This is a genomic window from Vibrio nitrifigilis (assembly GCF_015686695.1).
Taxonomy (GTDB): domain Bacteria; phylum Pseudomonadota; class Gammaproteobacteria; order Enterobacterales; family Vibrionaceae; genus Vibrio; species Vibrio nitrifigilis.
This window is the reverse complement of sequence record NZ_JADPMR010000004.1, coordinates 346,027-1,268,772: the sequence shown is the minus strand read 5'-3', so window position 1 is coordinate 1,268,772 and position 922,746 is coordinate 346,027. Positions and strand designations below refer to the sequence as shown.

General features: G+C 42.2%; 849 protein-coding genes, 5 tRNA genes, 7 pseudogenes and 2 riboswitches (2 of these 863 cut by a window edge). Of the genes and pseudogenes, 460 read left to right on the top strand and 401 right to left on the bottom strand.

Annotated elements, in window-relative coordinates:
- Positions 1–357, bottom strand: the start of a protein-coding gene (locus tag I1A42_RS22075) for a homocysteine S-methyltransferase family protein (RefSeq protein ID WP_196125054.1). It extends 558 nt beyond the left edge of the window; 357 of the gene's 915 nt are visible here — the first part of the coding sequence; the start codon lies at positions 355–357; the stop codon falls past the left edge of the window.
- Between the two features lie 700 nt (positions 358–1,057).
- On the opposite strand from I1A42_RS22075, the gene I1A42_RS22070 reads away from it, so the two are divergent.
- On the top strand, positions 1,058–2,797 hold the full coding sequence (locus I1A42_RS22070) for a methyl-accepting chemotaxis protein (protein ID WP_196125052.1): 1,740 nt from the start codon (positions 1,058–1,060) through the stop codon (positions 2,795–2,797).
- Positions 2,798–2,870: 73 nt separating this feature from the next.
- Here I1A42_RS22070 and I1A42_RS22065 read toward each other — a convergent pair whose 3' ends face one another.
- The 5 genes from I1A42_RS22065 to I1A42_RS22045 all read right to left on the bottom strand — a co-directional run bounded on the left by I1A42_RS22065 (position 2,871) and on the right by I1A42_RS22045 (position 10,182).
- A complete protein-coding gene (locus tag I1A42_RS22065; RefSeq protein WP_196125051.1) occupies positions 2,871–3,017 on the bottom strand; it encodes a hypothetical protein in 147 nt (48 codons plus the stop codon).
- A gap of 115 nt (positions 3,018–3,132) precedes the next feature.
- Entirely contained in the window at positions 3,133–4,581 is a 1,449-nt protein-coding gene (gene gnd, locus I1A42_RS22060; RefSeq protein WP_161153204.1) for a decarboxylating NADP(+)-dependent phosphogluconate dehydrogenase, read from the bottom strand.
- A 12-nt stretch (positions 4,582–4,593) separates the two neighbouring features.
- Positions 4,594–5,310: a 6-phosphogluconolactonase gene (pgl, locus tag I1A42_RS22055; protein ID WP_196125049.1), complete on the bottom strand. Its 717-nt coding sequence runs from the start codon at positions 5,308–5,310 to the stop codon at positions 4,594–4,596.
- On the bottom strand, positions 5,307–6,809 hold the full coding sequence (zwf, locus tag I1A42_RS22050; protein WP_196125716.1) for a glucose-6-phosphate dehydrogenase: 1,503 nt from the start codon (positions 6,807–6,809) through the stop codon (positions 5,307–5,309). Before zwf ends, pgl begins: the two co-directional genes overlap by 4 nt.
- Positions 6,810–7,305: 496 nt before the next feature.
- On the bottom strand, positions 7,306–10,182 hold the full coding sequence (locus I1A42_RS22045) for an HD domain-containing phosphohydrolase (protein ID WP_196125047.1): 2,877 nt from the start codon (positions 10,180–10,182) through the stop codon (positions 7,306–7,308).
- 318 nt (positions 10,183–10,500) lie between these two features.
- Between I1A42_RS22045 and I1A42_RS22040 the strand changes: the two genes are divergently transcribed.
- Both I1A42_RS22040 and I1A42_RS22035 read left to right on the top strand, forming a co-directional pair.
- On the top strand, positions 10,501–11,256 hold the full coding sequence (locus tag I1A42_RS22040; protein ID WP_196125045.1) for a phosphatase: 756 nt from the start codon (positions 10,501–10,503) through the stop codon (positions 11,254–11,256).
- A gap of 188 nt (positions 11,257–11,444) precedes the next feature.
- Complete coding sequence (locus I1A42_RS22035; protein ID WP_161153200.1) at positions 11,445–11,804, top strand: cytochrome b562; 360 nt, start codon at positions 11,445–11,447, stop codon at positions 11,802–11,804.
- 178 nt (positions 11,805–11,982) lie between these two features.
- Here I1A42_RS22035 and gloA2 read toward each other — a convergent pair whose 3' ends face one another.
- The 3 genes from gloA2 to I1A42_RS22020 all read right to left on the bottom strand — a co-directional run bounded on the left by gloA2 (position 11,983) and on the right by I1A42_RS22020 (position 15,206).
- Positions 11,983–12,366, bottom strand: coding sequence for an SMU1112c/YaeR family gloxylase I-like metalloprotein (gloA2, locus tag I1A42_RS22030; protein ID WP_161153199.1), 384 nt, complete (start codon positions 12,364–12,366; stop codon positions 11,983–11,985).
- The gene (locus I1A42_RS22025; protein WP_161153198.1) at positions 12,359–13,300 is read right to left on the bottom strand and encodes a LysR family transcriptional regulator; all 942 of its coding nucleotides are present in this window, start codon (positions 13,298–13,300) and stop codon (positions 12,359–12,361) included. Before I1A42_RS22025 ends, gloA2 begins: the two co-directional genes overlap by 8 nt.
- A 106-nt stretch (positions 13,301–13,406) precedes the next feature.
- Positions 13,407–15,206: a sigma-54-dependent Fis family transcriptional regulator gene (locus I1A42_RS22020; protein WP_196125043.1), complete on the bottom strand. Its 1,800-nt coding sequence runs from the start codon at positions 15,204–15,206 to the stop codon at positions 13,407–13,409.
- Positions 15,207–15,451: 245 nt separating this feature from the next.
- Between I1A42_RS22020 and exaC the strand changes: the two genes are divergently transcribed.
- Positions 15,452–16,972, top strand: coding sequence for an acetaldehyde dehydrogenase ExaC (gene exaC, locus I1A42_RS22015; RefSeq protein ID WP_161153196.1), 1,521 nt, complete (start codon positions 15,452–15,454; stop codon positions 16,970–16,972).
- Positions 16,973–17,032: 60 nt separating this feature from the next.
- Here the strand turns inward: exaC and I1A42_RS22010 are convergent, their stop codons facing one another.
- The gene (locus I1A42_RS22010) at positions 17,033–17,917 is read right to left on the bottom strand and encodes a LysR family transcriptional regulator (RefSeq protein ID WP_196125041.1); all 885 of its coding nucleotides are present in this window, start codon (positions 17,915–17,917) and stop codon (positions 17,033–17,035) included.
- Positions 17,918–18,043: 126 nt separating this feature from the next.
- Here I1A42_RS22010 and I1A42_RS22005 point away from each other — a divergent pair, with 126 nt between their 5' ends.
- The 3 genes from I1A42_RS22005 (at position 18,044) to tdh (ending at position 22,168) form a co-directional block, all read left to right on the top strand.
- Complete coding sequence (locus I1A42_RS22005; protein WP_196125039.1) at positions 18,044–19,678, top strand: tannase/feruloyl esterase family alpha/beta hydrolase; 1,635 nt, start codon at positions 18,044–18,046, stop codon at positions 19,676–19,678.
- Positions 19,679–19,931: 253 nt separating this feature from the next.
- Complete coding sequence (locus tag I1A42_RS22000) at positions 19,932–21,131, top strand: glycine C-acetyltransferase (RefSeq protein ID WP_161153193.1); 1,200 nt, start codon at positions 19,932–19,934, stop codon at positions 21,129–21,131.
- A 5-nt stretch (positions 21,132–21,136) separates the two neighbouring features.
- Positions 21,137–22,168: an L-threonine 3-dehydrogenase gene (gene tdh / locus I1A42_RS21995; RefSeq protein WP_161153192.1), complete on the top strand. Its 1,032-nt coding sequence runs from the start codon at positions 21,137–21,139 to the stop codon at positions 22,166–22,168.
- Positions 22,169–22,446: 278 nt separating this feature from the next.
- Here tdh and I1A42_RS21990 read toward each other — a convergent pair whose 3' ends face one another.
- Positions 22,447–23,121, bottom strand: coding sequence for an expansin EXLX1 family cellulose-binding protein (locus I1A42_RS21990; protein WP_161153191.1), 675 nt, complete (start codon positions 23,119–23,121; stop codon positions 22,447–22,449).
- Between the two features lie 502 nt (positions 23,122–23,623).
- On the opposite strand from I1A42_RS21990, the gene I1A42_RS21985 reads away from it, so the two are divergent.
- From I1A42_RS21985 to tnpA, 3 genes are all read left to right on the top strand, one after another.
- Positions 23,624–24,220: a glutathione S-transferase family protein gene (locus I1A42_RS21985; RefSeq protein WP_161153190.1), complete on the top strand. Its 597-nt coding sequence runs from the start codon at positions 23,624–23,626 to the stop codon at positions 24,218–24,220.
- A 503-nt stretch (positions 24,221–24,723) separates the two neighbouring features.
- Positions 24,724–25,200: a hypothetical protein gene (locus I1A42_RS21980; RefSeq protein WP_196125037.1), complete on the top strand. Its 477-nt coding sequence runs from the start codon at positions 24,724–24,726 to the stop codon at positions 25,198–25,200.
- Positions 25,201–25,395: 195 nt separating this feature from the next.
- Entirely contained in the window at positions 25,396–25,857 is a 462-nt protein-coding gene (gene tnpA, locus I1A42_RS21975) for an IS200/IS605 family transposase (protein WP_161153188.1), read from the top strand.
- A 57-nt stretch (positions 25,858–25,914) separates the two neighbouring features.
- Here tnpA and I1A42_RS21970 read toward each other — a convergent pair whose 3' ends face one another.
- Positions 25,915–26,490, bottom strand: a complete 576-nt coding sequence (locus I1A42_RS21970) for a hypothetical protein (RefSeq protein ID WP_196125035.1) — start codon at positions 26,488–26,490, stop codon at positions 25,915–25,917.
- Between the two features lie 362 nt (positions 26,491–26,852).
- The gene (locus tag I1A42_RS21965) at positions 26,853–27,275 is read right to left on the bottom strand and encodes an Hsp20/alpha crystallin family protein (protein ID WP_161153186.1); all 423 of its coding nucleotides are present in this window, start codon (positions 27,273–27,275) and stop codon (positions 26,853–26,855) included.
- A gap of 446 nt (positions 27,276–27,721) precedes the next feature.
- On the opposite strand from I1A42_RS21965, the gene ompW reads away from it, so the two are divergent.
- Both ompW and I1A42_RS21955 read left to right on the top strand, forming a co-directional pair.
- Positions 27,722–28,366 carry an outer membrane protein OmpW gene (ompW, locus tag I1A42_RS21960; protein ID WP_161153185.1) on the top strand — a complete coding sequence of 215 codons (645 nt, stop codon included), beginning with the start codon at positions 27,722–27,724 and terminating at the stop codon, positions 28,364–28,366.
- 180 nt (positions 28,367–28,546) lie between these two features.
- The gene (locus I1A42_RS21955) at positions 28,547–30,916 is read left to right on the top strand and encodes a molybdopterin-dependent oxidoreductase (protein WP_161153184.1); all 2,370 of its coding nucleotides are present in this window, start codon (positions 28,547–28,549) and stop codon (positions 30,914–30,916) included.
- Between the two features lie 122 nt (positions 30,917–31,038).
- On the opposite strand, the gene I1A42_RS21950 is transcribed toward I1A42_RS21955, so the two are convergent.
- Positions 31,039–32,913 carry a methyl-accepting chemotaxis protein gene (locus tag I1A42_RS21950; RefSeq protein ID WP_161153183.1) on the bottom strand — a complete coding sequence of 625 codons (1,875 nt, stop codon included), beginning with the start codon at positions 32,911–32,913 and terminating at the stop codon, positions 31,039–31,041.
- A gap of 404 nt (positions 32,914–33,317) precedes the next feature.
- Between I1A42_RS21950 and I1A42_RS21945 the strand changes: the two genes are divergently transcribed.
- Entirely contained in the window at positions 33,318–34,238 is a 921-nt protein-coding gene (locus I1A42_RS21945) for an aldo/keto reductase (RefSeq protein WP_408063545.1), read from the top strand.
- Positions 34,239–34,329: 91 nt separating this feature from the next.
- Here the strand turns inward: I1A42_RS21945 and I1A42_RS21940 are convergent, their stop codons facing one another.
- Together I1A42_RS21940 and nadE are read right to left on the bottom strand one after the other, a co-directional pair.
- On the bottom strand, positions 34,330–35,658 hold the full coding sequence (locus I1A42_RS21940) for an anaerobic C4-dicarboxylate transporter (RefSeq protein WP_196125714.1): 1,329 nt from the start codon (positions 35,656–35,658) through the stop codon (positions 34,330–34,332).
- Positions 35,659–35,917: 259 nt separating this feature from the next.
- Positions 35,918–36,748 (bottom strand): ammonia-dependent NAD(+) synthetase, encoded by an 831-nt coding sequence (nadE, locus tag I1A42_RS21935; protein WP_161153181.1) that lies wholly within the window; start codon positions 36,746–36,748, stop codon positions 35,918–35,920.
- Positions 36,749–37,012: 264 nt separating this feature from the next.
- Between nadE and I1A42_RS21930 the strand changes: the two genes are divergently transcribed.
- Positions 37,013–37,537, top strand: a complete 525-nt coding sequence (locus tag I1A42_RS21930; protein WP_196125033.1) for a nicotinate-nicotinamide nucleotide adenylyltransferase — start codon at positions 37,013–37,015, stop codon at positions 37,535–37,537.
- Between the two features lie 68 nt (positions 37,538–37,605).
- Here I1A42_RS21930 and I1A42_RS21925 read toward each other — a convergent pair whose 3' ends face one another.
- The 3 genes from I1A42_RS21925 to I1A42_RS21915 all read right to left on the bottom strand — a co-directional run bounded on the left by I1A42_RS21925 (position 37,606) and on the right by I1A42_RS21915 (position 40,113).
- The gene (locus I1A42_RS21925; protein WP_161153179.1) at positions 37,606–38,238 is read right to left on the bottom strand and encodes a response regulator; all 633 of its coding nucleotides are present in this window, start codon (positions 38,236–38,238) and stop codon (positions 37,606–37,608) included.
- On the bottom strand, positions 38,235–39,491 hold the full coding sequence (locus I1A42_RS21920; RefSeq protein ID WP_230389697.1) for a sensor histidine kinase: 1,257 nt from the start codon (positions 39,489–39,491) through the stop codon (positions 38,235–38,237). Before I1A42_RS21920 ends, I1A42_RS21925 begins: the two co-directional genes overlap by 4 nt.
- 256 nt (positions 39,492–39,747) lie before the next feature.
- Positions 39,748–40,113, bottom strand: coding sequence for a hypothetical protein (locus tag I1A42_RS21915; RefSeq protein WP_161153177.1), 366 nt, complete (start codon positions 40,111–40,113; stop codon positions 39,748–39,750).
- A 550-nt stretch (positions 40,114–40,663) separates the two neighbouring features.
- On the opposite strand from I1A42_RS21915, the gene I1A42_RS21910 reads away from it, so the two are divergent.
- A complete protein-coding gene (locus tag I1A42_RS21910) occupies positions 40,664–42,283 on the top strand; it encodes a methyl-accepting chemotaxis protein (protein ID WP_196125031.1) in 1,620 nt (539 codons plus the stop codon).
- Between the two features lie 63 nt (positions 42,284–42,346).
- On the opposite strand, the gene I1A42_RS21905 is transcribed toward I1A42_RS21910, so the two are convergent.
- From I1A42_RS21905 to I1A42_RS21885, 5 genes are read right to left on the bottom strand one after another with little or no spacing between them, the layout of a single operon-like run.
- Positions 42,347–43,111, bottom strand: a complete 765-nt coding sequence (locus I1A42_RS21905) for an amino acid ABC transporter ATP-binding protein (RefSeq protein ID WP_230389696.1) — start codon at positions 43,109–43,111, stop codon at positions 42,347–42,349.
- Positions 43,104–44,075, bottom strand: a complete 972-nt coding sequence (locus I1A42_RS21900) for an amino acid ABC transporter permease (protein WP_196125029.1) — start codon at positions 44,073–44,075, stop codon at positions 43,104–43,106. Before I1A42_RS21900 ends, I1A42_RS21905 begins: the two co-directional genes overlap by 8 nt.
- Before the next feature lie 11 nt (positions 44,076–44,086).
- Positions 44,087–44,971: an ABC transporter substrate-binding protein gene (locus tag I1A42_RS21895; RefSeq protein ID WP_196125027.1), complete on the bottom strand. Its 885-nt coding sequence runs from the start codon at positions 44,969–44,971 to the stop codon at positions 44,087–44,089.
- Positions 44,972–44,994: 23 nt separating this feature from the next.
- Complete coding sequence (locus I1A42_RS21890; protein WP_196125024.1) at positions 44,995–45,801, bottom strand: deaminated glutathione amidase; 807 nt, start codon at positions 45,799–45,801, stop codon at positions 44,995–44,997.
- A 9-nt stretch (positions 45,802–45,810) separates the two neighbouring features.
- Positions 45,811–46,767 (bottom strand): ABC transporter substrate-binding protein, encoded by a 957-nt coding sequence (locus I1A42_RS21885; RefSeq protein WP_196125022.1) that lies wholly within the window; start codon positions 46,765–46,767, stop codon positions 45,811–45,813.
- A gap of 109 nt (positions 46,768–46,876) precedes the next feature.
- On the opposite strand from I1A42_RS21885, the gene I1A42_RS21880 reads away from it, so the two are divergent.
- Together I1A42_RS21880 and I1A42_RS21875 are read left to right on the top strand one after the other, a co-directional pair.
- Positions 46,877–48,211 (top strand): aminotransferase class I/II-fold pyridoxal phosphate-dependent enzyme, encoded by a 1,335-nt coding sequence (locus I1A42_RS21880; protein ID WP_196125020.1) that lies wholly within the window; start codon positions 46,877–46,879, stop codon positions 48,209–48,211.
- 271 nt (positions 48,212–48,482) lie between these two features.
- Positions 48,483–49,307: a transporter substrate-binding domain-containing protein gene (locus tag I1A42_RS21875; RefSeq protein WP_196125018.1), complete on the top strand. Its 825-nt coding sequence runs from the start codon at positions 48,483–48,485 to the stop codon at positions 49,305–49,307.
- Between the two features lie 80 nt (positions 49,308–49,387).
- On the opposite strand, the gene fabF is transcribed toward I1A42_RS21875, so the two are convergent.
- Entirely contained in the window at positions 49,388–50,656 is a 1,269-nt protein-coding gene (gene fabF, locus I1A42_RS21870; protein WP_196125016.1) for a beta-ketoacyl-ACP synthase II, read from the bottom strand.
- Positions 50,657–50,755: 99 nt separating this feature from the next.
- Between fabF and I1A42_RS21865 the strand changes: the two genes are divergently transcribed.
- Entirely contained in the window at positions 50,756–51,349 is a 594-nt protein-coding gene (locus I1A42_RS21865; RefSeq protein ID WP_196125014.1) for a TetR/AcrR family transcriptional regulator, read from the top strand.
- Between the two features lie 68 nt (positions 51,350–51,417).
- Here the strand turns inward: I1A42_RS21865 and I1A42_RS21860 are convergent, their stop codons facing one another.
- The 3 genes from I1A42_RS21860 to I1A42_RS21850 form a co-directional block, all read right to left on the bottom strand.
- A complete protein-coding gene (locus tag I1A42_RS21860; RefSeq protein WP_196125011.1) occupies positions 51,418–52,329 on the bottom strand; it encodes an EamA family transporter in 912 nt (303 codons plus the stop codon).
- A 183-nt stretch (positions 52,330–52,512) separates the two neighbouring features.
- On the bottom strand, positions 52,513–53,250 hold the full coding sequence (locus I1A42_RS21855) for a helix-turn-helix domain-containing protein (protein WP_161153167.1): 738 nt from the start codon (positions 53,248–53,250) through the stop codon (positions 52,513–52,515).
- Between the two features lie 143 nt (positions 53,251–53,393).
- A complete protein-coding gene (locus tag I1A42_RS21850; protein WP_161153166.1) occupies positions 53,394–54,584 on the bottom strand; it encodes an MFS transporter in 1,191 nt (396 codons plus the stop codon).
- 315 nt (positions 54,585–54,899) lie between these two features.
- Here I1A42_RS21850 and I1A42_RS21845 point away from each other — a divergent pair, with 315 nt between their 5' ends.
- From I1A42_RS21845 to I1A42_RS21835, 3 genes are all read left to right on the top strand, one after another.
- Positions 54,900–55,748 (top strand): class I SAM-dependent methyltransferase, encoded by an 849-nt coding sequence (locus I1A42_RS21845; RefSeq protein ID WP_161153165.1) that lies wholly within the window; start codon positions 54,900–54,902, stop codon positions 55,746–55,748.
- A gap of 50 nt (positions 55,749–55,798) precedes the next feature.
- A complete protein-coding gene (locus I1A42_RS21840; RefSeq protein ID WP_196125009.1) occupies positions 55,799–56,350 on the top strand; it encodes a DUF2301 domain-containing membrane protein in 552 nt (183 codons plus the stop codon).
- A gap of 252 nt (positions 56,351–56,602) precedes the next feature.
- A complete protein-coding gene (locus I1A42_RS21835) occupies positions 56,603–57,028 on the top strand; it encodes a VOC family protein (protein WP_161153163.1) in 426 nt (141 codons plus the stop codon).
- Positions 57,029–57,092: 64 nt separating this feature from the next.
- Here the strand turns inward: I1A42_RS21835 and I1A42_RS21830 are convergent, their stop codons facing one another.
- Positions 57,093–58,280, bottom strand: coding sequence for a type III PLP-dependent enzyme (locus I1A42_RS21830; protein ID WP_196125007.1), 1,188 nt, complete (start codon positions 58,278–58,280; stop codon positions 57,093–57,095).
- A gap of 704 nt (positions 58,281–58,984) precedes the next feature.
- On the opposite strand from I1A42_RS21830, the gene I1A42_RS21825 reads away from it, so the two are divergent.
- Complete coding sequence (locus I1A42_RS21825; RefSeq protein ID WP_196125004.1) at positions 58,985–59,692, top strand: pentapeptide repeat-containing protein; 708 nt, start codon at positions 58,985–58,987, stop codon at positions 59,690–59,692.
- A gap of 59 nt (positions 59,693–59,751) precedes the next feature.
- Here I1A42_RS21825 and I1A42_RS21820 read toward each other — a convergent pair whose 3' ends face one another.
- Positions 59,752–61,320: a methyl-accepting chemotaxis protein gene (locus tag I1A42_RS21820; RefSeq protein ID WP_161153160.1), complete on the bottom strand. Its 1,569-nt coding sequence runs from the start codon at positions 61,318–61,320 to the stop codon at positions 59,752–59,754.
- Positions 61,321–61,322: 2 nt separating this feature from the next.
- Positions 61,323–61,850, bottom strand: coding sequence for an SCO family protein (locus tag I1A42_RS21815; RefSeq protein ID WP_161153159.1), 528 nt, complete (start codon positions 61,848–61,850; stop codon positions 61,323–61,325).
- A gap of 255 nt (positions 61,851–62,105) precedes the next feature.
- Between I1A42_RS21815 and I1A42_RS21810 the strand changes: the two genes are divergently transcribed.
- Both I1A42_RS21810 and map (I1A42_RS21805) read left to right on the top strand, forming a co-directional pair.
- Positions 62,106–62,312 (top strand): ParD-like family protein, encoded by a 207-nt coding sequence (locus tag I1A42_RS21810; RefSeq protein WP_161153158.1) that lies wholly within the window; start codon positions 62,106–62,108, stop codon positions 62,310–62,312.
- Positions 62,313–62,316: 4 nt separating this feature from the next.
- Positions 62,317–63,105 (top strand): type I methionyl aminopeptidase, encoded by a 789-nt coding sequence (gene map, locus I1A42_RS21805; RefSeq protein WP_161153157.1) that lies wholly within the window; start codon positions 62,317–62,319, stop codon positions 63,103–63,105.
- A 93-nt stretch (positions 63,106–63,198) separates the two neighbouring features.
- On the opposite strand, the gene I1A42_RS21800 is transcribed toward map (I1A42_RS21805), so the two are convergent.
- On the bottom strand, positions 63,199–64,083 hold the full coding sequence (locus I1A42_RS21800) for a LysR family transcriptional regulator (protein WP_196125002.1): 885 nt from the start codon (positions 64,081–64,083) through the stop codon (positions 63,199–63,201).
- Between the two features lie 95 nt (positions 64,084–64,178).
- Here I1A42_RS21800 and I1A42_RS21795 point away from each other — a divergent pair, with 95 nt between their 5' ends.
- Positions 64,179–64,496: a DMT family transporter gene (locus I1A42_RS21795; protein ID WP_161153155.1), complete on the top strand. Its 318-nt coding sequence runs from the start codon at positions 64,179–64,181 to the stop codon at positions 64,494–64,496.
- 111 nt (positions 64,497–64,607) lie between these two features.
- Here I1A42_RS21795 and I1A42_RS21790 read toward each other — a convergent pair whose 3' ends face one another.
- From I1A42_RS21790 to zigA, 4 genes are all read right to left on the bottom strand, one after another.
- Complete coding sequence (locus I1A42_RS21790; RefSeq protein WP_161153154.1) at positions 64,608–65,168, bottom strand: DapH/DapD/GlmU-related protein; 561 nt, start codon at positions 65,166–65,168, stop codon at positions 64,608–64,610.
- Positions 65,169–65,181: 13 nt separating this feature from the next.
- Complete coding sequence (gene folE2, locus I1A42_RS21785) at positions 65,182–66,096, bottom strand: GTP cyclohydrolase FolE2 (protein WP_196125000.1); 915 nt, start codon at positions 66,094–66,096, stop codon at positions 65,182–65,184.
- Positions 66,097–66,202: 106 nt separating this feature from the next.
- The gene (locus I1A42_RS21780; protein ID WP_196124998.1) at positions 66,203–66,703 is read right to left on the bottom strand and encodes a Fur family transcriptional regulator; all 501 of its coding nucleotides are present in this window, start codon (positions 66,701–66,703) and stop codon (positions 66,203–66,205) included.
- A gap of 113 nt (positions 66,704–66,816) precedes the next feature.
- Positions 66,817–68,019 carry a zinc metallochaperone GTPase ZigA gene (gene zigA / locus I1A42_RS21775; protein WP_196124996.1) on the bottom strand — a complete coding sequence of 401 codons (1,203 nt, stop codon included), beginning with the start codon at positions 68,017–68,019 and terminating at the stop codon, positions 66,817–66,819.
- 208 nt (positions 68,020–68,227) lie between these two features.
- Here zigA and I1A42_RS21770 point away from each other — a divergent pair, with 208 nt between their 5' ends.
- Positions 68,228–68,572 carry a carboxymuconolactone decarboxylase family protein gene (locus I1A42_RS21770; RefSeq protein WP_161157611.1) on the top strand — a complete coding sequence of 115 codons (345 nt, stop codon included), beginning with the start codon at positions 68,228–68,230 and terminating at the stop codon, positions 68,570–68,572.
- A 33-nt stretch (positions 68,573–68,605) separates the two neighbouring features.
- On the opposite strand, the gene I1A42_RS21765 is transcribed toward I1A42_RS21770, so the two are convergent.
- Positions 68,606–69,955: an MFS transporter gene (locus I1A42_RS21765; RefSeq protein ID WP_196124994.1), complete on the bottom strand. Its 1,350-nt coding sequence runs from the start codon at positions 69,953–69,955 to the stop codon at positions 68,606–68,608.
- Positions 69,956–70,198: 243 nt separating this feature from the next.
- Between I1A42_RS21765 and I1A42_RS21760 the strand changes: the two genes are divergently transcribed.
- The 3 genes from I1A42_RS21760 (at position 70,199) to I1A42_RS21750 (ending at position 72,647) form a co-directional block, all read left to right on the top strand.
- Positions 70,199–71,140 (top strand): ketopantoate reductase family protein, encoded by a 942-nt coding sequence (locus I1A42_RS21760; RefSeq protein ID WP_196124992.1) that lies wholly within the window; start codon positions 70,199–70,201, stop codon positions 71,138–71,140.
- Positions 71,141–71,297: 157 nt separating this feature from the next.
- Positions 71,298–72,128 carry a ModD protein gene (modD, locus tag I1A42_RS21755; protein WP_196124990.1) on the top strand — a complete coding sequence of 277 codons (831 nt, stop codon included), beginning with the start codon at positions 71,298–71,300 and terminating at the stop codon, positions 72,126–72,128.
- Between the two features lie 33 nt (positions 72,129–72,161).
- Positions 72,162–72,647: a mismatch-specific DNA-glycosylase gene (locus I1A42_RS21750; protein ID WP_196124988.1), complete on the top strand. Its 486-nt coding sequence runs from the start codon at positions 72,162–72,164 to the stop codon at positions 72,645–72,647.
- A gap of 100 nt (positions 72,648–72,747) precedes the next feature.
- Here I1A42_RS21750 and I1A42_RS21745 read toward each other — a convergent pair whose 3' ends face one another.
- Both I1A42_RS21745 and I1A42_RS21740 read right to left on the bottom strand, forming a co-directional pair.
- Positions 72,748–73,272 (bottom strand): PEP-CTERM sorting domain-containing protein, encoded by a 525-nt coding sequence (locus I1A42_RS21745; RefSeq protein ID WP_196124986.1) that lies wholly within the window; start codon positions 73,270–73,272, stop codon positions 72,748–72,750.
- Between the two features lie 477 nt (positions 73,273–73,749).
- The gene (locus I1A42_RS21740) at positions 73,750–74,001 is read right to left on the bottom strand and encodes a DUF2999 family protein (protein ID WP_161157617.1); all 252 of its coding nucleotides are present in this window, start codon (positions 73,999–74,001) and stop codon (positions 73,750–73,752) included.
- Positions 74,002–74,267: 266 nt separating this feature from the next.
- On the opposite strand from I1A42_RS21740, the gene I1A42_RS21735 reads away from it, so the two are divergent.
- The 6 genes from I1A42_RS21735 (at position 74,268) to I1A42_RS21710 (ending at position 80,019) form a co-directional block, all read left to right on the top strand.
- Positions 74,268–75,686 carry a GGDEF domain-containing protein gene (locus I1A42_RS21735; protein WP_196124984.1) on the top strand — a complete coding sequence of 473 codons (1,419 nt, stop codon included), beginning with the start codon at positions 74,268–74,270 and terminating at the stop codon, positions 75,684–75,686.
- 117 nt (positions 75,687–75,803) lie between these two features.
- A complete protein-coding gene (locus I1A42_RS21730; protein WP_196124982.1) occupies positions 75,804–76,271 on the top strand; it encodes a hypothetical protein in 468 nt (155 codons plus the stop codon).
- A gap of 115 nt (positions 76,272–76,386) precedes the next feature.
- Positions 76,387–78,219 carry a protein translocase subunit SecD gene (gene secD / locus I1A42_RS21725; RefSeq protein WP_196124980.1) on the top strand — a complete coding sequence of 611 codons (1,833 nt, stop codon included), beginning with the start codon at positions 76,387–76,389 and terminating at the stop codon, positions 78,217–78,219.
- Between the two features lies 1 nt (position 78,220).
- A complete protein-coding gene (secF, locus tag I1A42_RS21720; protein ID WP_196124978.1) occupies positions 78,221–79,114 on the top strand; it encodes a protein translocase subunit SecF in 894 nt (297 codons plus the stop codon).
- A 221-nt stretch (positions 79,115–79,335) separates the two neighbouring features.
- Complete coding sequence (locus tag I1A42_RS21715; protein WP_161157622.1) at positions 79,336–79,626, top strand: hypothetical protein; 291 nt, start codon at positions 79,336–79,338, stop codon at positions 79,624–79,626.
- A 126-nt stretch (positions 79,627–79,752) separates the two neighbouring features.
- Positions 79,753–80,019: a DUF5062 family protein gene (locus I1A42_RS21710; protein ID WP_196124976.1), complete on the top strand. Its 267-nt coding sequence runs from the start codon at positions 79,753–79,755 to the stop codon at positions 80,017–80,019.
- A gap of 76 nt (positions 80,020–80,095) precedes the next feature.
- Here I1A42_RS21710 and ppnP read toward each other — a convergent pair whose 3' ends face one another.
- From ppnP to I1A42_RS21685, 5 genes are all read right to left on the bottom strand, one after another.
- Positions 80,096–80,377, bottom strand: a complete 282-nt coding sequence (gene ppnP, locus I1A42_RS21705; RefSeq protein ID WP_196124974.1) for a pyrimidine/purine nucleoside phosphorylase — start codon at positions 80,375–80,377, stop codon at positions 80,096–80,098.
- Positions 80,378–80,482: 105 nt separating this feature from the next.
- A complete protein-coding gene (locus I1A42_RS21700; RefSeq protein ID WP_196124972.1) occupies positions 80,483–81,802 on the bottom strand; it encodes a TRAP transporter large permease in 1,320 nt (439 codons plus the stop codon).
- A gap of 6 nt (positions 81,803–81,808) precedes the next feature.
- A complete protein-coding gene (locus I1A42_RS21695; RefSeq protein WP_196124970.1) occupies positions 81,809–82,324 on the bottom strand; it encodes a TRAP transporter small permease subunit in 516 nt (171 codons plus the stop codon).
- The gene (gene dctP, locus I1A42_RS21690) at positions 82,321–83,397 is read right to left on the bottom strand and encodes a TRAP transporter substrate-binding protein DctP (RefSeq protein ID WP_196124968.1); all 1,077 of its coding nucleotides are present in this window, start codon (positions 83,395–83,397) and stop codon (positions 82,321–82,323) included. Before dctP ends, I1A42_RS21695 begins: the two co-directional genes overlap by 4 nt.
- Before the next feature lie 112 nt (positions 83,398–83,509).
- Complete coding sequence (locus tag I1A42_RS21685) at positions 83,510–84,439, bottom strand: LysR family transcriptional regulator (protein ID WP_161157628.1); 930 nt, start codon at positions 84,437–84,439, stop codon at positions 83,510–83,512.
- A 408-nt stretch (positions 84,440–84,847) separates the two neighbouring features.
- On the opposite strand from I1A42_RS21685, the gene I1A42_RS21680 reads away from it, so the two are divergent.
- Entirely contained in the window at positions 84,848–85,147 is a 300-nt protein-coding gene (locus I1A42_RS21680; RefSeq protein WP_196124966.1) for a hypothetical protein, read from the top strand.
- A 26-nt stretch (positions 85,148–85,173) separates the two neighbouring features.
- A complete protein-coding gene (locus I1A42_RS21675; protein ID WP_196124964.1) occupies positions 85,174–85,527 on the top strand; it encodes a hypothetical protein in 354 nt (117 codons plus the stop codon).
- 127 nt (positions 85,528–85,654) lie between these two features.
- Here I1A42_RS21675 and gcvP read toward each other — a convergent pair whose 3' ends face one another.
- Positions 85,655–88,519, bottom strand: a complete 2,865-nt coding sequence (gene gcvP, locus I1A42_RS21670; RefSeq protein ID WP_196124962.1) for an aminomethyl-transferring glycine dehydrogenase — start codon at positions 88,517–88,519, stop codon at positions 85,655–85,657.
- Between the two features lie 151 nt (positions 88,520–88,670).
- Entirely contained in the window at positions 88,671–89,060 is a 390-nt protein-coding gene (gcvH, locus tag I1A42_RS21665; RefSeq protein ID WP_196124960.1) for a glycine cleavage system protein GcvH, read from the bottom strand.
- Between the two features lie 933 nt (positions 89,061–89,993).
- Here gcvH and I1A42_RS21660 point away from each other — a divergent pair.
- The 3 genes from I1A42_RS21660 (at position 89,994) to I1A42_RS21650 (ending at position 93,312) form a co-directional block, all read left to right on the top strand.
- Entirely contained in the window at positions 89,994–90,626 is a 633-nt protein-coding gene (locus I1A42_RS21660) for a helix-turn-helix domain-containing protein (protein ID WP_161157632.1), read from the top strand.
- A gap of 287 nt (positions 90,627–90,913) precedes the next feature.
- Complete coding sequence (gene gcvT / locus I1A42_RS21655) at positions 90,914–92,050, top strand: glycine cleavage system aminomethyltransferase GcvT (RefSeq protein ID WP_196124958.1); 1,137 nt, start codon at positions 90,914–90,916, stop codon at positions 92,048–92,050.
- Positions 92,051–92,250: 200 nt separating this feature from the next.
- Positions 92,251–93,312, top strand: coding sequence for a S1 family peptidase (locus I1A42_RS21650; protein ID WP_196124956.1), 1,062 nt, complete (start codon positions 92,251–92,253; stop codon positions 93,310–93,312).
- Between the two features lie 138 nt (positions 93,313–93,450).
- Here the strand turns inward: I1A42_RS21650 and I1A42_RS21645 are convergent, their stop codons facing one another.
- The 3 genes from I1A42_RS21645 to I1A42_RS21635 form a co-directional block, all read right to left on the bottom strand.
- Positions 93,451–95,202: a sensor domain-containing protein gene (locus I1A42_RS21645; RefSeq protein WP_196124954.1), complete on the bottom strand. Its 1,752-nt coding sequence runs from the start codon at positions 95,200–95,202 to the stop codon at positions 93,451–93,453.
- 567 nt (positions 95,203–95,769) lie between these two features.
- Positions 95,770–97,074 carry an inosine/guanosine kinase gene (locus I1A42_RS21640; RefSeq protein ID WP_161157636.1) on the bottom strand — a complete coding sequence of 435 codons (1,305 nt, stop codon included), beginning with the start codon at positions 97,072–97,074 and terminating at the stop codon, positions 95,770–95,772.
- 125 nt (positions 97,075–97,199) lie between these two features.
- A complete protein-coding gene (locus I1A42_RS21635; protein ID WP_161157637.1) occupies positions 97,200–97,673 on the bottom strand; it encodes a CreA family protein in 474 nt (157 codons plus the stop codon).
- 418 nt (positions 97,674–98,091) lie between these two features.
- Between I1A42_RS21635 and I1A42_RS21630 the strand changes: the two genes are divergently transcribed.
- The 3 genes from I1A42_RS21630 (at position 98,092) to cutA (ending at position 99,994) form a co-directional block, all read left to right on the top strand.
- Positions 98,092–98,634: a hypothetical protein gene (locus I1A42_RS21630; protein WP_196124952.1), complete on the top strand. Its 543-nt coding sequence runs from the start codon at positions 98,092–98,094 to the stop codon at positions 98,632–98,634.
- Positions 98,635–98,821: 187 nt separating this feature from the next.
- A complete protein-coding gene (locus tag I1A42_RS21625) occupies positions 98,822–99,577 on the top strand; it encodes an HAD-IA family hydrolase (RefSeq protein WP_161157639.1) in 756 nt (251 codons plus the stop codon).
- A 90-nt stretch (positions 99,578–99,667) separates the two neighbouring features.
- Complete coding sequence (gene cutA / locus I1A42_RS21620) at positions 99,668–99,994, top strand: divalent-cation tolerance protein CutA (protein ID WP_161157640.1); 327 nt, start codon at positions 99,668–99,670, stop codon at positions 99,992–99,994.
- 2 nt (positions 99,995–99,996) lie between these two features.
- Here the strand turns inward: cutA and I1A42_RS21615 are convergent, their stop codons facing one another.
- Positions 99,997–100,599 (bottom strand): DUF2238 domain-containing protein, encoded by a 603-nt coding sequence (locus tag I1A42_RS21615; protein WP_196124950.1) that lies wholly within the window; start codon positions 100,597–100,599, stop codon positions 99,997–99,999.
- A gap of 215 nt (positions 100,600–100,814) precedes the next feature.
- Here I1A42_RS21615 and I1A42_RS25090 point away from each other — a divergent pair, with 215 nt between their 5' ends.
- Entirely contained in the window at positions 100,815–100,943 is a 129-nt protein-coding gene (locus tag I1A42_RS25090) for a hypothetical protein (protein WP_268982069.1), read from the top strand.
- On the top strand, positions 100,937–101,566 hold the full coding sequence (locus I1A42_RS21610; protein WP_161157642.1) for a DNA-J related domain-containing protein: 630 nt from the start codon (positions 100,937–100,939) through the stop codon (positions 101,564–101,566). Before I1A42_RS25090 ends, I1A42_RS21610 begins: the two co-directional genes overlap by 7 nt.
- 63 nt (positions 101,567–101,629) lie before the next feature.
- On the opposite strand, the gene I1A42_RS21605 is transcribed toward I1A42_RS21610, so the two are convergent.
- The 3 genes from I1A42_RS21605 to I1A42_RS21595 form a co-directional block, all read right to left on the bottom strand.
- Entirely contained in the window at positions 101,630–103,279 is a 1,650-nt protein-coding gene (locus I1A42_RS21605) for an ABC-ATPase domain-containing protein (protein WP_196124948.1), read from the bottom strand.
- A 308-nt stretch (positions 103,280–103,587) separates the two neighbouring features.
- Positions 103,588–104,790: an enoyl-ACP reductase FabV gene (gene fabV, locus I1A42_RS21600; RefSeq protein WP_196124946.1), complete on the bottom strand. Its 1,203-nt coding sequence runs from the start codon at positions 104,788–104,790 to the stop codon at positions 103,588–103,590.
- A gap of 223 nt (positions 104,791–105,013) precedes the next feature.
- Positions 105,014–105,613 (bottom strand): arylesterase, encoded by a 600-nt coding sequence (locus I1A42_RS21595; protein ID WP_196124944.1) that lies wholly within the window; start codon positions 105,611–105,613, stop codon positions 105,014–105,016.
- Between I1A42_RS21595 and I1A42_RS21590 the strand changes: the two genes are divergently transcribed.
- The 4 genes from I1A42_RS21590 to galE all read left to right on the top strand — a co-directional run bounded on the left by I1A42_RS21590 (position 105,612) and on the right by galE (position 112,106).
- Positions 105,612–106,289 carry an ABC transporter ATP-binding protein gene (locus tag I1A42_RS21590; RefSeq protein WP_196124942.1) on the top strand — a complete coding sequence of 226 codons (678 nt, stop codon included), beginning with the start codon at positions 105,612–105,614 and terminating at the stop codon, positions 106,287–106,289. The genes I1A42_RS21595 and I1A42_RS21590 overlap by 2 nt on opposite strands.
- Positions 106,286–108,733 (top strand): ABC transporter permease, encoded by a 2,448-nt coding sequence (locus I1A42_RS21585; protein WP_196124940.1) that lies wholly within the window; start codon positions 106,286–106,288, stop codon positions 108,731–108,733. Before I1A42_RS21590 ends, I1A42_RS21585 begins: the two co-directional genes overlap by 4 nt.
- Before the next feature lie 381 nt (positions 108,734–109,114).
- Positions 109,115–110,557: an FAD-dependent oxidoreductase gene (locus I1A42_RS21580; RefSeq protein WP_196124938.1), complete on the top strand. Its 1,443-nt coding sequence runs from the start codon at positions 109,115–109,117 to the stop codon at positions 110,555–110,557.
- A 532-nt stretch (positions 110,558–111,089) separates the two neighbouring features.
- Positions 111,090–112,106 (top strand): UDP-glucose 4-epimerase GalE, encoded by a 1,017-nt coding sequence (galE, locus tag I1A42_RS21575; RefSeq protein WP_161157649.1) that lies wholly within the window; start codon positions 111,090–111,092, stop codon positions 112,104–112,106.
- Between the two features lie 61 nt (positions 112,107–112,167).
- Here galE and I1A42_RS21570 read toward each other — a convergent pair whose 3' ends face one another.
- Complete coding sequence (locus I1A42_RS21570) at positions 112,168–112,803, bottom strand: hypothetical protein (RefSeq protein WP_196124936.1); 636 nt, start codon at positions 112,801–112,803, stop codon at positions 112,168–112,170.
- 293 nt (positions 112,804–113,096) lie between these two features.
- Between I1A42_RS21570 and I1A42_RS21565 the strand changes: the two genes are divergently transcribed.
- Entirely contained in the window at positions 113,097–114,176 is a 1,080-nt protein-coding gene (locus I1A42_RS21565) for a glycerophosphodiester phosphodiesterase (protein WP_230389691.1), read from the top strand.
- 85 nt (positions 114,177–114,261) lie between these two features.
- On the opposite strand, the gene I1A42_RS21560 is transcribed toward I1A42_RS21565, so the two are convergent.
- Complete coding sequence (locus tag I1A42_RS21560) at positions 114,262–116,448, bottom strand: TonB-dependent siderophore receptor (protein ID WP_196124933.1); 2,187 nt, start codon at positions 116,446–116,448, stop codon at positions 114,262–114,264.
- Positions 116,449–116,816: 368 nt separating this feature from the next.
- On the opposite strand from I1A42_RS21560, the gene I1A42_RS21555 reads away from it, so the two are divergent.
- Positions 116,817–117,707: a ShlB/FhaC/HecB family hemolysin secretion/activation protein gene (locus I1A42_RS21555; RefSeq protein WP_196124931.1), complete on the top strand. Its 891-nt coding sequence runs from the start codon at positions 116,817–116,819 to the stop codon at positions 117,705–117,707.
- Between the two features lie 394 nt (positions 117,708–118,101).
- On the opposite strand, the gene I1A42_RS21550 is transcribed toward I1A42_RS21555, so the two are convergent.
- Positions 118,102–119,091 carry a glycosyl transferase family 90 gene (locus I1A42_RS21550; RefSeq protein ID WP_161157888.1) on the bottom strand — a complete coding sequence of 330 codons (990 nt, stop codon included), beginning with the start codon at positions 119,089–119,091 and terminating at the stop codon, positions 118,102–118,104.
- Between the two features lie 411 nt (positions 119,092–119,502).
- On the bottom strand, positions 119,503–120,708 hold the full coding sequence (locus tag I1A42_RS21545) for an aromatic amino acid transport family protein (protein WP_161157887.1): 1,206 nt from the start codon (positions 120,706–120,708) through the stop codon (positions 119,503–119,505).
- 601 nt (positions 120,709–121,309) lie between these two features.
- On the opposite strand from I1A42_RS21545, the gene I1A42_RS21540 reads away from it, so the two are divergent.
- Both I1A42_RS21540 and I1A42_RS21535 read left to right on the top strand, forming a co-directional pair.
- Complete coding sequence (locus I1A42_RS21540; RefSeq protein WP_161157886.1) at positions 121,310–121,894, top strand: acyl carrier protein phosphodiesterase; 585 nt, start codon at positions 121,310–121,312, stop codon at positions 121,892–121,894.
- Positions 121,895–121,949: 55 nt separating this feature from the next.
- Positions 121,950–123,245, top strand: coding sequence for a DEAD/DEAH box helicase (locus I1A42_RS21535; RefSeq protein ID WP_196124929.1), 1,296 nt, complete (start codon positions 121,950–121,952; stop codon positions 123,243–123,245).
- Positions 123,246–123,379: 134 nt separating this feature from the next.
- Here I1A42_RS21535 and I1A42_RS21530 read toward each other — a convergent pair whose 3' ends face one another.
- Positions 123,380–124,096 (bottom strand): TetR/AcrR family transcriptional regulator, encoded by a 717-nt coding sequence (locus I1A42_RS21530; protein WP_196124927.1) that lies wholly within the window; start codon positions 124,094–124,096, stop codon positions 123,380–123,382.
- A gap of 303 nt (positions 124,097–124,399) precedes the next feature.
- Positions 124,400–124,918 (bottom strand): NUDIX hydrolase, encoded by a 519-nt coding sequence (locus I1A42_RS21525; RefSeq protein WP_196124926.1) that lies wholly within the window; start codon positions 124,916–124,918, stop codon positions 124,400–124,402.
- Between the two features lie 250 nt (positions 124,919–125,168).
- On the opposite strand from I1A42_RS21525, the gene I1A42_RS21520 reads away from it, so the two are divergent.
- On the top strand, positions 125,169–126,812 hold the full coding sequence (locus tag I1A42_RS21520) for an ATPase RavA domain-containing protein (protein WP_196124924.1): 1,644 nt from the start codon (positions 125,169–125,171) through the stop codon (positions 126,810–126,812).
- Positions 126,813–126,827: 15 nt separating this feature from the next.
- Positions 126,828–128,273 (top strand): ATPase RavA stimulator ViaA, encoded by a 1,446-nt coding sequence (gene viaA, locus I1A42_RS21515; protein ID WP_161157881.1) that lies wholly within the window; start codon positions 126,828–126,830, stop codon positions 128,271–128,273.
- Positions 128,274–128,290: 17 nt separating this feature from the next.
- Here viaA and I1A42_RS21510 read toward each other — a convergent pair whose 3' ends face one another.
- The gene (locus I1A42_RS21510) at positions 128,291–129,205 is read right to left on the bottom strand and encodes a LysR substrate-binding domain-containing protein (protein ID WP_161157880.1); all 915 of its coding nucleotides are present in this window, start codon (positions 129,203–129,205) and stop codon (positions 128,291–128,293) included.
- Positions 129,206–129,314: 109 nt separating this feature from the next.
- Between I1A42_RS21510 and I1A42_RS21505 the strand changes: the two genes are divergently transcribed.
- Positions 129,315–131,309: a CocE/NonD family hydrolase gene (locus I1A42_RS21505; RefSeq protein WP_196124922.1), complete on the top strand. Its 1,995-nt coding sequence runs from the start codon at positions 129,315–129,317 to the stop codon at positions 131,307–131,309.
- 23 nt (positions 131,310–131,332) lie between these two features.
- Entirely contained in the window at positions 131,333–132,874 is a 1,542-nt protein-coding gene (locus I1A42_RS21500) for a BCCT family transporter (protein ID WP_161157878.1), read from the top strand.
- A 42-nt stretch (positions 132,875–132,916) separates the two neighbouring features.
- Here the strand turns inward: I1A42_RS21500 and I1A42_RS21495 are convergent, their stop codons facing one another.
- Together I1A42_RS21495 and I1A42_RS21490 are read right to left on the bottom strand one after the other, a co-directional pair.
- A complete protein-coding gene (locus I1A42_RS21495) occupies positions 132,917–133,405 on the bottom strand; it encodes a GNAT family N-acetyltransferase (RefSeq protein ID WP_161157877.1) in 489 nt (162 codons plus the stop codon).
- A gap of 21 nt (positions 133,406–133,426) precedes the next feature.
- Complete coding sequence (locus I1A42_RS21490; protein ID WP_196124920.1) at positions 133,427–134,143, bottom strand: DUF554 domain-containing protein; 717 nt, start codon at positions 134,141–134,143, stop codon at positions 133,427–133,429.
- Between the two features lie 394 nt (positions 134,144–134,537).
- On the opposite strand from I1A42_RS21490, the gene dalD reads away from it, so the two are divergent.
- Positions 134,538–135,911: a D-arabinitol 4-dehydrogenase gene (dalD, locus tag I1A42_RS21485; RefSeq protein ID WP_161157875.1), complete on the top strand. Its 1,374-nt coding sequence runs from the start codon at positions 134,538–134,540 to the stop codon at positions 135,909–135,911.
- Between the two features lie 251 nt (positions 135,912–136,162).
- Here the strand turns inward: dalD and I1A42_RS21480 are convergent, their stop codons facing one another.
- The 3 genes from I1A42_RS21480 to I1A42_RS21470 all read right to left on the bottom strand — a co-directional run bounded on the left by I1A42_RS21480 (position 136,163) and on the right by I1A42_RS21470 (position 139,862).
- Complete coding sequence (locus tag I1A42_RS21480) at positions 136,163–136,693, bottom strand: MltR family transcriptional regulator (protein WP_161157874.1); 531 nt, start codon at positions 136,691–136,693, stop codon at positions 136,163–136,165.
- 60 nt (positions 136,694–136,753) lie between these two features.
- Positions 136,754–137,899: a mannitol-1-phosphate 5-dehydrogenase gene (locus I1A42_RS21475; protein WP_196124918.1), complete on the bottom strand. Its 1,146-nt coding sequence runs from the start codon at positions 137,897–137,899 to the stop codon at positions 136,754–136,756.
- Positions 137,900–137,999: 100 nt separating this feature from the next.
- Positions 138,000–139,862: a PTS mannitol transporter subunit IICBA gene (locus tag I1A42_RS21470; protein ID WP_408063544.1), complete on the bottom strand. Its 1,863-nt coding sequence runs from the start codon at positions 139,860–139,862 to the stop codon at positions 138,000–138,002.
- Positions 139,863–140,596: 734 nt separating this feature from the next.
- Here I1A42_RS21470 and hxpB point away from each other — a divergent pair.
- Positions 140,597–141,262, top strand: coding sequence for a hexitol phosphatase HxpB (gene hxpB / locus I1A42_RS21465; RefSeq protein ID WP_161157871.1), 666 nt, complete (start codon positions 140,597–140,599; stop codon positions 141,260–141,262).
- A gap of 47 nt (positions 141,263–141,309) precedes the next feature.
- On the opposite strand, the gene I1A42_RS21460 is transcribed toward hxpB, so the two are convergent.
- The 3 genes from I1A42_RS21460 to I1A42_RS21450 form a co-directional block, all read right to left on the bottom strand.
- Positions 141,310–142,299, bottom strand: coding sequence for an LLM class flavin-dependent oxidoreductase (locus tag I1A42_RS21460; protein WP_196124916.1), 990 nt, complete (start codon positions 142,297–142,299; stop codon positions 141,310–141,312).
- A gap of 329 nt (positions 142,300–142,628) precedes the next feature.
- Positions 142,629–143,306, bottom strand: a complete 678-nt coding sequence (locus I1A42_RS21455) for a type 1 glutamine amidotransferase domain-containing protein (RefSeq protein WP_196124914.1) — start codon at positions 143,304–143,306, stop codon at positions 142,629–142,631.
- Positions 143,307–143,380: 74 nt separating this feature from the next.
- A complete protein-coding gene (locus I1A42_RS21450; protein ID WP_161157868.1) occupies positions 143,381–144,799 on the bottom strand; it encodes a coniferyl aldehyde dehydrogenase in 1,419 nt (472 codons plus the stop codon).
- Between the two features lie 185 nt (positions 144,800–144,984).
- Here I1A42_RS21450 and I1A42_RS21445 point away from each other — a divergent pair, with 185 nt between their 5' ends.
- Positions 144,985–145,902, top strand: a complete 918-nt coding sequence (locus I1A42_RS21445; protein WP_196124912.1) for a LysR family transcriptional regulator — start codon at positions 144,985–144,987, stop codon at positions 145,900–145,902.
- A gap of 64 nt (positions 145,903–145,966) precedes the next feature.
- Positions 145,967–146,752, top strand: coding sequence for a transporter substrate-binding domain-containing protein (locus I1A42_RS21440; protein ID WP_196124910.1), 786 nt, complete (start codon positions 145,967–145,969; stop codon positions 146,750–146,752).
- A 335-nt stretch (positions 146,753–147,087) separates the two neighbouring features.
- Here the strand turns inward: I1A42_RS21440 and I1A42_RS21435 are convergent, their stop codons facing one another.
- Together I1A42_RS21435 and I1A42_RS21430 are read right to left on the bottom strand one after the other, a co-directional pair.
- Positions 147,088–148,401, bottom strand: a complete 1,314-nt coding sequence (locus tag I1A42_RS21435) for a right-handed parallel beta-helix repeat-containing protein (protein WP_161157865.1) — start codon at positions 148,399–148,401, stop codon at positions 147,088–147,090.
- 473 nt (positions 148,402–148,874) lie between these two features.
- On the bottom strand, positions 148,875–149,291 hold the full coding sequence (locus tag I1A42_RS21430; protein WP_161158590.1) for a winged helix-turn-helix transcriptional regulator: 417 nt from the start codon (positions 149,289–149,291) through the stop codon (positions 148,875–148,877).
- A gap of 507 nt (positions 149,292–149,798) precedes the next feature.
- Here I1A42_RS21430 and I1A42_RS21425 point away from each other — a divergent pair.
- A complete protein-coding gene (locus tag I1A42_RS21425; protein WP_329604859.1) occupies positions 149,799–150,356 on the top strand; it encodes a DJ-1/PfpI family protein in 558 nt (185 codons plus the stop codon).
- 75 nt (positions 150,357–150,431) lie between these two features.
- On the opposite strand, the gene I1A42_RS21420 is transcribed toward I1A42_RS21425, so the two are convergent.
- Entirely contained in the window at positions 150,432–152,231 is a 1,800-nt protein-coding gene (locus I1A42_RS21420) for a choline/carnitine O-acyltransferase (RefSeq protein ID WP_196124908.1), read from the bottom strand.
- Positions 152,232–152,484: 253 nt separating this feature from the next.
- Between I1A42_RS21420 and I1A42_RS21415 the strand changes: the two genes are divergently transcribed.
- Positions 152,485–153,243 (top strand): amidohydrolase family protein, encoded by a 759-nt coding sequence (locus tag I1A42_RS21415; protein WP_196124906.1) that lies wholly within the window; start codon positions 152,485–152,487, stop codon positions 153,241–153,243.
- A gap of 122 nt (positions 153,244–153,365) precedes the next feature.
- On the opposite strand, the gene I1A42_RS21410 is transcribed toward I1A42_RS21415, so the two are convergent.
- Together I1A42_RS21410 and I1A42_RS25245 are read right to left on the bottom strand one after the other, a co-directional pair.
- Complete coding sequence (locus I1A42_RS21410) at positions 153,366–154,976, bottom strand: rhamnogalacturonan lyase B N-terminal domain-containing protein (protein ID WP_196124904.1); 1,611 nt, start codon at positions 154,974–154,976, stop codon at positions 153,366–153,368.
- A 559-nt stretch (positions 154,977–155,535) separates the two neighbouring features.
- Complete coding sequence (locus I1A42_RS25245) at positions 155,536–157,233, bottom strand: sensor histidine kinase (protein ID WP_161157003.1); 1,698 nt, start codon at positions 157,231–157,233, stop codon at positions 155,536–155,538.
- 68 nt (positions 157,234–157,301) lie between these two features.
- Here I1A42_RS25245 and I1A42_RS21400 point away from each other — a divergent pair, with 68 nt between their 5' ends.
- Positions 157,302–157,718, top strand: coding sequence for a BLUF domain-containing protein (locus I1A42_RS21400; RefSeq protein ID WP_161157004.1), 417 nt, complete (start codon positions 157,302–157,304; stop codon positions 157,716–157,718).
- A gap of 213 nt (positions 157,719–157,931) precedes the next feature.
- A complete protein-coding gene (locus I1A42_RS21395) occupies positions 157,932–159,026 on the top strand; it encodes an extracellular catalytic domain type 2 short-chain-length polyhydroxyalkanoate depolymerase (RefSeq protein ID WP_196124902.1) in 1,095 nt (364 codons plus the stop codon).
- On the opposite strand, the gene I1A42_RS21390 is transcribed toward I1A42_RS21395, so the two are convergent.
- Both I1A42_RS21390 and I1A42_RS21385 read right to left on the bottom strand, forming a co-directional pair.
- Complete coding sequence (locus tag I1A42_RS21390; protein WP_196124900.1) at positions 159,023–159,700, bottom strand: response regulator; 678 nt, start codon at positions 159,698–159,700, stop codon at positions 159,023–159,025. The two genes, I1A42_RS21395 and I1A42_RS21390, sit on opposite strands and share 4 nt — an antisense overlap.
- Positions 159,693–161,297, bottom strand: coding sequence for an ATP-binding protein (locus I1A42_RS21385; protein ID WP_196124898.1), 1,605 nt, complete (start codon positions 161,295–161,297; stop codon positions 159,693–159,695). Before I1A42_RS21385 ends, I1A42_RS21390 begins: the two co-directional genes overlap by 8 nt.
- Before the next feature lie 248 nt (positions 161,298–161,545).
- Between I1A42_RS21385 and I1A42_RS21380 the strand changes: the two genes are divergently transcribed.
- Together I1A42_RS21380 and maeA are read left to right on the top strand one after the other, a co-directional pair.
- Positions 161,546–162,832, top strand: a complete 1,287-nt coding sequence (locus I1A42_RS21380; protein WP_161157007.1) for a 2-hydroxycarboxylate transporter family protein — start codon at positions 161,546–161,548, stop codon at positions 162,830–162,832.
- 12 nt (positions 162,833–162,844) lie between these two features.
- Positions 162,845–164,434, top strand: a complete 1,590-nt coding sequence (gene maeA, locus I1A42_RS21375; RefSeq protein WP_161157008.1) for an oxaloacetate-decarboxylating malate dehydrogenase — start codon at positions 162,845–162,847, stop codon at positions 164,432–164,434.
- Between the two features lie 66 nt (positions 164,435–164,500).
- Here the strand turns inward: maeA and I1A42_RS21370 are convergent, their stop codons facing one another.
- Positions 164,501–165,061, bottom strand: coding sequence for a porin family protein (locus I1A42_RS21370; RefSeq protein ID WP_161157009.1), 561 nt, complete (start codon positions 165,059–165,061; stop codon positions 164,501–164,503).
- Positions 165,062–165,409: 348 nt separating this feature from the next.
- Between I1A42_RS21370 and I1A42_RS21365 the strand changes: the two genes are divergently transcribed.
- Positions 165,410–165,826: an MAPEG family protein gene (locus I1A42_RS21365; RefSeq protein ID WP_196124896.1), complete on the top strand. Its 417-nt coding sequence runs from the start codon at positions 165,410–165,412 to the stop codon at positions 165,824–165,826.
- A 160-nt stretch (positions 165,827–165,986) separates the two neighbouring features.
- Here I1A42_RS21365 and I1A42_RS21360 read toward each other — a convergent pair.
- Both I1A42_RS21360 and I1A42_RS21355 read right to left on the bottom strand, forming a co-directional pair.
- Positions 165,987–166,061, bottom strand: a tRNA-Gly gene (locus I1A42_RS21360).
- 179 nt (positions 166,062–166,240) lie between these two features.
- Positions 166,241–167,350 (bottom strand): S1 family peptidase, encoded by a 1,110-nt coding sequence (locus I1A42_RS21355; RefSeq protein WP_196124894.1) that lies wholly within the window; start codon positions 167,348–167,350, stop codon positions 166,241–166,243.
- A 678-nt stretch (positions 167,351–168,028) separates the two neighbouring features.
- Here I1A42_RS21355 and I1A42_RS21350 point away from each other — a divergent pair.
- Positions 168,029–168,712, top strand: coding sequence for a hypothetical protein (locus I1A42_RS21350; protein WP_161157011.1), 684 nt, complete (start codon positions 168,029–168,031; stop codon positions 168,710–168,712).
- A 66-nt stretch (positions 168,713–168,778) separates the two neighbouring features.
- Here the strand turns inward: I1A42_RS21350 and I1A42_RS21345 are convergent, their stop codons facing one another.
- Entirely contained in the window at positions 168,779–169,651 is an 873-nt protein-coding gene (locus I1A42_RS21345) for an oxidoreductase (RefSeq protein WP_196124892.1), read from the bottom strand.
- Between the two features lie 382 nt (positions 169,652–170,033).
- Between I1A42_RS21345 and I1A42_RS21340 the strand changes: the two genes are divergently transcribed.
- The 3 genes from I1A42_RS21340 to I1A42_RS21330 all read left to right on the top strand — a co-directional run bounded on the left by I1A42_RS21340 (position 170,034) and on the right by I1A42_RS21330 (position 170,356).
- A tRNA-Gly gene (locus I1A42_RS21340) sits at positions 170,034–170,109 on the top strand.
- A 71-nt stretch (positions 170,110–170,180) separates the two neighbouring features.
- Positions 170,181–170,267, top strand: a tRNA-Leu gene (locus tag I1A42_RS21335).
- Between the two features lie 15 nt (positions 170,268–170,282).
- Positions 170,283–170,356: transfer RNA gene (locus I1A42_RS21330), tRNA-Cys, on the top strand.
- Positions 170,357–170,360: 4 nt separating this feature from the next.
- On the opposite strand, the gene I1A42_RS25240 is transcribed toward I1A42_RS21330, so the two are convergent.
- Together I1A42_RS25240 and ercA are read right to left on the bottom strand one after the other, a co-directional pair.
- A complete protein-coding gene (locus I1A42_RS25240) occupies positions 170,361–172,553 on the bottom strand; it encodes a sensor domain-containing protein (protein WP_196124890.1) in 2,193 nt (730 codons plus the stop codon).
- Positions 172,540–173,697: an alcohol dehydrogenase-like regulatory protein ErcA gene (gene ercA / locus I1A42_RS21320; RefSeq protein ID WP_161157014.1), complete on the bottom strand. Its 1,158-nt coding sequence runs from the start codon at positions 173,695–173,697 to the stop codon at positions 172,540–172,542. Before ercA ends, I1A42_RS25240 begins: the two co-directional genes overlap by 14 nt.
- 379 nt (positions 173,698–174,076) lie before the next feature.
- Between ercA and acuR the strand changes: the two genes are divergently transcribed.
- On the top strand, positions 174,077–174,721 hold the full coding sequence (gene acuR, locus I1A42_RS25075; RefSeq protein WP_161157015.1) for an acrylate utilization transcriptional regulator AcuR: 645 nt from the start codon (positions 174,077–174,079) through the stop codon (positions 174,719–174,721).
- Positions 174,722–174,866: 145 nt separating this feature from the next.
- Here the strand turns inward: acuR and acuI are convergent, their stop codons facing one another.
- A complete protein-coding gene (gene acuI, locus I1A42_RS21310; RefSeq protein WP_161157016.1) occupies positions 174,867–175,850 on the bottom strand; it encodes an acrylyl-CoA reductase (NADPH) in 984 nt (327 codons plus the stop codon).
- A 309-nt stretch (positions 175,851–176,159) separates the two neighbouring features.
- Here acuI and katG point away from each other — a divergent pair, with 309 nt between their 5' ends.
- Positions 176,160–178,388 (top strand): catalase/peroxidase HPI, encoded by a 2,229-nt coding sequence (gene katG / locus I1A42_RS21305; protein ID WP_408063541.1) that lies wholly within the window; start codon positions 176,160–176,162, stop codon positions 178,386–178,388.
- 135 nt (positions 178,389–178,523) lie between these two features.
- Positions 178,524–178,940, top strand: a complete 417-nt coding sequence (locus I1A42_RS21300; RefSeq protein WP_161157018.1) for a GNAT family N-acetyltransferase — start codon at positions 178,524–178,526, stop codon at positions 178,938–178,940.
- A 104-nt stretch (positions 178,941–179,044) separates the two neighbouring features.
- On the opposite strand, the gene I1A42_RS21295 is transcribed toward I1A42_RS21300, so the two are convergent.
- The 4 genes from I1A42_RS21295 to trxC form a co-directional block, all read right to left on the bottom strand.
- Positions 179,045–180,655, bottom strand: a complete 1,611-nt coding sequence (locus I1A42_RS21295; RefSeq protein WP_161157019.1) for a BCCT family transporter — start codon at positions 180,653–180,655, stop codon at positions 179,045–179,047.
- A gap of 241 nt (positions 180,656–180,896) precedes the next feature.
- Positions 180,897–182,492, bottom strand: coding sequence for a BCCT family transporter (locus I1A42_RS21290; RefSeq protein WP_161157020.1), 1,596 nt, complete (start codon positions 182,490–182,492; stop codon positions 180,897–180,899).
- 521 nt (positions 182,493–183,013) lie between these two features.
- Positions 183,014–184,174, bottom strand: coding sequence for an MFS transporter (locus tag I1A42_RS21285; protein WP_196124886.1), 1,161 nt, complete (start codon positions 184,172–184,174; stop codon positions 183,014–183,016).
- 240 nt (positions 184,175–184,414) lie between these two features.
- Positions 184,415–184,849: a thioredoxin TrxC gene (trxC, locus tag I1A42_RS21280; protein ID WP_161157022.1), complete on the bottom strand. Its 435-nt coding sequence runs from the start codon at positions 184,847–184,849 to the stop codon at positions 184,415–184,417.
- A 404-nt stretch (positions 184,850–185,253) separates the two neighbouring features.
- Here trxC and I1A42_RS21275 point away from each other — a divergent pair, with 404 nt between their 5' ends.
- Positions 185,254–186,342, top strand: a complete 1,089-nt coding sequence (locus I1A42_RS21275; RefSeq protein WP_161157023.1) for a ketoacyl-ACP synthase III — start codon at positions 185,254–185,256, stop codon at positions 186,340–186,342.
- A gap of 100 nt (positions 186,343–186,442) precedes the next feature.
- Positions 186,443–187,987, top strand: a complete 1,545-nt coding sequence (gene glpK, locus I1A42_RS21270; protein WP_161157024.1) for a glycerol kinase GlpK — start codon at positions 186,443–186,445, stop codon at positions 187,985–187,987.
- 77 nt (positions 187,988–188,064) lie between these two features.
- Here the strand turns inward: glpK and I1A42_RS21265 are convergent, their stop codons facing one another.
- Both I1A42_RS21265 and I1A42_RS21260 read right to left on the bottom strand, forming a co-directional pair.
- Positions 188,065–188,313, bottom strand: a complete 249-nt coding sequence (locus I1A42_RS21265) for a YgjV family protein (protein ID WP_161157025.1) — start codon at positions 188,311–188,313, stop codon at positions 188,065–188,067.
- Between the two features lie 399 nt (positions 188,314–188,712).
- Positions 188,713–189,030 carry a DUF496 family protein gene (locus tag I1A42_RS21260; protein WP_161157026.1) on the bottom strand — a complete coding sequence of 106 codons (318 nt, stop codon included), beginning with the start codon at positions 189,028–189,030 and terminating at the stop codon, positions 188,713–188,715.
- A gap of 189 nt (positions 189,031–189,219) precedes the next feature.
- On the opposite strand from I1A42_RS21260, the gene I1A42_RS21255 reads away from it, so the two are divergent.
- From I1A42_RS21255 to luxQ, 6 genes are all read left to right on the top strand, one after another.
- Positions 189,220–189,426 carry a hypothetical protein gene (locus I1A42_RS21255; protein ID WP_161157027.1) on the top strand — a complete coding sequence of 69 codons (207 nt, stop codon included), beginning with the start codon at positions 189,220–189,222 and terminating at the stop codon, positions 189,424–189,426.
- Between the two features lie 69 nt (positions 189,427–189,495).
- Complete coding sequence (locus I1A42_RS21250) at positions 189,496–190,158, top strand: YceH family protein (RefSeq protein WP_161157043.1); 663 nt, start codon at positions 189,496–189,498, stop codon at positions 190,156–190,158.
- A gap of 49 nt (positions 190,159–190,207) precedes the next feature.
- A complete protein-coding gene (locus I1A42_RS21245; RefSeq protein WP_196124884.1) occupies positions 190,208–190,516 on the top strand; it encodes a GIY-YIG nuclease family protein in 309 nt (102 codons plus the stop codon).
- 85 nt (positions 190,517–190,601) lie between these two features.
- Complete coding sequence (locus tag I1A42_RS21240) at positions 190,602–191,750, top strand: conjugal transfer protein TraF (protein WP_196124882.1); 1,149 nt, start codon at positions 190,602–190,604, stop codon at positions 191,748–191,750.
- 216 nt (positions 191,751–191,966) lie between these two features.
- The gene (locus I1A42_RS21235; RefSeq protein WP_196124880.1) at positions 191,967–193,070 is read left to right on the top strand and encodes a substrate-binding domain-containing protein; all 1,104 of its coding nucleotides are present in this window, start codon (positions 191,967–191,969) and stop codon (positions 193,068–193,070) included.
- A 15-nt stretch (positions 193,071–193,085) separates the two neighbouring features.
- Positions 193,086–195,650: a quorum-sensing autoinducer 2 sensor kinase/phosphatase LuxQ gene (gene luxQ / locus I1A42_RS21230; RefSeq protein WP_196124878.1), complete on the top strand. Its 2,565-nt coding sequence runs from the start codon at positions 193,086–193,088 to the stop codon at positions 195,648–195,650.
- A gap of 132 nt (positions 195,651–195,782) precedes the next feature.
- On the opposite strand, the gene I1A42_RS21225 is transcribed toward luxQ, so the two are convergent.
- Positions 195,783–196,307, bottom strand: coding sequence for a hypothetical protein (locus tag I1A42_RS21225; protein WP_161157044.1), 525 nt, complete (start codon positions 196,305–196,307; stop codon positions 195,783–195,785).
- 749 nt (positions 196,308–197,056) lie between these two features.
- On the opposite strand from I1A42_RS21225, the gene I1A42_RS25370 reads away from it, so the two are divergent.
- From I1A42_RS25370 to modC, 4 genes are read left to right on the top strand one after another with little or no spacing between them, the layout of a single operon-like run.
- Positions 197,057–197,350: a hypothetical protein gene (locus I1A42_RS25370; protein WP_161157045.1), complete on the top strand. Its 294-nt coding sequence runs from the start codon at positions 197,057–197,059 to the stop codon at positions 197,348–197,350.
- 20 nt (positions 197,351–197,370) lie between these two features.
- Entirely contained in the window at positions 197,371–198,150 is a 780-nt protein-coding gene (gene modA, locus I1A42_RS21215) for a molybdate ABC transporter substrate-binding protein (RefSeq protein ID WP_161157032.1), read from the top strand.
- A gap of 25 nt (positions 198,151–198,175) precedes the next feature.
- Positions 198,176–198,850: a molybdate ABC transporter permease subunit gene (modB, locus tag I1A42_RS21210; RefSeq protein ID WP_230389850.1), complete on the top strand. Its 675-nt coding sequence runs from the start codon at positions 198,176–198,178 to the stop codon at positions 198,848–198,850.
- Complete coding sequence (modC, locus tag I1A42_RS21205; RefSeq protein ID WP_196124876.1) at positions 198,847–199,953, top strand: molybdenum ABC transporter ATP-binding protein ModC; 1,107 nt, start codon at positions 198,847–198,849, stop codon at positions 199,951–199,953. Before modB ends, modC begins: the two co-directional genes overlap by 4 nt.
- Before the next feature lie 68 nt (positions 199,954–200,021).
- Here the strand turns inward: modC and I1A42_RS21200 are convergent, their stop codons facing one another.
- From I1A42_RS21200 to yccS, 4 genes are all read right to left on the bottom strand, one after another.
- The gene (locus I1A42_RS21200) at positions 200,022–201,284 is read right to left on the bottom strand and encodes a hydroxymethylglutaryl-CoA reductase (RefSeq protein WP_161157035.1); all 1,263 of its coding nucleotides are present in this window, start codon (positions 201,282–201,284) and stop codon (positions 200,022–200,024) included.
- A 196-nt stretch (positions 201,285–201,480) separates the two neighbouring features.
- Entirely contained in the window at positions 201,481–201,795 is a 315-nt protein-coding gene (locus tag I1A42_RS21195; RefSeq protein WP_161157036.1) for a hypothetical protein, read from the bottom strand.
- A 79-nt stretch (positions 201,796–201,874) separates the two neighbouring features.
- Entirely contained in the window at positions 201,875–202,132 is a 258-nt protein-coding gene (locus tag I1A42_RS21190) for a hypothetical protein (protein ID WP_230389909.1), read from the bottom strand.
- Between the two features lie 427 nt (positions 202,133–202,559).
- Positions 202,560–204,710 carry a YccS family putative transporter gene (gene yccS, locus I1A42_RS21185; protein WP_161157037.1) on the bottom strand — a complete coding sequence of 717 codons (2,151 nt, stop codon included), beginning with the start codon at positions 204,708–204,710 and terminating at the stop codon, positions 202,560–202,562.
- Positions 204,711–204,888: 178 nt separating this feature from the next.
- On the opposite strand from yccS, the gene helD reads away from it, so the two are divergent.
- The 6 genes from helD to I1A42_RS21155 all read left to right on the top strand — a co-directional run bounded on the left by helD (position 204,889) and on the right by I1A42_RS21155 (position 212,873).
- Positions 204,889–206,952, top strand: coding sequence for a DNA helicase IV (gene helD, locus I1A42_RS21180; protein WP_196125706.1), 2,064 nt, complete (start codon positions 204,889–204,891; stop codon positions 206,950–206,952).
- Positions 206,953–207,183: 231 nt separating this feature from the next.
- Positions 207,184–208,530, top strand: coding sequence for a GGDEF domain-containing protein (locus tag I1A42_RS21175; protein WP_161157038.1), 1,347 nt, complete (start codon positions 207,184–207,186; stop codon positions 208,528–208,530).
- A 35-nt stretch (positions 208,531–208,565) separates the two neighbouring features.
- A complete protein-coding gene (gene pncA, locus I1A42_RS21170; protein WP_161157039.1) occupies positions 208,566–209,183 on the top strand; it encodes a bifunctional nicotinamidase/pyrazinamidase in 618 nt (205 codons plus the stop codon).
- A 598-nt stretch (positions 209,184–209,781) separates the two neighbouring features.
- Positions 209,782–211,368, top strand: a complete 1,587-nt coding sequence (locus tag I1A42_RS21165; protein WP_161157040.1) for an RICIN domain-containing protein — start codon at positions 209,782–209,784, stop codon at positions 211,366–211,368.
- Positions 211,369–211,532: 164 nt separating this feature from the next.
- Positions 211,533–212,069: a YbhB/YbcL family Raf kinase inhibitor-like protein gene (locus I1A42_RS21160; protein ID WP_161158330.1), complete on the top strand. Its 537-nt coding sequence runs from the start codon at positions 211,533–211,535 to the stop codon at positions 212,067–212,069.
- A gap of 81 nt (positions 212,070–212,150) precedes the next feature.
- Positions 212,151–212,873 (top strand): AraC family transcriptional regulator, encoded by a 723-nt coding sequence (locus I1A42_RS21155; RefSeq protein WP_329604858.1) that lies wholly within the window; start codon positions 212,151–212,153, stop codon positions 212,871–212,873.
- A 58-nt stretch (positions 212,874–212,931) separates the two neighbouring features.
- On the opposite strand, the gene I1A42_RS21150 is transcribed toward I1A42_RS21155, so the two are convergent.
- From I1A42_RS21150 to nifB, 3 genes are read right to left on the bottom strand one after another with little or no spacing between them, the layout of a single operon-like run.
- Positions 212,932–213,459 carry a nitrogen fixation protein NifQ gene (locus I1A42_RS21150; RefSeq protein ID WP_196124874.1) on the bottom strand — a complete coding sequence of 176 codons (528 nt, stop codon included), beginning with the start codon at positions 213,457–213,459 and terminating at the stop codon, positions 212,932–212,934.
- A complete protein-coding gene (locus I1A42_RS21145) occupies positions 213,456–213,716 on the bottom strand; it encodes a 4Fe-4S dicluster domain-containing protein (RefSeq protein WP_161158327.1) in 261 nt (86 codons plus the stop codon). The genes I1A42_RS21150 and I1A42_RS21145 overlap by 4 nt, the downstream gene beginning before the upstream one ends.
- Positions 213,713–215,098, bottom strand: coding sequence for a nitrogenase cofactor biosynthesis protein NifB (gene nifB, locus I1A42_RS21140; RefSeq protein ID WP_196124872.1), 1,386 nt, complete (start codon positions 215,096–215,098; stop codon positions 213,713–213,715). The genes I1A42_RS21145 and nifB overlap by 4 nt, the downstream gene beginning before the upstream one ends.
- A 327-nt stretch (positions 215,099–215,425) precedes the next feature.
- Between nifB and I1A42_RS21135 the strand changes: the two genes are divergently transcribed.
- The gene (locus I1A42_RS21135) at positions 215,426–216,754 is read left to right on the top strand and encodes a leucine-rich repeat-containing protein kinase family protein (RefSeq protein ID WP_196124869.1); all 1,329 of its coding nucleotides are present in this window, start codon (positions 215,426–215,428) and stop codon (positions 216,752–216,754) included.
- Between the two features lie 145 nt (positions 216,755–216,899).
- Here I1A42_RS21135 and nifA read toward each other — a convergent pair whose 3' ends face one another.
- Together nifA and nifL are read right to left on the bottom strand one after the other, a co-directional pair.
- Entirely contained in the window at positions 216,900–218,498 is a 1,599-nt protein-coding gene (gene nifA, locus I1A42_RS21130) for a nif-specific transcriptional activator NifA (RefSeq protein ID WP_161158324.1), read from the bottom strand.
- Between the two features lie 6 nt (positions 218,499–218,504).
- Positions 218,505–220,034: a nitrogen fixation negative regulator NifL gene (gene nifL / locus I1A42_RS21125; protein WP_196124867.1), complete on the bottom strand. Its 1,530-nt coding sequence runs from the start codon at positions 220,032–220,034 to the stop codon at positions 218,505–218,507.
- Between the two features lie 308 nt (positions 220,035–220,342).
- On the opposite strand from nifL, the gene rsxA reads away from it, so the two are divergent.
- The 8 genes from rsxA (at position 220,343) to I1A42_RS21085 (ending at position 226,919) form a co-directional block, all read left to right on the top strand.
- On the top strand, positions 220,343–220,918 hold the full coding sequence (gene rsxA, locus I1A42_RS21120; RefSeq protein WP_161158322.1) for an electron transport complex subunit RsxA: 576 nt from the start codon (positions 220,343–220,345) through the stop codon (positions 220,916–220,918).
- Positions 220,919–220,936: 18 nt separating this feature from the next.
- Positions 220,937–221,473, top strand: coding sequence for an RnfABCDGE type electron transport complex subunit B (locus tag I1A42_RS21115; protein WP_230389689.1), 537 nt, complete (start codon positions 220,937–220,939; stop codon positions 221,471–221,473).
- Positions 221,474–221,482: 9 nt separating this feature from the next.
- Complete coding sequence (gene rsxC / locus I1A42_RS21110) at positions 221,483–223,399, top strand: electron transport complex subunit RsxC (RefSeq protein ID WP_196124865.1); 1,917 nt, start codon at positions 221,483–221,485, stop codon at positions 223,397–223,399.
- Positions 223,396–224,397, top strand: coding sequence for an RnfABCDGE type electron transport complex subunit D (locus tag I1A42_RS21105; protein ID WP_196124863.1), 1,002 nt, complete (start codon positions 223,396–223,398; stop codon positions 224,395–224,397). Before rsxC ends, I1A42_RS21105 begins: the two co-directional genes overlap by 4 nt.
- Positions 224,394–225,002: an RnfABCDGE type electron transport complex subunit G gene (locus I1A42_RS21100; RefSeq protein WP_161158319.1), complete on the top strand. Its 609-nt coding sequence runs from the start codon at positions 224,394–224,396 to the stop codon at positions 225,000–225,002. The genes I1A42_RS21105 and I1A42_RS21100 overlap by 4 nt, the downstream gene beginning before the upstream one ends.
- Positions 224,995–225,678, top strand: coding sequence for an electron transport complex subunit E (locus tag I1A42_RS21095; RefSeq protein ID WP_196124861.1), 684 nt, complete (start codon positions 224,995–224,997; stop codon positions 225,676–225,678). Before I1A42_RS21100 ends, I1A42_RS21095 begins: the two co-directional genes overlap by 8 nt.
- A gap of 16 nt (positions 225,679–225,694) precedes the next feature.
- On the top strand, positions 225,695–225,958 hold the full coding sequence (locus I1A42_RS21090; RefSeq protein WP_161158317.1) for an RnfH family protein: 264 nt from the start codon (positions 225,695–225,697) through the stop codon (positions 225,956–225,958).
- Positions 225,959–226,379: 421 nt separating this feature from the next.
- Entirely contained in the window at positions 226,380–226,919 is a 540-nt protein-coding gene (locus I1A42_RS21085; RefSeq protein WP_408063540.1) for a flavodoxin, read from the top strand.
- A 131-nt stretch (positions 226,920–227,050) separates the two neighbouring features.
- Here the strand turns inward: I1A42_RS21085 and I1A42_RS21080 are convergent, their stop codons facing one another.
- Positions 227,051–227,701 carry a glutathione S-transferase family protein gene (locus I1A42_RS21080; protein ID WP_161158316.1) on the bottom strand — a complete coding sequence of 217 codons (651 nt, stop codon included), beginning with the start codon at positions 227,699–227,701 and terminating at the stop codon, positions 227,051–227,053.
- 416 nt (positions 227,702–228,117) lie between these two features.
- Between I1A42_RS21080 and I1A42_RS21075 the strand changes: the two genes are divergently transcribed.
- Both I1A42_RS21075 and I1A42_RS21070 read left to right on the top strand, forming a co-directional pair.
- Complete coding sequence (locus I1A42_RS21075) at positions 228,118–228,786, top strand: HAD-IA family hydrolase (protein WP_161158315.1); 669 nt, start codon at positions 228,118–228,120, stop codon at positions 228,784–228,786.
- 69 nt (positions 228,787–228,855) lie between these two features.
- Positions 228,856–229,470, top strand: a complete 615-nt coding sequence (locus I1A42_RS21070) for a LysE family translocator (RefSeq protein ID WP_161158314.1) — start codon at positions 228,856–228,858, stop codon at positions 229,468–229,470.
- 38 nt (positions 229,471–229,508) lie between these two features.
- Here I1A42_RS21070 and I1A42_RS21065 read toward each other — a convergent pair whose 3' ends face one another.
- Complete coding sequence (locus I1A42_RS21065) at positions 229,509–229,733, bottom strand: hypothetical protein (RefSeq protein ID WP_196124859.1); 225 nt, start codon at positions 229,731–229,733, stop codon at positions 229,509–229,511.
- A 675-nt stretch (positions 229,734–230,408) separates the two neighbouring features.
- Here I1A42_RS21065 and I1A42_RS21060 point away from each other — a divergent pair.
- The 3 genes from I1A42_RS21060 (at position 230,409) to I1A42_RS21050 (ending at position 234,433) form a co-directional block, all read left to right on the top strand.
- Positions 230,409–231,644, top strand: coding sequence for a GGDEF domain-containing protein (locus tag I1A42_RS21060; protein WP_196124857.1), 1,236 nt, complete (start codon positions 230,409–230,411; stop codon positions 231,642–231,644).
- 1,163 nt (positions 231,645–232,807) lie between these two features.
- Entirely contained in the window at positions 232,808–233,425 is a 618-nt protein-coding gene (locus I1A42_RS21055; protein ID WP_161158610.1) for a YagU family protein, read from the top strand.
- Between the two features lie 132 nt (positions 233,426–233,557).
- Positions 233,558–234,433 carry a LysR family transcriptional regulator gene (locus tag I1A42_RS21050; protein WP_196124855.1) on the top strand — a complete coding sequence of 292 codons (876 nt, stop codon included), beginning with the start codon at positions 233,558–233,560 and terminating at the stop codon, positions 234,431–234,433.
- A gap of 10 nt (positions 234,434–234,443) precedes the next feature.
- Here the strand turns inward: I1A42_RS21050 and I1A42_RS21045 are convergent, their stop codons facing one another.
- The gene (locus tag I1A42_RS21045) at positions 234,444–234,740 is read right to left on the bottom strand and encodes a YciI family protein (RefSeq protein ID WP_161158608.1); all 297 of its coding nucleotides are present in this window, start codon (positions 234,738–234,740) and stop codon (positions 234,444–234,446) included.
- 214 nt (positions 234,741–234,954) lie between these two features.
- Between I1A42_RS21045 and hemB the strand changes: the two genes are divergently transcribed.
- The gene (gene hemB / locus I1A42_RS21040) at positions 234,955–235,941 is read left to right on the top strand and encodes a porphobilinogen synthase (protein ID WP_196124853.1); all 987 of its coding nucleotides are present in this window, start codon (positions 234,955–234,957) and stop codon (positions 235,939–235,941) included.
- A gap of 202 nt (positions 235,942–236,143) precedes the next feature.
- Here hemB and I1A42_RS21035 read toward each other — a convergent pair whose 3' ends face one another.
- Positions 236,144–237,112 (bottom strand): integron integrase, encoded by a 969-nt coding sequence (locus I1A42_RS21035; protein ID WP_196124851.1) that lies wholly within the window; start codon positions 237,110–237,112, stop codon positions 236,144–236,146.
- A gap of 224 nt (positions 237,113–237,336) precedes the next feature.
- Between I1A42_RS21035 and I1A42_RS21030 the strand changes: the two genes are divergently transcribed.
- The 8 genes and pseudogenes from I1A42_RS21030 (at position 237,337) to I1A42_RS21000 (ending at position 241,333) form a co-directional block, all read left to right on the top strand.
- Positions 237,337–237,894, top strand: a complete 558-nt coding sequence (locus I1A42_RS21030) for a nucleotidyltransferase domain-containing protein (RefSeq protein WP_031382137.1) — start codon at positions 237,337–237,339, stop codon at positions 237,892–237,894.
- Between the two features lie 117 nt (positions 237,895–238,011).
- The gene (locus tag I1A42_RS21025; RefSeq protein ID WP_196124849.1) at positions 238,012–238,527 is read left to right on the top strand and encodes a hypothetical protein; all 516 of its coding nucleotides are present in this window, start codon (positions 238,012–238,014) and stop codon (positions 238,525–238,527) included.
- A 149-nt stretch (positions 238,528–238,676) separates the two neighbouring features.
- Positions 238,677–238,928, top strand: coding sequence for a hypothetical protein (locus I1A42_RS24880; RefSeq protein WP_230389687.1), 252 nt, complete (start codon positions 238,677–238,679; stop codon positions 238,926–238,928).
- A gap of 41 nt (positions 238,929–238,969) precedes the next feature.
- Complete coding sequence (locus I1A42_RS24875) at positions 238,970–239,215, top strand: hypothetical protein (protein ID WP_230389685.1); 246 nt, start codon at positions 238,970–238,972, stop codon at positions 239,213–239,215.
- A 135-nt stretch (positions 239,216–239,350) separates the two neighbouring features.
- Positions 239,351–239,797 (top strand): NUDIX hydrolase, encoded by a 447-nt coding sequence (locus tag I1A42_RS21015; protein ID WP_196124847.1) that lies wholly within the window; start codon positions 239,351–239,353, stop codon positions 239,795–239,797.
- Positions 239,798–239,915: 118 nt separating this feature from the next.
- Positions 239,916–240,199: pseudogene (locus I1A42_RS21010) on the top strand (MazG nucleotide pyrophosphohydrolase domain-containing protein).
- Between the two features lie 125 nt (positions 240,200–240,324).
- Positions 240,325–240,792, top strand: a complete 468-nt coding sequence (locus I1A42_RS21005; RefSeq protein WP_196124845.1) for a GNAT family N-acetyltransferase — start codon at positions 240,325–240,327, stop codon at positions 240,790–240,792.
- Between the two features lie 46 nt (positions 240,793–240,838).
- Positions 240,839–241,333 (top strand): GNAT family N-acetyltransferase, encoded by a 495-nt coding sequence (locus tag I1A42_RS21000; protein ID WP_196124843.1) that lies wholly within the window; start codon positions 240,839–240,841, stop codon positions 241,331–241,333.
- 65 nt (positions 241,334–241,398) lie between these two features.
- Here the strand turns inward: I1A42_RS21000 and I1A42_RS20995 are convergent, their stop codons facing one another.
- Both I1A42_RS20995 and I1A42_RS20990 read right to left on the bottom strand, forming a co-directional pair.
- Positions 241,399–241,704 carry a type II toxin-antitoxin system RelE/ParE family toxin gene (locus I1A42_RS20995; protein WP_196124841.1) on the bottom strand — a complete coding sequence of 102 codons (306 nt, stop codon included), beginning with the start codon at positions 241,702–241,704 and terminating at the stop codon, positions 241,399–241,401.
- A complete protein-coding gene (locus tag I1A42_RS20990) occupies positions 241,701–241,943 on the bottom strand; it encodes a type II toxin-antitoxin system ParD family antitoxin (RefSeq protein WP_196124839.1) in 243 nt (80 codons plus the stop codon). The genes I1A42_RS20995 and I1A42_RS20990 overlap by 4 nt, the downstream gene beginning before the upstream one ends.
- A 149-nt stretch (positions 241,944–242,092) precedes the next feature.
- On the opposite strand from I1A42_RS20990, the gene I1A42_RS20985 reads away from it, so the two are divergent.
- The 24 genes from I1A42_RS20985 to I1A42_RS20870 all read left to right on the top strand — a co-directional run bounded on the left by I1A42_RS20985 (position 242,093) and on the right by I1A42_RS20870 (position 255,707).
- Positions 242,093–242,806, top strand: coding sequence for an alpha/beta fold hydrolase (locus I1A42_RS20985; RefSeq protein WP_196124837.1), 714 nt, complete (start codon positions 242,093–242,095; stop codon positions 242,804–242,806).
- Between the two features lie 301 nt (positions 242,807–243,107).
- Entirely contained in the window at positions 243,108–243,323 is a 216-nt protein-coding gene (locus I1A42_RS20980; RefSeq protein ID WP_196124835.1) for a hypothetical protein, read from the top strand.
- A gap of 178 nt (positions 243,324–243,501) precedes the next feature.
- A complete protein-coding gene (locus tag I1A42_RS20975) occupies positions 243,502–244,137 on the top strand; it encodes a LysE family translocator (protein WP_196124833.1) in 636 nt (211 codons plus the stop codon).
- 120 nt (positions 244,138–244,257) lie between these two features.
- Positions 244,258–244,794, top strand: a complete 537-nt coding sequence (locus tag I1A42_RS20970; protein WP_196124831.1) for an MOSC domain-containing protein — start codon at positions 244,258–244,260, stop codon at positions 244,792–244,794.
- A gap of 44 nt (positions 244,795–244,838) precedes the next feature.
- Positions 244,839–245,282, top strand: a complete 444-nt coding sequence (locus I1A42_RS20965) for a GFA family protein (RefSeq protein WP_329604857.1) — start codon at positions 244,839–244,841, stop codon at positions 245,280–245,282.
- Positions 245,266–245,484 (top strand): DUF6500 family protein, encoded by a 219-nt coding sequence (locus I1A42_RS20960; protein ID WP_196124829.1) that lies wholly within the window; start codon positions 245,266–245,268, stop codon positions 245,482–245,484. The genes I1A42_RS20965 and I1A42_RS20960 overlap by 17 nt, the downstream gene beginning before the upstream one ends.
- Before the next feature lie 54 nt (positions 245,485–245,538).
- A complete protein-coding gene (locus tag I1A42_RS20955) occupies positions 245,539–246,018 on the top strand; it encodes a GNAT family N-acetyltransferase (RefSeq protein WP_196124826.1) in 480 nt (159 codons plus the stop codon).
- Positions 246,019–246,054: 36 nt separating this feature from the next.
- Positions 246,055–246,519: a GNAT family N-acetyltransferase gene (locus tag I1A42_RS20950; RefSeq protein WP_196124824.1), complete on the top strand. Its 465-nt coding sequence runs from the start codon at positions 246,055–246,057 to the stop codon at positions 246,517–246,519.
- Positions 246,520–246,582: 63 nt separating this feature from the next.
- Positions 246,583–246,801, top strand: a complete 219-nt coding sequence (locus tag I1A42_RS20945; protein ID WP_161158255.1) for a DUF6434 domain-containing protein — start codon at positions 246,583–246,585, stop codon at positions 246,799–246,801.
- A gap of 163 nt (positions 246,802–246,964) precedes the next feature.
- On the top strand, positions 246,965–247,315 hold the full coding sequence (locus I1A42_RS20940) for a DUF3147 family protein (protein ID WP_196124822.1): 351 nt from the start codon (positions 246,965–246,967) through the stop codon (positions 247,313–247,315).
- A gap of 57 nt (positions 247,316–247,372) precedes the next feature.
- On the top strand, positions 247,373–247,795 hold the full coding sequence (locus I1A42_RS20935) for a VOC family protein (RefSeq protein WP_196124820.1): 423 nt from the start codon (positions 247,373–247,375) through the stop codon (positions 247,793–247,795).
- A 16-nt stretch (positions 247,796–247,811) separates the two neighbouring features.
- Positions 247,812–248,252: an NUDIX domain-containing protein gene (locus tag I1A42_RS20930; protein ID WP_196124818.1), complete on the top strand. Its 441-nt coding sequence runs from the start codon at positions 247,812–247,814 to the stop codon at positions 248,250–248,252.
- 153 nt (positions 248,253–248,405) lie between these two features.
- Positions 248,406–248,840 (top strand): HAD-IA family hydrolase, encoded by a 435-nt coding sequence (locus I1A42_RS20925; protein WP_196124816.1) that lies wholly within the window; start codon positions 248,406–248,408, stop codon positions 248,838–248,840.
- 172 nt (positions 248,841–249,012) lie between these two features.
- The gene (locus I1A42_RS20920) at positions 249,013–249,261 is read left to right on the top strand and encodes a DUF3297 family protein (protein ID WP_161158260.1); all 249 of its coding nucleotides are present in this window, start codon (positions 249,013–249,015) and stop codon (positions 249,259–249,261) included.
- Between the two features lie 244 nt (positions 249,262–249,505).
- Positions 249,506–249,958 carry a protein tyrosine phosphatase family protein gene (locus tag I1A42_RS20915; protein WP_196124814.1) on the top strand — a complete coding sequence of 151 codons (453 nt, stop codon included), beginning with the start codon at positions 249,506–249,508 and terminating at the stop codon, positions 249,956–249,958.
- Between the two features lie 150 nt (positions 249,959–250,108).
- The gene (locus I1A42_RS20910) at positions 250,109–250,747 is read left to right on the top strand and encodes an HAD family hydrolase (protein ID WP_196124812.1); all 639 of its coding nucleotides are present in this window, start codon (positions 250,109–250,111) and stop codon (positions 250,745–250,747) included.
- A 68-nt stretch (positions 250,748–250,815) separates the two neighbouring features.
- A complete protein-coding gene (locus I1A42_RS20905; protein WP_161158263.1) occupies positions 250,816–251,550 on the top strand; it encodes an NUDIX domain-containing protein in 735 nt (244 codons plus the stop codon).
- 60 nt (positions 251,551–251,610) lie between these two features.
- Complete coding sequence (locus I1A42_RS20900; RefSeq protein ID WP_196124810.1) at positions 251,611–252,210, top strand: pentapeptide repeat-containing protein; 600 nt, start codon at positions 251,611–251,613, stop codon at positions 252,208–252,210.
- A 77-nt stretch (positions 252,211–252,287) separates the two neighbouring features.
- A complete protein-coding gene (locus I1A42_RS20895; RefSeq protein ID WP_196124808.1) occupies positions 252,288–252,728 on the top strand; it encodes a GNAT family N-acetyltransferase in 441 nt (146 codons plus the stop codon).
- Between the two features lie 123 nt (positions 252,729–252,851).
- Positions 252,852–253,658, top strand: coding sequence for an ornithine carbamoyltransferase (locus I1A42_RS20890; RefSeq protein ID WP_196124806.1), 807 nt, complete (start codon positions 252,852–252,854; stop codon positions 253,656–253,658).
- A gap of 44 nt (positions 253,659–253,702) precedes the next feature.
- Positions 253,703–254,365, top strand: a complete 663-nt coding sequence (locus I1A42_RS20885; RefSeq protein WP_161158267.1) for an HAD family hydrolase — start codon at positions 253,703–253,705, stop codon at positions 254,363–254,365.
- 122 nt (positions 254,366–254,487) lie between these two features.
- Positions 254,488–254,709 carry a VF530 family protein gene (locus I1A42_RS20880; protein ID WP_161158268.1) on the top strand — a complete coding sequence of 74 codons (222 nt, stop codon included), beginning with the start codon at positions 254,488–254,490 and terminating at the stop codon, positions 254,707–254,709.
- Positions 254,710–254,839: 130 nt separating this feature from the next.
- Entirely contained in the window at positions 254,840–255,163 is a 324-nt protein-coding gene (locus I1A42_RS20875; RefSeq protein ID WP_161158269.1) for a hypothetical protein, read from the top strand.
- A 235-nt stretch (positions 255,164–255,398) separates the two neighbouring features.
- Entirely contained in the window at positions 255,399–255,707 is a 309-nt protein-coding gene (locus I1A42_RS20870) for a hypothetical protein (RefSeq protein WP_161158270.1), read from the top strand.
- 80 nt (positions 255,708–255,787) lie between these two features.
- Here I1A42_RS20870 and I1A42_RS20865 read toward each other — a convergent pair whose 3' ends face one another.
- Together I1A42_RS20865 and I1A42_RS20860 are read right to left on the bottom strand one after the other, a co-directional pair.
- A complete protein-coding gene (locus tag I1A42_RS20865; protein WP_196124805.1) occupies positions 255,788–256,903 on the bottom strand; it encodes an iron-containing alcohol dehydrogenase family protein in 1,116 nt (371 codons plus the stop codon).
- 197 nt (positions 256,904–257,100) lie between these two features.
- Positions 257,101–258,303, bottom strand: a complete 1,203-nt coding sequence (locus tag I1A42_RS20860; RefSeq protein WP_196124803.1) for an MFS transporter — start codon at positions 258,301–258,303, stop codon at positions 257,101–257,103.
- An 841-nt stretch (positions 258,304–259,144) separates the two neighbouring features.
- Between I1A42_RS20860 and I1A42_RS20855 the strand changes: the two genes are divergently transcribed.
- On the top strand, positions 259,145–260,740 hold the full coding sequence (locus I1A42_RS20855; RefSeq protein ID WP_161158273.1) for an APC family permease: 1,596 nt from the start codon (positions 259,145–259,147) through the stop codon (positions 260,738–260,740).
- 192 nt (positions 260,741–260,932) lie between these two features.
- On the opposite strand, the gene I1A42_RS20850 is transcribed toward I1A42_RS20855, so the two are convergent.
- Positions 260,933–261,283, bottom strand: coding sequence for a MarR family winged helix-turn-helix transcriptional regulator (locus I1A42_RS20850; protein ID WP_161158274.1), 351 nt, complete (start codon positions 261,281–261,283; stop codon positions 260,933–260,935).
- Positions 261,284–261,786: 503 nt separating this feature from the next.
- Here I1A42_RS20850 and I1A42_RS20845 point away from each other — a divergent pair.
- Positions 261,787–264,969: an HD domain-containing phosphohydrolase gene (locus tag I1A42_RS20845; protein WP_196124801.1), complete on the top strand. Its 3,183-nt coding sequence runs from the start codon at positions 261,787–261,789 to the stop codon at positions 264,967–264,969.
- A gap of 6 nt (positions 264,970–264,975) precedes the next feature.
- Here I1A42_RS20845 and I1A42_RS20840 read toward each other — a convergent pair whose 3' ends face one another.
- Positions 264,976–265,485, bottom strand: a complete 510-nt coding sequence (locus tag I1A42_RS20840; RefSeq protein WP_161158276.1) for a hypothetical protein — start codon at positions 265,483–265,485, stop codon at positions 264,976–264,978.
- A 752-nt stretch (positions 265,486–266,237) separates the two neighbouring features.
- Between I1A42_RS20840 and I1A42_RS20835 the strand changes: the two genes are divergently transcribed.
- Positions 266,238–267,680, top strand: a complete 1,443-nt coding sequence (locus I1A42_RS20835; protein ID WP_161157743.1) for a carbohydrate porin — start codon at positions 266,238–266,240, stop codon at positions 267,678–267,680.
- Between the two features lie 100 nt (positions 267,681–267,780).
- Here the strand turns inward: I1A42_RS20835 and oxlT are convergent, their stop codons facing one another.
- The gene (gene oxlT / locus I1A42_RS20830; protein WP_196124799.1) at positions 267,781–269,043 is read right to left on the bottom strand and encodes an oxalate/formate MFS antiporter; all 1,263 of its coding nucleotides are present in this window, start codon (positions 269,041–269,043) and stop codon (positions 267,781–267,783) included.
- A gap of 325 nt (positions 269,044–269,368) precedes the next feature.
- Between oxlT and I1A42_RS20825 the strand changes: the two genes are divergently transcribed.
- Entirely contained in the window at positions 269,369–270,172 is an 804-nt protein-coding gene (locus I1A42_RS20825; protein ID WP_196124797.1) for a DODA-type extradiol aromatic ring-opening family dioxygenase, read from the top strand.
- 51 nt (positions 270,173–270,223) lie between these two features.
- Here I1A42_RS20825 and I1A42_RS20820 read toward each other — a convergent pair whose 3' ends face one another.
- Positions 270,224–270,919, bottom strand: coding sequence for a tRNA (adenine(22)-N(1))-methyltransferase (locus I1A42_RS20820; RefSeq protein ID WP_230389684.1), 696 nt, complete (start codon positions 270,917–270,919; stop codon positions 270,224–270,226).
- Positions 270,920–271,080: 161 nt separating this feature from the next.
- Positions 271,081–271,806 carry a helix-turn-helix domain-containing protein gene (locus tag I1A42_RS20815; RefSeq protein WP_161157740.1) on the bottom strand — a complete coding sequence of 242 codons (726 nt, stop codon included), beginning with the start codon at positions 271,804–271,806 and terminating at the stop codon, positions 271,081–271,083.
- A gap of 325 nt (positions 271,807–272,131) precedes the next feature.
- Here I1A42_RS20815 and I1A42_RS20810 point away from each other — a divergent pair, with 325 nt between their 5' ends.
- Positions 272,132–273,058 carry a ketopantoate reductase family protein gene (locus tag I1A42_RS20810; protein WP_161157739.1) on the top strand — a complete coding sequence of 309 codons (927 nt, stop codon included), beginning with the start codon at positions 272,132–272,134 and terminating at the stop codon, positions 273,056–273,058.
- 69 nt (positions 273,059–273,127) lie between these two features.
- On the opposite strand, the gene tkt is transcribed toward I1A42_RS20810, so the two are convergent.
- Together tkt and tal are read right to left on the bottom strand one after the other, a co-directional pair.
- Positions 273,128–275,122 carry a transketolase gene (gene tkt / locus I1A42_RS20805; protein ID WP_161157738.1) on the bottom strand — a complete coding sequence of 665 codons (1,995 nt, stop codon included), beginning with the start codon at positions 275,120–275,122 and terminating at the stop codon, positions 273,128–273,130.
- 163 nt (positions 275,123–275,285) lie between these two features.
- Positions 275,286–276,236, bottom strand: coding sequence for a transaldolase (gene tal, locus I1A42_RS20800; protein ID WP_161157737.1), 951 nt, complete (start codon positions 276,234–276,236; stop codon positions 275,286–275,288).
- A gap of 475 nt (positions 276,237–276,711) precedes the next feature.
- Between tal and I1A42_RS20795 the strand changes: the two genes are divergently transcribed.
- The gene (locus tag I1A42_RS20795; protein ID WP_161157736.1) at positions 276,712–277,710 is read left to right on the top strand and encodes a sugar-binding transcriptional regulator; all 999 of its coding nucleotides are present in this window, start codon (positions 276,712–276,714) and stop codon (positions 277,708–277,710) included.
- Between the two features lie 93 nt (positions 277,711–277,803).
- On the opposite strand, the gene I1A42_RS20790 is transcribed toward I1A42_RS20795, so the two are convergent.
- The 3 genes from I1A42_RS20790 to moeA all read right to left on the bottom strand — a co-directional run bounded on the left by I1A42_RS20790 (position 277,804) and on the right by moeA (position 280,715).
- Positions 277,804–278,640, bottom strand: a complete 837-nt coding sequence (locus I1A42_RS20790) for a sulfurtransferase (protein WP_196124795.1) — start codon at positions 278,638–278,640, stop codon at positions 277,804–277,806.
- Between the two features lie 77 nt (positions 278,641–278,717).
- Positions 278,718–279,470 (bottom strand): molybdopterin-synthase adenylyltransferase MoeB, encoded by a 753-nt coding sequence (gene moeB, locus I1A42_RS20785; protein WP_196124793.1) that lies wholly within the window; start codon positions 279,468–279,470, stop codon positions 278,718–278,720.
- A gap of 9 nt (positions 279,471–279,479) precedes the next feature.
- Positions 279,480–280,715, bottom strand: a complete 1,236-nt coding sequence (gene moeA / locus I1A42_RS20780) for a molybdopterin molybdotransferase MoeA (protein ID WP_196124791.1) — start codon at positions 280,713–280,715, stop codon at positions 279,480–279,482.
- 167 nt (positions 280,716–280,882) lie between these two features.
- Here moeA and folE point away from each other — a divergent pair, with 167 nt between their 5' ends.
- A complete protein-coding gene (gene folE / locus I1A42_RS20775) occupies positions 280,883–281,536 on the top strand; it encodes a GTP cyclohydrolase I FolE (RefSeq protein ID WP_161157732.1) in 654 nt (217 codons plus the stop codon).
- A 101-nt stretch (positions 281,537–281,637) separates the two neighbouring features.
- On the opposite strand, the gene eutC is transcribed toward folE, so the two are convergent.
- The 5 genes from eutC to elbB all read right to left on the bottom strand — a co-directional run bounded on the left by eutC (position 281,638) and on the right by elbB (position 288,413).
- Positions 281,638–282,486 (bottom strand): ethanolamine ammonia-lyase subunit EutC, encoded by an 849-nt coding sequence (eutC, locus tag I1A42_RS20770; protein WP_196124790.1) that lies wholly within the window; start codon positions 282,484–282,486, stop codon positions 281,638–281,640.
- The gene (locus tag I1A42_RS20765) at positions 282,486–283,889 is read right to left on the bottom strand and encodes an ethanolamine ammonia-lyase subunit EutB (protein ID WP_196124788.1); all 1,404 of its coding nucleotides are present in this window, start codon (positions 283,887–283,889) and stop codon (positions 282,486–282,488) included. Before I1A42_RS20765 ends, eutC begins: the two co-directional genes overlap by 1 nt.
- Positions 283,890–284,319: 430 nt before the next feature.
- Complete coding sequence (locus I1A42_RS20760; protein WP_196124785.1) at positions 284,320–286,068, bottom strand: formate--tetrahydrofolate ligase; 1,749 nt, start codon at positions 286,066–286,068, stop codon at positions 284,320–284,322.
- A 199-nt stretch (positions 286,069–286,267) separates the two neighbouring features.
- A complete protein-coding gene (yiaY, locus tag I1A42_RS20755; RefSeq protein WP_161157728.1) occupies positions 286,268–287,416 on the bottom strand; it encodes an L-threonine dehydrogenase in 1,149 nt (382 codons plus the stop codon).
- Between the two features lie 346 nt (positions 287,417–287,762).
- Positions 287,763–288,413, bottom strand: a complete 651-nt coding sequence (elbB, locus tag I1A42_RS20750; protein WP_161157727.1) for an isoprenoid biosynthesis glyoxalase ElbB — start codon at positions 288,411–288,413, stop codon at positions 287,763–287,765.
- A gap of 415 nt (positions 288,414–288,828) precedes the next feature.
- Between elbB and I1A42_RS20745 the strand changes: the two genes are divergently transcribed.
- Positions 288,829–289,788: a transposase gene (locus tag I1A42_RS20745; protein WP_161157726.1), complete on the top strand. Its 960-nt coding sequence runs from the start codon at positions 288,829–288,831 to the stop codon at positions 289,786–289,788.
- Here the strand turns inward: I1A42_RS20745 and I1A42_RS20740 are convergent.
- On the bottom strand, positions 289,785–290,702 hold the full coding sequence (locus I1A42_RS20740; RefSeq protein WP_196124783.1) for a LysR family transcriptional regulator: 918 nt from the start codon (positions 290,700–290,702) through the stop codon (positions 289,785–289,787). The two genes, I1A42_RS20745 and I1A42_RS20740, sit on opposite strands and share 4 nt — an antisense overlap.
- 212 nt (positions 290,703–290,914) lie before the next feature.
- Between I1A42_RS20740 and yjjG the strand changes: the two genes are divergently transcribed.
- Complete coding sequence (yjjG, locus tag I1A42_RS20735; RefSeq protein WP_196124782.1) at positions 290,915–291,589, top strand: pyrimidine 5'-nucleotidase; 675 nt, start codon at positions 290,915–290,917, stop codon at positions 291,587–291,589.
- A 42-nt stretch (positions 291,590–291,631) separates the two neighbouring features.
- Positions 291,632–292,333: a UTRA domain-containing protein gene (locus tag I1A42_RS20730; RefSeq protein ID WP_161157723.1), complete on the top strand. Its 702-nt coding sequence runs from the start codon at positions 291,632–291,634 to the stop codon at positions 292,331–292,333.
- 53 nt (positions 292,334–292,386) lie between these two features.
- On the opposite strand, the gene I1A42_RS20725 is transcribed toward I1A42_RS20730, so the two are convergent.
- Complete coding sequence (locus I1A42_RS20725) at positions 292,387–293,175, bottom strand: siderophore-interacting protein (RefSeq protein WP_196124780.1); 789 nt, start codon at positions 293,173–293,175, stop codon at positions 292,387–292,389.
- Positions 293,176–293,501: 326 nt separating this feature from the next.
- Between I1A42_RS20725 and I1A42_RS20720 the strand changes: the two genes are divergently transcribed.
- From I1A42_RS20720 to I1A42_RS20705, 4 genes are read left to right on the top strand one after another with little or no spacing between them, the layout of a single operon-like run.
- Positions 293,502–295,319: an extracellular solute-binding protein gene (locus tag I1A42_RS20720; RefSeq protein WP_196124778.1), complete on the top strand. Its 1,818-nt coding sequence runs from the start codon at positions 293,502–293,504 to the stop codon at positions 295,317–295,319.
- 8 nt (positions 295,320–295,327) lie between these two features.
- On the top strand, positions 295,328–296,410 hold the full coding sequence (locus tag I1A42_RS20715) for a microcin C ABC transporter permease YejB (protein WP_161157720.1): 1,083 nt from the start codon (positions 295,328–295,330) through the stop codon (positions 296,408–296,410).
- The gene (locus I1A42_RS20710) at positions 296,410–297,450 is read left to right on the top strand and encodes an ABC transporter permease (RefSeq protein ID WP_161157719.1); all 1,041 of its coding nucleotides are present in this window, start codon (positions 296,410–296,412) and stop codon (positions 297,448–297,450) included. Before I1A42_RS20715 ends, I1A42_RS20710 begins: the two co-directional genes overlap by 1 nt.
- A gap of 5 nt (positions 297,451–297,455) precedes the next feature.
- Positions 297,456–299,048, top strand: coding sequence for an ABC transporter ATP-binding protein (locus I1A42_RS20705; protein ID WP_196124776.1), 1,593 nt, complete (start codon positions 297,456–297,458; stop codon positions 299,046–299,048).
- 44 nt (positions 299,049–299,092) lie between these two features.
- On the opposite strand, the gene I1A42_RS20700 is transcribed toward I1A42_RS20705, so the two are convergent.
- Positions 299,093–300,331, bottom strand: coding sequence for an MFS transporter (locus I1A42_RS20700; RefSeq protein WP_196124775.1), 1,239 nt, complete (start codon positions 300,329–300,331; stop codon positions 299,093–299,095).
- Between the two features lie 397 nt (positions 300,332–300,728).
- On the opposite strand from I1A42_RS20700, the gene thrS reads away from it, so the two are divergent.
- The 6 genes from thrS (at position 300,729) to I1A42_RS20670 (ending at position 308,603) form a co-directional block, all read left to right on the top strand.
- Positions 300,729–302,657 (top strand): threonine--tRNA ligase, encoded by a 1,929-nt coding sequence (thrS, locus tag I1A42_RS20695; protein ID WP_196124773.1) that lies wholly within the window; start codon positions 300,729–300,731, stop codon positions 302,655–302,657.
- Between the two features lie 27 nt (positions 302,658–302,684).
- Positions 302,685–303,212: a translation initiation factor IF-3 gene (gene infC / locus I1A42_RS20690; RefSeq protein WP_202436523.1), complete on the top strand. Its 528-nt coding sequence runs from the start codon at positions 302,685–302,687 to the stop codon at positions 303,210–303,212.
- A 105-nt stretch (positions 303,213–303,317) separates the two neighbouring features.
- Positions 303,318–303,512, top strand: a complete 195-nt coding sequence (gene rpmI, locus I1A42_RS20685) for a 50S ribosomal protein L35 (RefSeq protein WP_161157715.1) — start codon at positions 303,318–303,320, stop codon at positions 303,510–303,512.
- Positions 303,513–303,553: 41 nt separating this feature from the next.
- On the top strand, positions 303,554–303,907 hold the full coding sequence (gene rplT / locus I1A42_RS20680; protein ID WP_073605034.1) for a 50S ribosomal protein L20: 354 nt from the start codon (positions 303,554–303,556) through the stop codon (positions 303,905–303,907).
- A 601-nt stretch (positions 303,908–304,508) separates the two neighbouring features.
- The gene (locus tag I1A42_RS20675; RefSeq protein WP_196124770.1) at positions 304,509–306,716 is read left to right on the top strand and encodes a family 43 glycosylhydrolase; all 2,208 of its coding nucleotides are present in this window, start codon (positions 304,509–304,511) and stop codon (positions 306,714–306,716) included.
- 426 nt (positions 306,717–307,142) lie between these two features.
- Positions 307,143–308,603, top strand: coding sequence for a UbiD family decarboxylase (locus tag I1A42_RS20670; protein ID WP_196124768.1), 1,461 nt, complete (start codon positions 307,143–307,145; stop codon positions 308,601–308,603).
- Between the two features lie 83 nt (positions 308,604–308,686).
- Here I1A42_RS20670 and I1A42_RS20665 read toward each other — a convergent pair whose 3' ends face one another.
- Complete coding sequence (locus I1A42_RS20665; protein ID WP_196124766.1) at positions 308,687–309,274, bottom strand: protein kinase family protein; 588 nt, start codon at positions 309,272–309,274, stop codon at positions 308,687–308,689.
- A 516-nt stretch (positions 309,275–309,790) separates the two neighbouring features.
- Positions 309,791–310,828, bottom strand: a complete 1,038-nt coding sequence (locus tag I1A42_RS20660; RefSeq protein ID WP_196124764.1) for an outer membrane beta-barrel protein — start codon at positions 310,826–310,828, stop codon at positions 309,791–309,793.
- Positions 310,829–311,412: 584 nt separating this feature from the next.
- Between I1A42_RS20660 and I1A42_RS20655 the strand changes: the two genes are divergently transcribed.
- A complete protein-coding gene (locus I1A42_RS20655; protein WP_196124762.1) occupies positions 311,413–313,287 on the top strand; it encodes a hypothetical protein in 1,875 nt (624 codons plus the stop codon).
- A gap of 149 nt (positions 313,288–313,436) precedes the next feature.
- Positions 313,437–315,002: a methyl-accepting chemotaxis protein gene (locus I1A42_RS20650; protein ID WP_161154169.1), complete on the top strand. Its 1,566-nt coding sequence runs from the start codon at positions 313,437–313,439 to the stop codon at positions 315,000–315,002.
- 82 nt (positions 315,003–315,084) lie between these two features.
- On the opposite strand, the gene I1A42_RS20645 is transcribed toward I1A42_RS20650, so the two are convergent.
- On the bottom strand, positions 315,085–316,503 hold the full coding sequence (locus I1A42_RS20645) for an alanine/glycine:cation symporter family protein (protein ID WP_161154170.1): 1,419 nt from the start codon (positions 316,501–316,503) through the stop codon (positions 315,085–315,087).
- A 539-nt stretch (positions 316,504–317,042) separates the two neighbouring features.
- Between I1A42_RS20645 and hutX the strand changes: the two genes are divergently transcribed.
- The 8 genes from hutX (at position 317,043) to I1A42_RS20605 (ending at position 331,307) form a co-directional block, all read left to right on the top strand.
- Complete coding sequence (hutX, locus tag I1A42_RS20640; protein WP_161154171.1) at positions 317,043–317,546, top strand: heme utilization cystosolic carrier protein HutX; 504 nt, start codon at positions 317,043–317,045, stop codon at positions 317,544–317,546.
- A 16-nt stretch (positions 317,547–317,562) separates the two neighbouring features.
- Positions 317,563–318,120 (top strand): heme utilization protein HutZ, encoded by a 558-nt coding sequence (gene hutZ, locus I1A42_RS20635; protein WP_196124760.1) that lies wholly within the window; start codon positions 317,563–317,565, stop codon positions 318,118–318,120.
- A gap of 217 nt (positions 318,121–318,337) precedes the next feature.
- Complete coding sequence (locus I1A42_RS20630; RefSeq protein ID WP_230389682.1) at positions 318,338–319,924, top strand: hypothetical protein; 1,587 nt, start codon at positions 318,338–318,340, stop codon at positions 319,922–319,924.
- A gap of 18 nt (positions 319,925–319,942) precedes the next feature.
- Positions 319,943–325,270 carry a beta strand repeat-containing protein gene (locus I1A42_RS20625; RefSeq protein ID WP_196124759.1) on the top strand — a complete coding sequence of 1,776 codons (5,328 nt, stop codon included), beginning with the start codon at positions 319,943–319,945 and terminating at the stop codon, positions 325,268–325,270.
- 101 nt (positions 325,271–325,371) lie between these two features.
- Positions 325,372–327,078, top strand: a complete 1,707-nt coding sequence (locus I1A42_RS20620) for a TolC family protein (protein ID WP_329604856.1) — start codon at positions 325,372–325,374, stop codon at positions 327,076–327,078.
- Complete coding sequence (locus I1A42_RS20615; protein ID WP_196124756.1) at positions 327,078–327,854, top strand: efflux RND transporter periplasmic adaptor subunit; 777 nt, start codon at positions 327,078–327,080, stop codon at positions 327,852–327,854. The genes I1A42_RS20620 and I1A42_RS20615 overlap by 1 nt, the downstream gene beginning before the upstream one ends.
- Positions 327,844–329,196, top strand: a complete 1,353-nt coding sequence (locus I1A42_RS20610; protein WP_196124754.1) for an efflux RND transporter periplasmic adaptor subunit — start codon at positions 327,844–327,846, stop codon at positions 329,194–329,196. The genes I1A42_RS20615 and I1A42_RS20610 overlap by 11 nt, the downstream gene beginning before the upstream one ends.
- Positions 329,193–331,307, top strand: a complete 2,115-nt coding sequence (locus I1A42_RS20605) for an HlyD family efflux transporter periplasmic adaptor subunit (RefSeq protein ID WP_196124752.1) — start codon at positions 329,193–329,195, stop codon at positions 331,305–331,307. Before I1A42_RS20610 ends, I1A42_RS20605 begins: the two co-directional genes overlap by 4 nt.
- Positions 331,308–331,388: 81 nt before the next feature.
- Here I1A42_RS20605 and I1A42_RS20600 read toward each other — a convergent pair whose 3' ends face one another.
- Positions 331,389–332,765, bottom strand: coding sequence for a HAMP domain-containing sensor histidine kinase (locus I1A42_RS20600; protein ID WP_196124750.1), 1,377 nt, complete (start codon positions 332,763–332,765; stop codon positions 331,389–331,391).
- Positions 332,766–332,768: 3 nt separating this feature from the next.
- Positions 332,769–333,437: a response regulator transcription factor gene (locus I1A42_RS20595; protein WP_196124747.1), complete on the bottom strand. Its 669-nt coding sequence runs from the start codon at positions 333,435–333,437 to the stop codon at positions 332,769–332,771.
- 325 nt (positions 333,438–333,762) lie between these two features.
- Between I1A42_RS20595 and I1A42_RS20590 the strand changes: the two genes are divergently transcribed.
- The 14 genes from I1A42_RS20590 (at position 333,763) to I1A42_RS20525 (ending at position 345,257) form a co-directional block, all read left to right on the top strand.
- Entirely contained in the window at positions 333,763–333,960 is a 198-nt protein-coding gene (locus I1A42_RS20590) for a Flp family type IVb pilin (RefSeq protein WP_161154179.1), read from the top strand.
- Between the two features lie 19 nt (positions 333,961–333,979).
- Positions 333,980–334,543, top strand: coding sequence for an A24 family peptidase (locus tag I1A42_RS20585; protein ID WP_161154180.1), 564 nt, complete (start codon positions 333,980–333,982; stop codon positions 334,541–334,543).
- A gap of 14 nt (positions 334,544–334,557) precedes the next feature.
- Complete coding sequence (gene cpaB, locus I1A42_RS20580; RefSeq protein ID WP_196124745.1) at positions 334,558–335,469, top strand: Flp pilus assembly protein CpaB; 912 nt, start codon at positions 334,558–334,560, stop codon at positions 335,467–335,469.
- A 55-nt stretch (positions 335,470–335,524) separates the two neighbouring features.
- Positions 335,525–336,958 (top strand): type II and III secretion system protein family protein, encoded by a 1,434-nt coding sequence (locus I1A42_RS20575; RefSeq protein WP_196124743.1) that lies wholly within the window; start codon positions 335,525–335,527, stop codon positions 336,956–336,958.
- An 18-nt stretch (positions 336,959–336,976) separates the two neighbouring features.
- A complete protein-coding gene (locus I1A42_RS20570; protein WP_196124741.1) occupies positions 336,977–337,618 on the top strand; it encodes a CpaD family pilus assembly lipoprotein in 642 nt (213 codons plus the stop codon).
- Positions 337,619–337,629: 11 nt separating this feature from the next.
- Positions 337,630–338,841: a histidine kinase gene (locus tag I1A42_RS20565; protein WP_196124739.1), complete on the top strand. Its 1,212-nt coding sequence runs from the start codon at positions 337,630–337,632 to the stop codon at positions 338,839–338,841.
- Positions 338,838–340,202: a CpaF family protein gene (locus tag I1A42_RS20560; RefSeq protein WP_196124737.1), complete on the top strand. Its 1,365-nt coding sequence runs from the start codon at positions 338,838–338,840 to the stop codon at positions 340,200–340,202. Before I1A42_RS20565 ends, I1A42_RS20560 begins: the two co-directional genes overlap by 4 nt.
- Positions 340,202–341,182, top strand: a complete 981-nt coding sequence (locus I1A42_RS20555) for a type II secretion system F family protein (protein WP_161154186.1) — start codon at positions 340,202–340,204, stop codon at positions 341,180–341,182. Before I1A42_RS20560 ends, I1A42_RS20555 begins: the two co-directional genes overlap by 1 nt.
- Positions 341,179–342,123: a type II secretion system F family protein gene (locus tag I1A42_RS20550; protein WP_161154187.1), complete on the top strand. Its 945-nt coding sequence runs from the start codon at positions 341,179–341,181 to the stop codon at positions 342,121–342,123. The genes I1A42_RS20555 and I1A42_RS20550 overlap by 4 nt, the downstream gene beginning before the upstream one ends.
- Before the next feature lie 12 nt (positions 342,124–342,135).
- On the top strand, positions 342,136–342,978 hold the full coding sequence (locus tag I1A42_RS20545; protein ID WP_161154188.1) for a tetratricopeptide repeat protein: 843 nt from the start codon (positions 342,136–342,138) through the stop codon (positions 342,976–342,978).
- Entirely contained in the window at positions 342,979–343,518 is a 540-nt protein-coding gene (locus I1A42_RS20540; RefSeq protein WP_196124735.1) for a TadE/TadG family type IV pilus assembly protein, read from the top strand. It abuts the gene before it with no gap.
- Positions 343,515–344,084 carry a pilus assembly protein gene (locus I1A42_RS20535; protein WP_196124733.1) on the top strand — a complete coding sequence of 190 codons (570 nt, stop codon included), beginning with the start codon at positions 343,515–343,517 and terminating at the stop codon, positions 344,082–344,084. Before I1A42_RS20540 ends, I1A42_RS20535 begins: the two co-directional genes overlap by 4 nt.
- Positions 344,077–344,490 (top strand): YbaN family protein, encoded by a 414-nt coding sequence (locus I1A42_RS20530; protein ID WP_196124731.1) that lies wholly within the window; start codon positions 344,077–344,079, stop codon positions 344,488–344,490. Before I1A42_RS20535 ends, I1A42_RS20530 begins: the two co-directional genes overlap by 8 nt.
- A gap of 74 nt (positions 344,491–344,564) precedes the next feature.
- Positions 344,565–345,257 (top strand): HAD family hydrolase, encoded by a 693-nt coding sequence (locus I1A42_RS20525; RefSeq protein ID WP_196124729.1) that lies wholly within the window; start codon positions 344,565–344,567, stop codon positions 345,255–345,257.
- Between the two features lie 52 nt (positions 345,258–345,309).
- Here the strand turns inward: I1A42_RS20525 and I1A42_RS20520 are convergent, their stop codons facing one another.
- From I1A42_RS20520 to I1A42_RS20510, 3 genes are all read right to left on the bottom strand, one after another.
- The gene (locus I1A42_RS20520; protein ID WP_196124726.1) at positions 345,310–346,725 is read right to left on the bottom strand and encodes a Na+/H+ antiporter NhaC family protein; all 1,416 of its coding nucleotides are present in this window, start codon (positions 346,723–346,725) and stop codon (positions 345,310–345,312) included.
- Positions 346,703–347,902 carry a pyridoxal phosphate-dependent aminotransferase gene (locus tag I1A42_RS20515; protein ID WP_196124724.1) on the bottom strand — a complete coding sequence of 400 codons (1,200 nt, stop codon included), beginning with the start codon at positions 347,900–347,902 and terminating at the stop codon, positions 346,703–346,705. Before I1A42_RS20515 ends, I1A42_RS20520 begins: the two co-directional genes overlap by 23 nt.
- A gap of 95 nt (positions 347,903–347,997) precedes the next feature.
- Positions 347,998–348,627, bottom strand: coding sequence for a helix-turn-helix transcriptional regulator (locus I1A42_RS20510; protein ID WP_161154195.1), 630 nt, complete (start codon positions 348,625–348,627; stop codon positions 347,998–348,000).
- A 294-nt stretch (positions 348,628–348,921) separates the two neighbouring features.
- Between I1A42_RS20510 and I1A42_RS20505 the strand changes: the two genes are divergently transcribed.
- From I1A42_RS20505 to I1A42_RS20485, 5 genes are all read left to right on the top strand, one after another.
- Positions 348,922–349,299: a DUF1294 domain-containing protein gene (locus I1A42_RS20505; RefSeq protein ID WP_196124722.1), complete on the top strand. Its 378-nt coding sequence runs from the start codon at positions 348,922–348,924 to the stop codon at positions 349,297–349,299.
- Between the two features lie 450 nt (positions 349,300–349,749).
- Positions 349,750–350,250 carry a MarR family winged helix-turn-helix transcriptional regulator gene (locus I1A42_RS20500; RefSeq protein ID WP_161154197.1) on the top strand — a complete coding sequence of 167 codons (501 nt, stop codon included), beginning with the start codon at positions 349,750–349,752 and terminating at the stop codon, positions 350,248–350,250.
- A complete protein-coding gene (locus I1A42_RS20495; RefSeq protein WP_161154198.1) occupies positions 350,247–351,695 on the top strand; it encodes an efflux transporter outer membrane subunit in 1,449 nt (482 codons plus the stop codon). Before I1A42_RS20500 ends, I1A42_RS20495 begins: the two co-directional genes overlap by 4 nt.
- A gap of 21 nt (positions 351,696–351,716) precedes the next feature.
- Positions 351,717–352,907 (top strand): HlyD family secretion protein, encoded by a 1,191-nt coding sequence (locus I1A42_RS20490; protein WP_196124720.1) that lies wholly within the window; start codon positions 351,717–351,719, stop codon positions 352,905–352,907.
- Positions 352,908–352,919: 12 nt separating this feature from the next.
- The gene (locus tag I1A42_RS20485) at positions 352,920–354,416 is read left to right on the top strand and encodes a DHA2 family efflux MFS transporter permease subunit (protein WP_161154200.1); all 1,497 of its coding nucleotides are present in this window, start codon (positions 352,920–352,922) and stop codon (positions 354,414–354,416) included.
- A gap of 128 nt (positions 354,417–354,544) precedes the next feature.
- Here I1A42_RS20485 and I1A42_RS20480 read toward each other — a convergent pair whose 3' ends face one another.
- A complete protein-coding gene (locus I1A42_RS20480; protein WP_196124718.1) occupies positions 354,545–355,378 on the bottom strand; it encodes a helix-turn-helix domain-containing protein in 834 nt (277 codons plus the stop codon).
- A 263-nt stretch (positions 355,379–355,641) separates the two neighbouring features.
- On the opposite strand from I1A42_RS20480, the gene I1A42_RS20475 reads away from it, so the two are divergent.
- Positions 355,642–356,781 carry a tyramine oxidase subunit B gene (locus tag I1A42_RS20475; RefSeq protein ID WP_196124716.1) on the top strand — a complete coding sequence of 380 codons (1,140 nt, stop codon included), beginning with the start codon at positions 355,642–355,644 and terminating at the stop codon, positions 356,779–356,781.
- Positions 356,782–357,011: 230 nt separating this feature from the next.
- Positions 357,012–358,409: an APC family permease gene (locus tag I1A42_RS20470; protein WP_196124715.1), complete on the top strand. Its 1,398-nt coding sequence runs from the start codon at positions 357,012–357,014 to the stop codon at positions 358,407–358,409.
- Here the strand turns inward: I1A42_RS20470 and I1A42_RS20465 are convergent.
- A complete protein-coding gene (locus I1A42_RS20465) occupies positions 358,390–358,659 on the bottom strand; it encodes a contractile injection system tape measure protein (protein WP_196124713.1) in 270 nt (89 codons plus the stop codon). The genes I1A42_RS20470 and I1A42_RS20465 overlap by 20 nt on opposite strands.
- Before the next feature lie 343 nt (positions 358,660–359,002).
- On the opposite strand from I1A42_RS20465, the gene I1A42_RS20460 reads away from it, so the two are divergent.
- The 3 genes from I1A42_RS20460 (at position 359,003) to I1A42_RS20450 (ending at position 361,067) form a co-directional block, all read left to right on the top strand.
- A complete protein-coding gene (locus I1A42_RS20460) occupies positions 359,003–359,797 on the top strand; it encodes a hypothetical protein (protein ID WP_196124712.1) in 795 nt (264 codons plus the stop codon).
- 291 nt (positions 359,798–360,088) lie between these two features.
- Positions 360,089–360,409 (top strand): hypothetical protein, encoded by a 321-nt coding sequence (locus I1A42_RS20455; RefSeq protein ID WP_161154225.1) that lies wholly within the window; start codon positions 360,089–360,091, stop codon positions 360,407–360,409.
- A 52-nt stretch (positions 360,410–360,461) separates the two neighbouring features.
- Entirely contained in the window at positions 360,462–361,067 is a 606-nt protein-coding gene (locus I1A42_RS20450) for a histidine phosphatase family protein (RefSeq protein WP_196124710.1), read from the top strand.
- 65 nt (positions 361,068–361,132) lie between these two features.
- On the opposite strand, the gene I1A42_RS20445 is transcribed toward I1A42_RS20450, so the two are convergent.
- The gene (locus I1A42_RS20445) at positions 361,133–361,654 is read right to left on the bottom strand and encodes a DUF2058 domain-containing protein (RefSeq protein ID WP_196124708.1); all 522 of its coding nucleotides are present in this window, start codon (positions 361,652–361,654) and stop codon (positions 361,133–361,135) included.
- Positions 361,655–361,961: 307 nt separating this feature from the next.
- Between I1A42_RS20445 and I1A42_RS20440 the strand changes: the two genes are divergently transcribed.
- The 3 genes from I1A42_RS20440 to I1A42_RS20430 all read left to right on the top strand — a co-directional run bounded on the left by I1A42_RS20440 (position 361,962) and on the right by I1A42_RS20430 (position 365,737).
- A complete protein-coding gene (locus tag I1A42_RS20440; protein WP_161154266.1) occupies positions 361,962–363,602 on the top strand; it encodes a LytS/YhcK type 5TM receptor domain-containing protein in 1,641 nt (546 codons plus the stop codon).
- A gap of 3 nt (positions 363,603–363,605) precedes the next feature.
- Positions 363,606–364,334, top strand: coding sequence for a LytR/AlgR family response regulator transcription factor (locus tag I1A42_RS20435; protein ID WP_196124706.1), 729 nt, complete (start codon positions 363,606–363,608; stop codon positions 364,332–364,334).
- Positions 364,335–364,486: 152 nt separating this feature from the next.
- Positions 364,487–365,737, top strand: a complete 1,251-nt coding sequence (locus I1A42_RS20430) for an L-lactate MFS transporter (RefSeq protein ID WP_196124705.1) — start codon at positions 364,487–364,489, stop codon at positions 365,735–365,737.
- A 71-nt stretch (positions 365,738–365,808) separates the two neighbouring features.
- Here the strand turns inward: I1A42_RS20430 and I1A42_RS20425 are convergent, their stop codons facing one another.
- Entirely contained in the window at positions 365,809–366,516 is a 708-nt protein-coding gene (locus I1A42_RS20425) for a GNAT family N-acetyltransferase (RefSeq protein ID WP_196124703.1), read from the bottom strand.
- A gap of 576 nt (positions 366,517–367,092) precedes the next feature.
- Between I1A42_RS20425 and I1A42_RS20420 the strand changes: the two genes are divergently transcribed.
- Complete coding sequence (locus I1A42_RS20420) at positions 367,093–368,874, top strand: HD domain-containing phosphohydrolase (protein WP_196124701.1); 1,782 nt, start codon at positions 367,093–367,095, stop codon at positions 368,872–368,874.
- Between the two features lie 90 nt (positions 368,875–368,964).
- Here I1A42_RS20420 and I1A42_RS20415 read toward each other — a convergent pair whose 3' ends face one another.
- Positions 368,965–370,515 (bottom strand): EAL domain-containing protein, encoded by a 1,551-nt coding sequence (locus I1A42_RS20415; protein ID WP_161154232.1) that lies wholly within the window; start codon positions 370,513–370,515, stop codon positions 368,965–368,967.
- Between the two features lie 669 nt (positions 370,516–371,184).
- Here I1A42_RS20415 and I1A42_RS20410 point away from each other — a divergent pair.
- Positions 371,185–373,896, top strand: coding sequence for a hybrid sensor histidine kinase/response regulator (locus tag I1A42_RS20410; protein WP_161154233.1), 2,712 nt, complete (start codon positions 371,185–371,187; stop codon positions 373,894–373,896).
- Positions 373,897–373,926: 30 nt separating this feature from the next.
- On the opposite strand, the gene I1A42_RS20405 is transcribed toward I1A42_RS20410, so the two are convergent.
- Together I1A42_RS20405 and I1A42_RS20400 are read right to left on the bottom strand one after the other, a co-directional pair.
- The gene (locus I1A42_RS20405) at positions 373,927–375,756 is read right to left on the bottom strand and encodes a putative bifunctional diguanylate cyclase/phosphodiesterase (protein WP_230389680.1); all 1,830 of its coding nucleotides are present in this window, start codon (positions 375,754–375,756) and stop codon (positions 373,927–373,929) included.
- A gap of 170 nt (positions 375,757–375,926) precedes the next feature.
- Positions 375,927–376,400, bottom strand: a complete 474-nt coding sequence (locus tag I1A42_RS20400; protein ID WP_161154234.1) for a dCMP deaminase family protein — start codon at positions 376,398–376,400, stop codon at positions 375,927–375,929.
- Positions 376,401–377,348: 948 nt separating this feature from the next.
- On the opposite strand from I1A42_RS20400, the gene I1A42_RS20395 reads away from it, so the two are divergent.
- The 4 genes from I1A42_RS20395 (at position 377,349) to yddG (ending at position 380,178) form a co-directional block, all read left to right on the top strand.
- The gene (locus I1A42_RS20395; protein WP_329604855.1) at positions 377,349–377,927 is read left to right on the top strand and encodes an exopolysaccharide biosynthesis protein; all 579 of its coding nucleotides are present in this window, start codon (positions 377,349–377,351) and stop codon (positions 377,925–377,927) included.
- Between the two features lie 35 nt (positions 377,928–377,962).
- Entirely contained in the window at positions 377,963–378,367 is a 405-nt protein-coding gene (locus tag I1A42_RS20390; protein ID WP_161154235.1) for an OsmC family protein, read from the top strand.
- 237 nt (positions 378,368–378,604) lie between these two features.
- Complete coding sequence (locus I1A42_RS20385; protein ID WP_161154236.1) at positions 378,605–379,174, top strand: sugar O-acetyltransferase; 570 nt, start codon at positions 378,605–378,607, stop codon at positions 379,172–379,174.
- An 83-nt stretch (positions 379,175–379,257) separates the two neighbouring features.
- Positions 379,258–380,178 (top strand): aromatic amino acid DMT transporter YddG, encoded by a 921-nt coding sequence (yddG, locus tag I1A42_RS20380; RefSeq protein WP_161154237.1) that lies wholly within the window; start codon positions 379,258–379,260, stop codon positions 380,176–380,178.
- 33 nt (positions 380,179–380,211) lie between these two features.
- On the opposite strand, the gene I1A42_RS20375 is transcribed toward yddG, so the two are convergent.
- Together I1A42_RS20375 and I1A42_RS20370 are read right to left on the bottom strand one after the other, a co-directional pair.
- Positions 380,212–381,105: a cation diffusion facilitator family transporter gene (locus tag I1A42_RS20375; protein ID WP_161154238.1), complete on the bottom strand. Its 894-nt coding sequence runs from the start codon at positions 381,103–381,105 to the stop codon at positions 380,212–380,214.
- A gap of 185 nt (positions 381,106–381,290) precedes the next feature.
- Positions 381,291–382,169, bottom strand: a complete 879-nt coding sequence (locus I1A42_RS20370; RefSeq protein ID WP_161154239.1) for a LysR family transcriptional regulator — start codon at positions 382,167–382,169, stop codon at positions 381,291–381,293.
- 196 nt (positions 382,170–382,365) lie between these two features.
- On the opposite strand from I1A42_RS20370, the gene I1A42_RS20365 reads away from it, so the two are divergent.
- The 8 genes and pseudogenes from I1A42_RS20365 (at position 382,366) to I1A42_RS20330 (ending at position 389,481) form a co-directional block, all read left to right on the top strand.
- Positions 382,366–382,947, top strand: a complete 582-nt coding sequence (locus tag I1A42_RS20365; protein ID WP_161154240.1) for a class I SAM-dependent DNA methyltransferase — start codon at positions 382,366–382,368, stop codon at positions 382,945–382,947.
- Positions 382,948–383,158: 211 nt separating this feature from the next.
- On the top strand, positions 383,159–383,776 hold the full coding sequence (locus I1A42_RS20360) for a thermostable hemolysin (RefSeq protein WP_161154241.1): 618 nt from the start codon (positions 383,159–383,161) through the stop codon (positions 383,774–383,776).
- On the top strand, positions 383,773–385,233 hold the full coding sequence (locus tag I1A42_RS20355) for an AMP-binding protein (protein ID WP_196124699.1): 1,461 nt from the start codon (positions 383,773–383,775) through the stop codon (positions 385,231–385,233). The genes I1A42_RS20360 and I1A42_RS20355 overlap by 4 nt, the downstream gene beginning before the upstream one ends.
- 29 nt (positions 385,234–385,262) lie before the next feature.
- Positions 385,263–385,946, top strand: a pseudogene (locus I1A42_RS20350) (TenA family transcriptional regulator).
- An 11-nt stretch (positions 385,947–385,957) separates the two neighbouring features.
- Positions 385,958–386,767, top strand: a complete 810-nt coding sequence (locus tag I1A42_RS20345) for an SDR family oxidoreductase (RefSeq protein WP_161154244.1) — start codon at positions 385,958–385,960, stop codon at positions 386,765–386,767.
- A gap of 11 nt (positions 386,768–386,778) precedes the next feature.
- Positions 386,779–387,417, top strand: a complete 639-nt coding sequence (locus I1A42_RS20340; RefSeq protein WP_196124697.1) for a tetratricopeptide repeat protein — start codon at positions 386,779–386,781, stop codon at positions 387,415–387,417.
- Positions 387,417–388,073: a response regulator gene (locus I1A42_RS20335; protein ID WP_161154246.1), complete on the top strand. Its 657-nt coding sequence runs from the start codon at positions 387,417–387,419 to the stop codon at positions 388,071–388,073. The genes I1A42_RS20340 and I1A42_RS20335 overlap by 1 nt, the downstream gene beginning before the upstream one ends.
- A 19-nt stretch (positions 388,074–388,092) precedes the next feature.
- A complete protein-coding gene (locus tag I1A42_RS20330) occupies positions 388,093–389,481 on the top strand; it encodes an ATP-binding protein (RefSeq protein ID WP_230389678.1) in 1,389 nt (462 codons plus the stop codon).
- Positions 389,482–389,728: 247 nt separating this feature from the next.
- Here the strand turns inward: I1A42_RS20330 and I1A42_RS20325 are convergent, their stop codons facing one another.
- Positions 389,729–391,714, bottom strand: coding sequence for an acetoacetate--CoA ligase (locus tag I1A42_RS20325; RefSeq protein ID WP_196124695.1), 1,986 nt, complete (start codon positions 391,712–391,714; stop codon positions 389,729–389,731).
- Positions 391,715–391,905: 191 nt separating this feature from the next.
- On the opposite strand from I1A42_RS20325, the gene phhA reads away from it, so the two are divergent.
- The 8 genes from phhA to I1A42_RS25235 all read left to right on the top strand — a co-directional run bounded on the left by phhA (position 391,906) and on the right by I1A42_RS25235 (position 398,448).
- The gene (gene phhA / locus I1A42_RS20320; RefSeq protein WP_196125690.1) at positions 391,906–392,688 is read left to right on the top strand and encodes a phenylalanine 4-monooxygenase; all 783 of its coding nucleotides are present in this window, start codon (positions 391,906–391,908) and stop codon (positions 392,686–392,688) included.
- Between the two features lie 16 nt (positions 392,689–392,704).
- The gene (locus tag I1A42_RS20315; RefSeq protein WP_161154249.1) at positions 392,705–393,046 is read left to right on the top strand and encodes a 4a-hydroxytetrahydrobiopterin dehydratase; all 342 of its coding nucleotides are present in this window, start codon (positions 392,705–392,707) and stop codon (positions 393,044–393,046) included.
- A 532-nt stretch (positions 393,047–393,578) separates the two neighbouring features.
- Complete coding sequence (ectA, locus tag I1A42_RS20310; protein WP_161154250.1) at positions 393,579–394,127, top strand: diaminobutyrate acetyltransferase; 549 nt, start codon at positions 393,579–393,581, stop codon at positions 394,125–394,127.
- A gap of 16 nt (positions 394,128–394,143) precedes the next feature.
- Entirely contained in the window at positions 394,144–395,409 is a 1,266-nt protein-coding gene (gene ectB / locus I1A42_RS20305) for a diaminobutyrate--2-oxoglutarate transaminase (protein WP_161154251.1), read from the top strand.
- 58 nt (positions 395,410–395,467) lie between these two features.
- A complete protein-coding gene (locus I1A42_RS20300) occupies positions 395,468–395,854 on the top strand; it encodes an ectoine synthase (RefSeq protein ID WP_161154252.1) in 387 nt (128 codons plus the stop codon).
- Positions 395,855–395,935: 81 nt separating this feature from the next.
- Positions 395,936–397,363: an aspartate kinase gene (locus I1A42_RS20295; protein WP_161154253.1), complete on the top strand. Its 1,428-nt coding sequence runs from the start codon at positions 395,936–395,938 to the stop codon at positions 397,361–397,363.
- Between the two features lie 200 nt (positions 397,364–397,563).
- A complete protein-coding gene (locus tag I1A42_RS20290) occupies positions 397,564–397,803 on the top strand; it encodes a hypothetical protein (protein ID WP_161154254.1) in 240 nt (79 codons plus the stop codon).
- A 192-nt stretch (positions 397,804–397,995) separates the two neighbouring features.
- A complete protein-coding gene (locus tag I1A42_RS25235; protein ID WP_161154255.1) occupies positions 397,996–398,448 on the top strand; it encodes an SH3 domain-containing protein in 453 nt (150 codons plus the stop codon).
- Between the two features lie 147 nt (positions 398,449–398,595).
- Here the strand turns inward: I1A42_RS25235 and I1A42_RS20280 are convergent, their stop codons facing one another.
- Positions 398,596–399,510, bottom strand: coding sequence for a LysR family transcriptional regulator (locus I1A42_RS20280; protein ID WP_161154256.1), 915 nt, complete (start codon positions 399,508–399,510; stop codon positions 398,596–398,598).
- 99 nt (positions 399,511–399,609) lie between these two features.
- Between I1A42_RS20280 and I1A42_RS20275 the strand changes: the two genes are divergently transcribed.
- From I1A42_RS20275 to I1A42_RS25230, 6 genes are all read left to right on the top strand, one after another.
- Positions 399,610–400,551 (top strand): DUF1177 domain-containing protein, encoded by a 942-nt coding sequence (locus tag I1A42_RS20275; RefSeq protein ID WP_196124693.1) that lies wholly within the window; start codon positions 399,610–399,612, stop codon positions 400,549–400,551.
- A complete protein-coding gene (locus tag I1A42_RS20270) occupies positions 400,551–401,234 on the top strand; it encodes an AroM family protein (RefSeq protein ID WP_161154258.1) in 684 nt (227 codons plus the stop codon). The genes I1A42_RS20275 and I1A42_RS20270 overlap by 1 nt, the downstream gene beginning before the upstream one ends.
- Before the next feature lie 39 nt (positions 401,235–401,273).
- Positions 401,274–402,917 (top strand): OPT/YSL family transporter, encoded by a 1,644-nt coding sequence (locus I1A42_RS20265; RefSeq protein ID WP_230389676.1) that lies wholly within the window; start codon positions 401,274–401,276, stop codon positions 402,915–402,917.
- Between the two features lie 331 nt (positions 402,918–403,248).
- Complete coding sequence (gene pepE / locus I1A42_RS20260; RefSeq protein ID WP_196124691.1) at positions 403,249–403,962, top strand: dipeptidase PepE; 714 nt, start codon at positions 403,249–403,251, stop codon at positions 403,960–403,962.
- A gap of 2 nt (positions 403,963–403,964) precedes the next feature.
- A complete protein-coding gene (locus I1A42_RS20255; protein WP_161154260.1) occupies positions 403,965–404,600 on the top strand; it encodes an aspartate/glutamate racemase family protein in 636 nt (211 codons plus the stop codon).
- Positions 404,601–405,004: 404 nt separating this feature from the next.
- Positions 405,005–406,189, top strand: coding sequence for a GGDEF domain-containing protein (locus tag I1A42_RS25230; protein WP_196124689.1), 1,185 nt, complete (start codon positions 405,005–405,007; stop codon positions 406,187–406,189).
- 54 nt (positions 406,190–406,243) lie between these two features.
- On the opposite strand, the gene I1A42_RS20245 is transcribed toward I1A42_RS25230, so the two are convergent.
- Entirely contained in the window at positions 406,244–411,127 is a 4,884-nt protein-coding gene (locus I1A42_RS20245; protein ID WP_196124687.1) for a PAS domain S-box protein, read from the bottom strand.
- Between the two features lie 247 nt (positions 411,128–411,374).
- Here I1A42_RS20245 and I1A42_RS20240 point away from each other — a divergent pair, with 247 nt between their 5' ends.
- The gene (locus I1A42_RS20240; RefSeq protein WP_196124685.1) at positions 411,375–412,916 is read left to right on the top strand and encodes a response regulator; all 1,542 of its coding nucleotides are present in this window, start codon (positions 411,375–411,377) and stop codon (positions 412,914–412,916) included.
- Between the two features lie 164 nt (positions 412,917–413,080).
- On the opposite strand, the gene I1A42_RS20235 is transcribed toward I1A42_RS20240, so the two are convergent.
- From I1A42_RS20235 to proX (I1A42_RS20205), 7 genes are all read right to left on the bottom strand, one after another.
- Positions 413,081–413,296, bottom strand: a complete 216-nt coding sequence (locus tag I1A42_RS20235; RefSeq protein ID WP_161158344.1) for a hypothetical protein — start codon at positions 413,294–413,296, stop codon at positions 413,081–413,083.
- 436 nt (positions 413,297–413,732) lie between these two features.
- Complete coding sequence (locus I1A42_RS20230) at positions 413,733–415,079, bottom strand: magnesium transporter (protein ID WP_196124683.1); 1,347 nt, start codon at positions 415,077–415,079, stop codon at positions 413,733–413,735.
- Positions 415,080–415,368: 289 nt separating this feature from the next.
- On the bottom strand, positions 415,369–415,854 hold the full coding sequence (locus I1A42_RS20225; protein WP_161158342.1) for a MarR family winged helix-turn-helix transcriptional regulator: 486 nt from the start codon (positions 415,852–415,854) through the stop codon (positions 415,369–415,371).
- 55 nt (positions 415,855–415,909) lie between these two features.
- Positions 415,910–416,914: a glycine betaine/L-proline ABC transporter substrate-binding protein ProX gene (proX, locus tag I1A42_RS20220; RefSeq protein ID WP_161158341.1), complete on the bottom strand. Its 1,005-nt coding sequence runs from the start codon at positions 416,912–416,914 to the stop codon at positions 415,910–415,912.
- Positions 416,915–416,982: 68 nt separating this feature from the next.
- On the bottom strand, positions 416,983–418,059 hold the full coding sequence (proW, locus tag I1A42_RS20215; RefSeq protein WP_161158340.1) for a glycine betaine/L-proline ABC transporter permease ProW: 1,077 nt from the start codon (positions 418,057–418,059) through the stop codon (positions 416,983–416,985).
- Positions 418,060–418,061: 2 nt separating this feature from the next.
- Positions 418,062–419,249, bottom strand: coding sequence for a glycine betaine/L-proline ABC transporter ATP-binding protein ProV (proV, locus tag I1A42_RS20210; RefSeq protein WP_196124681.1), 1,188 nt, complete (start codon positions 419,247–419,249; stop codon positions 418,062–418,064).
- 484 nt (positions 419,250–419,733) lie between these two features.
- On the bottom strand, positions 419,734–420,741 hold the full coding sequence (proX, locus tag I1A42_RS20205; RefSeq protein WP_196124680.1) for a glycine betaine/L-proline ABC transporter substrate-binding protein ProX: 1,008 nt from the start codon (positions 420,739–420,741) through the stop codon (positions 419,734–419,736).
- A 432-nt stretch (positions 420,742–421,173) separates the two neighbouring features.
- On the opposite strand from proX (I1A42_RS20205), the gene I1A42_RS20200 reads away from it, so the two are divergent.
- The 7 genes from I1A42_RS20200 (at position 421,174) to I1A42_RS20170 (ending at position 429,197) form a co-directional block, all read left to right on the top strand.
- Positions 421,174–422,082 (top strand): tetratricopeptide repeat protein, encoded by a 909-nt coding sequence (locus tag I1A42_RS20200; protein WP_196124679.1) that lies wholly within the window; start codon positions 421,174–421,176, stop codon positions 422,080–422,082.
- A 212-nt stretch (positions 422,083–422,294) separates the two neighbouring features.
- A complete protein-coding gene (gene speA, locus I1A42_RS20195; RefSeq protein ID WP_196124678.1) occupies positions 422,295–424,205 on the top strand; it encodes a biosynthetic arginine decarboxylase in 1,911 nt (636 codons plus the stop codon).
- The gene (gene speB / locus I1A42_RS20190; protein ID WP_196124677.1) at positions 424,206–425,171 is read left to right on the top strand and encodes an agmatinase; all 966 of its coding nucleotides are present in this window, start codon (positions 424,206–424,208) and stop codon (positions 425,169–425,171) included.
- A gap of 677 nt (positions 425,172–425,848) precedes the next feature.
- Entirely contained in the window at positions 425,849–426,658 is an 810-nt protein-coding gene (locus tag I1A42_RS20185) for a transporter substrate-binding domain-containing protein (protein WP_161158335.1), read from the top strand.
- A gap of 74 nt (positions 426,659–426,732) precedes the next feature.
- Positions 426,733–427,677, top strand: a complete 945-nt coding sequence (locus tag I1A42_RS20180; RefSeq protein WP_196125685.1) for an amino acid ABC transporter permease — start codon at positions 426,733–426,735, stop codon at positions 427,675–427,677.
- Positions 427,670–428,422 carry an amino acid ABC transporter ATP-binding protein gene (locus I1A42_RS20175; protein ID WP_329604854.1) on the top strand — a complete coding sequence of 251 codons (753 nt, stop codon included), beginning with the start codon at positions 427,670–427,672 and terminating at the stop codon, positions 428,420–428,422. Before I1A42_RS20180 ends, I1A42_RS20175 begins: the two co-directional genes overlap by 8 nt.
- 430 nt (positions 428,423–428,852) lie before the next feature.
- Positions 428,853–429,197, top strand: coding sequence for a helix-turn-helix domain-containing protein (locus I1A42_RS20170; protein ID WP_161158334.1), 345 nt, complete (start codon positions 428,853–428,855; stop codon positions 429,195–429,197).
- Between the two features lie 453 nt (positions 429,198–429,650).
- Here the strand turns inward: I1A42_RS20170 and I1A42_RS20165 are convergent, their stop codons facing one another.
- Positions 429,651–430,100, bottom strand: a complete 450-nt coding sequence (locus I1A42_RS20165) for an exoribonuclease R (protein WP_196125683.1) — start codon at positions 430,098–430,100, stop codon at positions 429,651–429,653.
- A gap of 334 nt (positions 430,101–430,434) precedes the next feature.
- Between I1A42_RS20165 and I1A42_RS20160 the strand changes: the two genes are divergently transcribed.
- The 10 genes from I1A42_RS20160 (at position 430,435) to I1A42_RS20115 (ending at position 438,534) form a co-directional block, all read left to right on the top strand.
- Positions 430,435–431,154 carry a carbonic anhydrase gene (locus tag I1A42_RS20160; RefSeq protein WP_196124676.1) on the top strand — a complete coding sequence of 240 codons (720 nt, stop codon included), beginning with the start codon at positions 430,435–430,437 and terminating at the stop codon, positions 431,152–431,154.
- A gap of 544 nt (positions 431,155–431,698) precedes the next feature.
- Positions 431,699–432,097 carry an ATP synthase subunit I gene (locus I1A42_RS20155; protein ID WP_196124675.1) on the top strand — a complete coding sequence of 133 codons (399 nt, stop codon included), beginning with the start codon at positions 431,699–431,701 and terminating at the stop codon, positions 432,095–432,097.
- Positions 432,098–432,868 (top strand): F0F1 ATP synthase subunit A, encoded by a 771-nt coding sequence (gene atpB / locus I1A42_RS20150; RefSeq protein ID WP_161155455.1) that lies wholly within the window; start codon positions 432,098–432,100, stop codon positions 432,866–432,868.
- A gap of 52 nt (positions 432,869–432,920) precedes the next feature.
- Entirely contained in the window at positions 432,921–433,157 is a 237-nt protein-coding gene (gene atpE / locus I1A42_RS20145) for a F0F1 ATP synthase subunit C (RefSeq protein ID WP_004730405.1), read from the top strand.
- Positions 433,158–433,201: 44 nt separating this feature from the next.
- Positions 433,202–433,672 carry a F0F1 ATP synthase subunit B gene (locus I1A42_RS20140; protein ID WP_196124674.1) on the top strand — a complete coding sequence of 157 codons (471 nt, stop codon included), beginning with the start codon at positions 433,202–433,204 and terminating at the stop codon, positions 433,670–433,672.
- 9 nt (positions 433,673–433,681) lie between these two features.
- Positions 433,682–434,224, top strand: a complete 543-nt coding sequence (locus tag I1A42_RS20135) for a F0F1 ATP synthase subunit delta (protein WP_196124672.1) — start codon at positions 433,682–433,684, stop codon at positions 434,222–434,224.
- A 12-nt stretch (positions 434,225–434,236) separates the two neighbouring features.
- Complete coding sequence (atpA, locus tag I1A42_RS20130; RefSeq protein ID WP_196124671.1) at positions 434,237–435,772, top strand: F0F1 ATP synthase subunit alpha; 1,536 nt, start codon at positions 434,237–434,239, stop codon at positions 435,770–435,772.
- 30 nt (positions 435,773–435,802) lie between these two features.
- Positions 435,803–436,663, top strand: coding sequence for a F0F1 ATP synthase subunit gamma (atpG, locus tag I1A42_RS20125; RefSeq protein ID WP_161155463.1), 861 nt, complete (start codon positions 435,803–435,805; stop codon positions 436,661–436,663).
- 24 nt (positions 436,664–436,687) lie between these two features.
- Positions 436,688–438,073 carry a F0F1 ATP synthase subunit beta gene (gene atpD, locus I1A42_RS20120; protein WP_196124670.1) on the top strand — a complete coding sequence of 462 codons (1,386 nt, stop codon included), beginning with the start codon at positions 436,688–436,690 and terminating at the stop codon, positions 438,071–438,073.
- A gap of 14 nt (positions 438,074–438,087) precedes the next feature.
- Entirely contained in the window at positions 438,088–438,534 is a 447-nt protein-coding gene (locus I1A42_RS20115) for a F0F1 ATP synthase subunit epsilon (RefSeq protein ID WP_161155467.1), read from the top strand.
- 79 nt (positions 438,535–438,613) lie between these two features.
- On the opposite strand, the gene I1A42_RS20110 is transcribed toward I1A42_RS20115, so the two are convergent.
- Positions 438,614–440,608 (bottom strand): methyl-accepting chemotaxis protein, encoded by a 1,995-nt coding sequence (locus I1A42_RS20110; protein WP_196124669.1) that lies wholly within the window; start codon positions 440,606–440,608, stop codon positions 438,614–438,616.
- A 374-nt stretch (positions 440,609–440,982) separates the two neighbouring features.
- On the opposite strand from I1A42_RS20110, the gene I1A42_RS20105 reads away from it, so the two are divergent.
- Positions 440,983–441,330 (top strand): HopJ type III effector protein, encoded by a 348-nt coding sequence (locus I1A42_RS20105; RefSeq protein ID WP_196124668.1) that lies wholly within the window; start codon positions 440,983–440,985, stop codon positions 441,328–441,330.
- A gap of 321 nt (positions 441,331–441,651) precedes the next feature.
- Here the strand turns inward: I1A42_RS20105 and I1A42_RS20100 are convergent, their stop codons facing one another.
- Entirely contained in the window at positions 441,652–441,972 is a 321-nt protein-coding gene (locus I1A42_RS20100) for a cysteine-rich CWC family protein (protein ID WP_230389673.1), read from the bottom strand.
- Positions 441,973–442,143: 171 nt separating this feature from the next.
- Here I1A42_RS20100 and I1A42_RS20095 point away from each other — a divergent pair, with 171 nt between their 5' ends.
- The 8 genes from I1A42_RS20095 to I1A42_RS20060 all read left to right on the top strand — a co-directional run bounded on the left by I1A42_RS20095 (position 442,144) and on the right by I1A42_RS20060 (position 450,712).
- On the top strand, positions 442,144–442,410 hold the full coding sequence (locus I1A42_RS20095) for a hypothetical protein (protein WP_161155473.1): 267 nt from the start codon (positions 442,144–442,146) through the stop codon (positions 442,408–442,410).
- A gap of 221 nt (positions 442,411–442,631) precedes the next feature.
- A complete protein-coding gene (locus I1A42_RS20090) occupies positions 442,632–444,278 on the top strand; it encodes a methyl-accepting chemotaxis protein (RefSeq protein ID WP_196124667.1) in 1,647 nt (548 codons plus the stop codon).
- A gap of 271 nt (positions 444,279–444,549) precedes the next feature.
- Positions 444,550–445,332 carry a class II glutamine amidotransferase gene (locus I1A42_RS20085; RefSeq protein WP_196124666.1) on the top strand — a complete coding sequence of 261 codons (783 nt, stop codon included), beginning with the start codon at positions 444,550–444,552 and terminating at the stop codon, positions 445,330–445,332.
- Between the two features lie 296 nt (positions 445,333–445,628).
- The gene (locus I1A42_RS20080; RefSeq protein ID WP_196124665.1) at positions 445,629–446,540 is read left to right on the top strand and encodes a siderophore ABC transporter substrate-binding protein; all 912 of its coding nucleotides are present in this window, start codon (positions 445,629–445,631) and stop codon (positions 446,538–446,540) included.
- Between the two features lie 63 nt (positions 446,541–446,603).
- Complete coding sequence (vctD, locus tag I1A42_RS20075) at positions 446,604–447,542, top strand: iron chelate uptake ABC transporter permease subunit VctD (RefSeq protein ID WP_161155481.1); 939 nt, start codon at positions 446,604–446,606, stop codon at positions 447,540–447,542.
- Positions 447,532–448,482 carry an iron chelate uptake ABC transporter permease subunit VctG gene (vctG, locus tag I1A42_RS20070; protein ID WP_161155483.1) on the top strand — a complete coding sequence of 317 codons (951 nt, stop codon included), beginning with the start codon at positions 447,532–447,534 and terminating at the stop codon, positions 448,480–448,482. The genes vctD and vctG overlap by 11 nt, the downstream gene beginning before the upstream one ends.
- 2 nt (positions 448,483–448,484) lie before the next feature.
- Positions 448,485–449,243 carry an iron chelate ABC transporter ATP-binding protein VctC gene (gene vctC, locus I1A42_RS20065; RefSeq protein ID WP_161155485.1) on the top strand — a complete coding sequence of 253 codons (759 nt, stop codon included), beginning with the start codon at positions 448,485–448,487 and terminating at the stop codon, positions 449,241–449,243.
- 275 nt (positions 449,244–449,518) lie between these two features.
- On the top strand, positions 449,519–450,712 hold the full coding sequence (locus I1A42_RS20060) for an acetate/propionate family kinase (RefSeq protein ID WP_161155487.1): 1,194 nt from the start codon (positions 449,519–449,521) through the stop codon (positions 450,710–450,712).
- Between the two features lie 144 nt (positions 450,713–450,856).
- Here the strand turns inward: I1A42_RS20060 and I1A42_RS20055 are convergent, their stop codons facing one another.
- Entirely contained in the window at positions 450,857–451,543 is a 687-nt protein-coding gene (locus tag I1A42_RS20055) for a DNA-3-methyladenine glycosylase I (protein WP_196124664.1), read from the bottom strand.
- A 340-nt stretch (positions 451,544–451,883) separates the two neighbouring features.
- Here I1A42_RS20055 and I1A42_RS20050 point away from each other — a divergent pair, with 340 nt between their 5' ends.
- Positions 451,884–453,590 carry a methyl-accepting chemotaxis protein gene (locus tag I1A42_RS20050; RefSeq protein WP_196124663.1) on the top strand — a complete coding sequence of 569 codons (1,707 nt, stop codon included), beginning with the start codon at positions 451,884–451,886 and terminating at the stop codon, positions 453,588–453,590.
- Positions 453,591–453,667: 77 nt separating this feature from the next.
- Here I1A42_RS20050 and I1A42_RS20045 read toward each other — a convergent pair whose 3' ends face one another.
- The 3 genes from I1A42_RS20045 to I1A42_RS20035 all read right to left on the bottom strand — a co-directional run bounded on the left by I1A42_RS20045 (position 453,668) and on the right by I1A42_RS20035 (position 457,230).
- On the bottom strand, positions 453,668–454,423 hold the full coding sequence (locus tag I1A42_RS20045) for an MBL fold metallo-hydrolase (protein ID WP_196124662.1): 756 nt from the start codon (positions 454,421–454,423) through the stop codon (positions 453,668–453,670).
- A gap of 200 nt (positions 454,424–454,623) precedes the next feature.
- Positions 454,624–455,589: a transposase gene (locus I1A42_RS20040; protein ID WP_196124661.1), complete on the bottom strand. Its 966-nt coding sequence runs from the start codon at positions 455,587–455,589 to the stop codon at positions 454,624–454,626.
- A gap of 186 nt (positions 455,590–455,775) precedes the next feature.
- The gene (locus I1A42_RS20035; RefSeq protein ID WP_196124660.1) at positions 455,776–457,230 is read right to left on the bottom strand and encodes an MFS transporter; all 1,455 of its coding nucleotides are present in this window, start codon (positions 457,228–457,230) and stop codon (positions 455,776–455,778) included.
- Positions 457,231–457,330: 100 nt separating this feature from the next.
- Here I1A42_RS20035 and I1A42_RS20030 point away from each other — a divergent pair, with 100 nt between their 5' ends.
- Positions 457,331–458,158 (top strand): helix-turn-helix transcriptional regulator, encoded by an 828-nt coding sequence (locus tag I1A42_RS20030; protein ID WP_196124659.1) that lies wholly within the window; start codon positions 457,331–457,333, stop codon positions 458,156–458,158.
- A 271-nt stretch (positions 458,159–458,429) separates the two neighbouring features.
- Positions 458,430–460,595, top strand: a complete 2,166-nt coding sequence (locus tag I1A42_RS20025) for a methyl-accepting chemotaxis protein (RefSeq protein ID WP_196124658.1) — start codon at positions 458,430–458,432, stop codon at positions 460,593–460,595.
- Between the two features lie 70 nt (positions 460,596–460,665).
- Here the strand turns inward: I1A42_RS20025 and I1A42_RS20020 are convergent, their stop codons facing one another.
- The 5 genes from I1A42_RS20020 to I1A42_RS20000 are packed head-to-tail and all read right to left on the bottom strand — an operon-like array spanning position 460,666 to position 465,652.
- Positions 460,666–461,349, bottom strand: a complete 684-nt coding sequence (locus I1A42_RS20020) for an ABC transporter ATP-binding protein (RefSeq protein WP_202436430.1) — start codon at positions 461,347–461,349, stop codon at positions 460,666–460,668.
- The gene (locus I1A42_RS20015; RefSeq protein WP_196124657.1) at positions 461,336–462,181 is read right to left on the bottom strand and encodes an ABC transporter ATP-binding protein; all 846 of its coding nucleotides are present in this window, start codon (positions 462,179–462,181) and stop codon (positions 461,336–461,338) included. The genes I1A42_RS20020 and I1A42_RS20015 overlap by 14 nt, the downstream gene beginning before the upstream one ends.
- On the bottom strand, positions 462,171–463,013 hold the full coding sequence (locus tag I1A42_RS20010; protein WP_196124656.1) for an ABC transporter permease: 843 nt from the start codon (positions 463,011–463,013) through the stop codon (positions 462,171–462,173). Before I1A42_RS20010 ends, I1A42_RS20015 begins: the two co-directional genes overlap by 11 nt.
- Complete coding sequence (locus I1A42_RS20005; RefSeq protein ID WP_196124655.1) at positions 463,013–464,068, bottom strand: ABC transporter permease; 1,056 nt, start codon at positions 464,066–464,068, stop codon at positions 463,013–463,015. Before I1A42_RS20005 ends, I1A42_RS20010 begins: the two co-directional genes overlap by 1 nt.
- Positions 464,069–464,074: 6 nt before the next feature.
- Entirely contained in the window at positions 464,075–465,652 is a 1,578-nt protein-coding gene (locus I1A42_RS20000; protein WP_196124654.1) for an ABC transporter substrate-binding protein, read from the bottom strand.
- A 407-nt stretch (positions 465,653–466,059) separates the two neighbouring features.
- Here I1A42_RS20000 and I1A42_RS19995 point away from each other — a divergent pair, with 407 nt between their 5' ends.
- From I1A42_RS19995 to I1A42_RS19970, 6 genes are all read left to right on the top strand, one after another.
- Entirely contained in the window at positions 466,060–467,094 is a 1,035-nt protein-coding gene (locus I1A42_RS19995; RefSeq protein WP_196124653.1) for an asparaginase, read from the top strand.
- A 244-nt stretch (positions 467,095–467,338) separates the two neighbouring features.
- Positions 467,339–467,995 (top strand): HAD family hydrolase, encoded by a 657-nt coding sequence (locus I1A42_RS19990; RefSeq protein WP_161155511.1) that lies wholly within the window; start codon positions 467,339–467,341, stop codon positions 467,993–467,995.
- Positions 467,996–468,011: 16 nt separating this feature from the next.
- The gene (locus I1A42_RS19985) at positions 468,012–468,437 is read left to right on the top strand and encodes a bifunctional diaminohydroxyphosphoribosylaminopyrimidine deaminase/5-amino-6-(5-phosphoribosylamino)uracil reductase RibD (protein ID WP_196124652.1); all 426 of its coding nucleotides are present in this window, start codon (positions 468,012–468,014) and stop codon (positions 468,435–468,437) included.
- A 16-nt stretch (positions 468,438–468,453) separates the two neighbouring features.
- Positions 468,454–469,143: a 2'-5' RNA ligase family protein gene (locus I1A42_RS19980; RefSeq protein ID WP_196124651.1), complete on the top strand. Its 690-nt coding sequence runs from the start codon at positions 468,454–468,456 to the stop codon at positions 469,141–469,143.
- 5 nt (positions 469,144–469,148) lie between these two features.
- Entirely contained in the window at positions 469,149–469,616 is a 468-nt protein-coding gene (locus tag I1A42_RS19975; RefSeq protein WP_161155515.1) for an ASCH domain-containing protein, read from the top strand.
- A 53-nt stretch (positions 469,617–469,669) separates the two neighbouring features.
- On the top strand, positions 469,670–470,131 hold the full coding sequence (locus I1A42_RS19970; RefSeq protein ID WP_161155517.1) for a DUF523 domain-containing protein: 462 nt from the start codon (positions 469,670–469,672) through the stop codon (positions 470,129–470,131).
- A gap of 18 nt (positions 470,132–470,149) precedes the next feature.
- Here I1A42_RS19970 and I1A42_RS19965 read toward each other — a convergent pair whose 3' ends face one another.
- Positions 470,150–470,497: a hypothetical protein gene (locus I1A42_RS19965; RefSeq protein WP_161155519.1), complete on the bottom strand. Its 348-nt coding sequence runs from the start codon at positions 470,495–470,497 to the stop codon at positions 470,150–470,152.
- Between the two features lie 351 nt (positions 470,498–470,848).
- Here I1A42_RS19965 and I1A42_RS19960 point away from each other — a divergent pair, with 351 nt between their 5' ends.
- Entirely contained in the window at positions 470,849–471,598 is a 750-nt protein-coding gene (locus I1A42_RS19960; protein WP_161155521.1) for a S1 family peptidase, read from the top strand.
- A 33-nt stretch (positions 471,599–471,631) separates the two neighbouring features.
- On the opposite strand, the gene I1A42_RS19955 is transcribed toward I1A42_RS19960, so the two are convergent.
- Entirely contained in the window at positions 471,632–471,781 is a 150-nt protein-coding gene (locus tag I1A42_RS19955; RefSeq protein ID WP_196124650.1) for a ribosome modulation factor, read from the bottom strand.
- 558 nt (positions 471,782–472,339) lie between these two features.
- Between I1A42_RS19955 and I1A42_RS19950 the strand changes: the two genes are divergently transcribed.
- Positions 472,340–473,107 carry a S1 family peptidase gene (locus I1A42_RS19950; RefSeq protein WP_196124649.1) on the top strand — a complete coding sequence of 256 codons (768 nt, stop codon included), beginning with the start codon at positions 472,340–472,342 and terminating at the stop codon, positions 473,105–473,107.
- Between the two features lie 48 nt (positions 473,108–473,155).
- On the opposite strand, the gene I1A42_RS19945 is transcribed toward I1A42_RS19950, so the two are convergent.
- The gene (locus I1A42_RS19945; RefSeq protein ID WP_196124648.1) at positions 473,156–474,088 is read right to left on the bottom strand and encodes a LysR substrate-binding domain-containing protein; all 933 of its coding nucleotides are present in this window, start codon (positions 474,086–474,088) and stop codon (positions 473,156–473,158) included.
- A 196-nt stretch (positions 474,089–474,284) separates the two neighbouring features.
- On the opposite strand from I1A42_RS19945, the gene I1A42_RS19940 reads away from it, so the two are divergent.
- From I1A42_RS19940 to I1A42_RS19905, 8 genes are all read left to right on the top strand, one after another.
- Positions 474,285–475,814: an AbgT family transporter gene (locus I1A42_RS19940; protein WP_230389672.1), complete on the top strand. Its 1,530-nt coding sequence runs from the start codon at positions 474,285–474,287 to the stop codon at positions 475,812–475,814.
- Positions 475,815–476,074: 260 nt separating this feature from the next.
- Positions 476,075–477,394 carry a M20 family metallo-hydrolase gene (locus I1A42_RS19935; RefSeq protein ID WP_196124647.1) on the top strand — a complete coding sequence of 440 codons (1,320 nt, stop codon included), beginning with the start codon at positions 476,075–476,077 and terminating at the stop codon, positions 477,392–477,394.
- A gap of 251 nt (positions 477,395–477,645) precedes the next feature.
- Entirely contained in the window at positions 477,646–478,776 is a 1,131-nt protein-coding gene (locus I1A42_RS19930; protein ID WP_161155531.1) for an HDOD domain-containing protein, read from the top strand.
- A gap of 40 nt (positions 478,777–478,816) precedes the next feature.
- On the top strand, positions 478,817–479,182 hold the full coding sequence (locus I1A42_RS19925) for a response regulator (protein WP_161155533.1): 366 nt from the start codon (positions 478,817–478,819) through the stop codon (positions 479,180–479,182).
- Entirely contained in the window at positions 479,179–479,760 is a 582-nt protein-coding gene (locus tag I1A42_RS19920) for a chemotaxis protein CheX (RefSeq protein ID WP_161155534.1), read from the top strand. Before I1A42_RS19925 ends, I1A42_RS19920 begins: the two co-directional genes overlap by 4 nt.
- 14 nt (positions 479,761–479,774) lie before the next feature.
- Positions 479,775–481,070, top strand: a complete 1,296-nt coding sequence (locus I1A42_RS19915; RefSeq protein WP_230389671.1) for a sensor histidine kinase — start codon at positions 479,775–479,777, stop codon at positions 481,068–481,070.
- Between the two features lie 5 nt (positions 481,071–481,075).
- A complete protein-coding gene (locus I1A42_RS19910) occupies positions 481,076–482,743 on the top strand; it encodes an EAL domain-containing response regulator (RefSeq protein ID WP_161155536.1) in 1,668 nt (555 codons plus the stop codon).
- Positions 482,736–484,052: an HD domain-containing phosphohydrolase gene (locus tag I1A42_RS19905; RefSeq protein WP_196124646.1), complete on the top strand. Its 1,317-nt coding sequence runs from the start codon at positions 482,736–482,738 to the stop codon at positions 484,050–484,052. Before I1A42_RS19910 ends, I1A42_RS19905 begins: the two co-directional genes overlap by 8 nt.
- Before the next feature lie 59 nt (positions 484,053–484,111).
- Here I1A42_RS19905 and I1A42_RS19900 read toward each other — a convergent pair whose 3' ends face one another.
- Complete coding sequence (locus tag I1A42_RS19900; RefSeq protein WP_196124645.1) at positions 484,112–485,155, bottom strand: nickel/cobalt transporter; 1,044 nt, start codon at positions 485,153–485,155, stop codon at positions 484,112–484,114.
- 18 nt (positions 485,156–485,173) lie between these two features.
- Positions 485,174–485,839: a DUF1007 family protein gene (locus tag I1A42_RS19895; protein ID WP_329604853.1), complete on the bottom strand. Its 666-nt coding sequence runs from the start codon at positions 485,837–485,839 to the stop codon at positions 485,174–485,176.
- Positions 485,840–486,081: 242 nt separating this feature from the next.
- Between I1A42_RS19895 and I1A42_RS19890 the strand changes: the two genes are divergently transcribed.
- Both I1A42_RS19890 and I1A42_RS19885 read left to right on the top strand, forming a co-directional pair.
- Entirely contained in the window at positions 486,082–486,480 is a 399-nt protein-coding gene (locus I1A42_RS19890) for a GNAT family N-acetyltransferase (protein ID WP_329604852.1), read from the top strand.
- A gap of 61 nt (positions 486,481–486,541) precedes the next feature.
- Positions 486,542–486,961: a GNAT family N-acetyltransferase gene (locus I1A42_RS19885; protein WP_196124644.1), complete on the top strand. Its 420-nt coding sequence runs from the start codon at positions 486,542–486,544 to the stop codon at positions 486,959–486,961.
- A gap of 107 nt (positions 486,962–487,068) precedes the next feature.
- Here the strand turns inward: I1A42_RS19885 and I1A42_RS19880 are convergent, their stop codons facing one another.
- Positions 487,069–487,308: an RNA recognition motif domain-containing protein gene (locus tag I1A42_RS19880; RefSeq protein ID WP_161155546.1), complete on the bottom strand. Its 240-nt coding sequence runs from the start codon at positions 487,306–487,308 to the stop codon at positions 487,069–487,071.
- Between the two features lie 100 nt (positions 487,309–487,408).
- Here I1A42_RS19880 and I1A42_RS19875 point away from each other — a divergent pair, with 100 nt between their 5' ends.
- On the top strand, positions 487,409–487,957 hold the full coding sequence (locus I1A42_RS19875; RefSeq protein ID WP_329604851.1) for a nucleotidyltransferase family protein: 549 nt from the start codon (positions 487,409–487,411) through the stop codon (positions 487,955–487,957).
- Between the two features lie 71 nt (positions 487,958–488,028).
- Here the strand turns inward: I1A42_RS19875 and I1A42_RS19870 are convergent, their stop codons facing one another.
- Both I1A42_RS19870 and I1A42_RS19865 read right to left on the bottom strand, forming a co-directional pair.
- Positions 488,029–489,360, bottom strand: coding sequence for an enolase C-terminal domain-like protein (locus tag I1A42_RS19870; protein WP_196124643.1), 1,332 nt, complete (start codon positions 489,358–489,360; stop codon positions 488,029–488,031).
- Between the two features lie 16 nt (positions 489,361–489,376).
- Positions 489,377–490,750 carry an MFS transporter gene (locus I1A42_RS19865; protein WP_196124642.1) on the bottom strand — a complete coding sequence of 458 codons (1,374 nt, stop codon included), beginning with the start codon at positions 490,748–490,750 and terminating at the stop codon, positions 489,377–489,379.
- Between the two features lie 533 nt (positions 490,751–491,283).
- On the opposite strand from I1A42_RS19865, the gene I1A42_RS19860 reads away from it, so the two are divergent.
- From I1A42_RS19860 to I1A42_RS19825, 8 genes are all read left to right on the top strand, one after another.
- Positions 491,284–491,814 carry a DinB family protein gene (locus I1A42_RS19860; protein ID WP_196124641.1) on the top strand — a complete coding sequence of 177 codons (531 nt, stop codon included), beginning with the start codon at positions 491,284–491,286 and terminating at the stop codon, positions 491,812–491,814.
- Positions 491,815–491,876: 62 nt separating this feature from the next.
- Entirely contained in the window at positions 491,877–492,365 is a 489-nt protein-coding gene (locus tag I1A42_RS19855; RefSeq protein ID WP_161155556.1) for a GNAT family N-acetyltransferase, read from the top strand.
- A gap of 100 nt (positions 492,366–492,465) precedes the next feature.
- Positions 492,466–492,936 carry a GNAT family N-acetyltransferase gene (locus I1A42_RS19850; RefSeq protein WP_196124640.1) on the top strand — a complete coding sequence of 157 codons (471 nt, stop codon included), beginning with the start codon at positions 492,466–492,468 and terminating at the stop codon, positions 492,934–492,936.
- Between the two features lie 50 nt (positions 492,937–492,986).
- On the top strand, positions 492,987–493,511 hold the full coding sequence (def, locus tag I1A42_RS19845) for a peptide deformylase (RefSeq protein ID WP_196124639.1): 525 nt from the start codon (positions 492,987–492,989) through the stop codon (positions 493,509–493,511).
- 28 nt (positions 493,512–493,539) lie between these two features.
- Entirely contained in the window at positions 493,540–493,785 is a 246-nt protein-coding gene (locus I1A42_RS19840) for a hypothetical protein (protein WP_161155561.1), read from the top strand.
- Between the two features lie 231 nt (positions 493,786–494,016).
- Positions 494,017–494,337 (top strand): ArsR/SmtB family transcription factor, encoded by a 321-nt coding sequence (locus I1A42_RS19835; protein WP_196124637.1) that lies wholly within the window; start codon positions 494,017–494,019, stop codon positions 494,335–494,337.
- An 18-nt stretch (positions 494,338–494,355) separates the two neighbouring features.
- Positions 494,356–494,778, top strand: coding sequence for a YeeE/YedE family protein (locus I1A42_RS19830; protein WP_196124634.1), 423 nt, complete (start codon positions 494,356–494,358; stop codon positions 494,776–494,778).
- A gap of 1 nt (position 494,779) precedes the next feature.
- Positions 494,780–495,220 carry a YeeE/YedE family protein gene (locus I1A42_RS19825; protein ID WP_196124632.1) on the top strand — a complete coding sequence of 147 codons (441 nt, stop codon included), beginning with the start codon at positions 494,780–494,782 and terminating at the stop codon, positions 495,218–495,220.
- 6 nt (positions 495,221–495,226) lie between these two features.
- On the opposite strand, the gene I1A42_RS19820 is transcribed toward I1A42_RS19825, so the two are convergent.
- A complete protein-coding gene (locus I1A42_RS19820) occupies positions 495,227–496,135 on the bottom strand; it encodes an endonuclease/exonuclease/phosphatase family protein (RefSeq protein ID WP_196124630.1) in 909 nt (302 codons plus the stop codon).
- Between the two features lie 303 nt (positions 496,136–496,438).
- On the opposite strand from I1A42_RS19820, the gene nrdD reads away from it, so the two are divergent.
- The 8 genes from nrdD (at position 496,439) to I1A42_RS19780 (ending at position 505,160) form a co-directional block, all read left to right on the top strand.
- A complete protein-coding gene (gene nrdD / locus I1A42_RS19815) occupies positions 496,439–498,559 on the top strand; it encodes an anaerobic ribonucleoside-triphosphate reductase (protein ID WP_196124628.1) in 2,121 nt (706 codons plus the stop codon).
- A 3-nt stretch (positions 498,560–498,562) separates the two neighbouring features.
- Positions 498,563–499,030 (top strand): anaerobic ribonucleoside-triphosphate reductase-activating protein, encoded by a 468-nt coding sequence (nrdG, locus tag I1A42_RS19810; protein WP_161155574.1) that lies wholly within the window; start codon positions 498,563–498,565, stop codon positions 499,028–499,030.
- Positions 499,031–499,107: 77 nt separating this feature from the next.
- A complete protein-coding gene (locus I1A42_RS19805) occupies positions 499,108–500,289 on the top strand; it encodes an amino acid aminotransferase (protein ID WP_161155576.1) in 1,182 nt (393 codons plus the stop codon).
- 28 nt (positions 500,290–500,317) lie between these two features.
- Positions 500,318–500,965 carry an ATP-dependent zinc protease family protein gene (locus I1A42_RS19800; RefSeq protein WP_196124626.1) on the top strand — a complete coding sequence of 216 codons (648 nt, stop codon included), beginning with the start codon at positions 500,318–500,320 and terminating at the stop codon, positions 500,963–500,965.
- 938 nt (positions 500,966–501,903) lie between these two features.
- The gene (locus I1A42_RS19795) at positions 501,904–502,869 is read left to right on the top strand and encodes a hypothetical protein (RefSeq protein ID WP_196124624.1); all 966 of its coding nucleotides are present in this window, start codon (positions 501,904–501,906) and stop codon (positions 502,867–502,869) included.
- 139 nt (positions 502,870–503,008) lie between these two features.
- Positions 503,009–503,638, top strand: coding sequence for a hypothetical protein (locus I1A42_RS19790; protein WP_196124622.1), 630 nt, complete (start codon positions 503,009–503,011; stop codon positions 503,636–503,638).
- A gap of 148 nt (positions 503,639–503,786) precedes the next feature.
- Positions 503,787–504,245: a hypothetical protein gene (locus I1A42_RS19785; RefSeq protein ID WP_196124620.1), complete on the top strand. Its 459-nt coding sequence runs from the start codon at positions 503,787–503,789 to the stop codon at positions 504,243–504,245.
- Positions 504,246–504,800: 555 nt separating this feature from the next.
- The gene (locus I1A42_RS19780) at positions 504,801–505,160 is read left to right on the top strand and encodes a DUF6980 family protein (protein WP_230389670.1); all 360 of its coding nucleotides are present in this window, start codon (positions 504,801–504,803) and stop codon (positions 505,158–505,160) included.
- Positions 505,161–505,182: 22 nt separating this feature from the next.
- Here I1A42_RS19780 and I1A42_RS19775 read toward each other — a convergent pair.
- Positions 505,183–505,296: pseudogene (locus I1A42_RS19775) on the bottom strand (IS110 family transposase); the annotation flags it as partial.
- 175 nt (positions 505,297–505,471) lie between these two features.
- Between I1A42_RS19775 and I1A42_RS19770 the strand changes: the two are divergent.
- On the top strand, positions 505,472–506,599 hold the full coding sequence (locus tag I1A42_RS19770; RefSeq protein ID WP_196124618.1) for an ISAs1 family transposase: 1,128 nt from the start codon (positions 505,472–505,474) through the stop codon (positions 506,597–506,599).
- Positions 506,600–506,616: 17 nt separating this feature from the next.
- Here I1A42_RS19770 and I1A42_RS19765 read toward each other — a convergent pair.
- Positions 506,617–507,477 (bottom strand): annotated as a pseudogene (locus I1A42_RS19765) (IS110 family RNA-guided transposase); the annotation flags it as partial.
- Between the two features lie 350 nt (positions 507,478–507,827).
- On the opposite strand from I1A42_RS19765, the gene I1A42_RS19760 reads away from it, so the two are divergent.
- From I1A42_RS19760 to I1A42_RS19710, 10 genes are all read left to right on the top strand, one after another.
- Entirely contained in the window at positions 507,828–508,295 is a 468-nt protein-coding gene (locus I1A42_RS19760) for a hypothetical protein (RefSeq protein ID WP_196124614.1), read from the top strand.
- Between the two features lie 107 nt (positions 508,296–508,402).
- Entirely contained in the window at positions 508,403–508,810 is a 408-nt protein-coding gene (locus tag I1A42_RS19755) for a hypothetical protein (protein WP_196124612.1), read from the top strand.
- Positions 508,811–508,967: 157 nt separating this feature from the next.
- On the top strand, positions 508,968–509,651 hold the full coding sequence (locus I1A42_RS19750) for a hypothetical protein (protein WP_196124610.1): 684 nt from the start codon (positions 508,968–508,970) through the stop codon (positions 509,649–509,651).
- Between the two features lie 147 nt (positions 509,652–509,798).
- Positions 509,799–510,164, top strand: a complete 366-nt coding sequence (locus I1A42_RS19745; protein WP_196124608.1) for a cell wall assembly protein — start codon at positions 509,799–509,801, stop codon at positions 510,162–510,164.
- Between the two features lie 435 nt (positions 510,165–510,599).
- Positions 510,600–510,977 carry a hypothetical protein gene (locus I1A42_RS19735; protein WP_196124604.1) on the top strand — a complete coding sequence of 126 codons (378 nt, stop codon included), beginning with the start codon at positions 510,600–510,602 and terminating at the stop codon, positions 510,975–510,977.
- Between the two features lie 102 nt (positions 510,978–511,079).
- Positions 511,080–511,574: a hypothetical protein gene (locus I1A42_RS19730; RefSeq protein ID WP_196124602.1), complete on the top strand. Its 495-nt coding sequence runs from the start codon at positions 511,080–511,082 to the stop codon at positions 511,572–511,574.
- A gap of 118 nt (positions 511,575–511,692) precedes the next feature.
- Positions 511,693–512,385 carry a M24 family metallopeptidase gene (locus I1A42_RS19725; RefSeq protein ID WP_230389669.1) on the top strand — a complete coding sequence of 231 codons (693 nt, stop codon included), beginning with the start codon at positions 511,693–511,695 and terminating at the stop codon, positions 512,383–512,385.
- A 138-nt stretch (positions 512,386–512,523) separates the two neighbouring features.
- On the top strand, positions 512,524–512,868 hold the full coding sequence (locus tag I1A42_RS19720; RefSeq protein WP_196124600.1) for a hypothetical protein: 345 nt from the start codon (positions 512,524–512,526) through the stop codon (positions 512,866–512,868).
- Between the two features lie 114 nt (positions 512,869–512,982).
- Positions 512,983–513,354, top strand: a complete 372-nt coding sequence (locus I1A42_RS19715; RefSeq protein WP_196124598.1) for a hypothetical protein — start codon at positions 512,983–512,985, stop codon at positions 513,352–513,354.
- A 123-nt stretch (positions 513,355–513,477) separates the two neighbouring features.
- Positions 513,478–513,984: a P-loop NTPase family protein gene (locus tag I1A42_RS19710; protein ID WP_196124597.1), complete on the top strand. Its 507-nt coding sequence runs from the start codon at positions 513,478–513,480 to the stop codon at positions 513,982–513,984.
- A gap of 46 nt (positions 513,985–514,030) precedes the next feature.
- Here the strand turns inward: I1A42_RS19710 and I1A42_RS19705 are convergent, their stop codons facing one another.
- Both I1A42_RS19705 and I1A42_RS19700 read right to left on the bottom strand, forming a co-directional pair.
- Positions 514,031–514,306 carry a type II toxin-antitoxin system RelE family toxin gene (locus I1A42_RS19705; RefSeq protein ID WP_196124595.1) on the bottom strand — a complete coding sequence of 92 codons (276 nt, stop codon included), beginning with the start codon at positions 514,304–514,306 and terminating at the stop codon, positions 514,031–514,033.
- Positions 514,296–514,544 carry a type II toxin-antitoxin system Phd/YefM family antitoxin gene (locus tag I1A42_RS19700; RefSeq protein WP_068717367.1) on the bottom strand — a complete coding sequence of 83 codons (249 nt, stop codon included), beginning with the start codon at positions 514,542–514,544 and terminating at the stop codon, positions 514,296–514,298. The genes I1A42_RS19705 and I1A42_RS19700 overlap by 11 nt, the downstream gene beginning before the upstream one ends.
- 155 nt (positions 514,545–514,699) lie before the next feature.
- On the opposite strand from I1A42_RS19700, the gene I1A42_RS19695 reads away from it, so the two are divergent.
- From I1A42_RS19695 to I1A42_RS19660, 8 genes are all read left to right on the top strand, one after another.
- The gene (locus I1A42_RS19695) at positions 514,700–515,080 is read left to right on the top strand and encodes a nuclear transport factor 2 family protein (RefSeq protein ID WP_196124593.1); all 381 of its coding nucleotides are present in this window, start codon (positions 514,700–514,702) and stop codon (positions 515,078–515,080) included.
- The gene (locus tag I1A42_RS19690) at positions 515,064–515,228 is read left to right on the top strand and encodes a hypothetical protein (RefSeq protein WP_161158630.1); all 165 of its coding nucleotides are present in this window, start codon (positions 515,064–515,066) and stop codon (positions 515,226–515,228) included. The genes I1A42_RS19695 and I1A42_RS19690 overlap by 17 nt, the downstream gene beginning before the upstream one ends.
- Positions 515,218–515,703, top strand: a complete 486-nt coding sequence (locus I1A42_RS19685) for a GNAT family N-acetyltransferase (RefSeq protein ID WP_196124591.1) — start codon at positions 515,218–515,220, stop codon at positions 515,701–515,703. The genes I1A42_RS19690 and I1A42_RS19685 overlap by 11 nt, the downstream gene beginning before the upstream one ends.
- Positions 515,704–515,792: 89 nt before the next feature.
- Positions 515,793–516,368 carry a histidine phosphatase family protein gene (locus tag I1A42_RS19680; protein ID WP_196124589.1) on the top strand — a complete coding sequence of 192 codons (576 nt, stop codon included), beginning with the start codon at positions 515,793–515,795 and terminating at the stop codon, positions 516,366–516,368.
- 91 nt (positions 516,369–516,459) lie between these two features.
- Positions 516,460–517,038: an O-methyltransferase gene (locus tag I1A42_RS19675; RefSeq protein ID WP_196124587.1), complete on the top strand. Its 579-nt coding sequence runs from the start codon at positions 516,460–516,462 to the stop codon at positions 517,036–517,038.
- Between the two features lie 123 nt (positions 517,039–517,161).
- A complete protein-coding gene (gene pip / locus I1A42_RS19670) occupies positions 517,162–518,160 on the top strand; it encodes a prolyl aminopeptidase (RefSeq protein ID WP_196124585.1) in 999 nt (332 codons plus the stop codon).
- A gap of 57 nt (positions 518,161–518,217) precedes the next feature.
- Positions 518,218–518,637, top strand: coding sequence for an NUDIX domain-containing protein (locus tag I1A42_RS19665; RefSeq protein ID WP_196124583.1), 420 nt, complete (start codon positions 518,218–518,220; stop codon positions 518,635–518,637).
- A gap of 131 nt (positions 518,638–518,768) precedes the next feature.
- On the top strand, positions 518,769–519,074 hold the full coding sequence (locus I1A42_RS19660; RefSeq protein WP_196124581.1) for a hypothetical protein: 306 nt from the start codon (positions 518,769–518,771) through the stop codon (positions 519,072–519,074).
- Positions 519,075–519,220: 146 nt separating this feature from the next.
- On the opposite strand, the gene I1A42_RS19655 is transcribed toward I1A42_RS19660, so the two are convergent.
- The 5 genes from I1A42_RS19655 to I1A42_RS19635 form a co-directional block, all read right to left on the bottom strand.
- Positions 519,221–519,523: a DsrE family protein gene (locus I1A42_RS19655; protein ID WP_196124579.1), complete on the bottom strand. Its 303-nt coding sequence runs from the start codon at positions 519,521–519,523 to the stop codon at positions 519,221–519,223.
- 28 nt (positions 519,524–519,551) lie between these two features.
- Positions 519,552–520,283, bottom strand: a complete 732-nt coding sequence (locus tag I1A42_RS19650; RefSeq protein ID WP_196124577.1) for an ABC transporter ATP-binding protein — start codon at positions 520,281–520,283, stop codon at positions 519,552–519,554.
- Complete coding sequence (locus I1A42_RS19645) at positions 520,268–521,041, bottom strand: ABC transporter permease (protein WP_196124575.1); 774 nt, start codon at positions 521,039–521,041, stop codon at positions 520,268–520,270. The genes I1A42_RS19650 and I1A42_RS19645 overlap by 16 nt, the downstream gene beginning before the upstream one ends.
- 9 nt (positions 521,042–521,050) lie before the next feature.
- Positions 521,051–522,070, bottom strand: coding sequence for an ABC transporter substrate-binding protein (locus I1A42_RS19640; RefSeq protein ID WP_161155907.1), 1,020 nt, complete (start codon positions 522,068–522,070; stop codon positions 521,051–521,053).
- A 399-nt stretch (positions 522,071–522,469) separates the two neighbouring features.
- Positions 522,470–524,677 (bottom strand): multicopper oxidase family protein, encoded by a 2,208-nt coding sequence (locus tag I1A42_RS19635; RefSeq protein ID WP_329604850.1) that lies wholly within the window; start codon positions 524,675–524,677, stop codon positions 522,470–522,472.
- 326 nt (positions 524,678–525,003) lie between these two features.
- Between I1A42_RS19635 and I1A42_RS19630 the strand changes: the two genes are divergently transcribed.
- The 5 genes from I1A42_RS19630 (at position 525,004) to I1A42_RS19610 (ending at position 527,656) form a co-directional block, all read left to right on the top strand.
- Positions 525,004–525,354 (top strand): DHCW motif cupin fold protein, encoded by a 351-nt coding sequence (locus tag I1A42_RS19630; protein WP_196124574.1) that lies wholly within the window; start codon positions 525,004–525,006, stop codon positions 525,352–525,354.
- Positions 525,355–525,532: 178 nt separating this feature from the next.
- Positions 525,533–525,724: a DUF1289 domain-containing protein gene (locus I1A42_RS19625; protein ID WP_329604849.1), complete on the top strand. Its 192-nt coding sequence runs from the start codon at positions 525,533–525,535 to the stop codon at positions 525,722–525,724.
- A 329-nt stretch (positions 525,725–526,053) separates the two neighbouring features.
- Entirely contained in the window at positions 526,054–526,512 is a 459-nt protein-coding gene (locus I1A42_RS19620; RefSeq protein ID WP_196124573.1) for a hypothetical protein, read from the top strand.
- Between the two features lie 114 nt (positions 526,513–526,626).
- Positions 526,627–526,944, top strand: coding sequence for a MazG nucleotide pyrophosphohydrolase domain-containing protein (locus I1A42_RS19615; protein WP_196124572.1), 318 nt, complete (start codon positions 526,627–526,629; stop codon positions 526,942–526,944).
- Between the two features lie 298 nt (positions 526,945–527,242).
- Complete coding sequence (locus tag I1A42_RS19610) at positions 527,243–527,656, top strand: GNAT family N-acetyltransferase (protein WP_230389668.1); 414 nt, start codon at positions 527,243–527,245, stop codon at positions 527,654–527,656.
- A 420-nt stretch (positions 527,657–528,076) separates the two neighbouring features.
- On the opposite strand, the gene fruA is transcribed toward I1A42_RS19610, so the two are convergent.
- Genes fruA through fruB form a run of 3 tightly spaced genes read right to left on the bottom strand, consistent with a single transcriptional unit; the run spans position 528,077 to position 531,936 of the window.
- On the bottom strand, positions 528,077–529,807 hold the full coding sequence (fruA, locus tag I1A42_RS19605) for a PTS fructose transporter subunit IIBC (protein ID WP_196124570.1): 1,731 nt from the start codon (positions 529,805–529,807) through the stop codon (positions 528,077–528,079).
- An 18-nt stretch (positions 529,808–529,825) separates the two neighbouring features.
- Positions 529,826–530,779, bottom strand: coding sequence for a 1-phosphofructokinase (gene pfkB / locus I1A42_RS19600; RefSeq protein ID WP_196124569.1), 954 nt, complete (start codon positions 530,777–530,779; stop codon positions 529,826–529,828).
- Positions 530,780–530,790: 11 nt separating this feature from the next.
- Positions 530,791–531,936: a fused PTS fructose transporter subunit IIA/HPr protein gene (fruB, locus tag I1A42_RS19595; protein ID WP_196124568.1), complete on the bottom strand. Its 1,146-nt coding sequence runs from the start codon at positions 531,934–531,936 to the stop codon at positions 530,791–530,793.
- Positions 531,937–532,259: 323 nt separating this feature from the next.
- Here fruB and cra point away from each other — a divergent pair, with 323 nt between their 5' ends.
- The 4 genes from cra (at position 532,260) to I1A42_RS19575 (ending at position 539,945) form a co-directional block, all read left to right on the top strand.
- A complete protein-coding gene (cra, locus tag I1A42_RS19590; RefSeq protein WP_230389667.1) occupies positions 532,260–533,246 on the top strand; it encodes a catabolite repressor/activator in 987 nt (328 codons plus the stop codon).
- Between the two features lie 299 nt (positions 533,247–533,545).
- Positions 533,546–534,685, top strand: coding sequence for an exonuclease SbcCD subunit D (locus I1A42_RS19585; protein ID WP_196124566.1), 1,140 nt, complete (start codon positions 533,546–533,548; stop codon positions 534,683–534,685).
- Between the two features lie 4 nt (positions 534,686–534,689).
- A complete protein-coding gene (locus I1A42_RS19580; protein ID WP_196124564.1) occupies positions 534,690–537,725 on the top strand; it encodes an AAA family ATPase in 3,036 nt (1,011 codons plus the stop codon).
- 129 nt (positions 537,726–537,854) lie between these two features.
- Positions 537,855–539,945 (top strand): ATP-binding response regulator, encoded by a 2,091-nt coding sequence (locus I1A42_RS19575; RefSeq protein WP_161155887.1) that lies wholly within the window; start codon positions 537,855–537,857, stop codon positions 539,943–539,945.
- A gap of 279 nt (positions 539,946–540,224) precedes the next feature.
- On the opposite strand, the gene clcA is transcribed toward I1A42_RS19575, so the two are convergent.
- Entirely contained in the window at positions 540,225–541,667 is a 1,443-nt protein-coding gene (clcA, locus tag I1A42_RS19570; RefSeq protein ID WP_196124561.1) for a H(+)/Cl(-) exchange transporter ClcA, read from the bottom strand.
- Between the two features lie 578 nt (positions 541,668–542,245).
- Here clcA and I1A42_RS19565 point away from each other — a divergent pair.
- Complete coding sequence (locus I1A42_RS19565; RefSeq protein ID WP_196124559.1) at positions 542,246–543,265, top strand: CobW family GTP-binding protein; 1,020 nt, start codon at positions 542,246–542,248, stop codon at positions 543,263–543,265.
- 55 nt (positions 543,266–543,320) lie between these two features.
- On the opposite strand, the gene ylqF is transcribed toward I1A42_RS19565, so the two are convergent.
- Positions 543,321–544,265: a ribosome biogenesis GTPase YlqF gene (gene ylqF, locus I1A42_RS19560; protein ID WP_161155881.1), complete on the bottom strand. Its 945-nt coding sequence runs from the start codon at positions 544,263–544,265 to the stop codon at positions 543,321–543,323.
- A gap of 312 nt (positions 544,266–544,577) precedes the next feature.
- Here ylqF and I1A42_RS19555 point away from each other — a divergent pair, with 312 nt between their 5' ends.
- From I1A42_RS19555 to I1A42_RS19545, 3 genes are all read left to right on the top strand, one after another.
- A complete protein-coding gene (locus I1A42_RS19555) occupies positions 544,578–545,816 on the top strand; it encodes an MFS transporter (RefSeq protein ID WP_196124558.1) in 1,239 nt (412 codons plus the stop codon).
- A gap of 579 nt (positions 545,817–546,395) precedes the next feature.
- Positions 546,396–546,896, top strand: coding sequence for a hypothetical protein (locus I1A42_RS19550; protein WP_196124557.1), 501 nt, complete (start codon positions 546,396–546,398; stop codon positions 546,894–546,896).
- 846 nt (positions 546,897–547,742) lie between these two features.
- Positions 547,743–550,052: an FdhF/YdeP family oxidoreductase gene (locus tag I1A42_RS19545; protein WP_196124556.1), complete on the top strand. Its 2,310-nt coding sequence runs from the start codon at positions 547,743–547,745 to the stop codon at positions 550,050–550,052.
- A gap of 54 nt (positions 550,053–550,106) precedes the next feature.
- Here the strand turns inward: I1A42_RS19545 and I1A42_RS19540 are convergent, their stop codons facing one another.
- Together I1A42_RS19540 and I1A42_RS19535 are read right to left on the bottom strand one after the other, a co-directional pair.
- Positions 550,107–550,967 (bottom strand): EAL domain-containing protein, encoded by an 861-nt coding sequence (locus I1A42_RS19540; RefSeq protein WP_196124555.1) that lies wholly within the window; start codon positions 550,965–550,967, stop codon positions 550,107–550,109.
- A gap of 304 nt (positions 550,968–551,271) precedes the next feature.
- A complete protein-coding gene (locus I1A42_RS19535) occupies positions 551,272–551,907 on the bottom strand; it encodes a hypothetical protein (RefSeq protein WP_161155871.1) in 636 nt (211 codons plus the stop codon).
- A gap of 358 nt (positions 551,908–552,265) precedes the next feature.
- Here I1A42_RS19535 and I1A42_RS19530 point away from each other — a divergent pair, with 358 nt between their 5' ends.
- Complete coding sequence (locus I1A42_RS19530; protein WP_196124554.1) at positions 552,266–552,820, top strand: cytochrome b; 555 nt, start codon at positions 552,266–552,268, stop codon at positions 552,818–552,820.
- A gap of 41 nt (positions 552,821–552,861) precedes the next feature.
- Here I1A42_RS19530 and I1A42_RS19525 read toward each other — a convergent pair whose 3' ends face one another.
- On the bottom strand, positions 552,862–554,505 hold the full coding sequence (locus I1A42_RS19525; protein WP_161155867.1) for a DUF2813 domain-containing protein: 1,644 nt from the start codon (positions 554,503–554,505) through the stop codon (positions 552,862–552,864).
- A gap of 281 nt (positions 554,506–554,786) precedes the next feature.
- Between I1A42_RS19525 and I1A42_RS19520 the strand changes: the two genes are divergently transcribed.
- Entirely contained in the window at positions 554,787–556,514 is a 1,728-nt protein-coding gene (locus I1A42_RS19520) for a bifunctional metallophosphatase/5'-nucleotidase (RefSeq protein WP_196124553.1), read from the top strand.
- A 392-nt stretch (positions 556,515–556,906) separates the two neighbouring features.
- The gene (locus tag I1A42_RS19515; protein WP_161155863.1) at positions 556,907–557,116 is read left to right on the top strand and encodes a hypothetical protein; all 210 of its coding nucleotides are present in this window, start codon (positions 556,907–556,909) and stop codon (positions 557,114–557,116) included.
- A 125-nt stretch (positions 557,117–557,241) separates the two neighbouring features.
- Here I1A42_RS19515 and I1A42_RS19510 read toward each other — a convergent pair whose 3' ends face one another.
- The 3 genes from I1A42_RS19510 to I1A42_RS19500 all read right to left on the bottom strand — a co-directional run bounded on the left by I1A42_RS19510 (position 557,242) and on the right by I1A42_RS19500 (position 562,929).
- Positions 557,242–559,227, bottom strand: coding sequence for a M6 family metalloprotease domain-containing protein (locus I1A42_RS19510; protein ID WP_230389666.1), 1,986 nt, complete (start codon positions 559,225–559,227; stop codon positions 557,242–557,244).
- A gap of 828 nt (positions 559,228–560,055) precedes the next feature.
- A complete protein-coding gene (locus I1A42_RS19505; protein ID WP_161155862.1) occupies positions 560,056–561,960 on the bottom strand; it encodes a methyl-accepting chemotaxis protein in 1,905 nt (634 codons plus the stop codon).
- Positions 561,961–562,362: 402 nt separating this feature from the next.
- Positions 562,363–562,929: a PhnA domain-containing protein gene (locus I1A42_RS19500; RefSeq protein ID WP_196124552.1), complete on the bottom strand. Its 567-nt coding sequence runs from the start codon at positions 562,927–562,929 to the stop codon at positions 562,363–562,365.
- Between the two features lie 252 nt (positions 562,930–563,181).
- Between I1A42_RS19500 and I1A42_RS19495 the strand changes: the two genes are divergently transcribed.
- The 3 genes from I1A42_RS19495 to I1A42_RS19485 all read left to right on the top strand — a co-directional run bounded on the left by I1A42_RS19495 (position 563,182) and on the right by I1A42_RS19485 (position 565,674).
- On the top strand, positions 563,182–563,613 hold the full coding sequence (locus tag I1A42_RS19495) for a hotdog fold thioesterase (protein ID WP_161155858.1): 432 nt from the start codon (positions 563,182–563,184) through the stop codon (positions 563,611–563,613).
- A gap of 2 nt (positions 563,614–563,615) precedes the next feature.
- Positions 563,616–563,846 carry a DUF3389 family protein gene (locus I1A42_RS19490; RefSeq protein WP_196124551.1) on the top strand — a complete coding sequence of 77 codons (231 nt, stop codon included), beginning with the start codon at positions 563,616–563,618 and terminating at the stop codon, positions 563,844–563,846.
- A 115-nt stretch (positions 563,847–563,961) separates the two neighbouring features.
- Complete coding sequence (locus I1A42_RS19485; RefSeq protein ID WP_196124550.1) at positions 563,962–565,674, top strand: SgrR family transcriptional regulator; 1,713 nt, start codon at positions 563,962–563,964, stop codon at positions 565,672–565,674.
- A 282-nt stretch (positions 565,675–565,956) separates the two neighbouring features.
- Here I1A42_RS19485 and I1A42_RS19480 read toward each other — a convergent pair whose 3' ends face one another.
- The gene (locus I1A42_RS19480) at positions 565,957–568,053 is read right to left on the bottom strand and encodes a TonB-dependent hemoglobin/transferrin/lactoferrin family receptor (RefSeq protein ID WP_196124548.1); all 2,097 of its coding nucleotides are present in this window, start codon (positions 568,051–568,053) and stop codon (positions 565,957–565,959) included.
- Between the two features lie 280 nt (positions 568,054–568,333).
- On the opposite strand from I1A42_RS19480, the gene I1A42_RS19475 reads away from it, so the two are divergent.
- A complete protein-coding gene (locus I1A42_RS19475; RefSeq protein ID WP_161155850.1) occupies positions 568,334–569,221 on the top strand; it encodes a LysR family transcriptional regulator in 888 nt (295 codons plus the stop codon).
- A gap of 58 nt (positions 569,222–569,279) precedes the next feature.
- Here I1A42_RS19475 and I1A42_RS19470 read toward each other — a convergent pair whose 3' ends face one another.
- Positions 569,280–571,970, bottom strand: coding sequence for a bifunctional acetate--CoA ligase family protein/GNAT family N-acetyltransferase (locus I1A42_RS19470; RefSeq protein WP_196124546.1), 2,691 nt, complete (start codon positions 571,968–571,970; stop codon positions 569,280–569,282).
- A gap of 317 nt (positions 571,971–572,287) precedes the next feature.
- Between I1A42_RS19470 and I1A42_RS19465 the strand changes: the two genes are divergently transcribed.
- Positions 572,288–572,851: an SPOR domain-containing protein gene (locus tag I1A42_RS19465; RefSeq protein ID WP_196124544.1), complete on the top strand. Its 564-nt coding sequence runs from the start codon at positions 572,288–572,290 to the stop codon at positions 572,849–572,851.
- Positions 572,852–573,070: 219 nt separating this feature from the next.
- A complete protein-coding gene (locus tag I1A42_RS19460; RefSeq protein ID WP_161155845.1) occupies positions 573,071–574,075 on the top strand; it encodes a D-alanine--D-alanine ligase in 1,005 nt (334 codons plus the stop codon).
- Here I1A42_RS19460 and I1A42_RS19455 read toward each other — a convergent pair.
- Positions 574,059–575,018 carry a tyrosine-type recombinase/integrase gene (locus I1A42_RS19455; protein WP_161155843.1) on the bottom strand — a complete coding sequence of 320 codons (960 nt, stop codon included), beginning with the start codon at positions 575,016–575,018 and terminating at the stop codon, positions 574,059–574,061. The two genes, I1A42_RS19460 and I1A42_RS19455, sit on opposite strands and share 17 nt — an antisense overlap.
- A 104-nt stretch (positions 575,019–575,122) precedes the next feature.
- Here I1A42_RS19455 and I1A42_RS19450 point away from each other — a divergent pair, with 104 nt between their 5' ends.
- The 5 genes from I1A42_RS19450 (at position 575,123) to I1A42_RS19430 (ending at position 577,196) form a co-directional block, all read left to right on the top strand.
- A complete protein-coding gene (locus I1A42_RS19450; protein ID WP_161155841.1) occupies positions 575,123–575,509 on the top strand; it encodes a DUF3319 domain-containing protein in 387 nt (128 codons plus the stop codon).
- Positions 575,510–575,516: 7 nt separating this feature from the next.
- Positions 575,517–575,828, top strand: a complete 312-nt coding sequence (gene yciH / locus I1A42_RS19445; protein WP_161155839.1) for a stress response translation initiation inhibitor YciH — start codon at positions 575,517–575,519, stop codon at positions 575,826–575,828.
- Between the two features lie 77 nt (positions 575,829–575,905).
- Positions 575,906–576,175 (top strand): DUF134 domain-containing protein, encoded by a 270-nt coding sequence (locus tag I1A42_RS19440; protein WP_161155837.1) that lies wholly within the window; start codon positions 575,906–575,908, stop codon positions 576,173–576,175.
- Positions 576,176–576,316: 141 nt separating this feature from the next.
- Complete coding sequence (locus I1A42_RS19435; RefSeq protein ID WP_161155835.1) at positions 576,317–576,802, top strand: NifB/NifX family molybdenum-iron cluster-binding protein; 486 nt, start codon at positions 576,317–576,319, stop codon at positions 576,800–576,802.
- Positions 576,786–577,196 carry a PaaI family thioesterase gene (locus I1A42_RS19430; protein ID WP_161155833.1) on the top strand — a complete coding sequence of 137 codons (411 nt, stop codon included), beginning with the start codon at positions 576,786–576,788 and terminating at the stop codon, positions 577,194–577,196. Before I1A42_RS19435 ends, I1A42_RS19430 begins: the two co-directional genes overlap by 17 nt.
- 76 nt (positions 577,197–577,272) lie before the next feature.
- Here I1A42_RS19430 and I1A42_RS19425 read toward each other — a convergent pair whose 3' ends face one another.
- Both I1A42_RS19425 and I1A42_RS19420 read right to left on the bottom strand, forming a co-directional pair.
- A complete protein-coding gene (locus I1A42_RS19425) occupies positions 577,273–577,701 on the bottom strand; it encodes a hypothetical protein (RefSeq protein ID WP_161155831.1) in 429 nt (142 codons plus the stop codon).
- 137 nt (positions 577,702–577,838) lie between these two features.
- A complete protein-coding gene (locus I1A42_RS19420; RefSeq protein ID WP_196124542.1) occupies positions 577,839–578,207 on the bottom strand; it encodes a DUF3693 domain-containing protein in 369 nt (122 codons plus the stop codon).
- Positions 578,208–578,374: 167 nt separating this feature from the next.
- Here I1A42_RS19420 and I1A42_RS19415 point away from each other — a divergent pair, with 167 nt between their 5' ends.
- The 8 genes from I1A42_RS19415 to I1A42_RS19385 all read left to right on the top strand — a co-directional run bounded on the left by I1A42_RS19415 (position 578,375) and on the right by I1A42_RS19385 (position 583,540).
- Complete coding sequence (locus tag I1A42_RS19415; protein ID WP_196123148.1) at positions 578,375–578,584, top strand: hypothetical protein; 210 nt, start codon at positions 578,375–578,377, stop codon at positions 578,582–578,584.
- On the top strand, positions 578,581–579,834 hold the full coding sequence (locus I1A42_RS19410; RefSeq protein ID WP_196123147.1) for a replication initiation factor domain-containing protein: 1,254 nt from the start codon (positions 578,581–578,583) through the stop codon (positions 579,832–579,834). The genes I1A42_RS19415 and I1A42_RS19410 overlap by 4 nt, the downstream gene beginning before the upstream one ends.
- Entirely contained in the window at positions 579,827–580,147 is a 321-nt protein-coding gene (locus tag I1A42_RS19405; RefSeq protein ID WP_196123146.1) for a hypothetical protein, read from the top strand. The genes I1A42_RS19410 and I1A42_RS19405 overlap by 8 nt, the downstream gene beginning before the upstream one ends.
- A gap of 9 nt (positions 580,148–580,156) precedes the next feature.
- The gene (locus I1A42_RS19400; protein ID WP_196123145.1) at positions 580,157–580,408 is read left to right on the top strand and encodes a single-stranded DNA-binding protein; all 252 of its coding nucleotides are present in this window, start codon (positions 580,157–580,159) and stop codon (positions 580,406–580,408) included.
- A 10-nt stretch (positions 580,409–580,418) separates the two neighbouring features.
- Entirely contained in the window at positions 580,419–580,553 is a 135-nt protein-coding gene (locus I1A42_RS25070; RefSeq protein WP_268982045.1) for a hypothetical protein, read from the top strand.
- A 137-nt stretch (positions 580,554–580,690) separates the two neighbouring features.
- Complete coding sequence (locus I1A42_RS19395; protein WP_196123144.1) at positions 580,691–582,088, top strand: hypothetical protein; 1,398 nt, start codon at positions 580,691–580,693, stop codon at positions 582,086–582,088.
- Between the two features lies 1 nt (position 582,089).
- On the top strand, positions 582,090–582,407 hold the full coding sequence (locus tag I1A42_RS19390) for a VSK receptor (protein WP_196123143.1): 318 nt from the start codon (positions 582,090–582,092) through the stop codon (positions 582,405–582,407).
- Positions 582,407–583,540, top strand: coding sequence for a zonular occludens toxin domain-containing protein (locus I1A42_RS19385; RefSeq protein WP_196123142.1), 1,134 nt, complete (start codon positions 582,407–582,409; stop codon positions 583,538–583,540). Before I1A42_RS19390 ends, I1A42_RS19385 begins: the two co-directional genes overlap by 1 nt.
- 463 nt (positions 583,541–584,003) lie before the next feature.
- On the opposite strand, the gene I1A42_RS19380 is transcribed toward I1A42_RS19385, so the two are convergent.
- Positions 584,004–584,378, bottom strand: a complete 375-nt coding sequence (locus I1A42_RS19380; protein WP_196123141.1) for a phage protein — start codon at positions 584,376–584,378, stop codon at positions 584,004–584,006.
- Positions 584,379–584,572: 194 nt separating this feature from the next.
- On the opposite strand from I1A42_RS19380, the pseudogene I1A42_RS19375 reads away from it, so the two are divergent.
- Positions 584,573–584,948, top strand: a pseudogene (locus I1A42_RS19375) (ISNCY family transposase); the annotation flags it as partial.
- Between the two features lie 583 nt (positions 584,949–585,531).
- Positions 585,532–586,278 (top strand): aminoacyl-tRNA hydrolase, encoded by a 747-nt coding sequence (locus I1A42_RS19370; RefSeq protein WP_196124539.1) that lies wholly within the window; start codon positions 585,532–585,534, stop codon positions 586,276–586,278.
- Between the two features lie 14 nt (positions 586,279–586,292).
- Here I1A42_RS19370 and I1A42_RS19365 read toward each other — a convergent pair whose 3' ends face one another.
- The 3 genes from I1A42_RS19365 to I1A42_RS19355 form a co-directional block, all read right to left on the bottom strand.
- Entirely contained in the window at positions 586,293–587,528 is a 1,236-nt protein-coding gene (locus I1A42_RS19365; RefSeq protein ID WP_161155827.1) for a type II toxin-antitoxin system HipA family toxin, read from the bottom strand.
- Between the two features lie 3 nt (positions 587,529–587,531).
- The gene (locus I1A42_RS19360) at positions 587,532–587,786 is read right to left on the bottom strand and encodes a helix-turn-helix domain-containing protein (RefSeq protein WP_196124537.1); all 255 of its coding nucleotides are present in this window, start codon (positions 587,784–587,786) and stop codon (positions 587,532–587,534) included.
- A gap of 289 nt (positions 587,787–588,075) precedes the next feature.
- Positions 588,076–589,755, bottom strand: a complete 1,680-nt coding sequence (locus I1A42_RS19355; RefSeq protein WP_161155823.1) for a hypothetical protein — start codon at positions 589,753–589,755, stop codon at positions 588,076–588,078.
- A gap of 835 nt (positions 589,756–590,590) precedes the next feature.
- Here I1A42_RS19355 and I1A42_RS19350 point away from each other — a divergent pair.
- On the top strand, positions 590,591–590,998 hold the full coding sequence (locus tag I1A42_RS19350; protein WP_161154758.1) for a cell envelope integrity protein TolA: 408 nt from the start codon (positions 590,591–590,593) through the stop codon (positions 590,996–590,998).
- A gap of 1,316 nt (positions 590,999–592,314) precedes the next feature.
- Here I1A42_RS19350 and I1A42_RS19345 read toward each other — a convergent pair.
- The 9 genes from I1A42_RS19345 to I1A42_RS19305 all read right to left on the bottom strand — a co-directional run bounded on the left by I1A42_RS19345 (position 592,315) and on the right by I1A42_RS19305 (position 600,799).
- The gene (locus I1A42_RS19345; RefSeq protein WP_161154756.1) at positions 592,315–592,470 is read right to left on the bottom strand and encodes a YoaH family protein; all 156 of its coding nucleotides are present in this window, start codon (positions 592,468–592,470) and stop codon (positions 592,315–592,317) included.
- Positions 592,471–592,512: 42 nt separating this feature from the next.
- Positions 592,513–593,688, bottom strand: coding sequence for a conjugal transfer protein TraF (locus I1A42_RS19340; RefSeq protein ID WP_196124535.1), 1,176 nt, complete (start codon positions 593,686–593,688; stop codon positions 592,513–592,515).
- A gap of 81 nt (positions 593,689–593,769) precedes the next feature.
- The gene (locus I1A42_RS19335) at positions 593,770–594,648 is read right to left on the bottom strand and encodes a DUF2861 family protein (protein ID WP_161154752.1); all 879 of its coding nucleotides are present in this window, start codon (positions 594,646–594,648) and stop codon (positions 593,770–593,772) included.
- 3 nt (positions 594,649–594,651) lie between these two features.
- A complete protein-coding gene (gene vxrB, locus I1A42_RS19330) occupies positions 594,652–595,311 on the bottom strand; it encodes a response regulator transcription factor VxrB (protein ID WP_196124533.1) in 660 nt (219 codons plus the stop codon).
- Positions 595,286–596,761 carry a sensor histidine kinase VxrA gene (gene vxrA / locus I1A42_RS19325; RefSeq protein WP_196124531.1) on the bottom strand — a complete coding sequence of 492 codons (1,476 nt, stop codon included), beginning with the start codon at positions 596,759–596,761 and terminating at the stop codon, positions 595,286–595,288. Before vxrA ends, vxrB begins: the two co-directional genes overlap by 26 nt.
- Positions 596,762–596,898: 137 nt before the next feature.
- The gene (gene pntB, locus I1A42_RS19320; RefSeq protein ID WP_161154774.1) at positions 596,899–598,275 is read right to left on the bottom strand and encodes a Re/Si-specific NAD(P)(+) transhydrogenase subunit beta; all 1,377 of its coding nucleotides are present in this window, start codon (positions 598,273–598,275) and stop codon (positions 596,899–596,901) included.
- 11 nt (positions 598,276–598,286) lie between these two features.
- On the bottom strand, positions 598,287–599,840 hold the full coding sequence (locus tag I1A42_RS19315) for a Re/Si-specific NAD(P)(+) transhydrogenase subunit alpha (RefSeq protein ID WP_196124528.1): 1,554 nt from the start codon (positions 599,838–599,840) through the stop codon (positions 598,287–598,289).
- A 302-nt stretch (positions 599,841–600,142) separates the two neighbouring features.
- The gene (locus tag I1A42_RS19310) at positions 600,143–600,421 is read right to left on the bottom strand and encodes an HlyU family transcriptional regulator (RefSeq protein WP_161154744.1); all 279 of its coding nucleotides are present in this window, start codon (positions 600,419–600,421) and stop codon (positions 600,143–600,145) included.
- A gap of 9 nt (positions 600,422–600,430) precedes the next feature.
- Positions 600,431–600,799, bottom strand: a complete 369-nt coding sequence (locus I1A42_RS19305; protein ID WP_161154742.1) for a late competence development ComFB family protein — start codon at positions 600,797–600,799, stop codon at positions 600,431–600,433.
- Between the two features lie 218 nt (positions 600,800–601,017).
- Here I1A42_RS19305 and I1A42_RS19300 point away from each other — a divergent pair, with 218 nt between their 5' ends.
- On the top strand, positions 601,018–602,262 hold the full coding sequence (locus I1A42_RS19300; protein ID WP_196124526.1) for a GGDEF domain-containing protein: 1,245 nt from the start codon (positions 601,018–601,020) through the stop codon (positions 602,260–602,262).
- Here the strand turns inward: I1A42_RS19300 and I1A42_RS19295 are convergent.
- On the bottom strand, positions 602,252–602,878 hold the full coding sequence (locus I1A42_RS19295; protein WP_161154739.1) for a TetR/AcrR family transcriptional regulator: 627 nt from the start codon (positions 602,876–602,878) through the stop codon (positions 602,252–602,254). The genes I1A42_RS19300 and I1A42_RS19295 overlap by 11 nt on opposite strands.
- 500 nt (positions 602,879–603,378) lie before the next feature.
- Here I1A42_RS19295 and xdhA point away from each other — a divergent pair, with 500 nt between their 5' ends.
- From xdhA to I1A42_RS25060, 7 genes are all read left to right on the top strand, one after another.
- On the top strand, positions 603,379–604,791 hold the full coding sequence (xdhA, locus tag I1A42_RS19290) for a xanthine dehydrogenase small subunit (protein ID WP_196124523.1): 1,413 nt from the start codon (positions 603,379–603,381) through the stop codon (positions 604,789–604,791).
- A complete protein-coding gene (gene xdhB / locus I1A42_RS19285; RefSeq protein WP_196124521.1) occupies positions 604,784–607,183 on the top strand; it encodes a xanthine dehydrogenase molybdopterin binding subunit in 2,400 nt (799 codons plus the stop codon). Before xdhA ends, xdhB begins: the two co-directional genes overlap by 8 nt.
- Entirely contained in the window at positions 607,173–608,057 is an 885-nt protein-coding gene (xdhC, locus tag I1A42_RS19280; RefSeq protein WP_196124519.1) for a xanthine dehydrogenase accessory protein XdhC, read from the top strand. The genes xdhB and xdhC overlap by 11 nt, the downstream gene beginning before the upstream one ends.
- Positions 608,047–608,535, top strand: coding sequence for a 2-oxo-4-hydroxy-4-carboxy-5-ureidoimidazoline decarboxylase (locus I1A42_RS19275; protein ID WP_196124517.1), 489 nt, complete (start codon positions 608,047–608,049; stop codon positions 608,533–608,535). Before xdhC ends, I1A42_RS19275 begins: the two co-directional genes overlap by 11 nt.
- On the top strand, positions 608,532–608,855 hold the full coding sequence (gene uraH, locus I1A42_RS19270; protein WP_196124514.1) for a hydroxyisourate hydrolase: 324 nt from the start codon (positions 608,532–608,534) through the stop codon (positions 608,853–608,855). The genes I1A42_RS19275 and uraH overlap by 4 nt, the downstream gene beginning before the upstream one ends.
- Complete coding sequence (gene guaD, locus I1A42_RS19265) at positions 608,855–610,165, top strand: guanine deaminase (protein ID WP_196124512.1); 1,311 nt, start codon at positions 608,855–608,857, stop codon at positions 610,163–610,165. Before uraH ends, guaD begins: the two co-directional genes overlap by 1 nt.
- 197 nt (positions 610,166–610,362) lie before the next feature.
- Positions 610,363–610,710: an EF-hand domain-containing protein gene (locus tag I1A42_RS25060; RefSeq protein WP_161154725.1), complete on the top strand. Its 348-nt coding sequence runs from the start codon at positions 610,363–610,365 to the stop codon at positions 610,708–610,710.
- A gap of 69 nt (positions 610,711–610,779) precedes the next feature.
- On the opposite strand, the gene I1A42_RS19255 is transcribed toward I1A42_RS25060, so the two are convergent.
- The 11 genes from I1A42_RS19255 to I1A42_RS19205 all read right to left on the bottom strand — a co-directional run bounded on the left by I1A42_RS19255 (position 610,780) and on the right by I1A42_RS19205 (position 622,588).
- Positions 610,780–612,006, bottom strand: a complete 1,227-nt coding sequence (locus I1A42_RS19255) for an allantoate amidohydrolase (protein WP_196124511.1) — start codon at positions 612,004–612,006, stop codon at positions 610,780–610,782.
- A 39-nt stretch (positions 612,007–612,045) separates the two neighbouring features.
- Positions 612,046–613,278 carry a pyridoxal-phosphate-dependent aminotransferase family protein gene (locus I1A42_RS19250; protein WP_196124510.1) on the bottom strand — a complete coding sequence of 411 codons (1,233 nt, stop codon included), beginning with the start codon at positions 613,276–613,278 and terminating at the stop codon, positions 612,046–612,048.
- A gap of 2 nt (positions 613,279–613,280) precedes the next feature.
- A complete protein-coding gene (locus tag I1A42_RS19245; protein ID WP_196124509.1) occupies positions 613,281–614,849 on the bottom strand; it encodes a gamma-glutamyltransferase family protein in 1,569 nt (522 codons plus the stop codon).
- Entirely contained in the window at positions 614,839–616,032 is a 1,194-nt protein-coding gene (locus I1A42_RS19240) for an amidase (RefSeq protein ID WP_230389664.1), read from the bottom strand. Before I1A42_RS19240 ends, I1A42_RS19245 begins: the two co-directional genes overlap by 11 nt.
- 67 nt (positions 616,033–616,099) lie before the next feature.
- A complete protein-coding gene (locus I1A42_RS19235; RefSeq protein ID WP_161154717.1) occupies positions 616,100–617,107 on the bottom strand; it encodes a bile acid:sodium symporter family protein in 1,008 nt (335 codons plus the stop codon).
- A 48-nt stretch (positions 617,108–617,155) separates the two neighbouring features.
- Complete coding sequence (locus tag I1A42_RS19230; RefSeq protein ID WP_196124508.1) at positions 617,156–617,977, bottom strand: MurR/RpiR family transcriptional regulator; 822 nt, start codon at positions 617,975–617,977, stop codon at positions 617,156–617,158.
- Positions 617,978–618,023: 46 nt separating this feature from the next.
- On the bottom strand, positions 618,024–618,752 hold the full coding sequence (locus I1A42_RS19225) for an amino acid ABC transporter ATP-binding protein (RefSeq protein ID WP_161154713.1): 729 nt from the start codon (positions 618,750–618,752) through the stop codon (positions 618,024–618,026).
- Positions 618,739–619,389, bottom strand: a complete 651-nt coding sequence (locus I1A42_RS19220; protein ID WP_196124507.1) for an amino acid ABC transporter permease — start codon at positions 619,387–619,389, stop codon at positions 618,739–618,741. The genes I1A42_RS19225 and I1A42_RS19220 overlap by 14 nt, the downstream gene beginning before the upstream one ends.
- Before the next feature lie 12 nt (positions 619,390–619,401).
- On the bottom strand, positions 619,402–620,070 hold the full coding sequence (locus I1A42_RS19215) for an amino acid ABC transporter permease (protein WP_196124506.1): 669 nt from the start codon (positions 620,068–620,070) through the stop codon (positions 619,402–619,404).
- 17 nt (positions 620,071–620,087) lie between these two features.
- Positions 620,088–620,879, bottom strand: coding sequence for a transporter substrate-binding domain-containing protein (locus I1A42_RS19210; protein WP_196124505.1), 792 nt, complete (start codon positions 620,877–620,879; stop codon positions 620,088–620,090).
- A 254-nt stretch (positions 620,880–621,133) separates the two neighbouring features.
- A complete protein-coding gene (locus tag I1A42_RS19205) occupies positions 621,134–622,588 on the bottom strand; it encodes an NCS1 family nucleobase:cation symporter-1 (RefSeq protein WP_196124504.1) in 1,455 nt (484 codons plus the stop codon).
- A gap of 298 nt (positions 622,589–622,886) precedes the next feature.
- Between I1A42_RS19205 and I1A42_RS19200 the strand changes: the two genes are divergently transcribed.
- The 4 genes from I1A42_RS19200 (at position 622,887) to I1A42_RS19185 (ending at position 627,088) form a co-directional block, all read left to right on the top strand.
- The gene (locus I1A42_RS19200; protein WP_161154703.1) at positions 622,887–623,567 is read left to right on the top strand and encodes a GntR family transcriptional regulator; all 681 of its coding nucleotides are present in this window, start codon (positions 622,887–622,889) and stop codon (positions 623,565–623,567) included.
- Positions 623,568–623,587: 20 nt separating this feature from the next.
- Complete coding sequence (locus tag I1A42_RS19195) at positions 623,588–624,322, top strand: aspartate/glutamate racemase family protein (RefSeq protein ID WP_196124502.1); 735 nt, start codon at positions 623,588–623,590, stop codon at positions 624,320–624,322.
- A 94-nt stretch (positions 624,323–624,416) separates the two neighbouring features.
- Positions 624,417–625,358: an allantoinase PuuE gene (puuE, locus tag I1A42_RS19190; RefSeq protein ID WP_196124500.1), complete on the top strand. Its 942-nt coding sequence runs from the start codon at positions 624,417–624,419 to the stop codon at positions 625,356–625,358.
- 299 nt (positions 625,359–625,657) lie between these two features.
- Positions 625,658–627,088 (top strand): nucleobase:cation symporter-2 family protein, encoded by a 1,431-nt coding sequence (locus I1A42_RS19185; protein ID WP_196124498.1) that lies wholly within the window; start codon positions 625,658–625,660, stop codon positions 627,086–627,088.
- A gap of 85 nt (positions 627,089–627,173) precedes the next feature.
- On the opposite strand, the gene cobT is transcribed toward I1A42_RS19185, so the two are convergent.
- Genes cobT through I1A42_RS19110 form a run of 15 tightly spaced genes read right to left on the bottom strand, consistent with a single transcriptional unit; the run spans position 627,174 to position 640,977 of the window.
- On the bottom strand, positions 627,174–628,232 hold the full coding sequence (gene cobT / locus I1A42_RS19180; protein ID WP_196124495.1) for a nicotinate-nucleotide--dimethylbenzimidazole phosphoribosyltransferase: 1,059 nt from the start codon (positions 628,230–628,232) through the stop codon (positions 627,174–627,176).
- 42 nt (positions 628,233–628,274) lie between these two features.
- A complete protein-coding gene (gene cobS, locus I1A42_RS19175; protein WP_161154693.1) occupies positions 628,275–629,036 on the bottom strand; it encodes an adenosylcobinamide-GDP ribazoletransferase in 762 nt (253 codons plus the stop codon).
- Entirely contained in the window at positions 629,033–630,592 is a 1,560-nt protein-coding gene (locus I1A42_RS19170; RefSeq protein WP_196124494.1) for a cobyric acid synthase, read from the bottom strand. The genes cobS and I1A42_RS19170 overlap by 4 nt, the downstream gene beginning before the upstream one ends.
- Before the next feature lie 43 nt (positions 630,593–630,635).
- Positions 630,636–631,364, bottom strand: a complete 729-nt coding sequence (locus I1A42_RS19165; RefSeq protein WP_196124491.1) for a cobalt-factor II C(20)-methyltransferase — start codon at positions 631,362–631,364, stop codon at positions 630,636–630,638.
- Positions 631,364–632,158 (bottom strand): sirohydrochlorin cobaltochelatase, encoded by a 795-nt coding sequence (gene cbiK / locus I1A42_RS19160; protein WP_329604847.1) that lies wholly within the window; start codon positions 632,156–632,158, stop codon positions 631,364–631,366. Before cbiK ends, I1A42_RS19165 begins: the two co-directional genes overlap by 1 nt.
- A 7-nt stretch (positions 632,159–632,165) precedes the next feature.
- Positions 632,166–633,044 (bottom strand): precorrin-6A reductase, encoded by an 879-nt coding sequence (cobK, locus tag I1A42_RS19155; protein ID WP_196124489.1) that lies wholly within the window; start codon positions 633,042–633,044, stop codon positions 632,166–632,168.
- Positions 633,041–633,766: a precorrin-3B C(17)-methyltransferase gene (locus I1A42_RS19150; protein ID WP_196124487.1), complete on the bottom strand. Its 726-nt coding sequence runs from the start codon at positions 633,764–633,766 to the stop codon at positions 633,041–633,043. Before I1A42_RS19150 ends, cobK begins: the two co-directional genes overlap by 4 nt.
- The gene (locus tag I1A42_RS19145) at positions 633,751–634,836 is read right to left on the bottom strand and encodes a cobalt-precorrin 5A hydrolase (RefSeq protein WP_196124485.1); all 1,086 of its coding nucleotides are present in this window, start codon (positions 634,834–634,836) and stop codon (positions 633,751–633,753) included. Before I1A42_RS19145 ends, I1A42_RS19150 begins: the two co-directional genes overlap by 16 nt.
- Positions 634,823–635,581, bottom strand: a complete 759-nt coding sequence (locus I1A42_RS19140) for a cobalt-precorrin-4 methyltransferase (RefSeq protein ID WP_161154683.1) — start codon at positions 635,579–635,581, stop codon at positions 634,823–634,825. The genes I1A42_RS19145 and I1A42_RS19140 overlap by 14 nt, the downstream gene beginning before the upstream one ends.
- A gap of 2 nt (positions 635,582–635,583) precedes the next feature.
- Positions 635,584–636,150 (bottom strand): decarboxylating cobalt-precorrin-6B (C(15))-methyltransferase, encoded by a 567-nt coding sequence (locus I1A42_RS19135; protein ID WP_161154680.1) that lies wholly within the window; start codon positions 636,148–636,150, stop codon positions 635,584–635,586.
- Complete coding sequence (locus tag I1A42_RS19130; RefSeq protein ID WP_196124483.1) at positions 636,137–636,760, bottom strand: cobalt-precorrin-7 (C(5))-methyltransferase; 624 nt, start codon at positions 636,758–636,760, stop codon at positions 636,137–636,139. Before I1A42_RS19130 ends, I1A42_RS19135 begins: the two co-directional genes overlap by 14 nt.
- Positions 636,757–637,968: a cobalt-precorrin-5B (C(1))-methyltransferase CbiD gene (gene cbiD, locus I1A42_RS19125; RefSeq protein ID WP_230389663.1), complete on the bottom strand. Its 1,212-nt coding sequence runs from the start codon at positions 637,966–637,968 to the stop codon at positions 636,757–636,759. Before cbiD ends, I1A42_RS19130 begins: the two co-directional genes overlap by 4 nt.
- Before the next feature lie 26 nt (positions 637,969–637,994).
- A complete protein-coding gene (locus I1A42_RS19120) occupies positions 637,995–638,648 on the bottom strand; it encodes a cobalt-precorrin-8 methylmutase (protein WP_161154676.1) in 654 nt (217 codons plus the stop codon).
- Positions 638,649–638,656: 8 nt separating this feature from the next.
- Positions 638,657–639,607 carry an adenosylcobinamide-phosphate synthase CbiB gene (cbiB, locus tag I1A42_RS19115; RefSeq protein WP_196124482.1) on the bottom strand — a complete coding sequence of 317 codons (951 nt, stop codon included), beginning with the start codon at positions 639,605–639,607 and terminating at the stop codon, positions 638,657–638,659.
- Entirely contained in the window at positions 639,604–640,977 is a 1,374-nt protein-coding gene (locus tag I1A42_RS19110) for a cobyrinate a,c-diamide synthase (protein WP_196124481.1), read from the bottom strand. Before I1A42_RS19110 ends, cbiB begins: the two co-directional genes overlap by 4 nt.
- A 135-nt stretch (positions 640,978–641,112) precedes the next feature.
- Positions 641,113–641,299: riboswitch (cobalamin riboswitch) on the bottom strand.
- A gap of 438 nt (positions 641,300–641,737) precedes the next feature.
- On the opposite strand from I1A42_RS19110, the gene cobA reads away from it, so the two are divergent.
- From cobA to I1A42_RS19095, 3 genes are all read left to right on the top strand, one after another.
- A complete protein-coding gene (gene cobA, locus I1A42_RS19105) occupies positions 641,738–642,538 on the top strand; it encodes a uroporphyrinogen-III C-methyltransferase (protein ID WP_196124480.1) in 801 nt (266 codons plus the stop codon).
- A 96-nt stretch (positions 642,539–642,634) separates the two neighbouring features.
- The gene (gene cobD / locus I1A42_RS19100) at positions 642,635–643,714 is read left to right on the top strand and encodes a threonine-phosphate decarboxylase CobD (RefSeq protein ID WP_196124479.1); all 1,080 of its coding nucleotides are present in this window, start codon (positions 642,635–642,637) and stop codon (positions 643,712–643,714) included.
- Entirely contained in the window at positions 643,707–644,570 is an 864-nt protein-coding gene (locus tag I1A42_RS19095) for a GHMP family kinase ATP-binding protein (protein WP_161154666.1), read from the top strand. The genes cobD and I1A42_RS19095 overlap by 8 nt, the downstream gene beginning before the upstream one ends.
- A 74-nt stretch (positions 644,571–644,644) precedes the next feature.
- Here I1A42_RS19095 and I1A42_RS19090 read toward each other — a convergent pair whose 3' ends face one another.
- Together I1A42_RS19090 and cobU are read right to left on the bottom strand one after the other, a co-directional pair.
- A complete protein-coding gene (locus I1A42_RS19090) occupies positions 644,645–645,265 on the bottom strand; it encodes a histidine phosphatase family protein (protein ID WP_161154664.1) in 621 nt (206 codons plus the stop codon).
- 10 nt (positions 645,266–645,275) lie between these two features.
- The gene (gene cobU, locus I1A42_RS19085) at positions 645,276–645,818 is read right to left on the bottom strand and encodes a bifunctional adenosylcobinamide kinase/adenosylcobinamide-phosphate guanylyltransferase (RefSeq protein ID WP_161154662.1); all 543 of its coding nucleotides are present in this window, start codon (positions 645,816–645,818) and stop codon (positions 645,276–645,278) included.
- Positions 645,819–646,116: 298 nt separating this feature from the next.
- Between cobU and I1A42_RS19080 the strand changes: the two genes are divergently transcribed.
- From I1A42_RS19080 to I1A42_RS19040, 9 genes are all read left to right on the top strand, one after another.
- Entirely contained in the window at positions 646,117–647,076 is a 960-nt protein-coding gene (locus I1A42_RS19080) for a transposase (RefSeq protein WP_196124478.1), read from the top strand.
- A 359-nt stretch (positions 647,077–647,435) separates the two neighbouring features.
- Positions 647,436–647,906 (top strand): DUF3237 family protein, encoded by a 471-nt coding sequence (locus I1A42_RS19075; RefSeq protein ID WP_161154658.1) that lies wholly within the window; start codon positions 647,436–647,438, stop codon positions 647,904–647,906.
- 389 nt (positions 647,907–648,295) lie between these two features.
- Positions 648,296–649,264 carry a glutathione S-transferase family protein gene (locus I1A42_RS19070; protein WP_161154656.1) on the top strand — a complete coding sequence of 323 codons (969 nt, stop codon included), beginning with the start codon at positions 648,296–648,298 and terminating at the stop codon, positions 649,262–649,264.
- 15 nt (positions 649,265–649,279) lie between these two features.
- Complete coding sequence (locus tag I1A42_RS19065; RefSeq protein WP_329604865.1) at positions 649,280–649,882, top strand: alpha/beta hydrolase; 603 nt, start codon at positions 649,280–649,282, stop codon at positions 649,880–649,882.
- Between the two features lie 371 nt (positions 649,883–650,253).
- Positions 650,254–652,008: an ABC transporter substrate-binding protein gene (locus tag I1A42_RS19060; RefSeq protein WP_196124475.1), complete on the top strand. Its 1,755-nt coding sequence runs from the start codon at positions 650,254–650,256 to the stop codon at positions 652,006–652,008.
- 12 nt (positions 652,009–652,020) lie between these two features.
- Positions 652,021–652,974 (top strand): ABC transporter permease, encoded by a 954-nt coding sequence (locus I1A42_RS19055; protein WP_161154650.1) that lies wholly within the window; start codon positions 652,021–652,023, stop codon positions 652,972–652,974.
- Positions 652,975–653,038: 64 nt separating this feature from the next.
- The gene (locus I1A42_RS19050; RefSeq protein WP_161154648.1) at positions 653,039–653,929 is read left to right on the top strand and encodes an ABC transporter permease; all 891 of its coding nucleotides are present in this window, start codon (positions 653,039–653,041) and stop codon (positions 653,927–653,929) included.
- Positions 653,929–654,954 (top strand): ABC transporter ATP-binding protein, encoded by a 1,026-nt coding sequence (locus I1A42_RS19045; protein WP_196124473.1) that lies wholly within the window; start codon positions 653,929–653,931, stop codon positions 654,952–654,954. The genes I1A42_RS19050 and I1A42_RS19045 overlap by 1 nt, the downstream gene beginning before the upstream one ends.
- Entirely contained in the window at positions 654,951–655,976 is a 1,026-nt protein-coding gene (locus I1A42_RS19040; RefSeq protein ID WP_196124471.1) for an ABC transporter ATP-binding protein, read from the top strand. The genes I1A42_RS19045 and I1A42_RS19040 overlap by 4 nt, the downstream gene beginning before the upstream one ends.
- Positions 655,977–655,988: 12 nt before the next feature.
- Here the strand turns inward: I1A42_RS19040 and I1A42_RS19035 are convergent, their stop codons facing one another.
- Both I1A42_RS19035 and I1A42_RS19030 read right to left on the bottom strand, forming a co-directional pair.
- Complete coding sequence (locus I1A42_RS19035) at positions 655,989–656,846, bottom strand: alpha/beta hydrolase (RefSeq protein WP_161154642.1); 858 nt, start codon at positions 656,844–656,846, stop codon at positions 655,989–655,991.
- Positions 656,847–657,233: 387 nt separating this feature from the next.
- Positions 657,234–658,610 (bottom strand): aminotransferase family protein, encoded by a 1,377-nt coding sequence (locus I1A42_RS19030; RefSeq protein ID WP_196124469.1) that lies wholly within the window; start codon positions 658,608–658,610, stop codon positions 657,234–657,236.
- A 206-nt stretch (positions 658,611–658,816) separates the two neighbouring features.
- Between I1A42_RS19030 and pdxR the strand changes: the two genes are divergently transcribed.
- Together pdxR and I1A42_RS19020 are read left to right on the top strand one after the other, a co-directional pair.
- The gene (pdxR, locus tag I1A42_RS19025) at positions 658,817–660,322 is read left to right on the top strand and encodes a MocR-like pyridoxine biosynthesis transcription factor PdxR (RefSeq protein WP_230389662.1); all 1,506 of its coding nucleotides are present in this window, start codon (positions 658,817–658,819) and stop codon (positions 660,320–660,322) included.
- Between the two features lie 111 nt (positions 660,323–660,433).
- Positions 660,434–661,195, top strand: coding sequence for an SDR family NAD(P)-dependent oxidoreductase (locus I1A42_RS19020; protein ID WP_196124465.1), 762 nt, complete (start codon positions 660,434–660,436; stop codon positions 661,193–661,195).
- Between the two features lie 60 nt (positions 661,196–661,255).
- On the opposite strand, the gene I1A42_RS19015 is transcribed toward I1A42_RS19020, so the two are convergent.
- The 8 genes from I1A42_RS19015 to I1A42_RS18980 form a co-directional block, all read right to left on the bottom strand.
- Positions 661,256–662,017 (bottom strand): amino acid ABC transporter ATP-binding protein, encoded by a 762-nt coding sequence (locus I1A42_RS19015; protein ID WP_161154623.1) that lies wholly within the window; start codon positions 662,015–662,017, stop codon positions 661,256–661,258.
- Positions 662,010–662,675 carry an amino acid ABC transporter permease gene (locus I1A42_RS19010; protein WP_196124462.1) on the bottom strand — a complete coding sequence of 222 codons (666 nt, stop codon included), beginning with the start codon at positions 662,673–662,675 and terminating at the stop codon, positions 662,010–662,012. The genes I1A42_RS19015 and I1A42_RS19010 overlap by 8 nt, the downstream gene beginning before the upstream one ends.
- 10 nt (positions 662,676–662,685) lie before the next feature.
- Positions 662,686–663,327 (bottom strand): amino acid ABC transporter permease, encoded by a 642-nt coding sequence (locus I1A42_RS19005; RefSeq protein WP_161154621.1) that lies wholly within the window; start codon positions 663,325–663,327, stop codon positions 662,686–662,688.
- 87 nt (positions 663,328–663,414) lie between these two features.
- Positions 663,415–664,290, bottom strand: a complete 876-nt coding sequence (locus tag I1A42_RS19000) for a transporter substrate-binding domain-containing protein (protein WP_161154620.1) — start codon at positions 664,288–664,290, stop codon at positions 663,415–663,417.
- A 621-nt stretch (positions 664,291–664,911) separates the two neighbouring features.
- Positions 664,912–665,319, bottom strand: a complete 408-nt coding sequence (locus I1A42_RS18995; RefSeq protein ID WP_161154619.1) for an OsmC family protein — start codon at positions 665,317–665,319, stop codon at positions 664,912–664,914.
- Between the two features lie 435 nt (positions 665,320–665,754).
- Positions 665,755–666,291 (bottom strand): GNAT family N-acetyltransferase, encoded by a 537-nt coding sequence (locus I1A42_RS18990; protein WP_196124460.1) that lies wholly within the window; start codon positions 666,289–666,291, stop codon positions 665,755–665,757.
- Positions 666,292–666,360: 69 nt separating this feature from the next.
- Positions 666,361–667,380, bottom strand: a complete 1,020-nt coding sequence (locus I1A42_RS18985; protein WP_196124458.1) for a lipoate--protein ligase — start codon at positions 667,378–667,380, stop codon at positions 666,361–666,363.
- Between the two features lie 401 nt (positions 667,381–667,781).
- A complete protein-coding gene (locus tag I1A42_RS18980) occupies positions 667,782–668,141 on the bottom strand; it encodes a DUF3024 domain-containing protein (protein ID WP_196124456.1) in 360 nt (119 codons plus the stop codon).
- Between the two features lie 226 nt (positions 668,142–668,367).
- Between I1A42_RS18980 and I1A42_RS18975 the strand changes: the two genes are divergently transcribed.
- Positions 668,368–669,192, top strand: a complete 825-nt coding sequence (locus I1A42_RS18975) for a phosphate ABC transporter substrate-binding protein (protein ID WP_196124454.1) — start codon at positions 668,368–668,370, stop codon at positions 669,190–669,192.
- 84 nt (positions 669,193–669,276) lie between these two features.
- Here I1A42_RS18975 and I1A42_RS18970 read toward each other — a convergent pair whose 3' ends face one another.
- The 6 genes from I1A42_RS18970 to I1A42_RS18945 form a co-directional block, all read right to left on the bottom strand.
- Entirely contained in the window at positions 669,277–669,948 is a 672-nt protein-coding gene (locus tag I1A42_RS18970) for a MaoC family dehydratase (protein ID WP_161154614.1), read from the bottom strand.
- A gap of 345 nt (positions 669,949–670,293) precedes the next feature.
- Entirely contained in the window at positions 670,294–671,247 is a 954-nt protein-coding gene (locus I1A42_RS18965) for an acyltransferase (RefSeq protein ID WP_196124452.1), read from the bottom strand.
- A 341-nt stretch (positions 671,248–671,588) separates the two neighbouring features.
- Complete coding sequence (trpS, locus tag I1A42_RS18960; RefSeq protein WP_230389800.1) at positions 671,589–672,635, bottom strand: tryptophan--tRNA ligase; 1,047 nt, start codon at positions 672,633–672,635, stop codon at positions 671,589–671,591.
- 321 nt (positions 672,636–672,956) lie between these two features.
- The gene (locus tag I1A42_RS18955) at positions 672,957–673,148 is read right to left on the bottom strand and encodes a DUF1289 domain-containing protein (protein WP_196124450.1); all 192 of its coding nucleotides are present in this window, start codon (positions 673,146–673,148) and stop codon (positions 672,957–672,959) included.
- Between the two features lie 37 nt (positions 673,149–673,185).
- A complete protein-coding gene (locus tag I1A42_RS18950) occupies positions 673,186–673,926 on the bottom strand; it encodes an SDR family NAD(P)-dependent oxidoreductase (RefSeq protein ID WP_196124448.1) in 741 nt (246 codons plus the stop codon).
- Between the two features lie 183 nt (positions 673,927–674,109).
- Positions 674,110–674,862 carry a ribonuclease T2 family protein gene (locus I1A42_RS18945; RefSeq protein WP_196124446.1) on the bottom strand — a complete coding sequence of 251 codons (753 nt, stop codon included), beginning with the start codon at positions 674,860–674,862 and terminating at the stop codon, positions 674,110–674,112.
- A gap of 278 nt (positions 674,863–675,140) precedes the next feature.
- Here I1A42_RS18945 and map (I1A42_RS18940) point away from each other — a divergent pair, with 278 nt between their 5' ends.
- The gene (gene map, locus I1A42_RS18940) at positions 675,141–675,938 is read left to right on the top strand and encodes a type I methionyl aminopeptidase (protein ID WP_196124444.1); all 798 of its coding nucleotides are present in this window, start codon (positions 675,141–675,143) and stop codon (positions 675,936–675,938) included.
- 330 nt (positions 675,939–676,268) lie between these two features.
- A complete protein-coding gene (locus tag I1A42_RS18935) occupies positions 676,269–676,709 on the top strand; it encodes a hypothetical protein (RefSeq protein ID WP_196124441.1) in 441 nt (146 codons plus the stop codon).
- Between the two features lie 199 nt (positions 676,710–676,908).
- Here the strand turns inward: I1A42_RS18935 and qhpR are convergent, their stop codons facing one another.
- Both qhpR and I1A42_RS18925 read right to left on the bottom strand, forming a co-directional pair.
- The gene (qhpR, locus tag I1A42_RS18930) at positions 676,909–677,967 is read right to left on the bottom strand and encodes an AraC-like transcriptional regulator QhpR (RefSeq protein WP_196124439.1); all 1,059 of its coding nucleotides are present in this window, start codon (positions 677,965–677,967) and stop codon (positions 676,909–676,911) included.
- A gap of 199 nt (positions 677,968–678,166) precedes the next feature.
- Complete coding sequence (locus I1A42_RS18925; protein WP_196124437.1) at positions 678,167–679,219, bottom strand: phosphotransferase enzyme family protein; 1,053 nt, start codon at positions 679,217–679,219, stop codon at positions 678,167–678,169.
- 268 nt (positions 679,220–679,487) lie between these two features.
- Between I1A42_RS18925 and eat (I1A42_RS18920) the strand changes: the two genes are divergently transcribed.
- Both eat (I1A42_RS18920) and I1A42_RS18915 read left to right on the top strand, forming a co-directional pair.
- Complete coding sequence (eat, locus tag I1A42_RS18920) at positions 679,488–680,855, top strand: ethanolamine permease (protein WP_161154606.1); 1,368 nt, start codon at positions 679,488–679,490, stop codon at positions 680,853–680,855.
- A gap of 120 nt (positions 680,856–680,975) precedes the next feature.
- Positions 680,976–682,316 (top strand): aspartate aminotransferase family protein, encoded by a 1,341-nt coding sequence (locus I1A42_RS18915; protein WP_196124435.1) that lies wholly within the window; start codon positions 680,976–680,978, stop codon positions 682,314–682,316.
- A 108-nt stretch (positions 682,317–682,424) separates the two neighbouring features.
- Here the strand turns inward: I1A42_RS18915 and I1A42_RS18910 are convergent, their stop codons facing one another.
- From I1A42_RS18910 to I1A42_RS18900, 3 genes are all read right to left on the bottom strand, one after another.
- The gene (locus I1A42_RS18910; RefSeq protein WP_161154604.1) at positions 682,425–682,913 is read right to left on the bottom strand and encodes an outer membrane beta-barrel protein; all 489 of its coding nucleotides are present in this window, start codon (positions 682,911–682,913) and stop codon (positions 682,425–682,427) included.
- 91 nt (positions 682,914–683,004) lie between these two features.
- Positions 683,005–683,502, bottom strand: coding sequence for a phosphatase PAP2 family protein (locus I1A42_RS18905; RefSeq protein ID WP_230389661.1), 498 nt, complete (start codon positions 683,500–683,502; stop codon positions 683,005–683,007).
- Positions 683,503–684,201: 699 nt separating this feature from the next.
- Positions 684,202–685,020, bottom strand: coding sequence for a Cof-type HAD-IIB family hydrolase (locus I1A42_RS18900; protein WP_196124433.1), 819 nt, complete (start codon positions 685,018–685,020; stop codon positions 684,202–684,204).
- 755 nt (positions 685,021–685,775) lie between these two features.
- Between I1A42_RS18900 and I1A42_RS18895 the strand changes: the two genes are divergently transcribed.
- From I1A42_RS18895 to I1A42_RS18880, 4 genes are all read left to right on the top strand, one after another.
- Positions 685,776–687,164, top strand: a complete 1,389-nt coding sequence (locus tag I1A42_RS18895) for an ammonium transporter (protein WP_161154602.1) — start codon at positions 685,776–685,778, stop codon at positions 687,162–687,164.
- Between the two features lie 358 nt (positions 687,165–687,522).
- Positions 687,523–688,044 (top strand): hypothetical protein, encoded by a 522-nt coding sequence (locus I1A42_RS18890; protein ID WP_196124430.1) that lies wholly within the window; start codon positions 687,523–687,525, stop codon positions 688,042–688,044.
- 165 nt (positions 688,045–688,209) lie between these two features.
- A complete protein-coding gene (locus I1A42_RS18885; RefSeq protein ID WP_196124428.1) occupies positions 688,210–689,016 on the top strand; it encodes a phosphate/phosphite/phosphonate ABC transporter substrate-binding protein in 807 nt (268 codons plus the stop codon).
- A gap of 25 nt (positions 689,017–689,041) precedes the next feature.
- Positions 689,042–690,655, top strand: a complete 1,614-nt coding sequence (locus I1A42_RS18880) for a HAMP domain-containing sensor histidine kinase (RefSeq protein ID WP_196124426.1) — start codon at positions 689,042–689,044, stop codon at positions 690,653–690,655.
- Positions 690,656–690,745: 90 nt separating this feature from the next.
- On the opposite strand, the gene I1A42_RS18875 is transcribed toward I1A42_RS18880, so the two are convergent.
- From I1A42_RS18875 to I1A42_RS18855, 5 genes are all read right to left on the bottom strand, one after another.
- The gene (locus I1A42_RS18875) at positions 690,746–691,909 is read right to left on the bottom strand and encodes a pectate lyase family protein (RefSeq protein ID WP_196124424.1); all 1,164 of its coding nucleotides are present in this window, start codon (positions 691,907–691,909) and stop codon (positions 690,746–690,748) included.
- A gap of 343 nt (positions 691,910–692,252) precedes the next feature.
- A complete protein-coding gene (locus I1A42_RS18870) occupies positions 692,253–694,103 on the bottom strand; it encodes a sensor domain-containing diguanylate cyclase (RefSeq protein WP_196124422.1) in 1,851 nt (616 codons plus the stop codon).
- A gap of 168 nt (positions 694,104–694,271) precedes the next feature.
- On the bottom strand, positions 694,272–694,820 hold the full coding sequence (locus tag I1A42_RS18865; RefSeq protein ID WP_196124421.1) for a GNAT family N-acetyltransferase: 549 nt from the start codon (positions 694,818–694,820) through the stop codon (positions 694,272–694,274).
- Positions 694,821–694,987: 167 nt separating this feature from the next.
- Complete coding sequence (locus I1A42_RS18860) at positions 694,988–695,389, bottom strand: phosphate-starvation-inducible protein PsiE (protein ID WP_161158622.1); 402 nt, start codon at positions 695,387–695,389, stop codon at positions 694,988–694,990.
- Positions 695,390–695,413: 24 nt separating this feature from the next.
- Positions 695,414–695,824 (bottom strand): NUDIX hydrolase, encoded by a 411-nt coding sequence (locus I1A42_RS18855; protein WP_196124420.1) that lies wholly within the window; start codon positions 695,822–695,824, stop codon positions 695,414–695,416.
- Between the two features lie 504 nt (positions 695,825–696,328).
- Here I1A42_RS18855 and I1A42_RS18850 point away from each other — a divergent pair.
- Positions 696,329–696,511: a hypothetical protein gene (locus I1A42_RS18850; protein WP_161158620.1), complete on the top strand. Its 183-nt coding sequence runs from the start codon at positions 696,329–696,331 to the stop codon at positions 696,509–696,511.
- Between the two features lie 182 nt (positions 696,512–696,693).
- Here the strand turns inward: I1A42_RS18850 and I1A42_RS18845 are convergent, their stop codons facing one another.
- Positions 696,694–697,212 (bottom strand): GNAT family N-acetyltransferase, encoded by a 519-nt coding sequence (locus tag I1A42_RS18845; protein WP_196124419.1) that lies wholly within the window; start codon positions 697,210–697,212, stop codon positions 696,694–696,696.
- 266 nt (positions 697,213–697,478) lie between these two features.
- Between I1A42_RS18845 and I1A42_RS18840 the strand changes: the two genes are divergently transcribed.
- The 3 genes from I1A42_RS18840 to glpD all read left to right on the top strand — a co-directional run bounded on the left by I1A42_RS18840 (position 697,479) and on the right by glpD (position 701,860).
- A complete protein-coding gene (locus I1A42_RS18840; RefSeq protein WP_196124418.1) occupies positions 697,479–699,443 on the top strand; it encodes a methyl-accepting chemotaxis protein in 1,965 nt (654 codons plus the stop codon).
- A gap of 183 nt (positions 699,444–699,626) precedes the next feature.
- On the top strand, positions 699,627–700,061 hold the full coding sequence (locus tag I1A42_RS18835) for a DUF3069 domain-containing protein (RefSeq protein ID WP_161157803.1): 435 nt from the start codon (positions 699,627–699,629) through the stop codon (positions 700,059–700,061).
- 188 nt (positions 700,062–700,249) lie between these two features.
- Entirely contained in the window at positions 700,250–701,860 is a 1,611-nt protein-coding gene (glpD, locus tag I1A42_RS18830) for a glycerol-3-phosphate dehydrogenase (RefSeq protein WP_196124417.1), read from the top strand.
- Here the strand turns inward: glpD and I1A42_RS18825 are convergent.
- The 12 genes from I1A42_RS18825 to I1A42_RS18770 form a co-directional block, all read right to left on the bottom strand.
- Positions 701,837–702,445, bottom strand: a complete 609-nt coding sequence (locus I1A42_RS18825; protein ID WP_196124416.1) for a DJ-1/PfpI family protein — start codon at positions 702,443–702,445, stop codon at positions 701,837–701,839. The genes glpD and I1A42_RS18825 overlap by 24 nt on opposite strands.
- 9 nt (positions 702,446–702,454) lie before the next feature.
- Positions 702,455–702,862, bottom strand: coding sequence for a MazG nucleotide pyrophosphohydrolase domain-containing protein (locus I1A42_RS18820; RefSeq protein WP_196124415.1), 408 nt, complete (start codon positions 702,860–702,862; stop codon positions 702,455–702,457).
- Between the two features lie 113 nt (positions 702,863–702,975).
- On the bottom strand, positions 702,976–703,608 hold the full coding sequence (locus I1A42_RS18815) for an HAD family hydrolase (RefSeq protein ID WP_196124414.1): 633 nt from the start codon (positions 703,606–703,608) through the stop codon (positions 702,976–702,978).
- 478 nt (positions 703,609–704,086) lie between these two features.
- Positions 704,087–704,533 (bottom strand): GNAT family N-acetyltransferase, encoded by a 447-nt coding sequence (locus tag I1A42_RS18810; RefSeq protein ID WP_196124413.1) that lies wholly within the window; start codon positions 704,531–704,533, stop codon positions 704,087–704,089.
- 117 nt (positions 704,534–704,650) lie between these two features.
- Positions 704,651–705,055, bottom strand: coding sequence for a hypothetical protein (locus I1A42_RS18805; RefSeq protein ID WP_196124412.1), 405 nt, complete (start codon positions 705,053–705,055; stop codon positions 704,651–704,653).
- On the bottom strand, positions 705,056–705,277 hold the full coding sequence (gene yidD / locus I1A42_RS18800; RefSeq protein WP_268982066.1) for a membrane protein insertion efficiency factor YidD: 222 nt from the start codon (positions 705,275–705,277) through the stop codon (positions 705,056–705,058).
- Position 705,278: 1 nt separating this feature from the next.
- A complete protein-coding gene (locus tag I1A42_RS18795) occupies positions 705,279–705,494 on the bottom strand; it encodes a DUF4177 domain-containing protein (protein WP_161157811.1) in 216 nt (71 codons plus the stop codon).
- Between the two features lie 264 nt (positions 705,495–705,758).
- Positions 705,759–706,193 (bottom strand): GNAT family N-acetyltransferase, encoded by a 435-nt coding sequence (locus I1A42_RS18790; protein WP_196124410.1) that lies wholly within the window; start codon positions 706,191–706,193, stop codon positions 705,759–705,761.
- A gap of 21 nt (positions 706,194–706,214) precedes the next feature.
- Complete coding sequence (locus I1A42_RS18785; protein WP_196124408.1) at positions 706,215–706,970, bottom strand: class I SAM-dependent methyltransferase; 756 nt, start codon at positions 706,968–706,970, stop codon at positions 706,215–706,217.
- Between the two features lie 100 nt (positions 706,971–707,070).
- Positions 707,071–707,580 (bottom strand): O-acetyl-ADP-ribose deacetylase, encoded by a 510-nt coding sequence (locus I1A42_RS18780; protein ID WP_161157814.1) that lies wholly within the window; start codon positions 707,578–707,580, stop codon positions 707,071–707,073.
- Positions 707,577–708,095, bottom strand: a complete 519-nt coding sequence (locus tag I1A42_RS18775; protein ID WP_161157815.1) for a GNAT family N-acetyltransferase — start codon at positions 708,093–708,095, stop codon at positions 707,577–707,579. The genes I1A42_RS18780 and I1A42_RS18775 overlap by 4 nt, the downstream gene beginning before the upstream one ends.
- Before the next feature lie 301 nt (positions 708,096–708,396).
- Positions 708,397–708,963, bottom strand: a complete 567-nt coding sequence (locus I1A42_RS18770) for a cysteine hydrolase family protein (protein WP_161157816.1) — start codon at positions 708,961–708,963, stop codon at positions 708,397–708,399.
- A gap of 126 nt (positions 708,964–709,089) precedes the next feature.
- Between I1A42_RS18770 and I1A42_RS18765 the strand changes: the two genes are divergently transcribed.
- Positions 709,090–709,407 (top strand): hypothetical protein, encoded by a 318-nt coding sequence (locus tag I1A42_RS18765; protein WP_196124406.1) that lies wholly within the window; start codon positions 709,090–709,092, stop codon positions 709,405–709,407.
- Positions 709,408–709,551: 144 nt separating this feature from the next.
- Here I1A42_RS18765 and I1A42_RS18760 read toward each other — a convergent pair whose 3' ends face one another.
- From I1A42_RS18760 to I1A42_RS18740, 5 genes are all read right to left on the bottom strand, one after another.
- Positions 709,552–710,169, bottom strand: a complete 618-nt coding sequence (locus I1A42_RS18760; RefSeq protein WP_161157818.1) for an NUDIX hydrolase — start codon at positions 710,167–710,169, stop codon at positions 709,552–709,554.
- Positions 710,170–710,341: 172 nt separating this feature from the next.
- Positions 710,342–710,959 carry a GNAT family N-acetyltransferase gene (locus I1A42_RS18755; protein WP_196124404.1) on the bottom strand — a complete coding sequence of 206 codons (618 nt, stop codon included), beginning with the start codon at positions 710,957–710,959 and terminating at the stop codon, positions 710,342–710,344.
- Positions 710,960–711,206: 247 nt separating this feature from the next.
- Positions 711,207–714,533 (bottom strand): bifunctional diguanylate cyclase/phosphodiesterase, encoded by a 3,327-nt coding sequence (locus I1A42_RS18750; RefSeq protein ID WP_196124402.1) that lies wholly within the window; start codon positions 714,531–714,533, stop codon positions 711,207–711,209.
- A 223-nt stretch (positions 714,534–714,756) separates the two neighbouring features.
- The gene (locus tag I1A42_RS18745) at positions 714,757–715,425 is read right to left on the bottom strand and encodes an AEC family transporter (RefSeq protein WP_196124400.1); all 669 of its coding nucleotides are present in this window, start codon (positions 715,423–715,425) and stop codon (positions 714,757–714,759) included.
- Between the two features lie 35 nt (positions 715,426–715,460).
- Positions 715,461–715,676 carry a hypothetical protein gene (locus I1A42_RS18740; RefSeq protein WP_196124398.1) on the bottom strand — a complete coding sequence of 72 codons (216 nt, stop codon included), beginning with the start codon at positions 715,674–715,676 and terminating at the stop codon, positions 715,461–715,463.
- A 608-nt stretch (positions 715,677–716,284) separates the two neighbouring features.
- Here I1A42_RS18740 and msrP point away from each other — a divergent pair.
- Both msrP and I1A42_RS18730 read left to right on the top strand, forming a co-directional pair.
- Positions 716,285–717,295, top strand: a complete 1,011-nt coding sequence (msrP, locus tag I1A42_RS18735) for a protein-methionine-sulfoxide reductase catalytic subunit MsrP (protein ID WP_196124396.1) — start codon at positions 716,285–716,287, stop codon at positions 717,293–717,295.
- Positions 717,296–717,922: a protein-methionine-sulfoxide reductase heme-binding subunit MsrQ gene (locus I1A42_RS18730; protein WP_196124394.1), complete on the top strand. Its 627-nt coding sequence runs from the start codon at positions 717,296–717,298 to the stop codon at positions 717,920–717,922.
- Positions 717,923–717,987: 65 nt separating this feature from the next.
- Here I1A42_RS18730 and I1A42_RS18725 read toward each other — a convergent pair whose 3' ends face one another.
- From I1A42_RS18725 to I1A42_RS18700, 6 genes are all read right to left on the bottom strand, one after another.
- Entirely contained in the window at positions 717,988–719,883 is a 1,896-nt protein-coding gene (locus I1A42_RS18725) for an Lnb N-terminal periplasmic domain-containing protein (RefSeq protein ID WP_196124392.1), read from the bottom strand.
- An 89-nt stretch (positions 719,884–719,972) separates the two neighbouring features.
- The gene (locus tag I1A42_RS18720) at positions 719,973–720,458 is read right to left on the bottom strand and encodes a DUF3015 family protein (RefSeq protein WP_161157825.1); all 486 of its coding nucleotides are present in this window, start codon (positions 720,456–720,458) and stop codon (positions 719,973–719,975) included.
- Between the two features lie 202 nt (positions 720,459–720,660).
- Positions 720,661–721,698 (bottom strand): DUF2235 domain-containing protein, encoded by a 1,038-nt coding sequence (locus I1A42_RS18715; RefSeq protein ID WP_196124390.1) that lies wholly within the window; start codon positions 721,696–721,698, stop codon positions 720,661–720,663.
- 171 nt (positions 721,699–721,869) lie between these two features.
- Positions 721,870–722,343, bottom strand: a complete 474-nt coding sequence (locus I1A42_RS18710; protein ID WP_196124388.1) for a hypothetical protein — start codon at positions 722,341–722,343, stop codon at positions 721,870–721,872.
- Positions 722,343–723,176 carry a DUF3100 domain-containing protein gene (locus tag I1A42_RS18705; RefSeq protein WP_196124386.1) on the bottom strand — a complete coding sequence of 278 codons (834 nt, stop codon included), beginning with the start codon at positions 723,174–723,176 and terminating at the stop codon, positions 722,343–722,345. The genes I1A42_RS18710 and I1A42_RS18705 overlap by 1 nt, the downstream gene beginning before the upstream one ends.
- A gap of 63 nt (positions 723,177–723,239) precedes the next feature.
- On the bottom strand, positions 723,240–724,556 hold the full coding sequence (locus tag I1A42_RS18700) for an amidohydrolase (protein WP_196124385.1): 1,317 nt from the start codon (positions 724,554–724,556) through the stop codon (positions 723,240–723,242).
- A gap of 254 nt (positions 724,557–724,810) precedes the next feature.
- Positions 724,811–724,916, top strand: a riboswitch (Fluoride riboswitch).
- Positions 724,917–725,304: 388 nt separating this feature from the next.
- Between I1A42_RS18700 and eno the strand changes: the two genes are divergently transcribed.
- On the top strand, positions 725,305–726,591 hold the full coding sequence (gene eno / locus I1A42_RS18695; RefSeq protein ID WP_196124382.1) for a phosphopyruvate hydratase: 1,287 nt from the start codon (positions 725,305–725,307) through the stop codon (positions 726,589–726,591).
- Positions 726,592–726,671: 80 nt separating this feature from the next.
- On the opposite strand, the gene I1A42_RS18690 is transcribed toward eno, so the two are convergent.
- Genes I1A42_RS18690 through I1A42_RS18680 form a run of 3 tightly spaced genes read right to left on the bottom strand, consistent with a single transcriptional unit; the run spans position 726,672 to position 729,656 of the window.
- Positions 726,672–727,781 carry an ABC transporter permease gene (locus I1A42_RS18690; protein ID WP_161157829.1) on the bottom strand — a complete coding sequence of 370 codons (1,110 nt, stop codon included), beginning with the start codon at positions 727,779–727,781 and terminating at the stop codon, positions 726,672–726,674.
- The gene (locus tag I1A42_RS18685; protein WP_196124380.1) at positions 727,778–728,707 is read right to left on the bottom strand and encodes an ABC transporter ATP-binding protein; all 930 of its coding nucleotides are present in this window, start codon (positions 728,705–728,707) and stop codon (positions 727,778–727,780) included. Before I1A42_RS18685 ends, I1A42_RS18690 begins: the two co-directional genes overlap by 4 nt.
- Entirely contained in the window at positions 728,700–729,656 is a 957-nt protein-coding gene (locus tag I1A42_RS18680; RefSeq protein ID WP_196124378.1) for an HlyD family secretion protein, read from the bottom strand. Before I1A42_RS18680 ends, I1A42_RS18685 begins: the two co-directional genes overlap by 8 nt.
- A gap of 141 nt (positions 729,657–729,797) precedes the next feature.
- On the opposite strand from I1A42_RS18680, the gene I1A42_RS25055 reads away from it, so the two are divergent.
- From I1A42_RS25055 to I1A42_RS18660, 4 genes are all read left to right on the top strand, one after another.
- Positions 729,798–730,454: a TetR/AcrR family transcriptional regulator gene (locus I1A42_RS25055; RefSeq protein WP_196124376.1), complete on the top strand. Its 657-nt coding sequence runs from the start codon at positions 729,798–729,800 to the stop codon at positions 730,452–730,454.
- A 311-nt stretch (positions 730,455–730,765) separates the two neighbouring features.
- On the top strand, positions 730,766–732,730 hold the full coding sequence (locus I1A42_RS18670; protein ID WP_196124374.1) for a methyl-accepting chemotaxis protein: 1,965 nt from the start codon (positions 730,766–730,768) through the stop codon (positions 732,728–732,730).
- A gap of 237 nt (positions 732,731–732,967) precedes the next feature.
- Positions 732,968–733,315, top strand: coding sequence for a DOPA 4,5-dioxygenase family protein (locus tag I1A42_RS18665; RefSeq protein WP_196124372.1), 348 nt, complete (start codon positions 732,968–732,970; stop codon positions 733,313–733,315).
- A 224-nt stretch (positions 733,316–733,539) separates the two neighbouring features.
- Positions 733,540–733,929, top strand: coding sequence for a type 1 glutamine amidotransferase family protein (locus tag I1A42_RS18660; RefSeq protein WP_196124370.1), 390 nt, complete (start codon positions 733,540–733,542; stop codon positions 733,927–733,929).
- 80 nt (positions 733,930–734,009) lie between these two features.
- On the opposite strand, the gene I1A42_RS18655 is transcribed toward I1A42_RS18660, so the two are convergent.
- Positions 734,010–736,124, bottom strand: a complete 2,115-nt coding sequence (locus I1A42_RS18655; RefSeq protein WP_196124368.1) for a TonB-dependent siderophore receptor — start codon at positions 736,122–736,124, stop codon at positions 734,010–734,012.
- Positions 736,125–736,622: 498 nt separating this feature from the next.
- On the opposite strand from I1A42_RS18655, the gene I1A42_RS24840 reads away from it, so the two are divergent.
- Positions 736,623–737,177 carry a helix-turn-helix transcriptional regulator gene (locus tag I1A42_RS24840; RefSeq protein ID WP_329604842.1) on the top strand — a complete coding sequence of 185 codons (555 nt, stop codon included), beginning with the start codon at positions 736,623–736,625 and terminating at the stop codon, positions 737,175–737,177.
- A gap of 60 nt (positions 737,178–737,237) precedes the next feature.
- Here I1A42_RS24840 and I1A42_RS18645 read toward each other — a convergent pair whose 3' ends face one another.
- Positions 737,238–738,122, bottom strand: coding sequence for an MBL fold metallo-hydrolase (locus I1A42_RS18645; protein WP_202436464.1), 885 nt, complete (start codon positions 738,120–738,122; stop codon positions 737,238–737,240).
- Between the two features lie 181 nt (positions 738,123–738,303).
- Here I1A42_RS18645 and I1A42_RS18640 point away from each other — a divergent pair, with 181 nt between their 5' ends.
- The 4 genes from I1A42_RS18640 to I1A42_RS18625 all read left to right on the top strand — a co-directional run bounded on the left by I1A42_RS18640 (position 738,304) and on the right by I1A42_RS18625 (position 741,183).
- Positions 738,304–738,684, top strand: coding sequence for a LysR substrate-binding domain-containing protein (locus I1A42_RS18640; protein ID WP_196124366.1), 381 nt, complete (start codon positions 738,304–738,306; stop codon positions 738,682–738,684).
- Positions 738,685–738,876: 192 nt separating this feature from the next.
- Positions 738,877–739,638, top strand: coding sequence for a basic amino acid ABC transporter substrate-binding protein (locus I1A42_RS18635; protein WP_196124364.1), 762 nt, complete (start codon positions 738,877–738,879; stop codon positions 739,636–739,638).
- A gap of 71 nt (positions 739,639–739,709) precedes the next feature.
- Positions 739,710–740,474, top strand: a complete 765-nt coding sequence (locus I1A42_RS18630) for an amino acid ABC transporter permease (RefSeq protein ID WP_196124362.1) — start codon at positions 739,710–739,712, stop codon at positions 740,472–740,474.
- Positions 740,461–741,183 (top strand): amino acid ABC transporter ATP-binding protein, encoded by a 723-nt coding sequence (locus I1A42_RS18625; RefSeq protein WP_196124360.1) that lies wholly within the window; start codon positions 740,461–740,463, stop codon positions 741,181–741,183. The genes I1A42_RS18630 and I1A42_RS18625 overlap by 14 nt, the downstream gene beginning before the upstream one ends.
- Before the next feature lie 175 nt (positions 741,184–741,358).
- Here I1A42_RS18625 and I1A42_RS18620 read toward each other — a convergent pair whose 3' ends face one another.
- The 7 genes from I1A42_RS18620 to I1A42_RS18590 all read right to left on the bottom strand — a co-directional run bounded on the left by I1A42_RS18620 (position 741,359) and on the right by I1A42_RS18590 (position 747,396).
- A complete protein-coding gene (locus tag I1A42_RS18620) occupies positions 741,359–741,775 on the bottom strand; it encodes a GNAT family N-acetyltransferase (RefSeq protein WP_196124359.1) in 417 nt (138 codons plus the stop codon).
- Between the two features lie 662 nt (positions 741,776–742,437).
- A complete protein-coding gene (locus tag I1A42_RS18615) occupies positions 742,438–742,614 on the bottom strand; it encodes a hypothetical protein (RefSeq protein ID WP_196124358.1) in 177 nt (58 codons plus the stop codon).
- Between the two features lie 85 nt (positions 742,615–742,699).
- The gene (locus I1A42_RS18610) at positions 742,700–743,380 is read right to left on the bottom strand and encodes a nuclease-related domain-containing protein (protein ID WP_196124357.1); all 681 of its coding nucleotides are present in this window, start codon (positions 743,378–743,380) and stop codon (positions 742,700–742,702) included.
- A gap of 286 nt (positions 743,381–743,666) precedes the next feature.
- On the bottom strand, positions 743,667–745,202 hold the full coding sequence (locus I1A42_RS18605) for an HD domain-containing protein (protein WP_196124356.1): 1,536 nt from the start codon (positions 745,200–745,202) through the stop codon (positions 743,667–743,669).
- Between the two features lie 25 nt (positions 745,203–745,227).
- Positions 745,228–745,770, bottom strand: a complete 543-nt coding sequence (locus I1A42_RS18600) for a hypothetical protein (RefSeq protein ID WP_196124355.1) — start codon at positions 745,768–745,770, stop codon at positions 745,228–745,230.
- 4 nt (positions 745,771–745,774) lie between these two features.
- Positions 745,775–746,224, bottom strand: a complete 450-nt coding sequence (locus tag I1A42_RS18595) for a hypothetical protein (protein ID WP_196124354.1) — start codon at positions 746,222–746,224, stop codon at positions 745,775–745,777.
- 98 nt (positions 746,225–746,322) lie between these two features.
- Complete coding sequence (locus I1A42_RS18590) at positions 746,323–747,396, bottom strand: hypothetical protein (protein ID WP_196124353.1); 1,074 nt, start codon at positions 747,394–747,396, stop codon at positions 746,323–746,325.
- A 755-nt stretch (positions 747,397–748,151) separates the two neighbouring features.
- Between I1A42_RS18590 and I1A42_RS18585 the strand changes: the two genes are divergently transcribed.
- Positions 748,152–749,000 carry an MIP/aquaporin family protein gene (locus tag I1A42_RS18585; RefSeq protein ID WP_196124352.1) on the top strand — a complete coding sequence of 283 codons (849 nt, stop codon included), beginning with the start codon at positions 748,152–748,154 and terminating at the stop codon, positions 748,998–749,000.
- 220 nt (positions 749,001–749,220) lie between these two features.
- Here I1A42_RS18585 and I1A42_RS18580 read toward each other — a convergent pair whose 3' ends face one another.
- Positions 749,221–749,931 (bottom strand): outer membrane protein, encoded by a 711-nt coding sequence (locus tag I1A42_RS18580; RefSeq protein WP_196124351.1) that lies wholly within the window; start codon positions 749,929–749,931, stop codon positions 749,221–749,223.
- Between the two features lie 691 nt (positions 749,932–750,622).
- Between I1A42_RS18580 and I1A42_RS24835 the strand changes: the two are divergent.
- A pseudogene (locus tag I1A42_RS24835) lies at positions 750,623–750,742 on the top strand (aquaporin); the annotation flags it as partial.
- Between the two features lie 12 nt (positions 750,743–750,754).
- Here the strand turns inward: I1A42_RS24835 and I1A42_RS24830 are convergent.
- Positions 750,755–754,771: a hypothetical protein gene (locus I1A42_RS24830; RefSeq protein WP_230389660.1), complete on the bottom strand. Its 4,017-nt coding sequence runs from the start codon at positions 754,769–754,771 to the stop codon at positions 750,755–750,757.
- 666 nt (positions 754,772–755,437) lie between these two features.
- Between I1A42_RS24830 and I1A42_RS18570 the strand changes: the two genes are divergently transcribed.
- A complete protein-coding gene (locus tag I1A42_RS18570; protein WP_196124349.1) occupies positions 755,438–756,760 on the top strand; it encodes a DUF6765 family protein in 1,323 nt (440 codons plus the stop codon).
- Positions 756,761–756,978: 218 nt separating this feature from the next.
- Here I1A42_RS18570 and I1A42_RS18565 read toward each other — a convergent pair.
- Positions 756,979–757,053, bottom strand: a tRNA-Gly gene (locus tag I1A42_RS18565).
- A gap of 247 nt (positions 757,054–757,300) precedes the next feature.
- On the opposite strand from I1A42_RS18565, the gene I1A42_RS18560 reads away from it, so the two are divergent.
- The 4 genes from I1A42_RS18560 (at position 757,301) to I1A42_RS18545 (ending at position 762,300) form a co-directional block, all read left to right on the top strand.
- Positions 757,301–758,941: a VRR-NUC domain-containing protein gene (locus I1A42_RS18560; protein ID WP_196124348.1), complete on the top strand. Its 1,641-nt coding sequence runs from the start codon at positions 757,301–757,303 to the stop codon at positions 758,939–758,941.
- Positions 758,942–759,436: 495 nt separating this feature from the next.
- Positions 759,437–760,807 carry an ethanolamine permease gene (gene eat, locus I1A42_RS18555; protein WP_196124347.1) on the top strand — a complete coding sequence of 457 codons (1,371 nt, stop codon included), beginning with the start codon at positions 759,437–759,439 and terminating at the stop codon, positions 760,805–760,807.
- Positions 760,808–761,377: 570 nt separating this feature from the next.
- The gene (locus I1A42_RS18550; protein WP_196124346.1) at positions 761,378–761,740 is read left to right on the top strand and encodes a hypothetical protein; all 363 of its coding nucleotides are present in this window, start codon (positions 761,378–761,380) and stop codon (positions 761,738–761,740) included.
- 374 nt (positions 761,741–762,114) lie between these two features.
- Positions 762,115–762,300, top strand: coding sequence for a hypothetical protein (locus I1A42_RS18545; protein WP_161157841.1), 186 nt, complete (start codon positions 762,115–762,117; stop codon positions 762,298–762,300).
- 92 nt (positions 762,301–762,392) lie between these two features.
- Here the strand turns inward: I1A42_RS18545 and I1A42_RS18540 are convergent, their stop codons facing one another.
- The 9 genes from I1A42_RS18540 to I1A42_RS18500 form a co-directional block, all read right to left on the bottom strand.
- Positions 762,393–764,210 carry a methyl-accepting chemotaxis protein gene (locus I1A42_RS18540; RefSeq protein ID WP_196124345.1) on the bottom strand — a complete coding sequence of 606 codons (1,818 nt, stop codon included), beginning with the start codon at positions 764,208–764,210 and terminating at the stop codon, positions 762,393–762,395.
- A gap of 260 nt (positions 764,211–764,470) precedes the next feature.
- Positions 764,471–764,938 (bottom strand): RNA-binding S4 domain-containing protein, encoded by a 468-nt coding sequence (locus tag I1A42_RS18535; RefSeq protein ID WP_196125654.1) that lies wholly within the window; start codon positions 764,936–764,938, stop codon positions 764,471–764,473.
- A gap of 144 nt (positions 764,939–765,082) precedes the next feature.
- On the bottom strand, positions 765,083–766,342 hold the full coding sequence (gene entS, locus I1A42_RS18530; RefSeq protein ID WP_161157843.1) for an enterobactin transporter EntS: 1,260 nt from the start codon (positions 766,340–766,342) through the stop codon (positions 765,083–765,085).
- Positions 766,343–766,405: 63 nt separating this feature from the next.
- The gene (locus tag I1A42_RS18525) at positions 766,406–770,659 is read right to left on the bottom strand and encodes a non-ribosomal peptide synthetase (protein WP_196124344.1); all 4,254 of its coding nucleotides are present in this window, start codon (positions 770,657–770,659) and stop codon (positions 766,406–766,408) included.
- A 32-nt stretch (positions 770,660–770,691) separates the two neighbouring features.
- Positions 770,692–770,886, bottom strand: coding sequence for an MbtH family protein (locus I1A42_RS18520; protein ID WP_161157845.1), 195 nt, complete (start codon positions 770,884–770,886; stop codon positions 770,692–770,694).
- Between the two features lie 105 nt (positions 770,887–770,991).
- Positions 770,992–771,687, bottom strand: a complete 696-nt coding sequence (locus tag I1A42_RS18515) for a 4'-phosphopantetheinyl transferase family protein (RefSeq protein WP_161157846.1) — start codon at positions 771,685–771,687, stop codon at positions 770,992–770,994.
- A gap of 90 nt (positions 771,688–771,777) precedes the next feature.
- Positions 771,778–772,662: an isochorismatase family protein gene (locus I1A42_RS18510; RefSeq protein WP_161157847.1), complete on the bottom strand. Its 885-nt coding sequence runs from the start codon at positions 772,660–772,662 to the stop codon at positions 771,778–771,780.
- Between the two features lie 11 nt (positions 772,663–772,673).
- A complete protein-coding gene (locus tag I1A42_RS18505; RefSeq protein ID WP_196124343.1) occupies positions 772,674–774,323 on the bottom strand; it encodes a (2,3-dihydroxybenzoyl)adenylate synthase in 1,650 nt (549 codons plus the stop codon).
- A 15-nt stretch (positions 774,324–774,338) separates the two neighbouring features.
- Positions 774,339–775,520 (bottom strand): isochorismate synthase, encoded by a 1,182-nt coding sequence (locus I1A42_RS18500; RefSeq protein WP_196124342.1) that lies wholly within the window; start codon positions 775,518–775,520, stop codon positions 774,339–774,341.
- A gap of 175 nt (positions 775,521–775,695) precedes the next feature.
- On the opposite strand from I1A42_RS18500, the gene I1A42_RS18495 reads away from it, so the two are divergent.
- From I1A42_RS18495 to I1A42_RS18480, 4 genes are all read left to right on the top strand, one after another.
- A complete protein-coding gene (locus I1A42_RS18495) occupies positions 775,696–776,481 on the top strand; it encodes a 2,3-dihydro-2,3-dihydroxybenzoate dehydrogenase (RefSeq protein WP_196124341.1) in 786 nt (261 codons plus the stop codon).
- A 165-nt stretch (positions 776,482–776,646) separates the two neighbouring features.
- Positions 776,647–777,369, top strand: a complete 723-nt coding sequence (gene pnuC, locus I1A42_RS18490; protein ID WP_161157851.1) for a nicotinamide riboside transporter PnuC — start codon at positions 776,647–776,649, stop codon at positions 777,367–777,369.
- 68 nt (positions 777,370–777,437) lie between these two features.
- Positions 777,438–778,166, top strand: a complete 729-nt coding sequence (locus I1A42_RS18485; RefSeq protein WP_161157852.1) for a nucleoside phosphorylase — start codon at positions 777,438–777,440, stop codon at positions 778,164–778,166.
- Between the two features lie 58 nt (positions 778,167–778,224).
- Positions 778,225–778,623, top strand: a complete 399-nt coding sequence (locus I1A42_RS18480) for a DnaJ family domain-containing protein (RefSeq protein ID WP_196124340.1) — start codon at positions 778,225–778,227, stop codon at positions 778,621–778,623.
- Between the two features lie 77 nt (positions 778,624–778,700).
- Here the strand turns inward: I1A42_RS18480 and I1A42_RS18475 are convergent, their stop codons facing one another.
- The 3 genes from I1A42_RS18475 to I1A42_RS18465 form a co-directional block, all read right to left on the bottom strand.
- Positions 778,701–779,675, bottom strand: coding sequence for a LysR substrate-binding domain-containing protein (locus tag I1A42_RS18475; RefSeq protein WP_161157854.1), 975 nt, complete (start codon positions 779,673–779,675; stop codon positions 778,701–778,703).
- Positions 779,676–780,072: 397 nt separating this feature from the next.
- Positions 780,073–781,929, bottom strand: a complete 1,857-nt coding sequence (locus I1A42_RS18470; protein ID WP_196124339.1) for a DEAD/DEAH box helicase — start codon at positions 781,927–781,929, stop codon at positions 780,073–780,075.
- Between the two features lie 883 nt (positions 781,930–782,812).
- Positions 782,813–783,367 (bottom strand): phosphatase PAP2 family protein, encoded by a 555-nt coding sequence (locus I1A42_RS18465; RefSeq protein ID WP_161157856.1) that lies wholly within the window; start codon positions 783,365–783,367, stop codon positions 782,813–782,815.
- A 529-nt stretch (positions 783,368–783,896) separates the two neighbouring features.
- Here I1A42_RS18465 and rnb point away from each other — a divergent pair.
- Complete coding sequence (rnb, locus tag I1A42_RS18460; protein ID WP_161157857.1) at positions 783,897–785,906, top strand: exoribonuclease II; 2,010 nt, start codon at positions 783,897–783,899, stop codon at positions 785,904–785,906.
- Positions 785,907–785,984: 78 nt separating this feature from the next.
- Here the strand turns inward: rnb and I1A42_RS18455 are convergent, their stop codons facing one another.
- From I1A42_RS18455 to I1A42_RS18425, 7 genes are all read right to left on the bottom strand, one after another.
- Positions 785,985–787,043 carry an FAD:protein FMN transferase gene (locus I1A42_RS18455; protein WP_161157858.1) on the bottom strand — a complete coding sequence of 353 codons (1,059 nt, stop codon included), beginning with the start codon at positions 787,041–787,043 and terminating at the stop codon, positions 785,985–785,987.
- A 261-nt stretch (positions 787,044–787,304) separates the two neighbouring features.
- Positions 787,305–787,616, bottom strand: a complete 312-nt coding sequence (locus I1A42_RS18450; protein ID WP_196124338.1) for a DUF4144 family protein — start codon at positions 787,614–787,616, stop codon at positions 787,305–787,307.
- A 24-nt stretch (positions 787,617–787,640) separates the two neighbouring features.
- Entirely contained in the window at positions 787,641–788,339 is a 699-nt protein-coding gene (locus tag I1A42_RS18445; RefSeq protein ID WP_196124337.1) for an SDR family NAD(P)-dependent oxidoreductase, read from the bottom strand.
- 37 nt (positions 788,340–788,376) lie between these two features.
- Positions 788,377–788,874: an HD domain-containing protein gene (locus I1A42_RS18440; RefSeq protein ID WP_202436527.1), complete on the bottom strand. Its 498-nt coding sequence runs from the start codon at positions 788,872–788,874 to the stop codon at positions 788,377–788,379.
- A gap of 223 nt (positions 788,875–789,097) precedes the next feature.
- Positions 789,098–789,982 (bottom strand): AEC family transporter, encoded by an 885-nt coding sequence (locus tag I1A42_RS18435; protein ID WP_161157861.1) that lies wholly within the window; start codon positions 789,980–789,982, stop codon positions 789,098–789,100.
- Between the two features lie 151 nt (positions 789,983–790,133).
- On the bottom strand, positions 790,134–790,631 hold the full coding sequence (locus tag I1A42_RS18430; RefSeq protein WP_161157862.1) for a GNAT family N-acetyltransferase: 498 nt from the start codon (positions 790,629–790,631) through the stop codon (positions 790,134–790,136).
- A 175-nt stretch (positions 790,632–790,806) separates the two neighbouring features.
- A complete protein-coding gene (locus I1A42_RS18425) occupies positions 790,807–791,715 on the bottom strand; it encodes a choline sulfate utilization transcriptional regulator (protein ID WP_196124336.1) in 909 nt (302 codons plus the stop codon).
- A gap of 151 nt (positions 791,716–791,866) precedes the next feature.
- Here I1A42_RS18425 and betC point away from each other — a divergent pair, with 151 nt between their 5' ends.
- Positions 791,867–793,390, top strand: coding sequence for a choline-sulfatase (gene betC / locus I1A42_RS18420; RefSeq protein ID WP_196124335.1), 1,524 nt, complete (start codon positions 791,867–791,869; stop codon positions 793,388–793,390).
- Positions 793,391–793,435: 45 nt separating this feature from the next.
- Here the strand turns inward: betC and I1A42_RS18415 are convergent, their stop codons facing one another.
- Together I1A42_RS18415 and I1A42_RS18410 are read right to left on the bottom strand one after the other, a co-directional pair.
- On the bottom strand, positions 793,436–794,191 hold the full coding sequence (locus tag I1A42_RS18415) for a DUF3944 domain-containing protein (protein WP_196124334.1): 756 nt from the start codon (positions 794,189–794,191) through the stop codon (positions 793,436–793,438).
- 330 nt (positions 794,192–794,521) lie between these two features.
- Positions 794,522–795,148, bottom strand: coding sequence for an OmpA family protein (locus I1A42_RS18410; protein ID WP_161154274.1), 627 nt, complete (start codon positions 795,146–795,148; stop codon positions 794,522–794,524).
- A gap of 337 nt (positions 795,149–795,485) precedes the next feature.
- On the opposite strand from I1A42_RS18410, the gene I1A42_RS18405 reads away from it, so the two are divergent.
- Complete coding sequence (locus tag I1A42_RS18405; protein ID WP_196124333.1) at positions 795,486–795,962, top strand: FKBP-type peptidyl-prolyl cis-trans isomerase; 477 nt, start codon at positions 795,486–795,488, stop codon at positions 795,960–795,962.
- A gap of 79 nt (positions 795,963–796,041) precedes the next feature.
- Here the strand turns inward: I1A42_RS18405 and I1A42_RS18400 are convergent, their stop codons facing one another.
- The 5 genes from I1A42_RS18400 to I1A42_RS18380 all read right to left on the bottom strand — a co-directional run bounded on the left by I1A42_RS18400 (position 796,042) and on the right by I1A42_RS18380 (position 800,867).
- Positions 796,042–796,671: a beta-phosphoglucomutase family hydrolase gene (locus tag I1A42_RS18400; protein WP_230389659.1), complete on the bottom strand. Its 630-nt coding sequence runs from the start codon at positions 796,669–796,671 to the stop codon at positions 796,042–796,044.
- 77 nt (positions 796,672–796,748) lie between these two features.
- Positions 796,749–797,279 carry a GNAT family N-acetyltransferase gene (locus tag I1A42_RS18395; RefSeq protein WP_161154276.1) on the bottom strand — a complete coding sequence of 177 codons (531 nt, stop codon included), beginning with the start codon at positions 797,277–797,279 and terminating at the stop codon, positions 796,749–796,751.
- Positions 797,280–797,602: 323 nt separating this feature from the next.
- Complete coding sequence (locus I1A42_RS18390) at positions 797,603–798,235, bottom strand: response regulator (protein ID WP_196124332.1); 633 nt, start codon at positions 798,233–798,235, stop codon at positions 797,603–797,605.
- On the bottom strand, positions 798,222–799,946 hold the full coding sequence (gene narQ / locus I1A42_RS18385; RefSeq protein ID WP_161154278.1) for a nitrate/nitrite two-component system sensor histidine kinase NarQ: 1,725 nt from the start codon (positions 799,944–799,946) through the stop codon (positions 798,222–798,224). Before narQ ends, I1A42_RS18390 begins: the two co-directional genes overlap by 14 nt.
- A 231-nt stretch (positions 799,947–800,177) precedes the next feature.
- On the bottom strand, positions 800,178–800,867 hold the full coding sequence (locus I1A42_RS18380; protein ID WP_161154279.1) for an SH3 domain-containing protein: 690 nt from the start codon (positions 800,865–800,867) through the stop codon (positions 800,178–800,180).
- Positions 800,868–801,239: 372 nt separating this feature from the next.
- Between I1A42_RS18380 and I1A42_RS18375 the strand changes: the two genes are divergently transcribed.
- Positions 801,240–803,135 (top strand): sensor domain-containing diguanylate cyclase, encoded by a 1,896-nt coding sequence (locus I1A42_RS18375; RefSeq protein WP_196124331.1) that lies wholly within the window; start codon positions 801,240–801,242, stop codon positions 803,133–803,135.
- A gap of 62 nt (positions 803,136–803,197) precedes the next feature.
- Here I1A42_RS18375 and I1A42_RS18370 read toward each other — a convergent pair whose 3' ends face one another.
- The 4 genes from I1A42_RS18370 to I1A42_RS18355 form a co-directional block, all read right to left on the bottom strand.
- On the bottom strand, positions 803,198–804,181 hold the full coding sequence (locus tag I1A42_RS18370) for a 2-hydroxyacid dehydrogenase (RefSeq protein WP_196124330.1): 984 nt from the start codon (positions 804,179–804,181) through the stop codon (positions 803,198–803,200).
- A 162-nt stretch (positions 804,182–804,343) separates the two neighbouring features.
- On the bottom strand, positions 804,344–805,345 hold the full coding sequence (locus tag I1A42_RS18365) for a LacI family DNA-binding transcriptional regulator (RefSeq protein WP_196124329.1): 1,002 nt from the start codon (positions 805,343–805,345) through the stop codon (positions 804,344–804,346).
- Between the two features lie 196 nt (positions 805,346–805,541).
- A complete protein-coding gene (locus I1A42_RS18360; protein WP_196124328.1) occupies positions 805,542–806,981 on the bottom strand; it encodes a 6-phospho-beta-glucosidase in 1,440 nt (479 codons plus the stop codon).
- A gap of 8 nt (positions 806,982–806,989) precedes the next feature.
- Positions 806,990–808,885, bottom strand: a complete 1,896-nt coding sequence (locus tag I1A42_RS18355; protein ID WP_161154284.1) for a glucose PTS transporter subunit IIA — start codon at positions 808,883–808,885, stop codon at positions 806,990–806,992.
- Positions 808,886–809,407: 522 nt separating this feature from the next.
- On the opposite strand from I1A42_RS18355, the gene glgC reads away from it, so the two are divergent.
- Positions 809,408–810,622, top strand: coding sequence for a glucose-1-phosphate adenylyltransferase (glgC, locus tag I1A42_RS18350; RefSeq protein ID WP_196124327.1), 1,215 nt, complete (start codon positions 809,408–809,410; stop codon positions 810,620–810,622).
- A 189-nt stretch (positions 810,623–810,811) separates the two neighbouring features.
- Here glgC and I1A42_RS18345 read toward each other — a convergent pair whose 3' ends face one another.
- A complete protein-coding gene (locus tag I1A42_RS18345; protein ID WP_196124326.1) occupies positions 810,812–811,717 on the bottom strand; it encodes an AraC family transcriptional regulator in 906 nt (301 codons plus the stop codon).
- Between the two features lie 235 nt (positions 811,718–811,952).
- Between I1A42_RS18345 and I1A42_RS18340 the strand changes: the two genes are divergently transcribed.
- The 3 genes from I1A42_RS18340 to I1A42_RS18330 all read left to right on the top strand — a co-directional run bounded on the left by I1A42_RS18340 (position 811,953) and on the right by I1A42_RS18330 (position 815,396).
- Positions 811,953–813,101: an iron-containing alcohol dehydrogenase gene (locus tag I1A42_RS18340; protein WP_161154287.1), complete on the top strand. Its 1,149-nt coding sequence runs from the start codon at positions 811,953–811,955 to the stop codon at positions 813,099–813,101.
- A gap of 269 nt (positions 813,102–813,370) precedes the next feature.
- Positions 813,371–813,826, top strand: coding sequence for a methylglyoxal synthase (locus I1A42_RS18335; RefSeq protein WP_161154288.1), 456 nt, complete (start codon positions 813,371–813,373; stop codon positions 813,824–813,826).
- Positions 813,827–814,247: 421 nt separating this feature from the next.
- The gene (locus I1A42_RS18330) at positions 814,248–815,396 is read left to right on the top strand and encodes a GGDEF domain-containing protein (RefSeq protein ID WP_196124325.1); all 1,149 of its coding nucleotides are present in this window, start codon (positions 814,248–814,250) and stop codon (positions 815,394–815,396) included.
- A gap of 291 nt (positions 815,397–815,687) precedes the next feature.
- Here the strand turns inward: I1A42_RS18330 and I1A42_RS18325 are convergent, their stop codons facing one another.
- The 5 genes from I1A42_RS18325 to I1A42_RS18305 form a co-directional block, all read right to left on the bottom strand.
- Positions 815,688–815,978, bottom strand: a complete 291-nt coding sequence (locus I1A42_RS18325) for a YkgJ family cysteine cluster protein (RefSeq protein ID WP_161154290.1) — start codon at positions 815,976–815,978, stop codon at positions 815,688–815,690.
- A gap of 102 nt (positions 815,979–816,080) precedes the next feature.
- The gene (locus tag I1A42_RS18320; RefSeq protein ID WP_161154291.1) at positions 816,081–816,389 is read right to left on the bottom strand and encodes an NIPSNAP family protein; all 309 of its coding nucleotides are present in this window, start codon (positions 816,387–816,389) and stop codon (positions 816,081–816,083) included.
- Between the two features lie 231 nt (positions 816,390–816,620).
- Complete coding sequence (locus tag I1A42_RS18315) at positions 816,621–817,256, bottom strand: LysE family translocator (protein WP_196124324.1); 636 nt, start codon at positions 817,254–817,256, stop codon at positions 816,621–816,623.
- 202 nt (positions 817,257–817,458) lie between these two features.
- Complete coding sequence (locus I1A42_RS18310) at positions 817,459–817,809, bottom strand: gamma-glutamylcyclotransferase family protein (RefSeq protein WP_196124323.1); 351 nt, start codon at positions 817,807–817,809, stop codon at positions 817,459–817,461.
- Between the two features lie 218 nt (positions 817,810–818,027).
- Positions 818,028–818,786: an isocitrate lyase/PEP mutase family protein gene (locus I1A42_RS18305; RefSeq protein WP_196124322.1), complete on the bottom strand. Its 759-nt coding sequence runs from the start codon at positions 818,784–818,786 to the stop codon at positions 818,028–818,030.
- 449 nt (positions 818,787–819,235) lie between these two features.
- On the opposite strand from I1A42_RS18305, the gene I1A42_RS18300 reads away from it, so the two are divergent.
- From I1A42_RS18300 to I1A42_RS18290, 3 genes are read left to right on the top strand one after another with little or no spacing between them, the layout of a single operon-like run.
- Positions 819,236–819,538 (top strand): antibiotic biosynthesis monooxygenase family protein, encoded by a 303-nt coding sequence (locus tag I1A42_RS18300; protein ID WP_088733540.1) that lies wholly within the window; start codon positions 819,236–819,238, stop codon positions 819,536–819,538.
- Between the two features lie 15 nt (positions 819,539–819,553).
- Positions 819,554–819,937: an amino acid-binding protein gene (locus tag I1A42_RS18295; protein WP_196124321.1), complete on the top strand. Its 384-nt coding sequence runs from the start codon at positions 819,554–819,556 to the stop codon at positions 819,935–819,937.
- A 2-nt stretch (positions 819,938–819,939) separates the two neighbouring features.
- A complete protein-coding gene (locus I1A42_RS18290) occupies positions 819,940–820,650 on the top strand; it encodes a winged helix-turn-helix domain-containing protein (protein WP_230389658.1) in 711 nt (236 codons plus the stop codon).
- 161 nt (positions 820,651–820,811) lie between these two features.
- On the opposite strand, the gene I1A42_RS24820 is transcribed toward I1A42_RS18290, so the two are convergent.
- Together I1A42_RS24820 and I1A42_RS18280 are read right to left on the bottom strand one after the other, a co-directional pair.
- Positions 820,812–821,165, bottom strand: a complete 354-nt coding sequence (locus tag I1A42_RS24820; protein ID WP_329604864.1) for a LysE family translocator — start codon at positions 821,163–821,165, stop codon at positions 820,812–820,814.
- A gap of 357 nt (positions 821,166–821,522) precedes the next feature.
- Positions 821,523–822,233, bottom strand: a complete 711-nt coding sequence (locus tag I1A42_RS18280; RefSeq protein WP_196124320.1) for a type 1 glutamine amidotransferase — start codon at positions 822,231–822,233, stop codon at positions 821,523–821,525.
- A gap of 111 nt (positions 822,234–822,344) precedes the next feature.
- Here I1A42_RS18280 and I1A42_RS18275 point away from each other — a divergent pair, with 111 nt between their 5' ends.
- On the top strand, positions 822,345–823,115 hold the full coding sequence (locus I1A42_RS18275) for a helix-turn-helix transcriptional regulator (RefSeq protein ID WP_196124319.1): 771 nt from the start codon (positions 822,345–822,347) through the stop codon (positions 823,113–823,115).
- Between the two features lie 235 nt (positions 823,116–823,350).
- Here the strand turns inward: I1A42_RS18275 and I1A42_RS18270 are convergent, their stop codons facing one another.
- Positions 823,351–823,770, bottom strand: coding sequence for a GNAT family N-acetyltransferase (locus tag I1A42_RS18270; RefSeq protein ID WP_161154295.1), 420 nt, complete (start codon positions 823,768–823,770; stop codon positions 823,351–823,353).
- Positions 823,771–824,139: 369 nt separating this feature from the next.
- Positions 824,140–825,063, bottom strand: a complete 924-nt coding sequence (locus I1A42_RS18265; protein WP_161154296.1) for a LysR family transcriptional regulator — start codon at positions 825,061–825,063, stop codon at positions 824,140–824,142.
- A 120-nt stretch (positions 825,064–825,183) separates the two neighbouring features.
- Between I1A42_RS18265 and I1A42_RS18260 the strand changes: the two genes are divergently transcribed.
- The 4 genes from I1A42_RS18260 (at position 825,184) to I1A42_RS18245 (ending at position 828,101) form a co-directional block, all read left to right on the top strand.
- The gene (locus I1A42_RS18260) at positions 825,184–825,636 is read left to right on the top strand and encodes a nuclear transport factor 2 family protein (protein ID WP_196124318.1); all 453 of its coding nucleotides are present in this window, start codon (positions 825,184–825,186) and stop codon (positions 825,634–825,636) included.
- 445 nt (positions 825,637–826,081) lie between these two features.
- Entirely contained in the window at positions 826,082–826,918 is an 837-nt protein-coding gene (locus tag I1A42_RS18255; RefSeq protein ID WP_196124317.1) for an AraC family transcriptional regulator, read from the top strand.
- 143 nt (positions 826,919–827,061) lie between these two features.
- On the top strand, positions 827,062–827,784 hold the full coding sequence (locus I1A42_RS18250) for an AzlC family ABC transporter permease (RefSeq protein WP_196124316.1): 723 nt from the start codon (positions 827,062–827,064) through the stop codon (positions 827,782–827,784).
- Complete coding sequence (locus tag I1A42_RS18245; RefSeq protein ID WP_161154300.1) at positions 827,781–828,101, top strand: AzlD domain-containing protein; 321 nt, start codon at positions 827,781–827,783, stop codon at positions 828,099–828,101. Before I1A42_RS18250 ends, I1A42_RS18245 begins: the two co-directional genes overlap by 4 nt.
- A 450-nt stretch (positions 828,102–828,551) precedes the next feature.
- On the opposite strand, the gene I1A42_RS18240 is transcribed toward I1A42_RS18245, so the two are convergent.
- From I1A42_RS18240 to cspE, 8 genes are all read right to left on the bottom strand, one after another.
- Positions 828,552–828,884: a hypothetical protein gene (locus I1A42_RS18240; protein ID WP_196124315.1), complete on the bottom strand. Its 333-nt coding sequence runs from the start codon at positions 828,882–828,884 to the stop codon at positions 828,552–828,554.
- A 123-nt stretch (positions 828,885–829,007) separates the two neighbouring features.
- The gene (gene kduI, locus I1A42_RS18235; RefSeq protein ID WP_196124314.1) at positions 829,008–829,847 is read right to left on the bottom strand and encodes a 5-dehydro-4-deoxy-D-glucuronate isomerase; all 840 of its coding nucleotides are present in this window, start codon (positions 829,845–829,847) and stop codon (positions 829,008–829,010) included.
- Between the two features lie 149 nt (positions 829,848–829,996).
- Positions 829,997–830,527 carry a cyclophilin-like fold protein gene (locus I1A42_RS18230; RefSeq protein WP_230389657.1) on the bottom strand — a complete coding sequence of 177 codons (531 nt, stop codon included), beginning with the start codon at positions 830,525–830,527 and terminating at the stop codon, positions 829,997–829,999.
- A gap of 29 nt (positions 830,528–830,556) precedes the next feature.
- Positions 830,557–831,723, bottom strand: coding sequence for a MalY/PatB family protein (locus I1A42_RS18225; RefSeq protein ID WP_196124313.1), 1,167 nt, complete (start codon positions 831,721–831,723; stop codon positions 830,557–830,559).
- 15 nt (positions 831,724–831,738) lie between these two features.
- Complete coding sequence (locus tag I1A42_RS18220) at positions 831,739–832,605, bottom strand: DUF3737 family protein (protein ID WP_196124312.1); 867 nt, start codon at positions 832,603–832,605, stop codon at positions 831,739–831,741.
- A 175-nt stretch (positions 832,606–832,780) separates the two neighbouring features.
- On the bottom strand, positions 832,781–833,422 hold the full coding sequence (locus I1A42_RS18215; RefSeq protein ID WP_230389655.1) for a carboxymuconolactone decarboxylase family protein: 642 nt from the start codon (positions 833,420–833,422) through the stop codon (positions 832,781–832,783).
- A gap of 501 nt (positions 833,423–833,923) precedes the next feature.
- Positions 833,924–834,124, bottom strand: a complete 201-nt coding sequence (locus I1A42_RS18210; RefSeq protein WP_161154306.1) for a hypothetical protein — start codon at positions 834,122–834,124, stop codon at positions 833,924–833,926.
- A gap of 376 nt (positions 834,125–834,500) precedes the next feature.
- Positions 834,501–834,716 carry a transcription antiterminator/RNA stability regulator CspE gene (gene cspE, locus I1A42_RS18205; protein ID WP_161154307.1) on the bottom strand — a complete coding sequence of 72 codons (216 nt, stop codon included), beginning with the start codon at positions 834,714–834,716 and terminating at the stop codon, positions 834,501–834,503.
- Positions 834,717–835,195: 479 nt separating this feature from the next.
- Here cspE and I1A42_RS18200 point away from each other — a divergent pair, with 479 nt between their 5' ends.
- The 3 genes from I1A42_RS18200 (at position 835,196) to I1A42_RS18190 (ending at position 838,943) form a co-directional block, all read left to right on the top strand.
- On the top strand, positions 835,196–836,209 hold the full coding sequence (locus I1A42_RS18200; RefSeq protein WP_161154308.1) for a Fe(3+) ABC transporter substrate-binding protein: 1,014 nt from the start codon (positions 835,196–835,198) through the stop codon (positions 836,207–836,209).
- A 74-nt stretch (positions 836,210–836,283) separates the two neighbouring features.
- Positions 836,284–837,909, top strand: coding sequence for an ABC transporter permease (locus I1A42_RS18195; RefSeq protein ID WP_161154309.1), 1,626 nt, complete (start codon positions 836,284–836,286; stop codon positions 837,907–837,909).
- A complete protein-coding gene (locus I1A42_RS18190; RefSeq protein ID WP_161154310.1) occupies positions 837,909–838,943 on the top strand; it encodes an ABC transporter ATP-binding protein in 1,035 nt (344 codons plus the stop codon). The genes I1A42_RS18195 and I1A42_RS18190 overlap by 1 nt, the downstream gene beginning before the upstream one ends.
- Before the next feature lie 125 nt (positions 838,944–839,068).
- Here I1A42_RS18190 and I1A42_RS18185 read toward each other — a convergent pair whose 3' ends face one another.
- The 16 genes from I1A42_RS18185 to nifH all read right to left on the bottom strand — a co-directional run bounded on the left by I1A42_RS18185 (position 839,069) and on the right by nifH (position 853,926).
- A complete protein-coding gene (locus I1A42_RS18185; protein ID WP_161154313.1) occupies positions 839,069–839,917 on the bottom strand; it encodes a peptidylprolyl isomerase in 849 nt (282 codons plus the stop codon).
- A 33-nt stretch (positions 839,918–839,950) separates the two neighbouring features.
- Complete coding sequence (locus I1A42_RS18180; protein ID WP_196124310.1) at positions 839,951–840,427, bottom strand: nitrogen fixation protein NifZ; 477 nt, start codon at positions 840,425–840,427, stop codon at positions 839,951–839,953.
- On the bottom strand, positions 840,424–840,744 hold the full coding sequence (locus I1A42_RS18175) for a nitrogenase-stabilizing/protective protein NifW (protein ID WP_161154315.1): 321 nt from the start codon (positions 840,742–840,744) through the stop codon (positions 840,424–840,426). Before I1A42_RS18175 ends, I1A42_RS18180 begins: the two co-directional genes overlap by 4 nt.
- A 12-nt stretch (positions 840,745–840,756) precedes the next feature.
- Positions 840,757–841,902, bottom strand: a complete 1,146-nt coding sequence (gene nifV, locus I1A42_RS18170; RefSeq protein WP_230389652.1) for a homocitrate synthase — start codon at positions 841,900–841,902, stop codon at positions 840,757–840,759.
- Between the two features lie 10 nt (positions 841,903–841,912).
- Entirely contained in the window at positions 841,913–843,142 is a 1,230-nt protein-coding gene (gene nifS / locus I1A42_RS18165; protein WP_196124309.1) for a cysteine desulfurase NifS, read from the bottom strand.
- Complete coding sequence (nifU, locus tag I1A42_RS18160) at positions 843,132–844,061, bottom strand: Fe-S cluster assembly protein NifU (RefSeq protein ID WP_161154317.1); 930 nt, start codon at positions 844,059–844,061, stop codon at positions 843,132–843,134. Before nifU ends, nifS begins: the two co-directional genes overlap by 11 nt.
- 430 nt (positions 844,062–844,491) lie before the next feature.
- Complete coding sequence (gene fdxB / locus I1A42_RS25045; protein WP_161154318.1) at positions 844,492–844,788, bottom strand: ferredoxin III, nif-specific; 297 nt, start codon at positions 844,786–844,788, stop codon at positions 844,492–844,494.
- A 56-nt stretch (positions 844,789–844,844) separates the two neighbouring features.
- Entirely contained in the window at positions 844,845–845,336 is a 492-nt protein-coding gene (locus I1A42_RS18150; RefSeq protein WP_161154319.1) for a NifB/NifX family molybdenum-iron cluster-binding protein, read from the bottom strand.
- On the bottom strand, positions 845,333–846,703 hold the full coding sequence (nifN, locus tag I1A42_RS18145; protein ID WP_196124308.1) for a nitrogenase iron-molybdenum cofactor biosynthesis protein NifN: 1,371 nt from the start codon (positions 846,701–846,703) through the stop codon (positions 845,333–845,335). The genes I1A42_RS18150 and nifN overlap by 4 nt, the downstream gene beginning before the upstream one ends.
- An 11-nt stretch (positions 846,704–846,714) precedes the next feature.
- Positions 846,715–848,160, bottom strand: a complete 1,446-nt coding sequence (gene nifE / locus I1A42_RS18140) for a nitrogenase iron-molybdenum cofactor biosynthesis protein NifE (RefSeq protein WP_196124307.1) — start codon at positions 848,158–848,160, stop codon at positions 846,715–846,717.
- A gap of 297 nt (positions 848,161–848,457) precedes the next feature.
- Positions 848,458–848,754, bottom strand: a complete 297-nt coding sequence (locus I1A42_RS18135) for a DUF6129 family protein (protein ID WP_161154322.1) — start codon at positions 848,752–848,754, stop codon at positions 848,458–848,460.
- Positions 848,755–848,794: 40 nt separating this feature from the next.
- Entirely contained in the window at positions 848,795–849,481 is a 687-nt protein-coding gene (locus I1A42_RS18130; RefSeq protein WP_196124306.1) for a NifB/NifX family molybdenum-iron cluster-binding protein, read from the bottom strand.
- 13 nt (positions 849,482–849,494) lie between these two features.
- The gene (gene nifT / locus I1A42_RS18125; RefSeq protein WP_196124305.1) at positions 849,495–849,713 is read right to left on the bottom strand and encodes a putative nitrogen fixation protein NifT; all 219 of its coding nucleotides are present in this window, start codon (positions 849,711–849,713) and stop codon (positions 849,495–849,497) included.
- 166 nt (positions 849,714–849,879) lie between these two features.
- Positions 849,880–851,451: a nitrogenase molybdenum-iron protein subunit beta gene (gene nifK, locus I1A42_RS18120; RefSeq protein WP_161154325.1), complete on the bottom strand. Its 1,572-nt coding sequence runs from the start codon at positions 851,449–851,451 to the stop codon at positions 849,880–849,882.
- Between the two features lie 73 nt (positions 851,452–851,524).
- Positions 851,525–853,003, bottom strand: coding sequence for a nitrogenase molybdenum-iron protein alpha chain (gene nifD, locus I1A42_RS18115; RefSeq protein ID WP_161154326.1), 1,479 nt, complete (start codon positions 853,001–853,003; stop codon positions 851,525–851,527).
- 44 nt (positions 853,004–853,047) lie between these two features.
- The gene (nifH, locus tag I1A42_RS18110) at positions 853,048–853,926 is read right to left on the bottom strand and encodes a nitrogenase iron protein (RefSeq protein WP_161154327.1); all 879 of its coding nucleotides are present in this window, start codon (positions 853,924–853,926) and stop codon (positions 853,048–853,050) included.
- A 314-nt stretch (positions 853,927–854,240) separates the two neighbouring features.
- Between nifH and I1A42_RS18105 the strand changes: the two genes are divergently transcribed.
- The 6 genes from I1A42_RS18105 (at position 854,241) to I1A42_RS18080 (ending at position 861,043) form a co-directional block, all read left to right on the top strand.
- A complete protein-coding gene (locus tag I1A42_RS18105) occupies positions 854,241–855,185 on the top strand; it encodes an AEC family transporter (protein WP_196124304.1) in 945 nt (314 codons plus the stop codon).
- Positions 855,186–855,650: 465 nt separating this feature from the next.
- Entirely contained in the window at positions 855,651–856,487 is an 837-nt protein-coding gene (locus I1A42_RS18100; protein ID WP_161154328.1) for a hypothetical protein, read from the top strand.
- 12 nt (positions 856,488–856,499) lie between these two features.
- Entirely contained in the window at positions 856,500–857,249 is a 750-nt protein-coding gene (locus I1A42_RS18095) for an oligogalacturonate-specific porin KdgM family protein (RefSeq protein WP_196124303.1), read from the top strand.
- Positions 857,250–857,358: 109 nt separating this feature from the next.
- A complete protein-coding gene (locus I1A42_RS18090; protein ID WP_196124302.1) occupies positions 857,359–858,447 on the top strand; it encodes a pectinesterase family protein in 1,089 nt (362 codons plus the stop codon).
- An 11-nt stretch (positions 858,448–858,458) separates the two neighbouring features.
- Positions 858,459–859,634: a pectate lyase family protein gene (locus I1A42_RS18085; RefSeq protein ID WP_196124301.1), complete on the top strand. Its 1,176-nt coding sequence runs from the start codon at positions 858,459–858,461 to the stop codon at positions 859,632–859,634.
- Between the two features lie 239 nt (positions 859,635–859,873).
- A complete protein-coding gene (locus I1A42_RS18080) occupies positions 859,874–861,043 on the top strand; it encodes an ROK family protein (RefSeq protein ID WP_196124300.1) in 1,170 nt (389 codons plus the stop codon).
- A gap of 87 nt (positions 861,044–861,130) precedes the next feature.
- On the opposite strand, the gene I1A42_RS18075 is transcribed toward I1A42_RS18080, so the two are convergent.
- A complete protein-coding gene (locus I1A42_RS18075; RefSeq protein ID WP_230389651.1) occupies positions 861,131–862,684 on the bottom strand; it encodes a DUF1593 domain-containing protein in 1,554 nt (517 codons plus the stop codon).
- A gap of 730 nt (positions 862,685–863,414) precedes the next feature.
- Here I1A42_RS18075 and I1A42_RS18070 point away from each other — a divergent pair.
- Positions 863,415–864,923, top strand: coding sequence for a CoA-acylating methylmalonate-semialdehyde dehydrogenase (locus tag I1A42_RS18070; RefSeq protein ID WP_196124299.1), 1,509 nt, complete (start codon positions 863,415–863,417; stop codon positions 864,921–864,923).
- 89 nt (positions 864,924–865,012) lie between these two features.
- A complete protein-coding gene (gene iolB, locus I1A42_RS18065; protein ID WP_196124298.1) occupies positions 865,013–865,831 on the top strand; it encodes a 5-deoxy-glucuronate isomerase in 819 nt (272 codons plus the stop codon).
- Positions 865,832–865,930: 99 nt separating this feature from the next.
- Here iolB and I1A42_RS24805 read toward each other — a convergent pair whose 3' ends face one another.
- From I1A42_RS24805 to I1A42_RS18045, 4 genes are all read right to left on the bottom strand, one after another.
- Positions 865,931–866,308, bottom strand: a complete 378-nt coding sequence (locus I1A42_RS24805; RefSeq protein WP_161154335.1) for a DUF4430 domain-containing protein — start codon at positions 866,306–866,308, stop codon at positions 865,931–865,933.
- Between the two features lie 230 nt (positions 866,309–866,538).
- On the bottom strand, positions 866,539–867,588 hold the full coding sequence (locus I1A42_RS18055; RefSeq protein ID WP_196124297.1) for an NAD(P)-dependent alcohol dehydrogenase: 1,050 nt from the start codon (positions 867,586–867,588) through the stop codon (positions 866,539–866,541).
- A 268-nt stretch (positions 867,589–867,856) separates the two neighbouring features.
- Positions 867,857–868,687 (bottom strand): MurR/RpiR family transcriptional regulator, encoded by an 831-nt coding sequence (locus tag I1A42_RS18050; protein WP_161154339.1) that lies wholly within the window; start codon positions 868,685–868,687, stop codon positions 867,857–867,859.
- A gap of 193 nt (positions 868,688–868,880) precedes the next feature.
- A complete protein-coding gene (locus I1A42_RS18045) occupies positions 868,881–870,803 on the bottom strand; it encodes a bifunctional 5-dehydro-2-deoxygluconokinase/5-dehydro-2-deoxyphosphogluconate aldolase (protein WP_161154340.1) in 1,923 nt (640 codons plus the stop codon).
- A gap of 336 nt (positions 870,804–871,139) precedes the next feature.
- On the opposite strand from I1A42_RS18045, the gene iolD reads away from it, so the two are divergent.
- From iolD to I1A42_RS18025, 4 genes are all read left to right on the top strand, one after another.
- Positions 871,140–873,080, top strand: coding sequence for a 3D-(3,5/4)-trihydroxycyclohexane-1,2-dione acylhydrolase (decyclizing) (gene iolD / locus I1A42_RS18040; RefSeq protein ID WP_196124296.1), 1,941 nt, complete (start codon positions 871,140–871,142; stop codon positions 873,078–873,080).
- A 97-nt stretch (positions 873,081–873,177) separates the two neighbouring features.
- Complete coding sequence (locus tag I1A42_RS18035; RefSeq protein ID WP_196124295.1) at positions 873,178–874,059, top strand: sugar phosphate isomerase/epimerase family protein; 882 nt, start codon at positions 873,178–873,180, stop codon at positions 874,057–874,059.
- A gap of 170 nt (positions 874,060–874,229) precedes the next feature.
- Entirely contained in the window at positions 874,230–875,117 is an 888-nt protein-coding gene (locus I1A42_RS18030) for a DMT family transporter (RefSeq protein ID WP_196124294.1), read from the top strand.
- A 365-nt stretch (positions 875,118–875,482) separates the two neighbouring features.
- Positions 875,483–876,670 carry an arabinose transporter gene (locus I1A42_RS18025; RefSeq protein ID WP_230389649.1) on the top strand — a complete coding sequence of 396 codons (1,188 nt, stop codon included), beginning with the start codon at positions 875,483–875,485 and terminating at the stop codon, positions 876,668–876,670.
- Between the two features lie 77 nt (positions 876,671–876,747).
- Here the strand turns inward: I1A42_RS18025 and I1A42_RS18020 are convergent, their stop codons facing one another.
- From I1A42_RS18020 to I1A42_RS18005, 4 genes are all read right to left on the bottom strand, one after another.
- Entirely contained in the window at positions 876,748–876,999 is a 252-nt protein-coding gene (locus I1A42_RS18020; protein WP_161154345.1) for a hypothetical protein, read from the bottom strand.
- A 333-nt stretch (positions 877,000–877,332) separates the two neighbouring features.
- Positions 877,333–879,150 (bottom strand): ABC transporter ATP-binding protein, encoded by a 1,818-nt coding sequence (locus tag I1A42_RS18015; protein WP_196124292.1) that lies wholly within the window; start codon positions 879,148–879,150, stop codon positions 877,333–877,335.
- A 73-nt stretch (positions 879,151–879,223) separates the two neighbouring features.
- Positions 879,224–880,660 carry a M81 family metallopeptidase gene (locus tag I1A42_RS18010; RefSeq protein ID WP_196124291.1) on the bottom strand — a complete coding sequence of 479 codons (1,437 nt, stop codon included), beginning with the start codon at positions 880,658–880,660 and terminating at the stop codon, positions 879,224–879,226.
- Between the two features lie 52 nt (positions 880,661–880,712).
- Positions 880,713–881,855 carry an ROK family protein gene (locus I1A42_RS18005; RefSeq protein WP_196124290.1) on the bottom strand — a complete coding sequence of 381 codons (1,143 nt, stop codon included), beginning with the start codon at positions 881,853–881,855 and terminating at the stop codon, positions 880,713–880,715.
- A 308-nt stretch (positions 881,856–882,163) separates the two neighbouring features.
- On the opposite strand from I1A42_RS18005, the gene I1A42_RS18000 reads away from it, so the two are divergent.
- Genes I1A42_RS18000 through I1A42_RS17990 form a run of 3 tightly spaced genes read left to right on the top strand, consistent with a single transcriptional unit; the run spans position 882,164 to position 885,507 of the window.
- The gene (locus tag I1A42_RS18000; protein ID WP_196124289.1) at positions 882,164–883,711 is read left to right on the top strand and encodes an ABC transporter substrate-binding protein; all 1,548 of its coding nucleotides are present in this window, start codon (positions 882,164–882,166) and stop codon (positions 883,709–883,711) included.
- Between the two features lie 15 nt (positions 883,712–883,726).
- Positions 883,727–884,647 (top strand): ABC transporter permease, encoded by a 921-nt coding sequence (locus I1A42_RS17995; RefSeq protein ID WP_161154350.1) that lies wholly within the window; start codon positions 883,727–883,729, stop codon positions 884,645–884,647.
- Positions 884,647–885,507, top strand: coding sequence for an ABC transporter permease (locus I1A42_RS17990; protein ID WP_196124288.1), 861 nt, complete (start codon positions 884,647–884,649; stop codon positions 885,505–885,507). Before I1A42_RS17995 ends, I1A42_RS17990 begins: the two co-directional genes overlap by 1 nt.
- Positions 885,508–885,584: 77 nt before the next feature.
- Here I1A42_RS17990 and I1A42_RS17985 read toward each other — a convergent pair whose 3' ends face one another.
- Both I1A42_RS17985 and I1A42_RS17980 read right to left on the bottom strand, forming a co-directional pair.
- Complete coding sequence (locus tag I1A42_RS17985) at positions 885,585–885,974, bottom strand: ribosome recycling factor family protein (protein WP_196124287.1); 390 nt, start codon at positions 885,972–885,974, stop codon at positions 885,585–885,587.
- 118 nt (positions 885,975–886,092) lie between these two features.
- Positions 886,093–887,118, bottom strand: coding sequence for a DMT family transporter (locus I1A42_RS17980; protein WP_161154353.1), 1,026 nt, complete (start codon positions 887,116–887,118; stop codon positions 886,093–886,095).
- Between the two features lie 466 nt (positions 887,119–887,584).
- Between I1A42_RS17980 and I1A42_RS17975 the strand changes: the two genes are divergently transcribed.
- Positions 887,585–887,875: a co-chaperone GroES gene (locus I1A42_RS17975; RefSeq protein ID WP_161154354.1), complete on the top strand. Its 291-nt coding sequence runs from the start codon at positions 887,585–887,587 to the stop codon at positions 887,873–887,875.
- A 37-nt stretch (positions 887,876–887,912) separates the two neighbouring features.
- Complete coding sequence (gene groL / locus I1A42_RS17970; protein WP_196124286.1) at positions 887,913–889,511, top strand: chaperonin GroEL; 1,599 nt, start codon at positions 887,913–887,915, stop codon at positions 889,509–889,511.
- 66 nt (positions 889,512–889,577) lie between these two features.
- Here groL and I1A42_RS17965 read toward each other — a convergent pair whose 3' ends face one another.
- The gene (locus I1A42_RS17965; RefSeq protein ID WP_196124285.1) at positions 889,578–890,462 is read right to left on the bottom strand and encodes a LysR family transcriptional regulator; all 885 of its coding nucleotides are present in this window, start codon (positions 890,460–890,462) and stop codon (positions 889,578–889,580) included.
- A gap of 130 nt (positions 890,463–890,592) precedes the next feature.
- Here I1A42_RS17965 and I1A42_RS17960 point away from each other — a divergent pair, with 130 nt between their 5' ends.
- Complete coding sequence (locus I1A42_RS17960; RefSeq protein ID WP_196124284.1) at positions 890,593–891,753, top strand: MFS transporter; 1,161 nt, start codon at positions 890,593–890,595, stop codon at positions 891,751–891,753.
- A 4-nt stretch (positions 891,754–891,757) separates the two neighbouring features.
- On the opposite strand, the gene I1A42_RS17955 is transcribed toward I1A42_RS17960, so the two are convergent.
- The 7 genes and pseudogenes from I1A42_RS17955 to I1A42_RS17930 all read right to left on the bottom strand — a co-directional run bounded on the left by I1A42_RS17955 (position 891,758) and on the right by I1A42_RS17930 (position 896,439).
- The gene (locus tag I1A42_RS17955) at positions 891,758–892,339 is read right to left on the bottom strand and encodes a GrpB family protein (protein ID WP_230389647.1); all 582 of its coding nucleotides are present in this window, start codon (positions 892,337–892,339) and stop codon (positions 891,758–891,760) included.
- A gap of 194 nt (positions 892,340–892,533) precedes the next feature.
- A complete protein-coding gene (locus I1A42_RS17950; RefSeq protein ID WP_196124282.1) occupies positions 892,534–893,316 on the bottom strand; it encodes a sulfite exporter TauE/SafE family protein in 783 nt (260 codons plus the stop codon).
- 20 nt (positions 893,317–893,336) lie between these two features.
- A pseudogene (locus I1A42_RS24800) lies at positions 893,337–893,444 on the bottom strand (NAD(P)-dependent oxidoreductase); the annotation flags it as partial.
- 195 nt (positions 893,445–893,639) lie between these two features.
- Positions 893,640–894,065 carry a hypothetical protein gene (locus tag I1A42_RS17945; RefSeq protein ID WP_196124281.1) on the bottom strand — a complete coding sequence of 142 codons (426 nt, stop codon included), beginning with the start codon at positions 894,063–894,065 and terminating at the stop codon, positions 893,640–893,642.
- A gap of 451 nt (positions 894,066–894,516) precedes the next feature.
- Complete coding sequence (locus I1A42_RS17940) at positions 894,517–894,921, bottom strand: GFA family protein (RefSeq protein WP_196124280.1); 405 nt, start codon at positions 894,919–894,921, stop codon at positions 894,517–894,519.
- A gap of 138 nt (positions 894,922–895,059) precedes the next feature.
- Positions 895,060–895,521: a GNAT family N-acetyltransferase gene (locus I1A42_RS17935; protein ID WP_161154362.1), complete on the bottom strand. Its 462-nt coding sequence runs from the start codon at positions 895,519–895,521 to the stop codon at positions 895,060–895,062.
- A gap of 498 nt (positions 895,522–896,019) precedes the next feature.
- The gene (locus I1A42_RS17930) at positions 896,020–896,439 is read right to left on the bottom strand and encodes an Lrp/AsnC family transcriptional regulator (RefSeq protein WP_196124279.1); all 420 of its coding nucleotides are present in this window, start codon (positions 896,437–896,439) and stop codon (positions 896,020–896,022) included.
- Between the two features lie 194 nt (positions 896,440–896,633).
- Here I1A42_RS17930 and I1A42_RS17925 point away from each other — a divergent pair, with 194 nt between their 5' ends.
- From I1A42_RS17925 to I1A42_RS17915, 3 genes are all read left to right on the top strand, one after another.
- Positions 896,634–897,452 carry a carbon-nitrogen hydrolase family protein gene (locus tag I1A42_RS17925; protein WP_196124278.1) on the top strand — a complete coding sequence of 273 codons (819 nt, stop codon included), beginning with the start codon at positions 896,634–896,636 and terminating at the stop codon, positions 897,450–897,452.
- Positions 897,453–897,528: 76 nt separating this feature from the next.
- Positions 897,529–898,101 carry a helix-turn-helix domain-containing protein gene (locus tag I1A42_RS17920; protein ID WP_196124277.1) on the top strand — a complete coding sequence of 191 codons (573 nt, stop codon included), beginning with the start codon at positions 897,529–897,531 and terminating at the stop codon, positions 898,099–898,101.
- A 69-nt stretch (positions 898,102–898,170) separates the two neighbouring features.
- On the top strand, positions 898,171–898,806 hold the full coding sequence (locus tag I1A42_RS17915) for an alanyl-tRNA editing protein (RefSeq protein ID WP_196124276.1): 636 nt from the start codon (positions 898,171–898,173) through the stop codon (positions 898,804–898,806).
- 192 nt (positions 898,807–898,998) lie between these two features.
- Here the strand turns inward: I1A42_RS17915 and I1A42_RS17910 are convergent, their stop codons facing one another.
- A complete protein-coding gene (locus I1A42_RS17910; RefSeq protein WP_196124275.1) occupies positions 898,999–899,877 on the bottom strand; it encodes a LysR family transcriptional regulator in 879 nt (292 codons plus the stop codon).
- 97 nt (positions 899,878–899,974) lie between these two features.
- Here I1A42_RS17910 and I1A42_RS17905 point away from each other — a divergent pair, with 97 nt between their 5' ends.
- Positions 899,975–900,940, top strand: a complete 966-nt coding sequence (locus tag I1A42_RS17905) for a nitrilase family protein (RefSeq protein ID WP_196124274.1) — start codon at positions 899,975–899,977, stop codon at positions 900,938–900,940.
- Positions 900,941–901,143: 203 nt separating this feature from the next.
- Here I1A42_RS17905 and I1A42_RS17900 read toward each other — a convergent pair whose 3' ends face one another.
- The gene (locus I1A42_RS17900; RefSeq protein WP_196124273.1) at positions 901,144–902,154 is read right to left on the bottom strand and encodes a S66 family peptidase; all 1,011 of its coding nucleotides are present in this window, start codon (positions 902,152–902,154) and stop codon (positions 901,144–901,146) included.
- Positions 902,155–902,328: 174 nt separating this feature from the next.
- Between I1A42_RS17900 and I1A42_RS17895 the strand changes: the two genes are divergently transcribed.
- The 3 genes from I1A42_RS17895 to I1A42_RS17885 all read left to right on the top strand — a co-directional run bounded on the left by I1A42_RS17895 (position 902,329) and on the right by I1A42_RS17885 (position 904,454).
- On the top strand, positions 902,329–903,153 hold the full coding sequence (locus I1A42_RS17895) for a sugar phosphate isomerase/epimerase family protein (RefSeq protein WP_196124272.1): 825 nt from the start codon (positions 902,329–902,331) through the stop codon (positions 903,151–903,153).
- Positions 903,154–903,239: 86 nt separating this feature from the next.
- Positions 903,240–903,809 carry a helix-turn-helix domain-containing protein gene (locus I1A42_RS17890; RefSeq protein WP_230389645.1) on the top strand — a complete coding sequence of 190 codons (570 nt, stop codon included), beginning with the start codon at positions 903,240–903,242 and terminating at the stop codon, positions 903,807–903,809.
- Positions 903,810–903,935: 126 nt separating this feature from the next.
- Positions 903,936–904,454, top strand: a complete 519-nt coding sequence (locus tag I1A42_RS17885) for a cytochrome b/b6 domain-containing protein (RefSeq protein ID WP_196124271.1) — start codon at positions 903,936–903,938, stop codon at positions 904,452–904,454.
- 115 nt (positions 904,455–904,569) lie between these two features.
- On the opposite strand, the gene I1A42_RS17880 is transcribed toward I1A42_RS17885, so the two are convergent.
- From I1A42_RS17880 to pdxA, 6 genes are all read right to left on the bottom strand, one after another.
- Positions 904,570–905,787, bottom strand: a complete 1,218-nt coding sequence (locus I1A42_RS17880) for a 6-phosphofructokinase (RefSeq protein WP_196124270.1) — start codon at positions 905,785–905,787, stop codon at positions 904,570–904,572.
- Between the two features lie 21 nt (positions 905,788–905,808).
- Positions 905,809–906,792, bottom strand: a complete 984-nt coding sequence (locus tag I1A42_RS17875) for a 2-keto-3-deoxygluconate permease (protein WP_329604838.1) — start codon at positions 906,790–906,792, stop codon at positions 905,809–905,811.
- Between the two features lie 147 nt (positions 906,793–906,939).
- The gene (gene rpiB, locus I1A42_RS17870) at positions 906,940–907,395 is read right to left on the bottom strand and encodes a ribose 5-phosphate isomerase B (RefSeq protein ID WP_196124269.1); all 456 of its coding nucleotides are present in this window, start codon (positions 907,393–907,395) and stop codon (positions 906,940–906,942) included.
- Positions 907,396–907,413: 18 nt separating this feature from the next.
- The gene (locus tag I1A42_RS17865) at positions 907,414–908,181 is read right to left on the bottom strand and encodes a triose-phosphate isomerase family protein (protein ID WP_196124268.1); all 768 of its coding nucleotides are present in this window, start codon (positions 908,179–908,181) and stop codon (positions 907,414–907,416) included.
- Positions 908,138–909,541: a four-carbon acid sugar kinase family protein gene (locus I1A42_RS17860; protein ID WP_196124267.1), complete on the bottom strand. Its 1,404-nt coding sequence runs from the start codon at positions 909,539–909,541 to the stop codon at positions 908,138–908,140. Before I1A42_RS17860 ends, I1A42_RS17865 begins: the two co-directional genes overlap by 44 nt.
- Before the next feature lie 10 nt (positions 909,542–909,551).
- Complete coding sequence (gene pdxA, locus I1A42_RS17855) at positions 909,552–910,571, bottom strand: 4-hydroxythreonine-4-phosphate dehydrogenase PdxA (RefSeq protein ID WP_230389643.1); 1,020 nt, start codon at positions 910,569–910,571, stop codon at positions 909,552–909,554.
- A 255-nt stretch (positions 910,572–910,826) separates the two neighbouring features.
- Between pdxA and I1A42_RS17850 the strand changes: the two genes are divergently transcribed.
- Positions 910,827–911,594, top strand: a complete 768-nt coding sequence (locus I1A42_RS17850; protein ID WP_196124265.1) for a DeoR/GlpR family DNA-binding transcription regulator — start codon at positions 910,827–910,829, stop codon at positions 911,592–911,594.
- Between the two features lie 74 nt (positions 911,595–911,668).
- On the opposite strand, the gene argE is transcribed toward I1A42_RS17850, so the two are convergent.
- The 5 genes from argE to I1A42_RS17825 form a co-directional block, all read right to left on the bottom strand.
- Positions 911,669–912,835: an acetylornithine deacetylase gene (argE, locus tag I1A42_RS17845; RefSeq protein ID WP_196124264.1), complete on the bottom strand. Its 1,167-nt coding sequence runs from the start codon at positions 912,833–912,835 to the stop codon at positions 911,669–911,671.
- Positions 912,828–913,502: a DUF1028 domain-containing protein gene (locus I1A42_RS17840; RefSeq protein ID WP_196124263.1), complete on the bottom strand. Its 675-nt coding sequence runs from the start codon at positions 913,500–913,502 to the stop codon at positions 912,828–912,830. Before I1A42_RS17840 ends, argE begins: the two co-directional genes overlap by 8 nt.
- Before the next feature lie 12 nt (positions 913,503–913,514).
- Positions 913,515–913,931: a RidA family protein gene (locus tag I1A42_RS17835; protein ID WP_230389642.1), complete on the bottom strand. Its 417-nt coding sequence runs from the start codon at positions 913,929–913,931 to the stop codon at positions 913,515–913,517.
- A gap of 12 nt (positions 913,932–913,943) precedes the next feature.
- Complete coding sequence (locus I1A42_RS17830) at positions 913,944–915,203, bottom strand: flavin-containing monooxygenase (RefSeq protein ID WP_196124262.1); 1,260 nt, start codon at positions 915,201–915,203, stop codon at positions 913,944–913,946.
- A 149-nt stretch (positions 915,204–915,352) separates the two neighbouring features.
- A complete protein-coding gene (locus tag I1A42_RS17825; RefSeq protein ID WP_196124261.1) occupies positions 915,353–916,282 on the bottom strand; it encodes a LysR family transcriptional regulator in 930 nt (309 codons plus the stop codon).
- Between the two features lie 401 nt (positions 916,283–916,683).
- Here I1A42_RS17825 and I1A42_RS25225 point away from each other — a divergent pair, with 401 nt between their 5' ends.
- The 5 genes from I1A42_RS25225 (at position 916,684) to I1A42_RS17800 (ending at position 921,665) form a co-directional block, all read left to right on the top strand.
- Complete coding sequence (locus I1A42_RS25225) at positions 916,684–918,204, top strand: amino acid ABC transporter permease/ATP-binding protein (RefSeq protein WP_161158076.1); 1,521 nt, start codon at positions 916,684–916,686, stop codon at positions 918,202–918,204.
- Between the two features lie 20 nt (positions 918,205–918,224).
- The gene (locus I1A42_RS17815) at positions 918,225–919,097 is read left to right on the top strand and encodes a phytanoyl-CoA dioxygenase family protein (protein WP_196124260.1); all 873 of its coding nucleotides are present in this window, start codon (positions 918,225–918,227) and stop codon (positions 919,095–919,097) included.
- 21 nt (positions 919,098–919,118) lie between these two features.
- Positions 919,119–919,964, top strand: coding sequence for a transporter substrate-binding domain-containing protein (locus I1A42_RS17810; protein WP_230389640.1), 846 nt, complete (start codon positions 919,119–919,121; stop codon positions 919,962–919,964).
- A gap of 59 nt (positions 919,965–920,023) precedes the next feature.
- Positions 920,024–920,755, top strand: a complete 732-nt coding sequence (locus I1A42_RS17805) for a class II aldolase and adducin N-terminal domain-containing protein (RefSeq protein WP_196124259.1) — start codon at positions 920,024–920,026, stop codon at positions 920,753–920,755.
- Between the two features lie 67 nt (positions 920,756–920,822).
- Positions 920,823–921,665, top strand: a complete 843-nt coding sequence (locus I1A42_RS17800; protein WP_196124258.1) for an ABC transporter substrate-binding protein — start codon at positions 920,823–920,825, stop codon at positions 921,663–921,665.
- 53 nt (positions 921,666–921,718) lie between these two features.
- On the opposite strand, the gene I1A42_RS17795 is transcribed toward I1A42_RS17800, so the two are convergent.
- Positions 921,719–922,746, bottom strand: the 3' portion of a protein-coding gene (locus I1A42_RS17795; RefSeq protein ID WP_196124257.1) for a sensor domain-containing diguanylate cyclase. The gene runs 832 nt beyond the window's last position; the window shows 1,028 of its 1,860 coding nt (coding positions 833–1,860); its start codon lies off the right edge, out of view; the stop codon is at positions 921,719–921,721.

Genomic DNA, 922,746 nt, shown 5'->3' with positions numbered 1-922,746 from the left:
TGCATCAAATAGGTCGGCACGGTATGAACCAAATAGAGGAGGCAAAGAACCAGCAACTTGCGCTTGATTACCAGTAAGTTGTACTGCTTGGCGAGCCATGTCACCAGCACGGTAAGCGAGCAATTGCCCTTCTTGATGAAAGCGCTCTTCCCCAATATGAAAGGGAACCAGTGCGTAACTGTTTGTTGTCACAATCTGAGCTCCACTCGTAATAAAGGCTTGGTGAACATCGCGGACAATTTCTGGGGTTTCGATTAGCGCTAGCGCTGACCATTCCGGTTGACGGAAAGGCGCTCCGCGCTTTTCGATTTCACGACTCATCCCACCGTCGAGAATGTTCACAGCTTGATTTAACATAGTAGACCTCTTCAAATTAATCTATGCATAAACGTAAAGACGTTCAGACGGCTATAACCTAAAGTGAATTTTATAAGGTTGCAATAGCCAATGGCAACCTTGCCACAAATTTAGGTTTGTTCGACCACTTAATATGCAAACTTGTCTAGCAAATAACAATAAAAATTACATCGTGGTTTGGACTCTATAAAAGTAATGTCGCTAAATCAAAACAAATATTAGTGTGAGTTGTCAGTACGGCAACGACTCGATTGCAAACATTTTGCATCTTGAGGTCATTTTGAGGTCATTTGGGTATACGAAGAAGTCTATGCGTTTTTGTTCTATTTAAATCGATTACTTAATAGCAACACGATGCATATTTTATTGTCGTTTTAAGCATTAGTTAGCGTAGTTACGCGGCGATTTTCTCTATTTTGTCGGATAAATAGGCCAAAATAGGTAGAATAATACTCTTTTAGGATTGCAACAGAGTGCAAGCTCGAATAGCATGTATTTTATAAATAAAAATAATATGCCAATCGTTAGTCATTAGAAGCACTGCATGAATGCCCATAATTTGTAAATAGCTTGGCGGTAGGTCAGTTTTTGCACATATTTCATTGTCGTTATGGATGTGTGTAGTGTACCTATTGTCGGTAGATTTTATGGTTCTGGTAGTGAATAAAACAGTCAATCACTTTGAAGGATATAAGGTGTTATGCGAAGTTTTTCGTTTAAGAACAAGATAATTCTTGTCATTGTCGCCATTATTACTGTAACGATCTTCGTTTCGTATTTAAGTGTTAATTATTTCATTAGCAATTATATAAAACAGACCGATACACAAAATATTAAACACAACATTGAATTAGTTAACCAAAAACTAGAGAGTGAACTGAAGACGAAAGTCAATCTCGCTAAAAGTTTGAACTTTAGTATGATGGACATCGCTGATACAAAAAAAACCACCGGTTTCTTTCGTATTGTCAAAGTCGTGAATGGTTACGCGTTTGATTCAACCGGTAATATGGATGACGATAAGGCTCAGCCTTATGTGACGGCTGCCGACAAGCAAACGAATAAAGCTAAAGTAAGCCAAGTGATGATGGAAGGTGAACATCCAACCATCACAATCTCTCAACGCCGCCCTGATGATTCTGTTGATTTCTTTGTTATTGATTTAAGTGCCCTTCAAAATGTGCTGAAACAGTACGCGTTAGATGGCAGTTATTTAGAGCTTATTTCCAAGAATGGCACCACTATCTTTAGTAATAAGCAAGGCGATAACCTAACTAAGATTAGTCAAACGATCAATGTTGCTAATAATGAGTGGGAATTGAATGGCTACATCGATAACGCCCGTATCCAACAAAATACCTCCTCTTTAAACTGGAAAATCACGTTAGCGCTTTTGATTTGCGCGGCTGTGGTGATTTCATTAAGTATCGCATTACTTCATTTAGCATTTAAGCCTCTGATGCGCTTAAAAGCACTAGTGGCTGGTTTATCTCAAGGTAATGGCGATTTAACCCAACGGTTGGATGTCGCATCTAACGATGAAATAGGCCAAATTAGCCAATCAATTAACCGTTTTATCGAGCAACTACAAGGCATGTTTATTCAAGTGTCTGATTCGGCATCGCATATTGATGGTGCGGTAGTAAAATTGAGCAATCAATCTAAATCGAACGTGCAAGTATTAAGTGCGCATACAGTTGAAACAGAACAGGTTATTACTGCCATTGAAGAGATGAATGCGACGGCAGGTTCGATTGCACAGAGTGCCTCTGATGCCGCTAAAATGACGGAAACGACCAGTAGTTATGCTGGCGAATCCAAAGTTGTTATCAATGAAGCGGTAGGCAGTGTCCATAATTTGGAAACGGACGTGACAGATATGGCTTCTACCATTTCGGCCATGAGCGACGATACCAAACGCATCGAAGGCGTACTGCAAGTGATAGGTGAAATTGCTGAGCAAACCAATTTGCTTGCGTTGAATGCAGCCATTGAAGCAGCACGTGCCGGAGAGCAAGGGCGTGGTTTTGCGGTGGTAGCTGATGAAGTGCGCGCGCTAGCAAGCCGTACTCAGCAAAGCACTGGTACAATTAACGAAATGTTAAGTAAGTTGCGTCAAACAACAGATAGTGTTGTCACTAAAATGGAATCAACTCGTCGCAGTTGTGAAGCCACCGCGGATAATACGAATAAGGTCATGGAGTCACTTAACACGATGACAGCATCTGTCATTGAGATTAATGACCTTAACACGCTAATGGCAACCTCAGCAGAGGAACAAAGCCATGTAACGTCAGAAATCAGCCGTAATATGGCTGAAATTCAGCAGTTAATTAGCCAATTGAATCAGAATGCGGATGATACTGACCGTATTAGTCAGAACCTTGGAGAAACCTCAAACGGTCTATCCAATGTAGTCGGGCAATTCAAAGTTCAGTAGTTATCCATGATGATCCGCATGAATTAAAAAAAGAGCACGCAAGTGCTCTTTTTTGATCAGTATAAAAGGTGGATTATAACCCACCTTCTTCCTGTGCCTGTTTCACCCATTGTTGGCGAAGAGTTTCCGTCTCGTGTGGCGTTTGTTCTTGTTGCTCATACGTTGGCAATTCCGTTGCAAGTACTTCAGGAGCTAAAGAATAGAAATGATTAAACGTCATGGACATCTCCTCTATGCGATACCGTATAGAAAATAGAGGATGCCAACAAAGTTGACATCCTCCTTTCGATGTATTTTTAAGGCGTAGTGCTAAGGTGGAAACCTTTACACTTTAATTATACGTCGTAAGTAGTAGACGCTGTATCGCCGCCTGTACCAGTCCAGTTAGTGTGGAAGAACTCACCACGTGGACGATCTAGACGTTCATAAGTGTGTGCGCCGAAGTAATCACGTTGAGCTTGAAGCAAGTTTGCTGGAAGACGAGCGGTTGTGTAACCGTCTAGGAAGCTCAATGCAGAAGTAGTACAAGGCATTGGAATGCCTACTTCTAGTGATTTCGCTGCTACTTTACGCCATGCTGCTTGACAGTTGTCTAGGATACCTTTGAAGTATTCATCAGAACCTAGGAATGCAAGATCTGGGTTGTTCGCAAATGCATCACGAATGTTGCCTAGGAATGCGCTGCGGATGATACAGCCACCACGCCACATTAGGGCTACGTTACCGTAGTTTAGGTCCCAGTTGTTTTCGTTTGATGCTTCACGCATTAGCATAAAGCCTTGCGCGTAAGAGATGATTTTTGATGCAAGTAGTGCTTGACGAAGTGCATCAACCCACTCTTGTTTGTCGCCTGATACTTTAGTGTCTTTAGTGCCAAATAGTTTTTCAGCTTCAACACGTTGGTCTTTCAGAGCAGATAGACAACGAGAGAATACAGACTCAGAGATCAACGTTAGTGGGATACCCATGTCTAGTGCGTTGATGCCTGTCCATTTACCGGTACCTTTTTGACCAGCAGTATCTAGGATGCTGTCTACAAGAGGTTGGCCTGCTTCATCTTTGTAACCAAGAATGTCTGCAGTGATTTCAACTAGGTAGCTGTCTAGTTCAGTTTTGTTCCAGTCAGCAAAAACAGCTTGCATCTCATCTGCGCTTAGGCCGAGACCATCTTTCATGAATTGGTACGCTTCAGTGATTAGCTGCATGTCACCGTATTCGATGCCATTGTGTACCATTTTAACGAAGTGACCAGCACCGTCGTTACCAACCCAATCACAACAAGGTTCGCCAGCATCAGTTTTTGCTGAGATGCCTTGGAAGATAGGTTTTACTGCTTCCCAAGCTTCAGGTGCGCCGCCAGGCATAATTGAAGGTCCGAAACGAGCACCTTCTTCACCACCTGAAACGCCAGTACCGATGAAGTGGATGCCTTTCTCGCGAAGAGCTGCCACACGACGGTTAGTGTCTGGGTAGTTAGTGTTACCACCATCAATGATGATGTCACCTTTATCTAGTAGGGGTACTAATTTTTCGATGAAAGTATCAACAACTGCGCCAGCGCGAACCATAAGCATCACTTTACGTGGTGTTTCTAGTTTCTCTACGAGTTCTTCTAACGTGTGTGCACCAATAACGTTAGTGCCTTTTGCTGCACCTTCTAAGAATTCATCAACTTTCGCAGCCGTACGGTTATGCGCTACCACTTTAAAACCGTGGTCGTTCATGTTTAGGATAAGGTTTTGACCCATTACTGCTAGGCCAATTACACCGATATCGCCTTTCATTTTATAATCTCCTCACGCAATTTTTGCTGCTGCATCAATATCTAAAAACCACTCCGTATCACCCGATTTCGATTGAATTTTCGCTGCCGGGTAAGGTAACTCTTCTGCTGGAGTAGTATGAATTTCGTAAACAATCTCTTGCTTGCCTGCACCTAGTACAAGGTAGCTAATACGTTTTGCCGCTTCCAATACTTTTGCTGTTTTTGACACGCGCAACTGACCAGACTCTGGGTGAGATGCCACCACAGAAAGGTTCTCATCAGCAAAGTCAGTTTTATTTGGGAACAGAGAGGCGGTGTGTCCATCAGGACCAACGCCTAATAAGATCCAATCAAAAACAGGGGTACCGTTTTCGCAAGGAATGACCTCGGCCATCTCTTGTGCAAAACGTTCTGCTTCTTGTTGTGGATTTTCTTCACCACGGATGCGGTGGATATTTTCTGCTGGGATGTCGATTTGGCTAAACAGCAAAGTGTTCGCTTCTCCGAAGTTACTTTCCGCATCATCTGGAGCCACACAACGCTCATCACCCCACCAAAAATGAAGATTATTCCATTGAATGGATTTTGCGTAAGTGTCAGTTGCTAAGAGTTTAAATAACATCTTTGGTGTGCTACCACCAGACAAAGAAATATGTACTGGGCGACCTTGTTCACTATACGCTTTAAGCGTGTCAGCTAAGTTTTCAACAACTTTATCAGCCGATTGAAAAATTTTTGGTTTTATCATAATTCGCAATAATCCGTATTTGTTAGGTTTTTACATGGGAAGCGCCAATCACGACCATCACGTTTAAGTAGATCATCGGATTCTTTAGGGCCCCATGTGCCGCAAGCATATCCATATAACGCTTGAGGATCTTGTTTGAAGTCTAAGATCGGTTGCACGAATTTCCAACATGCCTCTACAGCATCAGTACGCGCAAATAGCGTCGGATCACCATTTAAAGAATCGAGCAGTAAGCGTTCGTATGCGGTGAGCATCTGCGTTTCTTTGAGCGAGTCGTAGTGGAAGTCCATGGACACTTCTTTCGCATTAAAACCAGCACCAGGTTCTTTTAAGCCAAAGCTCATTAAGATACCTTCGTCAGGTTGGATACGTATCACCAATTTGTTCTCTGGAGCGTTTTTGCCAAAGACAGGGTGAGGAGTGCGTTTGAAGTGAATAACCGCTTCAGTCACACGAGTTGGTAATCGTTTGCCTGAACGTACGTAAAAAGGAACACCATTCCAACGCCAGTTGTTAATGAACATTTTCAGCGCCATGTAGGTCTCAGTACGAGAGTCATCAGCAACACCATGTTCATCTCGGTAGCTTTTTAGCGCCTGACCACGTACTTCTGATTCAGTGTACTGACCTAGTACTAAGTTATTGCGCAGGTCATCGTCTGAAAGTGGCTGTAAGCTTTGCAGCACTTTATTCACTTCATTACGAATTGAATTCGAATTGATGGCAGCTGGCGGTTCCATGGTCATCATGGCAAGCACTTGTAGCAAGTGGTTTTGGAACATATCGCGCACTGCACCTGATCCATCGTAATAACCACCACGTTCTTCTACGCCTAGGAACTCAGCCCCAGTGATTTCTACGTAGTCGATAAAGTTACGGTTCCAAAGTGGCTCGAACATGCCGTTAGCAAAACGGAATACTAGTAAGTTTTGTACGGTTTCTTTACCAAGGTAATGGTCGATACGATAAATTTGATGTTCTTCGAAGTGACGATGAATTTCGATATCGAGATCTTGCGCTGATTTTAAATCGTAACCGAATGGTTTTTCGATGATGATGCGTTTCCAACCATTGGATTCATCATTAAGGTTATGAGCAGCAAGACATCCAGGAATAACTCCATAAAGGCTAGGAGGAGTAGCAAGATAGAATAGGGTGTTGCGTTGCACAAAACCATATTGATCAGCAAGCTCTTCTAAGCGACCTGCGAGATGACTGTATTCATCGACATCTGAAGTGTTCAATGGCTGATAATGAAGATGTTCACAAAAAGCGTCTAACGTTTCTGGTTCGGTTTTCTCCAGCTCTTGCATAGAGCGTTTTAGCTTTTCACGATAGGTTTCGTCACTATACTCAGTGCGACTCACGCCGAGAATAGCAAAGGACTTTGGCAGTTGATTGCTGGCATACAAATGATACAAAGCCGGTATCAACTTACGGTATGTCAAGTCTCCCGAAGCACCGAAAATAACGATGCTGCTGTTTTCAGGTATTACCATCATCTTTCCCTTAAAAACGAGGTAGTTAGCATGCGCCCTAACCTAGCAGCGCAATACACAAATAGAAAGTAGGTATTCTCTATTAGTACTATAGAAAAAACCGATATACCCATCGATTAGGCATTGGCTGAATCAGATTCTGACCAAAAGAACTCCCAAACAAATCCCTTGTTTTGCATGGTCATATTGACAACAAAGACAAGCGTTATTCAAAACCGAGGGTATTTTAGCTCCTGAACGTAGAGCTAAACCAATCATACTCACTAACTGTTCGTATATGAACAAGTCATTTTACGCTGAGTATTAAGTCCAACTATTTTTTGTTACCAAAAATAAAATTAGACTTATCTCCGTATTGTCTACGACTATTTGATATACATCAACTCTTGATGATCACTTATGGTGCTTTTAGAGCAAATTTCTCGCGAATTGATCAAATTTTGGGAAAAATTATGGAGATTAAATGCCCCAAAATGGGGCGTTTCGTTTTGGGGTACTAATATTGAGCTTTAAGAAAATCTTTGACTTCTTTTATATGTGTCTGTTTGTTTATGTGATCACATTGTTCTTCATCGAGAAAGCTTGATGCATACTCGAGATAAATTTCATGCTCTAAGAACAGAAGATAAAGTTTGGGATCTAAATGGCCGGACATGGCCATTGTGGTCATGATGTTAAGTGATTCACTCAGGGTTTTGGCTTTTTTATAAGGTCTATCTGAAGAAGTGAGCGCTTCAAATACATCAGCGATAGCCATAATACGGGCTTCAACGGAGAGATGATCTTCATCTAAGCCTCGCGGATAACCCTTACCATCAACTCGTTCATGGTGATTACCTGCGATATCAGGAACACTTTTTAAATGAGGAGGATAGGGCAGTTTTTCCAACATAGTGATAGTTTGGACAATATGGTCATTGATGATAAACCGTTCCTCATCGGTTAAGGTTCCTGAGCGGACCGACAAATTATGCAATTCACCACGGTTATAACGAACATTTCCAGGCTTGAGTATAAAGTCATGTTGCCAAACATCTTGCGGACGATTGCCGTTTACCCAAGGAATCAAATGTACCGCTTTATCGCACAATAAAGGCTCCATTACTGGGGTCTGCTGTGCTTGTCCTGCCCTTGCTGCTTCTATCCAAGAAACACCTAATGTGTCATCCAGTGTACGCTGCCACTCTCTTTGCGCAATTTTGTTGAGGCGTTTCACATCGTCTTGAGACATGTTTTCACTGCCTAAATTGCATTTAGCGACAAAAGCGAACTCCTCATCTAACGTGTGCTGTGTCTGCTGCATTACCACACGTAATTGGGATTCTTCTCCACCTTGGGCTAATCCTTGCCAATAGTCGCATTCAGCCTGTTTTTTTAGTAATTCAAAGCGCATGCGAACCTCATGAATTCGATCATAAATAGTTTCCAATTTAGTCGCTTTATCAATGACGTATTCAGGCGTGGTTACTTTGCCGCAATCATGAAGCCATGCTGCAAGGTGAAGAGATTCCCATTGTGCTTTACTCATGGTGAAGTGAGGGAAATATTGTTTATCCTCTTCGATAGCATGAGCCATCATATTGGCAAGTTCGGGCACGCGTTGGCAATGTCCCCCTGTATAGGGGGATTTGGTATCAATAGAAGAGGCGATAAGCTCGACAAAAGCATTCAACATGTCTTTTTGTTGTTGAATTCTATCAATATTATCTTTTGCTATTTCTGCAAAACTGAGTAGTTCACGCAAAAAGGCGTGTTTGTCTTTTTGATCGTCACTGATGGCTCGTTCGTAACCAAGGTTGAGCACGCCGACTAATTGTCCTTCTCGATTCAGCAAAGGGAAAAGATAAATATCCGAGTTGTACATCTGATCGCGATATTTACGCAGCATATTGTCGTCGCGATTCACATGAACGGTGTTACCTTGTCGTAATTCCGCAAGTAACCACGGGGTATCTGCCAATAAGCGATTGAGATCGATCTTAAATGGAATAATTGCGTGATTTGTTACAACTGAGAATTCATTCTGACTATAGTCATAAACATACAAAATGATCGTTTCTGCTTTGGTGATCATGTAGCTTTTTTGTGCGATGGTTTTGGCCAATACGTCAAATTCATGATTCGAGGCCGTGTCACGTAATAAACGCAGCAAATCATAGAGAGTATGTTCCATTAACTGGATAGATTGGGTGAGGTTGCCCAACTCTTTAATCATGGTTTTTGGATAACGCGTCTTTTTGAAATCGAACCGAGCGATATTATCCGTAAGTTCTACAAGGTGTTTAAGTGGTCGGGCGATTCGTTGTGAAATGAACCAAACAAACCCAAAACAAACTAAGAGCAATATGATGGCGATAGTAATCTGTTTATCGCGCATTGAAATGAGATCTTTGAGTAAGTCTTTATGACGATCGGCTTCGGCAAGCCTTAATTGGACATGTTGACTGAGAAAAACCGGCGTTAACGTGACCGACCACTCTTCCGCTTCGAACTGCACATTTTCATAGATAGTATTGTTACTAATACGGTTGACCACTGAAGCGAAAACGCTGTTCGCTAAGTGTTTTTCTAACTGGGTATTATGTTCTTTAATATTGAGTGCTGTGTTGTGTTGCCCAAGTAAACTAAATTGATTATCAAAAAGTACCAGTTTGGAATGCTCAGTACCTTTCATCTTGTTTAAGCTGCTAGAAAGCGATTCTAGTGTAAAATCAGCACCAACCACATGACTGCCACTCATGGATGTTCTTGAGAGTGTGACGCCAAAGGTTTGCAGAAAATAGAAAAAATAGGGCTCTGTTAAACGAATTTCTCCATCCATTTGGGCACTGGTGTACCAAGGACGTTTGCGCGGATCAAATTGGTTATCCAAGGATTTTCTAAACCCCACTTCTTGCTGCTGAGAATTGAAAAAATACACATCATTGGTGCCATCAACTTTTGTGCGATTAACAAATAACGAAGCGGTGTCGGGGGCGTTAAATCGTTTCCGTTCCTGTTCAGTGAAAAGGGGACGAAGCATCGTAAAATCACCATTGTTCGCACCAAAATAGAGAGCGACGAGGTGAGGGTTGCGCTTAAACGTGGTTTCAATGGCTGAAAGCCAAAATGGTTTATCATAGATAGGTGATTCAGTTTCAACAAAGCGACTGTGAGCCATAAAATCCAGCGCCGAAAAAATCGGTGCTGTGGTCTTTTGAAACGCAGACTGTAATTTCTGACTGTTTTCTTCACTCACTGCCTTAGCGCTTCCCATCAGTAAATGCTGTGAATGTTGGTAACTAATAGTGATAAGCACAATGCCTATCAGGCTAGTAAGTACCAAAAATAAGCTACTAATGTGAATACTGAGTGAATAGCGATGTTTCTTCATAAAACAGTCCTAATGCGGCTAACGGCTTAAGTATTGTTCACGTGTGAAAGGTTGCAAAATGAATCACTGAAAAGGTGAAGAACACCGCTCTATGAGTGCAAGTTACAAGAAGTTACATCATTAACGCGTAGGTTTGACGAAAATTAAATTCAACAAGATGAATAAAGGCTCGCTGCAGTTTAAAGGTGAAAAAAGTGATGAAGCACCGAATTTTTGTACTATAAGTTAATGATATTTTTATGAATTATAATTGCTTTGATTGGTAACCGATGGCGACACTGATACACTTTATGTAATGCACTAGGAAGGATTCTAATAATGAAAATACTTGTCGATACACATACTCATACTTATGCGAGCGGACACGCTTACAGCACCTTAATTGAAAATGCTCGTAGTGCTAAAGAGAGTGGTTTAGCCATGTTTTGTACCACTGATCATGCTCATTCTATGCCTGGAGCACCGCATTTTTGGTTTTTTGTGAATCAAAAAATCTTGCCAAGATTTATTAAAGGGGTGGCTGTTATTCGTGGGGTTGAAGCCAATATTATGAACGAGGATGGCGATGTTGATATCCCCGAACAGGTCGACTCTCGTTTGGACTGGATGATAGGGAGTTTACATGAGCCCGTTGTGCATCCATCAACATTAGAACAACATACAACAATGTTAGTTAATGCCATCAAACAGGGGCGCATTGATGCGTTGGGGCATTTAGGAAATCCTCGTTTTGATTTCGATTTTGAGGCGGTGATTTCTTGTGCAGCAGAGCACAATGTGGCGATTGAAATTAATAACAGTAGTTTAGACGGGCATAGCCGTGTAGGTAGCAAAGAGCGCTGCTATCAAATTGCTGAGATTGCTAAAGCGAAAGGCGCGTACATTACTACAGGTAGCGACGCTCACTTTTGTCAGTACATTGGGGGGCTAGATACAGCAATTGAACTGATTGATACTGTTGGAATAAGTACTGATAAAGTAATAACTCATAATCCGCAACAATTTCTTAACTTTTTACGTCTACGCGGTCACGAAATTATCCCAGAATTTGACCTACACTTTATAGACAAATAATTTCATTGAAGTCTTATGTGTATGTAACTGTGACTTGCTGTTGTGAGATTTTACTCTTTTGAAAATCTCATATTGTGATCTTATTTGGGGATAATCACTCATGCGCATTGAGTATGCAGTGGTGCCAAAATAAAAACCTAAAAGCAATAAAGATGCAAAAGTCGAAAAATATTTGAAGGGGAAATGTGATGATAAAGTCGTTAGTTACCTTATCAATTGGTATTTTACTCAGCACTAGTGTGTTTGCTCATGGAGAGCTTGGGCGCACAATGAAGCAGATGAAATCAGCATTACAGCAAGCGTATCAAGCACAAACTGTTGATGATATGAAAGTGGCAATGGGTGATATGTCGAGTTTAGTGAAAGAAGCTAAACGGGATGAATACGAAGGCAAAAACCCGGCGCAGTTTTACCAAGGCTTACAAGATTTGACGACAGCAATTGATGGAATAAAAGTCAGCTTGAACAAAGGCGATTTAAATGATGCCAAATTGAAGCTTAATAAGATTGATGCACTGCGCAAAGAGTACCATAAAAAAACCAGATAGCTATATGCGCTTAATGACGAGCTATCGTTCTAAATAAAAAGAGTCTTGCGTAAGACTCTTTTTATCCCTCTGTATACTCAAGTCACCTCAAGATGCTGTTTCAGCGAGAATCTTTTCTCTCCTAGTCATACTCTGATTTGCAAATCGAATCATTCAATGTTGAAAATTGGCCACGATATTATTCTTCATACAACTCTAATGGCAATCCGTCGGGATCTTGGAAAAAAGTAAACGCTTTCCCTGTATAAGGGTCAATCCGAATGGGTTCTACGTCCACATTGAGAGATTCAAGGTGTAATTTTGCTGCCGCTACATCTTCTACCACGAAAGCGAGATGACGTAATCCACACGCTTCTGGGTGGCTAGGTCTGTCTGGTGGCGTGGGAAAAGAAAACAGTTCGATTTGGCCGCCATCAGGTAACGCCAGATCGAGCTTATACGAATCTCGCGGTTCGCGATAATTTTCGGAAATTACCTTGAGTCCAAGGATTTGCGTGTAGAAATTCTTTGAACGGGCGTAATCTTTACAGATAATGGCAGTGTGATGAATTCGTTTAAGCATGAATACTGTCCTTAGCTTGTAACTTCGGTTGTACGTGTTCAATGACAAAATCAATAAATACGCGCAAACGCGCTGGCATGTACTTTGTCTGAGGATATTGCATGGCGACAGCACCGTGATAGTTACTTTTTATCGTCCAATCCGGTAATACTTGTACCACGTCTCCACATGCTAAGAGATCTTGTACCACGAAATCGTGAAAAATACCGATACCCAACCCATGTTTTACCCCATTGAGGCGCATTTGTGACTGGTTAACAGCGTAACGGCCAGAGATCGCAACGGTATGAAATTCATCATCTTTTAAGAAGTCCCAAATATGATCTTTGGCATTTTCTGCTAAATAAAGGCAATCGTGCTCTCTGAGAGCGGTCGGATGCTGAGGGGTTCCTCGTTGAGCGAGGTATTCGGGGGCGGCGCACAGGACTAAATTTGTTTTACATAACTCTTTTAGCACTAAGTTTTCATCGGGTTTATCGGTGAGTTTGAAAGCGACATCTATACTGTGGCGGAACAGTTCAATATTGCCATCAGCAGCGCGCAGTTTCAGGTCAATGTGCGGATATTGCTGCAAAAACGGCACCACAAAGGGCTGCAATACCGAATTAAGAAACGCTTCCGGAGCCGCAACAGTGAGTGAACCTGTAGGTTCTCGATGATCACGACGTGACAATTCAACCGCTTGCTCTGCAGCATTAATCATCACTAAGCATTGATCATAAATCTGTTGACCCGCTTGTGTGATATGCAAAGTACGAGTAGAGCGTTCAAACAACTTTACGGAGAGTGCTTTCTCCAATCGAGTAATGAGTTTGCTCAGTGCTGAAGGGGTCACTCCTAGTTGTTTCGCCGCAGCAGTAAAGCTGCCTTCGTTAACAACAAGAATGAAACTGGCCAAATCTGGCAGGAGTGCAATGAGCTTTGTTTGTAACATGGCTTTGAACGTTGTTATCGACGCGGATAGAGCGTATTTAAAGGGGTCGAAACTTTCGCAGATAATGTACGCTAATACAATTGTCTCTATGTTAAGACGTGAGCTATTACTCTAAAATTCCAATCGCTCGTAACTTTCGATACAGCGTATTGCGGCTTATTCCCAAAGTTCTGGCAGTTTGGCTGATATTACCACTATGACTTTCAAAGGCGCTTAGTAAAGTGTCGTCTATATGATCTTTTAAGGTATGCTCTTGCTCTACATTGTCTTCGGGTTGAGGGGAGTGCTGGTGGGCGCTATTGGGATCATATTGTTTGTTGAGCTGTAAGCGTTGCTGTAAATCATCGGGGAGATACTGGCGTTTTAGTTGTGAGTGCTCACTCGCTAGTAGGCAAGCAACTTTCATCGTATTGTCCAATTCTCTAAGATTACCTGGCCATAGATATTGACTAAACAAAACGTGTAGGGCTGGACAAATGGTTTGGTGTTTTGGCGCGTATTTATGGTGAATGGCCCGAATGAGGGCAGATTTATCCTGACGATCTCTTAAAGGGGGTAAACGTAGAGTTAAACCATTTAAGCGATAATACAGATCTTGGCGGAATTTCCCCTGCTCGACCGCATGCTCTAATGGGCGGTGCGTTGCGGCAATAATCTGTATATCGACGGCATGTTCTTGAACGCATCCAACAGGTACAACGACCTTGTCTTGTAACACTTGCAGTAAACGAGTTTGTACTTCTAACGGCATATCGCCAATTTCATCGAGAAACAAAGTGCCTTGGTGAGCCGCGCGAATTTTTCCTGAATATCCTTTGTTGCTCGCACCAGTAAATGCGCCTGGCGCGTAACCAAATAATTCCGATTCGACCAGTTCTTTAGCAAGTGCGGAGCAGTTGACAGTAATTAACGGTTTATTGCGTCGTAAACTCGCTTGGTGGAGTGCTTTTATAAACTCTCCTTTGCCTGATCCGGTTTCACCTAGGAGTAAAATTGGGATATCGTGATCGATTAACTGGGTTGCCTGCTGCCAAGCTTTCTGGAGTGTTTCGTCTCCATAATGAAGCTTGGGTTCACAAGAAATATCCGGAACGATTTTTACTTGTTTTGGTGCTGGATGATTAATCGGTTTCGTTTCGTAAATAATGCGTTTGGGAATATGATCTAAAAGGTCTTGTAGATGTAACCCCGCCTCAAGAGGTTTGTCGATCAAGTGGGTCGCGATTTCGTTGTGTGCCATTATTTTCCCTTGGCTATCGGCAATAACAATACCTTGCCAGCCGCTATCAAGCATAGACTTGTCCATGGCTAAATCGATACGCGTGGATCCATCTGGTAGATGAGTGATCAGGTGGTTTTCGATAAGTTGAACCATGTTGTGGACGAGCACTTGAGTAGAAACATCGTGCTGCTGTTGTTCACTGGTGATATCAAGTACACCAAGCAGATTGCCTTGGTAGTCAAAAATAGGGCTGGCGGAGCAGCTAATAAACTGGTGTTGACGAATAAAATGTTGTTCGCCAATCACTGAGATAGGTTTGGTTTCGATTAACGCAGTACCAATCGCATTGGTACCTTTTACTTTTTCTTGCCAACATGAACCTGGTTCTAACGCTATTTGCAGTAATCGTTCACGAAACTTAGGTTGTCCCCAAGTCGCTAAAATGATGCCTTCCTGATCGGTTAAAATGAGTCGACTATCGCTATGTGCGTACATTTGTTCAAATAGTGGTAATACCCGCTGATTGATCGCATCGATCATGGCTGTTGCCCGCCATTTACGTTCTTTTAACTCGTAATTTGGCAAACGAATATGTTCAGGTAAACGACGCTGCTTTAATCCCGCTTGCTCGCTTCTTCCCCAAGAGGTTATTAACCAATCTTTGTTAACCGGTTGAATTTGCATAATTGTTCCATCACTTCACACCCACACTGTTCCATTTTGTTACAGCTGAACAGTCGTTGGCAGATTCTGTTCGCTTATCAGAGCATTGTGTTGGTTATTTTAATTATTTGTTAATCATAGTTTTACATTTCATTAACAACAAGGGGCGGGTTTATGGCGTGTGATTTGCGTAGTTAATTTTGAAACTGCTGCAAAAAAGCACAGGTTAGTCCAAAAAATAAATGAGAAAGTAGAAGGGAATAATTATGATTTATGCTCAACCTGGATCTGCCAAAGCCATATTTAATTTCGAATCTCATTACGATAACTTTATCGGAGGTCAGTGGGTAAAACCTGTTTCTGGAGAATATTTTGATGATATTTCACCTGTTAACGGTAAAGCCTTTTGCAAAGTAGCGCGTTCCGGTGCTGCTGATATTGAGCTGGCATTAGACGCGGCCCATGAAGCGCGCACTACATGGGCAAAGACGAGTGTGGCTGAACGCTCGAATCTGCTATTGAAAATTGCTGACCGATTGGAACAAAACCTTGAAACATTAGCCTATGTAGAAACATGGGAAAATGGTAAACCAATTCGGGAAACTCTAGCGGCCGACCTACCGTTAGTCGTGGATCATTTCCGTTATTTCGCGGGATGTATTCGTGCACAAGAGGGCAGTATCGGGGAAATTGACGAGAAAACCACAGCCTATCATTTCCACGAGCCAATTGGGGTTGTTGGACAAATCATTCCTTGGAATTTTCCGATGTTAATGGCGGCTTGGAAATTGGCCCCCGCTTTAGCTGCTGGATGCTGCGTTGTTATGAAGCCTGCCGAGCAAACCCCTGTTTCTATTTTGGTGCTAATGGACACCATTAGCGATTTATTGCCAGCGGGAGTGATTAATATTGTCAATGGCTTCGGGAGTGAAGCGGGGCAAGCATTAGCGACAAGCCATCGTATCAACAAATTGGCGTTCACAGGATCCACTTCTGTGGGGAATCACATTTTAAAATGTGCCGCCGATAGTTTAATTCCGTCCACGGTGGAGTTAGGTGGTAAATCACCGAATATCTATTTTGCTGATGTATTCGAACATGAAGATGCGTATTTAGAAAAATGTATTGAAGGCACATTATTAGGCTTCTTTAATCAAGGAGAAGTGTGTACTTGTCCATCACGAGTGTTAGTTCAAGAATCTATTTACGATAAATTTGTAACCAAACTCACTGAGCGTGCCAAATTAATCAAACAAGGTAACCCCCTTGATAGCGATATCCAAGTAGGGGCACAAGCATCACAAGAGCAATACGAAAAAATTCTCAGCTATTTAGAAATAGGGCGCAATGAAGGAGCGAAAGTGCTGTTTGGAGGTGATTTATCTAAACAGTCTGGCGATATCAGTGATGGTTATTATGTGCAGCCAACCATGTTAGCAGGACACAATAAAATGCGCGTGTTCCAAGAAGAAATCTTTGGGCCAGTGATTGCGATTACTACCTTCAAAGATGAAGCTGAAGCACTAGCGATTGCTAACGATACAGAATATGGTTTAGGTGCTGGTGTCTGGACACGAGATGCCAACTTAGCGTACCGCATGGGGCGTGGTATTGAAGCTGGTCGGGTATGGATCAACTGCTATCACATGTATCCAGCTCATGCCGCATTTGGTGGTTATAAGAAATCGGGTATTGGCCGTGAAACGCACAAAATGATGCTAAGTCACTATCAAAACACCAAAAATTTACTGATCAGTTATGATGTTAACCCGCTTGGTTTCTTCTAGGTATTATCCTTGATACCACTGGTGAAACGATGAAAAATGGTGACCTTATAGGTCACCATTTTATTCGTTAATAAGTGATTCTCTATTTTGGCATACCTGAAAAATGACCTGTTTAAGGAATGCCGAGGCTGGGCCGCAAATTCCATTATCACCCGCGATTAAATAGAGCGGTATAATGCTTTTAAACCTATCTTCTAGTTGTAACAATGCCATCGTTTTTTGCTCAAGATCTTGTCGGATGACTTCCATAGGTAACCACCCATAGGCCAAGCGATTTCTCACTGCTGAAGCGGCCGCTTCTAACGTATTAACCAACCAGTATTCTCCTTTTCTCATCGGTTCATTCCCTTGTATTTGATGAGAATTTTGAAAGCGAACGCTGACGTGATGAGATAATTCCTGGCGATGAATCGGTTGGTGATTAAATATCGGATGATTAGGGTGAGCGACAGGATAAAGCTCGATATCGATGATTTTATCTCCCGACACTAAGCCATTAGTCGAGGTGCAAATCGCCATATCGAATTGCACATGTTCTGAGGGACTTAAGCGAATCATGTCATACAGTTCGACTCGCGTATTGGGATACTGTTGATTAAATAAATGAATCGCTTTAAACAGTAATTGACGGGGAAAAATGGAATCAACTAACAAACAGATCCGTGACTCGACACCGGAAGCTAACATGTTGGCGACCGATTCAATACGGCCGAATTCCTTCAATACTGGTGCTATTTCTTCTCTTAGCCTTTCCCCTTCAGCCGTTAGCCTCATCTTTCTACCATTTTGAATAAATAGCTTAAGCCCTAATTGTTCTTGTAGCTTACTAATCGAGTAACTAATTGAAGATTGGCTGCGATGTAGTTTTTCCGCTGCAGCATTAAATCCCCCAGTTTCAATAATGGTGGTAAACACTAACCATTGATCAATTGACGTCTTATACACGAGTAACCTATCGAATTTTTAGATAAGAAGAGGGTAAATTATGCGGTTTTTAATTTCATAATCAAATGGTAAATTCTTTCACTCTCATAGATTTGCTTTCTTCCTGTTGTTCAATGGATAACTATAATGAATAAATCGATTAAGATACTTGTCGGCCTAGGTTCCTTGGCTGCCGTTCCGAGTTGCGCTTTTGCCGTTACGGCTGAGCAAGCTTGTACAGCCATGTCACAGATGTCATTAACTCATGTTCATATACAAAAAACAGAGTGGGTAAAAGCCGGACACGCGGCAAAAGATAAAATGTCGGCGCTAACGGGAGCAAGTGCGGCGGGGAATGCACTACCCGCGCATTGTCGGATCAATGGTGCGATTAATGAACGTATTGGTGCTGATGGTAAAAAGTACGCTATTCAGTTTGAATTAAGAATGCCAACGAATTGGCACGGGGAATTCTTATTTCAAGGTGGCGGTGGCTTAGATGGCTTTGTTGCAAACGCGGTGGGGAGTATTCCTGTTCATGGGGCAACTGCCGCTCCGGCATTACAACGAGGCTTTGCTGTGGTCTCGATGGATGGAGGACATGAAGGCCGTAATGCTGAGTTCGCTCATGATCAACAAGCGCGTTTAGATTATGCCTATCAAGCAGTTGGTAAGGTGACTTCAACAGCGAAGCAATTGATTCGTCATTATTACAACGAAAAAATCACCCACTCTTATTTTATGGGATGCTCAAATGGTGGTCGTGAGGCCATGATTGCAGCAGAACGATACCCGACTGAATTTAACGGTATTATCGCCGGCGATCCTGGTTTTCGTTTAAGCCATGCTGCGATTGGTGAAGTATGGGATACCCAGATCCTTTCTTCAATCGCGCCAAAAGATAAACAGGGTAAACCGATTCTATCGCAAGCGTTTTCTCAAGCTGAATTAAACATGGTAAGTAAAGCGATTGTGCAGGAGTGTGACGGTAAAGATGGCTTAAAAGACGGGATTATTAATAACTATCCTGCTTGTCATTTCAATCCAGTAGAGTTGCAATGTAAAAACGGTGAGGTAGAACACTGCTTGTCGAAAAACAAAGTTGATGCTCTTAATAAAGTATTTGCTGGGGCAAAAAATAGCCAAGGCAATACGCTGTATTCAAGTTGGCCATTTGATACCGGAATCGCTTCAAAAGGTTGGCGTTTATGGAAGTTGGGGAACTCCAACGACGCTAACAAACCCAATGCGCTGAACATTGTGCTTGGTCGCGATTCTTTGGTTAATTACTACATGACGCCACCTAATCCAAACTTTGACCTCATGAAGTTTGATTTTGATAAAGATCCCGCTCGTATCGCCGAAACTTCAGCGATTAACGACGCGAACGCTACTTACCTCAATACATTCAAGAGTAATGGTGGTAAGATATTGATTTACCAAGGTATATCCGATCCAGTCTTCTCTGCCGATGACATCAAGGATTGGTACAATCAAGTGGAACAACATACATCGAACGGTAATAAAACTGAGCAACGTCAGTGGGCGAGATTGTTTATGGTTCCTGGCATGACACACTGTGGTGACGGTCCTGGGTTGGATAACTTTGACCCATTGACGGTGATGCAACATTGGGTTGAAAACGGCCAAGCTCCTGAGCGTATTATTGCTCAAGGCAAAGCTTTTCCAGGTAAAAAACAACCATTATGTGTTTATCCGAAAATCGCGTTTTACAAAGGGCAAGGTGATGTAAATAACGCTGATTCATTCGAATGCCATTAATAAATTAAAATTTTATCAGCCAAGATCCGCTGCCTGCTGATATCTATACCGCTAACTATTTGGTTAGCGGTTTTTTTTTGATTCAAGTTTATTTGTGCCTCATATTCATAAATATTTTTCCAAGCGAGCGGATAATCCGATTATCAAGCTTGGATTAAACTTAGCAGATAAGGATGTCAGACGGTTGAAATATCGGCTTCTAGTTTAGGTTGATGACTCTGACACTCAATTGAATTAAGAGAAGGAAAACGCAATGTCGTCTGCTTTTTATCAGCAAATACGTAATCAGATCGAGGAAGTAAAAGCCGAAGGTCTTTATAAATCAGAACGTATTATTACATCTCAACAACAAGCGGCCGTTAAAATTTCGTCTGGTGAAGAAGTATTAAACTTTTGTGCCAATAACTATCTTGGTCTAGCAAACCATCCAGCCCTTATTGAAGCTGCTAAAGGTGGTATGGATGAGCACGGTTTTGGTATGGCTTCTGTACGCTTTATCTGTGGTACACAAGATGCTCATAAACAACTGGAACAAAAACTTTCTCAATTTTTGGGTAAAGAAGATACGATTCTTTACTCCTCATGTTTCGATGCCAATACCGGTTTGTTTGAAACTATTTTAGATGACCAAGATGCCATTATTTCCGATGCACTAAACCACGCCTCCATCATTGATGGTGTCCGACTATGTAAGGCGAAGCGTTTTCGTTATGCCAACAATAATATGGTTGAGTTAGAGCAGCAGTTGATCGCTGCTGATCAAGCGGGTGTCCGTAATAAATTAATCGTCACTGATGGTGTTTTTTCAATGGATGGCGTGGTCGCCAATCTTCCTGCTATTTGCGATCTTGCTGACAAATACAATGCACTCGTCATGGTTGATGATTCCCATGCGGTAGGGTTTATGGGAGCAAACGGCCGAGGTACACATGAATATCATGATGTTATTGATCGTATCGACATCATCACTGGCACCTTAGGCAAAGCGATGGGCGGGGCATCTGGTGGCTACACTGCTGGTAAAAAAGAGGTCATTGACTGGCTACGTCAACGCTCTCGACCATACCTATTCTCGAACTCTGTTGCTCCTGCCATTATTTCTGCATCACTACGTGTTTTAGACCTTCTGCAAGAAAGCGGCGATCTGCGCGCTCAATTGTGGGATAACGCAGCGCATTTCCGTGCACGCATGACAGAGGCTGGGTTTACTCTGGCGGGCGCTGATCACGCTATTATTCCAATTATGCTTGGCGATGCAAAGATAGCGGCTGAATTTGCAGAACGCGCGCTTGCCAAAGGCATTTATGTGATTGGTTTCTCTTTCCCAGTAGTGCCAAAAGGTCAAGCACGTATTCGTACACAAATGTCTGCGGCGCATAGCCGTGAACAGTTAGATCAAGCCATCGATGCGTTCATCGAAGTGGGTAAAGATATGGGTATCATTAAAGGTTAATGGCCATGAAAATTAAAGCGTTATCAAAACTTAAGCGTGAACAGGGCATCTGGATGACTGAGGTCGAAAAGCCAGAACCTGGCCATAATGACTTACTGATTAAAATTCGTAAAACGGCCATATGTGGTACGGATGTCCATATTTACAACTGGGATGAATGGTCACAAAACACCATCCCAGTGCCTATGGTGGTTGGACATGAATACGTAGGTGAAGTTGTCGGTATAGGCTCTGATGTCCGTGGTTTTGCGTTAGGAGATCGCGTTTCAGGGGAAGGTCATATCACCTGTGGCCACTGTCGTAATTGTCGCGGTGGTCGCACGCATTTATGCCGTAATACCATCGGTGTTGGTGTCAACCGTACTGGGGCATTTGCTGAGTACTTGGTGATTCCAGCCTTTAACGCGTTTAAAATTCCAGAAGGAATCTCCGATGATTTAGCGTCAATTTTTGACCCGTTTGGTAACGCAGTTCATACCGCTTTATCTTTTGATTTAGTGGGGGAAGATGTCTTAATTACTGGTGCCGGCCCTATTGGTATTATGGCTGCTGCGGTCGCAAAACACGTGGGTGCCCGCCATGTTGTTATTACTGATGTGAATGAGTATCGCCTTGATCTTGCGCGTAAAATGGGCGTTACTCGCGCAGTTAATGTTGCAACCGAAAAACTGTCTGATGTGATGAAAGAGCTGAAGATGACCGAAGGTTTTGACGTTGGTTTGGAAATGTCAGGTGTGCCAAGTGCATTCAGCTCTATGCTAGATAGCATGAATCACGGTGGTCGTATTGCATTACTCGGCATTCCTCCGTCAGATATGGCTATCGATTGGAATAAGGTGATTTTCAAGGGCTTGATCATTAAAGGTATCTATGGCCGTGAAATGTTCGAAACTTGGTACAAGATGGCAAGCCTAATCCAATCTGGCTTAGATTTAACACCAATTATCACTCACCACTTCAAGATCGATGACTTCCAACAAGGCTTTGATACCATGCGTAGCGGGGCTTCTGGTAAAGTTATCCTTGATTGGCAATAGCGATATCATGGTTTAAGGCGTCTTTATTGGCGTCTTTTTCTTTTTTAATGGATGAAAAACCAACGTACGGAAAATGTCCGGTTTTTATTCCATATCTGAATGAGATTTATACGGCTTAGAACCTTTCGTGAGTTTATTGTAAGTTGTTGTAAATATAGATAAATTGTATACAAGCACACCTATAAAATAGTATTATCACGCTCGAGGACATAGCAATGAACCTCGTGTGTATTTTATATGTGTTTTGGGCTCGTTTATAACGAGCCCGTTTTTTTTGATTAATCAGCGTCAGGGAATTGTGCCGCTGTATCTATCTCTGAATTCAAAATCAAACTAATCGATTTCACCGTTAGAGTTTGCCCTTTTGAGTCGGTAATCTGAAAATCGTATGGACCGACGCCAAAACCATCATTTTTTACAAAATAATTGTAAGATTGTCGTTCGACGGTCGTGAAATCATTACCTGAACCGCTTATGCGATATTTGAGTGTTTTTATCGGGTATTTATGATCTCGGACTTGTATACCGGTCCACCATTGGCTTGAGCCTTCTTTAAAATAGAGCTTTATGTTTTCATCAATCGGATCGGCAACGTAATGCCATGAAATTGGGATAATTCCCGTTTCTATTGCGGCAATTTTGGCAAAAGCGGTTTTATCGAGATCGACATCCCCTTGAGAACATTCAGGACATTGATCATCAATTCTGACGGTAATTGACTGGTTGGTATCAGTATTTGTTACCTTAATATAGGCTCCACAGGCTGACGAGTTATCATAATCACTGGCATTCATCGCAGCGGTATAAATCGTATCGTCTGGAGTAGGAAAGCTACAGTTGCCGCCTCCTCCGTAACTATAAAATGTCCCTTTACCGCTATGAGTACTCTCGGTTGCTAAACAATAAGGACTGATGCTGAGTCCCGTCATGATGATAAATAATAATATTTTCATAAGTTCCTCTTTAATCTAAAGGCCAAAGGTCCACTTATTGATTATTCATTCAGTGTTTATTGGCTTTTTAACAAGATGTATTTCAATATGATTTCGAAATCAAATTCAGATATCGAATAAAAAATAATATCGAGCTAAATATTGAAAATTAAGTCAAATAAACGTACTGGTTTTGTAAGGACATTAAATTTATAGAGGAGGAGTCAATAATTAATATGTAAATAACAATCTGAAATGGGATATATATTAAACATTTACGTGATACTTTGTTGCGTTAAATATGCCAGAAATAAACCTTGGTGATTAGTAAATAAAATTGGTTTATTAGAAATTGATTTATGAGACGAGCGGCTTTAATCATGGATAATCGTTATTATGGCTTATTATTGTTTTCATCGTCAGTTGCGCAAAACGAGCGCTTCATCGCAGTTAATGCAGCATGATATACGTATTATCTCTAGATAATATTCATAAAATTAATAGAATCTGGTTGGGTAATGTCATGAAAATTATATTATATAGTGCGGATGGCTCTAACTGTTCTCAGCGAGTAGAGTGGGCATTAAACTACAAAAAAACACCTTATCAACGTATCGAAGTGACGCAAGATATGATGCATGGCTCGTATCTTGAACTTAGTGCTTTTGGTTATGTCCCCGCAATCTCGATAGATGGTTATATTATTTGTGAATCAGTCGCTATCATTGAATGCTTGGAAGAGTTAATGCCTAATCCACCTTTGCTTGGACGTTCTCTGTTTGAGAGAGCTTCTATTCGCGAAGTATGTGAATTTGTTAACGGCACTATTCATACCCCGCAAAATCGGTCTGTGTTACAAGTGATTCGACCAGATATTAATGAACAAGAAAAGCGCCAGCTAAGAGCAGATTGGATCAGCAGTTGTTTAAACAAACTGGAAGATCGATTATGTTTAAAATCAGCGTATGCTGTCGGTGGCAGTTTTTCAGCAGCGGATATTTTTGTCGCTTCTATTTATAAGAAAGCGCGCTATCAAAATAAAATTTATTTACCTTTCTATGAACGCCACCTTGATCATCTTCGTATTCATGAAGCGATAGAGTCTTCTGAACCGATGTAAATACAACTTTATTTTGGGGGATGTCATCGCCCCCAGAATATCGGTATTGCATTTTATGTTCTTCACGTATTGCCATTTAATTATAAAATATTAACTGTCAATTCTTCGAGGCATATCCTATTTTTTAGTAGATGTATACCCAAGTAACCTCAAGATGCTGTTTCAGCGAGAATGTATTCGCTCTTAGGCAAGGCACTGATTTGAAGACATAGTCATTCTACGTAGAAAATAAGTAACACAGCCTAGGAGCGAATAAAACTCGCCCTTTGGGAGCTCATCAACAAACCTATTTCTGCGCTCAATCACGTTAAAAGGGAATGACCATTCCTGCCGTGATTGAGCTTGACCTAGGCTCGTTGATGAAGCTCTGAATCCTGCATCTTGAGGTCATTTGGGTATATATTCGCTAATTGTTTTCGGTCAGAAACCTGACTTATTGTTCACAAAGTCTTCCGATTGGCGTGTTTTACTGTTTACCAGCGAAAACGAATTGGAGATATTCTGTGAAACCGATATTGACCCTTGCCCTATGTTCTGCCGCTGTTTTATCTGGTTGTGCAAGTCATTCTGCTTCCTCGAAAGATGAAAAATCAGCTCAGCCGCAAAGCAGTGTCGAAGCGCTAAAAACATGGGACGATGCTTACGGTAATTGTATTCAGCAAGCCAAAACCAGCCAATACGCTTTCCCAAAAGATAATCAATGGTTTAATTCTCTTGATCAAACTAAAAAGAAAAATGTAGTTGTCTATTTGTACCAAGAAAAAATGTACGGGTGTTCAGCCGATGAAACAACGGCATTAAAACAAGCATTAACAAATGATGGTAATGACACGTTATTGAAATTTTTTACCAGCGTAAATGTGTTTGAGAAGCCTAATACCAAGTTAATTGAAGGGGTAGACCAACAGCAAATCTCGGCTTTTGCCAAGCAAGTTCCTGTCTTTAATCTTGCTTATGCCGCTAAACAACTTAATTTCTAATTTCCTTTGTGTGTAATCCACTGCTTGCGAGGCCATGAGCCTCGCTTTTTTTGTGCAAAGAAAACCCCCAGCTAGGCTGGGGGTTCCGTCGAGCTTATAGATATAAGTCAGTTATAAAACCCCTTTCAATTTGTTAGAAATATCTTGTGGTCTGGCAACTACAAGAGTTAAACAAAAATTGAAAGGGGTCCCAATATGGGGGACGAGAAGAGCTTAGCTCACACAAGATGGAACTGTAAATATCATATAGTATTCGCACCCAAATATAGGAGACAGGTGTTCTACGGGGAAAAACGTCGAGCAGTTGGAGAGATATTGCGAAAGTTATGTGAATGGAAAAATGTGAATATACTCGAGGCGGAATGCTGTAAAGATCATGTACATATGCTTTTAGAAATTCCCCCGAAGATGAGTGTTTCGGGTTTTATGGGATATTTAAAAGGTAAAAGTAGTTTGATGCTTTACGAGCGATTTGGTGATTTGAAATTCAAATACCGAAATCGAGAATTTTGGTGCCGGGGCTATTACGTTGACACAGTAGGTAAGAATACAGGCAAAATCCAAAATTATATCAAGCACCAATTGGAGCAAGATAAAATGGGAGAACAACTGTCGATCCCATATGCAGGAAACCCGTTTACGGGTCGCAAGAAATAGTTGTATGCAAATGCCAGATCACTATGCGCCTGCTAGGGCGCTGCTGGTAGGAGAGCCTTATAGGCGCATATGAAAACCTCCGGCTTTGCCGGAGGATTCTTTTTCAGGCCATTGGGAAAATTTTCCCGCCGCTGCGCTATCAATGTCATCATGCAGTGAATAGTGATAGGCATTGCGTGGATCGGTACTGATAGTGACGGGAATGCCTAAAGTTGTGTGTTCAGCGAATTGTTGTAGCTTATTGTTCTGCTGGGCAAAGCGAGCGGGATTATCGCCATCTAGTCGCGTTATCATGGCATTAACGTGATCGTTTTGAATCATGGTCTTAAGCTGGTCAAGATCATAGGTTGGTCCACGTCCCATGACATTATGTGGTGCTGGCGCAGAGGCGTGCATCATGGCTCCCGCTTTTTCGGCGAGTGTCATGCGTGCAACGAGGTCTTTGGCGCGAATGCTATTTGATAATCGCCAATCCTCGTACGGGTTGAGAATACCATCACGATTCAGGTCTTTGAATTGAAGGTGATTAATGGTGAGTATCTTAGCGTCCTGATATGTGAGTTGAGGCTGACTAGTGGCTGCAAGCACGCACACGGGAAGTAGTGCAAGACCAAATGGGAGAATTTTTAACATTATTGGGTCCATTCCATTATTTAATTATTTTTCAACCAACCTATCGCCTGTCAGTGATGGGATATAACTGGCTGTCCACAGCCTAAAAACAAAAAAACCTGAGTACTACAATGTAGTGCTCAGGTTTTGCCTGCCGGTCAGTCTGTTCTATCACATAGAGGAAACTGACCATACAGTAACAATCCAAGTTGATATTAAACCTTTTGCATTTAATGGTGTGTTTAATGGATCACAACTTATCGGTTTAAAGAGAGCTTATTCATGCTCGCAGAAACAGCATCTTGAGGTTTAAATATGAAGGGATATTAAAAAGGCGCAGTATAAGCTGCGCCAATATAGATAATTAATATATATTATGAAGATTAATTAATGGTTATTTTGCGTGCTTCATCAGGTTGAGATTCCAGCTTCGGAATATTGACATGCAATTCACCATCATTAAATTCAGCTACGATATCTTGATCGGCAATATTATCACCGAGGGTGAAACTTCTTACCATTTTACCTTGATAACGTTCGCGATGAATAACTTGATCGCCGTCTTTTTTATCAAGTTCTTTTTTAGTTTGTGCTTCAATGGTTAAAGTCCCATTGTGGCAAGTCACAGTAACGTCTTCTTTCGCTACTCCGGGTAAGTCGGCGATGATTTCGAATGCATTATTTTTTTCAACCACGTCTACACGTGGAGAGAAAAATTCAGATTCGAAACGAGGTCGAATAGACGGAAAAGCATTGTCAAACAAACGACTGAAATCAGACCAAGAATCACGTGGAATCAAGCTCATAATAATCCTCCTGTTTGTGAGTGTTGCTTCTATATCTTTTCGTCGGTTAGATACCTTTCATATCCAACCTGATCAGTAAGTTGGGGAGGCATTATTCATATTCAAGGGGTGAAAATGAAAAAAAATGAACCTATTGCTGCAAACAAGTAATTTAAATTGGAGAAATGCAGAATAAGGTAATCATTTTTCGATATTTTTAATTTTTTCTAAATAGGTTGTTACAAATTGATTTCAGTCAATATCGCGGGTTTTCTGTGTGCTAGTCTGCGCACAGAAAATAATTCTGCCCAAATAACTCTAAGATTTGGTGATAGATCAATTCGATGGATGGTATTTTCCTGTTAGTTTTTGTCCTAGCGGCGGAAAGTATTTCCACGCAGTTTGATATTAGGAACTAATCTTGACGTTGTTTTGCGGTATGAGCCCAAAATAAAGGAAAATAACAAATGAAAAAAACATTATGTGGATTAGCAGTCCTATCTGCCCTTGTATCAACAAACGTTCTTGCTCACCAACAAGGTGATATCTTTGTTCGTGCTGGTATCGCATCAGTTATTCCTCTAGATAGTAGTGACCGTATTTTAGGTTCAACTGATAAGTTAGCCGTCAATACCAATACGCAACTTGGCTTAACTTTCGATTACATGGTAACGGACCATATTGGCCTAGAACTATTGGCAGCCACTCCTTTTGAACACGATATTTCTACTGGTTACGGTAGCCTTGGCGACGTTGCAACGACTAAACAACTGCCACCAACATTGATGGTTGAATACTACTTCAATGAGCCTGCTGCAAAATGGCAACCATACGCAGGTCTTGGTATTAACTACACTAACTTCTACGATTCTAAATTCAACTCAACTGGTCATGATGCTGGTTTAAGCGATCTTAACCTAGATAACTCTTGGGGTTATGCTGCGAATATTGGTGTGGATTACCAAGTAAATGATAACTGGTTAGTGAACGCATCACTTTGGTATGCAGACATCGATACTACTGCTCACTACTCAGTTGGTGATACTCGTTACAGCACAGACGTAGATATCAACCCAATCGTATTTATGGCGTCTGTAGGTTACACATTCTAATTCAACATGAAACTGTGTTGAGCAATGTCTAAGCGTGCTTTCGAGCGCGCTTTTTTTTAATCAGTAGAAGTGACGCTGTCACTAAGTGTGATGTAAAACAAATACGTATCATCGAGACCAATATCTGTCTATGTTAGACTGAATTCCAAAGACGATAACGCTTCGGGATAAAGGCGATAGATGAAAGAACATAAGCAATCAATATTGGGTGGAAATACCGTTTCTTATACAGCTTCACACTGGGGGCTGTATCAGGTGGAATCCCCTATGTCGCCCAATATGACGCTATCCCATTATCCAGACGATCATGATCCTTCTCCGATTGGCTTGTATCTCAATCATCCACAAGTCGAAAAATTGAGGGTAACGAAACCTGCGATTCGCCGTGGCTGGTATGAGCAATACTATGGTGGAAAGGGATCGCCACGCGGTGGCGATGATTATATTGAAGTGGAGTGGGAGGAAGCGCTTAACATTGTTGCAGCAGAATTAACGAGAGTAAAAACCACCTATGGGAATCAAGCAATTTATGGCGGTTCTTATGGTTGGTCAAGCTCTGGGCGCTTTCATCACGCACAAAGTCAGATACACCGATTCCTTAATAGCTTTGGTGGTTATGTTCGGCACAAAGATTCATACAGCCTAGGCGCCGCAGGGCCATTGATGCACTGGTTGGTGATGCCTATGGGCGAGCTGATGACTTCTCATACTGATTGGGCAACACTCGCAAAACATACCGAAATCTTTTTAAGCTTTGGTGGTGCACCGCGCAAAAATGCACAAGTTTCTTATGGTGGTACGGTTGACCATCGGTTACACGATAGCCTTTGTACGATGAATAAGGCGGGCGTACGCTTTATTAATATTAGCCCGGTTCAGGACGATATTGATACTGAAGGTTCAGTCACTTGGTTACCCATTAAGCCTAACACTGATACTGCATTAATATTAGGTTTAGCTTACACATTATGGCAAAACAAACTTCATGATATGCAATTCATTCAACGCTACTGTGTTGGGTTTGATGTGTTTGAAAAATATTTGACTGGTCAGAGTGACGGTATACCCAAAACAGCGCAATGGGCGGCAGATATTACTGGGATTAATGTCTGCGATATTGAGAGTCTTGCCTTTGATATTGCCAATCATCGCACCATGGTCAATATGGCGTGGGCGCTTCAACGCGCTCACCACGGTGAGCAACCATGTTTTGCTTTAGTTACGCTCGCTGCAATGTTAGGACAGATCGGCTTGCCAGGCGGTGGTTTTGGATTTTGCTATGGTGCAGAAAACTTGGTCGGGAGTCCTAACCCGTTGTTTTTTGGACCGACCTTGGAACAAGGTCAGCCTCCGATTGATCATTTTATTCCGGTAGCTCGAGTCGTTGATATGCTACTAAATCCAGGGGAAACCTTCACTTATCAGGGTGAGACTCACACATATCAAGATATCCGAATGGTTTATTGGGCGGGCGGTAATCCATTTCATCATCACCAAAACCTGAGTCAACTTGCACAGGCTTGGCAACGCCCCGAAACCATTATTACACATGAGCAGTATTGGACGCCTTCCGCAAAAATGGCAGATATTGTATTACCCGTAACGACAACACTGGAACGGAATGACATTTTTTATGCTAACCGTGAAACCGTGATGGCTGCAATGAAACAAGCGAAATCACCTACCGGAGAAGCAAAAGACGATTACAGTATTTTTTCTGAATTAGCCAAGCGGTTAAACATTGCTGAACAGTTTACGAGAGGGTTAGACGCTCAGGGATGGCTAGCGTATTTATATACCAACTGGCAGGAGCAAATGGAGCGGGAATATCGACTCGATTTGCCAGATTTTAACGCATTTTGGGAAAATGACTTACTTGAGCTGCCTAAAGGTGATAAGCCATTAGTATTACTTGAAAACTTCCGCAAAGATCCCGGCAAATACCCATTAAAAACGCCAAGCGGCAAAATCGAAATTTTTTCACAATCTATCGCTGATTTTAATTTGCCAGATTGTCCTGGGTTTGCCTGTTGGCTCCCTCCGCATGAGTGGTTGGGTAGTAAAAAAGCGGTACAGTTTCCACTGCATATGATCTCAGATCAACCTAAAAATAAACTGCATAGTCAGTTGGATCACAGTCCGCACAGCCAAAAGGATAAAATAAATCAACGAGAGCCGATTTACATCAATGCAGAAGATGCAGCAATGCGCGGCTTACAATTTGGTGATTTAGTTCGAGTATTTAATCAACGCGGCAGTTGTTTAGCGTCTGCAGTGCCATCGGATAACATTCGCCAAGGGGTTGTGCGCCTTTCTACTGGGGCTTGGTTTGATCCATTAACACCTCGTTTTCAAGACGGGCAATTTTTGCTCGAAAAACATGGCAACCCTAATGCATTAACCGCAGATATTCCCGCTTCGAGTTTTTCTCAAGGATGCAGTGCGCAAACTTGTTTGGTTGAAGTGCAACGTTGGCAAGGTGAGTCTTATGCTGTCACTGCTTACGAGCAGCCCAACATTGTCGCTAAGTCATCTGAAGATGATGGTTAACTGTGACACTAAATGATTGGTTCAAGCCTTTTTGTTTTAAAATAAAAACGCCGTTAAAGTAAAGAAATTATATTTATCATTCTTTACCGGTCGTGTAACGGCGTAGTATCAATCGATTTTTATTACCAGCGGAAAATTTGAATCGATTTATTCATGCTTCCAGCTATTTCAGTCAGTTCACGTGACCTTGCATGGTTCTTATCTGATATAGCCACGGTTGAACGCGCTAATTCATTGATTTCTTCAACATTTGCGCCAATCTCTGCGGCAACGTGACTTTGCTCCTCAACCGCTGCTGCGATTTGCGTGTTCATATCGAGAATATGAGATACCGCAGTTTGGATTTGTTGCAGTGCTTGGCTCGCCACTTCCGATTTTTCTGAGGTGACTTGTGCATTGTTCATGTTTTCACGCATCAGTTCGACAGAATGGCTTGCTTCATTTTGCAGATGCTGAATGGTGTCAGTAATCGCTGTCGTGCTTTCTTTCGTTTTATTCGCCAAATTGCGAACTTCGTCTGCAACCACAGCAAAACCACGTCCGTGCTCTCCTGCTCGTGCAGCTTCAATCGCCGCATTCAGAGCGAGTAAGTTGGTTTGCTCAGACAAGCCATCAATGACTTCGAGAACTTGACCGATACTTTGGGTTTCTTTCTCTAAGCGGATATTGGCTTCGACCACTTCTTCGATACTGCGAACCAGAGAAACCACGCTTTGGTTCATATCATTAACCACAACGAGACCCTGATCTGAATAGGTGTTCGCTTCTTTCGCTGAATCTGATGCTTTTAGGGCGTTACGTGCAACTTCATCGATCGAGACTGACATTTCATTCATCGCGGTAGCGGCTTGTTCAAGTTGAGCCATTTGCGATTCAGAACTCGTTTTCACTTGTGAAGACGTATCCGACATTTGCGTTGATGCGGTTTCAAGTGTTTCAGCGGATTGATGGATATTTTTGATCGTATCTTTTAGGTTAGCGATCATGATTAGCATCGCACCTAAGATCCCGATTTCACCGCCTTTTGCTACTGGGCTTAAATCACCTTTAGCGGTGTTTTTAACCATATTTTCGATGACGGTTGGTTCGCCACCAATAGGGCGGTACATCAAGCGCATCACAACCCAATACGTCACACCAAGCGAAATTAGCAGAGCAATAATCGCTAAGATAATGCTTGATTTGAGGTTGTCGCTAGAGGCGGCCATGATGTTATCTTGTTTTTCCCAACTCCAGACGGTCCAGCCTAATTCTTGCGAAATCGCGTTGACCACAAAGTAGGTGTCTCCATCTGCTTGGTAAGTGTGACTTGAGCCACTCTGGTTTTTGTATTTTGCGTAAGATGGTCTTAATTGATATAAGCTTTTACCAATCAATTCGGGTTTATGCGCTGAAATAATGTAACCATCTTTGCGGTTCACGTATAAATGGTTATTACCCGATAGCTCTTTGATATAAGTGGTTAATTCATCTAAGCCAACGTTTACCCCTATAATACCGACAATACGGCCCTGACGTTTTACCGGTTCGACCAGTGACATAATCAGTTTGCCAGATGTGGCTTTGTACGGGGTTGTCATTACCGAACTTTCGCCCGCCATGATGCGGGTATACCATTCACGACCAGCTGATTTCGCATTAAAATTAGCGATCAGGCCGCCTGTACGGTAGGTATCCCCATTTGCTGCGCCATAAAAGGCACTGACAACGCCATAGTTGCCTTCCATAAACTTAAGTGTATTAACCAGTTGATCAACATTAAGCTCCCCTTGACCGTCTACATCAATGGCGTTAGCTGCCATTTTTAGAACATCAAAGTTACGTAGCATTTTTTGTTCAACACCGGATGCGATTAAGGAAGCTTCTTGCTTCAACTTATCGGTGTAGTTCGATTCTGAGGAGCTACTAAAAGAGAGGTAACCGGATCCAACGATAAACAATATGACAAGCGTAAATAGTCCGCCAATTGTTAATAGAATTTTATTTTTTGCGCTCATGAGATTCCTTTCAGAATAGACAGAGGTATTTCACTTCTGGGAGATAATCGAAGTAATTTACTAGAGCCTAAAATGTAAAGTGACAATAGGTTGGCTTAGAAATGACTAATGTATTCAACATTGATTAAACAATCAAGATAATAACGTAATTTATCAACGAATATTTTACCCAAATAAATTTAATTAGAATATCGCACTTTAAAATAAAATTTATAATAGGTGATTAAATAATTCTCTCACTAAGGATATTGTGGCGAATTAACTTGCAAAAATAGATGATAAAACGTTCTGCTTATTGACTCAAATTTTACAACTAGTCCTCGCGGGCTACGAATAAAACACGTAAGGTGCGAGAATAGAATTGTCGAAGATAAGGTAGAAAAACACCCGTGGTTAAGGAACAAATAATGGATAAAGTCACGTTTACAGGGCAAGGGCCAGAGTGTTCTCAATTGGTGCAAGGCTATTGGCGTTTAGCTGAGTGGGGAATGTCTGCCCAGGAGAGGCTAACCTTCATTCAACAACATGTCGAGTTGGGAGTATCAACGGTTGACCATGCTGATATTTATGGAATGCATCAGTGTGAGCGTTTGTTCGGCGAAGCTCTGGCGCTAAAACCTGAATTAAAGCAGAAAATTCAGATTGTTACTAAATGTGATATTAACCTGACTGGATCGATTTTCCCACAACGTAAAGTAAAACATTATGATACGAGTGCTGAGCATATTATTCATTCTGTCGAAAACTCGTTACAAGCTTTAGGTGTCGATAAACTAGACGTGTTGCTGATACATCGCCCTGATGCTTTGCTTGATGCCGATGAAGTCGCATTGTGTTTTGAGCGATTACAGCAACAAGGCAAAGTAGTGCACTTTGGAGTATCCAACTTTACTCCAAGTCAGTTCTCATTATTGCAGTCGCGCTTAGATCAACCATTGGTAACCAATCAGGTGGAAATTAATCCATTAAATTTCGATGTGGTACATGATGGAACATTAGATCAACTGCAACAATTACGTGTGCGACCGATGGCTTGGTCTTGTTTGGCTGGTGGTGAATTATCTCGCTCTAGTAATAATCATTTAACAGAACGTTCTAAACGTGTTGTTGATGAATTATACGCGGTTGCTCAAGAGTTAGGAGCAAAGAATATTGAGCAAGTTATTTATGCATGGATACGTCGTTTACCTTCTAACCCCATTCCTATTTTAGGATCAGGTAAAATTGCACGTGTAAATAACGCAGTTGATGCTCTTAAATATGAATTATCACGTGAGCAGTGGTATCGGATTTGGACGGCATCAATGGGACAGGAAGTTCCATAAATATTATCTATACATTGAATTTATATATTTATATTATGAATAAGGCGAGTCTATTACTCGCCTTATTATGTGTAAAAATAAGCTAAGTATATTAACCGATGACGATTTGACCTAATACGTAACCCATACAGCAACCACCAATAACAGCAATTAAACCAATGCTCATAAATGAATGGTTAAAATACCACTTACCAATTTTGGTTGTTCCGGTGATATCAAAGTTAACGGTCGCAATGTCGGATGGGTAGTTAGGAATAAAGAAGTAACCGTAAAGCGCAGGCATCAGTCCGATGACAAGCTCTGGAGGTAACCCCAACCCAAGACCAACTGGTAGCATCATACGAGCCACGGCAGCTTGAGAGTTGACCACAACCGAGACAATGAACAAGGCAAGCGCGAAAGTCCAAGGATAATCGGTCACCATTTCTATGATACCAGCGCGAAATTGCGGCATGGCGTATTGGAAATAGGTATCGGACATCCAAGCAATACCATAAATAGCAATGGCCGCGACCATACCGGATTTGAACACTACGCCGTTGGGGACTTTTTTCGGATCGGTTTTGGTAATCAAAAGTATCAAACCACCGAAACAAAGCATCATCATCTGGATGATGACTGTCATTTTGACGGGTTTCGCTCCATCCACTATGGTACGAACATCAGGAACCATCGCAACAAAAACGATAGCAAGCAAGGATAAAATAAACAGTATTACTGCGTTGCGTGATGAGTTAGGTAATTTTTCATTCAGCGTTGTAGCAGTTGTACTATCGATACGTTCTTTGAACGTTGGATCTTTTAGTTTTTCTTGATATTCAGGGTCTGCATCTAATTCTTTACCACGGCGTAAGCTATATAAAGCCATTAATAATACGCCAAATAACGTAGATGGGATGGTGACCATAAGAATGGAAAGTAAAGTGATGTGATGGTCAATTTCCGACAGTTGAGCTAAGTAGTATACAACGGCTGCTGAAATGGGTGAGGCGGTGATACCGACTTGCGATGCAACAGAAGCGGCGGCCATAGGACGTTCTGGGCGGATATTATTTTTCAGTGCCACATCACCGATGATTGGCATTATGGAGTATACGGCATGGCCTGTTCCAAGCATAAAAGTCATGGTGTAAGTGACAAACGGTGCGATCAGAGTGACCCGTTTAGGGTTTTTTCTCAGCAGCTTTTCCGCGATTTGTAACATATATTTTAGGCCACCCGCGGCTTCCAAAATAGAAGCACAAGTGACTACCGCCAAAATGATTAACATTACTGTAATAGGCGGTGAGGTAGGTGGCATGTGAAAAATAAAGACTTCAATAACTAAGCCTATACCCGACACGACCCCTAAACCAATACCACCATACCGCGAACCAATGTACAGCATCAGTAGTAGGAACAAAAATTCCAAATACAACATAAGCATTGCTCTCTATTAAAAGTTGAATCAAAACTGGGTTTATTTTGCGATGTTCGTTGCAAAAAGAATGGTGTGTTCTTCACATTCAGCTATGTACAAAAAAGAGAGTGTGGAGAGTATGAATAGGCTCACGTTATTTAATAACTACGTAAAAAATATAAATATTTATTGTTAATTAAATGTTTCATGGGGCAAAAAATAGCCAGCGTTTGAGCTGGCTATTGAGGAGCGTTATATCGAAATGATTGGATCGAATGCTTTAGTCGTAGATCGTTGGGATCGGTTGACGTTTATGCTGGGTGGCTTGGTATATAGCAACAATACGTTGTGTTACTTCTGGAGCCACATCTTTGCCTTCTAAGAAATCATCGATTTGATCATAGGTGAGGTTTAGCGCATCTTCATCCGCTTTTTGTGGTGTTAATTCTTCCAGATCGGCTGTCGGTACCTTATGCACTAGTACTTCTGGCGCGCCCAGTTTGGCAGAAACTTGACGAACTTGGCGTTTGCTCAAACCAAATAGTGGGGCTAAATCACAAGCGCCATCACCGTATTTGGTATAGAAGCCAGTGATGTTTTCCGCTGAGTGGTCGGTACCCAGGACAAGGCCACCCACATAACCAGCGATTTCATACTGAGCAACCATACGTGCGCGAGCTTTAACGTTACCTTTTACGAAATCTTGTTTAGATTCACATTCTGGAAGTAGGCCTGTGCCTTCTAGCGCAGCATGTGTTGAAGCATGAATGCCATCTACGCCTGGTTTTACATTAACAGCAACCGAGTGAGTCGGTTTGATGAAAGATAAGGCAATTTGTGCCTCGTCTTCATCTTTTTGTTCCCCGTAAGGTAAACGAACCGCAATAAATTGATAATCAGAGCTATTCGTTTCTTGATTTAGAGATTCAACGGCAAGTTGAGCTAAGCGGCCACAAGTGGTCGAATCGACACCACCACTGATACCTAGAACAAGGGATTTGCAGCCAGATTCTTTTAACTTGCTTTTAATGAAGCCTACGCGGCGTTCAATTTCAAATTCAGGGTCGATGCTCGCGAGTACATGCATCTCTTCGCGTATAATTTGTTCCATTACGGTTCCTTTTCCTGCAAGCAATATCAAACTATCGTAATATCATACCTTATACCCAACTAAGCTCAAGGTACATGACAGGTCGCGCTGATTTTACATTTGCTGATAAAAAAGACAGCGATGAGACGCTGTATAAATTGACGTCTAAATTGGCGGTATTTGTGTAGTGAACGCTTACTTTTTCGGCAGGTAATTTGTTATAAGTTAGGTATAATCTGGCGACAAAAAATGAGAACTGATGTTTCTCAATTGGTAGAGGAAGTTATGCAGAAAATTGCAGTTTTTGGTAGTGCATTTAATCCACCATCACTGGGTCATAAGAGTGTGATTGATTCATTAAATCATTTTGACCGTGTGCTGTTAGTCCCTAGCATTTCACATGCATGGGGAAAAATCATGCTTGATTACCAAATACGTTGTCAATTACTGCAGGCGTTTATCAAGGATCTAGGGGAATCAAAAGCGGAACTGTCGACGGTAGAACAGTCGCTGGTAAAACCCAATACGAGTGTAACGACATATGAGGTATTAGACGCGCTACAAGACGAATACCCAGAGGCGGAGCTCACTTTTGTGATAGGGCCAGATAACTTATTCAAATTTGCTAAGTTTTATCGAAGTGACGATATTCTAAAGCGTTGGTCGGTTATGGCTTGTCCTCAGCGATTGCCAATTAGAAGTACCGATATTAGAGATAGGCTATCTCAGCAGCAGAATATTAACGATTTAACAACAGATGGTGTGGCAAAGCTTCTTAAGCAGCAGAATTTATATCAGCCATCTTCCTAAAATGAAGTAAAGAGAGCTATGCTCGCTCTCTTTTGTGCCAGTGACGGAGGAAGAACCATATTCTCCGTTTATTGTAATAAGCTGGAATAGATTTGCTGGCCTTGGTTCGTTAATGAATAGACGCGGCCTTCTTCTTTTACGACAAGGCCACTATTTACTAATTGGCGTAAATGAAAATTAAATTTGGTGTGATCTTCGATACCCACGACACGGCACAAATCCATAAACTTAAGTTTGCGATGGATCTTAAGTTGTTTCACGACTGAGCGGCGAATAGGATTCGACAGTGCACTGAAGATCAAATCGTGATCACTTTCATCAATGGCAGCTTTGGGTGCATGCTCGGCGTGGACGCGTTTTAACGTAACGGAGAGTGCGGCAAGATTAAACGGCTTGGTTAAAAACTCATCCGCCCCTTTTTTCATCGCATCGACAGCAATATCGACCGTTGCAAATGCAGTAGTAATAATAATGCCGATATTGGGTTGTAACCGCCTTAGGGACGTTAGGGCATCGATGCCAGTCATTCCTCCCATCACGACATCAAATAGCGCTAAATCAAAGTGTTGCACTGCTGCTTTATCTAATGCATCTTCTGCATTATCACACGCTGTAACCTCAAAAGATTCGATGGTCAGGGCTTCAACCAGCACTTCGCGAAGTTGAGGGTCATCTTCGGCAAGGAGAAGTTGTAACGTCATTGAGTATTCCTTGGTAGCCTCACTTCGACTGTTAACCCTTTTCCTTGGTTATACAAGCGAAGATCGCCGTTGTGTTGCAAAATGATCTGTTTACAAAGAGCCAATCCCATGCCTGTCCCTTCTCCTTTCGCTTTTGTTGTAAAGAAAGGCTGTGTTGCTTTTTGCAGCACAGAGTCTGGCATACCACCACCATGGTCGGAAAAGGTGACAATCGCAAACAGTTTATCTTGAAAACCTTTGATAGTTAGAGACCTATCTTCACTACTTGCGTCGACAGCATTACTAATAATATTACTAAAGACTTCTTCAAGTAATCCTGGATCACCTGAAATCTGTAATCGATGATCAATCGACACGTCTAACTGAAAGGTTTCTAGGCGAAACTGATTCAATGACAACGCGGATTTTATAATATTATGCAGGTGTAGTGGTTCTCGGTTTATCTGCTTATTGTGGGCATAGTTTAAAACTTCTTGGCTAATTTCGGAAGCTCGGGTCAAACCATATCGTATACGATCTATTTGACGTTTATGTTTTTCGTCATCACCAAGCTGCATTTCTAGTAGATCGCAACTCATCATTGCGCTGCTTATTGGCGTTTTAATTTCATGAGCCACCGCGGAGGTCAGTTCGCCTAACTCGATCAATTTGGCTTCTTGTTGGGTTAATTGCACGTAAGATTGCAATTGATTATCCCGTTCTTCATCAAACACACGTAACGCGTACCACAATGCTAGTAACATCCCATAAGCGCAGAGGAGTCTTAAGCATTGAAACCAGAGGCTCATTCCATCATCAATAAAGCCAACACTGAGGCCATAACAAATGAGTGAAATCCCTAACCATTGAAAAGGAGGAGCGCTACCAAAACCTTCCCCTTCAATCCTTTTAGCGTAAGTATATACCGTGGCCCCAGCGAGAACGCTCGATCCCATACCAAAGATCCAGCGAATTTGATGCAACGTTTCACTGATGAATTGATCGTAATCGAGCTGCGTGTAACGATAGAACAAACCTAGAACAAAGGTTGCAAGCACAACCAGCATACTAATACGAATGAACATCACCCGTTGCCAACTGGTATGATCCATCATGCGCCAAGCGAACGTGCCAAGAGTGAGGAATGATCCCCACATTTTCAGCGCGCGAAAAGTATCGACGCCTTTGGAGCTGACAAACTCATGCTCGTACAGTAATAAGTAGAAATCAGACCATACGTGAAAACCCTGTAATAACCCAAAAATCGCGAACATTGGCAGGTATCTCGCAATGGTAATATGGCTGTTTTTTAGATTGCGAAAGAAAATAGCGAAGAAGACCGCGAAAAACGCGAGTCCGAAGATGAGGTAAAACTTAAAAAGTATCAGCATGTCCATGGTGAGAGTTTAATGGAGCGCCTGATTTCAATCAATCAATGTTGTGTATTTAATACAATACGATAAAAGTTGAGTCATATTCTGTAGGAATATGACTGAGTTATTTCAAAATACTGAGTCTAAAGTCTGAGTACTAAAAAACAACCAGTTGCTCTATTTCTGCTAATTTTCCCATGATGCCATCAATAAAAAAGCACAGATTCTCACTACTGCATTCGTAGAGATCGCCCCCAATAGATTTAACCGGCAGGCGTTGGAATAGTGAGTTTTCATGCCCGAAATAGATTTCTGGCTGTTTGCTACCATTGTTAACAGCTGTCACGTTGATGTATAAGGAAAAACCATTACTGAGCACAATTTCTAGGCTTGAATGTTCGGTTTTTTCTTCCGCTGGAATAACTCGGTAGGTGGCGTGCTCAAAAAAACGACATGAGTCTTTACCAATTCTCTGTAAAAGAGAGTGAATCGTCCCGATTGAAAACTTGTTATGAATGTTCATTGATTTCTCCCTAGAAGACTTCCTTCTTGTGGGTTATACAATGTCCTTGAATAAACAACCAAGAGAAACGAGAGCTAACTAACCAAGCGTTTTTTAACTGTTGGCGTTTAGTTCTATACCTAAGCAACCTCAATATGGCTCAACAATCCGTTTGTTGCGTGAAAAACGTTGGCAGTAGCCATTCCTTCCGATACTGGGCTTGATCATAAATTTTTGACAATGTTCAAAATTATTCATTTTGAGGTCAATGGGTATATGTGTTTCTCTCATCAATAGACTCTAATAATACTTGCACATAAAACGTACAAAAGAAATCTACTCAGATATAAACTTCAATAATTCTTTTCACTTTCTTAAAACTTTTACGCGTTGATCATTTGAATATTCACTGCAATAAATATTAATTATGAGACATATTGATCTAACTAGATGATTTTTGTGAAGTTGTTATGTTCTAAGAAAAAGTAAATATTTGGCTAACTTGAAATTTATCAACTACGATTTTCAGTAGTTAAAGGTTAGTGACATTAGTTAACGTTGAGACATAACAATGAATAACATCAAGATAGCGCGATTATTGATCATTGGATTTTTGGTTCCACTTACTGCTTTATTATTGGTATTGATTATTTCTGTTTCTCAGATGAATACTATCAATCAGCAGTCGACTGAAATTTCAACTAACTGGTTGCCATCTGTGCAACTTATAGAACGCTTAAATACTGAAACCGCAGAATTACGAAACACTGAATCTGTACACATTATTTCGACTGATGCGCATGAAATTGCCTCGGCGAATGAAGCGATTAATAAAATTAAAGCGAAAGTTGCGAAGACGTTAGCTCAGTACACTAAGTTAATTTCTAGTGCTCAAGAGCAAGCGTTGGTGGATAAATTTAACCAGCTTTATAGCCAGTATTCTACCACCCAAACTTCGCTACTGGCGCTCTCCGAGAAGAACCAGAATGAAGCTGCGAAAAAGCTTTTCCTTGGGCAATCACAAAGCCAATATCAAGAATATTCCGATGTTCTCAATCAGCTCTCTGAGTTAAATCGAGTATCGGCACAAGCCGCGAGCAAGCGTGGCGATACGATATATGGGGAAGCGCAAACTATTTTGGTGAGTACGGTTGTGGTTGCATTCGTAGTGGTTGCTGCGATTGCATTGTTAATTTCGCGTTATTTATCCACTTCGATTACTGAGGTTCAACAAGCAATTACTAAAATGGCAGAAGGCGATTTAACCGTTCGTCTCGATCAAAAAGGGGGGAATGAGCTAGGCCAGCTCGCGGATAGCTTTAATAAATCTGCGATCAACTTTAATCAAATGACGAACAAACTCATTTCTGTCGCTGATCAATTGAACCGTTACTCTAATTCATTAGAAACCGTCATGTCCCAATCTGAAAGTAACTCACAGCAAATGCTTAGCCAGGTAGAGATGGTGGCAACAGCCATCACTGAAATGGCGTCAGCTGCGCAAGAAATTAGTCAGAATGCTACATCAGCAAAAAATTCAGCTAATGCTGCATTGGACAACGTCAAAGTCGGTCATCAATCGTTAAACAACTCGAATAATTTAGCCAATAAAATGGGTGAATCGATGAGTGAGGCGGCTTCAATAGTGAATACGTTGAAAGAATATTCCAACGACATTGAAGTGGTGATTCAAGCGATCAATGACATTTCAGAGCAAACCAACTTGCTGGCTTTGAATGCTGCAATTGAAGCTGCACGTGCCGGAGAGCAGGGACGTGGCTTCGCTGTAGTGGCTGATGAGGTGCGTAAACTTGCCACGAAAACTCAAGAGTCAACAATAAGCATTCGTGACATTATCAGTAAATTGCAGGTACAAGCGGAAAAAGCAGATGAATTTATGCAGTCGAACCTCGAATTAGTCTCTGAATCCAAACAGATGGCAGAAAATATGTTTAAGGCGTTCACGGATATTTCTCAGGCAGTGAATACCATCTCGGATATGAATAACTTAGTGGCTACTGCTTCTAATGAACAAACAACGGTAACGGATGATATTTCGATGAATATCTCTATGACAGTGGATATGGTGCACGAAAACGTCAATGGCGTGAAAAGCGCTACTGGCACGAGTAAATCATTGTCGAACAGTGCCGATGAACAAAAATCGTTGTTGGCGTTTTTTAGAATTTAACGTGAGGTGATTGGGGTAAATAAAACAGGGAGCAGTGTAAATGCTCCCTGTCTTTCATATTAACTAAATAAAGCGGCTCAAAAACGCCTGAGTCCGGTGATGTTGTGGATTGGAAATGACTTGCTCTGGTGGTCCTTGCTCAACCACAACTCCGCCATCCATAAAGACCACTTTATCGGCTGCTTCCTTAGCGAATCCAATTTCATGAGTGACGACAATCATGGTGAGGCCTTGATTCGCTAAATCACGCATGGTTTCTAATACTTCACCAACGAGTTCGGGATCTAATGCGGATGTTGGCTCATCAAACAAAATGACTTCCGGTTTGATTGCTAAAGCGCGAGCGATAGAAACACGCTGCTGCTGCCCACCTGATAACTGACTTGGATAAGCATCGGCTTTGTCTTTTAAGCCTACTTTTTCTAGTAAGTGTAAGGCGTATTGAATCGCTTCTTGCTTAGGATGCTTGTGCACACCAATTGGCGCTTCAATCAAATTTTCCAATACCGTCATGTGAGGGTAAAGGTTAAATTGTTGAAATACCATGGCAATTTTTTCTCTTTGCTTGGCGATTTGGCGTGTTGAAGCATAGCGAAGTTGACCATTTTCAAATACATAACCAATCTGTTGGTCGGCAACAGTGATATACCCGTTGTCCATTTCTTCCAATTGGTTAATACAACGTAAGAAGGTCGACTTCCCTGAGCCAGAAGGACCGAGAATGACTACTACTTCACCACTTTGTACTTCCATATTGATGCCTTTAAGCACTTCAATATTATCAAAGCTTTTATGCACATTACTGGCTTGAATAATCGCATCACTCATGAACCACCCCTTGGTCAGTCGTGTTAGGTTTTGATGGAGATGAAGTAGCCCCTAAACCTATGGTTGATAATAGGCGACTCAACCAACCTGGTTGCGAGCTGTAACGCTCTGAACGGTTGTAATAGTTTTCAATACTGTTTTGAACTACGCTCAAAATAGACGTAATAAATAAGTACCAAAGAACCGCAACCATCAGTAATGGAATAACTTTAAAGTTTGAATTGTAGATATTTTGCACTTCATACAATAAGTCACCCATCGCGATCATGCTCACCATTGATGTCGCCTTAACCATGTTGATTAGCTGGTTACTTGTTGGTGGAACAATCGATTTCATTGCTTGAGGAATGATGATTCGGCGATACACACGAGCTTTAGACATTCCGAACGAGTGAGCTGTCTCGAATTGTTTATCGTCGACAGAGATTAAACCACCACGAATAATTTCCGCCATGTAAGCAGCTTCGTTAAGTGCAAGGCCAGCTAACGCAGCTGTTAATGGTGTAATGACATCATTGGTGTTCCAGCTAAACAGAGTTGGACCCAATGGAATCGCTAACGATAGATTTGGAAATAAACTCGATAAGTTGTACCAAAACAACAACTGCACCAATAGCGGCGTGCCACGAAACAACCAAATGTAAATGGAGGAAACATAGCGAAGTACAGGGTTTTGCGATACTTTCGCTATCGCCAAAAATAGGCCTATAACAATGCCGATTACCATAGCGATACAACTTAAGACTAAGGTCATCTGCAAACCACCCATAACCGCATCGTTGAATAGATACTCAAATACGGTATGCCATTCAAAGTTTGGATTGGTTGCGACAAGGTAGAGTAGTTTCAGACCGATCAGAATGACCACTGCTGCGCTAATGAGAGTGCCTACAGGCACTCTTCGTTTTACATTAGACACATCTCTTGGATCGATATTATGACTGTGTAATCCCTTATTCATCATCGATACCTCAATTAATCACTGGCTTTTGCAGTGGCTAAGTTGATGCCTGGTGCTGCCAGTTTATTACCTTCTAGATTCCATTTTTTCATGATCGCATCATAAGTCCCGTTTTTATGCAGTTCATCGTAGCTTGCTTTGAGTACTTGAACTAATGGGGAACCTTTAGGAACCACGGCACCTTGATAAAGCGTGTCGAAGCCGTTTGATTTGCCCTCACCAGCCAGCTCTAGCTCACCATTAGACATCTTGACGAAGTAACTTAGTGGTGCCTGTGAAGAGAAAAAAGCATCAGCACGATTTGATTTTACCGCGAGGATAGACGTCGGTTGATCTGTGTATGACAGTACTTTTATCGCAGATTTGCCGTCTTTTACACACTGTTTAGATTGGTTGCGCACGACTCGTTCTGCTGAACCGCCGGCCATTACAGAAATACGTTTGCCACAGGTGCTAGCAATGCCATCAATATGCTGTGGATTACCCTTTTTCACAGCAAATACGACGAATTCTTGAACGTAATCAACAAAATCAACACTTTCTTCACGGTTTGCAAAATCACCAACTGGGCCTGAGTCATAGGTATAACGACCGGATTTGATTCCCATCAGAATCGATGATAATCCGCTAACGTTTTTATGCTCGATTTTAATGCCTAGCAGTTGGCTTAATGCTTTATCTATATCAACCGCTGCTCCATCAAATTGGTTACCACCTTTTACAATCGTATATGGAGGGAATGAACCGTTAACACTTGAGATCATTTTGCCTGACTGTTTGATGTCGTCAGGCAGCATGTCATGTAACTTTTGGTTGAACGTCTGTAGTGGAATATTTGCGTAAGCTGAACTGCTCGCCATGCCAATTAAAAGGGTGGTGATTAATGTACTTAATTTCATGATTAACTTCCTTGTTATCTCATTTATTCACTCATAAGAGTGGGGGTAGAAAAACGGCGGTTCTCTAACGCGGGTAATACACGACGAGCGTGAGCGATTCGCTCTTTATTGATAGTGGTAACTGCGAGTTCATCTTGTTCGCTGGCGCTACATGTCACGACACCGAGTGGATCAATCACTTTACTTAAACCGATATTACGTTCTCCAGATTCTCCAACCGCGATCATGTAGCAAGTGTTTTCTAAAGCACGGGCGGTTGCGAGCACGTCCCAGTGGTGTTCTTTTAACGGGCCTTTTACCCATGCAGCTGGCAGAACTAAGGCATCAGCGCCATCGAGTACTAAGCGACGTGATAGCTCAGGGAAGCGCAGGTCGTAACAGGTCATCATGCCAATGTTGAAACCATTTACTTCAACTAACTCTGGAACGTCATCACCTGGAATCACGTTAGTCGATTCTTTCATTGAGAAGGCATCGTACAAGTGAAGTTTTTTGTATTCACTGATGATTTCTCCCTGACGTATCGCAACTTGAACGTTCCAAACTTTGCCATCTTCAGCTTCACTTGGAACATGTACCGTCATTAATACGGTCATTGTCATTGATTGTGAGAATGCTAACAATTCGGTCATGAAAGGGCCGTTTAAAGGCTGAGCCGCGCGACGGACTAAATCAGGATCTGCGATATCTCTAGCCAGAATGCCTTCAGGGAACACGAGTAAATCGACGTCTTGTTCATTTGCTTGTGACATATAGTCTTGGCAAATCTGCAAATTTTCTTGCCATTCCTTAGCAACAGAAAACTGTCCAAGTCCTACTTTTAGTTTCATTGTGTATCCTTACCATTGTTCTTTAGAGAAAAGAGAATCTATATTGAGAGGTTTGTTAATAATATTTTGTTCTTGCAGTTCGCGGCACCAGTCTTCCAACATCGCTTTATTGGTGGCAATCCCATTACTGTTCCAATCTGGCTTTAGCGCTTGGCTGGTTCGAGCGATATCATCGATAATCCATGGTGTGGTATCGGCATATTTCGCCCGTTTATCCAACCAAATTTGGTAAGACTGCTCAAATACCTTGCTGATTTTCTGAGCAATATCTGGGTGTGCTTGCTGAAATTCAGGTTTTAGAACCAGAATGTGTATGCCGGGTACATAACCACATTCCTGATAGTATTGAATTTCGGAACTGACAAAGTCTGGTAACAATTGGCGGTATTCAGAATCAGCCGAGAAAAAGCCTGCGGGCATAAATGGTGTACAGACTGCGTCTAAAGAGCCTTCATGTAACATGTCCATCATTGGCTGTTCATTCGGGCAGGCTTCGATTTGGCCTTCAATACCAAATCCATTCAAACGATCAACAATGGGATGCTGTTCTGTGAGACGTCCGACAAACCAACGAATATCGCTTTGGTTGATATTGTGGTGACGGAAAATGGCTCGCGTCCATGTATTACCTGAATCTTGCCAACCCGTTAGACCAACTCGTTTACCTGATAAATCTTCGATCGTGTTAAGTGGGCTGTCTTTACGAACGATAATACAGCGCTGGCGAAAGCCCCGCATGAGGAAGTGTGGAGCGCCGATAACATCTTGTTCGCCTCGAACGATCATTTGACTGTAGCGACTTAGCGACATTTCACCGCCGTCAAATTCAGGGTGTTGGGACCAATCGTTAACTAGGGTGTTTACGCGTGTTAGCGTGACTTTTACCTCATCGCTTATGACTTCGTTAAGTAACATGGGAGTGAGGTAATCCCAATCTCTCACTGCCAATCTCACTTCTGTGACCATTGTTTTACTCCTTAAAACAGTTCGGTAATCACTCAGCTAAAAATTATCCTAATTGTGATTTTATTGGTGTACAATAAGTTTTTTGTTACTGAACAAAGATATTTAATTTATGGATAAAGATATATCGGTAAAAGAAATCGCTAACGAACTGAAAGGACTCAGTATTCAAGAGATGGTTATAGAGATGACCGCTTTGATCCGCTCGGGTGCCTTAGAGATTGGTTCGAAACTGCCATCCGTACGTGCCTTAGCTGAAGAGTTAGGGATGAGCCCCGCATCGGTATCATCGGTGTGGAGCACGCTGAAAAAAAACAATTTGATTTCTGGCAGTGGCAGAAATGGCGTATGGATTAGTGGTAATAATCCAGCACCAAGACCTTTGCGGTTTGAAAATGTTGGGAATTTCGGCAAGAAAACGAAGGTGGATTTAACCTACGCATCCCCGGACCCTGATTTATTGCCTAATTTGGACAATGCGCTGTTATCTGCAACGAAAAGTCATGATCTTAATAGTTATAGACGTGAACTGATTACACCAGAACTTAAACACATAGTGGCACAACGCTGGCCCTATGATGCCGAAGCGTATATTGCGACTAACGGTGGGTTTGATGCATTACAAGCAACGATCTCTTCTTTAATTCAGCCGGGCACTTGGGTGGCCGTTGAAGATCCTACCTCAGCGCGTATTTTAGATTTGGTCGAGAATATTGGTGCGCGAGTTATTTCTATCGAGTGCGATGAACAAGGGCCAACGCCTTACGCCTTAACTCAAGCGTTAGAGCACAAAGTCAGTGCATTTATTTATCAACCTAGAGTAAATTCAGTTACAGGCGTCAACGTTACGAAAGAGCGTTTAAAAGTACTGGAACCCCTAGTCGCAGATATTCCATTAGTGATTGAAGATGATGGTATCGGTGATATATCGGCTACGCCTACTTGTACATTTGCTCATGTCTATCCTGATAAAGTGGTCCATATACGCACGTATTCAAAATCATTGGGGCCTGATTTAAGACTAGCTGTACTGTCTGCTCCTAAATCAATCGCTAAGTCTATTCAAGCATACCGAAACTTTGGTGCGAGTTGGACCAGCCGATTACTGCAAAATGCGGCGGCGTATTTACTGAATGATCCGCAAGTTATTGAACGGTTATCTTTGATGCGAGAGTGCTATCGTCAGCGGCGTGATTGGCTGACGCAGGCATTAGAAAAGCGCAATATTGCTTATGAAGGTGAAAATGGCTTTAGTGTGTGGATTCCTGTTCCTTCTGAACAATTTGCTTTGGTCACACTAGCGGTACATGGCTATGCCGTTTTTGCCGGAAGTCGATTTATGACTATTCCTAAACAGCCGCATATACGAGTCACCACAAGTTTGTTAAAAGAAGAAATGGTCGACGCACTCGCGGACGTGATTCAAATGTGCTTTGACGTGGAATGATAGCTATTGGGCAGGAAAAAGAAGTTTTAAATCCATTTTATGCTGATGTGGCTGAAAATGAGGTCATTCATACTATTTGGTTTCATCTTATGCCAAATAAAAGCCAATGATTGGTGGTTTTAACGTCAATACTGACTTTCATTTAAAATATAATTTGTTAATCTTATGCGCTAATTAATATCCCTGAGTTATTTCAATCGGCCGTTGCTCTTGAACAAGCCAAATGAGGTTGGGGGGTACATATAAAAAACGAGAATGGAATTATCAGCACATGACATTACATAACATTAAGCAGCAACTACGTAAATGGGTTGTGGCAGCAACGATTGCCAGTAGCGCTTTTGCCTGCCTACCAGCGGCCGCTGCATCAAATAACACCCTAGAAGAAATCTTAAAGTCGGGTGAACTTAAACTCTGTTTTGAAGCGGGTTATTTACCGTTTGAGATGACAGCAAAAAATGGTCATTTTATCGGTTTCGATATTGATGTAGCTAAACATTTAGCTCGCTCGCTAGGGGTTAAATTTGTTCCTGTTAATACGGCTTGGGATGGGATTGTTCCTGCGCTAAAAACTGGAAAATGTGATTTTATTGCTGGTATGACCGTCACGCCAAAACGTAATCTCAGTGTGCTTTTTGCCGATGATTACCTAAAAATGGGGCAAACCATCCTAATTTCACCAAAATTAAAAGACAAAATTCATTCTTATCGCGACCTTAATAATAAGAAATATACCATTGCGACCCAAATGGGCACCAGTAGTGCAATTGGCGTGAAGAAATATCTGTATAACGCGAAAACTGAATTATACGACACATCTGCAGATGCCGTACTGCAAGTGATGAATGGTAAAGCAGATGCGTTTGTTTATGATCTACCTTATAACGCGATGTATGAAGCTCAGCATAAGGGACAAGTGATTCACTTGGATAAACCGTTTACCTTTGAACCATTGGCATGGGCAATTCGTAAGGGCGATACTGATTTTCTGAACTTGCTTAATAACTACATGAAGCAAATTCGTGGCGATGGTACTTACGAGCGTATCTACAAAAAATGGTTTAAATCTGATCGTTGGGTAAGCCAAGTTCAGTAACGATCATTATCGTAATATCGAGAACACATCGTAAGGCCAGATAGAAATATCTGGCCTTATTTTTATCTGTGTGTACCGTTTTAAGGTAAATACTTGCTGATAATAATGGCTGCGTTGACGCCTCCAAATCCGAACCCATTACAAAGTGCATGATCGATGTTGTGTGATACCGCTTTATTTGGAACTAAGTTTAAATCTTGCATGCTGTCGTCTATCTGATCGAGATTAAGCGTTGGTGGCGTGACATTATTGATAACCGACAGTGCAGTGAAGATACTTTCTACTCCACCTGCTGCACCAAGAAGATGCCCTGTCGCTGATTTTGTTGCTGAAATAGGAATATTAGGCAGTAAATTACCAAATACATTACGTAAGCTGGCTATTTCTGCTTTGTCTCCAACAGGGGTGGATGTGGCATGAGCATTAACATATTGAATATTGTCTAGACTCAGATGTGAAGCCTTCAAAGCGCGACGGATGGCAAGTGCAGCTCCCGACCCGTCTTCTGGCCCAGCTGTAATATGATGTGCATCGCTACTGGTTCCATAACCGCTAATGACAGCCAACGGTGTCGCGCCACGTTTTATCGCATGTTCTAGAGTTTCTATGACTAAAATTCCCGCGCCTTCTCCCATAACAAACCCATTACGCTGTTGATCAAATGGGCGTGAAGCACTACGTGGGTCTTGTGTTGTCGATAGCGCTTTAAGTGCACTGAAACTCGCTAAAGAAAGTGGATCGATACACGCTTCAGCACCACCGACTATAGCAACATTGGCTTCCTGATTACGTATCATGCGAATACCATCACCAATCGCTTGTATTCCAGCGGCGCATGCCGTAACTGGACAGCCAATAGGACCTTTAAATCCATATTTTATGGAAACATTCCCTGCGGCTAAATTGGCTAAAAATGCCGGTACGGTAAATGGAGACAGACGTTTATAACCGCGATGTTCCAAGGTTTTTTGTGCTTGCGTAATCGTAGTGAAGCCACCAATCCCTGTACCAATAACTGTTGCTGTATTTTCTTGATCATCGATAGATTGAGGGAACCAATTTGCCTGATTCAATGCTTGGTTAGCTGCAGCTAGAGCAAAGCATGTGAAACGGTCGAGCTTTTTTTGTTCCTTTTTCTCAATATAGCTATCGACATTAAAGCCCCCATGCGAATCTTTTTCTATCGTTGGAACTTGTCCGGCGACAGTGACAGGTAAGTCGTCTGAAGCAAAGTGGTTAATCTTGGTAATGCCTGATTGACTTGATATCAATCGTGCCCACGCAGTTTCTGTATTGCATCCGAGGGGACTGATGATACCCATTCCGGTAATAACGATTGGTGAGTTCATTATGCTCTCAATTGTGTGCTAAAGTGATGAGCAGAAAGTATCATTCAGTAATATATGATCAAGATAATATAACTTAGGTATAAAGTTGAGGTTAGGAACATGCCTTACGATAAAAAACATAAAGCGAAATCTCGTCATAAGATCATTGAATCAGCCACTCATTTATTTAGCCGTTATGGATTTGAAAAGATCTCTATTGGTCAGGTAATGAAGCAGGCAAGTCTAACGCATGGAGCGTTTTATGCCCATTTTGAATCCAAAGAAGCGTTATATGCCGAATGTTTTTCTGAATTACTCGATGATTCTCGCTGTGCACGTTTGGTAAAAAGACCGTTAAGTGTCAATAAATTGAAAGAGTTAGTATCTAACTACTGGGGATTACATCAATCAACAAGTTTCCGAACTGGTCCTGAAACGGTACTGTTTAATGAAATGGGTACCGATAACGAAAGGATTAAGCTGTTATTTCAACGTTCTTATGAGAATGTACGAATGATGCTGGAAAAAAGAATCATTGCATTAAGTCGTATTCGTAAACTAGGGCTTTCTCAGGAGAAAGTGAGTGATAAAGCACGCGCAATCATGGCTTCACTCGTGGGAGCTGTTACGATAGCAAAGATGATAAATGATGAAGAAGAACAAAAAAAATTACTGAAGACTGCACAATCACAGATATTATCAATGTTGAACTAATTGACTTCATTGAATTGTTCTTCAGGAAACTGAGCTGATTCAATTTAATTAGTTCAACATTGGGTATGTTAGCTATTTACTTCAGAGATAAGTCTTTTATTTTTCAGCCAACGGCCACCAAAAATATTAAAGACCAACCCTATGGCAATTATGATCACGCCAATGATCTGATGCGTATTTAAAGTTTCACCAAGCAGTAGCCACGCGCTGAGTAACCCAAATACAGGGACTAAAAGTGAGAGTGGTGCAACTAAGCTAGTTTCATATCGACTCAGAAGGTAACTCCAACCGCCGTAACCGACAATCGTCGCAATAAAAGATAAGTAAAATAAAGCCCAAATATTGTGCCATTCGATATGTACTATCGCTTCAAAAATAACAGGCGTACCTTCGAAAAGTAAGGATGAGATGGCAAAGGCAAAGGTCGGCACTATGGCGCTCCAAACTACCAGTGACATCGTGGGAACTTGGTGCTTACTCATGATGATTTTATTCGTTAAGTTTCCAAGTGCCCATGATGTGGCAGCGCCTAAAATAAGTACTAACGTAAACCAAGTGATGCTACCTGTACTTTGGCTTTGACTGGAGGCGAGTAAGTAAATACCCATAGCTGCAACCATAATAGCGACGATATTATGTAACCTGATTCGTTCTTTTAATAGCAAAGCTCCGAGTACGACGGTAATAAAAGCTTGAGCTTGCAGAATCAATGAAGCGAGGCCGACAGATAAACCAATTTTTATCGCCCAAAATAATAAGGCAAATTGACCAAAATTAATGGTCAATCCATAAATGACTAACCATTTTAATGGTAGGTGAGGGCGCTTAACGAAAAAGATTGCAGGGAAGACAACGAATGCAAAACGTAATCCGGCCAGTAATAGCGGTGGCATGCCTTGCAAGCCAACCTTAATGACAACAAAATTCATACCCCACGCGATAACAATCGCCAGAGCGAGTAGTTTATCTCGCAGCGACATTTATTTCCCTTAACAACATAATCTGTCCATAGAATTAGAGACTGACTATACCATCTTTATCGGGGGCTATAACAGGCTAAGTGTAAGTCGTATCTAAAAAAGTGCGAACAAGCTGCAGAATACACGATAAAGTAGGCTCTACAGCTTGCAGTCCAAGGTGTAACACTTAGAAAAAATAGTTAGTTAGATGTTATAACCTTCTGGATAGTATTTACCAGGGTTAGCCATTATCCCGATAGTATAGCTAGAGCGTGGGTCATCAATTTTTTTATATTGATCTCTCACTAGACGCAATAAATAGTTTCTTATGTCTTCGCGAAACGTCATATATTCTTCTTCGGTTAACTCCACACTGACAAATTTTAAAGTTGTTGTATCTGCAGTGATTTCCTGACAGCACGATTCTAATAATGCGCTCATAGTTGCGTTTTTAATTTTTTTTGCATAACGAGAATTAGGTCTAAATGCTATGTATTTGGGGACGCACAATCTACAAGTGTTGTTAGTTCCAATAGTGATAAGGTCTAACTTTTCCAAATCCCTAAGAGCAAGGTACATCTCAGCTATAGATTTACCTCGCTCTTGCGCTAAAACCTCGATGTTCTGCTCTGAAAAAACACCATGTAATAGTTTATAAATTTCTGGATTCTCAGACATCGCAAGATCTTGTTTATCATTAAAATAATGAATTTTTGACATGTTTTTTTCTGCAAGATTCAATAGATCTGAAAGTTGCATATTTAACAGGGCGCAAATAGACGAGAGTCTTTCTAAACTAAGCTCTTGGTGACCGTTTAGGGATCGAGTGATGGTTTTTTCTGAAACACTTAAATAATCGCCTAGGTGCTTATAACTAATGGATTTTGTTTTCAGTAGTCGTTTGATCTCATCCGCAACAAATGGATATATATTATGTTTCATATCAATACTCATACAGTACGCTGTCATTTACTTTCACCATCTAGTTAAATCGCTATTTGGTGTGCTGGTTCCTATTTGAAATTAGACTAAATATTTATCAAAAAGAGGACGTTGCACCATTCTATATCTAATTGATTAATAAATCATTCTCGCAGGGCCTTTATATTGAATGAATGTCTAATGTAAGCAACAACTACACTTAAGATCATGAAGCCAATACCATAAATTAGAGTGATATCTGGAACAGAAAAATTCAGGTTAATGAGTAGACTGATAAGACCGAACGAAAGTGGCAGACATACTTGACTTGAAAAGACAATCAAAGCGATTGTTTTTCCCACTAGCTCTTTAGGTGATCGTTGCTGTGCGGTTGTTATAACTGATACATTGACCCAAGAAATAATGAATCCACAGATGAAATAAATTATTGACGAAAGTATATATGTCGTTGTTTGTGATAACATAATTATCAGTATTGACAACATCATGGTTGCAGTAAGAAGACTGACTCTTAGGGATGATTTGGAAAATTGAGCAAAAAGAGAAAATGCGATTATTCCAACACCATAGATAGCGTTAAGAGAGCCAATATATTTAGCATTGCTACCGAAGTTGATGGCAGCTAAAGATGGTGTTAGAACAGTTAATACACCGATAAAAAAGAAGCTAGTGATAGTCAAAAATCCGAGGTCTTGCGCCATATTGATTTTTTTGATCACTTCATATCCTGATAGAATACTTTTCACTGGCCCCTCAACTAAACCGTTTTGTGAGACAGGTTCAGTCAATACCTGTAAAGTCGCTAAGCTACAAATAATTAAAATGATAACAGTAGAAATCAGGGCGTCAGTTAAGGAAAAATCATCAATCAATATAGAAATAACTAACGGACCAATAATCACCCCTAACTGGTAGCAAGCAGAAAAAATAGAGTTAGCTTTATGTAACTTTTTATTAGATACAATATAAGGTAAACATGAGTTTGCAGTTGGTATAAATATAGCGTCTAGGATACCAAAAACAAAAGATATGACATAAAGCTGTTCCATCGCTAAACTGCCAGCATAGGAGAAATAAGCTGCCCATAAGAGCAGTATAATTCTTAAAAACGTAGTATTAAATAGCAATGCTCGCTTACTATATCTGTCTGCAATATAACCACCAATAGGAATAAAAACGACTTTAGGTAAAAAGTTAACGGCAAGAAGTATGCCCACTAACTCGGGAGATGATAGAACGTTAGTGGTGATGTATTGCTGGATTAATAAGAAACTTGATAAGGCTGTAGAGGATAATAAATGTGCAGCAGAAAGCCAGTAGAACTTACTATTCATTAAATGATATCATTAGTCTATATATATAATCGTGTCATGATAATACAAAATAGCGTGAAAATTATATGTATATGGCAATGGGCTTTTTGTGTCCTGGGCTGGGACATGGTTCGACCCTTTATGATAACATTATTGACCGTGTTGGTATTAATGAGTAAGCTTTTTCGGGCTGACAAAAGTTAGTTAAATCAATGAAATTAAAGGGATAAAATTATGAACAACGCATTTAACGCATTTAACGCATTTAACGCATTTTAATTAATCTATAGTATAAAGAATCTTCTATAATATAGATGTTAGGAGTGGGGGTGGCAAATGCCACCTCATTTTGTTATGAAAAATATAATTAATAAATTCTTTAGTGAAAAGGCTGATGACTCGTTATTGTTACCATGGGGTAATGAAGAGTTTAGTAAGTTAATGCTGGTTGAACACCTAAATCAAAATAGTTTAAGTGGTTCTCGGGCAAAGTCATTTATACAAAAAGAAGTTCGTTTCTTAGATGGACTGTTTAAGCAGTTGAGTATCGGAAGAAAATTGCTTGATATAGGTTGTGGACCGGGCTTATATTGTGAGCAATTTAATTATTTCGGCTACTCTTGTGATGGTGTTGACATATCACCTGCGGCAATCGAGTATGCTAAAGAACACGTTCGTGATAGCCAGTTTTTTTGCTGTAATATCCAAGATATGGAATGTGAAAAACAATACGACGCAGGTTTAGTGCTCTTTGGTTTATTAAACGAAATAAAAGATTCTAGCTCTCTTATTAGTTCTGCAGCTCAGCATATTAGGGAGGATGGTTACATTATTCTAGAAGTATTTCATCCTGATTTTTTTGCTTCTTTATTGTCTGAATCGACATTGGTTTCTGGAAGTGAAGATGCTACTTACTTCTCTGCTTTACCACATGTGAGAATAACAAAACGCTTTTTTGTGGAAGAGAGTGATTGCTTGGTCAATCGTAATTTAGTTGTTGATGACAGTGGTGCCACAAAACTGTATGAGTCACACTTCACTTGTTATGATTTAGAGAAAACCACCCGTCTGTTAGAAAGTAATGGTTTTACGGATGTGCAGTGTATTCAAAGTCCTCAAACAGGGGAATTCTCTTACGAAAGTTATTATCACTACATCATCGCAAAAAAACAGTCTCTAGATTGAATACTTCAGCGTGGGTTATACTAACTCCTTCTTTATGTTAGGTAACTCCCATGGCTAACCCAGAATACCAAGATACGCTCGACGTCCTTGATAAGTTGAGCGTTTGTTTTTACCGTTTAGGTATCTCCTTATTTGCTTTCTCTCTGTTCCTGCTTGGTCTTAATTTTCTGCATCGCATGCCACAGAACGGCGTCAGTCTTCATAGTTCGATCGTTATTGCCTTCATATCCGCCGTCATTTGTGCCGCTAATATTCATGTGTATAGCAAAGTGATCCGATTCGTTATTCAATGGTCGACATGGGTATCTGCCATACTTATCGTCGCTGATTACCATTGGCAGTTTTGGTGGTTAACTCTTGGTTTTATCTTTGTTACTTTTAGTGGGATTGCGCTAAAAGAATCATTTTGCTTTCGCGTAATTGGTCTAAAAACAATACCACTATTTTTGGCACCCTCTGTATTACTTATTTTCTTTCAATGGTTTGAAATAGCGGGAATTTTACTTCTGTTAAGTGGGGTTATTTTTACTTTTCTCTCATTAGCAAAATGGCGTATGCCGCTCCATTTCGATATTGGTATTAAAAATAATTACGAAATATGAGGCGGTTAGATTGAACCGAAGCCAGCATCACAATGCCACAGAGGGGAAATAGGCCAAATAGAGCAATTTGGACTAAAGTAGCGTAAGCGTGATGTCTACCGTTGGGCATAAGTAAATTTTATCTAATCACATAAAAATTTACTGCTTCTCATCTGAGCTTGCTTAGTTATTATGAAGTACGTTGTCGCAAGGCGATAACAAATGGTCATCTAATATTGGATACACATGGAAGTAGTAATACATTGAGGGAATATGAAAGTTAATCCATTTCATCTAGCAATACCAGTTTATGATTTACCTGCGGCACGCCATTTTTATGGTCAAGTTTTTGGTCTCGAAGAAGGGCGTTCGAGCACTCAGTGGGTTGATTTCAACTTTTTTGGGCATCAGCTGGTTATTCACGAGCATCCTAAAACACCGTCTCAACAGTCTGCTCATACCAATCCAGTTGATGGTCATGATGTGCCAGTACCACACTTTGGTGTTGTGCTTGATTGGGATGATTGGCATGCTCTAGCTGAACGCCTAAAAGAGCATAACACAGAGTTTGTTATTGAACCTTACATTCGTTTTAAAGGCGAAGTGGGTGAGCAGGCTACAATGTTTTTCCTCGATCCATGTGGAAATGCGCTTGAATTTAAGGCGTTTCAAGATATGGGACAGTTATTTGCTAAATAACGAAAGAGAGAATAAAAATGGCGCTTTAAGAGCGCCATTTTTTGTGCAAGTCATAACTGGATGGTTAGCCAATCATACGATTTTCAAGTGCAATGTCGTTTAACACAACAGTTTGTGCACGTTTGAAGAAGTTAAAGTCTGTCGCTGTTGCACTGCTGTACGCGCCCATCATGCGGGTGATAATCAAATCACCATTATTGAGTTTTGGTAGCAAAATATGTTCTGCAACCACGTCAATACTGTCACAAGTTGGCCCAGCTAAAACGCTTGGGAAACGTTCACCTTCTTGATTTAGAGAGATAATAGGGTAATCGCCATGGTCAAAAATCAAACCGCTGAACGAACCATACACACCGTCGTCTAAGTAGTACCAAGTTTCACCTTCACGATCGGCTTGTCCCATCACTGAAGCGACGTTCGTCATTGCTGGAGCAACGATAAAGCGCCCTGGTTCTGCGAGAACCTGAACGGTATCTGGCAAACAGGCCAGTGCCTCGTTAATCGGTTGGCAGAATTGGTCGATAGGCATCACTTCATCATTATATGCCACTGGGAATCCACCACCGATATCAAGTGTACTGATCGCAGGAAGGCCAAGCTCCGCAATACGTACCATTACCTCATGGCACGCGTGAATCGCGTCTACATATTTGGTTGGGTCGATGGTTTGTGAACCGACATGGAACGACAAGCCTTTGATACGAATCCCCAATTCTTGTGCACGAGTCGCAATTTCAATTGCTCCATCTGCCGAACAACAGAATTTCTTCGATAAATCAGCAAACGCTTCAGCGTTACGGAAACTTAAACGGATTAATACGTCTGTTTGGTCACGATAAGGAATGAATTTTTCTAACTCATTCATGTTATCAACAACAAATACGTCGCAGCCATACGCCAATGCATCGCGAATATCAGCATCACGTTTTATTGGGTGAGTATGAATGGTACGTTCTGCTGGAACACCTTCTCGTGAGACCAGATCAACTTCACCGGATGTCGCTAAGTCAAAGCTCGCACCTTCAGCTAGCAGGGTTTGCACTACAGCGGGGAGCGGTAGTGGTTTCAATGCAAAGTGCAAAGTCACGCCTGGAAGTGCTGCTTTTAACGCACGGTATTGCTGACGAATGCTATCGCAGTCAAGCAGCATAAGTGGTGCGCCGTATTGAGCAACTAATGATTCAATAAGATGAGTTTCTTCTGAAGATACAGAGTGAGAAAATGCGGAAAAATCCAATACTGAGCGAGCCATAATAGCCCTCCTATACAGTAACAAGCTTTCCTCACATATGTGGTTAAAGAGCAAGAAAAGCGGAGCGAAAATAAAAGCGTGTAAACGCCGTCAAAGTCACTCTTGGATAGTTGCTCTATCGCCTTGCCACAATGAGTTTGTGATGTACTAGGATTGGCTATCATCAAGAAGCAGTTGAATATTAGATTCAGAATTTTTTCTGCGCAATAAAAAATTTTCGCAAATCTACAAATAAGTTATTTCGATCACGGTTTTTGCATTTTAAATTATCTTTATCAATATAACTATTTGTTAAATAAGGATGATTTTGAATTATGCAAATATTAAAATTAAAGTGATTTTAGGGATTTTCTAGATAAAACCGAGCGGTTCCTATTAATGTTTGGTGTGCACTTCACTGCTATTGCTAACAAGTGTTGGTGATGCTGATGGTTACAACCGAGGTGCTAGGGCAATCCCACACTTTGTCATAATGCGAAGGATTTTTGATTAGCGCTTTAAATTTTAAACATTTTCTCGGATTAGGGAGAGGCATTCGAGTATGATCGGGTTGCTAAGTTCTGCAGCAACCGGAAAGAAATAGAACAAACGGAGTGCAAAACATGATAAACATGCACGAATTATTGATCTGTGAATCCTCGCACATACAGAGACTTAGGTATAATCGCCATCATTAATCATCCGTAATTTAGAGAGCATCACTGATGACTCAATATCAGCATCATTATCAAACAAACGATATAACGAATATCCAAGTGTTAATCGCTCAACACGGAGGTACTATTTCGTCATGTTCTTTTCATCACGTATCATTTGAAAACGCTACATTGGAAAACGTGGTATTTACTGACTGTCAGTTTATCGGTTGTGATTTTTCCAACGCTCAATGTAATCATTCGTCATTTCATCGTTGTGATTTTTTTGTCGATGACCAAGTGTGCCAATTCACAAAAACATCCTTGATAGGCACTAAATTTGAACATTGTAATCTGTCGGGGTGTCTGATCCGTTCAACGATAGCCTATCGTTTATCATTAAGCCATTGCACATTAACTGGCTCTGTGTGGAAAGATATTGCGTTTAATGAGCCTGAATCCACTCAAAGTCAAAGCCGTTGGGAATGTTGTACAGGGCAATCAATCGAGTTCAGTGATTTTTCTATTGAAGCTGCGACCTTTGTTGAGTGTGATTTGGCTTCTTGTGATAGCCAAAATGTTCGATTCAACCATTGTCGTTTTGTGGGTGGCAACCTCAATATTACGAGCAGTGCACCAATATCCTTCTTGGGCAGTGACCTACGTGAAACTAACTTGATTGGCACAAAGTCTGAGTATGTGGATTTTACCGGTGCATTTTTGAACGCTTTTCAAGCTCAACGATTGGGTGTCACTGAACAGGTTAAGGTGTGTTAGTTTGACTTAAGTTCAGCTTGATATTAACAGGGCTATCTAGCCCTGTTAAATCCGCTCGATTAACTCAGCTTAAAATGCTGAAGTATGGTGTTGAGTTCTTCGTTAAGTTGACGTAACTCTTGCGCATGTTGGTCGATGCCTTTTGATTCATCGGTAAAAGTTTGTGCAGAAGTAGAAACTTGGGTGACGTTATTACTGATTTCTGTATTCGTCATCGATTGTTGTTCTGCCGCTGTCGCAATTTGAGCGACGCGATTATTTATCGAATCAATAGTGGTAGAAATGGTGTCAAAGTGTTCTTGCACACCATGAGATTCTTCAACGGATGATGCTGCCAGTTCTTGGCAAGATTGCATTGAGGTGCTGGCGTTCGACGTGATCTCTTGAAAAGATTGGATCATAGCAGTGATCTCTTCTGTCGATGTATGTGTGCGCTGAGAAAGAACCCGTACTTCATCAGCTACTACGGCAAAGCCTCTGCCTTGTTCACCTGCACGGGCAGCTTCAATCGCAGCATTCAGTGCTAATAAGTTAGTTTGCTCCGCGATACCACGAATGGCTGATACTATGCTGTTGATTTGTTGACCACGGTTTTCTATTTCATCCATAATTGAACCCGCAGCGCCGACTTCTTTCGCTAATGAGGCAATTGATTGACTAAAACGGTTCGCCGCATTTGCTCCTTCTGTTGATGCTGTAACACATTGCTGGGAACCATGTGACGTCTCTTCGGCATTTTCTGCAATAGCGCGAGTTGCTTCGACCATTTCTTCCACTGAGTGAGTAATGCCACGTATTTCAGAACTTTGGGAAGAGGCACTGCTCGCTAAAGTTTGAGAAGACGTTGATAATTCGTAAGTATGTTGAGTCAGAGAGTGCGTGACTGAGACGAATTTTGTTAATGTCTCTCTAATCGACATAAAAAACTGATTGGTTTGTTTTGTAAGTTCAGTGTCGACCAATTCAGTGTTGAGGTGCGATGTCATGTCACCTCGATAGCCTCGTTTAACCGCGTTTTTAATCATGTGGGATTCGGTAAAGTTGCGGTTACCTTCTAATACGTAATAGCTTCCTACGACGAATGCGATGATTGCAATGACCAAATGATAGGTCAACGGCGCAAGCAGTCCCCAGCTCGTTTCATCTCCCCAAGAAAATATCAGCAGATTGATACCGCCTAAAGAGACACCCGCAAATTGGCAATAGGTGATAGCAAAATGGTAAATACCTGCAACAAGGAATCCGGTTAGAAGTGGAGTCCAATCACGGTAGCGGGTGAGCATCGCTAAGTTAACGAAAAAGACAAAATGTCCTTCTCCCAACCCATTGGATTGTTGTGTCGTAATAATAAAAAACAACATAAGCGCGGTGGCAATGATCACGCGGCACATAACTGTCCCTGCCATCGTAAAATAGGCAATCAACGGTATGATCGCTGCTATGCCTCCACCGATTAGACCGAGTTTATAGTAGCCATATTGTTGCGATGTGGCACCAGCGACAAGCAAAAAGTAAACGACACATACGGCAATAAGAATCTTATCTGTATTTTTAAAGTCGTCAGTAAACGCCTGTTTTAGCTCTGGTGTCAGTGCGGCGTTGTACGGCATAAATAGATATTTAAACATGTCTATATTCCGTCGGTTGAGAGGGCGTTGGATAGTTGTGCGTATTCCAATCGCTCTGGGTTAAATACTTGTTTTAGCCGCCACTGACTACCTTGCTTCTCGATATAATAAGTTCTTGCTTTATGCGATATGTCATCTTGGATTTTTTTGATGTTGAGGCCAAAGTCAGCTGTAAATTGTTTTAATTGTTTATATGTGGGCTGGTAGCCATAAAAAGAGGAATGAAAGCTCTGCGCGTACTCTTGTGTTGCATGTTCATTACTGTCTAAGTCAATGTTAATAAATATGATATCGGGAGAATCAGTGCCATCGTTTGGCCATGTTTGAATCATGTCGGTAAGGTAGGCCATGGTGACAGGACAACTTCCTGAACATGTTGGAAAACCGAAAAAGACTAATGCACTATTTTTTTGTGGTTCAATGTTGTGTAAAGACACAACGCGATCGGTTTGGATAGGAAGCAAAACACTACCAATGATAGTTAACACTAATAGAGACCACAGAATACAACCCAATACGATTTTCTTCATTCGCTGATCTTTAATGGTGAAAAGGTATGTTTAAGTATATAAATAAAAGCGTATAAATCTAATATTCTTATTTGCTTTTTTTGTTTTAATTTTTATTTTAAATCAATAGGTTATTATTTGGATTTTTAAAATAGCCACAAAGAATTATGCAAGGTAATTCTTTGTTAGTAGTGTATTAACCTTGATTTTTACATGGTTGAATGTTCAATAAATAAGCCTATCATGCGTATATGTTTTATATATGAAACGTATATTATGGGTATTGTAAAAATCTCAGATAATTTGCATGCGGAAGTACGCAAAGCGAGTGCAGTTATGCTGCGTTCGATAAACTCACAAGCGGAATTTTGGATGAAAATTGGAATGTTGGCTGAAAAAAATCCTGGCTTGTCCTTTAACGACATCATTGCTCAGCTGATGAAAGATGTTGAAATACCAGAAGACGTATGTGCAGAGGAGTGAATGAATGACTGAAACTGTCATTATTAAAAATCAACAAGAACAAGAGTTAATGCGCCAATCTGGCAAGCTTTTAGCCAAGGTATTTGCGATGCTTGATGGTTTTGTCGTGCCAGGTGTTACGACAATGGAAATCAACGACAAAGTAGAAGATTTTATTGTTAATGAACTGCAGTCTCGCCCTGCGAGTAAAGGTCAGTATGATTACCAATATGTTCTCAATACCTCTATTAATGAGGTGGTTTGCCACGGTGTTCCTAAAGAAGGACAAGCTCTGAAAGCCAAAGATATTATTAACTGTGATATTACACTAGAGAAAAATGGTTATATCGCTGATTCTAGTAAAATGTATGTGATGCCAGAGGCATCGCCGTTGGCGAAAAAACTGGTTAACACCACCTATGAAGCTATGTGGGAAGGGATCAAACAAGTTAAGCCTGGCGCAACCTTGGGTGATATCGGTTATGCGATTCAAAAATACGCTGAAACAAATGGTTATAGTGTAGTGCGCGAGTATTGTGGTCACGGTATTGGCCAAGAAATGCATGAAGCGCCACATGTTCTTCATTATGGCCGTCGAGGCACTGGGCTCAAATTAAAAGAAGGGATGATTTTTACTATTGAGCCAATGATTAACCAAGGTACGGCAAAAATTAAAAATAAACGTGATGGTTGGACCGTCATTACGCGCGATAAAAAATTGTCGGCACAATCAGAACATACGGTACTCGTGACCGCCAATGGTTATGAAGTACTTACGTATCGGGATGAAGAGACACAACCTAGAATCGGTTGATCTCAGCAAAATCAGTATACAGTATCGAACCACGGCGTCTAACGTCGTGGTTTTTTTATAGCTGTGCCTTGCGCCATGCATATCACAGTTGATTTACTGTTTTGCGTACATGGCTTTTATTTCATCAAATAACCATTGATAGGCTGGTCCATGAGGTCCCCCTTTTTTGAACACTAAATCGATAGGAACCGACCACGGCTTATAATCAAAGGCGACTTGCAGATGATGCAGTTCACCCGATGCAATAAGAGTCTCAACCAAAAACTCAGGTAAATATGCCCAACCGACTTTTTGTTGTACTAACTGCAGTGCACTGTGATGGCTTGAGCACCACCATACTTTCGGTGACATGCTGATGAGAGATTGTGACTCTTGTTTCAGCCTTCCTCGAATCGCAACTTGGCGGTAGGGAACTAAATCTGATGCTGAAATAACCGGATGTGAGGCTAAAGCAAAATCCGGATGACACACTGCTATGTAGTCAACACTGCCAACGTAGCAAAAATCGACTTGCTTCAACTCTTCAATTTCGGAAAACATAATGCCCAAATCGACGTCACCATTGGCAACCTCATGGCTAATATCTGTCGATGCTAAGGTGAGCAAGTCTAACTGAAGAAAAGGGAATTTATTGGCCAATTGCGGCAAAAGGTTACTCATCTCTGGAATAAATAATCCATCATCTATCGCAATAGTGAGTACCCCTTCTTCTTTACGTTGAATAGCATCTGCGATGCGTTCCAGCTCATCTGATTGTGATAATAGAGTCTTTGCGCTGCGTAGTAAGCGCTCACCTGCAGCAGTCAGCTTTGGGCTTCTGGAAGAGCGATCAAAAAGCTCGACACCTAAATCGATCTCTAAACTACTAATACCATGGCTGACTGCGGATTGTACTTTTCCCATCCGTCGCGCACAGGCTGAAAATGATCCGAGCTCTGCGGAAAGCACGAGCATCTTAACTTGTTCCAAACTCAACATATGAAAAAATTCGATAGTAATTAACTTTTAACTATCATAATAGTTGATACTATGTCGCGCAAATCACCTGTTCTAACTAAGAGGAGTAACGTGTTATGAGCTGGTTCTACTTGGTGTTAGCAGGATTAACTGAGATTGGATGGCCAATCGGATTGAAATTAGCTCAATCTGGTACATGTAAATGGCTTGGTATAGGGATGGCAATCGCGTTTATGGTAATCAGCGGTACTCTGTTATTTCTTGCTCAAAAATCAATTCCGATGGGAACTGCTTATGCAGTTTGGACTGGGATTGGTGCAGCAGGCACCTTTTTAGTTGGCATTTTATTCTACAACGATCCTACATCGATGGTGCGTTATATGGGAGTGATGTTGATTATGTCTGGTGTGGTGCTGCTGAAATTTGCCCATTAATTTAAGAAAGCGAGCCATGCGTATAACGTGTTGGCTCGCCCAATAGATAAAATGTCGAAAAGATGAGACTACCTTCTCAGCATGAATGTTTACCTCATCAATTCGACAAAACTAAAATTCGTTAGAAATCTTTTTATAACCTTCCACTAAGGCGTTATTAGCGCTCACGACAGATTCAGAAAATTCTGAATATTGAGGCGGTACTTTTTCAATACTATTAAGATCAAAATGGGGGCCAATGTTGGTCATCGGCGGTATATGGAATTGTTCTGGTAAATCCATACCATCGACAACGCTGTTATGGCGAATAACGCAACCATTCCCAATGTGAGTATTAAAAATCACCGTGTTGAAACCGATAAATACATCATCGCCAACCGTACATGGACCGTGCACAATAGAGCGGTGAGCGATAGAGCTTCGAGCCCCAACCGTTACGGCAGCGCCGTCTTTTGAATGAATCACTACCCCATCTTGTAGGTTTGAATCTTGTTTAATGATGATAGGTTCCATCGTACCTTCGGCATTCACTTCGTCAGCACGAATGACCACATAGGGTCCGACAAATACATTGTCTTCAATAATGACGTGACCACAAATAATGGCGGTTGGGTCAATAAAAGCCTTAGGCGAAATATGTGGCAATTGACCTGATGGGTTTTTTCTAATCATGAGCTCACAGTTCCTATTTATTCGGATATTTCTGGTCAATGGCAACGGCGTTATGCGCATGTAAGCTTTCTTGATGATCCACTTTGAACCAATAGTCACTTACCTGTTCCATTGCTTCGAGAGCATTTTTAAGACGACGAGCTGCATCTTCACAGAACATCAAGTTTTGGGCATTTAGCCCGGCAAATGCTTGTTCATCTTGGCGCTTAACCGCTGTTTGTACAGGTGTCCCAATCACTTGTTCGAAATGTTGGATCAGTGTTGGTAAATCAGGGCAGTGATAATCTTCAAAGGTCAAATGGATATGAGCAAAAGAGCGTTGGCTATGCGGTGTTGCAACAGTGCCTTGTTCAGATTTAATCCATTGCAGTAATTGCTCTTTATCAATGTTACCTGTAGAGAATTGTTGTTCAATTTCTTGTGCTAGCAATTGGCGTGATAGTGAGGCTGAACAAGGGCAAGTACTCGAATATGGAATGGCGAGTTCAACACGGGTTTGTGCTACATTTTGACGCTTTTCAACATGTAAACGCACGGTGTACGTTTGGTAGCCTGCTTTATCACTCAAGAGCGCTTTTTTGTTCAGTGGTAGATCGAATTCAACATTGAAGCATGCGTTTTGGCTGATTCCTGCTTGAGATTCCACCATAGAGAAAAGGAATAATTCCAAAGCAGATTGAGTCAGCTCTTGTTGTGCTAATAGGTCATTCAAGTTTGCGTATAAACGCGACATATGAATGCCTTTTGCCTCCGCTTTATCCAAGCTAACAAAGAGTTCGGCTTTGCCAGATACGGGGATTGAGGAACCTGAAGAATTTGGAATATAAAGCGGAACAGCTACCCCAGACATGCCTACCCATTGTAGGGTTGCTGGCTGAATTGCTTGATCAGCAGAAGTAATATCGGGGAGCGGGTGTAGATTATTCATAGTGTATCCAATCTTAAATTAACGGTTAGTTCGCCCATATGGGGAGTGAAGCCGATAGCAATGAATTTTTCGTTAACGACGTAAGTCTGTTTGATTCCTTATGCTTTCATCGTTTGTCCTGATTCATCTTTTGGCTAGAGCGGGTCTGTGTGTCTTTCTCGGCGCATTCATCACATTCACATTCCAACTCAAGCTGCGGTGTAACCACGTGAAATTCGCTGTCATTGATACTGTTTTTTAAATTTCTCAACATAGACTCATCCACATGAACTTCTTTAACCTTGTTGCACTTAGTACAGATTAAGAACAGAGAACATTCGTTATCATCGTCATCTAAGATATGTGAACATGAGACATATTTATTGACGATATGAAGTCTGTGCACCAAATGAAGCTGTTGGAAAAACTCCAAAATTCGGTACACCGACATCACAGGGATAACTTCGCTATAGTTTTCTTTGCAGTAGTCCACTAACTCATAGGCGGATAGTGCTTTGCCTGATTCAATCAGCCCCATCAAAATGACTTTTCTTTTTGGGGTAAGGTGTGAACCATGAGTTAAACATGAGTCTTTAGCGTAGTTGAGAATGTGTTCAATCTTAGTCATAGCGGTCGTTCAGGTTGATAAATGTGGGTCAGCGTTTGCGGTTCTTGTCCGATCGAAGCGGTGCAGTTAAGGCCCTTTAGTGCCTGAGCGGTTTCGTTTACTAAGCTCATGAATTAATTGCCCCAAGCTGGATATGGATCAGGTAAGGCTTCCCAATCAGCGTTATACATCTCTGTTTCGGTGAGCAAACAGTGGTTGAGCTGTTCGGTGAGCATGGCTTGATCAAGATTTTGACCGATAAAAACGAGCTCTTGACGCATATCGCCGAATGGTTCTACCCAAATATCGTTGATTGATTTGAGGCTATCAGCATCTGTTGGCCAATATTGTTTCGGTACGGCTTTCCAAAATAATCCGACAAAACCATGGCGAGATACACCACCAGCTTGACTCCATTGCCCGACATAACCTGTGCGGCTTGCGAGCCAGAAATACCCTTTAGAACGGATTAATTGGCGATTGGTCTGCAAGCTATTGAGAAAATCATAAAAACGCTGCGGATGAAATGGCTTACGTGCGGTGTAAGGGAAACTGCTGATGCCGTACTCTTCTGTTTCTGGTACGTGTTCGCCACGCATCTCTTTCAACCAACCTGGAGATTGAGCGGCTTTTTCGAAATCGAATAGGCCAGTCCCCAACACTTTATTGACGTCAATATAGCCCTGACTGATCGGAACAATCTCCGCGTCTGTATTCAGAGTGCGGATAATCGCCGTGAGTTTTTTAACTTGTTCGGTCGACACCAAATCGGTTTTGCTAAGCAAAATAATGTTGGCAAATTCAATTTGATCAATGAGGAGATCGGTAACACGGCGCTCATCGTCTTCGCCAAGTGATTCACCGGTTGCCTGTAGTGATTTGGCTTCTTCATAATCATTGAAGAAATTTACCGCATCAACAACCGTGACCATAGTGTCGAGCTGTGCAACATTTGACAGCGAATCACCATTATCATCTTCAAATGTAAACGTTTCTGCTACCGGGAGGGGTTCGGAAATGCCCGTTGATTCAATAACAAGATAGTCAAATTTCCCTTCATGAGCCAGTTTACTTACCTCTTGTAGTAAGTCTTCTCTTAACGTGCAGCAGATACAACCGTTACTCATTGAAACCAATTTTTCTTCACTTCGATTCAGTGAAACTTCGTGTTCGACAATTGATCTGTCGATATTGATTTCACTCATATCGTTAACGATTACTGCGACTTTGCGGCTTTGTCGATTATTGAGAATATGACTTAATACCGTTGTTTTACCAGCGCCAAGAAAACCAGATAGAACAGTAACGGGTAACTTGTGGGAATGTTCTAATTGCATATTATGTCCCCCTCAAGACTTAATATTAAGGAAATGTTATAACATAACAAAATAAGGGTTAAAAGTAGTAAAAGCAAAGTAATCATTGGGCTGGTGGTTTTATGAACGCTTTCGGCAGGGGTGTAACGCCATTTGTTAGGTATCGACTAGATTTGTGTGAGTAATTATTTTAATGTTTTCACTAAATCAACTATCTAGGTAGAAGACAATGGAACAATCTTATACAGAATTTAATCGTCATAAGAAGAAACTGACAGCAGCGTACGGTAAGGCGAGTCCGGATGTCATGGCGGGATTTCGTCATTTACAGCAAGAAGCGCTCAAAGAAGGGGCGTTAAGTACGAAACAAAAGGAACTGATCGCGCTTGGTATTGCTATTGCAGTTCGATGTGATGGGTGTATCGGAGCTCATGTTGCGGGTGCAATACATCAAGGCGCGACCAAGCAAGAGTTAGTTGAAACCATCGATGTGGCATTATTAATGGGTGGCGGCCCTTCCATTGTTTATGGGTCTGAAGCCTATGCAGCGGTTGAAGAATTGCTAGGTGAATAAGTTCACCCAGCATCTTCTTGTTTTGTTAGTGGTCTAGGCTTTATAGCGCAGGCCACTGATAATGGCAGCAATGACCGCTAATATCCCCCCAGTGACAAGGCAGATATGGGTTCCGTTGGTGGTGAATAAGTTAAACATCAACGCTACTAAAGCGGTACCAGATGTTTGCCCGACTAATCTTGCAGTACCTAACATACCACTTGCTCCCCCACTTCGGTTACGCGGAGCAGAACTCACGATCGTGTGATTATTGGGCGATTGAAATAGGCCGAATCCTGCCCCGCAAATGGCCATTCGAATTGCCACCTCAAAGTAACTTGGTGCGGTGGGTAGCAATGCGAGCGAGAACAGCCCAATAGAAAACACCGCTAAGCCGATAGCGCCTAATATCCCCGCATGAACTTTTTCGATTAATCGCCCAGCAATGGGGGCGGTGATCATGGTGGCTAATGGCCAGGGAGTTAAGAGAAATCCTGTTTCTGTTTCACTCAGCCCAAGCGTACGCTGGAAATAAAACGGTATGGAGACCATGGTCAGCATTTGCGCGCAGAAGGAACAGATTGACGTGCAAATAGAGAGAGAGAAAATAGGGATTCGAAGTAGATCGATGGGCAGTAAAGGAAAAGGGTTACTCAGTTGGCGGCGAACAAAAACGGTGCCAATGATCAATGTTGCAATACATTCTATAGCGACGAAGGTTAAATTCTCACCTTGGGCGAAGCTGGTCAGGGCAATAAAAAACAATCCGAACGTTAACGCATTTAATACACCGCTGACACCATCAAATCTGCGATTGCCTTTCGTGTCATTTGCAGGCAGGTATTTGACTGCTAACGTAAAAGCAACGATCCCTAGCGGTACATTAATCGCGAATAACCATGGCCATGATGCCAACGATAAAATTAGAGCCGCTACCGTTGGACCTGCTGCTGCCGATATCGCGACGACTAGGGCATTAATGCCCATTCCTCGTCCTAACTTAGATTTCGGATAAATAAGCCTCAATAATGCTGTATTGACGCTCATTAAAGCCGCCGCCCCAAAGCCTTGTAGAATACGAGCAACGGTTAAGGTAAGCAGTGAATCTGATAAGGCACAGCCGAGCGACATTCCTGAAAACAGGATTAACCCTACTTTATATACACGGCGATAACCGATAATTTCTCCTAATGAAGAGAGAGAAAGTAAGGTCATGGTAATCACTAATTGGTAGCCGTTGACGATCCAAATAGAGGCGCCGGCACTAGTGTTTAAGTCTGTAGCAATACTAGGTAGAGCCACATTAGCGATGGTTCCATCGAGTACCGCCATAGTGATACCTAAAGCAATAGTGATGATAGCCCCAATGCGTTGTGGCATAGGTAAGCCATCAGTAGGGTTCATTAGATGTCCTGTATAACATGGTTGAAATGTGCGATTCGAGTTCTGACTCGGTACTGGCTGGCGCAAGGAGAGTTATTCGTTCTAGATACGTGAGCCGTTAGATTTGGATATATTACCGAAATTATACTGAAGCACAAATGCAATACCCTATAAATTAGGTTATTGAGATGCACTCGGTTGTGTACAGAAACGAATCCAGTTAGTTTGAACGCATACGAACCATAACGTCAAAGGAAAGGAATCATGAAATTTGCAATGCTTGGTGCCGGTGGTATTGGTTGTTATTACGCAGCGAGGCTGATTGAAGCGGGGCATGAATGTATTTTAGTGGCTCGAGGCAATCATTTAACTGCATTACAACAGGATGGGTTACATATCGATCACGCTGATTTTCATTTTGATCAGCCTGTAACAGCGACCGATGTGGCAGGCTTATGTCGAGATCACGATAGTCAGAGTTTTCATTTATTAATTCTCGGGGCAAAAGGCGGCGCAACTCAAGCTATGTTGGCTGAAATGGACGATTGGTTGGGCACAAGTTCAGTGCCAATTTTATCCATTCAAAATGGTGTGACCAACGAGGGATTGATTGAAGCGTGTGTTGGGCGAGAAAGAACGATTGGCGGATTGGGTATTTATATCAGTGGCCATATTGTTGCTCCGGGGAAAATCAAAGCTCAAGGTGCTGGGCAAATTGATTTTGGCGCTTGGCCAACAACGGCTTTAAACCCGGAAATGGCTCAATTATGTCAACAGCTTTCGGAGGTATTTACTCAGGCACAGATTCCTAATCGACTCTATGATGATGTGCGTTACGCGTTGTGGCGAAAGTTAGTCATTAATAATGGCGTGAACCCTATTACTGCGTTAACCGATCTTAAAACGGGTGCGGTGACTCAAGATCCGGTGTTACGTAAAACGGTTTATACCATGATGGAAGAGACGGCTAGAGCAGCCAATGCGGCAGGCGTGCCTTTGAAGAAAGCAGATGTGGACGAAATGTTTGATCTTATTTGTCACTTTGGTGATATCAAAACATCGATGCAGGTAGATATGGAGCAAGGGCGCCATTTAGAAGTCCATGAAATTTGTGACCCTGTGATTGAATATTGTCGCCAGACGGATGAACCCGCAGTCACAACGGAGTTAATTGCGAGATTACTAGTGAATGCGGCAACTGCTTAATATGGCGTTATTTCAATTGTTCGCGCTAGGCGGCAAGATCATTGAATATAGACAAAGAAAAGCACATGATAGCTGATACCTAAATGACCTCAAGATACCGTGTTCAGAGCGTCATCAAGGTTACTTGGGTATAACGGATTGATTATAAGGAATAACCATGGAAAGGGTACTTACTGATCAACAACTTGAATCATTATTGGCAGATGATGCGCCGTTTGGCGACCTCACCACATCCCTGCTTCTTGCGCCTAAACATAGTATTCATATCGAGTTGACGGCTCGCTATGATATGACAGTTAGCGGTGTGGAAGAGGCGGCTAGAATGTTCGAGCTGAAAGGGGCGACTGCAACTGTATTGGTCTCATCGGGTGATCATTGCCGAGCGGGAGATCATATTCTAAATGCCTCTGGGAATGCTCATGCGCTCTTTTTGGTGTGGAAATCAGCTCAAGTATTGATTGAATGGATGAGTGGAGTTGCCAGCTGTACGGCGAGCATGGTGCAAAATGCCAAAGGGATGCCGATTGCTTGCACACGTAAGCAAGTGCCTAATACGAAGGCTCTTTCCGTTAAAGCGATTCGATCTGGTGGTGGAATAATGCATCGATTAGGCTCATCAGAGAGTATTTTGGTATTCGCAGAGCATCGGCAATTTAGCTCTTTAACGCCCCGCGCAATGTTACATCAATTTGATAAAAAATCACCAGAGCACAAACCTGTAGTTGAAGTTCACTCTGTTGAAGATGCGATGTCATGGTTGGATGCAGGAGTTCCGGTGCTCCAGCTGGATAAGTTCACTCCAGAACAAATCACGGTATGTCGGCAGTTTATTCAAGAGCATCAACTGAACACTAAATTAGGTATAGCGGGTGGTGTTAACCCCAATAATGTCGTAGAGTTTGTGGCTGCAGGTGCTGATTTTATTGTCACCTCTTTTCCTTACTACGCGAAACCTAAAGATGTCCAAGTACGCTTCTTTGAGGCTTAATTGTGCTTGAATTTGTAGAACGAAGTGGCTCCCATGCTAGATGATATACTCGATCACCACTTAAACATCGTGTTCTGCGGCACTGCTGCTGGCGCAGTATCGGCTAAACGGAACCAATATTATGCGGGCCCAGGAAATAAATTCTGGCCAACGCTTTATAAAATAGGTTTAACCCCTCGTCTTTTGTCACCCAGTGAATATCGTTCGGTTGGGCAATATGGCATTGGCCTCACTGACGTTGTCAAAGGGCAATCTGGCAGTGATGCTGATATCGATTTTAAACGTTCAAACCCTCAAGTGCTTCGTGAGAAAATGTTGCATTATCAACCGAAAATATTGGCATTTAATGGTAAGAAATCGGCACAGGTATTTTTAGGTAAAACTCGAATAGCGCTGGGTTTACAAACAGACATGATCGGAAAGACGCAGCTAGTCGTACTGCCATCTACCAGTGGTGCAGCCAACGGGTTTTGGCAGGAAGCTACTTGGTTTGAATTAGCCGGTCTGCTTGATATTTAAAGTGGTTTACAACAATCGATAATCAATCAAGGTTTGCTCGTTATGAGTGCCGATAAATGGTGAGAATCATTTGTCGGCACTAACCCCAATAGAATGGGGATTACATTGAGGCGAGAGAGAGTGATGGATTATTGCCACGATGTTTTCGTTGGCGAACAATAAAACCACACAAGACCAATCCTAATAGCATTGTGCCTAACGTACCGGGTTCTGGGGTTTCTACGGTTTGTGTGTCCGGATCTGAAACGGGTGTGACATGGGGGTGAGGGCGATGCATCGGCGGAAAATCTCGATGAGGAATGCTAGGAAATGAGAGCGTGCTGGTACTGACGGTTCGAGGTTGATCATGTCCACATGCCCAAGCGTTATCTGTCGGGATAACACGTTCTCCTTGGTCAATCGCATTAAATGCTTGTTCTCTATCAGATTGAGACCAAAATTGGCGATGATTAGATGGCATGTTGTTGTCAGAGTTTGTGATGGATACAGATGTTGTAGTTACACTACTTTCTGTCTGATGGGGTTGATAATATTGGTCGAATAATGGAGAGCGACTATCGCATGACGTAGCATTTGCCATTCCTGCAATGGATAAACAAGCTGCAATAGTTAACGTTTTAAACATAATTAATAATCCACAATGAAGATGAGTCGTATCGCACAGTAGTTATATTTATGAGAATGTGCGGTATACCCAAGTAACCTTAAGGTTCTGTTGCAGCGCATACAACTCGCCTTTTGGCGCTCATCAATAAGCTCATATCTGCGCCCAGTAACGTTGAACAGGAATGACCATTCTCTCTGCGATTGAATTTGGTCTGTGTTCGTTGATGACGATCTGAATACTGTCTCTTGTGGTTATTTGGGTATGTCAGTTTACATTGGGATATTATTTCCAAAACTGATTGAAAAGAATGCAAAAAACGCTCAATAGTTGTTCAGTTTCATTATTGAGATTTTTCTTGCAAATTTGCGGTAAATTAATCTAAAAATGATATTTTAATCAGTAGGTTAAAGTTAGAAAGGGCAGTTAATAATAAAAATAAGCCATAACAACCAAATTATGACTTATTGAATAGGTTTGCTGTGCCAGATGAATGGCTTATTTGTTCAAACGAGCTTTGGCTTCTTCAACTTTTGAAAAGTCTAAACCAAGCTCATTGACTGCATCTTTAATTAATGCAGGATTTTGCATTACTTGTCCCATCAAAGCTTGAAGCTGTTCTTGAGGTAAACCCAATTGGCCGATAGTCGCCATTGCAGCAAGAGGGTTCTGCGTTAATGCTTCGAAAAGCTCTTTAATTTGCTGATCGCTAATATTGTTTTCTTTTAGCATTGCGATAATTGGGTTCATCTCTTTACCTTTGTACATCATTAACAATGAGAAGCGTTAGTTTACATTGACTCTCTAGGAATTGCACTTCTCATGATTATCAGTCTTTTTCATCGCTTCATAGCGCAGCAATATTTAAGAGTATTTATTCTAACTAACTGTTAGTTAACATTTTAAGTGATATTGATCATCCTATGAGTCTCAATAATGAAATTGCCCATGTTTTTATAGTGGTTAATATAATGGAGTGCTATTCTACAACTATCTAAAATGATTGAGATAGACCGATGAGCCAAGCCCGAGAGCAATGCGGGATAAAGCATCATGACGTGGAATATCGAACGCTGGTCAGCGAGTGTGCTTGTGTATTGTTATTTTTGATAACGGCAGGCTCAGTTAGTGGTTATTTATTTTCGGTGCCAGCATTGTATTGGATATTTCCGGATGGACCTGCAACGAATTTGCTGACAGCCTTGACTGTAGGGTGTTGTGCTGTTTCTATTCTCTGTTTTTTGCACGATAAGCGCCGTCTGATGGCGTATTTTTTAATGCTAAGTAGCTTAGTTCTCATCTTTAAACTCCTCTCTTATTACACGCATTTAACCGTGGTCTTAGATTTAGATAGAGAAATTACCTTATTTCATCAACGATATGGCGACCACAAAACGAATCAGATGGGTATCAACACCGTGTGGATGATGGTGTTATTGACCTCCTCATTGTGGTTTTCTTTCTATCGGCGGCATCTCTTTGCTCAAGCACTGGCCATGTTATCTTTCATTATCCCATCAATATCTATTGTGGGGTATGTGTTTAATCTCAACAGTTTCTATGGGCAAATGTCGCTAAACACCATCATTTGCGGTGTATTTTTGATATTCGTCACCTTAAGTATCAATGCCAAATATGGGCTAATACACGCACTACTAGCCACTACGGTTAGTGGCCGTTTAGCTCGCGTTCAATGTTTCTCTGGCATCGTGTTTGCGCTTGGCTTAAGCATTATGGTGGTGAGATGGCGCAATGACATTGATATCAACGTCCTGTTGCCTGTTATTATTATCTCGCTATTTTGGTTTTTATTATTGCAAGCATTTAGCAGCGCAATGGTCTTTTCGAAAATCGAAGCTAAGCGGCAGACGATGGAAAAGAAATTGATCCATGCAGCACAATATGATCCGTTAACGGGGTTATATAATCGCATGGCATTTTCGGATGAATCGCACAAAGCCATTCAGCGCCAATCTCGCGATGGCGGAAATATTTGTGTGCTATTGATAGATATCGACTTTTTTAAAAATATCAATGATACCTATGGGCATGATGTCGGCGATAAAGTCTTACGCTGCGTGGCAAGCACCATTAATCGTACCGTGAGAAATACAGATATTGTCGGCCGATTTGGCGGGGAAGAGTTTTCATTGTTACTCCCCAATACTACTTGGGAAGAAGGATTGCATGTCGCTGAAAAAATTCGCATTCGGGTTGCTCAACTCGGTTTGAGTTCTGTTGTCGGGAAAAAAGAAAAAGTATCGGTATCTATCGGTTGCTCTACTATTGATATTAATCACCCTAGCTTGGATGAATCTTTAAAATGGGCCGATTTGGCGTTGTATGATTCGAAAAATTCAGGACGTAATCAGGTTCAAGGCGAAATGGGACTCACGACACTACGTAGCCGCGCAAAACGTTATTCTAATTGTTAGAATAAGAGATACAGTTCAACTCGCAAACGTCAAAAAGCAACGGCCGATCAAACAGAAACAAAATAGTTGTGTAGGAGCTGTTTACCGCGATGGTAAACAGCTCTTATAATGCCGACTATGGAATCAAACCTGTTACTGTCTTTGCGAAAGCTAACAACCTTGTTAGTGCTCGCGTTAGTTGTCTCTGTCTATTCTGGTATTAGTTCAAATACCTGGAAGGATTTGAGTACCACTAAATTCAGCACTCAGCAGGTTTCTCACCATGTGACTCATGATGTTCATACCGTAAGTTTAACTCAGAAACAGATCCCAACGCTGCATAACACAGACAATCATGACGGGCTTTGGTATGCACCTGCAACCAATCAACGCTGTTTAAGTATGGCTGAAATCGGCTCTGACGTTGATCCACCTGCGTATGCTTTGGTTGCTGAGCTTCCTCATCCAATACACCCGTTGTTTAGTCACGATTTTGCTAGCGCACTGCCTCGTGATAATTGGGCCTTACTGCCACAAACTCGCAGTTTAAGATTGAACGGTTGGAAACAGTCCAACTTACAATATCGTTTTATCCAACAAGCCTAAATTTTCTATCTCGTCATTTTATTTCGTCATGCACCTTTGTTCCAAGCAATGGAATCAGAGTCGGTGCGTGGTATTTGCGGTTTCTACCGCGGCTCGAAAGAGATAGAAAGCAATTATGCAAAATTTAAATTATTCAACGTCGTCTAAACGACGCCGTCATGCTGTGCTTAACCACAATGCAATATGGAAATACGCAGTATTGATCATTGCCATCGTTATTATGGCTCTGAGTGCTTTACCCACTTGGTATGGTGAGAATGCTGCCATACAAATATCCCCCAAAGCTGGGTTGAATCTGACGCCGCCGGCGGTGGTGAATACCTTGGCAAAACATCAGATTGCGGTACGCCGTTTAGACAGTAATAAGCAAGGTATGCTGGTTGTTTTAACTAACAATCAACAGCAAACGCAAGCAAAAGAGCTCTTGGCGTCTTTCGCTAAAAATCCGGAGCAATTGACGTTAGCAATGACGCCATCAGCCCCTAAATGGTTATTGAATTTAGGGTTCGAACCGATAAAGCTTGGCCTTGATTTACGTGGCGGGGTGCAGTTTTTATTGGATGTTGATGTCGCGCCAGTCTATCACCAACAAAGTGAAGGAGTGAGTGATGCTGTGCGTCAATTTGCTCGGGACAATCAGCTTTATGGTGTGCGTATTCATCTACATCAAAATAACGAGTTGCAAATCAATACGTCCGATCTAACTCAAGCCAAAATAGAGTCGTTCTTACGGCGTCAATATCCCACATGGAATGTCTCGCCTACCAAGCATGGCTTGACGCTCTCACTGAATACACAAGAGAAAGTCACGCTACGCAATATGACGGTAGAGCAAAATTTACAAATCATGCGTAGCCGAATTGAGGAGTTAGGGATCACTGAAGCATCTGTGCAGCGGCAAGGTGAAAGCCATATCTTGATTGAGCTTCCAGGTGTTCAAGACCCTGCCGCGGCTAAGGATGTCATTGGCGCGACCGCGACATTAAAATTCTATGCAGTCATGCCAGAGGGAAGTCGTAGCAGCCAATTGATAAAAGATACTCAGGGTAAGCCAATTTCTGTCGCCAAACAGCCAGTACTGACCGGAGAGCATATCTTAGATGCTCGGGCTGGGAATGGTGAGATGGGGCAAGCGGAGGTCAATATCACCTTGGATTCCGTGGGCGGCGATAAGATGACGTCTTTCTCCAAAACTCATATTGGGAAACCGATGGCAACCGCATACAGCGAGTATAGCCGGGATCCTAAGGGGCAATTACACCAAACCAATCAGATCATTAGTGTTGCAACCATACAAAACGTCTTACCGGCAAAGTTTCGTATTACTGGAATAGGCAGTTATGAGCACGCTCAGCAACTCGCACTGTTGCTGCGTGCTGGATCAATGACTGCGCCAGTGACGATTGTTGAAGAGCGAACGATTGGCCCTAGTTTAGGAGCGGAGAATATTCATAACGGTTTTGCTGCGTTGGCATTGGGAATGGCCGTGACGTTGGTATTTATGGCGCTTTGGTATCGCCGATTAGGCTGGGTGGCAAATCTTGCATTGATTGCCAATATGGTGCTGCTTTTCGGTTTAATTGCGCTGATTCCCGGTGCGGTATTGACTCTTCCTGGTATTGCTGGACTGGTACTAACTGTGGGGATGGCCGTCGATACTAATGTGCTTATCTTTGAGCGAATTCGAGACAAGCTCAAAGAAGGGCGCAGTTTTGCGCTCGCGATTGATAGAGGTTTTGATAGTGCGTTTGCAACCATATTCGATGCCAACTTTACTACCATGATCACCGCTGTTGTTCTGTATGCCATCGGTAATGGTCCTATCAAAGGGTTCGCTTTGACATTAGGTTTGGGGCTATTAACCAGCATGTTTACTGGTATTTTTGCTTCTCGAGCCATTATCAATTTGGCCTATGGCCGTAATCAATCGCGTGACGTGAGGGTATAAAATGAATATTACGATGAAAAGTCGCTGGCGTTACGGTTGCAGCATGGTGTCACTCTGCTTAATGGTGATGTCTGTGGTGATCATTAGTGTAAAAGGGCTCAATTTTGGTCTTGATTTTACCGGTGGGGTCGTTAATGAAATTCGTATGGATAAGCACATCGAAGCGAGTGAGATCCGTAGCCATTTACAGCAATCTTATGGTCAAGATGTCGCACTGGTTTCAGCTGGTGAACCTGGACGTTGGGTGATTCGTTATCAGGCATCGAAAGCAGGGGAGGTGCAACCTGACATTAAGCATGTATTAATGCCCCTTACTCATTCGCTAGAAGTTTTAAATACCAGTATTGTGGGGCCTCAAGTGGGCTCAGAACTTGCACAGCAAGGCGCACTTGCTCTACTTGTTACTGTCATTTGTATTATGGGGTACCTGTCGTTTCGATTTGAATGGCGCTTGGCATGTGGTGCTCTATTTGCTTTGGTTCATGATGTTGTGTTTGTTATCGCGTTCTTTTCTTTAACGCAAATGGAGTTCAACTTAACTGTACTTGCTGCGGTACTGGCAATTTTAGGTTATTCACTGAATGATTCGATCATCATTGCTGATCGAATCAGAGAGCTATTGATGGCCAAACCGAAAGAGCCTCTGGCGCAAATCAATAATGTGGCGATCACTGCGACCTTCTCCCGCACTATGGTGACCTCAGGAACGACGTTACTTACTGTGGCAGCACTATGGTTTATGGGGGGAGAGCCTTTGGCTGGGTTTTCTATTGCCATGTTTATCGGCATTTTAACTGGGACGTTTTCTTCAGTTTCAGTGGGGGCGACATTACCTGAGTTTTTGGGATTGTCGAGTCGACACTATTTGCCTAAACCCATCTCTGAAGATTTTTAGCTAGATTCATCACTTAAATGGAGCCGACATCAATTTTGTGTCGGCTTTTTATTATCTTCAATGTTTCTAATTAACTGTTTTTTATAAGTAAATAGAAAAAGGCCAAATGTTTCAGTGATAATAATGAGTAAGTTAACCATAAAGGAGAGTTCTTTATGATGAATTCTGTCGGTAAAGTACTTCTTTTTTAAATAAAAGCCGAGAGTTCGGAGATATTCTCTATGACTGAAATTCTGCACGAACGCATTGAGCAGTGTGTTTCGGAATTAAAAAGTGATATCCATGTATTGTCGAAATACATTCACACGGAGAACAACTTAGGGTTCTTTTTTTCTGCAGATTGCACAGGATTAACCAAAGCCGATTGTGCTCATCAGTTTATCATCGATTCGCTGATGAAAAAGGGACTGTCAGAAGAGGCGTTGGCCAAAATACCGCAAGAGATTGATGAATTGACCAAATTATTTTTGTGGGAAATCGCACTAGATACTCTTGACCCTCGGTGTTATTGATCGAGCACTAATTCATCAGTTCCACTCAATCTTTTTGATGCTTACCTGTAAAGTTTTACCGCATCGGCAATTTCATCACCCAAATTATGTTCTAATGCGTTAACAGAGAGAGCATATGGTGGAAAGATGGCAAAGACGAACAAGATTCAAAATGAAGATAAGTTATTTAAACGAGCTTTGCAGATTGGCAGTAAGATGGCAGAAATGCAGGGATATAAATTAACAGAAGAGAGCGCTTCATTGTCGGTAAAAACCAAAGCGTTATATCTATTTTTAGTACAGGTTCGTCAGATAGCGCCATTACCTGAAGATAAGCAAGATGGGCAAAGTCTGAAAAAGCGGATTGCGTTGTGGATGTATAATGCTTTGCCCGAGGGCGATCCACTTAAATAGTGCGCAGTCAGTAAACAAGGTCGCAGCATAAAAAAACACCGCATAAAGATACGGTGTTTTTTCTTACTCATATCAACTATTGGTATTCACACAAGTAAGCTGTTGATTGTTTAACTTGAAGATCAAACGATGAATCGCCGTCTACATTAAAGCTTTCGCCATCTTTAAAAGAGAGCCAATTTTGTTCACCTTGGCGTTTAATTGTAAGCTCGCCTTTAATTACGGTCATTTTTTCAGGTGCTGCAGTGCCGAATGTATATTCACCCGGAGCCATGACACCAACGCTACTTTTTTCACCTTGTTGTTCGAAGGCCAGTGATTGTACGTTCCCTTCAAAATAGCTGTTAGCCTTAATCATTGTATTTCCTTATTTCTTTGTCTCGTTATCAACTTGTTAGCGTTCTATATTTAACCCATTACACTACGTAACACAAGTAAGACTCTTTAGGGGCTAAACAAAGAATTAGCCAAACATCGTATTCGGCAACCAAGTAGAGATAATGGGAAAAGACAATAGAATAGCTAATACGACCAAATCACAAGCAACAAAAGGCCACACACCCACAAAGACTTCGTTAACTTTAACATCTTTTCCCGCTGCGCTATTTAATGCAAAGGCATTGAGCCCTACAGGAGGAGTCACGCCAGCAATTTCACACATTTTCATCGCAATAATGCAAAACCAAATGGGGTCATAGCCCAATTGGGTAATGATGGGGAAAATAATCGGTAATGTCAGGGCAAAAGCTGCTGCTGGTACAATGATCATGCCCATTAGAAACCAGATGACAAGCACCATAGCCATGATACTCCAACCGGGTAACCCTGATGAAACTAGGTAGTGGGATATATAAAATGGAATTCGTGTGAGCCCCAAAAAGCGACTGAAAAACAAAGCACCAATGATGATAAAAAATAGAGTTGTGGTGATTCCAGCGGATTCTCGTAGTGATGAACGCATGGTTTTAAGTGAGCGAAGAGGGCCTTTTATTAGTCCCATTAACAGCGCGCCTAATGCGCCGATAGCTCCGGCCTCTGTTGCGGTAAAAAGCCCCGAGTACATTCCACCAAGAACTGCGCCGCCTAGTAATATAAGCTGCCATAAATCCAATAATCCAGTCATGCGATCGCGACGCTTCATGTGTTTCTCTTTATCGGGAATGGGGGCGATCTCAGGGTGGCGTTTGGCTTTCCAATAAATGACAACCACATAGGCCAGCGCTGTTAATAAACCGGGTAGTACACCTGCCATAAAGAGTTTGCCTACCGGCACGTCCGTAAATAATGAGAACAGAATAAACATCCCACTTGGCGGAATCATGGCTGCTAGTGAGCCTGAGCAGGCGATACTGCCTAATGAGAATTTTTTTTCGTAGCCGTAGCGAATCATTTCAGGGTAAGCGATACGGCCAAATACACTGGCTGTTGCTAAGGAGGAACCACATACAGTGGAAAAAGCAGCGCTACCAAATGCCGTCGCAACCGCTAATGAACCCGGTAATGAGCCTGTGAGTTTTGATATTCCTTTATAAGCCTGCTCCGCGAACCCAGCCGTTGCCGCAAAAGCGCCCATTAACACAAATAGAGGCAGGACGGTGAAGGTGGGCGAGGCAATAGCACTATAGGCCGTTTCACCAAGTAATGACATTGCACCGTGCACATTGAGTAGCACTAGAATGCCGATAAAGCTGGTTACAACGAAACTCAGAGCCAGTGGTAGGCCGATAAATAGGAAAAAGAGTAACCCTAAGATGGCGATGGTGCCAATAATAGTAAAATCCATAGGTAGTTAAACTCCCTGTGAATTACGTTGATGGTGAAAATTGAGTAGGTGAGAATAGCCATTGATTGCCGCCTGCACAAAATATAAGGCTAAGGCAAATGTCATGATAAATTTCACAGGGTAGAGCAAAATCGGCTGAGGCCCAGCAATTGCTTGCTTACTTTCAAAAGCAGCTAAGGCATTGTTCCACAGTGCCCATGTAATAAACCCAATGGTAACAACCGAAATTGACGAGATAAATATATTGAGTAAGCACTGCCAGTAGGTGGGGAGTTTCTCAAGTAAAAAATCGACATTGATATGTGAGTGAGTTTCTTCACTGTGAGATAAACCAAGATAGGTAATCGAGATCATAGTAAACATTGCTAACTCTGATACACCGTATAGGGGCTTGGATAAGCCCCGAGTAATTAAATCAATACACATGAACAGCATCATAAATATGAGTAACCATCCACACAGTTCCGAAAGTGCTTGATTGACCTTTGTCAGCCAAAGCGGTTGATGAGAATAAGGGCTCATGATTGCTTATCCTGTGCTAATGCGTTATCGATAACTTCTTCCATCTTATCTAACATGGCTGCTGGCGCTTTAGCGTGTTTCTGTTGGGCTTGCTCTAACCAAAGTTGTTTATTTTCTTTAATGGCGGGTAATTCAACAAACTGTTGAATTTCTTCGGCAGTGGCTGCTTTTACGTGATAGCCCGCTTTCTTTTCTAGTTTGACAATGTTGTTGAATAGATTTTCATAGTAATGCCCAAAGTCGATAGAGGCCTGCTGCTGTGCTTGATTAAAGTAGCCTTGCATCTCTGGCGAGAGGCTATTCCACTTATCCAAATTCATGGTGAGTAACACAGGAACAGCAGCCCATAACTTCTGAGTGGTGAGTATGTTCGGTGCGATTTGATCCATACCAATCCGGTGCATGCTATCGTAGTTTGTCACGACACCATCAATGGTACCGCTATCAAGGGCTTGGTAAGTATCACTCCAAGGGATAGAGACAGGAGTTGCTTGCATATCTTTGATAATGTTCAATAACCATCGGCTCGAAGCGCGAATTCGTTTGTCTTTTAAATCGTCTGTGGAGTTGAGCGTATCTCTGGAGATAAAGGCATAAGGAAGGTATGCATAGGTGTAGATGATTTTTTGTCCTTGAGCAGCAAATTCTTGATTTAATTGCGGTATCTTTTGATAAATTTCTTTGTAAAGCTGCATTTTCCCATCAAAGCTCACCGGACCTTCTGGAAATAACTGAAATGCACTATTCAACAGTAGACGGGTAGGGTAGTAATTAATGTTGATAAAGCCTATGTCTGCAATACCATTTTTTACACCATCGAGTACTTCGTTACCTTTAAGTAGCGAACCTCCCCAATAAGGTACAATTTTAATATTGCCATTAGAGACTTTCTCTAAGCGATCAATAAACCCTTTTTCCGCTTCTCCACGTAAGCCACTGACTGCAGTATTCGTGGCAAAACTGAATGTTTCAGCTGCATTTGCTTGATAAGCAACGCTTAAGCTCAGTGTAGAAAAGAGCAAAGCTGACAAGACCTGGTGTTTACCTTTAGTAAAACATCGACTTAATTTCATAACACACTCCATTGTGATTTTTGAATGTTAAACCAGATTTTTTCCGTCCGTAAAAAGTCCTTTGATTAATTCTTATAAAAAATAGGGTTTTTGTCCTATACCAATTTATTCGTTATTCATAACAAGATGTTAAGGATTGCTCTTCCCGTAAATGTTGCTGAAAAATATCGATAAATATCTGGGCTGTTTGTGAAATAGGTGAGTGACGTAGATGCAATAAATTGGCATGCAATTGATAAGGAGTGACTAAAGGAAGTATTTGGATTTTGTCGTCGCGGTGTGCTTCATAAGAAAAGGCATCAACCAGAGCGATACCTAGACCTGACTTAACCATTGAGCACGCATATTGGGGAGAGCTGACTTCGATAGAGGGAGAATAGTGGACGGAGCGTTCGGCAAATACGGATTGGGTTAATTCACAGAAAGGTGTTTCAGGTGTGTAGCCTACAAACACTTCGTTTTCTAAGTCGGAAAAATGAACAGCATCAGCTTGGGTTAATGGATGCTCACTAGAGCAGACAAACAGTAATTTGGCTGGAAACTGTTTGGATATGAGAAGGTTTGGATGATCAAAAGGAAATAGCGAAATGGCCAGATCGACATAACCATCGATCACTTGATTTTGCAGAAGAATATGCCTCATGCACTCAAAGCTGACCCGTACATCAGGACAGCGTTGATGAAAGGTGTGAATAACCTCTGGCAGTAATTGATGACCTAAACTTGGGCTACTGGCTAAGCGTAAAATACCTTGTTGTTGTTGGCGTAAATCTTTCACTGTGGAATTGATTCGCTGCACATCACGATACACATGTTCGACATCTTGAAATAAACGCCGGGCTTCAGGCGTCGGGCATAAACGCCCCCGTACTCTTTCAAATAGAGTTAACCCTGTGCGTTGTTCTGTATAGGAGAGCATTCGGCTGATTGCTGGTTGAGAGACCATGAGTAGCCGCGATGCTCCGCTGATTGTTCCTGTAACCATGATTGCGCGAAAGACTTCTATCTGACGAAGGTTCATATTGGTGGAAGATGGGGACATAGTATTAGCTCTTATGTAATTAAATGGATGATTGGGTAATTCATGACGAAAAAATCTGTTTATCATGTTATCCAACCTTAAATAATGCCATTAAATTAATAAGTTATATTTATTTAGTTACCGGTTAAGAAGGACTGTGTTAGATTTTGTATTCAAGCGTTGCTTGTTATCGCTGTTTTCATATTGATGTATTGCAGTATGTCGTGTTGCGCCAAATACTTAACCAATAATGATTTAAAGCGATTTTAAAAGCTGCTATACCCAAATGACCTAAAGATGCAGGATTCAGAGCTTCATCAACGAGCTTAGGTCAAGTTCAATCACCGCAGGAATGGTCATTCCCTTTAACGTGATTGAGGTATATAACCGATTGAAGTAATTATGATTTTATAGTGAGCATAGTTAGTAATGAAATTATATGAACGGTACGACAATATTTATCGATCGAATATTGAATTGATTAGAGACAATCAAATCAAAGTCGATCCTTTACCTATCGAAGGAGAAGATCGGTGGGGTGTAAGCGCTGTCTTTCGCCCTACATTACCGTTAGAAGTATGGCGCGATCTCGAACAACTAAAAACGGTACTTGGTCAGCAGCATGCCTACTATCATGAGAACAATGTTCATATCACCTTTCGCTCTTTAGAAGCATATAGAGATAATATTGGTTCTTCTGATGAGTTGATAAAACTGCCCATGAGTTAGAGAACGTATTACGTGATGCTGAATCAATGACAGTCTCGTTATCAGGTATTATTGGTGTAGCAAGTGGTTTGATTCTTGGTGGTATACCTAATTTTGATATTGAAAAGTTAAGATTAGAATTTTTCACCCGATTACGTGAAAATGGGCTAGTTACCTCTGGGCCTGAAACATCGGTAAGTCAGTTGAGAAATACCTGTCATGCTAGTCTTGCTGTCTTTGCCTCTAAATTACACCTCGCCGATGAAAGTCATGATGCTTTATCTAAGTTGCACCAAAAATCGTACGGTGACATTCAACTTCATGACATAGAAATTGTTGCTTATAAAAGAACACTAAGCGCTATTGACGTTAAATCATTGGCAAAGATAACCCTATCGTAATGTTGTTACCTATCATGAGTTAGCTAAACATCAATCTTACAAATTATGGCATGCTCTTCACTACATTTAGCTTATATAGATAAATAAAAAGCGAACCAAACGGTTCGCTTTTGCTTAGATTATCGTATTAATCTTGGTAAGTATCAATACTTGGGCAAGAGCAGATGAGATTGCGGTCACCGTATACGTTGTCAACACGATTCACTGTTGGCCAGAACTTCATCTCTTGGGTTTGTTTAGAAGGGTAGCAAGCCACCTGTTTTGAATATGGGTGTGTCCATTCTTCAGCCACAAGATCCACTTGAGTGTGTGGAGCATTGACGAGTGGGTTATCTTCTAATGTCCAATTACCTAATTCTACCTGTTTGATCTCTTCACGAATGGCGATCATCGCATCACAGAAGCGATCCAACTCAGCTAAATCCTCAGATTCGGTCGGCTCTATCATCAGTGTGCCAGCAACTGGGAATGACATCGTTGGGGCATGGAAGCCATAATCCATCAAGCGCTTAGCGATGTCTTCTTCGCTAATTCCTGACGCGTCTTTAATTGGGCGAATATCGATAATACACTCGTGTGCTACGCGACCATTTTTGCCTCGGTAAAGAACGGAGTAATGCGGACGCAAGCGTTCCATCACATAGTTAGCGTTTAGAATCGCAACTTCTGTCGCTTCAGTCAGTCCTTCGCCCCCCATCATCGCAATATAAGCCCACGAGATAGGTAAAATAGAGGCGCTCCCCATATCTGCAGCAGACACTGCGTATTCTTTCCCTTTCACACCATTTTCAATATGACCTGGCAAGAAATCAGCTAAGTGCGCTTTCACACCGATAGGCCCCATACCAGGACCGCCGCCGCCGTGAGGAATACAGAAGGTTTTGTGCAAGTTTAGATGTGATACATCTGAACCAATAAAGCCTGGTGATGTTAAGCCAACTTGAGCGTTCATGTTGGCACCATCCAGATAAACTTGCCCACCTGCTGCGTGAACCATATCGCACACTTCACGCACTTGTTCCTCATACACACCGTGCGTTGATGGATAAGTAATCATAATGCATGACAGATTATCATGATGTTTCTCGATTTTTTGCGCGAGATCGTCGAGGTCGATATTGCCATTGTGGTCGCATTTAACGACCACGACTTTCATCGAAAGCATGGAAGCCGATGCGGGGTTAGTCCCGTGAGCGGAGCTAGGGATAAGACAGACATTGCGATTCTTGTCACCGCGACTCTCGTGATAACGTTGAATTGCTATGAGTCCAGCATATTCACCAGAGGCTCCAGAGTTCGGTTGCAATGAGAATGCATCATAGCCTGTAATTGCACAGAGTTTGGCGACTAAATCGTCAGCTAATGCGTGGTAACCTGCTGTCTGTTCACTGGGCGCAAATGGGTGTAGAGAGCCAAATTCAGGCCAAGAGACGGGAATCATCTCAGCAGCTGCATTGAGTTTCATGGTGCAGCTTCCTAGCGGGATCATGCCATGCGTTAGAGAAAAGTCTTTATTCTCTAATTTTTTCAAATAGCGCATCATCTGTGTTTCACTGTGATAAGTGTTAAACACGGTATGAGTCAGGTATTGAGTGGTACGGCGGCATGCCTCTGGAATTGATGCATATTCATCCCCCGAAATCTCTGCTGACAGATCGTAGGCCGATTCGGTCACACCGAATGCAGTCAGTAGGGTATGAACATCTTCAAGCGTTGTGGTTTCATCAAAACTGATACCGAGGCGATCGTTGAATTTACGTAAGTTGATATCTAATGATTGAGCCACCGCATACAAACCCGCGGTATTATTCTTTGTTACTACTGTGATGGTATCAAAGAACGTTTCATGGGCTAGTTTGAAGCCCGCTTTTTTTAGTCCAGCGGCTAATATCGCAGTCAGGTGATGAGTTCGACGAGCAATGGTTTCCAGCCCTTTAGGGCCGTGATAAATCGCGTAGAATGCAGCCATGTTGGCAAGTAGTGCTTGCGCCGTACAAATATTCGATGTGGCTTTTTCACGGCGAATATGCTGTTCGCGAGTTTGCATCGCCATTCGCAGTGCTTGGTTACCCTTGGCATCGATAGAGACACCAATCACACGACCTGGCATCGTACGTTTGTGTTTATCCTTGGTTGCCATAAATGCAGCATGTGGTCCACCAAAACCCATCGGTACACCAAAGCGCTGCGCTGATCCGATAACCACATCAGCACCCATTTCACCTGCTGGTTTTAGCAAGGTAGAAGCAAGTAAGTCAGTTGCAACTGTGGCTAAGGCTTTTTGATCGTGAATTGCTGTGATCACATCGGTAAGATCAATAATGTTACCCGTTGTAGTTGGGTATTGAAGTAGCGCACCAAAAAATTCGTGGGTCTTTATTTGATCGAGTGATGCAACAATAACGTCGAATCCGAGGAATTCAGCGCGGGTTTTGACGACTTCAATGGTTTGCGGGTGAACATTGTCCGCAACAAAGAACTGATTACTTTTGCTCTTGCCTGCGCGTTTACACAATGCCATCGCTTCTGCAGCGGCAGTCGCTTCATCAAGTAATGATGCGTTCGCAATTTCCATACCGGTTAGGTCAATGATCATTTGCTGAAAATTAAGCAAAGATTCTAGGCGACCTTGAGAAATTTCTGGTTGGTATGGCGTGTAAGCGGTGTACCAGCCCGGATTTTCAAATATATTACGCAAAATGACATTTGGCGTGTGGGTGTTGTAATAACCTTGGCCGATGAATGAGCGTTTCAGTGCATTTTGCTGAGCAAATTCTTTTAGACTGTTCATCATTGCGTATTCACTTTGCGCGGTAGGTAAAGCGAGCGCAGAAGGAAGACGAATGGATGCCGGTACTGTCTCATCAATGAGTGCAGTTAATGATTCAGCGTTAATAGTATTGAGCATAGAGCGATGATCATCGCGACGTGGGCCATTATGGCGAGTCACAAAATCATTCGCAGGGTTTAGGCTTTGAAGTAAATCAGTCATGTTTCCTTTACCTTCTCAACCTCCCACTGTTAGGAGCATTGAAAATAGTGACTTAATAAAGCATGCAACGAAGATACTTTATGTCCAATAGGTGGTTCGTTTAAACTGTGCGTGCGGAAGTTTTCTATTGGCACGCACAGCAAATGAGGAATTAGTCCTCGTCATCTTCTTCTAAAGATGTTTCATATTCATCTGCGCTTTGTAACTGTTCAAGTTCACTCGCATCAGACATTTTGATTGTTGCAATCCAACCACCATCGTAAGGTTCTGAGTTAACCAATTCCGGGCTATCTTCTAGATCCTGGTTTACTTCAACAATAGTGCCAGAAACAGGCGCATAGATATCGGACGCTGCTTTCACAGATTCGACCAAAGAGAATGCATCGCCTGCATCAATGTCGCTATCTACTTCAGGTAGTTCAACAAAGACCACATCACCAAGCATTTCTTGGGCATGCTCAGAGATACCGATGGTGGCAGTACCGTCACCGTTATCGCGAACCCATTCATGGCTGTCTGTGAACTTCAGTGTTTTGTCCATTGCTAAATCTCCAAAATAACGTATCGATAAATAGGGTTAAGTAAAGTGAGCCGCTAGGCCAAAGCGCCCAAATGACCATGTTGTGATGTTCTGTTGTTGCACTTTGCTCGACCACTTACCGGTTGAAAACTATTGTTTTACTGTTTGCTTAATGGGCATGAACAGCATTATTGACTGTTAAGATCTACGCTAAGCATAGGTGCTTTTTTATCGAAAAATAGTTCAGGGTTACGTCCTGTGATCTTCGTAAAATTTCCTAGTTAAAACCGATGGCAGCGTAAAATCGGTTGATTGAATAAAATCAGTTTGCAACAGATATGCCATCATGTTTGTGCCTTTGATCACCGATTTATGCCATGCCAGTTAGGCACAATAATTAAGTAATCGTTTGCGTAGCCTTTGGCTTTTAACCTCATTATGGCAATGATAGAAGCAGAGAATAAGAACGAGGCAAGCGTGTGGACATCTCGATATTGAAGATGAATAACGCTATGTATCAGATTTGAATATTTGAACAGTCGTGGTGCACCCATCGTTAAGATTTAGTGCATACTCTGAAATCAAATGTGAGAGGTGTTATATCACTTTTCAGAGCCGGATTATCCATAATCTTTTTTAGCTTCCTTCGCTCTATTTATCCACTTTACATCACTGATAAATAGTTTATCGCCGAAGTTTTCACCGATAATCGGGGGGCTTCGGCGTTTGGTAACTGCATCACGATAAGTTATTCGAACTTACCTTTGTGCATTATTCACCAATAAGTTGATAACATACTCGGTGTGGTAACAATGATCAATAGAAAAGTTTCTTATAGGAAACTTATGTTCATAAGGTGAAGCATGCGCTAGGATTAAGGCATACTATGAGCATCAATAATGAAAGTGTATTACTGCTTCGTAAATATACGCCTAACAATAAGTTGAAGAAATCATGTCCGATAATATTTTTGATGAATACCCCTCAATGACACTAGCCAGAGAAGCAAGTGAAGCACCAAATATTGAGCCATTACGTTTAGGGGAGCGGATCAAAACCATTCGTGGAGAACTGGGCTTAACCTTAGAAGAGGCTAGTCAACGAACTGGACTCGCTCGTTCTACACTAAGTAAAATTGAAAATGAACAGATTTCTCCAACTTTCCAAGCGATGCAAAAATTAGCGTTTGGGTTACAGATAGATATGCCTCAACTATTTGAACCACCACAAAAAATTATTGCAACAGGCCGTAGAGATATTACGCGTAAAGGCTCAGGAAAGCCGCATCCTACTCAAACGTATGAACATGAGTTACTCGCCACACAGTTGTCGAATAAAAAGATGATGCCATTTAAAAGTCGTGTGCGCGCTAGGGCATTTGACGAATATCGTGACTGGATTCGTCATGATGGTGAAGAGTTTCTTTTGATCTTGGAAGGTTCTGTGATGTTCTATTCTGAATTTTATGAGCCAGTAGAATTAATGACAGGGGACAGCGTTTATTACGATGCTACGATGGGGCATATGCTCGTTTCGACAAGTGAAGAAGACGCTTTAATCCTGTGGGTTACGGCGAACACTCGATAAATATTCTCCCTATTCTTATATCAATGCATAAAAACGCGCCATTATTGGCGCTTTTTTTATGCTACTAAGGTTTCCTATAATGAATGCAAACGTTTGCCTTTGATTGTTTATCCATTGGTTTTTACGTTAAATGACCGCTTGTGACGACTGTAATCGCGAATTTGGCTCTTTTTACTTGTCTATTGAGAGAAAATTTCGCATTCTGTTTATTATTGGAAACATAATGGTATTTAGGAATAACACGTTAACGCTCATTTACTGTGCGAAAACGATCAAGGGAGAAAGTTATGAGCCAAAACTTAGATGCTGGCCAACCGTTGTTAACCACACCTCTTCACGCACTTCATCTTGAAGTGGGCGCTAAAATGGTCCCATTCGCTGGCTATGATATGCCAGTACAATACCCTCTGGGTGTAAAAAAGGAACATTTGCACACTCGTGAGTTTGCTGGATTGTTTGATGTGTCGCACATGGGGCAGTTACGTTTAACGGGCCCAGACGCCGCCGCTGCATTAGAAGCCATAGTCCCAGTTGATATTATCGATTTGCCTCAAGGTAAACAGCGCTATGCGTTTTTCACCAACGAGCAAGGCGGAATTTTAGATGATTTAATGGTGGCTAATCTCGGTGATCATCTGTTCGTGGTGGTGAATGCGGCATGCAAAGCACAAGATATCGCTCATATTCAATCTCATCTTCCTGATAACGTTAGATTAGAAGTGATCGAAGATCGCGCTCTGCTTGCTTTACAAGGGCCACAAGCCGCGAAGGTACTTTCTCAACTACAACCTGCTGTTGCATCCATGTGTTTTATGGATATCCAAACTATCGATATCGCTGGTATCGACTGCATTGTTAGCCGCAGCGGATACACGGGGGAAGATGGCTACGAAATTTCAGTCCCTGCAGATAAAGCACAAGAGCTAGCTTGTAAATTAACGGAATTTTCTGAAGTCGAGTGGATTGGTTTAGGAGCTCGCGATTCTTTACGTTTGGAATGCGGCTTGTGTCTCTACGGTCACGATCTTGATACCACGACAACTCCCGTTGAAGCGAGTTTATTATGGGCAATCAGTAAATCTCGTCGTGCAGACGGAGAAAGAGCAGGGGGATTCCCTGGTGACTCAATCATCTTAGACCAAATTGCGACTAAGAATGTCGTGCGTAAAAGGGTTGGACTTGTGGGGCAAACCAAAGCACCTGTGCGCGAGGGGACAGAACTTTATGATGCAAACGACAATAAGATAGGTATTGTCACCAGTGGTACCGCTGGACCAACAGCTGGAAAACCGGTCTCAATGGCTTATGTAAGCACTGAATTTTCTGCCATCGATACTGAAGTTTGGGCGTTAGTTCGTGGTAAAAAATTACCGATGACAGTAAGTAAAATGCCTTTTGTTCCTCAGCATTATTATCGCGGTTGATAGCACCTGATAATTTGTAACGACAAAAACAGCACTATGGTAGTGCTGTTTTTATTTTTATCGAGGTTGATTTGGGCTCTTATAATGCATCTTGGTTAATATTGTGATCCTGAGCCAAATATGTAAATCAATGAAAAACAGGTTAGATAATTTGGTGCGATTGTATAAGCTTAATGTTGCTTATCCACTAGATTGTCCCTATGAAAAATATCACGTTATTACTTACCTTTTTGCTCACTAGTTTGACTGCTTCTGCGGCTGACGTTTCTACTTATATCGTTAATGGTACGAAAGCATCCGCCAGCGCCTATCCAGCCTATGTCACCCTATTTTATTATCGTGAATATTCGGGGGGCTACACCTATGGTATGTATTGTGGGGGAACCATGATTGACAGTACCCATGTACTCACTGCAGCCCACTGTATTACCGATGAAGATAGTGAACCGAATGAGTCATACCTTCTCTATACTGTCGTTGCTCAAGTTGATGAACTATCAGATTTCCCTGGAAATGCGACCTACGTGCAGGCCAAATCATTTTATTATCCCGATGATTATGAATACTCTTCCACTGAGTTATGGCCAAATGATATTGCGGTGATCACATTGGAATCCAGTCTGAATGTTAGTGGGGTCGTTAGCTTACCAAGCCAAGATTACAATAGCTATCGAGAGAATAGTGATGATACCTTTATCACAATTGGTCATGGGAAAACGTCATCAAGTAGTAGCACAAGTAACATACTGCTCCAAACTGAAATGGACTACGTGGATAACGCGACATGTGAGACAGACCTTGCCAATATTAATGATTCCCAACTTTGTTTTGCCGGTACGAGTAGTGGAGATAGCACCACTAGTTTAAGTAGTGGCGTTTGTTCAGGGGACTCTGGTGGCCCCATGTATGACACCACGGATTCTAGTGCAACCGGTAGTGGTTACCTACAAATTGGCGTGACCAGTTTTGGCCCCTCGACTTGTGGACAAGCTTTAGGTTCGAGCGGTGTAACAGGGGTATTTACTGAAGTCTCTAATTACGTGGATTGGATTAACGAAGTTGTTGCAGGTTCGGTGACAGCAAAATACACAGCCACAGATGCAAAAAGGGCGAGTTACAGTGGAAGTCTCGATTCCAGTTCATCTTCTGATGATGATAGCAGTGTATCAACGACATCAAGTGGCGGTGGTGGTAGTGCTGGTGTCATAGGATTAATGATGTTAGCTCTTATTGGGCTAATGAGAGTGAATCGACGTAGCTAAATCAACGAAAAAGTGTGAATTGAAGGGGCAGGGGGGCTGTCCCTATCTGTGCTGCTGGTTAGGCGGATTATTTATTCATATACGCGGGGCTCGCTAAACTAACACATTGTTATTATTTGTTTGATAGCGATAAAGGTGTTATTGCACTAGTGTTAGCGGCGTTTCTTGGTTCGCAGCGCTTAAGTTATTGCTAGATAATGTATAGTAACTGGCACTGGCTAACGATAGTGGTTTAGAGAACCAATAGCCTTGTAGATATGAGGCGCCTAATTCACTAAATTTTTGATACATGACACTGTTTTCAATCCCCTCAATCACAATATCAATTCCTTTTTGCACACAAAGATGAATGATAAATTCAAGATATTCATTGAGGGCGAAGTTCTGCATGGTTTTGCATGCCATGGTGCGATCGATTTTTATTTGATTGAGTGGTAAATCAAAGAAACTATTGATTGAGCTAAAGCCGGTACCAAAATCATCTAATGATAATCTAAAGCCTAATTCACTGAGTTTCTGTAGCTGGATCAGCGCGTTTTTATTTCCATCTAAAATAACGGTTTCAGTTAATTCTAAAACAATCGATTTTGTCTCTATCCCATACTCTGTTGCGATACGCATGATATGTTCGGGGAAAGAACGATCTAAAAGTTGCAGTACTGAAACGTTAACGTTGACTCGCACCGTTACATGATTTTTATGGTTGTAATGAGTGATAAATTGGCAGGCTTTAGTAAATACTTGATAACCCAATTCATTAATTAAGCCTTTTTTTTCTGCGACGGGAATAAATTCATCTGGATAAATCTCGCCGAACTCTTTTGATTTCCAACGCACTAAAGCTTCAAAACTTGCTACTTTACCTGTTACAGCATCAACAATTGGTTGAAATTTGACGCTTAACGAATGTGAATGTAAGGCTTCTTTTAGACCTCGTTCGACAAAAAAGAAACGATCGACTTTTGATTGGGTTTTCCCTTGATAAATCGCTATCCAAGATTCTTCTTGCTCTGAGGCAAACTGACAAGTACGTGAGGCGATATTAATGATGTCTTCTGGACTGACGTTAAGCTCGAAATTAGGATACACGCCAATACTGATGTTTTCACCGTATAGATGACCATGTCCTTGAATGGCACTTGTGTAATCTGTGTAGATAGAACGGCAAAGAGTGTACAGCTCTTCCTTGCTGTGTTCTCCTTTCACGATAATTGCGAAATCATCAGACCGAGCTCGATAACATTCAACTAAGTCATTTGAATCGACTTGGACCGCCGCGATAACATGGCTAATAAGATGTTCGACGACTTCATTGCCATATTGATTTACGTATGTGCGAATATCATCTATCTGCATATAAATAAGACTGTGTTTTTCAGCTGTATTTTGTGCCAGCTCGATATCGGCTAATAATTTTGCTCGATTGAACATACCGGATGCACTATCGAAATAAGCGGCTTGCTGGAGATAGGATTCAAAAAGCTTTTGTTCTGATACATCGCAATGACGGCCAACAATGAAGAATTCATCACCATCAAATTTCAAAACGGAATGTGTTTCTATCCAAATGTATTGGCGGCTTGTTGTTCTTAAACGGAATTGGATATTACGGATTTTGTTGGGTTCTGGACTGTAGACTTGTCGCTCTATCGCTGCGCTTACACTTTGACGGTCAAGAGGGTGAACGTACTCTAACCACTCATCGACACTAATCGTTTTAGATTTAATGCCAAATTTTTGATAAAACTCGGGATTATAAAACGTTACTTGTAATGCGCTATCCACATGAAATAAACCTTCGGAAAAAATATCTAGCACATGTGGCAGACGTTTTTCGAAAAGCGGATGAAAGTCATTTATGTCTAATATTAATTCTTCGCTTAAAGTCATGGTTACACTACTACAGTCGTATATGTCAGTGGAAGATGGTCACCGTACGTAATTTATTCTGCATTTTTATATAAAACGCTACATCATAATCAAGAGATGTATTTTATGTATATATCAACATTTGCTTATAATAATCAACTTGTTGAGTCAGTTATCCTATCACAATTATCAATATCAAGTGACATATTATTATACCCAAATGACCTCAAGATGCAGGATTCAGAGCTTCATCAACGAGCCTAGGTCAAGCTCAATCACGGCAGGAATGGTCATTCCCTTTTAACGTGATTGGGCGCAGAAATAGGTTTGTTGATGAGCTCCCGAAGGGCGAGTTTTATTCGCTCTTAGGCTGTGTTACTGATTTTCAACGTAGAATGACTATGTCTTCAAATCAGTGCCTTGCCTAAGAGCGAAACCATTCTCGCTGAAACAGCATCTTGAGGTTACTTGGGTATACTTATCCGACGTTTTTTAAAATTATAATTTTTATTATTCAAAATCAGCTGGTTAAAGTTAACCGGTAACAAAAGAGCAGCCTTAAGCTGCTCTTTTGTTTGATGTGTTTGCTTAACGCTCCCAATATGCCTCTTCAAGGCTATCTTCACGCTCTGGCAGAGCTTTAGACAGTCGTGGTGAGTGTTGGGTTAACACTTCATAACTTACGCGGTTTGCGTAACGACATACCTGAGACAAAGATGAATAGGTCAAAAATGGGTGTTGATGCTTGGCTGAGTTAGGAACATTTTTCGCATGATAGCTGTTGGCTGCCATATCGTGTAGCAAAGCAGCGAGTGCACCATCGCCCGCACCATTAGTATTTTTTATTTTAGCCGGGCCACCTAAGTACGGACCGATGTGAGAGTATATCTTCACAGGGGTATCACATACCGATTTTTGCATCGCACGACTAAATTCATATTTGTTAAATTCAGGAATGTTGCCAGGCAATAACGAAGATTCCGTTTCGCGTTTCGCAGCGTCATCGACATAGCCAGCCATATATAAACCGATTGGGCCAGCTGTGCATAAGACTAAATCAACCCACTCAAGCGCCTGATTGGATGCCATAAGTGGATCGTCGTGTCCGGTTAAGGCTAATCCTTCTTCTTCGTTCATAGCCAAAACGGAAACGTTTTCCTTAATGTAGTTTTGCCACCATTCGACATTATTTTCAATAACATATTTCGTTCCAAGGGTTAAAACCACAGGAACATTGTTCTTTTTGGCTAATTTTACAGCACGTTGAACAGCTTGAGGCATAGGATCGCCAGGGTTTCCACGCATCAAATAAGAAGAGAGCAGTAGGGCTGAGGCTTTCTCAAAAATGTGATCTGGGATACTTTCTGGGCGCAATTGATTCATTTGCCCTTGGTTGATGGCAAATGTGCGCTCACCATCCTCAGAAATCAGTGTATAACAGCGTCCTATCGGTCCATCTACGGTTTGAAAGTGGTTCATATTAACGCGTGAAGAAGTGCGGCACAGGTAGCGGTAGGCATAATCACCTACTTCAATGTTTTTGGACATCACGCCGAGTAAGACAGATTTACTGTCAGCAAGTACAGAATAGTTGTGTAATGTATTACCAATTGTGCCACCAGGGTGTTGGTGGGTTATTAATTCCCTGTCGACCAGCTCTTGGTAGAGAGCATCGGCTGTCTGTTCCTCGACAACAAGTGAGTGTCCTTTACTCAATCCGTATTTATTTAGAAATTCGGTGTCGACCTTCGCTTCAATATCAACAAGGGTTTGCCCTATCCCAATAATGGTTGGGTTATACAGTACAGGGGCTTGCTGCATTTGTTTCACGAGAGGGTCGCGTTTTTCTGTTGGGAAATAGTGTTTAGATTTACGTTGTCCAGGAAATTTCATGAGGATTCAGCTACAAAAAAATTTCGCGGATAATAGCATAAAATAGGTGAGGTATTGGATTTTTTGATCTATCAATAACGGATTGACACTCTCTGAAATTACATCAGAGAGTGTACGTGTCGACTTTATTTGTTATCAGCTGGGAAAGCATTAAATGCCTTAGTTCCCCATAATGGAACTGTCGATAAACTGTGTTTAAAACTGCCAGAAGTTTCTTTTGTTGAATAAGAAACATACATGAGTGTTTGGTTTTTAGCATCAAATATGCGGCGTATTTTCATTGACTTAAAGAAAATGCTTTTTGATTTTTTGAACACAATTTCACCTGAGTTCGATTTATCAATATCAGCGATCATTTCTGGTGTGATTTCGCCGGTTTGGCGACACGCAATGGATGAATCGGATGGGTCTGATAGGCTAAGGTTTGCTTCAATACTTGCGATATGGCAAGTGACACCTGTCACGATGGGGTCATTTAATGTGTCGATTTTGATATCTTTGGTGGTGAAAAGCCCAAGGCTGACATCACCCACCTCTGAGTTATCACAGCCGTTCAATACTAAAGCGATGATGGCCACACCAAGTATTCTTTTTAACATATTCTTTGATCCATTATTCGTCTGAGCTGTGCCTGACATGAGCGACATTGTACAACAGCTACTAAGTTATCCTATGCTATCAAATCAGTGCACTCGCTAGAAGGTAAACTCTATTTATGCCCTAGAATATGGACGTGATTTAGATTCAAATATCGCTTTTTTGCCTTGTTAATTTTATACCAAACTTACCTTAAGATGCTTTTTCAGTGCGAATGTATTGGCTTTTAGGCACAGCACTGATTTGAAAATTTGGTCATTTGGGTATAAATCAGTACAAATACCTTGTTGCTAGCCGCAATGCTCAGTATGCTCCAGACTCAGATTCTTGTTATTCCACTTAAGTTACAGTTATTTTACCATCTGTTTCATGCTGATGTTAAAGCTTTCTCAGACTGTTCAGGATAGATGAACCAATATTATGACGACGATGCCTTCTCAACTACTAAACGTGAAAAATCGCTGGTTATGGCAGCAAGTAGAGGTCGATTACCCAACACCTGAAAGTATCAGAGGACGTCAGGTCTATGAATCACTCAGCCAGAAAGCATCAGCTATTCCATTCACTGATTCACCATCGCACCAGCAGAGCCTTCATCCCAACGTGCTTGCCGCTGACTTTCACCGCATGACGATCATGTTTTCTTTGCTGCAAGCGAATCGGGTAACTGCACCGGAAGAAAAAGAAGCACTAGTCGAATTTTTCACGCAAATTATCTATTCAGAACCTTGCACTCTTTATCTCGGATTTTCTCAAGGAGAAGCCGTTGCGGCAGCCCTCTTGACCATCGATGATAATCAGTGGTTAATTTCTGATGTAGTCATGTGTGACAACCAAGAATTCAGTCACAGTCACGTATTTATCAACCAGGTCATTGCCAATCATTCCGCCCAATGTTCGGTTTGTCCCGAACGAGTATGGCTAGAATCTTTTGGTGAAAACGCTTACCCAGAATTAATGTAATCGGTGCATGGCTTAAGTCACTCTATTTTGTTGTTGATTTAGCTGATTAAGCACCGTTTAGTGACTTGGTTTGAATATATTTACATTGCCCAATAGGCAAGAGATTATTCTGTTAACTCTGTCCTTACTTGATAATCATCTGCGCATACACTGCATTAACCGAAATTTATGATGGTGAAGCCACCGTATGCACAATAATAACAAGCAATGTGTGATTTTTGATTGTGAAGGCACATTAGTAGACAGTGAACGGCTATGTTGTCAGGTGCTTCTTGGCTTGTTCCAAGAATTGGGCGCGGTGCTCACACTTGATGATGTGGTAGAGAGTTTTGATGGTGGTTTGGTTGCTGAACTGCTCAATAGGCTCGTTGAAAAAACCGGTGTTAATGCTGATATCGATTCACTAGAAATAGAATATCGGCATCGAACGCATGAGTTATTTGACCATCAGTTGCGCCCAATGTCTGGTGCTGTCTCCCTACTCGAGCAATTACGTCGTCATCATATTGATGTTTGTGTGGCATCTAACTCACCCAAAGATAAAATTGAATCGCTATTAGAACTGTGTGGTTTGCGTAGCTATTTCGATGATCAAATCTATTCTGCATTTGATGCAAATAGTTGGAAACCTGAACCGGATTTAATTCATTATTGTGCGATGAATATGGGCTATAGTCTCGATCAATGTGTCTATATTGATGATACTTATCAAGGTATTGAAGCTGGGATTAGTGCGGGAGTAGACACGATTCATTTTAAGCCCGCTATTAAACAAGTATCACCGATAGAACATTTATCGTTGGTGAAACAACCCGCTCAGTTCAGTGATGTTGAAAGTGATAAAGTTGCAGCAGAGCGTATTGAAGCTCATGATTTTCTGGATAGTAAAGTTGTGGCAGTCATGCATAAATTAAGTGAAGTTGAACAATATTTAAGTATTTAAATTTGGTTTGATTGTCATTTGGGTATTAAACATTTATCACGTTAAGGAAGTCAGCTAAAATTATGTGATGATTTCCTTTGGAGGTAGGTAATGAACCCCCAAGATTTTTGCATCGTACTAACAACGACGCAGCGTGCGGAAAACGCACAAGAATTGATTCAAAGTTTGCTGGATAAAAAGTTGGCCGCATGCATTCAAACCATGCCTATTGAGAGCCATTATGTGTGGCAGGGTGAAATCTGCCACGACAATGAAATATTAATGGTGATCAAAACTCAGCGCGAATGTTACGTGGATGTAGAGCAAGCTATTACGGCACAACATGATTACGATGTGCCGCAAATTATTCAAGTTCCTTTTACTGAAGGCTTCCACCCTTATTTAGCGTGGATTAAACAAAACACCCAAGCTCATTAGCCCTATTTAAAACGTGCTGAGTTGGCACCACATTGCCAACTCAGCAGAATGAGTGCAGCGATAGCGCCGAGGGTATCGCATAACATGTCTTTTTGAGCATCCCAAATATCACCTTGCGAACCTAAAAATGCCGCACCATCTTCCCCGCCAGCAAGCGAAGCGTACCACCATTCGATGATTTCATAGCTTGCAGCAAGGCTCATAATTGCGAACAGAGCAAACACTCTTGCTAACCATGTGTGGGCGAGTTTACGACGAATCACAAACTCAGCAATAGGATAGGCGTAAAGGCCGATAGCAAAGTGCGCCACACGATCAAAATCATTCCGTGATGAACCAATCATGTGATTAAACCAATCGAAAGGAACATTGGCGAAGGTATATCGTGCCCCTATTGTATGCAGGGCTATCCAAATAAACATTAATATATAAGCTGTTTTGCTGAAGGGCATATAGAGTGACACACACCAGATCATGGCGAGAATAAGCACGACAGGAATAATTTCAGCAATCCAAACGGAACGAGAGGTAGGGGCAACAGCCGAAAAGACAAAAAGCAAGGCGTAAATTAATGTTAACCACGTTAGATGACGAGGAACGGTCATGAGTATGTATCCTTATACTTTGAGGTTACCGAGGGAAAAACGTTAACTCTCTAAAAATATTAGTCATTTTTTACGTACAATTATCTACCTTGTTCTATTCTTATTGCTAGAGCCGTGTCATACCTCAGTTAACAGTTTGATGCCGCGTTGTTTATCGCTTAGATGTATCGATAAATAGGCTTGGGACTGCTTCGTGCTTTTGAGGGGAAATATTGATGCTACTCGACATCAGTAAATGGACTCTAGGTCAAAATCCTGTTATTTCTCCATCTACGTCTATCGACAAAGAGCAGGGAATGGATTTGAATGGTACGACGAAACTTGCAGTGGATGCGCTATGTTAGAAACTCAACACCTCACAAAAACGTTCCAAACAGAAATGGAAAATCCGCTTGTTTGGCCTATTTTTGAAGTATTGAAGCACCAATCATCCGGATGGAAAGTGCACACGTTAGCTTCCCATCTTGGCGAATTAGGATTTATGCCGAACTTGGATGATGCACCTGAGAAGGATTTGTTCAAACGTAACTTCCTCATGATGAATGCGCTGTATCAGCTCCAAGATACTTTGTACCCAGAAAAGTGGTTACAAGTAGAAGCAATGAACATTGTGCTTAGTCCAATGTTTCGTAGTGACATGCACTATATTGATACTGATGATCCACTCCGAGATTATTATATGGAATGGTCAAATTATGAGGCGAGCGAAGGTGAAGTTAGACGCCTACTGAATGAATTTTGGACTCGCTATCGTAAGTTTGTCGGTGGAGATGAAACCGAGCACAAGAATTTAAATCGACTACAAGCGTTGCGTTTGTTTGAATTGGATGAGTCAGCAACATGGAGTGATATTCGTAAAACATGGCGCAAGCTTGCTTTACGTTGGCATCCAGACAGAGAAAATGGCAACTCAGATAAATTTAGAATCTTGTGTGAGGCGTGGCACGTGCTGCGTTGTGACCATTAAATGCGAGATATTTCGCGCTAGTTTAAGGAAAAGGAGAGCAATGTTATTGCTCTCCTTTTTTAATTAAGCTTTAAACTGCGATTGGCGCATGCGATTGAGTGTCGCTAAAATATCCAAACGGCGTGGACGAGCTAAATCGCCATGCTTAGGCAGGTGTTCATGCCAATGACTATTGAGTAAGTGGTCAAACTCCTGAATGATATTTGATGACCAACTCGGTTGTTGTGCAAACAGAAACCATAACCAACCAATCGCGTGTACTTCGCTAGCCGATTCTAATTGTTCTAAAGCGCTAATATCGATAGTTTCTTTACCAAAGCGTAATGCTTCTTTCCCCTTTGGCGTGACGCGAAATTTGCCGTCGGCCAGAATTTTTTGTAAAGAGCCCCGGTTAAATTGGCGTGGTTTGAAATTTGCGAGTGGTGTTTCACACTCATTAGTGCGTTCACTCGGATATTGTTGCATTATTGCTTGTGCTTTTTCTGTCACATCAACGGCTTGGTAGTCGTGCATTTGAATGACTGTATCCGCAACATCAAGATAATCGCCAGATCCGCCCATGACGATTAATGTTGAGATATTTAATTGATCGCGCAACTGACCAATTCGGTCAACGAGCGGAGTGATGGGCTCGTCATTTTTTGCGACTAAAGCCTGCATTCGTTCATCACGGATCATGAAGTTAGTCGCTGATGTATCTTCATCGATCAGCAACGTTGAAGCGCCACCTTCGATCGATTCTTGTAACCAAGCAGCTTGGGAAGTGGAGCCCGAAGCATCCTGAGTACTAAAGTCATCAGTTGCTTTTCCCATTGGTAAGTGGTTGATGTAATTTGACAAGTTTAGGTTATGTACACAACGACCATCTTCTGCTCGGATCTTCATCGCGTTTTGGTCAGTTACGATGTATTCACGCCCATCGCCGGAAATATGATCGTAAATGGATCGTTCAACTGCGGTTAAAAGCGTTGATTTACCATGAAAGCCACCACCAACAATGAGGGTAATCCCTTTCTTTATACCTAAGCCGCGAACATTGCCCTTATTTGGTGCTGTTAACGTCACCGCCAATGATTCAGGAGCACTAAAAGCGATAGCATCTTGCATGGGTAAGTCACTATTACCAGCAAGACGAGGCAGAATGCTTCCGTCTGCAACAAAAGCCACTAAGCCCTGCTCAGATAACTGAGATCGTAAGCTCTGTTGGTCTTCAATGACTTCACAATGATGTTTGAGCGCGTCAATATCAAGTTCTCGAGCGATGGTCGCACGACGAATGAATTTCGGTAGATGAAACGTTAATAGATTCAGGGCCTTTTTAGCTAAAATATTGCGGCCTTCAGCAGGAAGGTCAACTCGAAAACGTAGTTCAATGCCTTCTTCGGTAAATAGTACGGAAGTTGAGTCGAGAACGGTTTGCCCCGTCAGTGCGATAGATACCGCTGTCTCATGACGAGCAAACTCAGCAAAACTACGAGCGATGAAATCTCGGGCTGCAATCTGATACGCAGGTGAGGAATCGAGTAACCACTGGAGCCCAGTTAAAGACCACGCGCGAAATGCTCGTAGTCGCGATGCCGGAGCATGTGAGTCGGCCTGTGTATGATCGATATACAGAGTGAAGTCTCCAAAATCATATTGGCCTTTAATCTGTTGGTAAGCGCGATAATTCTGCTTTTCGAGTTTCTTCAGGCGCGATGTTAATTGTTCCATCGTATTGCTGCTCGTCTTTGAATGTCTATAAAGGGGGTGGATTATAAAAACCGACTTAGTGAGAGTAAAGGTATATTGAACGTGAAGAAGAAAGTTACCTTGTATTCAAGGTTAACTATAGAACATGATACAGTGGCCTCAAGATGTCAGTTGTAAAGACAACTACAGGTTAAGCTCAATAACCACAGCAATGGCCAATTCCTTAAATCTCGTTGGATGTTTTATTCACTCGATGAAGAAAGCCTGAGTAAACTCAGGCTTTTAACACAGTTGCTCATTGCTTTTTGGGGTGTAATTTACAGTGTAATTTATGCCCATTCGTTATCTTTTTTGTAGATGCTCAGATCGACATCTTGTGCATAGTCAACGTTATCGAAGCCAAACCCGTTGAGGTGCATAAACTCTTGTTTGAAACCTGCATAGTCACCGATTTGAGCAAAATTCGCTTCATTCATTTGTGCTAGTAGGGTATTGACCGCTGTTTGAGTTTGCTCACTTAATTCATGATCATCCATACGAATCAACCGTTCACCATCGACAGGTACTGTGTCTAAGAACAGTTTTTCACTGAATAAACGTTGCATCTGTTGGATACCTGTTTCGTGCGTGCCTTCAGCTTTCATGACTTTATATAAGGCAGTCATGTATGGGCTCAAACCAGGAATAACCATACTTGCTTTGGTGACGATAGCTTTACACACAGTGGCAAAGGCCCCACCGTCGTAATTTGCTAGTTTCAAATTAAGTGAATGACTGGTTTGGTGTAGGTCAATTTTCGCTTGGCCTAATGTTCCATCAAGATAGATTGGGTGCGTAATTTCTGGGCCCATGTATGAAAAAGCAATGGTTTTACAGCCTTGGGCAATAGAATCGACATTAATAAGCGCATCAATCCAGTTCTCCCAATCTTCACCACCCATGACTTTGATGGTGCTACTTAGCTCTTCATTTGTGGCTGGCTCGAGTTGCAAATTGCTCCAAGCGTCATTCTCGAGAACGACGGTTGATCCCGCGACAGCATCGCCAATTGGTTTGATGTATGAACGCCAAAACTTCTCATTATCTGGTTGGCGGCGTTTACTGCTCGCAATACTATAGATAATAAGGTCTACTTCTCCTTCGAAGTAGGTTTCAATGGCTTCAATAACTTGATCTTTCATGTCTTGAGAAAAAACATCACCTTGCAAATTAACCGCAATACGTCCAGCTTTTTCTGCTTGTTGCTTAAAGTAAAAATTATTGTAAAAACCAGCACTTCCGCTTTGGGATTCCGTTGGAGTTCTTTCTAATGAAACGCCAATTGTATCTGCTTCGGCGCCACCGAAGGTTAGCGCAATTCGAGCCGCAAGCCCGTAACCAGAAGATGCACCCAAGATCAGAACTCGTTTCGGTCCTTTAGTGATCGGTTTTGCCGTTTTCACGTATTCAATTTGTTGTAAGACTGCTTGCTCACAACCTAATGGGTGTGCGGTTTTTGCCACAACACCCTTAATAACGGGTTCTATGTGCATTATTGTCACCATCGTGTTGAGAAGAATAGACAAGAATACATGAGCAATAGCGGGGATTTATTGAGCTAGACCATTAAAAGTGTCGATTATTGACAAATTATTGCGGCGGTTAGTATGGGTAAGCGAGTGTGTATAAAACGTTAAATTTAATCGGTATTTATATACCCAAATGAGTTCAAACCCACAGAATTGAGCAGCTTGAGTTCATTTAGGTATATGCTTGTTAGAGATAGGGCAATAATGATTGTGCCATAAAGTTAGCGATCCACGGCTGAGCTTTTGGTCTTGGGTGTAATCCATCTTCAAATATCCAATCTTGGCGAGTAATGATACTCGCCAAGAAAAAGGGGATGACGGGCGTGTTTGTTGCGTTAGCGACATCGGAAAACACATTGGCGAAAGCTTGGGTATAGCGTTTGCCATAATTGGGTGGCATACGGATTTGCATTAGAATAGCTTTGCTATTGGATTGTTTTATCTGAGTGATAATTTGGTTGAGATTGGATTCCAAGACTTGTGTCGGAAAACCTCGCAAACCGTCGTTCGCACCGAGTTCTATTAATACGATATTAGGATGATGTTGTTGGAGTAGACCTGGTAAACGCGCCAGTCCGTTACCTGATGTATCGCCAGAGATCGCTGCGTTAACAATGGTAACATTTTTACCTTTTTCTTTAAGTTTGCTACTGAGTAAACTGGGCCAAGCTTGTTCAATTGGCATTCGGTAACCCGCGCTGAGACTATCACCAAGAATCATTAAAGTCTGGCTCATGGCGCTGGTGGAACACATCAAAAGAAACAGCAAGGAAAGAAGTTTAATCATGCAATCATCCATTATTTCTGCAAATTCTGTATCTAAAACAGTCTCCACCAAACAAGAACATTTAACAATCCTCAAAGATGTAAATATTTCTATAGAATCTGGACAAAGTGTTGCTATCGTTGGTACCTCGGGGGCTGGCAAGTCAACGTTGATGACATTACTCGCTGGCTTGGATACTCCCAGCTCAGGCGATATTGCGATTCTTGGCCAATCGCTTTCTACCATGAGTGATGAACAACGTGCAGCGATTCGGGCCGATTCGGTTGGCTTTGTATTCCAGAGTTTCCTGTTAATTCCTAGTTTGACCGCGATAGAAAATGTAACTTTACCTTGTTTGCTCAAAGGTGAAAGAGAAAATGTCACTCGGGCAAAAGCGTTATTGGAATCCGTTGGACTTGGTCATCGGATCGATCACACACCCGAGCAACTGTCTGGTGGCGAGCAACAGCGCGTTGCTTTAGCCCGGGCATTTATGATTCAACCCAAAATTTTGTTTGCTGATGAACCCACGGGGAACCTCGACCAAGAAACCGCAAAAACGATTGTTGATCTTTTGTTTGATTTGAACCAACAACACGGCACCACGTTAGTACTTGTCACTCATGATCCTGCATTAGCCGAGCGATGCCAACGGCGCTTTTACATGCATAGCGGAGAGTTGGAGGAACAGTCATGAGCCGTCATTTAACCGGTTTGCAGATGAATGGACGTCTATTCCATTGGAGCGTCATGGAAATTCGTCAAGGAAAGCTTTGGCCTGTGGTTTTGGCGTTAACACTCATTATTGCTTGTGTTTTTGCGTTGACGGCTTTGGCTGCAAGAATGGAACAGGTGATTGTAAAACAGGGAAAAGATGCGCTAACAGCGGATACGGTTTTTGTCTCTGCGAATCCGATTCCCCCACAGGTGTTGAAACAAAGTAATGCAGAGCAGTTGGTCACCGCGCAGATGATTCGCTTTGGCACGATGGCATTTAGTGATGATAACAAAATGCAGTTAATTTCGGTCAAAGCGGTGGATGAACGTTATCCATTGCGCGGAGAATTGCGCCTAAAAACGGATAGTTTAGTGCAGCGCCACGTGCGTCCAGGAGAGCTTTGGCTTGATGAGAGAATTTTAGCTCAGCTTAATGTCAAAGTAGGGGACCACTTAGCCATTGGCGATGCTGATTTCACGATTAACGGGGTAATAGAGCAAGAGCCGGGTCTGAGTTTTAATCCGTTTCAGCAAATGCCTAGTGCGTTTATTAGCCGTGAAGATGTCGCTAAAACAGGTGCAGTGCAGACAGGAAGTCGGGTGCAATATCAGTTGTTTATCAATGGTAATGAACAATCGATTGAAAAACTTAAAAAGAGTGTTGTGCTAAGCCCTAGTGATAAATGGCGTGACAAAAACAGCGCGAGTCGTACATCGGATGTGTTTGACCGCACCGAACAATATCTTTCTTTAACCGTTGCTATTGTCATTATGATGGCCGCGACTACGTTAGTGTTGACCTGCCAGCATTATGTTTCGAGCCGCAGACAAACGATAGCAATGCTTAAAAGCTTGGGAGCGAGAAAAACGTGGATTATTCGTTGGTTGGCAATCCAATTGATGATCTTATTTATCTCTGCATCAGCGTTAGGCTTATTAGTAGGCGTTGGTCTGGAATATCTGTTGCGCTTGCCTTTAAAAGATATGTTGCCGACCCCATTGCCTGGTTACGGCTGGACACCCTGTTATACCGCATTAGTTACTTGTTTCTTGATTGCTGTTCCAGCATTAGGGATTCCATTTCATCAACTACTGAATATTAGCGCTTCCAGTGTTATGGGGCAGGGCTCTCTAGAAGTCAAACAACGCAAAATCTGGCTGTTACTACTGGTGCCGATAATACCGTTGCTAACGGTCTATTTTGATAATGTGTTGGTATGGATGATTTTCGTTGGTATTTGCGTTCTGTTTGTTGTTTTGGGCGGTGTGAGCTTATTGATAACACATCTTTTGAGCAAAGTTGCCATTCATCCAACATTAACATTGGCCTTGAGTCGAATTAACCGTTCTGGAAAGGCATCAAGCCTTCAATTTGGTGCGCTGGCCTTATCTTTAATGTTACTGGCTGTCATGTGGTTGGTTCGCACTGATTTACTGAGCGATTGGAGTAAAACAATACCGCCGGATGCGCCGAACGCATTTGCTTTGAATATCGCACCGTATGAAAAACAATCTTATCTGGATGCGCTGGATAAAGCGGGTGTAGAGCGGTCCCCCGCCTATCCAATCACTCGGGGACGACTCACTGAAATTAATGGTATCGATGCTAAATCGCGAGCGGAAGGTCGTGAGGGGCATGATGCGCTGCGGCGTGAGATTAATTTTACATGGAGTTCAGTATTACCTGATTACAACGACGTTATTGCAGGTAAGTGGACCCCCCATGCTGGCGTTTCGGTTGAGCAAGACTTAGCGGAGGATTTAGGTATACAAATTGGTGACACGTTAACGTTTGTTATTAATAGCCAGACGTTATCCGCTCAAGTTAATACCATTCGTCACGTAGAGTGGCGACAGATGAAGCCTAACTTTTATTTTATTTTCAGTCCGGATGTCATGGCGAATATGCCTGCTACTTGGTTAGTCAGTTTTCGATTAACTCAACATCATGAGTCGTTATTGGTTCAGTTATCTCGAGCGCACCCGACTGTGAGTGTCCTTGATATCAGGACGATGGGGGCCAAGATTGAGTCTCTGTTACGCCAGATTGTCTGGTCTATTACTGTGCTTGCTGCTTTGGGCGTGGTCGCTGGATTATTGCTTATCTTTACGTTGTTGCGGTTAAGTTTAAGTCAGCGTCAAAACGAGATTCGTTTATATAGGACATTGGGAGCAAGTCGTCGAAGAGTTGCCAATACCATTTGGTTGGAATATGGCATCATGGCTCTTGTCGGTGGTCTTGTTGCAAGTGCGGGCGCTGAGCTAGTGGTGGGCCTGATGATGAAGTATGGATTTAACCTCACTCCAACGTTTCACGTCATGCTGTGGATAGCTCTTCCTGTGGTGACTTTTGCCATATTAGCTGTGGTGATCAGCAGTTTAATTCGTCGTTTGTTGGTTCCAATAAATAAAGCGTTTAGCTAAGGTCGCAGGGGAAAACTTGCTTAGTTATCCACAAAATCAGTGGATAAAGTTTTGGATAACTTTAGCTGTTGATAACTCATGATCTGCCGCTAGCCATTGTACCACCTCAGGAGGGCGTGAATTCGTTATGCACAAAAGGCGAAATCGAACGATCTGGAAGATCTCAGTCAAGCTTTTTTTTTGCAAATTTTGCCTTGAAAATTTAGTATTCGTGTATATGCCTATGCATAAATTTCGTGCTGAAACTTGTTGCTTGAATTTGCTCACGCTTTCAGTAACAGTAAGCACTACGGAGTGTGAATAAAACCGCGTAAAAGTTGTGATTTTTTTCACTGTGAGCAAGGATTACAATAGCGGGAGATAATGATGAGTAGAGAGATAATGTCTAAAAAAAACCCGCAAGCCGTCAAACCTCTTATCGCTGTGATCGGTGGTGGAGTCGCTGGTGCTACCGCAGCAGTACACCTCGGAGAGCTTGGACAACAGGTATTACTGGTTGAAAAAGGACCAGGCTTAGTGAATGGCCCACCTATTTGTCATTTGCATGCTGGTGGCAACCTGTACCGGGAAATTTCTGAGCAGCAGTGTATTGAATTATTGAGTCAGTCTTTAGAAACCATTCGTCTGTATCCTCATACGCTAAACAAACGTCCTACTGTTATTGCTGTCCCGCATTCTGATCCTGGACAACCACAAGATATTGTTCCTCGCTTAGAGGTGATTCGTAGCGCTTATCAGCAACTGGTGGATGAGGATGCTCGGAATAAGTTGTTAGGGGAACCAGACCAGTATTTTTGTACCTATCAACGTGAAGAATTAGAAGCGATTGCAAATAAGATTCAGCCGATTAATCCACAGACACTGGAAGATTGGCTAATTCCTGTTGTGCAAAATGTGGATCTGGATGCAATAAAATACCCTCTAATCGCAGTGCAAGAGTATGGTTGGAGCGTTTTTCGTTTAGGTGCCAGTGCTGAATTAGCCCTAGACAGAATGCCAAATTGCGATGTTCGGTTGAGTACAACAGTCATTGATATGCAATATGTCGACGGTAAATGGTTGATCACCTTATTGAATCACAGTGGTGAAACTGTGGTGATCAGCGCTGACTATGTCATTAATGCGTGTGGTTACCAAACGGGGTCGATTGATGACATGGCCAAACATTATCGCCATCGTCTGGTGGAGTTTAAAGCCGCCTATGTGACTCATTGGCAAGATTGTTGCCAATCATGGCCTGAAGTGATTTTCCATGGTCCTCGAGGCACTCCTCAAGGCATGGCACAGTTAACACCGTATGCAGATGGTGTATTTCAGCTGCATGGCATGACGGAAGGTATCACGTTATTTAAAGATGGTTTGGTGTCCTCTGATTTACGCTCAGCTCAGCCTAAGCTACCAAGTTATCTAGCCGCTAAATTGAATCAGGGGTGGTCGTTAGATGCGCAAATAGAACGGACAGGCAGAGCCATAGATCATATGAGTCAGTTTGTGCCGTCATTTGTCACTGCCGATATTGCAGGTAAGCCATTATTTGGTGCTCAGCAAATACCCGGTGAAGATGCAACATTGCGAGCGGCGGATGTGAGTTTTGAAGATGATCACTATGCCCGGATCGAGATCGTAAAAGGTTCATCCGCATTAGAAGCAATACAAAAGATAGTCGCCACTTGGCAATTGGCTGATGTTGATCAGCATTCGATTGAACTTAATCATCCGATTAGTTTGTCACTGACCGCGCAGCAGGTGGAGGAAAAAGCACTGCAAATGGCGGATGACCGTGGTTATCCACAGGCATTGGCTAAAGTGCTGGGGATGCCTTGATACCCCAACAAAATGATATATACCCAAATGACCTCAAGATGCAGGATTCAGAGCTTCATAAACGAGCCTAGGTCAAGCTCAATCACGGCAAGAATGGTCATTCCCTTTTAACGTGATTGAGCGCAGAAATAGGTTTGTTGATGAGCTCCCAAAGGGCGAGTTGTATTCGCTCCTAGGCGGTGTTACTGATTTTCAACGTAGAATGACTATGTCTTCAAATCAGTGCCTTGCCTAAGAGCGAATACATTCTCGCTGAAACAGCATCTTGAGGTTACTTGGGTATAGCTGTGAGTATGAGTTAAGTTTGAAAAGCGCCATGAAATAGTGGCGCTTTTTGTTGCTACTAACCTGAATCTTGTTCCCATAATTGTGTTAGACCTATGTGAAGCTGTGACCTTCTGCTCAAGGAGAAAGTAATGGAATAGTGAATCAAGGTCAGTATCCTGTAAAAGTAACGGTAGGCATGACGTTAACCGCGTGATTTTCAAGATTTTAGTCGCTACAATCGACCTAACGTCAAAGGAGGCTAGGAATGAAGGTATTAGTAACCGGCGGTATGGGCTATATTGGCAGCCATACTTGTATTCAAATGATCTCAGCAGGTATGACGCCTGTGATCATCGATAACCTATATAACAGCAAACCGACGGTGTTAGATCGTATCGAAGCTGTTTCGGGGCAGCGCCCAGTCTTCGTTAATGGTGATGTTCGTGATAAAGCATTACTCGTTGATGTGATGACGTCTCATAAGGTCGATGCGGTGATTCACTTCGCTGGGTTAAAAGCGGTCGGTGAATCGGTGCAAAAGCCGCTGGAGTATTATGACAATAACGTGAATGGCACATTGGTTTTGGTTGATGCGATGCGCGAAGCGGGCGTTAAATCTATTGTATTTAGCTCTTCAGCAACCGTATATGGTGATCCCGCAAGTGTGCCAATTCGCGAAGATTTTCCAACGAGTGCAACCAACCCTTATGGTCGAAGCAAGTTGATGGTTGAAGAATGTCTGACTGATTTTCAAAAAGCGAATCCAGACTGGAGCATTACGTTACTGCGCTATTTCAATCCTGTTGGCTCACATCCGTCAGGCCAATTAGGCGAAGATCCGCAAGGGATTCCAAATAACTTGATGCCTTTTGTATCTCAAGTTGCCGTAGGTCGTCGCGAATTCTTATCCGTGTTCGGCTCTGATTATCCGACTAAAGATGGTACGGGTGTCCGTGATTATATCCATGTTATGGATTTAGCTGATGGTCATATTGCAGCACTAAAAAATGTTGGTACCAAAGACGGACTGCATATTTATAACCTAGGTACTGGTATTGGATATAGCGTGTTGGATATGGTGAAAGCATTTGAAAAAGCATGTGGTACAACCATTCCTTATAAATTAGTTGACCGTCGCCCTGGTGATATTGCTGAATGCTGGGCAGATCCTGCGAAGGCCAAACAAGACCTTGGGTGGACTGCAACGCGCTCTCTCGATGAAATGACTCAAGATACATGGCGTTGGCAATCGGAAAATCCACAAGGTTATCCTGAGGTATAAATAGTTAAAAAGAGCCGCATTTTACATGCGGCTCTTTTATAAATAAAAATGATAATATATTTTAATTTTCAATAGATTGAAATGAACTATTATAAGGTTCATTTATCTCATTTTTTACGAGCTCTTTATATAAATATATTGTGCTATAAACTATTAATGAATAACATAATAATTCAATGCTTTCTTCAGATATATTTTTTATTACACGAGCATAGCTTTCACTAGTTAGGCTAGACCACAACTCTTTCATACCATATAACCGTGAGAAAACGAGTAACATTAATGTTGATGTAATCACACCATTCATATGTTTAGTTTTAAGTATTGTAGCCATTTGTTCGATTGTATTCTTGCCACCTTTATAAGCCAATCTTATACCTATGGCAGTAACTAAAAGAGCGGGTACTTCCCAAGCACCATGGTAGATATAGTCAAGTGCTCCATCGTTTTCTCGGATGAAAAGCACAGTATAGAAAGCAGCAATAAGAAAAGCGGCGTGGCGCAGTTCTGGTTTTACTTTTCCTATTTTAATAAAACTATAGATGGTAATTCCTAGCATAATAAGCTGCATTGTTTCGGTGACAGATTCTTCACCCATGTTATTGTGAAAATATAAAATATCTAGTTGGATACATCCGATGACTAGCAAAAACATCCCAATTGTACATAGTGCATTGATTAAAGCTTTATTTATCATAAGTATACTGTTAATAAAATGAGTAAGTTATATATTTTTAATAGAAGTGTTATATTAATTTAAAGGCGTATTTATAGTAACGCAGTGATGAGTGTATTCTTTCGTATTTATATATAAGTGTCAAACTTTAAAAAACATTGTTCATTATAATTTTATAATTTTATGCTTTTTTATATTTTTATCTTTATCGAATATTAAACTTCTTGCATCAAATTTTTGATTATGTTTTTTTGATTTTATTTGATAGTGATGATTTGTTACAGTAATAATTCACATAAAACAAGGAGATAGTTTTGCTAATAAATGATAAAAAACCTCAATATTTATGGAAATTTCTTGCTCTAACTATTCTAACTATTGTACCACTTTCGACTGTTTGGGCTTTCGATATTCCTGAACATGCGATCATTGCTCACCGAGGAGACTCATATGACGCTCCTGAATCAACGTTACCCGCTTATAAACTCGCTTGTGAAATTGGGGCTGATTATTTAGAGCTCGATTTGCAACGCACGAAAGATGGTAAACTAATCGCTCTGCATGATAACAATCTCAAACGTACCACCAACATTGAGAAGGTGTTCCCTAAACGAGCAAACGAGCCTGTCAGCCACTTTACTTGGCAAGAGTTACAGCGACTCGATGCGGGTAGTTGGTTCAATCACCGTTATCCGACAAGAGCACGATCCAGCTTTAAAGGTTTATCTATCGTAACTCTGAAGCAAGTGAGCGATATTGCTCATGCATGCTCTCATCCTGTAGGCCTCTATATAGAAACGAAAGTACCTAAACTTTTTCCGGGTATAGAAAAAGATTTAGCTAATTTTCTTAAGCGTGAGCACTGGCTGGATAAGAAGCATGACGGAAAAATCATTTTGCAAACATTTGAGAAACCCAGTTTAGTTGCCTTGCAAAAGGTGATGCCGGATGTGCCTAAAATTTTATTATTATGGACAGGAGATGGGTATATTGATGCTGCTCCCGGGCAAAAGAAAGCGGCGGATGAGTCCTATGCTGACTATTACGCGCATGTAAAAGTTGCATCTAAACAAGCATTCGAAAAATGGTTAGATTTTGCCAAAGAACATGGGGCGATTGGTGTTGGGCCATCAACCGTTCAAACTCATCACCAAGGACGTTTTTCTAGTCAATTTAGTTACATGGATTTGGCTGAACCGTGGATGGTAAAAATGAGTCACGCTAAAGGCTTGTTGGTACATGCTTATACTGTTGATCAGAAAGTAGACTTCGAACGCTATGTTAAGTCTGGTGTCGATGGATTCTTTACCAACCGGACGGAGCTCGCCGCTCAAGTTCTACGAAATAAACCAGCGGTAGATATTGATGCTGAACTGACGTCTTTGGGCTATTAGAGTTATAAGTGAAAGTCACCATTAGATGATAGTAATAAGAAAGGCCAGCTCTGTGAGCTGGCCTTTCTGTATCGTTAAAGTTCGGTTACATTGCGCCGAATGCCATACTAACATTTAATGTCGCATTAAATGGTTGGCCCACCGCAACGGAATACGCTGAATTACCAATCGATGACGTGTAATAGGTTTTGTCGAAGATGTTATTCAAATTCAACTGCACCTTAATTGGGTTACTGGTTTCAAATGTATACGCGGCAAATAGATCGGCAATCGCATACTCAGGCAAGTAGAATGAGTTATCGTTATCGCCAGCGCGTTTACTAGCGCCGTGTACACCGCCACCGTAACGTAGGTTGTCGTTATCTTGGAACAAGTTGCCCTGATCGTAAGATAAGAAGATAGAAGCGGTATGCTTCGCTACGTTAGGTAATGCTTTACCTTCATAACTCGGATCTTCAAGCACTTTTGTGTCCGTGAACGCATAGCTACCAATGGCTTGTAGGCGGTCAGTAACCTGCGCTGTCATATCGAATTCGATACCTTGTGCTCTAACTAGGCCAGCCGTTTTGTAAACTTTTTCGCCATCAACTGTCTCTGAATAGGCCACGTTTTTCTTACGCGCGTAATAAGCAGCCAATGTGGCATTAAAGCGTTCATTGACATCAAACTTGCTGCCTAACTCATAAGAAATGCCTTGTTCTGGATCTAAGTTACCATAAGCGCTGGTCATGGAACTGTTTGGTCGGAAAGTCTTACCAACGTTAGTATAGAAAGAGATCATCGGGCTTACTTTCCATACTAAACCAGCGTTTGGTAGTAGCGCGTCTCCATCGGTTTTGGTGTTTTCTGTGTCACCTCGGCCTGCTTTAATATCAAAGTATTGATAACGTAGACCACCAACAACAATCCATTCATCATTGAGATGTAATTGGTCTTGCGCATAAATTGATGCGGTATTTATAGTCTCATATTCCTCTTTGTTTTTAGAGGAATCGTAATCCACTTGGTCGATATTGCCGTATTCAATATCATCAATTGTCATGCTGGTATTTTTACTGCCTTTTTGCAATTTAGCGCGACGAGTTTTTTCATTATCGTATGACAATCCAAATAAGACATCACTGCGTTTAGAGAAAGTATCTACGGTACCAGTCACATCTGTGCGTACAGCATGAATCTTACGCTTGTAATAACCACGGGTGTCTGCTCGGCGAGTAATAACCCCAGTTTCGGAGTTATAACCTAAGGTTCGAACTTGGTCAGCTTTAAAATCATCTTGTGAATAGGCATAGCGTGCATCAAGATTCCAACCATTGATTAATTCTTGGTTTAAAGAAATTTTGGCCATGTCTGAGTCACCTTCAATTTTAGAGAAGGGTTCGTCAAGGCGGGTGCGGCGGCTCACATCAACAAACTTATTATTATCGGTATCGTAGATGGTGCCACGATCATAGGGAATCAAATAATGTTGATGTAGGTAAGACAGTACTAATTCTGTTGATTCATCGCTCCACATCAGTGATGGTGCGACTGTCCAGTTACGATTGGTGCCAAAGTTACGCCAATAGTCGCTATCTTCATATTCACCGATGAAACGATAAGATAGGTTGGTATCCTTAATCCCGTCGGTAATATCCATACCATAAGTTTGTCCGTAACGACCAGCTCCCATTGCCGACAATTTAGACCAAACTTTAGCGCCAAATTCAGTTTGAGGTTTCTTTGTCACCACATTGACCATACCACTAGGGTCAAGCACGCCATACAAAGTACTGGATGGACCTTTCAACACTTCGATCTTATCTGTGGTCACGTTAAAAGAGTGCGGTAGAGCCGTTTTTAGCCCATCAGTAAGTAAAGAACCATCACGTGTTGAACCAAAGCCACGGCGAATAATGGCATCCTCTTTACCACCAATATTATTGGCTTGGGTGACACCACTCACATTGGTTAAGGCGTGAATGAGTGAATCACTGCCTTGGTCTTGTAGAACTTGAGAGCTGACTGTCGTAACCGCTTTGGGAACATCCATAACAGAGACATTATTACGTGTCGCGACTGAACTTGTGGGCACTGTATAGTGACCTTTAGTTTGCTTCCCTTGAACAACAACAGTATCAATCGATTTCTCAGAACGATTGTTCTGTGATGTCTCTGTGTTTGCTGCAAATGCAGAGGAGGCGAATAGTGCCAAATAAAGAGGGGATAGCCCAAAAGATCGTGAAATGATTCGTCTGCTATCAAATGGTAATTTAAGATCGTAGTTATTCATTATTATGCAAATTGATGTTTATTTATGGGGTTTGTGTGAAATATGTCAGAAATATGCAAATCAGGTTTTCTCATATATTAAATATAAATACAAATGATTTTCATTAATAAGGTGGGATTTATCGTTTTATGGACAAATTATCGGCAAAGATAACCGAGTAACGCTAAGTGATGACAGTTAATACTAATTAGGTGTTTTGTGTGATTTACATCACGTTGGATTTGAAGCTAAAAGTAATCAGTCTAAAAAATGATCAATAATCAGCCATTGCTAATTTACGGAGTGATAAGACGGTGTTGGTGGGCTCATTTTTATGTAGAACAAAAACAGTATTCTTGTTGGGAACCTTATTTCTAACACGTGCTGCTATGGCGGATCCAGCCAACCTACAATGCCCAACATTTTGGAATGTGTCTTTGCTCTCTTCTCAAACGTTACAATCAGTTGAAAATCCGCATTCTTTGGTTTCTCAGCAGTGCGTTGACTTAGTCTTTGGAGCTGAACTACAGCTTTTAGAACATGACGTCGTCTCAAATCGCATTCAAATTGGCCCGACATTACCTGTTATGCAGCGTTTTCCTGCGCTTGGAGATGTCAGTTTATATGTTGGTCAAACGGTAACGACACAAAAATGGGGTGAAAATCGCACCAAAACCATCACTAAAACATCTGCCGATTTGAGTGTCTCGGTTGAGTATAGTGCTAAAGTATTTGATTCTTACTTAACGGTTACACCGAAGGTGAGCCGTGGGGCGCAATGGTTTGATGATCCCGTGATTAGTGATCGCACTGCCCTTTATTCAACGCCAATAGATAAAGAAGAAGTCACGCTCAATTACGATTATCCACTGTCGACAGACATCAATTATTCGACCCATGTTTATGCGATTTGGAGCTCTGATGAGATCAATCCAGTGAAAGGCGTGAGTGTTAATAACAGTTATACGGTTAGTGGGTTTGAGTTTGTTCATGCATCCAGTAATGAAGGGTACTTCTGGCGGAACAATTTGGCGTTCGATGTCGGTAAATTGGCCAGAAGTAATATTGTTCGCGCTGCATTATCACTTGATATGGGCCAGGTGGGTGAAAATAAAATATACTCTTTAGCCAATGAAACCGTAGTCGGTGCGGCAGTTCGCTTAGGGTTGTACGACAAAGATTACTTTACTGTTTTATCGGTAGGTGTTCCTGTTGATCATCCACAACATTATTATTCTGATAATTACACACTCATGTATTGGTTGAGCTTTAGCTTGTAGTTCACTTTTCGATAACTTGTTCTGGTGAAAGGAGGGAATAAGACTGTCGTTGAGAGAGGAGTTGCCTAAACTTATTAATAATATACCCAAGTAACCTCAAGATGCTGTTTCAGCGAGAATGTATTCGCTCTTAGGCAAGGCACTGATTTGAGGACATAGTCATTCTACGTTGAAAATTAGTAACACAGCCTAGGAGCGAATACAACTCGCCCTTTGGGAGCTCATCAACAAACCTATTTCTGCGCTCAATCACCTTGAAAGGGAATGGCCATTCCTGCCGTGATTGAGCTTGACCTAGGCTCGTTGATGAAGCTCTGAATCCTGCATCTCGAGGTCATTTGGGTATAAGGCCTCATAGGATGTGTGAGGCCTTGTTGATTTGCGGCGGGACTTTTTATGCTCGTCGGGAAATAGGGGATAACCCTAGTAATGCAGAAAGTTTCGTCTCTTCTTTAGATGGTCGTTCCTGCGATTGATTGAAGTATTGATCTGCGACTAGGTAGCTAATTAATCGTTCGCGTCGCTGATCTTTAAATTGTTCTACCCACTGATTCGCGTTAGCGATAATGGCTTCGGCTTGTTCTGGGTGAGCAGTGTAGTAGTCCATTTTTTCTATCAAATCTGAAAAATCATCATTAATTTCAACGTAATGAACTCCGGGAATGAGTTTTCCTTCCATAAACCATGTTTCATAACGTAATTTAGGCGTGAATACCAAAGAGTTCGAAGACATGATCCACTTTAGATTCGTTGCGACATCTTTGCCTTCTAAGCTCAATATAAACTTATATTTTAGCTGTTCTTCAATACTCATTTTAGGCAGCACATACTGAAGTTGGTCTGCATCTTCACGATCAGTTCGGCCAAAATTACAGCGGGGGTGGGAGAAATAACGTTTTAATAGATTACGGCGGTTAGCTCTAAAACCGCTGCCACGCCACACGGCCATATCACTCTTTTCCCTGTATGACAGGGTGTCATTGACGAAACGATAGTGTCTAATTTCATTTAGTTTGAGTAGCACCGAGTTATCATTATCACCGGCGATAGGGCGACTTTTAACGAAAGTGGGCTCTTTAGGCACATCGACGACATCACCATGAATAAAATTAAATTTCAGCTCTGGCTCAAATCCCTTAATGACTTTAAGCATATCGAAGTAGTAAGTACTTCCGCAGTGTTTACGAAACGATTGTATCTGGTGATTTTGCTGATTAAGTGTATATGGCTTACTTATTTTATTGTAATAAGAGACGCGGTCTTGCAAAGCACTGAGTTCTTCTTTGGCTGTTGTTGCAAGACGAAAAGAGACGATTTGACGAACGAGACTACTTGGTAGTTGGCTAAACAGCGCACTGCTGAGGTAATAGTTAAATTTTCGCATAGCTAACACCTTTAGCTGAAAAATTTTTGAATAGATAACCCAACATTGTTGTTGATATGAATGCGAACTAGAAACTGGCAACGTTGATTTTTTATTGTGGTTGTCTCGTCATTCATCACTGATAGTAAACCGTAAGAAGATGACAAATTGATTGCGGTGCCAATGATGTTTCTATATTTGTTAGCGGCGTTAAGAGTAAGAAATTGAGTGGTTAGTTCTATTTTTATGTCTGATAGGTGATATGGATATCAAAATTGAAAACTAACAGGAGGATATTTGTAACAGTTAGTAAAATTTGTCGTGTTAAATTTACAAAACTAGGCTTTATTCCTTGATATATAAGGAATTATTGATGTAATAAAAAAGGCGAGCTTGATAGCTCGCCTGACGGATTTTACTAAGAAATAGAATCTATCCTAATGCTGGAAGTAAACCTAATGAAATGAGAATCTGGATTGAAATGATTGCAATCCCAACCACTCCCGTAATGATCAATGCAGGAGTACCACCTTTCACTTGATAACGTGTACCAGAGTTTGCCTGCTGTCTCACTTTTACGACCATGAATATCGGGAGGAATATAGCCAATACAGCCAATGCAATGGCAGCATATCCCAGTGCCATGATAAACCCTTGCGGATAGAAAAGCGCAAACACTAGCGGTGGTAAAAATGTGATGACTGATGCAATAGGGCGGTTTATTGTGCCTGTTGATTTACGTAGAGTGTCCCCCAAAAATTCAAATAAGCCTAAACTCACACCTAAAAAGGACGTTAAAAGGGCAAGATCAGCAAATATTCCAATGATTTTACTTAAATTGGAGTGATGGACTTTTACTGCTAAATGACCGATTAAAGCGGTTAAACCTGAATTTTGAACTAACTCCGTTTGACTGATGACGCCAAGTGTTACTAACTGCCAGAATACGTAGATGATCAGTGGAATCGCTGAGCCAATAATGATCGCTTTACGCAGTGCCTTTGTATCACCATCAAGGTAATTAACGATTGCTGGAATACTGCCGTGGAAACCGAAAGAAGTAAAAATCACAGGAATAGCCGCAATAATTAATCCTTGCTTTAGTGGCATACTGAGTAGGTATGACTCAGTAACGTTAGGTGCTAGAAAAAATAGCACTAAAAGCATGGCGATAATCTTACCCGTAAATAAAATCCGGTTAACCCTGTCGACACTACTCGTGCCGATAGTCACAACGGCTGCAACAAGGACGGTAAATAAAATCGTTCCCATCGATGTTGGCAAAGAAATGTCGGTAAAATCTTTAATACGATGCGTGAATTGAGAGCCCCCTCCAGCGATATAAGCAGAGCAGAGTGAGTAGAATAAGAATAGCATCGCAAATGCGGCTACCCATTTACCTTTGTCACCTAAAATGTGTTTAGCCAGAGTATGTAATGTCGCTTTGCTATCTGCGTATTGGTGTACTTCGACCATGAGTAACGCAGTAAAAGACATTAATAGCCAAAGAGCGACCATAATAAGTAATGAAGTTGAAAAACCGATTCCTGCAGAGGCAAGAGGTAGAGCTAACATTCCTGCACCAATTGTGGTGCCTGCAATGATCAAAGTACTACCTAAAAGCTTTGATTTAATCATATTGTAAACTTTTTTTTACGAATTGTTCTGTTTGCTTGAGTGTTTTGTTCGATATTGAGGCGTTTGTATAATAAATATCGCCTGAACATTGCCATTTTCTAAGAGAAAATGACTATAGTCAACTCATTTGTACGTTATTGATGTTGTTTGTGTATATTTTAATGTACACGTGGCGTGTTTATTAACGTTAAGTGACAATGCAGTATTAAATGTGCTAAACCATAACTCTCAGTTTTGTTATAAATAGATACTTCCATGTCGTGATAATGTGGATGCTGACTGCGTTGGCTGTCACAGTACTGACACAAAACTGCGATAAAAAGGACACAACGACGTTACAATCGTTGCACTATCAGCAAGCTCTTGATTTTTTCCCTATTGGAACCATATACAGAGCAGCTAGGTAATTATGATAAAAAGGAGGTCGACAATGAGTGACCAAGTAATCAAAGCACAAGAAGACAGTTTAGAGCTACTTGATGCAATGGAAATCGGATTTGAACTTACCGAATACCAAGAGGCTGAAGATAAAGAAGCGACAGTTTAAGCTGTCATAACAGAGAAGCCAGCGCGGGTCGCTGGCTTTAGTATTTTATTTAGTATGAATTATCTTGCTCACCTCCATATCGCTGAACATTGTCAAAGCAACTTATTAGGAAATTTGCTTGGGGATTTTGTTAAAGGTAATGTTCAGCATCAGTATTCTGAATCCATCGTCTTAGGGATACAGCTACACCGTAGGGTTGACGCCTACACCGACTCACATCATTTGTGCCGACACGCAAAGCAACTCTTTCCCGCGCATTTACGGCGTTTTGCTCCTATTGCTCTTGATATGTTTTGGGATCACTGTTTAGCAAGTGGATGGGAGCACTATCACGCATTATCGTTACATTCATTTATTAATCATGCTGAACAAATGATCAAAAATGAATATCCAGATAATTTGCCAACGTCCTTTATTCATGTGACTCATAAAATGTGGTCTGGAGGCTGGTTAAGTTCTTATCAAGAATTAGATAATGTGCAGTTTGCTTTGCAACGTATTGCTCAGCGGAGAGAACGGATCAAGCCATTAGCGCATTGCAACGAGACGCTAGAAAACCATTATGACGAACTTCATGCCATCTTTCGGCAATTTTATCCTGAACTTTTGAATGCAGCAGCGAAGTCGGCCAAGGTCTGATATAATCCGGCTCCTTTTTGCTTACGATTAAATTTTAAGGTGATAGGTCGTCGTTATGTCTAATCAATCTTCGTCTGATAATACGCCCACTGCAAATGTTTCATTTACTGATCTGGCTATCGATTCAACTTTGGCTCGTCGATTAGAAACGCTAGGGATTGTTAATCCGACACCTATCCAACAACAAGCAATACCGCATGTTCTCGCTGGTAAAGATGTGTTGGCTGGTGCTCAAACGGGCACAGGGAAAACGGCTGCTTATGGTGTGCCGCTTATTCAGCATTTGTTACAAAACCCAATCGATGCTCAACAAAAGCAGGGAACAATCCGCAGCCTTATACTCGTGCCGACTCGCGAATTAGCCCAGCAAGTATTAGAAAGTTTACAGTTATACGCTGCTGAGACAGATCTGACGATAGTCGCCGTTTATGGTGGAACGAGTATGAAAGTGCAAGTTAACAAGTTGGCGGACGGGGCGGATATCTTGATTGCGACGCCTGGTCGATTGCTCGATCACGCACATGTGAAAACATTTACACTCGCTAAAGTGCAAACTCTCGTATTAGATGAAGCCGACCGTATGCTGGATATGGGATTTATGCCTGATATCCAAAGAGTACTTAAACGCGTTCCTAAGCAGCGTCAAACACTGTTCTTTTCTGCAACATTCACGGCAAAAATAAAATCAACGGCCTATCGTTTACTGAATGACCCTGAAGAAGTGCAGGTCACCCCACGTAATTCAACGGCTGATACTGTGCAACAAATGGTTTATCCAGTTGATAAAAAGCGTAAACGTGAATTACTTGCGTATTTGATTGGTTCTCGTAACTGGCAGCAAGTACTGGTGTTTGTTCGAACCAAGCAGGGTAGCGATGCTTTGGTAAAAGAGTTAAAGCTCGATGGTATCAAAGCGGTATCTATCAATGGTGATAAAAGCCAAGGGGCGCGTCAAAAAGCGCTCAATGACTTTAAAGAGGGTAAAGTTAGAGCATTGATTGCAACGGATGTTGCTGCCCGAGGATTGGATATTGAACAGTTAGCTCAAGTCATCAACTATGATATGCCATTTAAAGCGGAAGACTACGTGCACCGAATTGGTCGCACAGGTCGTGCAGGTCAGCAAGGCCTAGCGGTATCGCTATTGAGCCGTGATGAAGAACCAATATTACAAGCGATTGAGCGGTTGCTGGATCAACGTTTACCACAAGAGTGGTTAGCGGGTTTTGAACCTTCGCTGGCAGCAGATATAGATTCAGAGGGGAACTCACGGCGTAAAAGTCGTTCGTCTGAGAAGAGAAAGCTCAAAGCCCAACTAAAAATTCATTCAGGACGCGGTAAGCGTCGTTAACTACCGATAGCCAAATGAGCCAAGATGTAGGATTGCAAGCTGTATCAATCAGTTTGTGACGATCCTAAAGCAATGGCTATGTCCTTTAAACGTTATATCTCAAGGGAGCAGATGAGGCTCCCTTACTGTATTTGTTAACAGAAACCTTTCCAATCGTTATGAGATTCGTATACAAGGTCGGCTACTGACGTCGGCTTTAATATGTACTGCGGTTCAACGTGGTACTTTTCTATCAATGATTGATTAAACATGTTCAAGTGTTTTAGTAAGATTTCATCAAGATTTTTAGCGTCTGGCCATGTGCCACATAAAAATGGAGTGAGACTTGCGGCGCTATGGGCATACATCATCAATTCCCATTTCACTTCCCATATATTAAGGCGCTTAGAAGGAAACTGTTTATGATAGTCATCAGCGAGCGTTTCCATCAAAGTTTCAATTTCGCCAGTGCGTCCTATGTAATAGTCAAATAGCGAATTGTCTTGGCGAACAGAATCAGCAATCAATTGGATAGGTTGACGATTCATTAAGCTGTGTGCAAGTAAGCGAAGCGTGAACTCATAAATGATGATATTCGCAGGTGCGGAATCTGAAATCTGCTCAATGACGTGTTTCATATATTCACTCATATAAGCATTTAATCCATCACTTATTGCGTGCCATATTTTTTCTTTGCTGCCGAAATGATGGCGTAATAAGCTGTGGGAAACTCCAGCTTGATCGCTGATTTGCCGTAGTGATACGCGGGCATAGCCCATTTCACAAAATAGGTCTGCTGCCACTGAAAGGATATGAAAACGTGTTTTTGCGGCGTCTTCTGCGCTGCGGCGGCCTTGGCGTTTTTCTGTCATGGTCGGACTAAACTATTACTCATTAATGATAAGAAAACATAGTGAATGATCTTTGCGTCAAACGTGTTTAATTCTTGGAAGCAAACGATTACCTATGTACGTAAATGGCATTAGGGCAGTTTACCAACGCCCTAATATCGCAAAATTGGGAAAACATGTCTTATCAGATGGGATACAGCGGCTACACCACGGTATCCTTGGGTTTTGTTCGAATTTGTCGCCGATAGCATAGAATGATACCGACAGGTGTAATGAAATCATATGTGTATTTGAAGTGTGATTTACTTTACGAATCTTTACGCTTTACAGATACCCAGCGAGTTTGGCTTTGTATAAACAAGCGACAGTCTTTGAGTCGCTGATTTCGCCGTTCGCGATCATGGTTTCAAGCTCTTGCAAAGAGTAGGTTTGTACCTCAATGATTTCATCGTCATCGCATTCTAAGCGTTGAGTGAGGTGAAGCCCCGTCGCTATATAAAGGTGTTGTTTTTCGTTACACATACCTGCCATTGGGATCAGTTGCCCTAAAGATTGGAAAGTGTCAGCACTGTAGCCGGTTTCTTCTTCCAATTCTCGCTGTGTGCACGTTAGCGGATCTTCACCAAGCTCCATCGTTCCCGCTGGTACTTCAATCGTCCATGCTTTTACTGAAGGGCGATATTGATTGACCATGATGACACGCTTCTCTTGAGTAATGGGAATGATCACTGCAGCGCCAGGGTGTTCAATCGTCGTATGAATGATGGTCTTACCGTTGGGTAATGTTATATCTTGTTCAGTAAGAGCGATGGTTTTTTTCCATTGATGAATGAGTCTGTTCATAGTGATGTGCTTAATATTTTCGCTAAATTTTATCTACCATAGCGCAAATTGTATGCTCAACCCAGATAGATTTGGCGTTTTGGTTAATCTAAGGTTGCTATTATTGTGATATTTGCGAACAATATTAATAACAAATAATTTATGAAAATGGTCATTTGGTGACGAATTAACCCTAAAGTGGGTAAAAAATGTATAAATCCTCGCAACCAATGACTAAGAGAAAGTAATTTCGCTAGCTAAGGAGCTCAAAATGAACTCATCTATGCAGGCTTCACATGCCAGTAAAGCCTTGTTGTCTGAACGAATTAATAAGCTAGCTAAAGCTTTGTGTGAAGGTGTCTACGAGCGTGAAAGTACAATCAAGCTATGTTTACTGGCAGCATTAAGTGGCGAGAGTGTGTTTTTGCTAGGTCCTCCCGGAATAGCGAAAAGCTTGATCGCGAAAAGACTGATCCAGGCCTTTTCAAACAGCAGTTATTTTGAGTACTTAATGACGCGTTTTTCTACGCCAGAAGAAGTTTTTGGTCCACTCAGTATTCAAGAGCTGAAAGATAATGGCCGCTATGTGCGTTTAACGGATGGCTATTTACCGAGTGCTCAGGTGGTATTTCTTGATGAGATTTGGAAAGCGGGTCCAGCCATCTTGAATACATTACTGACTGTGGTGAATGAGAAAACGTTTAAAAATGGCAGTGATGTTGAAAAAGTGCCGATGCGCCTTCTTATCTCAGCATCCAATGAACTACCGGAAGAAGATAGCGGGTTAGATGCTCTCTATGATCGTATGCTCGTTCGGGTGTTTGTTAATCGAATTCAGGACAAGCAAAACTTCAAATCGATGCTCACAGTCGGTACGACTCAAGAAGCACAAGTTCCAGCAGAACTTGCAATATCGGATGACGAATATTTCACTTGGCAACAAGAATTACAGAACCTTGCCATTAGCGATGATGTGTTCGATAAACTCTATCGTTTGAAGACGGCATTAGAAACACAAGAAGAGCGTTTACCTGAGTTGTATGTGTCGGACCGTCGCTGGAAAAAAGCCGTTAAATTGCTAAAAGCCAGTGCGTATTTTAATGGTCGAGATGAAATTAATCCGCTCGATCTTTTACTGTTAGAACATTGTTTGTGGAGTTCTCCAGACTCTCGAGAAATTGTGCAAAATACGTTGCAGAAATTTGCAACGGAAGAGGCATTTGATCAACAGCGTGTTGCCCAAAGTTTTGCATCGGTAACCCAAACATTAGAATCAGTACAACAGGAGTTGGAAGATAATCTTGCGATAGTTTTGTCTTTGGAAACCGCATCGGGAATCCGTAAAAAGCAGGTTTATCACTATGATTTCAGTCGTGCGAAACATTATCAAGTTGGCAGTTCACAACCATTAATTAAATTGGTGATGCTGCAGAGTAATTTGTCGGTTTCGGAATCTGAAAAAGGCGATAGTCGCTGGGTTTATGTTGTACAATCCGATTTGGAAAAACTGTTCCGAGAAGGGCATGGCGATGTGTACGGTTATGTGAATCAAAATCCCAAGTTATGTCGGTTACATTTTGAATTGGATACGGATGAGCGCTTAATCATAAAAGACATTGCGAATCGTTCCGTCCTGACGGCGTTGGCAACAGATGACGCGTTAGACGTCACTACCTACCATGTTTGGCTTGATAAAGTGGCTCAGGCGGAAGTGTTACTTAACAGCACTGAGCAAGATCTACGACGAATTCGTAGCCAGTTTCATGCTGCGTTGCCGCATAATTTTGTGGATCCTTCCATCCCAACGTCGATAGAAGCTAATATTCAGCAACTGGTTGAGTCTCTAGAAACTCTTCAAGAGCGTTACGATAAATATCAATTGCGCCTTAACCAACTTGAACAGGTTTTTAGTTAAGTGGATGTGAGATAGATGCTTGGTGCCGACGGATTAAACTTAGCCATGATGATTGCTGATTCTGGCATTATCGATGCCGCAGTGAATGATCTCATGGGACGTTCGCAGGTGATGATGATGGCGGAACATCGGGGCGTGGGAACCTCGATGAAAAAGCATCTTCTAAAATGGCGTAGTAACGCGCGTGAACGACTCACTCGAGTCTGTGAAACAGAACGTTTTCAACAGGAAATTGCGCTTTACCAAGAAGTGATTCATTGGGATGAAAGTCAGTTTTTTGTGCAACTGCCTGAGCTGATGCGTCAGTTAGAAAGGGATTCGGTGTATTACCGAAAAGCAAAAAAACTGGTAGAGCGTAACCATGGGGAAAATAATCCAGTATTTGCCCATTTTTTCTGTGACCAATGGTATCAATCGCTATCCGATTCCATTCGTCAAGCACAAGTTCTTGAGCTGGAAGAAAACAAAGAAAAATTGCTCGCTGATCTGTATCAGCGTATGGAAACCCTACGTGATATGAACAATGTCACCGAGCAAGGTGATGTTAAGGGACTGGGGCGGTTATGGGATATGGCTGGTGCTAAGCTCAGCCGCAGTGATGTTTCAGCGATGAAGTCACAAGCGCAATTTTTGCGCAAAAATCCCAAGCTGTTGGATATGGCTGAAAAGCTTGGCCGAATGGCGAGTGACGTCGATGATCCTAGTTTAAATAAAGCGCCCGCAGAAGAACCTGAAATGGTCGAAGAAAAGTCGGATATGGCCGTTGACGATATTGTTGGCGTTCATGAAGATGATGACCTCAATAAGTTACTACCTAACGAAACATTATTTCTTGCTTATCCTGAACTTGAAGTTGTGTTCTATAAACGTTTTGCTGATAAGCGGTTAATGAATTACCGCACCAGTGGTAAAACGCGCACGTTACGTAAAGTAAAAACGCACCGACCCGAGCACCGCCAAGCCGATATTGAGAAAGGGCCCTTTATTATTTGTGTCGATGCCTCTGGCTCCATGAGTGGTTTTCCCGAACAATGTGCCAAGGCAATGGCTTATGCGTTAATGCAAATAGCGCTTGAAGAGGATCGAGACTGTTATGTGATGTTATTTTCAACTGAGCATATTATGTATGAGCTGACACACAAGCAGGGGTTAAGAGAAGCAAGCGATTTTCTCAGTTATACCTTCCATGGTGGCACCGATTTCGAACCTGTTATTTTTAAAGCGATAGAGCTAATGCAAGGTAAGCGTTATCGTAATGCTGATCTATTGATCGTTTCTGACTTTATTGCTCCGAAGCAGAGTGAAGAACTTGCCCATCAGGTCACCGAACTTAAAAAGAAACATAACCGCCTTCATGCCATTTGTTTATCCAAATATGGCAACCCAGAATTAGTTGGGATGTTTGATCACTGCTGGCACTACCACCCGAACTTAATGGGACGACTATTTAAGCGTCGCTAAGGGAGCAGTATCGTGAATTATCCCGATACTTTTAACTGTTCCATTACCCAGCGAATAAATCGCTGAGCACTTTTCCTGTTTGCATTATCTGAACAAGATAGAAAGAAGGCATTGTTGTAACACTCAAGTGGTGGCGTTAAGGCGATCAGCTGCTCGCTTTCCAATAGTTGTTCAATATGCCAATCCCAAGCAAGCGCAATACCCGCGTCGTTAAGCGCTGCTTGGATAACGGCAATTTGATCTTCCATTACCATCATATTGGTCGGCGTGCGGTAGGTTTTACCACTGCGCTGCGCCCACGATTGCCAATTCTCCCAAAATTCGGGTGCATCTCTTAGGCCTAATAGAGGCTGATCCCAAAGTGTCGTTAAATCGCGACAATCTGGGCGCTTTTCCAAGAAACCTGGGCTACACACGAGCAACATTCGTTCGTCAAAAAGTAAATAATTTTCTTTTTGAACTGAATCGATAGGGGCGTAATAAAAGGCTACGTCGTAGGGAGCAATCGCATTTTCTGCAATATTTCGCTCATTATTGATCGAAATATTCAGGGTGACTTCTGGGTAGCGGGAACGAAAATCATCTAAACGAGGAATAAGCCAGAAATGGGAAAAACAGGTCCCAATTTCTAGGTTTAATGGGATTGGTTGACCTTGTTTTTGTAACGATGTACTCGCTTCTGCCAGAGTATTTAACGCTTGTGAAACATGAACTAAATATTCATTTCCCTCGGTTGTCAGTTCTAAACCGGTTTTCTTTCGGTAAAACAGCTGAGTGTCTAAAAAAGCTTCTAATTGTTTGATCTGTTTTGCCACAGCCGTTGGTGTGACGCATAACTCATTGGCTGCATTTGTAAATGTGCCTAGACGAGCCGATGCTTCAAAAAGGATAAGGCCACTAAGGGATGGAATGGTCTTGTTATTAATCGGCATAGGTTGTCCTGAACTTTTAGTTCAGACTACCTTAACAAAATGGCGTTTTACATACAAATTCACCCCTCTAATATAAAAACTACATTCTCAAAAGATTGGACGGTTAACTATGCATAAAATTCAAGAAATCCACCACGCGATGCTTCCACTTCCTGATGGAACACGGCTCGCATACCGTGCATGGATGCCTGAAAATGCGAATACTCAACCGGTTCCAGCTATTCTAGAGTTTCTTCCTTATCGCAAAAACGATGGTACTGTCGTTCGTGATGAGATCACCATGCCGCAAACGGCCGCTCACGGCTATGCATGTATTCGCGTCGATTTACGTGGGTGTGGTGAATCTGAAGGTCATCTAGTCGATGAATATAGCGCACAGGAACTGCAAGATGGCACTGATGTTATCGCTTGGATTGCGAATCAACCATGGTGTGACGGTAATGTCGGTATGGTGGGCATCTCTTGGGGGGGCTTCAACTCACTGCAAATTGCTGCTTTAAACCCACCACAATTAAAAGCCATTATCACTCAATGTTCGACGGATGACCGTTATCGCGATGATATTCATTTCATGGGTGGGTGTTTGCTTAATGACAATTTAGATTGGGCATCATTCTTCTGGGCCTATGCGCAAGGTCGTGCACCCGATAAAGCTCTCGTTGGTGAGCAGTGGAAAGAGCAGTGGTTAGATCGATTAAACACGATGCCGTTTCTTGCTAAACCTTGGTTAACAGAGCAGTTACGTCAAGACTACTGGAAACATGCATCTATCTGTGAAGATTACTCAGATATTAAAATACCTGTGTATGCCATGAGTGGTTGGGCCGATAATTACCGTAATACGGTATTTAGCTTATTACGTCACTTAGATGTACCGCGCAAAGGACTTGTCGGCCCATGGGCACATAAGTATCCCAATATTGCATATCCAAATCCGAAAATGGATTATGTCAAAGAATCAGTACGTTGGTGGGATCGTTGGCTAAAAGGCATCGAAAATGGCATTGATGATGAGCCACAGTTGACCTACTACCTGCAAGACAGTGTACGTCCACAGACTGACTACGATGTTCGCCCAGGTCAATGGATCAGTGAACCGTGCTGGCCATCACCGCAAACAGTGACAAAATCCTTCTTCCTTGATGATGGTCGCTTGGTGGCTGAATTAAATCCTCACGCACCGCAACAGTCAATTTGCTCTCCTCATTCTACAGGGCTCAATGGCGGACGTTTGTGTGTCGGCATTCGTCAAGATATGGAGCAACCTGCTGACCAACGTGCTGATGACGCAGGCTCCGTCACTTTTGATACGGCGCCTTTGCAAGAGGACCTAGCATTAGCGGGTCAGGTACTGGCCAATCTTACCATTCAAAGTGACAAGCCAACGGCGCAATTGGCGGTTCGAGTGTGTGATGTTCATCCTGATGGTGCATCCACTCGTATCAGTGTTGGTACCTGGAACCTAAACCATCGCGACAATCATTCTCGATTTGAGCGACTTGAAGCCGGTAAATCGTATCAGGTGACGGTGCCGATAAATCACGTCGCCTATAAAATTCCAGCAGGTCACCTATTACGCATTTCTATTTCGACAGCCTATTGGCCACTTGTTTGGCCATCGCAAGATCATCCAACAGTAACGATTGATCCCGCAACCAGTGTCATTGAAGTTCCAACTCGTGACTCTTGGACAACAGAAGTAGAACCCCCTGCTTATGATAAATCTGTTAGTTATGACGGTGAAAGTTTGCGAGACTATGACAGTCAGCGCATCGTTCATCACGATTACAAGACAGGAAAAATTTGTTTAGAAACGATTGATGATTTCGGTCGTCAACATTTCAATTCTTGTAATACCGATATTGATCTGCGCATGAAGCAGTATCAAACCATCCATCCTGAGGATCCATTAACCGCTGAATCGGAGCTCTTTTATGAGCTAGATATGGGGCGTGACGGCTGGTGGACTGGTTTGAAGGCGCATTATCACATGACATGTGATTACGACTTTTTCTATATCACAGCGAAATGGCAAGCCTTGGAAGGCGAGACAGTGATTTTTGAAAAAGAGTTTGAAGAAAAAATCGAACGAACGGGCGTGTGATTCAATTTATTAAGGGACTAATTATGTTTAAAAATATTCGACCATTAGTATTTTTCCCAACTTTTATTATTTTGGTTGGGGCTTTGGTCTTTAGTTTGGTCAATCTTGATCAATTCTTACATTACACAGGTGTTGCCAATAGCTTTGTGTTAAATCACTTCTCTTGGCTATTTAGTTTGGGCAGTTTTTACCTACTCGTGTTAGTTGGGGTAACTTACTGCTCAAAATTAGGTAATATCCGCATTGGTGGTGAAGATGCTAAACCACACGTGAGCAAGCTCCGTTGGTTTATGATCGTGTTATGTACCACGCTTGCGGTCGGTGTGTTGTTTTGGACAACGGCTGAACCTTTATATCATTTACATACGCCGCCAAAGAGTTTGCATATTAAGCCGGATAGCCCTGATGCCATTTTGTTTGCTTTCTCGGCCATGTTCCTTCACTGGGGGCCCACACCTTACGCGATTTATGCGATTCCAGCGCTTATCTTTGGTTTAGCGTTTTATAACTTAAAAATGCCGTATTCGATCAGTAGCTCTTTGAAACCGGTATTAGGAAAATGGGTATCGGGTAAAAAAGGCGATGTTATTGACGCATTAGCGCTGTACTCTCTGGTCGTGGGAATGGCTTCTTCGTTAGGGACAGGTGCGTTAACTCTCGTCGGTGGGGTTAGCCAATTTATTCCTATTGAACGAAATGCTCTCACCTTAGGGATTACCATTGCTGCGATCGTTGCTGTATTTGTTTTCTCAGCCGCGCGCGGTTTGATCAAAGGCATTGCCCGTCTTTCAATGGTCAACTTCTGGTTATTGATTGCTCTCTTTGTCTTTGTTCTTGTGCTGGGACCGACTCAATATATTTTGAATATTGGTGTTGAAGGGGTAGGGGCTTATCTAGAAAACTTCTTCCGCCTCAGTCTATTTACTGGTCAAGCTGCTCATGATAACTGGCCACATTCGTGGAGCGTGTTCTATTGGGCTGTCTGGTTTGCATGGGCACCGATTACCGCAATGTTCCTCGGTAAAATTGCGCGAGGTTATACCGTGCGCGAATTTATTATGGTGAACGTGATATTCCCAAGCCTATTTGTACTGCTCTGGATTGCAGTCTTCTCTGGTACTGCGATCTTTATGGACCAAAGTTCTGGGGGAGAATTGTACTCAATCTTGAATAATGGTGGTATTGAGCAGTTGCTTTACCATATCTTTGGTGAACTCCCTCTTGGCTTATTGACTACCTTTATTCTGGTATTTGTGGCGTTTGTTTCTTATGTAACTGCGGCAGATTCTAGTACGGATGCGATTGGTGACTTGTGTATGAAAGATTTTAATGCTGATTCTAATGACACCCGTGGTATTGGCGTCAAAGTATTATGGGGCATTATTATCGGATTAGTGGCTTGGATTATGGTGAGCACGGTTGGCGTGAAGGGAATTAAATCGTTATCCAACCTCGGTGGGTTACCCGCCACTCTCATTATTCTTGGATGTAGTGCGACATTAATTAAGTGGATTAAAAAACCTGAATTATTAGATCGTCCCGAAATGAAAGCGGATAAAAAATAATTATTAAATAGGCAGAGGTTAATCACTCTGCCTATTTTTTTATCAAAAATTCAGTAACATATCATTCCACACAGCACCACCGTGCGTTGAGTCCGAGACTCCCTGACATACAAAGCCATGCTGTTCATAAAAGCCAACCAATTTATCTTTACAAGTGAGTACGAGGCCTTTTACGCCACGTTCCTTACTAACCGTAATAAAGTGTTCAAGTAATTGATGTGCTAGACCTTGATGTTGAAAATCCGGTGCGATCACTAAGCCAAATACGGTTTGATAAGCCCCCTCTTTTAAGTGCTGGTGCTCATCTTCATATAAGATGTCAGGCAGCTCTGGCGCGCTATAGCGGCAGCCATTAATTTGGCCTACGATCTGATTATTTTTCTCGAGAACAAAAAAACATTCCGGAAACGCGTTAAAGCGGCGTTGAAAAATTGGCAGTGTCGCGGCTTCTTCTACTGGGAATCCTTGTGATTCAATTTCAGCAATACGTTCGATATCGAGTGAGGTTGCAAGACGGATAGTGGTCGGCATAAACGTTCCTTGTAGAAATAGTTAAGCTGCAAATTCTAACCATGTGGCAGAAATTGGCATAGCGATAATGAGCGAGGGTAACAGGTTCGCGAGGGGAAAGTTGATACTGCCACAAATGCGAAATCCGGTAGCAAAAACTAATAACCCACCAACAGCAGAAAAATCAGCAATCATTGTTGGCGTAGTTAACGGCATGATGGCATTCGCGGAAAAATACAAGATCACTTGTACGAGTGTTTGCGGAATGGCTAATGTCGCGACCGGTAAACCTAAAGTGATGGCAAATATGGCCGCGGTAAAGAAATCGAGAAACGATTTAACAATTAATAGGGAAGGATCGCCTGTCATCCCTTCATTCATTGACCCAAAAATACCCGTACCGCTAACGCAAAAGAGAATCAAAATGGAGATAAAGCGGTCCATATAGGCGTTCTGTTCCATCGAACTATTCGGGGGAGAAACAAAACGTGTGATTAGCGATTTCAGTATGTTGGCGACACGTTTTATGTTTTCTTCTAAATGAATGAGTTCGCCAATAATGGCACCAAGAATAAGTGATAAAACCACCGCGGGCAGCAGTTTTACTTTGATCGCCATAGATAGCCCAATCCCCATTGATGCTAAACCGAATACCATTGGCATTCTTTCCTTCATCGAGTTAGATATTTTGTTACCAAATAGCGTACCCAATAAACTGCCACAAATGATGGCGGATGCATTGACCAATGGTCCTATCATTATGATTATTTCCTTGAATTTTAAGATGTTGAGATGATGCCTAGGCAAGTTGTCCGGTAAAGTCAGATAAAACTGGGAGATATCGACCGATATATTGTGAACTAAATCTCATATTTTGGCAATATTAGGAAGTTACGCATATAAAATTATCTTATTGATAATCCTATTGATTTTTGAATGTGGTGCTGGCTTAAAACGATGTTGTCAAATGTCAAACAAATGAGCGATAGCTTGATTTAAACGAGATGAAATGGGTCAGTAATCACAAATGGGGGCATTTATTTTCTAGTTAATTAATTGTTTTTATTAGTGTGAGTACAAACCCATTTTACGAATAGGGCATTTTGTAGCATCAGGATGTGAATCAGAGTGAATAACAAGAAGGATAACAACAATGAGTACTCCCTACACCTGGCTTCATATTGGCCTTGGATCGTTTCATCGCGCTCACCAAGCGTGGTACTTTAATCAACTTATGCGTAATGGTGACCATAGCTGGCAGATAGCGGCAGGTAATATTCGTAATGACAGTGAAGCAACAATCGAAACATTGCAACGGCAACACGGTGAATATGTACTTGAAACCGTGACGCCACGCGGCCATCGGCATCACGAGTTGATCAAATCGATAAAAAAATTGATTCCATGGCAAGCCGATTTGGCTCCACTGATTTCATGTGGTGCAGAACCTAATACAAAAGTTATCGCGTTTACAGTCACAGAATCTGGGTACTATTTAGACACCGAGTTTAATCTGCAAATAAACAACCCAGACATCAAGCAAGATCTGCAAGGTGGTAACCAAACGATTTATGGGACCATTAGTAAAATATTAGAGCAGCGTATCGAACAGCAAGCAGGGCCTGTAACTCTGCTAAGTTGTGATAATGTGCGCCATAATGGACAACGTTTTCGTGATGGACTGATAGAATTTCTGAACCTTACACACAATGCAAAAGTGTTGGGCTGGCTTGCTGATAACGTCAGTTTTCCTAATAGTATGGTCGATCGTATTACACCAAAACCTGAGCCTAATTTAACCGACCGAGTGTTGGACAAAACGGGCGTTCACGATGGTGCTCCTGTGATGGGAGAATCGTTTATTCAATGGGTATTGGAAGATAACTTTATTGCTGGCAGGCCAAAATTGGAAGAAGTGGGGGTTGAATTGGTGGCGTCAGTTGATCCTTATGAAGAAGCGAAAATTCGGATCCTGAATGTTTCTCATGCAGGAATTGCTTGGACTGGTGCGCTGATTGGTCAAAAATACATTCACGAAAGTACCCAAACCGGATTCATTCGTGAAATTGTGTATAAATACATTACCCGCGATGTTATTCCTTGTCTTTCTCAACATCAAAACGATATCGATTTTTATCAATATCGAGATGTGGTTCTCGATCGTTTTACCAATGAACATATTAAAGACACGATTCAACGCGTCTCTGGCGATGGTTTCTCTAAAATTCCCGCTATGATTACGCCAACTCTAGTGGAATCGTATGCACAAGGTAGGGTGCCAAAAGCGACTGCATCGCTACCCGCCATTTTCTATGTGTTTATGCAAGAGTGGCACATAGGCCGGTTAGCCTTCGATTATTATGATGGGATTTTAGATAGTGCATCGGTTCATCAAATGTACGAAGCGGATGACCCTATTCACCTCTATGCATCTAATCAATCTTTGTTTGGGGAGTTGGCGCAGAAACCAGAATTTGAAGCGCTGTTGCGTAATCGTATTGAAGCGGTATACGCATTATTAAGTTAGTAAAGAAACAGGGAGCCTTTGCTCCCTGTTACTCGTTACACGCATATAGTTAGAGTTAAACCCCGATAAAAGCTCAGCTTTAGTTACGGTGTCACTATAATCTTCATGCCCCAAGCCGGTAAAGAGACCTGAGAGTTTTGTGCGATGGATTGTTGAGTAAAGTTTGAGTAACTCCATCCAATCACATGCTTACGTAACCAATTTTTAAGCATGTGATGTTTATTCATAAGATGACTTGAACAATAGGGAAATTAGAAAGGGCTTTCAATGTTGAGGTTATTACAGATCTCAATCACAACAAGAGCGAGACTAGAGCGAATCATTTGTTGTCTGCGTTGAACTTGCAGTTGATAAAATTCTAAGTCGATTTCTCCTTCAACGTCTTGTAATTCGAATGGAGGAAGAGGTAACTGTTTAATGGCGTTTATTGTTGTGATTGCATTGGTGACTTTAGTGTCAGTAAATTCATGTTCTAAGCCATCGGCATTTAACTGATTTTTAAGTTTAATAATCGTTTCGATATCGTGAAATACGCTATCGCTTACCACACCAAGACCGTAGAGCAACTTTAACCTAACTTGAACATCACCTAGTGGACCTGAGTCATGCAATAAAGGTCCTACAACAGATTGAACAGCGAAGTTATCCTTGAGGAAAATACGTTGCATTAGGGATTCAACGGCTTCTGCGATGATTTCGCTGGCCGCGATAAAAAAGCCTCTTACTGACGGTGTAAGATTCAGTCTTTCAATTATTTCTGATTCGTTAATTTGTTTTACCATTTACGGATCTAGTTATCTTAACAGCGAGAGGGCACATTGTGCCCTCTAAAAAATGAATGACTAAAGCTGATTGTAGTTGGCTTCAACTTTCGCCACTTCTGTACTTTGAACATCCAGACCAGTGTACTTAGACAGCGTTTCTTTAACACCTACAGCTTGAATGGATTCTTGCAGTTCTACTGCTTGAGGGTCATCTGCGTTTGTATATTTTAAAGCTGCAGCGACACCGGACAATAGGGCATCATTTTCAGTGCCATACTCAATGGTACCCAGTAACGGCTTAATTAAACGGTCGTTAGCGCCCAATTTTCTTAGTGGTTGTCTGCCAACACGATCAACTTCATCAACTAAATATGGATTCGCAAAGCGGCCGAGAATTTTATCAATATACGCAGCATGTGCATTCCGATCAAAACCATAACGGCGAATTAATACTTCACCACTTTCTTGCATTGTTCGTTTCACTTGTGCGCAAATTATATCATTTTCAATCGCTTCTCGGATAGTTTTAAATCCATTTAGACAACCCAAATAAGCAGTGACACAGTGACCTGTATTCAAAGTGAATAATTTACGTTCGACAAAAGCCATTAAATTATCAGTCTTTTCCATTCCCGGTATATTAGGAATCTCACCCTTAAACTGGGTTTCATCAACGATCCATTCACTAAAACTTTCCACAGTGACGTCGAGAATATTGTCAGAAGCTTCGGCTGGCGGGACGATTCTGTCGACAGCTGAGTCAACAAACCCAATATATTTATTAGCTTTTTCTACTATTTCAGGTTTTAGATATTTAAATACTTCCTCTTTGAGGTGAGATGTACCTCTGACCATGTTTTCACACGCAATAATATTTAAAAATTTGGTATTGTTGTTTTCAAGACGTGTTTCAATACCATTAGCAATTGTTTTCGCAATAATATCAAGTACGTTAGGACCTACCGCTGTAGTAATAATATCCGTGGTAGTAATCTCTTTAATAATATCTTCACCAATAGAGCTAATTGCAGTGACATTAGTGACATCATGTAATTCACAATTTTCACCAACAACTTTAACTTGATATTGATTGTCTGCTTTTAACTTATTTACAACATCATTATTAACATCCGCAAATGTAACATGTATGCCTGCATCTGCTAATAATTTACCAATAAAGCCACGACCAATATTCCCTGCACCAAAATGAATTGCATTACTCATAATAATTTACCTAACTAAAATTTTAAATAAAGCGGGTGCTAAGGTCAGACTGGGGGAGACTGACCTTATTTAATAACGACTCAGGAGCTAATGAGAAAAGTTATGCTGCTTGATTACCCGCAAGAATTTCTAGCACATCACTGACACTTGTAGTGGATGTCAGCTTTTGTATGGCTTCATCATCATCAAGTGCATTGGTAATCATGGTAATTACCTGAATGTGTTCGTCATTTTTTGCCGCGATACCGATGACTAGTTTGGCAATGCCATCATCTTCATCGTTAAAACGGACGCCGTCAGGATATTGGCATATTACGATACCAGTCGTGATAACACTTTCTTTCGCTTCAATTGTGCCGTGAGGCACAGCAATGGATTCTCCAAGGTAAGTAGATACCATTTTTTCACGTTCAAACATGGCATCAACATAGGAAGGTTGTACATAACCAAGTTCAACCAGTTTATTCCCAGCAAAACGGATGGCTTCTTCTTTATCACTTGCTGAAAGACCAAGGCAGACGTTTTTTGCTTCAATTTTGAATACTGATGGTTGTTCAGTAGGTTGCGCTGCAGATTGTTCTACTGTGTTGGTAGAGTCTGATTCTTTACTTTGTAGTTGGTTCACTAGGTTGTCATATAACGATGCGTCGAGGAAGTTCGTTAATGATATATGCAGTGCATTTGGCACTTGGTGTCGAGCTCTATCTGTGAGGTCTTTGTGAGTGATAACAATATCGACATCATCAGGTAAGTTATTAATAGCAAGGTTTGTTACGCTAATGTCCATGCCTGCAGATTGCACTTTCTTACGCAGCATGCTTGCGCCCATCGCACTAGAGCCCATACCTGCATCACAGGCAACAATGATTTTTGCTACGCTTGCCAGGTCAGCAACGTTTACCGCGCCAGTTTGTGTTGATTGGCCTTTCGCTGTTGCTTTCATTCCTTTCATTTGCGCGTTTGCTTTTTCTAAGCTGTCTTCACCATCGTCTTCTTCTGTTTGTTTTTGTAATTTCATTAGAATCGAAGCCACAACAAACGATACAACGGTTGCGCCAGCAACAGCACATAGTACACCCACAACTGAATCTTTCGGTGTCATTAGTAATACGGCAAAGATAGAACCTGGTGAAGCTGGAGATACGAGACCAGCGTGGAACATCGTTAATGTAAATACACCGGTAATACCGCCGGCCATTGCCGCGAGTATGAGACGTGGGTTCATCAGGATGTAAGGGAAATAGATTTCGTGAATACCGCCAAAGAAGTGGATAATCGATGCCCCACCTGCTGTTTGACGTGCTGTGCCTTTACCAAAGACCATGTACGCTAACAAAATACCAAGACCAGGACCTGGGTTTGCTTCAATTAAGAAGAAAATGGATTCACCAACTTCTTTTGATTGCTGAATTCCGAGTGGTGTAAAGATACCGTGGTTAATGGCGTTATTTAAGAACAATACTTTAGCGGGTTCTACGAAGATCGACGTTAAAGGAAGTAGGTTAGCACTCACTAAAAAGTCAACGCCAGATGCTAGTGCGGTAGAAAGGGTTTTTACAAATGGACCAATCAGCATATAGGCGATTAGAGCACAGATCATGCCGATAATACCTGCTGAGAAGTTGTTGACTAGCATTTCAAAACCGCTTTTGACTTTTCCGTCTACGCGTTTATCAAATGCTTTAATAGCCCAACCACCGAAAGGACCGACAATCATCGCCCCTAAAAACATCGGAATATCTGAACCGACAATAACACCCATTGTTGTGATAGCACCAACCACGGCACCACGTTCGCCACCGACTAGTTTACCACCGGTATAACCAATAAGAAGTGGCAGTAAGTAAGTGATCATTGGTCCAACCAAACTTGCTAAATTGGCGTTTGGTATCCACCCTGTTGGTATGAAAAGAGCTGTGATAATACCCCACGCGATAAATGCGCCTATATTTGGCATTACCATATTTGACAAGAAGCGGCCAAAATTCTGTACCTTGACCTTAGCATCTGGTGATATCATAAGAGTCCCCGTTCGATATTCCGATGATTAATTGTTGTAGTAACGGTCCTGAGAAAACCGTCGATTGCTTAGTACCCAATCAATTTACCACACAATTTACATGTTGAATCTCGTTCGGGGTTTTTATGATCTAAGTCACTAATAATTTCATGAAAAGCTTTTTATTAGTGATGGTTATCATAATTTATACATGTAATATTCTTTCATTTTAGTTATTAATTTTTATTCAACCATTTTGTTATGTTTTAGATCACAAAATAGATACCTATAAATAGAAATTAATAGTGATAATGATCACATCTAAGATTCCCTCAAATTAATGAAATATTACATAAGTGATCTTAATCACTATGAGTTATTTATTTTACGTTACGAAATAAAATGCTGATTTTGTGCTAGTTAGATTTGTAATTTTAAAACGTTAAATTCAATGAAATATTTCATATCAATCAAATTTCCTAATAAAGCCCGTCATTGGGGCATATTTACGCCTAGCTTGTGCTAGGTTAACGTTATTCTATGAATTAGCATGGTAATTTAAGCTCATATCCAAACACCGAGTTTAAGTAGGTCCTTCGGTGATTGAGTTTGACTTAGGCTCGTTAATGAAGCTCTGAATCCTGCACTTTGAGGTCATTTGGATATAAATATTCAGTGATAACAAACAAGTAGATATTATGAAAAAACAAGCAGTGATATTTGATATGGATGGCGTCATTATTGACTCAGAACCACTATGGCAACAAGCGCAGGATGCTGCGTTGTCACAATATGGTGTTAGCGTTACCCCTAAGCAGTGTGAAGATACCACCATGGGAATGCGTGTTGATGCTATTGCACAAACTTGGTGTGATTTGTTTAAACTCACTGTTGATCCAAAACAGTTGGAAGGGGAAATCATCGAACGTCTGGAAATGTTGATTGCAGAACAGGGACAACCGATGCAAGGCGTATATCAATTGCTTGATTACCTAACGTCCTTAAAGATGAAAATTGGCCTAGCGACGTCTTCGAATCAGAGTGTTATTGAAGCTGTGTTTAATAAGTTGGAATTGTGGGACTACTTTGATATTACGTGTAGTGCTGAACATGAAAAACATGGTAAACCAGCGCCTGACGTTTATTTAACCGCAGCGCAAAAGCTGGGGATCCCCGTTGATGAGTGTATTGTAATTGAAGATAGTTACAACGGTATGCTCGCAGCCAAAAATGCTCATATGACGACATTTGTTGTGTGTGAACAATGCCAAGCGGACAAGTTTATTGCCGGTGATGCGCATTTTTATCATCTTGATGAAGTCGTAAGTTATTGCCAAGAGCGTGAAGACAATCTGTTTTTGTAATTCATGGTTATTATGCCCTCACGTTAGAGGGCATATTTGAATGTTGACTATCCCGCTAACGAAGCCAGCAATTCATAAGAATACAATTTACTTGGTTGATCATAAATCATTGAGTTGACCATGATTTCATCTGCTTGAGTCCGTTCAATCAAGTGTGATAAACGAGCTTGGGCGGTTTCTGGTGAACCAACAATAGACTCGCGAAGTTGATTTTCTAAGTGATGCTTTTCATGAGGAAGCCACAAAGGCTCCATACTTTTGACCGGAGGCTTCTGTTTGGTTCGCTTGCCACGAATCATCCCTAAAAATTTCTGTTTTTCTGTTGTAGCGAGATATTGGGCCTCATCATCGGTATCGGCTAGGGTGATGTTGACACAGACCATAGCATAAGGTTTATCTAACACCTCTGACGGTGTGAACATTTTCCGATAAATTTCAAATGCTTTAAACATAGCATCGGGAGCAAAATGCGCAGCAAAAGCGAATGGCAGACCTTTAATTGCCGCTAATCTGGCACTGTAAGTACTAGAACCTAACAGCCAGAGTGGTACGTGTGAATTAGCACCAGGATAAGCACTCACCGGTTGATTATCCGACACTGGACCCATAAAAAATTCTAATTCTTCTAATAGCTCGTCAAAATCGGGATCCATGCGTTCGGGGTCGCGGCGAAGCGCATGCATTGTTGGGTAATCCGTACCCGGCGCTCGACCTAAACCAAGATCTATCCGGTTAGGATAAAGTGCTTCTAGCGTACCGAATTGTTCAGCGATAACTAATGGAGCATGGTTGGGTAGCATAATACCGCCTGATCCGACACGAATGGTTTTTGTCTGAGAGGCAATATGACCAATGAGTACACTGGTTGCGGCGCTTGCGATGTCTGGCATGTTGTGATGTTCTGCTAACCAAAAACGCTGGTAGCCTAATTTTTCGGTATGTTGAGCAAGTTCTACTGAGCGCTGATAGGTTGCTCTGTGATCGGCTCCCTCGATAATAGGGGCGAGATCGAGCACTGAAAGTGGAGGTAAATTCATACGTCTACTTCTCCTTATTTTTATCCAACCAAATATTTTCAAAGTATTTGGTTATAAATGTAAATTTTTGATGGCACCAGTATGCCACTCTCTTTCCTTATGTAGAAAGTGAACGAATCAAAAATGACTATTGCAAATATCGAGATAATCTAAATATCTAAGCTGAGCACAAACAAAAAACCACCAGAACACACGCGGTGATTGGTGGTAAGACATCAGGTCTTCAAGCTGATATTGAACCAGCAGTGGATTATTCCCTAACTGACAGAGAGTCTAGTCAAGGAAATAAAGGTTAAACCCAATCGGTGAGGATTGGGTTTGAAGACACATTATTTCAGCTGTGCAAGCAGGGCTTTAGCCACACCTTCTGAACTTGCTGGATTTTGGCCGGTAATCAACTTTCCATCTTCAACGATGAACGGTGCCCAATCAGGACCTTTTTGGTAATCAGCACCTAATGCGATGAATTCATCTTCAATTAGGAAAGGTACGACGTCAGTCAATTGAACACCGGCTTCTTCACCATTGGTAAATCCAGTAACTTTACGGCCTTTAATCAGAGCCTCACCACTAGCGGCTTTCACGTTACGTAATACGGCTGGCGCGTGACAAACGAAGCTGATAGGTTTTCCGGCACGTTCAAAGCTCTCGATTAAGTTAATCGATGTATCAAGATTAGTTAGATCCCAAAGGGGGCCATGGCCACCTGGATAGAAAACAGCATCGAAATCGACTTGATTCACACTGTCGAGTTTTACTGTATTCGCCAATGTTGCTTGCGCATCGGCATCATCTTTAAAGCGGTAAGTCAGCTCAGTTTGGAAATCAGGTAAATCACTTTTTGGATCAAGAGGAGGTTGCCCGCCTTTTGGTGAGGCTAAAACAAGTTCAGCTCCGGCATCTTTGAATGTGTAGTAAGGAGCGGCGAATTCTTCAAGCCAGAAGCCTGTTTTTTCGCCAGTGTTACCAAGTTCGTCGTGTGAAGTTAGGACCATTAAAATTTTCATAGTTGCCTCTTTTATCATCGTTGTTGAGCAATTGGGTTATCAAGGCGATAGTTTGATCGCCTAGTTGTCATTTGTTATGCGCTTAAAAATGCTTCTAATGCCGCTAGATTATCAGCATAGGGTGCACGTAAGCGTAGGTTAGATGCTCCGTCTTCGCTCTGCACAACCACTGGTTTTGCGTGAGTAAACTGACGGAAACCGTGAACGCCATGGTAGGCACCAATACCAGAGGCTCCTACGCCACCAAATGGCAGTTCGTCAATGGATGCATGAGTCATTACATCATTAATGACTAGGGCACCAGATGTTGTAAATTGGGCGAAACGATCTTGATTAACCGTATTGTTACTGAAGAAGTATGCAGCGAGAGGTCGATCGTGGTTATTGATATATTCTATCGCTTGGTCCAGTGCTTGATACGTTTTAACTGGCAGTAAAGGACCAAAAATTTCTTCTTGCATAATCGCCATATCATCGCTGGCATTCAGCACCAAATGAGGGGCTATTTTGCGAGTTTTGGCATCGTATGCTGGCTCATTTTCTGGGCCAAGGTTAATGATAGTCGCGCCTTTTTCTTGAGCATCGTCTAGCAAACCCACTAAACGTTGGAAGTGACGGTCACTGATTATCGCTGTGTAGTCTTCGTTAGTTTGAATACTAGCAAAGCTCTTTGCGACAAATGCTTGTGCCGCTTGAGCAAAAGCACTTTCATTTCCTTCAGGAATTAACATGTAATCTGGCGATAAACAAATTTGTCCTGAATTAAAGGTTTTAATTGTTAACGTGCGTTGTACGGCGGTTGCGAGGTCAAAATCTTGATCGACAACCACTGGGGATTTGCCACCAAGTTCGAGGGTAACCGGAACTAGGTTTTCAGCTGCAGCTCGCATCACATGTTTTCCAACCACAGTACTACCAGTAAAGACCAAATGATCAAAAGGTAGTGCGCTGAACTCGCGACCAACGTCGGCATCACCTAGCACGACTTCAAGTTCCATTGGGTCGAAATAACGACCAATCAAGTCCGCAAGTAATTCTGAGGTTTGTGGCGTTAGTTCTGATGGTTTTAACATTGCAGTGTTACCCGCCGCGAAAATGCTTGCCAAAGGACCAAAAGACAAGTTAATCGGAAAGTTCCAAGGACTAATGACCCCAATAACACCTAGTGGCTGTTGCTGAATCCATGCTTGGATACCACCTTCTAAGTCTTCGACATGCTCAGGTTTCATCCACTCACCGACATTGTCATGGGCATTTTGGAGCATTTTAATGGTGGTAACCATATCGGCAACCATCGATTGATATTGACTACGATGACCGAAGTCGGCGCTCATTGCAGCACAGATGTCAGTATAGTTTTCTTTAATCAAACGAATTGAACGTGCAAGACGGTCTTGTCGTGTTGCAAGATCGGCTGGGCCAGATTTGATATGAGCACGTTGCATTGATTTGAGAATAGAATGCAAATCTTGATTTGATTGTGATGTTGACATGTGATTCCTCCAATTAAAGGCTGACTGTCTTAATTCTAGAAATGAGCAAATCAGTGCTCATTATGCAGCGGTTATTTATGAGTAAGTCTGTTGCCGCTGTCGATGGGGTGTAGATTAAAGGAGCTGGCATAATTTGGCTAACAACGCTATTTTAGAAGGGGTATAAATTTATTTATGGGTTATCTATGTCTCTGATTAGGTTAAGAACATTTGTTGAAGTGTATCGGAAAAAGTCAATTAGCGCTGCCGCGAGAAACTTAAATCTCACTCAGCCAGCGGTCTCTCAGCATATTGCTGGACTCGAAGTGGCCGTTGGTCGGCGACTATTTACCCGAGAAACGGGCGGGGTGACCCCGACGACAGTTGCTGACGAATTAGCCAATGATATTGGTGACAAATTAGATGCTGTTGAAAGGGCGCTATCACAAGCTAGGGCACGATCGATGAATATGGATGGTGCATTGCAAGTTATTGGCCATACGGATTTTCTGGCGGAAGTAGTGTCACCCAATTTGTTGACTCTCCTTGAATCGGGTATCAAAGTGCGTATGCACGCTGGAGATGGGGATTTGATCCACAATATGCTGGTGGAAGGCCACTGTGATTTAGGCTTTACTGCTCACCCGATAACGGATAAGCGTTTGCGCAGTGAGACCATGATGACCGTTCCTGTTTATGCGGTGGCGTCGCCTAAAGTGGCACAGCGTATTAATCAGGCAAGTGAATTTACGACGGCTCTTATGAATGAACCAATGCTTACCTACAACTTAGAGATGTCTGTCATGGATACTTGGCTTATCAAGAATAAAGTGAGCCCTGAGCAAGCGGCACCTTCTGTGGTCAGTCAAGATTTACGAGCATTACGGCAATTACTATTGCAAGGGTTTGGCTGGACAGTACTACCGGATTTTCTTTGTTGTGAATTGCTGCATAGTGGTGAATTAGAGAGAATTGAAGCGCCAATTGGTAATACACAGCTCACCTATTATATGGCATGGGCACCAAGTGCATTACGTCAGCCTCGCATTGCTCACGCAAGGCAAACTTTGCTATGGAGTTTGAAACCTATAATCGAATCAGACAAGGCTAATACAGTGAAATAATAGTATTACTTAGTAATTTGATATGGTAATTATTGGTTTAATCAATAATTAAAAGGAACACACCATGGGATGGTTAACAAAAATCGCTAAATTAGGGGTAATGATACTCGCAGTGACATTGTCGGTGTTTGCACATGCTGATCGTTTGGATGATATCCAGCAGCGTGGTTATTTGCTAGTGGGTACAACTGGCGACTATAAGCCATTTTCTTACTACGATGGTAAGAATTACTCAGGCTATGATATCGATGTCGCAAAATATATGGCTAAGCAGCTGAATGTGGATATTCGTTTTGTAAAAACCACATGGAAGGGATTGATCCCCGATTTGCAGCAGGGCAAGTTTGATATCGCGATGGGAGGCATTACGCGCCGTATTGATCGTCAACTCGCAGCAGAACAAACTCAAGGTTACATGACCTTTGGTAAATTGTTTTTGGTTCAACGGGGCCAAGCGCACTTATATAACACGTTAGCTAAAGTGAATAATCCAAAAGTTCGAGTCGGCGTTAATATTGGTGGTACTAACGAAAAATTTGCTGACCAGTATCTAAATAAAGCCACGTTAGTTAAGTTTGAAGATAATCTTGCTGTGCCTAAAGCCGTATTGGCTGGGAAAGTGGATTTGATGGTTACTGAAACGCCTGAAGCTCTCTATTATCAAACAACCAATCCGAAATTTGGTGTGGTTAGGAAAAACAATCCGTTTACCAAAAGCCAATTTACGTATTTGATTGGTAAAGGTGAACAGAGATTACTGAACACGGTTAACTTTTTGATGGATGACATGCGTTTACAAGGTATTGATCAGCAAATGATGCAGAATAATCATCTTGCTATACCCAAATAACCTCGAGATGCAGGATTCAGAGCTTCATCAACGAGCCTAGGTCAAGCTCAATCACGGCAGGAATGGTCATTCCCTTTCAACGTGATTGGGCGAAGAAATTGGCTTGTTGATGAGCTCCCGAAGGGCGAGTTGTATTCGCTCCTAGGCTGCGTTACTGATTTTCGACGTAGAATCACTATGTATTCAAATCAGTGCCTTGCCAAAGAGCGAATACATTCTCGCTGAAACAACATCTTGAGGATACTTGGGTATAAATAGCCTTTCCAAAAACGAAAATGCAGGAGAGGGCGCCTGCATTTTTGTCTTACTATGAACACATAGCGTGTCTAAAAGATTTAATAATCGGTTTCAAATGCACCTAAATCAGGGGCCGCGCCGTTGTAGTCATAACCAACGTAGACTCCTGCATCAATTAGGTCACTGCCTTCTTTCAATCGAGCTGTTTTGATCACGGGGAGAGAACCATCAGATTGGCGGTCATACATGAGCTCTGATTCCTTCAAACGGACGAAATCCTTCGAAGTCACGGTGACATCAAGATCAAAGTAGTTATAAGCCAGATCGTTTTCTGTCTCATCACCAAGGTTGATCACTTCATTGTAGCCACCATAACCTAAGTTGTTACGCATATAGTGCCCGTAACCATCGACATCAGTATCATTGTCGTCTTCAGTGGAAAGCATATTGTAGTTGGCACTTTGATTATAAATAGCGGTGTTGTTGATCCAATTTTGCCCGCCGATATGATGGTTAGCATAAAAACCTGCAGAACGATTATGTACCGCCAGGTTATTCAATATGGTGTGTCGAGGAATCACACTGGGTGGTGTGCTCCCATCACTACCATAGCCTCCTGCTTTAAACCCGTTACCATCGCCAAGAGCATTCATATCCTCGTCATAGCCGTTATAAAATGCCCAGCTATTTTTAATAGTTACAGCTGCGTATGCATTGATTAAGTCAAAACCGTCATCACTATTAAACCATGCTCGGCAGCTATCAATTACATTACCTGTGCCAGAAGACGAACGGGGATGGACACCGAAACCATCGATATTGCCGTAAGAATAACTATTCAATCCGATATTATTGTAAGCATCGACGTTATACACATAGTTGTCACTGCCGGCGACTAAATACCAGCCGATAGCCATGCCATCATGAATGGCTAAGTTTTCAAAGCGGTTGCTGTTACCGTGATTAACCATGAATGCTTCTGATTGAGTATGTTCATCATCTATGGTTATTTGCACACCGACGACATCGAAACCTTTAAATACACAGTTATCTGCTCTTACCATAAAAGCTGTATTTCTATATCCATCAGGTGTGACATTAGAAAAGTCAAAAATAGGATGTTCGTCGCCATAATTAATATAGGTAATATTATCTTTAGTTATATTGTTTACAATCGCGCGTACGCTTTGATATTGGGTGATGTTTGAGTCATCCAAATAATAGGTACCTCCTCGAATATAAACCGTATCTCCTGAAGAAGCGGCATCTTGAGCTGCCATAATCGTTTTCAACGGGGAAGATAACGTGCCAGAGTTACTGTCTGAACCCGATGGAGAAATATAAAAGTCTTGGGCATAAACAGCGGATGAACATGCTAATAGACATAAAAGTGAAATAACTTTTATTTTCATGGGTTTGTTCCAATATTTAAATTGTGAATATTCCAATTATCTAATGAAATAGATGATTTGGCCGTGAGTTTGGATTGATTAATTCCAATAATAACATGTACTATTTTTATACTATTTACTATGGTGCAATATGAAATATTTTTTATTATGGATCTTTATCACGTAATATTGATAGACAAACAAATTTTATATGGAATGGTGTTTTATTTATTAAGGTTTATGATTTAATTAGTGGAATATATAAAAGATAATGGTTTTTTAGTATTTGATAACTATGAAATGGAAAACAGAATTATTCGATCTTTTATATTTTAAAACGAATGACATGTTTTAATGTGAATACAATATATCCCCAAATGAACTTAATGTGTCGATTCAACAGTTCTCAACGACTTGCTCGGTGGAATAACGGAGGGAATACTCATTCCTTTTCAACATACACCCAATAATTATAATGATTGGGTGTCATGGTTCTATTTTGCGATATTTTGTGAGTATTCTGCACGATGCAACATTATGGTGGATAGGTTGTCTTCAATCCAACCTGTTAAATCCCGAATTCGTGAAGAAACCTCTTCGCCCATTGGCGTCAAAGAATATTCAACATGAGGAGGTACAACGGGATAGGCAATACGATTAACGAATCCATCGGCTTCAAGTGATTGCAATGTTTGTGATAGCATTTTTTCGCTGATACCACTGATTTTGCGTCGTAATTCACTAAAGCGCAGTGTTTCTTCGGTTAAAGCGAGTATTGCCAGCACACCCCATCGATTAGTGACATCACGCAATACTTCTCGTGATGGGCATGCTTTCTCTAATACATTACCTTTTTTTACCTGCTCGTATAACGAACGAGGTCGCTGGTTCGAGGCTATTTTGGGAGACATGACAATTCATCCTAAATCCATCTTCACAGAGGGAAGCATTATATACTGAAAGATCCTCAATAGGCAGTACTGATACGTTATACGGTTAACACAACTGAAGATTGACGAGCTGTGAGCTTATTGTGCTTAAGTTCAACGTTAGACATGACCCATCTGAACACAAGCGATATGTTATAAAATTGAATTCATATGTTGCGCTTTGTTTCATCGAGATTCCTGAGAATGTGATCTTGTGTCAATTGCTAATCGATACTGACATTATTATTGGCTAACGCCTTGACGCCTTTTTGTTGCTTATGTTCCTATCTATACAATAGTTTGCCTATCAATAACTTAAGTGATCTCTGTTCCAAATATATGATTGCTCGGATAAGAGGCCTGTAGCTTCTTTACCTGAATTATGGTGGTCAACTAAGAAAGCAGAGGCATACTCTGCGATGGCTAATATCAAGATATCAATCCGCTACCTAGTGTAGTAAGAAGTGAATTGTAGAAAGGAGAAACTCAGTGGCTAAAGTATTAATGATCACAGGTGATTTTGTCGAAGATTACGAAAACATGGTTCCATTCCAAGCACTTATTGCGATGGGGCATCAGGTAGATGCAGTTTGCCCAAATAAAAAAGCTGGTGACACTATCCCAACATCGATTCATGACTTTGAAGGTGACCAAACTTACTCTGAAAAACGCGGACACAATTTCGCGCTAAATGCGACTTTTGATAACGTAAATTTGCAAGATTACGATGCGTTGTATCTACCAGGTGGACGTGCGCCTGAATATCTTCGTCTTGATGCTCGCGTACTAGACTACGTAAAACACTTCTTCACCACTAATAAACCTGTTGCGGCTATCTGTCATGGCGCACAGATTTTGACTGCTGCTGGTGTTATTGAAGGCAAAAACGTTTCTGCATACCCTGCATGTAAGCCTGAAGTTGAGCTTGCTGGTGCAACTTATGCTGATATTGCTGTCGATTCAGCAGTGACTGATGGTCAATTAGTCACTGCGCCTGCATGGCCTGCTCACTCAGAAATGCTAAAACAGTTTGTTGCTCTGTTTTAAAAATTGAGTTTCAGCAAAGATGAGAACGAGGCCTTTAGCCTCGTTCTTCGTTTTTAAGGGAGTGAAATCCCCCTCTTAGGCAACTCCTTTTTGGTAGAACGTTTCCAGCATTTCAAGCATATCATTTAGAGTTTTCTCTAGATGGTTCAGATAGCGGCGCATTTGATTAGCTGTTTTATAATGACAGGTTGAAATAAACACCAATTGATCTGCGTGTTTGAAATAACGTAATCCGTATCCGTCTTCAACGACAGGCCCGTAACCCGCAAGTTCAACACCATAATCACTGGTTGTACTGGTACAAATTACCGTGTGCATAAGTGTTTTATAGGCAGGAGTTGAAAACAAAGCTGGGTGTTGGTTGATAGCATGACGTGATTGCAGCTGTTCGCTCGCGTATTTTAGAGCCATTAAATGGGTATAAATGCCGTGACCTCGTTGACATTCCTTCGCTCGACTAATGTGTTTTTTAGCGGCTAGATATAACGCATCCACACAGGCTTTACTACGTGTTTTATGCATGAACAGTTGAATAAACTGCTGTGTTTCCGGAGTGACGGTATATAACACATCAATGCGTCCTTGAGAGAACCGGCGAGTCATGATCGCTTCATAAGCACTGTATTGAGTGTGTGTTGTCTTATATTCCGCTACCTGCAGGGCGATTTGGAGAAAGGCATCTGGGCTAATGTTCAGCGATTTTATTTTCTCTTTACCAAAGTAATTAAAGCGCATTACTTGTGTGGTATAGGTTGAATGATGTAATGCAAATGCTTGATAGGCTTTGTTGATATCAACGCGTAATGCTGGACTTAACGACCATTTTAAGGGCGTTATCTGTGAGTTAGAATTAGATTTAGCTGTAGATAAACTCGATGCCATTGTTAAACCCAAAGCTGAACCGTCATACAAGTGACGGATAAAGCGCAACATGATTGAGCCATCAATGTGGGTATGTTCATAATTGATGCCACTACTGCCATTGGCAAATACAATCAATTGTACAACTTTGTCGAAATGTCGATTATGACCGCCGCCATGTAGCAGCGCTTCTGCTTTTTCCCTATCGGTTTGCGGGGCGAGTGAATCAAAACATAATGCAAATGCCGCACTCTCAATGTTGTGAAAGTTAGTGGCATTTTCGGCATGGAATGTGAGTAGTTCTTCTCGAGTTCTGGCCCACAAATCACGCTGACCACTGGTTAATATACCAATATTTTCACCATCTTCCGTGTATGAATAAATGGACGCTAAGTCGTGATATAACTCAAAATAGGATCGCACATCGCCATCAGGATTAAACAGGTTCACGATGAAGTAATGGTCGTGATGCAACACGACCATATGATTTGAGTCGACGGTGATGGATATTTTATCGCAGTGATATTGTGGTATTCGAGTTGCACCGAAAAGATATTGGTATTGCTCCATGCAAAGGGGATTTTTTCCTTGGTATTCTTGGGGTAACTCGCTGCGCCGAATCGATAGCATGAATTTAGCTGTATTAAACGCAATTTGCGTCGCCGTATGCAATGGCGTTAATTGGTCCGAAGATGTTTTGGATTTAAGGGCATAAAACACATTACTGTTAATGACTAATGAGTCGCGGTGTCGTAGATAATGGTCTTTCCATGCTTGTTTACTCCAGTTTGAGTAACCCAAAGCTCGGCTTTGTTCGATTAATGCCTGCTGTAGTTTGACGCCGTCACCATTAGGGGCGGCAAAATCGCAAGCAGTTTTCATTGAGACTTGGCATTCTTCAGCGGTAAGTAAGGGAGTGGCCCACTCTATGAGTTTATGGCAGGTACTCTGCAGGTCGGGTAAGGGCTGTTCGGGAAAGATAGGATCATTAACACGTTCGTGACTGCTGTTCAAATTAAACCTCCTTAGGAATAACACGCCCAATCATAGCTATGTAATGAAGCCAGTTTTATGTCGTTATTTTTGATGTTTATAGAGGCAACGTTTACGTATGTATGATCTGGGTATAGTAAACGGATTATTATCTCTTTTAGTTATAAGAGTTTTGATGAGTATCAATGGGTAAGTGGTTAACCATTTTATCAACAACATTAAAAGCGTTACGAGGCTAAACAAAGATGGTATGTTTTGAAGAAAAGGAGTGTGAATGAGAGCTTTTGATTCTTTATTTGACAGCCACTTACATATCATAGAGCCGGGTTTCCCTTTGGTTGAAAACCAAGGATATTTGCCTCCCACGTTTTCTGTGAATGAGTATTTGAATGCGATGAAGCCTTATCCTTTGAGCGGTGGGGCAGTGGTGTCAGGATCGTTCCAAGGTTTTGATCAAACCTATTTGATTCATGTGCTGAAGGCACTTGGTCCTAACTATGTTGGTGTCGCACAAATACCGTTAGACACTTCTGATCGGGAAATCCTTGAGTTGCATGATCATGGGGTGAGGGCGGTAAGGTTTAATTTGAAACGAGGTAGCAAAGAGCAATTAAAGCATCTTTCCTCCGTCGCTGCGCGAGTGTTTGAAATTGCAGGTTGGCATGTGGAACTGTATATCGATTCTGCTGACTTAGCTGCGCTGCAAAAGACATTGCGTCATTTGCCTAAAGTGAGTATCGATCACTTGGGTTTAAATCACGAGGGGCTTGCCGACTTAGTTAAGCTTGCCGAATGTGGGGTGAAAGTAAAAGCCACCGGTTTTTCCCGTTTAAATTTTCCAGCCCAAGAGGCAATTACTGCCATTTACCAAGCTAATCCACAAGCGCTCATGTTTGGATCGGATTTACCTTCAACGCGAGCCCCGCAGCCATTTTCTGAGCGAGATATCGATTTGCTTTGCCAGTGCATAGAACCGAGTGGTTTGAACAACGTGTTGTCAGCTAATGCTTGTTCATTCTATTTAGGTAGGTAATGATACCCAAGTAATCCGAAGACATGTTTTCTGCCGTTTTCGTTAAATAGATAGGCCACTTTATGGTGACCTATCTAAATAGACCGTTTACTCAATTTATTTGAGCGTTAGTCGTTAACACATTAGTACAATTCAATCGCATCGTAACTAACACCTGGAGATAACCAATCGTCACCAGATTGCCCACTGACCAGATCAAGTTCAATGGTGTTGTCGCCCACTTGTTGAGCACTTTCTGGAATGGTGTATACAAACTGTTTATTGTTACCACGCCAAGTACCGATAGTCATGATTCGACCTGTAGGTTGTGTCGTTGCTGTCGGATAGCTTGATGTCCAGTCATCATTGACCACTAATTGTTGGCGAGCACCATGGTACGATGCGGTAATACCGATACGTAAGTGACGTGTTTTTAGGTGACCGGATTCAATGGTGTAATGAATGATGATGCCATTGTTTACACCGCGCCATTGGTACGCTGGAAAATCGCTATCAGCGCTGTCACCAGCAACGAAGTTAGTCTGCTCCCAGTCATCCATACGGGTATCAGATGGATGCATATCAGTTAAGTTATCGTAGTTACGAAAACCTTTAGGTGTACCATCAAATTCACCAATGCGAAAAACAACACTGTCATTATCTGTAAACGTATCATCTACCTCCACATCAGACGTTGTATCACCTGCGGTTACAGTGACTTCAGTAGTGCCGACGGCTAATTCGCCACGGTATAGAGTTTCTGTGTAAGTACCTGGTTTCATTGCTGGGCTAGTATATTCACCTGAATCTGAATCAGCAGTTGTCCAATATTGCGCGGTATCATTAGACCAACCAACAACAACAGGGAAATCGGTACTAAAGTCTGCTGCAGTACCAGAAACGTACCCTCGGTCTTCGTTGGCTACATAACCTTTTAGATCCAAATCCGCGATAAAGCTGGTGTCTGGTGCGTCAGGGGTTTCTGAACCATCATTAAACATTAGAGCATACGGGCCATATAGTACGTTAACACGACGGTCTTCGGTTTGAGCGTGACCTGAATTCATGTAGTTATAGACTTCTGCACTTTGGAATTGAATATCACGATAGAATGGGCCACCAGATGAACTTTCTCGATTACCGTAATACATAAACACACCGATATCGCTGCCTGTTTCACCTTTTACGCTTAAATCCATAGCACGATCATTGCCATAGTATTTAGAAGAGGTGGTGCCATCAGAATGACCAAATACATCAGAAGATTCAACAGTGCTAGTTGTGTCTGCGTTATTAGATGGTGACTGCAACGAGTCAAAACTTGATTCTTGTAAACGAGTTATCCAACGTAGCTCACCAACACTCGGCTCTTCAGTGATGTAAGTGGCCATGTAGATGTTGTCTTCACCATCTTTTGATATAAGGTAGTGAGTTAATCCATCCATCTCACAAGTGATTTTGCTGACAGTATTGGTATCGTTAATTTCACCTGTAACTGTAACATCCCAAAGGCCAGAGTTAATTTGTGAACGACGTGAGCCACTACTTTTTTGACGTTCGGTACTGTCATATTTAAGCGATGTAATATCACAGTCATCGGTGGATACGTAATACACCAATTTGTTGCCAGTATCGACTTTGTAATAATCATCACCTTCGGTCAGCGTTAAAGCATGAGCTGTGAATGCAGAGCTACTTAACGCAATGGCCATTATCGTAGTAAGTCGAGTGTGTTTTAATTTCGTTTGTATCATTAAAATTATATCCTGATGTGATTAAAATTTCGCAATGTTATAACGTAACAATATAAATTTTAGGTATAAAAATATGACGCCCTAACAGGACGGAGCTCGTAAAGTTATTGCGAATAAACGATGTAAAACTGCGTTTAGAACGATGACTTATGGCAGTTTTAAGATCAAGTGAGTACGTTTTGTTATTCGCCGAAAGAGATGAATGGTGAGGATAAGTTCAATGTCATGATAGGGGAACACTATTAAACAACGAACTTTGTGGGGGAGGCACTGCACTCACCATCCATTTCTTATTCGGTGAAGAAATATTTTCTGGAAACGTTTTCTCACTTGCCACTATCTTACCGTTAAGACTTAAAGTGAATAGCCTATAACATAATATTTATGATCTTGATTCATAAAATTGTCAGGAAAATAAATCTTTCTCATTATTAAGATAACACTAATTTATATATTAGATATCAATAGCTTATAATTTGGTTCTTTATCAAAAATAATCTATATATGTATTTGGTTGCCTATTGTAATTTGTTGAATATGTTCAATAATTAGTCGGTATTTACATTGAATTAACATTGAAAGTAATGACTACATTCGTACCTTCATTCGGTTGACTTACTACTTTAATGTCTGCTTTAAGCTGAGTGAGTAAATGGTAGGTAATTGACAGTCCCATTCCCCGGCCTTCTGTTAGGCTTTTGGTTGAATAGAATGGGTCAAATATATGACTAACAACCTCCTCTGACATACCGATACCGTTATCACTGATGGTTAGAACTATCTTTTCGCGGTCAGAGTTTGCAGAGAGCTTGATACTAGGGTTCTCTGTTTTCTCCAAAGCTTCAATGGCATTTTCAAGCACATGATTAATGGCCTGTAAAAGTTGGTTACGATTGGTCGATATTTGTAACTCATTGGGAATATGGTTGTGAAACGAAATCTGTTTATGATCTGAATAGGAGTGGAGTTTTAGAACATCTTGGCAAGCATTAAACAGCGAGAATTGCTCAATTTCAGTAGGATTCTGGTTGGTAAAAGACCTTAGGTCAGCAACAATGTTGCGAACTCGTACCAAACTTTCCTTGGAATCTTCGATCACCGCTGACAAATCATCGCGAATAAAGTCAAAATTTGTATCTGTTTTATATTTTGAAAGTTGTTCTGAAGCTGACTGATTATCTTGTAGATGTATATTTTCTATTAGTTCATCGTGCATGTTGATAAGGGTCATCATCGAATCAACATAGTGATTAAGAGGTGTAAAGTTACCTAAAGCTATACTTAATGGGTTATTGATTTCATGAGCAATACCTGCTGCTAGTCTTCCTACCGTTGCCATTTTTTCAGAATGGACTAAATGTGACTTGGTTTGGTGTAATTCAGTCAACGTTTTTTTGAGACGTGAATAGTGAAACTTCATCCGTCTTTGGGCTTCGAGACTTTCTAAGCTTATGCGTAATTGAACGGCGGCCTCTTCGATGATTTTTACTTTAGAAACTGAGAGGTGATCAGCTTTGTCGCTTTCAACACAACAGAGCACGGTACAAAAACGTTCACCGAAGATCATGATAGGGAAGACTAAGGTTGTCTGAGTTCGAGTTTGTTCAGGAAACAGGATATTGGGTAAATCATTATGGGCAATTTTGTCCATCAGCGAAGTCAGATTTTTGGGAATCGTAGGTAAAGATATGAGTTTCCGACTCGCGTCTAGTTGAAAAAGTTTGGGTGTTAACTGACTCTTGGATGGTTTGACAATGATAGTTTGTGTGGATTGGCAAAATACATCTAGTGCCGATACAAACTCAGTTAATGAGGCCTGCACCACTAAATCACGCCGGTTGAATTGGTTAACTTTGGATATTAATTCAACATTGAGCTGCTGCTCTTGTAACATCTGCTGGCTGGCAAATTGTTTGTTTAATTCATTGGTGATTGCCGCTAATAAAGCCGGATGTTCGAGTTCGCTGACACGTACAATACGGTCTGGCCAAAGTAAGTCATCGTCGACATGATAGTTATCACATTCATCACAGATCAACCATAAACTGAGACGAGGATTTCTCAGTGTCATCCGAGTATAACGAATCAAATCAGATGCTAAGGTAAAGCCACAAGTGGCAAAATCGATCATGATGAGGCCATGAGCATTATCACGAATCCATTTCTTAATTTTTTGTGTTCTAACTTCCACTGTGGGAGAGAATTTGTTTAAAGCGCTAAGATCGTTTTGATTACTAATTAGTAGAAAGTTAATCACCGGCTTTACCCTTTTTAGCTTCCTCGACTATTTTTAAAAATAGTGCAAACAGGTCAAAAGGTGGAGTAATGAAATTGATTCGTCTGCTTTATTTTAGTGAAGCAACTAGAGATATGTCGTTAGCGGACATGAAAGCGATTTTAGAGAAGGCCCGCACCAATAATCATGATCTGGATATCTGTGGCATGCTCTGTTACGACAACAATTACTTTTTGCAAATATTGGAAGGAGAGGCGGCCGAAGTGACCGAACTTTTTCTAACCATTTCCAACGATGAGCGTCACCACTCAGTGGTTATTGTTGGAGTTCAAGAAATTGAAAATCGTGTGTTTCCACAATGGGATATGGGGTATGCAGGTAGTAGTGATACCTTATTAAAACTCATGCAAGAAGTTGGGTGTGACCAATTTCAGCCACAGGCGCTAAGCTTTAAGCAAGCAGCAACCTTGCTTTATGAGCTGTCTAAATCGCAAACGCAGGTTTAGACAGTAACCTTATACTTGGGCATGTGATGGTTTGTATTAATTATTGATTTTATTGATGAAAGGCAGCTAAATACAGAGCTTTGTCACGAAAGAGATTAAGAATACAAACCTTGGTTTATGGGGCATTTAAAGCGTAAGAACCATCACTTTTTTTCTCCTATTGGTATGTCTCAATGAGTTGAGTATAAATGTTTACCAATGTGGAGAAGAATTATGAATCGTTGGGTTATTTCGGCGTTTGTCGGTGGGGCGAGTTTAGTGTGCTCGCTGGCAAATGCACTGCCGACGCTGACGGAAACGCATGCTTTGCCCGCTTACCATGCGTTATCAGGAGAGAGTTCTGTTTCAGGTTTATCTTCCGGCGGATTTATGGCGGCGCAATTTCATGTGGCCTATTCGCACAGTTTGATAGGGGCTGGCATTGTTGCTGGTGGTCCTTGGGGTTGTGCAGGTGCAAATTCACTTGCTGCTCCGGCATTTAATGCAATTAGCCAATGCATGAATCCGGATTATTATCAAACGCGGTTACCTAATATTGAACATTTAGCTGCTCTGGCACAACAAGCTGCTCAGAGAGGTGATATCGATTCTTTAGCTGATTTACGTTCTGATCATGTCTATCTATTTAGTGGTTCGAAAGATAACATAGTCGTCCCTGCCGTTGTTCACGCAACAGAACAATTTTATGAAGCCGTTGGCATACCCGCACAATCCATCATTTTTAATTACACTATTGCGGCAGGCCATGGTTTTATTACGGATAAAAAAACAGACAATCAATGTGGCAAGACGGCGGCGCCTTACATCAATAATTGCCATCTCGATCTAGCACAGCAGATTTTGGAAACCATTTATGGCCCATTGAATCCTCCAGCAAACTCGATAAGTGGACATTTAGTGATGTTTGATCAACAGCCTTTTGTACCGGGAGTCTCAGACAAACAGCGGCAGCAAAGTTATTTAGCTGATAAAGGATATGTTTATATACCAACCAGTTGTGATACCGATGATTGTCGAGTTCATATTGCATTCCATGGTTGTGAACAAAATGCGGGAACAGTCGGTACTTACTATATTTCCGAAACGGGATACATGGAAATGGCTGAAACAAATGATTTAATTGTGCTGTTTCCCCAAGTGAAGAAAGGTGTGATGAATCCACATGGGTGTTGGGATTTTTGGGGATATACCTCAAACAATATGCCGCCCTATCAATATTACACAAAACGTGCTCCACATATGGCCGCCATTAAAGCCATGTTAGATAGACTGACCTCGGCTGAGGTGACTGCGCGTATTGTACGTTAGGAGACCCGGCGGTAAAGGCGCCGAGGACGGCCACCGGTGTTGTAATTCAAAACGAGATTCACGACGCCTTCGGACTCGAGAAATTCAAGATAGCGGCGAGCAGTGATACGACTAACATTCATTCGCTCGCCAATGTCTTCTGCTGAAAATTCTTGAAGGTCTTCATCTGATAGTAACTGCTTAAGATTAGATAGTGTCGTTGCATCAATCCCTTTCGGAGTGCGACGCACCTCTTTGGGTGGTGTTTTACGCAGTAAAGTGTCTATCTTTATTTGATCTAACGTGTCGTTAGAGAGCTGCTTGCGATAAATTTTATAATCACTCAATGATTGATGGATGCGTGAGATACGAATAGGTTTGACCAAATAATCACTGACGCCAAGCTGGACTGCTCGAGCAATAGTGGTGGTTTCTCGCTCTGCGGTTGTGACGATGAAATCGCACTTCGCCCCTTGCTTACGCATACGGTGAATAAAATCAATACCGTGACCATCGGGTAGTGTGATGTCTACGAAAATAAGCATGGGTTGGTAAATAGAATATTGATGTAAAGCATCAGCAACACTTTCACTGACGGCGACCACTGAAAAATCACCATCTTGTTGGATGGTGGACTCTAGCATGTAGCTGGCTCGTACGTCGTCTTCGAGGATCATTACGCTAATGTTAGTCATACTGCTCTAAATTATTTTTATTTAAATAAACACTGAATAACGTGGTGTGTTGTTCAGTTCGCTCCCAATCGATAGTGCCTTCCAATGACTCAATAAGTTGCCCGACTAAGTAAAGTCCCACACCATGCTGTTCATCACCTTGTTTTGAGCTGACTCCAAATTCGAGAATGCGATCGGCAATCGCTTCATTAATACCGATACCGGAGTCTTGAACTTCGATGATGACGTGTTGATTACGGTCACTGAGATAAATTTGAATTTCAGCTGGACGTTGAGAACGGTTTTCCCATGCGGCCAGCAGGGCATTATCTACTAAATTGCCAATAATGGTAACCAATTTATCAGAAACTGTTTTTGCGTAATTGCAAAGAAATGTGTCTTGATCGATAGAAAATTTTATGCCCATGTCCGTTGCTTTATTGAATTTCGCCAACAGTAAGCCAGCAACAAAACTGTTATGAACTGAGCGCACGATGGTTTGTATGACGGCCTGATAATGATCGCTTTCTCGTTGGATAAAACGAATGGCGTCGGTATTTTTCCCGAGTTGCAGCATACCCGACAGGGTATTCAATTTGTTCGCGTGCTCGTGGGTTTTACTCCTGAGCAGCTCTGAATAGTTTTTTAAATACACTAATTCGCGTTCGAGTTCTGACTGATTAAGGTTGGCAAAAAAGACCACAACATGGCCGAGTGCCCCTTTGGCATTTTGTAACGGATAAATATTCGCGCGATAGGTCAATTTACCAATGGTAAAATCACCTTGATAAAAGCGCTGCTTGGCTTCAAGTACTAAATGACTGAGAGTAGGGGAAAAGCGTGCGAGTGTTTGAGACAAGAATTCTTGACGACTCGTGTTGTCTAGTGAGAGTTGCTGAATAGCTGAATCATTGATGGTGCTGATCCGCTGTTCATTATCTACGGCGATGATTGCATCCCGAATACTATTTAAAATAAGTTCATTCTCACTAAACTTATGGACGATAAGTTCTGGTTCGTAATTGAGAAAGGTTCGTTTCATCTTAAACACAAGCAACGTCATCATGGCGATGGCTATGATATAAACAATCGCTATCATAAGGCCTATGTGACCGTATTGCTCAAGCAATATCGCGAAGGCTTTTTCTGATAAATAGCCAATACAAATAGCGCCAATCACTTCGCCGTTGTTTTTTAGTGGAACAAAGTTTCGAATGGCATTGCCAAGCGACCCTCGAGCAACGGTACTGTAGTATTCACCAGTGTTCAACGCGCGGTAAATATCATCGCCAATAAAGGTTTTTCCTAATCGTTCATGATTTGGATGAGATAAGCGAATCGCGTGTTTATTGACAACCACTATATAAGATGCAGCCGTTTTGGCTCTTAAATGTTCAATATACTGCTCAAGATCTGGTGTGATGTTGCGGTTACTTTGTTCAACCGCATTAATAATTTCATGATCCTGAGAAAGAACTCGGCCAAGTTCGATTCCTCGTTCCTCTAAGCCTTTTTGATAAATATTCTGCAACAAAAAGAAAATGACAGTAGTGACGACAATAACGATCGCGGAAGAGGTAGCCACTGTCGATAACGCGAGATGACTTTTAAGTTTCATATATCAGTATTTCCGAAGTATTTGTTCGTATAAAACGATGTTATTGCCCTTTAAAAAGGATTTTGTTCAGCATTTTCGTGTGTGATTAAGAAAAAGGTGCCCATTATGAATAAAAAAGCAGCGAAAATCCATGAACAAAAGTTACAAAAGGATCCGTTAGTTACATTAGTGCTTTGCTCAGTATCCACATCCCTCGAAGTTGTTAAACTCCGCCCAAAATTTAAAACAACCCTACAAGAGAGCAAAAAATGTTTAACAATTCTGTCCTCTCTGCCAAAGACAAACGTTCGGTTAATATCGTGTTTGCTTTGTCAGCTATTATCATTTTGTTTGCAACAATCGCGAATAAACTTCCTAGTGGCATGATTGGTGCCGTTGGTGTGATGGCCGTAGTGGGTTATATCCTTAACCTAGTCGGTAATAAAACTCCAATTGTTAACCAGTATTTTGGTGGCGGTGCTATCGTCGTTATCTTCGGTTCTTCTTACCTTTTCCATAGTGGCCTTGTTCCTCAGGATACAGTGGCTAACGTAACAACTTTTATGAAGAGCGGTGGTTTCCTATCATTTTTCATTGCTAGCTTAGTAACGGGTTCTGTTCTAGGTATGGACAGTAATGTTTTGAAAAAAGCAGCACTTAAATACATTCCTGTTATTCTTGGCGGTGTTGCCTGTGCGTTCTTGTTTGCAGGTATCGTTGGTGCGATGCTTGGCCGTGGTTTCTTTGACTCAGTGATGCTGATTGCACTACCTATCATGGGCGGCGGCATGGGGGCTGGTGCAGTACCTCTTGTTGAAATTATGTCTGGCCGTACTAGCATGTCTTCAGATGAATTAATGTCAATCATGGTGCCAGCGTTAGCAATTGGTAATGCTATTGCGATTGTCACTGCAGGTTTGCTTAATAAACTTGGCAATGCGTACCCAAGCCTAACAGGTAATGGTCAATTGATTCGCGGTGAAGAGAACAAAGAAGAAGAAGATCTAGAAGAAGAAATGCCACTAACCGTAAACACACTTGGTGTTGGTGCTCTTCTTGCTATCGTTATGTTCTTAATCGGTACACTACTTCATATGTTTATCGATATGCACCCATACGCGCTAATGATCATCTCTGTTGCAGTGATCAAAGTGACGGGTTTTGTTCCTCGCCAACTAGAACGTGCTGCGCACGTTTGGTCTAAGTTTGTTCTCGACAACTTAACTCCAGCCCTTCTTGTTGGTATCGGTGTGGTTTACACCAATCTCGATCAAATCGTTGCGGCACTAACTGTTTCAAACATCCTAATGGTGTTCTCTACTGTTCTGGGTGCAGTTTTTGGTAGTGCAGTGATTGGTCGTCTAATGGGCTTCTACCCAATTGAAGCAGCTATCACTGGTGGTCTATGTATGGCCAACATGGGTGGTACTGGTGACGTTGCGGTTCTAGCATCATGTAAGCGTATGGATCTTATGCCATTTGCACAGATTTCATCTCGCTTAGGCGGTGCGCTAATGCTTATTCTAGCTACTTTCATCTTACAACTATTTCTTTAATTAGGTCCTTTCATGTCACAGACAGCTGAAATTGCGACCACAACAGAAGCGGGCATTAGCCCGCTTTCTAAAGTGGAACAGTCACTTAACAGTATTAAACACCAAACAACACAGGTTCGTTTTTCGCTAAATTTAGCCCAAAGCAATTTGTCTAAATACCTGACATTACGTCATGTACAAGACCAAAACGAAGGCCTATTTTTCCACTACATTCGTGATAATATTCGCGATAGCCTGCCTTACATCTACACACCATCCGTTGGTGATGCATGTCAGCAGTACAGCTATCTCAACTTTGCACCTCGTGGTTTGTACCTTTCAGCTCATAATTCACAATCTGTGAAAGAGCAAATTGAAAGTATTAATCAGGACGTGGATATCATCGTTATCACAGATGGCTCTCGCGTACTTGGTTTAGGCGACCTTGGTATTGGTGGCATGGGTATCTCTATCGGTAAACTTTCTCTTTACACTGCAGTGGGCGGTATCGCTCCTGAGCGTACACTTCCTGTTTGTATCGATGTAGGCACTAATAACGCTGAACTTAAAGCCGATCCTCAATATCTAGGTAATAAAGAAGATCGCGTTGATGACGAAACTTTCTACTCTTATCTAGAAGAGGTGATGACTGCGTTGGAAGCTCGTTGGCCGAAAGCGATCATCCAATTTGAAGATTTTAGTAACAATCACGCTTATCCGTTGTTGAAAAAATATCGCCATACACACCGTTGCTTTAACGATGATATTCAAGGTACTGCAACTGTAGCAGTCGCGACTATCAAACGCGCATTGAAAAAAGCGAACAAGCAAGCAAGTCAATCCAATGTGTTTATTGTTGGCGGTGGTTCAGCAGGGTGTGGTATCGCTGATCTGATTCGTCGTACATTTGGCTTTGAAGGTGAAAATGGCGTTTATGTGCTAGACCGTGATGGTGTGGTGTATAACGACTTTGCCAACCTTAACGAAATGCAAGCAGAGCTCGCACGTCCAAGCGAGGAACGCCCTGCAGGCAAAGATAAGCTAGAGCTATTAGACGCGATTAATTACTACAAACCAGACGTAATTGTTGGTGTAACGGGCGTAACCGGTCTGTTCAGTGAACAAGTCATCAATGCTTTGGTCGAACATGCAGATATGCCAGTGATTATGCCATTGTCTAATCCTGTTAGTTCTTGTGAAGTAACACCGAGTCAAATCTTTGATTGGGTAGGGGACAAAGCGATTGTGGCGACGGGTAGCCCATTTGCGCCGATTGATTTTAACGGCAAGTCTCACGTTATTTCTCAATGTAATAACGTGTATGTATTCCCTGGTATTGGCTTGGGCGCACAAGTTGTTAGTGCAACAACCATTTCTGAAGGTATGCTAACTGCAGCGGTTAATGCTCTAGGTAACTATGAATGTAACCTTGCTTCTCATTACGAAGTGTTACCAGCGATTGAGTCTACTTTAGAAGTATCAAAAGAAATTGCAGTTGCGGTTGCATTACAAGCTATTAGTGAAGGCGTGGCTGAAGTGGGTGCTGATTTATCGCGAGATGAATTGATTGCTAAAATTAATGCCGCATTCTGGAACCCAGAACTAGGTACGGCAAACCATTAATATCTACGATTAAATCGTTTTAATAAAAAGGATGAGCACCTGTGCTCATCCTTTTTATTTGAATTGCTAAAATCGATATTCAACACCAGCAGTGACTTGGTTGAAATCAGTATTGGTTTCTTCTCCATCTCGAACATCGCTCGCGTCTAAATCGACGTCATACCAAGTATATTCTGCGTTTAGCACTAAGTTATCAGTCACTTTAAATCCTACGCCTGCACCTGCGAATACGGCTTTGTCGCTATCGGTACCGTTGTATCCAGCAATGCTGTAATCGGTGTCGTACCAAAGTTGACCACCTTTCGCATATACATCGACTCGGTCACCAATTGGAGCAATCAGTTTTAGTGCACCAGTATAACCATCCGTTTTCGCATTAGCTAAGTGGTTACCGTATTTACCAAAGTCAATATAACCACCTTCAACCGCAATATAGGGGTTAATTCGATAACCAAGTAGTCCTTGGTAGACTTGGTTATCGTCATCAAAATCATCTTCCCCATCAATTTTGACATAACCAAAGTTGCCACCGACATAAAGGCCACTCTCATTCCCTGCGGCAAAACTGCTGACCGAAAAAGAGGCTAAAAATAGTGCGCCAGTAACAAGTGGTACGATCGTTTTCATTTTGGAACTCCTCGATGAATCATTAGGTTACGTACTATGTTTCACTGTACATCTTTTGCTATGTGTTCTGGATCTTGCTAAGCGGGGTAGGGCTGGAAAGCATCCTGTTTCACCCGAGAGCACTATGGTCATACTAGATTGATGAGTTGGATGAATATTCATTAGCAGGTTATTTTAGTGTTATTGATATGTTAGTAATCTATGGGAGGGTGTTAATATCAATACATTCTCATTGAAACAGCATCTTGAGAGCACTTGGGTATAAGATATTGTTCAATAAGATCTTAATTGTATATTTCATGTTATGCTAAATGAATCTAGGGTAAATGAAATGTTTGGGAGAGGCATATGACGAATCCGGAATTTATTGACGCATACTGGGGAATGATAGCGTTAATAGGTGTGTATTTTGTGCAATGGGCAATTGCCACTATGGTAAAGTCCAGTCAACCTAATGCGATTCCAGGCAAGATATCTGAAACCTTAGGGCATGATTCTTTTGTGTTTCGTTCCCATCGAACTTTTATGAACTCCCAAGAAAACGCCGTCATTTTTTTACCTACCGCCGTGCTCGCTTTTTTTGTACAAGCTAATCCTACTTGGGTGGCAATTTGGCTTTGGACCTACGTTGTTGCTCGAATTCTTCATATGGTTCTCTACTATGTGATATCAACCGATAAAAATCCTAGCCCGAGAAGCTACTTTTTCCTTATAGGTGTTATTGCTAATGTTGGCTTGTTCATCACTACCGTTATGGCAATATAAATTGAGAGATTAGCGTAAGCTAGAGATCTAAATCATGGTAAGGGTAGAAGAGGAGAAACAACTCGAGGTCTTAGAGCTGCTGAGCTTATCCAAGGGTATTATTTTTCTAAACATAAACGGTTAGAAGAGCTATTAGGCCCATTTATCGCATGGCCTAGATTGGAGCGTACAGCGGGAATCGAACCCGCATTTTTAGCTTGGGAAGCTAAAGTAATAACCATTATACGATGTACGCGTTGATGGTTAATATACTCTTAATATCCTGAATTAAAAGGCTTATTAGAAAAATATTATGCATTTGTTTAGATATTAACCTTGCTGATTTTTTTATCGATAAGTTTTGATTATCTTACATAAACTAAAAAGCCCACCGAATCTGAATCGGTGGGCTTAAAAACGGACGTTACAGCGTCGTTAGATGCGACGGCGCCTTAGCAATGCAAGCGGCAGCAATATCAGTAACCAAGAACCCATCGAACCGCCACCACTGTTACTATCATCCTCGTCATCACTATCGTATTTGTTCGCTGAGAGCATAGGATCGCTATCGAACGAGTAGGTGAGAGAAAGTGAACTAAAATCGTAACTGCTATCACCTTTTAAATCACCAATATCGCTGTTGATATCATCTTTAAAGAAGTTGATATTGGTAAAACCTGCGTGATCATCGTCATCGGTAAAATTACAATTGTCGCCAGTATCAGTTGAAACATACGAAGAGATCCCAACTAAACGAACACCATAGTCTGCATCAGAACTGTGATCTGGGTCTTTCCATATGAGAGGACCACCACTGTCACCACTACATGTGCCGTAATTTATGGATTCATCGGTTGTTGTTGCACAGATATAGTCATTGGAGCTTGGGTAACTGCCACTATAAATAGACCCACTGACTTTGATACCCAAACAGGTAGATGCGGGTATACCTGCCATCAACACACGATTAAGTTCGTCATCCGAGTTACCCTCTTCGTCTTCGCCATATCCACTTGCCTGAACATTTCCTTCGTTATCTTGGTTTGCTACGTAACTATTAGAAAATTGATTGTACATCGCGGTCATTTCGGCGGTAGACGCGATTTTTATTTTTTTAGAATTAGCAAATGTACCTGAAGAATATATTGCAGCGTAGTCATTAGAGTTGGTTAGAGAGCCTGTCCAACTACTACTGCTTTTGATATAGGTAGGGGTGACAAGGACTGATTTTTGAACAGAATTGGTGTAATCCAAGTAAACGACCTTAACGCCTTGGAAATCATAACTGTCACTTGATTTATCAACGCAATGAGCTGCAGTAAGTACTGTATCATCATCAATAATTGTTCCGCCACACAAATAGGTGTATGTGTAGTCACCTTTATTGAAATAGGTATAAATTTTAACTTGAAACGGCAATTTTTCTAATGACGTTTCTGTACCATTTAATATCGTCGGTGAAAAGGTAAGGGCGACTGACGTTTGTATGATCAATAAGTTTATACAAAGTGCAGCAAGTACCCTAATGACCCAACTATTTAACATGGTTTACTCCCAAAGAAGAGAAGTTAGACGACAAAATGTTGAAGCTGAGTTCACTTAAAAAGTTATTAACTCACCTTGTGTAAATTTTTTACGTATTAATTAATGGCTTACTGACTAATTCTGTCATTTTCAAATACTATAAAAGTATTTGCATAAATACCGCTATGTGCCGATAGGAATCCATATTGTTTAACGGTTTTAAATACGGCTAATGATCAGATCTAAATAGTTTTAAGGTTCGAATTAATATGTGTCGCGCTATTATCAATATTATTCGTGCAAGATCAATGGTGAAAGATGAAAAATAGTCCCAAATAGGTAGTAAAAATATCCAATAGGGTGAATATAAAATGTTATTTTTATAAATTTGTCTTATTGTTGAAACACATTTTGTGAGTTTGTGCAGGAATGAGTGAATCAGTGCAAGATATATGCATTTATATGTTTAGGTGTGTCGTTTTCTATTGGTATTCTATTGCATGTTGTTAGTTGAGTTCCACTCTAGGACATTTTAAGTTCCAATATGGGACGTAATGTGACTTATGAATGAATGGTAATGGATTTGCTTGAACAATAATTTGAATTAGATTTAGATAGATTTAAACAGTGAGTTATTGGTGTGGTTTGAATTCAATAAATATTTAAATTCCACTAAAATATTTTAATTGGTACTGATATATGGAAATAAAATATTTAAATGATAAAACAGATTCGTTAAATAATTTACTAAATATCACAACTAATAAGGTTTTGATAATAGCTATTAATAGAGCAGTAGAGCTAAGCAATGAGATTCCTAGTAGTGTTTTCATGTACAATCATGCGTTACAGAAACTCCCTAGTATCATTGAAAATACAGAAGCTTATCTTGATAAATTAACTTCAGAAACTGCCGAGAGTACTGTGCGTCACACGGTTAAAAAACAAGTGAATCAATCAGTAATTAGTTCTGATATTGAAGAGGTTGTTTATGAGAAACAGTGTAATTTACTCTTGGTGCGTAAAATGATTCACCAACGTAATCTTGATAATATTCAATTCGCTAAAAAATTATTACCAAAAATATTAAATAATGATATTTTAAAACCTGACTTAGACGCGTTAAATCTAGATGCTATTAATGATGCACTAAGTGTTTTAGTTGATTTATCATCAATCGCTAAAAATAGTGATACGCAAAAGAAATATTTGGCGGAACTGCATAGCGCACACAATGATGGTTATCATATTAAAAATAAACTGAATAGTGATGATCAATCAATTTTGAGACAAATTAACGATTATATTTATGCGTTGAATTTATGGAATAACGCTGTTAAAAATACCATTCAAACTATTTACCAATTACCCAATGAGTTCTAAAAATTGACAGAGATTCCTTAACCGTACAACAGTGCAGTTAAGGAATGGTCGGTTACCTGCTAAGTGTTAATTGGTGGCTAAAGCATTTAATTGTTCAATATTTTCTGCGCTAAGTTTTACTTTCATTGCATCTAAGTTGTCTTGTAAATGAAGCAGTGATGATGTCCCTGGTATTAATAAAATGTTGGGTGAGCGTTGGTGTAACCAAGCTAACGCGACTTGCATAGGTGACGCATGTAATTCCTGAGCTAAAGTGTTAAGAATATTATTTTGGATTGGGGTAAAGCCACCAAGAGGAAAGAACGGTACGTAAGCAATATCCTGTTTTGCTAACCAATCGATTAAGTCATCGTCTTGTTTTGCAACGATGTTATAGTGATTTTGTACACAGACAATTGGTGCAATATTTTGGGCTTCTTCTACTTGTGTTTTAGTCACATTACTTAGGCCTAAATGACGAATTAGCCCTTGTTGTTGGCATTCTGCTAATACAGATAAAGGTTCGGCGATTGAGCCTTCAGCCGATCCATGAGCTGAAAACATGGCTCTTAGATTGACCACATCCAGTTGTTCTAAGCCTAAATTCTTTAAATTACTGTGTACCGCATCAATTAGTTCTTGGCGAGAAAATGCAGGTATCCAAGCGCCTTCTTGATCGCGTCGAGCCCCAATTTTTGTCACTATCGTCAAGTCTTCAGTATATGGTGCAAGGGCTTCATGGATTAATTGGTTTGTAATATAAGGCCCATAGAAATCGGAAGTATCAATATGATTGACGCCTGATTGAATTGCTTGCTGCAAAATGGCTATCGCTTGTGGGCGATCTTTCGGATTTCCCATAATTCCTGGTCCGGATAATTGCATTGCGCCAAAGCCCATACGATTAACGACTTTGTCGCCCAGCAAATATTGACCTCCGAGTATTGCACTGTTTGTCATCGATTATCACTCCGTTAAAAATCTCTTGAACCTATAAAAGGTATCCTATACCTATTTTGACTTACACCCAAATGACCTTGAAACGTAAGAGTCAGAACTTCGTTTACGAGTGTAGGTCGAACCGAGCAAAGAATAGCAGGGTATGCTTTAGCATGCTGAGTGGGAGTAGAAATCGACTCGTTGCTCAACTAATAAAGGAGTTGAAGTGAGTGATATTTGTACTTATTGCATATAACTTATGCGGATTAGATCGCTTTTTAATCACTCAAATCAAAAAGATATAAATTTTTGTTGACGGAATTTTTCAGTCGAGTAAAGTACATCTCGTTCTCAAGGGCAAGCCTTTGAAACCTATGTCTTTTGAAATCTTTTAGAAGACACTGCGACACTAGCTCAGTTGGTAGAGCGCAACCTTGCCAAGGTTGAGGTCACGAGTTCGAACCTCGTGTGTCGCTCCAAATTTCATTATTTATGAAATTCTGTGCTAATAAGTACAATAGATGGTGTCTCCATCGCACTGTTTTAGTGTGCCCTGGTGGTGGAATTGGTAGACACAAGGGATTTAAAATCCCTCGGCGTTCGCGCTGTGCCGGTTCAAGTCCGGCCCGGGGCACCATCATAATTCAGAAACGGCGCGTTGGCAGAGTGGCTATGCAGCGGATTGCAAATCCGTGGACCTCGGTTCGACTCCGGGACGCGCCTCCATATCTTATTTTCTTTCAGATAAAATCCCCGCAGAAATCATTTTTTCCTTGTTGTTCAGCATAAATTCGATGAACTCATGTTCAGGCATTGGTCTGCCTGTGTAGTATCCCTGTGAACGATCACAGCCCAAATGACGTAAGAATTCCAGAGTCTCTGCATCTTCAATACCTTCAGCAACGGTTGTCATTCCAAAGCTTTGCGCCATTTGAATAATGGTTTTAACGATGATTTCATCATCACTATTAGAGGCAACATCTTTAATAAACTCCCGATCGATCTTGAGAATATCAATAGGGAATCTTTTTAAGTAGGCCAGGCTAGAATATCCCGTTCCAAAATCGTCGATCGAGAATCGACACCCAAAGTCTTTCAGTGTTTGTACAACTTCTAACACTCGACTAGGGTCGCGAATCATGATGGACTCAGTCAGTTCTAGCTCTAACATGCCTGGTTCAATATTCGCGTGCTTAATGGCTTGATACACACTTTCTTGAACGTTGCCTCGAGCAAATTGTAGCGCTGATAGATTCACTGCGACTAATGGTTGGGGCATGCCCATTTCTCGCCAGCGAGCGACCGCTTCACAGGCATTTTTTAGAACCCAATCACTAATGGGGATGATAAGCCCGGTCGTTTCCGCTATCGGGATAAATTTACCTGGAGAAATCATGCCTTTTTCTGGATGTATCCAGCGGATAAGGGCTTCAGCTCCCATAAGCATCCCGGAAGCGATTTCGATTTTGGGTTGATAGTAGAGTTGTAATTGATTTTCTTCTATGGCTCGACGTAACCCAAATGCAACGGTGAGTTCATCTTCCACTGAGCGATTCATATGTTTGCGATAAAAACGATAGGTATTGCGTCCATCTTCTTTGGCCTGGTACATCGCTGAATCTGCTTTCGATAACAGCATTTCGAAGTCAGTACCATCATCGGGATAGAATGAAACCCCGACGGAATGGGTTAAGACAATTTCTTGGTCATGTATGTATAACGGGGCTTCGATTGCGCTGAAAAGTGCACTGATACGAGATAGGCTATTGTCAGTATTGGGTAGATTAGGAATCATGATAATAAATTCATCACCGCCTTGGCGACTGACAGTCCCTAGCTCTTCAAAGCAGTCATTTAATCGTTGTGATATTTGTACCAATACATCATTAGCACCGCTGTATCCTACTAAGTCATTAATTGTTTTAAAATTATCGATATCAATACTCATCACTGCGATGTGGTAGTGATAGCGATCAGCGCGTACTTTAGCTTGGTCAAACCGGTCCGATAGGAGGTGATGATTTGGCAGCCCGGTTAGATTATCGTGTTGTGACATAAACACGGCTTTTTCTTCTGAAAGCTTCAAGTGATTAATATCATTAAAAATCCAAACGCTTCCTTTGTGGGGATGCTGTTTATCAATCGCGTTGCCTGTGAGCTCACACCAAACCGTATTTCCGTCAGCTCGTTTGAGTTGGATGGAGCCAGTGTAAGTATCCTCAGTAGTCATGACTCGGTAAGCTTCTGAGCCAAACATTCGATATGTTTCTGCTGAGTCATAAAGGATTTCTGTTGAAGCGCCAATAATCGCTCCGGGTTCATAACCCAACATATCTTCGAAACGTTGATTACAAGAGATGATATGCCGATCCTCAACCCAAGCCATACCAACTAACGTATTGTCAAGTAGGGCATTCTTTTCTATAAGCAGTGAGTTGAGCTTTTCATTTTGTTGAACAAGTTCAGTGACGTCACGGCCAATAACAACACAAAAATCGGCTTGGTCAAGCTTAGCCAATTGGTAACCGAGTTCAAGATAGATCTGAGCGCCGTCATTCTTCATATAATCAATGACAACAGATCCTGAGTTTTTATTATCAGGGCTCTTACTCACACTTAATAACGTGTTAATTAGCCCACTGTTGTCCCCCCAGGGAAGGTCTTGTATTGGGTGCTCGACGAGTGCGTCGGTAGATTTACCAAAAAGCTGACACACCGCTTGGTTGACGTCAGAAATCTTACCATCAGGCAGACTGATCAACATGACCATATCTGGCGTGTAATCAAGCAGTGCTTTAAAGCGCTCTAATCTATCTGTATTACGTTTAAGTTGGGGATAGTAGTTTTTTCTAAATGACCGATCTCCTAACCCAATAATATTTTCTCTGCGTTTTTCTAAATTTTTTTTATCACATTGCTTCACTATAAATGGCCTTGATATCGCCTAAAGATGCTATTCGAGGATTAGTTACAATACAGGCATCATTAACGGCGTGACTTGCTAGTTCAGGGATGTCTGATGAGTGAACACCAATTTTAGATAATCGCTCACTGATTCCTAACTGTGTTCTGAGTTGGGTAAATTCTTCGGTGATACGCTTACAAAGAATCTTTTCTCTGATGCCTCGTGTATCAATGCCCATGAGTTGCGCGATTTTTTGGTAGCGGTCACCACTTTTCGGCATATTAAAACGCACAACATGATCGAGTAGTAAGGCGTTACACTCACCATGAGGTACGTCTAAGTAGCCACCAAGTGAGTGTGCCATGGCATGTACTGCTCCCAAACTGGCATTAGAGAAGGCTAATCCCGCTTGGAGTGAGCCCAGCAGCATGTTTTCACGAGCGGGGACATAACTGGGATCTTTTACCGCACGATCAATGTTTTGCCATAGCAATTCAATGGCACTTATAGCATGCACATCGACGATTGGAGAGCTTGCTGTTGAAACATAAGCTTCTATCGCGTGAGTAATCGCATCTACTCCGGTGCAAGCAGTTAAATAGGTGTCTAAGGTGGTGGTGGTCTCAGGATCAATCAGAGCAATATCGGGCACGACTGTTTTGCTGATGATGGCCATTTTATAGCGCAGTTCGGAATTAGTAATAATACAAAACTGAGAAATGTCAGCAGACGTCCCTGCAGTAGTAGGGATACAGATCAATGGAGGTCCAGGAATATCTACTTGGTCGATACCCTCAAAATCCGTCACATCACGCCCGTTAGTAATGACAATACCAATGGCTTTCGCACAATCAATTACGCTGCCACCACCAATCGCAACAATCACATCGCAATGCTGTTCTGCGTAAAATTGTGCACCAGCCATCACTTCATAATCTTTAGGATTGGGAGTAATTCCGTCAAAAACAACTGATTCAATGCCGACTTCATTAAGATCATTGATAGCTTGCTGAACCCAACCTGCTTGAATTACTCCGGGATCAGACACAATCAAAACTCGTCGAGCCTCCATGTTTCTTGCATAAAGAGATACTTTATGTCGAGAACCAACACCAAAAATAAACTCTGGAGCAACAAATTTGCGCATTTCGTAAAGGGCCATCACTCTACCTCTCAAATTCAGGGGGAGTTCAAGTCATCTAGTAAATGTGACTTTAACTTGCTCTAAGTGTAGTTCAGTGTTGTTGGAAGTGAATATTTTATTGGCCAAAAGTAGTAATCCTATCGATAGCAGAGGAGTGGGATTAATTTTCGATAACTATCTGATAAATATTATTTAAAATCAAAAAACGATGGTTTTGCCTCAAAGGGCGTGAGGTTTGTCGATAAACCTACCGATTTTGTTAGGTATTTCCTCCAACTGCTAGTGGTTTGACACGCGCAAAATGGTTAAAATCTGCGAATAAAATGATATTTGGCCATTAAGTCTCAAGTGCCAAGTGATATTTTTATATATAAAGTCAGTAATATAAGGCGACAATGTGACAGAAGAACAACCAATAAAGCGACGTCGAGGTCGGCCACCAAAAGTTGAGCGAAAATACAGTGATACAAAGCAGGAGTTGATTCGCAGTGGTTTAGCGATGATCACAGAATTTGGTTTTACTGCTTCTGGTGTGGATGCTGTCGTGAAGCAGGTTCAAGTGCCAAAAGGTTCGTTTTATCATTACTTTAAAAGTAAGGAAGCCTTTGGTTTAGACGTGTTACAAGCGTATGGTCAGTATTTTGCCAAAAAACTGGATAAGCATCTTAATAATGAGACACTAGAACCGCTTGATCGCATCGAAGCCTTTATTGACGATGCTAAACACGGAATGGTTCGTTTCGATTTTCGCCGTGGTTGTTTGGTTGGCAATATGATGCAGGAAGTCCCTCAGCTTTCAGAGGCTTTATCTCAAGAACTTCAACGTATTTTACTAGATTGGCAACATCGAGTAAGCCATTGCATCTTACTGGCTAAGCAAAATGGCACGGTATCTCATCAATTCGATGAACAAGTGTTGGCTGAACAATTTTGGTCTGGTTGGGAGGGGGCGGTTATGCGGGCGAAACTGTTTCGTTCCACTCAGCCATTAGATGATTATTGGCGTTATTTTCAGATAATATTTTCTGATATACCCAAGTAACCTCAAAGTGTTGTTTCAGTGAGAATGGTTTCGCTCTTAGGCAAGGTGCTGATTTCAAGAAATAGTGATTCTTGAAAATCAGCCCCACAGCCTAGGAGCGAATAAAGCTCGCCCTTAGGGAACTCATTAACAATGGGTTTGAAGGTTAGCCTTTAATATCGACTACAACGCGGCCTTTAACTTTGCCATCGAGTAATTGATGCGCAATATCAATGACTTGCTCAAAGCCAATCACCGTGCTGGCAGTGTCTAGCATCTCTTTATCGACGAGCTTAGCAATTTGTTCCCACGCTTTAACGCGCTTATCATTGGGGCACATTACACTATCAACGCCTGCTAACGTGACACCGCGTAGGATAAATGGAGCCACAGTTGCGGGGAAATCCATACCTTGCGCTAAACCACATGCCGCAACAACCCCACCATATTGGGTTGAAGCACATACGTTTGCTAAAGTGTGACTACCTACTGAATCAATAGCCGCAGCCCAAAGTTCTTTTCCTAGTGGGCGTCCAGGCTCAGATAATGTATTACGATCAATGATCTCTGAAGCACCAAGTGCTTGTAGGCGTTCTGCCTCTTCAGGACGACCAGTCGACGCGATCACTGTGTATCCTAACTTGGCTAAATATGCGATAGCAAAGCTTCCCACACCGCCGTTTGCTCCTGTGACAAGGATTTTACCTGATTGTGGTGTAATACCATTTTTTTCTAGTGCCTGAACACACAACATGGCAGTGTATCCTGCGGTACCCACCGCCATAACATCATAGGTGCTAAGTGAATCAGGAACGGGGAGGAGCCAATCACCATTGACTTTTGCCTTTTGTGTTAAGCCGCCCCAATGTTTTTCACCTAACCCCCAGCCATTAACAAACACGCGTTGCCCAACCTGAATATTGGGATTGTCACTATGTTCAACGATACCCGAGAAATCAATACCAGGAACCATTGGGAAGCGTCTAACAACAGGCGATTTACCACTGATAGCTAATCCGTCTTTGTAGTTCAATGTTGAGTATTCCACATTAACGATAACGTCACCTTCAGGAAATGCAGCATCATCTAATTGCTTTACAGAGCATTGGTATTGGTCTTCTACCTTGTCGATGTAGAGGGCTTTAAACATAGTTATCACCTAAGTATTTTGTTCACAATTACGCCAGTATAAGGCAGTGTAAAATAATTTAGACCGCTCGTCTAAAAATAATTACGCTCAGACTAAAAGTCTTATAAAACGAATGCAAGAGAATTGTGTGTCCATGAGAAGTTATGGTTGATTTAGGTCAATTTAGTGGCGTAAGAGTAAATAATCGCAAGGTTGGATAAGCACTGTAGGGGAAAGTAACGCGCATAATAAGTTAAGAAACCGTGAAATCTAACTCTTTAGGAGGAATTTATCCTCATTATGGACGATGCTTGGTAAATGTAACTGTCAATGTTAATGATTAATTCCCGTGGCGAGAGATTCAATGGAGGTGATATGAGTCAACACAAGTCAGCAGGTAAATGCCCGGTTATGCATGGCGCGAATACGTCCTTAGGTCAAGATAATCAGAAATGGTGGCCCAAATCACTTAATCTAGACATTCTTGCCCAGCACGACCAAAAAACCGATCCGATGGATCCAAACTTTAATTATGCCGAGGCGTTTCAATCCTTAAATTTCGAAGCGGTTAAAGCGGACTTAAAAGCATTAATGACAGACAGCCAGTCATGGTGGCCCGCAGATTGGGGGCATTATGGCGGTTTAATGATTCGTATGGCGTGGCATTCTGCTGGCTCATATCGTGTGGCTGATGGTCGTGGCGGCGGTGGTACGGGTAATCAACGTTTCGCCCCTCTGAATAGTTGGCCTGATAACGGGAATTTAGACAAAGCTCGGCGTTTATTATGGCCAATTAAGAAAAAATACGGCAACAGCCTCTCTTGGGCCGACCTCATCATACTTGCCGGTAATATGGCCTATGAGTCTATGGGGCTAAAGACGTTCGGTTTTGCTGGGGGGCGTGAAGATATATGGCATCCAGAAAAGGATACCTATTGGGGAGCAGAAGAAGAGTGGCTAGCGACCAGTGATAAGCCACACAGCCGCTATTCGGGCCAGCGAGAGTTGGAAAATCCACTGGCGTCGGTAATGATGGGGCTTATTTATGTCAACCCTGAAGGCGTCGATGGTCATCCCGATCCATTAGCGACAGCCAAAGATATGCGTGAAACCTTCGCCCGTATGGCAATGAACGATGAAGAGACGGTTGCTTTGACGGCTGGCGGGCATACTGTAGGTAAATGCCATGGTAATGGTCGAGCTGAAAACTTAGGGTCAGAGCCGGAAGCGGCTGCTTTAGAGGAGCAGGGATTAGGCTGGATTAATCATAAAACCCGTGGCATTGGACGTGATGCTGTCACTAGTGGTATTGAAGGTGCGTGGACCACACATCCCACTCAATGGGACAATGGCTATTTTTCATTGTTGTTTAAATATGAGTGGGCATCAACGAAAAGCCCTGCAGGTGCTTGGCAGTGGGAGCCAGTCAATATAGCAGAAGAAGATAAACCTGTTGATGTCGAAGATCCTTCTATTCGCCATAATCCTATAATGACAGACGCAGATATGGCGTTAAAAGTCGACCCTCAATACCGTAAGATTGCTGAGCGCTATTATAACGATCCTGACTACTTTGCTGAGATGTTTGCCCGTGCTTGGTTTAAATTAACTCATAGAGATCTTGGCCCCAAAGCTCGATATCTCGGACCAGATGTACCCAAAGAAGACCTTATTTGGCAAGATCCTATTCCAAGTGTCGATTATTGTTTAACAGATAAAGAAATCGATGAACTTAAGCAGCAAATACTGGCAACTTCAGTAGAAATTGGTGATTGGGTCTCATTGGCTTGGGATAGTGCGCGAACTTTTCGTGGTTCAGATTATCGTGGTGGGGCAAATGGTGCACGTATTCGCCTTGCACCTCAGAAGGATTGGATTGGCAATGAGCCGGAGCGCTTAGTTCAGCAGTTAACCGTTTTAGAAAAAATTCAGTCTCATTGTAATAAATCCGTCAGTATGGCTGATTTAATCGTGTTGGCAGGTTGTGCGGCGGTTGAAAAAGCAGCTCAGGATGCAGGCGCGACAATCCAAGTGCCGTTCAACCCGGGGCGCGGAGATGCGGAACAAGCGATGACCGATATAGACTCATTTGCAGTGTTGGAGCCGCTTTATGATGGCTATCGTAATTGGCTAAAAGAGGATTATAAAGTCAGCGCCGAAGAATTATTGTTAGAACGTACTCAACTGATGGGGCTGACCGCGCCAGAAATGACGGTCCTTATAGGAGGAATGCGTGTTCTTGGGACCAATTATGGACACAGTTTAGATGGTGTCTTTACCGATCGAATTGGCGTTTTAACCAATGATTTTTTCATTAACTTAACTGATATGAATTATCGTTGGGTACCGATGAATAATGACCATTATGAAATTCGGGAAAGAGCATCGGATACTGTGAAATGGACGGCAACGCGAGTCGATTTAGTCTTTGGGTCAAACTCGATTTTGCGCTCGTATGCGGAGTTCTATGCGCAAGATGATAATCATGAAAAGTTTGTTCGAGATTTTGTTAAAGCTTGGGTTAAGGTCATGAATGCGGATCGTTATGATCTGAGTTGATTGCATAAACATGGATTCATAAAGTGAGCGATGTCGTCATTAATCCATTTTCGCTGAAACAGCATCTTGAGGTGACTTGGGTTGATATTGAGGTATTATTACTCATCATTCAATAAGATAGCATAAGGCCTAGCTATGACCTACACCCTCAATATGGATCCGACTGACGAAGATATTGCTTCTATCCGTAATGAACTGCGCAAGTACAATACGCCATTTTTACAAGCAGTACGCGATCAGGAATTAACCGTGAGCTTTTGTGATGAACAACAGCATCAGAAAGGGGGTATTGTTGGGAGAGTTTGGGGTAATTGGTTATTAATTAACTTTCTTTGGGTTGATGATATGTATCGTGGTCAGGGAGTCGGTAGTCAGTTACTAAAGGAAATTGAGCAGCAGGCTGTAAAAATGGGCTGTCATTCGGTAATGATTGATACTTTAAGTTTTCAAGCTAGGCCATTTTACGAACGTCACGGCTATCAATGTCAAATGTCTTTGGATAATTACCCAGTCGATGGGCAACTCCATTTTCTTACTAAGTCTTTACTGTAGTTTATTACTACACAACCGGCAGCGATGCCGGTTGTGTATACCCTAGTAACGTAAAGATGCTGTTTCAGCGAAAATGTATTCGCTCATAGGCCTGCATCTTGAGGTCATTTGGGTATGATACTAATGACATTAGATTTTTTGTATGCAGAATATTCTGAGCGTAGCCCCATAATCAGACTCAAGCACATAAGCAGTAACACAACAGTAAAGGGCAGTGCCGTGGTGACAACTCCAGATTGCAAAGCCTGCAAAGCATCTTTGCCACCAATCCAGAGCATAGCTGCCGCTATCGCGCCCTCAATACTCGCCCAAAAGATTCGTTGTGGTACAGGAGCATCGACTTTACCACCTGCTGTGATGCTATCAATCACTAAAGACCCCGAGTCCGATGAAGTGATAAAGAATATTAGAATCAATGCGATGGAAATGATAGAGATGAGATTACCCATCGGCATTTGATCATACATATAAAACAGAGTAAGAGAGATATCTGTAATACCATGCGCACCTAGTTCGCCTACTTTATTTGCTACTTGATCAATGGCGATACCGCCAAAGATACCCATCCAAATCAGCGTAATAATGGTTGGTACGAAAATCACCGCACACATAAATTGACCAACAGTACGGCCACGCGAAACGCGAGCAATAAACATTCCCACGAATGGTGACCACGATATCCACCAAGCCCAGTAGAAAACAGTCCAAGCGTGCATCCATGATTCATCGTCACGCCCGTGAGGGTTACTCAGTGGAATGATGTTTTCGATATAGCCGATCATAGTGGCACTCAGTTCACTCCAAATGGAGCTAAAGTTCACGGCAATCACAAAGATTAGTAGGCCAAATGCGAATAGCATATTGAAGTTGCTAAGCTTTTTAACGCCACCATCAATACCTTTTATCACGGATCCTACCGAAATAAGGGTAACAACAACGATGACAAAGAGCTGTTGTGCTAATCCACCATGCAAACCGAAAACGTAGTTAATCCCACTAGATGCCTGTTGAGCACCAAGACCGAGTGATGTTGCTAGGCCAAAAAGTGTCGCTAAGACCGCCACGATGTCGACAATGTGACCCAGCCATCCCCAAGCACGGTCACCAAAAATAGGGTAAAAAACAGAACGCATTGATAGAGGAAGGCGTTTGTTATAGTGGAAAAAGGCTAAAGAGAGCGCCACGATACCGAACATGGCCCAGCCGTGAATACCCCAATGGTAAATTGTTGCCCCTAAAGCCAGCGTTTTTGCTTCTGGCGTGAGTGGTTCAACATTTAACGGAGTGCCATACCAGTTGGTGAAATAGGCGGTTGGTTCTGCTACCCCCCAGAATAATAGGGCGGTTCCCATTCCCGCGGAAAAAAGCATCGCGAGCCATGACATAGTCGAATGATCGGGAGTGGCATCAATACCGCCAATGCGGATTTTACCCCAAGGAGATACCATTAAAATTAATGAAAAGATTAAGATCGCATTCATTGACCACATAAAAAAGCCATCAAATTGACTGATGATACTGTTTTTAACTGTGGTTAGTGCGTCTTTTGCGGTGGCTGGATCGGCTGCTATTACGGCAACCAAAAAGAAGATGATGAGTCCGGCACTAATGCCAAAAACGGCGTTATGAACGTCGAATCCCCACTTTTGTACGTTATCTTGACCGACTTGGTAATCGGTAGTTTCTATGCTGTATTTCTTGAATGCATCTTGCATTATTATCACTTTGGTTCTGATTTAAACGGGCTTTTAGTAACGCTGTCACAGTTAGATACTCCTAATACAAAAAAGTAACTTCGATTTCAAAGCATATCGGGGCACGAATGGTATCACTTGAATATAGTGAACGATAGGTGCGGGCTTATCGTGTTTAAGGGATTAACTAAAATTTAACTCTTTAGGATTATCCAAATAAAAAGCCGACTTCGCGTCGGCTTTGTGTTGATTATATCATTTATTAATTGGTTACTGGCGTTCGATATACTGCGTATTCTGATCTTAGCCCCATGATTAAGCTAATACACATTAAAATCAGTACGAATACAAACGGTAGTGCCGTTGCAACCACTCCTGATTGCAGTGCTTGTAAGGCATCTTGACCACCAATCCACAACATAGCTGCAGCAATGGCACCTTCAATACTCGCCCAAAAGATACGTTGTGGGATCGGCGCATCGACTTTACCGCCGGCGGTAATACTATCGATAACCAATGAGCCTGAGTCTGATGACGTAATAAAGAATACTAAAATCAGAGCGATAGAAATCACTGAAATAATATTACCCATAGGTAATTGATCATAGACGTAGAACAGCGTGAGTGAAATGTCAGTTAGGCCTTTCGTGCCGAGTTCGCCCACTTTATTTGCCACTTGATCCAGTGCTAAACCACCAAATATACCCATCCAAATCATAGTGATTAAGGTTGGAATGAACACTACAGCTACCATAAATTCACGTACAGTGCGACCACGAGAGACACGCGCTATAAACATACCAACAAATGGTGACCATGAAATCCACCATGCCCAATAGAACACTGTCCACGCGTGCATCCAGGTTTCATCTTCACGACCGTGTGGGTTACTAAGCGGAATGATCGCTTTCGCATAACCGACAAAGGTGTTCACTAACGAATCCCAAGCAGTGTTATAGGTGACGCCAACAATAAAGATAAATAGGGCAGCCGCAAACATCATGTTGATGTTACTTAATACTTTAACACCACCATCGATACCACGTACGACAGAGCCAATTGCAATTAAGGTAACAAATACAATCACGATAAGCTGCATGCCAATACCACCATCAGTACCGAACACGTAGTTAATACCACTGGTTGCTTGCTGAGCACCTAAACCGAGCGAGGTTGCCAAACCAAATAGAGTTGAAAGTACCGCAATGATATCAATCACATGGCCCAACCAACCCCAAGCGCGGTCACCGAACACAGGATAGAATACTGAGCGCATCGATAAAGGTAAGCCTTTGTTGAAGGTAAAGAAGGCTAAAGCCAGTGCGACTACTGCAAAAATTGCCCAGCCGTGAATTCCCCAGTGGAAAATAGTTGCGCCCATCGCCAAGGATTTTGCTTCTGGTGTGTACGGTTTTACGTTGAGAGGTGTACCGTACCAATCAGTAAAGTAAGCGGTTGGTTCTGCCACTCCCCAAAATAACAAGCCAATCCCCATGCCTGCGGCAAACAGCATCGCTAGCCAAGATGTTGTTGAGTGATCGGGCTGGGCATCACTGCCTCCTAGTCTAATTCGACCAAAAGGAGAGACCATGAGAAAAATTGAGAAGATAAGGAAAAAATTGGTTGCCCACATAAATAGCCCATCAAAGTCATCGATGATGGTGTTTTTCATGTTGTTGAGCGCATCTTTGGCGGTTAAGGGGTCGACGACTAACACAGCCGCAAGAAACAGAATGATTAAACCTGCACTTATCCCAAATACAGGGTTATGAACATCAAACCCCCACTTTTGAATGTTGTCTTGACCGACTTGATAGTCTGTCGTTTCTATACTGTATTTTTTAGATACATTTTCCATATTAGTCACTTGAAATGTTTAGTCATCAATGCATTCGGCCTACTAGTGTTGCGTTAAATGTCCGTATAAAAAACAACAAAACTTAGACCCCGAAGCTTTTTGTGACGTAAATGTTATCAGTAAAAAGGGTTTTAGTGCAAGTTTTAATTGTTGGGTGCCCTATTGGCAAGGTTTGTTAGGGCTTGAAAAGTTATTTAAACATTATGTGTACGAAACATTTTAGTTCTATTTAATGTGGGGCGAGTGAACGTATTGGTTAATAAAAGAGAGAAATTAAAGGATAGTTTAAATTTTATGGGTGAATGTTTTTTTAGTGCTACTCATCGTGTCATCACATGATTGCGCTGACCTGTATTCGTTGATGAGGTTCTTAATTCTACATCTTGAGGCTATTTAGCGTGTTGGTGTTAACCTGCAAGAGTGATAAGAGAATTTATAAAATGGGAATGTTTGGCGTGCACGAGTAATAAAAAAGCCGCATAACTGAATCATGCGGCTTAGTAAAATATGGCGTTGAGCGGTTACTTTCCTGCAACCAACTGATGTTTGGTTTTCACGCTAGCCACCAGCATGTACAAGCAAGTGGCAAGTAAAGTGATAAACAGATATCTCATCACACCTTGATGACCTTGCATAAACCAATCTGCTGCTAAAGGCCCGATAATTGAACCGATGCTATAACAAAATAGCATTGCTTGGGTCGCAGAAACGATGTAGTTAGCATTTAAGTTCAAACATGCTTGGTTGATAGCAATAGGGTACAAAGCAAACGATGCAGCACCGATCAAAAATAAACAGATAGCGAGCGTGACGACGCCATCGTCCAGCATCGCGATTACTGCTGCAGCCGCACCGATGAAACAGAGTAGCGCCATTAGTAGGCTGCGGCCCAAATATTGAGTGAGTTTGGGAATCAATACTTGCACAACCATTGCGCCCACAATCACAACGGCCATTAAGCTTCCAGCTTCTTGGTGGTTAAGACCGCGTTTCATTAATTCTAAAGGCATTAAGCCGTAGATCGCAGCGGTGGTTAATCCAGACACGACTCCGCCGATCAAAGCGGCATGACTCAAACGTGAAATCTGCTTAAATGACATAGTAACGCTTTCGCTAACGTCTGGTTGTACACCTTTCGCTTTTACCAGTGTCATTGCTGCCATGGAAAGCACTATGGCGATGAATACAAAAGGAGCATATCCTTTGATCCCTATTGTAGAGATGCCTAATTGGCCGACGGTTGTCCCCATATAAAGTGCAACCATGTAGATACCAAGACGTTTAGCACGACCGGATTCATTGCCGTGCAATAGCCACGATTCCACCACGACAAAAATGCCAGCGACTGCAATACCGCCAACAAAACGCAGTACCATCCAAGCCCATTCATGAGTAAAGAAAGGCAAAGCTAGCGTGGCGACCATTAATGTCATGAGGCACGCGATAAACGCATTGCGATGACCATAAAGTCTTACGCTCTTTTGCGTGTAGAACGTTCCAAAAAAATTACCGATAAAGAAGGCACTGGCTAACCAGTTTGCGATTTGTTCATTCAAACCATAAATTGGCAGAATAAGTGGAATTAGGCTCATTAAATAGCCTGATGCAACTGCAAATAAAGTTAGTGCGGTCACTGGGATAGCGATCCGAGGTGATGCGGTAATGACATCGGAATTGTTCAACGACTTAGCCTCAAAATAACGTCAAACGACCCCTAGAGTTAAGCTTGTTTGCTTATCTCTGAACTCGTTTTGGAACAGGGAAATGGTTATGATCGGGGCGAATATCGATCTTTTTTTTCCTCGCGTACAACGAAAAATTGTGACCTTGACGATTAAAGATTTTTATTGAAGTGAAAAGTATAGAAATCAGCAAAAAAGTCGGCAAATAGTTAGCATATTATGCCGACTAAACTTGGGAAATTATTTAGACAATGCTTCATCTAACCATTGATCAAAATGGCTTTTTGGTAGCGCACCGTTAATCATGTCTACTCTTTGACCGTTTTTAAATACCATGATGGTTGGAATGCTACGAATTTGGTATTGAGCGGCTAATGCTTGTTGCGCTTCCGTATCAATTTTCACAAAACGCACGGTTCCAGCTCTTTCTTCTGCAACATCACTAAAAACAGGTGCAAATCCAACGCAGGGGTTGCACCAGGTTGCCCAAAAATCGACCACCACCGGCTGGGGGCTGTTTAATAACTCAGTAAAGTTATTGGTTGTGCCTTCAATCGGTGCGCCATCTAATAATGGTGCTTGGCATTTACCACAATTAGGGGAATCACTAATGCGTTCACTGGGAACGCGGTTCATGCCATGGCAAGCAGGGCAGCGGGTGTTAAATGTCGACATACATTTCCTCATTAAGTCATCACAAAGGTATACCCAAGTAACCTCAAGATGCTGTTTCAGCGAGAATGTATTCACTCTTAGGCAAGGCACTGATTTGAAGACATAGTCATTCTACGTTGAAAATCAGTAACACCGCCTAGGAGCGAATAAAACTCGCCCTTCGGGATCTCATCAACAAACCTATTTCTGCGCCCAATCACGTTAAAAGGGAATGACCATTCCTGCCGTGATTGAGCTTGACCTAGGCTCGTTGATGAAGCTCTGAATCCTGCATCTTGAGGTCATTTGGGTATATAAGTTTGGGGTTTATCTCATCTATCTCAAGTACCAAAGTGTCACATGCTCATATTGCATTCAATCAACTACACTCAACATAATTTATAGAATAGTCAAAAGGAGTGAACATGGCTTTGTTTGCAGAAATCAGTGGGTGGGGAAAATGTTTACCTCCTGCGGTATTAACCAATCAGCAAATCAGCGACTTTCTTGATACCAGTGATGATTGGATAGTCTCTCGCACAGGCATTAGAGAAAGAAGAATTAGCCATGTCGATACGTCTGATTTGGCAACAGTTGCTGTACAACGCGCCATTAGTTGTGCTGGGTTAGATGTGCAGCAGATTGATGTGGTAATTGTCGCGACGTGTAGTCCAGACACCGTTATCCCAAATGTCGCATCAAAGGTTGCACAAAACTTGGGTGTTGAATCGTGTGTCGCATTTGATCTCAATGCCGCTTGCACTGGCTTCGTCTATGGCCTTGAAACAGCAACGAGGCTAATGCAATCGGGACAATACCAACATGCCGTCGTTGTTGGTGCTGAACATTTGAGTTTTTTTATCGATTGGACCAAGCGAGATACCGCAGTATTGTTTGGCGATGGTGCGGGCGCAGTAGTGCTGAGTGCGAGCGACAAAGAAGTGGGGCTGCTACAAAGTTGCATTGGGTGTGATGCAGCAGGCCGAGATATTTTATCCATTCCCAAATTTGGCACCGCGATGCCACGTTTTGATGAGGACAATGGTTATTGGGATTTTAACTTTATTGGCAAAGAAATATTTAAGCGTGCGGTTAAAGGTATGGGAGCAGCGGTTACACAGGTAATAAAGCAGACGCGATGGGAAATACAAGACATTGATCTAGTGATTCCCCATCAGGCTAATTTACGTATTATTCAGACGTTATGCGACCTTTCTGGTATTGCACAAGAGAAAGCCTTTTTAAATATTGAGCATTACGGTAATACTTCCGCAGCAACAGTGCCTATTGCTTTATGTGAGGCGGTGGAGCAAGGCAGAATACAGCCAGGGAATGCGATTTTGCTTGCGGCTTTTGGGGCAGGCTTAACCTGGGGGGCCAGTACTATTCGTTGGGGACAGCGAGTGACACCGTTAGCAAATAGCAATGCTGCGTTAACTCCGTACCACGGCAGTGCGCGTGAACTGTTAGAACAAGCCATCGATGCCTGCCGTGCTTTCCATCAACGGCCATAATTAGAAAGTTTGTGACAGATGGTGGCGTTAGCGCACAGATTTCTAACTAAGTGATTGTTATTTTTGCGCACTTGCGAAAATGTAACTATGGGAAATGTGGATGAGTAACACTGAACAGCCGATTGAACCGAAATATATTGTGGCCCTTGATCAAGGGACCACAAGTTCACGCGCTGTCGTGTTTGATCACGATGGTAATGTTGTGAGTATCTCACAGCGTGAGTTTTCACAATTATATCCTCAATCTGGCTGGGTGGAGCATGATCCACTAGAAATTTATGCAACGCAAAGCTCTACGATGGTCGAAGCATTAGGTAAAGCTGGGATTCGTAGTGATGAAGTTGCCGCGATTGGTGTCACCAATCAGCGTGAAACAACCGTAGTATGGAATAAAGAAACCGGAAAACCGGTTTATAACGCGATTGTATGGCAGTGTCGTCGTACTGCCCACATATGTGAAGCGTTGAGGAGCCAAGGGTTAGCTGATTACGTAGCGCAAACCACAGGTTTGTTGATTGATCCTTACTTTTCAGCGACCAAAATCAAATGGATTTTGGATAATGTTGCCGGGGCTAGAGAGCAAGCGGAACAAGGTAAACTTCTGTTTGGTACGATAGATACCTGGTTGTTGTGGAATATGACACAAGGGCGTGTTCATGTAACCGACTATACCAACGCATCTCGTACAATGCTTTTCAATATCAATACCCTAGAGTGGGATGATACGCTGCTTAACGCATTAAATATTCCCAAGTCAATGATGCCAGACGTCCGTCGCTCTTCCGAGGTATATGGCAAAACCAATATTGGCGGCAAAGGGGGAACACGAATTCCAATCGCTGGTATTGCAGGTGACCAACAAGCGGCACTATTTGGTCAAATGTGTGTTGAACCTGGCCAAGCTAAAAACACGTATGGTACCGGGTGTTTCCTGTTAATGAATACAGGAAATAGCAGAGTTGCATCAAGTCACGGTTTGGTTACTACGTTAGCTTGCGGCTCAAAAGGTGAACCTGTTTATGCGCTAGAAGGTTCCGTGTTTATGGGTGGAGCGTCCATCCAATGGTTACGTGATGAAATGAGGATGCTAACCGACGCTAAAGATTCAGAATATCTAGCGACTAAAGTTGATTCATCCAATGGCGTATACGTTGTCCCAGCCTTTACTGGTCTGGGAGCACCTTATTGGGATGCCTACGCGCGCGGTACTATTGTCGGAATGACACGCGGGACCAATCAAAATCACATTATTCGTGCGACATTAGAAAGTATTGCGTATCAAACGCGAGATGTGATTGATGCGATGCAAGCGGATTCAGGCATACAACTACAAGCGTTACGAGTGGATGGTGGTGCGGTTGCCAACAACTTTTTAATGCAATTTCAAGCGGATGTACTCGATACAGAAGTACATCGTCCGAAACTCACTGAGGTAACGGCAATCGGGGCCGCTTATTTAGCTGGATTAGCAGTTGGATTTTGGAAAGATCTGTCTGAATTGACGGGTAAAGCTGAGATCGAGCGTTCCTTTGTTCCGCATGATGATGAGCAGAAACGGCAAAAGCGTTATCGTGGCTGGAAGCGTGCGGTTAAATGTGCTCAGGCGTGGGCAAGTTTGGCCGATGAAGAGAACGATGAAGTTTAAGGTCATGGTGTTAAATGAAACAACACCCGGATGACCGGGTGTGTTTCGTGTGCAGAACTTTGTAGGGTAGAACGGTACTATGCAGTTTGTTCTATGTCTGCTTTTGCTTGTTGTTTCATTTTTGCTAGGTAGTAGATGTTAACAACGGCGATGAATGCGTTCGTTGCGACTACTGGCCAAGCGCCAATCACGCTGCCATAAATACAGAAAAGTACACAACCGATAAAGTTGAAAACGCGCAGCTTGGCAATGTCTTTCATCGTTAATGAGATAGCGACCATAATTGATGCCGCATAACCCATCACTTCAATAATGTTCATGTCCATGTGAGACCCTTTAAATTGTCCGAATAAGTACTACGATCGGACCAATCCTCTCTTCATGAGAATTCTAAGGTGGATACCACAAGGTATCTGTTCCCTGCCTCGAATGGTCTGTCTGGCTATGGCACTGATCATCGACAGTTGCTTTAAGCAATCAATGCATCAATGGCCTTAATGAGTGCGGACTATACCAACATAAAAAGTGTGATTAAAGCCACAATTTCCCTGTTCGAGATAGGGATCGATTGCGCAAACGTTTATTTGATTTTCTTGGATGAGAATTCAGCGCTATGGGAGGTCATTTGGGTATAGCAGATATATAAATGAAAAAAACCCGCACGAAGCGGGTTTGTTTTAGAGCTAGTTATTTAAAGTTAAACAACTGATTAGCAAAGCCAAGAATTATTTTTTACCTAGGTTTGCTTGTTTGTCTTGTTCTGTTAGCTCGCGAATGCGGCGGCTAAGTTCACGACGTTCTTTAGAAATCTCTGCGCTCTTAATGATGTGGTCATCAACACGATCTTCGTAGTCTGATTTCATGTTTTTAATGATGGCGAACAGCTCTTCTTGAGTCATGTCCGGTTTGATGTAATCAATCAGGTTTTCTAGAAGATCGACACGTTTACGGTTGTCACGAACTTTTTTCTCGTTGTCGTAAAGTTCACGTTTTAGTTTATTTTTACGGCGAGCCAGGCTTACGATTTCAAATACGCTATTCATAGGTCCTTCTTCCTATAATGTCTTTTACTGTCAATGATTAAATCACATAGTGTTCTATCAGAACAGCTTTTAGATCAAACCTAACAAGGACTTGACCAATAATTAAACAGCCGAATGTGATGTAGGTTGTACTTCGTTAATAATGCGCTATATCATGGAGCCAATTTATGACGAAGCTATGATTTCATTATGCACCATTCCGACATAGTTGTTTCAAGACACAATAATCAAGAACAGACACAACAGCAACCACAAACCAAGACAAAATTAAGTTCTGCTTATAAAGCCGAACGAGAAAGTTTAGAAACGATCGAAATTGAATTGAATCGCTCTAAAATTGTCATGGTCGATGAAACTGGGAAAATCATTAAGTTTCCTCTGTCGCAGGAGCATTAGGCGCTTAACACTTTTATTAGGGCTAGCGCATCGCTGCTAAGCCATTCGACAATATCAGAAGGGATAATGATGAATATCGAGTTAACACCACTTCAAGCAAGAGTGATTGGTTGTCTCATCGAAAAAGAAGTAACCACTCCCGATTATTACCCATTGAGCCTCAATAGCTTAACGACAGCATGTAATCAGAAAAGTAATCGAGATCCTGTGATCTCCGCTTCAGAAGCTGAGATTCAGGATACAGTAGAAAGCTTAATTGCTTTGCGTTTAGTCAGTGATGAAAGCCAATTTTCAAGCCGTACACGCAAATATCAGCACCGTTTTTGTAATACTGAGTTTGGTAACCTACAACTCACTGAGCAAGAGAGAGGGATTGTGTGTTGTTTGCTGCTGCGTGGACCACAAACGCCGGGCGAATTACGCACACGGACCAACCGCTTGTGTCAATTTAGTGATGTTAAACAAGTGGAAGCTGTGCTAGAGCATATGGCCAATGGTCATAAAAGTGGTCAGTTAGTTGTAAAACTAGCTAAAGAGCCCGGTAAACGAGAAGCGCGGTACCAACACCTATTCAGTGGTGAGGTCAGCGAAGAGCTGCTGTCCGTTGCAAGTGAGTCAAGTCCAGCAATCAGTAGTGATGAACTTAGTCTTGTGCAACAAGAGGTTGCGGAGCTAAAAGAACAAGTTGCGCAACTTCAAGCGCAAGTACAACAGTTGCTGGCTGAACAGTAACAATGAGTGTGACAGAGGTTGTCGCCTCTGTCAGCACTTGAGGCGTCTCATGGAAAAAACGCAAAGCCGATGGTGGGTTTATCTCATTCGCAATCGTAATAATGCCCTCTATTGTGGTATCACTACAGATGTTCAGCGCCGTTTTCAGCAACATGTCCGTGGCATAGGGGCAAAAGCCCTCAAAGGTAAAGGCCCTTTGAGTTTGGAATGGCACGCCTATGTGGGCGAAAGTCGCAGTGACGCTTTAAAGGTAGAGTGGAAAATTAAACAGCTGACGAAAGCCAAAAAGGAGCAATTAATAAAAAACGAAGCGTTGCTCTCGATCTTAGAAACTAAAACGAGATCAAATTCACAGTAAAACGTCTTGTCACGGAACTTTTGTCACCAATAGACGGAAGCCTATTAATCTTATATCGAGCCAATGACAATAAGGTTAATAGGATATGAAAACCTCACTTAAACTTGCTGTAATAACAGCCACAACACTGGCATCGGTGCCGACTGTCTATTCTGCAACTTGGGTTGCTGACGCCCGTGGCAATGCGATGGGGAATACTGGTGTTACAACTGCTGATTATCTTCTCGCTCCATTCTACAATCCTGCGCTAACTGCCGTTTATAAAGATGTCGACGATGTCGGAATTTTGTTACCTGGTATTAGCGTTGCTGCTCGTGATACCGATGAAAGCTTGAGCACTATCGATGATATTCAAGATGCCATTGATGACTTTGATGAAAGTGCCACACAAAGCAATATCAATGACCTGAATGGTTATCTTGATGATTTAGATGGGAATTCGCCTTTGACTGTTGATGCTAATCTTGGTGCCGCTATTGCTCTACCCATGGAGTCACTTTCATTAAACCTGTTTGCTCGCGGCTATGCTGAAATTATTGCCACTCCAGACGTGGCAGCGAAAACGGGCACCGATGCAGCCTCAACTCGAACTCGTTATGAAAATTCTGAAGTTAATTTAATCGCATTTGGATATACGGAAGTCGGGATTGCACTGGCAAAAAAATTGGCAATTGCGGGTCAGACGGTCGCTGTGGGGATCTCTCCTAAAATACAACAGATACGCACGTATAAAGAGACAGTGACTGTCGAAGACTTTGATCTCAGTGACTATGATGAAAGTGAAAAAAAGAAATCGACACTTAACTTAGACCTTGGGGCGGTGTGGTTAATAGAAAATTATCGTGCGGGAATTGCGGTAAAAGACCTTTTTGCTCAGAAAATTAAGACGTTCGATGGTGAAAATACTTATCACCTCAATACCCAAGTCACGGTTTCTGGTGCTTATGTTACGCCGTTCTTTACCGCAGCGGTTGATATGGATCTAACCAAGCAAAAACGTTATGAAAGCAGTGGTGATGATACGCAGTTTCTTCGTCTCGGGATTGAAGGCGATGCTTGGGGCTGGGCCCAACTGCGTGCCGGATATGAGATTGATATGAAAAATAATATCGATGATTCATTTACTGCCGGTATCGGAATAAGCCCTGGAGATGTGGTGAGTATCGATGTGGCAGGCACTTACGCTGGAGAAAATCAGATGGGGGTTTCGGCCAATCTCGCGTTCACTTTCTGAGAACGTGCAAACGTTCCCGAATGTTAATAGAGAAAGTGCTAGCGTAGTCATAGCGGAGGACAAAGTTTTTTGTGCTCCGCACTATCATTTAGTAGTGATATGTTTCATAATTCCAACTTAACCGAATCCCTTGTACATCAATGGGTAAGTCGCTTGTTAATCAGCGTCGATCATATTGGCAATACTGCTCAAAGATATCACTATAACGAGAGCTGAATGAAAAAAAGCGTATTGATTTCTTTTTTGCTAGGTACTTTAGTAGCAATTTCATCTCAAGCCGTAGCATCTCAAGTACTGAAAGGGTACTGGCACTATCGAGAATTCCTCAGTGCCCATTCCACTCAAGAAATGTTAACCAAAAAGTTATCGGAAACGGTGCGTGAAACGCCGGTCGCTCTCAGTATCCCCCAAAAGAAAGTACTCACTATCTCGGTTGTTTTTCCTGGGCAACAGGTTTCCGATTATTGGGTGCGCAATATTAAGGCGTTTGAAATGCGCCTTAACGAATTGGGTATTCGTTATAAACTGAATCAGGTGTTTACCCGTCCAGATGAAAATGCACGGCAGCAAAGTTTATCCTTAATGGAAGCTCTGAAGAATAATTCCGATTATTTGATTTTTACGCTTAACAGTGCGCGTCACCGTAAGTTTGTTGAGCACGTATTACAGGCCTCAACAACCAAATTAATTTTGCAAAACATTACGACGCCGATTAAAGCATGGGATGAACGACAACCATTCATGTATGTCGGCTTCGATCATGAACTAGGGACTGAGCGGCTAGTCGATTATTACCGCCATAAGGAGCCTGCAGGGAGCCGTTATTCTGTGCTGTATTTTACAGAAGGTTATGTGAGTGCTGCCCGTGGTGATACCTTTATCGAAGAGATGCAGTCGCAAGGCCGTTATCAATTAGCGTCTTCTTATTACACCAAAGGAACGGAAGAAAGTGGTTATAAAGCGACATTGAATATGGTGAAAAAGGCACCGGATATCAAGTTTATTTATGCCTGCTCAACGGATGTGGCGTTAGGAGCGGTGAAAGCGCTTAAAGAGTTGCATCGTCAAGATATTCTACTTAACGGGTGGGGCGGTGTTTCAGCAGAACTTGATGCCTTAAGTAAAGGCGATTTAGACGTGACAGTCATGCGTATGAATGATGATACCGGGGTTGCCATGGCTGAAGCTATCAAATGGGATTTAGAAGGCAAAGTCGTTCCAACAGTTTATTCCGGTGATTTTGATGTCGTGACAAAAGATGACAGCCAAGACCGCATTCAACGTCTTGAAAAGCGGGCATTCCGCTATTCAGATCAATAATATAAGGTCGTTTTAGTGAGTATAAGAACGGGCATGGTAAGACCAAAAAAGCGCATTGCTAACTTTATTAGTTACGCAATCGTTGTGGTATTGGGAGCACTTACCTTAAGCGTCTTATTCCAGAGTTATCAAATTAGTAGTCGTTTGATGTCACAAGAGGTCAAACGGACATCTGGACAAACGGCCAACTTGATTCAGAGTTTATTTAATTTTCGCCTAGCGAGTGTACAAATTCATCAGGATAGTAGTGCACAGAGTCAAAGTTTGATTGAGGCGTTGGAGTCAAAAAATCCAGTTAACATAGACCAATATTTCGTGAGTGTGGATCAGTTAGAGTTGTCTAACACACCAGATATACGCTTTATTACCACGATGCAAGGGCTCGCTTGGGACGATGGTAATGCTCAATTCTATGGTATGGAGAAAAAGCAGTTAGACAATATCATTCGCAAAGTAGCGTTTAATAGTAACTGGCATCTACTCTCTTCGCCATCACAGTTAGATAAAACCTATCTCTTAGTACGACGCTCACCTCTAATTAATCAAAAAACCGGTGAAGTTGCTGGCTTTCTGTATGTAGGTATTGTGTTAAACAACAACTATGCGTTAGTTGAGACGATGCGTGATGGCAGTAATTCCCAAAACTTGGTGCTGACGGTTGGTAAAAAGGTCATTACTTCGACTTTAAATGGTAATGAACCCTATCGTGAAGCCGATGTCATTAAATCGGGCTTAAGCGATACACTTTATAACCGAAATATGGTGACTCGTGCGCCTTTAGAAGTGGAAGGTGTCCCGACGTATTTGACCGTTTATTCTGTACAAAATAACCAGAATGCGCTGAGATTACGTGATAACTACTATTTCTGGATGATTTTCGCGCTCGTCGCGATGGTGATTGTTGCAGGTATTACTCGCTGGTGGTTGCAACGGCGCATTGAGTCTGAAATTGATGGCTTAATGACCTATACCCATCAAGTCGCTGATAAAGGGAGTAAAAATCCTTTTCCTGGCTCCACTATTTACGAATTCGACCATTTTGGGCGCACTCTCGAACACACCTTTATGCGCTTGGCAGAGCAAGAGAAACAGTTTGAAGACCTGTTTAACTTCACGGCTTCACCTACCATACTTTGGTGGCCTGATGGGCAGTTGATTAAAATGAATCCATCGGCGCGTAAGCAGTTTATTCGCCAGTATGATGATGAAACGTTGCTGTTTTCACAATTGGAACAACAGTTATTGCCGAACATTTTTGAGGCTGCGAAAGGTTTTGTCATCAAATCCGTTAATACGGAACTGGGAGGAAAGATGTTCCGTTGGAACCTTTCACCTATCGAAGTCGATGATAAGATCGAATCGATCATAGCCCAAGGTCATGATGTTACCAGTATTACTGAGGCTGAAAAACAGAGCCGAATTGCTCGTAAAGAAGCAGAAGAGTCGGCTCGTTTGAGGGCCGATTTTCTCGCAAAAATGAGCCATGAGTTACGCACTCCCCTTAACGGTATATTGGGGGTATCACAGCTCTTAAAGAGAACTGTGACCGATCAGGAGCAAATCGAGCAAGTTAATGTACTTTGTACCAGTGGCGAACATTTACTGGCTGTACTTAACGATATTCTTGATTTCTCACGCTTGGAGCAGGGGAAATTCAGAATTCAAAAAAATGAATTCCGTTTATCTGAAATGACAGGGGCATTAACACGTATTTACCAGCCACTGTGTAATGAGAAGGGGTTAAATCTTAACGTTCAATCAAACTTTAATGAATCGGTTATGGTGTATGGCGATCAAGTCAGGATCAATCAGATTCTATTTAACTTATTGAATAACGCAATTAAATTTACCCACCATGGTGAAATAGGCGTTGAATTAGAGTTGGTTAAAAATTCTTCGACTTCACGGATCAAAGTGGTGGTAACCGATACGGGGATCGGCATTCGTGAGGCAGACTTACGTATTATCTTCGACCCCTTTATGCAGGCAGAATCGACCACAACACGAGAATATGGCGGTAGTGGATTAGGTCTGGCGATTGTAAAAAGCTTGGTTGATATGCTGGGGGGAACAATCGATGTCCATTCCCAGCCCGGGCAGGGGACTCAATTTACCTTTGAAATACCACTTGAGGTATTAGCTAATCAAGCGAGTGTGTCACCCAATATTAGTGCTGATGTGCAATATAGCCTTTTTGATGAAACGTTAACGGTGTTGTTGGTGGAAGATAACCATACCAATGCGTTTATAGCGCGCGCTTTTTGTAAGAAATATGGCTTGAATGTTGATTGGGTAACCGATGGATTACAGGCGATAGAAAAAGTACAAACCAATCACTACGATTTAATTTTAATGGATAACCAATTGCCATATTTAGGTGGTATTGATGCGACGATTAAGATTAAGCAGGAATTGAAATTAGATGTCCCGGTTTACGCTTGTACTGCGGATGGGATGGAAAGCACTCGAGATGCATTTATGAATGCCGGTGCTTCTTATGTTTTAGTTAAGCCAATTAAAGAAGCAAGCTTACATAAAGCACTTACGCACTTTAAACAGCAACATAATATGGCCAAATAACCTCATGATCCTGTTTTAGAGCGAATGTATGTGTTTTCAGACAAGGCACTTCGTTGAAGATAGACTGATGTATTCATGAGATAAAAATGCCTCAGATTTGAACTGAGGCATTTTTGTTAGCAATAAGATTGTTTAAAAGCCGAAACGAACACTAATTGCTATTTGTGGCCCCCAAATCCCAGCATTACGGCTTTCTAAAGCAACGGAGAGTTGATCTGTTGAGTGGAAACGTAAACCAGTAATAAATACGGTACTTGTTCCCAGTCGGCCCAGTCTTACACTACCTTCAAACTGGTCTGAAATCCAAATCCGGGTTCCAACGCTGATTTCCACTTCTGTCGTATCATCACCGCCATCTTCATCATCTTCGCGTATCTGGTGAAGCATCGCTTCACCAAAGATATCCGCGAAATTACCAAATGGGCCGTTAAAACCCATCCCCGCGGCTAGATCCCAGTCCTTACTAAATTTGGAATCACCACGTACTATAAAATGCGAATTATCAGTGTAGTAAGTACTAAATTCCACTCCAGAAGATTGAGGTCCGACGGTCGTGCGAACTTCCAAAAAGTTATAATCAAAATTGTTGGCCGACGCGACGGTCGGAAGTGCACAGGCAATACCGAATAGACTAACTAGCTTTAATTTTTTAAACATAATGGGCATTCGTCCTGATTGCATAATTCCCCTCATCCACAAAACCATTAACAATAAGAGTCACTATCAAGTGTGTTCTCCATTTTATTATGCAGAAGTCAGGCCAATCTTATTCTCAATAATAAAAATGCGATAATGTTGCTGCTTACGTGTTAATTAAGTAGATACAAAATACAAAGACTTGCGTTTTGCATAGCCTCTATCAAATCTAGTTCATTTTCCTGTGGTTTATAGGACAAAATCAATGATGGATGCCAAATAACTCAATAAAAAATAAGATTATTGAGAATATTTTTGTCAATAACTGTAGTAATAACCCTCCGGATTGTTTTAATGCATAGAAATGAAATGTGCGTCTCTCAAATAAAAAACGAAATAGTGCAGGGTAGAAAATCTGATATTGGCAAAAGTGTTTTAGTGGCAGCAGCTTGTCGAGTTTTAGTGAACGGCTCTCTCATGCGGATGTGAGCGATTTTATAGCTTCATAAACCTATATGAGATGAGCCGTCTTATTTGCCCGAGCGAAGATGGGATAAAGAGATTGAAATACATCTCATATTTGGCGAAGAAGTAGCCTAAATTTGTGAGGGGGAGCAAGTTTTTGGATATTAAATTTTTGATCCACGAGGGAGTAAAACGAAAAAGAGAGTCGTCAATAGCTAGGACTATTACCTATAGAAATCGCATTAACCACATAAAAAGTACTGAAATATTCGCTAGGTATAATGAATTTAGCTGGAAAATAAGCCATAGTTCAGGGCTATGAAATTCATGTTAGGAATACTAAAACGGCGAAAGGTTCGAATTTGCAATCATTAATTACGCTTGAAAAGTCACAAAAAGATGGTGTAATAGACGAATGTAATCAAGTACTTGGTACTTACTTACACGGTATCTTCGACTCCATAGTATCTACCCAACTGATTTCTTTGTGGGTAGGAGCCTGTTCGATCCGACGGCATGATCATCTCGCAGCGCGAAAGTATGCGATTGATCGGATTACAGATTGTGTAAAAACACATCTGAGTCTTGACTTCATTTAGCCAAATTTAACGGATATCTCATGAAAAAACTCGTATTTTTAATCAGTGCTGCACTGGTAGCTGCGCCCACTTTTGCTAAAGATCAACTTCATGTTTACGCGGCTTCTTCAATGACTAATGCGGTAAATGACCTTGCGGCAGATTATGAAAAAACGCACCCTAACGTCGATGTTGTACCTGTATTTGCCAGTTCTTCTTCATTAGCTCGCCAAATTGAACACGGTGCGCCTGCTGATATTTACTTATCAGCAAATGAAAAATGGGTTCGTTACCTCATTAAAAAAGACATTGTCAAACTAGACCATGTGAACTTGGTAGCGGGTAACCAACTGGTATTGATTGAACCAGTTAAAGAACATATCAAAGCCTTTGATGTTAAAAATAAAGGTGAGTGGAAACACCTATTATCAGAAACGCGTATGGCAGTAGGTAATACCGGTTCTGTACCTGTAGGCATGTACTCTAAAGAAGCGCTAGAGCATCTTGGTGTATGGAAAACCGTTGAACCTAAACTGGCTCAGGCTAACAACGTTCGCCTTGCTCTTGCATTAGTTGAACGTGGAGAAGCTGATTTAGGGATGGTGTATAAAACGGATGCTGTCCTTACCAAAAAAGTGAAAATCATCAGTACGTTTGATCCTAAATTGCATACAGCAATCCATTACCCTTTAGTTCAAATCAGTGACAGTGCAGACGCGGCTGATTTTGCTAAATTTGTACAATCCGATGCGGGTAAAAAAGTGTTAGATCAATACGGTTTTAATACTCACTTAGGAAATGCGAAATTTGCTGCTAAATAACCTAGGTTTTCTCAGCGACTACGAGATGACTGCGTTACTGTTAAGCCTGCGTGTGGCAGGCTTTACCGTATTGTGGTTACTTCCTTGTGGTTTAATTCTAGGATGGTTATTGGCTCGCAAAGAGTTTTTTGGCAAAGGTTTACTCGATAGTATCATTCACCTGCCGATGGTTTTGCCACCGGTAGTCGTCGGTTACTTGTTACTGATCAGTATGGGTAAGCAGGGTTTTATTGGTCATTGGTTTGAATCTTGGTTCGGCGTTACGTTTAGTTTCAGTTGGCGTGGCGCTGTATTAGCGTGTTCAGTGATTGCGCTGCCGCTCATGGTGCGTTCAATTCGTTTGAGTATTGAAAACGTGGATACCAAGTTAGAACAAGCAGCAAGAACGCTTGGTGCATCGCCATTAAAAGTCTTTTTTACTATTACGTTACCATTAACTATTCCCGGTATTATTACAGGCGTCATGCTCTCTTTTGCGCGTAGTTTAGGTGAGTTTGGTGCGACAATTAGCTTCGTTTCGAATATTCCCGGTGAAACCCAAACGATTCCACTCGCGATGTATAACTTTTTGGAAACACCTGGTGCTGAAATGGATGCTGCGCGCTTATGTGTGGTATCAATAGTGATCGCTCTGGTCTCTTTGTTTATCTCTGAATGGGTAAGTCGCCGTATGAAAAAACGGTTGGGGGTAAACCGATGAGTGAACTCAATATCCAATTTCATAAGCAGTTAGGTGATACGGTTTTTGACATCGATATTCAATTACCGAATAGAGGCATTAGCGCTATTTTTGGTCGCTCTGGTGCAGGGAAAACATCACTGATTAATGTCATCAGTGGATTAGTCGGTCCAGACAGTGGAGAGATTCAAGTCAAAGACCGCTGGTTATTTAGTACCAGCCGTCGAGTGAACTTGCCAATTGAACAGCGCAGAGTCGGATATGTGTTTCAGGAATCACGCTTGTTTCCGCATTACACCGTAAAAAGCAATCTCAATTATGGGGTGAAACATCAAGATCCTAAGTATTTTGAATCTATTGTTGAACTATTGGCGATTAAACCATTACTTGACCGTTACCCTAATTCGTTATCTGGCGGAGAAAAACAGCGTGTTGCGATTGGCCGAGCACTGCTATCTCAACCCGATATACTGCTGATGGATGAACCGTTGGCTTCGTTAGATTTACCACGTAAACGTGAAGTCATGCCATTTTTAGAACAGCTGGCTGATACGGTAAATATTCCGATTTTATATGTAACGCATAGTCTCGATGAAATTTTGCGTTTAGCGGATTATCTAGTGCTGATAGAGAATGGGAAGGTCGTCAATGCAGGGAACGTGGAAGCAGTTTGGAGTTCTGAAACGATGCGCCCTTGGCACGATATGAGTGAGCACAGCACTTTATTTGCCGGAGAGATTCATCGTCAACATGAGAATTATACGCTCACTGAGCTGCGTTTGGCTCCAAATGTTCCATTATGGGTACAACAAGTTCAAGGTGAGTCAGGAACCGCGATACGGTTGCAGATCCGCGCCAATGATGTCTCGATTGTAACGGAAAAACCAGAGCAAACGTCGATTCGTAATATTTTGCCCGCGACGATTCAACAAATTGAACATCGGATGCAACCTGAAGGGACGCGCCATGTAGACATCAAATTAGAGTTAGCTCCTGACTGCTTTTTATGGGCAACCATCACGGAATGGGCGTTAGATGATTTGCAGTTAAGTGTCGGTCAGGCTGTTTACGCTCAAATTAAAGGGGTGAGTATCACTCAGCAAGATGTCGCTGTAACCCGTTGAAAGATATTCAATAAACTATCAGCTAATAAAAAACCGCATATAATGCGGTTTTGTTGTTTTTGGTTGGTCTATTTTCCACGAGCAAGTTTTTTATGCGCTCTGGCAAAATGGCCAGCGCAAAAGGCACCGGCAATCGAAAGTTCTCCTGCTAGGCAAACACTCGCCACGACTTCTGCCAAAGCTCTTGCATGGCCAGTTCCATTTAACCCCAATATATCTAAGCAGGCTTTTTGGGTGGGCAATTGAGTACCACCGCCAACCGTACCTACCATGATATTGGGCAAGGTGACACTGGCACAAAGGTCGCCATTATCTGCTTGTTCAAAACGAGTCATACCAACTGCAGATTCAGCAACACAAGCCGGATCTTGACCGCAAGCGATATAAAGCGCAGCTAACGCGTTAGCGTAATGGGCATTAATACCAATAGATCCGCTAAGTAAGCCACCAGTGGTCGTCATCTGGCCAAACTGAATCATCTTTTCAACGTCGGTATGAAGGTATTTCTTAACTAAACGGGGTGATATATGGACTTCGGCACTGACTTTTTTACCGCGCACGCTTCGTAAAGTATGAGCATTGGGTTTTTTATCACCTGATAGATTGGCATCAAGAAAGGCGTGTCGTGGTTCGATAGGCGAATGCTCCAAAATGAACTGCATAATGGCATTGGTGGCAATGGTCACCATATTCTGTCCGCTAGCGTCACCGGTAACGTAATCAAATACTAAGTAAACGTGATTACCTTCGATTTGTACGTTGATGTCGTGTAATTGTCCAAAACGAGTGGTACTTTGGGCGATGGATTTGCACCGATCATATTGGGTTGTAATCCAAGCGACGAATTGTCCTGCTTCACTCAAGGAGTGAAATGCAAATCCGGGTGTACGACTCACACCTTCGCTCACTAGCATTGCTGTGGCACCGCCAGCAGAGGTAATCAACTGGCTACCACGGTGATAAGACGCGACTAAAGCGGCTTCTGTCGTTGCGAGGGGAATACGAAAATCGCCGTTTGCGTGCAATCCGTGAATGCTTAACGGGCCTGCAATACCAACAGGCAATTTAACCGTACCGACAAAATGTTCAATATTCTGTGCGTACTCAAACATTGACGTTTTTGTCCAATCATCATAGAGCGCTTGGCGAGAGTCCTCCAGTCTGAGCGTATCCCAACGTTTTTCAACCAATGATTCTGTTAGCTTGCCACTCGCAACGTTACCATTGAATTGTGGTGGGTAAGAAAGCGTGGGTTGAGAGGGGACAGGAGTTTGCTCTGATGAAATTTGCTCATCGCTTGAGCCAGATTTCAAGATAGAAAATTGAGTCATTGATTCGTCGTCGTTATGGTTTGCACGCATTGTACTGATAAAGGAAAGAATAACAACTGAATAGGATCTGTCGACGTTTGGTGGGTGTATTTTATCCGAGATAAGAGCATTTTACTCAGCGTGGTGAAAACCTAGACATTAGTGTAAAAAAATAAAGCCCAGCAGAGTGAGCTGAGCTTTATCCGAACTTGTCTTGCTAGACTCTCAAGTCAAGCATGCTTCCGAGCATATCGCGTTCACGCTGAATAACGGAAACGCCTGCGCGGTTATATTGTTGTGCTTGATTCAGTTTAGTCAAGGAATCAACAGTATCGGGATGGTGTCTCTCACGAGAACGCTCTTGTGCATCTGCTTCTTTGCGAGCTTCACTCGCTTTATTAAACTTCAAAGCATCTTGTTGCTCTAATGCTTGAGCTTGTTGCAGATCTTTGGCAGCAGAGTCTGCCATCTCTCTCGATTTTTGTAGGATGGCATAACCATTGTTACCTGTACTAACGGATGAAACTGTCATACACATCACCTCTATTTGTTCTAAGCTTAATTCTTGTACGTTTTTTAATCAAGTTAGACGACTATTTATCTCACAAAAATTAGGAGAATAAACTCGATAACATATTACGTTCTTCATCACTGAGAATATCTTTCGCAGTTGTTTCAAGAGATTGGTTAATCTCTCCTTGTAGTGAACGTAATTGTTGAGGAGTCAGCATTTTTAACTGCTCTTTCATCGTTTCAAATTGTGCGCTCGACATTCGCTTGCCTCCAAACAACACCATTGGGCTCTGTAATGTGGGCGAGTATTCTGAACTGGCCATTTTTCGCAACTTTTCTGTGTTTAGCTTTGTCATGGACTACACTTACATTGAATAAGCTAACAGGTTAATACTTTCTCACCATTCCCTGTAGAATGTGGGAGCCACTAAAATTATGACTCTGATGTTTGAGTAGTGAAGCCAAGGATTTAGTTAATTAGTTAATATAATCAATATATTATATTTGAATGTATCCGTGTCTAACTCTTCAAACCAAAGTCTATGTTCTAACTATTTAGAGTTATCATACTATAAAAAGTTGCTTAAAAAATGTCCGTACAATGTAAGAAAAGCGCTAATTGATGGTAAGTATCGATAAATCTTAAAAGTGAAACACTCTGAAATTTTCAAGATTATGTCTCTATATGATTGAGTTTATTATCAAAAAGAGCTTCGGGTTGGTATGTTATGCTGGAAAGGAGTTGGCGCCTACTTGCGATGAATTAGACGCCTTTCAAAGTGCTTAACCGACTCGTACGGCAAATTTGTCAGCCAAAGAGTGTAATTCTGGTAGCATTCGATAGATCAAATGTAATTGCTGCAGCACTAAGTGAGCATTGCCTTCACTGTCTTCATGCCATTCTGCTAATTTCTGTTCAATTCCTGCGTCTTCGATATTGGACGTATCGCATTGTTCACAATGAGTAAATAACTGTTGATATAGTACATCCAAGTGCTGATGAATCACTCGGTGTGAATCGAGTACCAATTTGTGTACGTTGGAATCAATACGAGTACGATGCGCTCCAAGCGCTGAAGTATAGCTTAGCATTGCGTGATTGAGCGTGACAAAGCGAAAGCTCTCATCGGTGGCAGAGCGATATTTGCCAGGTTCGGCCAACATATTATTGACTGCAGCAGCTAATGCCGCATCTTGATTATGTGCATTACGTCTTGCGATACGGTAACTGAGGCTGTCTTTTTTCCCAATACGGTATTGAGCAATGATCTGGTCTAAATATTCCTTATTGGCGACGATCGCATCTGCCATGACTTTATGTAACCGTTTGGCATGCCAATCCGGGAGAATGTAAGCCACAGCACCAACAGCCAGAGCACAGCCGATCAATGTATCGGCTAATCTTGGTAGTACAACGGCGAAGCCTTGGCCTAACTGATTAAAGCAGAACAGAACCAACACGGTAATAAAGCCAGTAGCAAAACCATAGTTATTGAGCCTAAAGGCAAAGAACATCACCCCTGAAATGACAATAAAGGCTAACTGACTTTCTTGTGAAGGGAAAAGCGTGAGTAGCATTACGCCAATCAATAAACCAGCGAGGGTTCCAATAATGCGCGAGGTGATTTTTTGTCGTGTCGCTGCGTAGTTTGGCTGGCAGACAAAAAGTGTCGTCAGCAAAATCCAATAGCCACGTTCTAACCCCAGGATTTGTAAAATAATATAACCAAGCGTTAGCGCTATCGACATGCGTAATGCATGGCGAAACAATAGTGAATCACGATTTAAATTTGATTTTACACGGTTCCACATGGTTTTAATCGTGTGGGGTTCGGTGTCCTCTAAAACTTCCTCTTCGAGTTTATCTATGTTGGGGGTCGCAATATTGGTCAGTTGCTTCTCGACGGTCATTAAGTTAGTAAATAGATAACCAAGTTGTGCAAGTAGCGAACGCCATTCGGGACGCTGTTGCTGCTTAAGATAATCAAGAGACTGTTGCAGCTCATCTAAAGCTAAGGCTGAATCGCCTTGGTGTTCGTAGTCTTGGCCTAAACGAATACACTGGGCCACTTCACGGCAGGCATCGGCCTGAGCTTGCAATAAAGATTTAAAGCGAAATAGGATATCAGAGCGACCAAAGTGCTGAGCTAACTCTTGGTAACGATAGTGTGTCGAACTTGCTCTTTCGTGGATATCTTGTGCTAGAAAATAAATGCTTAGATAGTGATCACTGGCACTGTCGACATGTCCGCGTTTTGCTCGAGTTAAAAAGATGGCTTTGCATTGGTTCAAAGCAGAGACGGTTGCGCTGTTTAGTTGTGCTTCACTGATGCGATGAGGCTGTGGAGTAAATTGTGATGTGGGATGGAACATCAATGCCTTAGCATCGAGATAATGACCTAGTTGTAAAAATACGTTAGCTAAGTTTTGCTGCACAGGCTGCATTGGCCAAAAGCTATACCAAAGCATTGATATAAAGAAATACCAAGCAGTACCAATGAGCAGTAATACTGGCTGAAACCAAATATTGGTACTTTGGTCTGCACCGAGCATGGTGTAAACCGCAAGCAGTAGAGATGCGAAGGCTATCGATGCGTAGCGCGAGCCGATAGCACCAAGCATAATAAAGCCAAATGTTGAAACAAATAATCCGATCGAGAATAAGATGGGGTGATCAAATAAAATCTCTATCGAAAATGAAGCGATCGCAAAGCAGATAAACGTCATGGTGATGGCTTTTAGGCGGCCAGAGAAATTATCGTCCCGTTCCGATAAAGCCGCAGCGATCACGCCTAAGATCAACGGTGTGACCCAAGTGTTGAGACTGTACATCCAGCAAGGGATGACCACCCCGAGAAGTGTCACAAGAATCAGGGCGCTATAGTTGAAAGTTTTATTGGCCCAGTAGAGCCTAAGTCGATTTGATATCTGCACGTTGTTCAATGGTCGTAATTGCAAAGTTGAAAGTGTACCAGATGCGGTAACTAACAACCTGATCAAGATGAATAAAAGTGAGAAATTTCTTTGATTTTAAAGTATTGACATTAACTTTTCATTCTCCGATATGATTAAGGTATGATGAGCCGCGAATACAATGAGAGAGTTTATTTCAATGCAGCTGAGTGCGAATAAGACTGCACAGTTTTTTATTTCTGACGAATATCATCAAGTGTCACTTGAGAAAGAGCTTATTGTGCTCTCATCTCATCAAACTGAAGAGCGTATTCCTTATCATATTTGGAATGGATGCGTACGCGTTAATCATGGTCTCATTTGGGGCTCGATGCAATTCTATGCCCATGAAGAAGAGGGCGTGCAGCGTTCATGGTTAGTTCAAGGACTTCCTTGGCCACAATGCCGCGATTTTGCTGAGTATTTAGTGACCGATTATCAGCGCTGGCATGATCTCCAATGTGAGAAGCTCAGCGAATATCTACCACGTTGGCGAGAAGAACTCTTAAGTATCGGTAACTTGCCTTCATTCCTTCCCCATTCATTAACAGAAAGTTGGGTAACCCGGGTGCTTAGCGATCTGGATAGCATTGGGGCCACTATCGAAGAAACACACCAACGTTTACCAGAGGCTATGGAACCACTGTTGCCTTGGCTGTTAAATACGTCTGAAACCTTATATGAGCGCAACCAAGCTTGGCTTGGTGATGAGCAAGAACGATGGCAACCACTCTTTGCAAATATTGAGTCTTCACCAATGAATAATACGCAGCAGCAGGCGGTATTACTCAATGATGATCATAATTTAGTGTTAGCAGGCGCGGGCTCAGGTAAAACCAGTGTATTGACTGCACGCGTTGCGTACTTACTGCAAAGTGGGTTGGCTCATCCAGAAGATATTTTGCTGGTGGCGTTTGGCAAAGATGCCGCACAGGAAATGGAACAGCGGATCCAAGAAAAAGTGGGGGAGAGAACGCAAGGTGTGAGAGTAAATACCTTCCATCAATTGGGGCTCAATATCATTAATCGAGTTGAAGGGGGCAGTGTTGCTTTGTCACCTTTGGCACTTGATGATAACCAGCGTACAGCGTGGTGTATTGATTGGCTTAAGCGTCACTGGATGACTGATACCAACTTTAAGCGTTGGCAGCAACATCTATCAAAATGGCCTATTGCCTATATTACCGGTGATGATGAGCTAGGTAGTCATGTTGAAAACCCCAAATTAATTGCTTGGTTGGTTAAGCAAATTGATCAGCTTTCAATGCTCAATATTAAGAAAAAAGAACTTCAGGAGCGTATCGTTGATCATGAAGAATATGCCCGTTTGAACAGCGAGTTGAATTTATGTTGGCCGTGCTTTCGTGACTGGCAAAAAATGCTGAAAGATGAAGATCAAATCGACTTTAACATCATGATTAGCCGCGCTGCTCAATACGTACAGAAGGGGAAATTCCCATCGCCATGGAAATTTATTATGGTCGATGAATATCAAGATATTTCGCCGCAACGTTTAGAACTGATCCAGTCGCTATGTGAGCAAAAAACCGGTTCGTGTAACTTGTTTGCTGTGGGGGATGATTGGCAGGCCATTTACCAGTTTGCTGGTTCTGATGTCAATTTGACTACAGGGTTTGCTGCTCGTTTCCCTCAGTCAACCATACATCATCTCGATACGACATACCGTTTCAATGAGCAGATTGCCAATGTGGCCAATCAGTTTATTCAGCAAAACCCGAATCAGTTGCCCAAAACGCTCAATAGCTATAAGTCGCAGAAACAGAAAGCGGTTTACGTTGCACCTAGCCACAATGTAGAGAAGATTATTGATCAGCTTAATCGCAAAGCGGATGGCCTAAAAACTTTACTACTGCTTGGCCGTAATCACTACCATAAGCCAGAATTGCTAAAGGATTGGCAAAACCGTTATTTATCGTTGCGAATTGATTTTATGACGTGTCATGCCAGTAAAGGTAAAGAAGCGAATTATGTCATTATTCTTAACGTGGACGAAGGGCAGTTTCCAGCGAAAGTCAAAGCCGTGCATCTTGATGGTGTATTGTCACACAATAATGATGACTATCCTTATGCAGAAGAACGTCGCTTGTTTTACGTCGCGATGACTCGCGCCAAGGAAAAAGTGTGGATTACCCACAGTGGTCAGGGATCCGCCTTTGTCCAAGAACTGGTCAATGGCGATTATCCAATAGTGAAGCAAAAATAATCATTGTGCTTATCACCTGTCACTTTAAAAGAGAGCTGTCGGCTCTCTTTTTAGTTTTGTATCTATTGGAGTGATGAACCGTATAAAAAATGATACCGCGATAGAAAATGCGTTATGGTCGGTATTAGGTCGTTGAAAAAATTGAGATCACTTGTACATATATTAGTGTTCTTGAATGTGAGACAATAAGCGCCGTGATAATCGTGTGTTTTGAAAAGAAAAAGTGATTGTATGAGTATCGTGGATTGGTATAAATCATCTCTAAGCCATCGTATTGGTTCCCTATTTATGTTGCTGCTTGCGACACTTTTATGCGTTATCTCGTTTTCAATATATAAGCTAAAAGTCATTGATAGTGAGATGAAAGAAGTGGCTTACATTGACGTTCCTTTAAACCAAATTATGGGGCGTATCGAGATGCTGCAGCTAGAGCAGCACATTTTATTTGAACAATTTAAGCTTAAGCAAAATCATGGCAAACTGACACCTGATCAAGAGTATGCCTATCAAAAACAGCAGCTTAAACAGCTTCTCGATCAAGCTGTCTCACTTATTATGGATAACCTAGAGAAGAACCACATTCGATTTGCTAAAGGCCAACATCGACAGCTACTTAAACAAATTGAACAATTTCAAGAAAAAAGTGAGCAATTTGAAGTTAAATTGGGCAACGTGTTGCGCCATCACCAGAGCACCATTCAGGAGAAAAAGCAGTTAGAACAGCTTGCGCTGTCTCTAGAACATTCGGTCAAAGATATTTCAGATGAATTGCAAAAATTAACCGCTCACACCAGTCAATATACCGAAAAACATGAAAGGGAATTTTTCTGGATTAATATCGCACTGGGTGTGTGCGCAACGGTTCTGGGACTATTGCTCACTTATTACATCGTTCGTTTTTTCCAGCGTCGAATTCGCCGCATGCAAGGCTCACTAAAACAGCTTGAACATTCTTTAACAATCGAGACCCAATTACCCAAGCCTGAAATGCAACCTGCAATGGATGAACTGAGTGAATTAGAACTTGATTTAAAACAGATGATGCTGCGTTTAGCAGATGAAATAGAAAACCGTGAACAGGTAGAAAAACAACTATTAAAGCTCGCTACGCGCGATAAGTTAACCGGTGCATACAATCGGCATAAATGGGATGAACAGTTAGCGATGCACGTAGAGCTGGGTCGCCGTGGTGCTCCTTTCAGTATTCTTATTATGGATATTGATTTTTTTAAGAAAATAAACGATACCTTCGGACATTTGGCTGGGGATAAAGTGTTGCAACATCTGCCTACCGTAATCAGTGAATCATTGCGTTCAACTGACCAACTATTTCGTATAGGAGGGGAAGAGTTCGCCGTTATTTTACCCATGCAAAATGGTCAAGCAGGTTGTCAGGTTGCGGAGCGAATCCGAAAGAGTATAGAAGCGAGCGAAAAAGATGATTTGCCGCATTACACCGTGAGTGTTGGCGTCAGTGAATTCGAATTAAGTGATGATCGTAAGAGCTTGTTTACTCGAGCCGATAAAGCGCTTTATGCGGCGAAACGACGCGGTCGTAATCAAGTCGTGTTACAGTAACGTATCAAATATACCGAAGAAAAGGGATAGTCTCGATGAGTAAGGCTTTAATTTTAGTTGATGTCCAAAATGATTTTGCCCCTGGCGGAGCGTTAGCGGTTCCTGAAGGGGATCGTATTGTGCCTGTAATCAATTCACTACTGCCACTTTTTGATCATGTGATTGCAACGAAAGACTGGCACCCTAAAGGTCATGCTAGTTTTGCATCAGCAAACAATCAACCTATAGGTAGCATGATAACGTTAAATGGGTTTGAACAGGTAATGTGGCCAGATCATTGTATTCAAGAAAGTCATGGAGCTGATTTTATTCCCGGTTTGAATTCAGAGTTTATTGCACAGACTATTTATAAAGGTACAAATCCGAATATAGATAGTTACAGTGGTTTTTTTGATAATCAACGCTTACAACAAACAGGATTAGAAGATTATTTACGTAGTTGTGATATCGATACCATTTATATTGTCGGATTAGCCACGGACTATTGCGTTAAATTTACGGCATTAGATGCTATTTCATTAAATTTTAATACCTACCTAATTAAAGATGCATGTCGAGGAGTCAACATGCAGCCTGGTGATGACGAACAGGCAATCGCAGAAATGCACGCTGCAGGTGTAAAAATAATTCACTCTAATGAGGTTAATCTTTAGATACTATACATAAAATGACATTATACCCAAGTAACCTCAATATGCTGTTTCAGCGAGAATGTATTCGCTCTTAGGCAAGGCTCTGATTTGAAGACATAGTCATTCTACGTTAAAAATCAGTAACACAGCCTAGGAGCGAATAAAACTCGCCCTTTGGGAGCTCATCAACAAACCTATTTCTACGCCCAATCACGTTAAAAGGGAATGACCATTCCTGCCGTGATTGAGCTTGACCTAGGCTCGTTGATGAAGCTCTGAATCCTGCATCTTGAGGTCATTTGGGTATAGATATTTTCAATGTATTAATCTTTCTCTGCCCTGCTTATATCAGATCGATAAATGAGATGGTCATTATATGACCATCTTTGTCCTTTATATTGTCCCTTAACGAAATTTGACATTTTTATTGGGAGCAATTCTACTATTTAAGTTGTCCGTCCTAGTTTTATATCAAACTTATTTTCTATTATGGCTGCTGAAATATCGAACTAAAACGATATTTCATATTTTAAAAGTGATTTTGAATAGGATATTTCGGCAATATTCTCATTCGAAAAATATTTCTTTTTATCTATATAGGGATTTTAGGAGTTATAAAATGAAATTTTTACACGGTAAATCATGGTGGAAGCAAAGCTTAGTCGTTGCTTTTACCCTGATGAGTGCATCTGCTTTTGCAGAAAACTGTTCAACAACTCCAACGTCGGGTGACACCTACTACATCATTAATAAAGGGTCTGGTCAGGCTCTAGATGTGAACACGAATGACACCAGCAGTGTGCCGAATGTGATCACTTATGAGGCATGGGAGCCAAGTAACCAAAAGTTTGTGCTGACTAAGCAAAGTGACAATTATTGGGAAATTAAGTCTGTGTATAACAGCATGTTAGTTGAAGTATTGGACTCTTCTACCTCTAATGGAGCGAATGTTGATACCTACACTGATTGGGATGGAGACAACCAACGTTGGGAGTTAAAAGTTCAATCTGATGGTGGGTTTAAAATCGTCAACAAGAACTCTTCACTCTCCCTTACTGTTGCCGGTTCAACTAACGGTTCAAATGTTTACCAAAATGAAGATGAATCTGAAAGTTCTCAACGTTGGTATATCAACCCAGTTTCAGGTACTTGTGGTGACTCATCTAGCGACGAAGATCTTGTTGGTTTTGCATCACAATCTGGTGATGATGGATTATCTACTACCACAGGTGGTGCAGCGGGTAGTACTGTCACAGTATCAAGTTGTAGTGCACTCACTTCAGCACTTGAATCCAGTGATGCTGAAGTGATTCAAGTTGCTGATACCTCGATTGATTGTCGTACATCAGATCGTACTGTACAAGCCTGTGCGCTCGATTGTTCTTATTGGAATGATGATGGAAAAACGTGGTATCGAGTACCGACCAGTGCGCAAACTTGTAGCGATTTTGCCGCGAGTACCTCAGACGACACGGTGTCTGTTACGCGTAATGACACCACCATTTATGTTCAGTCAAATAAAACGTTAGTCGGTTTGGGAAGCTCTTCTAAGATCATCGGAGCGAACTTATACTTGAGTGGCGTTGAAAACGTGATTATTCAAAACCTTACTATCTCAAACATCAACCCATCGTTAGTAGAAGCAGGGGATGGTATTACGGTTGATGATAGTAGCCACGTTTGGGTTGACCACGTCGCCTTCAGCAAAATCAGTGATGGTTATTTAGATATTGATAATAGCCAAAACGTAACGGCAAGTTGGAACCGTTTCTACGGTTACAACGCAGAAGTTTGTGCTGATCAACACTGGTACACTAACTTAGTCCAAGATTCACAAGTGACTTTCCACCATAATTTCTGGGACACGGCAGCTGGACGTAACCCTAAAATTGAAGGGGAAGATGCACGAGTTCACTTATTCAATAACTATTGGAAAGATATCACTTACTTCTCTATTGGTGGTGATGACAGTGCGCAAATCCTAGTAGAAAATAACTACTTCGAAAACAGTGCGCGTCCACAATGGAATATTGGTGATGCTTACTTCAGTGCATCTGGTAACACTTACACAGGTGTTTCTGCTACATCACAATATATTGATGATGGCGCAACAGTCTTCTCTGATATTGATATGTATGATTACACCTTAGATGACGCTGACGACCTTGGCGATGAAGTTGACGGTGGTACCGGACCTCAAGACTAATTTTGTTCTTTTGCTATCGTAAAGCCCTTCATTGAAGGGCTTTTGTATTTTATGTAAGCTAAAAGTATTACATATGTATAAAAATTAGATACATTTAATACTTTTAGTAAGAATTTAGCATCGGTGTACTAGTAAATTATTCTCTAATCTTAGAGGAGAGTTTTATGTTCACCAAAAAAATAACCTTACTGTGCTTTTCTATCTTTTTTAGTCTTTCTAGTCACGCATTTTCAATATCAAGTGCAGATATTGAAGAGGGGAAACCATTAGCGAATATTTTTGTTAATTCTGGTTTGGGGTGTCATGGAGATAATTTGTCCCCAGAGTTAAGGATTCATGACGTGCCATTGGGTACAAAAAGCTTTGCTATTACTCTTTATGACCCTGATGCCCCAACTGGCAGTGGGTTTTGGCATTGGGTAGTCATTAACTTATCAAAAGATGCAAAGGTGATCCCGAGGGGGGTAGATGTCAGTAAATGGGGAGGTATCGCTATTCGTAATGATTTTGGCTTACGTAATTATGGAGGAGCATGCCCACCAAAAGGTAATGGTATGCATCGATATACATTTACGGTGTGGGCCTTACCTACGCAAAAATTAGATGTTGGAGACGGAGTTACACCAGCTTTGATTGGGTTTATGTTGAATAAGTTAGCCATTAGTAAAGCTGTTATAACAACCACTTATACCAAAAATTGAATTAAATTATTATGAAGGTGTTTTGTGAATCAATTCGAGATCTCTACATTCAACGCTCATAGACTACAAAAAGTAAGGAATGTGGCGATTCATTCTCCAAGTATTGTCCAAGTTTTATCGGGTAAAAAGCGACTGTTTTGGAGAGATAGTTACATTGATATCGGTGCTTCATCTCTGTTACTTGTTGATAACAGTTTAACGGTGAGTTTTGAGAATATGCCAAGTGAAAATTATTTTTCTTCGAGATTTTTTAGTTTCAATTATCAACCACCAGATTCAATAGTGGAATTAGGAATAAAGAAACAACAAAAAACTGAAAATCCGGTTATCAGAATGACACCTAGTTTAAACTCTATTCTAAATGCATTATTTCATTTAGATACCAAAGCAATTGATAAGCAAAGCCAGCGATATTTTCTATTAGGATTGTACCAACAATTAGCCGAATACGGCGTTCTACCTTTGTTGTTTAAAGGAGAAGACTTCAAATTTAATCATAGAGTTAAACGTTATTTGTCAACCTCTCCTGGTATCAATCACACAATAGAGTCTGTTTCTGAGAGATTTTTTATCAGTCGAGCAACATTAATTAGGCGTTTGAAAATTGAGGGATATCAGTTTAAAGAAATTTTGCGAGAAGTTCGCCTTAATCATGCACTCCATTTAATGCAAAATGGCCTTAATGATATTTTGATACTGTCCGAAAAGTGTGGATATTTATCTGATGTGAGATTTTCGCAGCGTTTCCAGCAAAGGTTTGGCTTAACCCCAAAAGATTATTTATCGACTCTTGGGAAAAAGTAAATGTTGTCGATTTTCTTGTCTGAACGACAAGGCAAGAAGATCGACAATTATATTTTTATTACACTTCATCACCGAAACATTCATTGTAACTGGTGCAGGTTTCGCAGCTAGGCGAGCGACAGACGTAGTCTCCACCGCGTTCACACATTTGGCGATAAAGAAATCGCTTCCAGCGCATGTTGCGGTTATTTAAGGCGTGCAGTTGCGGAAAATAATCGTGAAACAGTTGACTGAGGCGAGGGCGCTCAGGCATGCCTAAATCTTTCCACAGGTGTTGGCTTCCCATGCTGGCAACCGCTATCACCTTCGCCATTTGCTCAGCGTAAGGCTGATTAGTATTCATAAAATCAGTGAGTAGATCGGTTAAGTCGTTTAATTCGTCCTCACGCATGCTCAGAAGTTCGTCGCGTAAAGTAATGGCAGAATATTGCGGTAAGTCTTGAGTGTCTATGGGCGGTAACGCCACGGTATCGGCTAACGCGGTGTATTCTGCGGTGCTCAAGCCTATATGAGGTGTCAGTGCGGTTTCACCATGATGGAAACTGTTAATAATTGGGTACCAATATTGTTCATACACATTGATCATGAATCCCTCCCAATTTGTTCTGGTTGCAAACTTCCCACCGGATTTAAAGGATGCTTAAACCCATCAACAATGGCTTCTTCAACGGGACAAATACTCGCACATTGTGATTCTTCATAGTGGCCTTCGCATTGATCACAGCGTTTGGGATGAATACGAAATTGTCGGGATACCTCGGGGTCTTGGTAAACAGCATGATTCGGGCAAACAAGAAAGCAGGCGTGGCATCCCACGCACTTATCGGTAATGGCAAAACTCATAGCAGTTCTCTCCGTTCAGTTGATTGTGGCTTGATAGAAGGTTCTGCGTTGAATTCTTTAGCAAGGTAAAGAAGAGCATCGACAATTGGTTTAAAGGCAAAATCGATATTTGGTGTCACCCCGCGTTTTTCCAGTTCTCGCCATGGTGTTATGCCAATTCTTGAACAAAGTAATACTTGGCAATCAGCGACCGTTTCAATAACAGCGTTCTTTTCTTCCTCATCTGGGCAGTCGGACTTACCTTTACAATAAAGACCCACATCGCGTTTTTCACGCAGTAAGAATTGCTGCTGCTCACTGCTATATTGATAAATTTCAAATTGAACCGCGTGGCCAAAGTGAGTCGTAATGTGCTCGCTACCATCACTGGCTACTGCGACCAAATAAGGTTTTTCTTGAGTGGGTTGTTCTGAGGCATTATGGGGTTTGTCTACAGTCGTCGCGGCCTCATCATCGTGATGTGAAGAGCAGCCTTGTGTACCATGATTATCCGCTAGCATTCCGACTGCGTCGGCACGGCATTGTTGGCAATGCGTCATCTGTGGCATGAAACTGCCTGAGTTTTGTCGAGCTTGTTGCAGCTCATCATCGGTTGGGCCACGTTGGCCGCTCAGTCCAAAATAAGTACCGTGGCTCGGGTCCGATATGAGCGGCATAATGTTATGTAACAATGCACCATTGGCTTTGACGGCTTCGGCTACTTCTTGGATATGTTCATCGTTTACACCAGGAATTAATACGGTATTCACTTTCACTAAAAGCCCCGCGGCTGCGGCTTTACGTAAACCTGCAAATTGATGTTTGATTAACACTTCGGCCGCTTCTCGCCCTTTAATACGACGATGATCATGAAAAATCCAAGGATAGATTTTTGCCCCGACATCAGGATCAGTGCAGTTAATGGTGATAGTAAGATGGTGCACACCGAGTTCGACGAGCGAATCGACATGTTCTTCCAATGCTAACCCGTTGGTTGAAATGCATAATTGAGCTTTAGGATCGGTATTTTTGATCTGCGCTAATGTCGCAAATGTCATTTTGGGATTAGCCAGAGCATCACCAGGCCCAGCGATACCGACCACGGTTAAGTTTGGTGCACGACGTTTTATCGCTTTGAATTGGCGTAATGCGTAGGCAGTATCCATAACTTGTGAAACCACACCTGGGCGAGATTCGTTGCTGCAGTCGTATTTGCGATTGCAATAATTGCATTGGATATTACAGGCAGGGGCGACAGGTAAATGCATCCGCGCGTACTGATGGGCTTGCTTTGAATAACATGGATGCTGTGCAATTTGATTTTGGACATCTTTGCTAAAAAAGTGGTGAATATTGTCGTTATTAGAATGCTCTGAACAGCTTGTATGAGAAGGACTTTCCATGTCGACCTCTTTTCCGGTGTAAGTAATAGGGATCAGAGTGCAAACATTGTACCTAAGTTAACCTATTGAAATTTATTGTTTTAAAAGCTGGTGTAACATTGTGACACGAACAATTGTCGTAAAAATAACAAACAAATTTTGCTCAGGTTTGTTCGTTTTAAGTCGTGAGCCCGACAATTGAGGGTTAACGTATACGGTAACGGTGTTCTAAAGAAAAAGATTCGTTTTAGCCAATCGAATGACTCAACACGGCTTGTTACGTTACAATTCAGTCGTTTTGTTTCTAGGCGCTTGTTTTTCGCGTCGTTCTTTTTGATTAGGTTGATAATGCACACACTTGAACAATTACGCTCTGGATCGTTAAAAGGTCTGCGTCGCTTGAAGCTCGCTTGTGGTTTAACGGATTTTCCTCGAGAAATTTTTTCGCTATCTGACACGCTAGAAATTTTAGATTTGACTGGCAATCAACTTTCATCATTACCCGATGATCTTGACCAATTAACGAATTTAAAAGTCATTTTTTGTTCGCAAAATCAATTTACACAGTTGCCTAAGGTGTTAGGAAAATGCTGCTCGCTCAGCATGATAGGATTCAAATCTAATCAAATCGATGACGTTCCCCCAGAATCATTACCTCCTCAATTACGCTGGCTTATTTTGACAGATAACTGTATTCGTGTCTTACCTGAACGTATTGGGCAGTGCGATAAATTGCAAAAATTGATGTTAGCGGGTAATAAGCTGTCTCGCTTGCCTGAGTCATTAGCACAATGTGAGCGTTTGGAGTTAATGCGGGTGTCGGCGAATCGACTCAACGCTTTTCCTGAATGGGTATTTTCTTTACCGAAATTAACGTGGTTTGCATACGCTGGTAACCCCTTTGTCGAATTGTTGGAACAGCAAGCGTTAACCGCAGAGATGACGCCGATCGATTGGCATAATGTCACAACTAACGTTTTACTCGGTGAAGGGGCGTCGGGATTGATTTATCAAGCGGATTTGATGCTTAAAAACGACGTTCATCGTGTTGCGGTCAAACTATTTAAAGGCGCAATGACAAGCGATGGTTTGCCTTTATGTGAGATGGCAGCAACGATAAAAGCGGGTCAACATCGGGCGTTAACTCAAACGATTGGGCGGATTGACAATCATCCTGAAGATACGGATGGCATCATAATGAACCTTATACCCAGAGAGTTCGTTAACTTGGCAGGTCCGCCTAGTCTAGATTCATGTACGAGGGATGTGTATCCGGCAGATAAGCAATTTACCACAGTAGAACTGTTTCGCATCATAGGAGCCATTGCACAGGCCGTTTGTCATCTCCATCAACAGGGAATTATGCACGGTGATTTGTACGCGCATAATATATTAACGACCCCAACCGGGGAGGCATTGTTAAGTGATTATGGTGCTGCTTCTTTTATTGATTTGTCTGATCCCGAGCAATCTGCGAGTTTGCAACGACTAGAGGTGCGGGCATTTGGTTGTTTACTTGAAGAGTTAATCGCTCGGTGTGATGACATTGACACGACCATGCGGGCTCAATTAAATAAGTTAGTGTCTGATTGCCAACATATTGAGCTTTCCAAGCGGCCTACATTTACAGAAATAGTGGATCATTTACATCAGGTTCAATCGATGGCTGTAGCCTGATTCGGGAGCTCATCAACCAGCCTATCTCTGCGCCCAATCATGTTGCAAGGAAACGACCATGTAACATGATTGGGTTTGGCTCGTGTCGATTGATGACGCCCTGACTCAGTAACTAACAGTCAGTTGGGTATCACAGTCATTGCCATTAGATCTGCTTCATTTCAATATTCATGATTTGAATCCGATAGGCGATTTGGCGTGGCGTCATATTGAGTAATCGAGCGGCTTTCGCTTTTACCCAGCCTGTACGCTCTAATGCATCAATGACCATTTCGCGCTCATCATGAAATTTTTGCTCCTTGGACACACTAGGTAATTCAGTAGCCGGTTTAGGCGTACTTTGAGCAGGCATCGCCTGATATGAGCTGCTAGGAGTGTGCATCGCTGGCGTGGATTCCATGTGAGAGAAGGTAATTAACTCAGGCTCAATGACGCCCGCTTCACTTAAGACCGAAGCACGTTCAAGGGTGTTTTCCATTTCTCGTACGTTACCTGGCCAATGGTATCCCATCATGACTCGTACAGCAGGATCGGTAAGCGAGATTTTGCGCTGTTGGGCTTTGCTAAGTTTTTTAATCATGTGATCAGCCAGTTCAGGAATGTCTTGAACACGTTCACGCAGTGGTGGTAAATACATGGGCATGACGTTTAAGCGATAGTACAGATCTTCACGAAAATCGCCTTTAGCCACTTCTTCTTCCAAATTACGGTTAGTTGCCGCAACAATACGTACGTTAACGGATATAGTGCTGGTGCCGCCCACTCGTTCAAATTCCTTCTCTTGCAATACGCGCAGTAATTTAGTCTGAAACGCTGGGCTGGTTTCACCGATCTCATCTAAGAAAATCGTGCCGTTGTCGGCGAGCTCAAATCGTCCTTTGCGTTGCTTAACCGCACCTGTAAACGCGCCTTTTTCATGACCAAACAGTTCTGATTCCAATAAATTATCGGGAAGGGCTGCGCAGTTGAGTTTCACAAACGGGTTATTCGCTCGTGGCGAGTTGTAGTGAATAGCGTTAGCGACGAGCTCTTTCCCTGTCCCTGATTCACCGCGAATCAGCACGGTAGAATCCCAACGAGAGACTAAACGAATTTGCTCAAAGACTTGCCGCATGACCTTAGTATGGCCGACTAAATTGCGGAAACTGTAGTTATTACGAACTTGGCGGCGCAAGCCATCGCGTTCATCAACCAATTGTTTTTGGGTATTTTCGACTTTAAATGCCAGTTGCACATTCTGCGCGACTAAGTTTGCCACCATCTCCATAAACTTGGTGAGTAGTGTCAGGTATTGATCATCTAAAATCGGAGGCTGTGCAGCGAGTGCGCCAATAGGGTGAGTACGACTATCTTTAAGAGGCACGCAGATAAATGGTTTTTCGTAATCGTACAAGGCTAATTTATCAGCAAAGCGCATATCACTACCGAGGTTACGTACCACCATGGTACTGCCTTGACGTAATACTTCGCCAATAATGCCTTCGCCAACTTTATAGTGAGCTCGCTTTTGTTCAACCGCCATATTGGGCGTTGGTGTGTGCACTGCTTTAATGATCAAGGTTTGTTGATCTTGATCGAGGATAGTCAGTAGGCCACATTGCAGCCGGCAATCGTCGTGCAATATTTGCAGAACTTTATCAGCTGAGTCTTGGTATTCGAGACTGCTATTTAAGACACTAGCAATGCGATACATTGCAGCTAACAACTGACGTTCTAAATCTAAGAGAGATAAATCTTCAGTCATAAGGCATTACCATTCAGAGCTAGGGAAGGTGAGACAAATATACGCACCCTTCAAGTGATCACTTTCAGAGATCGTAATGGTCGCTGAATGCTCATTCAGCACTTGCTGCACAATCGATAAACCGATACCACGGCATCCGGTTTGATGCTTGGGTTTGGTACTGAAAAAGGGTTGAAATACTTTCAAACGTAAATCATCGGCAATGCCGCCGCCACTGTCTTCCACAATGATTTTGGTCTCTTCATTAGCCGCGTACGAGGTAATCAAAATAGAGCGTTCGTTACACTTGGCCGCTTGAATGGAATCGACCGCATTATCGATTAACTGTTTTAATGTCAAAATAAGCCGGTGCGGCATACCATTGATGGAATTGAGTTTAGGTGACAGAATCAAGTCTAATTTAGTCGATGACATCAACAGCTCATCGGTACAAATCGCCGTTGCATCGCGGATCACTTGATTGATATTAACGGGTTGGAACGCTTCACTGTTGCGTTCAGGAATGGCTTGTTTGATATCGTGCATCGCGCGAAAAGCAGTTTCCATCGCTTCATCCATCGCGATGAGCCCAGGACATGATGGACTGGTGCGCTTTAGAATGTTCATGGCGGAATCGATCATATTGAAGGGCCCTTGCAATTGATGCAATGTCGCCATCAGCGCTTCTTGCATCGCATGAACATATTTATTATCGCGGGTCATCAATTTGACCGAGTTGATACGGCGCTCTTCAACCAGCAGTTTTTCTCGCGTGCGTTCTGTGATGGTAATGACGGTGTAAAACGCATCTTGAGGTTTGAAATACGTATCGGCAGTTGTGTCAGATACAGGGATTTTTACTAACGAATAATCAAACCAACGCTCACGTACTCCTCCTTTATTTTCGATATGAACGCCTTTATAGCGGTGTTCTTTATTTTTCATAAATTCGTTAATCGACGTGATACCGTAATCGGTATTCAAACTATCCAGCAGTTCCTTAACGGGGGAGCCGTTGATACTTTGTCCAATTTTGTCGAATTTAGCATTACTAAATAAGGTGTTGTGATCTTGATCGATCATCGTGATGGCAATTGGTGTGGCATTCAGTACAGCCTCAAACATGACCGATTGATTTTTTAAGTTAGTGACGGTTTGGTGCGCTTCGGTAATGTCTTTGTGGATGGCGTAGTAACACACATCACCTTTCATGGCGACAAACCGTGAAATAGAGATTTCAGCGATATAGGGCTGCCCGTTTTTTTTGCGATTCACCAGCTGTCCTTGCCAATGATGCCCTGTACTGATTGCATTCCATAAATTTTCGTAGACACTTTTCGGTGTTGCCTTATAGGAAAGCAGTGAAGAATTCCGCCCGACCAGTTCACTTGCTGTGTAGCCGGTGATTTCTGAAAACATCTGATTAACGAATAAAATAGTGCCGTTAGGGTCGGTAATACTGATCGCAACCGGAGCGTTTGAGACGATCTGAGAAAAGGTTTGGTCACTGAACATTGGCGGTATTGCATCTTGTAACACCGTATCGACTTGTCCCATAAGAGCCTTCCTTAGCGTAATTATATAGGAAACAAGTGTCATGCATTTCTTATTCCACAAACAAAGTGTTGTTTTATATGGCTTTGAACCATAAGCCTTTACTTCAGTCTTGTTTGATATAAGACAAATTTTAATCTCTCCCATGAAATTGTCAGCTTTAGTACAAGGCTGACAAATGTCCTTATGGGCGTTACTACCCCGGTAAATTCACCGTCTGATAAGGGATTGAAGGTTCAAAATGGTGCAGTTCGATTGCGATGGCATAGGCTATGCACCAATGCTGGGAAACGGATCTCAAGGAAAGAGTTATGTCAGACGGATTCATAATTTTACTTAGTGCCGCCTTCGTCAATAACGTCGTGTTGGCAAAATTTCTCGGATTGTGTCCCTTTATGGGGGTCTCAAGTAAGATCAGCAGTGCGGTTGGGATGGGGGTTGCAACAACCTTCGTATTAACCCTCGCAACACTAGTGACATGGATGATTGAATTCGCCATCTTGCGTCCACTCGGGCTCGAATTTATGCGCATTATTGCGTTCATTTTAGTGATTGCGGGTGTGGTTCAATTTACCGAGTTGTATGTAAAGAAAGCGTTTCCCACCTTATACCAAGCTCTCGGGGTCTATTTACCACTGATTACGACTAACTGTGCGGTATTCGGTGTGGCTTTACTTGCTGTTCAAGACGACCTCAATTTTATTCAAACCTTAATGTTCAGCGTCGGTTCTGCCACGGGTTTTCTTATTGTGATTACGCTATTTGCGGGGTTGCGCAGTCAGTTATCAATTAGTGAAGTGCCTGCCGCTTTCAAAGGGACGCCAATTGCATTTATTACGGCAGGATTTCTGTCGATGGCATTCATGGGCTTCTCGGGAATGGCGTAGAAAAGGGGGGAATCTCAAATGGCTATGGTTATTTCAGCATTAGTGTTTTTTGTTTTGCTTGGGGCGATCTTAGGAGCACTACTTGGCGTGGCTGCGAAGTATTTTCACGTTGATAGCAACCCGCTGGTAGACCAAGTAGAAGGGTTATTACCTGGTGGTCAATGTGGCCAGTGCGGTGAGGCTGGGTGCCGTCAAGCCGCTGAAAAAATGGTCAGTGGCGAATTGGGACCTGATTGTTGTCCTCCTGGTGGCGCAAGTTTAGCGGTGACCGTCGCCGATCTGCTTGGTGTCTCTGTTGAGGTTAGCGACGAAGATAAAGAATATGTTGCGGTGATTGAAGAAGCGCAATGTTCTGGGTGTCACCGCTGCGTGAAAGCCTGCCCGTTTGATGCCATTGTTGGTGCTCCTAAGCAGTTGCATACCGTTTTAAAAGACGTGTGTACGGGGTGTGAACTGTGTGCCAAGAGTTGCCCGCAAAATTGTCTTGATATGGCAGAAGTAGAACCCGATGCCAAGCATTGGTACTGGCCTAAACCCACCTCAGATGCAGCTTAGGAGTAGAAGATGTTACGCTTATTTTCACACGGATTCTCTGGTGGTGTGCACCCTAAAACGTTTAAACACTTAACCAGTGACAAGCCCATCGATGAAAATTTTTGGCCTCGTTATGTTTACTTGCCACTACAGCAACGCGATGGTGCCGTCGTTAAGCCTTTGGTTAACGTGGGTGATATGGTATTTCGTGGTCAATTAATCGCCCAGTCGCTCAGCGAGCGTGTCGCGCCTATTCATTCTCCGGTTAACGGGATTGTCACCAAGATTGCGCCTTATATCACACCGCACCCGGCAAAAATTTATGCAGATACCATAGAGATTCGTGCCAATGAAGACCGTCACTGGGGCACGCCAGCAGAGCTAGGCGCTTTTCATCAACTTGATCCAGATACCATTTTAGAGCGCATACAAAAAGCAGGTATTGTTGGACTAGGCGGCGCCGGATTCCCTACTGCAATGAAATTGAGTTCTGCACGTAAAGCGGGGGTAGAAACCTTAATTATTAATGGGGGTGAGTGCGAGCCTTATCTCACCAGTGATGATGTCACAATGCAGACTTACGCAGCGGAAGTGATATCTGGCATAAAGTTGATGCAAATCGCCAGTGGTGCAAAACGCGTTATCGTGGGGATTGAAGACAACAAACAAACCGCTATTTATGAAATGACCGATGCCGCGAGTGAAGAACCCAATATCGAAATTCGCAGTGTCCCTAGCATTTATCCCATGGGGTCAGCGAAGCAGCTTATTAAGACGTTAGTGGGTAAGGAAGTGCCTCAAGGCGGTCGTTCATCGCACATTGGTGTCGTGGTTAACAATATTGCCACAGCACGTTCCGTGTATCACGCAGTGCGTTTTCGTCGTCCTTTAGTCAATCGCATTGTGACTATTTCTGGGCAAGGCGTGAGTGAGCCTCGTAATGTAGAGGCACCAATTGGTACTCGAGTACAAGATTTGATCAATTACTGTGGTGGAACCAGTGAAAGTACCGAGCGTTTGGTTCTCGGGGGACCCATGATGGGGCAGATCATTACTTCGCTGAATGTGCCAATTGATAAAATGGTAGGAGGAATATTAGCCCTTACCAGTGACGAAATCATGAGCAAATACAAGCATCAACAATGTATTCGCTGTGGTCAATGTGTGAGAGCTTGCCCTATGAGCCTTATGCCGTTTCAAATGGCTGCTTATACCAAAGTGTCTGATTTTAAAAAAGCAGAGGAGCTTGGAGTGCGCAGCTGTTTATCATGCGGTGCGTGTTCCTATGTGTGTCCTTCTTCTATTCCGTTAGTCCAATATTTTATGCATGCCAAAGGTGTTATTAACTCAAATTGGCAAAAAGAGCGTAAATCGCAACAAGCTAAGCAGCTTACTGAAGCGAAACGTCACCGTATGGAAGAAGAAGCTAAAGCTAAATTGGCAGCGAAACAAGCGAAGCAACGGCCTGTTCGTGGCGCCCGAGTGGCTGAATCTGGTGCGAATGAAGCGCCGGCTCGCCCTACCAGACCTGGACGTCCCGGTCGCCCAGCAAGGCCAACCACGCAAGTCGTGAGTGAGGAGAGTTCATTAACAGGCAACACTCAGCAGGACGTGGCCAATCTGAGTGAACGACCTGCTAGACCCGCAAGGCCAGCGCGTAAAGCTCGTAGTAACAGTGCAGTGACTGAAACTAAAGATAACGTAGTACAGATGGAATCTCACGAGAACTCAGCACAAGTATCATCAAGACCAGCACGTCCTACTCGTCCTGCACGTCCGCCAAGGAGACCAACAGCGCAACTCAATCCAGATGTTCAATCACAGCTAGTCGCTGAGCCTACCGAATCTCAACCTGATATTACGGTGAAAGCCGAGAGGCCGGCTCGACCACCACGTCCAGCGCGAGTCGCTCGCAAAACGACTGTCACTGAGGAGGATCAACAATGATTAAATATGATGTCGCCATGGGGCCCTTTGCCCATAACGCGAATTCCAGTGTCAGAATTATGTATACCGTGTTACTGACGTTGTTACCGGCTGCGTTGTTTGGCGTGTACCAATTCGGTTTGAGTAGTTTTGTGGTTTTGTTGGTCAGTTGTTTAGCGGCGGTCTTGTCAGAAATAGCTTGCCTTATTCTGATGAAAAAATCATGGAAAGCCTGTTTAGATGGTTCAGCATTACTCACAGGGATGTTACTGGCAATGAGCCTGCCTTCGACTTTTCCTATTACCTTAACCATCATCGGTTCAGTATTTGCTGTGGTCATGGGCAAACAGATCTACGGTGGGCTTGGACAGAACTTATTTAATCCAGCGATGCTCGCGAGGGTCATGCTCTTAATTTGTTTCCCAGTTGAGATGACTCAGTGGGCAACACCTACGCCACTTGATTTTAGTCACTCGTTATTAACCGTGCCGGAAGGGTGGTTACATTTTGATGGTATGACGGCTGCAACCGCGTTAAGTACCGAACGTAAATTGCCGGTTGAATTATTTAATATTTTCTTTGGTCAACAAGCAGGTAGTTTAGGGGAGACCAGTGCGATCTTCATTTTGCTTGGAGGTATTTATTTACTCTATCGCCGCATTATTCACTGGGCAATCCCCACCTCTTTCTTTTTGGGTTTAGGTATTCCCGCGCTTATCGCGCACTTAATTAATGGTCAACAATATCTGCCTTTTTGGAATGAATGGTTTAGTGGCGGTGCGATGTTAGGCGCATTTTATATTGCCACCGATTTAGTGACGTCTCCCACTAGCGTGCGTGGCCAGCTTCTTTATGGGGCAGGATGTGGCTTATTAGTTTGGTTAATTCGTACTTTTGGCAGTTATCCCGAAGGGGTGGCGTTTGCTGTGCTCATTATGAATGCCGCCAGTCCCTTGATTGATCACTACATGCGCCCTGCGGTGTACGGTAGTCGCAGCTTGAAGGAACAAAAGTCATGATGTTGTCGTTAGATTTATGGAAAGAAAAAGTGGGCTATCAAAGTGGCCTCCTAGCGGTAACGTGTGCGATCGCCGCTATTCTATTGGTGTTTACCGAAGTACTGACGAAACCCGTTATCGCTCAAAGGATTAGTGAAGACCAAAACGCTCTCCTCAAACAAGTGTTGGGCGACATCACATTCTCAAACGATGTCTTTGCAGAAGGGCATAGTGTCCATTATGCCAAAGAAACGTTCGACATGTTCCCGGTGAAAAATGCCCAAGGAAAGGTCACCGCATGGGTTGTGCGCGGCGCGGAAGATGGTTACAGCGGCCCCATTACTTATCTGATGGGAGTCAACATGCACCAAGAGATCATTGGGGTTCGAGTGGTGAGTCATACTGAAACGCCAGGGCTGGGGGACAATATCGAATTGGCGAAAAGCCCGTGGATTCTCAGTTTTAATCATCACTCATTAAAAAATACACCAGTGTGGGGCGTAAAAAAAGATGGTGGGACGTTCGACCAATTTAGCGGCGCAACCATTACTCCACGGGCTGTGGTCAAAGGTATTCACTTAGCATTGGAAGCACTAAAACAGGATAGGGAGTCAGCTCATGAGTGAGGGATATTCCAACATTATTAAAAATGGGCTTTGGGACAATAATATAGTCCTTAAACAGTCGTTAGCCTTGTGCCCATTATTGGCCGTCACCAGTAGTGCAACGAACGGCCTTGGTTTAGGACTTGCAACTTTGGTGGTGATGGTTGCCTCAAACCTTATCAACTCAATGGCAAAAGGTGTCATCAGTAAAACCGTACGTATTCCCGTGAACGTCATAATCATTGCGACACTAGTGACTTTAACGGATGCGTTGCTCAACGCCTATTTACACCAATTACATAAAGTACTGGGGCTTTTTATTCCTTTGATTGTAACTAACTGCGCGATCTTAGGGCGAGTTGAATCGTTCGCGAGTCGTTCAAAGGTCGTTCCATCTCTGGTCGATGGGGTGTTTATGGGCATTGGCTTTACTTGGGTATTAACGGTGCTTGGCGCTATTCGTGAAATCATTGGTAGTGGAACTTTATTTACCAATGCAAGCCTATTGCTCGGTCCACACTTTGCCTTTTTAGAAACCACCATTATCCCCGATTACCGCGGGTTATTATTAATTATTTTACCGCCAGGTGGCTTCATTATGTTGGGGCTTGGCTTGGCACTAAAACAAAAATTAGAAGCCGTGTGGCAAGAAAACAAACAACGGCAGAGTGGCATGGTGCCGGAAGGTGATATGTAAGTGAAGGAGCGACGAAATGAAAGTCTCAGTAGTTTATGCCTTGCCCAGTGAACAAGTATGGTTACCGATCAATGTGCCTGACGATGCGACGGTATTAACTGCGATTCACCAATCGAAGATATTGGAAGTGTTTCCCGATATCGATCTGCAGGCACAAAAAGTGGGCGTGTTTGGCAAGGTTAGTCCTCTTACTCATGAGCTCAAAAATGGCGATCGGGTAGAAATTTATCGGCCACTCATTTGGCAGCCAGATGACGATGATGACGACGACGACGATTAATGTCGGCTTTATGACAATTTGTCACGACTGACAGTCATTTAAATAAAAGGCTTTATGTAACTAATTGATTATATGTAACTAACTAACTGGTATGCGCTTTGCTCTAATAACAATGATATACCCAAATGACCTCAAGATGCAGGATTCAGAGCTTCATCAACGAGCCTAGGTCAAGCTCAATCACGGCAGGAATGGTCATTCCCTTTCAACGTGATTGAGCGCAGAAATAGGTTTGTTGATGAGCTCCCAAAGGGCGAGTTTTATTCGCTCCCAGGCTGTGTTACTGATTTTTAACGTAGAATGACTATGTCTTCAAATCAGTGCCTTGCCTAAGAGCGAATACATTCTCGCTGAAACAGCATCTTGAGGTTACTTGGGTATAGAGAGTAACAAAGCATGAATTGACGTTTCAAAGGAGTGAATGATGGCTAAAGTGGGTATTTTCTTCGGTACAGATACAGGTAGTACACGTAAGATTGCAAAACAGATTCAAAAACTACTCGGCCCCGACATTGCCGATAAACCTAAGAATATCAACCGCACAACAGTAGAGGATTTAAATGCATATGATTGCCTAATCCTAGGTACGCCAACTCTTGGTGAAGGTAAATTACCGGGCTTATCTTGTGATTGTCAGGAAGAAAGCTGGGAAGAGTTTATGCCCAATTTTGAAGGATTAGATCTGAGTGGTAAAACCGTTGCTCTTTACGGTTTAGGAGACCAAGTCGGTTATGCTGATGAGTTTGTCGATGCGCTGGGTGAATTGTATGACTACGTTGCTAATACTGGTGCAACAATGGTCGGTTTTTGGCCACTAGATGGTTATGAATTTAATTCATCGAATGCTGTCGATGGGGATGAATTTGTCGGCCTAGTTATTGATAAAGACAATCAATCTAGCTTAACCGATCAACGAGTTGCTGGTTGGGTCGAACAGATTTCAGCGGAAATGGGATTATAAATTCACAATAGCCCGCATTCAGGGGAGCAATGTGACTGATTAGCGGTATACAAGTCAATTTCCAAAAATATTGTCACCTTTTCTTTCAGAGACTTGCTGAAGTTAAGGTGACTTTTTTATCGGTTTAGTCGCTAACTGACGTAACTGAGAATTTCAATCAGATTTAACTGTTCAATTTCATTAACGGCTAACACGCTTTCGTTCGTCGCCATTCTCTGCATAAAACCACGTAAATACGGGTAATCCATCGGGGTTTTTTCTAATGCAAAACACCAACTGCACAACATAAAGAGAAAAAAATCACAGGCATATATTTCATCATCGATTAAATAGGTGTGATGACTTAGCTGATCATTAATGAGGGTAAGGCTCTCATCAATACGGGCTGCTTGGGTACGTTTTACACTATCATGCTCTGTGTTATGCACTCCGTGCCTCGCAGGATAAAAATAGATCATTAAATCGTTTTGCAAGGTGTTCGAAAGGTACAGCATCCATTGATAAAAACGTGGCTTTTGTGCTGAATGGGTTGGAGGCATCATGTGCTCGTCGGGATGTTTTTCGCACAGAGTCATCATGATGGCCGCTGTTTCTGCTATGGGTTGACCATCTATAACGAGTGTTGGGATTTTTCCTACAGGATTCAGTTTTCTATAAGCATCGGATTTTTGCTCATCTTTTTTCTTATTAACATAATGCAAACGATAGGGAACATTGAGGTGATGAAGCAACCAGTGAACGGCCATGCTGGCAGAGCGAGGGGAATAATATAAATGATACATATTAGTATTTTCCTCGACAGTGGACAGCGGAAGGGGAGAAAAATCGCATTTTTTTGATCAAGGGAATAGGTGAAATAAGGCTCATAAATTCATCTTTACTCGTTGATTGGCTATGTATATGTTTGAGTTGGTTATAAATTAATTCAATTTCAGCTTCAAGCAACCGGATTTATCTCATATTGTGGTACCGGTTGCATCAACTTTATGAATTTGTTTATAACCACTCAATTTGTGGGTTTATTATTGTCTGTCTTGTTATTTCTATGTGAGGCGGTAGGTTTTTATACAAAATCAGTGTGGCATAGTAAGGAAAAAGCCGTTTACATGGTGCGTGGGTGGCACGTGTTTTTGTTGTGGATGCGGCTTGAATATTCATTGTTCAGGCGTAAGATAGTAAGAAAAATCAGGGATCTAGTATGGCGAAAACCATAGAATTTAAAGCGGCATTATTTGATTTAGATGGTACGCTTATCGACTCATTAGGCGCGGTTAAACGTTCTTGGACGCTACTGGCGCAACGCAATAATCTCGATCCAGATCGGGTCATGTCTGTCATTCATGGCCGCCCTGCAAGAGAATCGTTGGCACTATTGTTGGCTGATAAAGACGATTCGTTCATTGATAATGAAATGGATTGGTTAGAAACTCGAGAATCACAAGATACTGAAGGTACAATCGCTTTGAATGGGTCGCTTGAGTTCATTCAATCACTTGAAGCGCTTGGTGTGCCTTGGGCCATTGTGACCTCAGGAACGTTACCCGTCGCCTCTGCAAGAATAAAAGCATCGGGTATTCCCATGCCCAAAATACTGATAACAGCAGAAGCGATTAGTAAGGGCAAACCCGACCCTGAGCCCTATTTACTTGGCGCAAGTAAACTCGGCGTTGATATTCACGACTGTATTGTATTTGAAGATGCTCCGGCAGGAATCGAATCAGGCAAGGCGGCGCATAGCCAGGTGGTAGCGATATTAAGCCACTATACCCAACAGCAATTAGGGGTTGAACATGCCATTTCGGCATTGGACAAAGCAAGTGTTAAAGTGGCGCGCGGTTCTTCAAATACATTCGAATTTTCCTACTGATAATATGAGTGACTCATTTATCCGGAAAAAATAACAAAAAAGGTAAGCCTAGTCGGGCGAAGCGATTTTATGACATTAACAACGTGGTTTTCATTATTTGCCATTGCTCTACTTGGTGCGATGTCACCAGGTCCCAGTTTAGCGATGGTGGTTAAACATAGCTTAGCGGGTGGGCGCTCAAATGGCATTTGTACCGCTTGGGCGCATGCTTGTGGCATTGGGGTCTACGCCTTTATTACTATGATTGGGTTGGCGGTTGTTTTACAACACTCTCCTTTGGTGTTTGACACGATTACTTATCTAGGCGCTGCCTATTTAGCGTATTTGGGGGTTAATGCACTGCGCTCTAAAGGTGGTGTCGCAGCTCGTTTAGAAAGTGGTGAACGTGTTAGTAATTGGCAGTCGGCGAAAGAAGGCGCACTTATCTCTATGCTGAACCCCAAAATCGCGCTGTTTTTTATCGCTCTGTTTAGTCAGTATGTTGATGCGGGACATAGTTTGTCTGATAAAGTCACCATTGTTGCGACCCCTTTTGTTGTGGATGGATCGTGGTATACCTTAATCACGTTATTGTTATCTAACGCAGCCGTACTCGATAAGTTACGTCATAAAGCTGCGTTGATCGATCGATTATCGGGATGCGTGTTACTTGCACTCGCGATCCGAGTCGTGGTAAGTATTTAACGGTGTTAAGGCTTCGTGTGCTTTAACAACCATGATGTTTAATTGTGGGAGGCCTTTTCATGAATCACTTCTTCGTATTCTCCTTCAATCACATCATGACTGGCATGTTGGCGATGATTGAATGAGTTACGCTTCAGTTGATCATTAAATCTTTTACCCTGAATTAACGCAATACAAGCGAGAGGAATCGCGATCACTAGGCTAAACATCAGAGCAAATATGCCTGTAATAACAGCTAATGCAGTGACAATCAATCGGCTCATAGTGAGTACCTCTAGTTATTAAGTTAGTGCCACCATACCAGAGCGAAGATGAATTCCACATGAATACGAAGTTCATTCACCCTCTTATTCACTGATACGGGCTAGTTTCTTTTACTAAGAGTGTCGTGATATTTTGCTCGTTTACCTCAAATCACGGCACCTGAAAGGTTAGAACTTTTTCTGTGATCTTAGTTCCCTAATAAATCGAGTATCCAAGCATTAGCAATCAATCATGTAAGAATCTCTTCCTAGTAAAAAAGGAAATTCGATCTTCTGTGACAATACTTATTAATTGCGCTAATAACATGCCTAGCTAATGATCCCTAGACATTGTTTAAATAAAGACTTTTATCATTAAATAAAACCATTTTATTTATATGTCATTTTTAATGAAGTTCTATAAGTTGCGTTGTTCTAACTGGTATCTCACTTATATATAATGCCAAATCAAACGCATCAAAAATGTAACATAGGTTATTGTTATATATAGATCTTTGATTTTTAAAATCAATTGGGTCAATATGGCGGTTTGTTACAAGCTAGCCAGTTAGCAGAGTAGGGATAAATTTACATAAGGAATGCCTTTACTATTTTTATACAAGATTAGAGCCCGAATAATGAAGCGTTTTTACGGTATATTTAAGCTGATCTCTATAAAATAGTATTTAGTCATTAATGAATATGGATAGTTGTTTACTTTATATATCCAGTGATTTACTGGTCTCTCACGCAATGGGAGAATATGCTGAAATCTTTGATTCACAAAATGTTGTTGGTCGAGATATTAATGATCTTCTCTCCCTTAACGAACGTTTAACGGCAGATGAATTAAAGCAATGGTCGATGTCGCGCAAAATGCACCATCTGACTATTCATGGACAAACCAAAGCAATACAAATTAACTGGTACTGCCATTCAAACTTTGTTGCGGGAGTGCATTACGTATTATGCCTCACTGATGTATCGCCACTAGAACATTTACAGCATTCACTGCACAAAGCCGATGTATTACTAGAAACGATGAACGATCAACCCTCTTTAATTTTGGTTTATAACCTTGATTATCAAATTGAATATGTCAATCGGCGAGTATCAGAAGCGCTTAGCAAGCCCATTGATGAGATCGTCGGCAAAAATGTGTTAGAGGTTATTGAACCTGAGAACGTTGGAAGAGCAAAACGGCAACTTGCTCGTTTAACAACCGATTCTCCTTTAGCTGTTCACGAGCACCGACAAGACAGGTTAGATGAGCACGGCAACCGAGTTTTTCGTTGGTTACAGTGGACAGACCGCCTAATTATGTCCAAATCGGGTAAACCACTTGGGTATCAGTGCATTGGTTACGATATTACAGAGCGTAAACTCGCTGAGATTCAGATGGAAGACATGCTACATAAAGATCCTCTTACAGCGGTATTGAATCGTCGCCGTTTTTTTGAATTGGCTAAAATGGAATTGGCGAAGGCGGAGCAGTATAAAGTACCTTCTTCATTAATCCTGATTGACGCCGATTTTTTTAAAGCGATAAATGATACCTATGGGCACAACATGGGTGACAAGGTACTCAAAACGTTAGCTGATACTTTGAATCTCTCGGTTCGAGAGCATGATCTGGTATGTCGCTATGGGGGTGAGGAGTTTTTGATTCTATTACCAAGCACGGAAAAAGAAGAAGCGCATGCCATTGCTGAAGATCTGAGAACTTCCGTCGAATTATTAAAGCTTAATGTCCAAGGAATCGAGATCCAGTTCACTATTAGTTTGGGTGTTAGTTGTTATCTGGGCAAAGCTGAATTTGATACCTTAGAACACTGGATTGTTGATGCTGATAATGCGCTTTACAAAGCGAAAAAGCGCGGCAGAAACTGCGTTGTAACCTCTCGATTGGTCGAGAAACCAATCAAAATTTGAGTTGTTGCTCTTAGCACGTGCTCGTTTTGAGTACGTGCCAATATTCCCAATTTATTTCTATTCCTAAGTCATCTCAAAGTTCTCATTCTGAGCGAATGTATTCGCTCCTGGGTAAGGCTCTGATTTGACGACAAAGTCATTCTACATTGATCAGTAGATATCATTTATTTTAATTCTCTTTCTTACCTGTAAGCTCCTCTCATGTCGTTGAGCGCATGATGCGTTGTCGTCAATCATTAGACGTGGAACGTGAGAACCACGCTCCAGCTGATTGAGTGCGATTTGCGTTAGTTAGGGCCGTCTGATATTTGTGTTTACCTTGTTGAAGAGCGATATGGTTACGGCGGGAAGCTTCGGCATTGTATTTTTTATGTGATTCTGAAATTTAATGTTAATTAAATGTATCAAATGTTATTACTGTATAAATAAGAGAAAGTAGGGGGGTTATGGCTTTAAGAGTTATGGAGACTTGTGCTGTAAAATAATAGTTATCATCAATATTCATTTCTCAATAAAATACTAAATTAGCAGGTGTTAATTATACATGGTAGTTAAATTTTTCGTGTGCCAATTTTAATCAATCAAGATAGGACTAAATGTAAATTTAACGAAAAATAAACCATAATAAAATAGTGGAAATTAAAATTAAGTATATTCAATAAAAAGGATAAAAATATTTATCATAAATCTATTCGCAAACGTTTACGTGCTTTTTCTCTTAAATTTGTTTTCATTTTATAGAGCCAAGGTTAATGATCTTTACTTTAAATTCCTTTAAAAACAGTAAGTTATTGTTGTATTGTTTGTTTTTGACAAAAACTTACGTTTGTTTCTAATCTGTTATTTTCAATAAGTGATGAAACTGAAATGATTTTAAGATTATTATTTTGTCATTAGTGATTGTATGGTTATTTTTAATGAGATGGTTATTCACCATGTAAAGCACAAAAATTAACAAATTCTAATTTTATTTTTGTTTTAAATAAAACGATTGTGAGATGTAAATATTTTCAAAATTTTATTTAAAATAGTTTGTTTGGTGTTTTTTTGTACTAATTTTATGAATATATACTGTCTTTTTTTGATCTACATTCGTATTTTGTGGGCTACAGGGTGATAATATCTTTATCAATCTTTTTAACTCACATTTTTATGGTAATAACATGAATCTATTTGAGCAAACCAATCCATCACGTAGACGTTATGGTTTAGCTGCGTTTATCGGCCTAATCGCTGGTATCGTTTCTGCATTCGTAAAATGGGGCGGTGAAGTTCCACTTCCTCCACGTAGCCCTTCTGATATTTTTACAGCAGCATGTGCTCCTGAACACCTAATCCGTGCAGCAGCGAACGTTGACTGTTCTCGTAATTTCCTTAACCCTCCATACTTGTTCCTACGCGATTACTTACATGTGACAGATCCAAACTCACCTGTATACACTTTCGCAGGTCACGTGTTCAACTGGGTTGGTGTAACACACATCACGTTCTCTATCGTGTTTGCTGTTGGTTACTGTATCGTTGCTGAAGTTTTCCCTAAAATTAAATTGTGGCAAGGTCTTCTAGCTGGTTTCCTAGCAACAGTGGCAGTTCACTGGATCTCATTTACTACAATGGGTCTGACTCCTCCACTATGGGACCTACCTTGGTACGAAAACGTATCAGAAATCTTTGGTCACCTAGTATGGTTCTGGTCAATTGAAATTATCCGCCGTGACTTGCGTAACCGCATCACCAAAGAACCCGATCCAGAAGTGGCTCTAGACGCAAAAGCACGTTAATCATCATTGATAGATAACGTCTCAGTCTAACATTCTGAATAAGTAAAGGTCGCCTCGAGCGGCCTTTATTTTTGTAGTATTTGATTTTTATTGTATCTTTATCAAAAAGTTACATACGCAAGTAGCAAGATTATGATTGAGTCTATGAAAGTGTTTTGTCGGGTTGTGGAATACAATGGGTTTCGTGCCGCAGCGAATGAGCTAGATATATCGCCAGCAATGGTAAGTCGACATATATCAAAACTAGAACATACTTTAAAAAGCCCATTGCTCAAACGTAATACTCGATCTATTGCGTTAACGGATTCAGGGAATGCTTTTTACCAGCGTTGCAAGCAAGTGATCAACATGTATGAACAGTGCTTACATCAAGCAAGTAATGATAACCAAGCACTCAATGGCCATCTTAAAATTGGAATACCTCACTCGATCAATCAGCGCTATGTGATTCCATCATTGAAGCAATTTTATGAACACTATCCAGATATCAGCCTAGATATTGTAGTGGGTAACCATTCACTCGAACTTTTCAGCCATGGATATGATTTGGCGCTGCACTGTGGTGCGTTGCCTGACAGTGAGCTTTATTATTCGTTGGTAGGATATTGGAAGAAACGTACGGTTGCATCTCCTGAATACCTTGAAACACACGGGATTCCTCAACAACCGGAAGATCTTGAACACCATAGCTGCTTATTGCACTTTGATAACCGCCAAAGAACTTGGATCTATCAAGAGCATAATAAACCGTTCGCGATACCTGTGTATGGCGAGACACGAGTAAACAATAGCTTGGATCTTACCGAACTCGCTATCGCAGGGCATGGCCTTGCTTACTTGCCTGATTTTACAGTAAAAAATGCTTTGGAATCTGGGCGATTAATATCGGTGTTAGATCAATATATGCCTGCCCCTTTACCCATGTATATTGTGCATGTTAATGCACAACCTTCAAAACGTGAGCAGGCATTTATCGATTTTATTAAAGCGCTTTCAATTACAGAATAGTGGCCGAACGTTAATTTGTTATAGCCTTAGCTGCGGGGAATCCCTCAATGGTTTTCGATGGGATGAATTCAATGACATCGTATTTTGCAATATTGTGCTGATAAAAAGGGTCCTGTTTTATGACCTTTTGTAGCTCGGATTTTGATATCCCTTGAGCGAGTATAATACCTCCTGTTCGTGGTTCTTTTCTTCCCGCTGCTATAAACACTCCCTCAGAGAAATAGGGTACCATAAATTGCCGATGTATGCCCACATATTTCTCTACCGTTTCGATATCACAGAGATAATTTAAAGACACAATAAACATGATTTTTCCTCGGTTTTTAAGTGTCTAGTTATCTTACGAGTTTTATAGAACAGTCCTAGGCGTAAGAGTGCAACGCACTGTTTAATGTCATGCAACAATCACTTATGCTCTCTAGAGTCGATGGTTTAAACGCCAGTCTAAGCTGTGCCTGTGGCAATTTATATCAATGAGAGCATAATATTACCCATTCTTAAAATAATGGAAGTAAAGTCGAATGAATCAAATTACCCCTTTAAAACGTCTACGCCGATTACGTAGAACACCGGCGATGCGCGACATGCTGCAAGAGCATGACTTCAAACTGACAGATTTAATTCATCCACTTTTTATTGAAGAGGGGATTATTGAACCTCAACCAATTTCAACGCTACCTGGAATTGTGCGTTTGCCAGAAAGCCATATTGCGGATGAAGTGAAAGAGCTTTATGCGCTGGGAATTCGCGCAGTTATGCCTTTTGGTATTTCTCATCATAAAGATGCGTGTGGCAGTGATACTTATAATCCTGATGGACTGCTGGCACGGATGATTCGAAGCATCAAAGAGGCATGTCCAGATATGTTGGTGGTCCCTGATATTTGTTTTTGTGAATACACGACTCATGGCCACTGCGGTGTATTTGATGGAGAACATGTTAATAACGATGCAACCTTAGAATTATTGGTAAAACAAAGTGTTGTGGCTGCTCAAGCGGGTGCTGATATGCTAGCGCCTTCATCTATGATGGATGGGCAGGTACGAGCTATTCGAGATGGCTTAGACGCCGCAGGTTATGAGCATGTTGCTATTTTGGCTCACGCAGTCAAATTTTCATCTTCATTTTATGGCCCATTTCGTGTTGCCGTTGATAGCGAATTACAAGGTGATAGAAAGGCATATCAAATGGATTTTGCGAATGGCCATCAAGCAATGCAAGAAGCATTACTAGATGAATCTGAAGGGGCTGATATTTTGATGGTTAAGCCGGGAACGCCTTATCTTGATGTCGTTGCCAATCTGCGTCGAGAAACTCATTTACCTTTGGCTGTTTATCAAGTGGGAGGTGAATATGCGGCAATCAAATTTGCAGCAATGGCCGGTGCACTTGATGAGAAAAGCACTGTGTTCGAAACGTTAATCGGTTTTAAAAGAGCGGGAGCACAGGTCATCGTTAGTTACCATACTAAACAGATCGCTCAATGGTTAGCAGAAGATACCGAGTGATTTTTTAACCAATTGATTATATTAATAAATCTTAATATAAAAATCTGACAGATAGGCCGCCTTTTGAGCGGTCTTTTTTGTCACAGGCCCCATATTTACAATAGGAATTACGGTAGTGATTTGTTATAAATATATGCAATCGGTTTATATGTGGTGGTTGTGATATTTCGTGCTCGGAAGGGCGGTAGCGTGGAATATTATTTCATAGCATAAGATGAGAAAGTGGACTTTTTACCCCACTAGCGCCACGGTCAATCACATGAGTATATATTTGTGTCGTCTTTACGTCAGAATGTCCAAGCTGCTCTTGTACCGTACGTATGTCGGAACCAGATTCAAGTAGGTGAGTAGCGAAAGAATGACGCAGAGTATGGCAAGATAGAGGCTTACCGATGGCTGTTTTACTGGCAGCCTTTCGGACCATCTTTTGCAACGATGTTTCGTGAACGTGGTGACGATACCAACCTTGCATAAAACCGTACTGGCTCAAACGTTGTGCGGGGAATAAAAATTGCCATTCGAAACTTTTTGGTGCGTCGGGATATTTAAGTGCTAATTGATTGGGTAATGATACTCCCGAATAGAACTGAGTATTGAGATCTTGCTGGTGAATAATTCGAACTAACGATATTTGCTGTTGAAGAGCTGGATAAAGTTCTTTTGCAAGTGTTACTACCCTATTTTTGCCACCTTTACTTTGCCAAATTCGGAGAGCTCCGTAGTCAAAATCGATATCCTTTATTCTTAAGCGGACAGTCTCCATTAGTCTTAGCCCAGAGCCGTACATAAGTTGATAGGGCAGTAACGTATGGGGTGGAATAGCGGAAAAAAGAGAGACAACCTCCGGTGGTGTTAGCACAACAGGAAGTTTACGGCTTTTGGTTGAACGACGAAATCTTAAGTCAATATCCAATGGTTGTTCGAGAAAATCACGATAGAGGAACACCAATGCGTTCAGCGCCAAAGATTGTGTAGCAGAAGCGCATTTAAGATTAACGACCAAGTGGGTTAAAAAATCTTCAACATGGGTGCTGGTTAGCTTTTGGGGATGCTGATTATTATGATAATGGATAAATTGAACTGTCCAATAGAGGTACACTTTAATCGTTTTACGCGCATAATGTCGAGCTTGCATAAACTCTTTTAAGCTGATTAAAAAAGGTGATTTCATACATAATCTCACTACTGTTTTTATATACAGTTACTATGAAAACATAGTGTGGACAAATTAGATAGAACAAGTCGGTACTTTGTGATGAGTAACGAATAAGATCATACTTTTTTACTACTTATGTTAGATAGTTAGATGAATTCTTTAACAAACGAAAGTTATTATACAGAAGTGTTCTCATAGAATGGTTCTGTATAATAACTGTTATACAAACGGAGACAACTGTGAGTTTAGAAGAACTTAATCTCGAAAATCTTCCCCTTCAACATGAGCTGGTTAAATCTGTTTATACTGCGTTTATTTCCGAAGACAACGTGGTCGCCGCAGTGTTAGTAGGCTCATTGGCTGCAGGTAAGGGAGACCGAGTATCTGACGCTGATATTTTGATTCTTACTCAAAATGAATTCCATAAATCCACACAAGAGTGCTTCTCGGCTTTTGAGCGTGGTAAAGAAATTTTCTATCGCAATCAAGGCTTCCATAACGAGAATGCTTACTTTACAAAATACATTTTCACAGACTTAACCAGCACAGAGATTCATTGCTTAGATCTAAGCGAACCTTTTGATATCTCCAAACCTTTTAAAGTGCTATTTGATAAAACGGGTGCAGTTGAGTCACGATTAACCGATGCTCCTGCACCAAAGCACGAAGATTTTCCTGCATATACAAATGGTGACCAAGGTTTAATCTGGGAACTTTTAGAGTGTATAAAGTGGTTAAGCCGAGGCAAAAATGAATTAGCCAAATCTTACCTTAAGAAATTGGCGGATAAGCTGTAACAGTTTGTATAACAAAGCATTTAAGAGTGATTCGCAACGCTTGGCAGTTTCGCTTCGCTCAAGTATAGCCAAGCGTCACTCACACCTTAATGCGGCGTTATGTATTTCGAGGTGAAAATGAAAATTGATCAAGAGTATTTAGATCTATTGCTGAAGCCTTTGGCTGATAACGCAGTTCCGAATTTAAAAGAATACCTTGAAGAATTAATGTCGCTAGGTGTTCATATCGAAGATGGTACTGGTCGCATTGACAGAAAATTTGAAACCCATCTTAGATATATGAGTACTAAGAGACTTATCTCGAATATGGATGGCAAAAGTGACCTCAAAGCTATCGGTATCACTATTGGTGCAGGTGGTCATATATTGATTATCGGCGACAAATTGATCATGAAAACAGAAATTCAGGAGCCAGCAATGCCACAAATTAATATTGGTTCGATCAACAGTAAGCAAGTTCAAGTTGGTAATCACAATAGTCAAGTAACCAATATCAATGTACAGGAGTTGGTAGAAAAAGTAGCTCAATCTAACGATGTCGAAGCAAAAAGTATTCTAAAGTCCTTGCTGGAAAATAGTACTGTTGCAAGTGTTGTGGGTGCAGGTATTTCTGGTCTTATCGGGTTACTTTAAAACATACATAACAATGCGCTAAAGACGGACTAACAAACGCTTGGCATTTTTAATTTGGTTAAGTTAAGTGCTTATGGTGTTCAATTTAGGTTTTTGCCAAGTTTGTTAGCCACTTAGCTTAGCGTTATCCGCCATCATGGGATTTAGCAATGAAGATTGAAGACGATATACCTCTATTGGAAGAAATCATTTCTGATTGGAAGAGTGTGATAGGCGCAGAGTACCAAGGCTATAGAAACCATGTCTATCGAATGATCCACTTTTGCTTTGCTCTGAGGGATTGTAGTGATGAAGAGAGGGAAAAAATCATAATAGCGGGTGTATTTCACGATATCGGAATTTGGGCAGAGGAAACGATGGACTACATTTCCCCTCTTTGCCACTTGCGACGGCGTATTTAGAAAGCAGAGGTCTTGAATCGTGGTCAGAAGAGATTAAGCTGATGATTACAGAGCATCATAAGATTCGTGAATGCGATTATGATCTTTACCCATTAGTCGAAGTATTTCGAAAGGGGGATCTTGTGGACTTCTCGCTTGGTTTATTTAAGTTTGGCGTTCCCAAAACTTATGTCCAAGAAGTTAAGGACAACTTTCCAAATGCCAGCTTTCATAAAAATATAGCTAAAAGAGTCGGTAAGTGGTTTCTAAAACATCCACTAAACCCGGCACCGATGATGAAGTGGTAACGCATTACAATCAATTTAAACGGACTGCCAACCAGTCGCACTTTTGGTTCGGTCGGCAATGGTGTTTACGGTAGTCTGGTTTAGTTTTGGTGCGTTGTCAGCCGCTTAATTGGGCGTTAAGAGCAGGAGTTAATAATGAGACAGCCTTTTTCTATAAATACCTTTCTTTACCGTGTAGAGGAAGGGAGTATTCGATTCCTTTTGCTGAAACGTGTTCAGCGTTCAGAGCTTAGTTTGCCTGCTTTCTGGCAAGGTGTTACTGGCGGCATGGAAGAAGGCGAAACGCTTGAAGAAACAGCTGCTAGAGAAATATTTGAAGAAACTGGTTATAAGCCAAATTTGATTGAGGCTGCAGGTTACGAGTACTCATTTCCTATTAAGGATGAATGGCGTGTTTCTTACGGTTCAGGGCCGACCGAAATAATAGAAAAAGTATACTGTGCCAAAGTAGAAGGTGAACCACAGTTATCAGATGAACACAGCGAGTATAAATGGGTTTCAGAATCTGAAGCTAAAGAGTTGATGCACTTCGATACCAATAAACTGGCACTTGAAGCAGCAAATAAGTGGCTTAGTTCTTAACAATCCAAGGTCGGTCATGCCCGCCAAAACCGCTCCGCGGCGGGCATCGGACTCACTATCGTTCGCAGCAACTTAGGAGCGTTATACGCTTAATGAAAAATGATACAAAAAGGACGTTATGACGTTATCTGAATTACAAAGTCATATAAAAGAGTTCGATTATTCGCCAGAGCAATCTGAACACTATTTTTTAAAACTAATCGAAGAAGTTGGCGAATTATCGGAATCTATTCGCAAAGGTAAAGTGGGCAACCAACGCTAGATGAACTCAAAGGTTCAATCGCAGAAGAGTTATATGACGTGTTGTACTATGTTTGTGCTTTAGCCAATATTCATGATGTAAACCTTGAGAAAACGCATGAGCTAAAAGAAGTTTTGAATAAGGTTAAGTACAACAGATAGGACGCGTATAACAAATTTTTTAAGAGTGATTCGCAACGCTTGGCGTTTTCGCTTCGCTCAAGTATAGCCCAGACTTTGCGCACGTTAGCTTTGCATTATGTGGCAATTCAAATAAGGATGTTAAATTGAAAATTGTATATCTAGCTGATCATAAAGAATATCTCCAAGAACTAGCAGAGTGGTACTACAGTGAGTGGGGGCGTTTACTTAAACACCCTGAAAATAATGAATATGTTAATCGACTTGAAGGTTGTCTAAACAAAACCAGTTTTCCATTAGTCATATTAGCTATTAATGACGGTGAATTAATTGGAGCTGCACAGATAAAATTGCACCAAATGCCAATGTATCCCGAAAAAGAGCATTGGTTAGCGGGCGTGTATGTTAAACCAGAATACAGAGGTCAAAACATTTCAAATACTCTACTAACTGAACTTGATAATATTGCAATAAATCTAGGGGTTAAAATACTTCATTTACAAACAGAGCATTTAGATGGTGGCTTGTACTCTAAGTGTGGTTGGCAAGCGGAGGAAATCGTCAATCACAGAAATATTGATGTTATGGTAATGTCGAAAGTATTGATCGCGTAATCACATAAGAGACTATGGCGTCATACGAGTAAGGAAAATTCGGAATATGGACATAAAAATAGACGACTTGTCAGGTGTTGAAGTGATCAAATTACTCCATGAACATTTATCGGATATGCACGCAACGTCGCCTCCTGAAAGTGCTCACGCTTTGGATGTTGATGCGCTTAAATCCCCAGATATCACATTTTTTAGTGCTTGGATTGGCGGTGATCTGCAAGGTTGCCTAGCTATCAAACAGTTAACTCCTCAGCATGTCGAACTTAAGTCAATGAGAACTTCCAACTCATCACGCAAATCAGGTGTAGCGACTAAACTGCTTACTCATGCTATTAACTTTGCAAGTGACAAAGGCTATCAAAAAGTTAGTTTAGAAACGGGGACTCACGAGTTCTTCCTACCAGCAAGAAATCTTTACGAAAAATTTGGGTTTACTTATTGTGAGCCCTTTTCTGACTACAAAACTGATCCACATAGTCATTTTATGACGCTGGATTTGGTAGAAAAATCGTATAACAAGAGCAAGCATCAGACAAATTAATCGATTAGGCACTTGTGGTTTAAAGCTAACTGTTTGCTGAGACAGTAAACAAAATACTGCTGTGTTTAGCGTTGTGCACCAAGGATCGGATGAACGTCCATGCTTTTGTGCAATATCCTGATAATTAGAATATTCTGGCTGCCAATTTGTTGATAAAAAATAACGTGACTTCCTTGGGGAAATTTCCGATATCCTTCTCTGATATCGTCACATGTTTTGCCAATATCAGGATTTTCTGCAAGTAGCCAAAAAGATTCGTCAAATTGTTTAAGATAAACGTTACGCTGCTCTTTGCCCCAACGTCGGGAAGTAAAGAGGGCGATGTCTTTTAAATCTGACTTCGCCTTGTTGGTGAGTTGGAGTGGTTTCATTTTCTTTCTTCGTTATCAAGTTCATTGATAAACGAATCAAGGTCATAGTCAGCCATGCCGCTTTCTTCGCCTTCAACCAGAAGTTGGCGTAGTGTATTCATTTTGGTTTCTTGGGTTTCAAGCAAGCGTAAAGCAGAGCGAATTACTTCACTTGCAGAACCGTAGCGTCCACTTTTGATTTGGCTCGTAATGAAACTATCGAAGTGTTCGCCTAAAGTAATACTCGTATTTTTAGCCATTACAGCCTCCTTGGTACCAAATAATACCTAATTATGGTATTGAAAGAACTTTGGTGCAAGTGGAGGCGCATAAGAATCGCAGTAATTGACAAAAATACGTGTCATGGTTTTTACAACAGTGTTTAGCGTCATAAGCTTTGAGGAAAATGATGAAAATTAGAAAGAATAAAAAGACAATTATTTTTCTACATGGTGGGCCTGGTTTTGATGATTATCTAGAATCATATTTTTCAAATTTAAATGATACATTTAATTGTGTCTTTTATAGTCAAAAAAAAGGCCCTAATATAGTTATAGATGAATTAGTAGAAGAAATAGACGTATTGGTAAATAAATGCGAGCATAAACCTATAATATTAGGGCACTCATGGGGTGGAGTTCTTGCATTAAAATATAACTCTTTATTTAAAAATAAAATTTGTGGCTTAATCCTAATGAACACAGGGTTGAATACTGAACAATGGCTACAATATAGAGAAACGCTAAAATCATTAAAGCTTGAAGACGCTGAACCTGAAGATATTTTTATGACAGAAAAAGAAAAATTAATAGGATTAACTTTTTTTGAAAATGTGTCTAGAACATTATCCGTGGATACCTTTAGTTCGATATTTGAACGGTTTTTGTCAAACTTTGATCTAATTAATGAATTGTCAGCAATTTCTTTTCCAATTTTGAATATTTTTGGAGGAAAGGATTATCGTTTTCCAGTAGAGATTGCGAGATCTTTTAAAAAATTTAATCCAAATATCATTGAGTTGGAGTTGAGGGATTCTGGTCATTTCCCTTTTATATTAGAAGATAAATTGGATAGGATTTGTTTGACAATAAATAATATATTTAACAAAAATGATTTAATTTAGAGCGTTAATAATTTTAAATAATCAAGTTGTATAACAAATATTTGAACCAGTCGTATTTTGTCATGAGCTTTGTGACTAACTGGGTAGGTTAAATGGACGTTATAAAGCTCGAAGAAAAGGCCATTTTATCAGCTCAGTGTGGTTAGAAAAGGCGTTTAACGTAGAGTCCGATTTATAACAAACAATGTTAAGAGTGATTTGGCACGTGTGGCACTTTTGCTATGCGGTGGTTTTTGTGGCTACGGTGGTCAGGATTGATATGGCAAGTATATGAAATACATTCTCTTATTGTTTATAAAAAGTGAGCGTAAATCTAGCCAATCATCCTCATAAAAACAGTCTGTTTGAAAAAAGACAACTCAATAAAGATAACCATAAAGTTAATTATTTCATCGATAGCAAGGGCTTCTTTGAGTTTTTAAATAAACAAGAAAAAATAGGTATGGAGAAATTGGCAGCATTGCAAAAAAATGCCAGTAAATTTATACAGCCGACGGCGAAAGCATCGGCCGATTGAAGTGTTATATTTTTATTTGAACCAGGGGCTCCGCATGAAGCGATCTAAATCACATTATCTTCTATCATTAGCTCTCAAATTCCGGTTTATCTGGTTACATGATGAGCGTTTTGGGCTCAAAAGTGTGATCTAGATTCTTTCGTGCGGTTGCCGTGTTATTTGAACAAAGGAGCGTTCAATGAGTTTTGAAATATGGATTATGTTTGCAACCGCATATCTCTTGGTTACATTGTCACCGGGGCCAAATGTCATACTGGTACTTAAGAATAGTATTCAGAATGGATGGAAATCAGCATTAATTACCATTTTGGGTAATTTGTCCTGTCAGTTAATCATCGTGTGTTTAGTTGGAATTGGCGTTGGCGGTATATTAGCTCAATTACCAGCATGGTTTTTTGTGATGAAATGTGTTGGTGGACTTTATTTGATTTATCTTGGAATAAAGAGCTTGCGGTCAATACATTCATCAAAGATAGAATTGCCAGAAGCGAATCAAAAATGTGTTCGTCACTCTTTGCCACAATTGTTCATTCAAGCATTTTTGGTGTCAGCAAGTAATCCTAAGACATTGATTTTTCTTTCAGCATTTTTACCCCAGTTTTTGGATATTAGCCATCCTCATATTGAGCAATTTTCAGTTATGTACCTGACAATATGCGTCATAGTCACTTCAGTGCATCTTAGTTATGCACTAATAATTAGTCGCGTAGGTCATCGATTACAAACAAAAGGTTTTGACCGTAAATTATCCAAAATTACAGGTGGGCTTTTTATTACAATGGGAAGTGGTGTTCTTTTAAGTTCAAGGACATAAGTATAGCCATCTACGGCAATTGATGCAGTCAAGCGCAGCAGTGGTGGTTTAAAGTGATTTACTCGCTTCACTGCTTGCGTAGTGCGTAATTGACTGGAGCGTTAGCACCAAGGAGGAAGTATGAAGGTAGTGTCATTAAGTAAGGATTCTGAACATAGGTTTTCTAAAGAAACATGTGATTCGCTAACTTTCTTAAAGGGACTTGGGATAGAGGGAGACGCACATTGTGGTGATACGGTGAAACATCGTTCCCGTGTTAAAGCAGATCCTTCACAACCTAATTTACGACAAGTGCATTTGGTTCATTCAGAGTTAATATCGGAACTTCAAGAGTCTGGTTTCACGGTAGAGGCCGGGACTATTGGCGAAAATGTGCTGACCGAAGGTGTCGAATTGCTTTCGCTACCTAGGAATACATTGATTATGATTGGCGCAAAAGTTGTACTGAGAGTGACTGGTTTAAGGAATCCGTGTGCTCAACTAGACAACTATCAGCGTGGTTTGACTAAAGCTGTTTTAGCTCGAGATGAAGCCGGTAACTTGGTACGTAAAGCTGGAATTATGGCTGTCGTCGAAGAAGGCGGGATCGTAAACGTGGGAGATAGCATTTCAGTACAAATGCCACCGAAACCATACAAGGCACTTGAGCGGGTGTAGCCAAGCGTTAATCACACAAAGTATGTAACTAAGGAATCATTCAAGTGAAAGGAAGCTGTTTATGCGGAGAGGTATCGTTTGAATTATTAGGCGAATTACCTCCGATCTATCAATGTCATTGTTCGTTGTGTCGCAAAGTCTCTGGTTCTTCATCAAACTCGGCTTTGATAGTTAAGTCATCCAATTTTAAATGGTGCACTGGCGAACATCAGATTCGATCATTTTCAACTAGCTCGGGCTTTAAATCTGAGTTTTGTTGTCAATGTGGTAGTCCTGTCCCCAATATCAGCTCAAATGGAGATTCATATTGGGTGCCTGCTGGTTTGTTATCCGAGCCTGTTAATACAAAAGTTGCTGCTCATGTTTACGTCGGTTCTCATGCAAGCTGGGACGTAGGGGTCATAAACGATGGGATTCCGAAATTTGAAACGATGCCAAATGAAAAAGATTGGTTAGAGTTAGGTGGTTTCGATGAGAGCGTCTCTTAGAGAAAAAATTGTACAAGTTTGTAATTCAAAGATCGCATTAAAAGGCGACAACGTCGGGCTTTCTTTCTATGCCTTCTTTTCGAATAAAAATGAGAATCCGGAACTGCTCATGGAAGCGGCCACTTGGTGGATACAAACGCACCAACTCGATCATTTTGTCAAAGCTCGTATTATTAAAGCAATGGTAGAAAGTGGTCAGTAGCATTTATGTTCAAGTGAAAATGCTGGTTTTGATGTATTAAATTATGAGTGACTAATGATAACAATTGAAAAGTATAATTTAGAACGAAAGTCTGAAGTGGATTTGCTTTGTGTTAAACCTGAGCAACAGGCGTTTACTGTCGGTGATATTGGTGATTTTATTTCATCATTAAAATCACATGAGCATCCCTATTTAATTATTAGTGATGGTAACGTTGTTGGTTTTTTTGTTCTGGATTTTTTATATACAGAAACCTATGGTTTTGGTGATGCGAAAGCTTTAGGTATAAGGGCTTTGTTTGTCGACCATCATTTTCAAGGAAAGGGTATCGCAACCAAAGCCCTTAACTTGTTACCGTCTTATGTTGTTACCCATTACCCTGATTTTGAAGTACTTCAATTAACGGTTAATTGCCGTAATACGTTCGCATATAGTTGTTATTGCAAATGTGGTTTTGAAGATACTGGGAATTTGTATCTTGGAGGTCCATCTGGTCCTCAACATATCATGCAACGGAATATTAGATTCGATTGAATCAACGGGTAATATGAGCATTAGAGACACTATCATATGATTAAAGTTAGCAGATATAGCGAATCTGATATTCCTGCTTTGTGGGAGATTTTTTATCACACGATTAGAAATATTAACATCCGAGATTACTCTCGAGCCCAAGTAGAAGCTTGGGCTCCCGACAATTTCGATCAGGCCATATGGCAGCGAAAAATGCATTCGATTGCACCTTATGTTGCGGTATTAGACGGGGAAATAGTGGGATATACCGATCTTCAAGACGATGGGTTAATAGATCATTTCTTTTGTCACCATCAATACCAAGGCAGAGGTATTGGCAAAATCATGATGGAACATGTGTTTGAGCAAGGTAAATTGCGAGGAATTAGCAAGTTTCATTCTGAAGTGAGCATTACGGCGAGACCATTTTACGAAAAACAGGGTTTCTGTATCGTAGAAGAACAAGTCGTGAATGTTCGTGGGCAAAAATTACGTAATTTTTTGATGGAAAGTCACCAATAAGTATCCACGTAAGGACCGCCAAAGCCTGCCATGCTAACTCCAAGTGTTTAGGAAATAATGAATATGAATAAAGTAGATTGGCATAAAAATCAGATCGATGATGCAACAATAATTACGGATAGTTACAAGACGACGCAGAATGTTCGTCGTTATTTTAAGGCGAAATTCGGTGAAGATTTTTCGTTTAATCGTGATTTTATGCAATGGATGCATAGTGCAGTTGGGTTAACCATGAGTGATGCCTGTGATGAGTGGATTCAACGTCAACAAAGAAAAAACTAGAGCGTTTTAAAAGGAAAACTTTATGATTAGACACGCAATTAAAAAAGCTTAATAAGCCGGCTTTCGATATTGATGCCACCTGACATTTCTAGATAGGAGACATCGTCGCGATACGGACTATGCTATTCCCAGTGGATCTCTAACGATAACTGAGGCGAGCATTGTGTATTGGATCATAACAAAATATTTAATCACAGCAGGGATCGTTGTGTTTATCTCTGAGGTAGCGAAAAGAAGTGACCGATTGGGAGCGTTTATTGGCGCTCTCCCCACGGTGACTATTTTGGCATTGATTTGGATGTATATCGAAAAGCAGCCTGCTGAGAAGTTAACTCATCACGCGTTTTACACGTTTTGGTATGTGCTCCCATCATTACCCATGCTTCTTATTTTTCCATATCTGTATGGACGATTCTCATTTTTAATCTCGTTAGTGAGTTGTTTAGCCATAACAATTTTGTGCTTTTTATTGGTGATATGGATTGCTAATCTGTTTGGCGTTCAATTAGTGTAAGACTGAACATATTGGTTGTTTATCAGTATGTTGAACTGGTAATTTAAGGATAAAGTAGTGCAACAAAACATTGTTCATATTGCATTAGTCGTAAAAGATTACGATGAAGCTATCGATTTTTATGTTAACAAACTTCAGTTTGAGCTTATTGAAGATACCTATCAACCAGAGCAGGACAAACGTTGGGTGGTCGTTGCGCCACCCAATTCTCGTGGCGTGACATTATTGTTAGCCAGAGCATCAAAACCCGAACAAGTGGATTTTATTGGTAATCAAGCTGGTGGGCGGGTATTCCTATTTTTAAATACCGACGATTTTTGGCGTGACTATGAAAGAATGAAGTCCATTGGTATCGAGTTTGTTCGTGACCCTAAAGAGCAAGATTACGGAACCGTTGCCGTATTTAAGGAGCTTTATGGCAATCTTTGGGATTTATTGCAGTTAAATCCCAACCATCCAATAGCAAAAAGACAACAATAACTCTTAGGGGAACACAATGGATAATTTTCATTACCTTGCTAGAGGCGTGATCGTCAGTGAAGGTAAGATTTTAGTTGTAAAGGCGGATGGCGTTGATAATGCCTTTTTGCCGGGTGGGCATATTGAAATAGGTGAGAGTGCTGAAGTCGCTCTGGTACGTGAAATAAAAGAAGAATTGGGGTTTGATTCCACCATTAAAGAATTTTTGGGCGCGGTTGAACATCACTGGGGTGACAACCAGTTTGAGATAAACCTTATTTTTCGTTTAGACGTGCCAGAGATTTCATCTACCTTGGCGGTGGCCTCTCAAGAAGAGCATCTCAAATTTATGTGGTTGGAGCCGCAGGAATTAATCTTCCATAAAATGCAGCCTTCTCCAGTAATAGAGTTAATATTAAATCTGGATGCTGAGAGTCGTGCATTTTGGGGATCTACCATAAAAGGTGAAGTACAATAGCGCGCTGAATCCTTCTATCCATTTATGTAAAAAGTGCCTAACAAATGATGCTAGGCAAGACTTCTTGCTTCTATTTGTGATATTCATAGCGCCAAGAAAATGAATGTTGCTAGCAACATATGGCATTGTATGCAGTATAGAAAGGAGGATTCGTTGAAAGATACGATTCTTATCGACTTTGATGGTGTGATTAGGCACTGGAGAAGTGAGGTAATTGAACAAGTCGAAGCGGTTGAAGCGGCGATCGACTACGATTTTATTAAATGTATTCGTTCTATGGCGCCTGAAGCGCGCTTGGTTCTTGTGACGAATGCGACCAGCAAACTAACAAACGACCTGGCGCAATACGATTTAATTGGAAAGTTTGATTTTGTCATTAACTCTGCCGATATTGGTGTTGCTAAACCCGAGCCTGAATTTTTTGCAAAGTCTGTGCGTTTAGTGAATCGTAATGCAGCAGATTGCGTATTCATCGATGATTCCGTTGAAAATGTTCAATCGGCGCAAGAGGTTGGAATACAGAGTTTACATTTTAAATCTGTCATTAAAACCCTCCAGTTCATAAAACAGCACTGCATTATTCAATAACATCACTGACCGTCAGTGCATTTCTTGTGCGCTGATGGGGATGTTTAGTCGGTGCAGTGCACTGGAAATTTCCACAATCAGCAGAGTTGCTAGCTGAAACACACAATCGTAGTTGTGGTAAAGGGTGGACTTAACTAGAATAGCGCCTCAAATTAACCATTAGGTCTACATCATGAGCGAAAACATTTCAAAACCTGATCTACCCGATCACCTAGCCGGTAATCCACGCAGCCCACATTACATTGCCGCTTGTTTTGAACATCCAATTGGTATTCGTTTAAACGGCAAAGAACGTAATGACGTTGAAGAGTACTGCATTAGCGAAGGTTGGGTGAAAATCGCTTCACCAACCGCGAAAGACCGTTGGGGCCATCCAATGCTTATCAAGCTTAAAGGTGAAGTTGAAGCTTACTATAAGTAACCTCAAACTTATCTTTAATAACAAAAGCATAGAGACTGTTTCTCTATGCTTTTCTTTTTTCTGCTCTTGTCTCAACGTTCCCTTTATCCTATCGTTTTCTCTTTTCTTTATTTTTTAATGTGTTACAAATAAGTAACTATCTCGAAATGCTCACATATTCATATGTTGATTCGCTTTAGGATGGAAGCTATCAATGCAAACCATGAATGAGCGGTCATTCTTGGTTGAAATAACAAGGAAGAGAATGGAATCCATTAAGAATTTTGTGCAGTTAACCAGTACGGTTGCAACGGGAGGACAGCCCAAACGCCACGAATTTGGGCAAATTGCCGCAGCCGGATATCGATATGTGATTAACTTAGGCATGCCGGATCATCCTCAAGCTATTGCCGAAGAAGATAAGGTATTGGCATCGCTCGATATTACTTACATACATATACCGGTAAGGTTTGATGAGCCGACTAAAGAGCAAGTGCGATTGTTTTGTAATGTGATGGCAGCACTTAAAGACCAAAAGGTCTTTGTTCATTGCATAAGGAATTATCGAGTTGCGGCATTCATGTATCACTATTTGTCCAAAGTAGAGAAACAAGATGATGAACAGGCCAAATCATCCATGTTTAAATCGTGGAATTTAGATGCGGTATGGCAAGATGTCATGACTTGGACTGCTTCAGATATTGGGTTGAGGCAGTAGGGGGCGGGAAGCCCATTCACCATAACATCCGAGCAATAAAAGGAAGTGTTGATGTCACAAGATGTTGTGCAAGTAATCTTTATTTCTGAATCAAAGTTGTTATTAGGTTTTCGTCAAAATGCTGCTTAAACGCTATTTAAAAGGTCTGGAATGAAATTAGTCATCTTTGATTGTGATGGGACGTTAGTCGATAGTGAATTACTGTGCAATTTAGGCTTAGAACATCAACTTGCCGAGCTAGGGATTCAATGTAAGGCAGAAGACCTAGTGCAACGATTCAGAGGTGGTAAATTGGCCAATATTTTAGCTAATTTAGAGCAAGAGTTTTCAACGTCTTTTCCCGCATCATTTGAACAGCAATATCGCGCTAAAGTGGACAAACTGTTCGATCAACATTTAATACCATGTGACGGTGTCGTTGATTTGTTGGAATCGCTGACAGTGCCATTTTGTATTGCTTCATCAGCTCCGCGGACAAAAATAGAGAGAGCACTACAAGTGACGGGACTATCACACTATTTCACAGAGTGTATTTTCAGTTCCTATGAAGTTGGCTCATGGAAACCAGAGCCGGATTTGTTTCTACACGCGGCAAAATCCATGCAAGTGAAGCCTCAAGATTGTTGTGTGTTAGAAGATAGTTACTTAGGAATAGAAGCCGCCAATCGAGCGAATATGGTGAGTGTTTATTATGCGCCGAATATGGGTGAAAAATATCCCAAAGCGTCAGTCCAAATCGCTCATATGTCGGAATTTAACCATAAGATGGCGCAACACGAATCTCCTTAGATTGTTCTTTCTGATACTACTAAGCATCAGGTAGGAACGTGCGGATTAATTAGAACGAAGGGAACACATTGAAGTTTGTATTAGATAAATTTAACGGCGTTATTATCAGCCACGATGAACTGCCTGAAGATGTTGCTACATTTCGATTAGAGTTACACGATGTCATCGCATTTGCCCAGCAGGAACAAAAAAATATTGTGTGGCTGACTCTTACCATCGAGTGTGCTCAATTTGTCCCGATTGCGACTGAGTTAGGTTTTGTCTTTCACAATTGTTTGGAAGACCAGATCACATTAATTTTAAAAGCGCCAACTACAGAGTTTGTGCCTTTTATCCCGACTCATACCCTTGGCGCGGGGGCGATTGTCAAAAATGAACAGGGTCAGCTATTGGTTGTGAAAGAACAGGGTATGACAGGTTATAAATTGCCCGGTGGTCATATTGAACTGGGTGAAAAAATAGAAACTGCCATCATTCGTGAAGTGCTGGAAGAAACCGGAGTTGAAGCCTCATTTCAATCGATTGTCGGCTTTACGACCCGCCACCCATTTCAGTTTGGAAAAACGAATATGTATCTGGTTTGTCGACTTATCGCGGGTACGGAAACTATTGCTATTCAGGATACGGATGAAATAGCAGACGCTAAATGGGTTGATGTCGCTGATTACTTGTATGATGAAGGCAATGCAGACTTTAACCGTCAGATGATCGGCGCTCTGCATGATGTTGATGGCCTATTTACATTTGAACCTGACAATAATACTGGGCGATTTAAGAAACACGAAACCTTCTTTGCACAATAGACGGTATACTCCATCTTCAATAAATAGCAAAAGAGTTGCTGAGTAAGACCGGAGATAGTGATGCAAGAGATTAATAGCGGTGAATCATATCTTGATGTTTCTTTTGAAAAACTAGAGCAATTGGAATCGGACTATCAAGATATCGAGTTTGAAGATTGTCGTTTTCTCGATAGTGATTTTTCAGGCTCGCAGTTTAAAAACTGCAAATTTATTAATTGCGAATTCAGTCGCTGTAATTTGAGTTTGGTGAAGCTCTTACACTCGCGCTTATTTGGTGTTCATTTTATTGATAGTAAGCTGGTGGGAATTGATTGGACTCGGGCGAGCTGGCCTGTTTATCACGCTGATTTTGAACTCAAATTTGAACGCTGCATCATGAATGATGCTTCATTCTTTGGTTTAACATTGAATGAGCTGCAATTCGATGAATGTAAGTTGCATGATGTTGATTTTCGGGAAGGAAATTTTCAGAATTCAACCATGATTTATTGCGATTTTACTCATAGCTTGTTTACGCGAACTAACTTACGTTCTGTGGATTTTAGTGATTCAAGTCATTACGCCATCAATGTGTTAGAAAATGATGTTCAAGGCGCGAAGTTTTCACGCTATGAAGCGTTGAGTTTATTAGAGTGCTTAGGGGTTGAGTTAGTGGATTAACAGTATGAGCATTTGGATGCTTGCCATTACTAAATCAGCATATGAGGTTACTTGGGTATAGTGAGTAAGGGAAGAATATGGAAGTGAAATCTCTTGAAAGGAATGCAGAATACTTGAGTGTATTAGAGGTGTTGTTACAGCTCAGGTCTCAGTATGATGTTGACTCATTATCTGCACAGATAGAAAAACAAAAATTAGGCGGCTATCAGATAGTCTATGTTAAAGATGAGCACCAAGTGCTGGCTGTTGCGGGATACTCTTTGGGAGAAAAGCTTGCTTGGGGAAAGTATATCTACATTGAAGATCTAGTGACTAATGATCGATGTCGTTCCGATGGCGTTGGTAAATTTTTAATGGAATGGTTTAAAGCATATGCATCAAAGATTGGATGTCAGCAGATCCACTTGGATTCTGCTGTGCACCGATTCCCAGCCCATAAATTTTATTTACGTGAAGGTTTCAATATCGCAAGTCATCATTTCTCAATTGTTGGGTGTGAGAGTTTTGAATTAAGTTAAATAAAAAGGCCAAGTGGCGTGTCGGCAATGCGACAATGTCTATGCGGTTTAATTAACTACATCTGAATTAATACATATGTTATCTTAATGTTTTCATTGGATATTATTTTCAATAGGGACGTTATGAAGTTACTTGATGTTAATAGCCTGACCAAAGCAGATATTTTGCAAATATGGAAAAACGTATCTGAAGAGATGACTGAGCAACTACAAGGCAACGTTGCTTGGTCGTTTGAGGGGAATGGCATTCGAACTCGAACTACCTTTATTCAGGCATTTCAAACGCTCGGGTTGAATTATGTTGAGTTACCTAATTTCTTGAAAACGGGTGAAGCGGTCGATGATTTGGCTGGGTATTTGGACCCGTTCTATTCTCTGTATGTCATTAGAGACAGTAATCACCAAAGGATGACGGAGTTTGCCAATGCTACTCGTAAACCAGTGATTAATGCCATGTCGAGTGACGCGCACCCCTGTGAAGTGCTAACCGATGCGTATTATCTCAATGCGAAATACGGCGATATTGAAAACCTACGTATTTTATTATGGGGCCCGAGCACTAATGTATTTAAATCCTGGCACGCCTTAGCTCAAGTGTTAGATCTTAATTTGACGCACTTTTGTCCAGCAAATCAGCACGATGATGAATCCAACGTGCGCTATATTGATCAACTTACGGGTGAGTTTGATGTGGTCATTACTGACGCATGGCCAAAAGGATTTGCTGACAGTACCTATTCATTATCTATACCTCTTTTAGAGACATTGGGGCATCCAGAATTTTTGCCCGTTCCTCCCGTAACCGTAGGGAAAGAGATGATATTCGAGCCTAATACCTATTCTCGTTTTTCTGGTTATGATCAAAAGCGTTGGCTATTACCCGTTCAAGCCGCGGTTATCCATTATTTAATGATGCACTCAGAAGGGTAATCAACACTATTGTCATGCAATAAAACGATAAATATGGGGGAAGAATGTTCGATACCGTTATTTTTGATTATGGGAATACACTGTGTGAAATGGGGGATCTCGCTGAATCCTTAGAGAACATTAGTGGGTCAGAGTACGCCAAAGAGATAGGCGCGCTTATTGAGCTCTCGATACAAGATCTCTATATTCCAGAACAAGTCGAACAACCCAATTGGATTGAGGTATGGCAGAACGCCTTTACTCACTACGCAGTTGATTTTGATGTATCTATTGGCTGTCAACATTTACGCCAATTTGTTCAAAGTGGTCAGTTATATCACTATTCCATTCCGTTACTTGAACAGTTACATAATCAGGGAACTGAGCTGATCTTGCTGTCGAATGTGACAGGTGATACAGATATTTTCCAAAATGACCTAAGAAATAGAGGGCTAGATAAATATTTCCATCAGGTAATTTGGTCTTCAGACATTGGCTATCGTAAACCGAGCAAAAAGGCATTTGAAATTGCTGTTGATCTTGCTAAGAATTCTCCGTCCAAGATAATCATGGTAGGAGACAGTGAAGTTGCGGATATTCAGGGTGCTAAGCAAGTTGGTTTGCGTTCCATGAGAGTCTCCGACTACTCTGGTGTTGAAAGTTCTGCTGATTATGTTGTTACCCGAGACTCGATTATGACTCAGCTTATTCACCTGACAAGCCGTTAAAGATTACCCTGAACTTCTCAACGTGGTTTAGCAAGGGAGCGTTTCTCAATGCAGTACTAGACGTAACTAAGGTTAGATTCTGTTACACTGCGCCTTTGAATTAACACTATAAGAGATTTCCTATGAGCCAAGAACAACCCAATAATCCTTTACACGGATTAACGCTCGAGAAAATTTTGGTTCGTTTGCAAGAGCATTATGGCTGGGAGGGGTTGGATGCAAAAATTCAGCTCAACTGCTTTTACAATAATCCTTCTATAAAATCGTCTTTAAAATTCCTGCGTCGAACACAATGGGCACGCGATAAAGTTGAAGCACTGTATATTGAAACATTTTGCCAGTAAATTTAATTTCTTTGGCAATAAATGACTTCTCGAACGCTACGTTGGTTAATTGTCTAAATATAGTATCGCCATCGATGGTATGGGAAGTTATAGTTAGATATTTCAATAAGTTAATATAGTTGGCGTGGACATGTACAAGTTAGACATTTGCTGTAAACCAGAGCAAAAAGAATTGGTATTATCGACCCTGCATGAATCAGGCGTGGATAAAATAGGTCATTATGATCACTGTTGGGCCATCGCTTCTATCGAAGGTTCGCATCGAGCGTTAGAAGGGGCCCAACCTGTGTTTGGTGGGGTAGGAAGTATAGAAAACTACCCGTTATTAAAAATAGAAATTAACGTTACTAGAGAGCAAGTGTCGCCCGTTATAAAACAGCTCAAAGCTTGTTTAGGCTGGGAAGAGCCATTAGTTAATATCTTTAAGTTGTATAACAATGAGTTCGATTATTAGTTATTAAGAATAACGAAACGAGTGATTGCTTTCTCCTCAACACTAACCGTGTTTTCTTTAACATTTATCAAAACGTCTCAGCGCAAACAGGATCAAAATGACGCCAAGATTAAAAAACATTTAAATTTTGGTAATTAACCTTGATGGGAATCGAATTTGTGCAATTAATTGGGTACTATTACTGAGTTGATTGGGTATCGAGCACCACTGAGGGAGGGCGAAGAGCACAGCGCATATGGAACAAACGATTATATTGAATTTACCTTATGATCTTTCCGAACAAGATAATGAAAAGGTGACCGCCGTCTATTCTGAAATGGATGGTTGGCAAGCTAAGACTGATTTCCCATGTTGGTTTGGTACACCCAACGATGCACAATATATTACCGTTTCTTCAAAGCCAAGCGGGCTTGTTGTGATAGGAAAGGTCAATGGTCTTATCTGGATGGGGTGGATTACAAAATTGTGCGCTAAGCTATCCATCGCTCTAAATCGAGAAATCTACGATGCAGAAAGCGAGAAAGCGAAACCGCGTCGTCGATAGCTCTGAGACTCTGAAGAATGAAAAAAACGGTGGTCAATATCATTGACCACCGTTTTTATATCTGCCTGATGGCATAAACATTATGCGGCTTGACGACCAATCGCATCAGCGGCCAATATCGCGGCAATGAATTTTTCTTGCGTTGGTGTGCCAGGTGCGACTTCCCACTCAATGACTGAGGCCGCTTTCTCTGCCACAATAGGTAAATCTGCTTCAGTAAGGCCAATCTCGGCTATCGTGACTGGCAAGCCCAAGCTTTTATTAAATTCCAAAATGCGATTGAATTCTTGTTCGTTATTGTCGTATTTCAATAAGCAAAGCACGCCAAATGCAACAATTTCACCATGTAAGTGCTGTGATTCACTGGCTGGGATCAACGAACTACCATAGTAGACACAGTGAGCGAGTGAACTGTTGTAGTAGTATTGATCTTCAGGAGCGATTTGATCGCTGATATGCACTGCACAGTTGGAAACAATCCCGGTTAACATCACAATAGCGAGCACGACTTCTTCTAGTTCAGCAGAAACCTGATTATTACGACAATCTTCAAGTGCCTTTTTACCATTGTCGAGTAATGGAGCGGTACAGGTTTTGGCAATGCCTAATCCTAGCTGTGGTAAATGGGTGAGTTTTTTATCGCGGCAGCAATATTCAACCTCATACTCTTTACTTAACGCATCACCAATGCCAGCCCAAAACATTTCTGCCGGAGATTCTGCGATAATTTGCGTATTGATAAAGGTGTGCAGTGGTGGGTGACTTTGGTAGAAGTATTCAGCGAAAGAGCCATCGTTGTGATACATCACACTCAGAGACGTGCACGCTGCACAGTTAGAAGCAAGAGTCGGGAAGGTGAAGACAGGCTTACCTGTAATGGCGCCAAGTACCTTCACTGTATCGCAAGCACGTCCGCCGCCAACACCAAATAGCATATCAGCGTCTTTGACATGTGGATGCCCGGCCAGTTGATGGACATTATCCATTGTTGCAGCACCGCCGTACCACAGAAAGTCTAATAATACGGTGTGGCTACCTTCGATGCCGTTAAGCAGTGCTGGTTTAGCTTTTTCTATTGCAGTTTCACCACCAATAACCACCGCTTTATTTCCATATGGAGCAGTGATGTAGCCAATTTTACTATAGGCATCTTGGCCAACAGTGTAATTAGGCAGATAGATGGTTTCGTTCGACATAGTATGATCCTTCTTACTTTTAGTTCTAACATTCAATCACATAGGTGTTTTCAGCACGAATTTGGTCACAACTGTTTCGCTGGGTAGGACATTGAGCACAGAGCGTGGCAGCGCAATTTGTCTCTTCCATGACAAGCGAGTGTACGCGTTCATTTCGCCTGATGATCACTTCATTTTTATGGTTTGGTATGCTGCGGTTAGGATTTGATATCACGACTCAAGTGAGTATCAACCTGTGGGTTAGAATCATACTGACGTATAAAATAATACGAGAGTATGGCACCAATAATCCCCACTAAACCACCGACGAGAAACACATACGGCAGGCCCATCCAATCAACAAATAATCCTAAGATGATGGGGCCAGACATTTGCCCTAATGCTTGCGCGCTGGCAAAGCTTCCTGTCACGGTTCCCATTCCAAGGGTGCGTCCTCGCTCAGTTCTAACGACAATAATGGCCGCACGCGACAAGGCACTGAAAACACCCATTCCAATAGCAAACAGGTAAAGAACAGCCACATTTTGATGAAACCAGAACAGTGCTGTCATGCAGACTGCACTAAGCAAGCTTCCCCATAATATAAAAGGGGCTTTCCAGTTTGAAAACCGGTCGCAAAGCAAACCCATTGGGTACTGTAGCACTGAACCAAATACCATATAAAGAGACAATAACACACCAATATTGGATTTACTCATATAACTGACGGTTAAAAGCGGAATAAATGTATTGAAGCCAAAACGGTAAAACGCTCGAAATAGTATATAGGCTAAGACCCCACGCATGGGCCTATCTTTAAGTACGTTCAGTAATTGATGGCGTTTGTGGGGTTTACGTGTAGGTTTACTTTGTTGTTGATGAGGGATAAAAAACCAGACTAGCGCGAATGCAAATAGTGACACTGAGGTTAAGGCGTAAAACGGCATATGTAGGCCAAAATGATCAGCCAGTGTACCACCCACAATAGGGCCTAAAGCGCTGCCACTGAACATCGACATGCTAAACAGGTTCATGTATTTGCCTTCTTTGCCCTTGGGAACAATATCTCCTACGTATGCTTGAGCAATAGGTGTCACCATCGCTGAGGCGATACCATCGAAAAACCGGAGGGCAAACAAGTAGGTAGCGTTAGTCACAAATGGATAGAGAAAGGCGAAAAACGCGTACAGAGCTAAGCCCCACAGCAATAATCGACGTTTACCTAATCGGTCTGATAATGCCCCCAGATAAGGAGCGAAGAACATACGGGAAAGTGCAAAGGCTGAAAATAGTAAACCGATAGAAAGCGCACTTGCGTGTAAGCTTTTTGCATAGAGTGGCAATATAGGCAGAATAATGCCAATGCCCAACATAGCGGCGCATGTTGCAATAAATAAACTGACAAAGGTGGATTTAGACACTACTTCTCTCTTCTATATGGTGGTGGGATAGAAGACCGAAAGTGTAGGTTGCTAGGAAACGGAGAGATCTTCCACACTGAAAATAAGACATACGGAACTTTACTAAAAAATAGTCAATATTTCATTTTCTTTACAGTGTAAGAGATAAGGTGACACAGTAGTATTTACCGGCTATGAAGATGATGGTGAAATAATCAGCTAATCAGCTAATCAGCTAATCAGCTAATCAGCTAATCAGCTAATTAGATAATTAGATAATTAGATAATAAGTAGAATATTATTCATATTTTAAATGTCAAATAGAATGAAATATAAATAATCATATGCATGATAGTTATGTGATTAATTATGCATGGGTTAAATAAATGAAAAACCCCTTATTAATTAAATGGAATTGCACGAATGTTGTGCGATAAGACAATTATGCACTAATAAAAAGCAATGCTGAATCATTTTAAATTGGTCTTGTAAATGATTGCGTTTATTCTTATTTGTATATTGATAAAATTATTTATCAGATGGTTTTTTATTTCTTAATAATAATTATCCGATTTTATTGGATGTATTATTGTGATGAATTTTTATATCAAAAAACATTCAATATCTGGTTTTTTTACCTTGCTGAGAAAATAATGGAATATTTCCTGCAATGTGTATGGTTCATATCTAAATAACGTAGAGCCCTAAATCATAAACGACTCTAGGTTACTTAGTTAACAACAAAAAGATAACACCTAAGCCGATATGCTCTATCTGCATTGAGTACTTTTAGATTGGGTGAGGTTCATGTTTAGCCCTCATAAGCTTAGGTAATAACAGGAAATTCAATAAGGGAGAGACTATGTCCGGTGGCGTATTGAAACAGAAGTTGGGGCTTCTAGACCTCACTTTGTTGGGCATTGGGTCCATGATTGGTTCGGGCTGGCTTTATGCCGCGTTAAATAGTGCTGGCTATGCAGGATCATTAAGTGGGTATGCGTGGGCGCTAGGGGCGGTCATTGTATTAATGATTGGCCTTGTATTTGCTGAGCTTTCCGCCAGTATTCCACGTGCTGGTGGTTTTGTTCGTTATCCGAATTTTACCCATGGCAATGTGGTTGGTTTTGTTATTGGTATTAGTGCACTGTTAGCTTATACCAGTACAGCTGGCGTCGAAGTCGAAGCTGTACGTCAATATGCAATGTATTGGTGGCCATCATTAGGCCACAAAGATGGCAGCCCTAACGAATTGGGCTTTACCATGCAGATTGTTTTGTTGGTATTGTTCTTCTTATTAAATTATTGGAGTGTGAACTTCTTCGGTCGCATTAATACGGTCATCACTACTATCAAGTTCATTGTTCCAGTCGTCGCTATCATCACTTTCTTCTTGTATTACAATAGCGATAATTTAACCGTTCCTTCAACGCATCCTGGCGGCGTCCATGGAGTGTTCTCCTCATTGACTGGTGCTGGTATCGTTTTCGCCTATTTAGGTTTCCGCCAAGCGGTCGATTTTGCCAGTGAAGCAAAGAACCCACAGCGCAACGTACCTTTAGCTATCATTCTAGCGATGGTGGCCAGTTTCGTTATTTACATGTTGCTGCAGTTTGCTTTCATGGGGGCAGTGCCTGCCGATATTTTAAGTGCTCATGGTTGGCACGGCCTGGTCGATGTTTTCCAATCGCCATATGCAGATCTTGCGCGATCATTAGGTTTAACTTGGCTTATTAATCTGATTTTGATCGATGCGGTCATATCTCCAGCCGGGACAGGAAATATTTATCTAGCGGGGGCTAGTCGAGTATTGTTTGCTTGGGCGAAAAACGGCCATCTATTTAAAATATTTGGACAAGTAGACGAGAAGTCTGGCGTACCTCGTGGCGCGTTATGGTTATCTCTTATTTTGGCGATTGCATGGACGTTACCGTCTCAATTTCAAGTTTGGGGTGGATTAATTGCAGCCGTAACATCGGCTACTGTATTTACTTATATGCCAGGCCCCGTTAGTGCCGCGGTATTTCGTGCTCGTCGTCCCGATTTGAAACGACCATTTAAACTACCGGCGTTTGCCATATTAAGCCCATTAGCTTTTATCGCCAGTACGCTGTTAGTGTATTGGAGTGGTTGGGCTGTTAATGAATTACTTTTACCGATTTTAATTGTTGCTTGGCTTGCTTATGCGTTGTTCGGTAACAAAGAGCAAGGGGCGAGTAAAGAAATTAAAAATGGCTTGTGGTTATTGGTGTATTACATTGGTATCTATATTATTTCAGCATTAGGAACTTATGGCGGCAATGGCGCTTTAGGTGGCACATTGGCCATGGTATTAATTGTGGTTTTGGCCATCGCTGTCTATTTCTGGGGCGTGGCATCTGCCGTTGAATACCCTGAGATTCCCGATGAAGTAGATGAATTCAGTATTGAAGTGGATGCTGAGCTGGCAACAGTAAAATAACCCCAAATATACCCAAATAAGCTTTGGGTATATTCCCAATGATTTGGTTGGGAATATAAATGGGTAATAAAACACTTACATAAAAGAAAAGCAGTGGAACCCAAGCCTCTCTATTTAGAGAGGCTTTTTTAGTGCGGGTAGAGAAACATTCTCAGGTTTAAATCGTTAGAAGTTATTTGGGTATAGAATGGGTTAGGGGTTAATGCTCGGAATCTTAGAAGATATTTTTTGGAGAAGTGAGAGTAATTCTTGGTTTTCAGTACTGGTCAAATACCTTGTTAAATCTTGATTGACTTTATCGGCGGCGAGTCGGGCCATGGCTAACATTCGTAGTCCATCGTCGGTAATTTCGACTTGTTTTTGCCGCGCATCATGAAGGCTAGGGGAGCGCTGTATTAATCCTTTACGTTCCATTCTTGCCAGCATATCGGTTAGTGTTCCGCGCTTAATAGCGCTCGCTTCGCCTAAAGAAACCTGATCGAGAGGGCCATTTGCGTCCAAACTTTCTAATACCGCGTATTGGGGTTTGGTCAGTGTGGGCATGACATTACTCCACTGCGCAGTATGCTCTTGATATATCACTCTAATTACATGAAATAATGTATTGCTAAGCATCGTTACTACCTATTCTACCGATGTGTTATAAGGTTTCGCTTATATTAACAAAACCATTCGTGTGCGGATGATGTCTTAGCTCACGTTCCATGAGATTGATGCCCAATAAAGCCCATCGAAGTCACATAAACAAGTAATATCTTAATAAATTCAACCCATTCAATGTGTTTTTTCTTTAACAATATCAATCATATCAATGACTTTGTCTCAATTAAAAAACGAGGGTGTTAAATATCGATCGCGGTGACATTCTTTTTCTATTTGTTGCTATTAAATAGAGTGAATAATTGATTGAGTAAGCTAGTCTTTAAGGTAACACAGTCATTCTCGGATTAGCTGGTGTGATTTATATATTCCAGCCTCTTCGCGAGTAGTGAGTAACCATATGACTTTATTAATAATATTCAGCTAGCTGCAGGGATGGGGTGATTATGCTGCACAAGTTACGCCAAGCGAAGTTTGGGATCAGACTTACCGTATTATCTCTGTTTATTATGCTCACCACGTTAGTGGTAGCAGTCGCGCTTTGTCTACAGTTTTACTTTTCTCAATCGCTAGCAAAAGATGCAGCTCGTGGACTATTCAATCACACGGCGCAGAATGTCAGTGAGAAAATTGCCAATATCGATAGTGAAAGCAGCGCGATCGCTTTATTGCTTTCAGAGTTTCCAGATGTCGATTCACGAGAAGAAGACCATAATATTCGCCCCATTATTTCAGTTATGGCACAAGCTATGCGTCAACGAAGTTATCTTCATGGTATTTATATTGGGTACAAAAATGGTGATTTTTACGAACTGATCAATTTAAATACTGTTCGTCAGTTAAGTTCTAATTTAGACGCTGATGTGAATGACCGCTGGACGATCGTTAAGATCCAAAATACAGATAAAGGACGCATTCAATATCAATATTATTATGATGATCAATTTAACTTAACGCATCAATCCCAATTACCTAGCCAATATTTCGCTAATGTGCGGCCGTGGTATAAAGATGCCATGAATAGTCCAAATGAGACAATTAAAACCGCGCCTTATTTCTTTCATTCTATTCGTTCTTCCGGCATCACTTATGCTAAGCAAATCGATCATACTGGCAATGTTGTCGCAGTGGATATCTCACTCGCTGATATGTCAGCGTATTTGCAACAAAACTTGCCTTTTGCGCAAAGTAGCACCTTTATATTTAATCAGGCTGGTAAGATTTCAGCGCAGTCAATGCCAACCAATTCGACGTCATCTGTTACTCCCACTAAACCTATTCCGCTAACGGAGGAACAAAAGCAATATATTGCTAACCTAGGCGTATTAACGGTGTCTAACGAACTGGATTGGGCGCCATTTGATTTTGCTTATAGCGGGATGCCAAAAGGCTATTCTATTGATGTAATGAATTTAATTGCGGAAAAAACCGGATTAAAGTTTGAATATGTCAACGGGTATAGTTGGAATCAATTATTAGGGCTATTTCAATCTAATAAGCTTGATATTGTGCAGTCTATTTTTGAAACTCCAGCACGGCAACTTCTCGGTGACTTTACCATTCCTTATCGCAATCTCTCGACGGTTTTAATTACTAGAAAGGGTCATGACGTGGGAGCAACATTAGGTGGAATGGGTGGGGAAGTGATCGCGATTCCAACCGGCTGGGCGTTAACTGAAAAAGTACAGCAACAATTTCCAGATATTGATGTACTAAAAGTGAAATCTCCCATTGATGGATTACAAGCCGTCGTTGATGGAAAAGCGGATGCTGCACTAGAAACACAAGAAGTCGCAGAGTATTTTATTCGGCTTAATAACATGCAAGGGCTTGAGGTTCATACGGGCAATAATGGATTGCGCAATCAAGGCGCCCAACAACTGAGTATTTTGATCACGAAGCGATACCCTAAATTGCGCGACATTTTTAATCAAGCTATCCAATCTATTACGGCCCAAGAGAGCGCTGCGCTGGAGCAAAAATGGCTAAGCGATAACATGATGTCTTCTATGCAGCGATTGATGATTGCTGGCATGGTGCCAGCAGCGATGTTACAGCAAATAGAAGAAAACACATCGAGTAAAAACGGTGAACAATCGCTAGTGCGAACCCAGTTAGATGGAAAAGACTACATTCTTTATGTTGAGCAGTTACCTAGTAACGCGCAAGAGGCCCAGTATTTGGGAATTATTGTTCCAACCGCTGTTATTCAAAGTCCAAATATGGATCGGGTATACATCTCTATTTTGATCACCTTTGGCTTTTTGATTTTGTTGTCACCGCTTATCTATCATTTTGCTAATACGATTGTTGACCCGATCAAATCACTCTCACTCGAAAATGACAAGATTCGTCATCGTCAATTTTCAGCAGTGAATTTGGTGCCAAGTCGAATTCAAGAACTTGATCAGCTATCTAAGTCGATTCATTCCATGGCGGGCGATCTTAAAGAGCATCAATATCGGCAACAACAGCTCATGGATTCGTTTATTCAGCTCATTGCTCAAGCAATCGACCAGAAATCGCCTTATACCGGAGGACACTGTGCTCGAGTGCCAGTGATTGCCAATATGTTAGCGGAATCTGCGCATCTTAGTCACGCGGCCGAATTCAAAGATTTTCACTTCGTTGATGAAGAGCAACGTAGAGAGTTTCAAGTGGCTTCATGGCTGCATGATTGTGGCAAAGTCACAACCCCTGAACATATCATTGATAAAGGCAGTAAGTTAGAAACGATCTATAACCGAATTCATGAGATTCGCATGCGGTTTGAAGTACTGCGTCGCGATGCGGAGATTAATAGTTTAAAAGAGCGGCTTGCTGGTGGTGATGAGAGGGAGTTAAATCGTGAGTTACTCAGTCGATACCAACAGTTAGATGAGCAATTTGCCTTTATTGCCCAGTGTAACGTTGGTAGTGAATTTATGGATGACGAAAAGATTGCTCGTATACACCAGATAGGTAAGCAAACTTGGGTTAGACATTTCAGCGATCGAGATGGTTTATCACCGGAAGAAAACAAACGTTTAGCCCAAATACCCGAACAGGAACTGCCCGTGACCGAGCCATTGCTCGCTGATAAAGCCGAACATATACAACCTTGGATAACAGACCCACATAACTTGCTGAGTGCTGATATGAAAATGACAGTACCTGAAGTACAGGCCAACTTGGGAGAATTACACAATCTCTCTATTCAACGTGGGACTTTAACGGCTTCCGATCGTTACCGAATTAATGAACATATTATTGCAACAATTCATATGCTTGAATCTCTGCCTTTACCTCCCGAATTAAAACGTGTTCCTGAAATTGCTGGCGGGCATCATGAAACACTCATCGGTACTGGGTATCCTAAAAAGCTGAGTGGAAATGAACTCTCAATTGAGGCGAGAATCTTGGCTATTGCTGATGTCTTTGAAGCACTCACTGCTGCAGACAGACCATATAAAAAAGCCAAAACACTGAGCCAATCTATTGCGATTTTGGCAAAAATGGCGGAGGACCAGCATTTAGATAAGGAGCTCTTTAAATTGCTGTTGACTTCGGGGATCTACCGAGACTATGCGGAACTTTACCTAGAGCCTAACCAGATTGATGAGGTTGATATTGAGCCTTATTTGACGTAGAGGACGTTAAGGTTGATTCAAATTTGTTGATTGAGGATCGTTGTAGGCATATTGCTGGTCGACGGCAAGATAAAAAACATGTTTAGGAATGCCATTTAATCTAAGCCACTGGTTATCGATAAGGGCTGTATTTAAAGAGGTTTGTCCGGATACAGGGAGCCCTGTTTTAGGGTCGATAATCGAAAGGTGTTGCTGTTTAGCGGTGAAATAAAAACGATCTGTTAAGTCTTTTACGGTGGCATCTGGTTTTAAATGACTCATTAATGTTGTCACATTGATCAACCATGGTGCGGTTGGATGAGTATTAAATTGTGCCATTTCTTTCCATACTAAATAAGGTTGATTAAGTAGATTGTCTTGATTCAAATGATGATGCTGACTGGATTCTTTTGCTTGGATTTCGTCCGCGTTAATGATAAATGAAATAAATAATAGTAAGCCAGTGATTAGAGCGACCACTTTTTTAATAATACCCAATGTAAATGTTCTGATATTAGTATGAATTGGTTTTTTCATTATTAAGCCATTTCCGCGATGTTGTATGCAATCTAATTAACTTTTTGTTGTTATATGGCTCATTTTATCTCAAATCGGCTTGTATTAGGTCATATTTTTTTGCCGAGACTAATGAGTCTATTAAGGTTGTAAGCATAAAACTTTCACTTCAAAAGCGGGAACAAACGGAAACTATTTTGCGATTTGGATCCAAGATATTTCTCTTTGAATGTATCAGGTTAGAGAAAATAGGCTGAAATTTTGGCTGAGCCGTGTTCGTTGATGCCGTTCTGAATCCTTTATTCTAAGGCCACTTGGGATATTAGTTTGTTATGTTCTTTGTTCAAATATTTTGATGTTTCTATATGTTTAGTATTGATGAGTTACTTTATTAGTGTTTATTTATTTTGATATTCGAAAATAATAAAAATTAGTATTCATGCTTAATTCATTCCATTAAGCCTATGAAAAGTTAAGTAATATGAAATTTGAGTTTTGTGTTGTATTTTTAAAATGGATAACGCTTTTTAACGTGATCAAACCCATGTTCCAATTTATTTGTGGTGATTGTTTAATTATATAAAGATACCATAGGAATATAATAAAGCAAAAATAGAATCCTAAGTTTTGAACTTATTCTATCCAATAGCAGTGACGTTGTTGAATTCAGTTCGGCCAATTTTTCCCTACGTTTAGTTCTGTCTGATGTTGACTGCTGGTAATGAATAGTGCGCAAAACCGTGGGTTTTCATTGATACCTCTGGAGAATCACGATGAAAAGAAACAACGCCTTATTGGCGCTATCAATAGCCTGTGCGTTATCCCCTCTACAAAGTGCCATTGCTGCCCCAACTCAAACACTTGAACAACGTGTTAGCGAATTAGAAGCGCAACTGAAAGCGACCCAGCAGAAAGTTGAACAAACTGAGCAGACAGCTCAAGATGCAAAAGATGAGGCATCGAGCTTTGAGTTTCATGGATATGCGCGTGCAGGCTTAAACATTAACCAAAATTTCCAAGGTGCTCACGGAGGAAGAAGTAATACGATTGGCCCACAAATGTCGATAGCATCTGGTCTTGGCGCTTATTTTGGCCGACTAGGTTTAGAAGATGATAATTATGTCGATTCTCGCTTAACGCATAATCAGCAAGCGGAAGATGGCACAAAATCTATGTATCAAGTGATGTTATCTGCTGGTGATGAAACAGAAACTGACTGGGTGAGCGCTGATACAAGTAGTTTGAACGTGCGCCAGCTCTATTTGGAAATGTCAGATATTGCAGCGTTTAAGGGCAATGATACGTTCTCAGGCTCAACTTTGTGGGCGGGTAAACGTTACGACAGAGAAAACTTTGATATCGACTTTATTGATACTCACGTTATTTTCCTAACCGGTACCGGTGCTGGGATTTACGATGTCAAAATGGGTGACAACTGGACGTCCAACTTCTCGGTTATCGGTAACCAGTTTGATGCAGATAGTGGTACGAGCTACGACTTAGAAGGGTATACATTTACTTGGAATAACTTGATTGATAATCACTGGGAAGTGATGTTTAACGCTATTGCAGCGAATAAAAACGACCAGCGTGCGTCACTTGATAGTGCTGTTGACCGAGGTGATGTTGCTCAATATGGTGTACACACCATGATTGGTTATAAAGCCGATACCTTTTATGGTGTTAAAGATGGTTGGTCGCGAACAGGGATGATGTATGGTCATGCGATGGGGGCCGAAACCAAAAACATTGGCCAAGATAATCATTTGTTAAAAGATGCGAACTCTGTGCGTTTTTATACTGTGGGCGCAACACAAATGACCGATAACTGGCGTATTGCTCCATCGCTATTAACGGAATGGACCAAAGATCGTTATTTAAAAGGCGATGAGTATAAATGGGCGGTATTTAACGTTCGTTTAGCACAGGAATTTAATCCCAACTTTGAAATTGCCTATGAAGGTACTTACCAATATTTAGATTTGGATAATACATCCAAACATATGACTGGTAATGTTTATAAAGCGACAATTGCACCAACATTTAAAATCTCTAATATCGCTGGTTTCTTTGACCGCCCACAAATTCGTTTTGCGGTGAGTTATATTAACTGGAGCGATAAATTTGAAGATTCATATTCCATCAATGGTGTGGATTGTGCAATGGGTGAAAATAATGAGACAGTGTTTGCCGTACAAATGGAAACTTGGTTCTAATAACCATATGGTCGCATGAAGTAAAGGTGCCTGAGGGCACCTTTGTACCCAAGTAACCTCAAGATACTATTTCAGAGCGTCTTGAGGTCATTGGGGTAGATCAACGGCGAGCCGTTAGGAATTTCGCTCGCCAGGGTTTTAATATCGCGAGCGCTAAAAACGCAACTAAAAAATCGGCACCGATTGCCATGGAAAAGACAATGGTCCATCCGCCAGTCTGTTGATAGACCCACGCAGCCAGTGGTCCGCCGAGAAATGAGCCAACGCCCTGCGCTGTGTATAACCATCCGTAGTTTGCTGTGGCGTAACGCGTGCCGAACGTATCTGTTAGGGTTGATGGAAAAAGAGAGAATATTTCACCCCAGCCAAAGAAAACAACGCCAGACAGAAGTACAAACAGTAGTGCATTATCTCGGCTCAATAACCAGAGCGTCATCGCACAGCCCTCTAAAGCAAACGCAATAAACATGGTGTTTTCTCGGCCAATGCGATCGGATATATAACCAAAAAGTGGCCTTGTTAAACCGTTAGTAAAACGGTCAATCGTCATTGCGAGTGGTAAAGCCGCCATTCCTAACACCGTAATGCCTGTTATACCAAAATCACTGGCAAAGCTCGCCATTTGTGATACTACCATTAGGCCTGAAGTCGACATAATGGCCATCATACAAAACATTAACCAGAACAGAGGTTGACGAAGCATTTCGCGCGGTAGGTATTGATGTCCTTCTTGATAAGGTAAGGATGTTTTCTCATTTAAATATTGGTCACTTCGTTTGGGGACTCTTAATCCTTGGCTGGCAATAAAACCAATAAGAGCAAAGATTCCACCAAACATCCACAAGGTCGTGTTGAGCCCTTGCTCTTCGAGGCTAATCGATATTGGAAAAGTCGTAACAATTGCCCCCATTCCGTACCCTGCTGCAACCATGCCGGTGGCGAATCCCCGTTGAGATGGAAACCAGCGAACCATCAAACCGACAACGCCAATATAAACGATACCTGTTCCTAATCCCCCGACGCAGCCATAAATGAGATAGAGCATCGATAAACTGTGTACATGGGAGGTTAAAATCCAACTGAAACCGGAAAGAACCGTTCCTATAGATATTAATACCCGCGGGCCAAATTTATCGATTAAGCGGCCTTGGAATGGAGAAAAAAAGGTTTGGAGTATGATCAGTATGGAAAAAGTCACTTGCAGCTCTGGTAAATCCACGCCAAGTTTTGCCGCTAGAGGCTTGGTTAGTAATGTCCAAACATATTGTGGACTTGAAATTGACGCCATACATATAAGTCCAAGGATGAGTTGAGTCCATTTCGTTCTCACTGAGTAGGTGAGAGGCAGTTCCATTGTCGCCATAAGTCACTCCTGTTGATGATACCAATAGACTGAAACAGAATGCGTGCCAATATGTGTGGCTATGCATTCTCCCTTTATTACAAAGGGTTGAAGATAAGGATTTGCTTTATAACGGTTTAGAATGTCACTATTTAGTGCAATGAAGGGCGTTATTAGTGCGTATTGTTTTCTGCTGTTTTGACGGTAAAAACTGAGTAAAGTCTTGTTTTTAGAACAATAACGTCTAATATTTTGAGCGTTATAGCAGTTGTTTCTCTCCATACTCTAGGGGTAGCATAAGCAATAGAAAGGAACAGTGGTTCCTTATTGAATATGGAAACTTGTTATGTCTAAATCACGCCAAATACTTTACCTCTCTCATGGTGGTGGCCCGATACCTCTGCTTGGTGATGAAGGCCACCAAGAGATGGTGGATCATCTTACTGCTATCGCTAAAAGTATTCCTAAGCCAGATGCGATTATAGTGGTTAGTGCACACTGGGAAGAAAGTGTCCCAACGATTACCGCTGCGCCTAATCCTGGTATGATTTACGATTATTACGGATTCCCGGAACAAACTTACCACATCACTTACCCTGCACCGGGTGAACCTCAATTAGCTGAAAAAGTCTATAATCACCTGCAGCTGTCGGGTATCAATGCCAAATTGGATGTAAATCGTGGCTACGATCATGGGCTATTTGTACCCTTAATGTTGATGTATCCCGATGCTGATATCCCTTGTATTCAGCTTTCGCTAGCGAATAACTTAGATCCTGTGCATCACCTAGATATCGGCGCAGCGTTGAGTGAATTGGATTACGACAATCTGTTAGTGATTGGGTCTGGTTTCTCATTTCATAATATGCGCGCCTTTTTTGCACCACAAAGTGATGAAATTCGCGCTCTAAATGAAGGTTTTGAAGCCTGGCTGGTGGAAACGTGTTCAGATACATCCTTGAGCGAAGCAGAGCGTACTGAGCGATTTGCGCAATGGACGAAAGCGCCAGGAGCTCGTTTCTGTCAACCTCGTGAGGAGCATTTATTGCCGTTGCACGTGTGTTACGGCGTGGCGCAACGTGCATGCGATAAGTACTATCAACTCAATATATTAGGCAAACGAGCCAGTATGTATTACTGGAAGGATTAACCAGTCAGTTACGAATGAAAAAAAGCGCTATATTGCGCTTTTTTTATCGATTTAAAATGGTTTAACGCTCAGATAGGCTTCGAGAATGGGGCCTGCTTTTTCAGGTGATCCTTGCGCAATGCGTTGATAATGGCGCATCGTTTTATGCCAATAGCGCTCAATCACTTGTGAATGAACTGGGCATGTCGATTGCCACAGCTTTGCGCCTGCTGGGGTTACTTGGTCAAATGTTGTTTTATCACTACTGACTAATAACAATTCATAAAAACGGCGGTTATCTTCGACTAATACTTCATCGATACAGTGCATATTTTGCTTAATTAGTGCTTGGCGTAGTGTGAAGTGATGGTGAACCGGACAAAGTAAAAAATCGACAGCTAAGTGAGCAAACTTGGCTTGCAACGTCTGGATAAACTCGGCGGTCAGTTCACCGCCAACCCCGGCAATAATAACCAAATGCTTGCCCGAATGTTGGTCTAAAGGCAACCTCGATACGTCTAGGCAATGTGTATTCCAACGCTGTGGCATGTGGAGGGAGGTTGATAAACGCTGCTCCAGTTGCTCGATGAGCTCTGGCACGATATCGACAAAATGTATGGTGCTGTGTGCTTGGTATTCTAGTAAGGCTTCGCCCAAAAAACCATGATCACAACAGCAATCCCAAATATGATCGTAATGGTGTTCAACCATATCAATTAATTGCGTTAAACGCGGGCTCAGTTTCATCACATTATGGCACTCTGTCATTTTCAAACCGCGCGGATTGTACCTGAGACAATACCAAATTCCCAACTTTCTAAGCGGGACACACACGCTAAGGTAAAGCGGTTAAACAGAGCTGTTAAAGAGGACACACACCATACCTTTATGGTGTGTGTCCAAGTTATATAGGGTTATTTTAGACGAAGTTACAGTAGGTTATCGACAACCAGCATATTGAGCTTGCTGGATTCTTTGAGCTCTTGCTTGGTAAGAAGTAGTTGAGATTTGAGATCGTCCGAATAGGTTTGTGGAGTTAATGTAACCAGTGATTTGATGGCGCAAGGTCGCATGTCAGCGGAGGAAATCCCGCACAGTAAACCATAGGTACTATCGCGTAATTCCAGTGGCGTGAATATATAGAGGAGCGATTCTTCAAGCCGGTTATATTGGTTGATGAAAGAAAAGCGGATTAGTCGATCACTATAAATAACGGTGCCGACATAATATATTTCGCTGTTGCGACCGTTTGGGGTAACCACACTTATGGTGAGTGTGGCTTTTTGTTGGTTGCCTTCCTTATGCGGAGAAATTTCAATCACACCATCTTTGAGGCGTTTATACCTGCCATCATAGAAGTAGAAATAGAGCTTACGTGCGTTATGAAAGGTGAGCATATCGCTTGATGTGGCAGTGGTTACTTGCGTGTCTTCTGGGTGGTAATCGATCAATTGGTTCGGGGCGATTTGCAGTGCGGTCGCGACCTTAAACAGTGTGACCATATCGAGTGAAATCTCGCCGGTTTCGTATTTCGAGACAGTCGCACGGCTTTTATGAATATGGTCGGCTAATTGTTGAATGGTCAGATTACGCATTTTTCGGTGGGCGCGTATTCTTTGTCCCACATGTTGATTAATGTTAAATGGTTCGTCCATTTTGATGAAGCTTCCTTTTTGGGCTCACAAACTTAGGGGATCAATTCCTTTCTCGTGACTTTTGCTACATAACTGCAATATTAGGTTCGTACTACGGTACATATTAATGAATTTTTGTTCTCCCTAATCAATGGACAGAGAAATGTAGCAAAATAGCCGGTATATATCTATTCAAACTAGAATATATCTGAAAATTGTTTCGTTAAACGAAACTTTTCAAGTTTGTTCGTTTACAGTTACAGTTTGTATACTCATGGCATATTAGTCGTATTGTCTGGTACTCCAACACAGAGTGGAACAAGGACGTGTTCATGAGGATAAAAGTATGAAAGTGGCTGTAATTGGTGCGGGTGCAATGGGATGTTTATACGGTGCTTATATTAGCCGTCAACATGATGTCATTATGATTGATGCTTATGCGCCGCAGGTTAATGCGATCAATGAGCAAGGCATTCGTTTAGAAGAGAGTTCTGGACAAGTCGACACATTTTCGAATGTACGCGCCTATGTATCTGGCGAATGCAAGGAACAAGTGGATTTGGTCATCGTTTTTGTTAAATCAACGTATACCGAAATGGCATTAGAGCAAAACCGAGATCTATTTACGCCCAATACTGTTGTCATGACTCTACAGAATGGTGCAGGGAATGATCGAAAAATTGCTCAATATGTGAATAAAGAAAATGTGATCATTGGTACGAGTAAACACAATGCGGTTAACTTAGGTGAAGGGTTGGTTAAACATCCTGCGAGTGGTGTGACGAATATTGGCAGTAACCATGAAGCTGATGCTGTGCTAGAGATGGCAAGTCAATTACTCAGTGAGACAGGCTTTGAAGTGGATGTGGCTGATGATATTCAGCGTATTATCTGGAGCAAACTGTTGGTTAATTTGTCGGTAAATGCATTTACTGCCATCACCGAAACACCTATCGGCTACATGATAAAAAACGACTATGCGTGGGATTTTGCGAAACGGTTAGTATACGAAGCCATTGAAGTGGCTGAAGCTGATGGTACCTATTTTGACCGCCGTGAAGCGCTAGAAATGGTGAAATCTGTATGTGTTACTGCGGGAGATGGTTATTCTTCGATGTATCAAGATCGCAAAAAGCGCGTAAAAATGGAAATTGACGCAATCAATGGGGCGATCGTTGAGCAAGCGAAACAATATGGTGTGCCAACCCCTTACAATACGTTAATCGTTGGTCTAATTCACGCCATCGAAGGCGCGTATGAATTTTACGATTAATTCTTTGAATTCAATAAAAAGCCAATCTTTCGATTGGCTTTTTGCGTTTAATACCAAGGAAGAAGAAGATTAAAGAATTTCTTTTGCTTTTGCGACAACGTTTTCAACAGTGAAGCCGAATTGTTCAAACAATTGTTCTGCTGGCGCAGATTCACCAAATGTTGTCATACCCACGATACGACCATTCAGACCTACGTATTTGTACCAGTAGTCAGCGATGCCTGCTTCTACAGCAACACGAGCTGTGACTGCTGCAGGAAGAACAGCTTCGCGGTACGCTGCATCTTGTTTGTCGAAAGTATCTGTTGACGGCATAGATACGACGCGCGCTGCTTTGCCTTCTTTCTCAAGTTCTGCTGCTGCATTTACAGCAAGCTCGACTTCAGAACCTGTTGCAATGAAGATGACATCTGGTTGACCAGCACAATCTTTAAGAATGTAACCACCTTTAGCAATGTCAGCAACTTGCTCTGCACTACGTTCTTGTTGTGCAAGACCTTGACGAGAGAAGATCAGCGAAGTAGGTGCATCTTTACGTTCAATTGCTAGTTTCCAAGCAACCGCAGACTCGACTTGGTCACATGGGCGCCATGTGCTCATGTTCGGTACAAGACGCAGTGTAGCAACTTGCTCTACTGGTTGGTGAGTTGGACCATCTTCGCCCAAACCGATAGAGTCGTGAGTGTACACTTGGATGTTTTGAATTTTCATCAATGCAGCCATGCGCATTGCGTTACGAGCGTATTCCATGAACATGAGGAAGGTTGCACCGTAAGGAACAAAACCACCGTGAAGGGCGATACCGTTGATGATCGCTGTCATACCAAATTCACGCACACCGTAGTGAATGTAGTTACCTGATGCATCTTCTGGAGTCAGTGACTTAGAGCCAGACCACATGGTTAAGTTAGATGGCGCCAAGTCAGCAGAGCCGCCCATAAACTCAGGCAGTAATTTGCCGAAAGCTTCCAAAGCATTTTGTGATGCTTTGCGTGAAGCGATTTTAGAGGGATTCGCTTGCAGATTAGCGATAACCTCATTGGCTGTTTCTTCCCAGTTTGCTGGAAGTTCGCCAGCGACGCGGCGTTTGAATTCTGCGGCTAGTTCTGGATAAGCTTCTGCGTATGCTGCAAATTTTTCATCCCATGCAGATTCTTTGGCTTTACCCGCTTCTTTCGCATCCCATTCTGCGTAAATTTCAGTAGGGATTTCAAAAGGACCGTATTCCCAACCCAGGAATTCGCGTGTTGCTTTGATTTCGTCCGCGCCTAGTGGTGCGCCGTGGCAATCGTGAGAACCTGATTTGTTTGGAGAACCAAAACCGATGATGGTTTTGCAACAAATGAGAGTAGGGCGAGTAGTGTCGGCTTTTGCTTCTTCAATTGCTTTATTAATTGCTGCAGCATCATGACCGTCGACTGCTGGAATGACTTGCCAGCCGTATGCTTCAAAACGTTTTGGAGTGTCATCAGCGAACCAGCCTTCCACATCACCATCGATAGAAATGCCGTTGTCATCCCAGAAAGCGATCAGTTTGCCTAGGCCAAGAGTACCGGCTAGAGAACAAGCTTCGTGAGAGATACCTTCCATCATACAACCGTCACCCATGAATGCGTAGGTGTGGTGATCAACGATGTCGTGACCTTCTTGGTTGAATTGTGCTGCTAGGGCTTTTTCAGCAATCGCCATACCCACAGCATTGGTGATACCTTGGCCTAGAGGGCCTGTTGTCGTTTCAATACCTGGTGCATAGCCATATTCTGGGTGGCCAGGTGTTTTTGAATGCAGTTGACGAAAGTTTTTCAGGTCGTCAATAGAGAGTTCGTAACCAGTAAGGTGCAGCAAAGAATAAATCAGCATTGAACCATGGCCGTTTGACAGTACAAAGCGGTCGCGGTCTGCCCAATGTGGGTTTTGTGGGTTGTGATTTAAGTGATCACGCCAAAGAACTTCAGCGATGTCAGCCATACCCATAGGAGCACCCGGGTGGCCAGAATTTGCTTTTTGTACACCGTCCATGCTTAGGGCACGTATAGCATTTGCAAGTTGTTTACGATTCATCATTTATGTCTCGATTTAAGTTGTAGGTCAGAGCAGACAATGATGGCTTGCCGCTCGTCAGAAATTGGATGGTTGACTTGTTTTGTCATCGCTATGCACTGTCACGGCAAGTTCCTAGTGCACATAAAAACAAAGCGAGGCGCTCACCTCGCTTTGCACTGTATAATTACAGTTTTGCTTCGATCATCGCTTCCAATTTACCTTGGTCGATAGCGAAGTTGCGAATACCTTCAGCCAGTTTTTCAACTGCCATTGGATCTTGGTTGTGATCCCATAGGAATTCTGAGTGAGTCATTGCTGCTGGGCGTGCTGCAGAGCCTTTAGAGTCAACCAATTTAGCTTCAATTGCGCCTTCTGCTTCTTCTAGTTCTTGAAGAAGTTGAGGGCTAATAGTTAGACGGTCACAACCAGCAAGTTCTAGAATTTCGCCAGTGTTACGGAAGCTTGCGCCCATTACTACCGTATTGTAGCCATGCTCTTTGTAGTAGTTGTAGATCTTAGTCACAGACAGTACACCTGGGTCTTCTGCAGGTTCAAAAGAACGACCTTCTTTTGCTTTGTACCAGTCCATGATACGGCCAACGAATGGTGAAATTAGGAATACGCCAGCTTCAGCACAAGCACGAGCTTGAGCGAATGAGAATAGAAGCGTTAGGTTACAGTTGATGCCTTCTTTTTCTAGAATTTCAGCTGCGCGGATGCCTTCCCAAGTTGACGCTAGTTTGATTAGGATGCGGTCATTAGTGATGCCAGCATCATTGTATAGCTTAATCAGTTTACGTGCTTTTTCTACGCTTGCTTCAGTGTTGTAAGACAAACGTGCATCAACTTCAGTAGAAATACGGCCAGGAATCGTTTTAAGGATTTCTTTACCAATGTTAACTGCTAGGTTATCGCAAGTATCTTCAAGCTGTTGAGCTTTGTTATCACTCAGTTTTTTTGCTTCTTCGATCGAACGTTCGATCAGAGGTGCGTATTCAGCGATTTGAGCGGCTTTAAGAATCAAAGATGGGTTAGTTGTTGCGTCTTCTGGTTTGTATTTTTTGATCGCATCTAATTCACCAGTATCAGCGACAACAGTAGTCAATTTACGAAGTTGCTCTAATTTGTTGCTCATTTCTTTCGTCCTTTGTCGTTGGGCTAGGCAGTCACAGTTGTTAAAACTGGGCATTTGCAAGCATGTTCGTTATTCGTTACGCGTCAATGACATTGTAGTACGTCACTGGCTGCACTCTTGTATCACCCGATAACAGATGTTCATGAACATATGATCGCGTGCTGAGTAAATGATGCCTCCATAATTAACTTATCGATACTGAAAGTCAATCAGCTTTTATTCAATATGAAGACATCCGTCACCTAATTTATATTTCTCTGACGCTATGCTAATCAACTGCTAGAGAATATTTCGTTTTGTTAACAAATTCACGAAATTTACTAAGAATTTATGGTCTGAGAAAATGTATTGCTTAAGAGCAAATGTTCAGACACAATAATCCGGTAACATTTGTCGCTTAAAGAGACATTTGTTCAGGCATTTAGCGATGATTTTGTCGTCGATGCTGTGATTGTCACCGAAATGAGAGAGAGCCATGAATACGTCGAAACCTGAAATTTCTGTTGATGAGAGTGATTTGCTCACTGAAATTTCTGTTGCCTATTATCAAGATGGGGCAACGCAAGAAGAAATTTCCAAGAAGTTTTCGATTTCACGTGCCAAAGTCGGGCGCTTGTTAAAACAGGCTCGTGATGAAGGGATCGTTGAGATCACTGTGAAATATCACCCAGTATTTAGCGCTAAAATCGAGCAGCGCCTGATAGAAAGATTTGGCGTTAAACGAGCGTTAATTGCTCTTGACCAACCCACTGAAGAATTGCAGCGTCAGCAAGTTGCTGGGCTTGTCTCGAATCATCTCGCGCAAACCCTCAAAAATGGCATGGTGGTGACAGTCGGACAAGGGCGCAATGTCTCAGCTGTTGCGCATCATGTTGGGGTGATTTCTCCGCGCGATTGTACTTTTGTTTGCGGTATCGGTGGGATTCACCCGAGAGGGAGTACTTATAATGCCGATCATATTTGTCGTCAGTTAGCCAAAAAATACGGTGGCACATCAGAAACGCTCTATGCGCCCGCTTATGCAGAAAATTTAGAGCAGAAAATGGTGTTCATGCAAAATGAAACGGTCAAACAAACGTTAGATCTTGCACGTAAAGCGGATATGGCTCTGGTAGGAATTGGGGATATGAGCGAGAACAGTTACATGGTGGACTTAGGATGGTTTACTCCACATGAAGTGGTTCAGTCGCGTTTGCGTCAGGGCGTCGTCGGTGATTTTGCAGGGCATGATTTTTTTGATGTTCAGGGACATATTGCTAAAACAGTGATGAGCGATCGCGTGATTGGTATGAGTATTCAAGAATTTCGTCCCATTTCGGAAGTGATTGCTATTGCTGCGGAGAACAGTAAACCACTGGCTTTGTTAGGGGCGTTACGCACTGGTGCGATTGATGTGGTTGCGACGAGTGTGAGTAATGCTCTAACGGTGCTTAACTTAGCTGAACAGATGGATAGTGTGCATTTAGTCGAATGAAAGAAGAGCTGTATACGAAAGTGATACCAACCAACTGAATAACAAAAAGCACCTCGCGGTGCTTTTGTGTTTTATAGCGATACGGATTGCGCTTTACGACTTTTCTAATGGTAGATCTGCGCGTTGACCCCATTCGGTCCAAGAACCATCGTAAACCGCTAGATTGGTGTAGCCACAAACGGTCGCCGCAAGAAGAACGATACACGCTGTCACACCAGAACCACAACTAAAGATATATTCACCTTTGCCTTTGGGAATGATGGCTTCCACGATAGGTTTTAGTTCTTCGGCGGGTTTGAGGCGATGCTCATTCATTAATGTTGTGAACGGTAAGTTCACGGCCTTTGGAATATGGCCGCTTCTTAATCCAGCACGAGGCTCGTCGACTGCGCCGCAAAAACGATTAGACCCACGGGCATCAACGGTTTGGCTATTGTTATCGTCAATTTGCTTTAACACATATTCAGCAATTACGAAGTAGTTCGGTTGAAGGCGGCCACGGAAGTTACCTTGTGTTGAAACGGGTTCATACTGCTGGGTGACTTCACCGCCTTGGTTTTTCCATTCGGTAAGGCCACCATCTAAAACAAACACGTTTTCATGCCCCATTGCTCGGAACATCCACCATGCGCGTGGGGAAGCAAAATTACCGCTGTTGTCGTAAACCACAATCGTTGAAGTTTGATGAATACCAAGATCTTGAGCAAGGATATTAAACCGTTGCTCTGATGGCATCATGTGGGGCAGGGATGAGTTTTTGTCGCAAAAATCATTGTCATAGTCGAAACGACGTGCACCCGCAATCACGTTGAGTGTATCTTTTGCGACTTCACCGGGAATTTGAAATTCGATGCTGGCATCTAATACGACGACATTGGCATCAAAAAGGTGCTCTTTCAGCCAAGCAACTGAAATAAGTGGAGACTTCATTACACGATCCTTTGCTTATGTTTCTGAAATTGGGCAGGTGGCAGTCACGCCACCTTAGGAGTATAGCTTAGAGGAAATTACGGCTGGCACACGGGGCAATTCGGTAATTTCATCAGTTTCATTTCACGCCAAGACATCGACATCGCATCCAACATCAATATCTTGCCTGTTAGTGGCTTGCCAACATTAGCAATGACTTTAATGGCTTCCATGGCTTGTACTGCGCCAATTATTCCGGCTACGGGCGCCATAATGCCGGCCTCAACACAAGTCAACGCGTTCTCACCGAATAAACCACTTAGGCATTGGTAACAAGGCTCGTCCTCATCCTGATAAGTAAAGACACTCACTTGACCTTCCATACGAATAGCGGCACCGGAAATGAGAGGTATTTTACTTGCATAGCACAGACGATTGAGTTGATTACGGGTGCTGACATTATCACTGCCATCAAGAACCACTGAGTGTTGATGGATGAGGCTGGCTAGTTCATTGTCTTCAAGCTGTCTTGGAATGGCCTGAATCTCGATGTGTGGATTGATTTCTTGCAGTGCCGCTGCTGCTGATTCAACTTTAAATCGGCCAATATCGCAGTCATGGTGAAGTACTTGACGTTGTAAGTTGGAATGTTCCACCGTATCAAAGTCGACCAGAGTGATTTTATGTACACCTGCCGCAGCTAAGTATTGGCTGCTTGCACAACCAAGACCACCTGCACCAATAATGAGTACAGAGCCCTGCTTAAGTGCCTCTTGTCCCTCGAAATCGAATTGTTTGAGGATGATTTGTCGATTGTAGCGGAGCATCTCCTCATCACTGAGAATGTCCATGATGATTCCTTAATACATACTTGAATTAAAAAGTTGAATTTGAACCGTTTCTCCGGCTTCAACTCGACCACGTTCTCGTTCTAACACGACAAAACAGTTTGCTAAACTCATCGAGCGAAATGCCCCAGAACTTTGGTTGCCAGTACTCTCAACTACAAATTGACCATTTTCGATGCGATAAATACCGCGTTGGAAATCGGTGCGGCCAGGTGCTTTTTTAAAAGGCGATTGGGTTACGGCGGGGATTGATGGCTCTGGTTGCCACTGTGTGTGTCCAGCTAATTTGGCGAGCAGAGGTTGCACGAGAGCGTAGCATGTAATGAAGGCTGATACTGGGTTGCCGGGCAATCCACAGAACCAAGCATTTGGAAGACGACCGAACGCAAAAGGCTTACCTGGTTTAATGGCTAATTTCCAAAAACCAATTTCGCCCATCTCTTCTAGAATATCTTTGGTGTAGTCGGCCTCACCAACACTCACGCCGCCAGATGTAATCACGACATCCGCCAGAGATTGTGCTTCTTCGAAAGTGGCTTTGAGTTTGTCTGGGCTATCAGGAATGATGCCTAAATCGATCGCTTCACAACCAAATTTTTCGATCAGGGCTTTAACACCGTAGCGGTTGCTATCGTATATTTGGCCATCTTCCAACACTTCGCCTAAGGGTTTTAGCTCATCGCCTGTTGAGAAAAATGCCACTTTAGGTTTGCGTAAAACGGTCACTTGGCCAATACCAAGGGTTGCAATCATAGGAATATCACGAGCGCTAAGACGAGTACCTTTAGCGAGAGCAATATCTCCCTGGCAGATATCATCGCCAGTTGGACGTATATTTTGGTTCTCTTTGACGTTCTTTACGGTGAATAGTACACCTTGTTCTGTCACTTGAGCTTGTTCTTGCATAATGATCGCATCACAACCGAGCGGCACTTCTGCGCCCGTCATAATACGTATACAACTCATCGCTTCCCAATCTCCTTTAAAAGGGTGACCGGCAAATGATTTACCACACACGGGTAATGGTTGCCCGAGGTTAAGTTCAGCAAGTCGAACGGCGTAGCCATCCATTGCTGAGTTAGCAAACGGCGGCACATTGATCGGGGAACGAATATCATCAGCAAGTACGAAGCCGAGAGCTTCTGGCAGGGGTAATTCAAGCGTTGTTTGAACAGGCGAGACGCGAGATAACATTGTCTCAAGCGCTGTTTCGATAGGCATTAGGCCCGGAGCGTCACAACATCCCATGATAAAATCCTATGGTGTTATTCTTGTGCTGTGCACTTTACCATAGAAAAAAGCGGATCAATAAGAGTGAATATGAAAGACCTGTTATAAAATATGGGTGTAATTATAAAAAAATCCGAGTATCCTTGTCAGCCATCCCAAGGGGTAACGTGTTAAGAGGTAATGTAATGTCTGGTCTGAGCGATTCAGCAAAGTTAGTAAAAGAAGCGCTTGCAAGTCGTGGTCTTGAAACTCCGATGACGCCGAATGAATTTGGTCGTGATGAGAAAAAAGAAAAAATTGAGTATCACATGCGTGAAATTCTCAATGTCCTCGGACTCGATTTGACTGATGATAGCCTTGAAGAAACCCCGCATCGCATTGCTAAAATGTATGTCGATGAAATCTTTTCTGGGCTGGATTACCACAGTTTTCCTAAAATTACTGTCATCGAAAACAAGATGAATGTCAGTGAGATGGTACGCGTTAAAGACATTACGGTAACCAGTACTTGTGAACACCATCTCGTCACTATCGATGGGAAAGCGGCAGTGGCGTATATTCCACGTGGAAAAATTATTGGCCTATCTAAGATTAACCGTATTGTGCGTTTCTTTGCTCAGCGTCCGCAAGTACAAGAGCGTATGACGCAGCAGATCTTAGTCGCTCTGCAAACATTACTTGAATCAGAAGACGTGGCAGTTACTATCGATGCGACTCACTATTGTGTGAAATCACGTGGTGTGATGGATGCAACCAGCGAAACGACTACAACAGCATTGGGTGGTATTTTCAAATCGAACCCAGCAACTCGCTCGGAGTTTTTGAGCGGGTTACGTTAAGTCTCTCGCTCAAGGAAAAGCGAGCGAATAAGGCTTAGCATTAAATAGTAGACAAGAAAAAAGCGCCAACCGCAAGGAAGGCGCTTTTTGTTTCTGTCGTTTCAATTTTTGGACGGAGAAACGAGAGAAAACTGTTGTCCAGAATGATGCTCTAATGTGTTGTCATCGGAACGGTCTTTCAACGTAATTCCTGTCACATGTCGACGGCGAGATTCTGACAATAGGTAGCAGCATTTATGTGCTGCGGCTTCATAGCATAGCCCCTCTGGGCGTACATTCGAAATACAGTTACGCAGTGATTCTTCAATGCCTCGGTGTGCATTCCACGTCAAATACAGGCCCAAACTGTCTGGAGAACTGAGTCCTGGGCGTTCTCCAACTAAAATAAGCACTTCATTGGCATTAATGGCTTCACACACATCATCACCTAAGGCAACACGGCCTTGCTGAGCGATAACCAGTGGGGCAATATTCCATGGTTGCTCGGAACTTGTTTGTAATTGCTCAATCAGTGCAGATAAAAATGGCGCCGCATGGTTTGCAATCGCATAAGAGGAGAGTCCATCTGCAATGACGATAGCTAAATCATACGGACTTGGGTGATGGTCACTATGTGTTTTCAGCAACGCGATACCATCGGCATTCAATTTACGTCCGAGATCTGGACGTTGCAGATAGGTTACCCTGTCACTTGCTTCACTGTGTACATGAAATGCCGGTAAATAAGCGCGTAAGTTTTCTTTCTCTGCCAAACTTTCGACTAACTGCTCCTCATCAAGAGGAACATGCACAGCATCAATGGCTTGAGCATGGGAGAGTTGGAAACGCAATAATTCATCGGTTGGAATACTTGTACCAACTCGGCCAATTCCAATGCGAGCCTGAGTAAACTGACGCAATTTATCCCATGGGTCTTGATGAACCAATTCTAATTCAGCGGGCTTGTTCATTAGATTGCCTCCTGAATCAAACGCAATGGCTGTTTAAAGGCATCGGGTAAACGATCACTTAATTGCGTTAAGCCATCTTGGCTAAAGATGCCCATTTGTCGTAACCAAGCCTCAAATTCTGGGGCAGGTTTGAGTCCCAGTACTTGTCTGGCATATAAAGCATCGTGGAACGAGGTTGTTTGGTAGTTCAGCATAATGTCGTCTGAACCAGGGATGCCCATAATAAAGTTACATTCAGCAACGCCTAGCAGAGTAAGCAGATTATCCATATCATTTTGGTCGGCATAAGCATGATTGGTGTAACAAATATCACAGCCCATAGGCAGACCAAGTAACTTACCACAGAAGTGATCTTCAAGACCGGCACGAATGATCTGTTTGCCATCAAACAAGTATTCTGGACCAATAAATCCTACGACAGTATTTACCAATAGAGGATTGAATTTGCGAGCCAATGCATAGGCACGAGCTTCACAGGTCTGTTGATCAACATCGAGGTTGGCATTGGAAGAAAGAGCACTGCCTTGGCCAGTTTCAAAATACATGAAATTGTTACCGACGGTTCCGCGTTGCAAACTATTTGCGGCATCGTAGGCTTGCTGCAGTACATCGATGTTCACGCCAAACCCTTGGTTTGTCCCTTCGGTGCCTCCGATGGATTGGAACACCAAATCAACGGGAGCCCCTTTCTCAATGCATTCAATCGTGTTGGTGACGTGAGTTAACACACAAGACTGGGTTGGAATAGAGTAGTGTTGAATCACTTCATCCATTAAATGCATCAATTTGATAGCTTGGCTGACACTATCGGTCGCGGGATTAATACCAATGACGGCATCGCCATTACCGTACATTAACCCATCGAAGATAGATGCCGCGATTCCGCTCATATCATCAGTAGGGTGATTCGGTTGTAGACGAGTGGACATATGGCCCGGTAAACCAATGGTGTTACGAAATGCACTGGTGACTTGGCATTTTTTAGCGACTAAGATCAGATCTTGGTTGCGCATAATTTTACTGACAGCCGCCGCCATTTCTGGGGTAATCCCTGGACACACGCGTTTTAGCTCGACGTGAGTAGTGGATTCTTGCAGTAACCAGTTGCGAAAATCCCCCACGGTAAGATGTGCTATTTCAGCAAAAGCCGTGCTGTCGTGCTCATCAATAATAAGCCGTGTGATTTCGTCTTTTTCATAGGGAATAACAACATCATTAAGAAATGTTTTTAGCGGTAAATCGGCTAATACCATTTGTGCCACTACTCGCTCTTCTGCAGATGTCGCGCACACTCCTGCCAACTGGTCACCTGAACGTAATGGTGACGCTTTGGCCATTACTTCTTTCAAAGAAGCAAAGTGGAACGTTTTACTGCCTAATTGGTAGCGGTAATCCGAACTCATAAATCCCTCTCAAATTCGGTGTTGTTATCATTGAATTGCGTGAACATGTTCGATTAGAATGATCACCAAACATTGCTCACTGCTGAAGCTTAAGAAATACACCTTTACTTTCTGCGCTTCTATTAACCTAGACTATCGTTGTTAGTAACGTGTTCTGATGTAATAAACATGCAAAAATCATCCCCACAATGAGACATGAGAAATATTAAATTTAGTCATTACAAATCATAAGGTTAAATAGATTGGCTTGTTACTATCGAAATGTTGATTCACTCTGTAGAGCGGACTGCGTCAAATTAGGGAGTGCAGTGCACAATCGTGGGGCGCTAAAGGATGGTGGTAGGGAGGAATGTAGCACAAATTTTTGGTGAGATTTGCGCTACATTATTTACGTTCAGTAATAGTAATAGTAACAGAAGTATTGGATTGATTAACTTAATCCAATGATATGTCCATCGCTGTCGATATCGATGTTCATAAATGCGGGTTTGTCAGGTAACCCCGGCATGGTCATCACGTTGCCGCACAGTGCGTAAACAAATCCTGCGCCTGCACACAGTTTTAGTTCACGGATTGGTACGTCAAAGTTGGCTGGTGCGCCTTTTTTGGTTGAATCTGTCGATATTGAAAGCGGCGTTTTCGCTAAACAGACCGAAAGTTTGTCAAAGCCCAATTGGTTTAACTGCGTGAGCTGCTGTTGAGCTTTGTCGCTTAAGCTTACTGATTTTGCGCCGTACCCTTTTATTGCGACAGCATGAAGTTTGTCTTCCAGTGAATCTTGAGTTTGATATAACGGAGTGAACGTGCTGTTTTTCTGGCACTGTTTGATGACCGCACGTGCGAGTTGAAGCGCGCCTTCACCGCCTTTCGCAAATGCTTCGCTGATGGCAACTTCGACATCTTGTGGTAGATTTTCTATCATCAATTTTAGTTGCTGGAGCTCTTCATCGCTGTCTTGCGGAAAACGGTTGATAGCTACAACCACTGGAACGCCATACTGACTCACGTTATTAATATGCCACTGTAAGTTGGCAAATCCAGCAGACAGTCCTGCTTGATTCGGCTCAAATAATTCCGCAGGCATAGCTTGGCCTGGACGGAGGTCGTACAAGCCCGAGTTGGCTTTTAGACCGCGCAATGTTGCTACGATGACGGCGCAATCCGGAGAATTATTAGCTGCTTTGGCTTTGATGTTACAGGCCTTTTCAAATCCCATATCTGAACCAAAACCACCTTCCGTAATTGTGAAATCAGCTAAGTGAGTTGCAATCTCATCAGCAATAATTGATGAATTTCCATGGGCAATATTGGCAAAGGGGCCCGCATGTACCAACGTCGGAACACCCTCTAATGTTTGCATTAAGGTCGGTTCAATGGCTTCTTTCATGCTGACGGTCATGGCACCTGCCACTTGTAAATCTTCGGTAGTGATCGGTAGTCCATCCACATTATAAGCCACAACAATCTGGCCGATACGTTGACGTAGGTCTTGCAAATCGTTAGCTAGAGCGAGAATGGCCATGAGCTCTGAAGCCGCTGAAATGTCGAATCCGTCTTCACGTTCGTAGCCATTAATGGTTTTGCCTTCTTCATTACGACCAATGGTGACCATGCGCAGTGCTCGATCGTTATGGTCAATCACACGTTTCCAGGTGATTTGCTTAGGATCGATACGTAGGGCGGTTAAACCTGTACGAGTTTCAAAATCCTCATAGCCAAGGCGTTGCTCGTGATAAATACGAGCATCAATGGCAGCTGCCGCTAAGTTGTGCGCAGCGGTAACAGCATGAATATCGCCAGTTAAATGGAGGTTAAGTTCTTCCATTGGCGCAACTTGAGAATAACCGCCGCCTGCAGCACCGCCTTTCACACCAAAAATAGGTCCCATAGAAGGTTGGCGAATACAGGCAAATACCGACTGGTTCAACTTAGCAATACCTTGAGCAAGCCCAATAGTGGTTACCGTTTTGCCTTCACCAAGTGGGGTCGGTGTCATAGCTGTAACCAACACAAATTTACCTTTGCGGTGTGCTTTGATTCGATTTAAGCAAGAGAGTGACACTTTGGCTTTATAACGGCCTTGGCTCTGAAATTCGTTGCTTTCTAAACCAGCAGAGTGTGCTATTTCATCAATAGGAGATAATGGTGTTGTGCGGCAAATGTCGATATCTGACAGCATAAAACCTCTTGGAAAGAGAAAAGGAAAACGTTTGCGTCGGATGATAACCGTTATTTTTCAGTTGTAAAGTAAATCCCTAAAAATCAAATGGACTTATTTTTAATTGACATAATAACGTCGTAATGACTGTTCTGGAACTATTAAAAAAGGTGCTCATAGAGCACCTTTTTAACGATAAAATCTTAACTTTTAGCAGTGTTTAGAATGCTGATTTAAAGATTTCACATACTTCTTCGTGAGTACCTTGACGTGGGTTAGTCACAGCACAAGCGTCTTTAAGCGCGTTAGTTGCTAGAGTAGGTACGTCTTCTTCTTTAGCACCTAGCTCAGTTAGACCTGCTGGGATGCCGATTTCTTTAGACAATTCAACAATAGCGTTGATCGCTGCATCTGCACCTTGTTCTGCGCTCAAACCTTCAACGTCAACACCCATTGCTTTAGCAACGTCACGTAGACGGTCTGCAGAAACACTTGCGTTGTAACGTTGTACGTGTGGAAGTAGAACTGCGTTACATACACCGTGAGGAAGGTTGTAGAAACCACCTAGTTGGTGAGCCATTGCGTGTACATAGCCTAGAGAAGCGTTGTTGAATGCCATACCCGCCATAAACTGTGCGTATGCCATTGCTTCACGTGCTTCTAGGTTTTGACCGTGTGCTACTGCTTCACGTAGGTTTGCTTGAATCATTTCGATTGCTTTGATAGCAACAGCATCAGTGATAGGTGTTGCCGCAGTTGAAACGTAAGCTTCGATTGCGTGAGTCAATGCGTCCATACCAGTTGCTGCAGTTAGAGACGCAGGTTTAGCAAGCATTAGTTTAGGGTCGTTAACAGAAATCAGTGGAGTTGTATGTTTGTCCACGATTGCCATTTTAATGTGACGAACTTCATCAGTGATGATGCAGAAACGAGTCATTTCAGACGCAGTACCTGCAGTAGTGTTGATAGAAATCAGAGGAAGCATTTCTTTTGGAGAACGGTCAACACCTTCGTAATCTGCGATTTCGCCGCCGTTAGAGGCTAAAAGAGCGATACCTTTAGCACAGTCGTGTGGAGAACCACCGCCTAGAGAGATAACGAAATCACATTGGTTTTCTTTAAGAATTGCAAGACCTTCGTTTACGTTAGTCACTGTTGGGTTTGGATGAGTACCATCGTAAACAACAGTTTGAACGTCACGTTCAGTTAGAAGATCAGACACTTCTTTTACAACGCCGATTTTGTTAAGAATCGCGTCACTTACGATTAACCCTTTTTTGAAACCTTTAGATTTAATTGCATCAGCAGCGTCTACAAGACAGCCTGCGCCCATTAAGTTTACAGTAGGAATAAAAAATGCACTCGCCATGAGTCAACTCCAATAAATAATCATGTTCAAAATATCTGGCTATAGATTTGCACAGAATGTTGTTGAGGGTGTTTGATCTAGAGCAAGAATGCTTGAAGCACGTTAAAATTGCTTCTTGTTCATGATGCGGATCACACAATAACCCCTATGATATGTATTGTTTTATGAATTCTACTGGTTAAATAACGGACAATTATTGTTTTTTGATTAAATTGTTAAGAAATAAAGTGCTAATGTTGTAATGTTAAATTTCACAATTGTTGCAAGTTAGACACAAAATTTAACAGTAAACCCCGTGTTTACGGGGTTTAGAAGAGAATTATTCTTATTTCCAATCGCTAAAATATTAAGCTAATGAGATCAATTTGTTGATCAATTTGTCGATGCCGGACGCTGCTTGGGATACATTTTCGGCCAACATATAAGCGGGTGTAGATAGAACATGGTGTTCTTGATCGTAGACAAAATCATCAACAGGGCAGTTTACGTGTTGACCGCCTAGTTGATTAAATGCTGCAGCAGTATCTGCATCGTTACCAATTGTGCCTTCAACGCCATTTTCGTAAATCATGGGAATAATGTGTGGGGCAATACACAGGTAACCAGCGGGTTTGCCTGCTTTTGCAAAGGCACGGCACGCGCCAGCAACATGAGTGTTGATGCTACACTCGGCACCTTTAACTGCAAAATCGGTAACATTCTTTGCCACGCCAAAACCACCTGGAATGACGAGCGCATCATAATCAGCTGCTTTCAATGTCGCCACGTCTTTGATGTTGCCACGGCAGATTCGCGCTGACTCGACCAACACATTACGCTTTTCTGGCATTTCTTCGCCTGTCGCGTGGTTTATCACATGCATTTGCTCTACATCTGGGGCGAAACATTGCCAAGTCGCATTATTACGCTCTATCGCAAGAAGGGTTAGTACTGATTCTTGGATCTCTGCGCCATCGAATACACCGCAACCACTGAGAATTACTGCGACTTTTTTCATGGGTTCACTCCTTTTTGTTTGTTAGTAAGCACTCAACGTTATAAGAACGCTGAGTCTGTTGGTAAACGTTATACGGCAACGCTTTAAAAAATCAGGCATTTTATACAGTCAGACTAGGTAGGAAAAGGGGTAGAGGTTGAATCTTTTCCATAGTCAGTTAATACATACATCTACCTAACAACATAGCACCGCACCAAAAATTAGAAAATCCTCAAATGGGACACACACCATTTCTAAATTGGACACACATTAATCTCGTGTGCTTTTAAAGGCATTTTGTTATCGGACACACACGTTTTAAAAGTGCTAAAAAAGTTGGGTTAGCTGTGAAATTACTCGTAAGTTTTGTCGTATAAGTTTGGACTATAACCCCATTGTCATCATGATTTAATTATTGAAAAGATGAGGAATTGGAATGGCAACGGCGCGTTCAAAGTTACTCTGCCCAGAGGTGACACCTTACTACCATTGTGTATCTCGATGTGTCAGGCGCTCTTACCTTTGTGGGTATGATCAATTGTCAGGAAAATCTTATGAACATCGTAGAGCATGGGTGGAACAGAAAATGTTGTCGCTGGCTGCAGTATATTGCATTGATATTTGCTCCTATTCGGTTATGAGTAATCACTACCATCTTGTGGTTCATGTAAACAAAGAGTCTGCCGCTAAACTAAGTGATCGTGAGGTGATTGATAGATGGTGTTCTTTACATAAAATGCCATTACAAATTTATCGATTTATAGAAGATAACAATACGAATCAATCTGAACGAAAACAGTGCCTCAAAATCATTAAGACGTGGCGTGAGCGCCTATATTCACTAAGTTGGTTTATGAAAGAGCTCAATCATCATATTGCTGTGCAGGCAAATAAGGAAGACGACTGTACGGGGCGCTTTTGGGAAGGACGTTTCAAGTCTCAAGCTCTACTCGATGAAAAAGCGCTCATTAGCGCAATGGCATATGTTGACCTTAACCCCATTCGCGCCAATATTGCCACTAAACCTGAAAACTCACGTTATACCTCTGTTTATATGAGATTAAAACAATTAGCAAAAAATAATAAGACGCCACCTAACTTAGCTGCTTTTATCGGGAATAAACCCAAATCGGTAGGAGGAATTCCATTTCTATTAAGGGATTACCTTGAGCTGGTGGATTGGGTTGGTAAGCAGTTAAAAGTGAGTGGAAAAGGGTTTATCGATAATGCAGAGCCACCCATTTTGCAACGACTGGCTCTGGAGCCGAGCGAATGCTTGTCTCTCGCAACTCAGTTAGAAGATAAAGTAAGAAATTGGATCGGAACTAAAGCACGAATAAATGACGCCAAATTGCAATTAAATAGAAAGCGTTTAGCTGCGTTCGAGATTAGCTAAAATACACCATTATCCCAATATGGAGAGGGAGTACCGTATTGTTTAGCAATAAAATCAACAAATAATCTGACTTTTTGTGGTAAGTGCTTACGCTGCGGATAAACGGCATAAACCGCGTGTTTAGGTAGATCGTAGTGGTTCATGATCGATACCAGTTTCTCCGCTTGAATATCTTTGCCAACGATAAAAGTGGGAAGTTGGCCAATACCGAGGCCGGATAGCAGTGTACGCCGGATCGCTTCACTATTATTGACCGTCATATTCCCTTTCGGTAATACTTTAAACTCTTGTTGCTCACGCAGAAAAGTCCAGTCGTTACCACCTCTAAAATACGTGTATTTTATGCAGTTGTGTGCCATTAAATCAGAAGGTTGTTCTGGAACTTTATGATTTTTCAGATATTCGGGTGATGCGCACAGTACGCTGTGGCAATCTGTTAATCTTTTAGCAATCAAATTTGAATCGGCTAAATGACCGATCCGGATAGCTAAATCGTATCCTTCAGCAACCATGTCTACCATGCGATCTTCTAGTTGCAGATCCAATTCAATATGCGGATATTGTGCTAAAAACTCGGTGATGAATGGCGCTACGTGACGTACACCAAACGACATCGGGGCTGTAATCCTCAGTTTACCTTTGGGCTCTCCCTGTAGTTCAGCGACGGCATCAACGCCTTGCTGAGCAAAGTTAAGCGCTTTTGAAACATGTTCATAATATCGTTCGCCAGCTTCTGTCAAACTAATATGGCGGGTCGTTCTTTGAATTAACCTTATGCCTAACTCATCTTCTAAGTGATTGATACGTTTACTTACTGCGGATTTGGTTAGATTTAGTTTTTCGGCCGCACGCGAGAAACTTCCACATTCAACAACGGCGACAAATATGGGGATAGATGGAAAGTTGTTGAACATGAATACCTCTATATGGATGTGAAATTTATCTAACTTTAACCGTGTGTGTCCCGCATACTGGTATGTGTGTCCAGTTAGTTAGGAAAGATAAAGTCTTGCTGTGTGTCCCAGTAAAATTGTTGATGTTTTGGAAACAAAAAGTTTCTTAACCAATGGGTTAAGTGTTTGTGGGAAACAGTATAAACTAGCAGGGAAACATTGAGGAGAGAAACATGCAGTACGATTGGATACTTTTTGACGCAGACGAGACACTCTTTCATTTTGATGGTCGTCGTGGATTAACATTGATGCTTGAACGGAAAGGGATGGACTTAACGGACGAGGCTTATCAAGCTTATCAAAAAGTGAATCAACCGCTTTGGGTATCGTACCAAAATGGCGATATTACCGCGGCGCAATTAAAGCGTACGCGTTTTGTTGAATGGGCAACACAGCTTGATACGACACCTGAGGAGCTAAACTGCTCTTATATGACGGCGATGGCCGATATTTGCAGTTTATTGCCTGGTGCGCAAAGCTTACTTGACGCGCTGCATGGTAAAGTGAAGTTAGGCATTATCACCAACGGTTTCTCTGATTTACAATCGATTCGTTTAGAACGAACTGGCCTCATTCCTCATTTTGAACATGTGATTATTTCTGAAGAGGTGGGTGTAGCAAAGCCTGATGCTCGTATTTTTGCTCATGCGTTAGATAAAATGGGTAATCCTGAAAAGCAGCGAGTGCTGATGGTAGGGGATAACCCTCATTCAGATATTTTAGGTGGATTAAACATTGGCGTTGAAACCTGTTGGCTCAATGTGAATGGTGAGCCTGCCCCTGAAGGCATCAATGCTCATTTTGAAGTACGTTCTCTTGATGAGTTACAAGCAATGTTGCTTGCATAGCATCGTATAGGCTTACATGATTTTCTTAACGAGAGGCGCAAGGTGCAGTACGTAAAAATCAAACAAGCGATTTTGGATCAGATTGAAGCGGGCACCTTATCGCCTCAGCAAAAATTGCCGTCGGAACGTAAATTAGCGGAGTCGTTTAATACAACCCGCGTTACCCTGCGTGAGGCCCTTTCTTTGCTGGAGTCTGAAGGTGCGATCTATCGCGAAGATCGTCGTGGGTGGTTTATTGCTGCTCCACCATTATCGTACGATCCTAATCAACTCGTATCGTTTCGAGAGCTTACCGCTCAACAAAATCGTGTTGGCTATACCATGGTGATATCCAATCAAAGTCAGATGGCGAATAAAGCGGCTAATCGCTTGTTAGGGTTGGCTCCATTCAGTGATATGCAGCGAATAGAACGAGTCCGACATCTAGATAAACGACCTGTTGCCTACGTGACTTCTTATTTGATTGCTGATGTGTCAACTCATCTGGAGAACATCGACGTTCAGCATTCTCTCACTGATGTCTTGCATCAAGAATTCGGCGTTGATTGGCAGAAAATTGAATACCGGATTTTGGTGGGCTCTTTGCAAGGAGATATTGCGGTGGCACTCTATGCAACCGAAGGTACACCCGCATTAGTGATAGAAAAAGTTTTGTACGATACTCACGGGAGCAAAGTAAGAGCGGATGTTGAGTATTGGCGTCATGATGTTGTTGTTTTACAAGGTCAATCTACATTCTCTTAATCGTTTAAAGACAAGAAAAATGTTGAGAATGACACTTTTCTTGTCTATCAATCTTAATGTTGAGCGTTAAGATCGTCTCTTTTGATCACTTTGTGGCCATCTTCTGTTACACCATCTTTCCAATAGCTACTGATATAGATATAGTCTCGCTCAATCTCGTGTTCATTGCGAAAGTACTGGCGCAATGAACGCATCGAATCAAATTCACATGCACACCATACGGCACATTGCCCGTCGAGCCATGGCTGAGATTTCACCACATCAACTAATGTGTGCTCAGGATGTTGAATGTTCCAAATCACATTCATCCCTTCTGGGGTGGTAAGATCTTGCTTATCTGTACTATCGATGATGTCGATGACAGCATAACCTTTAGCGTCTTCAGGTAAGCTATTTAGTGTATTGGCTAACGCGGGTAGGGCTGTCATATCAGCCGCAAGAAAATACCAATCGGCCTCTAAGTTTATACCCTGTTTTTTACCCGGGCCCATAATATACATAGTGTCACCCACTTTACATTCTGTTGCCCAACGAGCAGCAAAACCGCAACTGAGATCGGAGGTGGTATGACGAACTAAATCAACATCAATACTGTTCGTTTCTGTATCAAAGTGACGAATAGTGTAAGTGCGTATAACAGGTTTCGCATCTTCGGCTAACGTATCAACATCCGTTTTCCCCTCGAGAGTAAACAGTAACTTAATATAATCACCAGCACTTTCCGCACCAAAATGAGCGATGCTGTCACCTTGCAAGGTGACGCGTTGGTAGTTGTTTGAAAGGCTTTCAGTGGCAGTAACAGTTAAGCGGTACTTGGGGCGTTTATTAGGTTTTGCTTGCATAATCACCTGACTTTATGTGTATTTTTATTGTGTGTCCGACTAAATAATGGATAACAGTACCCCACCAATCGTGTGAGTACAACGCCATTACTAGCGTGGGTATTTGGGTTGGCTGAATCTATACAGTAACGTTTCATTACAACTATAACAACGCGAATTGTTGTTATTTGCGTTTGTTTACCCAACAATGGTAGTACGTCGAAATTATTGATTAATTTACGAAATCTTCCTCCATATATGTAAATAGTTACCTATGATAAAGTAGCAGGACACGTATTATAAAAGCTTAAGGCTTAAGCGAATTTATCGATGTTAAGGATAGCCCAATGCGCACAATAAGGTCGTTATTACTTGGCCTATTCATGATGGTATTCAGTGGGGTTTCACTTGCGAAAGTCATTGAAACAACCCATCTAGTTGGGTTTGGTGAAGCAAAATATGCAGCAAATTTTAGTCATTTTGATTATGTGAATCCCAAAGCGCCCAAATACGGGAAGGTTACTTTTGGTGAACTTGGCAGTTTCGATAATTTTAATGCGTTTGCTTCACGGGGTGTCGCCGCAGCGGATAGCAGTGAACTCTATGACCCGCTGCTGAAAAAAGCAGACGATGAAATCGACTCCTATTACCCTTTGATTGCGCAGAAGCTACGCTATTCCGATGATTACCTCTGGATGGAGGTAGAGATTAACCCCCATGCGCGTTTTCAAGATGGTACGCCCATTACGGCGCAAGATGTTGCATTTACATTTGATAAGTTAATGAAGCAGGGAGTGCCGCAGTTTCGGGTTTACTATAAGGATATTAAATCAGTAAGGGCAATCGCCAAGTTAACAGTGCGTATTGAGATGGATAAACCTGAACGGGATAAATTGTTCTCTTTAGTGGAATCATTACAAGTTTTGCCAGAGCACTATTGGCGAGATAAAGATTTAAGTCAGCCTTTGTTAACCCCTCCGGTTGGGAGCGGTGCCTATCGTGTGTCCAGCTATAAAATGGGGCAACGTGTCACTTATAGCCTTAACGATAATTACTGGGCGAAAGATTTGCCCGTTAACGTTGGCAGGAATAATTTTAAACAGATTCAGTATGATTATTATCGCGATGATACCGTGATGCTTGAAGCCTTTAAAACCGGAGACTTTGATTTTCGCCAAGAAAGTCAGGCTCGTGTTTGGGCGAATTCCTACACGGGGATTAATTTCGATAAGGGCTACATTGTCAAAGAACAAATCCCTCATACCTCACCGGCGCCCACTCAAGGCTTTGTATTCAATACTCAGCGAACGATTTTTCATGATAGGCGAGTGCGTGAAGCGCTCAATTACGCGATGGACTTTCAATGGATGAATCATCGCCTGTTTTACGATCAATACACTCGAACACGCAGTTATTTTCAAAGCACCGATTATGAGGCAAAAGGTTTACCATCTCAGGCTGAATTAGCCATTTTAAAGCCTTTTAAACACCAAGTGCCCAAACGGGTATTTACAGAAGAATATCAACCTCCTGTAACCGATGGTTCTGGATACATTCGGCCGCAAATGCGCAAAGCGTTTGCCTTACTAAAGCAGGCGGGTTGGATTGTTAAACGGGGTTGGTTGGTGAATGCACAAACAGGGCAGCCATTTGAATTTTCTCTCATGTTATCGAGCCCTAGTTTGGAAAAGGTAGCCATTCAACTACAGCGTAACCTGAAAAAGTTAGGGATTAAGATTCATATTCGTATGGTCGATAGTACGCAATATATGAAGCGTTTGCGTGATCGTGATTTTGATATGGTGGTCTCGAGTTACGCACCGAATCCTTATCCAAGCGCCGATTTGTTATTTGTTTGGAATTCTCACTACATCGATTCAACATACAATACCGCAGGTGTTAGTGACCCAGTGGTGGATAATCTGACGGAACAAATTGCGCGTAACCAAGCTCACCCACAAAAATTATTGGCATTGGGGCGGGCACTCGATCGCGTTCTGCAATGGAATTTTTACATTATTCCACACTGGTATTTAGCTCAATACCGAGTAGCAATGTGGGATAAGTTTGAACGTCCCGCTATTACGCCTAAATATTCGCTTGCTTTAGATACTTGGTGGGTGAGTAAGCAAAAAGCGCAGCGTTTGCCGGCGAAAAGGCGTTAAGGAAAACTATGGCAGCATATTTACTTCGGCGACTATTACTGGTGATTCCAACGTTATGGGCGATTATCACCCTTAATTTTTTTATTATTCAGGTCGCGCCAGGTGGGCCAGTAGAACAAGCCATCGCGCAACTTGAAGGGCAAAAATCCGGTTTAATGGACCGTTTTACGGGGAGTGGTCAGGATATCGCTCCGAGTAAAGATAGTCATCATGCTGGTTACAAAGGGTCGCGCGGGCTAGATCCTGAAGTGGTGGAGCAAATTAAGCAACAATTTGGTTTTGATAAGCCGCTTTGGCAGCGCTATACCGAGATGCTTAAAAACTACGTCACATTCCATTTTGGTGACAGTTTATTTCGAGGCGGTAATGTCATCGATTTAATTAAAGAGCGATTACCTGTATCGATTTCTCTTGGCCTATGGAGCACACTTATTATCTATTTGGTATCAATACCACTAGGTATCACTAAAGCGATACGGCACGGCTCTCGCTTTGATGTGTGGTCCAGTGCTTTAGTCATTGTTGGTTACGCAATTCCCGGCTTCTTGTTTGCAATTATTCTGATCATTTTATTTGCGAGCGGTAACTACTTTAACTGGTTTCCGCTGCGTGGTTTGGTCTCCGATAACTTTGCACAATTAACTTGGTATCAGCAAATTGGTGATTATTTTTGGCATATGACACTGCCTATTCTGGCGATGGTTGTGGGTGGCTTTGCGACTCTAAGTATGCTGACAAAAAACTCGTTTCTTGATGAAATTAATAAGCAGTATGTCGTCACCGCTCGAGCGAAAGGCCTCGATGAAGGGGCGATTCTTTACAAACACGTTTTTCGTAATGCAATGTTGATCATTATTGCCGGGTTTCCTTCAGCGTTTATCAGCATTTTTTTTACCGGTTCGATGTTAATTGAAGTGATGTTTTCGCTTGATGGGATCGGTTTATTAGGTTTCGAAGCCACCATTCAGCGTGACTATCCGGTCGTGTTTAGTTCTTTGTATATCATGACGTTACTTGGGCTTATTTTAAGTATTATTTCGGATCTTACCTATATGTGGGTTGATCCGCGCATTGATTTTGAGGCTCGCTAATGACCTTATTCAAACGAACTCGACCTAACCCACTGAATGTCGCTCGCTGGCAACGTTTTAGAGCAAATCGGCGCGGATATTGGTCGCTATGGATATTTATGGTTCTGTTTGGAATCAGTTTATTGGCTGATGTGATTGCCAATGACAAGCCTCTGTTGGTGTCTTATGAACACCATTGGTATTTTCCCATTGTTAAAATGTATCCAGAAACGACGTTTGGTGGGGAATTTTTGACAGAAACAGATTACACCGATCCCTACATGAAAAAGCGGATAAACGAGCAAGGTTTTATGCTTTGGCCTCCCATCCATTTTAGTTACGACACAATCAATTATGATTTGGTAAGCAACGTACCATCAGCACCAGATGAAACGAATTGGCTTGGAACCGATGATAAAGGAAGAGACGTTTTGGCGCGTATCATTTATGGATTTCGTATTTCGGTGTTGTTTGGTTTTGTGTTGACCATCGTCTCCTCATTCATTGGTGTTTTTGTGGGGGCGACTCAGGGCTATTACGGAGGCTGGGTGGATTTGCTTGGCCAACGGTTTATTGAAGTGTGGTCTGGGATGCCAACGCTATTTTTATTAATTATTTTATCCAGTTTTGTCGAACCCAATTTCTGGTGGTTACTGGGTATTATGGTTCTGTTTAGTTGGATGAGTTTAGTGGGGGTGGTTCGAGCTGAATTTTTACGTGGTCGTAATTTTGATTACGTAAAGGCGGCGCAAGCGATGGGCGTAAGTGATACGCGTATCATGTTACGTCATATGTTACCCAATGCGATGGTTGCATCTTTGACGATGATGCCATTCATTCTATCTGGCTCAGTGACGACATTAACCTCGTTGGACTTTTTAGGCTTCGGTTTACCGGTTGGCTCCCCATCGCTTGGTGAATTATTGGCGCAAGGTAAAGCGAACTTACAGGCACCTTGGCTCGGCATTTCTGCATTCGTCGTTTTATCTTTGATGCTCACGTTGTTGGTGTTTGTCGGCGAAGCAGTAAGAGATGCGTTTGACCCACACATGCAAAGGTGATAGATATGAGCGATACATTGTTAACTATCGATAAACTTTCGGTTGGGTTTAAACGCTCTAAAAGCATAGAAACGGTCACCTATAACGTTTCGTTAGAGATAAAGCGCGGTGAGACTCTTGCTTTAGTCGGAGAGAGTGGATCGGGCAAATCCGTTACAGCGAATGCCATCTTAAAATTACTGCCGAAAGGCGCTGCATATTATCAAACTGGGGCAATCCATTTTGATGGTTTAAACACGTTGACCTGTTCTGAGCGTCAGTTAAGAGGGATTCGCGGCGGCCGAATAGGCATGATTTTTCAAGAGCCGATGGTTTCGCTTAACCCACTACATAAAATTGGTAAGCAGCTGGTGGAGACCGTCGCGGTGCATCGCGGTATACGCCAAACTAAAGCCGAATCGTTAGCGATAGAGTGGCTCACTAAAGTTGGCATTCATCAGCCCGAACAAAAGATAAACGCTTATCCTCATGAACTATCCGGTGGTGAACGCCAGCGAGTAATGATTGCTATGGCTTTGATTAATGAGCCAGAACTGCTCATAGCCGATGAACCAACAACGGCTTTAGACGTGTCGGTTCAAGCGCAAATCTTAGATTTGCTGAAGTCTCTTCAACGTGAACTGGGCATGGCGATGCTATTTATTACCCATGATTTAAGCATTGTGCGGCGTATTGCCGACCGTGTTGCTGTAATGCAGCATGGGCATTTAATCGAGGTGAATGACTGTCGGACTATCTTTGCCCAGCCGAGCCACGCTTATACACAAATGTTGATTAATTCTGATCCCAGTGGATTCCCCGTTGCAGTGAATGCGCAAACTCCGGTGCTGGTTAAAACCGACAAACTGCGGGTTTGGTTTCCGATTAAAGGTGGTTTGTTTAAAAGAACAGTTGACCATGTTAAGGCGGTGACTGATATGGCTTTTTCATTGCAGCAAGGACACACCATAGGTCTTGTTGGAGAAAGCGGTTCAGGTAAATCTACAACGGGTATGGCGGTGCTGCAATTGGTGCACTCTCAAGGCTCAATTCAATATCAAGCCAATGAATTACAGGGATTAAATCGCAAGCAAATGTTGCCCTATCGCAGTAAAATGCAAGTGGTGTTCCAAGACCCGTTTTCAGCGCTAAATCCAAGGATGTCGGTTGCACAAGTGATTGGCGAAGGATTAACGGTTCACACAAATTTTGATTCTACTGAGATTGAACACGCGGTGTGTGAAGTGATGCGGGAAGTGGGGTTAGATCCTAGCTCTCGTCACCGTTATCCGAATGAGTTTTCTGGTGGTCAGCGACAAAGAATTGCGATTGCTCGCGCGTTGGTACTCAAACCTGAATTTATCTTACTCGATGAACCGACATCATCCTTGGATCGAACGGTTCAATCCCAAGTATTAGAGTTACTCAAATCATTACAGAGTAAATATGGCTTAACTTACTTGTTTATTAGCCATGATTTAAGTGTTGTGCGCTCGCTCTGTCATTATACGCTGGTCATGCGTCATGGTAGGGTGATTGAGGAAGGGGAAACGCAGCAGTTGTTCACTTATCCTGTGCAAGAATATACCCAGGAGTTGGTCTCTCTTTCTGCGTTGTGACTTAGAAAGGGAGACCAGGCTACGCTGTGACTGCCGCAGGTCAGTTAAGAATCTGAATTAACGAGTTTCTCTCGTTTACGCAGTGTGGGGAACCACATCATCCACAACCCAACAACAACTAATGTGCCAATCCCACCGATTAATGCCGCATTCACTGCACCAAATGCGGCCGCTACGATGCCAGATTCGAATTCTCCGAGCTGATTCGATGTATTGATAAAAATCGAATTGACAGCACCGACGCGACCTCTCATTTCGTCAGGGGTTTCTAACTGAACGAGGGTACTGCGAATCACCATGCTGATCATGTCTAAAGCTCCTAGCGCGAATAACGCGCCAAGTGATAGCCATAGGTTGCTGGAAAGTGCAAAAATAATCGTTGCGACGCCAAACCCAGCAACAGAGCCAAACATCACTAAGCCGACTTTGCGTTGCATGGTGTATTTAGCGAGGAAAAATGACATGAGCAGCGCCCCGACAGCAGGTGCCGCTCGTAATAAACCTAACCCCCATGCGCCTGTATGAAGAATGTCTTTGGCAAAGATAGGAAGAAGTGCGGTTGCACCTCCCAGTAATACGGCAAACAAATCTAGAGACAATACGCCAAGTAAGGTTTTCTGTTGGCGAATAAAAACCACACCTGAAAATAGTCGCTTTAGGTCCATTGGAACGCGCTTAGGTGGCTGATATTGATAGTGTAACCTCGCCATCAAAATGACCGAAGTGAGTGTCATTAACGCCACAATTGCGTATACATAACTTGGACCTAATATGTACAAAAAACCGCCTAAAGCAGGGCCAATAATACTCGCTGCTTGGCCTCCTGAGCCATTGATAGCCAGTGCGCGCGGTAAAATTCGTTCAGGGACCAGTGCTGGTACGATGGCTCGTGCCGATGGGTTTTCAAACGTCCGAAATACGCTGATGATGCCGATAAAGCATAAAATAGCGGCTTCATTCAGCAGGTGAGCAAATCCCATGACGGCGAGCCCGACAAGGGCTAACCATTCAAAAATTTGGCAGACAACCACTACCTTACGACGGTGAAATTGATCAGCAATATGCCCAGCAGGTAATGCCAGCAATACCGCTGGAATAAATTGGATTAAGCCGATTAACCCCAAATTGAGCGCAGAGTCTGTTAAGTCGTAAATTTGCCAGCCCACCGCGACAGAGACCATTTGAAAAGCAAAACCACTGGCTAATCGGGCAAACCAAAAATGGAAAAAAGCCGGGTAGTGACGCAGTAAATCGCCAGTTTGTGGCGAAGGTGATGATGTCATTAGTAAACTCTCGTGAAACGGCTAGTCAGCGCGTTATTGATATGAAACCTTTAGGGGCATATAAGGTTGTATTAAATCATGGCAATAATGATGAAAGGATCGTAACCAGATTTACGTGCCTAAACAAGCCTATTTGTCATGGCTATCACCCGCATAAATAGGTTGAAAAATATAATAAATTGCCTGCAATCGATGTCATTTGAGATAGATGGAATAAAAGCGGTTGTCATTTCCAACTATTCATTTAGAATGCGATGACATGCTCAGGCAGGTGCATCCGTATTTGTGCCTAAACGAGTATACAAATCAATGTTACGCGTGCTTTACCATTTATTCTAAAGCACTACATTCACTGACAAGTGTTGCTTGGTGTGCAACACCACTGTAAGGATTAAACATGCCTATTATTACACTTCCTGACGGCAGTCAGCGTCAATTTGACAACCCAGTATCTACTCTTGAAGTCGCACAATCTATCGGTCCTGGTCTTGCAAAAGCAACCATCGCTGGTCGTGTAGATGGTAAACGTGTTGATGCTTGTGATCTTATCGAAAACGATGCAAGTCTAGAAATTATCACCACGAAAGACGACGTAGACGGTCTTGAAATCGTTCGCCACTCTTGTGCTCACCTGCTAGGTCATGCATTAAAGCAGCTTTACCCTGAAGCGAAAATGGCGATCGGTCCAACGATTGACAATGGTTTTTACTACGATATCGATTTAGAGCATTCTCTATCTCAAGATGATCTCGATAAAATCGAAGCTCGCATGAAAGAGCTAGCAAAGACCAAATACGAAGTTGTTAAGAAAACCGTAAGCTGGCAGGAAGCTCGTGATACATTTGAATCTCGTGGTGAACCATACAAAATGGAAATCCTTGATGAAAATGTAGCTCGCGATGATCACCCTGGTCTTTACCATCATTTAGAATACGTTGACATGTGTCGTGGTCCACACGTACCGCACATGGGCTTTTGTCAGAACTTTAAACTGTTGAACATTGCTGGTGCATACTGGCGCGGTAACAGTGACAATAAAATGCTACAACGTATCTACGGGACAGCGTTTCACGATAAGAAAGCGCTTAAAGCGCACCTTACTCGCTTGGAAGAAGCAGCGAAACGTGACCATCGTAAGATCGGTAAACAATTAGATTTGTTCCACATGCAGCAAGAAGCCCCTGGCATGGTGTTCTGGCACCACAATGGTTGGTCAATCTTCCGCAATCTAGAGCAATTTGTTCGTACTAAATTAACAGAGTACAACTATGAAGAAGTAAAAGGTCCAATGATGATGGACCGTGTACTTTGGGAACGCTCTGGTCACTGGGACAAATATGCAGATGCGATGTTTACAACATCCTCTGAAAACCGCGAATACGCAATCAAACCAATGAACTGTCCGGGTCACGTGCAGATTTTTAACCAAGGTTTAAAATCTTACCGTGATTTACCATTACGCATGGCGGAGTTCGGCTCATGTCACCGTAATGAACCATCAGGTTCTTTGCATGGTATTATGCGTGTACGTGGCTTTACACAAGATGACGCACACGTCTTCTGTACTGAAGATCAAATTCAAGAAGAAGTGTCATCTTGTATCAAAATGGTATACGATACATATCAAACATTTGGATTTAACAACATCGCGGTTAAATTATCGACTCGTCCTGAAAAACGTGTTGGTAGCGATGAGATTTGGGACAAATCAGAAGCGGACCTTAAAGTCGCTCTTGAATCGATGGATATTCCATACGAGATTCAAGAGGGTGAAGGTGCATTCTATGGCCCTAAAATTGAATTCACACTGTACGACTGTTTAGACCGTGCATGGCAATGTGGTACTGTTCAATTAGATTTCAACCTTCCAGGTCGTCTTGGTGCGACTTACGTTGGTGAAAACAATGAACGCTTAGTACCTGTTATGATTCACCGTGCTGTTCTGGGTTCTATTGAACGCTTTATTGGTATTCTTATTGAAGAATACGCAGGCTTCTTCCCAACTTGGTTGGCGCCAGAACAAGCTGTTGTAGTGAATATCACGGACAAACAAGCTGATTATGCTCATGAAGTAGCGAAAAAACTGCAAAAATGTGGAATTCGTGCAAAAGCAGACTTGAGAAATGAGAAAATAGGCTTTAAAATTCGCGAACACACTTTGATGCGTGTTCCGTACATGCTTGTATGCGGTGACCAAGAGATGGAAGCCGGTGAAGTAGCAGTGCGTACTCGTAAAGGTAAAGATCTCGGTAAATTTAAGTTGGATGATTTCATTGACCATATCCAAGCTGAGATTGATAGCCGTAAGCTTAATCTGGAGGAATAAACTATTAAAGGCGGAAGACGTGGCCAAATGCCGGCCAAACAAAACCAGCATCGTTTAAACGGTGAAATTCGTGGCGTTCGTGAAGTTCGTTTAACTGGCGTTGACGGCGAATCTGTAGGTGTAGTATCGATTCAAGAAGCAATAGCTACAGCTGAGGAAGCTGGTTTGGATCTCGTAGAGATCAGCCCTAACGCCGAGCCACCAGTCTGTCGTGTAATGGACTATGGCAAGTTCCTCTTTGAGAAGAGCAAGGCTACAAAAGAGCAGAAGAAAAAGCAAAAACAGATCCAGATTAAGGAAGTTAAATTCCGTCCTGGGACTGATATCGGAGACTATCAGGTAAAACTACGCAACCTGACGCGTTTCCTTGAAGACGGCAACAAAGTGAAAGTAACCATTCGCTTCCGTGGCCGTGAAATGGCTCACCAAAACATCGGTGTTGACGTTTTGAATCGTTTGAAAGAAGACACTGCAGAACTTGCTGTAGTTGAATCCTTCCCATCTCGAATCGAAGGTCGCCAGATGATCATGGTGTTGGCCCCTAAGAAGAAGTAATTAACGGCTTTTGCAAGTAATTGAAATCGACCGTTTTATGGCGGTCGATTTTTAATTCGCCCTGATTACATGTTATTAACTGCAACAATGCGGAGTTTATTCATCATGCCTAAGATGAAAAGCAACAAAGGCGCTGCTAAGCGTTTCAAAAAAACTGCTGGCGGTATTAAATACAAGCACGCGACAAGAAGCCACATCTTGACTAAGCGTACTACTAAGAACAAGCGTCAACTACGTCCAAACTCACTTCTTCCTAAATGTGAAGTAGCGGGTGTGATTCGTTGTCTACCATACGCTTAATCTTTTTAGTTTTTAAATTCGTTTAGTTTAGGAGAAGCATAATGCCTCGCGTAAAACGTGGTGTACAAGCTCGTGCACGTCATAAGAAAGTTCTGAAACAAGCTAAAGGTTACTACGGTGCACGTTCACGTGTATATCGTGTAGCTTTCCAAGCTGTTACTAAAGCTGGTCAATACGCTTACCGTGACCGTCGCAACAAGAAACGTCAATTCCGTCAACTTTGGATTGCACGTATCAACGCGGCATCTCGTCAGAACGGTCTTTCTTACAGCCGTTTCATCAACGGTCTGAAAAAAGCATCTATCGAAATCGATCGTAAGATTCTTGCAGACATCGCTGTATTCGACAAAGCTGCATTTACAGTTTTAGTTGAAAAAGCAAAAGCTGCTCTTTAATTAGTAGCTCTAGCAAAAGTTTAAAGTAAAGGAGAGCCTAGGCTCTCCTTTTTTCGTTTTAATGATTTATACCCAAATGACCTCAATCAAGATGCAGGATTCAGAGCTTCATCAACGAGCCTAGGTCAAGCTCAATCACGGCAGGAATGGTCATTCCCTTTCAACGTGATTGAGCGCAGAAATAGGCTTGTTGATGAGCTCCCGAAGGGCGAGTTTTATTCGCTCCTAGGCGGTGTTACTGATTTTCAACGTAGAATGACTATGTCCTCAAATCAGTGCCTTGCCTAAGAGCGAATATATTCTCGCTGAAACAGCATCTTGAGGTTACTTGGGTATAAACCTTCCATCATTCTCTTCCTATAACACTACTCGCTTAATTCCTTTGTTTTCTGTCGATAAAAGTTGATTTACTGCTCAAATAAATAAATGAAATCACGTTTTATTTTTAAATTGAGTGGAGATCACAATGGCCTGTTAGGCGTTTTAAATGTGACTAATTTATAGTCTAAATATAAACAACAAAATGCATATATTTGTTGATATAAATGGCTCAATTAGTGCCATTAAACATTTAATACATAACGTGTAACGGAGAGTACCAATGAAAAAACAGAAACGGTTATGCCAAAGTTGGTGGAGCCGATGGTTAGCAATGATAGCTTTCTATATGTTGGCTATGGGGAGTGGTTTTGCTAGTTCAACTTTTACGAATCCCATCTATGAAAATGGCGCAGATCCATGGCTGATGTATTATCACGGTAACTACTATTCGGCTACGACAACGTGGAGTTCTCAGTTAGAAATGAGAAAATCACCGACATTGGCGGGATTAGATGATGCAACGCCTGTGAATGTCTGGTCGGAAACCGATTCTTCACGCTGTTGCAATTTTTGGGCATTTGAATTCCACCGCCTCAATGGTCCAGACGGATGGCGCTGGTATATGCTTTATACTTCTGGCGAGAGTGGAACTTATGATTATCAGCATATTTCTGTACTGGAAAGTCAGGGGGATGATCCAATGGGGCCTTATGAATACAAAGGTTCACCTTTGGAAGACAGCTACAACATCGATGGTAGTTATATTACGATTAAAGGCCAGCTCTATTTGATGTATTCACAGTGGAGTGGTGCCTATCAGCAACTTTATATCGTAAAAATGTCTGACCCATGGACGACATCCGGCGATCCTAGTCTGTTAAGCACTCCTTCATTAGATTGGGAACAGGTGGGCATGAACGTTAACGAAGGCCCTGAGCCTTTAATACATGATGGTCATGTCTACGTTGTCTATTCTGCTAGTTACTGTGACACTTCAAGTTATAAACTGGGACTATTGGAACTCACCGGAGACGATCCGCTAACCACGGATGACTGGACGAAATCTGATGATCCCGTATTTGAATCGGCCAACGGTGTCTATGCGCCTGGACATAACGGCTTTTTCACATCACCGGATGGCACTGAAGATTGGATTGTTTATCACGCAAATGCGAGTTCAAGTTATGGCTGTGGTACCACTCGCTCACTAAGAGCTCAGTCTTATACTTGGAACTCAGATGGCACTCCTAATTTTGGTGAACCCGTTGCTACAGGAGAATCTATTGCTGTTCCTTCAGGTGAAGATGGCCCGATCCAAGTGAAACCTGAAGCTCCAATGTTAACCTTGAGCCACTATACAGTGAGTGATGACGGTGATTATACGTTGGACAGTTCTACTGAAGTGATTGTCGACCAGATTGCGGACGGGGTTGTTCGCTTAGCTGATGATGATGGCAACTTCCTTACGGGCTACCAGTGTAGTAGTACTCAGGAATTTTCTGCATGGGAAAATGAAGACTGTCAGAAATGGACATTCGATGTAGGTTCTGATGGGTTACTCACCTTAGCGAACTCAACAAGCAACGAATCTTATGATGTTTGTACCGATGATGATTGTAGTGATGAGTGGACATTATCGGCATCCGGTAGTGTAGCAATTGTCAGTGCTCAGAGTGGTCGAGTTTTAACATCGACAGGTTCATCTGCAGAGCAAGACGAATGGAGCGATGATGACACTCAAATTTGGCAAATCACAGCTCAATCGAATGGTACTGTGACATTAATGCCTGAGAGTGACACATCCACTTGTTTAAGTGTAAGTGGCAGCAGCACAAGCTTCGCAAGTTGTTCAAGTACCAAAGCTCAATGGTATTTACAGCCAAGAGATGAAGGTGGCTATCGATTTGTTTCAGCGTATAACAGTAAATTGCTCGATCTCACTGATTGTGGGTTAGGTGATGGTACTGCAATTGGCGTGTATTCCGATCTAGATAATATCTGTCAGCGTTTTTACTTACGAGACGTTGAAACATCCACTGTCACAAATACGACAGTCAGTGGCACTTATCGCATTACGCCTGTTGTATCAAGCAAAGCTATCGATATTACAAATTGTGCGACGAGTGACGGTACCAATGTCGAGCAGTGGAGCTGGTTAGATAATGATTGCCAAAAATTTGCTATCTCTAGTGTCGATGAAATTTGGCATCGTATTTCCCCATTAAATGCACCGACCAAAGCGCTGACAGTGCAAAATGGCTATCGAACAAGTAATACAACCATAGAGTTAGATACTTATGATGAAGGTTGGGATCAACAGTTTCGGATTCAATCTGCTGGATCAGGTAAATGGCGTCTCATCAATCGCAATAGCGAGCTATGCCTAAATGTTGTTGATTCTTCTACTGACGATGGCGCAGATATTGTCCAGTATAAATGTACAGCTGGTTCAACTAACCAAATGTTTAATTTAGTTAGTCAAAACTAAAGAGTCATATAAAATGAATGGACACTGACAACGGTGTCCATTTTTTTTATCTTTAAATACTTTTAATTATTTGATGTTTTAGTTCTAGTTATATAAACAATTATAGTTATACGAGATTATTTTTATTATTAATGTTTATGATTTAAATTTGATTAAAGGTGAAATGTTATATTTTTCGAGATAAAAATTTGTTATTTTATCGAGGTAATGTAATAGATATTTATAATTAATATTCTAAATTATTCACATCTATAATTTACGTGGTGTTTTTCTCTAATTGCTGGATATATCTAACTTTTTTATGATATCTTTAGTGCCGATATGATAAGTAATTAAACTAAATATATGTAATAGAGCACCGGCAAGATAACATATTACCGATGCCCATACTTTAAAGTAATAAACGATGTAAGTATAAGGGGTATTATGAAAAGAATTAAAAACCTGCGCGATTATATTTCCCAATTAAATGAACTTGGCGATATTGTCGAAATTTCGCGGGAAGTAGATGCGTATCTGGAAATGGCGGCTATTACACGTCGTAGTTATGATCTTTGTTCGCCAGCCCCAATTTTCAATAATATTAAGGGGAAGTTGCCTGGCTTAAGAGCTATGGGGGCTCCTGCATCACTGAGTTCTTTACCAGAGTATCCTGCCGCTCGTGTTGCTCTGTCTGTTGGTCTAGATCACACCGCGAGTTGGAGTGACATCGTTAAGAGTCTTGCCCAGTCTAAACATAATGAACCAGTGAAACCGATAATTTTAGATACAGCACCATGTAAAGAAAATATTCTCCATGGGGATGATGCCAATTTGGATAAATTCCCAATTCCATTTCTACATCAAGAAGATGGTGGCGAATATTCTAATACTTGGGGCACAATTGTTGCGCGTACCCCAGATGGTAAATGGACCAACTGGTCGATTGCTCGTATCCAAAAATTGGACGGCAAACACATGACCGGACTGATTCTGATGCCACAGCATATTGCGATGGTGTGGAACGAATGGCGCAAAATTGGTAAGCCAATGCCTTACGCTTTGGTTCAAGGGTGTGAGCCTGCTTTACCAATTGTCTCTTCTATGCCACTTGGTGATTGGGTTGATGAATCCGATTACCTTGGCGGCCACTTTGGTGAAGCCATTGAAACGGTTCGTTGTGAAACCATTGATCTAGAAGTGCCAGCCAGCTCTGAGTTGGTGATTGAAGGCCACATTTCTATTGAAGAGAGAGCCGAAGAGGGGCCATTTGGTGAATATGCTGGCTATGCAGTTAAAGGCACCAGCATGCAACCTATTTACACGGTAGAGTGTATTACTTACCGCGATGATGCCATTTGGCCATTCATTCCAGAAGGCCGTCCAGTAGACGAGTTTCATACTGCGGTAGGTGTGGCTATGAGCGCTGAAATCCTAGATAGCTTAAATCAATCAGGTTTACCTGTCACAATGGCATGGTCTCCATTAGAAACTGCTGTGCACTGGTTATTGGTAACGGTTGATGAAGATTGGCGCGAAAAACTGCCAGATGTTAGCAGTGAAGAATTGACCAAACGCATTGGTGAAAAAATTTGGGATACTAAATACGGTCCAAACTGTCCAATGATCTACGTTCTAGATAACGATATTGACCCAACAGATTACAAAGATGTGTTGTGGGCATTAGCCACTCGTGTTCACCCAACGCGTCATCGTGTGGAAAGTTTTGGTGAAATTCTACCATTACTGAACTGTTACGATCCTGAAGAGTGTCATGACCACAACGCAACTCGCGTTGCTCATGACTGTCTACAACCGGCTGCTGGCGAAGGCCGTTTAAATCACAGTTCGTTCGCTGGCGCATACCCAGAAGAGCTGCAACAAAAAGTGATCGATAACTGGGAGTAAGCGTTTTAATCATCACTAATATTATGAGAATAAAAAAGCGGCGTTACCGCCGCTTTTGATTAGTTTACATTCGAGCTACCCTGTTAAAGGGAGTGTATAAAACGGACTAGGGAGCGTGAATGTGCCCCGAATCTCACCAGTTTTTCCTGTTTACGCGTTAACATCTGCGGTTGATATTCTGCAATCAATCGCGCTAAATGGTAATAAGAAACCCAGCAAGCTACGATCCAATCTGGACGCCAAGACCACTTTCTTAAAGTGACGCGTTCAAAATCGACCAAGCCCAGTTGTCCCTCTTTATCAACCACAATATCGCGTATTGGCATTGAATGGCGAGCGACGCCGGCGGCTAAAGTATCTTTTACAATTTTTGCCAACGCTTGAATGTTTGCAGGGGTTAATGTTTCTGCAGACACTCCAGGTAAACGTGACATTTTTAGGGTGAACTGAGCGTCATCAGCGCCATACAACTCTGGTGTGCCATTGACACCCTTAAGTCGTGTTAGCGACTCTTTTTCCAGTTTGTAACGACGAGCTGAGCTCGATTTATGGGGCTTAAAAAGCTTTGTTACTGTTGTTTTACCGACGTTTAAAAGCATTTTGTTAGTTTCATATACCCCATCAATCACCCTTTTATTGATAGGGGAGCGTTTTATATTTTTTATAGTCATGATTGACCCTTTCACAAAACTCCTAAAAGCCTAGGAGAATGAACCAGTGATAAATACCAATTGAATCAATTGATAAAAGGGCTGATGTCATTATGACATTTTGGGAGCGTTAGAAGTGGACACCAGCAGAATAGACAACATTACACAGCTAAGTGACGAATTGATTGAGCGATAATTGGGAGGCTCAAGCAATCTTTTATTATGTGCTCTCACAAAATGTAACGATATGTTACAACTTTTTTTACTAAAAATACAATTAAGGTCTAGGAGTTTTTAATTTGGCGTACAAAAGTAGCTATATTGCTCCCAAAGAGACGATAAGTTGCCAATTTAATTGTCAGTAAATGTCAATGTGAAAGGTGTGGTTTTGTGATTTATTGGTGTGGTGCTTGGATCTGGCAGGATAAAAAGTCGGTTGCGTTTTATATAACCTAGAGAAAAGTACACCGCTCTAGTAATAATAAAAAGCCCCAATCAAGGGGCCTTAGTTTCACAATATCACACAACAGTAGTCGATTATGATTGTGTTGCTGGTGTCTGTTTCACTTTGTAATCGAATGAAGGAATATCAACTTCCACACGACGGTTTTGTTTACGGCCAGCTAAGGTAGCGTTGGATGCAATTGGATTACTTTCGCCTTTACCTTTGACTGTCAATTTATCTGCCTGAACGCCTCCTTCAATTAAGAAGTTAGCAACTGCTTGAGCGCGTTTTTCAGACAATTGCTGGTTGTATTTTTCTGAACCCGTTGAATCGGTATAACCCGTTATGGTTGCTTCTGCATTTGGATATTGACGTAACGTCTCTAACAGTGGTGTGAATGCTTCTTTGCCTTTTTCTGTCAGTTCAGCACTTTCAAGAGCGAATAGGCTTTGGTCGCTTTCGGTGCCATGTTGTTTGATTACCCAGCGCGGTTTTGGCGCAGGCTGAGGTGCTGGCTCAGCTTTAGCAATCGGCTCAGGTTTAGGTTGTGGAGCTGGTTGCGGAGCGGGTGCTGGTTCTGATTGACCAAATTTATAGCTGAGGCCTACGCTGACTAAGTTCGTGTCCATATCGTGAAATACGTCGTCAGACATGTCCTGGTAGCGTTGGTAAGAAACACGCGCATCCCATTGCTTAGTCAGATGATATTCAGCACCTACCGCCGCTGTTGGTACGGTGTCATTATCATCTCCAAATTGCATGTATGCCGCACCTACTTTGGCAAAAACATCCACTTTAGGATTAATGTTATAGGTAAATTTAGGCGCTAAAGAGATAGCAGATAAATTGTGATTGCTACGGCTTAATGATCCATTATCCATGTAATTGACGTCATGGTTGCCGAGCCAATCAGCGCCAAGTTCTACCCCGAACCAATCGTTGGCTTGATAGCCTAAAAATAGGCCAGCTGCACCATCATCATCGTCACAGCCACTAGGTTGATAGCAAGCATCATCAAGGAATGAATATCCCGCACGGCCACCGACGTACACATCTGCAAATGCGCTTTGAGTCATCAGTGCACTGCCCACTAGACCAGCGATAAGCGTAAGGGTGATATTTTTTTTCATCTGAATACCTTTCTCTTGTTAATAAGCACATGTTGAGTGATTTGTGCTGTGTCCATTACTCACCGAATACACGGTATTTAGAACGGTGTTTTTTATGTTTCGTATTTAGTATTGGTTGAAGTTCATGAAGAAATGTCATTTCTATGCAATGATTTGCTGAGGATTCTAAGAGTTCTGTTAGAGATTTTTAGGGGGTAATTTAACCAATAGTGACTTAATAGTGGCACTGCATTTTATGATGAGTATTGATGTAATAAGGGCTCTTACCATACGCTAACCGAAATAATTACCGTATGCGCTAAGTTATTGAGTGAACGCTAAGTTATGGCCGCGTGATGATAACGTCGACGAGATGAGAGAGGAAATAGTGAATAACCTGACGCTGATTGGTGTAAATACATTTTCATTCTTATGGTCAGAGAAACGTTGGTAACCTCATTTTTGGGCTCAACGTCTCACCATTGATGGTGTTCAACTCTATCAATCTGTTGTGTTCCAGCCCAAAATTCACAGGTAACAAATTCAACAGTCAGATTGATACGTTGTCTGCGATAGGCAACGCGTTAGGTGTATAAGGGTTAATAATGGCATTTGATTATGGATCGATAGATCTTGGAATAAAAAATCCTTTTAAAACAGAAGGTCTCATCAATACAATCGGTGGTGCAGTCGGGGCTTGCGTGGGCATCTATATGCTGATTGATGCCGCATCCTCAGTTAAAACAGAAGTCTTCGCAGGCTGGATATTAGCATTGTTCGGTTTAGGCGTTCTGACCAGTGGTATTATCACTTTAGCGAAAGGCATTATCGCCATGTTACGCTACTTTGTTGGACGTAATCACCCAACATCGTTGGCTCGGAACTTAAGTGATTCACAGTCGCAAACAGCGCAACAAGAATCAGCGTATGTTGCGTATAGCAATGCAGAATTACCCGAGATGCTGATGGGGCGGAAAAACATTACGTTCACCGAGCCTCAAGGCATTGTCGCCCGACTGTTACATAGCTTTTTTCCCCGTTTAACTTATATGCCGTATATGGTGCGGAATCTTGCCCAATACCTTTTTGCCGCTTGGGTAAAAACCGCGCTTATTTTTATTGTGTATGCGTTGGTCGCTTTTGTGACATTGGCTGGGTTTGCTGGTGAAGTCGGTGCTTATATTTTCCCTGTTTATTCAATAGTGGTGGTGGTTCACTTATTGGTAACTTGGTATCAAGCTAGTCGCTACATTGGAGTGCAGCGCAATGTGGAAAAAACCGCAGAGACATTAGCGGTCAAAGATATCGCTAAAACAATTGCTGGGGCAATTTTAATTCCAACCGTGATTGGCTTTGGTCTGCAAATGACATTTGACATGCTGGATATATCACTTCATCAAGTGCAGCAATTTATCAGTGAGTGGCCCAGTATTCACCCTTATTGGTTTATGATCAGCATCGTAATTGCTGGGGCAATAGTAAGTGGGGTAGGTGCGGTATTGTTGAAAGCTCGGTTAAGCTATGGCGAGCCCGTTGTTGAAGTGTCAGAGTTACGAGAAAACTGGCAGGAATCGGTACATCCCAACGAAGTATTTATCAACCTTGATAATTTGGTCATGGCCAATCGCCGTTATAAAGAAGTGCCTAACCGTGTATATCAAATGTTGGAACCTAATTTAAATGAGCAAGTTGATGGCAAAGGATCATTTCGTGGCGAGATGACACAAGAGGTTCAACCTCAGATTAAAGAAATGGATCTTGGACACGGGTTTAATTTAATGCGATTAAACGCAGTCATTGTTGGGCGTGTACTGTTTGTTATCGGTGCTCTACTTAGCTTATGGTTAGCCAATAGTGTGGTGAATGCCTACTTAGATGCGAAATCTCTGGGGAGTGGACATTCATTAATGCAAACCTTCACCTTACTAGGTCAACATCATGCTGCAATTATTATTGACGTATTATTGGCAGCGCTATTGGTGAGAACTTTTGGGTTGATACTATCAAAAACAGGGCATCTGTTTTACGCAGAAATGTTGTTTGAAAGTAACCTCATTTATATCAAAGTAGAGGGGACGTTCACCGAGTCTAAAATTTCGACAGGGGCTGGAATCAATGATTCAACCCGCTCTGAAAATGTATTAGTTCGTTCTAGCATTACTCCATGGGTGATTGTTTCAAAGGTTATTTCGAGTACTTTTGCCTCAACTGGAATGAAAAATCTGGAATATCCGCGCTATATTCTTGAGATGCATAAAAATGAGCCAGAGCTAAACGGTATCAAGCAAGATATGGTGAGTTTTTTGAAAGATCGCGAATCTATCGCTTCAATAACCAGTGAACGTGATTTACGTAATGCGTCACAAATTCATGATATCAACCAGCAATCTCGATCGACTCATGATGGAGCTCAACAAAGTTTAGATAATGCTGCAGGGTACATTAGACAGCAAGATAATCCTGACCAAGAAAACTTATAAACGCCCACATTAACGCAATCCGCCTTCGGGCGGATTGTTGGTTTGAGTTAGCAATTTCTTGAACCAACTCGCGGTGTGCTAAATCGCGGTCATGATTATGAACTATGCTTTAGTTACTATGATGTTTGGGTTATGGGTTAGCTAGGCATATGTCACGCAGAAATCAGACTTATACCAATGAAGAAGTACCAATAGAAGATCACGAACAACTGGTATCTACTACCGATTTACGAGGTGTCATTACCTATTGTAATGATACCTTTTGCCGTGTAGCTGGTTACACAAGAGAAGAGTTGCTTAATCATAACCATAATATTGTTCGTCATAAAGATATGCCTAAAGCAGCGTTTGCGGATATGTGGGCGCATCTAAAAAAAGGGCATCCGTGGCGAGGAATTGTAAAAAATCGCACCAAAAATGGTGGTTTTTACTGGGTTGATGCCTATGTCACACCGATTTATGAGCATAGTGAAATCTGTGGTTATCAATCGGTGCGAGTGAAAGCACAGCGTAGTTGGGTAAATAAGGCAACGAAAGCGTATCGAGATTTATGTGCTATCGAAGAAGGGAAGTACCATTTCTCAATGCGTTTGAATGCGGCAGTTCGGTATGCGCTGTTACTCACTGCGCTCATTGTTCCACTCGTCGCTAATTTAATATTAGGCACTGACACGATTCACTGGATTTTGAGTTTACTTCCTATTGCATCCATTGCGCTGTTTTTTCGCCATGAGTTGGTGGATACGCCAAAGCAGCTACTACGTTTACGTGGTCAATACGATAGTATCAGCCGCTTAATTTATTCTGGCGATGATCCTTTTTCTTACGCGGATTACCATTTAAAAATGGCGTCTGCAAAAATTCGCACTGTGCTTGGGCGTTTTGTGGATTCAGCCAAGCCACTCTATTCGTTATCAGAAGATTTAAATAATACCGCGAAGGAAGTGAATGCAGCCTTAAAACAGCAGACCAATGATATTCAGAGAGTCACAGCTGCAATTAGCGATGTTGAAGCGGCCGCGGATACGGTTTCTCACTCTACGGATGATGCTTACACCCTGATTGAAGAGGTTAATCGGGAGTGCCAACATACGCAAACGAGTATCGAGAAAACGCATCACAATCTCGAAAGTCTTGCTGCCCAAGCGGGTAAAGCGACACAAACAACAGAAAAGCTCAATGGGCAAGCTCACGAGGTAAGCACGTTAATGAGTGAAATTGGTGGTATTGCCGAGCAGACCAATTTACTCGCGTTAAATGCCGCCATTGAAGCCGCAAGGGCAGGTGAGCAAGGACGAGGTTTCGCTGTCGTTGCCGATGAAGTGCGAGCCTTATCAAGTCGCACTCAAAAGGCAACTCAACAAATTGAGCACAGTATTACCGTTATGCTGAAAACGATTGATGATTGGCGCGAAGATATTGTTGCCAGCCGGGATCAAACGGAAGCTTGCAGTGCTGATGCATTAGAAAGTGAGCAGCGCCTTAAACAAGTGTCAAAGCTCCTCGTTAATTTGCATGACAAGATTGAAAGCATGGCGAATTCTGCTCAATCCCAACATACGTTGACCAGTGAACTTAAACAGCATATCCATTCTATCGCTGCGACGGCAGAGCAAAATCTGGTGGCAACGTCGTCGGTGCATGAATCCAGTCAGGTGATGCGGGGTAAGGTTGATGAGTTTCGTAAACTTGCCGAGCGGTTTGAAGAGAAGTAATGCATGAATGGGTATATATAAAAAGCCAGTCTTCACAGACTGGCTTTACTTGTTCTTGCTAGGTTAAAAGGGGCGCAGAATATTACTGCTTAACCCAAGCTTCTCGGTCAATATCAAGATCTTTAAAGTCGTCTGGGTTAAAGACAGGCTCTTCAATTCCTTGTTTTAACTGTTTACGATAATCTTGTAGCAGACGCATTGCTGTTGGGAACAACATGATCAGTGCAAGCAAGTTAATGATCGCCAATACACCCATCAATGGATCTGAGAAGAAGAATACATCGGTCGCTGAAGGTGCAACTGCGCCAATAAACACGAGTGCAACCACTGCCCAACGAAGCACGTGAACAGGCAATTTCTTCTGAGTCATTGATGTTAATGCGTTTTCACCTAAGTAATAGTTGTAAACTACTGAGCTGAAAGAAAACAGCAAGATAGCAAACGTCAGGTAATACTGTGTCCAACCACCTAAGTGCGACACGAGTGATTGCTGAGTTAATACAACGCCGTCAATCCCTTGTGCACCCGGTACATATACATCACCAAGTAAGATGATGAATGCGGTACACGAACATACCACCATAGTATCAATGAATACAGAAAGTGATTGTGCAATACCTTGGCTCACTGGGTGAGGTACATCGGCTGTTGCTGCAACGTTAGGTGCTGAGCCAAGACCTGCCTCATTTGAGAACAGACCACGACGTAGACCTTGTGCAATCGCTGCACCCATACCACCACTTACTGCTGTTTTAATGCCAAATGCATTTTCAAAAATTTCAGTAAGAACATGTGGAATATGCGTAATATTCATAAGAATAGTGATAATAGCGATAGCAACATACGCGACAGCCATGATCGGTACGATCACATCAGCCGTTTTGGCGATACGCTTGATGCCACCATAAATGATAAAGGCGACAACGATGGCTAGGAAAATACCAGTATAGATGCGATCAATGCCTAAACTGTCTTGAGCGGCACCAGCAACGGTATTACCTTGGAACGCGTTAAAGCCAAGAGCAAAAGATGCGATAAGACATACAGAGTATGCGGTTGCTAACCAACGGTAGTTTTTACCTAAACCGTGAACAATGGCACGCGATGCGCCACCACGGAACTCGTTACCGTCTTTGCGTTTATATAATTGCGCTAGGGTACATTCAACCAAACTGGTTGCCATACCGACCAAAGCAATCGCCCACATCCAGAATACGGCACCAGGGCCACCTAGAGTGATTGCGACTGCAACACCAGCGATGTTACCACCACCAACACGACCGCCAATTGAAAGCAACAGTGCTTCACGGCCAGAAATGGTGTCTTTATTGCCTGTCTGAGCGGGTTTTTTCAAAACGCTGAACATGCGTTTAAAAAAGCGGAATTGGACAAAGTCCGTCACGATAGTGAAGAACACGCCAAAAATTACTAGGAACGGGATCAGTGACGTGCCCCAGGTAAGGTCACCAATTAACCCAAAAAAGGATTGTAAAAATTCCATCTGCTCTCCTTGAAGTCGTTTTACATCCTGTTTGCGAGAAGAGACGTTAATAGTATTTTTAATGGTAATTAGCGGATAAAGAATTACCTGTCATCTTCTGATTTTATCTCCATCATTAGAGATAAACTGCAATCCTGCGCAAACAGGCAGCGAATCATACTTAACTATCGTGTAATTTTAAACGTTTATTTTTAATCAATTTTGAATATAAATGATTAAATAGTTGGAATTTATTCAATGAATTGAATAATTGATGAATAACTAATGAGAACAACTTATTGTTATTGTGGTTTAAATAGTAAGCAAAGTGGTTAGGTGAATTGAGGGGCGATAAAGTCAATTTTATATAAATAACAGTGAGTTGAAATACTAGAGTATTAAGGAATATTAATAAATATCCACCGGTATTTTGTTGAGAATGGTTATCATATTCAATATGCTATGTTTAGATTAAGTGGTGAGAGTGCCACCAATAGCAGAGTTGATAATTCGTCTGTGCAGTCCTCTATCGGCACAAAATAAAGACAAAAGGAACACCAATGAGTATTGAGTCAAAGGTTGCGGAAGCTCTAGAGGAGAATCCTCGAGCGTTACCCTCTGATATCGCAAAACAGCTGCAGGTGAGCGAAAAAGAAGTGGTCGCCGCTTTTCCTGCCGAGATGGCAAGGTTGATAGACGGTTGCCATGCTGAGCAAATATTGACGACGATTGCTGATTGGCAAACCAGTGTCACGGTCATTGTTCATTCTGGTGGTTCAATATTTGAAATAAAAGCGCCTTTACCCAAAGGCAGTTTTGCTCGGGGTTACTTTAATTTAATGGGCGAAGCGGGACAGCTACATGGTCATCTATTATTAGATAACGTGGCCCATATCGCGTTGGTGAGTAAAGCATTCATGGGCAAAGAGAGCCATTATTTTGGTTTTTTTGATCCGCAAGGTGACAGTATTTTTAAAATTTACTTAGGGCGTGATGAGAATAGACAACTTATTCCTGCACAAGTAGAAGCTTTTCAAAAACTTAAAAATAATACTAATTTCTAATTCGGAGAGTCTAGATATGGACCAAAGTGTTAAGCAGCAGCGTTTACAAAATCGCTTAGAGCCAGAAATTGCCGAGTTTCGCCAAACTCGCCGAACACTACAATTAGCCACGGTTGATGAATCGGGCAAGCCTACCGTCAGTTATGCTCCGTTTGTGCATAATGAACTGGGTTATTTCGTGTTTATCTCAGAAATTGCGCAGCATGCTCGCAATGTGAAGAGTAATCCTGCAGTTTCGATGATGATGATTGAAGACGAAAGTGAATCAAAAGAACTGTATGCCAGAAAACGGTTGAGCTTTGACGCCCAAGCTTCTTTTGTTGAACGCGATAGTGAACTGTGGACTCGAGTACTCAGTCAACTTGCAGAACGTTTCGGTGACATCGTTAGCACATTAAGCAAAATGAGCGATTTCAAACTTTATCAACTGACACCGGAGCAAGGTCTCTACGTTAAAGGGTTTGGTAAAGCTTACCAAGTCTCTAACGAAGACTTAGTGGATTTTGTGCATTTAGATGAAGGGCACCAAGCGATGTCGCCAATTCCGGAATTAGACGCACTGCAAAACGCGTAAGGGCGATCAGTTTGATCTTGTAACATCTATTCATTGAAAGGAGCGCATGCTCCTTTTGATTTTTCTTTCCCGCTTCATTCTGCTTCTGCATTGATACTCATTAAATATTAACGAATATTAATGATTCGCCACTACGTTTTTTGTTGAGAATGCTTATCATCTTCATCATTGAATTTTCATTATTGAATGGCGTGTGTATTAGCGAATGATTCCTTTCATGGCTTTTTGGCAACGATTAGTAATCCACAAATTGGTAGCGCGTTCTTTAGAACGAATTAAGCGCTTTATGTCTTCTCAGTATGGTTCAGTGATGCCTTTCCCGGTTTTGGTCTTTGCTGGTGCCATTGCTGTGATGGCGTACAGTTTTGATACGACTCGCACCGTGGATAGCATTTCTCAAGTGAAGCGCGCGACTGACGCTGCGGCCATGGCGATCGGTTACAAAGAATTGGCCAACAGTAACAATGATAGTAAGGCAGATCTTCTTATCATAGCGCGCGACTACATTAGCAATAACTTGGGCATGGATAGTTTGCTCCAAGAACAAGTGGATTTGTCTACCGTGCAAATTCAGACGGGGACCACCAGCGATGGTGCCATCACTTATAAAGTGAGTGTCGATGTCAAAGTTGAGGCGGTGCAGCTTGGTGAAGAGTTAGACGATAAAACGATTTCATCGACTGTCGAAGTGATGGCAAGACCCACTGAAATCTCGATGATGTTGCCAAATACCAATTCTGAAAGTGATGCTGATATCGCAGCATTGAAACGATTAGGAAAATCCTTTGCTGATGATTTTATTCAAACTTCTAGCAGTGGCAATTCTTCTGATCAAAAAAGGTGGTTGTCACTCGTTCCTTTCAGCCAGTCTGTCAATGTTTATGACGACAGTGATACTGATCGTATTACTCGTTGGGCAGCGTCAGGCGCATTGAATCCGAGTGAATTACGAAGTTTGTTTCGTACCGGAAAGGTTAATAGTTTAGCCGACGAACGCTTTCCAGATCGCGTAGCGCACTTATTGTGCATGTTTCGCGGCTTGGGGGCCGGGGAGAACTTCTATTGGGATCAATCACCGGTCGGTCAGTTTGGTATCTATTATCGCCATGATTTGCCAGAGAATGGTAGCCCGGGAGCCGATCCTATCTCTTGGGTAGGGACTAACCCTGACGATCCTGGTTCAACCGCAGTAGATACTCGCTGGATCGTTGCTGATAAAGGGTGTCCTAATGCGCCGTTACTTCCTTTAACTAATGATATTGACAAAATCGATGAGCGTTTAGATGAAATGACGTCTCGGTTTAACGTTAACTATGCGATTGCGCTTGGTTGGGCTGCTGCCAGTCTTTCACCCCAGATGCGTGGTAGTAATGGTTGGGGAGATTCTCAATTACCCCTCGATTTTGGCGAAGAGAGCCAACGTTACAAAGCCATTATTATGTTGGCCAATACTACAGGGGATTGGTTTGATACAGACAGCTACAACTTTTCTGTCGACGATCAAGTGAACGATGACGTGACTGGGTTTGCTCGCCAACGTTTTATTGATTTATGTCGCAGCATTCGACAGAACAACATTCATGTTTATTTCATCGGTGTGCGTCCGGGGGACCCTACTGAATTTGGTCGCGTTCTTTTCGATAAAGTGGCTGGCCCGGGAATGCTCACATGTACGGAAGGTACAGACAATATGTATTTTGCTGACGCGAGCAGTTTTGCTGGTGGTGAGTCTCAAATTGAAAGTGCTTTAGAAGATATCGCTCAAGATATACGTCGTAACTACTACGTGCACCTTATTAACTAATATTGACTAGGGAATAATATGAAAGGGTTTTTGACTGACACATCTCTTCACGCATTTGCGTTAGAGCCTAGGATTGTATTTGACGCCGATGTCGCTGTGACAAGTTCTGAAGTGGCATCGGCTTCAGATGAATCGGCCACCACTGCCGATACAGAAACTACCGCAACGACTGATGAGGCAACGTCTTCCAGTACGTCAGACGTTGACAACAATGCACCAGAAGTCACCACTGACCAAGATACGATTACTGCTCAATCAACTTCCTCACAAAGCATCTACGATTACAATATTTACGATCATGTGACCTCCAGCATTGATGATCTTATTGTATCGTCTGATGGTAATTATGCTTATGCCGTGTCCTACAGTCATTCAATTGTATCGGTATTTGCTATTGCCGATGACGGGTCACTGTCACTTGTGCAAAACCTTCATAATAGCGATCTGTCAGACGTCTTAACGGATGGTATCAGTGGTGTCAGCTTAGTTGAATTCTCCAGCGATCAATCTCAAGTCACTATTTATAGCGAAACTAATCAAACATTACTGACTTTTAGTCGAGACTCAGAGACCGGAGAGTTGACCTACACTAGCTCGACAGATCTTTCCGATATTATTGGTACTGCCGCGCTGTCTGATATTCAAGACAATAATGGGTATCTTTATGCGACGGCTGGAGACAGTGTTTATGTCTTAGCAAGCAGTGAAGATAGTTCATCACTCAGCTTGATGGATACGGAAACGGCAGGAGAAAACGACGTTGAAGGTATCAGCGGGAACAACACGCTAACGTTCTCTGGAGATGGCAGTACCTTATTTGTTAGCAGTAGCACGGGCGATAACCAAGTTGTTAGCATTTTTGCTGTTAACCAAGATGGTTCATTAACGTATTCAGGAGCTGTGACCGGTAGTGAAAAGTATTATGTGAATGCCTTGGTCGCAAGCGACGATGGCAGTGTAGTGTATGCACTGCAAGTGGGTAGCGATGCGACTGAAGTTATTACCCTGTCTCTTAACCAAGAAACGGGTGATTACGAAGTGGTCGATACCGAAACAGTCGCTGATGATACTTCCCAGCTAATTTTAAGTTCGGATGAGTCAACACTGTTTACTTTTGGTACTTCGGTTGTCAGTTATGCAGTAGAAAGCGATGGCTCGCTAGGGACTAGCACCACAATGGATTCGTCGGCAGCCAAAATTAGCAGTGGGGTAACAACGGTTGCTTACGCCGCGGATAGTGATGAAATCATTACCGTTACCGCCGATGCAGTTAGTGTGTATTCCTACAGCACGGCGAGTGTTGATTACACAGAAGGTAATGAGGCAGTAGCCATTGTCCCTTCGGGCGTCATAAGTGATTCAGAATTAGATGCTCTGGACGATTATAACGGCGCGACTATTACCATAAACCGAGATGATACGTCTGATACCAGCGGTGATAGTTATACTTTCTTGGAAGACAATGGTCTTACTCTGGATAATGGACAAATTTATCTCGATGGGAATGCGGTTGCGACATGGACTGCCAGTGAATCAGGCGTTTCTATTACATTTACTGCGGCGGTTTCTCAGGCAACAGCTCAGTCAGTATTACGCCAGATTGGGTATCAAAATACCAGTGATGACCCAGATGCCGCAGGTTCATCAGTCACATTAGATGTCACGCTTGATGATGGTGATGGTGCCACATCAACGCTTAATGTGACGTTAAACCTTACCGATATCAACGATGCTCCCGTGCTTAATGGATCAGGAAAAACGATCGATATGGTTTCTGGGGATGATTATGTGACACTATTTTCTGATGCGAGCATCGATACCGTTGAAGCGGGACAGCCGATATGGAAACTAAGTATCACGGTTGAGGGTGCTGATTCAACCGATACTCTAAATGTAGATGGAAACATCATTACTTTGAACACAACTAGCGGTGCACCTCAAACTGTGAATGGCTTGTATTACCAAGTCATGGAAACGGATGGTGTCTATACCGTGGTTATTTTTGTTTCTGCAGATGCAAGTTCGACGGAATCGCTGATCAACAATATCCAGTATCGCACGACTACGGAAGATCGCGTCGGTAATGTATCATTTAGTTTATCTGTCGTTGAAGGTGATGGGACTACTAGCTCAAGCAGTATCGATAGTTCGGTGTCTCTTTCTGCTAGCACAAACGCCAATGAGACAACCGATATCACGGTGAATAATAACAACGTGACTTACACCGAAAATAGTGGCGAGACTACGATTTTATCGGGTACCACGCTCTCTGATACTGAGATGGATGCGCGTAATGGGGGAGAAGGTAACTACTCGGGAGCCATTATTACGGTCACGACAGATAATTCAAGTACTGATGGTCACTTGACGATCGATAGTGACACGACTTACACCTATCAAGAACAACAGATTCTTAAAGATGGTGTGGTTATCGCGACGGTTGAATCGACGGACGATGGGTTAACCATTACTTTTACAGAAGAGTACCAAACCGTTCCAACCACAGATGATGTCAATAATATCCTGAGCTTGATCACCTACACTAACGATTCTGATGCGTTGCCGGACAGTTCTACCGTAACGCTGACAGTCACAGACAGCTTTGGTCATCAGTCGGAGACACATAGCGTTACGATCAATTTTACCAATGAAAATGATGTCCCAGAAGCATCGCTCGGTGAACTGTATGCGACAGGCGTTCTGAGTGCTATTACCTCTTCATCGGATTTAGATCAATTGACTGACCTTACGGATTCAGTCATTAGTGAAGATGGCAAACGATTATATATTGCAGACAGTTCAGGCAATGTAGCGATTTATTCCGTTGATATTGAAACGGGTGCCTTAACTTATCTTTCCTATACCGCGACTAGCACCGACACCGCAGTGGATTCAGTACTTACTAATGATGATGGCAGTGATATTTATGTCATCAAATCAGAAGCAGATAGTGATGGTTTTACCTACAGTGAAATCACTGTATACAGCGTCAGTGAAGATGGGACATTTACCGAGGTACAAGTCGTTTCATTAACACAAAGTACGTATGCTGTTTACCAAGCGATGGCTAACTTTACCTTGTCCGATGATGGTAGCTATCTTTTCTTTACATCAAGTTACAGTTTATATGCGTACCAAATTGACAGTGCGAGTGGCGAACTGACGAGCGTTAGCAATTACAGTAGTGCTTGGAGTGAACCTTATATTTATGGTCCAACCGCAATCACAACATCGGGTGATTATCTGTTTGTGACGACGAATTACTATTCCTCCTCGACCTTAATCGCTTATAAGATCACAACAGATGGCCTAGAGTGGGTGAGTTACATCCGTGATGGAAACACAGACAGTAATGGTAATTCGATCTCAATTAACAGTAGTATCATCGATTTAGAATCTTCTGCAGACGGCTCCACTATTTATGCATCCACCAGTTCGGGGATTACGATTTACTCCTTTGATACAGAGAGTGAGAGTTTTTCAGCGAGTTCCAGTCTAGAGTTAAGTGATATTGTTGATACGGCTCTTTCTGCTGATGGCAAGATTTTGTATGTCTCAACCAGTGATAGCCAACTCATTCGTTTTAGTATCGATGGTGATGGTTCGCTGACGGTCATCGACAGCACCGCGATCAACGCTAATGATGCAACGTTAAAGGTCACTGACAATGGTGATTTGCTCGTTGGTGATGCAGAGTTTACCTATTATCAAGTAGCGGATTACACCTTAGATGTTGAAGTCGGCGGTAGTACAACCTTAATGCCAATCATCTCTGTATCAGATGCAGATGAAGCATTAACGGATTCTTACCAAAACTTTGTCTTTAGTGTAACAGCATCAAATACGATCTTATCGAGTGGCAATATCAGCTTCAATAGTGATTCTGGTTACACGGCTAATGATGGCACAATCAGCTATCAGGGTGAGGAGGTCGCAACCTATGAATACTCTTCTGAAGGCGGTTTTGTATTAACCATCACCGCGGCATTGAGCGAATCTGACGTTAATACGTTACTGCAAAGTGTGCAATATACCGCTGCCGATAACGCAGCGATCGGCGACAGTATTGCGTTTACCATCACCATGAATGATTCATCAGGTGGTGAGACAAGCAATACTTGGACAGTGGATGTGGTTGCTAAAGTAGAAGCTCCAGAGGTTGAGCTGGGCGATTACACGTTAAGTGCAGGACAAACGCACGAAAGTTACAGAGCCACATTACCTGATGATATTGTTACCGACCCCGCGCAATTGGAGTTCACTTGGTCTGTAGATGGCCTGCCAGATGGTTTGTCCTTTGATGCAGATACGCAAACGATAACGGGCAGCCCAACGCTTGTTGGTGATTATATCTTGACCTTTACGGTGACAAACAGTAGCGGTAAATCGACCAGTTTTGAATTGACTTTAGCTGTTGCACTATCAGAGGCGGATGCCACTCCAGAAGTTCAGATTGACGACCCAAGCGTGACGACTCAACCAAGCGAGTCATTCTCCTATCAGTTTTCTGCTAATGCGGTGACTGATCCACAAAATCTGGATTTAACTTGGAGTGCTAGTGGCTTACCTGATGGGGTTACCTTCGATGCGAACACCTTAACCTTATCTGGCGAAACAACGGAAAGTGGGCACTATGATGTGACGATCAATGTTGTAAACAGTGCCGGGTTGCGTACCTCATTTACGTTTACTTTAACGGTGGCGACAGAAACGAGTCAACACTCTAGTTCAGACGCAGACCTTGTCGTTTGGCAGCAGCGTGAAGAGCTCAATGACGCTCATAGTGCTGAGCAAAACCGCCCCGGTATCAATGAACATTCTCAGCAACTCACTTCGATGGTTTCCAACAATAGTGAGGTATTAGCAAGTATCGCCAATCAAGTGTCAGATGCCATTGTTTCAGTTGGGCAAACAACCCAATGGTTGCAGGATTTGTACAATGTGACCCAAGATGATTCTTCGTTTATCACCGCAGAAGCTGAGTCTGACCGGATTGAAGATGCAAATAACATCGAGGTCGATCTCTTCTCTCAGCTAGAGGGGCGTTCTGTCATTGCTGTTACTCAAGATAATGGCGCACCACTGCCGGCTGGTGTGTGGATTGATCCTCAAACAGGCGTTATCACCGTGACGCCACAAGCGTTACAACAGCTTGATGGTCATGCAATTACTGTCACTGTTCAAGATGCTCAAGGTCATCGTCATCAGGTCAAAGTCGACATATCCGATGTAAAACATGCTCAAACGGGTATGGGAGCGTCATTAGAACAGCAGGCACAACAGACCAGCCAGCAATCAATACAGCACAACAATCAACTCTGGTTAGCGGAGCTAACTCACGTATAACACTATTTTCTATCAACAAGGTGCATGGCGAACCATGCGCCTCAATAACTTGTTTGTTGCCGTCTTTTAGACGTCAGCCTTAATCGTAGTGGTAACCCTTAGTGAAAAATACAACTCTTAATTTAAAAAAATCCGCATTAAGTCTTACTGTTGCCGCCTTGGTGGGTATCGGTTTATCGGGTTGTTCCTTAACCCCTGAAAGTATTACTGATCAGCAGAAACTCGATCTATTGCAACAAGATCAATTAGCCATGTTTGCTCATCAAGAGCCCATTTCTCATGCAATTACCCTTGAAGAGGCGATGGCTAGAGCAGTGAAATATAATCTGCAACAACGATTAGCTCTGATGAAACATGCGTATGAAAATCAACTGCTTGATACTAAACGTTATGATTTGTTGCCCTCTATCGCAGCGAATGCCGGTTGGAAAACTCGTGATAATAAAGCGGCGTCATCAAGTGAATCGGTATCAACCGGCACGGAGTCATTGGAGGCATCAACCAGCCAAGAAAAGCAGCTAGCAAATGCTGATTTATCAATGAGCTGGAATGTGCTTGATTTCGGAATTGGATATTTTGCCGCTAAAGCGCAAGGTAACAACGTGTTAGCCGCAGAAGAGCAACGACGCGCGGTTGTGTCGGATATTATCCAAAAAGTGCGCAAAGCGTATTGGGCAGCGGCGACCGCACAGCAATTGGAACCCAGCGTGACACAGGCATTAAAACAAGCCCAATTGGCGTTAGCCAAAGCGAAATTGATGGAGAAAGAACGTCTTGTCGCCCCAGTTGATGCGTTAAAATATCAAAAAAGTTTACTGCAAATGATCAGCCAATTGCAGAATCTATCCAGTGAGTTGGTCATGGCAAAAGCGCAGTTAGCTGCGTTGATGAATTTAGCGCCAGGAACAAAGTACCAACTTGCCCCTATTAAACCAGAAACGACTCAGCTACCGAGCGTCGGTTACAGTTTGGATAATCTTGAAAGTTTAGCCATGGTTAACCGTCCGGAAATCAACGAGGAAATTTATAAAGCGCGTAATGCCGTGTTAGAAACCCGTTCGCAATTAACTCACTTGCTACCGGGCGCGTCACTGTTTGTTGGAGGCCATTACGACAGTAATAGCTTTTTGGTTAATCAGCACTGGGCTGATGCCGGGGTGCGGGTTAGCTGGAACTTGATGAATGTGTTCTCATATTCATCGATCAAAGACGCAGGTAAGGCGAAGCAAAGCGTAGCGACTTTACGCCGTCAAGCATTGCGTATGGCGGTGTTGACTCAAGTCAACGTGGCATGGCAACAATATCGCCAATCACAACTGCAATATGCACAAGCGAGCGAATTGCTGCGGTTACAAACTAGTATTGCTAAACAGACGCAAAGTGCTTTCCAAAGCGATATGAAATCTCGTTTAGAACAGATACAAATGCTCACTGAAACGGCGTTAATTACTCGTCATCGTGATCAGCAACTGGCGCAAGCGTACACGGCATATGGGGCGATTTATCAAGCAGCAGGTCTGGATCCATTACCGGCAAAAATTCACGATCGTTCTGTTGATACCTTATCAAAAGCGATTGCGCAGCAGCGCCAAGGATTCATTAAAGGGAAATTAACGGAGCAGCAACAGCAGTGGCTAGCTGAGTTGAATCCATCTGAGGCTGATTCGAAAGTCATCGCTGAAGAGCACGTCGCTGCGAAGCCGACGTTGCCTGAATCTGAATACGGTTCTGCTTTTGAAGCTCTAGGATCTTTAAAAACCGCGATCATTAAAGATTACACGAGCCAACCAACGCAGGAAGCGAAGTAATGGTAGCCCGTCGCCTTTCTTTGGCAGTCGTCATGGCTGCCTCATTATGCAGCTCTTTTATCGTTCAGGCGCAGCCTGAGGTAAGTAGCGAAGGTATTCGCGTTCAGTTAAAACCAGAAGCTCAAATGGTGGTCTCGAGCGAAATTTCAGGGCGCTTAAGTGATTTGCCCTTTAAAGAAGGGGACCGATTTAATAAGGGACAAGAAATCGTCGGTGTGGCATGTGCCATCTATCAGGCGAAATATCGTCATACTGTGGCGGATACCACATTAGAGCAGCAGAAATACCACATTGCGAAACGATTAAATAAATTAGAATCGAATAGCGTATTAGAAGTTGGGCAAGCTCAGGCCGATTTAGATAAAGCACAGGCAGAGCAAGACATTGCTAAAGTGATGGTCGACCGTTGTCATATTAAAGCTCCATTTTCAGGAAGAGTGTCCGAGCGAATGGTCGAACCCGGTGAATTTGTTAGTGAAGGAACAAAATTACTTAACATCTACAGCACCCAAGCCTACGAAGTAGAGATGATTGTGCCATCGCGTTGGGTGAGGCAATTAAACGTTGGCCAAACGTTTCATATTCATTTAGACGAAACCGGCAAAACCTATCCCGCGACCATTACTCGATTAGGCGGCGTGATTGATGCGTTAAGTCAGTCATTTAAAGTCTTTGGTGAAATCAAAAACCGAGATGGGCTATTGCTCATGCCAGGTATGAGTGGTAATGCACAATTGAGCATAGTAGAAACAAAGGCTGTGCGCGATGAGTCCTAATGTTGAGTCAATTAGCAGTGGCGTTGAAAGTGCGCTGCTCACGGTATTACAGTTGCAGCAAAAAGCTCGCGCCGCAAGTTCAATCAAGGAACTGCAATTTATTATTCTTAATCAAACCCACGAGCTCGTGACCTATGATCAGGCTATGTTGTGGGATGGGGTAAAGCGAGAAATAGTCGGTGCTTCAGCGGTGATGAGAGTGGATAAACAGGCGCCGTTTGCCCAGTTTATGGCGCGGCAAAGTCAGCAGATTGTGCAAGGTGAGCTGGTTACGACAATACATTGCGTAGATCAAACAAAATGGAGTCAAGATGAACATCGAGAAGCGCGCGACTATTTTTCTGCTCAGTTAATTTGGGTGCCATTACTCGACTCTAATCAAGAGTTGATGGCTGGTTTATGGCTATCTCGCCCACATGGACTATCGATTCGTGAAAAACGCCTACTCAGTTTTGTCGCGGATAGTTACGGTTATGTGTGGCAAAGTATGAATCGTAATCATGTAAAGCGACTGCCTGCACTAGTTAAAAACCGCCGTGTCGCAGCCGTATTTGCCGTAGTGTTGCTTGGTGTGATGGTACTTCCCGTAAGGCAAACCGTATTGGCACCCGCTGAGGTAGTCTCGTCACATACGCTGACTGTGCGAATGCCAATCGATGGATTAATCGATCAGATATTGGTCAAACCTAACAGTGTCGTTAAATCAGGGCAGCCCTTATTTGATCTTGATTCACAACAGCTTAATGACCAGTTAGCGCAAGCTCAGCAACAACTGTCAATTGCCAGTGCCGAATTACGTTTGGCGCGTCAACAATCCTTTTATGATGCCAGCCGTAAAGCGAGCATATCCGTATTAGAAGGAAAGCGGAATTTGGCGCGTTCTCAAGTGGTGTATCTACAAAAGAAAGTCGCGCAAACCACGGTTCTGGCTAAGCAAGGGGGAATTGCTCTGTTTGCCGATCAAGGTGATTGGGTAGGGCGAGCACTGCGTTTAGGTGAACCTGTTATGGATATTGCGGACCCGCAGCAAACCGAAATCGAAGTTCAATTAGCGGTGGAAGATCGTATGGATCTTGCCGTCGGTGATGAAGTCCGCTTGTTCCTTAATAGTCGGCCAACCGATCCCATTCATGCAAAACTGAGAACCGTTGCGTACCGCTCAACATTGCAAAACGATGGTCACTACGCATTTATATTGAAAGCCAGCCTAGTCACACCGGAGCACTCTCCTACGATGGGACTTAAGGGCATTGCAAAAGTATATGGCGAGAAAACATCGGTGTTTTACTATCTATTTCGCCGCCCGCTGGCACATCTTCGCTTGTGGTGGAGTGGGTTATGATGCCACAACCTTCTCTGCAAACTTTGCCGGTGCTGCGCCAAGAATTACGCTTGCACCCTGCGCCTGCTGCTAGCAATGGTGCACCACAGTGGACGTTAGAAGATCCGATCCGTAATCAGTTTTTCCAACTGGGTTGGTTAGAAGCTGAAATGATTGCGCATTGGGTCGAATCTCCCACTGCATTACTAGATAAGATTCGCGCAGGGACAACCTTGAAGCCAAACACTGAGCAGCTCACTCAGTTCGTGCGCTTTTTACAGATGAACCAGTTGGTGCAAGCACCCGCAGAACAGATTCACAAGCAATATCAACAGAGTAAACAGGCTGTGACTTGGTATCGTTGGTTGTTTCAACGCCATTTATCCTTTCGTATCCCATTGTGCCGTCCGGATCGTTGGTTAACATCAAGCTTAGCCTTTGTTTTGCCCTTAATGACGCGCACGTTTATGGCGATTAGCTGTTTGGCTGGTGGTTTAGGATTGTGGTTAGCCTCCCATCAGTGGCAGCAATTCACCAACGGATTTTCTTATCTATTTTCAACATCGGGCATCGTGATTTCAGTCATGACTGTGGTCTGCGTTAAAGTGCTCCACGAATTAGGGCACGCCTTTTGTTGTAAGAAATATGGTGGTCGGGTTGCGACCATGGGCATTAATTTTATTGTCTGCTGGCCTGTGTTATATACCGATGTGACAACAGCTTGGCGCATACCACACAAAAAGCAGCGCATTCTCATCAGTTCAGCCGGACTGCTAACTGAAGCTATGATTGCCGCTTGGGCATTACTGCTATGGAATTTTTGTTCACCGGGATTAGCACAAAGTGTGTTGCTTACATTAGCGACAACGTCTTTTTTGCTTTCATTGTCTGTCAATTTGAGTCCGTTAATGCGATTTGATGGCTATTTCATCTTTTCCGATTGGTTAGACATGCCCAATTTGCAGCAACGTGCTAATAAAATAGCCCAGTGGAAGATTCGTCAATGGTTATGGGGCTGGCAAGATAATCCTCCAGAACCGTTGTCGGCTAAGCGGCAAAAAATCGTGTTGTGCTACGCATTTGCTATGTGGATTTATCGCATCACAATGTATTTTGGCATTGCCTTAGCCGTTTATCATTTAGCGTTTAAAGCGCTAGGTATCTTATTGTGTATCATTGATATTGCACTCTTTTTATTAATGCCTTGTTATCGTGAAATTCAAATCTGGGTAAAAAATAAATCAAAGATGAAGTTAAACATACAAACCAAACTGACGCTGTGCTTTACTGGGCTGCTCTTGGCGATGTTATTGATTCCTTGGCAGCAAACGGTCAAGGCGCCAGCGGTATGGCTCGCTAAGCAGCAAACACTGTTTGTCGCACGTAATGCACAATTATTAAATCAACGCGTTCAGGAAGGCCAAAGGGTGAACAAAGGGGAGATACTGTTTGAATTGTCTTCCCCTGAATTAGATCAAACCATTGAACAACTGACTTATCGTAAACAATCTTTAATCAAACAGATTCGGTCGTACCCATTTGATACCAAAGCATCGTCTGAATTGGGAATCGTGAGAGATGAGTTACATGCGGTAAGCCAGCGATTAGAACAGCAGATGTTATTAAAACAGCAATTGACTGTTCGAGCCCCATTTTCTGGAAAGCTTGTCGATATTACCCCGCACTTAGCTAATAACGATTGGTTAATGACAGGGCAACCATTAGCGACGCTCATCAGCACCGGACACAGTCGCGTTGAAGCGTATATTGATGAGCAACAGTTAGCGAGAGTTAAGGTTGGAGCTAAGGGAAAGTTCATTGCGGAAAACTTGAATCAAGCGCCACTGAGCGTGGAATTGAACACATTAGCTCAAGGGAGAATTGCGGATTTGCAGGCTCATCCAGAGCTCAGCTCGCCCTATCAAGGGAGTATCGCCGCCACCATCAATCGGCAAACACAGGTACCAGAACCCAAACAAGCACTTTATCTTGCAACGTTAGAGAGCGCTCAACAACAAGCGCCTCAATTTCAAATGAGAGGTCAAGTGATCATCGATGGTGAAGGTGAAAGTGTGATTGCAAGAGTATGGCAAGCGTTAGTCAAAGTCGTCATTAGAGAATCGGTGATGTAGCGCCTAGCGCCAGAGAGCCATCCATAAAAACGTCCCCTAACACCGAGTGACTAGGGGAGTTTATGGTTAAAAGATGGGTTATTACCCTGAAACCAAATCACGGCAACTGATGGTGGCGACCAGTCCTTTTTGACCATTTATCAAGGAGAGGTGACCCTGATGACGTTCAGCAACAGCTTGTACAAAAGGCAAGCCTAAACCAAAACCTTCGATGCTTTTTTCTTTGTGTAAACGTTGAAAGCGTTTTAATACATTTGGCATCTTTTCAGTTGGAATACCAGGACCTTGATCGATGACTTTAATTAAAGTGACATCCAGTTGTTTATCTATTTTCAATTTAATGACGCTACTGTTCGGCGCATATTTAATCGCGTTATCTAATAAATTTGCGACTGCCTGAAAAATAAGTGCAAAATCAGCATGAAAAATATGTTTCTTTTCTGCTTTGATTTTTAATTCAATGCCTTTTTGCTCTAGTAATGGCTCATAATACTCATAGACTTCGGATAAAAGGTGGTATGCATCAATCGGTTTACGTTGCAGAGATAACTGGCCATTTTCAATTTCTGTTAGCTGCATGATCGCGCGAAAAAGATACAAAATTCGGTCAATTTCCATTCCAGCAGCATCAAGCTCATCTAACGCTTTTCCTTCAACCATTTCTGAAGTATTAATTAAACGATTTTTCAGACGTGTTAAGGGTGTTTTTAGCTCATGGGCAATATGGCTGTTGGCGGTGCGAACCTGCTCCATTAACAGTTGCGTTCGGCTTAACAGTAAATTGGTTTCACTACTGAGTCGGCCAAATTCATCGTTATAGCCTTGATCATGAATTCTCACATCATGACGGCCCTGGGAATAATCACCCATAACACTCAATATACGGTTCACCCGTAATAGATTACGAATACTAAAGGGTAAACTGATTAGCAAAATAGAAAGTAGGACGGTAAACAACACCGCTCCTGTCATTAACGGTATGATGCGCGTGCTATTAAGCATGGGAGACATGTTGTAAGACGCGTAATAATATCCGCCGTCCGCAATAGGCATAACCATACCAAACAGCTCTTTTTTGGGCTTGTGAAAAGTCAGCATAGCGATGTGTTTATGTTGATATGTGGCGATCGAACTGAGCTCTTCAGCGGATAATATTTGTGAGTCACTGTAAATTACCGTGCCGTATTCGTTAAGAATATAGGTAATTAACTCATCATATTGGTTGCTGACTTCACGTTGGCTCAGATATTGGCTTAATTCACGACTTTTATTAAACAGATTCATCGTCTGCTTACTTTTTATATCGTCGAGAATAATGCCTTCAACGTGTTCATGCATGACGTTTTTTAATAATTTGTCACTTAATAAAATAGATGCGGATGAAATAATGAGACAAAAGAACGCCACATAAGCAGCTTGGCGAAAGCTGCTACTATGTATAATTAATTTTACCGGCATGTTTTATCCTAATGAATAACCCACTGAGCGAATGGTTTTTATGATGGGTTGTTCATCATGACTACTATTTAATTTATTACGTAGTTTTGATAAGTGAACATCCAAGATGTTTGTTTGTGGATCAAAATGATATCCCCATACACGTTCTAACAACATATTTCTGGTAACAGCTTTACCTTTATGTTCAGCCAGTACTTGCAATAATTTAAATTCTTTACTGGTGAGTAATATCTTTTTTCCATCACGGGTGACTTCTTGCTCTTCAAGATCAATGGATACACTGCCGATTTTTAACGCTGAGCTTGTGCTGTTCTTGTGGGTACGTGCGTACAAACGTTCTAGGCGTAATAAAAGTTCAGTAAAATCGAAAGGTTTACCTAGATAATCATCTGCTCCTGCTTTCAACCCATTGATTCTATAAGATATTTGGTCATTAGCTGACAGAATCAAAATAGGGGGATGAGAGCCATCAGATAACTGTTGTAGCACTTCAATACCCGTCATTTCAGGCAACATATTATCCAGAACCACGGCATCAAATACTTCGTTTTGAATTAAGTCTAGAGCTTGCTTTCCGTTAGCCGAAAGTTTGCAGTTGTGGCCATGTGAATGCAATTTGCTGCTTATCCAGTGACTCACCGGTATTTCATCTTCAACGACGAGGACGCGCATGAACTTTTCCCTTACTTTACAAAACTGACAAAACGTTACAAACGAGCCAATAGTAATGATAATGGTTATCAATAGCAACTGATATACCATAACAAATTCATAATTTGTGATAATAAGTTTAGAGTCGTTTTCCCTAATAAAGGAATTCGATTATGCCTAATAACTTACGGAAAAACAGTCAATTAGAAAACCCTAATTCCTACATCATTAAGCATTCTTAATATTTCTTCTATTGAAATGCAAATGAGAATGAATCTTAATAACGACATCAAAAGGCAAGAGAATTTGTAAATTGCCTCAGTGTTTATTAATGGAAGGGAACAAAATGAAAGCTCAACTTAAAAAATTTATCTCTGACGAAAGTGGTGTCACCGCAATTGAATACGGCATTCTTGCTGCCGCGATGGCTGCTGCAATCGGTGTGATTTTTGGTTCAGATGGTGTGTTTGTGACGGCCTTGAAAGAGCGATTTGCTTCAATCGCTGACCAAATTACTGATACAGCAACAACTGATTCCAAATAATTGTTGGTTAAGTGTGGTTATGGATAATCAATTTATACTCAATAGCTTAATTGTACCTCTTAGTATTGTCGTTTTTAGTGATTTGTTTTATCGCAAGATTCATAACCACTTAATTCTCTTGTTATTGCTGATCGTAATCGGTAATGGCGCGTTATTTTTTATGGGGTCGGGGAGTTACGCCCAATTGAACTGGCAGCAGGCTTCATCGCAGTTTGGCTGGTCGCTAATCGGAGCGTTATCTGTGTTAGTGATTGGTTTTGCGCTGTTTTCTATTGGTCAAATGGGTGCTGGCGATGTGAAATTAATGGCGGTGTTATGTTTGTTGGTTGGTGGCGAGAACCAAGTGACATTTTTGCTAATCACAGCGTTAGCGGGCGGTTTTTTAGCGTTTATGATGCCTTTCGTACGTGTTATTGAGGTGCTTGGTGCTAAACGTATTTTACAAATTTCGGCACTCGTACCTTGGTTAAGAATCCCCATTCCTGAATCAGCCTATAGTAAACCGACCACGGCGGGCTTGCCTTACGGGTTAGCCATTAGTGCTGGTGCAGTATTGTCCCTTACGACTCCACTTACTCATTAGAGATTGTATTTTCAATGAAAATTTCATCAGTGTTATTTGTCTCTGGTGCACTTGTTATCGCACTTGGCGGTGCTTTTGTTGCGCGAGGTATGATGACCAAGCCGCGCCCAGAGGTTACGCATCCTGTCGTTAAGCAGCAGCCGGCTCCAGTGTATACGCCCGTGTTAATGGCGACTCGTGATATCGAACCAGGCGATTTTATCGATGGTAGTGAAATTCGTTGGCATCAAGTTGACGAAAAATACCCAACAGAACTTTACATCATGAAGGACTCGGTAGATTTGGCGAGTAATTATGGTGCGACCGTTCGCCGCAGCGTCAAGAAAGGGCAATTGATGACTTATGCCATGGTCGTCAAGCCAGGCCAACCTGGTTTTATTGCTTCAGTGCTGACGAAAGGGAAACGCGCGGTGGCTATTCCTACTAATGCTGTTGCCAGTAGTTCTGGCCTTGTACAAGCGGGTGATCATGTGGATGTGATTCTGGGCATTACGCCCCCTAAGGATGCATCGTCTTCAGCAAGCTCTCGTATTAGTGCTCCGCAAATTGCGTCGCAGACTTTAGTGACCAATGTGCGAGTGTTAGCGCTTAATAATAGGGAACGCAGTGAAGTTGAAGTACGCGACGGCCAATCGAAGAAAAAAGAGAAGCAGCTCTACCCTGAAACGGTAACGCTAGAAGTTAGCCCTAAACAGGCAGAAATCTTAGCAGTGGCGAAAGAAGTCGGTACATTACAACTCGCTTTAAGGGCTGTGAACGATTTTGATAGTCACTCCTCTCAAACATCGTTAGTGAATGTAAGTGACGCTGTCACTACCATGTCGGACGCTACCAGTATCTACACTACGTTGCGTACCGAGGGAACTGAGCCGCAAGTCATCCAATATATGGGCGATAAAACATCCCAAGTAACGGTTACCCGTTAATTAATTCTAATGCCTTCATTTATCACAGTATTGTGACTATTAGGAATTTGTATCAATGAAGACTTTTTCGCACAAAAGAAAGTTTTTTGCCTCTATCGCGTTAGCTAATTTAATGTTTAGCGCGGTGTGGGCTCAGCCAGCAATGGCGATGAACCAAAATAATGATGTTAAAGCGCTTACCGCTCAACGGTTTAGTCAGGTTGAAGTGAAAGGGACTGTTCAACTTATGGTGAACAAAGGTCAACTGCTGACGTTGCCCCAAAGTGCCACTAAGGTATTGATCGCTAACCCATCAGTTGCCAGCTTCCAAATGCCTTCTTCGACGAGTTTGTTTGTGTTTGCAAAAAAAGCAGGGACAACGACACTTTACGCGTTGAATGACCAAGATCAGGTGATTTTGGCCACACAGATTAAAGCGGGCTTTAACCTCCCACAATTGACTAAGCAAATTAATACCGAGATCGAAGGTGCAAGAGTCAAACTTTTTAGCTCGACAGAGAATGGCATCATTGTTCGTGGTTTCGTAAAAACCCCGCAACAGGCGAAACGAGTGGTGGATGCTATCGCAGCGTTTACTGGGGGGAGCACTGATGCTAAATCCAGTAAAGGTGGTCAGGGATCCCAAGGCGCGCAAGGGGGCGGTGGTCAAAGCGTTCGTATTGTGAATCAATTAAAAGTGGAGTTATCTGCTCAGATCAACATTCGTGTGAGAATCGTAGAAGTCGCGCGCAGTTTAAGTAATGAGCTTGGGTTTAGTTGGGAAGCGTTGTTAGACAATGGGAACACATTCTTGCGCAATACCAGCACATCACTGTTTGATGCTTCGACTGGCGCTTTCGCGGGAAGTGATGTGTCAAATGCACTGCTTGGCGGAGTGTCACACGGCGGCAATTTTGCTGGCGTATTATCTGCGCTCTCTTCCGATGGATTAGCCAGTATTTTGGCTGAGCCAAACTTAACCGCGATGTCCGGTGAAACCGCTGGATTTGCTGCCGGTGGTGAAGTGCCAATCATCATCACTACCAACAACAACATTACTATTGATTACAAACAATACGGGGTAATCATGCGCATGACCCCAACATTGTTGTCGCCAAACCGTATTAGCCTACATATCGCTCCAGAAGTCAGCGACTTGTCTGATGAAGGAGCGGTTGAACTTGATGGTAACACCATTCCTGCGTTTAAAGTGCGCCGTGCAGATACCACCGTTGAGCTAGCAAGTGGACAAAGTTTTGCTCTCGCAGGGATGTTACGTTCGAATGTGAATGAAACCATTAATGGTGTTCCCGGATTACGTGAAATTCCGTTACTTGGTCACCTGTTTGAATCCTCTTCCCATGACAAAGATGAAACTGAATTGGTCATTATTGCCACCGCTTATGTGGTTAGCCCAACTCAAGCTGGTGAATTACAGACCCCGGGGAAAGGCATCAAGCCTCTCGATAATATTACCCCTAAGCAAGCGACTGCGGGCTATCTGTTCTAAGTATTTGGAGACTTATTTATGCGTTCAACATTTCTTTTAGCACTGGCTTGCGTTTTATTGTCTGGGTGTGAGCATACGATTAATCATTGGCGAGAGGGTAATGAGACGACTGCAACGGGTGAGCATTACCCAATAAAGGTGACTCCAAGTCTGTCTGCTGTGTCTTTAACGGTATCACCCAATCAAGGCTTAAGTGCGACTTCGCTGCACGATCTCAATACGTTATTGGGTAATCAAGGCCGTATTGAAAGGCAGACCATTACTGTTCAACCATACACAACACAGGGACAGCAGTTCGCTGACAAGTTAAAAGTGGTTTTACAAAATATTGGGGCGAAACAGGTTCGCGTATTGCCAAAAGTTTATCAGGCAGAAAAGCATCATTGGGATTTGCGTGTTCAATCTCAGGCGTTAGTTGTCAGTGTGCCCGATTGTAAGATTCACAACCCAGATACATGGACAACTAAACCTTATGAATCTGTTGGGCCTTTAGGCTGCGCAACCAGAGCTAATTTAGCCAAAATGGTGTCAGATCCTGCCGACCTTATCCGAGCAAAATCGCTTGATCAGGCTGATGGCGAGGCGGCGTTGCAAGCGGTGAAACGTTATCAAGAAGATGATCTTAAAGAGCTCATCGATATCGACTTTAACGAAGACTAGAGAGTAGCGTTATGAGTGAAGACAATTACCAATATAATTCAGAAGAGCTTGCATCCGTTACGCTGTTTACCACAACGAAAGATGAAGCGGCACTGTATGCCGATCACATCGGGCGCCTTGGCTATGATAGTGAGCAAGTATTTATCGGCAATTTAGATAAAGCGACTGAGTGGGTTAAGGCAAACGTGATTCCCGCAGCGATGTTTGTCGATATTGATCAAGAGCAGTACCCCTTGGAGAGTTTGGCTCGTTTAGGAGCGGTGTGTGGCCCAACTTGTAAAATTGTGGCGCTCGGCTCAGCGGTCAATCTGGATTTGTACCGCAATATGTTGGCACAAGGCATTTTTGATTATTTGTTAAAGCCAGTGACCTTAGATCGCTTATCCAATACCCTTAACAGTATGAAAAAAGGCCAGATTGAAGAGCAGTTAATCGGTCGCACTATTGCTGTTACAGGAGTTAAAGGTGGCGTAGGCGCGTCCACCGTTGCCTATGGTATTGCACAACTGTTAGCGAATCAGCAGCGCGTGACAACCGGTATGGTTGATTTTGACCGTACCAATGGCTGTCTTGGCTTGTTAGCCGGTTTAAAAGAACAAAGTGGTTTGGATGGAGTACTTAAATCCGAGAGTATTGATGTACGATTTTTAAATCGCTCTATGACTAGCCTTTCTGACAAGCTGTCTCTACTGAGCCATACGCCCGATTATCAAGCAGCGATGCAATTACTGAGTGAAGAGCAGGTTCTGAGTCTTGGAGGTACGCTGTGTCAGATGTTCAATCAAGTAGTATGGGATATCCCAGCGGGCCAACCTCAAGGTGGCATTGATGTATTAGCTTGTGCACACACTAGAGTTTTAGTGGCTGATTACACCATAGCGGCCGCGCGCAATAACCTGCGCTTGATTCAAGAAATTGGTGATGAAAGTGAAGGGCAACGCATTGTGATTGTTGCGAATGCTCGTCATGAAAGTAGCCAAGTTATCGCGCGCAATGAATTCGAAAAATTTATTGGACGCTCGGTCGATATTGAATTGCCATCGGCGGGAAAAACCATTGAACAAATGCTGCTTAAAGGTCCGTTAAATATTGAAAATACAGGGCTGTTTGGTGATACGTTGGCTGATTTAGTTGATATTATTTGTGGTCGCCCAACGACCAAGAAGGGCAAGCGTGCGTTGCTCTCTAAGTTGACCTCTGCGTTTGAGAGGAAAGCATCATGATGATGAAAGCGACACGTAAAAAATTTCGTGAGCCGAATCGGGATCCGCAGATAAAAGAGGTTCCGACAGAGGAAGTCGCAACGAAAGTGGATCGTGCACAGGCCGCGCAAAGCAGTGATACTCAAGCAACGAACAGCAATTTACGCTTAGTTCGTGATTATCTGTACGAACAAATTGATCCGATGAAGGTGGCTTCTATGCCACCTGAAAAGCTCAAGCAGCAAATTAACGAGATTATCTCATCTATTTGTGATGAGCATCGTCTGCAGTTTTCAGCGGAAGAAGAGCGCCATATCGGTGCGACCATGTTCAACGAAATGATCGGCATCGGTCCCATTCAGCCACTGTTGGCAGATGAAAGCGTCAACGATATTTTGGTCAATGGGGCGGGACAAGTCTTTGTTGAACGCTTCGGCAAGTTGGAGCTAACCCCCATTCATTTTATTGATGAAGAGCACGTGTTTAACATTGCTCAGCGGATTGCAGCACGAGTCGGGCGGCGTATTGATGAAACACACCCTATGGTGGATGCTCGTCTTGAAGATGGTAGCCGGGTCAACATCATTACCCATCCACTAGCATTGGATGGCACCACCATCTCTATTCGTAAATTCATGCGCCGTAACATGTCGTTAGAGATTCTAGCGGATAAAGGTGCAATGAACGACGAGATGATCACAGTCCTCAAACGGGCCATGAACGCGCGTTTGAATGTGATTATTTCAGGTGGTACGGGGGCAGGTAAAACTACGTTGCTCAATGCATTATCACAAAACATCAGTAACGACGATCGCATTATCACCATCGAGGATGCGGCGGAATTGCAGCTGCAACAAATTCATGTGGTGCGCTTGGAAACCCGCCCAGTGAGCGCCGAAGGTTCAGGTAAAGTGGATCAGCGTGACTTGGTACGAAATGCCCTACGTATGCGTCCCGATCGCATCATCTTGGGTGAGGTTCGTGGCGGGGAAAGTTTCGATATGCTGCAAGCGATGAATACTGGCCACGATGGCTCGCTCTGTACGGTGCACGCCAATACTCCTCGTGATGCCATTATGCGTCTGGAAAACATGGTGATGATGGCTAATATGCAGTTGCCACTCGAAGCCATTCGCCGTCAAATCGCCAGTGCCGTTGACCTTATTGTTCAAGTGGAGCGGATGAGTGATGGTGGCCGCCGCGTCGTATCGATTACTGAAGTCTGTGGTATGGAAGATGACGTGATTCAAACTCAAGAATTGTACGCGTTTGCCACCAAAGAAATTGATGGTCATGGCAAGGTTCATGGTGATTACGTATCAACGGGACAGCGTCCAAATTTCTATAGCACACACGCTCATTATTTTAGGGAGAATAACTAATGTGGGATGGTATTACTCTTGCCATCTTTGCGCTGTTATTTACCACGATCCTCGCTGGTCGCCACGCTTATGTGACTGGCAAGGAGCGTAAAGCGCGAGATCAATACTTTGCTGATCTTAAGCAAATTGTCATCGGTGATGAAGTTAACGCTGATATCGACAGTAATGATGAAATTCGCCGCCTGATAGAAGATGATCGTTTCAGTCACCTTCCCTTAATCGGTACATTTGCGCAACGGTTTTGGACGGATTTGTCGTTATTGGGATGGCAAGACACTTGGAAAAAACGTGCGACGGTGATTCTGATTCCATCACTGTTGGTCGCCTTAAGTGTCGCTAAATCGTCAACCTCACCTTTGTTATTAGCATTTTGTTTAACCATCACGGTATTTGTCGCGATCGTGGGTATCGCTTATTTCCATGCGATGCGCCGTCATTTAACCGAGTTTAAGCAAAATTTACCTCAGGCGATTGATTCTATTATACGGGCTGCGCGAGCCGGCGTTCCCGTGACGAATACTTTTGCAATGGTTGCTGATAACTTGCCAGGCCCATTGGCCGCCGAATTTTTGTTAATTGATAATTGGCTAAAAGTGGGGATTCCCCTGCGTGAAGCCATGCGAGATTCCGCCGCGCGAGTGCCATTAAATGAATACCGCTTCTTTGTCGTGATTTTGATTATCAACCAAGAAACCGGTGGTAAATTGAGTGAAACCTTAGAACGTCTTAGTGAGACGTTACGTGCTCGTCAAGAGTTGGCGCTCAAGATTAAAGCAAAAACCTCTGAAGTTCGTGCTTCGGCAACAATCGTGGCATTACTCGCACCGCTTTCGTTGGCTTATATGTCTTTTAATTCACCGAAAGACTTCGAATTTTTAATTAACGATCCAACAGGCAACAGCGTATTAATTTATGCCGGATGCAGCGTTTCGCTTGGATTAGCGATCACTCACTTCATGATTAAGCGAGTTATACGATGAACGAACAAGCTTTTATGTTAATTGGCGTTGGATTGATCTGTTTAGCCATCGGAATTTTACTGTTAGGACTGCATTGGCGTACTCGCCAAATCAGTTTGGCTGAGCGCCTTAATGTGATACACCATGAAACAAGTGCTTTAGATGACGCCATTGCACGTAATCAAGGGGAATCATGGTTTGAACGCTATCCGCTATTAGTGCAGTTTTCCAGTATGGGTAACCACTTATCAGGTACTCAAACCGATAGAATGAAAACCCACCGTTTACTGGCAATGGCGGGGTTTCATGACCGACGCTATATCGGTTTATTCACGTTCGGCAAATATGCGTTGGGTGTGCTCAGTGTTGCGCTATTTCTTACCTTTGGATTAGACAGCGGTCACCGCCTGAGCATGTCCGGACTGGCGGGTAGCTTGATGCTGATGTTTTTAAGCGGATTTGTCATTGAAATGTGGTTAAAAATTCGCGCTTCACATCGCGGCCAGCGCTTGTCAGATAACTTACCAGATGCCCTTGATCTCATGGTGATTTGTGCCGAGGCTGGCTTGCCTTTGGCTCGTATTCTCCAAGTTGTGTCCAAAGAATTGGCTTTTTCTGCACCTGAAGTCGCGCAGGAGCTGGGATACACCCAAATGGAAATGCAGATCCTCAGTGATCGACGCCGAGCATTGCTCAATCTTGCTGAGCGCTGTGGGGTCGATAATATCTCTGCGATGGTGGCAACCTTAGTGCAAGCAGAGCGTTACGGCACACCTCTTTCTCAAGCGTTAAAAACCATTTCTGAAGAGAGCCGCAAAGCGTTAGTCCTTGAGCTAGAGGAAAAAACGGGTAAATTACCTGCGCAGCTTAGTGTGCCATTAATGACGTTAATTCTTCCCCCAGTCATTGCCATGATGGGCGCTCCAGCGATGGTGCGTATTGTCCGTATTCTGGCGAATTAAAGAGATATTGAAATGAATAAATTACTGACAAGTGCTTGCCTCATGTTGCTGATGCTTTCGGGGTGTGCGAGTCACTCTGGTCTGAATAAGGATGCAACCGTATCAAGCCCAGAAAACGCCCAAGAGGCGTTGAAATTGGCGCATATTTTACGTGATAACGCCAAATACAAAGCGGCTTATGAAGTTTATGAAAATATGGATAAGAAGCATCAACTTAAAGATGCTTATGTCTTGGAATTCGCGACGGTTGCAGCATTAGTTGTGTCTCCGAGTCAGGCCGTGATGTTATTTGAACGTGCGGCCGATACCCTAAAAGGGCACATCGAACCTGAACAGCAAGAAGCGATTGATCTCGGTCTAGGACGAGCTTATTTGCAGTTGGCGCAGCGAGAAGAAGCAAGTCAATATTTGCATCATGCACTAACGATTAACCCTAACAATGTCACAGCGCTCAATGGATTAAGTGTTATTGCTAACCTCAATGGTCATACCAAGCAAGCACGGGCGTTGTTACAAAAGGCCATTAAAATCGAACCCAATAATGACATGGTCTTAAATAATTTAGCCATGACCTATTTGGTGACTGGTGAGACTGATAGAACAATCGAATTATTACATGCGCGCCGGGCAGGGTTATCTTTGTCAGGTAAGTTGAATCTAGCATTGGCTTACATACTAAACGAACGGAGTGATCAGGCCCGTAAATTATTGAATCTTGAACTCCCTGCCGATAAGACTGAACGGGTTATCGCTCAATTTGAACAGTTGCGTCATCGTGTTCAACAGGGGCGCCCATTAGCAACAGAAATTGCCTCGTTATCACAAGTGCCTATTCAACTTGAGGAGGAGAACTAAATGCGAACGGCCATTCGTTGTTTAAGGCGCAAGCAGCAAGGCATTGTATCGTTAGAGGCCGCACTGATATTTCCAGTATTGCTGTTTATTTTGGTGATGTTTTTCGAGTTAGCAAGAATTGCGTTGGTGATTACTGTTGTGAATACCTCACTCGAGAGAGCCGTACAAAACCTGCGTAGTGAAGACGATTTTTATTCATTAGGTGAGGCTCAATTGAACTCGCTTATTGTTGAGCGGGTGGCGAGTTATTCTTATGATTTAGTGGATAAAACGAATTTAGAATTAGAGCTCAATACATTTGCCACCTTAGGCGATTTTTCTGGTACTACAGACAGTAGTGGGAGTCGTGATGCAAATGATGATGACGATACGCCAACGTATGCCAATGCGCCGATACTGAATATTACATTAACGCTTAATCAGGATTTTATAACCCCTCTTCCGCAGCTATTTGATCTAGGGAGTTCTTATCAACATGAATTCCAGCAGATATTGGGTGATTTAGTGATCGATGGTGACGATGATGAGGGAAGCTCATGAACCGCCGATTGAAGCGCGTAGCAGGGCTAGCGATGGTCGAATTTACTCTTACGCTCGCAATGCTGGTGGGCACCATGTCTGTCGCGGCTGATCTGTATATGATTAACCGTACCCGAGGAGAGTATGACAGAATTTCACACACTTTAGCTTCTGTATTATCGGTACAAAGCTATCTGAGCGCTGAAGATATTAACCAGTTATTGGCAGCAGCAGTCCCAGCTTCGGCAATAGGGGACTATGAACTTAACATTTATAAAGTAAATTTAGACAGAACCATGGATTGGAAACCCTTGCACCGGGGGAATGTAAGTGGAATCTGTTCCACATTAAGTTCGGGCACAATCTTTAGTGGTGCGTTACCGGAAGAAGACAGTGACAATAGCGATGACGCCATTATGGTGGTTCAATTGTGTGGTGAGTCTGGCGGGCTAACGCCATTTGCTTCGTTGATCGACAATAAAGTCATGGCTGTCACCGCGTATAACCGAACGCAATACAATGATATCGACGTGGATAAAACATTAGCGACTGAGTTAGGTGTTGATGAAGAGGATGACGATGAATAATAAGGATAATTCACCATCAGCGCTTAAGCGTTGGATCTACAAAATTATTGCTGTTTTGAGTTTGGGTATGGCGGTGTTAGGGATTCTATTACCTGGCCTGCCTGCCACGGAGTTTATTATGTTGGCTGCATGGGCAGCAGCAAAAGGGTCACCGACTATCCATCATTGGATTATGTCGGTCCCTTATTTTAAAAATATGATCGACAATTGGCGTAATGGTGGGGTAATTTCTCGCGCTAACAAAATCCAATCCGCGATTTCAATGCTGTGCTGTTTGGGAGTGCTTATCATCATGCATGTACCGGTCAAATTGATACTGCTTGCCGCCGTTGGTATGAGTATTGGCGCTTTTTTCATTTGGCGTCGCCCTGAACATGCCTCTTTGGTCTCTGATAAAGTTTTGTAGTATAACTCATTGTTTAATAGTTATTCTTATACCGGAAGATACACATGCAATGGGATTGTAATCAGCGACAGGTAATGTCTCATATCAAAGCTATCTATTTCGATTTAGATAATACCTTAGTGCACAGAAATGCCAGCATTGATCGCTTTTCTGAGGGCTTTGTGCAGCGCTATGTGAGTTTACTGAGCCATGTGTCTTGCGAGCAAGTGGCAAACTTAATTAAGACGATAGATAACGGCGGTTATCTTGGTGATAAACGCCGTTATCGAAAAATATCCCAAGCGATCGGGGCTGAGCTCTCTACGAAACTTTGTTGGCAACAGCCCATAGCTGCTGATCAGTTAGAGCGCGACTGGAAAACTCATTTCCCTCAATCCACTGTTGAGATGCCCAGTGCTACAAAAGTGCTAAATGAGTTAGCAAAGAAAGGCTACTATCTTGCGATTATTTCCAATGGTGGTCAGCAAAGCCGAATCAATACGCTGGCAGCCACGTCATTCTCTCCACTGATACACCATCTTGTGAGTTCCGAGCAATTCGGTGCGAAGAAACCTGATCCCGCTATTTTCCTTGAGACGATAAGCCAAGCCGGATTTCGGCCAAATGAGTGCGTGTATGTTGGCCATCATCCGGTAAATGATATGCAAGGCGCTTACAATGCTGGCATGCACGCCGTGTGGTTAGCTGGTTTTCACGAACGAGCAGGGCTACCAACACCAGCTTATGTCATACAATCCTTACCTGAGCTGTTGGGTTTAGTTATTTGATTTGGCCAATAAAAACACCTGCATTATGCAGGTATTTTTGCATTAGCAATGATTAAAATTCTGGTTTGCGGCCAAACCCAGTTAGCACCGAAAGCAGCAATACGACAAACAGCACTATTGGGTAGATAAATGCGCCAGCTACGGCATTGGGAGAGACGCTACTCAGCGCCGATGAAATAAAAACAAACACACTGAAAAATGGAATGACAACTCCCAAGGTGTTAGCAAAACCATCGAGCATATTTGCACGCCGATAGGGATGGATATTAAGCCGTTGTCCCGCTTCGTTAATGATTGGCCCAACGGTAAGAATCGTCGCACTAGTAACGCCACCGAATAGGATGGTAACGATATTCACTACCACAGCACATACAATTTCAAATCCACGCTGTGTTTGGCAAAAGGCTGAACGCATTAAGCGATCAGTTAATGACTCTACGACTTTTGCAGAGCGTATAATGCCCATGATTCCAAAAATGGAGACGACCAATACAGCGGTTCCCATCATGCTTTGAATACCATCGGCAAGAAAACCTGTAGCGTGATTACCTAAAGTACCATCGGAGTGAAATACTTGATTGATATCGAATATTCCACTTATCAAACCCAATACAATACCAAATGCTAACGCCAAGCTGGTTGCGATAAAAATGTTATTGGTAAGTTTAGAAATGACCAATAAGACCAGCACTGGAAGTAGCATTAATAGATTAAATGCAGATGCGTGTTCAATTGCCTTGGAATAATCCAATTCATGATGCGCAGCTATTAATAGATAAAAACCTACTGTGATAACAGCGGCGATTATTGAATATTTGAAACGGGAACGAACTACTCCGCCGATATCTGATGATTTACCAGATCGTTGCATCACCTGTGTTGAGGCGGATGCAATGGTAGTATCGGAAATAGGTGCAAGGTTATCGCCAAAAATACACCCAGATACAATTGCCCCAGCTAACATGGCACCATCAACTCCTATGGCACTGCCCGTGTGGAAGAACACAGGAAAAGCAGCAAACATTGTACCGATAGAGGAGCCAGTTGAAGTAGCAACAATACATACTGCCACAAAGGTAAAGGCAATAAACCCAGCTGCGGAAAAATGAAAAGATTGAGCGAACCAAATCAAACCATTTGATAAACCACTGACTTTGATCATTTGTGAAAACATACCAATCAGTAGCAATAACAAAAAGATGGTGACGCTTTCTTTGCTGGCAATTCCTTTTAATACAGCCTCCCAATATTTCTCTTTATTGGTTGCTAAAAGACCAGTAATCATTAAACCAAGGAAAGCGGATCCAGCCAATACATGCATATCGTAGGTCATGTAATGGGTAAATAGCACCATGCAGGAAAGAAAAAATAATGCGAGTGGTAGCAGTGCAATTAGCTGGTTTTTAAAAATAGGAAGATCGTTATCTTCAACGATCTCATTGGTTTTATTTAAAGTTAATGAGACCATCTTTTACCCTCTCGCAAGCGTTGAACAATTGAACATCATCACGGAAACATCCATAAATAAGGCGAAGATAACCCTCGAAGCCTTTCCCGTACTGACCTCCTGGATTAACTAAAACGTTTTGATCTTGCAAAATAAACTGAGTGATATCAGCACCATTACCAATGTTCTCGACATTAATCCACTGTAGGATGCCGCTTTCTGGTGCTTGGCAGCTCACACCTTGAATACTGTTAAAAATCTCGCAAACAGTCGCGCGACGATTGGCTAGTCGTACCTGACGTTCATTAATGATGGTGTCATCGTGCAGGGCAGCTATCGCGCCAGCACATGAAAGATGTGAAGGAGCACCAAGAATGTTCACTGCAGCCCCATAGTATTTATCAATCAGGGTATCGCTGGTATAAATGTAACCTATGCGCAAACCGCTAAGTCCATAACCTTTAGACATAGAACATACCGTAACTGTGCGTTCTAGCATTTGTGGCAGAGAGGCAGGTGCGACGAATTCAATCCCATCAAAAATAATATCTTCAAACGCTTGGTCACAAATGAGGATAAGGTCATTCTCGATAACAAATTCAGCAATATCAGCTATTACTTCTTTACGATAAACTACGGATGTTGGGTTATTCGGGTGACAAATCACCAGTATCTTAGTGTTTGGTGTCAAGTGTTTTTCAAGTTGAGATTTTTCAATTTGGTAGTTGTTCTCTGCCTGAGTGGGAACCTCAATAGCTTTCGCTCCCATCAACGAGATATTGACCATATTATTTGGGTAAGTTGGCGTAGGCACGAGAACTTCATCGCCGCTTTCAAGAAACGGGTACATGGCATAAAACAAGCCAGAATCAGACCCCGGAGTGACAATGATGTTGCGGCTAGGGTCGAGATCTAAGCCCGTTTGACGCTGAATTTTATCTGCGATAGCTACTCTAAGTTCTCGAGGACCAATTGGCATGACATAGTGTGATGAGACCCCATGGTTGACACTGTCTATCAGGGCTTGTTGTACACTCGCCGGCATTGCTGGGTCAGGGAAATCAGGGTCTGCCCAAGCAAGGATAGTTCCGCCACTTTCAATGATTTTACCTGCACCTTCACCAACATCTGCCTTGATGACGGAATCGAATAAACCGCCAGTCACGTTATGAAAAGGGGCTTTAATGTGTTGTTGCATGAATTCCTCCGTGAACTAAATACGTGTGCTACACGTCATGCGTAATAAAAGTTTTCTCAAGTTGATAAAAAATTATCATTTAGGTGCGAAAAAAATTATTTAATCGCTTGTAAGTATCGGTACATGGTTGCCTCTGACACCTTCAGTGTTTTGGCGACTTGGTTGATTGAGCCTTTAATCAAAAATACGCCTTTTTTATCGAGTTCTTTTACCACGTCAATTCGCTCTTCTTTGGTCAAGTGATTGATATTATGAATTCGTTTTTGAATAAGCTCATCAATCACATTGACTGGTAAGCTATCAATCGTTGGCACCAAGCGCTCAGAGACAACATGCGCTTCTTGCTGCTGTGTTTTTCCTAATATGCTTGATACCGCATCAAAGACATTCTGGAAATGGGTTAAATCCTCATTAATACAAAGTAAGCCAACTAGGTGATCTTGCTCTTTAATAAAAAATGTCGACGAATGAAATCGAGTATTGTTCTCTGCCGCGCTGTTATAGATTTGGGTATAATCACGGGTTAAATGATCCTTGTTACGCAAAACCTTTAACACCAAGTCGGTTGCAGAATCGCCGATCTCTCGGCCACTTATATGACCATTACCGATATAAGTAATTGAATGTTCTAAATTACTCAGGTCATGAACCACAAATTCACAGTTTTGCATCTGTTGTGCCAAAAAGGCTGCTATACGTTTAAATAGTTCTAACTGATTGTTCATAATGGTTTTATTTCCAACAAGTTCCTCTCAACTGTCAGTGACTTAGCGGCTTGTCTTGCACCTTTTTATGTTCGTATGCACACAAAAAGAGCAGATAACTTGCCTTAATGATTAAAAGCGCTTTGATTTGTCACTTAATTCATGAGTTATCAATATTTGTGCCGTAATGGAGTATTCACCTTTTGCTGAGTTCTGCTATAAATAACCTCCTTTCAACGCAGTGATGACACAGGCGCGAGTCTATGCCGTCATCCTGTGAGCGTATTTGTGGCTGATTTGGAGTAACTCATCACTATGCCCGTATTATTAAGTAGCGTTTTTCTTGGCGGCTTAGTGGAGCTGTATTGGTTTTATGCCTGGCCGATGATCATTCCGCTTTATTTTGGCTTGATGAGTCTGATTACCTTAATCATGTATGGCGTAGATAAACGTGCGTCGATCAAAGGCTGCTGGCGAACGCCAGAGAAAACATTGCATGGTTGGACATTACTGGGCGGTTGGCCCGGGGCATTGATAGGGCAGACGCTTTTTCGCCATAAAACACAAAAACAACCATTTAAAACCTGGTTATGGCTTTGCACCTTACTCAATATCATCGCTGTGGTCGTGTTATATGTTTACCACCAGTCGCTGCTGCAGGCTGTACACAGCTGGATTCGTTTTGATAGCTAAAAACTGGCAAATTATGACACCGTGCTCATAACTGTTGTGCCGACTTTACCCTTACTGAGTGAATCGTTATAAAGCGCGCTGAATTTACGTGATGGCGATACGATGGATAATCGTATCCTGCTTTTTATGTCGATCAGTCAGCGCGTTGCCTAAGAGTGAAACTATTTTCTCTGAAATAGCATCTTGAAGTGATTGGGTAGAGATGGTTTTTTTAATGATAAAACGTCATTGGGTTAGCATTACCATGCCTTTTGTTAAATAGCTATTTTAATTGATAAAAGGCTCGATAATTGGTCTTGACCAGACATTAACTTTCTCTTGGCTCGCGTCTTGTTTCATATCACAAAATTCAATGTTAACTTTTGCTGATTAGCGTTGACTTATACAATATTGATCACTATATTTAGTTGCTAATGCAACTATTGCACTGACAACTAAAGGTGACTCTTCATGACAGACGACGAAAAAGACGAGTTTTTTCCCTACATTTTGGACAACATTGGTTTCCTATTAGGTAAAACTGATCAGTTAAAAGATCGTTTGCTCGATCAGTATCTCGCTTCGCCTGAAATGATTGAAGAACTCACGGCAACGCAAGCTAAAGTATTGTTTCAAATTAAAAAATTTGAGAATTATCGTCCTTCCGATATCGGGAAAATGCTCAATGTCGATAAAAGTAGCATCACTCGTATGATCGACCGTCTGGAAAAGAAAGGGCTGATTAAACGCTTGCCTGACCCGGATGACCGTCGTTCGTTTCTCTTGGATTTGACTGAAAAGGGCCGCTTAACCGTGGAGCATGGGATGCCATTAGCTATGAACGCATTAGATGAATTAGAACAGGCGTTAACGGTGGAAGAAAAACAACAACTTCGTCACTGCCTTAGAAAAATAGTGATGTCGTCCATCGATGACGTCTGTTTGCAGCAATTAAAACGGGGAACAAAATGATTAAATTGACGCCTTTGGCCGCCATTCTCTCTGTCACATTTTTATATGGCTGTGCTGCGCCAAGTAATATCAAACCCACTAACCATATGAACCAAAAATCGATTTTGGAACATAGCCAGAGTTTGGCGCACGCGCATCTTTCTGATGCTGCTTGGCCAAAACAGGATTGGTGGACGGTATTAAATGACCCACAGCTTAATCAACTGATTGCGCGTGCTCTTAAAAATAGCCCTTCAATTCAATTGGCTAACGCGAATCTAAAGAAAGCATCAGCGTCTGTCATGGCGGCGGATGCGCAATTCGATCCTACCCTAGACGCGCAAGCAGGGTTGGCTCGAACTCGACTCTCTCGTTCAGAAGATTACAGCTATCAGGGTAATCAGTATGGTACGGTTTATAACTTAGGTTTAAACGGTAATTACTCATTCGATTTATGGGGTGGGGAACGTGATGCTTGGGAAGCCAGTGTTAACCAACAACACGCAGCCGCGATTGATCACCAAGCGGCAAAAATCACGTTATCTAGTGCAATTACGACGAACTATATTCAACTGGCGAGTGCGTATCGCCTAAAAGATTTAGCACATAAAGATCTGCAACGCACGCAAGGTATTGTCACGATTACAAAGCGCTTACTCGATAACGGTTTGACCTCGAAAGACAAACTGTATACGGCGCAAAGTAACGCGGCATCTGCGCGACAAACATTGAAAAAACGCACATTGGCAATCAAACAGCTTAAGAATGCGTTAGCAACGTTAGTCGGGGCTGGTCCAGATATCGCAAAAACTATTCAACGCCCAAGTTCTGAAATGAGTACCGATCTGACATTACCGGCAAATTTGCCGGCGAATCTTATTGCTCATCGCCCAGATATTGTTGCAGCGAAATGGCGTGTTGAAGCCGCAGTTAAAAATATTGATGCGGCAAAAACAAAGTTTTATCCCAATCTGAATTTAAGCGCGACAGCGGGTTTTAAAGCCATAATGGGCGATGCCATGTTTGAGGATGTCAGTCGTTCATGGCGTGTAACCCCTGCGATTTCATTACCCATATTTACTCAGCACTTAAAAGCAGATTTGATTTCCGATACAGCCGATTACGACAGCGCGGTCGCGCAATACAATCGCACATTGGTTAACGCGCTTGGTGATGTTGCCGACACGATTTTAGCGCTGAAATCGTCAGCCAATCAGTTAAATGATGCGCAAAACAGCGTGCGTTTGGCTGAGAAGAGTTACCACATTACAGAAAAGCGCTATCAATCTGGAATGGGCAGTCAACTCGAAGTGCTAATGGCGGAACAGCGTTTACTTCAAGCTGAATCGGCTTTAACCGAACTACAAAACCAACAACAAGAAAAGCAAGTAGCCCTAGTAAAAGTACTCGGTGGCGGCTTTCATGACACTCAACCCGCAGATGATTCATCCACTGCAGCACATTGATGATTTTTAAGGTTTTATATTATGCAAGATAACAACAGCGAACCCGCGGTGACGAATAACCAACAGAAACGCAAAAAGAGCCTGACCATTTTTGCGCTTGTGTTATTGATTGCTGCTATCTCAAGTAGTTTTTACTACTTCAACTTTGTCGTTGGCGAAGAAGAAACAGAAGATGCTTATGTGAACGGCAACTTAGTGCAAATTACGCCAGAGTTGACGGGCACCGTTACACGCATCAATGTTGATGATGGTGATTATGTGAAACAAGGTCAGCCATTGGTTTACCTTGATGATGCTGATGCCAACATCGCTTTTGAAAATGCGGAAGCAAACTTAGGCCAAACGGTGCGCCAAGTGCGCGCGCTCTTCAACGATCTTGAGCAAGCAAAAGCAGTAGTCAAGACCAAAACGATTGCTTTAGAGCAAGCGCAAAGTGACTACAATCGTCGTAAAAACATGGTAAAAGCGGGCGGCTTATCGCGCGAAGAACTCAGCCATGCGCGTGATGTAATGAACTCTGCAAGCCAAGATTTAGCGGCCGCTAAACAGCAATTGCAAGCGCGTAAAGCTGCGGTACAAAATACCACAGTAGAAACGCATCCATTGGTAAAAGCGGCGATTGCTAACGTGAAGAAAACCTATTTGGACAAACGCCGCACCGTGTTAGTCGCTCCTGTTTCTGGTTACGTTGCCCAACGTAACGTACAGGTCGGTCAACGTATTTCACAAAGCTCGACACTGATGTCGGTTGTGCCACTGAATCAAGTGTGGGTTGATGCCAACTTTAAAGAGACTCAGTTAACAGATATGCGCCTTGGTCAAAAAGTGAATCTGATTTCTGACCTCTACGGTGATGATGTGGTGTTCCACGGTACGGTTGAAAGCCTAGGTATCGGTACTGGCAGCGCGTTCTCTGTGTTACCTGCGCAAAATGCAACGGGTAACTGGATCAAAGTAGTGCAACGTTTACCTGTGCGTATCAAACTCGATGATAAAGAGCTGACTGCGCATCCGCTCCGTATCGGTTTATCCATGACCGCAGAAGTGGATACCTCAAATAAAGAGGGTGCATTACTGTCGCGTACTAGTTCTGATAAAGCGCTGTTTAAAACGGATGTTTACAGCCAGTCACTAGCCGGTGTTGAATCGCTGGTGGATCGCATCATTGATGAAAACGATTCAGCCACGCAAAAATTCTTGGCAAAAGAGTAATAAGGGTCTGCTATGAGTGAGCAGCAACAATTTCGACCCGCGAACATGGCGTTGTGTGTCTTCGCCATTTCGTTAGGCGTATTTATGCAGGTTCTCGACTCGACCATTGCCAACGTGTCACTGCCAACCATCGCAGGTAACATGGGCGTCAGTCTTAACCAAGGTACGTGGGTGATTACCTCATTTACCGTCAGTAACGCGATTGGTTTGCCCATCACGGCTTGGCTAAGTCGTCGGGTAGGGGAAGTGCGTTTGTATGTCGGCGCTCTTATCTTGTTTAGCCTGATGTCGTTGATGTGTGGCGTCTCGCAAACCATGAGCCAGTTAGTGGTGTTCCGTACCTTGCAAGGTTTGGCAGCAGCGCCGTTATTTCCGGTCAGTCAGGTTCTTTTAATGTCGATCTTTCCTAAAGACAAACGGCATATGGCGCTGGCTTTAATCGGTATGGTGGCGGTGGTTGGGCCGATACTCGGGCCAATCTTAGGCGGTTGGCTAACCTATGATTACAGTTGGCCGTGGATCTTCTTTATTAATATCCCGATCGGTATTTTTACCGTGCTGGTGGTATTACAACAGATGAAAGGGCGTCCACACACACCTCAAATCGTGAAACTCGACGTGATTGGTTTAGCCACCATGGCGTTAGGTGTCGGTGTTCTGCAAGTCGTACTCGATAAAGGCAATGATCTGGATTGGTTCTCTAACCCTTGGATTATTGGTGGCTCTATCTTTGCGGTTATTATGTTGGTGTTTATGGTGATTTGGGAGCTGACGGATGATAATCCGATCATCAACCTCAAACTGTTTCGTAATCGCAATTTCTGCATTGGTACGATCATCTTAACCTGTGGTTATGCTGGCTTTTTCAGCATCAACTTGATTTTGCCGCAATGGCTACAAAGTAATATGGGGTACACCGCATTATGGGCCGGGCTAGCTTGTGCACCAATGGGGGTATTACCACTGTTTTTAACGCCAATATTGGGCAAGTTTGGTCATAAGATGGACATGCGCGTTTTAGCGGCGGGTTCCTTTGTTGTGATTGCCATGACCTGTTATGCGCGGGCACGCTTTAATACTGATGTGGATTTTGCTACGGTCGCTTGGATTCAGCTCTTTATGGGAATTGGTATTGCTTTGTTCTTTATGCCAATGACGACCATTTTGCTGTCGGATCTGCATGGGTCTGATGTGGCGGATGCTGCATCGTTATCGACCTTTATTCGTACCATCGGCGCCAGTTTTGCTTCGTCTTTAACCAGTTGGTTTTGGGCGCATAATGCCGCGTTACATCACTCCGTGATGTCAGAGCATATTTCGAGTTATAACCCACTGGTCGCGCAAGATGTTCAGCACGGTGGTTTGTCATATCTCGAAAACATCAATGGCACTATCACCAATCAATCGTACATGATGTCAACGATTGATCTGTTTACGTTCTTGATGGTCATGTTACTGATATTGGTGCCGTTTATCTTCTTTACGAAGAAAGCCAGTGCCGCTCATTAGCGAGAGTAAGTCAGCTATCATGTAAGAAAGCGTATTTTCTTTCGATGTGATGGGTTCTAGCGCAAACCATACAAAGCCTCGTCTCTACGAGGCTTTTTTGTTTTATTTTGGTGCATTTGCACCAATATTTACCACGTGGTGAGGTGGTCGAGATATTGGTTTTGCTGCACTTTATGTTGGTATTGCATCGGAGTGGCGTGCACCAGCTTTTTAAACTCACGTAGAAAGTGGGCTTGGTCGCTAAAGCCTAGGCCAGATGCAAGGTCAGTGAAGGTCACGTTATCGAGATGATTAATGCTGTATACCGCAGATTGGCAGCGAATCGCCCGAATAAAAGTCTTCGGTGTAAGGCCAATATCTTGCTGAAATTGTCGTTGTAAGGTGCGGGTGGTATAGCCAGAATAACGTTCTAAATCTTGTACTTGGATATTGCCTTTCTCCGCGCAAATCTTTGCAACTAATTGCGACGTTAAACGTGAAGGGATACGAGCCTGTTTCTGTTCTAAAAAAGAGTTAATCAAATTGACACGAGCCATAAACGAATCGGCTTTCACCACCTGTTCACAAATGTAGTTGCTATCACAGACAACATCAGTAAGGCTGGACTGTTGCTCGATTAATTCAGCCGCAATCACATTGAGAAAATCGGGCACAATACCAGGAATAAAACGCACGCCAAAGTAGGAGTGGTGAGGGTTAAAGCGCACTTCACGCGCTTGTAATGTGGTTCCACATACCAAACTTGCAGGGTTTTCATTATCACAATCAAACAGTAAATCAACACAGCCATCAGGGATAGCGATGGTTTCTCCCGCTTCACAGTCCATCGTAAAACTATAAAAATGGGAAATATAAGGATGTTTGGGCGTTTGATGGGTATAAAACTGCGATGCACTGAGCACAAACCAAGGCTGTTTTGAATGAATGCCCGCAACATGTTGCCTTGCGATAATGTCAGTCATAATTCACTCCTTGTGGGCCCGTTTGTGTGCCATTGTCGGTATGGTTATTTTTCTCTTACTGTAAATTAAGCAAATTTCACGCCATTTAGCAGCCAGTTCTCTGAACTTCACTTCACCCTGCCAATGTCGCAAAAATTCAATACAGCACTAAATCACCTTGTCAAACTCAATAACGGCTCATGTCTTTGGCGATAGTTATAGCCCTATCACCAAATTTAGGAACGGCATGTCAGTGATGGATAACAAGTGCAATAGGTGGACGTATGTCAGCAAATACCAAGATAGATTTTCTTTACCTCTCAGAACCCGACATGATCAAAGCGGGGGTTACCGACATGCCCCAATGTGTTGATGCAATGGAAGAGATGTTCGAATTACTCTACAAAGGTGATTACCGCATGGCGGGCGCGAATAATGATTCGCACGGAGCCATGATTACCTTTCCGGAAGAATCTCCTTTTCCGATGATGCCTAAACCAACGGCCGATCGCCGTTTAATGGCTATGCCTGCTTATCTTGGTGGGGATTTTCAAACCTGTGGTGTGAAATGGTACGGCTCTAATATCGCTAACCGCGAAAAAGGCCTACCACGTTCTATTTTGATGTTTATTCTCAATGATGTTGAAACCGGAGCGCCTCTCGCTTATATGTCGGCGAATTTACTATCGGCTTATCGCACTGGTGCGGTACCGGGCGTTGGCGCACGTCATTTAGCACGCAAAGATTCCAAAGTGATCGGTTTACTTGGTCCGGGTGTCATGGGCAAAACAGCGGTCGCCGCCTTTATTTCTGAATGCCCAGAGATTGATACCATCAAAGTTAAAGGCCGCGGACAAAAAAGTCTCGACAGCTTTATGACTTGGGTCGCCGCCACTTACCCACAAATCAAAACCGTTCAAGTGGTGGATACCATTGAAGAGATTGTGCGCGATTCCGATATCGTCACTTACTGTAACTCAGGTGAAACTGGCGACCCAAGCACCTATCCAGAAGTCAAACGTGAATGGGTAAAACCGGGTGCTTTTCTTGCTATGCCAGCATACTGCCGTTTAGATGAGGCAATGGAACAAAACGATGTACGTAAAGTGCTGGATAACACAGGCCTTTACCAAGCATGGTTTGAAGAAGCGCCAAAACCGGCCCACCACCATATTCCAATTATTGGTGTGCGCTTTATGGATATGATCGAAGAAGGGCTGATTACCTTAGATAACTTAGAAGACATCGGTAAGATTGTCGCAGGGGATGCGCCAGGGCGTAAAAATGATGAGGAAATCATCATCATGTCTGTTGGCGGAATGCCTGTTGAAGATGTGGCTTGGGGCACCAAACTGTATCGCAACGCACTGGAACAAGGCATTGGTGTCTCCCTTAATCTTTGGGAAACCCCAGCACTGAACTGATCCCTTTTCTATTTGTTATTAATTAACCAGCGTTGGTAGCGTGCCATTTCGCTATCAACGCTCCTCCCTTACTGAACATGACCGCATAATACGCGGGTAGCTCAGTAACATTCGCCTGCACAAGTTCATGCTGGCCGTGGTTTGTACTGTGTGATCTATAGGAAGTGGTCAGCAGCACAAAAGCCAAAATGCGTTGGATTTGAGTCGGTTGTTACAAAAGGATGAGTAACATGAGTAAAGCAATCTCGTCAGCAAAGCTGGCAATGTTTGAAAAAGCACCAGATAAAGCATCGGGTAAAATGGGTTTGCCAACCATGATGGGCATTTGTATTGGCCTCGTGATTGTGCAGGGTGCCATGATTTCGGCCATTCAGGGCATTGGCATAGGCGGCATGGGATTTATCGCTGCGATGATATGTGCATTTGTTTTGGCGCAGTTTAATGCCATGAGTTTTGCCGAATTATCATTAATGTTTCCTGGTGAAGGCACGCTCGCCACCTACACCAAACGAGCGATCGGTCAATTCCCTGCGATTGTCTCTGTGTTTGCCGGTTATGTTGTGGTGGCGGTGTTAGCGCTACCAGTCGAGATGATTTTGGTCGACGCCATGCTAGATAAACTGTTACCGGGCGTTTTTCCTGCGAAGGTGGTTCCCCTGACCATTTTGGCTGTGCTCTGTATCACTAACCTAATTGGTACGGATGTGTTTGCGAAAATACAAAACTCGTTAGCATTTATCTTGGTCGCGGCCTTAATTCTAGTCGGTGTTTGCGCGGTGACAGGCGTTGGTGAACCGCATCCACAGCTAAGCGGCGCGTCTGTTGATTGGAGCTTTACTGGGGTATGGAATGGCAGCTTTATCGGTTTGATCGCATTAGCCATGTGGTTAATGGTTGGAGTGGAATTTATTTGCCCAATGATCAACGAAGTCAAAGCGCCACTGAAAAATATTCCTCGTGCTATGCACTGGTCACTGCTCCTAATCTTTCTTATCTTCCTCGCTTTTTCTTACGGTGCCAGCGAATATCTAAATGTGGACCAGCTTGTTAATGGATCTATCCCATACCTAGATTATGTTCATGCAGTATTTGGTCGTGCTGGGTTAGCCATTGCAACATTAATGGGGCTCGCTGCCACATGCAGCACCGTGAATACCTTATTAGCGTCGATTCCAAAAATGATGCACGGCATGGCAGAAGAGAAACAAGCATTTCCTATCTTTAAAGCCGTGAACCGTTTTAACGCCCCTTGGGTAGGTATCGTGACCATCGCGGTATGTACCGCAATCCCATTTTTGCTTGTGGATATGGATTCATTAATTGTATTAGTGATTGCTGCCACCACTAGTTGGTTACTGGCGTATATTGTGGCCCACATTGATGTCATGGTATTGCGCCGCCGCTTACCGGATTATGAGCGTCCTTATCGCACGCCGTTTTATCCGATTCCACAAATCGTCGGCATTATCGCCATGGCGTATGTTGCGTTAAACAATGCACCATCAGCAGAAATGACTCACACGGTGTTTGCCATTACCGGCGGTATGCTTGCCATAATTAGTCTAATCACGGTCTTTTGGGTCAAGTTCTATATGAAACGCGGGCTATTTACTCCAGACATGGATTAACGTTCATACTCACCGCTTTAAAACCACAAAACCCGCTGCGTGCGGGTTTTTGCTTGTTGATAAATTGCTGCCCTTTGGTGAGTGTCAGCCTCTCAAAGAGCATAGGGATATAGTGGGAGATAATGACTAAGCCTGAGTTACTAATAGTGATTGGGTCGTCATTTGAGGTTTCTTCCGCCTGCGGATCTTGCCAAGGTATTCCGTTGTCAGATGAACCACCATTATTATTGGGTATGTCGATATATTTCATATAAGGATATTCTATATATTTAATCTTGTGAGTAGATATTTACTTATAAAGAGCAATTTAAAAATAATTTTTTATGTATTGGTTTTTAATATCATTTTAAATGAATTACAGCCTACATTATCGAGGTTGATTGATACCAAATTGATACGATTGAACTGTCTACAATCATGTATGTTACTGGAGATAAGTTCATGATGGATGGTGATAATCAAACAGAAAGAAATCTATAAGGCCAAGTTAGACAATTGCTTACGATCTTTAGTTAGTGTTTGTTCTTTCAACAATATGGACAAGCAGGCAGAATTCACCTTACTCATACTAATGTAAAAAAAGAGATGTTTAGATGGTAAATTATCAACCTTTCATGTCTATTTATGTAGAACATGAGTATTACAATACATCGCCAAATCACCTTGCTCCTATCACGCTCATTCCAAGCAGAGAAACCTTAATCATGCTTACGCAGATGGGAATATTATTAAAATCGGGTGGTGGAGTGTTGCATCTGATTGCCGATACTGCGCGGTTTAACGAAGTGGTGGCCGAATTCAAAAACTTGCCGATGCAGCTTTTCTTATTGAGCCATCATCCTGGGCTAAGAAGTGTGACTAAAATGCCTAATGAGTTTGATGTGTCTTTAGTTGAGACGACCATTAAAGACCAAACTGAGCTCGTTGTTCCTGTCGAAACATGGCTCGATAAAAACGAATACATTAAATACATTAGTCATAATAGTGTTGAAACTTTTGATGCGAATTTAATTGGTATCGTTAATGCGACCTTGCACAAAGAAGCGCTTACGCTGAAAAATAAATCGTTAACAATTAAATATGAAACGATGTCTTCTATCTGGAAATATTATTTTCTTAAGTTGGACACCAGTAAAACGTATCAGATTACCGATAGTTCAAACTTCACTACCTTTACCCCAAGTATCGAACAGTTAAACAGAAAAGACATCGTTACTTTTACCTCTGATCGGGCTATTGCTTTACACCAAACCTACACAGCAACCTACGCTTTGAATAATGAAAGAAAAGTGATTGTTAAAAGCTTACCTGTCGCTGAAACTGAGCAGTTATCAGCGATTGTCACCGATAATGGTCGCACCTATTTATCTCATATTTATATTAACTAGATTTAATTGTGCTCTACCCAAGTGACCTCAAGATGCTGTTTCAGCGAGAATGTATTCGCTCTGAATCCTGTATCTTGAGGTTATCTGGGTAGATTAATAATGGCCGTGATTAACGTGCATTATTGCAGTGTATAGGAATATATGAGTGCTATTTTGTGGGACCCGATCAAACATCAAGTCATTATTTGATGCATTATGAGCTACTTAGCGTATTACTGTGGTGTTAATTTGCAATGCGACAGTGATGTCGGTGTTACTCGCTTCAAGGACAGAAGAGTAGGGCTATAGTCTATGAATTTGCTCGTTTTTACCTTTCTGGTATGTCTCTATTTTCATCTTAATAACAGTGATACACCGCCAAAAGAAGCATATAGCGCAATGATATTTATGGGATTTTATCTTGTGGTGTTTACATTTATTCCGCCTTTCCCTGATATAAGATCAACCTATATGAGCGCTTTGTACCAAGGCGTTCCAATGCTTTCCTTCGGCGCGGTGTTATTTCCCCACCTCAATCGCACATCTCCAGAAGTGGTAACTCGTGTATTGGGTTGGTCGGGTATGGTGTTGGTATTTGTTATTCTTGTCATTTTTAAGCTGGTGGTATGGTAGAGGCAATAATTCGCGTAAATAGGTTTGAATCAGTTCGTTAAGGAAAGAAAAAGTGAGTAGAAGAATTTTTATTTTAAGACATGGCGAAACACTGTTTAACTCTCAAAGAAAGTTACAAGGTCACTGTGATTCTCCTTTAACTGAATTAGGTGTTTCACAAGCGCGGTCGGTCGGGGCAACCCTTAAATCATTTTTGACACCAGGGAAGTTTGATATTTATGTCAGCCCACTTGGGCGTGCAATTCAGACTGCGCAGCTTATATGTGATGAGATTAATGTTTCTTATGATGCGTTAATCTCCGAGCCTCGAATAAAAGAGTACTCGTTAGGAGATTGGGAAGAGCACCACATTACCGATCTGATAGAGCAAACCCCTGAGCTATTTGAACAACGTGATTGGTTTATTCATGCGCCTAATGGTGAATCTTATAATGATGTGACTCAAAGGTTAACTGATTGGTTGGACGATTTATCCAACGATGAGCGTGATGTAGTCGTGATCAGTCACGGTTTAACAGGGCTAACCTTACGTGGCATGTTAACCGCGCAAGCTTATGACGACATTTGGCAGCAAACCATTCCGCAAGATGCATTCTTTATAGCGCAAGATGGTCAACTGGAAAGGGTCAATTGCGTTTTGGATGAAGTAGAGAGCTAATTGCTCACTTAGGTTGTATGGACCGGAGCAAGCCGTTGTGAGGGCTTGCTCAGTTACTTTCTGAATTACCACATGAGATCGTCAGGAACGACGAAATCAGCATATGGATCGTCTTCATTAATTGTTTCTGGTTCTTTGGTGTTTTGCGCAATGACAATAGTTTCGTCGCGCTGGGCGATTTTATCAGCCACACTACTTGGTATCACAACGTAACTTTCACCTTGTTTGGCGATAGCCAAAATACCTTTCACGAGCTGTTTACGCACCAATTCAGTGACATAAATAGACTTAATGATCGTGCCTTCAGTGAAGTTATATTTTTCTTCACCGTTGTTTAAATCGAGTTTATTCATCTCAATAAGTTGCGCAATTTGACTCTGGACTTCTTTGTTAAGGCGTTGCTGATTTTGCTCGGCATTTAACGCTTTATCACGTTCGAGCTGTTGACGTTTTTGTTCTTCAACGGCTGCTTTTACTTCACGAGCTTGTACCCGAGACTTCTTGGCCCCTTTCTTTACTTTTTTTAGTTTCTTTTCGTTAACAAGGCCTGCTTTTAGCATTTGCTCTTGTAGGGTTAGTTTTGCCATGGGGAACTCATCTTCATTTAATCAATAGCGCATTTTAACCTGTGGAATAGGGTAAATAAAGCAAGTAGGGAAACTATTATTAAAGGGGCAAAGAGGTGGTTACCAGAGCAATCTGGGGCATAATTTGGCTTCATTATTACCGGTTTGATTTATACCTTTAAAAAATAGTCCCTAAGCCAAATCGTGATTCTATTCATAATTTTACACAATTCTTGATACACCTCATGAAGTGGATCACAGTTTTCCTTTAGCATGGCACACTAACAAATAAAAATGGGCTGGGGTTACGGTGTATATAGAACAATTTATGATGTTGCTGGCAGTATTTGAGCGTGCGGCATTAATGCTGATGACGCTTTTTTTGTTAACACGTACCCACCTGTTTCAAGCCATTGTGATTAAACGGCACCGTCGGCCATTTGAAACGTCAATCATCTCATTATTATTTATCTTTTTTGCGGTTGGCAGCACTTACACTGGTCTTAAAGTGTCGGGGTCTTTAGTTAATGTGCGTATTATCGCGATTCTCTCAGGGGGAATTTTATTTGGTCCATGGGTCGGAATTCCTGCTGGCTTGGTGTCAGGAATTCACCGCTACTTGATTGATATTCATGGCCCAACCTCAGTCGCCTGTTTGATTACCAGTATATTAGCAGGTGTGCTGGCCACGTGGATTCATATTCGTTGTCCGAAAAAGCAATACGCCAATTGGGGAATTGCCGCAGGGATGTTTTGTGAAGTGATTACCATGACACTGATATTGCTGCTCAATGATGACGTCGCACTGGCGAAATCGATTGTACAAGAAATCGGTTTACCGATGATCTTTGGCGCGGTCTGTATTGGGTTAATTATTATCTTGGTGCAAGACCTTGATGAAGAGAAAGACAAGGTTGCCGCTATTCAGGCTAAATTGGCACTCAATATTGCCAACAAAACCTTGCCCCATTTTCGTAAGTCAGACCGTGATTCATTAACGAAAGTCTGTGCGATTATCCGTCAAGAAACCGAAGCTGATGCGGTGGCGATTACCGATACTCAAGATGTAAAAGCCTACGTTGGGATCGGGCAAGAAAACTTTCTCGATGCGCATCATAAAATCAGTTATATGACTCAGCAAGCGGTGAATTTAGGTAAGCAGATTATCAGTAATGATTTGAATGTGCATGAGTTTCACTCATTACTGATTATTCCTCTATGGGAAAATGGTCAGGTGACTGGGACATTGAAAATCTTTTATTGTCAGCCGCACCGCATCCGCCAAGCATTACGCGAAATGGCAATAGGTCTGTCTCAATTGATCTCGACGCAAATAGAAGTGTCGAAAATTGACCAACTTAAAACTATGGCCAGTAAAGCGGAGTTCTCTGCGTTGCAGAATAAAATTAATCCTCATTTTCTGTTTAATGCGCTCAATGCTATTTCAACATTAGTACGAATTAAGCCAGATAAAGCCCGTCAGTTGATCGCGAATTTAGCGGACTTTCTACGCTTCAATTTGGAGAAAGGCGATGATCTCATTGATATTCAAGAAGAGCTACAACAAGTGCGCGACTATGTCGCCATTGAACAAGCCCGTTTTGGTAATAAGCTTGAAGTAATTTTCGATATCGATGCAGTGAACTTTTCTATTCCACCGCTGTTAATTCAACCGCTGGTGGAAAATGCTATTCAGCATGGAGTAGTGCCGTTAGGCGCACCAGCGCAGGTTATTATCTCGGTGAAAAAGCAAGAGGATGGCCAGAGTGCGAAAGTGATGATCAAAGATACTGGCGTTGGTGTGCGCCAAGAGATCATTAACAAGGTCTATCAAGGCACAATGGATAGCCATCGTATTGGGTTAGTCAATGTACATCAGCGAGTGGCTCTATTATATGGTGAAGGGTTGACGATCCAACGTTTGCACCCTGGCACTGAAATTTCTTTTTACGTCAATAATATTGGTTAATCTATGTTAAAAGCTCTGATTGTCGAAGATGAATACTTAGCTCGTGAAGAACTGGAGTACCTAGTCAAAACATATAGCGATATCAATGTGGTGGCCTCTTTTGAAGATGGGTTAGAAGCGTTTAAATACCTGCAACGACACAAAGTTGATGTGGTATTTCTTGATATTAACATTCCATCCATCGATGGAATGTTGTTAGCGCGAAATATTCATCAATTCTCAGAAAAACCGCACATTGTTTTCACGACGGCGTATAAAGAATTTGCTGTTGATGCGTTTGAACTTGAGGCTTTTGATTATCTGTTAAAGCCATTGAATGAAGAACGTGTGCAACGATTGCTTAGTAAACTAGAAGCCAGTGCCGTGACACCGGAATCGGTGGCACCAGCAGAAACTAAAGCTTCGGGTTCAATCAATTTAATGCATGATGGCCGTATTCGCATAACGCCAGTTGACGAAGTGTGTTACGCCGAAGCGAGTGAAAAAATCACCGAAGTCTATACACAAGACGGAGAATATTCGGTGCCATACACCATTAGTGAGTTGATGGATAAGTTACCTGAAGAGCAGTTCTTTCGTTGCCATCGTTCATACTGTGTGAACTTAAAATGCATTGAAGAAATTATCCCTTGGATGAACAGCACCTATATGCTTAAGCTTGTCGGGTTGAGTGAGAAAGTGCCAGTGAGCCGCAGTAACATAAAAGCATTTCGTGAAAAGATGAAACTGTAATTCATGCCGATATAATGCAATTCATGCCCGTGAATTGCATTTCATTTTATAGTTCTCTCAACCTATTGTATCCCTCGTTTCGAATCGTATTCTGTAAGCAAATAAGGTGGTTTATGCCACTGAACATCTTCTCTTGTCACGGAGTTTTTGCTATGAATACACAGCTTTCTAATAGTAAAAAAATGCTTACTTTAGCGGGTACAGTTCTTACCCAATTTGCACTTGGTTCTGTTTATACTTGGAGCCTATTTAACTCACCTCTCGCCGACAAGTTGGGCGACCCAATCAGCCAAGTCGCATTTTCATTTGGTATTTTAAGTTTGGCTTTGGCGGTTGCCTCTTCTTTATCGGGTAAGTTACAAGAGCGTTTTGGTGTACGCAATGTGACGATTGGTGCAGGTTTACTATTAGGGGTTAGCTTGGTTTTAACGTCACATGCCAGCAGCTTGTGGATGCTATACCTATTCGCTGGTTTGTTAGTGGGGTATGCTGATGGTACGGGGTACCTAATGACGCTAACCAACTGTGTGAAGTTGTTCCCTAAAAATAAAGGCCTTGCTTCAGCATGTGCTATTGGAGCCTATGGCCTTGGTAGTTTGGGTTTTAAATTTATTAACGTTTACCTATTGAGTCACTTTGGGTTGTCGCAAACATTCAACCTTTGGGGCGGTATTGCGATGGTGATGGTGATTGTCGGTGGTTTAATGATGACCGATGCACCAAAACAAGAAGCAACCAGTGCAGATAACCAACAAGCGACAACGGATAATAAGGTATTTGACTATACACTGCCACAAGCCATCAAAACGTCACAATTTTGGATGCTAGCTGTAATGTTCCTAACAGTTTGTATGTCTGGTCTGTATGTTATCGGTGTAGCGAAAGATGTGGGTCAAAACTACGTTCATCTTAGTGCTGAAACGGCAGCCTCTGCTGTGGCTATTATCGCCGTAGCGAACCTACTAGGTCGCTTGGTGTTAGGTATTATGTCTGACCGTATTGCGCGCACTCGCGTGATTGCTTTGGCGCTAGTGGTCTGTTTCGTTGGTGTTGCTTCGTTAGTGTTCTTACACTTAAACAGCCTAAGTTTCTATTTTGCTGTGGCGTGTATCGCGTTTAGCTTCGGTGGCACTATCACGGTTTATCCATCTTTGGTGAGCGACTTCTTTGGCCTTAACAATGTCACTAAAAACTACGGTGTGATTTACCTCGGTTTCGGTGTGGGTAGCTTCGCCGGTTCTATTGTGGCTTCGCTATTCGGTGGGTTTGTGGCAACGTTCTACCTGATGCTTGCTTTGATTGTTGTTTCGATTGTGATGGCGGTGACCATTAAACTGCCGGGTGCACCAAAAGATTCAACCAGTCATGCGCGCCAATCTAATGTGGCAGTTCAACAAAACTGATTGGTTGCTCATCCAGTCTTAAGATAACAAGAGGTCAGCATTGCTGGCCTCTTTTCGTATACTCTTGGTGATTATTGTGATTTGCGAATCTCTTCGAGTGGCTTGATTTGATGACCTTGAGCATCAAAGTTATGCGGTGATAACCAAGAGTTAAAGGCGGTTTTCATCGCCGACCATTCCTTATCAATAACAGAAAACCAAGCGGTATCGCGTGTTCGCCCTTTGTAGACGATGGCTTGGCGAAATATGCCTTCAAAGGTAAATCCTAATCGTAATGCCGCGCGTCTTGACGGAGCGTTAAGGCTGTCGCATTTCCATTCGTAGCGGCGGTAATGCAATTGTTCAAAGACATATTGCATCAATAAAAAATGGGCTTCTGTTGCCATAGTGGTTTGTTTAAGACGCGGTGAGAATGCGACGTTACCAACTTCAATAACACCGTGGTTCACGTCAATCCGCATTAAAGAAAAAGTACCAAGTGCTTGTTCACTGGAAAGGTCAACAATCGCATAATGTTTTGGATCTAAACTCGCCTCAGCAGAAGTAAGATAATCAGCAAATGTTTCTTTGTTGGTAAATGGACCGGCGAACATATAGGTCCAGTCGCGGCCATCTGGTGCCTGAGAGTAGGCCTCGTAGAGATCATTGAGGTGTTTTGTTACGTTTAATGGCTCAATACGGCACGTTCGTCCCTGCAATACCATATTCTGTGGTGGCTGGCGTGGCTGCCAATTAAGTAAGTTGTTACCAACCGGTTGGCCAAATTGATTATCCGGCATGACGATTCTTCCTTATCTATCATTAACAGTATACCCAAATGACCTCAAGATACAGGATTCAGAGCTTCATCAACGAGCCTAGGTCAAGCTTAATCACGGCAGGAATGGTCATTCCCTTTTAACGTGATTGGGCGTAGAAATAGGTTTGTTGATGAGCTCCCAAAGGGCGAGTTGTATTCGCTCCTAGGCGGTGTTACTGATTTTCAACGTAGAATGACTATGTCTTCAAATCAGTGCCTTGCCTAAGAGCGAATACATTCTCGCTGAAACAGCATCTTGAGGTTACTTGGGTAAATTAAAAATGGCAAAGTATCTGGGTGAAATATAAAGAGGAAGGGCGGTGACGTTGAGATCCACTTTTAACAAAAATTAAGATCCACTTCTTAGTTTTTGACATGCAATAAAAGACAGTTTTGATATAACGCATTATTGAGTAATAAATTAATGAGATAAAAAGACTTTTTCTCATTGATATATTTTACTTTATTATGTTGTGCTGTTTAATTAAATTTCTTATGAAATATTAGGCATTTAAGTTACACTGTGATTAAGTTTTGTTGAGTGGTGTTGGATAACATGGATCATCTATCCTTTCGGTTAAAACTATTTATTTGCATTTCTGTTATTTTTAACAGTGTGACTTTCTCTGTGTTTGCAGCAGGTTCGACACCATCACGTATTCTCGTTTTACACTCCTATTCTCCCAGCTATGCTTGGACACGAGAATTACAAAAAGGCATTGAAGATGTCAGCCATGGAACCAATGTAAAACTGTCTATCGAATATCTGGATACCAAGCGAATTTTCAATGCCGATTATCTTGCAAGTGTCCGTCATTATTTTGAGAAGAAATATCGAGGGTATCCATTTAACGGTATTATTATCTCTGATGATAATGCGTTGAAGTTTTTCAATAGCCTAGATATGGATAACTTGAAGAATTTGCCCACAGCCGCTGTCGGGATCAACAATTTTCAAGCTGAATTAAGTTCGAAAACTCAACTCGGCACTATTATTTATGAAAAGGACCGCATTGCCGAGACAATTCAGTTAATAGCGAAGCTGCGACCAAAACTAAAAAACTTATATTATCTTGCTGACCACAGTCCCACTTCCAATCTTATTGAACTTGAAACCAAACGTATTCTGCAACATTACCCAAACATTCATCTTATTGAAGTACGAGACCTCCCTCTTAGAGACGCCGCTACCTTATTAGAAAAAGCTTCACCTAATGATGCGGTATTACTTACGCACTATAATACTGAGATTGAGAATAATGTTTATCACGACTATAACCAAGTTGCAGAACAAATCGGTAATTCAAGCCGAGCTCCTGTATTTGTTTTTTGGAAATTCTATATTCATGATGGTGTTTTAGGGGGAAGTGTCACCGATTCCTACCAACTTGGCAGCTTAGCGGCAAACTTGGTCATTCATCAATTAAATGGAATGCCCATCGATAACGCACAAATGGCTTCACAAGGATACAGAAACGTATTCGATTTTAATGCTTTGTTAAAGCATGCTATTGATAAGTCTTTATTACCTTCAAATCGAGTCTTAATTGGCGAACCTCAATCGTTTGTAAGAGAACACTTACGTTTGGTACTTATTGTTAGCAGTATTTTTGCTGTTCTGGTCATCATTATTTTTGTTTTGATTCTTTCTTTAAGAAGAAAAAAAATTATTAGTCAGCAAAACCAAAAAATACTTCAACTCCAAAAGAAAACGGTAGGTGTCCAAAAAGAACTCATTCATTTGTTGGGCGATGCGATTGAAACACGTTCGGGTGAAACAGGGAATCATGTCAAGCGGGTTGCTAAAATGTCGGCCTTACTTGCCAGCATAACAGGTTTGTCACCCAATGAATGTGAGGTGATTGAAGTCGTTAGTCCAATGCATGATATTGGCAAAATAGGGATTCCAGAATCGATTTTGGAAAAACCCGGTAAGTTAGATCCTGATGAGTGGGAAATCATGAAAGGGCATGTTGATATCGGGTATAAGATTTTGAGCGCCAGTGAAGGCGAATTCCTAGATTATGCGGCAATTATTGCTCTAGAGCATCATGAGCGATGGGATGGGGCAGGATACCCATTAGGTAAATCCGGTGAAAATATTCACTTGTATGCGCGAATTACCACTATTGTTGATGTATTTGATGCGCTATTAAGTGTTCGTTGCTATAAGCCAGCATGGCCGATTGAGCGGGTGATTGATTTGTTAATTGTAGAAAAAGGAAAACAGTTTGATCCTCAACTGACTCAACTTGTACTCGATAATATTGATGATTTCGTGGCTATTAGACAGCAGTATCCTGATGTTGCGACATTTCATATGCCCAATAACGTTTAAAACAAATGGTCATTTCTGTTTTTATCTCTCTTTGCCTGAGCTTGTTGACTAATCTCTGAGTCCGTTGGGGTTTAAAAAATTGCTATCTTGCTATTGTCGCTGGATATACTCAATTAGGTCGGTCTCAGGCAGCGGCTTAGAAAAATAAAACCCTTGAATATAAGAGACGCCCATCTGTTTTAATATCGTAAGCTGCTCTAGGGTTTCAACGCCTTCTATAATCGATTTCATATTCAGTGAATCAGAGATCGTTAGCATAGATTCTAGCAACATCGTGAGATAGGGTTCATGACCAAGATTTTTAATAAACACCTTATCGATTTTCATAGTATGAAATTGAAATTGGCGCACAAAATTCAAGCCAGAGTATCCAGTGCCAAAGTCATCGACAAATAAACGAATGCCCAGTTTGTGGAATGTGTCGACATTGCGTTCGACCACCACCAATTCGTCATCAGTAAAATCGCCATTTTCCGTAATTTCGAAAGCGAATGCGCGATGAAAGCATGGGTACTCCTTGCAAAGTGTTGCCACATCTTCAGTAAAATCGGGCGTGAGCAGTAATTCTCGATCAATGTTAATGCTAATGTATCTGCCGAGCATGATACTCTGGTTTCGTTGGTACATGTCCATGCAGGTTTCTAGTACAAAGTCGGTCAGCTCGCGAATGTGCCCCATACGCTGAGCTAATGGGATAAAAATGCTTGGTGGTATATTTCCCTGGGTTGGATGGTTCCAGCGAATCAGCGCTTCACAGCCTGAAACCTTTTCCGTTTTAGCGTCGATAATGGGTTGAAAATGCACATACAATTCTCGTTTCTTAATGGCACCCACTACGGAATGCTCTAGGCTACTTTCTTCTATTTGCTTCTTCTTACTTTGTAAGTGGTTGAGCAATACCATCAAATAAAGGACGACAAAAATCCAACTGTATTTAAACAGATAATTGAGGTAAGTATAAAAGGTAAGTGCGAAGTGAATTTCCAGTGGGTGTTGCTTAGAATGAAACGCCATGTGACGCAGGGGCATCGCTTCACTTTTTATCGGTTTTATTGTCCTACCATTAACTAAAACTTGAAAGTAGATATCGGTATCGTGTAAACGATTGCTTAAATCGCGGGTAAAATAACGGGGTGGAATGCTTATGCTCAGACCATACTTTGTGCTGTTTCTGAAGATAAAGAAAATCGAATATTGGCGTGTTAGTGCCGCCTGTGTATACGATAGTGTTTCGTTTTTAGGTGATTGATCTAAACGAGTCAGTATATCTTGATACAAATGGAATTTATCATCAGATGCTGCATTGGTACAAAAAATTTGGCCTTTAGGATTAAAGAGTGCAATGTCTTTTGCGTAATCGGAATGGAACGTTGCTACTCGTAACGTTTCTCGAGTGGTTGAGCACGGGAGTTTAGGATATTGGTCAAGAATGTACGATGTTTGTTTGCGCGTGTTTTCTAGGATTTGGTCTACGTATTGGATGGCATGTTCACCGATTTGATTAAAATACGTATTACTAAATGCAATTCCCATGTAGAGATAGACCGCGAACGAAGTGAAAAACAGAATGAGGTGTGTATTCAACGTCGCTAGGTTTAATAAAGACCTTGTGCGGCGTAACGAAAAACTCTCAGTAGTCATTAAGCGGTGATCCATTAGTTCGAATTGAATGCATTGTCATGGAAAAATTGAGGGTTTTTGTAGCACGTAGGATACGACAACGTCATATTCAATCCTTTGAAAATGTTATATTTAATATTCATACTCATACAATGTAAAAGCGATGTCAATTCTATAAATGTGAGAAAAAGTGCTCAAAAATGAGAATTACATATCACTTAGCAATTATCTGTGTAATTGCATAAAAATACGAGTGACTACGATGCCTCTTATTTTTATTTTCCATAAGCACACCATCCACTTGCCAACGATTAGTAACGCGACATTCCATTCACTTTAGCGACGTGACTGAATGTTCGTTTAATCAACAGCCATGAGATAAAAACTATGACTTATGTCTTGGGTCAATGATTGAGTCCAACATCACTAAACAGTAGCAAAGTTAAATAAGTAAACGATTACATTAGAGTTTGTATGAAAAAAAAGAGTATTTCAAATACATTTTGATTCTCACCAATGACATTTCTATGCATATGTAAATCATTATGGTTGATTGAGTTGTCGAAAGATCAATTTCGTTAATTAATTGGCCTAATTCTCTACAATTTAAGAGCTTTACTACTATCCTTTATTACAAACATTCAAGCTATCGGCCGACCTAAACTGGATGAATTCGAAGGTAGGCACGGTTTGCCTATCTCATTGTTCGGTGGTTACGAAAAGGACGGAATCTATCCAATGCTTAAAGCGTCACGTCTTTCTGTTAAGGTCAAAATGTTTCTGCTTTGTGTTGTTCCTGCGAGTCTGATTTTGGGCGGTGCAGCTTATATTTATAATCAACAGCGTAATCAACAGCAGGCGTATCATTGGGTAGCGGAACGAACCAAAGCCTTATCCCTAACTTTGCAATCTTCCAGTGACTTGTTTCAGTTGCTGAATGCGATGACAAAAGCGAACCGTCACGAGAATGCTTTTATGACGTTAGGGCAGGATTTCTTCAAACTGGAAAAACAAGTCACAATATTGGAAGAGATCAGACCTAAGTGGCAACAAGAAGTCGCGATTCACAACCAGATTTCCCAATTGCGCCAACTCACCCAAGAAGCGGTATTCTCACCTCGTAACGCTCTAAATGCAGACGCCACCCAAGGGTTCATGGTGTTGCAAGAGCTGATTGACCAGTTTACGGTGAAGGATGTGGTTTTATCAGACATATCTGACATTAAACTGTTACTTTGGCATGAAGCCTTTAGCCAATTTCTTTATTGGCGCATGAAGCAGGCTTGGCTATTAGGTAATGTACCTGAACCCAAGTCCGAACAATATATCAAATGGATACAAAACTATACCTTAGCGACGAATCAAAGGCAGATCTTGTTAGAAAGCTTGGTCAGTGAAGGATATAACCAGGCTCTCATTAATAAAACAGTACAACAGCTACAGCAGTTGATGACGGATGGTTCATTTGGTCGAGAACAGATTCGTTCACTGCGCTTTTCGTCCGCGATTAATCCGCAGGAGCTAACCAGCTATTTCGAGCAATGGCATAAGAACTTTCCTCAGTTAAAGTCTTTATATACAGAATCCAGCGTAAAAATATATGATCGCTTCATTCATCGTATTGATGAAATACAACAGCAGATCATGGCTTTAGGTATTTTAATTATGTTGGTCTTAATCGGTACGGTTGTGATCGCATTTAGCACCTTCACTCGAATTTCGATGAAATTAAACTCGATTATCGAAGCGATGATGCGTTTGGGAAAAGACAAGTATAAACCCGAACCGATTCCATTAGAGGGAAATGACGAGTTAGCCGATTTTATTAAAGATCTCAATCAGTTTATGTCGGACCAACATGCTTATAAGACCGAACTGTTGGTTGCGAAAGAAGCGGCAATATCTGCCAATCGAGCGAAAAGCGCGTTTCTCGCTAATATGTCGCATGAGATCCGAACGCCGCTTAACGGCATTATTGGAATGGCGGAAATTTTGGGTTCGACGTCATTAAACACTAATCAGCGGGAAGTGTTACTCGATATAGAAAGTTCATCACACTCATTACTCGTGTTAATTAACGACATTCTTGATTTGTCTAAAATTGAAGCTGGGAATTTAGCGCTGAGTACCCACCAATTTAATATGGCTGAGTTAGTGTTTGATACGGTAAATATGGTTAACTCCAAAGCCGTTGCCCAGCACATTGAATTAACTATCGATATTGATCCAACGTTACCCAAATATGTCATCGCCGATGAGTTTAGGATTAAACAGATATTGATGAATTTATTGTCTAATGCGGTCAAGTTTACCAATGATGGCTATGTACGAACTCAATTGACTTATATGGGAGGAAGTACTCCCAAAATACATTGTCGCGTCAGTGATACAGGGAAAGGCATTGATAACGATAAGCTCGATAGTATCTTTGAGCCCTTTATTCAAGAAGATGGCAGTATTACTCGCCGTTATGGTGGGACCGGCCTTGGACTAGCAATATGTAAACAGTTACTTGATCTAATGGGTGGGGAGATTTTAGTATCATCGATTGTCGATAAAGGCAGTGTATTTGAATTTATCGTTCCAGTTGATATGGTTGAACATCCGGTCAGTAGTACGACGTTAAGTAAGAGGGCTCTGCTGGTTCATAATGGCTCCAAGTATCGCCGGTTAGTGAATCAAGAGTGTCAACGATTAGGCTTAATTGTTCAAGAAGTTGCCGCTATTGATGAGCTGAAACCAGATAACCCGGCCCCAGAGGTTGTACTGTATTGTCAAAATCTCACTCGCAGTGCACGATCAGATGCTGTCAATATCTTACGTCTCTTCCCCAATACGCACCAAGTTTTATTGCAGCATCATCTATTCACTAACAAAGAACTGGTTTCGCAGTTTGATGCAATCGTGACTTTGCCATTTTTGGGTAATCGTTTGGAAAGGGCGATTGTAATGAGTAGCCATACCGAGGTTCAGGCTGCGGATATTGATGTGAATTCTCTCGACAATATTGCGGCAATTAATCGCATTTTGATTGTGGAAGATAATTTGATGAATCAGAAGATTGCGAGCTTTTTCCTCGATCGAGCTGGTTTAGACTATGTGATCGTTAGTAATGGACAAGAAGCGGTCGATATTGTCACACAAGGCGGGGTGTTCTGTGCGGTATTAATGGATTGTATGATGCCCGTCATGGATGGCCTAACCGCAACTAGGAAAATACGTGAGTGGGAAAAACTCAACGAATCGAAACGTCTTCCTATCATTGCGTTAACCGCAAGTGTGCTTGATGAAGACATCAGTAATTGTTTTGATGCGGGAATGGATGCTTATCTACCTAAACCCTATAAATCTCAGCAACTGTTTGATGTTTTAAACGAGTTACAAGTGTTCGAGAAAGGATAAACTCACCAGTAGTTCGTTGACAACTGAACATTACGATACGTGCATTTCTGAGTGATTATTGGTTGCGACTAAGTGGATAAACTCATCCGCGGGCAAAGGTTTGGCACATAAATAGCCTTGATACAAATCGCATTGTTCGCTGCGTAATATCGCTAATTGTTCCTCATTATTAATGCCTTCAGCGATAACCACTTTACCCAGATTATGACCCAGTTGGATAATCGTGCGCACAATCATTTGGCTCTCTTCATTATGCAAACTTTCATCAATAAAAGACTTATCAATTTTGATTGAATCGACAGGTAATTCGCGTAAGTAATTGAGTGAGGAATAGACGGTTCCAAAATCATCAATCGCGATTTTAATACCAAGTTTACGTAGTCGGTGACAAGTATGAGTAATACTTTGCAGTTCGGTCATCAACGTTGTCTCGGTGATTTCTAACTGTAACAACTCGGCTGGCAATTGATATTTGCTCAACAACTCTGTCACGATACGGTAGATATCGTCATAAACGAATTGAATAGTCGATACATTAACTGCAACGCAGATAGGTTGATTATGATCGTGCCAATATTTAGCTTGCTGGCAGGCTTGTTCAATGACCCAACGACCAATCGGAATGATTTGTTGGCTTTTCTCGGCAACACTAACAAACTCGTCAGGTGCTATCGTTCCTAGTTCTGGATGTAGCCAGCGAATTAGCGCTTCAGCATGATGAATCTGGTTGGTTTCAACACTCACTTTAGGTTGATAATAAAGTGAAAGTTCGTTCTTTTCTAAAGCGAAAGACAGTTCGCGTTCAATTTTATAATGGCGTTTCATTTCATTATTTAAATCGTCGTCATACCATTGAATACGATTTTTACCGTTCAGTTTTGCTCGATACATTGCAATGTTGGCATTACGGTGCCAAAAACTGACGCTGTGTTCCGCATCGCGTATCAGCGCAATACCTATGCTCATGGTCGTAAAGTAACAGTTATGTTCCAACGTACACTCTGCGGTGCAACTTGAAACAATTAACTGCGCTAAGTGTTCACTGGCTACCTGAATATCATTATCTTGAATGATCACTGCGTATTGATCGCCACTTAGACGAAATACAGATGAGTACTGTAAATGTTGCTGGCACACGTGATCAATTCTTAAGGAAATCTCCTTTAATAATTGATCACCCACTTGGTGACCTAAGGTATCGTTAATGCGTTTGAAATTATCTAAGTCAATAATAAGTAGCGAAAAATAGTGATGCTTATTGAGAGGCTGAGTTCGTATCTCTTGTAATGTTTCGTTAAACGCTTTGCGATTGCCTATACCGGTAAGAAAGTCAGTTAAACTTTCTATACGAAACCGTTCCATTTGAGTTTTCAAACGCAACCGATAGTACAAACTGACCGTAGCAAAAATACTGATCGTCATTAACTCAAACGTATTGCCAATAAAATCACCCTGTATGTGCAGGGGATCGGTCGGTATAAAAAATAACACAAGCAGTCCAGCAACGGCCATAGGCCAGAGCGAGCCAGGATAGAGCACTAAATAACAGAGAGGGGCAAGTAATATAACATCGGAAGGTATGACGTTGTGCTGTCTATCATCGAGACAGCCTAAAATTAACAAACATAGCGATGCCGCGACACATAAGTGTTTAATCTTACCGTTGGTACTAGAAAAGATTCCCAACATAAACAGGGGATAGAGAATAAAAATATGCGATAAAAGAAAGTGATTAGACAACTGCATATGACTAATCAATGTATGGGTTGTTAAGGACAGTGCGATTAGGAAAAAAACAGTAAACGCATAATTTAACGATACATTTTGTTTGGGCTGTGTCGGTTTAAATGGCATCGGCATTGCGTTTCCTGTTAGCAAGAGCAGGCAGAGTGATTTCTGCCTGAGCACTGTAACAAGTCTAGTGGCAGTTGTTGAGCTTACACCAGCACAACTGACGAAACCTTATGCATATTCTGACAATTTTTATCAGTGCGTCTCAGTGATAAGACACTCAATGTTTAATACTGATATTACTCAGTCATAGGTTCGATAGTAGTGATCGATTCTAACTCGTCGCGAGGTAACCAGTTTACTTTAACTCCGGCTTGTAAAAACATCTCCTGGCTTACTTTAATTTTTTCTCCCCAACGAGATAAATACTCTTCGGTTTGTTCCGGGCAATGCACTGCAGACATGCCAGTTTGAATGATCTTTGCCGCACAGTTAGGACAAGGGAAGTGGGTGACGTACATTTCACAGCCGTCAAGGTCTCGCTTGGCAAACAGAATCGCATTTTCTTCCGCATGTAACGTTTTTAAATACTTCATATCACGTTCATCCGTCGCCGCACTGTCGGAGATGCCATGGGGGTAGCCGTTGAACCCAACCGATACAATGCGGTTTTGTTTAGTGATGACGGCACCAACTTGCGTTGATGGATCTTTGCTCCATGACGCTACCAGTTCCGCCATTTGGGAGAATCGCTTAGCCCATTTTGAAATCATTATCAGGTTCCTTACGTAAATCGGATAATCGAGAAGGTGGTTACTCTATATCTTATCACTGTTGTCAATAGAGACGTGAACTCTCACCTAACGTATTGCAGGGTAAGTAGCCACTATGGGTTGTATACCTGTATATATGGATAAAAACTAGAAATTTTCAAGGTTTTGCCCGATATTTTCGCACATTGTTGATCCATTCTTGCACTGCAATAGGGAATAATGGTCAAACGGCCATTACAGTTGTAAGAGATCTCTCACAAGGTTCGTGGGATATCTAACTATTTATGGCTAGTCGATTTGCGCTATCTTCCTTAACTTGATGTTTATAATACGAATTTGAGAGAAAACTATTTTGGTGCAATAAAAAAATAAAATATCGACGTTGCCGAAAATCTGCAAAAGAGTAAATTTAACTCATCGGCAGGACGCTGATAAGGAACAGGAAAGACCCAAGGATTGGTCATCTTCAGGACGAAGATACGGCGTTTCAGGATGAAAAGTCGGCATGGATAGCAAATTACAACATGAGCTCAGCTAGGATGGTTGAAATCAATTAACGTTGTAAAACTTTTATGGAAGAAAGTGCGTCTGTCAGGAAGACAGAGACATGGACACCGCTAGGATGGCGATGAAATGGATTGCGCTGAAGGATACAGCAAACTATCAGGGATTAGATGCAGGGAGCACCTATCGTAGCTGGATTGCTGCAAGTAAGAACTGACCCCACTAGGCATGAGCCTAGTGGGGTTTTCTTATATGAGCGCGTGTTGTCTTATCAATGATTGTAGTTTGAATGATAGGTTCTGTCGATTTATCAAATTCTGATGCAGAGTATGTTCGCTAATTCTTTACGTTATCCAGTATTGCCAAAGGGTAATAACTCTTGCTAATGTGCGTGCATTCATCTTTCGTCTGACGAGAGATCTTTTTATTCTTACCGGTGGTAGTGTGGAAAAAACATCCGTCTTTTTGTTACGTATTCTTAAAGAACATCCCGAACCGCAAATTTCGATTGGAGCTTTACTTGAACTGCTAAAACGCCGTTCTTACGGCGCACTGTTGATTATGCTTAGTTTAGTTGGGTTGATTCCAGGTATTTCATTTTTGGCTGGCTTTGCGGTTTTTCTTTTGGGCGTGCAAATGGCGATCGGTTTTCACGCTCCACGTCTGCCAGCATTTGCACGTAAGCGAAATCTTGACTGTGGTAAGTTGTTACATTTCATCCAAGAGTTGCAACCGTGGCTGCAAAAATTGGAGTATTACGTCAAACCTCGCTGGGACATTTTATCGACTTTGATGGTGCGTCGAGTGATTGGCATCATGATCTGTGTACTCGCCTTTGTCTCCTTATTACCGTTGCCCTTTGTCAACTTTGCACCTAACTTTGCCATCATCTGTTTATCGCTGGGTATTATTGAACGTGATGGTATTTGTATTTTAGTTGGGGGCTTTCTTGGTTTAGTTGCCGTATGGATTGGTTATCTCCTAGTGCGTGTAGCCTTTGCCTCAGTGTTGCTGGTAATATAGCGACGTAGTTTTTCATAAGATAAAAGAGTGGGATCATGGAAGCTCAAGTTAAATGGGTTGAGGGTTTTAAATTTCTCGGCCAATCAAATTCTGGTCATTCTGTTGTGATGGATGGCAGTGGTGGTGCAACAGCACCAAGCCCAATGGAAATGGTAATGATGGCCGCTGGTGGCTGCAGCTCTGTCGATGTAGTGGACGGATTAAAAAGCGCCAATCAGAAAGTGACATCGTGTAATGCACGTGTGAGTGCAGAGCGTCGTGATACTGCTCCTAAGTTGTTTACTAAAATGAATATTCATTTCGAAGTTGCTGGCGTTGACCTTGATACTGATATTGTTGCCAAAGTAACGGCAGATTCTTTAGACAAATATTGTTCAGTGTGTTTAATGCTAGGTAAAGGTGTGGAAATGACTCACAGCTACGAAATTATCGCTGACTAATCATTGCTGTTTAGCGGTTCGTATTGATGAAGCGCTTAGCAAGAGTGATAGCTTCAAGCCAGATGCCCAACAGTATCTGGCTTTTTATTTAGTCGAACAAGTGATACCAGCAAACTGTCTGGATTATGTGATTTATCACTATGTAAATTAACAGTTTGTTGTTTAAGCTGTTCTCATATACCCAAATACCTTTAGGTCAGTTGAGTATCAATATGGTTATAAAATAAGGAACAAAGAATGAGCGACCTCGATAATATGCTGTTAGGACAAGAAGTCGATGGCACATCAAACGAATTAGAACAGCTACGTATTGCTACGGCCTCATTAAAATTGCAGATCAATCAATGTGTCGATACTAAAAAACGCTTTTTCCTCCAACAACAGATGTTTGGCGCCCTAGGTGAGGGGAGTATGGTTCAACTGCCATTTCACTGTGAATTTGGTAAAACGATATTTATCGGTGACCACACATTTTTGAATATGAACGTCACTATGCTTGATGGGGCGAAAGTCACTATTGGAAATAACGTTTTAGTCGGGCCTAACACGCAATTTTATACCCCTAGTCATTCCTTAGATTACCGCCAACGTCGTCACTGGGAAGTGGTCTGTTCGCCGATTACGATTGAAGATGATGTTTGGATCGGGGGGAACGTTGTGATCACGCAAGGGGTAACGATTGGCGCACGTTCTGTGATTGCTGCTAATTCCGTGGTGACTGATGATGTACCTGCCGACAGTTTATATGGTGGAACGCCCGCTAAATTAATTAAGTCATTAAAAGAAACGAATGGAATCACAATGTAATTTATCTCTTGGGGTCATCTATCGATAGCACAGAATGAATCTTGCTACAGTGTCACTTTATTTAAAATCTAGACGAACATTTTATGTGGAATCACCATAAGTACACCTTGTTTGGTGTTGCTGCCATTTTACTGTGGGCGAGCTCAATTGGCTTAATGCGCACGGTGACGGAATTACTTTCTCCGCTGGGTGGCGCTGCTATGATTTATACCGTCTCAACGCTATGTTTGCTCTTTGTTGTTGGACTGCCTAAATTCACGGTTGCTTCTTGTCGTTACTTATTTTTGGCCGGTGTTGCATTTGCTGCTTACGAAGTCTGCTTATCAATGGCGATTGGTATGGCGAATGATCGTTATCAGGTTATGGATATGACGGTCATTAACTATTTATGGCCAGCATTAACTGTACTTCTTACCGTGGTCACGTCTCACAAACCAGTGAAGTTCTGGTTACTCCCCGGGGTACTGGTTGCCTTTACGGGTGTCGTTTGGTGTATTACCAATGGTCAATCCCTTTCTTATGCGTTAATTCGCCACCATGTCGCCACCAATCCATTCACTTATTGTTTAGCGTTTTCAGGTGCGATCATCTGGGCGGTGTACTGCACAGTGACACAAAAGATTTCTGATGGTGAAAATGGAATTACCTTGTTTTGTGCTCTAACGGCAGCTGTGTTGTGGATACAGTACGGATTGAGTGACGAAGCGTCATTACACTTATCCGTTAATGCTTTGATCTATTTAATGATCACCGGTGCGGTAATGGGGGGAGGGTATGGTCTATGGAACCTTGCTATTTTGCGAGGAAACATGATGTTGTTAGCCACACTCTCTTATTTTACCCCGGTATTTGCGGCGCTGTTTTCATCCATCATCTTAGGTATTGTATTGGGCCTAGCGTTTTGGCAAGGGGTTATGATGGTCAGTATTGGGTCATTAGTCTGTTGGTGGGCAACACGTGAACCGGTAGAAAGTCGTAGCAGATTGGAATTGATTGAAAAATAAAAAGCGAGGTCTTCGCCTCGCTCTTCGATCTTGTTATGCAACATTGAGTGTTAACTGCAACTCGAATGGTAATTTAGACAGTCGCTGCTCAAGTGTTTGACGTGTTGCTTCGATGTCTTGCATGTCTATCTGGTCGTTTTTATCGGCGATAATATCGATATCAACCCACAACTCGCGACCAATTTTAGTCACCGCAGCTAATTCAAGTTCTTGAGTCGACATTTCGTTAGCCGCTAAGATACCTTGATCAACACGCTGACAAATCTCTTTATCTGGCGCCATCAACAGCATTTCACGGGTAGCCGATTTGATCATCATCACGGGCACTTTTATAAAATAGAACGACATCAGTAACATCAACATTGGGTCAACATACACCGCGTAAGGTGCAAGTGGTGTTAATGTCATGACCCAAGCAATGATGAATGCGACAGTAATAACCACACTGAGCAAGGTATCCATTTGCCACTGTTTGATTTCCGCACCGATCAACCCTGAAGGGTATTTGCGGTTCATTCGAGCAATGGTATACCAAGTAATGCCACAACCAACCACGTTAATCAGGCCAAACAGGGTCGCAATTGAGGTGTCAATGGCATGACCGCCAGCCAGTAAATCGATAACCGCTGAATACAGTGAATAAGCGACCACCATTAATATCACTAACCCTTTAAAAGTAATTACCAGCGGCTCAAACAGAGCACGGCCAAAAGGGAATCGAGTATCTTGCGGCTTTTCTAAATATTTGGCGACTGCTAACGAGAGCAGTGTTAACAACATACTGACCGATGAATAGACGCCGTCGAATGCAATAACCAGCGACCCGACCAGTAACCCAATCACTAGCCCACCACCTGCAAATACAGATGATACTAAGGCAGAGAGCGTTAAAACGCGTTTTTCATTGAGAGTGGTTTGAGTACACATGATAAAGACCTATTAGAAACTTGACGCTAATTCTGGCCTTTTGCGGAAAATATACAATCCAAATTTAACCGAATTCCAATGAGTTAAATTCACTAAACTAAGATATCGTTGTTAAATCATTCACTTAAGTGAAGATTTAAGCGTCAAAATAGTTGACGCTCAGCGAACCTGGCCAAAAGAGGTAGTTAGAAGTCGAACAGAAAGTCATTGAGCTTGTCAGAGAGCCATGACATGGCCGCAGACTCGGTGCTGCCTGCTGGGCTAAACATACAATAGTCCTCTTGAGTAAGCCCATACGTGTGTTTTATCACTGTCAAATTTTGTTCACGTAGGTGCTTACGAATCAGAGGTTCTGGTAATACGCCCCATGCATTGTCAGTCAAGATGGTATTCAGAATATACTCGAAACTGGAGAACCCGATATAACGACGTGAAAAGGGTTCAAGACTTGGGTTGTCTTTTTCAGTGAGGTACACCATGACGGCTTGTTTGGCATTACGTAATTCTTCTTCTGTTACTCGTTTTGATTTCGCCAGAGGGTGCGATGAACGACATACCGACATCATGCGAATTTTCCCAAGTGGTTGATATATCATGCGAGGGTCGTCAAGACGCTCGTAGTCAACACCAAACGCAAAATCGACTTGTTGGGTCGCAACGAGGTTGGCGAGATCACCGCTCGAAGCTAACACCAAATTAAAGGAAGTATTAGGAAATAAGTTATTCAACTGATGGGCTAATTCTTGCCAAAGTGTATCGGGCAGAGAATCGTCGCGGGCAATCCACATTTCTGCCGCAAATTCACCGGAGACTTCACTGCAGGTGTATTTAATTCTTCTCGCCGTCAGCATGATGTTTTCACAATCTTTATAAATTGCTTTGCCAGCTTCTGATAAAGAAAGTTGATTGCCGGTACGATTAAATAAAGCAACCCCCAGCTCTTTTTCGAGCGCTTTAAGTGCCATACTAATTTTAGTCCGGTTGCACTCAAGTTGAGATGCGGCAGTAGTGACTGAGCCAACGTCTGCTACAGTGCAGAACGCTTCAATTTGCGATAAATTCATGGATTAACCATTTAATGGAACACCTTCAAATCATAAACAATTTTCGTAAAGAAGACTATTTGATGTATTTATCGTCAATTAAACTGAAATTATCCTCCTGAGTTCAAGAATCCGTGCTAACTCGGTGAACTTTCTTCAATTTTGGTTTACTCTTGGCAGTATTGTCTGAATAAGATTAAGTAAGACGGAGGCCACGATGGCGCAGAACTGGGATGAATACGCGGCAGATTGGGAAAAAGACGACTCGACCACTGCTTTTGCGCATGAGGTTTTTGCAGAATTACAGAAATTAACGCCACTTGAAGGTAAGCATGTGCTTGACTTCGGGTGTGGAACCGGTCTTTTGACCCAATTAATTGCAATTGATGCTAGGGATGTTGTGGCGTTAGATAGCTCTGAGGCCATGATAGAAGAGTTGGATAAAAAAGAGTTATTTAACGTTGAACCCGTTGTTGATGCTTTAACGCGTGGTCTTGTCGCTCAACATCCAGCGTTTCGTAAGCAATTTGATGTTGTGGTTGCTTCTAATGTATGTGGTTTCCTAGCTGATTATGAGCAGGCCGTCGATATTATCTATAGCTTATTGGATGAAGGTGGCCTGTTTGTGCATTGGGATTGGCAGGTAGATGATCATGATCCTGAGTTTGGATTAAGCGAAAAAGACGTGGCTTCTGCCTTGAATCGTGTTGGATTCAGTGACGTGGTGACTAAAACAGTCTTTAAAATACAGACACCGCAAGGTTTAGCGCCTGTTATTATGGGTGTCGGTAAAAAATAGCAGGCCTCTCGGCCGTTAAATCATCAAGCATATTCAGATCCTACCCAGTTTAAAATGCAGCACTCAGTGCTGCATTTTTCTTATCTATCTGATGATAAGAAATCCTAACTTCACTTCTTTTTAACCTCTTAATAGGGTTAATTAATAATCCTTAAGGTGTTCTTAAGTTAGCCTTTCTATTCTCATTGCATCACTCCGAGGGAGACATGCAATGAGCTTTTCTCACGATAATTTATCGATTGATTTATTGGCTGTCGGTCAGCATCACCCAATGCGTTCACAGGTTGAAATGTATGTGAAGCAACGTTACCAACTCGCATTCGACGCTCGTCTCGAACAATTTATGCCTGTGTTCTTAGTTTTGATGAGAGGAACAACGATTTTATCCGTATGCGGGTATCGTAGCGCTGAACAAGAACCCCTGTTTTTGGAACAGTATTTAGATCACTGCGCTGAAGAAATGGCAAAGCAATATCTCGGTTGCAGCGTATGTCGCTCTGAACTTATTGAGTTTGGACAATTAGCGGCGTTTTCAAAAGGCATGTCACCTTATCATTTTCTCGTGATGACCCGGTACCTGGTCGAACAAGGTTATCGATGGTGTATTTTTACCGCCACGGATCCTCTATTTGCCATGATGCGCCGTTTAGGCTTAGCGCCTGTTGTTATAGTTGAGGCCGATGCCGACCGCATTGCTAATGCGACGCAAATCTGGGGGTCATACTATCAAAATCAACCAAGAATTATGGCGGGTGATTTGGTTGCATCCTTAGCTCATTTAGAAAATGTACTCGATTCTGGGGGGCATAAAGTGGGGTTGGCGTTATGAATCGAATTTTGCAGTGTTTGGCAACGCGTGCTGCGATGCAGCCAGACGATATTGCTTTTGCAGGAAGCGAAACGCTAACGTACCAACAATGTTGGCAGCAGGTACAGTCAGTGGCGCAGCAACTTAGCGCTCTTTCCCCTCGCTGTATCGCACTGCGCGCTGAAAATAGCGTTCAGTGGGCGGTACTGGATTTGGCAGCTATGTTGGCGCAGATTCCATTCGTCCCTGTTGCGCCATTTTTTACTGATCAGCAAGTTGAGCACACGTTGCAAAGTTGTGGGGCAGATCTGCTACTTGGAGAGTGGGCTGCAGAGATAGCCACGGTGACTAATGAGACCATCGCCGGTTTTAACGTTTGCCGAGCATTGGGTGACTATCAACCCGCTGAATTATTGCCTGGCACCATCAAAGTCACGTTTACATCTGGTTCGACGGGTCACCCGAAAGGTGTGTGTTTAAGTGAGCAAAACCTTGAGAGCGTCAGTGATTCATTAGCGGTACAGGTTAAAACGGCTTTGCAAGGAGATAGCTCGCATCTTTCTTTAATTCCTTTGGCAGCTTTGCTTGAAAATGTCACAGCAGTTTATGTGCCTATTTTGTTGGGTAAACGTTCCATTGTGTTATCTGGCGAATCGATTGGACTAAGCGGCTCAAGCCAGTTTGATCCTCAGCAATTCATTCATGCGCTTATTCGTTATCAACCCGCTAGTTTAGTGACGACTCCAGCGTTATTGATGGCGTTAATTCAATTGGTCGATTCTGTACCAGCTATCGCACTATCGCTGCGTTTTGTTGCGGTAGGTGGGGCGAGAGTTTCTGCCGAGTTGATACAACGGGCTCACCAAAAGTCACTGCCTGTTTTTGAAGGGTATGGACTATCTGAATGTGCATCTGTCGTCAGTTTAAATACTCCGCTCGCTCACCAGCCCGGTTCGGCAGGCAAAGTGTTACCACACCTAACGATTAAGCTGACCGATGACAGCGACATTTTAGTCAAAGGAAATGTTGCACTTGGCTATATCGGGGAACCTTTTACTGATGAATGGCTTGCAACCGGTGATATTGGCACTGTCGATCAACAAGGTTTTCTAACCGTCACTGGGCGCAGAAAACATCAGCTTATCACTGCTTTTGGGCGCAACGTGTCACCGGAATGGATTGAAGTTGAAGCGCAAATATACCCTGAGCTGCACCGTATGATCGTGATTGGCGATGGTGAATTGCAGTTAAGTGCGGTGGTGATTAGCCAACAGCCCGAACCGGCTATGTTAGCTGCGCAACAATTAAACAGCGTATTACCCGATTATGCGCGCTTAGACAAAATCTATTTGGTTGAAACTGATAGTGAGATGCTACAAACGTGTTTTACCCCCAATGGTAAACCATTACGTCACCAAATTAGTCAATGGATAAACACCAACGAGCACACTGGTATGGCTCGTTCTTATCCATTATGAGTTGGCTTTTGCCGATTGAGGAGATAACCATGACTGAGTTTTTTAAACGTTTACAACAAGAGACTAAAACCGCACAGCAAGTGATGTTGCAAGCTCCGATATTTACGCAGTGTGCTCAAGGACAAGTCAGCCATGAGCAGTATGTCGCTTTTCTCACCCAAGCCTATCATCACGTAAAACATACTGTTCCGCTATTAATGGCGTGTGGTGGGCGTCTAACGGCGGATTATGAATGGTTAAGGAGCGCAATTGGCGAATACATCGAAGAAGAAATGGGGCATCAATAGTGGATCTTAAATGATATTACCGCTTGTGGTGCTGATGCTGATCTAGTGCGCAAGAGTATGGGTGAAGGGAAGGCGAGCCAAGCCATAGAATTGATGGTTGCTTACCTCTATCACCAGATAGACCGGGCTAATCCACTGGCATTATTTGGTATGGTTTGGGTGTTAGAAGGAACCAGTGTGAGTGTTGGCGGTGATATGGCAGCACTTATCAAGCACACACTGGCGCTACCCGATAAAGCAATGAGCTATTTAAATTCCCATAGTGTACTTGATCAAGACCATATTCAATTTTTTGAAAAACTGATGAATAAGATCGAATCACCTGATGACCAGCAAGCTATTATTGATAGTGCCAACATGATATTTGCTTTATATGGTCAGATGTTACGTGGTTTAACTGAACGTTCTTTGTTGAAAGTGGCTTAGGAGTACCGGTCATGGACTTACAAAACAAAACGGTCGTTCTTACAGGAGCAACTGGAGGAATTGGCCAGGCAGTGGCCCAATTATTAGAGCAACGAGGCGCAAACTTGGTGTTAGTGGCTCGTCATCAACAAGCGTTAGAAACGTTGCGAGAGTCACTTAAACGTCCTGAAAGTCATGCAGTATGTGCTGCTGATGTCACCGACGGTGAACAGCGGGAAAATTTACTGCATTTTCTGCGCTATGGTCTTGATGATCATGGTATCGATGTCGTGATTAATAACGCAGGAACAAACCAGTTCTCGCTGCTATCGCAACGCAGTCCTAGTTCGGTTGAACATGAGATAGCGCTTAATCTTAATGCCCCCATATTGTTAACTCAGGGAATGTTAAGTTGGATTAATCGACCGGGTATTATTTTAAATATCGGTTCAACGCTCGGAGCCATTGGCTATCCTGGCTACAGCACGTATTGCGCGGCGAAATCCGGTGTGCAACGGTTTAGTGAAGCGCTTGACCGTGAACTCGATGGCTCTGGAATACGAGTGTTGTTCCTCGCGCCAAGAACCACAGATACTCGTTTAAATAATGATGCGGTGCAGGAGATGAACCGCGCCTTGGGTAATCATAGTGATAGCGTTGATGTCGTGGCTAAACACGTGGTTAAAGTGATAGAAGACGAAATTGCATCACTTTGGATAGGGTGGCCAGAAAAGCTCTTCGTCCGTATCAATCAACTTGTACCTAATGTGGTGTCGAAATCGATCCGTAAACAGCAAGCCACTATTCATCAATTCATTTCAAATCGAAAAAAACACGTGTAATTGGGGGCAGCATGAGCAAATATCGTTATTGGCCACTGGCCGTATTAGGGGGCGTTTTATCTGCCGGTGTATGGGCAAATGGCGCCGACCCATTAGACACCATTCAACATAAATGGGCGAAATGCCAGTATCAAGTTGAAGATAAAGATAATCAAATTTATTGTTTTGAGAATTTAATCGCTCGTAATCAAAAAGCGTTGGATGCTGATCCTAAACGGCACGAATTGAAAGTATGGTTGGCGATCAGTGAATCCTCTTTAGCGGGGGCAAAAGGTGGTCTAGGCGCACTTTCTTTGGTGAAAAAGGCCAAAGTGTTACTTGAAGAAGTAATTAAAGAGGCGCCAAATACGTTAGACGGATCGGCGTATACCAGCTTAGGTTCACTATATTATAAAGTACCGGGATGGCCTGTTGGATTTGGTGATGACGACATGGCTGAAACTATGTTATTAAAAGCATTAGAAATCAATCCTAATGGTATTGATCCTAATTACTTTTATGGCGACTTTTTGGCAGAGGAAGGCCGCGACAAGGAAGCGATACAGTATCTGAAAAAAGCGCAAAAAGCGGCGCCACGACCTAATCGTCCTGTCGCTGATGCTGGACGAAGAGTTGAAATCGCCGCCAAATTGGGAGAACTGAAGTCGTAATGCGATTACTATTGGTCGAAGATGATGTGTTATTAGGGGAATCCATGGCGGAAACATTGCGCCGTCATGGCTACACTGTTGATTGGCTTGAACGCGGAAGTGGCGTTGACGTTGCACTCAAAACGGAACAATTTGCCATCATCGTACTGGATCTTACTTTGCCCGATATCGATGGGCTTGAAGTGCTACGTCGCGTTAGACAGGCAGGTTTTACCGTTCCTGTATTGATCCTGACGGCGCGTGACGATATTCAAGACCGAGTGAAAGGGCTTGATGGCGGTGCAGATGATTACCTTGTTAAGCCTTTTATCTTAGATGAATTATTAGCACGTTTGCGTGTATTGATCAGGCGGCAAAATGGCTATTGTGAAGAGGTGTTGTCTATCGGCGAATTTTCCCTGTCGTTAGCGACGCAGTCGGCGATATTTCAAGGCGAAAAGCTCAAACTGACCAACAAAGAATTTAAGTTGCTCGCGACACTCATGACTTCTGCAGGTAGAGTGCTAAGTAAAGATCAATTACAACAAGCCTTACATGGCTGGGATGATGGTGGCAGTGATAATGCCATCGAAGTTCATATTCATAATCTGCGCAAGAAAATGCCGCTAGATATCATCAAAAATATTCGTGGAGTAGGGTATATCATTGAAAAATAACGCGCATAAAGTCTTTTCAATGAAAAAACGCCTGACTTGGTCAGTCGTGCTTTTATCTACGTGCTTAATTTTAATTTCGCTTATCTTCAGTTACTTCGAATCAAGACATGAAATTCGTGAAGTCTATGATGCTCGTCTCGGGCAATCGGCGAAAATGGCTTTGTTAAGCGTACCTAGCGTGATCAACAATTTGGATGACAAAGTGGCTAAAAAACAGTTATCAAACTGGATGGCTCAACTTAGCCAACAAGCCGATTCACAAGGCGGTGAAGGTCCTACCGATTATGGTCATCCTTATGAACGAAATATTCTCATTCAATATTACCGTGACGGTAAGATGCTCTGGAGTTCAATACCATCGATGACGGCGATTAACCATAATCCAGATTATTATGGCTATGGTTATGTTTCACATATCGGTAAAACTTGGCGATTTTTTCAGCTGCGTATGCCGGACTCTGATGACTATGTAGTGACCGCCGAAAAACTCTCTATTCGCCACGAAATGATCAATGAATTGGCCTTATCGACGGCCTTGCCACAGTTAATATTGATTCCCTGCTTGGGGATAGTGATGGCTCTATTGATTGAGCGTAATTTTAAACCGATTACCGAACTGCGCAGTGCAATAAGCCAGCGTAATATTAATAAGTTGGACAAGATTTATGTCCAGCACCCGACGACGGAATTAACCCCGCTGGTGGCTGCATTGAATACATTGCTGGGAGAACTAGACGAAGCTTGGCAACGTGAAAAGCGGTTTACCAGAATGGCTGCGCATGAACTTAAAACGCCATTAACTATTTTACGACTGAATGCAGAAAATGCGTTTGACGCGCCAACGAAAGAGCAGTTGACCACTTCTCTCAATCACATACTTGCTGGCATTGATCGTACAGACCGTTTGATTCAGCAATTATTGATGTTAGCTCGGGTTGAAAGTGTCAAATCACTACAGTTTGTGAAAATTGAGTTAGCGGAGTTTCTGCAATCTGTTTTAGCAGAAATCGCCCCTATGGCACTAAAGCAAGATCAAGAACTTTCTTTGGACGCAAACCCTGCCGTTATTATGGGGGATCCGGCTTTGTTACGAGTACTGTTTTTAAATTTACTGGATAACGCGATTCGTTACTCTGGAAAACGTACCGCTATTAGTGTGGTATTAACTGAATCGGATGATCATTTCATTGTGAACGTGAGTGATTCAGGCAAACCTATTGAGCAAGAGGTTAGGGATAAGTTATTTGATAATTTTTACCGAGCAAATTCTGAACGTGGCGACGGAGCAGGATTGGGGATGTCAATCACTCGAGATATCGCAAAATTACACCATGGCAATGTTGCTCTTTTAGATCATGATTTGAAAGGGAATACTTTTCAAATCACACTTAAGAAACACAATTTATAACTTGATTTCCAAATCGTAAATTGAGTATTTAATTAATTTAATTGCGTAATTATTGAAGGTTATTTATAATCTGGCCTTAACAAAGTCGATGGAACCATTGTTGTGGTTTATCTAATTTGTCACTAACAACCAGGCTAGGTCGTTATAGCAGTCCGATTATGCGCTATTAGTCGAATTGACATTAGAAATAAAATTAAATAACACAAAATCAAAAAGAGACCGATATTTGTCGGTCTCTTTTTATTTTCTAATTCGCTTGATACGCTTTCATTAGTTCGGTTAACGCCTCTGGGTTAGCGATGGCACTGAGATTGTCGATATCGGTACCCGCGATAGCTTGTTTGACTGCCTTTTCTACCAATTTTCCTGAGTGTGTTTTGGGGATTGCTGGTACGGCAATGATGTGTTGTGGTACATGGTAAGGGGAGCGGTTTGTCTTTAGTTGCTCGCAAATTCTCGTTTTGAGTTGATTAGTTAACGTAAATTGTGGATCTAACTGCACAAACAGTAGGATAACTTCATCCTGCTGCTCTTTTTTCCCTACGGCGATAGCATCAACAAGCTCTTCAAATTGTCTTAATTCACAATAAATCTCTGCGGTTCCCACTCGAACTCCACGAGGATTGATCATAGTGTCACTGCGGCCATGGAAAATCACCCCATTTTGTGAGGTTAACTCGATTTCATCACCATGGTGCCAAACCCCAGGAAATCGCTGCCAATAAGCGTTATAATAGGCTTCGCCTTTATCTTGCCAAAAGCCAATGGGTTGGTTGGGAAAACTATTTCGGCACACTAATTCGCCATGCTCTTGAATCACGGGAGTACCATTATTATCGAAGGCGGTGACATCCAAACCGAGCCCGATACACTGACATTCTCCGCGGTAAACGGGCGCTATAGGATTACCCATGACAAAGCAACCACAGATATCGGTTCCGCCAGACATTGAAGACAGCAACAAATCGCCTTTTATGTGTTCATAGACAAAATCAAATTGCTCATCATAGAGTGGAGAACCAGTTGAACAAAGGGTTTTTAGCGCGTTGAGCGAGTAGTAATCGGCAGGATAAAACTGCTTTCTTTGTAGTTCGGAGAGGTATCGTGCCGACGTTCCGAATAGTGACACGCCGACTTCTTCTGCAATCTGCCATAAGGCTTGAGGTTGAGGATAGAAAGGGCTACCGTCAAAAATAACCAGAGTGGCTCCACTGGCTAGCGCTGATACATGCCAATTCCACATCATCCAGCCACAACTGGTGTAATAGAATATTTTGTCTTCCGGATGAATATCACAATGTAACTGATGTTCTTTGAGATGGTTTAACAGTGTGCCGCCAATCGAATGGACGATACACTTAGGTTTTCCGGTCGTCCCGGATGAATAAAGAATAAATAATGGGTCATTAAAATTACCACGATTATATTCTAATCCTTTGCCGTTATATCGATTTAAGATGGCATGCCAATCAGAAAAACTGTCGTTAAATTCGTCGGTCTTTGCATTTCGTTGTTGTAAGTATTCAATCTGACATACATTTTGAATACTTGGAATCGCCGCAACAATGTCTGCATTGTGTTTTTCTAGATGATGTACGGTTCCGTTAAATGTGTAGCCATTGCAGCAAAATAGTATCTTGGGGTTAACTTGACCAAATCGGGCGGTGACAGCCTCAACGCCAAGATCGGGAGACACTGAGGTCCAAATCGCGCCTAAGCTCGCTGTTGCAAGCATAGCGATAACGGATTGAGGTATATAAGGTAAATAGCCCGCGACTACATCGCCTGCATTAACACCATTTTGGAGCAACCATTGTTGAATCTTTGAAATCTGATCTTCGAGGTTTTGCCATGTGTAGGTCTGAGTTTGGCCCCCTTCATTACGAAACCATATCGCCGTTCCTTCGGGCGATCTAAAAGCATAAGAGAGGCAGTTTTCCGCGTAATTGAGCCTTGCTTGAGGAAACCAAGTTGTGTCGAGTGCGGGAAAAAAATCTCGCTCAGAAACAATATTATCTCCGGTTATACATTCACCCTGATTCCCGATAATGTCGCAATATTCCCACAGTGAGAGCCAAAACTTTTTGCTCTCTGTTATTGACCACTGATACAGCTCATCATAAGAGGAGAAGGAGCGGTTCTCGCGTTGACTTACCATCTGCATAAAATCGTATAGGAGTGACTGTTCGACCCTGTCCTGACTCGGTGTCCAAATCGGTGAAGCCTTTGACATATTGGTTATTTTCCTACTCGACTGAATGTATGGATAAAGTGTTGATGGTGATTGGGTTAAAGTCAAACAGCCATATTGCGCAATGTCACTATTTGTTTACATCCAAGCAGTAAATAATTTATTGACTAATTTATCACTATTGTTGTAGCCGGATTATGCTTTATACAGCATTAAAAAATAGGAGAGGGATGATGACGACGTACCATTCCAAACCCATAGACAGCGATGGCAAGATGACTTGGACCCATGAAGAAGTGTCAGTCTGGCGTTATTTAATTGAACGACAGAGTAAGCTCTTGCCCGAGCGCGCATGTACCGCCTATCTTGATGGGTTGGATTTATTGCAATTATCCAGTGCAATGCCGCCCCAACTTGCAGATATCAATCGAGTGTTAAAGTCAGCCACTGGATGGAGCGTCACACCGGTTCCAGCGCTAATCGACTTTAAACGATTTTTCAGTTTATTGGCGCATCAGCAATTCCCTATTGCTACCTTTATGCGCCGCAGAGATGAAATCGACTATTTACAAGAGCCGGACTTCTTTCATGAAGTATTTGGTCATTGCGCAATGTTGACTAACCCAGATTTTGCCCATTTTACTCATTGGTGTGGTCAATCCGGGATAAAGCTGAACGATAAACAGCGGGTATTTTTAGCCCGACTTTACTGGTTTACCGTTGAATTTGGCTTGATTAAAGAGGCTGGTGAGCTTCGTATCTATGGCGGTGGGATCCTTTCATCCCCGAAGGAGACCTTATACAGCTTGGAGTCATCAGAGGCGGTGCGTCGATCATTTAACTTATTAGATATTTTGCGCACCCCGTATCGTATCGATATTGTTCAACCTGTCTATTATTACCTAGATTCTATCGCACAACTTTATCAACTCAGTGACATTGATTTAGTCACTGCGATTAATCAAGCAGAGGCGCTTGGTCTGTTTAAGCCTCTGTTTACCAAAAAGGTTTGCTAAAAGGAGCGCTGTGAAAATGCTAAGTGAACTAAAATGTGTCCCTTGCTATGGCAAAGGAGAAACCGCTTTATCGGTACAAGAGCAGCAAGAGTATCTGAGCCAACTTAATGGTTGGCAAATCACATACACCGACGAGCAGCCGTGCTTGGAAAAAATATTTACCTTTAATGGCTACAAGCAAGCATGGCGATTTTGCGATCAAGTTGCCGGTTTGGCGGATCAACAAAATCATCATCCAGCGATTTTACTTGAATGGGGTAAAGTGGTTGTGACTTGGTGGACTCATTCGGTACACGGGCTTCATACCAATGATTTTATCTGTGCGGCGAAGACAGATGCTCTAAGAGATAAGCTCTAATCGAGTGTGGTTCGATGATGTTTTATTCCACAATACATAAAAAAAGAGCCAACCGTAAATCAAGATTGGCTTATATACTTGTGAACAAATTTTATTCACTAACAACGTCAGTTGGCTAGGTGACCCTCGGCTTAATAAGGGTCGCTAATATTAATGCAGATACCGTGCCAACTTTTTTAAAGGCGATTTTCGTTCTATTTTAGCTATTTTTTACCAAAAAATGACGCTTAAGCGTTACCCTTCTTACTTTTGTTTGCAAATTGCGAATGCAAATTGCGAATTTATCTAAAATGCTAGTGACGGTTAACATATCTATTACGTTTCGTATTTCTTTTTTAGAATGGTATTTTGTTTATATGTCAAAACATTTAACAAAAGGTTCTTATTTTATTTTAATAATTTTAAGTGTATTAAAATCAAAGTGTTACACGTTTATGTTGAATTTTTGTGATCAGTCCGGGGTTGAAAATCGATTTATGTTTGTTAGTGTAATAAACACATTGTTTAGAGTTCAAAACAAAAGTGGTTAATAATGATTACAACATCACCATGGGTTGCATATCCAAAAACAATGCACAATGTTCAACAGTCTTGGACATTTCGAACTCCCGAGCGTAGTGACGGGCACGCCATCCACACGTTGATTGCGCAGTGTTCACCGCTCGATGAAAATTCTGCTTACTGTAATTTTCTTCAGTCGACGCACTTTCGCAAAACATGCGTTATGGCGGAATACCGAGGACAAGTTGCTGGTTTTATTTCTGCCTATCGCAAGCCAGATCAACCTGATGAATTGTTTATATGGCAAGTCGCGGTTCACCCCAAAGCCCGCGGCAAAGGTTTGGCTTTCGATATGTTGAATGAACTTTTAAATAGGGAAACGTTACACGATATTACGGCCATTGAAACAACGATTACTCGCGATAATCAAGGGTCTTGGAGCTTGTTCAAAAAGCTAGAACGTGCTCATGGCCAACAGGGTGAAGTCACTACATTCCTTGACCAAACTCGCCATTTTTGTGGCGAACACGACACCGAATATCTGTTTCGAATTCCTCTTAATTCACGTAAACAACAATAAGGGTAACACCATTACTATGGATATATTTACTCAGAAAGAATCGAATGTTCAGTCTTACGCTAACAACTTTCCAGTTGTGTTTTCTACTGCCAAGGGAAGCCACCTCTATACCAAAGAAGGTGATGCTTACCTCGATTTTCTTGCTGGCGCTGGCTCCCTCAATTACGGGCATAACAATGACATATTGAAGCAAGCGTTATTGGAATATATAGAACAAGATGGCCTGACCCACGGTCTGGATATGCATTCAGATGCCAAAGCTCAATTTCTGCTGGCGATGCAGCGATATATTTTTGCGCCACGTCGGCTGGATTATAAAGTGCAGTTTACTGGGCCAACAGGAACGAATGCTGTTGAGGCCGCTATTAAACTTGCACGTAAAGTTACCGGGAGAACCAACATTGTTTCATTCACGAATGGTTTCCATGGTTGTTCTCTGGGGGCATTAGCCGTAACGGGAAATCAGCACCATCGTGGCGGTGCTGGCATGTCTTTAAACGGAGTCACTCGTATCCCTTATGAAGGCTACGCAGATACTGATGGCTTATCACTATTCTCGGCAATGCTCGATGACAATTCATCAGGTTTAGATAAACCAGCCGGAGTGATTGTCGAGGTGGTTCAAGGAGAAGGTGGGTTAAATGCAGCTTCACCGCAGTGGTTACGCCGTCTAAGTGACATTTGTAAACAACACGATATTTTATTGATTGTTGATGATATTCAAGCGGGCTGTGGCCGCACGGGCACGTTCTTTAGTTTTGAACCAGCAGAAATTAAACCGGATATCGTTACGCTTTCCAAATCAATTGGTGGTTATGGTCTGCCTCTAGCGGTTGTGCTTTATAAACCACAATATGATGTATGGAAACCCGGTGAACATAACGGCACATTTCGCGGCAATAACCATGCGTTTGTGACGGCGGCCAAAGCATTAGAGACGTATTGGGCGGATGACAAATTTGCTCAACATATTGATCAACGAGCATCTCAAGTAACGCAATGCATTGAAAAAGTCTCTCAGCAATATTCATCACTGTTTAACGGTGTGAAAGGACGTGGGTTAATGCAAGGCATTGAATGTCTTGATGGTGATGTCGCGCATCAGATTACCCAAGAATGTTTTCATCAGGGAATGGTGATCGAAACTGCCGGACCGGATGATGAAGTCATTAAGTTCTTTTGTCCATTAACGATCACCGCAAGCGAACTCGATAAAGGGTTGGCGATCTTTAAATCAGCTGTGGACAAAGTGGCTCCCCGTCTGATCAAGCAGGCATCTTAGCCGATTGCAGCATCATTTATATCTCTCATTTAATGAAAACAAATAACAGGAAAAGTTAATGATTGTACGAACTTTACAAGAATGCGAACAGAGTGAACGTCGAGTAGTGGCTGAAACGTGGGAAAGCACCCGTATGATACTCAAAGAAGATCAAATGGGCTTTTCATTCCATATCACAACGATTTACAAAGGAACGGATACCCATATTCATTACAAAAATCACTTGGAATCCGTTTATTGCATGTCGGGAGAAGGTGAAATTGAAGTTGTCGGCGGAAAACGTTATCCGATTAAACCTGGCACATTGTATGTGTTAGATAAGCATGATGAGCACTATTTACGTGCTCATAAAAAAGGCGATATGGTGATGGCTTGTGTGTTCAACCCACCACTGACTGGTGCTGAAACTCATGATAAAGATGGTGTGTATCCATTAGTTGACTAGTAGAGATATACGTGGGGCCGTGACTATTCACGGCCCGATTGTTTCGCTCTTTACAAACTGTCAATCATTAAAGGAGACTCCATGTCTTTCACCGTAGAAAAAATCGGTGGTACGTCGATGTCGGCATTTGATGCCGTTCTCGATAATATATTTTTAAAGCCGAGTAACCCTTATCATCGTGTGTTCGTTGTGTCTGCCTACTCTGGGATGACCAACGCGCTATTAGAATGCAAAAAAACCGGCAAACCAGGTATCTACCAGATGGTTGCCAATGGTGATGAGAATTGGCAAGACGCAATGTATCAATTAGAGCAGCGCATGCTGCTAATTAATGAAAACCTATTTGCAGATCCAATGGTGCGCATTCAAGCTGATAAATTTTTGCGTGCACGCGTCGCTGATGCAATTGAATGTATACATAGTTTATTGCAAACCTGTGAATTCGGTCAGTTCAGTCTACGCCAATATCTCCCTCAGATCCGTGAATTTCTCTCTTCGCTGGGAGAGGCTCACAGCGCTTATAACACGGTGCAAAAACTGCAAAGCTTAAATATAAACGCTCGTTTTATTGACCTGTCTGGTTGGAACCAAGGGCAGAGTGAATCGTTGGATAAGGTGATTTTAAAGGCGTTCGCCAATATTGATTTAAGCAACGAGTTACCCATTGTTACTGGTTACGCTCATTGCCAAGAAGGCTTGATGCAGACCTATGATCGTGGCTACAGTGAAATGACGTTCAGTCGTATCGCCGCTTTAATGGGAGCAAGCGAGGCGATCATTCACAAAGAGTATCATTTGAGCAGCGCAGACCCATGTATTGTTGGTCCTGAACATGTTCGTCCAATGGGGCAAACTAACTATGATGTGGCAGATCAACTTGCTAACTTAGGCATGGAAGCGATTCATCCTAACGCCGCCGCAGGGTTACGTCAGAAAGGTATTGATTTGAGGATAAAAAATACGTTCGAACCGGATCATCCGGGTACCTTGATAGCCGATCGGTTCCGTACTGATGACGAGCAGGTAGAAATCATCGCCGGACGTGACAAAGTGTTTGCATTGCATCTGTTCGATCAAAGTATGGTCGGTAAAACAGATAGCGTGAGCTACGATGTTATGGAAATTATTTCTGATGAAAAAGTCCGCTTGATGGGGAATGAGATGAATGCCAATTCGATGACCTATTTTTTAAGTGGAAGTACTCCGGCATTAAACCGTGTGTTAGCCCGTACTAAGCAGTACTGTCCGAATGCAAAAACCAGCGGAAGGATGGTTGCCTTAATATCAGCCATTGGAGCTTATATGAATACTAACGCTACATTAAGCTGTGGTATGCAAGCATTGATGGAAGTCGGTATTGACCCTATGGCGGCGTATTCTTCAATGCGCAATGTCAATGTTCAGTACGTCGTTGAGGATAACGATTATCATAGTGCTATCTGTGCGTTACACAAACGATTGATTGGCTCTGGTACAAAGAAAAAATCTCCGACGGTGCAAGCAGCTTAATAATGCATTACGATTATATGCAGCCAATCGGCTGCATTTTTTATTGTGCGCGATGCGATAGAAAAGATGGCGATTCTGTTGTGGAACCAATTCAGAAACAGCGTTATCCTTTATAACCAAGTTTGGCGATATTAAACAGTATGTTAACGTGAGTTACATTGGTTAGTTTGGGCCAAGGTATGGTTGTTCAGGAGGAACACATGGAGCAAGTTCAACTCAAATTCAATTCTTCTATTTTTAAGCAAATCCTGATTAAAGATATGCTCGCACGAGGGATTCCGATTGCATTGTTATTTCAAGTACTGTCCCATTTTATGTATCACCGTGGTTTGCTCGATGGCATTGGAATATCACTGATAGTGTTTATGTTGGCTTCAGGACTTTCTGGTTTTTTTAAATGGAAGATGAAGGTCAACAAAGTAAAGGCTCAGAGAAAATAAGGCGTCTTTTTTAAATCTCTAACCCTGTAATTACACCAATTTGACGTAAACGGCTACAGATGCAGCGTATCAGTCAACTCATTGTTAATAATACTTTTGGTGCTAGCATTCCAATCTATCAATGTTAATGTATTGCCTATCGTATAAAGAACAAATCGTGAAACTGGCAAAGTTTCAATGTAGGAGAATAGAGTGCGTAAACAATTACTTTTGATCGCTGTACTTAGCGCAATAGGAACCACTGCTGCAACTGCCGCTCCATGCCAGCAAGGTCAGCCATGTCAGACTCAACCTGCTCAGCAGCAAAAAGCGCAGCCAAATCACAGTCAACCAGGCAATGGTCATGCGAACAAAGCAACACCAAAGAGCAATGCGGGACATAAAGTAACACATCAGCCAAAAGCTAAGCATCATGCTGCTAAGAAGGTGGCGCATGCTAAACCTAAAGGCCCTCATCATCCATACCAAGTTCGTGCTAACGCATTGAATGTACGTGCGAATCCTCGTCCTGGTGCACCAATTATCGGCCATCTAAAACGTGGAGAACATGTCCAGGTGTTAAAAGTGGCAAACGGTTGGGCAGAAATCTACTTCGATGGTCATTATCAATGGGTGAGCGCTAACTTTATTGTTAAGCTGCCTTAGATTCTTCGTGCAAACAAACCGTAATACTGGCAGAACGTAAGGTTCTGTCTTTTTTATACTCAAGTAACCTTATAATGCTGTTTCAGCGCCAACGTATTTGCTCTGAATCTTGTATCTTGAGAACATTTGGGGGACATGCGCTGAATATTAATCAGGGCGCGGTAGTAAATTACGGTTTTGCCCAACGACATCATAGATCACATCGACCAGTGTTTGAGCTGCTTTTGAGAGCGGACGACTTTTGGAGACCATCAAACCAATATCGCGAAAGAGTCTTTCTTTTATTGGGATTAGGCACACATCATTGCGTTCGAACATTAATTTTAGTGAAGAGGGTAAAACACTGACCCCCAAATCACACGCTACCATGCCAAGTATTGTTGATTGATACACAGCGGTTTGGACCGGCTCCATCATGACATCCGTCATTGCGAACCCTCTTTCCATTAACATACGCATACTGGTTCCTCCTTGCATGGCAATAAAAGGGGATTGAACGATTTGTTGCCAGCTCACTTCCTTGCTCTCTGCTAGTGGATGGCGGGGTGAGCAGACAAAATAGAGGTAATCTTTATAAATGGGCGTAAAATTGATGTCTTCGATTGGTCTCGGCAGAGCGCTTATACCAAAGTCAATATCACCATTTGCCACTTGCTTATAAATCGGCTCGTCGCTTTCTTCAATGTATTCGAGAGTGATCAACGGGAATTTTTGTTGAAATTCGGCCATCGCCGCTGGAATTAAGCTGGCGCCAACGGTTAATAATGCCGCAAAACTGACGCGTCCAGTTTGTCCGTCAGCAAGATTGTGCATATCTCTTAACGCACTATTTAGGCGATTTATGGTGCGCTCTGCAGCAGGAAGAAATGTCGCTCCAGCTTCAGTTAACACCACTTTACGCGTTGTACGCGCAAATAACTTTATTCTAAGCGTATGTTCTAATTGCCTAATTTGGCTGCTAAGTGAAGGTTGGGTGAGGTGAAGCTTCTCCGCTGCTTCAGTAAAACTTTCTAATTCAGCGACTTTTAAAAACGCTTCTAACTGCCGAGATGAAATATTCATAAAGTTTTTCTATTAATCCATAGTGTATTCAAATTTATCCTATCAATAAAACTGTTTATTATCGAACGACATTTTTGAAAAACTGCACGGAAGAAAAATATGCTCAAGCAAGTTATGGAATTACATGAACTACTGGATATGCCATCAGCAAGTGGTGCCGTGGTTAAAGATTATCTTTGCGAGCAAGGTGCCAGTGAAGATCAGATCACCATCAATTGCCTGACTTCAGATAAAGGTGCCAGTGATTTTATCAAGATTCTGATTCCTGGTTCTAACGGTAAATCGAAAGGTGGCAATGCACCGACATTAGGCATTATTGGCCGTTTGGGTGGAATTGGCGCTCGTCCTGACATTACCGGTTTTGTTTCAGATGGCGATGGTGCGCTGTCTGCTATGGCGGCTGCGGCTAAGTTAGTTCGTATGGCGTCATATGGCGATACTCTGCCGGGGGATGTGATTGTAACAACCCATATCTGTCCAGATGCCCCAACGCGAGAGCACTACCCAGTACCATTTATGGACTCTCCGATTACCATGGAAGATACATGGGAACACGAAGTGGATGCTGATATGGATGCTATTTTGTCCATTGATACCACTAAAGGCAATCGCATCATGAACTACCGTGGTATTGCAATTTCTCCGACGGTTTGCCAAGGCTATATTCTTAAAGTGAGTGAAAGTGTGGTCAATGTGGTTGAGCGAGTCACAGGTCAAATGGCCAATGTATTTGCACTAAGCCAGCAAGACATCACTCCATATGGTAATACGCTTTACCATCTTAACAGCATTCTGCAACCATCGGTTGCGACTGATAAACCAGTTATTGGTGTCGCACTGTCTACTGCTGTTGCTATTGCCGGATGTGCGACAGGCGCTAGTCATGAAGTCGATATTGAGCAAGCTGCTCGCCTTGCGGTCGAAGTTGCAAAAGATTTGGGTCAGGGAATTTGCCAATTTGTTGATCAAGCAGAGTTTGACGCCATTCAATCTCGTTATGGTTCTAACGTTCATTTCCAAACTCCGGGTAAGGAAGCGTGATGAGTAAGCAATCCACGTTAGCGATTGTTACGATTGGTCAAGCACCTAGACTTGATTTGCATGCAGACCTTGCAGTTTTACTCGGGAGTAACGTGAAAGTACTCGAATTTGGTGCTTTAGATGGCTTCACTCTAGAACAAATTAATACTCAATACCCTACAGCAACAAAGCGCGATATCTTGGTATCGCGCATGCAAGATGGTCGCCAAGTTCAGATCAGTGAACAGGATTTGGAACCGTTACTAGAACAAGCCGTGCACAAGGCAGAAGCCGCAAAACCTGATGCGATTCTGGTTTTATGCACTGGGGATTTACCTGAGTTTAATGATGTTCAAGTTCCAGTATTGTCGCCGAAAAAGATCGTGGAACACTTCTTCGCTGGTATTAGCAATGCAGTGACACTGATCGTGATGTCTCCTGATGCCGCGCAGATGGAAAATACACATCAACGTTGGTTAGGTAATGGTTTTGATGTTCAATGTTTAAGTGGCTCTCCGTATCTTAATGATGGTGGACGAGAACACGCTGCGCAACAAGCAAAAGAGTTACAAGGTAACTTGATTTATCTCGATTGTATGGGTTATCAGCTAGCACAACGAGATGACATTGCTCATATAGCGGGTAAATCCGTAATTACCCCAAGAGAAATTATTTTTAATACCGTTCGATTGTTACTTAAGTAGAAGCAGTCGAACCCAAGGAATCTACAAATAAGGATTGTTATGAACCATCAAGTCAGCCCTGATAAACAGGGAGGGCCACCTGCGGCTCATCCAAAATTTTTTATGCCATCACAACTGATTTTTAATGTTGTGATTGCCGTTCTTGGTGCGATTATCGGCATGGAGCTGATAACTCGTGTGGGGATTACCCCGAATACCTCGATTATCGGTGCATTGATAGCGATTTTGCTATCTTATCTACCATTAAAAGCGTTTCGTCGTTTAAAATCGTTAGAAAGTCAGACATTAGTACAAACCTCTATTTCTGGTGCGACCTTTTCTGCAGCGAATGGTTTGTTACTGCCACTCGCGATCCCTTATCTAATGGGTGAAAATGGCATGTTAACGCCGATGTTAATTGGCGCAGCATTGGCTGTGATCACTGATGCTTCGATTCTGTACTTCTCGTTTGATAGTAAATTGTTTAGTGCTCGCGGTGCTTGGCCTCCAGGATTTGCTACCGCAGAAGCTTTAAAAGCAGCCGCGACCAAAGGTAAAAATACCGTTTTATTAATTGTCGGTATGGTAGGTGGTGCCGTTGGTAAAAGCTTTGGTATCCCAATGGATATGTTGGGTATCACTTGGATTTCTAATGCATTTGCTCTTGGTGCGTTAGGTGTGGGTCTATTACTACGCGGGTATTCAACTCAACTATTTGGTTTTGACATTAGCACCCAATATATCCCTCATGGAATCATGATTGGTGCGGGTTTAGTTGCATTGATTCAAATCATCATGCTGATTCGTCGTGACGAACATGCTCAAGACAGTGCCGATCACTCTCAAGCAAAAGAAGAATCAGTAAAACAGCAACGTCCAACTCGCTCTGCTTTGCAAATGAAAGTCGCGATGGTGAGTGGCTTTACGATGTATCTAATTATTACCTTAATTCTTGCATTATCGACCGGTGTTTATGCTGACATGGGCATTGGTATGCTAATCGGCTGGTTAGTTTTTGCCGCCGTTGCAGCCATGGCTTCAGAGTTAATTGTTGGTATTGCCGCTATGCATTCAGGTTGGTTCCCATCATTTGCTACGGGTCTTATTTTCCTCGTTGTCGGTATGTTGTTAGGTTTTCCTAAAGAGGCATTGGGTGTGTTGGTTGCCTTTACCGTCGCGACTGGCCCTGCGTTTGCTGATATGGCGTATGACCTAAAAACAGGTTGGATTATCCGTGGTGAGAGTAAAGATGTTGCATACGAAATTGAAGGTCGCCGCCAACAATACTTTGCGGAAATGTTCAGTTTCGGCATCGCTATTCTAGTGGTAGGATTTGCTTATCAACACTACTTTAATCAAGACCTTGTCCCACCTGTGGCTCGTGTTTATGTCGCGACAATCAATGCGGGGGCGGATCACCATGTTGCAATGCTACTTGCTATATGGGCAGTGGTTGGCGCGTTGGTTCAATTGGTGGGTGGTATTTCTAAACAAATAGGTGTACTGCTTGCTACCGGGCTATTGATCGTATCTCCGCTTGCAGGTGTGATGATCTTTGTTGGTCTGCTGATTCGTTTCTTTGTGATTAAACGTTATGGCGATGAAGGAATGAAACAGCTGTATATTCTGGGCGCTGGTGCGATTTCTGGTTCTGCGATTTACAGCTTCTTCTCATCGACATTGAAGCTAGGATCAAAGCACTAACTTATACCCAAATGACCTCAAGATGCAGGATTCAGAGCTTCATCAACGAGCCTAGGTCAAGCTCAATCACGGCAGGAATGGTAATTCCCTTTCAACGTGATTGAGCGCAGAAATAGGTTTGTTGATGAGCTCCCAAAGGGCGAGTTTTATTCGCTCCCAGGCTGTGTTACTGATTTTTAACGTAGAATGACTATGTCTTCAAATCAGTGCCTTGCCTAAGAGCGAATACATTCTCGCTGAAACAGCATCTTGAGGTTACTTGGGTATATTAATCAGATAGCCATTGCCAATGGCTATCTGTTGTTTGCGTTTTTAATTTGAAGGTAATCATATGAATTTACTGTTGTGTAGTAGTTCTGGGTTTAAAAACAGTGACTATTTGTCACATACCAAACCGATGATGGAACAATTTTTTGCCGGTTTTAATGCTCCAGTAACTGAAGCGATATTTGTTCCTTATGCTGGAGTCACTCGCAGTTACGATGAATATCTAGCGCGTGTTGCTCCGCACTTTTCTGCGTTAGGTATTAAATTAGTTGGTTTGCATCAAACCACGGACCCCAAGAAAGCGCTGGATAATGCTCAGATGATCATTGTTGGGGGAGGCAATACCTTTGCTTTACTCAGTCGTCTTCAGCAGCAAGGTTTAGTGTCGGTGATTCAAAATAAAGTTCGCCAGGGCACGCCATATATTGGCTGGAGTGCGGGCTCTAACCTATCAGGAATGAGCATTTCAACAACCAATGATATGCCGATTGTTCAGCCAGAAACCTTTAGTGCACTTTGTTTGGTGCCATTTTTAATCAACCCGCACTTTATTAGTGGTCAAATTCCCGGTCATAATGGCGAAAGTCGTGAGCAGCGCCTAGCTGAATTTATGGTCATGAATCCGAAAGATAAAGTTGTCGCATTGGTTGAAGGTAGCGCGTTGTTAGTTAAAGGTGACTGCATGACTCTAATTGGAGCAGGTGCAGGTCATGTCTTCCTTGGTGGGGAGCAAACCGATCTTCCTCTGGGTGAATGTAGCGAATTGCTTAAGGGCTAAATATGATTAAGCGCATTGGTGTGATTCGAGTCTTGTCAGGAAAAGACCAAGCATTTCTCGATATGCACCAAAATATCATGGACGGTATTGCGATTAACAAACAGTGGCAAACCCGTTCAATATGGGATCAACCGGAAGGTATTCATGATCCCGAAACGTTCCAACTTGCATTGCCGAAGATTGTACAGTTGGGCCAAGAGTGGCAACACGAGTTAGATCTGCTGGTGGTAAGTTGTGCGGCTGATCCCGGTGTCACAGAACTCAAAGCGACATTATCAATTCCTGTTTACGGAGCAGGGGAGTCTTGTTGTTGGGCCGCACGTGAAGTGGGTGATTGTATCGGCATCTTAGGTATCGAACCTGAAGAGCCTGATGTGTTTAAGCGTGAGCTCGCAGACTGCACGACCATATATAGGCGCCCACATAACGTGCACTGTACTCACGACATTATGACGGCAGATGGTCAGCAAGCCATTATTGACGCAGCACTAGAATGCCAAGCGCTCGGTGCTAAAGTTATCGCCTTAGCATGTACTGGAATGGCTACGGTTGATATTGCTTCTGTACTCGCCCCTCATTTAGCACTGCCTGTCATCAATCCTGTCATTGCACTCGCTGAGCGCATTGCTCGTGTCTAAATTAGCGATTTAATTACACCCAAGTAACCTCAAGATGTTGTTTTAACGAAAATGTATTCGCTCTGAATCTTGCATCTTGAGGTCATTTGCGTATCCGACGCTTTGTCTTATTTATTTGTCTCAAAATTACAACCGGAATTGAAAATTGTTCTATTTTTGATGAAGCGACTGGGTAATTCTTGTTTTTGAGACGTTTTTGCAGCGAAATTTCGTGTAATGTTCCTCCCCTCAAATCATTTCAAGGTATTGATATATCAGATATTGATACCATTCGGATTAGGATTGCTTAATCAATGGTTAGTCAACCTAACGTTTGATCGAATTATCTGGCGCATCATTGATGTGTTAACAAGGGCTCAGACTGTGATGGTATCGTTACGTCTAGAGCGCAGGAAGCTATTTTTGTGAATATCTTTTACATTTCTAATATAGCAAACATTATCAATGTGATTGGTAGCAGTGTGATTGCTTGTTTCTTTTTATCCCAAGTGAGCCACAATTTATCGGGTATTCACAAACAAGCAGCCAATCGGTTTGTCGCCGCATTTCTTTTGTTGGGGTTGGCGTATTTTTCTTACAGTTTGCGTCAATGGGGATTCATCAGTCTTTCGGTTTTTTTCAACAATGCGTTCTACATGTTGGCGGCTTATCTCTTCTTAATCGGTATTGCTATTTGGTATCAGTATTCTGTTCGTATCTGTCACTATCTTTTGATATTTAGCCATGCACTCGTATTTGCGACACTGCAACTTTGGCTCGTTAACCATGAGCCTAGCAGCACGCTATTACGCATTCATTTTTGTTCTGGTTCGTTAGCATTGATTTTCTTTAGTGCGTTTTTCTTGGGGTTAAAAAAGCGCAAGATTAACCGTAGCGGAGAGCTTTTGCTTTGTATTTCCATGTTGATTTGTGGTTGGGCAGTTCTTGGGCCGACACTTATCTTAGTGTTTTCGCATAACTTGCAAATCTATATGTTATCCGTGGTTGGGCTGCAAATTTTAGCGAGTGATTTTTTGCTCGGTGCATTAATGTCGCTATTTTTATTTGATCAGATTAACTGGCATTACAAACGTTCCATGCATGATGAATTGACGGGTTTGTACAACCGCCGCTATTTTCGTGAAAAATTGCCTAGCTATATAGATGAAACAGGGCTCGATGGGGTGATTGCCATGTTTGATATTGACCACTTTAAACATGTCAATGATAGCTATGGTCATGATATGGGCGATCAGGTCATGAAGAAGGTGGCGGATGTGTTGTGCCAATATGTGCCACTTAATGGCATGATTGCGCGTTATGGTGGTGAAGAATTTATCTGGTATGCACCATGGCCAACATTAACTATCGCTTATGACCAGCTTGACGTGTTACGTGAGGCAATTTCACATTTGGAGTTTCAGTCAGGAACAGAAACATTCAAGATTTCTGTCTCGGTTGGTTGTGCGCGTTTACTGGCTCAATCCGACCCCTTAGAAGCCATAAAATGCGCCGATAACGCGCTTTATAAAGCAAAAATTTCGGGTCGTAACCAAGTGATTACGACTAAAAGTATCAGTGCCCAAGGCCTGCAACACCGACCTGCTTAACTGCGAAAGAATAAAAAAGAGTGACGGTAATTCAAATTCATCACTCTTCAAAGTTTAGCTCGCCGCGGTCAATTGCTCTTCAATCTTTTCATAATGCTCTAGAGCCAAATCAAAGTCATAGTTATCAACCGCTTTGACTAAAGGCTGAATAAGATATTCGTAATCAGACCCACGTAACTTGGTATTGAGCGTTTCTAACGCATCTGTTGCGTCGGTATCAAACTCTTCAAGCAATGTTTTGACTTGGGCAAATTCTTCACGTAGCTGTTGCGTATCGAGTTGCGCTGCGGATTCTGGTGATGGCTTATCTTCGTTTTCTGGTACATCGTCAAGCACTGCGAGGTGGTCGATCAAATCTTGTACCTGATGCTGAACGGTATTGATCTGGACATCAAGATCGAGATTTTTGTTGGTACCTGAGCACTTAAATTCCAGTTCACGGGCCACTTTCTCTATTGATTTAGCACCGATCGTGCCACATACCCCTTTAAGAGTGTGGGCCCAACGAACGGATGATTCATCACTTGGGTCTAGGCGAATCATCGCTAAAGCATCATCTAATTCCGTTGCATAAGTCTCTCTAAAGCGACGCAAAATTTTTAGATAAAGTTTTTCATTATGTTGTACATTGGTCAGGCCAATTTGAGTATCAATCCCCGGAATAGTTGGGATGTTGATTGCATCCGCAGTTGAGCGATAGCTATCTTCAACAACGCGGCTGTGATCTTGGCCTTGATGGAGTAACCATTTGGTTAGCGTCATAAATAACGTTGTAATATCGATCGGTTTGGCAATATGGTCGTTCATTCCAGCTTCGATGACTTTTTCTCTATCGCCTGCCATTGCATTGGCTGTCATTGCAATGATAGGGAGGTCGGCCCACTGGGCTTCTTGGCGAATAGCCCGCGTAGCGGAGTAACCATCCATCACAGGCATCTGACAATCCATTAATACCCCATCGAATTCGTTAATACGTAGACTTTCGATCGCTTCCTGACCATTGTTAGCCACATCCACATCAAGGCCATTGGATGAGAGAATATCGAGCGCTAATTCTTGGTTAATCAGATTATCTTCGACTAATAGCACACGCATACCGCGCAGGGCACTGATATAAGAGGTCAATTTCCCATCGACTAAATCACTACGTCTTTGGGTGACTACTTCGTATCCCATGGATGTCATGATAGTGTCGAGCATGGCCGATGGCATGACTGGCTTAACTAAAAAGGAGGAAATGTCCGTCCCTTCAGCAGCTTTTTTCGCTTCTTCTCGCCCATAAGCAGTAATCATTATGACGGTTGGGGCATTAGGTATATCGTGCATACGCTGAATGGCCCGCGCGGTCTCGATACCATCTAACCCAGGCATTTTCCAGTCCAGTATCACGAGATCATAAGGCTGTAATTGCGCTGCCAATTCAAGTAATAAAATGGCTTCTTCACCATCTGCCGCAACATGGGGCGAAATGCCAAAACTCACGAGCTGGTGGGCCAAAATTTCGCGAGATGTGTCATTATCATCAACGATTAATACGTTGAGATGGCTGAGCGGCGTATCGAGTTCGCTAGAATGTTTGGCGGCATTTGGCTGTTTGGCTAGTGTCAGTGAAAAATGGAAGGTACTGCCGGAGCCGTACTCACTTTCAACCCAGATATGTCCACCCATACGCTTAATTAAGTTGCGGGAGATAACGAGACCAAGCCCAGTGCCACCGAAACGACGAGTGGTGGAGTTATCCGCTTGGGTAAATGATTGGAACAGTCTCGACTGTTGCTCTTCTGTTAGGCCAATCCCGGTATCCTTAACGCTAAAATGTAATTCAGCGTCTTGGTCGGTTTCATTTAGTACTTCCAAGCCGACAATCACATCACCACCAGGGTCAGTAAACTTAATGGCATTGGTGGTAAAGTTGGTTAGTACTTGCGACAGACGTAATTGGTCACCAATCAATTCCTTTGGATACAAGCGAGGGAAGTCAAACATGAACTCCAACGCTTTCTCATCCGCTTTTAAGCCAACCAAGTTGGTGATGTGGTCAATCACATCATCAAGATTGAACGGAGCATTTTCGATTTCCAGTTTACCAGCTTCGATTTTCGAAAAGTCCAGAATATCGTTAATGATCCCCAACAACGACTCAGCGGAATGGTGCACTTTTTCCACGTAATTACGCTGTTTGTGATTAAGTTCAGTTTGAAGTGCCAAGTGTGACATCCCGATGATCGCATTCATTGGTGTACGAATTTCGTGCGACATATTGGCTAAAAAGTCAGATTTTGCCTTAGTGGCTTGTTCAGCGGTTTCTTTCGCTTCCAAAAGCTCTTGCTGCATTTCACGCCGTTCCGTGACATCAGAGATGCTGCCGACCAATCTGAGTGGGTCGCCATTGTCGTCACGTTTGACAATGTTGCCGCGGTCTTCCACCCAAAAAATCTGTCGATCTGGACGAACCATGCGATAGACGCAGTGATAGGGGATATCAAAATCAAGCGTTTCTTGAACGCGTTTCAATACGTAATCGCGATCCTCTGGATGAATGAAATCAATAAAGACCTCTAAGTTGTGCTGCATGTAAGAATTATCACGACCAAGCAAATGACAGAATCGTTGGTTGTGAGTCACTGAATCGTTTGTTATATCCCAGTCCCAGATACCTTCTCCGGTGGCTTCTAGGGCATAGGTCAAACGCTCTTCGTTGTACTTGAGCTGACTTTCCATTACCTTACGTTGCGTAATGTCGGTAGCGATCACCGCCAACGCATAAACGTCACCTTCTTCGTCGAGCAGTGGCACTTTCGTCGTATAGTAACTGTGCAGTGTTCCATCATGGTGAGTTAAGGCTTCTTCATAAGAGATTAACTGTTTGGTGCTAATAGCTTGATCATCATGCAATTGAACGTAGTCGATCAATTCTGGTGGAAGAAAATCGGATTCAGCGGTACCAAGGATCTCGCTGGACGATTTACCCGACAGTAATTCAAATGCACGGTTAACAACCAAATATTGACCATGAATGTCTTTAAGTAACACAATGCTTTGGGTGTTATCAATAATGGCACGCAGTTGATTTTGTTGGCGAATAATATCGGCTTGCTGTGCTTTGCGCTCGCTGACATCATCTAATGAAGCGATCACATAATCGGGTTCCCCGCGCTCAGTAGTGACTAATGCGACGGTTACATTTGCCCAAATGATATGGCCCAGTTTGTGATAAAAGCGTTTTTCCATGGTATAGAATGGAATGTCACCTTTGAGTAATTGGTCAAATAACTGCAACTCAATCACAAGGTCGTCAGGGTGCGTCATATCGTGAAACGTCATCTGACACAACGCTTGTTCGCTATACCCCATTATCTGTTCTAAGCGTTGGTTAACACGGGTAAGTTGTCCGTCAATTGTGACATGGGTTAACCCAATAGCGGCGCTATCAAAGGTATTATTTAATACAAATTGGCTCTGTTTTAATTCCTGTTCAGTGTGAACACGCTTAGTGATGTCATGCAGTGATGCCAGTAAAATTTGACGACCATTAATATCGAGTGGTCGTAGGCTAATTTCTACGTAACAGGTTTTGCCACTGACCAGAGCAAAATCCCACTCAAATCGAATCGCTTCACCATTTGGGTTCCGTGAGGGGTTATGACACACCAGAGATAAAAAGTTATCAAGACGCTCAAGCCGAACTGGATGATCAGGCGAGTCGAGTAATTCCTGTTTTGAATTAAGTTCGAATAGACGTAAGCTCGCTTGGTTACCATCAATGATTTTGTTGTTTTCCAGTAGAATATAAGGGACAGCAGAAAATTCAAAAAGTGACTGAAAACGTTGCGCGCTTTGCACCATCTGCTGCTCAGCCGCCAGTTTTTCTTGGTTTAGAATGTGCTGCTTAGTGATATCGTTGGATGACACCGTAAAGTGGGTGACATGGCCTTGTTCGTTTGTGATTGGACTGACAATGACTGATTCCCAAGTTTGACTATTATCGGTTGAGGTGTGTTCAAATTCACCTTCCCAGACCAAGCCTTGATGAATGGTTGCCCAAAGGTTATGGAAGCGTTCTGGACGCATATGGTTGGGAGATAAAATCGGTGCAGTACTACCGATAGCTTCTGCTTGAGTTAAGTTATGTTGGTCAAGAAACGTGGGGTTGGCATATTCAATCAGACCTGAACGATCGGTAATCACCGTAGAAGTGGGGCTTTGCTCTAACACTTTGGACAATTTAGCCAGCTCTTGTTCACGTTGTTTTAGCTTACGCGTGAATTGGTAAAATTGTTCGAGTAGTGGCCCAACCATGCTGGTATTGAGTAACACACCGACAATGACAACGATCAGACCTACCAGCAAAGACAATAAACCCGCTTTTACAAAAGGTTTGCGAATATCACTAAGATCGACTTTAGCGACAATACCCACGTTCAACTCTGGTACATAACCGTATGCGGCTAACGTACTGTGCCCATTGTAATCTTGCGTGGTCATTACACCGGATTGACCGGAAAGTGCGAGGCTCATAGGGTTATTTAAAAAGGATTGTTCGCCTGCATCCGGATATGGTTGAAACTCTGCGGTTTGATTATTATTAGAGGATAAGAATACCACTGAATGATTGCGTTTTTCCCCCAGTAATAACTCACCTGAACCGCTTAGACTACTATAGTCACTAAAACTTTCTTTTATTTGTTGTAAAGCATGACTACGTGTTAACTGATATTTTTCTTGTGTTTGATTTTTATTATTAGTATCAGAGTTTACAAACGACCTAATTAATCTAACTTGTGACGAAACGATGTCTGATAATTCACTTTTTTTTGAGTCAATATTAATTCTATACAATAAATAGAAACCAGAAATAATAACCGTCACAATACATAATGAGAGGATTAAAATAGATCTTATCTGGATTTGTTGTTTGCGACGGATTAGCTCTTCCATTTACACATTTCTTCTTTAAAGTCAACTTAAAATGCAATATTTTTTGTATCATCTATGAGATTGATTCAAACTTTATGTTTTACACTGGTTAGTTTTTGTGATCAATAGCCAAAACTAAAAAGACTCAAAACCATGATGATTTTGAGTCTTTTCTCCTCGTATCTATTGTTTTAGACATTATCTCATGCGACTATTGGCACAAATATTGAAATAATGGCATTTACGTCTTTTATATTAGGAGTCGATAATGGAAGCAGCCAAGTCAACCTCTTTTCTCATTGTTGATGATTTTGAATTAATGAGAAAAACCCTCAGGAATAATTTAATTTCCTTAGGTTTTGACAATATTATGATGGCTGGTGACGGCGAAGAAGCGATAAAGATTTTAAAAAATCATTCTGTTGATTGTATTATTTCAGATTGGAATATGCCGAGAATGACAGGGCTCCAATTATTACAATATATTCGCTGTGACGTGCAATACCAAAATATGCACTTTATGATGGTGACGGCTGAAGGTGAACGGAATATGGTCAATCGTGCAATTGATGCCGGCGTTGATCAATTTTTGGTGAAACCTTTTACACAAATCACGTTGCGCGATAAAGTCTCGACCATGTTAAAACATGGCCCTCGAGTGCTGTCTAAATCGGCTGTTGCTACAAATCAAAGTGCCAATAGAGAACGCCAAGCAAAAGAAGCGGCGTCTAAAAACAGTAAGCCTTTGATTCTTGCTGTCGATGATGTCGCAACCAATATTGCGATTATCGCTGATACCTTGAAAGACAATTATAAAATCAAAGCCGCAAACAGTGGGGTCGCTGCACTTAAAATATGCAGTAATGCTCGCCAGCCTGACTTGATCTTGCTTGATATTATGATGCCTGAGATGGATGGCTATCAAATTTGCGAAACGCTGAAGAACAATCCTAAAACCGCTCACATACCGGTCATTTTCCTAACGGCTAAGTCTGAAACAATCGACATGAAGAAGGGCTTTGAACTGGGAGCCGTGGATTATATCACTAAGCCTTGTAACCCCGACATTCTTAAAGCACGAGTCGCTACCCATACCAAACTTAAACTTTCTAAAGATGCTTTAGAAGAAAGGGTAGATACCTTAGTTGAAAATGCGCGTTTACGTGAAGATGTTGAACGTATTACACGTCATGATTTAAAAAATCCTTTATCTGCCATTATTGGTAGCTGTGAGGCTATTTTGAATGACAAGTGGGTGCCTAACTGTATGAGTTCGGTTGAAAACATACGAGAAGCTTCCATGTCGATGTTAGGCATGATCAACCGTACGCTCGATATATATAAAATTGAGGCGGGTATCTATCGCCCGAAACTAGAACGTGTCAACTTAGCGGAACTGATGCATCGCATGGTTAACAGTTTTCGTATGCAGGCGCAAAACCGCACAATCAATATTGTGTATCAAGCACCAAGTGATTGTATTGCGTTGGCAGAAGAGATGTTGTGTATCTCTATGTTTGGTAACTTGCTGAATAATGCTGTTGAGGCATCGCCAGACGGTGAAAATATTTATGTGACCACCAATCAGGTCGGTGATGTGTGTGAAGTATCGATCAACAACGTTGGTGAAATTCCTCAAGAGATTCAAACAACGTTGTTTGATAAGTATGTGACGGCAGGTAAGCAAGGCGGTACAGGGCTGGGTACCTATTCAGCTAAACTGATGGCCGAGACGCAAAAAGGGCGCATTCGCTTTGATACTAGTCCTTATGAAGGGACGACCTTTTACGTTCAACTGCCCATCGCCTAAGACACTATTTGAGCGGTAGGCTTGCCTACCGCCTCATGCTCTGTTCACTGTTGCGGCGCCTATTGTTTACTTATCGATAATTTATGTATCGATATTAATGACATAACATAGGCTCTGCCTTGTAGAAAGACACCACAAACGCCGCAAAAACTCTTAAATAGACGCTAATGAATAGTCGGATTGAGTAAATCCGCTAATTGCTTTAGGTCCATTTTGACCAACCATAAATAACGTGGTTGTTTGAGTTCCTTAGGCACTGGGACTTTAAAAATGGTATCGGTATGTGCAACCGGAAACTGAATGCTCGCAGGCCAGTGATTCTCTTTATGCGTGAGTTGCGCTGATTCGGCAATTTCTAAATGCAGTTGTGGGTATGTCATGGTTCCCTCTCTTAATTACTAACGAACATGCGTCATGGACATGGTGAGTCAGATGGTGATTCATCAAGAGATGCACGCGAAACGAATGAGTCGTTTGAGTGACGCTATCGGTAAAATTGCTTTAAATTGTTTCTCCCTCTATTCATCATAGTCTCAGTTCTCTATGTAAAAATGTTATCTATTCTTCAATTAACAATTTCTGTATACCCAAGTAACCTCAATATGCTGTTTCAGCGGGAGTGGTTTCGCTCTTAGGTAACTCACTGATTTGAAGACATAGTCATTTCAGTAAGGTCTTAAAAGATATATAGGGACGTTGCGAGTAGGTTCAAGTGGCAGGAGATAAAAAATCAGGCTTTGACCTCAAGATGAAACACTGAGTTCTGCATCTTGAGGTCACTTGGGGGATAACTGTGATACCAGCGTGATATCAGGATTAAAGCATCACTAAGCTGGCGGTGCCGAGAAAGGCAAAAAAGCCAATTACGTCAGTCATAGTGGTAAGGATAACCGAGCCTGCGAGTGCTGGGTCGAGTTTAAATTTGTCTAATAAAATCGGAATGATCACACCAAAGAATGCAGCCGTGGCCATATTAATAACAATCGCTAATGCGATGGTTGAGCCCAGAACTGCAGATTGAAACCACAATCCAGCGATTCCACCAATAATGACCGCCCATATCACACCGTTAATTGATCCAATACTCAGTTCATTTTTAAGTAGCGCAAATCGGTTGCCCTGTGTCACCTGATTGAGTGCCATGCCACGGACCATTAAGGTTAAGGTCTGGCTACCAGCGATTCCTCCCATCGATGCCACGATCGGCATTAATACAGCCAGAGCGACAACTTTCGAGATCACATCTTCAAACATTCCGATGGTCATCGAAGCCAGAATCGCGGTGAGAAGGTTAATACCTAGCCATAAGCCGCGTTTTTTTGTCCCTTTAATGACCGGTGTGAATAGGTCATCACCTTCGTCCATACCGGTACCAGCCATTAAGCGGGCTTCGTAAATTTCACGTTGAGTATTGAGCGCAAATTGCCAATCAACATGCCCAACTAGTGATTCGTTTTCGTCGACGACAGGCACCACAGGGACATCAGAATGCTCGATGGCATCAATCGCATCAGTAATCGATTGGTGGGCATTCAGTGTCACTAATTCTGTTTGGGCTAGTGTTTTTAATTGACTGATTTCAGGGGCAGTCACGATATCGCTATAGAGCACCATGCCACGGAATTTTTTCGCGCGGTTGGTCAAGTAAACGTATTTAGGCGTTTCAAACTGGTATTTATCGAGTAATACCTTAGCGCGCTTTACGCTAATACCAATCGGTAGAGTAAATACTTTTTGCTCAGCCCAACGACCAATTTCTTCATCGCTATATTCTTTGGCGCGGTCATAAAGTTCTAATTCATCGCGACTGATTAAACGCATCGCATCCGCGATGATCTCTTCTGGTAACGAATCTGCCCACTCAATCAAGGAGAGGTTATCGAGTTTAGCCAGTGTCAGTTTTAATTCTGCTTCAGAGAGCGCATTGATGACCGAAAAACGCACTTCCGAACGCATTTCTGTCAGTACTGGGATATGTAACTCTAGGGGAAGGTTGCGCCACATTCTGACACGTTGCTCAACAGGAAACGCTTCTAATAGATTCGCTAACGAGCCTTCATCTAGGCCACTATCGACCATCTCATTAAGTTGAACTATTTGCTGTTGTTCATCAGCTTGCGCCAAGCGCGCTATCAATAACGACACATCTTGATATTCGTTCAACGTAAGACTCCCATATATTTCTAAGTATCACTGTAGGCGTTTATTTAGCGTTGGCTAACATGCTATAAGTTTATGAGAAACACAATAAAAATTTATGAGTCTCATTATAAATACTGTCGGTTGAAGGGTAGTGTATTCGTTGTCTATCACGCCTGATCAGTATCACAAATGATAAAAAGCCTCGGTAAGAGTGACCAAATAAAGGTTTTCGTTCTTAAAAATTCGAATGAGGTTCATTACCGAGGCATCAGTTGTTGGTCGTTAAATACCGTGTGTATGCGTGTATAAACTAGTGGGGATCGTCTAGGTGGTCTGGTGGGAGGGTTAAAATAAGGTTTTCATGGCTAACTTCTGGGGCATTCATCATGCTAGATAAACGTTGTAATGAAGACAGTAACAAGGTTTGCTCCCATTTAGGAAGTGACTGAAATTTATTAATAAAATCATCGTGGAGTAATTGTGGTGCTTTATTAAGAATGGTTTCTCCAGGTTCCGTGATTACTGCGTGTACTTTTCGTTTATCAACGGTGTCACGTTGGCGCGTAATAAACCCACGTTTTTCTAGGCGATCGAGAATGCTTGTTGCTGTCGCCTGACTCATGTTCGTCTCTTTAGATAATTGACGAATGGTTAATTTCGGCGATTGTTTAATCGCACGCATTAACAATAACTGTGGGCTCGTTAAGCCAAAGTCTTTGTTAAGCTTTTTTGAGCGTAAATCAATTGCTCGTATGATTTGTCGAATAGAGACAAGTACTTCTTCGTGAATATCCAACGTAATCTCCCATCACTATGGGGCTAACGTATTAGCCCCATTTTCTCATCACGGATTATTTTGCGGCTTGTTTTGCAGCTGCAATCCAAGAATTAAACAGTTTTTGGTGAGCTTTGATCCAACCATTTGCGTGCGCTTCGATATCACGCTCAGAATTATGTCCTTGAGACATCATCATATTTTCTGCGTTAACATCGTTGATGCTCAGCTTCATCACTTCAAAAAGTTTTGCAGCAGCAGGGTTCGCTTCAGCAAATTTCTTATTCGCCACGATGTGTTCTACGTTCATTGGGAAACCGTAGTTTTTACCATTAGGAAGAGCGGTATCCGCATTCGGTTTTCCTGCAACTGAAGAGAATGGAACTTGTAACCAAACCACGTCTTTCCCTGGAACTAAAACGCCACTTACCCAATAAGGGGTCCATGTGTAATAAAAGATCGGTTGACCTTTTTTATAACGAGCAATGGTATCGGCCATGATGGTTGAGTATTGGCCTTGGTTATGCTCAACCGTTTTGCGCAGTTTGTAAGCATCAAGCTGATGTTCAATCGCCGTTTCACAGCCCCAGCCTGGGTTACAACCGGATAAATCCGCTTTGCCATCGCCATCGGCATCAAACAGTTTTGCGATCTTAGGATCTTGGAATTGTTTGATATTGGTAATGTGGTACTTATCCGCGGTTTTTTTATCGATTAAATAACCTTGCGCCGCACCCGTGATGTAAGTCCCTTTGCGGTAAAAGGCCTTATCACCGCCTGCTTTCTGGTATTTGCCATCATGCAGAGGTTCCCAGTTAACCGTTAGGTACGTGGCGTCACCTTCAGCAACCGAGGTGTAAGCCACGTTGTAATCCACTTCTTTGGTTGGTTTTACATCATAACCGAGTGCTTCCATCGCTTTATTGACGATAAGAGTCTGAAAAGTTTCTTCAGCGATGGTGGATTGAACAGGTTGAACGGTAACACCTTCTCCGGGCAACTTCGCAGCCCAAGCCGATGCAGACAAGGTAGCACTGACAGCGATGCTCGATACGAGTAGCGTCTTCCATGCATTCTTCATTGTTATTCTCCTAACATTGTGTGCAGTCGGGCCGCAGAAACGGAATAGACCTGCAGCCCTTGAATAAATTATTTTTTTGAACGGAAAAAGATTGAAATAGGGCCACTGTGGTACCAACGAGATTTTTGGTCACGGTTGTTTTCCCCTACTTTCTGCGTAATACGGTCGAGTAGAATCGCCAGAATAACGATACCTAAACCACCAACAGCAGCCAGACCCATATCAAGACGGCCAATGCCGCGTAACACCATCTGACCCAAACCACCTACTGCGATCATAGAAGCGATGACGACCATGGAAAGCGACAGCATAAGAGTCTGGTTTACGCCTGCCATGATCGTTGGCATTGCGAGCGGTAATTGGATGCGATAGAGCATCTGTTTTGGGCTTGCGCCGAAGGAATGGCCTGCTTCGATTAATTCTTCTGGCACTTGCTGAATCCCCAAAATAGTTAAACGCACAATCGGTGGCAGCGCGAAAATAATCGTCACGACGACGCCAGGTACGTTACCGATACCAAATAGCATCACGATTGGCACCAAATAAACGAATGCTGGGGTTGTTTGCATTGCATCAAGTAGCGGGCGTATCACTTTGGCTGCCCGTTCGCTTCTCGCCAGCCATATTCCCATGGGTAAGCCGATTAACAAGCAGAAAAAGACCGAGGTCATCACCAGAGCGAGCGTCACCATCGCTTGATCCCAAGCGCCGATGAGGCCGATCACAATCAGTGATATAAAAGAAGCTACCCCCATTTTTCGACCAGCAAACTGCCAAGCTAACAAGGCCAAAATGACTAGCATAATAGGCGCTGGTGTTGAAACTAATGCAGTTTGAAACGAACTTAGAATGAGATCGATCGGTACACGAATCGCTTGGAAAACCGGACGTCCATGGCTAACGAGCCAATTAAGCGCTGTTTCTACCCAATGATCGAAAGGAATGATGGCATCGCGAAATGGGTGCCAAAAGCTAAATGGTTCTGGAGCCGCATTGTTTAGCCAATCAGCCGCAGGTTGCGCAGACGATGCCGCTGCGGTAGTGGAACCCCATGGATCTGATGAAGCTGCAGATGAAGCGGCTTGTGTTGCTGCACCCCATGGATCAGAGGCTTGTGCTGCATTGGTTGCATTTTCAACAGTCATGATTACTCCCTATCTAATGTCTGTAACAATCGCGATTTTGTAATAACGCCGTAATAATTTCCCTCTTCGTCCACAACCGGTACCGGATAGGGTACGTCAGCCACATGACCAATTAAGTCACTGACTGATACGGTTGGATCGATAGTTTTTATTTCAGGAAGTAGGGCGCTGGTCAGCGAGCGTTGTTCTTTATTTGCGATATTTAAAGATTCGAGAGAAACAATGCCGGAGAATTTATTGGTTTTATCAACCACGATACCGTAATCACGATCGTTATCGCCAAGGATCTGCATGGCGGCGGCTGGGCCGTCGTTATCATGTTTTCTAAATACCGCGTTAGGGCGTTTACGAGCGATATCTTTGGCTGTAAACACACTCGCAACGTTAACACCGCGGAAAAAGGATTCAACGTAATCGTTGGCCGGGTTGTGGAGAATTTCATCCGGTGTCCCTACCTGAACAACGACGCCATCTTGCATAATTGCAATTCGATCGCCGATACGCATCGCTTCGTCTAAATCGTGGGAAATAAATACAATGGTACGTTGGTCATCGTTTTGTAGACGCAGTAATTCATCTTGCATCTCAGTGCGAATTAATGGGTCAAGTGCCGAGAATGCCTCGTCCATTAATAATATATCTGGGTCGTTAGTGAGCGCTCGGGCAAGACCAACACGTTGTTTCATACCGCCAGAGAGTTCGTCTGGATAAGAATCACCATTAGCGCCTAAACCAACGCGTTCTAATGCAGCGTTGGCTGCAGCGTGGCGCTGTTGTTCTGCCACTCCGGCCAGTTCAAGACCAAACGATGCATTTTCTAATACCGTCATATGGGGCATAAGCGCAAAGTTTTGGAATACCATTGCAATGTTTTGCCGGCGAACCTGTCGCAATTCCTCGGCCGAAATTTTTGAGATATCACGACCGCGTAATAACACATCTCCACGGGTCGGTTCTATTAAACGATTGAGTAAACGAACTAGGGTCGATTTGCCGGAGCCGGACAGCCCCATAATAACGAAAATTTCACCTTCATTGATGGTCAGAGATACATCTTTAACCCCGACGGTAAGGCCAGTTTGTTCGAAGATTTGGTCTTTATCTAATCCTTTCTCCAAAAGAGGAAATGCCTCGTCAGGTGTTTCTCCGAACACTTTGTAGAGGTTCTTCACTTCTAACATGGTCGACATGGTTAATATCCTTTGTTGTCTTTATTGTGCACTGCCTCATGCAACAAATATGCATAGTACACTAAACATTATTTTTTCCTATTTCAAGTCCCAAGTGTTTGAAGTTAAGCATGTTATGGTGATAAGTATTTGATATTAAATGATAATAAATTTATGTTAAACACTAAAATTTATTTGAGGTGGAATGTTTTGAGGCGAATGTAGTTTATTGGCTAAAGCTAAAAATGCGCTTGATATTTAACCAATTTTACCCTGTTTTTAATGAGGGGGAAGGGGGGATTGTGGCGCTAAGCGTTGTGGAAAATGGCTCTTAATTTAGATAACACTAAAAACGTGCTAGATTGTTATGTGTACGATAGATCTAACCCAATAGCACATCCTTAGAATGAGAACTTCATTAGCGGTATAGTCCTATATTGATAGGTGAAAAAGCCCCAGTGGATGGGGCTCGTTTTCTTTAATGAAGTGGTGCGATCCTGTGGGATTATTTCGCTGCTGCTTTGGCTTGTTTTATCCAAGAATCAAACAGTTTTTGGTGCGCTTTAATCCAACCGTTTGCATGTGATTCCATGTCACGTTGAGAGTTATGGCCTTGTGCCATCATCATATTTTCAGCACTAATATCATTGATGTTGATCTTCATGATGGCAAACAGTTTTGCAGCGGTCGGATTATCAGCGGCAAATTGCTTATTGGCAGCAATTTTCATTGAATTCATTTGGAATCCATAATTTTTACCATTAGGCAATTTGGTATCGACATCACTGCGATCACCTGGAAGCGCAGAAAATGGTACTTCAAGCCAAACCACATCTTTTCCCGGAACCAAGACGCCACTTACCCAATATGGAGTCCAAGTGTAATAAAAAATGGGCTTCCCTTTTTTATATCGAGTAATGGTGTTGGCGATAATCGCGGAGTATTGACCTTGATCATGTTCAACGGTTTTGCGTAGCCCATAGGCATCGAGCTGATGTTCAATCACGCCTTCACAACCCCAACCGGGATTACAACCAGAGAGGTTCGCTTTGCCGTCACCATCGGAATCAAATAGTTTGGCCAGTTTTGGGTCTTTGAGCTGAGCGATATTGGTAATGTGATACTTTTCAGCGGTTTTTTTATCGATCAAGTAGCCCTGTGCCGCACCGGAAACAAGATCGCCTTTACGATAGAACTTTTTATCGCCCCCGGCTTTGGCGTATTTACCGTCGTGCAGAGGTGTCCAGTTAACCGCCATGTAGGTCGCATCTCCCGCAGCGATGGAAGTATAGGCCACGTTATAATCCACTTCCTTGGTCGGTTTTACCGTATAACCAAGTGCTTGCATCGCTTTGTTGACGATTAAGGTTTGGAATGTTTCTTCTGGTGTAGTTGATTGTACAGGTTGGACAGTAATGCCTTTACCTGGTAAATCAGCGGCTAAAGCCACCGATGAAGACACAGCGCATATTGCCATTGAAGTAGCAAATAGCGTTTTCCATGTGTGAGTCATGTGATTCTCCTAAGAGTGATAAACATTAGTACATGAAAGGTAACGTACTAGAGTGAGATAAATGTTAATAGGTCTAAATAATTTAATGTTAACGAGAAAATGATTTTTTGACTTTATTTAACCAATAAAGTGTTTTGCAATCATAATTTCATCTCAATATTAGAAAATTAAGCATTTTTATCATGTTGTTATTTATTAGAACCCTAAACATTTAAGGAGAGGTTTTCAAGTCATAAACAGATCTAAATAAGGAAAATATGATGTAAATCGATTGTTTGACTTGTAAACAAAAAGGATAAAAACGTAGAATTTCACAGTTAGTGCACTGGAAAGCATAAGCAGAGATGTTATGGTTATGGAAAGTGATTCATTGATAACACCGGATTTTATAAAGACAGCTTTTAAACCGGCCAACCCGTTGAGGAATAATACGTGATAAGACGTTTATTAGTAATTTTAGGTAGTGTGGTACTGACAACGTCTGTTGCGTTTGCAGCGAATAGTGATAGTCAACATAATGCAGCACAAACTCAGCCTAAATCCAGCCAGAAATCATCGTCATACCAACAATCTCCTTTATTAGATCGACCATTAGTCGAAAGTTATATTTTAAATGAGCTGAAATCATTACGGACCGATCAGCAAGATCTAGAGCGCCGTCTTACTGTGCAAATCACAGATCGGGAACTTTCTGTTGCCGATAAATCAATGAATTATGCCAATGTCACGGTGACGTATTTCTTCTATATCATTGCGGGTGTTGCTTCCTTGATTGCTTTGATCGGTTGGCGTTCGTTACGTGAAGTAAAAATCAACACACGTGAGATGGCAGATAAGCGCTTAAATAAAATTGCCCAAGAATACGAGAAGAAATTCTTAGCATTAGAGCGCGATTTGAAACGTAAAACTCGTATCATCACTGAAAACAACCGCGAAATTGAAATCATTAATGAGATCCACAACTTATGGTTGCGTGCTCAGAGCATGCAGACGCCTGATCAAAAAATCGAAGTTTATGATGAGATCCTCAAAATTCGTCCGGGTGATTTAGAAGCGTTAACGTATAAAGCCGACGCCGCAATGGAAATCAAAGAATATCACTGGGCAATGAGTCTTTGTAATCGTGTACTAGAATTAGATGAAAACAATGGTCCAGCGTTGTATCAACGCGCTTGTGCCTATGCGCGTTTAGGTGCTGAAGAGCAAGCATTAGAGGATTTGCAGCGAGCATTCGAGATCAGTTCGTCGTTAAAAGAAGCGGCAGCCGATGAAGATGACTTAGAATCTTTATATGGCAATAAGAAATTTGAAGCGTGGCTTCATGGTGAAGATGATGAATGATTAGATCATTAATATGACTCTTCATGCATTATTGAATCGCGTTGTCGTTACGATTCATTTTTATTGTTAGACACACTAATGTTTTTTCTCCATAAAGCACCTGACATTGTCAGGTGCTTTTTGTTTTTCAGGCACAGGAATCAAACTTGCTGTGGAATCATTCCACACAGCAAGATGACAATGACTGATAACGAATTAGATGAGAGATAAACGTGGAAAATCAATCCCAACTAGACCAAGTTCGTGCTGACTACAATGTGAATTACTGGAGTCAGGGTTTTTTTGCTATTAATGATCAAGGTGAAGTGGTCGTTAACGCGAGGCAAGATCAGCCTCACGGTATCGCTTTAACTAAGATCGCTGACGCGTTGCAAGCACAAGGTATTAATACACCGGTACTGGTGCGTTTCCCCCAAATTCTGCACCAACGTGTTCATGGTATTTGCCAAGCGTTTAACCAAGCGATAAGCGAGTATGAATATCAAAACAACTATTTTCTGGTCTATCCAATCAAAGTGAACCAACAAAAAGAAGTGGTTGATGAGATACTCGCTAGCCAAGTGGGTCAAACGAACAAGCAGTTGGGACTAGAGGCGGGCAGTAAACCCGAATTACTCGCGGTACTCGCGATGGCTCAGCAAGCAAGTTCGGTGATCATTTGTAACGGCTACAAAGACCGCGAATATATTCGCCTAGCATTGATTGGTGAGAAGCTGGGTCATCGTGTGTTCATTGTGCTCGAAAAAATGTCTGAACTGGATACCGTGTTAACCGAAGCGAAAGCGTTAGGTGTTAAACCTCGTTTGGGACTCCGTATTCGTTTAGCGTCTCAAGGGGCGGGTAAATGGCAATCCAGTGGCGGTGAAAAATCTAAATTTGGTCTGTCTGCTGCCCAAGTGCTGGCGGTGATTAGTCGCTTGAAAAAAGAAAACCAATTGTGTGCGTTACAATTAGTCCATTTCCATCTTGGATCGCAGATGGCCAATATTAGAGACGTACGTAATGGTGTTAATGAAGCTGCACGTTTCTATTGTGAATTGCGTGGTCGCGATGTACCAGTTGAGTACTTTGATATTGGTGGTGGTTTGGCGATTGACTACGATGGTACCCGCAGTCAGTCGTCTAACTCTATGAACTACGGTTTGATTGAATATGCACGTAATGTAGTGAGTTCTGTCGGCGATATTTGTAAATTGTACAATGAACCGATGCCAAATATTATTTCGGAATCAGGTCGTTCTATCACCGCTCATCATGCGGTTTTGATCACAAACGTGATTGGCGCAGAAGCGTATTCTCCGGAAACGGTTTCAGAGCCAGAAGATAGCGAATCACTATTATTGAACAATATGTGGCGCAGTTGGGAAAGCTTACAGCAAGGCTCAGACGACCGTGCGTTAATCGAAATCTATAACGACACACAAAACGATTTATCGGAAGTGCATAGTCAATTTGCCACTGGGGTATTATCGCTTGACCAGCGTGCTTGGGCGGAACAGTTAACATTACGTATTTTCCACGAATTAAGTGGAAAAATGAGTACAAAAAACCGTTTCCATCGACCAATAATCGATGAATTGCAAGAGCGCCTTGCGGATAAGTTTTTCGTTAATTTCTCTCTGTTTCAGTCGCTACCTGATGCGTGGGGTATCGATCAAGTATTCCCAGTATTGCCACTTTCTGGGTTGCAAAATACGGAGCAAAGTCGTGCGGTGATGTTAGACATTACCTGTGACTCTGACGGTGCTGTAGAACATTACGTAGAAGGACAGGGGATTGAAAGTACACTGGCCGTGCCTAAATGGAGTAAAGATACGCCTTATTTAATGGGCTTTTTCTTGGTGGGTGCGTATCAAGAGATATTAGGTGATATGCATAACCTATTTGGCGATACACACAGTGCAGTCGTTAATATCACGCCAGAATGTGAGCCTGATATTACGTTTATCAACGAAGGAGATACCGTTGAGGATATGATGCGCTATGTGCATATCGATGTTGATAAAATTCGCGCAAATTACGTAGAACTGCTTGAAATGCGAGTGGCAGAGAGTGAGCGTGAAGCGATCCTGAACGAGCTTGAACAAGGTTTAGGTGGTTACACTTATTTAGAGGATTTTTAAATGAATGATTTGTTTAGTAAAACTGATTATTCTCTGTATTCAAATGCGATGACGTTTGTTCGCCAGCCTTACGTGAAAGATCCCATTGATGTTGATGCTGATGTGGTGGTTTTAGGTGTGCCGTTAGATATGGCAACATCGGGTCGACCTGGTGCACGTATGGGGCCGGATGCGATTCGTCGTGCCTCAGTGAACCTTGCTTGGGAAGCAAAAAAATTCCCTTGGGATTTCAAACTATTTGAGCGTATAAAAGTGGTGGATAGTGGCGATTTAGTCTTTGATTGTGGTGACGCCGAAGATTTTACCTATCGTCTTGAAGCGGCGACAGGAGAAATCCTTAAAAGCGGTAAAATGATGCTCGCACTCGGCGGTGACCACTTTATTACGTTGCCTATTCTCCGTGCTTATGCGAAACATTTCGGTGAAATGGCGCTGATCCATTTTGACGCTCACACCGATACATATCCTAATGGCAGTGCTTATGATCATGGCACTATGTTTTATCATGCGCCAAAAGAAGGATTAATTAACGATCGTCATTCCATTCAGATCGGCATCCGTACTGAATATAAAGTGGAAACACACGCTTATAACGTGATTAACGCGATGGAGGCGAATGACTTAACGCCAGAGGAAATCGTTGCGCAAATTAAAGCGGTGGTCGGTGAACGTCCGGCATACTTTACCTTTGATATTGATTGTTTAGATCCGGCGTTTGCACCGGGGACAGGCACACCAGTGATTGGTGGAATGACAACCGATAAAGTATTGAAAATTATTCGCGGTCTACACGACATCAACTTGGTAGGCATGGATGTTGTCGAAGTCTCGCCACCGTATGATAACAGTGATGTCACAGCGCTTGCTGGTGCAACCGTTGCGCTAGAATTGCTGTACGCATGGGCATCGATGCGTCCGGAACCAAAACAAGCCGAGAGTGTTACTGGTGAGCCAAACGGCCGCTAATACACTGATTATTAAAATCTAAGTAAGCATCCCAGCCAGCGCTGGGATTTTTTGTGCGTACTATAATATTTCTGCTCATTTATGGTGCAAAAAGTGAACTATTACAGTGCATGGGTTTTGGGGGATTGTACTGAAGTGAAAAGAACTCGTTCATCGTTTAGGTGTGATATTGATTCAAAATGAGATCACGAAGCGGTTTTGAGTATCCATTGGTGGAAAAATAGCCAAACACGCTAATTTTTCGGATTTTGGCGACATAATTGCATTGTAATAGTACCTAATAGGTAAACTGTCGAATTTTCGCCAGTAAGCCGATTAAGAATTGTGGTCAATTGAAACAGGGAATTGACCATTTGCCGCACTTATTATGATTTGTGTGAAGATTTCTTCGTTGTTGTGCTAGTGAGCCCGTGATGGCCTAGCTAGGTAACATACGTTAAGTGGCGAATAATCAACCTAACGTGACAACAATGTCGACTTTTATAAGTGTCTTTTTTCATATATTTTGCTGTTAAGCTATGTCTTATGAAAATAAAGTGTTGAAAAATGATGACATTATCGCGCATTATCTGTGGGTTGCGTGCAACATCATTGTTTCACAATGATGAATAACATCGCATTTCGTGATCGGAAAACGATAAACAAAAAATGAATAACAAAACTAAAAAAGGGACATTATGAATAAGTTTGTTAAATCGACCGTAGCTAGCATCGTTTTAGCTTGTTCTGCGTTAAGTGCTTCAAATGCAATGGCGGCAGATTCAACATTAGAAAGTGTGTTGAACGCCGGTGAATTGAAAGTGTGTTTTGAAGCGGGATACATGCCATTTGAAATGAAGGCGAAAAACGGTCAATTCATTGGTTTTGATATTGATGTAGCGAAACATATGGCGCGCTCGATTGGTGTTAAATACGTACCGGTAAATACCGCTTGGGATGGCATCATTCCAGCACTGCAAACCAACAAATGTGACATTATCATGGCGGGTATGACTATCACGCCAGAGCGTAACTTGAAAGTGAACTTTGCTCAGCCATATATTGTTATTGGCCAATCCATCATTTTATCTTCAAAACTTGAAGGCAAAATTCACAGCTACAAAGATCTGAATAATCCAAAATATACTATCGCAACTAAGCTAGGTACTACTGGTGCTGAAGCGGCGAAAAAATATTTGCCAAAAGCGAAACTTGATCTGTATGACACTGAAGTGGACTCAGTGCTGCAAGTTACGAATGGCAAGGCTGATGCCTTTGTTTACGATTTCCCATACAACGCGATTTATGCTGCGCAACACAAAGATGGTATCGTACACCTAAGTAAGCCGTTTACTTACGAGCCACTAGGTTGGGCGATTCGTCAAAACGATCCTAACTTCCTTAACTTCTTGAATAACTATTTACGTCAAATCAAGGGTGATGGAACTTACGAACGTATCTACGACAAATGGTTCAAATCAGACAGCTGGTTGAAAAACGTCCAATAAACTTTTTTAATCACTATCTACAGGGCAAGCTTAGGCTTGCCCTGATTTAACCCAAATAAAAAGAGAATAGAGTGATGCAGTTAAAATCCTCACGTTGGGTGGGGCATATTATTTATGCTCTTATTATGATTTTGATGATTGGCGCAATTTATGGCGCCGGCAAAAGCATCAATTACAACTGGCACTGGGATCGATTGTGGCCATACGTCATTAACACGGATATGCAGGATATTCGTGCGCAAGGTGATGGCACAGTTGAGTTAAAAGGTAAACAGTTGGTTATTGAGTTAGATAATTCTGACTCCCCACAGATCATTAAAAAATACAATCAATTATTGGTGTCTGATGGTGACTTGGTTTTCCAAGGTGATACTGTCGCACAACTGAGTCAATGGCGTTTTGGTCCAATTGCAACAGGCTTATGGGTCACGATTAAAATTTCGTTTATCTCATTGATCTTTGCCGTCGCGCTCGGATTAGTCTTTGGTTTAATGAGGGTGGCGAAAAATACCACTTGTCGTGATCTCTCATTAACTTATGTCGAATTGATTCGCGGCACGCCATTGTTGGTCCAAATCTTTATCGTCTATTTCTTTATTGGTACAGTCCTTGATTTCGATCGCTTTACCGCTGGTGTCGTCGCGCTCTCTGTCTTTACTGGTGCTTACGTCGCAGAAATTGTTCGTGCGGGTATACAAGCGATCCCTAATGGGCAGATGGAAGCCGCTCGCTCCCTAGGCATGAATTACGGGCAAGCGATGCTCTACATTATTTTGCCGCAAGCAATGAAGAAAACCCTACCGCCTTTAGCGGGACAGTTCATTAACTTGATTAAAGACTCGTCATTGGTATCGGTTATCTCAATTACCGATTTAACCAAAGCAGGGCGAGAAGTTGTAAGTGGTAGTTTTGCACCATTTGAAGTTTGGTTCACCGTTGCTGCTCTCTATTTAGTAGTGACAGGGTCACTATCTTGGGGTATACAACGTTTAGAGAAGAGGTTATCAGCAAGTGACTAATCAATATCAAGGTAATGACATCGTAATTACAAAAGATGTCGACAAATATTACTCCAACGGTTGTCACGCGCTGAAGTCGGTTTCAACCACGATTAAGCGCGGTGAAGTGGTTGCGATCATTGGTCCTTCTGGTTCGGGAAAATCAACGTTTCTACGCACATTGAACCAGCTAGAAGAGATTTCTGCAGGGTCGATTGAAATCGATGGCGTGGATATGTACGCCAGCACGACCGACATTAACCGGTTACGACAAAATGTCGGTATGGTGTTTCAAAGCTTCAATTTATTTCCCCATAAAACCGCATTAGAAAACGTGATGCTTGCACCTCGCATCGTCGCGAAGCGTTCGCAAAAAGATGCTGAGACGCATGCGAGAGAGCTTATTGAACGAGTTGGCCTCGGTGATCGCATGAACAACTACCCGTCACACTTATCAGGTGGTCAACAGCAACGTGTTGCCATAGCGCGCGCCTTAGCGATGAAGCCTGATCTTATGTTGTTTGATGAACCCACTTCAGCGCTCGATCCTGAGATGGTGGGTGAAGTGCTCGACGTAATTAAAGGTTTGGCTCAAGAAGGCATGACCATGGTTATCGTTACCCATGAAATGGGCTTTGCTCGTGAAGTGGCTGACCGGGTGCTATTTATGGAAGAGGGGGCTTTGCTGGTGGATGACAGTCCTCAAGCTGTATTTGGTGGCGATGGCCACCCCCGTTTAAAACAGTTCTTAGCGAAAGTGCTGTAAATACCTCAAGCTCATTAGCAAAAGACCTCCATGTGAGGTCTTTTTTTATGCCATTTTGATAAGAAAACTTCACAACTAATGTGCGGAATTCTATCGATAGTGCGGTTATATTTGGCGAAATACCGCCAGTGAGAGTCTGAAATTGAGAGGTAGTGAGTGCTATAAATCTATCAATAGACCTAAAAAGGGCCGATTAGAGTGAATTGTGAGACTTCAAAAATGTGCCACATCACACAAATTAGCAAATTAAAAAATTAGGTTTAAGAAATGAAATAGCACAAATGTGCGTAAAAAAACAACAGTTGGTGAATTTGTGGTCATCAGATTAGGCCATTGTAATAAAGTTAGACAGAATCTCACCGTCGATTGACATTCAATTTATCGACATTTGTCATTTTGTTGGGCATCAAGAACCGTTAGGAGACGAGTCATGGAGCTCAATCAAGAAGATCGCACTGCGTTATATAACGTTTGGATGTCACAAAAAGCAAAAATGCAGATAACCCAAATGGAAATGAGTAAGCGACTTGGGCTGAGTCAGATGGAGTTCTCACGAATTTTACGTGGTAATGCACCGCTTACAATGGGTTTTGTTACCAAATTCTGCCAGCAATTACATGTTGAACCTTATAACGTTTTACCGACATTAAAGGCAAATTACACGGGGGCAGAGGTTGTTGTGCACCTGCAAAACCGAATTAGCGTTGATGGAGAAATTCAAAACGTATATATAGAGGGAAACCAAGTCATCATCGATTATACGCATCAGGCGTAGTCCATATGTTTTAAGAGATTGATTCCCGTAACACCGCGCTTAGAGTTGCTATAGTGACGTCTAGTTAGTGCGTGCAAGGCTTAGGCTGCACAAATACAATTTAAGGCAAGGCGAGTGTGCCTTGCTTTTACTTTTTCTACAGTATGCCTTTGATAGAACACGGGATAGAAGGAAAACAGGTAAGGGGAACTGCTAGGTAAGATTAATGGTGTATATCCAAGTAACCTCAAGATGCTGTTTCAGCGAGAATGTATTCGCTCTTAGGCAAGGCACTGATTTGAAGACATAGTCATTCTACGTAGAAAATATATACAACGTTAGATAAGAGTACTAGCCTGGATTAGATATGATAAATATGAAGGGTGGTTTGCTGCCAATAACCGCTTTATGTGATTCATACCCAAGCAGATAGAGGCTGATTGGGTATGATCATAATACTATCGATTGAGTTACTTATTGCTGCTGATGCAGCTCTGAATAACGATATAACAGCTCTGTTAACAGAGTGGACCACGCTAACGCTTCGTTAGGTGTCGACTTGGCCAGACGTGTTTCTACTTCCTCACAATGGGCTTTTAAGCTCACCGCTTTATCCAATTGAAAACCAATGGCGTAAAAGTGCCACAACACCAATCGAGTCATACGTTCGATATTCTGCTCAGCATTTTGTGACTCTTTGAAAATTGTAGGAATTTCCCCTAAAGCCACCGCATGTAACCGTAACGTAGCGTCAAAATAGGCCTCTTGTTGACGCTCTGTACTCGCCTTTTCCTCTGGTTCAAAGTGGTAGATTTCCCGTACGACAGGCTCTGGAACCAAACGGTGCATTATCCGCATCGCAAGCTCAGTCAGCTCCTCTTTGCTGGTCTGGTTTAAACAATCGTAACGGTAATCTTGTTGCATAAGGTATTGATCTCTCGGTATCTCTTTCATAAATTTTACGTTTTTAATTTTGCTAAGTCACCCGTTTTGGGACGTTAGTCACGCAGAGTCTGTGATAGATCAAAAGAAATGTAAATAATTATGCTTCTAAAGTAGAGGGTGCATTAAGTAATAAATGCATCTTAATCAGTTAGTTAAGATGTTTTTATTGATATAAACCATTATTTGCAACGTAACATTTCATAATATTTGCTATTCAGATGGAAAGTAAAAGCCTTTGTATGATGTAAATGATGATTGTTTTTCATCATAAGTTACTAATTTAATTATTGTTTATGTTATTTGAGGTTGCGTAATGAATAAATGGGTTATGCCGATAATAGTGTCGAGTTTGTGGTGTGGAGCCGCGGTGGCGAGTGAGTGGGGTTACAGTGATACCAATGGCCCTGAGCATTGGGGGAAGGTGTTTAAAACATGTGTCGAAGGGCAATCGCAAAGTCCGATCAACATTCAGGGAAACCCGCGCGCCATGCAAAAATCCTTGTCCGTCGAATACTTAGGAAGTGTAAAATCTTTGGTGAATAACGGCCACACCCTTCAAGCAAATGTTACAGGAAATAACCGAGTATTACTCGATGGCAAGGCGTATTCCTTAAAGCAGTTTCATTTTCATACCCCTGCAGAAAATTTAATTCGCAGTCGTCGATATCCGTTAGAAGCACATTTTGTTAACCAAGATGAGCGTGGAAATCTGTTGGTTGTCGCTGTTATGTTTAAGAGTGGGAACAATAACCTAGCGCTACAACACCTCACGAATACATTGCCAATTAAGGGAGGCCAAACTCCGATAACAGCAGGATTGAAAGTTGCAGAGTTAATCCCAGACACATCAAAATACTTTCAATTTAACGGTTCGTTAACCACGCCACCGTGCAGTGAAGGTGTCAAGTGGGTAATTCTAAAACAATCTAAATCGCTATCAGAAGAACAAAATATGAGATTAAAAAAGGTCATGGGAAATAATAACCGACCAATACAGTCAATTAATAAAAGAGTAGTGTTTGAAATGAATTAAATTTTGTATTTTAATACCTTCAGTTAACTAATTTTTAACTATCCCTACAATGTATTTACTGTGGGGATTTTTATTTAATGTATAAATTTCTGATAAAAAAAACACTCTAAGCAAAACGCTTAGAGTGAATATTCTGGTAATAAATATAATTTGCTTTTATTGGTTACGCTATTGCTGAGTAGCGTACAACTCTTGCCAATATGAGATAGCCATATTACTGAGTCTGGTCTGCAATGCTGTTACAAACTTGCTTTTTACGATATTCCTAAAATTTGAAAAAAACAATTGGATTTTCCTTTCAAAAATGAAATGATAATTTTCAGGTTTTTGGACTTTAGTTCTAAGAAATTATCGGTGTATATTTTTTTCGTCAGGAGAATTATGGATGATTCTCTTAAGATTATTTATTCTGTGAATTTTATTTATCAGATTTTTATTATTTTGGTTTGTTTAATTTATCAGGGTGAAATGTAATTAAGTAATTTGATGAGTTTTGTGAATTTTACTTATCAAAACGTGTCAAGTTGTTCTTAATGGGTGATTTATGGTTGCTAATAGTACCAGCAAAGCCATCATGTTAGCTGGACGAAGAATACTCTGTGCGCAGTTAACTTTGGGAATATTATTCATCATTGGTGTGTTTTTCTCTCAAGGTAAATTGAGTGCTGAGTCTGCGTGTATTGGAGTTATTATCGCAATTCTCCCTTCCTATTTAGGGATGGGGTTAGCGTCTATTAAATCGAGGTCTCAACCTACGAAGAGCCTTCGAGACTTAATGAAATTAAGTCGTCGGACAAAGTTGATATATACAGTTTTATTGTTTGTCTTAACTTTTAAGTTGTTGTCTCTTCACAATGTAGTCGTTTTGATCGCATTCAGTGTCGCGATGCTTGGGCATTTCGTTACACCACTGATGGCTGGTCAAGATGAAGGGAAGGCATAGATGGCAAAAATTGAAACCGCTCATGAGTATATTGAGCACCACTTAACTTTCCTGACTCAAGGGGAAGGTTTTTGGGGTATCAATATCGACTCCATGTTTATGGTTTGGTTGCTCGGTCTCATTTTTATACTCTCGTTCCGCTATGCGATTAGCAAAAGTACGAAAGGAGTGCCAAGCCGTTTTCAGTGTCTTATTGAGTTAATATTTGAGTTTGTAGAAAACCTATGTAGCGAAATATTTCAGTCAAAAGATCGTTTAATTGGTCCTTTGTCATTAACTATTTTCGTGTGGGTATTATTGATGAATGCTATCGATTTATTACCAGTCGATTTAATTCCTCAATTTACTCAAGCCATAGGTATAGGGCATTTCCGTGCACTACCATCCGCGGATGTAAATATTACGATGTCGATGGCGTTATGTGTATTTGTATTAGTTATTGGTTACACACTTAAAAGTAAAGGGATTACAGGCTTTATCAAAGAGTTAACAACTCAGCCTTTTACTTCACCGTTCTTGTATCCTGTTAACTTTGTTTTGGAAATGGTAACTCTAATCTCCAAACCTATATCTCTAGGATTACGGTTATTCGGTAATATGTATGCTGGTGAAATGATCTTCATTCTAATTGCATTATTACCTTGGTGGATTCAATGGGCATTAAGTGTTCCATGGGCTTTATTCCACGTATTAATAGTAATTCTACAGGCATTTATTTTCATGGTATTGACCATCGTATATTTGGCGATGGCAGTGGAAGAAAACCATTAATTTTTAGTTCAATTTAACTTATTAAATCTTTGATTCAATTCTAGGAGTTGTTATGGATATCGTTAGCGCAGTTCTATATGTAGCCGGTGCACTACTGATTGGTCTAGGTGCAGCAGGGGCTGCATCTGGTATCGGTAACCTAGCGGGTAAATATCTTGAGGGTGTCGCGCGTCAACCTGATTTGACCCCAATGCTTCGTACCCAATTCTTTATCATGATGGGTCTTGTGGACGCGGTTCCTATGATCGGTGTTGGTATCGGTTTGTACATCATCTTCGCTGTAGCGTAATTCAAACTAACCGAAACTAATAACGTTATAGATGTGAGGGTGCTATGAACATTAATGCAACAATGCTTGGCCAAGTGATTTCCTTTGTGATTTTCGCATGGCTCTGCATGAAATACGTATGGCCACCACTCGTCAAACTGTTGGATGAACGCCGCGCAGAAATCGCTAAAGGTCTGGAACATGCAGACGATGCAGCGAAAGAGCTGGAGCTGGCAAAAGCTAACGGCGCTACTTTGGTTGCTGAAGCTCGTGATAAAGCTAAAACTCTCGTTGATCAAGGCAAACAACGCCAAGAGAAAATGATTGAAGAAGCAGTCGAGCTGGCCAATAAAGAAAAAGCCCGCATTATTGCAGAAGGGCAGGCGGAAATTGAAACAGAACGTAATCGCCTACGCCAAGAACTGCAAGCGGAAATGGCTGACATGGTAATCGAAAGTGCGAGTAAATTAATTAGCCGTAATCTCGATAGCGAAGCGAATCGTGACCTTGTTAATCGCTTCATCAAAGAGCTGTAGGGGGGGAGCATGTCTGAAGTGACAGAAATTGCTCAACCATATGCAAAAGCTGCCTTTGACTACGCAAAAGACAATGATGCGTTAGCTGATTGGCAGCAGATGCTTGAGGTCGTTGGGATGGTATTAGAACAACCTACCGTTGCCCAATTGATCGCCGAGTTGGATGGAGAAGGTTCAGAAGATCAAGTACTTCAACTGCTGTTACACGCAGGGGGAGAATGGTTTAACGAATACTTCCAAAACTTTCTCAAAATCATGGCTGAGAACAGACGTTTATCCGCGTTGACCGAAGTGATTGACCAATTCCGTGCATTACAAGCGGAGTTTGAGAAAACAATGAATGTCACAGTATGCGTGTCTGAGTTACTTGGTGAAGATCAATTGGCGCAGATTACCGAAGCATTAAGCAATAAATTCGGAAAAACCGTCGTGCTGGAACAACAAATTGATCCATCCCTAGTAGGTGGTGTGGTGATTAAAGCCGATCAAATGGTCTTTGATGGCAGCGTCATCTCTAACATCGGCCGCCTCTCGACCAACCTACATGCGTAATGGGGTAAAGAAATGCAATTAAATTCAAATGAAATTAGTGAATTAATCAGAGAGCGTATCGTTAACTTCGATCTTGCTACTGAAGCAAAAAACGAAGGTACAATCGTTTCTGTAAGTGACGGTATCATCACTATTCACGGTCTATCAGACGTGATGCAAGGTGAAATGATCGAACTCCCTGACAACCGCTTTGCACTGGCGCTAAACTTAGAACGCCACTCTGTTGGTGCCGTTGTTATGGGCCCTTATGCTGACCTTTGCGAAGGGGTGAAAGTGAAGGGTACTGGTCGTATCTTAGAAGTACCAGTGGGTAATGAATTGCTTGGCCGTGTGGTCAACACATTAGGTCAACCAATCGATGGTAAAGGTCCCATTAAAGCAAAACTGCACAAACCTGTTGAAGTGATTGCGCCTGGGGTTATCGACCGTCAATCGGTAGACCAACCAATTCAAACGGGTTATAAAGCCGTTGACGCGATGATTCCTATCGGTCGTGGGCAACGTGAATTGATTATCGGTGACCGTCAAACTGGTAAAACAGCCATGGCGATCGATGCGATCATTAACCAAAAATCATTGGGTGTTAAAAGTATCTATGTGGCGATTGGTCAAAAAGCATCAACCATCGCTAACGTGGTACGTAAACTGGAAGAGCATGGCGCGCTAGACAACACTATCGTTGTGGTTGCCTCTGCGTCTGAAGCAGCTGCGCTGCAATACCTAGCGCCATATTCTGGTTGTACCATGGGTGAATACTTCCGTGACCGTGGTGAAGACGCGTTAATCGTATACGATGACTTGTCAAAACAAGCCGTGGCTTATCGTCAAATTTCCTTGCTACTAAAACGCCCACCAGGTCGTGAAGCATTCCCTGGTGACGTATTCTACCTCCACTCTCGTTTACTAGAACGTGCTGCGCGAGTGAATGAAGGATACGTAGAACGCGTAACTAACGGTGAAGTGAAAGGCAAAACGGGTTCATTAACGGCGTTGCCAATCATCGAAACTCAAGCGGGTGACGTATCAGCGTTCGTACCAACTAACGTAATTTCGATTACTGATGGTCAGATCTTCCTACAAACTGAGTTGTTCAACTCTGGTCTACGTCCAGCGGTTGACCCAGGTATCTCAGTGTCTCGTGTAGGTGGTGCAGCACAAACCAAGATCATGAAAAAATTGTCAGGTGGTATCCGTACTGCATTGGCGCAATATCGTGAATTGGCAGCGTTCGCACAGTTCTCATCTGATTTGGACGAAGCGACTCGTCGTCAGCTAGACCATGGTGAAAAAGTGACTGAACTGATGAAACAGAAACAGTACTCACCAATGACTGTGGCTGATCAAGCAGTGGTTATCTTCTCAGCGGAAAAAGGTTTCTTAGACAGTATTGAGCTAGGCAATCTTGGTCAATTTGAAGAAGAGTTACTTTCTTACGCTCATCAAAATCAAGCGGAATTAATGGCTCATTTAAATGAGACTGGCGCTTATGGCGATGAAGAAGAAAAACAACTGTTTAGCTTATTGGAATCGTTCACTGCACTGCAATAACGGTAAAGCGTAATTAACTAGGAGGCCTTTATGGCAAATTCTAAAGAGATTCGCACCAAGATTGCTAGTGTTCAGAGTACCCAAAAAATCACCAGTGCGATGCAAATGGTTGCTGCCAGTAAAATGCGTAAAGTGCAGGAAAACATGGAAGCATCGCGCCCTTACGCGAAAAATATGCGTAAGGTAATCAACCACGTATCAAGCGGGACCTTGGAATATACTCATCCATTCCTGCAAGAGAGAGAAGTTAAGCGTGTTGCTTACGTAATTATCTCTTCTGATCGTGGTTTATGTGGTGGTCTTAACGCCAACCTCTTTAAGAGTGTGCTCACTGATATGAAACAGTGGCAGGAAAAAGGCGTTGAGGTGGATACCACGTTGATCGGTTCAAAAGCCATTAGCTTTTTCCGTTCAATAGGGAATGTGATTGCACAGACATCCGGTCTTGGTGATAAGCCAAAACTCGAAGATTTGCTCGGTACGGTCAACGCCATGCTTGAGCATTATTCCGAAGGTAAGATTGATCGTCTGTACTTAGTGTTCAACCAATTTGTCAATACCATGGTGCAAAAACCACGCGTACTGCAAATGTTGCCTTTCCCTAAAGAAGACACTGAACGCAATAAAGAAACTCGTTGGGACTACATCTACGAACAGTCTCCTCAAGACATACTCAACCATCTGATTCACCGTTACGTCGAATCACTGGTTTATCAGGGTGTGGTTGAGAGTATCGCTTGTGAACAAGCCGCGCGGATGATGGCAATGCAATCAGCGACTGACAACGCAAGTCAGTTGATTGATGACCTTGAACTGGCATTTAACAAAGCCCGTCAGGCAGCGATCACCAATGAGTTGACGGAAATTATTTCCGGTGCAGCAGCGGTTTAGAGAGAGAAATTTGAGGTTTTAATTATGAGTATTGGCAAAATCGTCAAAGTCATTGGCGCGGTTGTCGACGTTGAGTTCGAACAGAACCAAGGTCCGCGTGTTTATGATGCGCTGAAAGTGCTCGGTGGTGCTGACGCGTCATTGATGCTTGAAGTACAGCAACAGTTAGGCGGCGGTGTGGTACGTTGTATCGCAATGGGTACGTCTGATGGTCTAAAACGTGGCATTCAGTGCGAAACCACTGGTGGCCCAATTGAAGTACCTGTTGGTGAAGAAACCCTAGGTCGTATCATGAACGTATTGGGTAACCCAATCGATGAATGTGGTCCTATTGGTGAAAAACTGAAATACGGGATTCACCGTGAAGCACCTAGTTACGAAGAGCAATCTAACTCGACTGAGCTTTTAGAAACCGGTATCAAAGTTATCGATTTGATTTGTCCATTCGCTAAGGGTGGTAAAATCGGTCTGTTCGGTGGTGCGGGTGTTGGTAAAACCGTTAACATGATGGAACTTATCAACAACATCGCTAAAGCCCACTCTGGTTTGTCCGTGTTTACTGGTGTAGGGGAACGTACCCGTGAAGGTAACGACTTCTACTACGAAATGAAAGACGCTGGCGTACTGGACAAGGTTGCGATGGTTTACGGTCAGATGAACGAGCCACCGGGCAACCGTCTTCGTGTTGCGTTGACTGGTTTGACTATCGCTGAACGTTTCCGTGATGAAGGCCGTGATGTACTGCTGTTTGTCGATAACATCTATCGTTACACCTTGGCAGGGACAGAAGTATCTGCACTGCTAGGTCGTATGCCATCTGCGGTAGGTTACCAACCTACATTGGCAGAAGAAATGGGTGTGCTTCAAGAACGTATTACGTCAACTAAATCTGGTTCTATCACGTCTATTCAAGCGGTGTATGTTCCCGCCGATGACTTGACTGACCCATCACCAGCGACCACGTTTGCTCACTTGGATGCAACCATTGTATTGTCTCGTAACATTGCAGCACTTGGTTTGTACCCAGCGGTAGACCCATTGGATTCGACTTCTCGTCAATTGGACCCATTGGTTGTTGGTCAAGAACATTACGATGTTGCTCAACGTGTACAGATGACTCTGCAACGATACAAAGAGCTAAAAGACATCATCGCTATCTTGGGTATGGATGAACTTTCTGAAGAAGATAAACGTTTGGTGTCTCGTGCACGTAAAGTTGAGCGTTTTCTGACTCAGCCATACCACGTAGCAGAAGTGTTTACAGGTCAGCCTGGTGTATTCGTGTCATTGAAAGACACCATCTCAAGCTTCAAAGGTTTGTTAGATGGTCAATACGATGACATTCCAGAACAAGCGTTCTTGTACTGCGGTACGATTGACGAAGTGTTGGAAAAAGCGAAAACACTGTAATTATCGGAGGCATTATGGCTATAGGTGTAACGCAAAATACGTTTCAATTGAGCGTGGTTAGCGCGGAACGCACTTTGTATACCGGTCCGGCGCATGCGTTAGCTATTGCTGGTGCTGATGGTGAGTTAGGGATTCGTCCTGGACACTCACCACTGATCAGTAAAATTAAGCCTGGCGTGGCGCGTATTGCTGGTAAGTTGGATCAACCAGAAGAGATTTTGTACATCTCAGGTGGTTTGGTCGAAGTTCAGCCAGACAGCGTCACTGTGCTTGCAGATACCGCGCTTCACGGTACTGAAATTGATAAAGCACGTGCTGAAGCTGCCCGTAAGACTGCGGAAGAGAATATTCGTCAGTCTGGTGGTGACATGAGCTTCTCTCAAGCGCAAGTTGAACTGACCAAAGCATTAGCACAGCTACGCGCTGTAGAATTGGCGAGTCGGACACGCAAGAAACGTTAAGATCGTTAGTTTTACTTTTGCATGTAAAATCAAGGCACGCCATGGCGTGCCTTGTTGTTTTAAACCTTATGTCAGGCCATTACACATCAAACTGATTCAGCTGTTCTTTCACTTGTTTTACTTCCGAAGAGTAGTTGGTCACGATGTTATTCATATCTTGCGCAAGATTTCCGGTGTGCTCGGCGATACCAGATAGAGTATCAATGTCGCGGTTAACTTCTTCACTTGCTTTCGATTGCTCTATGGTGGCGTTAGCGATGCTGTTGATATGTGAATTCACAGAATCAATCACCGATTCGAGTTCATCAATACTGCCTTTTACAGTGTTGACTGAGTTGAACGTATCGTCGGTGGCAGCTCGACTTTTGGCCATATTTTCAACGGCCATTTCCGTGTTGTTGGTCATATTGCCCAGCAATTCACTAATGTGTTCGGTCGCTTCTTTACTGCGTTGAGCCAGATCACGAACCTCGGTAGAAACGACGGCAAATCCACGGCCATGTTCACCCGCTCGGGCGGCTTCGATAGCGGCATTCAGCGCCAGCAAATTGGTTTGTTCTGAAATACCATTGATGGTTTCGACAATTTTACCTACGCTATCTGCATCTTTTTCGAGCTCTTGCATACAGGCCTGAGTCTGTTCTATTTGCTCGACTAACGCTTCAACAGCTTTAAATGAGGAGACACTTTGAGTCTGGCAGGCACTGATTTTATCGTTCATTTCTTGAGTTTCTTCTAATGCGCGTTCAGAAGAGTGAGCGATTTCAGTACTGGATTGAGATAATTCGGTCATTGCAGCAGCGATATTGGTACATTTGGCGGTTGTATTAACACTACTATTACCGAGATCTTTGGCGCTTTGAACGATCTGTTTCAATCGATCGCTACTGTGGTTATTAGTACTTATGACGTTTTTCAACAGATCGCGGACGCTCAAAATCAGGGTGTTGATACTATTAGAAACCTGCGCTGTTTCATCTTTGCCATCACTTTGAAAGCTATGAGTGAGATTGCGATGTTGTGCCATATTGGCCAGTTCACTATTGAGTAACCCAATCCGCTGTTTTAAATCGCTAATAACAATGAACAATACAATTATTAATACCAGCCCACCAAGGATACTTGCCACAATTAGAAGCATCTCATAATGCGTTGCGGTATTGATTTTATCTTGCGTTAAAGATTGCATATCTTTTTGCAGGGTATTACGCACTTGGTTTATTTGTTTAATACGTTCCGTCGCTAAAGCAAACCATTCCGTTGCGGCAGGGCCTTGTAATGCATCGAGTGTATTTTTTTGGGTAAGATATTGATTTTGGATGTCGGAAACTTGCTTCCACGTGTTGCTTTGAATGACTTGCTCGAATTGAGCCAAGGCCGATGGGGGCATAGTTAACATCGCCTGCCGAGTTGCGTAATCAGCCGATTTGATGTAATCCATGACGGCAACATATTGCTCTATATTCGAAGATTTGCGGGCAAATGCGCCATTTAGAGCCCCACGCACTTGTCCTGCCCGCTCTTTAATTTCCATGATGGATAATAAAGACTTACCTAAGGTCGCGACGTCGACACTTTCAATTTTGCTGAGCAAAATACTCGCATTATTAATCGCAAGGCGGTTCAAATTAGAGTAATAGGCAAAAGGCGAGATCGTTGGCGACAGTGAATTGACTTGATTACGTACCTCGACCAATTTACCGAGCTCAGCCGACACGTCTTGTTGCAAGTTGTGGGCGAACTTGGGGGAAATGAAGGCCACATTAAATTGATTAAGAGTTTGAACTGCTTGATCGACTTTTTTTCGTTGATCTGCCAGTGCATCGACTTGTTCCTGCTTACCTTTGGAACCTAACATACCTGCGGTAAGGCCACGCTCGACCGCAAGGTTGTGTGCTAAGTTATCGTACACAATCATTAGGTTAACTGCTTCGTTGTCGTACTTTGTATGCTCAGCTGTTCGGTCAAACTGACGTATCTCAGAGACAGAAAGTGCGATACTAATCAAAATAGGTAAGCCTGCTAAGATAGTGACCAGTTGGTAAAGGGGAAATTGCCTAAAGAATTTTTTCATCCTGATACCTGACATTTATCGCAGAGGCTGTAAGTTCAGCAAAGAGAACGCGGCCCTGCGTTATCGTTTTAGTCCTTAATGTTTGCATTACGCTAACACTGTCTAAGCTTAATTGTAGACAAGGTTAAAAAAGAACCAAGTTGCACAAGGAAATAATCTTAAGTAATCAATTATGGGTGGACTTTTTTCGGTTAACTGTTTCAGTTATGGGATTTTTTAGGCAAGATAGGCGCTCTAAGCCATTTATACCCAAATGACCTCAAGATGCAGAGCTTCATCAACGAGCTTAGGTTAAGCTCAATCACGGCAGGAATAATGATCCCCTTGCCATGTTATTTGGGTCAATACAGAAGAGTTAACTCAATAAGGAATTTATGGATATCAAAACATTGCTCGAGCAAATCACCACTTCAGCGGATAAGATTCAATTTAAAGAGGTCATCGCTTCTATCGAATCTGCTTATGAGTTTACTCCAGTCGCTTTTACGAATGGCAATGTTGAAAATGCCGAGGGACAAAACCAAGGGTCGTGCAAAATTTTTGCCTTTGCCAAATTGCATGGATTAACTCCAGAACAGACGATTGCTTGCTTTGGTGAAATTTATCGTGATGAGGTGCTTGCGCAACCGACCGCCGATAACCATCAAAATATTCGTCAGTTTATTGCCAACGGTTGGGAAGGTGTGACGTTTGCAGGTGAAGCGTTAAGTCCAAAAAAATAACGGATTCGATATATACCCAAATGACCTCAAGATGCAGGATTCAGAGCTTCATCAACGAGCCTAGGTCAAGCTCAATCACGGCAGGAATGGTCATTCCCTTTTAACGTGATTGGGCGCAGAAATAGGTTTGTTGATGAGCTCCCGAAGGGCGAGTTTTATTCGCTCCTAGGCTGTGTTACTGATTTTCTACGTAGAATGACTATGTCTTCAAATCAGTGCCTTGCCTAAGAGCGAATACATTCTCGCTGAAACAGCATCTTGAGGTTACTTGGGTATAACACTTATGAAAGCCGCGAAGTTAACACTTTGCGGCTTTTTGCTTCAGGCGATTGGCTGTTTAGTCAGACAATCACGACATAAGCAGGATTCTGTTTCTAAGCCGAGCATAGGCTCACGTTCTTCTACTGAAAAACACCAGCAGGTGGACTTGCCTGCTGCGATATCACATTGCGCTGGTTTTCCACAAGAAGGGCAGGTGTGAGTAGAGATTTCCCCCGCCAATTCACTCATCAACTTAGCTCTTTCTCTCTCATCTAACTCTTTCCAGCTTACAATTTCCTCGATAGTGCGTTTGCATCCAGAGCATATACCACCAGTATTTTTACAAGCAGCAATGCAAGGGGTGGTGATGGGGTTCGTCATAATCGTCTCTTATTCTAATTTGTGGCTCTATGTGGCCGATTGTCTCAGTAACGTTAGCGCAGAGTATAACCAGCGTATTGGACTATGCGAAATTTTCTTTTTACCCTTGCTTCATTACGGGATTAACACTATTATTAATGCAAATGAGAATTAGTATCATGTAGGTGTTTTATGTTAGTGACAGCCATCGCCATCATATTTGTCATCAGTTTAGGGATTAAGCTGACTTTAAAAACAGAATGGATCGCGCTTTCAGCTCTATGTTTATTAGCGATATTTGCGTTAGAACCAGAGCAAGTACTCCCTGTCTTTGCCAGTATTTTTCTCTTGGCACCTTTTTTCGTGCATTTTAGACGATCTGATACAACGAAAGGTGTTTTCATGGGATTTATGGTGTGTATAAGTGTCATGACTTCGGTAGTGACTTATATGGTTTAAAGAGAATTGTTATAAATTTAATGAATTTAAATCAGTCACTTATTGGGTTGTTGTTCGATAAAAACCTTGAATTTTGTGATGTTAATTCAAGTTTGTAAGTTAGGAGAGGTGAAACGTTTTCTTTCGTTGTTGATATGTCTGTAGATGCTTATAATTGTCGCCCAATAAAATAATAATTTTATAAACGTAAGTTATCGTTTTCTAGGGCAAAAGGACTCTATATGCGTATCAATCGATTAACCCTACAGTCGCGGCTGATCATCGCGGTGGCTATTCCCTGCATTGCAGCGTTGTGTGTTGCAATAACCAGTCTTTACTCTATGTCTTTAATGCAACATCGCGCATCCGAATTGTATTTAAATACCGCCAACCCTATGCGCGCTGTCGCGGAAGCTGCATCTAGAATTCCGCGCATGAGGGTGGGAATCGATATGATGTTACTACAAGAAACGTCCTTAAAAGATGCCAAAGGTATATTAACTAGGGTGCAAGAGACGCGTAACGAAGATATACCGCAAATGAGCGATGCGATGAATAGAGTTGTTGAAGCGCAGGTCGATCCTTTATTGAAAAAGAAAGCTGAAAAAATTCGCCAACAATTTAATACAATGGTCAGTGATGATTTAACACCGCTGTTAGCTGCTTTCGAGCGGGGTGACATTGACCATGCCAAAGCCATCTATCGTGATCAATATGCCAAGCATTATAGCGCAATACGTCACGCTTCCGACATCTTGCTCAATGACTTATTAAAGCAGGCAGAACACCAAAATCGTTTAAGTTATGAAGAATATCAAAGCGGTAAAGTGATTGAGATAGCGCTTATTATCATCGGGTTAGTCATTTCTATCGTCACCGCGTGGGTTATTATCACTCACCTGCGACAACGGGTTGATATTATTAAATCCACCCTTATTGATGCCGCGCAAAACTTAGCGCTTAATCACCGAATCGATCTCGATGGACGTGATGAGTTGGCCGATATAGCACGCAGTTTTAATCAATTCATCGAAAAATTACACAGTACTATTGATCAAGTCGCGGCGCAGTCAAGAGAGCTGGGTGTGATGGCAAAAGATGTCGCAAAACGCTCTCATCAAACGCAAAGTAACTGCACTTCACAACGCGATCGTACCCTGCAGGTGGCAACCGCTATTAATGAGTTAGGTGCAACGGTCAGTGAAATTGCCAATAATGCTGCTCAAGCCGCAGATGTGGCAAAAGAAGCAACGGAACGTTCCGGTGAAGGGCAAAACGTGGTTGGCCAAGCGCGTGAACAAATTGGGTATTTATCGCATGAACTGACCGAAGCAAATAGTGTGGTGGATTCATTAGCGAAACAAGTCGCCGTGATTAGTACGACTCTCGAGACCATTCGTAGTATCTCTGAGCAAACCAACTTACTGGCGCTTAACGCTGCCATTGAAGCAGCACGAGCCGGTGAGCAGGGACGTGGTTTTGCTGTGGTTGCCGATGAAGTCCGCACCTTAGCAAGCCGTTCGGCTCAATCCACATCCGAAATTCAGCTAGTGATTGATTCGTTACAAAATGAATCTAAATTGGCGGTCAATGCGATGGATAATGGACAGCAGCAAAGTCAGAAAGTCGTAGATTTTGCGAATAGTGCCACAGAGGCGTTAGCCACAATCAATACCCATATTCATGACATTAGCGATCAAAATATCCAAGTTGCAACCGCAACAGAAGAACAGTCTACGGTGGTTGAAGATATTAATCGTAATGTCGAGGATATTAATCAACTGACTAACCAAACCGCAGAGTTTGCTTCACAACTCAATCAAGCGAGTGGAAATTTAGATCTGGTGTCTGGTGAGCTGGATCGGTTAGTTGCACAATTTAAGCTATAGAACAGAAACTTATATAAGTGATTTATATTGTTTGTGTAAGGACAATAAACTTTTGGTGATAATAGCCAAAATATCAAGCTTATTAGATGCTTACTGCTGATTAAAATGACAAAAACAGCATAGATAACTAACCATATCGAGTTCAGGGATGAACACTACTTAATGCCATATAACTAATAGTAATAATATATTAATAAATTTTATGTGAGATGTTGATACTCTGCGTTAAACGTGGTTTATTGATGCCAGTTGTAGTTGTTAGGAAGTAATTATGTGCCGTTGGCTTGCCTATCAAGGCGTCCCCATTTATCTCGATGAATTAGTTTACGAACCAGAGCATTCACTGGTTCACCAAAGTCTAGAAGCACGTAAAGCCGTGACACGCGTGAATGCTGATGGGGTTGGTTTGGGTTGGTATACGGATGGAAGAGAAACTCCGGGACAATTTCATGAAGTGTTACCCGCATGGAGTGATGATAACCTGAGATCGTTGACTCACCATATAAAGTCGCATCGGTTTATGGCCCATGTGCGTTCCTCTACTGGAACTCAAGTATCTCGTTCAAACTGCCATCCGTTCATTGATGATCAGTGGATGTTTCTGCACAATGGTCAAATTGGTCAATTTGAAAAAGTGAAGTGGGAGCTGGAAAAGCATTTACCAGAAGAGCTCTATATAAAGCGCAATGGCACAACAGATAGTGAATTGATCTTTTTATTGATGATCAAAAATGGTTTACGTGATGATCCTATTGCCGCAATCAATATAACCATCAGTGAAATTGAAGATGTTATTGCTGATAAAGGCGTGACTGAACCATTTCGCGCTTCAATGTGCATCTCTGATGGACAGAGTTTTTGGGTTGTGCGCTACAGCAGTGATGGCCATCCACCGACTGTATTCACTAAATGCTGTGAGAGAGGTATGGTGTTGGCGTCTGAGCCGCTTGAGAGCGGTCGTGCTTGGCATATCATGCAAGAACAAACCATTATCCATGTACAAGCGTGTGAATTAACCACTTACCCCATCACTTTGCTTAAATCCTGTGCTTAGCGCCTTACTCATGGGTTAACACTGCTTTTTTCTCGACATGATGCACTGCCCAAAAGCAGTGCATCTCTTTTTGTGTCCCAATTTGATGTTAAATTCAGGTTGAGTTTTGGCTAAATTAACGCCAGTTTGTTGTAAAAAACTGCAACTTTTCTGCCGAAAGACTTCTATCTAACCAATTGACTTAGCTAAGGCTTTGAATCCTATTGCGATGGGGGATTGGCAACGGTATAGTACCAGTCATAAATGAGAATAAGTATCAAAATCTATAGCATTTGAACAATGTAAGGAACCTTTTTATGAAAGCGTCGACGAGTGTTGCCATTTTAGGGCTTTTGGCTGCCTTTTCTTCCCAAGCAAGTACCGTTACCATTCAACACGAACTAGGGAAAACGACTCTAGAACAACAACCGAAACGAGTTGTGGTGATCGGAATAGGGGCGTTAGACGCCATCGATGCTTTCGGTATTAAACCTGTTGCCGTATCAAAAGTGGGTTTTATGCCCGACTTTTTAAAGAAATATCAAGGTGAGCAATATGGTTCGGCTGGATCACTGTTCGATCCAGATTTTGAAAAAATCTATTCTGAAAAACCCGATTTGATCATTATTGGTCCGCGAGCGGCCAAAGCGTACAAAGAATTATCAGACATCGCGCCTACTATCGTATTCGGTAACGTTGATACCACCGATTACTGGAAAAATACTCAACAACAATGGCGTAACTTAGGTAAAATTTTTGCTATTGAGCCTAAGGTCGATGCAAAAATTGCTCAATTAGATAAAGAATTCAAACAGATCAAAGCGTATAACCAAGCACACCATGAAGATGCCATGACGGTCTTGTCGACTGGCGGTAATGTGAGTACTTTTGGTGAAAAGTCACGGTTCTCTTCTGTCTATGAAGACTTTGGTTTTACGCCTACGGTGAAAGTGAAGCAGAGTAATCGTCACGGTGATTTGATCTCTTACGAATATATTCGTGAACACAACCCACAAACCCTATTTATTATTGACCGCGACAAACTGGTCAATAAAGGTAAAAGTCATACGCATGAATACTTTGAAAATGCACTCGTTAAAGAGACGGACGCATACAAACATCATCGTGTCACCTACTTAAATCTCAATGCTTGGTATTTGGGGGTTGCTGGTGTGCATGCGACTGAGCAGATGATTGCTGATATGCAGCAAGTGGTAAGTGTTAAATAACGATTTGTCATAGGCCCACTTCAATCGGTGGGCCTTGTTGTAATAGCTCGATAGAGGTTTTGTGTGAAAAAGCTATTATCCGCATTAATCTTGCTTAGTATCGCGTCTCTCTTCGTCGGCGTTGGTGACGTTTCCTTTTCTGCGCTCATGGCTGGTGATTCATTAGCATGGCAGCTTTTTGTGACGAGCCGTGTTCCGCGCTTAATCGCGATTTTGCTTTCTGGTGCAGGTTTAAGCATTGCAGGACTTATTATGCAGCAGGTCAGTCAAAACCGTTTTGCTGCGCCATCCACATCCGGCACGATTGAGTGTGCCATGCTGGGCTATGTGCTGAGTTTGGTGATATTTGGTGATGGTAACAACATCTGGCTGATCTTTTTGGTTTCAATGGCTGGCACGTTGGTCTTTGTTCAGTTTATCAATCGTATTCAATTTAAAAACGCCATTTTCGTACCATTAGTGGGTATCATTTTTGGTAATGTGGTCTCTTCAGCCGCAACATTCATTGCTTATAAATACGATGCGGTACAAAACCTGATGGGCTGGGGGGTAGCGAACTTTGCTAATTTGCTGCAGGGAGATTATGAGCTGCTCTATATCGCCATACCCATTGCGATTTTTAGCTATTTGTACGCCGCTCGAATCTCTGCTGTTGGTATGGGCAAAGATTTTGCGGTCAATTTGGGTTTGAATTATCAGCAAGTGTTGGTGATTGGCGTCTGTTTGGTGTCCATGATGTCGGCAACCGTGGTCATGATTGTGGGTCAATTGCCATTTTTGGGCTTGATCGTCCCTAACTTAGTGAGCAGTTTTTGTGGAGACAACTTGCGGCGTAATATTCCCATCAGCGCAGCCTGCGGTGCGTTACTAGTGCTAGCGTGTGATTTAGTGGGTCGAGTGATTATTTTCCCGTATGAAGTACCTATTTCAATGATTATTAGCATTCTAGGCGGTATTGCCTTTATTACCTTAATCCTGCGAGGTCAAAAGCATGCAGGATAGAACCAAGCTGGTTATATTAGTTGTTGTCTCGTTAGTATTTGCGGCACTGTTTATCTGTATCGGTCTAAATGCAGACAACTACCATTACTTTTTGTCACGTAGAGCGCCTAAGGTCATCGCCATGACTTTAGCCGGCATTGCGATTGCTCAGTCTTCGTTAACGTTCCAAACCATTACCAATAACCGGATTTTAACGCCGAGCATTATGGGGTTTGACTCCTTGTATATGCTGACCCAAGTATTGGTGGTAGTGCTATTTGGTGGAATGAGTTTTTACTCCGTCAACGCTTATGCGAATTTTACGATTGCCATGGTCGTTATGCTCGGCTTTTCATTTTTGTTGTTTGCTTTTTATTTTCGTGGTCAGCAGCGAAATTTGATGGTGTTATTATTGCTTGGTGTGATTCTCGGGGCTTTATTTGGCAATGTGGCTTCATTCTTGACAATGTTAATGGACCCTAACGATTTTGCTACCTTGCAGTCAAATATGTTTGCAAGTTTCAACAATATTAATGTCGACCTAGTGTATTTAACTGCACCATTATTAATTGTTGTCGCCTTTTTATTATTTCGAATGCATAGAACGCTCGATGTGTTTTGGCTTGATCAGGATAATGCTATTGGGCTAGGAGTCGATGTACGAAAAACAACCAGAAATGTATTGTTATTGAGTGCCATTTTAATTTCGATATCGACAGCGCTGGTTGGGCCAATTATGTTTTTCGGTTTATTGGTTACCAATTTAACGCGTGAATGGTTTAATACTTTCCGCCACCGTACGTTATTATTCGCCTGTTCAGCCATGTCGGTATGTGCGTTATTGTCCGGTCAATGGGTGGTAGAAAAAGTATTTAATTTTGGCACAACAATCAGTGTTGTCATTAATTTCATTGGTGGCGTCTACTTTTTAACGCTACTGATTCGTAACAAAGTGGTTTAAGCATGATTCAATTACAGAAACTCACAAAATTATTTGGCCAACATACTGTTGTTGATAAGGCGAGTGCTGAGTTTGAAAAGGGCAAAGTGACGTCGATTATTGGCCCCAATGGGGCTGGTAAAAGTACATTGTTATCCATGGCGAGTCGCTTAATTGCTCGCGATGAAGGTGATGTATGGATTGATAGTAAGCCATTAGTTGATTGGGATACGAAAGAACTCGCTAAGCGTCTCTCTGTTTTGCGTCAGGCAAACACGATTACCATGCGTTTTACTATCCGCGAATTAGTCTCTTTTGGCCGTTTCCCTCATTCACAAGGTAAACTGACGGCAGAAGATGAAAAAGTCATCGACCAGTCTATCGAATATTTAGGCATCAAAGATATTGAACATAAATACTTAGATGAATTGAGCGGTGGTCAACGACAAATGGCTTTTATTGCGATGGTAATGGCCCAAGATACCGATTATATTTTTTTAGATGAGCCACTTAATAACTTAGATATTAAACACTCTTTGAAGATCATGGCGACAATTCGAAAACTTGCACATGAGTGGAATAAATCTGTGGTTATTGTTATTCACGATATTAATTTTGCTTCTTGTTATTCCGATTCGATTATCGCATTAAAGCGCGGAAAAGTGGTGGCAAATGGTGCGGTCAATGAGGTGATTCAAGAATCGGTGTTAAGCGATATTTATGAAACGCCATTTAAAGTCATTGAGCAGGATGGTAAAAGGATGTGTTTATATTACACATGATGAATGAATCCCATTCAATTTAATTATTTACTCACACAATAATTCACCACGATTTAACCATCGTGGTGAATTTTTTATGTGTGTGGTTGATTAATGAATGTTTAAATTTGGGCCGAGAAAAAATTCATTTCTTGTCAGAGATCAAGAAAAAAACAAATGAATTGCAGAAAAAATTAAAACAAAGTTGAAAGATTCAAAAATTATTGAATAATGGGGACTACAAAACGGAGAAGCGCTTAGCTTCAAAACCATACTCAGATACAGGATATAGCACCATGTCGAATTCTTACGTGTTGGTCATCAACTCTGGTAGCTCTTCGCTAAAATTTGCTGTCATTGATCCAGAAAGCGGTGATGCAGTCGTTAGTGGCCTCGGTGAATGCTTCGGTTTGCCAGAAGCAAACATTAGCTGGAAATACCAAGGCGAGAAAACAAAAGAAGAGATCCCAGCTGGTGGCGATCATCATCAGTATGCGTTTGAACGTATTGTTAAATTGCTAGATTCTATTGGTTTGAGTGAACAGTTCGTTGCTGTTGGTCACCGTGTTGTTGCTGGTGGCGAAGCGTTTAAAGGCACTGTTCGTGTTGATGAAGAAGTGGTAGCAGAAATTGAGCGTCTTGCTGAGCTTGCTCCTCTTCATAACAAAGCCAATGCAGCGGGTATTCGCGCAGCAATGGAAGTGTTCCCATCACTCCCTCAGTTCGCTATTTTCGATACAGCTTTCCACCAAACAATGCCTGCGAAAGCATACATGTATGCAGTTCCTCACGAAGTGTATGACGAATACAAAGTTCGTCGTTACGGCGCACATGGTACTAGCCACTATTTTGTAAGTCGTGAAGCGGCAAAAGTGTTAGATAAACCAGCGACAGAGTGCAATATCATTACTGTTCACTTAGGTAATGGTGCATCCATCACTGCGGTTAAAAACGGTGAAAGTGTTGATACCAGCATGGGCTTAACTCCGCTTGCTGGCCTTGCTATGGGTACTCGCTGTGGTGATTTAGATCCAAGTGTTATTGAATTCTTAATGCGTAAAGGTTGGGATCAAGAAAAAGTCTTTACCACGTTAAATAAAAAATCTGGCTTGTTAGGTATTTCTGGTACAACAAGCGACATGCGCGGCATTTTAGAAGCGTGTGAAGCAGGCGACGAAGCAGCGCAACTTGCTTTTGACGTATTTACATACCGTGTAGCGAAATACATTGGTTCTTACCTAGTTTCAATTGGTGATTTAGACGCGATTGTCTTCACTGGTGGTATCGGTGAAAACTCATTACCTGTACGTCACGCTGTTCTTGAATACTTAAAAGTATTTGGCTTTGTTGAAGATCAAAAAGGTAATGAAGATGCTCGCTTTGGTGCTTCAGGTCAAATTGCTGCGTCTGAAATGCTTGGTGCGATTGCATTAGTGATTCCAACTAATGAAGAGTTAGTCATTGCTCAAGATTGTGTAAATTTACTGTAATTGCTCCACAACGGCAGTAAAACTTAATCCCTTCCTCTACCCCGATTGAGAAAGGGATTTTCCTCTCAGCCCAAATCCTCAGTGATTTGGGCTTTTTTCGTCGTTCATTTGATGGCAACATCAAACAGTGCATGTTCGATGAGCTTAAACACGGTTATCACCGGTTGAATAAGCAATGATTTGGCTGATTTCGGTAAAGCTACGGCCAGATTCTTCATGCCATTGGTTAAAGGCATCGTTAGTGGCGTACAGAGTGCGTTTGGTGTCTTTACCACCATCAATGACCTTTGTGGCTCTCAGATAGGCTTCTATATCGTGGGTCAGTAGAAATGTGTCTACTCCTAATTGCCGTAATGCATACGGCCCAGTATTACCACCGAGGCGCTTACCGTGTTTTTTCAGATGCAACCAAAGGTCGACAATGCGCTCTTGTGGAAACTGGGCAACCCATTTCCCAAATGATCCGTGATCCAAACGAATGTCAAAAATCATCTGAGCATTCGCTGGGATGGTCATGACTTTAGGCAAGTAGCGAATAATACCTGGATTTTGTGCTTTTTCTTCCCAAGCTTCATCGGGTTGCATTAGCAGAGGCTCTAAACGGAACTGGAAAAACAGTTGTTCAAAATTAGGCCACTTATCGGCAACAACTTTCCATTGGATACCACTTTGAAATACTTTCATAGTAAAAGCGGCTAACCAGCGGTTATCAGGAATTTGAGCAATTTGTTCTTTAGTCAGTGGGTGACGTAATAAGGATTCTAATGCGCTTTGGCTACCTTTACGTTCGCAGGCACGTTGATAGATAGAATCAAATTTTTCAATGGTCATAGAATAACGTCTTAATGCGATGGACAGGTCGTTATCTTATCAAATTTGACGCTCTAACGTTGCCGCTATCTATTCGTCTTCAATCACTTACCGTCAGGAATGACGCATGCCTTAAGCGGCAAATCTCGCGATTGAAGAAAATTTTCTTTTATCACTGAAAAAAGAGATGTGCGTCGAATAATGTTTTTATGCAATTCACTATTGCTGATGGCAAAGAAATGTTACTCAGAGTAGATAAATGAATGAACGAACGGCAGATATATCCATTAGAGGTAGGGGATTTATATGCAATTTGCCTATGATTAGCTCAGAAATTAACGGCTATTCTAAGGATTGATACATGCAGTGGTATAGAAATTTGTCTATCACCAAGAAGCTTCTTGGGTTAGTGATAATATTGTTGGCCTTGGTCGCTGCTACATCTGCTTATGCCATTTATAAAATGAGCCGTGTCGCCACAGAAATTGATGCCATAGCGAAAGAAAATATCCCTTTAGTGAAGTTGGCTAGTGATATCACGGTCAAACAGCTTCAGGGAGCTATTATGCTCGAGAAGATCCTTAGAATCAGTGATATTAAATCACAAGACACCACGTCTCAGATGAAGAAATATAGCCAACAAATAAAACAAAATGCGCTCTATTTCGATGAAAAAGTGATGGTTGCCAAACAGCTGTTGGAGCAGTCCATCTCCCATGCTTTCACACAAAATATTCGCGATAGGCTAATTCAGTTAGACAAAGAACTCGATGTGATCATCAAACATCATAAAGAGTATGAGATTTCGATGTTTTCCATGCTTGATATCTTGAGTGACGGTGAAAAACATGGCGAGTTAGCTGATAGCGCTGCAAATTTAGAAACCAAACAAGACCAGCTCGATCATGAATTGGAACAGTTTTTACTGCGTTTAGAAAGGGCGACAGAAGCCGCTGTGATCGTGACTGAAAATGAAGAGCATGAAGCGTTAACCAATATGGTTATCATTTCTAGTTGCTCAGCCATTTTTGGGTTATTGGTAGGGATTATCGTTAGCCGTGCGATTGTGAAAGGTGTTACAAGCGCAAAAGAAGTCGCTGAAGAGATGGCAAAAGGCAATTTTGACCAGCATATAACGGTTGATAGCAAGGATGAAGTGGGGCAATTGCTTACTAGTATGAATCACGTATGTCATGCCTTAAGCCGTATAGTGAGTGAAGTCGTCAGTCGTGCTGATAATATCGCAGCAACGGTGGTGGAGTTGGCCGAAGTAGCAGAAATAAATCGTCAGGCAATGAGTCAGCAACAGCAAAATACTGAGATGGTAGCTGCTGCGATGACACAAATGTCGACGACCATCACCGAAGTTGCGAGCAATGCAGAGGGGGCAGCTGCATCGACGGATAGAGTCAACAGCAGTGCTCAACATGGCTGTGAAACCGCAGAAACGACGCAGGCACTCTCTAACAAATTGATTGAACAAGGCCGGTTGTGCCAAGACATTATTGGCGTCTTGCAAGGTAGTACCGAAAAAATTCAGAATTTTATTCAGGAAGTCGATGGAATCTCTGAGCAAACCAATTTATTGGCATTAAACGCGTCAATCGAAGCCGCTCGCGCGGGAGAACAAGGCCGTGGTTTTGCTGTGGTGGCTGATGAAGTACGCAACTTAGCATCCAGAAGCCAAAAAGCGACACAAGAAATTTCAGATCTGGTCAATAAATTGGTTGGAAATACCCAAAATGCGGCAGCGATTATTGCTGGTAGCGATGATGTGATAATGCAAACGTCGACGAAGATTGAAGAGACGAAAGCCGAATTTATTGTGATTGCCTCTGCGATTGCAGAGTTGTCTGAGGCGAATTTACAAGTAGCCGCTGCCAGTGAAGAGCAATCGGTTACGTCTAACGAAATCAGTATGAATTTAGAAGGTATTCGTGAATCGGGCGGTAATGTGTTGCTGAGTACACAAGAAACCGCTCAAGCCAGTGAAGATTTATCGGTTCAAGCCAATTCATTGAAAGAATTAGTGGCCAAATTTAAAGTAAAAAAAGAATTGGTTTATTAATTAAAACAAAAAGTTAAGTATTTAAAATTAATTTCACGAAGGATCGTTTTACATTGTAAATCGATCCTTATTTGATCTCACAGTTGCGGCAATAATGGCTGTGACAAATTGATCGTCCAACCGTCTCTACTCACTGCTAAATGGCGATGTTGAGAAACTTCGCGACGAATCGCATCCAAATGTTCATCCCAACAGTGGTAAACAACGAGGACAGGCACCGTTAATTGTTCACATAAACGAACACATTGTGGAAGATCACCATGAGAATCGCCTTCTGGCAGCGCATCAAAACAAGCGCATTCTTGGAATGCAATATCTACATTTTTCATCAGTAACTGACTTTCTTTCGTTGGACGACCATCACCACTATAAAAGAGGGAATTAGTCCCGTTATCAATCCTTAATGCTCGATTCGAGACTTCATGTTGAGTGAAGGCTGTTTTTATATTCCACTCGTCCCATATAAATTGGTCTTCTATTGACTGCCAGTGCAGAGTAAATGGTAGGTTGCTGCCGGGCCAACTTGCTAGTTTTACCAAGGATTCAAGTGCTTGCTGCTGTTTGGATTGACAAAATATCGTGAGCGGCTTAGTGCGTTTAAATGCTTTCCAGTTGCCTAGCAAAGCTGGCAACCCAGCACAATGATCGGGATGGATATGGGTAAAATAAATAACATCGATGTCATTGATATTCATATCTCGTTGCCAGATTGCACAAGGAATGGTTGGGCCACAATCAATAAGCCAAGTCGTATTAAGGTCTTGCACTAAAATTGCCGAGGTATTCGATTCTTTAGCAAATGCACTTCCGCATCCCAACACATCAATAATCATTCAACTCTCCTTTACAGGGACAGGCACTTTAAAACCCAATCATAACGGGGACAGACATGGTTATTCCACCTAAATTTACCATCTCTATGCATAAGGCAGGCGACACAACGTTTGCTGTAGTGGCTTGAGTAACTAATTATTCAATTCAGATAACTAATATTGATATTTAAGAAAACGACTTGGTTGATAAATGGGGGTAATTAAAAATTAACGGTTTGTAATCGCTGCCGGGGTATAAGGTGCTTGGTCTTTTCTATCGTTTGTCTGGAACCTACCCATAATCGGCCGCGCTGTTCGAGGTTGGCGCATGTCGTGATAAAGTCAGGCATAGCAATCGACAATCGAGCCAAAATAGGTGGTTGTTTGACGTCAATTTCACCGCGAGCGGTTAAATGATGGTTGTGCCTTCCATACCAGTCTATCCATTCAAGATAATCAATGAAGTTAAAAGGTAGATAATAACCACGCTGTGATGAATTGGCATTACGACGAAATGGGGCAAGACCAGTAGGTGTTTTGGCATTCAATCTTAAGGAATTAATACGCTTTTTAATCGATGTATGATTGGAGGTTTCTGGAGTGTGTGCGATGTTAGCGCGAATGGGGTTCAGATCTACGTAGGTCATTGCAGCAAGCAGTGCCTGCTCATCCAACAAAGCTTGAGATTTATAGCGACCTTCCCAAAAATGTCCAGTGCATTGATCTTCTTTGTTCGCTTGAAGTGCGATAGCCATATTGAGCTCTCGCATCATCCAGCTTAAAGAATATAGCCTTTCGCGCCAGACATGAATTTGCTTTTGACACCTTTCTTTGATTTGTGGATCTTCAATGTTTTGGTCTCTATAACGTATCATGATTTCATCGAGTGAATGCTGGATTGACCAGCGCTGAATGACCTCTTCCTCACTTAAATTCAATGCCTTATCGCGATTAATGTGCACAACTAAATGGTAGTGATTACTCATCACGGCATAGGCGCAAATATCAATACAATAGATTTGAGCCAGTTTCAAAATACGAGATTCTAACCATTGGCGTCGATGCTCGTAAGAACGACCCGAAACCGCATCAATGCCACAGAGAAAAGAGCGTCTAACACAGCGAGATACACAGTGATAATAAGGTGTTATTGATAAATCCACTTGCTGTCGTCTGGCGATAGTCATAGTGCGCTCTCAGGAGAGGGAAGTGCCATCATGTTAAAGGGATTTGTGGAAAATAACGAGTAATTGGATGCATTGCTGCGATTCAATTCAAAATTAACGGTGCCTGTCCCTGTAATTGAAATGCCCTGGACGGAGAGTGGAACACCCAGTATTGAGACAATGGGTCCGAATACTGGGTGAAGCGTTCTAGTGTGTAGTGGATTGCGTTGTTTTAGGTTGTTGAAAAATTTTGCATGCTCTAATTGCATGAATGATGAAGAGTACTGAGATAAAACACGCGATAGTCCATAACCCAGCTTTTAATCCACCTAAATGCAGTACATCGGCTTGACTCAGATTTTGAATATAGAATGCTGCACAAATTGCGGTGCCTAAAGCAATAGCAGTTTGTTGTAAGGTGGTCATAAACGCACTTCCGACACCGGCAAATTGCGCAGGAATATCGGATAAACCGATGCGCAGTGAGCTGTTAACGGCAAACGCATTACCAACCCCAATAATTAGCATGGGAGGAAGTAACGTCCAGGGGGTTAAGTTATTGCTATGAGCTGAAATAATCTCATACAACCACCAATATCCAACTAGGTTAATCGCTGAACCGATTAAGATCACACCGGTAAAGTTAAATCGGGTAAAGAATTTGGCCAATTTGCCAGCGTAAAGAGAGCCTATAAAGTAAGAGATCCCCAAGCCGATAAACGCATTTCCCGAATTAAATGAAGACATGTGAAAGCCAGATTGAAGTGTCAACGCTACCACAAACATATAACCGCCATAAGACGCGACTTGGAGCACCAAGCTAGTACAGCCAAGTATCACTAGAGGCCGTTTTAGTAATGATGGTGGCATTAATGGTGTACGTCCTTGTTGCTCTTTAAGGTCTTCCACTTTCCATAACCAACACATCAAGGGTAGCGTAATCAGTAGCATGGCCCAGATTAAAACATTCCATCCCATATCAGGCCCAGCAGAGATAGATGTTAAGATCAGCGTGACGATAACAGCTAACAAAGTTGTCCCAAACCAGTCGAGGGATAGGCTGGATTGCTCTTTTGTTTCTGGGATCCATTTATTTCCAAAATACAAAATGACAGCGCATATAGGTAGGTTAATGTAGAAAACGCTGCGCCAACCCAGACCAAATAGATCAGCAGACACCAGCCAGCCACCTAAAATTTGACCAATAATAAACGAAAGTCCGCCAACAGAACCGTAAATACCGATGGCTTTAGAGTGACGCTCACCATGTAAAGTAACATGAATGGTGGCCAAAATTTGTGGCATTAGCATTGCTGCTGCGATGCCTTGCAAAATCCTTGCGGCTATCAGTAAATAAATTGAAGGCGCTAAGCCACAGATAAACGAAGCAATCGCGAAACTGGCGATGCCATACATAAACAATTTTTTACGTCCATATCGATCGCCCAAGCGGCCACTCATAGCAAGGCTGATAGCGAAAGCGAGTCCATAAAGAGAAACGATCAGCCCTAGCTGAGTTTTATTTGCGTGAAGCGATACGCTAATTGCATCTAAGGCAACGTTGACGATTGAGAAATCCATTTGTGGCATCAATTGTCCTGCCACTAAAAGAATCAGCCCAGCGGCTGAAAGATCTTTTGCATTTGATGAAGTTGTTTTCATTTAAAACACCGGAATTAATCTGAAGATGCTATTATCGGTTTTATATTAAAGGTGTACTAGAAACTGTTTAGACTCGTACTAGGAGTATCAGGATAACGTTATGACGACCCAACTTTTGACCCGCAAAGAACGTCTCGGAGAGTTCCTACGCTTAAAACGTAACAGCATTGCTCCTGAAACGCTAGGCTTAGTTAAGCCCTCTCGCTCAAGGACTCCTGGGTTAAGACGTGAAGATGTGGCGGAACTGGCCGATATTAGCACTGTTTGGTATTCAAAGCTTGAACGAGGCAAGGCAGAGAGAGTGTCTCGTCAAGTCATATTAAATATAGCGAAGTCATTGCTGTGCGATGATAGTGAAACCCGGTATTTGTTGCAACTGTCGGGCCACACAGAGGTGCCATCGTATACCACGGAAAGAAAAGGGTTGTCTGATGAGGTGAAGGAGATGATCAATGCACTTTCGCCTCTACCCGCCATGATGACGAATGACTTCCGCGATATCCTTTGGGTTAATCGAGCGTTTGAACAAATGGTTGGAATCACGTTCGACGCAATTCCTCAATCAGAGCGAAACACGGTAAGGCTAATGTCTCACAATCCGATTTGGCAGAGTTGGCTAAAAGCCGATTGTGCCGATTCTTTGCAAGATTGTATGCAAAATTCAGCGGCGCGGATTCGTGCTGCGATGGTGAACCGAATCTGTGACCAAGAATGGCAGCAACGTTTAGATTCTTTAATGGCAGATTGTCCAAAATTTCAGGAAATATGGTCAAACCACAAGATCAAGGCAAAAGATATGTTAGAGAAGGAGTACCATCACAAGTTACTCGGCGACATGGTATTTCGTAAACAGTACTGGTCCCATTGCTCTGAAGATATCGTTGGGCAATTGGTCGTGTTTACTCCGGTAAACGACAGCGATAGATAAGCAGCGTCTATCTTTATAATGATTGCATTAAAATAGTGCAATAGTTGCACCAACAAGAATATTTGGTGCCATAATAGTGAAAATTGTTAATAAATATTTCAAGGCATTAGCGATAAAGTGCGCTTTTAGTGCAGTTTTGGCGCTGTTTTAGTGCAATTTGTGGCTTAAATATCGTTCGATCACGTACTATATTAAACAAGTTGAAATGTGTCCCATTTATGGAATACGAATTGCATTTCTCTGGTTATAACAATAAGCAGGGAAGAAAATCATGCAATTATCTAAACAGGAACAACACTGGCTACCTTGGTGGGGCGCAACAGGGAAATTCGCTATGTACAAAGCGTGCTTGTTTAACCACCATCGGATCCCCGTTATCGAAAAAACGTTTGAAAGTATTGCCGAAACTCGCGTAAGACTACTCACTGACTGGTCACAGAATTTGTGGTCATTTTTGGAGGATGCGTCTCTTTATCTTGACTCAAAACATGAGTCAGAATTCCATCAAGCATTAAGCCAACTGCTTGCCCGATCACCAGACCTTTCAGAGCTGATGATTGTTGATAAATCGGGATTGGTGCTAAGTTCAACTCACACGCAACATCAGGGTTTACACCTTAAAGAAAAAACGGCGTTACAGCGTGGGCTAACCAACCCCTTTTTGCATGGTCCTTACTGTGATCCCTGGACGTTAGATGCGGGGCCATCGAGCTCAACGTTTCACGACGAAGTCACCTTAATGTTCTACCAACCTTTATCCATGACGAATGGGGACAGACACTCTTCTAACGAGGACAGGCACTCTAATTCCGGTGCTTGCTACTGCCTTTGTGCACGTGTACCTAATGATGTTTTAGGCGATCTTATTCAACGCGAAGCGGGGCATATTTACAGTGAATCGGGCGATAACTATCTGTTTATGGTCGACTCTGTATTTAATCCCCAAATAAAGCCAGGTGTTGCATTGTCACGTTCTCGTTTTGAAGACAATCGCTTTTCCCATGGTGAAAATCTCAAAGAGGGCGTTCATACTCAATGGGGGACAGTGAAAGTCGCGCAGCATACTGAGTTTGAAATAGTGTTTAATGACCCTGCTACCGGCCAGCTTCACCCTGGTGTGCGAGAAACCATCAAAAATGGCAGTAATTTGTATGTCGAATATCCGGGCTACTCTGACTACCGACATATTCCCGTCATAGGGAAAGGTGTCACGTTTACCATGCCTGGATCGCTTGATCGTTGGGGCATGATGTGTGAGTCAGATTTAGAAGAAGTGTATCGACACCGCTCTTTGGGGCAGACGTTAACTCAGAAATTTTTGTTGTCGATTGTCTTTGCCATGTTTTTCCCCAATCTCATTAATCATATTTGGCCAATGGCTGAATGGCAGCTGATTGCACTTGATGTGGTTGTCGCTCTGCCTACGATTATTTGGTTTTATCTTTCTACCGCGGGGGTGATGGCAAACCAGTTACAAAATATGTCCGGTGTGATGCAAATGCTGGCAGAAGGTGATGGCAATCTTAAACAGCGCTTAGACGTTAAACATATTCGTGAAGATGAAACGGGTGATTTGGCTCGTTGGACCAACAGTTTCATTGATAGTTTGGAAAATGTAATTAGTGACCTTGTCACTTCTAGTAAGGAGGTCAACAAGGTTTCCCAATCAATGTTTCGTCGTAGTCAGCAACTATTAGAGAGCAGTGATGTTACCGCCACTTCAATTACTGACATGCTTAAGTTAGTTGGTCAGCAGAGTGAAGAAATCGTGCATGCGAATGATACTGCGACTGAAATGAATGAGTTAATGCGTGCGACGGTTGAATCGGCTGAACAAGATTTCAAACAAGCGAGTGAAAGTGCACAGGCCATTAAAGATATCGTACAAATTTCGGCACAAAAAGTGGAAGAAGTAAACAGCGAAATGGAGAAAATTGGCGGTATTGTTGATCTAATCAGTGAAATCACTGCACAAACCAATTTGCTAGCGCTTAACGCGGCGATTGAGGCTGCTCGGGCCGGGGAACATGGTCGAGGTTTTGCTGTTGTGGCCGATGAAGTGCGCAATTTAGCCAGTAAAACCAATGATGCTGCAACCAATATCGGTAATTTAATGGAAGTTCTTAGTGAACAATCTGCGCAAGCAGTAGAAGCGATGCATCAGGGGATTACGAACGTTGAAACCAATACAACAGTGATAGATGAAAATAAACAAGGCGATGCGTTACAACAATCAGTGAGTGGGCTATTTGGACTCATTCAAGAGATTGCTCGTAATACGGAAGAGCACCGTCAAACCGCTGATGAGGCACAGCACACGGTATTGCAACTGCAAGAAGCATCACTGCAGTTATCTCGCCGAACCACATTAATGCATAACGCGTTAGCACGATTAGATCAGCTCACGGGAAGGTTTGATATTTCAAAAGCGAGTTGATCTCATTGTGAGAAAGAAAAAAGCAGCGCCAATTTGGCGCTGCTTTCGTTTTATAAAAAACCATAATCGCTTAATAGCGACGATGTTGATCAATTCGACCCGCTTTCATCATCACCGCAGAATCACACATGTAATCGATGGTGTTGGGATCGTGGCTCACTAACACCATGGTTAGCTGGTGTTGGTCTTTGAGGTCGTTCAACAAGTTTAAGATTTCTGCCTGCACTGACATATCCAATGCAGATGTCGGTTCATCCAACAGCAATAATTTAGGTTCAAGTAGCAAGGCACGAACAATGGCAACACGTTGGCGCTGACCACCAGAAAGCTGGTGGGGGTAGCGGTCAATCATGTCGCTGGTTAGGCCAACTTGCTTGAATCCTTGCTCGATACGATCATCAATATCTTGAACTTTCAATTTCTTAAGGGGCTCAGATAAGGTGCGACGCAGACGATGCTTAGGGTGCAGTGATGCATAAGGATCCTGAAACACCATCTGTACTTCGCGGCGCAGATCGCCTTTGAACAGTTGTCCGGGCTTTAGGTCTCTATCCAGCATGTTAATACTGCCTTCCCAATGTGGGTTTAGGCCAGCTAATACCCACAATAATGAGGATTTACCACAGCCCGAAGGGCCGACTAACCCGAAGCATTCGCCTTGCTGTACGGATAAGTCCACACCGTGTACGACAGTATTACGGTTGTGACCTTGAACGTGAGTAACGCTGACGTTATTTAACTCAAGAATTGCCATAACGTTCCTCCAAAGCTTGACGATCTAATACTGGCAATGGGGCGCCACGTTTATCAATATGCGGTTGGCACGACCAGAGTGTTTTTGTGTATGGATGAGTTGCGTTAGCGAGCTCATTGGCGGGTAACTGATCCAACAGCTGACCTTGATACATGACTAAGACTCGTTCGCTGTATTGGGCAACTTGCTGTAAATCATGGCTGATCAGCAATAATCCCATGTCGCGTTCTTCGACCAATGAATAAATTAGCTCTAACACTTGATCACGCATGGCATGGTCGAGTGCTGACGTCGGTTCATCGGCGATAAGCAATTTGGGGTTATTGATTAGCGCAATTGCGAGCATGACGCGTTGCCCCATACCGCCTGACAGTTGATGAGGATACCAGCGCCTTAATGTACTAGGGTTAGGTAGCCCTACCGCATTAAGCATGTATTCGACTTTTTCGATTCGCTCTTTACGACCCATTTTGCTATGCAGTCTCAATGGCTCTTTTACTTGCATACCAATGGTGCGTGCTGGATTCAACGCGTATTTAGGATCTTGCAGTACCATCGCAACATCTTGGCCACGCAGTTGGCACCATTGCTTTTGTGAAAGAGATAAAATCGGTTGCCCGAGCAGCTCAAGTTTATTGGCACTTGGAATACAAGCACTTGGCAATAGCCCCATTAACGTTCGGGCAGTCAGAGATTTGCCTGAGCCTGATTCGCCAACCAGCGCGACACGCTCTTTGCCCATCGAAAAGCTCAAGCCTTTGACTAATGGATGGCCGTTATCAAGGCAAATATTAAGGTTATCGATATCAATCAGTGTCTGATTATTTTGCATGACGTGGGTCCATTTTATCTCGTAAGCCATCACCAAGTAGGTTAAATGCAAAGCTTGCAAACAAAATAGCAACGCCTGGCACTGCAGCTACCCACCATTGGTCAAATATAACGCGACTGCCGCTAGCGACCATTGAGCCCCATTCTGCCGCTGGGGGCTGAATGCCCATCCCGAGGAAACCTAAACCCGCGGCGGATAAAATAATGCCACCTAAGTTAAGTGCGGCGCGAACAATCGCACTTGGCAAACACAGTGGGAGAATATGACCAACGATCAAAGCCCAACCACCAATACCTTGCATTTTCGCTGCGGCTAAATAGTCGCTACGGCGCAAGGCTAGAGTTTCTGTTCTGGCTTGACGCGCAAATGAGGGCCAACTGGTAAATGCCAGCGCTAAAGCACCGTTCATCAGGCCAGGGCCTAAGATAGAAACTAATGCAAGTGCAATGACCAAGCTTGGTAGTGACATTACAATGTCGGTTAAACGCATTAGAACACGTTCAGTCCAACCGCCAAAATATCCCGCACAAATACCAATTAATAGTCCAATTGGCACCGTGATGATGATGACCAGTGAAACTAATATCAAGGTTGGGCGTGAGCCATATAACACGCGAGCAAAGAGATCACGGCCAAAGCGGTCAGTACCAAATAGATGCTCGGCACTGGGGGCTTGTAAACGCTGGGCAATGTTTTGAATATTGGGGTCATAATGAGTGAGCAGCGGTGCACATAGAGCAATCAGCACTAATACCGCGACCAAAAACAGCCCAACATTGAAGGTATTTAGCCATTTCGGCCACCAAGAAGTTTTCATCGTCGTTGCTGTCATTAGCGTGTCCTCGGATCAACCCAGCGGGTCAGTGCATCGGCAAGAGCATTGAGTGTGACAAAACACGTACCAATCAGCAGTGTTGAGCCTAATACTGCGGCAGTATCAGAAGCAAATAGGGCGCTGGTTAAGTAGCGTCCTAACCCTGGCCATGCGAACACCGTTTCAGTCAATACTGCCCCTTCGAGCAAACTGGTGTACGACAGGGCTAGAATGGTGATCATAGTGCCGAGTACATTGGGAAAAATATGGGAGAACAAAATACGCGCACGTGTCGCACCTTTCGCCAGCGCTAAAGTCACATATTCTTTGTTGCTCTCTTCTAACATAACAGCACGCAGCAAGCGGGTAATGGAGGCCATGGACAGCAGCGCTAATACCGCAACAGGCAGCCATAAGTGACCAATTGCGTTGAGCATGATTTCTGGATCACCGGTACGAAAGGCATCAAAGAGTACAAAGCCACTGTTGTATTCCATGGTATAGGTGTAAATATCATCTAATCGACCAGGGCCTGCTGACCAATGCAACGTGGCGTAGAATAATAACAAGCCTAAAAGGCCAAGCCAAAACACCGGCACAGAATAGCCCAGTAATGAGATCAAACGAGCAGCATGATCAAGAATACTACCGGGTTTATAGACGGCGAGTGACGCGAGCAAAATACCAAATAGTGCGCCAAAAAACATTGCAACGGTTGCCAATTCAATCGTAGCAGGGAAGGCCTGTTTGAGATCGTTAACGACCGGTTGTTGTGTGATTTGTGATACACCCAAGTCACCGTGTGCCATCTTTTCAACATAGGTAAGAAACTGCATTGGCAGTGGCTTATCTAAACCGAGTTGATGGCGAGCTTGTTGGTATGTCGCTTCACTGGCGTGATCACCGACTAATTGCAACGCTGGATCAATTGGGGCTGCGCGCGACAATATAAAGGTGAAAATTAATAGTCCGCACAGGGTAAGTAAAAAGGACAAAAAGCCGCTCAACCAAGGTTGAAGGCGGCTTGTCCAAAACCGGCGCAATGCGCCGGATGATGGGTTAGATTGTGTCATACAAAATTATTTCGAAACGTTTTTGTAGAAGACCATTTCTGGAGTAATACCTTGCACGTAACCTTCAATGTCATCACGCAGTGCAACCAATTTTTTGTTCTGTAAACCCACAACATATGGTGATGATTCACGAACGCGGCGCTGTAGATCTTCATAGATCTTAGTACGTTTTTGACTATCAGTTTCTGCACGAGCAGCAAGCGTTAGCTTGTTCAACTCAGGGATGTGCCAGTTAGCACGCCATGCCAGTGTTTTACTGCCATTTTCTGGGTTGTAAGCAAACGCAGAAGCGTTAGTGTGAGGATCGAAGTAATCAGGGCCCCAAGATGTTAGGGTCGCTTGATAATCGTGTGATTTCACATTCGTTGCGATTTGGCTACTGACGCCAGGAATCAGCTCCACGTCAATCCCAGCTTTGGCAAAGCTTGCTTGCAGCGCTTGAGCGATATCGAGATATGGTGGTTGGTTAGAAACCGCAAGTTTAAAGTGCGGGTTTTTAATGCCTGCATCTTTAAGAATCTGCGCGGCTTTCTTCGGATCATATTTAAATGGCTGATCGGTAAGTGCACCATTAAAGCCAACTGGCAGGAAGTTTTGTTGCACAGCAAACTGACCGTGCATTAAATCGTCTGCAATACCTTTGTAATCAAAAGCGTAACGTGCCGCTTTCCAAAATGCTTGTTTACCGATGTCAGGGTTGGCTTTGTTGTCAGCATTAAACATCAAGTAGTATAGAGACGCGTAAGGCAGGTTGAGGGTTTTAACGCCTTTTTTACCTTGTAGCGAGAAGTATTGATCCGTACCTAGGTTACGAACCAAATCCGCATCGCCTTGCTCAAGAAGCAATTGACGTGTTGCCGCATCAGGTACGTTTTTCAATAGTACGTACTTAAGCTTAGGCGCGCCCGCAGGAGACGATGTATTTGCTTCCATCATCAAGATTTGATGCGGAACGTATTTACGAATTTTGAATGGGCCGCTACCTGCAGAGTGAGCATTGAGCCAAGCGTGGCCTAAGTCACCCTCTTTAGCGTTGGCTGCAACGGTTTTTTCGTCAACGATGGATGCAGCAGGAGCAGAAAGTAGGCTCAGTACAAATGAAGGACCCACATTCACATCCCAAGAAACTTTGACTTGGTTATCAGACACTTTTGTTAGGTGAGTGTCGACGTTTTTCTCATCCCAACCCAATTGAGTCAGGATAAATGAAGGTGCAAGGTTGAGTTTAACCACACGGCCTAAACTGAAGATGACATCTTCTGGGCGCACTGGGTTACCGCTAGCGAAAGTCGCACCATCTTTAAGAGTGAAGATCAGACTGTGCTGGTCGGCTTTCCATGAAGCGGCCAACGTTGGTTTTAGCTGCGTAGGATCATTAGGATCGGATTGCACTAAACGTTGGTAAAGGTTGTTAAAGCTCTGAACGGATGAAAGCTCGAAACCTTGTGCAGGGTCTAGGCTTGTTACGTCATCAAGAGATTGCGCAACAACCAGCGTGTTATCAGGTGTTTTGGCGTATGACGGTGCAGTCATACCAAGGCCAAGCATTAGGCTAGTGACTAAAAGGGAAGTTCTGGTTTTCATAGTATTCCATTATTTATTTTTTGATTTATGTCCATGGGCGTACTTATTCCATAGAGTTATAAGCGTACGGTAACTGATACACTCTGTGATAACAAGCACACTATTGTGTAACTCATATTACATTTACATCTGACTTGTAGCAGAAAGTAATAAGCCTGGTCAATATTAAAACGTATCGAGCAATCAGTGTTCGATCTGTATTGTGATCGCGCTTATAAAGCGTGATTTCACTGCCAGTTGTTAATATCGCAGTGTTCATCTCCGCACAATCACAGTGCACTATTTAAAGTTAATGCACAAGTTTGATTATGCACAAAATAGTTTATGGGGCAAAGTCACGTTTTTACTGTGTAAAATCTCGGTATATATATTGCAATCAAAGGGTTATTAATAAAAGGGAGTTGATAATGAAAATAAAAACCGTCGTTTTGGCCATCGCGTGCTTGATGGGAAGTTCGTGGGTGCAGGCAGCAGAACAGCCACATGTCACCATTTATGCCACGGGAGGCACTATCGCTGGGGCATCTAAATCGAATATAGACAGTACCGATTACAAAGCGGGCAGCTTAGGGGTGGATAAGTTGATTCAAGCCGTGCCTGAAATTAAGCAGTTTGCGGATGTGAGTGGTGTGCAAATCTCTAACGTTGGTTCACCCGATGTGAATCAGAAAACATTGCTCAGTATGACTAAAGCGATCAATAAAGATCTCGCGAAACCCTCGACTCACGGTGTGGTCGTTACCCACGGAACCGACACCCTAGAAGAAACCGCTTTTTTTCTTGATATGACGGTAAATTCTGACAAACCTGTGGTCATTGTTGGCGCGATGCGTCCCGCAACTGCGATCAGCGCAGACGGTGCAATGAACTTATATGATGCAGTTAAGTTAGCCAGTGTGGATGCTGCGAAAGGGCGTGGAGCCATGGTGGCGATGAATGACCGCATTAGCCCTGCGTATTACGTAACAAAAACCAATACCCATGCAGTAGAAACATTTGCTGCGCCTGAACAGGGATATATTGGCGGCTTTATCAGTGGTCAACCGTATTTTTATTATGCAGATACCAAACCGATCAATAAGCCTAATTTCGATATTACTACTGTGACAACTTTGCCGAAGGTCGTGATTCTATACAGTTATCAAGACCAAAGTGGTGAACTACTAAAAGATGCAATTAAAGATGGAGCAAAAGGCATTGTGATCGCAGGGACGGGCGATGGCTCTACACCAAGTTGGATTCAAGATACGATTAAACAGGCCATGAAAGATGGTATTCCTGTGGTGGTCGCAAGTCGCGTTCCGACAGGGTATGTTTCAACTCATGAAAACGCGATTGGATCTGGGTTCTATAATCCGCAGAAATCTAAAATCATTCTGGAGTTAGCATTAGCGAAAGGGGAGAAAATTCCGCAAATTCGACACTATTTCGCACAGCTATAACTTAACGAGCCACACACTCTAGATTTGTTCAGGGGCCAAGATAGAATATTCTTGGCCCTCTGTTTATTAAGTAATTGATATTTTGGGCGGAATTTGAGATTAGATATGAATGTTATTCAATATCTGTTATAAATAAGGCCCTAACGGGGACAGGCACTCTTGTGGTGATAGATTCAAGGTGTGTGTTGTTCTTGATACGACAAAGAGAAGGTATTCAAGACCCAGACGTTAGGAAGGAATAAATATGTTCAATACCGTGTTATTTGATTTGGATGGAACCTTAACGGATCCCAAAGTTGGAATTACTAAATCGGTGCAGTATGCTTTGAAGCGGTTTGATATTGAGGTTAACGATCTTGATGAACTTATCCCGTTTATTGGTCCACCATTGAAAGAGTCTTTTATGGCGTTTTATGGTCTCTCTGAAGAACAAGCACTGCAAGCCATTACCTATTATCGCGAATACTTTTCGCAAACCGGTATCTTAGAAAATGAACTCTATGCTGGTATCCCCGAGCTTCTAGCCGCGCTTAAACAACATAAACTTACCCTCGCTATCGCTACCTCTAAACCTACGCCGTTCGCTGAGAAAATCGCTGACCATTTCGATTTTGCTAAATACTTCGATGTCATCGTTGGCAGCAATTTGGATAATACGCGTACCAGCAAGCACGAAGTTATTGAGTACACCCTGAAAATACTTAATAAAACGGCCGGAGAAGCGATCATGATTGGCGATCGGAAACATGATCTTATCGGTGCGTCATTAAGCGATATGCCAGCGATTGGTGTTCTTTATGGATACGGTAGCCAAGAAGAGTTAAGTAAAGAAAATCCTTACCAAATTGTTGAAGATGTGGCGGGTTTGCAAGAAACGTTATGTCTTTTAATCCGTCAGTAGCGTTAAGGGCACCACTATGCATAAAAAATGGATGAAACAAGCCTTAACCCTATCACAGCAAGCTCTCCCTCATTGTCGACCCAATCCACCGGTTGGATGTGTGTTAGTCAAAGATGACCAGTTAGTATCGCAAGGACATACGCAAAGCGTGGGCGGAAATCATGCAGAAATTGAAGCCTTGAATGGCTATCGAGGGGATTTGGCAAACGTTACTGCTTATGTGACTTTAGAGCCTTGTTCTTTTGTTGGCAGGACGCCGTCATGTGCAAACACCCTAGTTGAACGGGGCATTCGGCATGTGGTTGTCGCAATGATTGACCCTGATGAGCGTAATAATGGTAAAGGGATTGAAATACTTAAACAAGCGGGTGTAAAGGTTGAATTAGGCGTATGCCATGATGAAGTGGCAGAGTTTCTTACTCCGTATTTAGGGCAGTCATAATAGCAAAGGAGTAGAGATGATCGAGTCGATTTATCAATCCATGTGGGACAATTTTACTCAAGCTATTCATCATAATCGAATAGAGCTTGATCCGTATTTGTGCGATTTGGATAAAGACGATCGACGTGGAATTACAGCGCTGGCGTATATTCATCAAGGCTGTTCAGATGTGGCACAGAAAATTGCTCAGTTCCAAGCGCGAGTGAGAGAGATTGAACCTCGTCAATATTACCATCCGATCAATGAATTACATGCGACAATTCTGTCTATCATCTCTTGTTATTCCGGCTTTCAGCTCATCGATATTAATCAACAAGAATATTGTGAGATATTTCGTACCGTTCTTAAGGACATTGAGCCTATCACGATTCACTATCGTGGCGTGACCGCGTCACCAAATTGCATTGTGATACAAGGTCTTCCGCAAGGAGACGGGTTGAATCAATTACGTGATAGGCTCCGAGATGCCTTTAATCAATCTGGTTTACAGTGCAGTTTAGATGCGCGTTATAAATTAGTCACCGCTCATAGCTCTGCCGTTCGTTTTTATCAGCCATTGCAAGAGCAACAAAAACTGTTAGAGCTTTGCCACGACTATCGAAACTATGATTTTGGCTACGTGGAATTACGCCATTTTGATTTGGTATTTAATGATTGGTATCAGCGCTTAGCTGTTACCCAATGTTTAGAAAAAGTAACAAGATAAATAATATGGATTCAAGAAGCAAAACGATGCTCGAGCAATACTTGGCATCAATCCCTAAAGAAAAATCGCAACAGTATACTCAATTTACCGCGGATTATTTCTGTGCTAATGAGGAGAGTGCCAACGTCTGCGCTGAACTTATTGTAAAAGGTGAAAAACGTGCGACTTGCAGCATGGACTACTGGTATAGCGTAGTGGGTGAACCACGTCCGCAAGTTGGGGCATTATTAGTGGTGACTCGTTGGGATGGTGAACCTGTCTGTGTCGTAGAAACAACATCAGTGGCTACTTGTCGCTATTGTGACGTGACCGAGGAGTTTGCTGCCGCCGAAGGGGAAGGGGACAAATCGCTACGTTGGTGGAAAGAGGCACATTGGGATTTTTTTAGTGCGGAATGTAAAGATCAAGGTATGGAACCGAGCGAAGAGATGTTACTCGTATTGGAACACTTTGATGTTGTCTATCGGCCATAGTAGTTGTAGACGGCTTATTAATACGTTAAGTGTATACCTAGTGAGTGAAGAGTATGGAAAAAGTATTAGTTAGTGCCTGTTTGATGGGACAAAAAGTCCGTTATGACGGCAGTGATGTAAAAGAAGAGTCTGATGCATTTCAACAGCTTGTATCGATGTATGACGTTGTCGCATTTTGTCCCGAAGTCGCAGGTGGCTTGCCCATACCTAGAGTGCCTGCTGAAATTGTGGGTGGAACGAGTAGTGATGTTTTAGCTGGTAAAGCTAAAGTACTGAGTAAAGACGGCGTAGACGTTACGGATGCTTTTGTTAAAGGAGCTCAAAAGACCTTGCAGCTTTGTCTAGAACAAGGAATCACTCAAGCTTTTTTGACTGAAAAAAGCCCTTCTTGTGGCAGTTCACAAGTGTATAACGGAGCATTTTCCGGGACAAAAATCATCGGCCAAGGGATAACAACCGCTTTGCTGCGGCAAAATGGCATCACCGTACACAATCAGCATCAAGTGAATCTCTGAAACCTTTTCACCAGTGGTTTACGCGAATTTTTTGTTCGTTCCAATACTGGGATTGATATGTATGGATCTTATCGTCGCTAATCGAGTGACGGTGGGGTTTATCAATAGTGGCGAAACATGTAACGATAACTGAATGTGATGGGGAAGTTGCGCCGATGGAGATATAATACGAGACCAATGATTCGTTTGACGCTGAATAGGACCGATATAATATTCCTTGCCGATAAGACACATTCCTTGAATCATGCTGTCTGAATAGGTATTAAGCAAGTCATTGGCGTCACTAGCACTATACAAACCTTTCTTCACATCATTGTAACGCGCTTGAGCATATTGATTTAAAGAATGAATGAACTGATTAATCATGTCATATCCTCATTTCATCATAATAAATAACAATGTTATTGCCGTTATTTCTTTAAGCAATAGATATGCCAAACACTAATTAACCATAGTTGATTGATTTATTTGTCTATTTTTTAGTATTGTTTCGTTATTTACACCGTATCTATTCATGTGGCAGGAAATTGCCATATCAAATTTAAAATTCGCGCTAGTGTGAAAATAACCAATCGACAAAGAGAATATTTCTTAAATATAAGAATGGTGATTTTTTATTATATTATTATTGGCCGAGTGTGATCGATATATTAAAAGTGGCAATCAGTATCCTCTATTCCTTAATAATACCGGTGAATATTATTAGGGCTATTAACCATGGTTTCGGTTAAATTAACTCTCAATGTTTTAATTAGTTACAGAAAAATTAGGGTAATACTTACGTGTATACTGGCTAACGTTTTAGGCGGTTGTGTCCTGAGTAATGGTCCTACATCTATTGCTAAATTAGACCAAGCACCAACGATTCACTATGAATTTATGGGGGTGCCTTTGCTACTGCAAGGGTTTGGTTCAAGTGTACCGATAACCGATGAATTAAGTTTGACGGCAGCGCATGTCGCTAGAGGCAATTGGGCAACGGTTGTGGCGTATCACCCACAATGTGATATTGCGCTCATTAAATCAGATAACCATTTACAGCATCCAGTTAAATTCGGACTTATTTACGTTAATGAACCAGTAAAAACCTATGGTTCCGACGTACTGGGAAGAACGATTACGGGTAAAGGCTTTTATCGTATCGATCTTACGTTTACTGGTAGCCGTTATTTTAGTCATTGCAATGCAAGTGTTATGGATGCACCAATCCGTAAAGGTATGAGTGGAGGCGGCGCATTTAATGATAAAGGTGAGCTTGTCGGAATTATAGCGGCCATGGCTGATCCACGTGACACTCATTTAGTTAGCGGCGATGCACTGCCTTATAAACGACTCAGTATCTTTTTATCGCTTAATTTTGTAAGAAATTGGCTCGATAGTGAAGTATCTCACTTCTATAAGCAAGAGAATAAACATGTGCCAAAACTTTGGGCCATGTCTGCTCCTACAAAACACGTTGGTAGGTGAGACATGGTCATCACGGTAATAAGAGAGTGAGATTTAAGCACAGAAATCGTGTTGAGCTTGAAACCATCCTTGTCGCCAGCAGTCACCGTATTCAGTGGTTTTATATGGATTAGCGGTATCAGTATGCCCAGCGCCAAAGGCTAGGTAACCGTCATTAAAAGCAGATTCTTGTTGTTTGTTCATGAGAAATAGTCAGTGAATAAATAAGAACGGCTATTCTAGCCGTGCATTTTATTACTTAAACTGATCTTGATTAAGTGATGAACAGATATACCCAAATGACCTCAAAATGCAGGGTTCAGAGCTTCATCAACGATCCTAGGTTAATTTCAATCACGATAGGAATGGTCATTCCCTTTCAACGTGAGTGGTATAGTTAAGGGGGCACAGAAATTAATTGGTCTAGTTGTGAAAGATATCACTAATGATTATGGAGTATATTTTAGAGGGTGTTAATGTAATACGTTGCATTAATAAACAAAGAGCTGAGAGATATTTTAAATAATAGTTATTACTATTAATGAGTTAAGATTGAAATGCTCGATGATTCTATGTCTCATATTTAAAACACGCTGTGGAGCACAAGTATGTATCGTCCTTAAATTGCCTTTTCATTTCCTAGTAATTGATTGCATAAGACCTACACTGCATTTATTCAAATTGACTGAGCGCTATTTAACAACACGGCGAGACGTGTTTGCTTTTTAAATTCGCTATTTGGCTGAATGATAGAGGTTATTTATGGTTTCCAATGTTATTTGCGTCTTTAAATTTTATCGATTGGTGATGATGGCGTTTATTGCTGTTCTTGTTTCTGGCTGTGCAAATGGCCCATTGAGTTCAGTGCCACATAATCAAGCGCCAGCAATTGACTATGAGATGGTTGGTATTCCTTTGTTATATCAAGGCTTCGGTTCCAGTGTTCCGATTACAAAAGACCTGAGTTTAACCGCTGCACATGTCGCCAAGTTAAACTGGGCAAGTGTCGTGGCCTATCATCCCAATTGCGATATCGCGATTATTAAATCGGATAATAGCGCTAAAACATTGCCCGATTTAGGCTTGGTATATACTAACGAGCCAGTGACGACTTATGGCATGGATGGTTTTGGTAAGCTGCTCAAAGGGGAAGGGTTTTATCGGCGTGATTTACTATTTTCAGGTAACACCTATTTTGATAAGTGCAATGCTAGTGTCTCAGATGCCCCGATTCGTCCTGGTATGAGCGGAGGCGGCTTCTTTAACCAACGAGGGGAGCTGGTTGGCATTATATCAGCCATAGCCAGTTCCAATACCCGCTTGGCCGATGGAGAGAAGCTCCCCTATGATCGTTTGAGTCTGTTTGTATCATTGAATTTTGTCAAAGATTGGTTGAACCGAACCGTTGACCAGTATTATGAGAGTGACCAACCGGTGTTAACGTGGAATCCAACCGTTGAAACGCCAGTGGGCGCGACATTAGCAAATAATAGAACCGAAGTATTGAGCTCAAATATTGAGCTCAAGTAAAGAGCGCGTGTTATAAACGTCGCAGGGCGATGGCATAGATCGCTAGCATTAACTGTCTGACGTGGCTTCTGGTTGAACTCGAGCAAACAGTGGGCGCGATTGGTAGAGAAATAGTTCTGCAAGCTGATTAGCGATTGGAGTCAACGGGCTTGATTTTCGGCACAGCAAATAATAGGTCGCCCAAGGCAGTGGTGTGTCGAGTCGTATTTCTTCTAGTTGCTGGGCGTATGTGTAATGTTCCACCGCGGTGGAAGAGACTAGCCCAATGCAGTCGGTATGGCTGATAATCGCTAATGTAGAAAGATAGGATTCACACGTAATGGCGTGTTTTAATTGAGCGCCATTCTGACTCAAAATATCATACACAGTATTTAGATAGCTGCTGCGCGTAGTCGGCATTACCCAGTCGCAATCTTGCAGCTCTTCTAATGTCTTAGCCTTTAGTTTTGGATGATCTTTACGGGCAATAAGCTTAAAAGGTAACTCCATCACTTTTTGTTTCGTGAATTCATATTCCTCTAAATCTGATTGGAGAGTGTTTATCACAAAGTCCATTTTCCCCTGACGTAATTGATCAATATGAGCTTCTAATTGGCCCTCTTGAATTTTTACTTGGACATTTGGGTAGAGTTGACGAAATTTACTAATAACTTCAGGCATTAACTCACAGGCAATACTCGCACCGACACCGACATTAACAGTGCCATACTCGTTTCCTAACCCCTGTTTTACCGATTCCTCAGCTAATGACAGTTCTCGTAAAATAAGGGTGGTATGCGAAAGCAACTGTTCGCCTGCCGCAGTAAGGGTTATCCCTTGGTTGCCGCGAATGACCACTTGAGTGCCAAGTGATTCTTCGAGATCACGCAAAGATTTTGTGACGGCAGGTTGAGAAATACCAAGTGAACGACTTGCTGCGCGAATACTTCCCCATTCGGCCACCTCAGAAAATGCACGTAATTGATTGAGTTTTAAAGACATAATTAGAATCTGTTACTTCCATGATAACTTTTACTTATCACCATAAAACATTTGTTATCTTGTGTGATAAGCCTTGGTTCAATAGATTACGGAAATTAAAGGATTACTTCATCCCTTTTTAGCAAAAGGATGAAGTAATGAAGAATGAGATCAATGGAATGGTTGATCTTAGTACATATTGAAAAGGATTTTTATTATGTCGCAATCTCAAGCTGTCATGTCTGGCAGGCCGACGGTGTCGGCGCGATTTTTTAGTAAAATTGAATCAATTGGGAATAAATTACCGGAACCGATAGTTCTGTTTTTTATCTTAGCCATCGTGGTGATTGTTGCTTCTGTTATTGCTGCAGGCCAAGGATTAACGGTGATTCACCCTGCGACGGGTAAAGAGTTGCCCATACGCAGTTTGATGTCGAGTGAAGGCATCGTATTCATTTTTACGCATATGCTGAGCAATTTCACAGGCTTTGCACCTCTGGGCCTAGTGCTTTCTATGCTTATTGGCGTTGGTCTTGCTGAACGGGTTGGTTTGTTAGAAAGTGTCGTAAAACGCACCATTTTAAATGCCCCTAAACCTCTTATTACCACCGCTGTTGTATTTGCCGGTATTATGATGAATATTGCATCAGATGCATCGATGGTGGTGTTGCCACCGTTAGCGGCACTGGTCTTTATGTCGGTGGGTCGTAACCCAATTGCGGGCCTAATGGCTGGCTTTGCTAGTGCTGGTGCTGGTTTTACAGCGAATTTAGTCATCGCAGGGACCGATGCTTTGTTGTCGGGAATTTCAACTGAAGCGGCCAAAGCTGTCTCCACTAATATGCAAGTCACACCGGTAGATAACTGGTATTTCAATATTGTATCGGTGTTTGTTCTGACCATTGTAGGTGTGCTGATTACAGAGAAAGTCGTCGAACCTCGTCTAGGTAAATATGAAGGTAAGACGAAAACCATGACCCACCGTGAACCTGTGCTAGAAACACGCGCTTTACGTAATGCAGGGATTACAGCGTTAGTTTACCTTGTGGCAATCGTCACTATTGTCGTGTGGCCAGACTCTCCACTACGTAATGCGGAGGGTGGCATTATACCATCACCGTTTTTGAAGGGGATTATTCCAATTATCCTATTCTTCTTCGTTGCTGTTGGAATGGCGTATGGTATTACTTTAGGTCTTATCAAAAACAGTAAGGATTTAACGAAATACATGTCGGAAGCCATTTCAGACATGTCTGGATACATCGTACTGATCTTTTTCTGCTCGCAGTTTATTGCTTATTTTAACTGGAGCCACCTTGGTACATGGATAGCGGTAAATGGTGCCGATTTTCTTAAAGATATTCATTTCGATGGATTAGCGGTGATTCTTGGGTATTGTGTTTTTACTGCGTTGCTGAACTTTTTGATTCCAAGCGGCTCGGCTAAATGGGCGTTAGAGGCGCCAGTGTTTGTACCTATGTTTATGCAGCTTGGTTATCACCCCGCCTTTATTCAATTAGCTTATCGTGTCGCGGATTCATCCACTAACATCGTCACTCCACTAAGTCCATATTTTGTCGTGATTCTATCGATGATGAAAGAGTACGACCAAAAAGCAGGGATGGGGACAATGATCGCCTTGCTATTGCCATACACTTTAGCGTTTTTGGGCTCTTGGTTAATCTTACTGTTTATCTTCTTTACGCTTGGATTGCCTATTGGTCCTGGTATTTACCCGCTGATGTAACGGTACCTTAATGACCTCAGATACTGAATTTAACGAACAGTAACGACCCTATAAGCAAAAAGTGCCTGTCCCTGTAAGCATAACCATCAGCAATGAGGACAGGCACTATAAAGACGGCATGTATTAGCAGGACAGGCAAGTCAAACCGAACGCGAATTTGCTGTCAGTATTCATTTTTTATCTGTTCGGGTTCTCAAGATTTCACGGATAACGTCTTATAACGATCGAACTCGAATAGTGCTCAACAGAGGAAATACACCATGTCACACGTTTTAAATGAGAACCAAATTAACCACATTACCCAGCAGATGATCGAATGGCGCCGCGATCTCCACCAACATGCTGAATCCGGTTGGGTAGAGTTTCGCACTTCAACCATCGTCGCTGATTTGCTCGATAAACTGGGCTACGAACTGGCATTAGGCCGTGATGTCATTAAAGACGAATCACGGATGGGATTGCCAAGCCCTGAATTTTTAGCTCAGCAAGAGCAACGTGCATTAGAGCAGGGGGCGATAGAAAAGTGGCTGGGTTATTTCTCTGGTGGCTTCACAGGTATCGTCGCGACGTTAGATACAGGTAAGCCTGGTCCAACAGTCGGCGTGCGAGTTGATATGGATGCCTTGGATCTACAAGAGTCATCAGATTGCGGCCATATTCCGTCACAACATGGGTTTGGCTCAATCAACCATAATATGATGCATGCTTGTGGGCATGATGGACATACATCCATCGGTTTAGGTGTTGCTCACTATTTAATGGCAAACAAGTCTGCGTTAACGGGTAAAGTTAAGTTGTTATTCCAACCTGCGGAAGAAGGGACCCGTGGTGCAAAATCTATGGCCGATGCTGGCGTTGTAGATGATGTCGATTATTTTGTTGCGATTCACTTAGGGACTGGCGTGCCTGATGGTGAAATGGTTTGCGGTAACGATAACTTTCTTGCCACTACCAAATTTAACGTTGAATTTCATGGCAGACCTGCTCATGCGGGCGGTAACCCTGAAGAGGGGAAAAGTGCGATTCTCGCCGCGGCTCAAGCGACATTGGGCTTACATGGAATTAACCGCCACAGTGGTGGCGCATCAAGAATTAATGTTGGCGTCATTGATGCGGGAACGGGACGTAATGTTATTGCGCAACATGCCCATCTTGAGGTGGAATGCCGCGGGGAGAATAATCAAATTAATGAGTATATGTTTGCACGTAGTCAAGACGTCATTAAAGGTGCCGCGTTAATGTACGATATTGATTATCACCTTGATGTCGTTGGTGCAGCGCAGCGCAGTGTTCCTTCGCCAGAATGGGTGTCATTTATCGAAAACAAAGCGCAGCAATTAGGCTGTTTTAAGCAAGTTCATAATGGTTTTGGTGGGGCCGCGGGGTCTGAAGATGCGACTTACCTTATGGAACGGGTAAAAGAGCATGGTGGCCAAGCCACTTACATGATCTTTGGTACCGAGTTAGCCGCTTGCCATCATAATGATAAATTCGATTTCAATGAAACTGTTCTGGAAAATGCGCTACGTATGTTGACCACAATCGTATTATCTGCACCTGAATTTGCTGATTCGCACTAATCTCACGCTACGTTAAAAATTAGAATGGGGCTACTTTATCAAAGTAGCCCCATTTTTAATTACCTCTGATTGGCTACTTCTTAAGTAGAAGATATATAAATTTGACGAGATCTGAGTCAATTAAACGTTATCTATCCCATTGAACTGACAAAAAACGTCTATCCTTAAAAAGGTAGCGGACAGACCATAAAACCATTGAAATGACTGATGAGCCGGTCTTCCGTAATTTCAATACTATTGGGAGCGCGAGCATGACAAAATTACACGTCATATACGTCGATGATGATCAGCTCATGCTTAAAGCAACAGCTAGGATGTTTCGCCGTTTAAGACCAGAGTGGACGATCACACTGGTTAGTGACCCGTTAAAGTGGGAAGAAAACATTACGGCAGAACCTTCATTAATCATCTCCGATCTCCTCATGCCTAAGCTAAACGGCGATAAATTATTAGCAGAAGTGAGACACCGTTACCCTTACGCGATTCGGTGTTTGATTACCGGCAATACCAATCAAGATGTCCCCGATGCCATTAGTAATTATGCGCATTTTATTTTGCCCAAGCCATTTACAGAAAACGATATTTTAGCGATTTTGGATAGTGCAGAACAACTTCACAATCCACCATTTAATGCCGACTGCTTAGCAAAAATCAGTAATACTTGTGAGCACATCCCAGTACTGCCGAAAGCGGTAAAAGATATTCAAGCCATCGCTCGTAATAAAAATGCAGATCTCAAAGAGTTGGCGGATGCGGTGCGACAGGAGCCAGCTGTAGCGGCACGGGTTATTCAATTAGCCAACTCTTCATATCTCGGATTTCAGTCCTCAACGGTGTTTTTAGAAGTGGCCATCAGCCGTTTAGGCGCCGTAATCGTCGAAGCAGTTGCTGTGTGTATGTTAGGCCATAAAAGCTTTATTGCCTTGACGGAAAAAGAACACGATCACGTGGTCGAACGCTTTACGACGATAGCCGCGAGTGCAAAATCATTGGCCAAGAGTGCTCACTTATCATTAGAAGAACAAGAATCCGCATTTATCATGTCGTTACTCATTTCTATTGGCATGTTAACACTTGAAGAATCGGGGATTGATGACGCGCTTTGTTTCGATCGCTACACCTTTAGCTCTGATTATGATGATGTCATTTTAATTACTGTATATGTTCTAACCCTTTGGGGATATTCGCGAAAAATAACAGCAAGCATGTTAAACATTCGATTTTCATTGACTACGCTTAATCAAGATGAAGTGACAAATTGTGTCTCATTAGCCTTGGCAATGCACATTGCTAAGCAAGGAGGAGACGACGAGGTCATCAACTTATTGCAAGCGATACCCGAAAAATATAACCAATCAGTTAGACAAGTTTTAAAAGTGTAGTTTGTTTCATTTTGTATTTGACGAGGACAAGGAGAATGGAATGGCAATTACGGTTACGGTATGTGATGACTCGAAACTCTCAAGAAAAGCGGTCATGCGGGCGCTCCCAGAAGACTGGGATATTGAGTTGTTTGAAGCCACCAATGGTGCAGAAGCAGTAGAACGTTATCATGCGGGACAAGCGGATGTGATGTTCTTAGATCTCACCATGCCTGTAATGGATGGTTTTGAAGTCTTGTCAGTCCTTAAAGAAGAAAATGCACGTAATTTTGTGTTTGTGATTAGTGCCGATATACAGCCTGAATCGCAACGAATGGTCAATGAATTAGGTGCAGTAAAGTTTCTCAAAAAACCTCTAGATACCAATTTATTAAAAACAGTGCTTCATGAGGTGGGATTATTATGATGCTTGAATTGAATGCGGACTATCAGGATACATTGAAGGAACTGTTGAATATTTCAATGGGGCAAGCGGCAGACAAGCTGGCGCGCCTACTTGATTTGCATGTCACTTTAACTGTGCCTGATATCAAAATAGCCTCTAAAGAAGAGCTCGATAAACTACAACAGTGTGAATCTGAGTATCATTTCACACGCCAATCGTTCTACGGTGGCATGTCTGGAGAGTTGGTTACTCTGTTGTCAAAAAATGGCTGTAAGCAAATAGCAGCCGATATGACTCATGATGAGTCTGAAGCTGAAGATAATGTATTTGTCGATGATTGCTTACTTGATATCTCAAATATTCTAAGTGGGGCAAGTTTAAAAGGTTTGTGTCAGCAGATCGAACTCAATATTAAAATTCAGCCTCCTTCACTATTTAAACCTTCGGTTCAGACCCACCGTTTTACAGACTGGAACACATCGATACTGATGGAAGTCTCTTTCATTGTTGAAGCGGCGCAATTTGAAACGAAAACCATCATTTTCTTCGCTAATAACGGGCTCGATCAAGTGCTAGTACAACTTGATGATTTGCTCTAGGGAAAGGGAGTCATATGAAAGCGAAACTGATGTTGTCCGATTTATTAAATCAACTTTCTTTTGCGCTATGTATTGTGCGACGTGATTATAAGATCATGACGGCCAATGAATATTTTCAGACTCGAGCGAAAGTTGATTGTGATAGCTTTGTGGGGAAAAGTATCCTAGATCTTTTTCCTGACTCAGCGCGTTTTTTGAAACGTAAAATTGACACAGCATTTGTTATCGAATCTTCCAGCTTTTCATCTTGGGAGCAGCAACCACACTTTTTACCTTTTAAAAGTTCTCGCCCGGTATCTGGCCAGGAAGAGGACATGTATCAAGATGTGGAAGTGATTCCTATCCACAGTGATGATGGTTCTCTCGAACATGTGTGTGTTTGCGTCTATGATGTGACCGCGCAGGCTTCGCAGCAGAAAGAACTCAAAGCGATGTCGAGTCTTTTGGAAGATAATAACCAAAATCTTAATGAAGCGTTAAAGCAATTAAAAGACACACAAGTTCAACTGCTGCAATCAGAGAAATTGGCTTCGATTGGCCAACTGTCTGCAGGCATTGCCCATGAGATCAATAACCCAATCGGTTTTATCACCTCTAATGTTCAAACGCTCAAAGATTACTTTGAGAAAATCACGGACTATTTCAACGTTACGCAAGAGATGTTAACGAAATGCAATGACGAGAATTTGTTAAAGCAGATGAAACAAGCGAAATCGAAGTACCAACTCGATTTTATTATTGAAGACGTTGATGACTTAATCAAAGAATCGTTAGAAGGCGCTTCACGTGTAGTTGCTATTGTGAAGAATCTAAAGGAATTTTCTCACGTTGATAATTCTGAATGGAGTGATGCGAATATCATTAGTGGTATGGAATCCACATTGAAAATTATCAATAACGAAATCAAATACAGCATCGAAGTTGTTAGGGATTATGCCGATGATCTTCCAGATATATTTTGCCAGCCGATGCAGCTTAATCAGGTGTTTTTAAATATTTTAGTCAATGCTAGTCAAGCGATTGAGGGCGAAGGCAAGATTTATATCACCGTGAAGAAAGAAGGCAACGACAATATTGTGGTTATCATCCGTGATACGGGATGTGGCATAGAACAAGATAAAATAAACCGCATTTTTGAACCTTTCTTTACCACCAAACCTGTGGGGTCTGGGACCGGATTAGGATTGTCCGTTTCTTACGGCATTATTAATGCGCACAATGGCACTATTGAAGTGACTAGTGAGATTGGGGTGGGGACCTCTTTTACCATCCGCTTACCAATTAGAGGACCCAATGCCGGTAAGAAATAAATTACATGGCAGTAATAGATGAAGGTAAAACAACCATGCTCTATGACAAAATTTTGCTCGTTGATGATGAGTTACCGATATTAAAATCATTGATTCGTACTCTGCGGATGGAATTCCCTGAGCTCTACAGCACAACCAATGTTGACGAAGCGATCGAGATAGTAAAAAAAGAACGCATTAGTGTTGTCATTTCAGATTTTCGCATGCCGAAAATGAATGGCGTTGATCTGCTGATTAAAATTAAAACCATTACCCCAAATATCTCAACGATTATGCTGTCTGGGCAAGCTGAGCTGAGCGATGTGACGCGAGCTTTAAATGTCGGTGCACTGCATAAGTTCATCAGTAAACCTTGGGATTCAGTGGAGTTAATTGAAGAAATTCGTAACGCGATCAGTAAGCAAGCAATGTTTTCTCATTCAGATATTCTTACTCGTTGTAAAACACGTCATCGTTTAGAAGAGATCGTTACTGAAGTGAATAACAACAATAACGACATATCAAAATTGGTATTGGTCGCCGATCTAAAAGGCACCGCTTCGCTTAACACCAACTGTGGTGTTCCCAAAGTGAACGCTATTATCGAATCGTTAGGTGAACAGTTAAAACAACGCATTAATCTTGATATTTATCGCGACGAAGATAAGTTTTTTATCATCCTTGATTGTGCCGCAGACAGTACATCGCTACTGACTGAAACGGTTGAGACGATATTGTCTATCGATTTGAGTGATTCAGAGGCGACAGATGTTGGACTGCGGCTTTATGTTAGTGAAATCGAATCGTGGGAAGATACGATATCGGCGCAAGAAGTAAACGAGCGCAAATCCTATTTGGAAAAACTGGGACACGAGCATCTGTATTGGCTCAGTGATGAAGGTGAACAAGAAAGTGAACTCAAATCATTAGTCCGTTTTTTGTTGGACCACGGTGCCGATAATTTTATTGCGTTTTTCCAGCCACAAATCAACATTGAAACCAACCAAATCGATGGTTGTGAAGCGTTAGTGAGACGCAAAAAAGAGGACGGAACTTACGAATTGCCGACTAAATTCGTACCAATGTTGACTAAATATAATTTTATTGATGACTTAACAAAGGCAGTGATTCAGCAGTCGCTTTCGCTGGTGGAAGTGCTTAAATCTTCCCAGCCCAATATGCGTGTTGCAATCAATGTTAATGCTTCTCAAATGGAGAAGGGAATTCTCGAACATTTCTTGGTCGTAGATGGTAAGGCTTTACCCGGGGTGGAGTTTCTTGATATTGAAGTGACGGAAACGCAGCACATCAACGATTATAACGCCGTGCGTGAAGAGATGATGATGCTGAAATCTTATGGGATAAAATTGGCCATTGATGATTTCGGCACGGGGTATTCTGGCTTTGAAACCATCTGTGAATTACCGTTTGATATCTTAAAAATTGACGGGCGGTTTATCAAAGCACTGGGTAAATCACATGCTGACGATGCGATTTTGAATTCTATAACAGACAGTGCTAAATCATTACATATGGAGATCGTTGCTGAATGGGTAGAGGATGCCAGCCAACTCGATTTCTTAAGAAAGCAAGGCTGCAAGTACGTGCAGGGTTATCTGTTTAGCCCTCCTTTAGAACGGGATGAATTCATCGATTACGTATTTGAGGAAAGTGGAGTAAGCGATAATGACTGATGACATTGAAACCAGTGGTGAGGTGATGTCGGAGGAAGAGAGCAAGCTGACCCTACTATTATTAGATGACGAAGCCGATATTCTCAAAACTCTGACTCGTGTTCTACGTCTAGACTATAACGTCGTATCCTTCAATGAAGGAGAAGACGCGCTGGCCTATTTAAAAGATAATGAAGCGGCAATTATTATCTCTGATATGCGTATGCCTCAGATGGATGGCGCGAAGTTTTTGTCGATTGCCAAAGAATTGCGTCCTGGCTCTGTTCGTATATTGCTCACGGGTTATAGCGATATGGAATCTACCGTCCGGGCGGTGAATGAAGGGGGGATTCATACCTATTTAGCGAAGCCTTGGGATAATGAAGGCTTAAAGTTGACGGTTGCCAAAGCCGCTGAATTTTATCGTCTTACTCAAGAACGCGATCAGTTAACCAACAAGCTCGAACAAAAAAATATTGAACTGGCCAGTTTTAACCAGCAGCTTGAAACCAAAGTGTTGCAACGTACTAAAGCGTTGCGCGAAGCCAACCAATCTCTAGAAAAACTCTTAAAAGCTCGTAACCAAACATTTAACGATATTTTGTCGACATTGAAGGCCATTATTCAATACAGCACAGGGGTTCCGGCGGATCATTATGATCGTGTCGCTGAACAATCCAAGGCTGTGGCTGCGGCCTTAAAACTGAGCGATCAAGAAGTGAACCAAGTTTACTTGTGTGGACTACTGCATGAGATTGGTTTGTCTGCTCGCAAAGATGCTAAACCGGCCTTAATGAAAAAAAATCCGGGTGGTATCCCAACGACGCCAGATGCCAACTCAGAATTGGGGGCGGAAATCATTGGTCAGATTAAGCGTTTTGCACCATTAGTTAATATTATTCGTCATCAGGACGAAAATTATAATGGTACGGGTAGTCCATCGCATTTACATGAAGATGAAATTCCTATCGGCGCTCGTATTATTCGTGTGGTGAAAAATTACGATTATTTTGTGGCTTCTGAAAACAATCGTAACCGTATGACGGCTCAGAGCGCGCAGCGCTTTCTCAAGGAATATAGCGAAGTGCTTTACGATCCTGAAGTGGTTACAGCGTTTATGAAAGTCATCGGTAATGTTGAGCAAAAAGATGGCATTGAACGCTGTGTTGGGATCAGTGATATCAAAGTTGGCACTGTTGTTAAACGGGATGTCTTTTTACCCAATGGCAGCTTAATGTTAACTGCAGGGCAGGAGATCAACAGCAACTTATTAGAAAAACTGAAAAAGTTAGAAAAAGACAATCAATATCCGATCGCTGTGTTTATCTAAGCACGGAGTTCAGGTCATTAAGGGAAGCGTATTGCTTCCCTTAATTGTAGGTGGAAGGCTTAAAAGGGGCCTTTTGTGTGGACATTAAAGACTGGTGAAATGCCAAAACCGCTTTGATGAAACATCACGTACGCAACAAAGACTAATGCCGCTCCTGAAATGAGCCTAACCGTAGGCGCTATCCACGGGTGACTTTGATGTTCATCACGCATATATCGTTGCACGACTTTACGCCCTGATACCGTTAATAACGCAATCGTTGATGTGGTGCAGGCTGTTCCTACCGCCATGAGTAAGGCGCTTAATATTCCAATCCAGTACTGATGGGCAAGTTCTGCAAAAAACAGCACGAGAATTGCTCCTGTGCACGGGCGCACACCAATGCTCATGATAATCGCGATATATTCTTTCATCGTGGTTGCATGGTTTAGCTCTGTTGGCGTCGCTGTATGTTTATGACCACAGCTACACACTCCCTCTTCATTCATGTGATGGTGCTCATGTTCATCATGATGGTGATGCGTGTGGTGACTCTGCGTTTTGCCGCGATGCTGCCAAAAGTATTTTGCACCTTGGAAAAAAATCACGACGCCAATAAGCAATACCCCTAGGTAACTGACATTAAATATCTGGCCAACGAAGTGATTGACATGACGTATCGTTAAATGCATTACAAACAAAAACGAAGAGACGATGGCAATGGCGACGATTGCTTGCACAAATGCCGAAATGACAGTGATCGCTAAACTCGCGTTAATTTTGGTGGGGTTAGTCGATAGATACGAGCTCACAATTAACTTGCCATGCCCGGGGCCAATTGAATGGAAAATACCATATAAAAAGCTTATCTCGATAAGAGAAAACATCGCTTTTTGATTCATTACCGAGGAATAAATCAGTTGGCTCAATTCATCTACGGTACTGCGTTGCCATTGAATACTAAACATTAATATCTGTGGCCAAAGCTGATAAAGAAGATGTAACAACACCCCTAATGTCGCGAACACAACCGCAAGAGTCACCAGACGTGCTGGTGTTAAATAGCGCTGGGTGGTTTGAGCATCCACAGGATTAGAATGATGGTGATGATGCGAATGTGACACTGAGCCGCTCCTTGATACTTAGTGAGATGGGTGACATGTGAGCGTTAAGCTCTGGGTGAAAAGTTGTCCTAAGGTATCATCAGGGTCGGCATCAATAGGAATTGCGGCGGCGCGAGCAACCTGTTTTGGCGTCGGGTGAGGTTCGATTATCTTAAAATCACAGTATTTTTTTAGCTCAGGTGATAACACAATGTTATCGCGCCCTTTCCAAGACATATCAACGTAATAGGTCGGATCAAAAATTAGAAATTTTAGTGGATCGGTGGTTAAAGGGTAGGGTTTAGTGAGCGGTAGTGTAAAACGGTAGGTCGCTTTACCTTTCGCCGTGGTCAAGATTGGGTCTTTCCCGGTTAAATAGCGAATTGGTGTTTTATTGTGATAGAAATAGGTGAAATAGTGCGTTGAGAGCATATTGTGCAGAATCGAATTCGCTAGTTTATCTAGGGTTGTTTGGCGGTGCTTTGGCGACATGTCTTCACCATCAAATAGATAAGCGGTTGTCATTGCATCAAAGGTCCAGATATTTTTGAAACCAGTAATGCCATTTTTATCTCCTTCGATGATCGTCGTCATATCTACCCAGGAATGAGGATGGGCATGGACTTGAAATGAAAGACAAGCTGAGGTGAACAAAGCAAAACATAACGCGCTTATGCGACGAACTGAAGGTCGATGGGTTTGCACAATAAATCTATCATTAGTGGCTAGTGCGTAATGTTATAACATATTTTTATCGTATAAAAAGTCAGAGAATCGTGATAATTGGTTATTTATCCATCGGTTGTGATATGGTGAAACCTTTGTTGTGCAAGATGAAAGCAATGGTTTTGTATGGAGTAGTGTGTATCAATGGAACTGGTCCCTTTTATTGCTCAAGATTTTAAGGTGTTAATCAAATGGATTGATAGTGCAGAGCTAAACCGCCTTTGGGGTGGCCGTGCTATCAATTTCCGTTAACGCATGAACAAATTGAGCAACATTGTGCGCAACAACAAGTGTTTCCATATTTGTTTATGCATCAGGGTGCTAAACTAGGCTTTGTCGAATTGTATTATTTAGAGCAAGGCTGCTATCGAATCTGCCGAGTGTTTATCGCACCGCATGCACGTGGTAATGGATTGGCCAAACAGATGTTGCAATCATTGATGACACTTGCTAAACAAGAACATCAATGTCGGCATTTGAGCTTGGGTGTGTTCAGTCATAATACGACGGCATTACAGTGTTATCAGAGTTTAGGGTTTGAAACGGTATCATCGTCGATCTCAAAAGATCACAATAGCGGTGAACAGTGGTTGTTATATCGAATGGAAAAGTGGCTGTAGTTGGTTGGCAATACGACTTGCTCAGTACAAGATAAATCGCACAGGAGGAAAGCGAGTGGGAATGGAATGTTTGTTGGCGAAAGATAAGCAGTATGCCAAGCTGATCACTCACACGAACATGAGCCAATATTATCGTCAGTATGGGATTAACTGGGACGATGAGATGTTCGACAATACGTGGGAACATTTCGATAACTACGAAATTTTTGATCATCAGCAACGCGTCGGTGTGGTACGTTTTTCTCGCACTGGTGATGTGATTTATTTACGTGATTTGCAAATCGAAGCCTTATATCAAAATAAAGGGCTGGGGCAGCAAGTGATTCGTTGGGCTAAGAGTTACGCTGTCACACATGGGGCGACGTCACTTAACTTGCGCGTTTTTCCGAGTAATCCAGCCATCGCACTGTACAAAAGAGAAGGATTCACTCAAGTAGGTCAAGTCAATAAGGTCATGGAAATGACATACCCAATTGCTTAATCACTTCAAAATCACCCTAATCGCGTATATCCAAATGATGGGTATTACCTTCCACTAGATACTGAAAAGCCAGCATAACGCTGGCTTTCACTGAACACTTAACGCAATTATTGCTGAGCGTGTTTTACGCGAATTTTGCTTTTATCAACACGAGCAAGGTTTAACGCTTTAACGGCGTTCTCTGCTTCATCTTCGTTTGGCATTTCAACAAAACCAAAGCCTTTTGATTCACCTGTTTCTTGGTCTAATACCAAGTTACAATGAGTCACTTTGCCATGTTCAGTGAAAAGGACACGAATATCGTGTTCGGTTGTAGTGCGCGCTAGATTGCGAACGAGAAGTTTCATAACTAACCCTATGGGTTGAAAAATTGCGGCGGCATTATCGCACCACCACATAGTAAAACCAAGTGCTGAATGCATTAACTTAAAGAAGAGAAAGGACACTGTGTATATTGAACAACAACTTGACGCTTGGATGCGAGACGATCTAGAGAGAATGAAAGCATTGCAAGCGCATCGTGAGCTTCATTTACCCGACAGTTGGTTAGCCGCTGGATTTGTACGAAATCTGGCTTGGGATCGTCTGCATGGATTCCATCAAGCCACGCCATTAAACGATGTGGATGTCATTTATTATCAGTCTCACGATTTACGTGAAGAAGCCGACCTGACCATTCAAAACGCTTTGGTACAAAGATGTCCTGATATCTCTTGGGAAGTCAAAAATCAAGCACGTATGCATCTTCGTAATCATGATAGGCCCTATGACAATGCGTTAGATGCGATGCATTACTGGCCCGAAAAAGAAACCGCATGCGCAGTTCGGTTAGCTGATGATGGCACGTTGGAATGGAGTAGTGCGTTTGGTTTACAGCATCTATTTGACTTGACGATTAGCCACAACCCTAATCGGCAACAAGAGGTGTTTCTTAGTCGAATTGCAAAAAAACAGTGGTTGAAGGTTTGGCCTAAATTGAGCGTGGTGACGGGTTAATACTAAAAACATCACCTTCAATGTCATGGATACGTGGATTGAAGGTGATGGATATTGATATCAAAGTGTGATTATTGGCGAACTAATGCCGGTCGTTTCCGATCAAATTCCCAGCCGGGGATTAAATACTGCATGGCTTTCGCATCATCACGTTTGCCTCCTGGCAACTGTTTGTATAGTTGATGGGCTTTTTGCAGTGCATCTCGGTCTAGTTCAATTCCCAGACCCGGTTTATCTGGCACTTCAATTTTCCCTTGTACAATTTGCAGAGGATCTTTTGTTAGATGCTGACCTTCTTGCCAAATCCAGTGAGTATCGATTGCGGTTGGATTGCCCGGTACTGCTGCGCCAACTTGGGTAAACATAGCCAGTGAAATATCAAAGTGATTGTTAGAGTGACAGCCCCAAGTTAACCCCCAATCATTGCACAATGATGCGACCCGCACGGCACCAGAGAGGGTCCAGAAGTGTGGGTCGGCCAGTGGTATATCAATAGAATCTAGAATGAGTGCGCTTTGCAGTTCACGCCAGTTTGTGGCAATCATATTGGTTGCTACCGGTAGGCCGGTTGCGCGGCGAAACGCAGCCAATATCTCACGGCCACTAAACCCTTGCTCTGCGCCGCAGGGATCTTCTGCATAAGCCAGAACATTGCGTAACGGTTTACACAGTTTAATCGCTTCATCGAGCGACCACGCTCCATTAGGGTCAATGGTAATTCGTGCATCAGGGAAAGCACTGGCCAGTGATTCAACCGATTGCACTTCTTCTTCACCAGGCAAAACTCCGCCTTTTAGTTTGAAATCCTTAAATCCATAACGATCTTTCGCTGCGGCAGCTTGTTCAACAATGGCAGTCGGTGTCATCGCTTCGCGGCGTCTAATTTGATACCACGGATGTCCCGGCTTTTCTTCGGGATAAGGCATCTCCGTTTTATGACTGTCCCCGATAAAGAATAAGTAGCCGAGCACAGTGACAGCGTCACGCTGTTTTCCTGGGCCAAGCAATTCTGCAACAGGAACTTGCAGCAACTGTCCCATTAAATCAAGGAGAGCAGCCTCCATCGCTGCGACGGCATTCACTCGTAACTCAAATGTCCATGCGCCTTTACCGAAGGTTTCATAATCGTCACCTTGCTGGGCAAAATGAGTGCGGTGAATGAGTTTATTGAGATAGACAATCGGTTCACCAACCAAAGTTTGGCCGATTTCCTTGAGTGTATTTTCAATCACTTCACCGCCAGGGGCTTCTCCCAAGCCAGTGTGACCTGCACTATCATGAACAATCACAATATTGCGGGTAAACATAGCGCCATGGGCACCGCCAATGTTGAGTAGCATACTATCGAATCCGGCGACGGGGACGACTTCGATACGGGTAATGGTTGGATATTCGTAACTCATAAGAATTCACTGCCCCCTATGCTTTAATCAAGCTAGATAAGTTAAGACGTTCGATTTTGCCAACGATGACCAAGTAACTGAAAATGGCGACTAAAGCATGTATTCCGACATAGATAAGCGCACCATTAAATGATCCTGTTGCGGCAATGATATAGCCGATCGCGATAGGCGTGACGATACCGGACAGGTTACCGACTGTGTTAAAGATACCGCCACTTAAACCTGCCACTTCTTTTGGGGCGGTATCTGACATGACAGCCCAACCCAATGCACCAACACCTTTGCCAAAGAACGCAAGTGCCATAAAGCCAACCACCATCCAACCTGTATCGATGTAATTACATGCCACCATGGATGTGGATAGCAACATGCCACCAATAATGGGGATTTTACGTGCCCATGTAAGAGATACGCCACGGGATAGTAAAAAGTCCGACATAATCCCGCCAGAAATTCCTCCAAGGAAACCACAGATGGCAGGAATAGCGGCAATAAAGCCGGCTTCTAGGATTGACATATGGCGAGCCTGAACCAAATAGACAGGGAACCAAGTGATAAAGAAGTAGGTTAAGGCATTAATGCAGTATTGACCTAAATAAATACCCAGCATCATGCGAGATGACATGAGATCTTTAATCGCTTCTTTTTTTGAGACAACCACTTCAGGTTGAACGTTTGCGGGTTTATTTTTTTGTTCAGGCGCATCTAAGTTAGTTAATGCACCGCCAGCTTCGATGTATTTGAGTTCTGCATCGTTAATACTAGGGTGTTGTTTAGGGGCATAAATCACTTTTTGCCAGATAACTGCGCAGACTAACCCGACACCGCCCATAAAGAAGAACACATGGTTCCAACCCACCGCATGAGTTAGCCACCCCATGATAGGGGCGAAAATAACAGTGGCGAAGTACTGTGCTGCGTTAAAAATTGCTGAAGCTGTCCCACGTTCTTGGGCTGGGAACCAAGCGGCGACAATGCGGCTATTACCTGGAAAAGCAGGAGATTCACAAATACCGACCATAAAGCGTAATAAGAACAAAACGCTAATGACGGAAGAGCCGGGGAATAAGTCGATAAAACCTTGGACAAAAGTGAAAATAGACCAAGTAATAATAGAGAAAAGGTAGACGCGTTTGGAGCCAAATTTGTCTAGCAGCAATCCTCCAGGAATTTGTCCGATAACATAAGCCCAAGAAAATCCGGAGAAAATATAGCCCATTGCTATCGTATCCAGTCCTAAGGCATGTGACATCGGATCTCCGACGATAGATAGGGTGGCTCTATCGCCGTAGTTAACCGATGTAATTAAAAATAGCATCGCTACAATCCAGTAACGAGCATGGGTCGGTTGGGCAGTTGTTGCCACCGCACGATCTTTTACTTGTTCCATAGGGTAATGCCTCATCTTATTGAAATATGAGAGTTTTTTAGTTATTAGGTACAGTAAATATTGTGCGGTAGCGAGGGCGGGATTGCATTGGTGAAACATCCAAAGATATTCACCATTACAGGATTATTTCTGTGTCATCTGGACAAATGGCTATCCTGAAATCACAAAATCACCCTGATAGTAGAGATAAGTCACAATCCATATTTTGTGATGCGCTGCGTATGGGGACGAAGGCGTCTGGGGGGACAGGCGGGCGCGAAAGATGCCGAGTCGATAAGGGGGATGTCGTATAACTGGGATGAATACACATTTAATAAACTAACTGGTTGATTATAAGTAGAAATTATGAGTAATATTTCATTAAGCACGTGTTCTAACTCCGCTCACTCGGTTTAGTGCACTGGCCACATAGATTGTCGCAGCTAGGAAGGTGGCGACGTTTGCATTTGTTTGACATTGATTTTTAAAGCGTCACAAAACCTTGATTGTTCAGGAGTATAGTGACACTCATTCACTGCTATCTAGGAGCAGATATGGACGTTGCTTCGAATTTTAAGATTATTGCTCGCTATAATCAGCGTATGAATTTACAGCTGCTGTCGACCTGCCGCTCGTTATCACAAGCCCAACTCAATCGCGATACACGTTCTTATTTCTCGTCTATTTTTGACATGTGGAATCATATGATTGTTACGGATCGTTTGATGCTGCAGCGACTTGCCGATAACCACATCATCATTACTGAAAAATCACTACAGAGTTTAGAACTTGACGAAGTCAATTGGCCTGAAACGGATTTAGATAATTTGGTAGGGATTCGCGAGAGTATTGATCACTTGATTGTTGATTTTAGCCACTGTTTGACACCGGAGGATTGTCAAAAAAGTCTCACTTATGTTACTGAAAATGCGGTCACAGTAACTTTAACTGTGAACGAATTTTTATTACATTGGGGAAATCATCAAACGCACCATCGAGGGCAATTGACTTGTGTGTTAAGTCAGTTTGGCCTTGATTATGGTGTGACAGATTTGCCTTTGATTGTACCTGAAGCGCAAGGTTAACGCGGTGGTGCAATAGGTAGCGGTGATTCAAGCGATGGAAAGCGGTTGTAGGAGTGTTAGGTATGTATATGGTTGAAGCCAGTGCAGACTGGTTACTTGAGTTGGATGAATATATGCAAGAATGTGCGGCTAATGGATTAGTGCGCTACACAGACAAAGATCGCTCTCCGGGGGAGTTCTTAGAGGATGTGTTGATTGAAAGTAATCAGGATTGCATTCCTCAACATCGAGTACCGTGTAAAACCTATTTTTGTATTGATTCTGGCAACATTGTTGGCACGATACGTGAGCGTATTGGTGAAAACGAGACCATAGTACACTCCATTGGTCACGTTGGTTATGAAACTCGTCCAAGTGCTCGTAATCGTGGGGTTGCCCAATTTATGCTCGCGTGGCTAAAAGGCCATGGAAACCTCTCTTCCTATATCGTGACTTGCTGTGCGGATAACCATCCATCGATTCACGTCATCGAACATTGTGGTGGCCGATGGATAAACGATGTTGAACACCCAGACGTGGGGACTATTCGTCGCTATATTCTCCATGCCTAGCAAATCAATAATAATTGCTTGAAGTGCAAAAGCTATTTCGTTGACAATATCACGCAGCTAGATGAGCTGCGTTTTTAATATTGATGGCAATGAGGATGGAATGCGATTAGTTAAAGTCACGAGTGATAATATCCATGTATATACCAACCTAGCACAAGCGTATGAAGCTGAGTTTTCGTTAATTATGGGCAAAAAACCTGATAAAAATGGGCTTTTTCCTTTAGACACTCAGCTGGGTGGGGATGTCATGGGCTATCTTTGTTATATCGATGACTTACCTGCAGGCCACGCGGCTATTGAGCATATTGCTCGCGATCACTTTGATATTTGTGATTTTTATGTGGCTCCTGTTTTTCGTCAGCAACAAACAGGGCGGCAGTTTGCGTCATTATTGTTTGAAATGCTGCGTGGAAAGTGGGAAATAAAGCAGGTAGAAGGCGCTGAACATGCAACGAAATTTTGGCGTCGCGTCGTAAACGAGTATACTGCTGGCCATTACAGCGAAGACCAGTATCAATGCCCTCGTTGGGGGTTAGTGACTAGGCAATGTTTTGATCATAAGTTGCCGTGATAATGACACTGGTCAGAACAATAATAATTGAGTGAGATTTAGGAGTTTCAATGGCGGTTCGAGAAATAATTACGATTCCAGACCCAAGACTAAAAAAAGTATCAAAACCCGTTAAAGACTTTGATGCAGTGCAAGGCGTGATTAACGATTTGTTAGATACACTGTATTCAACCAGTAATGGCATCGGCCTTGCGGCACCACAAATCGGTGCAGAAGAAGCCGTTGTTGTCATTGATTTGTCTAAGGAACGTAATGATCCGCTAATCCTTGTTAACCCTGTGGTTGAAAGTGGTGAAGATAAGGTAATGGGTGAAGAAGGCTGTTTATCTGTGCCTGATTACTATGAGAAAGTGGAACGTTTTGGCAAAGTGGTTGTTAAAGCACAAAACCGTAATGGTGAGGCCATTACGGTGGAAAGCGATGAATTTTTGGCCATTGCGATGCAACATGAGATTGATCATCTTAAAGGTAATCTGTTTATTGATTATCTTTCTCCATTGAAGCGCAAAATGGCACTGAAGAAAGTTAAAAAATATGAGCGAGAAATGAAAAAACAGCACGCGAGCGCTGAGTAATTTCTCGATCACTTGAGGAAAACTGTGCATGAAAAATTCAATGATTACCTTACTTAAAATGAGTGAAGTTCTGTATCCACAATATCACCAAGCTTGGATTGAATTGCAGGAAGAATGCGAACATTATGCTCATCAAATTAAAGGGGTAACATTGAATGAAGCGGTGATGATCATGAGTGAATCACCAGTGATGCTAGAAAGGCATTCTGAAATAGAACGTGATTTCATTGAAGATATTTTAATGGAGCAGCTCAGTTCACAAACGGTGCATTGATTCCTATAGTTGCTACAAGATAGGGGAGCCATAATCGGCTCCCCTTTTTATTTATCTTGATAATGTGGGTTACTTGACGTTTTTTGGGAATAACCGCACAGGTTGGCTGAGTAAAGCTAATATTATTAGTAATAGCTAATGTTATCTGGTCTATATTTATCTCAGCTAAATAAGTTTTGACTAATATCATAACGAGAGTATGCTTTCTCTATGTATTAATAGGAGATTGAAATGGATTCATTAGCAGTAGATGTGGCTACGATGCGCGATAGCGCAGAAGAGGTTGCCGAGTTATTGAGAATAATGGCTCATCCTGAACGCTTAATGGTATTGTGCCAATTAACTCAAGGTGAAGTCGGGGTTGGTCAATTACAACAACACTCGGCGTTAAGCCAATCGGCTTTTTCTCAACATTTAACCGTGTTGCGTAAACAGAGATTTATCAAAGCACGTAAAGAATCTCAATTGGTTTTTTATTCTTTAGCTGATCCTCGCATTGCCACTTTGATAATGAACCTACAAGATTTGTTTTGTCCGACTGATGATCGATAGAGTTTTAAGGATACTAATATGACAACAATGTATTGGTGGTCATTTGCTGGTGGCGTTTTGCTCGGCATATCAGCACTTCTATTGCTTTTGATGGATGGCAAGATTGCGGGGATCAGTGGAATAGTCACCCGAGCGATTAAGCCACAAAAAAATGATGCGCTATGGCGTTATCTTTTCCTATTTGGCTTAATTGTTGGCGGTTGGCTTGGCCTGCATTCGTCGGTAGGACGAATTCCAAGCGTATTCGGGGGTAGTACCATACTCTATATTACTGCCGGCGTATTAGTTGGTGTTGGGACGCGACTAGGCAATGGTTGCACGAGTGGCCATGGTATTTGTGGTATGGGACGTTTATCCGTTCGTTCTATTGCTGCGACCTGCACATTTATGCTGGTTGGTGCTGTGGTGGTATTTATTTGGCAACACCTGATAGGAGCCTAATATGCGTCCGATACTGTTTGGTTTATCAGCCTTATTTTCTGGCTTACTGTTTGGTTTAGGTATGGCCGTTTCAGGTATGGCTGATCCTAAAAAAGTGATCGCTTTTCTTGATGTGTTTGGCACTTGGGATCCAAGCTTAATCTTTGTGATGGGTGGCGCTCTGTTGGTCTTTATGCCCGGCTATTTTTTTATTGTTAAAAAGCGCCAGCAACCCGTGTGCGCCGCTAAATTTAACGTGCCGACAAGTACCCTCATTGATGGTCGTCTACTCGGTGGTGCGGCTATCTTTGGCGCTGGATGGGGATTAGCTGGTATATGTCCAGGTCCTGCCATCGCGAGTATTACGGCAGGTAACCCAGATATCTTCTATTTTATTATTGCCATGGTCATTGCTCTTGGGGTGACCCATTCGATTGTTGAGCGCATTGACAGCCGAAAATAATGTCTGTCACTGTTTACGCTGAAACGTGACTTGAATTGGGCAGTGGTCACTTAATTGATAACGCTGAACATCTTTTTTGGTATAGCGCTTTTGTTCAATATGGAGCGCTTTCAAAGTTGGGCTTGCCACGACATGATCGATCAGAGTTCGATATTGAATGAGTTTGGTTGAGCGGGCACTTTTGCGCGCATAGCAACGGCTTGTCACTTTCTGTGTGAGCAGTCGGCTTTTGGTTCCTTGTTTTATCTCCTCCCATATCGCATCACGCTTTAAGGCTAAGGCGTGATTGAAATCTCCCATCACAATATATGCCTGATGATTTCTTTCCTTTTCTGTAATCCACAGATTAATGCTATCAGCTTGCTGTATCAAACGTTTACAGCTTGTTTTATAAGCGTGGATGCGATAAGAACATCCCGCCTTAAGATGGACAGAAAGAAGGTGAATCGGCTGTTTAGAGTTTGGATAAAGTACGATATAGGTAGCAAACCTCAGTTTTGAGTAGTGGTTACTGTTTGAGTTCACGTCGCGTAATTCAATATCTTGTGGATCTGAAAACGGAATACCACGGCGAACGGCAAATCCAGTGTATTGATTAATGTCGGAGTAGTGTTGTGAGGCAAACCGGCTCTGTGCACGATCAGAAAATATCACTTGATAATGATTGGAGATGACTTTTCTTAAGGCGTTTATGTTATCGACTTCTTGAAATGCCAGGACATCAGGCGTGTGTTGCGTGAAAAAGGAACGCATTGCCGCATAATCTAAGTCATTGCGTTTGGGGCCGGGGGTATCTTGCTTTGTGGTTAACCACTGCATATTCCAAGTTTGCAATGCGAGCGTTGAACCACAATAAGCTACAGAACTCAAGCCAAAATACAGTAAGCAGGCGGTTAAAATTGTACGCTTTTCCATCAAGTTATTCCGTTCGTAAAATTCACTCACGTCGTAGACTTGACCCTATCAGGGATTGCTAAAAATCAATAGCTGTAGCGTACTTTTTTGGGAGTTACACAGTTATTTTTCTTTTTGAGATCTCGTCAAAATTTATCGCCGTATCCTTGTTCAGCATGGCGGGTTATTTGATCTAAATCAAAACGGAAAGGCGGGGTTGAGCGTTAAATACAGCCACAAGATGTAGTATGTAAAATAAATACAAAGGCCCATATCGTGTATTTGTGGATAACTCTGTGAGTATGCTGGGTAAGGAGATTAAAGGTGAAACCTATCGTAATCAAACGTGATGGATCAGAGGCCCCATTTGACCGGGATCGTATTCAAGCAGCCGTAGAAAGTGCTGCGGATCATATCACGAACGATGTCGCTATATACGCGTTAAATGTAGCGTTAGCAGTAGAAGAAAAATGCAAAGGTTACGATCAGGTCGCTATCGCCGAGATCCAAACAATGGTTGAAAATGAGCTAATGCAAGGCCCATTTAAAACTTTGGCTCGTTCTTATATTGAATACCGCCACGATCGCGATATCGCGCGTGAAAAACAGAGCTCTTTAACGAAAGAGATAGAAGGCTTAATACAAGAAAGCAACGCCGATTTATTGAATGAAAATGCCAATAAAGATGGAAAAGTGATCCCGACCCAACGTGACCTGTTAGCAGGAATTGTGGCAAAACATTATGCCAAAACGCATATCTTGCCACGTGACGTTGTAAACGCACATGAAGCAGGTGATATTCACTATCACGATTTAGATTATGCGCCATTCTTCCCGATGTTTAACTGTATGTTGATTGATCTAAAGGGAATGTTGACTGGCGGATTTAAAATGGGTAACGCCGAAATCGAAACGCCAAAATCGATTTCAACAGCAACAGCGGTGACAGCTCAAATCATTGCTCAGGTGGCAAGCCATATCTACGGTGGCACAACCATCAACCGCATTGATGAAATCTTAGCGCCTTATGTTAAATCAAGTTATGACAAGCATCTTAAAGTGGCTCTTGAGTGGGATATCCACGATCCGAATGCTTTTGCTGAAGCGCGCACTGAAAAAGAGTGTTTTGATGCGTTCCAATCTCTCGAATATGAAGTCAACACATTACATACTGCCAATGGTCAAACTCCATTTGTGACATTAGGCTTTGGGTTAGGCACATCTTGGGAATCTCGTTTAATTCAAGAATCTATCTTGAAAAACCGTATTGCTGGTTTGGGTAAAAACCATAAAACAGCTGTATTCCCTAAACTGGTGTTCGCGATTAAAGCTGGCTTAAACCAAAAACCGGGTGAGCCAAACTATGATATCAAACAGTTAGCCCTTGATTGTGCAAGCAAACGTATGTACCCAGATATTCTTAGCTACGATCGTGTCGTTGACGTAACGGGATCGTTCAAAACACCAATGGGCTGCCGCAGCTTCTTAAATACCTACGAAGAAAATGGTGAGTTGATCCATGATGGTCGTAATAATTTAGGGGTTGTCAGTGTCAATTTACCTCGTGTTGCTCTTAAAGCAAAAGGGGACATTAAGCGTTTCTACTCTATTTTAGACGACACACTAAAAGTGGCACGCCGAGCGCTGGATACTCGTATTGCTCGTTTAGAAAATGTAAAAGCTCGTGTTGCTCCGATCCTTTATATGGAAGGGGCATGTGGTGTCCGTTTAAAAGCAGAAGACTCGGTGGCTGAAATCTTCAAAAATGGCCGTGCTTCTATCTCATTAGGTTACATTGGGATTCACGAAACTATTAATGCGCTGTTTGGCCAAAAACACCATATTTACGATGATGCAGAGCTGCGCCAAGTGGGTGTTGATATTGTTCAGCGTTTACGTGATGCCGTCGATATGTGGAAAGAAGAAACCGGATATGGCTTTAGTTTGTACGCGACGCCAAGTGAAAACTTATGTAATCGTTTCTGTCGTATTGATGCAAAAGAATTTGGTGTGGTAGAAGGCGTGACTGACAAAGGTTATTACACAAATAGCTTCCACTTAGACGTAGAAAAAGAAGTTAACCCATACGATAAAATCGATTTTGAAATGCCGTATCCAACCATGTCGAACGGCGGGTTCATTTGCTATGGCGAATTTCCGAACATGCAGCGTAACATCGAAGCGTTAGAAAACGTTTGGGATTACGCTTATGATCGCGTGCCATATTACGGCACCAATACTCCTATCGATGAATGTTATGAATGTGGTTATACCGGAGAATTTGACTGCACCAGTAAGGGGTTTGTTTGCCCTAAATGTGGCAACCATGATCCTGAGAAAGTCTCCGTTATCCGCCGCGTATGTGGGTATTTAGGTAGCCCAGATGCACGACCATTTAACTTGGGTAAGCAAGAAGAAGTCAAACGTCGGGTAAAACACTTATAAGTTATGAATTACCACAAATATTATCCGATTGATGTGGTGAACGGTCCGGGAACACGCTGTACTCTGTTTGTTTCCGGCTGTGAACATCAGTGCAAAGGATGTTACAACAAAAGCACGTGGCGACTCGATTCTGGTTTTCCATTCACTCAAGAATTGGAAGACCATATCATTGAAAATCTCAATGATACGCGAATTAAACGCCGTGGCTTATCGCTTTCGGGCGGCGATCCATTGCATCCACAAAACCTTGATGGAATCTTGCATCTCGTACAGCGCGTACGCCATGAATGTGAGGGTAAGGATATCTGGATCTGGACAGGGTATGAGCTCGCCACACTCACTCCCGCTCAACGTCAAGTTGTCGATTTAATCGACGTGTTAGTTGATGGTAAATATGAAGAATCGCTGCGTGATCCTGCTTTGTTGTGGCGTGGTAGCAGCAACCAGATTATTCATGAGTTAAAATCCTAAATAACGGTTTGGTTTTCACTGTTGCAGTGGTAAGTTGTGGGTCATAATTTGTTTTTATCACAAGGTCGTGACCCACAATGTTTTCTCATCTTCCTACTCCCACGCTAGACACCATCATTTCGCTTTCTGCGGCTTACAAAAAAGATACTCGAGCAAATAAAGTTGATCTCGGGATCGGTGTTTATAAAAATAGTGACGGTGTCACTCCAATTATGCGAGCGGTACAGCAGGCGCAAGATATTGTGGTTGCCTCGCAAACGACTAAAGCTTACGTCGGTATTGCAGGTTGTGAAGAGTTCAACCAAAGCATGGTTGATTTGGTGCTAAAAGGTACCTCTGCATACGAACGTGTTGCCACTATTCAAACCCCTGGTGCCAGCGGTGGTTTGCGTATGTTTGCCGATTTAATTCACTTTGCTCAGCCAGATACTACGGTGTGGCTCACAAATCCAAGCTATGTAAATCATGCACCTATCATGGAAGCAGCAGGTTTACGTGTTAAGTACTACGCTTATTTTAATCCGGTAACGAAAACAGTCGACACTGAGGCGATGTTGCGAGATTTGGCGCAAGCGGGGCCGAACGACGTTGTGCTATTACACGGTTGTTGTCATAACCCAACGGGTGCCGACATGAGTTTGGATGCTTGGCAATCGGTAACAGAGCTTGCACAAGCGAATGGATTTATGCCATTTGTTGATGCTGCTTATCTTGGTTTTGGTGATAGTTATGAGCAAGACGCCGCAGGGTTGCGTTTTATGGCCGATAACGTAGATGAGATGATGTTGACCGTATCTTGTTCTAAAAACTTTGGTTTGTATCGCGAGCGTACGGGGGCAGCAATGGTGATTGGTAAAAATGTCACTGAAGCTGGTAATGCAAAAGGGAAACTGCAAAATTTAGCTCGAGCTTCTTATACCATGCCACCCGATCATGGTGCGGCGCTTGTCAAAACTGTGTTACAAGATGACAAACTAACGGCAATTTGGCAGCAAGAGTTGGTTGAAATGCAGCAACGTTTGTTAAGCCTTCGTCAAACATTATGTCGGGAGTTGAGAAATACGTACAATACGGCACAATTTGATTTTATTGAGCAACATAAAGGTATGTTCACCGTGTTAGGTTTGTCACCACAACAAATGACTCGTTTACGTGAAGAGTTCGCGATTTATGGGGTGACCGATGGGCGAATTAATGTCGCTGGTCTGACTGAAAGTGATATACCTTATGTTGCAGAGTCAATCATGAAAGTGTGTTAAGTTTTTAGCAGTTTTATTAGGTGAATGAATGAAACAACAATTGAAGTTCCTGGTTCCGTTATTACTCAGTGGTGGTTTGATGGCTTGTGCAACGCCTCACCAGGATAAGGTGCCTGATAATCAAACAACATCAAAGCCTGCTGATACTGCTGCAAAGACGACAGAAGCGGTTAATGCGCCAAAAGCAGAAACACCGAGTAAAAAGCCCACAGTAGTGACACCAAAAGTGGAAGGTAAAAAGCTGAGTGATGGCAAGTTAATCTTAGGTTCTAAAGAGTGGGTACATATTCCTAGCTTAAAAGATAACTTTGATTCTCGTATCGATACCGGCGCAACCACCTCTTCTATCAGTGCTGTGGACATTGTGCCATTTGAACGTGATGGAAAAGATTGGGTTAAATTTAAGATTGAACACGAAGGTGTGAAGAGTGAAGAGGTCAGCTTACCGGTTGATCGCTGGGTTCGAATTCGTCAATCTACGAATGAGAAAGGTGTGCGTCGCCCAGTGGTAAAAATGTGGGTAGAAATTGGTGACTTGAAAGAACAAACCGAATTCACGCTAGCGGATCGTACACATCTAACGTTCCCATTACTCCTTGGCCGCAGCTTTTTTAAAGATGTCGCCGTCGTTGATGTGAGCCGTAAATACATTCAAGGTAAAAACATCAAGAAGTAATACGTAGCTCATTGAATTAAACAGTAGCAAATAGAAGTAGCCTCAATAGTCGAACACCGATTATTGAGGTTTTTTGTGCCTATCGCAAATTATCCGTTTTAAACTGGTTGTAAACCCACCGAATGTTTCCTTTTGTGTAGGAATGACGCGAGAGTTTTGCTATAAATATATGCAAATTGTTGATATTCCTCTCTATGTGTTTTTATTAATAATGGCGGTAGCGTGATCATAATAAAAATACTGTTTATTTATCCAGTGTTTGATTGTTGTCGTGTGGATGACTTATACCGAACAAATCCGTATATCTTCTTCCTGTGGATAAAATCAAATGCTAAGGTGTTGTTTTAACGGTGTTTGAGATGGCGTTAAGGGGGAGGGGAAAAGATATTATACAGACCCTTTCCCATAGAATGGTTCTGTATAATAACTGTTAAAAAGCTGCAATGAAACAAAGCAAATTTAATAGGTTTGGTTCTGCAGTCGCTGCAATATTCGAGTCAGCTTTTACTGCCGTTCAGTTATTTGTTTCCGCTTTCTTTGGTGTAAGCCGTTTATGAAATGGTGTTCGGCTAATATAGCCACTAACCAGTATCGCTAATTTGGCATCCTCAAGTGGCAATTAGCTGTTCGTGACTTCTGTGGGCGGCTGGTTCATCAAACTCTCAACGGTTTGGTAGTGCTGCAAGTGTGTCGTTGGAAACATCTAGGGTTGCAGCGCTCGTTGGAGTTGCGGAGGATGTCGAAGCTTTTGTGGCTGCTTCCTAGGTAAGTAGTTACAAAAAATATCTTTTTTTAACAAGACGCAGCAGCAGACACATTTTACTCGGCGCTTGCGGTTTGAAGTAATTAGTTTGTTGGTACAACAGCGCGTGTGCTGCTGTGCTAAGCGTTATGTCACTCATTTAACTTTGATCTCACTTTTTAGGAATTTAAAATAGATGAAAACTTTTGATATAGAACCTGAATTGAAACCTGACATGTCTAATTATTTAATTCATATGACAGGTAAATCTTCAATACAGAGCATATTAAAAGATGGAAGAAATAGCAAAGAAGGCTTAATAAAAGCACAGATACCTAAAGGTTCAAAAGGTGATAATTTTAAATATAAGATTGCATGTTTCACAGAAACGCCAATATTTGCTTTAGGTGCGTTTATCGCTATTTCTAAACGCAGAAGCACGGAAAAAATGCAGTATGGTATTGGGTTTAAAAAATCCTACATGGTACAAAAAAAAGTAAGACCAACCATATATTTGGACAATAAATTATTGTCAGAAATTTTATCTATTGCTAATGGTTCTAATTCAGGAAAGGTTAATCAATGCATTGATGAAATACGAGCTCTGGCCCACCCTCTAGGTGAAACTATGGAGAAACAAGGTTTTACTTGGGAACGAGAGTGGAGGTTTGTTGATAATGTTGGCTTTTATTTTGATTTCGACGCTATTGAAGTAATTTGTTGTCCAAATGATGAAAAGTTAGCAATTATGAGTATATTAGGTGGATATTGTGACAAAATTCGTTTTATTGATTCATGGCAACAATATACAGAATATACACAATATATTAAGAATACAGAGTCGAAAGGAAAAATTAGTGAGATATTAGATAGTTATGATGATGATAAAATTAATAATTTTCTAGTTAACTGTGAGGAACATATAAAGACTTTAACACAATATAAGGATTATTTATTATCATTAAAAGAAAGTGCAGAGCAAGTCGAAAAAGAGATATCAGAGCTTGTTGAATGGAAAGAGTATATTGATAGCCATACGGCATCTTATTGTGGACATTTTTCTGAAGAGCTTATTTATCGCTCGGATTTTGGCGAGACTTTTTGTCCACAATGCAGCAGTGATTTCAATGAAGGTCTAGCTAAATATATGAGTGAAGATTAATATATGCTGCATTAGATTGACATAACAAGTCGAAGCAATTGACAAAATAATTGTCACGCATTTTGCGGAGCAAAATGACGCGCCAAATATTTTGCAACTGTTCTCAGCGTTATATTTTTAATTTATTTACGGAGTTTTAATGGACGATAAAGAACAACACCTAAGAGAAATGAATATAGGTTCTCATATAGCATGGGGGGCTGCGATGTGGGGCTCAGCTGAAGCGGCAAAAGAAAGTAATAATTATATGAATGCTGTTATCGGATATTACTATGCTGTATTTCATGTGGGATTTGCTCTCATTAATACTGATCATACTTTCCATCTGGAAAATATGAAAAGTATGAAACATAACAAAATTGAAAAGTGGCTTGAGGATCAACTTCATTGGAAAGATGATATGGATTACAAAACACTTCGAAGAGTAAGAGAAAATGTTAATTACTTGGGGATGGGAGAGACAAGTACAAAATTAATGGTTGTCCGTGGGCATCAATTTGGTTATGACCTAGGTCATGAGAAAGTTGATTTCTTTGATATGGTTGAAAAAGCTAGTGAGTCTTCTAGAAGAATATTTGAGAATATATTTCAGCAAATTGAAGATTTTTGTGTAACAAATAAGTGGCAACCACTTCAGCATGGTCGAGATTATTATTTGGATGAATACCTTGATGAAGATGTTTTACTAAATGTTTTACCAAGAGATAAGGATGGGCTAGTTGCGCTAAAGAAAGCAATGAATCTAATCTTAGGTAACAAAAAAATATAACAAGCTGTTGAAGAAGGATTCACAACGCATGGCATTTTTACTATGCGTTGGTTTAAGTGATTAGGTGGTATGCAGCGGCTTAGTTATTCGTTGCTCACCCCTTAACAGGGCGTTATATTTCAAATCAGAACCGTAGGTAGCAATAGTGGTGGAATGTGAAATTAATTGGGATGCAGTTTCGGCCTTAGCAACTGCTTTTGCTGCACTGGTAGCTCTCAGTTTGGGTGTTTTACCTCCAATTTTTAGGTGTTTGTCTGAGCGAAAATTAGCTAGAAAACGCACCCTTAATCGCATGAAAACAGTACAGTTAGTTGTGAAAAACTATCGTCTATATAATCCTCAAAGCGTGGTACAAAAAGAAGTAACTCAATATCAATATGACACCAGTAATGTAAAGTCTATGTCGATAAATATTGATTTGTACCAGGAAGCAAATCTTATCAACGAACTATCAGATAATTTGAGTGGCAAGGTGAAATCAAAGGTAAGCGAAACCTTAGATCTATTGGTTAAAGTATCTTCCGGTTTTCCTGTCGACGCTGAAGATTGGGACCGGTTAGAAACATTGATCGGACAATCCATACAACGATTAGAAAGTAAATTTTAGTTCCTACAAAAATTGAATATAACAATAAATTTAAGAGTGATTCACAACGCTTGGCGCTTTCACTTCAAGCCAGTTTAGTGTTTATGGCACAATGATTTAGCTAAGGTGTCAGCGTTGTTCACACCTTAATTTGGCGTTAAAAAGCTGCAAAAGGGCAAAGCTAATTTAATAGGTTGGGTTCTGTAATCGCTGCAATATTCGAGTCAGCTTTTACAGCCGTTCTGTTGTTGGTTTCTACTTTCTTTGGTGTAAGCCGTTTGAATTTATCGCAGGGCTAATATCGCCGTTCAACATAAGCGCCAACTTAGCAACATCAAGTGGCAATTAGCTGTTCGTGACTTTCGTGGGCGGCAGAGATCATCAACCACAAACAAGTCTGATGATGTTGATGGTTTTGTTGTGGTTACACCGTGGAGTGCAGCACTTGCTGGTAGCTCATGACTGTCTTAAACGCAACGGTTGCTGTAATGTAAGTGGTTACAGTAAAAGCTTTTTTTAACAAGGCGCAGCAGCAGACACTATTAAGTTGGGCGGGCGCTGTTTAGAGTCAAATATTTGCTGGCACAATGGCTAGGTGCTGCTGTGCTAGGCGTTATGTTTTTGGAGGAAATCATGAATCACTGTTGTGATCAAATGAAGTATGCATCGACTTTAGACTGCGACCAACATCAAGATGAGTTTTCATGTCCCGACGTTCTAATACTATATTTAGAAAAATTTGATGAGTACGGAATTATAATCCGGGATGGTGGTTGTAGCTTTTCAATGATTAATTACTGTCCTTGGTGTGGGGTTAATTTGCCTGAGTCTAAGCGTGATTTGTGGTTTGATACATTAGAAAAACTAGGGTTTGATGATCCTACTGAACAGGATATTCCTGAAGAGTTCAATACAGGTAAATGGTACCAAACATAACAAGAGACTATGGCGTCAAGCGTTAAATTTTTGATGTGTTTTCATCCCACATGGTTCCATCTCTCAGCATAGAATTTAGTATGACAACCATCTTTCTAACACAGGCGATAATGGCCACTTTTTTAGGCTTTCCAGCCAGGGAAACCGCATGAACATCCTTGATTTTAAAGGGATGAACTAAGGACAGAATTCTTAATCTCGCCACGATTTTTATTGACCTTTCTCGCATGTTTTTAGATTAACAAAGGATCGATTTGTAGATCATTTTCATTGTTTTCTAATGGATTCGTATTAAAAAACGGAGCCTTTTCATGACCAATTTAGCGAACCCATTTATGCATTTTTCAGCCTTAACCGATTACCGACAAACAGGCAAAGTTACGCACAAATTATCAGACATTATTTTGCTGACGGTTTGTGGTGTTTTATCGGGACAAGATACATGGGAAGGCATTGTTGATTTTGGTGAAATGAGACGAGATTTTCTCAATCATTATGGCGATTTTTCAGCGGGTATTCCGTCTGCCGATACCGTGGCAAGAGTGGTGGGTTTACTCAATCCGAAAGAGTTCCAATCGGCCTTTATTGATTGGATGAAAGACTGTCATGATCTCACGAAAGGCGAAGTTGTCGCGGTGGATGGAAAGACGGCGAGAGGGTCTTACAATAAAGCCAAAGGTAATCAAGCGATCCATATGGTTAACGTGTTTGCGACAGCGAATGGTGTTTGCTTGGCGCAATCCAAAGTGAACGAGAAAACCAACGAGATCACAGAGATACCTAAGCTACTGGAAATGTTAGATATTGCTGGTTGTTTAATCACGATCGATGCGATGGGTTGCCAACGAAAAATAGCCCAGAAAATCGTGGATAAAAGTGCAGATTACTTGCTGGCAGTGAAGGGAAATCAAGGCAGTTTAGAGCAGGCATTTAACGACTACTACAAGCCTTCGATGTTGATGAAGTTTGATGGCGATAGCTACTCAAGTCAGGACAAAAGTCATGGTCGATCAGAGACTCGATGTGCACTGGTGAATGAAGACTTGAGTGTGTTAGGTGACCTTGAGTACGAATGGCCGGAATTGAAAAGCATGGGCATCATGGTGAATGTGAGACAAGAAAGCGAGCACGCTTCAGAGAAAGAGGTGTCAGTTCGCTACTACATCAGCTCAAAAAAATTGAGTGCAGAAGAACTGCATAATGCGAGCAAAAGTCATTGGTTAGTGGAGTCAATGCACTGGCAATTAGACGTGGGTTTTAGAGAAGATAAATGCCGCATCAGAGTAGATGATCGAGCCGAGGAATTATCGAGGATCCGTCAAGCTTGTTTTAACTTATTGAAGCAAGAAACGAGTGCGAAAGGTGGTATCCAGCGTAAGAGAATGCGTTGCGCGATGGATGAAAACTATCTAAGTAAGGTTCTCGGAAGCCTTGAATGACGGGAATGTTCATGCGGTTTCCGTGGCTTTCCAGCATCAAGTAGCCGCTGATATGTGGCCTTAAAAACGGGGTTACACTGCATGGCTGACATCATTGCCATGAAGAGAACGGTGCGAACTTGATGGCGACCACCTTGGATAATGCGTTTGCCTTTGTACTTGCCGCTTTCTTTAGTTATTGGGGCAACGCCAATCAGTGAGGCCGCCTGTTTATTAGTGATGTATCCAAGCTCAGGGACGTTACTGATGATAGAGGCAGCGGCGATTTTTCCAATGCCGGGCATGCTCTGAAGTATGGCATTTTTCGCTGTATATTCAGGGCATTGTTCAATAAGTTTAATGATTTTTTCTTCTATCTTTTGAACTTGTTTTTTGAAAGCAGTCAGTACAGGGGTAATCGATGAAGCTAATGCTTTAGGCATGATTTGAAGTCGGTTTTTCTCCATGGTTTGCATCGCTAATAGCTGATTACGTCTAGCGACTAAGTCACTCATTAATCGTATTTTTTCTGGTTTTAATTGCGTGAGTTTAGGTTTGATGGCTTCAGCAAAGTGGGCAATGAGCGCCGCATCAAGTCGGTCGTTTTTTGCTTTTCTGCCAATAGCGCCAGCGAACTTTTTTATGTGTAATGGATTGGCGATGACATAGGGAAGTTTTGCATCGGCACAGGCCATAATAAACGGCATTTCTAGACGACCAGTTGCTTCGATAACGACGCGTTGAGGAGAGTACTTTTTGATATTTTTAATGGCCTTATCGATACCAGCTTTGTCATTGGAAACAGAAAAATAGATATCGAGAGGACGAATGTAGATATCAAGTTGTGATTTACCGGTATCAACACCGACATTAATGTTTTGAAGTGTGTTTATATTCATAATAAGCTAACTCTTGCTTGCATAATGCGGGTTCGAGACCCAGAAGACTATTCGAGTGTGGTGCTTGGAGTCCTATGTCGTGTTCCATCTTGTTATCGGTCTCTCAATAGAGGAGCCTACGTTCAATCGAACTACGACATAGAAAGCTTTAGTTGCAGCTAAAGCCTGGGTCTCACATTACCCTAAATCGGTAATTATTATCCATACAAACGCTTTAAGACGGATTCGCAACGCTTGGCGGTTTTGGTTTGCAGTGAGTTTTGTGTTTAAGGCGTAATAATTGAGTGTAGTGGTAGCGTTGCTCACCACTTAAGCGGGCGTTATGCTGCCACACAATCAGGTGATCACAATTGATTCTAGAAGTACACAATACGATAAAGATTGATAACGATAAATTTCCAACAATAGAGGAGTATTATGGCTTTTCTGTTGATGAATCGATTAAATCAATTATTCGTAATTTTAATGGTCGAGTTGTAAATCAAAACGGAAAATCTCCGTTGTTGTCATATAAACTTGATGATGGTAGTGAGATAAATGATGTTATTGAAGCCGTTTTTGATGAAAATGAAATAATTGAGCAACTTGAATACATAAGTTATTTGGAACAGTTTAAAGAACATTTTGAACTCGATGATTCTTACGTTGAATGCAATACATTATTGCCACTAATGGAATTAGGTAGTGGGGCTTTATATATATCGATAAGTGGTGACAATAAGGGAGTTTTATATGCTGTTGATAATGGTGATTTTGGTATAACTAAGTTGCCAATTTTACTTAATCATATCAGCTTTCGAGTTGTCAAAACAGCATAACAAAGCAAATCAATGGACGCTTAACGCTTCGGCGTTTGTTGTTTTAGGTTTTAAATGTGCTGCAGCATTTGTGAAAGCGCCACTGTTTGCGGCGTTAGGCATATTAAATGAAACTTCCGAGTAAATTAGAATTAATTAAAGCCATTTTGAAAATGAGAATAGCCTATTTGCTATCAGATTTCTTTGGAGCAGATTGGTATAGAAAAGGCGATCCTAAGTCTATTTTAGAGTTGACTTATCAAGAGCTGTGGGAATATGTAAAGGAATTTGGTATTCCTCAAAGCATCTTAGAGGAAGGTGTCAGTGGCGGTAACGATAAATTTTATATCGTCGAAGAAAATGGAAAATGGCTATTTGGTTATGGAGAACGCGGTCATTTTAACGCATTTAGTCAACATGAATCATTGGACAAAGCTAGGGAAGTATTTGTGAAAGAATGTTGGGATTTGTATCTAATGGAAACAGATCCGAGTGAAAAAATTGATGGTGTAGCAGCTGGTACACCATATGCCTAACAAGTCGCATCAATTGACAAAAATACATGTCACGAATTTTGGTACCCAAAATGTAGCGCCATGCATTTTTGCAACTGTGCTCAGCGTTAAAAAGCTGTCAGATTCGTTGATAACTGATAGCATATGAACCACAAGAAAAATCAAATTGAGAGATTGAATGGAATCACAGTTAGTGGTGCAGTCAATGCACTGGGCAGACCTTTGCTGGGAGTTGAGTAATAAGTCAATTATCGAATTGAATGAAATCCTACCTAAAATTGGTCAAAGTTATAAGATTCAATTATCTCAAGAAGAAGATTATGTTGGGTTTGGCTCAGTTTTAATCTTGTGGAAACCTCCACATTCAGAGCAAAATATGTGGGATGATTTAAGACCATCAGAAATATTACGTTCTTATGTATTGAAAGGTGATATATGTAATGTAAGTACTGATAAAATGACTTTTGATTTCCACTTGAATGAGAAAATTCGTTTAGTTGACTTTTTTAGTAGACAAGTAAAAGTACTTTCTTCGCCTTTGCCGTATATGGGACCAATCCATAGATTGAAATGGGAAGATGCTCATGATTTTTGCCATTATCATTTTGACAATTACTATTATATTAGCGGCGTTGAATGTGAAAGTTTTCTAGAAGTCATTTTGTCAGTTGAAAATGATAAATGGTGTTTACATTACTCCGCTGATTTACCTAATTGCTCATTTTATAGAACATTTATTACTCGTTATTACTTAGATGAGCATGAACAAAAAATATTTGAAGAATTGCTTTCAAAGTCAACAGCCATTGAAGATTCTTCATTGAATGAATTGGTAAAAACGCAAGTGCATGGTTTGTTGTGAAAGTGCTCAGTTTTTCCATGTCTTAGGGGGATGAGTAAAGCTTTTTAACAAGTTGCTTCAATTGACAAAAATACCTGTCACGAATTTTGGTACCCAAAATGTAGCGCCAGATATTTTTGCAACTGAGCTCAGCGTTAGGCGGAAGGTATGAGCATCGAGAAATATAAAGATTTCTTGCAATCTATTGAAAGGTTAGCTTCAGATTACCCATCTATATATGAAGGAGATAATTTGATTTCATTATCTCTTTATTTTTGGAGCTGGGATGAAATTGTAGATGGAATAGGGAAAAGAGAAGAATGGGATATATCAGATAATCTCATCCCATTTTATGGTGATTGGCATGATTTATTCTGCATAAAAATTGATGATGGTAGCATTATTTCTATAAATGATGCTCGAGGGATTAATTTTCAATGGGATGATACCGCTAGTTTCAAATCTAGCTTTTCATCAAAAGAAATTGAGACACCGGAGAGTACAGGTATAGTAAGTGGCCAACTGGATTTCTAGTCAGCGCCTAACAAGTCGCTGAATCAGATGCATTTTTACTTCGCGCACTTTGTTTTAAGCTTGTGTTTTTATTATAAGTGAAGTGGGTGCACTGCTTAGCTCAGCGTTAGGCGTCTTTTTAGTTAGGTGATTCCGTGAGAGATCCAAAAAGGATAGAAGAATTATTAACACTTTTAAATCAGATTTGGATGAGGAACCCTGATTTGAGATTTAACCAATTAATATATGACTTACAGAGTGGATTTTCCCAAAAAAAATCGAAATATCGGCAAAATCATTGAAACTGATAGTGATGGTTTACAAAAAGTTGGTTATGACTTCTTCAATATAGAAGATGGAAAATTTATCGACTATTTAAAACAAGTATTAGTTTGTGATGATTTTTACTAATAGTAGGATATGTGAATCGAGTCCTTTTTTATTAAGGTTAGCTGTGTGAATTTTAAAGCGTTAGAAGACTTACTTATCCAAGATAAAGCGGAGCGAGAAACTTGCTTAGCGTCATTGGGAGCTTGGTCTGATTCGATTTGTATTGCCAATACGGAAGAAGATCTCTCAGAAATTTTTAATCATACGAGTCAGGTATTGATTAAAGAATTAGGTGAACCAATATATCAAGGCGATGGTTCTATCACCTCTTCTGATGCTCCGGAGCCTAATAATTATTTCGATGCAACAGAATCATCAGTAAGAATTGCATGGTGGAATGGGTTTGGTGGAGAGGTCGCATTATTTCACACAAGTCATGATGCAGATACCCTTCAATTTATTATATTGGCAATATCTTCAAGTTGTGTGCAATCAAACGCCTAACAAGACGAAGCAATTGAAAAAATAATTGTCACGCATTTTGCAGAGCAAAATGACGCGCCAAATATTTTGCAACTGTTCTCAGCGTTAAATTCTAGAGGAATAATGAGAGCTTTTCGAAGTGTATCAAAAGAGTTGCATAATAGCTTAAAGTTAGTCTATGCAGAGCTAGAGAATAAAACGAAAGAGAACATTGAAGGCTGGCAATGTATTGCGATTACAGTATTTGATCATTGGTTAACACGTGAAGAATTTGAGCAATATTTTACTAATCGCTCGTTAGACCAACAAATTGATATTGACCTACGTTGGAAGTCGTTTTATAGCTTTCTCGCGAAGGACGTTACGTGCTACCAGTACAAATACAGATCTGTTAGTCGGTTAATATTTAAGGAACCAAGAAACAGTTCTTTGTTTGTCCGTCGGCTATCTAGGTCTTCGGTTGCTGGTAATTTAAAGCTCGTAATTCCAGAATATAATGCAGTTATCATGCAAGACTATGACGATACATGTTGGTTGTATTTTAAGTGTCGACAGCCTATCGAGCCTCTACTCAATGATATTAGAAAATTGGGCATGTATACGTTAGAACGAATTTAACAAAAAATTGCAATGGATGCATATAACGTCTGGCATTCTTGGTTTGAAGTTACTTGTTTGTTGTAATAGTGGTGTACATGCACCATTGAATTAGACGTTAGAGCGGTATGGAGTGATAATGAATATTGAGCAGTATAGAAGGGTTCAAGCAATTGCGAAGGAGGTTCATAATGAGCTTAGAGATTTTATAAGCCCTTATTCGACGGAATCTTCAATATCAAAGTCGGCCATGGATCTTCTTAAAGAAAAGGGGGTTACCGATACTTGGTATCATAACGTGCCTGCTTTTGTGATCCTTGGTTCGAGAAGCTGTCTTTCTATATCAGGAAGAGATTATCTCCCATCTAGAGAGTTCGTAGGGGAGTACAATTTGATCACCGTTGATTTAAGCCCGATGATAGGTGATGTCTGGGGTGATTGCGCTCGTTCGTATTATGTCGAGGACGGTGTTTGCTCACTAAATCCAATCTCAAAAGAGTTTAGCGATGGTCATGACGTCCAGCGGTTCTTGCATAAAAAAATGAAAGAATTTTTAACACCTGACACAAAATTTTCAGAGTTATATGAATTTGGGAACAATCTAATTCAAGAGAGCGGCTTCAAGAATTTGGACTTTTTAGGTAATTTAGGTCATAGCATTGAAGTCGAACCGTCAAAAAGGCGTTTTATCGATAAAGACTGTTCCCAGGAAATTGGGTGTGTAAAGTTCTTTACATTTGAGCCGCATATTAAGCTGATCGGCGGCAAGTGGGGCTTTAAACACGAAAATATCTATTATTTTGACGAAAATGGGGCGCCATGCGAGCTCTAACAAAAGCTCAACATGAAGCCCAACCTCCGCTCCTCTTCGTGGCTGGCCTGCGGCCATTTTAGCCACTACGTTCCGCTCCCGGTTGGGCTCGTGTTAGCTCAGCGTTATGTACAAGTTCAATGATAAGAGGTCGCGCACTTGAATTATGAATTTCCAGATGAATTGGATTTTTTTGAAAGAGGCTTCGGTTGGCCTGAAGAGTACAGTCATGATGATGGACAATTCTCATTTATAATCCAGTACGATAATGGAGATAGCTTAACCTTTACTCATTCACCATTTTGTAACTGTTCAGTGAACGTGAAACTGGTTCAAGATGAAGTGGTCGTTTTTGAGGTATTTAAAGAAAATGTTTCTTCGATTACTTTCCAAGCATGGGGAGCAGAACAGGTTATAAGAGTTTATTTCTCCAAAGAAACTGAAAATAATGACTTTCTTGTGTATTTTAACCCTAAACCAAGGCTACGTTACTCCGAGTTTTGAGTTTGCACATACAATTTAAGAGTGATTCACAACGCCTGGCGCTTTAACTTCAAGCAAGTTTATTGTTTATGACACAATAATTTGGCGTCATGTGTTTTTGTAATATGGTGGTTTATGAATCTAAACGACAGAGTTGATATCGTTATTTTCTCATCTCGGTCATTTGTTGAATTGAGAGTTGGCGACGACATTTATGAGTTACATGAGATCTCTATTCACGAATGTTTGAATATGCCAGGTATCGCTTCTACGGGCACGGTTGGTTTTTCACGAATTGCAAAAAGTAAAGAATACGAGATTGCCTATCAACCCATAGAACCAAACAAAAAGTACGTTGCATCGGTGAAAACAGATCCAAGAGGCCTGCTTTATTCACCTTTCGACGATAGTTCTCCAATAATGGAAGCTACACCAGAAAATGTAGGAAAGTTCACGCAGTACGTTTCGCTATATGACTCACTAAGTTTGGGTATAACAAACACATAATAAGCGCTTGCAGGCTGATAACAAATCTTCCGTGTTTTTTGTGTAACTCACTACGTCCAAACACCACCACAAGTTCACTCTTTTTTGGCGCAGCTGAAGTGGGCGTTATATTTTTGAGGAAGCATGAAGCTACATATCACAGGGAATGCAGGTTCAGGAAAAACGACATTGGCAAAGAAATTAGGCCATACTCTCGGAATACCTGTCGATAGTTTGGATAGTGTGGTTTGGAAAGAGGGGTGGGTTGCCACTTCAAAAGAGGAGCGGGCTATAGGCGAGCAGCAGCTAATTAATCAAAACCAGTGGATAATTGAAGGTGTGTCGAAAACGGTTAGAGAAAGCGCAGACTATGTAATATTTCTCGATGTACCGAGGCATATCTGTATATTTCGCTGTTTTAAGCGCAATGTTTCCTATATGTTTAAATCTCGTCCGGAGCTTCCATCTAACTGTCCTGAAATCCGAATGATTCCAAGGTTGCTAAAGTTAATTTGGATGTTTCCATACTTAGCAAAACCAATCATTTTAAAATCTTTGGAGCATAAAAAAGGTATTGTGCTTAATAAGGTAACGGATCTAGAAAGCCTTATTGCTAGTATCAAAGCTTCAGTGGGTAAGAGCGGTGGGTAAATATAACAAGGCCAATCAGCATCGCTCACTTTGTGGGCTGGACAGCTTACACTCCGCATCGTTTGTGTTCGCTTCGCTCACGTTTTCCAACAGCTAAAACGGTGACTACGATGACGTCATCTTCGACTTTGTAAACTAAACGATAACCTGATTGGCGGAGTTTAATTTTATACATGTTATCAGCTCCAGATAATTTTGAAGCTGGTACATGAGGGGTAGTTAACCTTTCGGCTAATTTTTTCTTAAATTGCTCCTGCAAGGTAGAACCGAGTTTCTTCCATTCCTTAAGGGCAGATTTTTTAAAATTTAACTTATAAATCATCAAGGTTTACCGAGATGCTTTCTTCAGACTCGCGTTCTTTTGCAATGGATAGTAATTCTAGATCTTCGAGTTTATCCATCATCATTTCGTAAGCTTCAGCAGGAACGCAATAGAAAGCAGGTTCATTTCGGTTAAGAACAGCGACAGGTTGACCATAAGCACTGGTAGCAACTTTCATTGGATTAGCTTTTAATTCAGTAATGCTTGCAGCAACATCAGCTAAGATTCTGGTGGTCATTTCAAAGGCCCTTTAAATGGTCTTTTATGTGGTCATTTTAGCTTAGGTGAAACGGTATAACAAGGCGCATCAGTTGTGGTTTTAAGTCATTTGTTTACTTCACTTCTTGCGTAGCGCGTAATCGAGTGAGTCGTTAAACAGTAAAAGGAGCAGCGGTGGAAAACATCAGGGAAATCCAAATTCGAAATTCGGAAGAATTATTGTGTAAAGCAATGCTGGAATCTGACACAGTTGCTTTGGACAAGTTGTTGTCATCTCATTTGATTTTTATAAATCATTTAGGTCAGGTTCTCGGCAAAAAAGACGATTTAGATGCGCATAAATCAGGTGTACTGCATATATCTAATATTTCGGTCGATGAGCAGCAGATCAAATTACAAGTGGATACGGCTGTTGTGATTGCTAAGGTAACAATCTGTGGCAATTATGATGGTCATCCTGCAAACGGGACATTTCGCTTCACTCGAGTTTGGCAAAATATTAAAGATAATCACTGGGAAGTAATAGCTGCCCATTCGAGTGTCATTACTGCTTAATAAGGCGCAGCAGATACGTTTAATTAAGCGAGTGCTGTTTAACGTCAAATACTCACAGGTGAAATGGTTAGGTGCTGCTGTGCAAGTAGAGTCAGCGACACTGTTTGCTGTGTTACCGACAAGCAGTAATTTTAGTTATGGAGAATAAAGTGAATGTAAGGAAAGCGCTCAAGCAAGATGCCAGTAAGTTACTAGAGCTTATTGAACACAAAGCAGAGTTTGACCGTAGTATGAAAGGGTTCGACGGCAAAATATCCACGACTAAAGAGAAGATAGAGCGAACCTTATTTGGGGAATATCCGTTTGCTCACGCGTTGTTATTGGAAGTCGATGGCAATGTTGAGGGTTTTGCCTTATTTCATTATCGCTATTCTTCGTTCCGGGGTGAGCCGTCAATTTGGCTTGATGACTTGCTAATCATGGGTGAACATCGATCAAAGGGATATGGCGCTAAACTTATGTATGCTTTGAAAACAGAAGCAGAAAAATCGCTAATTTCTCATATTTCATGGACAGCGAGTCCATACAACACCAAAGCACATGAATTCTACAAGAAGTTAGGCGCAGAAGTTGAGCGAATGGATGCTCAACGCCCATATTTTCGTTGGGCAATGTGCGATTAACAAGACGTGGCAATTGCCCTTGTTCTGTCACGAATTTGGGGCCCCAAATCTTATGCGGCGTAATGTTTACATGACACTCTGGAGTCTTTTTGAAAATTACATTAGTACGGCATGGAAAACCAAAGGCAAGTGCGAATCCAAAGGTGAGTGCAGTAGGTTTTGCTAATTGGGTTAGAGCCTATAATCGTTCATTGGTTCTTTCGAGTAGTAGACCTTCAGAAGAATTGTATAAAAGAATTAATGGTAGTTATACGGTTTCTAGTGACTTAAATCGCGCTCAACATTCTGCTGAATTATGTGCAGGTAGGTCGCCAGATTTGGTGCTGAGAGAGCTGAGGGAAATGGATATTCCAAGATTAAAATTACCTTTTTTCATATCCGTTGATCATTGGCTTATTCTATCTAGAATTTGTTGGTTTTTGGGAATATCAGGTAAGAGCGAATCATTTAAAGTTGGTCGACGGAGAATATTATCTGCAGTTGATCTTCTTGTAGAACAAACGTATAAAAATAGCCATATAACCGTATTTGGTCATGGACTCACAAATCGTTTTGTTGCCAAAGAATTGAAGCGTAGGGGCTGGCACATTCAGCAAAAGAGTAAAGGTTTTTGGGGCACGATAGAACTAGTAAATATAACAATACGAACCAACAAACACGAATAAGTTGGGTGTATGTGGTTTAACGTAATCGGTTTGTTCAGGCAGCAAGAAAAGTGCTGCTTGCTTAGCGTCATTAGGTTACAAGGAGGTTTGTATGAATGAAACAGTAGAAGTTTACCCAAAACAATATGAAAAGATATTGAAAGCAACACAGGACATTGGTTTTCCTCAGTTATCAGAGTTACCCATCGGTTCGTTTCTATCGGCTTTAGCCGCCAGTAAGCAATCGGGGAGTTTGTTAGAGTTGGGAACTGGTACGGGGTTATGTACTTCATGGCTTTTACATGGAATGTCGGCAGATTCAACGTTAATTACGGTGGATAACTCGGCCGAAAATATCGAAATTGCTTGTCACTATCTTAACTCCGATCCACGAGTTGATATTGTTCTATCTGATGGAGAGGACGTTATTGATCGCATTCCGCCATTATCGGTCGATCTAATATTCGCTGATACTTGGCCAGGTAAGTACTATTACCTAAACGAAGCTCTAGCTTGTCTTAAAATTGGCGGCTTCTACATTATTGATGATATGAAAATTCGCGCGGATTGGTCAGAAGAACACAATAGTAAAATTCAACGTTTAATCGATCACTTATCACAGCGTGACGATCTCGCTATTGCGAAGCTATGTTGGTCCACAGGTATAGTCATGTGCGTGAAAGTCGCGTAACAAGGCACTGCATCAGATGCGTTTTATCTTGTCCCATTTTTACTAGGTTTGGTTTTTATTGTTGATTAAGTGCAATACAGCTTATCTTGGCGTTATAGTGTATATACATATGGTACAAGTGGTATGGAAGATATTGAAAAAGAACGCTTTGAAGCATCTGAATTAATCAAAAAACGTTATCCCCCCATAGAACCGTTTAATTCGGGGATGCTAGATGTCGGTGATGGTCACTGCATCTATTGGGAAGAGGTTGGTAACCCAGAAGGGGGGCCGGTAATATACCTTCACGGTGGACCGGGTAGTGGTTGTGGGCCTGGTTCTCGGCGTTATTTCGACCCTAAAGCATATCGCGCGGTACTGTTCGATCAGCGAGGTTGTGGGCGTAGTGTTCCACTTGTTTCTGAGCCTAACGCGGATCTGAGAGTGAATACGACCGATCACCTCGTGGCTGATATTGAAGCACTGCGCGAGTATCTCAAGATTGATAAATGGGTTGTCGTTGGTGGTTCCTGGGGAGTGACGCTTGGCCTTGTCTATGCACAACGTTATCCTAATCGAGTCATCGCGATGGTCTTAGGGTCGGTAACAATGGGGACGCGTCGTGAAATAGATTGGATCACAAAGGATATGGGACGAATCTTTCCACGTGAGTGGGAGCGTTTTTGTTCGTTCTTACCTGAGGCGGAAAGAGAAGGTGATTTATGTGCTGCATACGCAAGACTCTTAGCCGATTCAAACCCTGTTATCTATCAACAGGCTGCTCTTGAGTGGTGCCGATGGGAGGATACGCATGTTTCACTCATGCCTGGCTGGGAACCCTCATTACGCTATTGTGATCCCCAATTTAGTCTTATTTTTTCTCGGCTAGTTACGCACTACTGGAGCCGAGGTTGCTTTTTGGCCGATGGTGAATTGATGGCTGGAATGTCCCGATTAGCGGACATACCTGCGGTTTTAATCCATGGTCGGTGGGATATATCTGGACCGATGGATGTTGCCTTGAATTTACATCGCGCTTGGCCGAAAAGTGACTTATGGATACTGGAAGGGGCTGGCCACGGTGGCATGGGATTTTCTGAAGCGATGACGGCTGCTCTAGATAGGTTTCGAACCCTCTTTTAGTCTAAATGTCACGCTAACTATCAGTTAGTTATGTAGCGCTATTCCGTAGGAGATAAAATGCAAAAACCGAGAGTTAGCGCATTATTGGTAAATCAAAAACATTCTGAAATTCTGCTCATAAAACGTATTAAAGATGGTCGAATTTATTGGGTTTTTCCCGGAGGTGGAGTCGAGTCAAATGAGTCACTTACGCAAGCTATAGTTCGCGAAGTTTTCGAAGAAACCTCTTTGGAAATAAGTAATCAAGAAGCCATTTTTTCAGTCGTAAATCGTGGGCGAAAGGAGCATTTCTTTCTTGTTAATGTGCCTTTTTTTACACCTAAATTATCACGGCAAAGCCCAGAATTTGAGGCTCAAAATTGCTCTAATCGATATGAACTAACTTGGGTAAAACTGAATGACTTAAGCCAGCTAGATCTCGTTCCTGTTGAGGCTCAAATTATAGTAATTTCTTTGGTAACTGAAGCCCGAATCTAACAAACAAGGAAAAGTTTACACTGAAGAAACAGTTGAGAGCTTAAAAGTTGTTTAAATAGAGATAACTAAATGCTGCATTGGCTTAGCGCATTGCTGAACTAACTGGATAGAAAGGAAAGCACTCAACAATAATGAAAATATTTTCAATATCGACATTGGTAATTCAATTTATTTTAATCTGCTGGTCTAAATACTATGGATTTTTAGCCGATGATAAAATACATAATTTGAAGATAATAAACGACAATGATGTAGTAGAAGTGGCAGAACTTTTTCAGCACTATAATCATTTGGAAAATAATATGGCCTATGCTGCAGGTGCTGTTTGGTTAATGGTTATTATCGTCATTAATGTTAAAAAAGTTGCTAATACTCGATATTCTCAATTAACTATTTATTCACCCATTGTGTTGAGTTTGATATTGGAATTTTTTTAATTATGCAATTTGCTGTGTCGTTCATGCCAAATAGGCATTATCAGAGATTTGGTAAAGTCGAATAGCAGAACTCTATTCTATAATAAAGAAAGCCCTTAGGTGCTAGCGCGCATCTAAGGGCTTTTTTGATGCCAATATGTTTATACTCAAGCGCGGATATAGGCCCATCCTTGAGATTGTTTATGGGCGAGGTATTGCACTGCGGCATCAACAACTTTGGCTTCTGCTTGAGCAGCGAGTTCTTGCGCTTTTAAGCTGTTACCACACAACACTAAACGGGAGACAATGTCAGAGTCGGTAATTGTTACTGCAGTTTTAGCCGCAGGGCCATTAACGATGATCTCGACTTGGGCATCGTTTTCGAGCTTAAGCAAATTACGAGCATTATTTTGTGCACGTTTGAGAGCGTCTTCAGTGGGCGCGTGAATCAGCAATTGAGTTGCTGCCATAATATTTTTCCTTCTATATATCTGAGTACTAGAGAGCCTGCGCAATCTGGTGTGCTAGTTGCTGTAGTTCGTCGGAGCCTCGACGACGAGGGCGTGGTAAATCAATGTGTTGATCAAGTGCTATTGTCGCAGGCGAGCCAGCAAGCACGATCACGCGATCGGCGAGGTAAATGGCTTCTTCAATATCGTGAGTAATAAACATAACCGTTTCATGCATTTGCTCGCAAATGCTGAGTAACTGATCTTGTAAATGGTGACGCGTAATGGCATCAACAGCGCTAAAGGGTTCATCCATTAATAATAAATGTGGATGAACAGCAAGTGCACGAGCTATACCGCCGCGTTGAACTTGGCCGCCCGAAAGTTGATGTGGCCAGCGATCTGCGAGATCGTCTAAGCGTGCCAGTTTTATTACCTCATCAACGCGTTGCTGTTTTTGTTCTTTGGTGAGTTTTAAGCCTTGTAAACCATAGGCGATGTTGCTGCGTAATGTGCGCCAAGGCATTAAACGACCATCTTGAAATACGAGCCCACGAGAGCGTCTTGTTTCGTTTTCTTCAACATTTAAAGCAATATTACCACCGCTCGATTCCGTTAACCCAGCAACACAGCGTAGCAATGTGGATTTGCCAACACCGGATCCACCAACAACGGCAACGAACTCACCCTCTTCGATCTTTAAATCTAAATTGGCAAAGACAGGCTTAGGATTGTCGCCATAGTGATAGCTAAGACCTTCGATATTTAGAATTGACGCCATTTAAGAACTCGCTTTTCAATTAGACCAAATAGTGTATCGCTCAGTGTGTAAACTAGAGAAATGATCAACATATAAACCACAACGACTTCGTATGCGCCGACACCTGCAGCGGAATTCATTTCCTGTCCCATTCCGGGTACACCCAGAAGTTCGGCAGCAATGAGTGTCATCCAAGCTTGGCCAATGCCTGTGCGAATACCAGAAAAAATGCCGACAGCCGCTCCCGGTAACGTGACTTGTAATGCTTGACGCAAATATCCGTTTTGACCAAATGAACGAGCAAGCTCGTAAAAACGAGAGTCTACGTTACTCACGGCAGAGTAGGTGGCAAAATAATTGACCCAAAACACGCCAATCGCAATAACAAACGCGGCACCTGCATGGCTAACTTGAAACCACGCTATGGCAAATACCACCCAAGCTAACGGTGGAATAGGGCGAAGTATACGCGCTAACCAAGCGTGCAAGGCATCAATCAGTGCTGAAGATGCTGCGAGAGCGCCAATTAAGAAGCCAAGAAATGTACCAATCGCTAGGCCCCAACCGTAATGGATAAGACTTGAGGTAATCGCTGGCAGTAACCGCCCGGATGTCCATTCATCAGCAAGTGCTTGAGGAAGAGTAAAAGGATCTGGAATGGTACCGCTCGGTGCCCAGTTTGAAGCTTGGGCATATTTCCACACTAATACGAAGCCGATGACGCCCAACAGCCCTAAAAAAGCACGCCCCCAGCGGGAGCGAGTCAATAGTTGCAACATTACGAGGTGTTACTCCTGGTTTAATTCGTTATAGAAGTGATTATCGAATAGGGAATTTAGGTCTACATTTACTTTTAAAGTGCCTTGTTTCGCCTGAAAGTCACGCATCGTATGAGTTCCCTCTATGATCGCATTAGGATCGGCTTGAAATTCATCATGAGAATTTTTGATTGCGTTTAACACGATACGAGAAGGCAGGCGACCACCACCCACATATTTTCCAACCGCTTTAGCCGCAGTTTCTGGATCGTTGCGTAGTTCGTTAGTGGCAGCAATATGAGCTTTAACCAACGTCTTAACTAACTCGGGATCGGATTGAATCAGTTTTTCACGTACGACCAACACAGCCCCTGGTTGGTTAGGGAACATTTGAGACCCTGATGCCACGACTTTAGCGTCAGACTTTCTGTCTTTCACAATGCTAACCACAGGTTCCAAAATGGCGGCACCGTCAACGGCACCAGTCATTAGGGATTGTTGAACCTGAGCTGTGCCTTGATAAATGATGCGAATATTGTCTGCAATCTGTTGGTCTGTCATACCCAATTGATGATGTAGCCAATATTGTAATACTGTCTCTGGAACAGACCCAACTGGAAAGGTTGAGATTACGGCTTTGTGTCCATTATCTGCTTTAAAACGCGCAAATGCCGTTTTCGTATCACCGTTATCAAAGTAAGGCGCGAGCTTACCCAGTGCAACCATGCTAACTTGCTCAACAATATTCGAGGCGACAACCTTTATATCGGCACCTTTAGCACGAGCAACCATCGCTGGACCGATGCCCAAATACGCAACATCCAATTGACCGGATAGCAGCGCTTGTACGATAGCAGGGCCGTTTTGAAATTTGAATAACTGAGGATCTTTAATCCCTGCTTTTTCTAAAGTGCCATTTTGTAATACAACAAAGGCTTGAGACACTGGAATAATCGGCATGTAACCAATTTCGATTGATTTATCTGCTGCAGTTGCTAGGTGACTCCAACCCAACACCAAAGTCACTAAAAGAGCTGACCAACGACGCATGATAGCAATTCCTACTAAGTTAATTGTGCGAACTAAATGCTATATAAGAAAACACAAATTAAAACGAATTGCTTAGATCGTTTAGTACTATGCTAGATCGGCCATAAAGAGACGAAAAGAGATTATTCAAAAGCTCTCGTAACAAGCATGAACGTATGTTTCTGAGTTATCAAATAATTGTATAACGTTAGAGATAGAATTGTTTAATTAATTTAGATAGTTATGTATTAGCGAGTGAGGTTGTAAACCCATGTCATAACAAAGCCCGCACGACAAAGATTAAGTCATAATATGTAATGAGATGAGTAAGCGCGATGTTGGTTAATATGGGGAAATTTATGGCGATAAAAAAGGTAGATACATAAATATCTACCTTGGTTCGTTACGTGTGATTACGCGTTAGTGATGAGCATCCGTCACGATTTGACCTTTACCATTGGTAAGGTAAATGCCGACATTTTCCATCATCCCTTGATCTTCATGGTCGAGAATATGGCAATGCAGGACAAATTCACCAATATAGCGTTCATAACGCGTTCTCATGGTAATAAGGTAGCCTTGACGAACAAAGATGGTGTCGCGCCATACTCCTTTATACCCATAGTATTGGCTTTTTGGATCGCCGGTCACTTCTTTACCATGCTCATCTTGAATTGATACGATCTGGAACGGATTGACGTGAATATGGAAAGGGTGGCCTTCATACACAGAACCTAATTTCCATTCTTGAGCTTTACCTAACGGTAGTTTGCGATCGACCACATCGGCAGCATAGGCTTTCCCGTTGACAATACCATAAGGTGCAATCACGGTATTGCCATCCTTATCTGGTGTAATTTCACCAGTGTCTAAATCTCTATGGTATGTCGTTGTATTAAGATCTAAGTTACCAATATGAAAAGCATTTCCTCCACTTGAACGAAGGATATTGAACCCTAATGTTTGTTCTTGTTGCCCTCTGACTTCAGAATCTGAAACGTCTTTGTGTGGCACAAATGCAGTCAACATTAAGCCATTTTTAATATCGTCAACAACGTGGGTACGTACCTTTTCTTGGGAGTATTTTTGAGCACCAGTCAGAAGCGTTGAACATATCGTTTCATTTTGCTTCGCCAATACTTTTTTATCTGACTTACTTAATTTAGTGTTAGAAACTTGAATGGCATTTGGAGCCATTTGACACTTATCATTGGTTGGTAGTGGTTGGGTTTGTTGAATAGCCTTATTTACATCAATTAATGCCAAAATTTGGTCGCTTGATTTTTCTTTGTTGATTGTGTCAAGGCCATTGGTGTGAGTATCGACCATGCAGTAGAGGCCTTTTTCTGGGAAGGTCATTAACACATCTTCACGGTAGCCGGGCTGAAATACCGTTTTATATTGCGTTGATACTTGTTTTCTAGTTAAGCCATCGCTAGCAATAATATATTGGTTTAGTGGGGCGCCTGAACAATATTTCTCAACGATTTCGTTTTTCTCGTCAGCATTTTTTGCCTTGTTGAACTCTTTATAAACCTTACTTAAATTCAGATTATTCAGTTTGGCTTTTTTGAACTGTAAACCGATGGTATCGCGCACCCCTGCGTGAATAAAACGCCATCTTTCCACATCGCCGACAGCAATGTCTTTAATGGTGGGTAGCACGGTACCATTGATTGACGTGTAGCGTTTGGAGTTTTGCCAAGTTCCTGGGCCAAATTGGTCATATTTCTCTATTTGACCAACTTGTCCTGGCTTGCATTTCCATTGGCCATTGGCGTCTGTTTCGATATTTCCTTCTTGATTACGACAGGCATAAGCGATTTGCTCAAACATCAATACACGTTCTTTAAGTGGCGTTTCATTACTATCCGTCAGTAACGTATCGATATCCCCAGCTTTTAACGTATTGTTTTCGAACCTTGGTACACGATCACCGTGAATGATGAGTGGGCCGCTCATCCCACTAGAGACTTGAAGTGCCGTAGAGCCATGCAAATGTGGGTGGTACCAAAACGTCCCCGCAGGGTGATCAAACGGAATATTATATTCGTATTCAAAGCTTGCTCCGGGATCAATTTTTAGCAGCACGTTGTCACTATTTCCTGTAGGACTTATCCAAAGTCCATGTGTGTGCATATTGGTGCCATTAAAGCAGTGCGGATCGTCAACTCCACCTGTGTGAGAATAGCAGCTTTCATCATCTGGGAGATTATTGTCGAGGGTTAAACGGAAGGTTTCACCGGGCCAAAGATCCACTTTAGGTCCAACGAATGGGGTTTTTTCGTTCGATTTACTGCCAACAAGAGAACGTAGTTTAACGGTGTCAGGGAGATTTGTTAGCGGGTTATATAATTGGGATTCATTGTATTGCACACTTAAATTGTAATAGATTTGATGACCTGGCCCTCTGTTTTCTGGATGTTTGTATGTTTTGCTTTGAAACGCACCAGTTGAAGCTGAGGACAAGGGTTCACCACTTGGATCGGTCATAATCGCTTGAACGGGGCTTTTTATAGTGCGTGTTGTATCTTGAGTATTTTGAGAAAAGGCGCAACTTGATAGAAGGGGAAGGCCAATCAGCATGATCGCTTGAGAGGGGCGCCATAGTTTTTTTTTATCAGTCACTTTGCATGATTCCTTTTATAGCAAAGATAAAGAAAGTGACACATCGGTTCGTTGTGATGGTCACTGTACCTGCGGAACAATCACTGGAAGTGATTGTATTGCCATACTGTTGCTTTAATTTGTGAAAAGAGTGCACCTCCGTTTTTATGGGCTATATTGCATAAAGTGTAGGTGGGTGCTTGGTAATCATTACAAATAATATGGGTATTTTTACAAAGGGACACTTTATGTACCCATGGCGCTATGCATCCAGTTATTTAGTTGATAATATCTTACTGATTTATAGCGTATTATTTATCATTTATTCATATAGCTTGGGAATAATCATGGATGACAAAAATATCCCGTTTCAGACCATAGATTGGTCGCAAATTCCATGTACAGAGCATGCGGGGGAAAGTGGTATTGCTTACTGGCAAACGATGCAATTTGATGGTTTACGTGTGCGTATTGTGGAATACAGTGCCGGTTATGTTGCCGATCATTGGTGTCAAAAAGGGCATATTGTTTATTGTCTAGAAGGGGAAGTGACCAATGAGCAAGAAAATGGCGATTCTTCGGTATTAATACCAGGGATGTCTTATATTGTTTCTGATGAGTTGAGCTCTCACCGTTCTGTGACGCAAACAGGCGTTAAGCTACTGATTATTGATGGTGATTTTTTACAGTTGAAATAGATACTTTTGGCTATTCACTCGAAAACTGGCAAAGGAATTCCCAAAGATAACAGCGTTGATGGTTGTGTCTGGGATGCCGCAGAAAATTTCGGGTCGTTTTGATTACGCAGAAATTTGAAACACCCGTCGTAGCAAACCATACTTCAATAATAAAATATTTGAAATATGGTGTGGTATTGTGTTTAAAAAATCAAAGGCGGCAGAACCTCTCCCTAATCCTTGCGTAAAAAATTGCGCTATGGATGGTTCTAAAATCTGTGTTGGATGCCATCGTACCATTGATGAAATATTGCAATGGCATGATTCTAGCCCTGCTGAGCAGCAAGAGATATTGCTTCGGGCACAAGCTCGGAAAAAACAGCCATCTTAATGAACGTTCCTTAATGAACGAGCGAATCGCTTTTATTCGGTCTCTTACCCTTTATACCTAAATAGCCTCAGAATATGGGATTGAGCTCTTAATCCAAGAATTCTATTTAAGCCTAATCATCGAATAAGTCATTATTTTCTTTCCACGTGATTGGATACGTTTTTGTCGCATCCATAGTACTTTATTCGCTAACACCACTATTAATTGGGTGGGTTATTGCGTTTCATGATGAAAAATTGACGTAATTCTTTCCATGTGATGGCGTGTAAACAACCATAATTGTGACAATTTTATGAAGTAAATAAGAAAGGTTACATTAGAGGTCCAACATGAAAAAAGAAATGACATCACTCAAGCTATTAAGCATTGTCGTGTTAGGAACTATCATGCTGCCTACCGCTAGCTTGGCAGCGGTGTATAACGACTCTGATGAATCTGTGTATGTGAAACCCGAGCACAGTAACGATCCCGTTGAAGTAAAAAAAGGTCATGAATACAAAGGCCCTCAAGATGGTGTCGCTTCCAAAGGTAAGGTCTACAAAAATATTGATGGTAGCGATGTAAAAGTGGATAAAAAAGGCGATGTGAAAGTTATTCAAAAAAATCCCGTACGTTTGCTTGCTGAGGAAGTTCGTGGTGGCAATTTAGACAAAAGCCCTGATCCGACTTGGGATCCCGTATTTAACAAAGCGAAACAGCAAAAGGAAGATGAACAAGCAAAGGCGAAAGCAACGATAGATGAAGAGAAAATTGAAGGCCAATCACTGACGAAAGCCGATATTAAGTGACTGAAAGTAAAGATTATGGTGCCATTCTTGTGAGCTAAAAATACGGTTGCACTGCTTCTTAGTGATATACTGCATTGAATTTGCAGTGATATTGAAACTTGCTTTGGAGTCGCTATGCCTGACCTTAAACCAAACGCCACTTTACACGATTTCCAGCAGTACGTTGCTGAGTTAGAAGTTGAACGTGGATTTTCTGATCAAAATGCACAAAACAAATGCTTATTGATGGGAGAAGAGGTCGGTGAACTGTTTAAAGCGGTTCGGAGAGCGGAAGGGATTGCCGTTGACCCTCAGTCAAAAATTGCAGATATTGGCGATGAACTGGCGGATATTTTCATCTACCTTTGTGCGATAGCTAACCGATATGATATTGATTTAGCGGAGGCTTTTGACGCTAAAGAAAAGATCAATAAAACACGGACGTGGCGATGAATAATCCTTGGTTAGAGATACCTGCTGTTGACTACGAAGGTCATATGCAGATTACTTGAATGTGAGTGGTTGCGCTGCGATTGCCATGGAGCGCGACTAAGACTGAGAACGTTTTACGAAACATTTGGTTTCAAGCTGGTGGATCGACAAACATTATTAGGATTTGATGTTGCTCGATACCAACTAAGCCTATAACAATCCCCCTTACAAATTACTTATTATGTGCATTACATTACACCCAATACCTGCTAACCAGCGGGTTATTTTAGAGAATCTTTTTACTTATTATGTGTACGATATGTCGGAGTTCATGGGATGGGATCCTAGTGAACTAGGCTGTTACACGTTTAATGCGCTGACCCTCGATCCTTATTGGCAAGATGCTGATTATTTTCCTTATTTTATTTATGTGGATGAAAAAATCGCAGGGTTTGCGTTGATTCGATATTACCCTATCGACCGATCTAAACTCGATGTTGAACAGTTTTTTGTACTGAGAAAATATAAAAGGCTAGGGATTGGTATGAAAGCGTTAGCACAGGTTTTGAAATTGCATCCGGGCGAATGGCAAATTCGAGTGTTGAAAGAGAATACGTTAGCGCTAAGGTTTTGGATGGCCGCAGTACATGCAGTAGTGGGAGATGAATTCGCTTTAACCAGTGAGATAGATATTGATTTAGAGATGGATTTTATACGTTTTAGCTATGAATAGGATAACAAAGGGATGAGTTAACCCAAATGTTATACCCAAGTAACCTCAAGATGCTGTTTCAGCGAGAATGTATTCGCTCTTAGGCAAGGCACTGATTTGAAGACATAGTCATTCTACGTAGAAAATCAGTAACACAGCCTAGGAGCGAATAAAACTCGCCCTTTGGGAGCTCATCAACAAACCTATTTCTACGCCCAATCACGTTAAAAGGGAATGACCATTCCTGCCGTGATTGAGCTTGACCTAGGCTCGTTGATGAAGCTCTGAATCCTGCATTTTGAGGTCATTTGGGTATATGTTGATTATGGCGTATATCGTTGTAAGACAAACGGCACTGATTCAATAAAAAAAGCCAGCATTCATTGAATGCTGGCTTTTAAGATACAGTGGCCACTTTATTTCGCGTGGCTCACGAGTAAATTATGCTTTCACTACTGGAGTCGGTTTTAGCACTGAATAAATAACGGCAGTGACAACCGTACCCACTACGATAGACAGTAGGTATAAACCAGCTTGAGAGATTGCACCTGGAATCGCGAGTACAAATAAACCACCGTGAGGTGCCATCAATTTGATACCAAACAACATTGATAGGGCACCTGTGATTGCACCACCAATCATACATGATGGGATTACGCGGATAGGATCTTTCGCTGCGAATGGGATTGCACCTTCTGAGATGAAGCACAAGCCAAGTACAAATGCAGCTTTACCACCTTCACGTTCACTTGCTTCGAATTTCTTACGAGCAATAAAGGTTGCAAGGCCCATTGCTAGCGGTGGAACCATACCTGCAGCCATGATAGCCGCCATTGGTAAATATTGGCTAGACGCTAATAGACCCACACCGAACGTGTAAGCGGCTTTGTTGATAGGGCCACCCAAGTCGAAACACATCATTGCACCAAGGATAATACCAAGCAATACAGCGTTCGCATCACCCATCGTATTGAGGAAGTTAGTCATGGCGGTCATGATTTCGGCTACCGGAGTACCGATAACATAAATCATGATGAGGCCAGTGATTAAACTCGCAACAAATGGAATGATAAGGATAGGTTTTAGCGCTTCCATCGATTGAGGAAGTTTGACGTAATCAGCCAACGCTTTCGCTGCATAACCAGCAATGAAACCGGCAATGATACCACCAAGGAAGCCGGAACCTAATGAGCTTGCTAACATACCACCAATCAGGCCAGGAGCAAGTCCGGGACGGTCCGCGATAGAAAATGCAATGTAACCAGCAAGAACTGGAATCATCAATGCGAAAGCTGAACCGCCACCGATTTTCATCAATGCAGCAGGTAGAGTGCCTTCTTGTTCAAACGCTTTAATACCAAATACGAAAGAAAGCGCGATGATCAAACCACCGGCGACCACAACAGGAAGCATGTGTGATACGCCAGTCATTAGGTGTTTATAAACGCCTTTTTTCTCTTCTTTCGCTGGCTCTGAACTATCGCCGCCAGCTTGTGAGTAGACTAAGGTACTCGCGAGTGCGTTATTGATTTCTTGCTCTGTTTTCTTCAGTGCAGCACCAGTGCTGGTTTTGTAAAGTTTTTTCCCAACAAAACGATCCAGTGGTACGTCGATGTCACAAGCGATAATAACAACGTCTGCCGCTTTGATTTCTTCGGCAGTTAATTGGTTTTTCGCACCAACAGAACCACGAGTTTCAACTTTGATTTCGTGACCAAGACGTTTTGCTTCATCTTCAAGTGCTTCTGCAGCCATGAATGTGTGAGCAACACCCGTTGGACAGGCAGTAATCGCAACGATTTTCTTCGTTTCAGACGTTGTTGCAGCTTCAGCAACCGAGGAAGAAGCCCCTTGGTCTGCAGTTAACTCCGTTGCTTGTTCTGCTGCTTGTTTCAGATAAGCTGAGGCATCAGTAGTGCATGCTGAGATATCACTCTGATACACCTTTTTACCAACAAAACGTGATGTATCAACGGGAGCGTTAGCTGCAATAACGATGAGATCCGCTGCGGCGATATCCTCTGCAGTCAGTGTGTTTTGTGTCAGTACGGTTGAATGACACTCTACTTTAGCGGTCCAGTTTAGCGACTTGGCTGCTTGCTCAAGCAAACCGGCCGCTATGATGCTATTTGCAACGCCGCTTGGGCATGCGGTGATAATGGCAATATTCATAGTTAAGACCTTTTGTCCTTAATTATCAGTAGTTTCACTTACTGGTTGTAATTGGATTTCTTTTTGTAGGGAAGCGAGTTCACTCGCATTAGTCACACCCACACCGACTTGCGTCACTGCTAACGCAGACAATGCAGTAGCAAAGGTGATTAATTCTTCCTTTTGCATCTTTTGCATATGGCCCCAGCACATACCAGCCACTAAAGTGTCTCCGGCACCCACTGTGCTAACCACATTCATACGTGGAGGTTGAGCATGTAGCCACTGGCCTTGGTTTAGCCACATTGTGCCGTTAGCTCCCATAGAAACAACGACGTTATCAATGCCTTTGTTCGCCAATTCTGCAGCTGCCGAACGGCATTGTGCAGCGGTTACTAATTCTCGGCCAACAAATTGAGATAGCTCTTCATCATTGGGTTTTATTAACCAAGGATTAGCGTCTAACCCAGCAGCGAGTGCTGCACGGCTGCTATCAAATAACACTTTTTTACCAAGTGAGTGCAGTTTTTCAATCCAAGATGCACAAAGTTCAGGAGTTACACCACCTGGTAGGCTCCCTGCAAGTACGAAGAAATCGTGGTCTTGTGCAAGGCGAAGTAGGGTGCGCTCAAATACTTCAACATCGTCAGGTGAGACTTGAATACCAGGGAAATTGATATCGCTAACTTCACCTGATTCTTCGACCAATTTCACGTTTATGCGAGTTGAACCATGAATGCGGATGAATTCATCTTTAGCACCCATTTCTTCAAATAATTGACAAAACATTTCTTGGTTGTCTGCACCTAGAAAGCCAGTAACAGTCACTTCTGCGCCAAGGTCACTGAGTACTTTAGCCACGTTAACGCCTTTACCAGCCGCGTGCAGATTGGCACTTTTCACTAGGCTCACTGAGCCCACGTTCAATGTGTCTAGGCTACCCGTTAAATCGAGTGCAGGGTTTAATGTAATAGTGACGACTTTTTTCGTCATGAGAGCACTCCTTAGTTTTCGCCTAGACCAGCGGCAATCGCTGCACCGATAGCATCTAATGCTTGAGATGCATCTGCGCCATCAGCGGTGAATTGCAGTTTATGGCCTTGTTTAACACCCAGAGCGATAACTTTCATTAAACTCTTAGCATTAACTTGTTTACCATCACCATCAAGGTTAATGACTTTAATACTAGCTTCGAATTTCTTCGCTTCAGCAACAAGACAAGCACCAGGGCGAGCATGTAAACCATGTGGGTTTTTAATGGTAAATACGCGAGTATTGTCATCAGCAGCTTCGTCGCCAGCTGCTGCTGGAGCAGCTTCGCCATTCAGTAATGCAATGACTGTCTGAGCTGAATCAGCACTGGTGAGTGAGTCTTGCTCTTGTTTGAACACGATGTTGGACAGGTTAGTAAGCAGGGGTTGGTGCGCTGCGTTACATGCAGCAATCGCCACTACCGCGTTCACTTCTTGACCATTGTGCTGGCATGCTTGTGAGGTAGAAACAAAAGAAAGACCAGTACGAGAAACAGATTTATTACTGCTTACCAGCCATAGACCTTTACCAAGATGAGTGGGTTCTTTTGTTACTAGGTCGGCAACAAAATCCGCTGCCGCAGCGCCTTTGTTTTTCAGTAGGCCGCCCGCCACCGCGCTAAGTTGGACAAAATCTGTTGCAGGAAATTTGATTTGAACTAATGATGGATCAAAGTCAGCCTCAAATTGCACTTCGCCATTCAAGATGGCAATAATTTGCTGTGCGTCTTTCGCATCTTTTAAACTTTCTTCTACACCGTCAGCGGATAAGACTTTGGTCAATTGCTTCAAAATGCCTAAGTGCTCATCTGATTTTGCTGCAATACCAATTGCAACATAAACGGTATTACCATCACCCCAATCAACACCTTGAGGGAAGTGGTGTACAGCGACACCAGTTTGTTGTACTAAATCACGAGTGTCTGTTGTGCCGTGTGGAATCGCAATACCGTTACCCAAGAAAGTCGAATTTTGACCTTCACGGTTTAGCATTCCTTCTACGTAGCCTTCTTGTACTAGGCCTTTTGTGGTGAGATCGGCAGCGATCGCTCGGATTGCATCTAGCTTGTTAGACTGAGCCTGACCAAGTTTGATGTCTTGAGTAGATAGTTGCAGCATGTTTGCCCCTTTGTTTGGCTTTAATAGCCAATTGTTGTAACCACATTTCTTCGTTGTGGTCTGTAGGTTTACGCTATATTAATTAAGGTTGCTGAATCGTTTCAGCTGGTGCCTAAAAAAATTCAGCAAAACCCACTGTTAACATCAGTAATTGATATTTTGCATATTAAGATTTAGTCGAAAAATCTCAATAATGCGAGTTGTTGGTGACTTTGCTGAATAATTTCAGCTGTCATACTGAATCGATTCAGCATATAATTCAACATCAACAAGGATCGAGTGGTTATTTCTATGATCAGCCGCACATAATAAGAGAACACGACATGACGTTAGAAGAAATCGCCAAATTAGCCGGAGTATCCAAAACAACTGCCAGTTATGTCATCAACGGCAAAGCCCACAAGTATCGCATCAGTGACAAAACCCAAAAGAAAGTGATGGAAGTGGTGGATGCGCATAACTATCGTCCTGATCATGCCGCGTCTGCATTACGGGCAGGGAATAGCCGTTCGTTTGGTTTAATCATTCCAGATCTAGAAAACATCAGTTACGCACGTTTAGCCAAATTGTTGGAACAAAATTCTCGCCAAGCTGGGTATCAAATTTTGATTGCTTGTTCTGACGATAGCGTCGAGACAGAAAAAACAGTGGCGAATACGTTGGTCGGACGCAGAATTGATGCGCTATTTGTCGCGAGTACGATTCCTAATGCGAGCGAGTTCTATCTAAAACTTCAAACGTCAGGTACGCCGGTTATTGCAATTGACCGTCCGTTAGATGATGAATTCTTTGCCTGTGTCATTAGTGAGGATTTTAACGCTGCTCATGAACTGACTGAATCGGTATTATTTGATGAAGTTAAAAGTGTGGGGCTAGTGGGGGCATTACCGAAGCTGAGCGTCTCGCAAGAAAGGCAGATGGGATTTGAATCAGCAGTTAAAGAAAGAGGGCTAACACCACTACTCGGCTACGGAGAACACTTTAACCGTGCTGATGGCCGTCGTGTATTTCAAACATGGGTCGATAAGGGATGTGTTCCTGATGCGGTTGTGGCGACATCCTACACTTTGGTTGAAGGCATCTTAGATGTGTTAATCGAAAATCCGGATATCATGCAACGTATTCGTTTAGCGACCTTTGGTGATAACCGCTTGCTCAATTTCCTACCGATTAAGATTAACTCACTGCCTCAACAGTTCGAGTTGATTGCCGATAGTGCCCTTGAATTAGCGCTAAACGCGTCGGCAAAACGTTACCAAAGTGGCATTGAACTTATTCCGCGTAAGTTAAAAGTGCGTATTGATAGGTGATTTTCTACATAGAATGACCCTACCTTCAAACCTGTGATTTGCCTAGACGCACGTGCATGCTTATTAAGGGCGCCTCTTAAAGTCGTTAGGGTATATAAATGTCCATTTACTGGACATTTTTTGTCTTATTGACCGCTTTTGCTATTGCTTCATTAGAGAAATGATTCACAATAAGCACATTAGATCTAAATAGTTTTAAAATATGTGTTTACTGAGCCAATTATCTGTTTAGTAACATAGTTTTGCCACAGTTTAGAATGATATGTTTGGCTAGCGATTTAAATAACAATAGGAACGTAATGAAGTTTCTCCATACCTCAGATTGGCATTTAGGCCGTCAGTTTCACAATGTATCTCTACTTGATGATCAAGCTTTAATATTACAACAACTTGTTGATTACGTCCGACACCATCCTGTCGATGCCGTTATTGTCGCTGGCGATATTTATGATCGCTCGGTTCCTCCTACTCAAGCTATTCAATTACTTAATCAGGTTGTTTCTGATTTATGTCAGTCGCTTAATACGCCCGTTATCATGATTCCCGGTAATCACGATGGAGCGGCACGTCTTGGTTTCGCAGCTGAACAGATGAGAGCGTCTGGACTTTATATTATTTCCGATTTTTCCCAAATGCTTGAACCGGTTGTGTTGAGTAGTGAGCAGGCGGGAGAGGTAGCATTCTATGGGATGCCATATAACGATCCTGAGTTGGTACGGCATCACTTTAATGTCACGGTTTCAACACATGATGAAGCTCACCAAGTATTATGCGAAAAAATCGTTGAGCAGTTTGATAAGTCACAGTGTCACGTATTGATAAGCCACTGCTTTGTGGATGGGGCTATCGAATCAGAATCGGAACGTCCACTTTCTATTGGTGGCTCAGATAGAGTGAGTCATGAGCATTTCCTACCGTTCGATTACGTTGCTTTGGGGCATTTACATAAGCCTCAATATAAAGGGGAAGCTTTCATTCGCTACTCAGGCTCATTGATGAAATACAGTTTTTCTGAGCAACATCAGAAGAAAAGTATGACATTAGTGGAATTAGACAAAACAGGCTTTGTTTGTACAACACAGATAGAATTACATGCTGCCCACGAAATGCGGATTATTGAAGGAAATCTGGCGGATATTCTCGACCAAGCTGCAGACGACCCTCGCCCAGAAGATTATTTACTTATTCGCTTAACCGATAAGCACGCCATTTTAGATCCAATGGAAAAATTGCGTCAGGTCTATCCAAATGTTTTACACATTGAAAAACCAGGCATGTTGATTGGCATTGACCAAGAGATGAGCACCCAACGTTTAAAGCGAAATGAAATAGATATGTTTAAAGACTTTTTTCAAGAGGCCAAGCAAGAACCATTAACCCGCGAACAAGAACAAGCTATAGCGACGGTCATTGCAGATCTGAAAAAAGGGGAAGAGTAATCCTATGCGTCCAATAAAACTATCATTACAAGCTTTTGGCCCATTTGCAGGTGTTGAACAAGTAGAATTTGATAAATTTGGCGCTGCGCCGCTTTTTCTGATTAATGGCCCTACTGGTGCAGGTAAAAGCTCCGTATTAGATGCCATCTGTTATGCCTTATACGGAGAAACAACGGGCAGTGAGCGGACTGGGGATCAAATGCGATGTGATTATGCCGATCCTCATTTGACCACTGAAGTGCGCTTTGAGTTTTCTCTTGCTGATAAACAGTACGCTGTAGTTCGCAGTCCTGATCAAGAAGTGCCGAAAAAACGCGGTGAAGGCTTTACTCGTAAAACTCATGCCGCGACGTTAACCCAAATCGCGCAAGGCGACGAAACCTTGTTGGCCAATAAACCAACTCCGGTACGTAAGGCCATCGAGGAATTGATTGGTTTAGAGGTGAATCAGTTTCGTCAAGTTATGGTGTTACCTCAAGGTAAATTTCGCGACTTACTCATTGCCAATTCAAAAGATCGTGAAGTTATTTTTGGTCAGCTGTTTCAAACGCAAATTTATACACAAATCGAACGGGCACTGTTTGATAAAGCGGCTGGGATTCGAAAAGAAAAAGACCAATTTGATAACCAAATAAAAGGAGCACTTGATGTCGCTTCTTTAGCCAGTGAAGCTGAGTTACAACAAGAACTTAGCGTGACAAAACCACTTGTGGAACAGAGTGAACGTGAATACCAAGCTCAGCAAAACAAGCGTGATGAGATTAAACAGCAACTCTCTCAAGCTGAGTTATTAGTAGGGAAATACAACCAGCGCGAATCATTAAATAAAGATCTGCAGGTTCTCAATCAATCCACGTCACAGATAGAATCAGACAAAATTCGACTTGTTAAAGCGCGGCAAGCATCTCAATTAACGACGATTTATCAGCCTTTTCACTCCGCGCAACAACAGCTAGACGTTGTGATGCTTAAGCAAAAACAGGCACAAGTCGAATTCGAATTATGCGAAAAGCAGCTAAAAGAAGCTGAGTTGGCGGCTAAGCAAGCAACTCAGAACGCATCGGTCATTCCTGATAAAAATAAAACCTTGTACGAACTGCAAAGTATCGAAAAGAACATACGTTTGATTGGCGAACATGAGCAGCAACGAGTAACCGCTGACCAAACTGTGAAGGCAGCTCAAGAATTTCGAACCGTGCTAGAAGGGCGTATTGCCAAAGGTGAAGTTCACGTAAAAGAAAAGCGCGCAGAGTTAGAAGCGTTGAAAGAGAAGGTTGCACAAATCGATGTGAAACAGTGGCAACTTAAGACTCTCGGTCAGAACATCGAATTACGACACAAAGAACAAGCATTACAGACTAAATTACAGGCTTTACTATCTAAAAAAAGTGAGGCAGAAACCCAACTTGTGCAGTCAAAAGCAATCTCAGAAGCGAGTCGCGTAGCGGCAAATAAACTTGAGTTACAATGGCATCGTAATCAAGCGGCGCTTCTGGCAGCAACGTTGGAAGATGATCAACCCTGTCCAGTGTGCGGTAGTCATACACACCCGGCTCCTGCTATGGCTGATGGTGACGTTGTCACTAAAGAGCAAGTGGATAATGCCAGAACTATCCAGCAAAGGGATTATGACCATGAAGTTATGCTGGCTAACTCAGTAGAAAAAATAGTGGTTGAGATAGAGCATTTGCAAAGTGAAATACAGCAGTTGCTCGTGCAGCTAGCTGAAGTGCCACAATTAGCCGAACTCAATCAGAATAAAAAAGCATTGCAACAGGAGCTTGAGCAGTTATCTGCGCTCGACGTTCAACAGCACAGTCTCATGCTTGATAAAGCAGAGAAAAAATTGGTTGCATTACGTGAAGAGTACCAGCGTCAGCTTAGTGTGATCGAAGAGGCTCAGAAAAATCAAACGCGGTTGCAAACAGAGCTAGATTCTCTAAATCAATCATTGACTCCAGAATTAGACACGTTAGAAAAAGTGCTTTGTCATAAACAGGCATTGGAACAAGAGATTGCTCAGTTAACCACGCAAGAACAGCAGACACAGCAACATTTTGTCACAGTACAGAACCAATTATCGGCTCTTCGCTCTACGGTAGAGTCCTTAAATCAGCAAATAAATCAGTGGCAGTTAGACGTTGATGTCAATGAGAAAAAGTGGCAGTCTGCATTAGAACAAAGTGGTTTTAATAATCTGGATGAATATAAGTTATCCATAATAGACAAAGAGACGCAAGACCAGATTCAAGCGAGAGTTTCTGAGCATGACAGTCAATTATCAAAACTGTCTGGACAAGTTGAAGCGCTCGATAAAGAGCTAGAAAATCAACCTAAACCTGAGATTGAACCGATTAAAGATAAACTCAATGAATGTCAAACTGGGGTCAATCGCACATTTCAAGTGTTTACACAATATAAGTCTAAGTTAGATAATCTCACTCAAGTCGCACAAAAGTTAAAATTGCTTTACCAACACAATGAAACACTCGAAAAAGAATATCAGGTGTTTGGTACATTAAGCGATATTGCTAACGGGAGAACTGGAGCAAAAGTCAGTTTACATCGTTTCGTTTTAGGTGTGCTACTCGATGATGTTCTCATACAAGCATCACAAAGATTGCAAATCATGAGTAAAGGCCGCTATTTGCTTAAACGTAAGCAAGAACGAGCTAAAGGTAACGCAGGTTCGGGGCTCGATTTAATGGTCGAAGATGGTTATACCGGAAAATGGCGTGATGTCGCGACATTATCGGGCGGTGAATCATTTATGGCTGCTCTGTCGTTAGCGCTCGGTGTCTCGGATGTGGTTCAATCCTATAGTGGCGGTGTGCGTTTAGATACGTTATTTATTGATGAAGGGTTTGGTAGCCTTGATCCAGAGTCTTTAGATTTAGCAGTTCAGACTCTGGTAGACCTGCAGCAAGGTGGACGCACCATTGGCATTATTTCACATGTAAGTGAACTTAAAGAACAACTGGCATTAAGGTTAGATATACAAACTTCCCGCAGTGGAAGTGTTATAAAACTTATTGCTTAGCGATGAAAATCGCATACAAAATTAAAATAACAAGGCCTATGTGCCACATAAATAAGATAACAACGTCGTAGTGACAGATAACATAAGTAGAAACGGTATAATGATATCTAAGTCTAGTTGGTTGATTACATGGATGTAATCAAAAGAGTTTATCAATACGCGGAGCCAAATCTAACGATCATTGGTTGGCTGGGGGCCATCGGTTACCCGCTGTACTATGTATTGTGGCAATATCTATTTCCGCAACCCTATGAATCCTTGCTGCTCCGAGCAGTGGGGAGTGCTTTGTTTCTTATTTTAGCACTGCGTGATCGTCTTCCTAAGCAATGGCAACCTAAGCTACCTTATTTCTACTTCATTGCTGTTTTATATGGGCTTCCTTTCTTTTTCGGCTTCATGCTGTTTATGAACCAGTGGTCAACAGTGTGGGCGATGTCGTTTATGGCATCACTTTTCCTACATATATTATTAGTTCATGAACCCAGAGTCATGATGGCGCAATCACTGTCGGGCGTTATAGGCGCTTATTTGGTGGTGTCAGTCTTTGATAGTGATCAAACGCATTTGCTAATCGAATGGGCTTATATTCCTATATTTGTGTTTACCTATGTTTTTGGCAATCTGTTTAATTTCCGTAATCGTGTGACACACGACACCAAAGTGTCTATCGCTCGCTCGTTTGGAGCGGGTATTGCTCATGAAATGCGTAATCCATTTAGTGCGCTAAAATCTTCGATCGATGTGTTGAAAACGATGGTTCCTGAAGAGTCAACGGGCAGCCACGGAACAAAATCTTATCAGATGCAATCGAGTGATGTTTCATTAGTGAATGAAATTTTGCGCAATGCCAGTGAAGTCATTCGCTCAGGGAATGAAACGATTGATTTATTGCTCACCTCGATAGATCAAAATCGAATTTCGGCCAAATCGTTTAAAAAATACGATGCAACAACGGTTGTACAACGCAGCCTCGATTCTTTTGCTTATAAACGTCCGCAAGATCGCCATGCAGTGCGTTGCCACGCTGGACATGATTTTGAATTCTTTGGTAGCGACACCTTATTAAAATTCACACTCTATAATTTATTGAAGAACGCGTTCTACTACCAAAATAATGAACATTTTCATATTGATATTGAACTGAAAGAACAGGATGATATGAATGTGATTACTGTGAGAGACAATGGTATCGGTATCGAATCCCATTTATTGGAAGAAGTGTTTAAAGACTTTTATACCTTCGGTAAACCTCACGGATATGGTTTAGGATTGCCATTTTGCCGTAAGGTCATGCGCTCTATTGGTGGTGATATATATTGTACCTCTGTCTTTGGTGAGTGGACTCAGTTTACGTTAACTTTCCCTAAATACAGTTCACCGATTACCAATCAGATGAAAACGGAGTTACTGGCTAGTAAGTCAATTCTCTATATCGGAAAGCCAGGGTTAGCAACACGAGTATTGGATCAACAGGCGTTTTACTTGCAGTATCATTTTGAAGTAGTGACGTTACAAGCCTTCCTCGATAACCGTAAGACTGACTCAGAACACGATTTAATTCTGGTTGATTTAGAAAATGTGGGTGTAGATTGGCAACCTCTAGAATTATTGCGCTCTCGGCTTAATTTCTCACAATCAAAAGTCGCTTACCTTTATGATAGCAATCACTATTACCCGATTGATATCCAAGCCGAAAAAGACATCTACCCATTAGAATTTCGCGTATTACAGCTCGACACTGAGCAAATTCTTGATTCTTTACTGTTTGATTCTCAAGATATTATAGAAGCGCAAACGATGACGATTCTAAATGAGATCAGTGAAGAAGCCATTGCGGAAGTCAGTGGAGAATCTTCGAACAAAAGGGTGCTGATTGTTGATGATAATCACTCTTTACGTGCAGTGACGGTCTTGTTACTTCGTAAGCTGGGTTTCGATGTCATAGAAGCAGACGATGGGCAGCATGCCATTGAGATGCTAGACGGCAATGATGTGGACTTGGTATTGATGGACATTGAAATGCCTATTATGGATGGTCTAGAAGCGACAAAAGCCATTCGGTTATCAAACAAGCGTTACAGTAAAATTCCTATCGTTGGCTACACCGGAGACAATAGCCCACAAGCGATTCGTAATGTTCATGCAGCTGGGATGGACGATCACATCTTTAAACCAGCTGAGAAGCAGACATTACTACATACGATTGAAAAATGGGCGTAAGCTACGCTGAGCCGAGAGATGCGGCTGCTCATACTGAAATAGCGCGCGAGGCTTTAGCTCAGTTATCCTTAAGACTCAGTTATCTTTAAAACAAGGCTATAAAAAGATTGAATGCTTATTTTATCCAGCTTTTAGAGTGGTTTTATCTTTAAGTCTGTGTCTTTATCAAGAGCTCAGATATCTCTGATGCTTAACGTTACTTAGGTAATAACATGGTACTCACATACAACAATGCCGCGTAATAACGCGGCATTGTTGTATGTGTCATGCGAGAAACGATTACATAGGCTGGTTGCTGGTTTGTTGAACCTGCTGCAGTGCTTGTGTATCTTGCTGAGGTAAATCGTCTTGTTGGAGTTTCGCTTTTTTCAGTGTACGGTGTAGTAATTGACTGTAGATCGGTTGCCCACCCAATAATTGAGCAAAAATCACTGCACCTAAGCAAGTAATGATTAAAGGCAAAATTAAGTAATAGTTATTGGTCATTTCAATCACCAATAAAATGCCTGTTACCGGGGCACGCACTGTTGCAGCGAATAGGGCACCCATACCAGCAATGGCGAACATTCCTGGAGTGATATCTAATCCTGGGAATAAGCTTTGTGCAATCAAGCCAAATGCATAGCCGAAAAGCGTACCTAAAGCGAGCATTGGTGCAAAAATACCACCAGGAGCACCAGAACCAAAACAGCATAATGTAGTGAATATACGCCCAATAAATAACAAAATTAGAATTCCAGCAGCGTATCCACCCTCAGTAATAGTAGGAATAAGTGAAATGCCACCTCCGGTTAATTCTGGAACATAAAGCAGAGTTAAACCAAAAATGCCACCAATGATACCGCCTATAATTAAATAACGTTTACGATCGTTACGATGTAATTTTGCGAAAAAGTCCTGAGCTTTGGTAATTAATGTATTAAAGATAACGCCAAAAATACCAAAAAGAATACCAAGTAAAAGAAATAGTCCTAATGAGACTAATTCAGGTGCGTGATATTGTGGCATCTTAATAACGGCTTCTTGGCCATTAATAATGCGAAAGACAATATCAGACATGACCGATGAAATAATCACAGCTTTAATCGAGATTAAGCTATAGCGGAATTGAGGACGCATTTCCTCAACCACAAACATGATTCCAGCTAACGGTGCGTTAAACGCAGCGGAAAGACCGCCGGCAGCACCTGCGGCTAAAAGTGAATGGCGGGTATCTGTATTTTTCACACGGAAAATATCAGAAATCATGCGACCAATGGCACCGCCCATTTGTACGGTAGGGCCTTCACGGCCAAGGACCATGCCTGAGCCTAGCGCACCCATACCGCCGAAAAATTTAACCGGTAGCACGCGCCACCAGCGTACGGGACGCATTCCATCCATCGCACCTTCTATTTCAGGGATGCCAGAGCCTGCAGCTTCAGGACAAAAGCGGTGTGTTAAGTAATAACCCAATATCGCTAAAATGGCACTAATCAAGAATGCAGCTACGCCAAGAGGTAACATACTTGCGATTTGAGTAGACAACCAGTTTGTGCGGCTTTCTGACACCAAACGAACAGCATGTTCAAAATAAGTACCGACAAAGCCAGATAATATGCCAACCAAAACAGACAAAAGTAAAACAGAAGCAGGGGCTTTATCGATCGAGAGAAATTGGTTAATGGTATCTTTTGGAACTTTGGCTAATAAACTATGGGTTAATCTCTCTCTGGCGGTCATTTGAATTGGGCCCTCTTGGCTTGAAGACTAAGGAAAACAGCTTTTCAGCTGGGATTATACGCTCGAAATAAATGAACCATATATCTATAAATGGAATGTTGTATTCCAGATATGGAGTGACGTGCTTCAACTATTTTTAAAATAGAACGATCTAGCTAACATTTTAATGTCTATTATCTAATTTATTGCTCAATATTCTTTGCTTTTGATCAAAAGTATTTCAAGGTTTCATCAATTCCTCGTCGTGATATTTCAAGCGAATCGAATTGAAGTAATAAGTCATCTTTCGTTTATTACTTAATGTCATTTTAAGCGCTCGCTATCATAACAGAGTTGGGGCTTTAACCAATAAATCTAATGTGACTATTTACCGCTGAATGGGAAAATAAGTGTGTTTTTAAGCCATAAATTCAATTTTTAGCATTAAGTGCTAATTAAACATGGTTTATACCCAAGTAACCTCAAGATGCTGCTTGAGCGACGATGAATGTCATTGACTATATCGGGTAGTAATATGATATTGATGCCGCTAGATTCTCCAATAGATTTGGGTATACTTCCTGCAAAAGGAGTACCTAATGTCTTATAAAGTTCCTACCAATATCATCACGGGTTTTCTTGGCGTCGGTAAAACGACGACCATTCTAAATCTCTTAAAAAATAAGCCTGATAATGAAAAATGGGCCGTGTTAGTCAACGAATTTGGCGAAATTGGTATCGATGGTGCAATGATGTCTGAACAAGGGGCATTAATTAAAGAAGTACCAGGTGGATGCATGTGTTGTTCTGCCGGTGTGCCGATGTCTGTCAGTATTACGGCTTTATTGCGTCAACAACCAGATCGCTTGCTCATTGAACCAACAGGGCTTGGCCATCCGAAAGAAGTGGTAGCGATTTTAACGTCGGATCAATATAAGGATTATGTCGATCTTAAATCGACCATCACATTGGTTGATCCGCGCAATTTTAAAGATGACCGTTACACTTCAAATCAAAATTTTAACGACCAACTCGATTGCGGCGATATTATTCTTGCCAGTAAATCTGACCTTGCTCAACCTGAAGACTTAGCCAATTTTGAGCAATGGTTAAGTCAGCAACAGCCAAGTAAGCTTTATAGTGCGCTTATCGTTGCAGGGGAAATCGATCCGCAACTTCTTTCTCTTGACCGAACTAGCTCAAGTGCTTCGAATTATATTGAGCCTCATCATCATGAGCATGCCGATCAAGAACCACAATTTGCACTGGCACCGGGTCAGGCCTATGTTCGCCGCGAAAATCGTGGGCAAGGGTATTACAGCTGTGGGTGGCTATTTGGTGCTGAATATCATTTTAATTTTGATGATATCTTTTCGCTATTGAGTGACTTACAAGCTGAACGCATAAAAGCGGTAGTTAATACCGATAAAGGGTGTTATGCGTTTAACGTTTCTAATGGTGTTGTGTCTGTGACAGAGATGACGTTAGAAGGGTTTGAGTCACGCATTGAAGTCATCGATACTCAGCTTATGGCTTGGGATGAGTTAGAAAAAATCCTACTTAAACTTGCTGGGATTTTAGTGCCGTTCGAATGGACATTACAAAAGCCAACACGCTAACCTATAAAAATTAACCCCCTCATCTGAGGGGGTTAATTCGTTATTTGACTTTAGATTAACGCTTATTACGTAAATAACGTTTGCGGCGTTCTTCTTTTCGTTTCGCTTTATCTTCTGCCTTTTGCGCTTCATCAATTTCAACTTGAATGAGCTCTTCAGTGATCATCTCCGGTCGCTCTAATGTAATTTGACCTAGGGTGCCTTGGCGTAGTTCGTGAAGTAAGATTTCAGACGCTTTATGTAAGTCAACACGGCCTCCAGCACGCAATGCGCCACGTTTACGGCCTATTTCTTCCATCCATTCTAAATCCGACTCAGGCGCTTCGTCGATTTGATAACGTGCTTTAAGTTTATCTTGGTAGTGTTCAGCAAGATATTCAACGGTATAAAAGGCCACTTCATCGTATTCCATCGCCGTATCTTTAATCGCACCTGTGGCGGCTAAACGAAACCCACTGTGCGGGTTTTCCACTTTCGGCCATAAAATTCCCGGAGTGTCTGACAGTACAACACCATTTTGCAGGTTAATGCGTTGCTGACGTCGGGTAACGGCTGGTTGGTTACCTGTTTGCGCAATTGTACGACCCGCAAGAGAGTTGATGATCGTTGATTTACCCACGTTGGGAATACCCATGATCATGGTGCGAATGTTTTTGCCAATTTCTTCGCGATGCGGCGCCAGTTTGCGGCAAAGTTCTAGTATTTTTTGTACTTCTTGAGGTTGCGATGTGGTAATGGCCATCGCTTTTACCCCTTGTTCTTTTTCAAGATGTTCAATCCATAGCTCAGTGGTTTCTGGATCGGCAAGATCGCGTTTGTTCAGTACCTTAACGACCGGTTTATCGCCGCGGATCTGAGAAATTAATGGATTTTCACTACTAAACGGGATTCGGGCATCTAAAACTTCAATGATGACATCAATTTGTGGAATGACTTCTTCGATCTCTTTACGGGCTTTATGCATGTGACCCGGAAACCATTGGATTTTATTGCTAATCATTGAAATTGAAACCTTTACTTCAAATTAATAGGGTGACTGCAGGTAATCTCTAAGCGCGGTGCAAAGGTTGAGCATAGTTCAACCGATATGTTTTGTAACTTTATATTTTCGCCAAAGATAAACGATGACGTTTTCCTATCACTTAGGATAAGAACGCGCTGCAGTAAACTGGGCGCGAATTCTATCATTGAACCGTAAGTAACAGCAAAAATAACTGTTTAGCTCAATCCTAACTAGTAATGTAATCGTTTGCGCTGTATGATTCGCCGGCTTTATTCGTATACGTATTATCGGTCGCAAAGGAGGCGATAGATGACATTAGCAACAGCTAACGCAAGGCGTTCACCGTCACCAAAGCAAGCATTAATTGCTAGTGCCAGTGGCTACGCGATGGATGGATTTGACCTGCTCATTCTTGGTTTTATGTTACCTATGATCAGTCAAGGTTTGGGCCTGACTTCATCGCAAGCTGGTTCATTAGTGACATGGACATTATTTGGTGCGGTGATGGGCGGAATTATATTTGGCCAACTCAGTGATAAATATGGCCGAATAAAAATGCTAAGTGTCAGTATATTAATGTTTTCTCTTTTCACTGGTTTATGCGCTATCGCACAAGGTTACTGGGATTTATTAACATACAGAACGCTTGCGGGAGTGGGACTCGGGGGAGAATTTGGCATTGGCATGAGTTTAGTCGCTGAAGTTTGGCCTAAAAGTCAGCGTAACCGAGCCTCGTCCTATGTTGGTGTTGGCTGGCAAGCGGGCGTATTGGCTGCTGCTATTCTCACTCCACTGTTATTACCCTTCATCGGTTGGCGCGGCATGTTTGTTGTTGGGCTAATACCAGCACTTACGGCGTTTTTTATTCGTCAGCGTATTGGTGAACCCGTCGTGTTTAAGCAATCCCAACACGACACGATGAGTTACAAAGATCGGTTTAACCAGTTGTTTAAAGACAGCAAAACAGCGCGTTCGAGCATAGGTGTTGTGATACTAACCTCTGTGCAGAACTTTGGTTACTATGGCATTATGATTTGGATGCCGAGCTATTTAAGTAAACAGCATGGGCTATCGCTTAATGCATCGGGTGCTTGGACGGCATTTACTGTGGTGGGGATGACTCTGGGTATCTGGCTGTTTGGTTGGTTCGCGGATAAATTTGGTCGATGGAAAGTATTTCTATGTTACCAATTAGGGGCGGCTGTAATGGTATTACTCTATTCCCAGCTTAATGTTGCGAGTGAAATGCTTATTGCAGGGGCTGTCATGGGGATGTTTGTCAATGGCATGATGGGAGGGTATGGCGCTCTAATTTCAGATCTGTACCCAGTTGAGGCCCGTGCGACTGCGCAAAATGTGCTATTCAATATAGGACGTGGCGTCGGAGGGTTTGGGCCGTTTATCGTTGGTGCCGTAGCTGGCGAAAGCTCGTTTTCAACAGCGATAGCCTTACTTGCCTCCATCTATATTGTTGCAATGTGCGCGACCTTATTTCTGTTACCCAAACATTCTGCCATCGATCTAGAACAAGCTAATGTATTGCAATAACGGGGTTGTCTTTCCGACATAAATGTTTCACTACAAACCATCTAACAAGTTGAAGTAAAGCTAGATGATGCTATTTAACCGCAGCGAGGAACTTTGTTTCTCGCTGCTTTTTTATCCTTTGTGAAAGCTCTATCTCTACCGCGTGCTTAATCACACCAACTATTGCTAGAGTATTCGTGAGCTCAATTATTCTCATGTAACATTCGTCATTTAATATGAAAGTAGGTGATCTAAATCACATACAGTATGCTTTTTGATTCTTTTGTGTCCAAAATATGATACAAATCTCACACTCACATGACACGTGTTCCAAAATTTAGATAACTTACTGAGTGATAAATTATATATTTTTGTAAACATGTATTGTCACAAAGGAAGATGTCTTAAATTTCAATGGTATGTTGTTGTGACATTGTCACAAGTGTCGCAGCTTATAAGAATAGTCATCATCGTCATGTGGTGATAATAACAATATCCCTCTTGATGGGAGCGTAATGACGGTGTCATTGGCATTGAAGTAGAGATAACCATAACTGGTTAAAATTATTCAGTATATTGACTGCAGAGGATACGTTAAGTATGACTTCTAATGAATTTTTCGATAGTAACGAGCCAATGTCTATTCCTTCAAGTTTACTATCAACTGCAGATGGATCTGCCTTTTCTATCGCTTATGGCGCGAATGATACGTTGTGGGTTGTTGACCCCCAAGCTGATTTTGCCAATTCAAACGTGGTAAATCACCTATTAAGTCAGTATCAAAAAGGGCATAAAATTGGGCAGATTAATGTTGTGACAGGGCAGTCTTGTGCCGATCCGCAGTTACGACTTGAACAATCTCTAGCGGTGGTGTTCGACGAGTTGCCGTTAATTGAAGTAACGCAATTACCATTAAATTTGTTTGATAATTATGAGCTTAATAATTTGGTCATTACTGCCGATACGGTATACCGAATCGTCGGCGATACGATCACCAACAGTGAGCTGGGTAGAAAAGCACAACAATTGCACACATTATTGTCTACGTTAGCAACAGAACATGCTGTTGAACGATTCATCTTTGACGTTGAGTATCTATAGTCAATCCAGACGTTATAAAGACGGTGCCCCAGAAAGTGAGAAAGTGGGCACCGATCCATCCCCTAGCTACCACCAAACAACGATAGAAGTTATGAAGAAAGCATCTATTGTTTTCAATCTATAGTTATCTTAATTTCGTATGTCCCTCAAATTAACATTCTGAAAAACAATCATTTACATAGTATAAATGAAAAATAAGATTGAAATTTTGTTCCTATGAGAACATATTTTAGCTAATTTTAAAATAACACTATGTTTATAATGGATATTTTTTTGAATCAACGATAGTTCTTTGTGATAGGTCGTATTCTCATTTCTTGACGCAGCTCAAACTGAGGAGTAGTTTTCACTGCAAGAGTCAATTTAACCAATAAGTAATAATTGATTGTTATGACGAGTGTTGATCTTTCCTCTGACACGTCTGTGTTACAAAACCTCAACATTAACTCGTCGATATAATTGCCAATTTAAATGGTATTAAGATAAACGCGTCGAATGACGAATATTGACATCATGCAGGTAAACACAATGTGTGACTGCAGAGAGTTTTGCCGAGTTGCTATTTAACACATTTACGTGAATTGAATACTTTTCGACAGAACATCTCCTTGGTCCAATATCATGACTGACTAGAAGGCGAGACCTACGGCTCAACATAGGTAAAATCGCTCAGTGATGGTCGCGTTCGACTCAACTGTCCAATAACTTATTTACATTTTTAGACGTAACTAATGGTTCACGTCCAATTGTCGTACCTTTTAAATAGTTTCACTATGCTTAAGGGAAAACCATACAGATGTATTTTTAGTGTTATATGTGACAGTGTGACTTTAGTGAGAAAGTAATATGAGTATAAAAGAATACAACGGTTCCGCCGGTGGTTGGGGCGCACTAAAAAGTACCACGCGCCATTTATTTAAGAGCGAAAACGTTGCAAAGAACATCTCGAACTTATTACGTACTAACCAAGACCATGGGTTTGACTGCCCAGGGTGCGCTTGGGGTGAAAAAGGTGTTCCTGGACGGTTTCGTTTCTGTGAAAACGGAGCTAAAGCGGTAAACTGGGAAGCAACAACCCGTCGCGTTGATCGTGATTTCTTTGCGCAATATTCAGTTGAATGGTTAAACAAACAAACCGATTACTTTCTCGAATATCAGGGACGTCTCGCTGAACCTATGCGTTATAACGCGCAAACCGATCATTATGAACCAATCAGTTGGGAAGACGCTTATTCATTAGTGGGTCAACATCTCAATGCCTTAGAGATGCCAAATCAAGCTGAGTTTTATACGTCTGGTCGTGCAAGTAACGAAGCGGCGTATGTGTATCAATTATTTGCTCGTCGTTTTGGTACCAACAATTTCCCAGACTGTTCGAATATGTGTCACGAAGCGACGAGTGTCGCATTAGCACAAACGATTGGTATCGGGAAAGGCACGGTTACGATAGAAGATTTTGAAGTGGCTGATGCGATTTTCCTGTTTGGTCAGAACCCCGGTACCAACCATCCACGCATGCTAGAAACTCTATCGAGTGCCTATCGTCGTGGCGCAAAAGTCGTGGCGTTTAACAACCTTAAAGAACGTGGCTTAGAGCGATTTGCCAACCCGCAAAACCCAATTGAAATGATAAGTAACGGCTCTACGCCAACGACCAGCCACTATTTTATGCCTAAATTGGGCGGAGATATGGCAGCCATTCGCGGTATGGTCAAAGTGCTGTTAGCGCGTCATGATGAGGCGATGCAAAAGGGTGATTCCTTGTTTGATCTTGAATTTATTGAGGCACATACCCAAGGGATGGAGCGTTATCTTGAGCAAGTGCGTCAAACATCATGGGAACAGATCGCTGAACAATCAGGGCTCACACAAAACGAGATAACTCAAGCGGCTGATATTTATCAACACGCCAAAACACGTATTGTGACTTGGGCAATGGGCGTTACCCAGCACAAGCACTCTGTACCGACGATTCAGGAATTAGTGAATCTTCAGCTTCTATTTGGGCAAGTAGGTAAAGAAGGGGCTGGTCTTTGTCCTGTCCGTGGTCACTCTAATGTGCAAGGTGATCGCACGGTTGGGATTAACGAAAAACCAAGTGATGCATTTTTAGACTCATTGGAAGCGGTATTTGGTTTTAAACCACCACGTGAACATGGTCATAATGTTGTGAATGCGATTGAAGCTATGCTCGCAGGTAAAAGTAAGGTATTCATTGGTCTTGGCGGTAATCTAGTCGCTGCTGCACCTGATACCGATCGCGTGGCGAGTGCAATGCGTCAGTGCAACTTAACCGTCAATATCGCTACCAAACTTAACCGTAGCCACGTAAATCCTGGTCAAGATTCATTAATCTTACCGTGTTTGGGACGTACCGATATCGATTTGCAACACACAGGGCCGCAAAAAATTACCGTTGAAGATTCGTTCTCTATGGTTCATGCGTCATCAGGTCGAGTGGATGTTCGCGGTGAAGAGATGCGTTCTGAAGTGGCGATTCTATGCGGAATGGCCAAAGCAACATTAGGTAACGATCCGGTTGATTGGCAGTCATTAATCGATAACTACGATCATATTCGTGATTTAATTGAAAAAACAATTCCCGGCTTTAAAGACTTTAACCAACGTCTTGATGCACCGGGTGGCTTTTATCTAGGTAATTCAGCGCGTGATTTGCAATGGAATACCAAGCAGGGTAAAGCGCAAATCTCGGCGACCCAGCTTCCAGAGCAAGTGGTGCCGATAGATTCAGCTAATATGACGAAGAAACAGGTGTTTGTCTTACAAACGATGCGTTCACACGATCAATACAACACAACCATTTATGGCTATGATGATCGCTACCGCGGCGTATTTGGCGAACGTAATGTGGTATTTTTGAATGCCGAAGATATGGCTGTTCAGAATCTACAAGCCGGGGATCTCATTGATATTGAAACGCTATGGCATGATGGGATTAAACGCAAGATCGAAGGCTTTAAAGTCGTGCCATTCCAAATTGCGAAAGGGAACCTGGCCGCGTATTTTCCAGAAGCTAACGCGCTTATTCCTCTCAGCAGTAAAGGGGATTTAAGTGACACTCCGACATCAAAATCAATTGCAGTTATCATTTCACCCTCAACAGTGAGTCAAGATATCAACACGGTCGCAATCTAAATTTACCGATAATGTCCATTCAAAGCTCGCCATGTCGGCGAGCTTTTTTTGATCTTAGTGATGATTAATTAAAGACAGATCAACTAAGGTATTTTGTGTATCTAAGACATTAGCAATTGGGCGCGGCTTATTACCGGCCACCCCCATCAAACAGGGTTGTGGCATGGCTAAATAGAATCCCTGATAGAAGTCGATAGGTAATTGAGTCATTTCATCCCATTGGATACGTGTTTCTATTCCTTCTATGACGGTTAAAGCGTGACACTGTTGAGCGATAGTGACCGCGTTGAGTAAAGGGGCACGATTACCAGACATGTACTGCAGGAGCAAACTTCGATCTATTTTGATAATTTGAGGTTTAATCATATCAACCCGTTCTTTATTCGAAGCTTCTGTACCAAAATCGTCAATCGCCACATGAAAGCCATTGTTTTTGTAGTGATTGGTTATTTGTAATAGTTGCAGCTTGTCATCGAAAGGGAACTCTAATAACTCCATCACGATCTGCTGATTATCCAAATGTAATTTACCCAAGGTGGAAAAGAATTGCGCATAAAGCCGATCACTGTCGATACATTGTTCACCCACGGCCGGCAACATATTAAGGAACAGATTTAACTGGCAAAAGGGAGAGTGAGCAAAATTACGAATATGAATAGCACGACAGAGTCGCTCGACTTGAATTTTTTCTTCGTCACTGAAACAGTTGGAACTGAAGAAAAGATCCGGACGAATATGGGTGTTTTGCTCTGTCGTGATTCTCACAAGCGCCTCAACAGCCACAATATTGTATTGGCGGTTGAAGATAGGCTGATAGACACTTTGTAAAACTAACCCGTGATAGGAGGCGGTGTATTGACCGTAAGAATCGACATGGATGTATTGATGAAATGGTTGGTGCTTTGCTAATTCCATGCGAGTTTCCTTGCCTTGGTTAACGTGTGAACTGACGTTCGCGACAACGTATTAAAAAAAGTATAGGACACAATTTGGGCATTTACTCTAGTTACGTTGTCTTTACGAAACCTTACAGAAATTGTGTTTTAATTGCGGGAATTCGCGACATTTTGTTACTTAATTAGTCGTTTTAGGTCAAAAAAATTAAGGGATAAGTAGTGATTTACTGTCGGGGTAATAAATTGCGATAGAGAATGTGGAAGCACCTTGCTTGAACTTATTAAACTACCAATAGTCATAGAACAAGATATTGAGTTGGCCGTTACCCCCACTGCAAGACCGCATAGAGTTGGATATATTTACGGACTAATTGCTGGTTTTTAGAGCGTTTAAGTGGATGACCATATTTAAGATAGCAAGGGCTGATATTGAACAATTGCTCAAGTGTCTTCGTCATTTGAGATTCGCTTTCATAAAGATTGATCCCTTGAGTTTTATATTCTTCAATTTCATCAGGTAATTGCCCGGTCCACCAATGCAATAGCTCGCGGCTTTTCTGGCTACGACTGATCCAGTGATCGGTGAGAATCAGTAATAAATCACTGGGTTGAATCGCGTAGGAATATTCTTCTTTCCACTCATAAATCTCTCGCATTAATTTTTCGCGACATGTTTTACCTGCGCTCACCATATGGTGGGTAATAACCCACACTGACCCAGCATCACAGCTGATTCGATAATGGTGTGGCGCTTCTTTGTTGGCCATTGACTCTATAGGAGCATAATCACAAGGGTGACCAAACTCGGTCAGTGTCCGGGCTAAACGACGGGAAAATGCGAGGCCAAGGTGATGTTCACTCATTCCTTGATTATGAATAGTGGGATAGTGCTTCTCACACAATTTAAGGCAGTCAGCTTGGAACTCATTCACACTCTGAGTAAGAATATCCAATAACAATCGTGGTTCTCCTATCTGAGCGTAGGCAAGCGTTCAGATTTCATTAATATTAATCGTTGTCATTCAGGGCAGAACTGACCAAAAATAGGTTGTTGATTGGCGGTTAACAGGGCGACTGTATGCTCACTAACAACTAGGCTATTCGTAAATAACTTCAATGCGTTATTACTCTCTAACTATAATCGTGCAACGTGAATAGCGCAATTGTCTTCCAGTGATTAAGCGTGGCGTATCACGTAACATCCTGCAACGTTAATTTTGTTGAGAAACAAACCGGTTGTTCTTAATACTGCTATGTTGAGATTAGACTTACAAAATTACGTGCTTAATAAGATGCGCTGGGTAAGAAGGGGAAGCTATGCATACAGAATCAAAAGAAAATAGCCAGGTGAGCCATTATGGACGTGTTGCACGTTGGTTTCATTGGGCGTCTGCTGTCATTATTATTGCGATGTTTGCTCTAGGATTATGGATGATGCAATTGTCATTTTCGAGCCCATGGGCAGTGTCAGCCCCTAATTGGCATAAGAGCGTGGGCATTTTATTAGCTATTGTGACCGTTGCTCGTGTGTTTTGGAAACTCACTACCAAATCGCCAAGCATTGAAGGAAAACGCTGGGAACGCAATACAGCTCATATTGTGCACTGGTTAATGTATGTTGATTTATTTGTGTTGTTTATTAGCGGTTATGTTGTCGCGACCGAGTATGGAGATGATATCCGTTTGTTCGATTGGATAACGTTACCCGGTGTCACAAGTTGGTGGGCGGAGCCGCCGTATTTTATCGGCGAAATGCATCTGTACGCAGCTTGGGCGATGATAACAATGACGGTGGTGCATGTATTAGCTGCGTTAAAGCATCACCTAATCGACCGCGACAATACTCTGATTAAAATGCGCGGTGTTAAATAGCGATGCTCTTTACTCATCTTACTCTTAGCGAAAGTCCATCATTACATGTAATTATTAGCATTAGCCATGTGTAATATTCGTGACAGCGTCACCTTTATCAGACGCGGAATCTGCTGTTCGCCTTGCTGCTCTGCATAATTGACTATCTTTAGTGCCAAATCTGGTTTAGCATGTTTTTTCAATACCTTAGTTACTACCTTCTTGGCGGGTATTGGATGATCTAAGGGTAATCTTACTAAGGAGCGAAAGAAGGGTTCAAATCCATTGGCATAAAGAAAATGCTCGATATCTTTGTCAGGTAATTCGGTTAAACGGTGCGATACTTTATCGTGATGTAGCATTCCTTTTACAGTAGCGGAGTATTTTTTGCCTGCTTGATCGCCATCTGTGATGACATGCCAATCAATACCAAATGCTTGCGCAACTTTAATCATTGCTCGTAAACCTGATTGAGCAAACTCAATGATAGTAATCCCCTCGGCTGCTAGGTTGTAACCACACTGCCTTGCTAACTCGCTAAATAGCCACACTTCAGTTTCGCCTTCAACGAGAAGCCAACAACGCGCAAACAACACTCCAGAGCGATGAAACCGCAGGTGAAAGCCGATGCGTCTTAACTCATCGGAAGAGAGCTTTTGAGTTGGCATACTTAAAGAGAGGGTTTTATCTTGTTGTCGTACCAATCGGCGAATGGATGATAGTGGTACAGAAGAAACTAAGTCCGAGCTGTTCGTGGTGAGAATCTTCTGCATTGGCAACATCGCCAGTAAGCTCCATGCCCGAGCTAAATGGGTGGGATGCAAACGTCCTTCGGGATCTTCAATAATTAAAATAGGGCGGGCGCAGCGGCGTAAATCATTCGGGCCTTTAGCTTGCAAGTAGGTATTCAGTAAACGCAAAAACAGTAAATGCGTTTGGCGATTTTTGACGCCAATGACCATTTGATGAAGTGTTTGACCACTGTTTGACGGCGTATATAGTAAGCCATTATGTTCGGGCGAACGATAATGACGTGATTGATTCTTAAAAGAAAAATAATGCTCAATTAATATGTTCATCGCAGCAAGACTTGAGCGCATTTCACCTTTATTGACATGCCCAGGTATTGCCATTAAACGCCGGCAGGTATTATCAATCCGTTTTTCCATTCGTGCATTTTTATGGTCGCTATGACCGTTTTCACCATCTCTTGCAAAACGGCGCGAGTCTTTAAGGCGGATCACTGGGTGCAAACTCATGAGCTCTTGGGCGAGTTTCTCTTTGTGGTGGACACTAATAATTCGCCCAGAAAGATCTAAAAAATCGTATTGTGTTGTGACGATGTTGTTGATTAAGGACGCTGATAAACGATAAATAATGCGGGGTTCACCTTGTGATGTTTCACGCCAAATCGGTTTTAAACGACGATTTCGCCCTGAGAGGGGCTCTTTTTTATTGGTTGCTATAAAGCACAATATGATTTGTAAGTCTTGGCTTCTAGGTTGAGATAGTGAGTAATCGAGGTGAAAGTCTTTCTTTTGACATTGATAGAGCGAGCCGTCAGGAGGCAGCATGACCGATAGCGCATCAAGTAATGAAGATTTGCCCCAAGTATTTTCACCGATTAAGGTGGTTAATTCATCAAAACTTAACGATAAACGCCGAATTCCCCGAAATCCTGAGATCTCAATTCTATCTAAATGCATAGGCGCTCTCCACTTAGTTCATCTGTGGTCCGGACTTGATTTAAGTTTAGAAGAAAAAATGAATAAAAGCAGTCTCTTATAACGCAAATAATGAGATTTAATCGTTGAGCGAAAGATAAAGAAGAAAGGTAAGGTGAATATGAAGAATATTTTCCTATCGTTAACGGCAAGACCAATGAGATGTGGTAGAGTGGAAAGCTTAGATTAGCACCTTATTGTTTAGTTACTATCCCAATAAACTCAAGTGTTGCATGTGATTTCAGGGATAGAGAAGAGGGGATATGAACGAATCAAAGCATAAGACGACTGTCACTCTGGCACATATTAATGATACTCACTCTTACTTTGAGCCTACTTCTCTGCAATTGCAGTTAGACATTGACGGGGAGCGCCTTACTCCGTTTGTGAGTGCGGGGGGATTTGCCCGTATTGCCACTCGTGTCGCGCAGTTGCGCAGTGATTCTGAACGGCAAAAACGCCAGTTTTTATTTCTGCATGCGGGGGATTGCTTTCAAGGTACCCTCTATTTCTCCTTATTTAAGGGGAAAGTGAACATTGATATGCTTAATGCTCTAAACATCGATGCAATGACGTTGGGAAATCATGAATTAGATATGGGAAATGAACCCGTAGGCCGTTTTGTCCGCAATATTCAGTTTCCATTGCTTGCGGGAAATTGGGATCTTTCATCAGAGCAAAAAAAGCGTTATCCATTGGCGAATCAGCCGAATATTAAAGCGTATGATAATGCGCATTCTTGTGCGCGCTGGATTGTAAAAGGTGAAGCGCAGCATCGTGTTGCTATTTTTGGTTTATCGCTCGATAAAATGGCGGAAATAGCGAACCCTGACAATGATACTCCCTTTGTTGATGCGGTCGAGGTTGCACGCAACACGGTCGAGGCCATTCATCGTGAAGGGATTCGTAATATCATATTACTGAGTCATCTGGGCTATGAGAACGATATTGAGCTGGCTGAGCAGGTAACAGGCATAGGTTTGATTGTTGGCGGGCATAGTCATGTTTTACAAGGTGACTTTCGCTCAGTTGGCTTATCTCAACACGATGATTACGGCCTACGTATAAATGATACGTATATCGTACAAGCAGGTTATTACGCTTTAGCGTTAGGCCATTGTGAGATCGATTTTGATCAAACCGGTAAAGTGGTGCGATTTTGTGGGCAGAATGAATTGTTACTAGGAAGACGATTATTCTTAGATGCGACTATGAATCAAGAGGGCATGGATCACCTGCATAAAGAAGCATGTGTGTATCTGGAAAAACATCCTCAAGTGGTTGTCTGTAAGAAAGATCCTGATGTTCAAGGGATTCTGCAAAGAAAATATATGCCTCAAGTTCGTGAGTTACAGCAACAGGTTGTTGCCCACGTTCCGGCACCAATTCGCCATGTTCGTATTCCCGATGAAAAAGGCGCCAGCCAACTCGCTCCATTGGTCGCTCGTGGTTTTTATGAAGCGATGCAAGCTGAAGGTCATACTGTCAATTTCGCCATGCATAATGCTGGTGGCATTCGAGCGTCTATCCAATCAGGTCCACTCACAAAAGCCGATATTATTGGTAAATTATTACCATTTGCTATTCCCATTGGTGTCTATCGTGTTAAAGGCAGCACAATAGCAAAACTGTTGGAAGGTGCGATAAATAATGCGACGAATAACGGCGTTGAAGGAACGGGCTCTGGTAGCTATCCGTATACTTATGGGCTTAAATTTCAGTACGTTGCAAATAAACCGAAGGGACAAAGGATAGAGCAGCTACGAGTACTAGAAAATGGCTTTTGGCGACCCGTCGATGCGAATCGGCGCTATACCGGGGTGTCTTCCGCTTATACGATCAAAGGTAAAGAAGGTTATGATGCCTTTGACGAAATATTGGATACACCGGTGATGAGCCAACATTCAATGGCAGATACCTTTGTTAAACTGGTTACTGAGCGTCCAGAATTACTTATAGAAAACGCCAATTATGAATACATTAATCAATAGTGGCTTAATAATTGCTTTATAACTTGATATTGGATTAGGCGGCAAGCGTATGCCATCTCTCAATAGGCAAGCTAGAAGAGTAATTAACCAAAGAGGACACTATTGTGTGGAGCAAAGACTGGTTAGATACATTAATGGTTATTGTTTGGATCAGTGTGTGGGTTGCGATTGCTTACGTAGTACCGTTTACCAGTAGTTAAACGAGTGTACACCATACTTTATGAATGAGTATGTCGATGAAACGGCGTACTAATTGAATAGTTATTCATGTTAAGTTCTCACTTCATTCGCATTACTTAAAGTAATGCGAATTTACAAAATATGTCATTTCTCTGTTGCTAGATAAGTGCTTAAAGTATGCACAAATCTTGAGTGACCGATGGGAGGTGCTTATGTCTCAAGCGATGAATATCGGAACTTATCTAATTGAAAATTCCGTGTCCTCACAAACTAAAATTGATAAGAAAAACTATTCGGTTAATTTCAAAGGATTGATGTCACACTTAGCTGACGTATTATTCGTTAGCCAAGGCCATAAGGAACAGTTTTATACAGGTGAATTGTCTGCTCATCTTCAACGTGATATTGGTATCTATCGTTAGTAAAAATTGAGTAATTATAAGAAAGCCGGCAAATTGCCGGCTTTGTTGTCTCTATACCTAAGTCACGTCAGGTGCTGTTTCAGCGAGACTGAATACTGCATCTTGAGGTCATTTACATATAATAATTACTGTTCAATCGTTAACTTGTATTGACCAGAACCAGAATAGGCCAAAATCAACACGTAATAGTATCCAGATTGCGCATCATAACTAATGGCTTCATCGGATGAACCTTCCGTTTGCGATACAGCAACAGCTTGCCATTCATTATTTTGGTATTTATACAGTGCCATACCAAAATCGGTATTGGCTGCTCCAGAAAGTGAAATGTTCAATACTTGCTCTTGGTTAAGCTGAAAGTAGCTGCCATTAGGTTCGACAACCGATGAATACTGATCGATATTACCCGCATAAACAAGATCATTTGTATCGGTATTTGTCTCATCGTTCGTCGAGCTACCATCTGTTTCTTGGTTGTTGCCTTGCTCTGATGAACTAGAACCTGTATCTGATGATGCCGTGGATAGGAAAGAGATCGTTTGCCCAGGTTGTGATACATCTGTGATAGTTAAGCCAGATTCGCTGCCATCCCACCATAGAGAGTTGGTTCCCTTGGTCGTTAAAGCGTTAGGTAATGTGGCGGTAAATTCACCGTATTCTGTATAGACATCAGTGGCATCACCTTGGTTAACGTAATTTTCAGGATCACGATTGCCATCAGCATGTTCCATTTGGATGTAGGGATGCCACTCGTTATCACGGTCACCATTACTGTCTACGTGGTAAATAGCGAGGCCAGACCCCGGTTGTTCGCTGTTTTGACCTTGTTGGTTAATCGCTTCAATATAAAAGGCTTCACCGGAATTGTTTGGGTTAGTCCACTTATATTCATGATTACTCATGTTTGTTAGTGAAAGGCGACCGCTCGGCGCATTGCTATCTACTGCTGGGTTCAGTTCAGTGATTGTTTCCCAACCGACTAAATCACGCAGTGGTGACACAGGCGCTGTTGGGTTATACATAGATTTATAGCCTACAGCGCCATATCCCATGATTCCGTAGCTAGCAACAGAGCCGTAAGAACTACCGTCATAATCGTAAAGATCTGGCCAATCGAAGAGTAGGTGTCCTGATTCATGAGCAAATGTACCTATCGACAGGCTACTGCCCATGTCTGAAATCTGATATTTGCTAGTACACACACCATCGGCACAAAATTGTGGCGACAACCAGCCCATATGTGGCCACAGTCCTTTTGACCAAGAACCGCCTGATGTGCCAGCATACAAGAAGTTAAGTCCGCGGATCTGCTTGTTGCTATCGGTTGATAGTGTGGAGAAATCAAAACCTTGTTCATTCTCCAACCAATTTAGTGCTTCAGTGATCAGTTCGCGAGCGCGTAAAGAAAATTCTAAGCTTTCATCGGTATAGTATGCCTTATTGTGCTTGGCTGTGTAGTACCCCACAACGGTGTTTGTGTAGTCCACTTTGCCTGCAGACACCGATTGGTAGTAGCCGCGGATGGATTCTTTGTTATTAAACTCTGAATAATTTTCTGCGTTTAAAAAGTTATTGATTTGGGTTTTCGTCATTGTTCCCGCTTCATCAGGGAACTGAATCATGATGGTTAAACCTTGGATTTTACCAATAACGTGTTTATCGCTGACTGCAGTTTTCGATGACATGAGCCATGAATATTGAGACGTTTCTGGTTGCAAAAGTTTATCGCGCGCTTGTTCTGCTAACTTTAAGCGAGCTGCACGGGATAATCCTTGTTGCGCTTGATAATGTTTAACGAATTTAGAAGCCGAAAGGGCATTGGTACTGATCGTCGTCTTCTCTGTTGCGAGTTCACCAGTAGAGATAAGTTGACTGCCATCTTGTGATACTTTCGCATATGCCATACCTTTTAGGTCAGCATCATAAATAACGAGCTTTCCGGTCGTGGTGCGTTGTTCAGCATAGTAGTCGTTACCGTCTAAACTAAGGGTGAGTTTTTCGCCATTAGGTTGAGTATATTGGTAAGTTTGACCTTTATATGGAATCGCCGCATGGCTCATCGCAGAGATTAAAGATAAACATAAAATACCACTGCTTAATTTAATTTTCATTAATAAGTATCCTGCTATAAACAGTTGTTAACTAGTTTTATTAGTTATTTTTATTTGCCGGATAATGTATGAATATGATTCAAATCATACACTATGTTATGAAGTTGATTTAATAGATATCATCTTCGCTAATTAGTGTATTTAAATTTACATAACGGTCTATTGATTAGTTTATAAAATAAGCGATAATAGATATCGCTCCCAATATCATCTAGTTATATACAGAATACTGTTATTAAATTGGCTAATTGAACGCCGTTTTGTAAATATATGTAAATTACAGTAAGTTAAATTAGGTGTTTATATAATGAAGAAATGTCTAATACGCCATCGTGAATATTATGTATACCCAAGTAACCTCAAGATGCTGTTTCAGCGAGAATATATTCGCTCTTAGGCAAGGCACTGATTTGAAGACATAGTCATTCTACGTTAAAAATCAGTAACACAGCCTAGGAGCGAATACAACTCGCCCTTTGGGAGCTCATCAACAAACCTATTTCTGCGCTCAATCACGTTAAAAGGGAATGACCATTCCTGCCGTGATTAAGCTTGACCTAGGCTCGTTGATGAAGCTCTGAATCCTGCATCTTGAGGTCATTTGGGTATAATTAGCCGGTAATTTATTTAGGTAACTTGCTGGGTAATATGTGTCTACAATTAATCTAGCGGAAATTAAGAAATCTGAGTAGATAGCGATGAATTATGGATATTCATCTGCAGAATTTAAGCTTCTTCAATAAAAAAGACCTAGCGAGGGGCTAGGTCTTAATAATCTAAAATAAGATGTAACCAAGCCCCAATGATGGTGGGGTGGTTATCCTTAACTTAACGCAATTTAAATTTATTAACGATCGAAGACAAGCTGTCATTGATGTTAGAGATACTATTCAGTTGAGAAACTGTAGTGGTATCGTTATCGTTAAGCTGTTTAACTATTTCCGTCAACTGATTCATGTTTTTGCTGATTTCATCCGTAACACTGCTTTGCTCTTCTGCAGATGTCGCGATACGGATAATCAAATCGTTAATACTGTTAACTTGTCCCGTTAAACTATTCAAAGACGTTTCTACTTCACTTGTTCCATCAAAGGTTTCCTGACAAGTATCCTTGGTCCCCTCCATTAAGGATAGGACTTCTTCACTACCTTGTAATAACTTGGTCAGAGCCTTTTCTATCTCTTCGGTACTGTCTTGAGTGCGGCTAGCTAAAGCACGAACTTCATCTGCAACCACAGCAAAACCGCGACCTTGTTCACCAGCACGCGCTGCTTCAATCGCCGCATTGAGTGCTAAAAGATTTGTTTGTGATGCAATATCACCGATCACGGCCAATATTTGATTGATCCCTTTGGTTTCCTCACTCATGTTTTCCATGCTTTCTGCTGTATTATCAACGTTTGAGACTAAACGATTCACATGAGTTTTTGCACGGCTCAGTATCACTAGAGAAGATTGCCCCATATCAGCCACTTCTTGCGTGTAACCGACGGACTCCTGTGCGTTTTGTGCCACTGTATTGGCTGTTGCGCTCATCTCTTCAATCGCTGTTGATATCTGCTCTGTTTCTTGGACATGTTGCCCGAGGATTTTTGAATTTTGTTTTGATGTCGATTCCATTGAAGAAATATTGGAAACGAGCTGACCTGAAAAATCTTCAATTTGTAGCATCAGCTTTTGTAAGTGCGCAATAAAGGTATTCACATCTTGGCCAATTTGCCCAAGGTCATCGTTAGATTTCACGTCTAAACGACGAGTCAAATCACCTTCGCCACTTGCTAATGTTCTGATGGTGGCTTTGAGTTCTAAGATAGGGCGATAGATAATATGTAAAATTAACGTTATTAATGCGATGGCCACAAGAACATAAATAATCGTTAAAATAATGGTCTGTTTCGCTAGCTCATTAAGATCTGCGAATACAACACTTTTATCTAAACCGACCAACAGATACCAACTGGTGTCTCCGTAGGGTATTCGCTCTGCAAACATGACTTTATCGACGCCATTAAGGTCATAATCGGTGTATTTTTTATTTTGTTTGATTGATGGAACAAGATGAGCGAGTGAGTCGTAGTCATTGAGCTTATCACCCACTTTTACAACGGCTGATGTACTGGCTAATATCGAAGAATTATCTTGCATAATCATGGCAATAGAGCCTTTGATTTGCACTGATTCTACGATTTCTTTTAGTAAGGTTAGTGGAATATCAGCGAGAATAACCGAGTCTTTGCCTGATTTTTTACCGATGCTAACCATCATTTGCTTCGTCGTCGCGTCAGCATAGGGAGCGGTATAGATAAGCCCAGGGCTTTGCATCGCCTTGCTAAACCAAGGCCGCTGAGCAGCATTATAAGAGTCTGGATTTTTGTTGTTCGTCCAACCTGGAAGATTATATGAACAATAAGCATCCCCATTACTAAATCCAACCGTAAGGTTGAAAATATCTCCAGTCACCGCAGCCACACGCATACGCTCTGCATGGCCGTCTTGATATTGGTATTGCTTATAATCATCAGCGATATTCGATACCGCATCGGATTTTTGCTTAATGAAGTTATCTAATCGGCTAGAAAGCTGATGCACATAATTCTGCGTACTACGATAAATTGTCGTCTTTAATACTTTACTTTCACTACGATAGTTGAAGTAGTTTGACGTACCAACTGCGATGCCCATTATAAGAGCAGAAGATAGAATAAGTGTTTTTTTGAATCCAATCTTACTCATGTTGTCCTCAAATTATAGTTATAACCTTATATGGCGATCTGGTAATGCCAAAGAGGGAGTGTGCCCACTTGACACCAACTGTTCATTTCTTATTTGCGTTGTTTATGGTTCAGCCCTGTGTTTGAAAGACAAAATAGTAGAATTAATTTGTTTCAATCCTACGCACAGCAACCCATTGAATGAGTGTAGAACAAGATTCAGAGATTATGATGATAAAATTATTATCAACAAGATAATAAATACCTCATTATACAGATATTTATGGAATTTAATGGATAATTAAGACGTTCAGTGAGGGAGAGAGCTTGATATCGCTACTCTTTGAAAGTAAAAAGAAAAAGGTACCCCTTAAGGGTACCTTTGAAATTAATGTGATATTGATTCTAAAAATAGAAAGGCAAATTATTTTTTACGACAATATTCAGCGATTAAGTACATTGATTGACCGTTCGCTTTGCCAGAAATCAGTTTAGGATCATCTGCTAAGCTGATACCACGAACAACAGTACCTTGTTTGATGACGAGAGATGAGCCTTTGACTGGCAAATCTTTGATGACTGTTACGTCATCACCTTTTTTAAGTTCAACACCATTTACATCAAGTGTCTTTTCGGCATCATCATCCATACCGATTTCAGCCCATTTTTGGGTCTCTTCTTCCATGTACATCATGTCAACAAGATCTTGCGCCCAGCCGTTTTCACTCGCTAGTTGCTTAAGTTGACGCCATGCTAATACTTGAACAGGAGGCTCTTGGCTCCACATGCTATCGTTTAGACAACGCCAGTGGTTGACATCTACTGTCTCAGCGTCTTCGATTTGACCTTTACAGGTGTCACATAGCATTACAGCGTGATCGACTGTAACTTGAGTGTGTGGTGCAACAACAAAAGGAGTTAAAGGACTCTCACTAGAACATAGTTCACATTTTGAGCTGCAGCGTGCAAGTAAAGTTGCTTCAGTAGACATTGTACCCACCATAGTAAATTTTTATGAGCGGCGTATTATCCATTTTATACACAAGAAGGAAAGGGTTATTACAATAAAAAAGCAAAAATAGCGGTCTTGTGTGATGAAAATCATCAATAAATTGATATTTTGTGTCTTAACATAGCGGTAAATGCGACAAAATAGCAGTAATTAAATTAAAAAGGATGGCTTTTTTTCCAATAATAACCTCGCTAGAATGGTATAAAACTACAATTAATTAGGAGCTTAACCATGAAAATTTGGAAAAAGCCTATAAGTCTCGATATTCTTAATCAAACCTCACAAAATACGCTCATCGATCATTTAGGGATAGTGTATACCGAAATTACCGACGAGACCCTATCAGCAACCATGCCTGTGTGTTCCTTTACTCATCAGCCACTGGGAATGTTGCATGGTGGGGCGTCTGTTGTATTAGCTGAAACGCTCGGTTCTGTGGCCGCTAACTTTGCGGTCAGCGAGCAGGAGTTCTGCGTGGGTTTAGATATTAATGCAAACCATGTTCGTTCTGCACGAGAAGGCACTGTGACCGGAACGGCTGTTTCATTGCATCGCGGCGTTTCTACCCAAGTATGGCAAATCAACATTACCGATGAGCGGGGACGTTTGATTTGTACTAGCCGTCTGACCATCGCCGTAAGAAAAGTACGCCAGCAGGGTTAACAATGTTAGTTGAATTTAGTCAGGGTAAAATTATAGTGACGACTCATGAAGTTGTCGTCAAACTTGCTGCTCCGAGTCAGTGTACGCTTCATGCACAAAGCGAGGCGATTTCCTTATTCTCTGGGGCAAACGTTATGGTGGCCAATACTGGTGCAGTAAAATGGACCATCACTTTGGATAATCCGCAACAACTGAATATTCTATCTGAACAATTAGGCTGCGATATTCAATAAGTTACGTTTATCGCACTACGCATTTTCTCTATTTTCTGTTTGATGAGCACTTGCACATCGATTCGAAAATAGGGAAACTAACTCATGCTGAGAACCACTTAGAGATTTCCTCAATATGAGTAGCCCACGTTTAAGAGCACAATTTGAAACGTTATTTGAACACTTCGCTGGGAGAGATTCGCATACTCAGCTAGAAGATGTGACCGACATACTGTGCTGTACTCGCCGTAATGCTCGTATTGTTCTCAATAAAATGGAAGAGGAAGGATGGATTGAATGGCATCCTTCGGCTGGGCGTGGAAAACTCTCTGAACTGTTGTTCAAACGTTCTCGTTCTGATGTGAGTGAAAATGTTGCTAGACGTTATCTCGATGAAGGTAAAATAGAGCAAGCGCTCGGTGTACTCGATCACGATGCGACGAAATTAACTCAGGTCATTCAAAGTTATTTGGGTGTTCAACACAGTGAAGGAATGCCGGTTGTTCGTCTTCCATATTACCGTCCTCTTTCTATGCTTAATCCACTTAAGCCCATGCGTCGTTCCGAGCAACACATTGTTCGACAAGTGTTCAGTGGTTTAACCCGATTAGATGAGCATGAACAAATTCAACCCGATTTGGCTCATAGTTGGGAAGCTTTGAGCGATACCCATTGGCGTTTCTATTTAAGACCAGGGGTGCGTTTTCATAATGGTGAATTGCTTACCACCAATATTGCGATTGAAAGCTTGTGGCAGTTGCGTTTTTTTAATCTATTTGCTCATCTAGATTCTATTTCATCTCCTTACGATTGGGTTATTGATATTAAGTTACAAAAGCCCGATTACCATTTACCTCTGTGGTTAGCAGAATCGTGCGCCAAAATTTTATTGCCGGAATCCAAACGAGAAGAAGGCTTTGACCTTACTCCGATCGGTACTGGCCCATATAAGGTTGTGGTCAACGACAGTAAAAGGTTGGTATTACAAGCTTATGACGGGTATTTTGGTTTTAGACCATTGCTTGATCGGGTCGAGGTGTGGGTAATTGATGAGGTTCATTCTTCATTAGTCTTCCCATCTTTAAATAACCCGATAAAATCCGGGCGAAGAACCTCTTTTAGTGAAGATGTTGAACTTGATCCCGGGTGTACCTATCTATTGCTTAATCGTAAGTATGGTATCGCGAATGATGAACTCTGGGCTCACTATTTATGCCATAAATTAAGTTCGCTCAATATCATGCGGCATATCCCTGAAGAAGCCATTGTCGAAATGGGCTTACTCCCAGCCTATGGATTAAAGCCCGGTTGGTATCATAACTCGTTATCTGATATCTCAGTTCCGACGCCGCCCTCATTTCATGTATCAGGTCACCGCAAATTAGTTGTTGCATATCATGCGAAGCATCCGATGTTTCCTACTATCGCAAAAGTAATTGAACAGCTACTTTTGCAAGATAATATCCGCGTTGAATTTATCAAGTATGAGCTAACCCTTGACGAACCGGAGAATGTGGATATCTGGATCAAAGCAATGGGGATTGCTAATCATCGTGATGACGCGTTAGCCGGGTGGGTATTAAATGATTCTGATATTGAACATATGAGTTTAAGTGATGATTTTGCTAAGTGGAGTTTGATGATTGACATGTGGCGTGCTCAAGACGAGTCTCATTTCCCGGGTAGGGAATTAGCCAAGGCGTTGGTTGTGGAACATCAATTAGTGCCGATGTTCCATTGCTGGTTGGGGGTATCTAAAGATCAATGTGGCGCACTTCAAAATGCAAAATGTAACGCACTTGGTTGGTTCGATTTTAGTCAGGTATGGATCAAACCAGACCATATTTAAGTGTGACAAGGTTGACAAATAAGTCAATTACACCAGAAACGATACAGATTTATACCCGCTATTTTGCTACTATCCTCGGCAATTTTATTGGTACATTCATTGAGCGAGGCAACATGGCATTAGGGTTAATCTTTTTTTACATTGCAACTTGCACTGTTATGATTGCAAGAGAAATTAAGCAAAACCGTTAAACATTTTCTGTATCCTTTTCTACGGTAATTGAAGTAAAGCCAGCACGATGAATGCTGGCTTTCTTGTTTATGGCGGGGATCACTTGATGATTTAAAAGCTGTATTTTGCTGTTACAGCAAAATTACGTTTCGCTTCGGTATAAGAAGAGGAAAGAGAGCTCTTATCACGTAGGCTATTCCAGTTGTAGTACTCTTTGTTAGTCAAATTAAATACGCCAGCAGTGAGGGTTAATTGTTTCATTGGCTTATAGTATGCCGTCAAATCAAACACAGTCGCGCTAGGCATTTGTGTTTGACCATCACTCACATCACTACCATCTTTTTTCGCTGTGAAGTGAGTTTTAAAGCTGCTACCCCAAACGCTGTTTGGCGCATCATAGGCTAGGGTGAAGATCGCACTCCAAGGGTTAATGCTATCCAATGCTGCTCCATCACCATCTTCACCTTCTGTGTAAGCAGCCACAAATTTAGAACTGGTACCGTTAGGTGCTCCTAACAGTTCATCCAATTGAGTTTGGTTAGACAGTTCAATTCCCTTGATTTTTGCTTTACTTAAGTTGGTATAGTAGTACTGAGTCAGGCCATCACTGCCTTCACGGCTAGTTCGATCAATAAAGTCATCATAATCACTATAGAACGCTGAAATTTCAGCCGACGTATACGCATTATTAAAACGGTAACCTAGCTCATATGAAATACTTTTTTCTGCTTTTAAATCCGTGTTCGGTATGCTCTCATAGCCGTAAGCGGGGTGACCGTAGATGTAATATAACTCATCGAAAGAGGGCGCTCTAAATCCTTGGCTGATTTGCGCAAATACGGAGTGTTGCTTTGTTAAATGGTAAACTGAACCCAGTCGAGCAGTGAATGCTGAGTCACTATAACTATCATAACTTTCCCCATCTACATCACTTGGTTCCGTACTAAACCAATCATAGCGAACCCCTGGAGTAATTAACCAATCTCCATGATTAAGAACAATTTGGTCTTGCAGATAAACTCCCGCTTTTTGCTCTTTTACATTAGGGGTATAAACAACTGAGCTACTGCTTGTTGTACCACTTGACGTGCTATCCGAATTAAAATCATTACGTATATCACTATACACATAATCAGCGCCATAGGTTAAACGGTGTTCTGTTTCACCAATAATAATACGTTTATTCAACTGAGTTAGACCTTGCCACTGTTTTGACTCATACACATAGTTTTTGTGCTCTTGAGCAGAAGTATAGTTTGATATACGGTTGGTGATATTAGTCTCTTTTTTATCTTGCCAATTAACTTGTGAGGTAATGATGTCTGCCAGTGAGCTATCAAGTTCCCAAATATGTTTGATGCCAAAGCGAAGCTTATCAGACGTATCATCACCTGTATAATCAGTATAGTTAGAGTTGTAGATATCAGAATCCGTTTGGTTATGAATATCTTCACCAATGAACTCAACACGGTGCTGATCGTTGATTTGGTATTGAAGTTTCAGTAATACATCGTTTTTCTCTGTATCTTGTCCTGTTGTTGAGTAGTTTGCTAAGTCACTATCATGACGAAAGTTTTGAACTTCTTTCCCATCACGACGTGTTACAGAGATCAATGCGTCTAGATCACCAGAACGATGAGCCACAATCATGTTTTCCGCAAAGGATTTATCTTTAGAAGAATAGGCCAGTTTAATTTGGCCCCCGGTATTGCTACCATCTTTGATAAAATCGATAGGGTCTTTGGTTTCAATGGCGACAACGCCACCAACCGCATCGCTTCCATAAAGACTCGATGCAGCGCCTTTGACGATTTGAATATCTTTCACCATATCAGGGTCGATATACACTCCGGCTGAATTGATAAAACCTGTATTGCCACCACTATAACTTTGGCTTTGGGTCATTCCGTCTACAACAATTTTTACACGGCTTCCTTCAATACCACGAATATTGATATTCTGAATACCTTGACGATCCGCGCTATTAACGCTTACACCGGGAACATCATCAAAGATATCTTTTAAAGTGGTATCTATATTGCGTTCAATATCTTTAGAGTTAATCACAGTAACTGAGGCCGCTGTGTTGCCTAATGTTTGATGGTTTCGTGTTGCGGTGACAACAATGTTTTCCTGTTCGCTGGCAGCATAAACGGTAGGAGTTAGTGCTAGTAATATTGCGGCAGAGACAGCCGTTTGTTTGAGCATCGACGTTACCTTTATCTTATCTATTATATTTTCAGAGAGTTAGGTTGTGTCACGCATACTATTTAATGCAAATGATAATTACTAGCATTTAAACATTAACAAAAATTAATAAATAATTATCTTTACAGATTATTTTTTGCCTAAAGATATAAATATTCTATATTTTTCATTATCTTATTGTTTGAAAACATTTGGGGTAACAGATACACTGTAAAGGTTTGTAAAGCCTTAATTGTGTAAAGGTCATGATTTATGGCGGAAATGTGAGGAAAAACGTAGAGTGCAAAGTCCAATAACCTTAGAAGCATTACATATTCTCGATGCTATTGATCGTCGAGGTAGCTTTGCTGCTGCCGCTAATGAACTGAATCGTGCGCCAAGCTCATTGAGTTATCAAATACAAAAACTCGAACAAGATCTAGACATTATGATCTTTGACCGCTCAGGTCATAAAGCCAATTTTACTGAGGCAGGCAAGCTAATTTTGGAACGGGGCAGAACCATCCTATCTGCAACTGAAAAGTTAGTCCATGACGCAACAGTATTAGCCAACGGTTGGGAGCTAGATATCACCCTTGCTTTTGATGGCCTTATTCCCATCAACAATTTTTTCCCGTTGGTTGATGCATTGGGCAATGTCAGTAAAACCCGTATTCGTTTGCAGGAAGAAATTTTAGCCGGTTGCTGGGAATCATTGGCAAGTGATCGTGCCGATTTGTTAGTTTGCCCACGCATTGACACATTACCTCAAGATGTTAAGGCTGAAACGCTAGGTAAAATCTCGACAGTGTGGGTTGCCGCGACTAGCCATTATATTCATAAACGTAGTGGCGAATTTGACGAAGAAGCAAGACAAAAATATCGCGTGATTGCCATCGCTGATACAGCTCGAGACCAACCTGCCATGAGCGTGAATATTTTACAAAAACAACCTCGTTTGACTGTAACGAACTTAAACGCAAAATGCCAAGCGCTAGTTGATGGTCTCGGTATTGGTACTTTGCCAGAATGCGTTGCTCAACCCTATATTGAAGCGGGATCCCTGCAGGTTATTGAGGGCGCACAAAGAACAGAGCTTGATATCATCATGGCTTGGCGACGCAACAAAATCGGTGAAGCCAAATCATGGTGTATCCAATATTTGAAAAAACACTGGAAAATGAAGTAGTGTACAAGCGATAACTCGAATTCATCAATGGTATGGCAGATACATAGTCATACCATTGTTACTTTTGTTCGGGTATCCGTTTATCTAAGGCAAGTGTCATCTCTGCTATACCATCCTCAAAGAACACTTCAATATTAAACCCGTAGTTTCGGGCCAAAGTCAGCATGCCCTGGTTATTAGGCATAGTAATCGCAGAAACCCTCAGGACCTGTTTATTTATACAGTATTTTATAATCTTGTCCATCAGCTTCTTGCCAAGGCCACGTCCTTTTAGATCGGAGCGAACCAAGATAGCAAATTCCGCATCACTATTCTCAGGCGTGATCAACGCTCTGGATACCCCGATAATATCAGAACCATTTACTGCAACAAAAGCCATTTCACGGTCATAATCTATCTGGGTCATATTGGCTAAATCTTCATGGTTAAATTCGCCAACTTCGGTAAAAAAGCGTCTATATAAGTCCTCTTTGGTGACTAAATTAATAAACTTTGCGTGTTGAGGTTCATCCTCTGGCAGTATAGGTCTTATAGTGACGGTGTCACCTTTCTTGTCACTCCAGGTTTCGATTAACTCCGTTGGATAAGGGCGTATTGCAAGCCGATTTTGTGCATCACCAGTAAAACGGGTGAGTGTTAAGTCCATATCAATGAGCGTTAAATTCGTTCCATTAATAAATACTGGATGCATATCCAGTATTTTTATTTCCGGGCATTCAATCACCAGTTGTGACAATCGAACCAAAAACTCCGATAGGGCATTTACATTAATACTAGATACTGATTTCTGCTGACGTATCTTTCTTTCTTGCAATGCGCGAACAACCATATAGCGAGCTAACGTCATATTAAGCGGTGGTAAACCTGCAACAGCATCGCTTTGCTCATCCCATTCAGAACCGCCTTGACCGATTAAAATGACAGGGCCAAATGTGGTATCTGGCTTAATCACAATTCGTAGCTCTTCAGAGTCCGCTATTTTTGCCATCGCCTGAATTTGCAAACCTTGAATTCGTGCAGCGGGATAATGTAATTCAGTTCTATCCAAGATCGATTGCGCGGCACTGGCTACTTCATTGTGGTGACGTAAATTAAGCATCACTCCCGATACATTTGATTTGTGTAAAATATCAGGCGAATAAAGTTTGACCGCGACAGGGTAACCTATCTGGTCCGCAATATGGGCCGCTTCAATAGCATCAGAAGCGATGCCACTGGGTAAGGTATTAAAACCAAAAGCTTCCAAAAGTGGCCGAGCTTGGTGAGTGTCTAGCTCCACACAATCTCGCTCCCGTAATTGTCGATCAACCCATTGCTTTGCTTGGACTAATTGTGATGAGAGTATCGACTCTGTCGAAGTTGGTGTTTCCATTAATTGCTTTTGGTTTCTCCGATACTCGACCAAATGCATGAAAGCACCTACCGCACTTTCCGGAGTACGATAAGTGGGGATCCCCGCATCGCTAAAGCATAAGCGCGCATCTCGCACAGACAGCTCGCCCGACCAATTGGTCAAAATATTGAACCGCTTAGCTCTAGCGTCTGTGGCTATCAATTGTACGATCTTTTGCGCGGTTTCTTTGGCATCTGCAACAGCAGAAGGGCTCAACATAAGCAGAAACGCATCTATTTGCTGGCTATCAAACAGGACTTTTAATGATTCGACATAACGTTCACTGCCCGCATCACCTACGATATCGATGGGGTTGTCGTATGACCAACTCGTTGGAAGAAAGGAGTCTAGCTTTACCAATAATTCTGGTTCTATCTCAGCTAATTTGCCTCCTCGTTCTAGTAGGGTATCAACCGCCATAATTCCAGGACCGCCGCCATTAGTGACGATGGCTAAACGTTCGCCACGCAGGGGAATGGTGTGAGTTAACGTTTCGACAGCAGCAAACAACTCATGCATGTTATTAACACGCAGCATACCGCTACGCCTTATCGCAGAATCATAAATGATATCCAATGTATCATCACTGCCGTTATGGCGATGGGCAGCCATCTGCCCCCGTTTAGTTCTACCGCTTTTCACCACCAAAATACGCCGATTGCGCGAAGCGGCTCTCGCGGCGGACATAAAGCGGCGCGCATCATTAATGGTGTCAACATACAACAATATCGCTTCGGTGTGAGTTTCTGTACTTAGGCAATCAAGTAGCTCCGAAAAATCAATATCACACGCATTTCCTAAGGAGATAAACGCTGAAAACCCGATGCGCTTTTCATTTGCCCAATCAAGTACAGTGGTACACACCGCAGCAGACTGAGAAATGAAGGCAACATTGCCTGGTAAAGCGGTAATAGGAGAGAATGCACCACTAAAATTCGCCCATGGCAGAAGTAATCCGAGACTATTCGGACCTAAAATCCGCATTCCCGACTGTCTTGCAATCGATAAACACAGATCTTGAATGGTATGAACTGAATCTGCCTTATCATGCATGTCTGCCGCAACAATGACAGCATATTGAACGCCTTTATCCGCTAACTGTCGGATAATATCCACATTGCGCGTAGCGTGAGTACAGACAATCGCAATGGTAGGAATAATCGGTAACGAATCTATGCTCGGATAAGCTAAAACGCCACAGACTGAAGGGTACTTAGGCGTTACTGGCATAATGGCGCCAGTAAAGCCGTTTTGCAGCAAGTTTTTCATCACTACATTACCCGCACGGTACGCTGTAGGGGTGGCACCAATCACCGCGACAGATTGTGGCGAAAGTAGTGATGTTAATGCGTTCATACCTTGATTCCTATTTGTGTTTTCAAACACTTCTATGGTCTGAGTATATACACGAACATGATCAAATCGTCCGAATCCTCTTCGTTTTTTGAAGGTGGTAACATCAAGTATCTCGAATGAAAACTACAAGGCGAACTACATAAGTAACGATGTATAGAGGTAAAGATAAATGTCAGCAAGATCACATCTGTTACGTCTAAGGTGTAGTTTGTGTCATAAATCACAGGATATCGACATATATTAGGTACAGAAACTTGATTATCTGCGCCGCTATCGGCATGATTTACTTACTATCTACAAAGAGCGTTAAAGATTCCATGAAAAAGATTGCAATAGTTGGTTTATCAGCCTTACTCGCTGCTTGTGCTTCAGAAAATTACTCAACTGATGTGACGACTGAGAGTCATCGTGAAGAGTTTAAGGTTTCGCCAGTTTCACAACCCATCGTCTCACAAAATGGGAATGTTCAAGGTATTTCAGAACAAAATGCAGCGCCTCGTGTTATTCACGCTGAAGTGCGTCAGCAACCAGCCGCTCAAAAAGCAACTAACACTGTGAAAATCACGCCACCGACCGCTAAGCAGCAGGCGTCTCACATGCGCTTTGGTTACACCATTCAAGTTGTCGCTGTCGGTAATCAAAACAAAGTAGACCGCTTTGCAAATATTTTGCCTAAACAAGGCCAGCCGGTATGGGAAAACTACAAGGTGGTAAATGGCACCAAGTGGTACACCGTTCTTTATGGTGATTTCGCCACACGCACCGAAGCAGCAAAAGCAATTCAATCACTACCTGCTGAGTTAAAACGGTTGAAACCATTTGTTAAGAGTATTGATTCAATCAAAAACTCAGATTTTCCAACAATGAATAAACTAAACTAGATCACTGAATAGAGTTGCCCCATGAGTTGTTAAATAACTCATATTTTCAATAAGTGAATTTAGTACACATAACAAAAAGGGGCTTTGCCCCTTTTTCCGTCTGTTATGTGAGCACTTAAGCCATAATTTGGTAAGAAAGGACGTCTAACACTGTAAGTTATCAGTGAATTGACTATCATAGTCACAAACCTGATTAAGGTCAGTCACGGAACATATTTAATGGCAAAAACAACAATTCTACTTTTGTGTGGCGGATGTTCATCTGAGCATGAAGTTTCGCTCATATCGGCAAATTTTATTGAACAGCAATTATCTCAAACTGCTGAGTTTGATGTTGTTCGAGTTGAAATGAAAAAAGACGGTTGGTTCTTAAATTCAACGACTTTGGTATCACTAGATACCAATACTGCTATTCTTAATGGCAGTGAACAATCTTACAAAATCGATTTTGTTGTTCCCTGTATACATGGTTATCCAGGTGAAACAGGCGATATCCAATCGATGTTAGAACTCACTGGAATCCCTTATTTAGGTTGCGGACCTGAAGCTAGCACCAATAGCTTCAACAAAATTACCTCAAAACTCTGGTATGACGCACTCGGAATACCTAACACCCCATACGTGTTCTTAACAGACCAGAGTTCAGAATCATTAACCAAGGCTCAACAAGCATTCGCTCAATGGGGAGCTGTGTTTGTTAAAGCAGCTTGTCAGGGATCGTCAGTAGGGTGCTATAAAGTCACTGAATCTGAGAATCTTGCATCAAGTATTCGTGAAGCATTTAAGTTTTCTTCACAAGTTTTAGTCGAAAAAGCCATTAAGCCTCGTGAGCTAGAAGTAGCCGCTTATGAAATGGATGGAAGCGTATTCATCACTTCTCCCGGAGAGGTGATTGCGCCACAAGACGGCTTCTACACGTATGAAGAAAAATACAGTGATCATAGCCATTCTCATACAGTGGTCGAAGCTGAAGGGTTAACCCAATCGCAACTTGATGCTATTCATGATGCTGCGACTAAAGCATACCAACATATGCAGCTTCGTCACTTATCACGCATAGATTTCTTTTTAACGGAAAACGGTGAAGTTTATCTCAATGAGATTAATACCTTTCCAGGTATGACGCCGATTTCCATGTTCCCGAAAATGTTAGAACATAATGGCCACAAGTTTGCTGAGTTCTTAGCTTATTGTGTAAAAAGTTCACTCACTCCCAAGGCTTAATTTTTAGGAACTTGATTTTCTCTTGCTCTGCTGTGTTTTTGTCACCTAAGTATTGATAAGGCATAGCAGGGCTCAACCAACGCCCAAACTTCTGAATCTCCTTGGCTTTATATCCCTGTTTAGCTAACTCTTTTACCGCACCAATGCGCGTCGATTGTCCTGAGAATTTTAGCTGCGGTTCCCCTAATCGTTCACCAGCATTACGAAAAATCCGATAGATGGAAGAGTCATCGAGAGCTTTATCAGAAATTGTTCCGTGGCGATTAATCGCGCGAAAAATGAATCCGGAATCATCATCCAACACAGATAACCAATTTCGCAATGCATTTGAGCCATTTGTCGATAGTTGGTATTGAGCGTCGCCAAGCAACACAGATAGATGAGTATCGTGGTCGGTGATAAGATCCGCAGTCATCCGTTTTAACTCACCTCGTTTTAATGCACATTCAAACATTACGTAATAAATAGCTAAATCACGAATATCTTTGATGACATCAGAATGAGCCATTTGCTTTGTTAATTCGTTCAAATGTACAACAGTGAAGGTTGTGGCCTGTTTTTCATCACCATGTTTATCTAAACGTAGTTGCATCAATACCTTACGCACTTGATTATGGTTTGTAGGATCATTTTGACCACACAATTGATGCATGACGCTAATGGTAATAGAATAGCGGCGAACAGTTGCATATTTACGTTGACGAGCGACATGTTCTAGAAATAAACGCACAACCGTCGTAGAAGCGGGCATTACCGCAACATGTTTTAATTGGCAAAATTCAATGAATAGATTCCAGTCTTTTGTCATTGCCAAACACGTACTGTGAGCATAGTGGTTATTGGTGATGAATTTAAAATCATCCACGGTGATCGGATGCTTAAGTTTTAGACAGTTACGTTTCAAAATTTCTGAATCTGTGACCGATAATGAAAATTTTTTCATTTTAGAGCACTATAACCATGAGAATTTAGACATTAATATACTTGCTAAGATAAGATATACAATTATTATTTAAGGTAATCAATCTAAAAGAGCGTAGATCGCCTATGGCTGTGTCAAGTTACCGAGGCTTTCATCTTCAGTCGGCCCCGAACTCGACTGATATTTGGCAAGCTAAAATAAAGCAACACGTGTTAACTGGCAGTCTTGCTGCCGTGAAGAAAAGTATCGACTGGTGGTGTGACACTGCCAAACTTATCGATCCGAAAGAATTTGAATCTCTATCGCATAAACGGGAAGATGCTTCTAGTGGTGCTCAAGAGATTTTTAACGGCTACACTTTAAAAAACGATACTGGTCAGCCCAATGAATGGTATTGTTTTTTTAATGGTCGCCTTATTAAAGGATCAAAGTTAGCGATTCAAAAACACATTGAAGCTTATCTCGTTGCCAAACAAAAAGCGGAAGCGAGACAGAATCAAATGAAGAAGTAGTATAGTTATGAGTTTAGTTTATTCAACTGAAGTTGGTCGCATTCAACCTGAACCTGAAAAAAAATCTCGACCTAAAGGTGATGGTATTGTTCGCATTCATAAAGAGACCAAAGGTCGTAAAGGAAAAGGGGTCTCTATCATCAAAGGTCTCGATCTTGATGATGCGCCTCTAAAACTTCTCGCTGCGGAGTTAAAGAAAGTTTGTGGTTGTGGTGGCTCCGTAAAAGAAGGGAACATTGAAATTCAAGGTGATATGCGTGATAAAATTAAAGCTCATCTTGAAAAGAAGGGACATACAGTAAAATTAGCCGGCGGTTAATTTATATTTGATATGTTCCAATTTGAAAGGAAGCCGTCAATGCTTCCTTTTTTACTCTACAAACACGGCAAATAAGCATGGCACGACCAAAGCTTCCTCGTAACATATGTGGTAGACCCACAAACTCTTGTTTTAAACCTAATGGCATTCCTGTATCTGAACTTGAAGAAATACAACTCGAACTAGACGAGTTCGAAGCATTACGGTTAGTCGATTTAGAAGGTATGCAGCAACAAGTAGCCGCTATTGAAATGGGTGTTTCAAGGCAAACATTAGCTAATCTTGTTAAGTCTGCACGAAAGAAAGTGATAGATTGTATTGTAAATAGTAAAGCTCTAAAAATGTGACGATGTCACTTTTCTTTAACATCGAATACAGATAAAGAACGGTAGGGTAACTTACCGTTTTTTTTATAAGCTGATTGTTTGCATATGCTATAAATAAGGCGTATAAGTAGCATATGCAAATAATAGTGTGTGAGGTAAGATATGAATATTGTCATTCCACAAACAAATAACGATTGTGTTTCTAATCACTTCTCAAAAGCACATAGCTATGTGTTATTAACTGAGTCGGGACAATTCATTTCACAATATGAAAATATTGATCAGAAATGCGGTCAAAAACGAGCATTTGTCCAGTGGCTTATTTCTCACGAGGTAAAGTGTGTTTACATAAAAGGTATAGGTCAACATTCATTAAAAAGGTTATTCAATCATGGAATTAAAGTATTTTCTCTTCCTAGACATTGCCGTGATTTTTCGAATATTGGGCCAGATGTAGCTGCCAGTACTGAACTTACTAACGTTTCGCAAGGAAAAGTAGGTAGACCTAAAAAAGAAATGAACGCGAGAACTCGTGGTTGTAAAACAATGAGTGCCACAAAAGAGCAACAAACAACTCGTAACATGATGGGAATCATTAAGGGATTACGTCGTAAAAATAGAGAGTGTTGCCATGGCTGCGGTCGTTAATATTAATACTGCGATAAATTCAATTGAGAAACCTAACGAATGTAGAGACGTATTAGAGTTAAACTTGCCGTTTACTCAAACAGCACCATTAGCCGTTAAGTCTCAATATATTATCGAGGAACAATTTCAAGGCTATAAAGGGATCTTACATGGTGGAATCGCTGCAACATTACTCGATACCGCTATGGTCAGTTGCTTGAATCAAGCGGGCATTATGGCCATGACTGTTGAGTTGACCATGCGATATCACAGTACAATACACATTTCCGATCTCGTTATTATAGAAGCGAGCGTTGAAAAAGAACGCCATCGGATACTGCATATGACGGCTTCTTTACTGGTGAATGACCAATGCTGTGTATCTGCCAAAGCAAAATTTATGCGCACAGGGTAATCATTTCACACGACAATTGTCGTTTAGGCATAAGCTAGCTCTAGCTGGGGAGGCATTACGCTTATGCCGCTTTTTATTAATTCATTGATTCCACGTGAGTAAAGTAATAGCGAATACGCTCACGATAATGAATAGAGCCAAATTTCATGTTGTGCCACATTCGAATAATCTTAACCGCAACCAAGTAATTGACAGAGTTGACCCGAGCATTAAAGCGTTTAGTTTGTTCTGGTTGCTTTTTACTAAGCGGTAATGTATTCGGTAATTGATTAAGTTGAATCATACCCAAAAACATCATTTCCAAATCATGTTCGTCCAATCGACCGACTCGAAATTGTTCAAACCAACGATGATCTCTGTTGTGAGTAATAGCTTCGATCATGAGTGATGTTGCCATTAAACAACGGATTTTATCTAATTCCACCAAATCATTAAGGCCTGCAGTAGTAAGATGCTCGAGATATTGAATGGCCAAGTTTAACACAGACACAAAACGCAATGGCATTACATAGCCAGCAATAATATTCCTATTTTTAATCGAAGATGACAAATAGGAATATTATATACTTTATGGTAAATGACTTATGTTGAATAAAATAATGAAAGGAAGAGTTGGTGTACTAACTTACACTGAGGGTGAATTTAACATAACACATATAATGCGTACTGTAAGTGCTCGATTAAAGGCATGCTGGCGAGCGTTCCTAAACTGACGTATGCCATTGAATTTAAATGTAATCCATGCCCGTTAAATTTTTTTGCGATGGTTTCCCATAGCTGCTTGATGTGCGGATTTTCATTGCGGTCAGCGTGACAACCTAACAATGCTATCTCAGGGTCAATTCCTGAGTTTTCAGCTAGAAAAACTGCTTCTGAATCAGATATATAACGTTTCCCTTTGCGCATTTCGCAGATTCTTGACGGGTTCACGTTTAAGTCATGTGCTATTTGCTTGTCTTGTACGTAGTTTTGAGCCTGTTTATAGGCATCTAACAGTTTACTTTGGTACATGGCAATTCCTCCGTTTTCCCGATAATAGCTCATTGGTTGCGTTTTTTCGCATCTAGTAATTGCGAAAATCTGCAACTATGATTGCGTTAATTCGCAATTTTGACCGCTGGTTTCGGCCTTAACCCGATTCTGGCGGTCTCCCTAAGCTGGTTAAGGTGGTTTCTTTTATGTGCGGTACTAACTCTCCTGTGTATTACTGGGCTGATGATGACGGTTATTACGTCTCAATCGATGGTTATCCAGATTACTTCCGCACTCGCATGGAAATGTATTCATACGCATGTGATTCAGGACGCGACCTTATCGAAGTTACGCCAGAAAATGAACCGGATTTGCGCGCCTCTGGTGCGTTTGACAACCAAGGGGAATGGTTATGAGCCGCACTATCATCGACTATGTATCATTCTCTGGCACGCCTCTGATTCTTGAGCGTTGTAAAGAAATGGCCAAACAACGTTATGCCTTTGCTGATGGTTCCGCTAAGTCGGCTCACCCAATGGCTACTATGCGTGAAGAAAACAAGAAAATCGCCTATTTCGGTGAAAACTTGGCTCAAGTTCTCGGATGCGTAGATGAAAACGACTACGCCAATAAAGACCTGTACTTTTCGGCTCTTAATAACGCGTTATGTGATGCTGATTTGTATATCGAATCGGACACATCTTTCCATGACTCTTACCAACAGCTCATTTCAAACATTGGCATCGATATGTTGGACGTCCTTTGTCATGGTGAACTCGAATCATTTTTAGAGTTGTTACAGGAAGAAATTTCCTATGACGGCAACGTTTGGACGGTAGAACGTCGCGGTGGTTATTCCGGTTATCGCTACAGTGCAAAACTTCTTTGTAACGGTATCCAAGCTGGGATTGTTGCTTGGGGTGCGGCTAACTTTGGTTTCTATGTGTCGTTCTCTGGTAAAGGCTGCACCGCTATCAGCATGGAACGTTTACACAAGGCACTGTCTCAAATGGCTGGCACTAAGTTAACCCGTGTTGACTTGGCCCTAGATGACCTAGAAGGAAACATAACCATCGATGAAATCAAAGAACGTTATCAAGATGGCATGTTCATCACTCAAGGTAAACCGCCTTGTTGGGGTGAGTTCCTTGGCGGTACTGGCGCTAGTGCTACCGATAAGCGCAAATGTGGCTTTGTTCCTGATAAGGGCCATACATTTTATGTTGGCGACCGTAATAACGGAAAGTTGTTCCGTGGCTACCATAAAGGCGCTCAACTTAACTCTACGGAATACCCAAATTGGAATCGTTTCGAGGTTCAAATAGGCAACCGTTATCGCGTGATTCCTTTGGATATTATCGTCAATCCTGACCCTTATTTTGCAGGTGCTTATCCTGCCCTAGCCTCACTCATTTCTGAGGTGCAACCAGTTCGTATTTCTACGGTTAAGCTGACGTTTAAAACCAACCTAGAAAATGCAATCAAACATGCTCGCGTTCAATATGGCAAGCTCGTTAACGCTATGCGCTTGCTCTATGAAGATGACTCTCACGTGATGGAAGTTCTGACACGTGGGTTTGAATTAAACGACATTCCCGACCGAATAAACTTTCCAGTCGGCTGGGAATACCACCATCAAAAAACTGGAGAACTAGCTCATGGCTAACACTATTCGTGCTCATATTCTTGGCTGCGAACACAGTCAAGGTACATCAAAAGGCTCTAACAGACCTTACAACTTCGCTGTCGTTAACATTCTCGGTGCTAATGACGGTTGGACAGAATCACAATCAGGTCGCTGTACTCGCGTTGGCCTGATGCAAAAAACCGTTCCAATGAGTACGGACAATCTGAGCTTGCTGCATAAGCTCCAAACGTTTGAAAACCAGTTCCCTTTGGAATGCGATTTAGTTTTGGATGTTGACCCTAATAACATTCAGAAAAACTGGGTTGTCGATATTAAACCAATCCAGAAATAAGGAATCGGTATGTCTGTTTGTTTGATACCTAATAGTGATGGATTTCTCGCAGTAACTGACACCTCCCTTGAGGACTGCGGTGATTCATCGGGTTATATCGGTATAACAGTCGATGAGTACAATACATTGTCGTCATACACACAGATTACCGCCGCCGATGCTGGCTCTGCGTTTAGCTTCGGTTTCTTCGCTGTCTTTGCAGTTGGCTACTTATCTACCTATGCAATCAAGATAGCTATTCGATTAATACGTACAATTTGAGGTAACGACTATGGATGACATTTTTGGCGCAATCGACCTTTCTACAGTAGCTGGTTACATTGGTACTGCGGGCGTGGCTATCGTTGGTATCGCTTTGGCAATGAAAGCAATTACGCTTGCTAAGCGCGCTATCAACAAAGCGTAAGGTCTGAATATGCTCATTGCCCTGCACGATATTCAGTTAATTGTTTTTGCGCTACTGGGTGGACTCGCTGGCTTTGTAGCGTCTCAGAACTTCGACTAATCAAGGGGGCTTCGGCTCCCTTTTGTTTAGGTGACAGTATGAAACGACTTCTTTTACTATTCCTTTTTCTCGGCTCACCCTTTTATTCATATTCGACAACTTACTACCAAGTCGAACAAGTTAGTTTGCAGGGCTTAACTTGCCTAAATACTGTTGGGGAAGTTTTCACTTCATATAATTGTTTCGTAGGAATGGAGTTTACTCGTGGTGTTTTCACGTACACGATAGAAACGGTTTATGATAGTGGGAATCGTGTTTATGGTAGTGGTTCGTATACAAGTCCAGAAAATGGTAGTGGTTCTTTCTCTTCTTACGCACTTATCGCGTTTGGTACATATACCACAGAATCATGTCCTGACGGTGAGTCTTTGAATGATGATGGTGTTTGTGAAGAGTCAACCGATGATGGCGGGGACGATGACACGGAATCCTGTGAGGCGGGATTAGAAACAAGCTCCTATAGTTGGGATTACAGTACTTACGGCACTCATGTGTATGTTTGTGCGTCCAGTTGTACCTATAAAGATAACTCCTCTGTTTGCTCCGATACTCTTGGAACCTGTTCATCTTCGCTTATCTCTACTGGCGAATCATGCGATGAGGACGGTATTAGTTCACGTTCTACTAGTGGCGATGATTCAGATTCAGGTGATTCAGGTTCTGACGATGGTTCAGATTCTGGCGATTCCGGCTCTGATGATGGTTCTGATTCATCGGACGATTCTGGCTCGTCTGATGGTTCCGACTCTTCCGATGATTCAACCAGTGATGCCGATTTAGATGCAGTCGTGTCTGCTGTTGATACCATGAATTCTAGTGTGACATCGGCCCTTAATTCTATTGATTCGGCTGTCGTCTCAGAAGGTAATCAAACTCAAGCGGCTATTGAGGCGCTCAATAGTGATTTTAACGAGAAGATGCAAGCCAATACTGATGCAGTGACTAACGTCAAAGACTCCGTTGATTTGGTGAATGATTCAGTGTCTGACGTTAAAGACTCTGTTGATGCTGTTGGTGAATCGGTTGATGGTATCGCTTCGGCTGTTGATGGAATTGGTGATGATGTTGGAACAATTGCTGATGCGGTCACGGGCCTTGGGAATTTGGACACGTCTGGCGCTGGCCTGAGTGATGGTTGCTTAGATGGGGAAACTTGTGAATCGTTCTATACGCCTAGTTATCCTGACGGAATTGTCGGGGTCTTTAATGACCGATTTGATTCCATCGCTGAGACGGTCACTAGTGGCATTAGTGACATATTCGGTTCAATCGACTTGTCTAATGCGTCTAGACCGAGTCTAACAATGGAATTCTGGCTACTGGGTACGTTTGATTTTAATGATTATATTGATTGGGACACGATATTCTATTTAGTCCGAATCATCATGTACATTTCAACTCTATTTGCTTGCCGCAAAATAATATTCGGGGGTTAATATGTGGGATTGGATAGTAGAATTATTTAATGACTTATTAGAGTTCTTCTATAAGTTATTTCTAAGTCTGGTAGATGCGCTTAAGGATTTATTTGCATGGGTATTCGACCAAATATTTGATTTAATCGAGGTCGTCATTAGTTATATTATGACGTTATTTGCTCCCTTTGATTTGTCTGAATTAACTGATTCTATACCTTCAACCGCTGCTTGGGTTCTGTCCAATATTGGACTGCCTAATTGCTTGGTATTGATAGCGACTGCCATTGGTATTCGTCTCGTTCTACAGTTGATTCCGTTCACAAGGTTGGGCTCATAATGATATATGGTATTGTTGGCCGTCCTCGTAGCGGTAAATCATACGAGTCTGTTGTCTATCATATAATTCCTGCCATTCAAGATGGTCGCAAGGTCGTGACTAATGTGTCACTTAACGTTGACCAGTTCGTTAAGGTATTCGGCCCTCATGTTAGAGACCTTATCAAGGTGGTAGACGGCAAGTTATCAGAATACGGCAGTATGCAGCGCCCTTTTTCGCGCTTTGAAGATTACCAAGATGATTGGCGTGATGAGCAAAACCGTGGGCCTCTTTTCGTTGTGGATGAGGCTCATATGGTTCTACCAAACAGACAGCTAGACTCAAAGATATTAGAGTTTTACTCGCTTCATGGTCACTACGGGATAGATATTGTTCTCTTAACGCAGAATCTACGCAAGATTCATAAGGACGTTAAGGCAATGATTGAAATGACGTATTACTGCGCTAAAAATACCGCTTTTGGTAGCGATAAGACCTACACCAAGAAAGTGCGCCTTGGTGATACGTCCGAGGACTTAAACGTCGAGCAGCGTAGATATAAGAAAGAGTATTTTCCCTTCTATCAGAGTCACACTCAAAGTTCCGGTGCTGTTGTCGAGGCTGCTGCGGCTGATGTTAAGCCACTCTGGAAAACATGGCCTTTCATTGGTGCTGGTTTCATGTTCTGCTTGACCATTGTTTTGTTGGTCTATCAGCTTGTAATAAGGGAAGATAAAACAGTCAAACATGCCCATGTAAATAAAGTTCAGTCAACTGTTACTGTAAATACAAAGGCTCAGGTTCCTAGCGGTTCGCCCAAACCAAGGCGTAAGAATTTTGGCCCATTAGCTGATTATGATTTATTTGTGGCTGGATATTCTAAACAAGTTTCCTATATATCCAGAAAAAGAAACGATACGGTTGTCGATGCCGATAATACATTTAATCGTGTTTATCTTGATGTATATTCTGGCGCTCAGAAAATGTTTACGCTTAATAACTATGATTTAAAGAAGATGGGTTATGAATTTAAAGAATTGGCCTCATGTGTTTATGAGGCGTATTTTCACGATTCATCAAGAATAGTAGTTTGTAGAGAGGCTGTAATGACTCAGCCGGATTTAATTGCAGAAGCATCCCCAATAAAATTCTAGTCTATGTCCTTTCCTCGGAGGGGCCCCGTTTCGCCGGGGAGGAACCGAGGAAAGGAATAACCCCCCCTGTTTGTTTGTATGTCAATTCTGTATGTCAAAAATGACATACAACTCCTCCCGACTATCTCGCGCTTGCGCGACACGGAGCGGAGCGACTCACCGCTTTAGCGGTACAAGCACGCCCCCAGGACTAAATTGATTGCCAGGATAAAACGTGCGAAAACCTGCGTCCTTGCCTTTGTTGAAAAAACTTCCCTTCCTCCTGCTAGACCATTGAGGTAGTTCAGCGTTTAAATTCGTACCGGTTCTTGCTCCGGTCGGTCGGTTTTTGGAGATGCAGGGTTTTGAATTTAGCGCGCCCCGTATAGTAATACGGGGTGAAAGTCTTAAGGATAAATACAGGGCGAACCGCTTACCCTGTCTTTTTATACATGTGTACCCTTGTCTCAAAATGAGACATGATTTATCGGTTTGGCATTAACTTGGCAAGTGCTCTGGCGTACTTTAACAGTTTTGTGTTAACGCCAATTTCGTTTATTGATTGGATTTCCAATAGTGCAATTCCTGTTAAAATTTGTTGCGGTGTAACGTATTGCCCTGTTGGTAACTTTAGTCTCCCGTTCCTTACTTCGAATTGTTCCCACTGCTCACTGTGGTGTAGTTCTCTATTCGATATAACTCTCATCAATCGCCTACACTCTTTTGGTATTGGTTTTCCTGCGTCCCATTCTTTGACGGTTCTCACAGTTTTAAAACATATTTCGGCTGTTTCTTCGATGGTTAAACCACATTTTAATTCACGAAAAACATAGTTTTTGGTCATCTCGTTGTACTTCACTAACTTCTACCCTCAAAGGGGTAGAGTTTATTTCACTGCAACTTGACGCACTATTTACCTTAAGTTTACATAATACGCACTAAGGTAGTAAGAGCAAAGTTGTAATGTCACTTTTTAGCAAAGTTAAAATGTCTCTTTTTTTAGGTTCTACAGCTAGCCTCATTCTTATGTGAACTGATTTAAGGGACATAACTATGAGTGACAAAGACCTTTCACGTTACAAAGTGATCAATGATGTGTGTGAACATCGTTTACGCCGTGCGGATGCGGCAGATATCCTCAACTTGAGTGAGCGCCAAGTACAGCGTCTATCGACAGACTATCTTAGCGATTGTTCGAAAGCACTATGCGGATTTTGTTCCAACATTAGCACAAGAAAAATTGTTAGAGATCAATAATTTACCGGTTTCCAATGAGACCTCACGCCAGTGGATGATCGCCGATGGCCTTTGGGTACCACATTCGCAACGTCAGCCACGTGTTTATCAGCCTCGTTACCGCCGAGATTGCCTGGGTGAACTGATCCAAATTGATGGTTCTCATCATGACTGGTTTGAAGGACGCAGCCCTAATAAGCGTTTCCCTTTGCGCATTTCATAGATTCTGGACGCTGGTAGATTCAAATCATGGGAGTTTGTTTGTCTTTGTTTCCTAACGACCACTTTGCAGTGTGAATGAATTATTGAACGGTCCTTTGTTTAAGACCCAACATGCTGAGATTCTAATTACACTGTCACTTATTATAACTTACCTATTTTAGATCATTTTGATTAAGCCGCAGAGTTTACACAAGAAAACATTAACCGCACTGGTTTTCTTATTAATCAACGCTATAACCACAATTTCCTCACTTTGGATAGACACCAAAAAAAGCCCGCAGGGTGCGGGCGAATGGAAGTTATATTCATGCAAGTTTTTATGAAAGGCAATTTCATCACTATTTAGTCTAGTACCTACTCAGTAAGAATTACAACAAATTGCCTATACCAAGTTTTTTATATGTTATCCCTACTCTATCATGGCCGCTTGATATATATATCGTATCGTTATGGCTAACGTTGTGTTTGACTGAGAACAGTTGTAAAAGAAAGATCTTTCTATTGAGTGAATATGAGATAATTTCTTTATCTATCTGAAAAAGAAAAGGATAACCATGAAAAATCAGGACATCACTGTCTATTTAGCAGATGATATTGATATGAATCTAGGAAAAGCCATCGCCCAGGTTGCGCACGCGACTGGAGCGGCTTGGTTGGCTAGGATGAAACCCTCACAACAAGAAAGTAATCATATAACATTGACGCTGACACCTTCAGCTCGAGCAGCATTGGAACAAAATTTGGCACTAGCGCCAAAGATCGTCCCCGTTTCTCAGCAAGAATTGCCCACAGAAGAAGAACAACATATTGAAATTATAGATGCAGGTAAAACAATCTTTGAGCGCCCGACGAAAACATGTGTCGCAGTCTCGACTGTTCTCGGTGATGCGCTCCCCGATTCCCAACGTCTTCTTTTTAACGACGACGTCATTAATTACAAACAAGCGTTTTTCATCAACCGAAAACTGATAACGACTCTGGCATTAAGCGATCAGCAAATCATGTCTCTGTTTGCTAAGGCAAGCCTGGCCATCATTTTAGAGCCTGTTACCGATGGCCGGCTCAACTTGAATATCAGTGAGCCACTTTATCAATGGATTACATCTGCGTTTGGTAAAACGGTAGTGGGCACCAAGAAAGTGAGCAAATTATTAGAAGTGAGTGCACTACTTAATGAAGACCACATTCACTATCGCCGTGTTTATTTTAATGACTACTGCCTTGGCTATTGCACACAACCGATCGACGCAAAGGTCATTCATAAATACACTAAGTACAAAACATTCAACTTACTTAGCTAAAGTTCATGCGTTGTCTAGCGCGGATACTTTCTTTTTGGTGCATGACGGTATCCTTTGTTGTTGTACGCCAAAGAAGCACCAATATCGACCGACTTAATGATGGACTCCCTTAAACCTGGAATCAAACTGACTTCGCTACTACCTTCAATCGATTGCAAAATCCCTTCTGCCGTTGATTCAATGATTTCTTTCGCGTCTCTTAATTTAAACTCTTTCGATTCTGCCAGGTTGAGTAAGGTCTTCCGGTCTGGGAATTCTTTACTCTTAGCCATCTTCAATGCCATCTGAACACCAGTAATATTGAGCGTTGGATAAACTGGCGTATGGGTGATATCAAAAGGAGGTGACACAAAAATATTCTGCATATCCGGTGTATATTGCAAAGCGAAGTTTTTTAGATGAGCATCACCATTACCAATTAGGCAATTGAAGACAACGTAGCGATACATCTTTTCAATTTCCGTGTAATTAGTGCCCGTATAAATGGCCGTCGCTTTGAGTAACGTTTCATAACTACCCGTGTATTTCGCATCAGGAGAGTTACTTTTGCCCAAAAGCACCGTGAAATCTTCATACCCTAATTGGCATCCAGAAAACACATTAGGATCAGGGGTATCAAATCTCTCAATGACGAAGGTTTCCAAATTTTCGGATAGATAGGTTTTTGGTGGGTTTAGACCACAAAAGCGCGCCGCTTCCATACAGACAAATTCATTGACAGTAAGCAAAGGAAATTCTTCATCGCATGCCTTAACAATGAGATCAGCCTGCTGTACCGTTCTCCCCGTACTGATACTCACCTTCGGTTGCATACCTGATAATGTATTTCTCAGGTAATACCGCTCGATCAACTGTGGAAACAGTGGCGTTGAACCGTCATAATTAATGATATCGGCTAATTCCATCGGTTCCACACTGGGCAATTGATATCCACCATCGAAACAGAGTTGACCAATGCCACTATCACCTTGTAATGATAATAAATACATATCATCAACTTTTGCGTACCTTGCTAGTTTTTGTGCTATGTAGCGTCGGTTAACACCTTCAGGTAAGTTTTGAGAAAAAATAGGATGTAAAGCACCATTGCTATAACCGTCATACCCTTTGCCAGTCATCGTTAAAGAGACATGCAATGTATCTTGGGTTGGTTGATAAAAATGGTTTGATTCATGAGTTAAGATACCAAGTTGTTGTCCTTGAGCAGAGACCTTTAACTTCTTTATCTGTTTCGGGAAATCTTCGTACATCAATCAGTCCTCATCAGAAAATAACGTGCTAAGGTCATCGAAATCTGGGAGTGTTCTTTTCATTGGAGTGATATTAAGTTCAAAACCAAGGTAACAAACATAACGTTCTAAGATATCAAGTGAACCAGTAAAACGACCAGACTCGATTTGAGAAATTGTGGTGTTATGTATACCGGTCTCTATTGCAACCTGCTTCTGGGTCATAGCTTTAGACTTACGTTCTTCTTTAAGCGTTTCACCTATGGATAAACGGCTCATACTTGCCTCCATTATTTTACTAAATAGCAAAAATTAAATAATTAATGCCAAAGTTTACTATATAGTAAACTTTTTGGCGAGCCGTTAAACAATCGAAGTATTGTGAATAATCACATAAAAGAAACCCGCAATAAATGCGGGTAAAGGAGTTTATCCGAATGGGATATTAAGTATGCAGATAATTAACTAACCGTTTAATCGTAGTTCTTCCATAGGTTAAGCGCCAGTAGATGTATATAAATTAATTTGCATACAGGCTGATTTGTGACACCGTGACATTGTAAATGATTCAAGCGCTTGCTTTAACACGATCGCTCTTGTAACTTTTTACTATCATGTCTAATTGGTGTAAATCACGTTCATGTCTTAAATTATTCCGAGCAAAATTAAGTGCATCGTTATAAGCCGCAACTGAGCGGCGGTTAAAACTTTTGTGAATACAGCCAACTACACGTAACTTTAAATAGAATAAAATTAAACTTGGAACGTACTTACCATAATCTAATAACTCTTTAAGCTTAACAGCAGCCATATCATAATCGTTTTGATGAAGAAAGTTATTAATTTCCTCTTTTAGTGCCGCGTAATCCTTACCGCTAAGACCGGTTCCTTTCCGCCTTGAAGCGTAACGTTGTAACGTTAATTGTTTGATTCTCGTAGCATTACTTACTCCGTTAAAGAGTTGCAATTCAGATAACTCTAATTCAGTCAGAAACTTATCTAATCTATCCTTCTCACACAGCACATCATACATAAATGCGACGTTCGCCGTTGTGCTCACTGAAGAAATAATGTCTTCTTGATGACTATCAACAATGTCATTGAGCATATTTAACGCGTTGTTAGTTCTACATTCAATGATGTCACGTGCGACCTCTTGTAACTTAATATTGATATCAACAATTGATTCGTTAGGAAAATTGGCTTTGCCTTTTTTTAAAATTTCGTCTGCAAGCATCAGATGAGTCATCTGTTCACCAATAACACTAACATCAGATAACTCTTTTAAAGCATTCGCATAATCAATATAGTAATCCACGTTATCGTAGATAGTCCCTTCCACTTGATTGAACAGCTTTTCATAACGTTTAACTAACTTGTCAACGTTATCGTGTTGCCCGATACTTTCAACTAAACCTAAAGAAGCATCAATACAGTCTGGATTAATCGCGGCTGCTTTACGAAATTGAATCTCAGCCTGTTTAATATCCCCTTTCATTAGGAATGCCTGTCCCATCACGACACAAAAATTGGTCGACATCGGGTATTTACGTCGACCAATTTTCGCTTCTTGAATGGCTTTATCATAAAAGGATTCTTTCACCAATGAACGGCACAGATAATTACGGGCCCATTCAGCTTCGCTGTAACTAAGGAAGTGTTCCGCTGCCGTAATTGTCTTTTCATAGAGCTGATCATCATAAGTGGCTTTAATTTTTAACTTATTCAACCAAGTCGATGAGATACCGTACTCGTTGTGTCGCTCTATCTCATGAATCGCTTCAAGAATTTCTTTACTATTGCGCTGCTCTAGAGCTTTACGCAAGTCCCCGGTAACGATAACGTTGCGGGCATTATTGCGTAAACGATTCTTCAAGATATCTATACGATAGGGTTTCAAAAGAATATCATCTGGCTCATTTTCAAGCATACGGATGATGTTTTCTTTACTGTGATCGGCACTGGTTAGAACCAAGCAACTGCGGGGACTTATGATTTGTAGAAACTTTTCAACTTTCTTAGGCGTGAGAAATTTAGAGATATCGTAGTCTACAATTATTAAATCGTAGAGATAATGATCTTCAATGCTTTTCTTTATTAGAGTTTCTGCTGCGTCAATTTTTTTTTCTATTTTTACATCAGTAATACTTATTTTATGTAGAATACTGCGTATATTAGTTAAGGAAAAGTCAGAGCGATCGACAATTAACGTTTTTAAATGACTAATCTTTAACTCTTTATATGCCATAAACTAAAATCTTAAAAAATTAGGTTTTTACTAATATAAGTTTGAATGGATACTATATTAATGGCACGTTTTGTCAATCATTTATCAAATTTAAGACTATATTACACTAATTGCATTAAATAAAAGAAGGAAATTAACTCATACGTACATATGTAAAACAATAAAGGCTCAAACTAACAACATTATATTAACAATTGAGTTTTTTACTGGGATCTGCTTTCAATTAAAATGAATACAAAATTATTATAATCAAACAATTTTAAATACGTGTTATGAATGCTTTTGTGGGTGATAAAAGTGTAATGAAGGGATTTTTATATAAGTAAAGAAGCAACCACACAACTCATAAATGCGATACAAAATGAAATCATGGCTTTATTGAAATAAAACATTATAAATATCCGAGAATAAAATAGTGGCATTACAGCCACTATTTTATATTAATTATCTGTGTACTATTTAATTAACCGTGGCTCACTGCGAGATATAATACTGTGAAAGGTAAAATTAAACCTAGGAAACCCGCAAAAGATAAATAGTATCTGTATGCTGCTTTATCAGACATGACTAACTCCAGTTATTTTTATGTTCGTGTACGTACAATGGTAGTACTTTTTGTGTGGAATGTACAGTGATCCAATTAGTTTTTTAATTGATACATGCTATCTTGCTGAAGTTTGAGCTAACCTACGTATTCAAATACGCCCATTCCAAATATAATGTAGCTATTCACCGCTGTGATAAACATTATAGAAGAAAGACTTTGGTTTAATCACATGGTTTGTAAAATAGTAACAGCTAATAACGATATAAAGAAATTCGAACACAAAATATTATGAAAAAAGAAATATTGACCTTATTGATAATTCTGACCTGCTTCATCAATGAGAACGCTTTAAGCGCAAATACAGATAGCGCCCACGAACAACAAAAAGCTTTAAAAGATATATTTGGTTTTCAAGATAGTTTTGATCGTAGCCCTGAGCAACAATGGGCAAAAGATGTTATCGAAGACATCAAAACAGAAATGGGGGATGTCTCTGTCTATCGTGGCCAAGAATGCCGGGTAAAAATCCATTTCACCGAGCGTGCGGCATTAAAGAAAATTGAAATTAGTAACCACCAGGGTCTATGTGATCGTGCATATATCGCTATCAGGCATATTTATCAATTTCCTCTTCCCGAAAAAAGTAAATTACTACATCCGCTCTATCAAACCTTAACTCTTACATTTATCCCATAATAGTACCGCAACGGTTAATCTATATAACTATATGATATTATTTAACTTTTTATTATCAATAAAACAGAGATAATCTAGTTATTGCACTGTTTCCATTTAGGAAACTATGATTGTGGCGAATTGATCATGGCGCAGCAGTCTGTCGCCTTTTATTCTCATTTATTAGACACAAATTTTTAAAATAGACACTTATAATTGGTGGATTGTGGATAAGTAAGACGAGTGTCACTTATGTCTTGCTAAAGCGTATGCGTAACCGTTAACCGTGCTTTTCTATGTGATCCTGTGCGTAGAAATACAGTTACAAACGCCAGTTTTAGTGACTAAATATTAAGCGGTAGTAACATGGAACTGGTCAGTTAAACGCTAAATAAATAACCTTGTTATGTTGGATTAACGCTAAGGTGACGGTGTCACGAGAGTGTTGTTTCTGACAATGAACAAGAGACAAAGCCTCGTAGGAGACGAAATATGATGAAATGGATTAAGCACAACCGATATCGATTGTTTTCCACATGCACACTTGCCATATGTGCGTTCTGCTACTTTTACCTACTCCAGGACTGGGCTCTAAATTTACTGGTTCTAGCCGGGTCTGCTGTGATTATTCATCGATTTTGTAATACTCACCTTCATAAAATCGTTTGATACTTATTACCCTATTTACCTACATTATTATCTGATCAAATGATGAAATAGCGCCCTGATGTAAAGGGCGCTTTAATGTTGGCAGTTGCTCTTATATCAAGCTCAAAAACTAGGCTTCCACGGTATCAAAATTTAAATACCTAACCTTCCCTGTTTTCTTCGACAGTTCCAATACTGGTGCATAGCTAGTAAAAGGTCTTGTCGTTAACTCTCTTATTTTCAATTTATCTACCGTTTATTTTACTTAAGTTCGCTTTAGTTATAGTGCCTTAGGTACTATCATCTAGACCAGAAGTGAGGCTGTTTGTGAAAGTTATCCACACAACGATCATTTTATGCGATATTAAGATCCTAAAAAGATCTAAAGGCTATAGTTTATTTGCTTTGTAAAGGAAGTGAGTGTTTACACCGTTGTTTCAGTTAAACCTGTAATTTAATTACATAAATAAAATCTATCATGAATGGTATAGTGAATTATTCTTTTATAAGGTAATGATAAATATAGTTTTTATTAAAGATTGTACAATATGGGAGGTTTTATCAGGTTATTTAGGGTGCACAGATGCAAGTATTAGAAGTTAGTGGGTCACCAGTAACGGTGCTACCCTATTGATAGCTGACATAAAAAAAGCACCTGACGGTGCTTTAATATATAGAATGGGTTATTACTATTTCTGAGAATGCTCTTTTAGTGCTTGGCGAATTTCTTCTGCGACTAATTTTATCGCTTGGGCTGTACTCATCCCCTCTGCCATTAACGCTTGAATTTTTTCAACAGCAGCTTGTTGTTGCGCGTGAGTTAACGTAGGTAAATCATCAAACATAAAAAGGCTCCTTATTCTGGAGCCCAGACTATAATCGTAAATTTAATAGGTAGCAAGAAAGTTTACGTAACCACCCATTGAATCTTCATTGGTGTAACTTGCAGCAAGATCTAATTCAAACAAACCCAGTGGAGATAAGCCGATACCCGCAGTATAAGTTGGATCACTGCCACTGTAAGATAGGTTTTTCTTAATCCCGGCTCTAAGTTTAAGCTGACGTAACAAATCTATTTCTGCCCCTGCCCTAATCATTTGAACATTATCATCAAATTCTTTATAACGTTTCTGCTCATTAAGATCGTAGTCAACACTAAAGGTAAAATAGTCTGCCACAATTCCAGCGCCAACTGTATACAGTGGCCTCATCTGATATTCATATTTGATTGATTGATTATTACTACCAGTGATTGTTTTAGTTTCAATATCATGACTGATCAAGTTCATGCCAGTTATGCCGACACGAAATGGTCCATAGAACCATAATGCGCCAGCATCAACGTTAAGCATATTTTCCGCTTGGGTGTTTTTATCTATGTCCGTCAGGTCAAAATTTTCAACATCCGTCTGATAAACAAACGTATATACCCGTTGCAGTTTAGGAGATAACCCAAACGACATATGTTGGCCGAAAACGGTACTGTAACGGGCCATGGCTAAACCGACCTCTGCGACACCGACAGAAACAGCATTAATTGTCGTATTTTGTGCCTTTTCAATAGTACATTGATTGGCATCACTCGGATCACTACAAGAACCAACATCGGATGTCACATAGGTTTCGGTGTAGGCTTTACCAAATAGATTCATTGATAAATAAGAATTTGGGATCCCAATGGCAGCACCAGCCCCCAGTTCTGCATTCAACTGAGAACCATTAAGTTTATCAAGTTCTGAGTCGATATCATCAACCGTTTGTTGAGTCACACTACCATCAACATCTCCGAGTAAATCAGCGAGATTATCAATAGTATCGATCATTTGGTTTTGATCGTCATAAGTCACTCCAACGCTCGGTAAGATCATACCAGCATCATCATTACGACGATAAATAGCAGTTAACGCAGGATTATAAAAAGGGGCAGTCAAATAGTTGGCTGATACCACACCAACACCGCCCATGGCATCACCACGAGCCTCAATAGAATAAGGAGCTGCCATTGCACTGGTGGCTGCGAGGGAAATAGACAACGCAAGAAAAGAATACTTATTTTTATTCATAATAATCGGCCATGGGTATATTTAGAGTAATTAGCAACGAATACACTAAACCACTATCGGCCGATTATAATATATCTTTAGCTATTGTTTAGCTGCAACATCATAGGTTTTGCTGATAACTTGAGACTGCTCAATGATGATAGGACCTTGCCAACGCTGTTGTGTCATTGAAATCGCGAGCACGTAACGATCTGGCGGTAGGCTATCCGCTGGTAATGATGATGGATAATCAGAATCATAACTGTGATTCCAGATCTCTTGATATTTGCCTTTCACATAGTCATACACGGAAACACCAAGCTTTGGAAGTGGACAGAATTTATTAAGTAATGCGTTCTTCTCTACTTGCCAATGATCTTTTGAGGCCCAACGTACCGTACGATAGGGTTTTTGATCACCAAAAATGACCCATGCGCTCCAAGAACTCTGATCATCAGCTGTCACATCAATACGATATAACCCTTTACTGATTTCATTATTCAAGTTGTAACGTTTGACATAATTATGTTCTGCATCTGTTACGGGGTCACTATCTGACTCAGTAAAAGAGTTGTCTGAAGATAAGGGTTTATCAACCCATTTCGTCAAACGAATGTCCGAAATATCTTTCTTCGCTGATGCATTAATTAATACTTGATACGCATCACGCCCTGGACTTTGAATAGTTAAACGACGAATCGTAATCGCATTAATCCAGTCAGGAAATTCTTTATTATCTAGCCCTTTACCACAATCCACTGTTAACGCTTGCATAAGTAAGTCGTTTAGGTGGGTTTTGATATTAGTATTCTCATCTAACTGCCAAACTTCAACTAGTGAGGAAAACGTACCGGGCAAATCCCCCTCCAACAAATGTTGGTGAGTTTGCGTTAATGGCGTGTTTTGCTCAAACCAGTCAGCGGCTTGAACAGTTATAGGCACGCATAAGCACGTGCCTAATAACAAGAGTAATTTGTTCATGAATTACGCTTTCATTTTGTAACCGACACCACGTAAGGTTTCGATTTCAAGTCCTGGAAGTTTTTGACGCAGCTGTAGAACGTGAGTATCAACAGTACGTGTCGTTGGGAAATGGTTATAGCCCCATACATGATCCAGCAATTCATCACGAGTAAACACACGTCCTAGATTACTTGCCAAGAACAGCAGCAGATCGAATTCAGTACGAGTTAATGTAACCAATTCATCATGGTAAACCACTTCGCGAGTTGCTTTATCAATGATCAAATCGTTAGTAATAACCTTGTTATCATCTTCACCTTCGCCTTCTGGAGCACGCATTTGTGCACGGATTCGAGCGAATAATTCTGATTCAGCAAATGGCTTAGTAAGATAATCCGTCGCACCTGCGTCAAGACCAGTCACTTTATCTTTTACCGTCACTAGTGCTGTTAGTAGAATCACTGGTACTTCTTTAATTTTTTTCCATTCAACCAAGTGTTCTACCGAATCACCATCAGGAAGTTGACGGTCAAGAATAACAAGATCCGCTTTTTCCCAGTGTTGTTTTACATCAGCGATTAATTCAGCATGTAAACAATCATATCCTGCTTGTTCCAAACTAACTAATAGGCCATCCGCTAGGTTTTTATCATCTTCAACGAGAAGCAATGTCTGTTTCACAGGGTATCTCCAATATAAATGTTGTCGGTGGTCCAACTAGGCTCATTGTTCCGCCCATACGTCCAACCATCGATTCTACAATAGTTAATCCAAGTCCCAAGCCACTCTTACTGACAAATGGCTTGCGCAAGTGACGCCAATCTTTTTCTGTTAATGTTCCTTGATCGGTCACTTTGATGGTGACTGAATCCTCAGTCGTAATTACATTGAGTGAAACTGGTGCTACACCGTATTTCACTGCATTTCGAATCAAGTTATCAACACAGGTACCTAGCCAGTAGACATTTAATTTTGCAGCGATATCCTGATTGATATTAAGTTCTATAGGATCTGAAAACTCCTCTTCAACTTTGTACTCCAACCACTCTTTAACAGAAGGAACCCAATCGGTAGATAGTGGTTTGTTGTCCGATTGTAAGTAATCTTTACTCGCTTCTACTAATTGTCTCAAACGTCTTGAGTCCTCGCACAAGCGGCGAAATTCATCATAAACAGTCTCTGGTAGGTGTTCGAACTCTCGTCGGAAACCTTCCACAGTTAAAGATAAGCTGGCAATAGGTGTACGCAATTCATGCGTTAAAATTTGGAGGACCAACATTCGACTCTTCATTTCTTGTCGTTTGCTATTCCAGCGGTAAACCGCCCAACCTAATACCAAGAGAATGTTGGCAATAACCAACACTACCATGCTTATTCTTAGTAAGTTGGAATGATCTTCAATATCCCAACAAATATTGCCACGTTGTACAAAACAAGCACTATCAGAGCCTACTACTTTGTAAGAAAGGCCTGCTTTACTCGCATTATGGTTCCACGTAGCTTCATTAAATACATAGTATTGGTCGTTTTTACGCAACCATAATTCATTCTGTTCACTGAACATTAATGAACCAGAGTTCAATGCCTTAAGTGACTCACCATTCATGGCCTGTAAACGTCCAAGTAACGTTCCTTTCGGTGCAGGTGGACGTTCATCGATATGCATATACTGTTTCACTTCTTCATACATATCAGGATGGTCTTTAACATAGCGAGCTGCGTAAGTACCACCGCCTGGATGAATCAAACCACTGCGGGCAAACCAACTTGGACGCAGTTTAGTTCCGTTACATACGGCACGTACAAACGAAAGAGGTTCCGTAACCAGTGGATTATAAGGAAGTTTGCCAGAACAACCTTTGGACAACTTATAAAGACGTTGGATGGCAGTGAGAGGATATTTAGTCGTCTGCGGTAGCATACTCTCCGGAGAGATTAAGCTCTCTGGATAGTTAGCTTGCAATTTATCGATATTATAAGTGACTACCGCTGAATCGTAATCAAAAAGCGATACGAATAAATCGATACGCTCAGGGAGAGAGTCCGCATGAGTATACGCAGAAAATAATGTCCCGACGGTTGCTATTGTTATGGTTATCGCTTTTCTCAATTGATTTCTTTTATTATTCATCAAGGCAAAACACTATAGCGTATTATTCTAAAAATTTATACTTGGCATGTTAAGACGCTGTCAATAATCGTTAACATATCACCAACTCACTACAAAAGAAGCCAGCAATGCTGGCTTCTTGGACAATAAATGCACGATTAAAGTGCTTTAGATATCGCGTCAACACTCGCCTTAGCATCACCAAACAGCATCAATGTGTTGTCTTTAAAAAATAATGGATTTTGTACACCAGCGTATCCAGTATTCATTGATCGCTTGAATACTACGACATTTTTGGCATTCCAAACCTCTAAAACAGGCATCCCTGCAATTGGACTGGTCGGGTCTTCTTGCGCCGCTGGGTTCACCGTATCATTGGCTCCAATCACTAAGACAGTATCCGTATCAGAAAAGTCCTCATTAATTTCATCCATTTCCAATACGATATCGTATGGAACCTTCGCCTCAGCCAATAAAACATTCATGTGACCAGGCAAACGTCCAGCAACAGGGTGAATACCAAATCGAATCTCGATGCCCTTTGCTCGCAGCTTTTCAGTGATTTCAGAAACAGGATACTGAGCTTGAGCGACTGCCATACCATATCCAGGAGTTATGATGACTGACTTAGAGTTTTTCAAGAGCTCAACCACCTCTTCTACCGTCGTTTCGTGATATTCACCCAATTCTTGATCTTTTGCTACTGCAACTTCTTGGCCAAATCCGCCGGCAATAACACTAATAAAGGAACGATTCATCGCTTTACACATGATGTATGAGAGAATCGCCCCGGACGAACCAACGAGCGCGCCTGTAACAATCAATAAGTCATTGGCTAACATAAAACCAGCAGCGGCAGCAGCCCACCCTGAGTATGAGTTCAACATCGAAACGACCACCGGCATATCAGCACCACCGATAGATGCTACAAGGTGGTAGCCAAAACCAAATGCGATGAGTGTCATCAATACCAATGCCCAAACACTTCCGTCGGCTTGAATAAATTCACTCAATAACCAGATGCTGACTAATACAGCTAGCAAGTTGATCTTATGTTTATGAGGCAAGTTAAGTGGTGTGGACGCTATATGACCACTCAGTTTGCCATACGCAACAACCGATCCAGTAAAAGTAACAGCACCGATAAAGACACCGACAAATACTTCGACTAAATGAATCACATATTCAGAATGATTCGCCACTAATGGGGCGTGAATAAAACTATTGTAACCAACCAGAACCGCCGCTAAGCCGACAAAGCTATGTAAAATAGCCACCAGCTCAGGCATTTGGGTCATTTCCACTTTTTTAGCGAAACGAATGCCAATTGCAGCACCGATCACCATGGCGATAATGATCCAAGTAACACTGGTGCTATGGGGGCCTAAAATCGTGGCTATCAAAGCAATTGTCATCCCAGCAATACCATAATAATTGCCTGATTTAGCAGAGGTTTGCTTAGATAAGCCCGCTAGACTCATAATAAAAAACAAGGCCGCAACGATGTACGCTGCTTGAACCAATTGTGCAGACATCATTCCCTTCCTTAGTCTTTACGAAACATTTGCAACATGCGTTTGGTGACGGTAAATCCACCAAAAATATTGATACTCGCTATCAAAATGGCAAAAAAGGCCAAAAATGAAACCAGTCCATGTCCATGCCCTATTTGCAAAATAGCACCAACAATAATAATCCCAGAAATCGCGTTAGTGACTGACATTAATGGGGTATGTAAAGAATGGGACACATTCCAAACCACGTAGTAGCCAACAACACAAGAGAGAGCAAACACAGTAAAATGGCCAAGGAATTCACTGGGTGCAACAGAGGCAAGCCAAGCAAACAGAGCCACAGCGATGACTAACATCGAGACTTTTTTCCAAACCGCCATTGGTGGCTTTGGTGTTTTTTCAGCGGGGGCAGCCACCTTAGGTGCCACACTAGGTTGCGCCGATACTTGGATTGGTGGTGCTGGCCAAGTGACTTCCCCCTCTTTAATCACGGTGACGCCACGCACGACGACATCGTCGAAATCGATCGTAAGTGTGCCGTCTTTTTCCTTACACAATAGCTTAAGCAAGTTAACGATATTGGTGGCATAAAGCTGAGAAGATTGAGTCGGTAATCGGCTTACCATATCCGTATAACCGATGATTTTCACACCATTTTCGGTTGTAAATACCCTATCCTTTTGCGTGTATTCACAATTGCCACCGTTTGCAGCCGCCAAATCGACAATAACACTACCGGCCTTCATGCTATCGACCATCTCTTTGGTAATCAGAGTAGGAGCGGGTTTGCCCGGAATGAGTGCAGTGGTCACAATAATATCCACATCTTTCGCTTGCTGAGCGTATAGTTCTGCCGCTTTTAGATTGAAATCATCGCTCATTTCTTTCGCGTAACCATCACTACTTTGCTGCTGTTCAACATTAGCCAGCGTTAAGAACTCAGCTCCCATTGATTCGACTTGTTCTTTGACTTCAGGGCGAACATCAAATGCTCTGACTACTGCCCCTAAACTGCCAGCCGCACCAATCGCTGCTAGCCCCGCGACCCCTGCACCAGCAATAAATACTTTGGCAGGTGGAATTTTTCCTGCCGCGGTAATTTGGCCAGTAAAAAAACATCCAAACTCGTGAGCAGCTTCCACAACAGCACGATATCCAGCAATATTGGCCATTGAAGATAATGCGTCCAACGATTGAGCCCGTGAGATCCTTGGCACCGCATCCATTGCCATCACATTAATCTCTTTTTCTGATAACTTTTCCATTAATTCAGGATGCTGAGCTGGGTAAATAAAGCAGATTAATGTTGATTTAAGCGGTAACAATGACACTTCATCTAACTCGGAATCGTCACCATATAAAGGCGCGTTTACTTTGATAATAATGTCGGATTGCCAAACATTCGTTTGGTCGACAATGGTCGCACCTGCTTCTTTATATGCTGAATCATCAAAACTGGCGTCGTCTCCAGCTCGTGATTCAACAACAACGTCATATCCCAGTTTAATTAACTGTTTAATAGAAGAGGGGGAAGCCGCAACTCGGCGTTCACCTGCAACTCTCTCTTTTGGCACACCTATTTGCATATCTTATCCTTGAAATACTGACTTGATGTTTAACCGTACTGACTTATCTTCTGCATCTAATACAGAAAAATTGTGTTATTCTATCAATAACACATTCGTTTACTCAGTAAAGTGAACTAGTAGACGGAGATGATTGAATATACATTGAAATTTTTCGTTATTTGATCGCAGTTCAACGAAAGAGAGAGCAGTAAGAGAGATAGAATCGAAAGATCATTAGCGAGAAAAAAGCGCCAGAAAGTAATTTAGTGGCGCAGAATATGTTAGTTTTGGTGCTGGATGAATTGAGAGCAAAGCCTGACCTAGGAAAAAATGTTATCTCCCATCTGGTCAATGAACATTTGCGCCTTACGTAGCATCAGATCGTCGGCATCAGCTTGGCTTGGGACAACATCAGAACGAATAAAACGGTGTGTTTTTACTTCATTATCAATCGTTTTTGTAATACGTCCCGCAATACGGAATTGGCCACCTTCGGCCATCGCCTCTTGATATATCAAATACCCTTTGTACTCCACAGGTGTAACTTCTTTTGGTTCTGGTGCACTTTTGGCACCGAATAAACGAGAAAACAGGCCCACATAGACTCCTTACGAGTGGTCTTTACTTTTTAGTAATGGCGTTTCATACCATTCCAGTTCCCGATCTTCATCAAATCGACCTAATCGAATGACACTCGGTACGTCCGAATGGCGGTTCTTACGTCGATCTTCAAGGATCATCGACTCTGCAGTTGAAATAGCCACATCAGCATTACGTTTTAACATGACTAGACGATCTTCCGGTAAAGAAGACAAAAAATCAATATCATAGCGAATATAAACGGGTCGCAATTGGTTTAAAGCCAAACACGCTAGGTCAGCGAGTTGCTCTTCATCGTAGTGTTCAAACTCTTCTTGGTGTAGCGCCTGCCCCACCAGCGTTTCCATATAGTTATGAACATCGTTACTGATCTGCATTGTTAATCTCCCTAAACTTCACAGCTCTTGTCATTAAAATTAATGAACACTGAGGAATTAGGCAAAAAAATAAGTCGTCAATTGTCGATTTCTTAACTGTATAAGCCTTTTTCTCGATTTTGAAACGCAAAAACACGACTATACTTGTAAATAGCAGTATTCAACGCTAGCGACTCTAGCTAAACTATCGGCCTTCAAAGACGGTTTTATCAATAAGAATGTATTCAGCTTTCATTACGTCCCACTGGTTTAGACTTGGCTTCCCCCTATTCTTACTCTCCTTAATTTGGCTTAGTATGAATAGCGTCGTAGCAGCGACACAAGCTAATCTCAGTTTCGCAATGAATATGCCTTACATTCTGCTGGCGGTCGCGTTTATGATTGCCCACACCTTTAAACAAAGTCGTATAGTGATGCTGAGTACTGCGATGATGATTGGCTACTGGGTTATTCAAGAACGCCTGCAATCTCCTTTACAGACAGGCACGACATTTATCGAACTATGCCTACTCGCATTCTTACTCCCCGTTTCCTGCTGGCTCACCCAACTGTTTCATAACGGTACAACGTTTAATCGCCAGTTTGTTATATTTTTACTGCTTATTGGCGCTCTAGTGGGTTGGAGTTGTTTAGTCGTGACAGAAGATATTCATATGGGAATGATTCACAGTGTGAAGGAGGTATTATTTGTCTACCCTAACCTATCAAAATTACCGTTCATTCTTATTCTTTATATCAGCGCCTTAATCGGCATTAGCGCGCTGTTTGTTTTAACACGCAATCACCTTAATGACGTGGTCATTTATGCCACAATGTTAGTTATCGCCAACACCTTTTATGTCTTTGATACGCCGTTCGTATCGAGCACAATGTTCTCGTTACTGGGTGTGCTGTTCATCATCTATCTGCTTTCTAATACTTATCAAATGGCATTTACTGATCCCTTAACACAAATCCCGGGACGTCAGGCATTGGAAATCGATTTACGCCATCTTAGTCGACGATATACTTTAGCCATGATTGATGTTGACCATTTTAAAAAATTCAATGATACCTACGGACATAGTTCAGGGGATGACGTTCTCAAATTAGTCGCAACAAGGCTGTGTCTCATTCGCGGTAATGCGCATGTCTATCGTTATGGTGGTGAGGAGTTTGTGGTTCTGTTTCGTGGCAAGCATATGACACAAACATTAGAGTATTTGGAAGAAATTCGTTTAGATATTGCCGATTACCCATTGGTTATCAGAGACACGCTGACAAGGCCAACACGTCACCAAGACGGAGAAACCAAACGAAGTGATAAAGCCCATCAACATGTTAATATCACTGTTAGTATTGGTGTTTGTGACAACCAATGGGGAGACACGGTTCAAGACGTGCAAAAACTCGCGGATGAAGCCCTTTACCGTGCTAAAGATAAAGGACGCAATCAAATATTCCCCTATCAGACTAGTCGATAAGTCCCAACCCTCTTAATACCATCGAGACAACAAACTCCTGAGCTTCATCAAACTGTTCGTCAGTTAACGGATCACCGTTAATCAACAGCACTTCCATATCAAAATCCGCGTAAAACTGTGTTGCTCCCCAAATTAAAAACAGCAGATAAAACGGCTTGACGGGTTTAATCAGCCCTTCGTCTACCCAGTGCTGAATAAGACTGGCTTTTGTCGTGGTCCATTCGATGACTGGCTGTTCAATCACATCATGAATAATCGGGGCACCTTGAATAATTTCCTGGGCAAAGATTTTTGATTCTTGCGGGTGAGTGCGGCTGTAGCGCATTTTAGCCTCAATGTAGCGGCGCAATACCTGCGCAGGAGGTTCGCCGATGGCAGCATCGTCAAAACCTTCATTCCATAAATTAAGAATGTCTTTGAGCAATGCTTTATACAGGCCAGTTTTAGATTTGAAGTAATAAAGAATATTGGCTTTCGGTAGATTGACACGATCCGCGATAGATTGTAATGACGTACCTTTGTAACCATGTTTAACAAACTCATCAGCGGCAGCCGCTAAAATAATTTGCTCATTTCTACGACGTATATCTCCTGGGCTTTTTTTAAGGTGTCCCACCTATTCTTCCTCATTATCTTTTCGGTTAATCGATTACATCAGCGCCGTATTTTATCTGCTACTTCTACATAATACGATCATGAGAATTGAGATCTTAAAGTGACGTTGGGGCTACAGTGAGCCTCAAATGATGGGGGTCTGTCAAGTTATGCAACTGCACCAAAATTAAACATGTGCACTACAACTGTACAACTTTGCTGTGCCACAGCGTCAACAAACGCACGATTTCATTTTTATGTGCAAGTTCTTATCAAATTTGTCTTCCGTATTTAAATCCATTAAAACAGCAATATCTATCTGATTAATAAATATTTAATTAGCTCATCATCACTATATCTAACCGCGTGTGTCCCGTTTAAAATCATTTTTCTGAACAACTGGTCAGGTTTTTGCATCTTCGTAACAAATAGTTTTAACAAAATAGATAATTAACTCGCTTAGCGAGATCCCGTCAGCCTCAAAAGGAACAAGAGGCCAAGGAAATAACGAACGGAGAACGTATGTTAGAGATAATGATCAATCATGAGGTCGTTGCAGTACCGTCAACCAGTGCCGACACCATGCTCTTGCCCTATTTACGGGAACAACGTCATTTAACCGGATCAAAAGAAGGATGTGCCAGCGGTGACTGTGGCGCATGTACCGTGGTTATCGAGGCTTTAGATACAGATAATCATCTGACGTATCAACAGATCAATTCATGCATTACCCCACTTAACGCTTTACATGGTAAGCACATCATTACCATCGAATATTTAAGCCATTTAGGTGCGCTTCACCCTATTCAGCAACGCGTCGTCGATAAACATGGCAGTCAATGCGGATTTTGTACACCTGGGTTTGTTATGTCTCTGTATGCGCTATCCAAACAAGAGCACATGCCAAACGATCCTACCGAATATTTGGCGGGTAATTTATGTCGCTGTACCGGCTATGGCCCCTTAATAGACGTCGCTCAATCATTAAAAGATGATCCCGTGACCGACCCACTTGCTCAATACGAAGAATCGGTGATGCATTGGCTACAACATGTGAAAGAATCTGAGACGCCAGATTACTACCGACCTAAAACCCGAGAACAGCTACGAACCATCAAACGTCAGCACCCAACTGCAAAACTGATTGCCGGCGGTACGGATCTCGCATTAGAAGTAACCCAGATGTGGCAAACCTTGCCAGAACTCATTGACCTTTCCGGTGTTGATGATTTAAGTCGCATCACACAAACCGCTGCGGGCTGGCGTATTGGTGCGAGTGTGCCACTCAGTAACGTCCATCAATGGATTAAGCGTTATGTACCAAATGCAGATGAATTGTTTAGTCGCATAGGCAGCTTAAGTATTCGTCACCGTGCAACCTTGGGTGGCAGTTTAGGCCATGCCTCTCCGATTGGAGATATTGCCCCTTTGATTATGAGCCTCAACGGCATGATTGAAATCGATGATGGAGAACAACGCCGTTTAATCGCTCCAGAGGATTTTATTACTGGTTATCGCACAACAGTGCTGACGGCTAAACAATGGATCAGTGCCATTCATCTCACACCGCCGCAAGAGAATGAAAAACACGCCATTTATAAAATCAGTAAACGCTATGAAGATGACATTTCTACCGTGTTACTCGCACTAAAAGTGCGCTTTAATGCGCAAGGAATCATCGCAGAATGTTATATCGCCGCTGGTGGTATTGCTGCAACGTCTGTTCGTCTTACCGATCTCGAAACATTCTGGATTGGCAAACCTTTATCCGCAGAATTAATTAAGCAAACACAACATCACGTTAGCCACATCATTCAACCTCTGTCTGACGTTCGCGCTAGCGCTGATTACCGAATGACACTGGTAAAAAACCTACTACAACGTTTTTATCTAGAGTCACAACACATCCCAACTAGGCTGGTGCATCATGCGTAAACTTACCTCTCTCCAACAAACTGAGCCTACTCATCAGCATTCATCTGTGATTGGTCAAGCCATCAAGCATGAAAGTGCGCACAAGCAAGTTGCTGGAACCGCCCCTTTCGTTGATGATATTCCAACGCCTCGAGGTTGTTTACATGCAGCAGTGATAACCAGCACCATTGCCAAAGGCCATATCCTTACTTGCAACCTTGAGCGAGTGAAACGAGCGCCTGGCGTGGTCAGTGTGTTAACCAGTGATGATATTCCAGGCGAAAAAGACATCGGCACCGTGTTTAAAGGCGACCCTTTGTTAACGATTGACAATGAAATTCGGTTTTACGGTCAGCCGATAGCGTTAGTGCTCGCAACGTCTTATCAAGTGGCGGTCATGGCCACGCAATTGGCCGATATTGAGTATGAGAAAAGTGACACTGTCGCGTTAACCTTAGCGCAAACAAAGACTGAACCGCCATTATTACCGGTTCACCAAATGGGTGTCCCGATAAATGCTGATGTTAACTCAGCTCCCATTCACCTTGATGGGGAGATGTTGGTTGGAGGCCAAGAGCACTTTTATTTGGAAGGACAATGCTGTTTAGCACAAACAACAGAAGACAACGGCATGTTGGTTTTTAGTTCGACCCAAAACCCCTCAGAAGTACAAAAACTGGTGGCAGAAGTCCTTGCGACAGATTTTAACCGTGTGACTGTTGATATGCGGCGTATGGGCGGTGGCTTTGGTGGTAAAGAGAGTCAGGCGGCACCTTGGGCATGTTTAGCGGCATTAGGTGCTTATCATACCCAGCGTCCGGTGAAATTTCGCCTACCTCGACGCATTGATATGACAGCAACGGGTAAACGCCATCCCTTTCATAACCTATATACACTCAGCGCGAATTCCCAAGGTGTGATTAAAAATGCACAAATGGAGATAAATGGACTTTGTGGTCATTCCGCGGATTTATCCGATGCAATTGTTGATCGCGCCATGTTCCATGCCGACAACGCCTATTCATTAGGTGATGCGTGCATAATAGGTCATCGGCTTAAAACAGATACGTGTTCTCACACGGCATTTCGCGGTTTTGGCGGGCCACAAGGAATGATTATCATCGAGAAAGTCATGCAGCAACTCGCCTTAAAAACCGGTCGAGATGCATTCGATGTACGCTTGGATAATCTCTACCGTAAAGGACGCAACACCACCGCTTATGGGATGGAAGTAGAAGAGCTCGATACACTCCCAACAATGATGAAACGGTTAGCGCAAAGTTGTCACTATCGAGCAAGACGCAAAGCGATAAATGAGTGGAACCAAACCAGCCCGATTTTGAAAAAAGGTTTGGCACTGACCCCAGTAAAATTTGGCATTTCATTTACAGCTCAACATCTCAATCAAGCTGGCGCACTCATCGTGATCTATACGGATGGTTCAGTACAAGTCTCCCATGGCGGGACTGAAATGGGCCAAGGACTGCATACCAAAGTACAACAAATTGTTGCCCAAGCATTCGGCATTGGGATTAACAAAGTGCTGGTTACCTCGACACGTACCGACAAAGTTCCCAATACCTCACCCACAGCTGCATCATCTGGTGCTGATCTTAATGGTATGGCTGCTTACAACGCTGCCATGACAATTAAAGAACGGCTTCTTTCCGTTGCACAAGCGCACTTTGCCACTAGCGAACCGCTATCGATTGAAGATGAAGAAGTGGTGTATGGTGACAAAGCGTTATCTTGGGGCGAACTTATCCAAATGGCCTACTTTCAACGCGTATCACTCTCTTCGACCGGCTACTATCAGACCCCGAAAATCGGTTACGACCGAGAGACGGCATCAGGACGCCCGTTCTACTATTTCTCTCATGGGGTCTCCTGCTCAGAAGTCACGATTGATACCCTAACAGGAGAACATACTGTAGACCGAGTCGACATTCTGCACGATGTTGGCCAAAGCCTTAACCCAGCCATTGATACCGGGCAAATTGAAGGCGGTTTTATCCAAGGTATGGGCTGGCTAACCAGTGAAGAATTAGTTTGGGGTAAAGAGGGGCAATTACTTAGCAACAGTCCAATGAACTACAAAATCCCAACGATTGGTGATTATCCCAAAGTGATGAATATCGGTTTGTATGAAAACCCAAATCCAGAGCACACCATTTACCGCTCCAAGGCCGTGGGTGAACCGCCATTTATGCATGGCATCAGTGTCTGGTGCGCGATTTATGATGCCGTGGCAGCACTGGGAAACCATCAATACGATCCTGATCTGCACGCACCAGCAACCGGGGAGCAAATCCTGACATGTTGTGACCGCGTCACTGAACTGAACGCGCAGACGAACAGTCAAATGGAACCCGCACCTAATTGCGCTGCAGAGGAGATGCACGATGCACACTGAATCCTTACTTAATCAAGCAAATTTAAGTTGGCTCAAAGCGTGTCAAGAACTCGAACAGTTAGGTCAGCCTTATTGTTTGGCCACTGTTTTGGCCCATTCAGGCTCAGTACCACGATCCAGTGGGGCCAAAATGGTGATTACGACTAATGCACAATATGACACTTTAGGTGGCGGACATTTAGAATATCAAGTCATCGCTCTCGCTCGTGATAAATTAACCGCACAGCAGTCAGATATGCAGATTGAGCGCTTTGCACTTGCAGCCGATCTTGGTCAATGTTGTGGCGGAGCTGTTCAAGTTTTATTTGAGTTCTTTCAAATGGATACACCTAGCGTTATTATCTATGGAGCAGGTCATGTGGGGCAGTCTCTTGCCACCATACTGTCTAAGTTACCTTGTCACACAACCGTGATTGATAATCGCCAAACTTGGCTCGAACAATTACCGTTAGGTGTTCAAGGCACATTGGCAGCCAATCCAGAACAAACCGTACGCTCTCTACCAGATAACAGTTATTTGGTTGTTATGACGCAAGATCATCAACTGGACTACGATATTGTTGCCAATGCATTGAATGAACAACGTTTTATGTTTGTAGGATTGATTGGCTCACAAGGGAAAAAACAACGTTTTGAATATCGCTTGAAAGAGCAATTATCAAATCCAGAATTGATTGAAGCACTTACCTGCCCGATTGGTTTAGCCGACATAACCGGTAAACTACCAATGCAAGTCGCTGTATCGGTTGCTGGCCAATTAATCGCGCTAATGAACAAACAGCAAACTCAACAAAATAAACAAGAGAATGTTGTACTGTGGCAACAAGCAAACTCCGCACGTAAAGCATTTTCGGAGATCATGGATGAAGGCTAATCAACCAATTACATTAAGCTCACAAGAATTAAGCATGATTTGTAGCAGCCGTCGTTGGCAACAAACTATGTCTCAATACCAGCCATTTCAAGACCGCAATCAATTTTTTCACTATGCGGACATTGCATTTGATGAGTTAGAAGAAGAGGATTGGCTAGAAGCATTTGCTGGCCACCCTATGATCGGAGATATTGATAGTCTCTCGAAAAAGTATGCGCACAGTCAGTCGCTCAGTGAGAATGAGCAAAAACGAGTACAACACGCCTCTTCTGATACATTAGAAAAATTGTTACAACTCAACCTCGATTACAAAGACACATTTGGTTTTATCTTTATTGTCTGCGCGACCAATCAAAGCGCGCAATCTATGTTAGCCAAATTAGAAGAACGCCTGCCCAACTCTAGGGAACAAGAGTTAGTTAATGCAGCAACAGAACAACGAAAAATCAGTAAAATTAGAATGGAATCTTACGTATGACCCAGCTTAGTTGCCATATCCTTGACAACGCCAGTGGTTCACCTGCAACTGGCGTAGAGGTCCACCTCTTTAAATTGGGATCGAGTAAATCACTCGCTCAGCAAACCACCAATGACGATGGACGCTGTGAGTTTGCCAACGTCGATCTCATTCCCGGACAATATACATTACGCTTTTTAGTCGGGCCCTATTGTGAAGCGACTTTTGGTGAAGCTTTCTTCCCAATGATTGATGTGCATATCACCACAGATTCACGACCGCATTACCATATCCCATTGCTGCTTTCTCCTTTCGCTTATAGCAGTTACCGAGGTAGTTAATGATAACATTTAGTATTCATCGTGGCCGTATACTGCACTTTCCACGCCCAACATCGGCTCCCGAGCGTAACTACCAGTATTTCTCTGACGGCATTTTAGTAGTGAGAGATGGTCTCATTGAATATCTCGGTGAGGCCTGTGACTTCTTAGCTGAACACCGGCTAAATTCAGACGATATTATCCACCATGAAGGCTTAATCTTACCTGGATTTATTGATGCTCACGTCCATTATGCCCAAGTCGAAATGATCGCCAGTTATGGAGAACAACTATTTGATTGGCTGAATAATTACACATTTCCAACAGAAAAAAAGTTCATTGACCGATATTACGCTAAACAGCAAGCTGAATTCTTTATTGCGCAATTATTTGCTCATGGCACCACCACCGCAGCTGTCTTTGCGACCGTTCATGAGCACTCTGTAGACATGTTCTTCGAAGCAGCAGAACAGTATCAAGCACGCATGATTTGTGGCAAGGTTCTGATGGATAGGTTCTGTCCTGACACGCTGCGCGATAATCCCAAGTTAGGGTACTGGCAAAGTAAGGAGCTTATCGAACATTGGCATCATAACGGACGAAATTTATATGCAGTGACGCCACGTTTTGCGCCAACCAGTACGCCGCAACAACTGCAGCAAGCCGCCAGTTTATTACGCGAATATCCTGACGTTTATATGCAAACGCACCTCAGTGAAAACCTCAATGAAATTAAATGGGTAAAAGATCTGTTCCCAACATCACGTGATTATCTCGATGTGTATGAATCGGCAGGATTATTAACGGAGCGTAGCATCTTTGGGCATGGGGTTCATTTATGCGATTCAGAGTTAAAACGCTTGGCGGCGAACAACGCAACCGTGGCTTGCTGCCCATCTTCTAACTTGTTTTTAGGCAGCGGTTTATTTCCTTTTCATCATATTAAAGATGTTGGAGTCAATATCGCATTTGCCAGTGATATCGGGGCTGGCACTGACTTATCATTGCTTGCTAACTTGGCCGATGCCTACAAAATATGTCAGTTACAAGGCAAAAGTTTAAATGTCTTCCATTCCCTCTACCACAGTACACAGGGCGCAGCTGTTGGACTTAAACTTACCGACAAAATCGGCAATTTAAATCCAGGTACTGAAGCTGACTTTATTGAAGTGAATCCCACTGCGTTTCCCATGCTGCAACAGCGTGTGGAACGAGCCACTTCACTGGAATCAGAGCTCTTTGCTGTAACAACGTTAGGTGATGAGCGGGTGATCAACCGCACTTACGTGATGGGCAAATGTGTATTTGAGCGTACAACTAAAACCGAATAGCCAAATAACCAATCAGCGGCTCATCAACAAGTACATCTGGCCAGTTGTCTCGTTGTAAAGCTATGTAAACCATAAAACTAATTGTTTTCAGTGTGTCTTACACTATACCCAAGTAACTGCAAGATGCTGTTTTCTGCATCTTGTGGTCATTTGGGTATATAGCCAACGAATCTCAATATGTAGGTAAGGATATAAAGGTGAGAAAACAACTACTGATATGGGCAAGCGCCGCTCTTTTGTGTTCACCATTTGCGCTCGCTGATAATCAACCGCCAGCAAAGCCGGGTAATGGCGGACAGCCGCCTCAATTTAGTGACTTTGATACCAATGGTGATGGCGTTCTAACGAGCGATGAAGTCCGCGGACCGATGAAGCGCGACTTTGATCAAATGGATAGTAACGGTGATGGGCAAGTCACTGAGAGTGAACTCGATACGTTTATGCGTTCTCATAAACCACCTCAAGGTGCACCGGGCAGCCATAATAATAACAGTCAGTCATCAGATAATGATGACGATGAACACTCAGATTTCTTTGATAACTAAATCCGATAAGCGCCACATTTGCATGTGGCGCTTACGTTTAAGCATTTTATCCTAAAACAAAATGTCCCCTTAAGGATGAAACGTTTTGATCATATTGATCAAACAGGACAACGCCACATCGACATCTTCAACCAGCACATTCTCGGCAGGGTTATGGCTGATCCCCTTGTCACAACGGACAAATAACATTCCGATCGGAGTGATCGCTGCCATCGCCATCGCGTCATGTCCCGCCCCGCTCGGCAAATAACATGGCTCTTGCTGTGTCACTTGTTCAACCACATTTCCCCAGCGTTGCTGCAAATCACTATCACATTCAACCGCTTGAGCTTGATATACTTTCTGTGAATTGACGGATAATTCGCGGCTTTTGGCAATTTTATTAATGCCTAGAAGAATTTCGTTCACTGAACGTTCCAGCGTTTCTTGATTTGAGCTGCGAACATCTAACGTAAAATGCGTTTCACCTGGAATCACATTAATTGCCCCTTTTACCGTTTCGCAAATGCCAACCGTCGCCACTATTTCTGCTTGTCTTGCGTATCGCTCAACGAAGTTGATCATTTCTGCGGCGCCACACAAAGCATCTTGGCGTAAGTCAACCGGTACTGTACCAGCATGGCCAGCAACGCCTGTCACTTGGAACTGAAAACGCTTCGCGCCAGCAATACCGGTTACGATACCCACTGGCAGGTTCTTAGTTTCCAGCACAGGCCCCTGCTCAATGTGAACTTCCAGATAGCCCAAAAGCTCATCGGTCGTTCTCGCATCCTTACCCGCTTGGTTAGGGTCTAGACCAAATTCCATCATCGCTTGCGCAATGGACACTCCAGAAGCATCTTTAATCACCAACCAGTCTGGATTGAATTCCCCCGCGACAGCGGAAGAACCAATCAAAGTGGTATTAAAGCGCGTCCCTTCCTCATCAGCAAATGCCACCACGTCAATATGAAAAGGAAACTCGATATCTTTAAGTGAACTCAAAGCATCAATTGCCAGTAATACGCCCAAATTGCCATCATACTTTCCCGCATTAGTGACAGTGTCACTATGAGAGCCAATCACTAAGGTCGGTTGCGTTGGATTACGCGAGACTTTACGTCCCCACTGATTTCCGACGCTATCTTGCCAAGTGTCGAGTCCCGCCTCTTGCATCCACTGAGCGAGCTGAGCATGTGCCTGACGATGTTCAGGGGTTAAATAGGCTCGCGTTAATCGGCCAGCGTCTTCACTAAAACCGGCCATAATGTCTGCACGCTGCATAATGGATTGTGCCGATGTTGCTGTGCTGATCATACGCACTCCTTTGCTTTCAATTAAAACTGACTATTCGAATTAACGATAAAATTCCATCGCTGCAGCGACAGCCTGACCCGGTGCAATCTTGGCGCGATATTTCAACAAAATCGATTCCAGCGCCGCTAAAGTGGTTAAAACACACTCTTGGCGTGCGTTATAACCCATCGTGCCGATACGCCAAATTTTGCCATGTAGCGGACCAAACGAGGTACCGATCTCAATACCAAAACGGTTGAGCAGTTCACCACGAATCGTATCGCCATCAACTTCATCAGGAATATAAACCCCTAATACGTTGTTCATCTTCGTACTTTGATCGCCAAACAGTCGCAATCCCATAGCCGCTAGGCCAGCAGCAAGGGCGTCACCCGCTTGTTTATGGCGAGCAATGACGGTATTGCTACCTTCTTCCAAGAATAAACGCGCACATTCACGGGCGGCATAAAGCATGGATGTTGCTTCAGTATGGTGGTTTAAGCGCTCAGGACCCCAGTAATCCATGATCATCGCTAAATCGAAGTAGTTCGACTGAATAGGACAATCAACCCCCTCTTGGTGGTGCGCCGCTTTGATCCCCGCTTCTACGTGTTTACGACGATTAATCACTTCAGCGCAGCGGTCGCTTAATGTCACAGGGGATGAACCAGAAGGGCCTCCTAAACATTTTTGTAAACCCGCTGAAACCGCATCTAAATGCCATTCATCGACCTTTAATTCATTACCGGCAATGGAAGCCGTCGCATCACAATAAAACAATACCCCATGGCGATGACACACTTCACCAATATCAGCAAGAGGTTGATTCATGGTCGTAGAGGTATCACCTTGAACCGTCGCCAATAATTTAGGTTGAAACTGTTTGATCGCAGTTTCGACTTGTTCAGCGGTGCACACTTGTCCCCATTCGACATCGATCGTTTTGATCTCAGCGCCGACGCGTTGGGCAATTTCACACAGTAAGTGACCAAAGCGACCGATGACAGGAATCAGCACTTTATCGCCCGGCTGAAGGATTGAGACTAACACCGCTTCAATCCCCGAACGTGCCGTGCCATCAACTAAAAATGTTTGCTGGTTATTGGTTTCAAAAACACCGCGATATAAGCTCTGAACTTGATTCATGTAGCCTGTCATTACAGGATCATATTGACCAATCAAAGATTGAGAAAGTGCTTGATGCACACGTGGGTATGCGTTGATTGGTCCTGGTCCCATCAGTAGACGTTGTGGTGGGTTGAGCGTTTCAAAAAGTGTTTGTGTTGTATCCATTCTTATTCTCCAAGAGTGTAAGTTCCATCACTGCGAGGGTCGCTCGTTGCGCTGATCTTGCCTTGCGTATCAAGAACAATAGCGCCAGCATGGCCCATCAATTCATTGTTATCAGGGACAGATGTGATTTCATGTCCTAGCTTTATTAATGGCTCACCATACTGTTGATAGAGAGTCTGTTCGAGGCGCAGACTGAACGTACTGTCGCCCCATGTCCGACCCAGTAACCAGCGCGGTGCTGCTACTGAATCTTGTAATGAGTAATCCTGATAGAGGTAACGGCTAAATAAACAAGCTTGTGTTTGAGGTTGCCCTTCTCCGCCCATCGTGCCATAGACCATTCGCCGACCATCACTCAGCTCTGCATAAGCAGGATTGAGGGTATGAAATGGCTTTTTCCCCGGCGCTAAACAGTTATGATGCCCCTCATCGAGTGAGAAGCTCTTGCCACGACAATTCCACACGATACCGCTGCTGGGTAACACTAATCCGCTACCAAATTCCCAGTACACGCTTTGAATAAAACTCACCATCGTGCCGTACTGATCGCAAGCTCCCATCCAAACGGTATCACCGGGCTTAGCGACATGAGGCCAAGGCAGAGCGTGATCGCGTTTAATATGACTGACTGCTTGTTGAATGACATCTGGATCAAGCCAAGTCTGCAACGGCTGAGTAAGATCATTCGGATCACAAATCACCTGATCACGAATAATGAATGCTTGTTTGGTCGCTTCAACTAACAAATGCATGTGATCCAACTCGAGCAAATTATCTCTGATCAATTGATCATAAATAGCTAAGATTAAAAGCGATGCTAAGCCCTGCGTTGGCGCCCCAAGGTTATACAGTTGACCTTTTGATATGTGAGTGGTGAGCGGTTCACCTACCACAGCGCGATACTCATTAAAGTCGTCTAGACGCAGTGGACTTCCTGCCGCTTCGAGCTCTTGCGCGAGTTGCTCGGCCAGTGAGCCACGATAGAAATCCTCTAATCCAACTTTCGCTAAGTGTTCGAGCGTTTGTGCCAACGCGGGATTCACCACTGTTTCTCCCGCGGATAAGGGCATGCCGTTTTTTAGATATAAATCGCCAAATTCGGGAAAAAACTGCAGGCGCGCAAAGGTTTTATGACTGGCAAAAGCCAAGCTATCGGTAACCGTGATGCCTTCACGAGCTGCATTAATGGCGGGCTGTAAAAGATGGCTTAGCTCTTGGTTAGAGTGGTCATATTCTAAGGCCTTTTGCCAACCAGCGACTGCTCCTGCCATTGTGATTGCAGCATTACCGCCAGAATCAGCCAGCTCAGTCCCTACAGCACGATACGCTTGGATATCGATCTGATGGGCAGCGTGGCCACATGCATCGATGGTAATCGGTGTTTCACCCGGTTTCGCTATAATCCAGAAACCATCGCCACCAAGGCCATTCATATGCGGGTATTGCACAGAAATCATGGCAGCCGCAGCCACCATCGCTTCGCTAGCGGTGCCACCAGCATCTAATATTTGTTGGCCGACTTGCGCGGCCTTTGCGTGAGGTGCCGTAAATGAGGTTTGATTAGTTGGCATCGTCTACCTCACCAATCAAACGCATTGCGGTTGCCAGCACATCCATATCACCATGTTTATATCCAAGTAACGACACCCCGCATGGCCCTTCGTCAAGTTCAGCCATGGGTAAATGCAATTGTGGCAAGCCAGCTAAACCAGCCAATGCGGTCATTCCCATCAGTTCAGAACGATATTTAGCGAGTGCTGAACTTTCCATTGGTAATTGTGGTGGGCGTCCTGGCGTCGTCGGTAATACCCAAAGAGCTTTCTTACTTGGGCCATATTCTGCGATCCACTTGGTAAATAACGATTGATCATAACAAGCGTGATCATACATGGTTTTTGTAATCGTGCGTGACCATTCAACTCGAGCAAGAATCGCTGGATCAATTTGATCACCATACTGACTCAACCAATCGCCATGTTTTTGAATGATTTCATACCCTTGTACAGTTCGAAATATTAAGCTCAGCTGTGCAAAATCATAGTCACTGTCTTGCAATAAATGACCACGCTCTAAAGTGATGTCATGCTCTGAACACCATGTCGTTAACTGAGCTAAACGCTCAGGAGAGAGAAACGGCACAAAAGCATCATCAAGATACACATGCTGAATCGTTTTACCCTCAGTCGGCTTATCACAAAGCACTTTAAACACTTGTCTTAAAAGGGGTAAGTTAATGGCCAAAATGCCCGCTGTATCAAAACTTTTCGCTAATTCGAATGCACAACTTAAATCCAATTTACCCAGTGTAGGTCTAAAACCATAGATATTGTTATAGCTAGCAGGAACGCGCACAGAACCGCCAGTATCGGTACCAATCGCAAAATCAGAAACACCACCAGAGACAGAAACAGCACTGCCGCTAGACGAGCCCCCAGGAATGCAATCAGGCGCGGCAGGATTAATGGGGGTGCCGTAATGAATATTTTGTCCATTTAAACTGTAGGCTAGCTCATCGGTTTGCACTCGCCCAACACACTCAGCGCCTTGAGCAAGTAAACGATCAATCAATGGCGAGGTGTGAGTAGCCGGTTCATGAGTCTGTAACCAAGTAGGATTACCAGCGCCCGTGGTATAACCCGCTACATCAAATAGATCTTTAAAGACAAAGGCGTAGCCAGATAATGCGCCTTCTTGGGTAGGAGCAAGGCCATCAGGACCTTGCTGGCAGAAAATTCGAGTATCCTTACTCATCATTACATCCTTATTATTTTTAGATTGGGTCCCTTTCCTTCATCAGAGAGGATGAGAGGTAACCGCTCTATTATGATTGTGTGACCACGTCACCTTTATTCTGCTCTGCTTTCGCCGCATAGCGATTTGCTAACATCGCACAGTAGAAAATTTGCATTGGGTGATAAAGCATAATTGGCAGCAATAACATCCCTAAACGTGGGTCGGCACCAAAAATAACCTTGGCCATTGGAATACCGGCAGCCAATGTTTTCTTCGTACCACAGAACACAGCAGCAACTTCATCTGGTAACGCAAAATGACAACGACGTGCGCCCCACTGGATCAAGTGCACCATGACCATTAAAACAACGAAACACGCAATAATCGATGTGGCCAATAATCCAATGGAAAATTGCGACCAAATGCCATTATTGACCGAATCACAAAACGCGTTATACACAATCAAAATGATCACGTATTTATCCACTTTACCAACGATTTTCTTATTTCGTGTTGCCCAATCAACCAAGTAAGGACGTAGCAACTGACCAAGAATCATTGGAACCAGTAACAATTTAGCAATGGAGATAACTGACGCCATTAAATCAATGTGCGCGCCGTGAAGCCCCATGAAAAGTTGAATCAGAGCGGGAGTGATAAATACGCCTAAGATAGAGGAAAGTGACGCATTAAATATTGCACCAGGTACATTACCTTTGCCCACACTGGTCATGGTCACTGAAGATGAGATAGTACTCGGTAGTACAAAAAGGTAACAGAAACCAAATGCTAATGCTGAAGGCATATAAGTAAGCATAGTATTGCCAAATAGTACCCACAAGAGTGGATAGACGGCAAAAGTCGCTAATTGGATATAGATGTGCATTTTCCAATTGGCGACCCCTTCTTTGATCGCTTTAGGGGATAAGCCCAAACCGTGGAGAAAGAAGACAATGGCAATACCCAGTTCGGTCACATAGTTAAGCTCTAAAACACCGCCAGTTTTGCCAATATTAGGGGTCAAAATGGCTAAACCAATGGCGATAACCATGCCAACGAGAAACCACTCTTTCTTAATTTTTGCTATTACATTCATACCAAAGATTTTTATCCATATTACAACGTGATGTGACACGTCTGTTGATTATTCCACTTCATTTAGTGCAGCGTAGTTATGGCTAATGTTACGACTTTGTTTCACCGCTTCGCTACCTAGTTGACGATACACTTTATTGACTAAATAAGATATCAAACTCATAGGAACGGCATAACTATCTAGCGGCGCTTGATTATTCATTTGGCACATCAAAAAGTGTTGGCATTTATTGGCATACTGTTGGCCTGATTGATCGGTGATTAATAAACCCGGTTTGTCTGCCAAAAATTCCACTAAACGAGAAAAATGCTCAACTCGGCGACGAATACCAAACAACACAACAAAATCGTCACATCCAATGGTACTGATGTCCTCACCCAATGTCTGCCCTGGTAAGGGTAATAATGATACGTTTGCTCGACATTGCATCAGTTGTTGACGAAAATGCATGGCTAATGGATAACTATTTCGATACCCAATCACCACCACACGTTTCGCTTGAATTAGCTGCTCAACGACGGCAGAGACGTCCATTGTCGATAACTGTGACCATAAATTTTCTAACGCGGCCATCTCTTGGCGAATGGCGGCATCTTCCACCGTCGATGAAGTAATCACCGGCACGCCTTTTTCACGTTCGTCAATCAACTCTCTACGCAGTGCCATATGATCATCGTAGCCAAGTTGACGAATAAATCGACTGACACTGGTTTTAGACACTTCACACGCATCGGCTATTTCCGCCGTCGATAGCATTAAGATCTTTTCCGGATTACCTTGTAAATAATCAGCAACCCGACGACTGCTCTGGGTTAAGCGTACGTAATGCTGCGTGATACGCTCACTGAGTGAATGTTGATTGGATGTCATTCCTCTACCTATTCCCTTGATATTGTTCTTAATCCAGCGATGATTCTTAACGCACTGCCGCTAGGAAACTTTGTAATTCTGGTGTCTGTGGGTTAGCAAATACCGTTTCACTATGGCCTTGTTCCCAAACTTTGCCTTGGTTCATAAACACCACACGGTCGCCGACATCACGAGCAAAGTTCATTTCATGGGTGACCAAGATAAGTGTCATCCCTTCTTGCTTTAACTGTTCTAACACTTTGAGGACTTCACCGACTAATTCAGGATCAAGTGCTGAGGTGATCTCATCACATAACAACACTTTTGGTGACATAGCGAGCGATCGCGCGATCGCCACACGCTGCTGCTGACCGCCGGATAAATTGGTTGGGTAAGCATCAAACTTATCCCCTAGCCCAACTTTTTCTAATAACGCTTTGGCTTGTTTTTCACATTCACTTGGGCTTTTTCTTAGCACCAATTTAGGTGCCAGCATAACATTTTCACCTACAGTCATATGCGGGAAGAGATTAAAACTTTGAAATACCATTCCCACACTACGGCTGAGTAAACGCAATTTGTAATCGTCGTTTTCAACCGCTTGGCTATCTACCACAATCGCGCCTTGTTGGTAATCTTCTAAGCCATTCATACAACGTAATAAGGTACTTTTACCCGATCCACTGCGACCGATAATAGATACGACTTCCCCTTGCCCAATCTTAAGATCGACACCTTTAAGGACGTGGTTTTCACCGTAGTATTTATGGACTTGTTCAACACTAACGACTGACATTTTGACGTTTCTCCAGATGACGAGCTAACGCAGAAAGCGGAAAGCAAATAATGAAATAGATGATAGCGACGAAGGCAAAGACCTTAAATGGTTGAAATGTCGCATTATTTAGCATGGTACCGGCCTTAGTCAGTTCAACGAAGCCGATGATAGAAGCGAGTGCGGTTCCTTTCACAATCTGTACCGAAAAACCAACGGTAGGCGCTATCGATAGCTGAGCCGCTTGCGGTGCGATCACGTAACGCATGGTATCTAAATAGGTTAAACCTAGCGTGCGGCACGCCTCCCACTGCCCTTTGGGCAACGCCTCGATACAGCCACGCCAAATGTCGTGAAAGTATGCACTGCTATATAAAGTTAAAGCGATGATGGCCGCAGTCCAAGCACTGACTTCAATGCCAAACAGGGACAAACCAAAGAAACACAAAAACAGCTGCATCAACAGTGGTGTGCCTTGAAACAGCTCTACATACAATTGAATAACTCTGCCAAACGCAACATGTTTAGAGCTGCGCAAAACAGTCAGCAGTAATCCGATAACACCACCACCAATAAAGGCGACCAAGGATAAGGCAATGGTCCAGCGTGCTGCCATCAATAAACTTCTCAAAATATCCCAATCAGTAAATTGCATCATAATTAGCGGCCTCTATAACGATGGGTTCTTAAATAGCACGCGTTTAATGACAGCAAATAGCTGACGCATGATGACGGCAAGGACGAGATAAATCAGAGCAGTAACAATATAAGATTCAAAACTTAGGAAACTGCGCGACTGAACAAAGTTAGCGGCAAAAGTCAGATCTTCCACCGAAATCTGCGATACCACCGCAGAGCCTAACATCACGATGATGCATTGACTGACCAACGAAGGATACACACGCTGATACGCTGGAGGTAACACGATACGGGTAAATACCTGCATCCGAGTTAAGCCCAACGTTTGCCCCGCTTCCCATTGACCTTTCGGTGTCGCATCGATGCCTGAGCGTAAAATCTCAGCACTATAAGCGCCTAAGTTAATGATCATGGCAATTAAGCCTGCTTCCCACGCGCTTAATTTCAACCCTAATGCGGGTAGACCGAAAAAGATAAAAAACAGCTGCACAATAAATGGCGTATTACGAATAATCTCAATATAGGTCGCGCAAACCCCTTTTAAGAAGTTATTGCGACTGGTTTTGATCGCCGCACACGCAGTACCTAGTGCTAGGCCACCAACGGTCGAGATCAAAGTGAGCTCTACCGTGGTGCCAAGCCCTGCCACGAACTGTGGCAGGTAGGGAGTTAATCCGGAAAAATTTAACTGGTAACTCATGACAATCGCCTAATCTCTTATGCGCCTAAGTTTTTTGGAAATGGCGCTTTTAGCCATTTTTCAGAAAAGCCTTCTAACACACCTTGCTGTTTCGCTTGTTTAATCAGGCTATTCACTTTGTTAAGCAGTTCTGGTTCGCCTTTCATTACCCCAACGAAACATGGTGAGTTCTTCAACATAAATTTCGCTTTAGGCGCTTTGTCAGGATAACGATTAGCAATTTCTGTCACCACGAGGTTACCCGTTGCGATAAGGCTAACTTGACCAGATAGGTAAGACGCCAACGTTGAGTTGTTATCTTCAAAACGTTTGATGGTAGTGGTTTGAGGAACTAATTTGCTCAACACCAAATCTTCAACAGAACCTCGAGTCACCGCAATAGTTTTACCCGCTAGATCCGATGCCTGAGTGACTTTTTTACCCTCTTGACCAAATACACCCAAGTAAAATGGCGCATACGCATCGCTAAAGTCGATCACTTTCGCACGCTCTTTGTTTTTTCCCATGCTGGAGATAACCAAATCCACTTTACCTGTTTGCAGATAAGGAATACGGTTAGCGCTAGTCACTGGTACCAGTTTCACTTTGACATTAAGTTGTTTCGCCAAATAATTCGCCATATCAATATCATAACCATGTGGCTGCATATCGGTACCAATAGAACCGAATGGCGGAAAATCTTGTGGTACGGCTACTTTTAGCACGCCACTTTTTTCGACTTTATCCAGTTGGTTTGCTTGGGCACTCGAGACACCAAGTAATAACCCGAGGGCCATGGCTGCTGTCGCAACACGTTTCATTAGTTTCATCCGTTGACTCCTTCCGTATTGTTTTGAAACGATTGAACCAATTACTTTATTTAAAGCAACGAGTGTGCCAGAACAATTAAAAACATAGCTTATTGCTATATTTCAATAAGTTAAGGGATAAACCTAAATATTAGGTCGACTAGCCATCGCATTCACTGGAAACTATTGGTGCAATATTTAATTTTTATGGTGCAATCGTTTCATCTCCGCACCAAAAAAGAGCTCACATCAGGTGAGCTCAGAAAATTCATTCCTTATTGTTGTGCTTTGGCCATATTGGTTGTTCCATTTGTTTCAGTTTCGCTATGACTTTCTACTTCCATCAAATAACGATAAAAGACCGCAGCACAGCCTCCCCCGATAAATAGCGCATAATTAGCCAAATCATGGACAAAAAATGTGGCCACAATTGCAATCACGCCCGCGGCTACCAAGGCATACACGCTCTTCATATTAATGCCATTTTGGTACCAATAAAGACCTTGAGGCGATTCTGTATATAACGATGCCACATCAATTTTGCCGCGTTTAATTAAGTAATAATCAACGATAATGATGCCATACAAAGGACCAATAAATGCACCAAGGATATCCACGGTGTAGTGAATAACCTCCGGATTATTAAACAAGTTCCAAGGCGTTAATAACACCGACCCAACCGCAGCAATTAATCCCCCCGTACGGAAGCTGATCTTTTGTGGTGAGACATGAGAGAAGTCAAATGCTGGCGCAACAAAATTTGCGACGATGTTGATGCCAACCGTTGCAAAAATAAATGTCAGCGCCCCAAGCACAGTGATCATGCCACTATCCAAACGTTTTACGGTTTCGACTGGATCCGTCACCATTGAACCAAATACAGGAATAGAGGCCGATACAATAATGACACTGAAAGCAGAGAACAGGACAAAATTGAGCGGTAACCCCAACCAGTTACCTAACTTCAATTTGTTATAACTTTGGCAATAACGCGAGAAATCACTGAAATTCAAGGTTGGACCGGCAAAATATCCAGCCACCAACGCAGCTGCAACGATCATTTGTCCGATAGACTGCCAACCAGTCAGTTCTTTGCTCCCCAAATTGAATGAAATTGCATCCCAGCCCGCTTTGTCGATCATATAGATGCACAATGCGAACATGGCGATATAGATCGCTGGCCCAGACCAATCGATCACTCTACGAATCATGTCGATACCGAACATAAAGACAATGGCTTGCAGGACCCACATAGCGAGAAATCCGGTCCAACCAAGATAGGAAAGCCCTAAAAAGCTTGAATCCGCCAAACTCGCCATCGAAGGGAAAAAGTAGAGCAATAAAATGATAAAAGAGCTGGAGGCCAAAAAGGTTTGAATACCATACCAAACCACGGCAATTAACCCGCGAATCACTGCTGGTATGTTCGCACCAAACACCCCAAATGACATACGAGCAATCACTGGGAATGGGGCTCCCGCTTGCTGGCCCGGTTTCCCCATTAAATTGGCAAACACCATTACAACCATGATCCCTACCAACAAACTGATAAATACTTGAATGCCGTTCAGACCTAACGCGAACAAACTGGCAGCAAAAACATAGCCGCCAACACTGTGAATATCCGACATCCAAAATGCAAAAATACTATACCACCCCCATTTTTGTTCTTTATCAGGGAGTAAATCATCATTACTCAGGCGAGCACTGACTGGGCGTTCCTTGTCCATTTCATTCTTCCTTTCTAAATTGTATACAATATCCGATACAAATTTATTCAAGGAATATGCCAATGAGTGCAAAGTTAGACATGCCAAGGGTGTAAGGCTGTCACCAACGTTTATATAGTGATGTTCTGCACCAAAACACACCACTTACGCCCAACAAAGGCGCATAATAATGCGGCTTACTGAGCAAGCAATAGCGCAATTTAGGCCGCACCGTCCTACTTGCCGACAAGTAAAATGGTATACATCTTGCTTTATTTTAATGAGAAATATTGTATACAAAATAACAATGAGACTAGTCATGTCAAACGACGATAAGATTTACCAGAAGATATTAACTGCCATTGTCGAGCACCAATTACCCCCAGGTGAGCGTCTTCCTGAAGATAAATTGTCTGAAGCATTCGGCGTTAGCCGTACGGGGATTCGCAAAGTGTTGCAACGTTTAGCCTTAGAACGGTTTGTTGTGATTCAACCGAACAAAGGGGCGCATGTAAATCGCCCTACTCGTCAAGAATCGGAAGAAGTGCTTGATAGTCGCATCATGCTTGAATCACTTCTGATTCCATCTATTGCACAACAGTGGACTAAGAAACAATCGCGCCTATTTCGCACCATGGTCGAACAAGAAAAGCAGGCAGACCTCGATAAGGACATGGCGAAATCCATTCGTTTGACGGCCCAATTCCACTATGAACTTGCCTACCTTGGTCATAACCAAATTATTGCTGAGTTTATCGAACAGCTCTGTTATCGCTCGTCTTTGGTCATCGCGGCTTACGGCAGTCGTGATAGCGTCTGCTGTGATAGCAGTGATCATGTCGAATTGCTGGATTTGTTTGACCAAGGAAACGTCGAACAAGCGCAAGCATGGATGACAAGGCACCTGACTCACGTAAAAGAATCAATAAACCTTGAAGGCAGCAATGATGGACAAGTCGATTTCCATCAACTGTTTTCTGATACTCAAAAACAACAATAACTGATATCCAAGGAGTGGTTATGCGGATTCAGGTGATAAATCCCAACACGTCTCAGGGCATGACAGACAAAATTGCGACGGCAGCAAAAGCCGTCGCATTATCAAACACCACCATTATTGCAACTCAACCACAACACGGACCCAGTACCGTTGAATCTGCATTTGATGAGATCATTGCTAGTGCAGCGTTAATGGACGAAATTCAGACTGGAATTGAACATGACGTTGATGCCCATATCATTGCATGCTTTGGCGATCCAGGCCTAGATGCAGCGAGAGAACTCAGCTCTGTTCCCGTTATTGGCATCGCTGAAGCTGCATTTCATATGGCGAGCTTAATCACACGCCGTTTCAGTGTCGTCACAACCATGAGCAGTACTTTACCTACAGCCCATCACCTACTTGATCGTTACGGCTTTAGCCAAATGTGTGCGAGTGTTCGCGCCACCGATATTCCGGTAAAAGAATTAGAATCAATGACTTCAACGCTTTATTCGGCGTTATATCATGAATGTTTATTAGCGATTAATGATGATGGCGCTGAAGCCATCGTACTCGGATGCGCGGGCATGGCAGATCTGGTGGCTCGCTTAAGTAGTGCGTTGAACGTCCCTGTAATTGATGGTGTAGCAGCAGCCGTTAAGTTAGCAGAATCGCTCGATCAACTTGGGCTGCGCACAGCAAAAACCGGTTTTTACGCCGCCCCAAAACCTAAAGCGTTTGTCGGTCGCTATCAACATTGGACCAAAGAATAATGTCTACCCTCAACATCTAACGAGGACAGACACCAATAACAACACGACGCCCGACCTTTACGTGAATGGTCGAGTAAAAGAATAAGGAAATTCTATGCAAAACAAGAACTCCGTCAGTAACCCTCGTGACTACGTTGGCTATGGCCGCGATAATGTTCCCGATGCCAACTGGCCTAACCAAGCTAAAATCGCCATTCAGTTTGTATTGAATTATGAAGAAGGTGGCGAAAATTGTGTATTGCATGGTGACGAGCACGCCGAAACGTTTCTGTCAGAAATGTACGGAGCAGAAGCGTATAAAGATCGCCATATGAGTATGGAATCGCTCTATGAATACGGTTCACGAGCTGGCGTATGGCGCATTTTAAATGAGTTCAAAAAGCGTGATTTACCACTGACTATTTTCGGCATTGCGACTGCGCTAGAACGCAATCCAGAGGTCGTAAAGGCAATAAAAGAGCAAGACTATGACGTTGTTTGTCACGGTTTAAAATGGATTCACTATCAAGATATGCCACTCGAACAAGAGCGTGCTCATATGCAGCAAGCCATTGAACTGCACGAACACTTATTAGGTAAAAAGCCGATGGGCTGGTATACCGGACGCGATTCCCCTCGCACACGTCAATTGGTCGCAGAGCAAGATTGCCTACTTTATGATTCAGATTACTATGGTGATGACCTGCCTTTTTGGATGCCAGTTACGACATCACCCGATAGCACTGCCTGCAAACCACATTTGATCATTCCTTATACCTTAGACACCAATGATATGCGTTTTGCCTCACCCTATGGTTTTAGTCATGGCGAAGAGTTCTTCCAGTACCTCAAGGCCAATTTTGATTGCCTATATGAGGAAGGAGAAACGAAACCTAAAATGATGTCGATTGGCATGCATTGCCGTATGTTGGGTAAACCAAGTCGCTTTATGGCGTTGAAGAAGTTTCTTGATTACGTGCAATCCCACGATAAAGTTTGGATCGCATCACGTCGGGAGATTGCCGAGCACTGGATAGAGTATCATCCCGCTGATTAAAACAACTGAATACAACACACTTGCTCTTATTCCCAGCAGAGCAAGTGTTTATACCCAGTAACATCTATCAAATCTTAGTTAATCATAAACTAGATGATAATCATCGATTTATTAACCTGCCTCGTTGCCCATAAATGCACACAGTTGCACCATAACGGTGGAAAATAACTCGCGTCAGTTTTATCACTGTCCTTAAGCCCCTGATTTAACTTGACCATATGGTTAAAAATTTATGGCACATCGTTTGCTACAGTTCTTCCTGAAAGAATGTCAACAATATTGTATACAAGGAAGTATTTATGTCAGCAAATAACAAGGTAGATAATGCCGACGATCATGATTTGATCTACGCCTTAGATGATAAACCCGCTATCGGCCCTGCCATTTATGCAGGGCTACAACATGTTCTTGCCAGCTTTGTGGGAATTATTACCCCAACGCTCATTATCGGTGGCGTATTAGGACTGGGTAGTCATGTCCCTTATTTAATCAGTATGTCGCTGGTTGTCTCGGGGGTTGGTACCTTTATTCAAGCACGCCGAATTGGACCAATTGGCTCTGGGATGATTTGTGTACAAGGTACAAGCTTTGCGTTTCTCAGTTCTGTGCTTGCCGCTGGGTTTCTTGCTAAATCTCAGGGCGCTGGGCCAGAAGGTATCCTCGCCATGATCTTTGGTGTTTGTTTTGTGGGAGCTTTTATTGAGATTATTTTGTCTCAATTTATCGGTAAGCTACATCGTATCGTGACGCCGGTGGTCACGGGCATTGTCGTGACGACCATCGGTATTTCCCTGATCAAAGTGGGCATGACCGATCTCGCCGGTGGTGTTGGCGCTGCTGATTTTGGCCAATGGCATAATCTAATTTTAGGTGGCGTTGTTTTGGCCGTGATCGTTGTTTTGTATCGTTCTAATCACCTTATGGTGCGCCTGTCTGCTATTTTAGTTGGGATGTTAGTAGGCTATATCACAGCGGCTATCATGGGGATGGTCGATTTTACAAACGCTTTTAATCAACCTTTATTGAGTATTCCCGTACCGTTTAAATATGGTTTTGATTTTGATTGGTACGCCTTTATTCCGATTGCTGTGATTTATACCATTACTGCCATTGAATCGACTGGAGATTTAACCGCCAACTGCCTTATCACAAAGTTGCCTGTTACTGGTCCAGCCTACTTTAAACGCATCCAAGCCGGTATTTTAGGCGATGGATTTAATTCACTATTGGCATCGGTATTTAATACATTTCCAAATACAACCTTTAGCCAAAATAACAGTGTTATCCATTTAACAGGCATTGCCAGTCGCTATGTGGGCTACTTTGTCGGCATCATTTTATTCATGTTGGGCCTATTTCCTATCATTGGGGGCATCTTAACGACCATTCCCAAACCCGTGATAGGCGGTGCGACATTGGTCATGTTCGGCACTGTCGCCGCCGCTGGGGTTAAAATTATTGCTCAAGAGCAGCTAGATCGTCGTAACCTCATGATTCTTGCCGTTTCATTTGGTTTAGGCTTGGGCGTTATGCTTGTGCCTGAAGTGATGAAAGAGATGCCAAAAGTCATTCAAAGTGTATTCGGCTCAGCGGTCACCACCAGCGGTATTGCCGCTATCGTGATGAGTATCATTCTGCCAAATCCAAAAGCAAAAACAGAATCTAATTTAGAACGCCAAGCCGCGAAAGAAGACAGCTTACCTGCTGCAGCCATGCAAAAAATTAGCTAAAGCACAGTGTTAAGTTTCTTTACTCAACAACTAACAAGGCCGAATCTAATGATTCGGCCTTGCATATGAAACATACAAAAAAAGTTTATAACGGTTTAGGTAACTCTAGCCCGTTATCTTCCATTTTTGCCATTCGGTTATACATGGCATGCGCAGCATCAATAAAAGGCATGGCAAGCACTGCGCCAGAACCTTCACCCAAACGCATTTCCATATCGATAAAAGGTTTTAGTTGCAGTTCTTCAAGCGCTAATGAGGCCCCTTTCTCAGCAGATCGATGCGACGGAATCAGATAATCCCACACATTTGGTGCAATTTTACACGCCAACAATGCCGCGGCATAAGAAAGAAAACCATCTAATACAACCGGCACCTGCTTACTTGCGCCACCTAAAATCACCCCGGTCATACCGGCTAAATCGAACCCACCGACTTTGGCGACAATATCGATAGGATCGGTTGGATTAGGACAATTGATGTCGAGCGCCTGACGCACAACCTCAATTTTGTGCTCAATACGATCACTTGGGAAATTAGCACCAAGACCAACCACTTCGGTCGGTTCTTGATTGGTAATCGCGCACACCATGGCAGCAGCGGCGGTTGTATTGCCAACACCTAATTCACCGATACCAATGGCTTTTAACCCCTCAGAATCAATGCATTGGCTCACATAGTCAGCACAATCGACGATTAATTTTTCAGCCACTTCAGCACTCATCGCAGCCCCTTTAGCAATATTGCCCGAGCCGCGTGCCACTTTAAAATTCGTCACGCCGGGTAACACATCGCTATCAATGCCCACATCCACCATTTCGACTTTGACTCGATTGGCAAATGCGAGCGCAGCCACACCAGTCACACCTTTAACCGTGTTAATAGCTTGAATTGCGGTGACTTCACGCGGGGAAACGGCGATATCTTCTTCATAAACGCCATGATCGGCCCCCATGACAAAGATTTTTTTGGGTCCGATGTCCCAGTGCGTGGTGCGATAAATTGCCGATAACTGGCAAGCCAGTTGTTCTAATTGACCTAAACTGCCTACAGGTTTGAACAGTCTTGATACATGATGTTCTGCTAGTGTGCGAACTTCATCATCAACCGGGATAATACTTTGCGCTAACGTGGTTAGTGACGTCATTAGCGATTCTCCTAAGAACTACGTCGTGTTACGACTAAGACGTTATACGCCAATCATACTCGCAACAATCAGTAAAACTATGACTTCAAACAATTCATTACCCGCTCCAAGTGTGTCACCAGTCTGTCCACCTAAGTAGTGATGAACATATTGGCGATAGCCCAAACTGAACAAGTAAGCCACGATAAATACTGCAATACCTATGCCGCCCACAGCCCAACACACTAAAATTAATCCTACGACGAGCGTAATCCAGAAATGTTGACGAGTAATTTTACCAATAAATACATTACCTAAGCCATTTTCACGCGCATAAGGCTGGTTATACATAAGAACGGTCATCAAAGCACGACTAAGAGCTGGTGCGGCAATCAACACACTAAACGCCATTTGCGGCGCTTGGGTTAACAACTGCGCAACCACAACCACTTTCAACACCAGAACAAAAATCAACGCCAATGCACCATGAGTCCCGATGCGGCTATCTTTCATGATCTCTAACATCCGCTCGCGCACCCGAGCAGAAAAAATACCGTCGCAGGTATCGGCGAGACCATCAAGATGTAATCCCCCTGTTGCGATCGCAAGAGTTAGCACATAAATCACTGCGGCGATAAATGGACCCAGATGTAACCAAGTGAGTGCAACATGGGTGAAAAAGGCACCAAGTGCACCAAGGATCACACCAATCCACGGGAAAAAAACAATGCCTTTGTATGATTCTTTAAACTCGAAGCCTTCAGTCCAATGTTGCGGAACAGGCAAGCGACTCATAAATTGCAAGGTCGCGAAAAACAGTTTCATGCTTCAATATCCTTTGCCAGTGTCAATGTGAAATCATCCATGATGCGGTAAATGGCTTCCATATCAAGAACTTTTTCTAATTCGACAGCCAGAAGGTCAAATTGTTCGCGTTTGTATTGGGAATAGTCAAATACATCATCAGCAAGCGGCTCTAACCCTTTGTTAACCCGTAAATGATTCAGTAAATAACGCGTGTAAGCACCATCATCAAACAGACCATGAATATAGGTGCCAGCAACATGACCACTTAGGTTAATCGCCCCATCATTTAGCGTGACATTGTCACTATTACGTTGCTCTATTTGAATAAATGGACGGGCATCAGGGCCAAGTTCGGTTTCTCCCATATGGATTTCGTAGCCTGAAATAGAGTGGGAAATACCATTAAATAAACCGTGACCTTTTAACGTCTGTGCCACGACCTGAGTCGTGTGTTTGTCTTGCTTAAACTGCGTGACACAATCTAATAAACCAAGACCAGGCATGGAATCGATGCCGGATTCAACCCCATCAATAATGGTATGCCCGAGCATTTGGTAACCACCACAAACGCCCAAAACAGGTGTGTGATGATTAGCAAGTGCGACAATCGCATCACTCATACCAATTTGATTAAGATGCGCCAAATCAGCGAGCGTGTTTTTACTGCCTGGCAAAATCACTAAATCGGGTTGACCCAGTTGACCTGGGTGCTGCACATAACGTAACTGCACATCTGGCTGCGCAGCCAACGCATTGAAATCGGTAAAATTAGAGATCCGCGGCAAGCTTACTACGGCAATATCAAGTTTATCTTGAGCGTGATGAATACCTAATTGGTGGCGCAATTTCTCTGGCTGCAGCGCAACACCATCTTCTTCTTCTAAATCCACATCAAGGTACGGTACAACCCCAATGACAGGAACCCCAGTGAGTTCTTCAATCTGTTTCAGACCCGATTCTAATAACGCGACATCACCACGGAATTTATTGATGATGACCCCTTTCACGCGACGCTTTTCTTCTGGTCTAAGCAATTCGATCGTCCCGTAAATAGAAGCGAAAACACCACCGCGATCAATATCGGCGACCAAAATAACTGGCGCATTCACAAGTTCTGCCATGCCCATATTCACGATATCGCGATCGCGCAGATTAATTTCTGCTGGGCTACCTGCCCCTTCAAGCACAATGGTATCGAAGTCGCGCGCTAACGAACTGAAGGCTTGAAAGACTTGTTGCTGCAACTTGGGTTTGTATTCATGGTAAGTTACCGCTTCCATGTTATCGAATACTTTGCCCATGATGATAACCTGAGAACGTCGCTCTCCTGTCGGTTTAAGCAATACTGGATTCATGCGCACATCAGGCTCAATCCCCGCCGCTTCGGCCTGAAAAATTTGCGCACGTCCCATTTCATCACCGGAGCGAGTGATACCGGAATTTAACGCCATATTCTGAGCTTTAAACGGGGTGACCCTGTCACCTTTTCGCTGCAATATCCGACATAGTCCAGCCACTAATATGCTTTTACCCACATCCGATGCTGTCCCCTGAATCATGATTGCTCGGCTCATTCTTTACCTTCCATTATTAGCTCAGTATTGGCGTTAATTGCGATTACGCATTCCACGCTCGGTTAACGACGATAGTCGAAAAGTACGGTAACTTAGCCTGCTCATCAACACTTGCCAAGTCTCGATAGGTGATTTCTGTTGCCATTGATGCATTTGCCATCAATACCGCGTGCTTTAGTAACCCAAGCTCAGCTAATAAAGACCGAATTTGATTGAATCGACCATACACTTTCATTAACACCACGCATTCGTGATTTTGCAAAGCGGCACTTAACACATCAGGTTCAGCCGTGCACGACATCACCGCCATTGATTGTTGTTCCATTGCCAGAGGGAATTGGGCTGCAGATGCAATGCATGAATAAGAAGAAATGCCCGGAATCATTTCCATATCCAACGGTGATCCATCCGCCAACACTTTGCCTTGCAAACGTTCAAGCAAAAATACCCAAGTACTGAACAGCATACTGTCGCCAAGCGTAACAAACCCGACTTGTTTCCCCGCTTGCACATCTTGTTCAATATCGGCAGCCACTTGATCCCATACCGCCTGCTTTTCACCCGCATCCGCCGTCATAGGGAAATGACGTTCTTCAATCACCACTTGTTCACCCAAGTATTCGCGTACAATCGATAGCGCCAAGCTGTCGCCACCTTTTTTCCCGGCGGGTGCGTAGAGTACGTCTAACGTTTCTAGCAAACGCGCCGCACGAACCGTGATTAAATCGCTTGCACCAGGGCCCGTACCAATTGCATATAACTTACCTGCCATTACGCCGCCTCCTGCGCATCAGTGATAGCATCGGCGAGATGCTGGACAAACATGTCACGAATGAGAGGGTTTTCACCCAAGCCTTGGACAATCGGCATCGCCTCAATCCCCGCTTCAATAAGCTGAGTTTTCCACGAATCCTCTTCGTCTGACGCCATATCATTAATGGCATGATCGCCCGCGACTAACATCAGTGGCATCAGGTATGCCTTCTTCACATTTTGTGCTTTTAAGCGATCGATCAATGTATCGATTTCAGGATAACTTTCTACCGCGCCGACCATCATCGGTGATCCTTTTGCCGTCAGCATATGGTCTAAGCAAGCATAAGTAGAAAATGTATAGTGGGTCGTGCCATGACCCATAAGTACCAAGCGCTCATCACTTTGCAGCGTTGGACATTGATGCTCCAATGCGGTGATCAGCTGTTCGTAATCTGCATGGGAAGTTAATAATGGCTGACCAAAATCCAGACGGGTGAATTTGTCTTGATACGCATTGACTTGTGTCGCGACTTTTTCGTATTCGTCACCATTAATGATATGCAGCGATTGAACTAATACATCGTCGTAACCTTGCTCATAAAGCGCTTGCAACGCTTGTTGCGGGTTATTGATGTGCAGATTGTCACGGCGAGCGAGTTTTTTAATGATCATGTAGGACGTAAACGCGCGGAAACAATCACGATCAGGGTGCGCAGCTGCTAAGGTTTGTTCACAGGCAACAATGTTTTTTTCTAACGCTTCGGGGTAACTGGTGCCAAAACTGATCACTAATAGGGCTTTTTTCATCATATCGGTCCTAATTGTCGATGCCACGCTGTAGCCATTCGCTACACGCGGTAATGTCTTGAATAATTTTACAATACTCGCCCACCAACACGGGTTTAGGGCGAGAAATAACAATACATGGAATGCCTTGCTCCACGCAGGGCTGGACTTTATCGAGAAATCCTCCGGCATGGCCGGACTCTTTAGTCACCATTACATCAGGCAACAATGACGCATATAACGCCTGATTAAGCGCTCGACTAAACGGGCCTTTCATCGCCACAATATGATCAATGCCCAACCCCAACGCTTCACACTGAGCCAACACGTCTGCCGTTGGCAGGACACGCGCGATAAGATGTTGCTCGGGTAACTGCTCACAAAACGTGGCTAAGTCTTTACTACCAGTGGTTAGCATCACTTTGTGCCATCCGTTTTGCTTGATTTTCTTGCAAGCATCATCCACCGAGGTCGCATCGATTAATAACGGATGAGTAAACGACTCACTTTTACGTTCAAAACGCACTAATGGAAGATTGATAGCATGACACGCAGTCATCACATTTTGCCGCAGTTCTTGCGCATAAGGATGGGCAGCATCTATCACCAATGAAATACGATTATCCTGCATCCAGTGACGCATTTGCTCGACATCCATACGCCCGACCAGTAGTTCACCTTTAATGCCCTGCGCCATCTGCCGCCCAGCCTCTGTAGCAACTGAAAAGCTGTAATTCACCTCAGCCTTTTCCAACTCACCACACAGCGCCATGGAATCCGACGTTCCGCCAAACACCAACACACGACCATTTTTTACGGGGACACACACGTTTAAATCAGCCTCCGTGGTAGAAGCGCTTAGCGGGACAGTCGCGCTAACCATCGCTTGGCAAGGCCCGTCATTACTCACAATTGGTATCCTCGTGGCGTCACCATTAATCCATTTTCTATGTAGGTTGAGCGATTACCGACGATCACTAAAGTGCGCATATCGACTAGTTCAAAATCCATTTCTGCAAACGTAGTAATCCATTTTTCTTGTTTACGACGCCCTGCTTCTTTAACGATCCCTACCGGTGTTTTTGGATCCGTAAAGGGCGCCATTAATTCAAATGCACGTTTTAAATGACCTTCACGACCACGGCTACGTGGGTTGTAAAAACAGACGACAAAATCTGCTTCTGCTGCCGCTTTGATTCGTTTTTCTATCACTTCCCATGGCGTCAGCAAGTCACTCAAACTGATATGACAAAAATCGTGCATCAGCGGTGCACCCAAGACGGAGCCTGCTGCGATACTAGCGGTCATACCAGGAATCACCTTAACTTCCACATCCCATTTTTGCTGAGTAACCATCTCTAAAATCAGCCCCGCCATGCCGTAAATACCGGCATCACCGCTGCTGATTATCGCAACATTTTTACCTTCCTGAGCCAATTCCAGTGCCGTTGTGCAACGCTCAATCTCTTTACACATTCCTGTTTTGATCACGGTTTTATCGCCGATGATCGCTTTCATCAAATGGGTGTAAGTTTTGTAGCCGACAATCACATCAGACTCTTCAATGGCGCGACGCGCTTCAAAAGTCATCATGTCCAAGCCACCAGGGCCTATGCCTACGACGTATAACATATTTTTTGTACTCCAAAGGTAAAGGTCATGCCTTGCTGTTTCACCGTTTCTCCAATTAAATTCCCTTGGCTAAGCAGCCATGCAGCAGGTTGAGAAACGGCGCCAACCCCCACGGTTTTTCTAACGAATTCGGATTCGGGCCCACGCCAGCCAGATGCAGAAAGCTCATTCGCGCTGAAAAATTCAATTGGCGCTTGGTATTGCTCGGCTAAATTAAGCATGGCGGTTTCATTGCGCTTAACGTCAATACTGGCAAATTGTGTCACGGCCAATGGGTGCCAATGATGCGCATCCAATAGCGCTGAAAATGTTTGCGTCATCAGGTGCGGTTGAAGATCTTTACGGCATCCCATGCCGACAACAATACAGCGTGGCACCAAATGAAACGTTTCCGCATGCCAATTATGAACATCTGGTTTCATCGATAATTCAATCACATACTGACAATCATGCCGCTCAAGTTGCTCCAGCGATAGCAGCTCGATACCGCGTGTGTCCTCGTTAGCGAGGTCGATTCCAGTTAACTCCAATGTATCGGGATCGCAGTACAAGCCGACGCTTTCACCACTCACTAACGCCTGATTCAGCGTTTTAATTGCGTCTCGGAAATGCTCTATCGTCCCGTTGACTCGCTTGGCTAACACATCAATCGCGCACACCTGATTGACATCAGTCGCCGTGGTAATGACCGGAGTGGCTCCAACACGAGCAGCTAATTGACAAGCCAGTTGATTTGCCCCGCCAATATGCCCAGAAAGTAAGCTGATTACGTGCTGCGCTTTTTCATCCATCACCAATACCGCAGGGTCATGGAGTTTGTCTTGTACTAAAGGCGCAATAGTGCGCACGACAATGCCACAAGCACCGATGACAATAATCGCTTCATCACGAGAAAAAGCTTGGCGTAACGAGTTCGCAAACGAGCCTTCAAAGGCCCTAAAATGATCTTTTTGATATTTTTCCGCGCAGTAGCAAGTGACCGGCCACAATGCATGGATCTTGTTGGCCAACACCTGCCCACCAGGAGTGATTGAAAATAGAGACACTCGCGCGGGATCAACGATACTCATGACTGAATTCCGCGTCATACAGTTTTGAGTAGTGATACTCTTCCCCGAGGAATTTCCCGACAAGGATCAGCGCTGTTTTACGAATGCCCGCCTTAGTGACTTTGTCGGCAATCGTTGTTAAATCACCGCGAATAATCTGGCAATCTTCCCACGTGGCTTTGTAGACGACCGCGACGGGGGTATCGTCGGGATACCCGCCTTTGCTAAGCTGCGCGATGACCTGATTGATGCCTTGGACAGACAAAAAGATCGCCATCGAGGTTTGGTGCGCGGCAAAACGTTCAATCGATTCTAGTTCTGGTGTTGGCGTGCGACCCGCCATACGCGTGATCACCAAGCTTTGCGAAACTTCAGGTACTGTGTATTCAATACCCAATTCGGAAGCGGCGCCAAGGAACGAGGACACACCCGCTACTGAGCGAAATCCGATGTTGTGTTTTGCTAGCTCTTCACCTTGTTCACGAATGGAGCCATACAGGGACAAATCGCCGGTTTGCAATCGCACCACCAGCTTGCCATTTTTGACACCGTTTACCATTAACTCCGTGATTTGATCTAAGTGCAGGTAAGCACTGTCATGACACTCTGCCCCGTCTTTACAATATTCTAGGAGCTCTTTATTGATGAGAGAACCTGCGTAAATCACCACATCGGCTTGGCTAAGAATTTTGTAGCCTTTTAGAGTAATTAACTCTGGATCACCAGGCCCCGCGCCAACAAAATAGACTAGAGATGCATCGAACATGGTTATTCTCCCTTGCCTTTTTGACATGACAGAACAAAGGTCGGGTTATTCGGTTTGAAGTAATACCCCTTACCTAATTTTGCTTTGTTCGATACCAATAGCTGCACACATTCCACATCGTGCACCTCGCATTGCTCAATATGTTGCAAAGCCTCGCTAAGGTTATCTTGTAGAATGAAGCTCAACACCAAACGTCCATTCGCCACCAAGTGTTCAAGTGCCCAATCGATAATGTCGGTTAAATTACCGCCACTGCCACCGATAAAAATCGCGTCCACATGCCCGGTGATTTCACACGGTGCAGTTTCATTTACGATGCGAATTTGTTCACAGCCAAATTTACGGCAGTTATCGTTAATTAAATCTAATGCCTGAGGTTTTTTCTCAATGGCTAAGATATTGAGATTGGGATGGCGAATAGCCGCTTCAATAGCAACACTCCCAGTACCCGCCCCCACATCAACAAAGCGACTGGCGCGATGCAACTCAAGGCGTTCTAACACCACAGACCTCACTTCACGTTTAGTCATAGGAACACTTTCGCCTCGTAAAAATTCACTGTCTTTCATTGAGTATTACCACCACATTCATTTCATATTCGGCTTGTACTTGCTCTGGAGCCAGTACAGAAATCTGTTGCTGCGGATAACCTAAATTTTCCCCGATAATCAGGGTGCGATGTAATCCGCGCTGGATAAGTTGTTGAGCGATTTGGTAAGGACCTATCTTTTTGTCTGTCACCAAGGCCACTTTGTCGTGCAGGAAGATAAAATCAAAATTGGGCTGTTTGCCGTGGCTGCTGGTGATATACACATCATTCATATCAATCCCCACAGCACTAAATAAGGTTTGTACCGAACTGATCCCCGGTACTATCTGGCGTTCTTCTGGCGCAAAGGCCTCTGCAATACGCTTACCGATACCAAATAGCATCGGATCGCCCGACGCCAATACCACAATGTTAGGCGTATGTTTATCATGAGATTGATTCTGCTCTCTCAGCCACTGCAATGTGGCGTCAATATCCACGCCCATTTGGTATTTTTGCGCAGGATGATGTTCAAACTGACTCAGTAGACGGCGCCAACCGACTAAAATATCGGCACTTTCGATGAGTTGCTGTGCTGCAACACTGATTAAACGCTCATCACCCGGCCCCATACCAATCACACTGATCATTGGTCTACCTCAGCTATCTTTTGTGGCGGACGATTACTGCCTAGCACCACATTATCGTAAGAAAACAGTACGACATCGCATTGGGGGGCTTGATTGGCATAACGCAGCATGTAACGCACTTTTTCAACAATCGCTTGCGCAATATGATCGTAGACATAATCGAAATGTTGCTCCGAGATGAGCTCCATTGCCGCTTCTGTTGTCGGACAGCGAAATACGGCTTGCAGCAGCGTGTTATCTGCTCCCAGCAATGCCAGGTGAGTTACTAACGTTTCCATACGGGCATCCGCGACATGGGAATGGGTATGAAATACGCCAGCAGCCACTTTGATCAACTTACCTAAATGCCCCACCATCACAACTCGTTTAAATTGCAATCGGGTCGCCTCTTGCAGCATATAGCCAACAAAGTTACTCATGTTAACCACCCAATCAGCGTTCATATGGAGCTGTTCGGTCACAAAACGCTCACCATGATTACCCGGTACAAAAATCACAGTCTCTAAACCCTGCACTCGTTTTTGTTCAAGCTCGATAGCCAGTGATCGTTTCCAGCTCTCTTCCGACATTGGCGTGACAATACCGGTAGTACCAATAATGGAAATACCACCCTGAATGCCAAGTTTGCCGTTATACGTTTTAAGGGCGCGTTCTTCCCCTTCTGGGGCAAAAATTTCGATCACAGCGCCCTGATTCGGCCCAATCACATCACGGACTTCTTGCTCTATGGTATGGCGGGGCGTTTTATTGATCGCCGCTTCGCCAATGGGTAAACCAACGCCTTTTTGAGTTACGACACCAACGCCTTGGCCACCCGTTATTACGATATCGTTATGCTCATCTTGCAAGGACACACGCGCATAAATCAGCATGTCGTGTGTGGCATCCACATCATCGCCACCATCTTTGCGGATAGCCGCGACCGCCTCCTGACCTTCAATTGACGGGTCTTCCACGTTCAAATTCAACGTTACGCCGGAAGGAGTAACAATGGAGACTTGATAAATCAGTTGTTGCCGACGCACCATCAAAGCCGCCACCTTTGCTGCTGCCGTGGCGCAAGATCCGGTAGTGTATCCCTTACGGTATGATTTTCCGCGATGCCACACCACGTTCTCACTGGGCGATACTTGCCCAGCGATGGACGTTCTCTCAGTTTGGCCATCTTGGATTGCTTGGGAATTTGTCGTTTGCTCACTATCCATCATTAAGTGCTCTTAAAATCTGGTAATGACTATGCATCTTGCTGGTCACGCAAGTGATACAACACTGCATTAATGATCGCAGCCGCGACATTACTGCCACCTTTACGGCCCAATGCAGCAATGTGTGGGAAGGCACTTTCGTGTAACGCTTGTTTTGATTCCGCCGCGCCAACAAAACCCACTGGCACACCAATCGCTACAGGTAATTCCCCCTCGGCAAAACGGCCTTGATGTTTAAGCAATTGGAACAGCGCTGTTGGAGCATTGCCAAACACAAATACTTTTTCACCATCGAGTTCTACCGCCTTATCAACGGCAACCATAGAGCGAGTCATGCCTTGTGCTTTGGCACGCTCCGCCACTTCAGGATCAGCGATATAGCACTCAATTTCACAACCAAACTGCTTCAAAAGTCGTTTATTAATGCCCGACATTGCCATCGTGGTATCGGTAATCAGAGTACATCCCGATAGAATGGCGTGTTGCAACTTTGCTAATACATCCGAAGAAAACGCTAATATCTCTAACCAATCAAAATCCGCCGTTGTGTGAATAGCACGAGTAATGATCTTTTTCTGTAATTCACTCTCATAGGTAAAATTCGGAAAATCGTCTGCGATAATGCCATCAATGATCTCAAAGCTCGTACTTTCAATCAGTTGCGGTTGTTGGATAAAGGTCATAGTAATTCCTAATGAATCATCAAATAAATAACAGTAAACAGGACTAAAGCAGCGCTTGAAGCAATGAACATCATACGATTGGTGAGAACGATGTCGTTTGGGGTAATCTCACGCTTTTTATCTCCCAGCCAAGGTTTCTCGACCCATTGGCCAAAATAACGGTTAGGGCCACCTAGCTGAATGCCTAGTGCACCCGCGACGGTCGCTTCAGACCAAGCTGCATTGGGGCTTTTATGCTGGCGGCGGTCACGCCAACCAATGTGCAGAGCACTTTGCCAATCAAGACGTAAACACCACGCGGCAAAAGTAAATAACAACCACCCTAACCGGGCTGGAATCCAGTTAAACAGATCATCCGCTTTCGCTGAAAACCATCCTAAATCTTGATAGCGCTCGTTTTTGTATCCCACCATGGAATCGAGGGTATTGACTGCTTTGTAAGCCATAGCCAATGGCACACCGCCAATAAAAAGATAAAACAGTGGCGCAATGACGCCATCAATGGTGTTTTCAGCAACGGTTTCAACCGTCGCTCGGGTAATTTGTGGCGCCTCAAGTTGACTGGTATCACGCCCAACAATGTATGAGAGTTGAATGCGGCTCTCACCAATATCTTGCTGTTTAAGCGGCTTCATCACCGCTAACGCGCAATCTTTTAGGCATTTTCCGGCTAAAACGGTGACGGTCAGCCATAATTCAATCACACGACCAATGGTCCAGTGCCAGTGGTAACTTGCTACCAAAATGCTTTCGACCACGACATAACTGCCGCCGACAATTACGACCCACAGTAAAACTCCCGCTATTTTCAGCCATTGTGGTTTTTCACCTAGACGACGTAACCCTTTTTCCATACGGCTGATCGATGAACCGATCCAACGAATCGGATGAGGCCAGTTGGGTGGATCACCCACCAGCCAATCGACAACAAATGCCAGCCAAATAAGAAATAGGCTCATTGTGCTTGCCTCGCTATGGCTAACCAATGACGTAGAATGTCTGGATTCTGCGCAAAATGAAGATGTAAATAAGTCGCGAACGTATTGTCCACTTGATAGCCACCACCCCACTGAGCGATGATGTCGCCATCGCGCTCTTTGGTCATATCGAAGACTGGATCTAATTCAGTAGTAAATTCTGAGTAATGAAATTCGTGACCACGTAACACCTGATTTTCAGAGACTAACAAGGTGTCTTGGGTTGCCCGCGCAAAACAATAACCAAAGCGCTTGAGCGATTTGGTCATCTGACTCTCGCCCGACAAAATGCCCACCATTTCATGGCGTTCGCCGTCAGTGTCTGTTAGTGCATCGCCCAAATACATCAAACCGCCACACTCGGCATAAATTGGTGTGCCCGCTCGATGAAGTGCTTGCAGTGATTTGCGCATGGTTTGATTAGCAGCCAGCTCTTTACCGTAAGATTCTGGGTACCCGCCGCCGATATACACACAATCACAATCAGGGACACACGCGTCAGTCAACGGGCTAAAAGGAACGATGTCCAAACCACTGGCTTTCAGTAAATCTAAATTATCTTGGTAATAGAAGTTAAACGCGTTGTCGAGAGCAACGGCGACACGCAGCCCTGCTCCCCATGATGTCTCTACTGGAGATGGAATCGCCTGCGGCGTATACGACGTCGCATCAAGTTCGCTCATCTGAAGCAATGCATCAATATCGATATGCTCTTCAATCGCCTCACCTAACGTTTGCCAATGAGGATCGAATTTGGCTGACTCCTGAGCGGTTAATAAACCTAAATGCCGAGAAGGCAACTCTATTTGTGGCAACTTGGGTAAGCGACCGAGAACTGGAATGTCACAATATTTTTCAACCGCTTGGCGAATGAGGTCAAGATGACTCTCAGAATTGACGTTATTGAAAATGACGCCTGCGATATTTAAATCAGGGTCAAAATGTTGAAATCCCATCACGGTCGCTGCCGCTGAGGTAGATACTGCGCGGCCATCAACAACTAAAATAACAGGTAACTGCAGATCTCGCGCCAGTCCCGCCGTACTGCAATAGTGTGGATCGGTACCATAGCCGTCGTATAACCCCATCACGCCTTCAATTACAGCGATATCTGCTTTCTGAGTGTGGCTGGTAAATACATGGTGTAAAGTGTTGCTGGATAACATAAAGGCATCAAGATTGCGCGATGCTACACCAGACACCTTAGTGTGCCATGCAGTATCGATATAATCTGGGCCGACTTTATATGGCTGCACCGCAAGCTTACGCTGCGTAAGTGCCTTAAGAAGTCCTAATGTGATAGTGGTCTTCCCACATCCACTGTTTGTGCCGGCTACGACAAATGCTTTCATTTCTTCACCACTAGATATCAATTTTGGGTGAAGCACTGAGTGAGTATCCCTTGAAAAGAGAACGGGTGTGCAAACGGCCACGGATATATTCCGTGTTCATTTCCAACCACTTCCCACCGAAGTGCCTCTGTATGAGTCTTGGAACAGGCAGTAATTCGTCTTCTGGCTTAGCGTCATTCTCATTGGTCCTTCCCATTAAGTTTGGATGACTTAACAGTGGTTTTACCAAATTGTCAGCATTACAGCAGCGGGGGCTGCGGAGGATTTTCACCTCACTTCCGGTGCATGAATTATCATGCGCATTACTGTCTTACTTTTATTGTCAAATTACTGTGACAACTGATTATTTAATCGGTTATTACAGGCCTCCATCATAACCTATGCTCATACGTTTTACCTTGCTTAGGCGGCACTTGTAGCACGTATATTTACAATTTTCTTAATACGTGTGTCCTCGTTATCTATACCGCGTGTGTCCTGCTAGGCACATCGATAATATCTACCTGCAACGCATTGGATATCATTGTTTACCATCAATAATGTCAATCTCGATTCACTGTTACACAAGATTGAAGTGCCACCATATTAATAAAGATGGATATCAACCATGATATAGATCAAAAACTTAGGTGTTACTCCGTATTATAAAAGTGGTCCTAACTTAACTGACACATTATTGTCGTGGCTCAAAAAAAGCCCTATTTGACAATGTTAGTGTGAAGATAAATTTCAATAACACTGGATAAGAGACTCAACACCTATGAAAGGAAAAGTATGGCTAGTTGGCGCAGGCCCTGGCGACCCTTCGCTAATCACAGTAAAAGGCCTTAACTGCATACGTAATGCCGATGTACTCATCTACGACCGCCTCGTTTGTCCAGAGCTGATTGAAGAAGCAAGCCCTGCTTGCTGTAAAATTAATGTGGGTAAACAGCCGAACTATCACCCCATTCCCCAAGATGAGATTAATCAGCTGCTCATTGACCACGCCAAATTGGGTAAAAAAGTCGTTCGCTTAAAAGGTGGTGATCCTTACGTATTTGGTCGTGGTGGCGAAGAAGCTGAAGCGTTGTATGAACATTCCATTGCATTCGAGGTGGTTCCAGGAATTACTTCTGCTATTGGTGGCCTTGCATACGCTGGTATTCCTGTTACCCATCGAGACTGCGCCGCTTCCTTTCATGTCGTAACGGGACATTTACGCGCCGGCAAAGATCCTGTTGATTGGTCGCAATACGCCCGACTTGACGGTACCTTGGTGATTTTAATGGGAATGAGCCAAATCGAAGCCATATGTGCTGCGCTTATCGAACATGGAAAATCAGCAGACACACCTGCAGCCGTCGTACGATATGCGGCCTGTGCGAACCAAGAAGTGATCGTTAGTGATATTGCGAATCTTGCGCAGGAGGTCAAACAAAAAAATTTACGCTCTCCTGCATTAATTGTGATTGGACAAGTAGCTGCTAAACACAGTATTTTAGAATTTACAGCGACGAATCAAGTAATTATTGAACAACAGCTAACTCATAATAACCCAGCCGTCGAATATTCACTGTAAGACGGTTACATTAATACGACACTAAATGATACTTAGCTCAATGTCATGCTTAAGTATCATTGATATAACAACACAACATTATTCTGGGAATTAATCATGGCCAAAAGCGGGCAACATGGTGGTAACGTGCTTCAAATGGCAGAGCAGTATGGTCTTGCTCCTGCTGATATTACCGATTTCAGTGCAAATATAAATCCACTCGGAATGCCACCATTTTTGCGCGATATATTAACGGTCCATTTAGATCGCTTAGAGGTCTATCCCGATATTGATTATCAAGATCTTCATCAAGCATTAGCACAACATCATCAACTCACCCCACATAATGTCGTTGCAGGTAATGGTGCAACCGAACTTATTTTTCTATGGGTACAGCAGCAGCAACCACAACATGCACTGGTAGTTGAACCTACTTTTGGTGAATATCGCCGAGCATTAACGCTCTATGGATGTGAAATCACCCAATACTCTTTAGATGAAAAAACCGGCTTTGCTCTTACAGCGCAATTTCTTGACGCCTTGTCCCCAGAATACGATTGCTTATTTTTGTGTACGCCAAATAATCCAACCGGATTGATTCCAGAATTTGAATTGCTAATTCAGATAGTCGAGCGCTGTGAAGAGTATGATATCGCCTTCTTCATCGACGAATCCTTCATTGATTTTATGCCTGAGCGTCAAAGTCTTATCGAATGTTTAAACGATTACCCGCACCTGTATATATTACGTTCATTGACTAAGTTTTATGCGCTGCCAGGATTACGTTTAGGATACATGGTGTCAGCAAATGAAGCTGTTCTTGATGGAATGCGCGATCTGCGCGAACCTTGGACAATTAATGCGTTGGCTGCAACCGCTGGTGAATACCTTTTCCGCGATCAAAAATACGTTGAACACACCCACCTATGGTTAACTCAGCAGCAAGAATTCATATGGCAAGAGCTCAATCAATTCTCTGCATTGGAGTGTTACCCTCCTAGCGCTAACTATTTATTCTTTAAACATAAAGTGCCTGATAGTAAGCTACAAGAAGAGCTGATGCAGTATGGGATATTAATTCGTAGTTGTGCGAATTATCCTGCGCTTAATCATCAATACTATCGTGTGGCGATTAAATCTCATTCAGATAACTTGAAATTGATCGCCGCACTAAAAGAGGTACTTAATCATGACTAAAGCGACCTGCCCTGCGTCTTGTGGCGAATTAATCCAAGGTTGGATTGAAGGGGGTGAAAAGCTCGTTTCCTGTCCGATCGACTGGTTTTCAACTGCTGAAGTCACTGATGATAACTCTCAGACCAATAACGCTCATCATATGGCGCAAAAGGCCTTTACAATCACATTAGACTTTTTGCAGCAACCCACTGATGCAGCAGATAACCTGACACTTCATATCAGCTCAAACATACCTAAAGCCAAGGGCATGGCTAGCAGCACAGCGGACGTTGCCGCCACTATCATGGCCACCGCTCGATATTTTGGGCAGGAGCTAAATCAAACGGATTTAGCTCATTTGTGTACCCGTTTAGAACCAACCGATGGCACCATATTCGATACTCTGACACTGTTTGATCACAACAATGGTGAGATTATTGAGTCGCTAGGAACCATTGATTCGATGAATGTATTAGTGCTCGAAAGCTCAATCAATCTAGAAACAGCGGACTATCACCGCATGAAGCGTTTTGAAAAATTACAATCTTCCGCCAACCAACTCGATAAAGCCCACCGCCTGCTCAAAAATGCGATTGATGAACAAGACAAAGCACTGCTGGGTGAAGCAGCAACATTGAGTGCGATTGAAAGTCAGAAAATACTGCCTAAACCCTTATTCTATTCACTGCTCGACATTGTTGAGCGCCAAGGATTATACGGTGTGAACCTTGCTCATAGCGGCAGTGTGATTGGTTTATTGTACGACGAGCATCGTCACGATATTGAAAAAGTGGTCGCGCAAATTAAAAACCTCGATATTCTCGGCTTCTACCACAGCATGCATTACCAACATCTGATTACAGGCGGTGTCCGTTAATGAAGACACACACCTTAAGTTATTAATGAGGACACACACCTCAAGTTAAGCGCCAACTTAAAAGGACAGTCGCGTTAAGCACCAAGTTCAGGCAGAGCTAAGCCAATGGATTTAACAGTAAAATAGTTCTGCTCATCATAACGCAGCAGCTGTACATGCGTGACACTTTGGTTAGCTATCTGTAACACGCTATACCATTTTGAATCGGTATAATCTGCGCCAAGCAAATAAGCCAAAATAAAACGTATCGTCCCTCCATGAGTAATGATCATCGTATCTTGCGTCGCTGCGGCTACGCATCGCTGCCACTCTTGAATCACTCTATGGTATCCAGTAGAAATGGGCTCAGAGTCGGGTAAAGGATGATTGGCAGGGTCTTGCCAAAAACGTTCTAAAATCGACCAGTCATCTCCTAGACGATCATAATCAACACCGTCAAACGTCCCGAAATCAAGTTCTTGAAATTCCGGAGCAATAACTAAAGGTTTCATTGATAGCTGTTGTAGCCTTTTTGCTACGTCGCAACAGCGCCTTAGTGGGGAAGAAATAATATTTTCAAATGAGTATTTATTCAAACAAGTAGCGATATGTTCTTGAATATTTGGGGCAACTTCCACATCAGTACGACCATTCAGTGCTGATGGATTAAGAGTTTTACCATGTCGAATCAGATAAAAGTTGATCGTTTGGGCCATAACTATTCACCTATTGCTTGTTTTTTAAAACCATAGGTAAGCCTGCAGCCATAAAAGTAACCTCTTGGGCAACTTTCGCGACAGCTTGATTCATCCAACCAGCATGGTCTACATACAATCGAGTCACCTCACCAAGGGGAATAATCCCCAAGCCAACTTCATTTGATACACAATACACTTTTGCAGGACACACACTTAAAGCTGACGCTAATGTTTTAACTTCTTGCTCTATCATTTCTGGCGTTGCTGTGTCGCCATCATTATAAATAACGTTATTGAGCCATAAGGTTAAACAGTCAATTAACACTATATCCTGACTCGAAAATTCCGTGAGCTTATCGGATAATTTACGAGGACACTCGTGATTAGACCATTCACAGCCACGACGCTCTTGATGCATTTCAATTCGATGCCGCATTTCATCATCAAAAGGTGTTGCAGTCGCAATATAATGTAATGTCCCGCCCTGCTTTTGCCATTGCGCAAAAGCTAACGCCTCGGCATAACTTGATTTACCGCTACGTGCACCACCCAATAAAAAATGAATACTCAATACCGTCTCCGCAATACTACTTTTAGTGTTTAAGTACTTGATTATCGCCATAATCACTGTAAATAGCCAGTTTTCAGTTATTGCGGTTATGTTTTAAAACACTCTTTTTTTTAAAAGATGTTTTTTAAAGGACACGCACAATAACAGTTAATCAGACACACCAGATCACACTTTAAATGTAATCAACATAAACCAAAGATGTAAACAAACTGATATCACTCGAAATTTGACGTCCAACGGTTCGTCTGAGCCCTGTTTGTTAGGCAGCATGAGATTTATTTATATCAACTGAATAGCCATGACGACAGCGCGTTCCCAACTCATTTGCCCAGAGATTACTCCCTATTATCACTGCGTTTCTCGCTGTGTTCGACGCTCCTTTTTATGCGGTAAAGATGAGCTAACAGGTAGGAATTACGAACATCGCCGCGCTTGGGTCGAAAATAGAATACTCACGTTGGCCTCAATCTATTGTATTCAAATCTGTGCTTATGCTGTCATGAGTAATCATTACCACCTTGTTGCCTATATTGATAATAAATCAGCACAAACCCTGAGCGATCATCAAGTCATTGAACGTTGGTGCACTGAGCATAAAATGCACCCACTAATTCAACGCTTTATATCTGGAGAACACATTTCAAAATCTGAACTCAAAGCATGTAAGAAACTTATTCAAATATGGCGTGAACGTTTGTCGTCATTGAGTTGGTTTATGAAAGAACTCAATTATGCAATTGCGGTGCAAGCAAACCAAGAAGATGAATGCACCGGTCGATTTTGGGAAGGCCGTTTTAAGTCACAAGCGTTACTCGATGAAAAAGCATTAATGGCAGCAATGACTTACGTCGATCTCAACCCTGTCAGAGCAAAATTGGCGGCCACACCTGAGCAATCGGACTTTACCTCTATAAAACTCAGACTAAACCATTTAAAGCAGGGGAAGATGTCTACTCCACCTTTAGCAGATTTTGTTGGAGAGGAGCTTCATAACCAGTATGCCATCCCCTTTCATCTCATGAATTACCTCGAATTGTTAGATTGGGTTGGCCGACAAGTCAGAAATAATAAGCCTGGATATATAAACGACAATTACCCAGAAATCTTCGATCGATTAAAACTATCACATCAAGAATACTTCTCTTTGTGTACCAATTTGGAAAAGAAATCTTACCTTTGGGTTGGAAGCTCTTATCAGCTTAACAAAGCAAAAGCCAAGCTAAAAAGAAAACGCATGATTGGTATACACATTTCTTAGCGCTCTAACACAACTAGTAAGCCATCTATATCAGCTAAAACCGTTCCAAATTCGCTTGATTAATATTTGATGATGAAATCTTGCCGATTTTTCTCTCCTTACCATCAGAGAAAACCGAATCGTTAGCGCTTTTGCGAATTTATATCCCTTGAAACAACGACGTTAATGCGACTGTCCTTAATTAAATGTGCCTGTCCCCGATATAATTGATTAAGGTGAGTGTCCTCGATAAAGGAAGTTTGCACTAATTTAGCAAACTAGATTACAATCACTTTTAACAGCATAACCAACTGAATTGAAACAATATTATAGTTGAATATGTAGACTTATCATTTAATAGATTGTAATAGAGAGGTATTATGACACCAGAGTTAGAGTTTTCTTTTCGTATCGAAATTCAAGTTGATAAACCACACGTTGTGAGTTGCGATAAGGTCTATGGCAAACGTCAATTGATTCCAATCGCATCAGGTGTCGTTTCTGGAGAAATTACTGGTGAAGTCTTACCCGGTGGTATTGATAGCCAAGTGATCGACAGTGATGGGTTGTGTCATTTATCTGCACGTTACGCAATTAAAACCCATAACGGTGCAAGCTTTTATATAGAAAACAATGGAATACGCCGAATTCCTGAACAGTGGCGTGATCAACTATTTGCAGAAGATATGCGTTTTTTCAATGAGATTCCAGCCCAAGATATCTATTTCAAAACGGTGCCAACCTTTGAAGTATATGATGACTCCTTAAAATGGTTAACCGAAAGCGTGTTTATCTGTACCGCCCAGCGTACTGCAAGCGGCGTGTTCTTGGATATGTATCGGGTTAAATAATATCCGCTTATATACCCAAGTAACCTCAAGATGCTGTTTCAGCGAGAATGTATTCGCTCTTAGGCAAGGCACTGATTTGAAGACATAGTCATTCTACGTTAAAAATCAGTAACACCGCCTAGGAGCGAATACAACTCGCCCTTTGGGAGCTCATCAACAAACCTATTTCTGCGCTCAATCACGTTAAAAGGGAATGACCATTCCTGCCGTGATTGAGCTTGACCTAGGCTCCTTGATGAAGCTCTGAATCCTGCATCTTGAGGTCATTTGGGTATAACCACTCATAATTATCAACGTTTTGGGGATGATAACTCAACATCATCACCATTTTATAGTCAATATAGCCGTGATACCGTACTTGCATAGGTAGCGAGAAGTAAGGTAACGCAATGTTAGTAAATGGCAAATGGTCTGAAAATTGGCAACCGGTACAAAATAAAGATGATAAAGGACGCTTCGTACGCCAAGTGTCCTCGTTTCGTAATTGGATCACACCAGATGGGAGTGCGGGTCCAACAGGTGAAGCGGGATTTAAGGCAGAATCTGGTCGTTATCGCCTTTATGTCGCCTATATTTGTCCGTGGGCCTCGCGTACTTTAATGGCAAGAACGCTAAAAGGGTTGGAGCAACATATTCCTATTACCATAGTTAATCCGACACTGACCGACCAAGGGTGGCAATTCGGCGGCTATGATCAAGCGGATGAAGACCCATTATTTGGTGCCCAATACATTCATGAATTATACACCCGTGCTGATCCAACGTTTACCGGTCGCGCGACAGTCCCCGCACTGTGGGACATGAAGAATAATGTCATGGTGAATAACGAGAGTGCCGATATTTTACGTATGTTTAATACCGCCTTTGGTGATTTGGCCAATAATGATTACGATCTTTATCCAGCAGAGCTTGCTGGTCAAATCGACGAGCTGAATCCTCGCTTGTATAATCTGTTAAATAATGGGGTGTACAAATCAGGTTTTGCCTCATCACAAGAAGCTTACGATGAAGCAGTCAACGGCGTGTTTACCATGCTTAATGAGCTAGAAGAACGTCTTCAAGGACAACATTATCTCTTTGGTAACCAATTAACAGAAACAGATATTAGAGCCTTTGTTACCTTGATTCGTTTTGATGCAGCCTACCACGGGATATTCAAAACGAATCTGAAGCAGATTGCCGATTACCCAAATTTAAGTGCCTTCTTAGCGCGTATTTACCAATTACCAGGCATCGCGAAAACGGTTAATATGGATCACATTACACGTGGATACTATTCAATTAAAACATTGAACCCTACGGGCATTCGTCCAATAGGACCTAAACACGTAAACGCGTTGTTAAATTCAGTAAAATAGCGACGATTTGTCGCGATAATAGCTTATAGAATTAAAAAGGAAGTCCACATGGCAAGGGTTATATTTTTACACGGAGTGGGAGCAAATGGTGAAACGTTCTCCCCTCTAATCAACATGCTTCATCTTGACGAGTTGGGCTTAGATGCCTTCAACCCCGACGGGCCCTATCCTTTTGATGGCTCAGCATACGGCCGCCAATGGTTCTCAATTAGTGGGGTTACCGAGGAGAATCGTTTACAGCGTGTAGAGATGGCACTACCAAAACTCAAAGAAGTATTAGAAAGTTATGGGCCATTGGAAGACACCATTCTGGTCGGATTTTCTCAAGGATCGATTATGTCTTTGCATGCCGCTGCTGCCGGATTTCCAGTGAAAGGGGTCATTTCTATCGCGGGGCGTCTTTCCGGCCCGGTAGACAAACGAGATAACTGGCCACCAATTACTTTTATCCATGATAATGATGATCCTGTTATTGACATCAGTAAGGCTCAGGAAAGTTATCAGTGGCTCCAAGCCGCAGGTGCCACTCCTGAAGCGTTCACATCGAATGAAGTCGGTCACTCCATCGGTAGTCAAATGATCCCAGTCATTCGCCAGCAAATTGAAAAAATGCTTTAGCATTTTCCAAAGTGGTTCCCTAATTTAAGGGAACCACTTTGAATAATTATTCACAGCGCCGCACAAAAATAATCATTTCTTTTTTCAAATAACCTTGAATATTCGTCCATTATTAAATGCATCTTTATCTAAATTAGCCAGCTAATTAATCTATAAATACTAAATAGCTTACTTTCCACCTGGATAGCATACTATTTAACCAACTAAATGGACCATTTATAAAATGTGATTCAGCGCTCTTTTTTGTGTACGTATTATGCATACTATTTTTTTAGTCATTAATAAATCCGATTTTAATATCAATAAATGGAATTTAATCAGACAATTAATGAACGCTAATACAATTTGCATTAAATACAAAAGGAGTTTGTATGAAAGCACTCAAGCTACTGCCTTTGGCAGCGCTTATTGCCGCCACCTGCGCACACGCCAGTGACGAAAAAGTGTTTCGTTTTTCAGACAGTGGTACCCCCAGCAACTTCGATCCTGTTCAATCTGGCACCGTTTACAGCAATGAAATTGTTACTGCAGTCTACGATACCCTATATGAATACAAGTATCTCGCCCGCCCATTTCAAGTTGAACCAAACTTGGCTGACGGTATGCCCCAAGTCTCCAAAGATGGCCTAACCTACACCATAAAAATCAAGCAAGGCGTCCATTTTAGCGATGATCCTGCATTCAAAAACGGCAAAGGTCGTGAAGTCACCGCTCAAGATTTTATTTATTCCATGAAGCGCAATTACGACCCCAAAAATCGCGCTCAGGGCGCTTGGGTCTGGGAAGGGAAAATTGCAGGGCTAGATGAATGGAAAAAAGCCGGCGCGGATTACAGTAAACCGATTTCCGGTTTGAAAGCACTTGACGACCACACCATTCAGATACATCTCACCCAACCCTTCCCACAGCTTACTTATACGTTAACCATGGGATATGCCGCGTTCGTACCGCATGAAGCCGTCGAAAAATATGGGCGTGAATTTGGTTTACACCCTGTCGGCAGTGGGCCATTTAAGATGCAATCGACCAACAGCACCAAAACTGTGCTGCTACGTAACCCCACTTATCGCAAAGACATCTTCCACGCAAAAGCAGAAGGTTACGACCCGAAAGTGCACGGTTTTACTGGCATTGATCAATTAGATGGCAAAGCGATGCCCTTTGTCGATAAAGTCGAGGTCAGTTGGATAAAACAAGGGTCTGCACGTTGGAACTCATTCACGAAATCCGATGAAATCCAAAATACATCATTACGCAATGAGCAGATGGATCTCGTACTTGCCTCTCGCGATCCCGTCAAATTAAAACCTGAGTTTGCTAAAAAATACAATTACCGCGTCGCGACAGAAACCGGCATGGTATTTAATATGTTTAACTTTGATGATGACTATTTCGGCCATAGCAACAATCCGAAAACCAATAAAGAAAATAAAGCCCTGCGCTGCGCCATTGTTCATTCATTTAGCTGGCCACAACGTATTCAACGCTTCTATTTAGGTTTAGGACACGCTTATGCTGGATTTATTGTTCCGGGAACCGATGGTTTTGATCCGAATATGGGTCAAGACGCGATTAAGCAAAATATCGCGCTTGCGAAGAAGTTATTAAAAGACAACGGTTGGAATAAACATAACCTGCCTGTGATTCATTACCCAGCCGTCTCCAGCGTCATTGACAAACAAATGTATGAGCAGTTTCGCGGTAATTTAATTAAAATTGGCTATCCCAAAGAGAAAATTAAGTTTAAAGCCTACGCTACATTTGGTGACTTTAATAAGGACCTTAAAAATAGCAAAACCCAATTAGTCCCTATGGGTTGGAGCCTAGACTACCCAGATGCAGAAAACACTCTGCAACTCTTCTATGGGCCAAACCGTTCACCCGGCGCAAACAGTGCCAACTACAGCAACCCGGAGTACGACAAACTCTTCAAACAATCCTCAGTTATGCAGCCAAGCCCTGAGCGCACAGCCATATACAAACAAATGAACAAAATGTTGGTTGATGATTGTGTCGGTATTGGTAGCTTCTCTCGCACAGGCGTTGCACTATGGCATAAAGACGCCGTCATGTGGCCAGAATCTAGCATTCTAGGTAACTACTTTAAATACGTAGCAGTGAAGTAGTAAGAGAGTGTGATGGAAACAATCAAATATTGTCTGCGGAAGCTGGTTTACAGCCTTCCGCTGCTTTTCGGCGTCACACTCATTAGTTTTGTGCTTATGGTCTACTTCGGCCCAGACAAAACCTATGATTTATTAGGACGCAACCCGACGGTCGCTCAGATTGCGGAAGTTCGTCATCAACTCGGTTATGACTTACCTTTTTGGACGCGCTACTTAACTTATCTCAAACAGATCGTGACGTTTAACTTTGGATACTCCGATTCCAGTGGTGAACTGGTCACGACTATTCTGGAACGCACCATTCCTATTTCGTTGATGTTGGGCCTACCTGGTTTTATTCTCGGCCATGTTATCAGTATCATTTTGGGTCTGATCGCCGCTCATAATCGCGGAAACTGGTTGGATAAACTGGTGATGTCTTCGTCAGTGGTTGGTATGAGTATCTCTTATATCATCGCGATTATCGGGATTCAGTTGCTCTTCTGTTCGAGCTATGGGCTCAATTGGTTTCCGGTGTATGGTTGGTCAACTCAGACCTTTGGTGACTACCTCTATTATGTCACCGTACCGACACTGTGTACTATCTTTGTATCAGTTGGATATACCACACGTTTTTATCGCGCGATTCTGGTGGAAGAGATGACTCGTGATCATATTCGCACGGCGCGAGCGTTCGGTCATTCCACATTACAAATATTGATCAAACACGTATTAAAAAATGCGCTGATCCCAATTATTACCCGCGTTATTTTTTCCATTCCTTTTGTTCTGGTTGGCGGCTCGCTGCTGCTAGAAAGTTATTTTGGCATTCCTGGCGTTGGTCTGATTACCTATAACGCCATTACCACAGGCGATCTGCCGATTTTAAAAGCCGTGATAGTGTTAGTCACACTGCTTTACATCGTGGTCGTGAGCGTGGTGGATGTCATTTATAAATTGGTCGACCCAAGGATAGACCTCAATTAAATAAACAATAATAACCGCATTACCCATTACGTTTCAGCTTGTTATGAAACGGCGGAGAATCAATATGACAGATGTAATGACACACAGGGGCATCAACGTCGCCCCCAAAAGAGAGTCGCTTTGGAGCAAAGCGTTTCAGAAATTTCGCCACGATAAAATCGGCATGCTCAGTTTGACGGTGGTACTGATATTTTTTGTCATCGCTTTACTGGTATGGTGCGGCCTGATTGGTCAGCACTGGGATGAATTACTGGCCAACGGTCGCTTAGGGCCGAGTATGCAATACTGGTTTGGCACAACCATCAATGGCCAAGATATTTTACAACGCAGTTTATACAGCACCAAAACCGCCTTTCAAGTTGGTTTGAGTGTCGCCTTTTTCTCCATTATTTTAGGTGGTGGATTTGGTGCTCTGATGGGGTACTACTCCAACACTTGGTTAGATGAGTTTGTGCTGTGGTTGATGAACAGTATCGACTGTATTCCCTACTTCCTGTTAGTGGCCGCGATTGCGGTGGCTCTACAAGATAATCCTTACGCCATGCACATCGCGATGATCGTCGCTTTTTGGACCAGCACCGCTCGCGTCATTCGCGCTGAAGTGATCAAGCTAAAAAACATGGAATTTACCGAAGCTGCCCACTCACTGGGGGTGCCTACCTTGCGTATTATCTTCCGTCACCTGCTACCAAACACCTTGCACTTACTACTCGTTGATATGACTTTACTGTTTATTACCGCGATTAAAAGCGAAGTGATTCTGAGCTTTTTAGGCCTAGGGGTAAAAGACAGCATCAGTTGGGGTGTGATGATTGCCGAAGCGAGTACAGAGGTAACATCCGGTCACTTTTGTAACTTTTTTGCCGCCTCTATCCCGCTATTTATCTTGGTATTGGCATTCAATATGTTCTCAGACTCGCTCCAAGATGCCCTTGACCCACGGAAGGTAGCCTAATGAATCAAACGACTTTAACGCCGTTACTGGATGTAAAGAATCTGTGCGTAGAATTTAAAACGGACAAAGGTATCGCAAGAGCCATCAATGAAGTGAGCTTTAGCGTTTATCCCGGTGAAACGCTCGCGATAGTGGGCGAGTCAGGTTGTGGTAAGTCCGTCACATCACTGGCAGTGATGGGGCTCATACCTTCTCCGCCCGGAACGATTGCTGGTGGAAGCATTCAATTTCAGGGGCAAGAGCTTGTTGGCTTAACAGAAAAACAGTACCGTAACATTCGTGGCAATGACATATCCATGATTTTCCAAGAACCGATGACGGCGCTGAACCCAGTGCTGAAAATCAGTACGCAAATGATCGATGTGCTGCGCAATCATAATGATATTTCTCGCAAAGAAGCAAAACAGCGTGCCATCGAAATGCTACGTACGGTCGGCATTCCCGCGCCAGAAAAACGCATCAACGACTATCCTCACCATCTCTCTGGAGGCATGCGTCAACGTGTGATGATTGCGATGGCCCTCTCCTGTCATCCGGCATTACTGCTCGCCGATGAACCAACGACAGCCCTTGATGTCACTATCCAGGCTCAAGTCATGCAAGAGATTGTGCGGCTTAAAGACGAAATGAATATGTCGGTGGTGCTAGTGACTCACGATCTTGGCGTTGTCGCAGAATCCTGTGATCGTGTGGTTGTGATGTATTGCGGCGAAGTGGTTGAACAAGGCTCTGTCGAAGCCATATTTGCCGCGCCACAACACCCTTATACGCGAGGATTACTGGCCTCCATTCCGGTCGTACGAGAAGAAAAAATTGCCCAATTACCCACTATCGAAGGCATGGTTCCCGATCTGTTTCATCTTCCGCGTGGCTGCCGTTTTGCTGACCGCTGTCCTAAGGCAAGCGATCAGTGTCAGGAACAATCGCCAACTCTGGAACACGTGGCATCGAGGCAGCCGTTAAACGATACGACGTTCTCACATCATCAAGTGGCGTGTTTTCATTTAGAGGAGAGCGTAGCATGAATACCGATACTGTTTTAGTTGACGTTAAACAACTCACAAAAACCTTTAACGTATGCAAAAAATCTCTGTTCAATCGCCAAGAATTATTACTCAAGGCTGTGGATAACGTAAGCTTTCAAATTAAACAGGGTCAAACATTGGGGCTTGTCGGTGAATCAGGTTGCGGCAAATCAACCCTAGGCCGCTGTCTTTTACGGCTGTTAGAGCCCTCAGGCGGTGAAGTGAATATCAACGGTCAAGATGTCGTACATCTCGGTGCAGATGAACTCAAACATATACGGAAAGAGATGCAAATGATCTTCCAAGACCCGTTTGCCTCATTAAGTCCGCGAATGACCATCCATGATATTTTGCGCGAACCATTGGATATACACCGTATAGGTACTGAAGCGCAGCGTGAAGCCAAAATAGCAGAAGTGATGGAAATTGTCGGTTTACGCCCCGAGGCGCTGAACCGTTATCCTCACGAATTTTCCGGTGGCCAACGTCAACGGGTTGGAATCGCTCGGGCACTGATTCTTGAACCTAAATTTATCGTCGCTGATGAACCCGTTTCCGCGCTGGATGTGTCCGTTCAGGCACAGGTGCTCAATCTGATTGCAGATCTGCAACGCACTAAAGGTATTTCATTTCTGTTTATTGCTCATGATCTTGCGGTGGTGCAACATATTTGTGATGAAGTTGGAGTGATGTACTTAGGGCGTATGGTAGAGAAAGCGCCTGCCAATGAACTCTACAGCAACCCCAAACATCCCTATACGCAGGCGTTACTCGCATCAATCCCAATCCCAGATCCGACCAAGCGCAAACAGAAAACCTTACTACAAGGTGACGTCCCTTCCCCATTGGCTCCACCAAGCGGATGTACGTTTCGTACTCGTTGCCCTAAAGCCACCGAGCAATGCGCTAAGCATACGCCGCAATTAGCGACAAACGACGATAACCGTAACCATTGGGTTGCGTGTCACCTATACCAAAGTGACCTCAAGATGCAGGATTTAGAGCTCAATCAACCAGCCTAGCTCAATCATCAATTAGCTGCGGTCCAACTTCTTTGGACCGCTGGCTCTCAATGACACATCGTGTGAGCTTGATAAAAACCGCCGAATCACGCGAAGAAAGCCACTCGATAAGGGTAAATAGGGATTATGATAGGAAGCCGCATTTGAATCATAATCTTCTCCGACTGTTTTTAGCACATGATTCATTCCAGTAATACAATGATAAACGGCATTAGGCTGGGCTTCTTCTAACGCTAACCCATTTAACTCTCCGACTTCAATATCATGACTGCCATAAACAAGTAATAGAGGGACATTTAACCCTGCGACCATTTGCGAAGGCTCATGATGCATAATAGAAATAAGATACGGTTGCTGATTAACGCTAAATAAAGCTTCAAGCGCTTCAGGGACATTTGTCACCAATCTTCCTTGAGAGAGATGGTTCAACATCGTCTCAGCTTGGGTACGAAACGGGCGTGGAAACATAGAAACTTGTAGAGAAAGCAATTGATAGGTGTTAAGAGACGGAGCGGAAATAGCAATCACCTTTTTAACCATGGGCAACTGAGCGACCAATGTGGCGATCAGAGCCCCTTCCCCCTGACCCACTAATATGACATTACGTAGCTCAGAATAACGAGAAGCAATAAATTCCACCCATGATTTTGCATCTTGAAGTAAATCATCAAAACTCATCTGTTGATAATCCAGCTCATGAAAGCTACTTGCTCCTACACCGCGTTTATCATAACGCAGCGAAGCATACCCCATCGTTGCAAGTGCTTCAGCCAACCACTGCAAGCAATTGTGCTTATTATTTGGTTTATTACCATTACGATCGATATTGCCTGAATCAGGAAGGATTAAAGCAATTGAATCTGCATTCACTGGTACTATAAGTTCCCCATACAAATCACACGCTTGGTTCCTTATAGATACCTGATTCACAAACATAATAGGCGTCCACAGCAGTTAAATTGATATTAATACTGTAGCATAATAAATCCAAAGTTAGATAAATTACTCTAATTCAGTGAATCTACTCAATTTATTAATGTATTTCGATGTTAAGACGCGAGCTAGTCTAAGTTTGTTGTTCATGTTCCCGCGTAACCGACGCCTTGAGAACTTCTCACCCCCTTGTACCTTTATCGGCACAACTAAACACGTGTGTCCTTATAAAAATGGCTATTTTATTGTCGGTAACCAATGACTTGTAAAGAAAAACCGAATGGATGAGACACCCATTCGGTTAGATAAAGCCGTTAAACACGATTAAGCAAGATTGGCAAATGCGTAATCAATAGCGGTCACAATCTCATCCGCTTGTTCTATGGACAAGGTTAACATTGGGCTCAGACATAACGTGTTGTTGTATTTGATAAACGAACGGTTCGTTCGGCCAATCATCACACCTTTTTGACTACAGAGTGCAACCAACTTCATGCACACACTCTCATCAACGGGCGTTTTTGTTACACGGTCTGTGACTAATTCCAAACCAATGAATAACCCTTCACCGCGAACATCGCCTATCAATGGGTATTTATCTTTAAGGGAGGTGAGTTGCGCTTTTAAGTAGCGCCCGACTGTGACACAGTTTTCCAGCAGTTGCTCTTCTTCAATGATCTTAAGATTTTCTAATGCAGCGGCTGGCCCTGCAGTACAACCACCAAAGGTACTGATGTCACGGAAATAGCTTTCACGCTCTTGAGGTTGATCGTTCAGTAACTGAAAGATTTCTTCTGTCACCACTGTGCAAGAGATCGGCGCATAAGCTGAGGCTAATCCTTTGGCAGTGGTCACAATATCAGGTTGAATATCAAAATGTTGATAACCAAACCATTTGCCTGTGCGCCCGATACCACATACCACCTCATCGATATGCAGCAAAATATCGTATTTGCGGCACAGCGCTTCAATGCCTTTCATGTAACCTTGAGGAGGAACAATCACACCACCGCCCGCAGTAATAGGCTCAAGTACAATTGCACCAATGGTTTCCGGGCCTTCAGCCAATATTACTTGCTCGACAGCGGCGACAGAAAGCTCAGCATAATTGTCAACATCACCATATTGTGAGCGATATTCACAACAGTGTGGAATTTCGACAAAACCGGGAGTGAATGGTCCGTATTGGTTACGGCGTTCCTCTTGGCCTGAAGAGCTTAAACAAGTAATCGTGGTTCCGTGGTAATCGCGATCGCGATATAAAATTTTATGTTTTTTACCGCTGTATTTCTTCTCAGCGATTTGCCGCACCATTTTGTATGCTTTTTCATTGGCTTCAGAACCAGAGTTAGAGTAATACACTCGGCTCATTCCAGGAAGAAAACTCAACAATTTATCTGCAAATTCTGCCGCAATAGGTGTGGCACCAGAACCGGCGTAGTAGTTGAGAGTGACCAACTGATCTCTTACTGCATCAGCAATTCGCGTTCGACCATAACCGACATTAACACACCATACACCACCAGCAACCGCATCGAGATAACGTTCGCCTTTATCGTTCCATAAATAGCTACCTTCACCTTTTACAAACATAGGTGCAGTATGATTCGCATGCTGCATCATGTGGTGCCACACACATTGTTGGTCCTTTTCTACCGATTGGTCTATTGCTGCAATCGGTGCTACTGACGATAATTCCATTTCGTCATACTCCTCATTGATATCGAACGCGAAAATTTCACGTTAGAGCAATTTATTCCGACCGATTAGGTCCAGTTTCCAATATTTTTAGCACCACTTTTATACGTTACTTATTGCTTATATCAGCATAAGCAATGAGTAAATATGCGCATTTGGCACATATTGTGCTTTTACGTATAAAAACAATAAGAATCGAGGGATTGATTTTGAAGAATGACCACCTAATTCACATTCAATTTTCTCCTGATAGAAGCCTCCAAGAACAGATCAGAGAACATCTACTGGAAAAAATTCATCAAGGGATCTTTGCGGATAAAGCGCTACCATCGTGTCGAAAGCTCGCGCAAATGCTGAATGTATCACGCAATACTATCGTTTTAGTGTATGAACGATTAGTCGATGAAGGCTTTCTCGTTTCCCATCAACGTAGTGGCTTTTTTGCTAATCCAGAGATCGACGCATTACAAGTGCCGCTTGTAAAACTAGCAGCCACAGTGCACCAAAATGCACACAACGCACCAGATTGGGGCAATAAGTTTAAATGTGACTTCAAAGGGCAGCGTAGTCGAATTAAGTTAGAGAACTGGCAAGACTTCCCCTATCCATTTATTTATGGTCAACCGGATGAAAGCCTTTTCCCTGCTAGTCATTGGCGTGAATGTGGCCGCTTAGCTCAACGCACCAATGTCATAAAAGATTGGTTAGCGGATCACGTTGATGACGATGATCCAATGTTAATAAAGCAGTTACAAACAAATGTGTTGAGTAAACGCGGCATCATTGCAGAAAGCGACGAGATTTTATTAACGATAGGTACGCAAAACTCGTTGTTTATTTTGGCGCAATTGCTTACTGATGCACAATCTACCGTGGGGATTGAAGACCCTGGTTATCCTGATGCCCGACATATTTTCTCAACCTTCCATGCAAAAGTTCAAGGGTTACGCATCGACCATGAAGGTATTGCTTTAACGCCAGAGTTAGCAGGGTGCGACTATGTCTATGCGACACCAAGTCATCAAGTTCCGACCAATGTGACAATGTCACTAAAACGTCGAGAAGAGCTGCTTGCTTATGCCGACAAACATGATTTTGTTGTCATCGAGGACGATTACGACAGCGAGATAAACATCAATCAAAAACCGCATCCTTCCCTAAAAAGTTTGGATAAAAATGGCCGTGTGATCTACGTGGGGAGTTTATCAAAATCGTTATCGCCAGGTTTACGTATCGGGTTTATGGTCGCCGACCGACAATTAATTAAACAAGCGCGCCAATTGCGCCGTTTAATGTTTCGTCATCCACCGTCCAATAACCAGCGCACCTGCGCTCTATTTATTTCCTTGGGTTACTTTGATACGTATCTGGGCAAAATTAAACGTGCTTATTGTGAGAAGTGGCAATGTTTACGCCAAGCACTTGAAACCCACCTTCCTGAGTGCATTAGTTCAGATACGCTGGGCGGAAGTGCCTTTTGGCTCCGCCTACCGGAAGGTGTATCAAGTAAACAAGTGGCAAAATTGGCCCGAGAGCAAGGCGTGATAGCAGAAGATGGAGACGTTCTTTTTATGAACCCAGAAAAGCTCACCCATCACTATATGCGCTTAGGATTTGGATCGATCAAAGCCGAAAATATTGACGCAGGCATTCAAATATTGAGTCAAATTATTCGCCAACAAGCCAAAGACAATGAGACGTTTTGGCTTTCATAGCAACACGTTTTTAATCATACATCACGGGATGTTGCCTTGCGCACATCCCGTATTTTTATCCTAATAACACCAATTCACCATCAACTAAACTGCTCAACTAAAGGACCCAGTATGACTTCGACAGTATTTATCACCGGCGCAACCTCTGGATTTGGTCGCGCTGCTGCTCATCGTTTTGCTAAAGCGGGGTGGAAACTGATTTTATGTGGACGCCGACAAGAGCGTTTAGATACGCTGCAGCAAGAGCTCAGCTCCCTAACAGACGTTTATACACATGTTCTCGATGTTCGCGACTCAACGGCTGTAAACACTGTGGTTGAATCACTTCCAAAGGATTTTTTACCCATTACTTCCCTGTTAAACAATGCAGGGTTAGCATTAGCGCCACAAGCCGCACAAAACGTTGATCTTGCTGATTGGCATACCATGATAGATACCAACATCACCGGTTTAGTCAATGTGACTCATGCATTGCTACCAAGCTTGATCGAAACAGGTGCAGGGGCGTCTATTATTAATGTTGGCTCCATCGCGGGGCAATGGCCCTATCCGGGGAGTCATGTTTACGGTGCATCGAAAGCATTCGTTCAACAATTTAGCTACAACTTACGCTGTGATTTGCTTGGCACCGGTGTACGAGTAACGGATTTGGCACCTGGATTGGCTGAAACAGAATTTACCTTGGTACGTACAAAAGGTGATCAAGCCGCCTCTGATGCACTTTATGAAGGAGCAAACGCCTTATCTGCTGACGATATAGCAGAGCAGATGTTCTATCTCGCAACGTTGCCACCGCATGTCTGTATCAACCGTTTAGAGATCATGCCAACCACGCAAGCTTGGTCGCCATTTACGGTAAAACGTCAGTCATAATGACTTGAAACAAAAAACCGCCAAGTGAATTAACACTTGGCGGTTTTTACTCAATCAAATTTATGCGAAAGACGTTAAGAACTGTCTGACACGATCCGATTTTGGATTGTTAAAGAATTCCTCTGGTGGCGCTTTCTCAATCAATTTGCCTTTTTCCAGGAACACAACTTGATCGGAGACAGCACGAGCAAAATCCATTTCATGCGTCACCACCACCATAGTATACCCTTCCTGAGACAACTGTTTCATAACACCGAGAACTTCACCCACCCTTTCCGGGTCGAGCGCAGACGTCGGTTCATCGAATAGTAGGACATCAGGGCTCAGTGCCAAAGAACGCGCAATAGCCACACGTTGTTTTTGACCACCAGACAGCGTAATGGGATAGACGTCTTTCTTATCTAACATCCCTACTTTTTCCAGTTGAGTCAAAGCGACTTTTTCTGCTTCTGGCTTTTTCATATGTTTCACTTTCAACAGCGGCAGCATCACATTGTGTAAAATGTCTAAATGTGGCCACAAATTGAAATTCTGGAATACCATGCCTACTCGTTCACGTATTTTGGCTAGTTGTTTATTAGACATCGGCAAGTTATCTTCATCGCGAACACCAATGCGCTCGTCACCCACATAAATTTTGCCTTTGTCTGGTGTCTCAAGCCAGTTCATACACCGTAATAACGTTGATTTACCTGAACCTGAAGAGCCGAGGATACTCACTACATCACCGCGATTAACGGTTAGGTTGATATCTCGCAATACTTCAATACCATCAAATTGTTTTGAAAGTTTTTGTACTTCAATTGCAGAGTCGTTATGCATGATAAAATCCTTTTTTCTTACCAATCAGTCCAAGTAATTTAATGCCGTTTTCTATCGCTAGGCCAACAATCCAGTAAAGCAGAATAGCAACGAGGAATGCTTTGAACGGTATAAAGTAAGTTGACTGAACACTATTCGCCGATGCGGTAATTTCCTGTACCGTAATAATACAGAGGAATGCTGTATCTTTGAGCGTAATAATCAACTGGTTGCCCAGTAGAGGTAATGCGTTAAGCACTACATTGGGTAAAACAATGTAGAAAAAGGTTTGGTGATGACGAAATCCGTGTGCATGTGCAGCTTCAATCAAACCTTTAGACATCACCAAACGTTGGCCTCGGAGAATCTCACAAAAGTAGGCTCCATGGTAAACAATCAGTGACACCAAACCTGCGGTTTCCGCTTCCATACGAAAACCAAATTGACCTAATCCGTAATACAATAAGTACGCAAGGATTAGAAATGGCAATGTACGCATAAATGTCATGAAAAAACGTACACCGCGACTTAAATATGGAATTTCAGCATCTAAAATATAAAGCAATAATATGCCGAAGAAAAAGCCAATGACGGCCGCAATACCAAATAGATACAGAGTCTCTTCAAACCCTTGTAGGAAAAGATCCCTAGCACTCCATATTTCTGCCCATTCATTCATTTGACTCTCCTTACATCGCTAAACGGCGAGCTTTAATTTCGGCAACTGATTGTGCTTTTACTAGCAGGCCAACGATGATCATATAAATCAAGCCAGCCCCTAAGATTGGATACAGTGGTTCATAGGTCACTGAAGAAATCCGGTTGGTTACACGAGTTAGATCGACTAAGCCGATAATAGCGACGGCTGGGCTACCTTTAATCAGGAAAGACATTTCATTCACTAAAGGAGGCAAACTTACCGAGATAATTTGAGGTAACATGACATGGCGGAAAAAAGTCCATTCCGTCATACCACAGGCAAACGCTGCTTCTTTTTGATCTTTTGAGAAGTTACGAATTGCAGAGCGCCAGATTTCGGCATTGAATGCTGCCGTGTTTAATGCCAAAGACATAATGGCGGCAACGGTAACATTAAGTTGTAATCCTAACGCCGGCATGGCAAGAAAAATAAACAAAACTAATGTTACTAATGGGGTGGAACGAGCAATACTGATATATAGAGCCAGTAATTGGTCGATAATAGGAATTTTCTTCTGACGAACAATGGCAATCAACAACCCTAGTGATACTCCGATAATAATCGCGACACCGGAAATCCAAACTGTTGTCACAGCACCTTTCAATAATAGAATCCAAGCACTCAAATCCATCTAGTCGTGCTCCTTATTTTTGTTCTGATATTCCGGCCCAAGGGCTGAGCCGGATGGTTTTCTTGATATGATTGACGTGATCGAGACTTACTTAAGGCCGGCTAACTTGTGGTATTCAGCCACGTTAGTAATCGGTTGAGCTGGAACGTCGTGGAACTCTTGTCCAAACCATTTTTTCTGTAGTGTGTACAGTTTGCCAGTTTGTTTAAGATGCTCGACGAATCCATCTAGGAATTTCAAAAGTTCTGGGCTGTTTTTAGGAACAGGCCAGGAGACAAAACCTTTTCCGGAAACCGGTAGACCTTTTTCAAACACGTCCGGACGTTTGTTCACTAAGTCATTGATAGAAATCAATGCGTTGATAACATAGTCTAAACGGCCATTAGCTAAATCGGCATAAGCTTCTGGGTAAGATTGGTATTGCACCACTTTACCCAATTTAAGGCCTTTTTCTTTTAACATATCTTCAAGTTCAGGAAGACGAGCTAACAGTGCGCTACCCGCTTGAATACCTAGAGTTTTACCTGCTAAATCTTCAATTTTATCGAGGCTGTCATCACCTTTACGTTTGACAAAGTAGTTTTGCGCAGTCGCAAGAGGGTTTACAAAGTTAAATACGTTCAAACGTTGATCGGTGACATTCGCGCCAGTAATCGCAGCGTCATATTGACCTGATGAAACGGCAGCAAGCAGACCTGTCCATGGCATAATGCTTTGTTGTACTTTAAAGCCTTTGTCCTTGGCATACACTTTTAACTCATCAAGCATGTCTTTGTTAAAACCGTCAGGTTTACCGTCATTCATGAAGTTAAATGGTGCGTAGTTATCTTCAGTTGCGACTTTTAATACGCCACTTTCCTTGATCTGGGGAAGATCATTGGCGTGTGCAGCGAAGCTACCTAATGCAAGAGAGAGAAGAGTTAATTGGCCTATACGTTTAAGCTGTTGATTTACTAATTTCATAACCACCTCCTGTGGACCTTATCCTTATGTCATGAATGCTCATAACAATTAGTATTACTAAACAACATGCTTTCACTATTACTGACAGGAGAAGATTGGCATAGAGCCAAAAAAAAATGAAATTAAGGCCAATCATCACTTCTATGGGGCCAGTGTTAAAAAATAGGGCCAGAAGGATATTAATCATACAAGACAATAAGTTAGTTAATGTGTCTCAAAAGATTGATTCGATGTGAAGTGTAACTCAACCCCGTATAAGGGCTAAACGCGGCTATGCTATACAGGCTGCTATTAAATGCCAACTGTTGTATACCAGTAATGATCTAACCTCCCATTATTAGGGGAGTCGATAATGCTCTGGACGCTGTATCTTGGTCTCATTTGCGTAGACAGGAATTAACGCATCATTAAGGTGTGGTAATAACACATGACATTAATCATCTCAATTGCACATGCCAAACCCAGTAATAGGCCAAACAGTTTTCTGCAGTTCGGCCAGAAAACCGTACTGCTCGACTCCAATTTGTAAAAATACCCGCACATTGCTGACTTCAATGTGAGGGTATTTGATAGATTACGGAGGATTTATGTTGACGTTATTGCGCTAGATTACCGAATAAATTAGGCCGCTAATTTCACATAATGATAGGTATAGGTAATACTCATAGAAGATTTCAACATACGACACACATGACATTGATGTTCGATCGAGTTTTCTATTACCTCTGTCACCATCGTTTCATTGACTCCAGTACCTTTAATGACAAAGTGTAAATTCACACTATCGTATACACGTGGCTCTGTGTCCGTCAGCTTGTAAGACATTGTGGTCTTCAAACCAAACAGTTCTGCGCCTCTAGCACGCAACTCTGCCACTACATCACTAGCGCAACAACTACCCAATGAAGAAAGTAGTACATCCGTTGGACTCGGTGCCTTTTCGCTATTGGCATCAATCGTAAAAGTAAAATTTTGATCAGTCACGACATCAAATTGGTAGTCTTTTTGCCACTCGACGCTAACGCTCATATTAGCCATCTCCTAGGGTTATTTACACTGCTAAATGCTGCAACTAATGAATACACCTGACGACAGGTTCAACATACAACATTATCCCCTCTTAAGAGGGAGATTATAAAAATTCAGCACACCACATCTAACCATTAACTGCTTAGCAGATAAAAAGTCCCTATTTAAAATTTGAACTTTTTGTCTGATATGGAGCGGCGTGCGCATAAAGCCGCGAATAATAACAGACCATGAACGCGGTTTCATTATTTATTGGTACATTAAAATAAGAATTTTTTGTGAACGTTGAAGTCAAAAACAAATATCAACTGAACAAGTAAGCAATCAGTTAACAGAGGCAATTTAATGAGCATATCCCTCAAATGGTCGTGAAATACAGAATGCAGAGCTTCACCAGCGAACACAAGCAAAGCTCAATGATACGAGGTGGGGTCATTACTCTGCGGGTTGTTCTGTTGCTAACAATGACATCATGACTTTATCGTGAAATGTTCCGTTTCGAAAACCAGACTGACGTAAAACCCCCTCGTGTTGAAAACCGGCGTTTTCATAGGCCTTAATCGCTGCAGGGTTTGTAGCGAATGCAGTTAAACTTAACCGATGTAACCCAATATCTTTAAAAGCATAACGTGCCACCAGTTTTGTCACTTCAGTGCCTAATCCTTGCCCCCAATATTCTTTATTACCTATTAAGATAAAATACTCGCCACTGCGATTAAGGGTACTCATCGAAGCGATCCCAGCGAACCCAATTAAGGTTTGGTTGTGCGGTTCAACTATTCCAAAAGAAATCGTACGTTTATCTTGGTTTATTGATGTAAGCCACTGCTCTACATCCCTTTTCGATTGAGGATAACGGTATGCTGATAAGCTAAATTGCGTAACATCAGACCGGCATCCCCATGCATAAAATTCATCCGTATCATCAACGCTAATAGGGCGCAAGATAAGCCGCGGTGAATGTATTATCATTTTTCTTTCCTGTTAAAAAAACGCCCCAAGCTCAACGATAAAACTTGGGGAAATAAGGTCGCGACAATGTTAACTAATTTGGGTAATCAACCAGGCGCAAAGTTCGTCCAATATTTCTTGTTCAGCAGGGTATTGTGCAATGACGTGTTGTTTCACTTGCAGAATACCCACTTCACTGTACTGAGCGCCTTGCATCTGCGCGGCGAAATGTTCAATGGGTAAAGGGTCTAACATATCCGTGTACAACTGCGCTTTTTCAATCACACCATGGACCACATCAAGATAAACATCTACCCCGCCAAATCCAAATCGTTCATTGAGCTGGTGATTAAATTGTGGAGTGCTGCCGAAATTCCACTCCCAACTACTCTGTTTGGCAAACTTTGTCTCAAACTCCGGTAAGGTCGATGAGGCTTCAGGAGAAATATATTCCACGTCAACATCAGCGCTGTTGTAATATTCTTTATAGGCCTGCATCATCACATCACAGATCATCGAGTGATCAATCTCTGGAACGATACTATTCAAGTTAATCACCCGAGATTTCACCGAAGTAATTCCTTTGGCTTGCAGTTTTTTCGGGTCTGGGTTGAGATAATTAGCCAACCGCGTCATATCCGCACTCATTAAAATGGTGCCATGGTGGAAGCCACGGTCAATAGTTTCACGGTAAGCAGAACCAGAAAACTTGCGAATCCCGTTCTCATCTTTAACGACTAAATCATTGCGGCCGTTTGCTTCACCATCAATCCCCAGCTTTGCGAGCGCGTTGAGTACAATTTGGGTCGACACCGCTTTATCGTATTCAGGTTTTCCCGCCATAAAAGTAAAACAGGTATTACCTAAGTCATGAAACACCGCCCCACCGCCAGTTTGTCGGCGAGCTAATTTCACCCCATCTTGTTCCATTTTATCCGTCTTACACTCTTTCCACGGGTTTTGAGCACGACCAATGACAACGGTATCAGCATTTTGCCATAGGAAGAGTACCCGCTGATCAGCAGACATCGAGCGAAAAATAATATCTTCTACGGCAAGGTTGAACCAGGGATTGGTCGATTGAGAGATTAGAATGCGGGTTTTGGTCATATTCGTTGCCTAAAATAGGGTTACATTGGCTGTCATCACAACACCAGTTGATATTGCTTTACTAGAAACCATAGAGGTTCAGAGATACCAATGATGAAAATTCTGTACGCGGGTATACTACCGATTTTTCATAGTGATACCAATCCTGATAACCACTTTATCGATTGTCTACGAAGAATGACAACTACAGCTCTGTGAGTCAGCTAAGAGCGTTGACTTATAGAATGGGTAACGATATCGAAAGGAAAATAACAAGCCAATGCGCATTAACGTATGTGTGTCATTGGCTGTTGAGCGACGATATAATTTTCAACGTAGAATGACTATGTCTTCAAATCAGCGTCTTGCCTAAGAACGAAACCACTCTCGCTGAAACAGCATCTTGAGGTTACTTGGTTATACTAACTCCAGAAAATGGATTTGGGGTCTTTCTCCACTTCGCGAATCAGCGCCGTTAAATCACCGCTTTTGGATAAATAGGGGTATGGGCGCCACTGTACACTGCCCGCATCATCGTCGTTATCGGCAACATACAAGGCCCACTGATTATCTGTTTGTTGCCAAACCAATTTAGCAACAAGAGAACTGTAATCACAACGAGTCGAATCCAGCTTGTAGTGATGTTGAACAAAGTGAACCCCCTGCTCTATCGACTCAAAACCCGACTTACCCATTTCAATAGGCAAGCTCTGATTTCGGTTCTGACACACCAATTCAGCTCGCCGTTCAATCTGACGTTGTATTAGGTCCACGACCGCCATGATTCAACCTCTTTCGTTATGCACTAAATAAGCAGTATCGTCATATAGCACATTTTAATCAACGACATCTGTTACAAATTGTTAGATTGATATTGCGTCTTCGACTTATACCCGCCTGTTATGAGGATTTCATTTCAGTTAGCAGCTATGATTAATCGAAACATACTCATCGTTATCTCAGATGCTACCGATAGCGAAGCGTCTATTACTGTGTTGGAGTTCATTTATGTTGAAGTTCATTATCGCCTGCTGTTTGGTGCTCGTTAGCATCCCCTCTATTGCAACTGCGAACGAAATTAACGTGTCTGGATCAACGTCTGTAGCCAGGTTGATGGATGTGCTCGCGGAACATTTCAATAAACAGCACCCCAACACGTTTATTGCCGTGCATGGTGTGGATTCCACTGCCGGGATACAGCTACTCAAAACTGGGGTTGCACACCTTGCGATGAGCTCTCGCTACTTGACTGAAAGCGAACAAGATGCAGGGTTGGCAGTGTATACTCTCGCGTTAGATGGGATTGCGGTGGTAGTAAATATAGAAAACCCCATTAAAGACATTAAGAAAGAAGACCTCTATCGTATTTATCAAGGCGAAATCACCAACTGGAAAGAACTTGGCGGACAAGATAAAGACATCGCACTGGTCACTCGAGAAGTATCGTCTGGAACACGTTACAGTTTTGAAACACTACTGGGGCTGACAAAAATCGTTCATGACCATATGGTCTCCTCTATCGTCAACCGTGCTCTGGTGGTAAACAGTAATGGTATGGTAAAAACGTTAGTTTCCCACAATCCGCAAGCAATCGGGTTTATTTCAACGGGTTCGATTGATGACTCCATTCACTCTATCAGTATCAATGGTGTGCAGCCAACACCCGCGGCCATTGCCAATCATCAATATCCGTTATCTCGCCCGTTTCTTATCCTGCATTACCCAAATAAAGATACGGTGGCCACTAATGAATTTCTGCGGTATCTATCCTCTAGTGACGCGCAAAAAACCATCGCGCAATATGGTTATATCCCCGCGCCGAAACAAGAGTAATCCGTGCCATACAGACAAAAAAAGAGCGCCCACGGTGTGGAAGCGCTCTTTTTATGTGTTGGGCTTGAAGTAGATAGAGAGTGATTAAAAGTGCAGCTGGATCACAGACATGACTACGCAGCCAGGGCGACGAATGCCGTCAATCTCGACTTTAATTTCTCTTTCTATTTCCAATCCTTTTCGAACAGGTGTGACTTTAGATAAAGTGCTCACTGCTCGGATGCGACTGCCCGATTTAATCGGGTATGGAAATCTCACCGAATTCAATCCGATGTTCACAACCATCTTGGCCGTAGGAAACAAAGGATTCTCAGGGTCGACACTGTCCGTAAGCTTAGGCAACATTGCTAATGTTAAAAACCCATGAGCAATAGTGGTCTTAAAAGGAGACTGCTCTGCTGCTTTTTCCGGATCAGTGTGTATCCACTGCAGGTCTTCCGTAACTTGTGCAAATTGATTGATTCTTTCCTGATCAATCGTCATCCATTCACCGGTATGGATGACTTCCCCAATTTGAGCCGATAGCTCATCATAGAGCTCTTGAGCTTCAGGTTTGAGTACGATTGGGTCTGGCGCAACAACATCTTCGTTGGCAGATTGTTTAAAATCACGCACCCAAGAAAACAGTTGACGATTATTCGCCTTATTTAAAAACTCACCCCAGTACTCACGAACTGTTGGGGACATCCATTGCTTGAATTCAGTGTGCTTCACTAGATTTTCAGCACGATGCTTCAAAAGATCCGCGACTTTCATCAAAACCTCATTCTCAACTAGGAAGAAATGCTAACGTCCTAATTTTGAAGTAGTTCACGCTATAGCGCAAATACTTTCGGGCGTACAAGCGTATTCTGAACACTGTTTTATACTTAATAATCAATATATTATAAATAAAACATTATTTTATTAGGCTTTGAAGAATTAGAGCCAATACACACTTTATTTCTTAATAAATTAGCAAAAGGCGAAGTTAAAGTAAGAATTGTGTCAAATATTACCAATACCCACAGTTCATTAGTGGTTTTATTCTAAAATCAAACTCTCTCACGGTGAATAAACCCGACGCATTCTATACGTTTGTTCAGTATCATTGGGCCCATGTTATTGGCCATTTAGTAATCGATAAGCAGGTAAACATACTTTTTTTAACGCGATCGCAAAGCTAACAGCTAAAACAAAAGTTAAAATGGCGATTAACCAATCAGGTTGCCAATCAGAAGGTAACAGTTGATGCTTCAAAAGTGCCATAAATAAAGGGTGACATGTATAAATCACTAAAGAGTAATCTTTACCAATATGCGCTAACGCGTTGTTATTCACATTAAGTCGTACTGCAATGAGCAACAAGGCCAAACAGAAGGGAATAACAAACAGTGGAAACTGGCGCTGAATGACAGACCGAGTCCCCTCCCCATCCAGTGCATAAGGCAACAGATATATACCCACAACACTCACTAATAGCACGATGCCACAAAGGCGCAGGTTGATTCTTTCCTGATCAATTTTGCTGACGAGATAGCCAAATACAATACATGGGACCGATATAAAGTGACGCACCCAATTGTCGTTATCCGTCAGATCTGGCAGCAGATCCACGGTAAAGTAGCACAGAACAATCGCAATACTGATCATCAACAAGCCACGTTGGGATAACTTTTGATGCAATAATTTAAACGTCAGTAAGCCAAAGATGAGCGATGATAAATACCAAAGATGAAAGGACATTCCGGAAATAATTATGGTATCAGACAGTACCCTTTCACCCACTTGTTTCACACTATAATCATGGTGAATAAAATAATAAGGAAGATAGAGTAACGAGGAGACAACAAATACTTTGGCTATTTTCAGCACCGAATGAGACAACTGACTTTCGGCGTTTTTAATGCCAATAAAATAGCCAGTCACCATAAAGAAGAATGGCACCGCCCAACGTCCTGACAAGCGGATAATTTCCGCATAAAACTGACTGAATTCATCAAACAGCCCCACATGTAAAGTGACGACGGAAAATGCCGCCACTGCTTTTAAACTATCGAGTGTATAGAGTCTCATACGCCTCCAGACCATAGAAACATCATGGTGAAATGAGTGATGAGAGTCTAAACAATCGACTTATTGAGCGCCATTACCGCACAGTTTAACAACTCACGCAGCGATAGATACAAATAAAATATTTAACAACATCCAAACATTACTGATTTTAATATTATTTTAGCCGCACTTTGCTCGGACACAATCTACGCAATCATGCTCAATGCCCCTCACTAGCCTGACATAATGGTTGATTGTAAAAATTGTCCTAAATATCACTAAATGATCTCCAAATGGCAGATTTAAAGCTTTATCAACGAACAAAAGCAAGTTTCACTTCTTACTTAGGGTATGTGGCTTTATCAAAATAAATTCAAACCAAACACATCACGCACATCAAATAGGACTTTTTGGGTTCGTTCGCGTGCTTTTTCACTGCCGCGGCGCAATACAGCAATGAGTTCACCTTTATCCGCTAAATAACGTTCACGACGCTGGCGAATTGGCGACAACATATCAAGCAAACACGCTTCAAGCACTTTTTTGGTTTGCCCATCACCCAATCCTCCCGCTTGATAATGCTCTTTAAGGCTTGCCACTAAAGCTTGGTCAGGATGAAAAGCATCAAGATAGGTAAACACGATATTCCCTTCAATTTGACCGGGATCTTCAATTCGTAAGTGATTAGGATCGGTATACATCGATTTGACAGCTTTACGTATCTCTTTTTCACTCGCGCCAAGGTTAATCGCGTTCCCCATCGATTTAGACATTTTATTTTTGCCATCAGTACTGGGTAGACGTGACGCATTACTTAACATCGCCTCGCACTCAACCAAAATCTCTTTACCCGCCAGGTTGTTGATCTTACGTACGATTTCATTAGTTTGTTCCAACATGGGCAGTTGATCATCTCCCACCGGAACACAGGTGGCTCTAAACGCGGTAATATCCGCAGCTTGAGAAATGGGGTAGGTTAAAAATCCGGTTGGGATAGATCGACCAAACCCTTTGCTTTGAATTTCCGTTTTGACCGTAGGATTGCGCTCCAGTCTCGCAACACTGACCACATTACTGTAATACATGGTCAACTCCGCTAATGCGGGTAACTGTGATTGTAAACAGATGGTGGTCAACTCAGGATCAATACCCACAGCCAAATAATCCGCGACCACATTTAAAATATTCGCTGAGACCTTTTTAGGATCGTTAGCATTATCCGTCAAGCCCTGCATATCAGCCACTAACACGGTTTGATCATGGGTATATTGAAGCTCGACTCGCTGTTTCAAGGAACCGACATAGTGGCCTAAATGCAAAGGCCCTGTCGCTCTATCGCCGGTTAAAATTCTGGTTTTCACTGCGGTGTGACTCATCGGTTGAGTCGAAGTTTTATGTGCGGTTGTCATTTCCATCATTCATCTCCAAATTGGGATCGCCGGAGATATCGTAGAGAAATGTTAGTTTATACGTTACCTTCCGGCGACGTATAAACACAGGCGTTTAGCGTCGCTCTATTTAAGAGCGCCACCAAGAAAGATTGGTTAATAGTGAGGATATAATATTCGTATTCATGCTTATCAAAGTATCAGATAGTTTTTTATCTCACAACGAAAAATCATCGAATTAGTTATGATAGTTAATTATGAAAAACCACCAGCTAATAATCTTAAGCTATACACAAATGACCGAACTGATATATATCTATGAAATTAGAAAAATGGGGCAAACTAGGAAAATTGGGGCCTATTTTTCGCCCGCTGCGCGCAACGTTGCAAAATATCTTGGCGCTCTTGAGCGTTCGCTTCATTCCAGGCCAATATTTCATTCAATGTACGAAAACAACCAACACAGACATCATGCTCATCAAGACAACAGCGTCTAATACAAGGTGACTTCACGTTAGATTGAGAGTCTTTCATACAAATTCACTTCCTTACGACAGCAAGATTAAAGAGACTACCCTGCTAATGATAAGCCACCATCAACCACCAAGGTGTGACCAACGATATAACTCGCTTGCGGAGAAAGTAAAAACTCTATCGCATCCACGACTTCTTTAGGTTGAGCAAACCTCTTAAGTGGCACTTCTTTTTCTACATCTTGACGAATGTTAGGATTCACGCCCTTTTTCAGTTCCCAGCGAGATGTCCATGTTACTCCAGGAGCGACAGCGTTAATCCGTACGCCCCTACTGATGTTTTCGAGCGCTAAAGATCGGGTTAATCCTTCAATTGCATGCTTCGTCGCACTGTACATTGATGCATTGGGTGTCGGTCTCAATCCATTAACGGAACTCATATTGACTAAGCTGGCTCCCGCTGACATCAAGTTCAATTCGTATTTCAAACACATCGCTTGTGCCCAAAAATCCAAATCCAATGTCTCTTTTAATGCCCTTAATTCCACATGCCGGTAATCGCCATTGGACGACAAGATGGGTGATGCATTATTCACCGCCACATCTAACGCGCCATAGCGTTCCTCAATGGTTTTAAACCATGCGATAAGCTGCGTGTCATCACTAATATCCAGTTCAGTATAATCGACTCGACTTAAATCTGAATTGGCGCGTACTTCTTTCTGCCATGTGCGGCTATCTTGGGAACAAGTAATAACTTGATAGCCTTTTTCGAGCCAACGCAGTACAAGCTGCAACCCGATCCCTTTCGATCCCCCTGTCACTAACGCTGTTTTCATTCAACTCTCTCTGTATTAGATAATTCATACTCCTATGATCTCAAAATACAGGATTCAGAGTTTTCTCAACCAGTGCAGGTCAAGCATTTTGGGATCGCTGAGGTATGGTTACAAATTGTTAAAAAGTCACCATATCAGAGAATTAGCATCGATACATTTGAATATAACTTTGCAATTTTAATGTTATTCACGCCCTGAATCTTCTATATAAAAACGATTGCCGCAATTTCCAGCAAAGCGAGTGGCTTGAGTGGCGCCTTGCACTAAGTCATCAAGCGAACCGCGAGTATTCAGTACCTTGGGTAACTGAACCCGTATTTCGGTTAAATAGCGTTGCGCACCTTGTTTACTGCACGATAAACGCATACGACTCACCACACGGCGACCCAGTGTTGCATCTAATTCTGTACGCATTTGTTTTGTTTGGACATTCTGCCCAAGATGCGTACGCAAATAGTCCCCTAAATGACTAGCATCGAATTTTTCTACCAGCTGTTTTGCTAACAGGAAGTAATCATCATCATCCAAGCTCTGACAAGAGCCATGTTTATTCCATTCATGGGTACCAAACGACGTTGAATAGTAAAAATTCGGCATCCAAGGGGCGATCGCTTTGACCGTGTCAGTTTTCAAATTTAAAGGTGAATCAGAGCAGTTGCCATAATGAATGCCGCATGCTTGTTTGTTTGGCCATAGCCCGTGAATCGTGAGGTGATTAATGGTAATATCACCTTGATTAAGATGGTCACACTCCTGCTTTACCCCTTGGTAAGAGACATGTTCACAAAAGCCAGGCTGCCAACTCATGGCGAGTACGTAAGAATCATAATTATTTGCCAACTGGCAACTGTCTTGCGCCCAAACATTTAAACTGGTCAATACACCACTGATTAAGACCAAAGTGCCTTTACTAAAAATATTAATTAATCGCATCATTTGATACCTACCATAAACACAATACCATCATGAGTTGCAGCCGCGTTCATTGCGTTTATTAGAATTTCCTACACAAATTACTAACTTAGACCTAAACTTTTCTTAAGCCAAACAATTTTGTAGTACAAGTTAACGTTCTCATTATGAGTCTGATAGCCAGTCATAATATGGAAGAATAATAATTGTTTTGTTGTTAAGTCCCACTTTATACTCACAAACTGTAGTAACAAAACATTATCATACATACGTATAGCAATACGATTTATAAGGACAATCCTGTGAGGCCAGAAGTCTCTATCAAAACCGGTTACGAGATTCAACATATGCGTGAATCAGGCCGGTTATTGGCTGATGTTTTTGCCCAACTCGATCAATGGATGGTCATTGGCGCCAACACTTTAGAGATTAATCAACAAGTCGAACAGTATATTTGTCATGAGTTGAGCGCTCGCCCTGCCAGTCTTGGAGCTTATGGTTATCCGTTTGCTATCAATGTATCGCCCAATAATGTGGCTTGTCACGGCATGCCAGACGAAGAGCGCAATATCCTTAGTAGCGACATTGTTAATATCGATATTACTTTAGAGAAAAACGGCTTTATCGTTGATTCCAATAAAACCTACGTTTTCCCTGATGCTAAAGAGGATGCTCGCCGCCTGACTGATATTGCCTATCAGGCAATGTGGGAAGGGATTAAGCAAGTACGCCCTGGTAATCAGTTAGGGAATATTGGCCATGCCATCCAAACCTTTGTCGAAGCAAACAATTGCAGTGTGGTGCGTGAATTTTGTGGCCACGGTATTGGACGAGTTCTGCACGAAGCACCGCAAATATTGCATTACGGGTTACCTCATACCGGGTTGGTTCTCCAAGAAGGGATGACATTTACCATTGAACCCGTGGTTAATTTGGGAACAAACCGTGTCGTCACCCTAAAAGATGGTTGGACGGTGGTCACTTGTGATGACTCATTATCCGCTCAATTTGAACATACCATTTTAGTCACTGCGAGCGGGGCTGAAGTATTAACACTCCGTAAAGAAGAGCCGCAAGATTGGCGCACTTTCACTTACTGATATCTAAAATCTCAAATAGCACATCGTTCTCACTCAGAGATACAGGTTTATACGTTAACAATCGCCTCATAACCCGAATAAGGGTAGGCCCCGTTAAAATAGTGACAATGTCACAAAGAACCTAATTTGACCATCGTTCTATCCTCTGAACGCTCAAACCACGTTTATAATACGCAGTATCATTAATTTGATACCAAGATGATACTGAACAATTTTTCAGGGCCGCTATGATGACAGTCAGATATTAAGCAGTTATGAAATGTGTCAATGATGCGAAGACATCTACGCACAGCTCTGTTTAACATTGGTGGGTAATTAAGGCTTAGATTCATGAATGTAAACATTCCAGATAATATAAACTTCGAGCGCTATTGCATCGCTCCTTTAGATGTAGCGATTGACGATCCGATTTGCTACTTATTTTTGATTGCCGATGAATTCGTTGTACATGGCACCGCCATTGTCACGACAAAAGGAGCAAACGAATGTTTGTGTAAAGCCTATTTCAAAGGCAATCAGTGTGAAGAGTCATTCGAGAATACGCAAACGCTGCGTATGGCTGGTAATGGCTATTTTTACGATAACAGCCATAGAAAGTTACAAGATGGTATCGGCCCTGCAGACCCGTGCATCTTTAAGCTAATCAGCTTGACGCTCAATGAAAAAGAAGGGAAAGGTGTCGCCACTTACCAATTTTTTGATTTCGTAACGAGTAAATGGATCACCCGCAAAAATCAACCTGCGGCTCAAATCCAAGTAACCGAAAAATAGCAGATTTTCTCTTAAATAGTTTGATATGGCTGTTTACATCTCCGTTAAAGAAAAATAGAAAGAGGTGACTTGCTCACCTCTTTTACCCCCACGTCCACTCCCCCCACTCATAACATCGATAAAGCTATCCCGTTCAAAATATACGGATGTCAAAAATGAGAGTTGAACGATAATCGACGTCATTTAGGTATAACGTAACTCAATCACCTTTGCGGTATTGGCTTGGACTCACACCAAACCAGCGGCGGAAAGCTCGCGAGAACGCACTCGTTTCCGAATAACCAAGCAACAGCCCCATTTCAGTGATCGGCAATTTTGGTTGTTGCAAATAACTGGTTGCCATTTCACAGCGCACCGATTCTAACAACTGACGAAAGGTCACCCCCTCTTGTTTTAGACGGCGTTGCAGCGTCAAACGTGAATAGCCCATTTGGTCCGCGACTTGCTCCATTTCAGGCTCACCGCTAGGTAGGCTCAGTTGAATGGTTGATTTCACTTGCTCCACCACACTCTGCTGTGGCTCACTAACGTTTAATTTTTTAAGTGCTTCAAGCATTAATTGCAACAACAAAGGGTCATGATTGGGCATCGGTCGCTGTAACACAGACTTGGGAATGATTATTGAATTAAACGGTTGATTAAAATAAACAGGTGCATCAAATACTTTACAGTGCTCGTGCCAATTACCGGGTGATGGGTGTTCAAAATGTACTTCTCTTGGCGCCCAGATAGCACCCGCGCCCTGACGTACCAAATTCAATACCATACCCATGGTTAGTTCCGCATCTTGACGTCGCGTTAATATCGCGCCATGACGAATTTGATAATCAAAACGCCACGCATCTTTTAAATCTACCAGTTGAGTAAATGTGTCGTGTTGATGCCAATGAAACGCCCGAGTAAGGTTTTTCAGCGCTTCTTCAACGGTTGCAGAACATAAGCCAATATAACCGATTAATCCGAGCTGTTGTGGCATAAACTGCTTGCCGTAATATAAACCAAAGTGTTCAAAACCTGTTTGTTGAGCCGCTTGCTCCAACACTTGGCAATAATTGGCGAGCCTTAAACTGGATGTGGGTTGCTGCAGAATTTCTGGATTAACCCCACTACGTCCCAATATCGTATCGATATCTCCCCCATTTTGTAAAATGAAGGATTCAAGACCCGTTGCTGCGGCAGCCAAAACACCTTGGTTTGCTTTGGCTCCCAGATGCATCGCATCAACAACGTGATTAGACGTAATGCTTAATGGTTCCATGACGCTTTCTCAGCTCTTTGTGGCACATTATTGGTGCATTGCAAGAAACACGCCACCATAAAATTTTCATATATTCAAAGAGTTAGAAAAATACGTCTGCGCCATTATTTACCGACTTCCCTATAAATGGGAATAACATGCACACCCATTGTGCATGTTATACCTCTTTCAGCCCCATTGGCTCAGTCGATTCGATAGCTTACCCAGCTTTACGCAGTAACTGTGTTTGGTCAGCCAAATATTCCTCACACAAACGCATGGTTTCACGCACCCAGTGACTTCCTAAACTCTGAGCCATGTCTGTTTGTTGATGCGAACCTACCCAAGCCATTAATTGAATACGGCGCTGAATAATCATGACCGGCAAAATATTGATATCATGGGTGGTTAACGGACGTATCGATTGATAACCCGTTAACCAAGCATCCATCCATTGAGCCATATTTGGGTGATGCTCAAAAAAGCTGACAGTCGCTGCCGCATCATGCATAAACCAACCAAGGCCACAATCGTCAAAATCGATCACACGCGTGCCGTCTGGGTGAAGTAAAAGATTGGTTAAACGTAAATCAGCGTGAATTAAACCGTAACGATCAGGTGCCTTACCGTAAAATTTCAGTTTTTGCGCCACATCCTCCAAAACTCGATTAACGATCGGAATGTCCTGAGCCGTTAAACCTTCAACGGCATACCATCGCCCCCAGTGGCCTCTGTTCCCCACCATCGATTCATGATCCCAAACAATACGCTTAAACTCAGTGGGTCGCTGCCAATGAATGGCCTGACGATGCAAGCGGGCCATGATTCGTCCTAATTCCTCGAACGCTTTGGGATCAACATCGGTGGTCGGCTCTTCGCCAGCAATCCACTCAAATAACACCGCATAACGGGTTTCATTGGTATCAACTTGTACTTCTTGCACCAAAATACCGTTGGCATCTGCGACCGCATTAGGCACCACCATACCGCACTCTTGTAGCGCATTAAGCCAATGAAGTTCACTTTGGATATCTTGTTTATCGTGATAATTGGGGCGGTGAATACGCAGTGCGTATTGGGTTGTATCCGTTTGTACTTTTAACGTCGCATTTTCAGATCGACACAACAAAGAAATCTCTCCCTGCTGGTCTGGTCCATAGCGATTGATAACAATCTGTGCCAAAGCAATCACTTGCTCATCAGTCAAGGTATCGTATTGCTCAGCTTCATTTATTTCGTGTGGTTTTAGCGGTGATTTTTGTTCCGTCAACATGGCTAATCATCCCTCATTTATTGATTCATCATTAGCATGAAGCGAACCACCTTCACTTGGCTTGACTTGAAATAACCAATAAATCTGATTCGTGAACACTTCAAGTCAACTGAGTAACAAAGTTGACCTGAAATGAACGAATGGTTCTTTTCAGGTCAAGTTTTTTTCTGTCTGGCTAAGCAAGATGAAAAGGTCATTACGCTGACGTAGGTAACCGATGGAGAGGTTATCACCATACGCAGCACTCAACACGAAATGGAGACTCGCAATGACAGAAAAACTCAAACCCACATTAGGGACAATTCATCTCTGGGCCATTGCCGTTGGCTTAGTGATTTCCGGTGAATACTTTGGCTGGAGTTATGGCTGGGGTGTCGCAGGCACACTTGGCTTTTTAATTACGACCGCTATCGTTGCTACAATGTACACCTGCTTTATCTTCAGTTTTACCGAATTAACAGCAGCGATACCTCAAGCGGGTGGGCCTTTTGCCTATAGTCGCCGCGCCTTTGGCGACACCGGTGGATTGATTGCAGGACTTGCTACTCTAATCGAATTCGTGTTTGCACCGCCTGCGATTGCGATGGCAATTGGTGCTTACCTCAACGTTCAATATCCTAACTTAGATCCAAAACTTGCCGCTGTCGGAGCCTACGTTGTATTTATGGCGCTCAATTGTTTGGGCGTTAAACTGGCTGCCACATTTGAGCTATGTGTGACAGTGCTCGCCGTCATAGAGCTGCTAATTTTTATGGGTGTCGTGGCTCCAGATTTCAGTATGGCAAACTTCACAGCAAAAGGCTGGGCTGGATTTGATCACTTTGGTGGTGCCGCGATCACTGGCATTTTCGCTGCGATTCCATTTGCTATTTGGTTTTTCCTTGCCATTGAAGGGGCTGCTATGGCCGCTGAAGAAGCTAAAAATCCGAAACGCACCATCCCAGTTGCCTATATCACTGGTATCTTAACGCTTGTCGTTCTCGCCATTGGCGTGATGATCTTTGCAGGTGGTGCGGGTGATTGGCAAGCTTTATCTGGCATTAACGATCCTCTACCTCAAGCGATGAAGATGGTCGTGGGTGATAACTCACGTTGGCTACATATGCTGGTTTGGATTGGCTTATTTGGTTTAATCGCAAGTTTTCATGGCATCATCTTGGGCTATTCACGTCAATTCTTCGCTTTGTCGCGTGCCGGTTACCTCCCTGCAGGTCTAAGCAAACTGTCGGCATTTAAAACACCGCACCGCGCAATTTTCACCGGTGGTGTTATCGGCATTATCGCCATCTTTAGTGATGGTGTGATTAACCTACAAGGTATGAGTTTAACCGCAGCGATGATCACCATGGCCGTATTTGGCGCCATCGTCATGTACATCATGAGTATGTTAAGCCTGTTCAAACTTCGCCGCTCAGAACCGAACATGAAACGCAGCTACCTAGCGCCAGGATACCCTGTTGTACCGGCTATTGCGCTAGCACTGTCAGTCGTTTGTCTGATTGCAATGGTATGGTTTAACCCTATTATCGCCATCATTTTTGCCGCCATGATGGCCGTTGGCTACGGCTATTTCCTAACTACTCATGCGCAGCGCAAAGATGCGGCAGATGCCGAACTGGCAGCAGCGAATCAATAACGATGAACACTCTGATTCAATAATTTATTAACTAGCGTAACCCGTGACAAGGTCACGAGTTACGCACCACTTCTCACGACGCCCAATGCGCCAGTGACTGATTTAAAGACCGGAGGACTTATGGTCGTACGTTCAACTATCATGGATACCAACAGTTTTCGCGCCGAAGACGCGGACTCACTTGATAACGAAACACGCGCTTTAACGGATAAACGCGAGCGTTTATTGGGCGAATCGTACCGCTTATTCTATCGTCGCCCAGTTCATCTCGTAAAAGGTGAAGGCCAATACCTTTGGGATGCCAGCGGTAAAAAATACCTTGACGTGTACAACAACGTTGCCAGCATTGGTCATTGTCACCCAGCAGTGATTGAAGCGGTTAATCAACAAATGCGTAGTCTAAATACCCATACCCGCTACCTGCATGAACGCATCTTAAATTACAGCGAAGACATTTTGGGAACAATGCCACAAGCAGTAAACAAAGCCATGTACATGTGTACTGGTTCCGAAGCGAATGACTTGGCTATCCGTGTGGCTCAATCCTATTCCGGTGGTACCGGGATCATTGTGTCTCAAGAAGCCTATCACGGAACAAGTCAACTGACTTCTGGTTGCTCACCAGCATTAGGTTCTGGTCAACCGCTGGCTGCGACAACACGTTTAATCGCCACACCCGATCATTACCGATTAGCAGGCAAAGATGTGGGTGCTTGGTTTGCACAGCAAATGCAAATGCAGATCGATGATATGAAAGCCAACGGAATTAAATTTGCTGGCTTCCTAGCTGATTCTATCTTCTCATCTGACGGCGTGTTACCTGGAGAGCCAGGCTTCCTCAAACCTGCGATTGATGTCGTTCACCAAAATGGTGGCATTTTTATTGCTGATGAAGTTCAGCCAGGGTTTGCTCGTACCGGTGAAGCCTTTTGGGGCTTTGCCCGCCATGATATCGTGCCGGATGTTGTGACCACAGGTAAACCTATGGGCAACGGTATTCCTGTTTCAGGACTATTTGCTAAAGCCGATGTGTTAGCCGCCTTTAGCGATCAAATCCCGTACTTTAATACCTTTGGTGGTAACCCGGTTGCCATGGCGGCAGCTGAAGCCGTGTTAGACGTGATTCGCACTGAAGAACTGCAACAACATAGTTTAACGGTAGGCAATCAGCTAAAAGGTGAATTAAGTAAACTCACTGATCGTTATGAATGCGTTGGCGATGTACGTGGTGCGGGGTTATTTATTGGTTTTGAACTCGTCACCGATAAAGAGAGCAAAGCACCCAATAAAGCGTTGGCACTCGATCTCATTGAACGACTACGTGATAAAGGTGTATTAACCTCAGTCGCAGGTCCTCATGGAAACGTCTTAAAATTGCGTCCACCTCTTGCATTCCAAACACAAGATATTGACTGGCTAGTGGGCGCCTTGGATGAATCATTACAAGAAGCACATAGCTAAGTCGTCAATTCATGATTGTCTATGTCATGTAAAACCCAATAAGGCGAATCGAAAGATTCGCCTTATTCATATTGATCAGATGACCACGCGTAGCAACATAGAAAGGTTTTAGAACATATAGATAGTCGCTGTGACATTAATCGTGTTCAAATCGTGATCTCCAATAGTGTAGTTACTGTATTCCAACCCTAAAGCTACCGGGCCCATAAACGTGTAATCAACACCGACGGACCACATCGCATCTAAACCATCATCATCGTCGTAGCTGGTATCATCATCCCCTTCAGTCACCCAAGAGTTCAAGCCAACTTTCGCATAAAGCTGTAATGGTCCGAAATTTAAGTTAGGTTTAATCGCTCCATAGACAGATTCAGTCCAGACTTTTCCTCCACCTAAATCAAACTTACCAAAATCAGCGTATCCCCCTTCAAGACCAACCCAAGGCATGATCCCTGTTCCTACAAAAAATGAGTGGGCAATGGAATTATCATCTCTAAATTCAGAGCTACCAGCAGAAACACCACCGTAAATCCATGAATCTGCCATTACTGGAGCAGACACAACCACCATTAATGTCGTTAACAAAAGTTTTTTCATACTGTCCCTTTCACACCTAAGCGATGCCTTTGTTTTTCCATTTGCACGAAAACGTTATACCACTATATGCTTATTATCACTGAGATTGACATCAGAAATTCATCGATGCAAAAACGCCGACACTATCGCCATCAAACGTGGGAGCGACAGCAAGATTAGCAATACTTGCGCCGCGAACCGTTATTGCATACTGGATTGCGGTAGCCAGAGCAGCGCCAGCTGCTACATCACGCCAATAGTGATATTTGTTGTCAACACGAGAGTAGCCCACTACCCCTGCTAAAGCATAAGCGGGCACGCCATATTCCCAACCATAGCGAAATTGTAAATAGGCTGCCCCTTGCACTGCTGCTGATGTATGCCCTGAAGGCATACTATAATCACGACCATTCGGTCGTTCAGCATTAATGGCTACTTTGAGTACGTGGGTTGAAAGCGATGTCCACAGTGCCCCTTCCAATAATTGCCCCAACCCTTCACCGTCCCACTTAGCTGCGGAGATAAATCCAGCACCAGCCGGAATAGCCCACTGCAAAATATCACCCGTTTGTTCCAATGTTTCACTTTTCGCCTGTGTAAGTGGACTCAATAGACAACCACTCATCATTAATAGCGTAGACCTAACATTCACACGAATTACCATACAGTTCATAACTCCGATGCCATCGTATTACCGAGCTGCAGCATTATTTCAATCAATAAGCAAACAGAAGAATTCATATAAAAGTGCTTTTTTGTATTAAGTTAAACTCATTGTAAAAACATGACTCACACCATTTAATTACCCAACTGGATAATTAAATGGCTATTTTCATCCTTTGGAACAAAATTCCCGATAAAGCCGCTATTTCTGGTGCACACTTGATACAACAATTCCTGGCCTCTGTAATCGATAGAGTGACGTATTGATTAATGGGAACACCTAGAATACCCTGCGTATCCGCCTAAACTAACTACCGATAATATTTAGGCAACCCTCTGAATTACGGCATTTATTCGAAGAGAATAGTTGAGAAGATCAGTTCTGCATAAAAAATAGAGGTAAGATTCTAAAAAGAGCTCATAAACTTGATGCACATAACAGTTTCGAGCAACAACCAATAGAAACACGCTATTAGAAATATCAATGATGGTGGGTTTAATATTTATTGCGGAGGGATAATACCCAAATGACCTCAAGATGCAGGAGTTAGAGCGAACACATTCTCGCTAAACCGACATCTTAAGGTCACTTGGGGCGCAGACAGGTCTGCGTATTTAAATTCTAAAGAGCAGAGCAGATAACACTTTATTGACGATTAAACGGCGCATCACCATGTACAATTTTTTCGATCACATTAAGCGCGCCATCTTCACTATTTGATTCAGTCTGGTATTTGGCAACGGCTTTGACTTTTTCCGCCGCATTTCCCATTGCAAATGAATACCCCACCAGTTCAAGCATTTCTTTATCGTTAAGGCTATCCCCTATCGCGACGCATTCTTCAGGAGAGATGTTCATTTTATTCAGCACTTTAGTTAGGCCATTTGCTTTATGTAGTCCCGGTATAATTAAATCAATAAAGCCAAACCCACTAGAGACTGTATGTACAACGTCCCCTAACTTTCCGTTCAGTTCACCAATCAGTTCATCAGCATGTTCAACGGTTGTCTTAATCGAAAACTTAAACATCACGTCTTGTATAGCACGGATATCTGTTACGGTATTGAGGCGAGCGTAATGGTGAGTAGCAATGTCAGCAAACTCTTTACTGACTCGTGGCAGCATATAGGCACCATTGAGTCCACAAGCAACATAGTCTATGGTCGGATCGGCATCTAAAATGTCATAAACCTTGGTCAACACGTCTTGGCTCATCTCACCATGGAACAATTCTTGACCATGTAAATACAGTAACGCCCCGTTTTCTGCTACGTAGGAAATGTCGTCAACGATGTCTGGGAAATGTGAAGCCAACTGGTAATATTGATTACCACTGGCCACGATAAATTCGATGTTTTGCAATTTAAGTTGCTGATATAAATCATTAAACCTAGCTTTATCGTAACTCTGATTTGGGTTGAGAAACGTGCCGTCCATATCAACAGCGACTGCTTTAACCGTCATGTATTCACTCCTACCTTTAGGATGGGTATTAAATTATCTATGTCCGTGGCTTTTAACGTAACCGGTTACAAAACCAAATTACACCATGCCAATGATGACTATCAAATTGTCACATGTAGAATTAAAGGAGCTGCCCGGAACAGGGAAGTTTCATGCAAAATTCTGTGCGTAACGTAAGCCGATAACGAATGTATTCGCCCAAGGCTCAATTGATAAAGGCAATGGCATCAACCATCTATTCGTGAGGAGAGCATATCATGATCCGCAATGCTAAACCGCACCTTCTGTAATTCCTATGATCTAGCTCTTAATCAGGCGTTTGCCTATCTCACCTGCACCTTGTGCTATATATCTCTCTAATTCGACTCTTTTTTGTTCAAACGGCACAATCTACTGCGCCAAGATAAAGCACCCTCTAGGTCTATCCCACAGTAAAATCACACTATTTTAGTGTCTCCCCAATTTCGTCCATAACTGAACAAAAATGCACCCACTTTGTGCATTAGCATTCATAAGACCCCAAAAAATAGTGAGATTGGTCCAATAAAAAGGTGTATTGCACCAAAAAATATATTCCTAGGTGAATTTTTATTCTTTTATTTTTCATTAAGTTAAAAAATGTAAATTATTTTTAAAATATTTATTTTGTTTTTTATTTTCTATTTGACACAAGTTGGGAATCAACTATGCATGCGTGCTAATTACCTATCATTTGAACGAACACTTTTTATATATCAGTAGAGAGGCTATAAAATATGAAAATCGTTTTTAACAGGATGTTAGTCGGCTGCCTGCTCTGTCTGCCAGTCGCTGCGATGGCCGCAGACGATCCAATTACCGCAGATGCAGTGCAGAACAACCTGAACTTTGTATGGACACTGATAGCTGGATTTCTAGTGTTCCTAATGCAAGCCGGATTTGCCATGGTGGAAACTGGGCTTACTCGTGCCAAAAATGCAGCGAACATTATGATGAAAAACATGATGGACTTTTGTATCGGTTCATTAGCGTTTTGGGCGATTGGTTTCGGCTTAATGTTCGGCACCACTAACGGATACTTCGGTACGTCTGATTTTTTCTTCAGCGGTGCAACCGGTGATGACGCACCATGGAATTTCGCATTTTGGATGTTCCAAGTTGTATTCTGTGCAACAGCAGCCACTATTATTTCAGGTGCTGTAGCAGAACGTACTAAATTTAGCGCTTACCTTATTTATTCCGTTTTTGTCTCTGCGCTGATTTATCCTATCTTTGGTAGCTGGGCTTGGGGTAGCTTATACCACGGTAGCGGTTGGTTAGAAGGCCTAGGCTTCATCGATTTCGCCGGCTCTACAGTCGTTCACTCCGTTGGCGGTTGGTTAGCACTGGCTGGCGCGATTGTGGTTGGCCCACGTCTTGGTAAATACACCAAAGATGGTAAACCTCGCCCAATTCCTGGTCATAACATCCCATTAGCTGCACTTGGCGTTTTCTTACTGTGGTTCGGTTGGTACGGATTTAACCCTGGCTCAACCACAACTGGGGACACATCTATCGCCGCTATCGCTGTCACTACAACCCTTGCAGCAGCTGCTGGTTCCGTTTCAGCCATGCTATTTACTTGGATGAAATTTGGTAAAAGTGATGTGGGTATGACTCTCAATGGGGCACTTGCCGGCTTAGTAGGTATTACTGCAGGTTGTGCAAACGTATCACCACTGTCAGCTGTTATTATCGGTATTGTCGCTGGTGTATTGGTTGTCCTTTCTGTTCAGTTCTTTGATCGTATTAAAGTTGACGATCCAGTCGGTGCGGTTTCGGCGCACGGTGTGTGTGGTGCTTGGGGTACATTAGCTGCTGGTATCTTCGATATGGGTGGTTTCTCTTGGTCAGTCGTTGGCGTGCAATTAATAGGTATTATCGCTTGCTTTATTTGGGCATTTGGTACCGGTTTGATTCTATTCAAATGTATCGACCTCACCATCGGAATGCGTGTTACTAAAGAAGAAGAAATGAACGGTCTAGATTTTGCGGAACATGGTGCAAACTCTTACCCAGATTTCAACATCGTCAGTGTTGCTTCAACTGATTACCCTGGCTCTACTGGCGGCCAAAAAGCAGCAAGTGGTGCAGTTAATCCTAAAGACAGTACCATTCACGTATAAGTGTTCCAAACCATTCACTGACAACGTTCAGTAACAAAACAATAAAAATAGATGCATTACCACTCGAACATCGGCGCTAAGCGCCGATGTTTTTATATATCGACTCACCACGATATGGAGCTTGCATTCAAATCAAAGGGCTTTGTTCCCTTAATCTTTGCCAGTTTTGCTATCACTCATCATTCCAAGTTCTATTTCATATCACGTTTCATACGTTTTTTTACCTTGATAATAGAATGATAGATTTTAAGCGTTGTATGACTCTATCTTCAAATCAGTGCCTTTCGTAAGCGCGTATACATTCCGCTAAAACAGTATCTTAAGGTGACTTGGGTATATAAAACCAAAGGATTAACTTATGTGTGATATCGATAATTCGATGATCAAAGCGCTTTACTCCCCTATTGCGTCCCAACCCCATCTTGCAGCAAAGCACCTTTACGGGCGGTTTATCGGCTCATGGCAAGGGAACATACGTTCAGAGACAGACGGTTCATCGAGTTTGAATATAACGATAGATATTGCTTGGGTATTAGAAGGGCAAGCCATTCAAGATGTATGGCTAATAACGCCGACTATCAATGAATGCTCCTCAACAAACAGTCACTCATATAAAGCAACAACGCTACGTAGCTACAATCCTGAAACCGAGCAGTGGCATGTGCAGTGGTGCGATCCACTTAACAACGACACTCATACCCGCATCGGTTACGCAGCAAACAATGAGGTTATTGAAGACTTCTATGATAAAGAGCACCTTGCCAATCAAATCTGCCTATCAGAAATTACACCGCGAACTTTTCATTGGCGGCATCAACAACTGATACACCAACAGTGGCAGACAATTGCTTATGGTATTTTCCAACGCACCGACGAGTAGTACTAACAGCGCAAAAAGTAGCACAGTCCTTTCGCTTTGAGTGAATTTTGACAATAAACGTTAGCACAGCCACATTACTTGGCTTTATCTTATTGGCAAACCAAGAAAAACACTGACACATGCACTAATCTATATAAGTAGCGAACATAATATCGAGGATGAAACATGAAAGTATTGTGGTGGTTAGTGTGTTGTTTAATCGTGACTCCCGTCTCTGCTCAGCACATTTCATTTGCGATCGTGCCACAACAATCCGCTATTGAACTGGTAAAAAGTTGGGGACCACTGCTTAAATATCTTTCTGAAAAAACCGGGTATAACGTGCAATTTCGTACTGCCAAAGACATCCCTGAGTTTGAGCAAAGGTTGGCCAATGGTGAGTATGATTTTGCTTATATGAACCCTTACCACTATGTTGTATTCCATGATCGAGCTAATTATCAAGCCATGCTGCGTCAAGGTAATAAACAGCTAAAAGGTATTTTGGTGGTAAGAAAAGATACGCCAATCAAATCAATTCAAGAATTAGATGGAAAAACGATTGCCTTCCCATCCCCCGCTGCGTTCGCTGCTACACTAGTGACTAGTGCAGAGTTGTCCAGTGAAAACATTCATTTTGATACACAGTTTGTTTCCTCGCACGATTCTGTATATCTTAATGTTGCAAAAGGATTTTTTATTGCAGGAGGCGGCGTGATTCGAACCTTCAATAATACGCCGGAAGCGGTACGTAATCAGTTAAAAGTATTATGGACAAGTAAAGGTTACACACCCCATGCATTCGCTTATCGAGGTGATATTGATCCTAAAATTGTCAATGATATTAAGATGGCACTACTTGATTTAAATACTACCGAAAAAGGACGTGCTCTACTTCGTAATTTAGGTTTCCCTAACTTAGTCAACGCAAAAGACAGTGACTGGGATTCTATCAGAGCACTTAATATCAATGCACTAGCAACTTATCAGTAAATAGCCATATAAGGTATATGTTGGGATGTCTCTACGCTTTAAAACCATCATAGGGATTGCACTTATTGAGCTGATTTCATTAACAGTCTTATTGACGTTAACATTCAAATATCTTACGTCTACAAACTACGATGGATTAGAACAACGAGTCGCTTCTACCTTAAGTTTGTACAGTAGTGCAATCGAAAACCCAGTATTAAGCTACGATTTAGCGACACTCAACGATTTCACCGAAACCTTAATGCAAAATGAAGGCATTGACTACGTTGCCGTGCTCAATGAAAATGGCTTAGTCCTATCTACCGCGGGGGATTTCCCTGCCACATTCAGTCAATCGATGCTAGAAAAAAGTGTGACTGATGTGAAAGATGGAGTGTATGACGTTTCTATCCCTTTAAGCTCTTCCGGCGTCCATTTTGGTACTATCTGGATAGGTTTTAGCATGAAAGCGCTCAACCATACTATAGATGACGCTAAACACTGGAGTTTAATCATTATCACCTCAGAGATCATTCTGGTGGCCATCTTCTCTTATTTTCTCGGTTATATTTTGACGCAACGGCTTAATCAGTTAAATGTTGCCGCTAAACAAGTCACCGCTGGCGATCTCGATATCAATTTAGATACCAGAGGAAAAGATGAAGTATCGAGCTTATCGCAAGCGTTTAACGATATGATTGCAGAACTCAAAGCAACCAAAGAGAAAAATCAGACCTACCAAAGGCAACTTGAAAGCATCAACGACAGCCTAGAAGATAAGGTTGCCAAGCGTACCTCTGAATTAGTCCTAGTGAACTCACGATTAACCGATACCAATAAAGCGTTAAAAGAAACCCAAACTAAATTAGTAGAAACGGAAAAAATTGCGTCACTGGGTATCATGGCCTCAGGTTTTGCTCATGAAATTAACAATCCAGCAGGCGTGATCAGTGGTAACCTCAATGTTTGTTTAAGCTACATAGAGCTATATCAAGAACTGATAAAAAGACAAGATGAATTAATTAACGAACATCTGGATAAATCCGACTCACAAGCGCTCGATCAGTGGCGAAAAATGAACGATTTTGATTTTGTCGATTCAGACATACATGACAGTATCCATGATGCAGTACACTGTGTGGATAGAATTCACGATATTGTTCAAGCGCTACAGCACTATTCAACTGATCGTAATGAAAAACGAGAAAGTTTAGTTCCGGTGGAACTCTTTCCTTCCATCGACCGCGCCATCAACCAAGTGTATCAAGATAATTCAGTTAAAATATCCCTCTCACCTGGCCTGCAAAACCTGCCTCGCTTTTTAGGTATTCCGCGCGAAATCGACCGTCTATGTAAAGAAGTGATTAAAAACGCCGTGCAATCTTGTTTACAAAGTGAAAAGGAAGACAAGCGCGTTGAGATTCTTGGTGACTATGACGCTCACAAAATAACCCTGACAATCAAAGACAACGGCTTAGGTATTCGCGAGCAAGACTTAAAGCATATTTTCGACCCATTTTATACCACTCTTCCGGTGGGCAAAGGGATGGGGCTTGGTCTGACTTACGCTTACGATATCGTGCGCCATCTTGGTGGGGAAATCACCATGAATAATAGTAGTAACGGCGTTGAAGTCATTATATATATTCCACTGCGTTAATATACCTCTGACCCATTTCAGTATCTATTATTAAAAAGAGGGCTTTAAAGCCCTCTCAAATAAAGATATATCAACACACATTAATGGTCATTAAAGCGACAAATTACCTGCGCCAGCTGCTGCTTTTAGATAAGTTGACAATCCAGTTGTTGAATACAGTGTATAACTGTATGGAACACTCCAAGACGCTTCTGCTGGAATATCAGCATCAGAAAGATCCAAAGATTCATCATTAAATAAAGAACCTGTTTCACTTAACTCTGAGTTTGTTTTGTACACTTTAACCACTTTGTACTGTTTGCTTGATTTTAGGTTATCGATATCAAAGATATTGTATTGAGAAATAATAGAACCATCGTAACCTAGACCAAAAGAATACATATATGGGTAAGTATCATCTTTATAATCACCTTCAAATAGGTTATTAAACACATGAACTTTACCATAACGAACACGCGGAGTACGCTGTGTTATTTTGCTAAAAATGTTATCAGCTAGAGTCACTCGAAGGTGGCCGCTATCTTCAGATTTATTACTTTTGCTATGCCCAATTAGCATGGTTTTATTATGGTTTTGGAACACAGAAAATGACACAGTCACATAATCACTACCGTGTTTAATGTCTAACATGCCATCATGACGAACATATTCATAGCCATCAACTTCTGTATAATCAGCATCAGTATATGAACCATCATCAAATGAGACGTGGTCGACCCAAACATTTTTTGAATAGGTAATGGTCATGCTATCCCATTCAGCGTTCCAACCGTCCCCTTCTTCAAAGTGAGGCTCGACATCAACCGGTGTTTCGATACTAATATTACGAATAATGACATTGTTTACATGTGACATCACCAATGAACCATTGGTAAATCCGGCATCGCTTGTAACACCAATAATAGTGGTATCTGATGGAATTTTAATTTGTGACCGTTTCTTTTGGTCGCTTTCACTGGTGTATTCTTCGCCACCACTTATATCAATAGTGCCACTGATTTGAATAATTCGCGCTTCGCCGTCATCTTCTTCAAGTGCATTATTAAAATCGTCGATATTGCTAACAAGATAAATATGAGAACTTGTTGCTTCAGCACCACCTGTGGTGCCGCCATTTTGTGTAGCATAACCAATATTTGCTTCTGTTAACGCTTCATTGGTATATAAAGATGCTGCATGTACAGGAGCAATAGCGAATACAGAGCTGATTGCCAAACCAACCGCTCTTTTGGTGAATAAAGAAGGTAACATCATTGTTATTTCCTATGTGATAAAACGCATGAGATACTATAAATACGAACAGATGAGTAATTTGAACCTATCTATAACAGCCAAAGCCAACTATTGTAATATTTTGTAATTTTTATTGACTCTTTTTATCACTACAAATTAATAAATGGTATGGATATACTATTAAAAATATTATTATTTAGATCTATGCCACATTAATTAATATGAATAACAATTAAATATACGCCGTACTGTAATAAACAGCAGATAAATAGATTATTATTTAAACAAATAATACAAGTTACTAAATAAGGAATTTATTATTTACTGGCATTAAAAATTATATAAATTGATAAAAATTGAACAATTATATTGTCTGCTCTTCGCTATAAATTAAATAGTCATTTTTCCCGTTGCGCTTCACGTTATACAGAGCCGTATCAGAGCGATGGATAACATCACTTAACGTTGAATCTTGATGGCGAACCATAGAGATACCAATACTAATCCCTATCTCAATACGTAAGTCATCAATCCTATAGGGTTGTTGAATCGAAATTAATATATCTTGAGCAACACGCTCAGCACAGCCTAGCATATCTGTAGAGCCGGATAATAAAATAGCAAACTCATCACCACCGAACCGTGCAACTAAATCTTGCTCACGAACGGAATTAAGTAAACGTGAAGACGCATGCTTTAATATTTCATCACCAATAATATGCCCATAGGTATCATTGACCGATTTAAAACCATCAAGATCAAGTAACATCAACACATACTGAGTTCTGCTCGCTTCGAATTTTACTTCGTGGAGAGCTTCATTTAACGTTGTGTTAAAAAGCGTCCGATTCGCTAATTCTGTTAACGTATCGTGATGAGCGGCGTAAGTGATTTTTTTGGCCGCTTCTTCTCGTTCTGTCACATCTTCAACAGTCGTTACCCACCCCCCCTCAGGTAACGGGCTATATAACGATGAGACAATACGACGGTTTGCTAGTGTATAAGTGATTTGCATCGTTTCGTTATGGCAAAAATATTTTTTCATTTGCAGGAATATATCATCCGCTGCATGATCAGAGTAATCTTGGGCCAGAACATCGTCTAAGATCTCGCGAAATGAGGTTCCTAATTGCATTCGTACAGGATCTCTAGGCAAAATATCAACATATTGCTGATTCCAATATTTCAGTCTGAAATCAGGACCAAACACGGCAACGCCTTGAGTCATATTGGTGATAATCGTTGATAGTTCGTTACTTTTTTCACTTTGCAATCGCTCGCTTTCACGCAATCGACTATCTTTCTTCCGACGGTCACTGATATTCTCAAAGCCGCCTATTAATCGATACAAGCTGCCATTTTTATAGATAGTCCGACCAGATATATTTACCCAAAGTTCCTTTCCATCAGAACGAGTAAAAGGTAATTCGTAATTCCAATTTGAATGGGTTTTGATCGCATGTTGTATTTTCTCATCGATCACATGACGATATTCAACTGGGTAGAACGTATTAGCCGATTCTAAGTCAGGTACGTAACTTGAATCCACACCATGAATTTCACGAGTCTTTTTGGTCCAAAAGAGTTGTTGCTCGTTTACATCATATTCCCATGCGCCAACACCAGAAATATCTTCAACTTCATGCAATAGACGAGCTTCACGATCGCATATCTTTTGTTGCTGCTCTAATTCAAGTTTAGTTTGTTCAGTTTGGTAGGAATGTACGTTAGCTAATAACATCCCCTCAATAGACAAGGCAAATAATCTAAGACGACTGAATTCATTTTTAGTCACCGTACTATCGGGATTAAAAATACCGAGCACGCCAACAGGAACGTCGCTTAAAGTAATAGGAATACCAACATAGCGAGTTAACGGAATATGACCGATTATATTCGCAGTGTGAGACCATTGAGTATCGCTTGCAATATCGCGGATGAAAAGTAAGTCATGTTTCTCGAATACACAGCTATTAAGCACATGAAGATCGGGAAGCGAGATTTTTTTGGTTGGATAACAGGATACAAGTCTGTCGGCCTGATTTAAGCAAATAGATACAGAAACACAATCAGCGGCAAACACATCCGCAATGATTTCCAAGAGAGCATTGAGTTCCGAGACATCTCTAACTTCATTCTTAACCAGTTGCGCTAACGCGGTTAAGTATTCATCAGTAGTCCGCGCAGACGAACGCACTGTCATTTCAGCGACCATCTTGTCGCCTCCTAGTTATAAGAAGACAAGAACTCACCCGACAACCCAGTTCTTTCGTCTAACTATAACCAAGAAATATTGATGACAAAAATATCAAAAAGGTTAAAAATTAGCCTCACATCACACATGGAATATTTATACCGCGAAATATACGGTAACACGTGATCTCTATTCAAAGTTAGGATTGAGTCTTGCAGTCATCACATGATCTTCCCAACATCCAGCAATTTTCAGGTACTGACGAGCATAACCTTCTTCTTCAAATTGGCACTTTTCTAATACACGGGCACTGGCCTTATTCTTTGGCATATAGCTCGCCATGATGCGATGCAATTTTTCATGCTCAAACATATATTGAATAGTCCCATCCAATATTTCCGTCATATACCCTTGACCTTCAAACTGCTTATCGATGCTGTAGCCTAAAAAGCACGCTTGAAAAACACCTCTCATCACACCAGTAAAGTTCGCGCAACCGATAATCGTGTTGCGATCTGGCGTAAAGGCGACAAAACGAAAATTAGACTTCTGTGCAAAGCCCTCAATCCCTTGTGCTATCAATTGCTGCATGTTGATTAAGGAAAAGTAATCATCATCTCTCACGGGCTCCCATGGCGCTAAATGTTCTTTATTACTGACATAATAATGTTGCAGTGCTTGCGCATCATCGACCGTTAGCACATCAATAATCGTTCTGGGGGTAGTAATCAGCGGCATTGCCAATCCTTGCTTAGTTACAATAAAGAAAAAACAATAATATCATAACCTTATCTTTACCTCATACTATTTCAGCGCAACATTTAATAAAAGCGTTTAACAAGGACACATCTTTTAGGAAGGCATAAAAAAAGCGCCATTGCTGGCGCTCTAATCGAGAGAATCGCTTACTGATCGGCATCGCTATCCCCATAGGGGAATTTTTTGTGTCCAAATCGAATCACTAGGATTGACGTTGCAACAATTAAAATAGCTGCCGAAATACTGATCATGTTAATCGCGTCTAAATTCTTCATATCGAGTGCCATATATCGAGCTAAGGCCACAATGACGATATAAAGCGGCATTCTCACAGGTAACCGCCCACTTTTCAGATAGAGCCCAACCATCGCAAGTACTTCTAAGTAGATAAAGAGCAACAATAAATCGCCGAGCATGACTGCTTTTTGCTGATAAATGGTCACGACTTCCGTTCCCATGGCAATCACGGTCAGTACCGCGATCAACAATAAACCTAAATCTTCTATCATATTTAGGTACTGATAGCCCAACTTCCTAATTTTATTCATATTTATCCCTAAATATCTTTAAGATTACGCTACAAAAAAGTCAGGTTGTGTTTTTATTACACGAAAGTATTCGTTTACAGCAGAACGATCAGATCCAATATCAAGATTCGCCGTCGACAATTCTCTCCAATACACTTCATCAGCTTCTTGAGCACTGATCGTCCCTTCCCAACTATTAATTACATAGTAATGAATTTTCTGAGTCTCTGTCGTTAAGTGATACAAAGTACATAAATAACGATAGTCAGTCGGTGTCACTTCCAGCTCTTCTGCCATCTCACGGACGAGAGTTTGCTCTGGATTCTCTCCAGGTTCCATGTGACCACCAGGAATCGCAATTAAACCGGCATCGTGCTCTTTTGTCATTGATCGTTGTTCAACAAGAATTTCGCCATCCTTGATCAACATAAAAGAAACACAGGCATGCTCTGTCATGATTCACTCCTTTATATAGTGATTAGCGACTACCTATAGCGCTGAATTATCAATAACATAACCACTCTAATGCGTGAGATCAAAACAAATTTATGTCAAGACCGGCAAAGCGGACGCGTGTTCCATTTTTGGAACACTATTCAGTATGTTATCTCGCCAAATAGCGTGAAATGGCCCTAACTCCGTCCAACAATCGCTCGCATTTCCCTGCTACCTCTCTTGGTTGACACATTTTTTATAAAAAATCCAACAAAAAATCGTTATACATCTCATTCCACACGAAGATGTGACCATAATCACACAACCATATCCGTGGTAAATAACAGTGATAAGTCTATGTAATATTTAGCAATGATTATGAAACAAAATGTTTAGTGATTACTAAAGCACTTATTAAAAACACTATTTATTAAACTTAATTTTCATTTTTATTAGATGATTTTCTTCCTGAACGATATTAATGTAACAAGAAGTTACTCGGCATTTAAATAAAAAGAGGTTCCTATGAAAGTAGTAATTGAATATGACGAAGCAGGTCTTTATCGTGATAACGAATGGGATACTCCAACAATATGCAGCAAAGGACAAACTGCCGCTGTGAGCCCCGCCGCTGCTGCGCATCTAATTAAAACCAACAAAGCTCATTTATGGAAAAACGAGCGTGGCGAATTACAATTCAGCAACTAAACCATCATATAAAAAACATTCGGGATGCTTGGGGGATTTTATTTCCCCAGTCCTATTGTTTTGATAAAAATATTTATGATAAGAAAAGTTATCAAAATTTATATTTATTATAATTATATTTATCAGATTCATTAATTATCTATTTATGAAAATATTAACAACCTGTAATACTGTTAATAATTCTATTTAATATCTATCCAATAAGTCGCTGTTCTGCGATTAAATTCATCACTTTGCTTAAGCTCATCCAACATACCACCATTGCGTTCGATAATTTTGCGCGAACCAAGGTTATTTTCATCGGCTGTCAGCCTTAATTTACTGATACCCAGTTCATGTGCTTGACTCAAAGCCATCTTAAGAATCAGAGTGCCGTAACCTTTTCTGCGACATGAGGGCGCGATGTCATAGCCGATATGGCCAATTTCATTACGCAATATTGGGGCGTTTATATTGTGACGAATTCTTACCACGCCAACAATGTTATCACTGTCATCCACCATCCAAAATGTTGAGCTCGGCCCCCACCCTTCCGGCAAATTCTTTCCCTGCACATGCAGCGTGATCTCGTTAACGTAATTTTGAAAATCCTCTTGAGCTGGTTGGTATAGCTCACGGTTTTCTTCTCCAGCCGCCTCTATTTCTCGGTAAAAAGCAATGAATTGCTGTTGATATAAAGTAGAAGGCGCGATCAATCTCATTAGTTATCCTTTTAGAGTAATGTCTTAATTTTGTTCTTTATATCATAGTGTTAGATATAAAAACATCGTAAACTATCCCTCTTTATCATCAACATGAATGAAGATATAACCCTTTTTTCTTAATTATAAGACACCCACAAAGATGTATTTGCTATCAAAGGTGATACACATCACCTAGCAACATATTTTGTTTACATCAAGCTCAATCATAATAACTAGGTCGCAAAAATAATTTTTTACATCAGAAGGTGATGTTGGGAGTGCGTATGATTAATTGGCAATCAGTAAGAACTAAAGTGATACTCGGCTTTAGTGTGTGTGTGGTCAGTTTTGCATTCACTTCTGGTACATCGCTGATCGGTTTAAACCACTCCGCTACCGCATTTAAACACGTATTGAAGGAATCGCATCTATTCGCGCTAGTTAGTGACGTACAGTCTACCTTTCTAAGTGCGCGTATCTCCGCGACCCAATTCTTTTTTGACCACTTAGATGAAGAGCTAGCCATGTTTAATAGCGAACGCCTCAAGCTCGAAAAGGCATTAAATACGCTAGAACACAGCCCGATCCTGAAAACGAACCCTAAACTGACTGAAGAAGCTGAGCAGTTATCGAAGGATATTCATTCTTACGTCGCACTATTTGAAAAGGTGATTGAGCAGATTCATAGCTTTGATGACATTTACCAAAATCAATTTTTAAAAGAGTTTAAAATTGTTAAACAAGATCTCGATAACCTCCTGATTACTGCCAAACAATCTCAAGATTCTAACTTTGAATATGCCATTGCCAAACTTCTTGAAGTCATGCTGTCAATCGAAGTCAAAGCAATCGAAGCCATCTACGATAGCCAGCACGACACAAAAGAATTTGAACATTTAGTGAGTGGAGAGTTACCCAAATACCTACAATCCGTTAAATCTCAATTACATAATGGGCAAGAGCGTGCGTTGTTTACTGACTTTGAAAAACATGAAAAACTTTTCTTAGCCGCTTTCGATAAACTTAAGTCGCTCATTGTCATCTTATTGCAAGAGAAGCAGCAACTTGCCGAATTTGGCAGTCGTGCGGCTGATAACATTGAAATGATAAAAGCCGATTTACTCGAAATGCAGCAGTATGAAGCCAACGTGATTGCACAAGAGAAAGCACTGTTTCAATTACTTATCGAGATTCTCACTGGGGTTGCGTTACTGACAGCAATAGTTTGCTCAGTGGGCTGCTCAAGGATGATCAATACGGGGATGAATCGTTTAACCGTTGGTATTCGAGCACTTGCAGCCGGCGATCTCACCTACCGCAATGACGTAGATTTACGTAAAAAAGACGAATTTACGACATTAAGTCATCACCTTAACCTCTCATTCGAATCGTTAGCAGAAGTCATGGGTGAAGTCAGTAATGCGTCAGGCAGCGTCAACACTATGTCTGGCTCACTGAATCACATCGCTGGTAATGTAAATAATTCCACGACGACGTTGAAAGGTGAAATGGAGCAGATTAGTGTCGCGCTACACCAAATGACAGCCTCGTCGGAAGAAATTGCGTGTAGTGCAGAACAAACCTCACAATTTACCAGTAGTGCATCAGAATCAACATCTATCACCGTTGAAACCATCAGCGCCGTGCTAAACAGTATTTCAACCATCAATCAAGATATGAATGATTGCGCAGCGACCACACAGCAATTGCTTAAACAATCAGAAAGCATTGGCTCCATCATCACCACCATTCATGGCATCGCTGAGCAGACCAACCTACTCGCCTTAAATGCAGCAATCGAATCCGCTCGCGCGGGCGAACAAGGCCGAGGTTTTGCAGTGGTTGCCGATGAAGTTCGCTCACTGTCTCATCGCACTCAAACATCCACTGACGAAATAGAAGCATTGATCGCACAATTGCAACAAAGCGTCGAACAAGTGAATGCATCGGTCGTGCACTGTCAAGACACAACAACCCACGCCAGTTGCCAAGCCAATCAAGTCACAGAATCGATGGATACGATTAAAAATACCATTGATGAACTGCATGATGCGAATTCCCAAGTGGCGATAGCAATAGAAGAACAAAACGCAACTACCTGCGCTATCAGTGGCAGCATTGATAATGCCACAGAAATCAGCGTGAATACTGCAAACGACGCACATGAATTACAACGTAACAGCGAAGAGTTGGCGGATATGTCAACCCGTCTTATGTCCCGAGTTAAACAGTTCAAATTAACAAATTAATATTTTTCTCTAGCCCCAATGGTGGGGCTAGCGGCTTTATGCTGTCTGGTTCGTCATTTCTAACGCAAACCATGTAATGAAACGCTGAAAATATCGCCAAGCAACCGATTGATTAACGATGTTTATTGACTTCTGCCGAGAACTTTTTAGGATCGCCATTTTACATAATTAGGATCACCAATCATGTCCGATACCACCCCAACCGAAACTCCAGTTGTAGACTTGGAGTCTCTATCACCTGAGCTACGTCATGTGATCGAATTTGAGCAAGTGCCCGAAGCCATGTATCACATGATTCAATCCATTCACGAAGTGTCTGAAGAAGCTGTACGCGAATCTTGGGATAGCCTACCAGCCAGTGCACAAAATATCCTGGATAGCTTCGATCAGTTTCATGCTCTCATCACTGTAAGCCAAGCTTTTGCAGGGATGAACGTCATGGAAGAGTTTCCAACACTCAATTTACCAAAAGACATGAGTGACGAAGATAAAGAAAACTATCGTACTCAAATGTTAGACGAAGTCCTGTATAACTGCGTTAAAGACATGATGAAGCAACTGAAAAAGGCACGTCGTGATCCTATTCTAAAACGTGATTTTCGTGAAGTGTTTGCTTAAGCAAACGCCCTCAATGCAAAACCGCTTATTTTAATAAGCGGTTTTTTTATGCCTATAGAGGTCATTTAAGTATCTCTAGCCTACCCTTATTATTGAGCCATCTATCATAACTTATAGAAAGTGATGGATTTTTACGCAAAAAAAACGTTTTAATAGAAAGAGAGATCGCTAGCTAGGGACGCTTTATAATGCAGCCGAAAACATCCGCTCACCCACAACATGAGACTATTTTCGACATTATCGTTGTCGGCGGAGGAATTAACGGAGCCGGAATTGCAGCAGAAGCCAGTCAAAGAGGGCTAAAAGTTGCAATCTACGATGCACAAGATTTCGCTGGCGCTACCTCATCAGCCAGTTCAAAACTGATTCATGGCGGCTTGCGATATTTAGAGCATTATGAATTTCGTCTAGTCAGTGAAGCTCTGGCTGAACGCGAGGTGCTACTGAAAAAAGCGCCCCACCTTGTTAAACCCATGCGATTTCGTCTTCCTCATGAACCCCACTTGCGCCCCACCTGGATGATTCGGATGGGCTTATTTCTTTACGATCATTTAGGTTTTAGAGGGAAAGCACCAGCGATCATTAAACCGCATGACGCTCAAGCCGATTCAACATTGGAGAAAAGCTATCGTATCACCCTTGATCCCAATGTCGTGAAAGATACATTTAAGCAGGGATTCGAATATTCAGATTGCTGGGTTGATGATGCCCGCTTAGTGATTCTGAACATTTTAAGTGCACAAGAACATGGGGCCGAAACTCGCAACTACTGTACAGTAGAAAAAGCCTATCACAAAGATGGGTTATGGCATGTTGAGTTATTCGACCAAAGAACGCAGACTCGCTCAACTCGTATGAGCAAAACGTTAGTCAATGCCACTGGCCCATGGGTGAAATCCTTTCTGACTCAACAAACTCAGTTAACGTCACCTTATGGCGTCCGCATGATTAAAGGATCCCATATCGTTGTACCCCAAATTCATGACGAACCTTATGCTTATATTTTGCAAAACAGCGACCATCGAATCGTATTCGTCATCCCCTATTTGGAGAAATATTCATTAATCGGCACCACCGATGTTGAATATCACGGTAACCCAAGAGAAGCATCGATATCTGAACAAGAACAAGATTATCTCATCGAGATTGTGAACCAACATTTCAAACACCAAATTCGTCGCGAAGATATCGTTTACCAATATAGTGGTGTGCGACCATTATGTGATGATGAATCCGATTCTCCACAAGCGATTACTCGTGACTACACTCTGGCACTCGATGAATCTTGTCCATCCATTTTGTCGATATTCGGTGGCAAACTCACCACGTATAGAAAATTGGCTCAAGCGGCATTAGAAAAGCTCGAACCATATTTACCCAATCTTGAGCCAGAGCCAAAGATTCCCTCTACCTTACCAGGTTCAGAGCACTATGATTACTCAATGTTGTATCACGATCTCACTCAAGCCTACCCTTTCATTGCTTCAGAATTAATTCAGCGGTGGCTCACCAGTTACGGTTCACGCGTTAGCACGACGCTACTACGTAACGTTTCTTGTACGGCTGATTTAGGGAGTGAGCTGATACCTGGGCTATTTACCAAAGAAGTGGACTACTTATTAGAATTTGAGCATGTCTATCACGTTGATGATGTACTTTGGCGCCGCACGAAATTAGGTATTGAGGCCAATGAAGAACAAGTAACAATAGTGGACAATTATCTACGGCAGAAACGTAATTCGGAACAAGGAACAGTAGCAGAGACAACGTCACCTTTAACTGAAATCATTAAAGAGTAGATCTGCTTTCGGTCCAGTCTTCCAATCGTAGTCCATTTGCGTTGCCGTTAGCTCAGCAAGCTCTAAATCTGCTATCTGGCTTACAAGCCACAAACACATATCGATACCTGCTGATATTCCCGCAGACGTCACCACATGACCATCTTGCACCCAACGCGAGTCCGAGATGACTTGAGTATTGGCAAACAACTGTTTGAGTTGCGGTAGATCTTCCCAATGTGTGGTGGCTTTTTTTCCCTCTAACAGCCCAGCTTTGCCTAATAAAAATGCGCCAGTACACACAGACGTAACCCATTGTGCTGACTGTGCGACATCCACTATCCAAGCAATTACATCTGCTTTATCCATTTCATCATGATGGACACCACCAACCACAACTAAAACATCAATGGGTGGATGGGACGCGACCGAAAACTTGGGGGTATGATTAAACCCTCCTCGAGCTTGAATAGGGCTGAGTGTTTGCCCTAACGTGAAGACGTTCCAATCAGGTCGCCGTAAACGTGCTGCCGTCGAAAAAACTTCAAAGGGGCCGCTAAAATCGAGTACTTCTGAGTTTTCGTAGACGTAAATGCCAATATTCATACTTTGTTTTTATTCATCCTTTTCTGTCGCAGATATTGCTATCGCATGCTCTTGAGCAAGAGTGGTTGCTTGTATCTGTTTAATGTCATCCCACAATTGATCTTTTTCAATCCCTGAAATACGTTGTTCGTATTTATTCACCGCACGTTGAAACACCCGTTCCACATCGATACCATGACTATCACGAAGTGCAACTAAAACATTGACGTAATCCCAAAGTACATCGCCGAGCTCATCTTCTAAATAAACCGTGCGTCGACTTTCTATTTCTTGTCGTACTTCTGCAATTTCATTAACCAGACCAGATAGATAAGTATCTGGTCCTTGAAACCAATCACTATTGTGATCGAGGCATTTTTTACGCTCAGCAATCGTCATTAGCTGATCAAGTAAGTTATGGTTTAATTCTTTTTTCATCTTGGTGTATGGCTTTAATCACAACAATTACATAGAAAACTCTATCATAAATGACACCTTCTCACTCGACCAGCGTCTTGACCTTACTTAAGTAAAGATGGGAGTAAATTTGATTACATCAGTAGAGCAAAATCTGTAATTGTCTGTTTCGCTTTACTAAAATCGTTACTACCATTGAAATCATGCGCAATCGCAATCACTTCACAACCAGCCGCAACACCCGCTTCGATGCCCGCTGCAGAATCCTCAAAAATGATAGCTTGGGAAGCGTCCACACCTAACTGTTTAAGCGCTGATACGTAAGCTTCTGGATCAGGTTTATGTTTTTGTACATCCTCACGACAAATCATGACCGAAAACAGATGCGTCAATTCAAGCTGCTGCAGTATATGTTCAACCATCCAGCGAGCGGCAGAACTGACTAAAGCAAGTGACTTGCTCTGTTTTGCTAATGATTCTAGGTATTCACGGGCGCCAGGATTAAGCGTCAGTTGCTCATTAAGTAAACGCTCGTAATGAGCGCGAAATTTCACGTTGAATTCGTCGAACGGAGGCTGAATATTTCCTTGATCAAAAAAATGCTGCGTCACTTGCTCCCAATTTTGCCCCATTACAGCCTGATAGATATGATAATCAATGTTTGCACCATACTCTTCGCATGCCATTGCAATCGCTTTACCCTTCAAGGGTTCTGAATTGACTAAAGTACCATCCATATCAAAAAGGTATGCGTGATGTTTTGTCATATATTTCCTACTGTTATTTAATCGCTCGAAAAATATCTTATATGCCCAAATGACCGCAAAATGCAGGAATAATCGCTTCGTCAATACGCGTAGGTAAAGCTCAATCACATAAACTTTCGACGTGTTTGAGCGCAAAACTAGGCTTATTGATAAGCTCCCTAAAGACGAGTTTTATTCATTCTTAGTCTGTGTTACTGATTTTTGACGAAGAATAACTATGTGTTCAAATCAGGGCCTTGACTAAAAGCGAAACCATTCTCACTGCAACAGTATTTTGAGATTACTTGTGTATATTCAATAAGATAATTAAAAATTGAGACCTCTTACTAATACAAGAGTTCCGTTAAGTTTGCTTATTGTCTACTTCTAGGGTCAGAAACCATTCCCGCTGCAACAGAATCATGGGGTGACTGGAGTTAGCATTCATTGGCAACGTATGTGAACTGCCAATGAAATGCAGAGTATTTAAAAACGGTCGTTAAAAAGGGAGTACAGGTAATTCCATCTGATATTGATGCGCCGTTTTCTGATGATGGAACCCTATCCTTTGATAAAACAGATGGGAGTGCTCACGGCTAATATTTGAGCGCACCACTAGCTCTGTTAGTCCGTGGACTGTTGCCCATTCTTTTGCCTGTTCGACCAATGCTCGGCCGATTCCTGCACGGCGTTCAACATCGGCCACAACTAAGCCCGTGATTTCGGCTTTAAAGCCCGACTCAAGAAATAACCGCTTTTCTACTGCCACCCAACCTAAGGTTAATTCATCACGCTTGGCGACAAATACAGCATGGCTGTCTGAGTGAAGCATTTGATGTAACCACTGGCGGGATTGCTCTTGATCGGCATGGTAACCAAGTTGTGATGTCAAACTATGAATAGCTGTCACGTCCTGCATGGTGGCGAGAGTGATTGATAACGACATAACTCACCTTAAATACAATTGATGTGTAACACCAATGTGATACCTCTTAAATACTTAGTCGTGCTCGTTGTACCCTACAAAAAGCAACGAGACAATATCGCTAAGTATAACAAGACGTTATTGTTCTACCAGTGGTTTTTCTCTCGCTTCACAAAGTATTTTTGTAGAAACAGAATAATTATACTGGCGGACAATTTTTTGTGAGCAAAATAGCTGAGGTAATTCAAATAACACTAATAAACCGATAATAAACCAACCGGAAATAATACCCAGTGAAATCGTCGTAATTGCAACAATTAATAGAAAGATTTCCCCCGCAAATAAGCCATATCGACCGAGATAAAGATGGTGAAAGCCACCAATAAACGACCAATTTAGTACTGCATACGTATCGGGATCTTTAATTCGCTCCGCTAGTTGGGCAAAGTAATAGCGTTTGCGCGTCGCCTCTAAGGCATGGACTTGTTGACTTAAAGCTTGCTCTTTTTCTTCTAAATCACGGGTCGATTCGAAGATATTCATTTATGGGACCTCATCACGAATCTTTTCGACTAAATCTGGATGATTACATCGACGAATACGTGCCAACCCAAGTTTCCAACCTTTGAGTGCGCCATATTTTTCAATGCATAACCGAGTGTATTCCGAACACGTGGGCTCAAAATTACACTCCGTTTGAAACCAGCGCCGAGATCCGCCTGTTCTTTGATAGAAGCGGATCAAGGCTAACGATAAGCGACGCAAATTAGCGGCCGAGAGTTAAAATAACAGCTTCACGCTGCCAAAAGAGCATAAACCGTTTTTTCTCAATCACTTGAAAAACAACTTGCCAGCCATCTTGCGCATAACGATTCAACTCCGCTTCCAAGCGTTGCAAAGGAAGGCCACTTGAACCGAGTAAAATTGTGCCGCAACCGCCTTCAACAATAGAGACGACTTTATATTCATTAAAATTTGCCATGTTATTACCAACGTTGTTTGCGCCCTATAAGGGCATTAGTCATAGGGGCAAATCATATACACACCCACAATTTATATCAATTATCAATATGTTATATTGCTCTCAAAAAAGAGGGACTCTTTTGCAAATTGCCCAAAAACCCCCGTCATTAATGGCAATATTGATGTTCAACGCAGAATCACTATGGCTTCAAATCAGAGCCTTACCTAAGAGCGAATATATTCGCGCTGAAACAGCATCTTGAGGTTACTGGGCTATGACCGTTTATATATTTTCATTATTACTACTATTAAAACTGAACATACGAACGTCATCACGAGGTTCCCAGCCTAAACGGTCATAGAACGCTTGAGCCGATTTATTTCCGTTGAATACAAATAAATGGGTTTTATCAATGCCAACCTTGGCTAAGGCGTCGACTGCATGGGCAATTAATTGACGTCCAACTCCCTGACCACGGCACAGCTTATCAACAGACAGATGCTGAACGTATCCGCGTCGACCATCAGTGCCAACTAAAATGGCACCCACCAATTTATTATTGTTAAAAGCCACAAAGCTCAGGCCTGGATTATGCTGCAAATATCGACCAATATTTTCTCGTGAATCGCTATCTCTCATTCGTAAGTTTTCGGTTTGATACCACAACTCAATCACGTGGTTATAATCATCAATTTCCATGGTTCGAATTTGCAACATATTCATTTCCTTATTTTATTACTATGCCGTCTTTATCGCTTTAAAGCGCAACCTTACATAATCCGCCACCCAGCCTTCCTGTTCTGAATACAGTTTTGTTTTCACCAAGCTTTCAACCTCACCAAAAAACACCTGCTGCTGTGTCGGTGTTAAATGACCAATCGCATGGGCGGCAAAAATCTTAAGCCATTCAATAATTCCTGATTGTACCGGAGTTGGCCTTGGGATTAATTCAATATATTCCACTTTAAATCCATGTGAAAGTAATTGTTTTTCATACTGTTGTGGTGATGGGAAATACCAAGGTGATTGATAACTTCCATATTCAGGGTGATTGTTGAAAACCGTTTCAATGGCCTCACGAATTGCTGCGATATTGCCATAACCGCCCATTTCGGCTACGAAACGGCCACCGGTTTTTAGTGATTGAGCAACACCTGTGATCACCGCGTCGCTGTTTGTCATCCAATGTAACGCGGCATTACTGAACACGGCATCAAACTCTTGCTGATAATTGAGCTCTTCCCCGCTTTTTACATAGGCTTCAATACCTTTGCTTTTGGCAGCGTCAATCATACTGTCACTGGCATCAACGCCGACGATATGACAACCATACTCAACCAGATGTTGTGCTAATGTCCCATCGCCACAACCCAGATCGAGAATACGCTCCCCGCGCTGAGGGGCTAATAAATCAACGACTGGCAAGCCCAATCGCGATACAAATTCGGCATCTTTGGCATATTTTGATGAATTCCATACTTGTGACTGAGTCATACTTTGAGTCCTTATTTAGAGAGTATCGCGGTCTAAAGACCGTAAGAAAGTCGAACGACAAAACGCCATTCCACCTATAAAAGAAAGCTTGGAGTTGGGATCAGAGGAGACTATTGAGCGTGTGTTGCCAGATAGTCAGATCGAGTGGTTTGAATAGATAAAATTGGATATGCAGATTTGGGATTTCTGCATTTAAACAGGTATTTAAAGCGATAAAAGCCGCTTCATCGTGGGGAAAGCCATAAACTCCACATGAGATCGCAGGAAACGCAATACTGTTACAATGGGTTTGTTCCGCAAGCTCCAATGATGATTCATAGGCTTTAGCTAATAACCTTTCAGGATGACGAACTTGATCATAAATAGGTCCAACGGTGTGAATGACATACTGTGCAGATAAGTTTCCCGCCGGAGTAAGGCGAGCTTCACCCGTCGGACAACGAACCCCATCCACTTCAGGCAGAGCTTGGCACGCCGCTAGTAATTCTGGACCAGCTGCACGATGAATGGCGCCATCGACCCCGCCACCACCAAGTAGAGAGCAGTTAGCCGCGTTAACAATTGCATCCACTTTTGCCTGAGTAATGTCTCCACAAATCAGTTCTATCATGACAAACGCTCCTGATTTGCACCTAAAGGCTCAGTCACTGCAGGCCATTTCATTACAACAAGCTCATCACCATTATTATTTTGATAAGTCACATCACAATTGACAAAACCAGCATGCTGATAGAGGGCTTGAGCTTTTTTATGTTCCTGATGAACCGTTAGATAAATTGACTCGTGCTGAGCATACCGTTTTTGAAGATACGCAGGCAATATGCGTAATACCGCTCGGGCATAACCGTTATGCTGGTAACGCTGATCAATAAAAAACGCTCGTAAACCCAACGCATTAAGTGGCGCGCAGTGAAACTGAGCGCCATAGCGAGTATCGACGAGGAAAAAACCGATCACGCACTCAATTCCCTTATTATGGTGAGATAATACGACATAAGGATGCACGTCAAAACCCACACTAGAAAGTATCATATCCATACTGCCCACATAGCGAAGCTGTGACGGTGTCACCGACAAGGCGACCAGTTCGGCATAATGCTGTTGAGCTAACGGGCTAATACTCACACTAGGTTCCATAAACAACCTTGGCATAATGAATGACGGTTACTCGCAAACGACCATCGCGTACGGCGCTGACATTTACTGGTTAATAATAGTACTCAGTCCGTTATAGCATTTTATGTAACAAGGTGTATACCCTCTCGTAACCTTTTATTGCCTATGAGACATATCGCAGCCAAAAAAACGCTCTTCAAGCCATTATTTTGAAGAGCGTTGTCATTCGTCATACAGATTTTTAAACTAGAAATGAATCAATGTCTTGCCTAACAGAAAACATTTACGCTGAGGCAGCGCCGAGAAGTCACTATAATTTGATATCAAAAAACTGTTGTGCCCCATTTAAGTTTTTCAAAATACACTCAGTCGTTGCCAACTTGATAGGCACACCAAAACTACTCATCGATGAGAGTGTCTCATTATGGTGCTGACGAATATTGGCTGCTAGTGCATGTGCTTTATCATGAGTGGTATGAGCATCTGCAACTAATAAAACAGGAAAACCTAACCCCGCCGCTCGCCGAGTGGTGGTATCAACACAAAAGTCACTCGCATAACCACAGATAACCACACGATCGACATTCTCCTTTTCTAGAAGCGCCGCTAATTGGGTATGTAGAAAAGAATCGGGCGTTGTTTTACGTACATAAAAGGCACTGGGGTCAGTGTGTAATTGCGTGGGCAATTGCCACTCAGGACTATTGAATGGTAATTCCTCTTCCTCATGTTGAATGAAGACAACAGGATAGGATTGTTCCTGGGCCCATTTTGTTAAGGCATTGATATTGCTTATCACTTGCTCTGCTTTATATGGAGGTGGTGTAACATTGAATAGACCATCTTGTACATCAATAACCAATAAGGCTAATTTCATTCTTTTTCCCTCTTATACCCAAGTAACCTAAACCTAAATAAAAAAGATGGGGCCTATACAGTACCCATTCTCCAACAAATTCGATACAATAGCCTTACATTTACTATAACTATTATTATCACCTTCATGAGTAAAAAACCTGATCGCAGCACCGCCATGCGCCTAATTATCGAGGTGGTTAAATCGGAATTTCCTCTTTATCAAGCCGATACATTTGTTTGTGGCCCTGACAATGAATGTATTGGTTGTCCCAAAAAATTAATGGAGCTCGTGGATACCGAACTCACCTATTGGGAGTACGCAATAGAACGTGGGGAAATTCCAACATTCGATGAATTAAATCGCTTTGGCAAAATGTGTAAAAACGTACGCCGAGGACTTGTTCGCAATAAGCGCTTACCTCAAAAAGAAATAGATATTAAAAATATTACCAACGCTGCCTAACCAAAGTAGAGCTTAAATTTTGTGTTTTAACGTTTTATTAAGGCCTAAAAAAACTGGATGCGCAACACCAATAATGCCAAGAAAAAATCGTCAAGCATACCAAGGGATTACAACGAGAACTCTCTCTAATACGAGAGTTCTATATCAATCGACATACACATCTAATGTAGGATCGTTAAAGTGTTCAAACATCATTTCAATATCTTTAGGTAACGTACGTGATTCTGACAATTCGGGAATCTCATCACGGCCGAAAAAGCCAATGTCAGAAATCTCAATATTTTCTTTTGCTTCTCCTGAAATAAAATCACACAGAAAAAATAACTTGTAGATATGAAATGTAAACAGTGGATGATACCCGTGCACTGCGCGATCTTTAATGGCAACTAAGCGTGGATTCGCTACTTCGTAACCAGATTCTTCACGTACTTCACGCATAACGCCTTGCGTTGGCGTTTCGCACACATCACCCCATCCACCCGGTAAGGTCCATTTGCCATCTTCTCTCTCTTTGACGAGTAAGATTTTTCCGTCTTTAAACACTGCACCGCGGACATCAATTTTGGGGGTAGGATAACCCGTTTCATTAATGTAGAGCTGTTCAATTTTATCAACGTCCGTCCCGGCCAAATCCGCAATCATTTGAAAGGCGATATCTTGAACTTGATCAAACCGCTCCAAATCAAATTTATCCTTGCTATAAGCATGTCCAGCCTGTGCTATCGCTTGAAGCTTTTTAGCCATTTCCAGCCATGGTTGCATGACAACTTTCTCCCTATTGGTAGTGCAACCACTCTTTATTTAACACAAGAGAAAAATAACTAATTGATTTAACAATGAGTAGCGCAATCAGGCCTCTACCCTATCACACAGACACTAAAAGAATGTGACAATGTTCATATAAAAATTGTAAACCATTAGAATTAACTAATCATTAACTGTGCGCTGATAGTGATTTTTCAACCTTCGCCAAGGTGGGAGTAGAACCAAATTGGGAACAGAGATCCAACCATTCCTCTTTCAAGACACCGTATTTAATTGAGTCGTAATATTCACCTTGGTAATAACGGACTTTACGCATACGACCTTCGAGTCTTAACCCAAGTTTTGTTGCGCAAGCCATCATCCTTGGATTCCCCGACCAAGTCGTTAAACCAACTCGAGCAATCGTTAATGTATTAAACAGGTGCGAGATCCAAGGAATCAAAGCCTTAAAAGCAATGCCTTGCCCCCAATAGTGGGAATCATAGATAATCACTCCGACTTCCAACCAACGGGTATCCTTATTTTCCCAGTAATAGGATACGGAACCGATCGGCTTATCGTTTATCGTGATCAGCAAGCACTCCTCACCTAAACACAGACGGGTAAAATGTCCCATTTGAAAATCTCTCAAATTAGGTCGTTCATACCCAAAGTAAGGTCCGTTTGTTTTTGTCCATTCTTCATCGTCGGTGATGAGTTGATAAACATCGACAAGTTCACTTGGATAGGCAGGCCTTAAAGCAACATCGTCATACACTAAATCGGTAAAATCAGTTCGGTTAGTCATAATAAAACTTAATAGAATGCTGTAACTACTTATACCCAAATGACCTCAAGATGCAGGGTTCAGCAAGAATGTATTAAGAAGATAGTATCTCATAGCAAACATAGTGAAACAGAATTCCCTCACACCATTCTTACCTTTTTAATGATAAGAAAATAGATAGAGTAGATTTTCTACCAAGAATAACTCTGTTTACAAAACATTGGGTTACCTATTTATACCGACCCGCACTTTGCGGCCCCTTGGTGCCCTACTGTTTTAACATATTATGCTGCTCAAGGAAGCGATTGAAGTCATCAATCGACATAGGTTTAGCATAGAAATAGCCCTGACCATATGTCACACCTTCATTGACCAAGAATTGGTGCTGTTCTTCTGTTTCTATCCCTTCTGCAATAACAGATAAACCCACAGCATCGCCTAAGCGGTGTATAGCACGAGTAATTTCCACATCGTTAATATCGCTAGGTAAATCCATAACAAACGAACGATCGAGTTTTAATTTTGTAACGGGAAGTCGCTTCAAATAAGAAAGGGAGGAATAACCTGTACCAAAATCATCTATCGCAATCCCCACCCCGAGCTGTCTCAATTGCTGCAACTTATCAATGGCAGATTGACTCTTATGCATGATAAAACTTTCGGTTAATTCAATGATGACATGTTCTGCAGAACATTGGGTTGATTCAAAAGTCGCTTTCGCTATCGCAGCAAAATCAGACTGCATAATCTGCTTGCCTGAAACGTTAATCGAGGTGAAGCGCAATTTAATACCCGCTTTATGCCATTGCGCCATCTGTTTACACGCGTTTTCTAGAACCCACTTACCGATGGAATGGATCAGAGTCGTTTCTTCTGCGACCGGAATAAATTTCATTGGTGAAATGTCACCACGTTTTGGATGATGCCAACGAACTAAGGCTTCCACACCTATGCAACGTTTAGTCGCTAATTCAATGATAGGTTGGTAGAAAAGCTCAAGCTGATCTTTTTCAATCGCCAAACGTAATTCACTTTGTAACTGAGTATGTTCCTGAATCACGTCTAGCATTTCGTTATCGTAAAAATGGTATTGATTACGCCCCTCTTCTTTGGCGCGATACATGGCTAAATCCGCATGTTGCAACAAATTATCGGCGTCCGAACCATCTTCGGGATAACAGGCAATACCAATACTCGCGGTGACGAAGAAATCACCAAAGCCAACATCAATCGGAGCAGTCAGCGCTTGCATGAGTTTAGTCGCCATTTTTTCAACACTTTCACGGCTATCTATATTGTTTAGTAAGACTAAGAACTCATCTCCTCCGTAGCGACTGACTAAATCGTCATCGTGCGTGACGTCGAGCATACGTTCTGAGACTTGGCATAATAAAGAATCACCAACCGGATGGCCGTAGGTATCATTCACTTGCTTGAAGTTGTCTAAATCAATAAAGAGCAGCGCTATCTTTGAGTCTTTATTCCTTGAATTAACCAACATTTTACGGAATGTTTCGATAAACAACGTACGATTAGGAAGATTACTTAGTACGTCATAATGCGCGAGATAGTGAATACGCTCCTGCGCTTGTTTCTGTTCGCTAATATCGTAAATGGTCGCGATGTATCGCTCAACTTCACCATGGTGATCATAGATTGTCGTCAAACTCAACCACAGCGGTGTTTCTGTACCACGTTTATGCTGTTGCCATATTTCGCCTTGCCAACGTCCTGTTTTACTTGCAATATTCCACAAATCCAAATAGAAATCATTACTGTGTTTTTTACCACGTAAAATCGCGATATTCTCACCGGTGAGCTCTTCATTTCGAAACCCTAAAATATGTTCGAAAGCCGCATTTACCTTGATGATTTCCCGGTTTGAATCCAAAATAACGATGCCATCCATTGTATTAGAAAACACATTAGCTGCGAGAACTAACTCAGCATCCGCTTCTTTTCGATGAGTGATGTCTGCAATAGACACCACAGAATAGCGTTTACCTTTTTCCTCAAGCGGGGCTAATGCCACCTCAACAGGAAATTCTTCTCCTGATTTATTTAACGCAAACAAATCACGACCTACGCCCATCATTCTAATCGTTGGTTTCTTCACGTAGTTGTCACGTAGAGCAACGTGATTATGACGATACCTTTGTGGAAGTAACATTTCGATCGGTTGATGAACGATTTCTTCTCTCGCGTAGCCAAACACCTCTTCGGTACGTTTATTGGCAATATCGATAAATCCTTTATCATTCACCACTAACACAGCTTCTGGCATCGTATCAATTATGTTGCTGACATGAGCTTCGCTCTGCTGTAGTGAAAGCTGGGCTTGTTTAATCCCTTCAATATCGCTGAAACTGCAAAACCAATTATTTCCATGTTCATTATCTAACAGCAATGCAAAGCGAACACTAAACCATCGGTATTCACTATTGGCCTCTTTTACCCGGCACTGAAATGAAAAATCAGAATGTTGTTTTCTATGAACTTCCCATAACTCATTCAGCATGGTTTGTTCATCCGGATGAATGGCAGCCATCCATTCGTGACGCAATAGAGAAGAATCAGGCTGGCCAGTATAATCAGACCATTGTTTACTCACAAAGTGACAATCCCCAGAATCGGTCATTTCTAACATCAGTTGGGGCAAACTACTTGTTACCTGACGAAAATGTGCTTCACTTTTTTGTAATGCTTGCTCGGCAATTTGTCTTTCAGTGATATCCTCAAACACCAAAATCGCACCGCTAATTTCCGTTTTATTGAGACGGTAAGGCATAATGTTAAGCGAATACACATAATGTTCAGTCGTCGCTAAAGTTAAGCAATATCGTTCTCCTGTTTGTACCACATATTTGATCTTGTCTAGTACTGAGTTGATATCAAAGTGCCAATACAAAGTTGATATAGACTGACCCAATAAAATATCGGCGTTAAACAACACCTCTGCACAACTGCGATTATATTGGATAATTTCTAAATTTTGATTCACGACAATTAAAGGCAAAGAAAAGCTTTCTGTAACATGATGCAATGCGGTATTACTTTTTGTTAAACGTTCGTTATCTTGCTTAAGGTCAGCACATTCGTTAGCTAACATTTGTAGCGATTGTTCTGCATCGCTATCGCTCATGGAGGTGAACTTAACGAATGCATCCCGCTGGGTTTGTAGCAATATGCTGCTCAGTTCACTGGTTTGTGATAGTACCATTGCACTTTCAAGCTTTTGTATCAGCGGCAATAGCATAATAGAAGGTAAGGTCACATCCCCCCATGGTGAATGGATGTCTAATCCTAAATGATTGTCTTTACTGCGAGATATCTCCACGACGTGCAATTGATTATCCGTTAATTCATCCCTTTGGAGCACCACATTAACATCAGGGTACATCTCATGAAGTGTTTGAAGCACAGTGTCATTCAATGTAGTCAAAGTCACATTCCAATGACCTTTTGGTGCTATTTCATCGACCAAATTGTCAATGAGCCCCTTTAAGTCAAACTCAGGCCACAGCTCCACTCGAACGAGTAATACCGGCAATTGAGAAGCCGTGACTGAAGATGGAGCGTTTTTCTGATTTATCATATAGTTAGTTACTCACCTTCTATTTTAGGATAAAACATATCTCGTTATACCTGATTCATCTTGAATACAGTGAATGACCAAAATTCAGTGACAAGACAGTAAAATTATAACGGGTAATTGAGAAATAGAGTGTTTAGCAAGCTGAAACCATTTCAGTACCCATAATAAATGTGATGCACTTATACTATTTGTCCTATTTCTATCTCTCATTACACCATTTGTTTTACGTCGTGGTGTACATCACCGACAAGTAACTCATGATGATTACCCCACAGATAATCGTTAAGCTGTTTGTAAATGCGGATAATTGAACATCAGCGTCTAAGCGCACTGAATAAATTGGAGCTAGCGCACTTGCCGGAGCAAATACCACCACAGATAACACTTGTCGCGTGAATAAATCAAACGGCAGTAAATAATAAGCCGTCAGTGAAAAGAGTATCCCCCAACCTAACCGCATGACCGTTAGACCAACGGCCATTTTAAACTGGCTGCTTTCGACATTAGGATTAAATAAAACGCCTAACATAAACATCGCTAAAAATGGCGTCGCAGCACCGATCGGATGCAATATTTGGTTGATGACATCTGGGACTTTGACATGTATCGACGCAAGCAAGAACATGACAATATACGTACAAAATGGAACGGATTGAGAAAGGTTTTTTACTACTCCGTTGATACCCATACCTTCACCTTGGCTATTAGGCAACAGGTATTTAATTAGAACGTAAGATCCCCCTGTAACCAATAAGGCATTGCCCGTATCAAATATAGTGGCCAACACGCCACCAGCATTACCAAAATAAAGCTGAATGAAAGGCAGTGCAAAACAACCAATATTAAATCCAGTAATATTTAACATCGCGACGGCACGTGTGCGATTGACCATTTTAGGCGTCAAATAGTAAATGACATAAATGGGTATTAAGCTAGCAAAAAGCCAAATAGAGCTATTCCAATCAAATGCTCAGTAGATTTTAACGAAGCAAACGTAACGATAATGGTCGCAGGTAAAGTAAGGTTCATTAATAGCTTATTAACGACCTGACCTTCTTTAACGGTCACGAATCCAATCTGTTTTAATGTATACGCTAACGCAATGATAAATACGAAAGATAAGGGCCCAATGAATTGGCTCATAACCACCGCCTATGATGAAGACAACTTGTAACAAAGAATCTTTTCATCATACCGAGCATTACCACGCAAATATCTGACAGTAATAGCAATTTAGTCTCATGCCCAAAAAGACATCTCGGTTTTTCGGTTCAATCGAGAGGCATTTTGCATGCCCCATTGACCCGATGGGAAATGGACATCAATCCACGCAACTAACCACACCATGATTCACTCCCTGTCTTTGTGATCATCCGTATCCATCCTAGATAACGGCAATATTATTCATTGAGTAGCGTTCTACCTTCAATGTACTAAAAACTGGTCAATATTTTCGTGCTTCTTAGCGTCGATTTATCCGTTTCAACATAGTTAGTCTCTGTCATATCTATCTTCTGCAGGTGTTTCAACTACTGAATAATCTTAAACGACTGAAAACGCTTGGACACATTAAAGTAAAAATAACTGTAATGAGTAAGCGATAAGGTTCGTCTAATCAGTAAAGAACCATGCAAGGCAGTGATCTAAATGCAACTCGCAGCGTATTGAACTAACAATAAATGGCTAATGTCGTAATATTGTCGCTACCTTTAAAGTAACGGGTATTGGAATTACACTCAGGGAAAAACACTATGTCGAAGTTATTTAAACCGAGTCGTCCAGAAAAAGAGCACCAAGTCACCGACGAAAACATCTATAAAAATCGGCGCACCTTTCTAAAATCGTTAGGTTTTATCGGGGCTACTGCAGCCCTAACACCACAGGCCAGTGCGTTTAATTTCTTTGGTGGTGACGACGATACACCAAAATCCACCTTCCACACCCAAGATCTCTCGTTTGCCCCCGCCACCCAATACAAAACGTCGGAAACTCAAACGCCCTACAAAAAAGTCATCACCTACAACAACTTTTATGAGTTTGGTACCAGTAAAGACGATCCAGCAAAATCATCCCAAGAGTTTAAGGTCGATCCTTGGTCACTGACCATTGATGGTTTAGTCGAAAAACCCATCAAACTCAGCTACGACGATCTGCTAAAACGATTCCCTTTAGAAGAGCGCATATATCGGCTGCGCTGTGTAGAAGCCTGGTCGATGGTGATACCTTGGATTGGATTTGAACTTGGCCAATTACTTCAACAAGCCAAACCACTCTCATCAGCTAAATACGTCGCGTTTGAGACTCTGTATGATCCTAAGCAAATGCCAGGGCAGAAAAGTCGCTTTATTGGCGGCGGGCTTGATTACCCCTATGTGGAAGGTCTTACTATTGAAGAGGCAACCCATCCATTAACCCTGCTTAGCGTTGGATTATATGGAAAAACATTAATGCCCCAAAACGGCGCGCCAATTCGGTTGGTCGTGCCTTGGAAGTATGGTTTCAAAAATATTAAATCCATAGTGCGGATCAAATTGACCGACCAACAGCCGCCTAATACTTGGAACTTACTCGCACCTCATGAATATGGATTTTACGCTAACGTTAATCCCAACGTCGATCATCCGCGCTGGAGTCAAGCAACCGAGCGACGTATTGTCGGCGGAGGTTTACTTTCTACTCAACGTATCGATACCCGCATGTTCAATGGTTATGATGAAGTGGCCAGTTTATACAAGGGCTTAGACCTAAGGAAAAATTTCTAAATGGCATTTAGATACACACTGCGTTTTAGTCATTGGCAAAGAATTGGGCTCAAAACCGGCATCCATTTACTCGCTTTCGGTTGGCTATGTTGGACATTTTGGCTAGGCGTTCAAGACAGATTAGGGGCAGATCCTGTCAATGGTTTGTTGCATTTTACCGGATTTGGCGCCATCAATTTACTGCTTATTACCTTAAGCCTCTCCACTGTAAGTCGCTATTTGGGTGGCGAATTGATGCGTTTTCGTCGCCTAATCGGCATCTATACCTTTGTGTATGCGCTATGCCATCTCCTCACATTTGCCGTATTTATTCTGGGCTTAGACATCAACAGACTAGGTAATGAAATAGCCGATAGACCCTACATCACGGTAGGCTTTAGTGCGGTGATCATCTTACTCGCATTAACTATCACCTCACCCAATCGTATTCGTAAAAACATGGGACGCCACTGGCAACAGTTACATAATTTGGTCTACATCGCCCTATTTTTAATGCTGCTGCATTTTACTTGGGCTGAAAAAACACCTTGGGGCCCCCCCATCTACTATTGGGTATTAGGGGCAGCAATCATGTTACCCAAAGCCGGCAAAATAAAACGTTTACTGACAAGAAAACCCCTACGATAACTCGATATGGCCAAATAACTTCAAAATGCTGGGTTCAGAGCTTCATCAACGAGCCCAGCTCAAGCTCAATAATAAAAATAAGCAATCATTGCAGCAGTGGCTTGGTGGGTTGTCCAATCTTGGTAGCCCACTTGCATTCTGAGTGCGGTATTCGTTGTTAGGGACCAATTCCACGTTGCCGTAATATCACTGTGATCATTGGCGTTACCACCGATAAGTGCCAACCACTCGCCTTCAATACCAAAACGATGCTCATCGTTAAAAGAATAGAGCAATCCAGCACGAGCTCCCACACCAGGCACCCAAACATTATCGGTTAAAGGCCCTTGGTTTAATTCTCCACTGAGCAAACCATAGACATGCAGCTTTTCTGCTCTTCCCCAAGCTCTCCCCATACCACCATTCAATAACCAGCGATGTTTATCTGTACCATCCGGTCGATCAACACCTAACTTAATATTCCATGCCGTACTTTCAAAGACGCGATTACTCGGTGCTAAAGCCATTGAATCAACGATATACCAGTGATCGATTTGTGATTGACCCGCGTCGTCAACACTGACCTTAAGATCGCCAAAGCTAATTTGTGCGCCTGGGATAAACCCTTTTTGTGCATCATATAAATCATGATATGACGGTCGCCACTCCAGTGAAGTACTGTGGGATTTACCTTGGTATAAATTACGTGCTATACCAAGGCGTGCTGAGCCATGCCCTTGATCTGGTGAGGTATCAGGCTTGATGACAGGTGGATATGGTGATGGCGCATCGATTTTGCTTCTTGCTATTAAAATGCCCGTTAAACGTCGTGCAGTAGATTGACGCTCTAAGCCTTCGTCATACAACTCAAAATTAAGCCATTCATAAGCGAGCTCGAGAATTGCAGCTTGTTGGCTCGGCGTAAATGCATCTTTATCTGGGTAGAGACCATGCTCTTTCAATGCTTTGGCGGCGCGATAAACCCTTTCGTCGACTAAATCTGATTCATGTAACAAGCGTGTACCAAAAGCAGCTCGATAATCTGGACGCTGGGTTAATCCCGCCGAAACCAACGCTTTTACGGTGTCAGAAGGCGTCGCGGAATAAGTGAATTCACTCACTAAATCAAGATCATGATTCGCCAATTGCAACAGTGCGAGTAATTGATAAGAACAGTTTTCGTCAAGAAAATAGTAATCAAATTCAGCTTGCTCTAACTCCCATAAGTGCAACAAGATTCGATCAACTTCAACCGAAGAAAAGTTAAGCGGATACTCCCAAATATCACGGGATTCAATATCGTTATATTCGCGCACTTTTTTGTAATAAGGCATCACTGTAAATCGGCCTGGGTAGGATCCGATTAACCCTTTTAAGGCATAAAGCGCGGCGTTATCGTCGGTTTGCGGTTGCGCGGCAAAGTTCACTGCGTACGCAACTAACTCACTATTTTTGTTCTGATGTTTCGCATCAATACGCAATAAGGTATGACCAAACATTGACGATGGGTTATTCATAAACGCTGTTGGGAACACCAACGTTAACTTGTCTGGTGAAATGGCCTTTTGCCACTTATTTAATTCTGAGCAATCTAATGTTGGAATAGCACGACCCTGTTGCTCTTCTAGCCACGTATAGCGCGCTGGGAATAAACAGCGGTAACGCTGCTTGTCTTTATTCTGATACAGAGCATGATAGGTTGCTTCAAGCTCCTTTTTAGGGTCAGTTTTCCCCTGTTGATCAAGAAAAAAAGTCGCAGAATCAACGGTACTGACATATCGAGAATTCATTCCCGGCAGCGAAATAGCAGGTAAGTAATGACCGAGTTTAAGCCAATAGGCATCTTCACTTAACGTTTGGATGTCAATTGGCTGACCTTGTTTTACAACGGATGTCTGAACAGTAGCAGCCAGAGAATAAGCAGCAGGAATCGCCGTAGCCAACAATCCGCAAATAGAAAATACAACACGCGATAGAGTCATAAGTCAGCAAATAACGTCAATGTGATGGATCGTTTAAAATGAGAAACAGCGCCTCGAAAAGAGGCACTGTATAAGAAGAACGGGAGTACTTAAATTGCGTAAGCTGATAGTTTCTCGTCTTTGGCAATCAGGTGATTTAGATTGTTAAGCACGTCATTAGACGTGACGTTTTCAGAGCTAAATACCGTTGCAAAGTTTTGTTTGGCCATTAAGTTGAAGTTCGCTTTATCTTCATCTTTGATTCCCCAAACTTCAGATAAGTTTGCTAGCGTTTCCCCCTGACCTTTGGCAATATCGCGCGCCAAGTTGTCCATGTTTCCATCAATGAACATAGCCAGTTTTTGTGCGGAATCGATCGTACCTGTTCCATCACAACCTAATGTACCGAAAGTAATACCGAAGGTTTGGTTGCCGGATGTACCATTGGTGGTTGCCCCTAAAATCTTAAAGACTTTGCCAGACTTACCATCAAAAATCATCGTCCCCAAACCACAACCAATATCATCATCAGCCATTGCTAAGTGAGATAAAGGTAAGGTTGCCGCTAACGCTACCACTGCGAATAGTTTTTTCATGAGTTAAATCCTTAACCTGTATTAAAAACCAAAATGTTCAGGTGAAAACGCTATCACCGTCATTTCAGGCTAGGTCAAGAGATTCTATTCGCCAACAAAATAGCGAGTAAACATTGATATCTAAGGAATAGAAACACGATGCCATCAAACTTATGTCAACTCGACTGATAAGATTCTCAATATTGACACATAAGAACATGAATCAATCACTTAAAGGAATCGCATCCCACCCGTTCTGATTCACCCAAGTTTCCAACTGAGGCGGTCGATAATTTGCGTCCATTTCGTAGCGAAGCTTAACGCTAGAATGAATAAACGTTGGTCTGTCGGGGACATTTAATCGTCGATGCAATGGCCGTTTAAAACGGTACAAACTGGCTCGTGATTCATGTAATTGGCCATGTTCTCCTTCCGTTAACGAATCCCACAAATGAGGTTCAAAGTCTAAACCCGCTTTTTGCGCTTCGGTTAGCATCCAGCGTAGTGAAATATCAGCAACGCTGTAACCAGAATCATGGTCTGGGGCATAAGAACCGCCAACATCACCATGAACACCGGCAAACCAAATTTGTTTAAGATCGACCCCTTCACGGGGAAGCCATAGCGTGGGTTCAAAATCTTCGCGTTGCTCATCTATCGATAATGCATGGCGTGCTATACGAACATTTGGCCCCATTTTTGTATCGTAAAATTCATCTTTACCATCAAATAGTCCGAGCATACCAAAAGGAATACCCAATGCGCCTACCGTATCCCAGACACCAACGAAATGAACCGTATTCTCTTGATGTGCAAGCTCTCGTTTAAATGTTAAGGCCGTCGCACCTTGAGGGTGGCAACTCGGAGAATAATCTTTATAAATATGCCACGCTTTTGAAATCATATTGGCGTGCTCTCGGCGTAAAATACCGCAATTATGAATTAACCCCGCAAGCGCTCGCATGCTGTAAGCGCCACGACTGAAACCAAACAGATAAATTTTATCTCCAGGTTCGTAGTTATGAACAATGTACCGGTACCCATCGAGAATGTTTTTGTGGATCCCATGTCCGGTGATGCCTGCACTCCATTTATCGTGATAAGCACCTAAGCCCCAATCATAAAAGACATGTTGACGGGTTTGCTGCCCCAAAGGAGAGACACCACGAGCAAGCTTGAGCACATTAGAGGGAAAGTCTTTGCTGATATCATCTTCAGGGCGATTCCAAGTTCCATCAGAACACACTACGATATTGGCCATTATTATACTCCTGCTTCACTGAAGAAATACAACCTAGACAGCGGCAGTGTAAAAGAGACGATAAACCAATAAATAGCGAGTTCAACTCGACGCGAGTCACCTCAAAAAACGGATCAATATCGACACACTTCCCATGAATAAACAAGAAATGTGTCGCAACTATTCACTAACTTAAACCACACCCGTCACACGTAACACCAATTCGGCTACAAGGGCAGAACCTAGGTAAGTCCCTGAAAAAACGAAGAAGCTCAATATAATGCCTCGCCAACCCACCCTTTTAAATTGCTTCCAGTCTTTACCAACAGAAATTCCTGCAAATGTTAACGCAACCGTAGCAGTTGAAATAAAGGGGACACGATTAGACAGTTCTACCAATTCATCTGCATGAGGTAAAAAATCTGGAATTGAAATTAAAACACCGAGTAACGCAACCCATCCAACTGCTGGGAAAGGGATAGGTAGTACTTCTGCTAAAAATATGCCTAATAAAGAAATAATCAAATACAAAATAAGAGGTGGAAGTTGCTCGACAGGTGAACTGCCATACCCGACCCAGATTCCGACAGCCATTACGATAATCGTCGCAGACAAAATCCATAATGAGTCAACTAATGTGTGTATAACCGATTTACTCTGAGTCATTACTTTACCCTCGTCGCTTGGCTAACAGCCGGCTTGTTCTCACCATAAGGAGATAACCGCTTATACATCCAATTGGTAAAAGGTAATAAAATAAATATCGCCATATACAATCCAGTTGCACTGGTTAATACTTGACTCGCGCCTGCATAAGCGATGATTTTGTCTGCTTCTTGAGGAAAAACATTCGCTAAAGATCCGCTTGCTGCGGCCATTAAGCTACCACTCCCAACACCACTTGCTAAAGCCCATGATTCAACGTGAATCCCGGGTATTTTCACGAACACAGGGACCATTAACCCATAAAATAACGTCCCAAATACAGTACCAACTATGTATACGGTCATCACCCCACGACCTTCAGCAGAATTAATTCCATATCGTTCAGCGATTAAAGAGACATTCGCTTCTCGACCGATAGAATGAGTCATACCAATAAGTTCTCTTTTAAAGCCAAGTAATAAGCCTATTGGTAACGCCAAAAGAATGGTTCCCATATTGCCAAACTCTTGTAACACAATGGCTAAGCCCATATTTTTAAGCTCGGGTAACGCAGGACCAATACTCATACCTAACTTTGCGACTAAAGGTAAAATGGCTACAAAAACAATTTTTTGTGCCTTTTCACTTTGTTCGATAGAAAGCAATTTCGCAAAGAAAGCCACGCTTCCAAGAACCATGGCATACAACATAGGGAAAAGTGTTAAAGATAACCAACCGCCAAATTTTACAGGAATAATGCCAATCCATTCAGAAATAACAACGACGATAAGGGCGGTGCTCATTAACCGCCAATCTGTTAATACCTGCTTTATTGAATATTCTGTGTCTTTCATTGAGAAGTCCTCCTGACTTACAGATTTTGAACAAATCTTTCTTCCTTGATGAATACAAAATAATTAATATGTGCGCACAAGCTTAAGGTACATCCCCCCATAAATTGCTGCCGCATTGACCATCACCCGTTCATCAACATCCAGTGCGTTACTATGCAAACCGCCTTCCACTGGAGTACCGTGAATGACGTAAACCGACTGACCGCCTTGAGATTGAACGTAATCAGCAAGTAACGTGAAGTCTTCTGATGCATTAACTGCATGCTCATCAACAACCTCATGAATCAAAGAGAGTTCATGCCCAACTTCAGCCGCCAACGCTTCCATCTCTGGTGAATTCTTACCTGCTAGTGATTCGACCACCAGCTCAGTATCCAACCCCAACTCATAAAGATCAGCACTGGCTTGCATGATGGATTCAACCCGTTGGTTTAGATAATTGAACACTTCGTCAGTGGAAGCTCTGATCTCAACCCATAGCTCAGCTAGTGGTGCAATAATATTCCAACTGTCTCCGCCATCAATTTTGCCTACATTCACTCGCCCAGTACCCGCACTGTGGGGCGCAATTGCATGCAAATTAAGCGTGGCATTCGCGGCACCAAGTAACGCATTTTTACCTAAATGAGGTTGTCCCGTAGAGTGCGCCGCTTGACCAATAAAGCGAAATTTCCAGCGTTTAACGGCTAAAATGTTGGTTGATTTAGGAGAGAACGACCCCGCTTGAGGCATATTAGAGGCGACATGTCCGCCCATTAAATAATCCACGCCATCAAGCACACCTTTAGGAATCATCGTCCGGGCCCCAGATAACCCTTCTTCATCGGGCTGAAAAATGAATTTTATCGTGCCTTTAATTTGCTCACGATGTTGAGCAAAATAATGGGCTAACATTAACCCGGTACAGGTATTGATATCGTGGGCACACATGTGGGCAAATCCCGGATGGCATGACACATATTCTTCTTGTACCGCTTTACGGGAAGGGTCAGTACTTTCGGTAATTCGCAAGCAGTCAATATCAAAGCGATACGCCACCGAGGGCCCCGGTTCATTGCCAGTAATCACTCCGACCACGCCGGTTAGGCCGCCTTTAGCAGGGGCTAGATATTTGATGTTAGCTCCGTAATCTAAAGCCGCTTGGTATTCTTGTTCAAGCACCTCTTTCGGTGGAACAAAAAGACGATGACTGCCATCAATAATGTCAGCCCCTTGAAATATCTCGTATCCCCAGTTGGCCAGCTTCTCGGCTACGGTAGCAGTTGAATAAAATTCTAACCAGCCAGGTTGTGGATGGCGGTGTAAATCTCGACGCCACTGCTGCGCAGATTCAAATTGCTCAAGCAGTTCCTTTTCCAAAAGTTGTAAAAGTTCAGACATTTATCTTCCTATTATTGATGGCTACTTTGCTCACTTACCACCCTATAGGAAAACAAAAATAATAATTTGGGTCAGATCATGATTCTGACACCTAATTGATAATAAATATCATTACTAACTTCACTAATATCACTAATTTTTGTGATCTCCGAAGGTAATTTTCGTTATTTATCGGAGTATGCTGCAAAGCAGAAACAGAATTTAGGTCATATCAGGAATTGATTGTGACGTTATAAAAACGTCATGACGCCGTAATGACGCAAGGTGATGGCGTACCACCTTACCCCAACCGCTGTAATAAGAACGTTGATAAACACTGTGTTTATTAACGTTTATACAGCTAATGACGCCTGATTTGACGGACTTTCTGAGTTACGAGGATCAGGCGAGTACTATCTCTCAACTATGCCCTCATCCCCGCGGCTCTTGTATTAACAGGAGACCCATGTGGATTATTTTCAGTTGCCATTGACTGCCTTCAAATACTACCGCCTACATCGATATTTTTGGCGTTGGATATCTGCTGGCAAGTGCTGCCTGTGCCCATATCACTCTCTTGTTAACCTCTTTTCATTGAACCATCACCGCTCGATATTCAAGGCGATTATTCATGCCTTACACCGAGCAATGATGACTTTCCCGCACTGTTTTATTCCTGACGATAAGCCACACCCATATAAGACAAATGGTGAACTACTGTCTCTGACTCAGTGCGCGATAACATTAAACAATATTTGGAGACAACCTCATGAGAAATACTATCAATGATATTAAAGCGCGCGAAATTCTCGACTCACGTGGTAACCCAACCGTCGAAGTCGAAATCTATGCTGATTCAGGCTTATCGGCTCGTGCCGCCGTTCCGTCTGGTGCTAGCACAGGTTCTCGCGAAGCCATTGAATTGAGAGACAATGATAAAGCCCGTTACCACGGTAAAGGGGTACTAAAAGCTCGTAACTATGTAAACAATGAAATAAAAGCGGCATTACTAGGAAAAGACTTTACCAATCAAGCGGAAATTGACCAAACCATGCTTGACCTTGATGGCACTGAAAACAAAAGCAAACTCGGAGCAAACGCCATTTTAGGGGTTTCTTTAGCCAGTGCACGTTTAGGCGCACTCGCAACGCAACAACCTTTATATCGATATTTAGGTGGTACGAATGGCAACTTACTCCCTGTTCCTTGTATGAATATTATGAATGGTGGTGTCCACGCTCGTGGTCAAGGGGCTGATTTTCAAGAATTTATGATCGCTCCTTTTGGAGCAAGCACATTTACCGATGCCGTACGTTGGGGCAGTGAAATTTATCAATCGCTGAAAGATATCTTGCTCAAAGCAGGCATTAGTACTGGTATTGGTGATGAAGGCGGTTTTGCTCCTACCGTCGAAACCAATCGCCAGCCTTTACAATGGATCGTGCAAGCCATTGAAAAAGCGGGCTATCGCCCAGGCGAAGATGTCGCTATTTGTATGGACCCCGCTTCAAGCGAATTTTATCGAGATGGTAAATATCATTTACGTACTGAAGGTAGCCAACTGACTTCGCAAGAAATGACCCATTACTACGAACAACTGCTGCATCAATTTCCAATTGCGTTACTTGAAGATGGGTTAGCTGAAGATGATTGGCAAGGCTGGCATTATCTGAACGAAAAGTTAGGTCATAAAATTGAGTTAGTCGGTGACGATTTATTTGTCACCAATGTGAAATACATTGAACGGGGCATCAAAGAAAATGTGGCTAATGCTGCCCTAATTAAACTCAACCAAATCGGTAGCTTAACTGAAACCTTTAATGCCGTTCACTTATGCCATGAAAATCGCTGGGGAACCTTTATTTCTCACCGCAGCGGTGAAACGGTTGACAGTTTTATTGCGGATATGACGGTCGCCATGCGTGCTGGCCATTTAAAAACTGGCGCGCCATGTCGTGGTGAACGTGTGGAAAAATACAACCAACTAATGCGTATTGAAGATGCACTAGGTAACGCTGCGCAATATGCCGGGAAAAAAGCCTTTAATCATGCCTAAGGCAAAATGACTGATTAACCCCTATCACACTGTAGATAAAGGAGCCCTACTCTATTAGGGCTCCTTTTCATGAAATATCATTAATCTAATGACTTTTTAAATCGTTTTGCAGCAACAAACACGCCCAATATGGCAAAGCAACCAAGCCACAAGCTGTCTTTCCATAAATCGGCCAAATCAGCGCTACGCAAAACAATACCGCGGATCAGGCGCATAAAATGGGAAGCTGGCAAAGCTTCTGCTACCCATTGGGCAGCGACGGGCATCGCTTCATAAGGCGTTAGGAACCCAGACAATAGAATCGAAGGCAGTAATACAAATAACGTCATCTGCATTGCTTGTAACTGAGTCATTGCAACGGTGGAAATGAGAAGCCCTAAGGCCAGGCTTGCTGAAATAAAGAGCAGAGCGCCAAGCATAATTTGGCTAATTTCCCCATTGATTGGCACTTTAAATATAAAGTGACCTAAGGTGAGGATAATCACCACCTGTATCAAACCAACAAAAATGTAGGGAATAATTTTGGCGATCATCAGCTCTAACGAACTCACGGGTGTAGTTATCAGTAGTTCTAAGTTACCTTGTTCACGCTCTCTTACCACTGCAACACTGGTAAACAGAACCATAGTCATACTTAAAATGACCGCTAATAACCCAGGAACAATATTTACAGCCGAGCTTCTTGCAGGGTTATAAAATAGCGCCACTTTAAAGGTACTCGCAGCGCTGTTCTGAACTTGCTGATTAGCCGTTTCATCGAACAAGGTGAAGGGTAAATTTTGTAACCCCATAATCGCAGAGCTGATCGTACTATCCGATCCATCAACCATCCATTGCCCTAAAGTACGGTTTTGTTCCATACGTTGGTTAACATCTTTAGGAATCACTAATGCTGCGCGAACTTCCCCCGATTGAATCGCATACTGGGCCTGTTTCGGCGTCTGATATATATGAGTAAAATCGGCAACTTGTGACGCTTCTACCGCTGATTTTAACATGCGACTTGTATGGGTGTGGCTCATATCAACCAATCCTGCGGGTATGTTTCGCACATCCATATTAATGGCGTAACCAAACAGAGTCAGCTGGACAAGAGGAATCACCACAATCATGGCAAACGTGATACGGTCACGATAAAGTTGGCGTACCTCTTTAATAATGATAGCCCACATCCGGGTTAAAGCACTCATTGCCGTCCCTCCCCTGTGACTGAAACAAAGACGTCTTCTAAGGTTGGCCTTGCTATGGTGAGCTCAGCATTTTGCAAAGATGGGAATTGAGACTTTATCCAACCAATAGGATCGGAAACATGTTGATATACCAACACCCGAAGGCGCACACCTAACTGGGCAGCCGAGCGTACATGAGACCCATGCTGCAGGAGCTTTTGTTTCAATAAGCGCAAATCATCGGCTTTAATTTCAACAATATTAACTCCCATTTGATCCATGAGCTTTTCCGGCTCACCATCTGCGCGCATTTTGCCCGATTCCATGATGGCGAGACGATGGCAACGTTCTGCTTCATCCATGTAGTGAGTTGTGACCAAAATGGTGGTACCCGCTTCAGAAAGATCAAATAACCGTTCCCAAAAATCACGACGGTTTTCCGGGTCCACTGCTGAGGTCGGCTCATCAAGAAACAGTAACTCTGGGTCATTCATCGTGGCACATGCTAGCGACAAACGCTGTTTCTGTCCGCCACTCATACCAAAGGCTTTCTGATTACGTAAATTATCCAAGCCATACGTGTGCATTTGTTCTTCACAACGCGCTTTTAACGCCTTTTTGTTCATACCAAAAATGGTGCCCATAAACTGCAAGTTTTCCTGTACGGTTAGATCGTTATACAGTGAAAATTTTTGCGTCATGTAACCGATTTTTAAGCGCAATTTGTCCGCATCTTTTGGCACTTGATAGCCAAGTACCTCAACCTTGCCTTCTGTCGGATGTAGCAGCCCAGTGAGTGTTCTGATTGTGGTCGATTTTCCACACCCATTGGGTCCCAAAAATCCGTAAATACTGCCTTTGGGTACTGATAACGAAATATCATCAATAGCGGTAAAATCACCAAAGCGCTTCACAATATGTTCTGCTTTTATGGCTAACTCAGTCATGGGCTTTATCCAAATCTACCTGAACTGGAATACCTGCTGGCAAAGATGCACTAGAATCAGGCAAACTTATTTTGGTGAGATAGACCAAACGCGAACGGTCGCTCGCACTCATACTTTTATAACTGGTAAACGCCGGCTCTTTCGACATCCAATGAATCGTGCCCGTCACCGCCTTATCTGCGCCATCAATATGCACCGTTACTTGGCTGCCAATAGGATAACTCGCAACAAACGGTTCTGGCATATACACGCGTGCGTATGGCGTTGCCCCTGCTTCGATAATCGCTAATACTGCATTGGTTGCGACTCGTTCGCCTTGATTGTATGGCAATGAATCAAGCACGCCATCGCGTGTGGCCTTTATTGTCAACTCTTCCAAGCGATGTTGTTGTAATTTCAATTCGGCCGTTGCAGCCGATAATTTTGCTTTGGCGACTTCAATATCTTCCGTTCTATAACCTGAAGATAATTTCTTCAAATTTTGTACCGCTGCCGTATAGGAAGCGCGGGCTTCATCTCGATCCGCTTGAGCATTATCTTTTTCCGACTGAGAACTCAACTTCCGAGCCACAAGCGCGGCAATACGCTGATAATGCTTTTCTGCGTTTTCCATATGGACTTTGGCGTTGTCCACATCCGCTTTGGCTGACTCTACATCTTCGATGCGTTCACCATTGAGTAATTTATTTAAGCTTACCTGAGCTTGCAGTTGTTCTGCTTTTGCTTTTTCAACCACGGCTTGTTGGCTAATTGGTGATAACTGAACCAGCACATCACCTTGATGTATTGGCTGCCCTTCCTTAACAGGAATGGATTGAATAACCTCGCTTGCTGTTGCAGTCAGCGATACACGATCGCGCTCCAATGTTCCCAATGCTTGCGGTTTCTCTTGAGGTGAGCAGCCCGCCAATATCAACGTCAATAAGGCACAAATAAAACCATTACGCATAGTCTGATTCTCGTCGGTCAAGTCCGGTTTTAGTAGAGAACAACCAGATGAGATGACCTTAATTTTGTTTAGTTTAAATTGAATTTAAATTTAAACTAATTTATCTTATAACAAAAATCAAGCAATCTAAGTGACAGTATTATGACCAAACGCAAAACATCGACGCGTGTCGATGGCGAGATCACACGCCAACGCATATTAGAAGCGGCTGGGCGGCTTTTTGCCGAAAATGGCTTCGCAGAAACCACCAGCAAATCTATTGCGACAGAAGCCGGTGTCGATCTAGCATCTATTAACTATCACTTTGGTAGTCGTAATGGTCTTTACCAAAAAGTGCTTGCCGAAGCGCACAGCAGCATTATTGATATCGACAAATTACATGATATTTTGCAGCGGCATACAGAGCCTAAAACACAACTAAAAAGTTTCATTGCACTGCTTTGTGATTCAGCTGGGCATGGTAAAGGCTGGCAGGCGCAAACGTTGGCACGAGAGATCCTCGCCCCGACATCAAATTTATCGATTTTATTTTCTGAAGAATTAGAACCCAAGATTATGTTGATTAAGCAGTTAATCAGCAAAATCACCAACATTCCTGTCGCCTCGCCAGAAGTTTCAGTGTGCTTAATCAATATTATGGCACCATGTATTGTGATGATTTTAGGAGGAACATCCATCCCAGGCCCTCTACACGAAGCCTCTCAGCTACCGCAAACTGAGATTATCAATCACTTTTATCGTTTCGCAATAGCTGGGCTAGACGCGACGGCTGAACACTACCAAAAAACTCATGCCTGAATAACGATATTCAATCAACCTCAAGATTCTCTTTTACCGCGAATGTTTTCGCTCTGATGCGACACACTGATTTGAAGATAGGTTTATTCTATATACATAGTCAGTTACTCCGCATAGGAGCGAAGGCATACACAGCAACATTATTAATAATTCTATCGATTAGAATTAACAAAAAATGATGCTGTTGTTAAAAAGTTTTGCAAAATGTATCAATTTGTTATGCAACCGGTTCTTCTCACTCCTATATTTATCCTCATACGAACGGTAACACCGCTCATTTTATAGCAACAAAGAAATTCTTGAGGGCTCCAATGAACTTCAACAATATTTCTATGGGCAAAAAGGCACTCTTTGCCCCAGCTTTATTAATCCTTATTTTGATTGGCATTACCTTAACCAGCAGCCAGTTGCTAAAAGGCTTATCCGAAGATATGTCTCGTATTTCATTCGAGCTTGCTCCAGACACTCAACTTGCAGCAAATATGACAGATAAGTTGTTTCGATTACGTTTGGCGATGAAAAACTATATCCAAACAGGACAAAAACAATACGTTGAAACCTTCAATCAAGGTGCTGACAGCCTAATTAATCAATTAATGCCGACAGCTAAAAAAGAAATTCTCGCCCCTCAAGCACAAACGTTGATCGCCCAACTGGTAAAAAACCAAACAGAATATCGTGATACATTTACTAACGAAGTCGTCACGAATATGAACGAAAGAAACCGACTGGTCACAAAAACACTCAACGTGATCGGTCCTAAAATCGAATTACTCCTAACCAATATTATGCATGCCGCAAAAGAAGATCAGCATTTGGATGCGACCTATTATGCGGGGTTAGCGAGTAGCTCTTTATTACGCGGGCGACTCTATGTGTTTAAATTTCTCGTTGATAACGAGGACTCAGAAGTCAACCGCTTCAACAGTGAGTTCTTACAATCCCAACAACAAATCACCGGTCTCATTAAAACATTAACCAATCCCTATCAACTTTCGTGGGCCAAAGAAGCACAAACATTACTGAGCCAATATATCGCCGTCGCTAAGCAGGTCACAGACCATATATATGCGCGTAATAAAGGGGTAAAACATCTTGATACCATTGGGCCACAAATTGCTAATGATATTAGCAGCCTGCGTGATGTTATATCTGCAGAGATGAAAAACGCTGCCGACAAAGCAGAATCGGACACTCAAGTGTCCATCGAGCTGCTATTAACCGTCTCGGTGATTGCCATCTTACTCGGAGGTATCGCTTCTATTATTATTTCCCGAAAAAATGTCTCAAGAGTTAAAGCAACCAACCAAGCATTAGAAGACATCGCGAAAGGAGACGGAGATCTAACACTGCGTATTCCCGTCTTAGGGCATGATGAATTAGGCATGTTAGCCACTAACTACAATCTCTTTGCCGATAAAATGAAGAAAACCATTGAGACGCTGATTTCTGTGTCTCACGAGACACTAACCGCCTCTAAAGAGCTGTCTGAACGCGCTATCATCACCCAGAAAGAAGCCACCGAACAACAAGCTCAAGCAGAAATGGCCGCATCAGCGATGACACAAATGTCGGTAAGTGCACAAGAGATTAGCAGTAACTCTAATGAAGCAGAAAATTTGGTGCAATCCACCGTAAATGCTTCCGATCAAGGAAACTCGGTCGTACTAAATGCGAGTGAATCTATGCATGTGCTTGCCCAAAAAATCAATGAAGCGAGTCATACTGTCGAAACGCTCAAAGAAGACAGTGACAAAATTGGTTCAGTGTTGAATGTGATTGTAGGCATTGCGGAACAAACTAATTTACTAGCTCTAAATGCTGCGATTGAAGCAGCGCGAGCTGGAGAACAAGGCCGAGGTTTCGCCGTCGTCGCCGATGAAGTCCGCTCACTCGCCTCACGCACTCAAGATTCAACCGAAGAAATTAAAGAGATTATTGATACACTCCAAAAACGCTCAGAGCTTGCTAACCGCGCCATGGTTGAAAGCCGTAATAGTTCAGATGAAACCGCTGATCGAGTCGCATCGGCTAGTGAAGCGCTACGCTCTATCGATGATTACATGGCTCACGTCCACAGTGCGTTTAGCCAAATATCTGAGGCAGCAAACCAGCAAGCCATTGCATCAAATGACGTCAGTCAAAGCGTGATTACCATGTCTGATATTTCTACCAGAACGCTAGAAGACTCAGTGGCAACCGCAGATTCCGCAACTCGGCTTAATACATTAGGAAATAAAATGGAGCAATTATTAGGGCAATTTAAAGTAGCGTAGCTAACATCGCGGTTCACTGATAAAAAAAAGCCTTAACAAATGCTGTTAAGGCCCTATAGATCGGAAATACAGAATAAAATGGACTTCTATCTTGCTAAAAAATAAATAAAATTTCTTCTATTTATCGATAACGCTACGGAATGTATCTGAAGAAAAAGTCGAAACGCATTGGTGTGTTTCACTTTTTTCTGATGTTTGTGCCATAATCCACTCCATCATTTTTAAATAAGCAAGACCATGCCGACTTTCCCAGCTAATAACTACGCTCATTATCACGCCCATATTTACTTCGATGCGACCACACTAGCTCAAGCGACTGAGTTATGTACAGCAGCCGGAAAAGAGTTCGATCTAAAAGTAGGCCGAGTGCATCAAAAGAAGGTGGGACCTCACCCACATTGGAGCTGTCAACTCGCCTTTAATCACTCCATTTATGACTCGCTTATGCCGTGGCTTGAAAGTAAACGAGATGGACTTACCGTATTAGTGCATGGCCTAACAGATAGCGAGTTGAAAGATCATACTGAGCACCTATTCTGGTTAGGCGAAAGTAAGGTGTTGGATTTGTCCGTGTTTAAAAAGTAAAACATTCAGCAGACTCATCCCCCACCTGGGTTTATTAGTTAACAGTGCAAAGTGTCTCTCATCTCACACTGTTCTTTATTTTTCAGGCTATGATTTAGCCGAATAGAAGTCATAACCAATCCATCTTAGTAATTAAGGTCCGTTGCTTTTCATCGAGAAAATCAATTCACCCTATATACGACTTTTTGATGTGATACTCACTCATATTAAACAAGGAGTAATCTATGAACCCATGGTTTGCGTCTAACTTTAACTTCCCATTAAGCGGCAGTGTGAACCAAGATCTTTCACCGGAATATTTTTTCAACTCCATAAAAAAAGAAAATGGTAACGGTGATATTGAAAAAGCCATCTTCAATAGCGGTGCTTCATACGGACGCCAAATAGGCATAATTAGTGATGTACTTTCTGAGATCATCGCTCAAATACAATTACCAGATTCGACCGAGGTGCAGAAATTTAAGCAACTACAAGAGAATATAAATAAAATCAAAGAGATAAAACACGACGGGCTCGAACAACATGCTGAAAGCATTTTAGATAAGCTAAAAGAAAACGACCCAAAAACATTAAACAAACTGTTAAAAAAATATCAATCTCAAGCTGTTGAATAAAGAACTAAACGCCGCGATTAACTCGCGGCGTTTTATTTATCGAACAATGCTACTATCCAGCAGAATAGAGAAACCGTTACTTAAAACATATAGTTCATAGACAGAGTGCCACTCAGTGGCTCGCCATAATGAACTTCGTTATCTGAATCCAGATAGTTATAGTATTTTTTATCAAACAGGTTATTGACGGTAAGATTTACCACCACATTATCACTCACTTGATACTTCGCCATCATATCCACCAGGCTGTAAGCGGATTGGCTCACATCACCGGCATACGTTTTATCTTGCCAACGTAGTGATACGCCCATCGTCAATTGAGGTAACCACTGCATAAACTGGTAGCTACTCATCAGTTTCAACTGCTTGCGAGCAAAATCCGTATTGACTGCTTCGCCATCTTTGTCTTCTGCTTTAAACTGCGTATAGCCTAAATTCACGTTAAGACCTTCTAGTGGTTGTCCCGCCAGTTGTACTTCAAAACCTTTACTCGTTACCCCATCAGCGGCAACTTGTGCGGTATTTTGAGAATTCACAATCGTGGCACCCGTTGGATCGTCCTGCGCAAGGTTATCTTCCTCAGTACGGAATAGCGCAAGTGATAGTTGTAATCTATCGTCGAAATAATGGTTCTTCATCCCTACTTCATAAGTATCCCCTTCAACAGGATCTAAGAATTCACCATTGCTTTTTTGCGCATCTTGCGGCTCATAAATGGTTGCATAACTTGCATAGAGACGCGTGTTTTCATTCCAATCATAGAGCGCACCGGCATAAGGCATAAAAATCCCATTATCAGAGTGCGTTGCATCAACCTCGTAACTTTGACCTTCTCGTTTCCAGTTCGCAACACGTCCACCGAGAATAAACTTGAAGTCATCGCGAATGTTTAAACGTGTTGAAGCAAATATCCCCTGTTGTTCGGTTTTTAATTCTTCTGCTAGATAAGCACTAGACGACCATGTTGGCTCACTATAATGATTATTCCAACTCGAAAAATTGTTTACCGTATCCGAGTAATTATCCGCGTATATCTCATAGGATCTGACTTTTTGGCGGGTATAGGTTAAACCAACCGTAAAATCATGCGCACGTCCTAATACAAGATATTGACCAGTCAGCTGAGTACTGATGCTGTTCTGCTCACTGTTACTATGATCTTTTTCAGGATAGGCTGAAATGGAATCATCGCTTGCATCTAATGTACTCAAATAAAGGAGCTCATCCTTTTTGTTATATTTGGCATAACTGTAATTGGTCTTCCATTGCCAACCATTACTTAACGTATGTTCAAAATCGACAAAAGCGCCCTTGTTTTCTGTATTCCAATAGCTCCAATCTGCGGCGGTGGTTTTTGAACGAGCAAAGTGAGTCTCAGTACCATTTGAATAGGCACCCGGCAACCCACCCCATGACGCCCCGTCGATATCATCGCTCTGGTAATTGCCGCCGATGCGTAATAACGTGTCGCTGTTAATGTCCTTTTCTATTACCCCATAAAGTACTTTGCGTTTTGAGCTGTAAAGATCAACGTAAGAATTTTTCTCACTGTATTTAGTAACAATACGTCCACGCAGCGAACCATCTTCATTTAATGAGTTTTGCACATCAGCCGTCACGGCATGATGATCCCAACTGCCTAAGCTTGCTTCCACGTTACCTTTTAACGTGTCACTATCGGCATGTTTACGCACCAAGTTAATGGAAGCAGATGGATCACCGACTCCAGTGGTTAATCCCGTTGCGCCACGAACGACCTCGACTCGATCATAAATGGACATATCCGCCAACGCTTCACCCGAACTATTGCCCACATCTCCCCATGTATAAGGCGTGCCATCAATCTGAATGTTATTAATATCAAAACCGCGAGATTGGTATTCAGTACGAACATCATCATCATGCTTAGCCGAAATACCAATCACGCTGTCCAACACATCATTAATCGAATCCATGTTCCAATCTTGCATGGTATAAGTATCAACCACGCTGACAGATTGTGGCGTTTCTTCCGGTGACAAAGCCATGCCCGTTCCGCCTGAAACCGGTGCAGATTGAGTATCACTGCCCACCACGGTAATCGTCTCTGTAGATGTATTTTTTGTTTGTATGCCTGTATCTTGAGCCCATACAGAAAGTACCGGTGAAGCAATCATAACACCAAGGGTAAGGCGTCTAATTGACAAGATTTTCATTCTGATTGTCCTATAATTTTGCTAATTCTTTATTTTTAATATCGACAGGAAGAGCAAGTAGAGCTTGGATTGTTACCAGCCGTGTTATAAGTAGCAACACGGCTTACAATCACGTTAAACTCATGGTTCAGAAATGATGTAACGAACTAGAAGATAGATAAAATGGGTTCATTGAACATTGATATTGGTTATTCAACACCACCGCAAAAACATGTAGATGCATATCGTTCTCATTTTCATTTCTAAACAAGTGCAATGTACATGATTAGTTCATGATACTATTATCGGTATATTGACATTTAATACGGATATTCGGCCATCATTATCGATATCGAGTCATTTAAACTGACAGAAACCTACGAAACCCCTTGGCATGAACACCAATGGGGGCAATTATATTGGTTAGAAAACGGCATTATCAATGTAGAAACGGGAAAAGCCCAGTGGTCTGTGACTCCCGGTTCAGTTGGGTGGACACCCAAGGATTGCAATCATAAAGTGAAAATTTTCACTGCAGTCCAAGTGCACGTGCTAAACCTTGATTATTCCTCAGCTCAAGGTTTCCCAGCAGAGCCGGGCGTGTATTGCATGAATGGTTTTCTTGATACCCTGTTGCAACGCGCAATCGAATGCGGTAATTCAAGCTATCCAGACAGCTACATATCGCACCTAGTCGCTCTGTTAGCGTTCGAAGTTGCTAGATTACAAGAGCTCCCGTTAGGGCTCCCCCTTCCCATCGATCGCCGCGCAAGAAATATTGCAGATGAATTGCTAAAGTCGCCATCTAGCCATTTATCCCAAGAGCAACTGGCAAGTCATTGGGGGGTGAGCGTACGTACGCTCAGCCGTATTTTCATTAAGCAAACCGGCTTAACGTTCAGCCAATGGCGTCAACAATCAAAAATTATTACCTCGCTTGCTCTTATCGAAAAAGGGCTGAGTATTAACGAAGTCGCAGCGCAAAGCGGCTACACCAATGTCAGTGCGTATATAGAAGCGTTTCGCCAACGCTTTGGTGAAACACCCGGTAAATTTCAAGCGAAGATGATTTAGAGCCGTGAGAGGAAGTTGCGAGCTAGTCGATACCACTAGCTCAAACCTGCCTAAAATGACTTACTGATGAATATCAGGTCGGAAATTAAAGTAGGACTGGTCGATTAAAGTACGGTAAACGCCTGCAATATTTTCTGGTAACCACTGTTTGTACATCTTGAGGTTGGAATATTCAGGCAACGTTATTTCTTTTTGTAAGGTTTTGAGATCCTTCCCCGCCAACATGCCGTCGCGGACTTTGGCATAAAGCGCTTTAAGATACCCTAGATAATGTTCCACATCTTTTCTATCACCCGCCTCTGCATGGCCCCCGACTAACAGATCAAATTTGGGGCCATTGAGTAACGCCTCGGTTGAATCTATCATTCCCTGAATATCGTAACCTTGTAGATCTTTATAAGGCATCCGCCCAAGCACGACCCAATCGACAACAAACATGACATTTGCCGGCATAAAATGCATACTCACGTTGCCACGACCGTTATTAACCCCATAATATTTCAACTCAACATCACTATCGCCAAGTTTGATATGTAGATGATCCCCAAAAGTGACATCAGGCAACCGTGTTGGTAATTGTGTGAACTTCATATCTTCTGCAGCTAATTCCTGCCCTACGACAATGGTATCAGCATCGGCGAGCTTATCTCCACCAAGAGAATGATCGACATGATTATGGCTGTATATCATGTAACGAATGGGTAAATGATAGCGCTTTTTGAGCTCTTGTTTTAACCAAGATGCAGCACTGGGATTAATCGGATCAGTCACCAAAATACCCTGTTTAGTCACCATAAACACTGAGCGATAATGTCCAGCAGTAAAACGATAGACATTACCTTTCATCTGTTCAATGGTATAACGAGATTGTCCTTCCGCTGCAACAGAAGGGAAAGCCATCATTGCACTAATACATGCCACTATTAATACCTGAATAAAACGCATAAACCCATCCTTCTCCAATGAAACCAAACCGCTTAACCAGCCGTTACCATTACTCTTAGATAAAGTAATGTACTGAAATATGTAGAGTTCAGTGATACAGATTTTTAATTTGTATCGAAAGTTAGGTATAACAGAGAGGGTGTAGGTTGCCTATTTCAACGCAGGAGTTAAGTCACTAACTATGAGGTACAATCCAAAACTTTTATGCAAATTGATGCAAACTAAAGGCCATAAAATCAAGCATAATTGTATTAGCTTTTCTCAATGGCGTTCCAATAAGTATTGGACATTAAAAAACGCTAATGAAACCCACCAGCTAGAAATCACGCCAACACTACTATGTAATACTGGCGAATCAATACGGCAAGCCGCATTAAGCGGTGCGGGGATTGTGCTTAATTCTGAAGTGATGCTCGATAGAGATATTCAAACTGGCCGCCTAATTCAGATCTTGCCTAATTTCACGATTGCCTCTCATACCATGCACATTCTACGCTGCCAAACGACGCCCGTTCCTCCCGTCATTGACATGTTTATCAAACATGTTTTAAAAGCAGTCTAAGTAGAAAAAAGTCTGAATGAAGGTTCTAGGGGTTCTCCTTCACTCGTTTTAATGGTGTGTATCCTGCTTATTTTATTCTAAGGCGCTGTTATGCTCTTGAAAAATAACGGGATACCTGTCGAATACAGATTGATTATTAATGCAATAAAATGATACTTTTATTCACATCTACTCTTAAAAGGATTTATAACAATGAAAAAATTATTAGGTCTTCTATGCATTGCTGTTGGCATGGCGCCTTATTTCGTTAATGCAGAGACATATGTTGTAGGTGCGGGAGGTACTTATCGCCCATTTGAATACGAGACACCAAGTAAAGAACTGAAAGGTTTTGATATAGACATCATCAAAGCAATTGCGAAGAAAGAGCATTTCGATATCAAACTCGTTAATACCCCTTGGGAAGGCATCTTTGCCACTTTAAATTCAGGTGACCGCGATATTCTTGTTTCTGGTATCACGATTACCGATAAACGCAAACGAATCGTCGATTTTTCAAACCCATACTTCCCTGCAGAACAAGCGATTGTTGTACCTAAATCATCAAAAGTACATGCCCTTTCCGAGCTAAAAAATGAGAACGTCGGCGTGGTTAACTCAAGTACTGCCGATGTCATTGCTTCTAAAGTATTAGGCATTAACAGCACAGCTATCAAACGTTTTGATAATACACCTCTCATGTTACAAGAGTTGTATGAAGAAGGATTAAGTTCTGCCATTGGCGATGTAGGTGTCGTGAAATACTACATCAAAACTCACCCAGAAAAAGACTTTAAGCTAGTCTACGATGAGCATTTCAAACCTCAATATTTTGGTATTGCTGTAGCAAAAGGCAACGATAAACTTCTTGGCAAAATCAACACTGGTTTGAAAGACATTATTGCAGATGGAACTTATGCGAAAATCTACCAAACTTGGTTTGATACTGACGTTCCGACTCTTCCTGCTCAATAATTTCACTTTTTATATTTATACCGAAAGCGAGTATCTATGCTCGCTTTTTTAGCTGTACGTCAGGAAATACTATGAACGGATTCCATTGGGATATCATACAAGAATATTGGCCACTCTTTATGAGTGGAGCCCAAACCACTTTAGAATGCACGATTATTTGCGTTATCACCGGGACGTTATGGGGTCTCATCCTAGGCTTAGGCCGACTTGCGGAAGCACCGCACGGGCCATGGAAATACATCCTACATTACGGCATTCAATGGCCAGTTCGCATTTATATCAGTGCTTTTCGTGGCACACCGTTATTTGTCCAAATTATGGTTGTTCACTTTGCCTTAATTCCCCTATTAACTAACCCACGAGACGGGCTTTTTGTCGTTCATGGCATAATGAGTTCAGATTTTGCTCGTGAGTTACGCTCGAACTACGGCGCATTTTTTTCCTGTATTGTCGCCATTACACTGAATTCAGGCGCCTATGTATCAGAGATTTTTAGAGCCGGCATCCAATCCATTGATAACGGCCAAATGGAAGCGTCTCGCTCATTAGGCATGAGTTACCTTCGCTCTATGTACAGAGTTATTTTACCGCAAGCTTTTCAACGCATGTTGCCACCACTAGGCAATAACGCGATTGCCATCGTAAAAGACTCGTCACTTGCCTCAGCAATCGGTCTGGCCGATCTTGCGTATGCCGCTCGCACAGCTTCAGGCGCTTACGCTAGTTACTGGGAACCTTACTTAACCATCAGCGTAATTTACTGGGTATTTACCTTTTTACTATCGCTCTTTGTACAACATCTAGAACAAAGGAGTAGTCAAAGTGATCAACGTTAAGAATCTGAGTAAAGCCTTTGGCTCGCATACCGTCTTAGATAATGTTACTTGTGAGATCAACGAACAAGAAGTTGTCTGTGTTATTGGGCCTTCCGGTTCAGGTAAAAGCACGTTTCTTCGTTGCTTAAATGCCTTAGAAGATTTTCAAGGAGGGAAGGTTTGGATAAATAACCACGCTTTGCATGAACGCCAAACAAATTTAAATGCCATGCGCACTCATGTAGGAATGGTTTTTCAGAAGTTTAACCTATTTCCACATATGACCGTTTTGGACAACCTAACGATGGCTCCAGTCGATGTACTGAAGCAAGACAAAAAGGAAGCCCAAGAAAAAGCGCTTAAGTTGTTAGACAAAGTAGGCTTAAAAGACAAAGCCAATGCATGGCCCACTACCTTATCGGGTGGCCAACAACAACGCGTCGCCATCGCCCGAGCATTAGCAATGGATCCTTCTGTTATTCTGTTCGACGAACCTACATCGGCGCTCGACCCAGAATTAGTGGGTGAAGTTTTAGAAGTAATGAAACAACTGGCTAATGAAGGTATGACCATGGTGATCGTAACTCACGAAATGGCTTTTGCTCGTGAAGTCGCGGACCGGATTATTTTTATCGATAAAGGTCAGTTTCAAGAAGTGGGAACACCAGAACAAATTTTCACATCACCGACAAACCCTCGCACCGCAGAATTTTTAAGTAAGGTACTATAAAAACACCACAATAACGGTCGCTGTAATATTGGTGTTCATTAAGAATAATTCTAATTTTGACTAAGATATAAAACATAAAAATCCGGTATGGATAAACCATATCGGATTTTTAATTTTGAACAAACATCATGACATGGTTCACTAACGTAAGTGGCCTTATAGCTGAAGTCAGCCGTTATAAACTAGTGTTCTCCATCGTTATACAATAATCACCAAAACCAACTGTATGCCAAAATTCTAAGCCTCTGTGATTATTGATTAACACGTCTAGTCGCAGTTTTTGACCAGACCAAAATTGATCCCGAGATAAATAGAATGCTTTTTTCCCATTTCCTTTACCACGGAAATCTGGGGTGATAAAAAACTGACGAATATAAATGAAGCCTTCATCTTGCCGCCATAATGTATACCCCACAATTTCATCAAGCTCGCTAAACAAGGCAGCAAAATAACCAGATGAAAGCCAAGAACTCATCCGTTTCTCCAATTCGTCAACTGACATTGGATTTCTATGACCTTCATCTTTAATTAATTGATGGTTTAGCTTTGCTAATATAGCAATATCTGATACTGTTACTCGATGTATATCCATTCACTTTCCTTTGCGCTCATATAAGGTCTCCCTAGAATTTAACGAGGACACGTACCCTAATATGATGCTAAACTCGGCACTATATGAATTCGTGGGTAAATTAATTGTTATATTTAAATAACTGTTCCTAAATATAGATCATTGGATTTTAGAAAAAAGGGCACTCGGTACCGGTTGAGCTATTTGAACAGTCGAGAAAAATACAAATCCGCTACCGAGTTCTTACGATTCTAAAACTGCCTGAACGTGCAGAGCGACGCTGATTTAGCAATGATAGACTCTGTGTACAAACAGGTAACGATATTTACACGAAGAATAGTTTAAATGTAGGAAAAATAAAATATGTTTTATTTAATGTCCATTTTATTATTAATAATAATGAAAATATCATCCCTCACCATCTCTAATAAAAACTCATCGATAAAATGGACATTTATTTTAATTGAAATGTTAGTTGTAGCTCAGTATCTTACTATCGCCAAGACAGGAACAGCATTGTGGTTTTTAAGTAGTTTCTTAACTTTTAACTATAACGATAATGATTACATCACGATTTTTTGCTCGGTATTTTGGATCGTTATTGTTTTAATTTGCACTCCCAAAGATAAATGTAAATAGGATCTATTTATAAATATTTAACAGTGTGTGTCCCAGTTAATTTATTAACGATTAAAATCGTCTGCGCTTGTCAAAAGGCTGGGTTGCCGAGCAAAATCCTTAATACCACAGTTATCAAGTGCGTCTTTTAGGACTTTAACGGTAGTAAAACCACGTTGTGATGCTCTTGCTCCCGCCCAAACTGCGAAATTATGGCAGTATTCGAATTCTTCATCATTCATGATCTGAACTCCTGTAAACTAACGCTTTGTGATCGAAGCCGAACCATCAATCATACGTAAACTGGCTATCATCCTTTTCATCATATTACTTATCTGAATCCGCAGATGAACATGGCTCAACATTCTCTTTTAAAGCGACCAATTCTCTAACATGACGCCTATGCTTTAGGTTTGTCACTACGCCTTTACGCAGTTTAATTTCATTGATGGTGTCGATAATCTGCTGATATTCCTCTTCAGAGAAAACACGCTCGGTGAACTGTTTGATGTAATTTACGCATCCCCTCGCGTAAGTGACGTTATCTGGCATATTGGTTTTGAATTCACTATCACCGATAAACACGATAACTGAGTACAACTTCGATAAATCAATCCCCAATAATGACTCAAGGGTTTTTACATGCTTATAGTTTTGATGAAGTGGGTTTTGAAACTTAGCAGTGTGGCGATAGATTTTTTGGGTCCATTGTTTTTGGTTCTTTGAACCGAATATCCACCCTTTCATGTTTTTCGTTTCAACGACAAATATACCAAACGTTGAAACAACGATATGGTCAACTTGAGTCGTCCCTTCATCGGTGGGTAAAGTGACATCTTTTATCAATGTGTAGTCTGACGCAGGCAAACGCGACAATAGCCTATTTATAAGAAATTCCCCAAACCTACCTTTAAACCATCGGCTCTTGAATATCGTAACAATCAACAGCATTGGTATGAGGTACCAAATTTGAGCGAAAACACCGGACGCTACTTTAAATAAATCCACGACATCTCCTTGTCTAATCGGTGTCATATCGTTACATCATTAATAACGCGACATCATCACGGTTATCATCTATATCGAGCCACTACGCCTAGCCCAAGATGACTCGCCGTATTTAAATTCAACTAACACCAATATAATAATTTTATAAGAATTTTTCCTTTTAAGTAGATTGGAATGGCTTTTCGATGCTGGAAAACAAATCCACCGTATAACGAAACTAAGTATTTAGAGGCTTTAAACGCAAAGGGATCATAGCTTCGTACTTAGGCATTAAATGATTAAAATTTCACTTATTTTCCATCTCAGGGCGTATTGTTATAACTAATTTTTCACCTACTAGAGCATTTTTTATATCCTCTAAATTTGAACTTAATTCTTTACGGGAATCAGGCAAACGGTCTGGATTAATAAAAACCCTAACAAAATATTTAATTGATTGATATGCATTTAATTTACAACCACAATCAATGATATCTTTTGATTGATAATGCCCATCAGGTCGCTTAATTAATAATTTTATTTCAGTTTTATTAACATCTTTAAAAGCGTTATCAGTCATAATATCTATGATGTAATCTTTTTCTTTTATAAACTTTCCTATTTCATCATTAAACTTCAATTTAATATTTGCAATTAATGCTTTATCTACAGAATCTTTAATCGATTTGTTTGAATAGATTAATTTTGTTTCATATAATTTTTTCCATGGAACCCTTTTTACAATATTATTAACAAGATCTTCAGCACAAGAATTATCTTCAATTAATTTTGGCACTGTTTTATTAATAAAATAATCATCTGAATTGTCTAAATAAAATTCCACAAGTGAATCTAAATTATAGTTATCTATTCCACTCTCAAAACCATACAATTTCTGACTTAAATCGCCACCATTTAATTCTTTCACATATTCACAAACTTTAGTTAACATCGAAGAAAAAGCACGATTGGTTTTATGATAATAAACCTGGCTAAATAGGCTAGATCTTGAAAAGATAAACTCAGATATAGAATCTAAACAACTTTCTTTATATGCAAGGTAAACTTTTCCTTTCTCTGTAACAGGGACAATGGACATCAATATTCTTTCTACGTTATAGATACCACACTTAACACCAGAAAAATAACTATCTCGAAGTAAATAATCCATTCTATCAGAGTCAATTGGGCACGATGAAATAAGAGATGTAAATAAAGGTTGTATATCAAATTTATGACCTTTATTTATAATAAATATACCTTCATATTTATAATTTAATTCTATTAACTTAATAACGTTATCAACATTTACTTTTCCATTTAAGTTTAAATCATCGAATATTTTTCTTATAAAGATAACAGAAATATGTTCATGTTCAACCTTACCGTCTGAATCGATTAGTTCATAGACATCGTGAAATTTAGGACCAAGAACTGAGATTAATTGCTCTTTATTTAATAAAAATGAATCAAATTGATGCGACATAGGTCCATGTCCAACATCATGTAAAAGAGCAGCTAATCTTAATTCTTGGATATTTTTATCTTCAATTTCATCTATGTATTTAAAAATAAGTTTATCATGATATTTACTATCATATCGGTAAGAATTAATAATTAAGTTGACAAACATTTTATATGCAACATGCATAACTCCCAAAGAATGTTCAAACCTACTGTGCATAGCAGATGGGAATACTTTATATAAAAAAGTATTTTGTTTAACCCCTCTAAGCCTTTGAAAAAGGCTATGTCCTATAACTTGTCTCTCAATCTCGGTAATTCGAATCGTACCATGAATTGGATCTAATATTTTTCCATTTAAATGTTTTTCGAAATTCATACTCCCTCCTTAGTTATAACACTTATCATACTTTGTTTATTGGTAACTCTTTACCTTGAACATTTGGAAAATGCGAACACACTACTCTATAGTTTGAGTACAATTCTATAAACGTTCTAGAAAAGAAAGCTCCGATTAATACAACGACTACACTGACAATAAGTGTAACCCATGTCACTATTTTCTGGGATGAGTCTATCTTACCCTCTATTTTTACTTGTTCAGTTTTTAAATTATTTATTTCAGACTTTAATGAAGCAATTGTTATTTTATTTTCATTAATATTTTCTCCTATAGAGCTTATAGATACCTCTTTTCTCAAAATATCTTTATATTTTGACTCTATATCCTCTTTTAATGACTGAGCCGTCGCTAAGTCTGTAGATATTTTGGATAACCTACTTTCCAAATTTTTTATTCTTAATCTCAATAAATCATTATCCTTTTGTAAGGTGTTTTCTACTTCATTTATCTGCTCTAACAATTCAGAGGCCATATCACTATTAGCATATGAGAATGTAGAGAATATTATTAGAGAAATAATAACTGTTAGTATTAATTTTTTCATAACGTCATCCTTCTATTTCCACTGAAGATTCACTTACTATTTTATGTTTTCCATCTTCCTGAATATAGACTCTAAATATATATCTACCTTTATCTTGACTCCAAATACGCTTTGAAACCCAATAAAAAGCCTCTTCTCTATCTATTGGCCTCTGATATTGTAAATATTTTCGATTAGTCCGATAATTCCCTAAATTTTCATTTTTATCATCCGATTCAAACTCCCACTCTAGAAAATATTTCTGAGATGTAATCTTCCCATCTGGAATTAATCTTAACCATCCCCATAATTTAATAAGTGTATTTGGTGAAATATTATTCACCTGAGTAACATCTCGATATTTTTCTTTATCAAAATTAATTATTATTTTGCTATCAACATGATCTTTAGAGAAACATGCATTACCAAATAATAATAGTATAACGATAGCTATAACATTTATAATCTTTGCCATTCCTGTTTCTCCAAGTTAATATAAATCCAAGAAACCTAACGTAAAGTTTAGTTGAAAAATAACCGGAACTATATTTTTCGAAAAAAAATTCGTGACAGTTATTCTGTCAATTGGAACGCCTTGTTGGGTGGAATTATATGCCCATGACTATCAAATAAGATTGACAACGTGCCAGATCTTAATTTTTCACGAAAATTAACTACATTAACTTTTCCATCGAGAGCGTCGCCGACCAACATATCCATTAATGATCCAAAAACATTGGGATCATAAGTATCAAATTCAGGCTTTGAATCTGTCAATTTACAAACTATTTGCGGAGGATTAACACCAGATATGTCAGTCAATGTCGAATATATTGGGGCATTTTTTAAATGTAGATTACAACAAGCGAAATTAGCTACCAATTCACGAAATTGCATACTAGTAACTGAACCACTTAATTTTTCTATTACAGTTTTGTTAAGTTGATTAATTACTGCACCAGCATCGCCAAATACTGCAATAATACCAATATCACCTATAATTATTCCTGATGTGTTAGCAAAGGATATATCCATATAATCGTACTGTTTTATAGCATCTCGACTATCAACAGGAATTACAAAAAAAGAACCAATGCAAAGTTCGTCAAGAGATGCTTTGGTGTAAGGAATACGACTTAAGCAATACACATGGTGGAATCTTTCCCAATCATATCCGACTCCCTCAGCAATTGATGAAGACTCAATTCTACGATCCAAATACATTCGTAGAGATTGATCCATTATGTGAGTTTTTGTAAAAATCAAAGCTAACCATATATATATCTTTAAACAAATATCGTCATTTAATAAGTTAGTAAAATATTCAAAATCACCTGAAAAAATCCGGCTCAATGGTGTTTCCAATACTGTACTGAGTAAACTATTGCACTCTGAGCAACAAGGAATAACATACTGATTATATTTAAACTTACTACCATTCGGTAAATTTACAGTTTCATTATAAAGGTCAAACCGCTTTAAGATCCATTTCGGAATTACATGCTCATCATTATGGTTGTTGGCATCTAATCTTTTGGTACATAAAAAGCATACATCTGAATTACATATCTCTGATGCAAAAGAAGAAATACTTACAAATGTAGTTTTACCATTGGAATCTACAATATTTCCGTTATTGAGTTTCACTGCATTCTCCTTTCTATCTAACAGTTATTACAGAGAACCGATATACAGAACACTTCTATATAAACTGTCCATTCTTATTAAATTAAAGCTCTAACTGTTTATTACCTTGAATAAAATTCAGAACCTTATTATGCTTTTCATACCGAAATACTGGCCTTGGCTGTTTAATATTACCACAGCTCTGTTTTTGCCATTTTTCTATTTTAATATGCTTTACAACGCTACCGCCCTTTCGCACACGAACTAAATTGACATACATTTACAATTACCTTGTTGCATATTATGTATAGCAAAATAGAGACAGGTTTCCTACGGCATTTACCCATAAAGAGCTATAAAACACGTTGCATGAATCAGTATTTTTCATGAAACAGGCTGCAATTAATGTCAAACGACCATTTACTCTTCTTTTCTTCGTTAGTTTATCGATTGGTCAGTCCAATTATCTGAATTGGTGAGTAATGAATAACGTAACGTTATTAGAGAAAATACGTCTTCTTACGGGACGTAATCTGCCCCTAATTAAGTCTTAATCGAATAGCGCCCTGTCACTTCCCTATTCGGGTATTACCTCCCTATGTGTTTTTTGGCTCCACCAGCAATTAATACAACTGCCAATTATTCGCATAAAAACTGTCGGCTTTACTGGCTGAGTAATTAAGATTGTGTGAAGCGGCGCAATTTATGAAACCGGTTTCTTTTCTATATTTTCGCACATCAAATCGCGCTCAATGGTAGCGATAATAAGGAATAGTATGACTCACACCCTTAAAGGACAGTGCATAGCAGAATTCTTTGGCACAGCGCTGTTTATCTTCTTTGGTACTAGCTGTTTGTGTGCTGTTAGGCTCGCAGATTCAGGTTTGAATTCTTGGGATATTTGTATTGTTTGGGGTTTTGCTATTTCGCTATCGGTCTATTTAACTGCAGGCATCTCTGGGGCGCATTTAAACCCCGCTGTTACCATTGCCTTTTGGTTGTTCGCTAATTTTGAACGGCGCAAGGTGATCCCATATTCACTGTCACAATTGGCTGGCACCTTTTGTGGTGCTGCACTCTGTTACTATTTTTATCAAGATCTCTTTGTCGGTTACATACACGCCCATCACATCCTATTGGGAACCGAAAACAGCCTTTATTTGGCGGGAATTTTCACTACTTTCCCTCATCCCGCTATTACGGTAACCCATGCGTTTATGGTCGAAGTTATTCTAACGGCAATCATGATGTGCTTGATAATGTCACTGACGGATGATGGACATGGTGTTCCCCGTGGCGCGCTGGCACCACTATTAATCGGTATCATGATTGGTGTTATTGGCGCAGCGGCTGGGCCACTGACCGGTTACGCGATGAATCCCGCTCGTGACTTTGGTACACGTCTTTTTATCTATTTGGCTGGTTGGGGCAATATTGCCATGACGGGCGGACGCGACATCCCTTATGTATTTGTCCCTTTGATTGCCCCCGTAATTGGCACATGTATCGGAGCCATTACTTACCGTGTGTTGATCGTAAAATACTTTCCTAGCCCATATTATGATGAGAAGCGAATGTTTATAGCAGAGCAATCACACGGCGACGTGGATTTAAAAACACAATAGAAAGGACACACAATTTAAATGATTGTCATGTGCCCTTGTATTTTCGAACACCACTTAATATTCACAGACAAGTGATTAGTACAAATTTTTTACGTTTAGATCACTAATAGAGTAAATTGGCCGAGGACAGACATCTTAAACCTTGCAGCTTTTAAGCTGTGTGCTCCCTTTTTTTGAAACAATCAAAATAAAACCATCAGACAAGAATGTTATTAAGATGCTAGTTAAAATAGTAATAAGTCTGAATGGTAAAATCATGAGTCATTAATTTTGCCGTATGTGTTTCATCACCATCACATAAACTCGAAGCACCATTACAATTATCAGCAGTACCAATCTTCCCAAGATAACTAAATTGATAACCAATCCCTATTTTAAATGCATCGGATACATCATATTTTGTTCCTAACATAAATGCCCCCGTTAATTTGGTACGTATTTTCTTATCAAATTGAGCCTCTCGGGATTCATTGGTCATATCGTATTGGTAACCTTTTGATGTAACTCGTGTTACACCAATACCAATACCAATATAAGGAGTGAAGTCACTGCCTTCTAGTTCAACATCATATAAGCCATTTATCATTAATGATTGTTGCTTAATCGTGGTTGTTGTCGACTCACTATAACCACTATCCCACACGGTTAAATCTCTAAACTTTTCAGAATCAACCATTCGGTACATCAACTCTACCCGATAAGGTAAATCTTGCCATTTATAGCCTAAACCTAACGTGGTAATTAAAGCATTATCATCATCGTCATCAGTTCGAGTATGTGCAGTTAAACTTGAATACCCCTCCACATCATGGAATTTGGCATAGGAACTACCTATTCCTAGAGAACCGTAATAGCCATAATCTTTAGCTTCTATGTTGGTAAAGTAAAGTGAACATATTGCAGCAATACATACCTGTGTTTTTTTATTCATATGTCATCTCCAAAAAAAGGGATATGCAATAAAACTAGTATAAATTACTCGCATTACTCAGGAGGAAATCAAAAAAATGAAATATATATCAATTATTCGGATTAATATGCAAAAAAGCCCACTATTGAGATCCATTATAATTTAATAAAGTCTTACTATTAACTTCCATAATATCTTCTGTTTTAAAAGTGCAGATTGGATTTTTCAATCATTATCCTATTCTGCAATAGGTAGGATCAACTCAACAAAAACGCCGCTGTGTTTATCAAACAGCAGCGCCATAAATTGAGAAACTAGCAATTAATTAAAAATAAACAACCAACTGTTTGAGTAGTTCCTCTTGTAAAGCTAACGTGAGCGATTCTGCGCCTGCCAGCTGATTAAACTCTTGGTAGTCATTGCCGAAGACGTCAAAGATAAGCAGTTAAGTCGCCTCTTCGTCATACTCCGAATGCTTCGAGGAAAGTAGCCAAACGCCTTGCCCATAGTCACCTGTGACAATAGCTACTGGTTTGTTGGTAGGCTATGTAAATCTAGTGAGCGCCTGATAATTATCGAGCTTTGAAGATGTCTTTGGTGTTTCAAACAAGCGGTTCCCGAGGTCCAAAAGGGTATTTTACGGTCTGTTTAATTTAACGAGGACAATAACCCTAAACTCAGCGGTTTTAAAAGTGTCCTCGTAAGAATCTGCAATTGGCTGGCACCACTATTAATGGGTATCATGATTGATGTTATTGGCGCAGCGAATGGGCCACTGACCGGTTACGCGATGAACCCCGCTTGTGACTTTAGTACACATCTTTTTATCTATAAGTCATCTAGGTTACCACCTCTTAAACATCCGACTGATCGTTTTTCCTGCACCTTTAATCCAATTGGTTGCATCGCCGCCCCAATTCTTAATGTCGTTTACCGCATAACCAGCTTGCTGCAGCGCTTTACCTGCCAGTTTTGTGCTGAGATTATAGGTAGATTTTAAAGCATTACCGACATCATCAACCGCGTATCCAGCTTGTTTTAACGCGTCAGCCGTCACATCACTGCTAAAATGGTACACAGATGACATAGCACCTGCGACATCTTCAGCCGCATACCCAGCTTGGTGTAATACGTAGACCGTCTCCTTTCCAGATAATTTGTACACCGATTCCATCGCACCTGCGACATCCTTGGCGGCATAGTTTGCCTCTTTCAACGCTTTCGATGTCGCTTTATCGCCCAATTGATAGACCTCTTTTAAACCTGTTGCGACTTCATCGACGTCTCTATTCAGTTGGCGGCTAGCATGAATCATCTCTTGTTCTGTCGCGTTGAATACCTCTTTTGCGACTTCTGCAACATCGCCAGAAAATTCGAGCCCTCTCGTACTTATCGATGTTGCCCAAGCATCAATGGTATCCCATATTTTATCGAAGGATTTCGTAACCGATTTCGTGATATGTTCGACTAAGTGATCAAATACCGCCTTAAAGTCAGACGGAGCTTCACTTAAGGTCAACGACAGTGCGGGTAATCCATACCCTGCAACCTTTAATTGACCATCCAAACTTAACTTAAACCCTGATTCAATGGTTAAACTTGCATTCATGGTCAAATCCGTATTAATAGGAATCTTATCCAGTACCTTTACCGACCGTATATAAATCGGGCCAATCGCTTTAATGCCAAACAAAATATACCCATCTGCGTTAAACATTTTCTTATTAAGGATGCAATGGCTTAATGCCAGTTGTACCACGCCAAATAACATTTCACTGATTGAAAATGAAAATCCAGCGCTAGAGAACTGCCCATTAATTGCATAACGGTTTAAACCTAGAAAACTGATGGCACCTGCAATCGTAGCTTTTTGTTGCTCTAGGCTCAAAACCAGATCGAATTCTGGATAAGCCGATGTACCCGCTCCCTCTAATGTAAATATATTCAGTAAATTAACGGGTTCCATTTGCCCTTTCGCCTTGATACCTTTGGCAGGATCAATGTCTATATCCGTGGAAGCATCCCAACCTAAGATATCGATGGTTCCCTTAGCTCTAAATCCCTCGTCAAAAGTGATCCCACCAATTTGAGTCGTTGTGGGAACCACATAAATATCGACATTGTGATAACCAGAATCTAAGAGAGCGACAAGTTCGGATGGCATGGCTTTAATGATCGCAGGGTCACACATCTCGAATATGGCTTTAATATCAAACTCACTAAAAGCAAGATTAAGCGCACTTTGCTGTGGTGCTTCGGAGTTAAATAAGACGGCGATACGACCACTTAGATTGTTCACACTCACTGTACCAGTAATCCCGACATCTGGTATTGCCTCATCACTTATCCCCACTTCTAACGCTAAGTTTGATAGTGTTAACCCACGAACACCAAATGGCCTATCCCAGTCGCCCAGTAACGTTGCAGCAAGTGTCACACCATTCACTTCAACGGACAACTTACCTGTAAATGTTAATATTTCACCAATATCGACGGCCGCCTGTAAATCGACGCTAAAAATAACATTGCCAGATAACAGCTGCATCGATAACCCGGTCTTGGTTAACGTAATACCAGCGCCTAAATCATAGGAACCGCCAAACTCCCCTTCTAAGGTCACATTGTCGTCCGATTGGATAGCCAGTGTCGTTACCAGCGAATCGATGTTTAGTTTCAGGGCATTCTTAATCTTCTTCAAATCCGCATTATTATTCATAGAAAGAGACATCAAAAAACTTAATCCCTTTGTTACATCAGTTGTCAACTTAGGCGATTCTCTCACCGTAACACCTGTGCTCTGCATACTGCTTAGAATAAGGGTTGTATCCTGAAAATTAAGGCTGTCGATTGGCTTAAGTGCTGATGATATATGAGAAAAGTGAAAATCGTCTCCTGTAACAGCGGCGAAAATGAAGCCCCAGTCACTGCCGTCTTTGCTAATCTTGAGCAATATACTCCCATAGCCATCAACATCAGCGGTAATATCGGCATAACCACTGTCCAAGTTAATCTCCATGTGGGTATTGTCTAAAGTAAAGTCCGCAATCCGTTCCGGTAAAGCCAATGTTTGGAGCAGATCATGACCACACAGTGTTTTAATCAGCTTAGACAAAGAAACCGTACCTAAACTAGTCGAAAAATCGGTGCCCTTAGACAAATCATAATCTATAGCGACCGTCAGTGAACCGAGCGTAATATCGCCTTGGATCGTCCCCGTTGTTTTACCTTTAGCTCTGTTAATTTCGACAGTTAATCCCTGCAGTGATAGCGATGCGATGCCAAGATTAATTGAACTTTCAGTGGCGATTACTGCCTTGAAAGCTAACGTATCAGAATCAGAAGCCCAACTCATACGAGTCGACTTGAGGCTGATATCAGGTAATGCGTCATCAACAGTGAGATGTACCGTTGAAAAAATCGACAAAACAATCGATTTGAATGAAATAGCCTGATCCGTTGTGCCACTCAATGACCATCCATCTTCCGTCGCAGCTCCTGTGACTGATAATGCCACATCATCAATCGATACTTCTCCCCCAATAGTGCCAGTACATTGTCCCGCTACATCGGATATTTCAATCGTAGTTTCTGTTAAATCCAGAGTAATTCCATCGATCGAAAATGTTAGGTTTGTCGCTGAATTTGCAGTTAATTCGACCGTTTTTTTGTCAATATCGCCCGTTAGATTCACATCAGTTAATGTTGCTGCAGGAAATCCGGTAAAATTGACACCAAAACCGCTTGTTAAATCGGCTAAAGTAACCGACTGTTCGTCTTCAAGTACGCATGTCAAAGTAAGGCCTGGTAATAGTGCGCTTACATTAAATTTTGCACTGCCCAGCGTCATGTTTGATTGTAATGTTGCGCGAGTAGAGCTATTGCTAGAAGACGACGCCCCTTTTTGATAATTCAGTTTTATTTGGGGCTGTGCCAACGTTAGGCCCGCTAATGGCGACCAATCTTTTAATAATGTCACGATGACATCAAAATTTAACAGTGTCAGAGTACTTCGATTAAGGTCAAATTTTAGCTCAGTGAGCGTTAATCCGGTTTCAGCAATAGCTTGGTCCAACGCCGACAATGCATGCGTCAGAACGTCAGCTTCAGGTAATGACGCTAATAATTGCTCACATCCGCTAAATGGATCATTCGTCGTACTCTTGTAAGTCAAAAGTACATCTTCACTACCTGATGGTGCGCAAAGAGAGACAGGAAATGATTGTGAGCCAATTTCACAAGTGGCACTCAGATCACCAGTAAAATCACTGCCTTTGTGGTACGTAAGCCTCCCGGAAGCATCAGTGATACTCAATGAACTGACACCGGGTATTTTAAGCGGAGACACCATCTTATAATCAAGGGAACATGTTTCATCAATAAATGAAACCGTTAACTTAATCGAAGCATCAACAGGTTTCGTTAACACACAGGTAAGAGTATTGATGCTTGGGTCAGCTGACGAATAATGTAACGTACAAGACTCAAAGCTAAATTGATTTAATAACGTCGATTTAAGCCAAGAAAAAATCCCTTCAGGTTGATGATTCGGAGCCAGTGTCGCATCAAAGATTAATGATTCGCTATTATCGATGAGAGTCACCGTTATCGTGGTACTGATTGTGCCTAACGAGGCTAAATCAGTGGTGCCTTTTATCACACAATGAGTGTCATCCACTATTGTGTTAGCAGCGTTTGACAGTGCGATGGTCATTGCGTCGCACTTTAACACCTGAGTGAAAAAATCATCCGCGACCACGTTGTCGAACCACTGTTTTTTTACAGTGACTTTTTTAGAGGTGACGCCCTGCTTTAACGCATTGATTAACTCATTCATTCCATTAGATATGGTAATGGTTGTCATGATTATTGTCCTAAATTAAAAAAGATCGACACCACTGTTTTTTTCGCATTTACTGAAAAACGTCAATCGCAAACTGACGGTTCTATAGAACCACGACGTTCCGACAAATCACTGAATTCGAATTAATTAAATAGTGCATCTTTTTTATTAAGGTAAAGCGCTAAACTAAGACTACATCACACAAAGACGGGAACTTTAAATCTAACGATACTGCTTATTTCTCATCGTTCCACGCTCCTTAAAGGCAACTGTAATTTATTTCCTTGCTGCGCAATATTTCACAATCAGACATAAAAATAATATTTAATCAGTATATTAGCCTTACGAGAACACAGCCTCTTCATCTAAATATTGAGTACTTTGGGTGTCTGTCTTTCATCTAACTCTTTACATATCTCTGTTAGTAACATTTAAATCCATATGTGTGATAGTATAGTTTCAACAGATGAGCGTGGTAACAAATTTTATTTTTTCAATATATTTTATATATCAATTTTTTAACTATATTATTATTTTAAAAGGTTTATTTCCGTTTCATTAATAAATGAATAAAAATATAATTCAAAGTAAAAAAATGAAATATATATAAATCAGACAATATTCACATAATGGGGCTTATTCTTGAACTAAAAGAAATGTATTTATGTCAAGGATGGAGAAATCATTATGCAAACATCAATGCACTACCACGCAATCTTTTGCCTTTCTCGAGCAGCAGGTCTCAATGTTGAAACTGCGAAGAGAATTGCTTTTGGCAGTGAATTTGTCGATCATCTAGAACACCCAAACAAAGTGTCGATTACATTTAAAGATGGGGACAAATTGAGTTATTTCCCAACGCTTTTACCTAGTATCGAAGATCCATTTTGTTACACGCAAAGCCGATGCTGGAACAGTTGGGTTCCTTTCCACTTTTTACCTGCTTGTGATATTGGCAGCAAAACCCCACTGGTTTCAGATAAAACTCAACAACGTCGAGCTAGTATTTGCCAGCAAGACAGCCCTATTTCTGTTGCAATGATTTCCGCAGCGATTGCAAGAAGTGCGGCCTATTTTAATCACAGTAACGCGTCATTAGCCGATATTGGATTAGGTGTCGCATTACATGTTTTTGCCGATACCTATTCACACCATGGTTTTTCAGGACTACAAAGCCATTTTAACGACTGTAAAGTGGTAACCAAAGATCCTCTGTTAGTAAAATTACTGATTATTGAACACATCAGTTCTAAATCTAAAAGTAGCTTTTCACATATGCTTGATGACATTGAAACCGACATTAGTGAGGAAGTGAAGAAATTGTGTCTTGATGAAGGTCTGAGCGAAGACGCACTATCAGATACTCTCACTCGCATGTCTTGTGGACATGCTCAAGCATTGACGCTACCCGATATCCCTTACCTCAATTTTGACGTATTTTGGACCCATTTTATAAACAGAGGCACAAAAGCGAAAACGCAACGAGATAACCAACAAGCATTTATAACTGCTTGTATGGATATCTACGATTATTTGCGTCTATATAATGGTAAGACTCAAAAAACTGAGGCGAACGTAACTGAGGATGAGCTACGAAAGATTGTTACTCATATTATCGAAACAGAAGTGAATGCAACAAAACGGGAGGAATTATGGGTAACTGCTTATGAGGCTGGACATTTTAGTAAAAATACCGAACCCGATATTCTGCAACAGGAATTTCCCGATTTTGAACAGGACATGAAGCAATTTACCCAAGAGTTGGGCGATGCCGGCTCTATGACGAAAACACAATTTGAGCAAACCCGAAGCGGTATGTTTATTCAAGCGACGGAAGAACATAGAGAATACGTGTTAGAAAAATTAATTCCAGAAGAATTTCGTTTTTATGATTACTGGACTAACGAAAAATCACTTACTGATGAGATCGTTTTAACCCCTAAAAATAAAAAAGAGTTTGCGAAAGAATTAGAAAACATAGAATCCAAAACACACGTCCCACATTACTAATGTTAGACATCCGAAGGTAAAATAGAGTGATTCGTCACTCTATTTTCACATTACTCCCAAATTCAACTTCGAAACGTAGTCATATACAAAGTTGATTGAAAATCGTGGGTTTAAAATAAACCAATAATCAAAAAATGCCGTTCAAGACAGTTGGATAACTATTTTTACTTGAGAAATTTGTGTTTGAAAAGTTGTAACGGAAGCGTTACGAAAGAGATTGGAGCGGGCAGCGGGAATCGAACCCGCATCATCAGCTTGGAAGGCTGAGGTAATAGCCATTATACGATGCCCGCATTGCTTTGCACCGAAGCGATGGAAGTAATATGCCACTACTCCTTGGAAAAGAAAACCCCTTTTTATCAAAATCTTGTTCGTTTGCGCACTTAATAAACAAAGCCCGATCAATTGGTTACAAAGAGCGCATTAATCGATCAATATAACACCACCCTCTCACTACCTTGTGCTGACTATCAATATCTTGAACCAAAGATCGTGGTGCTCACTCGCTTTTTAAGGTGATAGTTTGCCATAATACTCACTATGAAAAGAGAAGCCCCCGCCATAGAACTTGCACCAGATTACTACTTAGACAACTTTTTGCGTCTAATCGAACATGCCCATGAATGGTACGTAGATTTGTTGACCGAGCAGGAACGTGATTGGATCACGACATTTTTGTCTCTTAACCACGATGCACAATGTTTATTGGTACGTTTGTTATCCCGTAAAGGGGAATGGTTTCGTAGTGACAAGCTTAACTATGCTGAAATCGGCGATATCAATGGCGAGCTTCACGCTCTACAAGCGGCTGGATTAGTGGTGCTTAACCCTCACATTGATGAAGCCACCTTATCTCAGACGCTATTAACTAAGCCAGAGATACTGGCGCGTCACCCTACTCTCAGCCGTTCTGATCGCAAAGAACAATGGCTAGCAACATTGCAACAAAAACAAGAGGCAGGGTTACTGGCTCAAATGCCCGCTTATCCCTTTATATTGATTCGCTTACTGAATGCTGAAATTATTGAAGTGTTATTGGTGCTCTTTTTCGGTAACGCCCGCCAAGATCTTAGCCAGTTTGTGTTAGAGGATTTAGGACTTAATCGCTTTGAACCGTATACGCTCAGTCGTGAGAGGCGCTTTTTTACCGAACGCAAGAGCTTGGAAGAGCTACGAGTTATTGCTCAGATTCAACATCAATATTGGTTACTCAATAAACCGACTCTTACTAGTATCACGTCACTAGTAAACATGATTCCTTCGAAGGCGTCACACCGTCACGTTGAACGTAAACGCCAACGTGTCATTAATCTTCTGGCAAGAGAGCTTGAACGCTGCGGTGAATATCAGCAAGCGCTGTATTGGTTTAGTCAATCGGAGCTTGTACCCAGCCGTGAGCGCCGCGCCCGCATTCACGATAAACTTGGCGATATTGCGGAGTACGAAAATATCGTCACTGATATGTTAATCGATCCTCAAGACCAACAAGAACTTGAAGTAGCCCAACGCCTCCATCAAAAAGTCATTCGTTACCGTGGTGGTAAAGTCACCCGCGCGGCTAAACCCGCCTATAAAGAGCGGCACATCGAACTCGACCTCACCCAATGCCGAGTAGAGCTGGCGGTCAAAGCGTATTTAGAGCAACAAGGTTATCGCGTCTATTATTTGGAAAATCACTTCCTGAATACCTTATTAGGCCTAACCTTGTGGCCCGCGCTTTTTGCTCCCATTGAAGGTTCCTTTATTAATCGTTATCAACATCGCCCCTTAGATTTGTATCATGAAGATTTTGTCGATAAGCGCCAAGAACTCATCGACCAATCGTTGCAAGCGCTTAAAGAACAAGGTGTTCTATCGTTAATGACTCGATGGCAAGAAAAATGGGGCACCAGTAATCCTTTTATCTACTGGGCTGGTTTTGATGACACACTGTTTGAACTTGTCGAACAAGCCATTTCACGCGATATTCTGATCGAATTAATGTTGGTTCAACTAAAAGACCTGCGCTTGTTTAAAAGCGGCATGCCAGATTTAATCGCCTTTAAAGACGGTAAATATGAATGGATCGAAGTAAAAGGGCCGGGAGACAAGTTACAAGAAAGCCAATGGCGGTGGATTCGTATTTTTAAACAGCTTCAAATCCCCTTTTCTGTCTGTCATGTTAGTGCCAAAAATGACTAACGTTTTAAGTCTGCCATTTGTGGTGCAAGCAAATTGTCATGATTGCCAATTACTTACAGACTAATAAATCGCATTTCACCAATATGAACTTCCAAGCACGAAATTACGACACGCGACCGTTATAGCGCACTATTTTTGTGCACCACCCAATTTTCTGCGCTTTTTTTGTGCCTCGAACTTAAATGTTTACGCTATTTTTCCGGTTTGTTATCGATTCTTAACAGCATAAATCACTCCTTATTTGCGTTCTTATATTATAGAAGCAGAATATCTATTCATAATACATGTACTTTTAGTATTTTCTCTGATTATGAATCAATCGTTACACTTTTTCTTAATTTAGGTATGACTTTCGCAAGATGTTCTGCAATGAAACATGAACAACTGCATATGCAATTGTTTTAAACAAAAACCAACATGTTTCGTTGTAGCACGATGATTTCACGGAAGGATATTCTGTCTCATCGTAAAGGGACACTTAGGAGACATTTATTTATGACGGCCAAATTAGAAAAAACACTGGGCGCAGTTTCACTTTGGGGAATTGCAGTTGGCCTAGTGATTTCCGGAGAATATTTCGGATGGAGTTATGGTTGGGGCATTTCAGGAACCCTCGGCTTTTTGGTAACCACTATTATTGTGGCAGCCATGTATACCTGCTTTATTTTCAGTTTCACCGAATTGACGACAGCGATTCCCCATGCAGGTGGCCCTTTCGCATATAGTCGCCGTGCGTTTGGGGAAACAGGTGGTTTAATTGCTGGGCTTGCCACTCTGATCGAATTTGTATTTGCGCCACCAGCAATCGCAATGGCTATCGGTGCGTATCTCAATGTTCAGTACCCTGACCTCGATCCAAAAATTGCCGCAGTGGGTGCTTATATTGTATTCATGACTCTTAATATCCTTGGCGTTAAACTCGCAGCGATGTTTGAACTTTGTGTAACCATTTTAGCTGTGATTGAACTCTTGGTATTCATGGGTGTTGTGGCACCAGGATTCGCCATCAGTAATTTTGTGGCTAATGGCTGGGCGGGCAGTAATGAGTTTTCATTCGGCACCTTGTCTGCGATCTTCGCGGCAATCCCATTTGCTATCTGGTTTTTCCTTGCGATTGAAGGCGCAGCAATGGCAGCCGAAGAAGCGAAAGAACCACAACGCACCATTCCTAAAGCGTACATCGCAGGTATTTTAACGCTTGTTGTCCTTGCTCTTGGCGTTATGATCTTCGCTGGCGGTGCGGGCGACTGGAGCAAACTGTCAGGTATCAACGATCCACTTCCACAAGCAATGAAAATGGTGGTTGGTCACAACTCTAACTGGTTACACATGCTGGTATGGATTGGTCTGTTTGGTCTTATTGCAAGCTTCCACGGTATTATCTTGGGTTACTCGCGTCAGTTCTTCGCTTTATCTCGCGCAGGTTACCTACCAAAAAGCTTATCGACCTTGTCTCGCTTTAAAACCCCACATCGTGCAATTTTAGCCGGTGGTGTGATTGGTATCATCGCGATCTTTAGTGATGGTGTGGTGAACCTGCAAGGGATGAGCCTGACTGCTGCTATGATCACCATCGCTGTGTTTGGTGCGATTGTTATGTACATCATGAGTATGTTGAGCCTATTCAAACTGCGCCGTACAGAACCAAACTTAATTCGTAGCTACCGCGCGCCGTTCTACCCTGTTGTTCCAGGTATTGCTCTGGTACTCGCTGTGCTATGTTTGATTGCAATGGTTTGGTTTAACCAAGTGATTACGCTAATTTTCTTAGCCATGATGTTTGTCGGTTACGTCTATTTCAGCATGACAAAACATCAACGTGAAAATGCCGAAGAAGATTTAATGCTTGTCGGAGACAATCATTAAGTTAGAACTCGTCTGATTTAAACACTATAAGGTCGGCACTCTTGCCGGCCTTACTCTTTTTAAGCTCATCCTTTTTAATCAAATTAGCGCTTAACATTCGTGTTCAAAACCTAACTATCACCTTCCCCTGACAGACAATTTACATTTGGTAAAAAACCAGTTTCACACCAGTTTGAAGCGGATCGCACAAATGACCTAGTGTTGGTTTTTTCAGCACATTTTATCGTTAAAATTCATTCCATCAGCAACTATACCCAAATGACCTCAAGATGCAGGATTCAGAGCTTCATCAACGAGCCTAGGTCAAGCTCAATCACGGCAGGAATGGTCATTCCCTTTTAACGTGATTGGGCGCAGAAATAGGTTTGTTGATGAGCTCCCGAAGGGCGAGTTTTATTCGCTCCTAGGCTGTGTTACTGATTTTCTACGTAGAATGACTATGTCTTCAAATCAGTGCCTTGCCTAAGAGCGAATACATTCTCGCTGAAACAGCATCTTGAGGTTACTTGGGTATATAAGCTGAAACAGTTATTAGAAATGTTAATACATTCCGTTGCTAGGAAATCCATAATGAAAACGAAAAGACATATCGACGTTATCTGTGACGAATGCTATCAAGAGTTTTCGCTCACCCCTAATGACCAAAAAAACATTGCTGAATACGGACACATTCACTGTAAGCACTGCTCAACCGTGGTGACGTTTGAAGATACGATTTCACACAAACTGAAATCTTTTGCACTGCTGTCGTTTTATCTGATTAATACCATCACCATTCTCACTATTATGTTAAGCCATTTAGTGATGGAAAACGGATATCCAGCGACTTATGCCTTGGCCAGTGTCGGGCTATACATTATCGTGATGATGGCCATGAAAGGTAACCCATCTAAATTGGTCAGCATTATGAAGGAACGTGATACCGTTTTTTAAACAAACGTATGAATATACCGGGCGGTATGTTCAATGATGAAATGCTCTTCAATGACGAAGTAAAGCCCGGTAAAAAATCAATAAGTATCAATTACCTACAAATCCCCTTTCATATCTTAGCACCTATTCCCAGCGACCAATTCCCGCTTCGATATTCCATTACCCACTTGAAAATTTCCTTTTTATGCGATTAAATTTTTTAGGTTCTATCTTACTGAGTGACAGATAGAAAACGTTCAGATCGATGCGATCGCCCTAGGATCCGATGATCCATTTTCCAAAGTTTGACTACAATGATTTTGAGGTCTGTAGACCTAGTAACATGACATCCACTTAGTGACGTCATTTAGCCGTAGCAACTAGGAGGTGCGAAGATGAATATTCGTGAAAACATTGACGTACTGGAACAACAAATCTACATCGCCTGCTCTGAAGGTGATTACGACACTGTGTCTAAACTGGAAAAGCAGTTGGAATATCTCAGGGGTAAAGCCGAACATCCTTTTGAGGAGGATATGTATGCCATCGAAGGGCGTAGTTTCCCAGAAGATTGGTACTAAATATTTTCTTGTACCCTGTCCTATAACGTAAAGAGAGCGCCACTGCGCTCTCTTTTTTATAATCTCTTCTCATGTTCAAAAGACGTGATTCATTACACTTTAAATCGACTGATCAAAGATTGTAACTCTTGCACCGATTGCAACTGAGCCTGACTGGTGAGGTTAGAGCTACGTGCAGCGTCACTACTTTCAACCGATATTTGGTTAATATCCTGCATCGACACGTTAATATCTTGCGTGACACTACTTTGCTCTTCAACAGCACTGGCAATGGTGAGATTCATGGATGAAATATTGCCAATCATGTCAGAGATTGTACTCACCTTATCGCCCACAACTTGGCTTTGAGAGTTGGTGTCCATCACTCGCTTATTCCCACCTTGCACCACTTCAGACACCCGTTTTGAGGTCGCTTGTAAAGTAGAAATCATTTTATCAATTTCTTCTGTAGACTCTTGTGTGCGCTGGGCCAGAGAACGAACTTCGTCTGCCACCACCGCAAAACCTCGACCTTGTTCGCCGGCTCGCGCCGCTTCAATAGCTGCGTTCAGCGCTAACAAATTCGTTTGCTCTGAAATGCCGCGAATCACTTCCAAAATCGTTCCAATTTCTTGGCTATCGTGGACTAACGTATCAATTTCCTGAGTGGCAGTTTCAAGATCACGCGTCACTTTACCTATATTTTTCAACATGGTATCAACGACTTCATTGACTTCGGTTGTACTTGCGACCGTTTCTTGAACCACGTTAGATGCATCGCTTGCATTGCCAGCTATTTCGTTAATCGCCTGTTCCATTTGATTAAATGATTCTTGCACATGGCTATTTTTTTGTAACTGCACTTCCATGGCTTTCATCGTTGTACCGCTGTTTGTAGCGGACTCACGCGCTTTATTCTCAATGTCATTACTGGTTTTAATAATGCCCTGAAAAATCTCGTGTAATGAACTTAAGAAGGTATTAATTCCCGCGGCAAGTTGGCCAATTTCGTCATCACGCTTCATATCTATGCGGAATGTCAAATCGCCACCGGATTGACCCAGTTTGTTAATATGCCCACACAAGAGTTTTAACGGATTAGAGATTGAAGAAGCAAATATCGTGGTCAACACAATGATTACCACGATGACTATCGCGATCAAAATAACAATGTTCAACACGCTGCTAGAAATCGCATTAAACACAGTATTCAAACTCTGTTTGTCGACTGTTTTTAATTCTGCAACCAAGGTATTTAGTTGAGTATTGATCTGCTGATTAAGTGAAACGACTTGCTTAGTATTAGCCACTATTTTTTCGGCGAGTGCTCTTAGCTCTCGGTTTGCTTTTCCTGCCGCTTCTGCTTTGGCCAAAGCAGGCGTACCTTGCAGCTTGACCATCGCATCGTCATTGGCTTTGTCGAGTTCGGTCAAGTAATCAAACAACTGTTTTTCATAACTTTTATCTTTCGACAGGTTCATGAATAACAGCCAAATTTTATAGTTGTTATCCGTGTGCGTCACCGCCGCATTCATAATTTGCCGCTCGAACGTCGTCACATCACTTCGTTTGTCAGCATCAATTAATTTAGCAATGATGTCATACATATAACTATTAGATTGATAGATCGAAACGGTAAAGACCTTATCAACATTACTCATCAACTGTTTATTGGTAGTAAACAGAGTATCAATTTGCGTAACTAAACCCGATACCTCACCGAGCTTCGTGGCAAGCATCGTATCTTTAAGACCTTGAGCTTGATGAATTTCCTGTTGGGTCGCTTGATATTCTTGCGCTAGTTTATCGAATCCACTTTGATTATTGATGAATTTTTCAGTATTCAACAACAACGTATCGAGTTGATCCAGCACGACTTTGCTACTGCTGAGCTCTTGTTGGGCACGATCAATCGATCGTTGAATATCCATATATAAAACGCCCACAATTACAATCAGTATCCCCAAGAGGATAATTGGGGAGAAAAGCTTTTTCTGAACACTCAGATTGGAAAGCGCATTTGTCATTTTAACCGCCGACTTATAAATGTAAAAAATTTAGCAAAGCTAATTGCACATCAAACATGTTTTGTGCCTAGATAAGGCTAGTTCATAGTCGGAGATATTGACAATTAACCCATAAAAAAAACGCCATACGGCGTTTTTTATATAACGTTGTTTTTTATAAGGTTTTAGAAGAAATCGATGCTAGAACGTCCGCCCGTGTTTTTCTTTGGCTTAGGTTCCGCTGTCGCAGATTGCGATTTATTGCTCTTCTTGGCGCTGTGGCCATTTTTATTTTGCTTTGGCTTATTAGAACGCTTCGTTTTACTGCTCGGTTTTTTCGCTTCCGGCTTGGTTTTAACCGCTGGCGCTTCAGTCACTGGCGCCTCACAAATCACCAAATAGAACTCTTGGTTAAACTCAATTAAATCGCCATCATACAACTTACGACGTTTACGAGTTTCGAACTCACCATTAACAGCGACATACCCTTCACTGATGGCGTATTTTGCTTCACCGCCACCACTTACGGCATTCGCTATTTTCAGCACTTTATAGAGTTCGATCGGTTGGGCATCCACTTCGACGCCAATCGCTTCAATTTCAATCTCGTCATCAGCGATGTCATTTTCATCAACGTAATCGTGTTGATCCATATCAGTCATGATTTACTCTCATTCACTATTTGTCCGCAGTGTACAAGTATGTCTTCAGAGTTTAAACCTTTATCTCACCAACATAAAAACGGCAACCTTAATGATTGCCGTTTATCTCCTACCCATTTGATATGTGGTGAACCGTTAAGACTTCCCTTTCGCAGGTGCTAAGTCAGGATCAAACATTGGCGTTCTTCTTAATGTGCCAAAGGTAAGCGACAACACCGTACCAATGCCCAAAGCGCCCAAACCAAAGGCCAAAATTGAAGCCGTTGGTGCCATCACTTTACCTAGTGCGCCTAACCCAAGCGCCCCAATCGAGTGACCCGACACATCTTGCGCTGTCCACAAACTGCTGACGCGCCCCATTAAATGGTTGGGTGTGTGTCCTTGTACCAGAGAGTACTGAATGATTTTGGTGACCGAACCTAAGTAGCCAAAGACCACCAGCACCGCGAGTAAAAGCCAGTAATGATGGACATACCCCATCGCGGCGATGGTGACAAACACACCCAGTGTACTCCACACCATGATTAAGCCCGGTTTTTCAGATTGATTCACCCACCCCGACATTAACGCACCAAACATCGCGCCTAATGGCATGGCAGCATAAAGCAATCCAGCTTCGGTTGGCGTACCGTGATAGACATCCAGCGCTAAGGTTGGGAACATCACTTTCACTGCAGTGGCTAAGGTTTCGAGGGTGCCAAGAGCAACAACACTGCCGACCAACTTGTGTTGAAACAAAAACTTAACGCCAATGGTGAGCGACTGCCACGGCGTTTCATCTTTTTGTACTTCCGCGCGCATTTTAGGTAATTGCAATAAAGGCAGTAATGTTAAGAAGGTAATGGCAGCCGCGATGCCGTAGTTCCAGCTCACCTCACCAGTTGCAATAATTAACCCACCAATGGCAGGAGAAAGCACCATGCCTGCACGCACAGTAAACATACTCAGTGCAGCCGCAGAAGGAATATTTTCACGACCAACGATCACTTGCATGCACGCCATCAAGGCAGTTACACCCAGAGCGGCAAAAAAGCCATTCCAGAGTGATAAGAAATAGAGCACGATTAAAGAAGGATCGGGCAGCATGGCATTGAGTGTCATAAACACAAAGCCAACCCCACATATACCACGAGCTAATAAGATGAGCCGTTTTCGCTCATATCGGTCGGCGAGCACCCCGCCAAGTAAAAGGCCGATAAACATGCCGCAGCCATCTAACGCCATAATCAGCCCTACAGCGAACGTAGAGTGTGTCATGTCATGCACTTGGATTGGCACTGCAACCATCATCAGGCCTAATGCTAATACAGAGACTAATCGAGCGATAAACACCATGCGAAAGTCACGGTTTTCTTTTAACAGGGAAAAGTCGACTAAAAAAGAGGATTTTTTCATAATAACGTCTTAATAAGCTGCTCCCAGAGTAGTCACTCTGGGAGCAGTATTCAGTGAGTGGAATCAGTTCAGTTGAGTATCGTTGCGAATCGCACGATCAAGCATTGGTCCCACAATTTTGAGTGTTTCCGGTTCCAAAATATCTTGGTGGCGTGTATCAATATGCAGTTGAGTTAACTCTCCAGCATACTGTGACCACACCTCTTCGATATCAAAATCAGGGAAGGTTTGGTCTGCAACGAACAGGTGCACACGGCCGGAGTAATAGGTCGTGTTGGCCGTAGCCATAATGCCAACCGCATACCCATAGTTCGCATCTACATCGGCCAACATTGCCTTTTGTGCTTCGCTCATTTCAGGCGCATCATCACCATTCTTCTCTTCTAAGAAAGCCGCTTTCTCTTTTTCAGCCACTTCTTCGTTCATCGCCGCATCCCAATCTTGGCATTCGGTTGGATAGGTATCGAATAAACCAACAAACGCAACCTCTTCCCCTTCGGCTTGTAATCGCGCAGCTAGCGTATGCGCAACGTTCCCGCCAAAGGAATATCCGGTTAGATGATATGGACCATGAGGTTGCACTTTTTTCAGCTCGTCATAATACATATCGCACGCTTCATCCATGGTTTTGGCGGTTGCTATCGCGCCACCATCAACCGGTGATTGCAAACCAATGATTGGGTATGAACCGCCAAGATAACGGAGTAACCCTGTATAGAGCCAAGAAAAACCAGAGGCCGGATTAATACAGACCAGAGGCGCACCTTCACCACGGCGAATAGGCAGAACTTTTTCCAGCCCAACCATAGATTGACCATCTGTGCCTGCATCAAGGCATTGCGCCAACGCTTCAACACTCGGGTTAATGATGATTTGCCCTACAGATAACGTCTGACCGGTCTTTTCCTGAATTTCAGCAGCAAGGCGCATACACAGCAGTGAATGTCCGCCTAACGAGAAGAAATCATCTTTCACCGTGACTGAGCTGACTTGCAGTAATTCACAGAATAAATCGGCAACAATACGTTCATTGTCACTTTCGGGTTGACGGCCTTGGTGACCACCTTCAAGAGTTGGTAGCGGTAACGCTTTGCGATCCAACTTGCCGTTTGCACTGAGTGGAAATTCTGCTAATTCAACAATCGCGACTGGCACCATATGTGACGGCAGTAAGGCTTGCATTTGTCGGCGCAGATCGGTGGTGTCTAACGGTGCCTGTCCTTCTAAGGGAATAGCATATCCGACGAGCTGGCGATTATCGGCACCCGCCATCACCGTTTGCGTTTCTAATGTTTTGGCGCAAACCACCGCTTGATGCACTTGCGGTAATTGTTGTAAACACGCTTCGATTTCACCAAGTTCAATCCGTTGACCACGGATCTTTAATTGATCATCGCTACGGCCAAGATATTCGACTTTACCAGAAGATAACCAACGCACGACATCACCGGTGCGATACATGCGTTCGCCTTCTTTGCCGTAAGGGTCTGCAACAAAACGATCCGCCGTTAAACTGCTGCGGTTTAAGTACCCAACCGCAAGCTGCTTACCCGTCAGGTACAATTCACCCGGAACGCCCACGGGCACTTCGCGTAAAAAGCTATCTAAGATACGCAGTTGAGTATTCCAAACGGGTAAACCAATTGGCACACCGCCACTGGTACTTTCTTGTAACGCCTCACCAAACGCTGGGCAGTAGGTGACATCAACGGCAGCTTCTGTTGGGCCGTATAAATTATGCAGCGGCGCATCAATATGGTGCTGATAAAGAGCGGATAACTCTTTGGTTAACGCTTCACCACTACAGAAAACACGGCGTAATGTAGAGGCCACCTGATCACCGGCATCCACTTGGCTATCCACATAAGCGATAAAAGCCGCCAACATTGAGGGAACAAAGTGCGTGGTGGTGACATGATAATCTTCAATCAAATGCAGCAACGCATCTGGATCTTTATGTACTTCTGGCGGCGCCATCATCAGGCTCGCACCTTCAATCAATGCCCAGAAAAATTCCCACACGGACACGTCAAAGCTACATGGCGTTTTTTGCAACACAACATCACTGCTATCAAGTTGATATTCATGCTGCATCCAAGCCAATCGATTGACAATCGCACCATGAGAAACCAGTACGCCTTTAGGATTACCGGTCGAACCAGAAGTGTAAATGATATACGCACCATCTTCTGGATTCAGCGGACGATTATGTGTTAATTCGCTGGCCGGTTCTGGCAGTTGATCAAGCAATAAAATATTAGCCTGCTGTTCAAATAGTGGCGCAAATTCAGAAGTAGTGATCACCAAACTTGGTTTAGCGTCATCGACCATATAGGTTAAACGCTCAACTGGATAAGTGACATCTAAAGGCAAATACACAGCGCCAGCTTCAATCACCGCGTTAATCGCCAAACTCAATTTTACGCTACGAGGTAAAGCGACGGCGACAATATCGCCACCTTGTACCTCACGTTCAACCAGTTGGTTGGATAACCCTTGTACACTTTGACGCATTTCGCGATAACTGAAATGATGATCGACATCCAACAATGCCGGGGCATCAGGCGTTTGCCACGCTTTTTCACGCATCAGCTCACGTAGCGTAGTATTGGGTAATCTCACTTCGGTTTGATTAATTTGCGTGAGTAACGCGCGATCAGCCTCAGTCTGCAAATGATATTCACGAACCGGTTTAGCGGGATCAGCAATAATTTGTTCGATCAGTAATTGCACTTGTTGAGCAATACGCTGCGCGGAATATTTGCCATTTCGATACGCCACGATCATTTCCACACTATCACCAGGAATCACAAATAGCGTTAACGGATAATGGGTATAACCGCGATTGACAATATTATCGAGGGTTAAATGATGGTAGTTTCGCCCGACCCACGCTTCTTCATCTGGGAAGTTTTCTACCGATAGCATGGTGTCGAATAAGGTTTCACCACCAATCAAACGTTGAATGTCGCCCAGTCCTAATACATCGTTTTCCAGCAAACCGATTTGTTCTTGCTGAACTTGAACTAACTGTTCAACTAAGGTTTGTTGTGGCGTGAGAGCCATACGCACCGGGATCGTGTTCGTGAACAAGCCGACTTGCTGGTCAATGCCAGATACTTCAGCAAAACGTCCTGAAATAGGTGAGCCAAAAATGACATCTTCACGCCCTGTCATTGAGCCTAAAATCAGCGCCCATACACCCTGCATTAAGGTGTTTAAGGTCAGGCCTTGCTCACGACATAATGTATACAGTTTAGCTGACTGCTCTACCGATAGATTAAACCCATGTTCAATGACTTCATGACGCTCAATCTCACCATCGTAAGCCATGGTTGGCATCGCTTTATCAAGTTGCTCACGCCACAATTTTTCAGCCGCTTTACGATCACGAGCGGTCAGTTGATCAACAATCGTTGCGTAAGGGGTGATATCACGATTTTCAGCGGTATTGCCGTGTTGATACCCATCAAGTAAAGTTTTCAGAATCATCGGGGTAGACCAACCATCAACAATAAGATGGTGTTCAGACACGATCACGCTATGATGATTTTCGCCATGATGTACTACGCGACAAAACAGCAAAGGCTTGTCAGGGCATGTGACATCAAAGCGACGTTCAATTTCGTTGAGTTTGATCGCCGCTAAACGGCGTTGTTGTTCTTCACCTGAAAACGCCGTTAAATCTGTTTCTTCCACTGGCCATAATGGGCCTTGCTGTTTGTGGGGATCAACCAGAATTTGTAACGTTGTATCAGCAATATCACTATCAAATCGTATCCATAACTGCGGATGCTGTTTGACGACATTATCTAGGCTTTGTTGAAGACGAGTCGCATCGTATTCACCACGAAATTCCATGATAGAAATCGCATTATAATTACTGCCTCGCTCAGCGAGTTGCGATTGAAAATAGAGCCCTTTTTGCAGCGGTAATGTGTGTAGCACATGCGTGACTTCACCATACTTCTCGCGAACTTTGCTCCACTGCTGCGACGTTAACTCTACCGATAAATCGGCTTTTGCTGCTACTGCAGAAGATTTCTTTTTCGCTTTGCGAACTTTCGCAGCTTGCGCGATATTACTCAGCACTTTGCGAGTAAAAATATCCTTTGCCTTAAGGACAAAGCCACGTTTGCGCATCTTGGTTGTCAGCGCCATCGCTGTAATACTATCGCCACCTAGTGCGAAGAAGTCATCACTCGGGAGTACTTCATCAACGCGTAGCAATTCGGCTACCACGTCGCATAAAGCTTGTAACTGAGCACTCTCTTGAACTGTGTTTTTCTCAGTTTTAACCATTTGAGACATCACCATTTCTATTCTTCCTTATTCCTATAGATGACGATTTATGATCGGATATCAGACCAATGTTGGTCGATGTACTGCGTGCATTGGGCTTTGATTTCTGGTCCATATACGGCAGTCCAACCAGGAGGAACAGGAGCGAAATTTGGCCATAAACTGTATTGATGCTGGGTATTTATCAATACAAGAAATTGATGTTTTTCATCATCGAATGGGTTGATATATTGATCTTTCATTGATTAACCTAACGTCTACTTTGCATCAAAAATCGATGTGGGTTTCCCCCAATCTAGGGCCGTGACAGCTGACCTTTCAGTGATGTTGTATAATCTGCCCCAGTGTTACCAGGTTACAGATGTGATCACCTGATTTTTAATCCAATAAAAATGACATAAACAGCGCTCGATTGAGAGCTCATCCTGCAAATTTGGGGTAAGGGCAAACGTGAGCGTGCTTGCTTGGCTATTCCCCGCAATGAGCTTTGCGTCCGAGAAATCGAGATAACGTTTTACTCTTGGGTAAAGCGCTTTGAAGAGGCTTTCCTTGGCTGAAAAAGCCATGGTCAGTTGTTGAGCTTGGTCATAGGAGCATTGGGCATCATCATTCAAAGATGCAAGGCAGCGTGCTTCCTGCTGATTAACGACCATTGGGCCGACATCCGATACTTCTTGAGTCGTCAATTGCTCTTGTACATCCACACCTATGGCTTGGCAGTCTGATTTCATCGCACACGTGGCGATAGCCAAATCGTCACTGTGAGAAATCGACCCAACAACGGAATCAGGCCAAATCGGTGCGCGATGCTCTCCGATTTCAATAAAAAAATCGGAGTATCCCAACGAGCACAACGCATCATTAGCTGCAGTTCTTCCTGCAACAAATTCTGCTTTACGCTTATTCACTGCATTGACCAACGTTTCCGGCAGTGGAACAAGGCAAGTATCCGTGCGTTCATTGAACTCATGGCGATGGAACTGACGCAGATACAAGATATGTTGGCCTAATGTTAGTGGTTGGCATACTCCGATATAGGACATGTCACTGTTCTCTCTAAACTCTTTAATCAATAATCGGTCACCAGTATTAAGCAACCTGTTGCTAATAACCAACTATTTGATAAAAGGGAACTATTTTGTCTGTTTTGCTTCAATAATCTGCCACCATTGATTCACGGTCGGCTGTTTTGTTAACTCAGATAGCTCGATTTTCAGACCCGCGTGTTGCCAGCCCTTAACCAAGGTTTCTGCGTGTGATGGCTCTAAGCCAGATTCAATCAGGTTTTCATCATCAAAAATTTCGCGAGCTAAACGGTTCGTCATCGCCGCAATTTGTGATTTCAGTCCTGCTTTACTGGTGGGTATACCTGTACCTTGCGTTTTCACCTGCACGCCACGGATAACGTCATCGTAAGTCGTGACAAAACCACAGCGTTTCGATACATAATTCAGTGCATGAATGTGCTCTTCACGAGAAAAATCACCCAGAGAATCAGAGACAAAGAAGGCTTGAATGTCATACATAAACGCATCGGCAGCTGTCAACATACAACCGATATGGGCATAAACACCGACAATGATCAGTTGATCGCGTCCGGTTTCTTGCATCATGGATAACAGATCAGAACGTTTGAAGGCACTGTAGCGCCATTTGGTATACACGATATCGTCTGCTTGCGGTGCAAGCTCAGGCACAACTCGCGTAATGCTGTCATCATCAATTAACCCAGTACCCCAAAAATCGGTGAGCAACGCTCGATCGGCGGGATCTTGATCACCAGGTTGCGCGGTATAAACCACTGGAATACCTTGCGCTTTGCAGGCTTCTTTGATGTTTTTTACGCGTTCAATTAATGTGCTTTTCAACGCCTCATCGGCATAAAAATCCAGAAAATACTGCTGCATATCATGAATCAGTAATACCGCTTTATCCGGGTTCAGTGTCCAATCCACTTTGTTCTCAACACCAAGCATTAGGTTGTCGAGTGAATAAGAATTGAGCTTTGGAATGGCCATTAACGAGGTCCTTATGCAGTTGTAGCAAGTTGTGTTGAATAAATTGTGCGAAGTTTTTTCTTATCGATTTTGCCCACTGGGGTTTTAGGCAAAGCAGCGATGAATTCGACGTGATCGGGAATTTTGAAATCTGCCAATCCGCAATCACGTAAGAATGTTTTCATATCTTGCGGGCGAATATCTGCCTCACCAGTTAAGACGATGACAGCGCAGCTTCGCTCGCCCATGTACTCATCAGGAATCGCAATTAAGGCTGCATCATGAACCAGTGGGTGACGTAGCAATTGGTTTTCAATCTCTTCAGCGGCGATTTTCTCACCACCTCGGTTGATCTGATCTTTATCGCGACCAGTCACAACCAAATTGCCTTCCGCCGTCATACGGACGATATCGCCAGTGCGATAAAACCCTTCCGGAGTGAAAGAACGTTCATTGTTGTACGCTGATTTGTAATAGCCGCGGATGGTGTAAGGGCCTTGAACGGTTAGGAAACCTTCCTCCCCTTGCGCCACTTCATTACCTTGCTCGTCAACGATACGCACTTCATCGTATGCCGAGATAGGACGGCCTTGTGTTTCAGTTATCATCTCAAGAGGATCATCAAGTCGGGTGTAGTTAACCAAACCTTCAGCCATACCAAATACTTGCTGTAACTGGCAATCAAACAGATCGGGTAACTTCTTCGCCGCCGTTTCGCTGAATTTCGCACCGCCCACTTGGATGACTTTTAAACTGGATAAGTCGTAGTCATCATCTTCTTGCACTGTTTCCATCCAGAGCAACGCCAAAGGAGGAACAAGGGCAACGAAATCTACTTCGTGTTCTTCAATCAATTCAAACGCCGCATCAGGTGAAGGATCATCACCAACGATTACCGTGCCGCCAGCCCAAAAAATACCTAAGGTGCCAGGGGAGCTCAGAACATAGTTGTGGGCAACAGGCAACACACAAAGAAAGCGCGTGTTCTCATCGATTTCACAGATTTCATTACTGCCGATGACACTGTAAGCGTAATCATCGTGAGTACGTGGGATCATTTTAGGTACACCCGTCGTACCGCCAGATAACTGGAAGAATGCGACTTTATCTGAGGTGGTGTTTTGGCTGTAATCCGGATCTTTACGGCATTGATCAAGTGCAATAAATCGATCATCAGCGATATCACACTCACCCTTGACTAAAACGTACTGTAACGATGGAGCGTCTTGGACGACTTCTTGCGCTAATGTTTTGTAATCAAAGGAGTAATCATCACCATTAATGATGTATGCTTTCGCACCTGCGTGCTGACAGAAATAGCTGATTTCTGCTTTACGGTGTGCAGGTAGCGCCATTACTGGGCGAATGCCCTTTTGAATCAGACCAAAATAGCAGAAGAAAAACTCTTCAGTATTGGTCATTTGCAATACTACATTATCGCCAGCCACCAAACCTAAATCACTGAAGCCTGCAGCATAACGCCCGACCTCTTGCACCATAGCTTGGTAAGAGTATTCACGGTCTTCACAAATAATGGCTGTGTTTTCAGGAAACTGATTCGCACTCTCAACTAAGTAGTCATAGAAGGTTTTACCTTCCCATAATCCTAACTCACGATATTTTGTGGCCAGATGTTCTGGCCACGGTGTGAATTCTATTTCATCCATAGAAATGTCATTCATGGGTACTTATCTCTCCTAAGCTTTCAGCATTTCTTTAAGATCGATGCCGGCAGCAGATAAGAATGTACTCATCTTGGCACCTGTTTCGTCCAGTTCACTTTCCGGTTGTGATTCGTCAACAATTCCTGCGCCAGCAAAGACTTTCATTGAACGTTTTTGCACTTCTGCACAACGAATAGTAATCACCCATTCACCGTTACCACGCGAATCGCACCACCCCACCATTCCGGTAAAGTAACCACGATCGAACTTCTCGATATCACGAATGGCATTATAGGCCGTTTCACGCGGGAAGCCACATACAGCAGGTGTTGGATGTAGATCAGCTGCAACAGTTAACGCTGTTGTAGTTGGCTCACTGGCCTCACCTTCCAATAGCGTTGAAAGGTGCAACATCGTCTTAGTTTCAATCACAGATGGAATCATCGGGGTGTGCAAATGATGACAATAACGGCTCAACACGCGTTCTACTTCCTGAACAACAAGACTGTGTTCATGTAAGTCTTTCCCTGTATTAAGGAGTGACTGTACGTGTTCAGCATTGATCTCAGCACTTGCAGAACGAGGACGAGAACCCGCTAGTGGATTCGATACGATATGAGTACCATGTTTAGAACAAAGCAGTTCTGGGCTCGCACCCATCAATTTATTGCCATTACCTAATGCTGCCGAAAACGTATATCCCTTAGGATTACTTTGCAGTAAGCGATTAAGTAGCGCCCTTTGGTCGATATCTTCATCGGTTGCGACTTCAATCGCGCGCGATAAAACCACTTTATCGAGTTCGGTATTAGCAAATAATTCAATAGCATCGAGTACACCTTGCTTGTACTGCTCTCCAGTAGGACCCGATATTAATTTGCCATTAGCGCTTTGGATTTGATCGTCAATTTGCGCCCGAGTGCTACTAGAAACCGACAATTCCTTAGGGAGGATAAAACGAGTCGGGTTTTCTTCACTAAATGGGACGATACCAAACAACATTGGGTTGTCTGATGGATCATTTTTGGCTTCTTCTAACAACTGAGAAGCGGTTTCAGCAAGTTTACTGAACGGGATAGCTTGATTAAATTCACGCTCAACACCATGACCAATGAAAGTACAAGTTGGTGACGAGAAAAAGAACGGCGTACTATCAAGTTCTTGATTTGAGGTGATTTCTGACATTTGGCTAAAGCCAATTACTTCACGCTTCATCACAGATTCCTTTTACTTATAACCTGTTTTGGGACAGACATCTCGATTGAGAAAAAAAGACTACCCGATAACAGATGCAAATGCTAACTATTATCATTATTATTTTAGAATGTGGTAATATCCATAGACACAGATCACATTTATTGATGTTTTTAGCAAATAAAAAGGGTAAATTATGAGCGTTCACGCTATTCAGAACACCGTATTGATGACAGGCGCATCGCGCGGAATTGGTCACGCAACACTCAAAACGGTCCTGAATGCAGGCTATCGAGTGATTGCCACAGACTATCAGGCTGAGGCATTATTCACCGCTTGTGCTGAACTTAAAGAGCAATTCGGTGATGCATTAATTCTTCACCCTCTCGATTTAACTCAAGTAGATGAAATTGCTCCGGTGGTTGAGCAGTTAATTAAAGAATATGGTCCGGTTGACCAATTGGTAAGCTGTGCGGGTATTTTGCATCTTTGCCCGATTCTCACCATGAAATCACACGACATCGCTCATACATTTAACGTCAACGTGTTTGGGCAAGTGGCGTTAATGCAAGTACTTGGTCAGCACATGCAACAGCGCGGTAAAGGCAATATGGTCATTATCGGCTCTAATGCAGCGAATACACCGCGGGCAAATATGGGCGCCTACGCATCATCAAAAGCCGCGCTGCACATGATGGTGAAATGTATGGGGATGGAATTAGGAGAACAAGGCATTCGCTGCAATATTGTCAGCCCGGGCTCAACCCGTACAGACATGCAAATGCAATTATGGAATGAAAATTACGGTGAAAAAGAAGTGATTGCTGGCGACGCCAATACGTTCCGTCTCGGTATTCCTCTTGGGAAAATCGCAGAACCGACAGACATTGCCCAAACCGTGCTTTTCTTAATGTCGGATGCAGCCAATCACATTACATTGCACGATTTGCGTGTTGATGGTGGTGCGACGCTCGATAACTAACACGAAGTAATAGGCGCTGAAACGATCTCGTTTCAGCGTTTTTCATTGGTTCGATTTCACCCAACCTCAACCGCCCTTAGTAACCACTCTCTTGCATATCTTAATCACTAAGTAGCATAATGATTCGTGACTATTCATTATGGATGACCAGACGAAGGAATCACTATGTCGCTACTCGCTTTTTTTGATATCAACAACACTTTGGTAAATATTCCAATCGGTTCTGGCTATGCTATGTCTTGGATTGAAGCTGTCGGCACGCTCTTTGGATTACTCTGTATTTGGTATGCGAGCAAAGAGAAAACCATTAATTACCCGTTTGGGCTGATCAACGTGACACTCTTCGCGATTATCTTTTTTCAGATCCAACTTTACGGCCTGTTATTGTTACAACTGTTTTTCTTTGTCGCTAATGTTTACGGATGGTACGCGTGGACACGCCAAGATGAATATGGTGACACATTAGAAGTGCGCTGGATGCCAGTGCAACTATTAACGATCACCAGTGTTTTATCCATCATTGCCATCGCTTTACTCACCCTCTATATCGATCCATTCTTCACCGCACTTACCCACCTCGCGCTCAGTGTTCTAAGCTTATTTGGTGGCCATATTGCATTACCGGAATTAAGTCCTGATGCCTACCCTTTCTGGGATGCCGCTATTACCGTCTTTTCGATTGTGGCGCAGATCTTAATGACAAGAAAATACGTAGAAAATTGGATACTTTGGGTGGTGATTAATCTAATTAGTGTCGGTGTATATGCCGCCCAAGGCGTTTACGCACTCTCTATTGAATACGTTATTTTGCTATTTATTGCAGCCAACGGCACTAAAGAATGGATTCAAACAGCAAAGAATAATCGAACACCAGCCGTTACAGCGTAATTTTTCATATCCAACCTCGTAAACCTAGCAATTTTACGAGGTTGCAATTAACAAGGACCTGAATTGTTATGAGCATACAGCCTCATCTTACTGTCGATGAAAGCCAAGTATCAGATAAGGTGATTGTTTGCGGCGAACCGGATCGCGTCAATCGCATTGCTTCATTATTACAAAATCCTATCCCCGTTGCTGAAAACCGAGAATTTCGTCTCTTTAACGGTGAATACCGCGGCCAGCCAATTACCGTTTGTAGCACTGGTATTGGTGCGCCATCAATGCTTATCGCTCTTGAAGAATTGATCGAATGCGGCGCAAAATCAGTGGTTCGTGTCGGTTCTGCTGGTGCCTTACAAACACACATCGCTTTGGGCGAATTGATCGTTGCAGAGGGTGCCGTGCGTGATGACGGAGGGTCATTATCTTACGTACCCGCCAATTATCCTGCCACCGCCGATTTTCAACTGCTGAGCAAAATTGATCACTTCTTAAGCCAACAACCGCGTCCGTACCATATTGGTATCGTGCGCTCACATGATAGTTTTTACCGCGACGATGAGCTAGAAATATGCCGAAAATGGAACAAAAAAGGCATATTAGGCGCCGATATGGAAACATCTTCTCTTCTGACCGTCGGTCGGCTACGTGGTGTTAAAACCGCCTCTATTTTAAATAATGTGGTGTTGTTCCAAGCTGATGTTAAAGAAGGAATAAACCAGTATGTTGATGCAGATACCGTGATGATGGATGGCGAACGCATGGCAGCAAAAGCGGCACTTGAAGCGTTGACGACGGTGTAAGCGAGTTATGTTAACCATTATTCATAGAGTTCGTATTAGGTAGAGGGAGCAATTGATCATGACTTTCTTAATCGATCAACTGGCAGAACAACGAATCCTTGCGGCGATTGAAAAAGGCGAGTTAGAAGATTTGCCCAAACAGGGGCAACCGCTGGAACTTGATGATGATCGAGGCGTACCGGAACACCTTCGGATGGGCTATAGAATTCTAAAAAACGCCGGGTACATTCCACCGGAGCTACAGCAGCGTAAAGATGCACTTGAACTGTGTGATTTAGTTGTTCAAAGTGACGCTGATTCCCAAGAGACTCAGCAAGTGTTGCGAGATATTCGCAAGTTAGAATTAAAAATGCAGCTAAAAGGCATCGATACTCGCTTTATTCATCGCTATTTAATGAGTAAACACATTAACTTAGTACCTTCTTCTCATGAAGAGGAAGATCACTCAAACTCTTAAACTCATACCAACAAAAAAGCGAGCCAACGCTCGCTTTTCTATTTAATTGTTTAATCGCAGCAATTTAATAGCAGCAATTAATAAATCGGCAACTCAATATCTTTAAATAGGGTTTCGATTTTAGCTGCATTACTGTTGGCAATCACTTCTTCCATCAAAGGTTTGGTCAAATGCGGTGCAAAAGAACCCAAGAAATCGTACATATAGTTATGCAAAATAACGTCTTTGCTGAAACAGATCCATGCTTTACACGGCTCTAGTAAATGATCAAGGTTTACATATTTTAAATTGGTGTTAGCAATATCTGTCGCCGCTAGATTCGACATCAAACCGACACCAAAGTTAAGCGATACGTAGCGCTTGATGACATCGGCATCCATAGCACTCATAAAATACTTAGGCTCACACCCAGCGGCCGTCATCGCTTCATCAATACATTCGCGTCCGGTTGCCCCTGGTTCGTAACTCAATAATGGATACTGTGCGATCTGTTCAAGAGTCGGCTTTTCAATACTTGCCAGAGGATGATCTTGGTGAACCACCATCCCCATACGCCACAAATACGCCGGCAAGGCAATTAAGTCTGTGTCGGGAGCAACAATCTGTGCCACGATAGAGAAATCCGTATGACCTTTACTGATGCCGCCACGGGTATCAGAAGGAATGGTTGGATACAGGTTGAAGTTAACGTGAGGATAGCGCTTAGTAAAAGTCGCAACACTCTTCGGCAATAGGTAACTTGCAATAGTATGTGTCGTGTAAATATTAAATGTACCTTTACCCGGATCTACATACTCAGCCGCTATCGCTTTAATCTTTTCTTCCAATAGCAGCATTTTTTCGACTTCTTCGAAAACTTTTTCACCGATATCAGTAATACGTTGCAAGTGTTTACCGTGACGTTCAAAGATACGTACACCTAACTCTTGCTCAAAAAGAAGAATCTGCTTACTTACCCCTGGTTGAGTTGTGTAGAGTGATTCAGAGGCCGAAGATATATTAAGGTTATTATCTTTGACTGCCTTAAGATACTTTAACTGCTGTAACTTCACGTTTTAGGATTCCTCTTATTATCTGTATTTCCAATGAGTTTAGATTTACCTGACCCATTACACACAGATCAATTAACCACTGACTAACTCGTCTTTTACTTATGATAGGGATTGTTCCCCGTTAAATCTACGTTGACGAGTGTTTTATATCGCTGTTCGTCTAATCAACCAGCAATTATGACAAAATCACTGACACCAAATCGATAGGCAAGCCGATTTATGATGTTCTATGCGTATATTTGAGGCGATATTACTCTAAACCTCAATAAAATTAAACTGATACATCATCTTAGTCTGTTTATTATTTAACGCTAATTTATATAATTAACAGATACTTGAGATTAATAAAACGGATTCATCAGGCAAAAAAAAGCCCGCTAGCGCGGGCTTAAAATCATTATGCGTCTTGGTGTTGACGGCGTTGGCTATGACCACGTTCACCACGGTGGTTACCACGATGGTCTCCGCCACGGTTACGATCAAAGCGACGTTCACCACCACGACTGTTACCGTTACCACGGCCACCGCCGTTACGGTTACCGTCAAAACGACGACCGCCTTCACGACGACCACCACCGCGATTTTCACGGAAGTCGGTGAAATCACATACAACAGCATCCACTTCTTTCTGGCGAATACGTAGTTTACGTAATTTCTTAGTCACGCTTTCAGACATGCTCTTAGGCAGCTGAACAAAGGTGTGACCTTGCGCAAGCTTGATAGCACCGATAGAACCTTTAGTTAGGCCAAGTTCGTTTGCTAGTGCGCCAACGATATCTTTAACCTGAACACCTTGTTCACGGCCAACTTGTAATTGGTAAGTTTCCCAATCTACATTGCTGTTACGACCGAAGTCACGACCACCGTTATCACGGTTCTCACGACGCTCACGACGACGCTGTTTGTCACGTTCAATCGCTTCTAACATTGGGTCTTCACCAACATAAAATAGTGGGCGTTTACCTTGTTGACGTTTTAGAAGCATTGCCGCCAAAGTCGTTGCGTCAATATCTAAAGACGTTTGAAGTTTGTCTACAAGTTCTGCAAATTTATCTAACGCTTTATGTTCTTTTTCAGAATCCAACTCGCTAGCCAATTGGCTTAAACGAGATTCTGCCACTTTGTCGCGGTGTGGCAATTGAATTTCTTCCATAGAAGAACGAGTAACACGTTCGATAGTACGCAACATACGAATTTGGTTAGTACGAACCAATAGGATCGCTTTACCTTTACGTCCAGCACGGCCAGTACGACCGATACGGTGGATGTATGATTCCACATCAAATGGAATATCGTAGTTGAATACGTGAGTGATACGCGGCACATCAAGACCACGAGCAACAACGTCAGTTGCTACTAGAATATCAATCACACCTTTTTTAATGTGGTCAACAGTACGTTCACGCAGTGATTGAGGAATATCACCGTGTAGCGCAGCTGCTTTGAAACCACGAGCACTCAGCCAATCCGCAAGACGTTCTGTGTCTTGGCGAGTACGTACGAATACGATTGCAGCGTCTGTTTCTTCTGTTTCAAGAAGGCGAGACATTGCTTCGTCTTTTTCAACACCTTTCACTACCCAGAACTGTTGTTCTACTTTTTCAACAGTTTGGTTAGAGCCAGCAACGTCAATACGAGCAGGTTCACGTAAATAACGGTCAACGATGTTTTTAACCATCGGAGGCATAGTCGCAGAGAACAACACGCGTTGTGCTGTTTCTGGTGCCTGTTCCATAATCCAGGTTACATCATCCACGAAGCCCATTTTTAACATCTCGTCAGCTTCGTCAAGAACGAAGGTATGACACTCATCAAGATGTAGGCGTTCGCGAGTAATCAAATCTTTAACACGGCCTGGAGTACCAACAACGATATGCGCACCTGATTTAAGAGCACGCATTTGGTCCACGATAGATGCACCACCGTAGATTTCCAGAACTTTAAGGCCTTTAACATTTTGGCCTAAATTTTTCACTTCAGCGGCTACCTGAATTGCTAGCTCACGAGTTGGAGCCATAACGATAGCTTGTGGTTTACGCTGAGAAAGATCTAATTTGTTCAACAGCGGAAGAGAGAATGCTGCTGTTTTACCTGTACCTGTTTGCGCTTTACCAAGCGCATCACGTCCCTCAATCAGGACAGGGATTGACGCTGCTTGAATTGGTGTTGGTTTCTCGAAGCCCATTTCTGTTAGGGCTGATAAAATTGCACTGTTAAGTGCTAAGTCACTAAAATGAATGACAGTCTCTTGCATGGGATTCCCATATTAATAAAAAAAACCAAGGTCCCACGAGCTTTACCATTTCCAACCAATCCAACCAAATAATTGCTGATTCCGTTCAGATGCGGATAAGTATTAAAACGCATCAAGCCACTTGGGACATACATAGGGAGGCGGATTATTCCCTAAAAGCACAAAAAAAGCTAGGAAAAATTGAAATTCATCACAATATTTTCGCACTCCTGATAAAATCCTGACTTAAAGCCCCCCTATTCCACTACTTTTCTAGCCTTCCAGCCATGATTAAGCACATTTATCTAAGGTTGCTACAAATTGGATTCGACATACAATATATAGCTCAACTTTGACACGAATACGGATTATTTTTCAATTTTCTTTCTATTCATCCATTTCGTTCTTACAAGAGCTTTTTTTATTAAAAACACTCATAAATTCAATGGATTTAACTTTTAATTTACCCATTAGCATTTTCGACCAACGCACAAAGTCTGATCTTAATCACACGGTCAATTCCGATAAAATCGCAGCACATTTTGCTGAGTATAGAAATACAACTGTTTTAACGTATATTAAAATAGAAATCGGTTTTAAATTAAAAATTATCCCCGCTTTATCTATAATCAATACCAAATGCTCATTTTAGTCACTTTTCCTCTCTACACTCATACAACATAATGATTCATAAGATCTATTATTCATTTAATTTGAAATAAAAATTCATAAATGATTCGTTATAAGATCCTTATTTTTGATAATTAAACTTCACAAAACTTCATTTTTGTCAGATAGATAGTAATTTGACTGATTGCTAACCTCTAATTCTAGAGAGTTTGTTTATACAACATAGAGACATTGAATGGTTACTTTTTATACAAAGTGGGCATTGTAACGCTATTCAATACTGGTAAGTGATCTCTAAACCATAATTATGAGCTTCAATATAAGGGACAATAGCAAGATTGGTAATAGATACTCCTCGCTTGGTAATTAAATATTGAATGCCAGTACCAATCGCCATTCCTGCAGTCACATCACGCCAGTAATGACGCTTAGCATCCACTCGTGAATAAGCGACCGCAGCAGCTGCCAAATAAGCGGGCACACCATAAACATAACCATATCTAAACTGAAGATATGCGGCTGCTTGTGCAGCACTGGATGTATGAGCTGAAGGGAAACTATGGCTGGTACCATCCGGTCGTTCTGCATCAATGGTCGCTTTGAGCGCCTGAGTGGTCAGCGATGTCCAGATAGCACCTTCGCCCAATTGTAAAAATCCCTCACCATCGAGGTGAAATATCGATATGGCAGCGGCAGTAAACGGTAAACCAAATTGTGCACTATCGCCAAAATGCTCTAAACGATCACTTTTAGCGAAGATAGGAAAAGATATCGAGCTGGTCAGTAAACCAGTGATGGCGGTTAAAGTTACTAAGAAACGTTTTTTCACTGTCTCCCTCTTCTATCGAAAGTCTTGTCATCATTGTTAACCCCGCCGAGTCACTGCATCGCAACAATATCGTTGTCTTTAGAACCATGGCATCACTCGTTAGTGTTTGAAAAACACCCGAAAAAACGTAGGGTTATCTATTAGTGTAGACAGTCTAATTAAACTCGTTGAATAAAAAGTGGTCTTCTCGACAAATTCTTGCCATCCCTTACAGCAAAAATAGGAGCAAATTTCTGACGTTGGATTTACCCAAGGATCACCGAGTAATTGGCTTGGTGGATATACTTTCAACCCATTACCTAGTACCATTGGCGGTAATAAATAATTTTCACGGTACTGGCAAAACACATAAGTGGAAATAAAGCGTGCGCCTGTTGTAGTAACGCAGCCTAACGGCAATTAACGTTACTCAGTCACGCTGTCCGTCGGTACGTCACGCGATTGGTTTCTATTTCTGATTATCCGAGTAGAAACATGGGGATAGTTTGAAGTGCTACGCGCTTTAAATACCAACAATTAAGAGTAAATAATGTTTCAAGACAACCCGTTACTTGCCCAGCTAAAGCAGCAAATTCAAGAAAACCTTCCGAAAAAAGAAGGCACAATCAAAGCCACAGACAAAGGCTTCGGCTTTTTAGAAGTAGACAGCAAAACCAGCTTCTTTATTCCACCACCCTATATGAAGAAATGTCTTCACGGCGATAAGGTGATGGCAATCATTCGTACTGAAAAAGAACGAGAAGTTGCAGAACCAGAAGAGTTACTTGAGCCATCATTAACCCGCTTTATCGGGCGAGTAAAATTATTCAAGGGTAAGTTGAACGTTGTTCCCGATCACCCACAGTTAAAAAAGCAATCGCTTAAAGCTCGTGCGCGCAAAGGATTAAACCCTGAAGAGCTCAAAGAAGGTGACTGGGTCGTTGCCCACCTTATTCGCCATCCACTAAAAGGTGATAACGGCTTCTTCGTTGAAATCTCGAAAAAAATCACTGACGCAAATGACAAAATTGCCCCTTGGTGGGTAACTCTTGCTCAAAATGACTTACCCAATTCCGAACCCGATGGCATCGATAACTGGGAATTGAAAGACGACGCCGATTTAGTGCGTGAAGATCTTACCGCTATTCCATTTGTAACGATCGATGGTGAATCAACCAAAGATATGGATGACGCGCTTTGGGCAGAAAAAAATGCCGATGGCAGTTTTAACCTAATGATTGCCATTGCTGATCCAACGGCATATATCACACCTGATGATTCGATGGATAAAGTGGCTCGTGATCGTGGCTTTACCATTTACTTACCGGGTCGTAATATTCCAATGCTTCCTCGCGAACTCGCCGATGACCTTTGCTCACTGATTGAAAATCAAGAGCGTCCAGCGCTATGTTGCAGTGTTACTGTCTCTGCGGATGGTGTGATTGGTGATGACATTCGTTTCTTCGCAGCGAATATGAAATCTCACGCTCGTCTTGCTTATGACAATGTGTCTGATTGGTTGGAAAATGGCGCAAGTGATGCTTGGACACCAAGTGAAGAGATCGCTCAAGTCGTTCGCGACTTGTACGATTTTTCTCGCGCCCGCGCAACGTGGCGTGAAGAAAATGCTGTTGTGTTCCCAGATCGCCCCGATTACCGTTTTGAATTAAGCGAAGACAACGATGTGGTTGCTATCCATGCCGACATGCGTCGCAGTGCCAACCGATTAGTTGAAGAATCAATGATTACGGCCAATATTTGCGCGGGTAAAGCACTGCGCGAAAAGTTCTCCACTGGTGTATTCAACACTCATGCTGGTTTTAAACCGGAGAAAATGGCCGAAGTGGTTGAGCTAGTGACTGAACATGGTGCGCCAGACGTTACGGCGGAATCTCTTGCTACTGTAGAAGGGTTTGCAACTTTGCGTCGTTGGTTAACTGAGCAAGAAACATCTTACCTAGATAATCGTATTCGTAAGTACCAAAGCTACAGTGAAATTGGTAATCAACCATTGCCACACTTCGCAATGGGCCTAGATGTATACGCAACATGGACCTCACCAATTCGTAAATACGGCGATATGATTAACCACCGTATGCTTAAAGCACTCGTTCTCGATAAAGAGCCAGTACAAACACCTGACGAAACGGTAGGTGAAGAATTAGCTCTGCACCGTAAACACCATAAAATTGCTGAACGTAACGTTGGTGATTGGTTGTATGCTCGTACTCTTGCTGAAGAACCAGCAAAAGAGACGCGCTACACGGGTGAAATTTTCGATATCAATCGTGCTGGTATGCGAGTTCGTGTTCTTGAGAATGGCGCAATGGCGTTTGTGCCAGGAGCGTTAATTCTTGATAACAAACAACGCATTGAATGTAACGGTGATAACGGCACTGTTTCTATCGACAAAGAAGTGGTTTACCGTTTAGGCGACACACTTGAAATTGTGCTGACAGAAGTTAACCAAGAAAATCGCAGCATCGTCGCAAAACCAACTCAAGTGTTTGCTGATGCGCCAAAAGCAGAAGAAACAACACCTGAAGAAAAAACCGCTTAATCATTACTGCGCGTTTGTTCGATAAAAAAATCCCTCAGCTTAGCTGAGGGATTTTTTAATGACCAGCATTTAATATCGTTACTTATCAAAAACCACTCGGGTGGATTTTTCTAATGCTTCACTCTTAAAGCTCTCCGGCTTGTCTTTTGTGCCTTCAATAAAGAACACTTCCAAATTTTTACGCAGCGCAACGGCTTTACCCACTTTAGGGCCTAAGCAAAGCATCGCTGTTGCCCAAGCATCACTAATTTCTGGATCATCACCAAATACAGAAGCAGACACGAGATCATGTGTCACTGGCGCACCGGTACGAGGATCTAAAATGTGTGAATACTTCTTACCTTTCGCATCGAACGAATGGTGGTAAGTACCAGAGGTATCTAACGTTACCCCTTTTTCACTGTTGATGGTGACAATCTTGTATGGCTGAATGCCTTCTTCTGTTGGCACTGGGCGCTCAATCGCCACACGCCATTTCTGACCTTTTGGCTTATGACCACGAATTTTCATATCGCCGCCAAACTCTACCAGGTAGTTATGGATGCCATCATCTTCAAGAATCTTACTCAATTTACCGATGGTGTAACCTTCACCCATCGAAGAGAAATCTAATTGCACATTTGGCATCGTTTTACGAATACGCATGGTTTTAGTATCAATAAGCACTTTATCGAGACCGAGCTCTTTTTTCACGCTTGCGATTTGATCTGCGGTAGGAACTTCAAGAGTGCCTTTTTGGAAACCCCAAAGTTTGAACAAAGGAGTAATAGTTGGATCGTAACAACCTTGAGTATCACGATTAACCATTCTCGCCACTTCAATTAAATGAATGAAATCACTTGACGCAGATTGCCAATCGATAGAATCACTTTGGTTAAATTCGGAAATATAAGAATCATCACGATAAGTCGATAGCTCTTTATCAATCTGAGCCAATTTATCTTTGAATTGTTTTTCTACTGTTTTGGTATCTACATCTTTATCTGTCCACCAGCTAATGTGATACGTCGTACCTTGAGCATAGCCTTGTACTTTTTGAATTTCTGGCGGTTGATTACATCCAGCAAGTGCGGCACTTACGGTTGCTGTGATAAGTAGATTACGACAAAATTTCGCGGAGACACCTGATATATTCATGAACAAAAAGGAACCTTGTTAATCTGTTACATGCTCGATTCTAATACCAAAATAATTGATTTCGTGACCATAAACTATGGCAGAATCCGACAAATCGCCGAACTAGTATCATCGAGACGAATTATTAATTTGGGTGCAGAGTCTAACTGTTGCTAATAAATAATGCGACCCCTAATCACTATGTGACTGACAAATAATCAAAAATTTATTGATTTAAGCCATGATTATACCCAAACAACTGCCAGTTATTTGGGCACTCGGTCAGTACTCAGTAAGAATAGAGCGAATTGCACTCTCTATCGAAGGAAACCAGGTTTTACTCACACACACGCCCCCTTCATTGGCACTATGGCTCTGTATCAGAAGATTGACCTCATCCAGTGTGAGCTGTTTTATCGTATCTGCCTTGTCTAAACCATCCCTAAGGTCAAAACAACAACCTTTACTATCAATAAGATAATCATCATCCGTTAGCTTTAAAGCGTGGAGCTGTTGTTCTAATTGTTTCGAGTTTGACACCATCAGTAATTCATCATCACCAGCCAGTTTAATCATCGCAGGCCAATTAATCATTGTTATCCCCTGTTTTGTAATGAGTTACCAAGGCAGTTCTGTTTCGGTTTCCAAATTATAAAAGTGTCGATGAGGTAATTGACCATGTTGAATTTTATTAATTAGGCGTGACGCAGCAAGTTCTGGGGTCATTTGCGCATCGGTCGCCGACATCCCGGTTAAAAGTCGTCCGGGATGCAGTGATACAACCTTAAAGTCTTCATCTTCGAGTTCATCCGCTAAACACAGGCTCAACATATTTTGTGACACTTTACCAATGCGATAAGAGAAAGAACACCCTGAACCTTTTGCTGCTCCCTCAGCTTGCATTTGCATCGACCCACGGCGCGAACTGATGTTCACTATTGTTGGTGTCTGACTACGTTTCAACGCACTTAATGACCCCTGAACCGTATTCAATGCCCCAACACAATGACTGTTAAACTCTTTACGCAGATAGCTGGCTTTAGTCAGTTCCAGGTTCGGCGCTTTGGTCCCGGTCCCTGCATTATTAATGACGACGTCGAGCACCTGATCGTCTAACCAACCGGATAATTGCTCTACGTATTTATCAGTCGTAATATCTGCAATAAGAATATGACTTTGCGGTAATTCTGCTTGCAGCTCAGCCGCAGATTCGACACTGCGAACAACTAAAAATAGATCGAAGGATTGAGAGGCAAATTGCTGAGCTAATACACGACCAAATCCGCGTGCAGCTCCGGTAATTAATACGGCAGACATGATATCCCTATTTCATTTAACTAATTGAAATATCAGCCTAACACCCTTTATCTATCAATTCATTCATTTCTAGCCAAAACTCATCACATAGCCCTTTTCGATACGCACACTGCTTAAACTGAGGATGCTCTTGCTGATACATTGCCATGCGTTCTTTATCTTGAGTAATACAGCACATACGTAAATTAGATAATCTATCTGCCGCTTTAACAACCAAAGCAATCTTTTCTCGCCCTGCTACATGCGACATACGCTCATATGTTTTTGCTTTACGCTCAGCTCGTGTGTCACCAGGTTGATCGGTGAGGATACTAACGCAACGCGCTATAAATGGACCAAATTGCTTCTCTATGACATCTAACGTAACTGCGGTATCTTCCACCACATCATGCAAATAGGCGATCGTGACAGCTTCAGCGCCATAAGGACGTGACAAAATAGCTACTGCTTCCAAGTGCTTTAGATAAGGATCCGCCCCATATTTTTGTTCACCATGGTAATAAGTCGCGAAGTCTTTCGCCCGTCGATTCATCATAAGTGCTCCTTTTATATCCCTTTTACTGCTGTGTATTGGGATATAGCGACTGTTCTAAATTATGTTTCTAGCATAAGAGCGAATACATTCGCGTTGAAACCGTATTTTGCGGTTACTCGAGTATTAGATTTTTAAAACTCATCACGTTTTAGATAAAAAACAGGCCATCATAATGACAGCCTTCTTTCTCTTGCTAAAGTAACTATTACCGTGACCGGTGATGTTAACCAATCACGGTCAGTTTTATAATAATCAGCGCAATAAATGCGGTGGGTAAAGTTAAGAACGTTAACCCCGCAACTTCGTTCACCGGACCACCATAACGAGTGGAGAAAATGTAGTTCAATACGGCGACAGGCATGCAACAAGCAATCAATAAATTAGCTGTATGTAACGGCGTTAAACCGAATAAATAAGCCGCTCCCCAAGCCATCGATAGGCCAATCGCTGGACGATACAGAGATAGGAAAAACAATCGAATCCAATGGGCTTCGTGTACTTTCATATGCGCCAAAGAACGCCCTAACATCAGTAGCATCACAGGGACAGTAATACTACCGACCATATCAAACACCCGAATCATAAATTGTGGAACAGGAATACCTGAGCCCATGATGGCAACACCAACTAACAGTGCAATAACCGGTGGGTTCGCTAATAAGCGTTTGGGGTTAAAACTCCCAGACATCATCCCAATACCGAGGGTAAAGTGACTGATCTCTATAATTGACGAGATGATGACGGCACCTGCTAAGCCTTGCTCTCCTAATAACGCATAAGCAATAGGAATACCTAAGTTGCCGGTATTGGGGTTGACTAAAACGGGCAAATAAAAGCGGCGTTCAAGCTTCATCACTTTCAGTAAAACTAACGTCACAAGTACCATGCCGAACAGAGCAAGTGCTGATGCCAGTACCAGTTTCCCCATTCCTAAAAAGTCGATATGAGTACCCAACATCGAATGCAATAGTAATGCTGGCATACCAACATTCACGATCAAACGCGGTAGATTGGGATCATCCAAATACGCGGTTTTTTTACTTAAAAACGCCCCCAAAAGTGCAATGATCATGACAGGCAAAATAGCCGAGATAAATGCGGAAAACATGAAAAACCTTACGTTATACCTACAGTGCACCAAAGTGGATTCAAAAGGTTGGTAGCACACGTCGAAAAATGTGATTCAATTTACCGTGTTAAACACTGTACGCCAACTATAAATTCGCATTGGAACGACTTAATTAGGTATGAATCCCTGATTAACGCTCAGCCACCACTCGTCCCATCTGATATGCGTCAACATAACCACCATTACGAAAAGCAAAAGCAGGTGAGGTTCCTTCAATCACAAATCCATATTTTTTATATAGATGAACAGCTGCTTGATTATCCGTATAAACCGTCAGTTCGAGCCTTTTAAGGTTTAACCAGTTATCGGCAAGGTTAATCACCGCTTCCAACAAAGCGCTGCCGATGCCCTGCCCCTGACATTCATCTTTAACGCCAATGCCAAAGGTCCCGACATGACGCCGACGCACACTTGTGCACACTTCTAACCCGACGTTACCCACAATTTCGCCATTCACTTCAGCCACCAAAGAGTGGGCATGTGTCGGCACATCTGTCAGGCGCTTTTGCCAGATTTCAATTGACGGATAAGGCAGTTGCAATGTACCACTGTAGGCTACAATTCCCGCATAAATATCTCTTACAGCGGCCGCATCATTAGGTTCTGAGCGGCGAATTAATATTTCCATTGTTATGTTTAATCCATGCATTAGCTAACGAGTTAGCTGACTTTAAAAACGACTATCAGTTCAGGTAAAAAACTTACCATAACATATTAAAATAATTGAATAATTACTAGTCATATCATGGTCGTAGATTAAAAAATCGCTGAAACAGCATCTTGAAGTAACGTAGGTAAATATTTTATATACTGACTTTATTTCTTTCCCGTTTTAACCAATCGATAAATAGCCTCACCTCAGCAGTGGGTTTTTGTTTATCCGGAATCACTAAGTAATAACCTTGTGAGGTTCGTGCAGTGAATTGCTTTTCTGCAATAAGGGCACCTCGCTGGATGAATTCATCTAATAATGGGGTCCAACCCAACGCGACTCCCTGCCCACTTAACGCCGCTTGCACCAATAACGTATAATTATCGAATTCAATGGAAACCTCCGGTGGTTGCCAAGTAGTAGAAAAATAGTCAAACAAGGACTCCCACTCAATCCAAGCCTCTTTGTTATCAGAATTTAGACGTAGCAAGGGTTGCTCGCAGATAGCTTCTAATGTCGTCAAACGCGAATTTGAACCAACGAGTAAAGGACTATAAACAGGGCAAACTTGCTCGGTAAACAGAAGTTCAGAATGACACCCCTGAAAATGTCCATCACCAAAAAGAATCGCAATATCCGTTTCGGCATCAATTACGCGCGATGAAGACTGTGCCGTTTCGAGGCGAATATCAATATGGGGAAACGCTTGACGAAAACGAGTTATGGTTGGAACCAACCAATATGCCGCCAAGGCAAAATCAGTGGCAAAAGTAATACGCTGACTTTGGTTGCGTTGTTTAATTTTTTGAATGACTGCAGTGATATCTTGTAGGCTCGTTTGCGTAGTGACAAACAACATATGCCCTTCATCAGTCAACTCCACTCCCCGGTATATTCTGCGAAAAAGCGCGGTACCGAGTTCCTGTTCTAAACTACTGATTTGTTGGCTTACAGCAGGTTGAGTTGTCCCCAATTCTCTAGCGGCCCCAGTAAAACTTAGAAGCCTAGCTGATGCTTCAAAAGCGATTAACGTCTTAAAGTTTATCTTTTCATTACTCATGGTATAAGATTTTCTAATCTATGATATAAGTTTTCACTCAGTTTACAGCGCTAAAAATTCCATGCAAGGTAATGCGGCTTGACACATCTTTAGTTGAATAAACAACGCTTGTTTCTCTGGAGAACTTGTTAAATATAAATAGGAGAATTCGATGTCGACCCAACAACCTAACATTTTATTTATTATGGCTGATCAAATGTCAGTCAATGCGCTTCCCTGTTACGGTAACTCTGTAGTAAAAGCACCTAACTTGACCCATCTGGCAAATAATGGGGTCGTATTTGATTCAGCCTATTGTAACAGCCCTCTATGCGCGCCATCCCGTTATGTACTCATGACAGGACAGCTTCCTAGCATAATAGGAGCTTATGACAATGCCGCAGATTTTCCAGCGGATATTCCTACATTTGCCCATTATTTACGCCGACAAAATTATCAAACAGCGCTTTCGGGAAAAATGCACTTTTGTGGTCCAGAGCAATTGCATGGTTTTGAAGAGCGGTTAACGACTGACATTTATCCTGCCGATTATGGCTGGTTTCCTAACTGGGATAAACCAGAAGAACGTCCAACTTGGTACCACAATATGTCTTCAGTTACTCAAGCAGGGCCATGTGTACGCAGTAACCAGCTCGATTTTGACGATGAGGTTGTTTTCCATGCTGAACGCTATATATATAATTATGTGCGTGGCAAACAGGAGCGCCCATTTTGTCTTACCGTATCGATGACACACCCGCATGATCCCTACACAATATTAGAAGAGTATTGGCAACGTTACGATGAAAACGATATCGATTTGCCTAAAGTTCGCTTGAGCAAAGAAGAACAAGATCCGCATTCACTCCGTTTACAAGATGTATACGCTTATTACGATCAACCTATTGAAGATGATGATATTCGCCGTGCTCGACGAGCCTACTATGGGGCCATTAGCTATGTCGATGATCAAATTGGACGCCTACTAGCAGCATTGAAACAATCTGGATTAGATGACAACACCATTGTGGTATTTTCCGGTGACCACGGCGATATGCTGGGTGAACGCAACCTCTGGTATAAAATGTCCTTTTTCGAGGGATCAGCAAGGGTTCCTATGATCGTGTATGCACCCAACACATTTTCCCCTAAACGGGTCAAAGAGTCAGTGTCTACGATGGATTTATTGCCTACGTTTACCGAGCTGGCAACAGGGTCCCAAGTTCAAGACTATGCGATGCCGATTCAAGGACGCAGCCTAATGCCGCACTTAACGGGGCAAGGTGAAAAACACGATGAAGTAATCGGGGAATATTTTGGTGAGGGAGCATTAGCACCAATCTATATGATCCGCCGCTCTCAGTACAAATACATACATTGTCCCCTAGACCCAGACCAATTATTTGATTTAAATAACGACCCATTTGAATTGTGTAACCTCGCAAATCAACCAGAATTTGCTGATATTGCACAATCATTTAGAACCGAAGCACTTCAGCGCTGGGACTCAGAGAAACTCACCCAAGATGTATTAGTGAGCCAACGCCGACGCCGATTGGTTGTTGAAGCACTCAATAAAGGGAAAAGACTGGCATGGGATCACCAACCTATATTTGATAGCAGTAACATGTATATGCGTAATCACATAGACTTAGATGATCTTGAAGCAAAATCACGCTTCCCTAAACCAGAGTAATACGTCAAATCGCGGAAGATGTTATTCATCTTCCGCGCATTGTATTTAACTCGCTTTTGCTTCTTTAACAGGCTGCTCAAAACGATATTTCTGACGTAATACCGCTACTTGAATCACTGCCGGAATGGTCACACGATATGCCGCTCCAGCGAGATCAACCGCTGTCCATGCGCCAGAAATAGCCCAACCAACAGGCCCAGCTAAAATACTCATGGCACGAGTTAATGCGACGTTGCCAGCAAATGACAGGCCGCGACCAATCAGCGCTTTGATCACTGCATTAACAATGACTAAAGTCAGTTGGTATGACTTAAACCCACCGATTTTGAATGCCGCTTGAAACGCCATTAACACGGTTTGTTTGGTGACGACACTGGTATTTTCTACACCAGCAGCCTGAGCAAAATCACGTAGCTCTTCATCGTCCATATTATCCAGAGCATCTTCTAATATTTTCATAAGAAGATGAGTTTCAATCATTTCAACATCTTGTTCTTTATTGAAATTAACTTTTAGCTTACTGCACACATCAACCAGAATTTCTTTATATTCCACACCTTTTCCACCACGGAAAAAAGTAGCGACGGTATTCGCGCCATAAGTTTGAATTTCTGCTGCGATATCTTCCCAATATTTGGCGTGATCAGGATGATGACGGTTATACCCTACTGATTTTGTTAACTCCTCTGTCCAACGCGGTTGTCCGTCATTGTCGTGAGTTAAACTATAAACTAAGTCTTCCAGATCATCCGAAGACAGTTGACCTAAAAACTCCAAATCCGCATCGAAACGATATGCCATTATTTTTGTTCTCCAATTTGTATCGCACAATGAAACAAACCAACTTGATAACAAGCCGGTGGCTTCAGCCAAAGTCACCGGCTTGGTTTCATCGAGCGAGTCTCTGCGAATGTCCGCAATAACAATTCGCTCTAACTAACTAACTAACTAACTAACTAACTAACTAACTAACTAATATTAAGAGAGTTTTGACAGAGAAATGTCAATTGACAGACTGCTTTTTATTGCAGATAAAAGATGGAAACATCCCCACACTTTTACGCGCTAACCAATACCCAAAAACAAAAAATCTCGCCTATTGCGAGATTTTCTAATAGGGAACCAAATTATCTAAGACGCTGTGCCATCGACAATAAAGAGTAATTCGACGCGGCGATTACACTGTCGTCCGCTGCGAGTTAGATTGGTGCATTCAGGAATATATTCGCCATAACCACGCGTATAGATTGATTCTTTAGGCACTTGCATTTGGCGCAGCATACGTTGAATACTTTTCGCACGACGTTCAGATAAATTATCATTTAACGCGTAAGTTCCGGTCGTATCGGTATGACCATTCACAACCACGGTAATGGCTGGATTATGAGCAAGAAAATAACTGAGGTTCTGCATCCATGGATACGATCTTGGCAGTACCTTATCCGAGTTAATTTTAAAGTGGATGGTATCTTCGATATATACCATCATGTATTTACCAGGTATCACTTTGTAATCAATATGGTTTTGCTGCAGAAATCGAATTAATTTACTGTAGTTTGTTACAACCACAGGGCGAGTCACTTGTTGCTGTGAGACTGGCGGTGTCCCCCAATCAGGATTACGCACAGCAGAAGCATCTTTAGGGGCCACATCCAATTTGCTCCCGCTCATCATTTTGGTCAAAGAATCAAAATTATCCATGCCCAAAGAGCTACAGCCACTTAGGATTACAGACAATAAAAGAAATAAATACTTCATCAAACTCGCCACTCATTGATGGATTACTTAATTTATATCGGCCAAATTTAGAAAACTTTACGAAAAATTATTACCTTACCCTAATCATCTTGAATTAATTCCCCGTCCCCTCTTTCACGTAACACCATTTTCATTACCTTCAATCTGACGCTTTTATAGGGGGTAATGATCACGATTGTTTGTGATTGGGATATTGAACCACATAGGTCGCTTTACATCTTCTCGTCAATCGCTAAACTGCTATCCAAAATTTAGCCAAGTTTATGGCTTCTTGCGAATAATTCAGTATTGATATATGTCGCTAAGAGAACCTCTTAACAAATTTGAGTATTACTTTATGTCTAAAATTGTGTTGCCCTTAATCGTTCTCATTCTTGCGGGCTTTTTTATTTACCGTACATGGAACAATCATAAATTAGCGGAAGTCAACTTCGCAAAAGGCCAAGCATTCCTTGCCGAAAATCAGCACAAAGCAGGAATTCATACGACCCAAAGCGGATTACAGTATGAAATTTTAGAACCAGGGACTGGGGATATTCACCCGACAGCAAGTGATAAAGTTAAGGTGCATTATGAGGGCCGATTAATCGACGGCACCGTATTTGATAGCTCTTATAAGCGTAACGAACCGATCGTATTCGGCGTGAAACAGGTTATTAAAGGTTGGCAAGAAGGACTACAACTGATGGTTGTGGGTGAAAAAGCGCGGTTTTATATTCCAAGTACGCTTGCTTATGGAAAAAGTGGCACAGGCCCTATTCCACCGTCATCAACCCTTATTTTTGACGTCGAACTGTTGGCAATTCAAAAGTAAGCACAACACGAATGACAAAAAGGGAGCAAATGCTCCCTTTTTCGTACTAAAAACTGTATCGGCACGCTCAGCGAAAAGATTAAGGTATTGAGACAGGATGAAACTCTAACCCTTGCGCGGTGACTAACACACAATCCATACCACCAGCATGAGCGGCTTGCATCCCCAATAGGGTATCTTCAAACACAACACAATCATTAGATGATAAACCAAGCTCATCACACGCGGTCAGAAACGTCTCTGGATGGGGTTTATGGTGGCTTACGTCGGTCGCACTGACTAACGTATCGACTTTGTCCCAAATACCGGCTTGGGTTAGTAATCTAGTGGCACTATCACGCTGGCTTCCTGTGCCGACCGCGATTTTCTTTTTACCCAAGTAACGGTTTAACACATCATTAGTATCCGCAATCAAAGTGACTTGATGTTGCATTTCTGCATAGCGTTCCATTTTATAATCAGCGACAGCTTTGGAATCAAACTGCTTGCCATAACGCTCATTAATTTTCGGGACAATTTTAACACTCGGCATCCCGCCCATACTATTTAACCAAGGTCCATCAAAAGGGAAATCGAAATGCTCTGCGGCTAATTTCCATGAAGCGACATGGTTTGGCATTGTATCAAGCAAGGTACCATCCATATCGAAAATTAAGCCTTTGTAACGTTCAAAATCAATATTCATCGTTGCCACTGTTTCCCTTGTCATGTATTCCTTACCCATCATACAGAAACACCCATACCTTTCAAAGATATGGGTGTTCTTACAATAGCCGTTGATGAGAATCAATGCACAGCTTCAGCAAGTTGTTTGGGCGTTTCCCAGGTATAAATAAACTCTGGAATAGTATGGCCACATGGTGCTTTCCATGCTCGCTCTAGCTGGTGAATTCCACCAATGTGATCATAAAAATCAACCGCTTGATGGTTTTCTTCCATCACTTCGATATACACACCAGAATCAGCAAAATAGTGATCAACCCATTTTAGTGCTTCTTGGATCAGCAATTTACCTAACCCCTTACCACGATGCTTTGGCGCAACATGCAGCGATTCAATGATGGTTCCTTTATCAAAATCATGATTACCAAACACGCAGATAAAGCCAAGAAGTTCATCTTGTTCTTCAATCAGAACAATATGCTGGTTAAAAGGGGGATTGGTTAGGCGAGTCTGCCAGATAAGGAGGCGATCTTCTAACACTTCGTTTTCAAGATACTCTTCACCCAAAATACCATGGTAATGGGTACGCCAGCTCAACGCATGGAGCTTAGCGATATTTTCATAATCGCGGTATTCCGCGGCTCTAATTTCCATTTATTAGTCCTTATAACGTCCTGTAAGGATTTAAGTCCTTGTCCATATTATTAAATAAACTCTAAAATGCAAAATATCCGACGAAGAATCCGACTTGCTGGTAAATAAAAAGTCTTTAATTCTAATAAATTTAAATAAACCAGTTTAATATATTGTAATTTTACTTAACTAAAGTGAGTGCAGTTGAATAAGAGCTCAACATAAGAGGCTGTTGCATTGTTAAGGGAAATAACAGATAGCCCCTCTCCACATCCCTATGGAGAGAGCCACTATCTTTATCTTAATCCTACATCTTGAGATTACTTCGTATAGGATGGAATGAATTACTTTAAGTCACCATACCGTTCTAGATACAACACGGTTGCTGCAGTTCGCGATGGAACCTGCAGTTTTTTCAACAAGCTTTTCATGTGCACTTTAACCGTGGATTCGGAAATAAATAAGCGGTCAGCAATCTGTTTGTTACGAAAGCCCTTCGCCACCTCACCTAGGATTTGTGCTTCACGATCAGTTAACGTATCAAACACATCACGGCGATCGCGACGCAGGCTTAAGTAACGCAAGACAGCATCACTATATGCCTTAGTTCCGGTCACCGCATCCTTTAGCAGCTCAATTAACTGCTCAGGCTCAGTATCTTTGAGTAGATAACCGTCTGCCCCAGCTTTAATCAGTGCTTCAATATCGCCGGCGTTGTCCGATACGGTTAAAATAACGATAGTCGCACTACACTCATCCGCTCTTAACGCTTTGAGTGTATCTAAACCCGACATGCCCTTCATGTTTAAATCGAGCAGAATCATATCCGGTTCATCGTTGCGCGCTAACGCGATTGCTTCACCACCACTACTCGCCTCAGCAATCACTTCAAATTCTGGATCTATACTAAGTAATTGCTGTATTCCTCGGCGCATGAGTGGATGATCATCGACGAGCATCACTTTATACGTGGTCAAGGTTTTTCTCCTTTTCTAATTGATAAGTGAGCGTGACTTTACACCCTTCATTCGGCTGTGAGTCTATTTGTAACTGCCCTCCTAGCCTTTGCGCTCTCTCATACATAATGTTCATCCCATAATGGTTTATTCTAGATGCAGGTTCAGAAAAACCGATACCATCATCTTCTACATAAGCGAGCACAGTTCCATCTTGCTCCCCACAGTAAATAACAATTTTGTCTGATCGTGAGTGTTTCATCGCGTTAATCGCGGCTTCTCGCAGCAACTGAATCATATGCACTTGGCGGTGAGCATCAATATCCAGCGAAGATAGCTGATTAATCAGTACAATTTCTGCGTCTGTCTGCGAATCTAACTGCTCGACCATTTCCTTGAGCGCTTCACCGAAATTGCTTTCTTTGAGCGTTAAACGGAACGTGGTTAACAATTCTCTAAGCTGCTTATAAGCGCTTGAAAGCCCCGTATCTAATTCTGACATCACTGGGGATGTTTTATCTTGAATCTCTTGATCCTCTACCTGACTCATGATGCGCTTTAATAACGTCATCTGGATCTTCAAATAAGACAAAGACTGAGCGAGTGAATCATGTAACTCACGGGCAATCGTTGCCCTCTCTTCAAGTAATAGCAGTTGATCAGCTTGTTTTTGAGCACGATTATAGTAAATAGCTCGCCCAAAAATTCGGCTGAAACTATTGATAAAAGAACGTTCGGGACATGGCAGCCCTTCTTTCCAACGTAAATAGCCAATTATTTCGCCATCGACTGTCAGCTCTTGTTCATGAGGGAACTTTTGACAAGTCAAACCATCTTGTAATGTCAGGCTATTCCCGCCAGTATCTACCACCTCTAGCTCTGCCGAAATAACCCCTTCTAAAGTAGTGAAGTGATGTAGCATTGCTTGAAAGTTATCAAGTTTAATTCTCGAAGCCGACAGCTCTTGCGATGATTGATACAGCACTTGAAGCGATTGATTTGCTTGCCTTAAGCGTCTGGTTTTTTCATCAACGGCCAATTCCAACCCGCGGTACAGCTTCCCTAATTCACTGGCCATACTATTGAACGTTTTTGCCAGAATCCCTAATTCATTCGGTAAATCGGTATTGAGCTTAATATTGAAAGAACCAAACTTAATATCTTCACTGGCCTTAAGTAACTGTCCGAGTGGGGCGACGACATTTTTACCCATATACCGCACGACCCAGAGTGAAATAAGTAAAATACCCACCAAGCAAATGAAACCCACCCAAGCTAAGCGTTTAAGTTTTATTTCATTGTAATTTTGCAGTTGTAAAACGAATCGATCCAACTGCTGAACAAATGGTTCAACATTATCCAAAAACTGCGTTCTTTCGTGACCTTGTAACATGCTCTTTAAGCTCTTCCATTGGATAATGAGGCGGTGATAATCATTACGAATATCGTTCGGTATCGTCCAACTGTCTAATTTACGCATTGCGGGGCTATACAGTATCCGTTCGAACTCACGCATATGCTGCTGAGTTTTGCCAGAATTTTGCGCGATATCCATGGCCAATCGATAGGTTTGTGTCCTCATCGATCCTGAGTGATTAATCAGCTGAGCGTCATCTAAAGAAGACGATAGAGTGATGACCGAATAAACCATAATTGATAGCCCCAAAATGATGACAAATGACATCGATTTCCCGACAAAACTGGTCACTGGTTTACTCGTTTTTCGTAACACCCGTTACTCCACATTCAAGAATTAAACACAATAAATCGTGCTGCAAGCATACTCCCTCTAATTCTAAGGGAGTATTATACGAATAGGCTATAAATTGACATTTGTGTATATAGGAAGGGATAAATTATTAAAAAAAATGTGAATTGAGGCCATTTGTTAACATTTTATCATTAAAAATGATAATTTAATGTGCCTTTTATCAGTGTAATCGTACAGATACCACCACGCTATTTACTGATTGTCGGGCTCAAATACTTGTCCTGATTGAGCATTTAAATAAATTTTGTTTACCCTGCTCATTCCACCGCAATAAACAAAGTAAACATCTTCATTTTCAAAATTGACCGAGCGTACCCAACCACCAATTTCTTTAAAATCATCTGGCTTACAACGATCCTTATTCAGTAAGTCGTCAGTCGTTTTGACAAAAGTCTCTTGGTATTTTTCGATGTCATCAGATTTTTCAATATAGCTTAATATTGTTTTGCGTCGCTCTGCGGACGTAATATTAGGAGGATTAACATGCAGTCCATCAAGTGGTACCCATTTGGCTGTCGCTGGTTTTCCTTCTTGATAAACGAAATACTCCGAGATACGCCCCCATCCACTGCGTTTTTCCAATAAATGGACTTTATCTCCACGATACAAATGCCCTTCAATAAACGAGCTTATTACGGGTTGGCGCCGAATAGGCAGCATTTCGTCATGAACGTAGTAATCCATAATCTCTGGATTGGACATATCATCTTTGGCCTCTACCGCCGCGTGATTAACCGGCGGTGCGGCTTCAGGTTTTTTACCCACCGAAATATACATGTCAAATATAGAGCCATGTTCGGGAGCATAATAAAACATGTAGTAGCCAGCTCCGGCCCCCCCTAACCCCAGGAGAAGCAGAAGTAGCATAATCATCTTCTTCATCCTCTACTAACTCCTTATTGACACTAGAGGAAATATATAGGCAAGTATTGGCGAGAGTTTTATGTCTGTCTAAATATCTTCTTCAAGTAAGGTGAAGTAAGCCACAAATTTGTGAGATGTAACCGATAGTGGTGTCATAATATGCAATAAAACTACTATCAATATCGTTCAATTTAGTCTAACTTTACATTGTAAATGCTCTACATTAAATGAGTAAAAACTGATGTTTTTCAGCGCAATTAGTGAACCTCACGCATTTTTAGCGCAAAGTTAGGGAGTTCTGACGCTTCAACGTTAAAATGTTGCATTTATCCATCTAATACGCACGCATCACTATTTAATTACACCGTTAAAATGACACACAAGGCGGTTATGTTTTCATTACTGAAGTTCAAAAATTTTGGCCAATTCATGATGATTTGGGCTGTTCTAAGCATTGTGCCTTGTCTATATTTCTATAAGCAGTTTCAAGAGGTCACGGGTAGTATTTACTCAATGGTCCAATCGGAACATGGAATCAAGTTAAAGTTTAGTAAGCAGAATTTGCTTAAATCAACCAAAGGCATGCTGGATACCTTTCACATTCTCTCTGACAGCAACATTCTGCAGCGCGCTATCAACTCTCCTAACAATACTAATATCGAAGTGTTAGAAGATTTCTGGCGAGCATTACTCTATTCGCAAAATTCATTAGAAAGTATTTCTTTGTTGAACCTGCAAGGTCTTCAGTTGATTAATCTCTATATGGATGATGCCAATGTCCATATCACGCCACAAAATCAGTTGATAAACATCAACCAAAAAGAAATATTCAAAAAAATTCAAGCTCTGCCTATTCACTCCTCAACGATTCTTATCTCCTTACCCCAAGAAGCAAATAAAACCTCTCGCGTGCATTTAGTGACGCCTTTGCAATCAGGCGGCCAAAAACGGGGTTATCTGTTCGCTGATATCAATGTCGATCAGATCTATGACAATTTAATCAAACAAAGTAACTTATCGACCCCAGAAGTTATTGATAGTCATGGTAATTATCTAATTAGTGATATCCACACGGCTGTTTTGAATACAAACAGCGATCAGAACGACCAGATTGGTTATCAAAATTTGAAGACCCTCTCCCCCAGCGTCTGGGACAACATAAAGCAGGCTGATTCTGGCTCGTTTAAAACTCAGCTAGGTTGGTATAGTTTTGTACGCGTACCATTACACATTTTGTCGCCTCACCTTGAGGACATCTACTTGTTAGATAGCATTGGCCATGGGGAAATCGAGCAGAAAGAAAATGAACGCTATGCTTCCGTTTTAACTCAAGTCGGAACGATCATCGCTTTAATGGGTGGGTTAGCGGTCTTCTTTTTAACCTGGAACCGGAAACATAATCATCAAACCATTGAAAGTAAATTGGCGCTTACCGTCATGGAAGGGATGTCTGCCTTGGTGATTACCGACAAATATAATCGCATCATCAAAGTCAATTCACAGTTTTCTCGTTTAAGTGGTTATCAACTTCATGATGTCAAAGGCCAACATCCCTCCATGTTTGCTTCTGGACTTCACACCAAAGAATTCTACAAAGAGATGTGGAACCACATCCAACAACAAGGGTTTTGGGAAGGAGAAGTCACCAATAAGCGTAAAGATGGCAAATTGCTGACTGAGCTGTTGCGAATCCAAACGATCGTCGATGATCACGGTGATATTCGTTATTATGTTGCTTCTTTTGTCGATATCACTGAGCGTAAAGTACTAGAGAATAAATTACGCGAACAGAGCGAACGCGACTCTTTGACCCATATCCCTAATCGCCGTAAATTCGACCAAGTTTTTCGTTATCATTGCCAACATATCAAACGCTATCCAGATCAATACAAGGCGTGTTTCGCGATTTGTGATATTGACCATTTCAAAGTGATCAATGATACCAAGGGGCATGCGTATGGTGATCATGTGATCCAATCGGTGGCACATACCATCAAAACAGCAGTACGCGAAACTGATTTTATCGCTCGTATTGGCGGTGAGGAATTCGCAGTGATTCTGCCACATACTGATTTAAAAGAAGCTCAAGAAGTTCTTGATCGCGTTCGTGTGATGATAAGTAACAAGCATCATCACAAAATCACCATTAGTATTGGTTTTAGTGAGCTCACCTCGCATCCAGAAGATTCCTATCAACGCGCCGACATGGCGTTATATGAATCGAAAGAGTGTGGACGAAACCGAGTCAGCTGTTTTAGTTCCAAACACAGTGAACCACAGGCATAACCAAGATGCATTCGGCCTCTTACCCGTTCATTGGGGCAGAGGCCACGCAGCTTAATGCTACGTTAAACTAGCACTTCTAACTGTGACTGATTAGCACAATTAATTGAAATATCGCCATTTAACGCACTAATTAGGTTATCGACTGCGCATCGTGCCATTGCATCACGCGTTTCATGTGTGGCTGAACCGATGTGAGGAAGCAGAACCACATTATCGAGCGTCATTAATGGTGAATCCGCTGGCAGCGGCTCTTGTTCAAACACATCCAACCCCGCGCCTTTTATGACATTTTGTTCTAACGCATTCACTAACGCAGCTTGGTCTACCGTTTTGCCACGGCCGCCATTAATAAAGAACGCACTCTCTTTCATCATCGCAAATGCATGCTCATCAATCAGATGGTGTGTCTCTGGAACATAAGGCAATACCGAACAAACAAAATCAGACGTACGTAACAACTCATCTAACGACATCTTACGTGCGTCAAATTCCGCCTCAGCTTCAGCTTTACGACTATGATTGTAGTACTGAATACGCATACCAAAGCCGTGATGAGCCCTGCGGGCGACAGCACTGCCGATACGTCCTAAACCTAAAATGCCCAATGTTTTTCCGTGCACATTACTGCCGAACAGATCTGGGCCAATACTCGACTGCCATTGCCCACTGCGCACAAACTTATCAAGCTCCACCGCTCTGCGTGCACTAGCCAGAATGAGAGTGAAAATCGTGTCGGCGGTGGTTTCCGTTAACACAGTCGGAGTGTGCATAAGAGGAATACCACGTTTGCCCAAATAGTTGAGATCAAAGGCGTCAGTTCCCACTGAAATGGTTGAAAGCGCTTTGAGCTTAGGCGCTTTATCTAATACATCGGCTTTTAATGGCAGCCCGGCACCAATTAAGCCTTCTGCCGTATTTAACGCCTCAATAAACTGCGGATCATCAGTACTACTTAATTCTTTAAATTCAATAATATGAAAATGAGATTGTAACCGTACTTTTTCCGGTTCAGGCAGTTCACGATAGACAATGATGGTGGGTTTCATTTTATCTCCTCCGGCTTTGCAGCAGTGGTTCCACTGCATGTGAATTGACCAGACTAAATGGAAACAGTGAGCTAAAATGAGTACTTCATCACTTTTTATTGAAATACTATGTTTACATAAAGCAACGTAGAGTGGCCTTTGTTGCTGTTACTACTCATACAGTTATTGATGTGGTGGGCAAACAGAATCTCGAATAATTAAATCACAATTTAAGTCGATAACATCGGAATGACGTTCATCACCAATCAAATAGAGAATGCCCTTTTGTAGAATACGATCAAAAGGTATGCCCACCGTCGTTAATGCTGGTGTCACATAATTACTCATCGCGATATTATCAAAACCCGCAATCGAAATGTCTTGGGGAATACGAAAGCCTAATTCATTAAGCGCTTTCATGGCACCGAACGCCATTTCATCGTTACCCGCCAAAATAGCGGTCATTGTCTGTTTGCGCGCCGTTAGCTCTTTAACGCCTTCGTAACCATCGTCTGGTCGCCACGCACCTTGCACGACAAGCTGTTCATTGAAGGGGATTTGATGGCGTTCGAGCACATTTTTATAGGCTTTAAAACGTTGTTCTCCAGAGGAAGACCCCTTAGTACCACGAATAAAAGCAATATGTTGGTGGCCTTGAGAAATAATATATTCCATCATATCGACTGCGCATTGGTAGTGGTCCGCAACAAAGGCTATTTCTGGATGACTCGGCACATGGCGGTTTATCACAATAATTGGCGTTTCAGACTGCTCAATAATTTGTCCCATCTCTTCTTCAGAGAGATAAGTTGGATAAACAGCAATACCCGCACATTTCATATCGAGTAAAAAGTTGATGGCGTTTCGTTCCTCTTCGGCCGAATGCTTGCCATCGGCAAGTACAAGCTGATAACCATTACTTTCACTGAAAGATGCTGCGTTATATACAATTGTGGAAAAATAAGGCCCATCATAAAGCACGTTCGTCATGACGAAGCCAATGTAACTGGTCTTTTTCGTCGCCAGTTGGCGCGCTAATAAGTTGGGTCTGTAACCCGTCTCTTCAATGGCTTGGTACACGGCCTCTTTGGCTTTTTCGCTAACAGCAACACTGCCACTTAATATGCGCGAAACGGTCGATTTTGACACACCTGCCTTTTTGGCAACATCTAACATGGTAACCATAGTAACTCTCTAGCCCACACCGCTCTATTTTTCTTATTGAGCAGCAGTTAAATATTCAACTTGCTTTCAATCTAACACAAAACATCCTGTGCAATTAACTGTTCGTTAAACGAAAACGATGATACCCAAACGACCTATTACCAAAAAGTTGAGAAAAACTGAGCCGGCCGGATAACCGGCTCAGAAAGATGTCATATCAGAGAACCTCCCCGTTACTCTGAATCACATCTTTATACCAGTAGAACGATTTCTTCGGTGAACGAGCCAGTGTTCCGGTGTTATCGTCATGTTTATCCACGTAGATAAAGCCGTAACGTTTTTTCATTTCACCGGTGGTAAACGACACTAAATCGATACAACCCCATGGCGTGTATCCCATTAGGTCAACACCATCGATACTGACCGCTTTACCCATTTCTTCAATATGCGAACGTAGATAGTCAATACGATAATCGTCATTGATCTCCCCAGATTCTTCGACTTTGTCGACCGCACCGAAGCCGTTTTCGACAATGAACAAAGGCACCTCATAGCGTTCGTATAGCGTTGCAAGCACGTAGCGTAAACCAACGGGATCGATCTGCCAGCCCCAATCACTTGCTTTTAGGTATGGGTTTTTCACTGAATGAGCACTACTCCCATCAACACTGTCGCCATCGGTATTATTTGCCGCTGAATTGACGGTGTTAGACATGTAGTAGCTGAATCCTAGATAATCCGATTTACCCTCTTTAAGGATTTGCTCATCCCCTTCAGCCATGACGATGTTATACCCTTTACGTTGCCACTCTTTCTTAGCGTAACTTGGGTAGTGACCTTTCACCATCACATCAGAGAAATAGAACCTGTCATGCATCGACTCTTGGGCCAACATGACGTCATCCGGATTCGATGAATAAGGATAATAAGGCACCATTGAACACATACAACCCACGAGCAGCTCAGGATTTAATTCATGAGCTTGTTTCACGACTGTCGCAGCGGCAACAAACTGATGGTGCACCGCTTGATAAACCGATTCTTCCGGTTTTTCTTGCTCAGATAAACGAATCCCTGAACATGTCCAGCCAAAAATATCCGGCGTTGTATGTTTTTGGTTATTGATTTCGTTAAACGTCATCCAGTATTTCACTTTGTGCTGGTAACGCTCAATGACAGTCATAGCGAATTTAACAAACAGGTCCAACACCTTACGGTTTAACCAACCACCGTATTCTTTAGCAAGGTGGTAAGGCATTTCAAAGTGGCTTAGTGTAATCACTGGCTCGATGCCGTATTTCAACAGTTCATCAAACAGATCATCGTAAAACTGCAAGCCAGCTTCATTTGGCTCTGCTTCATCACCATTAGGAAAAATGCGTGTCCAAGCGATGCTAGTACGAAAACATTTGAACCCCATCTCTGCGAACAATTTTACGTCTTCTTTATATCGACCATAAAAATCGATCGCTTCATGGTTTGGATAGAACTCGCCTTCAACAATACCATCCGTGATTTGGCGCTGCTTACCATGAGCACCAGCCGTTACCACATCGATAATACTGACGCCTTTTCCCCCTTGATCCCAGCCACCTTCTAGCTGGTGTGCAGCGACCGCACCACCCCATAAAAAACCTTCGGGAAAAACGTTACTCATAACAACTCCTATGCGATTTGAATGACGGGTTCACCCATCTCAACAGAATGTTCTTTTTCATCCAAAATGTTGAGTTTGAACTCATCACTGTTCAGAACAATGAATGGCGTGGTGACATCATAACCAGCACTCTCTATCGCTTCTTTATCAAAACGAATTAGAGGCTCACCCGCCTTAACAGGTTGATCAAGTTCAACCAAAGTATCGAAATACTGACCTTTCAACGCGACGGTATCTAGGCCAACGTGAATTAATAATTCCATACCGTTTGCACAGGTCAGGCCAACAGCGTGTTTAGATTCAATCACAGAAGAAACAACGGCATCACATGGTGCAGTCACCAACCCTTCTTCAGGTTTAATCGCCACACCTTCACCCAATAGACCTTGTGAGAAAGTTTCATCGTTTACCGTATTCAGCGGGACAACAATGCCTTTTACTGGGCTTGCGAGTGTGACCGTTTCTGGCTGACCATTAGCAGTGGTCGTGCTTTGTGCAGGTTGTGATGCTGTGGTGGTTTCCGCTGTGCTTTCTTCTGCTGGGTCTTCAAACCCGACGACAAAGACAAGAATAGCGGTCACTACGATGGTGACACCGACACCAGCCATCATCCCGATAAATGAATAAGGATTTTCTGTGGTAATCGCGTTCACAGTTGTGATGATGCTTGATAGTCCCGCATACACGTAGTAGTGAGTATCAAATAAACTCGACACTAAACTACCAGCAGCGCCGCCGATACAACCGCACACAAATGGTTTTTTAAAGCGTAATGTAATCCCGTATAGCGTTGGCTCGGTAATACCAAAGATGGCAGTGATACCAGCAGAATAACCGGTTTTCTTCACAGTGCTGTTTTTAGATTTGTAAGCACAAGCGAACGCGGCAACCATCTGAGCAACAACCGCACAAGTTTGGAAAACCTGGAATGAATCTTTACCAAATTGTTCGTAGTTAGCGAAGACAAGAGGGGTCGTTCCCCAGTGGATACCGAAGATAACCAAGACCTGCCAAACACCACCAACCACAATGGCAGCAATAGAAGGTGCAGTCGTATACAGCCAGTTATAACCCACAGCGATGGCAGCAGCAGCGCCACTGGTCACTGGACCAATCACAACCAGTGTTGCAGGCACCATGATCACCATGCATACAAGTGGAGTGAACAACTCTTTCACGACATCAGGAAGCACGCGCTTGGTATACCGTTCAACATAAGACAGTGCCCAAACTAAGAAAATAGGAGGTAATACCGATGATGTGTACACAGTCTTCGCTAGCGGCAAACCTAAGAAAGTGAACACTTCCCCATTGGCGATTTGTCCGGCAATTTGAGCCCAACTTGGGTTAATTAGCGCACAACAACACAATACGGCAATGTATGGGTTACAACGAAAATGTTTCGCTGCCGTAAAACCAATAAACGCAGGCAAAAATGAGAACGGAGTCCATGACATAAAGTTCAATACTTCAAACGTACCTGATGTCACAACTGCCGGGAAAAAATGTTTCGTTACGATAAGACAGCCTTGCAAAATACCAGCGGAGGCTAGAATGAATAATAGCGGTGCGAAAATAGCCGACATTGACGCAATGACCGCATCAAGAACACGTGTTTTTTGTTCGCCTTCACTTAACAAACTTTTATCGACCAAGTTTCCCATTGCGCCATAGACATCGGCAACGTGAGTCCCGATAACGACTTGGAATTGACCACTACTGATAACCACAGTAATGACACCTGGCATTTGGTTAATTTTTTCTTTAGCCCCTTCTGGTATTTCTTTTAAAATCAAGCGCAAACGTGTTGCACAACGTGAAAAATCTTTGACGTTTTCTTGCCCGCCTACTTCATTAAGAATGTCTTTTGCGAGTTGGGCATAATCTCTAATTGCTGAGGCCATGCGATCACCTTTTGTTTCATTATTGGAATGATTTAAATGTAATAATAATTTTTGCAACCGGTTTCAGCGTACGCCAAGTTATTGCCACTACAACCGGTTCCATAGCAAAACGTGCGCTTTTTCAAATTTCAGTCTGGAGATTCAAAACGTGGATCACAAGAATCAGAAATAATCACCATAACAATGAAACTATTGAATGTTATTGAGATCACATTAGTATCTGAATTGCATATTCGATGGCGTGACACATTGGTGATTTAATCATTACCATGCACCATCTAAAATAGATAAGCAGCTTAACGAACAATCAAACGAGAATGTCTGAATAGGCATATCACTATTGAGAAGTTAATCAGTACATTTACCATGCCTTGAGAGTGCCATTAACATGTGCATACTTAATATTGAAAAGTATTGAGAAAGCCTTCGTTTTGATAAGCCGTTTCTGATATAAATTGTATATGGTCCTACCGCCAACCTCTCCTGTTGGCGCTGAATTGCACAATTTCAGGGAGAAATAAGATGCAAGATACCCTAACTGTCGTACTAGCCGGAGGTGTCGGCTCCCGACTGTCACCCTTAACGGATGACCGCGCCAAACCCGCAGTCCCGTTTGGTGGTAAATATAGAATTATCGATTTTACGCTAACCAACTGTCTTCACTCTGGTTTGCGCCGAGTTTTGGTCCTTACGCAATATAAATCTCACTCATTGCAAAAGCACTTACGAGACGGTTGGTCTGTATTCAACCCAGAGTTAAATGAGTATATCACTGCCGTTCCGCCGCAAATGCGCAAAGGGGGCAAATGGTACGAAGGGACCGCTGATGCGCTTTATCACAACAGTTGGTTACTTGACCGCAGTGAAGCTAAATATGTGGTTGTACTGTCTGGCGATCATATCTATCGCATGGATTACGAAGCCATGGTTGAAGAACACATTGCAACAGGTGCTAACCTCACTTTAGCGTGTATGGATGTGCCTCGTTCTAAAGCCAGTGATTTTGGGATCGTTGCTGTTGATGAACAAAATATTGTGCGTTCTTTTGTCGAAAAACCAATCGATCCACCGTCTATTCCTGGCCAACCAGATCGCAGTTTAGTTTCAATGGGTATCTATGTGTTCAATATGGATGCACTACAAAATGCATTAAATAAAGATGCCGATCTTGAAAACTCTAGCCACGATTTTGGCAAAGATATTATTCCGGAATTAATTCCGAGTGAAACTGTTCACGCTTATCGATTTGGTGAAAAAGGACGCGTAAATCGCGACTGTTATTGGCGTGATGTTGGCACTATCGATTCATTTTATGCAGCCAACATGGATCTATTAGAGCCGATTCCACCAATGGATTTGTATCAAAAAGATTGGGCAATTCGTACCTACGAACCTCAATATCCACCGGCTCGTACCGTTTCTTCCGCCACAGGTAATGAAGGAATTTTTATTAATTCGATCATTGCTGGCGGAGTGATCAACTCTGGTGGTTCAGTCCAGCACAGTATCATTTCATCTAACGTGCGTATTGAAGATGGCGCGACCGTGTTAGACAGCATTTTGTTTGATGATGTGGAAGTTGGCCCGGGCTGCCAGCTGCAAAACTGTATTGTCGATAAGCACGTAAAAATACCCGCCAACACCACGATTGGCTTAAATGCCAGTGAAGATGCTAAGCGCTTTCATATTTCAGAAAACGGAATTGTCGTGGTTCCAGAAAGCTACACATTCTCATAGCGAGAGAGATTAGTCACAACACAAAACCACTTACTGGCAAGGCCAATAAGTGGTTTTTAATTATCAGGAGCGAACGTGCTCATTGGGGGTTATTTGAGTATGGCTCAACCACGTAATAAGAAAAGAGTAAACTTTGCCTTTGTTACCTTCCCCTTTTTAAAAATGGCGTACCCGATTGAAACCCTTGATTTAAACTTCAACCACCTCATTAAGCGACTTACTTGCACGTGGTGTTTGGTTAAAATGCCGTTTAAATTCACGACTAAATTGTGATGGGCTGCTATACCCGACTAACCGAGCAGCATCGTTGACTCTCACCCCTTCGGTTTGAATCATCTGTTTAGCTTTGTTAAGTCGAACTTTTTTCAAATATTGTAGTGGTGATTCCATCGTGACATGACGAAAAGCTTGATGAAAGGCAGACACACTCATGTTTGCTTCTTGCGCTAATTCTTGCACAGTTAGTGGCTGACAAAAATCCGCATGCACTTTCGCTAACGCTTTAGCCACCCTTGCGTACTGGCCATCAAAACTGGCTAACTGCTCAAACAAATGCCCTTCTTCACTGGTCAATACCCTAAATAAAATCTCTTCCAGTAACACATCACCAAGCACTTTTGCTTCAATGGGCTCAAGCAAAGCAAGCATCAAGCGCTTGCAGCTATGCAACATTTTTTCATTCATCGCGACAGAGTTTACCCCACAGCGATCTTGATGCTTACGTTTAACCGTGGCCCCCAGTTCATTCATCAAACGCACTTGTTTAACGATCATGGCGTGATCAATTCGGATCGTCAGCCCCAAAATGGGCTCTTGTTGACTACCAAACGATTCACACTCCAGCGGCATAGGTACCCCAGCCACCAAATAATCATTGGGGCCGTAGGTCACTTGCTTTTCGTTACCCACCGTAATCTTTTTATGTCCCTGACCTAAAATGATAATTCCAGAGTCGTACATAAATGGCGCTTTTGCAGCGGTTAACCCACTCCGATAAAACCTCACGCCCGGAATTGCGGTATCTATAGAACCTTCCAATTGATTTAATTGGAATTTGTCAGCGTATTGTGTCATTAACTCGGCTAATTCAACCATAAATACCTCTCTGGTTATATTTTGGCTAAATCTCTCATATTCTAGAGGAATAGGCAATAAATATGGAGAAATACCCCTACTGTTTGCTAACTTATAGGACTATTATGCATATCACTTTGTTGAGCTGATTTATTTTTCTCAACATGAGCTCTTGAAATTTGATGCAAAGAACATCAATTCAGGAATAACAGCCTGAAAAGGTATTCCCCTTTTCTGGAAGCAAAAGGAGCGTCCGATGCAATTTACGTATTCAAACCCAACTCGTCTTCATTTTGGTCAAGGCCAAATCGCAGCTATCGCTAGCGAAATTCCTAAAGATAAAAAAGTCCTTGTTATCTATGGTGGCGGTTCTATCAAACGTAACGGTGTTTATGACCAAGTCGTCGCCGCTTTAAGCGAACACCAATGGCAAGAATTTGCGGGCGTTGAGCCAAACCCAACCAAAGAAACATTAGATAAAGCCGTTGCGATTGTTAAGCAAGATGATATTGAATTTATCTTAGCTGTCGGCGGTGGTTCCGTGATTGATGGTTCCAAATACGTAGCGGCTGCAGCGCACTATGAAGGTGATGGCTGGGATATTATGACTGGTCAATACAGCGTTAAATCAGCTGTGCCAATCGGTGCTATTTTAACTCTGCCAGCAACAGGCTCAGAATCAAACTCAGGCGCAGTTATCACTAAAAAAGAGACTGCGACTAAATTGCCATTCCGCTCACCAGAAGTTCAACCTCGCTTTGCGGTAATGGACCCAGACGTAATGAAAACATTACCAGAGCGCCAATTGATTAACGGTATTGTGGATGCATGGGTACATACTTGTGAGCAATACATCACAATGCCTGTTGGTGCAAAAGTTCAAGATGGCTATGCAGAAACCCTGCTCAAAACGTTGCTTGAAATCGGTCAAAACTTTGATAACCGCGATAACGACACTTGGCGTGCAAACCTAATGTGGTCGGCTAACCAAGCATTAAACGGTTTGATTGGTACTGGCGTACCGCAAGATTGGGCTACGCATATGATTGGTCACGAATTAACAGCTCTATGGCATGTTGATCACGGTCGTTCTTTGGCAATCGTTCAACCTTGGTTGCTACGTAATCAAATCGAAGCGAAACGTGCGAAGCTAGAGCAAATGGGTCGTAACGTATTTGGTTTAGAAGCCGGTGATGATTTGGCAGAACGCACTATCGAAGCGATCGAAGTGTTCTATCATTCTCTGAATGTTGATACACAGTTTGCCGATCACGGTTTAACTCATGAAGAAGCCGTTAATACTGTCGTTAAACAGCTAGATGAGCACGGTATGACTGCATTAGGTGAAAGCCAAGCGGTTACTCTAGAACGTTCTCGTGAAATTCTAGAAAAAGCATTAGCGTAATCGCGATATTTTTCGATAGGGTCATTTCTCCCTTATCGCTAACGTAAATACCAAGCACTGCCCATTTGAGGTGGTGCTTTTTTATTTTCTCATTCTTCGGTTCCTTCCCACATTTTTGCACAAAATCCATTTTGGCTCGCAAGATAGATCGATACCATCACTAAACCACCGTTTTAAATACGTTAAATTAGCGATTATTCCAATATCGTTCTACGGCTTACCATAGGTTCGTCTCTCGCGATGTGTTGAAACATTAGGAACTAAACACCATGAAAAAAACCACTCGGACTTTAAGTGCGCACAAACATGTCGCGCTTGTCGCCCACGACAATTGCAAAAGTGAACTTTTACGTTGGGTTAAAGAAAACAAAGAAATTTTGCAGCAGCATTTTCTCTACGCGACAGGCACCACAGGCAGTATGCTCAGTAAAGAAACCGGACTTGCAATAAAAAGTAAAATTAGCGGGCCAATGGGCGGTGATCAGCAAATTGGTGCCATGATTGCTGAATGTAAAATTGATGTGCTCATCTTCTTTTGGGATCCGCTCAACTCTGTACCACACGACCCTGATGTTAAAGCATTACTACGTATCGCGAGTGTATGGAACATTCCAGTTGCAACTAACCGAGCTAGCGCTAAATTTATCTTCCACTCTCCACTTATTAATGAAGAAGTGGATATTGAAATCCCAGATTACCAAGATTATTTAGCCGATCGCACTTAGTAAACCCAAATGAAATCAATAGCCCGTTGCTACATATCGAGCAACGGGCTTTGTTATTTGACATATTAAGATATTTAATTGACATCTGTTTGAGGAAAAACGGACCGAAATGGAGAAATTGATTTGCATCAAATGATTTACGTCTACACTAAAGTAGTACTTGTTACTAAGAAATGTGTGGGTGGGTAGTTTGATAAGAAAAAGCCGCGACCAAAGTAATCGAATAATTATCAGGACAATGGTTAGTGCTAAACTATTAGCTTATTTAGGATTATGTCTTTGTCTATTAACAGTTTTGGGATATGCCTTTGATATTGAGTCAATCTATAGGCCTTATCCTGATGGCCCTGCGACAAACCCTCTTACCGCTATTTCAGGTTTATTAATATGTTTAGCACAAACCTATTTTAAAAGATCACTCATGAAAGCAGTTTATGCTTTTTTAATCGTTTGTTTACTGCTCCTCATCTATAGATTCCTAGAACTCACATCACTATTTCAATTAATAAACGACTTACCGGTTCACTCTTATGAACTTGTATCAGGTGAACGAAATATGATGGGAGCAAATACATTAGCGTGCTTTATGTGTTTAGTCGCGGCATTAATATCACGTGTGCGTCACAACCCCCTACTCAGCCAAGTTTTTAGCTTCTTTAGTCTACTATTCCCTTCCGTTTCAATAACAGGATATGCTTTTCACATTACCGATTTTTATGGAGAAATGTCTTTAACCACGACATGTATTGCTTACATTATGGGATTATCTGTTTTAGGTTCAACAGCAAATCGAGCTCTGTTAAAAGGGTTACTCTCTATACATATTGGTGGAAAACTTTCTAGGATTCAGATGGTTACAGGATTTTGCGTATGCTTCGGCATAGGGTTTCTTGTATCTCGTTCTCTTATAAACGTTGAAGCAGCTAAATCATTTGGCTTATACGTCAACACTATTGCTTGGTTTCTCATAATCATGATAACCATCAGTTCTCTCTTTTATGAAAAAGTGGACAAAAAGCGAAGACAAGTAGAAAAAGAGTTACAGCAGGTTTCATCAACAGATCCCCTGACCGGATTGCGTAACCGAAGAGATTTTTTCTCTTTAGCAAAGCTTGAAAAAGCCAAGCACTATCGTATGAAATATGACATGAGTGTTATTATGATCGATATCGATTTCTTTAAGAAAATTAATGACACATTTGGTCATTTAGGTGGTGACAGAGTCATACAGTTAGTCGCAAACACCCTCACATCAACTGTAAGGTCTAGTGATATTTTGTGTCGTTATGGTGGAGAAGAATTCATTGCTTTATTGCCTGGGACATCTCTCGAAGGTGCTGCTCAATTATCAGAGAAACTGAGAACTCAAATCGAACAAATAGACGTGTCTTCAACACTTCACTCTGATAATTATAAGTTAACTATATCCGCAGGTTATTCTTTAGTCTCTACCGAGGACGAAGATATCACGGAAGCAATCGATAAAGCAGATAAGGCTTTGTATCAAGCAAAACAATCTGGAAGAAATAAAACACTTCCCTTTAGTCCTAGGGTCGTTTTAGAAACATAACTGACAAAGACTTACCTAATGTCTGTGCGATTTTTAAGCCTAGTCTAAATAGTTAATATGATTCATGCAGCACTGATCGTGTTGTCGCTAAGTCACCAATCAATACTTGATACCAGAGTTAAGCTCTCGTGTCATTACTCGTCGCGCCACTCAAAGCCTCTGATACGTTGATAGACAGAAACGTGCTAGACCTTATTTTCTAGAACGTTTTTGTCGGATTAGGGAAAATATGCTGAAGCTTTGGTTTTGTTATGACTAACAAGCCTTGAATAAAAACATCAGGCTGTTGCTTTATAGATACTTAACACGTTCATCTAAGCACTCACTAGACCCCATTTCGAATTCGCGGCATATCCAAGGACGATTTTCATAAATTGTACACATTAGAGTGTCTCTATCTAAAGCAGCACACCAGCCATCATTTAATCGCATCATTGTTTCACCGCCATACTCATCTCGTGCAATAAATTCTTCTGGAACACCAGTGTCTGAGATGATCATCACTTCAAGACGGCAACAACAAGCTTTACAGTTTGAGCAAGATACATTTGAGGAAGGAGATGTATTGATTGGTATAGACATAAATAACTATAATTTGGTCAATTCTGCATTGTACCGTAAATTTGATGTGAAAAACTGCATTTTTGTGAATAGTGTCAGAGCTTATCGCTAGTGACACACAAATCACTCAGAAAGAATTGGACGGAAGAAACTACGTTCATAACTCACTACGCAATCCGTTTCTTCTGCATACTTGAATGCAGCTTTACAGTTTTCGTCTGATGCTGATTCATGACGGTATTTTTCATATTCGGCTAAAGATGGAAATGAAAACAACGCCATTGCAATGTTATTCGCTCCTTCCGATGGTAAAAAATACCCATGATGTATACCACCAAACTGTTCAACGAGAGGGATCCACATACGGGCATAATATTCAAATTCAGGGATTTTCTTAGGGTCAATAACGTATCTAACGTGACAGGTGATCACTGACAGCTCCTTCTATTTTTTAGTCTACTCACATCCTGAGTATTAAATAAATTTGGTCAAAGAATCAGGAATTCAAGCTAAGCAAATGAAGTTAGTAACACCGAATGGGATAAAAACCTTTCGGCCAGAGCAGACTGAAACGAAAGTGGACATTTTTGAGTTATCGATTTCACTAAATTAGCATTTTATACATTACTTAAAGTATAGCAAAGTGCTCATTAGTGACATTTATTAGCGACTGATGATTAATTTCAATCCTAATCCTCCCATCACTGACCCAGACAAATAATCAATAAAATTTTTAAATTTTAAGTACGCTTGACGAGGGCGTGAAGCAGATAAAACTGAAGCAACAATAAGATACCATCCTGCATTACTCAAAAATGTGCAGATTGGAACCGCAATATAGAAATACATAGGTATGTTTTGCGGAAGCAGTGTTGTAAATACGCTGGCAAATACGATGACTGTTTTTGGGTTGCTGAGTTGTGTTCCTAAACCTAATAAGTACGAACGAAATAAGGGAATGTCTTGGCATCGAGTAGCATCTATGGTCTGTAACGGAATTCGAGCTGATCTCACAATTCCAAATGCCAAAAACAAGAGGTAGCATCCGCCTGCAATTTTAAATATTAAATAGCTTACCGGAATCAGGCTAAAAATCGTTTGTAATCCGAGTAAGGCGGCAACCGATAGAACTAAAGCTCCCGTCCCCATACCTAACGCGGTAAAAATTCCATGCCGTCTTGAAAGTGAAATTGCTCGTCTGGCAACAAAGATAAAGCTGGGACCCGGACTCATAGCGCCGAGAGTAAGCGCTCCAGTGATTGCCAATATTGGCATGTATGTTTGCAAATCAATGCCCATGTGTTTCCTCACTAACTATCTATAAAAAGCCAGCTCAATGAGCAGATGATAAAATAAAAAACAACCAGAAACTTAACTTTATGCTGATAGGCTTTCGCTAGTTTATCCAAAAATTCGTAAAGTGGACAAAAGCGTTTTAGACCTAGTGCTCTAAAGCGCTTATATCTCATTAAGAAAGGTATGTTGAGCCATTGGTCGTTAATTAGGTATTTCCTACTTGAGTTGCATCTGCATAAATCCAAGCTTTCGAACCCGACTGAAACATTCCTTTTGTACGAACATATTCTTCAACTTCATAAGAATCTGCTTGAGCAAGTTCTTCAGGTGATATCTCGAAAATTGTACCTTCAACTTTATCTAGTTGATTCCCAGTATATTTAAGAATTGGGTGTATATCCTTTCCACTCTTCCTAATAACTTCTTGATCCTTAATTTTTACTTCAGACAAAATATAACCAAGCAAAATCTCCTTCTTGCCCACTAATAAACGGCCAAATGTTTCCTTTTGAACATTTTCTATTTGTAAAGTACCGTACGAAAATAGTTTTTCCATTTACCACAACTTCCTACTTTAGATGAATACTTGCCGTGCCTTTAAGAAGACATGGTCTATATAACTCTTAATGCATAACCGAGCTAATAATCTGCTATTAAGAAATGTAGGTCAAGAAATGACAAGTAGAGGCCATCAAGAATCAGACGCTAGATGATTTTGGGGCAGTTTTGGGGTATAAAAGCGTTTCAGCCAGAACTGGCTGAAACGGATATGGGCTAAATAAACAATGTATCAAAAGATTGCTCTCTTTTAACTGAAGCTAAGGTAGAAGCTAGAGAGGCAAGCATTGCCTCATGTACAAAATTGCCCATGCTTATGCGTTTTACACCTAGAGTTTTCAGTTCTGAAAAACTCGGTAATCCAGGTAGACACATTACATTTATCGGTAGTGACGTACTATCGACAACTGATCTAATATCTTCTTGTTTACTGATACATGGTAGAAAAATGCCATCAGCGCCTGCTTGCTGATAACAATCAATTCTCTCGATACTAGTTTCAAGAGGGTCTTCAACATTAAGTAGGAACACATCACTTCTGACATTAATAAAAATTTCAAGATCTGCCTCACTAATGTATTTTCTAACTTTCTCCAATATTTTGCCAAACAGAGCGCTGTCACATAAGCTTCTTTCACCGTCTAGCACGACACTATCTTCTATGTTGACTCCAACAACACCAATTTTAACTAGCTCCATAATATTCTTCGCTATGATTTCAGGTGTCTCTCCATAGCCAGATTCAAGATCTACGGTCAAAGGCAGTTCTGTTGACTTAGCAATTGCTTTTACAATCGACAAAAGGTCTTCGAAACGGATATTTTCTCCATCTTCTTTCCCTAGATTCTTAGCAATAGCTGCGCTAGAAGTACCAATGACAGAAAACCCAACACTCTCGGCAATTTTTGCGCTTGGAACATCCCATACATTACCAATAACTAGTAGTTCTTCCATTTCATGCATATTTTTGAACATATCTTATACTCCAATTCTCTTTTATATTGAATAAGTTCAAGTAGATGCTAACAAGAGAAGGTAAATAAGACGCGCCATTTTCGGAACTGAATATTGTGAGTTTTCTAAATTATATAAATACGGATTATTGAATAGCTACCAATAAATTAGGCTTACTAAAATTTAGTTAACTTTAAGCTATAAGCCCTTGCAATCTGGTACGCCGATAGCTTGAAATGGGGCACAAATGAGTCAGCTCAGATCAAGCTGAATCGAAGATGGACAAAAGCTTCTTAGAGCTACAACTTAATCTAGTGAACTACTAATTAGCTCAGATATGAAAAACTGGGTAATTCCTTCTATCCTCAACATCAAGAATATAACAACCATATTTCGGTCATCAACGAAGTATCATTTTTCCCATTAGCTATAGTACCTACAACAATTAGGTGGCATAGATAGGTAAAGAAATGATTGCTGTATTATTTGAGGCAATGGCTGTTTCGGAAAAGAGAGACAGATACTTCCAGTTGGCAGAACAATTAAAGCCACTTCTCAGTGATATCGATGGTTTTATATCAATCGAGCGTTTTCAAAGCACAACAAACCCAGACAAATTTATATCTTTATCTTGGTGGAAAGATGAAGAAGCCATCAAGCATTGGAAGAAAAATGTGCATCACAAGCTTGCTCAAGACGAAGGAAAATCTACTATTTTTTCTTTTTACAAAATCAACGTCCTAACCTCGACACGAGAATATTGTTCACAATAACATAGAGATAGTAAAATGCATGATATACATATAATTTTAAAAAATAGTCCTGGAGAATTAGCCCGATTTGGTGAAGTACTTGGAAAGAATGGAATTGGACTAGAAGGCGGTGGAGTTTTTGCTCATGAAAATAAAAGCCATGCCCATTTTCTAGTCGAAGATGGAGAAAGAGCGAGGAATATCCTTACTGAGAATGGATTTGAAGTAAAAGGGGTCACTTCTCCACTTATACGAAAACTCAAACAAGAGCAACCCGGTGAGCTTGGTGCGATATCTAAGGCTTTAGGAGATAAAGGCGTTAACATTATTGTTCAGTACAGTGATCATGATAATCGATTGATACTTGTGACCGATAACTATACATTGGCCGAAAATGCAACAATTGACTGGGCTGTATAAACTTGAGCAAAGAAAATATCTCTTCAGTAACATCAATAATAGATTTTAGTCAGGAAACCGACATGGCAGCCTTAGCGGCTGCCATGTCGGATGCCTCAAGGATGAAAATCCTATGTGCGTTGATGGATGGAAAAGCTTGGACTGCAACCGAATTAAGCGTTATAGCAGAGGTTGCACCATCAACTACTAGTTCTCACCTATCCCGCCTGCTGAAAGCTAATCTTGTTATATGTTTATCCCAAGGACGACACAGATATTTTCGCCTCTATAGTAAAAACGTCGCTGTATTACTCGAACAAATGATGGGAATTACTTTCCAAGTAAATAGTCCCTCTCGTTCCAAAGTACCTCAAGAACTTCTCCAAGCAAGAACCTGTTATAACCATTTAGCAGGCGAAATAGCTGTTCAACTGTATGATTCACTATCAAAAAATAAATGGATTGACAGTGATGGCAAAGGTATCACTAAGCAAGGACAAGAAAAATTTTTAGAGCTAGGTATCAATACCGATGAGAAAACTAGAAGGAAAAAATGTTGTCCATGCTTAGATTGGAGCGAAAGAAAGTTCCACGTTGGTGGTCACTTAGGAGCATCGCTACTTAGTTTTTTTGAAGATAATAACTGGATAGAAAGAGTCCCCGGATATCGCGAAGTTGTTATTACTAATAAAGGTAAAAGAGAATTCCATGGGCATTTTGACATTGATATATAGGTGTCCTTAGAGAGCAAAGCATGTAAACGGTTACTCATTAGCGCATGTTGTAGTGGCACACTGAGTTTGGTCGCGCAGTTAGATTAGAAAAAATAAGTCAAATGAGGCTTTGGTAATATCTGCGTTAAATCGGTCGAAACAAGGAATGGGGCAGAGATTTGTTAGCGACTGATGATTAATTTCAACCCTAACCATCCCATCACTGACCCAGACAAATAATCAATAATTTTTTTGAACTTTAAGCATGCTTGACGAGGACGTGAAGAGGATAATACTAATACAACGATAAGATACCATCCCGCATTGCTTAAAAATGTGCATATCGGTATCGCGATATAGAAATGCGTAGGTATGCTTTTAGGAAGTATTGTTGTAAATACGCTAGCAAATACGATGGCTGTTTTGGGGTTGCTAAGTTGGGTTCCTAAACCTAATAAATACGAACGAAATAAGGGAATCTCTTGGCAACGACTAGCATCTAAGACCTGTAGAGGAATTCTAGCGGATCTTACAATTCCAAATGCCAGAAACAGGAGATAACATACGCCTGCAATTTTAAATAGCTTATCGGTATCAGGCTAAAAATCATTTGTAATCCGAGTAAGGCGGCAAATGATAGAACTAAAGCTCCCGTCTCCATACCTAGTGCAGTAACAACGCATGCAGCCTTGTCAGTGAAATTGCTCGTCTGGCAACAAAGATAAAGCTCGGCCCCGGACTCATAACACCGAGAGTAAGCGCTACGGTAATTGCCAATATTGGCATCTATGCTTGCAAATCAATGCCCATGTGTTTCCTTAACAACCTATAAAAAGCCATATAACCGACTCAATGAGCCAGTTATAAAATCAAAAGCAACCAGAAACTTAACTTTATGCTTGATAGGATTTGACTAGTTTATCCAAAAATTCGTATAGCTTTTGGTTCATCTCACCATAGTCATGACTCAGTAGTGCTTTGTACTCCTCAACAAAACGATAGTTTGCAGCCTCGCTGAGATCATCATTTTCGATGAGCAACGCTACAACTTCTTTAGTCAATTCCATATGACACTGAAAACCAAACACCAAATCGCTATAAGCAACGATTTGACGAGGACAGCCTTCACTGTATGCAATTATTTTTGAGTCTGGTGTCAGTCCCGGCATGTCGTTGTGCCAATGGCCCACTTCCAGCACTGTGCCAAAATGGTCAAACAATGGATGGGTAATGCCGTCTTTGGTTAGCGTGATAGGGAATTTACCAATTTCACGTTCAGGGCTATGCTCATAGTGAGCACCTAACGCTTCACCAATGAGTTGAGCTCCCAAACAAATACCAAGTACGACTTTTCCTGCATTAATCGCTTTTGTTATTACCGCCTGTTCACCTTTGGCATCGAAATGAGCACATTGCTCGATAGTGGTTACAGGATCTTGTGGGCCACCCATGACAATCAGAAAATCGATATCATCTACTTTTATCGGAAGAGAGTCACCGTCATAAACTCGAGTATAAGTCGTGGTGTAACCGCGAGCTTTAGCCCAGAACTCGTAAGCTCCCGGAACTTCAAAATTTTCATGAATGATAAAGTGAACACGCATCTTTTGGCCTTTTACCTTTTGTCTCTTCTAACGATTGGCCTACGATGTTATACCAAATCCGAGTGGCGTAATTTATAATAACTGACAATTAATATAGATAAGCCGCCAATCATGCAAGCTAACGACTTAATCAGAGATTTTCCGGATAAACAATTTATAACTAAATCAACCAGCATGATCTCTGGATATATTGATGATTTTCATTCACATCCATGGCACCAAATAATCTTTCCACGTCAAGGGTTGTTACAATCAGATATTAGCGATAAAAGTGTAATAGTCCCTCACAATGGTATGCTCTTTATCCCCGCTAATACCATTCATAAATCTGTTGCGATTACAGACACACAATTTTTAGCGATTTACCTCAACCCTAACAAACGAGTTCAGTATGGAAGTGAGCCTAAATCCTGTCAGGTAAACGCCTTCCTCAAAGAATTGATACAGCTTTTATTTCAGAACGATACGCTCTCACAGTCGGAATCCAATGTGACACATCTGTTAACGGTCTTACGAGATCAAATCGAGGCAGCGAAAAGTTATGAAATACCACTTCTCATCCCTACGGACAAACGCCTTTTATCTATTTTTCTACAGCTTAAACAGAAACCTGACTTACCGTTTACGTTAAAAGAATGGGCAAAAAAAGTCGGAGCATCTGAGCGCACATTATCCAGATTATGTGCGAAAGAGTTCTCTCAATCATTTGCTCTTTGGCGACAAAATATAAGGCTGGTTTTATCTCTGCCATTATTAAGCTCGAAAATGAGCATACAGGAAATTGCTATGGAGTTGGGGTACGCATCTGATTCATCCTATGTACAGGCTTTTAAAAAGCTGTTCAATCAAACCCCAAGAAAATACCGCACAGTAAACCTTTAAACGAGTACAGACTATTCAATATAATGGATTACACCACTTTTGGGATTATTTTTAATAAGGGAAACAAACGCGCATAAGCATGTAATCATGCTTGGACTCTAAATGATAATGGGGCAATTTCGTGCTAGATATGCAAGGTTAACCTGACACGTTGATGGACAGAAGCGTCTTAGAACTGATTCTCTATAGCGTTTCTGTCAGATTAGGAAAAGTATGTTGATGGCATAGTCTCTTGTTATGTGAATGCTTTCTCATGACTAACGTGGTGCCTATTTACAGGTAAATAACCACAGGCTTCGTAAAATTGATTCGCTTGTAGAGTATCGGTAAATAAAGTGACTTTTGTGAAATACTGAGACGCATGTTTCTCAAGAAATTCGAGCAATTCGCGTCCAACACCCAAACGACGACTGCACTTACTTACATAGAATCGACGCAACCGCGCGCAGTCATCTTGGCGATTAATACCACCGATAGCTACCAATTTACCATCGACCCTAACAGTCACAAGGGTTTCACCGTTCTTATTGAACTTATTTACTCCGCTTGCAAAATCATTTTGAAGTCGTGCTAAAAAGCGAAAACCTTCCAATTGGCTTTCAGTTATCAGAGTTTCAATATCACTTGGTAATCGTTCTACTTTCTCGATCTTCATAAATTCACATAACAGTATCTTTTCAGCAGACATTGTCTTTATAATATTTTCAGAAAATACAGACGCCATACCTGCAACATACTGTTCTATATGTCTTATTCTTCCTTCCACTCATAAATTGCAGAACATGTCTGTATAATCAAAAGTGCTCAACTAGACTCATAATCTACCATTAAGAAAAGTAGGTCAAGAACTGACTTAAGAAAGAGGTCAAGAAGCTCGTGCTAAACGATTTTGAGGCAAAAACGTTTTAGACAGAGCAAACTGAAACGAAAGTGGACAAAACTGAATCAGTAACTTTGCCAATATATTTGAATGATGCACAAGGAACTTCAGCTACAACAAATCAACTCAAAGGATAAGACTAAGTCATAATCGATAAATCGAACCCATTTTTTCAGCCTCTGCTAACAAAGCATCAATCACTACCCGTTGTCTCGGCTTTAAATATCGTGAACGCGGCCATACAGCATGTATTGGCATTTCAGCACCCGCGTATTCATTAAGTACCGTCACTAATGCACCTGTCGCAAGGTGCTCACTAATCAACCAAGTGGGTAACTGAGCTATTCCTACTCCGTTTAAGACAGCAGATAGCATTGCGTCACCATCGCTAAAACAATACCGCCCATGAACCACCTGTGAAAAACTTTCACCATTAGTATGCCTAAACAACCATGCAGGTTGAGAGCTTCTCTGCCCGCCGACAATACAGTCATGTTCTGTCAGTTCAGTCACTAGCTTAGGAGTCCCCTTCTTTTTAAGGTATTCGGGGCTGGCACACACAACCAATCGTTGGCCCCCTAATCGTCTTGCAATTAAATCCGCATCATCTTCTAATGTACCTATGCGTACCACAAGGTCAACGCCTTCATCAATCAGATTGATACGCCTTTCACTAAATGCAATCGACAAATCGAGATTCGGGTATTTCTTAGTTAACTCCAGCAAAACTGGCATGATGTGTCTTCTTCCGAATGCTGCTGGAAGATGAACATTTAAGATTCCAGAAACCTGAACACTTCCTGCGACAACACCTTGCTCCAAGCTGTCGATTTCATCCAGTATACCAATCCAACCTTCAAAATAACGTTGGCCTTCTGGTGTTGGTGTTAAGCTGCGTGTCGTTCGATGCAGTAATTTCGTACCTAACTTTTTTTCTAACCGGGTAACACTTTTACCAACTGCAGAACCAGTAAGCCCTAAACGTTCACCAGCAGCAGTAAATGAACCCGTTCGTAGCGTTTCAACGTATTCAATAACACCAGAAAATTGAGTCTCTACAACCTTCATTATGGAACCATGGGATGCAATAAATGGAATTAGAACTGTATTATCATTTTAAAACAAGTCAATACAATATCTCCTATTAGATGAAACAACCTGTCCTAGCTCATTCACTGGAGATCCACCATGTCTGATAACAATAAACGTATTAACGCCCTACTTGACCGCGAAGATATTCGAGCATTAAGACTACGTTACAGCCAGCTACTTGATAGTGGCAAAGCTGAAAAAATGGGAGAAGTCTTTACAGACAATGCCGAAGTTAAAGTTACCGTCGGTTCAATGAAGGGTTTAACTGAAATCAAACAAAGTCTAAAAGAGGCTTACCACGCATTCGATACACAAAACCGAGCACATTTTCCTTTTGTACACGCGGTAACCAATCACGATATTACTTTAATCGACGAAAACAATGCATCTGGCAGCTGTTACCTACTGGATTTTGTTACTGATCGAGACCAATCTCAACATCCGTTTTTGCTTCTAGGACATTACGTAGATCAGTATGTTCGTGTAAATGGAGAATGGAGAATTTCGCATAGTGAATTAGATGTTTTATGGCCGGAAGAGTCTCATTAATACCCCAAATAAGAGTTCAGAAACGATGAATAAAAACATACTTTAACTACCAACCAGCTTTCAACGTGTGTTTTCCGGCGATAAGCTAACTGTTGGATTATTAACGCTGTTGGAAGCTTATCCAAGCACACCGTTCCCAACGGTAAATCAATAACATAATCACTATAAAAACGGGTTAAATTGCTCTGTGCAGTATAAGTTTGTTAACGACTAGTTTGAGATAACTTTTTAATAAGGGTAACTACGTATTCTTTGAGCTAGTTTTTTATAACGCTACAACTAACTTATTCCCTCTATATTAGGAATACATCGGTCTCTACATAAGAATGCCGAGCAATATGCAACTCCCCCCATCATCATATACTTCGTCATCTGAGCAATTTTGTACAAAACACGAAGTGATTTTTTGTATAAACTAAACAGTTGTCGTAGACAAGAGTGAATTATGGATAAGCAACACACCCTAAAATCGAAGGAAAGTGCAAAGTTTCACGTGGCAGATGAACTTGGTGGAATTGAACTACTCGATGCTAAATATGAGACCCAGACTTTTTCCCGTCATAGCCATGAAGGATACACTATAGGGGTCATTGAGCGCGGCGCACAGAGTTTCTACCGTACGGGAGCAAATCACACAGTTCCGCAAGACTCTATAATTCTGGTCAATGCTGACGAAATGCATACCGGTCACTCAGCCGTGGAAGGAGGCTGGGCTTATAAAGCAATGTACCCTCTAGCAGAGCAGTTTCAGGCTATTACCCAAGAGCTTGGCAATAGCAGTTACGGGGCTCCTTACTTTCCCGATGCAGTAGTGAAAGACCCAGAACTTGCCAGTCAATTTCGTCTGGTGTTTTCTACTCTAGAAGAATCTGACAACCGCCTGCTACGAGAAACTCTGGTGTACGCGAGTTTAGTCAAGCTAATGGCACGTCATGGTAAGACCCCGCCTAAACCTGTTGAAATGTCCAAAGCTCAGCAACAATTAATTCTGGTAAAAGAATTTCTTGATGACTTTCCACAAGCCGATGTCTCATTGGAAGAACTGGCTAAATTGGCTGGTATCAGTGCATTTCATCTGGTTCGGGCATTTCAGAAACAATTTGGATTTCCCCCTCACGCATACCAAATTCAGGCTCGGCTACGCTATGCCCGCAGGCTACTCAAAGCCGGACATTCGATTTTAGATACTGCGCAGGAATGTGGCTTTCACGATCAAAGTCATCTCCACCGCCACTTTAAAAAAGCGATGGGAATTACCCCCAAGCAGTATATTCAACATTAATCCGCTACCGTCATTATTAAGCAGCAACTTTGTACAAGTATTTTCCTCATTACTGTGATGTCATGATTTACGCTAATTTCAGCTAAAAACCATAAATATTACGTGTTTCATATAACGTCAACAATCCAAAGCAGGATGACTTCATGAGTAGTACCGTTTTGACGCAGCATTCTTACACTAAATCAAAATCTCGTTCCTTCTGGCAAGGTGTCATTGCCATGCTGCCGTTAAGCGTGGCTGTTTTACCTTGGGGGTTACTTGCAGGCTCATTCGCTATTGATGCCGGGTTGAATCCGTTTGAAAGCCAGGCACTATCCGCTATTTTATTTGCTGGTTCAGCGCAACTTGTCGCAACGGGTATGCTCAAAACAGGTGCAGGTTTAATAACTATGTTGCTTACAACACTGTTTATTACCTCACGTCATTTTCTCTACAGTGTGTCAATGCGGAGTAAAATTAGCCCACTACCAACTCGTTGGAGACTCATACTCGGCTTTTTGTTAACCGATGAGTTGTTTGCAGTGTGCGGCCAACAGAAAGAACAGCAGTTCAACCAATGGTACGCGCTCGGGGCGGGATTGAGTTTCTATCTGGTTTGGAACTTGGCGACACTCGCGGGCATTTTTGCTGGTAGGCGAGTTCCCGCTTTGAACGAGTTAGGGTTGGAATTTGCTGTCGCAGCGACATTTATTGCGATTGTAGTGCCGAACATCAAAAGTTTGCCCATGATTGTTTCTGTCTTAGTAGCAATATTACTTTCCGTTAGCTTAACAGTGATCAATTTAGATGGCGGCCTTATGATCGCTAGTATTGGAGCGATGCTTGCAGGTTATGCTACCGAGCACTTTCAAGGAGCTCAGTCATGATTATGTTATCTATATTCGCTATGACAGCGTTAGTTTTCATTAGCCGCTATTTATTTCTAGAACCTAAGTTGCCACTGCGTCTAAGCGCAAACGTACAACGTTTCCTAAGTTATTCTAGCCCAGCAGTGCTTACTGCAATCTGGGCACCCATTGTATTTACTCATGAAAAATCGTTGTGGCTCGATAGCTTTAACCCTTACATTTGGGCATCCTTACTCGCAGGAATTTTGGCCTGGAAAACTAAAAATGTATTACTTACAACAGTAGTTAGTATGGCGGTGTTTTTAATGCTAAATCTGGTGTTATTTAGAACTTAACAGCATACGTCTGCATAATTTTAGATGTGATTTATGCAGAATATATGTATGAGCTAGTTCTTTTGACCATTAGAGCTTTCGTGTATTTATAGCGTTTTTCCCACAGATTCAATCCACGTTGGTACGTTGGCTCTGTACCAGTTGATGTATATTGATGTGTCTGGTTTATTTCGACTAGTTAAAATGTTTGTCACTTCAATAAGAATCCATGTCTTGGCTATAACCAAGTGTTTCTCTAGTAATTGAGAGGGAAATTTAGAGTTAAAGCTAGCATACTTCTCGGCAATTGACTGATAGTAATAAGAATCCCCCAGACCTCGAACTAATGGAGCTCAGTCAATAGCAGATCCCATCCTCGATAAATCTTGTGATTTCATTACTCCCGCCCGGCAGAATACAATATGGTGTATATCCTCGTTAGATTCTACGGTATGTTCAGGTGAAAAATACTTACTGCAACCAAGCCAATAAAGCGCTAATTAGCAATAACATGATGCCAGCAATACCTAATGAAAACGCAAAACTAATTCGGTTGTGTCGGTCTTTTGCATCGCTCTCACTGCTGACCAGTTCACGATGAGTGATTAGTAACGTTACATCTTGATTACCTGCGCTGCTGCCGTCATAAGCTAAGTACGCAATACCGATAGCAAAAACACCACAGAAAGCAACGTAATCAACTAGAGTAATTGATGCTAGATAAGGCACTAACCACCGTGCCAGAGATCCGATTAGAACAACCGCGATGAACGCATATAAAATTCCTAATATGAATGATTTCAAGATACTTCCTTTTATCTAACCGTGTCATCATCGTAATGCAGCCCTTTATTTTGCGCAACATCCTGTTTCTTAGTACTTTTCCATCAGTTAGTTGATTACACACAAGCACGCTAATGCATGTAATTAGCGAATATCTTTCATGTCCACAAAATCCATATCGTCGAAGGTTTGGTTTTCTCCCAGCATTCCCCACACAAAACTGTAATTTTGTGTTCCGCAGCCAGAGTGAATGGACCAACTTGGTGAGAGTACAAACTGTTTGTCGCGCACAACAATATGGCGAGTTTCTTGAGGTTCTCCCATAAAATGGAACACCACTTGATTGGGGGCAACATTGAAGTAAAGGTAAGCCTCCATACGCCTTTCATGCGTATGGGCTGGCATGGTATTCCACACGCTGCCAGGTTTGAGATGAGTCACGCCCAGACAAAGCTGGCACGTCGGCAGCACATCAGGGTGAAGATATTGATTAATCGTCCGAGCGTTGGCGTTTTCTGCTGTACCAAGTTCAACATAACGGGCCTGTTCACGGGTAATAATTCTGGATGGATAACAATGGTGAGCAGGTGCGCTTAAACAATATAGGAGCGCAGGGTCTGACTGTTCTAATGACGAAAACTCAACATCCTGTTCTCCCATGCTCAGATACAGCGCATCTAAATAGTTCAAACTGTATTCTTGAATTGCTGTTTTCACTTTGGCTGGACCACCAAGGTTCACTAATCCCAGTTCACGACGCTGAAGAAAATACTCCACACCAAATGCTTTGGTATCGACAAAATCATTAAGTTTGAGTGTCGTGCTATTCGGCACCACTCCCATGGCCACAATTCGGTCAATGTGGCTATAAACCAAAGTAATGTCGTCACGTTGAAATAAGTCTTCGGTAAGAAATTCTGAACGTAGGCGATCGGTATCGTATGTTTTAGCATCCAATGGATTGCTGTTGTAATTGGTATGCATGAGCTTCTCCTTATATTGGAGCCAGACTAGCACTCATACAAATTTGAGCAATATCATTTGGATACGCAAAAACAAATTTGTGACAAATAGAATCATTTTTATTGAAACGTCGTTTATATTTTTGATCGAACGTAATATGACAGCGGAAACTATTCATCTAACTCTATAGTGACAACCATAGATTGACCGGACATGAACCGCTTTAGACCAGCATCGATTTTACCTAGGTGAATCAGGCCATTTGCATGACCGAAATCGCGGTAGAAAATCACCATATTACCCCAAGGCGCGTAATAAGCGATATCGCCAGCTCGCGCTGAAGTGCCTGACGGCGCGCCTTCTCGAGTCAATTTTTCTGGAAGATAGGCAATTTTTTCGGTGCTCGCGTAATCTTCTAGCTCAAATGACAACGGTAATTGACGCACAAAATCCCGAGTGGTCGGCGTGTCATTGAGTGTTGCATGGATTGTTTGATCGTCAAAAACAAAACGAATTTTCATCGGTGAACTCCCTAAATTAGAATGGCTATCTGCTAGTGCGCTTTGAGCTGTACCAGTGATAGAAAAAGCAAACAGCAACGAACACAATAAGCCTGATGCTCGGCGGTAACACTTCGTCAACTTGGATGGCGTATACCGTCTTTTGATATCGTATTGGGACTGTTTCTTGGTATTGTTCATGAATTACTCCTCCCCTCATCAGCAAGACGTTAGCAGGCGTTAATCCCTGCTTTGAAACGATTTAACCCATCCATGAGTAAAGCTCGTGGACACGCCATATTCAGACGTAAGAACCCTTCCCCATCGACGCCAAACACAGAACCTGGGCTAAGAATCAGATGTGCTTCGCGTTCGAGTTTGTCGACCAATTCGTTAGAACTCATGCCTAATGAACGGCAATCAATCCATGCTAGGTAAGTCGCTTCCTGCTTGGTGAGCGTGACTTGAGGGATCTCTTTTGCAATGAACGCTTGAGTGATTTGGTAATTACCGTATAGATATGTGAGCAGCTCATCGAACCATTTTTCGCTATCTCGATAAGCAGCAATCAATGCTTCGATACCAAACGGGTTCACATCGCACACTTCATGAATATTCAATGTTTTATTAACACGCACACGCAATTCAGGATTTGGCACAATAATGTTAGCGATTTGCAGGCCGGCAATGTTGAAAGACTTACTTGGCGCATGGCACGTCACACTGTTCGCCGCAAATTCAGGGCCTAACGCCGCAAAAGGCTGATGATGGTATTCTGGGAACACCAAGTCACAGTGAATTTCATCACTGATCACTTTTACGCCATGGGCAAAACAGATAGCACCAATTTTACGCAATTCAGCTTCAGTCCAGGCTCGTCCCACAGGGTTATGCGGATTACAGAGTAGCAATACGGTATTGTTTGGGTCTTGCGCTTTTTGCTCAAGATCCTCAAAGTCAACTTCATAATAACCATCGCGGTTAATTAACGTATTTTCAACGACTTGACAGCCCATGTTACGAATGGAGCTAAAGAAGCAGTTGTAAACCGGAGTCTGCACGATCACCCCATTACCTGATAAGGCTAATGCTTTAATTGCCGCCGACACAGCCGGAACCACTCCGGAGGTATAGAGCACCCAATCACGTTCAATCGCAAAGTCATACCGACGCTTAAACCAACCCATTAACGCTTGGTAATACAAACTAGGCACCTTGGTGTAACCAAAAATACCGTGCTGAACACGATGTGTTAGTGCATCAATAATGGCCGGAGCTGTTGGAAAGTCCATGTCAGCCACCCACATAGGTAGACTGTCTTTATCCAGTGAACGATCCCATTTGTAACAGCCACTGCCTCGGCGAGAAGTAATTTGGTCAAAATCGTATTGCGCCATGACGTTGTCCCTTATTTAATCTTCAGTTTCGATGGTACATTCACTTGGAGTAATACGATGTTCATCGAGAATAATTTCACCAACTGATTTCGCCCTAATATATCCACTCTTAGGATTTTTGATGCTCACCACGTGAGATTTGATATCTGCTTCAACTGATGAGTATTCAAAACCCAGCTCGGCGTCATCCGACATAACGCAGTTTTCTAACACTAGGTTTTCACAGTAACAAAATGGCTGTTCACCACGAATAGTGCAGTTTACTAAACGAAGGTTTTTTGAATGCCAGCCTAGGTATTCACCATCAAGAACACTGTCATACACAGTCACATTCTCTGATTCCCAGAACGCATCTTTCGATTCAAGGTGAGAATTACGAATCACCACATTTTTTGCTTCTTGGAATGAATAGTTTCCTTGCATGTGCATATCATTAATCTCGATATGTTCGCCATGCATAAACACATAATCAGCGCCTCTCAGTTGTACAGTGTCTAGAGTAATGTTGTCACACCACCAAAAGGTTTCTCCAGCAGAAGAAAAGACCGTGTTTTCAACAGTAACATACGAGACTTTACGGAACATTTTGGGCGCATCGACTTTGCAGTGACGCATCACGACATTTTGGGTATACCAAATCGCTGCACGGCCATAAACGGTAAATACATTGTCCTCTAGCAAGACGTTATCACTATGCCAAAATGGGTATTTGCATAGAAATTCGCAGGCTCTAGCCACAACATGTTTTGAGTGTTTTAGGGCAGATTCGCCCGGATAAAAGCGCACTTTTTCCAGCGTCATGTTTTCACAGGCAAATAACGGGCGTTCACCTTCATAAAAGGTATTTTCGATGAGTTGGGTTTCCAATGTCATATCAGTCATTTGGATATTACCTCTTGAATTGTATGCCCCATAAACAACTAAAGCACTGAACAGGTTCAATGCCTTAGTGATTAATAGGTCGTTATTTTTTCAGTCAGAACCAAAGAAACGCTGCATGTTTCCCTTCACGTTGAGGGCACCGAGAGATGGTCATGCACCGCACCAATCAAAGTGGTTATTTACGAGCAGTGAGGACTTGGTCGAATACCTTAGCCGCTTCATTTGCTGTTTCTGCACTCACGGTTTTACGTAGTACTTCGATAAAGTCACGAATTTGTGCTTCGGTGATGCCGTTATGCATGCTAATTGCGTAGTGAGCCCCGAGTTGGCTGCCAGCCCCTTTTAGGTTGGCGAGAGCTGCAATGGTCGCTAATTCACGATCTTGCCAAGTCAGCACGTCACGTTCAAAAATATCGCCAAAGAGGTGCGCTTTTAGATATTCATCAACGGCAGGAGCGAAATCAAATAGCGGACCTTTGACTTCTTGTCCAATCAATTTGGTTTGGTTTGCCGTCCCATTTTTAAGGCTGTTGTAATCAGCTGGCAATGGTGACGCTTCTTTACCTATCTCGTCTTTAATGCCTTTTTCTTTCCGTTCATTAACGACACTCATGAATGCGCCAAGCGCATTCAAGCTACGAGGGAACCCCGTGTAGGCATACATTTGCACCAGGATTTCTTTGATTTCGTTGACGGTTAAACCTGCATCTAAACCTTGATTCAAACTGATTTTCAGGTCTTCGATATCGCCACTAGCAGTCTGTGCAGCAATGGGAATAATGGCAATTTGTCTTCTATCCAAAGATGATTCTGACATTGCATAAGTCTCCGTTAATCCGATAAGCATGAGTAAAACAACTGAGAATGTCCTTACAAATATGAGCGACTTCATTGGAGTCTCCATTGAAAGTAGTTTTAGCTACAAAGAACGAGCACAACTTTTTAACCATGCTGCGTTTACTTTGATGTCGTTGGACTGAAGATATTTTATCCATGTATCCGATTTAAGCCTTAGCCTAATCGATTCCATTTATTGCCTAAAAATACAAACCATTGTTATCACGGGAAATAAATTGAGTTCAGTGTTGTCATCAAACGCGTTATAGGCTTGAATGACTTATCACTCATGTTAGGGAAAACGTGACAAGATAGATAAGGAGGGAGAAAAGAAAGGATTCTGATAAAGAATCCTTGCTAATTATTAAGAAGTGTCTTTTGGAGAGATAGATTTTTATAACAAATAAGTTACCAATATCAATCGATGTTTCAGGTTAAATTTTAGTTAATTACCTAAACTGCAGAATAAATAATTTAATAATTAATTTCTATTAATGAATCGTTCAGCATTTGCAAATAATTTATCGCATAGCTTTTTCTGATTTATGTATTCTGGTGAACCTTCAACCATAGATTCTAGAATTTCTTTTTCTTCTTGATATTGCTTTACCATAACAGCGAATCGCTCTTCGAAGTTATTCTTCTGTGTTTTTTTTATCGATTTTCTTACTGGTCTTCTCATATTGTTCCTACCTTATAGATCCCAAAGTTTTTTTTCTTCTCGTTCTAACAAAATTTTTTCAATTTTTTTTCTTGTATGATGAATACTATTAGAACTTTCGTTCGCGCTAGGGCTCTTGGCTTTGTCTGTTTTAGGCTTAGAGCACGTTGACGTTTTTTTCAAAGCTCAGTCTCCTTCTAATATTTTTCGATAAAAACCCTTTAAAACCTTTCTATATAATCTTAAACTTCACCCTATTTTTGGAAAAATAAGAATAAATGATGCTTAAAGGGACCATTATTTAGACTATGGAAATCTGATATTTCCGTATATCAATATTTTATGGATACATACCCAAATAACCTCCTCTAAAAAATTAGAAGAGAGACTTTGCAAATTATGACACTAAAGTAACATTGCTAGCTTGTGGGCCTTTGTTACCTTGTTCAATATCAAAAGAAACCTTTTGACCTTCAGCTAGAGTTTTAAAGCCTTCGCTAACAATTGATCGGAAGTGAACAAATAGGTCTGCACCGCCGTTTTCAGGAGTGATAAATCCAAAACCTTTCGTTTCGTTAAACCATTTTACTAAACCAGTTGTTTTATTTGACATATATCTCGATACATTGAATGAGTTAAAAAGGAAGCTACTAAATAAGGTATGAAGAAAAAGGTATCGCAGGATAGATATGACGAATTTAATCGAAAAACTGAGAAGATCTTGAACTAAATGTATTATCAATAGCTCACCAGAAGAGCTAACGACACTATACACGATATACATATAATAGATATGTATTTCTCTATTATATTTTATTTTCTTTAAAATCAATAAGTTAAGTTTAAACCATAAAGGTTTAGTGCTTTTTAAAGCATGATATATCCAAATAATTATTAAAAAACAGGGAGTTAATGTCATTTCGATAGGAACCATTTCATCACACCAGGGTATTTATGCAACTTGTATGGCAACATTTTTCTAAAAATACGCTTTAGATCATCTCTGTTGATAATCGTTATCTCCATTATGTATTAACATTATTAATAACTATTATCATTACTAATTTGTTTATGTGCATTAGGAGATTATCGATGAAAAAAATGCTGACTCTTTCAGCTATCTGCGTGGGTCTTTTCAGCACTTCTGCCATGGCTACCAATGAGGTTAACGTATATTCATATCGACAACCTTTTCTCGTTAAACCCATGTTTGAAGAATTCACTAAGGAAACAGGCATAAAGGTCAATGTGAAGTTTGCGAAAAAAGGATTGACCGAAAAGTTAGTACAAGAAGGTCAATACAGCCCTGCCGATGTAGTCATCGCCACAGACATTAGTCTCTTAACTGAGTTAGTTGATAAACAGGTCGTACAACCATTAGATAGCCCCATTATTGATGCCAATGTTCCCACGCAATACCGAGATAGTAAAGGTCAATGGTTTGCGCTTACACTGCGTGCTCGTAATGTATATTCCTCTCGCGCTCGCATAGGAAAACTGAGTCACGATTTCACTTATGCCGATCTCGCTAACCCGAAGTTCAAAGGCAAAATTTGTACTCGATCAGGCAAGCATCCCTACAATGTGTCACTGATTTCATCCATGATTGCTCATCAAGGTGAAGCAGCAACAAAAACCTGGCTACAAGGCGTAAAAGCGAACCTAGCCCGTAAGCCGCAAGGCAATGACCGTTCACAGGTAAAGGCGATAAAAGAAGGCTTGTGCGATCTCTCTTTAGGTAACAGTTATTATCTAGGCAACATGCTCAATGATGCGAAACAAAAAGCATGGGCAGAGTCTGTTTATATCAATTTCCCTAATCAAACGACAACAGGCACTCACGTTAATGTCAGTGGTATGGCGATGGCTAGATATGCACCGAATCACGACAATGCCAAAAAGCTGATGGAGTTTCTAACCGGTGATAAGGCACAAAAAATGTACGCAGAAGTGAACTATGAATATCCGGTGAAACCGGGTGTTGAACGCTCTAAGCTGGTGAAATCTTGGGGCGATTTTAAGCCTGATACCCTCAGTTTGGAACAGATCGCGAAATATAACAGTACAGCGGTAAAATTGCTCGATGAAGTGAAATTCGATCTTTAAGTATTTGCTATACAAGTAAATATTTACTAAAGAACGACTTTTAAGGTGTTTAGATCTATAAGAGAGCCACCAGCATGATGGATAAACCTAACTTCTGGCTATGTGGTAGTGGAGCATTTGCCCTGCTATTGGTTCTGCCTATTTTGTCGCTGTTCTACCTTTCGATACAGGGCTCTGGTGATTTATTCTCTCATCTTTTTGCAACGGTGTTACCCACTTATACTTTAAATACCTTATTGCTCGTTGCTGGCGTCATGCTGCTCTCGTTATTATTTGGGCTACCATCAGCGTGGTTAATGGCAATGTGCCGCGTGCCCGGAGAAAAATATTTACAGTGGGCACTTGTGCTTCCTTTAGCCATGCCTGGCTATATCGTCGGCTATATCTATACCGATTGGTTTGATTACGCGGGGCCTATTCAGCAATGGCTTAGAGACCTCACCAGTTGGGGAGCATCAGACTACTGGTTTCCAGATATTCGTACCTTGCCCGGCGCTATTTTTGTATTAGCGTTAGTGCTTTACCCTTATGTATACTTAATGTCTCGCTCAGCGTTTATGGAACAAAACGTGAGCTTACTGCAATCCGCAAGGCTACTGGGTTGTTCCCCACTCGAAAGCTTTCGCCGCGTATCTTTACCTTTAATTCGTCCAGCGGTGGCAGTTGGCCTTTCTCTTGTTGCCATGGAAACGTTAGGTGATTTTGGTACGGTGAGCTATTTTGCTGTCAGCACCCTAACTACCGCCGTATATGATACGTGGCTTGGCTATTCAAACTTAGGTGCCGCGGCTAAAATATCCGCCATTATGCTGTTGGTCGTCGTACTTCTATTGAGTGGCGAACGCTACAGCCGTAGAAAACAGAAACTGTTTCAAACCAGCTATACCAGCCATGAAGATGTGCGCTATGAGTTACATGGCTGGAAAAAAGCCCTTTCAGTTGTATGGTGTTGGGGGTTAGTTGCTATCGCATTTATTCTACCGCTGGTACAACTGCTTAGTTATTCCTACGATTATTTTATTCAAAGCTGGACGCCAGAATTTAAAATATACGCTTTTAACAGTTTAAAAATTTCAATATTGGCCGCCTTAATTGCAACCGCTATCGCTATTGTTGTTAACTTCACTCATCGTTTACAAGGCGCTCACCAGAGCCTATTTTTTATGCGCGCCGCCTCGTTAGGTTATGCCGTGCCCGGCACAGTGCTAGCCATTGGTGTATTAGCCCCTGTTCTCAAAGTCGATTATTGGATTAATGACATGGCAAAGTTTATGGCATGGGATCAACCTGGGTTGGTGCTATCGGGGTCGATGTTTGCCATTATCTTCGCCATGGTGGTGCGTTTTTCAGCCGTGGCCATTGGTAGTGTTGAGAGTAGTTTAGGTAAGGTTTCTCCATCAATGGACATGGCCAGTCGCACAATGGGATGTAACGAAACACAAATGCTACGACGTGTTCATTTACCGATGATAAGGCGTGGCATTTTGGTTGCTATATTATTGGTTTTCATTGAATCGATGAAGGAGTTGAATGCGGCATTACTGCTGCGCCCATTTAATTTCGAATCATTAGCTACCTATGTGTATAACTTTGCTTCCGATGAACAATTAGAGCTTGCCGCTCTCCCGGCCGTGCTGTTAGTTCTGGTTGGTTTAATTCCGCTCATCATTGTTAACCGTTCACTGGAGAGGGCTCACTGATGACACATACTCTTTCTATTGCAAATTTAACGTGTCAGTACGAACAACAAACTGTACTTGAATCTCTGTCTTTATCGGTTAATCAAGGGGAAATTATTTGTTTGCTGGGTTCCAGTGGATGTGGCAAAACAACATTACTCAAAGCCATTGCCGGATTATTACCAGTGAAAACCGGGGCCATCTATCTCAATAATCGCACTCTGGATGATGGGAGTCGTCAAGTGCCTCCCGAACAGCGCAATATTGGTATGATTTTCCAAGATTATGCACTTTTCCCTCACCTTACCGTAGGTGAGAATATTGCCTTTGGCCTTAGAAAAGTCACTACTCAAGAAAAACGCGAACGCGTCAATAACATGCTTTCTTTAGTTCGATTGAACGGTTTTGCCGATCGTTATCCTCATCAACTCTCTGGAGGGCAACAACAGCGAGTGGCTATCGCTCGATCACTGATCTATCAACCTGATTTGTTATTACTTGATGAGCCTTTTTCAAATATTGATACTCAAGTGCGCCACGACTTAATCAAAGAGATTCGTGATATTTTTAAACGCCAAGGCGTCACAGCGATTTTTGTCACTCATAGCCGTGAAGAGGCCTTTGCTTTTGCCGATAAAATGGCCGTCATGAATCAAGGTAAGATTGAACAATTCGGCACAGCCAGCGAGTTGTATCATCACCCATCAAGCAAATTTGTGGCCGATTTTCTCGGCGGCGGCAGCTACCTTCCCGCCACAAAATCTCGAGATAACGACTACTTAACCTCTCTGGGAATCATTCAGGCCGATTCTCCTTCTGAGCTAACCATTGAACAGCAATGTATCTTACTCATGAGACCTTACAACATAATTTTACAATCCGACAGCCATGCTGAAACTCAAGTAGAAGAGCAACAATTTAGAGGCGACCAATGTCACTACGTGGTCCATGTTAAAGGGAACAAACTGATCGCCACTTCGCTAGAACCTTTATCCATTGGCGATCACGTATCCGTCAATATCTGCTCTAAAGGCGTGTATGCCTTCCCGAGTTAATACAACCAATTTATCGGTTGTGCCCTTTTGGTTCCCACTCGTGGCTTGCTTTTAAAGTGAATAAACACAAAAACACCACATACTAGATGTGGTGTTTGATGATGGTGAAATGATTTAAACGACCGTTACGCTGGGTAAGCTTGCAGCAACTGGGTTAACCATTGGCGCTGTAAGTATTGGCGAGCGCGTTGGGTATGTTTCTCTTCGAGAAAAGGTAAGGCTTCTGCAAAACTTGCCATCCCCTCAGGTTTCATCTGATGGTATTTTACCAAGTGAAAGCCTAATTCAGTTTCAATCGGAGTGCTTAGCTGGTTAGATGCAAGCGATACCAAGCGCTCGGTTATCTGCGGATAAAGTTTCGTTTCATCACACCAACCGAGATAGCCATTATTCATGGCGCTGGGGCACTCTGAATATTTTAGCGCATGCTGGCTGAACACATCATCATCTTGCGCTTTACAATGATCATAGACAGACCAAATACGAGCCACGACTTTGGCGTGCGTATTGTCTGGGTATGCCTCATTCACCGTAATTAAAATCTGGCTCATATCCCACATTTGTGGGCGATGAAACTCTTGCCGGTGAGTATTGAAATAACGCTCGGCATCTTCTTGTCTTAGTGATGGCACATCACGACTCACCCACTCCATAACCTTGTCGCATTTGAGTTCTTCTTTGAGGGCTTGGCGCAACTTCCCTTCATCGAGATGTTGATTGTTAAGCGCTTGAATAAACCCTTGATACGAATCATAGCCTTCAATACAAGAATCTAATGCCTGATCAACTTCTTGCTCGCTCAGAGCAATCCACTGAGCTTCTTGGGATTGCAAAATGGCTTCCTGAATACGATAGAGCTGTTCCACCTGTTCATCGACTTTGACACGCTGCATACTCGACAGAAATTCAGGATTTAACTGATAAAGCTCTGTCGCGACTTTTGCGGTTAGATAATGTCTTTTATAGGCTTCCATACCCACTCCTTTCCTATCAATTAACCACGAGACCTATAGAGAATCATGAACAGCTTCTAATACTGAGGCATCCAATTTAAAGACGTATTCACCACACGCGACTTCGTATGTGAGAGAGCCATCTTCGAGATCGCGCCAAGAACGTTTCACCTCAATCAGATCGCCTTTGCTCGCTAGCGGTTCGCCTTTGATGGTTAAGCTTTTGGTTAAACGCGCTTTATCCAAACTGTATAAAGTGCAAGGCACCCAAGGTAAATCAGCTCGGATCAATTCAGTTTCGCGAATACCAATCACCCGATTCACCTCAGGAAAATAGACTTGGAAAATCACCTGCGTTTGTAAAAAATAACCGTAGCTGCGTACTTCGCCACAAGAACCCGCCTCGACCAACACGTCCCCTTTGTCAAAGTCAGGGAAGCTCCCATCATTACGCACTGTGCGGATAACGCGCACAGGCTCTCCTTCGGCAAAGCGTATGCCGGGTTGTCTTTCTAATTCCCAATCAGTCATGGTCGCTCCTCTTCAACAACGGTCAGTGAGCCACATTCAGTACTGTGACAACTTTGGCATCCATGTGAATCAAACGCAGGCTCTCTTCCAAGTGCCAATTGACGATAAGCAATACTCAAGGTTTGATGGTAATAACGGTATTCACTTAATCGAGCCGGTTGACTCGATAACAATTTTTGAAACAGACGGAGTAACTGGATATGTTTACGTTCAACAAGTTCTGGCTCGTAATCGATATCAAAATAATCTAAGAAGGCTTCAGCGGTACTTAGCTCTTCTAAATCTTCTAAAAATTCCTCTGGGTCGATATGGTCCATAACTTTCCCTTTTTATGCTGACACCATCACATGCATGGCTATCCCTAATAAATCATCATTGGTAGGCACACACTTTTCTTTTTCAGACCAATGACGCAGTTCATCGCGCAGTGCTTCGCATTGGCCTTGCGATAGAATCACCCCAAGACGACGATAAACTTCACTGATCGCTTTAATACCCGAGTGTTTACCCAACACCAAATGATGATGACGACCGATTAATGTAGGCGAAAAGCCTTGATAAGTATTGATGTCTTTAAGTAAGCCATCGACGTGTACGCCCGATTCATGAGTGAACACAATATCGCCGGTAATCGCTTTTTGTGGTGAGATTGAACGGCCTGATGCCATGTAAACATAGCGACACAAATTGGGAAGTTGAGTTAAATCGATATCAGTGTGAGACTGATCTAATACGTTGACTGCAACCGCCACTTCTTCCAATGCTGCATTACCCGCACGTTCACCTAAGCCGTTAATGGTCGTGTTAATCGACGTTGCGCCAGCTTGGATTGCCGCTAATGTGTTTGCCGTAGCAAGACCCAAGTCATTGTGTGCGTGCATCTCAATATCAAGCGGAGTACTGGTGCGTAACTGCACAATACGCTGGAAAGTAGTAAACGGATCGAGTATTCCGTTAGTATCAGCGAAACGTAACCGTTGCGCCCCAGCGGCTTCCGCCACTTCCGCCACTCGTAGTAAAAACTCTGGATCAGCACGTGACGCATCTTCCATCCCAACACAGACATTAAATCCGCGCGAGATTGCCATTTGAATCACATGTGTACAGCGCTTAAATAGCCGTTCTGGAGAGATGTTGAGCTTACTTTTTAACTGCACGCTCGATACAGGAATAGATAAATCAAGCCAATCCAAACCGAGCCCCGTCGCCAGTTCAACATCTTCCGGTAGCATCCGACACCAAGCCATGGTTTGTGCGCGAGAAAGTGACTGAGAAATGGCCCGTATTGTGTCTCGCTCAGCGGGGCCCATTGCTGGAATCCCCACTTCGAGTTCGTTGACACCTGCATCTTCTAACAATAGAGCAATATGAACTTTTTCTTCAGTCGTAAACGCGACCCCTGGACTTTGTTCGCCATCCCGCAAAGTGGTGTCGTTAATCACCACTTTGCTAGGAATATTCATTCCATAGGCCATCGCAACCTCCCTAGGCGTACACCGGAGCAAACGCGTCAACGTTACCTTTGTTGGTCGTATTGTCCCAGTAAGGAGAAAGCTCTCTTAAACGTTCCACAATCGGTGGTAGTTTTTCGAGCACGTAATCAATGTCTTCTTCAGTATTGAAGCGGGATAATGAGAAACGCAGCGTACCATGTGCAGCGGTAAACGGAATTTGCATCGCTTTCATGACATGAGAAGGCTCTAGAGATCCTGAAGTACAAGCCGAACCAGATGACGCCGCAATCCCTTCTTGGTTCATCATCAGAAGCAGAGCTTCACCTTCCACATATTCCACTGCTAAGTTACAAGTATTAGGTACACGATGAGCCCGATTACCTGTGACAAAACTGTTTGGAATACGCGCTAACAGGCCTTGTTCTAAACGGTCGCGAAGCATTTGTATCCGTGGCACTTCCGTTTCTAACGCGTTGAAGGCGTACTGAGCCGCAGCCCCCATTGCAATAATTGATGCTGCATTTTCGGTCCCAGCTCGGCGGCCGCGTTCTTGATGTCCACCACGAAGTAAAGGTCTAAAACGAGTACCACGACGTAAATAAAGCGCACCAACACCTTTCGGCGCATGGAATTTGTGACCAGAAATAGACATCATATCGATATGCAATGATTTAACATCCATTGGAATTTTCCCAGCCGCTTGTACCCCATCAACGTGCATTAATGCGCCATAGAATTTGGCTAAGTGAGAAACACGTTCAATCGGGAAAATCGTACCTGTTTCGTTATTCGCCCACATCATTGTCACTAAACAGACATTGCGGCTTAGCGCGGCTTCAAACGCTTTAAAGTCCAAACGCCCTTTTTTATCCACGCCAATAAAATGAATTTTGTAGCCTTTACGTTCTAAGTTTTGACACAAAGTGAGCGTGGCTGGGTGCTCTACCTGTGTGGTAATGATCTCTTTACGATCGGGATAAGCTTCAACGGCCGACATAATCGCGGTTGAGGTCGCTTCCGTCGCACATGAGGTAAATACGATTTCACTGGAGAAACGTGCACCAATAAATTGCTGTACCTGCTCACGAGCGATTTCTAATGCCTGACCCACTTTTGCGCCTAAACGGTGAATAGAAGATGGGTTGCCATAATATTGGTCTAGATAAGGAATCATTACGCCCAATACACGCGGGTCAATGCGAGTTGTCGCATTATTATCTAGATAAATAATTGGTTTTTCAGCTGCATTATTAGTGATCATAAGTCCCCTCCTTTGGGTCTGCTAGACCTTCTGTGCCACTTTCTTGAACTGGGAATACGGTGAACATTTCACCCATCACTTGGCTAATTTGATGTTCAACGTTGGCTAGAGTGAGTCCAGATAAACCACATCCAGTACAAGCCCCCACCATAGAAACAAACACGACATTGTCTTCAATATCGACTAAGTGAATATCACCGCCGTCCATTTGCACGTTTGGACGCACATCATCAATGATTTGGCTGATGAGATCCCAAACACGTTGCGCTTCTTCGCTACGTACTGGTGCAGATTGATTCCCTTCCATAGCGATCACTTCGCCATGTTGTGCTGTTGGTGCCTCACCTTGCATTTCTGCGAGGCAATCTTCCAACACCCATTCAATTTTTTCATGACAAGAAGCGCAGGCACCACCTGCTTTGGTGTAGTTGATCACTTCTTCTAATGTAGTGAGATTGTTTGCTTTAACCACACGTTTAATCGTCGCGTCATCAATCGCAAAACATTTGCAGATCAGTTCACCCTCTTCGTGGTCGTCGTCTAACTCCTCACCGCGATAATCGGCAACCGCTGCGTGCAAGGCCTCCATGCCCATAACTGAACAGTGCATTTTTTCCGGAGGTAATCCATCAAGAAAATCTGCAATGTCTTTATTGGTAACATTTAACGCGTCATTCACTGGTTTACCGATGATCATTTCTGTCAATGCCGATGAAGAAGCAATAGCGCTACCGCAGCCAAAAGTTTGAAAACCGGCATCTTCAATCACATCTGTATCTGGATTGATTTTCAGCGTCAGGCTCAGTGCATCGCCACAACTGATAGAACCGACATCGCCATGAGCATTTGCATCCTCAACCAACTTGGCATTCCTTGGATGGAAGAAATGATCTTTCACTTTCTCAGAGTAATCCCACATACCTGCTCCTTAATTATTTTATTGCCCGCCACGCGTCCAGTGCGTGTGTATGGTGTTGGTGTTTCAAGACTTTACAGGAATGTTGCAAGTTACATGGCAAGTTGTGACAACTGGCGAAGATAGTAGAAAAAATGAGACATAAGCACATGAATTGTATTGAGTTATTTTTTAACCCGGTCACAAAACAAACACAAAATAAAATCCTCAATAGGCGCAATTTGTTCGCTTTGATACAAAAATGATGACAATCGGTGTGACACAAACCCGACATAAACCGCGACATTGTGATAGTCGGCATCATTCATACCGAAAATAACCGTATTCAGTGCGCATTCTAAGTAGGAAAATGACGCCAATAACTAGAAACAGAAAGGGACAGTGCAGACTGTCCCTTAGAAGAAAAGATTGAAACTTACATTCAGTGTGAAACCTAAGCCTCTGCCGGGGCAAAACTTTGACAATTTTTCGGACAGACTTTGCTACATGATGTACAACCAATACAATCCTCAGCATTTTTGATGCTCATCACCATCATCATTTCATCTTCATCATAATAATCATCATCGTCATCATCATCGACATCTTCTTTTTCCACTAAATCAAAGACATCTCTTGAACAAACTTTATAGCAACGGCCACAACCAATACAGTTTGCTTGATCGATTTCAGAAATAAATTGGGGTTCCCATTCGTCTCCCCCCCGGGTGTAACTGACAATTTTGCTCACGGTGTTTTCCTTATTTGTTAACGTCTCTGCTTACCAGGTGATCATTTGATATCACGTCACCATTCTTCATCCATCATCTGCTCAAACCGTTCACTACTGCTCTCTTGGGTAACCGTCGTTGACTGTTCTTGCAATTTAATCGCCCGAGCCAGCCATCCACTTGGTTGACCAGATAACTCTTGTTTTAAATCCGACAATAAGTCGTGAATGGCAACTCCAGCGCTCACTTTGACTGGATGAATATGGTTATCCAACAGCTGACGAATAGCAGCAGCGCCACAGGCATTACAGTACACTGCAGCACACCCATCTAAGTCACTGATACGAATAGGCAATTTATCGTGAACGGTAGCCGATGACTCTGTATATTCAATCGCTTCTAGCACACTCCACCCCTGTGGATTAATACCATAGATCAGCATGCCTCTGGCGCTACCAAAATGTTGATCGACGTTTTGGCGACTTTCTGTCGCAAACGCAATTTTTAAATCAAATGCTTCACCTGATTGAGTGGGTTCCACATGCAATTTTCTTTCACTGATTTTCATGCGACCCCCATATTTTGTTTCACTTGGTCGGCGCTAAAGCGGTAAGCACTGACGTGTGGTTCCACATCTTCTTTCTCTGTTACCGCCATAATGTTTGCCATGGCGAACAGGCGTTCACGTATTCCTTCATAACCAAACTGGCGAATATCCATATTGCCGAAGCGATCAGAAACGGGATAACCCGCCCGTAACACTGGAATATCAGGTTCGCAAATAACAGCAGCATGGCTATTACTGATCACTATACGCAAATCATCAGCGTGATGATCCAGTTGGGCCAAATCGCCAATAATCACTTCATCACAAGGCAGCGCTTCAAGCCCTGGTTCTTGACTGGTGGTAATCACTTGGTGAATATGCCCACCCATTGCGGCAATAATTTGGGCATAACCTTTTGCTAAATCAGGTTCGAGCGCTATCGAAAAGGTTTCATGAGTCAGTACAAAATGGCTATCTAACATCGCATCTTGTACGCGTTGTCTGGCTCTCGTAATCCAGCTAGGCACTTCTTTACCACTGAGCGCAGAGAGTGTCATGATAAGCTCATCAACATCTTCTAAGCTCATCCCCATCCCAATTTCGGTATAAGCGATACCAAAGCGTTTTTCTAACCACACCGCGCTCGGTTTGAGCGAATCACCGATCACTATTGTGGCATCGCTTTCCGACATCATTTCAATCTCAAGAACTGACGTTCCTCCAATACTGGTGGGTGAAAAATCGTCATCACCTAAATGGCCATCAAGAGAGATAGAAAGATCGGGAGCAAAAATTCCCTCGATATCAAAAGCATCTAAATAACGTTTTAACGTATCAATATCTGCAGCAGTCAAACCAACGGAGCACAACACATTCACTTGCATGCGCTGTTTTGGCCTAAGTGATGGCTCTTTCACTAATTGCTTGATGACGCTATTCACTGCAAAGGCAAAACCACTTTGCATCGACCCAACAAAATCAGGGGTATGCATGGCAACGATGCGAGAGGCTTGATATTGCGGATAATCACGTTTGAACTGACTAATCACGCGAAAGATATCGGTGCCTTGTAGCTCGGTTAACCCGGTGGTCATCACCGTAATTAATTCCGGACCGTGTTTCTTACATAACGTCACTAACGCTTCGGTCAGATTGTCATCGCCGCCCATGACGGCAGACACCTGATCAATGGCTGTATTTTGTAATGGGATTGGCTCACGTAAGTGACCAATTAAAAATACTTTGGCAAACGCACTGCACCCCTGAGCGCCATGCAAAAGAGGAATCGCACCACGAAAACCAAAGCTTGCCAGAATGGCGCCGGTTGCAGGGCTAGTTCTTAATGGCTGAGTAACCAAAGGCGTATTTTGTTTGATGATTTTTGCCATGCTGCTACTCCTTATTTAATCAAATTAGAGGTGAGTTTTTTGTCGTCAGATAACGCTTTGTCGCTGCTGCGAGAAGTAGCAGATTCAATCCAGGGCGCTTTGGTATTGGCCATCTGCCAGATTGGCGCTTCTAAAGTACGGCACAACTCCAAAGCCAAACGTATCATGCCTTCGTAGCCGGCATAGGCGTGTTCACGTTCTTGGTTAATGTGCAGAAATGGCAAGCGGGCTTTTAGTGCGGTGTACATATTACGGCCGCCTGCAATCATCACGTCGGCATGGTATTGATGATAGGTATCAATCAGTAAGCGAGCCCCACCCTCATCAAGCATTTTGGCATCTTGGCCCATGATATCGATAATGCGTTTTTTATCCGATTGAGTGGATTTTTTTGTCCCTGTCGCTATACATTCCATACCGAGATCTTTCAGGGCAGAAATCACCGACCACGATTTCACGCCCCCGGTATAAAGTAACGCTCGTTTGCCTTCCAATCGCGCTTTATACGGTGCAAATGCCGCACGCACTCGGGCTTCTTCACGCTCAATCAAAGCTTCAGTTTCTTCGACCAACTTGGGATCATTGAGCAATTTAGCAAAGGTACGTAAAGCCGTAGACGTATCTTCAATGCCATAAAAGCTCCCTTCAAACCAAGGAATGCCCCATTTTTCTTCTAATCGGCGCGCCACATTGACTTGCGCCCGCGCGCAAACCACCATCGCCGCATCGGCGCGATGCATGGTTTGAATTTCATGAAATAAGGTGTCGCCAGCAAGGCAACACAGCACGCGAATGCCTAACTGTTCAAAGAGGCGCGATACATGCCAAAACTCACCAGCAATGTTGTACTCACCAATCAGCACAATATCGTGTACGTGGCGCGATGGGTCATGTTTCATCAAGGGTTTGGCTGGTGGCTCAGCCGTGCCTACCACTTTTTCCACCATCACATGGCCTGCAATTCGGTTCCCAAGGTTTTTATTACCATAAAAACCTGCCGCATCGACTGCGATAACGGGAATATGCCAACGCTCTTGTGCTACTTCGCAAATCGCCTGCACGTCATTGCCTTCTAATGCTGGTACACAGGTCATATACACAAATACTGCGGGCGGATGATATTCAGTAATCAACTGCTTAATTGCATGTAACAGGCGTTTTTCTGCCCGCCCCATGATCACGTCTTGTTCATTTAAATCGGTAGTAAAGCCATAACGAAACAAATCGCTGCCTACCGCACGCGTACCACGGTTATCCCAACTGTTTCCCGCACAGGCGATAGGACCATGGATAATATGACCAACATCAGCGATAGGTAATAGGCTGATTTGCGCGCCATCAAAGCTACAGCCACCCGCTGTCGCACCGGGTTTAGGGCGGCTACAACCGCTTTTATTCCCTTTGTTATGTTCACAAGCGGGTTCATCTTGCAGTAATTTTATTTCTGATTGTTTCATAGGCCCCTCCAACCTTTGCTCACGATCCTTCCTGATCGATGGTGTCCCCAATCATGCTAAAGACGCGTCCTTGTGTGCCTCGGTTTCAAAGGCAAGCAATTCGTAGATAACGAGTGATTGGTCTCCAAACTACACATATCTTCAGCAGTGTAAGTGGATTTACCTATGGTGCAATTTACAAACCAAAAAGATAACTATCTGAAATTTATAAATTTAAAGAGCTATATGTGCTATTTAAATCAGGATGGTAGGTAACAAGAGTGCGACAATGTCGTAAACACGACAAAAAAAAGCGCTTCACTCTTCGTGAAGCGCAATAACAAGACCAGTACAGTGGTTAACATCTTGGGTTAATGAACTGCACCCACTCAGTGAATGAGAGACCAGGTGCAAATCAAATTGGTCATAACTATGAAATGGTTCATGACATCCCGTATCATCTTCTGAGCACACCGTAAAACGTAATTGAGGATATTGCTGCTGGATCAAGGCTAACCAATCAACTTGACGATTAACCACTTCATCCAACTTAGTACCAATATCTCCCAATTGCGTTTCATCTAACAGTGCTCGATTGGTTGAATTCGTTTCCATACATATTCACCTATGAGCGATTTAAATGATCGTGCACACCTCACGCGACATCGGCATCCACTAAATTTTTGGGGTGATAGATCCCCATGCATTTTTGCAACCAAGGTGGTGGTGATTGACGAATCACCGTCGATAGTTCGGTGAGTGCATCATCTGCCGATTGTGGCACCGCTCGTTTAATCGGATGAATATTGGCACGAGTGACGCGTGCAGCAGCAGGGCCACCGATTGAAAGAGTGAATAAAATTTGGCAGTCTTTAATTTTACTTAGTAAAAACAATGCTCTATCTTCACCTTTTAACCCAGCATCAATAGGGCGAACATCGACCAATTGATATGCAAAGTCGTTGACTTCATAAATCAGCACGCGCATACATGAGCCATAATGGCCATTGATCATTTCCCCTTGATTCGAGGTAAGCGCCACACGTAACTTAGGCCCAGCCAAAGGTTGGGTCACCTTAACGGTTGGAACTCCAACTTGACTCAACGATGGATCGGTTAACGTATTTAACGCACTAGTAATGTCTTTTCGACTAGCATCACTACCTAATGAATTGATCATGAGATGAAACGCCTGTGCTGACAATCCCATCAGTTTTTCTTCGCTAAGCGGTTCGCCAAGATGTTGAATAAGTAAACCAAGTAATGAGCGAACATTAACATTAGGTAGTGACTTCACGGCCATTGCGACTCGCAATGCCGCTTGTTCAGTGAGTGTGTCCATACTCTTCTCCCTATTATGCTGCTTGTAAACGTTTTGCCCTGACAGAGATGGGAAGTTTGGGCTTGGGAATGGGATCGATATGATAAATGGCACCGCTGGAGAGGTGAATTTGCCCACCCCACTTCATTTCATCATCAAATTCCAACTCAGTGATGTTTACTTCTAAATCTTTTTTGGCAATGTAAAGGCATAGATCGCCTTCTTCATTGTATTGAATCATGACATTCGCCATCGCGTTCCCTTCCTTGTGATCAATTCCGTTGCAACGTTATTTCGCAGCAATATAGGCCGGACTACACCGGCCCTTAGATATAACGAATAAAATGTACCGGATGAACTTGCCGCTAACGGCAAGTTCTTGGGTTAACCCCATTACTGGGGCTAACCCATGGTTGAAATTAACGAACCAAGTCGAAACCAAGGTCAGTTTTGTTCATTTCAATCGTTTCACGGTCTAATTTTTCCAGAACTTCGTTAACGATAGTGGTCAACATATACATCGCACCTTCATAACCTAATGTGGTGTAACGGTGTAGGTGGTGACGGTCAAAGATTGGGAAGCCGATACGAACTAATGGCACTTCGAATTCGTCTCCTTTTGCTTTGGTATCACGTTGGATGAATTTACCGTAAGAGTTACCGATCAGTAGATCTGGTTTATCAGTGAACATTAATGAACGTAAATGCCACAAGTCCTTACCCATATACACAGTTGCATTTTCACCATAAGGGGTTTCTTTTAACTGTGCTTCGAGCTGTTTGCGCCAACGTTTTGCGCCGTTGTTACACAAGACATGTTTAATTTCACAACCAAGTTCAGTCAAAAACTTACACATACCCAATAAGTAATCTGGGTCACCAAATAGTGACACTGTCACTCCATGTAACCAAGTATGCGAGTCAGTCATCATATCGACTAAACGGCCACGCTCTTTGGTTAATGACTCAGGGATGGCTTTACCAGTCAGTTCTGACACTTTCATTAGAAAGTTATCAGTCCATTCAAGTCCCATTGGAATATCAATTTTTGGTGTATCTTGCTTCCAAGTGTTATCAATGAATTTTTTGGTTTTCACTAACTGAGTCGGTTGTAGCAGCAAAGTCGCTTTCGCTTTTGGTGCTTCACGGACTTTATCGTAAGAGGTACCACCAGAATATAAGCGGAATTCACCATCAGCAGGAGTATCCAATACTTCAGAAGGATCACACAGATAGTTATATTCCACGCCCATTTCATCTAACATGCGTTGAATAACGCGATAGTTACCAAGGTAAGTTTCGAATCCGGGTACGATATTAATTTTATCGGTAGTACCTGGGTTATATTCGCCGCTTGGATCAAGGGTGACATAACGCAAGATACCTTCAAACATATTGTCCCAGCCAGTCACATGACTTCCCACAAAGCTTGGTGTATGCGCACTTGGTGTTATCAATTCTTGAGGAACATGGCCGTCTTTTTTCGCGTTATTGATAAACGCATTCAAGTCGTCACCGATAACCTCTGCCATACAAGTCGTCGATACCGCAATCGCTTCGGGCTTGTACAATGCATACGCATTTTCCAAACCTTCACTCATATTTTTCTGACCACCAAATACCGCTGCATCTTCTGTCATAGAGTCAGAAACACAAGCGACAGGCTCTTTGAAATGACGGTTAAAATACGTACGGAAATAAGCAACACATCCTTGAGAGCCGTGTACATACGGTAAGGTTTTTTCAAAACCAAGCGCACATAATACTGAACCTAGAGGCTGACATGCTTTCGCCGGGTCAATCGTAATATGTTTACGATTGAAGTTAAGTTCTTGATATTCTTCGGTGGTCGTCCACTCGAAGACCTCTTTTACCTTGGCGGCATCAGGCGCTTTTTCAAATGCTTCGCGTTTTCCTTCCATGAGTGTTTGATACTCATCTTGTTGGAATAACTGATAGCCCGCTTTAATATCATCTACATTTTGAGTCATTAGTTTTCTCCTACCGTGCCACTAATCTGTGAACACCGGCTCGGTTATCTTCGGAAATCCTTTCCAATCGCGATTATGCTGATTTAGCCATTGGTTCATTATCAGATGCTGCCGAATTATCCAGCCATGGAGCTTTTATGTTGCTCCAGCATGGGTTGTTAATCGTCATGTCCATGTCGCGGGCAAAAATGGCAAAGCCATCAACACCGTGGTATGGGCCAGAGTAGTCCCAACTGTGCATTTGACGGAATGGGTAACCCATTTTGTGGAAAACGTATTTTTCTTTCACACCAGAACCAATCAAATCAGGTTGTAGTGCTTTAACGAATTCTTCCAATTCATAGGTTGCGGCATCATCAAATAACAAAGTGGCATCTTTGATCATTGGGGTGGTTTTTTGGTAGTCATCATTGTGAGCAAATTCATAACCAGCACCCACAATATCCATACCTAGATCTTCGTACGCACCAATCACGTGACGAGGACGTAAGCCACCAACGTACAACATGACCTTTTTGTTTTCTAAACGAGGACGATATTTAGCAATCACGGCATCCCATTGTTCGCTATAACGAGCAATGACTTCTTCGGTTTGTTTTTGAATTTTTTCATCAAAATAAGATGCGATTTTGCGCATAGATTCCATGATCTTCGTTGGGCCAAATAAGTTATATTCCACCCATGGAATCCCATGTTTTTCTTCCATGTAACGCACGATATAGTTCATTGAACGATAGCAGTGAACTAGGTTCAATTTCACTTTTGGTGTGTGTTCCATTTCAGGCAATGTGCCGTCACCAGACCATTGTGCAACAACGCGTAAACCCATATCTTCTAAGATAATGCGTGAAGACCAAGCGTCACCACCGATGTTGTAGTCACCAATAATGGCAACATCGTAATCTGTGGTTTCAAACTCTTTTTCATCGGCATCATTGAGCACGTAGTCGCGAATAGTATCGTTGGCAATATGGTGACCTAGAGATTGAGATACGCCACGGAAACCTTCACAACGTACAGGCACGATTTTCTTACCAATCGCTGCACTTTGTGTTTTTGCTACGGCTTCGATATCGTCCCCAATCAAACCAACTGGACATTCAGACTGAACTGATAGGCCTTTTGAAAGAGGGAACAATTGTTCAATTTCTTCAATAGCACCAGCCAGTTTTTTATCACCACCAAACACGATATCGCGTTCTTGGAAATCGGTAGTGAAGTCCATAGTACAAAAGCTATCAACACCTGTTGTGCCTTTGTAATAGTTACGACGTCCAGCACGAGAGTATTGACCACAACCAATAGGGCCATGAGAAATGTGAATCATATCTTTCACAGGTCCCCATACCACCCCTTTTGAACCCGCATAAGCACAACCACGGATGGTCATTGTGCCTGGGGTTGCTTTACGGTTGGAGCTGATACATTTACTACTGTCTTGGCTCTCATCATTAACGACGATGTGTTTGGCGCGTTCTTCACGCGCCACGTCTGGATAGACTTCTAACACCTCATCGACCAAAGCCTGCATTTGCTCTTTATTCATATCCATAGTGAAATCCTTGTATACCTTAGAGTGACAATGAAGCGCTTAACTTATGCGACAGCTTCGTCAGCTTTCTTACCAATGATGGACTCGTCTTCTTCATCGATGATGCCGAATTCCATTAGCAGTTCTTCAAGTTCGTCCATAGTGACGGGTTTAGGCACAACAAAGAGTTTGTTATCAATGACTTTTTGCGCAAGAGTGCGGTATTCGTCAGCTTGTTTACATTTGGTATCGTATTCAATAACAGTCATACGACGAATTTCGGCACGTTGTACAATGTTGTCACGTGGAACAAAGTGAATCATTTGAGTACCGATTCGGCCTGCTAATGCTTCAATCAATTCATCTTCACGGTCAGTATTACGAGAGTTACAGATCAAACCAGCAAGACGCACACTACCGGTTGCTGCATATTTACAAATACCTTTAGAAATGTTGTTCGCGGCGTACATCGCCATCATTTCACCAGATACCACGATGTAAATTTCTTGGGCTTTGTTTTCGCGAATTGGCATTGCGAAACCACCACACACAACGTCACCTAGTACGTCATAAAATACGAAGTCAAGGTCGTCTTCATACGCGCCTTCTTCTTCTAGGAAGTTGATCGCTGTAATAACACCACGACCTGCACAACCGACACCTGGCTCTGGACCGCCTGATTCAACGCAACGCACATCACCAAAACCAATTTTCAATACATCTTCAAGTTCGATATCTTCAACAGTACCGGCTTGAGCTGCCATTTCCATGATGGTGTTTTGTGCTTTAGAGTGCAGAATCAAACGAGTAGAGTCCGCTTTTGGGTCACATCCTATGATCATGACTTTTTTGCCGAGCTCGGCGAGGGCTGCAACAAGGTTTTGTGTTGTGGTTGATTTACCGATACCACCTTTACCGTAAATTGCACATTGACGAATTGCCATGGGGTCTATCTCCTTAATTATTAAGACTCAGGAGGTATAGAGCGAAAATTGTACCAACTATAAAAAACCATAAAATTCAATTACTTATAAAACATTAATCCCATTTATGTTGTTGGTATGCATAACAATGTTCGTTTTGTAACAAGCTTTGTTTGTCTGCTTATTGGTAGGGAATAAATCCATTTATCTTAGGTTGGGAATAACAATTGATGGGCGTATACTGTCTAACAAACAAGCACTTACAAACTAATTATTTTGTCGGTTATCTTTTTTGCCTGATTAACCATCTTACATTCACATAATAAGGACTCATTATGCTGACTGTCTTTTCTGTCATCCTGCCCATCTTTCTGGTTATTTTGGTGGGCTATGTGAGTGCTAAGCTCAAATTATTGTCGCAGCAGGCTTTGTCTGAAATGGGACGTTATGTCATCTATATTGCTCTGCCTGCAGTGATCATCAAAACGGTGTTGAGTATTGATATACAAGCGATGCTCAACGTGCGCTATCTTGCCGCTTATTTATGCAGCTCTTTGGTTGTAACGGCGTTAGGCTGGCTTTTCTATATTCGTGTGATGAAATTAAACAAGCTCGACAGTGCGGTTTCAATTACGGGCATGGTTGTACCAAACAGTTCATTCATTGGCTATCCCGTTATCTTACAATTAATTGATAACCCACCCGTCAATGCTTTTGCCATGGCTCTTTTAGTCGAAAACTTATGTATTGTTCCACTCTGCTTTATTTTAATGGACTACGGTGCACTTGAGTCACAACAGGCGTTAAATGGTAAATTGAAATCACTGCTCAAACGCATCATCAAAAACCCACTATTGATTTCAATTGTCATTGGTGTCGTTGGTAACCTACTCCATATACAAGTTCCTGCAGCAATAGACTCAACGTTAGGGATCCTTGCCCCATCGGCAGTTGCAGTCGCTCTTTTTGTCATCGGTGGCTCATTAGCGGGCATTGAACTACGCCATACTAACCGCACTCAATTAACCGCCGTCACCGTTGGTAAACTCTTTATTCATCCTTTAATGACGGCGTTTATGCTGTGGCTATGGTTACCCGCCACATACGATTTGAAGTTGGCGTTAGTCATTATTACCTCGATGCCAATGTTTAGTGTTTATTCTGTAATTGGCGATATTTACGGTAAACAATCCTTTTGTACGACCGCACAATTGGCCACTAACGCACTATCCATCTTAACGATTCCTATTATGGTCGCGTTTGCTCAAAATGTGCTGTAGATATGTCTTTTCTCCCATGCTAACTCTCTGAATATGCGGATAACTTTAGGATGTTAATAGGCTCACACTTATGACGTTGACGTTACTTTACAAACAGACTCTTTTTCAATCATTGTGTGAGATAGATTCACTATTTTTATACATCAGAACACATAATATATCCCACATCACACTCTCCTATAAAACCTGTTGTTTTTCATTCAGACAAACTCTAGATTACAAATAAAACAAAACAACGTTTCATTATAATATTGTTATTATTTCATTAATTGAATTTTTTATTCATGACGGGAAATAGAATTAGTAACCTACCGTTACTCAGGGAATTAAATTCCTGCGGGACTCTATTACCTTAAATATTTTCACTTAAAAGTAATAACCAAAGATGATCGCCATCATCTTAATGGATTTTATGCTCAGAATTTATTTCTGTGCGATTTTATAAAATATTTAATCGGTGATTATATGAATATAAAACCTCTATACCTTACAAGTTTAGGTCTGCTCATGATCAATCAGGCCTACGCTGCGATGGACGTCGACGACACTGTAAAAGGTAAAACCTATTTGCAGTACGAACACAACTATCAAACTGAAAATCGTCGCCATGGTGACTCAATCAAATTGGTCCATAAAACGCCAGAGAACTGGGGCTTTGAGGTGAAGTTTGGTATTTACCCCCGCGACTCTGATTATGCTTACGAAAACTACTACGGTGGTAGTGCTGGGTTTGTTTTATCTAAGAGCTATATCCTTGATAAAAAAAGTTACCTATCCCCTCAATTTGAAATAGATTTCCAAAGTGATAGCTTACAATACCTAGCTGGCGCTACACTTTATCGCAAACTCAGTACCAACTGGGGTGGCTATGTCCGTTACCGCTATCAATTTCGAGACTACGCAAGTACCGACAGCTACAAAACTCGCGATATGTACATTAATGGCGATTCAAGCCAAGGAACCGAATCGGTCAGTTACCTTTCAAAAGGGAATATAGGAACCCACCGTTTCGAAACAGGTATCGATTATCGTGGCGTCGAAAATTGGCGTTTCCAATACATTCTTTTATATGACTACTCAAAATATACGAATAGTCCCCAATCTTGTGACAGTTATAGTTGCACGCCACTTAAATATTACGCGTTTAATAATAAACATGGCTACTTATATAACGAATTTAAAGTGCAATACACAGGATTTAAATCAGTTATTCCCTATATGGAAATTGATCAAAAAGCAGTATCAAGTTCAACATCACAAGAACAAGCGTGCTTAAAAGCTGGATTCAACTGGTATTTTTAGTAGGAGTTTAATATGAAATCATATTTATTATGGCTACCAGTTACCGCTGTAGCTTTATTACCAATCACATCTATGGCCGATACGAGTTATATCTCTTTTGAACACAACTATCGACTTGAGAATCGTTTCCATAGTGACAAATTATCTCTAACGTATAAATTTGATAGCGGTCTGCGTTTTCAAATAGCGGCTAATTTAATTAATAAAAAGCGCGATAGCTTTGATGATCCTACCAACTATAGCGAATATTTTGATACCAGTTATCAATATGCTATTAACGAGCAATTATCAATCATCCCAAGTATTCGTATGAAATTCTATACGGGAGCCGGCGATGATTATGACTTTAGCGGTGAAATTGGCGATTCAGGAGATACGGGCGCGCGTTATATCCCTGGCGTTGCAGTCCGGTATGCCATCAACGATGAGTTAGCGTTCTTTACTGGCTATCAATATGAATGGCGTAAATTTACGCACAAAAAGGACGCGACATCAGAACCAAACCAGCATCGTAATGTATATAAAATCGGGGCAAGCTACCAATTAAGCGAAGCAATGATGTTGACCTACACTGCTCAGTATCAGGATTCTGACTATACGTTATATGACAACAAGCGCTCCAATTATGAACAAGGCGCTTTATTGTCCTACCGCGTCAATCGCGATTGGCAGCCTTACTTAGGTGTTGATGATGTCGCCTTGGCGACCGATAGCGATCACCGAGAAGCGAAGTTAACCGCTGGTTTTAATTTTTATTTTTAATTCAGCATCTTATTTACGACTTGTCGGGTTTTGTTACTAAACCGACAAAACCCGTTATTACGTTAGGTACCTAGCTCTTGTCAGGGATAGGTATACCGTGAGGCATACAATGAAAATTCAAATGACCGCAGCATTGCTCTGCGCTTTATCAAGTACCTTTGCTTTTGCTGCTCCAGCTCAATTCGATGCGCTAGTCACCCCTACCCCCAACGGTGAACATCAATTCAGCAAAATAACTCAAGCACTGCAAGCCGCTAAAAACAGCAACAAAGAAAACTATGTGATTTATATAAAAAACGGGGTGTACAACGAAAAGTTTGATGTCAATGTCGATCACGTCACGCTAGAAGGCGAAAGCGAAGATAAAACGATTGTTCAATATGACGCAGCATCAGGAATGACCAACCCACAAGGCCAACATTGGGGTACATCAAAAAGTTTTGTTATTCGCATCAAAGCCAATGATGTGACATTAAAAAATCTTACGGTAAAAAATAGCTTTGATTACCCGGCGAACGATGTCAAAACGAAAGATGATCCTACTCGCATCAACTCTTCACAAGCGGTGGCATTATCGGTTGGCAATGGCGCGGAAAGAGCCAAAATTCTTAATGTCACTCTGGATGGCTACCAAGACACTTTGTTGGTGCGTCACGACAGTACCAGTTATTTCAATCACTGTACGGTAAAAGGAAACGTGGATTTTATCTTTGGCGGTGGTGTCGCCGTTTTCGATCAATGTAACATTGTGGCTCGCGCCAGAACACGTCCAATGACAACAATGGGCTTCATTACCGCGCCAAGTACGGACATCAACCAACCGTATGGGTTGGTGTTTATTAATAGCCGCATTACCAAAGAGGCCAATGTTCCTGCCGATAGCTTTGGGTTAGGACGACCTTGGCATCCATCCAGAACCTTTGCCGACGGACGCTATGCCGATCCAAACGCCAAAGGTTCAACCATTTACTACCACTGCTATCTTGATGATCACCTATATGGCTGGGATAAGATGTCGGGCTGGGATAAAGACAAACAACGTATTTGGTTTAATCCCGATACGGATGCCCGTTTTTATGAATACGGCAGTACAGGCCCAGCAGCAAATAAAGCAGGTAAACAGCATATCTTAAGTGACAAAGCCGCCAAACAACTTACCATTGAGCATGTTCTTGGTGGCACTTGGTATCATTCATAACGGAATCAATCATGGCAACACACTATTTATCTCTCGCTTGGAAACCATGTATTCATACAGCACTGGCGGCTCTTGCGTTTGTTTCAGCGTCAGCGCTGGCAGCGGATAATACCCAAGCGATTATTCACCAAAGCGCGCCCAGCAATGGCTGGGCCGCCATGAATGGTGGCACCAGCGGTGGCTCCCGAGCGAGCGCAGAGCACATCTATCACATCACATCTAACGATACATTCCGTCAAGCACTTAACTCAGCAAAGGGACAAGCAAAAATCTTGCTGATTGAGGCTAGCATTGACCTCAGTGGCGGTCAGCCCTACACCAGTTTTGCCGACCAAAAGCGGCGCTCTCAAATTAGAATTCCGAGCAACACCACAATTATTGGTATGACTCAATCTGCTGGGTTCAAAAATGGTTCACTGATTATAAAAAAAGTGCATAACATCATTGTGCGTAATATCGCTATTGAAACGCCCGTCGATGTCGCCCCTCATTTCGAAAAAGGCGATGGCTGGAATGCCGAGTGGGACGGAATGAACATTACCACAGCAAACAATGTGTGGATTGATCACATTACCATTACTGATGGTAGCTTTACCGACAGTATGTATCAGCATAAAGACGGATGGAAATACGTTCAACATGATGGCGAATTGGATATAAAGCGAGGCAGCGATTATGTGACTATTTCAAACTCTGTGTTTGAAAATCATGACAAAACCATGCTCATCGGTCATAGCGACCATAATGGCAAACAAGACCAAGGAAAACTCCATGTTACCTTAGTTGACAATGTGTTCCGCAATGTCATCCAACGTACACCTCGAGTTAGGTTTGGTCAGATCCATGCATACAACAACGTCTTTTTCGGTAATAAAGACGCCAAAAACTATCATTACAGTTATTCATTTGGCATGGGATCAGAAGGGAAAGTATTGTCAGAAAACAATCTCTTCCAAGTCGCTCACCTCTCCAATCCTTGTGATATTTATAAGGATTTAAGTCACGGACATTTTGGCCAACTGGTTGACAGCGGATCACTCGTTAATGATAAACCGCTCGATCTGAATGCTTGCGGATTAAAGCAACAGGCTAAATGGTCACTTCCCTACCATTATCAACTCAAACCGGTTGCCGAGCTAACCACACTAATTAAGCAGGCAGGAGCGGGAAAACTGTTTTCAAGTTAGTCACTTACATAGACTCAACCGAGGTGGGCATCACGCCCACCTTTTCTGTTTGTTTTACGCCACGCCAGAACTCACACAAAATATAACTAACCAGTTGAAATTACATAATTTGTCGGGATTGGGACATGCTACCTATTATTTTAATCTGCTAATAGAATACAGTGTTCGAAACCTGTTATAGTGCTTCTCATGAATAACATAATTTTGCTCATCGCAATGGATATGGATACAGAGGTGTAATGACAGATATAAACGGTAAGAACCAGGTGATTGCACTGCTCAGACGCCAACCTCTGTCACGAGTTGATTTAGCCAATCAAACCGGCTTAGTTAAATCATCGCTGACAAAGATCACTCAACAACTCATAACACAACAGTTAGTTGAAGAAGTGCCTGAACATGAAAGCACCGCTAAATGCACTAAAGGCCGACCAAAAACGCTATTAAGGTTAGTCGCAGGTAAAAATGTGAGCATTTGTTGCCACTTATCGATCGAAGGGCTGTACGTCATTTTGATCGATCATACCAACAAGATATTAGGGCATGAAAAAATTTCTTGGGATCTACCTAAAGAAAAGCGAGTATTTGAAGCGAAAGAGTTAGTAGCGATCATTAAGCAACATGGCAAAAAACTGTGCCGTCAGCATCATGTCCCTTTTAATGAGCTTCGTATTGTTACCGTCGCGACACAAGGCAAAATTGCGCAACGTAGCGGTGTCATTCACTCGAGCCAATTATTTAAAGAGCGCCATTTCAATTTTGCAAACTTGATTGAACAAGAGCTTGGATGTCCAGCAAAAATATTCAACATTGCATTTTGTAATACCACTCAATTACAGATTAACTACAGTCGTATCCGCAACTTTGTTGATCTCTTGCTTGCCTATGGAGTAGGTATTGGGATCAGTATCGATGATAAAATCATGCTCGGCCCTGATGGTACCGCACCTGAAATTACTCATATGAACTACAAACGCGATGGTAATCCTTGTTATTGTGGTGCACATGGTTGCTGCGAAACATATGTCACATATCGCGCTATCATTCAGCAGATCGAGGATAGTACGGGAAAAACGATTCCTGGCGCCGATTACAAAGAGCAACTGAAATATATTTCAACTCAGGTAACCGAAGGCAATCGTCCGTATATCGATGTGGTTAACAAAGCAGGTGAAGCCTTAGGCTTTATCATTGGGCAGTTTACTACTGTGTGGGATATCCATGACGTGATTTTATCGGGTCCTGTGGGTATTTTATACGATCACTTAAAGCCTGTTATTTTACGGCAGCTCAATGAAAGTAACGATTTCAAATTCGCTGAGTCCAAACTTAACCTTTGGTACGAAAAAGACCATAACCTCCCTTTTTACGGACTTATTGAACTGACCAACTCGTCTTATCAAGTATAAGTGGTAGCCCACGATTAATAGATCAAAAAGAGGCATCATCATGCCTCTTTTTTCAATCACTTGTGCCATTTTGACAAGGAATCACCCCTAGTCATTTTTGACTTTAATAATCACTCGACGATAACTGGTCAATTGAGGCTGCCCATTATCAGTCACTTCCAAAATAACTTGAGCCTCACCTCCGTTAGGACAGGTTGCATTGGGTAAAGTAAGCCATCCTTCACGACATGCTTGGTTTATCTTCACGCGTGCTTTTGCTTTATCCGCATCCTGAACGGTGATGTCTGCAATGCCCGGTTGATTCGCGATCCCAGAGAACCCCGCCTCTTTATAATTGAACCAGTGATAGGTTAAATCGTTATCATCAGGATCACTACTTTCTGTAGCATCGAGAGTGACGGTTGCCCCTGGTTGCGCCTGAATATAAATCACATCCTTAGAGCTATTACTATTCACAACCGCCACTGGCTGATGATTTGCCTCATCAAATGGTTTGACCGTCCAGTCCATTCTAGCCGCAAAATCATTTTGGAACGCATCTCGCCAGCGCCAAATTGTCGCTTGATCTGAGGTGTATTGTTTACCGTCCATACCTGTTACTGTATCTGAAGACGTTATACGGCTGAACCAATCTCCCCCTTGAGTCCAAATAGCATGCTGTTCACCATAAGGTTGACGGTAGATATAACGGCCACCCCACCCACCCCAACTTGGGTTACGAAAACTGTTTAGACCATTTTGGGTTAAGCCTAAAAAGGCAGGGGTATCGCCTTCCATAATGAACATGTATTTCAGATAATGTTTACCTAGTGGACCTTTACGAATGTGTGTTTCCAACCATTCATTGGTCACATGGCTGAAATCTGCACCTGCACCATTTTTATAATATTTATCCCCAGCAATCCCAGTCCACGTTGCAGATGAATACTCACCGCCATCAGGAGAAGACGGTTTTACAATATAGAATAAGTGAGGGAAATGTTGCCGAATCCATGGGCCCGCATCATCTTGGTCAGAGATGGAGTAAACACGAAGTTTAGACACAAACGCCGCCAATTCATCAGCACTGCGCGTCTCTTTTACTTGGTAGAGTGCTTGCGCTAGGGTATTTGCACCACCCCATACCGTCACCCATAAAGGTCGATCATCTTGTTTGTCTACCGCAGCAATTAAGTTTTTCGCCCCTTGTGATAACTTCCCTTTGCCAACATCAGCCATACCATATCCCGGTTGTCCGGTACTCACTACCGCCTTCAGAGCTTTGGCTGTAGGCCAGCCTTGGGCATTTTGCATTAAATTAGGACGAACCTGTTGGTAAGCATCAATAATATGGTTGATGGTATCTTTTTCACGTTTTGCCCGCTGCCAAACTGATGTGGTAGCGACAAGTCCTTCAATATCGACCTCATTTGAATAAGTCAGCAAGCGAACCATCGACATTTGATCATCGGGTTCATTACCAATATCAGACAATACAAAAATGCGGGTATGACCCGTATACTGATCGACATGGTTTGGTTGATAACTGTGAGCTTGAACAGTCAGCCCATAGCTAGACATCACTAACGCAGCTAAAGAAGAGAACGCCCACTTTTTGGCCGACATTAACATCGCAGAAGTAACGTGTTTGTGTTTAGTCATAGAATTAACCTTTTGTTTGGGTGTTAGGAGTGACAGAACACTTCGAACGAAAGAATGACATTTATGCCGTGATTTTTCTTAAACTGTATTCTTTGATGAGCACAGGATCGTATATTCGGAGTTCACTTAGGCATAAGGAAGAACAGAGCTGAAGAAATTTGGCTATTGGAAGGAATATGACCACTTAATTCATACTGCCATGATAACGTATGCACTGATTATTTCAGCTAGACGCATCACAATTGTGACTGTCTGCCGCTTTAAAAATAGAAATTTTATTCCAAAATTAACGACAACAATGAAAATCGCTGCATTTCATTTCTTAATGAACATTCCATTTTTGACCCAATTCTTTTGATCTCCCTTGACCATTTTTCGTTCCTCACTCAGTTTATCGTCCCCGTTTTTATCGATTTGAATACGCTATATAACACACTCCCAAAATAAGAAAGAACGATAACTTCCACATTAATCATATAATTACAGTGGTTTGGCTCACATAAAACCGCTCATTTCTGCTATTAAGTCTAATCTTAACGTTTTTCCCATCAAAACGAGCGGATCATCACAAAGCCAAAAATGAAACAACAAATTAATGACCAATAATATTGAAATATTTATTTCGAAATAATAAATTATCACCATCGTTTTCGAATGAAGCCAACCACGAGAACCAAAACGCACAGTTCGATAACGCATTTTCCAAACAACGAAACAAAAGGAACTAGATATGAACACGGTCGGCAATTTTATTGGTGGACGTACTCAAGTCAGCCACACAGGCAAAACTGAACCTATTTATAACCCAGCAACAGGTCAAGTGATTGCCCAACTGACTCAAAGTAGTGATGATGAAATTCGCGCTGCAATTGATACAGCAGACAAAGCATTCCCATCATGGTCGGCAATGACTCCACTACGCAGAGCACGCATTCTGTTTAAATTTAAAGATTTGCTCGAAGAAAATCGTACAGAACTAGCAAAAATCATTTCTGAAGAAAACGGCAAAGTATTATCAGATGCTCAAGGCGAACTTACTCGTGGTATTGAAGTTGTTGAATTTGCCTGTGGTATCCCACACCTATTAAAAGGTGAGTTTTCGAACAACGTAGGTACTAATGTCGACAGCTTCTCTGTCATGCAACCTCTTGGTGTTGTTGCTGGTATCACGCCATTTAACTTCCCAGCAATGGTACCGATGTGGATGTTCCCAGTTGCCCTTGCTTGTGGTAACACTTTCGTCTTGAAGCCACCTGTCACAGCACCATCTGCAGCCATGAAAATGGCAGAACTGCTAAAAGAAGCCGGCCTTCCTGATGGTGTCTTCAACGTGATCCACTGCCCTAACGACAGTGCAGCGATTCTTTCTGAAGATCCACGCATTCAAGCGGTAAGTTTTGTTGGTTCATCTGCTGTTGCAGAAATCGTTTACAGCACAGCAAGTAAACACGGTAAACGCGTTCAGGCCTTTGGCGCAGCGAAAAACCATGCGATTGTCATGCCGGATGCCGATCTTGATTCTTGTGTTGATGCCATCATGGGCGGTGCTTACGGCTCTGCTGGTGAACGTTGTATGGCACTACCAATTGTTGTTGCTGTCGGTGATGACACCGCAGACAAACTGATTAGCCAATTAACACCAAAAGTACAAGCTCTACAAATTGGTGCAGGTATTCCTGAACCAGGCCAAAAAGACAAAGACATGGGCCCACTAATTTCTAAAGCTCACCAAGAAAAAGTGCTAGGTTACATCAACATTGGTGAACAAGAAGGGGCTAAATTGGTTGTCGATGGTCGCCACCATGAAGTGGCAGGATACCCTGATGGCTATTTCGTTGGCGGTACGCTATTTGACGATGTGAAACCAGGTATGCGTATTCACCGCGAAGAAATCTTCGGCCCTGTACTCGGTATTATCCGCGCACCAGATTATGAAACAGCCCTTGAAATCGTAAATAGCAGCGAATACGGTAACGGTAGCGCGATCTTTACTACTAATGGCCAATACGCTCGTGACTTCACTATGCGTGTACAAGCAGGTATGGTCGGCGTTAACGTTCCAGTTGCTGTACCAATGGCTTATCACTCATTTGGTGGTTGGAAACGTTCAATCTTTGGTGCGCTACACGTACACGGTCCAGACGGCGTTCGTTTCTACACTCGTATGAAAACCATTACAACACGTTGGCCAAATGGCGAACACAGCATTGCTGAGTTCAGCATGCCAACGCTAGGTTAAACTAATAACCCCAAAGCCATAGGAGCTGTAGCGTGCTCTGAATAGCACGCTACAACTTCCCATTCGACAGGGAAAATAAGGAGTCTCCAGTGAGTAACTTACTATCGAAATACCAAAAACCGAATGGGGAAGGCCTCATTCAACATATCACTCCAGAAAACGCAGGTTGGAAATATGTTGGTTTCGATGCTTATCAACTGACTAAAGGTCAAACCATCACACTAGAAAGTGGCGATCGTGAGCTATGTTTGGTGTTGATCGCTGGTAAAGCAAAAATCACCACAAGCAAAGAGTCTTTTGGGGAAATTGGCCAACGTATGGATGTATTTGAAAAAATACCAGCCTACTCTGTCTATGTCCCACATGATGACAAAGTAGTCGTTGAAGCCACAACAAAACTTGAATTAGCCGTATGTAGCGCCCCTAGCCAAGGCAACTTGCCAGCTCGCTTAATCGGCCCTGATGACGTCAGTGTTGAATACCGTGGTAAAGGTCGCAACAAACGTCACGTACAAAATATTCTGCCAGAAACAGAACCAGCAGATAGCTTGCTAGTGGTTGAAGTTTATACCGCAGAAGGTGATACCAGCTCATACCCTAGCCACAAGCATGATACCGCTTCTGATACTGAAACTTATTTGGAAGAAACCTACTACCACCGCTTAAATCCAGCGCAAGGTTTCTGTTTACAACGTGTTTATACTGATGAACGTGATCTCGATGAAACCATGGCGGTTTACGATCATGATGTTGTTAAAGTACCACGCGGCTACCACCCTGTAGCCATGTTAGCGGGTTATGACGGCTATTACTTAAACGTAATGGCAGGTCCTATCCGCCAATGGAAATTCACTTGGGAAGATGATCATTCTTGGATCAACACCGACGCTTACCCTAAAGAAGACTAGGTAGGTTTATACTCAGTCTCCTCAAGCTGCTGGGTATAATTTATTGCGGCCAGATTGTCACCCGACTGGCCGCCTTTTTTGTTTGCTTCATTTATTCCACTACGAGTGCAACTTGTCTCTTTTTGTTTGTGACTGCATCCATTCATCATGTTCGTTCGGATCAAACTCAATGTAGCGCATGTTAATCACATCGTTATCGTGTAAATCTAAATTATCAATCCCAACCATGGCCTCTTGGTTATTCACCAAAAACTCCCAGAAGAAATACGGATGTTCTCCAGGCTCGTAGGTATCATAAGTATCGTTGATCATATCAACCAAGTACCCTAGATTAGCGCCATAGTATTCTAGTGAATAAGAAAACTTGCTTGCATCATCGATAATATCGTAAGCCATTTCTAACGCTTGTTGTGCATTCATTGGATGAAGATATTCAATCTCCACTAGGGGTTTGTCTTGAATATTAATTGTGATCACTCGACCGCTCCCTTTTCGTTAATTATCAAATAAAAAGCATAGTCTACGGTTTAATTAAACAACAAGAATGGGATCACGAACTGGTTAACTGATTGTGCTAAAAAGCCTTTGCTGTGCCCTTCTACTGTTCATTTCACGCAAATAAAAAGCCCCCAATAATTGGTGTCCAACTATTGGGGGTCGCTTTATTCTACTAATGGCCTTTTTATCGCCATTCTTTCATCATTGAATTAGGCGGCGGTTAAAGAACCCATATCAATCACAAAACGGTGCGCTAAATCGCCTTTTGCTAAGCGTTCAAATGCAGAGTTGATTTCATCAATCTTAATCATTTCGCATTCTGGATACACATTGTGCTTCGCGCAGAAATCCAACACTTCTTGAGTTTCCGCAATACCACCAATGAGAGAGCCCGCAACACGGCGGCGGCCAAACACGAGAGGTACTGACATTAGCTCTTCTAAAGGCCCTACTTGCCCGACAATAACGAGTGAACCGTCAACATCTAATAACGGCGTGTAGATATTCACATCGTGCTTAGTTGGCACAGTATCGATGATTAAATCAAACGCATTGAGTGATTGTTGCATCGCTTCATTATCGGTGGATGCTAAGATCCCTTTCGCCCCTAGCGCTTTTGCTTCGGCTTCTTTATTGTTCGAGCGACTGATCACCGTCACTTCAGCATCCATTGCGACGGCCAGTTTAACCGCCATATGCCCTAAACCACCAAGGCCGATAACACCAACCCGAGTGCCTGCTTTCACATTCCACGTACGCAGCGGTGAAAATGTCGTAATACCTGCACATAGAATCGGCGCCGCGCGCGACATATCCATGTTGTCTGGAATACGTAACACAAACTCTTCACGGACCACAATGTGTTTTGAGTAACCACCTTGAGTGATTTCCCCAGTTTCACGATCAGGAGCCCCGTAGGTTGGCGTCATACCATGACGACAGTACTGCTCTTCACCGTGCTCACACTGGTCACATTCTTGACAAGAATCCACCATACAACCAACAGCGACTTTATCACCTACTTTATAGGTTCCCACGTCGTCACCAATTGCAGTCACTATTCCGACAATTTCATGTCCAGGGACTAAAGGATATGGCTGAGGCCCCCAATCACCATTTACGGTATGTAAATCTGAGTGGCACACACCGCAATAGGTAATTTCAATTGCGACATCATTGCCGCGTAATTCACGACGTTCAAAATGATATGGAACCAATTCAGAATCTGCAGAATGTGCTGCATAACCTACTGTTTTCATTTTCGCTTCCTTTGAATTTAGCTATATGACTTTTGCAATAGAACGGCTCGAATCATTCTCTGTAGTCTCTTTTACTGAAAAAACTAAAGAGTATTCAATGAGGACGAATATTACTTTTATGAATAAATAATCTTAGTAGAAATTTAAGTGGAAGTGACTGCCTGATAGTCCGAGAATTCTGCCTAATTCTATAATATTTGCCAGATGCTATTTCATAAAACGAAAAGAGCGCCATCATGTGGCGCTCTATATACATTGCACTTAGCAGTTATTTGGCGTTATCAACGGCCATAGACAGCATGAGAGTCTGTGCCAAGCACATAGAAGAGATTTGCGAACGGAAGCCGTCCATTTGTGCTTCACGAATCACAAAAGACACATCACTAAAGGCAGAAAGTGGGCTGACCATACTATCGGTAATCGCAATCTGTTTGGCGCCCTTTTCAACACCTAATTGGACCAAATCGACCACTTCTTTAGAATAAGGTGAATAGCTAATGGCAATCACGACATCGGTCGGTTTCACTAATGCCAATTGTTCACGGAACATGCCGCCTAAGCCATCAATTAAAAAGGTTCGACGTTCCAAGTGGCGGAACGCGTAAGTTAAGTAAGAAGCGACACTAAAAGAACGCCTTAAACCAATCACGTAGATATTTTCCGCGTTATTGAGTAACTCAACGGCGAGCGCCAAATCCTCTTTATTAATGGAGTTAGGTAACTGTTTAAGTGCCGTGGCGTTCACCATGCTGAACGTTTTTAAAATCTCACTGGGCGATTCTGGTGCATCCATACCGTCATCATTGGTTTGACGATATAGCTTAACTCGTTCGGTATAACTTACGGTATCTTCCATCAAGTTATCCCGGAATACTTGTTTCATTTCATTAAAACCATCATAGCCAAACGCATTCGCAAAACGAATTAATGTAGAAGGTGGAACATCGGCTTTTTTGGCTATTTCCGCTATGGTATCAAAAGGAATCGTACTGCTATTATCTAGCACATATTGTGCGATCTGCTTTAAACGTTTACTTAAACTACTATAACGAGCACGGATCTCTTCCTGTAGCTCCGCAAGTTGTGTTGTTGTTGTCATAATGTTTGTCATCTATGCTTCTGTTAATGAATAGAAAGCCCAAATAAGATTAAATTTGACGAAGGTGTTCCGGTTTTTATTTTTTTAATACAAATATTTCACGTTCCGTGTGGAACTATAAAGGAAATGCTCTCAAATTTCTATCTTAGGTGATAAAAAAGCCAGCAAAATGCTGGCTTTTTAAAACGATGGTTTATTTGGCAGGTCTTACTTCACGCCAATAACCAATCAAGCGTAGATAGTTTTCTGAAACTGCTTGAATCAGTTGATAATCATCATATTCACCAGCCAACCATTGCTTCGATGGTTCACCGAAGATAGTACGGCCAACCGCGAAACCTTTCACTTTTTCTACATCTTTCGCGTTAGCAAAGCCAGCTTTCAACTCATCACTTGGAGCATCAAGACCAAGAATAACGATGCCACGGCAATATGGGTCATATTGGTCAATCAAACCACTGATAGTATCCCAATTTGCTTTTTCTTTTAGTGGAGGAAGTTTCCACCAATCCGGTTTCACGCCCAAATCGTAGAAGCGCTGTACAATCGTTGCGTAGTGTTTTTCATCTTTATCAGCTGAATCGGCTGGAAGAATCAATTCAAGAAGCAATTCATGGCCAGATTGGCAGCATGCTTGATACACTTCTGTCACCAATGCTTCTTGCTCTTCACGCATCGCTTGTGTGTCATTTGGATGGTAGAAGAACAGGCATTTCACAACATGTTCTTGTGGCCATGAAATCAGTTGAGAACCGATATTACCGTGTTCTAAGCGCAGTGGACGAGAACTTGGCATTTCAATTGGTCGACCGATCCACCAGTTATTACCAGTAATTTCATTCAATGCATCTTGGCCAAAGGTCGTGTCCGCCAAAATACCACTGGAGTGATTCAGCCCTGCCGCTTCTGCCGTTTGGCGTGCAGCTTGTAGTAATAACTGTTTCAACTGTGGAATGCGACTTTCATCAGCGCCAACTTCTTCACACATATCTGTTAATTGACGACGATGGTCAAACGCGAAGACACACAATTCAGGCCATTCTTGTTTGCGTGTAGTCACACGGTGTAAGTGATTCAAAAGTTCATCTTTATCAGGGCGAGGAACATCTTTATCACGTAGTAAGTAATTGTCCAGCTCAGCTTTAGTTGGCATAGCAGGTGCACAACCATGGCGAGAAACCACCAATGCACCACAAGCGTTTGCGTAACGGCAGCTTTGTTCCCAACTTTCGTCGTTTAAGTAGCCACGTAGCAAGCCAGACATAAAGGCATCGCCAGCACCTAACACGTTCAGTACTTTGACTTTGACGCCACTTTGTAGCGCAACGTCATCCCAGCTTGCTGGAATTGGACCTTCAAATACAGAACAGCCATCCGCACCGCGTTTACACACCAACGCTGCATCAGTAAATTCACGGACTTTACGTAGCGCGGCCAATGTATTTGTGGTACCACCGGCAATATGGAACTCTTCTTCTGTACCGACAATAAGGTCGAAGTTACCTAATACTTCTTGCAATGATTTAGTCACTGCATCAGATTCGATAAAACGTGTTTCACCGTCGCCTAGAGAAGTTAATCCCCATAAAACAGGACGATAATCGATATCAAGCGCACGTTTTAGACCATGTTTTTTAGCATATTCTAGTGCTTTTAGTACCGCACCACGGGTATTTGGGTGAGACAGGTGAGTACCTGTAATCGCCAATGCACGAGATGATGCGATGTAGTTTTCATCGATATCATCTTCACACAATGCCATGTCTGCACAGTTATCACGGTAGAAAATCAATGGGAAAGTGTCTTGGTCTTTAATCCCTAGAATCACTAATGCAGTCAATCTTTCTTTATCTGTAATCAGACATTGGGTATCACAACCAACACGTTGCAATTCTTCGCGCAAAAAGCGTCCCATGTGCTCATCACCGACACGAGCCAGCATCCCTGATTTTAAACCTTGAATAGCTGTACCGTAAGCAACGTTACCAGACGATCCCCCTAGGTATTTAGAGAAAGAATTCATGTCTTCCAAACGTGAGCCAATTTGTTGTCCATATAAGTCTAATGCGACGCGACCTATACAGATGACATCCAGTTGTTTATTCACCTCGTTCATCTTGCAATCCTCATACTCGTAGATGCGATGGGATTATTATTAGGAATAAAAATTTCATTTTCAACGAATTTTGAAACAACTTGAGCTATTCATTTCATTTTCCTTTAAAAAATTCCACTTTCATCACAATTCAAAAACAGCACACCTATAGATAAAGCCTTTATATACAGTGAACTAGCGTTAAAAATCGCTTAATTTGATCCACCTCTCACAATGAAATATTAATTTTATTTTCTATTCCAATGAAAAAATAGCTGCTTATAATGGACTCGTTGATTGATATGAATATCTACCCTATTTCAACCCGCTCGGTTGTCGTGAACAGGAACCAAGACAATGAAAACAATTCGACTCACAGTGGCTCAAGCCTTAGTAAAATTTCTGGACAATCAGTACGTCAGTGTTGATGGACAAGAAATTAAATTCGTTAAAGGCATTTTTGGTATCTTCGGGCACGGAAACGTGTTGGGACTCGGCCAAGCCTTAGAACAAAATGCAGGGGATTTGGAAATCCACCAAGGACGTAACGAACAAGGTATGGCACATGCTGCCATCGGTTTTGCAAAACAGTCTTTACGTCAACAAATTTATGCGTGTACTTCCTCTATTGGTCCTGGTGCTGCCAACATGGTAACAGCTGCAGCAACTGCAACTGCTAACCACATCCCATTATTGCTACTACCTGGTGATACTTACGCAACTCGCCAACCAGATCCCGTTTTACAACAAGTAGAACAACCTCATGATTTGAGTATCAGTACTAATGATGCCTTCAAACCGGTATGTAAATACTGGGATCGTGTGACTCGTCCAGAACAGTTAATGACAGCTTGTATCAACGCGATGCGTGTATTGACCGATCCTGCAGACACAGGCGCAGTCACTATTGCTCTACCACAAGATGTGCAAGGTGAAGCGTACGATTACCCTGATTACTTCTTTACTAAACGCGTTCACCGTATTGAACGTCAAATCGCGACAGAAGAATCGTTGCAAGATGCTGTTGAACTGATTAGCGCAGCGAAAAAACCTCTGTTGATTTGTGGTGGCGGTTTGAAATACGCACAAGCTGGCGACATTCTTAGCCAATTTAGCGAAAAATTTGCGATTCCATTTGCTGAAACTCAAGCTGGTAAAGGGACATTAGTTTCAGAACACCCTTATAACGTGGGTGGTATCGGTGAAACTGGCTGTCTGGCAGCGAATACACTGGCTAAAGAAGCGGATTTGATTATCGGGGTGGGTACTCGTTATACCGACTTCACTACATCTTCAAAATGGATTTTCCAAAACCCAGACGTCAAATACGTCAACATTAACGTTAGCCGCTTTGATGCCTTCAAGTTGGATGGTGTACAAGTGGTTGCCGATGCAAAACAAGCACTAACCGCTCTTGGCGACAAACTGAATACCACAGGTTATCGCGGCGGTTGGGCTGATGAAATTCAATCCGTGCAAAATGAGTACATTAAAGAACGTCAACGTTTATACGCTGTTGAATTTAATGAAAAAGAGTTTGTTCCTGAAATTGATGACCACTTACCACGTGAACAAGTATTTAAAGAGTTCCAGGCCTTAACTGATTCAGTGCTTACCCAAACCCGCGCATTAGGCATGGTGAATGATTTAATCCCAGAGAATTCAGTGATTGTTGGTGCTTCAGGTAGCTTACCTGGCGATTTACAACGTATTTGGAAGACTCGTAGTCCAAACAGTTACCACGTTGAATATGGTTACTCTTGTATGGGTTACGAGGTCAATGCTTCTTTAGGGGTCAAATTGGCCAACCCAGAAAAAGAAGTATTCACATTGGTAGGGGATGGCGCATTTATGATGCTTCATTCTGAGTTGGTCACCTCGATTCAAGAACGCCAAAAGATCAACGTCATCGTATTCGATAACATGACCAATGGTTGTATCAACAACCTGCAAATGGAACACGGTATGGACAGTTTCTACACAGAATTCCGCTTCCGTGACCAACGTGCAGACCGTTTAGACGGTGGTTTTGTCCCAATGGATTTTGCCAAAATTGGTGAAGGCTATGGCTGTAAAACCTACCGGGTGACTACTGTAGAACAACTTAAAGCCGCGCTAGATGACGCAGTAAAACAAGATTGCTCAACCGTGATTGATGTAAAAGTTCTACCAAAAACCATGGTGCATAAATACTTTAGCTTCTGGCGTGTCGGTGTCGCTCAAGTATCAGAAAGTGACCGTATTAATGAAATCACTAAAGTGATCAACGAAAAAGTCAGTCAATCAAGACAGTACTAAGCCTGAACGGATTAGTTGATAAGACCTATCGATATTACTAACTAAGAGGGGCCGTAAGCCCCCTTAATTCCTACCCTACGTAAAGGAGCGGTTCAAAATGAAAATTGCTTTCGACGTCGATGTTATTCGCCCATTGGGCATCACCCAAATGGTGCACAAAGTCGCAGACTGGGGCTACAAATACATCGAACAATCTCCTCACCCACAGATCAACCCATTCTACCGTCACCCTAAAGCGGGCCGTGACATCATGAATGAATATAAACGTGCGCTACGTGAAACTGGCGTAGAAATCTCATCGTTTATTGTGGTGTATCGTTGGTCTGGTCCAGATGAAGCTCGTCGCCAAGCGGCAGTGAAAAACTGGAAACGTATGATTGAAATCGCCGTTGAGATGGGCGTTGAAGTCATCAATACCGAACTATCGGGCGATCCTAATCAACCAAAAATCTGTGAAGAGATGTGGTACAAATCCATGGAAGAAATTCTTCCAATCGTCGAACGCGAAGGTATTCGTATCGAAATCCAATCACACCCTTACGATTTCTGTGAACTAAACAACGAAACCGTTGATCTTGTACAATCACTGCGCAGTGATAACGTCACTTATCTGTACAGCTCACCACACACTTTCTTCTATGATAAAGGTAAAGGCGATGTTCGCTCTATGATCGAATACTGTGGTCAGGACCTTTCTCATGTGTTGATTGGCGATACCTACAATCACACGAAACCAAACCGCTACATTGTTAACCCACCGGGTGTGGACGCAACGATCCACCAACACGTTGGTATGGGTGAAGGTGAAGTCGACTTCGATGGTATTTTCCAAGGTCTACGCGATACCGGTTTTGCTCAACGCAAATTTAAAGTCGGTGGAGACCCTATTGTGGCAGCGGCTCTATTTGGTTTCCCTGAAAAAATGGATGTCCAAGCAATAGAAACGCGCGAACGAATTGAACGTGAGCTTTTGCTCTGATGTGAGGTGCGCATCTCATCACTCCCAACTCTTGAGATAACGCACAACTAAGGTGGCTTTCCTTTGGGAAGGCCACTTTCTTTTTATTCTCTTAAGCATTAATGAACCATCACAGATTTGTCGATGTGAAACCATCATCATTGATGCAAATTAACTTAAGCATGAACGATATGAAACAGCAGCGAAGCGCCGATTTACTTCTTTTATTGACTACTTTTATCGCCGGTTGGGGTTGGATTTTTTCCAAAGAAGCGACCGTTGAAATGCCTATTTTTGGTTTTATTGGCCTGCGTTTTACTGCCGGTGCCATTATTATCGCTTGTCTTGGCTTTCATGCCTTCAAAGGCATCACATCCAAACAATGGGGCTACATGCTCATTGGGGGATTACTCCAAGCAATATCAATCGATTTCTGGATGTACGCAGTAGCCACCGCCACTACCCTTGGCGATGGTGCATTTATTATGAGCCTGTCGATGCTCATCGTCCCGCTGCTTGATCTTGTTTGGCTCCGTACAATGCCCTCAAGTGCATACTGGCGTTCATTACCGATTGCGATATGTGGCCTCGGATTACTGACCTTCAATCACAACGCGTCATTTTCTCCCTCGCAAGGCTGGTTTTTAATCGCTGCTTTAACTCAAGCGGTCTATTTCCGCTTCAATAGCTACTTTTCTGCACGCGTTCCCGTCACGCCACTGACGTCGATCCAACTGGCGGTAACCGGTATAGCCTCACTAATTATTTCCGGAATTTGGGAACACTGGCCAAGCCACTTCTCGACTGAAACTTGGAGTTGGTTTGTTGCCAGTGTCGTCATTGCCACCAGCTTACGTTTTTGGATTCAACTACGTGGACAGAAGAACACGTCACCAACCAATGCTGCCGTCATCATGATTATGGAGCCAGTATTCACCTTATTAATTTCGGCCTACTGGTACAGCGAACAATTGCCAGCCAACAAACTCGCTGGTTGTTCATTGATCTTATGTGCTCAATTGTTCTATCGATTTACGCTTCACCGACAAATGAAGCATCGCGATGCACACCCTGTTTAAAAACAGTAAAGGGCGTGTAGAACTAAAATGCCCAACACTGCCGTTGCCGAGCTTGGTCTGTGCTCTTAGCGACCGTGCTGAATCCTGCACCTAATCCATTAAGGTATATTCATATTTTTACATAAATTAATAACACTATATTAACTTAACAGGTTTAATGAAGAGTACAATCGATTGCATAACTACTGTTAAATAAGTGCTAGCCTTGCCCTCATTGCTCGCCTCTTATCAGGACAGGCTCGCTAACGCCACTCGTTAACCTAATGCTCGCACTAGGTTTCGTTACGTTTGCCTTGTGATTCATCATTTGGCTAATGAGGACTGGCACGATTAACAGCGATCACAACAATGAGGAGAAGGCCACCATGAACACGCTTTCAAAAGAAGACTCTCGTCTTTTACGTATTGTACTCGGCATGTATTTTTCCTATATGACAATAGGGCTCGCGCTGCCTGCAATCGCTCTATACGTTCAGCAACAGCTTGGACTTAGTAACCTTTTTGTCGGTTTGGCTATCGGTGCTCAATTTATTACTACCCTTTTAACCCGTAACTTTGCTGGTAAACGTGCCGACCAATCTGGAGCAAGACAAACCACTTGGTTGGGTATGGCCTGTTGTGCCGCCTCTGGGCTCCTCTATCTTGCCTCAACGCCCTTCACTTATCAGCCAGCCGTCGCTTTTGTGATTTTGATTCTTGGCCGGATCATACTCGGTTTTGGTGAAAGCATTATTTTAACCGGAAATCTTGCATGGGGCATTGGTTTGGTTGATGCAACGCATTCAGGAAAAGTGATGTCTTGGAATGGCATGGCAACCTATGGAGCTTTGGCTACGTCTGCGCCTATCGGCTTATGGGTGTATCAAACAGGCGGTTTCGGCGCAGTCGGTCTTGTGACGTTATTACTGCCAGTGATTGCCACCGTCTTTATTATTGGTGTGCCCGCTGTGCCAATTAAATCCGGTAAACGTGCCCCATTTACCACTGTGATTCGAAAAATCTGGCAGCCCGGGTTAGCGTTGGGTTTACAAGGCACAGGCTTTGCTGTGATCAGTAGCTTTGTGGTGCTGTATTTTCACCATCAAAACTGGGCGATGAGTGGTTTTGCGTTATCTGCGTTTGGGATTTCGTTTGTTCTAACTCGTATTGCCGTCGGATCGCTACCCGATAGAATTGGCGGAGTCGAGGTCGCTAAATATTGCTTTGTGGTTGAAGTGATTGGCTTAGCACTGTTAGGCGCTGCGCCTAATGCGATTTTAGGACTTATCGGCGCGGCATTAACTGGAGCCGGTTGTTCCATGATTTTCCCATCGTTAGGCATCATTGTGGTTGACCGCGTTGAACCGCAAAGTCGCGGCACAGCATTAGGTGCATACTCTGCATTTCAAGATATCGCCTACGGGGTTACGGGACCATTTACTGGCGTTATCGCTAACCATTATGGCTATCGAGACATCTTTTTTCTTTGCGTCATCTTCGCCGCCGTCGGTTTCGTAGTGGTATTAAAAATGCGCCAACAGCATGCTGCCCGAACTCACAGCCACTCCCACTAATTAGTAAAATTTAGCCATAAAAAAACGAGCAATATTGCTCGTTTTTTTCGCTTAACCATTAACTTATCACATCGACATTATTTGGTGATTTTTTCGATCTGCTCGTCGATGTTTTTGCCAAGCTGATCTTTCTGCTCATTAAATGACTTCATTGCAGCGTCAGTCTTTTTATCTACACTGCCTTTCACATCATTGGCAAATTCTGTGGTGTCTTTCTTAAGTTCATCCACAAACTTAGCGCCTTGGCTAAGTTTTTCATTCGCTTTATCTGCTGCTTTATTAAGATCTTCAGAAAGTGATTTTGCTTTATTTTTTAAACTACTAAACATGAGGTGTTATCTCTTTTTTTACGATATTTTTATTGGTTGGTTTTCCAACCTCTAGCCAGTTTTCAGAAGGCCAGAGTGAGAGAGAGTCGTCATGTATAAATTTTGAGCCTCATGACTCATCTCTTTCACCGATATCGCAAGCGAGCTGATGATAATCAAAGCGATTACAGTATTCGTTGCAAACCTTCTTCTAACGCGGTCGCAACCCTACCGAAAACCCACAAAGACCACCATGCCCACAATAATAAACCTTGATCTCGCTCCAGAAGTTAAACTATCTGCAACAAACACGCTGGGTTAATTACATTTAAATCAATAAGTTTTAGCCTATATTCATGATGCGGATGCCATTACCCAGTGGTCCTCTCCCACTTGCTGATAATGCCGTTTGGGCACAACATAATCCAAATCTCGAATAGGACTTTTCAGCTCCGATATCTCTTGCTCTCGTTTTAGGTGACGTCGTTTAGGGTCTGCCACTGGCACCGCTTGTAACAGCTTTTTGGTGTAGGGATGCTGCGGTGAATTAAACACCGCTTGTCTTGGTCCAATTTCAACAATTTCACCCAAATACATCACAGCAACACGATGACTAATTCGCTCGACCACCGCCATATCATGAGAAATAAACAAATACGCAAGATTGCGCTGCTGCTGCAAATCCATCAATAGATTCACAACTTGAGCTTTAACCGACACATCGAGCGCCGACACAGATTCATCGGCAATGATCAATTTCGGATCAAGCGTTAATGCGCGAGCAATGGAGATCCGCTGGCGCTGACCACCTGAAAACTCATGCGGATAACGGCGTAACATGTCAACGGATAGACCCACTTGCTCAATTAGATCAGCGGCTTTCTTTTTCGCTTCCGATTTGGTCACCAATCCATGTTCGAGAAGTGGTTCGATCAAGGTTTCTTCCACCGTCATTCGCGGATTTAAACTGGCAAATGGGTCTTGGAAGATAAACTGAATATCACGGCGCATTTTGCGTAAATCCGCTTTATTTAGCGAGCGAACATCGTAACCATTAAATTCAACGTAGCCACTGTCTGGCTCTACCAAACGCATTAATGAACGGCCCGTCGTCGACTTGCCACATCCCGACTCACCAACAAAAGAGAGCGTTTCGCCGGGATAAACACAAAAACTGATGTCTTCAACCGCATGTACCGCTGCGGTTTGGCGTGACCAAAAACCGCCATGAATGGGAAAACGCGTAGTTAAGTTTTTCACTTCAAGTAACGGCAACTGTCCCTCTAAAAGAGCTGGCTGCGGAGCGTAATGAATCGGTTCACCACTTTGCTCTTCTAATTGAGGAAACTTAATCGGTTCATGACTATCGGCCACTTCACCCAGTTTCGGGACCGCATTAAGCAACATGCGAGTGTAATATTGCTCAGGCTCAGCAAACAGCTTCTCGGTGGTGTTCTCTTCCACTTGGTGACCACGAAACATAACTAAAGTACGGTCAGCGACTTCCGCAACCACCCCCATATCATGAGTGATAAACAGCACCGCCATCCCCTCTTCTTGTTGCAGGGTTTTAATTAAATCCAAGATTTGCCCTTGGATGGTGACATCCAAAGCGGTCGTTGGCTCATCCGCAATCAGCAACTTAGGCTTTAGCGCTAGAGCCATCGCAATCATTACTCGTTGGCGCATACCGCCAGAAAACTGATGCGGATATTCATCAAACCGTTGCTGTGCATTAGGAATGCGGACTTTATTGAGTAATTCGATGGTTTGCTCACGCGCTTCTTTATGACTGCAATGTTGATGAACTTTTAATAATTCAGCGATTTGCTCCCCCACCGTAAAAGCAGGGTTAAGCGATGTCATCGGCTCTTGGAAAATCATTGCAATATCGTTTGCACGGATTTGCCGCATTGCTTTATCCGACAATGTCGTTAGCTCTTGGCCAGACAATTTTATACTGCCCGAGATGCGACTCTGCCGCGGATTCAACAAACGCATAATGGATAATGACGTCACGCTCTTACCTGAGCCGGACTCACCCACTATCGCGAGGGTTTCACCAGGATAGACACAAAAGTGAATATCTTCGATCACGGTTTTCCAACGATGTTTATCACGAAACTGAGTCGATAAATTTGTGACTTCAAGTACGGGTGCCTGCCCTGGCATACGATTCTCCAACAACATAATCTCTATCAAAAGCGGCCGCTACGCCGCTCTAATGGTATGAATTTATTTTTAACTAAGATGCATTTTGGCGGCTAGCAAACGCCTTCGGCGTATAATCAAACTCGCGATCAAATGGGAACGTCAGCACTTTTTTGCGTGGTCTGGGTAAACGCTCGACATACTGATCGACCACTCCCTGCGATAAGGCCATTAAATTAGGGCTTGCAAGTGGTGCTAGGTCTGGCGATAGATAACCTGACTTCACAACTAAAATACCCACTTCTTTTACATTAATGCCCAATAACTCAAAGTCACTCAAATTATGATATGGACGGCGACGCTCACACACTACGACATCGATGCCACCTGTGCTCAAAATTGCCTGTGGCGCAGTCTCAGCCGTAGCATCAATCAAGCGTTTCACAGTAAAGTTAGCTGTCGCAGAGCCCCCTTTCGGATCGAGACTTGCACCAATGGTTAAGGCTAGTTGAGCGCCCACACCTGCTTTAAACGCAGCTTGGGTTGCCGCTTTATCAGCGATACCTGCAACTACGACATTTTGCGCATCTTGCTGGATAAGTTCCGCTAATACATCGCCACGGTCACCGACACCGCCGCCGGTTGGGTTATCTCCAGAATCCGCTAAGACAACGGGATGAGTTTGTGACTCTTTTGCCCAGCGTACACACTCTTCAACCGTGCCGGTTTGGCACCCAAAAGCAAACGTGTCGCGCGCTTGCCAATAATCTAAAGCCAGTTTCTCAGCCTGCGCTTTAAGCACCGCCTCATCTGTGCCAGTTAACACCGCACAAGCAGTGCCTCGTGGCTCATCAGCCCAAACATACCCGACTAATAACGAAGCATCCCAAACACCATCAAGCTTATCGATGTCGGGTAACTGAGCATAGAGTTGCCCTGCGGGTTCATCTTCCGTACTGGTTTGTTCGCCAGCCAACACGACTGGGACTGGGCACCAGTACAGTTTGGGTTTTATGCCAGTCTGAATACTCTTAACCAACATATCCACAGAACGACGCTGGGTTTCTTCAATATCAATATGCGGTGCAGTGCGATAAGCCGAGTACATATTGATTTGATCGATGATTGTTTGCGACACGTTGCCGTGTAAGTCATAACTTGCGCTAATTAAGCAATCCGGCCCTACGACCTCGCGAGTCGCGCTAATCCAATCCGCTTCCGCATCTTCCATGCCTTCCACATACATAGCGCCATGCATTGCAAGATAAACACCATCGACAGGTAGCGCCTTTTTCAATCCCACCAAAAATCGACGCTTAAATTCGTCATAGGTTTCTTTAGCAACGGGACCACCAGGAATGGCACGCGCATGCAGCGTTGGAATAAACTCTGCCGGATAATCATTCAGAAAAGCAAAACTTGGGTGCTCAAGCAATGCCTCTCCTTCAGTCACTCGAAATTCATCCTGATAAGTAAGCACTGGGTTGTATGTGCTGCATTCAATATGAATGCCTCCAACAGCAATACGCATATCTCTTCCTTTTTGAGTCTATGTGATACCGAGCATCGCAATGCGCTCGGTATTACTGATATAAAAACTGGTAAATCGCCACGCTTGCAGCGGCATAAGGCCAACTTTGCGGTGTGATCACAAATGGTTTAATTTCAATTTTGTCTGCAATATTAGGCAATACATTGGCCATCATGCTCTGTTTAACAATGGTGGCAAATAGTCCGTCAAAATAGTGTTCCGGGTGGGCGAGTAACACTCGTTCTGGATCATTGATTTGGATAATGTTCGCCATCGCCAACCCCAAAGCATTACCCGCACGGTGCAAAATTCGCACGGCTGCGGAATGCCCTGTGGCAGCTAACGCTTCAAGTTCAGGAATTGTCACTGCCGACAGTTGCTCTTGCTGCGCTTGTTCGCGAATGGCAATGAGCGATGCGACCGTATCCAGACAACCGCGTTTACCACAGCGGCAAGGCAAATTGTTAGGCTCTACTGTCGTATGCGCTATCTCACCTGCCCCCCCATGAGCTCCTCGATAGAGCTGACCATTAATAAAATGTGCCGAGCCTATACCCTCACCCAGAGTAATTAAGGTGAAATCTTTCACATCACGGGCATGGGCGAAAAGGTGCTGAGCAATCGCCAAAGATTTCGCATCGTTTTCCATACAGACCGGAATCGAGAGATCATGCGTCTGGACCAGAGAACGCTCTAGCATGTCAGCTAAAGGCACATCCACCCAATCAAGAATGGTCGATTTTAAACAGCGGTCACGTGATTCAGTCACGACACCAGAAAGAGCAATACCAATACCTAATACCGATTCGCTACTTATTTCTCCCTGTTCAATCAACAGTGGAATTTGCTCGGTAATCAAGGCGACGAGTCGCTCAGGCTGCCGTTCAATCTCACATTGGCGATGAGCATGGACCTCACCGTTAAGATCGAGCAGTAACAACTCTAATTGTTCATTAAGTAGAGAAACACCAATAAAAAAGCTGTGCCCGCTCTGCAAAGCCAATAGTACCGATGGTCTCCCTTGGCCTGTTGCACTTGCGGCTTCTTCTTCGAGAAAACCCAGTTCTAGCAACTGGCGCACCGGGTGGCTAATGGCTGTTTTACTAATACCAAGTGCACGCGCTAAAGCAGTTCGGCTTAAAGGGCCTCCGCGATGAATGAGCGTAACAATGGATTGCTGTGATGAATCGAGCATTAGAGATCTTTTTTTAACCTGTTTGTCTTGACAATACTGAGTGAAAATGAATAAATCAACTAATTAGTTTATATAATTACAAAATAACCTATTTTTAGTTAACTTATATGATTATTTAACTAAAAACGCACCAAAAACGTGCTAATTAGCACCTAATTAGGGCAATAAAGTCACAATATAGGACTAATTATGCATGTTATTGCAATAAATTAACTTTAATGAAGAAGTTAATAGCGAATACACAAGCTCAAGGGCCATATAGGCAATAGGACACTAAGAGCATCAACGGAAAGACGTGAGGGAATCACATGCAACATACCAAGCGACACAATTGGCGCGGGCGAGTGCTTTCATTAAGCAAAATCGCTCTACTGTGCCTACCCCAAATGGCCTTAGCATCAACAGTGACTATCATGCAAAGCGAACCTCCGCGTAGCATGGATCCAGGCGATCAAACCGCCACCTATACTTTCAATATGCTCGACCCTATGTATGAAGGCTTGGTGCGCTTTAATAAAGAAAAGCAGATCATTCCAGCACTGGCGACCAGTTGGGAAAACGACAAAACCGGCAAAGTGTGGACATTTACGCTACGTAAAGATGTCACCTTCCATGATGGAACACCTTTTAACGCCAAAGCCGTGGTGTACAACATCCAGCGTCATTTAGATAAATCACGCGGCTTGGCTGCCAGTGGTCGTTTACGTAATGTGATTGCAAGCGTGAAAGCACAAGGCGATGACAAAGTTGTTATTACACTGAAAAAAACGTTCCCGACATTTCTTAACTTAATGACCTCTGGCGCGGCAATGATGGTTAGCCCTAAAGCTGACAAAGCCGGAACATTAAGTATGCAAGCTGACGGTACTGGCCCTTATGAATTTGTAAAATACAAAACTGGTGAATACGTTTTGGAAAAACGTAATCCGGATTATTGGGGTAAAACGACCGGCGCTGACGATCTGAAATGGACGTGGAGCGAAGAGATGTCGGTAATGAATATGGCGATTCAATCCGGTGAAGCGGATGTGATTAACCCAGTGCCACCGCAGTTTGCTCGTTTATTACAGAACAATCCTAACGTTTCATTAAATCGTTCACCGGGCTCGGCAGTATTCTGGGTCGCACTCGATACGAAAATGAAACCGCTCAACGACATTCGTGTTCGCCAAGCTCTAAACTTTGCGACGAATCGTGACACACTGGTTAAAGCCGTATCATTTGGCTACGCGAAACCGGCTAATTCACCGTTGGCCTCTATCGCGCCAGGATACGATACCAAACTGAATGACTATCCATACAATATTGAAAAAGCCAAAACGCTGCTTAAAGAAGCGGGGTATCCGAACGGATTTAGCATGTCGATTGCTGTGCAAGGCCCTGACGCTCGCACCGCACAAGTATTGCAAGCCATGTGGAAGAAGATTGGCGTGCAGCTTGATGTCAAACAGATGGAAAGCGGTGTGTGGACCAAAGCAGCGTTTGCTAATGCTGAAGAAAAAGCCAAATTGGGTGTGAGTTCAGTACTCGCTTCATGGTCATCAGGTCTAGTGGGTAACGATAACCAACTGCGCCCACTGTATGATTCGCGCAGCTTTGCACCGAGCGGCGCTAACCTCGGTTTCTACAAAAACAGTGAAGTGGATAAGCTGATTGATCAAGCGTCTTCATCACTTGATGAGAACAAGCGTGCTGCACTGTACGTCAAATTGCAGAAACTGATCAGTCACGATGCACCACAAGTATTGCTTTATTATCAAGATGATCTTTATGCATCAGGTAAAAATATCAAAGGTGTAGAGATGATCCCTGGTGGTAATCTGGTAGTACGCAATGCCACAACCAGCGCGCAATAATGGTTAAGCGGTAACATGAAGTCATACATCATTAAAAAACTGTTCGCCTTTCCTTTTATTTTGATTGGCGTCTCTTTAGTGGTCTTCATTGCCATACGCTCATTACCGGGCGATCCCGCCCGGTTAATGGCAGGCAACCAAGCCACGCCAGAAGCTGTACAAGATATGCGAGTGCGTTTAGGACTCGAACAGCCCCTTCCCGTTCAATATATTAAATTTGTCGAAGGTGCCGTCCAGGGCGATTTCGGGCACTCGTTAAAATCTAAGCAGCCAGTGCTGTCTGAAATTTCAGAGCGCCTACCCTACACTCTCATTCTTGCATTGCTCGCCTACATAGTCGCCATTGTTGTTGGGGTACCGGCAGGCATGCTCGGTGCGGTGTATCAACACCGGGCGATTGACCAAATAGTGATGATATTAGCCATCACTGGCGCTTCAGTCGCAAACTTCTGGCTCGCACTACTTGCCATGAACTATTTTTCTGTTGAGCTGCATTGGTTGCCTTTGTTGGGCGCAACCAGTTGGAAGAGCTACATTCTCCCTACCTTAACGCTCGCAATATTTCCAATGGCAGTCGTCGCCCGTATGACACGTTCTGGCGTTATCGATGTGCTATCTGCCGATTATATTCGCACGGCGAAAGCCAAAGGCTTATCCCCTGTTCGTATCTATTGGCTGCACGCGTTTCGTAATGCTTTAGTGCCTATTGTTACTATTATCGCACTCAATTTTGGTAGCTTAATTGGTGGTGCCGTTGTGACCGAATCTCTATTTAACTGGCCAGGTATTGGCCGTTTATTGGTTGATTCTGTGCGTTATCGTGATTACCCAGTGATTGAAGGGGTAACCTTAGTGGCGGTAAGCGGCGTGGTATTGATGAACTTGCTTGGTGAAGTAGTCATCGGTTTCTTAAATCCAAAGATCAGGTTTAACTAATGGAATTGACAGAAAAACGCGCAGGATCAGAACGACTGCAGATACTTTGGTACCATCTTTCAACTCACTCTAGCTTGGTACTCGGCGGCATTTTAGTGGCTATTTTGGCCCTAGCCGCATTATTTGCCCCGTGGCTCACTCGCTATGATCCTGCTGCGCAAGATTTATTAAGCACCTTACAACCGCCTTCATTGACTCACTGGTTTGGTACTGATGATTATGGCCGAGATATTTTCACGCGGGTGATTTACGGCGCACGTATCACCATTTTAGAAGTGCTGCTAAGCGTTGGCTTATCCATGCTCATTGGTGTTCCACTTGGGGTGTTAGCTGGGTTAGGTCACCGCCGCCTTGATCAGGTGATCATGTGGGTGATGGATATTATTTTTGCTTTCCCAGGGATTGTATTAGCCATATTGATCGTCAGTGTGTTGGGAGAGGGATTAGTGAATATGCTGATTGCCATCTCCATTTTCTCTATTCCGGTGTACGCTCGTTTGAGCCGTAACTTAACCCTCAATATTAAAACTCAAGAATACGTTGAAGCCGCTCATTCCCTAGGGGTGCGTCATTCTAGAATCATTACTCGTTACGTTATTCGTAATGCGATTGGTCCTTTGATCGTGCAATCAACGCTCACCGCAGGTAGCGTCGTCCTTTCCGCGGCAAGCCTCTCTTTCTTAGGATTGGGGGTACAGCCACCCAGCCCGGAATGGGGCACAATGATGAGTGATGGCCGCAACTTCCTCGGCTTAGATATTTATCTTTCGCTGTTTCCTGGTTTAGCCATTTTAGTCACCGTACTGGGCTTTAATATTCTTGGTGACGGTCTTAGCGATTTGCTTGATAGCCGTTCTTAACCGCTTACAACATCAGCAGGAGGGAATGATGTTTCCTCCTGCTATGCACATCACCTTCCCATATCAATCATCTCTGATCACTCTTCCACTGCAAAGCGAGCTTGTCTTGCCTGCTGCATCGTACATTGGGTTTGAGCCATCAGTTCAGACAGCGTCAGATTCGGCTGCTCTCTTAACAGGCGCTGCAGTTTATCTGCCAACGGTTCAAGCAGGGTTTGATTCTGAGCGAGTACAGGCGCAATTTTGTTAATCACAAACTTCAAAGTGTCTGGCGATTGTTGCTGGCATTGACGATAAAATTGCTCAATATGTAACGCCTCGCCTTGCAGCTGCCAATTGCGTGAACGTCGCACACGTTTCAATTCACACTGATGTTGGGTAGCGACCATTTTGAGCGCTTTAGTTTGCATGCCACCAATACGGTGAATCAAAGAAGGTAAAGGTATAGTAAGCGTGGTTTCGGTCATGATCGTGCGGCAGTCAGTTGAACGCTCTCACCGTAGCATAAATGCAGTTTGGATAACACAATAGAGACTAAAAAGCCCTCAATCACGAGGGCTTAACTCTAGTTTTCTCTCATTCATCCTATTGGTAAGAATGCTGATGACGCTGCCCGTGATGATGGCGCAGATAACGTTGAAAACGTAAGTGCCGCATGTAAGCACGAGTATTGCGAATAATCCGACGATCGATACCCGCCGCCGCAAAAGTCAGTGCCGATCCTGCGATGATAAACATAATCCCAATGACAGTATTTTCATGGATCACTTCTCCTAATACAGCCATAGCCAAAATTGGTGCTAACGCCGGTTTGATATAAAAAATCACCGACGCGGTAGCAGCACTGGTTTCTTCCATTGCCATAAAATAGAACGCGTAACCAAAACCTGTCACGAAAATGCCTAAATAAATAAGCGCAGGTAACGTATGCACACTGATACCTTGTACAAATGGGATGTTTGCAAAATTAGCCAACCCCATATGAGTGAAGGTGGTGGCAACAGCCGGAATATGGGTGAATGCCATGAACACGACCATCTCGATACATCCAGCGATAAAGCTAAAGAACGTTAACGAGATCCCCGTGAAACCATATTTTCGATTGCCCATTTGCCCCACAATGCCATACAAGGCAAAGGTAACAGCGGCCAATAATGAGAGTGTGACCCCCACTACGTTTGGCAAGTGTTGAGGATTGACGATAAATAGCATCCCTACAACGCTTAAGGCCAAAGACCCAACGCTTACCCAAGTCATACGCTGTTTAAGGAACACGTGTGCCAATGGAATAACGAAAATCGCGTTACAGCTAAACAAGATAGCAACAATCGATGCATGCGCGTACATAATTGCCAACTGAAAGAAAGTCATACTAACGACCACACACAAGAAACCAGTCAGCAAAAAGAATGGCCAATGCTGCTTAGTTACATGTAAGTTTTTTTCTTTCAGACTTCTTATTGCCATCGGCCATAAAACCACAGTGCCTATGACAAAGCGCAGGAAGTTCAATTCCAACGGATTGAAGTCTGTCGCCACTATTTTTAATGCCACCTCCATAGAACTAAAGAACAGTGTAGCGAACAGAATATAAAAATAACCTTTGTTCATTATTAAACCTTTAACGCCCCCTTTAACTGGTTAAAAGAACAATATTGATAACAATAATTCAGCTATCTATCGGGGTGACAGCTACGCTTATTTAGCCACTTAAGGATAACGCTGCGAGCCCGGTTTCTCTAGGAAAACTTGAAGAAGATCACATAAACATTGATCTACTACATGTTGCAAAAAAACAACATAACGGCGTGCTATAAGAGGGCGATTCTTTGCTACCTTTGGCAATAAAACAGCCTAAATTGATTCATAATATTTATCGTTACAATAGATATTTTTTATCGAAAAATCCCCTTGAAGTTCAGCTTTGAGCACTTATATAGATCATGCAAGCGCAGGTAAGCGCATATTCAACTCGGGCTATTAGCGATGACTCGCCACAGAGTGTGGCCTCAAACTAATCGTTGAGCCGAACATGTGATGTCTTTTATCTAGAGTGTTATTTAGGAGGCAACTTCAAATGAAAATTCGTCCTTTAAACGACAAGGTGATTGTTGAACGACAAGAAGTCGAAAACAAATCCGAAGGGGGAATTGTTCTGACATCCAAATCAGTCAAAAAATCCAACATTGGTAAAGTCCTTGCTGTCGGCAAAGGCCGTGTATTAAACAATGGCGATCGTGTCCCAATGGAAATTAAAGCCGGAGACACTGTTTTGTTTAATGATGGTTATGGCGTCAAAGAAGAAAAAATCGACGGTAAAGAATACGTCATTTTAGCTGAATCCGATGTGCTCGCTATCGCTGAGTAATTGAATCTGAATTTGTGATGTTTTATAGGAGATAATCATGGCAGCAAAAGAAGTATTATTCGCTAATGATGCACGTCAAAAAATGCTAGCAGGTGTCAATACATTAGCCGATGCAGTCAAAGTAACTTTAGGCCCTAAAGGACGTAACGTTGTTTTAGACAAATCCTTTGGTGCACCCACCATTACCAAAGATGGTGTGTCCGTTGCAAAAGAAATCGAACTGCAAGATAAGTTCGAAAATATGGGCGCGCAGATGGTAAAACAAGTCGCCTCCAAAGCTAACGATGAAGCTGGCGATGGCACCACTACTGCGACGGTTTTAGCTCAGTCACTAATCAATGAAGGACTAAAATCGGTGGCCTCTGGCTTAAACCCAATGGATTTAAAACGCGGTATCGATAAAGCCGTTGGTGAAGCGTTCAAAGAGTTAAAAACACTAGCCAAACCTTGTGATGACAAGCAATCTATCACTCAAGTAGCCACCATTTCTGCCAACAGTGATAAGGCGATTGGTGAAATCATTGCTGAAGCGATGGAAAAAGTCGGCCGCGACGGTTTGATTACCGTAGAAGAAGGCCAAGGCTTAGAAAATGAATTGTCGGTTGTTGAAGGTATGCAGTTCGACCGCGGTTATTTATCACCCTACTTCATTAACAACGCAGATGCAGGCACTGTCGAACTCGACAATCCATACATTTTGCTGGTCGACAAGAAAATCAGCAACATTCGTGAACTATTGCCTGTACTTGAATCCGTTGCCAAAGCTTCTCGCCCACTGTTGATTGTGGCAGAAGATGTTGAAGGTGAAGCGCTGGCTACCCTAGTTGTGAATAACATGCGCGGCATTGTGAAAGCAGCAGCCGTCAAAGCCCCTGGCTTCGGTGATAACCGCAAAGCCATGGTGCAAGATATCGCAGCATTGACTGGCGCAACCGTGATTGCCGAAGAAGTTGGCCTAGATTTAGAGCACACAACTCTAGAGCACTTAGGTAGCGCGAAAAAAGTGACTATCAGTAAAGACGCCACCTTAATCGTCGATGGTGTCGCCGATAAATCCGCGATTGCTGACCGCGTGGCAACCATTCGTAATCAGCTTGAAAACAGCACATCAAATTACGATAAAGAAAAACTGCAACAACGCATCGCCAAACTATCCGGTGGCGTGGCAGTAATTAAGATTGGTGCGGCGACTGAAGTCGAAATGAAAGAGAAAAAAGACCGTGTTGACGATGCGCTGAACGCAACTCGCGCAGCGGTTGAAGAAGGTATTATCCCTGGCGGTGGTGTGGCACTGGCGAAAATCGCTAAAGGCCTAACTCACTTAACAGGTGATAATCAAGAACAAAACGTGGGTATTCGCGTGGCACTGCGTGCAATGGAAGAACCTTTACGTCAAATTGCTATCAACGCAGGGGATGAAGGTTCTGTGGTCGCCAACAAGGTGGCAGAAGGCGGCGCTAACTTCGGTTATAACGCCGCAACGGGTGAATACGGAGATATGCTTGAACAAGGCATTATCGACCCAGCAAAAGTGACACGTTCTGCACTGCAATTCGCAGCCTCTGTCGCGGGCTTGATGATCACCACCGAAGCCATGGTGACTGACCACGTCGACCAAGAAAAAACCACAGCTTAACCACTCATTAAAGGCCACTCCGGTGGCCTTTTTCTTACTCTAAAAATGCTAAGTGCAACCAAACCTTTAGCACTGATTTAATATTAACTCGTTGAAATGATGCAAAACTGGGTCTTGATCGCTATGACGTGTAAACGCGTAGATAGGCATGTTATTTTCTATCCCTTCGAGATCGAGAAAAACAAGGTTTGGCGGAGCCGTTCTTTCTAATGCACTAGAAACAATCGCCACCCCCAAATTAGATTCCACGACACTAAAGAGCGCGGCTGTACTTTTCACTTGTATCGAATGCCGAGGAATAAAAGGCAACGCGAATCCAGTGACCATCATGCCGAGAACATCCTCATCAGCCGACAATCCTACAAAAGTTTCCTGTTGCAAGCTCTCCACATCAACCCTATTGTGCTTAGCAAGGGAATGCTCATCAGAGCACGCTAACTTAAAGCCGAATTGACTAAGATAAATACCATTAACTTTATCCTGAACCCCAGCAAACACCTGACTAGGCCCTATCACGATATCGACTTCTCGAGTCAGTAAGGATTTTTGCTGTGTTGCAGGGTGAACCTCTTTTAGCTCAACTTGAATATGCGGATATAGCGTTTTAAATCTCTTGATAAGATTAGGCAGAATTTCACTAGTCAAAGCGCTCGCAGAAACGCCGATCTTAAGTTGACCAATCTCTCCCTGACTCGCTAACCCAACTCGCGTTGCCAAGCGTTCTGTACGCGCCACAATATCAATGGCTTCTTTGTAGAACAGTTCGCCAATCGGCGTTAAAGAGACTTGATGTCGATTGCGAATTAATAGGTTAGCGCCTAACGTTTCTTCCAACTTTTTAATTTGCATACTCAACGCTGGCTGCACAATATGTAGCCGTTTAGCTGCGCGTCCAAAATGCAGCTCTTCGGCGATAGCGATAAAATATCGCATTGGTTTAATTTCTAACATGGTTATCATCTTTACTGATTACCAGTATCAATTCAATCTATTTCCTTTACTAACAACATCTGGCTATAACTGGTGCGACACCAATCGAGTATCAATGATGCACAGTTCAACACAACGGATGTAATACAATATGACAAAATTAGGGAATTTAGGTGCGTTTGCTCTTATGGCGGTCGCCTGTCTTACCATCATGGTAGGGTGCGTTATTGTGCCTGGTTTGCCTGATATTGCTAACCAGCTTCACCTATCCCCTCAGCAAAGTAGCTGGTTAGTCACCCTTCCCTCTTTAGGCGTGGTGATTTTTGGCGCACCAGTAGGGCGAGTAATGAAACGGCTTGGAGCCTATTCATTACTGATTATTGGCTTGGTGCTGTATGGCGCTTTAGGCATCATCGGTATGTGGATTGAGAATACGGTTGTTTTATTTGCAGATAGGTTGGTGTTAGGTGGAGCAACCGCAATGGTAATGGCATCGGGAACAGCCCTCATTTCTGATTTTTATCAGGGTTCACAACGGCTTAAAATGATTGCTCTGCAAGGCATGTCGATTGAATTAGGCGGTGTGATATTTCTCGCCATCGGTGGCATTTTGGCCAAAATGAACTGGTCTTTCCCTTTTTACCTTTACCTAATGGCATGGGTATTTTTAATTTTGGTCGTCAGCTTTGTGCCCAAACCACGCCTATTCCACCATGGCATGACTAACTCCTCAATAAAACCGGAAGAAACCACAGGTAAAGAGCAAGTTCGTATTGTCTATTTTGCTGCCTGTTTATCCATGATTCTGTTTTTTACCGCCGTTATTATGATGCCTCGTTTTCTCAGTACGCTGGGGTTGAATGAATCGCAAACGGGTTACTTTATGGCGTTTATCTCACTGATTGCGGTAGGTGCCGCATCACAAATGCCCAAAGTACAACATAAACTGGGCAGTATAAGCACATTAAGCCTCGCATTTATCGCTTATGCCCTATCCCATGCTCTGTATTCAAGTGGCAGTTTACCAATCATGATCGTAGGTGCCATCGTCATGGGAATAGGCTTTGGACTATCGGTTCCTTTAGTTAACCATATGATCGTTGAACGCAGTTACGCCTCGCACCGCAACCAGAACTTAGCAATGCTTTCAGTGGCGATCTTTCTAGGCCAATTCCTTTCCTCATTTATGAGTTATATCCCAGGCAACGGCCGAGACACCTTTATGGTTGCGGGAATTGCAGCCCTAATCATTGCATTGCTATTTCTGACACAAAGAAAATCGGATCATGTTGAGCAGCCAAAGATAAGCTAAGAAACTAGTCTGAATATTGATGGTTCTTTGAGGCAGATTTCCACCGCAGTGCCTTTGCTTCATGTTCTTTTATAAAACTGTTTTTGTAATCAATATAAACATCGATGTCATTGTTACACATGAGCGCACCCGCCTTTTTGATTTCCCCGTACTTAAACGCTACATCAGGAAATGCTCTGAGATAGTCACGAAATGCGATATGCCTTTTCACTTCCGGCGAGCCCGCTAGGAATGCATGAACCTGATGCGTTCTTTGTATTCCACCTTTTTGGAAATAACGACGCCCTTTAATACCAAATTCACCCTTTGCTAAATAGCCCAAAGAAGCCATCTTGGCTGATTCAGAATCTAAAGTATCAAGGCTGTTCACTTCCAAAAGAATGTCGATGATTGGCTTAGCGCATAGCCCTTCAACCGATGTGCTGCCGATATGGTGTATCGCATAAATATTAGCGGCAGTTAAAACAGAACTAATGCGCTCTTTTTCTGTGGCAAACTCAAACCGCCATTCAGGCTGATAATCAATGACTTCAATAATTCTCTTACTCATAACTTCTGATTTACCTAACAGATCCTTTTTAACCAACGTTGCCTTTATAATATGTTAAGAATACACAAACACTATCAACAAAGTTGCATTAACAACATCATGCATAAAGTCACAAGGAGTAATCCTTAGGCTAGGACCGCCCCAACTCTATAGGATTTGTGGCAGTGACGTGCTAGAACTCTCATCCGCATTGAATGAGAGTTCTATCGTATAAATTTTGTGGCTGACGCTTAGAACAGAAATTTATACCCCAGTGAAATCATCAGTAGACTGAGTGAAACTGAAATGGTTCGTTGAATCAGTTTAGCGCCATACTTCATTGCTGATGAGCTACCAACATGGTTACCAAGTAAATTCATTGCTACTAAAGGTATCGCCAACATATATAAGACGTTACCTGCAATCATGAAGGCGAATAATGCGCCTATGTTAGACGAAAAATTAAATAATTTTGAAGTCGCGGATGCTGAAACTAAATCGAACCTCAGTAAGTAGTGTAACGCTAGAATTAAAAAGCTACCTGTACCAGGCCCGAAGAATCCATCATAGAAACCAATTACGAACACAGCGGCTGGTACGCCGAATAAAAGGACCTGTTTATTAATTGGCGTAGAATTATCTTCATTGCGTTTCTTTTTCGGAATGAAAGATAAGATTATTCCGAAAGGAAGCATAAAGAGAATAATTTTGCCGATAGTATCGGGATCAAAGTAGAGAATTGATTGTGCTCCCGCATATGCACCGACAAGACCTGCAGGAATGCCGGTTGCAACTGCAGTCCAAATTACCTTTTTATTTCGCATGAAATTGCGTATTGCTGCGATAGTACCTAATGTACTAACAATTTTTTCTTGTCCAAGAGCTAACTGAGGAGGCAATCCAGCAAGGATAAAAGATGGAACTAAAATTAAACCTCCCCCACCAGCTACTGAGTCAATAAAACCGGCCGCAAAGGCCGATACCATTAATGCTATTAATATTAAAAATGTAATGTCATTACCGAAGAGTTCCATAAGGTAGTTTCCTATCGAAGTTATAAACTGTAGATTTTGAAAAGCACAGAGGTATCCATACGGCCTAAACCTCGTTGCCGCAGGATTTGATATTCATTGTCGACTTTCTTAGTTAATGGAAGCTTAATCTTTGCCGATGTGTTCTCTGGTTTTAATTATCAATAAATCATCAGGTTGATATATCACGAGTTATTTTAATGATTCATGTGATAAAAATTTAGGGCAGCCACGTCTCACAGTCACTGGTTCACATGCTAATGGTAAATCCGGATTATTCACATGATGACCAAAGGTAAAAATGGATCCATGAAATGACTTTTCATTTAGAACATTGAGTGCTGGTACCACATTCCTAAATAAGAACCCTTTATTTTCATTTTGGTATGACACAAGTTCAATCCAGAAAATTGACATATACCAATATAAGTAAAAATAGCTAGGGGAGGTTTTGATGGTGGAACATAACCGTTGTATGGCGTCGCACATAAATGACTATCAACAGGTAAACCGCGGATAATCAGGGCACATTGCTCATCATCTGATTTAAAACCCTGAATAGAATGGATTACTTCATCATTAAGGCTGTGCTTGACTACATTTCCAAGCCATTCTCTTACGTTAAGCCACTCACTGTCCTCTCTAAATCGTAAGTGACTGAATGAACTAACTAATTTATTTGTAGCTTCATATGATACATGTACTTCTTGAACACTTTGCTTTTTAAGTGCCTCTACCATTTCTTTTAACATTTTTTAAGCCTGATTTGATGTTGTTATAGTTTGCATTGAATTGATTCAATATTATTTTTTGTAGATTATTACCACAATTGAGTTATGTCAATATTGATTTGATATATTTAAATAATAAAAATTACTAAAAAAACATATGTTATATGCTATTGAGAATGAAGATTGCTCTAGTGACCCTTTGTGAGTAATAGTAAATTCTTCCGAATAGCAAAATTCGTCGACAAGAAAATCAAAGCAGGTGAATGTTCACCGAGTTCAAAGAGCTTAACCACTCATCGGTTACTCGCTGAAAAACTTGGAACGACGCCTATAACTGTTTCAAGAGCTTATAAGTCACTAAATGACAAAGGGGAAAATTATTTATTGGTCGAGGTACGTTTGTCTAAACAAGCTAGAACTAGCTTCTGCCATATTAGGAAAAGTATTGGACGTTTGTTATGTGACTATACTGTTACTCTCGACCTTCCTTATATTGGGGAAGATCATCGGTTATTTCATACCAATTACTTTTGTAATCCGTAAAAATATGGGCATCGGCTTTTACTGGAATATTTTCATCGAATAACGACAGCGAAAGCTCGATTTCTGACAAAGGATTACCTTTACTACGAAAACCAATACTAGACCCGCAGTTTGCACAAAATGTTCTCATTGTGCCGTTTGGAGCAACATAATCTTTGAGTAGTTCTTGACCTGATAGCCAAGTTAGATTTTTAACTTTAGATAATGTGCCAAATGCAGCCCCATGAAATTTACGGCACATTGAACAATGGCAATTTGCTATATGATCTTTGAAACCAGAAGTTTCAAAAGTAACCTGACCACATAAACAACTCCCTTTATAAATTACTGTCATAGTGAGATCCTTCTATAGTTACATAACGCCTTGATAAGCGGCTGGGTAACGCAATACCCAGCTTATCGTAATGTTCTACAATCACTAAACGTTTTAGATTAAAAATGACACGTATTAGCAGTCTGCTTGAGCAATCTGTTATCCCTTTTTTAACCGTACCATTATTGTTATGCCAAGCTCTGCTTTATGAAGCTCTTTAAAACCAAACTGAGCGTATAATGACACATTCTTTTCTTCCGTTTGGAGATACAATTCAGAAATACCCAAACTGTCAGCATGAGACAACGCTTTTACTATTATTGCCTTTGCTACTCCCTGCTTACGAAAATCTGATTTAACGTATACTCCTCCCAACCAATGCTCATATTCCGGATACTTTTTGTGCTCTCTGAATTTTAGCTCCACTACACCAGCTAAAACTCCATTTTGTAACCCAATATAAGAAAGTGGCAGTTTGTCTCTATTCTCTGACCTCGCTTTTACATCAACTATTACTTTTTCGAGAGTTCCGGTAGGAGATTTAGAAGCCCATTCGGTAAAGTACCATTGAGCAATTTCTGGTACACAGTGCGGATGTTCCGCTAATAAAGAAATTTCCATTTTTCTCCCTAAACGACTAACAGTGTCTTTTCAGCAGACATTGTCTTTATAATATTTTCAGAAAATACATACGCCATAGCTGCAACATACTGTTCTATGTGTCTTATTTTTCCTAGCGCTCACAAATTACAGAACATGTCTGTCTAGTTAAAAATGCTCAACTAGAAGCATAATCTATCATTAAGAAAAGTCGGTCAATAACTGACTTAATAGAGTGATCACGAATTGTTTACTAGATGATTTTAGAGCAGTTTTTTTACCTAACAGTTCCGTAAATTGGGGTTGGGACAAATGCTACTTAGAATAAAGCCGTCAACATCGATCTGCAGATAACTTTTTGTATTCCCAATAACGAAATGGCACCAATAATATTGAAAGGTACTGGATAACTCCTTTCATCACCCAAACAATCTATGCGGTAATTGAATATCGATACTAAATTAACTCATACCAATCGGTTTTCTGGTGATTTAGGTAACCTTTTATGGCAGCGGTGCGTTACCTACGAATACGCTCTTCTAAGACTGTATGCGTGATAATTCTCGTCAAATTTGGTAATTGTTCAAGACGGTTTCTAAGGTTGTTTAATTCGGTTATCCCCTCAGCTTCGGCAAAAATAATCATATCCACTTCCCCCGAAGTACTGTGGCAACTTTTGATTTCTTTGTATGGCCGAATAATAACCTCAACTTCATCACAACAACTCTGACTAAAGGACAATTGAAAATAAGCAGCAATCTTGTTTTCTTGTGCCTTTAGATCAGCTCGATAGCCCAGAATAAGTTTCTGTTCCTCCATTTTACGAATACGCTCCGACACAGCACTGCGCGATAAACCCACTTTTCGTGCTATTTCTGCGTTAGTTTGGCGTGCATCATTAGTTAGGCAAGCTAATATATTCTGATCAAACTTGTCCATAAACCCTTTCAAAATCAGTAGTTCAAAGTCATTAGAGATATGCAATATAGCATATCTATCAGCATCACCGACGATTCACCTGCATAAACAACAGATCGCTGGTTAATGATGACGTCTTGCCTATCTGAATTTTTCCTTTGTTACAGTAAGTTAGTAATCAAGCATCAATCGACCAGCGATAAGGATTATACAAGATGAAAATTACCTATGTTGAATTCCCTGAAGGTTTAACAGCCGAAGGTAGTGATTGGGAAGATATAAGGAAAAAAGTTGATTCTGAAAGACCTGATGTGTTGGTAACAAATGAAATGCCTTTTGGAAAATGGCTATCCGCAAGTAACAACTTCGACGCACAGTGCGCTGAAGAGTCTATTTCTGCTCATGACATTGGCATCAACGCATTAAAGGAGCTTAATATTCCTCTTATTCTGTCCTCACGACCAATCAAATGTGAGGATATTCTGGCAAACGAAGCGTTTGCTCTCGTAAATGGTGAATATAGCTTTGCACATCAGAAACATTACTTCCCTGAAGAGACGGGGTTTTATGAAACATCATGGTTTCGTACTGAAAAGAAAGGTTTTGATGTATTCAAAAGCGAGAATTTAGCCGTGGGTGTTCTTTTGTGTACGGAAGTCATGTTCAATGAATGGGCTAGGTCTTACCGACGCCAAGGCGCTCAATTAATTGTTGTACCTAGAGCAACAGAACAGAGCTTTGAAAAATGGAAAACAGCAGCATCAATGGCTGCAATTGTATCTGGTTGTTATGTCGTCAGCTCTAACCGTGTCGGAAAAATCAATGACCATTTAGTTTTCGGCGGTAAAGGATTTGCTTTTTCTCCCGATGGCTCGTTCATATCTGAAACTTCAACAGATAACCCCATAGTTTCATTTGAACTTGATTTAGAATTAGTTAAAAAACAGCAAAAACAATACCCATGTTATGTGCGTGAAACTTTCATATCGCAGTGCTTGCCCGAAAGATCAGTGACCACCCAAGACCAATCCTAGTTATTTCAGCTTTGTTGTATGCTATAACAGATTTATGATAACTTTTGTATGTTATAGCAGATTTAGGTTTAGGGTTATGCAGATAGACCAAGAAGTCAGTAAAAATTTACGTCGCATAAGGAAAGAAAAAGGCCTGACGTTGGATAAAACAGCGGAATTAACTGGGGTCAGTAAAGCCATGTTAAGTCAGATAGAACGTGGGGTATCTAGTCCAACTATCGCAAGACTATGGCAGATAGCTACAGGGTTAAATGTATCCTTCTCACAGTTCGTTATTGCAAGTCCGGTGATAAACACTCAGCCAAACATACTCAAAATGAGTGATGACCGCTCTGCAGATGATTGGGTCAATGATGATTTTTTCGTCAATGTACTTTTCCCTTACGACGCGTCACTTAGCTTCGAGGTTTATGAACTTGGACTTAAAGAAAGTTACGAACATAAATCAGAAGCGCATAACCTCGGTGTAATTGAGCACGTTATATGTGTATCTGGGCGAATGGCAATTCACTGTGACGATGCTTGGCATGTTTTGGGAGAAGGACAAGCTATTCGTTTTAGTGGTGCTCAGCCTCATTCATATAAGAATATTGGTAATGGTCGCGCTGTTTTTCACAACATTATTTACTATCCTCCGACTGATTACTGATCTCTACATTATTAATAGGCCTGTCATTATTGGCTTTGTTTTTGAAATGGATTTTAAAAAGGGAAAATTATGACTAAAAAAATCTTTTGGGAAGACCCCTATCTATGTGAACTAACATCTCGTGTCACCAGTATCGACAGTCAAACTATCGAACTGTCCGAAACTATCTTTTATGCAGAGTCTGGTGGTCAAGAAAGTGATCACGGCACAATCGGTGGAATTGAGGTAATTCGAGCTGATAAAACAGGGACACGTATTCAGTATACTCTCAATTCTGCTCCTCCCTTCTCCATTGGAGACGACGTGATTACGGTAATAAGTTGGCCTAGAAGATATTCTCTGATGAAGCTCCATTTTGCTGCGGAGTTAGTTCTTGAGTGCTTTTATAAACGTCTGACCATAGAGAAAATTGGGGCTCATATTTCTGAAGACAAAAGCAGAATCGACTTTCGTTATGATGGAAATATTGGAAGCTTAGCTGAAGAAATAGAAAAACAAGTACAAGAAATAGTTGATGCTGATCTTGTGGTTGAAAGTTGTTTTTCCGATGTAGGTCAGGAACGAAGATATTGGAAAATTAATGGATTCTCTGAGGTTCCTTGCGGAGGCACACATATCCGTAGAACGTCTGAAGTTGGCAAAGTGAAATTACGGCGAAGAAATCTTGGTCGAGGAAAGGAACGAGTAGAAATTACGGTAGAATAAGCGCTTTATGGCGCTTATTCATTATTGAAGTATGTCAAATAACGACACAAATCTGCTGGGCTTAAATTGAATGGGGCTAAAAGGTTTCAGCCAGAGCATTCTGAAACGAAAGTGGACAAAAAATACTAGCCCCATTAGAGCTGTCTTTTCATTCGACAGCATAACTTTAAGTAAGAGCAAGGTAACTTCGAGTCAGAGATTAGCATGTGGTTCTGTAACGACAAACTGAATGAAACGGTCTCTCGCAGCACAATCTAGCCGCTCATTCCAAATTAGGCCTATATCCCAGACGGCACTTGGACTACTCAATGGAATAAGTCGAACACTATCATTAGCAATATGGCCAACGCTGGCAGGAACAATTGTAAACCCCGTATTAGCAGAAACGAGAGCGAGCAGTGTAGCAATATCATCCGCTTCCTGTACCGGGTTTATTGATTGATTTTCCTCTATTAATAACTTGTCTATCTGCTTCGATAACCCTTTCCCTCGTTCTGGAGTAAGCCTTAAATAATCCAAATGATCTAATGCATCCCAAGGGTTATCCTCATCTATAGTATGGCTACGGTGAACGGCGATCACTAAATGATCGGATTTAAGCTTGATACCTTTAAGTGGAGAGGACACAGGAAGTCGGCTGAAACCAAGCTGAAGCTCTCCACGAAGTAACAAATCCGTTTGTACCTGTGATGGTATGTCATTGAGTTCAATATGAATATGAGGAAACTGTGATTTAAACCTTACGATATAATCTGGCGCTAACATATAAGAAGATATACCGAACCCCATTTTTAAAGATCCTGTTATCCCCTCAGAGACCCGATACGTTAGAGCTTGGAAAGCGCTGAAATTATCCACCAAACGCTGTGCTTCAGGTAACAACACCTGTCCGGCAGACGTTAAACATGCGCCCTTTCTCCCTCTCTCAAACAAGACCAATCCAATATGAGCCTCCAGACGCTGAATCTTTTTGGTTAGCGCTGATTGGGTGATGCAAAGGTGCTCAGACGCAACTCGGTAGTTACAATCTAATGCTAACTGACAAAATGTTCGTAGTTGATCGATATCCATTCTATATGGTCATTGAATGTAGAATATTCTTCATTATATGGAATGTAACTGAGTTTTTATACTGACAACGTTAATAGTCAACAGCTAAGGAGCTTTCATGCAAGACATACGCGTTGCCTCAGTTCAGTTTAATCACAGAGCCAATGACAAGCACTATAATATCTCGATTATTCAGCATTATGTCGAAGAAGCAGCAAAGTTTGATGTGAGTATTATTGTCTTCCCCGAAATGTGCATTACCGGATACTGGCATGTATCAAAACTCAGTAAGCGAGAGGTTCAAGATCTGGCGGAGTTTGTTCCCCAAGGAGAAATATCTTTGGCTCTACTTGCTATGTCCGAGAAGTACCAGATCAGTATTGGTGCTGGGCTAATTGAAATAGATGAGAAAGGGAAACTCTATAACACCTATCTAGTAGCGATGCCTGATGGTCGACTGGCGAAACATCGAAAACTGCATACTTTTGTGAGTCGACACATGACAAGCGGTAATGAATATACCGTGTTTAACACCCCACATGGATGTCGCGTCGGAATACTTATCTGTTGGGATAACAACTTGATTGAAAACGCTAGAATCACGGCCCTCAAAGGAGCAGATATTCTGCTTGCTCCCCACCAAACCGGTGGATGTGACTCCCGTAGCCCTAACGCTATGGGACTTATCGATACACAGTTATGGTACGACCGAAACCAAACCCCTGAGGCCATTCGCCAAGAGATGCATGGACACAAAGGCCGTGAATGGCTAATGCGCTGGTTGCCTTCACGAGCTCATGACAACGGGATGTTTCTAATATTTAGCAATGGTGTGGGTGTCGATATGAATGAAGTCAGGACGGGAAATGCCATGATCCTCAATCCATATGGACAGATCTTAGCTGAAACCGATAGTGTTGATAATGATATGGTTATTGCAGATCTCAAAGCACAGGAGCTAGATATGTGTACGGGCAGGCGTTGGATTCGTGGCCGCAGGCCAGAACTCTATCAACCACTAACAGTCAAAGGCAATGAATTATCAGCATTTGACGCGAGGTTTTCCAAAGAAGAAATCGACTAGAGTTACTATGTATCCGGTTGGCTAACTTGGACTTATCCTGACTGGCAATCCCGTTTGGACGATAGACAATACAAATGTCAAAAAACAACAGAACTAAATAATGGAATAAATTCAAAAAAAACAGGCACTTCCTAAAGTGCCTGTCCTCATCGCTCATGTTTAAAATGATAACAATATAAAAACAACCTTACTAAGCACTGTCTTTAATCACCTATCCAAGGCTGATCAAGTACGACTTGCTGTTCATCGAAATCGATCGTCATATGAGCTCCCATCGGGGTTACTAGCATTGGATGGGTATGGCAACTATCAAAACCATTCACAATTGGCACTTTCTTGCCATCAAGCACTTCAAGTAATACACCCAGCGGTGAACGGTAGGTTTCTCGATGATCAAACCCTTCATGTTTACCCAAAATAATGGCCCCGACTTTATCAAAAATTCCACTCAATTTTAGATGGACAAACGACCGCTCAACGGTCTCGATACCTTTAAGGGAATCTTCGATTAGCAAAATATCACCCTGCTGAATCTCAGGCATATAAGGCGTTCCCCAAATTCCAGCCATGGTATTCAGGTTACCGCCGATGATGCGACCAGATACTTTACCTTCACCAAGAAAGTCCCAATGGTTCGCATTGGTTGGTTTTGCCTCTACTTGTGTTTCCCAATCAATACGAGCATCCGTCCAATATTTCGGCATTTCATAATGATAGCGAGTCTGAGAATCGCGACATAGGAGATCAAAAAAGGACGCAAAGGTTTGATCCACCAGCGGTGGTAATTCACCAAAAGAGGCGACTAATGCTGGGCCATAATAGGTCACAATTCCGGTTTGCTGATAGATGCCTAGCAGCAATGCGGTTACATCAGAGTAGCCAATAATGATTTTCGGGTCTTGTTTGAGCTCTTCATAATCAATGTAGGGTAATAACGCGTTACTATTGTTACCACCGATAGTCGAGATTAAACAACGCACTTCAGGATCTCGAATAAGTTGATTGAGTTCCTCTGCCCGAGCATGAATCGAACCAGAGCGATAATTATCATCTTTCCCAGTTAAATTCCCTGCTTTTAAACAAAACCCCTGATTTTCGAGATACGCTTTTGCGCGAGCAAAACGATTAGGAGCAAAAACAGTGGCAGGCGATGAAGGAGAGAAAAAGCCGATGGTATCGCCTGCTTTTAACTTAGGAGGTAGTGTAGTTATCATTCTGATTCCTCTAATTAATTTATACAGTCATTATAAAACAATAGCATACCGTACATAATTGATTTGTGATGAATTGACGAGTTATTAGTTACCCTCTAGCACATTGAAATTTGACTTAGCCCCCCCATCTGTCGTTATTATGTGATAAAGCGCACATATTGCTATGGAGGCAAAATGATCAAAGCACTACACGGAGTATCCACCTATCACTCTAATGCGGTGTCAGATATCCACCTGGCACACGAGACAGGCTATGATGGTGTGGAATTTTTCATCGATAAGCTCATACGCTACTTAGACAACGGCGGTAAAGCTCGCCAATTGAAACAGCGTTTGGACCATTACGATTTAAAAGCTACCTGCATCAATGCTCTTATGGGAGTCGACAGACACAGTGGCACCGACCGTCAAGTGCTATTGACCGAAGCAGAGAGAATCACTCAAGTTGCGGCAGAACTGGAATGTCCAACAGTTCAACTCAACCCTGGTCATTATACTGACCACTGCACAACATCAGATCGTGTAGCCATCATCACACAAAATATCGGCGAGATTGCGCGTATTGGTGAACGTTATGGTATCCGTTATCAAATAGAATTTGTTGCATCGAGCCAATTCAACACCCTGCCACTTGCGATGCAAGTGATTGATACCCTAGGGGTCGATAATGTCGGAGTCGTCATGGATTTTTGGCATTTGCATGCTCGAGGAGTATCGACACCGGAAGATGTCGCTAACTTCGACGCTAATAAAATATTTGGCGTACATTTTTGCGATGGCCGCCGCCCACGAGATAATGAACCATGGGATGAGATGGTGCTACGTAACTACATGCCAGGTGAAGGAGAAATTGATATCCCAGCCTACGTTGCTGCGGTGAAGCAAACGGGCTATGACGGCGCTTGGTCACCAGAGCTGATTAGTCCGACCTTATGGGAAGAGGACCATAAAATTGTCGCAGAGATGTGCCTTGAAAATATGAGTCACTATATCGACTGATCGAACCTCATAAAGGCGTATTTAATACGCCTTTTTGCATCCATCCTATATAAAGTTATGATATTGTTGATATTAAGTTAGATAGGATGAGAACTTTGACCATGGAAGCGCCAGAATCACACCTAAAGCAGCACATTTCACAACACCTAAAAGCCCTACGCGCTGAACGTAAATTGAGTTTAGACGCAGTAGCAAAACTGACCGGTGTCTCCAAAGCGATGCTCGGACAGATTGAACGTGAAGAATCGAGCCCAACCATTGCTAAACTATGGCAAATTGCGAGTGGCTTGGATACCTCATTCTCAGCGTTTTTATCATCTGCACACTCACACTCACAACCGCGCAGACAAGAAGACGTCGATTTCCCTGATGATCCAAATATGCAGATCGTGACTATGATGCCCTATGATCCAAGGGTTAAACTGGAAATGTTTGATATTCATCTGTCTAATCATCACGAACAACACTCTGAAGCACACGCCCATGGCGTACTTGAAACCGTTTGGGTTCTTGAAGGTACTCTCGACCTTTTTTATGACAACGAATGGCACACTTTTGTCGCCCAAGACACCGTTCGCTTCTACGCAGATCAACCTCATGCTTATAGAGCTAACAGCCCAGCCGTTCGCTTTCAAAATATTGTACATTACACCTAAATGCTTAAAGGCAATCGTTGAGTGACTTCTTAAATATTCACCAAGTGCTAAACCGTCCTTAAGTCTCTCTTAAGTGACCAAGCTTATGCTTTTGTTTGTATACCTCACTATGAATAGGAAAAGGTTATGAACAAACCATTTGTTTGGGATGCGCTGGTTAGGCTGACTCACTGGATAGTCGCGGCTCTCTTTCTCGCCAACTACTTTATCTTGCCCAAAGGTAGCGAACCTCACCAGTGGGCCGGATATATTGTCATTGTCGCGGTGATCATTCGTTTAATTTGGGGGGTAATCACCCATTCGCCTGCGCGTTTATCTCGCTTTAAACCTTCACCTCGTAAAGCCATTGAGCATTTAAAAGAGGTCAAAGCCACTCACCAAGATCATCACCTTGGGCACAACCCCGCTGGCGCTATTATGATATGGCTCATGTGGGCATTACTCTTAGCGACAGGTATAACTGGTTGGGGCACCGAGTGGAGTATATTTCATCATGCCCACTGGCTAAAAGAAACGCATGAAACATTAGCCAGTATCACAATGACTGCTGTTGCCATTCACGTTGCTGCAGTGATAGTAATGAGCAAAGTCACCCATCGTTCCTATATCCGCAGTATGTGGATTCCGAAAAAGTCGACTCAATAAATCGCAATAGATACAGAGTAAGAAATAACTGGAGAATCATAACGGGTGAATTATGATTCTCCCGGACAAGGTCCGCTTTTAGGGTAAGATGAGTTCCTACAAAAATTAAATTCAATTAATACAAACTGATATACTCGGGAATACCATTTCGGTAGTTAAGCTTGGTTTCTCCTTCAATTAGCGGTTTCATGTAGTCAATCATGCTGGCAGATACATCATTACGTTCAGTCGAAATCCAATCCAGTGGAACTTTCTTTTCCTGATTGGCAATCAGTGCGATATCCGCAACAACAAATTCAATCGCATAAGGTTGATCACTGAGGCGATGAATGCCGACCATTTTGCCAGTTTCGCCGTCTAACGCGGCTTGTAGTGCTTTAGCTCCCAGTAATTTCGATTCATTTAAGTCGGTTTTACTCGATAAATGACCAGCGCAACGTTGCATCAAATTCAGTTCAATCGAGCGCACTTTGCCGCCGATGCGATGGCGAACTAAGTTCTCTAGATACTTCCCTGTACCTGAGATAAATTGATGACCAAATGCATCAAGCGCATTACCTTTTATCACTGATAAGTATTCACCTTGAACGTTTTTCAAACCTTCACTCACAGCGATAAGAACAGGTTTACCGCGCTGGAGTTTGCTTTTTACATCATTAATAAATTGCTCTTGATCGAACGGCACTTCACAAAGATAAATAAAATCGGGCCCTTTACCTCCGTTCAAACGTGACAGTGCTGCTGATGCAGTAAGCCAACCGGTATTGCGTCCCATAATTTCAACAATAGTGACCGATGGCCGGTTATACACAAAACAGTCCTTTTCTAGTTCAGCAAATGTCGTCGCTATGTATTTGGCCGCCGAACCAAACCCTGGGCAATGATCGGTGCCTACCAGATCATTATCTATCGTTTTGGGCGCTCCAATAAATTGGATATCTTCGATGCATTTTAACTCACAGTATTGAGCGAGTTTTTTCACAGTATCCATCGAATCATTGCCACCAATATAAATAAAGATGGTGACACCCTTCGCCTTTAACGCATCAATAAGCTGCTGGTAAATGGGACTATCATTCATATTCTCTGGCAATTGATAACGACAAGCACCAAGTGCTGATGCTGGTGTATAAAACAACATATCCAGCTCAATATCATTATGTATGCGTTGATTGATATCGATAAACTGTTGATTGATTACCCCTTCAATCCCATTTAACGCTCCATACACATGATCAATACTATCGTTTCGTTTTGCTAACTCCAGAATACCAACTACCGTTGCGTTGATAGCAGGAGTTGGACCTCCTGATTGGGCGACCATAATATTCATAGCGTATTCCTACACACCTTTTTAAATATGAACATGTTCGTGATTATCCAATGCCGCTTCTTTAGCGCGTTTTTTCTTCATCCTGCTATCAAAAAACGCCACTAAGAACGGACACAAAAACAGCGTAATAATCGATGCCGTTGCACACTGAGCCGTTGCCATAGGCACTAAGTGGGCCATCGATGGATCGGCCGCGGCAATCGCGGCTGGCGTCATTGCGGAGTTTAATGCTGTGGTACCAATAGCCGCCCCCATCGCGCTGCGTTCGTCTTTTTTCAGTAAAGCGTTATACAAGAAATAAAATAAGATACCGCTCGCAGCTGAAATAAGACCTAAGATGATGCCTGATGCTCCCGCTGTCGCTAATGTGGAAAGGTCGGTGCTAGAACCAATAGAGATGGTCATAAAAAAGGTCACGATAGGCTGAGCTTTTTGGCACGTTGTCTTAAAGTGCTCATCCAAATTCCCCCATACAAACCCAATTAATAGAGGAATAATGGTGGCAACCAGCGCTTGAAACGGAATACTCGCTAAGCCCGTCGCTCCGAGTGCAACCAAGGTAAAAAATGGGCCATCGTTCAGTGACAAAATTGAGATTGCACCGGTATCGGTTGGCTTACCAAACTGAGCTGATAGCGAAATATACAACGAGCTATTGGAGTTAGTGATCGCCGCAATCATGACCATTGGCGTTAACCCCATCCAACCTAACGGGCCAAAAAATTTGGCAACAGCTAATCCGAGCAATACACCAAGAATAAATTTCATCCCTGTTAAGATACTTCCCTTATAAAGGGGCATCCCGACTTGCCTGACATTGATCGATGAACCACACAATATCAAAAATAGCCCCATCATCGCGGGCTGACCATTTTTAAACAGACCGGTAGTAAAACCTCCTATTTCAAAAAATTCGGGGAATAGTGTTTTTATCGCGACAGCTAATATTAGCGGGACTATCACTAGACCGCCTGGCATTTTTTCAAGCTTTTCTAAAAGTTTCACGTTATTCTCCTTAAGCTATAAAGAGTATGTTGAGTACTCTTATAACGAGGGAATAGCTAACAGCTAACGCCGTTAGCTATTAATGGATTATAAAAGTTATTGGATTTAAATATTTATAATTATTTTACTTGGCTTTCTTTATTTTAATTAAACAGCCAAATGTTCATTTTCATATTCTTTGATTTTTTCTACTTTTGCAGTAGAACCTGCACCAGAGAATTCACAATTTAACCATACATCTAATAAATAGGTTGCTAATTGAGGTGCAATAACACGCGCCCCCATTGTAATAATTTGCGCATCATTGCTTTTACGAGAACGTTCAGCTGAATAAGCATCATGGCAGCACGCTGCACGAATGCCTTTCACTTTGTTAGCTGTAATCGCCATACCAATCCCAGTCCCACATAGCAGCACACCACGTTCACATTCTTTATTCTGAATCGCAGTCGCTACATCTAAAGCAACATCAGGATAAAGCACGCACTCTTCTTTCGTTTTTGTCCCATAATCGACTACATTGATATTTTTTTCTTGCAGATGTTTTTTTAAAATTTCTTTTAATTCATACGCCGCTTCATCACAACCAATAGCAATATTCATGATTCTTTCTCCTTTAAATCAAATATTTTTAATCGCGCTTTCTGTAATTTTTCTAAAGTTTTCTGGATTTAATCCAAAACGACCAATAAATACGCCATCCACATCATTTAAACCTAATAGTTCATCTGATGTTTCACAGCTTACTGAACCACCATAAATAATCCGAATATCATCACTGACATCTTGGCCGAAATACTCTTTCACGATATTACGAATATAACAGTGCATATTTTGAATATAATCCAACCCTGCGGTTTTACTTTTACCTATTGCCCATACAGGTTCATACGCAAGAATGGTTTGTTTTAGAAAATCATGATTTAACCCAGATAGCATCGTCACAACTTGTTCTTTTAAGGCCGCCTGTGCACGATCTTGAGCGAGATCCTCTGAAGTTTCACCAATACACACCACTGGAGTAAAACCAAACTCTTGGCAAATACGCAGTTTCTTATTCACGGTTAAATCGGTTTCATTAAAGAACTTTTTACGTTCTGCGTGGGCAAGTTCAACATACTGACAGTTCAGCTCTTTGAGCATTGGCGCAGGCACTTCGCCGGTAAATGCGCCTTTGGTTTCAAAGCACATATTTTGTGCTCCCCAACCAATCTGCCCTGATTTAAAAATGGTTGATAAGCCTTGAATTAATGGAAAAGCTGGCAAAATGAAAATATCCACGTCGGTGATTTGCCCGACTTCCTGATGTATTCCTTGTGCGAGTGCTAACCCCTCTTCGAGAGTATTAACATGCATTTTCCAGCTTGCCCCTACTACTTTCCTTCTCATGAGTTTTCCCTCTTAGAGATTCATTAAATAGCCGTTCGACAATCTCGGTCACGATATGGTCGTTACCCGTCATGCCCCCCTTACAAATGAACGGCATATCTTTATATTCACCATCGATAAACCGACCTATGTCCGTTTGCGGAATCACGTAATCGATTAACTCAATACAATGAACATGCAGCCTTTCACAAACATTGACCATGGTGTCACCACCTGTCATGTATAGCCCTGCTACCTTTTCTTTCCCTACACGCTGAATCAATTGACCGACAATTTCACCTAGAGCAACGTTAATGCGTTTCGAACACTCACCGAGTGCCAAATTGTATTTATGATCCGTTTTGTTCAGATCTAGCCGACGCCCTTTTAACGCAGTTTCGATAATGATGGATTTGGCTTTAGGGTGCTTTTTAATCACCGCCATAATGTCATCTAAGGCATCACGAATCGCTTCATCCGTATTCAAAATCAGATCGATAGCATTGAGGTGGACTCTTTGATTACGTTTATCAGCACACAACACCTCCATCTGCTTTTTCGTCACTTCAGTCGCACTGCCCGCTGCAATAATTACCATTTTATTTTCCTGCGAGCGGTGGCGTGTGGTGACCTGTAAATCGGCATTAGAATCATCGGTTTGATGGGTATCGCAATGGCGTAATGCTAATTTCTCTGTGAGTGCTCCAGGGTCAACCGACAACACCTTCCATTGCAATTCCACTAAAGCATCAGCAATCACTTCAACATCATCTTCAGAGACCGCATCAACCAAAATAATTCGGTCACCTTTTGCTCTCGCAACGTTTAATGCTTGCTTAAGCTCCTCTACACCAGCCATCACCGAATCAATGGTCACAAGACCAACTTGCTGCTGAGATTGCTCACTAATCAGACGCGGAATGTAGTTTTCACGCACAGGTGTTTTCACATCATTAAACACTTGAGTACGAATCAGCGGTACTCCTTCAATCAAAGAAAAACCACCAACCATAATCCGGCGTGATTTCGGCATGGAAGGCACCATCACCGCTACATACTCGTCGCCCAATACATCCAGCATGGCATCGATCTCTACGCCGATACCACCACGCAGGGTGGTATCTGTGCGTTTGGAGAATTGTGTAATGCCTAGTGTCTGTAAACTCTTGGTTGCTTTGGCAACTTCTGCATAGGCCTGATCTTTGGGTAAAGAACGGCTATCACTACTGACAATCAAACCGTCATATTTGGCTAAATCACTATTATCATTAAGATTAGAATCACTAAATATTGCAGCAGTTTTAATCCCTGATCGCGACAATAGCACTCCGACCGTGGTGGCACCGGTTAGGTCATCAGCTACAGCTCCTATTACTGGCATACGTTCACCTTTACTGGTTGTCGTGTTTCATTTTGGCGTATTCGGCAACTTTAATAGTGGATTCAAGCATACTTACGGATTGAGCAATCCCTTTACCAGCAATGTCAAAAGCCGTGCCGTGGTCAACGGAACTTCTCATAAATGGCAAACCGAAAGTAATGGTGATCGATTTTTCAAAGTCATATGTTTTACACGCAATATGACCTTGGTCGTGATAAAGCGACAAAATGGCATCAAAGCGGCCATCTTTACCTTGATAGAATACTGAGTCGGCAGGCAATGGACCGACAGCATTAATACCGAGTTTTTTCGCTTCTTCAACCGCTGTAATCAATTGGTCAATTTCTTCGCGACCAAACAGACCATTATCACCACCATGTGGGTTCATCGCAGCAACCGCAATTAATGGATTTTTGAAGTTGATTTGTGTTAACTCCGTATTAATGTTTTTTACGAAATCAAGCACGACATCTTTAGACGCAAAATCAATCGCATCTTTTAGCGCCATATGACGGCTCACGAAGAACACGCGCAATTTATGAGTAGAGAACATAGTGAGCGCATATTTAGAGTCGGTTTCATCTTGATAAAGTTCAGTATGGCCAGGCTGTGTCACCCCAGCGAGTTTGATGGCTCTCTTGTGAATTGGCGCCGTTGATACCGCATCAATTTTGCCTGCCTTACCAAGCTCAATTGATTTCATGATGTAATCCACACTCATGCGACCAGCAAGCTCTTGCACTTCTCCGTACACCACGGATGAGCAGTCATATTGGTTAGGTTCAAGAACATCAATCACACCAAATTGATACTTACCTTCACTTGGGTCACTGATTTTGTTGTAAACGATAGGCTGGGTAACACCGATGACGTCTTCAGTTTTTTGTAGGATTGGAAGACTGCCAATGATAAAAGGTTTGCATTGATCATAGAGTTCTTTGCTGTCCTTCATCATTCTTAATACGATTTCTGGACCGATACCTGCTGGATCTCCCATTGTTACAGCAGTAATAGGTTTAAAATCACTCATTGTCATCCCCTTAATTATTAGAAGTATTAAAAGTTCTATCTTTGCGTCTTGTTCTTTCTGACGTTCAAATAGTAAGCAATAATTCCGAGGAAAACTTTTTTTTGTTTGCGTTTTGCTTTCGTTATTTGATTTTTCCTATTTTTTATTGGTGTTTTTTTGTTTTTGTTGGTGAAAACAGTTGTAAATATCCAACTAATTTGATAGTGTCCGGTTGGATTGTATTTTCATTTACTAAGTATGTAAGGAGCGTCATCTGTGCTAACGTCTAAAAGACACGATGATATTCTTAAGTTATTGGAACAAAACGAAAGAATTACCACTAAAGAACTCAGTGAATGTTTAAATACCTCGCCTACGACGATCCGGACTGATCTTGCCTACCTAGAAAGCTTAAACCTCATTCAAAAGTTCCATGGCGGCGCAGCGCTAGTCAAAAAAACCAGTCCACTCAGTGAATTAATATTTTCAAACCGTGAACATTTAAATCACGAAGAGAAAAACATCATTACTGATGAAGCGTTAAATCATATACAAGATGGCCAATGCATCATCTTAGATGCCAGTTCTACATCGCTCATGCTCTCGAAAAAGCTTGGCCAATTTAGCAAACTCACCGTCGTCACCAACGGTATCTACAACATGTTGGTGCTTAAAGACATGCCCAGCATCAATATTATTTTTATTGGTGGCGTGGTCACAAAAGACTCCGGTTCTATTGAAGGATTACTTGGGGAAGATCTGGTGAAAAATATCTCGGCTGATGCCATCTTCTTTTCTGCACACGGTTTGTCACAGAATGAGGGCGCGACAGATTTTAATTTATACGAAGTCTCATTAAAAAACTTGATGGCCAGCCGCGCCAAACGCAAGATCGCGCTGATCGATCACTCCAAAATAGGCAACACGTCGGTCGCATCATTCTGCAAATTTGCTGATATCAACCTTCTCATCACCGATCAGAAAGCAGATAAAGCAATTATCAACGACTTCACTAAACATGGTTTAGATGTCACCATCGCGTGATTCCAGCAAATTTAACAATAAAATAGCCCATCATTGGATGGGCTATTGTGATATTCAATATCTCACATTCTATTTTAACTTTCGGTCATCCACTGGCGTAGGTTTTTCAGCATATGAGTGCAAAGTTCTAATTGCTCAACAGTGACAAACTCATCCGGCTTATGACCTTGTGCCATACTTCCAGGGCCACAAACTACAGTGGCAATACCGAGTTCATCAAATAAGCCACCTTCAGTCCCGAATGCTACTGTTTCAAATTGATCATTGTCGCTCCAACTCGCTACTAATTGAGCAAACTCTGACTGAGGGTCCGTTAATAACGGCGGATAGGACGATAGAGATTCAAATTTGATATTGGATTCTGGATGCTTTTTGTTCATTTTCGGCTGCAACGTGTTCTGTGCATACTCAATCAGTGAACCAAATGTAACGCCTGCATCCATACCCGGTAGGTAACGCATTTCAATATCAAAAAAACAAAATTCAGGCACGATATTTAATGCACTTCCACCTTGGATAACCCCTGTCTGCATAGTACTAAAAGGGGGTGAAAATCGATCATCTTTAATCGCTTCTAAAGACTCTGAGAGCTCCGTTGCCCTGGAAATAAGTTTTGCAGCATATTCAATCGCATTGACTCCATCAGGCGCATACGCAGAGTGGCATGCATGCCCCTCAACCTTACAACGCATCGCTACTTTGCCCTTATGACCAAACACTGGTTTCATTTCCGTTGGTTCACCGACAATACACATCAGTGGCTTATCCGCAGAGGCTTGGATATGTTCGATTAGACTACGAACACCCAAACAACCGACTTCTTCATCATAAGAAAAAGCCAAGTGCAGTGGCATTCGTAACTGACTCTGCTGAAAATGCGGTATAGCGGCTAATACACAGGCAATATAGCCTTTCATATCAGCGCTGCCACGTCCGTAACATTTACCGTCACGTTCAGTCATAATAAACGGTGGAACACTCCACTTTTGTCCATCCACCGGAACAACATCGGTGTGTCCCGATAGCATTACACCACCATCGCCACTTGGACCTAATCGCGCGTATAAGTTCGCCTTGGTGTGCTCTTGATTAAAGATGAGTGTGGACTCTACACCCACTGTTTCTAAATACTCTTTAATAAACATCATCAAGTCGAGGTTTGATTCTCGACTTGTGGTATCAAATTTCAATAACTGACCAAGAATATCTCGCACACTATCTAGCTGAAATGAATTATTCATTTCCAGGGACTCCGTAACTTGGCGCTTCACGTGGATCAAGTGCTCTTGTTACATAAGCCTCCATTTGTGGTTCATAATCTTGCCAAAGCTTTTTCAGTTCTTTGATAGGGTTGTCGTCAGCCCAATCAACTCGCAAATCGACCAGTGGCCAAGGATAGTCATCCACCACCTTCACTGCCGCGGAATGAACAGGCCCCATTTCACCACCTTGTTGTAACCCGGCTTCAAGTGCAATAAGCAAACTGGCAGTCAAGCTTTCTTCAGAATCCTCAAACGCTTTCACCATGGCATCTATCACCTCAGTATTCGCCACCATGTTACCAGCCGCAACGCAGTTGTTACCTTGCACTAAGTTGTGAATACCTAATGTTTCTGTACCGCTAAAACAAGCACTTTCGCCGTGAATATCAATGATCGTCAATTGACGATAAGCACTATGCTCATCTTCTTTTATGGCCTGCTTTATCGCTTCTTGAGGTGTTTTTCCTGCTTCTAACGCACTAAGCATTTTGTGGCCGAGTGAAGGCAGGGTGATATTTTGGCTTGATACCGCCCCCACCCCAGCTAACAACCAAGGACAGCGCGCCCCAACGCAAATACTTGAAGAACTAATGGCAATGCCCAGTTGCCCAGTTTTCGGGCAACGCGCCGCTATAGAGATCGTCATAAATGTGTTTCCTTATTCTTCAGGGATGACTGCAATAACGTCAATTTCCATTAACCATTCCGGTTGCGCGAGTCCAGCTACAACAATCCCGGTCGAAATAGGATAAACACCTTTTAGCCAGCGACCGACTTCACGGTAAACAGGCTCACGATAACGTGGGTCTATAATGTAAGTGGTTGTTTTCACGATATGAGAAAGATCACTTCCCGCTTCTTCTAGCAGCTGCTTAACGTTCTTCATTGCCTGTTCAGCTTGCGCGGTAGGATCGCCTAATCCAACCAAATTACCATCAAAATCTGTCCCAATTTGACCACGGACATACACAGTATTTCCGGCAACAACGGCTTGGCAAAGGTCATTATCTAACGACTGGTTAGGGTACGTTTCTTTGGTATTGAACATACGAATTCGTTTATGAGTTGGCATCATGCTCTCCTTATCTTATTCTTCAATGCGGTATTGTTGGTATTGACGCTGAATCACGATTTGATCGGCAATGTATTTGGCATCATGCCACACACCCCAAATAAACGTTGAACCACGACGAGATAGCCAAGGTAAGCCAATGAAATACACACCTTGTTCTTTAGACACTCCGCGTTGTTGAGCGGGTTTGTTATTTTCATCAAACGCATCCACTTGTAACCAGCTGTAATCAGTATCAAAACCAGTTGCCCAGATGATGGTGGTAATCCCAGCTTCGGCAAGGTTCAACGCCGTGGTTGGATTAGTCATACACTCAGGATCAGCAAGGAAACTTCTCGCTTCTGGCTCTTCAGGAAGATCAAGTTTATTACGCTCGATGTATTCATCTGCCATGTCTAATAACGATAGATAGTTATCATCTCCCGCATTAATATTGGCAGCTAAGTCATTATTAAAATAAACATTGCCATCATTAAACGAATCGGTGCGACCTACTAGGTTCAAACCTTGCTGTGCAAGCTCTCGGAAATCGATGGTTTTGCCACCATGAGCGCCACTTACTGCAATCGTTACATGTTCTTTACCGGGTTCTGTTGCCGTTGCATCCCAGAGGCCGAGCACACCTAACCACCAAACAAAATCACGCTGGCGATAACTGCGCGGTGGACGATCATGCGGACCAACAGAGAGATAAACTGTTTTGCCTGAACGTTGTAGTTCATCGGCAATTTGTACGCCTGACGAACCGGCACCGATAACCAAAACACTGCCTTCAGGAAGTTGTTCTGGGTTGCGATAATGTGCCGAATGGATTTGATAGAGCTCATCATCTTTTGGCGCGATAGCTGGAATAACTGGAACTTGGAAGGGACCCGTTGCAGAGACAATACGCTCAGCAATCCAAGTACCTTCTGAGGTTTCAATCACGAAACCACGGCCAGATTCATTGCGTACAACTTTAGATACTTCTACGCCAGTTTTGATTGGTGATTGAAATTTTTCAGCATATTCGGCGAAATAGTCGGCAACACGATCTTTCTTAACGAAACTATCTGGACCTTCACCAGTAAAAGTAAGACCAGGAAAGCGGTCATGCCAAGCCGGTCCGTTCGCAACCAGTGAATCCCAGCGTACAGAACGCCATGCTTCAGCAATACGACCTTTTTCTAAAACAACATGCGGAACATCGGCGCGGGTTAGGTGTTCGCTCATCGCTACACCAGCTTGCCCACCACCCACAATTAATGTGTCGATATAATTACTATTTTCTTTCATTAAACTATGCCTTTTGGGAGCTGACCCAATTTCTTATTTTATTTAAGAGAGTGAAATCAGCTTATGGCATAGAAGAAAAGCGGTAAAATATTATAAAACTTCCTATTGGATAGAAAAAAAATATTAACGGTCATTAACCATAATAAAAATTACACTACCTGCTTTAATGGCATTTCATTATTGAAATTATAATCGCGGCAATAATCCATAAATAAACGAGCTGGAACAGTAGGTTCATTAATTTTCAAATGCGCCATGATTAAGGTCGAGTCTTCCATCTCGTCATCAATTTCAACATAGGCGACTTCTTTGCCATCGTAGGTCATATTAGATTTAGGCTTAGTAACTAACATGGAGAAACCTAGCCCCTGCCCAACCATACAGCGCACCATCTCGATTGAAGGCGATGAATAGGCAACTTTAGGGTGTAACCCTTTCTCAGCAAAAATATTCAAAAAGTAGTTTTTACTTGGAATAACATCGAGTAACACCATAGGTTCACGGCTTAATTCCGCTAATGTTACTGAGGATTTCATCGCTAATGGGTGATATTTAGGCAGCAGTGCATACGGTTTATCTGGCGCATTTAAAACATCTTTCTTAATCGAATTATCCAGCTCTAAATCATACAAGAGTGCTAAATCAAACTGCCCTCGATGCAGGCCACTCATTATTTCATGTTGTTCACCATCATTTAACTGAACATCGATTTCCGGATAGACATTTTTAAACCCCGCTATAAGTTTAGGGATATATAAAGGCGCCACAGATTCAAAGCAACCGATCGTTATTTTACCACTTGTTATGTCACTGTCTGCTAAGGAGTTTTGCTGAAATTCATAGGATAAACGCAGCAACTCCTGCGCTTTAATATAAAAGCGCCTGCCACCTGGCGTCAGTGAAACGCCCTGTGCGTGATGGCGTATGAGCAACTGCTGTCCAAATGTGTCTTCTAAATTCTTGATGGCAATTGAAATGGATGGCTGAGCAATGTGTAACTTTCTTGATGCTTCAGCGATACTTTCCGTTTCAACGACGGTTGCAAAATAATGTAACTGCTTAAGGGTAAAATTTCTCATCGTTCACCTGCTTTACGACTTTAACTCCATCTTTAGTCAGCAATTGACATGCCACTCGAAATTTAACACTTATTTAAAAACGTTAACCTTATGTTTTAAAAGGACTATAAAACGATAGTTTTGCCCAATTAATGCAACACGTTGATGATAATTAATTAATCCTTCGTAACATCCACCTGCACCAAATAGAAGCACTCGCACTAGATTTGAAGTAACCAACCCAATATTCAACATTAAATAGCCAAAATCATTAAACATAGTTTTTTTTAAACTAGAAACGACAAAAATTATAATTGCGCTTTATCCACTGCCGAGGTCATAGTGCTGGTACATATTTGGAGTTGCGATGTTTTGATCTAAAACAAGCTATCGCTAGAATTACAAGGAATGGTGACGATTTTATGTCATTTGATTGGGACTACTTATTCAGCTTATTTCACTTATCTGACTTCTGGTTAGCCAGTTGGACCGTGGTGAAACTCAGTATCCTTAGCTGGGTATTGAGCATTATTGTTGGCTTTGTTTTGGCCTTAGGTAAACAGTCTAAGTTAGGCATACTAAGAGGACCAGCTAAGTTTTACATTTGGCTATTCCGCAGTTTACCTTTGCTCGTTTTGCTCATATTCGTCTACAACTTACCTCAGGCCCTCCCAGCCACAAGCGGCCTACTTACCAATCCATTTTGGGCGGGTTTAATCGCGATGGTTTTGAGCGAAAGTGCTTATGTGGCTGAAATTCATCGTGGTGGTTTACTCTCGATTCCTAAAGGGCAAGGTGAAGCAGCAAAAGCTCTGGGTATAAAATATTCCGGTATTCAATGGTTGGTGATTATCCCTCAAGCATTAAGGGTTGCCCTGCCTGCTCTCGCAAACGAATACATCGCCATCGTAAAATTAACATCGCTGGTTTCCGTTATCTCGTTAACTGAAATTTTGATGGTGGGTCAACGCCTTTATACACAGAACTTCTTGGTATTAGAGACAATGGCAGCCGTTGCGGTTTACTACGTCCTTATTGTCACCGTGTTCGACTTTTTACTAAACAGACTAGAAGACTTTTTGGATGTAACAAAAGGTCAAAAAGATCACACATTACCAGAAGCGCTCATTCAAAAGGTGAAGAGTGCCCCAACACCTAAATTCTCACCAACAGAGCAAATAGATGCACCAGCGCTCCAAGCCACAAAACTGCATAAATCATATAATGATGTGGAAGTACTACGAGCCGTGGATTTAAGCATTCAACAAGGCCAAGTTGCGTCTGTTATTGGGCCATCCGGCTCGGGTAAAACAACGTTAATTCGCTTAATGAATGGATTAGAGCAACTAGACCGTGGGGAAATTCACCTCAATGGTAACCCTTATTTGAAATACCATCATTTTGGTAATAACAAATCTCGCTTTGTGGAATACAGTGAGCATCGAACCAAAATCGGGATGGTTTTCCAAAGTTTTAACCTTTTCCCGCATATGAAAGTGCTCGATAACCTTATGCTAGCACCGCGCTACCATAAAATGGGCAGTAAAGAAGACCTAGAGCTACAAGCCTACCAACTGCTAGATAAGGTTGGCATGTTAGAACATGCCTGGAAATACCCACATCAATTATCTGGTGGTCAACAGCAACGAGTGGCGATTGCCCGCGCATTGATGATGCGTCCGCAAATTATGCTATTTGATGAGCCAACCTCGGCGCTTGATCCAGAAAAAGTCAATGAAGTCCTACAGGTTATCGAAGATTTAGCCAGCGAAGGAATCACAATGGTCATTGTGACTCATGAAATGAACTTCGCATTTAAAGTCTCAGACAGAATCGTATTTATGGAACAAGGTCGTGTCGTGTGTGATGACAGCCCAGAAGTCTTACGCCAAGGGCACAACCCGCGTGTAGAAACATTCCTGAAAGATGTTTCTCTTGCTTAAACCAAGCTCAAGGAGGATTTATGATCGAGCAATCACAAGTTGAACAGTATCAAAAAAACGGATTTTTGGTTGTAGAAAATGTTCTAACCCCAGAAGAAATCGCTTCTTTACAACAAGATTTTGATCAATGGGTGCAAGATAGTCGCCAACATGAACAACCATGGGGAGAAACACTTGATGGTCGTGCACGTTTCGATATTGAAAGCGATCACAGCGCAGAGCACCCATCACTACGTCGTGTTACTTCACCAACGGATATTTCGGATGCTTATCGAAATATGGCGTTAACGTCTAAAGTAGCAAAAATCGCAGGCCAGTTGGTCGGCAGCCAAGGTGCGCGCTTACATCACAGCAAAATTAACTCTAAGCTGCCGCATACTGCAACAGAAGTAAAATGGCATCAGGATTTTCCTTTTACGCCACACAGTAATGATGACTTAGTTACTTGTCTGATCATGATCAGCGACGTCACAGCTGAAAATGGACCATTGCAAGTGATTCCAGGTAGTCATAAAGGGCCGCTATTCTCCCACTGGAATGATGATCAATTTACGGGCGTGATCAGTGACGATGTAGAAAAAGAGCATTGTCAGAATCCAATTTCATGCGCCGGCGTATCAGGTAGTGTCTGCTTTATGCATACTCGTTTACTACATGCATCAAGCCCAAATAACACCGACGATCCTCGCACCCTTTACATCTGTGTATACGCTGCAGAAGATGCGTTACCACTATGTGAAAACCCATTACCAAGTCAACATGCAGGCACTCTCGTCGCAGGCTCTTCAAGTGGCAAAATCCGTTGTACTGAAAACGAACTTCGCCTACCTCAAAAGCCTAAAGGTGCATCGTTTTTTGAACAACAAGCAGGAACTGATACCGTTTCAGCTTAATTTGCCATTAAAGGAATAATTATGTCGTTTGTGTCTAATACGTTAACCACTGTCGTGCGCCGAACAATGATGGGTGGAGTGTGCTCTTTTCTGGCTATGACTTCGATGAATGCGTTGGCATTCAAAACGCCAGACAAGCTCATTGCAGGATCAGATATTACTTTTTATCCCTACGAGTATATGGATAAAGGTAAACCAGCTGGTTTTGATATCGAGTTTATTGATGGTCTTGCTAAAACGATGGGAAGAACCGCAGTTGAAGTTGATACTCGATGGGCCAATCTCATTCCGGGTTTGAGAGGTGGTCGGTTTGATATTCTCAACTCAGCCATGTACATCACGCCAGATAGACTCAAAGTCATCGACATGATTCCTTATCTAAAAACAGGTGAGTCAATTTTGTCAATTAAAGGGGCAGATTACCAGCCTAAAGTAGCGGAAGACTTTTGTGGCCATAAAATCGGTTCTCAAGCGGGTACCGCTTGGCTGAAACAGATGAAAGATCTTTCCGTCAATTACTGTGAAGCAAAAGGTTTAAAACCTATCAGTATCAGCGAATATCCAACTGACCCTCAAGCAACTCAAGCGATGTTGTCACATGCGGTAGAAGCGCAAATTACTGATGCCGCCGTTGCTCAGGGTGTGGTGAAGAAACTTGGGTCTCGTGTCGTCATTAGCTCCGAGAAATTACTCTATCCGGTTCTTAACGGCATTGGTGTGAAAAAAGGCAATGATGACGTCCGTGAAGCGCTCACGGCGGGTATCAAAAAGTTCAGTCAGACACCTGAGTACAAGGCGTTATTTGCCAAATACAATGCTCAATCTCCATCGGCAGAAGACATTAAACAACTCATGCCAAAACAGTAACTACTGCACTGATTGCTCAGCCTTATTGTTAGGCTGAGCATTTTTAAAGGAAGCAAACTATGTCACTAACGCTAGAAGAACAGACACGCATTGATCTTGCGGCTACCTTTCGCATCATCGCTCACTTAGGAATGCACGAAGCAGTTGCTAACCATTTTAGTGCTGCAGTGTCACCGGATGGTAAGCAATTTTTGCTTAATCCTAAATGGATGCACTTTTCACGAATTAAAGCCAGCGATCTATTGCTACTCAATGCCGACGACCCCAATAATGCCTCACGTAATGATGTTGACCCGACTGCAATGTCGATTCATGGTCAAATTCATCGTTTATTGCCAGATGTTCGCGTCGTCCTTCACCTTCATCCGGTATATACCACGGCTATCTCAGCGCTTGAGAATCCAACCATTACCCCTATCGATCAAAATACGGCACGTTATTTTAACCGTGTTTCCGTTGATACCATGTATGGCGGTATGGCTGATACCACTGAAGAAGGCGCGCGTTTAGCTGGGCTATTGAAAGATAATACTCGCTTGCTGATGGGTAATCATGGCGTGATGGTCGCAGGTAATGATATTGGTGTTGCGTTCGATGACATTTGGACGCTTGAGCGCGCATGCCAAATCTTAGTTGCAGCCAGATCGACTGGGCAACCTCTAAAAGTATTATCCGATGAAGTCGCAGAAAAGACCGCTCAAGATTGGGAAAAAATCACTGACTTTTCTAAACAACATTTTGAAGAAATGAAACAACTGATCGCGACCATTGATCCTTCATTTATGGATTAATCATGCCATTTTTATACCATTTGAATAACCCTGTACTGTAGATCACACGCTAATGAAAGGAATCATTATGAACGTCACATCTCTTAAGACACGTAAATTCACCAAGATCATCGCAACAAGCAGCCTTTCGGTCTTGTTGTCTTTAACAGCCACCAGCGCATTTGCATTCAAGCAGCAGGATAAAATCATTGCGGGTTCAGATGTTACTTTCTTCCCTTATGAATATATGAAAGACAATGTTCCAGCTGGATTCGACATCGAATTTTTAGATGGATTGGCTAAAGTCATGGGCAAAACTGCCGTGACAGTGGACACACGCTGGGCAAACCTTATCCCAGGATTGCGCGGAAATCGTTTTGACATTACTAACTCATCGATGTACATCACCAAAGATCGTATGAAAGTGATTGATATGATCCCCTATTTGAAAAGTGGCGAATCGATCTTGTCAATCAAAGGCAGCGCTTATCAACCGAAAGTTCCTGAAGATTTTTGTGGTCATAAGATCGGTTCTATGGCTGGTACATCTTGGCTGCAGCAAATTCAGAAACTGTCCAAAGAGCACTGTGTCGCAAACGGTCTAAAACCTATCTCTATCAGTGAATACCCAACCGATCCACAAACCACTCAAGCCATGTTATCTGGCGCAGTAGAGGCACAAATTACTGATGCGGCAGTCGCTCGAGGTGTGGTACAAAAACTGGGCAATCGTGTGGTAATTTCATCGGATAGCCTGCTTTACCCAGTATTAAATGGATTTGGTGTGAAGAAAGGCAATGACGAAGTCCGTACAGCGTTAGAAAATGGATTGGCAAAATTCAAACAAACACCTGAATATGCGGCGTTATTAAAGAAATATAATTTCCAAGCACCGACACAAAAAGATATTGATACGTTAATGCCACATTAAATAAAACGACCTCTTTTTTAGTCACAAAGGCCCATAACGGTACTCGTTATGGGTTATTTTTCTCGTCTATCATCAACCATAGATGGGTCATAAAAGCGATAACCATTACGACCGGCATTTTTTACTGCATACAAAGCAATATCGGCGTGTTTTAGAGCTTCATTTAACTTACTGTCTTGTCTGGCAATCACACACATGCCGATACTAATACCAATCGTAAGTTCGTGCTCCGCCACATAAAATGGCTGAGCAATCGCCTTGACAATATTCTTCGCTACACTTTCAGCACGTTTAATAATCTCGTTTTGCCCACTCAAGATTATGGCAAATTCATCTCCCCCAAACCGGCAGGCTAAATCGTCAATCTCGACCTCTTTAAATAGCCGTTTAGCGACTTCTTTAAGTACATCGTCACCAGCGGAGTGACCGTAGGTATCGTTCACTTCCTTGAAAAGGTCTAAATCAATTAACATTAGCAGATGCTGACACTCACCCGACTCTTTTGCAGACATCAGTGTATCGCCATAATGATTAAAACGGGTACGGTTTGCTAAACCCGTTAAAATGTCATGGTGTGCGGCATATTCGATTTCTTCTCGGCTGCGCTCCTGAGCCGTAATATCTTCCGATGTGATGATCCATCCTCGGTCTGGCAACTGGCTATACAATGCTTCAACGATTTCACCCGATTTTAAGTAATAGATGGTGCGCAGTGTTTCACTGGCATCAAAAGCGTCGTACATTCTTTCCATTAGTTCATCAGGACTATCTGCCGTTTCTTGTCGTTCGTAACGAGTGCGTAGAAACTCTCGAAATGAGTTTCTGACTTTCATTTGAGAAGACTCTTTACGATAAACCTTAATATGTTGTTCGTTCCAATACTTGAGCAAACCACGTGCATCATAAACCGCTACCCCATTAGGAATATTGGCCACAATGGCCGATAACTCACTATTTTGTGATTGCATCAACCGCTCGTTTTCATTCATCTTCTGTTCGATAAACTTACGCTCTGACACATCTTGAAAAGAGCCAATCAAACGACACATTTTTCCTTGTTTATAGATACCTTGCCCTGTGG

What these genes read in the sequence shown, in the direction of transcription:
- atpD (WP_196124670.1), top strand. Translation starts at nt 436,688, where the DNA reads ATGAGTATTGGCAAAATCGTCAAAGTCATTGGCGCGGTTGTCGACGTT.
- I1A42_RS21940 (WP_196125714.1), bottom strand. Translation starts at nt 35,658, where the DNA reads ATGTTGTATTTGGAATTTTTGTTCCTACTACTGATGCTGTACATTGGT.
- I1A42_RS18330 (WP_196124325.1), top strand. Translation starts at nt 814,248, where the DNA reads ATGAAAGCAGTTTATGCTTTTTTAATCGTTTGTTTACTGCTCCTCATC.
- I1A42_RS21780 (WP_196124998.1), bottom strand. Translation starts at nt 66,703, where the DNA reads ATGACTAAGATTGAACACATTCTCAACTACGCTAAAGACTCATGTTTA.
- I1A42_RS19480 (WP_196124548.1), bottom strand. Translation starts at nt 568,053, where the DNA reads ATGCTCAAACAAACGGCTGTCTCTGCCGCAATATTACTAGCACTAACT.
- I1A42_RS19350 (WP_161154758.1), top strand. Translation starts at nt 590,591, where the DNA reads ATGAAAAAAGAAATATTGACCTTATTGATAATTCTGACCTGCTTCATC.
- I1A42_RS20865 (WP_196124805.1), bottom strand. Translation starts at nt 256,903, where the DNA reads ATGTCGAACGAAACCATCTATCTGCCTAATTACACTGTTGGCCAAGAT.
- I1A42_RS20415 (WP_161154232.1), bottom strand. Translation starts at nt 370,515, where the DNA reads ATGACTACTGAGAGTTTTTCGTTACGCCGCACAAGGTCTTTATTAAAC.
- I1A42_RS21680 (WP_196124966.1), top strand. Translation starts at nt 84,848, where the DNA reads ATGAAATTATATGAACGGTACGACAATATTTATCGATCGAATATTGAA.
- I1A42_RS20465 (WP_196124713.1), bottom strand. Translation starts at nt 358,659, where the DNA reads ATGAAATATATCGACATACCCAATAATAATGGTGGTTCATCTGACAAC.
- I1A42_RS20300 (WP_161154252.1), top strand. Translation starts at nt 395,468, where the DNA reads ATGATTGTACGAACTTTACAAGAATGCGAACAGAGTGAACGTCGAGTA.
- I1A42_RS18950 (WP_196124448.1), bottom strand. Translation starts at nt 673,926, where the DNA reads ATGAAAACAGCGTTAGTGACAGGGGGATCGAAAGGGATCGGGTTGCAG.
- I1A42_RS17810 (WP_230389640.1), top strand. Translation starts at nt 919,119, where the DNA reads ATGTCGTTTGTGTCTAATACGTTAACCACTGTCGTGCGCCGAACAATG.
- I1A42_RS20975 (WP_196124833.1), top strand. Translation starts at nt 243,502, where the DNA reads ATGAGTTTTGAAATATGGATTATGTTTGCAACCGCATATCTCTTGGTT.
- I1A42_RS25225 (WP_161158076.1), top strand. Translation starts at nt 916,684, where the DNA reads ATGTCATTTGATTGGGACTACTTATTCAGCTTATTTCACTTATCTGAC.
- I1A42_RS19095 (WP_161154666.1), top strand. Translation starts at nt 643,707, where the DNA reads ATGACTAAAGCGACCTGCCCTGCGTCTTGTGGCGAATTAATCCAAGGT.
- I1A42_RS21275 (WP_161157023.1), top strand. Translation starts at nt 185,254, where the DNA reads ATGGCTTTGTTTGCAGAAATCAGTGGGTGGGGAAAATGTTTACCTCCT.
- I1A42_RS21765 (WP_196124994.1), bottom strand. Translation starts at nt 69,955, where the DNA reads ATGAACCCTACTGATGGCTTACCTATGCCACAACGCATTGGGGCTATC.
- fruB (WP_196124568.1), bottom strand. Translation starts at nt 531,936, where the DNA reads ATGCTGCAACTATCTACTCAAGACATCAAACTTGGTCAGGCTCAGTCT.
- nifL (WP_196124867.1), bottom strand. Translation starts at nt 220,034, where the DNA reads ATGGGACAAGTCGATACGGTGTTACAAGATGCAATACCGCCAATGTTC.
- I1A42_RS18400 (WP_230389659.1), bottom strand. Translation starts at nt 796,671, where the DNA reads ATGACAAGGGAAACAGTGGCAACGATGAATATTGATTTTGAACGTTAC.
- I1A42_RS19830 (WP_196124634.1), top strand. Translation starts at nt 494,356, where the DNA reads ATGACAACAATGTATTGGTGGTCATTTGCTGGTGGCGTTTTGCTCGGC.
- I1A42_RS18405 (WP_196124333.1), top strand. Translation starts at nt 795,486, where the DNA reads ATGTCTAAAATTGTGTTGCCCTTAATCGTTCTCATTCTTGCGGGCTTT.
- I1A42_RS20085 (WP_196124666.1), top strand. Translation starts at nt 444,550, where the DNA reads ATGTGCCGTTGGCTTGCCTATCAAGGCGTCCCCATTTATCTCGATGAA.
- hutX (WP_161154171.1), top strand. Translation starts at nt 317,043, where the DNA reads ATGAGTATTGAGTCAAAGGTTGCGGAAGCTCTAGAGGAGAATCCTCGA.
- I1A42_RS18895 (WP_161154602.1), top strand. Translation starts at nt 685,776, where the DNA reads ATGAAAATCGTTTTTAACAGGATGTTAGTCGGCTGCCTGCTCTGTCTG.
- I1A42_RS18200 (WP_161154308.1), top strand. Translation starts at nt 835,196, where the DNA reads ATGAAAAAAATGCTGACTCTTTCAGCTATCTGCGTGGGTCTTTTCAGC.
- I1A42_RS20420 (WP_196124701.1), top strand. Translation starts at nt 367,093, where the DNA reads ATGGATCATCTATCCTTTCGGTTAAAACTATTTATTTGCATTTCTGTT.
- I1A42_RS22020 (WP_196125043.1), bottom strand. Translation starts at nt 15,206, where the DNA reads ATGCAAATTCAACCGGTTAACAAAGATTGGTTAATAACCTCTTGGGGA.
- rplT (WP_073605034.1), top strand. Translation starts at nt 303,554, where the DNA reads ATGCCTCGCGTAAAACGTGGTGTACAAGCTCGTGCACGTCATAAGAAA.
- I1A42_RS20880 (WP_161158268.1), top strand. Translation starts at nt 254,488, where the DNA reads ATGAGCCAAGAACAACCCAATAATCCTTTACACGGATTAACGCTCGAG.
- I1A42_RS19070 (WP_161154656.1), top strand. Translation starts at nt 648,296, where the DNA reads ATGTTAGTAAATGGCAAATGGTCTGAAAATTGGCAACCGGTACAAAAT.
- I1A42_RS20340 (WP_196124697.1), top strand. Translation starts at nt 386,779, where the DNA reads ATGAGCAAATATCGTTATTGGCCACTGGCCGTATTAGGGGGCGTTTTA.
- I1A42_RS18760 (WP_161157818.1), bottom strand. Translation starts at nt 710,169, where the DNA reads ATGCAACCATGGCTGGAAATGGCTAAAAAGCTTCAAGCGATAGCACAG.
- nifB (WP_196124872.1), bottom strand. Translation starts at nt 215,098, where the DNA reads ATGGAAAGTCCTTCTCATACAAGCTGTTCAGAGCATTCTAATAACGAC.
- I1A42_RS21715 (WP_161157622.1), top strand. Translation starts at nt 79,336, where the DNA reads ATGACTGAAATTCTGCACGAACGCATTGAGCAGTGTGTTTCGGAATTA.
- I1A42_RS17965 (WP_196124285.1), bottom strand. Translation starts at nt 890,462, where the DNA reads ATGTTAGAAATTAAACCAATGCGATATTTTATCGCTATCGCCGAAGAG.
- I1A42_RS19835 (WP_196124637.1), top strand. Translation starts at nt 494,017, where the DNA reads ATGGATTCATTAGCAGTAGATGTGGCTACGATGCGCGATAGCGCAGAA.
- I1A42_RS19665 (WP_196124583.1), top strand. Translation starts at nt 518,218, where the DNA reads ATGCAAAAACCGAGAGTTAGCGCATTATTGGTAAATCAAAAACATTCT.
- I1A42_RS19130 (WP_196124483.1), bottom strand. Translation starts at nt 636,760, where the DNA reads ATGATCAGTGTGATTGGTATGGGGCCGGGTGATGAGCGTTTAATCAGT.
- I1A42_RS19465 (WP_196124544.1), top strand. Translation starts at nt 572,288, where the DNA reads ATGAAAAAGATTGCAATAGTTGGTTTATCAGCCTTACTCGCTGCTTGT.
- pnuC (WP_161157851.1), top strand. Translation starts at nt 776,647, where the DNA reads ATGTCGCTACTCGCTTTTTTTGATATCAACAACACTTTGGTAAATATT.
- I1A42_RS20790 (WP_196124795.1), bottom strand. Translation starts at nt 278,640, where the DNA reads ATGAAGTCTCCACTTATTTCAGTTGCTTGGCTGAAAGAGCACCTTTTT.
- I1A42_RS19440 (WP_161155837.1), top strand. Translation starts at nt 575,906, where the DNA reads ATGGCACGACCAAAGCTTCCTCGTAACATATGTGGTAGACCCACAAAC.
- I1A42_RS21815 (WP_161153159.1), bottom strand. Translation starts at nt 61,850, where the DNA reads ATGAAGAAAATCGTATTGGGTTGTATTCTGTGGTCTCTATTAGTGTTA.
- I1A42_RS19995 (WP_196124653.1), top strand. Translation starts at nt 466,060, where the DNA reads ATGAAAATAAAAACCGTCGTTTTGGCCATCGCGTGCTTGATGGGAAGT.
- I1A42_RS21585 (WP_196124940.1), top strand. Translation starts at nt 106,286, where the DNA reads ATGAGCCGTCATTTAACCGGTTTGCAGATGAATGGACGTCTATTCCAT.
- I1A42_RS18280 (WP_196124320.1), bottom strand. Translation starts at nt 822,233, where the DNA reads ATGCGTGTTCACTTTATCATTCATGAAAATTTTGAAGTTCCGGGAGCT.
- I1A42_RS20295 (WP_161154253.1), top strand. Translation starts at nt 395,936, where the DNA reads ATGTCTTTCACCGTAGAAAAAATCGGTGGTACGTCGATGTCGGCATTT.
- I1A42_RS21595 (WP_196124944.1), bottom strand. Translation starts at nt 105,613, where the DNA reads ATGATTAAACTTCTTTCCTTGCTGTTTCTTTTGATGTGTTCCACCAGC.
- I1A42_RS18805 (WP_196124412.1), bottom strand. Translation starts at nt 705,055, where the DNA reads ATGAATATCTTCGAATCGACCCGTGATTTAGAAGAAAAAGAGCAAGCT.
- secF (WP_196124978.1), top strand. Translation starts at nt 78,221, where the DNA reads ATGAATATTACGATGAAAAGTCGCTGGCGTTACGGTTGCAGCATGGTG.
- I1A42_RS18890 (WP_196124430.1), top strand. Translation starts at nt 687,523, where the DNA reads ATGTGTGATATCGATAATTCGATGATCAAAGCGCTTTACTCCCCTATT.
- I1A42_RS18045 (WP_161154340.1), bottom strand. Translation starts at nt 870,803, where the DNA reads ATGAACGAGGTGAATAAACAACTGGATGTCATCTGTATAGGTCGCGTC.
- I1A42_RS21085 (WP_408063540.1), top strand. Translation starts at nt 226,380, where the DNA reads ATGATGGCTAAAGTGGGTATTTTCTTCGGTACAGATACAGGTAGTACA.
- cobT (WP_196124495.1), bottom strand. Translation starts at nt 628,232, where the DNA reads ATGACGTCACTAACCACGTTAGCGCAAAGTATTATCCCGGTTGATGAT.
- I1A42_RS20870 (WP_161158270.1), top strand. Translation starts at nt 255,399, where the DNA reads ATGGAACAAACGATTATATTGAATTTACCTTATGATCTTTCCGAACAA.
- I1A42_RS21990 (WP_161153191.1), bottom strand. Translation starts at nt 23,121, where the DNA reads ATGAAAATATTATTATTTATCATCATGACGGGACTCAGCATCAGTCCT.
- I1A42_RS18655 (WP_196124368.1), bottom strand. Translation starts at nt 736,124, where the DNA reads ATGAAAATCTTGTCAATTAGACGCCTTACCCTTGGTGTTATGATTGCT.
- I1A42_RS20485 (WP_161154200.1), top strand. Translation starts at nt 352,920, where the DNA reads ATGAGTGAGCAGCAACAATTTCGACCCGCGAACATGGCGTTGTGTGTC.
- I1A42_RS21245 (WP_196124884.1), top strand. Translation starts at nt 190,208, where the DNA reads ATGGAAAAAACGCAAAGCCGATGGTGGGTTTATCTCATTCGCAATCGT.
- proV (WP_196124681.1), bottom strand. Translation starts at nt 419,249, where the DNA reads ATGTCGACCATGTTAGAAGTGAAGAACCTCTACAAAGTGTTCGGAGAA.
- I1A42_RS18630 (WP_196124362.1), top strand. Translation starts at nt 739,710, where the DNA reads ATGAACGGATTCCATTGGGATATCATACAAGAATATTGGCCACTCTTT.
- I1A42_RS18485 (WP_161157852.1), top strand. Translation starts at nt 777,438, where the DNA reads ATGAGCATACAGCCTCATCTTACTGTCGATGAAAGCCAAGTATCAGAT.
- I1A42_RS20105 (WP_196124668.1), top strand. Translation starts at nt 440,983, where the DNA reads ATGGATATCAAAACATTGCTCGAGCAAATCACCACTTCAGCGGATAAG.
- I1A42_RS21930 (WP_196125033.1), top strand. Translation starts at nt 37,013, where the DNA reads ATGCAGAAAATTGCAGTTTTTGGTAGTGCATTTAATCCACCATCACTG.
- folE2 (WP_196125000.1), bottom strand. Translation starts at nt 66,096, where the DNA reads ATGAATAATCTACACCCGCTCCCCGATATTACTTCTGCTGATCAAGCA.
- I1A42_RS21055 (WP_161158610.1), top strand. Translation starts at nt 232,808, where the DNA reads ATGAATCTATTTGAGCAAACCAATCCATCACGTAGACGTTATGGTTTA.
- I1A42_RS20715 (WP_161157720.1), top strand. Translation starts at nt 295,328, where the DNA reads ATGGCAGCATATTTACTTCGGCGACTATTACTGGTGATTCCAACGTTA.
- I1A42_RS21920 (WP_230389697.1), bottom strand. Translation starts at nt 39,491, where the DNA reads ATGTTCGCGATTTTTGGGTTATTACAGGGTTTTCACGTATGGTCTGAT.
- I1A42_RS21630 (WP_196124952.1), top strand. Translation starts at nt 98,092, where the DNA reads ATGACGACGATGCCTTCTCAACTACTAAACGTGAAAAATCGCTGGTTA.
- I1A42_RS19585 (WP_196124566.1), top strand. Translation starts at nt 533,546, where the DNA reads ATGAAGTTTCTCCATACCTCAGATTGGCATTTAGGCCGTCAGTTTCAC.
- I1A42_RS20560 (WP_196124737.1), top strand. Translation starts at nt 338,838, where the DNA reads ATGATGATGAAAGCGACACGTAAAAAATTTCGTGAGCCGAATCGGGAT.
- fruA (WP_196124570.1), bottom strand. Translation starts at nt 529,807, where the DNA reads ATGAATATTGCCATTATCACCGCATGCCCAAGCGGCGTTGCAAATAGC.
- nifT (WP_196124305.1), bottom strand. Translation starts at nt 849,713, where the DNA reads ATGGCGAATGTCATGATTCAATACAATGAAGAAGGCGATCTATGCCTT.
- I1A42_RS18255 (WP_196124317.1), top strand. Translation starts at nt 826,082, where the DNA reads ATGGATAAGCAACACACCCTAAAATCGAAGGAAAGTGCAAAGTTTCAC.
- pntB (WP_161154774.1), bottom strand. Translation starts at nt 598,275, where the DNA reads ATGTCTGCACAATTGGTTCAAGCAGCGTACATCGTTGCGGCCTTGTTT.
- I1A42_RS20885 (WP_161158267.1), top strand. Translation starts at nt 253,703, where the DNA reads ATGTTCGATACCGTTATTTTTGATTATGGGAATACACTGTGTGAAATG.
- I1A42_RS21590 (WP_196124942.1), top strand. Translation starts at nt 105,612, where the DNA reads ATGCAATCATCCATTATTTCTGCAAATTCTGTATCTAAAACAGTCTCC.
- I1A42_RS20565 (WP_196124739.1), top strand. Translation starts at nt 337,630, where the DNA reads ATGAGTGAAGACAATTACCAATATAATTCAGAAGAGCTTGCATCCGTT.
- I1A42_RS20705 (WP_196124776.1), top strand. Translation starts at nt 297,456, where the DNA reads ATGAGCGATACATTGTTAACTATCGATAAACTTTCGGTTGGGTTTAAA.
- modA (WP_161157032.1), top strand. Translation starts at nt 197,371, where the DNA reads ATGAAAAAACTCGTATTTTTAATCAGTGCTGCACTGGTAGCTGCGCCC.
- I1A42_RS17910 (WP_196124275.1), bottom strand. Translation starts at nt 899,877, where the DNA reads ATGGATATCGATCAACTACGAACATTTTGTCAGTTAGCATTAGATTGT.
- I1A42_RS20550 (WP_161154187.1), top strand. Translation starts at nt 341,179, where the DNA reads ATGAACGAACAAGCTTTTATGTTAATTGGCGTTGGATTGATCTGTTTA.
- I1A42_RS19705 (WP_196124595.1), bottom strand. Translation starts at nt 514,306, where the DNA reads ATGATTTATAAGTTAAATTTTAAAAAATCTGCCCTTAAGGAATGGAAG.
- I1A42_RS19275 (WP_196124517.1), top strand. Translation starts at nt 608,047, where the DNA reads ATGAAGGCTAATCAACCAATTACATTAAGCTCACAAGAATTAAGCATG.
- I1A42_RS19935 (WP_196124647.1), top strand. Translation starts at nt 476,075, where the DNA reads ATGTCACACGTTTTAAATGAGAACCAAATTAACCACATTACCCAGCAG.
- I1A42_RS22065 (WP_196125051.1), bottom strand. Translation starts at nt 3,017, where the DNA reads ATGACGTTTAATCATTTCTATTCTTTAGCTCCTGAAGTACTTGCAACG.
- I1A42_RS21050 (WP_196124855.1), top strand. Translation starts at nt 233,558, where the DNA reads ATGATTGAGTCTATGAAAGTGTTTTGTCGGGTTGTGGAATACAATGGG.
- I1A42_RS18880 (WP_196124426.1), top strand. Translation starts at nt 689,042, where the DNA reads ATGTCTCTACGCTTTAAAACCATCATAGGGATTGCACTTATTGAGCTG.
- nifV (WP_230389652.1), bottom strand. Translation starts at nt 841,902, where the DNA reads ATGGCCTATGGAATGAATATTCCTAGCAAAGTGGTGATTAACGACACC.
- I1A42_RS21740 (WP_161157617.1), bottom strand. Translation starts at nt 74,001, where the DNA reads ATGAACCCAATTATCGCAATGCTAAAAGAAAACAATATTAGCGATCAG.
- I1A42_RS19225 (WP_161154713.1), bottom strand. Translation starts at nt 618,752, where the DNA reads ATGTCAGTCGTTAGTGTTGAACAAGTCCATAAATACTACGGTGAAAAC.
- nifU (WP_161154317.1), bottom strand. Translation starts at nt 844,061, where the DNA reads ATGTGGGATTACTCTGAGAAAGTGAAAGATCATTTCTTCCATCCAAGG.
- I1A42_RS19075 (WP_161154658.1), top strand. Translation starts at nt 647,436, where the DNA reads ATGACACCAGAGTTAGAGTTTTCTTTTCGTATCGAAATTCAAGTTGAT.
- I1A42_RS21795 (WP_161153155.1), top strand. Translation starts at nt 64,179, where the DNA reads ATGAGCTGGTTCTACTTGGTGTTAGCAGGATTAACTGAGATTGGATGG.
- I1A42_RS20575 (WP_196124743.1), top strand. Translation starts at nt 335,525, where the DNA reads ATGAAGACTTTTTCGCACAAAAGAAAGTTTTTTGCCTCTATCGCGTTA.
- folE (WP_161157732.1), top strand. Translation starts at nt 280,883, where the DNA reads ATGTCTGGTCTGAGCGATTCAGCAAAGTTAGTAAAAGAAGCGCTTGCA.
- proX (WP_161158341.1), bottom strand. Translation starts at nt 416,914, where the DNA reads ATGAAGAATGCATGGAAGACGCTACTCGTATCGAGCATCGCTGTCAGT.
- I1A42_RS18660 (WP_196124370.1), top strand. Translation starts at nt 733,540, where the DNA reads ATGAACCCATGGTTTGCGTCTAACTTTAACTTCCCATTAAGCGGCAGT.
- I1A42_RS21685 (WP_161157628.1), bottom strand. Translation starts at nt 84,439, where the DNA reads ATGTCCCCATCTTCCACCAATATGAACCTTCGTCAGATAGAAGTCTTT.
- I1A42_RS18020 (WP_161154345.1), bottom strand. Translation starts at nt 876,999, where the DNA reads ATGTTTAGTAGTTTAAAAAATAAAGCAAAATCACTTTCTGAAGATCTT.
- I1A42_RS20010 (WP_196124656.1), bottom strand. Translation starts at nt 463,013, where the DNA reads ATGACAGCAACGACGATGAAAACTTCTTGGTGGCCGAAATGGCTAAAT.
- I1A42_RS18965 (WP_196124452.1), bottom strand. Translation starts at nt 671,247, where the DNA reads ATGAGACTCTATACACTCGATAGTTTAAAAGCAGTGGCGGCATTTTCC.
- moeA (WP_196124791.1), bottom strand. Translation starts at nt 280,715, where the DNA reads ATGGGATGTTGTGACGCTCCGGGCCTAATGCCTATCGAAACAGCGCTT.
- I1A42_RS17895 (WP_196124272.1), top strand. Translation starts at nt 902,329, where the DNA reads ATGATCAAAGCACTACACGGAGTATCCACCTATCACTCTAATGCGGTG.
- I1A42_RS19770 (WP_196124618.1), top strand. Translation starts at nt 505,472, where the DNA reads ATGACCAATTTAGCGAACCCATTTATGCATTTTTCAGCCTTAACCGAT.
- puuE (WP_196124500.1), top strand. Translation starts at nt 624,417, where the DNA reads ATGCAAAACAAGAACTCCGTCAGTAACCCTCGTGACTACGTTGGCTAT.
- clcA (WP_196124561.1), bottom strand. Translation starts at nt 541,667, where the DNA reads ATGACCGCCAGAGAGAGATTAACCCATAGTTTATTAGCCAAAGTTCCA.
- I1A42_RS19470 (WP_196124546.1), bottom strand. Translation starts at nt 571,970, where the DNA reads ATGAACGCATTAACATCACTACTTTCGCCACAATCTGTCGCGGTGATT.
- I1A42_RS17880 (WP_196124270.1), bottom strand. Translation starts at nt 905,787, where the DNA reads ATGAATATTATGGTCGCCCAATCAGGAGGTCCAACTCCTGCTATCAAC.
- I1A42_RS17835 (WP_230389642.1), bottom strand. Translation starts at nt 913,931, where the DNA reads ATGATGCCAACTCATAAACGAATTCGTATGTTCAATACCAAAGAAACG.
- I1A42_RS17950 (WP_196124282.1), bottom strand. Translation starts at nt 893,316, where the DNA reads ATGGAACTCTTCGGTAATGACATTACATTTTTAATATTAATAGCATTA.
- I1A42_RS20385 (WP_161154236.1), top strand. Translation starts at nt 378,605, where the DNA reads ATGAGCGACCTCGATAATATGCTGTTAGGACAAGAAGTCGATGGCACA.
- I1A42_RS20335 (WP_161154246.1), top strand. Translation starts at nt 387,417, where the DNA reads ATGCGATTACTATTGGTCGAAGATGATGTGTTATTAGGGGAATCCATG.
- I1A42_RS19805 (WP_161155576.1), top strand. Translation starts at nt 499,108, where the DNA reads ATGTTTTCTCATCTTCCTACTCCCACGCTAGACACCATCATTTCGCTT.
- I1A42_RS20445 (WP_196124708.1), bottom strand. Translation starts at nt 361,654, where the DNA reads ATGGCAAAACTAACCCTACAAGAGCAAATGCTAAAAGCAGGCCTTGTT.
- I1A42_RS19150 (WP_196124487.1), bottom strand. Translation starts at nt 633,766, where the DNA reads ATGTTATACGTCGTAGGCATAGGCCCTGGTGGCTTGGACATGATGACT.
- I1A42_RS18180 (WP_196124310.1), bottom strand. Translation starts at nt 840,427, where the DNA reads ATGACTGATTGGGAATTAGAAAGACAACCCGGCATACGCTTTGCCGAA.
- I1A42_RS19825 (WP_196124632.1), top strand. Translation starts at nt 494,780, where the DNA reads ATGCGTCCGATACTGTTTGGTTTATCAGCCTTATTTTCTGGCTTACTG.
- I1A42_RS21635 (WP_161157637.1), bottom strand. Translation starts at nt 97,673, where the DNA reads ATGTTAAAAAGAATACTTGGTGTGGCCATCATCGCTTTAGTATTGAAC.
- I1A42_RS20100 (WP_230389673.1), bottom strand. Translation starts at nt 441,972, where the DNA reads ATGACGAACCCCATCACCACCCCTTGCATTGCTGCTTGTAAAAATACT.
- I1A42_RS19610 (WP_230389668.1), top strand. Translation starts at nt 527,243, where the DNA reads ATGTCGGAGTTCATGGGATGGGATCCTAGTGAACTAGGCTGTTACACG.
- I1A42_RS19050 (WP_161154648.1), top strand. Translation starts at nt 653,039, where the DNA reads ATGACAGATGTAATGACACACAGGGGCATCAACGTCGCCCCCAAAAGA.
- I1A42_RS19700 (WP_068717367.1), bottom strand. Translation starts at nt 514,544, where the DNA reads ATGACCACCAGAATCTTAGCTGATGTTGCTGCAAGCATTACTGAATTA.
- I1A42_RS19885 (WP_196124644.1), top strand. Translation starts at nt 486,542, where the DNA reads ATGGAATGTTTGTTGGCGAAAGATAAGCAGTATGCCAAGCTGATCACT.
- hxpB (WP_161157871.1), top strand. Translation starts at nt 140,597, where the DNA reads ATGAAAAAACAAGCAGTGATATTTGATATGGATGGCGTCATTATTGAC.
- I1A42_RS21240 (WP_196124882.1), top strand. Translation starts at nt 190,602, where the DNA reads ATGAAAACCTCACTTAAACTTGCTGTAATAACAGCCACAACACTGGCA.
- I1A42_RS20985 (WP_196124837.1), top strand. Translation starts at nt 242,093, where the DNA reads ATGAAAATTAGAAAGAATAAAAAGACAATTATTTTTCTACATGGTGGG.
- I1A42_RS21875 (WP_196125018.1), top strand. Translation starts at nt 48,483, where the DNA reads ATGACATTACATAACATTAAGCAGCAACTACGTAAATGGGTTGTGGCA.
- I1A42_RS21900 (WP_196125029.1), bottom strand. Translation starts at nt 44,075, where the DNA reads ATGATGAATAAGGGATTACACAGTCATAATATCGATCCAAGAGATGTG.
- atpB (WP_161155455.1), top strand. Translation starts at nt 432,098, where the DNA reads ATGGCAAAAATTGAAACCGCTCATGAGTATATTGAGCACCACTTAACT.
- I1A42_RS17935 (WP_161154362.1), bottom strand. Translation starts at nt 895,521, where the DNA reads ATGGAAATTTCTTTATTAGCGGAACATCCGCACTGTGTACCAGAAATT.
- I1A42_RS20895 (WP_196124808.1), top strand. Translation starts at nt 252,288, where the DNA reads ATGGAAGTGAAATCTCTTGAAAGGAATGCAGAATACTTGAGTGTATTA.
- I1A42_RS18755 (WP_196124404.1), bottom strand. Translation starts at nt 710,959, where the DNA reads ATGACTAACCGAACTGATTTTACCGATTTAGTGTATGACGATGTTGCT.
- I1A42_RS19800 (WP_196124626.1), top strand. Translation starts at nt 500,318, where the DNA reads ATGAAACAACAATTGAAGTTCCTGGTTCCGTTATTACTCAGTGGTGGT.
- I1A42_RS18620 (WP_196124359.1), bottom strand. Translation starts at nt 741,775, where the DNA reads ATGGATATACATCGAGTAACAGTATCAGATATTGCTATATTAGCAAAG.
- I1A42_RS21850 (WP_161153166.1), bottom strand. Translation starts at nt 54,584, where the DNA reads ATGAATAGTAAGTTCTACTGGCTTTCTGCTGCACATTTATTATCCTCT.
- I1A42_RS21450 (WP_161157868.1), bottom strand. Translation starts at nt 144,799, where the DNA reads ATGTCAACATCACAATCAAATCAAGATTTGCATTCTATTCTCAAATCA.
- I1A42_RS18705 (WP_196124386.1), bottom strand. Translation starts at nt 723,176, where the DNA reads ATGAAAGACACAGAATATTCAATAAAGCAGGTATTAACAGATTGGCGG.
- vctC (WP_161155485.1), top strand. Translation starts at nt 448,485, where the DNA reads ATGATTCAATTACAGAAACTCACAAAATTATTTGGCCAACATACTGTT.
- I1A42_RS21410 (WP_196124904.1), bottom strand. Translation starts at nt 154,976, where the DNA reads ATGATACAAACGAAATTAAAACACACTCGACTTACTACGATAATGGCC.
- dalD (WP_161157875.1), top strand. Translation starts at nt 134,538, where the DNA reads ATGAGTACTCCCTACACCTGGCTTCATATTGGCCTTGGATCGTTTCAT.
- I1A42_RS20815 (WP_161157740.1), bottom strand. Translation starts at nt 271,806, where the DNA reads ATGGACGAACCATTTAACATTAATCAACATGTGGGACAAAGAATACGC.
- trxC (WP_161157022.1), bottom strand. Translation starts at nt 184,849, where the DNA reads ATGTCGACATTTAACACCCGCTGCCCTGCTTGCCATGGCATGAACCGC.
- I1A42_RS19355 (WP_161155823.1), bottom strand. Translation starts at nt 589,755, where the DNA reads ATGGCATATAAAGAGTTAAAGATTAGTCATTTAAAAACGTTAATTGTC.
- I1A42_RS21745 (WP_196124986.1), bottom strand. Translation starts at nt 73,272, where the DNA reads ATGTTTAAAACGTTAACTATTGCAGCTTGTTTATCCATTGCAGGAATG.
- I1A42_RS21145 (WP_161158327.1), bottom strand. Translation starts at nt 213,716, where the DNA reads ATGAGTTTTGCCATTACCGATAAGTGCGTGGGATGCCACGCCTGCTTT.
- hemB (WP_196124853.1), top strand. Translation starts at nt 234,955, where the DNA reads ATGAATCAAATTACCCCTTTAAAACGTCTACGCCGATTACGTAGAACA.
- I1A42_RS18370 (WP_196124330.1), bottom strand. Translation starts at nt 804,181, where the DNA reads ATGAAACCCACCATCATTGTCTATCGTGAACTGCCTGAACCGGAAAAA.
- I1A42_RS18230 (WP_230389657.1), bottom strand. Translation starts at nt 830,527, where the DNA reads ATGAACAATACCAAGAAACAGTCCCAATACGATATCAAAAGACGGTAT.
- I1A42_RS20040 (WP_196124661.1), bottom strand. Translation starts at nt 455,589, where the DNA reads ATGACTATCGCCAGACGACAGCAAGTGGATTTATCAATAACACCTTAT.
- thrS (WP_196124773.1), top strand. Translation starts at nt 300,729, where the DNA reads ATGCCTATTATTACACTTCCTGACGGCAGTCAGCGTCAATTTGACAAC.
- I1A42_RS19425 (WP_161155831.1), bottom strand. Translation starts at nt 577,701, where the DNA reads ATGCCATTGCGTTTTGTGTCTGTGTTAAACTTGGCCATTCAATATCTC.
- I1A42_RS20955 (WP_196124826.1), top strand. Translation starts at nt 245,539, where the DNA reads ATGATAACAATTGAAAAGTATAATTTAGAACGAAAGTCTGAAGTGGAT.
- I1A42_RS21610 (WP_161157642.1), top strand. Translation starts at nt 100,937, where the DNA reads ATGTTAGAAACTCAACACCTCACAAAAACGTTCCAAACAGAAATGGAA.
- I1A42_RS20525 (WP_196124729.1), top strand. Translation starts at nt 344,565, where the DNA reads ATGTCTCATATCAAAGCTATCTATTTCGATTTAGATAATACCTTAGTG.
- I1A42_RS21160 (WP_161158330.1), top strand. Translation starts at nt 211,533, where the DNA reads ATGTTCACCAAAAAAATAACCTTACTGTGCTTTTCTATCTTTTTTAGT.
- I1A42_RS19615 (WP_196124572.1), top strand. Translation starts at nt 526,627, where the DNA reads ATGCCTGACCTTAAACCAAACGCCACTTTACACGATTTCCAGCAGTAC.
- I1A42_RS21650 (WP_196124956.1), top strand. Translation starts at nt 92,251, where the DNA reads ATGAAAAATATCACGTTATTACTTACCTTTTTGCTCACTAGTTTGACT.
- I1A42_RS21025 (WP_196124849.1), top strand. Translation starts at nt 238,012, where the DNA reads ATGAAAATTGATCAAGAGTATTTAGATCTATTGCTGAAGCCTTTGGCT.
- I1A42_RS19755 (WP_196124612.1), top strand. Translation starts at nt 508,403, where the DNA reads ATGAAACTTCCGAGTAAATTAGAATTAATTAAAGCCATTTTGAAAATG.
- cpaB (WP_196124745.1), top strand. Translation starts at nt 334,558, where the DNA reads ATGAAAATTTCATCAGTGTTATTTGTCTCTGGTGCACTTGTTATCGCA.
- I1A42_RS18815 (WP_196124414.1), bottom strand. Translation starts at nt 703,608, where the DNA reads ATGACAAAACATCACGCATACCTTTTTGATATGGATGGTACTTTAGTC.
- I1A42_RS21750 (WP_196124988.1), top strand. Translation starts at nt 72,162, where the DNA reads ATGCTAGATGATATACTCGATCACCACTTAAACATCGTGTTCTGCGGC.
- I1A42_RS20325 (WP_196124695.1), bottom strand. Translation starts at nt 391,714, where the DNA reads ATGTCAAAGGCTTCACCGATTTGGACACCGAGTCAGGACAGGGTCGAA.
- I1A42_RS20275 (WP_196124693.1), top strand. Translation starts at nt 399,610, where the DNA reads ATGCTCAAGCAAGTTATGGAATTACATGAACTACTGGATATGCCATCA.
- I1A42_RS19390 (WP_196123143.1), top strand. Translation starts at nt 582,090, where the DNA reads ATGTGGGATTGGATAGTAGAATTATTTAATGACTTATTAGAGTTCTTC.
- I1A42_RS18450 (WP_196124338.1), bottom strand. Translation starts at nt 787,616, where the DNA reads ATGATTAATTGGCCTGCGATGATTAAACTGGCTGGTGATGATGAATTA.
- I1A42_RS19955 (WP_196124650.1), bottom strand. Translation starts at nt 471,781, where the DNA reads ATGAACAAACAACAAGAATCTGCTTTTAATGACGGTTACCTAGCCTTT.
- I1A42_RS20920 (WP_161158260.1), top strand. Translation starts at nt 249,013, where the DNA reads ATGAGCGAAAACATTTCAAAACCTGATCTACCCGATCACCTAGCCGGT.
- I1A42_RS21955 (WP_161153184.1), top strand. Translation starts at nt 28,547, where the DNA reads ATGAAAGAACATAAGCAATCAATATTGGGTGGAAATACCGTTTCTTAT.
- I1A42_RS22000 (WP_161153193.1), top strand. Translation starts at nt 19,932, where the DNA reads ATGTCGTCTGCTTTTTATCAGCAAATACGTAATCAGATCGAGGAAGTA.
- I1A42_RS18700 (WP_196124385.1), bottom strand. Translation starts at nt 724,556, where the DNA reads ATGTCTGAACTTTTACAACTTTTGGAAAAGGAACTGCTTGAGCAATTT.
- I1A42_RS18820 (WP_196124415.1), bottom strand. Translation starts at nt 702,862, where the DNA reads ATGAAAAAAGAATTAAACCATAACTTACTTGATCAGCTAATGACGATT.
- I1A42_RS18670 (WP_196124374.1), top strand. Translation starts at nt 730,766, where the DNA reads ATGAACTTCAACAATATTTCTATGGGCAAAAAGGCACTCTTTGCCCCA.
- I1A42_RS19235 (WP_161154717.1), bottom strand. Translation starts at nt 617,107, where the DNA reads ATGAATGTAATAGCAAAAATTAAGAAAGAGTGGTTTCTCGTTGGCATG.
- I1A42_RS19405 (WP_196123146.1), top strand. Translation starts at nt 579,827, where the DNA reads ATGGCTAACACTATTCGTGCTCATATTCTTGGCTGCGAACACAGTCAA.
- I1A42_RS20270 (WP_161154258.1), top strand. Translation starts at nt 400,551, where the DNA reads ATGAGTAAGCAATCCACGTTAGCGATTGTTACGATTGGTCAAGCACCT.
- I1A42_RS18515 (WP_161157846.1), bottom strand. Translation starts at nt 771,687, where the DNA reads ATGTCCTATATCGGAGTATGCCAACCACTAACATTAGGCCAACATATC.
- maeA (WP_161157008.1), top strand. Translation starts at nt 162,845, where the DNA reads ATGTCACAGACAGCTGAAATTGCGACCACAACAGAAGCGGGCATTAGC.
- I1A42_RS18380 (WP_161154279.1), bottom strand. Translation starts at nt 800,867, where the DNA reads ATGAAGAAGATGATTATGCTACTTCTGCTTCTCCTGGGGTTAGGGGGG.
- I1A42_RS18745 (WP_196124400.1), bottom strand. Translation starts at nt 715,425, where the DNA reads ATGGTCAATCGCACACGTGCCGTCGCGATGTTAAATATTACTGGATTT.
- I1A42_RS19500 (WP_196124552.1), bottom strand. Translation starts at nt 562,929, where the DNA reads ATGTCTACTGAAGCAACTTTACTTGCACGCTGCAGCTCAAAATGTGAA.
- I1A42_RS18275 (WP_196124319.1), top strand. Translation starts at nt 822,345, where the DNA reads ATGCAAGCTAACGACTTAATCAGAGATTTTCCGGATAAACAATTTATA.
- I1A42_RS19745 (WP_196124608.1), top strand. Translation starts at nt 509,799, where the DNA reads ATGAGCATCGAGAAATATAAAGATTTCTTGCAATCTATTGAAAGGTTA.
- I1A42_RS21290 (WP_161157020.1), bottom strand. Translation starts at nt 182,492, where the DNA reads ATGGAAAATGTATCTAAAAAATACAGTATAGAAACGACAGACTATCAA.
- eno (WP_196124382.1), top strand. Translation starts at nt 725,305, where the DNA reads ATGAGAAATACTATCAATGATATTAAAGCGCGCGAAATTCTCGACTCA.
- I1A42_RS21440 (WP_196124910.1), top strand. Translation starts at nt 145,967, where the DNA reads ATGGGATGGTTAACAAAAATCGCTAAATTAGGGGTAATGATACTCGCA.
- I1A42_RS21830 (WP_196125007.1), bottom strand. Translation starts at nt 58,280, where the DNA reads ATGGCTCGCTCAGTATTGGATTTTTCCGCATTTTCTCACTCTGTATCT.
- I1A42_RS18910 (WP_161154604.1), bottom strand. Translation starts at nt 682,913, where the DNA reads ATGAAAAAACTTTTGTTAACGACATTAATGGTGGTTGTGTCTGCTCCA.
- I1A42_RS18955 (WP_196124450.1), bottom strand. Translation starts at nt 673,148, where the DNA reads ATGAAAGACTCTCAATCTAACGTGAAGTCACCTTGTATTAGACGCTGT.
- I1A42_RS20720 (WP_196124778.1), top strand. Translation starts at nt 293,502, where the DNA reads ATGCGCACAATAAGGTCGTTATTACTTGGCCTATTCATGATGGTATTC.
- I1A42_RS21555 (WP_196124931.1), top strand. Translation starts at nt 116,817, where the DNA reads ATGGCGGATCCAGCCAACCTACAATGCCCAACATTTTGGAATGTGTCT.
- argE (WP_196124264.1), bottom strand. Translation starts at nt 912,835, where the DNA reads ATGAATAATTCATTTCAGCTAGATAGTGTGCGAGATATTCTTGGTCAG.
- atpE (WP_004730405.1), top strand. Translation starts at nt 432,921, where the DNA reads ATGGATATCGTTAGCGCAGTTCTATATGTAGCCGGTGCACTACTGATT.
- I1A42_RS20500 (WP_161154197.1), top strand. Translation starts at nt 349,750, where the DNA reads ATGACAGACGACGAAAAAGACGAGTTTTTTCCCTACATTTTGGACAAC.
- I1A42_RS20055 (WP_196124664.1), bottom strand. Translation starts at nt 451,543, where the DNA reads ATGACCATTGAAAAATTTGATTCTATCTATCAACGTGCCTGCGAACGT.
- I1A42_RS21350 (WP_161157011.1), top strand. Translation starts at nt 168,029, where the DNA reads ATGGAAATAAAATATTTAAATGATAAAACAGATTCGTTAAATAATTTA.
- I1A42_RS18810 (WP_196124413.1), bottom strand. Translation starts at nt 704,533, where the DNA reads ATGTCGTTATCAATCACTCTCGCCACCATGCAGGACGTGACAGCTATT.
- eat (WP_161154606.1), top strand. Translation starts at nt 679,488, where the DNA reads ATGACAGAAAAACTCAAACCCACATTAGGGACAATTCATCTCTGGGCC.
- acuI (WP_161157016.1), bottom strand. Translation starts at nt 175,850, where the DNA reads ATGTTTAAAGCCCTCTACATCGACAAGGTAGAAGACCAATACCAATGC.
- I1A42_RS19080 (WP_196124478.1), top strand. Translation starts at nt 646,117, where the DNA reads ATGACGACAGCGCGTTCCCAACTCATTTGCCCAGAGATTACTCCCTAT.
- I1A42_RS19580 (WP_196124564.1), top strand. Translation starts at nt 534,690, where the DNA reads ATGCGTCCAATAAAACTATCATTACAAGCTTTTGGCCCATTTGCAGGT.
- I1A42_RS17995 (WP_161154350.1), top strand. Translation starts at nt 883,727, where the DNA reads ATGAAGTCATACATCATTAAAAAACTGTTCGCCTTTCCTTTTATTTTG.
- I1A42_RS18600 (WP_196124355.1), bottom strand. Translation starts at nt 745,770, where the DNA reads ATGAAAAAATTAATACTAACAGTTATTATTTCTCTAATAATATTCTCT.
- pip (WP_196124585.1), top strand. Translation starts at nt 517,162, where the DNA reads ATGGAAGATATTGAAAAAGAACGCTTTGAAGCATCTGAATTAATCAAA.
- atpA (WP_196124671.1), top strand. Translation starts at nt 434,237, where the DNA reads ATGCAATTAAATTCAAATGAAATTAGTGAATTAATCAGAGAGCGTATC.
- zigA (WP_196124996.1), bottom strand. Translation starts at nt 68,019, where the DNA reads ATGCAATTAGAACATTCCCACAAGTTACCCGTTACTGTTCTATCTGGT.
- I1A42_RS25055 (WP_196124376.1), top strand. Translation starts at nt 729,798, where the DNA reads ATGACCAAACGCAAAACATCGACGCGTGTCGATGGCGAGATCACACGC.
- I1A42_RS19565 (WP_196124559.1), top strand. Translation starts at nt 542,246, where the DNA reads ATGTCTTATAAAGTTCCTACCAATATCATCACGGGTTTTCTTGGCGTC.
- I1A42_RS20435 (WP_196124706.1), top strand. Translation starts at nt 363,606, where the DNA reads ATGTTAAAAGCTCTGATTGTCGAAGATGAATACTTAGCTCGTGAAGAA.
- I1A42_RS19090 (WP_161154664.1), bottom strand. Translation starts at nt 645,265, where the DNA reads ATGGCCCAAACGATCAACTTTTATCTGATTCGACATGGTAAAACTCTT.
- I1A42_RS20510 (WP_161154195.1), bottom strand. Translation starts at nt 348,627, where the DNA reads ATGAACAATCAGTTAGAACTATTTAAACGTATAGCAGCCTTTTTGGCA.
- I1A42_RS18100 (WP_161154328.1), top strand. Translation starts at nt 855,651, where the DNA reads ATGAATATAAAACCTCTATACCTTACAAGTTTAGGTCTGCTCATGATC.
- I1A42_RS18635 (WP_196124364.1), top strand. Translation starts at nt 738,877, where the DNA reads ATGAAAAAATTATTAGGTCTTCTATGCATTGCTGTTGGCATGGCGCCT.
- I1A42_RS18455 (WP_161157858.1), bottom strand. Translation starts at nt 787,043, where the DNA reads ATGAATATATCAGGTGTCTCCGCGAAATTTTGTCGTAATCTACTTATC.
- I1A42_RS19790 (WP_196124622.1), top strand. Translation starts at nt 503,009, where the DNA reads ATGGACGATAAAGAACAACACCTAAGAGAAATGAATATAGGTTCTCAT.
- I1A42_RS19850 (WP_196124640.1), top strand. Translation starts at nt 492,466, where the DNA reads ATGCGATTAGTTAAAGTCACGAGTGATAATATCCATGTATATACCAAC.
- I1A42_RS20745 (WP_161157726.1), top strand. Translation starts at nt 288,829, where the DNA reads ATGGCAACGGCGCGTTCAAAGTTACTCTGCCCAGAGGTGACACCTTAC.
- I1A42_RS20740 (WP_196124783.1), bottom strand. Translation starts at nt 290,702, where the DNA reads ATGTTCAACAACTTTCCATCTATCCCCATATTTGTCGCCGTTGTTGAA.
- I1A42_RS18970 (WP_161154614.1), bottom strand. Translation starts at nt 669,948, where the DNA reads ATGAAAGTCGCGGATCTTTTGAAGCATCGTGCTGAAAATCTAGTGAAG.
- I1A42_RS18195 (WP_161154309.1), top strand. Translation starts at nt 836,284, where the DNA reads ATGATGGATAAACCTAACTTCTGGCTATGTGGTAGTGGAGCATTTGCC.
- I1A42_RS19245 (WP_196124509.1), bottom strand. Translation starts at nt 614,849, where the DNA reads ATGCCAACTAATCAAACCTCATTTACGGCACCTCACGCAAAGGCCGCG.
- nrdG (WP_161155574.1), top strand. Translation starts at nt 498,563, where the DNA reads ATGAATTACCACAAATATTATCCGATTGATGTGGTGAACGGTCCGGGA.
- I1A42_RS20365 (WP_161154240.1), top strand. Translation starts at nt 382,366, where the DNA reads ATGGCGCAGAACTGGGATGAATACGCGGCAGATTGGGAAAAAGACGAC.
- I1A42_RS21475 (WP_196124918.1), bottom strand. Translation starts at nt 137,899, where the DNA reads ATGAGTAATGCAATTCATTTTGGTGCAGGGAATATTGGTCGTGGCTTT.
- I1A42_RS18190 (WP_161154310.1), top strand. Translation starts at nt 837,909, where the DNA reads ATGACACATACTCTTTCTATTGCAAATTTAACGTGTCAGTACGAACAA.
- I1A42_RS19865 (WP_196124642.1), bottom strand. Translation starts at nt 490,750, where the DNA reads ATGGAACAAGTAAAAGATCGTGCGGTGGCAACAACTGCCCAACCGACC.
- I1A42_RS18440 (WP_202436527.1), bottom strand. Translation starts at nt 788,874, where the DNA reads ATGATGAATCGACGGGCGAAAGACTTCGCGACTTATTACCATGGTGAA.
- nifN (WP_196124308.1), bottom strand. Translation starts at nt 846,703, where the DNA reads ATGGCAAAAATCATCAAACAAAATACGCCTTTGGTTACTCAGCCATTA.
- I1A42_RS20390 (WP_161154235.1), top strand. Translation starts at nt 377,963, where the DNA reads ATGGAAGCTCAAGTTAAATGGGTTGAGGGTTTTAAATTTCTCGGCCAA.
- I1A42_RS21530 (WP_196124927.1), bottom strand. Translation starts at nt 124,096, where the DNA reads ATGACAGAAAAACGCCAAGGCCGCCGCAGCGCAGAAGACGCCGCAAAA.
- I1A42_RS17920 (WP_196124277.1), top strand. Translation starts at nt 897,529, where the DNA reads ATGCAGATAGACCAAGAAGTCAGTAAAAATTTACGTCGCATAAGGAAA.
- I1A42_RS20480 (WP_196124718.1), bottom strand. Translation starts at nt 355,378, where the DNA reads ATGACTGACATTATCGCAAGGCAACATGTTGCGGGCATTCATTCAAAA.
- tkt (WP_161157738.1), bottom strand. Translation starts at nt 275,122, where the DNA reads ATGATGAATCGTAAACAACTTGCAAATGCTATACGTGCCCTAAGCATG.
- I1A42_RS17890 (WP_230389645.1), top strand. Translation starts at nt 903,240, where the DNA reads ATGAGAACTTTGACCATGGAAGCGCCAGAATCACACCTAAAGCAGCAC.
- I1A42_RS21200 (WP_161157035.1), bottom strand. Translation starts at nt 201,284, where the DNA reads ATGACTCAATTTTCTATCTTGAAATCTGGCTCAAGCGATGAGCAAATT.
- I1A42_RS18510 (WP_161157847.1), bottom strand. Translation starts at nt 772,662, where the DNA reads ATGGCCATTCCAAAGCTCAATTCTTATTCACTCGACAACCTAATGCTT.
- I1A42_RS19980 (WP_196124651.1), top strand. Translation starts at nt 468,454, where the DNA reads ATGATCGAGTCGATTTATCAATCCATGTGGGACAATTTTACTCAAGCT.
- I1A42_RS20760 (WP_196124785.1), bottom strand. Translation starts at nt 286,068, where the DNA reads ATGCTGTCAGATATCGACATTTGCCGCACAACACCATTATCTCCTATT.
- I1A42_RS19020 (WP_196124465.1), top strand. Translation starts at nt 660,434, where the DNA reads ATGACTTCGACAGTATTTATCACCGGCGCAACCTCTGGATTTGGTCGC.
- I1A42_RS20035 (WP_196124660.1), bottom strand. Translation starts at nt 457,230, where the DNA reads ATGAAAACAACTTCATCAAATGCAAAAGATCTTTCAGCCGCTGGGCTG.
- I1A42_RS21915 (WP_161153177.1), bottom strand. Translation starts at nt 40,113, where the DNA reads ATGAACATTCATAACAAGTTTTCAATCGGGACGATTCACTCTCTTTTA.
- I1A42_RS19435 (WP_161155835.1), top strand. Translation starts at nt 576,317, where the DNA reads ATGAATATTGTCATTCCACAAACAAATAACGATTGTGTTTCTAATCAC.
- uraH (WP_196124514.1), top strand. Translation starts at nt 608,532, where the DNA reads ATGACCCAGCTTAGTTGCCATATCCTTGACAACGCCAGTGGTTCACCT.
- I1A42_RS18415 (WP_196124334.1), bottom strand. Translation starts at nt 794,191, where the DNA reads ATGGCATATCGTTTCGATGCGGATTTGGAGTTTTTAGGTCAACTGTCT.
- I1A42_RS21460 (WP_196124916.1), bottom strand. Translation starts at nt 142,299, where the DNA reads ATGAATTTACCTCCACTTTCAGTGCTCGATCTCGCCCCTATTATCGAG.
- I1A42_RS18915 (WP_196124435.1), top strand. Translation starts at nt 680,976, where the DNA reads ATGGTCGTACGTTCAACTATCATGGATACCAACAGTTTTCGCGCCGAA.
- qhpR (WP_196124439.1), bottom strand. Translation starts at nt 677,967, where the DNA reads ATGGAACCATTAAGCATTACGTCTAATCACGTTGTTGATGCGATGCAT.
- I1A42_RS18185 (WP_161154313.1), bottom strand. Translation starts at nt 839,917, where the DNA reads ATGGAAGCCTATAAAAGACATTATCTAACCGCAAAAGTCGCGACAGAG.
- I1A42_RS20110 (WP_196124669.1), bottom strand. Translation starts at nt 440,608, where the DNA reads ATGAAAAAATTCTTTAGGCAATTTCCCCTTTACCAACTGGTCACTATC.
- I1A42_RS20675 (WP_196124770.1), top strand. Translation starts at nt 304,509, where the DNA reads ATGAAAAAACAGAAACGGTTATGCCAAAGTTGGTGGAGCCGATGGTTA.
- I1A42_RS18900 (WP_196124433.1), bottom strand. Translation starts at nt 685,020, where the DNA reads ATGACGGTTAAAGCAGTCGCTGTTGATATGGACGGCACGTTTCTCAAC.
- I1A42_RS19135 (WP_161154680.1), bottom strand. Translation starts at nt 636,150, where the DNA reads ATGAAAGACAGTGAATTTTTACGAGGCGAAAGTGTTCCTATGACTAAA.
- I1A42_RS18220 (WP_196124312.1), bottom strand. Translation starts at nt 832,605, where the DNA reads ATGACTGATATGACATTGGAAACCCAACTCATCGAAAATACCTTTTAT.
- I1A42_RS19045 (WP_196124473.1), top strand. Translation starts at nt 653,929, where the DNA reads ATGAATCAAACGACTTTAACGCCGTTACTGGATGTAAAGAATCTGTGC.
- I1A42_RS18375 (WP_196124331.1), top strand. Translation starts at nt 801,240, where the DNA reads ATGTTTTCATTACTGAAGTTCAAAAATTTTGGCCAATTCATGATGATT.
- I1A42_RS18310 (WP_196124323.1), bottom strand. Translation starts at nt 817,809, where the DNA reads ATGGAAAAACTATTTTCGTACGGTACTTTACAAATAGAAAATGTTCAA.
- I1A42_RS19555 (WP_196124558.1), top strand. Translation starts at nt 544,578, where the DNA reads ATGACATTAGCAACAGCTAACGCAAGGCGTTCACCGTCACCAAAGCAA.
- I1A42_RS21090 (WP_161158317.1), top strand. Translation starts at nt 225,695, where the DNA reads ATGAAAGTCTCAGTAGTTTATGCCTTGCCCAGTGAACAAGTATGGTTA.
- I1A42_RS21095 (WP_196124861.1), top strand. Translation starts at nt 224,995, where the DNA reads ATGAGTGAGGGATATTCCAACATTATTAAAAATGGGCTTTGGGACAAT.
- I1A42_RS20850 (WP_161158274.1), bottom strand. Translation starts at nt 261,283, where the DNA reads ATGCCCACACTGACCAAACCCCAATACGCGGTATTAGAAAGTTTGGAC.
- I1A42_RS21710 (WP_196124976.1), top strand. Translation starts at nt 79,753, where the DNA reads ATGGCAAAGACGAACAAGATTCAAAATGAAGATAAGTTATTTAAACGA.
- I1A42_RS19920 (WP_161155534.1), top strand. Translation starts at nt 479,179, where the DNA reads ATGATGCTTGAATTGAATGCGGACTATCAGGATACATTGAAGGAACTG.
- I1A42_RS21645 (WP_196124954.1), bottom strand. Translation starts at nt 95,202, where the DNA reads ATGACTTTAAGCGAAGAATTAATATTAGACATAAATGACTTTCATCCG.
- I1A42_RS19005 (WP_161154621.1), bottom strand. Translation starts at nt 663,327, where the DNA reads ATGGATTTGAGTGCTTGGATTCTATTATTGAAAGGTGCTGTGACAACA.
- I1A42_RS21855 (WP_161153167.1), bottom strand. Translation starts at nt 53,250, where the DNA reads ATGAAACATAATATATATCCATTTGTTGCGGATGAGATCAAACGACTA.
- I1A42_RS18885 (WP_196124428.1), top strand. Translation starts at nt 688,210, where the DNA reads ATGAAAGTATTGTGGTGGTTAGTGTGTTGTTTAATCGTGACTCCCGTC.
- I1A42_RS19655 (WP_196124579.1), bottom strand. Translation starts at nt 519,523, where the DNA reads ATGGCAGCAACTCAATTGCTGATTCACGCGCCCACTGAAGACGCTCTC.
- I1A42_RS19650 (WP_196124577.1), bottom strand. Translation starts at nt 520,283, where the DNA reads ATGGCGTCAATTCTAAATATCGAAGGTCTTAGCTATCACTATGGCGAC.
- I1A42_RS18435 (WP_161157861.1), bottom strand. Translation starts at nt 789,982, where the DNA reads ATGTTTTCCGCATTTATCTCGGCTATTTTGCCTGTCATGATCATTGCA.
- I1A42_RS21730 (WP_196124982.1), top strand. Translation starts at nt 75,804, where the DNA reads ATGGAATCAAACCTGTTACTGTCTTTGCGAAAGCTAACAACCTTGTTA.
- I1A42_RS18840 (WP_196124418.1), top strand. Translation starts at nt 697,479, where the DNA reads ATGATTAATTGGCAATCAGTAAGAACTAAAGTGATACTCGGCTTTAGT.
- ectB (WP_161154251.1), top strand. Translation starts at nt 394,144, where the DNA reads ATGGATATATTTACTCAGAAAGAATCGAATGTTCAGTCTTACGCTAAC.
- I1A42_RS18410 (WP_161154274.1), bottom strand. Translation starts at nt 795,148, where the DNA reads ATGAAGTATTTATTTCTTTTATTGTCTGTAATCCTAAGTGGCTGTAGC.
- I1A42_RS21100 (WP_161158319.1), top strand. Translation starts at nt 224,394, where the DNA reads ATGATGTTGTCGTTAGATTTATGGAAAGAAAAAGTGGGCTATCAAAGT.
- cbiD (WP_230389663.1), bottom strand. Translation starts at nt 637,968, where the DNA reads ATGATGGATAGTGAGCAAACGACAAATTCCCAAGCAATCCAAGATGGC.
- I1A42_RS19910 (WP_161155536.1), top strand. Translation starts at nt 481,076, where the DNA reads ATGGCAGTAATAGATGAAGGTAAAACAACCATGCTCTATGACAAAATT.
- I1A42_RS21075 (WP_161158315.1), top strand. Translation starts at nt 228,118, where the DNA reads ATGGCGAAAACCATAGAATTTAAAGCGGCATTATTTGATTTAGATGGT.
- I1A42_RS19675 (WP_196124587.1), top strand. Translation starts at nt 516,460, where the DNA reads ATGAATGAAACAGTAGAAGTTTACCCAAAACAATATGAAAAGATATTG.
- I1A42_RS21895 (WP_196125027.1), bottom strand. Translation starts at nt 44,971, where the DNA reads ATGAAATTAAGTACATTAATCACCACCCTTTTAATTGGCATGGCGAGC.
- yciH (WP_161155839.1), top strand. Translation starts at nt 575,517, where the DNA reads ATGAGTTTAGTTTATTCAACTGAAGTTGGTCGCATTCAACCTGAACCT.
- I1A42_RS20710 (WP_161157719.1), top strand. Translation starts at nt 296,410, where the DNA reads ATGACCTTATTCAAACGAACTCGACCTAACCCACTGAATGTCGCTCGC.
- nadE (WP_161153181.1), bottom strand. Translation starts at nt 36,748, where the DNA reads ATGGAACAAATTATACGCGAAGAGATGCATGTACTCGCGAGCATCGAC.
- I1A42_RS20520 (WP_196124726.1), bottom strand. Translation starts at nt 346,725, where the DNA reads ATGGTCTCATTAACTTTAAATAAAACCAATGAGATCGTTGAAGATAAC.
- I1A42_RS21300 (WP_161157018.1), top strand. Translation starts at nt 178,524, where the DNA reads ATGACCTACACCCTCAATATGGATCCGACTGACGAAGATATTGCTTCT.
- I1A42_RS19145 (WP_196124485.1), bottom strand. Translation starts at nt 634,836, where the DNA reads ATGAGTATCGTTGATCCCGCGCGAGTGTCTCTATTTTCAATCACTCCT.
- nifE (WP_196124307.1), bottom strand. Translation starts at nt 848,160, where the DNA reads ATGAAACAATCAGAAATAAAATTACTGCAAGATGAACCCGCTTGTGAA.
- cbiB (WP_196124482.1), bottom strand. Translation starts at nt 639,607, where the DNA reads ATGAGCCTATTTCTTATTTGGCTGGCATTTGTTGTCGATTGGCTGGTG.
- viaA (WP_161157881.1), top strand. Translation starts at nt 126,828, where the DNA reads ATGCTTGGTGCCGACGGATTAAACTTAGCCATGATGATTGCTGATTCT.
- I1A42_RS19170 (WP_196124494.1), bottom strand. Translation starts at nt 630,592, where the DNA reads ATGAGCCGAGCAATCATGATTCAGGGGACAGCATCGGATGTGGGTAAA.
- phhA (WP_196125690.1), top strand. Translation starts at nt 391,906, where the DNA reads ATGACGACGTACCATTCCAAACCCATAGACAGCGATGGCAAGATGACT.
- I1A42_RS18030 (WP_196124294.1), top strand. Translation starts at nt 874,230, where the DNA reads ATGAAACAGCAGCGAAGCGCCGATTTACTTCTTTTATTGACTACTTTT.
- rnb (WP_161157857.1), top strand. Translation starts at nt 783,897, where the DNA reads ATGTTTCAAGACAACCCGTTACTTGCCCAGCTAAAGCAGCAAATTCAA.
- I1A42_RS18605 (WP_196124356.1), bottom strand. Translation starts at nt 745,202, where the DNA reads ATGAATTTCGAAAAACATTTAAATGGAAAAATATTAGATCCAATTCAT.
- rsxC (WP_196124865.1), top strand. Translation starts at nt 221,483, where the DNA reads ATGTTACGCTTATTTTCACACGGATTCTCTGGTGGTGTGCACCCTAAA.
- I1A42_RS21615 (WP_196124950.1), bottom strand. Translation starts at nt 100,599, where the DNA reads ATGACCGTTCCTCGTCATCTAACGTGGTTAACATTAATTTACGCCTTG.
- I1A42_RS20595 (WP_196124747.1), bottom strand. Translation starts at nt 333,437, where the DNA reads ATGCGCGTCCTCGTCGTTGAAGATGAAATACCGGTGAGTCACTGGATA.
- gcvT (WP_196124958.1), top strand. Translation starts at nt 90,914, where the DNA reads ATGAGCCAAAACTTAGATGCTGGCCAACCGTTGTTAACCACACCTCTT.
- yjjG (WP_196124782.1), top strand. Translation starts at nt 290,915, where the DNA reads ATGCAGTACGATTGGATACTTTTTGACGCAGACGAGACACTCTTTCAT.
- I1A42_RS21985 (WP_161153190.1), top strand. Translation starts at nt 23,624, where the DNA reads ATGAAAATTATATTATATAGTGCGGATGGCTCTAACTGTTCTCAGCGA.
- I1A42_RS17885 (WP_196124271.1), top strand. Translation starts at nt 903,936, where the DNA reads ATGAACAAACCATTTGTTTGGGATGCGCTGGTTAGGCTGACTCACTGG.
- moeB (WP_196124793.1), bottom strand. Translation starts at nt 279,470, where the DNA reads ATGGACATTCTCAGTGATGAGGAGATGCTCCGCTACAATCGACAAATC.
- modC (WP_196124876.1), top strand. Translation starts at nt 198,847, where the DNA reads ATGAGTGAACTCAATATCCAATTTCATAAGCAGTTAGGTGATACGGTT.
- I1A42_RS21345 (WP_196124892.1), bottom strand. Translation starts at nt 169,651, where the DNA reads ATGACAAACAGTGCAATACTCGGAGGTCAATATTTGCTGGGCGACAAA.
- I1A42_RS19960 (WP_161155521.1), top strand. Translation starts at nt 470,849, where the DNA reads ATGGTTTCGGTTAAATTAACTCTCAATGTTTTAATTAGTTACAGAAAA.
- I1A42_RS17860 (WP_196124267.1), bottom strand. Translation starts at nt 909,541, where the DNA reads ATGCCAGTAATAGGAGCTGTAGCTGATGACCTAACCGGTGCCACCACG.
- I1A42_RS17980 (WP_161154353.1), bottom strand. Translation starts at nt 887,118, where the DNA reads ATGAACAAAGGTTATTTTTATATTCTGTTCGCTACACTGTTCTTTAGT.
- I1A42_RS20515 (WP_196124724.1), bottom strand. Translation starts at nt 347,902, where the DNA reads ATGCAACAACACATTAAAGCCCCTTTTCATAACGTGACTGGCGGTTTA.
- I1A42_RS20090 (WP_196124667.1), top strand. Translation starts at nt 442,632, where the DNA reads ATGCGTATCAATCGATTAACCCTACAGTCGCGGCTGATCATCGCGGTG.
- I1A42_RS18470 (WP_196124339.1), bottom strand. Translation starts at nt 781,929, where the DNA reads ATGCAAGAGACTGTCATTCATTTTAGTGACTTAGCACTTAACAGTGCA.
- I1A42_RS21505 (WP_196124922.1), top strand. Translation starts at nt 129,315, where the DNA reads ATGCATAAAATTCAAGAAATCCACCACGCGATGCTTCCACTTCCTGAT.
- eutC (WP_196124790.1), bottom strand. Translation starts at nt 282,486, where the DNA reads ATGAACAAGCCCGCTGAATTAGAATTGGTTCATCAAGACCCATGGGAT.
- I1A42_RS20080 (WP_196124665.1), top strand. Translation starts at nt 445,629, where the DNA reads ATGAAAGCGTCGACGAGTGTTGCCATTTTAGGGCTTTTGGCTGCCTTT.
- I1A42_RS20290 (WP_161154254.1), top strand. Translation starts at nt 397,564, where the DNA reads ATGGAGCAAGTTCAACTCAAATTCAATTCTTCTATTTTTAAGCAAATC.
- katG (WP_408063541.1), top strand. Translation starts at nt 176,160, where the DNA reads ATGTTAATGATTAATTCCCGTGGCGAGAGATTCAATGGAGGTGATATG.
- I1A42_RS20970 (WP_196124831.1), top strand. Translation starts at nt 244,258, where the DNA reads ATGAAGGTAGTGTCATTAAGTAAGGATTCTGAACATAGGTTTTCTAAA.
- I1A42_RS18945 (WP_196124446.1), bottom strand. Translation starts at nt 674,862, where the DNA reads ATGATGCGATTAATTAATATTTTTAGTAAAGGCACTTTGGTCTTAATC.
- fabV (WP_196124946.1), bottom strand. Translation starts at nt 104,790, where the DNA reads ATGCACATAGAACCCGTTATTAAGGGTGTTGTGGCAAAAACCGCACAC.
- I1A42_RS19525 (WP_161155867.1), bottom strand. Translation starts at nt 554,505, where the DNA reads ATGCATTTAGATAGAATTGAGATCTCAGGATTTCGGGGAATTCGGCGT.
- glpK (WP_161157024.1), top strand. Translation starts at nt 186,443, where the DNA reads ATGAGTAACACTGAACAGCCGATTGAACCGAAATATATTGTGGCCCTT.
- I1A42_RS19530 (WP_196124554.1), top strand. Translation starts at nt 552,266, where the DNA reads ATGCATACAGAATCAAAAGAAAATAGCCAGGTGAGCCATTATGGACGT.
- I1A42_RS18430 (WP_161157862.1), bottom strand. Translation starts at nt 790,631, where the DNA reads ATGGAAATATTAATTCGCCGCTCAGAACCTAATGATGCGGCCGCTGTA.
- I1A42_RS20530 (WP_196124731.1), top strand. Translation starts at nt 344,077, where the DNA reads ATGAATAATAAGGATAATTCACCATCAGCGCTTAAGCGTTGGATCTAC.
- yiaY (WP_161157728.1), bottom strand. Translation starts at nt 287,416, where the DNA reads ATGGCGAGTGCATTTTTTATTCCTACTGTAAACTTAATGGGCGCAGGC.
- I1A42_RS19860 (WP_196124641.1), top strand. Translation starts at nt 491,284, where the DNA reads ATGGACGTTGCTTCGAATTTTAAGATTATTGCTCGCTATAATCAGCGT.
- I1A42_RS21660 (WP_161157632.1), top strand. Translation starts at nt 89,994, where the DNA reads ATGTCCGATAATATTTTTGATGAATACCCCTCAATGACACTAGCCAGA.
- I1A42_RS18870 (WP_196124422.1), bottom strand. Translation starts at nt 694,103, where the DNA reads ATGGTCGCTGAAATGACAGTGCGTTCGTCTGCGCGGACTACTGATGAA.
- cspE (WP_161154307.1), bottom strand. Translation starts at nt 834,716, where the DNA reads ATGTCAAATAAAACAACTGGTTTAGTAAAATGGTTTAACGAAACGAAA.
- I1A42_RS20645 (WP_161154170.1), bottom strand. Translation starts at nt 316,503, where the DNA reads ATGGAATTTTTACAATCCTTTTTTGGGTTAATTGGTGACCTTACCTGG.
- I1A42_RS18710 (WP_196124388.1), bottom strand. Translation starts at nt 722,343, where the DNA reads ATGACTCAGAGTAAATCGGTTATACACACATTAGTTGACTCATTATGG.
- cobD (WP_196124479.1), top strand. Translation starts at nt 642,635, where the DNA reads ATGGCCAAAAGCGGGCAACATGGTGGTAACGTGCTTCAAATGGCAGAG.
- I1A42_RS20600 (WP_196124750.1), bottom strand. Translation starts at nt 332,765, where the DNA reads ATGCCGGTAAAATTAATTATACATAGTAGCAGCTTTCGCCAAGCTGCT.
- I1A42_RS18270 (WP_161154295.1), bottom strand. Translation starts at nt 823,770, where the DNA reads ATGAAGATCGAGAAAGTAGAACGATTACCAAGTGATATTGAAACTCTG.
- I1A42_RS18685 (WP_196124380.1), bottom strand. Translation starts at nt 728,707, where the DNA reads ATGACTGAGTTAGCCATAAAAGCAGAACATATTGTGAAGCGCTTTGGT.
- I1A42_RS18070 (WP_196124299.1), top strand. Translation starts at nt 863,415, where the DNA reads ATGAACACGGTCGGCAATTTTATTGGTGGACGTACTCAAGTCAGCCAC.
- I1A42_RS21550 (WP_161157888.1), bottom strand. Translation starts at nt 119,091, where the DNA reads ATGCGAAAATTTAACTATTACCTCAGCAGTGCGCTGTTTAGCCAACTA.
- I1A42_RS17915 (WP_196124276.1), top strand. Translation starts at nt 898,171, where the DNA reads ATGACTAAAAAAATCTTTTGGGAAGACCCCTATCTATGTGAACTAACA.
- I1A42_RS20060 (WP_161155487.1), top strand. Translation starts at nt 449,519, where the DNA reads ATGTCGAATTCTTACGTGTTGGTCATCAACTCTGGTAGCTCTTCGCTA.
- I1A42_RS20315 (WP_161154249.1), top strand. Translation starts at nt 392,705, where the DNA reads ATGCTAAGTGAACTAAAATGTGTCCCTTGCTATGGCAAAGGAGAAACC.
- I1A42_RS21060 (WP_196124857.1), top strand. Translation starts at nt 230,409, where the DNA reads ATGAATATGGATAGTTGTTTACTTTATATATCCAGTGATTTACTGGTC.
- I1A42_RS21695 (WP_196124970.1), bottom strand. Translation starts at nt 82,324, where the DNA reads ATGAGCCCTTATTCTCATCAACCGCTTTGGCTGACAAAGGTCAATCAA.
- I1A42_RS19460 (WP_161155845.1), top strand. Translation starts at nt 573,071, where the DNA reads ATGGCAAAAACAACAATTCTACTTTTGTGTGGCGGATGTTCATCTGAG.
- I1A42_RS22040 (WP_196125045.1), top strand. Translation starts at nt 10,501, where the DNA reads ATGAAAATACTTGTCGATACACATACTCATACTTATGCGAGCGGACAC.
- I1A42_RS19385 (WP_196123142.1), top strand. Translation starts at nt 582,407, where the DNA reads ATGATATATGGTATTGTTGGCCGTCCTCGTAGCGGTAAATCATACGAG.
- I1A42_RS17830 (WP_196124262.1), bottom strand. Translation starts at nt 915,203, where the DNA reads ATGAAAGAAAATAGTAATTATATCGACACATTAATTGTGGGTGGTGGG.
- I1A42_RS19420 (WP_196124542.1), bottom strand. Translation starts at nt 578,207, where the DNA reads ATGTACCAAAGTAAACTGTTAGATGCCTATAAACAGGCTCAAAACTAC.
- eat (WP_196124347.1), top strand. Translation starts at nt 759,437, where the DNA reads ATGACGGCCAAATTAGAAAAAACACTGGGCGCAGTTTCACTTTGGGGA.
- I1A42_RS18780 (WP_161157814.1), bottom strand. Translation starts at nt 707,580, where the DNA reads ATGATAGAACTGATTTGTGGAGACATTACTCAGGCAAAAGTGGATGCA.
- I1A42_RS20990 (WP_196124839.1), bottom strand. Translation starts at nt 241,943, where the DNA reads ATGGCTAAAAATACGAGTATTACTTTAGGCGAACACTTCGATAGTTTC.
- infC (WP_202436523.1), top strand. Translation starts at nt 302,685, where the DNA reads ATGCCGGCCAAACAAAACCAGCATCGTTTAAACGGTGAAATTCGTGGC.
- I1A42_RS20405 (WP_230389680.1), bottom strand. Translation starts at nt 375,756, where the DNA reads ATGCCGATGCCATTTAAACCGACACAGCCCAAACAAAATGTATCGTTA.
- I1A42_RS19010 (WP_196124462.1), bottom strand. Translation starts at nt 662,675, where the DNA reads ATGAATGAATGGGCAGAAATATGGAGTGCTAGGGATCTTTTCCTACAA.
- I1A42_RS19950 (WP_196124649.1), top strand. Translation starts at nt 472,340, where the DNA reads ATGGTTTCCAATGTTATTTGCGTCTTTAAATTTTATCGATTGGTGATG.
- I1A42_RS21065 (WP_196124859.1), bottom strand. Translation starts at nt 229,733, where the DNA reads ATGAGCCGATTGATTGTCACTGCATTAGCTGTTATTACAGGCATATTT.
- I1A42_RS19300 (WP_196124526.1), top strand. Translation starts at nt 601,018, where the DNA reads ATGTATTCAGCTTTCATTACGTCCCACTGGTTTAGACTTGGCTTCCCC.
- I1A42_RS21365 (WP_196124896.1), top strand. Translation starts at nt 165,410, where the DNA reads ATGACGAATCCGGAATTTATTGACGCATACTGGGGAATGATAGCGTTA.
- I1A42_RS18725 (WP_196124392.1), bottom strand. Translation starts at nt 719,883, where the DNA reads ATGACTCTATCGCGTGTTGTATTTTCTATTTGCGGATTGTTGGCTACG.
- I1A42_RS19640 (WP_161155907.1), bottom strand. Translation starts at nt 522,070, where the DNA reads ATGCGTCGTTGGTCAGCTCTTTTAGTGACTTTGGTGTTGGGTTGGAGT.
- I1A42_RS18360 (WP_196124328.1), bottom strand. Translation starts at nt 806,981, where the DNA reads ATGAGTAACGTTTTTCCCGAAGGTTTTTTATGGGGTGGTGCGGTCGCT.
- I1A42_RS22070 (WP_196125052.1), top strand. Translation starts at nt 1,058, where the DNA reads ATGCGAAGTTTTTCGTTTAAGAACAAGATAATTCTTGTCATTGTCGCC.
- I1A42_RS19490 (WP_196124551.1), top strand. Translation starts at nt 563,616, where the DNA reads ATGTTAGTTGAATTTAGTCAGGGTAAAATTATAGTGACGACTCATGAA.
- I1A42_RS20625 (WP_196124759.1), top strand. Translation starts at nt 319,943, where the DNA reads ATGAAAGGGTTTTTGACTGACACATCTCTTCACGCATTTGCGTTAGAG.
- I1A42_RS18770 (WP_161157816.1), bottom strand. Translation starts at nt 708,963, where the DNA reads ATGAAATTAGCCTTATTGGTTATTGATGTACAAGATGGTCTATTCAAT.
- I1A42_RS19395 (WP_196123144.1), top strand. Translation starts at nt 580,691, where the DNA reads ATGAAACGACTTCTTTTACTATTCCTTTTTCTCGGCTCACCCTTTTAT.
- xdhC (WP_196124519.1), top strand. Translation starts at nt 607,173, where the DNA reads ATGCACACTGAATCCTTACTTAATCAAGCAAATTTAAGTTGGCTCAAA.
- I1A42_RS19520 (WP_196124553.1), top strand. Translation starts at nt 554,787, where the DNA reads ATGAACGAATCAAAGCATAAGACGACTGTCACTCTGGCACATATTAAT.
- I1A42_RS21470 (WP_408063544.1), bottom strand. Translation starts at nt 139,862, where the DNA reads ATGGTAATGCCAAATATAGGCGCATTTATCGCGTGGGGTATTATCACA.
- I1A42_RS25090 (WP_268982069.1), top strand. Translation starts at nt 100,815, where the DNA reads ATGCTACTCGACATCAGTAAATGGACTCTAGGTCAAAATCCTGTTATT.
- I1A42_RS21380 (WP_161157007.1), top strand. Translation starts at nt 161,546, where the DNA reads ATGTTTAACAATTCTGTCCTCTCTGCCAAAGACAAACGTTCGGTTAAT.
- I1A42_RS20280 (WP_161154256.1), bottom strand. Translation starts at nt 399,510, where the DNA reads ATGAATATTTCATCTCGGCAGTTAGAAGCGTTTTTAAAAGTCGCTGAA.
- I1A42_RS18175 (WP_161154315.1), bottom strand. Translation starts at nt 840,744, where the DNA reads ATGGACCATATCGACCCAGAGGAATTTTTAGAAGATTTAGAAGAGCTA.
- I1A42_RS18090 (WP_196124302.1), top strand. Translation starts at nt 857,359, where the DNA reads ATGAAAATTCAAATGACCGCAGCATTGCTCTGCGCTTTATCAAGTACC.
- modD (WP_196124990.1), top strand. Translation starts at nt 71,298, where the DNA reads ATGGAAAGGGTACTTACTGATCAACAACTTGAATCATTATTGGCAGAT.
- I1A42_RS18445 (WP_196124337.1), bottom strand. Translation starts at nt 788,339, where the DNA reads ATGTCTGCCGTATTAATTACCGGAGCTGCACGCGGATTTGGTCGTGTA.
- I1A42_RS18580 (WP_196124351.1), bottom strand. Translation starts at nt 749,931, where the DNA reads ATGAATAAAAAAACACAGGTATGTATTGCTGCAATATGTTCACTTTAC.
- I1A42_RS19485 (WP_196124550.1), top strand. Translation starts at nt 563,962, where the DNA reads ATGAGTAGCCCACGTTTAAGAGCACAATTTGAAACGTTATTTGAACAC.
- I1A42_RS19060 (WP_196124475.1), top strand. Translation starts at nt 650,254, where the DNA reads ATGAAAGCACTCAAGCTACTGCCTTTGGCAGCGCTTATTGCCGCCACC.
- I1A42_RS21480 (WP_161157874.1), bottom strand. Translation starts at nt 136,693, where the DNA reads ATGGTAAAACAAATTAACGAATCAGAAATAATTGAAAGACTGAATCTT.
- I1A42_RS18585 (WP_196124352.1), top strand. Translation starts at nt 748,152, where the DNA reads ATGACTCACACCCTTAAAGGACAGTGCATAGCAGAATTCTTTGGCACA.
- I1A42_RS20700 (WP_196124775.1), bottom strand. Translation starts at nt 300,331, where the DNA reads ATGACATCATCACCTTCGCCACAAACTGGCGATTTACTGCGTCACTAC.
- I1A42_RS17990 (WP_196124288.1), top strand. Translation starts at nt 884,647, where the DNA reads ATGGAATTGACAGAAAAACGCGCAGGATCAGAACGACTGCAGATACTT.
- I1A42_RS20155 (WP_196124675.1), top strand. Translation starts at nt 431,699, where the DNA reads ATGGTTGCTAATAGTACCAGCAAAGCCATCATGTTAGCTGGACGAAGA.
- pgl (WP_196125049.1), bottom strand. Translation starts at nt 5,310, where the DNA reads ATGATAAAACCAAAAATTTTTCAATCGGCTGATAAAGTTGTTGAAAAC.
- I1A42_RS17825 (WP_196124261.1), bottom strand. Translation starts at nt 916,282, where the DNA reads ATGAGAAATTTTACCCTTAAGCAGTTACATTATTTTGCAACCGTCGTT.
- I1A42_RS19840 (WP_161155561.1), top strand. Translation starts at nt 493,540, where the DNA reads ATGAAAAATTCAATGATTACCTTACTTAAAATGAGTGAAGTTCTGTAT.
- I1A42_RS20845 (WP_196124801.1), top strand. Translation starts at nt 261,787, where the DNA reads ATGCTGCACAAGTTACGCCAAGCGAAGTTTGGGATCAGACTTACCGTA.
- I1A42_RS20585 (WP_161154180.1), top strand. Translation starts at nt 333,980, where the DNA reads ATGGATAATCAATTTATACTCAATAGCTTAATTGTACCTCTTAGTATT.
- I1A42_RS21675 (WP_196124964.1), top strand. Translation starts at nt 85,174, where the DNA reads ATGACAGTCTCGTTATCAGGTATTATTGGTGTAGCAAGTGGTTTGATT.
- I1A42_RS18345 (WP_196124326.1), bottom strand. Translation starts at nt 811,717, where the DNA reads ATGGTTGAATTAGCCGAGTTAATGACACAATACGCTGACAAATTCCAA.
- I1A42_RS19725 (WP_230389669.1), top strand. Translation starts at nt 511,693, where the DNA reads ATGAATATTGAGCAGTATAGAAGGGTTCAAGCAATTGCGAAGGAGGTT.
- I1A42_RS18015 (WP_196124292.1), bottom strand. Translation starts at nt 879,150, where the DNA reads ATGCCAGGGCAGGCACCCGTACTTGAAGTCACAAATTTATCGACTCAG.
- I1A42_RS18855 (WP_196124420.1), bottom strand. Translation starts at nt 695,824, where the DNA reads ATGACAGAGCATGCCTGTGTTTCTTTTATGTTGATCAAGGATGGCGAA.
- I1A42_RS21950 (WP_161153183.1), bottom strand. Translation starts at nt 32,913, where the DNA reads ATGAGCGCAAAAAATAAAATTCTATTAACAATTGGCGGACTATTTACG.
- galE (WP_161157649.1), top strand. Translation starts at nt 111,090, where the DNA reads ATGAAGGTATTAGTAACCGGCGGTATGGGCTATATTGGCAGCCATACT.
- trpS (WP_230389800.1), bottom strand. Translation starts at nt 672,635, where the DNA reads ATGACAACCGCACATAAAACTTCGACTCAACCGATGAGTCACACCGCA.
- I1A42_RS24880 (WP_230389687.1), top strand. Translation starts at nt 238,677, where the DNA reads ATGAAGATTGAAGACGATATACCTCTATTGGAAGAAATCATTTCTGAT.
- I1A42_RS20160 (WP_196124676.1), top strand. Translation starts at nt 430,435, where the DNA reads ATGAATAAATGGGTTATGCCGATAATAGTGTCGAGTTTGTGGTGTGGA.
- cobA (WP_196124480.1), top strand. Translation starts at nt 641,738, where the DNA reads ATGAAAGGAAAAGTATGGCTAGTTGGCGCAGGCCCTGGCGACCCTTCG.
- I1A42_RS21540 (WP_161157886.1), top strand. Translation starts at nt 121,310, where the DNA reads ATGAATTATCTTGCTCACCTCCATATCGCTGAACATTGTCAAAGCAAC.
- I1A42_RS20255 (WP_161154260.1), top strand. Translation starts at nt 403,965, where the DNA reads ATGATTAAGCGCATTGGTGTGATTCGAGTCTTGTCAGGAAAAGACCAA.
- I1A42_RS17960 (WP_196124284.1), top strand. Translation starts at nt 890,593, where the DNA reads ATGACAAAATTAGGGAATTTAGGTGCGTTTGCTCTTATGGCGGTCGCC.
- I1A42_RS19630 (WP_196124574.1), top strand. Translation starts at nt 525,004, where the DNA reads ATGGATGACAAAAATATCCCGTTTCAGACCATAGATTGGTCGCAAATT.
- I1A42_RS19015 (WP_161154623.1), bottom strand. Translation starts at nt 662,017, where the DNA reads ATGCATAACGACTCTGCAATTGAAGTACAAAAACTTTCAAAACAATTT.
- I1A42_RS20540 (WP_196124735.1), top strand. Translation starts at nt 342,979, where the DNA reads ATGCGAACGGCCATTCGTTGTTTAAGGCGCAAGCAGCAAGGCATTGTA.
- I1A42_RS21885 (WP_196125022.1), bottom strand. Translation starts at nt 46,767, where the DNA reads ATGGTCACAGAAGTGAGATTGGCAGTGAGAGATTGGGATTACCTCACT.
- I1A42_RS18850 (WP_161158620.1), top strand. Translation starts at nt 696,329, where the DNA reads ATGAAAGTAGTAATTGAATATGACGAAGCAGGTCTTTATCGTGATAAC.
- I1A42_RS20265 (WP_230389676.1), top strand. Translation starts at nt 401,274, where the DNA reads ATGAACCATCAAGTCAGCCCTGATAAACAGGGAGGGCCACCTGCGGCT.
- I1A42_RS18540 (WP_196124345.1), bottom strand. Translation starts at nt 764,210, where the DNA reads ATGGATATTCAACGATCGATTGATCGTGCCCAACAAGAGCTCAGCAGT.
- I1A42_RS22005 (WP_196125039.1), top strand. Translation starts at nt 18,044, where the DNA reads ATGAATAAATCGATTAAGATACTTGTCGGCCTAGGTTCCTTGGCTGCC.
- I1A42_RS18865 (WP_196124421.1), bottom strand. Translation starts at nt 694,820, where the DNA reads ATGCCGCTGATTACTACCCCCAGAACGATTATTGATGTGCTAACGGTC.
- I1A42_RS20095 (WP_161155473.1), top strand. Translation starts at nt 442,144, where the DNA reads ATGTTAGTGACAGCCATCGCCATCATATTTGTCATCAGTTTAGGGATT.
- I1A42_RS21520 (WP_196124924.1), top strand. Translation starts at nt 125,169, where the DNA reads ATGAACTCATCTATGCAGGCTTCACATGCCAGTAAAGCCTTGTTGTCT.
- I1A42_RS21105 (WP_196124863.1), top strand. Translation starts at nt 223,396, where the DNA reads ATGATTAAATATGATGTCGCCATGGGGCCCTTTGCCCATAACGCGAAT.
- I1A42_RS19915 (WP_230389671.1), top strand. Translation starts at nt 479,775, where the DNA reads ATGAAAGCGAAACTGATGTTGTCCGATTTATTAAATCAACTTTCTTTT.
- tal (WP_161157737.1), bottom strand. Translation starts at nt 276,236, where the DNA reads ATGAGCAACAAATTAGAGCAACTTCGTAAATTGACTACTGTTGTCGCT.
- I1A42_RS19550 (WP_196124557.1), top strand. Translation starts at nt 546,396, where the DNA reads ATGACTTCTAATGAATTTTTCGATAGTAACGAGCCAATGTCTATTCCT.
- ppnP (WP_196124974.1), bottom strand. Translation starts at nt 80,377, where the DNA reads ATGATTAAGGCTAACAGCTATTTTGAAGGGAACGTACAATCACTGGCC.
- I1A42_RS17865 (WP_196124268.1), bottom strand. Translation starts at nt 908,181, where the DNA reads ATGAGAAGGAAAGTAGTAGGGGCAAGCTGGAAAATGCATGTTAATACT.
- I1A42_RS21925 (WP_161153179.1), bottom strand. Translation starts at nt 38,238, where the DNA reads ATGACGTTACAACTTCTCCTTGCCGAAGATGACCCTCAACTTCGCGAA.
- I1A42_RS18525 (WP_196124344.1), bottom strand. Translation starts at nt 770,659, where the DNA reads ATGGTGATGTCTCAAATGGTTAAAACTGAGAAAAACACAGTTCAAGAG.
- I1A42_RS18080 (WP_196124300.1), top strand. Translation starts at nt 859,874, where the DNA reads ATGACAGATATAAACGGTAAGAACCAGGTGATTGCACTGCTCAGACGC.
- tnpA (WP_161153188.1), top strand. Translation starts at nt 25,396, where the DNA reads ATGGGGGACGAGAAGAGCTTAGCTCACACAAGATGGAACTGTAAATAT.
- I1A42_RS18250 (WP_196124316.1), top strand. Translation starts at nt 827,062, where the DNA reads ATGAGTAGTACCGTTTTGACGCAGCATTCTTACACTAAATCAAAATCT.
- I1A42_RS17925 (WP_196124278.1), top strand. Translation starts at nt 896,634, where the DNA reads ATGAAAATTACCTATGTTGAATTCCCTGAAGGTTTAACAGCCGAAGGT.
- I1A42_RS22045 (WP_196125047.1), bottom strand. Translation starts at nt 10,182, where the DNA reads ATGAAGAAACATCGCTATTCACTCAGTATTCACATTAGTAGCTTATTT.
- I1A42_RS21355 (WP_196124894.1), bottom strand. Translation starts at nt 167,350, where the DNA reads ATGTTAAATAGTTGGGTCATTAGGGTACTTGCTGCACTTTGTATAAAC.
- I1A42_RS20235 (WP_161158344.1), bottom strand. Translation starts at nt 413,296, where the DNA reads ATGACATACCCACAACTGCATTTAGAAATTGCCGAATCAGCGCAACTC.
- I1A42_RS17930 (WP_196124279.1), bottom strand. Translation starts at nt 896,439, where the DNA reads ATGGACAAGTTTGATCAGAATATATTAGCTTGCCTAACTAATGATGCA.
- I1A42_RS20475 (WP_196124716.1), top strand. Translation starts at nt 355,642, where the DNA reads ATGTCAGCAAATACCAAGATAGATTTTCTTTACCTCTCAGAACCCGAC.
- I1A42_RS22025 (WP_161153198.1), bottom strand. Translation starts at nt 13,300, where the DNA reads ATGTTACAAACAAAGCTCATTGCACTCCTGCCAGATTTGGCCAGTTTC.
- I1A42_RS18765 (WP_196124406.1), top strand. Translation starts at nt 709,090, where the DNA reads ATGAGTAAAAAACCTGATCGCAGCACCGCCATGCGCCTAATTATCGAG.
- I1A42_RS21435 (WP_161157865.1), bottom strand. Translation starts at nt 148,401, where the DNA reads ATGAAAATAAAAGTTATTTCACTTTTATGTCTATTAGCATGTTCATCC.
- I1A42_RS20875 (WP_161158269.1), top strand. Translation starts at nt 254,840, where the DNA reads ATGTACAAGTTAGACATTTGCTGTAAACCAGAGCAAAAAGAATTGGTA.
- I1A42_RS21640 (WP_161157636.1), bottom strand. Translation starts at nt 97,074, where the DNA reads ATGAAATTTCCTGGACAACGTAAATCTAAACACTATTTCCCAACAGAA.
- I1A42_RS21510 (WP_161157880.1), bottom strand. Translation starts at nt 129,205, where the DNA reads ATGCCGATTAATAACAAGACCATTCCATCCCTTAGTGGCCTTATCCTT.
- I1A42_RS20020 (WP_202436430.1), bottom strand. Translation starts at nt 461,349, where the DNA reads ATGGCAATTCTTGAGTTAAATAACGTCAGCGTTACTCACGTTCAAGGT.
- I1A42_RS19710 (WP_196124597.1), top strand. Translation starts at nt 513,478, where the DNA reads ATGAAGCTACATATCACAGGGAATGCAGGTTCAGGAAAAACGACATTG.
- I1A42_RS20545 (WP_161154188.1), top strand. Translation starts at nt 342,136, where the DNA reads ATGAATAAATTACTGACAAGTGCTTGCCTCATGTTGCTGATGCTTTCG.
- I1A42_RS19305 (WP_161154742.1), bottom strand. Translation starts at nt 600,799, where the DNA reads ATGCAGATCAGTAACGATGTTCATAACTATATGGAAACGCTGGTGGGG.
- I1A42_RS21735 (WP_196124984.1), top strand. Translation starts at nt 74,268, where the DNA reads ATGAGCCAAGCCCGAGAGCAATGCGGGATAAAGCATCATGACGTGGAA.
- speB (WP_196124677.1), top strand. Translation starts at nt 424,206, where the DNA reads ATGAATGATTTGTTTAGTAAAACTGATTATTCTCTGTATTCAAATGCG.
- I1A42_RS21605 (WP_196124948.1), bottom strand. Translation starts at nt 103,279, where the DNA reads ATGGAACAATTAACATCGCGCCTGAAGAAACTCGAAAAGCAGAATTAT.
- I1A42_RS18085 (WP_196124301.1), top strand. Translation starts at nt 858,459, where the DNA reads ATGGCAACACACTATTTATCTCTCGCTTGGAAACCATGTATTCATACA.
- I1A42_RS18135 (WP_161154322.1), bottom strand. Translation starts at nt 848,754, where the DNA reads ATGGAAACGAATTCAACCAATCGAGCACTGTTAGATGAAACGCAATTG.
- I1A42_RS19990 (WP_161155511.1), top strand. Translation starts at nt 467,339, where the DNA reads ATGTTCAATACCGTGTTATTTGATTTGGATGGAACCTTAACGGATCCC.
- I1A42_RS18325 (WP_161154290.1), bottom strand. Translation starts at nt 815,978, where the DNA reads ATGTCTATACCAATCAATACATCTCCTTCCTCAAATGTATCTTGCTCA.
- I1A42_RS20370 (WP_161154239.1), bottom strand. Translation starts at nt 382,169, where the DNA reads ATGAATTTATCGCAAATTGAAGCGTTCTGCACTGTAGCAGACGTTGGC.
- I1A42_RS18055 (WP_196124297.1), bottom strand. Translation starts at nt 867,588, where the DNA reads ATGAAAACAGTAGGTTATGCAGCACATTCTGCAGATTCTGAATTGGTT.
- I1A42_RS21500 (WP_161157878.1), top strand. Translation starts at nt 131,333, where the DNA reads ATGTTTAAAAATATTCGACCATTAGTATTTTTCCCAACTTTTATTATT.
- I1A42_RS17805 (WP_196124259.1), top strand. Translation starts at nt 920,024, where the DNA reads ATGTCACTAACGCTAGAAGAACAGACACGCATTGATCTTGCGGCTACC.
- I1A42_RS19365 (WP_161155827.1), bottom strand. Translation starts at nt 587,528, where the DNA reads ATGTACGAAGATTTCCCGAAACAGATAAAGAAGTTAAAGGTCTCTGCT.
- I1A42_RS18640 (WP_196124366.1), top strand. Translation starts at nt 738,304, where the DNA reads ATGAGGTACAATCCAAAACTTTTATGCAAATTGATGCAAACTAAAGGC.
- glpD (WP_196124417.1), top strand. Translation starts at nt 700,250, where the DNA reads ATGCAGCCGAAAACATCCGCTCACCCACAACATGAGACTATTTTCGAC.
- I1A42_RS20810 (WP_161157739.1), top strand. Translation starts at nt 272,132, where the DNA reads ATGAAAGTGGCTGTAATTGGTGCGGGTGCAATGGGATGTTTATACGGT.
- I1A42_RS20725 (WP_196124780.1), bottom strand. Translation starts at nt 293,175, where the DNA reads ATGCAAGCAAAACCTAATAAACGCCCCAAGTACCGCTTAACTGTTACT.
- I1A42_RS19820 (WP_196124630.1), bottom strand. Translation starts at nt 496,135, where the DNA reads ATGGAAAAGCGTACAATTTTAACCGCCTGCTTACTGTATTTTGGCTTG.
- I1A42_RS20440 (WP_161154266.1), top strand. Translation starts at nt 361,962, where the DNA reads ATGATGTTGCTGGCAGTATTTGAGCGTGCGGCATTAATGCTGATGACG.
- I1A42_RS20460 (WP_196124712.1), top strand. Translation starts at nt 359,003, where the DNA reads ATGGTAAATTATCAACCTTTCATGTCTATTTATGTAGAACATGAGTAT.
- proW (WP_161158340.1), bottom strand. Translation starts at nt 418,059, where the DNA reads ATGACTGTTGAAAATGCAACCAATGCAGCACAAGCCTCTGATCCATGG.
- I1A42_RS19240 (WP_230389664.1), bottom strand. Translation starts at nt 616,032, where the DNA reads ATGATGAGTAAGGATACTCGAATTTTCTGCCAGCAAGGTCCTGATGGC.
- atpG (WP_161155463.1), top strand. Translation starts at nt 435,803, where the DNA reads ATGGCAAATTCTAAAGAGATTCGCACCAAGATTGCTAGTGTTCAGAGT.
- I1A42_RS19545 (WP_196124556.1), top strand. Translation starts at nt 547,743, where the DNA reads ATGAGTATAAAAGAATACAACGGTTCCGCCGGTGGTTGGGGCGCACTA.
- I1A42_RS21880 (WP_196125020.1), top strand. Translation starts at nt 46,877, where the DNA reads ATGGATAAAGATATATCGGTAAAAGAAATCGCTAACGAACTGAAAGGA.
- I1A42_RS18740 (WP_196124398.1), bottom strand. Translation starts at nt 715,676, where the DNA reads ATGAGCCAATTCATTGGGCCCTTATCTTTCGTATTTATCATTGCGTTA.
- I1A42_RS19985 (WP_196124652.1), top strand. Translation starts at nt 468,012, where the DNA reads ATGCATAAAAAATGGATGAAACAAGCCTTAACCCTATCACAGCAAGCT.
- I1A42_RS19495 (WP_161155858.1), top strand. Translation starts at nt 563,182, where the DNA reads ATGAAAATTTGGAAAAAGCCTATAAGTCTCGATATTCTTAATCAAACC.
- I1A42_RS19970 (WP_161155517.1), top strand. Translation starts at nt 469,670, where the DNA reads ATGGAAAAAGTATTAGTTAGTGCCTGTTTGATGGGACAAAAAGTCCGT.
- I1A42_RS18935 (WP_196124441.1), top strand. Translation starts at nt 676,269, where the DNA reads ATGAATGTAAACATTCCAGATAATATAAACTTCGAGCGCTATTGCATC.
- cobS (WP_161154693.1), bottom strand. Translation starts at nt 629,036, where the DNA reads ATGAAACTGTTTTTCGCGACCTTGCAATTTATGAGTCGCTTGCCTGTT.
- I1A42_RS20615 (WP_196124756.1), top strand. Translation starts at nt 327,078, where the DNA reads ATGGTAGCCCGTCGCCTTTCTTTGGCAGTCGTCATGGCTGCCTCATTA.
- I1A42_RS19645 (WP_196124575.1), bottom strand. Translation starts at nt 521,041, where the DNA reads ATGTTGCAACTATTGACTCGCTCCCGCTGGGGGCGTGCTTTTTTAGGG.
- I1A42_RS18260 (WP_196124318.1), top strand. Translation starts at nt 825,184, where the DNA reads ATGTCTGATAACAATAAACGTATTAACGCCCTACTTGACCGCGAAGAT.
- I1A42_RS20030 (WP_196124659.1), top strand. Translation starts at nt 457,331, where the DNA reads ATGACGACCCAACTTTTGACCCGCAAAGAACGTCTCGGAGAGTTCCTA.
- I1A42_RS21115 (WP_230389689.1), top strand. Translation starts at nt 220,937, where the DNA reads ATGGCTATGGTTATTTCAGCATTAGTGTTTTTTGTTTTGCTTGGGGCG.
- cutA (WP_161157640.1), top strand. Translation starts at nt 99,668, where the DNA reads ATGAACCCCCAAGATTTTTGCATCGTACTAACAACGACGCAGCGTGCG.
- I1A42_RS20995 (WP_196124841.1), bottom strand. Translation starts at nt 241,704, where the DNA reads ATGAAACCACTCCAACTCACCAACAAGGCGAAGTCAGATTTAAAAGAC.
- I1A42_RS19575 (WP_161155887.1), top strand. Translation starts at nt 537,855, where the DNA reads ATGGATGTAATCAAAAGAGTTTATCAATACGCGGAGCCAAATCTAACG.
- I1A42_RS18010 (WP_196124291.1), bottom strand. Translation starts at nt 880,660, where the DNA reads ATGCGTATTGCTGTTGGAGGCATTCATATTGAATGCAGCACATACAAC.
- I1A42_RS19455 (WP_161155843.1), bottom strand. Translation starts at nt 575,018, where the DNA reads ATGAAAAAATTTTCATTATCGGTCACAGATTCAGAAATTTTGAAACGT.
- I1A42_RS21250 (WP_161157043.1), top strand. Translation starts at nt 189,496, where the DNA reads ATGAATATCGAGTTAACACCACTTCAAGCAAGAGTGATTGGTTGTCTC.
- I1A42_RS19040 (WP_196124471.1), top strand. Translation starts at nt 654,951, where the DNA reads ATGAATACCGATACTGTTTTAGTTGACGTTAAACAACTCACAAAAACC.
- I1A42_RS18245 (WP_161154300.1), top strand. Translation starts at nt 827,781, where the DNA reads ATGATTATGTTATCTATATTCGCTATGACAGCGTTAGTTTTCATTAGC.
- ectA (WP_161154250.1), top strand. Translation starts at nt 393,579, where the DNA reads ATGATTACAACATCACCATGGGTTGCATATCCAAAAACAATGCACAAT.
- I1A42_RS20355 (WP_196124699.1), top strand. Translation starts at nt 383,773, where the DNA reads ATGAATCGAATTTTGCAGTGTTTGGCAACGCGTGCTGCGATGCAGCCA.
- I1A42_RS18980 (WP_196124456.1), bottom strand. Translation starts at nt 668,141, where the DNA reads ATGGCGGTCGTGGACCTAATACAACGTCAGATTGAACGGCGAGCTGAA.
- I1A42_RS18215 (WP_230389655.1), bottom strand. Translation starts at nt 833,422, where the DNA reads ATGTCAGAATCATCTTTGGATAGAAGACAAATTGCCATTATTCCCATT.
- gcvH (WP_196124960.1), bottom strand. Translation starts at nt 89,060, where the DNA reads ATGGACAAAACACTGAAGTTCACAGACAGCCATGAATGGGTTCGCGAT.
- I1A42_RS18845 (WP_196124419.1), bottom strand. Translation starts at nt 697,212, where the DNA reads ATGAGATTGATCGCGCCTTCTACTTTATATCAACAGCAATTCATTGCT.
- I1A42_RS18730 (WP_196124394.1), top strand. Translation starts at nt 717,296, where the DNA reads ATGGCATTTAGATACACACTGCGTTTTAGTCATTGGCAAAGAATTGGG.
- vxrA (WP_196124531.1), bottom strand. Translation starts at nt 596,761, where the DNA reads ATGAATAATAAAAGAAATCAATTGAGAAAAGCGATAACCATAACAATA.
- I1A42_RS18690 (WP_161157829.1), bottom strand. Translation starts at nt 727,781, where the DNA reads ATGAGTGCTTTAACCCGGATGTGGGCTATCATTATTAAAGAGGTACGC.
- glgC (WP_196124327.1), top strand. Translation starts at nt 809,408, where the DNA reads ATGCAAGATACCCTAACTGTCGTACTAGCCGGAGGTGTCGGCTCCCGA.
- I1A42_RS21825 (WP_196125004.1), top strand. Translation starts at nt 58,985, where the DNA reads ATGACTCAATATCAGCATCATTATCAAACAAACGATATAACGAATATC.
- I1A42_RS18715 (WP_196124390.1), bottom strand. Translation starts at nt 721,698, where the DNA reads ATGGCCAATATCGTAGTGTGTTCTGATGGAACTTGGAATCGCCCTGAA.
- msrP (WP_196124396.1), top strand. Translation starts at nt 716,285, where the DNA reads ATGTCGAAGTTATTTAAACCGAGTCGTCCAGAAAAAGAGCACCAAGTC.
- I1A42_RS19335 (WP_161154752.1), bottom strand. Translation starts at nt 594,648, where the DNA reads ATGAACAAATTACTCTTGTTATTAGGCACGTGCTTATGCGTGCCTATA.
- I1A42_RS20360 (WP_161154241.1), top strand. Translation starts at nt 383,159, where the DNA reads ATGAGCTTTTCTCACGATAATTTATCGATTGATTTATTGGCTGTCGGT.
- secD (WP_196124980.1), top strand. Translation starts at nt 76,387, where the DNA reads ATGCAAAATTTAAATTATTCAACGTCGTCTAAACGACGCCGTCATGCT.
- I1A42_RS20950 (WP_196124824.1), top strand. Translation starts at nt 246,055, where the DNA reads ATGATTAAAGTTAGCAGATATAGCGAATCTGATATTCCTGCTTTGTGG.
- I1A42_RS19880 (WP_161155546.1), bottom strand. Translation starts at nt 487,308, where the DNA reads ATGAAACTTCTCGTTCGCAATCTAGCGCGCACTACAACCGAACACGAT.
- I1A42_RS20170 (WP_161158334.1), top strand. Translation starts at nt 428,853, where the DNA reads ATGGAGCTCAATCAAGAAGATCGCACTGCGTTATATAACGTTTGGATG.
- I1A42_RS20840 (WP_161158276.1), bottom strand. Translation starts at nt 265,485, where the DNA reads ATGAAAAAACCAATTCATACTAATATCAGAACATTTACATTGGGTATT.
- I1A42_RS20045 (WP_196124662.1), bottom strand. Translation starts at nt 454,423, where the DNA reads ATGATTATTGATGTGTTGGGATGCGGAAGTGCATTTGCTAAAGAATCG.
- I1A42_RS18500 (WP_196124342.1), bottom strand. Translation starts at nt 775,520, where the DNA reads ATGAAGCGTGAAGTAATTGGCTTTAGCCAAATGTCAGAAATCACCTCA.
- I1A42_RS20665 (WP_196124766.1), bottom strand. Translation starts at nt 309,274, where the DNA reads ATGACTATAAAAAATATAAAACGCTCCCCTATCAATAAAAGGGTGATT.
- I1A42_RS21570 (WP_196124936.1), bottom strand. Translation starts at nt 112,803, where the DNA reads ATGATAAATAAAGCTTTAATCAATGCACTATGTACAATTGGGATGTTT.
- I1A42_RS18645 (WP_202436464.1), bottom strand. Translation starts at nt 738,122, where the DNA reads ATGCGTTTTATTCAGGTATTAATAGTGGCATGTATTAGTGCAATGATG.
- ompW (WP_161153185.1), top strand. Translation starts at nt 27,722, where the DNA reads ATGAAAAAAACATTATGTGGATTAGCAGTCCTATCTGCCCTTGTATCA.
- I1A42_RS17800 (WP_196124258.1), top strand. Translation starts at nt 920,823, where the DNA reads ATGAACGTCACATCTCTTAAGACACGTAAATTCACCAAGATCATCGCA.
- I1A42_RS19855 (WP_161155556.1), top strand. Translation starts at nt 491,877, where the DNA reads ATGTATATGGTTGAAGCCAGTGCAGACTGGTTACTTGAGTTGGATGAA.
- I1A42_RS20115 (WP_161155467.1), top strand. Translation starts at nt 438,088, where the DNA reads ATGGCTATAGGTGTAACGCAAAATACGTTTCAATTGAGCGTGGTTAGC.
- I1A42_RS18785 (WP_196124408.1), bottom strand. Translation starts at nt 706,970, where the DNA reads ATGACTCAGTCACAAGTATGGAATTCATCAAAATATGCCAAAGATGCC.
- I1A42_RS18680 (WP_196124378.1), bottom strand. Translation starts at nt 729,656, where the DNA reads ATGCGTAATGGTTTTATTTGTGCCTTATTGACGTTGATATTGGCGGGC.
- I1A42_RS18095 (WP_196124303.1), top strand. Translation starts at nt 856,500, where the DNA reads ATGAAATCATATTTATTATGGCTACCAGTTACCGCTGTAGCTTTATTA.
- nifK (WP_161154325.1), bottom strand. Translation starts at nt 851,451, where the DNA reads ATGACTCAAAATGTAGATGATATTAAAGCGGGCTATCAGTTATTCCAA.
- ercA (WP_161157014.1), bottom strand. Translation starts at nt 173,697, where the DNA reads ATGGCCCTTTACGAAATGCGCAAATTTGTTGCTCCAGAGTTTATTTTT.
- I1A42_RS19410 (WP_196123147.1), top strand. Translation starts at nt 578,581, where the DNA reads ATGAGCCGCACTATCATCGACTATGTATCATTCTCTGGCACGCCTCTG.
- I1A42_RS20945 (WP_161158255.1), top strand. Translation starts at nt 246,583, where the DNA reads ATGAATAAAGTAGATTGGCATAAAAATCAGATCGATGATGCAACAATA.
- I1A42_RS21225 (WP_161157044.1), bottom strand. Translation starts at nt 196,307, where the DNA reads ATGTTTAAAAAATTAAAGCTAGTTAGTCTATTCGGTATTGCCTGTGCA.
- I1A42_RS20825 (WP_196124797.1), top strand. Translation starts at nt 269,369, where the DNA reads ATGTCTAAATCACGCCAAATACTTTACCTCTCTCATGGTGGTGGCCCG.
- oxlT (WP_196124799.1), bottom strand. Translation starts at nt 269,043, where the DNA reads ATGGCGACAATGGAACTGCCTCTCACCTACTCAGTGAGAACGAAATGG.
- I1A42_RS21700 (WP_196124972.1), bottom strand. Translation starts at nt 81,802, where the DNA reads ATGGATTTTACTATTATTGGCACCATCGCCATCTTAGGGTTACTCTTT.
- I1A42_RS21860 (WP_196125011.1), bottom strand. Translation starts at nt 52,329, where the DNA reads ATGTCGCTGCGAGATAAACTACTCGCTCTGGCGATTGTTATCGCGTGG.
- cra (WP_230389667.1), top strand. Translation starts at nt 532,260, where the DNA reads ATGACGTTAGAAGAAATCGCCAAATTAGCCGGAGTATCCAAAACAACT.
- I1A42_RS21165 (WP_161157040.1), top strand. Translation starts at nt 209,782, where the DNA reads ATGAAATTTTTACACGGTAAATCATGGTGGAAGCAAAGCTTAGTCGTT.
- I1A42_RS18025 (WP_230389649.1), top strand. Translation starts at nt 875,483, where the DNA reads ATGAACACGCTTTCAAAAGAAGACTCTCGTCTTTTACGTATTGTACTC.
- I1A42_RS21490 (WP_196124920.1), bottom strand. Translation starts at nt 134,143, where the DNA reads ATGATAGGACCATTGGTCAATGCATCCGCCATCATTTGTGGCAGTTTA.
- I1A42_RS24875 (WP_230389685.1), top strand. Translation starts at nt 238,970, where the DNA reads ATGATTACAGAGCATCATAAGATTCGTGAATGCGATTATGATCTTTAC.
- I1A42_RS21760 (WP_196124992.1), top strand. Translation starts at nt 70,199, where the DNA reads ATGAAATTTGCAATGCTTGGTGCCGGTGGTATTGGTTGTTATTACGCA.
- I1A42_RS21800 (WP_196125002.1), bottom strand. Translation starts at nt 64,083, where the DNA reads ATGTTGAGTTTGGAACAAGTTAAGATGCTCGTGCTTTCCGCAGAGCTC.
- I1A42_RS19415 (WP_196123148.1), top strand. Translation starts at nt 578,375, where the DNA reads ATGTGCGGTACTAACTCTCCTGTGTATTACTGGGCTGATGATGACGGT.
- I1A42_RS21190 (WP_230389909.1), bottom strand. Translation starts at nt 202,132, where the DNA reads ATGACAAAGCTAAACACAGAAAAGTTGCGAAAAATGGCCAGTTCAGAA.
- I1A42_RS20135 (WP_196124672.1), top strand. Translation starts at nt 433,682, where the DNA reads ATGTCTGAAGTGACAGAAATTGCTCAACCATATGCAAAAGCTGCCTTT.
- groL (WP_196124286.1), top strand. Translation starts at nt 887,913, where the DNA reads ATGGCAGCAAAAGAAGTATTATTCGCTAATGATGCACGTCAAAAAATG.
- I1A42_RS21235 (WP_196124880.1), top strand. Translation starts at nt 191,967, where the DNA reads ATGAAAAAAAGCGTATTGATTTCTTTTTTGCTAGGTACTTTAGTAGCA.
- I1A42_RS20245 (WP_196124687.1), bottom strand. Translation starts at nt 411,127, where the DNA reads ATGGAAGAGCTAATCCGTCGCAAACAACAAATCCAGATAAGATCTATT.
- xdhB (WP_196124521.1), top strand. Translation starts at nt 604,784, where the DNA reads ATGCGTAAACTTACCTCTCTCCAACAAACTGAGCCTACTCATCAGCAT.
- I1A42_RS19750 (WP_196124610.1), top strand. Translation starts at nt 508,968, where the DNA reads ATGGAATCACAGTTAGTGGTGCAGTCAATGCACTGGGCAGACCTTTGC.
- I1A42_RS20490 (WP_196124720.1), top strand. Translation starts at nt 351,717, where the DNA reads ATGCAAGATAACAACAGCGAACCCGCGGTGACGAATAACCAACAGAAA.
- pncA (WP_161157039.1), top strand. Translation starts at nt 208,566, where the DNA reads ATGAGTAAGGCTTTAATTTTAGTTGATGTCCAAAATGATTTTGCCCCT.
- I1A42_RS19965 (WP_161155519.1), bottom strand. Translation starts at nt 470,497, where the DNA reads ATGATTAATCAGTTCATTCATTCTTTAAATCAATATGCTCAAGCGCGT.
- I1A42_RS19400 (WP_196123145.1), top strand. Translation starts at nt 580,157, where the DNA reads ATGTCTGTTTGTTTGATACCTAATAGTGATGGATTTCTCGCAGTAACT.
- I1A42_RS19940 (WP_230389672.1), top strand. Translation starts at nt 474,285, where the DNA reads ATGTCGCAATCTCAAGCTGTCATGTCTGGCAGGCCGACGGTGTCGGCG.
- I1A42_RS18105 (WP_196124304.1), top strand. Translation starts at nt 854,241, where the DNA reads ATGCTGACTGTCTTTTCTGTCATCCTGCCCATCTTTCTGGTTATTTTG.
- I1A42_RS21970 (WP_196125035.1), bottom strand. Translation starts at nt 26,490, where the DNA reads ATGTTAAAAATTCTCCCATTTGGTCTTGCACTACTTCCCGTGTGCGTG.
- I1A42_RS21135 (WP_196124869.1), top strand. Translation starts at nt 215,426, where the DNA reads ATGCACACACTTGAACAATTACGCTCTGGATCGTTAAAAGGTCTGCGT.
- I1A42_RS21195 (WP_161157036.1), bottom strand. Translation starts at nt 201,795, where the DNA reads ATGACAGTTTCATCCGTTAGTACAGGTAACAATGGTTATGCCATCCTA.
- I1A42_RS21390 (WP_196124900.1), bottom strand. Translation starts at nt 159,700, where the DNA reads ATGACTAACATTAGCGTAATGATCCTCGAAGACGACGTACGAGCCAGC.
- I1A42_RS21545 (WP_161157887.1), bottom strand. Translation starts at nt 120,708, where the DNA reads ATGATTAAATCAAAGCTTTTAGGTAGTACTTTGATCATTGCAGGCACC.
- vctG (WP_161155483.1), top strand. Translation starts at nt 447,532, where the DNA reads ATGCAGGATAGAACCAAGCTGGTTATATTAGTTGTTGTCTCGTTAGTA.
- I1A42_RS18495 (WP_196124341.1), top strand. Translation starts at nt 775,696, where the DNA reads ATGAGCGTTCACGCTATTCAGAACACCGTATTGATGACAGGCGCATCG.
- exaC (WP_161153196.1), top strand. Translation starts at nt 15,452, where the DNA reads ATGATTTATGCTCAACCTGGATCTGCCAAAGCCATATTTAATTTCGAA.
- betC (WP_196124335.1), top strand. Translation starts at nt 791,867, where the DNA reads ATGTCGACCCAACAACCTAACATTTTATTTATTATGGCTGATCAAATG.
- pdxA (WP_230389643.1), bottom strand. Translation starts at nt 910,571, where the DNA reads ATGAGTGATTTTAAACCTATTACTGCTGTAACAATGGGAGATCCAGCA.
- I1A42_RS20505 (WP_196124722.1), top strand. Translation starts at nt 348,922, where the DNA reads ATGCCCGTATTATTAAGTAGCGTTTTTCTTGGCGGCTTAGTGGAGCTG.
- I1A42_RS19975 (WP_161155515.1), top strand. Translation starts at nt 469,149, where the DNA reads ATGGATTCAAGAAGCAAAACGATGCTCGAGCAATACTTGGCATCAATC.
- I1A42_RS18535 (WP_196125654.1), bottom strand. Translation starts at nt 764,938, where the DNA reads ATGGATCAACACGATTACGTTGATGAAAATGACATCGCTGATGACGAG.
- I1A42_RS18150 (WP_161154319.1), bottom strand. Translation starts at nt 845,336, where the DNA reads ATGAAAATCAGTGAAAGAAAATTGCATGTGGAACCCACTCAATCAGGT.
- I1A42_RS19685 (WP_196124591.1), top strand. Translation starts at nt 515,218, where the DNA reads ATGGAGAATAAAGTGAATGTAAGGAAAGCGCTCAAGCAAGATGCCAGT.
- I1A42_RS20400 (WP_161154234.1), bottom strand. Translation starts at nt 376,400, where the DNA reads ATGATTTCAAAATGGGCTAAGCGATTCTCCCAAATGGCGGAACTGGTA.
- I1A42_RS20835 (WP_161157743.1), top strand. Translation starts at nt 266,238, where the DNA reads ATGAAAAGAAACAACGCCTTATTGGCGCTATCAATAGCCTGTGCGTTA.
- I1A42_RS18795 (WP_161157811.1), bottom strand. Translation starts at nt 705,494, where the DNA reads ATGGCAAATTTTAATGAATATAAAGTCGTCTCTATTGTTGAAGGCGGT.
- I1A42_RS19945 (WP_196124648.1), bottom strand. Translation starts at nt 474,088, where the DNA reads ATGTCTTTAAAACTCAATCAATTACGTGCATTTTCTGAGGTGGCCGAA.
- nifH (WP_161154327.1), bottom strand. Translation starts at nt 853,926, where the DNA reads ATGGCAATTCGTCAATGTGCAATTTACGGTAAAGGTGGTATCGGTAAA.
- I1A42_RS20555 (WP_161154186.1), top strand. Translation starts at nt 340,202, where the DNA reads ATGTGGGATGGTATTACTCTTGCCATCTTTGCGCTGTTATTTACCACG.
- I1A42_RS21840 (WP_196125009.1), top strand. Translation starts at nt 55,799, where the DNA reads ATGGCTAACCCAGAATACCAAGATACGCTCGACGTCCTTGATAAGTTG.
- I1A42_RS21890 (WP_196125024.1), bottom strand. Translation starts at nt 45,801, where the DNA reads ATGAAACTAAAAGTAGGACTTGGACAGTTTTCTGTTGCTAAGGAATGG.
- I1A42_RS20165 (WP_196125683.1), bottom strand. Translation starts at nt 430,100, where the DNA reads ATGCAACAAGATTACCGTTACGATTGTTTAAACCAGACCAGCAAAGAG.
- I1A42_RS17900 (WP_196124273.1), bottom strand. Translation starts at nt 902,154, where the DNA reads ATGATAACTACACTACCTCCTAAGTTAAAAGCAGGCGATACCATCGGC.
- I1A42_RS19210 (WP_196124505.1), bottom strand. Translation starts at nt 620,879, where the DNA reads ATGAAACTAATGAAACGTGTTGCGACAGCAGCCATGGCCCTCGGGTTA.
- I1A42_RS18995 (WP_161154619.1), bottom strand. Translation starts at nt 665,319, where the DNA reads ATGAGCGTTAGCGTCGAGTGGCAAAAAGACTACCAATTTGATGTCGTG.
- I1A42_RS21820 (WP_161153160.1), bottom strand. Translation starts at nt 61,320, where the DNA reads ATGTTTAAATATCTATTTATGCCGTACAACGCCGCACTGACACCAGAG.
- I1A42_RS19340 (WP_196124535.1), bottom strand. Translation starts at nt 593,688, where the DNA reads ATGAATAAAAATAAGTATTCTTTTCTTGCGTTGTCTATTTCCCTCGCA.
- nifS (WP_196124309.1), bottom strand. Translation starts at nt 843,142, where the DNA reads ATGATCACTAATAATGCAGCTGAAAAACCAATTATTTATCTAGATAAT.
- I1A42_RS21255 (WP_161157027.1), top strand. Translation starts at nt 189,220, where the DNA reads ATGCACCATTCCGACATAGTTGTTTCAAGACACAATAATCAAGAACAG.
- I1A42_RS18925 (WP_196124437.1), bottom strand. Translation starts at nt 679,219, where the DNA reads ATGTTGACGGAACAAAAATCACCGCTAAAACCACACGAAATAAATGAA.
- I1A42_RS21035 (WP_196124851.1), bottom strand. Translation starts at nt 237,112, where the DNA reads ATGAAATCACCTTTTTTAATCAGCTTAAAAGAGTTTATGCAAGCTCGA.
- I1A42_RS21865 (WP_196125014.1), top strand. Translation starts at nt 50,756, where the DNA reads ATGCCTTACGATAAAAAACATAAAGCGAAATCTCGTCATAAGATCATT.
- I1A42_RS19540 (WP_196124555.1), bottom strand. Translation starts at nt 550,967, where the DNA reads ATGGAATTAGCAAAGCACCAACCATTTCATCAATACATCCATGTCGAT.
- I1A42_RS20855 (WP_161158273.1), top strand. Translation starts at nt 259,145, where the DNA reads ATGTCCGGTGGCGTATTGAAACAGAAGTTGGGGCTTCTAGACCTCACT.
- I1A42_RS18595 (WP_196124354.1), bottom strand. Translation starts at nt 746,224, where the DNA reads ATGGCAAAGATTATAAATGTTATAGCTATCGTTATACTATTATTATTT.
- I1A42_RS17985 (WP_196124287.1), bottom strand. Translation starts at nt 885,974, where the DNA reads ATGACCGAAACCACGCTTACTATACCTTTACCTTCTTTGATTCACCGT.
- I1A42_RS20455 (WP_161154225.1), top strand. Translation starts at nt 360,089, where the DNA reads ATGAATTTGCTCGTTTTTACCTTTCTGGTATGTCTCTATTTTCATCTT.
- I1A42_RS18075 (WP_230389651.1), bottom strand. Translation starts at nt 862,684, where the DNA reads ATGACTAAACACAAACACGTTACTTCTGCGATGTTAATGTCGGCCAAA.
- I1A42_RS19165 (WP_196124491.1), bottom strand. Translation starts at nt 631,364, where the DNA reads ATGGCAGGTAAGTTATATGCAATTGGTACGGGCCCTGGTGCAAGCGAT.
- I1A42_RS20330 (WP_230389678.1), top strand. Translation starts at nt 388,093, where the DNA reads ATGAAAAAACGCCTGACTTGGTCAGTCGTGCTTTTATCTACGTGCTTA.
- I1A42_RS21295 (WP_161157019.1), bottom strand. Translation starts at nt 180,655, where the DNA reads ATGCAAGATGCATTCAAGAAATACAGCATAGAAACTACCGATTACCAA.
- gcvP (WP_196124962.1), bottom strand. Translation starts at nt 88,519, where the DNA reads ATGACTGATTTACTTCAAAGCCTAAACCCTGCGAATGATTTTGTGACT.
- zwf (WP_196125716.1), bottom strand. Translation starts at nt 6,809, where the DNA reads ATGGTAATACCTGAAAACAGCAGCATCGTTATTTTCGGTGCTTCGGGA.
- I1A42_RS17815 (WP_196124260.1), top strand. Translation starts at nt 918,225, where the DNA reads ATGATCGAGCAATCACAAGTTGAACAGTATCAAAAAAACGGATTTTTG.
- I1A42_RS20930 (WP_196124818.1), top strand. Translation starts at nt 247,812, where the DNA reads ATGGATAATTTTCATTACCTTGCTAGAGGCGTGATCGTCAGTGAAGGT.
- I1A42_RS21175 (WP_161157038.1), top strand. Translation starts at nt 207,184, where the DNA reads ATGAGTATCGTGGATTGGTATAAATCATCTCTAAGCCATCGTATTGGT.
- I1A42_RS21580 (WP_196124938.1), top strand. Translation starts at nt 109,115, where the DNA reads ATGTCTAAAAAAAACCCGCAAGCCGTCAAACCTCTTATCGCTGTGATC.
- I1A42_RS20670 (WP_196124768.1), top strand. Translation starts at nt 307,143, where the DNA reads ATGAAAAGAATTAAAAACCTGCGCGATTATATTTCCCAATTAAATGAA.
- I1A42_RS18825 (WP_196124416.1), bottom strand. Translation starts at nt 702,445, where the DNA reads ATGAATATTGGCATTTACGTCTACGAAAACTCAGAAGTACTCGATTTT.
- entS (WP_161157843.1), bottom strand. Translation starts at nt 766,342, where the DNA reads ATGAAAAAATCCTCTTTTTTAGTCGACTTTTCCCTGTTAAAAGAAAAC.
- I1A42_RS25070 (WP_268982045.1), top strand. Translation starts at nt 580,419, where the DNA reads ATGGATGACATTTTTGGCGCAATCGACCTTTCTACAGTAGCTGGTTAC.
- gloA2 (WP_161153199.1), bottom strand. Translation starts at nt 12,366, where the DNA reads ATGCTTAAACGAATTCATCACACTGCCATTATCTGTAAAGATTACGCC.
- I1A42_RS21770 (WP_161157611.1), top strand. Translation starts at nt 68,228, where the DNA reads ATGGAACAATCTTATACAGAATTTAATCGTCATAAGAAGAAACTGACA.
- proX (WP_196124680.1), bottom strand. Translation starts at nt 420,741, where the DNA reads ATGACTCACACATGGAAAACGCTATTTGCTACTTCAATGGCAATATGC.
- I1A42_RS20470 (WP_196124715.1), top strand. Translation starts at nt 357,012, where the DNA reads ATGAGTAAAGCAATCTCGTCAGCAAAGCTGGCAATGTTTGAAAAAGCA.
- I1A42_RS20820 (WP_230389684.1), bottom strand. Translation starts at nt 270,919, where the DNA reads ATGACAGAGTGCCATAATGTGATGAAACTGAGCCCGCGTTTAACGCAA.
- I1A42_RS18835 (WP_161157803.1), top strand. Translation starts at nt 699,627, where the DNA reads ATGTCCGATACCACCCCAACCGAAACTCCAGTTGTAGACTTGGAGTCT.
- ylqF (WP_161155881.1), bottom strand. Translation starts at nt 544,265, where the DNA reads ATGATTAGCAATAAAATCCAATGGTTTCCGGGTCACATGCATAAAGCC.
- I1A42_RS19030 (WP_196124469.1), bottom strand. Translation starts at nt 658,610, where the DNA reads ATGGAATTATCGTCAGTAGCACCGATTGCAGCAATAGACCAATCGGTA.
- I1A42_RS19730 (WP_196124602.1), top strand. Translation starts at nt 511,080, where the DNA reads ATGAGAGCTTTTCGAAGTGTATCAAAAGAGTTGCATAATAGCTTAAAG.
- I1A42_RS19450 (WP_161155841.1), top strand. Translation starts at nt 575,123, where the DNA reads ATGGCTGTGTCAAGTTACCGAGGCTTTCATCTTCAGTCGGCCCCGAAC.
- I1A42_RS19215 (WP_196124506.1), bottom strand. Translation starts at nt 620,070, where the DNA reads ATGAGTTACCAGTTAAATTTTTCCGGATTAACTCCCTACCTGCCACAG.
- I1A42_RS20655 (WP_196124762.1), top strand. Translation starts at nt 311,413, where the DNA reads ATGGCATTTGATTATGGATCGATAGATCTTGGAATAAAAAATCCTTTT.
- I1A42_RS21495 (WP_161157877.1), bottom strand. Translation starts at nt 133,405, where the DNA reads ATGCCGACCACTATCCGTCTTGCAACCTCACTCGATATCGAACGTATT.
- I1A42_RS18550 (WP_196124346.1), top strand. Translation starts at nt 761,378, where the DNA reads ATGAAAACGAAAAGACATATCGACGTTATCTGTGACGAATGCTATCAA.
- I1A42_RS20660 (WP_196124764.1), bottom strand. Translation starts at nt 310,828, where the DNA reads ATGAAAAAAAATATCACCCTTACGCTTATCGCTGGTCTAGTGGGCAGT.
- I1A42_RS18295 (WP_196124321.1), top strand. Translation starts at nt 819,554, where the DNA reads ATGCATGATATACATATAATTTTAAAAAATAGTCCTGGAGAATTAGCC.
- I1A42_RS19195 (WP_196124502.1), top strand. Translation starts at nt 623,588, where the DNA reads ATGCGGATTCAGGTGATAAATCCCAACACGTCTCAGGGCATGACAGAC.
- I1A42_RS18860 (WP_161158622.1), bottom strand. Translation starts at nt 695,389, where the DNA reads ATGAATAAAATTAGGAAGTTGGGCTATCAGTACCTAAATATGATAGAA.
- I1A42_RS21455 (WP_196124914.1), bottom strand. Translation starts at nt 143,306, where the DNA reads ATGAAAATTTTAATGGTCCTAACTTCACACGACGAACTTGGTAACACT.
- I1A42_RS21080 (WP_161158316.1), bottom strand. Translation starts at nt 227,701, where the DNA reads ATGTATCATTTATATTATTCCCCTCGCTCTGCCAGCATGGCCGTTCAC.
- pepE (WP_196124691.1), top strand. Translation starts at nt 403,249, where the DNA reads ATGAATTTACTGTTGTGTAGTAGTTCTGGGTTTAAAAACAGTGACTAT.
- I1A42_RS19205 (WP_196124504.1), bottom strand. Translation starts at nt 622,588, where the DNA reads ATGGACAAGGAACGCCCAGTCAGTGCTCGCCTGAGTAATGATGATTTA.
- I1A42_RS18520 (WP_161157845.1), bottom strand. Translation starts at nt 770,886, where the DNA reads ATGAAAGATCAATATATCAACCCATTCGATGATGAAAAACATCAATTT.
- I1A42_RS17840 (WP_196124263.1), bottom strand. Translation starts at nt 913,502, where the DNA reads ATGACGATCTCTATAGCGGCGCGTTGCCCGAAAACTGGGCAACTGGGC.
- I1A42_RS20890 (WP_196124806.1), top strand. Translation starts at nt 252,852, where the DNA reads ATGAAGTTACTTGATGTTAATAGCCTGACCAAAGCAGATATTTTGCAA.
- rsxA (WP_161158322.1), top strand. Translation starts at nt 220,343, where the DNA reads ATGTCAGACGGATTCATAATTTTACTTAGTGCCGCCTTCGTCAATAAC.
- fabF (WP_196125016.1), bottom strand. Translation starts at nt 50,656, where the DNA reads ATGAACTCACCAATCGTTATTACCGGAATGGGTATCATCAGTCCCCTC.
- I1A42_RS21400 (WP_161157004.1), top strand. Translation starts at nt 157,302, where the DNA reads ATGAAATTGATTCGTCTGCTTTATTTTAGTGAAGCAACTAGAGATATG.
- I1A42_RS20795 (WP_161157736.1), top strand. Translation starts at nt 276,712, where the DNA reads ATGAATACGTCGAAACCTGAAATTTCTGTTGATGAGAGTGATTTGCTC.
- I1A42_RS21370 (WP_161157009.1), bottom strand. Translation starts at nt 165,061, where the DNA reads ATGAAAACGATCGTACCACTTGTTACTGGCGCACTATTTTTAGCCTCT.
- I1A42_RS20765 (WP_196124788.1), bottom strand. Translation starts at nt 283,889, where the DNA reads ATGAGTTCGGATTACCGCTACCAATTAGGCAGTAAAACGTTCCACTTT.
- nifD (WP_161154326.1), bottom strand. Translation starts at nt 853,003, where the DNA reads ATGGATATGAATAAAGAGCAAATGCAGGCTTTGGTCGATGAGGTGTTA.
- nifA (WP_161158324.1), bottom strand. Translation starts at nt 218,498, where the DNA reads ATGACTGAAGATTTATCTCTCTTAGATTTAGAACGTCAGTTGTTAGCT.
- I1A42_RS21430 (WP_161158590.1), bottom strand. Translation starts at nt 149,291, where the DNA reads ATGTCTCCCAAAATAGCCTCGAACCAGCGACCTCGTTCGTTATACGAG.
- I1A42_RS19510 (WP_230389666.1), bottom strand. Translation starts at nt 559,227, where the DNA reads ATGAAAATTAAATTAAGCAGTGGTATTTTATGTTTATCTTTAATCTCT.
- I1A42_RS19140 (WP_161154683.1), bottom strand. Translation starts at nt 635,581, where the DNA reads ATGTTCGATGCATCTCTAGTCTATTTTGTTGGCGCGGGGCCTGGTGAT.
- I1A42_RS18265 (WP_161154296.1), bottom strand. Translation starts at nt 825,063, where the DNA reads ATGAAGGTTGTAGAGACTCAATTTTCTGGTGTTATTGAATACGTTGAA.
- I1A42_RS20185 (WP_161158335.1), top strand. Translation starts at nt 425,849, where the DNA reads ATGAATAAGTTTGTTAAATCGACCGTAGCTAGCATCGTTTTAGCTTGT.
- I1A42_RS21905 (WP_230389696.1), bottom strand. Translation starts at nt 43,111, where the DNA reads ATGAGTGATGCGATTATTCAAGCCAGTAATGTGCATAAAAGCTTTGAT.
- I1A42_RS21835 (WP_161153163.1), top strand. Translation starts at nt 56,603, where the DNA reads ATGAAAGTTAATCCATTTCATCTAGCAATACCAGTTTATGATTTACCT.
- kduI (WP_196124314.1), bottom strand. Translation starts at nt 829,847, where the DNA reads ATGCATACCAATTACAACAGCAATCCATTGGATGCTAAAACATACGAT.
- I1A42_RS18225 (WP_196124313.1), bottom strand. Translation starts at nt 831,723, where the DNA reads ATGGCGCAATACGATTTTGACCAAATTACTTCTCGCCGAGGCAGTGGC.
- guaD (WP_196124512.1), top strand. Translation starts at nt 608,855, where the DNA reads ATGATAACATTTAGTATTCATCGTGGCCGTATACTGCACTTTCCACGC.
- I1A42_RS19230 (WP_196124508.1), bottom strand. Translation starts at nt 617,977, where the DNA reads ATGACATCCAATCAACATTCACTCAGTGAGCGTATCACGCAGCATTAC.
- I1A42_RS18425 (WP_196124336.1), bottom strand. Translation starts at nt 791,715, where the DNA reads ATGAGTAATGAAAAGATAAACTTTAAGACGTTAATCGCTTTTGAAGCA.
- I1A42_RS19185 (WP_196124498.1), top strand. Translation starts at nt 625,658, where the DNA reads ATGTCAGCAAATAACAAGGTAGATAATGCCGACGATCATGATTTGATC.
- I1A42_RS20900 (WP_196124810.1), top strand. Translation starts at nt 251,611, where the DNA reads ATGCAAGAGATTAATAGCGGTGAATCATATCTTGATGTTTCTTTTGAA.
- I1A42_RS18035 (WP_196124295.1), top strand. Translation starts at nt 873,178, where the DNA reads ATGAAAATTGCTTTCGACGTCGATGTTATTCGCCCATTGGGCATCACC.
- I1A42_RS18000 (WP_196124289.1), top strand. Translation starts at nt 882,164, where the DNA reads ATGCAACATACCAAGCGACACAATTGGCGCGGGCGAGTGCTTTCATTA.
- I1A42_RS20140 (WP_196124674.1), top strand. Translation starts at nt 433,202, where the DNA reads ATGAACATTAATGCAACAATGCTTGGCCAAGTGATTTCCTTTGTGATT.
- I1A42_RS18665 (WP_196124372.1), top strand. Translation starts at nt 732,968, where the DNA reads ATGCCGACTTTCCCAGCTAATAACTACGCTCATTATCACGCCCATATT.
- rpmI (WP_161157715.1), top strand. Translation starts at nt 303,318, where the DNA reads ATGCCTAAGATGAAAAGCAACAAAGGCGCTGCTAAGCGTTTCAAAAAA.
- I1A42_RS18210 (WP_161154306.1), bottom strand. Translation starts at nt 834,124, where the DNA reads ATGAGAAGACCAGTAAGAAAATCGATAAAAAAAACACAGAAGAATAAC.
- I1A42_RS18975 (WP_196124454.1), top strand. Translation starts at nt 668,368, where the DNA reads ATGTTGAAGTTCATTATCGCCTGCTGTTTGGTGCTCGTTAGCATCCCC.
- I1A42_RS20570 (WP_196124741.1), top strand. Translation starts at nt 336,977, where the DNA reads ATGCGTTCAACATTTCTTTTAGCACTGGCTTGCGTTTTATTGTCTGGG.
- I1A42_RS17945 (WP_196124281.1), bottom strand. Translation starts at nt 894,065, where the DNA reads ATGTTAAAAGAAATGGTAGAGGCACTTAAAAAGCAAAGTGTTCAAGAA.
- I1A42_RS20610 (WP_196124754.1), top strand. Translation starts at nt 327,844, where the DNA reads ATGAGTCCTAATGTTGAGTCAATTAGCAGTGGCGTTGAAAGTGCGCTG.
- I1A42_RS21845 (WP_161153165.1), top strand. Translation starts at nt 54,900, where the DNA reads ATGCCACCTCATTTTGTTATGAAAAATATAATTAATAAATTCTTTAGT.
- tdh (WP_161153192.1), top strand. Translation starts at nt 21,137, where the DNA reads ATGAAAATTAAAGCGTTATCAAAACTTAAGCGTGAACAGGGCATCTGG.
- I1A42_RS18395 (WP_161154276.1), bottom strand. Translation starts at nt 797,279, where the DNA reads ATGGAAATTAGAGCCGCGGAATACCGCGATTATGAAAATATCGCTAAG.
- I1A42_RS20650 (WP_161154169.1), top strand. Translation starts at nt 313,437, where the DNA reads ATGTCACGCAGAAATCAGACTTATACCAATGAAGAAGTACCAATAGAA.
- I1A42_RS20050 (WP_196124663.1), top strand. Translation starts at nt 451,884, where the DNA reads ATGCAGTGGTATAGAAATTTGTCTATCACCAAGAAGCTTCTTGGGTTA.
- iolD (WP_196124296.1), top strand. Translation starts at nt 871,140, where the DNA reads ATGAAAACAATTCGACTCACAGTGGCTCAAGCCTTAGTAAAATTTCTG.
- I1A42_RS21000 (WP_196124843.1), top strand. Translation starts at nt 240,839, where the DNA reads ATGGACATAAAAATAGACGACTTGTCAGGTGTTGAAGTGATCAAATTA.
- I1A42_RS18990 (WP_196124460.1), bottom strand. Translation starts at nt 666,291, where the DNA reads ATGATAATACATTCACCGCGGCTTATCTTGCGCCCTATTAGCGTTGAT.
- I1A42_RS21525 (WP_196124926.1), bottom strand. Translation starts at nt 124,918, where the DNA reads ATGAACAGACTCATTCATCAATGGAAAAAAACCATCGCTCTTACTGAA.
- I1A42_RS20000 (WP_196124654.1), bottom strand. Translation starts at nt 465,652, where the DNA reads ATGAAAACCAGAACTTCCCTTTTAGTCACTAGCCTAATGCTTGGCCTT.
- I1A42_RS20630 (WP_230389682.1), top strand. Translation starts at nt 318,338, where the DNA reads ATGGCTTTTTGGCAACGATTAGTAATCCACAAATTGGTAGCGCGTTCT.
- I1A42_RS19905 (WP_196124646.1), top strand. Translation starts at nt 482,736, where the DNA reads ATGACTGATGACATTGAAACCAGTGGTGAGGTGATGTCGGAGGAAGAG.
- I1A42_RS19055 (WP_161154650.1), top strand. Translation starts at nt 652,021, where the DNA reads ATGGAAACAATCAAATATTGTCTGCGGAAGCTGGTTTACAGCCTTCCG.
- I1A42_RS20025 (WP_196124658.1), top strand. Translation starts at nt 458,430, where the DNA reads ATGCAATTATCTAAACAGGAACAACACTGGCTACCTTGGTGGGGCGCA.
- I1A42_RS18050 (WP_161154339.1), bottom strand. Translation starts at nt 868,687, where the DNA reads ATGACAACAACAACACAACTTGCGGAGCTACAGGAAGAGATCCGTGCT.
- I1A42_RS19200 (WP_161154703.1), top strand. Translation starts at nt 622,887, where the DNA reads ATGTCAAACGACGATAAGATTTACCAGAAGATATTAACTGCCATTGTC.
- I1A42_RS19220 (WP_196124507.1), bottom strand. Translation starts at nt 619,389, where the DNA reads ATGATGCAATTTACTGATTGGGATATTTTGAGAAGTTTATTGATGGCA.
- I1A42_RS21150 (WP_196124874.1), bottom strand. Translation starts at nt 213,459, where the DNA reads ATGATCAATGTGTATGAACAATATTGGTACCCAATTATTAACAGTTTC.
- I1A42_RS18340 (WP_161154287.1), top strand. Translation starts at nt 811,953, where the DNA reads ATGCAATTTACGTATTCAAACCCAACTCGTCTTCATTTTGGTCAAGGC.
- cbiK (WP_329604847.1), bottom strand. Translation starts at nt 632,158, where the DNA reads ATGATGAAAAAAGCCCTATTAGTGATCAGTTTTGGCACCAGTTACCCC.
- I1A42_RS17940 (WP_196124280.1), bottom strand. Translation starts at nt 894,921, where the DNA reads ATGACAGTAATTTATAAAGGGAGTTGTTTATGTGGTCAGGTTACTTTT.
- I1A42_RS18720 (WP_161157825.1), bottom strand. Translation starts at nt 720,458, where the DNA reads ATGAAAAAACTATTCGCAGTGGTAGCGTTAGCGGCAACCTTACCTTTA.
- I1A42_RS17905 (WP_196124274.1), top strand. Translation starts at nt 899,975, where the DNA reads ATGCAAGACATACGCGTTGCCTCAGTTCAGTTTAATCACAGAGCCAAT.
- I1A42_RS20590 (WP_161154179.1), top strand. Translation starts at nt 333,763, where the DNA reads ATGAAAGCTCAACTTAAAAAATTTATCTCTGACGAAAGTGGTGTCACC.
- I1A42_RS21045 (WP_161158608.1), bottom strand. Translation starts at nt 234,740, where the DNA reads ATGTTTATTGTGTCTTTAAATTATCTCTGTGATATCGAAACGGTAGAG.
- I1A42_RS19620 (WP_196124573.1), top strand. Translation starts at nt 526,054, where the DNA reads ATGAAAAAAGAAATGACATCACTCAAGCTATTAAGCATTGTCGTGTTA.
- dctP (WP_196124968.1), bottom strand. Translation starts at nt 83,397, where the DNA reads ATGAAATTAAGTCGATGTTTTACTAAAGGTAAACACCAGGTCTTGTCA.
- I1A42_RS20915 (WP_196124814.1), top strand. Translation starts at nt 249,506, where the DNA reads ATGGAATCCATTAAGAATTTTGTGCAGTTAACCAGTACGGTTGCAACG.
- I1A42_RS20535 (WP_196124733.1), top strand. Translation starts at nt 343,515, where the DNA reads ATGAACCGCCGATTGAAGCGCGTAGCAGGGCTAGCGATGGTCGAATTT.
- modB (WP_230389850.1), top strand. Translation starts at nt 198,176, where the DNA reads ATGACTGCGTTACTGTTAAGCCTGCGTGTGGCAGGCTTTACCGTATTG.
- I1A42_RS21015 (WP_196124847.1), top strand. Translation starts at nt 239,351, where the DNA reads ATGAGACAGCCTTTTTCTATAAATACCTTTCTTTACCGTGTAGAGGAA.
- I1A42_RS19715 (WP_196124598.1), top strand. Translation starts at nt 512,983, where the DNA reads ATGAATCTAAACGACAGAGTTGATATCGTTATTTTCTCATCTCGGTCA.
- I1A42_RS21395 (WP_196124902.1), top strand. Translation starts at nt 157,932, where the DNA reads ATGAATCGTTGGGTTATTTCGGCGTTTGTCGGTGGGGCGAGTTTAGTG.
- I1A42_RS18365 (WP_196124329.1), bottom strand. Translation starts at nt 805,345, where the DNA reads ATGGTTACCATGTTAGATGTTGCCAAAAAGGCAGGTGTGTCAAAATCG.
- I1A42_RS20425 (WP_196124703.1), bottom strand. Translation starts at nt 366,516, where the DNA reads ATGCCGGATAATCAATTTGGCCAACCGGTTGGTAACAACTTACTTAAT.
- I1A42_RS19370 (WP_196124539.1), top strand. Translation starts at nt 585,532, where the DNA reads ATGAAAAATCAGGACATCACTGTCTATTTAGCAGATGATATTGATATG.
- I1A42_RS18480 (WP_196124340.1), top strand. Translation starts at nt 778,225, where the DNA reads ATGACTTTCTTAATCGATCAACTGGCAGAACAACGAATCCTTGCGGCG.
- I1A42_RS20430 (WP_196124705.1), top strand. Translation starts at nt 364,487, where the DNA reads ATGAATACACAGCTTTCTAATAGTAAAAAAATGCTTACTTTAGCGGGT.
- I1A42_RS20495 (WP_161154198.1), top strand. Translation starts at nt 350,247, where the DNA reads ATGATTAAATTGACGCCTTTGGCCGCCATTCTCTCTGTCACATTTTTA.
- I1A42_RS20180 (WP_196125685.1), top strand. Translation starts at nt 426,733, where the DNA reads ATGCAGTTAAAATCCTCACGTTGGGTGGGGCATATTATTTATGCTCTT.
- I1A42_RS24830 (WP_230389660.1), bottom strand. Translation starts at nt 754,771, where the DNA reads ATGACAACCATTACCATATCTAATGGAATGAATGAGTTAATCAATGCG.
- I1A42_RS21265 (WP_161157025.1), bottom strand. Translation starts at nt 188,313, where the DNA reads ATGGACATGAACATTATTGAAGTGATGGGTTATGCGGCATCAATTATG.
- I1A42_RS21560 (WP_196124933.1), bottom strand. Translation starts at nt 116,448, where the DNA reads ATGAATAACTACGATCTTAAATTACCATTTGATAGCAGACGAATCATT.
- I1A42_RS17975 (WP_161154354.1), top strand. Translation starts at nt 887,585, where the DNA reads ATGAAAATTCGTCCTTTAAACGACAAGGTGATTGTTGAACGACAAGAA.
- I1A42_RS18750 (WP_196124402.1), bottom strand. Translation starts at nt 714,533, where the DNA reads ATGATAAATCAGAAAAACGCTCCATCTTCAGTCACGGCTTCTCAATTG.
- I1A42_RS20910 (WP_196124812.1), top strand. Translation starts at nt 250,109, where the DNA reads ATGAAATTAGTCATCTTTGATTGTGATGGGACGTTAGTCGATAGTGAA.
- I1A42_RS21385 (WP_196124898.1), bottom strand. Translation starts at nt 161,297, where the DNA reads ATGAAACTTAAAAGTCATCTCGCGTTATCGACAGTGGCTACCTCTTCC.
- elbB (WP_161157727.1), bottom strand. Translation starts at nt 288,413, where the DNA reads ATGAAAAAAGTCGCAGTAATTCTCAGTGGTTGCGGTGTATTCGATGGC.
- map (WP_161153157.1), top strand. Translation starts at nt 62,317, where the DNA reads ATGACTGAAACTGTCATTATTAAAAATCAACAAGAACAAGAGTTAATG.
- hutZ (WP_196124760.1), top strand. Translation starts at nt 317,563, where the DNA reads ATGGACCAAAGTGTTAAGCAGCAGCGTTTACAAAATCGCTTAGAGCCA.
- def (WP_196124639.1), top strand. Translation starts at nt 492,987, where the DNA reads ATGGCGGTTCGAGAAATAATTACGATTCCAGACCCAAGACTAAAAAAA.
- I1A42_RS18355 (WP_161154284.1), bottom strand. Translation starts at nt 808,885, where the DNA reads ATGGCCTCAGCAATTAGAGATTATGCCCAACTCGCAAAAGACATTCTT.
- I1A42_RS21790 (WP_161153154.1), bottom strand. Translation starts at nt 65,168, where the DNA reads ATGATTAGAAAAAACCCATCAGGTCAATTGCCACATATTTCGCCTAAG.
- I1A42_RS21070 (WP_161158314.1), top strand. Translation starts at nt 228,856, where the DNA reads ATGACATTAACAACGTGGTTTTCATTATTTGCCATTGCTCTACTTGGT.
- I1A42_RS18505 (WP_196124343.1), bottom strand. Translation starts at nt 774,323, where the DNA reads ATGAATGACATTTCTATGGATGAAATAGAATTCACACCGTGGCCAGAA.
- I1A42_RS22035 (WP_161153200.1), top strand. Translation starts at nt 11,445, where the DNA reads ATGATAAAGTCGTTAGTTACCTTATCAATTGGTATTTTACTCAGCACT.
- I1A42_RS19120 (WP_161154676.1), bottom strand. Translation starts at nt 638,648, where the DNA reads ATGACCTTTATCCAACAACCGCAACTGATTGAAAGTACGAGCTTTGAG.
- I1A42_RS18545 (WP_161157841.1), top strand. Translation starts at nt 762,115, where the DNA reads ATGAATATTCGTGAAAACATTGACGTACTGGAACAACAAATCTACATC.
- yddG (WP_161154237.1), top strand. Translation starts at nt 379,258, where the DNA reads ATGTGGAATCACCATAAGTACACCTTGTTTGGTGTTGCTGCCATTTTA.
- I1A42_RS19110 (WP_196124481.1), bottom strand. Translation starts at nt 640,977, where the DNA reads ATGAAAGCATTTGTCGTAGCCGGCACAAACAGTGGATGTGGGAAGACC.
- gnd (WP_161153204.1), bottom strand. Translation starts at nt 4,581, where the DNA reads ATGAAAGGCGATATCGGTGTAATTGGCCTAGCAGTAATGGGTCAAAAC.
- I1A42_RS19360 (WP_196124537.1), bottom strand. Translation starts at nt 587,786, where the DNA reads ATGAGCCGTTTATCCATAGGTGAAACGCTTAAAGAAGAACGTAAGTCT.
- I1A42_RS18305 (WP_196124322.1), bottom strand. Translation starts at nt 818,786, where the DNA reads ATGTTCAAAAATATGCATGAAATGGAAGAACTACTAGTTATTGGTAAT.
- I1A42_RS18005 (WP_196124290.1), bottom strand. Translation starts at nt 881,855, where the DNA reads ATGCTCGATTCATCACAGCAATCCATTGTTACGCTCATTCATCGCGGA.
- I1A42_RS20605 (WP_196124752.1), top strand. Translation starts at nt 329,193, where the DNA reads ATGATGCCACAACCTTCTCTGCAAACTTTGCCGGTGCTGCGCCAAGAA.
- I1A42_RS19255 (WP_196124511.1), bottom strand. Translation starts at nt 612,006, where the DNA reads ATGATCAGCACAGCAACATCGGCACAATCCATTATGCAGCGTGCAGAC.
- I1A42_RS21910 (WP_196125031.1), top strand. Translation starts at nt 40,664, where the DNA reads ATGAATAACATCAAGATAGCGCGATTATTGATCATTGGATTTTTGGTT.
- I1A42_RS21625 (WP_161157639.1), top strand. Translation starts at nt 98,822, where the DNA reads ATGCACAATAATAACAAGCAATGTGTGATTTTTGATTGTGAAGGCACA.
- I1A42_RS19345 (WP_161154756.1), bottom strand. Translation starts at nt 592,470, where the DNA reads ATGTTTGATGATTTACCTACGTTAACTCACGCGCAACAACAAGCTGCT.
- I1A42_RS18335 (WP_161154288.1), top strand. Translation starts at nt 813,371, where the DNA reads ATGAAAAAAACCACTCGGACTTTAAGTGCGCACAAACATGTCGCGCTT.
- I1A42_RS20240 (WP_196124685.1), top strand. Translation starts at nt 411,375, where the DNA reads ATGGAAGCAGCCAAGTCAACCTCTTTTCTCATTGTTGATGATTTTGAA.
- I1A42_RS19505 (WP_161155862.1), bottom strand. Translation starts at nt 561,960, where the DNA reads ATGAGTAAGATTGGATTCAAAAAAACACTTATTCTATCTTCTGCTCTT.
- I1A42_RS19930 (WP_161155531.1), top strand. Translation starts at nt 477,646, where the DNA reads ATGACAAAATTACACGTCATATACGTCGATGATGATCAGCTCATGCTT.
- I1A42_RS21415 (WP_196124906.1), top strand. Translation starts at nt 152,485, where the DNA reads ATGAGAGCTTTTGATTCTTTATTTGACAGCCACTTACATATCATAGAG.
- I1A42_RS21810 (WP_161153158.1), top strand. Translation starts at nt 62,106, where the DNA reads ATGGGTATTGTAAAAATCTCAGATAATTTGCATGCGGAAGTACGCAAA.
- helD (WP_196125706.1), top strand. Translation starts at nt 204,889, where the DNA reads ATGCAGCTGAGTGCGAATAAGACTGCACAGTTTTTTATTTCTGACGAA.
- I1A42_RS19000 (WP_161154620.1), bottom strand. Translation starts at nt 664,290, where the DNA reads ATGAAATTAGTAAATCAACAGCTTAAACGTATAGGCCAATTAACTCTT.
- I1A42_RS20375 (WP_161154238.1), bottom strand. Translation starts at nt 381,105, where the DNA reads ATGTGTACTCAAACCACTCTCAATGAAAAACGCGTTTTAACGCTCTCT.
- I1A42_RS18615 (WP_196124358.1), bottom strand. Translation starts at nt 742,614, where the DNA reads ATGAATGATGAAGAATTCGAATACTGCCATAATTTCGCAGTTTGGGCG.
- I1A42_RS18570 (WP_196124349.1), top strand. Translation starts at nt 755,438, where the DNA reads ATGCAAACATCAATGCACTACCACGCAATCTTTTGCCTTTCTCGAGCA.
- I1A42_RS19315 (WP_196124528.1), bottom strand. Translation starts at nt 599,840, where the DNA reads ATGCAAATAGGTGTGCCAAAAGAGAGAGTTGCAGGTGAACGCCGAGTT.
- I1A42_RS18875 (WP_196124424.1), bottom strand. Translation starts at nt 691,909, where the DNA reads ATGATGTTACCTTCTTTATTCACCAAAAGAGCGGTTGGTTTGGCAATC.
- I1A42_RS21445 (WP_196124912.1), top strand. Translation starts at nt 144,985, where the DNA reads ATGTCTCTGATTAGGTTAAGAACATTTGTTGAAGTGTATCGGAAAAAG.
- I1A42_RS20345 (WP_161154244.1), top strand. Translation starts at nt 385,958, where the DNA reads ATGGACTTACAAAACAAAACGGTCGTTCTTACAGGAGCAACTGGAGGA.
- I1A42_RS18985 (WP_196124458.1), bottom strand. Translation starts at nt 667,380, where the DNA reads ATGACCAAAACCCGCATTCTAATCTCTCAATCGACCAATCCCTGGTTC.
- I1A42_RS20005 (WP_196124655.1), bottom strand. Translation starts at nt 464,068, where the DNA reads ATGACACAATCTAACCCATCATCCGGCGCATTGCGCCGGTTTTGGACA.
- I1A42_RS20960 (WP_196124829.1), top strand. Translation starts at nt 245,266, where the DNA reads ATGAGAGCGTCTCTTAGAGAAAAAATTGTACAAGTTTGTAATTCAAAG.
- I1A42_RS19925 (WP_161155533.1), top strand. Translation starts at nt 478,817, where the DNA reads ATGGCAATTACGGTTACGGTATGTGATGACTCGAAACTCTCAAGAAAA.
- I1A42_RS18300 (WP_088733540.1), top strand. Translation starts at nt 819,236, where the DNA reads ATGATTGCTGTATTATTTGAGGCAATGGCTGTTTCGGAAAAGAGAGAC.
- I1A42_RS19515 (WP_161155863.1), top strand. Translation starts at nt 556,907, where the DNA reads ATGTCTCAAGCGATGAATATCGGAACTTATCTAATTGAAAATTCCGTG.
- I1A42_RS21535 (WP_196124929.1), top strand. Translation starts at nt 121,950, where the DNA reads ATGTCTAATCAATCTTCGTCTGATAATACGCCCACTGCAAATGTTTCA.
- I1A42_RS18315 (WP_196124324.1), bottom strand. Translation starts at nt 817,256, where the DNA reads ATGGGCATTGATTTGCAAACATACATGCCAATATTGGCAATCACTGGA.
- I1A42_RS18790 (WP_196124410.1), bottom strand. Translation starts at nt 706,193, where the DNA reads ATGTTGCAAATTCGAACCATGGAAATTGATGATTATAACCACGTGATT.
- I1A42_RS19660 (WP_196124581.1), top strand. Translation starts at nt 518,769, where the DNA reads ATGAAAATATTTTCAATATCGACATTGGTAATTCAATTTATTTTAATC.
- I1A42_RS19870 (WP_196124643.1), bottom strand. Translation starts at nt 489,360, where the DNA reads ATGAGTTACGAATATCCAACCATTACCCGTATCGAAGTCGTCCCCGTC.
- I1A42_RS19430 (WP_161155833.1), top strand. Translation starts at nt 576,786, where the DNA reads ATGGCTGCGGTCGTTAATATTAATACTGCGATAAATTCAATTGAGAAA.
- I1A42_RS20015 (WP_196124657.1), bottom strand. Translation starts at nt 462,181, where the DNA reads ATGCAAAATAATCAGACACTGATTGATATCGATAACCTTAATATTTGC.
- I1A42_RS21260 (WP_161157026.1), bottom strand. Translation starts at nt 189,030, where the DNA reads ATGAATAGCGTATTTGAAATCGTAAGCCTGGCTCGCCGTAAAAATAAA.
- I1A42_RS19250 (WP_196124510.1), bottom strand. Translation starts at nt 613,278, where the DNA reads ATGGATACAACACAAACACTTTTTGAAACGCTCAACCCACCACAACGT.
- I1A42_RS19795 (WP_196124624.1), top strand. Translation starts at nt 501,904, where the DNA reads ATGAAAACTTTTGATATAGAACCTGAATTGAAACCTGACATGTCTAAT.
- I1A42_RS21965 (WP_161153186.1), bottom strand. Translation starts at nt 27,275, where the DNA reads ATGAGCTTGATTCCACGTGATTCTTGGTCTGATTTCAGTCGTTTGTTT.
- I1A42_RS18130 (WP_196124306.1), bottom strand. Translation starts at nt 849,481, where the DNA reads ATGGACACACTCACTGAACAAGCGGCATTGCGAGTCGCAATGGCCGTG.
- pfkB (WP_196124569.1), bottom strand. Translation starts at nt 530,779, where the DNA reads ATGACGAAAAAAGTCGTCACTATTACATTAAACCCTGCACTCGATTTA.
- xdhA (WP_196124523.1), top strand. Translation starts at nt 603,379, where the DNA reads ATGTTAGAGATAATGATCAATCATGAGGTCGTTGCAGTACCGTCAACC.
- I1A42_RS18560 (WP_196124348.1), top strand. Translation starts at nt 757,301, where the DNA reads ATGAAAAGAGAAGCCCCCGCCATAGAACTTGCACCAGATTACTACTTA.
- rpiB (WP_196124269.1), bottom strand. Translation starts at nt 907,395, where the DNA reads ATGAATATTGCTATTGGTTGTGATGAAGCGGCGTATGAATTAAAAGAA.